The sequence below is a fragment of the Bradyrhizobium sp. USDA 3262 genome, assembly GCF_054060035.1.
The window spans coordinates 7,757,990-8,656,732 of record NZ_JBSSCT010000001.1 but is presented as its reverse complement, the minus strand read 5'-3'; the positions used below and the strand labels follow the sequence as shown (position 1 = coordinate 8,656,732).

Below are 898,743 nucleotides of genomic sequence, written 5' to 3'. Positions count from 1 at the left end.
ATCTGATGAAGGCCGATGTTCTCAAAAATCTCGACGACGGCAAGCTCACGATCGAGGCCGTAGCAAAGGCGAATGCGCTCAGCACCCGCCAGGCGCAACGCCTGTTCGCGTCCGCAGGGACGACATTCTCGGAGTTCGTCCTCGAGCAGCGTTTGCTGCTGGCGCGCCGGCTGCTGCTGCATGAAGAGGGCGCCGGCCGCAAGGTCAGCGACATCGCCTACACGGCCGGCTTCAACGACTTGTCTTATTTCCACCGCTCGTTTCGCAGGAAGTTCGGCGTAGCACCGGCGGAGATGCAGATGGAGCTGGGGCGCCGGCATTGAACGCCGCGTGTCGCTGACGTAGATCAGGAGACCGGCTTCATCGCAACGAGGGCGCTGCCAATGCCTCTGTGGACCTGCGAACAATGCGGCGCGCAATTTCCCGAGACCGCGGCGCCACCGCCGGCTTGCCCGATCTGCGAAGACGAGCGGCAATATGTGAACTGGAAGGGGCAGGCGTGGCTGACGCGCGATGAGCTCGCAGAGCAGCATAGGCTGGTCTGGCGCGACGATCTCGGCCTCGTTGGACTTGCGCTCGAACCGTCCTTTGCAATCGGGCAGCGCGCGCTGCTGGTGCCGGACCGCGGCGGCTGCGTGATGTGGGACTGCGTGCCGCTGGCGACGGCGGAGGCGATCGCGCATGTCAGATCGCTCGGCGGGCTGAAGGCGATCGCGATCTCGCATCCGCATTATTATGGCGCGGTCGCCGACTGGAGCGCGGCATTCGACAATGCTCCGGTCTATCTGCACGGTGACGACGCGCAATGGGTGACGCGGCCCTATCCGTCGATCGTGCCGTGGCAGGGCGACAGCCATCGCATCTCCGACGACATCCTGCTGGTGCGTGGCGGCGGGCATTTCGCCGGCGCCACCATGCTGCATTGGTGCAAGGGCGCCGACGGGCGCGGTGCGCTCCTGACCGGGGATATCGCGATGGTGGCGATGGACCGCCGTTCGGTCAGCTTCATGTATTCCTACCCGAACTATATCCCGCTCAATGCATCAGCGGTCCGCCGCGTCGCGCGGGCGGTCGAGCCGCTGGCCTTTGAGCGGATCTACGGCGCCTGGTGGGGCAAGAATATCGCTTCCGATGCCAAGGCGGCGTTCGACCGTTCGGTCGAGCGCTATATTGCGGCGATCTCGGACTGACGGTTCCCGCCGCTTGGCTTGCCACGCGGCGCAAGCGCGCTATATCAGGGCTTTCCCGCCCCTTACCGTTTGTCCGAGTTTCCGCATGACCACAATCACCGCTGCCGAATCCCAGCCGTTCCAGGCCGAGGTTGCCGAATTGCTGCACCTGATGGTGCATTCGGTCTATTCCGAGACCGATATCTTCCTGCGCGAGTTGATCTCGAACGCGTCGGACGCCTGCGACAAGCTGCGCTACGAGGCGATCGCCAATCCGTCCCTGATCACGGACGGCACGCCGCCGGAGATCAGGATCGTCCCGAACAAGGCGGCCAACACGCTTGCCGTGGTCGATACCGGCATCGGCATGGAGCGTCGGGAGCTGATCGACAATCTCGGCACCATCGCGCGCTCCGGTACCAGATCGTTCCTGTCGAAGCTCACCGAGGCCAAGGACGGCGCCAATCTGATCGGCCAGTTCGGCGTCGGCTTCTATGCCGCCTTCATGGTCGCCGAGAAGATCGTCGTTACGAGCCGCCGCGCCGGCAGCGACGAGGCGTGGGTGTGGTCGTCGGAAGGCGGCAGCGGCTTCGAGATCGCACCGGCAAGCGAAGAGGCCGCGAAGCGCGTCGCGCGCGGCACCGAGATCGTGCTGCATCTGAAGAAGGACGCCGCCAAATATCTCGAGGCCTACGAGATCGAGCGCATCGTCCGCGAATATTCCGACAACATCCAGTTTCCGATCCTCCTGGTGCCGGAAGAGGGCGAGCCGCGCCAGATCAACTCGGCGAGCGCGCTGTGGCAGCGCTCGAAATCCGAGCTCAAGCCGGAGGACTACGCCCAGGCCTACAAGCAGATCGCCGGTGCGTTCGACGAGCCGGCGATGACGCTGCATTACCGCGCCGAGGGCCGGCAGTCCTACGCCGTGCTGCTGTTCGCGCCGTCGCAAAAGCCGTTCGACCTGTTCCAGGTCGAGCGCAAGGGCAAGGTCAAGCTCTATGTCCGCCGCGTCTTCATCGCCGACGACGCCGAGCTGCTGCCGGCTTACTTGCGCTTCATCCGCGGCGTGATCGACAGCGAGGATCTGCCGCTCAACATCTCGCGCGAGATGCTGCAGAACAATCCGCAGCTCGCGCAGATCCGCAAGGCGGTCACCGGTCGCGTGATCGGCGAATTGGAGACGCTCGGCGAGAAGGAGCCGGAGACCTTTGCAAAGATCTGGGACGCGTTCGGTCCGGTGATCAAGGAAGGCCTGTGGGAGGATTTCGAGCGCCGCGACAAGCTGCTGGCGTTGGCGCGCTTCACCACGACGTCGGGCGAGAACCGCTCGCTGAAGCAGGTTGTCGACGACTTCAAGCCGAACCAGACCGAGATCTATTATCTGGTCGGCGACAGCGTCGAGCGGCTGAAGTCGAACCCGAAGCTGGAATCGGCGCGCGCCCGCGGCATCGAGGTGCTGCTCCTGACCGATCCGGTCGATGCGTTCTGGACCTCGGCGCCGCTCGATTTCGGCGGCAAGCCGCTGAAGTCGCTGAGCCAGGGCGATGTCGATTTCGGCCTGATCCCGCTTGCCGACGACAAGGACGACAACAAGGACGAACCCGCGGCCGACGCCGCGACCACGATCGCCGTGATCAAGGATGCGCTCGGCGAGCGCGTCTCCGACGTCCGCGCCTCGCGGCGGCTGACCGCGAGCGCGTCGTGCCTGGTCGCCGGCGGCGATGCGCGCGACCGCGCGCTGGAGCGGCTGCTCGCCCAGCAGAACCGCGGCGCGATCACCAAGCCGGTGCTCGAGATCAATTTGCGCCACCCGCTGGTCGCGGCGCTCGCGACCGATACCGCGCAGGCGAAGGACCTGTCGCTGCTGCTGTTCGAGCAGGCGCAGATCCTCGACGGCGAGATGCCCGACGATCCCGCCGCGTTCGCTGGCCGCATGAACCAGCTCGTGCTGCGCGGATTGGGGAAGTAGCAGCCAGATCGTAGCGAGCTCTCTGTTCCGTCATCCTGAGGAGCGCGGAGCGCATCTCGAAGGATGCACGGCCGAGAGCTGCTGCAGCGGGGCCGTGCATGCTTCGAGATGGCCGCTGCGCGGCCTCCTCAGCATGACGGGACGAAGAGCACTGGCAGTTGCCTACGGTGTCCCGGATTTCGCTGCGCTCCATCCGGGCTACGCATTTCTAAGAATGGCAAGCTGACTGTGCAGCATTCCGGCGCTTGACATGCCTCGGCCCATTGATGTTATGTTATAACATAACATCAAGCGAATGCCCCATGTCCCGCCGCCGCCCATCCCTCCAGCAACTGTTTGATCTCGATGCAAAAACTCCCCGTCACCATCTTGTCCGGCTTCCTCGGGGCTGGAAAGACCACTTTGCTGAACCACGTCCTGAACAACCGCCGCGACCTGAAGGTTGCGGTGATTGTGAACGACATGAGCGAGGTGAACATCGACGCCGACCTCGTGCGCGATGGCGGTGCGAACCTGTCGCGGACTGACGAGAAACTGGTCGAGATGAGCAATGGCTGCATCTGCTGCACCCTGCGCGACGATCTGCTGAAGGAGGTGCGCGCGCTCGCCGAGAGCGGCCGCTTCGACTATCTGCTGATCGAATCGTCCGGCATCTCCGAGCCGCTACCGGTCGCCGCGACCTTCGAGTTTCGCGATGAGGCTGGCCAAAGCCTCTCCGACGTCGCGCGGCTCGACACCATGGTCACGGTGGTCGACGCCGCCAATCTGTTGAAGGACTACGTCTCGACCGACTTCCTCAGCCAGCGCGGCGAAGCGCTCGACGGCGACAAGCGCACGCTGGTCGATCTCCTGGTCGAGCAGATCGAGTTCGCGGATGTCGTGGTGCTGAACAAGATCGATGCCGCGACGCAGGCAGAGCGCGAGGCCGCCCGCACCATCGTGCGCGCGCTCAATCCCGAGGCCGACATCGTCGAGGCGACTTTCGCCAAGGTCCCGTTCGACCGTGTGCTCGACACCGGCCGCTTCGCCTATGAGCGCGCGCAGCAGCATCCGCTCTGGCACAAGGAGTTCTACGGCTTCGCCGGGCACGTGCCGGAGACCGAGGAATACGGAATCACGAGCTTCGTCTACCGCGCGCGGCGTCCGTTCGATCCGCTGCGCTTCCACGCCTTCCTGCGCGAGAGCTGGCAAGGCGTGATCCGCGCCAAGGGCCATTTCTGGATCGCAACGCGTCCGGACTGGTGCGGTGAGTTGAGCCAGGCCGGCGCGATCGTGCGGACCGAAGGGCTCGGTTCGTGGTGGGCGGCGATCCCGCGCGAGCGCTGGCCGGATCATCCGGACTGGCGGCTGATGATGCAGCGGAGCTGGAACGATCTCTACGGCGATCGCCGGCAGGAGCTGGTCTTCATCGGCTCCGGCATGAACGAGGACGACATCCGCCGTCGGCTCGATGCCTGCCTCGTCACCGGCAGACCGGGCATGGACCCGCAGGCCTGGGCAGAGCTGCGCGATCCGTTTCCGCCGTGGAGCAGGGCAGGCGAGGCGGCGTGAAACAGTCACCGTAGCCCGGATGGAGCGGAGCGCAATCCGGGGTCTCTCGCCGCTTGAGAGGTCCCCGGATTGCGCTGCGCTCCATCCGGGCTACGCTTCTAAAACCGGTCCCAACCCGCGCCGTATCTGCTAGACAATCCCGCATCAGGGACGGAAACGGCGCGGCATTGCGATGGCTGGCGGCAGCGAGATCTTCTACGGCGGCATTCCGGTGTTTCGCGGCTTCGCGCGGCTGATGGACCCCGCGCTGTATGCGCGGTTGCCCGATGACTGGACGGTCGGCGTCGCCGACATCGTGGAATCGACCAAGGCGATCGCGGCGCAGCGCTACAAGGCGGTCAACATGGCCGGCGCCGCGGTGGTCGCCGCCGTCACCAATGCGCTGGAGGGCCGCGAATTCCCCTTCGTGTTCGGCGGCGACGGTGCGAGTTTTGCGGTCGCGCCGGCCGATCTCGACAGAGCGCGCGAGGCGCTGGCGGCGACCGCGCGTTGGGTGCGCGACGATCTCGATCTAATACTGCGGGTGGCGCTGGTGCCGATGGCTGCGATCCGCGCCGCGGGCGCCGATGTCCGCGTCGCGCGCTTCGGGCCGTCGGCCAATCTTTCCTATGCGATGTTCTCCGGCGGCGGTCTTGCTTACGCCGATGCCGCGATGAAGCGCGGCGCGTTCGCGGTCGATCCGGCGCCTCAGGGCACGCAGCCCGATTTGTCCGGCCTGTCCTGCCGCTTCGAGGTGATGCCGTCCGCGCGCGGCGTCATCCTGTCGGTGCTGGTGCTGCCGGCGAAGAACGCCGATCCCGCGTCCTTCCGCAACGTGATCGAGGATATCGTCGTCCGCATCGAGAAGAGTCCCGATGCCGGACGGCCGGTGCCGGCCGGCGGCCCGCCGCTGCACTGGCCGCCGCAGGGAATGGAGTACGAGGCGCGCGCTCGGCGCGGCGGCCCGCTCGCGCTGCGGCGCGCCGTGGTGCTCACATTCGCGCTGTGGGCCTATACGCTGATGCGGTTCAACATCCCGGTCGGCAAGTTCGCGCCGAAACGTTATCTGCAGCAGGTCGTCGAAAATTCAGACTTCCGCAAGTTCGACGACGGCCTGCGCATGATCCTGGATTGCACGCCGGAGCTCGCCGCCGACATCGAGCAGCGCCTTGCCGCCGCAGCCGCGCAGGGCATCGTGCGCTATGGCCTGCACGAGCAGGACGCCGCGATGATGACCTGCTTCACCCCCTCGGTGATGCGCGCCGACCACGTCCACTTCATCGACGGCGCCCGCGGCGGCTACGCCTCGGCGGCGACGGTGCTGAAGGCGCGCGCGGTGTAGCGCTGACCAAGCGGCAGGTTCGGTGCACCTCTCCCGCTTGCGGGGGAGGTCGGATCGCATCGAATGATGCGATCCGGGTGGGGGCTCTCTCCACAATGTGACTCGTGGAGAGAGCCCCCACCCCAGCCCTCGCCCGCAAGCGGGAGAGGGGGCGCGGTCCCGTCGCGGTTGCCGCTCGGCTAAGAACTACCGTCCCACGCGCGTCCAGGTCTCGCCGCCGCACAGCGCGCCGACGCAGCCTTCGACGCGCAGCGTGCTCTCGCCGGTCACCGAGATGCTGCTCGCATAGGTGCCGCCGTCGTCGGCGTTGTAGATCTGGCCCGACCATTTGCCCGCGGCAACCGGATGCATGCCGGAAAACAGCGGCAGCCCGATGATCGGCCGGCTGGACAGCGACGGATTCGGATTCTTGTTGTCGACTTGCGGCTTGCCGGTCATCGGGTCGATCGGGTCGCGCAGGCTCACCACCACGCCGCAGATGCCGCCGCCGCATTTGCTGATCTTGACGCGGGCATCGCCGGCCTGGGTCTGCCAGACGCCGACAGGCTCAGGCGCGCCTTGCGCGTGCGCGGCGGGCACGGCAAGCGCCGTCGCAATGATGGCGATCATGAATCCGAATCGGCAGGCCATGGCTTATTCCCCAAGAGCATGATCCGGACGGTACGGCCGCGTTAGCGCAAAGTGCGAAGCGGTTTTCCGAAAAGATCATGGTCAAACAAAGAACTAAAGCGCGATGACGATTCGACTCAATCTCATCGCGCTTTAGAAGTCGGCCTGCATAACAAGTCGAAGAATTTCTGCAATGTCATATTCGCGCGATCAGGTGAGCGCGCTCCCAAAAAATTTTGGTGCCTGTTTCCGGAGCAGTCATGCTCAGGCAACGCTCCGGTGCGGGGCGCTGCGTTGTATTTATCCCCAGCGGGTCAGCCGGATCGATATGATGGTGGCAAGGCCGAACGCCACCATCGCACCGCCGACCAGCGCAAACAGCGTCCATGCAGGGGCGCTCACGGTAGCGAGCCACCAGCCGCCGATGCCGACCAGCAGCAGGCGGATGGTGCCGGCCAGCACCGGCCCGCCGACCTTGGCGGCGCCTTGCGAGGAGAAATAAAGGCAGACGCCGACGCCGAAGAAGCCGAAGCCCGGGCCGGCCAGCGCGAAATAGGACGAAGCTGCGGCGGTCACGCCGGGATCGGTGGTGAACAGCGCAATCCACAGCGTCGGCTTCAATGCGACCACAAGTCCGACGAGGCCAACGACAAGACCGGCGACGGTACCGGCGGTCCACGCCACCTTGCGGGCGCGCGTCACGAGTCCCGCGCCGATCGCCATGCCGACCATCGGCACCGAGGCGACGCCAACCGCAAACGCGATCGGGATCAGCAAGAATTCCAGCCGCGAGCCCATGCCGTATCCGGCCAGCGTCTCGGTGCCGAAGCTGGCCAGGATCTTGGTGAAGATCAGGATGGTCAGCACGCTCTGCAGCGGCGACAGGCAGGAGATCGCGCCTACTTTCAGGATGTCGAGGAACATCGCGCGCTGGAAGCTGAAGGCGGCGAAGTCGAGCTTCAACCGGCTGCGGCCAGAGGCGAGATACCAGGCGAGGAAGATCGCACCACACGTGAAGGCCGTGAGCTGTCCGGCGGCGACGCCGCGCATGCCAAGACCGGGCATGCCGAACAACCCGAGACCCAACACGCCGCCGACCGCGATCTGGATCATCGAGACCGTGATCAGCGTCATCGAGGGAATCCGCATGTCACCGGTGCCGCGCACGACGGAGGCGAGCGTGTTGACCAGCCAGATCGAGATCGCGCCGGAAAACAGCACCTGCGAGTAATGCATCGACTGCTCGAGCACGCCGCCATGTCCGCCGAGCATCGCATAGAAACTGCGGCCGAAGCCCAGCATCATCACGGTGAAGAACAATCCGGCGCACCCGCCGATGATCGCCGCATGCAGCGCCAGGTCGGCGGCGCGGTCGCGGTCGCCGGCACCGAGCGCGCGGCTGATCGCCGACGAGACGCCGCCGCCCATCGCGCCGGCCGACATCATCTGTGTCAGCATCGCGAATGGAAACACCAGCGCAATGCCGGCCAGCGGTTCGGTGCCGAGCCGGCCGATGTAAGACGTCTCGGCCACCGCGACCAGCGTCGAGCCGAACATGGCGATGGTGTTCGGGATCGCAAGGCGAAGCAGCGTCGGCAGGATCGGCGCGGTCAAGAGGTTGTCGACCGGCACGGCGGGCGCAGCCGCGGCGGGGCCGGTGTCGTCGATCGAGGCTTCAATGGTCATGGGTCGGTTGCCCTTCACCTCTCCCGCTCGCGGGGTCGAGACGAGCAAAGCTCGCTCTTAGGTCGGATTGCATTGGAGATGCAATCCGGGTGGGGGCTCTCTCTGCCATGTGACTCGCGGTGAAACTTCCACCCCAGCCTCGAGAGCGAGCTTCGCTCGCCTCGGACCCCGCAAGCGGGAGAGGGGGCGCAGTTTGCTCGCAGCCGCGGTTCGAGGTCACTTTGTGAAAGCCTGTCGCCAATAAATGACCGACATGCTACGACGCGCAGGCCCCTCAGGCCACCGCCGCCGATGCAGGGGTCACCACGGCAGGCCGCATAGGTCGATCTTGCCCTGGCGTGGCGCGCGAACGATGTCGTTGACGAACGGCGCCATCGCCTCGAAGCGGATCTGCCCGGAAGGCTGTTCGCAATAAACTTCGCCGCTGAAGGGATGCCAGCCGCGCGCCTGGTAGAACGCGAAATTGTGCGGCTCGCAGAATAAGATTGCAAATTTCACCGCGTCGTTGGCACGAATCGTGTGCACGGCGGCGTCGAGCGCGAGTGACGCATACCCGCGCCGCCGGCAGTCCGCGCGGGTCGAGACTCCGCCGATGCCGCCGACATGCACCTTGTGGCCATTCCAGGTGATGGTCCGGAAATAGATACCGACATGGCAGGCGAGCCCGCTGTCGTCGGGCGCATCGAGCAGCACGCGCAAATCCGCGTGGGCCCATTTGATGTCCGCCCAGGCTGGTTTCTCGGCCGCATCCGGGCTCCAGACCGCCTGGAGCAGCGGCTCGGCGCGCTTCCACGATGCATCTCCGTTGAGAATGTCGATTTCGATGCTCATCGTCTGGGTCCTTGGTCTTGGTACGGGCTGCGCCGATCTGTCATGGGCGATCCGAAAATGCGGTGTTTCTCCGCCATGGAACCTTCTATAAGGGGGACCCGTTAAGTGTAGTCTCCCACCCTCTGTTGGACATTACCCCATGACCTTCACGCTACCCGATCTGCCCTACGCCCACGACGCCCTTGCGCCCTACATGTCCAAGGAAACGCTGGAGTTTCACCACGACAAGCATCACCAGGCCTACGTCACCAACGGCAACAACGCGATCAAGGGGACCGAATTCGAAGGCAAGTCCCTCGAGGAGATCGTGAAGGGTTCGTTCGGCAAGAACGCGGCCGTCTTCAACAATGCCGGCCAGCACTACAACCACATCCATTTCTGGAAGTGGATGAAGCCGAATGGCGGTGGCAGCAAGCTGCCCGGCCGGCTCGAGAAGAAGATCAACGAGGACCTCGGTGGCTTCGACAAGTTCAAGGCCGACTTCGCCGCCGCCGGCGCCGGTCAGTTCGGATCCGGCTGGGCCTGGCTGCAGGTCAAGGGCGGCAAGCTCGAGGTCGCCAAGACCCCGAACGGCGAGAACCCGCTGGTTCATGGCGCGGTGCCGATCCTCGGCGTAGACGTGTGGGAGCACTCCTACTACATCGACTACCGCAACCGCCGTCCGGACTATCTGAAGGCGTTCGTCGAAAACCTCGTCAACTGGGACTATGTCGACGAGCTGTTCGGCAAGGCCGGCTGAGCGCGGCTTTGACCGTCGCATATTTCTTCACCCTCCCCTGAAAGGGGAGGGTCGTTTCGCATGCAGCGAAGCGAAATGCGAAACGGGGAGGGGTCATCTCTCAACACGAGCAGTCTCTCAATGGAGAGACTGTGACTCCGCCCCGCCGCTCATTTCATTCGCGTCGACCCTCCCCTTTCAGGGGTGGGTGATTTGAGTGTGCGGCAAGATGCGCCCTCACTCGACACACACCAGCGGGGGCATTGGTGGGTAACGCGGCAAGCTATCTCCTCGTCTTCTTCGGCGGCGGTCTCGGCGCGACGCTGCGGCAATTGATCAACGTCACCTGCGCGCGCTGCATCGGCACCGGTTTTCCCTACGGCACCTTCATCATCAACATCACGGGTTCGACCGTGATGGGCCTGATCGCCGGCTATCTCGCCTTCAAGGGCGACGCCTCGCAGCCCTGGCGGCTATTTTTGATGACCGGCATCCTCGGCGGCTACACCACCTTCTCCGCCTTCTCGCTCGACACCGCGCTGCTCTATGAGCGCGGCGAGCTCGGCCTTGCGGTGCTGTATGTCGCGGGCTCGGTGGTGTTGTCGATCGCGGGCCTGTTTGCCGGGCTCGCGATCGTGCGGCATTTGACGTGAGATATGCTCGGCACCGCCGTCTCTGGAATACTGGATCACCCGCATGCGCATGCGTGGGTGATGACACCGTGTGGTGTGGCAACTTGAATCGAGAACCATCCTTCCCGTCGTCCCGGCGAAGGCCGGGACCCATTACCCCAAATCTCAATTGTTGCGCGCGCTGGGGCCACAATCCCGTTCATGATTGAGTGCGGTGGTTATGGGTCCCGGCCTTCGCCGGGACGACGTGGGGAGGGGGCTCGTCACCTTCCATCCCGCGGAAACTGTTCATCTGTGGAACCCGCCAACCTCCTTCACCGGCGGCATTTCCCGCCTCCAAATTTCCCTTTGGTAACCTCGCCTTAACCATGATTAGCGTTTGGTTAGGGTCGGAATGACGCGTGAAAAGCCCTCGTTTTGACATGTTGGCAGGGGAAGCAGGGCCCGGCTTTGGACGGGCCCCCCATGCGACAGATGTAAGAGGCTCTCGCGCAGTTTTGCCGCGCCGGGCGCGCGGCCGTGGAAGGGATGCCGATTGGCGGCCCGCCGAATTGGGACACTTGCGTTGAGAGGATATTGCCGATGAATCCCGCCGATGTGGCTCAGTCAACTCTGCCACTGGCATCGAGCGACGTGTCGCTGATCGCGCTGTTCTGGCAGGCCCATTGGGTCGTCAAATGCGTGATGTTGGGACTTCTGTCCTGCTCGGTGTGGGTCTGGGCGATCGCAATCGACAAGATCCTGCTCTACGCCCGCACCAAGCGGGCCATGGACAAGTTCGAGCAGGCCTTCTGGTCCGGCCAGTCGATCGAGGAACTCTACCGGGCGCTGTCGGCCAAGCCGACCCAGTCGATGGCGGCCTGTTTCGTCGCGGCGATGCGGGAGTGGAAGCGCTCCTTCGAGAGCCAGTCGCGGTCCTTTGCCGGTCTGCAGGCGCGGATCGAGAAGGTCATGAACGTCTCGATCGCCCGGGAGGTGGAGCGGCTGGAACGCCGGCTGCTGGTGCTCGCCACCGTGGGCTCGGCCGGCCCCTTTGTCGGCCTGTTCGGCACCGTCTGGGGCATCATGTCGAGCTTCCAGTCGATCGCGGCCTCCAAAAACACCTCCTTGGCGGTGGTGGCGCCCGGTATCGCGGAAGCGCTGTTTGCCACCGCAATCGGCCTGATTGCCGCAATTCCGGCGACTATTTTCTACAATAAGTTCACTTCGGAGGTGAACCGGCAGGCCGCGCGCCTGGAGGGCTTCGCCGACGAGTTCTCCGCCATCCTGTCCCGTCAGATCGACGAGCGGGGTTGAGTTAGATGATGGACACTGTTGCGAGCGCACAATCATGGCGATGAGCATGGCAGGGTCCGGCGGCGGTGGCAGACGCCGCCGCGGGCGCAAGCCTGTGATGGCCGAGATCAACGTCACGCCGATGGTCGACGTGATGCTGGTGCTGCTGATCATCTTCATGGTGGCGGCGCCGCTGATGACGTCGAACATCGACATCGACCTGCCGGTGGCGAGCGGCGGCAAGTCGATCTCGTCGAACCAGCCGCCGCTGACATTGTCGGTCAAGCGCACCGGCGGCGGCTGCAACTCGAATGTCGAGCTCTATTTGGGCGACGCGCCGGTCACGGCCGCCGATTTTCCGGCCAAGATCAAGGCGATCGGGGACGCCCGGTCGGATGCCGAAAAGGTGGTCTATCTGCGCGGCGACAAGGACGTCTGTTACACGGATATGATGAAACTGCTCGGGGAGGTCCGGGCCGCAGGATTCAAGGCGAATATCGTCATCATCCCGGAAGGTGGATAGTGCCAATGTACGGCAAGGCACGGGGAAGCCTGATTTGAAGGTCAAGGTCGACAAGACTCTGGCGGCATCGATTGTCCTGCACGTCCTCGTGATCGGGTGGGGCCTGATTTCGTTCTCGACCAAGGCGTATGTAATGCCGGAAGAGGAATCGGTCGCCGTCGACGTGATCTCGTCGGACCAGCTCTCGCACGTCATGGCCGGCCAGAAGGACGGCAAGAAGGAAAATCCCAAGCCGCTGGTCGAGAAGGTCGCCGAGGCCAAGCCAATGGATGATGCCGTCGGCAAGATCGACGACAAGAAGCCGCCGGTCGTGACCGATACGGCGCCAGCGCCGACGCCGAAGGTGGAGAAGCCGGGAAGACAAGAAGCCGGATCCGCCGAAGAAGGTCGAGAACAAGCCGAAGGAAGAGCCGAAGCCGGTCGAAAAGAAGCCCGATCCGGTGAAGCCCGACCCGATCGCCGAAGCGATCAAGAAGGAAGAGAAGAAGCCGCCGCCGAAGCCGGTGCAGCAGGCCGCGAAGCCGCCGCCGGAGCAGAAGCCGAAGGATCGCGTGTTCGACCAGAGCAAGATCGCGGCGCTGCTCGACAAGCGTGACCCGACGCGCGCATCGGCGACCGGCGACACGCTGAACGCCAACGCCGCGCTCGGCACGGCAAAGGGCAAGGCCGCCGACAACTCCGCGACCTGGGGCGCGATGTTCAAGCAGCAGGTCGAGCGCTGCTGGAAGAAGCCCTATGGCGGCATCGAGGCGCAGCAGACAGAGGCGGTGTTCTCGATCAAGCTGAAGCGTGACGGCTCGCTCGAGGGCATGCCGGTGCCGGAAGGGACGCCGGCGACGCCCTATCTGCGCGTCTATCAGGAGAGCGCGCTGCGGGCGATCATCGAATGCCAGCCGTACAATCTGCCGGCGGCCTTCTTCGACGAATGGAAGTATTTTGCGCCGGTGTTCACAGAGCGAAAGACCTGAGGGCGACGGCGTCGCTTGGCCAATAGCAAACAAAGTCTACGGACAATGACCGACCAGAATGATTTGCGTGCAATGACGTTTCGCCTCGACCGCCGACAGATGATCTCCGGAATGGCTGCCCTTGGCGTGCTGGCCGGAAGCCGCAGCGCCTTTGCACAGAAGCGCGTCGTCATTCCGGAAGGCGACTTCGCGCCGCTGCCGATCGCGATCCCGAACTTTGCCGCCGGCACGCCTGGGGACACCGAGGTCGGTGTCGGCATGACGCAGGTGATCACCAACAATCTGAAGCGCAGCGGCCTGTTTGCGCCGATCGATCAGGCGGCCTATCTCGAGAAGCAGATCAACATCGACGCGGCGCCGAACTTCAACAACTGGAAGAGCATCAACGCGCAGGCGTTGGTCACCGGCCGCATGACGCGGCAGGGCAACGGGCGCGTCAAGGCGGAGTTCCGGCTCTGGGACGTCAACACCGGCCAGCAGCTCGCCGGTCAGCAGTACGACACCTCGGCCGAATATTGGCGGCGCATCGCCCACATCATCTCCGACCAGATCTACGAGCGGCTGACCGGCGAGAAGGGCTATTTCGATACCCGCGTCGTGTTTGTCGACGAGAGCGGCTCGGCGGACCGCCGCGTCAAGCGCCTCGCGTTGATGGACCAGGACGGCGCCAATGTGCGCTACCTGACCCGCGGTTCGGACCTCGTGCTGACGCCGCGCTTCTCGCCGTCGACCCAGGAAATCACCTACATGGAATTCGGGCAGGGCGACCCGCGCGTCTATCTGCTCAACATCGAGACCGGCCAGCGCGAGATCGTCGGCAACTTCCCGGGCATGTCGTTCTCGCCGCGCTTCTCGCCCGACGGCCAGCGCGTCATCATGAGCCTGCAGCAGGGCGGCAACTCCAACCTGTTCGTGATGGATCTGCGCTCGAAGTCGATGACGCGGCTGACCGACACGCCGGCGATCGACACCTCGCCGTCCTATGCGCCCGACGGCACACGGCTCTGTTTCGAATCCGATCGCGGCGGCAAGCCGCAAATCTATGTGATGCCGGCAACCGGCGGCGGCGCACAGCGCATCTCGTTCGGCGACGGCACCTATTCGACGCCGGTGTGGTCGCCGCGCGGCGACTACATCGCCTTCACCAAGCAGGGCGGCGGGCAGTTCGCGATCGGCATCATGAAACCCGACGGCTCGGGCGAGCGCATCCTGACCTCGGGCTTCCATAACGAAGGCCCGACCTTTGCGCCGAACGGGCGCGTCGTGATGTTCTTCCGTGATCCCGGCGGCAACAGCGGCCCGTCGCTGTTCACCATCGACGTCTCCGGGCGCAACGAGCTGCGGGTGCCGACCCCGGGCTTTGCCTCCGACCCGGCCTGGTCGCCGCTGTTGTCGTGAGCTGGGCGCAGACTGCTCCTGGGAACCCTGGCGGCGATCTGCACTTCTCACCTAGCGCACTGAATTTTATGGTGAATTCCGGCCGTCGCCTAGGCGCGGCAAGGACTTGCTAACGATGTTCGCTCAGAAAGACTTCACCTGCGATCAGTAAGAGTGCGAGCTGAAAAGGACGCGCGCTCTCACAATGCAGTTTGCAAGTCAGACGGGTGAACCGGACCGGTCGATGTCGCCGACGATTTCGGCGGCGCTGGTCGATTCCCTGTTCATGAACCCCGCGCCCATGATCTTCGGCGCCTTCGGCCCCGCCATTGCGGGCGCCGTGATTGCGGCTGTCACGAGCAATCTCCTGTGCTGGCTGTGCGTGCCGCTGTTCATCGTGGTGGGGCTGGCGCGCGCGCTGCAGATGTACCGCTACCAGCAGCGCAATTCCCGGCTCACCGTCGAAGAGTCCGTGACCTGGGAGAAGCGCTACCGGATCGGCACCATCGCCTACGGCATTTCGCTCGGCATCTGGGGCGTCACCGTGCTGCTCACGACCAATGATGCCGCCGCGCACATGCTGTGCGTGACCACGGTGGTCGCCTACACCTCGGCGGGGGTAGGGCGGACCTTCGGCCGGCCGCAGATCTTCCACCTGCATCTGTTGATGTCGATCGGTCCCTTGATCCTGGCGCTGATGTATGTCGGCGGTCCCTATCACATCGCCCTTGCGCTGCTCAGCCTGGTGTTCTTCAGCGCCATCCGGCACCTGACCTCCAGCCTGCAGCGCATCTATGTCAACGCCTGGATCGCCAAGGAGCGCGAGGCCGCACTGGCGGGCCAGTTCGATACCGCGCTGAACAACATGCCGCACGGCCTGTGCATGTTCAGCGCCGACGGCCGCGTTGCCGTGATGAACCACCGCTTCATCGAGATGATGCAGCTGTCGGACGATTTCGTGCAGCGCGGCGCCAGCGCCACCGACATTTGCAACGCCTGCGTCCTGTCCGGCTCGATCTCGGCCGCGGCCGCGCAACAGATTCTCTACGAGATCGAGAGCTCGCAGCGCGGCGATATCGTCACCAGCGACCCCGATCCCACCAAGAACCGCTCGCTGGACTGGACTTTCCAGCCGATGGCCGGCGGCGGCACGGTGGTGCTGGTCGAGGACATCACCGAGCGCAAGGACGCCGAGGCCCGGATCAGCCATCTCGCGCGCTACGACGAGCTGACCGCGCTGCCCAACCGCGTCAATTTCCGCGACGAAATCGGCCGGCTGCTCGCCATGCAGCACGGCGATCATCGCTCCGCATTGCTGTTCGTCGACCTCGACCAGTTCAAGCAGGTCAACGATACGCTCGGTCATCCCTGCGGCGACCAGCTGCTCTGCGCGGTCGCCGAGCGGCTGCGCGAGATGCTGCGGCCGGAAGATTTCGTGGCGCGGTTCGGCGGCGACGAGTTCGTCGTGTTCCAGCAGAACATCCACTCGCACGAGGACGCCGCGGCGCTGGCGCGGCGCATCGTCGACCGCCTCAGCGAGCGCTACAAGATCGACAACCACCTGGTCGAGATCGGCGCCAGCGTCGGCATCGCGATGACCGCGCCCGGCGTCGGCGCCGACACATTGCTGAAGAACGCCGACATGGCGCTCTACCGAGCCAAGGCCGACGGCCGCGGCACCTTCTGCTTCTTCCGCGACGAGATGGCGCAAACCGTCGAGGCCCGCCGCATCCTCGAGCTCGACCTGCGCAAGGCGCTCGCCAACGAGGAATTCGAGCTGTTCTACCAGCCGCTGATCAACCTGAAGTCCGGCAAGGTGAGCACCTGCGAGGCTCTGCTGCGTTGGAACCATCCGGCGCGCGGCACGGTCTCTCCGGTCGACATCATTCCGGTCGCCGAGGACATGGGCCTGATCGTCGATCTCGGCCGCTGGATCCTGCGCAAGGCCTGCATGGAATGCATGAAGTGGCCCGAGGCGGTCAGCGTCGCGGTCAACTTCTCGCCGCAGCAGTTCCACCAGCGCGACGTGCTGAGCGAGGTTCGCTACGCGCTCGAGGTCTCCGGGCTGCCGGCGCACCGTCTCGAGATCGAGATCACCGAATCCTCGCTGCTGCACAACACCGAGCTGACCCACGACGTGCTCTCGCAACTGCGCTCGCTCGGCGTGCGGATCTCGCTGGACGATTTCGGCACCGGCTACTCGTCGCTCAGCTACCTGCACAATTTCCCGCTGCAGAAGGTCAAGATCGACCGCTCCTTCCTCGAAGGCATCGACAGCGACCGTCCGCTGACCTTGCTGCGCGGGGTGGCGCGACTGTCGGCGGATCTCGGCATGTCGGTCGTGGTCGAGGGCATCGAGACCAATGAACAGCTCGAACTGATCAGCGCCGATGGCGCGGTGACCGAAGCACAGGGATACCTGTTCAGCCGGCCGGTTCCCTCCGTCCGCATCCGCCAGCTGCTCAATGCCTCGCACGGCCGGCGGACCGACGAGCAACTGCACGTGGTTCCCTCGCGCTCGATTGCCTGACCCGGCGCAATACCCTCAATCGATAGTTGTGAGAGCCTTCGGCTGCACCATTCGTAGTGTACCCTTGCGGCCAGTGGTTAACTGTATTGCCTCGATTGTTTTGACGGAAATTAAGAAGCTGTTAATCTTTTGGCTCGCGCGTTGAAGTTGTTGAGTTGTTCAGGGAGTACCAAATGAGGTCCGCGGCCGAAGCCATCAAGCCCGCGACAGGAAGGCTTGCGGACCCTCTGGATCAAGTCGACTACCGCCTCGCTCAGACCCCGGAACAGAAAGACGAGATTTACCGGCTTCGCTATCGCGCCTATCTGCGCGAAGGCGCGATCCGGCCCTCGGCGGACGAGCGGGTTGTCGACCGGTTCGATGATGCGCCGAATGCCTGGGTCTTCGGTGTCTATCTGCAAGGCGAACTCTGCAGTTCGATCCGCATCACCGTGGTGACGCCGGAATGGCGTACCTCGCCGACGCTCGAGGTATTCGGCGACGTGCTGCTGCCGAAGCTTGATCAGGGTCTGGTGTTCATCGACTCGACGCGCTTTGTCGCGGATCCCGAAAAGGCCCGGAACAATCCGGAACTGCCTTATGTCACGGTGCGCCTCGGCTCGACCGCGGGCGTGCACTTCAATGCCGATTACGGCCTTGCACCGGTTCGGCCCGAGCACATGGCGTTCTACCGGCGCGTGTTCCTGCACGAGACCTGGTCGGAGCCGCGGCTCTATCCCGGACTGGTGAAGCCGGTCGGCTTGATGGCGTCGCATCTGCCGACGGTGCGGGAACGCGTGCTGGCCCGCTATCCGTTCCTGCGCTCGAGCGCCTTCGAGCGGCGAATGCTGTTCGACCGTGAAGGCCAGTTGCAGCCCGACGGCGTCGTGCAGCCGTTCGAGCGCGCGTCGATCGTGCCGAATCCCTGAGGGAGGCGGCATTCTCATCGATTCAGTGTCGATCGACTGTTGCGCGCAGGCCAAATTGTCCTGCAAAAGCGGCCGGTTCCCGCGAACCTTGCCTTCCCTTCACCATCGCGCCACATTTGCCACCCATTAACCATCGGGGGCGCTTTTCGCCATTGCCTGGCATTTGATGGGGTCCAGCAAGGTCTCGTCAAGGTTGACGGAACGTTCGCTTAACCATCGCCCTGTAGACCGATTGGGTAGTACGAAGAGCGCGAGCGTGGAGGCTCCGGGAATGAATTATCTCCAGGGTATGAAGCTGGTTGCGGTTCTGGCGGTGGCGCTGTCGATGGGTGCCTGCGCCAACAAGAACCCGTTGGACGCCAATGGCGCAATTGGGGGCGCCGCGACCCCGGGCAGCCAGCAGGATTTCGTGGTCAATGTCGGCGACCGCGTGTTCTTTGAGAGCGATCAGACCGATCTGAGCCCGCAGGCGACGGCGACCCTCGACAAGCAGGCGCAGTGGCTGCAGACCTATAACCGTTACTCCTTCACCATCGAAGGTCATGCCGACGAGCGCGGCACCCGCGAATACAACATCGCGCTCGGTGCCCGCCGTGCCCAGTCGGTCCGCGCCTATCTCGCCTCGCGCGGCATCGATCCGAGCCGCATGCGCACCATTTCCTACGGCAAGGAGCGTCCGGTCGCGGTCTGTAACGACATCTCCTGCTGGTCGCAGAATCGTCGCGCCGTCACTGTGCTGAACGCCAGCTCCTGACGCGATCCGAGATAACTGCTTTCAAGCCGGCGCCTTCGGGCGCCGGTTTTGTTTGTGTGCCGAGTATGAACGACAGCTTGGAGGTGGAAGTCCTCTACCCAGCCTGATGGCGGCGAAGGGTTAGCGAAGCGCAAGGGCATCATCGCGAGGTGGGGTCTGAAGAAAGCGTGGAGCAAAGCCGCGGCCCGATGGACAAGAACCGGATAACGAGGCCTACCCGGCCGGACGAGCGAGCAAACGGTCGCGAAGTCCAAGGTCATCAAGGGTCGGGGTGGTAAATCCGGCGGGCGTGCGGCGAAGGCGGTCGGTCTTACCTCGGGAGGTCTGCGCTGTGTCCCGGCAACGGGACTGAGGTCGTCGCAAGGCGGCCTGACCGCAGCGCAGAAGTCAGCCGAGGGCATAGTAGGCGGCAGCGCGCCGCCGAAGGCCCGAACGGTGGAAGTGGTTAGTAGAGCGGTCGATCTCGCGCGAGCCATGCGGCAGAAGAATCAGGTTGAGCTGAACTCGGACACCGGAGCGAAGGGTGAAGCCCAAAGCGCCGCCGTCCGAGAGACCGAAGCAAGCGCGGCGACGGCCAGTCTTGAACGCCCGGCGGTCGCAGGGCTGTCGATGGAAGCAGTGGTCGAGCGTGAGAATCTGAAGAAAGCGTTGGCGCAAGTGAAGCGCAACAAGGGCGCGGCAGGCGTCGATGGGATGACCGTCAACGAACTGCCGGCCCACCTGAAAGAGCACTGGCTCGCGATCCGAGCTCAACTGCTTGACGGCACCTACAAGCCGCAGCCGGTGCGGCGGGTCGAGATACCGAAGGCGTCGGGCGGCCTGCGGCCGCTCGGCATCCCGACGGTGCTCGACCGCGTCATCCAGCAGGCGGTGATGCAGGTGCTGCAGGCGGATTGGGATGGGACGTTCTCCGAGACGAGCTTCGGCTTCCGGCCGACCCGCTCGGCGCATCAGGCGGTGGAACGGGCGCAGGCGTATATCGCGTCCGGGCACGCCGTCGTCGTGGACATCGACTTGGAAAAGTTCTTCGACCGGGTCAACCACGACGTCCTGATGGGGCTGGTCGCCAAACGGGTGACTGACAAGCGCCTTCTGAAGCTCATCCGCGGATTCCTGAATGCGGGGGTGATGGAGGGAGGGGTGGTCAGCCCGACGGAAGAGGGCACGCCGCAAGGCGGTCCGCTCTCGCCGCTGTTGTCGAATCTGATGCTGGATGTGCTGGACAAGGAACTGGAGAAGCGCGGCCACCGCTTTGTGCGTTATGCCGATGACTGCAACATCTATGTGCGCAGTCAGCGAGCGGGCGAACGGGTGCTGGCCGGCATCGAGAAGTTCCTCGAAAAGCGCCTCAAGCTCAAGGTCAACAAGGCCAAGAGTGCGGTCGCCAAACCGAGCGTTCGCAAGTTCCTGGGCTTCAGCTTCACCGGCGGGACAGCACCGCGGCGGCGCATTGCGCCGCAGGCGCTCGCCCGCTTCAAGGCGAAAGTTCGGGAGCTGACACGGCGCACGCGCGGCCGAAGCCTTGCGCAGATTGTCAAGGAGTTGTCCGTCTATCTGATCGGATGGCGCGGCTACTTCGGCTTCTGCCAAACCCCGTCGATATTGCGCGACCTTGATCAATGGCTCAGGCGGCGGTTGCGCGCCATCGCCTGGAAGCAGTGGAAGCGCGGAATCACTCGTTTTGCCGAGCTGCGACGCCGCGGCGTCGGCCGGGATCGGGCGGCGCAAACCGCCGGAAGCCCACATGGCCCCTGGCGGCTCGCGAACAGTCCCGCACTCACCATCGCCATGCCAATCGCGTTCTTCAGTTCACTCGGCTTGGCTTCCGTCGCGGCGCTGCAGACCGCATAATCCACTGAACCGCCGGATACGGACCCGTATGTCCGGTGGTGTGGGAGGGGCGGAGCCGCGAGGCTCCCCCCTATCCCGATTGGCCACGTGAAAGCCCGGCCTGACGTCATCAAGATGAACGAAGCTGCGCGCAATTGGCCGCTTGCTTGTTCCAGCGTCCGTACTAAACCGGTATCCCGCGACGCTGACCCGGATTTGAAGTGCCAGTCACAATTCCGGCGTACTCCGTCTTTCAATGTCGCTCGCTTTTCACGTCGATCTCGTCGTCAGGGCAAAATGTCATCCAGGATTCATTTTCTTTCTTCCGCCGCGGCGATCGCGGCGCTGTTCGCCGTTTCCGCGCCAGTGTTTGCCCAATCCGACGATTCCGATGCCGAAATGCGGATCGAGCGGCTCGAAAACCAGCTGCGGCAGCTGACCGGCCAGAACGAGGAGCTGCAATACCGCAACCGTCAGCTCGAGGAGCGCTTGCGCCAGCTCGGCGGCCAGCCGCCCGGCCCTGGTGGACAGGCCGCAGCGGCGCAGCCCGGCGTCGCGGCGGTGCCGCCGGCGCAGCAACCGCAGGCCTACCCGCAAGCGCAGCCGGGCTACGCCCAGCCCCAGCAAGGCTACGGCCAGCCGCAGCAAGGATATGGCAGGCAGCCGCAGGGCGGCTATGACCAGCAGCAACAGATCGCGGCGCCCGCGCCGGTCGTGCAGGAGCCGGCGCCGGCGGCGGCTCCCGGCCGCCGCGGTCGCGGCGATGCCTTCGATCCGACCCAGAACCCGAACGCCCCTGGCGCCCCGCGCGTGCTCGGTGGCGGCGGCCAGATGCCGGTGCAGAGCAATGCGGCGGTCGGTGCCCCCGGCGGTCGCGGGGCGGGCGAGCCGCTCGATCTCGGCAACACGAGCCCGCAGCGTGCCCCCGGCGCGAGCGCGGCCCTGACCACATTGCCGCCGTCGGCCACGCCGAAGGACGAGTTCGACCTCGGCATCGGCTACATGCAGCGCAAGGACTATGCGCTCGCCGAAGAGACGATGAAGAACTTTGCGGTGAAATATCCGAGCGATCCCCTGGTGGCGGACTCGCAATACTGGCTCGGCGAAAGCTATTTCCAGCGCCAGCAATATCGCGACGCTGCGGAGACCTTCCTCGGCGTGACCACCAAGTTCGACAAATCCGCGAAGGCGCCCGACGCCCTGCTGCGGCTCGGCCAGTCGCTGGCGGCGCTGAAGGAAAAGGAAGCCGCCTGCGCCGCGTTCGGCGAGATCTCGCGGAAGTACCCGCGCGCGTCCGGCGGGGTGAAGGCTGCGGTTGACCGCGAGCAGAAGCGCGTGAAGTGCTAAACCAGGTGCGGGAAGGCCGTTTCCGGCCTCTCCGCCAGCAGCTGGTTTTGCGATGCCCGACGATCAATCCGCCATCCCGGCAAGGGACGCCAAGCGCCTGTTCGCGGGCCTCGCGGGGGCGCCGGCGATCCTGCTTGCGGTGTCCGGCGGTCCCGATTCAGTCGCGCTGATGTGGCTGGCCGCGCGCTGGCGCCGCGCGCTCGCGCAGGGCCCGCGGCTGGTGGCGGTCACCGTCGATCACGGCCTGCGTCCTGAAGCGGCTCGCGAGGCGCGCGACGTCAAGCGGCTGGCGCGAAGTCTCGAGCTGCCGCATCACACGTTGCGCTGGACCGGACCAAAGCCTGGAACCGGCGTGCCGGCGGCCGCGCGCGCGGCCCGCTATCGCCTGCTCGCGCAGGCCGCACGCAAGCATGGCGCCACGCATATTTTAACCGCGCACACCCGTGACGATCAGGCCGAGACGCTGTTGATGCGGATGCTGCGCGGCAGCGGCGTTGCGGGCCTCTCGGCTATGGCGCGCGAGACCGAGCGCGACGGCATCTTGCTGACACGGCCGCTGCTCGACATCTCCAAGGCGCAGCTGATCGCGACGCTGAAGAAGGCGCGCATCGGTTTTGCCGACGATCCGACCAACCGCGATCGATCCTACACGCGTCCACGGTTGCGCGCGCTGATGCCGATGCTCGCGGAGGAGGGTGGCGATGCGCGGAACCTGGCGCGGCTTGCCGCAAGGATCGCGCGCGCCAACGCCGCCCTGGAACTGCTGGTCGACGGCGCCGAGCACTATCTTGCGTTGAAAAGCGAGGATAATCCTCGTACCGGCTTCGACGCTGCGCTGTTCGCGGTGATGCCCGAGGAAATCCGCGTCCGTCTGCTCAAGCGCGCCATCGACCGCGTCGGACATGAGGGGCCGGCCGAGCTCGGCAAGGTCGAAACCCTGCTCGCCGCGATGGACGAGGCCTTGGATGGGCCTTTGGGACAACGCGAATCCAAGCTGAAACAGACCCTTGCCGGAGCGGTCATCAGCGTCGCCGCCGGCCGTATCAGGATCGGGCCGGCGCCACCCCGCCGGGCGCGCTCCCGCTGAGCCGGGTTCGATTGTTTCAATCGCTGTCATAATCCGGCAAGGAGGCTTAACCACCCCGGAAAAACACCGGATTCAACGCCATTTTTTGACCGGGAATCGCGCTAGGATGCGGTAAATAGTCGTGCGTGGTTCCCTTGGCATCGACCCCAGCGGCACCTAGATTGTAAGGCATCGACGGGATGGATTCCCTGGGGATTCCCACAGAGCCTGCCCAAGGATTAGAGAGAGGCCGCGATCCGCGCGACCACGAAGGAAGACCATGAACGCCAATCTGCGGAATTTCGCCCTCTGGGTCATCATTGTCCTGCTGTTGCTGGCGTTGTTCACGCTTTTCCAGAATCCTGGCCAGCGCTCGTCGTCCTCGGATATCTCGTTCTCGCAACTTCTGACTGAAGTCGATCAGGGCCATGTCCGCGACGTCGTGATCCAGGGGCCTGAGATTCACGGCACCTTCAACAACGGCACGAGCTTCCAGACCTACGCGCCGAGCGATCCGTCGCTGGTGAAGCGTCTCTACGACGCCAAGGTGCAGATCACCGCGAAGGCGCCCGGCGACAACGTGCCGTGGTTCGTTTCGCTGCTCGTCTCCTGGTTGCCGTTCATCGCGCTGATCGGCGTGTGGATCTTCCTGTCGCGGCAGATGCAGGGCGGCGCCGGCAAGGCGATGGGCTTTGGCAAGTCGCGCGCCAAGATGCTGACCGAGGCGCACGGCCGCGTCACCTTCGAGGACGTCGCGGGTGTCGACGAGGCCAAGCAGGATCTGCAGGAGATCGTCGAATTCCTCCGCGACCCCGGCAAATTCCAGCGGCTCGGCGGACGGATTCCGCGCGGCGTGCTGCTGGTCGGCCCTCCCGGCACCGGCAAGACGCTGATCGCGCGCGCGGTCGCGGGCGAAGCCAACGTGCCGTTCTTCACCATCTCCGGTTCTGACTTCGTCGAGATGTTCGTCGGCGTCGGCGCGAGCCGCGTCCGCGACATGTTCGAGCAGGCCAAGAAGAACGCGCCCTGCATCATCTTCATCGACGAAATCGACGCGGTCGGCCGTCATCGCGGCGCCGGCCTCGGCGGCGGCAACGACGAGCGCGAGCAGACGCTGAATCAGTTGCTGGTCGAGATGGACGGCTTCGAGGCCAATGAGGGCGTGATCCTGATCGCGGCGACCAACCGTCCCGACGTGCTCGATCCCGCGCTGCTGCGTCCCGGCCGCTTCGACCGCCAGGTCGTGGTGCCGAACCCGGACGTCGTCGGCCGCGAGCAGATCCTCAAGGTCCACGTCCGCAAGGTGCCGCTGGCGCCGGATATCAACCTCAAGACCATCGCGCGCGGCACACCGGGCTTCTCGGGCGCCGACCTGATGAACCTCGTCAACGAGGCTGCGCTGACCGCCGCCCGCCGCAACAAGCGGATGGTGACGCAGGCCGAGTTCGAAGAGGCCAAGGACAAGGTGATGATGGGCGCCGAGCGCAAGTCGCTCGTGATGACCGAGGAAGAGAAGTTGCTGACGGCCTATCACGAGGGTGGCCATGCCATCGTCGGCCTCAACGTCGTCGCGACCGATCCGATCCACAAGGCGACCATCATTCCGCGCGGCCGTGCGCTGGGCATGGTGATGCAGCTGCCCGAGCGCGACAAGCTGTCGATGTCGCTCGAGCAGATGACCTCGCGCCTTGCCATCATGATGGGTGGCCGCGTCGCCGAAGAGCTGATCTTCGGCCGCGAGAAGGTGACCTCGGGCGCGGCCTCCGACATCGAGCAGGCGACCCGCCTTGCCCGCATGATGGTGACCCGCTGGGGTCTCTCGGAAGAGCTCGGCACTGTCTCCTATGGCGAGAACCAGGACGAGGTGTTCCTCGGCATGTCGGTCTCGCGCACGCAGAACGCGTCCGAGGCGACCGTGCAGAAGATCGACTCCGAGATCAGGCGTCTGGTTGAGGAAGGCTACAACGAGGCGACCAAGATACTCACCGAGAAGCGCGAGGACCTCGAGGCGCTCGCCAAGGGCCTGCTCGAGTTCGAGACGCTGACCGGTGACGAGATCATCGACCTGTTGAAGGGCAAGAAGCCCAACCGCGAGTCGGTGCTGGAGCCGTCGACGCCGCGCGCATCCGCCGTGCCGCCGGCCGGCAAGCCGCGCCCGCGTCCCGATCCGGACACCGGCATGGAGCCGCAGCCGCAGGCGTAAGCCTCGCCCGCCATGGCCGGCACGTCCGGCAAACCAGTTGTGCAAAAGCTCGGCCTCAAGCCGGGCTTTTGTATTTTTGTCGACGGGTTGTCCGTTCCCTACGGCGACGTTGTCGGCGAACTGCCCGCCGATGTGCTGGTGGCGAAGACCGCACGGGCACCGCTCGATGCCGTGCACCTGTTCGCCGCCAAAGCCCAAGAGCTTGCGGCCAAGCTGCGGCGTTACCGTCAGGCGATCGCGCCCGACGGCATGATCTGGGTGTCGTGGCCGAAGACAAGTTCGGGCGTCGTGACCGACCTTACGGAGAGACAGGTCCGCGAAACCGGGCTCGCGAACGGCCTGGTCGACGTCAAGGTCTGTGCGGTCGATGACGTCTGGTCGGGACTGAAATTCGTGATCCCCGTCAAGGACCGCGGCAAGCGCTGAGATCGCGCCTTTCGAATATCCTTGGCCCCCGCTGCGGCGCCGTGGCATCCTTGTGCCAAGCCGTCAAACGGCACGGCCGCGTTGTCTGAGGCGCGGCAAGAAAAGGGGAGGGGAGGCCGATGCGCAAGGCATTCGGCGCGCTTGGCGCCATTTCGTTCCTGCTGCTGCCCACGTCTTCCATCGCCGCCGAGATGCGCGGCGTCACATCAACCGAAATCAGGATCGGCCAGACCATGCCCTATAGCGGGCCGGTGTCGGCGTTCGGCGCACTCGGCAAGGGCGAGGCCGGCTATTTCAGGATGCTGAACGAGCGCGGCGGCATCAATGGCCGCAAGATCAACTTCATCTCGCTGGACGATTCCTACGCGCCGCCAAAGACGGTGGAGCAGACGCGCCGCCTCGTCGAGAGCGACGAGGTCGCGCTGATCTTCTCCTCGATCGGCACCGCGCACAACACCGCGATCGCAAAGTACCTGCAGGGCAAGAACATCCCGCAGCTGTTTCTGGCTTCCGGCGCCTCGAAATTCGGCGACATCGCGCAATTCCCGCAGGCGACGATGGGCGTGCAGGCGCCGTTCCGCTACGAGGCACGGCTGTATGCGCGCTACGCGCTGGCAAAGAATCCAAATGCAAGGTTCGCCGTCATCTCGCAGAACGACGACTACGGCCGCGACTATCTCGCCGGCCTCAAGGACGTCCTCGGCGAGAAGTATGATGCGCTGGTCACCGTCGCGACCTATGAGATCACGGACCCGACGATCGACTCCCAGATCGTCAAGCTGAAGGCCACCAATGCCGACGTCTTCGTGATCGCGGCGACGCCGAAATTCGCGGCGCAGTCGATCCGGAAGGCCTTTGAGATCGGCTGGCGGCCGATGACCTTCCTGTCCAACACCGCGGTGTGGATCTCGACCGTGATGCAGCCGGCCGGCGTCGAGGCCGGCACCGGCATCATCTCCACGGCCTATGTGAAGGATCCGGACGATCCGGCCTGGAAGGACGATCCCGGCATGAAGGGCTGGCGCGACTTCATGACCAGATACGTGCCCGAAGGCGACCAGCACGACACCAACTACGTCAACGCCTACAACAGCGCGATGGCGCTGGAGGCGGTGCTGAAGGCCTGCGGCGACGATCTCTCGACCGAGAACATCCTGCGTCAGGCATTCGCGATCAAGGGCCTGCAATTGCCGATGCTGCTGCCGGGCATCAAGGTCAACACCTCGCCGGCCGACCACGTGCCGGTCGATCAGATGCAGCTGATGCGCTTCAACGGCAAGATCTGGGATCGCTTCGGCGAGCTCCAGACGGGGAATTGATTATCGCCATTCTAAGACCGTCATCCTGAGGAGCCGCGAAGCGGCGTCTCGAAGGATGAATCGGCCACAATGCGGCCGTGCATCCTTCGAGGCTCGCCCAGCGGCGCAATTGCGCCGCAAGGCTCGCACCTCAGGATGACGGGACAAGCAGCGCGCGACGCTTGAGGAAGCAATAGCGTACGCTACTTCGCCTCCTCGGCCGCCGCCGCCGCGCCGGCCTTGGTCTCGTCCGAGCGCACATGGATCACGGCGATGTCGTCCTTGTACAGCCGCTTCCAGCCCTTCAGATGATCCAGTGCGTTGCCGGCCGACGAGTCCGAGCTCAGCAGCGTGGCATCGATCCGGTATTTGTCGAGTAGATCCAGCAGCTGGCCGACGTCGCGGGCATCGAGCGCATCGTAATAGTCGAGCACGAATTGCTCGCCATAGAGCTCGGCGCGGCCGTCGATGAACACCTTCATGTCGCGGCTCACCATGTAGCCGCCGAACGGCGCGGTGCTGAACACGCGCTGCGCCTTGTGCTGCTGCAGCACATCGACCGCGGCAACGGGCGAGAACATCGGCAGGAACTTGAACTGATGCTGCGCGACAAACATCGCCGTCGTCACCCACGCGCCGATCACCATCGCGATCACGGCCAGGATCGTGACGAGCGGGAATGAGCGCGTTTCACCGAAGCGGGCGGCGGTGGCGCCTGCCGTTCCCCATTGCTCGGCGATCGGCTTGGCGAGGACCAGCGGAGCGATGAACGCGAACACCTCGATGTTGCGGACATGGCTCAGCGCCATCCAGATCAGTCCGAGCAGCAGCAGGATCCGCGGCACCGACAGCGTCAGCCTGCGATAGCAGATCAGGCCGATCAGGCCGAGCAGCGTGGCTTCGAAGAAGCTGGGCTTGCTGAAATCCGCCGGCTTCCATTCCCCGATCAGCGTCAGCAACTTGCCGAGGCTGAGGATCTTGGTCGCGCCCAGCAGGCTATTCCAGCCATAGGGCGTCACGCAGCTCGCGGCCAGCGCGGCGAGCCCGAACAGGCCCCATCGCACGACAAGCAGACGTCGGCGGCCGGGCTCCGCGTTCCACACGGCCTCCAGTCCGATCGGCCCGATCAGCGCCAGGCCGAGAACGAAGCCGCCATGCAGATTGGCCCACAGCGTCATCAGCGGCAGCAGCCACCATGATGGTGAGGTGCGGCGATCCGCGGCCACGAGCAGGCCGCCGATGAACGCCAGCAGCACCGGCAGCGCCAGCACATGCGGCCGCGCCAGAAAGTGGATCGTCGACAACAGCAGCGCCAGCGCCGCGATCAGGAGCGCGCGCGCCGGATCGAAATACGGGCTCAACAGATGCAGGAAGATCGCGACCGTCGCGCCGATCGCCATCGACGACAGGATCACCGGTCCGGCCCAATCGCCGCCGTAGACGAGCGCGTACGCCACCTGCGACAGCCACGAGCTCGAGATCCAGGGCTCGCCGAAACGGGTGAACGAGAACACGTCCGATGTCGGCATCGCGCCGTGTTCGAGGATCCACTGTCCGACCCTGATCTGCCACATCGTGTCGGAATCGCGCAGCAGGATTTCGCCGGCCGCGAGATAAAACAGATAGGCACCCACGGCGGCGCACAGCGGCACCAGTCCTCGTGCCGCGCTACGGCTGCTCACACTGCTGGTGATGGAGAGTGACATGCGCTTTCTTGCTTGTTTCGGCCGGGGGCATCCAGAGCCAACGCCACGCGTGACGCCAGCGCGCACTCGACCACGGCTTCCGATAAATTCGGGTAAATGCCGCAGCGATATCGCGCGCATGCGTAAGATCGGATGTCTCGATTTCGAGCGATCGCCTTAGCCGGCGATTTACCATCGTGGCCCTGATCCGGTTCGGGAGGGGCCGGAGCGCCGCCGGTTCAATCAGAGGTGGTACCAGAGGTTGCAAAAAATCCTTACAATTCCAGCTTGTCATTCAGTCTGAATAGTTGTTCACTTCTTCAGACGATTGCGGGATCAATCGTTCAAAACGTTGAAGACTCGTGTGTTCTGCCGGTGGGCGCCGGCCGGGGCGCACGGCGGGGGGACGGAATGCCATGGTTTACCGGCGAACTCATCAGGTCGTGAAACGGCTGGCCGCGCGGCGCAGCGCCATCCTGTCGGCTGCGCGGGACGCGGCGGCGGCGGGCGGCATGGCGGCGGTCCAGATCGCACCCGTCGCGGTGCGGGCCAATGTCGCGGCCGGAACGGTCTATCGCTATTTCCCGTCGAAGGCCGAGCTGATCTCGGAATTGATCACGGAAGTCTCGCGCGACGAGCTCACGGCGATCCGGCGCGCCGCCGATGCCGCGCCAGGGCCGTCATCGGCGCTCGCCGCCGCGGTGACGACGATCGCCGTCCACGTGCTGTCGCAACGCAAGCTTGCCTGGGGCATTTTGGCCGAGCCGGTCGACGTCGACGTCACCGCCTCGCGCCTCGCCAGCCGCCGCGATATTTCCGGCGAGCTTGCCATGCGCATCGATGCCGCGGTGCGCGCCGGCCACCTGCCGGCACAGGACACGGCGCTGGCCGCCACCGCCTTGCTTGGTGCGCTGCACGAAGCGCTGGTCGGCCCGCTGGCGCCGGCCAATCTCGACGATCCGATCAAGCTGCGTGACGCGGTGCAGACCGTGACGCTGCTTGCGCTGCGCGCGGTCGGCGTGATGGACGCACGCGCGCGTGGCCTCGTGGTGCAGGCGACGACCCCGGCGAAGGCGCTGGTCGGCGCCTGAGGCCAGGGTGAGGCCAAGGCGCGCGAAGAACACTTCTGTCGCAATGGCGTTGTAGTTTTGCGGGCTGGGTTCACCAACCTCACGGAGCAACGCATGACGACGACCCATGGCTCGGCCAAATGGCAGGGCGGCATCAAGGACGGCAAGGGCGCGATCTCGACCAAGAGCGGCGCGCTTTCGGATTACCCCTACGGCTTCGCCAGCCGCTTCGAGGGCAAACCGGGTTCGAACCCGGAGGAGCTGATCGGCGCGGCGCATGCCGCCTGCTTCACGATGGCGCTGTCGCTGATCCTGGGCGAAGCCAAACTTACGGCGGAGCATATGGAGACCAAGGCCGATGTGACCTTGGAGAAGGTCGCCGACGGCTTCGCCATCACCGCGGTGCACCTGACGCTGTCGGCGAAGATCCCGGGCGCCGACAACGCGACGTTCCAGGAACTGGCCGGCAAGGCGAAGGCCGGGTGTCCGGTGTCGAAGCTGCTCAACACCAAGATCACGCTCGACGCGTCCTTGCAGGGTTGATCGCCACGCGGCGGGTTAGCGCGTTTTCGAGCGAAGCGGGCACCGGTTCGCGTGAAGAAAACGCGTCAAACAAGAATCTAGAGCTGCGCGTCGCCCCTCGGGCCGACCGAGGCGATGCGCAGCATGTTGGTGGTGCCGGGCGCGCGCAGCGGAACGCCGGCGACGATGATGACGCGCTGGCCGGCCTTGGCAAAACCGTCGCGGAACGCAATCGAGCCGGCGCGGTCGACCATGTCGTCGAGATCGTGCGCGTCCTCGGCGACCACGCAATGCACCCCCCACACCACCGACAGCTTGCGGCCGGTGACGAGGTTCGGCGTGATCGCGACCACCGGCACCTTGGGCCGCTCGCGCGCCACCCGGATCGCGGTCGAGCCTGACGACGTCCAGCAGATGATCGCCGACAGGTCGAGCGTCTCGGCGATCTGCCGCGCGGCGTCGGCAATGGCGTCACCCACCGTCGCTTCGGGATCGACGCGCTGCGCGTTGATCACGTTGCGATAGGTCGGGTCGCGCTCCACTTCCTCGCCGATGCGGTTCATGGTCGAGACCGCCTCCACCGGGAATTTGCCGGCGGCGGATTCCGCCGACAGCATGATGGCGTCGGCGCCTTCGTAGACGGCGGTGGCGACATCGGAGACTTCGGCGCGCGTCGGCACCGGCGCCTGGATCATCGATTCCAGCATCTGGGTTGCGACCACCACCGGCCTGCCGGCGCGGCGCGCCATCCGGATCATCTGCTTCTGCAGGCTCGGCACCCGTTCCAGCGGCAGTTCGACGCCGAGATCGCCACGCGCCACCATCAGCGCGTCCGACGCTTCGATGATGTCGGCAAGGCGGTCGATCGCCTGCGGCTTCTCGATCTTGGCCATCACGGCGGCGCGGCCGCGGATCATCTTCTTGGCCTCGATCACGTCCTCGGCACGCTGCACGAAGGACAGCGCGACCCAGTCGATCCCCTCCGGCAGCGCGGCTTCCAGGTCGGCGCGGTCCTTTGCGGTCATCGCCGACACCGGCAGATCGGTATCGGGCAGGCTGACGCCCTTGCGGTCCGACATCTTGCCGCCGATCACGACGCGCGTGACCGCGCGCTCGGGCGAGGTTTCCTCGGCGATCAGCCGCACCTTGCCGTCGTCGAGCAACAGCGCATGGCCCGGGCGGAGCGCGGCAAGGATCTCCGGATGCGGAAGCTGGACGCGGCTGTTGTCGCCCGGCGTCTTGTCGGAATCCAGAATGAAGCTCTGGCCGTTCTTGAGCTGGGTCGAGCCTTCCGCGAACGAGCCGAGCCGCAGCTTCGGCCCTTGCAGGTCGACCAGGATGCCGATCGGCCGGCCGTAGCTCGATTCGACATTGCGGATGGTCTTGACCAGTTCCCGCATCTTGTCATGCGGGGTATGGCTCATGTTGATGCGGAAGACGTCGGCGCCCGCCTCGAACAGCTTGCGGATCATCGCGCTGTCTGAGGAGGCCGGGCCGAGCGTTGCGAGGATCTTGATTCGACGCAGTCGTCTCATTGTTTGTTTCCGGGTGGTGCGGCTGGCGGCAGACCAGACGCGCCCGGAGGCGCTGCGCCCGGCGGCGGGTTGGGCAGGCCCGGCATCGCCCCGGGACTTCCTGGACCCACGCCGCCCGGCATTCCCGGTACTTTCTGCGGCTGTTGTTCGTTGGCTTCGGTCAGCTGGACGGTCCATGCACGCTGCTCGCCGGTGTCGACCTCGAAGAAGCCGGTGCGGTCAAACCCGCGCGCCAGGCAATTTTCGGTGCCCTTGATGGTGAATTCCTTGTCGCGCGAGCACATGAAGGCCTGGCCGGACCATTCGCCGCCGCGATCATAGTCGAGAGCGTAGATGTAGTAGTAGCGCGCCACAAGGTTGCCGCGCAGCAAGGTCTCGCAGGTGCGCGACGACACGTTCCACCAGCCCTCGGTGGTCCAGCCCTCGGCGTCCTTGTAGCCGAGCGCGATGCCGACGCGGCTCGAGGTGTTGTTGCAGAGCCGGAAATCGGCGGCCGCCGGACTCGTCCACAGGCAGGCCGCGACAAGCGCCAGCACCGGCAGGAGGCCGACCAGGATCAGGCGGATATTGCGGGGAGCTGAGGCGAGGGAATCTGTTGGGCTCATGCAGCGAAGCTATATCAAATCATGGACGATTTCGCGTGCCCGGCTGGCACTGTCAACGGGCAGGCGCCCGTCTGCGACGCTGCCGGACCGTGGCCGGGGTGGCCGGACGGGTCCGTTCTGCGCGCCGATATGGCAAAATCTGTGACAATTCCCACCTGATATCAATATGGTGAGCGCGACACACGGGATCACGATCATGAGCATTGACGACAAAACCAGAACGGAACTCGAGGCCGCAGTCTTCCGGCGTCTCGTCAGTCACCTGCGCAACCGCACCGATGTGCAAAACATCGATCTGATGAACCTCGCCGGCTTCTGCCGCAACTGCCTGTCCAACTGGATGAAGGAAGAGGCCGACGCCAAGGGCCTTGCGGTGAGCAAGGACGAGAGCCGTGAGGCGGTCTACGGCATGCCGTATGAGGAATGGAAGGCGAAGCATCAGGGCAGCGCGACGCCGGAGCAGCTCGCGGCGATGAAGAAGGCCCAAAGCGGGCATTGAACCTCAGCCTCTGTGACGTCAGTTCCGCGGCCGTCCGCATCTCCTGTGGGCGCGCTGTGGATGAGCGCGATGTTTCCTTGACGGAACGCGCGCCAAAATCGAGGGTCGCCCGCAGCAAGCGGTGCGCAAGGCGCGTATTCGCGTAACATTTCAATACCTGTTCAGGAGTGCGCGATGGCCACCACGTCTGCCGCCGTCAAGGAAGAGCCCGCAACGCGATTTGCCAAGGACCAACTCAAGTCCATCATCGAGCGCATCGAGCGGCTGGAAGAAGAGAAAAAGACGATCTCGGACGACATTCGCGACGTCTATGCCGAAAGCAAGGGCAACGGCTACGACGTCAAGGCGCTGCGCGCCATTATCCGTCTGCGCAAGCAGGATCCGAACGAGCGCATGGAGCAGGAGACCATCCTGGAGACCTACATGCAGGCGCTCGGGATGCTGTGAGCCGGCCGGCGTTTCGGCCGGTAGGCGGCGCCAGGCGGCCTTTCGGGGCGCCTGTTCGGGACGTGCGTTCAAGGCTTGGGTGAAATCCAGGGATTTGCTACACTGCCGGCGAGGTAACCGGGCAGATCGTTCAGATGGACGTGCCAGGACCAGAGCGTCGGCTCGCTGCGGTCCTCGCCGCCGACATGGTCGGCTATAGCCGCCTGATGGAGGCTGACGAGACGGGCACCCTTGCGCGCCTCAAAACCCATCGCATCGAGCTGATCGATCCGGCCATCGCCAAGAATCGCGGCCGCATCATCAAGACCACCGGCGACGGCCTGCTGGTCGAATTCCACAGCGTCGTCGATGCGGTGCTGTGCGCGGCCGAGGTCCAGAACCGGATGGCGAAGCGCAACGCCGACGTCACGCCGGCGCGCTGGATGCAGTTTCGCATCGGCATCAATCTTGGCGATGTGATCGTTGACGGCGCCGATATCTTCGGCGACGGCGTCAACGTCGCGTCCCGCCTGGAGACGCTGGCCGAGCCCGGCGGCATCTGCATTTCCGGCGCGGTCCGCGATCAAGTCGGCGATCGCCTGGAAGATCTGAGCTTCGAGGATCTCGGCGACCAGACCGTCAAGAACATCGCGCGCCCGATCCGGGTTTTCCGCGTCCATCTCGAAGCCCGTGCCAGGCCCGTTCCGGAGCACCCGAGTGCGGTGGCAGCCCCTGTCGTCGCCAAGAAGCCCTCGATCGCCGTGCTGCCGCTCGTCAACATGAGCGGCGATCCCGAGCAGGAATTTTTCGCCGACGGGCTTACCGAGGACATCATCACCGAGCTGTCGCGCTTCCACGATCTGCTGGTGATCTCGCGCAACTCGACCTTCGTGTACAAGGGCAAGGCCGTGAAGGTGCAGGATGTCGGGAAGGAATTCGCCGTCGACTACGTGCTGGAAGGCAGCGTGCGGAAGGCGGGCGGCCGGATCCGCGTCACGGTGCAGCTGATCGACGCCGTGGCCGACCGGCACGTCTGGGCCGAACGCTACGACCGCGAGCTTGCCGACATCTTCGCCATCCAGGACGAGATGACGCGCGCGATCGTAGCGACCCTGCCTGGGCGCCTCGAGGCTGCCGCGCATGACCGCGTCAAGCGCAAGCCGACCGACAATATGGCGGCCTATGAGTGCGTGCTCGCCGCCAAGGTGCTGCATCATCGCTCGGCACGGGACGACAACGCGGAGGCGCAGCGCCTGCTCGAGCGGGCCATCGTGCTCGACCCGAACTATGCCCATGCCCACGCCTGGCGGGCCTGCGTGCTCGGCCAGACCTGGGTCTACAACTGGTGCACCGACCGCGACGCGACCATGGCGCAGGTCGCTGCCGAGCTCGAGATCGCGCTCAAGCTCGACGACAATGACAGCGACGTGCACCGGATCCTCGCCGCGCTGAACCTCAACCGCGACGACCACGACAAGGCGGCCTTCCACCAGGAGCGCGCGCTCGCGCTGAACCCGAATTACGACCTCGTCGTCGTGCAACAGGGCGAGCTCCTGACGTGGCTCGGGCGGCCCGAGGAAGGCATCGACTGGATCAAGCGGGCGATGCGCCTCAATCCGTTCCATCCGGAGCGCTTCTGGAGCCATCTCGGCCGGGCCTGCTATTGCGCCGAGAAATACGCTGACGCCGCCGAGGCGTTCTCGCGGATCACGCGCCCCGACCATACCCATCACGCCTTCCTCGCGGCGACCTTCGCGCAGATGGGCAACACGGTGGCGGCCTCCGCCCACGCCGCCGAGGTGCTGAAGCGCGAGCCGACCTTCTCGGTTGCCGCGCACCTGACAACCCAGCGCTACAAGTGCGAGCCCGATCGGGCGCGCTACGAGGCCGGCCTGCTCAAGGCAGGGCTGCCGGCCTGAACCGGCGCAAAGCTATCTTGTCGGTAGAAGCGCGGCTCAGCGCAGCGAGGCGGTGCGGAGCACGAAGGACTGGGTCGTCAGCAGGGCGGTCGCCGAGCCCGAGAAGCGGTCGCAGGTCATGCCCATCATCGGATCTTCCGAGAAGGTCATGACGACGGCGGCCTGCGGCTTCACGAAATGAGCCCGCATCATCGTCATGTCGGTGTCGCCAAGCACCGTGGTCAGCATGGCATTGCTGGCGCTCGGCGCCAGCATCACCACGCGCATCCAGATATCGTTACCCTTGGCAGCTGAGATCCGCGCGGAGGTCGTGATCACGCCCTGGCTCGGTGCGCCCTTGGCAACGACGGTGTTGATTTCGGTGCTAGGAGCCGCGGCATTGCGCGTCGGGCGTACGTTGCGCGGGATCGGCGCGGTCGCTGCGACGATGTTGGCGCGATCGACCGGTGACGCCGCCGCCGGCGCATAGGCCAGCGCCTTGTTGAAGTTTTCGGTTGTCGTGCTGGCAGTGGTCTGCGGATCGCTGCCGCCGACCGCCTCACGGGCCTTCAGCGCGGCAATCTGCGCCGCCGAGGCCTGCTTCGGCGCCTCACCCTCGTCACCCCAGAAGCCGCGGGCATTGATGATGTCGGCAGGCGATTGCGGCGCGGTGTTCTCGGCCACCTGCACCATTTGCACCGCGGGCTTCGCCTTCGGCATCGGAACGAGCTGGGCGTCGGCGGCAGCGAGCTGGATGGCGGCGGCGAACTGCGGCTTGGCGCGCGGCAGCGGAATCGGATCGGCGGATTTGGCGGGCGCGGCGGCGGCCACCACGGTGTTGGCGGCGGGCTTGTCGTTCACGCTGGCCGCGCCTTCGTCTTCATCGTCACTCGACTTGCCGCCACCGAACAGCTTCGCGAACAGGCTCGGCTTGCCGATGGTCGCGGCATCGTCACCATTGCCGCGGCGCTCGATATCGGCCTTGGCAAGCTCATAGCCCTTCAGCGGTGTGCCGTCGGTCGGGACATGGACGGTGCGGCCGTCGGGGAACACCCTGACCAGCTGCTCGCGGGTCATGCGCGGCCAGTGGCGGATGCTGCCGGTGTCGAGATGGACGAACGGCGAGCCCGAGGTCGGATAGAAACCGACGCCGCCGCGCTGCAGGCGGAGGCCCGCGTAGCGGATCTGCTCCAGCGGCACGCCCGGGATGAAGAAGTCCATCGCATGCCCCAGCATGTGCTGGCTGTGGCGCGCAACGCCCGAGGAGCGGCGGCGGAGCATGGCGTTGGTGGCAGGGGCGCGATAGGCGGAGATGATCTGGATCGGCTGCTTGCCGCCGACGTCGTTATAGACGTCCCACAGGATGTCGAAGAGGTGACGGTCCATCACCGTTTCATCCTGGGAGCGCCAGTCGCGCAGGAAGTGGTTGAGCTGCTTCAGCGCGCCTTCGTCGTAGCGGCCCTCGCGCTTGAAGGTGACGGTGAGGTCTTCGCCGGAATGGGTGTGGTGGAAGGAGAGGGTGCGGGTCTGGTTGAGCGCGGTGGCATCGTGCACCGATCCCGCGCCCGCCAACAGCAATAGCGCAGTCAGGCCGACTTGGTATCCGGCCTTAGGCAACGACAGCGGATTGCAGCGGCGTGCGAAGACAGCCAGCACTATGAGCCCACCCAGTCGACGAGCGTTCGGTCGGCATCTTTCGCAGACCCCCTGCGGAAGACGGTGAACGCTTTCTTAAAGCGGGAGGGTTAACCGAGGTTTACCGACCCGCCCCCAAGTTAGGCTTAACTAACTGGGCGACTGTGGCAAAAGATAGCCCTGCTCCCCGGCCGAGACCCGAAATGGTTAACATAAACGATCTCGCCTTTTGAGCGAGATCGTTGATTTTGCTTCAAAATTTATCCCAATCGGGCGGAAATGCAGATTAGCGGGTGATCACCCGGCGCTGCTGCTGGGCCTGCCCACGACGGATCGGCTGCGGCTCCGGCTGTCCGAATCCCCCGAACAAGCGCTCGAAGAAGTTTGGTCCGGAGGAGCCAAAGCCGTTGTCGCCGGCGACATTGACGCCGGCGGGCAGGCTGCTGCTCGGCGGACGCGAGTAGCTCGGCTGGGCGTGCGCCACCACCGTCTCGAGATCCTTGCCGCGGCTGTTCCTGAGCAGCGACAACATGCTGGCATCGCGGCCGTAAACGTCCCTGCGGAACTGCAGCTTGCCGGCATCGTCCACGAACGCGGTCTGGTAGGTGATGTTCACCGGGATCGGCGTCGGGAATTTCAGGTCGACCTCGCTCGAGCCGTACATGCTGCGGATCCGCTCCGGCGTGTAGTGCTGGTTCGGCTCGGTGATGTTGAGCAGGACGGCGGCGTACTGATCGGGATTCTGCACGCGCATGCAGCCGTGGCTGAAAGCACGCTCGTCCTTCGCGAACAGGTACTTGTCCGGCGTGTCGTGCTGATAGACCAGGAACTTGTTCGGGAAGTTGAAGCGGATGCGGCCGAGCGCGTTGGCTTCACCCGGGGGCTGCGAGATGTGAATCGAGCCGTCGCGGTTGCGCTCGAGCCTGAGGCCCATGCGCTGCAGCACCGTCGGATCCTGCTGCAGGGCCGGCAAATACTCGTTGTAGATGATCGACGGCGGCACGTTCCAGGTCGGATTGACTGTGATGTACTTCATCGTCTCGGTCAAAAGCGGCGTGGCATGCTGGCCGGGCTTGCCGGTGACGACTCGGGTGGTCCAGACCGGCGCGCCGTTCTGCATCACCCTCAGCGTGTAGTCCGGGATGTTGAGGATCACATAGGCATTGCCGACACTGGCGGCGCCGAGCTGGCGCGGCAGCCAGCGCCAGCGCTCCATGTTGACGATCACGGTGTCGATCTGCCGATCGCGCTTCGGATTGTTCAGCGCCTTGACCGTGCGCTCGTCGAGAACGCCCGTCGGCTTGAGGTCGACGCTGCTCTGGAATTTCTCCACCGCCCGCGCGACCGTCGCGTCATACTTGGTGCTGTCGGCATCCTCGGTGATGCCGAGCTTGTTGCGCAGGTCCGGCACGCGCGGATCGTCCATCTCGACCGCGGCCTGCTTCTTGCGCGCCGGCAAATATTTCAACGCCGGGCCGTCCGCGATCGTGATGACCGGACCGTCGCCCTGGCCACGCAGCTCGGCGAGCTTCTTCTTCAGCTCCTTGTAGAGCTTCTGCTGCGGGTTATAGCCGTCGAGCGCGGCGGAGGCGTCCTTGGCGGAGGTCACATTGGCGAACACTTCCGCCGGATCGATCGGGTGCTCCGGATAGAGAATGTCCCCCGACACCTGCGACCAGTGCATGCGGCCGCTCTGGGCCTGGCGGGCATAGTCCAGCATGCTGGCCGCGAGCTTCAGCTCGGCGTCGGCCAGCGCGTCCGGCGAGGTCGCCGCGGCGAAATCCGGCGCCGGATAGTCTGATGCATCGAGGCCGTCGGCGGCCGCGTCCTTCAGGCGTGCGATGACGCCCTTGCCGGCATCGGTCAGCTTGCCGGCCTTGGTGAAGACCGGTGCGTAGTCGCGCGCCGAGTAGAATTTCTCGGCGGCGGCGCGCTCGTTCTTGCGGTCGAAGGTGCGCAGCGACTTGCTGGCGAGCAGTTCGCGCAGCTTGTCGGCAACCGGCTGATCCTCGGCGGCAACGTTGCTCGCTGCCTTCGCCGGTTCGCTCGCTGGAGCTGCGGCGGTCGCGGGAGCAGGCGCTGTGGCCGGCGCCGCGGCCGTTGCAGGCGCGGGGCTTGCGGCAGGCGCGGTGGCAGTTGCAGGGGCGGGGGTGGCCGCCGCCGGCGCGACGGCGGTATCGGTCTTTGGTGCACCGGCGGGTTGCGTCGCCGGCGCGGTTACGACATCGGCAGGCTTCGGTTCGACGGCCTTTGCCGTGGTGCTCGGCTCTGCCGGCTTGGCATCGACCGGCTTGGTCTCAGCGGGCTTGGCCTCGGTGGCTTGCACATCGGCGGGCTTCGCGTCGGCCGGCTTGGCTGCATCGGGCAGCGCTGCGGTGGTGTCGGCCTTGAAATCGCTTGCGGTGGGGGGCGGCACGTTGGCCGGTTCGGGGCGCGGGATTGCCGCGTCGATCGCGAGTTCCGAAGCGCTGGAGTGAGGCGTGTCCTGCGCGAGGGCCGAGGTCGCGGACACCGTGAGGAAGGTTGCCGCGACGGCCATCAATACGCGGTCAAATCCTCGACGGTTGTTCGAACAGTCACGCATCGTCACACCCCCTGGGTGAAACTGCCCCTCATCAAACCGGAACAGTTCAATTCAGAATTTGGTTTCATAGCTTGCGCGAAGCGCCGGCCTCTCGATCGACTCGCACGCCTGCACACAACGAACGCAGACGATACATTTGCCCCTCTCATGCAGCCAGCGCCATGCGGGGCAACTCACGACAAACTGACCTCGAAGCGGCTGATTTCGCTCCAGGCCGTGCGTTTTTGCCACGCGGCACAGCCTTTGTCTGTCACCGCCACGACACGGTTCAAAAGGTTCCCTGGTGTGGCCCGGCCGGCTTTGAGGGCTAAGTGGCGTCGCTGGCGCGCGTGCCGGCCGCAGCTTCGTCGAGCTTGCGATAGAGCGTCGAGCGGCCGATCTTGAGGCGGCGCGCGACCTCCGACATCTGTCCGCGGTAATGCGAAATCGCGAAGCGGATGATCTCGTTCTCGAGATCTTCCAGGGGGCGCACCTCGCCCGCCGTATTGAGCATCGCGAGGCCGCCGGCGGTGGGCAGGGAGGCAGTAACCGGTATTTCATTACCGGAAATCATGGCCGGAGCCGTGGAGGGCGACACCACCAGCGGCTCGCCCTGCAGCGATTTGCCCTCCGGTACCGGATGCGCCGTTCCTTGCGGGAAATCGGCGAGGCCGAGCTGGTCGCCGTCGCTCATCACCACGGCGCGATACACCGTGTTCTCGAGCTGGCGGATGTTGCCCGGCCAGTCGAGCTGCGCGAGGTGCGCCATCGCCTCGCCGCTGATGCCGGTGATGTTGCGGTTTTCCTCGGCGCAGAACCGCGCCAGGAAATGCCGCAGCAGATGCGGGATGTCTTCGCGCCGCTGTCGCAGCGCCGGAATGGTCAGCGGCAGCACGTGCAGGCGATAGAACAGGTCCTCGCGGAACTGGCCGCCTTTCACGAGATCGAGCAGCTTGCGATTGGTGGCCGAGATGATGCGAACATCGACCTTGACCGGCTTGCGGCCGCCGACCGCCTCGACGGTGCCTTCCTGCAGCGCGCGCAGCAGTTTCACCTGCGTGGCCAGCGGCAATTCACCGACCTCGTCGAGGAACAGCGTGCCGCCATGCGCTTCGACGAACTTGCCCTGATGGCGCTCGGTTGCGCCGGTGAAGGCGCCCTTCTCGTGGCCGAACAGGATCGATTCGACGAGATTGTCCGGGATCGCGCCGCAATTCACCGCAACGAACGGCCTGGCCTTGCGCTCGCCGCTGCCGTGAATGGCGCGCGCGAACAGTTCCTTGCCGACGCCGGATTCGCCCTCGATCAGCACCGGGATCGTCGAGGACGCGGCCTTTTGCGCGGTGCGCAGCACCCCGGCCATCGCCTCGCTGCGGGTGATGATGTCGGAGAAGGTCAGCCGGCCCTCGCGGCTGTGGCGGATCCGCTGCAATTCGCCCTTCAGCGCCGAGGCGTTGAGGGCGTTGCGCAGGGAAACCTGCAGCCGCTCGAAGCCGACCGGCTTGACGACGAAATCCTGGGCACCGGCGCGCATCGCCGACACAACATTGTCGATGCCGCCATGCGCGGTCTGCACGATGACCGGGACGGTCAAACCAGCTTCACGAATTTTTGCGAGGACTCCGAGACCGTCGAGGCCCGGCATCACGAGGTCGAGCACGACGGCGTCAATCGCCTGCGTCTCGGATGCGGTCAGGGCCGCGATCGCCGCGTCGCCACTGTCCACGACGAGGGGCTCATAGCCGCACTTCTGCACCATGTTTTCAACCAAACGGCGCTGTACTGCGTCGTCATCGGCGATCAAAATGGTGGCAGCCATGGTTTTCCCCGCACGCTACGTTTATTTGTCTCGAATCGGGGCAATGTCGCCGATGCCGATTAACGCACTCTTAAATGTTGCAAACCCGCATTCATTCCGCCGCCGCCGACATCTTTCCGACTGAACTAAGGTTACGAACAAGATGACCTCGCGCTCCAAAACTGCATCCAACAAGTCTGCCCTCAGCAAGGCCGCTCTCCGCAAGGAAGCCGCGTTGCGCAAGACGGCCGCGCAACGCAAATCGTCCGCAGGCGGCCCGGCGGCGAAAAAGGCAGCCAGCAAGACCGGCAAGCTTCCGGAATGGAATCTGGCAGATCTCTACTCCGGTATCGATGCGCCTGAGGTCGCACGCGACTTGCAGAAAATGGACGCAGATTGCGTCGCGTTTGAGACCGACTACAAGGGCAAGCTTGCCGAAAATACCGCCAAAGAGGGCGGCGGAAAGTGGCTGGCCGAGGCGATCAGGCGCTATGAGGCGATCGACGATCTGGCTGGCCGTCTCGGCTCTTACGCCGGCCTCGTCCATGCCGGCGACAGCGTCGATCCCGCGATCTCGAAATTCTACGGCGACGTCTCCGAGCGGCTGACCGCCGCGTCGGTGCATCTGTTGTTCTTCTCGCTCGAGCTCAATCGCGTCGACGATGATGTGATCGAGCGCGCGATGGCCGAACCCGAACTCGGCCATTACCGGCCGTGGATCGAGGATCTGCGCAAGGACAAGCCGTACCAGCTCGAGGATCGCGTCGAGCAGCTGTTCCACGAAAAGGCGCAAAGCGGCTACGCGGCCTGGAACCGGCTGTTCGACCAGACCATCTCCGGTCTGCGTTTCAAGGTCGCCGGCAAGGATCTCGCGATCGAGCCGACGCTGAACCTGCTGCAGGACAAGGCGGGGGACAAGCGCAAGGCTGCCGCGCAGGCGCTCGCCAGGACCTTCAAGGACAATGAGCGCAGCTTTGCGCTGATCACCAACACGCTCGCCAAGGACAAGGAAATCTCCGACCGCTGGCGCGGCTTCCAGGATGTCGCGGACTCCCGCCATCTCAACAACCGCGTCGAGCGCGAGGTGGTCGATGCGCTGGTCGCCTCGGTGCGCGCGGCCTATCCGAAGCTGTCGCACCGCTATTACGCGCTGAAGGCCGGCTGGTTCAAAAAGAAGAAGCTGCCGCACTGGGACCGCAACGCCCCGCTGCCGTTCGCGGCGACCGGCACGATCGCCTGGCCCGAGGCGCGCAACATGGTGCTGTCGGCCTATAGCGGCTTCTCGCCCGAGATGGCCGCGATCGCGGAGCGATTCTTTGACGATCGCTGGATTGATGCGCCGGTCCGTCCCGGCAAGGCGCCCGGCGCGTTCTCGCATCCGACCACGCCGTCGGCGCATCCCTATGTGCTGATGAACTATCAGGGCAAGCCGCGCGACGTGATGACGCTGGCGCATGAGCTCGGTCATGGCGTCCATCAGGTGCTGGCGGCGAAGAACGGCGCGCTGATGGCGCCGACGCCGCTGACGCTGGCGGAAACCGCAAGCGTGTTCGGCGAGATGCTGACCTTCAAGCGGCTATTGTCCCAGACCAGGAACGCCAAGCAGCGCCAGGCGCTGCTCGCGGGCAAGGTCGAGGACATGATCAATACCGTGGTGCGGCAGATCGCGTTCTATTCATTCGAGCGCGCGGTTCATACCGAGCGCAAGAACGGCGAACTCACCGCCGAGCGGATCGGCCAGATCTGGCTCAGCGTGCAGGGCGAGAGCCTGGGGCCGGCGATCGAGATCAAGCCGGGCTACGAGACGTTCTGGATGTACATTCCGCACTTCATCCACTCGCCGTTCTACGTCTATGCCTATGCGTTCGGCGATTGCCTCGTGAACTCGCTCTATGCGGTCTACGAGCACGCGTCCGACGGGTTTGCCGAGCGCTATCTCGACATGCTCGCCGCCGGCGGCACCAAGCACTACTCCGAGCTGCTGCGGCCGTTCGGGCTCGACGCCAAGGACCCCAAATTCTGGGACGGCGGCCTGTCCGTCATCGCCGGCATGATCGACGAGCTGGAAACGATGGGCTGAGGCCCATCCGCCATGCTGTTCCCTGGGCTGAAGCCGGCGTTTTTGCGCCGGACGGCATGATCTTTCCTTGGCGTCCGCGCTGGGGAGATCAATCCGGCCCGGACGCGGCCGTTGCCGGGCCGCCCGGATCGGGGACGATTTGCGCTTCAAATCGCCCGATCGGGACCGCGCCGTTGCCCTGCCTACCCGTTTGCGGTAATGGCTCGCGGAGGAACGCGAATTTCTGACTGGGGACAGCGATGGCAGACCATAGCGAAGTGGCCTACACGACCGCCGACGGCAACGACTACGTGGCGCATGAGCAGACCTATGAAGGGTTTATCATGCTGGTCAAATGGGGCTCCATCAGCGTCGCCATTATTCTCGCCCTGATGGCCTATTTCCTGGTCTGATCCTTAGATCGGCTAGCGGCGCCGCCGTCCCGCGGCGGTGCCGGAATATCTGTCGAACCCGGATGTGTAAAAACCGGGTATCCAAATCTGGCGAAAATAACGCTAGTTTGAAGACGCGTGCGCCGCTCGCGCCGCCGGAGGGCCCATGAAGATTGCCGTTGCCAAGGAAATTGATCCGTCCGAGCCGCGGGTTGCGGCCTCGCCCGATACCGTGAAGAAGTTCAAGGCACTCGGCGCTGAGGTCGCGGTCGAGCCGGGCGCGGGCATCAAGTCGGGCCTTCCCGATTCGGAATTCACCGCCGTTGGCGCCACCGTCAGCGCGGACGCGCTCAAGGACGCCGACATCATCATCAAGGTGAAGCGGCCGGAAGCCTCCGAACTCTCCAAATACAAGCGCGGCGCGCTGGTCATCGCGATCATGGATCCCTATGGCAACGAGGCCGCGCTGAAGGTGATGGCCGATGCCGGCGTGTCCGCCTTCGCGATGGAATTGATGCCGCGCATCACCCGCGCGCAGGTGATGGACGTCTTGTCCTCGCAGGCCAATCTGGCCGGCTACCGCGCCGTGATCGAGGGCGCCGAGGCCTTCGGCCGCGCCTTCCCGATGATGATGACCGCCGCCGGCACCGTTCCGGCCGCGAAGGTGTTCGTGATGGGCGTCGGCGTCGCCGGCCTGCAGGCGATCGCGACCGCGCGGCGGCTCGGGGCCGTCGTCACCGCGACCGACGTGCGCCCGGCCACCAAGGAACAGGTCGAATCGCTCGGCGCGAAATTCCTCGCCGTCGAGGACGAGGAATTCAAGAACGCGCAGACCGCCGGCGGCTACGCCAAGGAAATGTCCAAGGAGTACCAGGCCAAGCAGGCCGCGCTGACTGCCGAGCACATCAAGAAGCAGGACATCGTGATCACGACCGCGCTGATCCCGGGCCGTCCGGCACCGAAGCTCGTCACCGGCGAGATGGTGAAATCGATGAAGCCCGGCTCGGTGCTGGTCGATCTCGCGGTCGAGCGCGGCGGCAATGTCGAGGGCGCCAGGCCCGGCGAGGTGGTCGAGACCGACGGCATCAAGATCGTCGGCTACACCAATGTCGCGGGCCGCGTCGCGGCGTCGGCCTCGGGACTCTACGCGCGCAATTTGTTCTCGTTCATCGAGACGATGGTCGACAAAGCCAACAAGGCGCTCGCGGTCAATTGGGACGACGAGCTGGTGAAGGCCACCGCGCTGACCAAGGACGGCGCCGTCATCCATCCCAACTTCCAGCCGAAGTAAGGAGAGAAGCCATGGAGCATCTCGCGCAGGCCGTCGATCCGTTCGTGTTCCGGCTGTCGATTTTCGTCCTCGCCGTGTTTGTCGGCTATTTCGTGGTGTGGTCTGTGACCCCGGCGCTGCATACGCCGCTGATGAGCGTGACCAACGCGATCTCCTCGGTGATCGTGGTCGGCGCGCTGCTCGCGGTCGGCGTCGGCATGGTCTCGAGCGGTTCGGGCTGGGCCCGCGGCTTCGGCTTCGTCGCGCTGATCTTCGCCTGCGTCAACATCTTCGGCGGCTTCCTGGTCACCCAGCGCATGCTCGCGATGTACAAGAAGAAAGCCAAGTGAGCGGCAATCACCTCGGGGTGATGAGGATTTTGGGGGACCTGAGATGAGCGCCAATCTCTCTGCACTGTTGTATCTCGTGGCGGGGGTGCTGTTCATCCTGTCGCTGCGCGGCCTGTCGAGCCCGGCGTCGTCGCGCCAGGGCAACATGTTCGGCATGATCGGCATGGCGATCGCCGTCGGCACCACGCTGGCGAGCCATCCGCCGGCCGACGGCGTGGCCTGGGTGCTGGTCATCCTCGCGGTCGCGATCGGCGGCGGCATCGGCGCCGTGATCGCGCGCCGGGTGCCGATGACCTCGATGCCCGAGCTCGTCGCCGCATTCCACTCGCTGGTCGGCATGGCCGCGGTGCTGGTCGCCGCCGGTGCGTTCTATGCGCCCGAGGCGTTCGACATCGGCACGCCCGGCAACATCCATCCGCAGAGCCTGGTCGAGATGTCGCTCGGCGTCGCGATCGGCGCGCTGACCTTCACCGGCTCGGTGATCGCGTTCCTGAAGCTGTCGGCCCGGATGAGCGGCGCGCCGATCATCCTGCCGTTCCGCCACGTCATCAACATCGTGCTGGCGCTGGCGCTGGTGTTCTTCATCGTCGGCCTCGTGATGAGCGGCAGCGCGCTCGACTTCTGGCTGATCACCATCATCGCGCTGGCGCTCGGCGTGCTGATGATCATCCCGATCGGCGGCGCCGACATGCCGGTCGTGATCTCGATGCTGAACTCCTACTCCGGCTGGGCCGCGGCCGGCATCGGCTTCACGCTCGGCAATTCGGCACTGATCATCACCGGCGCGCTGGTCGGCTCGTCGGGTGCGATCCTGTCCTACATCATGTGCCACGCGATGAACCGCTCGTTCATCTCGGTGATCCTCGGCGGCTTCGGCGGCGAGACCGCGGCGGCCGGCGGCGGCAGCGGCGAGCAGAAGCCCGCCAAGCTCGGCTCGGCGGATGACGCCGCCTTCATCATGAAGAACGCCTCCAAGGTCATCATCGTGCCCGGCTACGGCATGGCGGTGGCGCAGGCACAGCACGCGCTACGCGAGATGGCCGACATCCTGAAGAAGGAAGGCGTCGAGGTGAAATACGCCATTCACCCGGTCGCGGGCCGCATGCCCGGCCACATGAACGTGCTGCTCGCTGAAGCAAACGTGCCCTATGACGAGGTGTTCGAGCTCGAGGACATCAACTCGGAGTTCGCCCAGGCCGACATCGCCTTCGTGATCGGCGCCAACGACGTCACCAACCCGGCGGCGGAAGAGGACAAGACCTCGCCGATCTACGGCATGCCGGTGCTGCAGGTCTGGAAGGCGGGCACCGTGATGTTCATCAAGCGCTCGCTCGCCTCGGGCTATGCCGGTATCGACAACCCGCTGTTCTACCGCGACAACACCATGATGTTGCTCGGCGACGCCAAGAAGGTCACCGAGAACATCGTCAAGGCGATGTAAGGCGGTAGCGATGGCGCTGAACCGGGAGTGGCATCGAGCGCATCGCATGCCGCCCCGGGCGACGCGCGAGCAGCGTATCAAGTGGCACGTCGCGCATGCGGCGGCGTGCGCGTGCCGGCCGGTCCCCGACAGCATCAAGGCGGACGTCGAGAAGCTGCGCAAGCTCCGCGGCAAGACATAGCCGCGGCCACCGCTGATGGCACTGGCACTCGCAATCCTGAAATGGCTCCTGATCGCCGCGTTCGTCATCTATCTCGGCGGGCTCGTGGTGCTGTACGTCAAGCAGCGCGAACTGCTGTTTCCGATCCCGCCGGTCGGGCGAACCGCGCCGGCAGCCGCGGGGCTTCCCGAAGCGGAAGAGCATGTCCTGACCACTGACGACGGCGAGAAGGTCATCGTCTGGCACGTGCCGGCGAAGCCGGGCCGGCCCGTCGTGCTGTTCTTTCACGGCAATGGCGATTTCCTTGCCGGGCGCGTGGCGCGCTTCAAGGCCATCACGGCCGACGGCACCGGGCTGGTGGCGCTGTCCTTTCGGGGTTACGCAGGGTCGAGCGGGTCTCCGAGCGAGCAGGGACTGCTGCAGGACGCCGCGGCGGCTTACGCCTTCACCACCGCGCGCTACCGCGCCGAGCAGATCGTGGCCTGGGGATTCTCCCTCGGCACGGGCGTTGCGGTTGCGCTCGCTGCCGAACATCCGCTCGGCAAGCTGATCCTCGAGGCGCCGTATACGTCGACGGCCGACGTCGCCGGCGCGCATTTCTGGTATGTGCCGGTCAGCCTCTTGATGCGCGATCAATTCCACTCCGACCGGCTCATCGCGCAGGTCAAGGCGCCGCTGCTGATCATGCATGGCACCGGCGATCCGGTGATCCCGATTCGCTTCGGCGAGCGCCTGTTCGGCCTCGCCCATGAGCCCAAGCAATTCGTGCGACTGCCCGGTGGCGGGCACGATAATCTCGATGATTTCGGTGCGATGGCGACGGCGCGGCGGTTTATCGACGCCGCAAGAGGCTGACGGCGGCGATTGTCTGTCGCATAATCGCGCCACCGAAGTGAGGGGACCCCCACGATGAGCGCACACGGACCGATGCCGCGGTCGGCCTGGCTGTATCCCGTTCTGGCGGTGCTGTTGTTTGCCGCGGTCACGGCCACCGGCTACAGCTTCGCGCCATCGGCCGGGGGCTGGGTGTTTGCGGCGGTGCTGCTGGTCATTCTGTTCGGCACCGTGTTCGCGGCGGTCCACCATGCCGAGATGATCGCCGAGCGTATCGGCGAGCCGTTCGGCACATTGCTGCTGACGCTCGCGGTGACGATCATCGAGGTGGCGCTGATCTCGACCATCATGCTGGGCGAAACGCCGGCGCCGACCCTGGCCCGCGACACGGTGTTTGCGGTGGTGATGATCGTCTGCAACGGCCTGGTCGGGCTCTGCATCTTCATCGGCGGCTTGCGCTACAGGGAGCAGGATTTCCAGATCACCGGCGCCAACCTTTACCTCAGCGTGCTGTTCGTGCTCGCGACCATCACGCTCGATATGCCCAATTTCACGCTGGCCTCTCCGGGCCCGGTGTTTTCCACGGCCCAGCTCGCCGTGGTCAGCGTCGTGACCGTGCTGCTCTATGCGGTGTTCCTCTACACCCAGACCATCCGTCACCGCGATTATTTCGTCAGCGGCGCCAATGAGGCGGCGGCGCATGGCGAGGTGATGTCGGACCGCATGACCGCGATCAGCGTTGCGCTGCTGCTGATCTCGCTGCTGGCGGTGGTGCTGCTGGCGAAGAAATTCTCGCTGGTGGTCGATGTCGTCACCGTCAAGATCGGCGCGCCGCCGGCCTTTGCCGGCCTGGTGGTGGCGGCCCTGATCCTGTTGCCGGAGAGCGTTGCCGCAGTGTCGGCGGCGCGCAAGAACGATCTGCAGAAGAGCATCAACCTTGCGCTCGGCTCGTCGATCGCCACCATCGGGCTCACGGTTCCCGCGGTGGCCGTAGCCGCCTATGCGCTCGACAAGCAGCTGGTGCTCGGGCTCAGCAACCAGCATATGCTGATCCTGCTGCTCACCTTCATGGTCAGCATGCTCACCTTCGGAACCGGCCGCACCAACATCCTGTTCGGGCTCGTTCACATGGTGGTGTTCGCCGTGTTCGTGTTCATGGTTTTCGTGCCGTAGAGCATGATCCGCTCAAAAAAAATTGGAGAGAATGACGATGCTCAGCGCCAAATCGGATGTGCAGGTGGATACCGCGGAGGTCCGCGTGACCGAATGGCGCCTTGCGCCGGGCAGCGCCACCGGCCACCACACCCATGAAATGGACTATGTCATCGTTCCGATCACGGCGGGCGAGATGACGATCGTGGCGCCGAACGGCGAGCGCTCGAAGGCGCAGCTCGGAGCCGGCAAATCCTATTTCCGCAAGGCAGGGGTCCAGCACGACGTGCTCAACGAGACGGCCAGCGAGATCGTGTTCCTCGAGGTCGAACTCAAGCCCTGACGCGGCGCAAGAACCCTGCAAGCACCCTGCAAGGAACTCTGCACCCGCCGAATGGCAGGTCCGAGCCGGCGCGGCTGTGGAAATTCATAACCCGTTAACGGCTGCGCGATGATCTAGCAGGCGGATGCGGCCTGCGCAGGGGGCGCCTCCGGCTGAAACCAAAGCGACACCAAAGGTGACGTCGGAACGGGGGTTTGCCACCGATCCGACGCAGTTGATCCCTGAATGTGCCTCAAAGTTCCAGCATGTAATACCGGGGTGGGGAGTGGCAGGTCATGCTGAGTTACCTGAAGAAATTCGTGATGGACATCTTACCCTCGGTGGCAGCGACCATCATCGGGGCGTACATCGTTAATCACTACATCGTGGCCAAGCCGGAGGCGCCGGCAGCCGCAGCCGTGACCGCCGCAGTCGATCCCAAGGCCGATCCGAAAGCCGCCGCCAAGCCCGCCACCGTCGTCAGCAGCCTCCCCGAAGCCGGTGTGAAGGCCAAGGGCATGTCCGAGCGCACGCTGATCGAGCGGTCGGCGTCCGAGAAGGCCACCGTCACCGAGAAGCCCGCCGAGAAATCGGCCGACCCCAAATCTGCCGATGTGAAGCCTGACGCGCCGGCCGATACCGCCAGCATCCCCGCCGACACCCGCCATCACCCGGCAGCGCCGAAGGCCGTTGCGAAGGTCACGCCCGCCGCGCCGCAGCCGGCCGCGCCTGCGACATCAGCCGCGCCGGTCGAGACGGCTGTGACGCCTGAGGAAAGCCGCGACGCCAACGACCTCGCCCGCGCCGCCATCGAGCGGCTGCGCAAGGAGCGTCCGCAGGAGGCGGCGCGTTCCCAGGACGCCACGCGTTCCCAGGACGCTGCGCGCACCGATCTTGCCCGCCTGCCAGAGGCGCAGCGTGCGGCAGCCACCTCGGCGATCCGGCCGTTGCCGCCGCCGATCATGGTGTCGAGCCCGTCCACCGACAATGTCGATCAATCCTCGCAGCCGCGTCCGCCCTACGCCGGCGGCCAGGACTCCAACCGGCTGACGCCGCCGGCCGACATTCCGGTCCCGGTGGTGCAGGCCCCGCTCGACCTGCGCGCCGAGGCGATCATGCCGGCGCAGAAGAACGAGCGCACGTCGGTGACCGACGACATGTTCTCCGGCATGAAGTCGATGTTCCACGCCGTCCTGCCGAAGTAGCCACAGCGCCGCTCGATCGTTCCTGACGGGTTGTCTTCACGCCAAGCGCTAGCCGCCGGTGCGCGCCAGCCCGCTGCGCGCGTTGCCGTCGCTTGGCCGCAGCGCGAGCGCGCGATTGTAGGACGCCGCCGCCTTGGCCTTGTCGCCGAGCCGCTCATAGGCCTGGCCGCGCGTGCTCCACGCCGCAACATTGCTTGGATCGGCCTGCACGGCCTCGTCGAGATCGCTGGCGGCCTGCTTGGCCTTGTCGAGCGCGAGGTAGCTGGTCGCACGGCCGACCAGGGGCTCGGCCTTCTGCGGCGACAGCCCGCTGGCCGCGGTGAAATCGTCGATCGCCTGCTGATGCTGTCCGCGGCCCTGATAGATCAGGGCGCGGCCGTAGAGCGCCTGGATGTTGTAAGGGTCGGCCGCCAGTGCCTGTTCGAACTCCGCCATCGCCTCGTCGAGCTTGCCGGAGCGCGCCAGCACCTGAGCACGCGTGGTGTGATCCTTGGCGCTGTTGACGTCCTGCGGGGTGATGGTGTCGGCGGCGGGTTTGTCGGCGGTGGCAGCCGGCTTCGGCTTGTCGTCCGAGGAGCCCCATGAACCGAGGTCGAAGGAGCAGCCCCCGAGCGGCAGGCCGAGAACCACTGCAATGATGACGAGATGCGGCGCGCAACGGCGGTGCGCGGGTCCTGGAAAGGGCGGGCGGGCTACCGGATCAGCCGTCATGCAAAATGCTCTTGCCGATCGTTTTGCATGGGTACCCCGGAACGCGGCGCGCTTCAAAACGACAACGCGGGCCCGTGGCCCGCGCTGTTAGACTTCCATATCGGCAAAACGGTTCAGCGAGGGCCGCGACCAGCGCCTGCACCGCCCGGACGGCCGCCGCGGTCGCCACCGGGGCCAGCGCCGAACACCGGCTTCGGCTTCATCGGCAGCAGGCCTTCGCGCTGCAGCTTCTTGCGTGCCAGCTTGCGCGCGCGGCGCACGGCTTCGGCCTTTTCGCGGGCCTTCTTCTCGGAGGGCTTTTCGTAGTGACCGCGGAGCTTCATCTCGCGGAAAATGCCCTCGCGCTGCATCTTCTTCTTCAGCGCCTTCAGGGCTTGGTCGACATTGTTATCGCGGACGAGAACCTGCACGCGGCATCCTCTTTTGAATTGATCGGTTCGGAATTCTGGCGAGGTGAAGGGGCGGCAAAAGGCCTGCCTCTTAACCCTAGGCGCGCGCATGTATCAGACAAACGCGCAGATGTCCACCGGTCGAGTGACTTTCGGGCCTAGTAAAGCCACGAAATAGGGCGAAAATGCCATTGTGCGGCCCTGATTTGGGTGGTTTGGCGCCCAGATGAGGGCCGCTCCCGGCGTTTTCGATAACCCGGACATTGGAAATAGGGGAGATGCGAGATGGAGATGAAGAAATACGCTGCCGAGGCCATCGGTACGTTCTGGCTCACATTCGCTGGCTGCGGCAGCGCGGTGATCGCGGCCGGCTTTCCGCAGGTCGGGATCGGCCTGGTCGGCGTGTCACTGGCTTTCGGGCTGAGCGTGGTGACCATGGCCTATGCGATCGGCCATATCTCGGGTTGCCACCTCAACCCGGCGGTGACGGTCGGGCTCGCCGCGGGCGGGCGCTTCCCGGGCGGCCAGGTGCTGCCCTACATCATCGCGCAGGTCGTGGGCGCCATCATCGCGGCCTGGCTGCTCTATATGATCGCGAGCGGCGCGCCCGGCTTCGATGTCAGCAAGGGCTTTGCCTCCAACGGCTATGGCGCGCACTCGCCCGGCCAGTACAACATGGTGGTGTGCTTCATCACCGAGGTGGTGATGACCATGATGTTCCTGTTCATCATCATGGGATCGACCCATGGCAAGGCGCCTGCCGGCTTCGCGCCGCTCGCCATCGGCCTTGCGCTGGTGATGATCCATCTCGTCAGCATTCCCGTCACCAACACCTCGGTGAATCCGGCGCGCAGCACCGGGCCGGCGCTGTTCGTCGGCGGCTGGGCGTTGGGGCAGCTCTGGCTGTTCTGGGTCGCGCCTCTGATCGGCGGTGCGCTCGGCGGCGTGATCTATCGCTGGCTCAGCGACGAGCCGGCCGGCATCGTCGCAGGCGCGAAGACGGCGTGATCGGCGAGAGCGTTTTCGAGCGAACTGGACGCCGGTTCGCGTGAAGAAAACGCGTAAACAAAAATCCGGAGCATCGATCCTGATTGAATCAGAACCGATGCTCTAAAGGATCGTGGCTGCCACGATCCCATTTCCATCGATGTGTCGAAGGCGGCCGCGGCCGCCGGAGCATGATCCGGAAAAGTGGGAAGCGGTTTTCCGAAGAGATCATGCTCAAACGACGAGCTAAAGCGCGATGAATATCTCATCGCGCTTTAGTGGAATTAAGGCTTGCGGGCGGGCGTCACTTCGGTGACGTGCCCCATCTTGCGGCCGGGGCGCGGCGTGCCCTTGCCGTACAGATGCACCGTGGCGCCGGGAACGGTGAGCCACTGCTCGTAGCTCAGGATATCGTCGCCGATCAGATTGGTCATGACGACATCGCCGTGGCGCACCGGCTTGCCCAGCGGCCAGCCGGCGATCGCGCGGATGTGCTGCTCGAACTGTGAGATCGAGGCGCCGTCGAGCGTCCAGTGGCCGGAATTGTGCACACGCGGCGCGATCTCGTTGACCAGCACCGTCGCCTTGCTGCCGTTGCCGGGCACCGCAAACATCTCCACCGCGAGCACGCCGACATAGTCGAGCGCCGAGGCGATCTTTTCGGCAATCACACGCGCCTGCGCGGCAAGCTCATCGGGGATTGCGGCCGGCGCGCGGGAAATTTTCAGAATGTGGTCGCGGTGCTCGTTTTCGGTGACGTCGAAGCATTCGACTTCGCCGGACGCGGAGCGAGCCGCGATCACCGAGATCTCGCGCTCGAACGGCACGAAGGCTTCGAGGATGGCCGACTTGGTGCCGAGGTCCTGCCAGACCTGTTCGAGGTCGTCGCCGGCGCGGATGATGGCCTGGCCCTTGCCGTCATAGCCGAAGCGGCGGGTCTTGATCACCGCGGGCAGGCCGATGCGTTCGATCGCCGTGCGCAGCGTGCCGACCGAGGAGACGTCGGCGTAGTCGGCGGTGCCGATGCCGAGCTTGCTGACAAAATCCTTCTCGATCAGCCGGTCCTGCGTGGTCTCCAGGATCTTGTAGGCCGGCAGCACCGGGCGCCGCGCGGCGAGCACCATCGCGGTCGCGGCCGGGACATTCTCGAATTCATAGGTCACGACGTCGACGTCGTTGGCGAACAGTTCGAGCGCCTCGACGTCGGCATATTCCGCGCAGGTCGCGTTCTGCACCACGTCGAACGCCGGGGAGTCCGGATCCGGCGAAAACACCTGGCAGCGGAGCCCGAGGCGCGCCGCCGCCATCGCCAGCATCCGGCCCAATTGCCCGCCGCCGAGGATTCCAATGGTGTCGCCCGGCTTCAGCTTCACTCCGTTCGAAGCCGTCACGCCGCGTCCTCCGGATGCTCGTTGACCGCGTCGGTCTGCTGCTTGCGCCAGGCCGCAAGGCGGGCCGACAGAGCCGGATCGTTGAGCGCGAGCACGCTCGCCGCGAGCAACGCGGCATTGATCGCGCCGGCCTTGCCGATTGCCAGCGTCCCGACCGGGACGCCGGCCGGCATCTGCACGATCGAATAGAGCGAATCGACGCCCGACAGCGCCTTCGACTCGACGGGAACCCCGAACACCGGAAGCTCGGTCAGCGCGGCCGTCATGCCCGGTAGATGGGCGGCGCCGCCGGCGCCGGCAATGATCACCTTGTGGCCGGCCGCCTTGGCGCCCTTGGCAAAGGCGTAGAGCCGATCCGGGGTGCGGTGGGCCGAAACGATACGCGTTTCGCAGGCCACACCGAGCGCAGCCAGCGTCTCGGCGGCATGGCGCATGGTTTCCCAGTCGGACTGACTTCCCATGATGATGGCGATCGGAGCGGTCATCTCTTCAATTCTGTGCAGGAATCCAAAAGCATAGGCCGATTATAGGGGCGGCCCGGGCGTCATCCAAGGCGTGGCAAGGGAGTTAGAATGGACTATCCTGTCTTGGTGAATCCCGGCAAGCCTTCATAAGCAGGCCTCAACAAGGATGCGCATGAAGAAGAAGACGACGGCGGCCGCCTCCGGGGCCGCGAAACGACGCAAAGGCGCGCCCGCCGCGCGCAAATCCGGGCCGGGCAAGACTGGAGCCAAGCGGGCTGGAACCAAACGGGTTGGAACCGCAGCTTCCACGCGAGGCGCGGTCGCATCCGGCGACAAATCGACGATCCGCAGCTTGCGGGCGCAACTGGCGCGGGCGCAGGCCCGGATCGAGGAGCTGCAGGCCTCCGCCGAGACCGACTTCCTGCTCGACATCCTGAACCGGCGCGGATTCGAGCGCGAACTCGCCCGTTCGCTCTCCTTCATCAAGCGCTATCAGGCCTCCGGCGCGCTGATCGTGCTCGACGTCGATCGTCTCAAGCCGATCAACGATGCCTTCGGCCACGCGGCGGGCGACGAGGTGCTGAAGGCGATCGTTGCCGCGATATCGGATCAGGTGCGCGCTTCCGACGTGATCGGCCGTCTCGGCGGCGACGAGTTCGCCGTGCTGCTGTGGAATCTCAGCGAGATCGATGCCCGCGCCAAGGCGGCTGCGCTGGAAGAGGCGATCGATCGGTTGACCTTCATGTTCCGAGACAGCCAGGTCACCGCAGGTGCCTCCGCGGGCGTTGCGATCCTCACCGCGCATTCGGACATCGATCGCGTTCTCGATGAGGCCGACCGTGCGATGTATGTGCGCAAGGCGCAGCGGCGCCACGAATCCTAAGCATGATCCGGAAAAGTGCGAAGCGGTTTTCCGAAAAGATCATGCTCAAACGATGATGATTCGACCCGATCCCATCGCGCTTGAGAGATCAGAGCGCGCTCAGATCCTCCGGCACATTGCCGTAGGCCCGCAACAGCTTGGCATCGCCGAATTCGCCGATCGCGGGATCGCCGGTGCGGCTGAACGCGACGGCGCCGATGCTGCCGGGCATCCGCGACATGGTCTCCGCGCGGCGCAGCGCGACCGCCGAGCTCTGGCATTCCTCGGCATTGCCGGCGACCGGCGTGCCGTCATCATCCTGCATGAAGGGCAGTGCCACGTAATAGGTTACATCGGCCATCGCTGTGCTCCCTGAAGATCAGGCCAAGGATCAGGCCAAGGATCAGGCCAAGGATCAGGCCAAGGATCAGGCGGCATCGCTCGCCGCCCGGGTCTGCGCCGGCACGCAACCGGCGGTGATCGCGGCCTGCAATTCCTCAAGCTCGGCTTCCAGGTATTCGTTGGCCATGATCAGCGCCTTGATGGTGCTGCGCAGGTTGCCGTCGCACATCGCGATCGCCTGATCGCAGGCCTTCTCGTAGCGGCTGTTGTCGGGCAGGGAAGGCGGTGCGGACATGGCGAAACTCCCTCTGATGGCTGGCGGCTGGATCGATATGTTCTCTTTTTGTTCCGATAGAGTCAAGCGCCGGGAAACCGCCTTGCGTCCGTTGCCGCGAACGTGAAGCCGGTGCGGCGCTGTGGATGACGGGGAAAACCGCTGCCCGATCTGAACCGGAAGCGCCAACCTGCGAAGGCCCGCGCCGCGACGCGCATCAGGCGATGATGTCGGGCGTGATCTGGTCTTCGATGAAGGCGATGCGATCGCGCAGTTGCAGCTTCCGCTTCTTCAAGCGTTGCAGCATCAAGAGATCCGGCGCCGGCGACTGGTGCAGCGCGTCGATCGCGGCATCGAGGTCGCGGTGCTCTTGTTGCAGACGCGCGAGCTCGGCGATTAGTTCGCGCTCATCCTGATCGTTCATGGTTGTATATTAACTGATAAGCACGATGAGGTTGTTGCGGCGGAAGTCGCCGCTCGCCGGAATATCCTCCTTGCGCGCGCGCCGCGCAAGCCGGACCGGTTCCATAGTCACGATTGGTTACAGATAAACCGAAATGAGTGCGTGCGGCATTTCGCGTCCCCCATCGACAGCGCCGTCCACTCGTGTACACTCGGCGGTCCGGATCGAACCTGAGGTTTAACGCACCGAGGAGTGTTCGCAATGGCAATACAGGCCCATCTCATTGAGCTGGAGCGTAAACACAAAATACTCGAGAACGAACTGCACGAAGCGCTCGTTCACCCCTCCGTAGACGACCTGCATATTTGCGAGCTGAAGCGCCGCAAGTTGATGGTCAAGGATCAAATCGAGCGGTTGAGACTGTCCGCCGACGACACGGTCCACTAGACCGCCCCCCTGCAAATTAGCAAATAGCCTGGCCTTTCACCGAGGGATGAACGCACAAGTGCGCGCGCATCCCCCGGACGGCCATACTGTATTTGCTCAGAGTTCCGCCAACTCGCCGACATGGTCGGCGACCGCGAGCGACGACGTCAGTCCGGGCGATTCGATCCCGAACAGGTTGATCAGGCCGGCGACGCCGTGATCGGCCGGTCCCTGGATCAGGAAGTCCTGCGTCGCCACCGCCGGCGGCACAATCTTGGGGCGGATTCCCGAGTAGCTCGGCATCAGCGCGCCGTCCGGCAGGGCCGGCCAGTATTTCCGGATCGCCGGATAGAACCGCTCGGCCCGATCAGGGTCGACGGCGTAATCGATGTGGTCGATCCATTGGACGTCGGGCCCGAACCTCGCCTGTCCGGCTATGTCGAGCGTCAGGTGCACGCCGAGCCCGCCGGGTTCCGGCACCGGGTAGATCAGCCGCGAGAACGGCGCCCTGGCGCTGCAGCTGAAATAATTGCCCTTGGCCAAATAGGCCGTTGGAATCAATTCGATCGGCATGCCCTCGACGTTGCGTGCGACCGCCGTCGCGCCGAGTCCGGCGGCATTGACCAGGAGATCGCAGGCCAGCGTCATCGGCGCCGCGCCGCCGGCCTCGATCTCGAACCCGTCGGCGGTGGCCCTGGCGTGGAGCAGCGGCGTATGGAAGGCGAACGCCGCCCCGGCCGCCTCGGCGTCACCGCGCAGCGCCAGCATGTAGGCATGGCTGTCGATGATCCCGGTCGAGGGCGACAGCAGCGCTGCGTCGCAATTCAGCGCCGGCTCCAGGGCGCGCGCCGCCTCGCCGGACAACAGCTGCATGTCGTCGACGCCATTGGCCTTTGCATGCGCTCGGATCGACTGCAGCTTCTCGGTCTCGGCAGGCGTGGTAGCCACGATCAGCTTGCCGCAATTCTTGTGCGGGACGCCGTGCTCGGCGCAGTAGCGGTAGAGTGCCCGCTTGCCGCTGACGCACATCCGCGCCATCAGGCTGCCGGCGCGGTAGTAGATGCCGGCGTGGATCACCTCGCTGTTCCGCGACGAGGTCACCGTGCCGATCCCCTCGGCCTCCTCGATCACAATCACTTCGCGGCCGGCCTGTGCCAGCCGCCGCGCCACCGCGAGGCCGATCACCCCCGCACCGACGATCACGCAATCAACCCTGTCCATCTCGTCCTTCAGGTCCGAAAATTTCCGCCCGGCCGCGCCCTGGCCGCTGCCGCCAACATCGTTCAGCCGATCCGGTCGCTTTGGGCAAGTGCTTATTAGGCAAGTGTTTGGGCCATCTCAAATAGTTGGGAAGCCATGCCCTGTTAGTGGAGCATTAATCATGTCAGGGCAATTGTCATAAATTAAGTCAGCATTTTCCGGTTGCATCAGTACGCGTTTACCCGATCCAAACCGCCGGAGCCGGACACTCGCCCCGGAAATCCGCGGGTGATCGATGGCTGGCAGGAAGGTGCAGGCGGGCGGGAAGAATTGGATTCCGGCAAGGGCCGTGCTCTGCCTGATCGCCGCCGTCGCGCCGTGCGCTGCAGCTTGGGCCGGTGCCGGTGCGTTCGCGCCGTCGAGCTATCTGGGCAGCCTCGATCCCGGCGTGGTCTGGGAGCTCCTGATCGGCAGCGTGGTGGTTGCGTCCTTTTTCGGCGCGGTCGGGCTGTGGATTCTATCGGCGCTGCGCAAGGCCAAGCGCGCGCAATTGCGGCGCAACGCCTTCGTCTCGTCGGCACTCAACCATTTGAACCAGGGCGTGGTGATGACCGATGCGCAGGAGCGCATCGTGTTCTGCAACGACCGCTATCTCGACATCTACGGCCTGTCGCGCGCCGACATCCGGCGCAACATGACGGGCGTCGAGCTGCTGGAGCTGCGCCGCGACCGCGGCGTGCTCGACCTCAGCGCCGAGGATTTCTTCGCCAGGGCCGCGGCGCCCGATGGATTGGTTACCGAACTGCCCGGCGGCAGGTCGGTGCTGGTGAAGTATTTTCCGCTTCCGAACGGCGGCTCGGTCGCGACCCATCTCGATTGCACCGACCAACGCAAGCTGTCGCGCAAGCTCGCCTCGACCACGCAATTCCTGGAATCGGTGCTCGACAACGTTCCGGTCTGCGTTGCGGCCAAGAACATCGAGGACGGCCGCTACATCTTCGCCAACCGCGCCTTCGAGCGCTTCTCGCGCTTCTCGCGCGATCACATCGTGGGCAAGCGCGCCGACGAGATCTTCCGCCCCGAGACCGCCGCCAGCATCGACACCGCCGACCGCGCGGCGCTGAACGCGGCGGAAGGCTATCATCGCAGCGAATTCTTCGTCGAACGCGGTTCGGACAAGCGGATCCTCGCCTCCAACCGCGTGATCGCCCGCAACGAGGCCGGCGAGCCGGAATTCCTGATCGCGCTGTTCGAGGACGTGACCGACCGCCGCTCGCTGTCGCGCGAGCTCGAGAACAACAAGAAATTCCTCGAGCTCGTGGTCGACAACATCCCGGTCTCGCTGATCGTGCAGCGGGTCAGCGACGGCCGCTACCTCCTGGCCAACCGCAGCGCCGAGACGATCCTCAATCGCCGCCGCGAGGACGCCGCCGGCCTGACCGCGTCCGACATCTTCAATGCGCGTGAAGCCAAGCTGATCATCGCCCGCGACGAGGCCGCGATCAGGAAGCGCAGCATGATCGCCGAGGAGCATCCGATCTCGACCAAGGACGGCCTGCGGCTGTTCCTGACCCGCCGTATGACCGTGCTCGACGAGGTCGGCGAGCCGCAATATCTGATCAAGACCCATGAGGACGTCACCGATCGGCGCCAGACCGAGTCGCGCATGGCGCACATGGCCTATCATGACGGCCTGACCGATCTGCCGAACCGCGCCGCCTTCCTGCAGGCGCTGACCCAGATGATCGAGGCCTGCGACGGCACCGACGAGGAGTTCGCCGTGCTCTGCGTCGACCTCGACGGGCTGAAGGAGATCAACGACGTCTATGGCCATGCGATGGGCGACAAGGTGCTGATCGAGGTCGCGCAGCGCCTGCAGACCGTGGCGCGCGGCGGCGTGGTGGCGCGGCTGTCCGGCGACGAGTTCGGCCTCATCATCGACGGCAAGCAGCCGGTCGCCGGCATCGCACTGGCCGAGCAGGCCGCCGAGGCGCTCGGGCAGGATTTCCTGATCGACGGCAAGTCGGTGCGGACCGGCCTCACCACAGGGATCGCGGTGTTCCCGGACAACGGATCCGACGCGGCCTCGCTGCTGGCCAATTCCGGCGCGGCGCTGTTTCGCGCCAAGGCGAAGTCGCGCGGCACGATCTCGATCTTCGAACCGGAGATGGACCAGCAGATCCGCGATCGCCGCGTGCTGCACCAGGAGCTGTCGGTCGCGATCAAGAATGGCGAATTGTCGCTCTACTACCAGCCGCAGGCCGCCGCGGGCGGCAGCGTGGCGGCCAGCCAGATCATCGGCTTCGAGGCGCTGGCGCGCTGGCACCATCCGGTGCGCGGCTTCGTGCCGCCCGGCGACTTCATTCCGCTCGCGGAAGAAAGCGGCCTGATCGTCGAGATGGGCGAATGGATCCTGCGCGAAGCCTGCCGGGAGGCGGCCTCCTGGGCGATCCCGCTGCAGGTCGCGGTGAACCTGTCGCCGGCGCAATTCACCCATGGCGACCTCGTCGGCCTCGTGCATTCGATCCTGCTCGAAACCGGGCTCACGCCCGACCGGCTCGAGCTCGAAATCACTGAGGGCGTGCTGATCGAGGATTTCGACCGCGGCCTGTCGCTGCTGCGGCGGCTGAAGGCGCTCGGCGTCCGCATCTCGATGGACGATTTCGGCAGCGGCTATTCCTCGCTGAGCTACCTGCAGGCGTTTCCGTTCGACAAGATCAAGATCGACCGCGCCTTCGTCATCAATCTCGGCCGCAACCCGCAATCGGCCGCGATCGTGCGCGCGGTGATCGATCTCGGCCACGGCCTTGAAATGTCGATCGTCGCCGAAGGCGTCGAGACCGAGGCACAGCTCGGCTTCCTCGCCGAAGAGGGCTGCGACGCGGTGCAGGGCTATCTGATCGGCAGGCCGGCCCCGATCGGCCAATTTGCCGGGCTGGTCGGTGGCGACCAGCTTGCGGAGACCGTGCGCAGAGCCGGGTAATTTGGCCTGAATGGTCGCCGGCCCGGCCGGCTATGCTTGCCATCCGTTGCTCGCCCGGCTACATCTCGACCCACCACATCATTTCAGCCGAGAAAGGAGGGCCGCGTCGTGGCGAGATACACCGATCCCCACCTCAAGCGTGGCCCCGTCAACGCCCTGCAGATGCGTTTGCAGGGCTGACCGGAAACTCGCGCAACATCTCTTCCTGGTCTGCCCTTCGTGGCCGTGCGGCGTCGAACGTTTGAGCGTTCGTGCCTGCACATGAATCCCTCGCCGCGCTTCGACACGCACATCCGATGATGGCTGGACGCCTCGGGATGTCGCGATCGCCGGCAAGACCAGAGAATTGATCGTGACCCTCATCAATGTACGCAACCTCGGCGTGACGCTGAACGCGCCGCTGTTTTCCGAACTGAATTTTGTCGTCAATGCCGGCGACCGCATCGGGCTGGTGGCCGCCAACGGCCGCGGCAAGTCCACGCTGCTGCGCTGTATCGCAGATGCGATGGAGCCTAACGAAGGCGATATCACCCGTGCGCGCGGACTGACCGTCGGCCATGTCGAGCAGGATGCGCCGCCAAGACTGCTGGATACGCCGTTCCATGCCGCCGTGCTCGAGGCGCTTCCCGGCGAACAGCGCGCCAGCGAGGGCTGGCGGGTCGACGTCGCCCTGCAATCGCTCGAAGTTCCGGAGGAGCTGTGGACGAGACCACTGAAGCAGCTGAGCGGCGGCTGGCTGCGGCTTGCGGTGCTCGCCCGCGTGCTTGTGACCGAGCCCGATGTGCTGCTGCTCGACGAGCCGACCAACCATCTCGATCTCGCCAAGATCGGCCGGCTTGAGGCCTGGCTGAACGCGTTGCCGCGCGAGATGCCGGTGGTGATCGCAAGCCACGATCGCGCCTTTCTCGATGCAACGACCAACCGGACGCTGTTCCTGCGCCCGGAGCGGTCGCAGCTGTTCTCGCTGCCCTATACCGCGGCGCGCGCGGCGATCGACGAATTCGATGCCTCGGACGAGCGGCGCTATCAGCGCGACATGAAGGCCGTGCGGCAACTGCGGCAGCAGGCCGCGAAGCTCAACAACCTCGGCATCAATTCCGGCAGCGACCTTCTGCTGTCGAAGACCAGGCAATTGAAGCAGCGCGCCGAGAGACTGGAGGAGACGGCGAAGCCCGCGCATCTGGAACGCTCGGCCGGAACGATCCGGCTCGCCAACCGCGACACCCATGCCAAGGTTCTGATCAGGCTGAACAACGCCGGGATTGCCACGCCCGACGGCAGGCTGTTGTTCAGGACCGGGCAGCAGTTCATCTGCAAGGGCGACCGGATTGCGCTGCTCGGGCCGAATGGCGCCGGCAAGACGCGCTTCGTCGCGGCGCTGCGGCTGGCGATCGAGAATGCCGCAGCGGCACCGGCCGAGATCCGGGCCACCGAGTCATTGGTGCTTGGCTATTGCGACCAGGCACTGGCCGATCTTGCCGATAGCGACACGCCGATGCGCATGCTGACGCGGCGCTTCGAGGTCGGCGATCAGCGTGCGCGCGGCTTGCTCGCCGGCGCCGGGCTCTCGATCGAGATGCAGGGCCGTCCGATCGGGCGGCTGTCGGGCGGGCAGAAGGCCCGCCTCGGCATGCTGGTGCTGCGGCTCACCCAGCCGAACTTCTATCTGCTCGACGAGCCGACCAACCACCTCGACATCGAGGGGCAGGAGGCGCTGGAGGACGAATTGATGGAACAGCAGGCCAGCTGCCTTCTGGTGTCGCACGACCGCCAGTTTGTGCGGACCGTGGCCAACCGGTTCTGGGTGATCGAAGGCAGGAAGCTGATCGAGGTCGACGGGCCGGAACAGTTCTTTGCCGCGGCCGGTGCGGACTAGCGGGTGATGGAGTCAGATTGGATCGCCGTCGCGAAGACGGTGTGCCTCTCCCGCTTGCGGGGCCGTCGCAGGAGGAGCGCTGCCAAAATATCGAAAACAACCCCATGCAAAGTAGCCGGCGGCGGCCGGCATTCGAGCAGCTTGACACGTCGGGCAACTCAGGGGCATTATTCCAATATTCCGAAATCGTGCAAGCGTACGCTCGCCCCCGCAAGCGGGAGAGGTGAGTGCGCCGTGATTCACCCGGACATCATGTAGTTCAGCGCCGCGCCTTGACGCATTTTTCGTGCGAACCCGTCTTTTGTTCGCATGAAAATGCGATAGGCGTTGCCCATGGCGGACTATGACGTCGCGATCATCGGCGGTGGCCTGAACGGCACGAGCATTGCCCGTGATGCCGCCGGCCGCGGCCTGCGCGTGATCCTGCTGGAACAGGGCGATCTCGGTTCCGGCGCATCGCAGGCTTCGCCGCGGCTGGTCCATGGCGATCTGGCCGGGCTGGAACGGCGGGAGCTCTTCCGCGTCCGCAGGGCACTGAGGGAACGCGACGTGTTGCTGCGCATCGCGCCGCATCTGGTGCGGCCGGTACGCTTCGTGATCCCGTCGCATGCCGAGGAGCGGCCGCCGTGGCAGTTGCGGTCGTTGCTGCTGCTCTACGAACGGCTGACTTCGCGCAGCGGTCTGCCGCGCTCGGCGACGCTCGATGTCACCCACCATCCGGTCGGCAATGCGCTGAAGCGGCCGTTCGGAACCGCGTTCGAATATTCCGACTGCGTCGTCGACGATTCCCGGCTCGTCGTGCTCACCGCCGTCGATGCCGCAGCGCGCGGCGCCGATATCCGCACCGGCGCGCGCGTGACCCGGGCCGAGCGCGGCGAGACCTGGCAGCTGGTCGCGATCGACCGCGGCTACCGGCGGGCGATCACGGCGCGGGCGCTGGTCAACGCGACCGGCGCGTGGACCGCCTCGGTCGCCGACATCGTGCTGCGCGTGTCCACGCCGCAGCTTGCGACCGTGCAGATCAGCCAGATCGTGGTGCGCCGCCTGTTCGACTGCGACAACGTCTATGTGTTTCAGAACCCTGACGGCCGGTTGATCTTCGCCAGTCCCTACGAGCGCGACTTCACCCTGATCGGCAGCGTCAGTCATCCCTTCAAGGGTGATCCGGCGGTTGTCGCGATGGGCGTGCGCGAGGAGGCCTATCTCTGCGACGCCGCCAATCGCTACTTTCGCGAGCAGATCGCTCCAGTGGATGTGCTGCGGACCGTCTCCGGTGCCAATTCCGTGGTCGTGCCCGCGCGCCGGCACATGAGCGATGGCGCAGCGCTGCTCGATATCAGGCGCGGCAAGGCGCCGCTGCTCACGACCTTCGGCGGCGACGTCACCACCGCGCGGCGCCGCGCCGAGCGGGCAGTGTCGGAGTTTACGCGGTTTTATCCGATGACACCGCGCTGGACCGCAACGGCGCCGCTGCCGGGCGGCGAGTTCGCGTGGCAGCGCTTCGAGACCGAGGTCGACATCGCCCGCGACCGCTGGCGCTTCCTCGGCGAGGCGCAGGCGCGGCGGCTGGTGGCCGCCTATGGGTTGAACGTTGGGGATGTTCTGGGCGACGCCAGGAAGCAGGCTGATCTCGGCCCGGCCTTCGGTCCCGAACTGACCGGCGCCGAGGTGCGCTACCTCATGCGCAGGGAATGGGCGCGCTTTGCCGACGATATCCTGTGGCGCCGCTCCAAGCTCGGGCTGACCATGCCGCAAGCCGATCGCGACGCGCTTGCGACGTTCATGGCGAAGATGGATTGAGCTCGCTTCAAACCTCCCCTTGAAAAGGGGAGGTCGCTTTGCTCGCCAGAGCAAAGCGGGTGGGGATCTGCTCTCTCCGCGCGCACCGTCGTATGCGGCCGACCCCCATCCCGACCTTCCCCCTTTCAGGGGGAAGGAGAACAGGTTCAATAGCGGCTATTGCCGGGCCGCCTCCTGTGACCAGGCGAGGTCGCGCCGGGACGGACGGCGATGCAGCCGCTCCGAGATCAGGCTCGTTGCCTGCCGGCCCTGGCCGGCGCGCAGGCACGCGACGATGAAGGTATCCTCCCACAATTCGCGTTGCGCATGGCTGCCGCCGATCCGCACCAGTTCGGGCATCAGCGGCGCAAGGATGCGCACGGCGTCGTCGTGATCGCCGGCGGCGAAAGCCGCGATCCCGCGGCCGAGCCCGATCGCCGCAGGGCCCGGCGCCAGCCTGCCGTCGGCGTCGCGCGCCGCCATCTCGACCAGCCGCGCCTCGAGCGCGTCGTTGTTGGTCGTGGCTGCGACCAGCGCGTGGTGCACGTCGGCGAAATGCGCGCCGGCCTTCGGGAAGTAGCCGTCGCCATAGGCGGCGACATCCTTCCAGTGCTGCTGGAGGCCGGTCTTGCCGGCGACCGTCAGCCGCCACAGCAGCGAGGCCGTGTCGGTGAAGATATTGAGCGGCGGATAGGGGCGGCCCGCCGGCTTGATGTGCTGCTCGTAAATGTCGAGCGCGCTGTCGGCGTCGCCTTCCTCGATCGCGATCAAGGCGAGGTGCCAGGCGAGATGGCCTTGCAGGAAGCTGGTGCGATCATTCGCCGGCAGCCAGGCGGAGAGGAAGCTGCGGCCTTCCGCCGCGTCGCCCTGCTCGAACAACGCATGCGCGACGGCGTGCGCGGCACCGGCGTTCTCCGGCTTCAGCGCATAGCCGCGCTCGGTGATAGCGCGGCCGGACACGACATCGCCGGCCTCGGTCTTCGACCAGCCGAGATAGGTGAGGAACCACCAATCGTCGCCGTAGTCGCCGGCGTAACGCTCGCAGACGGCAAGCCGCGCGGCGTCATGGTCGGGCCGGCCGGAGAACGCATAGAGGCCGAAGGCGCCGAGCAACAGCGACAGCACCTGCGCATCGCGCGGATATTCGGTGAGATGCCGTTCGGCTTCTTTCACCGCCTTCTTTGGCTGGCTCTCGATCACGGACGCCATGATCTCGATGTGCTGGCGCTCGCGCGGGCTGGCGGCCGCGGCCAGCTGCCGTGCATCGGCCGCCTTGGCGCGGGCCTTGGCGCCTTCCATGTTGAGCTGGTGCACGCGGGCGCGGCCGATATGGGCCAACGCGAAATCGGGGTCCTCGGCGATCGCCGCCTCGAACGCCGCATCGGCGCCGTGCAGCGCCGCCAGCAAGCGATCGACGCCGTCGACATAATAGGCGGCGGCGCGGTCCGACGTCGTCGTCAGCGGCAGGCCGTAGCGGTCGTGAATCATCGGTTGCCCTCCCGAATTTGGCTGCGAAGTCTAGCAGAGGCGCGGACGCCGACAATATTGCGGGAGATGTCCGTGAGGCGGTTGAGCCGGTGGCGATCCACCGCTAGCTTGCCACCAGAATCGGACCTTACGGGGAATCGGGACTTGCGGACGTGACATCGGGCGAAGCGAGCGCGGAGGCGGCAAGGCCGTTGCCTGAACCGGCCGTCTCGGACATGCCGCTGCTGCGGATCGAGGGCGTCGCCAAGTCGTTCGGCAATTTTCGCGCGGTCGACAAGCTCTCGCTCGATATCCGCGCCGGCGAATTCTTCGCGCTGCTCGGCCCGAGCGGCTGCGGCAAGACCACGCTGCTGCGCATGCTCGCCGGCTTCGAGACGCCGGACGAGGGCCGCATCCTGCTTGGCGGCAGCGACATCGCGCAGGTGCTGCCGCATGAGCGGCCCGTCAACATGATGTTCCAGAACTACGCGCTGTTCCCGCATCTGTCGGTGCGCGACAATATCGCCTTCGGGCTCAAGCGTGCCGGCATGGCGCGCGGCGAAATCGCCGCGCGCGTCGCCGAGATGGTGGCGCTCGTCAAGCTTGAGGGAATGGAGAAGCGCAAGCCCGACCAGCTCTCCGGCGGACAGCGGCAGCGCGTCGCATTGGCGCGCTCGCTGGCGCGGCGCCCGCAGGTGCTGCTGCTCGACGAGCCGCTCGCCGCGCTCGACAAGAAGCTGCGCGAGAGCACGCAGGCCGAATTGATGGAGCTGCAGCGCCGGCTCGGCATGACCTTCATCATCGTCACCCACGATCAGGAGGAGGCGATGACGATGGCCGGCCGCATCGGGGTGATGGATGCCGGCCGTCTGGTTCAGGTCGCAACCCCGCGGAATCTCTACGAGGCGCCGGCCTCGCGCTGGATCGCCGAGTTCGTCGGCGACATCAATCTGTTCAACGGCGAGGTCACGTCCCGCGAGAATGGGCGCCTGACGGTCGCGACGGCTGATGCAGGCACGCTCGCGGTCAGCGAGCTGTGGCCGCCGGTGACCAAGCAGGTCGTTGCCGTCGCAATCCGCCCCGAGAAGGTGAAGCTGTCGCGCCGCGCGCCGGCAACGGATGGGGGCGCGTCGCAGGCGATCAACCGGCTTGAGGGCGTCGTCACCGACGTCAACTATCTCGGCGGCGTGACCAGCTATCGGGTGAAGCTCGAGACGGGCGCGGTGGTGCGCTCGTCGATGGCCAACACCGCGCGGCTCGATGTCGATGCCTATCTCGCCGGCCAGCGCGTGGTGGCATGGTTCACTGCCGACGATTGCCTGGTGCTCGAGCAATGAGCGCGCGCCGCATCTTCGCCCGGCCGGCGCGGCTCGCCGCGATCGCGCCCTATCTGTGGATGGTGCTGTTCTTCCTGGTGCCGTTCGGCTTCGTGCTGAAGATCAGCCTGTCGCAGACCGCGATCGCGCAGCCACCCTATACGCCGGTGTTCGATTTCACCGAGGGCCGCGCGGCGCTGGCCGCGGCGTTCGCGCAATTCTCGTTCGACAATTTCCGCCTGCTGATCTCAGACGATCTCTACATCCTGTCCTATCTGCGCAGCCTCGTCGTCGCGATGAGCTCGACGCTGATCCTGCTCCTGATCGGTTATCCCATTGCCTACGGCATGGCGCGGTTGCCGCAGCGCTGGCAGGGCGTGGCGATGATGCTGGTCATCGTGCCGTTCTGGACCTCGTTCCTGATCCGCATCTATGCCTGGATCAACATCCTGCAGCATGACGGCCTGCTCAACCAGGTGCTGCTGGCGCTGCATATTGTCTCGACGCCGGTGGTCTGGCTGTCGACCGACAGCGCGATGTATCTCGGCATCGTGTATTCCTATCTGCCGTTCATGATCCTGCCGCTCTATGCGACGCTCTCCAGGATGGACGCGTCGCTGCTGGAGGCCGCGGGCGATCTCGGCGCCTCGCCGTTGCAGGCGTTCTGGCTGGTGACGTTCCCGCTGTCGCTGCCCGGCGTCGGCGCCGGCGCGCTGCTCTGTTTCATCCCTGTTGTCGGCGAGTTCGTGATCCCCGACCTGCTCGCGGGTTCCAACTCGCTGATGATCGGACAGACGCTGTGGCTCGAGTTCTTCACCAACAAGGACTGGCCGGTCGCATCGGCCGCCGCGGTCGCCTTGTTGCTGCTGCTGGTGCCGCCGCTCGTGCTCTACGACCGCCTGCAGCGGCGTCAGCTGGAGGCGGGCCGCTGATGGCGCGCACCGTCACCAGGCTCACCCGCTTCAACATGACGTCGCTGGCGCTCGGGCTGGCGTTCCTCTATCTGCCGATCGTCATCCTCGTGATCTACTCGTTCAACGCCTCGCGGCTGGTGACGGTGTGGGGCGGCTGGTCGCTGCGCTGGTATCGCGAATTCTTCGGCGATCGCGCCATGCTGGAGGCGGCGTGGATGAGCCTGTCGGTCGCCGCGGTGTCGGCGACGCTGGCGACACTGCTGGGCACGCTGGCGGCGGTCGGGCTGGCGCGCGGCGAGCGGTTCCGGGGGCGGGCGCTGTTCTCCGGGATGCTGTACTCGCCGCTGGTGATGCCGGAGGTGATCTCCGGCCTGTCGCTGCTGTTGTTGTTCGTGGCGCTCAACGCCGAGCGCGGGTTCTGGACGGTGACGATCGCCCACACCACGCTGACGATGTGCTTCGTCACCGTCGTGGTGCAGTCGCGCCTCTCCACGCTCGACCGCAGTTTGGAGGAAGCCGCGATGGACCTCGGCTGCGATCCGGTGCGGGCGTTCCTCCTGGTGACGCTGCCGCTGATCGTGCCGGCTATCGTCGCCGGCTGGATGCTGGCCTTTACGCTGTCGCTCGACGACGTCGTGATCGCGAGCTTCACCACCGGCCCGGGCTCGGCGACGCTGCCGATCCGGATCTATTCCGAGGTCCGGCTCGGCGTAAAACCCGAGATCAACGCGATCTGCACGCTGGTGATTGCGCTGATCGCCGTGATCATCGTGGTCGCCTCGTTCGCCTCGAAACTGTCGAGCGCGCGCGGCGAGAGCGCCGCGCCGTTGTAGATTCTTGTTTTGACGCTTTTTCCTTGCGCGAAACATCTCCGTGCAAGGGAGCCACCGGCGGAAGGGCTCCCTCCCCCCTTGCGGGGGAGGGTTGGGGAGAGGGGTAGTGCACGGCGCACTCTCTCCGTTCAGCGCTTCAACGAAGCGCGATCGAGATTGCGAGACCGACGCCCGCGTCAATCATCTCACTCGGGGGCACCCCTCTCCCCACCCTCCCCCGCAAGGGGGGAGGGAGCCTGGGCAGCGTGCTCACCTCACGTCCGCTTCGCTCGAAAACGCTCTGGCTTCACGACTTGACGGCGCCTGCGGTCAATCCGCCAACCATGTAGCGCTTGAAGGCGTAATAGACCGCGGCCGGCGGCAGCGCGTAGATGAACCCCGTGGTCATCAACAACTCCCACGGCGAGTCGTCGGCGGCGAGGAAGTTGCCGAGCGCGACCGGCAGGGTGATGTCGGTGTCCTTCGACAGCAGCAGGAACGCGTAGAGATATTCGTTCCACGCGAGCAGGATCGCATAGGTGCCGACCGCGACCAGCGAGGGCATCATCAAGGGCACATAGACCAGGCGGAACAGCTGAAGCGTGGTGGCGCCGTCCATCGTCGCGGCCTCGTCGAGCTCGACGGGCAGCTTGTCGGAGGCCTGTTTCAGGACCCAAATCGCGTAGGGCGCGGCGATCGTCACCATCGCGAGGATCAGCGACCAGTGATTGTTGAGCAGGCCGTAATTGCCCATGGTGCGGTACATCGGCACGGCGAGGAACGCAGCCGGGATGAAATAGGTGAAGAGCGCCATGTTCATCACGGCGCGGCCGCCCGGTACGCGCAGCCGCGAGATCGAGAACGCGGCGGCGGTGGCGACGAACAGCGTCAGCGCGCCGACCGCGAGCGCGATTACGGTCGAATTCCAGAACTGGATCCAGAAGTCGCGCAGGAAGTAGTGCTGCTGGTTGAACACGATCTCGAAATTATGCAGCGTCGGATGCGTCGGCCACACCTTGCCGGAGAACGCGTCCTCCTTCGGCGAGATCGCGAACACGAACATGTGGTAGATCGGGATCATGGTCCAGATGAAGACCGGGATGCCGATCAGGAGCAGCTTGGCTTCGGTGCCGACTTCGCGGAGGGTGGGCAGCTTCATCGCGACAACCGTTTCATCATGTAATAGACCAGCGGCAGCACGAACGGCATCGCGCAGACGATCGAGGCCATCGCCAGCGAGAGCTGGTCGAGGCGCAGATAGCGGATGCCGAGGGTCGACAGCACGTGGGTGAGGTCGGCGGGGCCGCCGCCGGTGAGCAAATAGACGCTGTTGAAGTCGCCGAGCGTCCAGATCATCGAGAGCAGCGTGCAGGTGACATAGAGCGTCTGCATCGACGGCCAGGTGATGTAGCGGAATTTCTGCCACCAGTTGGCGCCGTCGACGTCGGAGGCTTCGTACAGATCGTGCGAGATGGCGAGCCGTCCGGTCAAAAGGATCAGCGTCCAGAACGGCAGCGACTTCCAGATGTGCACGCCGATCGCCATCGCCAGCGCGACCGAGGGATCGTTCAGCCAGTTCGGGCCGTCGTCGCCGGTGAACTTGAAGATCAGCTGGTTGACCACGCCCCACTCCGGATTGAGCATGAAGCGCACCGACAGGATGGTCGGGATCGAGGGTACCGCCCAGGGCAGGATGAAGATGACAGACAGCCACCTGATCCAGGGCCGCTGCTGGGCGAAGAAGCCGGACAGGAACAATGCGATCAGCATCTTGATGTTGATGCCGATGACCAGGAAGATCAGCGTATTGATCGCCGCGCGGGCGAAGATCGGGTCGTGATAGAGCGCGACATAGCTCGCCGGATGGCGCGCCAGCCACAGGCCGTAGCCGACCGGATAGACCACGAAGGCGAGGAAGACGAGCAGATAGGGCGCGAGCAGCACGATGCCCCAGACCTGCGGCGGCGACAGCCGCGCCGGCAACGGCGGCGAGGGGACATCGGATGCGGAGAGTGTGATCGCCATTCGGTTACTCTTTGAGCAAGCTACCGCTTGCGCCTACGCCTACCCTGTCGTCCCTGCGAAAGCAGGGACCCATAACCACCGGCTTTCGTTATTGCACGAAAGCCGGTGACCAGCATGTTTCAAATCACCGCCGCGGCGTATGGGTCCCTGCTTTCGCAGGGACGACCAGAGAAATGTGCCGCGGCAGCTGGTCTTGCAACGTCTACCCCGCGACCTGCTTGATGCGGGCGATCAGTTCGTCGACGGCCTTGTCCACCGGCACCTTTTCGCTGACGACGCGGTTCATGGCCTTGGCCCAGACGTTCTCGTTGTTCAGGATGGTGAACTTCCAGTTCTTGGTGAAGTCGAACGGCGCGGTGCCGCCGGTGAACTGATTGTAGACCGCCTTGCGATGCCGGTCAGCCTGCCAGAACGGGCTCGCCTGGCTTGCCTTGGTCACCGGGAACCAGCGGCCGAGCGCGCCCTCGACATAGGGCCGCAAATTGTCTTCCTGCATCAGGAAGGCAATGAACTGCTTGCCTTCCGCCTTGTTCTTGGCGTTGGCGAAGATCAGCCCGGTCTTGACGTCGGATCGGTAGCGGATCGTCGATCCGTCCGGCGCCTTCGGGAAGGACGCGGTGATGATGTCCTGCTCATAGGCCTGCTTGCCGGCGGCGCGCTGCGCGTCGGTCAGCGCCGGGTTGGTGGAATCCTCGAACCACTTCGCCGCGATCGAGATCGTGAAGTTGTGGGTCATCACGATCGTCTTGTTGTGGAACGCGACGTTGTTGTCCGGATCCTTCCAGGTCGTGGAGGAGGGCGGCGAGCAGCCCTTGATGTAGGTGTCGGTGTAGTCCTTCAGCGCATGAATCAACCCGTCGCGCACCTTGGGATCGTCGACCAAGAGCTTGCCGTCGTCGTCGACCAGCTTGACGTGATAGGCGTCCATGAAGGTGTAGAACGACTGGAACGAGTCGGTGGATTCCACGCCCATCGGCTGGCCGACGCCGTAGATGCGCTGGCCGGTCGCCTTGCGGATTGCCGGCTGCACCTTGTCGCACCAGAACGACCAGTAATCCTCCCACTTGGTTGGGATGTCGGCGGCCTTGAAGCCGGCCTTCTCGAGCATGTCGCCCCAGATCTGGACGTGCATGCTCTGCTGCTTCAGCGGGAAGCCGTAATAGGCCTTCTTCTTGGCGACGTCGTTGTAGAGCAGCGCCGTCTCCAGCGTGTTCGGCGCGAACGCATCCTTCATCGGCAGCAGGATGTCGGAGAGATCCTCGAGCTTGCCTTCATAGGCCCATTTGCCCTGCGCCTGCACGTCGTAGGAGTCGGAATAGGCGACGTCGGGCACGGTGCCGGAATCGAGCGCGGCGACCGTCTTCGGAATCATGTCCTGGATCGCGTATTGCGACAGTTCGACCTTGATGCCGGTCTTGGCTTCGAATTTCTTGATCGTCTCGAGCAGCGCGTCGTCTTCGGATTTGTAAAATCCCTTGCCCCACCAGACGGTGATCGTCTTGCCCTGGGCGAGAGCAGGTGCAGTTGCGGCAAACAGGCCGACCGCGGCGACCGCAATTGATAGCGCACCGATAACCTTGGATCTCACGTTGTTCTCCCTCATGAGGCCGGCTTTTTAACCGGTTGGAGAAAACACTAGCGCATGCCCGTGACCCGATAAAGATGTCGCGCCGCCGACTTGTGTAGGGGTTTGCGGCGAGCGCGTGGATCGGTCCCGGTGCATCGATGCGCAAAGTGAATGGATTCGATCAGTTCGACTTCGCATTCTCGGCCGACGCCGCCGGTGCGCCGCCGGGCGCGCCTGCCGCAGCATCGGGCGCCGCCGCGGGCCGTGCGGCGCCGCCGGTGAAGCGCTCGATCACCGAGCGCACCGCGTCGCGGGTCTTGCGATCCTTCACCGCATCGAGCAGCGGGGCGGAGGCCGGCGAGCGGCGGATCAGGCTTTCCGGATCGGGGAAGATCAGCGGATCGTCCCACGGCCCCTGGATCACGAAGGGCAGATCGAAACCGTTGCCGCCGGCCGATGCCGAGGTCAGGCTGGCGACACCCTTGAGATCGTACTCGCGCGACGGCACCGAGGCGGTGCCGGTCAGCGCGATCTTCGCCGTGGGGCTTTCAACATGGATGTCGTCAGCGGTCGCGACGCCGTCGGCGAATTTCACCGAGATGCTGAGATTGTCGTAGGGCGTCGAGCCGGAGCGGAAATTGCCGCCGCCGGACAGCGGCCGCTTCTCCAGCCGCTTCAAGAGCTGCTCGACATTGAAGCCCGCGATCGCGCCGTCATGCCCGTTCAGCGTCGCGGTGCCGTCGAGCGACGACGCGAGCCCGAACGGGCTCGAGCCCGAGGCCGTCAGCGAGACGTTGAGGTTGCCGCGGCCGGACAGCTTGTTGATGCCGAACAATTCGCTGGCGCAGGCCTGCAGATCGACATCGGTGAACTGGAATTGCGCCCTGACGTCGGCGACCGCATCCGAGCGCGCGATCGCGAACGAGCCCTTGGCGATGCCGCCATACATCTGCGCCTCGCCGACGCTGAGCGCCAGCGCGCCGCCGCGCAGATTGGCGCCGAACGCGGTGCGGCCGAGCTTGGACGGGCCGACTGTGACCTTGGCCGCCGACAGGCGCATGTCGAGATCGGTCGACGACAGCGAGGACAGGTCGAACAGCTGCCTGTTCCAGTCGCGCTGGCCGCTGGCCAGCAGGCGGAACGTCGAGATGTAAGGCGTGAAATCGAGATTTCCGGCGGCAAGCGTCGCCTGCAGCGTCTGCCGGCCGTTATTGGCGTAGGTCATCACGCCTTCGGCGACGTTGCCGTCGAGCTCGACATTGACGTTGGTGAGCGCGACCGAGCCGCCGACCACATTGGCACGGGCCTTCAGCGCGAAGCGGCCGAAGCCGCCACCGCCGCCGGGCGGGGCCTGTCCCATCCAGCGCAACGCGTTGCGCAGCGACGGGCTGTCCATGGTGGCGACGCCTTCCATCATCAGGCTGGTGCGGTTGGCGACGGTTCCGTCGAAAGCAACCTTCAGCGGCGCGCTGGCAAGCCGCGCCTTCAGACCGGAGCGGTCGCCCGACAGCAGCGCGACGAAGTCGCTGGCGCTGATCGAGCCGTCGACGCGCTCGCCGCGCCAGTCGAACTGGCCGGTTGCGGCAAAGGAACGCGAGATCGAGGGCCAGGCCAGCGACAGGTCGATATCGCCAAGCTGTTCGGAAATATTGTTGGTACCGTCCTGGTAGTTCAGCTCGCCGTCCTGGATCCGGATTTCGGAGAACGACACCTGATTCTCGGCGCCGGGCGTCATCGCCTTGGCGATGGTCTCGACGAACGGCGTCCAGTTGCTCTCGCCGGCGCCGTCGCGGACCACATGGATATGCGGACGGAGCATCATGACGTCGGCAATCTCGAACCGCCGCAGCAACAGCGGCAGCAGGCGCAGATTGGCGGTCAGCACGTCGACCTGTAGGGCGGGACCGATGGTATCGGCGCCCTTCAGCCCGACATTATGAAAGGAGACGTAGCTGCCCGGAAAAACCGAGACGTCGATCGGGCCGTTGACGACGAGCTCGAGCCCGGTCACGGCGCGGATCTGCGCTTCCACGGCCCGCTGCAGCGCGTCCCGGTTGAGGAACCACGACGTTCCGACCAGCCCGACCAGCGCCAGGCCGAAAAGCGCCGCGATCGGCATCCCCAGGCGCTTAATTCCTTGGGCCATCGTCAATGACATATCCGGGTCGGGTTGAGTTTTGTCGGGTCGTCGTCGAACACAGCGGGCTCTCGCCGGAGACCCCTGCCAACCCACGCAACTTGAAGGGTTTTCTTGTCGCTTTCAAGGCCATGTTGATTGCCGCAGGCCGCCGCCCGTCGCCGCACCCGGCCGTGATTGACGCACTGCGAAGATTTCGCCTAATAATCCGCTTTGCCACAGCCGTTCCGCGCCCTCCATCAGGTATTCGCTGCATGAACAAAGTTTATCCCGACGCCAAATCGGCACTCGATGGTCTCCTCAAGGACGGCATGATGATCATGTCGGGCGGCTTCGGCCTCTGCGGCATCGCCGAGACCCTGTCGGACGCAATCCGCGACTCCGGCGTAAAGGGCCTCACGGTCGTCTCCAACAATGCCGGCGTCGACGGCATCGGCCTCAGCCGGCTGCTGGAGACGCGCCAGATCAAGAAGATGATCTCGTCCTATGTCGGCGAGAACAAGCTGTTCGCCCAGCAGTATCTCGCCGGCGAGCTCGAGCTCGAGTTCAACCCGCAGGGCACGCTGGCCGAGCGCATCCGCGCCGGCGGCGCCGGAATCCCGGCCTTCTACACCAAGACCGGCGTCGGCACGCTGATCGCCGAGAGCAAGGAAGTGAAGGAATTCGACGGCGAGAAGTACATCATGGAGCGCGGCCTGTTCGCCGACGTCGCCATCGTCCATGCCTGGAAGGGCGACACCGCCGGCAACCTCGTCTACCGCAAGACCGCGCGCAACTTTAACCCGATGATGGCCACCGCGGCGAAGGTCACCGTCGCCGAGGTCGAGCACCTGGTGCCGGCCGGCGAGATCGATCCGGACCACATCCACACCCCCGGCATCTTCGTCAAACGCATCATCGAGGTCGGGACCGGCAAGAAGCGGATCGAGTTCCGCAACACCCGTCCGCGTCCCGCCGCCTAAAACATAATCCTTCAGGAGAGCCTCATGGCCTGGACCCGTGAACAGATGGCCGCCCGCGCCGCCAAGGAGTTGCGCGACGGCTATTACGTCAATCTCGGCATCGGCATTCCGACGCTGGTCTCGAACTACATTCCCGACGGCATCGACGTCAGCCTGCAGAGCGAGAACGGCATGCTCGGCATGGGCCCGTTCCCCTATGAGGACGAGGTGGACGCCGACCTCATCAACGCCGGCAAGCAGACGGTGAGCGAGCTGCCCTCGACCAGCTATTTCTCGTCGGCCGATTCCTTCGGCATGGTGCGCGGCGGCCATATCGATCTGTCGATCCTCGGCGCCATGCAGGTGGCGCAGAACGGCGACCTCGCCAACTGGATGATCCCCGGCAAGATGGTGAAGGGCATGGGCGGCGCCATGGACCTCGTCGCCGGCGTCAAGCGCGTCGTGGTCGTGATGGAGCATTCCGCCAAGGACGGCCCCAAGCTGCTCAAGCAGTGCAACCTGCCGCTGACCGGCGAGCGTGTGGTCGACATGGTCGTCACCGACCTTGCGGTGTTCACCATCGACAAGCACGGCAAGGACGGCATGGCGCTGATCGAGCTTGCCGACGGCGTCACGCTCGACGAGGTCAAGGCCAAGACCGAGGCCGAATTCCGCGTCGCACTGAAGAACACCTGAGATGATCGGCGCGGGACGATCCTTGATCCGTCCCGCACGATCCGACGATGCCGGCTTCATCGCCCGCATCGTGCTGGCCGCGCAGCGCGGCCCGTTGCCACGCGGCTGGTTCGACATCGCGCTCGACCGGGGCGAGGCGGAGTGCCTGGCGTTCATGACGCGGCTTGCCGTGGCGCGGGTGCGGTCATGGTATCACGTCGCCCATTTCCTGATCGCTGAAGTCGATGGCGCGCCGGCTGCCGCGCTGTGCGCGATGCCGGCATTCGGAACGGTCGTCGCGGCACGTGCGGCGATCGAGGAAGTCGCAGCAGAGACCGGCATGGATGCCGATGCCATCGTTGCGCGCGGCGGCTATGCCCGTAACTGCTGGGTGCAAGGCGGCGAGGGCGACTGGCTGATCGAGCATGTCGCCCGACAAGTGTCCCATCGCAGCGGCGGTCTGGTGCAGGACTTGATCCGCCGCGCACTCGCCGACGGCAAGGCGGCCGGTTACGCGCGGGCATCGATCTCGTTCCTGATCGGCAACGACGCGGCCGAACGCTGCTATGCCAAGGCCGGCTTCGCCTTCGCCGAAGAGAAGCGCGACGCCGCCTTCGAGGCGATGACCGGCGCGCCGGGCTTTCGGAGATTTGCGCGGGTGATGTGAACGGGGTGCACGGCGAACGGCCCGCATATACATCTGTCGTCCCGGCGAAGGCCGGGACCCATACGCCGCGGCGGATGTTGCAGGCGGGACGCGTCGTTGCAATCGCGCATAACAATTCCCGTCGGTGGTTATGGGTCCCGGCCCCCCGTGCGCAATAGCGCACTAGGCCGGGACGACAGTGAGTGTGCGGCACGGTTTGTGAGTCATACGCCCGCATTCTTGCGACATGGTTTGTCCGAGTTGACAGGTTTGTGCCGAGTTGCCCGTCCGGCAGTCACGCAGCGCGTCACATTCGGCGCGCCGACAGCGCCGGCTTGTCCGGTCGCCCATGCAATGGCAGAATTGCACCATATTGTGCAAGATCGGACACGCCATGCCACTCATCCGGATCTGGGTCTATGACGGCATCCTCGCTTCGGGTGTGGCGGGGATTGTCGACGTGTTCACCGCTGCCAATTCGGTGACGGCGCGGCGGCCGCGGCGTCACAACGGCAAGCCGTCCCAGCTGCGGTGGCGCGTCGAGTCCTTGAGTGGCCGGCCGGTCCAGACGGCGTCCGGCCAGGTCATCGGCGTCGATGGATCGATTGGCGCGCGGTCTTCGGCGGACGCGGTGGTGATCCCGGGACCGTTCGTCGGCGATATCGAGCGGTTCTTCGCGCGGCTCGATACCGTCGAGCCGCTGCTCGCGGCGCTGCGGTGGCAGCATGAGCGCGGCACTTTGCTCGCCTCCTATTGCACCGGCAGCTTCATCCTCGCCGAGGCCGGGCTGCTCGACGGCCGGGTTGCCACCACCCATTGGGCCAAGGGGCGGACATTCGCGATGCGCTATCCGGCGGTGGATCTGCGCGTCGCCGAGATCCTCACCGAGCAGAACCGCATTGTCTGCTCGGGCGCGGTGACCACCTCGCTCAATCTCGCGCTTCGGCTGGTCGAGAAATTCGCCGGTGCCGACGTGGCCGCCGAGACCGGCAAGCTGATGTTGATCGACAGCAATCGCGTCTCGCAGGCACCCTATGCCAGCCGCGCGCGTGACACGCAGCACTCCGACGCGCTGGTGGCGCGGGCGCAGAGCATGATGGAGAAGTCGCTGCAACAGGGCTTCAGTCTGGCCAGGTTGGCCCGCGACCTTTCGGTCAGCGAGCGCACCCTGAACCGCCGCTTCAAGCTGGCGGTCGGCGAGGCACCCCTGCAATATCTGCAAGCGTTGCGTGTCGATGTGGCCAAGCGCCTGATCGAAACCACGCGGCTGAAGCTCGACGCGGTCAGCGCGCGCGTCGGCTACGACGATCAGTCGACCTTCCGTCGTCTGTTCAAGCGCGAAACCGGGCTCTCGCCACGCGAATACCAGCGCCGGTTCGTGCGCAGGGCCGCCGCGAGCTGAGAGCGCCGTGTCCGAATTTGCCCTGAGAATGGCGATACTACCACTGCTGCCGGGAGCGCGCCGCGCATAGACCTCGTGCTGTCAACAACAGGAGGTCTCTCAAATGCCGATGATCGACGTGACAATTCCCGAAGGAGCCCTGAAGCCGGAAGCGGAAGCGCGGCTCATCAAGGAGCTCGGCGATATCCTGATCGGTCACGAAGGGTTCGATCCGGCGAACAAGGTTGCCCAAGGCGTCACCGTTGTCTTCCTGCATCGGCCGGCCGCCGTTTATGTGGCGGGCCAGCCGTCGCCCTCGCCGCGTTACCGGATTGTCCCGACCGTGCCGGAAGGCCAGTACACCGAAGCCTCGCGCGCGGCGTTGGTGAAGGACGTCACCGATGCAGTGGTACGCGCCGTCGGCGGTTCGTTCGAGGATGTGGCGCCGCAGGTCTGGGTGTTTCCGACCGAGATCCCCGACGGCCAGTGGGGCAGCCGTGGCGTCATTCGTCCGCTGCCGGACATCCAGGCCTTCATCGCCGGCGAGCACGAGCGCAGGGTCGGCGAGGCGCGTCTGGCGCGACGGCGGCGCGTCAAGGCGCTGGAGTTGCTTGCGGGCGCGCTCGACGCTGTCCGCAAGGGCGTCGATTGACGCGGGCACAGCCATGACATCTGACACGCATTTCAGGCTCGCGGCGGTCCAGGCCGCCGCGGTGCCATTCGATCGCGACGCCTCGGTGGAGAAGGCCTGCCGCCTGATCGGCGAGGCTGGCGCCATGGGAGCGACGATCGCTGCCTTCGGTGAGACCTGGCTGCCCGGCTATCCCTTCTTCTGTCACGCGCCGACCGGGCCGAGCACGTTTCGCGCGATGGCCGAATATCTCGACAACGCGGTCGAGATTCCCTCGCCCGCGACCGACCGGCTCTGCGCCGCCGCCGAGGCGGCGGGACTGGATGTCGTGATCGGCGTCGCCGAACGTGATGCCGTGACCAAGGGCACGGTCTACTGCACGCTGCTGTTCATCGGCCGCGAGGGACGGCTGCTCGGCCGCCATCGCAAGCTGAAGCCCACCTTCAACGAGCGCTCGGTGTGGGCCGACGGCGACGCGGCGGGGCTGCGCGTGCATGAGCGGCCCTATGGCCGGATCAGCGGCCTCAATTGCTGGGAACACAACACGATGCTGCCCGGCTATGCGCTGGCCGCGCAGGGAACGCAGATCCACGTCGCCGCGTGGCCGGGGCGGGAGCCTGCGGTGGCGCCACCGTCGCCGACGCCGCTCTGGCCGCGGCAGTTGTTGCTGTCGCGCGCGTTCGCCTCGCAAGCCGGCTGCTACGTCATCGCCGTCGGCGGCATGCGCTCGCACGAAGCGACACCGGAACGCTACCGCGAGCTCTCGACGATCGAGTACAGCGGTGACAGCGTCATCATCGATCCGCGCGGCGAGGTCATCGCAGGTCCGGCGCAGGGCGAGACCATCCTGATCGCGGACGGATCGCGGGAGGCCGTGCTCGCCGCCAAGGCGCTGTGCGATATCGGCGGTCATTATTCGCGCCCCGACCTGCTGCGGTTGATCGTCGATCGCAATCCACAGGAGCGGGTCATCGACTGCGGCTTCGCCGGGCGTGTCACGCCGGAGATGTGGGAGTGACGCGAACGGCGCGGGTATCCCGCGCCGTCAAAGCTGCTTGTAGCGAAGAAAGCTCGCTGCGTGTCACGAAGCTTCCTGCGGGATTGCGGATGGTGAGTCCTCGCCCTTGAGCTCCTCGAGGCTGCGGTGCCGCGGCTCGATACCGAGCGCCCATACGGTGATGATCTGCACGATGAGCAGTCCGATCATCAGGGCCATCACGCCGGCGACGCCGCGCGCTTCGAACAGCATCACGACCAGGAATGGTGTCACGATGGTGGCACCTCGACCGAGTGTGTTGACTATGCCGGATGCCCGCAACCGTACCTCGGTCGGGAACAGTTCGGGAATATAGATGCCGAACAACAGCGCGACCAGGACATAGATCGGCACGGTCAGTGCGAAGCCGACGGCCGGCAGCAGGAACGGATCCGAGATCATCGGATAGATGACGCCGAGGATGATCGAGATCAGCGACGCGCCGATGATCGTGGGCTTGCGGCCCCAGCGGTCGGCGGTCAGGGCGCCGATCGCCGAGCCGATCGGCGCGCCAAGCGCCATCAGCAGCGAGTAGCCGAACGAGGTCGCGACGGAGAGGCCCTGCTTGATGAAGAACACCGGCAGCCAGGTCACGAAGCCGTAGAGCAGCGTATTGATGGTAATCAGGCATACCGCGCCGACGATCATGCGGGACAGCAGCGGCGCAGTGAACAGCGTGGCGAGATCGGGCGAAACCGGTGCCGGCGTTGCAGCCGCGGGCGCCGGCAAGGGCTGCCCCTGGGAAGCTTCCTTCTCGATCGCCTGCATCAGCGCCTCGGCCTCGGCGGTGCGTCCCACCGCCTCCAGCCAGCGCGGCGACTCCGGCAGCGACTTGCGCAGGTACCAGACGATCAAGGCGCCGACGCCGCCCAGCACGAACATCGCGCGCCAGCCGAATTGCGGGACGACGACCGATGCGACCAGCAACGCGATGGGCAGGCCGGTCACGACGCAGACGGCGGTGAAGCCGAGCCACTTGCCGCGGCTCCGGGCCGGCACGAACTCGGTCATCGTGGAATAGCCGACAACATTTTCGGCGCCGAGACCGACGCCCATCACGAAACGGCAGGCAATCAGAAAGGCCATGTTTGGCGCAAACGCCGCCGCCAGGGACGCGATACCGAACAGCAGCAAATTGAACTGGTAGGTGAAACGTCGTCCATAACGGTCGCCGAGGAAGCCGGTGCCGAACGATCCGAGCATCATGCCGACGAAGGTTGCGGAGATGAACGCGGCGTTTTGGGCGAGCGTCGAGAACCCGGTTTTCAGCGTCACGCCGAGCACGGTGCCGGCGATATAGATGTCGAAACCGTCGAAGAACATTCCGATCCCGATCAGGATCATGATCCGGCGATGGAATGGTCCGATCGGGAGCCGATCGAGGCGGCTCCCGGCATTGACCGATGTCGACATATACGCTCTCCCCTTGACTGTTTCCTCGGTGATGCGGCCCGCCATCTGTGGGCGGTTTGCCGCTTTGCTCGACTGCGGCTAGTTCAAGCGGCGCTGGCTGGCCGTGTCGCGGTACCAATCGAACGGCTGTTCGTGGGTCGCGACCATCACGCTCTTGGTGTTGAAATGGTCGTCGAAGCTCTCGGTGCCGCATTCCCGGCCGATGCCGGAATCGTCAACGCCGCCCCAGGGCGAGGCCGGATCGAGCCGGTGGTGATCGTTGATCCAGACGATCCCCGCCTTGACCGCGGCGGCCACGCGATGCGCACGCGCGACGTCGCGGGTGCGAATGGCGGCGGCGAGGCCAAAGGGCGAATCGTTGGCGAGCCGGAGCGCGTCGGCCTCGTCCTTGAATGGGGTCACCGAGGTGAAGGGGCCGAACACCTCCTCCTGGAAGATCCGCATGTCGGATTTGACGTCGGCGAACACGGTCGGTTCGACGAAATAGCCGTTGTCGTGGCCCGCGACCTTTGCAGCCACGCCGCCGGTGAGCAGCCGCGCGCCGTCTTCATGACCGTAGCGCGCATAGCTGAGAACGCGGTCGCGCTGGCGCGCCGAGATCACCGGCCCAAGCTGTGTGTTCGGATCGAACGGATCGCCAATGCGGATGGTACGGGTCTTGGCCTGCAGCTTTTTGACGAACTCGTCGTAGATCGAGGCCTGCACGATATGGCGCGACGCGCAAACGCAGGTTTGGCCGGCGCCGATGAAGGCGCCGAACGCGGCATAGTTGACGGCGCGGTCGACGTCGAAATCGTCGAATATCATCACCGGCGTCTTGCCGCCGAGCTCCATGGTCTGGTGCGCGAACACCTTGGCCGCGGCGCTGCCCGCGATGCGGCCGGCTTCGGTCCCGCCGGTCAGCACAAGCTTGTTGATGTCGCCATGCTCGGCGAGCATTTTGCCGGCGCTCTGGCCGAGACCAAGCACGATGTTGAAGACGCCGGGAGGCAGTCCGGCCTCGCTGAAGATCTGGGCGAGTTTTAGTGTCGTCAGCGGCGTGTATTCCGATGGCTTGACCACGGTGACGCACCCGGTCGCCAGTACGACGGCAAGCGACTTGCACAAGATCATGAGCGGATGATTGAAGGGCGTGCAGTTGGCGACGATTCCGATCGGCGTGCGCAGGGTGTAGTTCAGATACGCGCCTTCGACCGGAATGACGGAATCACGGCGCGATAGCGCGAGTCCGGCGAAGTAGCGGAAGAAATCCGGCAGGCGCGACAGCTGCGCGCGGGTTTCGTTGACGGGACGGCCGTTGTTCAACGTCTCCAGCCGGTACAGCGTGTCGAGATTGGCCTCGAACGCGTCGGCGAGCCTGTTGACGAGCCGGGCGCGCGCCCTCGTGTCCATCCCGCCCCACGCCTTGCCTTCGAACGCGGCCCGAGCGCTCTTCATCGCACGGTCGATATCCGCGGCGGTCGAATTCGGAATCCGGGCGATGACGTCGCCGGTCGCGGGATTGCGGACGTCGAGCATCTCGCCGTCTCCGGCCTCGACCTCGCGTCCGTCGATGAAGTTGCCGTGGATCTCGACGTCGATCGTCGCGGGCTTCGACGGAATGTTCATGATGACCTCTCTTCGACGATGACGGCGTTGCGCTTGAGTGCCGGCAGCACGCGCTTTTCGGTTGCCGCGATGTGAGCCTTGATGATGCGGGCCGCCGTGCGCGCCTCGCGCTGCTGCATGGCGTCGATCAATGCGACATGCTCGGCGACGAGCTTCGCCGGGTCGTGGCCCTTGAGATTGGAGACGCTGACGCGCACCAGCCGATCGGCCTGGCCGATCAGGTCGCAGAGCGTGGTCGCCATGCGGCGGTTGCCCGATGCGTGCGCCAGCGCCGAGTGGAAGCCGCGATTGTAGGTGATGAAGTCCTCATGGCTGCCGGAGAAGCGGCGGAATTCGTCGAGTGATTTCAAGATGCTGTCGGGCGCGCTTTCGATTGCTTCGGCGACGCAGGCCGGCTCGAGCGCAAGGCGGAAGCGCAGCAGATCGCGGGCGTCGGACAGCGAGATCGGATTGACCCGGTAACCCTGGCGGGGCTGCACCGTCACGAGGTGCTCGCGCTCGAGCCGTAGCAGGGCGTCCCGGACCGGCTGGCGGCTGACGGCGTAACGCTGGGCCAGATCCTGCTCTCGTATTTCATCACCGGGAGCAAACTGACACGATAAAATATCAGACCGAAGGCTTTCGTAGATATTCTCGCGGAGAAGGGTCATTTCATTAGGTCTCCTGCCCATAAAATGCAGTTTGTGAAATATCACGTCAAGCTGAAATCCTTGAAATCCGGGTGATTTGATTTATCAATCGTCCGCAGAGGCGCTTCAGAGCCCAAATGCGCGAATTTCGGGCGCGATTTGAAAGAGAGCGACGATGGACAGGCTTTTGGCCAACCGCACAGTCAACGCAGCCCAGTCGGGCGAGGGGCCGCCGTTGGTCCTGTTTCACTCGCTGCTGTCGGATCGCGCGAGCTTCGATGCGATCGTGCCGGAGCTTGCCCGGTCGTTTCGGACCATCGTGCCGGAACTACCGGGATTCGGTCGGTCGAGCGCGGTTGAGGGTGGCCTTGCCGCGATTGCCGACCGGATGGCGGATGCGGTGCATGATGCGACTGATGGCACGCCGGCCATCGTGCTCGGCAATGGTTATGGCGGGTTCGTCGCGCTGCAGATGGCGATGCGTCACCCGGCGATCGCGAGCCGGCTGATCCTCGCCGACAGCGGTGCGGCGTTCTCCGAGCCGGGTCGCGAGGCGTTTCGCAACATGGCCAGGGTTTCACGCGAGAAAGGGCTCGCCGCGATCACCGACATTGCAATGCGCCGGCTGTTCGCACCGGATTTCCAGGCGCAGCATCCCGCGCTGATGCAGGATCGCCGCGATGCATTCCTGCGCACCGATCTCAACGTGTTCTGCGCGGCCTGCGATGCGCTGGCGAGCCTCGATCTTCGTGGCGAACTACGCAGCGTGACCATGCCGGCGCTCGTCGTGGTCGGCGAATATGACGAGGCGACGCCGCCGCCGATGTCATACGAATTGGCAGGCGGTTTGCCGAGAGCCAAGCTCAGGGTCATTCCGGGATGTGCGCATGTCCCGCAACTGCAATCGCCAAAACTGTTCCTCGATACGGTCGGCGATTTCCTGGCGGTCAAGCATAACGCGCCCGCCTGAGGCAGTGCATACGGCTGGATCGCGCCGCGGGTCATGCGGTGGCGTGCCGACAATTTGGGCAGAACGCCCAGCTAATGCCGTTTGACGCGACAGCATCTCTGCCTAGTCTGACCCGAGACGGAGATGAAACATGCGAGCGATCCTTGATCACTGTACCGGCGGTCGCAGGCGCAGCCTGCCGGCCGGCACGGATTTCATCGAGGAGGGCGGCAAGACCGGGCACCTGTTCGTGCTGCTCGAGGGCAAGGTGGAAGTCGTCAAGGGCGACAGCCTGGTGGCGGTCATCGACGAGCCCGGCGCGGTGTTCGGCGAGATGAGTGTGCTGCTCGACCGCGCGCACAGCGCCAAGGTGCGCACGGCGTCCGATTGCGTGCTGTACGAGTTCGACGATGCGGCGTCGTTCCTGCGCGAGCAGCCGGCGGTAGCGCTGCTGATCGCGCAGCTGCTGGCGCAACGGCTTCATGTCGCCACGACCTATCTTGCCGACCTGATGCACCAATATGCCGATCACGGCACCCATCTGGCGATGGTCGGCGAGGTGCTGCAGAGCATGATCAACCTGCCGCCGATGCAGGTTGCGCCAGGCTCGGATCGGCAATCCGATCCAAGGATATGAGCCAGTCCGGCGCATCGCGCACAGGCGCTGCCGGCCGCGACAGCGGCGCCTTGATGTCGATCATCTGCGCATCGCCGGCCGCGAGCCAGAACGCCTTGTCCTGCGCGAGATCGAGCACGATGTAGACCGGGGGACGGCCGGGCTGCAGGCCGGTGTTGAACACCCAGGTCGCTCCGATCCGGTCGAACCACGAGCCGCTCTGGATGAACGGCGATTGATGCACATGGCCCGAGATCACCAGCGCCGGATGGTGGCGCTCGATCCAGCCGAGCAGCTCGGCGTCGCCGAAGAAGCGCTTGCCGCCCCAACTGGTCGGCGAATCCGCCGGCGGGGCGTGATGAACCCAGACCCAGCGCTTGTGCGGCACCGCGGCTGCGGCGCGAAGCTGCTCGTCGATCCGCGCCTTGACCAGCGGGCCATCCCACCACGGGCACACCGTGAACAGCGTGTTGCCGATGGACAGATTGTCGCCGTCGCAGGCGACGCCGAACTCCCTGATGCCCGCGACCCAGCGCGCGATCTTCTCACCCTCCGGGTTGCGCTCGTCGAGGTCGTGATTGCCCGAGCAGAAGATCACCCGCGTAAGATCGGCGAGCCGTGACAGGTATTTCGTGACGACGACGATCTGGGCGCGGAAATCGACCGCCGAGCCGAGATTGAGCGCATCGCCGGCGAAGATCACGAGATCGAATTGCGGTGCCGCCGCCAGCAGCCAGTCGAACTGCGGCAACGAGTAATGCAGGTCGGCGACGACGAGACAGCGCATCGGTGAAATCCGAATGCCCGGAAAACGGGCGGGGCGGCACGGCAATGAATTCAAACAAGCCAAATCGCAGCAAGATCTATGCCGCGCCGCGCGGGTCCGACGCGACAGATGTTCGCAGTGCCCGGCGAGTAGTTGGTCCTGCTGGCGCGGCGGTGGAGCGCGAATTTCGAAGCGACTTGAATTCTGCGCGGTTGTGCGTCGCTCAGGCAAGTGAGATGAGCACGCCTGTCAGGCTCCCTCTCCCCTTGCGGGAGAGGGTGGGGAGAGGGGTGGCCCCGGGCGAGATTTTTGCGATGAGTGTCGGTCTCACAGTCTCGGCCGCGGCGTTCTGCAAATGGAGAGAGCGTGTCGTGTGGTACCCCTCTCCCCAACCCTCCCCCGCAAGGGGGGAGGGAGCCCTTCCGCCGGTGCGTCCCTTACGGGAGCGCGAGACAGCACACGCGCTGCATGCTCGCGCCGCCGCTCACACCCTTGCTGCGGCGTGGGCGAAGGTCACCTCGATCAGCGTGCCGGTGCGGCCGCCGGTCCTGATCTGGAATTTGGCGCGATTGGCTTCGACCAGCGCCTTGGTCAGCGACAGGCTGACGCCGCCGGAGCCGGCCTGATCTGATGGCGTCGGGGCGCGGAACGGCTCGAGCGCCGCGGCGACCTCGTTGTCGTTGAGGCTCTGCCCGGTGTCGCGCACGCGCAGCATCACCTCGCCGAAATCCGACAGCGCGGTCGAGACGATCACCTGGCCGCCGGCATTGGCGAGATGGATCGAGTTGCCGATCAGGTTCAGCGTGATCTGGCGCAACGCGCGAGCGTCGGCGACCACAGGCGGCAGCGTGTGGGCGAGCGATGTGCGTATGATGATGCGCTCGCGGTTGGCCTGCGGCTGCATCACAGCGACGCAGCTCTCCACCATCTCGTTGAGATTCTGGCTGGCGAAGGCGAGGTCGAGCTTGCCGGTCTCGATCCGCGAGAGGTCGAGCAAATCGTTGATGATCGCGATTACCCGCTCGCCGGAGGCGCGGATGTCCTTCATGTATTCGACATAGCGTTCGTTGCCGAGCGCACCGAAGCGCTCGCCGATCATCACCTCGGCAAAGCCGATGATGGCGTTGAGCGGCGTGCGCAGCTCGTGGCTGATCCGCGCCAGCATGTCGGACTTGGCGTTGGCGGCGCGTTCGGCGAGCCGCCGCGCCTCGCGCAATTCGCCTTCGCTCTTTTTCGTTTGCGAGAGATCACGGAACACCGCGAAGAAGTTCGGTCCATCGGCGCGGGTGCGGCCCATCGTCACCGACAGCGGGATGATGCCGCCCTGGCGGACGCGCCCGAGCGTCTCGCGGCCATGGTCGAGCAGGCTGGCGACGCCGGCGGATTTCAGGCTGGTGAGATAATCGAAGATGCCGTGCTGGCTTTCCGGAGCGAACAGGTCGGCGAGCTTGCGGGTGACGAACTCGTCGCCGTCATAGCCGAACAGCGCCTCGGCGCTGCGGTTGCAGGAATGGATGTTGCCCTTGGCATCGAACATGATGATGCCTTCGGCCGCGGTGTCGAGGATCGCGCCGAGCTCTTCGGCGTCGGCCTGGCCGGCCTGCGGCTCAGCCGGCGCAAGCAGCGGCTCCGCGGTAGCCGCAGGCTCCGGCTCCGGTTCGGAGAGCGTGGCGGCGATCGCGGCATCCTCGTCCAGCGTGCGCGAGAAGATCAGCGCCAGCGCGGAGTCGCCGTCCCAGGTGATGGTGTGCAGCCGCGCCTCCGCCGACACCGACTGCGCGCCGTGCTCGGTGCTCTGGTTCGCCGAGATCGTTACCGGCGTGCCGGTGCCCGACGTGCTGCTCGCCTGCGAGACGCCGGGCTCGACATAGAGCGCGTCGAGGCCGCCGGCGGCTTCCAGCGCGTGCAGGCTGTCATGGCCCATGCGTGTGAGGAAGGCGTGGTTGGCATAGAGCAGGCGGTCGAGCCGGTAGACCAGGACGCCGACCGGCAACAGATCTAGCAGCGCGCGGTCGCGCCGGGAGTCGGCGCGCGGCGCCGGCTCCGCCGCAGCGAGCCAACTGGCCTTTGGCGTTTCCGCCGGCGGCTCCAGCTGCGCGACCGTCTCCTGCGGCGCCGTCGCTGCTTCCTGCGTCGGTTCGCTTGCGGGCGGCGCTTCGGCGACCGGCTCGGCCGGCACGCTGTCGTCCGTCGTCGCGGCGAGGCCGGCCTCGTTCTCGAGCCGCGCCGACAACTGACGGGCGAGCTCGTTGAAGGCGTTGTTCTCGACCGGCGTCAGCGACGGCGGCCGGGTGTCGCCGGCGGGACGGAACGGCACCACATTCGGTGGCGGGTCGTGACGCACTTCGTGCGTTTCCTCGTGCGTTTCCACGGCGTGATCCGGATCGGCTCGGTGTGAAGTTTCTGCGGCTGTCGGCTCGGTCAATTCCTCGGGTGGTGCTGCTGCGGTCGTGTCGGGCGGCGGCTCCGCGTGCGGCGGAGGATTGTCCGGCGGCGCGGCGGGCCCGGGCGGCGCGGCAGTGCGCGGCGCCGGCGCGACATCGGCCGACAGCGATTGCGGCGCGACCGTGCCGCTGAAGAACTCATAGCGGCGCAATGCGGCGAGTCGCGCAAGCCCGTCGAGGTCGCGACACACACCAAAGCCGCGATAGCCGGCGAAATTCCTGGCACGATCGAACACCGGCAGCCCGGACAGTTCGACCGGCAGCCGGCCGCCACCGTCGACCGGCCAGTGCAGCGTGATGCCGCTCCAGGTGTCGTGGCTGGCGAACGCCTGCATGACGCGGCCCTCGGGATCGAGGCCAAAGCTCTCGGCGATGTCGCTCCAGAGCCGGCCGAAGCCCGCCGCGGTGTGCAGGCCGATCAGGCGGGTGAATTCGTCCGAGCCGAGCGAGAAGCGGGCCTCGTGGTCCATCTGCCACATGAAGCGCAGCGGATGCCGCCGCACCGGCGACGGCTCGTCGAGCCAGGATGGCGGTGGCACCGGCGCCAATGTCGCGGGCTCCGGCTCAGCAGCAGGCGGCGGCGCGGGCGCATCCGCGATCGCATAAGGCGAGGGGGCGGGATCGGCCGGCGGCGCCGATGTTTCCGGCGCGTTTGCGGTCGCTGCGAGATCAGGCGCGGGCTCCGGCACGGGCGCTTCGGCGTGCGTCTCCGTGGGCACTTCGATCAGCGCTTCCGACAGCGGCTCCTCGATGGCGGGAGTTTCGTCGGGCGTGGTGTCGAGAGGCGCGGTCTCGGCGGGCTCTGTTGCCGCGTTTGTCTGTTCTGCTGACGGGAGCGGCGAGGCAAGGTGCGAATGCTCTTCGACCAGCGCTCCAGCCGGCACTTCGATGAGCGCTTCCGACACCGGCTCCTCGACAGCAGGCGTTTCGTCGGGCGTGGTGTCGAAAATCGCGGTCTCGACGGGCGTTGAGTCTGCGGGTGTCTCTTGTCCCGCAGATGGAGCTGTGTCCGCGGGCTCGGATTCAGGCGCGCCGACGATCGGCGCGATCGCGACACGTTCTTCCAGCTGCGGATCGAGCGCATCGAACAGCGTGAAACTAGCTGGTGCTGCGCTGGCTGGCGCGGGCGCTTGGTCATGCGCAACAGCTTGCTCGACAGCGGCCGGTGCGGGTAGCGGCTCCGCTGCTGCGGCCTCTTGCGACGCTGCCGCCGGTGCCTGTGCTTCGGGCGCAGCCGTCTCCGGCGCGACCGGCGCAGGCACGATCGGTGCCGCCGGCTTTGCGGCGAGATGCGGCGCCGGCTTGATCAACGCGACCAGCGCGCGGTCGGCGCCGCGGCCGATCCGCTGCAGCACGACGCGGCCGATCGCAACGCTCGCCGCCGCGCGGCCCTGCGCCAGCGCCTCGTCGCGCGCGGCATCGAGACCGGCTTCGGTGAGGTCGTGCAGGCCGGGCAGCGCACGCGCCGCCTCATTGGTTGCAACCAAAAGTCCGTCGCTGGTGAAGGCGGCGGCCGGACGCGGCAAGCCCTGCAACAGCCGCTGCAGGCGTTCCGCGAGCGACATGCCGCGGCCGGTCGCGTTGAGCGCGGTCATCAGGATGCCGTGGCTGCCGTCCGGCAGGTCGATCCGGGTGCAGCCGCAGGTCGCGAGCATGCCGGGCGCCGCCCCGAAGCCGCGCAGCCGCTCCAGCCGGACCGCGCCATTGGCGTTCAGGCCGTGGCCGAGCCGCGCGACCTGGCGGCGGTGCGGATCGGCCGGGCCGAAGCCGCGCTTCGCCAGCTCGGCGCCGTTGGCGGCACCGAATACCTGCGCGCCGACCGGATTGGCCCAGAGAATCCGTGCGCCGTCGGCCGCCCACAGCCATGCCGGCAGGGCGCCCGTCGCATGATCCGCCAGCCTGACATCGCCGAGCGCCTGGATCTGGAATTCCGCGTCACTCATCACGCAAGATTTGACCGCATGGGTTTGGCTTTCTTCCTTAAGCTCAGCCGAAGGCCCGGCAGCCGCAGGACGACAGCCTTAACAGAAGGTTAGTATCGCAACTGGGGAGCGGCAGGTCCATGTCCGCAAGCGAAACTGCCCAGCCTTAAGCCGGGATAACGTTAACTCGGCTGAACGATCCACAGCCGTTCGGCGTTGTCGGGCTAAAGAGAGGTTGCTGCGAGCCGTGCGATGCGGAACCGGGCGGCGCTGCGTCACACCTGCGATTGCAGTGCCACGATATATTCTGCCGTCTATCTTGCCCTGGGCCCGCAGGGCCAAGCGGCGGGCCGATCAGCAGCGAGGGAGAGCGACCATGAGCGATAACGGGCGTGACCATTTCGAGATCCCCAAGTTCGAGATTCCCAAGGATATGCGGTCGATGGCGGAGGCGAGTTTTGAGCAGGCGCGCAAGGCGTTCGAGCAATTCGTGACCAACGCCAAGGACACCGCCGGCAAGATCGAGAAGCGCAACGCCACGATGCGCGCCGGCGCCAAGGATCTTTCGGCCCAGGCGCTGTCCTATGCCGAAAAGAACGTGCAGTCGTCGCTGGACTACGCCGAGGCGCTGCTCAAGACCAAGGACCTCAGCGAGGTGATGCGGCTGCACAGCGAATATGTGCAGGGCCAGATGCGCTCGCTCGCCGAGCAGGCCAGCGAGATGGGCCAGGCCGTCAGCCGCGCTGCGATGGACGCGGTCAAGCCGAAGAACTGACAAAGAGCGTGGGCCGCGGCCGACCCTGGCGCGTTCAGCCCCGGGCGGCCGCGGTAATCTTTTGTTCCGTCAGATAAAAAATGTGGCGTCGCACGCGATCTTACGTTGCGTTGCACAAAATTGACATGATATGGGTGTTTATTAGGCGCGCCCGACGAAGGGCACTCCCGTGAATCAAGGCAGCGTGATCCATTTCAGCGCTCCCGGCCTGATGGGCTCCGGGACGTCCGCAATGGTCACATCTACTCACCCGTTGCGAAGGATTACACGTATGACCAACCCGTCCGATCCGTTTTCCGCCTCGATCATCCCGTTTGAAGTTCCCGAGCAGATGCGCGCGTTCGCCGAGAAGGGCGTTCTGCAGGCCCGCGACAGCTACGCCAAGTTCAAGGATGCTGCCGAGACCCACAACTCGACGGTCGAGGCCGTGTTCACCTCGGTGAGCAAGGGCGCCAGCGAGTATTCGGCCAAGCTGATCGAGTTCTTCAAGGCCAACACCACCTCCTCGCTCGACTTCGCCCAGGAGCTGTTCAGCGTGAAGTCGCCGACCGAAGCGGTCGAGCTGTGGACGTCGCACGCCCGCAAGCAGTTCGAGACCTACACCGCGCAGGCCAAGGAACTGGCCGAGCTCGGCCAGAAGGTTGCCAGCGAGACCGCCGAGCCGCTCAAGGCCAGCGCCTCGAAGTTCTACAAGCCGGCCGCCTGATCGCTGCCCTTTGAGTAACCAGCGAAAGGCCCGGGCCGAAGCGGTCCGGGCCTTTCTGCTGGCCAAGGGCCCGTCGAGCGGCCCGACATAACAGCGGAAATCGGCGCGTTACGGCCTTGCCAAAGCGCGGCGTTGCACCTAGTTTCCGCCCGAAATCGCCGCCCCGCTCGAGCGGGCCGCGCGTCAGGATGCAGTTGTAGCTCAGTTGGTTAGAGCGCCTGTCTGTGGAACAGGAGGTCGGTGGTTCGAGCCCACCCAACTGTACCATCCGCAAGATCACTCAGCGCGACATCGCAAGATCAGACCATCGCAAGGTCGCTCGCCCTTGTCGCCCGGCGTGTCATCGCGTCCGCTTGCACTTCTCTGTCCCGTCACCCACACTCCCCGAAACGACGCCTTAACGACGCCTTGGTGACACCTTTGGGGGGATGCATGGGGACCGCCGGTTCAAGGAGTTTTTCGTTTGCGTTGATATCAGCCGCCGCTCTTGCGGCGCTGCTGGTGCCGGGCCGGAGTGAGGCCTACACGCCCGATCAGCAGCAGGCCTGTACGCCGGATGCGTTCCGGCTTTGCAGCCCCGAGATTCCCGACGTCGATCGCATCACGGCCTGCATGATCAGGAACAAGGCGCAGCTGTCGCCGGCCTGCCGCGTGTTCTTTCGCGCAGATCCGGAGCCGCGTAGGGCGAGCGAACGCGTCGAGCGGCGGCCGGTCGCTGCGAAGCGGAAGGTCTCCAAATCGCACAAGGCGAAGAAGTCGGCCCACTGAACAGGCTCCCATCGCGCGTGCGCCAGAGTCTCTGATCGGGCGCGTTATCGTCACGCGAACCGGTGTCCGCCTTCACCTCGCCCGGCCTGCGGGGAGAGGTGTAGGCCGCCCTTGGCGGCCGTTCTCAAGAACGCCGAAGCGGAGCTTCGGCTATGACGCATCGTGAGATGCGTTCCGGGTGAGGGGGAGTCTCCACAAACGGAGCTATCGCCGGATACGCGGAGGCAGCCCCTCACCCCAACCCTCTCCCCGTAAGAACGGGGAGAGGAAGCACAGCGCCGTCACGGTCAATCCAATCGCTTCGCGCGAAAATACGCGCTAGATCGCCAGGCCGCGATTTCAAGGCTGCGATGCGCGACAGACTGACGCCTTGTGACGCTGTCACGCAGCATCATCTGTGGGACTTGTGTGGTTTGCCAAATCTGTTCCGCTCGTGGAACGGACGGAGTGGGACGCGTGAGCGAATACTACAAGCAAGAGATCGATCGGCACTTCGCCTGGTTCGAAGCCAAGCTGCCGGAAAAGCCGGCGCGCTTCGTCGCGTGGCTGCGCAAGCCGTCGTCGCGCTATGTGCGGATTCCGCTCGCGATCCTCCTGATCATCGGCGGCATCTTCAGCTTTCTGCCGGTGCTCGGACTCTGGATGCTGCCGCTCGGACTCCTTTTGTTCGCGCAGGACGTCCCGTTCCTGCAGAAACCCACCGCGCAATTGCTCGGCTGGATCGAGCGCAAATGGATCGAGCGCGAGCGCGCGAAAGCTGCCGGAAAACGCTAGGCCCTGAGTCAAATCAAACGCTTAGCGCTTCCATTTGCGGTTGCGTCATAAATTCGGTGTGACTCAAAAAGCAAAACGCACCGGTAATCTTGGCCACTTTGCGGATTGCAAGAAATTTTTTCTTTCGCGAATCAGCGTGCTGATTCATTTTCGCCTCCTGGGGTCAATCTGGAGGCCAACGTATGAACGTGATTGTTTTCGCTTCGCGTAAGGGGGGCTCGGGAAAAAGTACCCTGGCTGCTCACCTCGCCGCGCAAGTGCACAAGGCAACGAAGCCCTGTCTGCTGATCGATGCCGATCCGCAGGGCTCGCTGACGCTCTGGCACAAGCTGCGCGGCACCAACGAGCCGGCGATCAAGACGGCGGTGAACTCGGTCAGCGGGATCATTGCCCAGGCCAAGCGTGACGGCATCGAGTGGGTGTTCATCGACACGCCGCCGAACCTGTCGGCCGTGGTCGACGACTCAATCAAGAACGCCACGATGGTGATCATTCCGGCGCGGCCCGGCGTGTTCGACGTCAACGCCGTGCAGGAAACCATCCAGACCTGCCGCTCGATGCGCAAGCCCTATGCCGTCGTGATCAACGGCGCGCCCGCGCAGCGTGACGGCGCCGAAAGCCGCATCGTCGCGATCGCGCGCGAGGCGCTGGCGAAATTCCGCGCGCCGGTGTGGAGCGGCCAGATCACCAACCGCGCCGATCTTCTGATGGCGCTCGGCCAAGGCGAAGGCGCCCGCGAATATTATGCGGAAGGCCGCGCCGCCGCCGAGATCAATCGGCTGTGGGCCGCGATCGAACGCTCGATCAAGGCGATCCGCGGTACGGCGTCGGCGTCCGGTACAATGCACAAGCAAGCGGCGTAACAACGCCGCTTACGTTCGAAATGGAAAGAACGCGCGGCACTCGCGCGTTTTTTGTGTGCTGAAGCGACCAGGCAATCGCAGATTGCCTGGCTGACACTTGCAATGACGTGATGGTTGGCCTCAAGCCACCATCAGCAGATAGAACACGATCACCGGCGCCAGGGTCAGGATCACCGACCAGATGCCGACAGCCCATAAAATATCCTCGGTCGTAAAGCCCGGCTCGGCACCCGGCCTCACGGCAACAAAGCCATTCCTCGAAATCACGACGCCCCCGCGCTGGTCTTGGCAATGCAGAGGCTGATACGCGAGCGGATTTAAGATCCCGGTCGGAATTTCGCGGGCATTTGCGCGCGGGTGCTACTTCGGATTAACCACGGCATGGGCGGCGGGCCGCGTTCGGCTGGGGGCCGTTCGCCTCAGTGCATTGCTCCGTCCCGGTCGCGGATCGCGCCGAGATGCTCGTTGATCCGGAATACGATCAGGATGAACTCGGCGGCGATGCGCGAGAACACGATGCCGACGAAGACGCTGGCGATCGAGGCCAGCAGCTGGATGAATCCGACGAACGGGCTGATCGCCATCGCGGTGAGGCTCCACAGGATGCCGGAGATCCCGAACAGCACGATGACCGCGATCACCAGCCAGTAGAACGTCTTGATGATCGTGGGCGTGATGAAGCGGTCCCACTGAAACAGATCCTGGAAATCGAACATCATGGTTCTCCCGGCCAGCCGAAATATGATTCGCGTCTCGTTCATCCTACTGCGTCACCGCCGGCGCGATCACTTCGTCGCGGAAGCCTGCGCCGCAGGCCTCCATCGGGACGAGGCTATTCGCCGGGCCAATGGTTTGGGACGACGCCAAAGCGCCTCCGCGACCAGAGGGATCGATACCGCAGAAGCCCAATCGGTCTCGCCAAAGGCGAGCCCCGGACCGGGCGCCGGCGATCCAGGGGCGAGCTATGCGAGTGGGCCGGTTGTGATTGCTGCAAATAACGGCCACAATCGGGCTTCCCTCCGGCATATCCTCACCCAATGACCACGCTGACCTTCGAAGACTTCAAGCCCGGCCGCTTCGGCACGTTCGGCCCGCGCCATGTTTCACGCGAGGAAATCCTCGCCTTTGCCGCCGAATTCGACCCGCAGCCGATGCATCTCGACGAGGAGGCGGCGAAGAAATCCATGCTCCGCGGCCTGTCGGGCTCGGGCTGGCATCTCGGCTCGCTGATGATGCGGATTCTGTTCGACGGCTTCATCGGCCGCACCGCCTCGCTCGGTGCGCCCGGGGTCAACGAGATGCGCTGGGTGGCGCCGCTGCGTCCGGGCGACGATTTGACGCTGGATGTCGATGTCGTCGAAGCGCGCGTCTCGAAGAGCCGTCCCGAGACCGGCATCGTCACCTTCAAGAGCACGATCCGCAACGCGCGCGGCGAGATGCTGTGCGAGATGGAGGCGCCGATCATGATCAGCCGCCGCGACGCTGAGAGCGCATAGGAGAGGTCATGCGCTTTTTTGAAGATATCGAGATCGGCGCACGGCGCGAGTTCGGCTCCTTCACCTTCACCGCCGAGGACATCAAGCGCTTTGCCGCCCAGTTCGATCCGCAGCGCTTCCATCTCGACGAGGAGGAGGGGCGCAAGTCGCTGTTCGGCGGGCTCGCCGCATCGGGCTGGCATGTCGCCAGCGTCTGCATGAAGCTGCTCGTCGCCGACGGCAAGCGGCTCGCCGCGGAAGCCGCCGCGCGCGGCGAGGAGGTCGCGGTCTGGGGGCCCTCGCCGGGCTTCCGCGAGCTGCGCTGGATCCGCCCGGTGCTGGCAGGCGATACCATCAGCTTCACCAACCAGGTCGAGACCAAGCGCACGTCCGAGAAGCGGCCCGAATGGGGCATCCTCCAGGCCCGCAACATCGGCATCAATCAGCGCAGTGAGGTGGTGTTCTCGTTCCTCGCCACCGCTTTCGTGCCGCGGCGGAATCCCGGTTCCTGATGTTGCCCGCACGCCTCTGATGTTGCCCGGCCGCCATGGTTAGCGGATGACTTCTGCCGCCGACGCAGTTGTGCGTTGCGTGGAACTCATTTTTTGCTAACGCATTCTGAACCTTTGTCCCTGCCTTATGGTTTGAGGGCACGGACATCTGGCAAGAACGACTGGGGATACCATGGCAGATCGCAGCGCGCTGAAACTCGTCGGCATTATCTTCGCGACGGTAACGGTTGTGGTGATGCTGGCCACCGGAATGGTCGTGAAGGGCTTTGCCGACGGCAATTATTCCTTCGAGACCACCGCGAGCATCGATCGCTGATTGACCGTCTGTAACTGCCGGCGCTCGAGGGAGCGCAGGTTGCGCGCAATTGCGCTTTTCAATGTGACCTGTCGGCAGGCTGCGTCACACTTCTCCTGATTAAGCTTCTGTTTAGGCATGATCTTATCGGAAAACCGCTTCACACTTTTCCGGATCATGCCTTAACGATTCCAGATCAGCACCATCACGACCGTCGCGGCTGCCAATATGCCGATGAAGCGGATCATGATTGTGCCGATGCCCTGCTGCGGCTGGCGCAGCGGAATCGGATCGGCGGCGTTATCCGGCCGGACGCTCTGCATGACTTCGTCTCCAAACGGATGCCCGGCAAGGCGCGGTCCGGACGCGAATTCCGGATTGGAGGCGGGCTCTGCATCCGAAGTTCAAATCGGCTTCTGCAAAAATTGACGTCGCGGAGTTTACACCGCGCTGAATAACGAATCGTTCTGCGCTGAATCGCGGCTGCAAAGCGAAGCCGCCGCCCCTGTCCAGGAGGCGGCGGCTGCCAATCCTAAAAGGCGGATCCGGATCAGCTGTTGCGCAGGCCGTCGGCAGCGCGCTTCCACTGCGAGACATTGTCGGCGATCATGCGCGTCGACTTCATCGCGGCCTGGCTGAGCTGGGCATAGCCGGAGATCTCGCGCTGGACGCGCTGGCCCTCGGCATGCAGCAGGTCACGCAGGCTCTCGAGCTCGCCGATCAGCTTCTCGATCTCGGCGAGCGAGGTGCCGGCGACGCGCTGGATCAGCGAGTTGACGTTGCTGACGGTGGCATCGGTGTTGGTGTCGGTCGGCGCGGTCTCCGGGCTCGCCACCGGCCGGCGCAGATAGGCGATATCGTTGCGCACGAAGTCGCGGATGCCGGCTTCGACTTCCGAGACCGCAGCGAGGTTGGTGTCGACCTCGGACGTCGTTTCGACTTCGGCTTCCTCGGTACGGTTGGTGGCGTTCATCGGCTTTCCCCTTATTCGCAATAGCGAAGCGCGGCTTGTCCCCCGCACGACGAATTGATGAAGTTACGGACCTATCAGTGCCGCCGAATTTGACCGCATCTGGGCCAAGTTGCGGCAATGCCTGATCATTTAGCGCGATAGAGCTAACAGACCGTTCACCATGAGCGCTTGTAGCCGGCGCTGATGCTCTTGTTGGTCGCGCCCTGGGAGGTCTCGCCGACCGAGCCGGAGACGGTGACCCCGTCGAACAGCTTCTGCTCGGCGCCGATCCGGCGCAGCCATCTGTCGTCGGAGGTCGACAGGGTCTGGCCTGCAGTAATGCTGGTGCCGGTGTCGTTAACGGACAGGCTCGCCGACTGATCGGTGTCGTAGCTGCGCGAGGGGTGGCTGATGATGCCGGGCACCGGGACCACGCCCTGCTGGATGAGGTTGTAGCCGTTCTGCAGCGTCAGCGAATATTGCTCCGACAGCGGCACCGACTTGCTCAGGGAGGTGCCGACCTTGCTCTGGTCGGCGGAGGGATCGACCCGCGCCTCGACCGAGGTCTTGTCCCAGATCGAGGCCACGCCGCCGGTCGAGATCGCGGCCCAGGCCGAGCCGCCGGACTGCGGCAGGCTGCCGCCATTGGCGAGCCGCTCCGACAATTGCTCCGATGTCGTCATCGTGCCTTGCCTCGCGACCGTCATGTCGGCGCCGATGCGGGTGTCGAGGAATGGCGAGATCGACTGCTTGACCGACACCGCCGACGAGCCGTTCGCGTTGTTGTTGGTTGACCAGGATGGATCGTTGCCGGCGACGCTGGCGGGCCTCGCCGCACGCTTCGGCGCCAGCGTCGGCAGGCTGGTGGAATCGGTGTCGAGCTGGCTCCAGTCGAGCTTGCTCTCGTCGATGTCCTTCAGGATGTCGGCGTCATTGGCATTGGCCGCCGGCAGCTCCTCGTCGGCTGCAGCCTCGGCGTTATCGGCTGCGGTATCCTGGGCGGCGGGAGCGATCTGCCATGGCGGGGTTTGCGCGGCGGCCGACAGCGCCATCGCCAGGCTGAAGCCGGCCGCCAGCACCGGCAGCCTTGCCCAGCCAAATCGTAATGTGAAGGTCATTCCCAGCCCGCAAATTCCAGAGCCGCAGCATGCGTTTGCCGTGGCGCAAAATTGTGGCATCGGCGCTCTGAAAGCAAGTGATCAACGCGTGATCGTCATGTCCGGGACAAACGCGTAGCGCGTTCGCGCGGCGCGTCCCGAGCGCGGCCGTTCGGGGCTGGCAAAATAGGCCGCCGCTGCCGGGGCAAGGGCCCCGGACATGACGAAGGCGTGAAACCGAAAAGCCGTCAGACCGCGATGCGCGGCAGATGGATCGGGTAGCCGACGGTCTGCTCGACCAGGTCGAAACTGTCGACCAGCACGCGGAAGCTCGTGAGCTTGCCGGCCCTGAACTGCGCGAAATGCGCGATCCGGAGCGAGATCGGTTTGTTGGAGTCGAGTGCCGTCAGCGAATAGCGCAGCATCGAAGCTGCGGAATCCACGCCGAGCATGATCTGTTCCCGGTCGAAGCGGTGAACCCTGAGGTTCTCGCCGATCTGCCTGATCACCTCGAGCACCGCCGCCTTGCCGCGGCGCGCGCCGAAAAAGGAAAACAGGTCGATCGGCCCGTAGATGGACCATTCGACCTCGTCGTCGAGCAGCGGCTCGATATCTGCAAGCTGGCGTTCGTTGATCGCGCGATGCAATGCGCGCGAAAAACGCCAGAGACTATGCTCTGTCATTTTGGCCTTGTCCTGAAACTGGATTTTCAAACGCAAGCGGATGGCAGGGGGTCAGCGCCGACGCCTTGCCAGGTTGCTGCACATCGCTATTGCGGCCTGAAATAGTGCGGAACGGCAAAAACGCAAATGACTTTTTTGCAATGCACAATTGCGCGGAATTTTACCGGAATATGACCGCCGCCCTCTGGAATCCCGTTCCGACAGGATCGGAATGGGGTCCAGATTCTGGTTCTGACGCGTTTTCTTGACGCGAACCGGCATCCGCTTCGCTCGAAAACGCTCCGGTGACCGCATTTCAGCGGTCGCGCCGCCGCACCGGCTGCCGCTCGATCACGATCTCGGCGTCGCGGATCGCCACCACCGCGAACAGCAGCGCGCCGCCGATGCCGCCGATCGCGGCGCCGAGCGGCATGAAGGTGAAAAACACCAGCGTTCCGCTATCGATACCCGAGGTTCTGGCCAATCCGATCCAGCTAAGCCCGGCTCCGATGCCGAAGGCGGCGCCGCCAAGGGCGCCCAGCGCCAAGCCAAGCACAGCGAGCAATGCGACTTTCATGGTGATTTCAGCCCCGACCGCAACAAGCCCAGTCATAGGTCAGCGCCGGGCCGTCGAGGTTCAACGCTGGCGTTGCGAATTTGCGGGCACGATGTGGTCATGACCGGTCAGCGCCGCCGCGACGTCGCGTTCCAGCACCTGCTGGACGAGGTCGAAGGTGTCGATGATCTCGCGGATCTCGGTGATCTTGCCGTCGCGCAGCGTATAGAACACCGCGACGTCGAACTGCACCACGCGGGCGTTGTTGCGCTTGCGCAAGAACACGCGCAGCTGCGCGGCGACGCGGTCGCCCTGGGTCACCACGATCGGCGCCTCGTAGCGCATGTCGGAATAGCGCTCGTGGATCGTGGTCCACATCTGACGCAGCGCCGCCTTGCCGCGGTGCTGGCCCATATGCGGAAGAATGTCGATCGGGGCGTTGGCGAGAAACGCAACGTCGTCGCTGCAGCGATCGAGCGCGCCCTCGATGCCGCCGGCATAGTAGACGTCGAGGAAGTTCAAGACGCGCTGCCGGTTCAAATCCTCGCCCATGATCGACTCCGCCGACTCGCTCTGGCCCGGCATTGTGAACCGGAGCATTCCACAATCAACAACATGTTTGACGCGCGAGACGCGATTAGGTTCGGCAACCAGTGCGTGCATTATGGCACAAAAATGCATGCGGCGCGCCGGTTCGCGCGTTGCGAGGACGGGCGGCCGTCGCGGTGCGGGCCGCGGTTTATTCCGCGCCCGCGCCACTTAAATCTTCGCACCCGCGGCCTTGCCGCGGCGCGGCCGGCCCGTATGCTTCGCGGCGGAAGGCGGCCGAACAGAGCCGCCCCGATGGGAGAGACCAATGAAGCGCATCACCCACTTTGCCGCGATCCTGTCGCTGCTGGCATGCCCTGCGATCCCGCCCGCCTTCGCACACACGCCGCAGCAGCCTGCTCACCAGCTCTACAATGAAGGCGACCTCAAGCTCGAGAGCGGCGAGGCGATCAAGGATTTCTCGATCTCCTACGTCACCCACGGCACGCTGAACGCGAAGAAGTCGAACGCCATCCTGATGGTGACGGCGATCTCGGGCAATCATCACCGGCTCGATTTCATGATCGGCCCCGGCAAGGCGCTCGACCCCGACAAATATTTCATCGTCTGCACCGATGCGATCGGCAACGGGCTGACCACGTCGCCGAGCAATTCGAAGGTGCAGCCGCGGATGCAGTTCCCGAAATTCGCGATCCGCGACATGGTGGAATCGCAGTACCGGCTGATGAAGGAGAAGCTCGGCATCGACCATGTCGTCGCCGTGGTCGGCCCCTCGATGGGCGGCATGCAGGCGCTGCAATGGGGCGTCAGCCATCCGGACTTCATGGACGCGCTGGTTGCGATGGTGCCGCTTGCTAAGACGCCGGCCTGGTCGGTCGCGGTGATGGAGGCCTCGCGCAAGGCGATCATGAACGATCCGGCGTGGAAGGACGGCAATTACGAGGCGCCGCCGGAGAAGGGCCTCAAGCTGTTCCGCGATATCGTTGCGCTGCTCGCGGCACGCACGCCCGACATGTATGCGGCGCAGTTCAAGTCCGGCCCCGACGTGCTGCCCTGGATGGCCGAGCAGGAGACCGCGCTGTGGAAACTGTTCGACGCCAACGACTGGATCTACCAGAGCTGGGCCTATGACCGGCACGATGTCGGCACCACGGCCGGGTTCGGCGGCGACACCGCGAAGGCGCTGGCTTCGATCAAGGCGAAGACGCTGATCCTCACCGGCACCAAGGACCTGCTGAATCCCGAATTCGAGCCGAACCAGATGGGCCAGAACATCGGAGGCGTGACCATCAAGACGATCAGCCCGGGCACCGTGACCGGCCACGCCTCGGCCGGCGGTTTCTTCCCTGCGGATGTCGAGTTTCTCAACCGCGAAACCGGCGTGTTCCTCGACGGCGTCACCGGCGGCGGCAAGACATTGAATTGATCGGCCGCACTGATCGCGTCCTGCGGACGTGAAGCGGGCGCGGCGGCGCCTGTCCGCGAGTTGGCGCCTGTCCGCGAGTTAATGAAACCTCCCGGCGCGCGCCCGGTTGGTTCGGCGTGGGCGACGCATCCGCGATCAGGAGTTCCTTATGAGAAACACCATGCCGCTTGCCGTCGCCGCCCTGGTTGTCTCCAAATAGATCATGCGAGCGCGCACCGCGCGACGGTGAGCCGGCGCCGACGCCGGCCATGAGGCCTTGAGCTCCTCCGGGGCCGGCCGGTGAGATCGCGCCGGCTCGCTGTCGCGGTGCGTTCAATAACAGCTAATCCGACGCGCCGCCTTGCCGGCGGGGAGGCCGATGGTGAACCGCTCTTCTTCCCGGAACCGGCGGTGCCGCTGCGCCGTTGATGCGGCAGCATTGCATTGGAGCCGCATCATGAAATCGATTGTTCTCGCGTCCGTCATTGCCGTCAGCGCGCTCGCCGCGGCGTCGCCTGCCGACGCCAAGGGTTGCATCAAGGGCGCGATCGTCGGCGGCGTCGCCGGTCACTATGCCGGCCATCACGGCATGCTCGGCGCCGCCGCCGGTTGCCTCTACGGCCGCCATCACGCCAAGGAGCAGGCACGGCAGCGCCAGCAGCAACAGGCGCAGCCGTCGCAGCAGGAGAAGCTGTAGGATCGGCTGTGAAGCCACATCTCCGGACATGTGAAGTCTCGCTCCGGGAACGCCGTCCGCACCGGCGGCGTTGTCTCCATGCGTAACGGAGACGATGATGACGAAACCAAAGACAAAGACCATCCAGCCCGTTCCGGACGACAACAAGAGCCACAAGGGCCCCGGCAGCACCCCCAGCGTTCCCATCGACACCACCAAGGGCCATCGCGACGACGAGAAGCACAACATCCGCGAGCAGGCCGCGCATGGCAATCTGACCCAGAACACCAGCAACAAGCGATCGGGTTAGGGTCGGGGCGAAGCGGAGCCACATCCCTTGACGTCGTCCTGGCGAAAGCCAGGACCCATTACCCCAAATGCGAATTGTTGCGCGACACTGGGGCCACGATCCTTCCGACAACCAAAGCCGGTGGTAATAGGTCCTGGCTTTCGCCAGGACGACGGTGAGGATGGTTCTCGATTCAAGATGTCAAACAGCGCCGAGTCATCACCCGCGCGTGCGCGCATGCGGGTGATCCAGTATTCCAGAGACGTCCGTGCATGAACCGAGAGGCCGCGGCGCCTTCCGGACGTTGTCCCTGCGAAAGCAGGGACCCATACCCCGCGGCGGATATCGTGAACGGGGCTCATCGCTCCACCGTCTTTCACGATGATCGTCTGTGGTTATGGGTCCCTGCTTTCGCAGGGACGACACCGAATATGTGGCACGGGCCCCGAGCACCCGCGCGGCGAAGCGCCGCCACTTGCGCATCCTCTTGGGTAGCCTTTATCTGCGGGCATGCAGATTAGGGACGAACGCCCCGAAGACGCCGCCGCGATCAGCCGCATCACAGCGGCCGCCTTCGCGACAGCGCCGCACAGCAGCGGCACCGAAGCCCGCATCGTCGAGGCGCTGCGCGCAGCCGGCGCGCTGACGCTCTCGCTGGTGGCTGTCTCCGAGGACGGCAGCATCGCCGGGCACGTCGCGTTCTCGCCGGTCCGGATCGATGGCGTAGCGGGACGCTGGCATGGCCTTGGCCCGGTCTCGGTCGCACCCGACCTGCAAGGGCGCGGAATCGGCAAAGCTCTGATATGCGAGGGGCTCATCCGGCTTGCGGAGCAAGGGGCCGATGGCTGCGTCGTGCTCGGCGATCCCGCGTACTACCACCGCTTCGGCTTCCTCGATGATCGCCGGCTGATCTATGGCGGCAAGCCGAGCCGATACTTTCAGCGGTTGGTGTTGAAGGGCAAGGCGCGCAAGGGGGATGTGAGCTACCATCCGGCGTTCGACGTGGCGTGATCGAGGCGAGGCTGATGAAGCTGTCTATGGCAGCGTCATTTCCTCAATCCGCGCCGGCACCGCGCCAAAATCGCTGAACCGCGCCCAGTTCGGCCGTATCCGCACATAGCCGATGTTCGGCCAGGTCTCGCGCTCCAGCCCGTCGGGCCACGCTGCGAAATACACCTGCTTGCAGGCGGTGAGCTCCGCGCCGCTCGGTAAGTCCGCGACTCCCTCGATCTGTGCGGTCTGCTCGGCGTCCCAACCGATCACCAGCGCCGCGCGCGGATCGCCGCGGAGGTTCTGGTATTTGCGCGAGGTGGTCAGCGTGTCGAAGATGATCTCGAGATTGTCGCCGACCGCGATCCCGACGACCGCCGCCTGGGGCGCGCCGTCGTGAACCGTGCTGACCACAGCGAGCCGATGCATCCGCAGGAAGGCGAGAAGCTCGGCGCGCGTCATGATCTACCTCTTCTTCCACCCGCCCCGTTTGCCCGGCGTGCCGCCGCTGCTCCTCGGCGACGGGCCGAATTCCGGCCCGGACTGCCGCGAGTCGGTCGGCTGGATGATGCGGCTCGTGGTGCCGAACGGTTTTGCCGGCAGCGCGCCGCTCGGGCGGAAGGGCAGTGATTCCGGGCCGTGCATCTCGTCGAGATCGGGCTTGTGGACGCGTGAGCCGGACTTGCCGCCGCGGCTTGCCTTGAGCGAGGTCTGCGCCGACTTGTTCTTCAGCGCGCTGACCGGCAGGTTGGCGGCATCGCCATATTTCCGGGTGCCGGCATAGGCGCCGGCCTGCTTCTGCACGTTGCGCTGCTTGGCGGTGGGGTCGTCGACCACAGCCATCTCGGTGGCGCGCAGCCGCTTGACCTCGTCGCGCAGGCGGGCGGCTTCCTCGAAGTTCAGGTCGGCCGCGGCCTCGCGCATCCGCGTTTCGAGGTCGCTCAGCACGGCCTCGAAATTATGCCCGATACTGATCACGTCATCGGCCATGCCGCCGTCGCCGATCTCGACCAGCACGTGGTCGCGCTCGTAGACGGAGTTGAGGATGTCGCCGATCGACTTCTTCACGCTCTCCGGCGTGATGTCGTTAGCCTCGTTGTACTCGACCTGCTTCTCGCGGCGCCGCGTGGTCTCGGCCATCGCGCGCTCCATCGAGCCGGTCATGCTGTCGGCATAGAGGATCACCTTGCCGTCGACGTTGCGCGCGGCGCGGCCGATGGTCTGGATCAGCGAAGTCTCGCTGCGCAGAAAGCCTTCCTTGTCGGCGTCCAGGATCGCGACCAGCGCGCATTCGGGAATGTCGAGGCCCTCGCGCAACAGGTTGATGCCGACCAGCGCGTCGAACGCGCCGAGGCGGAGATCCCGGATGATCTCGATGCGCTCGATCGTGTCGATATCCGAGTGCATGTAGCGGACGCGGATGCCCTGCTCGTGCAGATATTCGGTGAGGTCCTCCGCCATGCGCTTGGTGAGCACCGTGATCAGCGAGCGATAGCCGGCCGCCGCGGTGGCGCGCACCTCGCCGACGAGATCGTCGACCTGGGTGCGGGCAGGGCGGATGTCCACGGGCGGATCGATCAGCCCGGTCGGGCGGATCACCTGCTCGACGAACACGCCGCCGGATTCGTTGAGCTCCCAGCCGCTCGGCGTCGCCGACACCGCCACCGTCTGCGGCCGCATCATGTCCCATTCCTCGAAACGGAGCGGACGGTTGTCCATGCAGGAGGGCAGGCGGAAGCCGTATTCGGCGAGCGTCGCCTTGCGGCGGAAGTCGCCGCGGAACATGCCGCCGATCTGCGGCACGGTGACGTGGCTCTCGTCGGCGAACACCAGCGCGTTGTCGGGCACATATTCGAACAGCGTCGGCGGCGGCTCGCCGGGACGGCGCCCGGTGAGATAGCGCGAATAGTTCTCGATGCCGGCGCAGCTTCCGGTCGCCTCCATCATCTCGAGATCGAAGGTGGTGCGCTGCTCGAGCCGCTGCGCTTCCAGGAGGCGGCCCTGGTCGTTGAGCTGGTCGAGGCGCTGCTTCAGCTCCGATTTGATCGACTTGATCGCCTGCACCAGCGTCGGGCGCGGCGTCACATAGTGCGAATTGGCGTACATCTTGATGAATTCGAGCTCGTCCTGCTTGTGGCCGGTGAGCGGGTCGAACTCCTCGATAGTCTCGATGGTGTCGCCGAACAGGTTCACCCGCCAGGCGCGGTCCTCATAGTGCGCCGGGAAGATGTCGATGACGTCGCCGCGGACGCGGAAGGTGCCGCGGGTGAACTCGGCCTGGGTGCGCTTGTATTGCAGCGCGACGAGGTCGGCGATCAATTGCCGCTGGTCGATGCGCTCGCCCTTCTTCAGCGCGAAGGTCATCGCGGTGTAGGTCTCGACCGAGCCGATACCGTAGATGCAGGACACCGAAGCGACGATGATGACGTCGTCGCGCTCGAGCAGCGCGCGCGTCGCCGAATGGCGCATGCGGTCGATCTGCTCGTTGATCGAGGAATCCTTCTCGATATAGGTGTCGGTGCGCGGGACGTAGGCTTCCGGCTGGTAGTAGTCGTAATAGCTGACAAAGTACTCGACGGCGTTGTCGGGGAAAAAGCTCTTGAACTCGCCATAGAGCTGGGCGGCCAGCGTCTTGTTCGGCGCCAGGATCAGCGCCGGGCGCTGCGTGGCCTCGATCACCTTGGCCATGGTGTAGGTCTTGCCCGAGCCGGTGACGCCGAGCAGCACCTGGGTGCGGTCGTTGCGGTCGATGCCCTCGACCAGTTCGGCGATCGCGGTCGGCTGGTCGCCCCTTGGCTCGTAGGAGGACTTGAGCTCGAAGCGCACGCCGCCTTCGGATTTCTCCGGGCGCGGCGGGCGGTGCGGGGTCCACACCCGCATCGAGCCGTCGTCCTTGCGGAATTCCGGGCGGCCGTCGCGGATCAGGTTCTCCAGTGCGTCGGCGGTCGCCTTGACGCCGAGCGCCTCCATCTTGCTGCGCGGCGGCCGCGCCAAGGCCTCCTCGTCGTCCTCGGCGGTGGGCAGGCCGAGCTGCCGCGCCAGTTCCGGATCGAGTGTCGGGATGGTGGCCGAGGTGCCGTAATTGGCCTGCGGGGCCTCGCCGAGGCCCGTAGTATCGCGCTTCGCGACGCCCTCGCTGGTCTCGCGCGTCGACGCCCGCGCGCGATGCGCGGCGGCCTCGCCGCCGGCGCGGCGGTCCCAGGAATTGTCCGGCGGCGGCTGCAGGCCGGTGCCCGAACCCATGCCGGCATCGCCGCGGTTGATCGCCGGATTGAGCAGTTCGGCAAGCGCGGGCCCGATCGGGAGGACCTCGGGCCGGTGTGCTTTGGATTTGGGGGTTTTGCCGGGCTTTTTCGGAGTGTTCGGTGTCTTCGCCATGCCCCGAATATGGGACGAGTCCGGCAGCGAGAAAAGGGTAAACGACGGCCGGACTTGCGTCTCGGCAAGGCTGCTGACAGCAGGGTGTCAGCAGGCGGCGCGGTCGCGGAGTTCAGGCCCGCGGCAGGTCGACGATGTCGAGATGGATCCCGCCGCAGCCGTCGCAGCGCATGGTCCAGTATTCGGCGGCGCGGCCGGGGATCACGCGAAGCAGCGAGAGCGGGGCGGCGCATTCCGGGCAGCTGGTGCGGACCTGCGCCGGCCAGACCGGATCCGGCTCGCATTGCGGAACGGCGGCGACCACGACGTTGCCGGTCACGCCGATGCTTCGGCCGCCGGCATTGTCATGCCATAGCGTTGCGGGAACCGGTCGATAGCCCGCTTCGCGTCGGCGATCGCCGCATCCGGATCGGACCACGCAAAGCCGATGTCGAGCATCGGAAACAGCATGCCATCGATGACGACCGGCCTTTGATCGACCCGTTGAATCCTGGCGTGCCATTGCCCCTTCCCCACTTCGAACGACTTGATCTCAAAACCGCTGTAAATCATGTGCGACCTCGAAATGCCCTTCTCATAGGAAGCACGAGCGCGCGGTGCCCTATGTGAACCAGATCACAAGTCGCGCGGTTTATTTCCGAACGGCAAAGGAACCGGGAGAAAAAGTCGACTTTGCTTCGAGCAGCGAGCTCCGCTTCACCTCGCCCCGCGTGCGGGGAGAGGTCGGAACGCATCGCCAGATGCGTTCCGGGTGAGGGGGAGTCCCCGCGAGCCCAACTGCGACGGTCTGCGCGGAAGCAGCCCCTCACCCCAACCCTCTCCCCGTAAGAACGGGGCGAGGGAGCGCACCTCCGATGTCGTTGGATCTAACCGCGGCCGGCGATGTGGTCGGCGAGCACGGCGGCGTCGTCGCCGACGCCTGACAGGAACGAGGATTTCATCTTCGACAGCCATTGCAGGCCGAGGAAATAGAGGCCCGGCACTTCGGAGACGCCATGGCGGTGTCGCGGCGCGCCGTCGGCATCCAGCACCGGTATGTCGATCCAGTTCAGATCGAGGCCATAGCCGGTGGCCCAGATCACGCTCCTGATCCGCGCGGCGCGCAGGTCGATCGCATCGAGCGGTGCGGTGAGGCACGGCGGATCGGGCAAACGGAGGCGCGCCAAGGGATCTTCGGGATGATCGAGGCCGCGCGCCGCGACGAAGTCGTCAACGATCCCGAGGAAGGTCGCGTAATAGGCGTCGCCATTGGCGATGTTGGCGGCGAGATCGGGCGCGATCTCGAGCACGCTGTCGTGCGCCGCCGTCACGCGGCCGAGCAGGGTCACGCCGCCGGCGGCGAAGCGGCGGAAATCGACGGTGTGGCCGCCATGGGCGCCGGAGATCACCGGCAGCAGCCGCGACGGACCGCGCTGCTCGACCGGCGTCCGGTCGATGCCCATCTCGGCCAGCCACCAGATCAGGTCGCGGCCGCGATAGCGGCGCGGCAGGCGGTTGCGACGTCCGACCGAGAGGAAGACGTCGCGGCCGGCGCGCATCAGCTCTTCGGCGATCTGCGCCCCCGACGCGCCGGCACCGACCACCAGCACCGCACCGTCAGGCAATTGCGCGGGGTTCCTGTAGCCGGCGGCATCGACCTGAAACAGGCCGGGGTGATCGCGCAGCAGGTCGGGCCGCAGCGGCCGCTGATAGGGGCCGGTGGCGATGACGACGTTGCGGGCGGCGATGCTGCCGCCGGCAAATTCGGCGAGGAAGCCGCCGGCGTCGCGGCGCAGTTTGGTGACCGCGACGCCGCAGCGGATCGGCGGCGCGATGAACGCGGCGTAGTCCTCGATGAAGGCGATGATGGCGGCGGTGTCCGCGAAGCCGTCGGGATCGTTGTGCGGAAACGCGAAATCCGGTAGCCGCACCGACCAGTTCGGAAACTGGAACATCAATCCGTCCCAGCGTTCGCTGCGCCAGCGCTCGGCGATGCGACCTCGCTCCAGCACCAGATGAGCGATGCCGCGCTGCTTCAGCCGGTGGCTCATGGTGAGCCCGGCCTGGCCGCCGCCGATCACCAGCGTATCGATGGTCTCGTCAGGCACTGCGCGTTCCCTTGCGGCGGGCGGCGGGCTCCGCCGCGGCGCGGATGATCCAGCGCCGGAACGCGGCGAAATCGCGCTGCTCGGCGTGGAAGCCGCGATAGACCAGATACCAGCGCATGCCCTTGGGCACGCTGAGCGCAAACGGCGCCACCAGCCGGCCGGCGGCGAGATCGTCGTCGATATAGGGCCGGATGCCCATCGCGATGCCGAGCCCGTCGCTAGCTGCCTGCAGCGCCTGGCCGTAGAACTGGAATTCCGGCCCGCGCGCGGTCAGGCGCGGCACGCCCGCCGCCTTCAGCCAGGACGGCCAGTCGTCGGGCGAATGGGCGACGCGGATCAGGCTCGGGCCCTTGAGGTCGGCGGGGCGCTTCAAGGTATTGGCGAGCCGCGCCGTGCACACCGGCATCAGATCGGCGGCGAACAGCGGCTCGGCGACGAGGCCCGGCCACTGGCCGTCGCCGAGCTGGATGCCGCAGCTCCAGTCGTCGGCGAACGGCACCGCCATGCCGCCGGTCGTGATCCGCACCTCGATATCGGGCTCCGCTTTGCGGAACTCGGCAAGGTGCGGGATCATCCATTTCAGCGCAAAGGTCGGTCCGACGCCGACGGTCAGCACCCGCGCGCTCGCGGATGCCGTGACCTGCGCGGTAAGGCTCGCCAGCGCGTCGAAGATCGGCGTCAGCCCGCCTTGATAGGCGCGGCCCGCCGGCGTGGTGACGAGGCGGTTGGCCTTGCGCTCGAACAGCGCAACGCCGAGCCGCTCCTCGAGCAGATGGACCATCCGGCTGATCGCGGCGGCCGAGACGTTGAGCTCGCTGCCCGCCGCCGCGAAGCTGCCGGTCCGCGCCGCGGCTTCGAACGCCTTGATGCCGTTGAGAAAGAGCAGCCGCCGCATGAACCCTCAGGAAAACTGATGCATGGGCAAGATAACTCAGTTTGCCGGAAGAGGCCAAGCGGCGCAGAAATACCGGCGGAGACATTGCATGGGTCCCTCCCGATCGCAGCACCCGGTGCGATCGCGCAACGACGGGAGACGTTCAATGAGCGAGACCACCGATGCCCTGGTGCTCGATCTTGTCGAGTGGGTCGCGCGCGAGCCGCGGCCCTATGCCGAGGTGCTCGAGGTCTGGCGCAGCTCATGCCCGCGATTGACGATCTGGGAGGACGCCGTCGACCGCGGCTATGTCGCGCGCCGACCTTCGGTCGAGGGCATGCGGGTGACGGTGACGGAAAGCGGCGCGAGCTTTTTGCGCGCGCACGGGCGGATACAGTGAACCTGAGCGCGGTGATCATCGCACCTCTCCCACAAGGGGAGAGGTGGACCGATCGAGCGGCTAGAATTGCCAATCTCTACCGTCACTGTTCGAGTCTCGGCCGGATGATCTCGACCATCCGGTCGGCTGACGTCCCCGGCGGGAAGAAGCCGAGATAATTGCCGTCGCGGTCCATCAAATAGATGTAGGCGGTGTGATCGACGGTGTAGTCGGCGCCGTCCTTCAGCGGCACCCGCGCGAAATAGACCTTGTAGGCATCGGCGACCTTGCGGATCGCATCAGGGTTGCCGGTCAGTCCGATCAGGCGCGGGTGAAACATCGGCACATACTCTGCGAGATGGGCGGCGGTGTCGCGCGCGGGATCGATGGTGATGAAGATCGGCTGCACCTGATCGCCGTCGCGGCCGAGCTTGTCGAGCACAAGCCCGATCGCCTGCAGATCGGTTGGGCAGACGTCGGGGCAGGTGGTGAAGCCGAAATAGATCAGCATCAGCCTGCCGCGGAACTCCTTGTCGGTGCGTTCATGACCGGCCTGATCGGTCAGCGCGAACGGGCCGCCGACCGGCTCCCTGTTCCACATCAGGATGTCCATGATCTCGGCGGCCGAGCGCGCCGATTGCGGCGGCGCATCGCCCGCCAGCACCGGCGCCAGCGTCAACCAGAGGCCGGCGCCAACGAATGCAATGCCGCGCAGGATCGGCGCGATCATATGCCAAAGGAGAGGCGGCTGCCGGTGGTCGTGACCAGCACCTTGTCGCCCATCTGCGCGGTCGCCTCCTGCACGAAGTTGAGCCCGGAGCAATGCATCGGGATCAGCACGTCGGGGTCGAGCTTCTTGATCTCGGCGACGACCTCGGTGAGGTAGTCCTTCGGCGCGGGTCCGAGATGGAAGCCGCCGACGATCGCGTGCACCTTCTGGATGCCCGAGACCTCCTGCGCCTGCTTCACCGAATTGACGATGCCGACATGGCCGCAGGACGAGATCACGACGAGGCCGAAATCCTTCACGTTGAAGCAGGTGGCGTGCTCATGGATGTGCTCGTCGGGCACGATCTTGCCGTCCATCTCGGCCGGCAGATAGTGGCTGGCGTTGCAGCCGAGCCCGTCCTTGATGCCGAACTCGACCCAGGTCTGCGGCAGCACACGCTCGATGCTGCGGCGGGTGATCTTGCCGGTGGTGAAGGCATGGCCCGCGATCACGGTCGGGGTCTCGCACAGCACGGTGGTGACGCGCTGCGCCGCGAGCTGGCGGCGGTCGAGCGTGCCGAAATCGTTGAACTGGCCCTTGGTCGGCGTTGCGCTGACGCGGTGGCAGAAATTGTCCTCGCCGCCGGCATAGAGCTTCACGTCGGCCGGCAGCTTATCGCGGAATTTGTCGAGGAAGCCGTTGAGGCCGCCGAAATGATCGTAATGCCCGTGGCTCACGATCAGCGCGTCGAGCTTCGACGGATCGACGCCGACCAGCGCCATGTTGTTGAGCAGTACCTCCGGCGTGTAGCCGTAGTCGAGCATCAGCGTGCGCTGCGCGCCCTTGACCTCCGACTCCAGCCACAGCGACAGGCCCCATTCATTGTGCAGCGACTTCTGGTAGTCGGCGGAGCGCGGCGGCGACGCGATGGTGACGCCGCCGGCTTGCTTCGGCTTGAAGAACAAATCGAAGCTGGAATCGACCAGCACGCGGATCGAGAGCTTGTCGACGGTCGGCACCTCGATCGGCGCGGCGCTGGCGATCTCGACGCAGGAGAAGGCGCCCGCGGCTGCAGCGCCGGCGACCGCCGCCGAACCTTTCAGGAAATCACGTCGTGCCAAATCCCGTGTCATCACAATCCCCCGTGTTTTGAAAATTTTTCAATACCAAACACGGTGAGCCTAGGAGCAATCGGGACGCGGCTCAATCGGGCAGTTGCGCTGGCCGCAGATCACATTCGCGCGCGGTGCAATGCGCCCACCATTGACTTGGGTGCGGTTATGCGCCCAACTCCATGCATTCGCATCTTTCTCGCCGATGCACGACATCGGCAGTCCCTGGCAATGCAGGATCACGCCCATGATCGATCTCCACTACTGGTCCACGCCGAACGGTCACAAGATAACGATGTTCCTTGAGGAGACCGGATTGGAGTACAGGATTTTCCCGGTGAACATCGGCAAAGGCGATCAGTTCAAGCCGGACTTCTTGCAGATCGCGCCGAACAACCGCATCCCCGCAATTCTCGATCACGCGCCGAAGGGCGGCGGCAAGCCGCTGCAGCTGTTCGAGTCCGGCGCGATCCTGCTTTATCTCGCCGAGAAGACTGGACAATTCCTGCCGGCCGATATTCATGGCCGCTATGACGTGATCCAGTGGACGTTCTGGCAGATGGGCGGGCTTGGGCCGATGGCCGGGCAGAACCATCACTTCCGCAACTACGCCGTCGAGAAGCTGCCTTACGCGATCGACCGCTACGTCAACGAGACCAACCGGCTCTACGGCGTGCTCAACAAGCGGCTTGCCGACCGCGAATTCATCGCCGGCGACTATTCGATCGCCGACATGGCAAGCTATCCCTGGGTCGTGCCCTACAAGAACCAGGGCCAGGAGATCGACGATTTCCCGCATCTGAAGCGCTGGCTGGAGACGATCGGCAAGCGCCCCGCGACCGAGCGCGCCTATGCCAAGGCGAAGGAGGTCAATCCGAATTTCGGCCAGCCCGCGATCCGCACCGAGGAAGAGCGCAAGCTCTTGTTCGGGCAAACCGCGGCGGTGGTGCGGTAAGGCTATCCACCGTCATTGCGAGGAGCGAAGCGACGAAGCAATCCATCTTTCCGCGTATGCGGATCGATGGATTGCTTCGCTTCGCTCGCAATGACGGATGTCGCACTAGCGGGTTTTCAAGCCCCGACATACTTCGCCGGCCGCCGTTCCCTCCACGCCGCGAGCCCCTCGGCGAGATCGCGGCTCGGCACCAGCGCGGCGAACTGCTCGCTCTCGACCAAAAGGCCCTCGGCAATCGGCATGTTGAGCCCGCGCGTCACCGCGGTGATGGTGCCGGCGACGGCGCCGGGCGAATGCCTGGTGATGCGGCCGGCGAGCTCGCGCGCGGCCGTCAGCAATTGATCGTGCGGCACGATCTGATTGACCAGCCCGATCTCGCGCGCATGCTCGGGCGGGAACGGATCTCCCGCGAGGAGCAGCTCCAGGGCGCGCTTGCGTCCGGCCAGCCGCGGCAGCCGCTGCGTGCCGCCGAAGGTCGGGGGCATGCCGAGCTTGATCTCGGGTTTTGCGAATAGCGCGCGGTCGCTGGCGATCGCAAGATGTACTGCCTCGGTGATCTCGCAGCCGCCGCCGAAGGCGAGCCCGTTGACCGCGGCGATCACGGGCTTCTTGAATGCCTCGAGCCGCGCGGTCATGGCTTGTCCCCGTCGGACGAAGTCGCGCACCGCGATGGCTGCCCCCTGTTTGACGCTCTCGGAAAATTCCTTGATGTCGGCGCCGGCCGAGAAGGCGCGCTCGCCGGCGCCGGTCAGGATCACCGCGCGCACGTCAGCGTCGCCCTCGATGCGGTCGAGTGCCGCCATCAGCTGATCGATCAGCGCGTAGTTCAGCGCGTTGAGCTGCTCGGGACGGTTCAGCGTGATCAGGGCGATCCCGTCGGTGATCTCGAGCAGGATGGGTTCGGGCATGGTGCGCTCTCCGGCATGGCTGTTTCGTGTCAGCGCCGAATGTAGAGCTAGCCGGAATTTGTGTATATTCACTGGTTAGTATACATACGCGCCATGCCCAGACCCTCCGAGCCCACCCGCGAGCGCATCGTCCAGGCGGCGAGCGCGCTGTTCTACAATGAGGGCATCCGCCGCGTCAGCGTCGACGAGGTTGCGGCCAAGGCCGGCCTCACCAAGCGCACGCTGTATTATCACTTCAAGAGCAAGGACGACCTGGTCGCCGCCTATCTCGCCGCCCGCGACCAGCCCAATCTCGCGCTGTTCCGCAAATGGTTCGCGGAGGCCGAGGGCGGCCTGGCGGTGAAGGTCGAGGCGATCTTCAAGAACCTTGCGCGCTCGGCGCGGCATCCAAAGTGGAAAGGCTGCGGCTTCCTGCGCACCTCCGCCGAGCTCGCCAACATGCCCGGGCATCCCGCGATCCGGATCGGCGCCGCGCACAAGAAGAAGTTCGAGGACTGGCTCCGGGCGACCTTCGCGGAGCAGGGGATCGCCGATCCGCTCAAGCTGGCGCGGCAGATCCTGCTGCTGCTGGACGGATCATTCGCCGTGGTGCTGCTGCACCGTGACGCCAGTTACATGGAGACAGCCGGCGAGGCGGCGCGCACGCTGATCGAGACGGCGCTGGCGAAGCCAGCGCGCAAACGGGGTTAGAGCGGTGTACTCATGGAGGCCCGTCCGCTACGCTCTGAAAAGGCGACATAGATCCGGACTGAAGCACCCCTTGGGCCAGAAGGCGACGATCGGGCCCGTCCGCCATTGGCCCGCTCCACTCCCGGAAGCGGACTTCGGTGAACCGATCTGCAATATCGAAAGGCCGGAGGAGACGGCGTTGGGCGGCATGGACGCCGCCCAACACGATTATGAATCTCACTTTGCCATTGCCGTCCTGGCGGCCTCGATTTTCGCCTTCACGGAATCGAGGTTGAAGCTCGCGCCCTTCTGCATCGGCGGAAACTCGACCGCGGTCATGGCCAGCTTCTCGACCTCCTGCTGAACGAACACGAAGCGCCAGAACTCATATTTGAACCAGTCGAAGTATTGTTGCGCGCCGTATTTGGTCCCGCTATCAGGCCAGCCCGTTCGCTCGAACGGATCCAGGCGAAGGTTGGTCAGGTAGGGCACGTCAACCTTGCTTTTTTCGCCCAGCCAGCCCCCGGGCTGGTCGATGAAACGATACTTGTAGTCGTCGATGCGCACAGCCCCGAGCTCGCTCTCACCGAAGTACCAGATTTCGTGCCGGTTCGACGGCCCCTTGCCGGTAATCATGTCCATCTGATTATAACCGTCCAGATGGCACTTGTAGGTACGGTCCCCGATGTGCTTCCCCTTCTTCAGTTCCTCGACAATGTTCGGGTTGCCGGCAGCCGCCAGCAAGGTCGGGAACCAGTCCAGCCCGGAGATGATGCCGTTCTCGACCTTGCCGGCCGGCACCTTGCCCGGCCAGCGGATCATCGCCGGCGCGCGGAAGCCGCCTTCCATGACCGTACCTTTGCTTTGAGCGAAGGGGGTCTGACCGCCATCCGGCCAGGTGAAGACCTCGGTGCCGTTGTCAGTGGTGAAGATGACAATGGTGTTGTCATCCACGCCCATGTCCTTGAGTTTTTGCATGACGATGCCGACATCGTCGTCGAGCTGCGCCATACCGGCTTCATGAATCGACCAGCCGTTCTTGGAGTTGCGCATCGCCTGGTACTTCGGCGACAAATGCGTGACGATGTGCATGCGGGTCGGATTGAGCCACAAGAAGAACGGCTTGTTATCTGCTTTAGCCTTTTCAATGAAACTCAACGCAAAGTCTCGGATTTCATCGTCCACGGTTTCCATCCGCTTGGGATAGAGCGTTCCGGCGTCCTCAATTCTTTGCTTGCCGACCTTGCCCCAGCGGGGATCCACGGTGGTGTCGTCCACATTGGTCGCCCACGAATGGATCATGTTGCGCGGGCCGACTTTGTTCAACAGCTCCTGCGGATAAGCGGGGTGGGCCGGATCTTCCATCGCGTCGAGGTGATACAAATAGCCGAAGAACTCGTCGAAGCCGTGCACTGTCGGCAGAAACTCGTTCTTGTCGCCAAGGTGGTTCTTGCCGAATTGGCCGGTGGCATAGCCCATGCCTTTCAGCGCGGTGGCAACGGTCACGGCCTCCGCCGGCAAGCCTGTGGGAGCGCCGGCCTGACCGACCGTTGTCATGCCGGTGCGGATCGGTAGTTCGCCGGTGATGAAGTTGGCGCGGCCTGCGGTGCAGCTCGCCTCGGCATAATAATCGGTAAACAGCATGCCTTCTGCGGCGATCTTGTCGAGGTTCGGCGTCCGGCCGGCCATCATGCCACGATGGTAAGCACCGATATTCCAGATGCCGATATCGTCCCCCATGATGACGACGATATTGGGCCGCTGTCCGGCCGGCGCGGGCACCGGGGCCGGCGTTGGTTGCTGCGCTTGCGCGAAGCTTGTCGCACCGACGGCAGAGAGTGCTGAAGCGGCGACGAGCGAACTACCGCTCAACAAGAGATCGCGGCGTTTCAATCCTGCACTGATCGGCTCTGTACTCATCTCAGGCTTTTCTGGAATCGTGTCTTTACTCATGACGTGATCCTCTTCCTGGTGATGCACCTGAAGCCGACATGGCTTGCTGAGGTGTCGATCGGCTCGGCATGACGCGTGGCCGGACGATAGCGGCGGCAATGGCTAGGGGAGCAAAGATGCGAGCCGCCTTAAGCACCTTGCGCGGAATCCTGAGGTTCGGTTGACGAGAGTCGTAGCTCCCGATCTCGGACCGGCCGCGAGGATCTTGCGGGATGCAGCAGGCTTTCGGTGCGTCTGCGTCGTGCTTCTGGTGAATGCCAATCGCTCGTCCATTCCCAGACGCTGCCGATTCACGAGGGCCGTAGCCATTGACCGGGAATGCGGTGGCGCGCGAGGTGCGTTCGAAGCCATCAGCCGCCAGATTGGGTACGCCTGCCGCAACGCCAACCTCGTGCATGAGCTACTCGCAGTGAACGAGTTTCAAAGTTACGAGCGTCGCCGGAGCATGAACCTCGCGGCAGCTTTCCAGCTCGCCGGTTGCTTCGGGAGGATTTAACGCTTTGGTCAGTCAAAAGACGATCGAGTATCTGAAGTGCGAGACCGACGACGCAGCATCTGCGAACGAGACAAGATGCTTTCAACACCGCATCCTTCTTGTATTGATCTAGATCAATCGAGCCAGGTCGCCTCTTCCTTGTCGAGAGCCCCTAACGACTATGCAAAAAGTGCCAAGGCTGTGGCGTCATGAACACAGCCTTTCAATAAAGGATCGGCTGAACGCAAATATGCCGATTTCGCATGGACCAACGGCGGCGTCGGCTTATTCTTTCCGAGCTTCTACCCCGCCGGAGCGACGGTGGGATCGCGAGAGTCGGGGGATCGGCGATGGGGTACCTTGGACCGGGTTTGGGACGCAGATTTTTTTCGCAGTGGCATTTGAGTGTTGGAGCGCTTGCCGCACTGCTGGCGCTGTCCACCCAAGCGGCTCGCGCCGACGAAAACGGCATCAGCTTTTGGTTACCCGGATTTTTTGGCAGCCTCGCGGCTGTTCCTCAGCAGGCGCCGGGCTGGTCGGTGACCTCGGTTTATTATCACACCTCTGTTTCCGCCGGCGGCGACGTGGCGCGGTCGCGCGAAATCACGCTTGGTCGCTTTCCCGCGAATCTGACGGCCACCGTGAACGCGAACGTCAATGCGAATGTGAATCTTGGCCTTGTGGCCGGGACTTATACTTTTGCGACACCCGTGCTGGGCGGTCAGGCCTCTGCCAGCTTGCTGGCGACCTACGGCTCCAACTCCACGTCGCTGGCGGGATCGCTCGTTGGGACATTGACGGGACCGGGCGGCGCCACGTTCCCCTTCTCCCGGTTTGACAGCATCGACAGCTCGCTCATTGCATTCGGCGACCTGATCCCGCAGTTCGCGCTACGCTGGAATGCAGGTGTCAACAATTACATGACGTACGTTACCGCCGACCTCCCGGCCGGCGCCTACCAGTCGGGCCGCCTTGCGAATCTGGGGCTTGGGCACTGGGCAATCGATGCGGGCGGCGGCTACACCTATTTCGATCCAAAGACCGGGCATGAATTTTCGACGGTGCTGGGATTCACCTACAACTTCGTCAACCCCTCCACCCAATATCAAAGCGGCGTCGACATGCACCTCGACTGGGGCGCATCGCAATTCCTGACCAAGCAGTGGCAGGTCGGCCTCGTCGGTTACCTCTATCAGCAACTCGGTTGCGACAGCGGCTCCGGCGATCGTGTCGGCTGCTTCCGGTCGCGCGTGGCGGGCGTCGGCCCGCAGGTCGGCTACATTTTCCCGGTCGGAGACATGCAGGGATATCTGAACCTGAAGGGCTACGGCGAATTCGCCAATGAAAATCGGCCAGCAGGCTGGAACGTCTGGCTGACGTTCAATCTTCAGCCCGCGGCGCCAACGCCGCCGACATCCACAAGGCCCAGATTCACGAAATAGCAGCGCCGGTCACGCTGCCACCGGGGCCTTGCTGAAGGCTCAATCTGGCGCGGCGGTAGCAACTCAATCAGCCAATGGACACTCCGCGAGCGTGCGGACAACATGTCCGGGCATATGCGGGACGATGGATTGCGTCGCTGACGCTCGCAATGACGATCAGAGCGCGCCGCGCTCGCGCAACAACGCCAGCACCGCGTTGAGGTCCGGCAGTACGGCCGCGCATTTTGCACGGGTCTCATCGGTCGGCGGCGCCATGTCCGGCACCATCAGCGTGATCGCGCCGGCGGCGTGGGCGGCAGCGACGCCGTGATTGGAATCCTCCACGGCGATGCAGGACGCCGGCGTCACGCCGAGCCGCGCGGCTGCCCTGAGATAGAGCTCCGGATCCGGCTTGCCCTGCGCGACATCGTCAAGCGTCAGCAACGTGTCGAAGCGCGCGCGGATGCCGGCGAGGGTGAGGTTGCGTTCGGCCGAACGGCGCGACGACGAGGTGACGATCGCCATCGGGCGTTCCGCGGCGGCGATGGCGTCGAGCAGATCGAGCGTGCCTGATTTGAGCGGCAGGCCCGACCGCATCATCCGATCGCGATGGTCGAGGAAGGCGAGGTTGACTGCCTCCAGCGGAAACGCCGCGCCGTAGTGATCGCGCAGCATCGCTTCGCAGGCCGGGCCGGGAAGCCCGACCATGGAGTGGCACAGCGCAACGGCGTCGTCGGTGTAGCCGTATGCATTCAGCGCCGCGACCAGGCTGTCGAAATAGACCTTCTCGGTGTCGAGCAGCGTGCCGTCCATGTCGAGCAGGACGGCGTCGACGGTCCAGCGTGCGTTCACGTGGCGCTCACCGCTGCTTGCTGTTCCGCGAGCTTGCGCAAGCATGCGGGGCACAGGCAGTCGCCGCCGTCGCTCGGCATCGGCAGGCGAAAACGCTCATCGGAGCACCAGCATGCGCCCGTGAGCGAACAGGAAAATTCGCTGCCGCATGCCGTGCAGGCAAGCCGGCGCGGAGATCCTGGTTGGGAACGATCGTTTGACGAGAGGTCCATTCTAACCGCGATTTAATGCGCGAATTAATCTCGGGTTCATCCCGGACCGCGCTATGATGCCGTGCGACAGATATAGCCGGGATAGGCGGCCAAGGAAATCGTCAAGGAAATCGCCCGGGAATTCGTCGAGGAAATTTTGATGGCCCGTGATTCGCAAGCCGCGCTGGTTGCCCTCAACCGGTTTGGATTCGGCGCCCGCGGCGGGGCGGCCGGCGACTTCATCAACGCGGCCTCCGATCCTCGCGGTTTCGTGCTGGCGGAACTGGCGCGTCCGAACGGCGCGCTGCTCGAAGTGCCGGGCCTGCTCTCGACACCCGAACTCGGCAAGCAGGTGTTCGACTATCAGTTCGAGATCCAGCAGGCGCGCAACGCCGCGAAGGCCGCGCAGCAAGGCGCGAGCGAAACTCCGCCGCAAGGACCGGACGCCAAGCCACAGCCGCGGCGCAACCTGTCGTTGTCCTCCGCCGCGAAGGAGATCGCCGGGAAGGATTCGGCGATGCAGGCGCCTGACAACGCCAATGCGGCGATGACGCCGTCGGCTCCGATGCAGCCTCCGACGATGCAGCCGCAGGCCGGTCCCCCCAAGCCGCCGGCGCAACCGCTCAACATCATCCAGAAGACGTTCCGCGCCGAGGCGCTGGCGCGCCTGCAACGCGGCGTGGTCGCCGATTGCGGCTTTGTCGAGCGGCTCGTGGTGTTCTGGTCCAATCACTTCTGCATCTCCGCCAACAAGGGCGCGCTGGCGCGGATGTGGGCCGGCTCGTTCGAGCGCGAGGCGATCCGTCCTCATGTGCTCGGCCGCTTCGGCGACATGCTGAAGGCCGTCGAACAGCATCCGGCGATGCTGTTCTTTCTCGACAACCAGCAATCGCTCGGCCCGGAGTCGCGCGCCGGCATCAACCGCAATCGCGGCCTGAACGAGAACCTCGCGCGCGAGATCATGGAGCTGCATACGCTCGGCGTCGGCGGCGGCTACACCCAGGACGACGTCACGGCGCTGGCGCGCGTCATCACCGGCTGGACCTTTGCCGGCCGCCGTGGCCAACTCGGCACGCCCGGCAGCTTCGTGTTCAATGCCAATGCGCATCAGCCCGGACCGCAGCAGGTGCTCGGCAAGACCTACGCGCAGGCCGGCGTTGCGCAGGGCGAGGCGGTGCTGTCGGACATCGCGCGGCATCCCTCGACCGCAAAATTCATCGCCACCAAGTTCGCGCGCCACTTCGTCGCCGACGATCCGCCGCCGGCGCTGGTGGCGAGGCTGCAGGATACGTTCACGAAAACAGACGGCGATCTCAGGGCGCTGGCCACCGCGCTGGTTCAGTCCAGCGAGGCCTGGCAGCCGCCAATGACAAAGATGCGTTCGCCTTACGAATTCCTGGTCGCATCCGGCCGCCTGCTGGCGCGCAATCCCGAAGATCCGGGCCGCTATCTCAACGGCCTCAATGTGCTCGGCCAGCCCTTGTGGTCGCCGGCCGGGCCGAACGGATTTCCGGACACCGCCGCGGCCTGGGCGGCACCTGAAGGCGTCAAGCTCAGGCTCGACATTTCGGCGCAAGTCGCTTCCCAGCTCGCCGACCGGTTCGACCCGCGCGACCTGCTCGAGCTCATTGCCGCCGATGCAGCCTCGCCCGAGACACGGCGCACCATCGAGCGTGCGGAATCGCGGCAGCAGGCGTTGGCGCTGCTGTTGATGTCGCCCGAGTTCCAGAGGAGATGACGATGGAATGCTCCGAGAGCCTGATGCTGCAGGCGACGTCGCGGCGCGCGCTGCTGCTCGGCGGCGCCTCGCTTGCGGCCTGGGCGTATTTGCCGAAGTTCGCGCGCGCCGCCGATGGCCGCGATCCGCGCTTCGTCACCATCATCCTGCGCGGCGCGCTCGACGGCCTTGCCACGGTCGCCCCGGTTGGCGACCCTGATTTATGCCGGCCTGCATGGCGCGATCGCGCTGCGCCCCGATGGCCCGAACGCGGCGGTGATGCTCGATCCGTTCTTCGGCCTACATCCGGCGATGCCGGAATTTTCGCGGATGTATCGCGCCAAGCAGGCTGCGGTGGTTCATGCAGTGGCGACCTCCTATCGCGATCGGTCGCATTTCGACGGCCAGGATGTGCTGGAGAGCGGCTTCCCCGGTCCGGGCCGCGTGCAGTCCGGCTGGCTCAACCGCGCGCTGGAGGCGCTGCCGAAAGGCGAGCGGGTGACAAGCGCGCTCGCGGTCGGCCCGACCACGCCGCTGGTGCTGCGCGGCGCGGCGCCGACCGTCGGCTGGGCCCCGACCGCTCTGCCGCAAGCCGCTGACGACACCGCGATGCGGCTGCTCGATCTCTATCAGCACCGCGATCCGGCGCTGGCGAGTGCGCTGACGCAAGGCTTGCAGCTCGAGAAGCAGGCGCAGGGCGACGAAATGAAGCCGAAGCCCGGGGCGGGCGGCGTGGCGGCGATGCGCCTCGTGGCGCGCGGCGCCGCGAAATTGATGGCGGCCGATGACGGCCCGCGGATCGGCGCGCTCGCCTTCGACGGCTGGGATACCCATGCCAATGAAGGCGGGCCGGTCGGCCGCCTCGCGCAGCTGCTCGGCGGCCTCGACGGCGCGCTGGCGGAATTCCAGAGCGGCCTCGGCGCGCGCTGGCGCGACACCGTGATCGTGGTCGCGACCGAGTTCGGCCGCACCGCGCGCATCAACGGCACCGAGGGCACCGACCACGGCACCGGCACCATCGCACTGCTCGCCGGCGGCGCGGTGAATGGCGGCCGCATGATCACCGACTGGCCGGGCCTCAAGCCCGCCAATCTGTACCAGGCCCGCGACCTCGCCCCGACCACCGACCTGCGCGCCGTGATCAAGGGCGTGCTGCACGACCAGTTCGGCCTCGGCGAACGCGTGCTGGCTGATGCCGTGTTTCCGGACAGCGCCCCGGTAAAGCCGATGAAGGGGCTGGTGGTGTAAGCGCTAGCTCCAACCACAACGTCGTCCCGGCGAAGGCCGGGACCCGTTACCACCGAACTCGATTGCTGGAAAACGGTGGAGCCACAGCACGCCATAACCACGCGCATTAGTGGTTATGGGTCCCGGCCTGCGCCGGGACGACGCTGTGGTTACACGACCGCAGTGTCTACCCCTTCGTGATCCCATCGATCTCCGTCATCTCCTCCACGCTCAGCTTCCAGCTGATCGCCTTGACGTTCTGCTCGATCTGCTCGGGGCGGGTGGCGCCGGCGATGACGCTTGCGACTTGCGGGCGGGCGGCGAGCCAGGAGAAGGCGAGCTCGAGCAGGGTGTGGCCGCGCTGCCTGGCAAACGCCTCTAGCTTCTCGACGATGTTCTCGTTGCGCGGCGTGACGTAGCGATCCTTCAGGGCCGGCGCCTTGGCGAAGCGGGTATCGGCGGGTGCAGCGGCGCCGCGCTGGTACTTGCCGGTCAACAGGCCGCTGGCGAGCGGGAAGAACGGCAGCAGGCCGAGATTGTATTGCTGCGCCGCCGGCAGCAGGTCCTTTTCGATGTCGCGCACCAGGAGGCTGTATTCGTCCTGGCAGGACACGAAGCGGTTCACGTTCATCTGGCGCGCGACGTACTCGGCTTCGGCGATCCGCCAGGCCGGGAAGTTGGAGTTGCCGATGTAGCGCACCTTGCCCTGGCGCACGAGATCGTCGAGCGCGCGCAGCGTCTCGTCGATCGGGGTGAGCGGATCGTAGTCGTGCTGCTGGTAGAGATCGATGTAGTCGGTCTTTAGGCGGGTGAGGCTCGCTTCGACCGCCGACATGATGTAGCGCCGCGAGGCGCCCTGTTTGGTGCCGTCGGTCGCCATCGGCTTGGAGAATTTGGTGGCGAGCACGATGTCCTTACGGCGGTCGCCCAGCACGCTGCCGAGCACGGTCTCCGAGCCGCCCATGCCGGCATAGATGTCGGCGGTGTCGAAGAGCGTGATGCCGAGATCGATCGCCTTGTGGATCACCTTGCGCGAGGTTTCGAGGTCGGTGCGCTGGCCGAAATTGTTGCAGCCGAGGCCGACCGCGGACACGCGCAGCCCGGAGCCGCCGAGATTACGAATTTCCATGAGACAATCCTGTGGGATAGGCTAGGGGTGCTGCGCATTGTGACAAGCACGCCAGGGCCCGGCAAGGTGCCGTCCTACCGCCGATCGCGCATGGCAAAGTCGCAAAAATGGCGATGTCGCAAAATGAGATGTCGCAAAAAAAGCGGTCCCGGTCAGACGCGGCGACTGACGGGGACCGCTCGGCGAAGATCTGAGACGGGGGGCCTGATCTGCGCGAGCGGAAGCCTAGCCGGGCTTTGTAACGCGCCGGTGACACCTCTGTTCAATCCACAGGCGCGGATGCGGGCTCAGACAATCTTGCGATAGATGACGAAGCCGGGCTTGTCCGCGACCTTGTCATAAAGCTGCATCGCGGTGTGGTTGGTCTCATGCGTCTGCCAGTAGACGCGCGGCGAACCCACGAGCCTGGCCTGCGTGTAGACGCCGTTGATCAACGCGCGGCCAACGCCTTTGCCGCGCGCGGCTTCGCTGGTGAACAGATCCTGCAAATAGCAGGTCGGCGCGATCGCCGTGGTCGAGCGGTGAAACAGATAATGCGTCAGCCCGAGCAATCTGCCGCCGGCGTCGGCGACCAGCGCGTGCACCGGCTCATAGGCATCGAAGAAACGCTCCCACGTCATCGCGGTGATCTCGGGCGCGAGTGCGGTCGGCCCGGATCGCTCATAGAAGGCATTGTAGCCGTCCCACAGAGGAAGCCACTGGGCGTAGTCGTCGCGCGTGACGAAGCGGATGGTGACGTCGTCGGCCATGGAGATTCCTGGATGATCCTGCGGTTGCGGGCGATGCCTCCGCACCGCTCGCAAGATTCTACCGTCGCTGTTTCGCAGGATCAATTGCGGACGAGGTCGCGCCTCACTCGGCGGCGCGCAGCAGTCGCGCCAGATGGCGCTCGCGCCCGGCGCGCTGCGCCCGATACTCATCGGCCTTCGCGGGATCGTCGGTGTGCCGCACCAGGTCGGTGACCGGCGTGTAGCTCAGCATGCGGCCGCCGTCCGGCAGCGCGGTGCAGCTGAAGCGCAGCACCTGACCGTCGGCGAGGTTGAGATTGATCGGCGTGGAGTCGCCGGCGCGCATCATTGCGATGCGCTCGGCGATGAACGCGCTCAGCTCGTCTTCCGGCAGTTCATAGGCGCCGGTGTCGCGGCCGTGATACATCAGTGCGACGAAGGGCGGCTTGCTCTCGGCCTGCGCATCCGACAGCGCGAAATAGTCGCGGAAGGCGCGGTTGATGAACTCGGCGCGGGTGTCGGCGTCGAGCAGCACGATGCCGATGTCGACCTGATCGAGCGCAGCGGCGAGCCGCGCCGAGGTCGCGTGATGCTGCTGGTCGGCGGCAAAGGCGTCGATCCATTTCTGCCGCAGCATTCCGGTGATCACGGCGGTGCCGGCCGCGGTCGCCGCCAGCATCAGCATCCGCACGACGTCGGCTGTGTCGTAACCGGGCAGCGCGCGATGATCGAGGAAGAACAGCGCCGAGGCGGCCACCGCGATCGCGGCGGAGATCAGGCCGGAGGTGATGCCGCTGATCGAGCTCGCAAGCGCCACGATGCAGACGAACAGCGGCGCGGGATTGGGGACGGCGACAACGAGGCGATCGATCAGGAAGGCGGCGGATGCCGTGATCGCCGTCAGGGCCGGACCTGAAATGGCACGCCAGTCGAACCGCATGCGCGTTCTCGCTGTCTGTCAAACGAACGATAGAGCCGCAGTTTGACGACAGGGCCGCAACGGCGCCGGCATTTCCGTGACGACCGTTAAGCGGGCGTTGCGGGGGCCGAACCAGCTTTCGCTGCTTTCAAATCAAATGATATGCAGATCGGCGCGGAACCCGGTTCCGTGCCTGCGGGTTACCGCGTGCTTTGCTTGCAAGAGGACAATCGATGCCCGCCATTTCGCCTTCGCTTTTGCCGATCCTGATGCTGTTCGCCTCGAACGTCTTCATGACCTTCGCCTGGTACGGCCATCTCAAGTTCAAGGATCATTCGCTCCCCATCGTCATCCTGGTGAGCTGGGGCATCGCCTTCTTCGAATACTGGCTGGCGGTGCCGGCCAATCGCTGGGGCAGCGCGGTCTACTCGGCGGCGCAGCTCAAGACCATGCAGGAGGTGATCACGCTGGTCGTGTTCGCCGCCTTCTCGGTGTTGTACCTGAAGGAGCCGCTGGGCTGGAATCACGCGCTCGGATTTGCGTTCATCGCGGCCGGCGCGTTTCTCATCTTCCACAAATGGGGCTAGCGCATTTGCGTTCGAGAAGGCGCTAGTGGTGCGGGGCCGGCTTGGCGGCAGGCGTCGTGACATGCGCGGGGCGCGCGTGGTCTTCGCCTTGCGTGCCGGTCACGATCAGGAGCGATGCCGCCAGCAGGATCGCCGCCGACAGCGTCACGGTCACAAGTCCGACGGGGGTCTTCATCATGTCGCGCCGCTGTCTCTCCCGCGCCTTGCCGCGGATCAGGTGCCAACCGGAAATTGCTTGATTACGCCGGGATCGCCGTTGCCATGGTGATGTTGCTCGACAGCACGGTCACGGCAACGACCAGGCACAGCGTCAGCGCGCCAAGCGCGAGCGACGCTGCGATCGCGTTCGTCAGCCGGGATGATGCCACCGGGGCAGGGCGGCCATCGAAGCCTGCCGTGCCGGACCACCGTTTCATGGTCTAAATCCCTCAGGCCGCGAGCGAATCACTCGCGACATCCGCGCGAATCTGCCGGTTGTCACCGGCAACATTGCGGCGGCGGCGCCGTCCAAAAATGGCTAAAATGCGGCGGCGGCGCGGGTTTTGCCCGTTATTTGGGCGGTTTCCCCGTTATTCCCTGGATTCACACCCAGCCGTTCAGACGCCGGCCGCGAGGCGAGGCTCAGGCTCGGCCTCGGTACCGGGCTGCCAGTCCATCGAGACAAACCCGGGGGTCTGCTCGACCCGTTTCAGCCAGGCGCGGATCGACGGAAACGTCGCCAGGTCGAAGTCGCAGCGGTCGGCGACGTGGGTGTAGCCGTAGAGCGCGATGTCGGCGACGGTGAGCTGTCCGGCGGCGAAATAGGTGTGTTCCTTGAGGTGATTTTCCATCACCTGCAGCGCCGCATAGCCGCGCTCCATCCAGTCCTCCAGCGCGTGCGTCTGCAGGTCGCGTCCGCCCTTGACCAGCGACAGCCAGAAATAGGCGGCGCCGATGTTCGGCTCCAGCGCGTGCTGCTCGAAGAACATCCACTGCAGCGCCTCGGCGCGCTCGATCCGCGACTCCGGCGCCAGCGGTGTGCCGATCGCGACGTACCAGAGGATGGCATTGGACTCGGCGAGATGGCGGCCTTCGGCGACCTCGAGCAGCGGCACCTGGCCGCTCGGATTCTTGGCCAGGAATTCCGGGGTGCGGCTCTCGCCGCGCAGGATGTCGATCTCGATCGCCTCGTACGGCGTGTTCAGCACGGCAAGCGCCAGCCGGACCTTGTAGCTGTTGCCGGAGCGCTGCATCGAATAGAGCTTGTACATTGCGTCGGTGTTCACTCGGGTCAGGGAGACGGTACGCTCGAATTGCGCGGCCTGTCACACCGCAACGCCGCTAAACAATGATGCCGACGGGGGTGCGTCGCAAGCCCTGCAGTGTGGAAAAAGTCGAAACGTCTACCGCACTGCACGCGTGCAGAACGATTCCATCAACACGGCAGAACAACTCGGATCACGCCTGCGCGACGCTCTGCGCGGTGCCGGTCGATGGCAAGGTTGATACCAAGGTCGCGACCATGGCCGGCGCGCTGCAACCCACAAACCTTAACGCGGCATCCTTGGCGGCATGACGCGCCGGTCTGCGTTGACGGCCCGCCGTTAGCGCTGTCAGGCGGGTGCCGCGCGGCATTGTCCTCGGAGCAATCCGCGCTGGCGCATGCCGCCGAAGGCCCTGCCGGCAAGGCCGGAGCTATGGTCACCGGCCTTGCCGGATATGAGTCATCCGGCGCCGGAACTTGCGGAAAATTGCGCGCGCGGCGAGCCATGCGCGAAAGTTTTCGTGCTTTACCGCCAAGCTTCTTGCGGTGCAGCGGCGACAGGCCTAGGGTGCTGCGATCCCATTCAAATCAAGTCGTGGCCCAACGGCTCACGACGTTTGCCAGGAGATGATAATGGCCTTCCTGTCCGCTGCGCTCGACCGTGTGAAGCCGTCCGCGACGATCGCGGTCACGGACAAAGCACGCGCGCTGAAAGCCGCGGGCCGCAACGTCATCGGCCTCGGCGCCGGCGAGCCTGACTTCGATACGCCCGCCAACATCAAGCTGGCGGCGATCCACGCGATCGAGGCCGGCAAGACCAAGTACACCGATGTCGGCGGCATTCCGGAGCTCAAGGAAGCCATCATCAACAAGTTCGCGCGCGAGAACGGCCTGACCTACAAGCCGAACCAGGTCATCGTCGGCACCGGCGGCAAGCAGGTGCTCTACAACGCGCTGATGGCGACCATCAATCCGGGCGATGAGGTGATCATCCCGGCGCCGTACTGGGTCAGCTATCCCGAGATGGTGGCGCTCGCCGGCGGCGAGTCGGTGCCGGTGGTTTGCCCGGCCTCGACCGGCTTCAAGCTGCGTCCGGAAGATCTCGAGAAGGCGATCACGCCGAAGACCAAGTGGGTGATCCTGTGCTCGCCCTCGAACCCGACCGGCTCGGCCTATACGAAGAGCGAGCTCAAGGCGATCACCGACGTGCTGGTCAAGCATCCGCATGTCTGGGTGATGACCGACGACATGTACGAGCACCTCGTCTATGACGACTTCGTCTTCACCACGGCGGCGCAGGTCGAGCCGAGCCTGTATGATCGCACGCTGACCGTGAACGGCGTGTCGAAGGCCTACTGCATGACCGGCTGGCGCATCGGCTATGCCGGCGGCCCGGCGCAGCTGATCAAGGCGATGGCGACGATCCAGTCGCAGTCGACCTCGAACCCGTCGTCGATCGCGCAGTGGGCGTCGGTCGAGGCGCTCAACGGTCCGCAGGACTTCATCGCCGCGAACAACAAGGTGTTCAAGGAGCGTCGCGACCTCGTGGTGTCGATGCTCAACCAGGCGAGCGGCATCGAGTGCCCGCGGCCGGAAGGCGCGTTCTACGTCTATCCGTCCTGCGCCGGCACGATCGGCAAGAAGGCGCCGTCGGGCAAGCTGATCGACAACGACGAGGCATTCGTCACCGAATTGCTCGAGAGCGAAGGCGTCGCCGTGGTGCAGGGATCGGCATTCGGGCTCGGACCCGCGTTCCGCATCTCCTACGCCACCAAGACCTCCGATCTCGAGGATGCCTGCAAGCGCATCCAGCGCTTCTGCGGTAATCTGCGGTAGTTCGATCCGAACCTGAAAAACGCTCCCGCACCTGGTGCGGGAGCGTTTTTGTTTGTGCGCTGAAATCGCGCCGGTAGATTCGACGAGTCAAATCACATCCTGCTCACCTCACGCGCGTGTGTGCGAACATCGATGCCACACGCGGGAAGTTTTTACGGCGTCTTTGCGCACTGCCTTGTTTTGGACACGAGCCTTCCTTCCTGTCCGCCGCGCAAATTCAGTTCACCTTGCGGAGACAGTTCAATGCGACTTTCGACCCTCACCCTTGCAGCGCTTGCGTTGCTGGCGCCGTTCGCCACCGCCAACGCGGCGCCTCAGGTTCAAGCCGGGGTCCTGCAATGCCAGGGCGGCGAGAATGTCGGCTTCGTTGTCGGCTCTGTCGCGCGCCTCGAATGCGTGTTCCAGAGCGGCGGCCGTCGGCCCGAGCCCTATGTTGCGACCGTGAAGCGGATCGGCGTTGATCTCGGCGTCACCGCGACGACCCAGCTCGCCTGGGCCGTGAGCGCGCCGACCACGCAGCTCCCGCGCGGTGCGCTGGCCGGCAGCTACGGCGGCGTCGGCGTCAACGCCTCGGTCGGCCTCGGTGCCGGCGGTAACTTCCTGTTCGGCGGCCCGAACAACGCCTATGCGCTGCAGCCGGTCAGCGTGCAGGGCCAGACCGGCCTCAACGTTGCGGCCGGCATCGCCGGCATCGATCTCGAGCCGGTCCGCTACAACGGTCCGCGCCGGCATCACCGTCACCACCGTCATCATCACCACCACTAAGTTGTTGGTGTCTCATCAAGAGGCCCGCGAAAGCGGGCCTCTTTTTTGTTGTCTGTTGTTTGCTGTCCGTTGCTCGACCACATCGGCAGGCCGGGAGGAACATAGCAGCGTCGCAACATCTCCTGACAATCGGTGACCGGGCACCGCAAATTCTGGCTGGACATACGGTGTTGTGGCATAGGATGCGGACGGCGCCGCAGACACGGCGCCGTTCTGTTCTCTGCTCGCGTCATGCCTCTCAGCTGGAGACTCCGCCATGCGTCGCTTCACTCTCCTCGCCGGTGCTGCCATTGCCACGCTGACCGCAATCGTCGGCGCCAGCGCCCAACAGCCGATCCAGCGCGTGCAGGTCGGCGTCTTGGAATGCCGCGGTGGCGCGAGCGTCGGCTTCATCGTCGGTTCCGTGACCCATCTCGGTTGCGTGCTGCGCGCCAATGGTCTGCCTGAGGATCGCTACATCGCGACCATCCAGAAGGTCGGCATCGATCTCGGCATCACCCAGGAATCGGCGCTGGCCTGGGGCGTCTACGCACCGGTGGAGCGGCTCGGGCCGGGTGCGCTCTCCGGCAACTATGCCGGCGCGCAGGGCAGCGCGACGCTCGGTGTCGGCGTCGGCGGCAACGTGCTGGTCGGCGGCTCCGACAACACGATCGCCCTGCAGCCGCTCAGCGTGCAGGGCCAGGTCGGCATCAACATCGCCGCCGGCCTCGAGAGCCTGGAGCTGCGTCCGGGCCGCTAACGCGCGCCCTTGCGGTTGATCAGCTTGCCGAAGAAGCCGCTCGCTTCTTCGGCAACGATCGTGGGCGCCTCGGCGTGAACGTAATGCCCGGTCTCGACGAACCTGATCGAAGGTTCGCTCCAATAGTCTCCCAACCTGTCCGACCATTCGGGCGCGATCAACGGATCGCGACGGCCCCAGAGAAAGCGCGAGGGCACGTCGATGCGCGGCTGCGCCGGCAGCTTGCCTTCCAGCCAGCGCCGGCGATTGGGCGCGGACGAGAGATACCAGTCGAAGCCGCCCTGGATGTTGCCCGGCTTCATGAAGTTGTCGACATAGGCTTCCAGCAGCTCGCCGAACACGGCGGGATCGTCGCCCGACCAGTGGTCGAGGAAATGTCGGAAGTAGAGCCGGCATGACTCGCGCGAGCTTCCGACCAGTTGCGCGGCCCATGGCAGCTGCTGGAAGTATTGATACCAGACCTCGATCAGGTGGCCGGGCTGGCCGTAGCGGTGCCCGAGGCCCGGATAGGGCGTGCAGAGATAGAGCGTGCCGGTCAGCCGTTGCGGCTGTCGATGCGACATCGCCTGCATGACATAGGCGCCGAGATCGCCGCCGATTACGCCGAAGCGGTCATGGCCGAGCGCGTCCATGACGGCAAACATATCCAGCGCGTGGCGCTCCGCGGTTGCGGACGCATCGGGCCCCGGTGTCGGCTTGCCGGTGTCGCCGCAGCCGCGCAAGTCGGGCGCGATCAGTTCGAAGCTGTCGCCGAGGCGCAGCATCAGCGGGCGCCACACCAGCCAGAACTCCGGCCAGCCGTGAAGCAGGAGCAGCGGCGGCCCCTTGCCGAAGCGCGCGACGTTGACGCGCAGGCCGCCGATATCGATCTTCTGTTGTGTGATGCCTGCCGCGGCTGCATCCGCGAAGGCTTTTTCCAGCGCCGTCATGGAGACTCCCTGTGGTTTGCCGCAGGCTGTCCGCGTTCGCGCGTCCGGTCCAATACTCGTTCGATACGGTTGCAGAGCTATTGCGTATGACTGACGGCACCCGCCGCCGTGCTATACCGCCGGCATGGAATTGCGACACCTTAGATATTTCGTGGCGCTCGGCGAGGAATTGAACTTCACCCGCGCGGCCGAGCGACTGCACATCGCGCAACCGCCGCTGAGCCAGCAGATCCGTCAGCTCGAGGACGAGCTCGGCGTGACGTTGCTGCAGCGGAATAGCCGTCCTGTCAGGCTCCCCGAGGCGGGCGAGCTGTTGCTTGCGCGCGCCCGCGCGCTGCTCGCAAATTTCGAGACCGCGGTCGCGGACACGCGGCGCGTCGGGCGCGGCCAGGCCGGCAAGCTCGCGATCGGATTCGTCGGCTCCGCGATGTTCGCCGGTCTGCCCGATCTCATCGGCAGCTATCGCGACGCCTGTCCCGACGTCGAGCTCGTGCTCGACGAGATGCTGGCGGCCGAGATTGCCGAAGCGCTGCGACGACGCCGGATCGATGTCGGCTTCGCACGCCCGGCGCTATTGCCGGAGGCGGGACTTGCCCAGCGCCTGATCCTGGAGGAGCCCTATGTCGCGGCGTTGCCGCGCGCGCATCCGCTTGCCGAGAGGGACGACATTGCGCTTGCCGAATTGTCCGACGATGCCTTCGTGCTGTATCCGGCGCGACCGGAGCCGTCGGTCACCGGCCTGATCGTCGCCGCGTGCCAGGCCGCCGGCTTCACGCCGCGGCTCGCGCAGGAGGTGCTGCATCTGTCCCGATTGCGCTTGCCGAATTGTCCGACGATGCCTTCGTGCTGTATCCGGCGCGACCGGAGCCGTCGGTCACCGGCCTGATCGTCGCCGCGTGCCAGGCCGCCGGCTTCACGCCGCGGCTCGCGCAGGAGGTGCTGCATCTGCAAACCGCGATTGGCCTGATCGCCGCCGGCGTCGGTGTATCGCTCGTCCCGGAGGCCGCTGCAAGCGCGCAGACCGGTCGCGGCGTGGCGTATGTCCGCTTGGCCGCGCCGGCGGTGACGGCTCCGCTCACGATTGCGTGGCGCGATGAAGATGTCTCGCCCGCCGTGCAGCGTTTGCTCGACCTTGCGACGCGCTTGCGCGAGATTGCTCCGGGACTTGCGCGAAGGAACTGAGGCAGCGGCCGCAATTGTCCGGACGATGGCTCGGGATTGCAAACTTACGCGACGCCGCACCGCAGCGACGTTTTCCCGCTTGCCAAATGTCAAACGCAGGCAGAGCATAAACGGTCGCCGACCCAATCATGGGCCGAGCTCCAAAACGAGGAGGCGGCAATGGGACAAGACGTCAGAAGTCCCCGAGGTCCACGGTGCATCGCATTGGTGGGCCCTTTCCAAAGCGGTAAAACCACACTTCTGGAAGCGATCCTGGCGCGCACTGGCGCCATTAAGAATGCCGGCAGCGTCGATGCCGGAACCTCCGTCGGCGATGCCAGCCCCGAGGCGCGTCAGCACAAGATGGGCGTAGGCCTGACCGCCGCCACCACCACCTTTATGGGGGACAGCTACACCTTTATCGATTGTCCCGGCTCGGTCGAATTCGCGCACGACATGCGTGCAGCGTTGCCGGCGGTCGATGCCGCGGTCGTGGTCTGCGAAGCCGACGAGAAGAAACTGCCGCAGCTGCAGATCATCCTGCGCGAGCTCGAGGAGCTCGGAATTCCCCGTTTTCTATTCCTGAACAAGATCGACCGCGCCAACAAGCGCGTCCGCGAGACGCTTGCGACGCTGCAGCCAGCCTCGCGCGTGCCGCTGGTGCTGCGCCAGATCCCGATCTGGAACGGCGATCTGATCGAAGGCTTTGTCGATCTCGCGCTGGAGCGCGCGTTCGTCTATCGCGAGCACAAGCCGTCGGAGGTGATGGCGCTCGAGGGCGGCAATCTCGATCGCGAGAAGGAAGCGCGCTTCTCGATGCTTGAGAAGCTCGCCGATCATGACGACGCGCTGATGGAGCAATTGCTGGAGGATATCCAGCCGCCGCGCGATGCCGTGTTCGACGATCTCGCCCGCGAACTGCGCGAAGGCCTGATCTGTCCGGTGCTGCTCGGCGCTGCGAGCCGCGAGAACGGCGTGCTGCGCCTGATGAAAGCGCTGCGCCATGAGGCGCCCGGCGTTGCCGAGACCGCCAATCGGCTCGGCATCAAGGACCAAAAGGATGCGCTGGCCTACGTGTTCAAGACCGTGCACTTGCAGCACGGCGGCAAGCTGTCGCTGGCGCGCGTGCTTGCGGGCCGGCTCGACGACGGCATGACGCTGCAATCCTCAAGCGGCGAGAGCGGGCGCGTCTCCGGCATCCTCGCGGTCTCGGGCGCGCATGACAGCAAGCGGCCGCAGGCCGAGGCCGGCGACACTGTCGCGCTCGGCAAGCTCGATGCGATCAAGACCGGTGATACGGTCTCGAGCGGCAAGACGGCGCCGGCCTCGCTGGTCAAGGTCGAGCCGGCCGCGGCCGTGCTGTCGATCTCGATTGCCGCGACCGACCGCAAGGACGACGTCAAGCTCGGCCAGGCGCTGCTGCGGCTGAACGAGGAAGATCCCTCGCTGACGATGATCCAGAACCCGCGCACCCACGACACCGTGCTGTGGGGGCAGGGCGAGATGCATCTGCGCGTGGCGCAGGAACGGCTCAAGGACCGCTACGGCGTCAACGTCAAATCGCATCCGCCGGCGATCGGCTACCAGGAAACCATCCGCAAGGCCATTACCCAGCGCGGCCGGCACAAGAAGCAGTCCGGCGGCCACGGCCAGTTCGGCGACGTCGTGCTCGACATCAAGCCGAAGCCGCGTGGTTCCGGCTTCGAATTCCACGAGAAGGTGGTCGGCGGCGCGGTGCCGCGCAACTATATCGGCGCGGTGGAAGAGGGCGTCGTCGACGCGCTGGCGCGCGGCCCGCTCGGCTTTCCCGTGATCGACGTCGACGTCACGCTGACCGACGGCTCCTATCACAGCGTCGATTCCTCCGACCTTGCGTTCCGCACCGCGGCGCGGATCGGGGTCAGCGAGGGGTTGCCGCAGTGCCAGCCGGTGCTGCTGGAGCCGATCCATATGGTCGAGATCGTCTGTCCGAACGAAGCGACCGCCAAGATCAACGCGATCCTGTCGGCGCGCCGCGGCCAGATCCTCGGCTTCGACACCCGCGAGGGCTGGATCGGCTGGGATTGCGTCCGCGCCACGATGCCGGAATCCGAGATCGGCGACCTGATCGTCGAGCTGCGCTCCGCCACCGCCGGCGCCGGCACCTTCACCCGCCAGTTCGACCGCATGGCCGAAGTGACGGGCCGCGCCGCCGACCAGATCATCGCCGCGCATCGCGACGCGGCCTGATCCGATTGTCATTCCGGAGCGCTCGCGCCGGCGAGCGAATCCGGAATCTCGAGATTCCCCAATGCGCAATCGCGCATTGGGATTCGATGCTGTCGCATTGCCCCGTAATGACGGGGAGACTGCTTCGCTCCCTTCCTTCCCAAGCCGACTGCTTTCATGAACATTGTCGTTCTGAACACTTGGAGCGATTCCCACCGTCATGCTTGAATCCCGCCGTAACCTGGCGCTGGCCTGCGCACTCAGCGCGCTGGCCGGTTATGTCGACGGCATCGGCTATCTGCATCTCGGCGGGCTGTTCGTCTCCTTCATGAGCGGCAACTCGACGCGGCTCGGCGTGACGCTGGCCGAGGGGCATTGGCAGCACGCCCTGGAAGCGCTGGAGCTGATCGTGCTGTTCGTCGCCGGTGCCGCAGCCGGCAGCCTGATCGTGCTCAGCGCGCTGGCGCATCGCCAGCCCCTGCTCCTGCTCGTCGAGGCGTGGCTGTTGACGGCGGCGGCGGTGGCCTATGCCTATGGCCTGCCGAGCGCCGCGGTCGCCGCCATCGTGCTGGCGATGGGGCTCGAGAACGCCGTATTCCAGCTCGAAGGCGGCGCCGGGCTCGGCCTCACCTATGTCACCGGGGCGCTGGTGAAGGCCGGCCAGCTGATCGCCGCCGCGCTCACCGGCGGCGCGGGCTGGGCCTGGCTGCCGAACCTGCTGCTGTGGGCGGCGCTGGTCGCGGGCGCGCTCGCCGGGGCGCTGGCCTATGGCTGGATCAACCTCGCCGCGATCTGGTTCGCCGCAGCCGCCGCGTTCGCCCTCAGCGCGCTGGTTGCCGCATCCGCGAAGCGGATGGATTGACAGCGCGCCTGCCTTGGCCGATGTCACAATCATGACGTCCTCAAGCAAAACCCGCGCCGCGTGCCTGATCGGCTGGCCCGCCGCGCATTCCCGCTCGCCGCTGATCCATCATTACTGGCTGCGCACGCTCGGCATCGAGGGCGGCTATGTGATCGAGGCGGTGCCGCCGGAGGATTTCAAGGATTTCCTGTTCCGCCTGTCGCTGCGCGGCTTCGTCGGCGCCAATGTCACCATTCCGCACAAGGAGCGCGCGCTGGCGCTGTCGGCACCGGACGAGCGCGCCCGTGCCGTCGGCGCCGCCAACACCTTGTGGTTCGCCGATGGCGAGTTGCGCTCGACCAACACCGATGTCGAAGGCTTCATCAACAATCTCGACGCCTGCGCGCGGGGCTGGGACAAGACCGAAGACGCGCTGGTGCTCGGCGCCGGCGGCGCGGCGCGTGCGGTGGTGTTCGGCCTGATCGAGCGCGGCATCGCGCGCGTGCATCTCGTCAACCGCAGCATCGATCGAGCCCGCGCGCTGGCCGGGCAATTCGGCGCGCGGGTTCATCCCGCGACCTGGGACAAGGTTGATGGGCTGCTGCCGCGCGCCGGCCTGCTGGTGAATACCACCTCGCTCGGCATGCATGGTCAGCCCGCGCTCGAGGTCGATGTCGGTCTGCTGCCGCAGGGCGCGGTTGTCTCCGACCTCGTCTATGTACCGCTGGTGACGCCGCTGCTTGCGGCGGCAGAGGCACGTGGTCTGAAGACCGCTGATGGACTGGGCATGCTGCTGCATCAGGCGGTGCGCGGTTTCGAATTGTGGTTCGGGCGGCGTCCGCAGGTCACGCCGGAACTGCGTGCGCTTGTTGAGGCCGATCTCACAAAGACTTGAGGCCTGGAATAGCATCTCCGGAACGGGGTCTGGTGTTAGTCCCCCAGCGTTCCCTCCCGGAGATCAGTTATGCCTGCCAGCCGTTCCCATCTCATTCGGCCGTTCATTGCGCTCGCGATGGTGACGGTGTCCACACTCTACGCGCTCGCGCAGCAGCCGCCGACGCCGACGCGGGTGCGTGGAACCGTCGAGAGCGTCGACGGCGATACGCTCGCGGTGAAGTCGCGCAGCGGCGAGGACGTCAAGCTGCACATGGCAGGCAACATGGTGGTGCTCGGTCTCACCAAGGTCGCGCTGTCCGACATCAAGGTCGGTTCCTTCATCGGCACGACCACCGTGCCCGGCCCCGACGGCACGCCGAAGGCGGTCGAGGTGCATGTCTTCCCGGAGAACATGCGCGGCACCGGCGAAGGGTCGCGGCCCTACGATCTGAAGCCGAACAGCAGCATGACCAATGCGACCGTCGCGCAATCCGTCGTCGGCAATGACGGCCACACATTGCTGGTCAAATACAAGGACGGCGAGAAGAAGGTGGAGGTCGCACCCGATACACCGGTCGTGACCTATGTTCCCGGCGACAGGGCGGACCTGAAGGCCGGCGCCAAGGTCATCGCTTTCATGAAGAAACTGCCGGACGGCTCGATTGAGACCGATCGCGTCAGCGTCGGCCGCGACGGGCTTACGCCGCCGATGTGACGCACAATGTCATCCCGGGGCGATGCGAAGCGTCGAACCCCAATGCGCAATTGCGCATTGGGGATCTCGAGATTCCGAGTCTGGTCCTTCGGACCATCCCGGAATGACGATCTGAACGGGCTACATCAGAACACGCGAGCGCATCACCTGTCCGTTATCGCAGTAACGGCACCCTCGTCCGGTCCGTAATTGCCATGCGAGTCACCTCTCCCGCGAAGGAGATGTGGCCGCACGGAATACCTCCAATTCCCCGGTGTTCCTTAATCCGCCAGCCAACCCATGAGGGACACCATGCCGAAATCGCAGCTGTTCGCCGCATTGCTTCTCGTTGCCTTTGCCTCGGCTGCATCCGCGCAGCAGCCGCCGACGGTGCGCATTCGCGGCACCATCGAGGCCGTCGACGGCGCCATGCTGTCGATCAAATCGCGCGACGGCGCCGACATGAAGGTGCGGACCACCGACAACGTCGCGGTGTTCGGCGTCGCCAAGACCGATCTGTCGGAGATCAAGCCCGGTTCCTACATCGGCGTCACCGCGATGCCCGAGCCCGACGGAACGCAGAAGGCGATCGCGGTTCACATCTTCCCGGAGAACCAGCGCGGCGCCGCCGAAGGCTTCCGCCCCTGGGACCTGCGCGCCAACTCGACCATGACCAATGCCACCGTCGCCGAGACCGTGAAGGGCACCGATGGCCAGAACATCACGGTGAAGTACAAGGACGGCGAGAAGAAAGTCGTTGTGCCGCCGGGCACCCCGGTCGTCACCTTCGCCACCGGCGACAAGTCGGAGCTGAAGCCAGGCGCCAAGATCATCATCTTCGGCGCGGTGAAGAAGGACGACGGCACACTGGAAGCCAACCGCGTCAATGTCGGCCGCGACGGGATCGCACCGCCGATGTGAGGCGAAGCGCACCTCTCTCAACACGTCGTCCCGGCGAACGCCGGGACCCATAACCACCGATGGTGGTTTGTTGAGAGGGCTGGGGGCACAGCCGTGTTCTAGTCTCGTACGGCTGTGGGTATAGGTCCCGGCTTTCGCCGGGACGACGCTTGTGGACGGGATGGCGCCGGCGGCTAAACCGCCAGCACGTGATCGTCGATCTCGGCGATGGTGTTGACGCCGCACAGCCCCATCGTGGTGGTGAGCTCCTTGCCCAGGATATCGATCGCCTTGGCGACGCCTTCCTGGCCGCCGGCGCCGAGGCCATAGGCATAGGCGCGGCCGATCATGCAGGACTTCGCGCCGAGCGCGAGCGCCCGCATCACGTCCATGCCGGTGCGGATGCCGCCGTCGAACATGATCTCGAGCTTCGAGCCGACCTCGTCGACGATCTCCGGCAGCACCTCGATCGAAGACGGTGCGCCGTCGAGCTGGCGGCCGCCATGGTTGGAGACCACGATCGCCTGCGCGCCGGTCTTGGCGGCAAGCTCGGCGTCCTCGACATCGAGAATCCCTTTGAGGATCAGCTTGCCCGGCCAGATGCTGCGGATCCAGTCGATGTCCTTCCAGCTCAGCGAGGTGTCGAACTGCGAGGCGGTCCATTCCGACAGTTTCGTCAGATCCTCGGTGCCTTTGACGTGGCCGGCAATGTTGCCGAAGGTGCGGCGCTTGCCTTGCAGCACGCCTGACACCCAGGCGGGCTTGGTCGCGAAGTCGATCAGCTTCGACAGCGACCATTCCGGCGGCACCGTCATGCCGTTCTTGATGTCCTGGTGGCGCTGGCCGATCACCTGCAGGTCGACGGTCAACACCAGCGCCGAGCATTTCGCGGCGATCGCGCGCTCGATCAGTGACTTGATGAAGCCGCGGTCCTTCATGACGTAGAGCTGGAACCAGAACGGCTTGTCGACGGCGGCCGCGATGTCCTCGATCGAGCAGATCGACATCGTGCTCTGGGTGAAGGGAATGCCGGCCGCCTGCGCGGCGCGGCAGGCATAGATCTCGCCGTCGCCATGCTGCATGCCGAGCAGGCCGACCGGCGCCAGGATCAGCGGCATTGCGGCCGGCTCGCCGAGGATCGTGGTCGCCAGGGTGCGCTTGGACACATCGACCAGGATGCGCTGGCGGAACTTGATCTGCTGCAGATCTTCCGAATTCGCGCGCAGCGTGTCCTCGGTGTAGGAGCCGCGGTCCGCATAATCGAAAAACGCCTTCGGCACCCGGCGCTTGTGCAGCTGGCGCAGATCTTCGATGCAGGTAATGTGCTTCATGGACGGTCCCGGCCCTTCTTCTGTGTCGCAAGTTCGATGTCGCGAGCCTTGTTTTAAGCGGCAAGTCTTGCGGGTGTTCGATCTTGCCGTCATCTAGCATGGATGGGGGGCCTGCCAAATCGAAGACGGATGGGAGAGCGCGATGATCCAATCAGGCTCCAAGCCGAAAGCAGACGAGAACGCCGAGAAGCGCCGGCTCGACGAGGCCCTGGAGGAGGGGCTGGAGGAGACGTTTCCCGGTTCCGACCCCGTCAATGTCACCCAGCCGGCCCCCAGCAAGGGCGACCAGCACGTCAAGCGCAGCGGCAAAGGGTAGGGGACAGGGTTCGTTTCCCAGGTTGCTGAAAGAGCAATAATGTTATATCTTTCAGTGCGTTAATGTCGAAGCGCGGGGTTTGGCCCCGGTAATGATTCATCATATTTTTTGAAGTCATTTTAGTGCCTGGCAGTCTATAAGGCCGATGCACGCTAGACTGGTAGGCGTTCGGGACTCTCTCGCCGGGTGGTTCGAGAGGTCCGTGTTGGGGGTTACATGAGCCGCAAATATTTCGGGACCGATGGAATTCGGGGCCGCGCCAATGGACTGATCACGCCGGAGCTCGCGCTCAAGGTGGGGCAGGCCGCAGGGTTGGTGTTTCAGCGTGGCGACCATCGCCATCGCGTCGTGATCGGCAAGGACACGCGGCTGTCCGGCTACATGATCGAATACGCCATGGTCGCGGGTTTCACCTCGGTCGGTATGGACGTGCTGCTGGTCGGCCCGATGCCGACCCCTGCGATCGCGATGCTCACCAAGTCGATGCGCGCCGATCTCGGCGTCATGATCTCGGCGTCGCATAATCTGTTCGAGGACAACGGCATCAAGCTGTTCGGCCCGCAGGGCTTCAAGCTGTCCGACGATGTCGAGAAGCAGATCGAGCAGCTGCTCGACGAATCGCTCGACCGCCGCCTGGCGCAGAGCGCGAGCCTCGGCCGCGCCCGCCGCATCGACGGCGTCCATGACCGCTACATCGAATTCGCCAAGCGCACGCTGCCGCGCGATCTCTCGCTCGACGGCCTGCGCGTCGTGGTCGATTGCGCCAACGGCGCCGCCTACAAGGTGGTGCCGGAAGCGCTGTGGGAGCTCGGCGCCGACGTGGTGCCGATCGGGGTCGAACCCGACGGCTTCAACATCAACAAGGAATGCGGCTCCACCTCGCCGGAAGCGCTGTCGCGGAAGGTGCGCGAGATGCGCGCCGACATCGGCATTGCGCTCGACGGCGATGCCGATCGCGTCATCCTGGTCGACGAGCGCGGCCACATCGTCGACGGCGACCAGCTGCTCGCGGTGATCGCGCAGAGCTGGAAGGAAGAAGGGCGCCTCGCCAAGCCCGGCATCGTCACGACCGTGATGTCCAATCTCGGGCTGGAGCGCTTCCTGCAGGGTCTCGGGCTGCAGATGGTCCGCACGCCGGTCGGCGATCGCTATGTGCTCGAGCAGATGCTGAGCGGCGGCTACAATCTCGGCGGCGAGCCGTCGGGCCATATCATCATGTCGGACTATTCGACGACCGGCGACGGTTTCGTCGCGGCGCTGCAGGTGTTGGCCGTGGTGCAGAAGCTGCGCCGCCCGGTGTCGGAGATCTGCCGGCGTTTCGATCCATTGCCGCAAATCCTGAAGAACGTGCGCTATCGCAGCGGCAAGCCGCTCGATGACGCCGAGGTCAAATCCGCGATCACCGACGGCGAGAAGCGCCTCAACGGCCATGGCCGTCTCTTGATCCGTCCTTCCGGCACCGAGCCGGTGATCCGCGTGATGGGCGAGGGCGACGATCGCATCCTGGTGGAAGAGGTCGTCGACAACATCGTCAGCGCGCTCGGCCACGCCGCCGCGGCTTAAGCCTCGTCAGCTCGTGATCCGTCATCCTGAGGCGCGCACCTTTGCGCGCGTCTCGAAGGATGCACGGCCCGTTGTCGCAATGTGGCGAGCGCCGGGCCGTCGACCCTTCGAGACGCGCGGAGCCTGTCATCGGGCCGCGCTTTGCGCGGACCCGTTGGCGCTCCTCAGGGTGACGGGGATAGAGTTTGGCCGCGGGCTGGCCACACAGCGCATCGCTGCCATCGGCTAACGCAACTGGTTTGCCTCACCTCCGCGTCGTACGACACGGAGGTATTTTTGCGAATCTGTCCGGGAATGCTGCATTGAACAAACCCGTCGTGAGCAAACAGGCGCTGGGCGAGCCGGTGCCGGTGCCGGAGCTGACGGCCGCGAAGGTCGCCGCCGCTGCGGGGCCGGCCTATGTCGTGCTTGCCGGCATCAGCTTCTCGCACTTCCTCAACGACACGATGCAGTCGCTGATCGCTTCGGTCTATCCGATCCTGAAGGACAATTACGCGCTCGACTTCGCTCAGATCGGCATGATCACGCTGGCGTTCCAGTTCACGGCGTCGCTGCTGCAGCCGCTGGTCGGGCATTTCACCGACAAGAAGGCGCAGCCGTTCTCGCTTGCGATCGGCATGGGCTTCACCTTCTTCGGGCTGTTGCTGCTCAGCGTTGCGCACACCTATGGGGTGATCCTGATCGCGGCTTCGCTGGTCGGCCTCGGCTCCGCGGTGTTCCATCCGGAATCGTCGCGCATCGCGCGGCTGGCGTCAGGCGGACGTTACGGTTTCGCGCAATCGGTGTTCCAGCTCGGCGGCAGTTTCGGTACCTCGATGGGGCCGGTGCTCGCAGCACTGATCGTGGTGCCGTTCGGCCAGCCCTCGATCGCCTGGTTCTCCTCGATCGCGTTCCTTGCCATCGTGATCCTCTGGCGCATCGGCGTCTGGTACAAGCCGCAGATATCGGGCAAGAGGGCGGCCGCCGTCGCGCGGCATCCCGACCATCCGGATCAGCGACGCGTGAGGGTCGCGCTCATCGTGCTGGTCGCGCTGCTGTTCTCCAAGCAGCTCTATGTCTCGAGCCTGTCGAGCTATTACATCTTCTATCTGATCGATCGGTTCGGCGTCTCGACACAGGCGGCGCAACTCTATCTGTTCGTCTTCCTTGCCGCCAACGCCGCGGGCGCGTTCATCGGCGGTCCGCTCGGCGACCGCTTCGGCCGCAAATACGTGATCTGGTTCTCGATCCTCGGCGCGCTGCCGTTCACGCTGGCGCTGCCCTATGCCGGCCTGTTCGCGAGCGCCGTGCTGACGGTCGTGATCGGTTTGATCATCTCGTCGGCGACGTCGGCGATCATCGTGTTCGCGCAGGAATTGATGCCGCATCGCTTCGGCATGATCTCCGGCGTGTTCTTCGGCGTCGCGTTCGGGATCGGCGGTCTCGGCGCCGCCGTGCTCGGCAAGCTCGCCGACCACACCTCGATCGCCTTCGTCTATCAGCTGTGCGCCTTCCTGCCGGCGATCGGCCTGCTCGCGGTGTTCCTGCCGAAGATGCCGCAGGCTGTGCGCTGAACGCACGGCCGCGGACGCGACGCCCGCGTTAAGCATTCGCTAACACACGCGGCTTGCGCGCCCTGCGAACGGCGCGCATGCGTCAACGCTTCATTAGCACTTGTGGCGAGATCGCGATGTTTCGCTGTCTCCTGCGCCATTTTGATGGACCTATCAGCGATAGCCGCAGAAATAGGTGAGAGAAAATCAACCTTAAAAATTAGGGTTAAGTGCCGCTTAAACATTTCCTGCCATCGTCCGGCCGTGAGTTTCAGACGTGGGGCTTTCGTGTCGCCTCACTTGGCCCAAAAGGACGAAGCCAATGCGTAGCGTAAAGACCCTGATTGCCGCCGGCGCGGCATCTCTGTTGTCCACGGCGGCGTTCGCCGCCGACATGCCCATCATGCCGCCACCTCCGATGGCGTATGCTCCTCCGCCGGTCCAGGATTTCGGCGGCTGGTACCTGCGCGGCGACATCGGCATGACCAGCAGCAAAGGCAGGCTGCACGTCAACGCGTATGACACGCTGCCCGCCGGCGCGCTCACCCAGGTTGGCCATGGCTTCGACGGCGGCACGCTCTACGGCATCGGCGTCGGCTATCAGTTCAACAGCTGGTTCCGCGCGGACATCACCGGTGAGTACCGCTCGAAGGTGAGCTTCAACGGCACCGACTTCGTGACCTTTCCCACCAACTCGATCGCCGATGCCTATCATGGCGGTTTCCAGAGCTGGGTCGGCCTCGTGAACGTCTACGCCGATCTCGGCACCTGGTGGTGCTTGACGCCGTTCATCGGCGCCGGTGTCGGTGCCGCGACGATCAAGACCTCGGCCTTCTCCGACGTCACCACGTTCCCGGGAGCGTCCGGTTTCACCGGTTCCTTCGCCGCCGACGGCGCGACCAAGACCAACCTCGCCTGGGCAGTGCATGCCGGTGTCGCCTACAAGGTCACCAACAACTTCACGGTCGAACTGGCTTACCGCTATCTCGACATGGGCACCGCGGGGCAGGGCAACGGTCGCTCGTTCGACGGCAGCAATGCTGGTCCGTCGTCGTTCCAGTTCCGGGATATCACGTCGCAGGACGTCAAGCTCGGCGTGCGCTTCGCCCTGCCTTGCTGCGACGTGCCGCCTCCGCCGCCGCCGCCCCCGCTGATCCGCAAGGGTTAATTTCGAGCCTCCACGGTTAACGATTGCAACGGCGCGGGACCATCCCGCGCCGTTTTTCTTTGCCGCGTCATGTCGCCAACTTCTGCAACTTGCGTGCTCGAAAACCGGCGGCGACAACGATTGGTTAAGGTTAACAGGCGATGATCAACGCGAAATCGGTGCGGTGGATGGAGCGTTGCAATGCGTAGGTTCGTGCTGGCGGCGATGATGATGGGAGCGGTGACCGGCGCACAGGCGGCCGACATGCCCGATTTCCTTCGCGGCAGTCTGCCCGCTTCCAGCGCGCCGACCAGAAACTGGGACGGCTGGTATGTCGGCGGCCAGGTCGGCCAGACATGGATCAACACCGACTTCGGCGGGAGTGTCGCGTCCTTGACCAACTCCATCTTCCGCAACACCACGCTGCAGGCGCCGACGTCGCAATTCAACTTGCTTGGCCGGGTCAATGCGCAAAGCTCGGGCTTCGGAGCGTTTGTCGGGCGCAACTGGCAGTATGACGACGTCGTGGTGGGTGTCGAAGCAAACTATACCTATTGGTCTGGGCTTACGACCACGACCTTCGGAAGTCTGGGGCCGATTCAGGTCGCTCAGCCAACCCTGGTCCTGCCACCCGGCGCCACTGCGGCAGACAGCGTGTCGTTGAATGGAAGCGCTGCGCTGAAGCTCAAGGATGAGATGACGTTCCGCGGACGCGCGGGTTGGGCAACCGGTGACTTTCTGCCGTACATCTTCGGCGGTCTTGCCGTCGGCCGAATGGACGTTGCGCGCACTGTCACGAGCTCTGTGAACCGGACGATCAATTTCGCTGATGGAAGTTCGACCAGCTTTGCCCTACCGCAGTTTTCCCAGACCGTGACGGATGCGAAGACGAACAACTACGTTGCCGGCTGGACCGCTGGTCTCGGCTTGGAATACATGTTGTGGAACTGTGTTTTCGTGCGAGGCGAGTGGGAATACGTCAAGTTCACGCCGGTCAAGAACACGTCGGTCACGCAAAACAGCGTGCGTGCTGCAATCGGCTACAAGTTCTGACCCACGCCACTCGGCTTGACACCGCAATCTGCGGCTGATCGGATATCGCTCCGCAAGCGGAGCAATCTCACATGAAAATCTACGGCGACGCCAATTCAGGCAACTGCCTGAAGGTGAAATGGGTGTGCGACAGGCTGGCGCTGCCGTACACATGGGTCGAGATCGACACCATGAAGGGCGGCAGCCGGACCGCGGAATTCCTCAAGCGAAACGGCTGGGGCCAGGTGCCGACGGTGGAGCTGGACGACGGCCGCACGCTCGCGCAATCCAACGCCATCATCCGCTATCTCGCGCGCGGCAGCGACCTGATCCCGAGCGATCCCTATCGCGCGGCGCAGATGGATGCCTGGATGTTCTGGGAGCAGAACAGCCACGAGCCTTATGTGGCCGTCTGCCGCTTTCAGGCCGTGTATCTCGGCAAGGCCATCTCGGAGATCGATCCGAACCTCGTCAAGCGCGGCTATGTCGCGCTCGATCATCTGGAGCGGCATCTGGCGGGCACGCAATTTTTGGTCGGAGAAGCGTTCTCGCTCGCCGACGTCTCGCTGCTCGCCTATACCCGTGTCGCGGAGGATGGCGGCCTCGAGCTCGCGCGCTATCCCGTGATCCGTCGCTGGATCGCCGACGCCGAGCGCGTGCTCGCGCTGCCGCCGGTCCGCTGACCTCAGGTGAAGGCCGCCATGACTGAAGCTTCATCAATCACGATCCGCCGTGCTCGCCGCGAAGACGTCGCCGCCATCGTCGGCATGCTTGCGGACGATCCGCTCGGCAGTGCGCGCGAGCGGATCGCAGACCCGTTGCCGCAAAGCTATTACGAGGCCTTCGCGCGGGTCGAGCGCGATCCCAGTTTGCAACTCGTCGTCGCCGTCGACGGGGAGGGCGTCGTCGTCGGCTGTCTGCAGCTTGCGGTTCTGCCGGGCATCAGCTCGCAGGGTGGCTCGCGCGGCCTGCTCGAGGACGTTCGCGTTGCTAAACATTGCCGCAGCCGCGGCATCGGCGAGAAGCTGGTGCAATGGGCAGTCACCGAGGCGCGCGCGCGAGGCTGCATGCTCGTCGAATTGCTGACGCATCAGACGCGGGTCGATGCGCAGCGCTTCTATGAACGGCTTGGGTTCGCACGCAGCCATGTCGGGATGACGATTCGTTTTTGAAACGCGCGCAAGAAGTTGCGCCATCTACCGGGCAATACCTGCGGCAGCGGATAGTCTGCGATCCGGTTAATAGCCAATAAACTAAGCCGACCTCCGTGATTTTACGGGTCGGAACGAGTCCGGTATGTCGGACGTCTCCCACGGGGCGGCGGGCAACTGGGGATTGGAATGTCGGATTATTCGATCGTGCGGGTCGGCAACGAGTACATCGTGCAGGCCGGCGAGAAGAGCATTCTGAAAGTATCGAGCCGGCGCAGGGCGGTTAAGATCATGACTCTGGCGGCAGATTTGCTCGATCAGGAGACGATCCAGCAGGTCGAGGACGCCCCATCAATCAGCCGTGATGCCCGGATTGTTCCAGATGAGTCCGAACTTTCTTGACGTTTGGGTACCTTTCCACTATCCCCGACCGCGGGAAACCTCTCCCCACCGAGAGGCAGCTATCTGGAAGGGTAGATTATGACTGCAGCGAAGCCCGCTTCGCGGCCCGATGTGCCGCATTTTTCCTCCGGCCCCTGTGCCAAGCGCCCCGGCTGGAACCCCAACAATCTCAAGGACGCCGCCCTCGGCCGCTCGCATCGTGCGAAAGTCGGCAAGGCCAAGCTCAAGCTCGCGATCGAACTGACGCGCGAGGTGCTTGAGGTGCCTGGCGATTACAAGATCGGCATCGTGCCGGCGTCGGATACCGGCGCGGTCGAAATGGCGCTGTGGTCGCTGCTTGGCGCGCGGCCCGTCACCACGCTCGCCTGGGAATCCTTCGGCGAGGGCTGGGTCAGCGACATCGTCAAGGAATTGAAGCTGAAGGACGTCACCAAGCTCAACGCGGCTTATGGTGAAATCCCCGATCTCTCCAAGGTCGATCCGAAGTCGGATATCGTCTTCACCTGGAACGGCACCACCTCGGGTGTGCGCGTGCCGAACGCTGACTGGATCAGCGCGGATCGCGAAGGCCTGACGATTTGCGACGCGACCTCGGCCGCCTTCGCGCAGCCGCTCGATTTCGCCAAGCTCGATGTCGTCACCTTCTCCTGGCAGAAGGCGCTTGGCGGTGAAGCCGCGCACGGCATGCTGATCCTGTCGCCGCGCGCGGTGGAACGGCTCGAGACCTACAAGCCGGCCTGGCCGCTGCCGAAGATCTTCCGCCTCACCAAGGGCGGCAAGCTCAACCAGGGCATCTTCGAGGGCGAGACCATCAACACGCCGTCGATGCTCTGCGTCGAGGACTATCTCGATGCGTTGAACTGGGCGAAGTCGATCGGCGGCCTGAAGGCGCTGATCGCCCGCGCCGATGCCAACACCAAGGCGCTCGCCGACTGGAAGGCGAAGACGCCGTGGATCGACTTCCTGGCCAAGGATCCGGCGATCCGCTCCAACACCTCGGTGTGCCTGAAGTTCACCGATCCCGCGATCACCTCGCTTCCATCAGACGCACAGGCCGACTTCTGCAAGAAGCTGGTCGCGCTGGTGGAGAAGGAGAACGCCGGCTTCGACTTCGCGTATTACCGCGACGCGCCGGCGGGTTTGCGGATCTGGTGCGGCGCCACCGTCGAGGCCAGGGATGTCGAGCTGCTGACGCAGTGGATCGACTGGGCGTTTGCCGAGACCAAGGCAGCGTTGCCCAAGGCGGCTTAAGTTTTCTCTTGTCACCTCTCCCCGTTCTTACGGGGAGAGGTCGGATCGCGCAGCGATCCGGGTGAGGGGCCCTCTCGGCTTGTTCCTCGCCCGTGGCTGCCGCTCACCCCAACTCTCTCCCCGCAAGAGCGGGGAGAGGGAGAAGTGATCAGAGACTTCACCACATCGGTCCAGGAGACCCGCCCGCCGCAGGGCAAAGGAACAATCGAAATGACAAAACCCAAAGTTCTGATTTCCGACGCGCTGTCTCCCGCCGCTGTGCAGATCTTCAAGGATCGCGGCGTCGAGGTCGACTTCCAGCCCAACCTCGGTAAGGACAAGGAAAAACTCGCCGAGATCATCGGCAATTACGACGGCCTCGCGATCCGCTCGGCCACCAAGGCGACCGCCAAGCTCATCGAGAAGGCGACGAGGCTGAAGGTGATCGGCCGCGCCGGCATCGGCGTCGACAATGTCGAGATTCCGGCCGCGACCGCCAAGGGCATCATCGTGATGAACACGCCGTTCGGCAATTCGATCACGACCGCCGAGCATGCCATCACCCTGATGCTGGCGCTGGCGCGCGAGATCCCGCAGGCCGACGCCTCGACCCAGGCCGGCAAGTGGGAGAAGAACCGCTTCATGGGCGTCGAGATCACCGCCAAGACCCTTGGCGTGATTGGCTGCGGCAATATCGGCACGATCGTCGCCGACCGCGCGCTCGGCCTGCGCATGAAGGTGATCGCGTTCGATCCGTTCCTGTCGCCGGAGCGCGCCAAGGACATCGGCGTCGAGAAGGTCGAGCTCGACGATCTCTTGAAGCGCGCCGATTTCATCACGCTGCACACGCCGCTGACCGAGAAGACCCGCAACGTGATCGATGCGGCCGCGATCGCCAAGATGAAGAAGGGCGTGCGCATCATCAACTGCGCGCGCGGCGGCCTGGTCGACGAGCAGGCGCTGGTCGATGCGCTGAATTCCAAGCACGTCGCGGGCGCCGCCTTCGACGTGTTCGTCGAGGAGCCGGCGACCTCGAACGTGCTGTTCGGCCATCCCAACGTGATCTGCACCCCGCATCTCGGCGCCTCCACCACCGAAGCGCAGGAAAACGTCGCGCTGCAGGTCGCCGAGCAGATGTCGGACTATCTGTTGTCGGGCGCGATCTCCAATGCGGTCAACTTCCCCTCGATCACCGCGGAAGAGGCGCCGAAGCTGAAGCCGTTCATCGAGCTTGCCGAGAAGCTCGGCTCGTTCGCCGGCCAGCTCACCGAGAGCGGCATCCTCAAGACAGAGATCACCTATGAGGGCCACGTCGCCGAGATGAAGATCAAGGCGATCACCTCGGCGGTGCTGTCGGGCCTGCTGCGGCCGATGCTGGGCGAGGTCAACGTCGTCTCGGCGCCGGTCGTCGCCAAGGAGCGCGGCATGGTGGTGGACGAGGTCGTCCGCGCCGCGCAGAGCGACTATGAAAGCCTGATCACGGTCACCGTCACCACCGAGCGTCAGGAGCGTTCGGTGTCCGGCACCGTGTACGCCGACGGCAAGCCGCGTCTCGTCGACATCAAGGGCATCCGCGTCGACGCCGAGTTCGGCAAGTCGATGATCTACGTGACCAACGAGGACAAGCCGGGCTTCATCGGCGCGTTCGCGAGCCTCTTGGGTGATGCGAAAATCAATATCGCGACCTTCCATCTCGGCCGCGTCAAGCAAGGCGGCGACGCCATTGCGCTGGTCGAGGTCGACGGCGCGGTGCCGGCGGAGCTGCTAGCCAAGGTACAGACGCTGCCGCAGGTGAAGCAGGCCAAGGCACTGACGTTCTAGTTCGCGATCCGGCGGCTTGTCCGCACTCTCGATCTACCTCTCCCGCTTGCCGGGTCGAGACGAGCGAAGCTCGCTCTTAGGTCGGGTCGCATCGAAAGATGCGATCCGGGTGGGGGTTCTCTCCTCACAAGGATTCTCGACTGCGGAAATACCCAACCCTCCTCCGCAAGCGCAGGGTATCGCATTTCGTGGCGGTGCCCTCGTGGCCATCCTTCGAGACGCCCGCCTTCGGCGGGCTCCTCAGGATGAGGTCTTGTTTTTGCGGCACAATAGTAGACCCTCATGGTGAGGAGCGCCGCTTGCGGCGCGTCTCGAACCACGAGGCCAAGCATTTGCGCGGTCGCCAAGGGGCATATGCGATAGCCCTGCCCGCAAGCGGGAGAGGGGGCAAAGCGAGTTCGTGGTCACGACCTGATTTCGCTCAAGCAGTCCATATTCCGATCTGCGGAACATGACGCCGTCTCCGGCCCGGGAGGCGGCGTTTGTCGTTCCGGGACGTCTGGTATTCCTGTTGCAGCGCCCAAAATATGTGTACGAAGGCGTGAAGACGCGCCACTATCCGGCGATCTCAGAGGGAGAAAACAATGCGTGAAGCCGTAATCGTTTCCTACGCGCGCACCGGCCTGGCAAAGTCCGGCCGTGGCGGATTCAACATCACCCCGCCGATGTCGCTCGCCGCGCACGCCATCAAGCACGCGGTCGACCGCGCCGGCGTCGACAAGGAATATGTCGAGGATTGCTATCTCGGCAATTGCGCGCATGGCGCGCCGAACATCGGCCGCCAGGCGGCGCTGCTCGCCGGCCTGCCGAAATCGACCGCGGGCGTCTCCGTGAACCGCTTCTGCTCGTCGGGCCTGCAGACCATCGCGATGGCCGCCAACTCGATCCGTTCCGACGGCTCCGATTGCATCGTCGCCGGCGGTGTCGAGAGCATCTCGATTCCCGGCGGCGGTTCGCCGAAGGAATCGATCGATCCCGAGCTGCTCAAGACCGCGCCCGACATCTTCATGGCGATGATCGATACCGCCGACATCGTCGCCGAGCGCTACAAGCTCAGCCGCGAATACCAGGACGAGTATTCGCTGGAGTCGCAGCGCCGCATGGCGGCCGCGCAGCAGGCCAACAAGTTCAAGGACGAAATCGTCCCGATGAAGACCAAGATGAAGGTGGTCGACAAGGCGACCAAGGCCGAGTCGATCGTCGACTACGTGGTCGATCGCGACGAGTGCAACCGTCCGGAGACGACGCTGGAGGGGCTCGCCAAGCTCGAGCCGGTGAAGGGCCCGGGCAAGTTCGTCACCGCCGGCAATGCCAGCCAGCTCTCGGACGGCGCCGCCGCCGTGGTGCTGATGGAAGCCAAGGACGCCGAGAAGCGCGGCCTCAACCCGCTCGGCCGCTTCGTGGCCTGGGCCTCGGCCGGCTGCGAGCCTGACGAGATGGGCATCGGCCCGGTCTTCGCGGTGCCGAAGCTCCTGAAGCGCCACGGCCTGAAGATCGACGACATCGATCTCTGGGAGCTCAACGAGGCGTTCGCCAGCCAGTGCCTCTATTCGCGCGACCAGCTCGGCATCGATCCCGAGAAGTACAACGTCAATGGCGGCTCGATCGCGATCGGCCATCCCTTCGGCATGACCGGCGCCCGGCTCACCGGCCACCTGCTGCAGGAAGGCCGTCGCCGCAAGGCCAAGTGGGGCGTCGTGACCATGTGCATCGGCGGCGGCCAGGGCGGCGCCGGCCTGTTCGAGATCTACAGCTAAGCGCGATCGACACTGATCGTGTGCGAATGAGCGGCCTGGCGGCAACGCCGGGCCGCTTTTCTATTGGAGCCGGCTAGCTCGCCGGTGAGGTGAGCCCGCGCTCGTCAAACTTGAGCAAGGCAATCAGTTCGAGCGTCTGTCTGAGATCGGCGGCCTGCCTTGCGCCAAAGGCGGTCTCGAAACGTTCCTGCGCCTTGAGCCATGCGGCCTGCGACTCCTCGAGCCTGGCTTCGCCGCGCTTGGTGAGCCGCACCAGCCGGCTGCGCCGGTCGTTCTTGTCGACGGTGATGGTCAACAGACCGTCGCGCTCGAGCGGCTTGAGGTTGTGGTTGAGCGCGGTACGGTCGAGCACCAGGGCTGCGGCAAGCTCGCCCATCGTCGGCGCGCCCGACCGCCTGACATAGACCAGAATCGCCCGTTGCGTGCCGCGCAGGCCGGATGTCGCAAGGACCTGATCGTAGAGCTGCGACACCCGCCGCGTCGCCTTGCGCAACGCCGTGAGATTACACCGGCCGGGTTCCGTTTTCGTCATCGCTGCCTCCAATGGACTTGACAGATACATGCATATGCACCTAATGGCAATAGATGCATATGCACGTATTTGGGAGAGTGTGATGTCGGAGGTAGAGGCGGAGACCATCGATCTGGTCGTCGAACCTGATGCGCGGCCGCGGTCCCGCGTCGCAACCGCAACCCCGCGCCAGGTGCTGGCGATCGTGTCGGTCGGAATTTGCCTCGCCAATCTCGATTTGTTCATCGTCAATGTCGGGCTGCCGAACATCGCGCAGGAATTTCGCGGCGCCTCGCTTGAGGATCTGTCCTGGATCTTGAACGCCTATGCGATCGCCTATGCCGCGTTGCTGGTGTTCTTCGGCAGGCTCGCCGAACGCCACAGCCGCAACCTCAGCTTCCTGCTCGGCGTCGCGCTGTTCACGGCCGCGTCGGCGGCATGTGCTCTTTCGTCCAGTGTCGAGTTCCTGGTCGTCTCCCGCGTGGCGCAGGCGGCCGGTGCGGCATTGATGACGCCGACCTCGATCGGCCTGCTGCTGGCATCATTTCCGCCCGAGCAGCGCGCCGGGGCGGTGCGTACCTGGACGGCGATCGGCGGCCTTGCCGCCGCACTGGGTCCGCTCGCCGGAGGCGTCCTGGTCACCTTCGACTGGCGCTGGATCTTCATCGTCAATGTCCCGATCGGCGTCGTCGCACTGATCATCGGCTGGCTGAAATTGCCCGAAGTGCCCGGCCACGACGTGCCGCGTCCGAGTTCATGGGCGGCGCTGCTGGTGACCTCCGGTATTGGTGCCCTGACATTTGCGATCGTGAAGGCGAACGATTGGGGATGGAGTTCGCGCGGCGTCGTGCTCGGCCTTGCCGTCGCGACCGTCTCGCTCGCCGCCTTCGCGTGGCATTGCCTCAGATCGAGAAATCCCTTCGTCGATCCTGCACTGTTCGCGGTCAGGCCGTTCACCGGCGCGTCGCTGGTGATGGCGCCTTATTCGGCGGCCTTCGGCGCCATGCTGCTGTCCTGCGCCTTGTGGGAGCAGACGGTATGGGGCTGGTCGGCGTTGAAGACCGGCCTTGCGATCGCCCCCGGACCGCTGATGGTGCCGATCACCTCGCTGTTGTTTGCCGGCCGGCTGATTGCGCGGTTTGGCGCCGCAGCCGTCGTCTCCGCCGGAATCGTGCTGTTCGCGGCCGGCCTCGCGATCTGGGCGACGCTGCTCGGGGCCGAACCCAATGCGCCTGCCATCGTCGCGGGCGTGATGCTGATCGGTATCGGCGTCGGGCTGACCTTTCCGACCCTGATGGGCGTCGGCGCCGGCGCGCTGCCGCCGTCGTCGTTTGCCACCGGCTCCGGCGTCATCAACATGATCCGGCAGGCGGCACTGGCGATCGGCGTCGCGATCTTTGTCGCGATCCTTGCAACGCCGGTCTCGATGCCGGAGCGGATCGCGGCGTTTCAGCGCGGCTGGTGGATCATGATCGCGATCACCTTGGCCGGCTTCGTGCCCAATTATCTGTTCATCCGGCGCAAGGCGGATCGCTAAAGCCCGAAAGACATCGCCGCGCCATGCGGCAGCCGCGGCGGCGCCATCGTCGCGCCGCAGGGAAACCTCAATCGAACCAGTCCCTTCCTCGCTGCGTCTCACCACGAGAAACGGCGCGCAGTCGAGCCCGGCGCGCCGTTCGTCTCGCGCGCGATGCGGCGTTTTCCAGAGGGATGTCATGTGTAGGATTGCGAATTATCTTGTGACCACCAGCCTGGTGCTGGCGGGGGCGCTGGTTGCCGGGCCGCTGCATGCGGCCAATCTCGATGCAGCCTCGCAGATCGACGCCGTGACCGTCTATCCCGATGGCGCGAGCGTCACCCGCGTCATCACGCTGAACCTGCCTGCCGGCGACAACACGCTCATCGCCAGGGATTTTCCAATGGGGCTCGATCCGTCCTCGCTGCGGGTCGAGGGCGAGGGCGGAGCGAACCTCACGATCGGGGCGATCGATACAAAGCTGCCGCAGCCCTTGCTGCCGCCAAATCTTTCCGAGATCGACAGGCGCATCGAGGCGCTTAACGATCAGCGCGCCGATTTGCAGGGACTGATCAGCGCGGCCGAGGCGCGGCGCAAATTCGCCGAGCGCTTTGCCGAAACGTCGCCTGCGGGCCTCGGCGAGAAGGGCGAGGCGCGTCCGCTCAGCGAGTGGCGCGCGGCGTTCTCGGCGGTGGCCGACGAGGTCGCAACCGCCGACAGCGCGATCCGTGACGCCGAGCGCAAGATCCGCGTGATCGACCGCGATCTTGCGCAGCTCGCAGCCGATCGCTCGAGCAAGCCGCCGAGCAAGGTCGAGGTGCGGATCGACGTCGCCTCGCAGGCGGGGACCAAGGCGACCTTGCGGGTCACCTATGCGGTTCCCAACGCGCGCTGGACGCCGCTCTATGACGCCCGACTGGACACCGGTGCCAAGGACCGCAAGCCCGCGATCGAACTGGTGCGCCGCGCCGAGATCACCCAGTCGACCGGCGAGGACTGGTCGAACGTGGCGCTCGTCGTCTCCACCGTGCGCGTCGCGCGCGGCGGCAATGCGCCCGATCTCCGTTCGCTGATCGTGCAATATCCGCAGCCGCCGCGGCCGCTGGCGAAGCTCTCGGGAGAGGCCAGCATGCGGGCGCGCGAGGCCCTGGCACCCGCGCCGGCCGCCGACGCGGTTCAGCAATTCCGCTTTGGCGGCGGACGCGCGGACGAACTGGAAGCCACCGCCGAGGTCGGCGCCTTCCAGGCCACCTTCAGGATCCCCGGCCGCGTCAGCGTTGCCGCCAATGAGGGCGCCAAGAGCCTGCGCATCTCGACGGCGACGATCACGCCCGATCTCGTGGTTCGCGCCGTTCCGGTGATCGATCCGACCGCGTTCCTGGAAGCGAGCTTCGTGCAGGCCGACGATGCGCCGCTGCTGCCGGGGCAGGTCTCGATCTACCGCGACGGCATCTTTGTCGGCCGCAGCCGGATGGCCACCGCCGCCAAGGACGAGACCGTGCGGCTCGGTTTCGGCGCCGACGACAAGGTCAAGATCGAACGCACGGTGGTGAAGCGCAACGAGGGCTCCGCGGGCCTGATCGTGACCACGTCGAAGACCGACGAGCGCGCCTTCAAGACTGCGGTGCGCAACGGCCACGACTTCCCGATCAAGGTCGCGATCCAGGATCAGCTCCCGGTCAGCGAGAACGACGATATCGTGGTCGAGATGCTGCCGTCGTCGACGCCTGCGACGACCACCAATCTGCGCGACAAGCGCGGCGTGCTGGAATGGGCGTTCGAGGCCAAGGCCGGCGAAGTCCGTGACATCAATTTCGCCTGGCGGATGCGCTGGCCCAAGGACAAGGGCGTCGTGATGGTGCCGGCGGGCTAGAGCCCGTGCCGGGCTCTAGCGTTGTTGCTTGACGCGTTTTCTTCACGCGAGCCGGAACCCACTTCGCTTGAAAACGCTATGAGGACCTGCGTCATCTGCCGATGACATCTCTCCCGATCTCGGGCATCACTTTGCCAAAGGCAACAAGGCCTGAGATCGGGAGGATCCATGAGCTACCAGCACATCATCATCGATGATCCGCGTCCGCGCGTCCGCCGCATCACGCTGAACCGCCCCGAGAAGCGCAACGCGCTGAACAACCGCCTGCGCGGCGAGATCTTCGAGGTGCTGGAGCAGACCGACCGCGATCCCGGGATTTCGATCTCGATCCTGCGCGGCGCGGGCCCCTGTTTCTCGGCGGGCTACGATCTCTCCGCCGACAACCGCGTCGACCAGCCCTATCATTCGGCATCCGGCCCCGGCCAGTGGTCGCGCCATGTCGTCGAGGGCTGGTTCTCGATCTGGGACCTCGCAAAGCCTGTCATCGCGCAGGTGCACGGCTACTGCCTCGCCGGCGGCACCGAGCTCGCGACCGCCTGCGACGTGGTCTACGTCGCCGACGACGCCCAGATCGGTTATCCGCCGGTGCGGCTGATGAGCCCGCCCGACATGCAGTATCACCCTTGGCTGGTCGGCATGCGCCGCGCCATGGAATTGATGCTCACGGGCGACGCGATGTCCGGCCGCGAGGCCGCCGAATGGGGCTATGCGACCCGGTCGTTTCCGCTCGCCGAACTGGAGGCGAAGACGCTGGATTTCGCCGAGCGCGCGGCCAAGGTGCCGATCGAGCTGCAGCAGCTCAACAAGCGCAGCGTCCACCGCGCGATGGAAATCATGGGCGCCCGCGCCGCGATGCGCGCCGGCACCGAGATCCAGGCGCTGGCCTTCACCACCGAGGCCAGCAAGGCCTACATGGCGGGCTTCCGCCGCGACGGCGGCAGCGTGAAGGCCCAGCTCGACCAGCGCGACACGACGTTCGGGGATTACCGGACGAAGAAGGAGTGAGGATCACGCAAGCCGCGCGCGGAGCTGTATCACCGGCACCCTGAGGAGGCCGCAAAGCGGCCGTCTGGGATGAGCATCACGCTACCCGCATATTCGATGTCATGCCCCGCCTTGAGCGGGGCATCCAGTACGCCGCGGCTTGTCCGTTGAGCTCGGGCGCCTCTGCAATACTGGGTCGCCCGGTCGAGCCGGGCGACGACACTGTTGTGGGTGACGAGAGCAATCGTCTCACTTCGCCTTCAGGAAGTCGCCGACCTGCAGCAGCACGAACTCGTCGTCATCGGCCTTGTTCGGGTCGCGGCTCGAGGAGAACGGCAGGTTGTTGTCGTTGCCGACGATGATGTGGGTCTCGTCGACCCGGTCGACATTCTCGATCGTGAAGAACGGGAAAGTGTAGACGCCATCGTTGAGCGGCTTGCGCGCCTTTTTGTTGGGATCGCGGATCTTCATCAAGTCGATATAGGCGATCTTGCGCACCGGCTTGCCGACATTGGCATCGGACAACTCGATCTTGTAGACGCGCTTGAACTTGGCGAGATCAGGGAAACAGTTCTCGCCGCGCTGGCCTTGCGGGCAAGCCTTGTCGGCAGTGCCTTCGCCATTGTCGCGTTCGATCACGAGGCCCTGGGCCGGATCGATCATGTTGAAGTCGCCGATCGCATTGCCGTTCTGCTCGAACACATACTGCCAGTAGCGTCCGGTGAACTTCTCCGCCGCGACGTCGAATTCCAGGATGCGCGAGGCTTCCTTGCCGTCGACCTTCTCCCAATCCTTCTTGTCGGCATCCCACAGCGGGCCCTCGAGCAGGCCGTAGAGGAACTTGCCGTCCTTCGAGGAAGCAAAACCTTCATAGCCCTTGGAGCGGCGCAGGTTGACGTTGGTGTAGGAGGCGCCGGGCGCGCCGGGTGACTGCACCGCCCAGTGATCCGGCGAGCGCACCGGCTTGCCGTCCGCGACCGTCTCGAACACGGCGAGGATCTTGCCGGTCTTGTCGGCCTTGAGGACGTACGGCCCGAACTCGTCGCCGATCCAGAAAATGTCGTTGATGATCTGGAAGCCTTCGGTGTCGAAATCGGCACCGGTCAAATAGCGCTTGGCTGTGTCCTCATGCACGATGCGGAACGGCACCTTCCTGTCGGGATCGTGCAGGAACACGGTCTCCTGACGCTCGATCTTGCCGCTCGCCCAATCGATCTTGTGCCGGTTCAGGTACAGCATCGAGTCCGCCGAGTTGTAGCGCGAGCCCATGCCGTTGTCGGTGATCACCCAGAACGAGCCGTCGGGCATCACCTTGATGCCGGAATGGCCTTGCAGCGGCTGGCCCTTGAACGGCAGCGACACGCCGGTCGGCCGCTCGTAGGACTTGCCCATCACGGTGCCGATGGCGTCGACGCGCCTGCCGGTGGTGTACTTGCCCGAGGTCTTCAGATCATCAGGGGCGTCGGCGGGCGCGTCGATGAAGCTCTCCGCCGGCATCACGGCATGTCCTGCCAGCGTCGCCGGGAATTCGCCCTCACTCTGCGCGAACGCCGATGTGGCGAGCAGGATCGAGGCGACGGAGCAGAGCAGGGACAGGCGCATGGTTGATCTCCCAAAGGATAAACGATGCGGTGTTCTCCGAGCCGCCTGTTACAGCCGGCTGACAGTTTTGTGAACCGCGGATGTTGCGGCGGGATAAGGCTTGCGGCGTTACGTCGCCTCTCACTCGCAATCCTCATCCTGAGGAGGCCGCGCAGCGGCCGTCTCGAAGGATGCAAGCGACAGCCGGGCCTCGTGGTTCGAGACGCGCGTACCGCGCTCCTCACCACGAGGGTCTAAACGGGCCGCATGGTTTGCGGCAGCAGGAACGGCACGCCGTTTCCGGTGTAGGCGATCGCGGCGTCGATCTCGAAGATCTCGCGTAGCGTCTCGGTCTTCATCGCCGCCGTGCGGTCGCCGTCGACGGCAAGCCGGCCGCGGTGCAGCAGCAGGATGCGGTCGGCGAACCGCATCGCGAGGTTGAGGTCGTGCAGGATCGCGATCACGGCGGTGCCGCGCGCGGCGCGCCGCCGGGCCGTTTCGACCAGGTCGATCTGGTGCCGCAGATCGAGGCTCGAGGTCGGCTCGTCCAGCAGCAACAGTCCGGGTCCATGCAGCGCTTCGCCGCAGGCGAGCTGCACCAGCACGCGGGCGAAATGCGCCCGCTGCTGCTCGCCGCCCGACAGCGTCGGCAATTGCCTGAAACGGAAACGCGCGAGCCCGACCTCGTCGAGCGCCGCCTCGACCAGCGCCCGCGCCACGGCACGCGGGCTTTCGCCGGCGCCCATGCTGACGATTTCCTCGACGGTGAACGGGAAGCTGACGTTGACGTGCTGCGACAGCATCGCGCGGTGCTGCGCCAGCGCGCGTGGTCCGTAAGTTTGCAGGTCGCGCTGCCTGAGCCTGATCGCCCCGCGCGACGGACGCAGGTCGCCCGACAGCATCCGCAGCAGGGTCGATTTGCCGGCGCCGTTGGGACCGACGATCGCGACCATCTCGCCGGCACCGATCTGCAGCGACACCGCATCGACCAGCGTCGTGCCGCCGACCGTCATGGTTGCCGACTGCGCTTCGAGCAGGGCCGTCACAGCGACACCAGCCCGCGCTGCCGCAGCAGCATGGCGAGGAAGAACGGCGCGCCGATCGCCGCCGTCAGGATGCCGATCGGCATTTCCGCGGGCGCCACGATGGTGCGCGCCACCGTGTCGGCGCCGACCAGGAGGATGGCACCGAGCAGTGCGGACGCCGGCAGCAGCAGCCGATGCGCGGGGCCGATCACCAGCCGCAACACATGCGGCACCACGATGCCGACGAAACCGACCACGCCGCAGACCGAGACCGCGACCCCGGTCATCGCCGACACCAGCACGATCGAGATCCGCTTCAACCGTTCGACGTCGACGCCGCTGTGGAACGCCTCGGCCTCGCCGAGCACCAGCACGTCGAGCCCGCGCGCGATCGAGAGGCAGGCGACCAGCGCGACCGCCAGCACCGGCGCCAGCGCCGTGAGCTTGCTCCAGGTCGCGCCGCTGAGCGAGCCGAGCAGCCAGAAGGTGATGTCGCGCAGCTGGCGGTCGTCGGCGACGAACACCAGGAGCCCGATGCCGGCATTGGCGATCGCGGCGATCGCAAGCCCGGCCAGCAGGAAGATCGCAATCGATGTCCGGCCGCCGCGGCTGGCGATGCCGTAAAGCACGATGGTCGTGATCAGCGAGCCGGCAAAGGCCGCGATCGGCAGCAACTGGTGTTGCAGGAAGCGCAGGCTTTCGCCGAGATGGCTGTCGGTGAACACGATCGCGGCTGCCGCGGCAAACGCGCCGCCGGAGGAGACGCCGACCAGCGCGGGGTCGGCGAGGGGATTGCGGAACAGGCCCTGCATGATCGCGCCTGATACGGCAAGCAGTCCACCGACCATCGCCGCCGCTGCGATCCGCGGGATGCGGATCGACCACACCACGAGCTGGTCGCGTGCGAGCGGCGGGTTGGCGGCACTATCAGCCCATAGCCCAAGCGCTGCCGGAAGCCGCGCCATTGGAATGCCGGCGGCCCCGACCGTCAGGGCGACCAGCGCGGTCGCTGCGAGCGCCGCAAGCAGGCAGAGCAGGGTGAGTGTCGCGGCCGGCCGCAGCGACATGCCGGCGCGCCGTTGTTTCGCACGCCCGCGGCCTTCGGCCAGCACGCTCATTGCCGGCAATTCGCGGTCAGCGCTGCCGGCTTGAAGCTGCCGGCCTCCGGCGCCAGCGCCGGATAGAGCTTGACCGAGAGGTCGCGTGCCGCGGCCGCGGTGCGCGGTCCGAAGCCGAGCAGATATAGCCCTTCCATCGAGATGAAGGCCTTGTTGGTCGCGACCGGCGTCAGCGCGAAGGCGGGATGCGCGAACACGGCATCAGCGGTCAGCGAATCCTTGCCGCGATCGATCGACAGCACGACATCCGGTTTCGCCGCCACGATGGCCTCGTCATTGACCGGCTTGTAGCCGTCGTAACCGTCGATGGCGTTGAGGCCGCCGGCAAGCCGGATGATCTCGTCCCCGGCGGTCTTGTGGCCCGCCGCCATCGCCCGGCCATTCAAGAGCGACATCACGAACATCACGCGCACCGGCTTCGTCACTTTGGCGCGCAGCGCGCGCAGTTGCGCGAGATCGCTTTCGACCGCCGTGGCCAGGCAGGCAGCGCGCGGATCTGCGCCCATGGCGTGGCCCACCAACCTGATCTTCTCGACCAGCCCGGCCTCCGAGAACGTCTCCGGCACCAGCACCAGCGGCACCTTGGCCGCCTCGAGCACGTCCATGGTCTCCTTCGGCCCGGAGCCCTGCACTGCGAGCACCAGCGACGGGTGCAGGCCGAGCACGCCCTCCGGCGACAGCTGGCGCATGTAGCCGACGTCGGGCTTCTCGCGCAGCGCCGCCGGAGGGTAGAGGCTGGTCGCATCGACGCCGGCGATGCGGTCCTCGAAGCCGAGAGCATAGAGGATCTCGGTGATCGCGCCGCCGATCGAGACGATCCGCGACGGGTTATCGATCACGACGTCGCGGTCGCGTGCGTCATGCACGGTGATGCCCTCGGCCATCACGGCTTCGATCGGCAGCAGACAGAAGAAGGCGAGCAAAGCGAGCGTGCGACAAATTGTCATCGGGGCCGTCACTTGGTCAGGATCAGCTTGTTCTGCGAGGTCAGCCGCAACCGGTAATGTTCTTCGCCGTGCATGATGATGATCTCGCGCTCCGCCGCGAACAGGTCGCGACTGTCGAGACGATTTCCGCGCATGATCAGCGTTTTGGCCGCGCCGGATGCAGGCTCGGTCTGCTTTCCGGCTGCGCCGATATTGTCTCCGGAAGCTGCGGACATATTGTGGTGCTGCGCCTGCGAAAATTTTCAAATGGTGTTTGCTTGTATAAGCGGGCGAGAGCGCATTCCAACGGCCGCACTTTACAATCGATATAAACAGCGCCGCCGCATTCTTGACCGTTTTGTTGCCGGCTCGTAACCAATCCTCACGCGATGCAAGCGGTGGCTTGATCGCGATGTAGCCAGCAAGCCGCTCTCAGAGAGCGCAAGCCAGCCAAACCAGAAAAGCGATGATCAGGCTGGGGCTAGAATGGCTGACGGGGCTAGGGTTTCGCGCGCCCTGATTTTGGGCGCGTCGGTGTTTTCATTTGCTGCGGCACTGCCGGAGCGCGGGTTCGCGCAGACCGCCGATCCGTCGGCTGCGCGTCCTTCGACCGAGCGGCCGAAGCAGGCCAAGCGGAAGCCGAAGCCGGCGGCCGAAGCTCAGGCGGCGCCGGCGGCGATGAACGCGCGGGCGCAGATCGGCGCGGTGCCGGTGCAATCGCTCGACACCATCACGGCGGTGGCTTCCAAGACCGAGGAGCGCGCGATCGATGCGCTGGCGCCGGTCAGCTCCGTCACCCTGGAGAAGATCCAGGGCCTGCAGCCGAACCGGCTCTCGGACATATTCTACAACGTGCCCGGTGTCTCGGTTCAGGAGCGCGGCGACGATCCGGCGACCGTCATCAATATCCGCGGCTTGCAGGATTTCGGCCGTGTCGCTGTTGTCGTCGACGGCGCGCGGCAGAACTATCAGCGCACCGGTCACAACGCCAACGGCTCGTTCTTCCTCGATCCCGAATTGATCGGCGGTGTCGACGTGGTGCGCGGCCCGACCGCGAACATCTACGGCTCCGGCGCGATCGGCGGTGTGGTTTCGTTCCGCACCAAGGACATCGACGACGTGGTGCGTCCCGGCGAGCGCTGGGGTGTCGACATGTCGGGCTCCTATGGCACCAACACGGACCGCGGCATGGGCTCGGTGTTCGGCGGCGTGCGCGTCGATCCGAATGTCGATGTGTTCGGCGGCGCGGTCTATCGCACCCAGGGCAATTACAAGGACGGCGCGGGCACCGAGATCGGCAACACGGGCAACGATATCGCGGCCGGCCTGATGAAGGTGACGTTCCGCCCGGCCGAAGGCCACGAATTCAAGATCGGCGGCATCTTCCAGGACTACCAGTACAATATCGGTCAGCCGAACCGCGGCCCGACCACGACGGCGGCGCCGCTCGCCGCCATCGCGGGCTCCTCGGTCTACGCCTCCGACGCGAAGAACTACACGGGAACCTTGAGCTGGCGATATTCCAAGCCCGACGACATGCTGTTCGACTGGAACATCTCGGTCTACGGCAACCGTACCGACAACGACCAGGTCAAGACCTACAACAACCGCATCACCACCGGCGGCGGGGTCTGCACGCTAGCCAATCCCGGCAACAACATTTCCGGCTGCGTCGGCGACAAGCGCGGCTATTTGCTGGATACGGTTGGTGTCGACGTCAACAACACCTCGCGCTTCAATTTCGGCGACTGGCGCAACGCCGTGACCTACGGCTTCGACGCCTTCCGCGACGATGTCGAGACCTTCGATTCGCGCGGCAATTCCAACATCACGACGCCGGGCGGCCAGCGCACCGTGTCCGGCGGCTTCGTGCAGCTGAAGCAGAACTATTCGACCTGGCTCGAGCTGATCAGCGCTGTCCGCTACGACCATTACGAGCTCAATTCGATCAACACCACGACCAGCGGCGACCGGCTGTCGCCGAAGATCACGCTCGGCGTCACGCCGGTTGCCGGCTTCACGCCCTATGTCAGCTATGCCGAAGGCTATCGCGCGCCGTCGATCACCGAGACCCTGATCGCGGGCGGCCACGCCACCGGCGGCGGACCGGCGCTGTTCAACTGCCCCGACGGCACCAGCGGCCTGTTCTGCTTCCTGCCCAACGCGGCGCTGCGGCCGGAGATCGGCAAGAACAAGGAAGCCGGCATCAATCTGAAATATGACGGCATCTTTACCGCGAGCGACTCGTTCCGCGGCAAGATCAACGTGTTCCGCAACGACGTCGACGGCTATATCGATCTCGTCGCGTCGACGCCGACCCTGACGCCGTTCGGGCGGTTCAGCCAGTTCTACCAGTACCAGAACCTCGCCCACGCCCGCATCGAGGGCTTCGAGCTCGAAACGATGTACGATGCGGGCGACTGGTTCGTTGGCGTCGCCGGCCATCTGATGCGCGGCCGGAACACCCAGACCAATGTCGGCCTCGCCACCATCACGCCGCGCAAGGTGACGACGACGGGCGGCGTGCGCCTGCTCGACCGTTCGCTGATCATTGCCGCGCAATGGTCCTCGTTCGGCGCCAACAACGATTTGCCGGCGGGCTATCTGCCCTCGACCGGCTACGAGCTCGTCAACCTCTATCTGACCTGGAACGCCACCAAGGACATCACCTTCACGGCGTCGGTCGACAACCTCTTGAACCAGTACTACCGGCCTTATGCGATCCCGGGCTCCTCGACCGACGGCACGACGCAGAACGACGTGCTGTTCTCGAGCCCCGGTCCGGGCACCGTCTACAAGGCCGGACTCAGGATTCACCTAGGTGGAGCGTAACGCGAGACGCCGATCATTCCATCCAGGTTGCTCCGGCCGCGCTGGTGCCCCCAGCGCGGCTTTGGCGCGTTCATGTTATTAACGAGATCAACCGGCAGGATCCAGGCATCCGCCGTCAAACAGGAGAGAGTTTTCATGTTCATCGCAATGAACCGGTTCCAGGTGATCAAGGGCAAGGAGCAGGCGTTCGAGACGGTCTGGAAGACGCGCGAATCCTATCTCGGCGATCTGCCGGGCTTCATCGAGTTTCATCTGGTGAAGGGGCCCGAGGCCGAGGACCACACGCTCTATGCGACCCACACCGTCTGGGCCAGCAAGGCGGCGTTCGAGGACTGGACCAAATCCGATGCGTTCCGCCGCGCGCATTCGCGCGCCGGCAACGAGACCGGCGGCAGCCTCTATCTCGGCCATCCCAAATTCGAGGGCTTTGAGGTGCTGATCACCGAGCGCGCGAAGAGCCCGGCATGACGGAGGCGGCCGTGCAGAACGCGGAGCTAGCGGGATTGAAGGCCTATATGGCCGACAATCCCGGCGCGGTCATCGAGGATGTTGCGCGCGAGCGCAAGGTGACGCCGCGCGCGGTGCTCGAGGTGCTCCCCGAGGGCATGGTGCGGATCGGCCCCGGCGAATTTGCTGCCGCGATGCAGGACATCGCGGAGTGGGGCGAGGTGACGCTGATCGTGCACACCGATGATGCGATCTTCGAGTTCACCGGCGCCATTCCGAACGGCGAGGTCGGCCGCGGCTATTTCAACCTGATGCAGCCGAAGGGCCTGCACGGCCACCTCAGGCACGAGCGCTGCGCGACGATCGCCTTCGTCGAGCGGCCTTTCATGGGCAAGGTGTCGGCGTTCATCGCCTTCATCAATCGCGACGGCGGCATCATGTTCAAGGTGTTCGTCGGCCGCGACGAGACGCGCGCGCTGCGCGGTGATCAGCTGGTGCGCTTTCATGCGCTGGCGGACCGCCTCGCGCCGCAGGCGGGCTGACACCAACGAAGGACGGGAGGCGATCATGTCGCAGCGTTGGCTTGGGCAAAGCATCTGGATGGCGGCGTCGGCCGGGCTCGGCATGCTGCCGGGCGCGAGCCTTGCCGCCGCCGACGCCGCACTGCTGCCGCGCAACCTCTCGCCCTGGGGCATGTTCGAAAGCGCCGACATCGTCGTGAAGGCGGTGATGATCGGCCTCGCCTTCGCCTCGCTCGTCACCTGGACGGTCTGGCTCGCCAAGACCGTCGAGATCCGCCGCAAGACCGCGCTCGCCCGGCAGCGGATTGGCCTGCTCGAGCGTGACACCCAGCTCGCCGAGGTCGAGCAGGCGAGCCGCGACGGCGACGATGCGGTGGCGCAGATCGTGCAATCGGCCTCGCGCGAGGCTGCGCTGTCCGGCGGGATGTTCGACGACGGCTTCAAGGAGCGCATCGCGCTGCGGCTGGAGCGGGTCCAGGCGGCGACGTCGCGGCAGATCGCGCGCGGCACCGGTGTGCTGGCGACGATCGGCGCGACCGCGCCGTTCGTCGGCCTGTTCGGTACGGTGTGGGGCATCATGAATGCCTTCATCGGCATCTCCGAGGCCCACACCACCAATCTCGCGGTGGTTGCGCCCGGCATCGCCGAGGCGCTGCTCGCGACCGCGCTCGGCCTGGTCGCTGCGATTCCGGCGGTCGTGATCTACAATCACCTGACCCGTTCGATCGCGTCCTACCGCGCATTGCTCGGCGACGCCTCCGTCATGGTGATGCTGCTGGTCAGCCGCGAGGGCGATCGCAGCCTGTTCCGGCTGGCACGCGCTGCGGAGTAGCAGATGGGCGTCAAGCTCGGTTCTGGCGGCGCGTTCAGGCGTCGCGGCGATGACGATCTGGTCGAGGCGCACGAGATCAACGTCACGCCGTTCATCGACGTGATGCTGGTGCTGCTCATCATCTTCATGGTGGCGGCGCCGCTCGCGACCGTCGATCTCCGCGTCGATCTGCCGGCCTCGACCGCCGAGCCGCAGCCGCGGCCGGACAAGCCGGTGTTCGTCACCGTGAAGCCTGATCTCTCCGTCGCGGTCGGCGAGGACGTGATCGCGCGCGAGACGCTGACGTCGACGCTTGATAACGCCACGCAAGGCAGGAAGGACGAGCGCATCTTCCTGCGCGCCGACAAAGCGGTCAGCTATGGCGATCTGATGGAGGTGATGAACCTGCTGCGCAACGCCGGCTATCTCAAGATCGCGCTGGTCGGCCTCGACGGGCGTAGCTGATCCATGAATGCGTACGCGCTTCATGATGCGGGCGGCGAGATCTGGCTAAGACGCTGGGGCCTGTCGGCGGCAGCGATGCTGACTGCGCATGCGGCGCTGCTCGCGCTCGGGATGACGTGGGTCTCGGCACCGCCGCCGGGCGTCGCCGTGCCGGCGGTGCTGGTCGACCTGACGCCGATCACCTCGGCGCCGGAGATTTCGGAGACCGAGCTGCCGCCGGGCCCGGCGATGCAGGAAGCCGACGCGTCGCCACCGGAGCCTGCCGCCGCGCAGCCCGTGCAGCAGGAGATCGCGCCGACGCCGATGCAGGAGAAGCCCGACGTCGTCGCGCCGCCGGAACAGAAGCAGCAGATCACGCCGCCGACACCCGAGCCCGCGAAAGTCGTTCCGGAGAGGAAGCCCGAACCGGTCAAGCCGAAGGTGGTTCGTCGGGAAGCAAAGAGGCCGTCCGAGGCAACCCCGGCACCGCGCACCAGCGCGCCGAGCCGTGCCGAACGGCAGGCGCCGGCTGCGTCCGCGATCAGCGCCGGTGCAGCGGCGTCAGCGATCGCGGCCTATAACGCACGCGTCCGCGCGCATCTGTTGCGCTTCCATTCTTATCCCGCAGGCGGCAACGGCCAGCGCGGCGTGGTCCGCCTGGTGTTCACGCTCGGCCGCGGCGGACAGGTGCTGTCGAGCCATCTCGGCGGCTCGTCCGGCAATCCGACCTTCGACGCGCGGGCGCTGGCGATGGTGCGCCAGGCCCAGCCGTTTCCGGCGTTTCCGTCCGAGATCACGCGGGGCTCGATGGGTTTCTCCGTGCCGGTCGCGTTCGTGCCGCGGTAGGGCGCGACCTCATTGATGGAGGCCGCACATGCATTCCCGTCATCCTGAGGTGCGAGCGGAGCGAGCCTCGAAGGATGAATCGGCCACCGGCGGGGCCGTGCATCCTTCGAGGCTCGCCGAAGTGGCTCGCACCTCAGGATGACGGAGATAGAGCGAATTGTGCGTCCCTGTGCCCCCGCTACTCCTTCACCGCCCCCGTCAGCGACGACACGTAGTAGTCGACGAACAGCGAGTAGAACAGCGCGACCGGCAGTGAGCCGAGCAGCGAGCCTGCCATCAGCGCGCCCCACTGGTAGACGTCGCCGGTGACGAGCTCGGTCAGGATCGCGACCGGCACCGTCTTGTTGGCGCCGCTCTGGATGAAGGCGAGCGCGTAGATGAACTCGTTCCAGGACAGCGTGAAGGAGAAGATGCCGGCCGAGATCAGGCCGGGCACCGCGAGCGGCAGCGTGATCCGCCACAGGATCTGCAACCGCGTCGCGCCGTCGACCAGCGCGCATTCCTCGAGCTCGTAGGGGATCGACTTGAAATAGCCGATCAGGAGCCAGGTGCAGAACGGCACCAGGAAGGTCGGATAGACCAGGATCAGCGCCAGCGGCGAGTCGAACAGCCCGAACTGCACGATCACGGTGGCAAGCGGAATGAACAGGATCGACGGCGGCACCAGATAGGCGAGGTAGATGCCGAGGCCGACATAGGGACTGCCGCGGAAGCGCAGCCGCTCGATCGCGTAGGCGGCGAGCGTCGAGGCGAACAGCGACAGGAAGGTCGAGCCGATCGCGACCAGCATGGTGGTCTTCAGCCAGCGCGGATAGGCCGTGTCGAACAACAAATGCTTGATATGCGCGAGCGTCGGCGAGGTGATCCAGAACGGATTGTGCTCCTTGTAGTTCAGCAGCTCCGCGTTCGGTTTGAACGAGGTGACCGCCATCCAGTAGAACGGGAACAGCAGGATCAGGATGAAGCAGGCGAGCGGTAGATAGATCATCACCACGCGGCGGGCGCGGGAATCCCACGCCATCGTATCGGGCGTGGCGCTGGAGACGTTGGAGGATTGGGCTGCAACGTCAGTCATTGGCTTCTCCCTGCTGCCATTTGCGGCGCGCGAGGCCGAAGTAGCTGAACAATGTTGCGAACACCAGGAACGGGATCATCGAGACGGCGATCGCGGCACCCTCGCCGAGTTCGCCGCCGGCGATGCCGCGCTGGAACGCCAGTGTCGCGAGCAGATGGGTCGAGTTGACCGGGCCGCCGCGGGTGATGGCGTAGACCAGCTGGAAGTCGGTGAAGGTGAAGATGATCGAGAACGTCATCACGATCGCCAGGATCGGCATCATCATCGGGAAGGTGATGTAACGGAAGCGCTGCCAGGAGGTGGCGCCGTCGAGCATCGCCGCCTCATAGAGCGAGGGCGAGATGGTCTGCAGCCCCGCCAGCAGCGAGATCGCGACGAACGGGATGCCGCGCCAGATATTGGCGGCGATCAGCGAGAACCGCGCCGGCCAGGGCGAGCCGAGGAAGTCGACATTGCTGTCGCGCCAGTGCAGCACGTCGACCAGGAGGTAGGAGATGATCGAGAACTGCGGATCGTAGATCCACCAGAACGCCAGCGCGGAGAGCACCGTCGGCACGATCCACGGCAGCAGCACGATGGCGCGGATCAGGCTCTTGAACGGGAAATGGTTGTTGAGCAGCAGCGCCAGCCAGAAGCCGAGCGCGAACTTTCCGAAGGTTGCGATCGCGGTGTAGAAGATCGAATAGAACACCGCGTTCCACCACAAGGGATCCTTGAGCAGATACTGGAAGTTCTCAAGTCCGATGTAGATGCCGCGCTGGCCGATCGTGGTGTCGGTGAAAGCGAGCCAGATGCCGAGGCCCAGCGGATAGGTGAGGAACACCAGCAGCAGGCCGATCGCGGGCGCAAGGCACATCACGATCAGGAACGGCTTGTAGTCGAACAGGCGCGCGAGCCAGCCCGGCTGGTGCAGCGCCGCGCCGCGTGAGGGGAGGGTGGTGACAGACATCAGGTTCTTGTCTCGGTCCGACTTCCAGGGTCATTCCGGGATGGTGCGTTAGCACCAGACCCGGAATCTCGAGATTCCGGGTTCGATGCAACGCATCGCCCCGGAATGACAGCGGCTTGAGGTAGATCTTACCGGCCTTGCCGCCGGAAGTACCGCTTGGCGCGCTGTTCGGCTTCGGCGGCTGCGGCTTCGGGCGTTGCGGCGTCGGTCGCCACCGAGGCGCACATCTGCACCAGCACATAGTCGGCGTTGACGGCGCCGGTCGCGGTCGAGATCGGCCCCTTGTAGCCGTTGTAGTACGGGCTCCTCATCGTGTCCTTGAAGATCGCGACCTTGGGGTCGCTCGACCATACCGCGGCGTCGGCATAGGCCGCCAGCGGCTGTGACCAGTAGCCGGAGTTGGCGTTGAGCCACGGCTCGTACTGTTCGTGCTCGAGCATGAACTGCAGGAATGCCTTCGCCGCGTTGGGATACTTGCTGTGCTTGAACACCATTGCGTTCAAGGTCAGGCCGGACATCGGAGAGGTGGGGGCCAGCCCCTTGATCAGGAACTGATGGGCGGTGTCGTCGGCGATCGCCTTGGTCGCGGGATCGTTCTTCAGCGAGAAATACAGCGAGACGCCGTTTGCGGTCAGGCCGATCTCCTGCGACGAGTAGGCGCGGTTGTTGGAAACGTCGTTCCAGGACGGCGTGCCGGCAATGAAGGTCGGATAGAGCTCCTTCAGATATTTCAGCGCCGCGATCGTCTCCTTGCTGTTGATGATGATGTTGCCTTCCTCATCGAGCAGCGCGGCATTGTGCGACCACAACAGCCAGTTGGCGAAGCCGTTGCCGTCGCCGACCGCGTTGCCGAGTGCGAAGCCCGCGGGCTTGCCGGCCGCCTTCAGCTTCTTGCAGAGTTCGAGGAAGCCGGCGTGGTCCTCCGGCACCTTGTCGAAGCCGGCGGCGTTGACCAGCGACTTGCGGTAGACCAGCGGGCCGCCCGAGGCGCCGAACGGCAGGCCGACCCAGCTCTTCGACTTCGAGCGCATGCCGTATCGGCGCGCCAGCGTGAGCCATCCGCCATAGCGCTTGTCGAGATAGTCGGCGACATCGGTCAGCTCGATCAGCTTGTCGATATAGATGTGCGGCGCGTCGCCGAAGCCGATGATGATGTCGGGGCCGGCGCCGGAGTTCGAGGTCACGGCGGTCTGCTGGTTGATGTCCTCCCAGCCGACGAAGTCGACCTTGATGTCGACACCGGTCTTGTCGGTGAATTTCTTGGCATTGGCGCGGAACACGTCCTCGTCGGCCTGGACGAAGCGCACCGGCCGCAGCATGCGCAAGGTGGCGTCCTTTTCGATCGGCAGCGACGGCGCCGCCACGTCGGCAGCCTTCACCTTCGATGCCTCCTGCGCCGAAGCGCCGGTGACCGCCAGCGCCGCCGCGGAAGCCCCCAGCACCAGCGCGTCGCGACGCGTGATCTCGTACTTCATGTCGTTCGCACTCCCGTTCTTATTGTTTCGTTGTTGTTTTTCCTTCCCGGCGTTTGGCCGCCGGTGAAGGGTCTTGTGGTCTCGGCCCGCCCGCCGCGCAAAGGGCCCGCAAGAGGCGGGCCCCGCACGAAAAGCGCATTCCCGCCCTAGCTGTTCGGACCGCGATCCATGCTGACGGGCTGCCAGCGGCGCAACGCGGTGTTTTGCAGCACCGACGGGTTGACGCAGCTTACCGGCCACATGCCTTGCAGCACTAGTGACAATTCGTAGCCCACCCGGCGCTTGCGCGCCTCGTCAAAACGTGCCGACGCCGAGGCGACATGGGCGGTCAAGGTAACATTGTCCATCCCGAGCATCGGATTGTTGTGCGACGGGGGCTCCTTTTCCAGCACGTCGAGCGCGGCGTGGGCGATCCAGCCCTCCTGCAGCGCCTTGATCAGCGATTCCTCGTCGACCGTAGCGCCGCGGCCGGTGTTGATGAAGATCGCCGACTTTTTCATCTGACGAAAATGCTTCTCGGTCAGCATGTGGTGCACTTCGGGCCGCGCCGGGGCGTGCATCGAGACGAAATCCGACTGCGACAGCACCTCCGACAGCGTCGAGGGGATCACGCCGTGGTCGTACATCAGGGTTTCCTGGATGAAGGGATCGTAGGCCACCATCCTGAGGCCGAACGGCGCGGCGCGCTTGGCGACGGCGCGGGCGACCCGGCCGAATGAGATGAAGCCGAGCGTCTGGCCCATCAGCCGCGGAATCTTCAAGAGCGCCGGACGGCCCTCGGCCCAGCGCCCGGTGCGCACCATCTTGTCCTGCTCGATCAGGCGACGGAAGCCTGCGAGCAGCAGCATCATGGCGTGGTCGGCGACCTCCTCGATGAAGGTATCGGGGATGTTGGTGACGGGAATGCCGCGGGCGGTCGCGGCCTTGACGTCGACCGAGTCGACGCCGACGCTGCCGAGCGTGATCACCTTGCAGTTCTCGAGCGCGTCGATCACCGCCTTGGTGATCGGCATGCCCTTGGCGTAGATCGCGTCGGCGGTGCGTGCCGCCGCGATGAATTCGGCCTCATTGGCCGGCGCCTCGACGATCTCGGCGCCGATCGGATCGAGCGCCTCGCGCTCATAATCGTAGCCGCCGCCTGCGACCGTGAAGCTCGCGCCCTTCGGCGTGACCACCCTGAATTTCGACATTGTCTGCTCCCGATGTGAGTCTGCTGTTCTTGCTTCTTGCTGGTTTGCTTCTTGATCTTGATTCTTGATCTTCTTGCTTCTTGGGGCGCGGCTTGCATCACCGCCCTCCCATGCTTGTACGCGAGCCGCGCTGTTCTCTCCACAATTGCCGGTTGGTCCGCGGTCTGATTCTCCGGGCTTCTACGGGGAACCTCCGTAACCATCAGGTAAAGGGTCTCACATTACGGTGAGCCGAATCAATCCGCCAATCGCGTCGCGTTCCCCGCCTCTTCTGGAGACCCCCGTGAAGCTGTCAAATTTGAAGATCACCCCCAAGCTCGGCATTCTGGTGGGGGTGACCCTCCTTGGCCTGTGCACGGCCGGCATCCTCGCCGGTCACCTGATGCAGCGGGAGATGCTGAATGCGCGCATCGACCAGGCCAAGGCCATTGTCGAGATGGCGAAGAACATGGCGGCGGGCCTGAAGAAGGATGTCGATGCCGGCAAGCTGACCAGGGAAGCGGCACTGGCCGAGTTCGGCAAGCGTGCCAACACGCTGACCTATGACAATGGCGCCGGCTATCTGTTCGGCACCGACTACAACGGCATCACGGTGCTGGCGCCTGATCCGAAGCAGGTCGGAACCAATCGCATGGACGTCGTGACCAATGGTCGCAAGCTCTCGCAGGAACTGATGGACGGCGTGAAGGCCAAGGGCGAGATCCTGCTGTTCTATGATTATGTGAAGCCCGGCCAGGAGACGCCGATCCGCAAGCTCGGCTACGCCGTCGCGGTCCCCGGCTTCGACATGTATCTCGGCACCGGCGCCTATCTCGACGATATCGATGCCAAGATGCGGCCGATTGCCTGGCTGCTCGGCCTCGCGATCCTCGGCATCGGCATCGTTTCCGGCTCGGTCGCCTGGCTGATCGGCCGCAGCATCTCCCGTCCGCTCAACCTGCTCGGCGCCCGCATGCGCGACATCGCCGACGGCAAGCTCGACGGTGACATCCCCGGCGTCGGCCGCGGTGACGAGGTCGGCGGAATGGCGGCCACGGTTCAGGTCTTCAAGGACAACGCGGTTCGCATCCGCGGCCTGGAACAGGCCGAGGCCGAGACCAAGGCACGCGCCGAGGCCGAGCGCCGTGGTGCGATGGAGAATATCGCCAACGATTTCGAGCGCAGCGTGAACGGCATCGTCCGCACGGTGGCCTCCGCCGCTGCCGGCATGCAGACCACGGCGCAGTCGATGACCGCGACCGCCAGCGATGCCAGCGCGCGGGCCGCGACCGTCGGCGCGGCATCAGACAGCGCCTCCAACAATGTCGGCACCGTCGCCGCGGCGGCCGAGGAGCTCTCGAGCTCGGTTGCCGAGATCTCCCGCCAGGTGGCGCGCTCCAGCGAGGTCGCGAGCCAGGCGGTGGCCGATGCCGAGCGCACCAATGCGACCGTGCAGGCGCTCTCCACCGGCGCCGAGAAGATCGGCGAGGTGGTCAAGCTGATACACTCGATCGCGGCTCAAACCAACCTGCTCGCGCTCAATGCCACCATCGAGGCGGCGCGCGCCGGCGAATCCGGCCGCGGTTTCGCGGTGGTCGCGTCCGAAGTGAAGGCGCTGGCCAACCAGACCGCGAAGGCGACCGAGGAGATCTCGGCGCAGGTTGCGGCGATGCAGGCCTCCACCGGCGAGGCGGTGACCTCGATCGGCGGCATCACAGCGACCATCGCGCAGATGAGCGAGATTACCGCCTCGATCTCGACCGCGATCGACCAGCAGGGCGATGCGACGCGTGAGATCGCACGCAACATCCAGCAGGTCGCGGCCGGCTCGAGCGAGATTTCCGCCCATATCGGCGGCGTCACGTCGGCGGCCGCCGCCACCGGCACCGCGGCCGGCGACGTGCTGTCGAATGCCCGCGAGCTTGACACCCAGTCCGGCATGCTGCGCAATGCGGTCGACGAGTTCCTGCAGAAGGTGCGCGCGGCGTAAGCGAGCCGCGTAGGGTGGGTTAGCGACGCTACGCCACCCAACGATTCCGCATCCCCGTCATCCTGAGGAGCGCGCTTTTGCGCGCGTCTCGAAGGATGCACGGCCACCAGCCGGGCCGTCGATCCTTCGAGACGGCCGCGTTGCGGCCTCCTCAGGATGACGGAGTTGGCAGACTTCGTCGCTTCGCTTCGCTCGCAATAACGGGTGTCTCTACTGCTTCTCGATCCCGGCGTCGGAGATCAGCTTCTCCCACAGCACGAGCTGCTCCTTGAGGAATGCCTCGAACTCCTCGGGCGTGCCGGAGAATGCCTCCATGCCGCGCTCGGCGAGCTGGCTCTTGATGTCCGGCCGCTCGACGATCTTGCGGATCTCCGCATTCAGCCTGACCACGACGTCCTTCGGCATGTTGGCGGGGCCGAGATAGCCCTGCCAGGAGGTGATATCGAAGCCCTTCACGGTGTCGTCCATCGTGGGCAGGTCCGGCAGCAGCGCCGACTTGCGCTTGGTGGTGACGGCGAGCGGCTTCAGCACCTTGGCGTTGACGTGCGGCAGCCCGGTCGGCACGTCGATGAACATCATCGAGATGCGGCCGGCGATGACGTCGGTCAGTGCCGGCGGCGAGCTCTTGTAGGGCACATGCAGCAGGTCGATGCCGGCGAGGCGCGCGAAGGTCGCGCCGGAGACGCTCGCCGACGACGAGCCGCTGGCGTAGCTGTACTTGCCCGGCTCCTTCTTGGCGAGCGCGATCAGTTCGGCGACGGAGTTCGCCGGGATGTCCGGATGGATCACCAGCATGAAGGGCAGGTCGCCGGTGCGCGCGATCGGCGTGAAATCCTTGATCGGATCGTAGTTCATGGTCTTGAGCAGATACGGATTGGCCGAGTGCGTCGTGTTCGTGGTGACGAACAGCGTGTAGCCGTCTGGGGCGGAGCGGGCGACATAGTTCGCCGCGATCGAGCCGTTGGCGCCGGCCCGGTTGTCGATCACCATGCCGACGCCGAGCGCAACTCCGAGCTCCTTGGAGATCAGCCGCGTCGTGGTGTCGGTGCCGCTGCCGGCGGCAAACGGCAGCACCAGCGTGATGTTGCGGGTGGGATAGGTCTGGGCAAGTGCCGCCCCGGATGTCGCCGCAAGCGCGGCGGCGGCCGCAGCCGCCAGGCAGCAATATCGTCTCAATCCCATGATCATGCCGTCGTCCCCCCGCGCAGGCCCTGAACAGGCCCATTGCGGCCGAAGCTAGCCCGGCCGCCATGGCTGAGGAAGCCGTGCCGGGAGCAGCCTTTCGCCGCATGGCCACTCCCGGGCCGTCGCAGGGGCGCGCTGCCAAAATATCGAAAACAACCCCATGCAAAGGAGCCGGTGGCGGCCGCGCTCGACCAGGCAACTTGACACGTCGGGCAAATCAGTGTCAGTCTTCCGATATTCAGAAAACCGGTCGTGGGGACGCTACGATCCCGCCGGGAAGACCTGCGCGACGTGAAACGCCTTCGTGGTGATGAGCCACCTGCCGTCGATCCGATGAAACACCAGATGGTCGATGAAGCCGGTTTGGCCGGCCCTGACGCGCACCTTGGCGATGGCCAGATCGGACGCGGTCTGGTCGATGCTGATGATGGCCTCCTCGCGCGGCGATTTCATCGACGCCGGCGAGGGACGGCTGCGGATGAAGTCGCGGAATTCCGCGGCCGACCGCACCGTGTGCTTGCCATCCCGGATGCCGTGCACGATGCAGGCATCGCAGAAGACGTCGCGGAACCGGCTATCGTCGACGTCGTACATCAGGTTGAAATATCCATCGATCGCGGATGCGATGGCCTGGATGTCGCTCATTGCAAATCTCCTTGGCGGATGATGTGGCGGTGGCCTCACCGGATCGAACCGGTGACCTGCGCCGACAGTGGCCGATATGGTGGCGGAGTGCTACGACTGGGCGGTCATCTCTTGGATGACTGAGAGGCATCGGCATGGACGAAGTTGACGGTCGGCTGGTCGGCGGCCTGGTGGTCCTCGCGGCGCTGGCGGATGCGCGCAGTTTTGGCCGGGCCGCCGAACGGCTCGGCATGACGCAATCCGGGGTCAGCAAGGCGATCGCGAAGCTCGAGGCGCGCCTCGATGCCAGGCTGGTTCACCGCACGAGCCGCGCCGTCGAGCTCACCGAGGAAGGACGCGCGCTGGTCGAGCGGGTTGCCGCGCATCTGGCCGGGATCGGCGAGGCGGCGGCGGAGACCGCGAAATCGCGCGATGCGGTTCGCGGCAGGCTGCGGGTCAATGTCGACCCGCTGTTCTCCCGCATGGTGCTGTCGCCGAAGCTGAGCGAGTTCCTGCTGCAGAATCCGGGCATGGAGCTGCGTATCGAGACCCGCGACCGGATCGCGGATCTGGTCAGCGACGGTTTTGATCTGGCGGTGCGTTTCGGCGAGCCGACGCCGTCGGCGCTGATTGCGCGCCGCGTACTCGATACGCGCGTGCTCACCGTGGCCTCGCCGATCTATCTCGAACGACACGGCCGGCCGCTTGATCCGCGGGAGCTGGCAAGCCGCGACCATCAGTGCATCCAGGCAATCGACGCGGCGACCGGGCGTCCCTTCGATTGGGAATTTCGACGTGGCGGCGAGGTCGTGCCGGTCGCGGTCAACGGGCGGCTGACGGTGACCGATTCGGGAACCAAGCTCGGCGCTTGCCTGGCCGGCTTCGGCATCGCGCAGGTGATCGATCTCGGCCTCGACGATCACCTGAGGAGCGGCGCGCTGATCGAGCTGTTTCCAGACTGGCCCGACGAGCGTTTTCCGCTCTACGTCTATTACGCCTCGCGCAACCATGTGCCGGCCAAGGTGAGGCGGTTTATCGACTTCATCACGGAAACGCTGGCGGCAAAGTCACATTCGCCACGCAAATCCGCCGGCTTGCGCAAGGTAGGCTAGCGATCTCTCGGCGTCAGCCAGGCTTCGCGGAGCCTTTGGCGGAACCTTGCCGTGAGGCGATGATGACGCCGGCGAGCACCAGCGCGTAGCCGATCAAATGGAACGGCGCGAGCGTCTCGCCGAGCAGCACGATCGCCATCGCCGAGCCGAACACCGGCACCAGATGGAAGAACGGCGCGGCGCGGTTCGGGCCGATCAGCGCAACGCCGCGGTTGAAGAACAGATAGGCGAGCGTGGACGGGAAGATCAGCGTGTAGCCCAGCGTGGCAAAGGTCAGGAGGTCGAGCTTTAGCGTCACGCCGCTTAAGAATTCCCAGGCCGCCACCGGCAGCAGCATCAGCGCACCGCAGCAGGTGGTGAACGAGATCAGCGAGAGCTGATGGATTTTCGGCCGCCGCGGGATCAGCGCCGAATAGAGTCCGAACGACACCAGCGAGGCGCCGAACATGATGTCGCCCCGGTTGAAGCTGATGCCGGCGAGCGCGGAGAAGTCGCCGCGCAGGATGATGGTCAGCACACCGGCCAGCGAGATCGCGATGCCGGCCAGCTGCGCCGGCGTCAGCCGCACGCCGAACAGGATCAGCGACCACAGCGCCACGAACAGCGGCCCCGCCGACTGGATCAACAGCGCATTCAACGCCTCGGTGTACTGCATCGCCCAGTATGAGATCGCGTTGTTGAAGGCGAAGCCGACCGCGGACAACAGCAGCATCAGCGGCAGGGCGCTTCGCAGCTTCGGCCAGTCCTGTTTCAGGTGCGGCCAGGCGAACGGCAACAGGATCAGGAAGACGCCGAACCAGCGGATCGTGGTCAGCGTGACCGGCGGCACATGGCTGCCGACATGCCGCGCCAGCACGATGTTGGCGGCCCAGAACAGCGACGTCAGGCTGAGCAGCAGATAGGGCTGGTTATTGAGCCAGCTGAGCGGCGAGCGGCGTGGCGTTGTGGCAGGTGCGGGCAAGGCGGTCATTATTGGGCGGATGTTGTGCCCGAATCCGCTGCCGCGACAAGACGAAAGAGCGGATTGGAGCCATGCGTGCGAGGCTACAATCTGGCGAGGGAGCCACACCGCCGGAGACGTCATTGCCGTGGAATAGCAGAACCCGTCATCCTGAGAGACCGTGAATGTATGCCTGTCGATGACGCAACATACTCGATGTCGTCCCGGCGAAAGCCGGGACCCATAACCACCGAAGGTCATTGTTGCGCGACGCTGGGGCCACAGCCTTTCCAACAACTCGACTCTGTGGTTATGGGTCCCGGCTTTCGCCGGGACGACGAGGGGAGAGATTGCGCTGCATCCCGGCCTATTTCTGCGGCCCCGACAGCGAGATGTCGCGCTCGGCGCGAAACACGTTGCTGTAGAGATTGGCGATCCATTGCCGTCCGCTCGAGGTGATGTTGAGGTGGCGGATCGCCTTCTGCACGTGCGGTGCGACGCTGTCCCAGTAGAACCGCGGATAGAGGTCGACGAGATCGGCCGGCGAATTGTAGCCGAGCTGGCGGTTCAGTCCGGCCTCCTCGAATTCGAGGTACAGCGCGTTGGCCTTGCGGATGTAGTGGGGATCGCCGAGCTGCCCGATCAAATCGGCGGCCCGCAGCAAGGTGGCCTCCTCGCCAAAATCCTCATCGTCGTCAGGGGCGCTGAGCGGAAAGCGCGTGCCCTCGATGGCGCGCGCGATGCGCTCCTTGTCGAGCAGGGTGACGCCCTTGAGCCGCTCCATCACGAAGATCTTGGAGCGGTCGACGTGGTAGGACATCAGCGCGGCATCCGACGAGCCGCGCGGCAGGATGATCTTGCGGCCGTCGGCAGCGACCAGATAGCCGTCCTGGCCGTCGGCCTCGAACAGCCCGCGCACATAGCCGATGTCATGGGTGAGGCAGGCGATGATGACGTGGGCATAATCTTCGGCGCTCATGTGCGAGTGCAGCGCGCGGCCGCGCAGGATGTCGTGGCCGGCCAGCGTCACCAGCATGGTGTGCTCGACATTGTGATAGAGCGCGTCGCTGTTGCCGATGCATTCGAGCGCGATCCGGGCGATCGAGGGCACCATTTCGACCAGCTGGGTCTGCGAAGAGCCGAACCGGCGCTGCATGTACTCGCCGAGGAATTTGCCGAGCGCGTCGGCCGCTAGTTCTGGAAGGGTCATCACGGCCTTGACCTCCGAGAGCTGGCCTGAGCTTACGGCCCGGCGGTATTTCAGGCTAGTCCCGCGATGTGACATAATCGTTGCGGCCGGACCGATGTGCCGTGGGCGGGAGCGGGTGATGGGTGTCGATCTCTTGAACGTCAAAGGCCTGAACGAGCTGGACCGCGAGGCGCCGGTCGTCATGGTCAATCTGATGCGGTTTCGCGCGCGGTCGCTCGACGGCGACGGCTCGGGCTGGGATGCCTATTTGCGCTACAGCGCTCTCACCGTACCCATGATCAAGGCGCGCGGCGGCACGCTGCTGTGGACCGGCAGCGCCGAGACTGTCGCGCTGGGCGAGCCGGCCGGCCAGCGCTGGGATTATCTCGCGCTGGTCTACTACCCGAGCGTCGCCGCCTTCATCGACATGATGACCTCGGCCGACTACGAAGACCGCTGCGACCCGCACCGCCGCAACGGCTGCGAGGAGCACGTCATCATCGCGACGCGCGAGGCCTACAGCAAGTTCAAGGTGGGGTGAGGTACTTCTCTTCTCCCGTCACCCTGAGGAGCGCGAAGCGCGTCTCGAAGGGTCGACGGCCCGGCTGTGGCCGATTCATCCTTCGAGGCTCGCCCAGCGGCGCAATTGCGCCGCAAGGCTCGCGCCTCCTGCGACAAAGGCGAAGCCTTTGCGCGGGGATGACGGGGTGAGAATTGTAGCGAGCGGCCTCCCCCCGCTGTCGTCCTGGCGAAAGCCAGGACCCATAACCACCGAATTCGATTGAGAGTGCGATCGTGGCTCCAGCGTCGCACAACAACAAGCGGTTGGGGTAATGGGTCCTGGCTTTCGCCAGGACGACGCTGAATACATGCACATTCTCTCAGGATGACGGGTCTGAAAGCGGCGCGAGCGGCGCAAGCGCCGCGTGGCAGGCGCTCTGCACGACACGGCAGACCTCATCCCCCGACCGCCCCGCGCTCAGTGACGCGAAGGTCGGATAGCTCGTTAGCGCGAAGATCAGGTCGACCGCGTCCTTGCGCGCCTGCGGCGATGCATGCTTGCTCGCGATCCGGTCGATCAATGCGGTGACGCCGCGGCGGCGGCGCTCGTTGCGCTCGCGCACGGCCTCGGCGAATTCGGGATCGGTCGCCATCGCGTCGTGCAGCCGGCCGACCGCGGAATCCCGGCTCCAGAATCCGCAGAAGATCTCGACCATCCGGTCGAGCGCGGCGCGCGGATCGGCCATCGTCATGGCGTCGACGAGCTGATGCAGCCCGCCATGGCGCGCGATCTCGTCGAACACGGCCTCGAGCAGCCCGCGCCGCGAGCCGAACTGGTTGTAGACGGTCAGCCGGGTCACGCCGGCCGCCTTCGCCACCGTATCCAACGAGAAGCGCGCGATGCTGTCCTCGCGCAATGTGCGCGAGGCGGCCTCGATCACACGCTCGCGGGTCTCGGCGGCGGCGGCGCTGCGCGCCGGGCTCACATAGCTGCGCGGCGGCATCGGTTTGCCTTGCTTTCGTCAGATTGACTATACATTATGTATATCTAATTTCCAATGCCCGTTTGGAGCGACAACATGCAGACCGCCCTCATCATAGCGCTGTCCCTTCACGTCCTGTCATCGGTGTTTTGGGCCGGCTCGAGCTTCACCCTCGCGCGCACCGGCGGCCTCGGCGGCGAAAAGCTGCTGTTTCCGCAAATCGGCGCCGCGACGGTCGCGGTCGTGACCGGCGCCACGCTCTGGCGCCTGGTTCACGAAGGCTCGTTCGGGCTGTCGGAGCAGATTTTGGCCGGTGGCGCGATCGCAGCACTGGCCGCGATCGCCGTGCAGATCATCGTCGGCGGCGGCGCGGTCCGGCAGCTGCGCAATGATGTCGGCGATACGTCAGCCGCGCGCTCGCGGCTGGCGGTTGCCCACCGCATCGCCGCCGCCCTGCTCGCGGTCACCGCGCTGTGCATGGGCGCGGCGCGCTATGCGTGATGGTTTCCTACCTCTCCCGCTTGCGGGCAGGGCTATCGCATATGCCGCCTTCGGCGGCTGCGGAGGTAACTCGGCCTCGTGGTTCGAGACGCGCCGCAAGCGGCGCTCCTCACCATGAGGGTCTACTATTGTGCCGCAAAACAAGACCTCATCCTGAGGAGCCCGCCGAAGGCGGGCATCTCGAAGGATGGCCACGAGGGCACCGCCACGAAATGCGATAGCCCTGCCCGCTAGCGGGAGAGGGGACGTAGTCCCGTTGCGGATGCAATCGTCTCAGAACTTCCGCACCAGGTCCGGGGTGATCTCCTTCAGGCTGCGGATGCCGAGCAGCGCGAGATCGCGGTCGATCTCGGCATGCAGGAGCGAGATCGCGCGCGCCACACCGGCCTCGCCGGCGACCACGGCGGCATAGAGGAACGGCCGGCCGACCCAGACGAAATCAGCACCGAGCGCCAGCGCCTTGATCACGTCGGTGCCGCGGCGGATGCCGCCATCGACCATCACGGTCATGTTGCCCTTCTGCGCCGCGATCTCCGGCAGCGTGCGCAAGCCGGCGACGGTGTAGTCGAGCTGGCGGCCGCCATGGTTGGAGACCATCACGCCGTCGCAGCCATGCTCGCGCGCCAGCCTGGCGTCTTCCGGCGAGATCAGTCCCTTGACCACGAGCTTGCCGCGCCAGCGCTTGCGGATCAGCTCGACATGCTTCCAGGCCAGCTGGTCGCGGCTGCCAATGTTGCGCATCAGGTTCTTGGACAGCACCGGCGGGCCCTGCTTGGCGTCCATGTTCTCGAAATGCGGCATGCCGTGATTGAACACGGTGCGCGCCCAGGTGTTGAGCAGCCAGTCGGGATGGGTGATGGTGTCCCAGAACACCCGCGGCGTGATCTCGAGCGGCACCTGAAAGCCGTTGCGGATGTTGTTCTCGCGGTTGGGCGGCACCGGCACGTCGGCGGTGACAACGAAGGTGTCGTAGCCGGCGGCGGCGACGCGATCGACCAGCGGCTCGATCCGCTCGGGGAGGCCGGCGAGATAGGCCTGGTACCAGGCCGAAGGATTGGCGGCGCGAACGTCCTCCAGCGTGATCAGCGAGGAGGCCGAGAGGATCATCGGGATGTTGGCGGCAGCCGCGGCGCGCGTCAGCACGATATCGCCGCGATAGGCGCACAGCGCAGAGGAGCCCATCGGCGGAATGCCGAACGGCGAGGCGTAGCTCTTGCCGAACAGCGTCGTGGACTGGTCGCGGCCGGAGACGTCCTGCAGCACCCGCGGCACGAAGCCGTATTCCTCGAACGCCCGGCGATTGTCGGTGCGGGCCATATCGGTCTCGGCGCCGCCGGAGATGTAGCCGTAGAGGAATTTCGGCAGCAGCCTGCGTGCCTGCGGCTCGAAATCGTCGAGCGTGAGGTAGCGCCGCAGATGCCGCGGCACGGCAGGCGTGGCACGGTTCACGGTTGCGGGAGGCGGAGAGGGGGCTGCGGTCCGGTCGTGCACGTTGAGCGTTTCCGTTGTTCTTGGTTCTTGGTCGGAAGGCCAGACTAGCGCCTGCCGGCGGGCCCGACAAATTTCTCGTTGAACTTGTTGACGGACTGGTTGACGTCGCTGAGCGTCTTGCGGGTCTCGGCGATCATGGCGCCGGATTTCTTGTCGAAGCTCTGGATCAGCTCGCGCAGCGAGATCACGGTCGGCAGCAGCTCGCCGCCATATTTGTCGCTGCCGAAGCTCTTCAGGAACTTGTCGGCCGCGGTCATCTTGGCGTCGACCGCGCTGATCCCGTCGTCGGCGGCGTCGATGAAGCCGGCGATCAGCTCGCCATTGCCGGACAGCGAGTTGGTGAAGTTCTCGAGCCCGAGCAGCGAGTCCTTGATGTCAGCCTCGTTCTCGCTGATGACGCGGTCGACATTGCGCAGCGCGACCCGCAGCTTCTCCTGGATTCCCATCGTGCCTTCGGCGTCGGCCGTCAGCTCGGGAATGCCGTCGGCGCCGAGCGTCGGCGGCGGCGCATCGTCGGTGCCGCCGGTGAAGGAGATCGAGGCGATTCCGGTCAGGCCCTGGAATTCGAGGCCGGCCTGGGTGTCCTTCTTGATCGGGGCGTTGCCCTCGATCCGCGTCATCGCCACCACGCGGTGCCGGTCGAGCCTGATCGAGACCACCTCGCCGATCCGCACGCCGGCAAAGTTGACGCTGCCGCCGCGGCGCAGGCCGGAGGCCGAGCCCTCGAAGATGACGCGGAACGGCACCATCCGCTTGATGCCGGCATAGCGCTGATAGCCCAGCCAGCCGCCGAGCGAGCCGGCGATCAGGGCCAGCGTCAGGGTGCCGATCAAGAGATTGCTGGCGCGCGCCATGCGTAAAACCCGTCTGCGAAGCAGACTTCCACAGATAGCGGATTTGCCGCCGATAGTCACCGCACCTGACCCCACCTCTCCCTCTCCCCGTAAGAACGGGGAGAGGGAGAGGAGAATTACGCACTCTGCTTCCGCGACGCCGCGAAGACGCCGGCCAGCACCAGCGCGAAGCCGATGAAATGGAAGGCCTGCGGATGCTCGCCGATGAACACGATCGACATGATGGTGCCGAACACCGGAACCATGTGGAAGAACGGTGCGGCCCGGTTGGCACCGATCAGCTGCACACCGCGGTTGAAGCACAGATAGGCCAGTGTCGAGGGGAACACCGCGACATAGAACAGCGACAGCAGATTGTTGATCGTGAGCTGCATCATCGGACGCGCGCCGAGTTCCCAGATGTAGAGCGGGATCAGGACCAGCGCGCCGCAGCCGAAGGTGAAGGCGGCGACCGACAGGCCGTGGATTTTGGGCCGCTTCAGGGTCAGCACCGAATACAGCGCGAAGATCACCAACGCGACGATGAAGATCAGATCGCCCTTGTTGAATTCGATCTTCGACAGCGTCGTGAGATCGCCGTGCAGCAGGATCACCAGCACGCCGGCGAGCGACAGCAGCACGCCGAACAATTGCGCCAGCGTCAGCCGTGCGCCGAGCAGGATCAGCGACCACAGCGCGACCACCAGCGGTGCCGCGGATTGCAGCAGCAGCGTGTTGAGCGCCTGGGTGTGCTCCAGCGCCCAGTATTGCAGCGTGTTGAAGGCGCTGATGCCGGTGATCGACATCAGCACCATGATGCCGAGATTGTTGCGGATCACGGGCCAGTCGCGGACGAGGTGTTTCCAGGCAAACGGCAGGATGATCAGGAATGCCGCCGACCAGCGCAGGAACGACAGCGTCACCGGCGGAATGTGGCCGGCGGCGAGGCGGCCGACGATCGCATTGCCGGCCCAGCACGTCGCGGTGATGCAGAGCAGCAGATAGGGCTGGTTGGCGATCCAGGAGCCCGCCGCAGGCGTTGATGTGGTGGAATCGGAGGCAGACATAAAGAGGGCCCGGGTTCACGACGCCGCGGCCTGCCCGGCTGGCACCGCCGGGCCGGTATGGATCTCCCCGGCTCGGATCACAGACACGGATTCCGCCATTCCATCAATGGGGATAGACGCATCGCGACCATGCGCGAAGACCCCTTCACCAAGGCAGCATGACGGCGCTTTGCTCGGGCCGGCGTGCGCCTCTAAGGCCTGATGAGACAAGGTTGGCGGCATCGGAAGTTCACCTCTCCCTTGGGAGAGGTCGATTTGCGCAGCAAATCGGGTGAGGGGTTACGCTCTATGGAGAGAGCAAGAACCCTCACCCGGATTGCTTCGCAATCCGACCTCTCCCCAACGGGGAGAGGTGAACCGAGATCCCGCCAAGCCGATTCAACCAAGACTTATCCCGCCTTAGCCGGTCTCCGGCGGCGTGGTCTGGCGCTTGACGATCTGCTCGGCAAGCTCGATCAGGATCCGCTTGGTGTCGGGGTCCTGCACGTCGCGAAACACCCGCAGCATGCGCAGTTCGAGCAGGGACTGCAGCGATTCCGCCGTCTGCCCGGCTTGCGTCGGCGCTGCCGTCACCGGCCGGCGATTGAGGATGTCGGCGGCGATTCCGAGCATCTCGGCTACGGTCGCCAGGCGACCGGTGTCGATTTTCACCGTGCCGTCGACGCCGTTCTTTTGCAGGGAGGCGCCGGCGCACAGGATCGCGGCGAGATCCGCCTGCGACAGCCCGATTGCGCGCCAGCGCGCCTGCACCAATTGGTCGATCTGGTCGTCCTGTGATGTGCTCATGATGCGTTCAGACCATCTCCAGCTCGGTCCGTGGACAGCATTTCCGCTACGAAAGTTGGTAGCAAATGAACCAGCGGTTCGTCGCGATGGGACTTCTACGGATCATGCGGCTGGACAACGGGTCCTGCCGTACCGGGCAACGTGCAGGATGATCCGCGTCTCTACGCCAGCCGGGCAGTCGCGCCGGACGGGCACCGGAGTGCGCACCCTGGTCTGGGATGCGCGTGTCAGCGTCATCCGGCCCTGGCCTTATTATCAAGACCGTGCGCGAATGCAATCAGGGGGCGACCGGGAAGATGAACCCAACCCGTGTGTGACCGCGCCACAGATCGCGGTGTTTGGTCCTGGCAGGGCGATGCGGTCGGCATGGCGGCAGCTCCGCCATGGCTGCGCGGCGCCGCTCACAAATCGATGATCCCGAGCGCGATGCTCTTGGCCACCCCGTGGGTCTTGTTGGATGCCTCGAGCTTGCGCAGCGCCTGCTTGATGAAGCCTTCCACCGTCTCCGGCGAAATGCCGAGGATCTGCGCGGTGTCGGCCACGGTCTTGCCGCGCGCTGCCCAGGCGATCACTTCCTTTTCCCGCCCGGTGAGCTTGATGGTCTCGGCGGCGTCCGCGGGCTTGAGGATGGTCGGCGCGTTGCGCTGGTCGCGGTTGACGATATCCATCGCCCGCTGCACCCAGTAGATCATCAACAGATGCAGTTCATGGCGATGGCAGACGAACAGCTTGTCGAAGTCGCGCCGCTCGTCTTCCCAGAAGAACACCGTCGAGCTCGAATGCACGGCGCCGAGCCGGTCGCGATAGTGGAACGGCACGACGAAGCCGTCCTTGAATCCGAACTCCCGGGCGGCGTCCATCGTCTTGACCTCGGGCGGTCGCCTGCGTCCGCTTCGCTCAGGCAGCTTCAGGCTGCTCCAGCTGAACGGCGTGTTGGTGCGTCGTGACCGCGCCAGCGCCGGATCGGCATGAACGAACTCGTTCTGCACATAGGCCCGCTTCCAGGCGTCGGGAAATGTGCCGATATGATAGGGCAGGTCGAGGTCGGGCCGGCCGGCATCGACAAAGGCAAAGCCCGAGAAGCCGTAATTCTGGACAACGCGATGCAATGACGAGCTGAGCTCGTCGATGGTATCCGACGCCTCGATGGTCGAAATCGCGTCTACCAGGCCCATTACTAAAACCCCCGGTTTCCGGGGGTACCACAGTTAACCCCTTTCGTTCCAGATGTTCCGCATTTGGAGGAAGGGATAATGCCGCATTTATTGGACGGCTATCATGCACTCATCACCAGGGAAGAGCTTGATCCGGCGCATGTCGGTGCGATGTTGCGGCTGCGCAAACGCCTGTTCGTCGATCATTGCGGCTGGCTTCTGACCACGGTTGGGGATGCCGAACGCGATCAGTTCGACTGCTGGTATACCGAGCACTGCCTGTTGTTCTCCGGCGTCGAGCTCGTCGGCGGCTTCCGGGCGATCCGCACCGATTATCCCTACCTCACCGCGTCGGTCTTCCCGCAGCTTGCGGTGCGCCGCTTTCCGAGCCGTCGCGATGCCTGGGAGATCAGCCGCTTCGGCGTGTTGCCTGGTGTCGCGCGGTCGCAGACTGCGCGCGTGAACTACGCGCTGATGTTCCGCTTCGCGGAGCTGCGCGGAGCGAAGGCGCTGGTGGCGCTGGCCGACCTTTCCTATGAGCGTTTTCTCACCCGCATGGACATCCGCACCCGCCGCTACGGCCCGCCGCAGGTGATCGGCAATGATCGCATGGGCCGCCCGCTGACGGCGCTCGCCGGAGAAATCCCGCTCGGTCTCGCCGCCAATCCCGGCCTGACCAAATTCCTCGACCTTGGACGGCAATTGGAGATCCACGATGCCTCACATGTTCTCGGACGTTCGAGCATTCCAGCGTGATCCGCTGCGTCTGCTGTTGACGCGCGGCAACGAGTCCGCGCTGGGGCTGGTGCCGCTGCGGCTCGGTCCTGCGCCCGTCTTCCTGGTGAACGATCCGGATCTGCTGCGCCCGATCCTGAAGGCGCCGGAGACCGACATCGGAAAGGGCAAGCTGATCAAGAAGCTTTCGCCGGTGCTCGGCCGCAGCTCGCTGATGCTGAGCGGCGAGGAGCACAAGCGGCGGCGGGCGGTGCTGCAGAAGCACATGGCCAAGGGCAGCGTCGAGAAATTCCTGCCGCATATGTGCGCCGAGATCCGCGCGGTCGGCGCCAGCCTGGCGCGGCTCGGATCGTTCGATCCGCACCATGTCACCGCGATGCTGGCGCTGCGGACGATCTGCGTCGCGATCTTCGGCTCCCAGGTGATGTCGTCCGGCGACGAGGAAGCCCTGGTTCAGGCGGTGGGCGCGATCGAGGACGATCTGGCGGAAGAGATGTTCCGCGCGTTGCCGTTCGGTCCGGTGGCCTGGTATCGGCGGCACAAGAACCGGGTCTGTGCCAAGCTTGCGATGTCGACGGTGGTGCAGCGCCTGCGCCGCAAGGCGGGCTCGAGCAGCGCGCTGCGCGATCTCGAGGCGCTCGGCCTGACCGATCGCGACCTCGAGGACGAGATCCTGACATTGCTGCTGGCCGGCCATCACACCACAGGTTCGACTGCGGCGTGGATGTTCTACCAGATGGCTGCCGATCCCGCCCTGATGGACGAGATTGCCGACGAGGCGGCGGAGTGCCTCGGCGACGACGGCGAGCTGCGACTTGACGCGGTGAAGCGCGCCAACCTGAGCGCGACGCTGGTCAAGGAGGTCTGCCGGCTCTATCCCAGCGCCTGGTGGTTCTCGCGCGAGGTGATGCAGCCGGTGACGATCGGCGGGCGCGATCTCAAGGTCGGCACCTCGCTGTTGATCTGCCCCTGGCAGCTGCAGCGCGATCCCAGGCATTTCGAGGATCCGGACCGTTTCCTGATGACGCGGCGCTACAACACCGACGCCTACATCCCGTTCGGCGCCGGCCCGCGCGCCTGCGCCGGGATGGGGGTTGCGATGCTCGAGCTGCAACTGCTCGCGCTCGAGATCGCCGCGGCCTATCGCTTCACCGGCGTCAGCCCGAATCCGGCGCCGTGGCCGAAAGCCTCGGTGACGCTGATTCCCCCGCCGATGACCATCGACGTCGAAATCCGCGAGACGCGCTCGCGCATCCCGCATCTCGGCGACGAAGCCGAGCATCTGCCGTACATCCCATCCGTGGGTGCGGCGTCCATCAGCACACTACAATCGGTATCCCAATGACAACTCAGCTAACAACGGCCAGCGCCGGGCAAAGGGCCATGGATCAAGTGCAAGTGCGCAGTTTGCGCGACGTCATCGCTGTCCTGATCGAGCAGCGCAGCATCGTGAGGGCGGCCGGCGCAAGCTTCGCCGCGCACCTGCTCGACCTCGCGATCATGCAGCTGCGGCTCAACGTCAACGATATTACGGCGGAGGAATTATCCGGTCTGTCCGACTTCGTCGGCGCGGAGTTCATGAGGGACAAATCCTCGCACTGATCGCGGCGACCGGTCTTCGGATCAGTCTTGCATAGGATCAGTCTCGCGCAGGTTCAGTCTTGCGTAGGTTCAGTCCTGCGTCGCCACCAGCGGCTTCATCATGGCGCCGGCGGCAAGCGCGGCGTCGTTCGGATCGATCTCGATCTGCAGGCCGCGCTGGCCGCCATTGACGAAGACCGTGACGTGGGTGAGGGCGGTCTCGTCGATCGCGGTCGGGACCTTCTTCTTCTGGCCGAACGGGCTGATGCCGCCGACATGATAGCCGGTCAGCCGTTCGGCGTCGGCCGGGCGCATCATCTTGGCCGACTTGCCGCCGAGGGCGGCGGCAAGCTTCTTCATGCTGACCTCGCAGTCGGACGGCACCACGGCGCAGACCGGCTTGCCGTCGACCTCCGCCATCAGTGTCTTGAGCATGCGATTCGGGTCGACGCCGAGCGCCTCGGCCGCTTGCAGCCCGATGCTCTCGGCGCTGGAATCGTAGACATAGGTGTGAAGCTTGAAGGCAATGCCCAGCTTGCGCAGCGCCATCGTCGCTTGTGTCGAATTGGGCATGGACCCTGCCGGTTAATCTAGGTGAATGATCGCCGTAATAAGAGCTGCGATCAATCCGCAGCACGTCTGGCGTCACGTTGCCGTAACATTAAATTCCCGCCAGCCCGGCGCGGCCGGGCGCAGCATGGAATTTAATGGGGATATCAAAGGGTTGTAGGTCGTCTAAAAGGCGTAAACGGGCCCCTTCTTGCTTGCGCAGCCGATCCGCTTCCTTTATCCGGTAGGCGCCTTGCGTGCGCGCGGCCGGGCGCCGCGATTTAGGCTGGGCATATCAATGCAGGTCGCTGTGGGCGGACGCGTTTTCGCCGCGATCATGGTCTGAAAACACCTGAAGGGAACATCTTCGCAATGGCCAATGTTGTCGTCGTCGGCGCCCAATGGGGTGACGAAGGGAAGGGCAAGATCGTCGACTGGCTGTCGGAACAGGCCGACATCGTCGTGCGCTTCCAGGGCGGCCACAATGCCGGCCATACGCTCGTGATCAATGGCGAGACCTACAAGCTGGCGTTGCTGCCCTCCGGCGTGCTGCGCCCGAACAAGCTCGCGGTGATCGGCAATGGCGTGGTGTTCGATCCGCAGGCCTTCCTCGACGAAGTCGCCAAGCTGAAGGGGCAGGGCGTCGCGGTCGGACCGGACAATCTGCGGATCGCCGAGAACGTCACGCTGATCCTGCCGCTGCATCGCGAGCTCGACGCCTTGCGCGAATCCGGTAACGCCATCACCTCGATCGGCACCACCCGCCGCGGCATCGGCCCGGCCTATGAGGACAAGGTCGGCCGCCGCGCCATCCGCCTGATGGACCTCGCCGACCTCGACACCCTGCCGCACAAGATCGAACGCCTGCTGGCGCATCACAATGCGCTGCGCCGCGGCCTCAACCTCGCGGAGATCGACGGCAAGAGCATCCTGAGCGAGCTGTCGGCGATGGCGCCGAAGCTGTTGCCCTATGCCGAGACGGTGTGGCGGCTCCTGGACCTCAAGCGCCGCGAGGGCAAGCGCATCCTGTTCGAGGGCGCGCAGGGCGCGCTGCTCGACGTCGACCACGGCACCTATCCCTATGTGACGTCGTCCAACACTGTGGCGGCGCAGGCCGCGACCGGCACCGGCCTCGGCCCGGGCGCGGTCGGCTATGTGCTGGGCATCTGCAAGGCCTACACCACCCGGGTCGGCCAGGGGCCGTTCCCGACCGAGCTGAACGACGAGATCGGCGAGGAAATCGGCCGTCGCGGCAAGGAATTCGGCGTCAATACCGGGCGCAAGCGCCGGGTCGGCTGGTTCGATGCCATGCTGGTGCGACAGACTGTCCGTACCTGCGGAATTGCCGGGCTGGCGCTGACCAAGCTCGATATTCTCGACGGGTTCGACAGCATCAAGGTCTGCATCGGCTACAAGCTCGACGGCAAGGAAATCGACCATCTGCCGGCGGGCGAGGGCGCACAGGCCCGGGTCGAGCCGATCTATGAGATCATCGAGGGCTGGAAGCAGCCGACGGCCAATGCGCGGTCGTGGGCGGACCTGCCGGCCCAGGCCATCAAATACGTTCGCCGGGTCGAGGAACTGGTGGGGTGTCCGATCGCCCTGCTGTCCACCAGCCCGGAGCGTGAAGATACTATTCTGGTACAGAATCCGTTCGAGGCTTAACGGGATATTACCTATATCCCTCCAATTGTGTGGAAATGGCTGACTACTACCCGCTGATCGCCCGCGCCATCGCCGGATTGGACCCCAACGCCCCCGGCGAAGCCCGCCGTGCGCTGTATGCGCGGGCGCGAACGGCGTTGATCCAGCAGCTTCGCGGCGTGCAGCCGCCGCTCTCCGAATCCGAGATCACCCGCGAACGGCTGTCGCTGGAGGAGGCGGTTCGCAAGGTCGAGTCCGAAGCCGCGCAGCGCGCCCGCGAGGCCTCGCGTCCCGGTGGCGCGGCCGCTGCCCGCGGCAGCCGCGCCAATGCCCGGCCGCCCGAGCCCGGTCCCGCCGACACTGCCGCGCGCCCGCGGCCCCCGGCCGACCCCCGTCCGCCGCGCAGTTTGCGCCCCGACGCGCCGCCGCCGGCCCCGCCGCGGCCGCAGAACCCGCCCGGTCCCGAGACCCAGGCGCCGCCGGCCCGACCGGGCCCGCCCCGCCGCGGACCGGAAGGCGCGCCGCCGCCGGTGCCGCCGGCCGCGCCGGGCGTGCGCGGCTTCCGCGACATCACCGCCGACGCCGACGATCTCGGCCGTGCCGCGGCGCAAGCCAGCCGCAACGCGCGCAAGACCTACGCCAACGTGCCGTCGCCCTCTCCGGAATTCGACCGGCTCGAGCCGAGCCTGGAGAATCGCGGCGGCGATCCCGAGGCGCCGTATTCCTACGACGAGTCGATCGAGGAGGCCGAGCGCTACACCCCGCAGCCGCCGCAGGGGCCGCCGCCGCAGCGGTCGCGGGCCGGCAACGGCGAGCGCGAGCCGAAGAAGCCGCCGCGCGTCGGGTCGATGTTCCCGTTCAAGACCGCGATCGTGATCGGCATCCTGCTGATCCTGGTCGGCACCGGCATCCTGTTCCGGCAGCAGGCCATGACCCTTGTCAGCAGCCTGTTCAAATCCTCGGCCCCGGTCGAGGCGCCGAAGGATGCCGCGTCGACGCCTGCCAGCAAGAAGATCACCGACCGCGTCGGCCAGCCCTCGTCGTCGGGCGAGACGGTCGCCCCGGTGGCGCAGCGCGTGGTGCTGTATGACGAGGATCCGTCGGATCCGAAGGGCAAGCAGTATGTCGGTTCGGTGGTCTGGCGCACCGAGCAGGTCAAGGGATCGGGCAACCAGAAGCCCGACATCGCCGTGCGCGCCGACATCGACATCCCCGATCGCAAGTTCAAGATGACGATGTCGTTCCGCCGCAACACCGATTCATCGCTGCCGGCGAGCCATACCGCGGAATTGACCTTCATCCTGCCGCAGGATTTCGCCAATGGCGGCGTCGGCAACGTGCCGGGCATCCTGATGAAGTCGAACGAGCAGGCGCGCGGCACGCCGCTGGCCGGGCTCGCGGTCAAGGTCACCGACGGCTTCTTCTTGGTCGGCCTCTCCAATGTCGACGCCGACCGCTCGCGCAACCTGCAACTCTTGAAGGAGCGCTCGTGGTTCGACGTGCCGCTGGTCTACACCAACCAGCGCCGCGCCATCATCGCGATCGAAAAGGGCGCCCCCGGCGAGCGAGCGTTCAACGAGGCGTTCGCGGCGTGGGGTGAGTAGCGGCCTTAGCTCTCGCCTCGGTTGCCAGCAATGTCATCGCCCGGCTTCGTCCGGGCGATTCCGTATCGCAGCAAGATCTGCGGCTGTTGCAGCGCATTCGACGCGCAGCGCTCCGGAACACCGCCGCGGCTTTCGATTTTTCCCTAGAACCGTCGCGCGACCGCGTTACACTTGGCTGACGTCGGCAGGGGCACGCCATGAAACGCTATCTGATCTTCGCAGCCATCGGGCCGTTCATCGGCGGCTTCCTGCTGCTGCTCATGACCACCTATCAGTCCGGCTACTGGACCGAGACCAGTGGCGGCGAGGTGACCAAGCTGCTCGTCGTGTTCGTGAAGTCGCTGCAGTACAATTATCTGTTCGGCATCGTGCCGTCGCTGATGTTCGGTGCGATCGACGACATCCTGATGCATGTGAAGCGGATCGCGCCGGTGGTGCGGATGCTGCTCGTCGGCGCGGTGGCGTTCGTTGGCGCGGCGTTGACCTACGCCTCGCACGGCTCCGAGAGCGGCGCGGTGCAGTTCATCCTGTACGGAATGGTCGGCTTCATCCCGGGCGTGATCACGTCCTGGCTGGCGCACAAATATGCCGAAGAGCTGCACGCGCCGGCGCAGCCGGCTTCGCAGCACTAGGCGCCTACCCATTACCAAGGGAAAAGCAGAAATCGTGACCGGCGACGTCTGGCCCAACGGCGAATGATCGCATCGGGATCGGACAGGGCCGCGCTCAACGCACGGCGCGGAATAGATCACCCATTGCGGTAGTCTTGTCAGCGCACGAGACGGCCGGAGGGCCAGCGCGCTTCACATAACTGTCATATCATCGTCACGCAAACGTAGTCCCAATGTCATGCCCGCGTCGTCCTCGCGACCCGCGGCCGCCCGGGGTAGTGGCGATGCCGATCTCGGGCCTGCTCTATTCTGTGTTCGCGCATTTATTTCAGCCGTCGCTGCAGACGACCGGGACGTACGGGATCTGCGTCCGGATTCGGGGAAAGGAATTTCGAGTGGCAGATGCAAGCTTCAGCCTTCTGACGGGCAACAGTATCGAAACGCGCCTGGTCCGAGCCGGCGGCGTGATCTTTCGCGAGGGCGAGCAGGCCAACGAGCTCTTCGTGATCAAGAGCGGCTATGTGCGCATTCAGGTCGGCAACAAGACCATGGCGGACCTGGCGCCCGACACGATTTTTGGCGAGATGGCGTTGATCGACAACGAGCCGAGGAGCGCAACCGCCACGGCGCTCACGGATGTCGAGCTCGTCCCGGTCTCGGAAAAGCAGTTTCTCTTCCTCGTGAGCCAGACGCCGCATTTTGCCCTGAAGGTCATGCGGACGCTGGCGCAGCGCCTTAGAACCATGAACAAGGGCGTCTACTGAACGCGAGCACGGCAGAGCCTCGAGGTGACAGGCCTTGAAGGTGACATAGTGGTAATGTGACGCAACTTGAACCGCCTGCCTGCGTTACCATGTGATGGCCATGCCCGAGGACGACATCTTCACGCCCCACGCCGCGAGATCGCGGCCGCCTTTTGGCGGCGCGCAGGCGCGCAGCAAGGTCATCGACCAGGACGGGCGCGAGCTCGCCGACGGCCCGCTGCATCCGCAGTTCCAAGGTTTTCAGGGAGCCTTTCAGGAAGGCTTCCAGTTCGACTTCCGCAACTCCACCGCCAATCCGTTCGGCAATCTGACCCGCGAGGAGCGGCTACAGCGGCTGGAGATGATCGCAAAGCTGCTCGACGTCGCCTTCATCGTGCCGGGCACCAATGTGCGCTACGGCATCGACGGGCTGATCGGCCTGATCCCCGTGGTCGGCGATATCATCACCACCGCGATCTCGCTGTGGCTGGTGCGCGAGGCCCGGTTGCTGGGCGCGCCCTGGCACATCACCGCGCGGATGCTCGCCAACGTCGCCGTCGACGGCGTGATCGGCATGGTGCCGGTGGCGGGCGATGCCTTCGACGTCATGTTCCGCGCCAATATCCGCAATGTGCGGATGCTGCGGCGCTGGCTCGACAAGCAGCCGAGATTTTAACTCCCAAAACAAAAGCCCCCGGATCGATCCGAGGGCTTTTCGTTGAGCGAAGAGCAGAAAGCTTATGCGGCGTCAGCGTCGGTCTGGCTGGCGGCCGGGCGCGGACGACGCGGCAGCGGGAAGGCCTCGCTCTCATAGAGCGAGCGGATGCCGTTCTGGTCGAAACGGGCTTCCTCGACCTGGAGATAGGCGCCGTTCAGCGAGTCCGCCGGCAGCTGCTCCATCGCGAACTGCACGGCCTCGGCAGCGGTGCCGAAACGGCGGTAGGCGAAACCCGCCCGCTTCTTCTTGCGGATCGCGGCGGGGAACAGTTCGGCGGATGTGTTATAGTTGAACGGACGCAGGGGACGCATGGTCGACGACCTCTTGTGTTCTTTTCAGTTGGCGTTGCGAAAGGGATTTTGGGGGACGGCGGCCTATTATCGGCGGCGCGCCGTACATGTCATTTCGACCCCTAATATAGGCCTCTTTGACAAAAATGCGACCCCAGAAGAGCCCCTGACAGGGCACATGCTGAATCCGCGCATAGCACGGGCACCGGCCAGATAAGTCCTTTTGTTACAATTACTTATGGCTCTCAAATCTTGTCGAGCCAGGCCAGGATCGCGACCACGATCAAAATCACCCCGAAAAGGCCCATTCCGGAGTGGCCGAGGCCATAGCCATAGCCGCGGATTCGGCCGCTATAGCCGCCCAGCAGGATAATCAGCAGAAGGATGATGAGGATCAGTCCAAGCGACATGGCGCCCTCCTCAGAACAGGCGGCAGCCGCACGGCGAGACGCCTACGGCCCCGCGAACACCAAGCAAAGCACATTCCGGCCTGCGAGTCGTTAAGGCCGTCAGCCGATCACGAGGATGTTGCGGGGGGCCGGAGCCAAAACAAAGCCCCACGCGACCGGCCTGTTGGTCGCGTGGGGCGCGGCGCGGTGAGCGCCGTTACTTCTTCTCGTCGAGCTTCAGCGCCGCCGAGTTGATGCAGTAGCGCAGGCCGGTCGGGCCGGGGCCGTCGTTGAAGACGTGGCCGAGATGGCCGTCGCATTTCGAGCACAGCACCTCGGTGCGGATCATGCCGTGGCTCATGTCGCGCTCCTCGTCGACATGGCTCTCGGCGGAGGGCTTGGAGAAGCTCGGCCAGCCGCAGCCGGAATCGAACTTCTGGTCGGATTCGAACAGCGTCTGCCCGCAGCCGGCGCAGACATAGGTGCCCTTGCGGGGATCATGCTCGTATTCGCCGGTGAAGGGCCGCTCGGTCGCTTTCTCGCGCAGCACGGCGTACTGCATCGGCGTCAATTCCTTGCGCCACTCGGCCTCGCTCTTGCGGACCTTGCCGTCGGTCTTGGTATCGGACATTCAACCTCCTTTGCGAGATGCTCAGTTGGTGACCTTGGTGCTGCCCACCAGCGTCGGCTTCTCGATGTAGTTCTCCGCGAAGATCTTCTTCAGGTTCTCGACCTTCGGGATGTCGTTATAGGCAATATAGGGCTGGTTCGGGTGCAGCGTCAGATAGTCCTGGTGGTAGCCCTCCGCCGGATAGAACGCCTCCAGCGCGCCGACCTTGGTGACGATCGGCTTCTTGTAGACCTTGGCGGCGTTGAGCTGGGCGATATAGGCGTCCGCGACCTTCTTCTGCTCGTCGCTGGTGGTGAAGATCGCCGAGCGATATTGCGTGCCGGAATCTGGGCCCTGCCGATTCAGCTGGGTCGGGTCGTGCACGACGGAGAAGAAGATCTGCAGGATCTTGCCGTAGGAGATCTTCTGCGGGTCGTACTTGATCTCGACCGATTCCGCATGGCCGGTCGTACCGGTCGAGACCTTCTCGTAATCGGCGTTTGCCTTGCTGCCGCCGGAGTAGCCGGACACCGCGCTGACGATGCCGGCGGTGTGCTGGAACACGCCCTGCACACCCCAGAAGCAGCCGCCGGCCAGCACCGCGGTCTTGATGCCGGATTCCGGCGCGCTCGCGGCCGGCGACGGGATGATTACGGCGTCCTCGGCGGCAAGCGAGGGCGCAACGGCAAAAGCTGTGACGGCCAGCGCGCCGATCGCGGCGGCGCACAGCGAGAGGCGGCTGAGGGAGCTTTTGGGCATGGGTTCCTCGTGGGATCGCAAGCGGGGCCAGTCTAGAGCGGGAGCCGCCATTGGCCAATCAGGCCGGGCGGCTCCGACGCTTCAAAATACGGGCGAGGGGGCGTTTTGTTACGGCGCCGGCCACACGGTTTCGTGAGAAGGAGAACGTCATTCCGGGGCGATGCGAAAGCATCGAACCCTCAGGTGCGCAATTGCGCACCGAGAATCTCGAGATTCCGGGTCTGGTCCTTCGGACCATCCCGGAATGACAACCTCAAACGACGATACTCAATCTTTTCGCCGCCCGCGTGATCCCCGTGTAGAGCCACCGCGCGCGCGAGTCCTGGAACGCAAAACTCTCGTCGAACAGCACGACGTCGTCCCATTGCGAGCCCTGCGACTTGTGCACGGTCAGCACATAGCCGTAGTCGAACTCGTCATAGGGCTTGCGCTGCTCCCACGGCACGCCCTCGACGCCGCCGTCGAAGCATTCGCCGCGCACCGAGACCTTGGTGACCTTGTAGCCGAAATCCTCGTCCGGCATCACGCGCATGGTGATGATCTTGGATTTCGACTGCGCGCGCGCCTTGACCCGCCACAGCCCGCCGTTGAACAGGCCCTTCTTGCGGTTGTTGCGCAGACAGACCAGCTTGTCGCCGGCAACCGGCAGCGGATCCTCGATGTTCTGCCGCTGCCGCACCCGCATGTTGTAGGCGCGGCGGGTGTTGTTACGGCCGACCAGCACCTGGTCGGCGCTCATCACGCGGTCCGGATCGAGCTCCTTGCGCGAGACCACCTCGCTCTCGCCGTGGCGGCCGATCTCGAGCTCGCGGCCCTCGCGGATATCCATCGACATCCGCACGATCGGATCGTCCTGCGCCTGGCGATGCACCTCGGTCAGCATCGCGTCGGGCTCGGCATCGGTGAAGAAGCCGCCGCCCTGGATCGGCGGCAATTGCGCGGGATCGCCGAGCACCAGCAGCGGGCAGTCGAACGACATCAAATCGCGGCCGAGCTCGGCATCGACCATCGAGCACTCGTCGATCACGATCAGCTTCGCCTTTGATGCCGGCGCGTCGTCCCAGAGCTCGAAGCTCGGCTGCTCGACGCCGGACTCGCGGGCGCGGTAGATCAGGGAATGGATCGTGGAGGCGCTGTCGCAGCCCTTGTTGCGCATGACGAGCGCCGCCTTGCCGGTGAAGGCCGCGAACTTCACCTCGCCGTCGACGCCTTCGGCGATGTGCCGGGCGAGCGTGGTCTTGCCGGTTCCGGCATAGCCGAACAGGCGGAACACCGGCGGCGTGCCGTTCTGGCCGGGCTTGGCCTTCAGCCAGTCGGCGACGGCTTTCAGCGCAGTGTCCTGATGCGGCGTGAAGGTGGTCATGAGCTTTCGGAAGAGTGAGCGCGCGACCGATAGCGCCGCGACTCAGGCCAGCACAAGCTAAACATTCATGCGTTCCGATCAAGCCATCTCCCGCTGCGCGGAATTGGGGTTTCGCCCCCGAGGCTAGACTTGATCCGGGGCGCCACTAGACTGCCCCAAAACAACAAGCGGTCGGGACCACGACAAGTGGTCGAGCAAGCGACCTTGGGAGTGACTCCATGAAATTCGGCATCTTTTACGAGCTGCAATTGCCGCGCCCCTGGAACGACGGCGACGAGCTCAGGCTCTACCAGAACGCGCTGACGCAACTGGAAACCGCCGACCGGCTCGCCTACGACTATGCCTGGGTCGTGGAGCACCACTTCCTCGAGGAATATTCGCACTCGCCGGCGCCGGAATCCTTCCTTGCCGCCGCGAGCCAGCGCACCAAGAACATCCGGCTCGGCCACGGCATCTTCCAGCTCACCACCAATCATCCCGCCCGCGTCGCCGAGCGGGTCGCGGTGCTCGATCTCTTGAGCAACGGCCGCTGCGAGTTCGGCATGGGCGAGAGCGCCTCGATCACCGAGCTGACGCCGTTCGGCCGCGACATGGAGACCAAGCGCGAGGTGTTCGAGGAAGCCGTGCAAGCGATCTTCCCGATGTTCACCAAGGTCGGCACCGAGCATCACGGCAACTATTTCGATATACCCTTGCGCAATGTCGTGCCGAAGCCGGTGCAGAAGCCGCATCCGCCGCTCTGGATGGCGTGCTCGCAATTGCCGACCATCGAACGCGCCGGGCAGAACGGGTTTGGCGCGCTCGGCTTTCAGTTCGTCAGCGCCGAGGCGGCGCATGCCTGGGTGCACGCCTATTACAACGCGATCACCAAGCGGCTGAAGAAGCTCGCCGACTACGAGATCAATCCGAACATGGCGCTGGTCTCGTTCTTCATGTGCGCGAAGACCGACGAGGAAGCCCGCAGGCGCGCCGACGGCGCGACCTTCTTCCAGTTCGCGCTGCGCTATTACGGCCAGGCACAGAACCGGCAGCGGCCGGCGCCCGGCACCGTCAACATGTGGGACGAGTACAACAAGTGGAAGCGCGACAATCCGGAGGCGCAGGAGGCCGCGCTGCGCGGCGGCCTGATCGGCTCGCCCGAGACCTTGCGCAAAAAGCTGCGGCGCTTCCGTTCCTCGCATATCGATCAGGTGATCCTGCTCAACCAGGCCGGCAAGAACACGCATGAGCACATCTGCGAGTCGCTCGAGCTGTTCGCCAAGGAAGTGATGCCGGAGTTCCAGCACGATCCCGAGCACGATGCCTGGAAGAAGGGCGTGCTGGAAGGCTCGATCCAGCTCGAGGAGATCGACACCCAGGCGTTCACGGACCGCTATGGTAAACTAGCGGTCAATGTCGGCTCGAAGGCAGCAGCTGCGGGCTGATCGATTGCTGGAGCACCGGCTCTGATGATCAGAGCCGATGCTCCAGATTCTTGTTGGACGCGTTTTCTTCACGCGAACCGGTACCCACTTCGCTCGAAAACGCTTCTGTACAGCGACCTCGCGTTTCCGTGAGGAAAATAATTCGCTACATGCGATCCGTGCCTTAAAAGAAACGGCACGCGCGATGCCAGCACCGAAGTGCTGGCATCGCTATTTTTGTGCGGTGCTCGACAGCTTCATTCGCGCGCCCCATCATCCTGACATCGCATGATCGTGCAGCGCGATGGCGCGCTTGATCGTCAGGAGAGTCTTGGAATGAAGCGTCGTGAGTTCCTCCAGCTGTCGCTCGTCACAGCCGCCGCCGCTGCGCTGTCACGCGGTGCGCAGGCGCAGGCGGACGCGAAGGAAATTCGTATCGGCTATCAGAAGAACGGCGTGCTCGTTATCACGCGGCAGCGCGAGGCCTTGGAAAATCATTTCAAGCCGCAGGGCATCAGCGTGAAATGGGTCGAGTTCTCCTCGGGCCCGCCGATGATGGAAGCGATGAATGTCGGCAGCGTCGATTACGGCGCGGTCGGCGATTCCCCGCCGATCTTCGCGCAGGCCGCGGGCGCGGCCATCGTCTATGCCGCGGCCCAGCCCATCATCAACGGCTCCGGCATCCTGGTGCCGCAGAATTCGGCGATCACGTCAATCGCCGATCTCAAAGGCAAGCGCGTTGGCTTTACCAAGGGATCGAGCGCCCATAACGTCGTGATCCAGACGCTGGAGAAGGCCGGGCTCACCTATGACGACATCACGCCGGTTTATCTGACGCCGCCGGACGCCGGCCCCGCTTTCGCCAATGGCGGCATCGATGCCTGGGCGATCTGGGATCCGTATTTCGCGATCGCCGAGACCAAGCAGAACGGCCGCATTCTGGTCAAGACGCGCGACATCACCAAGACCAACTCGTTCTACATCGCCAACCGCGACTTCGCCCGCAATCGCGGCGCGATCCTGCAGCAGATCGTCGATGTCACGACGTCGAGCGCGGCATGGGCGCAGGCGCATCCCGATGAGGTCGCCAAATCGCTCGCCGCCGTCACCGGCGTGCCGCTCGATATCCAGACCATCGCTGCGAAGCGGGCGGGCTTCTCGGTCGGACCCGTGACCGACGACATCATCGCGACCCAGCAGGGCGTCGCCGACCGCTTCTTCAAGCTCGGCCTGATCCCGAAGCAGATCGCGATCCGCGACATCGTCTGGCGCAATCCCCAGACCTGATCGGCGCGCGTTTGGTCATTTCAATGCAGAGGATACTCCCATGACGCGTTTATTCCGACGCTGGATCGCCCGTGCGGTGCTGTCGCTCAGCATCGTCGCCGCAACCGTCGGCGCCTCCTACGGCCAGGAGAAGGTCGTCCGCATCGGTTACCAGAAATACGGCAAGCTGGTGCTGCTCAAGAGCAAGGGCTCGCTCGAGGAAAAGCTGAAGGCGGTCGGCACCAAGGTGGTCTGGACCGAGTTTTCGTCCGGGCCGCCGCTGCTCGAAGCGCTCAATGTTGGCGCGATCGATTTCGGCAACACCGGCGAGGCGCCGCCGATCTTCGCGCAGGCCGCCGGCGCGCCGATCCAATATGTCGCCTACGAGCCGCCGGCGCCGAAGGGCGAGGCGATCCTGGTGCCGAAGGACAGCGCCATCAAGTCGGTCGCTGACCTGAAGGGCAAGAAGGTCGCGCTGAACAAGGGCTCCAACGTCCACTATCTCCTGGTGAAGGCGCTGGAGAAGACCGGCGTCAAATATTCCGAGATCGAGCCGGTGTTCCTGGCGCCGGCCGATGCACGCGCGGCGTTCGAGCGCGGCGCGGTCGATGCCTGGGTGATCTGGGATCCGTTCCAGGCCGCGGCGGAGGCTGCGACCGGCGCCCGCACCGTCGCCGACGGCACCGGCATCGTCGCGAACTATCAGTTCTACTTCGCCTCGAAGAAATTCCTGCAGGCCGATCCGAAAATCGTCGAGCTCGTGCTGGCGCAGCTGAGCGAGGTCGACGACTGGGCCAAGGGCGATATCCATGCCGTTGCCGAGCAGCTGGCGCCGAGCATCGGCCTGTCGGTGCCGGTGGTCGAGGTCGCGCTGAAGCGGCAGGCCTACGGCATCAAGCCGGTCACCGATGCGGTGGTCGCGGATCAGCAGCAGGTCGCCGACACGTTCTTCGCGCTCGGCCTGATCCCGAAACAAATCAAGATTTCCGACGTCGCATGGAGGCCGGGCACGTGAGCACCCCAACCAACGCCAACATCCTCTGGTTCCTGCCGACCCACGGCGACAGCCGCTATCTCGGCACGTCGATCGGCGGCCGCGAGGTGAACTTCAACTATCTGCGCCAGATCGCGCAGGCCGCGGATCAGCTCGGCTATTACGGCGTGCTACTGCCGACCGGGCGGAGCTGCGAGGATTCCTGGGTGGTGGCCTCGGCCGTCGCGCCCTGGACCGAACGCCTGCGCTATCTCGTGGCGGTGAGGCCCGGCCTGCAGTCGCCGAGCGTCGCCGCACGCATGACCGCGACGCTGGACCGGCTGTCGAACGGCCGCCTGCTGATCAACGTCGTCACCGGCGGCGATCCGATCGAGAACAAGGGCGACGGCATCTTCCTCGATCACGACGAGCGCTACGCGGTGACCCGCGAGTTCCTCACCGTCTACAGCGATCTGCTGGCAGGCAAGACCGTCAATGTCGAAGGCAAGCACATCCGGATCGAGGATGGCCGCCTGCTGTTCAATCCGGTGCAGTCGCCGCGGCCGCCGCTGTATTTCGGCGGCTCCTCGGATGCCGGCATCGACGTCGCGGTCGACACCGTCGACAAATATCTGACCTGGGGCGAGCCGCCGGCGCAGGTCGCCGAGAAGATCGCCAAGGTGAAGGCGGTGGCGGCGCAGCGGGGGCGCAAGCTCTCGTTCGGCATCCGCCTGCATGTGATCGTGCGCGAGACCAATGCGGAAGCGTGGCGCGCCGCCGACGAGCTGATCCAGTACGTCACCGACGACACGGTGGCCGCCGCGCAAAAGATCTTTGCCCGGATGGATTCGGTCGGCCAGCAGCGTATGGCGCAACTGCATGGCGGCCGCCGCGACAAGCTCGAGATCAGCCCGAACCTGTGGGCCGGCGTCGGCCTGGTGCGCGGCGGGGCCGGCACCGCGCTGGTCGGCGATCCCGAGACCGTCGCCGCGCGGATCAAGGAGTATCAGGAGATCGGCGTCGATACCTTCATCATGTCGGGTTACCCGCACCTCGAGGAAGCCTATCGCTTCGCCGAATTGGTGTTCCCGCTGTTGTCGCTGGCGCAGGGCGGCAACGTGACGCCGATCCGCGTCAACACCGGGCCGTTCGGTGAGACCATCGGCAACGACTACCGTCCGCAGAAGCAGGCATCGCAATCATGAGCTTGATCGACAGTCTTCCGCGCCGCAAAGCGTTTTCGAGCGAAGTGGATACCGGTTCGCGTGAAGAAAACGCGTCAAAACAAAAATCTGGAGCTCCGTTCCGATCCCATCGGAACGGAAACAGCTCCAGTGCGCCCAAACTCCCCAAAGTCGACGGCCTGATTCCGTGGATCGTGCCGCTGGCGATCGTGCTGGTGTGGCAGCTTGCCTGCGTCACCGGCTACGTGCCCTCGCGGGTGTTGCCGGCGCCAACTGACGTCGCGGTGGCGGGATGGAAGCTGCTGCTGTCCGGCGAATTGGTCCGCAACATCTGGGTCAGCTTCTGGCGCGCCTCGATCGGCTTCTTGATCGGCGGCGGCATCGGCTTTGCGTTCGGCCTCGCCAACGGGTTGTCGCAGCTGTCGGCAAAGCTCACCGACACCACCTTGCAGATGGTGCGCAACATTCCACATCTGGCGCTGATCCCGCTCGTCATCCTGTGGTTCGGCATCGACGAGTCGGCCAAATTGTTCCTTGTCGCGCTCGGCGTGTTCTTCCCGATCTATCTCAACACGCTGCACGGCATCCGGACCGTCGATCCGCAGCTGATCGAGATGGGCCGCATCTATGGCATGACCGACGGCGAGCTGTTCCGTCGGGTGATCTTCCCCGGCGCGCTGCCCTCGATCTTCGTCGGCCTGCGCTTCGCGCTCGGCATCATGTGGCTGACCTTGATCGTCGCCGAGACCATCGCGGCCTCGTCGGGCCTCGGCTACATGGCGATGCAGGCGCGCGAGTTCATGCTGATCGACGTCGTCGTGCTCTCGATCGTGATCTACGCCCTGCTCGGCAAGCTCGCCGACAGCGCCTCGCGGGCGCTGGAGCGGCTGACCCTGTCGTGGCATCCCGCCTTCCAGAGGAAGTGAGAATGAGAATGCAAGAAGCGCTTCGTTTCGAGACCGCTGAAGCCGAGCCGGTCGACCGCACCGAGATCGTCGTGAAGGCGCGGCAGTTGCGGCGCGTGCCGGAAGGCGCGGCCCGCGGCCTGTCGCTGACCATCCGCGGCCTGCGCAAGGCGTTCGGCGACAATGAGGTGCTGCGCGGCATCGACCTGCACATACCGGCCGGCCAGTTCGTCGCGATCGTCGGCCGCAGCGGCTGCGGCAAGAGCACGCTGCTGCGCCTGATCGCCGGCCTCGACGCGCCGACGGCGGGAAGCATCGCGTTCGGCGAACAGCCCCGAGCGCAGGATGTCCGCGTCATGTTCCAGGAGCCGCGGCTGCTGCCCTGGGCGCGCGTGCTGTCCAATGTCGAGGTCGGGCTGGGGCGTGAGCGCTCGTCTGCTGATGCACAGGCGCGCGCCGAGCGCGCGCTGGTCGAGGTCGGCCTCGGCGACAAGCGCACCCAGTGGCCGTCGGTCCTCTCGGGCGGTCAGAAGCAGCGCGTGGCGCTGGCGCGGGCGCTGGTCAGCCAGCCGCGCGCGCTGGCGTTCGACGAACCGCTCGGCGCACTCGACGCGCTGACCCGGATATCGATGCAGCAATTGCTGGAGCGGGTCTGGCGCGACCAGGGCTTCACCGCGATCCTGGTGACGCATGACGTCGCCGAGGCGGTCGCGCTCGCCGACCGCGTGCTGGTCATCGAGGACGGCCGCATCGCCGAGGATGTCACGATCGACCTGCCGCGGCCGCGCCGGCGCGGGTCGGCCGAACTCGCCGCGCTGGAGGGCGAGATTCTGAAGCATCTGCTCGAGGGCAGCGAAGACAGTCTGTGAGGTCGCCATGAATTCCATCGTCCGCAATGTTTCGATCGAGCCCGCGGTTGCGGCCGCCGAATTCCGCGGCGCGATGCGTCACCTCACCGGCGGCGTCAGCGTGATCACGGCCGGTCGGGCTAAGGATATTTCGGGAATGACGGTGACCTCGGTGTCGTCGCTCTCGGTCGAGCCGCCGTCCCTGATCGTCAGCATCAACCGCGCGGCCTCGTCATGGCCGCTGATCGCGCGCCATGGCGTGTTCGGCGTCAACATCCTGGCCGCGGATCAGCGTGACATCGCCGAGCGCTTCACCGGCAAGGGCGGCCTGAAGGGCGCGGACCGCTTCACCGGGGCCGAGTGGACGACGCGCGCGTCAGGCGTCCCGCTGCTGGTCGGCGCGCTCGCCGCGGTTGATTGCGAGGTCGAGGAGACCATCGAACGGCATTCGCACGTGATCGTCATCGGCCGCGTGCTCGACGTGATCGCGTCGGAGCGTACCGCCGCGCTGGCGTATTGGCACGGCGAGTATGTCGCGATCGACCATGAGGAAGACGCCGCACGGCTGGCTGAGGTCAGCCTGCCGTCGCGTCATGTTCATGTGCGAGGGCCGCGCTAGCGCGCCGTGCTTATCCGGATCGGACTTTAGAAAACTGCGCTCAGCGATGCCGGGCTGTCGATGATCACATTGCTGCCGCGGACGCCAGCCCATACAGCCTGGACGGTTTGAGCTGCATTGGCCAGCGGAATGCCAACGACGAGCGTGGTCGGGATACGGCCAAAGCTCGACGGGGTCTCGTTATAGGTGAAGCTTGCGACGACCGGCGAGACCGTGCCGTTGACGGTGACGCCGAACACGCCGCCCGGAATATCGTTGCCCGTGGCGTAGGGATTCGGAACGTTAAGGGTGATGATCGCGGTGGTGCCGACGCCCTCCGGAATCGTCAGGCTGAGGCCTTGCATCGGCGTTAAAGTCGCGGAGGTCGTGGACAGGGTGCCGCTGGTCTGCGCATAAAGAGCCATATCACTCTCCAGTTGTCTAAAAATGAAAACGCAATAAGAGATTGAATAAGGCAACCTGCCGCAAGATTCAAGGGATGAACGGCGCCGAAGCCGGCGCGGCATGTTGGCCGTGGCGCTTTCCCAATCGGCGCATTAAATGGCGCGGATGTTTCGGAGAGGTGACCGTTCGATGAAGCGCGTGGGAACCTGGTTGTTCTATCTCGTCGGTGCGATCGCCGTCGCCTATCTCGCGCTCTATGCCTATGTGACGTTCACCGGTCGCGACGTCACGCCCGGCGATCCGATCCGGATCTTTCGCAAGCCCGACGCCCCAAGCTATTCGTGAGGCGCGGCAGGCCATGTACTCATAAATCGGTAGGGTAAGGGGACGACTGATGTCCGCTTGCCCGCCCATAGCAGCGGAATAGCGGACGTCGCCGGAGGTCGCAGACATGGCTCTAGCACATGGCCGGGCCAGATAACGGGCATCGCCTGAGACATTCGTCCAACTCAGACGGCAGCTCCTGCTAGCAAGAAAGCGCCGCCGAGCGCGACCATCACAAGTCCAGGCCAATTCGATTTGATGCCGAAACCGCTACCCGGTCTTTCAGGTTCCAGCGTGTCACGCCCCGAGCGAAGCCACCTTCCACCGCTGAATCGGCCTCGCCAGATTGGCTGATACGCCATCTGGAGCACGCCGCCGAAAACAAGGAGCACACCAAGCCATATGAGGGTCATGCTCTCCTCCTGCACCAGTGAACGCCAACAGGTTGCTCCGCCGGGAACCGCGGTCCGTTCAACGTCTGCCCGCTGCTCTCGGAATTAGAACGACCTTGAAAGCCGCCGGACGCGCCAGCGCGCTGCACGTAGGCTGGGGATCACGTTCTCCGAAGCTCAGGCTACGACAATCATAAGCATCCTGCTCAGTCTTCGTCCGGCTCGCGCACGACCGGCGGTTCGTCGGTTCGGTTCTCTTCGTCGTCTTGCTCTTCGCCCTCTTCGTCGTCATCAGGATCTCGGGGTGGCATCGTGTTGCCCATGATCGCGAAGACACGCCGGTCGAACCTGGTGGGAATTACCTCGGCGATTTGTAGGGTCATGTTGTTGCTCCTCGGATGTGACCCTGGGGCACTTTACCCCTTTTTCGGAGGGGCAGACACGGAATTGGCGGCCGGCGCGGTCGAGGTCCGGTTTATCCCTGTCAGACGACCCTGAGATAAGTCTTCGAGTTCGTCGGATTCGGGCCAAAACCGGACTAAGCCGTCCTCGACCGTCGACTATAGGCCGGCCTCACTTACCGCAGACCTTCGCAGTCCCCACAGCACCGTGACTGAAGCCAATACAATGGTCAGCCCGACAGAGATGAACCCAAGCGTCACAAGCGCTTCTCGCCATGGCCGACCGCTGTGACCGGCAGCGGTAATCGGCGAGAGCGCGGCCGTCCCAAAGATCGCCGCCAGGGTCGTGAAGGCCCGATTGCCATACGTGCCGTACAGCACTGTCCAATAAGTTATCGCTTTCTGGCGCGTCTGCAATTTCACTTCGGACCATATGGCGCCCAGCGCAATAACAAACGTGCCGTTCATGACACTTTCAAGATGTGCCGCAAGTCCCATGCGTTGGTTTTGAAAGCTCGCTTCAACGAAGCCGGTCAGCAAGCCAAGCAGAAAAAGGAACATCCCGCGCCAAAGCAGACGCCGCTTGCCATCTTCCATAAGGGGACCTCGCCGAAATTGAGAATACGCAGCAAAACTCGGTCAGCTGCGCAAGCACGGAGCATCGCGATCAAGAACGGAAGCTTCTAACTGTTTGCGGCGCCCTATTTGGATGGCTCCGCCTTGACGATGTCGGCGGTGACAAGGACGATGTCGTCCTTTCCATCATTCTTATGCCAATGCAACGTGGTCCCGGGCTCACCGGTCGTGTCCCCCGGGTGGAAGGTCTGCGAACTGCCATCATCGCGGGTAACTGTGTCCGCGCCCTGCAGGAAATAAACAACCGATGGTCGGTCCTTGTGGCTGTGCATGCCGATATGCCTGCCGGGCTCAATGGTGAGCACTCGCAGGCGCAATTGCCTTTAGTCGCGGCAGGAGCACCCTGCCGCTCGCGGTCCTCAGCCGGCGTTCGCCATGCGCTGATAGTCGGGCGCGCCATTGCCCGCCGGGGTGATCGGGATGCCGCCGTCGGCATATTCGTTCAGCTTGTTGCGCAGCGTGCGGATCGAGATGCCGAGGATGTTGGCGGCATGGGTGCGGTTGCCGAGGCAGTGCTTCAGCGTTTCCAGGATCAGGTCGCGCTCGACGTCGGCGACGGTGCGGCCGACCAGCGCGCGGGTGACCTGCTCGGCGGCAAGCGTCGCGTGCGCGACAGCGGGCGCGGTCTTGGCGAGGTCGAGCCGGTCGCCGTCGGGGGTCAGGATCGCCTCAGCGCCGATCTCGTCGCCCTGCGCCATCAGGACCGAGCGATGGATGGTGTTCTCGAGCTCGCGGACGTTGCCCTGCCAGCGGTTCGCGGTCAGGACGCGGCGGGCATCAGTCGAGATCGGACGCACCGGCATGCCGTTGGCCTCGGCATATTTCCTGGCGAAATGCTGCGCCAGCTCGAGGATGTCGGCCGGGCGGTCGCGCAGCGGCGGAATCTTCAGGTTGACGACGTTGAGGCGGAACAGCAGGTCCTCGCGGAAGGTGCCTTCGCGCACCGCCTCCGAGAGGTTGCGGTTCGAGGTCGCGATGATGCGGATGTCGACCGGGACCGGCCTGGTGCCGCCGACGCGATCGATCACGCGTTCCTGGATCGCGCGCAGCAGCTTGGACTGCAGCCGCACGTCCATCTCGGAGATTTCGTCGAGCAGCAGCGTGCCGCCGGTTGCTTCCTCGAACTTGCCGATGCGGCGCGCCACCGCGCCGGTGAAGGCGCCCTTCTCATGGCCGAACAGCTCGGATTCCAAGAGGTGCTCGGGGATCGCGGCGCAGTTGATCGAGATGAACGGCCGCTTGGCGCGGGCCGAGCGGGAATGGACGTAGCGCGCCAGCACTTCCTTGCCGGTGCCGGACTCGCCGGTGATCATGACGGAGGCGTCCGAGCCTGCGATCTGCTGCGCCAGCTTGATCACCCGGCCCATCGCCTCGTCGCGGTAGATCAAATCGCGCGCGTCGTTGGCGACCGCGGCCAGCACCGCTGCGATCAGCTCGGGATCCGGCGGCAGCGGGATGTATTCCTTGGCGCCGGCATGGATCGCGGCGACCGCGGCGCGGGCGTCGTTGGAGATGCCGCAGGCGACGATCGGCACGTGGATGTGCTCGGCGTCGAGCCGCATCACGAGGTCGCGGATGTCGAGACCGACGTCGACCAGCAGAAGGTCGGCGCCCTTGCCGCCGCGCAGCACGTTCATCGCCTGTTCGGCGGCCTCGGCGTGGGTCACGGAGGCGCCGTTGTCCATCGCGATCTTGGTCGCGGTCGTGAGCTGGCCCTTCAGGGTGCCAACGATGAGAAGCCGCATGATGATCTCCTGTTCGTCTGGTCGCGCAGGTCCCGCGCGCTACCGCCTGAGTTATTAAGAGCGTTCTGCCTTGATGATTTCGGTCATGGTCACGCCGAGCTTGTCTTCCACCAGCACCACTTCGCCACGCGCCACCAGGCGGTTGTTGACGTAGATGTCGATCGCCTCGCCGACGCGGCGGTCGAGTTCGAGCACGGTGCCCGGTCCGAGTTTCAGGAGGTCGCCGACGTCCATCTTGGAGCGGCCGAGCACCGCCGAGACCTGCACCGGCACGTCGAACACGGCCTCCAGATCGGCCGCGATGCGCGCGGCATGCTCATCCTCGTTGTAGCCGATGTCGTCGATCCCGGGCGCCTCGGCGGAGTTGAGATCGGGAAGCGGGACTTGGGTGTCGGTGTCGCTCATGGTTCAGCCCTCAATCGCCTTCAGCCGGCCTGGCCGCGGGACGCCAGATAGCGCCCGACGAGTTCGTTGATCTTGCCTTCGATCGCGGCGCGTTCCAGTACGACGCCGCCATCGGCCCATTCGATCCGGCAGTCGCCGGTCGCAATAGTCGGCTCGGCCAGGATCACCAGCCGGCCCTGAAAGCCGGAATGCGCCGCCATCCGCTCGATATTGTCGTGCGCCGCCTCGTAGAGCGCGTCATTGATGCGGACCACGAGATGCGGCGTCGCCACCAGATGCGAGAAGCAGTCGGAGACCAGCGCGGTGATCTCGCCGAGCGGCTCGCGCGCGATCAGCTCGGTGCAGAGCTTGCGGGCGACCGCCACCGCGACGTCCACGGCCTCGGTCTCCATCCGGGTCTCGATGCCGGCGAAGCGCGCCGCGATGCCCTTGATCGCGGTGCCGATCTCCTCCAGCGCCTGCGCGCCGCGGCGGTCGCTCTCGACCTTGGCCTCGCGCAGCGCGGCTTCATAGCCGGCGCGATAGGCCCGTGCCTCGGCGTCGGCGACCTTCTGTGCGACCTCGGCCGGCGTCGGCGCGCGTTCGCGCGCCCGGTCCGGCGCCGAGAAATCCGTGTCGAACAGGAATTTTGCGGGCGCGGCCATCAATACACCAGCTCGTCGTCGGCGCGGTTCTTGGTCAGCGTGATCTCGCCGCGGGCGGCGAGGTCCTTGGCGAGGTTGACCAGAAGCGCCTGTGCCTCGTCGACGTCGCGCAGCCGCACCGGGCCCATCGCGGCCATGTCGTCCATCAGCATCTTGCCGGCACGCGAGGACATGTTGCCGAGGAAGAAGCTTCGCACCTCCTCGTTGGCGCTCTTCAGCGCGACGCCGAGCTTGTCCTTGTCGATGTTGCGCATCAGCGTCTGGGCCGAGGCGGTATCGAGCTTGATCAAATCGTCGAAGGTGAACATCAGCGCCTTGATGCGCTCGGCGGATTCGCGGTTTTCCTCTTCCAGCGAGGTGATGAAGCGGGTCTCGGTCTGGCGGTCGAAATTGTTGAAGATCTCGGCCATCACCTCATGGGCGTCGCGGCGGCGGGTCTGCGACAGGTTCGACATGAATTCGGTGCGCAGTGTCTGCTCGACGCGCTCGATGACTTCCTTCTGCACCGCCTCCATCCGCAGCATGCGGCCGACCACGTCGAGCGCGATGTCCTCGGGCAGGATCGCGAGCACGCGCGCGGCGTGCTCCGGCTTCAGCTTCGACAGCACCACGGCGATGGTCTGCGGGTATTCGTTCTTGAGGTAGTTGGCGAGCACCTCTTCCTGCACGTTGGAGAGCTTCTCCCACATGTTGCGGCCGGCCGGGCCGCGGATCTCGTCCATGATGCCGGAGACGCGCTCGGCCGGCAGGTATTGCTGCAGCAGCCGCTCGGTGGCGTCGAAATTGCCCATCAGCGCGCCGGAGGCCGACATCCGCGAGACGAATTCCAGCATCAGGTCCTCGACCACGTCGGCCTCGACGGTACCGAGGGTCGACATGTGGACCGACAGCTCGCGGACTTCCTCGTCGTCGAGCATCGACCAGATCTTGCCGCCATACTGCTCGCCGAGCGCGAGCATCAGGATCGCCGCCCGCTTCGGGCCGGGCAGCGGCTTGCTCTTGGGCCGGGCGCTTTGCCGGTTCGCCAGCGTCGAGAGGACGGTGGCGATGTCGTTGGCGTTGGTGGTCTGGGGTACGGCGGCCATGTCAGTTCTCTACCGGCTCGCTCAGCCATTGACGGACGATGGAGACGGTTTCGTTCGGATTGCGTTCGGCGAGCTCGCCGACCCGGTGCACGGCCTGGGCATGGACCTGGCCCTGGATCTGGGCGACGTCGATCAATTGCGCCGCGCCGCTGCCGCTCGGGATCAGCGCCTGACCGGGCGTTGCGGCGCTCTCGGCATGGGCTTCCGCCAGCGCGGGCATGCCCGCGCCGGTCAGCGCCGGAATGACGTCGGCCGCGACGATGCGCTTGACCAGCGGACGGACCACCATGAACAGCACGACGAGGCCCAGCATCATCATGACGCCGAGCTCGATGACGTACATCACGTCATCCTTGGTGAATTGCAGCATGCCGAGCAGACCGGTCGGCTCGGCGATCGGCTGCGCGGCGGGCGGCTCGGCGAAGCGCAGGTTGACGACCTCGACCTGGTCGCCGCGCTTCTGGTCGAAGCCGATCGCGGAGCGGACCAAAGCGGCGATGCGGTCGAGCTGCTCCTTGGTGCGGTCCTGATAGACCAGCTCGCCCTTTTCGTTCTTGGAGTAGCTGCCGTCGACCAGCACTGCGACCGAGATGCGGTTGACGCGGCCGGCCTCGGTCACCTCGGTCTTGGTGGTGCGGGAAATCTCGTAATTGTTGGTTTCTTCGCTCTTCTTGCTCTGGTCGCGGGCGCGGGCGGCATTGTCCTGGTTCTGGCTGCCCGGCAGCTCGTTGGCGACGGTGACCTGGCCGGAATTGTCGGCGGTGAGGCTACTTTCCTCGCGGGTCTGGGTCGAGCGCAGCACGCGACCCTCGGGGTCGAACTTGTCCGAGGTCTGGGTGATCTTGTTGTAGTCGAAGTCGGCGGAGAGCTGGACGCGGGCGCGGCCGGCGCCGACCACCGAGGAGACGATGTCCTCGACCTGCTTGCGCATCCGCTTTTCGAAGGCGGCGCGGCGCTCGTCGCCAACCGCGGCGTCGGCATCGGACTGGGCGCCGTCGGCCAGCAGTTGGCCGGCTTCGTCGACGATCGAGACCCGCTGCGGCTTCAGCCCGTTGACCGCGGAGGCGACGACGTGGCGGATCGCCCGGATCTGCTGCGGCTCCAGCGCGCCGCGCACCCTGAGCACAATCGAGGCGGATGGTTCGGGCGTCTCGCGCGAGAACAGCGGCTTCTCCGGCAGCACGAGGTGGACGCGCGCGGCCTGGACGCGGTCGATGGCACGGATGGTGCGGGCGAGTTCGCCCTCCAGCGCCCGCAGATGATTGATGTTCTGGACGAAGCTCGTGGTGCCCAAGGCATCCGACTTGTCGAAGATCTCGTAGCCGACGCCGCCGCCCTTGGGCATGCCGCCCTCGGCGAGCTTCATCCTGAGCCGCGTCACCTTGTCCTTCGGCACCATGATCGCAGCGCCGTCATTGCGCAGCTCGAACGGGATCGCCTGGCGCTCCAGCTCCTTGATGATTCCAGAGGAATCCTCGGTCGACAGGTCGGTGAAGAGGGTGGTCATCTGTGGCGTCGTGACGCGCATGATGACGAAAGCGAAGAAGCCGATCAGGGCCGCGGTGACCGCAACCATGGCCGCGAGGCGGGCCGCACCAAGACCTCTCAGGAAAGCAACCAGACTTTGCACCAACGGCCCCCAGGGATTCGGCCCGCTCGGGTCCGACTGGGCAAATATTGCCTAGGGTATGGTTTCCATATGGTTAACGAAGGTTAAGGACCGCGGCAAAATCGCGGACATGAAAAAAACCGGCTTCGCAGGGCGAGGCCGGTTTTCGTCAAATGCCACAGGATCGGCGCCGAATTACTGCCGATATTGCTGGATGCGGGTGGTGCGCAGCCCGGCCAGACCGTGCTGGTCGATCGAGAACTGCCAGGAAAGGAATTCATCGACGGTCAATGTGTAGCGGCTGCAGGCCTCCTCGAGGGAGAGCAGGCCGCCGCGAACCGCAGCGACGACTTCGGCCTTGCGGCGGATGACCCACCGTTTGGTACCGGGGGCCGGCAAATCCGCAATCGTTAACGGGCTGCCGTCAGGCCCGATGACGTATTTCACCCTCGGGCGATGGGGTTCTGTCATGGCGTACTCACAAACTCTCAACCACTGAACTCGCAAGGGGTAAGCTACGCCTCCCGGTTTAAAATTTGCCTAAGCCCAAGCGTTCAATACGAATCTCGTTGGAACGGCCGGGAACAGGGGGGCTGCCCGCCGGCAGGCAGACCGGCGCGCGGCGCAGTTCGCGGTTCGGCGCGCTCAGATCGTGGGGCGCAGGGGACCGCGCGCCAGCGTCAGCAAGGCATCGGCGAGAGCTTCCGCGGCCTTGTCAGGCCGTCTTTTCTCGTAGATGGCGAATTCCAGATCGGGAAGCGGCGGCAGACCGTCGCCAATTCCGAGAATGCGCAGGCCGGTGGTGACCGCGCTGAGCGGCAGCGGGGTGACGGCAAGTCCCGCGACGGCGGCGGCGCGGACGCCGGTCAGGCTCGGGCTGGTATAGACGATCTCCCAGCCGAGCTCACCGTCGCGCAGCGCGGAGAGTGCGGCGTCGCGCGACACCGAGCGTTCGCGGTACAGCGCCAGCGGCAGCGGCGCGCCGGGAACGAGATCGAACGTTTCCGCCGCGGTCCACACCAGCGGCTCGCGCCACACCAGGCGGCCTTTCGACGTTCCGAGCGGCCGCTTGGCGAACACCAGATCGAGCCGGCCCGCATTGAGCTGCTCGATCAGTTCGGCGCTGACGCCGATCTGCACCTCGAGCTTGACCCCGCGATGCAGCGCGGCGAAGCGGCCCAGCGCCGACGGCAATGAGCCGCTGGCGACTTCCTCGACCACGCCGAGACGGACCGAGCCGGACAGCCGCGGCGCCACCAGCCGCTGCCGCGCCGCCTCCTCGAGCTGCAGCAAACGCCGCGCATCCCCGAGCAGCATCTCGCCTTCGTCGGTCAATGCGACACTGCGCGTCGTGCGCCGGAACAGCGGCCGCCGGGTCTCGAGCTCGAGCCGCTTGATCTGCTGGCTGATGGTCGACTGGGTCAGATGCAGTTGCTCGGCGGCGCGGTGGAAGCCGCCGCAATCGGCGACCGCGACGAAGGCCCGCAAGAGTTCGAGGTCGAGCATCGATTAATCCATGTTCGTAATCAATCATATTATAGAATATCGTTTCTGTTATCAATGCCGGCCGCCTACCCTCGCTTCAGTTGATCAAGCAAGGAGGCCATCATGTCGGAGACGACACAACGAACCGATCGCACGGCGCGCCTGGCGCGCGCGCGAGCTGTCTGCGGCACAAACGGAAAGATCTGTCCGCCCGACCGCGCGATCGAGCTGCTCGAGGCGGTCATCGCATCCGGCGACCGGGTGGCGCTCGAGGGCGACAACCAGAAGCAGGCGGATTTCCTCGCCGCGTGCCTCGCCGGGGTGGACCCGGCGCGGGTGCATGATCTGCACATGGTGCAGTCGGTGCTCGCGCTTTCCGATCATCTCGCGGTGTTCGAACGCGGCATCGCCAACCGCCTGGACTTCGCCTTTGCCGGCCCGCAGAGCCGCCGCCTCGCCGAGCTCGTCGCCGCCAAGGCGCTGCGGATCGGCGCGATCCATACCTATCTCGAGCTTTACGCGCGGATGCTGGTGGACCTGACGCCGCAGGTTGCGCTCATCGTTGCCGACAAGGCCGATCGCGACGGCAATCTGTACACCGGTCCGAACACCGAGGACACGCCGACCATCGCCGAGGCCGCGGCGTTCCGCGGTGGCGTCGTCGTGGCGCAGGTCAACGAAATCGTCGATCGCCTGCCGCGCGTCGACATCCCCGGCGACTGGGTCGATGTCGTGGTGCCCGGTCCGAAGCCGTATGCGATCGATCCGCTGTTCACGCGCGATCCCGCCAAGGTCAGGGACGAGAACGTCCTGATGGCGATGATGGCGATCTCGGCGGTGTACGAACCTTATCAGGTGACACGGCTCAATCACGGCATCGGCTATGCCACCGCGGCGATCGAGCTGATCCTGCCGACCTTTGCCGCCAAGCGCGGGCTGAAGGGCAAGGTCGCGCGGAATTTCGTACTCAACCCGCATCCGACGCTGATCCCCGCCATCGAAGCCGGCTTCGTCGACAACGTCTATTGCTTCGGCTCGGAGCTCGGCATGGAGCGCTATGTCGCCAGCCGTCCCGATGTGTTTCCGGTCGGCGCCGACGGCAATCTGCGCTCCAACCGCGCGCTGGCGCAGGTCGCCGGACAATATGCCTGCGATCTGTTCGTCGGTGGCACCTTGCAGATCGATCCGGAGGGCAACAGCTCGACCGCCACCAAGGGCCGCATCACCGGCTTCGGCGGTGCGCCGAACATGGGCGCCGATCCGCGCGGCCGGCGCCACGACAGCGTTGCCTGGCTGCGCGCCGGCGAGGAAGCAGGCGAGCGCCTGCGCGGCCGCAAGCTGGTGGTGCAGATGGTCCAGACCCGTCAACCGAACGGCGCGCCGAGCTTCGTCGAGCGCCTTGACGCGTTCGACCTCGCGGCCTCGGCCGGCTTCGCGCTGCCGCCCGTCATGATCCATGGCGACGACGTCACCCACGTGATCACCGAGCGCGGCGTCTGCAACCTGTTGCGTTGCCGCTCGCCGCAGGAGCGCGAGGCCGCCTTGCGCGCGGTCGCCGGCGACACCGAGTTCGGCCGGCGGCAGGACGCCGGGACGACCGACGGCCTGCGCCGCCGCGGCATCGTGATGCTGCCGTCCGATCTCGGCCTCGACGTCGCGACGGCGACGCGCGACTGGCTCGCCGCGAAATCGATCGACGACCTCGTCACCGCATCGGGCGGCCTCTACGCGCCGCCCGTCAAATTCCGCCGCTAGAAGGAGGCTTCCATGACCCACGCCGAGCACATCCCGAGCAGCCCACCGGCCTCGCTCGACCAAGCGAGGCAGCTCGCCGCGGCGCTGTTGTCCGAGCGCGGCGAAGCGTCGGGCGCCCTGATCGCGCGCCAATTGCAGCAGACCATGCGCGCGCTCGATGCCGACGGCCGGCACGGCTTTCAACGCTATCTGGCAAGCGCGTTTCAGCCCGACGCGGCGGCGCTGCAGGATGCGGCGAAGCGTTATCTTGCCGACGGCACCGCGGCGGCCGCAGCCGCTTTGGCCGACGCCGCCGATCCGCCGCGGCAGGAGGTGTTGCGGCGGATGAACATGGCGCCCGGCGGCACCGCGAGCCTGATTGCGATGCGCAGCGAGATCGCCAGCCGTCTTGGCTCCGAACCGGAGCTGAAGCTGCTCGATGCCGACCTCAAGCATCTGTTCGTCTCATGGTTCAACCGCGGCTTCCTCGAGCTTCGCCGCATCGACCGGCAGTCGCCGGCCGCCGTGCTCGAGAAGCTGATCGCCTATGAGGCGGTGCACGAGATCGAGGGCTGGGACGATCTGCGCCGCCGCCTTGCGCCCGACCGCCGCTGCTTTGCCTTCTTCCATCCCGCGCTGCCCGGCGAGCCGCTGATCTTCGTCGAGGTCGCGCTGGTGCAGGGATTGGCCACCGCCGTGCCGCCGCTGCTGGTGCAGGATGCGGATCAAGACAGCGCAGGCCTCAGGGCCGCGCATGCCGACACCGCGATCTTCTATTCGATCTCCAACTGTCAGGACGGGTTGCGCGGCGTGTCGTTCGGCAACTTCCTGATCAAGCAGGTGGTCGAGGAGCTGCAAACGGAATTCCCGCAGCTGAAGCGCTTCTCCACGCTGTCGCCGATACCGGGCTTCCGGCGCTGGCTCAGCCAGCAGCCGCAAGCCGGCGGCAATGAGGTCGCGATGCTGCGCGAGCTGGACCGCGAAGGCTGGTGGCACGACGTGGCGACCTGCGAGACCTGGCGTCCGGTCTTGATGCGGCTGTGCGCGCAATATCTCACGCGCTCGCCGGCGTCCGGGAATCGCATCGATCCGGTGGCGCGCTTCCATCTCGGCAACGGTGCCCGATTGGAGCGGATCAACTGGCTCGGCAACACGGCCGATCGTGCGATGGCGGAATCTTTCGGCATCATGGTCAACTATCTTTACGATCACGACAGCATCGAGCGTAACCACGAGGCCTTTGCGCGCGTAGGAGAGATTGTCCGTTCACCGCAGGTGGACGCGCTTCTCTGATTTTCAACTCACCATACAGACAACGGAGCAGTAACATGATGATGAACAGACGCGCCTTCTCGACCGCCTTGCTCGCTGGAGCCGCGGCTTCACTGGTGTCCACGCGCGGCATGGCCGCCACCACGCCGCCGGTCAAGGCGCGCAACGTCGTGCTGGTGCACGGCCTGTTCGCCGACGGCTCCTGCTGGTCCGAGGTCATTCCGCGCTTGCAGGCGGCCGGGCTCAACGTGACGTCGGTGCAAAATCCGCTGACCACGCTGTCCGAAGCGGTTGCCTCCGCGCAGCGGGTGCTCGATCGCCAGGATGGTCCGACCGTGCTGGTCGGCCATTCCTTCTCCGGCATGATCGTCACCGAGGCCGGCGTGCATCCGAATGTCTCGGCGCTGGTCTATGTCGCGGCGCGCGCACCCGATGCGGACGAGGATTACACCGCGCTGGCCAAGACCTATCCGACGCCGCCAGCGAGCGCCGGCATCGTGTTTGACGGCGATGAGGGCCGGCTGAGCGAACAAGCGTTCCTGCGCGATTTCGCCGGCGACCTGCCGGAGGCGAAGGCGAAGGTGCTCTATGCCGTGCAGCAGCCGTTCCACAAGCAGCTGCTGGCCGGCAAGACCAGCCATGCGGCCTGGCGCAGCAAGCCGAGCTACTACGCCGTCTCGACCGAGGACCGCACCATCAATCCGGATCTCGAGCGCTTCATGGCCAAGCGGATGGGTGCCACCACGATCGAGGTGAAGGCCAGCCATCTCGCGCTGATCTCGCAGCCGGACGCGATCGCGCGGCTGATCCTCGACGCCGCGCGGCAGTCGAGCTGAGTGTGGGCGTTGACCGTGCGTGGGAGAGCATCGGCTTTGTCCCGCACACGATGATGAACGGCCCGGGGGACCGTAATACGCTCCCGGGGCCGCTTGGCGCCAGGCCAGCCGACGCGGCCTAGAGGATATGCGCGCCACGACCGTCGAGAATGCCCCGATCGCCCACGCGCGGGATCAATTCCTGCATGACGGCATCGACGTTGGGCTGCCGCGCGCGCTTGGTGCTGAGCGTGTTCAGCAGCGTCGCGACCACGACCATCACAAGGACACCGGCAAGACTGAGTCCGATCTGCATCGAGAGCCGGTTCGAGATGTCGAACAGATCACATTGGCTGGCGAGCGCCAGCAGGACGCCGAGACAATAGATCGGCAGCGAGTTCTCGCCACAACGCCTCGCGCTGCGCAGCATCGGCGTCGACAGCCCTCGCCAGCCCGCGGGAACCAGCCATGACGCCAGGATTGCAAGCGCCAGAAAATGCAGCAGCCGCAACGGGCTCAAATTTGACTTGTCCATTGGAAACAGCAGATCGGTCAGAGCCTGCGGCAGCAGCGGCGGCTTGATGCCGTGGCCGAGCGCAACGACCAGGCCGAACACAAGATAGAGCGCGGACAGAACAAGCACGGGGCGCGACGTCACCCATCCCTGGATGGTCCTTCCCTCGATGACGTACCATGCGCCCAGCACGACCGGAAGCTGCCAGGCCAGCGGGTTGAAGAACCAGACGCCTTCGGGCCAGGCCGGAATGTTCCAGCCGAAGACGTGCACCAAAGCATAAAGCAATAGCGAAAGGCCAAGCGCCAGGTTGGGTGCTCGCAGCAGCAGCCACAGCAGCGGTGCGAACAACACGTGACAGATCACAAAGACCGGCAGGACGTCGGTATTGACGGGGTGGAATTGCAGGACTGCGGCGTGCGCAAGCGCTGCGCCCGGGCGTTCGAACAGGACCCGCGTATTGCTATCGTCGGCGAGACGATCGCTGCCCGCGAGGTAGACGAGGATCGCGCAGGCGAGCGTCAGCAACAGGAAGGCGGCATAGATATCCCATCCCCGCCGCAGCGAACGGCCGATCATGCCGCGCCAGCCGTCGCGCTGACGCGCCCTGCCGTAGGCCAGTGCGCAGGTGACGCCCGAGATGAACATGAATATTTCGGCGGCATCGCAGAAGCCGTAGTTGCGCAGGGTCAGCCAGCTTCCGACGTTGTCTGGAATGTGATCGAGAAAGATCCACCATAACGCGATCCCGCGACAGACATCGATGCGCGGGTCGCGGCCGGTCGATCTGAACTCCGGCGGAGTCTCGCCGAGCAATCGCTTCGAGCTGCGGGTTCGATCTAGCATCTGTCGATCTGTCCGGCGTGCCCGCGCGGCCCCATCGGACATAGGCCCGTGAGAGGCTCGGATGCTCCGAGGCGTGCGCGTGCCGGACTAGCCTCCGGCCAACCTGTATGATGGTGCGCTCCAGTTACCCGAGGGTTGGCGGCGCTTCCGCCGGCCAACCGCAATCACGGGGGCCGGGAGGATCGCTTTCCTCCGACGGAGCCTGCACGGTTTCGCCGATGGCCGGCAACAAATGCTGCTTTCGCATTTCGGCGAGGCGGGCACGACAGTACTCATGATAAAGCATGTCGAATATGGTGGACATGATCGAACGCCTTCTTGATCACTTAGGTTGACTTTCCCACGTGACAGATTTCGACCATTTCAACCGGCGGCGATAACCGACAGTGCCGCAGGCAGTCCGACGCAACCAAAATCGATGTCAGTCGTTCTACTGAATGGCCTGCGCGTGGCGTCTTAGCCAGGAAACCGCGTACAGGGGCATGACACTGATTTGCGCTTGCACGCTGCCCGGAATTTTTGAAATGAATCCGATGGCAGCAATTATAAATAGAGCAATCGCGACCGCGTCTTCTTAAAGGAGAAATTTCGCCGCGATTTTCATAAGCATTATACACGTAATATTCTGATCACCAAGTGAACCAGTTCACATCAGCATCAATCACAGGCGGATGACACTAGCAGACCGGTAACGTGGCTTCTTGGACTGATGCGCACCGGTCATACGAAGGCCGGTGCGTGAATCGCAAAATGCAGATACTGACTGTGGTGTGCCGCAGCATTTCATTCGGGTGTTTTGTGAAGGCTGGAGGTCCCCATGCCGACGGACGCAGCCAATTTCGCATCGTATCGATTTTCGACGCGCGACCTTCCGGAACGCATTCGTATCCCGGTATGGCGCGAGCACTTTGGCCGCTGCGTCGTGCACGCCGATATCGAGCCGCTATCGGACATTGCCTTCCAGGCCGATGCGTCGCTGCGGGCGGTCCAAGGTTTGCGCATGCTGGCGCTGAAAGGCACGTCGATGCGCTTCAAGCGCTTGCAAGCGAACCTTGCCGATGGCGATGACTCCATCGGCGTGATTTTCTGCTCTCCGGGCAAAAGTCAGCTATCGCAGCGTGGCCGGGAAGCCGACGTTCGCGCCGGCGATGCGATCGCAATTCTGCACTCCGAGCCCGTCAGCGTCACCTATATCGACGGGTCGCAATTCGGTCTGGCCGTGCCGCGCGAGGCGCTTGCGCAGCGCGTGACCGACGTCGAAGGCCTGGCCATGCGGCCGATTTCGCACCGGACAGAAGCATTCCGATTGTTCACCTCATATCTGAAATCGGTGCTTAGAACGCGAGCGCTGAGCGCACCGAAGCTTCGCGATACGGTCGTGACCCATATCCACGATCTCGTCGCGCTCGCAATCGGCGAGTGTCCTGCACTGGGCGAGAGCAGCGCGAGCGCCGTCGTCGCCGCGCGGCACAGTGCAGTGCTCGACTACATTGCCGCTCACTTTCAGGAGCCCGGGCTCAGCGTTCAGGCGGTTGCACGTCGCCAGGGCATCTCGTCGCGCTATCTGCAGCGCCTGATGGCGTCATCGGGACCATCATTCACCGAGCGCATGAATGAATTGCGGCTCCAGCGGGCGCTCAAATTGCTCACCGAGTCCGATGCCGGCCGTCGGCGAATTTCCGATATCGCGCTCGAGGTCGGCTTCTCGGATGTTTCGTATTTCAACCGTCTGTTCCGAACCCGTTTCGGCGATTCGCCACGCGGTGTCCGGCTCGCGCGAAAGGGCTCCCACTGAGCCACGCCGCCCTGATCGGCATGGGCGCGAGATGTTGCCTGGGGGGACCGCTCCGGAGCGGAGGGCAGGGTGGGTTGGCGCCGGCTGCAAGTCTGGTTAGGTCAGAACCCGACGGTGGGTCGAGACTCCAGCCTCGATCGCCTCTCGGGGCAATGCGCGCATTAGCTTATGTGAATCGAACCAACTTATGTGAATCGAAGCGCTACGGCGGCGGCTCTGCTCCCGGAGTGGCGAGCCATTCTTCGATCTGGACGGCGCGCTCGGCCTCGCGGGCCTTCTTGAGAAGTCGTTCCCGCTCGGTGCCGGGAGGCAGGTGCGAGGCCCTCATGCGGGCCGCCTCTTCCAGCTGAATGAGGCGGTATGCGAGCGTCGTGGTTTGCTTGAAGCGATTGCGGCGTTTCATTTGTGCAAATGGTGTTTTCAAACCCTGGTGCAGGTCCGAACCACGCTCGGCGGCGTTTGTTCCTATTGAACGGCGCGGCGTGTCTGTCCTGGCCGCGTCCTTGAGAGCGCCATGCGGCGGGCCGAGCTGAGAACGACCGTTCACCGTCAGACGTTCGTCGAAGCCAGGGGGATGCGGAAGAGTTCGCTGTCGCCCTCATCGCGAACCGAAATGAAGTTGCCGTCGCGAACCATCTCCGGCCTTTCAGTCCCGATCCGGTGCGCGATGAAGCTGCCGTGATCCCTGGCGTCCTTGTCGTCGGCACAGTCGTGACCGAGGACGTCATGTGCGGGGATGTCGCCCGCGAGATGGAAGAAGTATCTGGGCATCTAGGTCAGCTTGTCCAAATTGCCGAACGGCTTCGCCGGCGGCGCGTTCTCGGCCTTCTTGATCTGCTGCGCGCCTTCCTCGGCAAGCCTGCCATCGTTGATGATCTCGGCGATGAGCTGCTTGACCCGTCCGCCGATCCTGTCTGCAATGCTTGTCATGGCTCACCTTTGTTCATCTCTCACGACTGAAGTATCGCTCGCGAATAATGTTCCTCCGAGAGGTGACAGCCCACTCATCCGGGAAAGGAACAAACAACCCTCCGGAAGATTGGATCGCCAGCAACGGCCGAAGCTCGGGCCGAACGGCTGACGCGAGAAGTCCGGTGACGAAACGCCTGACCAGGAAAGAGCAGTTCGATCGATCGAAGATCAACGTGCACGATCTGCGTCAGGTGAGAGGCTGGACGCATGCCCTCGGCGTGTCGCGCGAACAGCTGCGTAAAGCCGTCGAGAAGGTCGGTGACTCCGCCGTGACGGTTCGCAAGGAGCTCGGGATACCCGAGGAATGACATGGCCGCCGAACAGCAAATCCGGGACTACGCGCGGCAGCTCTGGGAGAAGGCCGGAAAGCCCGACGGCAGGGACAAGGAATTCCGGCACGCGGCCGAGGTCGAACTGAATGCGGAGAGCGAAAGTCCGGACGCGCCAACACTGGACCAGCCGAACAAGACGACCATTCCCGGATGAACGCCTTGGCGCGAGGGGCGTGCCGGCGGCGCGATTGATCGGGCTCCTCCATTAGGAACATTGCCATTCTGTCGCGGTTCTCGAAACGCCGCATGGAGCGGTGAGGAGGACGTTATGAAAAAGCTGGTTCTGATTTCTGTTGCCGCCGTATTGGCGTCGACGGGCGCTTTCGCCCAGAGCACGATTGTCGGCACGACCGGTGCCGGACATGCCGCCACCGTGCAGATCGAGCCGCAGTACCGTACGCGAATCCACAGCTATGTGACCGAACACAAGATCCGTCCCGTCGAGACGCGGGAGAGGATCGTCGTCGGCTCGCCTGTGCCGCGCGAGGTCGAGCTTGAAGCGGTGCCTGCCGATTGGGGCCCGTCGCTCACCAGATATCGCTATGTCTATACCGGCCAGCGCGTGATGCTGGTCGATCCAGACACCCGTACGGTCGTGCAGGAAGTCGAGTGAGGCCGCTGTGACGGCGGGCCGCCGGGAACGGCGGCGGCCCGCGCTCAGCCGGGACGCCTGATCTAGAGGGCAAGCGCCGTTCGGTCAGCGGCCATCGACCGCGTCGGCCGCGATCAGAGACCGATGCTGGCCACAGCCGCTTGCGCGATCCCCTTCGCGTCGAGGGCGCCGGTCTTGCCGATCTCGATAACCTTGCGGGCCACGATCTCGCAAAGCGGATCGTTCCGATCAACCAGACCCATCGAATGCAGCGCCAGGCTGAACGCCCTGTTGAAGAGCTCGATTTGCTCCGGCGTGTATTCGCCCGTCTTCAGCAAGCGGTTGATCGGCATTGTCGAGCCCCACAGCAAGCAGCCAATTGACATGGCTATAGCATGGAACCGTCGCGATCGGCACCCGGCTTTCCCTGCGCCCTCTACAACAGAGAAGGCGGAACGAACAGCAAAGCTCGGGCAAATCATGTCGCGAGAATGCGGATGTTTGACTCACCGGCCGAACCACATATTCGGTGTCGTCCCTGCGAAAGCAGGGACCCATAACCACAAATGCTGATTGTTGAACGATGCTGGGACGACGAGTCCCCTTCTCAACACCCGCTGCGGCGTATGGGTCCCTGCTTTCGCAGGGACGACATTGGTGATTGTGGTGAGCGCGGTCGCCCGCTCAACGCGCAGCTACGGATCGTGGTAATGTGCTCAGCTCGAGCCAGTCGCCCCGCGCACCACGCGCTTGATCTTGTCGGTGGTGTAGGTCTGCCCGCCGATCGAGAGCAGCGGCGGGGAGGCGGTCAGGTCGACGGAATCGACGACGCCCTGCACCTCGGTCGAGATGGCGATCGGGTTGCCCTTGGAATCCTTGCCGGTGGCGGTCAGCGTGTAGGTGCCGGCCGGCCATTGCGTGCCGTCGTTGCCCTTGCCGTCCCAGACGAAGCTGGCGTTGCCCTGCTTCAGGCTGAAATTGCCGGAATAGGCGGTCTGGCCGGTCGAGCTCGTGATCGTGATGGTGGCGCTGGTGGCTTGCGGGGACACCAGATTCCAGGTCGCGGATTTGTCGAACTGCGTCTTGCTGCCGTCGACCGCGACCGTGTTGCCGACATAGACCAGCGCCTGGGTGGACTGCGCGCTCTTCTCGATCTCGATCAGCGACTTCAGCTGATCGTTGGATTTCAGCTGCTGCTCGACGCCGGCGAACTGCACCAGCTGCTGGGTGAACTGGTTGGTGTCGAGCGGGTCGAGTGGGTTCTGGTTCTGCAACTGCGTGGTCAGCAGCGTCAGGAAGGTCTGGAAATTGTCGGCGATGCCCTGCGAGGAGGTCGTCAGGCCGCTGCCGCTGCTGCTTCCAGAGTTCGTTCCGTTGCTGGTGCCCGGTGCAGAGACGACGGGCGTCGGCATGGTTGCATCGACTGCCATGGTGAACTCCTTACACTCTGATATCGACGCCGCCGAGGGCGCCGGTTGCACGGCCGTAGGAGCGGCCCGCCGCTGCGGCGGGAACGCTGTCCTCCTCAGTGACGATCAAACGATGGGCGTTCGGATTGGACTGGCCATTGTTGTTCTGGCCCGACTGCGACTGGTCGCGCAGGCTGAACTGCAATCCGCCATTGCCGGTCGAGAGGCCGGCATTGTCGAGCGCGCGCTGCAGCTGGTTGGCGTCCTGGCGCAGCATCGACAGCGTTTCCGGGCGTTCGACGGTGAGATGCGAGGTGACCTGGCCGTTGCGATCGACATCGATGCGGACGTCGATGCGGCCGAGCTCGGCGGGGTCGAGCCTGATCTCGAAGCGACTCTTGCCGCTCTTGGCGGAGGCGGCGATCTGCATCGCAAGCCCGCTGAGCGGCACGGCGGCGCTTTGCGCGGCGTTGGTCACGGTCAATTGCGCGGTCGCAGACGGTGTCGTCTGGGTAGTCGCCAATTGAGCCTGGAATGTATTGGCCGCCTGCGCGCTGGAATCGGGCGTCGCGAGCGCGGACTGCGCAGCCGCCTGGCCGCCGACTGTCGGCGCGGCGTTGCCGTCGCCCTTGGCATCCGACTTGATGGCATCGGCCGCGCCGTCCGCGGCGGCCTTCGCCTTGCCGGCGACGGCGGTCGGTTGCGCGACTGCGGGGACGATGTTGGTCGGCGCGCCCTGCGCGGTGCCCTGGGCTGCGCCGTCCTGATCGGCAGGGGCCGTCGCGGCCGCGTCCGTCGTGGCAACCTGCGCCTTGGCCTGCGTCGTCGTCTTCGTGGTGGGCGTTCCGGCGGCAACCGTGGCGGCGAGCGCCGCATCGCCGGTCGCCGTCGCGGCGCCCGGAACCGTCGTCGCATCGGTGGTGGTGATGATTTGCGCGTCGGTCTTGACGCCGGCCGCCTTGGCGACCTTGTCGGCGTTCGCCGTGGTGGCCGCCGCCGTTGCGGTGTCGGCGCCGGCTGGCGCACCGGTGCCGGCGGCGGCACCCGTGCCGGCGATGGCCGAGCTTGCCGCAATGGCCGCAGCCGCGATCGCGAGCGGTGCGGCCGGCTGGTCGGACGGCGCGGTGGCCGCCGGTGTCGGGGCAGTCGCCGGTGTCGCGGCAACGGGAGCAATCATGGCATTCACGGTTGCCGCGCCGGGATCCTGCTGCGCAGCGGCTTGCGTCGCGTCCGGCTTGTCGCTGGTCGATTTTGCATCGGAGCTCGATTTCGAGTCGTCCGATTTCGATTTCGATTTCGATTTCGACTTGGTCTTGGGCGGCGCGTCGCCATCGCTGTCGATCTTGTTGTCGTCCCGAGAACTGCCGGAATCCCGCGACGTCCGGTCGGGGCCCGGGCTGGTGTCGCGGGGGCGCGCGTCGGTCGTCGAGGGCGGATCGTCGGACCGCCGCGAGGGCGCCGGCTCGGAGTCGTAGCGGCTGTCGTTTGTGGACGCAGTGTTGCTGTCGACCAGCGCGGCAAAGCCGTCGTTCCCCGCCTGCGAAGCGGGATCGGGCCGCGACGACCGCTGCGTCGCGCCCTGAAAAGACCGGCCTGCCAATGCTTCCGACGTGACGCTGACCACTGCCAACCCTCGCAAATGAGACTTCCGGCGTTTTGTCAGCAAGGAGTGGGCCAACCAGGGCGGGTAATAAATAATGAGTTATTTCATAAGGTTACGGGCTTCCCCGATCGGCTGGAGCGGGTTCCCGGCGGGTCTCCTTTTTGCCCGGCGGCAAGATTTGCCGTCCACGCGCGGCACGGCACAGCTTCCGCCGGATTGCCTCACCGGAATACGGCCTATATTAAAGGTGGCCTCCAACGCGTCCGAACCGACCGAACCGGCTTGGACGTGTTCTAAGGCTCTCTGGACAAAAGGCTTTTTCCAATATTGTCGCGGAGTGCATAAGCTCGCCGCGACAGTGACCAATGACCGCTTAAAGATGCTCAACAGTCTGGATCTCGAAGGCCGCCCTGAAGACACACGGATCGTCGTTGCCATGTCCGGCGGCGTCGACTCGTCGGTGACGGCTGCGCTGTTGAAGTCGCAGGGCTATGACGTGGTCGGGATCACGCTGCAGCTCTACGACCACGGCGCCGCGACCCATCGCAAGGGCGCCTGCTGCGCCGGCCGTGACATCCACGATGCGCGCAATGTCGCCGAGCGGATCGGCATCCCGCATTACGTGCTCGACTACGAAAGCCGCTTCAAGCAATCGGTGATCGACAATTTCGCCGACAGCTACGCGCTCGGCGAGACGCCGGTGCCGTGCATCGAGTGCAACCGTTCGGTCAAGTTTCGCGATCTGCTCGCGACCGCGCGCGAGCTCGGGGCGCAGGCGCTCGCCACCGGCCACTATGTCGCCTCGCGGCGGCTTGCCGACGGATCGCGCTCGCTCACTTGCGCCGCGGATGCCGATCGCGACCAGAGCTATTTCCTGTTTGCGACCACGCGCGAGCAGCTCGACTTCCTGCGCTTCCCGCTCGGCGACATGACCAAGCCGCAGACCCGCGAGCTGGCACGGCGCTTCGATCTCGAGGTCGCCGACAAGCAGGACAGCCAGGACATCTGTTTCGTGCCGACCGGCCGCTACACCGACATCATCGGACGGTTGAAGCCGAACGCGATCGCGCCAGGCGACATCGTCGATCTCGACGGTCATGTGATCGGCCAGCACCAGGGCATCGTTCATTTCACCGTCGGCCAGCGCAAGGGGCTCGGCATTGCCTCCGGCAGCCCGCTCTATGTGGTCAAGCTCGATGCGGCGACGCGCCGTGTCGTGGTCGGGCCGCGCGAGGCGCTGCGGATGGATCGCATCGCGCTGCGCGACGTCAACTGGATCGGCGACGGCGCGCTGGATCGCGTGATCGGCGAGGGCATCGAGATCTATGTCCGCGTGCGCTCGACGCGCGCGCCGCAGCCGGCGTGGTTGCGCGCCGTCGATGGCGGCTATGAGGTCGAGCTCGTCGCCGGCGAGGAGGGCGTGTCGCCCGGCCAGGCCTGCGTGTTCTACGACGCAGCCTCCGGGCAGGCGCGTGTGCTCGGCGGCGGCTTCATCAGGAGTGCAAGCGCCAGCCGCGCAATACGAGCCGCGACGCAGGATGCGATGGCGCCGATTGCAGAAGCGGTTCGCGGATAGCGCATGATCCGGAAAAGTGGGGACCGGTTTTCCGCGACGATCATGCGCAAACAAGAGTAACTTCGGGGCAGGGGAATGGCTGGGGACATCGACCGCGAAGGGGTCGAAAAGGCGTATGGCCGCTGGGCGCCGATCTACGATCTGGTGTTCGGCAAGGTGTTCGATCAGGGCCGTCAGTCGACGATCGCGGAGGCCGACCGGATCGGCGGACGCGTGCTCGACGTCGGCGTCGGCACCGGGCTGTCGCTGTCGGAATACAAGCGCACCACGAAACTATGCGGCGTCGATATATCCGAGCCGATGCTGCGGCGGGCGCTCAAACGCGTGCGCACGCAGGGACTCAGCAATGTCGAGGCGCTGGCGGTGATGGACGCCAAGAATCTCGCGTTTCCGGATGCGTTCTTCGACGCGGTGGTCGCGCAATATGTCATCACCGCGGTGCCGGATCCCGAGGCGACGCTCGACGATTTCATCCGCGTGCTGAAGCCCGGCGGCGAACTGATCCTGGTCAACCACATCGGCGCCGAGAGCGGCCCGCGCCGCGTCTTCGAGCTCGCTTTCGCGCCGCTAGCGCGGCGGCTCGGCTGGCGTCCGGAATTTCCGTGGGAGCGGCTGACCAATTGGGCGGCGAAGCATGGCGGGGTCAGCCTTGCGGAGCGCCGGCCGATGCCGCCGATGGGGCATTTCTCGCTGATCCGCTTCCGCAAATCGTGAGATTGCGGCGATTTTGACGTGGAACATCGGGGCGGCGTCACGGTTTTCTCGTCATGATGATCAATCGAACACTCGCTTTATCCTGTGTGCTGATGATGGCACCCGCTGTGGCCGTGGCGCAGGCGCCGCCGACATCAGCCACACCGCCGGCCCAGACCGCGCCACCGGCGCCGTCGCGCACCGCCGTGAATTGCGCGCCGCAGCAGCCTTCGCATCCCGGTGCTGTGGTTCCGGAAGGAACCACCACCGGGCAGAGCAGCCAGCCGCTGGGCGACAAGCTCGCCAAATCCGACGGGGTGTTGTGCCCGCCGGCCGGGGTCGATCCCGAAATGCGTGCGCCGACCCCGCAAGGCGGCAACACGCCGGTGATTCCACCGCCCGGCAGCCCCGGCGGCGACCAATCGGTGAGGCCGAAATAGCCTCTGTCTGCAATAAGTTGCTGCCCCGTCCGCCTTTGCTTGACAGGCGCGCATGCCACTCTTTATATGCCGCGCGTTCGCACCCGCGGCTCACCAGCCGCCGATCGCGAGCCCATGGCGGGGTAGCTCAGCTGGTTAGAGCACGGGAATCATAATCCTGGGGTCGGGGGTTCGAGTCCCTCCCCCGCTACCAGATCCAGCATAACCCCTTGATTTCCCAGACTTGGCCGATGGAAGTTTCGACGCGAGGGAGTCTCATTGATACATCCGAAGCGGCCGCTGATCAAATTCCACGGCCCAACCCACCGCACGACATAACGCCGCTCAAGATCAACGTGCCGCCCTAGCGGCGGCGGCTTATCGCCGCCATCCGTCCTTTAGTCATTGCAGCAGCTGCAGGTAGCGACAGGCATGGGCACCGTTTTTCAGGCGGGCAAATCGACGGCGTTGATCGTGCTATCGTGGGAGCTCACTCTCTTCTCCTACATCGGTTAGATGGGCGGGGATCTGAGCTCGTGAAGTTGGCGGAGGGCGCACTTGCTCCAAGCGAAGCGCACTGCATGCCGTCTTATGCCCAGGTCATCGTGCAGGAAGGTAAGAGTCGGAATTTCGATTCCTACAAATCGAGGACGTGGCACGCTAACGTTCCCGGGTGATGGTTACCGTGGGCGCGGTCGCGACCGCATGCTCTCTCTATCCTTGGGCGGGAGGCATTAGTCACTAATGCTCCCTGTCACCTAAGACTGCTGCTGATCCCGAAGCCCGATTTGGCGGAAGCGTTGATCTGCGAGCGTCGGCGACCTAAGGCCAAATATCCATGTGAATTTCCCAAGGAGGACGTGGCGCCAGCGCGATGCGCTGCTATTGAAGATGCTACGAGGTCTCCCCTCGCATGCGCGCTGTCGTAACTGCGGCGTAAGAGCGAAAGTCTAATCAAGGATCGTGCGCGCCACGTTGCTCGCTGAATGCCTGGCGTGATTGGAAGGGAGACCTCGTGCCCAGCCTTGCATCGTTCTTCGGCGCTCCTATCCGGGTCACCGTTCCAAACGAGCTCACGTGCGAAGCCGAGCTGCTGAAGTTTCTTGCTCTGTCGACAGCCGAACTCAAGAAGATTTGGTGGTTTCGGGGCCGGATGTATCAGAAGTTCGAGATTTCGAAAGGCGGACAAAAGAAGCGCGTCATAAGCGCACCGGACCGCCGATTGAAGATGCTGCAGACAAAGATCGCGTCCTCGCTCGCGTCGATATACAGACCGCGGAATCCCGTTCATGGCTTTGTGGACGGCCGCTCGGTCAAAACGAACGCTACGGCTCATCTCCGGAGCAAGTTCGTGTTGAACTTGGACATCGAAGGCTTCTTTATGGCCATCACGGAAGGACGCGTGTCCGGCCTAATGGGTGCGCTCGGCGTCGACGGTCGAGTCGCTGAAATCCTGGCGCGGATCTGCTGCAACGAGGGTGTCCTGCCCCAAGGCGCGCCTAGCAGTCCAGTAATTTCCAACATGATCTGCTTCCGGATGGACAAGGAATTGCAGACAATCGCGAAGGAAAGCCGCTGCATCTACACCAGGTATGCCGACGATATCACTTTCTCCAGCTAACAGCCGCTGACCTTGCTATTCGAAGGACCCCCGCCGCCGGCCGGGAATTTCCCGCTCGATTTGCTCAAGGATCGGCTTCGCGGAGCTTTCCGATCCAACGGCTTCGCGATCAATCCGCAGAAGATCCACTACGCCGACAAGCATTCGCGCCGAACAGTGACCGGCCTCAAGATCAACGAGTTCGTCAACGTCGACCGAAAATACGTACGAAACACCCGCGCAGCCTTGTTCGTGACCGAAACACGAGGCGCTGCGGTCGCCCAGAAGATTCTCAAAGACAAGTATGGTCGCGAAGCGACGCTCGCGTCGCATCTTCGCGGACGGATATCCTGGGTGGGGCACATCAAGGGACCTTCGGACCCGATTTTCCGTGGTCTGGCCTCGCGCTACAACAAGCTCTTCCCTTCCGAGAAACTCGAAATTCTGCCAACGAATTTGGAGATCAGGGAGCGCGCGGTGTGGGTAGTCGAGCATTGGGCAGATGACGCAGCGGAAGGCAGCGCGCAGGGCACGGCTTTCTTCTTGAAGTCAGTGGGTCTCGTTACGGCCTGGCATTGCGTGGAGGGGGCGACAGAGATCGCGGTCTATCACCCCAGCAAGACTTCGAATAAATTCAAGGTGACGGTCGCCAAGAACGACGCGCATCGGGACTTGGCCGTGCTCGCACACGAAATACCCGTCACCGAGTACTACGAGTTCGACATCTCGAAACGCACATTCAAGGTCGGCGACAATACGACGGCGATTGGATTTCCGAGCTTCGGCCCAGGCGACAAGATCAACGTCCGATCCGGGTCGATAACCTCGTTGCCCACGAAGAGCGCCGTCCCGATGATCGAGGTGACGCAAAAGCTCTCGCAAGGCATGTCCGGCGGTCCGTTGCTCGATGATGACGGCGCGGTCGCCGGTGTCAATCATAAAGGCGGACCAGGAGAGGCCAGAGATTTCGCCGTGCACGTGAACGCGCTGACCGACTGGCTGAGCAAGTCGTAGAGATGTCCGGACCATGGCTTCAAGGCGCCCTTGGGCGGACTCAGGCGCCTGGCGATACCCACAACGACTTAGGCGATTTCGCTACATGAAGAAGCGAAACTGATACGGTGTCGAACCCAGGCCGTCCATGCGCTTGACGACGCGCGCGAGCACTTTCGCGTAAGCCATCGTCACCGGCAGCATGTCGTACAGCGCGTCGTTGTTCCAATCCATCTTCGCGAGAGCGAGAGCCGAACGCGCCGTGTCGTCCCAACTACCATGGCCCGCGTGGCGCACCAGACGGATCGGGCGCGGCGTGCTACGACCTCCTTGATAATATGAGCGTTCGGCAACGCCCTTCACGTCGCCGTGCATCCAAAGCAGGCACTCCCGATCCCCGAGCGGGATCAGCGTGCCGCGTTCAACTGGATAGCCGAAAGGCTTTCCTTTAGCGCCGCCTTGCCGGTCGCGTTCGATCCTGACGCCGCGCCAGCCCACGTCCTCAACGACCTGCACCAAGTCGACCGCCTCGCAGAGATGCAACGCCTCCATGCAGCCGTCGATCTCCTCCTTCTTGAACTCTGTAGTCTTGTGCACCGTGACCCTGCGAGGCGTGCGGCCCGAGTGCCTTCTGCGATAGAGGTCCAACGATCTGCTCATGACACGGAACATCTCGGTCCGGGACATGAAAGGGTTTTCTCGCTGAACTTCGATTTCGTGGGCGTCGTAGGCGACAAACTCGAGACCGGCACCTTCGGCGTCGAAGACCTGACTGCAGCATGTTACGAAGCGCGGCCGGTCCGATTCGGTCGGACGCACCGCGTAGGAGAGACCGATATAGGCGGCCTCAGGATCCGTGTCAGCGAGCTTCCAGGGGACGCCTCCCGCCTTCGCGTAAATCGCAAGTCCGATGCGCCACATGACGCTTGCGCGGTCCGGATAGGCGAGCGCGCGGTCTTCGCGTACCAATTGGATCGGAATGCGTCGCGCGGCGGTCGCCGCCTTGAGGTGGTCGTGGAGGTCGAAATCGTCGCCGGCGGACCCCACGAAGCCCGCGGCCCAGCTTTGCGGGATGTAGATGAAGACAATGTCGAACGCATCCCGACGCGCCTCGAGAGATTGGATGGCGCGAATCAGCCGATCCGCCAACACGACGTGGGGCCTAGCCGAGTCCTTCATCTCGAACTCCAGCCGATCGTCCAACTCGAAGTGGCAATCCTTAACGGCGCCTCGCATATCGAGATTGAACGCCTTGCGGAAGCCGGGCCAGGCCGGGAGGTAGTCCTTGCGTTCGGTCGCCTTGAACTCGGCCGCGAGTTCTTTCATGAAGCCGTAGAGTCGCGCCCCCTGCCGGGCCGGTGCGATCGTCGCGATCCGAATGGGGTTGGGGACTAGGCCTGACGAATAGGGACCAAACCGCAACAGCCCGCGCAGGGGGTGCAGGTCGACGTCGGATGTTCGCTCGGGATGGAATGCGAGCTCGGCTTCCGGGATGAAAAGGTGAGGCGATATCTCGCTCGTCATGGGCGGCCTCTTCCTGAGTAAGCTGTCGTATCGTCGAGCCTGAAGGCCGCATCCACGCCCGCGCTGATGCCGAGGGCCAGGATATCGCGCTCCGGGCACGCGAACAGCGTCGACCAGAACGAGAGAAGGGCATTGAGCGCCGGATTGTAGCGCCTCACTGTGCGCTCGCGGGCAAAATCGGTCGCCGCGGTTCTGTTCCCCTGCGTGATGCCTTCGAACACGGTGCGCGGCTCGAGCAGAAGCCAGAGCCGCTCGTCCGCCCAATCCAGCCGGATGCCCAGGCCCTCCCGCCAACTCAGTTCGGGATGCTTCGGTACCGTTCCACCGAGGCTGCCGGTCAGTTTCTTGAGCGGCCCCCACTTCGCGTCGTCGATCGAGGCCGGGGTCAAGAGATCGCTGCTTCGGCGACGATCTGCAGTCATCGCATGCGTTCGGGTCAGCGCGCGGGTCAACGCCTCACGGAGAAGCCCACGCTCTTGGCTTTCGTAGCGCAATCTGCCGCGCGGCAATCAGGGTGACAGTGGAGCGTCAATCAGGATGAGAGAGCTTCGCCGGGCTCGTGACGCAGGGAGGGCGTAGCCCGACCGGAGTTACGAGCCCGGCGTCGGCGCGATCCACAGGGGACCGCGCCGACTGGTGATCGCGGCCGGCTGGTTGTGCAAGTGGTTCTTCCGCCAAGAGGAATCACTCGCTTGCCAGGCCGACACGTTACCGATCACCAGATGAGGCTCTACATGAAGTACCGTCAGACCGATACCCCGCCAGTGGCCGCCGCCAAGGCGTCGTTCAGTACCTCGACCGCGTATCGCTTTGAGAAGGATCGAAGGCTCCCATTGCAGAAGAAGGGAGCCCGCGGCCGGCGCCGACCGGACCCGTTGGCCAGTGTTTTTGAGACCGAGGTCGTGCCGATGTTGAAGGCGGCCCCCGGCGTGCGGGCTGTCGCGATCTTCGAGGAGATGTTACGCCGCCACCCTGAGCTCGGGGCTGGAATCCGCCGCACGCTGGAGCGCCGGATCCGCGCCTGGCGGGCAATCCACGGCGAGGAGCAGGAAGTCATCTTCCGTCAGACCCACGAAGTGGGTCAGGTCGGCCTGTCCGACTTCACCGACATGGGCGAGCTCGGGGTCACCATCGCGGGCGTGCCGCTCGATCATCGCCTCTATCACTTCCGGCTGGCCTATTCCGGCTTTGAGCACGCCCATGTCGTGCTCGGTGGCGAGAGCTTCGTCGCCTTGGCGGAAGGACTGCAGAATGCTCTGTGGTCGCTCGGCGGCGCGCCGCGGGAGCATCGGACCGACAGTCTGTCGGCCGCCTTCTGCAATCTGGACCGGAATGCTCAGGACGATCTGACCCGGCGGTACGAGGACCTCTGCGCCCATTACGGCATGCGGCCTTCCCGCAACAATCGCGGCATCGCCCATGAGAATGGGGCGATCGAGAGCTCGCATGGCCATCTCAAGCGGACGATCGCCGATGCGCTGCTATTGCGCGGCACTGCCGACTTCGATGATCTCGCGGCCTATCGCGGCTTCATCGACGAGATCGTCAGCCGCCGCAATGCCCGCAACGCCAAGCGCATCGACCACGAGCGCGCCACCCTGCAGGCATTGCCAGATCGCCGCACCTCGGACTACGAGGAGGTGATTGTCCGCGTGACGTCAAGCGGCGGCTTCACCTTGCGCAAGGTGTTCTACACCGTGCCGTCACGCCTGATCGGCCACCAGCTGCGGGTGCGCCTTTACGATGATCGTCTCGACACGTTCGTCGGCGGCACCCATCTCGTCACCCTGCCGCGTGGGCGGCCGCATCCCAACGGCAAGCACGACCAGGTCGTCGATTATCGGCACGTGATCCATTCCTTGCGGCGCAAGCCAATGGCGCTGCTCAATCTCGTCTACCGTGATCGGCTGTTCCCGCGCGATGCCTATCGGAAGACCTTCGATCGTTTGCGCGAACGGCTGCCGGACAAGAAAGCCTGCCGGCTCATGGTCGATCTGCTTGCGCTGGCGCACGAGCGCGGCTGCGAGGCCGAACTCGCCGGTCAGCTCGCCGCCGACCTGGACGCCGGCCAACTGCCCGATCTCGGACAGCTGCGCACGCACTTCGCGCCCGATCCTGCCCGTGTGCCGCAGGTCGTGGTGCATCTCGCGCCACTGGCCGCCTATGAGTGCCTTATCGGCACCGCCGAGATCGGAGGTGCCGCATGAACACGGCCAACACCGTCGACACCGCGCGCCTCAATCTGTTGCTCAACGAGCTGCGGCTGCCCGCCATCAAGGTGCTGTGGCCGCAATTTGCTGAGCAGTCCGACAAGGAAGGCTGGCCGGCGGCCCGCTTCCTCGCCACCATTGCCGAGCACGAGATCGCCGAACGCGGCCGCCGTCGCATCGAGCGGCACCTCGTCGACGCACGGCTGCCAGCCGGAAAGACCTTCGACAACTTCGACTTCGAGGCCGTGCCGATGATCTCCAAGGCGCAGGTCACCGCGCTCGCCGCCGGCGACGGCTGGCTGGGCAAGGGCGCCAATTTGCTGCTGTTTGGCCCGCCCGGTGGCGGAAAGAGCCATCTCGCAAGTGCTCTCGGCCTCGCTCTGATCGAGAACGGATGGCGCGTTCTCTTCACCAGAACCACCGATCTCGTGCAAAAGCTCCAGGTGGCGCGGCGCGAGCTCAACCTCGAGGCCGCCATCAACCGCCTTGATCGCTTCGATCTCCTGATCCTCGATGACCTGGCCTACGTCACCAAGGACCAGGCCGAGACCAGCGTGCTGTTCGAACTCATCAGCGCACGCTACGAGCGACGCTCGATGCTGATCACAGCCAATCAGCCATTCGGCGAATGGAACAGGGTCTTCCCGGACCCCGCTATGACCCTCGCCGCCATCGATCGGCTTGTCCACCACGCTACCATCGTCGAGATGAACGTCGAAAGCTATCGCAGGCGGACCGCGCTCGAACGAAAACGCGGACCTGGACGCCCGCCGTCACACGCGACACCCAAAACCGTCTCTGATTGACGCTCCGCGACAATCAGAGTTCAAAAAACTCTTGCGCGCGACAATCAACGCGGCAATCATCACCTCGCCGCGACACCGACTCGCCATCCTGATTGTCGTGCGCTTCCCACCCAGATTGTCGCGCTATAGCAATCGGCGGACTTCGATCGCGTGCAGGTCGAAGCTTTCAATGTCGTAGGCCGAAAGCACGGCTCGCACGTTGGCGTCGGAGCCGAAAGCGAGTACTCCGGCTCGTGACCGGGTCGCGAGCACCGGCAGGGCTGCGGCTTCGATCGCCGACCTGACCTCCGCCACGCCGCCGATGCCGCATCCGACGCGGCGACAAACGGTCGGCGTTTCGATCAATTCGAGTGCATTGAGCCGGACCACTGGAAAACCGCGCTTGCCGGTTGGTCGCGGTGCGGGCGACCAGATTCGTCGCTCCGAAGCGAGTTCGTCCAAGGCCTTAGTGTCCAGATCCTCCGCCAGGCGAACGAGGTCGCGCAAGACCTCGTCGAAATTCTCGATCGGCACCAGCCCGCCGTCGACGCCTTTGCGGGCGGCGGCCGCCAAGAGCCGTTTGACGCGCGGCAACGGCGGGTCCTCGCCGCGATGGAGCCAGAAGATACCGGCAGGAAAAGGGGTGTCGCGCTCGAGAGCCGTTTCCAGGGTGTCCATGATGGAGTCGTCGCGGCCGCTGTAGCCAGCTACGATCAGGCCCCACCGGCCGCAACTGTCGATCAACAGCGACCTGAGTTTCGCATCCTGTTCGCGCAGTTCGTCTCCGGTGTTCTTCAGTCTGCGCGATCGAAAGTCGCCGTGCATTTTGACTTCGACGGGCCAACGCCCCTCGTCGATGACTTGGCGCCCAAGACTTCTGGTCTCGATCGCCACCGTCGTCAACTGACCAGTTCCGCCGTAGACCTTCGCGCAGCCGTCAGCGATCAACGGATCGAAGTTGGTCGTCCAGACGAGACGAGCACGTCCGGCCCGCATCATTGTCGCAAGAGCGACGTGTCCGTAAGACGGCTTGGCGCCGCTCACCTTCGACGCGATGTAGGTTCGACGGTCCGCCTCGCTCGGATAGACGGCTTCGAAGAGAGCCGCATACTCGTCGGGAGCGCCGGGCGGCGGCAAATTCCCGATGCCGTCGACGAATGACTGCAGTTCGCGCCGGACGGCTGGGTTGGCAAGGTCGGCGACCATTTTCGGGGAGACGCGCCGCTGACTTATGTAGAGCTGCTGCTTGAACTCCCAGATCATGTCCCACGCCGTCGGGATGCCGGCGGCCGCCGATCCACCGGCTCCGAGCAACCACATCAGATTTCCGCCCCGTTGCGAGAAGCGGCGCGCAAAATCATCCGCAGCGACGGCTGGATAGGTCGAATCGGCTGACATGCGAGTATTCTAGTTGTAGGACTTGCCTTGTACGGCTTAGGATTGGCCTTCTGTCATCCTGCCCACCGGAATCTTTTGGTCGCTCCCGTCACCTCGACTTCGCGCGACGTACGCCTTCGCCCGTCTTGTCACTCGCGAAGGTGAACTCGATATCGCATTCGACTTCGAGATATTGCCGCAGCGTCTGCAGCACGGCCTTGCGGCGCGGATCGGTTCGATCGGATGGCTTGGCCGTCTCGAACGTTGCGATGGCCTTCCGCGACACGCCAGCCTTCTGCCCAAGTTCGGTTTGACTCCATCCGAGCAGGGCGCGCGCTGCTCGAAGCAGGGAGGGGGTGAGCAGGTGGTCGTCCATCGGAATCTATCAGTTCTCCGGCCGGGCCTCCGAACGGGGCGAGCTACTAATCAATGGTTACATTTTTACCTTTCCTGTTAACCGACGGTTAAGGTTAACGAGAATTTCCGGGTTTTTGGGGACAATTTGTCCCCAAACCAGAAGAACTGTGCTACACCGCCCCTCAGGAAACTGACCGGGGACGATGACCGATGGTGGATTACGAGAAACATCTGCGTAGCGCCGCTTGGCGGCAGATTCGCCAGCGTGCGATCGCGGCCGCCGGCCATCGCTGCGTGCTCTGCGCGGCGACCGAGCAGCTCGAGGCGCACCATCGCACCTACGACAACCTCGGAGATGAGCGCGATGGCGACCTCACGGTGCTGTGCCACGAGTGCCACGAGGTGGTGACCAGCATGCTGCGCGCCCGTCGTTACGCGGCCAAGCCGGCCTCGTATGCCAACATCGTCCGCAGCATCGCCGAGACGGCACCGCTCTTCGATCCCACCGAGGGGGAGATCTGATCATGGCGGTGGAGATGATCACCCTCCGTCTGGTCGGCGTCGGCCCCATGCTGATGCACTCCAGCAGGCTCGCCGACCCGTTCGACCCCACCGCGAAGGCGCTCAAAAAGCTCACGGGGAAGCAGCACAAAACCGACGCTGACCATCACCGGATCGCGGAGCTCGAGTGGCACGGATCGCTGTGGCTTCACGAAGGCCGGCCGTGTCTGCCGCCGTCCGCGATCAAGGGTGCGCTCGTCAACGGCGCCAAGACGGTCCGCAAGGGCAAGGCGACCAAGGCGGCCTTCGTCGCCGAGGGTCCCGCGATGCTCGAGTACGATGGCCCGAAGACGGTCGAAGAGCTCTGGCAGGACCCGCGCTTCCGCCACCGCGAGATCGTGCGCGTCGACGACTCGCGGGTGGCGCGCACGCGTCCGTGCTTCGACGGCTGGAGCGCGACCGTACGCGGCTCGTTCATCACCACCATTATTAACCGGGAGGACGTCGTGAGCTACTTCCGCGTGGCGGGTCCCTTCGGCATCGGCGACCACCGTCCCGACTTCGGTCGCTTCCTGATCGAGGAGTCGCAGCTCGAATAGTCTTGGCATGGCTCGACACCGCGAGGCTAGGCGTGGTCCGGCACGGCGTGACGTGACGGGGCGTGTCCCGGCGAGGCAGGGCAGGGTCCGCCAAGGACCCTCCCTCGCCTAACCTTTTCAAATTCCGCATCTCAACATCACGCGCGGCCTGCCGCGCGAATGACGGAGCTTTGCCCGATGAAAGAAGGCGAATTCCCGGACGGCGAGGCGCTGCCTCCGGTGTTCTTCTACTGGCGCACAAAGACGGCTGAATCCTTCGACGAACGCGCTCGCTCCGAGGTCGCCAGCTTCGTCGCCGGCATCTCCGCCACGATGCCCGAGTGGCGTGCGGTGATCCGCGGCGACGCTGCCGCCGCCATCGGCATCGTCATCGGACGTCGAATCCCCGAGCGCATCGGCCTGCGCGTCGATCTCAGCATGACAGTGTTGCTGGCCTGCGCCTTGTTTGATCCCGCCGCGGCGATGGTGCTGTCGCACACGCTCGCCCGCATGCCGATCGAGACGCGCGAGCGCACGCGCCTCTCGGCATCCTGGTCGATGCACGAGATCTGGCTCGGCAGCCGCCGTGCCGGCGCCCGTGTTCCCAAGACGCCGCCCCGGCTGACGGGAGGTGGGTCGTGATGGTGCAGCCGACGAGCGACCTGCATGCCGATTTTTCCGCCTTGAACGCGTCCTTGATCGTCGTCGCCAGCGACAACGAGCAGGGCTTCGCCGCGGCGCTTGGCTACCCGAACGAGCGCCTCGGGTCCGATCCTCTCATCGAGATCTAGACATGAACGAGACCACGAGCATGTCGAGTGTCTTTGGGCCCCGTAACGGCGGTACGCACCGCCCGGTGTCCTTCGCCGGCACCGGCATTGGACCCATCGAGCGGCGGGCTTATGGGCAGGCTTGGCGCGATGCCTTGCGCTTCCGGTGGAACCTCGCCGTGGGCGACGATCGGCCGCCTATCGCCCGGTCGGGCGGCTTCGCCAGTCTGACGCGCTTGGCGGATGTCGATGACGACACTGGCTTCGAGGAGAATGCAAGCCGCGAGGGATGCCCCCCGAGCCCGGCGCGAATTGCCGCGGCTCTGCTGCTCGCCCGCGCTTTCGACGCCGCGCCGGACGCTGCGCGGGACTTGATCTGCGGCGGCGCTCCCGTTGTCGTCGACGTCGCCGACGGCGCGATGCTCGACGCGCTTAAAGGCGGGTGGCGCGGGATGTTTTTCGACGACGCGCTGCGTATGATCGACCTGGTCAAGACCGCTCCCGGCCGTCGCGACGGTCTCGACGGCGCCTATATCGTGCTGAGGGAGCCGCTCAAAGGCGCTGCCAAACAGCGGCTGGAGCGCGTCGCTGCCGACATGTGCGCCTACGCGCTGCCCTTCGTGGCGTTCTCGTCCAACGGCCGCGCCTGCCTTCCGAAAGTGCTGAACGAAGCGGCCCGGTACCGGATCGAGTTGCCCATGCTCGATCCCGCGACGGTGTCGCGCACCATCCGCGCCGTCACCGGCATCAGGACGGCGGTCGATGTGCCGGCGGAGACGATGCGCGATGTTGGTGTAGGTGACCTCGCAGCGGCGATTCGGTTCGACCGCACGCCGGAAGAATGCGTCGACGAGCTGCACCGTCTCGCCGCCTCGAAGAGGGCCGAACGGCCGTCGCGGGGGCTGGTGCTCTCCGAGATCCATGGCATGGCTGGTGCGCGCGCCTGGGCTGACGATGCGATCGCCGATCTCGCCGCCTGGCGACACGGCGAGATCCCCTGGGATGCGGTCTCGAGCGCCGTGATGCTCGCTGGGCCACCCGGCGTCGGCAAGACGCTGTTCGCAGAGGCGTTCGCGCGTAGCGCGTCAGGCGAGGATTCGAAATCAGGCATCCCGCTGATCGTCTGCTCGTATTATTCCTGGCAGGCAGAGGGGCACTTAGGCGATTTCCTGGCGGCGATGCGCCGAGACTTCGCCTCCGCCCGGGCTCAGGCGCCCTGCGTGATGCTGCTCGAGGAATGCGATAGTTTCGTCGACCGTCGCGCCGTCAAGCACTCGCACTCAGACTACGTCAGGAATTGCATCAACGCGCTGCTTGAGGAGGTTGATGGTGTGCGCCGGCGGGAGGGCGTCTTCCTGATCGGCTGCACCAACGAGGTCGAGGCTTGCGATCCCGCGCTGCTGCGGGCGGGCCGCTTCGAGAACGTGGTGCGCATCAGTCCGCCCGATCAGGACGAGCTCAAGAAGATCTTCCGGGTTCGGTTGAAGGGCGATCTGGTCGGCGTGGACATCTCCACCGTCGTGATGTCGGCAGCTGGCATGACCGGCGCCGACGCGGAGCGCGCGGTGAAGGACGCACGCCGTGTGGCGCGGCGGGAGAACCGCGAACTCAGGCTCGACGACCTCCGTCTTGCTCTCGTCGGCGACCACGACGTTTCCGGCAAGCTGCGCTGGAGGACGTCGATCCACGAAGCGGGCCACGCGGTGGTCGATGTGCTCCGCTTCGGCCCCGACGGCGTCGTCGCCAACACGACGCGCACGGACCGGCGGCTCGGGATGTCGATGCGTACCACCCGCCAGGTCTTCGAAGGCACGGCGAGCGATTATAGGTCACGTATCGAAGTCTTGCTCGCCGGCCGTGCCGCCGAGGAAGTCCTGCTTGGTGAGGCGTCCCACGGCGCCCAACAGGATCTGGCGGAGGCCACCAGGCTGAGCTGCGCGATGTTAGGCGGCCTGGGTTTGGCGGGACCGTCGCCCCTGACGCACCTCGGCGACCCGCGCCATGCGGAGGAATTTCTCCGCCACGTCGATATTCGCGCCGCGGTCGGCATCGAGCTTGCCGAGGCTGACCGTGCCTGCCATGACCTGCTCGAGGGCAACCGGACGGCGTTGATCGCGGTGGCGCGCCGGCTGTTCGAGCGGGGTAGCGTCGACGGCGCCGAAATCGCCGCGCTGCTCGAGGCCGAGCGCTCGGCGGCAGCAGACGCGGAGGGCGCCCGGGGAGAGGACGATGCTCCATTTTCGGGCGAGCAGGGCGGCACTGTGATCGCTTTTCCGGAACTCAGTCGCGATTGAGTTCGCGGTTGTTTGAGCCGGTCTGAAGCCCATCTTGGACTGACTGACGGCTGCCCTGCCTTGAGCGTCGTCGTTTATCGGCTGACCGCCGGGAACGCATGGACGCGACCATGACTTCCCAGCACGATCGCGTACGGTCATGCGTCCCGCCGCTGGGCGTGCGCTGGAGCTTAGCCATCGTCCTGATCAGCTCGGCATGCGTTCAGGACTTCGGCTTCGAAATACTTCCAAGAAGCAATCTTGCTGGCGCCATTGCCAACTCGTCGGGCAACCTTGATCAGGCAGGACTTCACCTCGCGCTCATCAAAGTGCATCAGCCACGTCGCGACAGGCGCCAAGTTGTTGATACCTGGGGCAGACCAGTCAATTGCGGGTCCTAGCTCCACCGCAATCCCTTCGATGGTTCGAACGGCGTAGATGATGGCGTCTACGTCGAGGCGCCCGGGCTCGGGAAACGGCTCGATGAAGCTGGGTAGGGGCTGGTTCTGTCTGGGTGTTTCATCATGGTAGATTACGCTGAAATTCGTTCCGGTAGGAACCTGAACGACGTTCTGGTTATCACCAGAAACAGCTTCATTCTTCAGTGTGGGGTGGGAAGGAGTATCCGCAGGAGGCGGGCCGACCGGCGGAGCTGCGGTCGGCGGCGGTTCGAGAGGACGGATCAGGAGAGTGATCCAGTCGGACGTACGCTTGCGATTGACGTTCCTCGATTTACGGTGGATGAGTTTAAGCGCTTCAAGTTTGGCCAATACGGTGCAGACCGTGCGCTCAGTGAGGCGGGTCCGATTTGCGATGGTTTTTTGTTTGGGCCAACACACATTGGCGTCGTTCGCGCGATCGCAGAGGTCGAGGAGAACGATTTTCTCTGTGGACGTGATGTTGAGCTGCTTCCATCCCCATATCGTCGCCTGAAGGCTCATTTGCCGTCCTCGGATTGGAAGGCTTCAAACGATTGGGATTCCAGGGTCGTGGCCGCAGCGTTGGTTTCGTCGATCCAGGCAAGAAATGCCTCGCGAGCGGGAACGGAGGCTTCATGCCAGGCTGCTTGCAGGGCGGCGAGTCCCCGGACGCCTTCATCGCACTTAACTGGTTGGTCGCCGGGCTGGGCCGAGATCAGACCGCCGCGCGACTGCCTATACGACATGGGACTGTCGCCTGATCCCCATTGGTCCACCGCCGAGACATCTTGACCGGCGGCCGCCTCCTTGATGAGGGCCTCGCGCGTGTCCAGCGGCAACATGGGCAGTGTGTCAAGTTCGTTGCCCCGGTCCAACGATGTGCCGACAACACGCTCGAGATCGTTGCGCCCGTTCCGAGAGGCACGCTGAACAATCCGCTGAACGGACCGCGCAGACTTGCCGATCCGCCTCGCGGTGGTCTCGACAAAGGAGGGCGACGCATCCGCCACACTGGCGGATGCGTGTGCCCGACCCATGGCACGATTGGCTGCGGCCGCTCCTCTGGCCTTCGGTTTGCCGTGCAACTGCTCGTGGAGCTCCCGACAGCGATCAATGGCAAGCGCTTCTTGCGCCGGCGTGAACGGGCTTCGAACGAGGTTTTCTTCGATTTCCCAAAGTTCTGCTTCCTCATCGGTGAGTCCGACGACGCGGCAACGAATCTGGTCCTCGCCACTGGTACGTGCGGCATTGAGCCTCTGTAGGCCAGCAACGAGCAGGAATTTGCCCGGGTTCATGGGATCCGGTCGGACAACCACCGGCTGGATGACGTCATTGGTGGACAGGGAGCCAACCATGACTGGGATGAATTCGTCGATGATGCCACGGAGCCGATGACCGACCGAGATGTCGACCAGACGCACGAGCCTAAGAGCATCCACTCGGACGTCGGCATTAGTCACGAGCGGATCATCGAAGGGATTGGGCAACGATGGGGTTTCCCTCAACGTCGCGTTCGGAGCTTCGATCGCGTGCAGTGATGTGCCAGCGTCGTTGGCATCTTGCGCGAGGTCCGAGGCGGGAGTGTCGGAATGGCCTTTCGGCGAATGCGAATCGTTGTTCGCGACTTTGAGGATGTGAGACCGCCTGAGTTTAGGAAAGGCGTAGGGCCGGCAGGGCGCCGCATTGTGCTGAGATGCCTCGACCGAGCGGGAATCCTCAGAGCTCTCCAAGAGTTCATCAATGCCGATTTTGGGCCGTTCCACTCTTCGCTCCTGTCTGCCCAGCTCGGATGCGCTGCGCAGTAGATTATGCCAGCTGCTTTGTTGCCTGCGCAAATTGCGTTGCGTGCGCAAAAGCTTGCAAAATTTGTGGACACTCTCTGAGAAGATCAGGCGAGAATCGGTGGCGACGAAAAAATTCCGTCCCAAATTATTTTTGTTGCTGCGTTGCCGGAGAGGCGAGGGCCGCCTTGTAAGCGGTACTTAGCACCTTGCGCCGCTTAATTGATTGTTGAACGCCGGACTAGTCTTCGGACTAGTCCTTGTGGCTGAGGTGGGAAAGCTCGCGACTTCCGCTCGAATGCTTTGGAAGCGGCAGCCTTCGCGAGGCGATGCTGTTCGCAGCGATGAGTGTCCCGTTCGGGGCTCTAGAGAGGCCGTGCCGACTCGGCGCGGAGAGCCCCGGCATTAACTCATCTTAACTATACTGCTCTCGAGAGTTTGGCGTGCTAGAGGGGCCGCCCTATATAACATGTGTCCACCGCTCCCGAGGGCGGTCGTGCGGGCCATGGAGAGGCTCGCCGGAAGTTTCCGATCCGGCGTCACTTAGTGACGGAAGGCGGTGAAGGCTTCTCCAGATATCAGGCCTTCATCCCGGCAAACGGCCTCGCGCACCCCTGAAAACATTGAAACGAGCCTCCGGCACGTCGCTCGACGCGCGGCATTCTGCGCGCGCGATGCGATTGGCGTTTCGCAGGCCAGGCATAGGGAGACTGGTCTCGGGACTAGTCGTGCAAATGACCACAAAGACCTGCGGTGAAAGGAGCTCTGGAAACTGCCATGAGACTCTCGAAGAAGGCTCGGGAGCAGACTTCTGCAACGAGTCTCAGTTTGACGAGAAGGTCGCGGAATTCGGCCTGGAACCGATAAAAGCATATGCCCGCGTCGCTCGCGTTAAGAAGAAGGTTTCAGAGGCGGCCGAAGCCAAGCGCAAGTACCGAGCGCAGCGAAAGGCGGAAGGATTTGGGCAGTATGTTGTCGAGGTGCCCGTGGACGAGGATGCCAAGCGTACCGTGTACGCCGTGGCACAGGCGATCGTCGACGACAAGACGAACAGCAGAAATATGCGCTCGATCATCCTCTCGGTTGTTTCGAGTCCGGCGCTGCTTAAGCTCCACGAGGTTCTTTCGACGTCGTCGGTAAATGTCTCGTCGATTGTCAAGCTGATTGAGCGGGGAGAATTGGACAAGATCGTCGAGATCTATGCGCTGCGTCCTGCGCTGCTCCCCGACTTGTTGCGCTTAGCGAAGTCCGACACCGACTTCCTGTCGGTGCTCGAGTGCCTCGTTCGTCATGAGAAGGGCATCTCGGAGGGGTCTGCCAAGGGTCTGCTGGAAGCGGCGGTTATCGCAAATGATTGTCCCGAGGTTCTCAGGTTCCTCGAAGTTCGCCAGCGGGGAGGTCTTCGTGGCCGACTGCTTGGTTGGGCGCTGGGAAACATCCAGTAGCTGCCGCGGGCGGAGGCTGGCCAGTATAGATTCGTATCGGGGACGAGAATCCCTCCCTCTCCGCCATAATTTCGAGAAAGCCCCGTAAAATCAGGCTTTTCTGCACACCGAGGACTGCCGGTGTAGCCCCAGGGTGTAGCCCCTAGGTAATCCCAACCTGACACGGGACGCAGAAAACTTCAATCGATCGCGGGTCGCCAGGTGAACGCCGACCCGCGTGTCGCCGCTAATCCTTGTGGTCGTTCTGCTCGGCTTCACGCTTGCGAGCTTCTGGGCCTTCATCACCTGCGTGTTCGGCATCGACGATCTGGAGCTGAACCTTGAGGGCGTGGCGAACGGCGAAATCGCGGAATGCACTGGGCCCCGCCGACGCTGCGCCCGTGTGACGGTTGAGGCGACGCTCATCCATTGTCGCCGGCGTCATCGACCGAAGTCAGCGCGGAACGCGCAGTTCCTAAGTCCGACGCCAGCAAGCTTCCGACGCCGCGGCTGTCGCGATGACGGCGTGAGCCCACTGAACGTTCCCGCTCCTCCGAACCGGCGACTACCGAGGGCAAGGACTCGAACGCCCGATCCCGCAAGTGTTTTGCTCGTCTATTCGTCGAGCTGACGTCCCGCGCAAATCGCGGTTGGCTTCGAGTCGGGAAGTGCGGGAATCCCCCTGTCATTCGGCGTGTTGTTTGACCCCCGATCGGCGCCGAAGGATGACCCCGGCCCACGTCGCCCAATTCCTTGAAACATCACCGGAATGGTCGTCACGCGTGGGGTCAACGTTGAAAGCCGATGGGGGTCAAAGTTTCGGCGCTTATTTACAGTCCGCGCACCCGAAATACTCGAAACCGCGCTGGCGCGTGGCTTTGGCCATGGTCTCCAGGGTCTCGGTCCCGCCCGAGGGGGCGCTGTGGCAGTGAAGGATCCGGCTCTCTCTGCTCGCTAGGTAGGCCGAGGATCGAAAGGTGCGTCCCCGGAACGCAGGCTGTCCTGATGTGGTTTGATCGGCAGGGCCCTATCTTCAAGCGCCGTCGAACTCGATGGGCCCGCTGGTTTCGCGAGGGGAGCGAAAAATGTGATCGATCTCAGGCGATCCCCGTCATGTCCCGCAGCGTCGCGATGAGTTCGGCCCCACGGTACGGTTTAGGCAGAAAAACGCTGCCCTTTGGTAAATCATCGCCCGCGGCCCGGACATGACCCGATGTCGCAACTATTTTGATCGGCGGCCAACGGTCCCGCACGAACTGGGCAAGCTTCAACCCGTCCATTGAACCGGGCATCTGGATATCGGTGAAGACAAGGTGGATATCGGCCCGGGTCGACAGGATTGCGATGGCTTCGTCGGCATTTGCAGCCGGGATGACGTCGAACCCCGCATCCTCCAAAATCTCGACGGAATCCATGCGCAGCAGGAACTCGTCTTCGACGATCAGGATGACCGGCTTCACCTTCGACATTTCAGCATGACCTTTGCATGCCAAGCAAAGCGGGGAGGATTGGTTCCGAAGGAAAGGGCGTCGGGAACGCGCGATCATTTGGCCCGATCGTTCCGGACGAGCGGCATCGAGAACACGAACTGGGATTCTTCCGGCGTCGAGGTCACGTCGATCCTTCCGTCGTGCGCTTGCGCAATCTGCGAAGCGATATGCAGTCCCAGACCGAGTCCGTTTCGGCTGTTGCGCACCTCTCCGCGGAAGAACGGCTCAAACAGTCTCTGCATGGCGGCTTCCTGGAATGGGTTCGCCGCAATTAGCCACCCAGAGCCTGAATGTCCCGCCCTCCGTTCTGGCCCCCATCCGCACCGGCTGGTCCGGCGCTCCATGAGTAAGGGCATTACCAATCAAATTGGAGGCCAACTGTCCGATACGCGCGCGATCGCAGTCGACGGGCTCGTTTATCTCGAAGTCGGTCTGGATCAGGCGTTGAGGAGACGCCGTTCGTAATTCGTCGACGACCTGCTCGAGCACAGGCTCGATCGGCTTGGCGTCTCGGTGCAAGGTGATGCCCCCTCCCAGTCGTCCGCGCGCGAAATCCAGAATGTCGTCAATCAGATCGGACATGCGGGTGACGGTCGAGTTGATCATGTCGAGAATACGAAGCTCTTTTGGTTCCTGCAGCTCGCCCGACCGCTGCAGGATCCGCGCGCCGGCGCTGATGGCCGCAAGCGGATTTCGAAGATCGTGGCCGAGGACGGCAATGAATTGTTCGCGCAGCTGTGCGGTTCCAGCTGAGTGGCCAGACCCTCCTGAAGCTTCGACTTCGACTCCACTAGTTCGCGTTCGTAGCGTCGAACCGAACCCGCACGGTATCGCGAGCCGCGACCGGACCACGTCCAGCACCCCGGATTTGAAAGAAGGGTCCGTTTCTGCCGACGAGAGCACCCGTCGTTTGAGACGCGCCCGGAACGACTGAGGAGGGCACAGGCGTCCAGAAAATGGTGCGTCAGGCTAGGCGGCTTCCTTCAGAGAACCGAGACGCCTGCGGAGAAATGCCAGCACCACGATCTCGTCGGAGGTAAGCTTGGCGTACTGGCGCTTGAACTTCTGCGCTATCTTGGCTTCAATCATCTTCACGAGGTTCCCGGACATGTAGGCGTTCAGGACTTCCGGGTGCACGTAGCACTTGCGGCAGATGGCCGGCGTGTTGCCGAGCCGCTTTGAGACGCTCTCGATCGCGGCGACGACGTTGCGCTTTGCGTCGGCCTGGCTGTCGTATTTCTTGAACTTGGCCAGCGCCAACGCCGCCAGAACCGTTCCGGCCCAGGCCTGCCTACCCCGGAGGATCTACCGAGGATAAAGGCCCCAGCTCTGGGGGCTAGGGGGTGTGAGCTGGGGGGGCAGTACGGGGTTCGCCCCTGGGCAGGGGCATTGGGAAAACTTAGCACTGACGCCTTCGTTCCTGCGCAGGAAAGTTTGATCTGCGCGCATCGCCCCTGCTGAATCGGTGAAAGCACGGCAGCCGGTAAGACAGCTAAGCTGAAGGCGTCCCCTTCGTCTGGCCGAGCTCCTCTACTATTCGAACTATCTCTTCCGGCCGAAAGGGTTTCTTAACAATGCGGCTGCCGGGGACGGGACGTGGCAGGACGGGTGAGAAGCCAGTCGCGTAGATGACCGGCAAATTGGGAGACTGCTTCCGATAGCGTTCCGCGATCTGCCATCCATCGACTTGCCCGGGCAACCTGACGTCAGTCACCAGGACATCCGCGACGCGGCGGTTGCACCATGCCAGCGCCTTGTCGCCGGTGCTCGCGTGGATCACGTGATAGCCCGCCTCGCGAAGCGCCTCGACGACGAACTCGCGGATCAGAGGGTCGTCCTCTACAAGGAGTATGCTCACTGCCGGTGACGAAACGTATGGGTCTCGCATCGAACGGCGCAGCGCTCGGTCGTTCCCCGCGTCAATGGCTCTTGCGGACGAGCACGGCCTTGTGGAATTGGATCCCGCCAGGAACAGCTGTCCGCGGCACGTAGTTTTCAATCCATGAACAGGCTCTCCCCGCTCGTACTCAAGCACCGGCTTCCGACTCCCGTCCGGTACGGCATCTCCGCGAGCATCATGCTGGGCTGCGCCATACTGCAGATGGCGCTGCAGATGCAGACCGGCTCGCCGGGGTACCTGCTGCTGCCGGGCGTGTTTCTCTCGGGCCTGATCTTCGACCGGAGGTCCGGAATATTCGCGGCGATCATCGCCGTCGCCGTCGGCGCCTATGTCAGCTATGCGGGCAGCCTGGGTATCGACTATTTCGCGACGAATGCGCTCTTTGCGATCACCGCCGCCGGGACGGCCGCCGTCGCCGAATTCCAGCGTGCCGAACTGCGCCGGGTCGTCATGGCAGACAAGACGAAGGCCTTGCTGCTGCAAGAGATGGCTCACCGGACCAAGAACAATCTGACGATCCTCGGCGGCATGATCAGGCTGGAGGCGCGGCCATGGAGGTCCGGAGGTCGCGGCTGCGCTCGAGGCTACCGCGCGCCGGCTGCAGGTGATGGCGGAGGTCTAGGACCATCTATCGCCGAAGCGGGACTAACATGCGCTATTTCCTGAACGACTTGGTCGAGAAGGTCTTTCAGTCCTTAGGCCCTTTCCGGACCGATCGCGTGTCAGGGGGTCTGCGAGGACATCGACCTCGCCAGCAACCATGCACTCGCAATCGGCATGATCACGAACGAACTGGTGACGAACTCGCTGAATACGCATTTCCTAGCGACAGGCCGGGCCACATCGCGGTCGCGTTTTCGAGCGCAAGCGGTATCGATCTCTCGGTGTCCGACAATGGCGTGGGTCTCAGTGAGGGGGCGGCGCCGGAGGGATTGGAGTCGCGGATAGTTCAGCTGCTGGCGCAAACAGCTCGAAGGCGAAACTTCCTACGAACGGCTGGAGCCTGGCCTCAGGGTCCGGGTGCGGGCGCACCCGCGATAGCTGCGGTTCGCCAGTTGGTCGTTCTTGACTGTCGGCGGTCCCTGATAAATTGCTTCAGCCAGCCGAGAAGATCGGCGGTGCGACGATGCTGGGCGTCGTAAAGGACTCGATCCAGATCCTGAAATTGGTTGGTTGGTGCTGCATTGCTCTCTCTCTCTCTCTCTCTCTCTCGTTCGGAGGGAAGCGTCCCAGGGATTCAGTACAAGACGACAGACGGGCTTTTTTGGATGGCCTTGGGGCGGTTGCCCCATGATGACCGAGATCGCGATGCCGATCGCCAAGGCCGACAACAGGGTCGACACGATCGGGTAGCTCCTCTCGTTGCTCATGCCTCAGTGCGAGGATTCGAGCTTCCGCATCTCTTGCAGGCGGGCAAAACAATAGTCGCGATAAAGGGTTTCGATGAATGTCCACATGACCATATCCCCATAGGTCTAATGACCGGAGCCTGATGCGTCGTTGGAGCTCCAATGCCAAGCACGCTGTTCAAAGATATGTCCTTGAATTCAAAGCTGCGCAGAAGCGAAAGAGGCTTTCTTGGCGATCGCGCGCCCAGGGGAGTCAAACGCGAGCTAATTCGAGCCCTGGCACCAGCCGCTGGCGGGCTTTTCACGGGCCACCGTGGCGCGCGCGAGCTAGTGCGCGTCATGGGTACGGAAAAGCAGAAGCGCGGGTCGCACAGAATGAGCGACTGCCAGCAGCTGGCTGCTCACGCGAAAGGCGAACCTGAACAGGAAGACCCGCTAACTGAATCAGCTTTATCTGGATCGTCCCGGCCTAGGCGCCGGGCGCTGGTTCGCTTTGGAGATTTTCGTTCGAGTCTCTTGTGCTTCCTTGGCCAATCTCAGTTCCTTGAGGCGCGCCATGTTTTCGCGAATATCAACGGCATTTTTTGCCTCTTCTTGCAAGACCACCTCGCGATGCGCGACCGCAAGGCGCTCTCGGTTCGCTTTGGCAGCGCGATGAAGTTCCCGATCGTCACTCATCTTATGGTCTCCGGCCTCGACATGCGGCTTGGAACGGTTAGCCGACCTCATTAGGCGCTCGGTTGAGGGCAGGAAGGCGCCCGCTTAGGGCTTTGAAACCTTCACGGGCGTATCTCAATGTCGCGCCCATCGCTGCCTCGGTCCCAGCAGCGTTCTTTAGCGCCACTGGCATCATCCGCCTTCTGTTCGGCGCGGTCGGCCTAATTCGCGGAAGGAAGGCTCCTCTTCCGGAGCCGTCGTCGGGTCGATCGTCTGGGCTGTGGTGGCGACCCTGCAACGATCAGCGCCAGGAACAATCTCTTCATCCCTGTTCATAACACGTGCCGGCTGAGAAGTCTGACTTTGTTTCGTCGCCGCTTCAGGGGAGTGAAGGATTCAATTCAACTCTGCGGGTGCGGCGGGGGCGACGACCGCCAACGGAGGCAGCCTCAATGCTGGGGGGTCCCCATTTCGACAGATCACGGAGGCGCAGAACAGTTGCTTGGTTGTGGAGCGAACCTAAATCGCCATTCGGGACGTTCGTGGAGGCTGCTCCGGACTTTGAATTCGAGCCAACGGCTCTCATCACTCGATGACCTCGTCGGTTTGTGCAAGAAGCATCGCCCGGCACTCCGAGGCGGAGAGCCCTGCAAATTCGATCTCGCTGCTGTTCCTCGACATTTTAGCGCTCGCTATTCCCAGGACGTAAGCGTAGAGTTGCTCATCACCGCCCATCCTGCGGCTTCCACCGGTGACTGAGGGTAACGAACGCTCCCGCCGAAAGAAAGGAAGAGGAGCGTGGATGTCTCGATCTCGTTTGGCAGCCGACTGGATCGTGTCGCCGGTGATCTTCCTACTGTTTCATGTGCTCCTGGTATTTGCAGCGGTTGTCCGGCGTGGATAGCGCAACACGAATGCAATACCTGGTTGGCGGCCACAATGGAGCCGGCCGCGTCAATCTGAGTCGCGACACGGCGGCTGCCGCCTTGAAGAAAGCGCGGGAGCTCTTGCAGGAAGACTATATGGACGTGCGGATCTGTACGCCGCGAGGCCAGATCTTGCTGCCTGACGAGTTCGATAAGCTCGAAGCCTGAGGGAACGGCTGTGCTGCCGCGCCAGAGCAAACGGCGGGCAGACGGTTTTCGCCTCGGCAGAAGAAAAAAGTACGAGATGATCGGCGTGAATGTTGCCCGAAAAGGCACCTGGATAAAGACGCTTCCTGTCGCATTTGCGCTCGGTACATTCGCCCAAGGCGCCGTCGCCGCGGAGCTGAACTGCCGCACGATCGAAAGCACGGGCGGACGCCTCGCTTGTTACGACGCTGCGTTTCCGCCGAAGGTGAAGAAGCCCGCGACGACCAGCGACGACGCATCGCGACCTGCATACAACGATCCGTTGATCGCGGAAGACACTCGAATCGCGGCCAAACTAAAGAATGTCTGTCGCGGCTGTTGAGCCCTGCGACCAAGTTTGCGCGGAACTGTGAGACGGCGACCTTAGTCGAAGAGCGCGCGCTGTCGACGCGTCGCTGCCGCTTTGCAACAGCAGCTCGGATTTTGCGGCAACGCCGCCGTGTCTGTTCTGGTCGACTATCGAGTTTGATCGTAATGGATGGCGGCGCCTAAGAAAGGCCGGACATGTTCAAGTCTAAACAATATCGTGCAGAAGCGGCCAAATACGGCGAACGGGTCAAGGGTTCGACCGATCTGGATGAAGGCCGCAAACTTCAGGAACTGCAGGACCGCCTCGTCTCGCTTGCTGATAACGAGCAGAGACTGGCGGACGACTACCACGACGCAGTTCATGTCATAAGCCCGGACCAACCTCGCGGCGCGGCCCTTGCAAGCGAAGAGGAGCGCGTTCTGCGGTGCCTTGGCGCGGCCGTCATCATGCAATGGAACGCGCTGCCGACGACGTTGCAGCGTGAGATCTTCGACACCGCTGGATCGGTCGGCAAGTTGCTGGAGACGGCGGAACTTCGTGGGCAGATCGCCCGATTTCTGCACAAGCACAAGAATGACGCGAACGGCAACGAACATTGATGAAGGCACGCCCGTCTTTATGAACGCGCAAAGGTTGTTATCGGATGCCGGAGTAGCCATCTGATGAAGGACACGATCGGATCGCTGTGACAGCGCCTGTCGCGAAGCGCGACGCTTTTTTTTAGCCACGCCAGATCTTACCGACCGCATCGACCAACAGCAGTCGCTTCGAGATGCGCGTCAAGGGTAAGGACAATCCATGACCATCGAACATGCCTCGGTGCAGGTTGCGCGCAGACCATGGGGGGTCGCAGACATCCGACCATGGAGCTGCATCGACGTTTCGGGCGACCCCGTCGGGGAATTGTGGTTTGATCGCATCGATAAAGATGCACCAGGCTCCGCCCTGCTGCTCAAGCTCCTGTTTACCAGCCAACCTCTGTCGATCCAGGTCCATCCCGACGATGAATTCGCGCACGCCATCGATTTGCCGAACGGGAAGACCGAGGCATGGTACATCCTGTCGGCAGCGCCGGGCGCGCGGGTAGCGCTGGGACTGACGCGGCGCCTCACGCCGCAGGCGTTGCGCGCAGCGATCAGGGACGGCTCGATCGCCGGTCTCGTGCAATGGCGCTCTGTTGCGAAGGGCGACTTCATCTTCGTCCCCGGCGGCACAATCCACGCCATCGGCGCCGGTATCGTGCTCGCCGAGATTCAGCAACGCAGCGATACGACATTCCGCCTGTTCGACTTTGGCAGGCACCGCGAACTGCACGAAGACGACGCGGTGGCTGCTTCCGACGCCGGGCCATCCCAGGCTCAATTCGCTCCGCGGCGTCTCACCGACGCACGAAGAGTTCTCGTCGCGCGCCCACAATTCGTGCTCGAGCGGGTCGACTTCCACGCCAATTCGCAGTGGGCGCTCGATGCCGACCGGGAAACCTGGATCCTCGTGATCGAGGGGAAGGGGCGCATCGGGCGAACGAATGCGACCGTCGGTGACGCGATCTTGATCGAGGCCGACAGCGCCGGCATCGAGGTTGGCCCGGACGGAATGACCGGCCTGCTCGCCTATCCGGGACCGGATCCCATGGTTTTGCTGCTGCAGGACTGCACCGGACGAGCGACCAAGTCTCCCGATGCTTCCACCGGCACGGGCTCCAGGAAATCGGGCAAGATCATCGAGGCACAGACATGACGTGGCTCCGCCGCATCGCCCTTATCGGCAACTCGCTGCCTCGCCGTTGCGGAATCGCAACCTTCACGATGGACCTGCAGAGAGCGATATCGGCGTCACGCCCTGATCTGGAAACCTGCATCGTGGCGATGACCGATCGCGGCCAGGCCTACGACTATCCGCCGGCGGTCGCTTTCCAGATCAAGGACGACAATGTCGAAGACTACCTGCATGCAGCGGATTTCCTGAATGCCGGCCGGTTCGATACCGTGTGCCTGCAGCACGAATTCGGCATTTTCGGCGGCGAAGCCGGCGCCCATATCCTCCCGCTGCTGGCGCGCCTGACCATGCCGGTCGTGACGACGCTTCATACCGTACTGGCCAACCCGTCAGCCAAGCAGCGCGCGGTCATGGAGCGCATCGTCGATGCGTCGTCGAAGGTGGTGGTGATGGCCAACAAGGCCCGCGAGCTACTGCGCAGCGTCTACCTCGTGCCGGACGACAAGATCGAGGTGATCGCCCACGGCATTCCCGATGTCGCCTTTGCCGGGCCCGATACGGCGAAGGCCAGGCTCGGATTTGACGGCAAGTCGGTCATTCTGACGTTCGGGCTGCTGTCCCCCAACAAGGGCATCGAAGTCATGATCGATGCAATGCCCTCGATTCTGAATCACTGCGCGAATGCGGTGTATGTCGTGCTCGGCGCAACGCACCCTAATCTGGTTCGAGATCAGGGCGAAGCCTATCGCGAAAGTCTGATGGCGCGGGTCCGCGAGCTGGGCGTCGAAGACCACGTGGTGTTCCTCGACCGGTTCGTGGATCAGGCCACGCTGCTCGATTTCATCTCGATGTGCGACGTCTATGTCACGCCCTATCTCAACGAGGCCCAGATGACCTCTGGAACCCTGGCTTACAGTTTTGGGCTCGGGAAGCCGGTCGTCTCGACGCCTTACTGGCACGCACGCGAGCTGCTTGCCGATGGATGCGGAGTTCTCGTGCCGTTCGGCGATGCGGCGGCGATCGGCGGTGAGATCGCCAAGCTGCTCACTGACGACGCGCGCCGGCAAGCGATGTGCCAACGCGCATACGCGATGAGCCGAATGATGACGTGGGAACGCACGGCCGAGCGCTACATGTCCGGCTTCGAGGCCGCGCGGCACAGTCATCGGCTCAAGGTCTTTGCGCGTCCCGATCCCGGCGCGCCGGAACCACGCGGCCCCGCGGCGCCCGACATGCAGATTGGCCATTTCATGACGATGTGCGACGACATCGGCTTGTTCCAGCACGCGGTTCAGTCGGTGCCGGATCGCTCGCACGGCTATTGCGTCGATGACAATGCCCGGGCGTTGCTCTTGGCCTGCGCCCTCAACAATCCCGGCGAACAGGCGTTGCCGGAAATCCTGACGACCCGCTTTGCGGCTTTCGTACAGCATGCGTGGAATCCCGACACCAGGCAATTTCGCAACTTCATGGGCTTCAACCGAACCTGGCTCGAGGACAGAGGCTCGGAAGACAGTCACGGGCGGACGCTATGGGCATTGGGCGAGGCGGCACGCAGAGACACGAGCCCGTCGCGGCGCAGGTGGGCCACCGATTTGTTCGCCCAGGCTTTGTCGGCGGCGGAGAGCTTCAGCTCGCCCCGCGCGTGGGCGTTCATGCTGCTAGGTCTGGACGCTTATTGCACTATTGCTCCGGATGATCTCCACGCGAGGGAAGTCCGGCATGCGCTTGCTGACAGGTTGATGTCCTGTCTGGCGTCGGTAGAGACGCCGGACTGGGTGTGGTTCGAGGAAGGGCTCGCTTACGACAACGCGCGATTGCCGCAAGCCTTGATGCTGACAGGGATGACGACTCAAACGCCGCAATACCGCGATGCCGGATTGCGCTCATTGCGCTGGCTGATGACGCAGCAGACGAGCGTGGCAGGTCATTTCCGGCCGGTGGGCACCGGCAGCTTCGGCGAACAGCGGCAACATCCCCGCGCCTTCGATCAGCAACCCGTGGAAGCCACGGCAACGATCGCTGCCTGCCTGACGGCGTGGCGTGCGGACGGCGATGCCGAGTGGAAAACCATGGCCATGCGCGCCTTCGGCTGGTTTCTGGGCAGCAATGATCTGTCCGTAGCACTGGTCGATCCGCACACCGGGAGCTGCCGCGATGGATTGCATCCCGATCGCGCCAACGAAAACCGTGGAGGCGAGTCGGTCGTCTGCTATTTGCTTGGACTTGCGGAGATTCGTCAGCTCGCGCGCGTCAACACCAGCCTGAACAAGCCCTCGGCCTTACGCGCCGTGGGCGCTTGAATTCCCTTTCATCCAGCGACCTGAGGATACCGTGTCACAAGCTACCTTCCTGAACCGGCAGGCGCTTCATCTGCGTCCCGATCCCGCGCGAGTTATCGTGCGGCCATTCAAGCCGGCGACTGAACCGCGCGATCTCAACCCCACCGACAAGATGCGCGCAAATCATATCGTCGAGCGAGTTCTCGCACTCGATCAGGAAGCCGTTGCCGCTCAGCTCGCGGACGTCCTGGACAATTTCAAGGGGCGACATCGCAACCTGTTGGAAAGATTCGAGGCCCGCGCGGACGAAATGGAGGACGCTTTCGCGACGCATGGCGTCTTCTCAATGAAGCAGCGCCAGCTGGTCGGCGCCTATTTCCTCAATGAGTATTCATTCGAAGCCTCTGCCTTGTTCAATCCGAGCATCGTGGCGCACCCCGATCAATCGGGAGCGCCGAAGGGCGGCGTGCGCTTCATCCTCAGTCTCCGTGCCATAGGCGAAGGGCATGTATCGTCACTGACGTTTCGAACCGGGACCATCGCGGCTGACGGCAGTCTGGCTGTTAATCCGACGGCTCGGCTCGCGTCGATTCCGAGGATTTGCCATCGCATATCGGGGCCGGACGGCGAGCGTGTCGAGCTGGTTTTCAAGCCCGAAGAAGACCTGACCGAGCGCGTCATCTTTCCCGTCACAGAATCCCAATCGAACGGCATAGAGGACGCGCGCTTTGTCGAATTCAGCGACGGCGATCGAAAGACGTATTACGCGACCTATACCGCTTACAGCGGTCGAGCCATCCGCTCCGAACTGATCGAAACCAGTGATTTCACGTCGTTTCGACTGGCGCCCCTGCGAGGGGCTGCGGCTCGGAACAAGGGCATGGCACTGTTCCCGCGCAAGATCGGCGGCCAGTATGCCATGATCGCGAGGCAGGACAATGAGAACCTGTATCTAATCTATTCAGACGACCTCCACACGTGGGATGGCGGTCAAGCCATTTTGAAACCGCAGTTTCCCTGGGAGTTCGTCCAGATCGGCAATTGCGGGTCGCCGATCGAACTCGATGAGGGTTGGCTGCTGCTGACGCACGGTGTCGGCCCGGTCCGCAAATACTCGATCGGTGCGGCGCTGCTCGACAAGCGCGACCCATCCAAGGTGCTGGCACGTTCGCGCGAGCCGCTATTGCGGCCTGAACCATCCGAGCGCGAAGGATACGTCCCTAACGTCGTTTATACGTGCGGCGGGATGCGGCACAATAACCAGATCATCCTGCCATATGCCGTGTCCGACACATTCTCGAATTTCGCAACGATCGAGATTTCCGAGCTCATGAACGCGATGAAATGCTAGGGCGCGGCCAGCTGATCTCAGGAGCATACATCCAGTTCAATAGCTGCTTTTGTTCCCGAGCTACTCCTGCGCCTTGACGCCAGGCCGCACGCTTATCCTTGCGAGCTCGCGACGCTCGTCCTCTGTCAGCTGCCAATCCTCGCACTGGCTGCAAAGCTGCGCGAAAACGTCGTGTAATTGGCTTCGGGCTACCCTGACGATCTCGGTATCGTCGAATTCGCAAGACTTCAGGAAAATTGGCAAGGTAAAACTGGTCTGACGGCTTTCGAACTGAAACGTCAGGCGAATGTCCTCGCCACGTTCATTCGGCAGAATCACCTCGATGCGTGCGATCGTAATCTCGAACATATTCATGCGCATCTCTTGCTTGGTCGACCTTGAATTGAGCTTTTCAGCGGGCGCGCGGATTCCGACGAGGTTGCTCGGATACACCGATATGAAGTCGCCCGTCCTTGAAGTTGTCAAAGGGAAGCGGCATGTCCGCAGCGTCACGGGCTCAGGCCTTTCGGGCATATTGCCGGGTTAGGCGCAGGCGCTGGCCGCAGACGTCGAGCCGATGGGCATTGTGCGAGGCCCCCTCATGCAGTCTCCCGGAAGGGCCGGCCACTCTGGAACGCGGACCTGATCTCCGTCTTCAAGGCTCCGCGTTGCGCCGGCCGCTACTATACGAAGATCTCAAGGTTCCTCACCTTGCCAGGCGATCTTTGCTCATGATCAGCGTCACGACCAGCCCCTCTTCCGACCAGTCGAATGCGATGGAGCCACCGAGTTGGGCCGCCATGCTCCGCTGCACCAATTTGCTTCCAAAGCCATCGAGCATTGCGGGAAACTTGAGAGGCGGGCCGCCCCGCTCGGTCCAGGTCACGACGACTTCGTCGCCATGGGCATTGCACGACACGTCCAAGGTGCCGCTTGCCAGCGATAGCGAACCGTATTTCGCCGAGTTCGTTGCCAGTTCGTGCAGCACAAGAGCGAGCGTTGTACTCGACATCTCGCCGACATTCATCTTCGGCACCGAAACGCGAATGCGGACGCTCGCCTCTCTTTCGTCGTAAGGCGCGAGCAAGATGGAGACGAGGTCACCAAGAAGCGCTCCTTCGCTCTTCCTTCCCGGTATGGGGCGAATGAGATCCTGTGCACGTCCCAAGGCCATCAGCCGATTTGTTAGCTCGTGGGCCATGTCTTCTTTGGTTGCGGCCGAACGCGATGTAAATTGAGTAAGCGCGGTCGCGATAGTCAGAAGGTTCTTCACGCGATGGCTCATCTCACCGGCCAGCAACTCGTTCGCTTCTTCGGCTTGCTTGCGTTGGGTAACATCGAGGAAGATGCCAAACATGGTTCGATCGGCGATGTCCGCATCGTCGCCTTGCCCGCGCGCGGAGATCCAACGGATGTCGCCGTCGAACAAGATGCGAAAGTCAATCTCGTAAGCGCCTACTATTGCGCGAGTAGCGGCAAACGCAGACCTGACCCGTTCCAGATCGGCAGGATGGATGTTCCTGGACAGGATCTCGAATGTGATGTGTTTTTCGCTCTTCGCAACGTCCCACAGGTCGTAGGCGCGTTCGTCCATCGTAATGGCGTCCGTATCCACGTTCCAGGCCCACAAGGCCACGCCGGCGGCGTCGGTCGCAGCACGCAAGTGCTTTTCATTCCAAACCGGCATCGATATCTTATCGGACGACATCCGCTTTGCTTCCATCTTGTACACCGATAACGGCTGAGGGGCGCGGTGGTGCCAGGCAGCGCATGTGAGCGGAAGAACGAGGCTTGGCGGAATCAATTTCCGTGATCGGCCCGCGCCGGCCGGCCTGCGCACTCCGACATACGCGCCGCGAGCGGATAGGAATGAGCCTTGCCTTAGTCGGCGTCCGTGATCCTGCCCTTGCCTTTGCATGACTGGCATTTCGCTGGGTAGATCTTTCGGCCCGGTTCCACCGGCTGCATCGTCGGAGCGAAGCCCGTTCCGCTGCATCCAGGGCAGGTATGCTCTTTGATCTTTAGCGTCATATCGACCTTTCAGGTTCCGCGGATCTGCGGCCACCAATTTCATTACAGATCGCGCGCTTCCATGATCGATCACGCTTCAGCGGTCCGTCCTGCTTCTCGCGCTCCTGCGCCAAGCCAAACAAGAGCGGCCCGAGTTCGGCACTGGTCGAGATCTCGGGCCGCCCGAACGGCGCGGGGGCGGCCCGCGACGCCCGGCGTCATCCGATCACATCCAGCTCGCGGTCGCTGTGCAATTTTGCTCACTCTTCGACGCGCCACTTGTTGGTCCCCACCTGCTCACGCGCCCTGATGCCGGGCACGCGAGGTAAGACCGGTCTGAGGTGCCTTCGAATTGAAACGTCGGCCGACCGTCCTCGCCGTGCTCGTTCGGCGGAATCGTCTCGATGCGTGATCTGTATGCTGAATGCATTCAGCGCATCACCTTGCTTGATCGACCTTGAAGCGACTTCCCTCGGCTTGATCTCGATCTCGATCGCGCTCGGCAGCGATGCTGCCGCGATCATACCAAATGACAACCATACTGGATCGCGATCAGCATCGCAGCGATCCAGCGAGAGGGCGAATGCTAAAGACCGGCGAGGGGGCCGACGTGCCCGACCTCCAAATGGCGATGCCACGCATCTGCAGTCGATCAATCGACCGGTCGCGCGCCGGTCAGTCCTTCCGGCCCAGCTCCGACTTCTCAATCAGAACGGCGTTCAGGAGCGAGCTATGGACCTCGATTTTTCCATTGTAGCTGATGAAGCCAAGCCTGCGGAATTTATTCATGAAGAAACTAACCCGCGATCGGGTCGCGCCGATCATTTCGGCAAGTGTTTCCTGACTGATCTTGACCCCAATAGGCTGCGGGCTGGTTTCCTTGCCGAAATTCGCGAGCAGAAGCAACAGCCGCGCCAGACGTTTTTCGCTGGAGTTGAATAGTTGGTCGATCAGATCTTCTTCGATTCGACTATTGCGCGTGAGCAGGTACGCCATGAACAATTGGGAGAACTTGGGCCTGCCTTCGAGCGCTGAAATCATTGCCAGTTTCGATATTCTAGTGATGGTGCTGTCTTCCATTGCCGTAGTCGTCGCGATACGCAATGGCTGGCCGTTGAGACAACCTTCACCAAAGAATTGTCCCGGCTCCAACATCCCGACGACGGCTTCCTTGCCCTGGTCGGAAACGACCGTGAGCTTGATCTTTCCTTTTTGAATGTAGAAAACCGCGTCCGCGACATCTCCCTGCACGAACACGTTCTGACCCTTGCCAAGCTTTGAGATCGATTTTCCTGCCCCAACCTTGGCGAGGAAGGTCTTGGGATCAAACTTGTCCTTCGCGGGCTTGGCCAAATGGACGCTCTCATTCCCTAGGTGTAATGCCCCGTGATATTAGCAGAATGTCCGCTTCGTGGAAGGCGCAGCGCGTGAGAGCGGGAACGGAAATCACATCAGGGAATTTCGGCCCGCAAGGGGGGGCCAGGTATGGACATCCCGAAATACTGCGCAGATTGCGCCCTGCGCAGGTTCGCCGGCTATCCGCGTTGCTCCACCGCTTTTTCGCGGCCGAGCGATTCGGCACAAGCCCGAGCAACGGCCGAGTTTGGCTCGGTGCTTCCCGGCATCGTGGCCCAACCTCCCTTTTCGACGAACTTGCCTTGTTCCGATACATAGGTCGCCTTCTTCATTTCGGTCAGGTTCGCCGAGGCATCAGCGGTCTGTCGAAACTTTTCAACGCAGATGGGTGTGAGAGCTGCGACGACGGCCGTCGCAGCGCGGCTTGCAGCGAGGGTCTCTGCGGACCCACCGGTCACCCAGCCGCCCCAGCTGAAGCCAACGATCGCCAGGGCCATCGCCCCAGCCACAGCACCCCACAGAACGGAGCGCGCGGTCGCCTTTGTCTCCCGGGAGATGTCCATGGTGTCGCCTTTAACTTGGAGGATCGAGATAGCCGAGGAAGTCAAGCATGTCGATCGATGGACGGCTGTACCAAATTGCTCACTCAGCCTGCGTGGAGACCATTCGGACAATTCGGATGGACACATTGCCGCATGACGTCACCTTGGGCGAAGACTTTCGCAAATCGGCTGGATCGGGTGCCCTGCGATGCTCAGACCTGTACGACCCTAGCTACATTCCTACGCAGTTGCGCGGCGAGTGCCAGCGGTCCGCGCATTCTGTTCCTTTTTGAACAGCCAGCGCTGTCCACGCGTGCTCTGTTCTTTGATTGCCTGACTTGGACTCATACTTCCGATCGGCCCGGCCCTCGTGGCCGGGCTTTTCGTTCCGGCTCCATGGATGTCTCTGTTAGCTTAGAACGGTCATCAGTCTGAGTCTGAGCAAAATCACAGCGGCCGTGCCCTTCACCGGCCGCCGCGAGAGAAAGCGAGCCGCCAATTGGCGGCCTCATCAACAAGTTCTAACCGCCGGGCTCTTCCTTGTGATCGTGCGGAGTCTTGTGATCATGCCGAGTGCCCCGATTTTCGTCAGTCTGCTCCGCATCCCCCGGCGTTTTCCCCGCCATATTTCCGGGATTGAAATGGTACTTGCCATCCGGATTCTCGCCGGGCTGCTTCTCGTTCGGGTTCTTTTTGTTAGTCATTGGACCTGTCACTCCTTGGGAAGAGCAACAATGTTGAACGGGACCGAGGTCTCTATGTTCCCATGGCTGCGATTGACCGCGTGGAACGAAAGCTCGCTCGTCGCCGTTGAGCATGACCTGCAACATTCTCATTGGCGTGAGGCGTCGTGCAGACCACTTGAGGTGTTGCACATGGCTTTTTCGCAAATACGTTCTTCGGCATTCCTGTCCGACTGTCTGGCCGCCTTCAGGCGATATCCCGCCATCGCCGCGTTTGCTGGGGCCGCTACCCTTGTGGCGGCGACGGCGATCGCGAACCGGCATTTTGCCGAGAAAGCGCAGCGTGATAACCCGCCACAGGGGCGGTTCCTCGACGTCGACGGGGTCCGTCTGCACTATGTGGAGCGCGGCAATGGCCGGCCGCTGGTTCTCTTCCACGGCAATGGCAGCATGATCCAGGATTTCGAGTCGAGCGGCCTGATCGATCTGGCAGCCGAGAATTACCGGGTCATCGTCTTCGACCGACCTGGATTCGGGCATAGCCTGCGGCCGCGAAACGTGGTTTGGACGCCGGAGGCACAGGCGGACCTGTTCAGGAAGGCATTTGATGGGCTGGGCGTTCAGCGAGCCATCGTACTCGGGCATTCGTGGGGGGCGTCGGTCGCGGTTGCGCTGGCGATAAGGCATCCTTCCTTCGTCGAAGCGCTGGTGCTGGCATCGGGATACTATTTTCCGACCGCGCGAGCCGACGCAGTGGCCTCATCTCTATCCGCTACACCCGCGCTTGGCGATATCATCAGCTACACTGTCTCACCGATCCTGGGTCGATTGATGTGGCCGGCAATGTTGCGCAAGGTGTTCGGCCCGCAACCAGTCCCCGGAAAATTCGCCGGCTTTCCGAAGGAAATGGCCGTCCGGCCATCACAGCTCCGCGCCGGTGCAGCGGAATCGACGTTGATGGTTCCCGCTGCATTTGCTTCTTCGAAGACCTACGGCGAACTCGACATGCCGACGATCATACTCGCGGGCGAGGATGATCGTTTGATCGATATCGATGAGCAATCGGCCAGGCTGCATGACGAGGTCAAGCAGAGCAAGCTGCACCGCATTGCCGGAGCCGGACATATGATCCAGCAATCTGCCACGCGAGATCTAATGGCGGCTATCGACGAAGCCGCTGCCGAGACCCTGCACTAGTCCGTCGGATGCGGCGATGCGCTGGCGCGTACCGCTCGCCATGACCGCGCAGGGATACCTGGCTACCGGCAGGACAGATTTGCGTGGAGGATGGAGGAGACCCCTTGGTTTCGCTTTCGATGTTGCCGCAGGAGCCCCCCTCGTCGCCAGGGCAGGACGCCGGCGCGTCGGAATCGGAGGCCTTGCCAACGCAGGCGGTCGACAATGTCGAGATGCCGCTGCCGTCCAGTCCGCAGACGTTCTTTCTCGGTAGCCTGTTGACACTGGCCGTCCTGGCGGCCGTGTACGTGGCAAGCTCGATCATATTGCCCGTGGTGCTCGCCTTCGTGTTGCAACTCATTCTGCAACCTGCCGTGGATCTTCTCGAGCGTATCGGCCTACCCCGTACCGTCGGCGCGCTCTTGGCGATCCTGCTGGTCGTGGGAGCGCTCGTCGGCTTTGTGGCAGCCTTGTCAGTACCCGCCGCGTCGTGGGCGGAGAAGTTGCCGGACGGCTTACCGCGCCTGGAAACTCATCTGGTCGTCCTGAAGCGCCCGATCGAAGCGCTGCAAAAGGTTGTCCAGCAGGCGGAGCACGTCGCGGACTCTCCCGGGAAAAAGGAGCCCACCGTTTCGGTTCGCCGCGATCTCGGTCTGACCGGCGTGCTCTTTGCCGGAACGCGCGCCGTGCTCGACGGCCTGTTCACGACGGTTCTGGTGCTCTATTTCCTTTTGGTCGCAGGCGACATTTTTCTGCGACGCATCGTCGAGGTGCTGCCGAATTTTGCCGACAAGAGGCAGGCCGTGGACATCTTCCAGCAGATCGAAGCGGACATATCCGCCTATCTGCTCACGATCACGGCCATGAATGCTGCGGTGGGAATAGCGACGGCGGCTGCGATGTACCTCTGCGGGCTTGGAGATCCCTTGTTGTGGGGAGCCGCTGCCTTCCTGCTCAACTACGTTCCAATTCTGGGGCCGTTGTTGGGAACCGTTATCTTCCTGCTGGCCGGAATGTTGAGTTTCGACAGCTTGTGGTGGGCCTTGCTGCCGGCGGTTCTTTACTTCTGCATCCACCTCGCCGAGGGCGAGACCCTGACTCCCATGCTGCTTGCGCGACGCTTCACCCTGAATCCCGTGCTGATCATCCTGTCGCTGGTGTTCTGGTTCTGGATGTGGGGGGTGCCCGGCGCGATCCTGGCCGTTCCAATGCTGGCCATCCTGAAGATCGTCAGCGATCGCGTCCGTCCGCTAAAGGCTTTGGGGCACGTCCTCGAAGGATAATCGCAGTATCGCGTCTCGGTGATGGATTGAGGACGTGCCGCCGGCGAGGCAAGGCCAGTGCTGGCAGGCTACGAAAGAGGCATAGAGAAGGTGAAGCGGGTCCCAGCGGAGTTCGATGCAACGGTCAAAGCGCCCCCATGGGCCTTTGCGATCTGAGAGGCGATGTAGAGCCCCAATCCAAGCCCCTGCTTGCTCGCACGAGCTTTGCCGCGGAAGAACGGTTCGAACAACTTCTCCATCACCGTTTCCGGAATCGCCTCACCCGCATTGGCGACCCAGAGTTCAAACGATCCCTTTCGCGTCTCGGCGTGAACGACGATGGGTTTGTCGGTTGCTCCGTGCGTCACCGCGTTGCCGAGAAGGTTGGAGAGGAGCTGGCCGATGCGGATGCGATCGCAGTTCACCGGCTCGTCGATGGCAAATTCGGTTTCGATGACCCGGCCGGGTGAGGCCAGTCTCAGTTCGTCGACCACCTGGGCAAGGGCAGGTTCGAGCGGCGCTCTTGCATCGCGTTCCAGGGTAATGCCGCCGCCCAGCCGACCGCGCGCGAAGTCGAGGACGTTGTCGATCATCGAGGCCATTCGCATGACCGTGGTCTGCATCATGGCGATGATCTGGTGTTCCTTTTCGCTATGGACGGTTCGGTCGAGAATTCTCGCGCCGGCGCTAATGGAGGCGAGAGGATTGCGAAGATCGTGACCGAGCACGGCGATGAACTGTTCGCGCAACTCGGAGGTTTCGTGCTCGAGCCGCAGCAGTTCTTGCGTCGCCTTCTCGGCGCCAATCGCCAATTCTCGGGCGGCCAGAAGCTCGTGCTCGTAGCGCCGCCGATCCGTCGCCTTGATCAGGGCTAGACGGATGAGCAGCAGCCTTCCTTCCGGATCGCGGCGCTCGTTCGCGTTGGCGATCATCTGCAGCGGCGTACCGGCGGCGGTCAACACGTCGATGGCGAATTCGTCGAAGGATCCCTGCATTCGGAGCAGCGGCGCGATATGGGTTTCGTAATAGATGCGGCCCGGCATGGTCAGAAAATCGCTGAAGCACTTCCCGATCATCTGTGGCGCCGTATGTCCGCTCCATTCCAGGAAGGTGAGGTTGACGTACTCGATCCGGCCGTTCGGCTGCAGGGTGACGTAACCGCAGGGCGCGTTGTCGATCATGTCCTTGAACTGGGGATCGGAGGCGCGCACTAGACAAAAGGTCGCATCGCCGCGATGACCTCTTCCGGCGCGCTCAGATTTGGGCAATGCCCGGTCGCGTCCAGGACGATCATCCGGCTGTTGGGAATATTGCGGGCGACAAACTCGCCGACCTCCGGCGGGGCGATAATATCCTCGCTGCACTGGAGAACGAGGGTCGGAAGGGAGACCTCCGCGAGGTCTTCGCGGTTGTCGGAGGTGAAGGTCACCCGGGCGAACGCTTTGGCGATTTCGGGATCCGTGCTGCAGAAGCTATTGGTTAGCTCCTGACCCAATTCCGGTCGGTCGGGATTGCCCATGATCATCGGCGCCATCTGCATCGACCAACCCATGTGGTTCGAGTCGAGAAACCTGAGCAATTCCTCGATCTGCTGAGCGCTGAACCCACCAACGTATCCATCGTCGTCGATGTAACGGGGTGACGGGCCGATGAGTACGAGCTTGCCGAACATCCCGGGGGCTTGTCGGGCGGCCAGCACGCCGATCATGCTGCTGACGGAATGTCCTACGAAGACGGAATCCTTCAATCCGAGCTCCGTGCCGATTTCGACCACGTCTTTGGCGTAGCCGGACAGGGTCGAATATTTGGCGCTGTCGTAGGCCGAGAGGTCGGAGCCGCCGGCGCCGACGTGGTCGAACACAACGGTCATGAAATCCTTTTCGAACGCGGGAGCCACAAAGCGCCACATGTTCTGGTCGCACCCGAAGCCGTGTGCGAAGATCATCGTCCGGTGGCCGGCGCCGCGAACGCGAACGTTATTTCGTTTGATTGTGCCTGCCATCAGGACTCCCTGAATCGCCCTTTATCGTGCAGTTCCTCTAACGTCGCCGGGCCGCGGTCCGGTTTGCGAGGCCTGAATGCAGTGGAGATGCCCGGTCCTGCGAGCCGATCCGGATCAGCCGGCGCGCTCGAGCATCTCGACTTTCGCTTGCTTGATTTCTTCATCCGACGCCTCCTCGATGCCCGCAATGCGGTTGCTTGCGGCCTTGGTCGCCAGGATCAATTCGTCGAGTTTCAACTGCAAGGCCAGCGTGTCGCGGTTCTGCGTTGACTGGATCAGAAAGACCATCAGGAACGTCACGATTGTCGTGCCCGTGTTGATGACGAGCTGCCAGGTATCGCTGAAGCCGAATAAGGGACCTGTGATCGCCCACACGAGTACGACGGCAACTGCCAGCAGAAAGGTCGTCGGTCGGCCGGAAATGCGCGAGGTCGCAACTGCCAGCCGGGCGAACCAATTGCCGCTTGGTTGAGCATTCGCGGACGTAGAGCCTATGGGCAGATTTGCGCGCATTGAATGATTTCCTTGGCGAAGCGGAAGCCACACCGCAGATGTCCGCAAGTCAGCTATTGGCGATCGACGGACCGCAAGGAGCGCCGTCAGCTGATGGAAGGAGGCCGTCTTTCTTTTCCCATTTGTCTGACCGCTTCGACGATGCGGTCGGGTTGGTAGGGCTTGTGCAAGGTGAGACTGCCAGGCACCGGACGGGCCTCGACGGGCGAGAAGCCGGTCGCGTAGATCACCTGCAGCTGGGGATCATGCTCCCGACAACGTTCGGCGATCTGCCACCCGTCAACTCCGCCGGGCAGCCTGATGTCGGTGACCAGAACGTCCGCGATCTGCCTCTTGCACAATGCCAGCGCTTGCTCACCATTGGAGGCGTGAAAGACCTCGTAGCCTTCCTCGCGCAGAGCGTCGACCACCAATTCGCGGACAAGTGGATCGTCCTCGACCATAAGTATTCGCACTGGTGGCTCCTCAATACTCTTGACAACCGTTGCGAGTCTGGAACGGCCCAGCCTTGATAGGGTTCCGCGGCGACGCTGCCAACGTCGCAGCATTCTCGGAGTTCTGAGACTCAGGCCATCCTGTGAAATGCCGGTGGCAACGTCTTTCGAACCAGTTCACTCAGATCCAGCGCCTCGCCGCTGTCCGCAATGTCGGAGAATAGAACCTCGACGAAGGGATGCTGTCGGTTGAATGCCGCGCCTCTCCGGTATTTCGCGCTCACGATCCGCTGAAGTGCGGGAAGGTTCAGTCTGCCAAGCGCATTGTATTGATCGCGAAACAGGCTTTGTCGCCCTCCACGATGCTCGATGGAGTCCGCCCAGACGTCCATCACCTTCCGCCCAATAAACGCTTCTACGCCATCATTTCCATCCTGAGCAAGAAGCCTTAGTCCATCCATGACGTGTGGTCCGTCATCGACCCGAAACTGTGTAAGCGACATGGGAGTCCTCCTGTTATCAGCGTCCATCTACATCGGCGGGCAGTCGTGGACTGCTCCTCCCTCGTTGTCCCATCGCGACAGCGCCAGGGCACTTGATCTTGCATCGGCAGGCGAGTCTTCTGTCACCGGTAATTTGCCACGACCGGCATCATCCTTGTGGTTGTGAAGAAACCGGGCGATTTGGCTGCGGAGCGCCGATGTCGCCAGTAACTTGCCGACCGACCCCGCAGTGTCGAAGATCTGCCGTTGCAGCGTCGTCGGCAGGGCGTTCCATCGTATGATGATGGCCGCGCCCAGACACCGCAAAACACGTTCTTCTTGGGCCGCAAGGGCTGCACCGTACGAACGGTTCTGATCCGGATCGGGCGGGTGCTTGGTCAGTTCGCCGTGCTTGGCTTCTCTCGCCCGAGATTGCTGAGATCTAAACATGCCGGGCCCCTTTCGTTGAAAGTCGCGGCCCCTTCCGAACAACCCCCGATGGGGTGATCAGACTCAAATAGATATGGGGATCAAGGGTCCGGACAACGAGCCCAAGGTCCAAATAAACTTGCACGATAGTTGGCATCGTTTGGCGTCCAGTTGTGTCGTGCAAAGAGCATTGCCGCGACAGCGGACTGCGGTGATCCCGTCAAACTCCTGGTCGTGAGCAATATTGACCAGCGGGCGGCGCTGCCGGGTCCATACTGCTGCGATCGCCGTGGACGCCGATCGGTGAGAGTTCGATAGTGCCGCTACCCTTATTCTGCAGGGGGCGAGCGTGCTCGGGTCACAAGCCAGGGCCCCCAACACTTCACGCGACGCGGCGACCGGTGCTGGCTTTCGAGCGCCACACTGAGGACGATGAAATGACAACGCTGCCGCGCAACGATCTGGATCGTCACGATTGGGCTACCCGGGCATCCGAGGCTCTGGCGCAAGCAAAGCAGTTGCCGGCCGGAGCGATGCGATTCGAAGCCATCAGAAAAGCCGAGCAACTTGGCCTTGCCGCTGAAATGAGGAAATGGCTGATACCGAAGAAGCCAACGGCGCCCCGAAAGTGACTGGCTGACGGCGATCTCGGTTTCGAAGCGGTGAAGTGCTGATTTGGGCGAGAAGCCCAGGCCCAGAGAGCAAGACCAGAAGGGCTCTCCTAAAGGAACGGCCCCAGGGCGTGGGGGCGCGCTGGGGCCGTCATTTCATCGGATGCGTGGGGGCACTTGCATCCGGTCGCCCGTTACCAAGCAACGCCGCCGACATTCGTTCCAGGAAAGCCGCAAGTCGCGTTGCTAGGAAGTGATCTCGTCGGTCCACACCTTAAAGCTCACCAGGGTGTTGGGCCCGAACGTCTGCGTAATCGGAACGTCAGCAGCGTCACGTCCCAGGGCAATCAGGATGCGTCCAATCCGTGGCACGTTGTTGCGCGGATCGAACGTGTACCAACGTCCGCCAATGTAGGCCTCGAACCATCCGGCGAAGTCTCCTGGGGCATAGGGGGGCGGCATGGCGATGTCGCCCAAATAGCCGGTGCAGTACCTTGCCGGAATGTTCATGCAGCGGCAGAACGTAATGGCCAGATGCGCAAAGTCGCGACAAACGCCCTTGCCCTCGTGGTACACTTCCCGGGAGGTCTTGGTGGCGCGCGCGTGCTCGTAGCCGAATTGAATGTGATTGTGGACGAAATCGCAGATCGCCTGAACGCGCGCCCATCCGGGCGGCTGCTTCTCGAAGAGCTTCCACGCGGTGTCGGATAGCTGGTCGGTTTCGCAATAGCGACTGCCGAGAAGATACACGATCGTCTCTGCCGGCAAGTCCTCGACCGCGTGTTGGGAAGCCGAGGGCACGGTGGCGTCCGGCAAGCCCGTGTCGCGAATGATGCCATCAGCCGCCAGCCGCAGTCGACCGGCTGGAGCAACGATACGGCTGCACCAGTTACCGAAGCCATCGCGGTATGGGTTGATCGCCACCGGAGGATCAGTGGTCAGATAGTCAGGCACGATAACGTCGGAAGCCCGGGTAAAATGAACGCCCAGGACCATGATCATGGGTGTGGGTTGCGGAAACTCGTAGACCATCTCATAGCCGACCCGGATCTTCACTCGGCGTCCTCCAAAGTCGAGAAGGCTGCTCGACTACTTCGATTTTGTGTGTGCTCACCCTACACTCGCGACACAGCGCGGCGCGAACCCCAACGCCCTGGTGGTACTTGTGTTCCAGCCACTTCATCACAGCAGCTACAATAGAGCCGACGCCGTTTTGACGTTGACCTCCACATTCATCCCAAGCTCGTCCTCGCGACTTCCCCAATAGGTGCCGAACAGGGGAATGGCCTGGCTCGGGATTCTGGCCACCGCGACGCGAATTAAGTCCCGGTTTCCGACGATGCCGTTGGTCGGATCGAACTCGACCCAGCCCGAACCGGGGACGTAAATCTGGCACCAGGCATGAGTGGCTCCCCCACCCAGCCAGGTAGGTCCATCGCGATCCGGTACGTAGATGTAGCCCGTGATAAAGCGCGCGGCGAAGCCCAGACTGCGTGCGGCTTCAATCATCAAAACGGCAAAGTCCCTGCAGGTGCCTTTCCTCAGTTCAAGTGTGGTGGAGGGAATTTGAGTTCCTGGCGCCGTGCGGCGGTCATATGCGAAGCCATCCGAGATTGCTTCATTGAGGGTCATCAGGAGCTGGCCCGTCGGACGTTTCGTCCCCCGCGTGAGAAAGGTGTCCAGCCACCGGCCAACATGATCTTCCGGGTCGGAGAACCATCTCTGAACATAAGGTGCCAGGTCAGGCGCCTCTTCGTCATGATACGTGAATGGATGGTCCTTCGCGTAATCCTCAATCCTGAAGTCCGGGGCGTTCTCCGGAGTGTGGTCAACCTTGATTTCACAGTCGAATCGCAAGTAATCGCTCGCGCGGTCAAATTCGATGTGCGCGACGCAATTCCCAAAGACATCATGAAGCCATCTCACCTCTGAGGGCTTCGGCGTCACATCGAGCGAGAAGTCAATCAGTCGTTGATCGAAGCTGTCCCGCGGACGTGCCATTAGCTGATGCCGGCCGAGCCTTACCTCGCGCTCGTACCGGTACGTTGTACTATGCCGGACGATGAAGATCGCCATGATGTCGCCGGTCGACGAGGGTTAAGGGCTCACGATTCGCTCGGTTGATGGCGACGATCGCATTCCGACGGGAAATGTATCTGAATTTGCCGACAACTGACGAGATCTTCGGAAGGGCGTGGCGCAAGTGATGCCAGGACAGGTTCGCATGTCTGGTTGACCCATACAACAAGGGCGGCTCTCGAGCCGCCCTCGTAACTGCCTGTCATACGCCTGGCGTGGTCGCCTAGCCTTCGATGATGTAGACGATCTCGTGGGTGCGCGGGCGAAGAACGATGTACCTTCCGTGCACGAGGATGAAATCGTATCCACGCCATTCCGGATAGATCTCGACGATACGTGCTGGCATCGGGTAATAACGGACGCCCGCCGGCACGGCCGTTCCGACCGAGAGGTTGAAGTTCACGTTTGCAACTTCCTCGACCTTCTCTTGCTTCATCGCCGAACTGATCTGGGTGCGCTTCTCGGCGGGAGGCGTCGCTGTCGCTGCGGTTGCGGCGTTGCCGGTCGTCTTGTTGTCCGAGGTCGAGGGCTTGGTCTCGGCAGTCGGAGTCTTCAAGTCCTTCGAGGTCGCGGCCGAATCAGACGATTTCGTCTTGCTTTCGGCTTTCATCTCGCTCGCCGCCTTGCCGCCCGAAGGCGACGTCGTTTCGGCGGCCGGATTCTTTAGGTCCTTCGTGGCGGCCGGCGTCGTCGACTCCGAGGCCTTCGACTTGCCATCGGCCTTCATGTCACCGGTCGTTTTCGCATCCGGCTTGCCCTGCGCATGTTGGGGCGCCATCTCCTTTGACCCAGCACCTGGGGTAGCCTTCTCGACTCCCTTTGCCGCCGGTGCATTCATCGGCGCCGCAGGATCACCTTTCGGCGAAGCGGCCGTCGGAGAGTCCTTCGCCGCTCCTTGGTTGGCGCCTTGAGCTGTCGCAAACCCGGTTGTGGCCAATAGGGCCGCAACGGCCGCAGAAACCATTAATGACTTTCTCATCTGATTTTCCAATTCAAATTCAATCTATGCCGACGGAGCCGGCCATAGGGTGCAACGGCTCCGACCTCCTAGAGTTCCGCTTTCTCCGATTGACCCATCACTCGAGCTGCGCAAGCCGTCATCGACGGCGGGCGATGGCAACTCCCAGCAGGAAGGCGACCAGCAGAGAGCCAAGAGGGGCTTCGCGCGCGATATTGCTCAGGATGCTCAGCGGCATTCCTGGCTTTCGTCCCGCTTCTATCGCACCCGCAACCCGATTGGCCGTTCCCTTCACGGCGTCGGAGACTTCCGCGATAGGAGATTTCGGCTCTGAAGCAGGATCCAGGCTTTCGTAGGGGAAGGGGGCGAGCGGGATGTCGTCACTCATGATTCAATCTCCAATCCAGCATTTGCTCGGCTGCACCCGTCCCAAACTCTATCGTGCGCGCCGCGTCGGGCGCGCCAGCCATTGCGCCAACACAAATCCGATCGCGCCGGCGATCAGCATCGAACCGAGCGGATTATCCTGCACTTTCCTCGCGATCGCTTGTGTGCCGTCGCGGAAGGTCTCGCCGCTGTTCTCATAGGCGTCCTTGGCGTAGTCGGCGGGGGCATCCGTAACGTCGCGCGCTGCGTCCTTGGCTTGGCCGTACAGGTTCTGCGCGGTGCCTTTCGCCTCGCGGAGGCGGCCCGCTGCCTGGCTCTTTGCATCTCCGGCGATATCGCCGACGGTGCCCTCGAGCTTACCGGCGAACTCCTTCGCCGAACCGGCAATGCGATCGTTCTCCATAGCAGATACTCCCTGGGGTGAAAGTCTCGGCGAGCTAACTGGCAGGACCCCGCGACGTTCCTGCGCGCACAGAGCGCGGCCTGCAAATGTGGTTGCGATCTGAGCTCCCAGCAGTCCACGCCTGCCGCTCGACCGCGCCGAAGAGGCGGATCAAGATCGCCAGGAAAGCAGCTTTCGCTTCTGCGCAGCCTTGAATTCCAGGGCATGTCGTTGAACAGCGCGCTTGGCATTGAAGCTCCAGCCGCGCACGAGTTGCCATGCCGGCAGGGAAGCGACCCAGTCCTGGCCTTGGCAAAACCTGTCGTGGCACCAGGCGAAAGCAGGAATTGACATCAGCTTGTCGCGGTTGACGCAGAAGAGCCACTCGATGAGCAGGAGTTTGAGAAGCTCGCCGACGATGAGGAGCGCAAACCCGCGACCGATGTGCCCGGTCGCCGTCAGGTAGGCCGCGAGAGGCTTGACCGGTTCAAGCAAGATGACCGGCACGAGGAACAGTGCCAGAGCCGGATACGGGCGAAGCGACTCGATCCACGCTCGTACGCGCTTGAAAACCCAGCAGTTCGCCAACCGGCGAAAGACAGGTTTGAAGAGAGTGAAAAAGACCGCGTCCACCAGGAAGTAGATGGCTGCGATAAGAAACACAAAGGGTTTGAACATGCGGCTCAAGCTGGTTCTCCAATGAACCAAGCGCGAACCCATCGTTAAGTTCACGAATTCAAGCGGCGAATTCCAGGACCCGCAACGGAACCATTGTTCTGCGTCCCCTTATGGCGCGCGACCAGACCTATTTCGGCGTCCCGGAACGAAATGAGCCGTCGCTCCTTCTCGTCCCACAAGGCCTTCGGCACACATCGCAAGCTCTGGACGAGGGTGATTCGGCCCACATTTGCGAGTTCCGGATGATCCCGGAGCACGTCCGGCAGCCGATAGCAGGGAATTCGACTGCATAGATGATGGACGTGGTGGACGCCGATGTTCGCGGTGAACCAGCGCAAGACCCATGGCAAGTGATAGTGCGAACTGCCATAGAGCGCAGCTTCGTGAAAGCTCCAGGCTTCATCGCGTGACCATGAGGTGTTCTCGAACTGGTGTTGAACATAGAACAGCCAGACGCCGATCGACGCAGCCAGAATCATGACCGGCAGATGCACCAGCAGGAATGGCCCAAGGCCTACCAGTCGGATCATGCCGGCGACCAGAACCGCGATGGCGACGTTCGTGCCCATTGTGCTCAGCCAGGGCTGCCAGCCGTTACGCATCATCCCAATCGGCAATCGATGCCGCAAGATGAACAGATATGTCGGGCCCACGCCAAACATGACGATCGGATGCCGGTACAGGCGATAGAGAATCTGGCGCCATCGAGACTGAGCGGCAAACTCGCTCACGGTCAATGTGTCGATGTCGCCCGAACCTCTATGATCGAGATTGCCAGAACTCGCGTGATGTCGCGCATGGTTGCGCCGCCAATAATCGTAGGGAGTTAAAGTGAAAATGCCGATGGCTCGGCCGATCCAATCGTTTGCAAGCCGGCTGCGAAAGAAAGACCCATGGCCGCAGTCATGCTGGATCATGAAGAGACGAACGAGCAGGCCTGCCGCGGGCACGGCCAGCAGCAGGCCAATCCCATGGCCGCGGACAACGCCGACGAGCATCAGAGCCCAGATGACAGAAAAGGGTACTGCCGTGATCACCAGCTCGAAAATGCCTCGCGCGTCATCGGGTTGGCGATACCGGGCGAGCGGCGCTGCCAGCGCGCGGGTTTCCGGTGGATGTTGAACCATCTCTAGCTGCTTTCGGAGTGGACCCGCCAAAGCCAAGGCCGCGACATTATCGACGACCGGAATGATCACGACGAGCCCGGGTTCGGCACGAGGTAACCAATGACACCGAGCACCGCGCCGATAAGCGACGCGGTGCTATCGCACGACATGCGATGATCAGATCCAATGCTAATCCGCATCCGGATGTCTTGCTGAGCAATATTGCTCAGTCAGAGCCAGCGCTTGAAAGCACGCGGGTTGAACGAGGCTGCACGGTCTACGAATGCCGCGAATGCGGGCCGGACCTCTTTACCGATCTTGCAATCACTTCTCGGAAAATGTGAGCAATATTGATCAGCGGCCGGTCAGGTGGTGCGCGATCTTGGTGCTTTGCCGTCCGATTCGCTTCACGACTACAGGTGACGACCCCGCAAAGGAGCATCACATGCCCGAAATCTTCGCACGCCCCGAGCCCTCGCTTATTCCGATCGCAAGACCGCGCTGTCCGAAGTGCCAAGGCCGCATGACGCTGACCCGGATCGAATCGGACCACGGCCATCCCGACCTGCGACCTTTCGAATGCTCCAATTGCGAACTCGTCTGCCGGCTGACGGCAGATGAACAAGTAAAATCGCTCAAGACCTAGGGGCCCGAAGCCCGAAAAGGGAGTCCACTCACGCGATACGTCGCGCACGAGCTATGTGGCCGGGGTGCTCAGTGCGGCTATCGGCGCTTCGAACGTGTACGAAAACCCCGTCGACGCATAGGTTAGTTGCACGTCACCCCGCAACTGCTTGCCCAGGGTTTCGATCAGCCGTGTTCCGAAGCTGCGCTTTGCGGGCGGCTGGACGATCGGGCCATTCTTTTCGGTCCAGGTGAGGTGCAAGCGTTGTGTCGCTTGGTCCACCGTCCAGATGATGTCGACGCGTCCCTCCGGGACCGACAGGGCGCCAAACTTGGTGGTATTCGTGCAAAGCTCGTTGAGCGTCATCGCGACGGCGATGACGGCACCGGACGCCATCCGGATATCGGGTCCCGTGATCGAGAATTTCGATTCGTCGGGATTGTCGAAGGCTTCGATGGCGCTGCGAACGACCGTGCCAAGATCGGCGCTGGACCATTTTGCCTGCAGAAGGAGATCGTGCGCCCGGCCGAGTGCCAAGAGCCGGCCCTCGATGGCGCGCTGCGCGTGCTCAACCCCCTGCAGGTTGCGCAGGCTCTGGGAGACGATTGCGGCGACGGTCGCGAGCGTGTTCTTGATGCGGTGGTGCAGCTCTTCGAGGATCAGCTTCTGCAGCTTGTCGGATCCCTCGCGCTCTTTGGCGTCGATGCCGGCCTTGGCAAGCAGACTCCTTGTATTGATCTCAGCTTGCGCCAGGAGTAGCCGCAGGCTGACATTCTCTGCCGCCAGGAAGTCCTGCCGGAATTCTGCGCCGCCCGGGCGCTTGTCTGTGCGGAGATCAACTTCGAGCATTTGCAACTGTATCACCCCGGGCTGGGTACCGCACTTGATTTCCGCCGAGCGTTCGCATTGAAGCGTCTGACGGCAGACAGCGCCAAAAACCACGAGATTCAAGCGTGGCCAATCATGCTGCGTAGCTCAGCTATGATTTGCCAGGCTTGGAGTGGTTTGCCAAAAAATCTGCTGCAGGGGGGAAGATCGATGCTCGATGGGTTCAAATGCCCCGACACCAGGATGATCTTGATCGCCGGCCAACGCTTGTGCACGGTACGCGCAAGACCCAGTCCGTCCATGCTGCCGGGCAGCTGGTCGGTGCACATGAGCGCGATGTCGGACCTGGATTCCAGGATTGCGACGGCTTCGTCGGTATCCAGAGCTTCAAGCGGCGTGTAACCGGCGTCTTCCACCATGTCGACCGCGCGCATGCGGAGCATCATCTCGTCCTCTACGACGAGAACGACGGCCGGACTGCGTGAAAGATCGGGCACCATCGGATGGGCATCCACGGAAAAACGGGTGTGACTGAAACAAGCGATTGATCTGAGACAAGCATCTCGGTGCCCCTACGATCCATGCCCAGGTGCTGTTTTCACTAATTATCCGAGATTGGGCCTGAACGGTGGAGCGCGGGAACCGTCATTTTGCTGGCACGCCGACCCTGCCGCTGAAATGCTCGAGCATTTCAGCGGCGTTCTCCAGGATCTTAGCCATTTTCATCGCATCCGCGCGCTCGTCTCCCGGCGGCATCTTGCGGGCTCTATCCAGGGCGTCTGCCGCCCGGATGTTCAGCTTGCAAGCTAACGACGATTGGACTCGCTTGACTGGCCGGAATGAGCGGTTGGCTTGAGCTGACGGCGCAGGCCCACCGAGGGAAACTACCACTGAATAAGCATCGCAGCAGCGATCAGCAGCACAAAAAAGACCGGCAGCAGTACCGGAGGCACCAGCCACTCGCGAACGCTGAATTTGGAGATATCTGACATAGTAACCGCCTCTAGGTCGCGGCGGGAGCACAATGCTCTCAGTCACCGATAACAGCCGAGGGGTGGGCGGTGATGTCTAGGATATAGTGCCGATCCGCAGAATAACGAGGCCAGGCGCAACTATTTGCTGTGACAGGATCGAGCGGGGTTGTAATCCGCTTCCAGCATAGCCATTTGGAGGCTGGCGCAACCGGATCGCTCCAAACTCCCTCCCTTCGCGCCAAGCTTTGGCTACAGCACATCTTGTCAGCGTATCGACCGGTTGCACGCGAGTGCGTCGGAGACAGGATCGGCTATCGCCATCGAATATGCCGCGACGCAAATCGCGTGCAGCCGGCACGGAGGTCTCGTGCTCCGACAACTGATCGGCCCCGGCAACATGATCGAGTTTCCGAACCATAGCCGGTCATATGACCGCACGCGGCGTGCCGTACGATTTTGGGGACACGACAGCGCTATTGAGGCATCGTTTTTCATCAACGAAAATGCGCTGAAGCGAATTCAACCGGATATCGGTTGCGATGAGCCGGGCTTCCTCCGCGCATTCGATTCCAACCGTGACTTGATCTGCGCCGCCGCTGCCAAGGTGTACGTCCGCGGCAGCAGAGGCTCTTACGACCTGGTCCCCGCAAATTTTTGAACCGATCGTGCTTCTGGACTTCGCCTGATCGGCGAAACTGCCGATGTGCTTCGACCTGGCCATCTGAATACTCTCGACTGGCCACGAGGGGTAGCGGCAAAGTTTAACCGAGACTGCGCGTCAGACGCCGAGTGAAGCGTTCGATCTATGCCATTTGAAGATGGCCTCAATGAAAATGGCCGCGGAGTACTCCGCGGCCATTCATAGATATCCCGTCGTCTCTCAGTAGCGGTCGGTCCCGATTCCGACGCTCACGCCGGGAGCGCGGAAGCCGACGCCGGCACGGTCGTCATAGCCGCGCCGCTCGATGTAACGCTCGCGAGGAGCATATCCGTAAGCATCGCGCCCGTCGCGGATGATAACATGGCGTTCGCGGCGTTCGCGCCAGCAGCGACCATCTTCATTGCAGACCATGCGAACGTTTTGAATGTTGCTCTCCGGTGCAATCGATACACTGGCGGAAAGTGGGGCGGCTGAAGCGGCGGTCACAATAAGCGTACTTGCGGCGGCTACCAGAGTGATTGCGAAGGTTTTCATAATAGCATTTCTCCAAAGGTGATTGTGTCAGTGAGCCAATGGGCTCGCGACAGGATGGTTCCAAGAACTCGAATGTGAATATTTTTAGCGCAGGTGCAGGCGAGGAGCAGGGACTCCAAGTTGAAGGCGGCTTGATACCCACATCCGTCGGCTTGCTAAGCAATTGATGCCAATGCCGCACGCCGCAGTTCGTTCTGATTGCGCTCACCGGTCGCAGCACGAGCGAGGATGTTCTGCGCAACCTGCAAACGGTTGGAGGTCGTGAGCACAGTGGGTGAGAATGACCCTATCGCATCCTCAAAAATTGCTTTGAAGCTGGCAAGCTCTTCTGGAGAATAGACTACACGTGATTCATCATCCTAATGACTTTCCCTATTTGCTACGTCTTGTCGGTGTGCCCTCTCACTGTCGCGCGCTAAAAAAATCGGCCAGCGGCGTCGGTCCAATTGCCATCGGAAGTTACTCCCTACCAGCTTCGGCCACGGAGTTGCGCGCGATGGTACCGGCAGCAATTTGAACTGAAGAACCGATTGCCCAACAGCCTGCGATCACAACGATCGAACCGTGAGACACGACCTGATCAACGACAATCATGCTGACAGATAGAAACGCTGCAATCGCGGCAATGAATGTGCCTGCTGCGCTGAAGATCTCAGCCGCATCGGTGTGGCTCCGCTCTTCCGGGAGCCCCTGAGCACGATGGCGAGGTAGGTCGATGCCGATATAGAAGCTAAAAGCTCCGTAGAGCATCAGCAGCAAGATGAACCAGACACTTCCAAACAGTTCGTGTTCGAGGCGCATCAACGTTGCGGCCACGTACATGCCGCACGTGCCTCCAATCGTGGCGAGTCCAATCCTTTCAAGGAAATGCGCCGATTTGATGAGGGGAGAAGGAGCGACCCATATGGTCGCCGCGCCATAAGTGTACTTTGCCGCAGACAGGGCACTGGGAACTACATTGCTCATTTTCATGTCGTTCTTCCTTCTGCGATTACCTGACGCGCGCGACGTGGTCGGCACTCCCGTGTTGTTTGGAACAGCAATTTTGGAAAGAGTTTGCCTACCGACGGCAATGCGCTGCCATTTAGATGGAGGCGAGGACTTCGGTGCGTCGCCGTTTTGGCAGCTGTCGGGCAAGCAATCCGCTTGACCGCTACAAAGACGCTACTCCGTTTCGGGTCCAACGCCTAATCAATAATGACTGGCAATGGAGGCGGTCTGAAAAATCTGCGGTGTTATGCCTCCGACGAAACTCTCTGAGTCGCCGCAATCCCACAAGGGATGGCATCGCAGCGCGAGGTCGTACGCGCTGCGCCCAGCGGCCGATGCGAAGTGGGCTCGCTGCATTCCCGCGATTAGTATTACCGCCTCTTGGCCTGCGGAATGGATTAAGGCAGCGCCACCTACCAATGAGGTGAGCTTTCAAATGCCAAGCAGATTGTGCCGTTGGCGAAGCGCGCAGGTGTCACCGCTTCCCGCAGCTTGTCACGAGGTCTGTCCGAGGTGCTACTGCACGGGCTCTCCTAGGTGACTGAGGGTGTTACGCTCCCGCCGTGATGGCTAAAACATACAGCCAGAACGACGCTGGCGCAGCCAGAGCACTGGATCTCGCATCGGCAGGCGTGCCTTCTGTCACAGGCAATTTGCCGCGACCGGAATCATCCTTGTGGTTGTGCAGAAATCAGGCAATCTGCCCGCGGAGCTCCGCTGTCTCCACCGACCTTCCAACCGCCCCGGCGGCGTCGAAGATCTCCCGTTGCAGCACCGTCGGCAAGGCGTTCCATTGCATGATGAGGGCCGCGCCAAGACAACGCAGAATGTACTCCTCGTCAGCCGCGAGGGCTGCGCCGCGGGGATGGTCCTGCTCCGGGATGAGAACGGAGCCGTTGCAAGCCTCCGCGAACCCTCGCTTGTCATCCGTCAAAAAGACGAAGCCGTCCCTTCAGGTCTTGAATTTACGCGTTTCCTAAGCTGAGAACCCTTGACGAGTTCGCCGCGCGCGGTTGCCCTTGGGCGATGCTGCTCGGATGTGAACATGCAGAGCCCTCTCGTTGGTTGACCAGGACAGATATGGATATGGGGATCGAAGGTTCGAATAACGAGCCCAGGCGCAAATAAGATTGCCCTCGGAGCGCGCGGATAGGCTTTGCTGTGCGTCCAACCGTCCCGCCTGGCAAAAAGAGCCGCTGCGGCGGACTGCAATTAGGAACAATTCACCACCATCTTCGACCGCATCGTAGTTGCGAGCGATGGCGTCCTTCATCGCGAACCTCTCTGACAGTTTGTCCGCCGATAACTTCGGTCGACATTCAGATCTGATCAGGTAGCCTGCTTAATTCGCCGAGCTGCGCTTTTCCGGTTTAGCTCACTCGACGGACTCTGCCAGACCGGCTCGACCGGTCCGGTTCGTGCCAAGGGCGACGCCGCAGGCTTGCCCTGAAAGAGGCCACCATCTGCGGCGGCCTGAAAGGTTCGACATGATCCGAAGATCAATGAGCATACCTGTCCGGGATGCAATGGAAGGGGCTTCGCTGCGGTGATGCTGCCAGTGCAACCGGGCCAAAAAATCTACCCCACGAAATGCAAGCCCCGCGAGGGCAAGGGCAAAATCACCGATGCCAACTGAGGCGGCCTTCGCCATTCGCGGGAAATTTATGTCGGAGCGCGCAGGCCGGGCGAAGTCAGCGTATCTTCGTTTATGAAAACGGTGCCTCAATAGCGCTGTCGTGTCCCCCAAATCGCACGGCAGGCCGCGTGAACGACTATGGTTCGGAAACTCAATCATGGTTGAGGCCGAATAGTTGTCAGTGCACGAGACTCCGGGCCTGCCTGCACGCGACTTGCATCGGGGCTTTGCCACAGTCTATCCCATGACGCACTCGCGCGCAGTCGGTCGATAAACTGACAAGAGGCGCGGCTGCACCTTATGGTCGTGTTGCCCGCTGTGCAGCGCGTTGAAGTCGCTGATGCCGTCCACCCCAAGGATCACGGCCTCGCCATCGATCACAAACCTCTTTTGGCGGTTCCTCAGCGCGGCCTCAGCAATCCAGGGATAACGCTTCGTCCAGTCGCTGCCGTTGCGGGAGAGCAGCCGGACGCGCTCGTTTTCCCGGATGACCAGCATCCGATGGCCGTCGTGCTTTACCTCATGGATCCAGTCCGGCCCTGGCGCGGTCCGCCGGGCTGAGATCGCGGCGGCGGTGCTGGCGCCGTCCTCACCGCCGTCGTTGTTGCGCCCTCTTGCCGAATACGAAGCCATGGTCGGAGGAAGCTTCTGATGGCGCGGCAAAGAAGATAATGGAAGCAACGACCGATCCGCTCGATGCCATGCTGGCGCGACTGCAGCTCTCCGGCATCTGCGATCAGCTCGACAGCCTGCTCGACGAGGCGGCGCGCGCGAACCTGTCGGCGCGTGAGACACTGATCCTGCTGTGCGAGCGCGAGATTGCGCGCAAGGATCATCGCCGTATCGAGATGGCACTAAAACTTGCACACTTCCCGGCCGTGAAGGAGCTTGCGGGCTTCGACTTCGAGGCGCAGCCGTCGATCGATCCGAAACAGATCCGCGACCTGCCCGCGTCACGTTGGATCGCCAACGGTGAGAACGTGCTGCTGCTCGGCCCACCGGGCGTCGGTAAGACGCACCTGTCGATCGCGCTCGGGCGAGAGGCGATCCTGGCCGGTTACACGGTGCAGTTCACAACCGCGACGACGCTGGTCGCGGGCCTTGCCAAGGCACATGGCGAACGGCGTCTGGACGAGAAACTGCTCGCGCTGTCGAAGCCAAAGCTGCTGATCGTCGACGAGCTCGGCTATCTGCCGCTGGAACCCGACGCGGCACATCTCTTCTTCCAACTGGTCAGCCGGCGCTATGAAACTGGCGCCATGCTGATCACCTCGAACCGCAGTGTTGCCGAATGGGGCACCGTGTTCGCCGGTCCCGTGGTCGCCACCGCGATCCTCGACCGGCTCTTGCATCACAGCCACGTGCTGACGATCCGCGGCGATAGTTACCGGCTCCGCGCCAAGCGAAAGAGCGGCCTCATCCAGCCGCCGCCCGCCGGTGACGGCCCTCCGGTCGGCTCCGCCTCCCTCCGGCCCGTCACCGGCGGAAACAACCTTCAACCGAGATCATAACCCAGATGGTGGGGGCAGTTCTTCATGACGCAAAGGGGGCAGTTCCGGATGGCGTTTGATACCTAGGACGCGCGGCGCGAGTAGGGGATAGCAACAAAGTATGGCTTTGGCTGTTCACATGCATGGAAGCGCATCTTCTGCAGGTCACTACTGACGATGGCGAGTGCCGGTTTTGGTTAGCAGCCGGTACGGAAGAAGAGGCCGTTCAGCTCGTCTTGGATGCCATCCCGGAGGGATGGACCGCCAAACTAATCGATCGCGGGGGCACCGCCCCGGAGCAAGCTGCAGCGCTCGGCCTGACTGTTGGACTCGCGCCAGGAGAAGCCCGCGAGGTAAGCAGAGGAGTCGGGCTTAGCTGATACGCAGGCGTTTCTCCGCCGCCTCGATCTGCGAGCGGGGAAACCGGCCAGATGAATTTTGAAGCTTTAGCCCACAAGGAGCGTCAGATGAACGAACGACGTGAGCTATATCGTAGTACCAACGGCGACGCTTGATTTCTGGGACGCGAGCCGGCCAATGGCCATGCTTTCATCATTCATCAGCCAAATGTATAGCGCGACAATCTGGGTGGGAAGCGCACGACAATCAGGATGGCGAGTCGGTGTCGCGGCGAGGTGATGATTGCCGCGTTGATTGTCGCGCGCAAGAGTTTTTTGAACTCTGATTGTCGCGGAGCGTCAATCAGAGACGGTTTTGGGTGTCGCGTGTGACGGCGGGCGTCCAGGTCCGCGTTTTCGTTCGAGCGCGGTCCGCCTGCGATAGCTTTCGACGTTCATCTCGACGATGGTAGCGTGGTGGACAAGCCGATCGATGGCGGCGAGGGTCATAGCGGGGTCCGGGAAGACCCTGTTCCATTCGCCGAATGGCTGATTGGCTGTGATCAGCATCGAGCGTCGCTCGTAGCGTGCGCTGATGAGTTCGAACAGCACGCTGGTCTCGGCCTGGTCCTTGGTGACGTAGGCCAGGTCATCGAGGATCAGGAGATCGAAGCGATCAAGGCGGTTGATGGCGGCCTCGAGGTTGAGCTCGCGCCGCGCCACCTGGAGCTTTTGCACGAGATCGGTGGTTCTGGTGAAGAGAACGCGCCATCCGTTCTCGATCAGAGCGAGGCCGAGAGCACTTGCGAGATGGCTCTTTCCGCCACCGGGCGGGCCAAACAGCAGCAAATTGGCGCCCTTGCCCAGCCAGCCGTCGCCGGCGGCGAGCGCGGTGACCTGCGCCTTGGAGATCATCGGCACGGCCTCGAAGTCGAAGTTGTCGAAGGTCTTTCCGGCTGGCAGCCGTGCGTCGACGAGGTGCCGCTCGATGCGACGGCGGCCGCGTTCGGCGATCTCGTGCTCGGCAATGGTGGCGAGGAAGCGGGCCGCCGGCCAGCCTTCCTTGTCGGACTGCTCAGCAAATTGCGGCCACAGCACCTTGATGGCGGGCAGCCGCAGCTCGTTGAGCAACAGATTGAGGCGCGCGGTGTCGACGGTGTTGGCCGTGTTCATGCGGCACCTCCGATCTCGGCGGTGCCGATAAGGCACTCATAGGCGGCCAGTGGCGCGAGATGCACCACGACCTGCGGCACACGGGCAGGATCGGGCGCGAAGTGCGTGCGCAGCTGTCCGAGATCGGGCAGTTGGCCGGCGTCCAGGTCGGCGGCGAGCTGACCGGCGAGTTCGGCCTCGCAGCCGCGCTCGTGCGCCAGCGCAAGCAGATCGACCATGAGCCGGCAGGCTTTCTTGTCCGGCAGCCGTTCGCGCAAACGATCGAAGGTCTTCCGATAGGCATCGCGCGGGAACAGCCGATCACGGTAGACGAGATTGAGCAGCGCCATTGGCTTGCGCCGCAAGGAATGGATCACGTGCCGATAATCGACGACCTGGTCGTGCTTGCCGTTGGGATGCGGCCGCCCACGCGGCAGGGTGACGAGATGGGTGCCGCCGACGAACGTGTCGAGACGATCATCGTAAAGGCGCACCCGCAGCTGGTGGCCGATCAGGCGTGACGGCACGGTGTAGAACACCTTGCGCAAGGTGAAGCCGCCGCTTGACGTCACGCGGACAATCACCTCCTCGTAGTCCGAGGTGCGGCGATCTGGCAATGCCTGCAGGGTGGCGCGCTCGTGGTCGATGCGCTTGGCGTTGCGGGCATTGCGGCGGCTGACGATCTCGTCGATGAAGCCGCGATAGGCCGCGAGATCATCGAAGTCGGCAGTGCCGCGCAATAGCAGCGCATCGGCGATCGTCCGCTTGAGATGGCCATGCGAGCTCTCGATCGCCCCATTCTCATGGGCGATGCCGCGATTGTTGCGGGAAGGCCGCATGCCGTAATGGGCGCAGAGGTCCTCGTACCGCCGGGTCAGATCGTCCTGAGCATTCCGGTCCAGATTGCAGAAGGCGGCCGACAGACTGTCGGTCCGATGCTCCCGCGGCGCGCCGCCGAGCGACCACAGAGCATTCTGCAGTCCTTCCGCCAAGGCGACGAAGCTCTCGCCACCGAGCACGACATGGGCGTGCTCAAAGCCGGAATAGGCCAGCCGGAAGTGATAGAGGCGATGATCGAGCGGCACGCCCGCGATGGTGACCCCGAGCTCGCCCATGTCGGTGAAGTCGGACAGGCCGACCTGACCCACTTCGTGGGTCTGACGGAAGATGACTTCCTGCTCCTCGCCGTGGATTGCCCGCCAGGCGCGGATCCGGCGCTCCAGCGTGCGGCGGATTCCAGCCCCGAGCTCAGGGTGGCGGCGTAACATCTCCTCGAAGATCGCGACAGCCCGCACGCCGGGGGCCGCCTTCAACATCGGCACGACCTCGGTCTCAAAAACACTGGCCAACGGGTCCGGTCGGCGCCGGCCGCGGGCTCCCTTCTTCTGCAATGGGAGCCTTCGATCCTTCTCAAAGCGATACGCGGTCGAGGTACTGAACGACGCCTTGGCGGCGGCCACTGGCGGGGTATCGGTCTGACGGTACTTCATGTAGAGCCTCATCTGGTGATCGGTAACGTGTCGGCCTGGCAAGCGAGTGATTCCTCTTGGCGGAAGAACCACTTGCACAACCAGCCGGCCGCGATCACCAGTCGGCGCGGTCCCCTGTGGATCGCGCCGACGCCGGGCTCGTAACTCCGGTCGGGCTACGCCCTCCCTGCGTCACGAGCCCGGCGAAGCTCTCTCATCCTGATTGACGCTCCACTGTCACCCTGATTGCCGCGCGGCACAAATGCGCCTTCTGGCGGCCGACTGACACACATTGAACTCGGCGATTTCTTGCGAAGGGAGCCGAAAGGACCCGAGCACCAGGCTCTTCTGCGCCTGATAGGTACGCTAGTGAACGTGCCACCGTACGCTTAGGGCGTACCAGCAGCGTTAGAGCGGCCTAGCGCTCATTCCGCATATACGGGCTGTTCTCCGAGACCATAAGCAGAGACGGATCGGATATCGGCACACCTTGCAGGTCAATCGAGGCGTTTGAAAGGATCTGCGTGCAGATACTCGCCATCAAAGCAATTGACGACCAAGCGCCGATCACCATCCAACGCTCTCTCCGCATACGAATCTTCCTGAGCAGAGCTCGTAGCGGCCAACGCAAGCATTGACTAGCTGTTCCTACAGGATGCAAACGCTCCCTCACGCTTGGTGGCTGATAACCTCAGTAAGGAAGAGCAGCGAACGGCCGGCGCACACGAAAATTGAGGTTCGGGGCGAGGACGGGCCTTTCCAAGCCTCGCGCCATTTCGGAATCAAAAGATCCAAGAAGCCGTCTCCCCACCAGAAAAGAGAGGGCCGCCCGGAGGCGGCTAGTTTTTGTCTTCTCTTCTGCTTATTTCTTGAGGGCGTCAGGGGCGTCCCGCGCTGCATCCTTCACATCTCCCGCCGCATTGTGGGCAGATCCCTTGGCCTTGTCGATCTTGCCTTCGGCTTCCATGTCCTTGTCGCCAGTGAGCTTACCGGCACCTTCTTTGATGGCGCCTTTTGCCTTGTCGGCAGCGCCCTTCACATGTTCGCGGTCCATGATCGTGTCCTTTGCTGTTGGGAGAGCACACAACGAAAGCGTTGCGCAGTGGTTCCTCCTGCGGAGGCCCGCTTAAGGCCGCCGGCGTCGGACGCCTCGGCATATTGAAGGCAAGCCACCACTAAATTCTCGTCGCCTGGCGGGCCGTTCTAACCGACTCGTACTCTTATGGGGCGCGCCGGCCGGTCGCCGAGTCCGCGCAAGCGGATGGTCAAAATTGCTCAGACCTGGTCTGCCACAAGTGTTAACAACACCCATCACCGTCCGGCGCATGGCTTCTATCGGTGCTGAGAACCCCAGTTGCGCTCCCGCCTAACCGAACAGGGAGCACCCATGTTCAAGCAATCATCGATATTTCAATACCGCTTAGAGGACGAGGCAATTGACTTGCGCAAGCAGGCTGAGGGTATGGCTCATGGCGGTCGACGCAACGAACTTTTACTGATCGCAAGCCGGATCGAGACCTCGGTTAAATGGCTGGATTCACCCGGTCTGCGCGCTCCGACATAGACTACTAGCGCAGAGAGGCGGCACCAGCCGGTAGCCTCTCGTTCACGCGCGTGGCCTTTGTTTCTCGTTTTCTGGAAGGTTCCTATGGGCCGGGCGGCTGGCCTATCTCCGTGGCCTAATTTGATTCTGGGAGTGGCCTGTTTTGAATTTGGCCAGATCTGAGGAACTGGAATGCAGTTGCCAAACCATTTGTGGTGCCTTGATCAATTTTGCTCAGTTTTGATCTGCCATGCCTGCAAGGATGCCATGGCCGGAACATAAATCCGAGGGCAATGATGATCAGCGTTGCACTGTGCCAGGAAGCTGCGGACCACTATTCTACACTGTCCCGTCAGGCTAGCCCTTCCGAGGATCGCGCCGCCGTCCTCAAGAACATCGCCCGAACTTTGCGGGGTTTAGCCGGTCAGCTCGATAGGCTGGCGTCTCTTGAGAGAACCTTGGGCAAGTAAGGCCGCCTCAGTTGAAAGGATTCCGTCGGCGAGAACCATCGCGCGCCTGATGACCATCGGCCGAGACTTGCTCACGAAAGCGGAGGCCGTCACGGTCTCGGCGATCGAAGCTGGTGTACCAACCCTGGTCGAGGCACGCGAGATCATCGCCGAATTCCACCTGATGATCCGACGCAAGACCGAGGCGGGCCTCATCCCATGGATCGAGCGCGCCCGCGCCAGCGCCAGTCTCGTCGCCTCGTTCTCCAGCGGCGTCGCGAAGGATGAGGCGGCGGTACGGGCGGCAATCACTTCACCATGGTCCAACGGCCAGACTGAAGGTCAGATCACGCGCCTCAAGCTCGTCCGACGTCAAAATGTACGGCCGCGGCAAAATCGATCTGCTTCAAGCCAGACTAATTCGTTCAGAATAGTCGGCGCTGCACCAAACTTGCGTCAGAGCCAATATTGCAGGCCGAATGACAAGCAGGAGGAGCCGGCGCGCGAGGCAGCCGATCGTGGATTCCAGGATCAGCTCATCACCCGTGTGGGCGAGATGACTGGTGTCGCGCTCCCCAAGGATTAGGGATCACGAGCTGGGCGTCACCTCCATCCAAACACAGTCCCCCGGATTCCTACGGAGCGATCGCCATCTATCGTTTACGCACTGCTGGTACGATATCTCCCGCATGGGCGGCGACATCGATCCTCAAAATCAGGCTGAGGCGGCGATGAAGGAGGCCGTCAACGCCGATGGTTTCCAACGGCAGCGTTGGATTCAGGTCGCGCAGGCCTGGCTCGAGCTCGCTCGGCCGGCAGAGGGTAGGTACCGTTATGGACGAGAGAAGGGCACGAACGTTTATAATGGCAGCGGCCTTGACCTTGCTCCCAAATCCCGTTTTGAGTTCACCGGCCAGATCGCCCGGTGCTTCGCGATGAAGACGAACTTCATGTCGCTTCCTTCGCGAAGAAAGCTGCGGCCTTCCTAAGAAACAGCCACCTCAGGGCCGCAGGGAACAGCTTGCAAAACGAAGCCCAGCGATTTGGCGCGCCGCTTCAGATTGGCGAGGACGCGGCTACGATATTGTTCCTCATAGTGGTCGGCACCCGGATCTTTGTAGGATATGCCGTGCCGGAGGGTGTTGTAGAACAGGACCGCAATTTTGCGGGCGGTCGCCGTCACGGCCTTCGCTTTACCCGCACGAGAGGACAACCGACGATAAAATGCGCCGAGCGCCGTATCGCTCCGTCCGATGGTGGTGGCCGCCAGCCGCAACAGCGCAGCTGCCCGACTGGATGATCTCCGAGTACGCGAAGAGAGCACCTTGCCGCCCGAGATTTTGTTGCCCGGTGCCAGGCACAGCCAGGAGGTGAAGTGCTTGGCGGTCGGCCAAGCCCTCAAATCGGTGCCGCACTCGCCAATGAGCTTCAATGCAAGTGATGGACCTAGCCCATGGATCTCGGTCAGATCGACGCCGAGGACGCCGTATAGAGCGGCCCTCACATCGAACGATGGCGTATTGACCTGCTTGGTCTTCACCCGCGGTCTGGGGAGCTTGCCGACTGGCTTGGCCCCTTTGTCCGTCAGCGCCGTTATCAAGGATTCCAGCTTGCGATCGCAGTCGAGCATCTTGGCCTGGTAGGTGTCATAGAGTTCCAGCGACTGGGTGAGCGCGAAGACGTGTTCATCCCGATCATTGCCCACCAGTGCGGCGCGGATCGTCTCAATTGAGGAATGGCAGCGTACATCACGGTAGGTCGCCAACACGTCGGGATTGCGTTCGCCCGCGACAATCGCTCGGATAATCCGCATCCCGGTCGCACCGGTGATGTCAGAGACAACGTGATGAAGTTGCAGATTCATCTCCATCAGGGCCTTTTGCATGTGCTGGATGTGAGCGGCTGCGTATTCCACTAGCCGCTCGCGCTGACGCAGATAAGCCCGCAGGGTTGCGATCTCGGCATCAGGGCGGAAGCTCCCGCGCAACAGACCATAGGAATGGAGCTGGCGCAGCCATGCGGCATCGCTGACGTCTGTCTTGCGCCCAGGCACGTTCTTGGCGTAACGCGCATTGACCAAAATGACCTCGAACCCGCGCTGCTCGAGAATCTCGTAGGCTGGGATCCAATAGACCCCGGTGGATTCCATCGCGACGCTAGTCACGCCGCAGGCTTTGAACCAGTCTGCCAAATCATGCAGGTCCTGCGTAAATGTGCCGAACGCACGTACCGGAGTGTCGGTGCAGATCGGGTCGACCGCTGCCATGTGTATTTTTGATCCAATGTCGATGGCGGCTGCGCCAACATTGACGGGATTCAATTCCGGGCGGTCACCGGTCGTCCTCTTGGGCATCGCAAATCCTCCATCCGATTGTGGGCAGGAGGGTCTGGGCTATGCCAATCGTCATCTTCCTAATCGGGATCGCCGCAGGAACGGCGTCACCACTCTCAAGTTCGCATGCACCCATGGACCACGTTTTTTAACGGGGACTAGTGCCTCCAATAAGCTGACGGCCGCTACCCTCCGAGATACGAGGATAGCACGGGCTGTTTCTACCGCGCGCAGGCGGGCAACGGCCCGTGACAGTTTTTTAGGATATCCCGCTCGGCCTTCAGCTTAGCGACCTCACGGCGCAACCGCTCGATCTCGTGCTGCTCGGGCTTCATCTGCCCATGACCGGGAAAGGCCTGTACCGGATCGGCGCCAAGCTCCTTCACCCACTTGCGCAGAACATTCTCATGAACATCCAGGTCCCGGCCGGCTTGCGCCACCGATACCCCGCGCTCCCGCACCAGCTTAACCGCCTCGACCTTGAACTCGCGACTGAACTTCCGTCTCTTCATCGCCCACCTCCGGCTTCATGAAACACCTGATCTCGGTGTCCATCAAACCGGCAGCAGCTCAAATCTCAGATTGGCGGTTTTGGCTCATCATGATGATGGGCGCTGCGTAAGCCGCCTGGAAGGAAAGAACCAAGTTCAGCAAAATGAAGGGAAAAGGGTCCCAATGTCTGATGAATGCTATCATGTTCAGCATGATCCAAATGCCAAGAAGGACGCTTTGGATGATGATGAAGCACCAAGAACCAACTGTTCAGCGACCCGGTCAGCAAGCATCGCGCCCGGCGTCAGTGCGAGCTTGGGTAAGTTGCGGGCTGGCTTTTGAGTCCGGAGTTCTCGCAGCCGCTCCTGGTCTTCTGGACTGAGGTGGACTTATGGGTTTGCTCATTGGTCATTTGTTGCATCCACAGTTGAGAAGGGTCTACGGGCCACGGGAGGAAGCTAGTACTACCATCGACGGCTGTTGCCTGATCTCTGTTGCCGAAAATCCGTGAATCTGAATCAGGCGGGCAGTAGCTACAAAGGCGACGAGGCGTCCTGCGCTGGCCGCGACGCCGGGTTCGCAAGGCCGCGTCGGCCAGCAGAGGAAGGAGTGATCCGGATGACTATACCAGCGAAAGCCGAGGCGCCGCCGCCGACCGTCTTCGTTTTGGAGATCGACGGTCAGCCCATTCTGGCGTTCAGAGCTGCGACGATTCGTCAGGCCAGAGAACTCGGCAAGGAGGACTGGCTGCAAGATGATTTGAAGCGAATGATGGTCGGACACAGGCCGCTTTGGAATGGGAAGTCGCCGATCAGGGTGCGTCGCGCCAAGCCAGAAGAAGAAGTGTACTACGTTGACGCGAAAACGGAGAATGCTGCAGGCGATTCGCCTTTGGTCTTTCTGGTTCGGCGGGACGATCAAGCGGATGCAGGTAGTCCCGTCACCCGTGGATCATTTCCGCCCCGGAGATGATTTCGAAGTAACACCTTATCGGCGGACTGGGCGGCCTCGTTGACGAACGAGATTATCGCGACCTGCTGCACCGATGCCACGTCCCGAACGACATCCACAGTTAGCTGCTGAGTGCCCCGAGGAAACTCTCGCGCCACGCCGCAATGCTATTGCGGCGTAGTACCACCATCATGGCCCGCCAACGATCGCATCGCTCCCCAAGTGGCATCCCCAGCGCTGTCTGCAATGCTTCGGCGACGGCGTCGGGGTCATACGGGTTGGCGATCACGGCAGTGTCGAGTTCGTAGGCCGCGCCGGCAAAAGGGCGAGAGAACGAGCACGCCAGGGTCATCGGGGTTCTGTGCAGCGACATACTCCTTGGCAACCAGGTTCATTCCGTCGCGCAACGGAGTGACAAGAGCGACGCGGCTGAGCCGAAAGAAGCCAGCGAGCGAACGCTGCGAGAAGCTCCTGTTCAAATACTGGATCGGCGCCCAATCGAGTTCCGCGTAGCGACCGGCCACGTCGCCCGCCAGCGCACCAAGCCTCTGTCGCAACGCACGGTATTCAGGAACGTCGCTGCGCGTTGCGGTGGCGATCTGCAGCAAGCGGACGTGGTTGCGGTATGCGGGATAGCCCTCGAGAAAGGCGGCGAACGCTTTGAACCGGTGCTCGAGACCCTTACTGTAATCCAGCCGGTCCACCCCAATGATGAGCTTGCGCCCCCGGAGACTCTCCTGCAGCCGGCGGGCCGTTCGGGATTTCACAGCGCGACTAGCCATTTCGGCGATCGCTTCAGTATCGATACCAATCGGGAAGGCGCCGGCGCGCAGAACCCGATCGAAAGCGTGAACGTGGCCATCGGACGAAATCGTGCCTCCTGCACGGCGAAGGATGGCGTCATGGAAGGCGGTCAAATCCTCCACCGTCTGGAAGCCGACGAGATCGTAAGCGCACAGTGATTTCAGCAGGTCGCCGTAGTGAGGAAGGGTCGCCAGCACCCCCAAAGACGGAAACGGCGTATGCAAGAAAAACCCGATCCGCTGTGTGGCGCGGGCGCGGCGAAGTTCCTCGGCCATCGGGATCAGATGGTAGTCATGCACCCAGACGAGGTCACTCGGGCTGAGCAGGGGCGCGAGGGCGTCGGCGAGCACGGCGTTCACCCGTCGATAGGCGGCCAAGTCCCGGCGGGTAAAGTTCATGAGGTCAAGGCGATAGTGGAATAAGGGCCACAGTGCCGCGTTGGAGAAGCCGCTGTAGTAGCCGTCATGGTCCGCGCGGGTAAGATCGACGGTAGCGTACGTCACTCCCTCGGTCTCAAAAACGTTCGGCTCTTTTGTTGTTTCTCCAAGCTTGCCACTCCACCCGAACCATAAGCCTCCAGCCTGATGCAGAGCGTCGACGAGGCCGGTCACGAGCCCGCCGCTGCGCTGCGCAGCTTCTGCCGGCAAGGCGACACGGTTGGAGACGATGACCAAGCGGCTCAAGCGGGTTCCCTCCGCACTGTCAGGGTTGCGTCGAGCCGAGCCGCCAAAAGATCTCGGCGAACACGGCAACGCAATGATCGGCGGTGACATCCGCCGGAGCCCACATTCGCTCGGTCCTCGCGCGAAAATCCACAATTCCTTCTACCGGAACTGACGGTCCCGTCATCAGGCAATCTGGGCGGGCGTTACCTGTAAAACATATAGATCTTCCCGCAGTAAATATAGGATACTCTGCCGACGATCTGGATTGTTGGGCGCTGTCTAAAGCTGATCTTCGCCAGGATTTCGACGGCAGACGCCCCGGGTGTGCCTCTCGATCTCAGCCAGTGCGGCGTCGAGCGAGGCGTGCGGCCCTTGCTGTATGCCGGCCATAGTTTCCGATGCGTGGCCCTCCGGATGGATCATGAACTGACGTGGAGCGCTTGCCGTGATGCGCCCCATCGAGCGGCCGAGCAGGTCCGTCAGCTGCCAAACCGTGCCTCCCTCTGCCGGTGTAACGATCACATCCATGGTGAGCCTTGAGTCTGTACGCCGCGCGAACAAACCGCTGCAATAACCGATGGGCGAACTACCGAGTTCCGCGGCCGCGGCATTCTCGGTACTGGAAGGATTGGCGCTTCGGATCGCCCCGCGATCGAGCGAATGGCGCTTAATGCCGATATATGCGACTATATAGAATGGTCAAAAAGAAAGGTCGAAGGCCAAGGTCGGGAGAAGAAATGGCAACCGCTCTCGACCGTTGGGACGAGGAAGGCGGAGCGCAGGAGTTGGCGTGGCCTTTACCCTATGAAGCCAGCGATTTGCGCGATGTGGAGCGCAGAGTCCTGGAATGTCTGGGTGCCGCCCTTGTCAGCGAATGGAATGATCTGCCTACTGACGTCCAGCGCAGGCTCTTCGAGCACGCGGCCTCGGGCAAATCGCACGACGCCACCGTGTTGAAGACGCGGATCGCCCGTTTCCTGCATGATCATAAAGGTGCTTCGGGTGGGCGTTAACACGACTTTGGCAGATTTGTTCACGCCTTGCTCTTCGCTGACCTGTGTTCTGCAGTACCCGTATCGCGGATCTGATGGCTGAAGAATGAGAGCGACGATGGCGGGACGCGCGGCTGGCAGGTTGGGCTGAGGTGGTGGCCGTCGTTTCATTTTTGCGCCCCGTCTTGGCAATGCGGAAGTGCTGCAAGAAGGCGTAAGCAACCATCGTCATAAGAGCGTGACGATGAAGACCGTGCCAGAACCGTCCCATCGCGCCATGACGGTTGTAGCCGACCGCTGCAAGTCTATCTCGGCTGGTAGATTTGCGAGATAGCATTTCTTCTCTCCGAGTCGCGATGCTTGCCGATCGCCAACTCGCATTTTTTCACTTGGCATCAGCAAGCATTTCGTCCGCCGGCATCTATAACAAATCCGCGATGTGTATTGCCTTGTGTTTGGTGACTTCGCAGCCATCTCATGATAAAGAGTTAGCTAATCTCGGCACAAAGAGCACTGTAAACGGATTGCTTCACTATCGCGCCGATGCAAAGCCGTTTCTGAAGGATAGCCGATCATGACCATGCGCTCCCGACGCGAAACGGTCACCTTCAAGCATCCCTTCCGGATCAAGGGCGTCGACCGCCTCTTGCCTCCGGGTGCCTACGAGGTCATCACCGATGAGGAGATGATCGAAGGATTGTCGTTCGAGGCGTTTCGCCGGGTTGCCACTATGATCACGGTGCCGGCGGCGCCGCCGCGCACTTCAACGGTGGAGAGGATTTCCATCGACCCGGTCGATTTGGCTGACGCTCAGCGCATTGATGCCGACGCGCCTCGTGAGTGACGCACCACTCGATCTCGACAAGCACCGCTGAATGGCTGCACAAGAAGCGACCGACGTCCGGCGCATTCTGGCGCACGTCGAGAACAACGCAATGCCCCTGCGCGATGGGAAGCTTTCTTAAATCTGATGATGCGGCGTCCAACGACTTTCGCACCACACAGCTGGCCTTCACCGGATCCTTAGCCGCCGCGGTCTTGGCAGCTATTTCGTGTTGCTCTGAGCAGAATATCGTTTCGGGACGGTCTTGTACGTCCCCTTGCGGCGGCTTATGTGCTGATTAGCACTCGCTGGCCACGACTGCCATTTCGTCCAAAGCAACAACAACAAGAAAACAGGAGGACAGCATGAAATTCCGTCCGCTTCACGACCGCGTTGTGGTCAAGCGCATTGAGGCCGAAGACAAAACCGCTGGTGGCATCATCATTCCGGACACTGCCAAGGAAAAACCTTCGCAGGGCGAGATCACGGCGGTTGGCCCAGGCGGCCGAGATGAATCCGGCAAACTGATTCCCATCGATCTCAAGGTTGGCGACCGCGTCCTGTTCGGCAAGTGGTCAGGCACCGAGGTCAAGCTCGATGGTCAGGAACTACTGATCATGAAGGAAAGCGACATTATGGGCGTTCTCACTGAGCTGCCCGCCGCCAAGAAGAAGGTCGCATAGACGCCAGCCAATTTTCCTTATCCTGAGCCGTCCCTGCAGCCCGCGTCTCGAAGGACGAGGCCTGCAAATTCAAGTCCCGCCACTTAAGGGCTCGTCCAGTCGCACGGTCCTTGGATCTGACCAGTTGAAAACGGAGATCATTATGTCGGCCAAAGAAGTTAAGTTCGGCGTCGACGCCCGCGACAGGATGTTGCGCGGTGTTGAAATTCTCAACAATGCGGTTAAGGTCACGCTGGGGCCCAAGGGCCGGAACGTCGTGCTCGACAAGTCGTTCGGCGCTCCCCGCATCACCAAGGACGGCGTCACCGTCGCCAAGGAGATCGAGCTTGAGGACAAGTTCGAGAACATGGGCGCGCAGATGGTGCGAGAAGTTGCCTCCAAATCGGCAGATGCAGCTGGCGATGGCACCACCACCGCGACCGTGCTCGCGGCTGCGATCGTCCGTGAAGGCGCGAAGGCGGTTGCCGCCGGTATGAACCCGATGGACCTGAAGCGCGGTATCGACCTCGCGGTGGAAGCCGTGGTCGCCGATCTCGTGAAGAACTCCAAGAAGGTCACCTCGAACGAGGAGATCGCCCAGGTCGGCACCATCTCGGCCAACGGCGACGCGGAGATCGGCAAGTTCCTCTCCGACGCCATGAAGAAGGTCGGCAACGAGGGCGTCATCACGGTTGAAGAAGCCAAGTCGCTCGAGACCGAACTCGAGGTCGTCGAAGGGATGCAATTCGACCGCGGCTACATCTCGCCGTACTTCGTCACCAACGCCGACAAAATGCGCGCCGAAATGGAAGACGCCTACGTCCTCATCCACGAAAAGAAGCTATCTCAGTTGAATGAACTGCTTCCGCTGCTGGAAGCCGTCGTCCAGAGTGGCAAGCCGCTTGTGATTATCGCGGAAGACGTCGAGGGCGAAGCGCTCGCGACCCTGGTCGTGAACCGCCTCCGCGGCGGTCTGAAGGTCGCGGCCGTGAAGGCTCCGGGCTTCGGCGATCGCCGCAAGGCCATGCTGCAGGACATCGCGATCCTGACCGGCGGCCAGGCGATCTCGGAAGATCTGGGCATCAAGCTCGAGAACGTCACGCTCAACATGCTCGGTCGCGCCAAGAAGGTGATGATCGACAAGGAGAACACCACCATCGTCAGCGGCGCCGGTAAGAAGGCCGACATAGAGGCGCGGGTGGCGCAGATCAAGGCGCAGATCGAGGAGACCTCCTCGGACTATGACCGTGAAAAGCTGCAGGAGCGTCTTGCCAAACTCGCGGGCGGCGTCGCGGTGATCCGCGTCGGCGGCGCGACCGAGGTCGAGGTGAAGGAGCGCAAGGATCGCGTTGATGACGCGATGCATGCGACCCGCGCGGCCGTCGAGGAAGGCATCCTGCCGGGCGGCGGCGTCGCCCTGCTGCGTGCTTCCGAGCATCTCAAGGGGCTGCGCACCAAGAACGATGACCAGAAGACCGGCGTCGAGATCGTGCGCAAGGCGCTGTCTGCGCCGGCCCGCCAGATCGCGATCAACGCTGGCGAGGACGGCTCCGTTATCGTCGGCAAGATCCTGGAGAAGGATCAGTATGGCTACGGCTTTGACTCCCAGTCCGGCGAGTACGGCAACCTGGTCACCAAGGGCATCATCGACCCGACCAAGGTCGTTCGTGTGGCGATTCAGAATGCGGCTTCTGTTGCGGCGCTCCTGATCACTACCGAAGCCATGGTGGCCGAATTGCCAAAGAAGAACGCCGGCGGTGGCGGCATGCCTCAAGGTGGCGGCATGGGTGGTATGGATTTTTAAGTCCTACTCGTTCAGAGCTCAACAATAACGAAGGCCCGGCAGAGATGCTTGGGCCTTTTTTGCAGGAATCAGTAAAAAGCGGCCGCCGAGAAGCGTGATGAATTCTCGCCGTTTCACGGATTTCCGTGAGGACGCCTTGTGCAATATCTCAAAATCAGCACTTTGCATTGCAGCCGGGTGGCGGGTGAGAATTGTTACCAAACCAGTCAGGACTCACCCCACCGTTACTGGATTTTGGGAAGTGCATAGCTCCGCCCTGGTTGGTCGCCCCCGTGATTAGACCGAAGACCGCGATCATCTGGGACGCGGGGATCATGAGTAGCAGGCCGGCTACGATCGAGACATCCGGTGCAATAGCGACCACAGCGAGCAGCGGCATAATAGGGCCGAAGGAGCGCTTGTGTAGGCGACCCATCAGCCAGCCCAGGGTAAAGCGATCTTGCCGGTGCCTCGTCGTGCAGCCGCTGCAGCAGGACCGAGGCAGGCACAAACACCCCTTCATCGGCGGGCATTGTCGGCTTCAGCTGGTCGAGCTCGTTGGGACCCGGTACGCGGGGAAAGGATATTTTGGGAGGCGCCCGGTCGACACAGCCGACCCTGCGAGGGTCAGAGCCGACCCAGAAGTAGCAATACGACGAGGATGACCAGGATGGTACCGATGACCCCCATCCCACCGTGGCCATAGCCGTAGCCGTAGCCGCCGAAGCGGCCGCTGAAGCCACCAAGCAGGAAGATGATGAGGAGGATGATGAGGATAAGTCCGATCGACATTGTCCGACTCCTTTGGTGGGACCTTGTGGATATTGGGTCTCAAGTTTTGTCTGTCTTGCGAGTCGTCGACCTCCTGCAAGAGTCCGCAGGCGACCCCGGATAGGAGGGGCCGATGCAGTTGACCGGATCACAAGGGCGCAGCCGCGCCATCGCGATCCAGTGCGCGCTCGAGCGCGTGTTGAGTGGGAATGGTCTGTGACAGAGGTTGCCACGCCCAAACAGCGTCGCTCGTGCCCTCAATACGGGGCGTAGTATTGGCGGCGATAGGGATACGGGCCGCCGTAGTAATCTGGCGCATAGTAGCCCGGCGCGTAGCCTGGCCCGTAGGCTCCGTAGGCCCCGTAGGCGGCGGCTCCAGCCGCGGCACCCAGGATGCCAAGACCAATTGCGGCCCCCGGAGCGCCGTAGTAGCCGCGACCGCGGTAGTGGCGTCGGTAGTAGACTTCTGTCACTGCGGACGACGAAGCCGCTTCTGTCGGAAGAGTCGTGCTCGGCGAGATCGGAGCTGCCCCCGAAGGCAGCACCGAGGCGAGCGTCGCCGCACCGAAGAGTGCGACCGCAATCGCGTATTTCATTGTCTGCTGGTTCATGGTCGTATCCTCTCGAATTTGGAGCATCTCTAGCGGCAAGTCGATTGCGTGCCGCTGGCCGATAAAGAACCTCGACCCAGGGCGCTCGAGGCGCTGGTGGGGGCGGATCCGAGGATTCGTGGTTCTAGCGAACTCGCAGAGCCGCCTTTGTACTCGCGCCGCGACTTAACCGATTACTTGGCGCAAGTTTTGTCCGCCTTCAAAGCCGCTTCTGCCGAGGCCTTTGTCGTGTGAGCGGCGCCGACAACCTTCATGCTGCCGCCGGCAGCAGGCTGGCTCTCGACGATCTGACACTTCATGGTCGCAGTATCCTGAGCCAGGTAGAACGAGGAGGGCGATTGGCCAACGGTTTTGCCAGTCTCCGCCGCGAACGACGGAGAAGCGAATGCGAGAACAGAGACTGTCGCTAATAGAATTCTTTTCATAGTATCCACCAATTCTTATGCGTCCGGAATCGGACAAAGAATGAACAGGGCAAAGCCGACAAGAGTTCCAGCTATCGCCGATTTGTTTGTTTCGTGTGGATTGACGTGGGTCAGCGACAGCCCTGAAAGTCTGTCGACAGGTTATGCCAATCGCCCAATTCCATTCTGCCTAGCGGCGATCCTTCAGCGGGTGTTGCCGTTAGCGGGAATCATTTGGCTATAGCTGCGCTCCTCGCAAACATTCTCTCAATCATCGATGGATGCCGAGAGCAGGGCGGTGAGAAGTATTGTGCCGCAACGCGGCGCGAGCTCATGGTCAAAATTGCTCATTCAAGAAAATTTAACGAAAGGGAATTTGCCATCAGATTAGGACGGCATCACTGATCGCAATGTCACTCTTTGGCCCAAGCCCCACTGACGAGTAGGCGCAACAGGCGATGCCCATCATGAGCGGGCGCCTGAAGTCCCTTCTAGAAAACGTGAGGGCCTTGAAGCTGAACGACTGATCAGAAAGGTTGCCGAAGGTCCAATGCGTCGATCTATGATGTGACAAGAACTTCTACGGACATCCCGGCGAAGGCGCCGATGCTGCCGACGAAGCTGCCGGACACTGGAATCGTCTGCCGGATGTCGCGCGCGACCGCGACTGGGATCAGATTGAGGCCGCCGAGGCTGCGATTCGTCGGGTCGAAAGTGATCCAGCCGGCGCCCGGTACGAAGACCTCGGCCCACGCATGGGTTGATCCCGCATTGCTCGATCCGACGCTCTGTTGCTCTGGATTGTAAAGATAGCCGGAGACGATCCTGGCTCCGAACCCGAGCATGCGTGCTGCTTCGGTAAACAGCATCGCGAAATCCCGGCATGACCCCCAGCCACGATTTAACGTTTCTACCGGCGTTTGGGTACCCTCATCCTCACGGCTCTGGTACCGGACAGCTTCCGAAACGCCGACGCTCAGGTCCTTTAGCAGCGACAGCGTATCAGTCCGACTTCCTCGAACGAACATTTGTGCCCAACTTCGTAGGACCCCCGCCGTGTCCGAGAACTGGGGGAGAGCCAGGGCGCCGAGATCGGTCCAATCGTCATCAGAATAGCGGAATGGGTAAGACATGGCCGAGACAGCGATATCGAACACCGGCCATGCAACCGCGTCGAGCTGAAGCTCCGCGACGCTGGCGATCACCAGGTTGGAGGCTGTCATCTGAAACGTGGCCGTCGCGATTGCATTGCCAAACACATCGTGCGCCCAGGTCAAGGCCGCATGCGGCGTCACCGTGACGTTGCTCGAAATCAAACGAAGCTCGCGGCTTTCGCGCGGACGAAGCATCAAGCGGTGCGGCAACAGGTGCACGTGTTCGTTGAATCGATAGGTCGTCGTGTGAAGAACCTTCAGCGTAATCAACGCAAGCTCCAATCCGCGGCAGCGTCTGACAGGCCCTTATCCGGTGGTCCCCTCGGGAAGTATGGCCAAGTTGAACGTGCCCATGCAAATGTCAATCCAGACGACCGAAACCCGGGCGGATTTGCGGACGAGGCACCGAGCAAGAACGCTGCGATTCATTCATACGGTCATGTTGACGGGTGTCGAAGTGCAAGCACAACATCAGTTTCGCGGTGCGACAGGATCCGACAAGTGTGACGTGACCGCTGGTCGGAGGGCCGCAAATGATGGACAGCGTCGTGTCGGCATGACAACCCTGGATAGTGAGGCGACTAGGAGGGATCGAACCATGAAGAACCGGCCACCGCTTCCGCAACATTTGAGTCGCCATAGGTATCACGCGCTGCTGGTCCGGCTGCAAATCGAGCTCGTCAAGCTGCAGCGCAGCGTGATTGAGCGCGGCCAGCGAATCCTTGGCATCGTCGAAGGTCGCGACGCCGCCGGCAAGGATGGCACGATCAAGTCGATTGTCGAACATCTAAGCCCGCGTGATACCCGCATCGTAGCGCTGGGGCCGCCGAGCAATCGGGAGCGGTGTTCATGGTACTTCCAGCGTCACGTTTCGCACTTGCCCGCGGCAGGAGAGATCGTGCTGTTCAATCGCAGTTGGTACAACCGTGCTGGAGTTGAGCGTGTCCGTGGTCCGGGCCGGCGACAAGGAACATGCGCGACTTAATATCATTCGCGATGTTCTGTGGCGGCTGCACTATCCCGGAAAGCACCGTCGTCTCCACAGGCCCGATCCGGCGGTCGTTTTTCCTTACTATAAAGCCTGCTATGAGCGCGGCCTGATCGAGGCTTAGGTGGCTTACCTTGATGCCTCAGTTTGCATCGAGCGAAATTCTGTAGCCTGCACTTTCGAGAGCGGCGAGGACGGCTGTTGCGATAGTCTTGCATTCGTTGGGCTCTTTGTAAGTTTTCGGCCACACCGTCCCGTTTCCCGCGTCTGGAAAATCAACGAAAGCTGATTGAATAGCGCGTTCGATGATCCGTTGGAGCTTCTCATCCCGTATCATTGCCTTGTCTCCCGCTCTCGACGATCGTCAATATCGCCAGTTTACCTAGAGCCGTTGCGGCGCGCCACCAATGCGCTCGAGCGCAAAAAACCTGTTTGAAGGAGCAAAACGTATTCTCGTTCCTCCGATCATCAGCGCAGGCGAGCGTAGCTCTCAGCGATTTGCGACGCTCAGGCCAGGCCTCTTTGCGGCTGGCGACGTGGGGGGCGGCGTCTATCGGCAGGCTGTCACGCCGGTCTCGGCTGCATGACGGCACTTGAGGCCACTCGCTTTCTCTTGGCCCAATGTCCTTCCAGCCGGCGCGCTTGTCCTATTGAAGATAGGCTCAACCCTTAAGCAATGTATGGCTGAATTACACAGTAATTTCAATTACATACGAGTTCGCAGTTTTGTTCTGAGTGGCGCGCCATTCAGAACAGTCCAACGAACTCTGACTCAGTACGTCTTCAGCATTGTGAGCTCGCCGGCATCGGCTCGGTTTTTGGCGGCGAGCAAGATCTCCCTCATCTGCTTGATCACCTGCGGTTCTAGGGCTTCGATCTTCGCCGCGATCTGCGGATCAAGAATGCCTTTGCGGCCATACCGCCCTCGAACGTCGCTGGCATGTCCGAGAATGCGGTCGCGCGTGCGTTGTGCGATCGCATCATTGTCGAGCCAATCGGCCATGAGGTGCCGCGTCGAATAGAGGGTAAGGTCCGCGCGATTGAGTTTCAGTTTCGTCTTCACGTACTGCCATGCCTTGCTCAGCGGCTGCGACCAGCGGATCGTACCGTCTTTGCGAGTATAGGCGTCCCATTCCGGGAAGAGCCGTTCCTCTTGCTTGTCCATCAGATCCTGCATTCGATCCAGCAGCCCCAACTCGATGAGAAGCGGATGGATCGGAATGACCCGCCCGGCAGCGTTCGTCTTCAGATTGCGCAGATCCTTCACCGCGACGCGGCCATGGCGAGCATCGAACGGGCGCAAGTCGAAATAGTAGAACTCGCCATCGGTTCGGATATCGGCGCATTTGAGCTGGCCGACCTCGCCGGGCCTCATGCCGGTGAGGATGCAGATCAAGAAACCCCAGTAGATGTGCGATTGCACGAAGTACCGGCCGGGCTGCCAGACGTGCACGCGATTCTTGCAGCCGGTGAAGAGCGGCAGGCGCAACAGCGTCAGCAGCTCGTCATCGTCGAAGGCATCGCGCGGCAGCGGCGCCAAATTTTCGGGATCGATGCACACGAACTTGGGACGCGGTCCGCAGTAATGCTTTTCCGCGATGGCGAAGTCGACGAACTTATAGAGCCCGGCCCAGTACCGGCTCTTGATGGTGGTGGTCGTCACGCGCTCGAGCTGCGACCACTTCGTCTCTTCCGCATATTTGTAGCGCTGGAAAAGCGTCTTCGCGAACCGGCGTGGAATGTTATCGCGATTGGGGATATCCGGCAGCGCCTCGTCGAGTTGCTTCCATTTGGCATCGGTCAGTTCATCCATCCGCGGGTTGTCCAGGAAATCGATGGCGAACTGGATGACGGGTTCAGCTTCTCCGCGGCCCTTCGCGGTGTGTTTCCGCTTGCGGTCCAGCGGTTTGAGAAATTCCGCGAGCACGTCGGACATCCGGCAGGAATTGTCTTCGGCGGCCTCCCCGGTGGGGGCACATACCGCGGGCTCGGAGACCGGCGAGATCGAGCCCACCTTCTGCGCCGGAAGCAACGGAAGCCTTTGGGCGACTGCGTCCTGCACGAGGCGATCGATCATCGCGATGGGATCGAACGGTTGTGCGACCGCCGGGGCGGCGGGCGCCGTCCAGCCTTCCTTGACCGCCTCGGCCGCGTCATGCCGGCCGTTTTCATAGGCACGCCGAACGTTTAGGCGGGCGATCTCGCTTTCGGCCGCCTTGTTCTGGTTGACGAAGTCGACCCAGGTGCTCGGCATCCGAGGGAAACGCTGCGGGTAGGCATAGCCGCGGTCCTGCGCCCGGCCGAGATAGCGCCTGACCTCATGTTCGAACGCGCAGCGCTCGGCCAGCAGCCGCTCGTTCGCCGGCACGCCATGCTCGACATAGGCGTGCAGCCGCGCATCGAGGATGGTCCCCAACGCCTCCAGGTCGGGAGCCGCGATCAGCTCCTGCGCCCATCCGAGATTGTCCATCAGCCGCCGCCTAGCCTCATCAAAATTCCCGGTCCTGAGGCTGACACGAAGGAGGGGGAGCCCAAAGAGCTGAGCGGCCTGTTTCCCCAGCCGAATCTGCAGGAAATAGCGTCCATCGCCGCGCCGGGCGAGGTAGGAAGGACGAGCCACGCGTAGGCCTTTCCGGGGGGCGGGCCGGGTGAGACATTCCCGTGGGATGTAACACCATCAAATCCGCTACCACATTCCGGACAACGTGCTGGAAAAGCTCAGGATTTCGCTTCGGTTTTGGACCTGGCAGCGCGTCCCTCCCCCGCTACCATGCGTACGATTTTCTGCGCCAAACTACGATCTTCTGCGATGCGCTACGCCTGACGGCACGGCTTCGGACGCCGTGATCGCGAAAACTGTATCGTCAGTGGACGAGATACCTCAGTAAGAACCGAACATGCGCGCGCTATCGTCGCATTGACGGCACCCTCTGTTGAACAGCCGGATTGCCGCAGTCTCGCAGCGCCGCAGGCATTCGCCGCTACCGAATAGCGGCTGCGGCATGGCCTGTGTCCTGATCCCGTGCCTGACGAGCCGACCGCTCGCTGTGGCGAGCACGCCGGTCGCGTCGTTCGCAGGGACTGCCAAGTCAACTTCACCCCTCTCGTCGCCTCCAGCCCGCAGTCGCCGCTGCCGCCTCCAAGCAGCTAGCCTTTTGTCACTCGCAAATCTGCCGCGCGATCGCGGGCATTTTTTTGCCCGAAGGCGCTTGCAAACAAACGTGCATTGAAATAATTGTAATACACCACTAAGATATCACAGGGAGAGCACAATTGGACGCCCGTGGGTCTAACCGTGTCGATAGCGATGTGCTCGTCGTCGGAGGGGGAGCCGCAGGAGTTGCGGCCGCTGTAACCGCCGCTCGAAGGGGTCTGAAAGTCACGCTCGTGGAGCGGTATGGCTTTTGCGGCGGCGGCGCTGTGGCCGGGCTGTCGGGCACGGTGTGCGGTCTGTACGAGGCGACCGAAGCGATCAACGCCAAGCCGAAGCAGGTTGTTTTTGGTTTTGCCGACGAATTTTGCCGCCGATTGGAAGCCAAAGGCGGGCTTGGCGATCCGCTGCTCTACGGAAAGACTTGGGCGCGGGTCCACGACCCCTTGGTTTGGCGCGAGGAAGCAGACGCGATGCTGCGGGAAGCCGGAGTACGCGTCGTGTTCCATGCTGTCGCTAGCGACGTGAGCATGGAGGGCGACAGGATCGGGGGGGTGGTCATCTGGACGAAACAAGGACCCCTCGATGCGCGCGCCAAAGTTGTCGTCGATGCGAGCGGAGATGCTGATGTCGTCGCAATGGCCGGCTTGCCCAGCTTCATTGGCGACAACGGCAGGGTTCAGAACCCGACGATGATCTTTCGAATGATGGGTGTCGATGTCGATCGTTTCGTCACAGAATACGGTGCAGACACCATCATGCCGGAAAAGATATCCGACATGATCCGCGCAAAGCACAATGCGGGTGAATACCGGCTGCCGCGCGCCAAAATCTGGCTATTCCCCACCACCCGACCCAACGAGTTGCTGTGTAATTGCACGCGTGTGATCGGGCCGGACGGGCGTGAGCTCAACACGCTTTTCCATCAGGATTTTACCGACGCCGAAATCGAGGGAAGGCTTCAGGCGCGAGAATACGCTCGTTTCTTTCGCGACAATCTCGTGGGATGCGAAGCCGCCTTTCTGAACGATACGGGCGTCCAGGTCGGCGTGCGCCAGACCCGTCAGGTCTCTGGTGTAAAGAGGCTTTCAAACGAAGATGTCGTCAAAGGCGCCAAGTCATCGGACGGCATTGCGGTCTCGCCTTGGCCGATCGAGCTGCACGCGGGCGTCAAGCCTCGCGTCGAGTGGCTGCTGAACGACTACTACGAGGTGCCGTATGGATGCTTCGTGCCGGAGCGCGGGGAGGGGCTGCTGGTTGCCGGCCGCTGCCTCTCGGCCGAGCACGAAGCAGTCGCTTCAGCACGCGTCACGGCTCAGTGCTTCTCCTACGGTCATGCGATCGGTCATGCAGCGGTGATTGCGGTGCGCGACGGAATCGCGCCGAGGCACATTGACGGGCAGCAAGTGAGGGCAGCGGTGAACGCCGACGGCGCGCGCCTCGATTAACAGGATCGTGAACAGATGATCAAGCTGGACAATCAAGGTCCGATCGCCATCGTTACCATCAATCGCGCGGAGCGCCGCAATGCGTTGGGTTCGCAGCTCATGCGGGATCTGAACGCTGCCCTGGCCGATTCAGAGCGCAATGACGCGATCAGCGCAGTTGTGCTGACGGGCGCTCCGCCCGCATTCTGCGCCGGCAGCGACCTCAAGGAGCTGGCAGGCCTCTCTATCGCGGATATGTGCAAGCACGAGGCCGAAACCGCAACGTTCGCGCGCGCGATCGGCTACCGCGCCAAGCCGGTCATCGCGGCCGTCGAAGGATACGCTCTGGGAGGCGGAATGATCCTTGCGGCATCGTGCGACATCGTGGTCGCTGCGTCGAACGCACGATGGCATCTGCCGGAAGCCCCGAACGGCTGGCTGCCGCCGTGGGGGCTTACGGCACTCCTGACTCGGGTCGGCCCGGGTGCGGGCGCGCCGTCTCACGTGGGGCGCGGCATCGATCGACACGATCGAGGCGGCGAGGATCGGCTTGGTCGATGACGTCGCCGAGCCGGGCGCCGCGCTTTCTCTGGCAACGGAGATTGCCATCGGTCTTTCCAAAGTGCCGCCCGAAGCCGTCGCGTCGACGAAGCGCTTCTTCGACCGCTTCATCATGGCGGACGCCGAGCGCCTGGACGAAGTCTCGTCCCGGGAGTTCGCGTCGAACTGCGAAACGCCAAGTTCCCAAAAAACCTTTGAACGCTTTACGGTGAAGTTGTGAATAAAATCGTTGATGCCGCGACGGCAGTTGCATCCATTCAGGACGGATCCTCGGTAGGTTGCGTGGGTGTGATCGGTTGGGTAACGCCCGATACTCTTTTGAAGGCCCTTGGCGACAAATTCCGCAATACAGGCAGCCCGAAAAACTTGACCTTCTACTTCCCGGTCGGGACTGGCGACGCTCAGGGCATCAAGGGCATGGACCACGTAGCGCAGGAAGGATTGATGAAGCGCATGGTGAGCGGTTCATACATCAATCCTGTCGACCCCAAGACGGGAAAGCGACCCGAACTCATGCGTCTCATCCGTGAGAACAGGATCGAAGCCTACTCCTGGCCGATCGGAGCGACGATGCATTGGCTCCGCGAGATAGCTCGTCGCAGCCCAGGTTACATGACCGAAATCGGGATCGGCACCTACATCGATCCCGACAATGGCGGCGGCCGGTTCACGGAAAGAGCACATGACGATCTCGTGAGAAAAATCGAATTCGACGGAAAGCCGTATCTATTTTATCCGGCATGGAAGTTGGACACCGTATTCATCTACGCATCGACCTCAGACGAGTTCGGAAATCTATCTTTCGAGAATGAGGCGCTTGTGTCTTCGAATATAGCGCTGGTGCTGGCAGCCAAGGCCCATGGCGGCCGCGTTGTGGCGCAAGTGCGGCGAGCCGTGCCTCACGGCCAGAGAGCCGCATCCGAGGTCCGGATTCCAGGCATGTTTGTCGATGCAGTCGTCGTCGACCCCAAGATGATGATGACGACCGACGTCGAGTTCGACCCGGCCTACTTCGGCGGTGAGCGCAGGGCGCTGTCTCAACTCCCTCCGATCCCGTCGTCCGCCGACAAGGTCGTCGCATCGCGGGCAGCGAAGGAAGTGCGGAAACGCGAACTTTCCATTTTTGGCTTCGGAGCGGCGGCCGATGTGCCGCTCGTCATGGCGGAGCAGGGGCTGCTTCACGGCGACGAGCTCAAGGACTATTGGTTTACCACCGAGCACGGATCCTACGGCGGGATTGTCATGTCTGGATGGCAGTTTTCCGCGAATCTGAATCCCGATGCTATCCTCGACGGCGTCTATCAGTTCGACGCCATTGATGGAGGGTTGTGCAACTTTGCGGCACTCGCCTTCGCTCAGTTCGACCAGCGCGGCCGAGTCAACGTATCGAAGTTCGGCGCCGCCAATCCGGGCGCGGGCGGCTTTATCGACATCGCGCAAAGCGCCAAGCGTCTGGTCTTTACCGGAACCTTCACCACTGGTGGGCTCGATGTCGGTTTCGACGGCGGGAAACTCAGCATCGTCAAGGAAGGTAAGGTTCGCAAGTTCGCGAAGCAGGTGGAGCACATCACTTACGCGGTTACCGACGGCGTCAAGCGCGGCCAAACCGCCCTGGTGATCACCGAGCGAGCGGTATTCGAAGTTGCTCCGGAGGGACTGGTGCTGACGGAAGTGGCGCCAGGTATCGACGTTCGGCGCGATGTGCTCGAGCAGATGGAGTTCGCCCCCTGGCAAGTCGCAGACGAACTGAAGCTGATGGATGCAAGCTTCTTCGTCGATCCCGGTCAGACAAGCGCGGTTCGGGGACAAGCCGGTTAAGAAGTTCCCCGGTCTCGACGAGACCGGGAATTCCGATCATCTGCCCGACCCGACGCTGATCTCGAATATCTGTCGTGTGTAATTTTCGATCTGCTCCATCAGAGCGGTAACGGCAACGAGTGCACCTTGCTCGTCATGCCGCGAAACCGCGCGTGCTCGCGCCGCATGAAGGACGCCCATTGCGCCGAGGTTCTGCAGGTCGCTTTCGTACCTGTAGTAGAATCTCCGCGACATCGCGTGAAGCGGCGAGATTGAGCGGGTTGCGAATGGGTTGCCGGCAGCCGCCGCGATAAGACCGTTCGCCTTAAAGACCTCACGCAAGTATTTTTCGAGGTTGCCGTGCTTGCCCGCGCCTTCGATTTCGTCGGCAGCAGCGAGAAGGCGCTCTCGGTCGCTTGCAAGGATGCGGCGAGCCGCCCTTATCGAAATGAAAATCTCGAGTTCGCGCCGCAGCTCGATCGCCAACAACTGCTCATGAACATTTATCTCGGTGATCATCAAGCCGTGCCGGGGCAAAATGGTCACGAGACGGTCCGCCTGAAGGCGCTTCACCGCTTCGCGCACCGGTGTGCGGCCGATGCCGATCTCCTCTGCCAATCCCTCCTCAGACCAGTGACTGCCGGGCGGCAGCTGCAGTGTCACGATCATCTCCTCGAGCCGTCGGTGAGCCGTGTCGGCCTGAGACTCGGGAGGGGAAAGTACTCCGACCTTTTTCGCCATTGGACGCCAAGCTCTTAGCGCGCGCAAGGCGCGATGTGGGTGTCTCTTACGAATATCCTCGCTGCGACGTTCGGGACAAGCGCAGCACGAGCGCATCTCACACAATGCGCACACCTAAATCGACCCCTCCCGGGGCTGAGCGGCCATCATCCGGGAAAACGCAATGATGTGTTGACGAAACTTTTGTAAGATATTACTAGTACAACACAAGCGCAACGACGCCGAGGGAGGATATTCATGTCTTGCTGGAAAGGGGCCCTGATTGCCGGGGGCATCGCTTCCGGACTGCTTTTCGGACCGGCGGCCAAGGCCGAAGATGTCGTCAAGATCGGGCAGATCGAGGCCCTGACCGGCGCAACCGCTACCTACGGCTGGATGTCGGCGCAGGGTACCAAGGTTGCGGTCGAGGAAATCAACGCGAAGGGCGGCTTCAAGGTCGGCGACAGGACTTACAAGCTCGAACTGCAGCAGGTCGATACGCGCGGCGAGCCCCGCGAGGCGACCGTACAGTTCCGCAAGATGATGGAAGAAAAAGTCCACTTCGTCTTCGGGCCGTTTCTGACCAATGTCTTCAACGCCATCGAGCCGATAGCCAATCAGAACAACGGCAAGTTCCTGCTGTTCGCCGGCGCGACGTCGGCACACGCAGCGCTTGGCAAGCCCGATCATGACTATCTGCTGCGAACCTGGAACTGGGACGCGGGGTCAGCGGGTTTCGGCAAGCTGATGGTGGACTATTTGAAGAAGCTCAATACCAGGAAGGTGGCGATGCTTTTCCAGAACGACGCCTTCGGCAAGACCGCCGTCGATATCTATAGCGCGCTGTTCAAGGATGCCGGAATTGAACTGCAGGTCGAATTGTTCGAGCCCGGCACGAAGGACTTCAGCGCGGTGCTCGCGAAGCTCGCGGCCGGCAAGCCGGACATTCTCTTCCCGGGTTATTCGGATGCCGTCCTCTACGATATCGTGAGGCAGTCGACCGAATCCGGTTTCGGCAATCGCTTCTTTCTCGTTCGTGGCTCCATCGGGCCGGCGCTGAAGAACAAGGACGCGATCGAAGACTATATCGCATACGTTCCGAAGTACTTCGAGGGTGCCGAGAAGACCGAGCCGAAGGTCCGTGCCTTTATCGAAAGCTATCAGAAGCTGTTCAAGCGCGAATTTCCCTACGATCAAGCACCGCTCTGCTCCTCATCTTGTTACGACCATGTCTACATGCTCGTGGAGGCCATGCAGAAGGCAGGCACCGTCGACGACGTGGCAAAGATCCGTGCTGCCCTGATGAGCATGACCCACGAGGGCATGTGGAGAATCAAATACGACAAGACCGGAGAGGCCGTGTTCGGGTTCGATGTCGTCCACGTGCGCAAGGGTGGTGCCATCGAGAGAGTGCCTTACGACCCGACCAAAGAGTAAGGCTCGTTCGTCGCGCTCCGGCGGAGCCGGAGCGCTCTCTCTCCACTCGGGAAGGCGTCACGAAATGCGCTTCCCGCGGACCTTCGATCAATGACGCAGCTAGTCATCGGACAATTGCTGAATGGCGTAATCGTGGGTACGCTCTACGGCATCATAGCGCTGGGCGTAACGCTCACATTCGGCCTGACCGGCGTGGTGAATTTCGCGCTCGGCGCGTTCATGATGCTTGGCGCCTACGCGACCTGGTATCTCTACGACGTCGTGGGTTTCCCGTACCCCGTGGCCGTCATTGGTGCCGTCGCGGTCGTGAGCATCTTCGGCTACGTTTCGGATCTTGCCCTGTTTCGTTTCACTCGCGGCAACCTGGTCAACGGTCTGCTGGTGTCGATCGGCATGATTTCGGTCTTCGAGGCCTTGGTCCTTGCGGCCTTCACGACCACGCCCAAAGATCTGACTTACGTGCTTCCTGGCGCCCTCAAGGTAGCCGGCATCGTTCTGCCGAAGATCAAGGTCGCGGTCGCCGCGGTATTCCTGGCTGTGATCCTCGGCACATATCTCGCCTTGACGCGGACGTGGTTGGGGCGCGCGGCATTCGCCTACGCACAGAATCCCGAAGCCGCAGCTCTTATGGGCATCCGCACGGGAAGGCTCCAGACGATCGTCGTGGTCTATTCGACGGCGCTGGCGGGTCTCGGTGGAGGTCTGTACGCGAGCATGTATTCGATCGAGCCAACGATCGGATCGGCTTACGTTCTCAAGGCGGTCGAGGCCGCCATTCTCGCCGGCGTCGGCAGCGTGCTCGGCGCATTGGGCGGCGGTATCATTCTCGGCATCAGCGAGAACATCGGATCGGTGTTTTTTTCGTCGGCTTTCAGGGACGCTTACGGTCTCGTATTCCTCATCTTGATCCTTCTCGTCCGTCCGGGCGGCCTGTTTGGAGATCGGTCGTGAAGTACGCAATTTCAGTCGGGCTGCTGCTCGCTCTTGCCGTTCCGGCCTTCGTTCACAGCGACTCGGTGCTCGCCATTGCGATCTACGGCTTCATGGCGGCGTCGCTGGCGGTCAGTTTCAATTTGATCTTCGGATTCACCGGCCAGCTCTCCATGTTTCACGCCGCGTCCTTCGGCGTTTCCGCCTACGTGGTCACCATCCTGGTGACTACGTTCGGCTGGAACTTCTGGCTGGCGATCGCCCCCGCACTGGCCATTGTCGTGATCCTGTCTCTTATCGTCGGAACGATCTGCTTCCGCTTCAAGCTCAAAGAGTTCTATTTCGCCGTCGTCACCCTGGCATTTTCCGAAGTGCTGCGTTTGATCACATTGAACTGGAACAGCGTCACGAACGGCTCACTCGGCATTACGATCGTCGATACGCCGAAGATCTGGACGCCATCTGGCACGTTTGCGATTGCGGGCGGGGTTGCTTGGTACTACCTGACGCTGGCTCTGCTGGTGGTCGTATACGGTGTGTGCAGCCGTGTCCTGAAGTCCTGGATCGGACGTTGTCTTGCCGCCATCCGACTGAACGACCAGTTGGGCGAAACGCTGGGCATCGACGTCTTCAAGTACAAGTTGCTCGGCTTCGCAATCGGCAGTGGCCTTGCCGGGCTGGTTGGCGCTTTCTACGGCTTCTACGCAGGGTTCGTCGAGCCGCATTTCCTCTCGATCTCGCTCGGACTCGACATCATCGCGATGGTCCTGCTGGGAGGCGTCAATTCCCTGATCGGCCCCGTTGTCGGCGCCCTCGTGCTTACGGCCTTGCCGCACGTGATCGAGCTCAGCGCCGAGCTTCGCATCGCTCTGTACGGCTCCATCCTCATCTTCGTGATCCTGGCGATGCCGAAGGGTATCGTCGGCCTACTTACGAGCAGAAAACATGCTGCTTGACGTAAAAAGCCTCACCAAGCGCTTCGGCGGCCTCACCGCCGTGTCCAACGTAGCGTTCGGCATCGAGCGTGGGGAAATCATCGGGATATTTGGACCCAACGGCTCCGGAAAGACCACGACTCTGAGTCTGATCGCCGGGATCCTGAAGCCAACCAGCGGCGTGATTCTCTGGAAAGGGAACGATATCAGCACCCTGTCGCCGTTCGAGGTCGCTCAGCAAGGGTTGGTCAAGACCTTTCAGAATCCGCAGCTCTTTCCAGAGCTGACGGTCGTCGAACACATGCGCATCGCATGTCACCTGCACGTCAAGCGCGAGCTGGGAATCGGTCGCTTGCGGACGCTGATCGGAGGCATGCCCGTCGGTTTGGATCGTCTGCTGGAGCAGAAGATCGACCAAGTCCTCGCGCTTTGCCGGCTCTCCAGCCAGAGGAACGAACAAGCCGCTGCGCTGTCCTATGGTGGCGAGAAGATGCTCGGCGTTGCAATGGGTATGCTTTGCGAGCCAGAGCTTCTGCTCCTTGATGAACCGGCCTCCGGCCTAGGTCATGAGGAGATCGCGAATCTCGACGCGGTTCTCAGGGACCTCAAATCCCACGGCGTCACGCTGTGCATTATCGACCACAAGGTCGGCTTTCTGGGCCGGCTTGCGGACCGTTCGATCGCGCTCCACCACGGCGCGGTCATTGCCTCCGGAAAGACCTCCGACGTTCTCGCCGACGAATCCGTTGTCGCGGCCTACCTGGGCAAAAAGCATGCTTGATGTATCGAACCTCAGCGTCAGTTACGGCAAGCAGAAGGTTATCAGGGAGGTATCCTTCAAGCTGGAGAAGGGCGAAGTGGTCACTTTGATCGGTCCTAATGCCGCCGGCAAATCGACGACGCTGCGAACACTAGCGGGGTTGAAGACGTCCGATCGCGGCACGATCCATCTCGCTGGAAAAGACATCACGGAATCCTCCACCGTAGACCGTGTGAGGGCCGGCCTCGTTCTCGTGCCGGAGGGACGCCAGATATTCACCAAGCTCTCGGTCCAGGAAAACCTGATCATCGGCGCCTATCACCGAGCCGATCGCGATCACGCAGGCGCCGACCTGGAGCGAATATTCTCGATGTTTCCGCGTCTCCGCGAGCGACGGGATCAGAAAGCGGGCTCGATGTCGGGCGGAGAGCAGCAGATGCTTGCGATCGGACGAGGGCTGATGTCTCGACCCACGCTGATGCTGCTGGATGAGCCGACCCTCGGTCTTGCACCGATCATTATCGAGGAACTGGGGCGGATCGTGCGAAATCTCGCGCACGAAGGACTGACGATCCTCCTCGCCGAGCAAAACGCCATGATGGCCCTGGGCTGTGCTGACCGCGCCTACGTGCTGCAATCCGGTCGGATCGTGACCTCGGGAAATGCGAAGGAATTGTCCGAAACGACGGAAGTCAAGCAGATGTATCTGAGCGCATAACCCAATGCAGTGCCAGGTGGAGCCGAATGAGTAACGAAGAGACGACGGTAAGCGTCGAGAAACGTAACGGCGTCGCGATCATCACGTTACAGCGGTCGGCCCGGCGGAATTCAATGGACCGATCTCTTGTCGACGGAGTTAAAGCCGCTTTGTTGGAGCTCGATCGCAACGACGACGTGGGCGCCATCGTTCTAGCGGGTACCGCTCCGGGGTTTTGCGCCGGAAGCGATTTGAAGTTCATCAGCCGACTCGAGCTCGAAGCAATGGGACGGTTCGAGCAAGAGTGCGGCGATCTTGGCCGTTTGCTGGGATATTTGGCAAAGCCCGTCGTCGCGGCTGTCGAGAAGTTCGCAATTGGAGGAGGACTGACGCTGGCGACCTCTTGCGATGTGGTCGTAGCGGGGCGTTCGTCGCTCTTTAGTCTTCCGGAGGTGCCCCACGGTTGGCTGACCCCATGGGGAATCAGGTCCTTGGTCGCCCGTGTCGGGCTCGTCAAGGCGCGCCTTCTCTGCTTTTGTCTCGAAGCGCTCAACTCCGAGGATGCGCGCGCCATCGGCATCGTCGACTACTGCTGCGATGACGGCGAAGCGCTGACGAGAGCGATTGCGATTGCGGAAAAGCTCGCGCAACTACCACGTCCCGCTGTTCGCGCGACGAAGCGCTTCTTCTCGAACTACCTCATGGAAGACGCTGAAACGATGGATTTCGAAGCAAATCGTCTATTTCTCGAGAACTGCCGGGAGACGTCCGCTCAAGCGACGCTCGAGAAATTCAGACATCGCTAAACTACATCCGGCTCACCGACAAGAGGAGCGGTCCAATGCTCTTGGATCTCAATGAAGACGAAGCTTTGGTAAAAGGCAGTCTCGAGCAATTTACCGCAGGCGCACTGCGACCCAGGATCAAGCCCTTCGCCGACAGGCATGAGTTTCCAACCGAACTCGTGAAGGAATTTCTTGCGCTTGGCTTCATGGGCACGGCGTATGACCCGGCTTTTGGCGGTGGAGGGCTCGGTACACGCGGAGCCGCCATTGTGGCCGAGACGCTCGCTCGCGCAGAGCCCGGCTTTGCCGCCATCTTCCTGTGCAATAGCGCTCCCATGACGGTTATCGCTCGCTATGGATCGGATGACTTAAAGAGCAAATGGCTTGAGCCGCTGTGTCGCGGTGACTTTATCGCGTCATTCGGTGTCACGGAGCCGAGTGGTGGGTCGGACGTCGCGAGCGTAAAAATGCGTGCCGTGGAGGACGGTGATTCTTTCGTCTTGAGTGGCTCCAAGGTGTTTTCCACCAATGCTGGCACTCCGCTCCACGGCATTACGACGTTCGTGGCCGTTACGGACCCTGAATTGGGAGCGAAGGGATTGTCCACATTCGTGGTGCCGGTCGGCACACCTGGCTTCCGGGTCGGAAAAGCGAGCCGCAAAATTGGCTGGCGTGTCGCTGACTCCGTAGAACTCTTTCTCGACGACTGTCGAGTTCCCAAAGCGAATATGGTCGGAAATCGCGGCGACGGCTTGAGGCAAATCCTGACGACGCTGAGTATCGGACGGATCCTCGTCGCGGCAACGGGTCTTGGACTGGCGCGCAAGGCGATCGATCTTGCGAAGGTGTACGGCTCCGGTCGTCAGGTTGGGGGCACGCCGATCTTCCAGCACCAAGGGCTGACCTTTCCGCTCGCGGACGCACTGACGAAGATCCACGCAGCCGAGCTGATGATCCGGAACGCTGCGTGTCTGGCTGACGCCGATCGGCCATTTCGGTTGGAAACGTCGATGGCCAAGCTCTTCGCAACGGAAATGGCGGGCGAAGTTGCAGATATCGCTCTGCAGGTGCACGGTGGATACGGCGCATTCGAGGAATTCGACGTGTCGAGCCTCCCAGGCGAGGCCAGGGTGCTGCGTATCCTCGAGGGTACCAGCGAGATCCAGCGGCTGGTCATTGCGCGTGAGCTCACCGCATAGCGGATATCTTTCTCAGTGCTTCCATCCGGAGCGGCAGGGCACCGTTGCCACAACGGAGTCTGGCGCAGGTCAAAATGCAGGTCTCAAGCATCCGCGCGCTGATGCACGTTTTGGGCGTCAGCTGGGCCAGGAGTGCCGACAGCTCCTCATAGGGCAGGGACGGATGTGGCCTGCGCACCTTGCCTTTTCTTTTCGTCTTCGGGAGGAGGTGTTCAAGGCGACGCTGCCAGAGCGCCCGGTTCTCTCCGTTGCAGTGTCCGGCCGCCGTGGCGGCCGAGAACTCCTTCGCCATTGTTTTGACGGACAGGCGTGTGACGAAATGCCAAAGGGAGTAGCGGTGCGCTGGTCGGCAATCCCGCTATGCGTCAAGGTGAGCAATGAGTTCATTCGAGGCTTTCCCGGCAGCTCTGCACGACCGCTATTTGAGGGGGGAGGTGTCGTGTGAGATGTCTGCCCACAGCGCCAGGCGGGGAGATCCAATCTCGCAGCGCAAGTGGACGTCGATTCGACCGGTCTGGTCATGCATCTTGGCGCTGGCGGTGCTCGCGTTCGGCTGCGGCGCCCTTCACGCCCAAGCCGCCGCGCCGCCTGACAAGGAATTGGTCGTGGCGACCAAGGAGGCCCCACCATTTGCGATCAAGCAGCCGGATGGGAGCTGGAGCGGTATCAGCATCGCGCTCTGGAAAAGGATCGCCGATCAGGCACACCTGCGTTTTCGCCTGGTCGAAACCCAGAGCGTGCCGGATTTGCTGGACGGCGTCGCAAACGGCAGATTCGATGTTGGCGTCGCGGCGGTTACAGTGACCGCCGAGCGTGCGCGCAAGGTCGATTTTACACAGCCGTTTTACAACACCGGGCTCGGCGTTGCTGTACCGGTCAACGAAAACCCCTGGGTCGCGATCGGACGGGCGCTTCTCTCTTTCGGATTCTTCCAGGCCGTCGCGGTGCTGCTTGGTTTCGCAATGGCGGTCGGATTCCTGATCTGGATGCTGGAACGGCGAAAAACGGAGCACTTCGGTGGCGGCGCCAAGGGACTCGGCTCGAGCTTCTGGTGGTCGACCATCGCCATGACGCAAGCCGGGGCCGCTCAGAATGCTCCGACAACGCTCCCCGGAAGGATCGTCGCAATGGGATGGATGATCGCTTCCGTGATCGCGATTGCGGTGTTCACCGCCGGTATCACCTCCACCCTGACGCGCAGAGGGCTCGAGGGCGCCGTTCACGGCTTCAACGACCTGCGCTCCGTGCGCGTCGGCGCGGTCGCGAACTCCGCGACGACCGACTACCTCGCTCGTCAGCGGCTTTCGTTTCGAACGTTTCCGGACATCCAAGGCGGCCTCTCCGCGCTGGGGCGTGGGACAATCGATGCCTTTGTTCATGACAAGCCGTTGCTGACCTGGATGGTTCGAAGCGACTTCTCGGCCTCGGCTCGCGTCGTCGATACCAGCTTCAGCAGCGAGAGCTATGCGATCGTACTGCCCAAAGACAGCGCCTTGCGGCCGATGCTAGATCTCGCCGTACTTGATCAAATCGAAGGTGATTGGTGGCAGCAGACGGTGTTCGAGACCCTTGGTAACGCTCAATCTCGCTGACGATACCGTGCGAGGAGCCCAGTCCGTTCAAGGCTGTCAGAGCCTCATCGGCGGGAATGGAACCGACAAAGTTCCGCACATAGGCCTCGCGAGCGATGCAAACCGTCAATAGCCCTGTGCGCATGCGCGAGTTGCTGTTCCACCAAATCAGCTTCAAGCTTCATTCATCCTCGGCGTGGCGGCTTGGCGCATTTTCTAACATGGCCCCCAAACCACGTGCGTGAGTTGCCGTTGCCGAGGAACTGCTCCAGCGCACCTTGTCCGTCCGTAGGCCAGGTTCGATCCATCGGCCAACTACGCGGCCAATCCTTCCCATCTGAGCGGCCTTACTATTGGCGCGGTCTCAACCTGTTGTCGGCAACTATGCCGTCGCGAGTGCATTCCATGCTTCTGCGAAATGTTCTCCGGTGCTGCGCTGGCGCCACCGGGCACGCAACGTGAGCGTGATTTCCCAACTGCCACGTCCGTGCCTGACCTGCATTGTCGACTATCGAGGCCGGTTGCCCGCACGCTTTCATTCGTGCAGCATTGGAGTTGATTCTTTTCTCTGCCAGAGCAACTGGCATTTTCGACATCATCCTGACCGCACATCAAGCCGCCCCAACAGGCGATGGTCTCGAAAAGGAGGCCGCGTTACACGCGCGTGCACATCAGTGCTCAGCGCAGTTCCACGAGGCGAGGTTGAAAAAAGCGCAACGGGTTTGTGCGCCGGTCAATCTCTGCAATAAGGCATCAAGCACTTGAACGCAGCAGCCGTCGAGTGGCTTGTAAGTTGAAATAGGAGACCGGGTTGCAAACACATTTTTCGCGCATCAATCAGTCCAAGGCCGTCTTCGATGATATTTATGCCCTGGATGATCCCAGGGCATATTTCTCTGTCCTCGGAGATTTGGATTACATGATCCCGGACGTGGCTGAGCCGGTTGTGCGCCAAATTCTGGCAGCGAAGGTTTCGGAAACCGGCGTCAAGCCGACCGTGCTTGATGTTGGCTGTTCATACGGAATCAACGCAGCGGTGCATCGGTTTCCACTGACTTTCGGGGGCTTGCGCCATCGCTACGCTCGACGCGAGATGAGGGCGATCGGTTCTGAGACATTGGTGCGTCTCGATCGCAATTTTTATGCGGCTTGGCCGGATGTCGGCCTCGCGCGATTTATCGGTCTCGATGTATCGGCGCCGGCGATAAGGTATGCAACGGGTGTCGGTCTGCTTGAGCAGGGCATCGTCGCTGATCTTGAAACGGAGGCGCTCTCGGCGGACAGCGCGGATCTTATCCGATCCGCGGATGTCATCATGTCGACGGGGTGCATCGGCTACGTCACCGAGAAGACGTTCAGCAAGATTCTCGATGCGACAGAGAAGCGTCCATGGATCATTTCGTTCGTGCTGCGGATGTTCCCGTTCGATTCGCTAGCCGCGACGTTCGAGAAGCGTGGCCTCGTGACAGAACGTCTTACCGGCGCGACTTTCATCCAGCGTCGTTTTCGCGATGCCGAAGAGTTTGAAAGTTGCTTGGCCAGCCTGGCGGCTCTTGGCGTCGATGCTACCGGTCTTGAGTCGGAAGGGCTGTTTCACGCCGATCTGATGTTGTCACGCCCTGAGGCGGATGCGCGCGCCGCTCCCCTGAAAGACATTGTCACTGTTGCCAGCGGCAGGGGGCGTCCGATCGGACCCCGTTACGTTCATATTGACGGCGACGACGGCTTGCAGGTCGCGTTGGAGCCGTGACGGGCTCGCTTTCCCAAGATGGGCGTGGGTGTGACCCAGGGACCTGTGCACCCAAGTGGATCATGCGCCGACTCCTGCATGGTTACTTTCCGCCAGTTCAGCAGTCTACAGGGAGGCCTTGCTCATGACAGCTTCGCCGATTTCGAATCCGTCTGCTTCCGTGCCGTATATCAAGATCGATGCTGTATCAAAATCCTACGATGGAGGGCGGAATGTTGCTGTTTCCAACGTATCGCTCGACGTGCAGCAGGGTTCACTGGTTGCGCTCGTGGGCGGCTCGGGATCCGGCAAGACCACGCTGCTGAAGACCATCAATCGACTGGTCGATCCTGACGTTGGAGAAGTCAGGATCGACGGAGTGCCTGTAAGCGAAGCCGAGCCGCCGATGCTGCGGCGGAGCATCGGCTATGTCTTTCAGGGTATCGGTTTGTTTCCGCATATGCGCGTTGCCGACAACATTGCCGTAACACTCAGGTTGCGTGGTTGGCAGGCGAAGGCGATCGAAGCGCGGGTGGCCGAGATGCTGGATATGGTGGACTTGCCGCAGGATTACGCCAGCCGCTTTCCGCACATGCTGTCCGGAGGTCAGCGCCAACGGATTGGAGTCGCGCGTGCAATCGCCGCCCGACCGCGCATTGTTCTGATGGACGAGCCGTTGGGCGCGCTCGATCCTGTCACCCGCGACAGCCTGGGTTCTTCCTACCGCGAGCTGCACGACCGGTTCGGCATGACGACGCTGATGGTTACCCATGACATCCAGGAGGCCGCGCTGATGGCTGATCGAATCGTCGTCATGAAGAATGGCCGCATACTCGCCGACGATACGCCGCACGCCTTGATGATAGGCTCCGGGTCTGACGATCCGGACGTTACCGCCTTAATGGAAGTGCCGCGACGTCAAGCGGAACGTATCGCCGCACTTGCGACCAGGAACGGACCTGTCCGTGCCTGATGCCGGCGCAGAGCTGCTTTCCAGTGCCCGATTGGACGCTTTGTTCGACGCCTGGCGCCTGCTTCCCACCTATCTCACGCCACATATTGTACTTTGCGCCACGGCGCTGGCGCTTGGACTGCTCGTCAGCCTGCCGCTGGCTGCCCTCGCAGCGGATCGACCATGGCTACGCAGGCTGGTGCTTGCCATCGCGAGCTTGATCCAGACCATACCGGGACTTGCGTTGCTCGCACTGTTCTATCCGTTGCTCCTTGCGCTCTCGACATTGACGGCACGGCTGTTCGGCTTTGGCATCCCCGCGCTAGGATTCTTGCCGACGCTGATTGCATTGACGCTCTATGCCATGCTTCCGATCTTGCGCAACAGTGTGGTTGGCTTGAATGGCATCAACCCTGCTGTCGTCGAAGCGGCAGAGGGCGTCGGTATGACGCCTCAGCAGATTCTGACACGCGTCAAGGCGCCGCTCGCCACGCCGGTCATCATGGCTGGAGTGCGGACTGCAGCTGTATGGACGATTGGGGCAGCCACGCTTTCCACGCCCGTCGGCCAAACCAGCCTTGGCAATTACATTTTTACGGGATTGCAAACGGAGAACTGGATTTCCGTGCTGTTCGGCTGCATCGCCGCCGCCGGGCTTGCTCTGATCACCGACTTCTGTCTCGGTCTTGTCGAGACAGGAGCGTCCGAACGCAGCAGGAAGCGTGTGGCGCTCGGTATCGCCGGGCTTGCTCTCGGCACGCTCGCCGGTCTCGCGCCGCTGCTCTCGAACGAAGCAGCAACCTATGTCATCGGCGCGAAGAGCTTCTCCGAACAGTTCATTCTGGCGGACCTGATGGGTGACCGCCTGAAGGCCGAGGGAGTCGGCGTTACGCGTAAGGATGGGCTCGGCTCGGCTATCGCCTTTCGCGCGCTGGCTCACAACGACATTGATGCTTACGTCGATTACTCCGGCACGCTCTGGCGCAACGTCATCGGCCGCACCGACACGCCACCGCGCGAGGAGATGCAGGCGGAGATCGTCCGCTGGATGAAAGCAGAGCAGGGCGTCACGGTACTTGGCGCGCTTGGTTTCGAAAATGCCTACGTGCTCGCGATGAAACGAGAAAGAGCGCATGCACTAAACGTCACGTCGCTTGCCGATCTTGCTCGTGTTGCACCTCAACTCACCATCGGCGATGACCTTGAGTTCCTGGGACGACCGGAATGGCGCTCGCTTAAGGATGCCTATGGTCTGTCGTTCGGAACGCGACGCTCGTTCAATCCAACGATGATGTATCATGCTCTCGAATCCGGCGAGGCCGATGTCATCTCCGCGTTCTCCAGCGACGGGCGTATCGCGGCGCTTGATCTTCTCGTGCTGGCTGACCCGAAGCATGCGATCCCTTCCTATGATGCGCTGATTCTCGTTGCGCCAAAGCGCGCAGCCGATGCGCGGCTGAAGCGGGCACTCGTTCCGCTTGTCGGCTCGGTTCCCGTTGAGGCGATGCGCGCCGCTAACCTCATGGTCGACGGCGATACCGACAAGGCTTCTCCGGCAGAGGCGGCGCGAGCCTTGGCAAAGGCCGTGCATTTGCAGTCGCGATAAACGGATAAACATACGAACACGATCAAGGACGTCTGCGTTCGAGGTTCGACCTTCGCAGATGAGTCGTGCTCAAGGACCCGAACGAAACTGCACGTCTTGCAATGAACGAACGGTCGAACTCCGTCGGCACCGTTTTGGCGGTGACGCGAAGCCATTCGGATTCATAATGGCGCCACGAATCGTTGTCACGAACGTACAACCGTATTTGGGGATGACAATGCGGGCAAAAAGGGTGGAGAGAGCGGTCGGTTCCAACCAATCGCTACTGGAGCTGCTCCAGGCAGAACTTGCAGCCCTCAATTCGCAAATCGAAGCGATAGAAAAGACACGGGCAGAAACGCAATCGATCGATGAGTTGAGAGAGTGTGCGATCCGCGCTTGTCGACGGATTGACGAGATTCGTTCCGTCGTCGCCGCGGAACAGTCGAACGACGCGGCCGAAAGCGCAACTCCTGAATCTCCGTCTACGGTTGCTCGTTGAAGCATGTTCGAGACGCTGTAGGTTCGCCGACCGCGTGGTCGCTCCTGGAATGGCGCTGCGGTGACTGCGTCTAAACAGCCGCGCGAGTCGCAATCAGCCAACTTCCGGGTGTAGCGCGATCAGCAAGATTGCCACCGCGACCACTGCGAGCCTGCATTCAGCGGCGATGATGGCCCATTCGGTGCCAGTTCGATTTTTCATTGGCGCCACCATTTTTCGACAGCTCCGACGTGAGTCTGAGGGGTTCGACGTCGGAGCCGTCTTCGCCAGTGTTTCGGACTATCCGAGTTTGATGCGCTGTGGGGCTCGGCTGATCCGAGCGGTGATCAGACCACACTCGGCTCAAGACGGAAATGCACTTTGTGCCAACACAACCAGTGCCGTTGCCATGGTTGCATCACAATTCGCGAACAACGCACGCCGCGCCTATCGTGCGGCACCCAACTGTGTTGCCGCGAGCGCATTCCAAGCCAAGCCGAAGCTCAATCCGATGGACGACATTTGATCCGCGTTAAGCGCAAGCCTGATTTCCCATCCGCGTCCATGCTGGCGTGAAATCAAAACCTCGGACGACCCAAATCCGCGCACGTCGCGTTTCCACTCGCGCAGCATTAGAATCAATTCCTTCTCTTCCGCGCTCACTTCTATTCTCGACATCGCCATCACCGCGCATCAAGCCACCCCAACCGGCAAAGCTATTGAGCACCGCAACGCCGCGTCAACACGCGCGCGTGCATATCCGACAATGACACTTCATGGCTGTCGTCCATCTCGCAAGCTCCGTTGACACAAGCGACGACCCCGACGTGCTGTCTGAGGGCCGCGCCGGAGTCGCCTTTGCCAGTATTTCGGATTGGCCGAGCCGATGCGCGTGCTTGGTCGATCCGATGCACGTATGAGATCACAATCGCCTCGTGATGGGATGTGCAGTCCGTGCCAACAGCACCGGTTCCATCGTCACGATTGCATCATAATCAATCAACAACCAAAACACTCACGCGTGTTGCTGTTCCATCGAATGCGTCTCACTTTGCATTCTCCTCGGCGGTGGTGGGCGACTCATGATCCAGCACTGGACTCGCAAAGTGTGTCGGCTAGCACTCGCCGGGGAACGGAGGCCATGATGAACCGCTGCGACCGCAAGCGCTCCGACATGACGCCGTGCGTGATTACCGACGGCGCGGATGCCTATAGCTTCGAGAGCGATCACGACACCCACCCGATCTGCGTTGGCTGCGGTCGCAGCCCGCAAGTGACCGGCGTGGCCCCACCCGCCGATTGGGCTGAGCAGGTTGCCGACTATCTGAAGGCTGTACAGATGAGGCATCGGCGCTGAAGCCCCGCAGCGGGCCTGCTGTTCGCGCTCCATCAACCGATCAGCGTTAGCTGCCATCGTCCCTTGGAGGGCAGTTCCATCACGCATTGATCGTCGTGCGTCATACCGTCACAGATCAGTCTATCGCGCCGCAATCTCCACATTGGTCCTCACGGCGTCGCGTCAGCCAATGCACCGCGCAGGAGGTTTCCAATCCCGGAGGAACCACCGCTCCAACGAAAAAGCTCCGGGCCTATGTTTGGCCCGGAGCTTTCATGTCGCTTGGAGTCAAGCGAGCGATCAGTACCTGGCGACGGCCGGTCCGCCCAGGTTGAACCTGTAGTTCAGGCCCGCCTTGATGGTGTGCTGGTCGTTGCGGAAGCTGCCGATAACGCCGACATTATCGTGCACGTTGATGGTGCCGAAGTCATAGTACTGGTATTCGAGCTTGCCCGACCAGTTCTGGGTAAACATGTATTCGAGACCGGCACCGACGGTGTAGCCGTCACTGCCGCCGTCGCCGCCGAAGCCGTTTGAGAAGCGCGTGTCAGCCCAGGCATAGCCGCCCTTGACGTAAAGCAGCGCCGGACCCCAGGTGTAGCCGAGGCGGCCGGTTACCGAACCAAGGCCGCGATTGGCGAAGCTCGAACTTGTGTCCAGAAAACTATAGTTGGCTTCAAGACCCATCACCCAGCTCGGCGCGAACTGGTAATCATAGCCAGCCTGAACGCCGCCCATGAACACACCGTCATTGCCACCGCCGAAGCCGGGGGCGAGGACGTTGTCGTTGCCACCGAACGCACCACCGACGTGACCACCGATATAGAATCCGGTCCAGTTGTAGATCGGAGTCGGAGCAACATAGGGCGGAGCCTTGGTGTAGGGCTGAGGCGCGAGATCAGCCGCGGAAGCGGGCGCGACCGCGCCGAGCGCGATCATGCTGGCGGTGACGAGCAGAATTTTCTTCATGTTTTGCATTCCAACTTTCTTGTACTGGCCCTGCCCCAAGTTCATCGCCTATCAGACACGTGCGGAATTGCTGTAACTTGGCTGCAACAGGCGGTGCCAAACGCGGGCCGCTAACGGCGGGTGCGAGGACGATTGGCGTTGGGCGAGTTTGGAACTTTCGTAACGCAGGTGATGCGTTACCGATCACATCCCGGCGCAGCGCGAGGGTGGATAGATCGTTGTCTTCGCATGGAACTCGGGCGAGCCCTCTAGAACGACTGAGAACCAAGCGCGGGCCTGCAGTGCCTGTCGAGCCAAAAGGGAGAGTCACGACTGCCGCAGACGCACGACGAGAGGTCTGCCGTCAATATCTCTGACGGTTTGATCCAGCAGTAATGCAGGGCAGCATCCCGATGATGAGAGTCCTGAACCAGCCTGTGTCAATGACCGGAGAGGATGTAGCGGCAGACTCGACCGATGAGCCACGAGATGAGGCCGAGGGCGGCGATGACGCCTCCAACAATTGGGGCAAACGCCACGTCAAAAACACCACCTGAATTGTGCATTTCGATCACCGTGATGGCGCCGGTGGCGACGCAAATGGCCGCAACAAAGCACCCGATCAGATAAAGGGCATTCCCGAGTCTCACTGTCTTCGCGGGCCGTTGTTCCAACTGCTTCGCCTTTGCCTTCAATCCGGTTTCGACAGGCGGCGGATTGCTCCTTGGCGGGTATGCAGATCGTCCGGTCTGGTAGTCCAGGAAAAGCCGGCCGGCGATCCCGCCACGGGCCGATCGAACTTACTTCTTCGCTTTCAGCCGGATCCCGACGAGCGGCGGATTCATTTCGTGGATGGTCCGGGTTTTTACGGACTGAGCGTTAACGCTACCGCGCGAGCACAAAGGCGGGGGTCTTGTCAGGAAGCGATTTGGCCAGTTTATTCGAGAGATTGCAGTACGTTATTTTTATTGTAGAGCGCATTTCCGATGAAAGCCATCGAGCAGATCGTTGCCGGCTACATTGCGTTGAAGGATCGCCAAGCCCTGGAAAAGCTGAGGCACCATCGTCAGCAATTGCTGGATGATGTTCAGATGCACAGCATACCAGGGTTCAAGCCGTCGATCGTGAGCGATATCCTCCGCGAGGAGATCGAGGTCATCGAAGGCGCGCTGGCGCGCGTAGATGAGGATCGACCATCGTCATGAGCAAAAATTTCGACGAGATCGAGACACTGAAACCAATGGCCTGCGGTGCCATCACCGATCCCAGTCTGAGGATGATATATGAAGCTATCCGCGGCGCGCTAAAGGCCGACGATGAATTCGAGGCAAGCGGCAAAGATCCAAAATTCCGCGTCCGGTCGACGGCCGAATGGAAGCGGCATGCCAGCGATCTTGAGGCGGAGATGCTGAAGCGAGGGCTCGAGTTCGACGTTATCGATTGGACGAATGGTCAGAGTGAGCGGCGAGCAAGCCGGTGAGGGCACTCGCTATTCATGCGTAAACGCCGTTGCGATGGCACCAACGGACAAACGCATAGATGGACCAGACCCGCGACCAGTACATGCCCGGCGCTCCGTCGAGAAAGGCTCGCCAAAGTCGCTCGACCGCGGTGGGATCCAGGCCCGTTGGTGCGATCGCCTGCGGATCGCGCATGGTCCGATCCATGGCGTCCTTCAATCCGCGGCGAATCCACCGGTCAAAGGGCATGACGAAGCCGGTCTTTGGGCGCTCGAAGAGCGCAGGATCGAGCCCGCGCAATCCGATCCGTCGAAGCATATCTTTGCGGCCTAACGGTTGATATCGCGCCTGGTCCGGCAGGGCGTCGACGCTTTCAAACAATACGTGGTCGACCAGCGGAACGCGCTGCTCGAGCGAACTGGCCATGCTTGCTGCATCATTGTCGCGCAGGAGGCGTTCACCCAAAAAGAGACGTTGTTCCATCACGCTAATGGCGGAAACAGCGGTACGGCCTGCCGTTTCGGCCATCAGCCGCCGGCGCATCGCGTCGGGAAGGCCGTCCACAATCGCGCCCGCGAAATCCGGTGCAAGCAATTCATCCTGAAATCCAGGCAGGAAGAGCGCGTAGGCCATCTGGTATAACGCCAGCAAATCCTCGCTACGATCGACCATATCCGGAAGCTTCGCCCAGCGCGTTTGAGGCGGCACGGGATGCGAGGATCGTCGCAGGGGCCATGTCAACAAAGATGCAGCCGTGGCCTGCCATTTTCTGGGAAATGCGCGGCCCCGATGACACCACTGCTGCAAGATCGGAAGATCGCGATACGTCGGATACCCGCCGAACAGCTCGTCGCCCCCCGTTCCCGACAGCGCGACGGTAAAGCCTGCTTCGCGAATAGCCCGGGAGATGAAATAGGCGTTCAGTCCATCGAACGTTGGCTGGTCGAGACTATCGAGGGCGTCGTCCAGGCTGTCGACGAACCGCTGCTCGGACAACATCACTTCATGATGCTGAGTGCCGATTGCCGCAGCGGTCTGCCTCGCGAACGGCGCTTCGTTGAACTGCTGGTCCTCGAACGCGAGCGTGAAAGTATGAACAGGGGCGTCAGCGGTCCGTTGTGCGAGATTCGCCATCGCGGAGGAATCGATGCCGCCCGACAGGAAAACCGCGAGCGGCACATCACTGGCGAGGTGAAGCTTCATCCCTTCTTCGAGGATCGAGGCAAGCGTCGCTTCGTCCATTGTCGGTTCTGGCGACCCTCCGGGGATGCGCCAGAAATCGTGCTCGCTTACTTTACGGCCTGTCCCGTCAAACTCGGCGTAGTGACCCGGCGCAAGAAGTTCAACGCCCTGAACGGCGGTGCAAGGGCCGACAACAAAGCCGTTCCATACGCCACTCGCAACCGCTTGCGGATCAAGACGCGGCGTTCCGAGCAAGCCTGAGGCCAGCAATGCACGCAGTTCGGATGCAAATATCAGCGACCAGGTCGTGTTCGGATTGCTGGACTGTGCGATATAGAGCGGCTTGATGCCGAGCTGGTCGCGCGCAAGCAGAAGTCGTCGCTGTTGCGGATCCCAGCTTGCAAATGCGAACATGCCGCGCAGCCATCCGACTGCCTCCAGGCCATGCAGGCCGAGTGCCCGCAACATGACGGCGGTGTCGCCGCTAGACCGAAAAGATTGCCCTTCGCTCTCGAGGCGTTTGCGCAGGGCGACATAGTTGTAGATTTCGCCGTTGAACGAAATCACGTGCCCGGTTGTATCGTCCACCATCGGTTGGGCGCCGGCGGACGACAGATCGAGGATCGAGAGGCGGCGGTGATCAAGCATGACACCCCAGCCGCGGGCATCCGGCGTTGAAGTCCACGAGCCGTGGCCGTCCGGCCCGCGATGGATCATGGCCTTGCTCATCCGAGCGAGCGCGGCCCGGTTGTTTTCGTCAAGCCGGCCGATGATACCCGAGATACCGCACATTCAATCGTCGCCTTTGCGGCTTGAGCTTGAGCTGGCCCGCACGAGGTAACGTTGCGGAGAACCTACCAAGGCTGCTTCGGCAATGCTTCTACGTCGAAAATCCAAGCGGATAAATGGATACGCCGCCTTTCTATCATTGTTTCGTTAAGAGGAACGAGGCAACTATTAACGCAAGGCTCAAGCTTAAGCATTGAGTAAGCCGAGCTGTGTGAATGTGGGCCCCAGCGAGCATCTCAGCACCTGTCGATGTCGGCAGGCAGGTTTGGATCGATGCACTCAGACCGCCTAAATATTCTCTTTGTGTCACAGATGCCTGCGAGCCCGCCGCGCATCGGCGCGCAGGCGCGCATGCACGGTTTGATGACGGAATTAGCTCGGCGCCATGACCTGACGGCGGTCATGCTCGTGGATGACGAGCACGACATCGAGGAATGCCGAACTGCCATGCAGGCCTACTGCCGTAAGGTGGTGCTCGCGCGTAACCCGTTTGGTCGCGATGGGATGCCGAAGCGCCTGCTTCAACTGCGCTCCCTGGTATCGCCTCTCAGCTTCGAGCGTTTGCGAATCACGGCAAACGTAGTGCGGCAGACGCTGGACGACTTGCTTGGGTCGACGCGCTTCGACGTGGTTAATCTCGAGTTCACGTTCCTTGGTCACTACGCGCTGCGCAAGGCGCCGGCAGGAGAGAAGCTTCCGGTATTGGTCGTGGATTCTCACAACATCGACTACGACCTTGCCCGTCAGTACGCCCAAAGCGGCGACAGCCTGTTTCGTCGCCTCTATTCCGAAGTCAACTGGCGCAAGCTTCGGAGGGAGGAGCTCGGGACCTATCGTGACGCAGATGGCGTCTATCTGTGCAGCGCTGCCGACGAACGACGGCTGCTTGAAGAAGTGCCGGAAGCCAGGACCGCCGTCATCCCCAATGCCGCGGATATCGAGTTCTATCGCCCGCGTGCCGACGATCCGAAGCCCGACGGACGCACCGTCGTATTCTTTGGCCTCTTGTCGTATGCACCGAATGTCGACGGTGTCATCCACTTCGTCAACGATATATGGCCGCGGATCGCGGCCAGCCATCCGGATGCGCGTTGCAAGATCATTGGTGGTTCGCCGCCAGCTGCCCTGTTGGCGCTGGCAAGTCCCCAAATCGAGTTCACCGGCTTCGTACCGGATTTGAGACCGCATCTTGCCGAGGCGGCGGTCGTCGTCGTCCCTCTGCGATTGGGAGGCGGGACACGGCTCAAGATTGTCGAGGCTATGGCGATGGGTAAGGCAATCGTCTCGACAACCCTGGGCGCCGAGGGGATCGAGGCCGTGCCGGACCACGACATCATGATCGCGGACGATGTCGAGAGCTTTGCCGCCCGCGTCAGCGGCTTGCTGGGTGATGCCGATCGCGCTGCGGATCTCGGACGTTCAGCAAGGCATTTGGCCGAAAGCAAGTATGCCTGGAGTTCAGCAGCTCGCGCTCTCGAGAGCTTCTACCGTACGAGGCTCGCCGTCAGTTGCGGTACGGATGGGAAGGCGCCAGCGCGTCGCCAGCAGCAACGGGGCGTCGAGCGTTGAAGAAGCGCTTCAGTTCCAGGAAACGCTTTTCGACGAATTCATAGCTCAGATAAGCGATTAGCAGCGAGACGAGCGCGCCCGCTGTCGCCTGTATTGCCACGGCTGCGCTGTGAGAGCCAAGCCATTCGCCGAGTGCCAGCTCGGTTCGATGAGTCACGAGATAGTACGATATGAAGTGATGGTAGACGTACAGGCCGTAGCTATAGGTCCCGAGAAACATCAGTGGTCGGCTGCAGAAAAGGCGCGATACCAAGGAATGCTTTGGGACAACAAGCACCCAGATGAGGAGACAAGCCAACAGCACGGTGATGATGGAAGACCGAACCGGAAGGACAAAAGCGTTACCTTGGTCGGTCACCAGGCGCGTCCAGATGAAAGTCAGGGAAAGCAAGGCAAATGCAGTGGTCGCAACGTATGGAAGGGCACCCACCAGTCGCCGAAGTCCGCCCGGTTGTCGGACGACCACGGCGAGAAAGGCGCCGAGGGCCAGACCGTCCAGGCGAAACGGTGTCAACACATAGGTTGTCCACCAGCTAAGTCCCGCCAAGGAGCCGCCCAGGCGGGCGAGCATCGCAGCGACCGATAGGCCAAGGCTGACCGCAATCAACTTTCTCGGTTGCTTTGCGACCAGATATACGACGAGCGGCCAGAAGAAATAGAAATGCTCCTCGATGCAAAGCGACCAGAGGTGCTCCAGATACGAGAATGACCAGTCACCGTTCCATGCGATGTAGACGTTGACTCCGTACAGCCAGGCCCAGGTCTGACGATCTACCAGATAGTCGAGGGTCGGACCACGCAGCGGGCTCAAAAGCGGAGCGACGAAGAAGACAAGCGCGAGCACGCCATAGTAGAGCGGAAAAATGCGCAGCACGCGCCGTATGTAGAAATTGCGAAAGAAGCTGGGATCCTCTCGTGAATCATAGAGGATTCCAGTGATGAGAAAGCCGGACAGGACGAAGAACAACTCGACGCCGTAGGAGCCGTAGTTGGTGATTCCGACGACGATCTTCTCGACAGCGTTGGTCGGCAACGTATTGCCGACGAAGTGCAGTAGCATCACCATCACGATGGCAAGTCCCCGCACGCCGTCGAGCGCAGGAATGTGTCCCTGAAGGCGAGGCCACCGATCGCGGGCAGTTACGTCGGCGGATTCGGTTGCCGGCAGCATACTTGCCGCGGGAGCCGATTCCGCCAGGCCAATTGTTGTCATCGGGACGACGTAACGATGGTTGTCGCGCCGGAGATGCTGCCGTTGGCGAGTCCCTTCAGCGTGTAGGCATCGATCCCGGCGACGATTGGATCGCTCACGGTGCCGATGATCAACCGAAGGTAAGTCATGAACTTTGTCGCTTCGACAGAATTTGCATTGGACGCGAAGATGACATCTTTATTCCGCATCTCGAATTCTGTCGCGATGAAGTAGCCGCCGGGATCTCTCAAATCGAGAATATAGATAACGGGGACAAGGGGCCCACTATAGCGAGTGCAGTCGACGCCGAGCTGCTTGGCAACTTCGCGTGGTTCTCCTCGGTAGATAAACACGGACCCAGGGTCGGCGTGATCATCCTTAAGGCCGCCCGCCTTCGCCATGGCCTCGGCGAGTGTCAGGCGCCAGGCCCCAAACGAGAACTGCCCCTGTTGCCCGGAAGCGCCCATCGCAAGGAAGGTTTGCGGCTGCGTGAATACGTACACCGTATCTTGGGGGCGAACGAAGATGTTGTTTGCCGGTTGGCTGAGCAGCGATCCGAACGGTGCGGTACCCTGCCGTCCGTCGCGTTCGAGAGTCACCCAGGTATCGAAGCCGGGATTCTTGGGGCCGCCCGCGCGCGTGATGATGTCGAGTAGCCGCTCGCCGCTGGCGCTTGCAGGCAAGCGTGCAGGCGTTCCGACCTCGCCCAATACGCTGATCGAGGTTGCCTTCTGATCCACCAGCGCAACCACTGCCTGTGGTTCGATCGCACGGTCCTGCAGGGACTTCACGATCGCATTCTGGACTTCCTCCGGCGTCCGGCCCGCAGCGCGGATCGAGCCCCCATACGGAACCGTGATGTTGCCTTTGTAATTCACGGCCTGATTGGGCAACGTGACATAATTGCCCTGACGCGTGCCGGCTTCGGTTGGAGTAAACAGGCCACCGGCCATCGATTCAAACAGCGTCACGCTGACCGTGTCGCCGATGCCAAAGCGAATCTCGGGCGGGCCGCGGCGATCCGTGAAAACGCGGTCGATCCGCCTCGAGTTGCGCACCAGGACCCTCTCGGTGTCAGCTGTCAGGCGCACCAAGGCATAGTGCACGCTTTCAGGGTCGGTCTGCCCCGCGCGGACATAGGAGCTTGCCGGTCCCGAGGTCGGCATGGTCGAGCAGCCAGCAAGCGCGATTGTCGCTGTGATGACCAGAGCGCCCAACAGGCGGCCACTGAGACGCGAGGATTTGCCAGGCGAATGCGCCGGCGCCACTTCACGAGTGGTCAGGCACGGCGTTCGTTGACTACTCTTGCCTGCACTTCTCGGCACGACATTGGACCCTGGTTAACGAAGATTAACGAACGCAGTCTTGGTAAACGCCGGTCTCGTCTTCGCGCTTGCTTGCACGCCCCTTGCGGTCGTCGCCGTTCGGCATCGACCGCCGTATTGCCGGACACAGGCTCGGAAGAAATTTGCGCGAGTAAACATGTACTTACGCGGCATTCACAATTTCCCGGAATATTAAGCGACTAAGCGAAACAGCCCGCCCTGAGCGCCACGCTAGGGGACAAGCGTTAACGAAGCGTTCACTATAAAAATTCAGGAAAGATTGACTTATCGTTGGTGTTCGGAGTCGTGTCTGAGTACGTGTTGGCGCGAGTGCCATTGAGAAGCTGATCGTATCGCTGCGCGGCCCCGCGATCGGGCAAGGCAGGCGATTAACGATGAGCGTGCTGCTTTGGCGACTGGAGTTGACGGGCCCGAGCATGCACGAAGCCGTATTGCGTTCTCAGCGACCAGGCTTGGCGGCTCCGTCCGGCCGGGTAATCGACAGATACGCGATCATCCCGCTGCTGGCCTGCGTCTACGCCACGATTGCCTTTCCCCTGATCCTCGTGACCTGTAGTCCGACGGACTCGGCTTGTCTTTTGGAAGCTCGACCAGAGAGCAAAATCTTTTGGCCGATCCTGTCCGCTGTCGCGCTCGTCGTTGCGCTGCGCAATCGGTCGCGACTTCGCTTTCCGCCGATCCTGATCATACTGTTCGCCTATCTTGCGCTGGCGGGGGCGAGCGTTGCCTGGGCATTCAAGCCGGAGACTTCGCTGATCAGATTTATGCAGCAGGCCATGATCATTGCCTCGATCGCGCTCCCGGCGATCGTTGCAACTCGATCGACCGACCTGCTGCGCGGCTTGTTCTGGTGTTTCTTTATCGCTGCCGTGCTGAACATGCTGTTCGTCATGGGCCGGCCGCCGATCGATGTGAAGTTCGCCACATGGGGCTACCCGGGCTATTTCTCGGGCAAGAACTATCTAGGTGAATGCGCCGCCGTTGCATTCCTGCTTGCGCTCCATGAACTGCTTCATTCCGGACGACGACGGATTCTCGGCATCGTTACCGCGCTGATGTCTGTTGCGCTGCTGCTGCTGAGCAATTCAAAGACGGCGCTTGCTCTTGCGGTGCTTGTCCCGGTGTTTGCCTGGACCTTGCTCAAGCTTTCCAGGGCTACCCGTGTTCCGGTGTGGGTGATTGTCGTATCGATACCGATTTGCTGGATGGTTTTTTCGTTCGTCACCGGATTCAGCATGAATCGCGTGTCGTACATGCTGTACGGCGATTCGACTTTCACGGGCCGTACCATCATTTGGGATTTTGCAAATATGCAAATCGCAAAGAAGCCGTTGCTGGGCTGGGGTTATCAGTCGTTCTGGCTGGTTGGGCCCGACGCGCCGAGCATCGTGGAAGCGCCGGGCTGGGTCAAGGAGATGCCCAACGCCCACAATGGGTATGAAGACACATTGCTTGAACTAGGTTATGTGGGATTTTTCCTGCTTGTCGCGTTCATCCTTGCGACGATACACGGCATTGGTCGCCTGGCGCGGTTTGATCTTTCGCGGGCATGGATCCTGCTGTCGATCGTTCTCTACGTTGCCATCACGAACGGTCTCGAGAGCACGTGGATGCGCGGCTTCGAAATGCTGTGGGTCGTGTTCGTTATAGCCGCGGTTGAAGCTGCCAGATATTGGAGGCAGGCGCGTCCCGCGGCCAACTCGGCAATAGCCAGGCGTCCAGCAATGCGGCGCATCCACGGACCGCGGTTCAGGCCGCCGTCCACTCCCGTCAACGTCGTGAGGTCACGCTAGCAGGCGCGAAGCCAGTCGGTTCGGCGCTGCAAGTCAGAGGATGCATGTTCAACCGGAAGGTCATCGCGACGCGGCGCAACCCTGGTCACCAGACACTGCGAACGGCCCTGCGACGGCCTTGGCGGTGCTTGGCTGCAACGATGATCTTCGTTGCATGCTCAAGCCATTCGTCTGCTTTTGCTCTCGACTCGATGGAAATACTGCCCTCAGATCGCGCGACGACCTGGCAACCCGGCCTGATGGCCGAGGGTGGGATACCCATCCGAAAAACCATCTGCGCGACGCTGTCGCCTCGTGGCGGCACACTCGATGACGCTGCGGCAATCCAGGGCGCAATCAACGCATGTCCGGTAGGGCAGGTCGTGCAACTGGCGGCGGGACGGTTTCTGATAAATGGCGGCAATTTCCTGCTGCTCAACAAGGCAATTACCCTGCGCGGCTCCGGTCCGGGCCGGACGATGCTCGAAAAGCAAGATGGCGCGAAACCTTTCAATGACGCAGTCGGTGCCAAGCCGTCTCCGCTGGTCGTGGTGGGCCCGTCGCTTTTTTCCAGTACGAGCGATACGGTCAATGCCGTGCGATCGGTGAACCTTCGGAATGACGCCACCAAGGGCGAAAAAACGATCGAGGTCGACGACGCTGCGGGCTTTGTGCCTGGACAGATCGTGCTGCTCGACGAGGCGTCGGCCGCTGATTGGCGTGTCGACCCGCAGGGGCGAGGGGAGATCTGGGCGTCGGAAGATTTCAGGGTTGTCTGGCAAAAGCACAAGCCTGCAATTCAGTATGTCGATGACTTTGCACCCGATGCGTTTCCGTCGACGCCGCAAAGCGCTGGATCGTGGTTCGGGAGACCTGATCGGCCTGTTGCCGAGGTCAAGGAGATCAGCACGGTCTCCGGTTCCAGCATCACCTTCACGACTCCAATTCACATCAGCTATCGGAAAGCAAACGCAGCTCAACTGTCACGGTTCGCGCAGCCGCATGTGAAGCACGCGGGCGTTGAAGATCTGGCGCTCAAGGGGGGCGACGCGGGCAATCTTCGCTTCAATTGGGCTGCTTCTTCGTGGGCGAAGAACGTCGACAATTCGGTTTGGCACGGCGAAGGCTTTGCCATCCACAGCTCCTTCCGCGTCGAACTGCGCGAGTTCTACGTGCACGACGCGGCCTGGGCCCAACCCGGCGGAGGCGGATATGCCATTAGCCTTTCCGCCGGATCGTCGGAAGTTCTGATCGAGAATGGAATTGCCGTGAGGGCCAACAAGCTGGTGGTGGCGCGTTCCGCCGGGGCCGGCTCGGTGGTCGGCTACAACTACATGGACATGGGCTACATCAATACGAATGGAGCCTGGATCGAAACCGGGCTCAACGCCAGCCACATGGTGGGCGCCCATCACGTTCTGTTCGAGGGCAACTACGCCCAGAACGCCGACAGCGACGACACTCACGGCAACAGCATCTATCACACGTTTTTCCGCAACTATCTGCGCGGCGTCCGGGCAGCGTTCGACAATCAGGCGGGCGGGACGATCGATGATCTGTCGCAGCCTCGCAATGGGCCGCGGCGCGCCGCCGGCCTGATGGCGTATTCCTACTGGATGTCTTTCATAGGAAATGTGCTCGGGATTCCCGGTCAGATGAGCGGCTGGTCGTACGAAACCCGCTTTACCGACGCAAAGCCCGGCGTCTGGATGCTCGGCTGGGACGCTGTGAAGCCATATCCGACGGACGCAAAGGTTGCGATGTCCACGATTCGATATGGCAATTTTGATTACCTCACCAACAAAACGCACTGGGATTCCGGAAGCGAGGATCGCGCCTTGCCTGCTTCCATGTACCTCGCAGGCCGTCCCGCGTTCTTCGACGCCGGGCGCGGATACGATTGGCCTTGGGTGGACCCGGTCGGAGAGACGAAGCTTCATGTGCTTCCGGCCAAAGCGCGCTATGACGCCGGCACGCCGTTCGTGCAGCCGAATTTGGATGGATCGGCACGCAAAAGTCCGCAGTGAACGCATATCGCGTGACAATGATTAAACATGTTTCGAACGGGCGCAGCATTGCGTCAATGCGTCACCTGACCGGCGACGAGCTCAGAGGCTAACTAGGCCAGCGCCCCGATTCAAATGCTGCAGACGTCGTTAACTACAATAGAAGCTAAGGCCTTCTGATCCGCGCGGACGTTGGGCATTTCTGCACGTTTTGGTTTAATCAGATTGCCGTTTCGCTATCCGGTTAGTCTCCGGAAGAGGAATTTGATGCGCAAATCGGTCTTTCACGAGGATTGGTGGCTGGATGCGCTGGCTCCCGGTAGCTGGCGCGAAGTCACTTGTTCGCGTGGCGGGCGCGTCGTGGGTTCTCTCCGGTTCGTCACGCGAACTGAAGGCGGGATGAGCATCTGCGAGATGCCTCAAATCACGCGCTTTCTCGGACCGACAGTCACGCTGCAGTCTGGCAAGACGGAAGCGCGCATGCGGTTGGCGCATGCGGTCATCACTGATCTGCTCAAGCAGGTCGCGGATTTCGATCACGTCGAGATGACGCTCGATACCGGGTTCAGCGATGTCGCCGCGTTCCTCGCGTGCGGCTACGAGGTGCGGGCGCATCCGACCTTCATGCTGAAATGCACGAGCCCCCGAGACGAGCTCTGGTCGGGATTGCGCGACAAGACGAAGAACGTGATACGACGTGCGCGGGAACGGCTCGTCATTCGCGAAGTCACTTCCGCAAAATACTTCGTGAAGTATTACCAAGCCAACCTGGAGGGCGCGAAGTCGTATTTCGACCTCTCGCGATTGGAAGCTGTCTATGCCGCCGCGAGCGAGCGACAGCAATGCAAGATCCTGGCGGCGGTGGACTCGAACAACAACGTTCACGCCCAGGTCTTCTTCGTCTGGGACCACAAATTCGTGCACTATTTCCTGTCGTCGCGGGACAGGAGCATTGCGCATCCAGGCGCAGTAAGTCTGCTCCTCTGGAGTGGCATCGAGCTGGCGCACGAGCGGGGCCTTCATTTCGATTTCGATGGCGGAATTGAAAACGAGGCGCGATACAAGTTCGTTGTGGCGTTCGGCGGAGAACTGGCCAATCGCTTCGACGTCAGCCGTTCCACCATTCGTTACCGGCTTCACCGGCAACTACGCAGAGTTCCCCAAGCGCTACTGCGGCGTCTCTCGGCTGGCGCCGCCGCCAGCGACGTCAACGATCATGGCGTACGGCTCAACCATTTCCCGTCGTCTTGAGCGGATCGCTCCCGCAATTTCAATGCGCGCCATTAACTAAGGTTTTACAAACACGTGCATCAGCGACCGATTTTGAAATAAGCAGGGGGGATAGAAGCAGAATTAATTTGGAGGCGTTAAGATGCGCGTTCTCGTGAGCGGACATCTCGGCTACATCGGAACAGTGCTCACCCCGATGCTACGGCGTGCCGGGCACGAAGTCGTGGGCCTCGACAGCGATCTGTACTCTCGCTGCACATTTGCAGAGGGCGGGTCGATCGTGGATGTGCCGGCCATCCGCAAGGACACGCGAGACGTCGAACTTGCCGATCTGAAGGCTTTCGACGCGGTCCTGCATCTTGCCGCGCTGTCGAACGATCCGCTCGGCAATCTGAGACCCGGCCTTACCGACCAGATCAATCATGTAGCCAGCGTGCGCCTCGCGCAACTGGCCAAGCAAGCCGGCGTGCGACGGTTCGTGTTCGCGTCCTCCTGCAGCAACTACGGCAAGGCGGGCGACGGGATGATCGACGAAACCGGAGCGCTCAACCCGGTGACTGCCTATGGCGAATCCAAGGTGCAGTCGGAGCGCGATATCGCCGGCCTCGCCGGTGACGGATTTTGCCCGGTCTACCTGCGACCCGCAACGGCTTACGGCGTATCTCCCCGGCTCCGATTCGATGTCGTGCTGAACAATCTCGTTGCCTGGGCGGTGACAACGCGAAAGATCTTCTTGAAATCGGACGGCACGCCCTGGCGGCCCATCGTTCACATCGAGGACATCTCCCGCGCCTTCATCGCGGCGATGGAAGCTCCCGAGGCGGCGGTGTTCAATGAGGCTTTCAACGTCGGCCAGACGGCGCACAACTACCAGATTCGCGATCTCGCGAAGATTGTCGCTGATGTTGTCCCTGGCTGTCAGATCGAATTTGCCGATGGCGCCGGTCCCGACACGCGGTCCTATCGCGTGAGCTTCGAAAAGATCCGAACCCGGTTGCCGGAGTTCAAGCCGCAATGGGATGCGAAGATGGGCGCGGAACAGCTCTATAAGGCTTACCGGGCCTCGGGCATCACGCTCGAAGAGTTCGAAGGTCCCCGGTATCAGCGTATCAGCCACGTCAACAAGTTGCTGGCGGACGGTGTGCTCGATGCGGATCTCCGCCATGTAAAGTCGAGGCAGGGTGCCGGGCAATCGGCTCTCGCCGCGAACTAAAGCACGTGCCGATCGATTTGACACACCAGGAGGACGGCGTGTCGGCGGCAGACGATGTCACAAGTTCAGGCGCAAAGATCTTTGCGCTTGCCCAAAGGATCTACCCGATCTGCCGCAGCATCACCGGTAATGGTGTGCGGCAGACCCTTCGGGAGATCGGCGCGCATATCTCGCTTGATGTCCACGAGGTGCCGACCGGTACACCCGTTCTCGACTGGGTCGTGCCGCGTGAGTGGAACATCCGGGACGCATACATCAAGGACCCGCGGGGCCGGAAGGTCATCGATTTCAACGAATCGAACCTGCATGTGATGAGCTACAGCGTGCCGGTGTGCCGCACCATGTCGCTGGACGAGCTTAAGCCTCACATCTTCACATTGCCCGATCAGCCGGACCTTGTCCCGTACCGAACGTCCTACTACCAGGAGAACTGGGCTTTCTGCATGACCCACCGACAGTTGGAGCAACTGCGGGACGATAGCTACGAGGTCGTGATCGACTCGACCCTCGCCGACGGGCATTTGACCTATGGTGAGTATTTTCACCGGGGAGAGTCAGACGACGAGGTGCTTCTGTCGGCGCATGTTTGCCATCCCTCGCTCGCCAATGACAACTGTTCCGGCCTGGCCCTGCTAGCGGAGCTCGCGAGCCGCATCTCCCAGATGCGAACGCGATACAGCTATCGGTTTCTCTTTGCGCCAGGAACGATTGGCGCGATCACCTGGCTTGCCCGCAACGAGCATCGTGTGTCTCGCATCAAGCATGGCCTCGTGGTGTCAATGGTCGGCGACGGCGCCGGCCCGACATACAAGAAGAGCAGGCAGGGCGATGCTGAAATCGACCTTGCGATGATGCACACGCTGCGGCATTGCAAGCTGACGCCGACGATACTGGAGTTTTCGCCCTACGGCTATGATGAGCGGCAATACTGTTCGCCCGGGTTCAACCTGCCGGTGGGATTGTTCCAGCGCAGCCGCTTCGGTGCTATCCCCCAGTATCACACCTCGGCCGACGACCTGAGCTTCATTCGGCCGGAGCACCTCGGGGAATCCTTCCGCATCATTTCCGAAGTCATCGACCTGCTCGAAGGCAACCGCAGCTACTATAACACGTCGCCGAAGGGCGAACCGCAGCTGGGTAGACGCGGACTCTATGGTGCGATCGGCGGCGACAAGGACGCCGCCGCAGCCAACATGGCGATGCTGTGGATTTTAAACCTGTCCGATGGACACTATTCACTGCTTGATATCGCCAGGCGTGCCGACCTGCCGTTCCCGGTCATTCTGAAGACGGCAAAGGTGCTCGAGCGTCACGGGCTCCTCGCGCCTGTGCGATAAGTGCTCACGCACCCTGAAGCGGCCAGTTCAGGTCTTTATCGGAGATCGTGCTGACGGCCAGAGGCCAGCTGACGCCGAACATCGGATCGTCGTATCGGACGCCATTAGCAGCCGAAGGCTCGTAGAATTCCGAAATCAGGTAATTGACCTGAACGTTGTCGCTCAAGGTTTGAAAGCCGTGTGCGAACCCCTTGGGGATGTAGAGCTGCGAACCGTTCTCCGCTGAAAGCTCGAAGCCGCGCCATTGACGAAAGGTCGGCGAGTTCGCACGCAGATCGACGATGACGTCCCAAATCGATCCGTTCAAGCAGCGCACGAGTTTAACCTCACCGTGCGGCTCATTCTGGAAGTGCATTCCGCGCAATGTCGCCTTGCGCGAGGAACTCGAGATGCTGTGCTGGGGAAATCTGGTCACGAGCCCGTGTGCGCGAAACTCGTCTTCGCAGAACGTGCGCGCGAAAAAGCCGCGCTCATCGTGTGCAGCCTCGAGTTTGACGAGCCACGCTCCGTCAAGTCCTGTTGCTTCAAAGCGCATGGGACGTATCCACTCCCGGCCGAGCGGCCAATTGTCGACGACCAGTTCTATACAATTTTACTAAAATTTTCAGCATCTGCGTGGTTTACCTTGTTGTTCGATATCGCTTCATATTGTTCGCTTTCATACGATAAAATTCAATCTAACGAGCCCGATTTAAGCGCCGGCAATCTTATATTCGGCAATCCTATATTCATGGTACGGCCCAATGAACGCTCACTCGAGATTCGAATCGATTCGATCGAAATCCTCTCACGGTAACTGCCGTCTGTGCGGCGCGACGTTGAAATCGACGTTTGTCGATCTGGGAATGTCGCCTCTGTGTGAAAGTTTTCTCACAGCCGACCAGACCGACGCCATGGAGCCGTACTATCCGCTGCACACCGTGGTTTGTGGATCCTGCTTCCTGGTGCAACTCCAGGAATACGTCAAACCGGAGCATATCTTCACCGAGTATGCCTACTTCTCGTCCTACTCGACGTCGTGGGTGGAACATGCGCGGCGCTACTGTGAGATGATCAAGGCCAGGCTGAACCTTGGTGCCGACAGCCGCGTCTACGAGATCGCGAGCAACGATGGCTACCTGTTGCAGCACTTCCTGCCGCTCGGGGTGCCGGTCACGGGAATCGAGCCGGCGGCCAACGTGGCCGAAGTTGCGAGGCAGAAGAACGTCCCGACAATGGTCGAGTTCTTCGGCCTGGAGCTCGCGCAGAAGCTGGTCTCGGATGGCAAACGGGCCGATCTGATTATCGGCAACAACGTGCTGGCCCAGGTTCCGGATCTAAACGATTTCACCGCCGGAATGGCGTGCCTGCTCGGGCCGCAAGGCGTGATTACGCTCGAGTTTCCGCATCTTGAGCGGCTCATCGACGAAAATCAGTTCGATACCATTTATCACGAGCATTTCTCCTATTTCTCGTTGGTGACGATCGATCGTCTGGCGCGGCGGCACGATCTGAAGGTTTTCGACGTCGAGCAGATCCCAACGCATGGCGGCTCGCTTCGCGTCTATCTCTGCCGTGCCGACGCGCCTCACGCCGTCTCCACCGCGGTGACCGCACTGCTGGCCCATGAGCGTCGGATCGGCCTGGAAGACATAGGTCAGTACGAGCAGTTTACATCGCGGGTTCATCGCACCAAGCGCGAATTGCTGTCGTTCTTGATCGCGAGCAAGAACAAGGGCGCGCGGATCTGCGGCTACGGCGCTCCCGGCAAGGGCAACACGCTGCTGAACTACTGCGGCATCGGTACCGACTTCCTCGACTTCACCGTGGACCGCAACCCCTACAAGCACGGCCGCTATACGCCGGGAATGCACATTCCGATCCTCCCGGTCGAAGCCATCGACGAGGCTCGCCCCGACTACCTGTTCATCCTGCCCTGGAATTTGAAGAGGGAGATCGTCGTGCAAATGCGGCATGTCGCGGACTGGGGCTGCAAGTTCATCGTTCCGATTCCTAACGTCGAAATCATCGATCCGCGTGAGGTTGCGCCATGAAGGTTGTCCTTTTTTGCGGCGGTCTCGGTACGCGGATCCGCGAGTATTCGGAGAGCATACCGAAGCCGATGGTACCGATCGGCCATCAGCCGATCCTCTGGCATGTGATGCAGTACTACAGCCAATACAATCACAATGATTTCATATTGTGCCTTGGCTACAAGGCGAACGTGATCAAGGATTACTTCCTCGATTATCGCGCGACTGCGAACAGCGACTGCGTGATTTCGGAGTACGGCAAGAAGGTCGAGTTGATCGGCGAACATCAGCCGGACTGGCGAGTTTCGCTGGTGGATACGGGGACATGGCGCAACATCGGGCAGCGCTTGCTGGCCGTCCGCCATCTCGTCAAGGACGAGGAGATGTTCCTTGCGAACTACAGCGACGGGCTGACCGACGCGCCGCTGCCTGACGTGATCCAGAAGTTCAAGGAAAGCGGAAAGATCGGTTGCTTCGTGGCAATCCATCCACCGATCAGCTTCCACCTTGCCGAGTTCGATGCCGAGGGGTCGGTGCAGCGGATTCGCTCCAGCCAGGAGTCCGAGATCTGGATCAACGGCGGCTACTTCATCTTCCGCAACGAAATCTTCGACTACATCAAGGAGGGAGAAGAGCTCGTCCAGGAACCGTTCAACCGTTTGATCGAGGGCGGTCACCTCATGGCCTATCGCTATGAGGGCTTTTGGCGCGCCATGGATACCTTGCGCGACAGACAAGTGTTGGAGGACATGGTGGAGCGCGGCGACACGCCGTGGCGACTGAATCACTCGTCGGTAGCCAGCGCGGCGTAACCGGAATGAGAGCATTGCAGCTTGCCAGGCCCGGAGACCGTCTGTCGATCCTGTGCCTTGGCGCCCATTCGGATGATATCGAAATCGGCGCGGGAGCGACGCTGCTCGGGCTGATCGAGCGCGGCATCAAGCTGGACGTGCATTGGTGCGTTCTAAGCGGTGGCGCCATACGGGAGGCTGAGGCCAGAGCGTCGGCGGCCGACTTCTTGCGCGAGGCTGCATCCACGAATGTCGAGGTGCTGTCGTTTCCCGATGGATTCTTCCCGGAAAGGGGAGAGGCCATCAAGGAATGGTTTGAATCGCTGAAGCGGCGGGTCGAGCCCGACGTCATTCTGACGCATCGCAGGGATGATGCTCATCAGGACCATCGTCAGGTCTGCCGCCTGACCTGGAACACGTTTCGTGATCATCAGATTCTGGAATACGAGATCCCGAAGTGGGATGGCGACTTCGGTCAACCCAACGTTTACATGCCGGTATCGGCGGCGGCGCTCGATCGTAAGATTGAACTCCTGCTCAAGCATTTCGGGACGCAGCGATCCAAGCAGTGGTTCGATGCAGACACCTTTCGCGGTCTCGCACGGATTCGGGGCATGGAGTGCAGGGCTACGGAACGCTTCGCCGAGGCATTTTTCGGGCGAAAGTTGACACTGATCTGACGATGGTTGCGCGGACATTACGCAGCCGGTGAAGTTTTGATTGCAGGGTGTATCTCAAGGCGCACGATATGAGCACGCTATTTTCAAGCATCTTTCGCGCTGGTGACCTGGTGGAGGTCAGAAGCAAGGAGGAGATCCTCGCGACGCTGGATGCCAACGGCCGCCTGGAGGAAATGCCCTTCATGCCCGAGATGCTGAAGCATTGCGGCAAGACGCTTCGCGTCGGCAAGCGAGCTCACAAGACCTGCGATCCCGCGCTCGGTATCGGCGGGCGCAAGATGCTGAACACGGTTCATCTCGAGAACATCCGCTGCAACGGCGCGGCTCATGACGGCTGCGAGGCGGCCTGCCTGATATTCTGGAAGGACGCCTGGTTGAAGCCGGCGGGCGAGAAAACGCTGTCGCCAGATGGCGCTGGCAAGCCGTTCAGGTCTGGCGGCTGCAGCGAGGAAACGCTGTGGAGCACGATCAAGCATCCGCCGAAGGTCGGCGAAACCGAGCCGACCTACGTTTGCCAGAACACACAGGTCAAATTCGCCACGCAACCCCTGAAGTGGTGGGATCCGCGTCAGTATGTCGAGGACTACACTTCGCGTAACGTTCGATTGCAGGACCTCGTTGCCGGATTGACTTTCTCGGTCTGGCGCACGGTGACCGAAGCGGGGCTGGGCATTGGCACCGCGATGCGCTGGATCTACGACACATTCCAGCGCATGAGAGGTGGCGTGCCTTATCCGATCAGGCCCTTCGGTGTGCCGGAGGGTAGCAAGGTCCCGCAGTCCCGGCTTGATCTGCAGGTGGGCGACGTCGTGCGCGTCAAGCCGTACAAGGACATCCTCGAGACACTGGACTGCAATTACCGCAATCGCGGCCTGTATTTCGATCCGGAGATGGTGCCGTTCACGGAACGCGAGTACGAGGTCGAGAGGCGTCAAAAGCAGATCATCGACGAAGGTTCGTGCAAGATGGTCCGTTTCAAGACGGACGCGATCATCCTGAAGGATGTCGTGTGTGAGGCGCGCTATGCGATCTGCCGCCGCTTCTGCCCGCGCGCCATCTATCCCTATTGGCGGGAAATCTGGCTTGAGCGGGTACCTCAAAGCCAGAATCCAGCGAATTGAGCGGGAACGACGCGTGCATCGGAACGAACGCACCGATCAGTATTTTGCGGACAACAAGCCATACTCCGGCCTTGGCCGCAGGTCGTTGCACAGCGGCGTGGCGTTCATTGCTGCGCGCGGACTGAATATCTTCGTTCAGTTGGCCTCCACGATCGTACTGGCGCGACTGCTCGGACCGCATGATTTCGGGTTGGTGGCCATGATGCTGGCCCTGATCGGCTTTGCTCCCCTTTTCGTCGATCTCGGGATGAGCGAGGCCTCCGCCCAGCGGAGCAGCATCTCGCGCGCCGAGGTCAGCACGTTGTTCTGGCTGAATGTTCTGATCGGCGTCGTGCTGGCTGTCGTGCTGGCTGCGTCCGGTCGGTGGATAGCGCGTGCCTTCGGCGAGCCATCGCTCGCGGGCATGGCGTTGGCATTATCGGTGACCTTCCTGATGATGGCCTTGTCGACGCAACACTATGCGCTGATGCGTCGGGCAATGCAGTTTCGCCGCATCGCGATGATCGACATATCGGCGAACATCGTCGGAAGCGCTGCAAGCGTTGGACTGGCGCTTTCGGGCTGGGGCTACTGGGCGCTGATCGCCAAGCCGATCATAACGTCGGCCTTGACCGTCGTGGGAGCCTGGACCGCCTGTCGATGGATACCGGGCAGGCCGAGGCTTACGCCAATGGTCAAGGAACTGCTGCGGTTCGGGCTGGGAGTCACCGGCTTCACCATGACGGATTACTTCGCCCGTTCGGCGGACAGAATCGCGATGGGGTATTTCCTCGGTGCAGGGCCGCTTGGCTATTTTCAGAACGCCTTCACGATCTACAACAACCTGCTGTCGATTCTCAGTGAGCCGCTGCATAACATCGCGGTTTCGGGGCTGAGTAAGCTCCAGCACAATGCAGCCGAACTGAAGCGCTCCTGGGAAGGCGCGCTGTCATTGCTTTGCTACTTTTCGGGGCCTGCCTTCGCGGCCCTGGCCGTGAGCGCTCATGACATCGTGATCGTACTTCTCGGAGAGAAATGGTCTCCCGCGGGCCCCTTGCTCTGCATCCTCGCCATTCGTGGCATTGCCGACTGCATCGAGCGAACTCTCGGCTGGGTGCATGTCGCGGTTGGGCGTCCCGATCGGTGGATGCGATGGGGCATCTTCAGTGCGATCTGCCAATTGGTTGCGCTTGCAGCCGGACTGCCGTTCGGCGTGGTCGGAGTGACGATCGCCTACACGGTCACCATGTTTGTGCTGTTCGTTCCTGCGCTCGTCTATGCCGGCAGGCCTGTCGGGATCACAATCGGGGATGTCCTGCGCGCGACGGCGCCGCAGACCATCGCTGCGCTGGTCGCCGTCGCGGTCGCTTTCTCGATACAAGAGGCATTCCTGCAGGAATTGCCGCGGTTGCTGCGAATCCCCGTCGCGAGCGCGATCTGTGTGACGGCCTACCTGGCCGTCGTGGTCGGGGTCTTCAGGATCACGCGGCCACTGCAACTCGCGTGGTCCTTGGTACGCGATTTCGGCATTGTACGACTGCAAGTCAACTCCTGATCCTGGATTACGTCCATGACCTCCTTTGAGCGCTTCCTGATTAACTTGGACACGTGGCCCGCCGGGGCATTCCTGAGGATCGGCCTCGGCCTTTGCATTCTGCCGGTGTTCCGACTGCTGTCAGCCGGCGACGATCGTATCGTGGTCGCGTTGCCGATGTTTCTTGCCCTGCTGCTCGCGCTTCGCCTTGTGCCGGCCGTGTGCCGGCGTGTTCTTCCGTTTTCGCGCGAAGCGAAAGACCTGTGGTTCAAGCGTCGCAATCTTGGCAAGAGGTACGACTCCTACCAGTGGCAAAAGCTCTTCTGGATGGGGCTGGGCATGCTGCCCTACGCGCTGATCTCTGGAGGATTGGGGCGCGGGGAAATTGTGCTGCTTGCGATCTGTACGATCGGCGGCGGAGCAGGGCTGCTGCTTTGGCGTAGGACCGGCCAGCTCAGCGTCGGTGCCGCCGCTGCGAAAGCAACCAAGTTGCCGCCGGCCGCGGTCGCGTCGACGCCGCCCTAGGACCGGGCCGCCCTACATTACGGGAGCTTGCGGCACTCGGTGAACCTGTCGCCGTCCGGCGTTTCCGCCCTCTCGAGGCAATGTGCCTTATCGGTAACCTTGCCGGCTACGACAAAGTCGTAGGCCTGGCTTTTGAAGACCAGCACGTAACGGCCGGGTGAGAGGACGAGATCGGGGTTCACTGGCTGCAGCTCGACCATCTCGCGGTTTTCAGGGACCGGCGCTACGGTCAGGTCGACGGAAACGGACCGGATCGCCCAGGCATCGTTGGCCATAGCGACTGCCGGTGACGACGGTGTTCGTGCGACCTGGGCGAGAATGCGCAATTGTGCGTTGTCGGGCGCGCTTGTCATAAGCTCGCGCTGATACGCGACAAACGAAAGCGGGCCGTGCGGCACCACAACGGTGCCCGGCTTCGTGGTCAATACCGACACGGCGATCCGGCTGTCGGGAAGGCGGATGTTCATCGGCTCGAGCCGGATCATCCGCCCGTTGCTTGACGCAAAAATCCCATATGTCGTCGGCAGTGAACGTGCGGGTGGTGCGGGCGCGGCTGCTTCGATCGGAGCACGATGTACGAAAGTAGCAATTGCCGGCTTCAGCTTGCGTCTGCTTTGCGGTGGCGGCTGAACGGGCGTCGCGTTCGAATGGCTGACAACCTGGGGTGCTGTGCTGAACAGGGATGCAACATTGCCCCGCATGAGCATTCCGGTCCCAATCGCCAGCAGAACCGTTGTTGGAGCGAGGAACCATACAAAGTTGCGCACTTTCCATTCGCTGGTGACCGAACGTCGGTCCCGCGGCGAGCTCTGAAGTTCTTCGGCGATCAGCTTCTCGATTAGTATCGTCTGCTGTTCCTGCACCGCGACGCTCGCCTCGGCGGTGCTGATGTGCACGGGCGGTTGCACTGCTAGACGGATTGACGCCGGTGGCACCGAGTTCGGACCTGGGTCCGCGGCCGGACTGAATCCCTCTCCTTCATCTGCCTCAGTCGCGTACAAGGCTACGGCTGAGCCGGCATGCGAGTCCGGTGGTGCTGGCTGCAGGCGGTTGTCGGATTCCTCCGCTGAAACATCGTTTGGATCGGCTGCAGGGGAGACGGACCGGTCGTCTGATCCGGCATCAGGCCGAGTCACGTTCGTCCGGCGTCCGATGTTCTCCGCGGCCTCATTCAGGCGCCGACTGACCTCATCCTGCGGGAGCACAATCGGCTGCAGGGGTTGCTCCAGGTCAAGGAGCGGATGAGCTTCATCCGTCGGTCCACCCTTCGGCGAGCTCGGATCCTCGCCAAGGACCGTCGGATGCTCGTCGGTCGGACTGTCTGGCGGTCCGGCGGGATCGCGCTCCGGATTTGCGGGCTCGCGCAGGCGGGCTTCGACGAATTGCGTCCAGGCGCCACGCCGTCGCAGAGGTGCAGCAAGCCTGTCTGCCTGACGTGGCAAAGGCGGCGCATTCAGGATGGCCGCCTGAGCCGAGGGAAGCTGACTGGAGCGTTTCATGCCTGGATACGCAGCTTGACGTTTGTCCACCGTTGCGGACGTTCGCGACACCCTGGCGATCATATGATCGAGATCGCCTACCTGCTGGGATGTAGCAGCCGCCGCTTAACAGGGCGTTAACCATAAACCGGCGGAAATGCCGCATGGCTCCGTATCGCTCGAGGTGACGATTTCAGGCGGCTGCTGGCAGCTCGAAGGATCCGGCGATCTGGCGCAGACGGTTGGCTCGTGCGCTCATCTGGTCTGTGTGAGCAATACCGAGGATGTCGAATACCGTCTGTATGCGGTAGAGCCAATCGTGCCGCAGCGCGGCTTCCCGGACGTTTGCGTTCTGAGCCGCTCGCAGTCGCACCGGGTCTGCGTCCAGCGCTTCGAGGATCTGGCAAATGTCCGGCGAATCGAAGGGCACATGAATGACGGCGTCGAGCCAGTCGAACTGCCGCGCAAACTCTTCGGTGCGCGGCGCTTCTCCGACCATCACTGCCCCGGCTGCAGCACCTTCATAATAGCGAGCGGAAATCTCGTCTCGGCCGGCCGTGAACTCCGGGTTGTTGACGTGGCTGCGATTGGCAATGAAATAGCGGCTGCGCTGGAGGATATTCGCAATCATGATGCGGTGTTCTTCCGGATTGTCGACCCGGAACGTCCTTTCCTTCCGGTTCGAACCGCTCGCCGCCACAGTGTCGTAGTAGTAGAAGAAGCGCTCTCTCTCGGCGCCGGCCAGCAACGCGGCGTGGGTCGTCGCCGAACGACGTCCGATGTTGCACACGGCGATCGATCGCTGCTGCTCGGGCTTCGGCGCGAACCGCTCCACGTCGACAGCCAGCGGCAGATAGCTGCACGGTCGACCCGCTATGCGCGCGATCTGCGGTGCGCAGTGATGCAGGCCGACGAATATATGATCAAATCCGGACAGGAGCTCGATCAGATACTCCGGGATGTCGTCTGCCCAGACTTCAGTGATGAAGCATGCGGCCTTGCGACACCGTTTGCGCCAGTCGGGAATCGCGGCGAGCGCGTGGAGTTGATACGCATTGCTGAAGATCGGAAAGAACAGTTCGTAATCGCGTTGCAGCCGCAGTTGCGGCGGGGAGGGTGCCAGCACACCTGCCAGTTTGGTCGATCCTGATGCAAGGCGCGTCCACTTGTAGACGCGCCGCGAGAATTCCAGTGCAGCGCGATCTTGAACATCGAACCGATCGGCGCGCGTCATCGCCGCCAAATTGTCCTCGAACTCATAGCTGAGGCAAAATGCGACAAGATCGGAAATCCGACGCTGCGAGAGGAGTAAAACCTTGCCTTCCACGAGGCGCTGCCTCCGACCTATCATGCCGGAAAGTGCCGGCCACACCACTTCCGGAATCCCCCGACCAGCAGCGGGTTGCGCGGTGATCGTCGTCACGAACGGTGCCAATCAACGCAAGTCCACATACGCTATTTAATCTTGTTTTGTCCAAGTTTTCCCGAAATTGGATAATGCGAGCCTGTCATTGGAGTTCATTGCACGCGCATGGGCATTCTCGCCGAGCCGTTGCGAATGCAAGCCCGAGGATGCATCGACGACGATTGCGAACGGTACAGCGAATGCGCGTTAACCTGGAGAAGTTAAATCTGGAACTCGCCGGCAGTAGCGAAGAACGTCAGCGGACAATCACTGGATGCGCGTTAACCCGAAAAAGTTAAATCTGGAACCGCCTGACAACAGCCGGCTTCGATGATGCGCAACGCGCTCCACGGCAAACCCCGAGAATTAGCTATAAATTTCATTTAACATGTGCCGAGCCCACGTAGGCGATGAACGCGTCGGGAAAATCCGGTAGCGTGCCGCATCATTTCGACACGGCAAGAATATTCAACACAGCAAAATTTTTGAACACAGGCGGCGTCGGGCTTCATGCGTATTCTTAGCGTATTTGGTACTCGTCCAGAGGCGATCAAAATGGCACCGCTTGTGCTGGCGCTGGGCGAAGCAGAAGGAATTGTAACGCGCGTCTGCGTGACGGGCCAGCATCGTCAGATGCTCGACGATGTGATGTCGGCGTTCTCGTTGAAGGCTGACTACGACTTGAACATCATGCGACCCAACCAGTCGTTGAGCGAAGTGTTCAGCGCGGTCATGACCGGAATCGATCCGATCATCGCCGACTACAAGCCGGACTACGTTCTTGTACAGGGCGACACCGCAACCAGTACGGCGGCCGCACTTGCCGCGTTCTTCCGGTCGGTCAGTGTCGGGCATGTCGAGGCGGGATTGCGAACCGGCAATCTCATGAGTCCATGGCCGGAGGAGGCCAATCGGCGGGTCACTGCGGTCGTTACGACGAGGCATTATGCACCGACGTCGCGTGCGCGTTCTGCCCTGCTGAAGGAAGGCTATCCGCCGGACGCCGTCATTGTCACCGGCAATACCGTGATCGACGGGCTGCTTCGTATGGCCGCAAATATCGCTCAACCGGGCGAGCGTCGCCGGTCGCTCGAGGTGAAATACTCATGGCTCGATACGTCGAAGCGACTTGTTCTCGTGACCGGACACCGGCGCGAGAGCTTTGGATCCGGGTTCCGGCAAATTTGCGAGGCATTGAAGACGATTAGTCGGCGGGACGACATTCAGATCGTGTATCCCGTTCATCTGAATCCGAACGTGCGCGGGCCGGTATTTGATCATCTGCGCGATGCGTCGAATATCTTCCTGATCGAACCCTTGAACTATCCCGAGTTCGTCTACCTCATGACGCGCTCATATCTCATCCTCACCGATTCCGGTGGAATTCAGGAGGAGGCACCGGCGCTTCGCAAGCCCGTGCTCGTCATGCGAGATACCAGCGAGCGCATGGAGGCCGTTGACGCCGGCGTAGCTCGCCTGGTCACCACCGACCCGGCTCGCATTGTTGCGGGCGTCGAGCGCCTGCTCGATGTGCCAGCGGAGCACGAAGCCATGTCTCTCGGTGCCAATCCGTTCGGTGACGGGCGCGCCAGCAAACTGATCGTGCATGATCTTCTGAATGTCCGTCGGCCGAAACATCCAACTGATGGCATCGCGAGCGTCAATCTTTCGAATACCGAGATGCATACGAGACCGGCGCCGCCACCGATTCCCCAACCGGCCCACTGATCAGACGAAGCCATGGACACCAGAACCAATCAATTGGTCATTCAGGAATACGGCCAGCCGCTTGCGGAAGACTACGGTCCGCCAGCGGTGGCCCGGCCGACTTTCGGCTTGTGGGACGTCGTTGACGTTCTGCGCCGCGAATGGCGGTTGCCCGTTATCGGACTGTTGATTGGGCTGGCGGTCGCCGCGGCTTCCGTTGTTGTCATGAAGGCGCCCTACAAGAGCAGTGCGCGCATCCTCATCGATCGAAGTCTCAATCGTTATCTGCAGACCAACAAGATCGTGGATCAACCGACGATGGACGAAGTGGAGGTCGGCAGTCAGCTTTACGTACTTTCATCCGACAGGGTCCTGCTTCCGGTTATTCGCACGCTGGGTCTGGCCAGTGATAGCGAGTTTGCCGGGCGATCTGCGCTTGGCAGCGCCACAGACGGGAACTCCAGCACGGCGGAAGCCACTGCGGCCGCTGAACGAGCTGCTCTCGAATCTCTGTTGAAGCGCGTGACAGTTGCGCGAGAGGATGTCGCCAACGTTATCAATGTGACGGTCGAGTCGCAGAGTGCGGAGAAGGCCGCGAAGATCGCCAACGGCATCGTGGATAGCTATCTCGCGTCCCTGCAGGACGCAAAATTGAAGTCGACGCAGAAGGTGAGCGGATGGCTGCAGGAGCGGCTCATCGAGCTGAAGAAGCAGGTAGCCGACGCGGACAAGGCGCTGCAGGACTTCAAGACGGCTAACAATCTCAGCAGCACTGGTGCGCAGGATACCGAGCTCCTGGCAAGTCTGAATACCCAACTGATGAATGCCAAGTTCGCGGCAGTCGAGGCAAAGGAGCGCCTCGACCGTATCAAGCGGACAGAGGCAAACGGGATTCCGTCAGCCGTGTCGACGGATGCGCTATTCAACGACAGGCGGGCGGCAGTCATCAACTTCGCGCTCAACAACAGCGAACTTGCACGTCTCCGCACGCAAAAGCGCGACCTTGCGTCTCGCCTTGCGGAAATGGAAGCTCGCGTCGGTCGCAAGCACGCGGCTGTCGTCAAGCTTCGTGCGCAACTGAACAGCGTTGACGCTGCCATTCGGTCCGACGAGGGGCGCATTACCGATTCCTACGCCAGCGAATACGAAGTCGCCAAGGCACGACAGACCGAACTCGAAGACACGGCCGCAAAGCTTTCCGCGGAGACCGGAAGCCGGCTGCGCGAACTCGAGAGCGCCGCCGAGGCGCTGCGCAATCTTTATAGTGGCTTCCTGCAAAAGCATAAGGAGATCGAGGCGGCGCAGGCTGAGACGCTTCCGGCCCAGAGTGCGCAGATCATCGCAAGAGCAGTTCCGCCGCTGACAAAGAGTTCCAAGAAGACCCTCATCGTGGCGGCAGGCAGCATTTTTCTTGGCCTGTTTCTCGGCATAGGCTCTGCCTTCGGACGTGAATGGATGGCGGACGTATTCCGTACGCCCAGGGCCGTCGAACAGGTGACCGAAACACGGTGCATCGGACTGCCCTTCGTCTACGCTGGTCAATTGCCAATCGAGGAGCATGTCCTTGCTGCTCCCTTCTCGCGCTTCGCGGAAGGTCTTCGCAATGTGAAGGCGATGCTCGACCGTTCGTCCGCCTCGACCGGGGGCAAGATCATCGGCGTCGTGTCGGCGGTTTCGAAAGAGGGAAAGACAGTCGTTGCCGCCAATCTTGCCGCGCTCATATTGTCGTCCTCTGGGTCGCGCACGCTGTTGATCGATGCCGACCTTCATCTCCGGAATCTCACGACTGCACTTTCCCCGGATGCGAAGGTCGGGCTTTTCGAAGCGCTGGAAGATCCCTCTCGTCTTGACGAGTTTGTTTGCAAGCGGCCGCATTCGGGGCTGGATGTCCTGCCGAATGCGTGCACGGTCAGGATTCCAAACGCCGCGGAGCTCCTGGGCTCGCAGGAAATGGAGAACCTACTCGCCGTTGCACGGAAATCCTATGACTACATCGTGGTGGAGGTAGCGCCGATCATGTCGGTGGTCGACGCAAGGCTGATCGAGCGCTTCATCGACGAGTTCGTCTTCGTTGTGGAATGCGGTCAGACCAAGCGTACGAGCGTGCTCGAAGCCTTGTCGGTAACGCAGCTCATCCGTGAGCGCGTGTCGACAATCGTGCTCAACCAGATTGACCCTCTTGAGCTCAGAACCATCGAGGCAAGAAACGGGGTCAGGTCCGAAGGATATTACCGGGAGTAGGGCTGTGGACGAGCTTGACAGTGCTTCAGGGTCTCCGCGCGACGCGGCGTCGCGCAGGTATGTGCTGATTTCGCCCTGCCGCGATGAGGGACCCTATCTGCGCCGCACGCTGGACAGCGTGGCCGCACAGTCGGTGCCGCCAGCGCTGTGGATCGTCGTTGACGACGGATCTACCGACGAGACGCCGCAGATTCTCAAAGAGTATGCGGCGCGGTTGCCTTATCTGCGTGTCGTGCGCCGCCAGGATCGAGGCCACCGGCGAGTGGGGCCCGGCGTGATTGAGGCGTTTTATGATGGTCTCGATCAAGTGCCGCTCGGCGACTTCGGCTATTTGTGCAAGCTTGATATGGATCTCGACCTGCCGCCTCGCTACTTCGAAGAGCTGATGCAGCGAATGGAGGGCAATCCACGTATCGGAACGACCTCCGGCAAACCCTGGTTCGTTCATCCCCAAACCGGCGAGCTCGTGCCCGAGGTCTGCGGCGACGAGATGTCGGTTGGAATGACGAAATTCTATCGCGTTGCGTGCTTCCAGCAGATCGGGGGGTTCGTGCGACAGGTCATGTGGGATGGCATCGATTGCCACCGCGCCAGAATGCTGGGCTGGATCGCCGAGAGCGTCGATTCAGAACAAATCCGGTTCGTCCACCTTCGTCCGCAAGGGGCCAGCCAGAACAGCATCTGGGCGGGCAGAATTCGTGCTGGCTTCGGTCAGTATTTCATGGGCACCTCGCCGTTTTACTATCTGGCGGTGGCGGCTTCCCGTCTTCGTGCGCACCCAATGTTCATCGGAAGCGTCGCGATGCTTTGGGGTTACTTCAGCAGCTGGGCAAAAGGGTTGCCGCGCTATAATGACCCCGAGTTCAGACGTTTTCTTCGTACCTATCAGCACGCGTGCCTGAGACTGGGTAAACGAGCTGCCACAGCTCGCCTGGACGCCGAGCAAGTGGCTCGGTGGCAAGCCAGCCGGCAATCGCCGCAGGGAAGTTGAGCAGATGAAGCAACACGTAAGCCTATTGGGCGTCGAATTTGATGCGGTTACGCTCGATCAGGCGGCGCAGCGCTGTGTCGATATCTGTCGCCGCTCGAACAATTCCCACATCGTCATGACGATCAATGCGTCGCATCTCTGCATGATGCGGCGAGACGTGGAGTTGGCGCACGCATGTTCCGCGGCCGATATGACGGTCGCAGACGGTATGCCAGTGGTCTGGGCAATACGGGCGTCAGGTCAACACATGCCGGAACGCGTGGCCGGCATCGACCTGATGGAAGGACTTTTAAGGGCTGCCGCGTCCAACGGACTTTGTGTCTATTTTCTAGGGGCGCATCAGGAAGTCGTCGAAAAGCTCGTGCGTGTCTGCGAGGCGCGCTTTCCGCAACTGAAGATCGCTGGTTTCCGGAACGGCTACTTCGGTCCGGATGAGCACAAAACTATCGTGGATGAGATACGAGCGAGCGGTGCCCACATTCTCTTTATCGGCTTGCCGTCTCCGTTCAAGGAGGTGTGGAGCGAACGCTATCGGGATCGGCTGCAAGTTCCCGTCATCCTGGGGGTGGGTGGCAGCTTCGACGTTTTGGCCGGCTTTATCAGGCGCGCTCCTCGGCTATTCCAATCGTTCGGTCTCGAGTGGTTCTGGCGGCTGATGATGGAGCCGCGCAAATTATGGCGGCGATATCTTTCCACCAACAGCGAGTTCATCTGGCTGGCGCTCCGCGAAGTGGTGGCGCGCAGGGCTTACGCCGCCCGTCCGGAGAGAGCGATCGCCGGATCGGCAAGCGTAGTGCGGAGAGACGCCCGAAAAGCGGGTACGGAACGCAGGGTGGCTGATCGGAGAATTCTGGTCAGGCGAAGGAGCAGCGTGCGGGATCCGCAGGTTCCGATACCCGATCGCCGGCGCGGCGTAGAGCGACGTATCTCAGAGCGTCGGGCACGGACGGCTAATGCTCCCCGGGGTATCGAGGTGAGTGCCTGACGTATCGACTGACCAACCAGGATCACTGATCCCAAGCAGGCAGCTAAGCGATTCGCTTCATGGCGCAAGCGCGGGAAGCATCAAAGTGATTAAGCCGCCAAGCAGCACCGATTCCTTCGGGTACGATAACGCAGACCAACCTATCGTCGTTAAGTTGAAGCCTGATGTGTACGTATTTGGGTACGAGTTTTGCCACGTTCTGCAAACGCGGCGAAAGATTGCAGAAGATGCCGTGGTTCTCTGGGTGTGGGGAAAGGCGGTAGCGCTCCCCCGCTACCACGGGCCTCGAATTGCCCCACGCCATATTCCGATCGGCTCAGCCCGATAGGCCGGCCTTGCGCAAGCCGTCGAGGAAGTGCTCGCGATCGACCGAATTTCTGTACCTTTCGGCCCGCGCTCGAACGAGATCGAGGGTGTTCGCCGGCGGCGTTGCGCCGTTCGCGCTCATTTCACGACAACGTTCCGTGACGAACGCTTCGGCTTCGGATCGCGCTTCGCTGTACTGACCCATCTGCGCATAACAGGCGGCAAGCAGACTGTGCGACCAGCGGTCGGGGGATCGCGCCTCCATCAGCGTCTTGACTGCTTCATCGTACCGGCGCCCCGAATAGAGCGCGAGCGCGTGGTACCAGTGGTACAGATTGGGCGGGAAGGGATGCAGTCGTTTGGCCGCACCGATCCATGTGAGTGCCTCTCGCCACCGTCCCCAGTAGACCAAAATGTTCGCGAGGACGGCGGCGACATCGGCGTCGTTTGGATTGAGCGCCAGAGCTCGGCTGAAATGGATTTCAGCCTTGGCATCCTCGCGACGCAGGAACAGCAATTGCGCGAAGACGCCATGGGCCCAGGCGTCGCCGCCGTCGATGTCGAGCGCGGTCTCGATCTCGCTCAGTGCGTCGTCGAGCTTCGCCGTGCCGGGCGATTCGAGAAACACGTCGCAGACGATCGTCCAGGCAATGTTGACGTGAGCGCGGGCATATTGCGGATCGAGCGCGACTGCGTCCCGGAAAAACTGCCTGGCTTCCGCCATGCCCTTCACGGTCAATTGACGCCATCGCTCGTTGCCCAGCAGAACCAGGTCATACGCGGTAATGTTCGGGGTCGGCTTGCGTCTGGCGATCTCGCGGCCGGCGTCCTCGAGCCGGCCCGGAAGGGCTGCGACGATTGCGCGGACGATCTCGTCCTGCAGGGCGAAGACGTCTTCGAGTTCGCGGTCGTATCGTTCGGTCCAGAGATTGTAACCGCTCGCGCCATCGAGAAGCTGGACGGTCACCCGCATCCGGCTGCCGATCTTGCGCACGCTTCCTTCGGCCACGTACCTGACGCCGAGTTCGCGGCCGACCTGCTTGATTTCGGGCGTCTTGCCCTTGTAGGCGAAGCTGGAGTGGCGGGCGACAACGAACAGCGAGCGGAAGCGCGACAGTTCGGCGATGATGTCTCCCGTGATTCCGTCGGAAAAATATTCCTGCGCGGGATCGCCGCTGAGATTCGAGAACGGCAGCACTGCAAGCGACGGCCCATCGGGCACCGTTATTGCCGGCGAGGTGGGCAGGCCGGCGCCGGATTCGGCGGCGACCAGTGGCCCGACGTAACGGTAGCCGCGGCGCGGCAGGGTCTCGATCCAGGTCGCACCGCCCTCGACGTCGGCAAATACCCGCCGCAGAGCGGCGATCTGCACCGTCAGGTTGCTCTCCTCGATCGCAAGCCCCGGCCACGCCGCCTGCATCAATGCGTCCTTGGAAACCGGCGTTCCGGCCTGCTCGACGAGCAGCCGAAGCAGCGTCACCGCGCGCCGCCCGAGCGCGACCGGTTCGGACTCTCGAAACAACATCACGGCTTCCGCGTCGAGGCGGTAGGGGCCGAATTCGTGGATCGTCGCCATGGTTCGGGAGACTACATTTTTTGCATCTCTTTCGGAACAGATTCAGGACCTCCGGGAATCCGGCGACCCGCCCGCTGCCGCTGACACGCAGCTTTGCGCGGCCGATTTCCGCTTTCGCCTCGATCCACCTCGCGCGGCACCCCGCCAGCAGAGCGTTCGCGCCGCCGCAGCCAGGCGACGGCCGCTTGACAATGTAAGTAAGAATATTATTACAAACTGCAGTTTTCGGAGAACGCGTTCATGCTGCAGACCAAGCGAAGCTATAGCGGAATGGTGACCGCGCCGCATCACCTTGCGGCGCAGGCCGGGCTCGCCGTCCTTTCCGAGGGAGGCAATGCGGTCGAGGCGATGATTGCGTCCGCCGCCACGATCGCGGTGGTCTATCCGCATATGAACGGCCTTGGTGGCGACAGCTTCTGGCTGGTCGGCCGGGCGGGCTCTTCGCCCGTCGGAATCCAGGCGTGCGGACGGTCGGCGAAGGCCGCCAGCCGCGCCTGGTATCGCGAGCATGGCTGCAGCACCATCCCAAGCCGCGGACCGCTCGCGGCACTCACCGCTGCCGGGACCGTCGATGGCTGGCAGAAGGCCCATGAGCTCAGCCGCGATCGCCATGGGGGGCGCATGCCGTTGTCGCGGCTGCTCGAACCTGCGATCGGCTATGCCGCCGATGGCGTCGCCGTGACCCAGACCTTGCACGACAACACCACGAAGAAGCGCGCTGAACTGCAGGATGTGCCTGGCTTTGCCGAAGTCTATCTGCCGCAGGGCGCTCCGCTTGCGGTCGGCACGCGGTTGCGGCAGCCGCGCGTGGCAGACACGTTGCGGCAGCTGGCGCAAGCCGGCCTTTCCGATTTCTATCGCGGCGACCTGGCGCGGTCGATGGCGGCTGATCTCGAACGGCTCGGCAGCCCGCTCCGCCTATCCGATCTGGAGCAGCATCAAGCATCACTGGTGACGCCGCTGTCGGTCGATGTGGCGGGGCACAAGGTGTTCAACATGCCGCCGCCGACGCAGGGCCTGGCCTCGCTGTTGATTCTCGCGCTCTATGCCCGGCGCATGGCGAGGGACGCGGACGGGGTCGATCATCTGCACCGGCTGGTCGAGAGCACGAAGGCGTCGTTCCGCATCCGCAATCGCTACGTGACCGATCCCGACTACATGGCGCGGTCGGCTGCTGGGTTTCTCACCGACGAGTCCATTGCGGCGCTCGAAAAGACCGTCGCCGTCGATCATGCAGCGCGCTGGCCTGACCCGCCGGCCCAGGGCGATACGGTCTGGCTCGCTGCGACCGACCGGAACGGTCTTAGCGTCAGCTTCATTCAGAGCATCTATTGGGAGTTTGGCTCGGGCGTCATCCTGCCCCAAAGCGGGGTCACCTGGCAGAACCGTGGGACGAGCTTCGGTCTCGCCGAGACCGACATCAACTGCCTGGAACCTGGGCGGCTGCCGTTCCACACCATTCAGCCCGCAATGGCTGAACTCAGCGATGGCCGGCTGTTGTCCTACGGCACGATGGGCGGCGAAGGGCAGCCGCAAACCCAGGCGGCGATCTTCACACGCTACGCGTTGCACGGTCAGGACCTTCAGTCGACAGTGACCGCGCCGCGCTGGCTGCTCGGTCGCACATGGGGCGAGGAGAACAACAATCTCAAGATCGAATCGCGTTTCGATCCTGCCGTCGTCGACGCGCTGCGGGCGCTCGGCCACGACATCCAGGTGGTCGGGGCGTTCGAGGAATTCATGGGCCACGCCGGCGCAATCGTCTGGCACCCGGATGGACTGCTCGAGGGCGCCAGCGATCCCCGCAGCGACGGCGTCGTCGCTGCCCGGTGACGCGAGCACCCTTAGCGCCCACCCGGAGGCTGTTCGGAATTTGCCGCGCGCGAGTTAGCGTGCGGCGCCGGCCGGTGTTCTGGTTGCGGGCGGTTTCCGTTTTCCCTCGCTTGCGGCCGCCGTCGCCGTCAACCAGGTCATGATCACGTCCAGCGCGTGGTGGCGACGCTTCTCCAGCCAGTCCGGCTCTCCCAGATCCTTGTCGAACATCGCCGACAGCGTGTAGCGGTTGGAGACATGAAAATAGCTCATGGCCGTGATCGTGACGTAGAGCTGAACCGGATCGACGTCGCTGCGGAACAGCCCGACCGCTAGGCCCCGGCGAAGGATGTTTTCGATGCTCGCGACCAAGGGCAGCGTGAGGTCGGCGATCTTGCGCGATTTGCGCAGGTTGCGCCCGCGCTGCAGGTTCTCATTGTTGATCAGGGCAATATAGTTCTGGTGCGCCCCGAAAAAGCTGAACGTGAAGTTGATCAGCTCGCGCATGGCCGCGACCGGATCGAGGTCGTCGAGCTTGAGTTGCTGTTCGGCCGCGCGGATCTCTGTGTAGACGTGTTCGAGCACGGCGAGATAAAGGCCGTTCTTGTCGCCGAAATAGGCGTACAGCAACCGCATGTTGGCTTTGGCGCGCTTCGCGATGGCTTCAACCCGAGCCCCGCCAATGCCGTTGCGGCAGAACTCGAACGTCGCGGCGTGCAGGATCGCTTCCTTCGTCAACGCTGAATCGCGTGCCCGTCTGCCGCGCGTGGCGCTGCGGGCCGGATTGGTCGATGCTGTCGTTTCAGTCACGGGACAAGCTTTTCTCAGGTTGTACGAGCCCAGCGCGGACAATATGTCCCCGCCCATCATGTTCAACGGGATGCGGGGCCCTGCCGCGCAGGCTCGCGGGATTGAGATCGCTATTGCGGTGGCTCGTCAAGGGGTAACCTTCCCGATGTTCCGGTCTCCACATCCACATCAGCACGCCGCCGTCACGATCGTGCCGCCATGCGCGACAAGGCGGCCATTCTTGTAGACGTCGCGCGGCCTGGGCCGGGCCACCACGGCCTCTTGCACGTGCTGGGCGTCGAGCACGACGAAGTCCGCCGCCGCACCCTTGGCCACCCCATAGTCCGGGAGGCCGAGGGCCCGCGCGGCGTTGGTGGTTACCATGTTGAAGGCGGCAGCCAGGTCGGCATCCGTGTTGAAGCCGGAGCGGTAGCCGACGATCATGGCGCGCTCCAGGAGGTCGCCGTCGCCATAGGGCCACCAGGAATCGCGGATGTTGTCATTGCCGGCGAACACATTGACGCCGGCATCGCGCAGCAGCAGCACCGGCGGAAACGCATGCGCTCCGGGCGCGTTGGTCAAAATCGCGACCCCGGCCTCGGCGAGCAGCTGCGCGGTGCGCTGAACGACGTCACGCGGCACCTCGCCGAGCGCATAGGCATGGCTGATCGTGACCTTGCCGCCGAGCCCGAGGGCCTTCGTCCGGCGTGCAATGTTCTCGATCTCGAAGATACCGAGCAAGCCGCCGTCATGCAGGTGAATGTCGATGCCGACCCCGCGCCGGTCGGCAATGCCGAAGATGACGTCGAGATGCCCGTCGATGTCGGCATCGTAACCCGCCGGATCGAGGCCGCCGACCAGGTCCGCGCCGGCGCGAACCGCCTCGTCGAGCAGTCCGGCCACGCCCGGCGACGTCACGATGCCGCTTTGCGGAAAGGCGACGATCTGGACCGACACCTTGTCGCGGTGCGCGTCGCGCGCCGCCATGACCTGTTCGAGATTGCGCAACCCGACCTGAAGGTCGATATCGACGTGGCTGCGCATCTGGGTCGTGCCGTGCGTGACGCAGAGGTCGATCAGCGCCGCCGCCCGCACCGCAATCGGCCTGGCGCCGGCAAGCGCCTCCTTTTCGAACTTGACGCGCTCGCGCACGCTGAAACCGGCGGTGCAGGGGCGGTGGGACTTCCAATCGTCGCCGACGAAGCCCTTGTCGAGATGGATATGACCATCGACCAGCCCCGGCAACACCAGGCGTCCGGCCAGATCAAGGGTTTCGCCGGCCGCGACCGGCGATTGCGACACGATCGAGGTGATGCGGCCATCGCGCACGGCGATATCGACGGTGCGCCCATCGACCAGTCGGGCGTTTCGAAACAGCGTGTCGGCAGTGCTCACTGGTCGTCTCCGGTTCGTTGCAACGGCGAGGCGATCGGGTCCCGATTTGTCATGTTGGGACGATGCCGTCGGGTAGCGCGCGCGAGAACGCGGCTATTCCTCCGGCAGTAGTGATCCAGATATCGTCACGCCGCGCCAGGATTGTCTGCAGGGCGCGGCGCAGCGGACGCAGGCGGTGCGGCTGGCCGACCAGATAGGGGTGCAGCGCAATTCCCATGACGAGCGACTGCCTTTTCGATTGTGCCAGCATCTCCTCGAACGTGTCGGTGATCATGGTGGCGAACTGCTCACCGGAGTCCTTGCGACCGACGATCGAGGGGATATCGTTCAACTCCTGCGGATAGGGCACTGAAAGGATGCGGCCGCCGTTCCGCGTCGAGAACCACACCGGCTGATCGTCCATGCACCAGTCGAGCAGGTACTCGTAGCCTGCTTCGGCCAGCAGATCGGGTGTGACCTGTGATTGCGAAATCCAGGGCCCTAGCCAGCCGCGCGGCGGCCGCCCTTCGGCACGCGCGATGACATCGGTCGCTTCCGCGATCAATTGACGCTCCTGGTCGGGCGCGAGCACACCCTGGCGCTCGGAATTGGTGTGGCCGTGACCGACAATTTCGTCGCCGCGGGCGCGAAATGCCTCCATGACTTCAGGGCAGTAGTGATAGATGCTGCTGTTTGCGAGCACCGACAGCGGCAGCTCCAGCTCGTCGAACAGCTCGATCAGGCGCCACACGCCGACACGATTGCCATAGTCGCGCCAGGCGTAGTTGAGGACGTCCGGATGCGGACCGCCGGGGCAGAGCTCGGCACCGAGCCCGTCGCCGAATGCGAAATGCTCGAGGTTGAGACCGACATAGACGGCAAGCCGCCGCCCTTGCGGCCAATTGAAATCAGGGCGTTGCCCGATCGCGCTGTAGCGATAGCGTCCGTGAGCGGCGAGGGCCGGTCTGACAGAATCCGAGCGCAGTACCGCTTCCCCGCGCGACAGGCGGTCGCCATCTTCCGCGATCGAGATCAACACGTCGCGGGCCTCGACATTCCTTGGGTCCATCGGAATTTTCTCCGCGCGGCTGATCGCTCGCTTGACATCGGAATATTTTTGAAGAAAGTTTTTACTTCCGTCAAGTCCGCGCATAAGCGGCAGCGGAGGAACTGGCGGCTTCGATGCCGAGGCCGCCATCAGCGGAGGAACACCGAAGATGAACTTCAGGAGCATAGTTTCGTCCGGACCTGCGCGTCGTTGGCCGGTTTGGCACGCCGCAGCGACGATCCTGCTGGCCGCGTTGCCGTTCACGTCTGGCGCGCGCGCGGCCGAACCGATCAAGATCGGCCTGGTGACCGCCCTGTCGGGGCAGTCGGCGCGCGCCGGCGAGGCGCTGACCCGCGGAGCGACGATCGCCATCGAGGAAATCAATGCGAAGGGCGGCGTGCTTGGACGTCCGCTCGAGCTCGTCCGCCGCGACGACGAGAGCAATCCGGCGAAAGGGCTGATCGCCGCGCGCGAGCTGATTCAGCGCGAGAAGGTCGCGGTCCTGGTCGGCGGCCTCGACACGCCGGTCGAGCTTGCCATCGTGCCGTTCGTCAACAACGTCAAGGTGCCGTTCGTCGTGCCGTGGGCCGCCGGGACCAACATCACGCGGAACGGCGCGCCGTCCAACTACGTGTTCCGCGTCTCGGCCATGGACGATGAGGTCGACAAGGCGATCGTCCAGTTCTCGCGCAAGACCTACAATGCGAAAAAGCCCGGGCTCATCTTGGTCAACAATCCCTGGGGCGAGTCGAACGAGCATGGCCTGAAGGCGGCATTGAAGGCCGCAGGAATTGAGCCTGCCGGCGTCGAGAAGTTCGAAGGCAACGACGTCGATGTCGTTTCCCAGCTGTCGCGGCTGAAGCAGGCGGGCGCCGATACGCTCTACCTGGTCGGCAATGTCGGACCGTCCTCCCAGGTGGTGAAATCGCTCGACCGCATGGGCTGGGCGCCACCGATCGTTTCGCATTGGGGGCCGGCCGGCGGCCGCTTCACCGAGCTCGCCGGGCCGAGCGCGGAGCACGTGATTTTCGTCCAGACCTACAGCTTCTTCGGGAACCTGTCGCCGGTCGGCAAGCGGGTGATGTCGGCCTTGCAGGCGAAGTATTCGGACATCAAGGGTCCCGCGGACGTGACGCCGGCGGTTGGCGTCGCCAACGCCTACGATTCCATCCTGGTCATTGCGCGAGCAATCGAAAAGGCCGGTGGCACCGAACCGACCGCCGTCCGTGACGGTTTCTACGCCATCGACCGCGTGGACGGCTTGATCAAGACCTATGAGAAGCCGTTCGCGCAGGACAAGCACGATGCGCTGACGGCGGGGGACTACATCTGGGCGCGGTTCGAGGACAACCACATCATGCCGTTCGCGCGGAACTGACCGCGCGAGATCGTCCGACAAACAAGCAGGGTAGTCATCGATGTCATTTCTTCCCGCGGTGATAACAGGACTGGCGCTCGGGAGCATGTACGGGCTGCTTGCGCTTGGCTTCCACGTCACCTACGCCGTCTCCGGCACGGTCAATTTCTCCCAGGGCAGCTCGATGACCCTGGGAGCCGTTGCCGGATACTTCTTCCTCGTGCTGTGGGGATGGCCGGCCGCGGCCGGCATTCCCGCCGTTCTGCTCGTCTGCGCGCTCTATGGCCTGCTGATTGAGCGCTTTGCCGTCCGGCCGTTCGTGCAGCGCGGCTCCGACAACTGGCTGATGGCGACCGTTGCGGTCGGCATCATCGTCGACAACGTGATGATGTTCGTCTTCGGCAAGGAGCCGCGCAGCTTTCCGTCCGTCCTGGCGGCCAAGCCGATCCAGATCGTCGAGGGCGCGGGGGTCTATCCGTTGCAGCTCCTGATTCCCGTGGTCGGATTGCTGCTGGCGCTGGCACTTCATCTGCTCAGTCGCCGAACGCGCCACGGCGTCGCCATGCTCGCGGTGGTCCAGAACCCGAACGCCGCCCGGCTGATGGGCATCAACGTCAGCGGCGCCATCGCGGCAAGCTACGCGGTCTCGGCGATGCTGGCCGGGGTTGCGGCGCTGCTGATCGCGCCCCTGTTCAACGTGTCCTCCGAAATGGGCACGCTGTTCGGCATCAAGGCCTTCGCGGCGGCGATCATCGGCGGCCTCGGCAGCGCCTGGGGCGTGATGCTGGCCGGGCTCTGTCTCGGCCTGATCGAGGTGTTCGCGACCAATTACCTGGGATCGGTCTACACCCAGATCATCACATTCGCCTCGGTGATCGCGATCCTTGTCGTCCTCCCCCACGGGCTGCTCGGCCGAGCCGGAGTGAAAAAGGTATGACCTCTCGCGTCTCTATTCTCGTCGCCGTCGCGGCACTCGCGGCCGCTATCCTCTATGCCGCCGTTGCCGACAGCTACGGCGTGTTCTTGGTCGCGACCATCTCGCTGACGGCGATCGCCTGTATCGGCCTCAACGTGCTGCTCGGTCTGGCGGGGCAGATCTCGCTCGGCCACATCGGCTTCATGGCGATCGGGGCCTACACGACCGTACTCCTGATGGAGAAGGCGGGGTGGCCCTATCTTGCGGCGACGGCTGCCGCGATTGCCCTTGTCAGCGTCGTCGGTGGTCTGCTCGTCATGCCGGCCTTGCGCGTGCGAGGTCCATATCTCGCGATGGTGACGATCGCCTTCGGCTTCATCGTCGAACACGGCACGATCGAGTGGCGCGACCTCACGGGCGGCGGCAACGGCCTGATCCTGACCGCGCCGCCGGAAGTGTTCGGCTTTCCGCTGTCGGAGCGGCATTTGGCGATCGCCGGCATCGTGCTGGTGTTCGCCGGCCTCATCCTGTTCGAGCGCTTGAAGCGGAGCGGCTGGGGCTACGCCATGCGTGCCGCCCGCGACACCGAGGTTGCGACGCGCTCGATCGGCATTGATCTCGTGCGGGTCCGCACCGTGGCGTTCATCATCTCGGCCGCAGCGATGGCGTTGGCGGGAGCGCTGTTTGCGCCCCTCCAGGGCTATATCAGTCCGAGTTCGTTCCCCTTTCTGCAATCGATCCTGCTGCTGTTCGGCGTCATGGTCGGCGGCGCCGGCTCGGCGCTGGGGCCGGTGATCGGGGCGGCGCTCGTCGTGCTGCTGCCGGAAATGCTGTCCGAACTCGCGGAGTATCGTCTGCTTGCCTTCGGCGTGCTGCTTTTCGCCGTGCTGCGGCTCGCGCCCTCTGGCATCATGGGGCTGATCGAGCAATTTGCGGCAAGGTTCCTGCCGACGGGATCGAAGGCCGATACGGGCGCAATGGGCGTCCAGCCGGTCGCCGACCTCGGCATCGGGACCAGCAGCGCGTCGCGTCTTGACGTCACAAATCTCTCGATCTCGTTCGGCGGTGTCCGCGCCGTGCAGGACGTCTCGTTTACCGCCGAACCCGGCACGGTGACCAGCGTCATCGGCCCCAATGGTGCGGGGAAGACCAGCGCGCTGAATCTGCTTTGCGGCTTCTACCGTCCGAAATCCGGCACCGTGAAGCTTGGCGACCGCGACGTCACCGGTTTGCCGTCGCACCGGCTTGCGCGTGTCGGAGTGGCGCGAACGTTCCAGACGACGCAGCTATTCGGCTCGCTCTCGATCATCGAGAACGTCCTGCTGGCGGCGACGGCGGGCAAGCTCGGCAACATCGTGTCGGCGCTGCACAATGACGCGCAGGAGCGCCTTGCGCGGTCGCTGTTGCGCTTTGCCGGTGTCGACGGCGATTTGAGCAGACGCGCGGACTCGCTGCCCCATGGCGAGAAGCGACTGGTCGAGATCGCGAGGGCGCTCGCTTTACGCCCGAAGATCCTGCTGCTCGACGAGCCGGCCGCGGGTCTTTCGAAGGGCGACAAGCAGCGGCTGACGGTTCTGCTCCGTCGCATCGCGGAGACCGGGATCGCGGTCATCATCGTCGAGCACGACATGCCGATGATCATGTCGCTGAGCGACCTCATCGTCGTTCTCGATGGCGGCAAGCGCATCGCGATCGGCGATGCGGCGGCGATCCGCAACGATCCGCTGGTCCGCAAGGCCTATCTCGGCGACGCGCCGTCGGGTGAGCGGCGCCGCGCGCCGCGCCCGGCGAAACAAGGCACGGCGCTCGAAGTCCGCACGCTCGATGCCTTCTATGGCCTGTCGCGGGCGCTCGGTGGGGTCGACCTTGCCGTCGCCCCCGGCGAGGCCATCGCCGTACTCGGTGCCAACGGAGCAGGGAAAACCACCCTGATGCGCTCGATTGCCGGCCTCGAACCACCGCGGTCGGTCGGAGCGATTCGGCTGTCCGGCGCCCGCGTCGACAAGATGCCGGCGCATATCCGCGCCAGGGCAGGCATCGTGCTGGTGCCCGAAGGACGGCAGGTGTTTCCCGAGCTGACGGTGCGGCAGAACTTGCAGCTCGGCGCTTTCGCACGCAAGGGCCTCGATCTCGACGCGGAGATCGACGCGATGTTTGCCCGCTTTCCGCGCCTGAAGGAACGCATCCATCATCGCGCGGGCCTTTTGTCGGGCGGCGAGCAGCAGATGCTCGCGGTCGCGCGTGGGCTCCTGACCGCGCCCAAGGTCTTCATGCTTGACGAGCCGTCGCTTGGACTGGCGCCCCTTGTCGTCGACGAGCTGTTTGCGTCGTTCGAGCAGCTTCGCGTCGAGGGGATGACCTTGATCGTGGTCGACCAGATGGCCGGGCAAGCCCTTGCGCTTGCCGACAGGGCCTATCTGCTCGAGACCGGCGCCATCTTGAAGAGCGGCGCGGCCGAAATCATCGCGGAGGATCCCTCGCTTGAAGCCGCCTATCTCGGCGGAGAGGCTCACGGGAGTAGCGTGCCGCGAACCGCAGTGCTCGCGTCCTGACGCCATGGTTGCGCAGCGGGAGATCGGTGTGATGCGGCCAGGCAATACGGTTCGCGACCTGCCCGGCGCGCCCGTGTCTGAACGATACGACGGCGGTGCCGTGATCGAGGTCGGCGTGCTGGCGCGCCGCGCGCTCCGCAGCGGACGGCGCGGCCGCATTGCGGCGGTGTTCGAGCGCAGCCTTTATGCGGTGCTCGACGATCGCTGGATCTGCATCGGTGTCACGGACCTCGGCTCCGGCCCGCTGCATCTTCTGTGCACCGGGATCGAACCGCGGCTGCTCGTTCCCGGACAAGAGGTTGCGATCGTCGACAGGATGCTGCTCGTCGACGGTATGCGGTTTGCCGGTTTCGAGACGGCTTCCGTATGGGCGCCGCCGCCGTCGCCGGATTGGACGCTCGACAGTTTGCGGGCAGGGCTTGCGATGGTCGATCAGGAATGGCGTCGCTTGCCGGTCGAGCAGGGGCTCGCCGCGTCGGGTGGCGTGCAACCGCCCGCAAGGCCGTCTCGCGTGCTCGTTGCCGCGGCGCCGGGGCTCGCCGCGCTTAGGCGATTGATCGAGGCCGGGCTTCGCGGAGAGCGATGTGTACCGCGTGACTACTCGGAGATCGTCGAATTGATCGGCCTTGGTCCCGGGCTCACGCCATCCGGCGACGATTTGATCGGCGGCGCGCTGGTCGCGCTCGCCGGCCTCGGCCGTCTCGCGACGCGCGATGCGCTGTGGAAGACCTGTCGCGCGCATCTCGGTCGGACCAATGAGATCAGTGCTGCCCACCTGCACAGTGCCGTGCTCGGCTTCGCGGCGGCGGCGCTGCATGAAGCCATCGACGCGACGATTGGCGGACGAGTGGATCGTATCAAGTCCGCGGTCGCGGCGCTGTCGCGGATCGGGCAAAGCTCTGGACTGGATGCGTTTGCAGGTGCGCTGATGGTGTTGCGCGCCATCGAGTGCCGGCTGCTCAACGACAGCGCGCTGCATCATGCCGGCCTCGCCGGCAACGGCCCGCCGACGCGATCAATCGCACGGGCCTAAACGATCATGCGACGCAACGGGAATTCGGACGAAAGGTTGCGCGTGTTTGACAAAGTAAAAACTTTCTTACTAAGATCGATGCATCGGATCTCGGGAGGCCGCGAGTGGTGACCAAGCAGGAAGATACGCCGAGCGGGCGTCTGTTGATGAGCAAGCCGAGCGTGGTGAACGTCGGGCTGGCAGGCTTTGTGAAGGACCTGCGGGATTGCGACATCGAGGTCGTGCAGGTCGACTGGACGCCGCCTGCCGACGGCGATCCCGAAATGGCGGCACTGCTCGCCAAGCTCGGTACGTGAGAGAACGGCCATGAAGCTGATCGAAGACGCCAACAAGCAGGCGCTGGCACGCATCCTCGAGGGTGAGCCCAGGCTGGTCGATATCGTTCCGGCGCGCGACGTGCTGGAGGGGTTGAAGGAACGAATGATCCTTCATGCCGGGCCGCCGATCACGTGGGACCGAATGTGCGGTCCGATGCGTGGCGCGGTGGCAGGCGCCATCGTGTTCGAAGGCTGGGCTCCGGATCTTGGAGCCGCCTTCGAACTCGCGGCGGGCGGCGCCGTCGCCTTCCACCCCAACCATCATTTCGGCGCGGTCGGTCCGATGACCGGCATGACCACGGTCTCCATGCCGGTGTTCGTTGTCGAAAACGCCAAATACGGCAACCGCGCCTACTGCGCCATCAACGAGGGCCTCGGCAAGGTCATGCGCTTCGGCGGCAATGACGATAGCGTGCTGGCCCGCCTCGCCTGGCTGCGTGACGTATTCGGGCCGGTGCTCGCCAGGGCGATCCGCGCGCATGGCGGGATCGACCTGAAGGCGATCATCGCGCGCGGACTCTCGATGGGCGACGAAATGCACCAGCGCAACCTGGCCTGCTCCAGCGTGTTCCTGCGCGAGATCGGGTCGGCGCTGGCGCGCACCTCGAACGACAACGAGGTTCTCGCAAGCTGCATAGGCTTCATCGCGCAGAACGATCAGTTCTTTCTCAACATCGCGATGGCGATGGGCAAGGCGCTGACCGATCCCGCCAACGGCATTCGCGGTTCGACGGTGGTGACCGCGATGTGCCGCAATGGAACCGATTTCGGGGTCCGCGTCAGCGGATTGGGCGATCGCTGGTTCACGGCGCCGGTGGAGATGCCGGAAGGGCTCTATTTCCCGGGCTATTCGCGCAAGGATGCCAATCCCGACATGGGCGACTCCGCGATCGTCGAGACAGTCGGGCTTGGTGGCTTCGCGATGGCGGCAGCTCCGGCAGTTGCCGGTTTCATCGGCGCCGGGGCGCCGTCGTCGGCGGGCAATTTCACGCGGGCAATGAGCGAAATCACTGTCGGGCAGAATCCGGAATGGACGATCCCCGCGCTCGACTTTGCCGGCGTGCCGACCGGCATCGACGTTCGCCTGGTGGTGGAGACCGGCCTTGCACCGGTCATCAACACCGGCATCGCGCATCGCGAGCCCGGCATCGGCCAGGTCGGCGCCGGCGTGGTGCGGGCGCCGATGGCCTGCTTCCGGCAGGCGGTCCTCGCCATTGCGGAAGATCTGGGGGTGTCATGAGCGCGTATGTCCTGAACGAAATTCGCAAGGGCTTCTATCTCGACTCGGTGGCGTTGATGCGGTTGTCGCGCGAGGTCGCGTCGGCGGCGGGCGTCGTCGAAGCCGCGCTGATGATGGGCACGCCGTCCAACCAGGCGATCTTGCGCAACGCCGGATTGCTCGATGGCGAAGTGATCGCGCAGGGCAATGATCTGATCCTCGCGATCAAGGCCGAGAGCGAAGCGGCGGCGCGCGCCGCGCTTGCCGAAGCGCGAAAGGCGCTTGACCGCCCCAAGACGAGTAGCAGCGGCGAAGCGGCGTGGCGGCCGCGCAGCATTGCCGCGGCCGTCAAGGCCGCACCCGCCGCCAACCTCGCCCTGATCTCCGTTCCCGGCGAGTTCGCCGCGGCGGAGGCGCGCAAGGCGTTGAACCGCGGACTTCATGTCCTGATGTTCAGCGACAATGTCTCGATCGCGGATGAATTGTCGCTGAAGCAGCAGGCGCGCGAAGCTGGCCTCTTGATGATGGGACCGGACTGCGGCACGGCGGTCATCGGCGGCGCGCCGCTCGCCTTCGCCAACCGGCTGAAGCGCGGGAGGATCGGGATCATCGGGGCATCCGGGACCGGGACGCAGGAGGTGTCGTGCCTGCTGTCCGAGGCGGGCGAAGGCATTTCCCACGCCATCGGCGTCGGCGGACGGGATTTGAAGAAGGAGATCGGCGGCATCACGACATTGATGGCTATCGACGCCCTTGATGCCGATCCCGAGACCGATCGCGTCGTGCTCATCTCCAAGCCGCCGCACCCGGACGTCGCCCGGGCTGTGCTCGGCCGGATCGGAAACAGCTCGAAGCCCTACACGGTGTGCTTCATCGGCGCGGCCTCGGCGGATCTGCCGTCAAATGCACGCTTTGCCGGTACGTTGAGGGAGGCGGCCGAGAAAGCCCTCGGCAACGGCCGGAGCATTGGCGGCAAGTTCGACGCTTCCGCCGTGGCTGCGCGTTTGCCGCAGCGACGCAAAGCGGCGCAGCGCATCGAGGGGCTGTTCGCCGGCGGCACCCTCTGTGCCGAGGCGCAGGTGATCCTTGCCGCGGGCGGCCGCAAGGTGGCATCGAATGCCGCCATTCCCGGCGTCCCGCATTTCGGCGACCCGGAGGCGCAGGGGAGGGACCGCATCGTCGACCTCGGGGCCGACGAATACACCCAGGGCCGGCCGCATCCGATGATCGATCCCTCGGTGCGCGACGATGCGTTGCGGGCGGCGCTGGTCGATCCCGCGGTTGCCGTCATCCTGCTCGATCTCGTGATCGGATACGGCGCACACGACAATCCGGCAGCGCATCTTGCGGCCGTCGTGGCGGGCCGCGCGGATGACGCGCCGGTCCTGGTTGCGTCGGTGACGGGGACCGAGCTCGACCGCCAGGTGCGTTCGGCTCAGATCAGGTTGCTCGAGGACGCCGGCATCGTGGTGGCGCCGTCGAATGCCCAGGCCTGTGATCTCGCTCTCGCTCTTTCCGTCAACGACGTCAGGATGCCGCGCTATGCGAACACTCAATGAGGTCCCGCGCCGTCTCGTGATCGCGATCGGCGGCAATGCCGTCCACCCCGAAGACATCAGCGGCACCTCGGACGAGCAGAAGGCCGTCGCCCAGCAAACGGCCGAGGCGCTGCTGCCGCTGGCCGAGCTCGACAACGAGCTGGTGATCACCCACGGCAACGGACCGGTGGTGGGCAAGATCATGATGCGCCAGATGCTGACGATGAGCCGGATTCCGCCGATGTCGATGGACATCTGCGTCGCGCACAGCCAGGGCGGCATCGGCTATCTTCTGATGCAGGCGATCGAGAACGTCTTGCGCGCGCATGGCAACGGCCGGCACGTCGCCAGCCTGCTGACCCAGGTCGAGGTCGACGCCAACGATCCCGCCTTCGCCAATCCGACCAAGTTCGTCGGACCGTTTTTCACCGAGCAGGAAGCCCAGCGCATCAGCGCCGAGTTGAACTGGAAAATGCGCGAGGACTCCGGACGTGGCTGGCGCCATGTCGTGCCGTCTCCGAAACCGAAACATGTCTGCGACATTTCTCTGGTCGACGCATTGGTCAAACGCGGCACCATCGTCATCGCAGGCGGCGGCGGCGGTATGCCCGTGATCCGCGACGAACGGGGCGTGCGCACCGGCGTGCCGGCAGTGATCGACAAGGACCTGACCTCGGCCCATATCGCCAACGTGCTTGGCATCGAGGAACTGCTGATCCTGACCGCGGTGCCCCGCGTCGCGATCAATTTCGGCAAGCCCGACAAGAGGGAGCTGGATCAGGTCAGCCTGGCGCAGATCAAGGCCTATCATCGCGAGGGCCATTTTCCGCCGGGAAGCATGGGGCCCAAGGTCGATGCCGCCATCCGCTTTCTCGAGGGTGGTGGAAAGCGCGCGATCATCAGCCATCTCAATTGCGCAATGGCCGCGCTGACCGGCGAGACCGGGACGCACATTGTTCCCTAGCGCTCGTCAAATGCGATGGCGGCGCCATTGAAGATGGCCGCCGAGATCCGCTCGGCAGGATAATCGATGTCGGTCGGCCGCGAGCACAGGTCCGGATCCATGCCGTTCCGCTCGGGCTGCCTGCGCGTCTAGTTCAGCATTGCCGCGACGTTGTCCTTCGTCACAACGTCGAGACCGGGCATCGATCGGACGGGCGAAATGAACCGCTTTGCCGTCAAAGCGGATCTCGCCGTGACTTGGCGGAAAGTCGCCGGCAATGATCTTGACGAGAGCCGACTTGCCGGCGCCGTTGTCGCCCATCAGGCCGTCCACCTCGCCGGGCGACACGCGGAGGTCGACGCCATGCAACGCGCGAATGGCGCCGAACTCCTTGCCGATGCCCTTCAACTCCAGGACTGCTAGCCCGGCGTCGTGAGGGGTTATCATGGCTGGCTTCGCTCAGGCATGCTGGCCACCTCCGCTCAGAAGTGCACCAGCGTGCGCAGACCGAGAATCCAGGCGTTGTCGGTCTTCACGCCGGCGGCATTGTACCCGCGCCCGCCAGGATGCATCACATACTGGGCGTCGAACTTCAGGTTCATCCAGCCCGTCGCCTGCCACCCGTACCAGGCTTCGATCGGAACCTCGTTTCCTCCGGCGTTGGGCGTGAGCGCAGCCGTATTGACATGGGTCGTGCCGACCGCAAAGCCGACTTCGTCCTCGGGGCGCGAGGCGAACGTTCCGGTGTGTCTGAAGCCGAAGGCGATCTGATAATCCTGATACGACGTGCGGTGGTCGGCGACGGTCGTATTGAGGAAGGTGTACCAGCCCTGCGCCTTGGGACCTTCAACCGTCAGCCGCTGCAGGATCGATTCATAGACGCCATAACGGCCGCGCGAATCTCCGAGATTCTGGTCCGAGACACCGCCGGTGCCCGGCGAGATTGCAATGATCCCCGGCAGGCCGCCATCAATTGTCGATGCGCTGTCATACCAGCCGCCAAATCTCCAGGTACCGTTCAACGGACCGCTCGGCGCCCAGACGATCTCGACCGGCACCAGCACGCCTGAGGCCGGGCTCGAGCCAGGGACACCGGGCAAGAAGTAAGTCGCGGAGTCCGACGTTGTCAGGTAGTTCGGATTGGCGTCGTAGACGCCGACCGAGAGCTGCCATTCCTTGGCGAAGTTGTAGTGCACCACACCGGCCCATTGGCTCACCGGCCAGTTATAGATGTAGCCGCCCTGGATGTTGCCGGGCTGGCCGCCGCAAAAGGTCAGGTTGATGAACTCGCAGAGACCAAAGAAGAAGTCGGAGCCGACGGGAAGACGGCCGCCCTTGAGTTCAAGGCGATCATCGAACAGCTTCTGCGAATAATAGAGTTCTGTCAGGCGGAGAATACTGCCGCGGCCGAACACTTCGTTGGTCAGTTGCAGAGCCGGAATTCCCGCCTCGTCATTCAGGTTGCGGCCGAAGCGGTCGACCAGCGTGAGGCCGACCGTGCCGCCCTGGATGCCGGCAAGCTTCGCCATATCGAACTTGGCTTGAAAGAACAGCTGTCCGGCTTGGGTCGCGGTGTTCCTGTTGCCGCCCGACAAGTTGCCGACGGCTTCGTCGCCCAGCGTCAGGGCCAGCGAGATACCTCGCTCCTTTAGCTGCGTCCTGCCGAGATCGCCGAACAGATATGGCCTTGTCCAGAAATCATCGGTCTCCGCGTAAGGCACCGGCGGCGCCTTCGTCATGAGATCGGCCGCATGCGCGCCGCCGCTGAACAGAGATAACAACGCGATCCCCACGCCGCACGCCCGCGCGGTGTTTACAGACCTAAGTGACATTTTCTGCACTCCCAGCGTCCCCGGCTTTGTCTATTTTTGTGCCACGTTCCCGCCCAAAGCCCTTCAGCGTGGAACGTGGTTGTTGCAAAACATTGAGACGTCAACCAAAGATAGAATCCGCGCGCACGCCAAAGCTCTTCAAGACGGCGGCGAGGGTCTGCCTGCGGCTCAGCTGGGCCAGCCCACGCCAGTTTGGATACGAGCGCCGCGAGCTTGATCGATCTTGCGCATCGAACTCCTCCCCTCGTTCCTCTACTCAAGTCGCCGCGACCATATTCCCGGTCCGGGTGCTTCCTTTTCGAGTTGTCATGCCTGATCGCCCGTCGTCGTCGGCAACGCAGCCGCGCCATGCGGAGCTGCGCCTTGCAGAATTGTGCCTTCCTTCGATCTTGGCGCCGTGCGGGCGAGGCCAGCCAGCGCAGCCTTGCGCCGTCGACGGGCCTGCAATTGCTGATCCGCCAGCACGCCGATCAGGATCACGGTTCCCATCACCGCGAAGTTCAGCGAATTGGGAATGCCCAGGATGTTCACGAGGTTCTGCAGCACCTGCAGCAACGCGGTCCCCAGCACGATTCCGAGAATGGAGCCCTCGCCGCCGCGCAGGCTGCAGCCGCCGAGGACGGCCGCCGCAATCGCATAGAGTTCGTAGAAGTTGCCGAACGAGCTCGGAGAGACCGAGTTGGTATAGAACACGAACATCACGGTCGAGACGCCGGCGAGCCCGCCGCTGATGACATAGGCGGTGGCGATCACGAGGTTGGTGTTGATGCCGGAGAAGCGCGCCGCTTCCTCGTTCTTGCCCACGGCATAAAGCCAGCGCCCGTAGACCGAGCGGTGCAGCAGCACGCCGAGGATCAGCGCGAGGATGATCAGGAAGATGAAGGTGTTCGGGATGCCCGCAATATTGCCGGAGGCGATGCCGCTCAGCGTGCTCGCCTCGTCACCGTAGCCGAAGCCGCGCGTCGAATCGCTGGTGTAGTAGCGCGCGGCGCCGCGATAGATCAGCAACCCGCAGAGCGTCACGATGAAGGGCTGCATTTTCAGACGCGTGATCAGGAAGCCCTGGATGCCGCCCAGCGCAAGCCCGCCCATCAGGACCAGCAGCAGCGCCAAAGGCCAGGGCACCTGATACGTCGTCAGCAGGTCGATGAAGATGACGCCGAGCAGCGCGAACATCGAGCCGAGCGAAAGATCGATTCCTCCGGTGATGATGACGAGGCCTTCACCCAGCGCGAACACACCGAACAGTCCGATCAGATTGGCCATGTTCAGCAGATTCACGAACGACAGGAAGGCCGGATTGATCGCGCCCGTGATGGCGGAGATCACCGCCAGCAGCAAGAACAGGCCGAGTTCCTTCTTCATCATGGCGCAGCGGTCTCCATGGTTTCGAGCGCTTGGCCGACCGCCAGCCTCAACACGTTGTATTCGCTGAACTGGTCGCGCTCGAGCACGCCGCTGACACTGCCTTCATGCATCACCGCCACCCGGTCGGAGACGCCGATCACTTCCTCCATGTCCGAGGAGATCATCACGATCGCGACGCCCTGGTCGGCGAGGCTGCGCATCAGCGCGTAGATCTCGCTCTTGGCGCCGACATCGATGCCGCGGGTCGGCTCGTCGAAGAACATCACGCGCGGCTGCATGGAGAGCCATTTGCCCAGCACCACCTTTTGCTGGTTGCCGCCGGACAGCGTCACGGCCTCGATGTCGATGCTCGGCGCCTTGATGGACAGCCGCCTGGCCTGGTCTTTGGCGATTCTGCGCTCGGCCGCGCCGTTGACCAGCCACATCCGCGCATGATCCAGCAGGCTCGCGAGCGTCACGTTCTCCCTGATCGGCAGTTCCAGCACCAGGCCGGATTTCTTGCGATCCTCCGGCACCAGGTAGATTCCTTGCCTGATCGCATCACGCGGCGAGGCGACGCCGACCGGGGCGTTGTCGATCCTGATCTCGCCACCGAGCAGCGGATCAACGCCGAACACCGCACGAGCAAGGGAGGTGCGGCCGGCGCCGACGAGCCCGGCGAGGCCGAGGATCTCGCCGCGCCGCACCGACAGATCGATCTGCCGGTCGGGAAAGGCCGTGGTCACGACGCCGGCGATATCGCAGCCGCCGGGCTGTGGCGCGCATGCCGGCGGCGTATACAGCGCCTTCAGGTCGCGGCCGATCATCAGCCGGATCATGGCGGCGTGGCTGAGCTCGTCGCGCGCCAATTCCCCCACGGTGCGTCCGTCGCGCAAGACCACGACGCGATCGGCGCAGCTCATGATCTCGCCCAGCCGGTGAGAGATGTAGATCACCGAGATGCCGTGCGCCTTCAGGTCGGCGATCACCTCGAGCAGCCGCTCGGTCTCCGAAATCGTCAGGCTGGAGGTCGGCTCATCCATGATGATGACGCGGGCGTCGATCGAGAGCGCCTTGGCGATCTCCACCATCTGCCGCTCCGCGATCGACAAATTCTCGACCAGCGTGCCCGGCGTGAAATCGGCGCCCAGTCGTTCCAGCAGCGGCATCACGCGGGCATGCATCTGCGCATTGTCAACCAGCTTCAGCGGGCCGCCGGCCAGCTTCTCGCGCCCGATGAAGACGTTGGCGGCGACATCGAGGTTCTCGAACAGGTTCAGCTCCTGGTGCACGAAGGCGATGCCGCATCGCGTCGCCTCGGTCACCGTCATCCGGGGGTGCTCGGTGCTGCCGATGCGGATCACGCCGGCGCTCGGGGCGATCACGCCGGCGAGCACGCGCATCAGCGTCGATTTGCCGGCGCCGTTCTCGCCGATCAGGCCCAGCACCTCGCCGCGATTGACGCGCAAATTGACGTCGTCGAGCGCCCTGACGCCGGGATAGGTCTTGCTGATTCCGCTGAGCTCCAGCAGCGTTTCCGCCATTCGGCATGTCCTCCTGCACAACGCCCGGCGGCCTGTGGCGGCCGGGCGTTGAAGCCGACTGAAGTTACTTCTTGAGCAGTTCCTTCAGATGTGCGGCGAACTCCGCGACGTTGGTCTTGCTGATCACCTTGGTCGGCACGATCAACTTGCTGTCCTTCGGAATCCAGGACTTGTCGCCGTTCAGCGTCTTGATGATGTTGGTGGCGGAGAGATAGCCGAACTCGTAGGGCTGCTGCACGACCGTGGATTCGATCGTGCCGTCGGAAATGCCGCGCAGCGTCCGCTGATCCTCGTCGAAGCCGACGATCTTCACCTTACCGGCCTTGCCTGCGGCCTTCACCGCGTCATAGATCAGCGGCGTCTCGTAGCTCCACAGGCCGGACAGCAGCGCGATGTCGGGATATTTGACGAGCACGTTCTCCATGTTCGCCTTGGCCTTGGCGAAGTCCACCTGGTCGGTGAACACGTCGACCAGCTCGACCTTGGTGCCGGCGATCGCTTCCTTGATGCCCTGCACCCGCTCGCGGGCGTTGTCGGCGTCCATCGTTCCGACGAACAGCGCGATCTTGCCGCCGTTCGGCAGCGCCTTCTTGATCTCCTCGCCGGCCTGCCGCCCTGCCGCGACGTTGTCGGTGCCGATATAGGCGAGGCGATTGCTCTGCGGCGCGTCGCTGTCCGTGGTGATCAGTACGGTCTTGGCCGCAACCTTGTTGAGCTCTTCGGTTGCATGCGGTGCATCGTCGACCGAGATCGAGATACCAGCGACGCCGCGCACCAGCAGATCGTCCAGTTCGCGCCGCTGGCCGGCCGCCGTCCCTTCATTGGTGACGATCAATTCGATATTGTAGTCCGGGTGCTCCTTCTGTGCCTTCTCAAGCCCACGGCCCGCGATGGTCCAGAAGTCGGCCGCGACATTGGTCACCAGCGCGATGGTCTTTTTCTGCTGTGCCTGTGCTACCCCCGTCGCCATCGCGAGCGCGGCAGCGCCCGCCAAGAGCGGCACGATCAATTCTCTCGTTGAGACCTTCATATGCACCTCCCTGTCGACACCCCCGGTGAGGGGATTTCACGCCCGGCGCTTTTCACGCCTTATTTTATTCACGTAACTAATAAATTAGCGCGACAAAATGTCCAGTCAAGGATGTTCATGCCGGCGTCTTCAAGCATTTATAGTATGATGGTGATGCATTTCAGCCTCTGTCCGCGCTTTTCGGCCCATATCTGAGTAGCCCGCGTTGAATAATTTCATCAAGAGAATTAAAAAAGCCAATATGAACGAGCAGTCCGAGCCGTTGAGACGTGCTTCGAGCCTGGCCCGCGGATCGAACCCCGGCCGTCTCGTCGAGGTCTTGCGACGCCAGGGGCCGTTGCCGCGGGTCGAGCTTGCACGCAGCACGGGCCTGAGCTTCCCGGCCATTTCGGCGATCACGTCGAAGCTGATGGCGGAAGACCTGCTGTGCGAAGCCGAGACAGATGCGGCGACGCTGTGGCCCGACGATGCCGACGAAGAGGATGCGGATAGCGGCCGTCGCCGCGGCCGGCCGGCCGTCCTGTTGACCCTGAATCCCGAGTTTGGCCGCATCATCGCCGTCTCGCTGCGCATGAATCTGGTCGAGACACTGATCGCCGATTTCAGCGGCTCCGCCCTGGCGCAATCGCGACTTGAACTCGCGACGCGCGCGCTCGATGCAGGCGCATTATGCGAGCTCGTGATCGCACAGATCGACGCCATGCTTGAGGCGACCGCCACGCCGCGACATCGGTTGCTCGGAATCGGGATAGCGCTGCAGGGCATCGTCGACGGCGACACCGGCCGGCATCTGTGGAGCCCGGCGTTGTCGATCACCGACGTCGATCTCGCCAAGCCGATCCGTCAGGCGTTCGGTGTCGAGGTCGTGATGGCGAACGACGCGGTCGCGGTCGCGCTGTCCCTCGCAGCCGCCGAACCGGCACTGGCGCAGGGCCTCACGGCCACGATCATGGTGGGCCACGGCGTCGGCATGGGCATTATTGTCGACGGTGAAGCGCGCTGGGGTGCCGGCGCGGGCAGCGAGATCGGTCATGTCAAGTTGGCGCTGAACGGCCCGCAATGCCGCTGCGGTCAGCGCGGCTGCATCGAGGCCCATCTTGCCGACTATGCGCTTTACCGCGATGCCCGCACCTTTCTCGACCTGCCGCCGGCGGCGTCGCAGCAACCGTCCGAGGCGCAGATGGCTCTGCTGCGCGATCGGGCACGGAGCGGCGATTCCCGCCTCGAGCACTTGTTCCAGCAGGCGGGCCACGCGCTTGCCGAGGCGGTCGCCACGACGATATCGGTGCTGCGCCCGCATCATGTCATCCTCGCAGGTCCCGGCCTGCAGGCATTCGACATGATGCACAGTGCTTATGAAGAGCGGCTCGACCAGGCGGTGCTGCCGTGGCTGCTCAAGTCCACGGCGATATATGTGCGTCCAAGCGAGTCGGCGACCATCGTCGACGGCATGGTGCGGCGGACGCTGCGGGTCGTCGACCGCAGCCTCATGGAGACAGCAGAGTGAACCTCGGGATTCGTGGCCCTTTTGCTTGAGCCGCGGCAACGCAACCGACGCCCTTCAGGCGCCAAAATCGAGAGGATGCCAATGCAGGGCGCCATCTATCCAAGTCTCAAGGACCGGACCGTGTTGGTCACCGGCGGCGGTTCCGGCATTGGCGAGGCGATCGTCCGTCAGTTCATCGGCCAGGGCGCGCGGGTCGGCTTCATCGACATCAACCTGACGGCCTCGGAGCAGCTGCTGTCCGATCTCGGGGCACAAGCCCGCGTGCACTTCGAACATGCCGATCTGCGCGACATCGGCGCGCTGCGGCGCGCAGTCGCCGGCATCCGCGAGGCGCTCGGGCCGGTCACCATCCTGGTCAACAATGCGGCCCGCGACGACCGTCACGCGATCGAGGACGTCACACCGGAATTCTGGGACGAGCGGATCGCCGTCAATCTGAAGCACCAGTTCTTCAGCGCCCAGGCGGTCGCGCCGGACATGAAGCAGGCAGGGGGCGGTTCGATCGTCAACATCGGCTCGGTGAGCTGGGTGATCGGCCAGGGCAACATGCCCTGCTACACAACGGCCAAATCAGCCGTTCAGGGCCTCACCCGGGCGCTGGCCCGCGATCTCGGGCCGCACAACATACGGGTCAATTCCATCCTGCCCGGATGGATCATGACCCAGCGGCAGCAGGATCTGTGGTTGACGCCTGAAGGCGTCGCCGAGTTGATGCAGCGCCAATGCCTCAAGCGCAAACTCGTGCCTGATGACATCGCCCGCGTCGTGCTGTTCTTCGCCGCCGATGACAGCGGCGCCTGCACCAACCAGAGCCATATCGTTGATGGTGGTTGGGTCTAGCGCTTCAGGTAATCCGGCAGGGTAAACCCGTCATAGAACCGGTCCGACAGGATCGCGGTCTTGAACGTCTGTGATTTGTAGCCGGCGACGATGTCCTGCGCCCACGGTGAGCCTGCATTGGCCTGCTTCACCGCGACCACATTGATATAAGGCGTCGTCATCTTCTCCAGAGCGAATGCATTGGTCAGCTTCAAGCCGCTGTAGATTGCGAAGTTGCCCTGGATGGCGGCGAAATCAACGTCGTCGAGCGCGCGCGGCGCCTGTGCCGCTTCCAGCGGCACAATCTTGATGCCGCCGGGGTTCTTGATCACGTCGAGTTCGCTGACATCGACCGGCTTGGAGTCGCGAATCTCGACGAGACCGAGATCGCGCAGGATCCAGAGCGCGCGCTGCAGATTGACGGGATCGTTGGGCACGGCCACGGTCGAGCCGGGCTTGATCGGGGAGCCGACCGGGTGCTTCTTCGAGTAGAGCCCCATCGGGGGCGTCGGGACGTGGACGATGCCGACGAGGTCGGTCTGCTGCCGCTCGTTGTACGAGTTCAGGAAGATCGTGTGCTGCATGACATTGGCGTCGATCTCGCCCTTGAACACCGCGTTGTTGGCTTCCAGCCCGGTCGAGAACTCGACATAGCGGATACGGTAGCCCTTCTTCTCCAGCTCCGGCGCGACGCCAACCTTGAATTCGTCGATATAGGGGCCCGGCACGAAGCCGACTTTCAGATCGGATTTGGCTGATGTCTCCGCATGCAGGGCGGCGCCGGTAAGAGCACCGAGAATGAGCAGGGTCGAAAGCAACAGGACGCGCGCAGTGGTCATTGAATTCTCAAATCCTTGGACTGTGGGCAAACAGCGATTCGGCCGACGCGAGGTCGGCGGTTTCGAGCACGTCAGGCGATCAGGCGATCGCCTTGATCGATCCGGAAAACAGGCTTTGCGGCCGGCTCAGTCCGTAATGGTCGCGCAGCGTCGTGCCGCCGTACTCATCGCGGAACAGGCCGCGCTTGCGTAGGATCGGCACGACCTGCTCGGCGAAGATATCGAACCCGCCGGGTAACCAGGGCGGCATCACGTTGAAGCCGTCGGCCGCGCCGTTCTCGAACCAGGTCTGGATGCTGTCGGCGATTTTTTCCGGCGGGCCCGCGATCACCCAGTGGCCGCGCGCCCCGGCGAGACGCTGCACGAGCTGGCGGATGGTCGGCTGCTCGCGATCGACGATGTCGACCACGAGCTTGAAACGGCTGGCGACCCCGCGGGCGCTACCGGTGTCGATCAGGTGGCGCGGGAAGGGACCGTCGAGGTCGAAGCCGGAGAGGTCGAGCCCGATCATCTGGCGAAGCTGGGTCAAGGAGTATTCCGGCTGGATCAACTCGTTGAACTCGTCCTGCAACCGGTCGGCTTCGGCCTGTGTGCTGGCGATGAACGGGCTGATGCCCGGCAGGATCTTGACCTGATCGGGGCTGCGATCGAAGGCGCGTGCCTGCCGCTTGATGCCCGCATAAAACTCCTGGGCGCTCGCCAGCGTCTGATGCGCGGTGAAGATCGCTTCGGCAAAGCGCGCGGCAAAGGCGCGTCCGTCATCGGACGAGCCCGCCTGGACATAGACCGGCCGTCCCTGCGGCGTCCGCGAGATGTTGAGCGGACCGCGCACTCGGAAATGCTTTCCGACGTGATCGACCGGATGGATCTTTCCCGTATCGGCGAAAATGCCGGATGCGGGATCGTTCACCACCGCGTCGTCTTCCCAGCTGTCCCACAGCCGCGTGATGACATCGAGATATTCCCGCGCCCGCTCGTAGCGTTCGTGGTGCGGCGGATGCTCGGGCAAGCCAAAGTTCTGCGCCGCCTGCGCCGTGCTGGTCGTGACGATGTTCCAACCGGCCCGGCCGCCGCTGAGGTGATCGAGCGACGCGAACAGGCGGGCCAGGTTGTAAGGCTCGGTGTAGGTCGTCGACGCGGTCGCGATCAGGCCGATCCGTTTCGTGGCGACGGCGATTGCGGCCAGCCAGGTGATCGGCTCGAACCGGAATCGTTGTGCGTAGCGAACATTGTCGGCCAGCGCGGGGCCGTCGGCGAAGAAGATCGCGTCGAATTTCTGGGCCTCGGCGCGCTGCGCCAGCTCCTGATAGTAGGTAACGTCAAGGATGCGATCCGCCGCAGAGCCCTTGTAGCGCCATGCCGCCTCGTGATGGCCGCCGGGATAGATAAAGAGGTTGAGGGAAAGCTGTCGTTTGCTCATCTCGGATCTCGTAAGTTCTGCCGATCGTTATTGGTGGGACGGCGCCTTGTGCGCAAACGCGAAGCGCAGGTAGCGCTCCAGCTTCAAACCTTCGGGCGTGCGTTTTTCTTCGACAAGGCGCGCGAAGGTGCGTCGCACCAGGTCGCGCTCGTGAGGGGTGAACGCTTCGAGGAAATTGCCGAATGCGCTCGCTTCCGACCACTGCAGCAGCGATGCGGCATCGTCGTGGATATCGATCAGCGCGCGCAATTCGCTACGGTAGCCGGCGAAGCCGTGTGCCGCGAACAGCGATTTGAGCTCCTCGTCGGTCGATCCGAGCACCGGGTTGGAGTCCTGGCGATCGCCGGCAAGACCCGCCTCGACGATGGCGCGACGAAGCAGAAGGCGCGACTGGTGCGGCCTGGACGGATCCTGCACATTCAATCCGAGGCGGCCGCCGGGCTTGAGCACGCGCCGGATCTCCCGCAGCGCGCGATCCTTGTCGGAGATCCAATGGAAGACGCTGTTGAGATAGACTGCGTCGAACTGCGCGTCGTCGAAGCCCGACAGATCTTCGGCGCGCCCGGTGGCGAACTGGAGGTTATCCCCCTGCCGAAGGCGCGCAATTTCGATGCGGCCGGCAAGTGGGTCGATACCGATCACGTGGCCGTCCGGGCCGACCAGTCCGGCCACGAATTCTGCAAGCCGGCCGGTTCCCGTCCCGATGTCGAGCACGTGCTCGCCGGACTTGATGGCGAGCGGCCCGATCAGGAACTTGCCGTGGCGAAATTGAACGAGTCCCGCTTCATCATAGGCGCGGGCGAGCTCCGGAGTATCGTGTTCAAGGCTGATGTCGCCAACAGTTTGCGGCATTTCGAGACCCATCGTTGCTCGCCGCGCGTCGACGTCAGGCGCGTGCGTTGCGGCAGACTCTATGTCGACGGTGATGAAATGAATTTGCATTGTTGCGCGGCAAGCGAGCATGAACGTGACGAGTTCGTCGTTCACCGGAGATGAGTGCGATCGCGCCGATCCGGGCGGTGCATGATTTGGGAGGTTTTCCCGATCGATCGCGCCGATCCCGCACGTCGCAATGCACATGAGACGATCGGTCAGGCGGCGATCGTCGCAAATATTTCAATGCCCGCGTTGTCCACGACGCGAACATTGCCTGCTATCGAAAACAAAGCTGGTTTCGTTTCATTGACTGAATGTCGATCGCTTTTACGATTTGCAACGTCAAAGCGAGGTGGTCATTCATGCCGCAATCCGATCCTGACAGCGTCGCCCGCGAGGCCCTCCGGCTGATCGGGGCCGACCCGCAGAACTGGGTGCCTGATCGCGACGGGATCGATCACAACGTCGTCGTGGTTGGCGGTGGCCAGTCCGGTGCGGCCTTCGCGTTTGCGTTTCGGCGCGCCGGGATCGGCAGGGTTTCGGTGATCGATGCCGCCGCCGACGCCAGCAAGGCCGGCGTGTGGTTGACGAGCGCGCGAATGCACAAGCTCCGTACCCCGAAGACGCTTCCAGGTCCGGAGCTCGGTCTGCCCGGTCTTGGTTTCCAGGCATGGTATGAAGCACGCCATGGCGCGGCGGCCTTCGACGCGCTCGATCGGATTCCGCGGCTCGATTGGGCGGCCTATCTCGACTGGTATCGCCGCGTGACCGGCGCCGGCATTCGTTACGGTACGCGGCTGCTCCGCATCGAGCCCGCAGCCGATCATCTGCGGTTACATCTGGAGCGGAGCGGGGTCACGTCCATCGAGACCACGCGCAAGCTGGTGCTCGCAACCGGTTTTGCGGGTAGCGGGGGCGCTTATGTCCCTGACGCGCTGCGGGCCCTACCGAAGCGATTCCACGCGCATACTTCGGAGAAGATCGATTTCAGGCCGCTGCGTGGTCTCTCCGTTGCGGTGGTCGGGAGTGCTGCGTCGGCCTTCGATGCGGCGGCCGCGGCCCTTGAGGCCGGAGCGCGTGACGTTCATCTGTTTGCGCGCCGGGAGACCTTGGCCGCGTTGCCGGTCATTCGGATCCGCGGCTACCCGGGAGCCTATGACAATTATGGCAGCTTGCCTGATGCGGTGCGCTGGCATCAGGCGATTCGGTTCAGGCAGGCTGGGTCGACCCCGCCGCCGGATGCGATCTCGCGCGCGGTCGCCTTTCCCAATTTTCATCTGCATCTGGGCGCGCCGTGGACCTCGGCGCAATTGAAGGGGGTACGGCCGGTCGCCATCACTCCGCAGGGCGAGTTCGCGTTCGATTTCGCGATTGCCGGGACCGGCTATTCCGTCGATCTTGGCGCGCAGTCCGAGCTCGGCGATTTCGCCGACGAAATCCTGCTGTGGCGAGATCGCTTCGTGCCGCCTGACGGCGAAAAGGACGATAGCTTGGCGGCCTATCCTTATCTCGGGTCCGGGCACGAGTATCTGGAGAAAGTTCCGGGCCGCGCGCCGTATCTGAAGGACATTCACGTCTTCAACCCGGCGGCATTTGTCAGCTTCGGCCTGCCGATCGGCGACGTTCCAAGCTTCAAGCGCGACATTCCGGGGATCACGGCCAGGATCAGCCGCGATCTGTTCCTGGCCGACCTCGCATCTCACGAAGCGCGCATCAACGGAGAGATCGCGGAGGATTTCACCACCGAGCTCTATGCGCCGGCTGTCTGGCGGCCGCCGCAGCCCGTTGCGGCGGAATAGCGAGGATCACGACCACATCATTCATCTCCGCCGTCGTTTCCGCGACCGGCGCATGGCGGAGCCTTGTCCAGGGGATCGCGGCGACGAGACCAGCATCATGAGCAACACGACCAGCATCGACAACGTCATTCCGCGCGCCGACATCGTCAAGCGTGCTGCGCGGCTTGGTGCCGAGATCAAGAATGTGAAGCTGTCGGGTGACCTTCCCGACGCGGTCATCCGTGCCATCAACCAGGTGCTGCTCGAGCACAAGGTGATCTTCTTTCGCGACCAGGGGCACCTCGACGACGCCGAGCAGGAGCGCTTCGCGATCAGGCTCGGCAAACTGGTGCCGCATCCGACCATCGGCCCGAGCAAGGGAACGTCGTCGATCCTCGAGCTGGATTCGGGGCGTGGTGGCGGCCGCGCGGACCAATGGCATACCGACGTCACGTTCGTCGATGCCTATCCGAAGATCTCGGTGCTGCGCGGCGTGGTGATCCCGCCCTATGGCGGTGACACCGTCTGGTCGAACACGGCGGCGGCCTATCTCGATCTGCCGGCACCGTTGCGCAAGCTCGCCGACGAGCTCTGGGCGGTTCACAGCAATGCCTATGATTACGCGGTGAAGTCTCGCGCCACCGACGCCGACAGAAAGCATTTCGACGAGGTATTCACCGGGACGATCTATGAGACCGAGCATCCGGTCGTGCGCGTCCATCCCGAAACGGGCGAGCACACCCTGGTGCTTGGCAATTTCGTCCAGCGCTTTGTCGGCCTGCCGAAATATGACGGCCAGAAGCTGTTCGATCTGTTCCAGTCTCACATCACGGCTCCCGAGAACACCGTGCGCTGGAGCTGGCGGGCAGGAGACGTCGCGATCTGGGACAATCGCGCGACCCAGCATTACGCAGTCAATGACTACGGCGAGCAGCATCGCGTGGTGCGCCGCGCCACCATCGATGGCGAGGTTCCGGTCAGCGTCGACGGCCGCCACAGCGTGACGCGGATCAAATCGCCGAAGCCGCAGGCGGCGAAGGCCGCCTGAGCATGTCGCCTATTGGAGCAACACGATGAATGCCATCATTCGAATGCTGCGCGCGCGCCGAGCCGCTGCGCGCCGGGCGGCGCGATTGCTGCTGGCCAGCGCCTTTGCTGCGGGCCTGATCGCTCCGGCCTTCGCCGAGCCACCGCTCGAGAAGACCGAGATCCGCTATCAGGGCTGGGCCGGGCAGGTGACGTTCACCGAGCTCGCCGAGGACCTCGGCTACCTCGCGCCCCTCAAGCTCAAATGGGTCGGCAACACCATCAGCGGACCGCAGGACATCCAGACCGTCGTCACCGGCGACATCGACGTCGGCGGCGCTTTCTATGGCGCGATTATCAAGCTGATCGCGGCCAAGGCGCCGATCAAGGCGGTGGTCGGCTACTACGGTTCCGACGCGAACACCTATTACGGCTACTATGTGAAGGACGACAGTCCGATCAAGACGGCCCGCGACCTGATCGGCAAGAAGGTCGCGGTCAATACGCTTGGCGCCCATCTGGAGTTCGTGCTGCGTGAGTATCTGGCGCGGAACGGCATTAGCGCCGGCGAGGCCAAGCAGGTGACGTTGGTGGCGGTCCCACCCGTCACCGGCGAGCAGGCGCTGCGGCAAGGGCAGGTCGAGGTGAGCGCGCTCAGCGGCGTGTTGCGCGACAAGGCGCTGGAGCGTGGTGGAATCCGTTCGCTCTTCAACGATACCGATCTGTTCGGACAATTCACCGGCGGTGCCTATGTGCTGCGGGAGAAGTTCATCAAGGACAATCCGAACACCGCCCGCAAGCTGGTTGAGGGGATATCGCGCGCCATCCAGTGGGCGAAGACGACGCCGCCCGATGAAGTGCGGGCCCGCTTCGACCGGATCATCGCGGAGCGCAAGCGCAACGAGGATGCCTCCTCGATCAAGTACTGGAAGAGCACCGGCGTCGCGTCCAAGGGCGGCGTGATCTCGGATCCCGAGCTGCAGGTCTGGATCGACTGGCTGGTCAAGGACGGCCTGCTCAAGCCGGACCAGATCAAGGCTTCGGACACCTACACCAACGAGTTCAACTATTTCCGTCCCGGAAGGACGGCGGAGGCGCGATGACGTCGGTCAAGATCAGCTTTGACAAGGTCCGTAAGGAGTTCGTCACCCGAGGTGAGGGAGGCCGGCCGGCGGGCCGTTTCACCGCGCTCGAGGACATCACGTTCGACGTCCGCGCCGGCGAATTCCTGGCCCTGGTCGGTCCAAGCGGTTGCGGCAAGTCGACATTGCTCGATCTGCTCGGCGGGCTTGCGACGCCGACCAGCGGCCGCATCCTGCTCGATGGCCGCTCGATCGTTGGGCCAGGGCGTGACCGCGGCGTCGTCTTCCAGCAGTATGCGCTGTTTCCATGGCGTACCGCCGCGCAGAACGTCGAGTTCGGGCTCGACATTGCCGGCCTCAAGCCGAAGCAGCGCGGGGAGATCGCGCGGCACTTTCTCGACCTGGTCGGGCTGTCCGGTTTTGCCGACCGTTATCCGCACGAGCTTTCCGGCGGCATGAAGCAGCGTGTCGCGATCGCGCGGAGCCTGGCCTACGATCCGGAAGTGCTGCTGATGGACGAGCCGTTCGCCGCGCTCGATGCCCAGACGCGCGAAACGCTGCAAGGCGAGCTGCTGCGGATCTGGCGTGCCACCGGCAAGACCATCATCTTCATCACCCATGGCATCGACGAGGCCGTCGTGCTCGGCCAGCGCGTGGCGGTCATGACGTCGCGTCCGGGCCGGATCAAGGAGATTGTCGACATCCCCGCGGCCTTGCGCAGCGAAACCGAGGATGTGCGCTCGCTGCCGGAATTCGGCCGCGTGCGCCATGAGATCTGGAGCCTGCTCCGCGAGGAAGTGCAGAAGGTGCAGCTGGGGCAATCGGCGGGCAGGGTCAGCGCAGGCCGTGTCGACCGTGAAGTAAAGGAAGTCGCTCATGTCTAGCCTGGAGATGCTGACATTGCTGGAGCTCGCGCATGGGCGGCGAGACGAGCACGCGCCGGCAGCGCGGTCACCGCTGGTGAGCGCGGCCCGCGCCGCGACCCGCGGTCTGGCAGCTTTCGGGCGCCGTTCCCTGCTGCTGATCGCCCTTCTGGCGATCTGGGAGGCCGCGCCCAGGCTCGGCTTGATCGACGCGGTGTTTCTGCCGCCCTTCTCTGACGTCATCGCCGCAGGCTGGCAGCTCGCGCAAACTGGCGAGCTCTATGACGACGCCTCCGCGAGCCTGCTCCGCGCCCTGAGCGGGTTTCTGGTTTCGGTCGTGCTGTTCGTCCCGCTCGGGCTGGCCGTCGGCTGGTACACAAGGCTCGGCGATCTCCTGAACCAGTTCATCGAAATTTGCCGCAATACCGCGCCGCTCGCGCTGTTGCCGGTGTTCATCCTGCTGCTCGGCATCGGCGAGCTCTCGAAGATCACGATGGTGGTCTATAGCTGTGCCTGGCCGCTCCTGCTCAACACCATTGCCGCGGTGAAGCAAGTCGATCCGCTCTTGATCAAGTCGGCGCGGACCATGGGCGCGACCCCGCAGCAGCTGTTCCGCAAGGTGATCCTTCCGGCGGCGCTTCCGACGATCTTTGTCGGCATTCGCCTCGCCAGTGCGTCAGCCATGCTGGTGCTGGTCGCATCCGAGATGGTCGGCGCCAAGGCCGGCCTCGGCTATCTCATCATCAACAGCCAGTACAGCTTCCTGATCCCGCAGATGTATTTCGGCATAATCGGGATCACCGTCATCGGGCTGGCATTCAATGCCGTCCTGGAGGCGTTGGAACGGCGCTTGATGCGATGGAAGGCACAGGTTGCGGCGTGAGGCCGTGGTTCAGGCGCCGCTCGGACTGTTTCGTGCGGTGGCCTGCGTCACAATGCTGTTCGGCGGCACGTCCTTGGTCAGCCAGACGTTGCCGCCGATGGTCGACCCGCGGCCGATCGTGATTCGGCCGAGTATGGTTGCGCCGGCGTAGATCACGACGTCATCCTCGACGATCGGATGGCGGGCGTCGCCCTTGATCACATGGCCCTCGTCGTCGGTCGGGAAATGCCGCGCGCCGAGCGTGACGGCCTGATAGACCCGGACGTTGTTGCCGATGATGGCGGTTTCGCCGATCACGACGCCGGTTCCGTGATCGATGAAGAATCCGGAGCCGATCCGGGCGCCGGGATGGATATCGATGCCGGTCCTTGTGTGGGCGATCTCCGACATCAGGCGCGCCACCAGCCGCGCACCGATCTGGTAAAGCAGATGGGCAAGGCGATGGTGGATGATGGCGGTCATCCCGGGATAGCCGATCAGGATCTCGGGAAAATTCCGCGCCGCCGGGTCTCCAACGAATGCAGCGCGCAGATCGTTGATCAGCAGTCCGCGGACCGACGGCAGTTGGGTGGCGAATGCGCGTGTCAGCTCGATCGCCTCCTCATGCACAAAGCCGGGCTCCAGCTCGTCGCCAACGAACAGCGCGCCGCGATGGATCTGCGCGCCGAGCGAATCCAATGCCGTGCTCAGCGTATTGCCGACGAAATAGTCGATGTTCTCGCCGTCGAGGTCCGATTGGCCGTAGTGGCGCGGAAACAGCGCCTCGGTGAGGCCGTCGAGGATCGCCTCCAGCGCGTCGCGCGAGGGCGCACGGCGTGCTTCGCCGTCTTGCCGGATGCTGTGGGTCTCCTCCCGCGACGTGCGCAACTCGGCGACGATCCGGTCGAGCTGCCAGCGGCCTGGTGGTCTGCTGACCGCACCGGCCGTTGACGGAGGCGATGCTGGCGGCAATTCGCGTTTCATGCTGCACCCTTTCTCTGTTCTAACGGACATGCGCCAGAGGAATGCTGACTTCGGCCAATAGGTCGAGATCGGCTTCGTGATCGATCTGGACATACTGTCCATTCCAGTAGGTGAGGCCGGACAGCCGATGCGACAATTCCATGCTGGCGAGGCGGCCCACGATGATGCCATGGGAATGCCGCTCGATGATCTCCTCGACCTGGCATTCGATCATCGCAAGCGACCGCTGCAGCAACGGCACGCCCGAGGCTCCATGGGTCCAGTCGGTGCCCTCGAAGCGTTCCCTGCCTTTCAGCCGGCTATTGCTGAAGCGCTCGGCCAGGGCCTGCTGGTCGGAGCCGAGGATGTTGACACCGAATAGCCGATGGCGGGCGATCGGTGCGAAGGACGACGCCTGCCGGTTGATGCTGACCAGCAACCGGGGTGGGCTGGCGCTGAGCGACGTCAGCGAGGTCACCGTCATGCCGGTGATGTCCTCACCCTGTCCTGCGGTGATGATGCAAACGCCGCCCGGGAGGCGGCGCATCACAAGGCGAAATTGACGCTCGACCTCGTGGTCAGCGTCCACAAGATGAATATCCGGCCTGCTCATCGGGATTCTCCCTTGCATTGCCTCGCCGGATTGGACCTCGCCAGAGCGTTTTCGAGCGAAGTAGATACCGGTTCGCGTGAAGAAAACGCATCAAAACAACAAGCCAGAGTTCCGTTCCGATTCCATCGGAGCGGGGCTCTAGAAGAAGCCCTTGGCGGGGAGCGGCGTGCCGCTGATCTCGTATTGTCCGATCGAGCGCGCCTTGAAGGTATTTGGATTGTGCGACGCCAGCGTGCGCGCGTTGCGCCAGTGGCGGTCGAAATTGGCGGCCTTCTTGGTGGCCGATGCGCCGCCGACGTCGAACAGCAGGCTGCCGCTCCGGATCGCAAACTCGTCCGCAACGATCTTGGCCTTGGCCGACAGCAGCGCGGCCCTGTGCGCGGCATCGACGGCGTTTTCGTCGCCTGCATCGAAAGCGTCGGTGGCGGCATCGAGCGCCTCCGCGGCCGCAAGCACCACGGTCTCGGCGGCGAACGCGCCGCTGGCGATCTGGCCGACGGTCTGTTGCAGCAGCGGGTCGTCCGCCGGAACCTCGCTCGGCGCGTAATAGAACGTCCGCTTGCGGGTCCGCACCAGGGCGCTGGCGTCGCGCAGCACGGCGCGCGCGATGCCCGCATTGATAGCGGTCAGGAACAGCTGGGCAAATGTGTTGGAGTAGGGAATGCCATAGCCGGTATCCGGTGCATCGAACACGACCTCCTGGCGCTTGACGCGCACGTTGCGGAAATGCGTGGTGCCGGTCGCGGTCAGCCGCTGCCCGAGGCCGTCCCAGTCGTCGATCAGCTCGATGCCGTCGCGGTTGACCGGAATCAGCACGGCGGCATTGGTGGCGGATGCGTCAGCGGTGCGAACGAGGACGTAGTCCGAATACAGCGTGCCGGTGCTGTAGTATTTCGTGCCGTTGAGAAGGTAGTCGTCGCCGTCGGAAGTGAGTGTCGTGTTCGGCGTGACGTTGCCGACCTTGGGCGTGTCGAGCTCGGTTGCCGCAAGCCCGATGATCGCGCCGTCGGCGACTGCCTTCTGCCACTGCCTGTGCTGATCGTCCTTCGGCCGGCGCACCAGGCGTTCGACGACGCTGAAATGGTTGCGCAGGATATGCGCGACATTCGCGTCGGCCTCGCCGAGACCGATGACGATCTCGAACAATGCGCGAATCGACAGACCGGCGCCGCCGGATTCGGTCGGAAGCCGCAACGCGCCGAGGCGGGCCTTGCGAATGAGATCGACTTGCGCGAACGGCAGGACGCGCTCGCGTTCGCGGTCGGCGGCGCCTTCCGCGATGCGGCCAAGCAGCGCGTCGATATCGGGCGCGTGGCTGCGGAGGCGGTCGGAAGGCTCCAGCGAGGTAGCGGATAAAGGCTTGTTCATTGGTGTCACTCGAAGCGCGTTGATTAGTCGGACGGTTGTTGATCAGACCTGGGCCAAATGGTCGGTGACCTTGATCGGCTCCGGAAGCACCTTGCGCGCGACCAGCCAGTCGGCGGCCCGTTGCAGCTCGGCGAGGAAGTTTTCGTCGTTGGCGGCGAAGTAGCGATACTGCCGGTTCAACGCGATGAACTGGTCGCGGACCTGGTCGCTGTATTTGCCGGCCTTTTGCGCGATGTATTCGGCATCCTTGCTGTTCGCGGAAATCCACTTGCCCTCGGCGCGGAAGGCATCGTTGACGGCCCGGACCAGCGCAGGATTGTCGGTCGCGAATTTTCGGGTGGTCAGGTAGGACGTGTAGTCGATCTGGAACTCGAGATCGCGACCTTCCAGGAAGATGTCGTGCGCCTTGTATTCGAGCCGCGCGATGTCGACGCCCGGGCTCCACATCGACCAGGCGTCGACCTTCCCGGAGGCCAGCGCCGGCGCTGCGTCCGGTGGGTTGAGATAGACGAACGTCACCTTGGAGCGGTCGACCTTGTGCTTCTCGAGCGCCGCAACCAGCAGGAATTCGCCGAGACCCGAACGGTTCACCGCCACCGACTTGCCGACGAGATCCTCGACCTTGTTTATGCCGGAGTCATCCCGCGCAATGATCGCAGTGGTGCGCGGCTCGTAGACCACGAATTGCGTGAACACCAGCGGCGAGCCGGCGATGATCGCGGCGAGTGCCGGCGTCGTGCTGCCGCCGAAGCTGAAATCGGCGCTGCCGCCGGTCACAGCCTGCAGCGTCGGTGCATGATTGGGGAACGGCCCGAGCCACTCGACCTTGATGCCGTCCCTGGCCAGCAGCTTCTCGAACTCGCCGCGCTCCTTGGCGATCAGATTGAGGCCGCTCAAACCCCAGGTCAGACGTACAGTGTCGGTGACGCGGCCGGTCGCCGCATGCGCCGGCTCGGACAGGTCAAAACCGGCAAGCGCGCCGATGCCGAAGGCGGCGCCGCCAAGGAAGCTGCGACGGGTGGGGTTGGTGAACCGTAGGATAGACATCGAGTGGTCCTCAGGCAGGAATGGAGTGAGAGGTGCCGACGCCGAGCTCCGCCAGCAAGTCGGCGCGGGCGATCGGCGCTGCGCCGTTACGTTTCATGCGATGCTCGAACGCGATCCGGCCCTCGCGCATCACCAGGATGCGGTTGGCGAGCGCGATCGCCTCGTCGACGTCGTGGGTGACCAGGAGAACGCCGGGCCGATGGACGGCGACCAGCTCGCGCACCAGATCGTGCATGCGAATGCGGGTCAGCGCGTCGAGCGCGGCAAAGGGCTCATCGAGCAAGAGCAGCTCGGGCTCCTGCACCAGCGCGCGCGCCAGCGCCACGCGCTGCGCCTGTCCGCCCGAGAGGTTGCGCGGCCAGTCATCGAGACGGCCGCCGAGTCCGACCTCGGTGAGCGCGGTGGCGGCGCGCTGACGGGCGTCGCTCGCATTGAGGCCGAGCGAGACGTTGCGCCACAGACTGTCCCACGGCAGCAGCCGGTGCTCCTGGAAAACGACGGCCGGCCGCCGTGGTGCCGTGATGCGCCCGCCGTCGATCGCATCGAGGCCGGCCAGCGCCCGCAGCAGCGTGGTCTTGCCGCACCCGCTTTCGCCGAGCAGGGCGACGAACTCGCCGCGCTCGATGCGCAGGTTGAGGTTCTCGATCACCACGCGGCTGCCATAGGCGCGATGCAGTCCCGTCACCACGACGGCCGGCGCAATCGCGGCCGGTGAGGGCACGGCGTGCAACGTCATCGTGCGCCTCCATAGTTCGGATGCCAGGCCAATAGCCGTCGCTCCAGGGCGCGCGCGATGCCGTCGGCGGCGACACCGATCAGCGCATAGATCACGATCGTCAGCACGATCACGTCGGTGCGCAGGAACTCGCGTGCATCCATGGCGAGAAAGCCGATGCCGGACTGGGCGCCGATGGTCTCTGCGACCACCAGTGCCAGCCACGCGGTCGCCAGCGCATAGCGCACACCGGTCAGGATCGAGGGCAGGGCGCCGGGCAGGATGACGCGCCGGATCAGCTCGAGCGTTCCGAGGCCCTGGACGCGGCCGAGCTCGAGCAGCTTCGGGTCGACCTGCCGGATACCCAGCGTGGTGCTGATGTAGATCGGGAAGGCGACGCCGAGCGCGACCAGGAAGACCTTCTGGGCTTCGCCGACGCCGAGCCAGACGATCACCAGCGGCAGCGCGGCGAGAAACGGGATCGCGCGGATCATCTGAATGCTGCGGTCGATCGCGGCCTCCGCGATCCGCGAGAAGCCCACGAGGATGCCGAGCGCGAATCCGACGCTGCCGCCGATCGCAAAACCGGCCGTTGCGCGCAGCAGGCTGACGCCGAGATCGTTCAGCAGGCTTCCGGACGTTGCCAGCTTGAATGCCGTCCGGACGACCTTGCTCGGTGCCGGCAGCACCTGCGGCGAGAGCCAGCCGGCCTGCGCCAACAATTCCCAGATGATCAGAAGCACGACCGGGGCGAGCCACGACAGCAGCAGCATGCCGCGCCGGCCGATCTCTACTCGTGGCTTCCGGGACGGCGATGCGGTTTGATCGCTGCGCGGCGTTGAATCAAACGCGATTGATGGCGCAGCCTGTTCGAGGTTGCTCAAGTCTGTTCGGTCCTCATCCAACACGGCGCGCGGACGTCATTGATCGCGCGCGGCATGGTCTGCCGTTCTCTCGATTGACGGTTCGTCGTCGTTCGAAAGGGCGCGCGGCTCATGCGACGCAAACTGTCCCACGAATTTTCTCGAACAGAAATAGAGCCGTATTCCAATTGTCGCTGCGTCCGGAGTTTTCTGGTTCATCGGCGCTCGCCGCGCGGCAAGGATAATCTTTTGATGCGCCGCTGCTTGATCTGCCGCCGTGCTTCTTTGAAAACACGCCGACGCAACGTCAGGGAAATCGGAGAGACGGAATGTCGACACGACCGCTTCGCTTTGGCATCTGGGCGCTGGTCCATGGTTCGCGCGCGGCCTATCAGGATCCGGAGGAGCCGTATGACGCATCGTGGGAGCGCAATCGCGACCTCGTGCTTGCCGCCGAAGCGCTGGGCTACGATTCCACGCTGATCGCGCAGCACACCATCAATCCGCATCAGGAGGATTTCGATCAGCTCGAGGCCTGGAGCGCGGCGGCGGCCGTTGCGGCATTGACCAGCCGGATCGAGATCATCGCGGCCATCAAGCCCTATCTCTATCACCCGGTGGTTCTGGCCAAACTTGCGCTCGGGATCGAGAACATCAGCCGCGGACGCTTCGCGATCAACCTGGTCAATGCCTGGAACCGGCCCGAGCTCGACAAGGCCGGTATCGGCTTTGCCGAGCACGATGCCCGTTACGCCTATGGCCGCGAGTGGATCACGATCGTCTCGCGCCTGATGCAGGGTGAGCGGTTGACCTACAAGGGCGAGCATTTCGACGTCCGCGATTATCTGTTGCGGCCGACGAGCCTCTACCGACCGCGACCATTGATCTATGTCGGCGGCGAGTCCGAGCCGGCGCGCGCTTTGGTCGCCGACCACGGCGACGTCTGGTTCATCAACGGTCAGCCGCTCGAGGATGTCGCGGGCCTCATTGCCGACGTGGCGGCGCGGCCACGGACCTCGGCGCCGCTTCGCTTCGGGCTGTCCGCCTTCGTCATCGCGCGCCAGACGCAGGCCGAGGCCCAGGCCGCCTATGAGCGGCTGCTGGAGCTGTCGCGGCAGGACGCCTCGATGAAGGCGATCCAGCGGCAGAACACCGATCCGAAGGTCGTGATGATGCAGACCATGCAGAAGTCGGAGCGGGTCGGCAGCAACGGCGGCACCGCTGCCGGGCTGGTTGGGAGCTATGATGACGTGGCCGCCCGGATCGGGGCGTTCCATGCCGCGGGCATCGAGTTGTTCATGCTGCAGTTCCAGCCTTTCGAGGCCGAGATGGAGCGCTTTGCGAAGGAGATCATCCCGCGCGTCCGCGCAGCGTCATCTGTTGCAAATGATACGCGAGCACTGCTGGCGGGTTCGCGGTAGCTGCGTCACGCGGTTGCGGCGGCTTCCGTCTGACGCGCAAAGCGGCTGATCGGCCGAGGCAAGCCAAAATGCTCACGCAAGGTGGTGCCGGCGTAATTGGTTCGGAACAGACCGCGGCGCTGCAGGATCGGCACCACGCTGTCGACGAAGATTTCGAGCCCCGTCGGCAACACGTCGGGCATCAGATTGAATCCGTCGGCCGCGCCAGCCCTGAACCAGGCCTCGATGTCGTTGGCGATCTGCTCGGGCGTGCCGACGATGATCCGGTGTCCGACCCCACCGCCGAGTGCCCGCAACAATTGCCGGACGGTGAGGTTGCCGCGGCGCGCAAGGTTCACCGTGCCCTGGACATGGTGTGGTTGGCGTTGGCCGGCAGTGGGAGTGGATCGGGTAGCGGCTTGTCGAGCTCTAGGATCGCAGAATCGACCTGCAACGTGCCGGCGAGACGCGCGAGGCTGTACTCGATCGGAACCAGCTCCCACAGCTCATCCTGCCGCCGTTTCGCCTCGGCTTCAGTGCTGCCGATCACGGTGGCAAGGCCCGGCAGGATGACGATGGTGTCACCGGCGCGACCGTAGGCCGCGGCGCGGGCGCGCAGGTCGCGCGCATAGGCGACGCCTTCCTCGATCGTCTGGGCCAGCGTGAACACGGCTTCGGCCTGCGCGGCAGCGAGATCACGGCCGTCGCTCGAGCCGCCGGCCTGCACGGTCACCGGGCGGCCCTGCGGCGAACGCGGCACGTTGAGCGGACCGGCCACGGAGTAATGGGCGCCGCGATGCGCGATCGGATGAACCTTCGACGTATCGACAAATCGCGCCGAGGACTTGTCGCCGACGAAGGCGTCGTCCTCCCAACTGTCCCACAGTGCATGGACGACCTCGGCGAACTCCTTGGCGCGCTCGTAGCGGGCCTTGTGCTCCAGCACGTTGCTGAGGCCGAAATTTCGGCTGGCCGACGCGTCGGCCGTGGTTACCGCATTCCAGCCGGCGCGGCCGCCGCTCGCCAGGTCCAGGGTCGCGAAGCGGCGTGCGATGTTGTAGGGCTCGTTGTAGGTGGTCGAGGCGGTCGCGATCAGCCCGATATGGCTGGTCGCCGCGGCCACCGACGCCAGCACGATCGTCGGTTCCATCGACATGAAGGAGCGGTAGTCGATGCGGTCGGTGATGGCCGGCGTGTCGGCAAGGAAGATCGCATCGAGCTGGCCGCGCTCGGCGATCTCAGCCACGCGCACATAATGGCCGACGTCGAAGCAGGCGCGAGGATCGCTTTCGGGCATCCGCCACGCCGACGCGTATACGCCGGAGTGCAGCAGGTTGACATTGAGGTGAAGCTGACGATCGGACATGGCTGCCACGCAATGGGGTGAGACGATTCACGAAGTATCGCCTGTCTGGCCGCATGAAAACGAACGGCCGGCGTGTCCATGCAAAAAGAAATATCCGTCCCCGCTGCGCGATCTGCGGACAAATCCGGTGTCGATCTTCTGCGATGAACGGAACGTCCCGCCCGTCGCCGCATGAATATTCTTTGGCGCGCAGCGGCAGGGGAAGCTTCGTCCAAGTCTGTGCAAATATCTGAAATTGCCAGCGAAGCCTACTCGCGTAACGATGCTGTTGCGGCGCATTGCAAGCAATCGGTGCCGCTCGGAGAATTGAGCGATGACAGTCCACGAGCGACGCGCCGAACAGCGAACTGTGCCAGGCGGCTCGGTCGAATTCGACGCTGACGTGCTGGTGATCGGCGGCGGGCCGGCGGGGACGTGGGCTGCGGTGAGCGCCGCCGAGCGCGGCGCACGCGTCGTGCTCGCCGACAAGGGATTTTGCGGCACGTCGGGTGCCACCGCGGCTGCCGGCACCGGCGTCTGGTATGTCGATCCCAATCCGGCAATGCGCGAGGCCGCGATGGCCAATCGCGAAAAGATGGGCGGGTACTTGCAGGATCGCCGCTGGATGGCGCGCGTGCTCGACCAGACCTACGAGGACAGCGATCGTCTGGCTGCCTGGGGTTACCCTTACCCGGTCGACGACGGTGGCAAGTCGCAGCGCAATTCGCTGCAAGGGCCGGAATACATGCGCCTGATGCGCAAGCGCACCAAGCAGGCCGGCGTCACCATTCTCGATCACAGTCCGGCGCTTGAGCTGCTGGTGGATGACGACGGCTCGGTTGCGGGAGCCGGCGGCGTGCGCCGCCAGAAGCACGATCGCTGGATAGTGCGCGCCAAGGCTGTCGTCATCGCGACCGGCGGCTGCGCGTTCCTGAGCAAGACGCTGGGATCGAATGTGCTGACCGGGGACGGCTATCTGATGGCCGCGGAGGTCGGGGCCGAGTTCAGCAGCATGGAATTCTCCAACCCTTATGCGATCTCGCCGGCGTTCGGCTCCGTGACCAAGACGCTGTTCTACGGCTGGGCGACCTTCAGCTATGAGGACGGCAGCGTCGTTCCCGGTGCGGCATCCAAGGGCGGGCGATCGGCGATTGCGCGCGCGCTGCTTCAGGGACCGGTCTATGCCCGCCTCGACAAGGCCGACGACGACGTGCAGCGGCACATGCGCGCGTCGCAGCCGAATTTCTTCCTGCCGTTCGATCGCACCGGCATCGATCCCTTCAGGGAGCGTTTCCCCGTCACCTTGCGGCTCGAAGGCACCGTGCGCGGCACCGGAGGCCTTCGCATTGTCGACGACAGCTGCGCCACCAGCGTGCCGGGACTCTACGCCGCCGGTGATGCAGCGACGCGCGAATTGATCTGCGGCGGCTTCACCGGCGGTGGTAGCCACAACGCCGCCTGGGCGATGTCATCGGGGACCTGGGCTGGATGGGGCGCTGCCGGCTATGCAAGGCAGTTGGGCCCGGCACGTCAGCGACGGCTGGCGTCCGCCGGAACCGTTGCGTTTCGAAGCAGAGCGGGTCGCGCGTTTGAGCCGGCCGCGCTGGCAAAGGCGGTCCAGGACGAGGTCTATCCGTATGAGCTGAACTATTTCCGGCACGCCTCGCGTCTCGAAGGCGCGCTGGCGCGGCTCGAAGCGGAATGGTCCGACGCCTCGGCGGCCGATGCGGCGAGCAAGGACGATCTGCTGCGTGCCCGCGAGAGCGCGGCCATGCTGGCGACGTCGCGCTGGATGTACCGCAGCGCGCTGGCGCGTCACGAAAGCCGCGGCATGCATCGCCGCGACGACTATCCCGATCAGGACGACCGCCAACGCCATTACGTGACGAGCGGCGGCCTCGACGAGGTCTGGACCACGGTGCGGCCGCATGCCGAGGCCAGCTATGCAGAGGCCGCGGAATGATCGAGGTGATCGACGCCGAGCGCTGCACGTCCTGCGACATCTGCGTGAATGTCTGCCCCACCAACGTCTTCGACAAGACGGAGGGGATTCCGGTGATCGCCCGTCAGGGCGATTGCCAGACCTGTTTCCTCTGCGAACTGTATTGTCCCGAGGACGCGCTTTACGTGTCGCCTTATGCGGAGGAGCCTCGCCCGACCGACGTGGTCGCGCTGCGGCAGACTGCCGCGTTGGGCAGTTACCGCCGCGCGGTCGGCTGGACCGACGAGACGCGCGATCTCCGCGGCATCGACCGCAGCTATCTGCTCTTTGGTCATTGAGCCCGGGCTGCGCCCGGCGACCGAAGCCATTTCCCAATTGGACCGACCGAATGAATGTACATCAATCCCTGACGACGGCGCAGCATGTTGCGCCGCTGCCGTCCATTCCGCTCGCTCCGAACGCGAGCGAAGCCATGATCCGCTTCGAGGCGGTCTCGAAGGTCTATCCGGCCTATCGCGACAAGCCGAGCGTGCACGCCTTGCAGGCGATCAACTTCGCGATCCCGCGCGGCTCGATCACCGGCGTGATCGGCCGCTCCGGCGCCGGCAAATCGAGCCTCGTCCGCCTCATCAACGGGCTTGAGAAGCCGTCGAGCGGCCGCGTCGTCGTCGATAACAGCGAGATCTCGGCGCTTGCCGGCCGCGAGCTCCGCCTGGCGCAACGCTCGATCGGCATGATCTTCCAGCACTTCAACCTGTTGTCGTCGCGGACGGCGGCGGACAATATCGCGTTGCCGCTCGAGATCTTCGGCTGGTCCAAGGCTGACATCGCCGTCCGTGTGGCCGAGCTGCTCGAGCTCGTCGGCATTGCCGACAAGTACGATCGCTATCCGTCCGAATTGTCCGGCGGCCAGAAACAGCGCATCGGCATCGCCCGCGCGCTGGCGACACGGCCGAATGTGCTGCTGTCCGACGAGGCGACGTCGGCGCTCGATCCGCAGACCACGCGTGCGATTCTGGATCTGCTGGCCAACATCAATCGCGAGCTCGGGGTCACGATCGTGCTGATCACCCACGAGATGTCGGTTGTCCGCCAGCTCGCCAAAGAGGTTGCGGTGATCGACGGCGGCCATGTCGTCGAGCGAGGTCATGTGGCGGAAATCTTCACGCATCCCCGGCATCCGGTCACGCAGGCGTTCCTTTCCGAGGTGATCGGGGACAGTGTTCCGGTTTCGCTGGCGAGCCGCCTTTCGCCGCAACCGGTTGCAGGCGGGCAGGCGGTCCTTCGCGTGCAGGTGCGCGGCACCGAAGCCGGCGACACCGTGGTGGCGCGGCTTTCGCGCGAACTGTCCCATGACGTGGCGCTGCTATCGGCCCGCATCGACGAGATCGGCGGCCAGCACGTGGGTTCGCTGATCCTCGGCATTCCCGGCGGTGAAGCCAGGCAGGCCCTGGCCTATCTTTCTCAGCATGACATTCTGGTGGAGCGTCTCGGCTATGTCGCGTGAACTCATCAACCTGATCGTTCAGGCCACGGGCGAGAGCCTTTTCATGGTCTCGGTGGCCGCGCTGGTTGCGACCGCGCTAGGCCTTCCGCTTGGCGTCTTCCTGGCGACCAGCCGGAAAGGGGAGCTGTTCGCCGCGCCGTCAGCCAATGGCGTGCTCGGCGTGATCGTCAATGCGGCCCGCTCGACGCCGTTCATCATCCTGGTGGTTGCGATCATTCCTTTCACGCGGCTGATTGCCGGCACTTCGATCGGATCGGGCGCGGCAATTGTGCCGCTCACCATCGCGGCAACGCCGTTCATCGCCCGTCTGGTCGAGGCCGCGATCCGCGAGGTCGATGCCGGTCTGATCGAGACGGCGTCCTCGTTCGGTGCAAGCCCGTTGCAGATCGTGTTCAAGGTCCTGATCCCGGAGGCTTTGCCGGGCCTGGTGCTGGCCCTGACGCTCGCGGTGGTCAGCCTGCTTGGCTACTCTGCAATGGTCGGGGCCGTCGGCGGCGGCGGCCTCGGCGATCTCGGCATTCGCTACGGCTATCAGCGCTTCATGCCCGAAATGATGCTTGCGGTCGTCGTCGTTTTGATCGCACTGGTTCAGACCGTACAGACCGCCGGCGACTACCTGGCACGCCGCGTCAACCGTCGCCTGCGCCACCGCTAAAGACGCAGCGCCGTCACGATCCCTTCGGCGCCCAGATCTTGACGTCGCCGGTATCGACCTTGCGTGGCAGCAGACCTTCGGCCGTGAAAGTATCGGCGATCCGCTGCTGCTCGGAAAGGCCGGCCGGGGTGACCACGCCGACCTTGTAGGAGCGATGGCTGTTGGCCTCCTCCACCGTGGTGGCGTCGATGCCCCACAGGCCGGCGAGCAGCGCCGCGGCGTCTTTGGGATTGGCTTTGACCCAGGTGCCGGTTTCGACCAGCCTGGCAAAGATGACATTCAGTGCATCGGCCCGCTTTTCGGCGAACGCGGCCGACGCGAGATAGTAGCGCTTGTAGCTTGCGAGCCCGCCGCTGCCGTCGGTCAGGATGCGCGCGCCGGACTGGCGTTGCGCGCTGCTGAGGAACGGATCCCAGGCGACCCAGGCATCGACATTGCCGCTGACGAACGCCGCGCGGCCATCCGCCGGCGTCAGATAGGCCGGCGTGATGTCCTTGAAGGACAGTCCGGCCTTGGCAAGTACCGCCAGCAGCAGGAAGTGGCTGCCTGCGCCCTTGGTGACCGCGACCTTCTTGCCCTTGAGATCGGCCGGCGACTTGATCGCGGATTCCTTCGGCACCAGGATCGCCTGCGCCGATGGAGAGGCGGCCTCTTCCGCGACGTAAGCGAGCTTGGCGCCGGCGGCCTGGGCGAAGATCGGCACAGTGTCGGCGACGTCGGCCCCGAAATCGATGCTGCCGACATTGATGGCTTCGAGCAGCGGCAGGCCACTGGTGAACTCGTGCCATGACACGGTGATGCCGAGCGGCGCCAACGCCTTCTCCAGTGCGCCGTTGGTCTTCAGGATCGCGGTCAGCGTCGACGATTTCTGGTAGCCGATCCGGATTTCCTCGGCCGCCGCAGGCCGAACCAGCGAGGTCATCGCAAGCAGCCCGACGGCGGCGACAGCAAGACGGCGCGACATCGCAGCCGCCGATGATGCGGCCTGCGCTGGCGGGATGGGGCGGGCAAAGATGGGCATGGTGAGACGTCCTAAACCGGTTCGATCTGTTGTCATTTGTGTGCAATCGGAGCGCCGGAGGCAATCGCGGAGAAATCGCCCGAACGAGTGCAATTTTCTCTGCAAGCGAAGTCAGCGAGAAAAGTATTTTTGGCGCGCGCGTTGCGGCCGGGATCAGCAGATAGGTCGCTCGCTGCGCCAAAATGCCCGGCCGCCTCCATTCTCTTTTCCTCGCGGCCGCAGCAGTGGCAACTCGTCATGCGAGAAAATTTGGATTCTCATTTCATTGATTTCGTCCCCGGAGCGGGCGATGAGCTTGATGACGATTTCAGTTCCATGGAGACCAGGATGTTGCTTCGATCCATTTTCGCACTTGCAGGCGTTGTTGCGATCTGGTCGACCGCCGCCGCGGCAGAAACGATCAAGATTGGTGTGACGCCCGGGCCGCATGCACAAATCCTCGAGGCCGTGAAACCGATCGCGGCGAAGAGCGGGCTCGAGCTTCAGCTCATCGAGTTCTCCGACTATGTCGTTCCGAACGCCGCGCTCGATGCCGGCGACATCCAGGCCAACTCGTTTCAGAACCAGCCCTACCTGGACAACCAGAAAGCCGATCGCGGCTACAAGATCGAGCAGGTGGGATTGACGGTCAATTTTCCGATCGGTGTCTATTCGCGCAAGCACAAGAGCTGGGCCGACGTTCCTGACGGAGCCAAGGTCTCAATTCCCAATGATCCGACCAATGGCGGCCGGGCGCTGCTTCTGCTGCGCGACAAGGGCGCGATCAAGCTGAAGAGCGATGTCGGCTTCAAGCCGACTGTTATCGACATCACCGACAATCCCAGGAAGCTGAAATTCGTCGAGGTCGACGCAGCCCAGGCGCCCCGGGCGCTCGACGATGTCGATGCGGCGGTCATCAACACCAACTATGCGACGCAGGCTGGTCTCAATCCGGTCAAGGATCCGATCCTGCGCGAGGATCCGAAAGGGCCATACGTCAATCTGATTGCGGTTCGCTCCGCCGACAAGGACAAGCCGTGGGTCAAGATCCTGGTCGATAGCTACCACACGCCCGAGATCAAGGAATTCGTCCAGACCAAGTTCAAGGGCGCGGTGCTGCCCGGCTGGTAGTCGACGATCCAATCGCTGAGGGAAGATGATGCGTATTCTGATGACGGCGGTTGCCGCGGTAACGCTCCTGGTCGGCACCGCGAGGGCCGAGACGGTCCGGGTCGGCGTCACGGCCGGACCACACGCCGAGATCCTCGAAGTCGTCAAGAAGGTGGCTGCGGGCCATGGGTTCGACATCAAGGTGGTCGAATTCACCGACTACGTGATCCCGAACCAGGCGCTCGCGCTCGGGGATCTCGAGGCCAATTCGTTCCAGCACGAGCCTTATTTGAAGAACCAGATATCGAAGACCGGCTGGAAGATCGTCAAGGTCGCCAACACGATTGCGTCGCCGCAAGGTGTCTACTCGTTGAAATACAAGAAGCTGGCCGATCTTCCGGATGGCGGGCGGGTGGCGATCGCCAACGATCCTTCCAACGGCGCGCGCGGCCTGATGATCCTCGCGCTGCACGGCGTGATCAAGCTCAAGGATCCCAACAACGTCGCATCGACCATTGCAGACATCACTGACAATCCGAAGCATCTGCGCTTCGTCGAGCTTGATGCCGCGCAGTTGCCGCGTTCCCTGCAAGATGTCGATCTGGTCTCGATCAACAACAATTATGCGGTTCAGGCCGGGCTCAATCCCGCCACCGATGCAATTGCCCGCGAGGCGGCCGATGGCCCGTGGGTCAACATCATTGCCGTGCGCGAGGCGGACAGGGACAAGCCCTGGGTCAAGCAGCTGATCGATGCCTACCATTCCGAAGAGGTCAAGGCATTCCTCGAGAAGCGCTTCAAGGGCACCTACATCGCAACCTGGTGACGGGCGTTGATCGCCCATCGGCGGGAGGTTTCCAGGCTGATCTATTCGGCGGCCTCGGTGCGCGCTGCCGTCGAGGCGCGGCAGAAGCCGGCGCCGGGATGCGTAGCGTCAAGATAGGGACCGCGTCCGGGGAACAGCTTCTCGCGGAGCGTGCCTTCGCGATAGGCTGTCTTGTAGACTCCGCGTGACTGCAGTTCCGGCACGACGAGGTCGACGAATGACGTCAGCGATTCCGGCGCGACGAGGCGGAACAGGTTGAAGCCGTCGACGTCGGTTTCGTCGGCCCAGGCGATCAGCTCGTCCGCCACGTCCTGGGGTGAACCGACCACGAATGGCGAGCGTGCGCCGACCCGGCTCAGCGTCGCGAGATCACCGACCTTGACCGGCCGGTCGCTCCGCAACGTGAAATTCTCGACCATCGACTGGATCGCGTTGCTCTCGACATATTCTACCGCCTGATCGGGACGATAGTTCGAGAAATCGATGCCGGTCCAGCCCGAGAGCAGGGCCAGCTGGCCGGCTTGATCGACATACCCTGCGTACTCCTCGAGCAGATCGTTGGCCTCCGCGCGCGTCGGGGCAACGATCACGGTCGCGCCGGCGAACAGGCGGATATCATAGGGATCGCGTCCGAACGCCTTGGCCGCCTCCCTGATCTCGCGTACGGCGCGGGCCAGAATGGGCCTGGTCTGGCCGTTGAGGAAGATCGCCTCCGCGTGCCTCGCCGCGAAGGCGCGGCCGCGCTTCGAGGTTCCCGCCTGATACAGCAACGGTGTGCGCTGTGGCGAGGGTTCGGCGAGGTGGATGCCGTCGACCGTGTAGTGCCGCCCCTGGTGTCGTACCGGATGGATCTTTGCGGGATCGGTGAAGGTGCGCGCTGTCCGGTCACGGCGAACCGCGCCGTCCTCCCAGCTGCCTTCCCATAGCTTATAGCTCGCGGTCAGAAACTCCTCGGCCGCCTCGTAGCGTTCATCATGCGCGCGGTTGGCCTCAAGACCCATTCCGCGGGCGCCGCTATCGAGATAGCCGGTGACGATGTTCCAGCCGATCCGTCCGCGAGTGAGATGATCGAGCGTCGAGAAGCGGCGGGCGAACTGGTAGGGATGTTCGTAGGTGAGGTTGGACGTGATGCCGAAGCCAAGATGCTTCGTTGCGTAAGCCATGGCGGAGACGAGCAGGGTCGGCTCGGCGTTCGGCAACTGAACGGCGTGACGCAGCGCGGTCTCAGGACTGCCGCCGTAGACGTCATAGATGCCGAAGACGTCGGCCAGGAAGACGCCGTCGAGCAGGCCGCGTTCGGCCGTTCTGGCATAGTCCACCCAATAGTCGAGCGAGTTGTAGTTAAGTGAAGTGTCGCGCGGATGCGACCAGAGGCCGGCCCAGTTGTGGCTCGGCGCCATCATGTTGAACGCGTTGAAGCGAAGCTCCTTCGGTCTGGTCATCGCGTGATTCCGCCAATTGAGGACTGAGAGGTGATTTATCACGTCAGCTGCGCGGCTTTATTTTCTATTCGGAGAGACAGGATCAAAATCGTGCTCCGTCGCCGATCCGGCGCAGCAGAGATTCGTTTGTTCGACTTCGTCGTGCTGTTCGAAATGACGGCATGCGCGACATTGCGTACCGATTTGCAGGCGCGATCAGCAGATGGCCCATCAGCTCCGCTGAGCCGTTCAAACCGGCGGCGCAGTGAAACAAATGTTACGCGATCGGCGCAGCGGCTGAAAAATTAGCGACGCCATCAGACGTGGCGCCAGCACGCTCATCGCTATTTTCTCCGATGTCTCGACAGTCGCGGACGCTGCTGCGCATCATTCTTTGCCTTTTGATGCTGGGTCCACGGATTTCAGGAGATTTTCGAGATGCCGATCGAAACCAAGAATGTCGAGACGCTCGCCTTGCATGGCGGATCGTACCGGTCCGACCCGGCAACCGGCGCCGTCGCCGTTCCGATCTACCAAACGACGTCCTTTCAATTCGAGAATACCGATCACGCATCGCGGCTGTTCGCCCTGGAGGCGATCGGACAGATCTACACCAGGATCAAGAACCCGACGGTTGACGCGTTCGAGGAGCGCCTGGCCGCGCTGGAAGGCGGCGTTGGCGCGCTGGCCGTGGCGTCAGGCCAGTCGGCGACGGCCTACGCGATCTTCAACATCGCGCAAGCCGGCGACAATATCGTCTCATCGACCGATCTGTATGGCGGCACCTGGACGCTGCTGTCGCAGACGCTGAAGCAGTTCGGCATCGAGGTTCGCTTCGTCGATCCGGCCGATCCGGAAAACTTCCGCCGGGCGACCGATGCGAAGACCCGGGCCTACTTCGCCGAGACGCTGCCGAACCCGAAGCTCAACGTCTTCCCCATCAGGGAAGTCGCGGATATCGGCCATTCGCTCGGCGTGCCGCTCGTTCTCGACAACACCGCCGTCCCGCTCATTGCGCGCCCGTTCGAGCACGGCGCGGCGATTGTCGTCTATTCCGCGACAAAGTATATCGGCGGCCACGGCACGTCGATTGGCGGAGCGATCATCGATGGCGGCAATTTCGACTGGGCGGCGCACGCCGAGCGCTTCCCGCTGCTGACGCAGCCGGACGATGCCTATCACGGCGCGATCTGGACCGAGGCAGCCAAGCCGCTCGGTCCGATCGCCTACATCCTGCGCGCACGCGTGAAGCTGCTGCGCGATCTCGGCGCCGCGGTCGCTCCCCAGAACGCATTTCAGTTCATCCAGGGACTGGAGACCTTGCCGCTGCGGTTGCGTCAGCACAACGAGAACGCGATCAAGGTGGCGAACTTCCTGGCACGGCATCCCGCCGTTTCGCATGTGATCTTTCCCGGACTGCAGAGCGGCGAGGACCGGCGCCGCGCCGATCTCTATCTGAAGGGCGGCTATGGCGGGCTGGTCGGCTTCGAGCTGAAAGGGGGCGTCGAGGCTGGCCGTCGTTTCATCGATGCGCTGAAACTGTTCTATCACGTCGCCAACATCGGCGATGCGCGCTCGCTGGCGATCCACCCGGCGTCGACCACCCATCAGCAGCTGAGCGCCGCGGAGCAGCTCGCGGCAGGCGTGACGCCCGGCTACATCAGGCTTTCGGTCGGCATCGAACATCCCGACGACATCCTCGCCGATCTCACCCAGGCATTGGCCGAGGCCGAAGCGGGAAGCAGCGGCCGCAAGGCGGCCTGATCGATCCCTGAAGACGGAGTTGAAACCGAGACCATGAAGACATTGTTGCGCCTGGCGCAGGCAGCTGGCGTGCTGCTTGCCATGACTGCGGCCGCCGTTGCGGACGAACCTCTCAAGATCGCGACCAGCGCCGGCCCGGTCGGTCAGCTGGCTGCCTTTGCCGCCAAGCTCGCCAAGGACAAGGGGCAGGACGTCAAGATCGTTGAGCTGTCGGACTGGGTCGCGCTGAACGAGGTGGTGAACAGCGGCGACGTCGACGCCAATCTGTTCCAGCACGCCACCTATCTCGCGATCCAGAACAAGCAGCGCGGCTTCAACCTGATCCAGGTCGACAAGGTCGGCGTGATCGCGCCCGTCGGGCTGTTCTCGAAGAAGATCAAGTCGCTCGACGAGATCAAGTCCGGCGACAGCGTTGCGATCCCGAACGAGCCGCTCAACGGCGCGCGTGGCTTGATCCTGCTCGAACGCGCCGGACTGATCAAGCTGGCGCCGGGCAAGGGTTTTTCGGTGAGCCGGTTTGATATCATCGAAAATCCCAAGAACCTGAAGATCGTCGAGCTCGATCCGGCGCAGACCTACCGGTCGCTCGACGACGTCACGCTTGCGCTCGTCAATATCACCTATCTGATACCGGCCGGCGGTGATCCGAAATCGGCGTTGGTGATCGACCGCACGGTCGATGACGGTCTCGTGCTGCGCTTTACCGCGCGGCCGGACAAGAAGGATGATCCGCGCCTGAAGGCCTTCATCCAGGTCTTCAACTCGCCGGAGGTCAAGCACTTCATCGAGGAGAAGCTGCCGGCGTTCATTCCGGCCGGTTTCGGCAGCTAGAGCGTTGTCGAGCGAAGTGGACACCGGTTCGCGTGAAGAGAGCGCGTCAGAACAAAAGGCTGGAGTTTCGGTCTGATTCAATCAGAGCCGAAGCCCTAGACGCGCGCGGGGGGATGCAAGTCGCCGCTCCTCGTCGGCGCGAACCAGCAGAGCGGCAAGCTCGGCGCATTGGTTGCGGATGTCGGGAATTGCGCTGATTTCCCAGAACGCGGCGCGCGTGAGCGGACCGACGGCATACAGACGGCGTGACGGGACGCCGTCGTGACCGATGATTGCGCAATTGCGATCGGTTTCTATGCCGATGCGGAGCGGATCGACGCGTGCGAGGCCAAGCTCGAGCAGGCTGCGCACCGCGGGGTTGGCGGTTGCGCGCGGATCCTGGACGATGCCGGTGCAGTCGACGATGGCGCCGACATGCATGCGATGGAGCCTGGTCTCGCCGCGTCGCCGGTAACTCACGGTCGCACCTGTCCGGTCGGGCTCGGCCGAGATCAGCTTCGCGGCCATCGGGGTGAGCCGGCCTCCATAGATCGCTTCGGTGATCCGGACCTCCACTTCCGGCGCCATCCGATGCCGATGCACGTCCCACCAGGCGCGTGCGTGTTCGAGGAACCGGCGCTTGGACGAAAGCGGGAGTTCACGCCACAGCCGCTGGGTGTGGGGACGAAGCCCGTCGATGACGCTGCGCCAGTCGCCGCCCGCTGCGGTGTGCCGGTCGATGCGACCGCGAAGCCAGCGAAGCAGGCTGCCGATTCCGGAGCCGAAGGGGACCTCCGCCTCTTCGATGCGCATGGCGTCGACCCGGCGGTGCGGTTTGGCGAGAAGGCCCCGGCGCGACATCGCAACGATCGGCCCGCGATGTCCGTCGCGCAGCAACGACAGCACGTAATCGACCATCGTCAAGCCCGTGCCGAGGATCAGGACGGTCGCGTCGTCGGCGATCGCAGCGGCAGACGGTGCCGCCCAGGGATCGGCATGTCCCGGACTGTTCGCGCGTGGATCGTGCCCGGTTGCGAGAACGACGGTGTCGCCGATCAGCTGCCGGCCGTCGTCGAGGCTGGCGGTGACGTCGCCTCGCCGTTCGGGGATGGCGATGCACCTGCCGTGCACGATCGACAGGCGTTGGATGTCGGCCTGATCGGACGCCTGTTGCTCGAGCAGACTGGCAATGTAGTCGCCAAAGATGCGCCGCGGCACGAAGCAATAGGGATCAGGGCAGAGCGGCGCGTCCGCCCCGCGCGAGATCAGCCAGTGCCAGAAATGATCCGGCTGGTCGGGCAGCGCGCTCATATTCGCGACCCGTACATTGAGCAGATGATCCGGATTGCCGGTATGATAGGCGATGCCGCGCCCGATGTCGGGACGCTGCTCGATCAGGCTGACGCGGACACCGTCCGTCGGTTGACGCAGTAGCTGGTGCGCCAGCAGGACGCCGCTCGCGCCCCCGCCGACGATGATGACGTGACGCGCTCGAGGAGCTGTCATGCTATCGCTCTGTGCGTGATCCGGCCGCACGACATGCGCGGCGTGGGCAGACTGACGTCAGCGTGGCGATGGATCACATCTGCCGCGGTCTCGATTGGGCATGCGTCGAGGGCAACCAGCAATCAGCCGTGAGGACCAAACAGAAAGAGTTCGTGCATGTCCTTGCCGTCGGGGTTGGCGGCGCGCGCCAACCGCCGCTGCCATCTCTTCAGCCGGCGGGCCGCGCGACGAAGGACGTGGAGCCAAGAGGATGTCCGCACCCAGAGCCTCCTTCGCATTCCGAGCCGTTCCACGAACGATAACACGCCCCTGTTCGGGACGCGCGCGAAACTCGGCGGCGCCACGAAGTTTGCAATCAGACGCGCATGGCGAGGCGTTTTGCAGCAGAGAGATACTCTCGCGGCGCGGCGCCAGGAAAATTCATTCCGGGCAATGTTGCCCGATCGCCGGGCTTATGGAATTGTCCGACCGGATGGTCAATAAATAGCGGTTCGGAGGCGGGGCTGCGGTCCCGGAACCTTGCGACTATTGGCTGACATCCCTGGACGATGGCCGAACGGCCACCTGGTGGAACGGACAAGACATGGCCCGATCGCGCGCCAAGGACTATGACGACAAGCGCCTCTCGATGCTGCATCGCTCGGCCGAGCTGTTTGCCGCATCGGGATATGTCGGCACGTCGATGAACACCATCGCCGACGCCTGCGGTGTCTCGAAGGCACTGCTCTATCACTATTATCCCGACAAGGAAGCGATCCTGTTCGATATCCTGTCGTCGCATCTCGCGAAGCTGGTGGCGGCGGTCCGCAAGGCGAGCGCACAGGCCGGTGATCCGGTCGCACGCTTCAGGACGATCGTTGCGACCCTGCTCGAGCTCTACCGGCATGCCGACGCCGAGCATCAGGTCCAGATCTCAAGCCTCAAGCTGTTGCCGAAGGACAAGCAGCAGCCGCTGCTCGCAAGCGAGCGGATCCTGGTCGGGATCATGTCGGATGCACTCGCCGCCGCAGTACCGGCGGCGAAGCAGAAGCGCGCACTCAAGCCGCTGACGATGAGCGTCTTCGGCATGCTGAACTGGCATTACATGTGGTTCCGCGAGGGCGGGCCGATGACCCGCGCCGAATATGCCGGTTTCGTCGCGCAGCTCGTGCTGGCCGGCGCCGACGATGCCGCGGCCACCGTCACTCGGCCGCGCGGCAGGGCCAAATCGGCCGGCCGCAGCCGGCAGGCCGAGTTGCTCTGACGCGGGCCGTTAAGCCCGCATCGCATTCATCGTCAGTAGCTCATAGGTCGCCGCGGTTTCGCCGGTGCTGGTCGTGATCTCGACGTCCCAGCGTACCTCGCCATATTGCTTGTTGCGCGGCATCTTCTCCTTCGCGGTCAGCCGCACCTGGATCTGTTCGCCGGGCTGGACGGGTTTGACGAAGCGCAGCGAGTCGAGGCCGTAGTTCGCCAGCACCGGCCCGTAGTCGGGATCGACGAACAGGCCGGCGGCAAACGACAGCAGCAGGTAGCCATGCGCGACGCGGCCCGGGAAGAACGGATGCCCCTTGGTCGCTTCCTCGTCCATATGGGCGTAGAAGGTGTCGCCCGTGAAATGCGCGAAGTGCTCGATGTCGTCGAGCGTGATCTGCCGCGACTTCGAGACCAGCGTGCGGCCGATCTCGAGATCGTCATAGTGATAGCGGAACGGGTGGAGGTCGCCTTCGAGCATCGGGCTGCCCTTGAACCAGCGGCCGGTGACGCCGCTCAGCATCGCCGGCGAGCCCTGCAACGCGGTACGTTGCATGTAGTGCTGGAGGCTGCGGACGCCGCCCAGTTCCTCGCCGCCGCCGGCCCGGCCGGGGCCGCCGTGAACCATCTGCGGCATCGGCGAACCGTGTCCGGTGTGCTCGCTCGCGCAGTCGCGATCGATGATCGCGACGCGGCCGTGAAAACTGCCGATGCCGAAGGCAAGCTCGGTCGTAGCCGGGATGTCGTGCGTGTAGATGGATGCGACGAGGCTGCCGCCGCCGCGATTGGTCAGCGCGATGGCCTGATCCAGATCGTCGTATCCCATCACGGTGCTGACAGGGCCGAACGCCTCGATCTCGTGGACTGCGGTTGCGGCGAGCGGCTTCGCACAATGCAGCAGCAGCGGCGGAACGAAGGCGCCGCGCTTCGCGTCGGCATCGAGCAGCGGGAAGTTGCCGGGATCGCCGGCCACCAGTTCGGCTTCGGCGCGAAGCTTCGCGACATGGGCAAACACATCGCTACGCTGGCCGAGCCCGACCAGCGGCCCCATCCTGACCTTGTCGTTTTCGGGATTGCCGATCGTGACCTTGGCCAGACGGTCGCGCAGCGCCGTGATCACGGCGTCGAGCTGCGCTGACGGCACCAGCGCGCGGCGGATCGCGGTGCATTTCTGCCCCGCCTTGACCGTCATCTCCTTGGCCACTTCCTTGACGAAGAGGTCGAACTCCGGGCTGCCCGGTACGGCGTCTGGAGCTAGGATTGCGGCGTTCAGCGAATCCCGTTCGGCGATGAACCTGACCGCCTCGCGCGCGATGACCGGATGCCGCTGTAGTTTTTGCGACGTGTCGGCCGAGCCTGTGAAGGACACCACGTCCTGGCAGGTCAGATGGTCGAACAGGTCGCCGGTCGATCCGACGATGAATTGCAGAGCGCCTTCGGGCAGCACGCCGGATTCGGTGATGATCCGGACCAGCTCGTAAGCGACATAGGAGGTGACCGTCGCGGGCTTGGTCACGACGGGCACGCCGGCCAGCAGCGCGGGCGCCAGCTTCTCCAGCATGCCCCAGCACGGGAAGTTGAACGCGTTGATGTGCACGGCGACGCCGTGCAGCGGCGTCACGATATGCTGACCGGCGAATGCGCCACCCTTGGAGAGCCCTTCGACATTGCCGTCGAGCAGGAATTTGCTGTTCGGAAGCTCGCGGCGTCCCTTGCCGGCATAGGCGAACAACGTGCCGATGCCGCCGTCGACGTCGATGACAGCATCGGTGCGGGTTGCGCCCGCATGGAACGACAGCTTGTAGAGCCGGTCCTTGTGCTGGGTCAGATAGTCGGCGAGCGCCTTCAGCAAGCCTGCGCGCTGGTGGAACGTCAGTTTTCCAAGATGCTTGCGGCCGACCGCGCGGCCATAGGCGAGGATCTCCCGCATGTCGAGATCGCTTCCGGTCGTGACGGCCACCACGGCGCCGGTGACGGCGCTCTGAATCTCGGCTGCCGGTTCGCCCGGGCCGGACCATTTTCCGCGCACGAAACTGTCGAGCTTCATGACGTTGTCCGCCGTCCGTGCACCGCTGGATTGAGGCTGTGTCATCGCAATTGGACCTTCTGACTTGGGATCAATGATGCGTCTCGCCTTGGCGGCGGAATGTTCAATCGGAAACGTTCAATCCTTGGCCCGTCCGACAAAGCGTGGGGCGCGCTTTTCGAGAAAGGCGGTGACGCCTTCGGCATAGTCCGCCGACCGGCCGGCACGGCCCTGCAGCTCGCGCTCGAGATCGAGCTGCGCGTCGAGCGTGTTGGTCTCGGAGGCATCGAGCGCCTGCTTGATCAGCGCAAGACCATCGGTCGGCTGTGTCGCGAGCGAGGCGGCGAGGGCGTGGGCCTCGGCCATCAGGTCGGAATCCTCGACCACCTTCCAGATCATGCCCCATGTCTCCGCCCGCTCGGCGGAGATCGGCTCGGCGAGCATGGCCAATGCGCGCGCTCGCGCGCCGCCGACGAGCCGCGGCAGCAACCAGGTGCCGCCGGTGTCAGGGACGAGGCCAAGCTTGGCGAAGGCCTGGATGAACTTGGCCGACCGCGCGGCGATCACGATGTCGCAAGCAAGGGCCAGGTTCGCGCCGGCGCCCGCGGCGACCCCGTTGACGGCGCACACGACCGGCATCGGAATGCCGCGCAGCTTGCGCACCAGTGGATTGTAGAATTTTTCGATCGGTGCGGAGAGGTCCGGCGTTTCGCCCGGCGTGAACACGCCATCCGAAAGATCCTGCCCGGCGCAGAATCCGCGTCCGGCTCCGGTCAGGATCAGCGCGCGGCAGGACTTGTCCTGTTCCGCCGCGATCAGTGCGGCCATCAGTGCGGCGTGCAGATCGGCGCTGAAGGAATTCAGGCGATCGGGCCTGTTGAGCGTCAGGACGCGATATCCGGCGCGGATATCGGTCAACACCAAATCGCTGACCATGATGACCTCCCGTTGCGGCTTCTGGCGGCCGAAGGTTGCGTGATGTGGGCTTGGATTACTATTGACCGTCCGGTCAGTCAATCATAATCCGCGTAACGGCACGGGATGACGACGCCGGGCAACATCGAGCGAGCGCGATTTCGGTCTCGGTCGCGAATTCAGGCCCGGCAAGAACATCAGAATGATCCGGCGCGCATCGCCTGTCTGCAACAAAAGTGCCGACGCGTAAGCACGGTCCCGTGCACTGGAGCGGTGTCATGCTGCCACAAATCGGCCGCATATCGGCGGCGACCTCCCACCGCCACGAGGATCAGCCGATGACGATGCGGTCGCCGGATATCACCGGGTTTCGGTTCTCGACCGCGGATTTCGGCGAGCGCGACCGCTTGCCGATCTTTCGCGAGCAGATCGGGCGGATGATCGTGAAGCTCGATCCGGAGCCGCTGAGCGCCGGCGCGTTCCATGCCGAAGCCAACGTGCGCGAGCTGCCTGGGCTCGGCATCGGATCCTGGGCGTGCAGCAACCTCACCTGCTGGCGCTCTACATCAGGGAGCTTGACGACAGCTACCTGCTCGCGACGCCCGAGCTGTGCGGCGCCGTCGTCCGGCATCTGGTCGATCTCGGGGCGTTGATCATCGGCGCGAACCGCGATGCTGCGGCTGCCGCGGAAGACGGCGGGCTGGCGGCCCCGCGGCTCGCCGCGGTCAAGGCCGACATCAACGATAATCTCAGCTATGGCGATCTCACCTTGCCTGCGGTGGCCGCCCGGCTGAGGCTTACGCCGCGCCATATCCAGCGGCTGTTCGAAAGCGTCGGTTCGACGTTCTCGGAATTCGTGCTCGGCCAGCGCCTGGCGCGCGCGCATCATTTGCTGACCGATCCGCGCCACAGCGGCAGCACCATCGGTACGATCGCATTCGAAGTCGGTTTCGGCGATCTGTCCTACTTCAACCGCACCTTCCGCCGGCATTACGGCGTGACGCCGTCGGATATCCGCGCGGTGCCGCGGCGCTCCTGACCGAATATCGCAATCTCCCTGAGAGGGCGTCGGGTCGTTGCCTGCGGTTCGCTGCAACCCGGCACATCACCCGCCGGCGACGCGTCGCAAGCAGCGCTCTGCGCCAGCCTGTGTGCTGTCGCGCACACAAGATCGCCGCCAATCACGTCCGCTGCGGGCGATTTCAGACGACAATGCACGACAACGTGTTTCACATTGTTGTCCGATGTCGCATATGTCCAATCCCCCGTCGCCCCAGTCCGAGCCTGCCAATCGTCTCGCGCTTAAAAGGCAGCCCCCCGGTGATCGTTGCAATCGGCGGATTCGTTGACTGCGATGCATTGAGGCGACTTGAGACCATCGAGGAGAATGTGATGAAGTTTGCACTTCGAGGATATTTTCTTGCGCTCGGCGCGAGCCTGGCCTTGTCCGGCGCCGCCATGGCACAGGATATCAGTGTTGCCGTGGTCGGGCCGATGACCGGCTCCGAGGCGAGCTTCGGCCAGCAGTTCAAGAATGGTGCTGATCTCGCGATCGCCGACATCAATGCGGCGGGTGGCGTGCTTGGCAAGAAGCTGAAGCTGGAGGTCGGCGACGATGCCTGCGATCCGAAGCAGGCGGTGTCGGTTGCCGAGAAGATGGCAGGCGCGAGGATTCCGTTCGTCGTTGGGCATTTCTGCTCATCGACCTCGATCCCTGCGTCGGACGCCTATGCCGAGGGCAATGTGCTGCAGATCACGCCGGGCTCGACCAATCCGCAATTCACCGAGCGCGGGTTGTGGAACACGTTCCGTGTCTGCGGCCGGGATGACCAGCAGGGCACGGTTGCGGCCGCCTACATTATCAAGAACTACAAGACCAGGAACGTCGCGATCATCCACGACAAGACGACCTACGGCAAAGGTCTTGCCGACGAAACGAAGAACGCCATCAACGCCGCGGGCGTGAAGGAAAAGCTCTATGAGGCCTATACCAAGGGCGACAAGGATTTTGCTGCCCTGGTATCCCGCTTCAAGAAGGAGTCGATCGATTTCGTCTATGTCGGCGGCTATTATGCCGAGGCAGCGTTGATCCTGCGCCAAATGCGCGAGCAGGGCGTCAATGCGGTGCTGATGGGCGGCGACGCCCTGGTCGACAAGCAGTTCGCCGCGATCGCAGGTCCGCTTGCCGAAGGCTCGCTGTTCACCTTCTCGCCCGACCCGCGCAAGAAGGTGACCGCGGCCGCGACCTTGAAGAAGTTCAAGGACAAGGGCATCGATCCCGACGGCTACACGCTCTACAGCTACGCCGCGTTCCAGATCTGGAGCCAGGCCGCAGCCCGTGCCCAGACCACGGACGCCAAGAAGGTCGCGGCGGCCATCAAGGCCGGAAGCTGGGATACCGTGCTCGGCAAGATCAGCTACACGCCGAAGGGTGACATCACCCTGATCGACTACGTCGTGTACCGCCGCGACAAGGACGGCAACTACGCCGAACTGCCGGCCGGTCAATGATCACCAGAGCGTTCTCGCGCGAACCGGGTACCGGTTCGCGCGAAGAAAACGCGTCAAAAGCAAAATCGAGAGCCTCCGTTCCGATGCAATCGGAACGGAGGCAACCCTGGCCGGGCTGAATCGTTTCCCGCCGCGCCCGTGACCGGCGTATCCGGTCACACGTTCCGGGCAAAGCGCGCAGCGCCGGGGATCGGCGTGAGCCATTCGACGGCGCGATCGGTATAGATCTCGGCTTGCGGCTGCAATCCCTCCATGCTGTCGAGCGTGCCGGCTTTCACCACGACCTTGCCGGGCATCAATGCGGTCTTCGCAAGCAGAGGGGACCCGCAGCGCCCGCAGAAATGACGATGGACCGGATGGCCGCTGTCGCCCTTGTCGACGAACACCACCGTCTCGCCCGACTGCTGGTAGTCGGCTTCGCGGATCACGAGGTTGAACGAAAACAGGCTGCCGCTTTGCCGCTGGCAATGTGTGCAGTGACATATCGCGATGCTCCGCGGTTCGCTCTTGAGCGTGTAACGTACCGCGCCGCACAGGCAGCCGCCGTTCCGTTCCTGCATGCTGGTCTCTCCCTTACGATGGCGCCGTCGCCGGGACAGGGACGCCGCCTCAGGCGTCGCCAATCACGGCATCGATGAATGTGGTGGCGGATTCCCTCAACTGCTTGCGGCTGTATCCGGCGCGCTCCATCACGGCGAGCCCGCGCGTGAACGTCACGATGACGCGCGCCAGCCGATTTGCATCGGCCGTGCTGCGCCTGTTCGGCGCCGCGCTGATGGCCTTGCCGACCAGTTGCTCGAGCCGGGTGAGTACGTCCTGCACGCGCTGACGCACATCCGCGCTCGAAATGGCTGCGTCGAGCGCGGTGCGCGTCGTCAGGCAGCCCCGCTGCGGCGTGCCGTCCGTCATGTTGACGATGATCATGTCAAAGAAGCCCCTCAGCCTCGCCGAGGTATCGCCCTGCGCCAGCGCGCTGCCAGCCGCGTCCAGGAATTGCGCGGCATACTGATCGAAGGCGCGCAGGAAGATCGCTTCCTTGTCGCCATAGGCGTTGTAGAGGCTGCCGCGCTGGACGCCGGTCGCGGCCGCGAGGTCCTGCATGGTCGCATCGTGCAGGCCCTTGCGCCAGAACACGTCGAGCGCGGTTGCGATCATCTCGTCCTCGTCGAACTGACGCACGCCCACCATTCGATCTACTCCATCGGGTCATTCTTGACATAATCGTCAATATTGACAATGATGTCAAGAATGAACCCGAGGAGGTCCGGATGATTACCGCTGTCACGACGTTCAGGCTGCCGAAGCCGATCACGCGCGAGGAAGCCCGCAGTATCTTCCTGAGCACCGCGCCGATCTATGGCGGCATTCAGGGGCTGTTTCGAAAGACCTATGTGCTGTCCGAGGACGGGCTGACGGCCGGCGGCATCTATTTCTGGAACTCGAGGGTGGAGGCGGAAGCACTGTACACCGACGCGTGGCGCGCCCGCGCCCGGGAGAAATACGGCGCCGATCCGATCGTGACCTATTTCGAGAGTCCTGTGGTGGTCGACAACCTTGCCCAGCAGATTGTCGCCGACGATTAACAACGATGCAGCGGTAGCGAAAGCGCATCACAGCGGCCGCCCAAGGTCTCTTCACGATCCCGGTCAACGACGCTAGTCTGATGAAGGGCTAACAAGAAACGTAGGCGGGAGGCGATAATGACCCAACAACAACCCTCCGATCGAGGTTCCCCGGCACTGCCACGCCGCAGGCTCGGCCGCACCGGGCTCGATGTCTCCATTCTCGGCTTCGGCACGGCGCCGCTCGGCGACCTGTTCGCACGGCTCGACGACACTGCCGCGATCGCAGCAGTGGAGCGGGCGTTTGCGCTGGGCATCAACCTGCTGGATTCCTCGCCGCTCTACGGCCATGGCCTCGCCGAACACCGCAGCGGCACCGCGCTGCGCCGCGTGGCGCGCGACGACGTCGTCGTCTGTACCAAGGTCGGGCGCTGGATGGACCCGTTCCACGGCCGTGGCGACGGCTCCAATTTCGCCGGCGGCGCGCCGCATCGCGCGGTGTTCGACTATTCCTATGACGGCACCATGCGCTCGGTGGAGCAGTCGCTGCTGCGGCTCGGCGCCGATCGCATCGACCTGCTTTTGATCCACGACGTGGACGTCTGGACCCACGGAGCTGACGCGATCGAGGCGCGGTTTCGCGAGGCGATGGAGGGCGCCTATGTCGCGCTCGACAAGTTGCGTTCCGAACGCGTGGTCAGGGGTATCGGGATCGGCGTCAACGAGGCCGAGATGTGCGTGCGCTTCGCCAAGGCCGGAACGTTCGACACCATGCTGCTTGCCGGCCGCTACTCGCTGCTCGAGCAACCCGCGCTCGCCGAATTCCTGCCTCTGGCGCAAGCCCAGGGCATCGGCATGATGCTCGGTGGCGTCTTCAACTCCGGCATCCTGGCGACCGGCGCGGTTGCCGGCGCCAAGTACAATTACAAGGACGCGCCGCCGGACGTGATGCAGAAGGTGGCGGCGATCGATCGCGTCTGCCGCGCCCACGATGTGGCGCTGCCGACCGCCGCGCTGCATTTCGCGCTCGGCCATCCGGCGGTGGCAAGCCTCGTGCTCGGCGCGCAGACGCCGCAGGAGGTCGAGCGCAACGTCGCCGCGTTGTCGTCGCCCGTGCCTGCCGCGCTGTGGCGCGACCTGAAGAATGAGGGGCTGCTCGACCAGCATGCGCCGGTGCCGGCATGATGCGGATCGACGCCCATCACCATGTCTGGACCCTGGCGCGCGCCGATTACGGCTGGCTGACGCCCGAACGCGGGCCGATCTACCGCGACTTCAGCCTGGCCGATCTGGCGCCGCATCTCGCCGCGGCCGGGATCGGAGGCACCATCCTGGTGCAGGCCGCACCGACCGAAGCGGAGACCGCATTCCTGCTCGATATCGCCAAAGGGGCCGAGCAGGTGCGCGGCGTGGTCGGCTGGATCGACTTCGACGCCGCCGACGCCGCAGCGCGGATCGATGCGATTGCCGGGCGCGAGCTCCTGGTCGGCCTGCGGCCGATGGTGCAGGACATCGCCGATGAGGACTGGCTGCTGCGCCCCGAACTGGCAGCGCCGCTCGAGGCCATGGCGCGGCATGACCTCGTCTTCGACGCGCTGGTGCTGCCGCGCCATCTGCCGCGGCTCATCCAGGTGGTCGATCGCCATCCGGACCTGCAATTCGTGCTCGACCATTTCGGCAAGCCGCACCTTGCGACCGGCGACATCGCGGCCTGGAAGGACGACATCGCAAGCCTCGCCACACGATCCAACGTCGTCTGCAAACTCTCGGGCCTAGCGACCGAGGCGGCGCCGAACTGGCAGGTTGCCGATCTCAGCGAGGCCGTGGATCATGCACTGGCATGTTTCGGGCCGCAGCGGATGCTGTGGGGCAGCGACTGGCCCGTCGTCAACCTCGCCGGCGGCTATGCGCACTGGTTGGCAGCCGCGGAGTGCCTGCTTGCTGATTTGTCAAGTGAAGCAAGAGCTGCGATTTTCGGCGGCAATGCGGCGCGGGCTTATTTGTCAAGCCGCGGACGGTCAACATCCCGGAAATAGATTGCGGCGTGCGCCCAATTTGATCCACAGCGCGCCTTGATGAATCATTCCGGGATGGTCCATAAGCGGCGTCCGCGCCGTCGGTGATCCCTGGCGCAACGGACTTTTAGAGAGATGAGCGTGGCAAAGATTCATCATCAGATTGCGCAGGAGCTTGGGGTTCGCGACGAACAGGTCGAGGCGGCGGTGACGCTGCTCGACGGCGGCGCCACGGTGCCGTTCATCGCGCGATACCGCAAGGAGCTCACCGGCGCGCTTGATGACGCCCAGCTGCGCACGCTGGAAGAACGGCTGACGTATTTGCGTGAACTTGAGGAGCGCCGCATCGCGGTGCTCAATTCGATCCGCGAGCAGGGCAAGCTCGACGCCGCGCTCGAGGCCCAGATCATGGCCGCCGACAGCAAGGGCCGGCTCGAGGACATCTATCTGCCGTACAAGCCGAAGCGTCGCACCAAGGCCGAGATCGCCAAGGAAGCCGGCCTCGAGCCGCTCGCCGATCAGCTTCTCACACAGCCCGAGAGCGATCCGAACGAGGCCGCGACGCCCTTCGTCAATGCCGAGAAGCAGGTCGCCGACGTCGCCGCGGCGCTCGACGGCGCGCGCGCGATCCTGGTCGAGCGCTTCGCCGAGGATGCCGACCTGATCGGCGCGCTGCGCGAGGAGATGTGGTCGAACGGCATCATGGCCTCGACCGTCCGCACCGGCAAGAAGACCGAAGGCGAGAAGTTCAAGGACTATTTCGATTTCTCCGAGCCGCTGCCGAAGCTGCCGTCGCACCGCATCCTGGCGCTGTTCCGCGGCGAGAAGGAAGAGATCCTCGACCTCGCCATCAAGCCGGAGGCGCAGGAGCCGGTCGTAGGCCAGCCCGGCCTCTACGAGCTCAAGATCATGAACCGATTTGCGATCTCCAACCAGGGCCGCAAGGGCGACAAGTGGCTGACGGAGACGGTGCGCTGGGCCTGGCGCACCAAGATCCAGATCCATCTCAATATCGATTTGCGACTGCGGCTGTGGACCGCGGCGGAGACCGAGGCGGTGCGCGTGTTCGCCTCGAATTTGCGCGACCTCTTGCTCGCGGCGCCGGCCGGCGCACGCGCCACCATGGGGCTCGATCCCGGCTATCGCACCGGCGTCAAGGTCGCGGTGATCGATGCGACCGGCAAGGTGGTGGCGCACACGGCGATCTTCCCGCACGAGCCGCAGCGGCGGTGGGATGAGGCGCTCGCCATTCTCGGCAAGCTCGCGATCGAGCATGGCGTCGAGCTGATCGCGATCGGCAACGGCACCGCCTCGCGCGAGACCGACAAGCTCGCCGCCGAGCTCGTGAAGCGGTTGCCCGAGCGCAAGATGACCAAGATCGTGGTCTCCGAAGCCGGCGCATCGGTCTACTCGGCCTCGGCCTTCGCCTCGAACGAACTGCCCGACCTCGACGTCACCATTCGCGGCGCGGTTTCGATCGCCCGGCGCCTGCAGGATCCCTTGGCTGAGTTGGTCAAGATCGATCCGAAGGCGATCGGCGTCGGCCAGTACCAGCACGATCTCGGCGAGTCCAAGCTCGCCCGCTCGCTCGATGCCGTGGTGGAAGACTGCGTGAACGCGGTCGGCGTCGATGCCAATACCGCCTCGGTGCCGCTGCTCGCGCGAGTGTCGGGCATCGGCCAGGGACTGGCGCAGAGCATCGTGCAGCACCGCGACGCCAACGGCCCGTTCAAGTCGCGCAAGGCGCTGAAGGAGGTGCCGCGGCTCGGGCCGAAGGCGTTCGAGCAGTGCGCCGGCTTCCTGCGCATCAGCAATGGCGAGGACCCGCTCGATTCATCCGGCGTGCATCCGGAAGCCTATCCGGTGGTACGCCGTATCCTCGAAGCGACCAAGAGCGACATCAAGGCGCTGATCGGCAATGCCGACGTGGTGCGGGGTCTCAAGCCGCAGTCCTTCGTCGACGATACGTTCGGATTACCGACCGTCACCGACATTCTACGCGAGCTGGAAAAGCCCGGCCGCGACCCGCGTCCGGCGTTCAAGGCGGCGGTGTTCAAGGAAGGCGTCGAGGAGGTCAAGGACCTCAAGAAGGGCATGATCCTCGAGGGCACCGTGACCAACGTCGCCGCCTTCGGTGCCTTTGTCGATATCGGCGTGCATCAGGATGGGCTGGTGCACATCTCGGCAATGTCGCGGAATTTCATCAAGGACCCGCGCGAGGTGGTGAAGCCGGGCGATATCGTCAAGGTCAAGGTGCTGGACGTCGAGGTCGCGCGCAAGCGCATCGCGCTGACGCTGCGGCTTGACGACGAGATCGGGCCGAAGAAGGACAATGCGGCGCCGTCGCGCGATTTCTCGCGCGGCAAGATGACCTCGTCGGCTCCGCGCCGTCCGCAGGAGCAGTCCGGCGGCAGCGCGCTCGCCGACGCACTGCGCCGCGCGGCCGAGAAGAGCGGACGCGGCAAGCCGACCTGAGCCGCGGAGGAGGACGGCAAGCCGAGTTCGCCGCCTTGTTCGAAATCGGCCACCTGACGCTTCTGGCTGAGTTGCCTAAGCTGTCCCCGTCATCCTGAGGTGCGCGCTCTTGCGAGCCTCGAAGGATGCACGGCCCCATCTCTGGCCGATTCATCCTTCGAGGCCCGCTCCGCGGGCACCTCAGGATGACGGGGCCGAAGGGAGCCGTCCTGGCTACAGCATTCCGGCGGCGAACCTCGCCAGCGCATCCGCGACGCCCTTGCCGTAGGCCGGGTCGGCCTTGCTGCAATTCGCGACGTGCCGTTCCTGGATGTGCTTCGACGCATTGCCGACCTGGCGGGCGGTGTTGTCGAACAGGGCCTGCCTTTGCGTGGCATTCATCTTGCGGAACAGGTCGCCCGGCTGCTGCCAGTGGTCGTCGTCCAGGCGATGATCCCAATGCGCGGCCGCGCCTGACAATTCGAGCGGCGGCTCGTTCAGCTGCGGCTGGTCGGTCCACTCGCCATGGCTGTTCGGCCAGTATGTCAGCGTGGCGCCCAGATTGCCGTCGGTACGCATCGCGCCGTCGCGATGATAGCTGTGGAACGGGCATTTCGGCGCGTTGACCGGAATCTGGTGGTGGTTGACGCCGAGCCGGTAGCGCTGGGCGTCGCCATAGGAGAACAGGCGGGCTTGCAGCATCTTGTCCGGCGAATAGCCGATGCCGGGCACGACATTCGCCGGCGTGAACGCCGCCTGCTCGACCTCGGCGAAGAAGTTCTCCGGATTGCGATTCAGCTCGAAATACCCGACCTCGATCAGCGGATAATCCGCCTTCGGCCACACCTTGGTCAAATCGAACGGATTGAACGGGAATGCCTTGGCCTGTGCATCTGTCATCACCTGGATGAACAGCGTCCAGCGCGGGAAGTCGCCGCGCTCGATGCTCTGGAACAGGTCGCGCTGGTGGCTCTCGCGGTCCTTGCCGACCAGCGTCTCGGCCTCGGCATCGGTCAGGTTCTGGACGCCCTGCCGGGTGCGGAAATGGAATTTCACCCAGACGCGCTCATTGTCGGCATTGATCATGCTGTAGGTGTGGCTGCCGAAGCCGTGCTGGTGCCGGAAGCTTTTCGGGATGCCGCGCTCGCTCATGACGATGGTGACCTGGTGCAGCGCTTCCGGCAGCAGCGTCCAGAAATCCCAGTTCATGTCGGGGTCGCGCACCCCCGTGCGCGGATGCCGCTTGATGGCGTGGTTGAGGTCGATGAAGCGCAAGGGGTCGCGGAAGAAGAACACCGGGGTGTTGTTGCCGACCACGTCCCAATTGCCTCCATCGGTATAGAATTTCAGCGCGAAGCCGCGGATGTCGCGCTCGGCGTCCGCCGCGCCGCGCTCGCCGGCGACCGTCGAGAACCGCGCGAACATCGGCGTCTGCTTGCCGATCTCAGAGAAGATGCTGGCCTTGGTGTAGCGCGTGATGTCGTGGGTCACGGTGAAGGTGCCGTGCGCGCCGGCGCCCTTGGCGTGCATCCGCCGCTCCGGGATCACTTCGCGGTGAAAATGCGCCAGCTTCTCGATCAGCCAGACGTCCTGCAGCAGCGCGGGTCCGCGCGGCCCCGCCGTCAGGATGTTCACATTGTCGGCAACGGGGGCGCCGGAGGCGTGGGTCAGAAAAGGTCTTTTGGTCTCGTCGCTCATCGAAAGCTCCTTGCTGAAGGTCGGCACTTCGCCGTCCCGACGCCCGCGGGGGAGGCCAGGTGAAAGGCGATTGCGTCGCGGATTGGATGACGGCCGGCGAGGAGGGGAGAGCCCGGTGATCGACAAATTGTGAAGCGGGTCTGCGATCCCTCGACGCCGTCGTTGTTCTCCGATAGCTGCAGGATTAAGAACCGCGGCCGATCGATTCAACGAGCGCTATCCGCCGATTCCAGCCAAATGTCCGTCGATCCCGGCCAACGCAATCGTGGCCGCCGGTCCAGGCAACTGCCGCTCGGCATGCCGGCACGCGAATTCTAAATCCGGTGTCAGAATCTGGCGCATTTGTCAGTTGAAGTCGGGCATCGGCTTGCGTCTTCTGATCATGCTCGCGTGCGGCGATACGAGTTCGCCGCGGTCCCAATCAGGGAGGGTTTCATGAAGAATAGGCTTCTCACGTGTCTCACGGCAGCGACGCTCGCTGTCAGCGTTGCCCTTGCACCCGCTGCCCTCGCCAGAGGCGGCGGTGGTGGTGGCGGACATGGCGGCGGTGGCTTCGGTGGCGGCCACGGTGGTGCCATGGGTGCCATGGGTGGCGGCATGCATGGTGGCGGCTTTGGCGGCGGCATGCATGGCGGTGGTTTCGGCGGTGGGATGCGTGGTGGCGGCGCGGCGTTCGCCGCCATGGGCGGCGGCGGCCATTTCGCTGGCGGGCGCTTTGGTGGTCCACGCTTCGTCGGTGCACCGGCAATCGGCCCGCGGTTTGCCGGCGCCGGATTCCGCGGTTCGCGCTTCTTCCATCATGGCGGCTTCTTCCGCCACCACCGCTTCCATCGCTTCGCGTTCATCGGCGCGCCCTATCTCTATGCCGGCTATGACTACGGCTGCTACCGCAGGGTATGGACGGCTTACGGTCTGCAATGGGTCAATGTGTGCGGGGACTATTGGTGATCGCCCAACCAACCGCACCGTTGTCGCGGTCGTCGCCAGACGTTCCATCCTGCCCCGGAATGGGATAGTCTGGCGGCGATCGTCGCGGGGCGGCCGCTCGGAGAGTTTGCGAACTCGGAGAGTTCAACACAGCTCGGAGAGTTCAGGAATATGACCGGTGCTCACCGCCGCATTCTCGTCGTCGAGGACGATCCCGAAACCGCGGATCAGCTCGTCGAGGAGCTCACCACCAGCGGTTATGATGTGGATCTGGCGGCGAACGGCCGCGAGGCGCTGAGCCAGGGTGCGGCGCGCGACTATGCCGTGATCACCATCGATCGCATGCTGCCCGACATCGACGGCATCACGGTGATGCGTCAGATGCGCGACGGCGGCATTGCGGTGCCGTTCCTGATCATCAGTGCGCTCGGCGAAATCGACGACCGGGTGCGGGGCTTGCGCGCCGGCGGCGACGACTATCTGGTCAAGCCGTTCTCCTTTGTCGAACTGCTGGCGCGGCTGGAGGCGCTCGGCCGCCGCAGCGAGACCGTTGCCAAGGAGACCATCCTGCGGGTCGGCGATCTCGCGATCGATCTGATTTCGCGTACGGCGAGCCGCCGCGGTCGCAAGATTCCGCTGCTGCCGAAGGAATTCCAGCTGCTCGAATACCTCGCGCGCAACGAAGGCCGCGTGGTGTCGCGCGCCATGCTGCTGCGGCATGTGTGGGACCTGCACTTCGATCCCTCGACCAACATCATCGACGTCTATGTCGGGCGTTTGCGCCGCAAGGTCGACGACCAGCAAGCCTATCCCCTGATCCACACGATCCGCGGCATCGGATACTGCCTCCGTGCTCCTGGCTAAGACCTTCAAGTCGTCGACGTTCCGCCTGGCGTTGATCGCCATCGGTGCCTTCGGCCTGATCGTTTCCGCGATCTTCGCCTATGTTTACTGGTCGACATTGTCCTATGTGCGCGACAGGTCCGACCGCGCGATCATGACCGAGCAGGCGAGCCTGGATGACGCCTATGCGCGGTCCGGGCGTGATGGCCTGACCGCGTTGATCGCGCAACGCGTCGCGGACAAGGGCTTCGCCGATCATGTGTATTTGTTGGTCGGTCCCGGATCGACGGTGCTGGCGGGAAATCTCAGGCAGTGGCCGGCGGGCGCCGCCGAGAAGGGATGGGCTGAATTTCGTGCCTCCCTGCCACAGCTCTCCCCGGGAACCTCCCTGCTGCGAGGTGTGACGGAAACCCTGTCAAACGGCGATCGGCTGCTGGTCGGCCACGACATCAGCGATCTCGACGGCTTCATGGCCCAGATCAGGGCCGCCGGCATTGCCGTCGTCGTGCTGATCATCGGGCTTGCGGCTGCTGCCAGCATCGGCGTCACGCGGCGAACGGTCGGCCGGATCGAGTCGATCAACGCGACCAGTCGCGCTATCATGCTCTCCGGCCTCGACCAGCGCATCCCGCTCCGCGGCAGCCATGACGAATGGGATCGCGTCGCCGAGAATCTCAATCTGATGCTGGACCGGATCCAGACCCTGATGGGGGACGTCAAGCAGGTCAGCGAAAATATCGCCCACGATCTGCGCACGCCGCTGACCCGGATGCGCGGCCGGCTCGAGAAAGCCTACCACGCCCCGCGGAGCGGGGAGGGCGATGCCGCGCTGATCGGCGACACCATCGCCGATCTCGACGCGGTGCTCGGGATGTTCGCGTCGATCACGCGGATTTCGGAGATCGAGACGCGAGCCCGCAAGGGTGCGTTCCGCACCGTCAATCTCGTCGAGATCGCCGGCGAGGTGGTCGAACTCTACGACGCCGCCGCCGAACAGGTGACCACGCGCCTCGATCTTGCCGGCGATCAGGCGGTGCTGGTCACCGGCGACCGGGACCTGCTGTTCGACGCCATCGCCAATCTCGTCGACAACGCCATCAAGCATGGCCGCCCGGGTGGACGGGTGACGGTGACCTGCGACAACGACGAGACCGGTGCGGTGATTTCGATCGCCGATGACGGCCCCGGCATTCCCGCCGACCAGCACGACCGCGTCTTCAAGCGCTTCTACCGGCTCGAGCAGAGCCGCTACACGCCCGGCAATGGCCTCGGCCTCAGCCTGGTCGCGGCGGTCGCGAGCCTGCACGGCGCGCGGATCGAGTTGCACGACAATGCGCCGGGGTTGTTGTGCCGGCTGGTCTTTCCCGCGGCGGAAACGTAGGGTGGGTTGGCGCCGTCGCGAGAATGCGGATGTATGTCCGCCGGCCGGGCAACAAACTTGGTGTCGTCCCGGGCAAGCGAAGCGCGACCCGGGACCCATAACCACCAATGCGAATTGCCTTGCGGCGCTGGGGCCACAGCTCACTCCTACAATACAGCCCTGTGGTTATGGGTCCCTGCCTTCGCAGGGACGACGACGGAAAAGCGAATGCGTCAAAACCTCGCTGCCATCTCGGCAAGCCGGCGGTGCGCCGCCTCGCGGGCGGCGCGGATCGGCTCGGTGGGCCCGGTGGTCGGTCCGATCGGCACGAAGCGCACGTCGCTGATGCCGATGAAGCGCAGCGCCTCGCGCAGATAGGGCGTTGCCATGTCGATGCGGCCGCGGTTCATGCCCGTGACGAAGTCGCTGCCGCTTGCGAGGATCACGATTGTCGGGCGGTCCTTGAGCAGCGGCAGATAGCCCTGCGCCGGATCGAAGCGGAAGGCGAGCCCGGGCTGGATGATGACGTCGAGCCACTGCTTGAGCTTGTAGGGAATGCCGAAATTCCACATCGGCGTCGAGATCAACACGCGATCGGCCAGCGACAGCCGCAGCGCGAGGCGCTCGGCGATTGCGAAGGCGTCGTGCTGCGAATCGGTGAAGCTCTGGCCGCCGATGCGGGCGTATTTGGCCTCGAGCAGGTAACCCTCGAATTCCGGCAGCGGCTCGCGCCAGAGGTTCATCGCGTCGATCTCCCAGCCCGGCCGCGCCTGATGGAAGCGATCGAGAAAGGCGCGCGCGCCGGCCGCCGATTCCGAATCGGGGCGCGGTGAGCAGTTAAGATGCAGCAGCTTCGGCACCGCGCCTCCCTAGCCGAGCGCCTCGATCACGGTGTCGGCGTTGGTCACGACGGAGACGTTCTGGAGCGCGAAGTTGATCGCGGCGTTGTGCCAGTCGGCGTTCATGGTCGAGCAGCAATCCTCCGGCACGATCATGAAATAGCCCTTGTCGGCGCCGGTGCGCGCGGTGTGCTCGACCGACATGTTGGTCCAGGCCCCGGTGTTGATGATCATGTCGCGGCCGGTCGCCTTCAGGATGGTCTCGAGCCGCGTGCCTTCCCAGGCGCTCATCCGCATCTTCTCGACCACGAAGTCGCCCGCGCGCGGCTCGAGTCCCGAGACCGGTGCCGCGCCCCAGCTGCCGCGCACCATCGCCTTGCTGTCGACCAGCCCCTCGAACAGCGGCGCGTTCAAGCTGACGCCGGGCGCGCCCGGCTCGACGACAAACCAGACATGGATGATGGCGACGCCGCGCGCTCGCGCAGCCTCCGCCACGCGGCGGACATTCTCGACGACATGCTGCTGGCGGGCGTGCGCGGGCGCGCCGGACTCGGCGAACGCGCCGCCGTCCATGATGACGTCGTTCTGCATGTCCTGAATGATCATCGCGCAGCGTTGCGGATCGAGCTGCATCTCGCCGGCGGTCAGGTTCGGCGCAGGCGTGGACGATGTGGCACCCGCGCCGCCGCGCTTGCCGCTCATATAGGGCTCGTGGCGTGGGCCGACCTTGGTCTGGATCGCATAGACCGAATGGGTCGCGGTCAGATAGAGCGTGCGTAAGTCGGCGCCGCCCCAGGCGAGGTTGGCGACGAGCTCCGGCAGGCGCACCTTGCCGAGCAGGTCGCCGCCGGGCGAATAGACCCAAACGCCGCCGGGCGCGGTGACCCAGACATTGCCGCGCTGGTCGCACTTCATGCCGTCGGGCAGGCCGGGCTCGAGCTCGGAGCGGATGCCGGAGGCGAACACGCGCGGATTGGTAAGCGCGCCGTCGGCGTTGACGTCGAAGGCGCGGATCAGCGCCTGCACGGTGTCGTTGACATAGAGGATGCGCTCGTCGGGCGAGAAGCACAGCCCGTTCGGTTGCTCGAACAAATAGCGGTCGACCAGCAGTTTCGGCGCGCCGCTGCCGGGCGGCACGCGATAGACGCCCTGGAAGCCGAGCTGGCGTGGCCGTTCGACGCCATAGACCGGCATCCGGCCGTACCAGGGATCGGAGAAATAGATCGCGCCCGACGAGTGCACGCAGACGTCGTTCGGACTGTTGAGCTCCTGGTTCTCGTAATGCGAGGCCAGCACCTCGCGCCGCCCGTCGGGCCGCTCGCGAATCAGTGAGGAGGTTGCGTGCTCGCAGACGATCAGATTGAGGTCCGCGTCATAGGTCATGCCGTTGCATTTGTTCGACGGCCGCTTGACCTCGACGACGCCGCGCCGCGCGTCCCAGCGCCTTCGCACATCGCCCGGCATGTCGGAGAACAGCAGGAAGTGATCGAGCGGATGCCAGATCGGTCCCTCCGTGAAATCGAAGCCGGTCCCGACCTGGCCGACCGGCGCGTAGGGATCGATCAGGCCTTCGAACTCGCTGCGCAGCGTGACATGCGTCATCGCCTCGATCCTCTACGCCGGGAACCAGTTGCGCTGCGGCAGGCTCTGCACGACAGGCCCGGGTACCTGGTCATGCAGGCGGCCGACCACCATGCCGCCTTCGATCTTGGCCGGGCGATCATGCACAGGAAGCAGATAGCGTGAGCTCGAGAGCAGCTTCTTGATCGCGGCCTTCTCGGCGCGTTTGCTGGTGCCGTGATTGCCGGTGGTGCGCGGCTCGGCGTCGTGGACTTCATTGAAGGGATTCACGATCTGGTCGTTGAAATCATAGATCACGTCGCCGCAGATCGTGGCGATGCCGTCGGCGGTGTGAACGTGGATGTTCATCGAGCCTTCGGTGTGGGCGTTGGCGGCATCGCAATAGACGCCCGGCATCAGCTCGACCGGGCCGGTGATTTCGAGGTCGAGAAAGCGCAGCGCGCTCTTGGTGTGCAGGCGGTCGATCAGATGCTTGATGTCCGGCGCCGGATACTGCGGGTGCATCAGGCCGGAGACGGAGTATTCCAGCTCCTTGCGGTTCAGCACGACGGTGGTGTTCATCGGGAACAGATCGTCCTTGCCGGCATGGTCGATGTGCAGATGGGTGTGGCAGACGAAGCGGACGTCGCCCATCCGCACGCCGTGGCGGGCGAGCTGGTTCTCGATCATGTTCTCGTGGAACTGGAGCCCGCGCATGCCGAGCGTCTCCATGATCTGGTTGGAGCGATAGCCGGTGTCGACCAGCACGGGGTAGGGGCCGCCGAGGATCAGGAAGCCGAGCGTCAGCACGCGGCGGGTGCGGCCGCAATTGTGCCCGAGCACGAGGAAGCTCGATTCCAGCTCGATATCGCCGTAGTCCAGAATCTTGATCTCCAACGGCATCTGTCTCCCTCCCAATTCGTGTTCGTTGTTATGTTCGTGCCCGCGCTGCGGCTACGGCCCCAGCCGATAGACCCGCGCCGCCGTCGTGCTGAAGACCGCATCGCGCTGTGCGGGGCTGAGCCGTTCGGCTGCCGTCTTGAAAGCGGCGACGAGATCGCGATAGCTGGTCCACAGCTTCTCGATCGGAAAGTTCGAGCCGAACAGGCAGCGCTCCGCGCCGAAGATCGCGACGGTGTCGGTCATCACGCCGGCGATATGCGCGGCATCGTTGCGGTGGATGAAGGTGCCGAGCCCGGACAGCTTCGACACCACGTTCGGGCATCGCGCGAGCCGCGTCATCCCGGTGCGCCAGGCGGCGCGACCCTGCGGCGACAGATCCTCCAGCATGCCGGCATGCTGGAGGATGAACGTCACGTCAGGGCAGGCCTCCGCAAGGCCGGCCGCATCGGCCATCTGCGGCGCGAACACCTGCAGGTCAAAACTCCAGCCATAGTCGGCGAGGTGGCCGACATTGCGCAGGATCACGGGATCGGTGCAGAGATCGGCACGGGCGGCGAAGCGATAGAGCGGATTTTCGTGCCAGTGCAGCTGCATCCGCACGCCGCGCACCAGCGGGTAGCGCTTCAACCGATCGAGCTGCGGCCGGACGTCGGCGACGGAAAAATCGGCATAGGCGACGAGGGCGTGCGGCCAGCCGTGCCGGTCCGCGGTCTGCTGCACCCAGGCCGCCTCGTCCTCGAACTGGCCGCTCGGCCAGTTGGTCTGGACATAGACCGAGCGGGTGACGCCGCTGCCCTTGAGGTCGTCGAGATATTCCTCGATCGGATAGTCGCGGCGGATCGGCTCGTAGGGGCCGAAGATGCGCGGCTGCATCGGGCCGGACAGCCAGGCGAGATCGGCCTGCCGCCAGATGTGATGATGTCCGTCGACAATGCCAGTCACGCGGCTCTCCTTGTTCCAAGCGACAGCAGATGCGCGACAACAGCCGCGCTGGATCCGCCGTCCACGAGATCGTCGACAAAGCGCTGGATCGCGATCAGCGCCTCGGTTTGCGGCGTGAAGCCGGGCGAGGTTGCGAGCGGCGTCAGCCAGCTGACGCGCCAGGCCCGCCGCGACAGTTTTGCCACGGCATCGCGCAGCGCAGCCGGATCGCCGCGTTCCAGGCCGTCGGAGACGATCACGACCGCGGCGCCGCGGGCATATCCGCCGAACCGGGGCACGGCGAGGAAGGCCTGCAGCGCATCGCCGATCCTTGTGCCGCCGTCCCAGTCGCTGACCAGGAAGGAGGCCTCGTTCAGCGCCTGCTCGCGCCGCTTCAGCCGCAGCGCCGGCGTAACGCGGGTCAGTCTTGTGCCGAAGGTGAAGACCTCGACATTGCCGGCCGCCTGCACCAGCACATGCGCGAGCTTCATGTTCTCCTCGGTGCGCGCCTTCATTGAGCCGGAGACGTCGATCAGGAACAGGATCTTGCGTGGGCGCTGACGGCGACGCATCCGCCCGAGCCGCAGCACCTCGCCGTCATTGCGCACGCTGTCGCGCAGCGTGCGGCGCAGATCGGCGAACGGGCCGCTCCGTGCGCGACGGCGCCGGTGGCCGCGCCTTCGCGGCAGCCGCTTTGCCGCCTCACGCGACAGTTTTCGCAGCGGATCGCTGGTCGCGGCCTGTGCAAAGCGGCGCTCGACCAATGCCTCGGCGCGCGCTGCGGCGAGGCCGGACTTATTGGCCTCGTCGGCGAGCGGCGGCTCGTCCTCGCCGCGGCCGTCCTCCTGCAGGCGGACGGTCTCCTCGTCCTCGCCCTCGGCCTGCTCGATCGCCTCGGCGCCGCGGAAGTGGATGTCGAACAGCCGGTCATACGTCGCGCGGCGCTGCGGCGGCGGCGCCAGTGTCGCGAGCCCCGCCTGGCGGATGTGCTCCAGGCTGCGCGGCCCGAGCAGCTCGATTGCCGCGAGGAAGCTCGTCGTCTGCTCCGGCGCGACCGCGAAGCCGTTGGCGCGCAGCAGTGCCACAAAGGACACGAACGTCTGTGCCGCGCGCGGCAGCTTGAGGTCATCGCTCACGCGGCCGCCTCCGCAATGATCGCATCGAGCCGCGGTGAGATGAAATGCAGATCCTCCTCGTCCTTCAGCGCGACGCCGATCGAACGCTTGAACGCATCTGGCCAGCGCGCGCCGCCCTTGTTGAGCAAGGTCGCGGCCTCCGCCCAGTCGACCGCCTCGGCGATCCCCGGGGCCTTGCTCAGCGGCTCGCGGCGCAACCGGCCGACGGCGGCGACCACCGCGCGGGCGGTGGCCTCGGCCACGCTGGACGCCCGCATCATCACGATGCGCGCCTCGCGCTCGGCATTCGGATAATCGATCCAGTGATAGACGCAGCGCCGCCGCAGCGCCTCGTGCAGATCGCGCGTCCGGTTCGAGGTCAGCACCACGACGGGATGTTCGGCAGCGCGCACCGTGCCGCGCTCGGGGATCGAGATCTGGAAGTCGGAGAGGAATTCGAGCAGGAAGGCCTCGAACTCCTGATCGGCGCGGTCGATTTCGTCGATCAGCAGCACCGTCGCATCAGGCGCGCGCAGCGCGGCCAGCATCGGTCGTTCGATCAGGAACGCGTCGCCATAGATGTCGATGCTCTCCTCGCCGGCCTGCCGGATCGCCAGCATCTGGCGCGGATAGTTCCATTCGTAGAGGGCAGCGGCGGCGTCGATGCCCTCATAGCATTGCAGGCGGATCAGCCTGCGGCCGAGCACGGCGGCGATCGCTTTCGCGGCCTCGGTCTTGCCGACACCCGGCGCGCCCTCGAGCAGCAGCGGCTTGCCGAGCGCCAGCGAGAGATAGGAGGCCGTCGCGATGCCGTCGTCGGCGAGGTAGTAGGCCGCGCGCAGTGCCTTCTCCAGCGCCTCGGGGCTGTCGATGCCGACGATGTTGCTGCGGACCGGCATGGCGAGACCTCAGCGCCGCGGCTGCGGCCGCGCGCCGCCCTGCGCCTTGATCGCGCGCAGCACCTTCTCCGGCGTGATCGGCAGATCGTCGATCCGCACCCCGACCGCGTTGAAGATCGCGTTGGCGACCGCAGGCAGCACGGGATTGGCGCACATCTCGCCCGGTCCCTTGGCGCCGAACGGGCCGTCGGGCGCCGGGCGCTCCAGCACTGCGATGTCGTGCGGGCAGATGTCGCCCGGACCCGGCATCAGATATTCGACGAAGTCGCGCGGACCGTGCACTGGCTCCGGATAATAGGGCTCCGGCGTCTCGTAGAGCGCGTGGCTGACGCCCATCCAGGCGCCGCCGACCAGCTGCTGCTCGACCAGCCGCGGATTGAGCGCGCGGCCGAGCTCATAGGCGGAGTCCATCCGGACCATGTCGACCTCGCCGGTCTCATCGTCGACCTCGACCTCGGCGACGAGGCAGGCATGCGCGTAGCATGTCGCCGGCGACATCTCGCCGGTCTCGGGATCGACGTCCGACAGCGGCACCAGGAAGATGCCGCGGCCGGAGATCGTCTTGCCCTGCTTGAACTGCGCGGCAATCGCGACGTCCTTGGTGGAGATCGAGCGATGCGGCGCGCCCTTGACATGGATATTGCCGCGGCCGTCGGTCTCGAGATCGGCGGCATTCACCTCGAGCTCTTCGGCCGCCGCCTCCATCATCACACCGCGCGCCTCGCGTGCCGCCGCCATCACGGCGTTGCCGACTCGATGGGTGCCGCGCGAGGCGAACGAGCCCATGCAGTGCGGGCCGGTGTCGGAGTCGGCAGTATCGACATAGACGTCCTCGACCGGCACGCCGAGCGTCTCGGCGCAGATCTGGCGCGTCACCGACTTCATGCCCTGGCCGAGATCGATCGACGACAGCGCCACGGTGAACTTGCCGCTGGGGTTGGAATGCACCAGCGCCTGGCTCGGATCGCCGCCGAGATTCATGCCGATGGGATAATTGACCGACGCGATGCCGCGTCCACGGTGCCGGGTCATGGTCAGCGCCTCCTGGTGCCGAAGACGGAGGAGAAGCGGGTGGCGCCATGCGACGGCGCGGCCGGCCGTGGCGGCGGAGACGACGGCGGCGGCGACGAGGGCGGCGGTGGCGGCGGCGGCTCGCGGGTCGCGGCCGGGGGGCGGTCATACGTCGTGCGTTGCTGGGACGGTGCGGCCGGCGGCGTATGCGTCTCGCGCGGGGTTGGCGTCACCGCGGCGCGCGCGCCGCCGCCATCCTTGCGCGACGACATCCGCTTGAAGTCCTCGCGGAGCGGCCATTTGGCTTTCTCCGCGGCGACCTGCACGCATTCGATCAGCGCGGTGTTCTTGGCTTCGCGGCGGTGCGCCTTCATGTCGCCGTCGCGATACGCATTGAGGATCCGGAACTCCATCGGGTCCATGCCGACCAGATGGGCGAGCTTGTCCATCTGGCATTCGATCGCGAAATCCATCGCGGTGACGCCGAAGCCGCGCATCGCGGTCGCGGGCGTCCGGTTGGTGAAGACGCAATAGACGTCGCCATGAACGTTCGGGATCGTGTAGGGGCCGGGCAGATGGGCGGCGCATTTCACCGCCGCATAGCTCGACAGCCGCGTATAGGCGCCGCTGTCGAAATAGGCGCGCACCTTGCGGGCGACGATGCGGCCGTCGCGCATCACGCCGTCCTTGATGTAGATGCGCTCGGCGCCGCGCGGCGGGCCGTACTGCATCTCCTCCTCGCGCCCGAACAGATAGCGCACCGGGCGACCGGTCAGCATCGCGCCGAGGATGCAGAGCGGCTCGGTCAGGGTATCGACCTTGCCGCCGAAGCCGCCGCCGACCGTGCCGCCGATGAAGTGGAAGGTGTTCGAGGGCACGTCGAGGATCTTCGCGCAGGTATCGACCGAGAAGAACAGCGCCTGCGTCGAAGTGTAGACGATGTAGCGGCCGTTGGTGTCGGGCGCCGCGATCGAGCCGTTGGTCTCGGTCGGCGCGTGCTCGATAGGCGACATCTGGTAGCGTTGCTCCAGCACATGATCAGCCGTCGCCAGCGCGCGGTCGGCGTCGCCGAAGCGCAGCTGCTGGTGGTCATAGGTCTCGTGATAGGTGAAGGCGTTCTTGGGATAGACCTCGTTGACCACGGGCGCACCGGGCTTCAGCGCGTCCTCGACATCGAACACCGCCGGCAGCGGTTCATAATCGATCTTCACCTTGGCGATGGCTTCATAGGCCTCGCGCGGGCTGTCGGCGACGATCGCAACGATCGGCTCGCCCTTGTACCGCACCTTGTCGACCGCGAGCGACGGCTCGTCGTCCTTGCCGAAATTGATCAGGCTGAGCAGCGTGTTCAGATTGCGCGGCACATCGGAGGCGCGGATCACGCGCCGGACCCCCTGCGACCGTTCAGCCTCGGACGTGTCGATGCGGCGCAGCCGGGCATGCGGATGGGCGCTGCGGACCACCTTCAAATGCAGCATGCCCTGCAGCTTGTGATCGTCGAAATAGGGCGAGGTGCCGGTGACATGGCCGAGCATGTCCTGGCGTTGCGTGCCTTTGCCGATCTCCTTCAGATTGTCGTCGCGCTCGTCGGCGAAGATGTCCTTGCGCAGTTCCAGCATGGCACAGTTCCCTTACGCGCGGGCCCGGCCGCCGGATGCGGCAGCCAGCACGGCGTTGACGATCGGCTCATAGCCGGTGCAGCGGCAGATATTGCCCGAGATCGCCTCGACGACCTCGGCGCGGCTCGGCTGCGGATTGCGGTCGAGCAGTGCTTTCGCGGCCATCAGCATACCCGGCGTGCAGTAACCGCACTGCGCGGCGAAATTGTCGGCAAAGGCGCGCTGAAGCGGGTGCAGATTGGGGCCGTCCTTGATGCCGTCGAGCGTCTCGACCGAGCGGCCGGCGACCGTTTCGGCGAGCGTCAGGCAGGAGAGGTGCAATTCGCCGTCGATCAACACGCTGCAGGTGCCGCAGCCGCCCTGGCCGCAGCCGAACTTCGGCGTCATGTCGCCGATCAGCTCGCGCAGCGCGACCAGAAGGTTGGTGCCGCCGTCGACGAAGATCGCGACGTCACGGCCGTTATGCTGGAATTGAAGGGCAGTCTTGGCCATGATGATTATTCCTGACCGGACAACAGGCGGCGGAGATGCACGCCGACGATCTCGCGGCGATACCAGGCGCTGGCGAGCGCATTGTCGCCGGGCGACGTTCCCTCGACCGCTGCCGCGGCGGCCGCGCTGACGGTGGAGGCGTCGAGCGCGCGGCCTTCCAGCGCGCGTTCGGCGGCGCGGGCGCGGATCGGCGTCGGCGCCATCGAGCCCAGCGCGACGCGCGCGCCGACGATACGGCTGCCGTTGACCGGCAGGTGCGCCGCGAGCGTGACGACCGCGCCGCCCTTGGGCTTGATCCGTGCGATCTTGCGGTAGCGGAAGGCCTCAGTGCTGCCAGGCCTGGCAAAGGAGATCGCCAGCACCAGCGATCCGGCCTGCCGGTCGCGCGATTGCAGGAACTCTTCGATCGGGATATCGCGCCCGCCGAGGCCGCCCTGGACGGACACTGTGGCATCAAGCGCGAGCATCGCGACCGTGAAGTCGCCATATGGCACCGGCGCGAACAGATTGCCGCCGACGGTGCCCATGTTGCGCACCGCCGGTCCGCCGATCGACCGCGCCGGGGCGTGCAGGAAGCCGAGGTCGCGTTCGGCCAGGATGCGCGCGAAGGTGACGCCGGCACCCAGCGTGATGCGCGATCCCGCGGCATCGATCCGTGTCATCGCATGGTCGCTGGCGCGCACGATGGTCGAGATCGAGACGTCGCCCTCGTTCAGCGCCCGCATCACCAGCGTGCCGCCGCCGAGATAGCGGGCGCTGCGATCCGAGGACAGCGCCGCCGCGGCGTCGTGGGTGCTGGTGAAGGTCTTCACCGTAATGGGCATGATGTCCCTCCGCTTACGCGGCCTCCTTCAGATGCCGACGGATGGCGTCGAAGCCGGCCTGGTAGATGTCTTCCGAAACCATCTGCGTGATGCGCTCGCTGTCTTCGGTCCGCGTCGTGAAGCGCGACTCCCAGTGCCAGAAGGTGCGGTCGCCGTCGGTGACCGGTAGCAGGCGGACATGCGCCACGTAGTTGAACATCGGGATCGGCGTATCGAGCAGGCAGTAGCTGAACGATTGCTCAAGATCCGACAGCGCCAGCAATTGCTCGCGCAACTCGGCGCCGTCCTTGAGCTTGAAGCGCCTGACGCAGCCGATCTTGTCGGACGGCTGCGCGCGCTCGATGCCGCTGGTTGCGACCGCAGGATGCCATCGGTCATGACCGTTGAAATCGCGCAGCACGGCCCACACTGCATCGGTCGGTGCATCCAGGATCGTGCTCTTGACGATATGCGGCACAGTCAAAATCCAATATCCGCGGTTTTGATGTCTCGAGCCGCGTGCCTCACCTCTCCCCGGCGGGGAGAGGTCGGCGCGTAGCGCCGGGTGAGGGGGCGCAGGTCCCACGAGGGTCCGCGACCCCTCACCCGGATCGCATCTTGCGATGCGATCCGACCTCTCCCGCAAGGGGAGAGGTGGACCGTCTGCTCGGAGATATCTGATCTATGCATTCGCTATCCCCCGAACGCCCGCTTCAGCGCGTCGAAGCCACCCTGGAACACGCCGCCGCCGATATTGTTGACGAGCTCCGCCTCGCGTTCCGGCGCGCAGTCGAATTCGGCGGTCCATTCCAGAAAGGTCTGGTCGCCGTCGGTGACCGGCGTGAGCCGCAGCGTCGCGACGTAGTTCTCGACGCCCATCGGCGATTCCAGGATCGAATAGGTGCAGAACATGTCGTAATCGGACAGCCCGAGCAGCTTCTCGCGGATGCGATCGCCGTTGCGCAGCCGGAAATCCCTGACGCAGCCGATCTTGTCGGAGGGCTCGCCGCCCTCGATCCGGCTTTCCGCGATCGCGGGATGCCAGTTCGGCAGCCCGTTGAAATCGCGGACGCGGGCCCAGACCCGGTCGTTGCGGGCGTTGACGACGGTGGAGACGTAAACCCGTGCCATGGCTTCAGCTCAGTCCTTCTTGCGCGGCGTGCGCTCGGGGCGCGCCGGCTCGCCGCCGCCCTCGGGCGCTGCCGGCTTGGCATCGCCACCGCTCTTGCGCGCGGAGTCCTTGATGCCTTGCATGTCTCGAGCTTCGCGGATCAGGCCGGGCATCTTGGCGAGGCTGCCGCCCTCGACGCCGATATCCGACAGGATCGAGTCGATCAGCGGCGCCTGCACGCGGTAGCGCAGCGCCGAGTCGATCACCTCGTCGGTGGCGCTGCGGCCGGTGCCGTTGCCATGGCCATTGCCGTTGAGGCCGTCGACCTGGAGGATGCGGATGCCTTCGATCTTCTCCATCGGCTTGACGCTCTCGCGCACGATGCCCTCGATGCGGTCGAGCAGCTTGCGGCGGAACAGCGAGTAGCGCGCCTGGTCGGTGAGCACGTTCTCGGCCTCGTTGAGCAGACGCTGGGCCTCGGCCTCGACCGCGGCGCGGACGCGTTCGGCTTCCGCGGCGATCCGTGTCTCCTCGGCTTGCTTCTCGGCGAGCAGCACCTCGACCGTCTTGCGCCGCTTCGCGATCTCGCTTTCGCGCGCGGTGACGACGCGCTCGGCGGCTTCGGTCGCGCGGACCCGCGCGTCCTCGGCGGCGGCGCGCGCCGCGGATTCTTCCAGCGATTTCTGATGCAGTGCGATGGCCTTTTCCATCAGCGCGGTCTCGACGTCCTTCTCGCGGTTGACCTCGAGCTTGCGCAGCTCTCGCTCGCGGCCGATGCGAGCCTCGTCGAGGCCACGGTCCGACGCAATCCGTGCGCGCTCGACCTCCTCGCGGGCGACAATCTCGGCCTCCTGCAGCGACTGGTTGCGGGCGACCTCGAGCTGCTCGATCGCACGGCGCCGCTCGATCCGGGCCGCCTCCAGCGCCTGCTCGCGCGAGACGTCGGTGGTGTCGATGTCCTTGCGCGCCACAATCTCCGCCTGCCGGACCTGCCGGTCGGCATCGATCCGCTCGGAGCGCTTGGCGGCGAGCGCGATCACGCGCTCCTCGTCGGCGAGCTCGATCGCCTTCTTCTGGTCGATGTTGAGCACCTCGCGGGTTCTGGAGGAGGCGATCCGCTCGCTCTCCAGCGTCAGCTCGACATCGATGCGCTGCCGCTCGACCGCGTCGCGGCGCTTCAGCTCGGCGGCCTCGATCGCCCCGGTGCGCTCGATCTCAAGCGCGCGGGTCTCGCGCTCGGCGCGGATGCGCTGCGCGGCGACCGACTTCTCCTGCGAGATGCGCGCCGCCTCGATCGCCTCGCGGGAGGCGATATCGGCTTCCTCGATCGCACGGGTGCGCGCGATCTCAAGTGCCCGGACGTGCTCTTCCTGGGCGATCCGCGACGCCTCGGTGGCTTCACGCGCGCTGATTCCGGCGATCTCGACCGCCTGGTTGCGCTCGATCTCGAGCTTACGCGTGGTGTTGTCGGCGGCGATACGTTCGGCGGCCAGCGTCTTCTCGCGCGCGATGCGGGCGGCCTCGACCGCCTTCTGCGCCTCGATCTCGGCCTCCTGGATGGTGCGGACCTGGTGGATTTCCAGCGCCCGGGTGCGCTCGTCGGACGAGATGCGCTCGACATTAACAGTCATGGTCTGGGCGATGCGCGCCTTCTCGGTGGCCTCGCGGGCCGCGATCTCGGCTTCCTCGACGGCACGGGTGCGCTCGATTTCGCGCCGGCGGGTCTCCTCCTCGTTGGCGATGCGGGCGTCGGTGACGACGCGGTCCTGCTGGATGCGGGCCTTTTCGATCGACTCGCGCGCCGCGATTTCGGCTTCCTCCACGGTGCGCATCCGCTCGATCTCACGCTGGCGCACCTCGCGCTCGGAGGCGATGCGGGTGGTGTCGACCGAACGCTGGTTGGCGATCCGGACCTTCTCGATCTCCTCGCGGGCCAGCAGTTCCTTCTCCTCGACCGCGCGGGTCCGCTCGATCTCCTTGTGGCGGGTCTCGCGTTCCGAGGCGATCCGGGCTTCGGTGATCGCCTGCTCGTTGGCGATCCGCGCTTTCTCGATGGCTTCGCGCGCCGCAATCTGGGCCTGCTCCGACTCGGTCTCGCGCAAGGCGCGCTCACGGGCGACCTCGGTGCGCTGCAGGGCGCGGCGCATCTCGATGTCGCGTTCCTGCTCGAGACGGGCGGTCTCGCTCTCGCGCTCGATCTCCAGCGCCTGCCGCTCGGCCTCGAGATTGCGGGAGCGGATCCTGATCATCGAGTCCTGCTCGATGTCGTTGCGCAGCTTGCGCTTGGCCTCGATGTCCTCCATCAGCCGGGTCAAACCTTCGGCGTCGAAGCGGTTCGACGGATTGAAATATTCGAGGTCGGTTTGGTCGAGATCGGTGATCGCGACCGACTCCAGCTCGAGGCCGTTCTGCGCCAGCGCCTCGGCGGCATTGGCCTTGACGCGCGCGACATAGTCGCCGCGCTGCTCGTGCATCTGCTCCATCGTCATCTCGGAGGCGACCGAGCGGATCGCGGAGATGAACTTGCCGGAGAGCAGGGTGTGCAGCTGCTGCGGCTCCATGGTGCGGCGGCCGAGCGTGGCGGCGGCGATCGAGACCGCCTCGCGGGTCGGCTGAACCCGGACGTAGAAATCCGCCTCGATGTCGACGCGCATCCGGTCGCGGGTGATCACCGCGTCCTGCCTGGAGCGCACGATCCCCATCGGCAGCACGTTCATGTTCACCGGCGTGTAGTCGTGGATGAACGGCAGCACGAACGCGCCGCCATTGATCACCACCCGTTCGCCGAGGAAGCCGGTGCGGACGAAGGAGACCTCCTTCGACGAACGGTGATACAGCCAGTTCACGACATAGACGATGATGACGATCGCGACGATAGCGACGATGAGCCAGAGGATCAATTCACCGACCAGCATCCCTGACATCTCTACCTCCCTTGGTCACGGCGCGTTAGCGGGCGCCGATCGCCTTGAATTTGCGAACCTGATCCGTCAGCGCCCGCTCGACCGGCAGGCGTTCCATCGAGGAGGCGCCGTAGAAGCCGTGGCAGTTGCGGGTCTGCTTCATGATGAAATCGGCATCGGCGGGGTCCGCGATCGGACCGCCATGCGCGAGCACGACGATGTTCGAATTGACGCTGAGCGCGGCCTCGGCCCAGGCTTCGATGCGGGCAGGGCAGTCGGCGAGCTTTGGCGCGGTCTGCGCGCCGATCGTGCCGCCGGTGGTCAGGCCCATATGGCAGACGATGATGTCGGCGCCGGCGATCGCCATCGCGGCGGCCTCCTGCTCGCTGAACACATAGGGCGTCGTCAGCATGTTCTTCTCATGCGCCTTCGCGATCATGTCGATCTCGAGCGCATAGGACATTCCGGTCTCTTCGAGATTGGCGCGGAAGGTGCCGTCGATCAGGCCGACGGTCGGAAAGTTCTGCACGCCGGCAAAGCCGAGCGCCTTGAGCTGGTCGAGGAACACATCCATGTCGCGGAACGGATCGGTGCCGTTGACGCCGGCGAGCACCGGCGTCTTGGTCACGACCGGCAGCACCTCGCCGGCCATCTCGACGACGATCGCATTGGCGTCGCCATAGGGCATCAGGCCGGCGAGCGAGCCGCGGCCGGCCATGCGGTAGCGGCCGGAATTGTAGATCACGATCAGGTCGACGCCGCCGGCCTCCTCGCATTTTGCCGACAGTCCCGTGCCGGCGCCGCCGCCGACGATCGGCTCGCCGCGTGCGATCATGGCGTGAAACTTCTTCAACAGCGCCGTGCGTTCAAACCTGGCCATGGGTCACCTCGCCACTCTCCGCCGGCCACCGGCGCGTCCGAGCAACGGGCGGAACGCGTTGACGATGGCGGCGGTGAACTCGGGATCGTTGATGTTGCGCTTGATGCGGATGATCTGCCGGTTGCCGGTCTGGCGCACGGTGCGCTCCAGCGCGCGGAACAACGCCGCATCGGCCTCCGGGTCCCAGAACGGCTGGCCGGGTGCATCGAGCGCGGAGACGCCGCCTTCGGCCAGGAAGAAGCGCACCGGCCCGTCCATCTGGTTGAGCCGTTCGCCAATCCAGCGGCCCATGCGCTCGTTCTCTTCCGGCGTGGTCCGCATCAAGGTGACCTGCGGATTGTGGATGTGGAATTTGCGCTGCCGATAGCGCTCCGGGATCGTGTCGGGTGCGCCGAAGTTCACCATGTCGAGCGCGCCGACCGAGCCGACATAGGGCACGCGGGTGCGGATGATGGCGCCGAAGCGATCCTCGGTCGCCGGGAACACGCCGCCCATCAGGAGGTCGCAGACCTCGGTCGTGGTGAGGTCGATCACGCCGGCGAGTTGGCCGGACTCGACGAGCTTCTCCATCGAGCGGCCGCCGACGCCGGTGGCGTGGAAGACGAGGCACTCGAAATCCTCGCGCAGGTCGGCTGCGATCTTCTGCACGGCCGGCGTGGTGACGCCGAACATGGTGATGCCGATCGCCGGAAGGCTCGCGCTAGCATCGCGCTGCTTGCCGGCCTGCTCATCGAGCCGCGCCTTGACCATGCCGACCAGGGCATGGGCGCCGTTACCGAGCACCGTGCGCGAAATCGAGTTGAGGCCCTGCACGTCGGTCACCGAATACATCACGGTGATGTCGGCGGGACCGACATAGGGACCGACGTCGCCGGACGCGACCGAGGAGATGATCAGCTTCGGCACGCCGACCGGCAGCGCGCGCATGCCCGGCGCAACCAGCGACGCGCCGCCGGAGCCCCCCGCGGAGATGATCCCGGCGATACTGCCCTGGCGGCGCAGCCATCGCTCGAAGGCGTCCGCCATCGCCGTCACCGAGGCGCCGCGATCGGCGCCGAACACGCCGGAGCCGCCGCGGCCGTGGTTGAGTGCGATCTCCTGCGCAGTGACATCGCAGCTCGCCGCCTTGCCGCTGGTCGAGACGTCGACCAGTCGGGTGCGCAGGCCGCTGCCGGCGATGATATCGCGGATGAAGCGCAGCTCGGCACCCTTGGTGTCGAGCGTGCCGACGATGAGGACGACCGGTGGCCCGGATGTTCGGGAGGTCGCCAGTTCGCGCCGCTGGCGCGTTGCCTCCTCGAGCCGCGTGACTCCGGCGGATTGCGTCCGCGCGGCGGCCTCGATGCGCGCAATCGGCACCGGCTGCGACCAGCGCGTCGGCAGCACGGGATTGGAGACGTAGATGCGGGTCGGGCCCTTGCGTGCCGGCTGCAGCGTACCGGCGATTTCGGCCTTCGCCGGCGCGACCTCGACGTCGGTCTCGTCAGCGCCATGGGTGCCGACACCCAGCAACCGCTGCTGCAGCTCGCGGTCGGTTGCAAGGCGCGCGGAATCGATGATGCGGTTGATGCGGCCATTGACCATGATGGCGACGTTGCGCGACACCGCCGTCGCGACGCCGATGTTCTGCTCGATGACCAGGACGGAGATATCGCCCTCGTCGCCGAGGCGCAGCAGCATGTCCTCGACCTGGGCGACGATCACGGGCGCGAGGCCTTCGGTCGGCTCGTCCATGATCAAGAGATGCGGATTGGTCAGCAGCGCGCGCGCGATCGCGAGCATCTGCTGCTCGCCGCCGGACAGCTGGTTGCCGCCATTGTTCTTGCGCTCGGCGAGGCGCGGGAAGGTGTCGTAGATTCGCTCGATGGTCCAGGCGCCGCGCCGCAGGCCGCCGGCAAGCGCCAGGTGCTCGTCGACGGTCAGCGATCGCCACAGGCGGCGGCCCTGCGGAACATAGCCGACGCCGAGCCGGGCGATCCGCGCCGGATTGAGCCGCGTGACCTCCTCGCCGCGGATCCGGATCGAGCCGCCGCTGGCGCGCACCAGGCCCATGATCGCCTTGCACAGCGTGGTCTTGCCCATGCCGTTGCGGCCGACCACCGAGAACACGCCGGACTCGAGCGTGAGATCGACGCCCTGCAGCGCATGCGAATGGCCATAATAGACGTCGAGGCCCTTCACCTCGAGTGCGGGCACAGCGCGGCGGTCATTCATGGCCGCCTCCAAGATAGAGCTCCTGCACCTCGGGATCGGATTCGATCTCGCGCGGCAGGCCTTCCTTGAAGATGCGGCCGTTGTGCATCATCGTCACGCTCTCGACGACGCGCAGCGCGACGTCCATGTCGTGCTCGATGATGATGTAGCCGATATGCGCCGGCAGCGAGGTCAGGATCTCGATCAGCTCGCGCCGCTCGGTCGGCGACAGCCCCGCTGCCGGCTCGTCGAACAGGATGAAGCGCGGCGCGCCGGCGAGCGCCAGCGCGATCTCGAGCTGCCGCTGCTGGCCATGCGCGAGTTCGGCGACGCGCTGGTCCTTCACGTTCGCGAGGTGCACGGCCTGGACCAGCGTTTCGGTCGCGTGCATCAGCGCATCGTTCTGCCCCGGGCGCAGGAACGAGAACCGGCTGCGCGAGACGCCGCGGCAGGCGAGGTAGACGTTGTCTTGCACCGTCAGGCCGGGGAACAGTGCCGAGATCTGGTAGGTACGGCGTAAGCCCCGGCGGATCCGCTCATAGGGCGGGAATTGGGTGATGTCCTCGCCGAAGAAGCGGATCGTGCCGGAGGAGGGCGGAAAGTCGCCGGTGATGCAGTTGAACAGCGTCGTCTTGCCGGCGCCGTTCGAGCCGAGCACCGCGCGGCGTTCGCCGGGCCGCACCGTGATGGTGACGTCGGTCAGCGCCGCCAGCGCGCCGAACAGCCTTGTCACGCCGCGCAGCTCCAGCGCCGCGCCGGCGCCGACCACGGACAGCCGCTGCGCGACGCTATCCATGGCGTCCTCCGCCTGAACGTTGCGTCGAGGATGTGTTGCGCCGCCGCCAGCGTTCCCAGAGGCCGATCACGCCGTCGGACGACCAGAACACGATGGCGAGGAAGCCGAGCCCGATCAGCAGCCGGAAGCGGTTGCCGTCGAGGCCGAACTTGATCAGCACGTCGAGCGCGAAGGTCCGCAGCAGCACGAAGATCAGCGCGCCGATGAAGGGTCCGATCGGCCGCGTGATGCCGCCGACCACGGCGATGATCAGCACGTCGATGCAGGCGCCGACGCTGACCGAGCCGGGCGAGATCTGCCGGTAGTTCCAGACCTGCAGCACGCCGCCGAGCGCGGCGATGAAGGCGGCGAAGGCGTAAGCCGCGATGCGGTGCGCATTGGGGTTGAAGCCGAGCGCCGCCATGCGGCGGGAATTATCGCGGACGCCCTGCAGCGCGAGGCCGAACGGCGCGCGCGAGACATACTGCACGGCGAAGTAGCAGATCGCGGCGACGCCGAGCGTGACATAATAGAAGGCGGTATCGGCGCGCCAGTCGACGCCCCAAAAATGCGGCGTCGCGACGGTGTTGATGCCGGTGTGGCCGTTGAAGATCGCCCAATTCTGGTTGGTGAAGTAGTAGAACGCGGCGCCGATCGCGAGCGTGATCATGATGGTGTAGATGCCCTCGGTGCGCACCGCGAGCGCGCCGCCGAGCGTGCCGAACAGCGTCGCCAGCGCCAACGCCATCGGGGTTGCCAGCCACCACGGCCAGCCGAGGCTGATATTGGCGTTGCCGCTCATGCCGAACACCGCGACCATGTAGCCGGCGAAGCCCGCGATGGTGAGCTGCATCAGGCTGACCATGCCGCCATAGCCGGCGAGGAACATCAGGCTGAGCGCGATGATGCCGAGGATCAGCGTGGTGGCGAAGATCTCGATCAGGAAGAAGCCGTTGGCGATCAGCGGCATGATCACGAGGATCAGCGCGACCAGCCAGGCCGCAGGATTCTGGAATTCCGGCCAGGCACGGACCAACGCGCGGCGGGTCGCGTTGGCGGATGGATCGGGGCGGAACTGGGTGCTCTGGAGCAGCGACATCGGTCATCGCCTCGCGAGCAGGCCCTGCGGCCGCAGCGCCAGCACCAGCACCATGATCAGGAAGGTGACGACGATGGCGTAGGTCGGGATGTAGACCGAGCCGAGCTGCTCGGCGAGGCCGATGATAACGGCGCCGAGCGCCGCTCCCGGGATCGAGCCCATGCCGCCGACGATCACGACGACGAGCGAGGCGAGCAGGAACCGCGTATCCTCGCCCGGCGACAGCGACTGGAAAGTGCCGCCGACCACGCCGGCAATGCCGGCAAGGCCCGCGCCGAGCGCGAACACCAGCACGAACACCAGCTGGATCCGCACCCCGGTCGCGGCCAGAATGTCGCGGTCGTCGACGCCGGCGCGCACGATCATGCCGATCCGCGTGCGGTTGAGCGCCAGCCACATCGCGATCCCGATCACGACGGAGGCCGCGAAGATCACCAGCCGCACCAGCGGGTATTGCAGATAGACCGGCTCGCCCGATGATTTGATCGCGGTCAGCAGCGGCAGTTGGATCGGGCCGATCAGCCAGCTCGGGGTCTGGACCTGGTAGAAGTCGCCGCCGAACACCCAGAGCATCAGATCGGCGAACACGATCGAGAGCCCGATCGTTACCATGGTCTGCCTGAGGTCCTGCCCCTCCATGCGTCGGAACACCACGAGTTGCAGGATCACGCCGACCAGTGCCACCGCGATGAAGGCGATGATGAAACTGAGGAGCCACGACCCGGTCCAGCTGCTGATCGCGTAGCCGACATAGCCGCCGAACAGATAGAGCGAGCCGTGCGCGAGGTTGACGTTGCGCATCAGGCCGAAGATCAGCGTGAAGCCGCTCGCCACCAGGAAATACAGCCCGCCGAGCGTGATGCCGTTCAGCACCGCGTTGAGGAACACGCGCTTGCGGCCGATCGCGGCCTCCAGCCCCGGCGGCCAGATCGCGAACACCAGCCACGCGAGCACCGCGACCGCGATGATCACGATCAGCGCCCAGGCCGGATGGCGTTCGATGAACCTGGCCATCTCCGTCGCGTTCCCTCAGTGGTCGCGACCGTCTGCCGGGCCGCGTGTCCAATATCCTACCGAGGGCGAGAGCGTCGGATTTGATCGACAGTATCTTTTATCGTGTGCTCCGGAACTCCTTCACGGCCGCAACACCTTGGCGGCGCGGCGATAGTCGGTCGGCGCCATGCCGACATTGGCGGCGAAGAAGCGGGTGAAGCCGCTCTGCGAGGAGAAGCCGAGGTCGAAGCCGATATCGGCGATCGGCGTCTCGGTCGCCACCAGCGCATCCAGCGCCTGCTCCATGATCAGCGTGTTCATGTAGAGGTGAGGGGTGACGCCGGTCTGGGTGCGGAACAGCCGGTAGAAATGCGGCCGCGACAGCCCGGCCTCACGCGCGATCGCATCGAGCTCGATCTCGGCGCCGGGGCTTTCCGACATCAGCTTGATCGATTTGCGGACCCGAAAATCGGTCACCGCGGCCGCCGCGCGCGCGTCCTGCGCCGCCTGCCAGCTCTCCTCGTAGCAGGAGTCGATCAGCTGCCGGAGTTCGCAATCGAGGCTGCGCAGCGACGGCGCGCCGCATACCAGTGCTGCGGTGCGGCGGATCAGCCGGTCGAGCGCTTCGGTGCGCGGAAAGAAGGTGCGGCCGAACCGCAGGCCCTGTGCCGTCGCGGGCTGTGGCGCGAACCATTCGGCGTTGACATAGAGCACGAAGAAGATCGCGCCGTGGTCCATGTCGGTCGGCAGAAAATTGTGCGGTTCCCACGGGTTGACCGCGACCACGGTATCGTCCTTGAGCAACAGCCGTTGCTCCGAGACGTCGATCTGCGCCGGCGTTCCGCCGACATGAAAGATCAGATGCCCTTCGCGGTGCGCATGCACGTTGAAGGGACGGTTCAACTGATAGACCGTCGCGCGACCGAACCGGCCGTGGAAGACGGCAAGCGCCCTGCTCATGCCTCCCCTCCCGCGGGATGTTCTTGTCTTTTCGACAAGCGTTCAACATCCGCCCGCGGAAAGCAAGGGCGAGCAGGGCACATCATGCAACCGCACGCCTCGTCACGGCCGCCGTGCCTGCACTGCAGCAAATACGTCAGTACTTCTTGCACTCCGGGACTGTGCGGCTCGGCAGGCCGATCTTGGCGAACACCGCCGGATCGTAGCCCAGCGTCTGGTTGACGTTCGGGATCACCTTGACGACCTTGCTGAACAGCGCACCCTTGCCATCATCGACCACCTCGGTGACGAAATTGGTGCCGATTGCCTGGCGGTTGGAATCGAGCTTGATCTTGCCGTTCGGCGCGTCGATCTCGATCTTCGCCAGCGCGTCCTTGAGCTTGGCCTGGTTGTTGGAGAGATCGCCATTGACCTGGCGCAGCGCCAGAATCAGCGCCATGGTCGAGCCGTAATAGTTGGTCGCGAGCAGCGACGGGCTCGGGAAGCGTTTGGCCGGCGGGAAGGCATCCTGATAGGCCTTCACGAATTTCTGCCAGCCCGGATCCTCCCAGGTATCGGCCTGACCGCTCGCGGCGATGGTGCCGATCAACGCGTTCTTGGCGTTACCCTTCGACGACAGGATGGTCTGGTCGATCATGATCGAGCCGCCCATCAGATGCGCCTTGCCGCCGGCCTGCTGATACTGGTTGAGGAAGTTGACGGCATCGGCGCCTCCGAGGCCGAGATAGATCGCGTCGACATCGTCAGGCAGCGCGGCGATCACCGAGGCAAAGTCCTTGGTGCCGAGCGGCACCCATTGCCGGTTGGTGACCTGGCCGCCGGCGCCGCAGAACTCGAGCACCAGGCCAAACACCTGGGTGTAGATGAAGGAGTAGTCCTCGCCGACGGTCGCGATCTTGCGATAGCCCTTGGTCTCGTAGGCGTATTTGCCGAGGCCGACCTGCCACTGCGCGCCGTCCATGTTGTAGCGGAAGAAGTTCGGCGCCGGATCGACATAGGTCGTCTCCTGCGCGCCGGAGGCGGCGTTGACGAAGGTCAGCTCCGGATGGGTCTTGGCGAAGTTCTTGACCGCGATGCCTTCGTCGCCGGACAGCGGCGACAGCAGGATCTGCACCTTGTCCTGCTCGATCAGCTTGCGCACCGCGCGCACCGCGGAGTCGGGCGTCGCGTCGGTCGAGGCGACGACGAATTCGAGCTCCTTGTCGCCGATCTTCTTGCCGAGCACGTTGAGCGCCGTCTGGTGACCGCGCATGCCGTCCTCGCCGAGCACCGTGTAGGTGCCCTCGAGCGTCGCGGTGACGCCGACCTTGATCTTCTCCTGAGCGAACGCCGTGCCCGAAAGCAACAGGCTGCTCAACGCAATCAGTCCCAAACTGCCTTTCAACATCGCGCTCCTCCCTCTGTGTTGTCGCCGGCGTCCACTTGGCGTGCGAAGGCTGATGGGCGTCCGGTTGTTGCCGGCAAAGCTAGCCGAAGGCGGGCGCGGCGCGGATGTCGTCAGCGCGGGGTGGCTTAACGGGCAGTCTCATTTTGATTGTTGCGCCGCAGCGCGGCTCGCGGCGCAATGCCGCGGAGCTGCAACCGGGGAAGAGAGTGAGGCGATTGATAAGTTGATGTCGTCCCTGCCTAGTGCGCGATTGCGCACGGGAGCAGGGATGATGTGATTTGTTCTCGTTCAGTACGCGCCGCCCTTGGCACTGTCATCCCGAGGCTCGCTCCGCTCGCACCTCAGGATCACGGTGATGGAGTTGGTCCGCGCGTCCCCTCCACCCGTCGTCCCTGCGAAAGCAGGGACCCATAACCACAGGGTTGTGTTGTTGAAGGGTGCTGCGGCCCCAGCGTCGCGCAACTGCTGTCATTTGTGGTTATGGGTCCCGGGTCAAAGCCCGGGACGACACTGAATGTGTGGCTCGATTTGCGGGTCATACATCCGCTGGGTCATACCTTCGCATTCTCGCGACATGAATGTTCGCAAGATGTGGTTGCCGGAACCGATGGTGGCGCGCATCGGAGATTGGATAACTGCGACGAACATCGAGGTTCCCTTGCCTTTGCCAAACATTGTCCATCATGAGTCTATCAACTTCGCGTGTGGTGCCTGTTGAATGCGGAGACAGGGGATCGCCGGAACCCGAGGTGCACGGACTCGGGTCGTGTCAACAGGCAGGCGGAGCGGAACAATCAAGCAAATCGTGGTGCGACGATGCCTGCCGTCCTTGCCGGGGCGGGCAAGGCGAAGGTATTTCATCGCTGCAGCGCGACGCGTTCTGCGTTCGGCGTGCGTCGCTGTCGTCGGTTGCTCGCTGTGCGAGCAGGCTCACGCGCTCGATTTCTTTGGTCTGTTCGGTTCCGATGATCCGCTGCCCGTCAGCGCCACGACGCTGTCGTATCGGTTTGAGATCGAAGCCAAGACGCCGGAGGGCAAGAACGATAGCGATGCCGAACAGGCATTGCGCGATGCCGCCGGCACCTATCGCCTTCGACAGGAACCGCCGCCGGACGGGGAAGGTCTCGCGCGCCGGCTGCAGGCGGATATCAATCCGCTGCTCGATGCCCTTTGGGGGCTTGGCCGCTACAACGCCCAGATCGATGTGACGATAGATGGAGTTCCAATCTCCCTCGACGAGACTGGGCTTGCCGCGGCGGCGCGTCGGGCCGACAGCTTTCGCAATCGGACCGTTGTGCCCGTCAAGGTGATCGCGCGACTTGGTCCGTTGTTCAAGCTGCGCGCCGTTGATGTAGACTATCCGCGCGACCAAGCGCCGCAGGGATTGCCGCGCCGCGCGTTTGCACTGAAGTCCGGCGATCCCGCGATCTCTGCCGACCTGCGCGCCGCGCAGGTGAAACTCGTCGACTGGTTCCGCAGCAACGGACATCCGCTCGCGAAGGTCGCCGACGTCAAGGCCACCGTCGATCATGCCGCCGCCGCGATGGACTTTCGGTTGCGGATCGAAGCGGGCCCCAAGGCCGGCATCGGCGCCGTGACGATCTCGGGCGGAGATGTCGATCCGCGAGTGGTGGCCACGCACGTCTACCTGAGGGAAGGCGAGCCGTACTCGCCAGAGCGGCTTGCCTTGGCGAAAACCTCGATCGCAAAGATCCCGGCCATCGGGGGTATTCGCGTCCGCGAAGCCGACAAGCTCGATGCCAATGGCAACCTGCCGGTCTTCATCGATTTGACGGAAAGGCCCAGGCACGCGGTGGGCCTCTCGGCAAAATATTCCACCGTCGATGGTCCCGGCATTGCTGGCTACTACGAGGATCGGAACATATTCGGCGGCGGCGAGCGCCTGAGGCTCGAAGCGTCCGCCTCGCTCCTGCAACGGATCGACGGCACGTCCTTCACCGGCTTCAATAATCTGAGCGGCTCGGATTTCGGCGCACGGTTTACCGGCACCTTCATCAAGCCAGGCTTGTTCGGTACGGCCAACGATCTTCTGATCGAGGCCACTGCGTTCCGCGAGCGTGTCGGCAACAACGACCTTGGCGGTTACACTGACGACACGGTGCGCGGCACGTTCGGCGTGATCCATCGCTTTTCGGAGGCGGCTTCGCTGCAGGCCGGTCTCCAGGTCGAGCAATCGAAATCGCAGGACGTGCTGGGGCGGGTCGATGCGACATTGATCGGCTTCACGGCGACCGGCCGCTACGACACGACAGACAATCCGCTCGACCCCACGCGCGGTGTGCGCCTCTCGGCGACCGTCAATGCCTATCCGAAGCTGATGGGCTCCACGATCGATCTGTTCGAAGCGCGGGTTGCGGGCTCGGCCTATTATGCGCTCGACGAGCAGGCCGACTACGTTCTGGCGGGTCGGTTGGCCGCAGGCTCGCTCGCGGGCGCGCCGCTCGACCAGATTCCGGATGCACATCGATTCTTCGCCGGCGGCGGCGGATCCGTGCGCGGTTACGGCTTCAACACCATTTCGCCGATGATGTTCGGTCAAATCACCGGTGGTCGCGGCCTGATCGAGGGCTCCGCCGAGGTGCGGGTCAGGATCACCCCCACCATCGGTCTCGTGCCATTCTTCGACTTTGGCACCGCCTCCCGATCATCCCTGCCGGGCTTCGACGACTATGTGGGCTACGGCGCGGGACTCGGCTTGCGTTATCTCACGCCAGTCGGCCCGATCCGCCTTGACGTTGCGACACCGCTGAATCCTCGCCCCGGCGACAGCCGTTACGCGATCTATGTCAGCATTGGGCAGGCCTTCTGATGCGCATCCGACGGCTGTTCATAATCGGTTCCGCCGTCGCGGCCATGAGCCTCATCGCTGCCGCGGTGCTCGGTGTCGTTCTCTACGGAGTGGCGGGCGGGAGCGGCGAGAACCAGCAGGATGTGCTGGCCAGTCTTGTCTCGCGGACACTCTCGACGCCGGCGACCCAGGTCCATGTCGGCGCCGTCGATGGTGTGCTGTCCTCGGATGCCACGGTCCGCGACGTTAGCATCACCGACAAGGACGGCGTCTGGCTGACGCTCGACAAGGCGCGCCTCGTCTGGCGACGCAGCGCACTGTTGCTGGGGCGACTGGAAATCGACCGCCTCGAGATCGGCACGCTTGAGATCAAGCGAAAACCGCTTCCGTCCGACCAGCCTGCCGCCGATTCCGATCAGCCGGTCCTGCCCGACCTTCCGGTGAAGGTGCAGGTGAAGGCTTTCGATCTGCGGGCCTTGACGCTGGGACAGTCGATTCTGGGTGAAGCCTTGAGTGTCGCGGCGACCGGCAATACCGAGCTCGGCTCGCCCTCGGAAGGGCTCGTCTTCAACCTTGATGCCACCCGCAAGGATTTCCCGGGCCACTTCAAGGCTGCTCTCGCCTACGTTCCGCAGGGAAATGCGCTTACCCTCGACGTCACGCTCGACGAGCCGGCCCACGGACTTATGTCGAAGCTCGGCCATCTGCCGGGCGAGCCGCCCGTCACATTCGCATTGGGCGGCAAGGGCACGCTCGACAGCTTTCGTGGTGCCCTGAAGTTGCAGGCCGGCCCCACGATCGATGCGACCGGCTCGATTACGCTTGACCGAAACGGGGCGGGCCGAGTGCTCGCAACGCGCCTTGCCAGCCATCTCGAACCGTTGTTGCCGGCGATCGCCGCGCCGGTCTTCGCCGGTGAAACCAATCTCGACAGCACGACGCATTTTGGTGACGACGGCAGCGTCGCCCTGGACGGGCTGACGCTTACGAGCCGTCTCGCGCTGCTCGATGCGAAAGGTCTGCTCGGAGCCGACAAGGTCGTGGATTTCGCGGCTTCCATCCGCGCCTTGCCAAGCAACGGCGACGTGACCGAGACTGACCAAGGCTCGATCCGCAGCCTCGTCTTCGACAGCCGCGTCAACGGCCCAATCAAGGCTCCCACAGCATCGGTCAAGCTCGCGCTGTCCGGTGCTCATCTGCCGGACGGAGACGTCGAGACGCTTGATGCTTCGATCACGGCCGTTCCTCGTGCCGAGGCCGGCGATCCCGCAACGCGCATCATCCTTGACGCGAACCTGCGCGCTTCCGGCATCGCGCCGCGCGACACGAGTTTGGCGGCCGCGATCGGCAACACCGCGTCGCTCGTGCTCCACGGCGATACGGACCTCGGCGGCCGCGCCAGGATCGAGCGTCTCGAGATCGGCACATCAACGGTTCAGGCAACTTATACAGGTGATGTCAGCGCCGGTCACCTGAATGGCCGGGCAACCGGAACGGTGCCCGACCTCGGCGCCTTTGCCGACCTTGCCGGGCTGAAGCTTGCGGGTTCGGTGGCGTTCGGCCTCGACCTCGACACGGATTTCCAGCGTGGCAGCTTTGATATCAGGATGTCAGGTGCCGGCGAGAAGCTTGCGACGGGACTTGCGGCGCTCGACGGGCTCGCGGGGGCGCGGCTCGCACTCGCAGCCGACATCTCTGGCGATGGCCGCGACACTTACACGGTCCGCGGCGCGTCGATCGATGGTGCCCATGTTGCGATTCGCGCCAAAGGAACAGTGACGCGCGACTCGAGCGACCTGTCGGCGCGTGTGGACCTGCCGGATCTCTCGGCGGCCGATGCGCGCCTCACCGGTGCGGGAGCTCTCGACGTCGGCCTGACCGGCGGGCTCACGCATCCCGGCGTTTCGTTCGCGGCCTCGGTGGATCGCGCCACCGCCATGCGGCGCCCGATTCCGCATCTGGCGCTCGCCGCGACGGTCAACGACATCAATGGAGTCTGTGCTGTCGAGGCCAGGCTCGACGGCTCCGTCGACGGCAAGCCGGCGCGCGGGATTGTTCAGGTGAGCCGTCGATCGTCGGGGCCCGACGATCGCGCAGCTCCCGCCGTTGCCGGATGGCACGCCAAGACCATCGACATCGCGATCGGGTCGGTATCCCTGAAGGGGGCAGCAACGATCGACGCGCAGAGATTCGCCAGCGGGCAGATTCGCTTCGCAGCCGGGGCGCTCGCCGATCTCTCGCCGCTTGCCCTCACAGAGCTCGCCGGTTCGGCCTCACTCGACCTTGCCGCTTCGGCCGATGGCGGCCAGCAGTCGGTCCGGCTTGCCGGCAAGGGTGCCGGAATCCGTGCCGCGGGTGCGGCCGTCCGCAGTTTCGATCTGCGCGCCGATGGCGCCGATCTCTACAGCCATCCGGTGCTCAATGCTGATGCGCAGGTCAACGGTGTCGAGTTCGGCGGTCAGACGGTCTCCAACGTCACGCTAGCGGCCACGGGCAATGCCGAGGCGAGCACGATCGGTCTGTCCGCCAAGGCTGCCGGCTTCGATCTCGATGCCGCGGGTGCACTGACCACCAGGGAGCGGGTGCGGTTCGATCTCAACCGCTTCACCGCGCGGCGTGGCGCCAAAGCGATTGCGCTGCAGGGCCCCGCGGGCTTCACGCTCGACGATGGCACGGTGCTGATCGAGCATCTGGCGCTCGCGATTGGACGTGGCCGCTTCACGGTGGACGGCAAAGCCGGCCAAGTGCTCGACCTCAAGGCCGTGGCAAACGCGATCCCGCTCGGCGAAGCCGATGTCGCGATACCCGGTTTGGGCCTGAGCGGGACCCTCGACGCGTCAGCCGCGATTGCGGGCTCCATGAGCGCGCCGATCGGCCAGTACAAGGTCGCGGTCAGGCAGCTCACCGCGCCGCAGACCAGAAGCGCCGGCCTGCCGCCGGTCGACGTTGCCGCGGACGGACGGCTCGATGGCAGCCGCGCGAGCCTGAACACCACAATTGCCGCGGGAAGAGCCGGCGCGATCACGGCGTCGGGCACGGTGCCGCTCGACGCCACGGGTCCGATCGCGCTGACCGCGAAGGGCCGCCTCGATGCCGCCATTGCCAATGCCGCGCTTTCCGCCTCCGGCCGGACCGTATCCGGCAGCGTCGCGCTCGATGCCCGTGTCGGCGGCACGCGCACCAGGCCTCAGATCGGCGGTGTCGCGACCATCAGCGGGGGTACCTTCCGCGACAGCATGCTCGGCACGCGCCTCGATGCGGTCGAGGCGAAAATCACCGCCGAAGGAGAGCGCATCGTGGTGGAGCGCCTGGCCGCGGTGACGCCCAACGGCGGCACGTTGTCCGGCTCCGGTCAGGTACGGGTCGCCCCGGATGCAGGCTTTCCAGGCACGGTCTCGATTCGCGGTCAGCAGGCGACGCTTGCCTCCAGCGCGCTGGCGACCGCGCAGGCCAATCTCGCCATTGACGTCACAGGCGCCCTGGCACGCGATCCGCGGATCGTCGGTCGCGTCGACCTGACCCGCGTCAACGTCGATATTCCGGATCGCCTGCCGTCGACGCTGAAGCCGATCGAGGGCATCAACCATGTGAACGCCTCGGGACAGGCCGCTGCGCGGCTCGCAGCTGCGCGCAAGGCCGAGACGCCGAAAGGCAACAAGAAGCGCACGGCGCTCTTCAACGCCGCGCTCGACGTGACAGTTTCGGCGCCGAACCACGTCTTCATCCATGGCCGCGGGGTAACCGCGGAACTCGGCGGCTCCGTTCATGTCGGCGGTACGAGCAACGCGCCGGTTCCGAAGGGAGCCTTCTCGCTCTATCAGGGCAAGCTGGTGGTGCTCGGAAAGACGCTGACCTTCACCAAAGGCAATCTCTCCTTCAATGGCGATCTCGCGCCCGAGCTCGATTTCGCGGCAGAGATACAGGCCTCCGACATCACCGCGCAGGTTGGAATCTCGGGCCCGGCGGCCGCGCCTGTCTTCGCCTTCCATTCGCAGCCCGAGTTGCCGCAGGACGAGATCCTGTCGCGCATTCTCTTTCAGAAAGCTTCGGGCAGCCTGACGACTTCGCAGGCCGTGCAACTCGCAGGGGCCGCAGCTCAGTTCGCCAGCGGTGGCGAGGGAACGGTGGACCGCATGCGCCGCTCGCTCGGGGTCGACAATCTGGACGTCGGCGCCGGGGCGGGCGGTCCGATGGTCGGCGCCTCGCGCGCGATCGGCGACAGGCTGAGCGTAGGCGTGCGGACGGGCGCCAGCGCCAGCCAGTCAGGAGTGTCGGCCAATGTCGACGTGACGCGCCATATCCGCGTCGAGTCGGATGTCGATGCGAAGGGCTCGACATCCGTCGGAGTCGGCACGCGATTCGAATGGTAAGGGCGACCGAGATCGCGCCTCACTTCGTTGTGTAGCCGCCGTTGACCAGGATGGTCTGGCCGGTCATCCACCAGCCGTCCGACACCAGCAGGCGGATCCACGGCACGATGTCCTTGATGTCGGTGAGCCCGGTCCTGGAGAAGCCCGACAGCGCCGCCGCCGATTTGTGGTAGGCGACCGCGTCCGCGCCTTCGGCCGGATAGAAGAACGGCGTGTCCATCGGACCCGGGCCGATCGCGGTGACCGAGATGCCGCGCGCGCCGAACTCCTTCGATGCCGCACGGGTGAAGTGCTCGACCGGCGCCTTGGTGCCGGCATAGGCCGCATAGAACGGCGTGTAGGCGCCGAGCAGTGAGGTCACCAGCGTGCAGATCTTGCCGTTGTCGTTGACGCGGCGGCCGGCCTCCTTGAGGAAGAAGAACGCGGACTTGGCGTTGACCGCGCTCATCGCGTCATATTCGGCCTCCGAGATCTCGACCATCGGCTTCTTCAATACCTTCCCGACGGTGCTGATCGCGATGTCGGGACGGCCGATCGCGGCGACCGCGTCGGTGAACAGCTTTTCCATCGCGCCTGATGTCGTGAGGTTGGCCTGGAAGGCGACCTACGACGTGAAGCGGCATATCGTCGAGCTGATGCCGCGGCACCGCGCCGCGCCGATGCCGATGACCTTGCTCTATCCACACCGTCAGCACCTGTCGCGGCGGCTGCAGGTGTTTGCCGACTGGCTGACGGATTTGCTGAAGCTGAAGCTGCTCGCGGCGGATTAGGGGCGCAGGCTGGCGTTCCCGGTCGGTGGGACGTATAATCCCGGCGCTCGTGACGGTAACCTGATGACCACTTTGGTAAGTAAACTCGGCCTCGCAATCGCAGGGTTGGCGCTGTGCCTGAGCGGCCAGCAGGCCAGTGCCCAGGCCGGCCCGGTGCGCTACTGGACGCCGGGCTCGCTGTTCGGCTTCGGCGGCAGTCTTGCCGACGGCCAGAAGGCGGATACCTACGGAAACTTTCCGAGCTTTGACGCCGCCGGCGCGCAAGGCGGCGACTTCTCATACCTGAACGGCCGGCCCGACGGCTGGTTCGCCGGCAGCGAAGGCGGCCGCGTCGGCTGGAACGCGCTCGGCCAATCGGCGGCGTTCGGCTCGCTGGAATATCAGGGCGCGCAGTTCGGCTACAATTTCAGGGGCGTCGGCAATACGCCCGTGACCTTCTTCGCCGGCTTCGACACGCTGAAATACAATCCGCCCGGGGCCGGCGGACCGCTGGCGCCGTTCAGCGGCAATCCCGGCGTCAACGCCGGCTATTCGGCGCGCGCGGGCCTCGAGTTCCGGCCGACTTCGAATCTCAGCCTGTCATTCGGCGCGAGCTTTACCCAGCAGGGGGCGGAGCGCATGGACAGCGACATCCATTCGCAGCTACTGCCCGGCCAGTCTCCGGTCCTGTTCGGCGGCCGGTAAAGCGCGATGAGAATCGTCATCGCACTTTAGCTCTTCGTTTGAGCATGATCTCCGCGCAAACGCGTCCCGCGTTTGTCGCGAGGGAAAACCGCTTCGCACTTTTCCGGATCATGCTTTAGCGCGTCAGCGCAAGACGGCAGCGCTGCGGTCCTGATTCAACCAAAACTTCAGAACCCAAGAAGGCTCGAGCTCACGGGCACAGTCAGGATCGAAACATGGATATGCAGGGCAAGATCGCACTCGTCACCGCCGCGGCATCGGGCGCCGGCCGCGCCGGGGCACGCATCCTCGCGCGCGAGGGCGCGGCGGTCGCGGTGGTCGACCAGAACGAGGCCGGCGCGAAGGCGGTGGTCGACGAGATCAAAAAGGGCGGCGGGCGCGCGCTGGCGCTGACCGGCGATCTGCGCGACGACGGCTTTGCGCGCGATATCGTCACTGCGACGGTGAAGGAATTCGGCGCGCTCGACTGCGTGTGGAATCATCTCGGCATTCCCGGTCCGTCCGTGATCGACGATCTGGAAGGCTGGGATCTCAGCGTCGATCTCAATCTGCGCTCGCAGCTGATCACCACCAACGCCGCGCTCGGCCAGATGACCGCGCGGCGCCAGGGCAGCATCCTGTTCACCGCATCGACCTCGGGCCTGGTCGGCTCGCCGTGGAGCCCGACCTATTCCGCGGCCAAGGCCGGCGTGATCGGTCTTGCGCGCGCGCTCGCCAAGCGCCACGCCAAGGACGGCGTCCGCGTCAACGCGATCTGCCCCGGTGCGATCGACACGCCGATGCTGCGGGTGTTCGTCAACCGGCCGGACCAGGCGGGCCACAACGAGGCCGATGCGGAGGAGCTGATCAAGGCCGCGGTCACCCGCAATCCGATGGGCCGCGCGGCGCGCCCCGAGGAGATCGCGGAGGTCGCGGTGTTCCTGCTGTCGGACAAGGCGTCGTTCGTCACCGGCATCGCGATGCCGGTCGACGGCGGGACGGTGGCGTAAGGCGCTGATGAACTGAGGCCTAGCCGGATGCGATAGCCTGCCATCGCAGGGGCGCACTGCCAAAATATCGAAAACAACCCCATGCAAAGGAGCCGACGGCCGCCGGCGGACACGGCAACTTGACTCGTCGGGCAAATCAGTGGCATTCTTCCATTATTCAGAAATCGTGCAGACGCCCCTCGCCACGGGGCTATCGCCCTCCGCTTGCGGGGGGAGGTCTCATCACAACGGGGAAACCCTGGCGCGTTACTTCCCTGTGGCCATCCTTCGAGACGCCCGCCGTTGGCGGGCTCCTCAGGATGACGTCTTGTTTCGCGGCTAAACTGTAAACCCTCATGGTGAGGAGCGCCGCTTGCGGCGCGTCTCGAACCACGAGGCCAAGCCGCTGCGCGGCCAGCGAAGACGCACATGCGTTTGCTCTACCCGCAAGCGGGAGGATGCAGCCCGTTCGCGTCGCGGGGCCGCTTCAACCTGACTTCTTCGCAGTTCAGAACTTCGCTCTGATGCCGGCATAGGCGGCGAGCGGCATGCCGGGGACGAAGGTGCGCGGATCGGTCAGCTGCGCCATCAGGTTGGGCGCAGCTCCGGCGCTGGCAAAGCCGCCGGTCTCGTAGAACGCGCCGCCGAGATAATAATGCTGGTTGAAGACGTTGTTGATCAGGCCGAACACCTCGATATTCGGCGTGATCTTGTAGGAGGTGTGCAGGTTCACGACCGCGTAGGCCGGGACCTTCTGGCTCTGATTGGTGTCGTCGCCGATCAGCCATTGACTGCCGACCACGTTGACGTCGGCGCCGATCTTCCATGCGTCGGTGGCGAGGTACTCGACACCTGCCTTGAAGCGGTGCGCGGGAATGCCCGGGATATGGTCGCCCGGCTTGACGTTGATGAACCGGACGTCATCGTTGTTCGGGTCGGTCAGGGCGTTCGGGTTGTCGGGAGCCGGCAACGTATTTGCGCTTCGATAGGTCGCGTCGATGAAGGTGTAGTTGGCATAGGCGTTCCAGCGATTGACGCGGTAATCGAGCTTGGCTTCGATGCCCTGCCGCAGGGTCTGCCCCGCATTCTGGAAATAGCCGAAATTGCCTGTGCCGATCGGGCTCTGCACCCGGATGATGTCGTCGTCGGACAGAGTGTGGAACGCGCCGAGGCCCCAGCTCAGCATGCCGGTCCTGGTGTCGTTGCCCCAAGTGCCGCGGAAGCCGGCCTCGATGGTGTGCGACACCACCTGCTTGAGCGGCGGATCGGACACCAGGAAGGAATCGATGACACAGGGGCGGGCCGGATCGGAGCAGCCGAGCTCGAGCGGCGTCGGCGCGCGGTTGGCCTCTGAATAGCCGGCATAAAAGGTGAGGTTCGGCGTGATCTTGTAGGTGCCGCCGATCACCGGGTTGAGGCGCTGGAATCGGTTGCTGCTGTTGAGCTGATCATTTGTCCCGGTCTGGTCCCGCAGATCGATCTGGGCATAGTTGAATCGTCCACCAGCAGTGACCGAGAACCTGTTCGTCACGTCGAAGGTATCGGTGAGATAGACGCCGGTGTAGGTGTTGGTGGCGCGCAGGTCGACCGGGGCGAGACCGGCATCGGGCTGGTTGATGAAGATGCCGGTGCCGGTCACGAACAGGTTGTTCGGATCGATGGTTCCGAGCTCGCTGGTCGCCGTGAATTTCGTGTTGCCGTGGTCGACGCTGACGCCCATCACGACGTGGTTGTCGTGCCCGAACAGCTTGTCCGAGTTGGTCAGCTGGGCCGTGCCGCCGAAGCTGTTGGTCGCGGCCCGGTTGCGGTCGACTTCGCCAAGGAAGGCGTTGCCAAGCGTGTTCGGAACCGAGGGACCTCCCGCCGGACCGAAAATCGGCAGGTCGTCCCCGATGCACAAACTGTCTCCCCCGTCGCAGGCATGCACGTCGGTGCCGTTGCCGTCGACGTGGGTCTGCCGGAAGCCGCGGAAGTAGGCATTGCCCTGGAACGACCAGGTGTCGGAGAAATTGTGGTTCAGCGTGGCGTTGACGAAGGCGAGCTGAAGCAGCGTCGTCTGCGGCCAGGTGTAGACGCTCGACCAGCGCTGATTGAGCATCTGCACCGGCGTTGCCGCGACATTGCCGAGCAGGTTGCTGGCGCCGGTGAAATTGACGTGAAATTCGGTGTCGTCGTTGCGTGCGCCAACGTCCACATACATGCGGTTGATGTGCGACGAATTGGCGTAGTCGCGCCAGCCGCGATCATACGCGGATTCGAACGCAGCGTAGGCGGAGATGTTGTCCCTGTGGCCGCCGGCCTGCACGCTGCCCTGCACGCGCCCGTAAGAGCCGCCGAACAGCTCAGCCTCGGAGCCCTGATAGGTGAAGCCGTTCTTCATCTGGATGCTCAGCGCGCCGCCGATCGCGTTGAGGCCGAACACCGGATTGTTCGGAAACAATGCGACGCTGTCGATGGCCTTTTCCGGGATGAAATCCCAGTTGACCACGTCGCCCCAGGATTCGTTGATGCGCACGCCGTTCTGATAGACCGCGATGCCCTGCGGCGTGCCCTGGACCGGCGAGGCGGTGAAGCCGCGGTAGTCGAGATTGCGCTGGAACGGATTGCCGGTCTGGTCGCCGAGCGTGACGCCGGGCAGCTTGCGGTTCACAGCATCGAGGAAGTTGGTCGAGTAGTTGTGGCTGAAATCCTGCGTCGTCATCACCGCGGTGTTGGACGGGACCTTGTCGCGATCAATCAGGGTGGAGTCGCGGTCGGAGGGGCCGGGTGCAGCGGTGCCGACATCGGGTCCCGCTGCCGGAGCAACAGGTCCGGTTCGGGTTCGCGCGGTTCGCGTGGTCCGAACCACCGGCCGTGCCGCCGGCCTTGCGCTGCGGGTGCCGGCCAGAGGTGTGGGCGCAATCACGTTGACGGGCGGCAGTTCAGTGGGGGCCGGATCGGCCGTCTGAGCATGCAGGACAGTCGATGGCAGTGCAGAGCCAATAACAGCCAGCACGGCCGCAGCGCCGTGCGTATAGACCGAAGAAGACAAAGACCGTGTTGCCGTACGCAACAACGCACCAGCCATGACGCCCACCCCTAAGCCGCGGTTCGGCTTTTATCCCCGACGAACCCTGGCTCGGAGACTGCGGGAGCGGCGTGGCTTTGGCAAACAACATCAATCCCGGGGGACCGGGATTCTTTTCCAACGGTAATCGGGAAAAATTCCCGATTCCATCCCTCGCGGGACCAACCGGCTGCCTACCGGCCGGTTTCGGTCGGCGTGCTACTTCTGTTCACGCGGCGTCGGGATCAGAACAGATTGTAGCCGGGGGTCAGCAGATTGGTCGGATCGTAACGCCGCTTGGCGTCGCGCAGCTTCGGCCAGGCCGCGCCGAAGTGACGTTCCCAATCCTCCGGCGCCATGGGAAGCGCGCTGACGGGATATTGGACGCCGCCCGCGCCGCGGATCTGCTCGTAAAACAGGCGGTTTTTCGACAGCGTCTGACCAACCCCTGTCGCATCTGCCGGCGCCGGCATGTGAACGATGTTGAAGCAGAAGGCGATGTTGCCATCGGGCCACCGAACCAGCGGCGTGCCCGACGCGTGCGTGTTCAGGGGATAAAAGGTCACTCGCCCGAGCGGCCCGATCTCCTCAACCGAGAGGCGGCCGATCATCCCGTCGGCCTGATGCTCGGCGTTGCCGTCGGGCAGAAACGTGAACAACCAGGGGTGCGGGCTCGACCACAACCCCTTCGACCTGAGCAGAGCTTCCAATTTCGCGAAGGCAAGCGCGTCGTCGTGATAGGCCAGATCGGTGATCACCGCCGTATTGCGGTCGTCGGCCAGCGATCCAAGCACGGCGCCGTCGTTTGGCGGCGAACCCTTGTCGTAGAACACGGCGCCTTCGAGCTGGTAGCGCCAGCGGCCGGGGCCGGCCGGGAGAATGGCGCCCTGCAATTGATCGAAGCGATCGTCATGAAGCGCGCGGCGCTGATCTGCAGCCAGCGAGGCAAGGTCCCGGTAGAAAAGCTGGTATCGGCGGACGCGCTCGGGCGCGCGCACCAGCTTCAGGGTTGCCCGTGTGATCAGACCGCACTGTGCAAGCCCGGCCCGGGCGGCATCGAACAGATCGGCGTGCGACTGCGGCGAACAGGTCAATTGCTCGCCGGTTCCCGTAACCATGTCCAGCGCGAGAACATGGTCTGTCTGCATGCCATGGCGCGACGAGCTGCCGCCGATTCCGCCGACGGAGATCGTGCCGCCGACGGAAAGGCCGAGATAGTTGGTGAGCACCGGGGGCGTGAGGCCTTGCGCCAGCGTCGCTTCGAGGACGCGTTCCCACGTCGTGCCCGCATCGACGACGATACGATCGGCCGCAATGTGATGGATCGCGTTGAGCGAGGTCATCTCGATGACGATGCCACCTTCGGTCAGCGCGCGGCCACAGGTCGAATGGCCCTGCCCGCGTGCCGCTATCTTGTGCCCTGACTTGCCGGCCCAACGAACCAGCCGGGCGACATCGGCGGCGGAACCGGGCTTCAGCACCGCACGAGGTTGGCCTTGAACGATGTTGCCGAAATCGCGGGAAACGGCGGCGCGGTCGTTGTTGTCGTCGCTGAGCGCAACAGCCGCCGGGAGCAGGTCGCCCGCGTCTTGGCTGAGCTCGCCGTCGGCCGCGGACCCGTCGCAGCCCTGGGCCTGCACGAGCGCCGTCGCGTGGGTGGCGCGAGACGACAACGCTGCGGCCGCGCAAAGTCCTGCGCCGAGCAGGGTACGCCTGTTCGTCATGGGGCCTCCTCAACTGCATGATGCGGCAAGCCTCGTTGCCGCTCACCCGCACAATGGGTTCGGCTCGCTTGCCGGACAATCAGCGCCTGGCGGGAAGCACCTTCCCGTTTGCCGAGAGAATGGCGATGGCGCGCGCCAGTGTCTAAAGCTGCTCGTGCTTCAGTCGATCGACCAGGATATCGGCGAACAGGCGCGTCTTTGCCGCCGGCATGCCGCTTGGCGGGAACACCGCATGGATCGGCATTCGCGGTGTTTCGAACTCCTCAAGAACAATTTCGATCGCGCCATCGTTGACGAGATCACGGACCTGCCAGAACGGTCCGTATCCGAGGCCGAGGCCGTCACGTGCCGCTGCGCAGAGCGCCGCGGTGTTGTCGGTCTCGAAGCAGCCATTCACCCGAACCGTCCTGATGTCGCCATCGATCTGAAACCGCCACATCGCGGGCTCGCCCTCGCTGGTGGTGCGCACGACGCATTGATGCCGGTCGAGATCGTCGGGATGAGCCGGGCGTCCGTAACGGGCGAAGTAGCGCGGCGCGCCGTAGACGACGGTACGAATCTCACCAAGCCGTCGGGCCTTGAGCGACGAATCCGGCAGCTCCCTGATCCGGATGGCGATGTCGAAGCCATCGCCGACAACATCGATGGCACGATCCGAGGCCTTGAGTTCAGCCTTGATCAGGGGGTAGCGGGCAATGAAGTCCGCGATGACTGGGACGACAAACGCGGAGGCGAACTGGACTGGCGCGGCGATGCGAAGCAGGCCCGACGGCTCGGCGCGCTGGCTTGCCGCTTCGAGACGTGCCTCGCTGATCTCCGCAACGGCAGGCTTGACGCGCCGATAGAACGCCAATCCCGCTTCGGTCGGGAACGACTGCCGGGTTGTACGTCGCACCAGCTCGACGCCGACGCTGCGTTCGAGCGTCATCAGCGATCGATTGACCGATTGCAATGAGCGGCCCAGCCGACGTGCGGCCGCCGTCTGGCTGCCGGCCTCGATGACCGCGAGAAAGGCTTCGATATCTTCCATCGAGCCACCTCATTCTCCCGCAAACCGGAAGGATATTACGGTGTGAGGGGATTGTCAGGAGAGGCTGGCCGTTCGCCGGGAACCGATCCGGCAGGGAACCGGCATGGCACGATGCGCGATCTCGACTGCGCTTGTCGCAGTCGGCGAGGCCGGATTGCGGGACGCCGGGCAGCGTCCCGCATCAGCATCCATCTCAGTCCTTGAACTCGCAGCCGAGGCGCTGCAGGGCCTCGTCGACCCAGCGGCGATCGCTGGTGCCGGCGAGGATTTGCTGGATGGCCTTTTCCTCAGTGGCCTTCTTGGCTTCGGTCAGCTTGCAGATCGCCTCGGCGTCGTCATAGGGCACGCACAGCACGCCGTCGTCGTCGGCCACGATGAGATCGCCGGGCTCGACGATCATGCCGTCGATCGAGATGGCGCTATTGATCTCGCCCGGGCCGTCCTTGTAGGGGCCGCGATGGGCGACGCCGGCGGCGAACACCGGGAACGATCCGGCGCGGATCGCGCCGGCATCGCGGATCGAGCCGTCGATCACGAAGCCCGCGACGCCCCTCTTCTCGGCCAGCGTCGACATGATCTCGCCGATGATGGCGTTGACGAGGACGCCGCCGGCATCGACCACGATGACGTCACCCGGCTGCGCCAGGTCGATCGCCTTGTGCACCATCAGATTGTCGCCGGGACGGGTCTTGACCGTCAGCGCCGGGCCGCCGAGCCAGCCGCCCGCATGCATCGGCCGCAGCCGGTTGGTGCCCGCGATCCGCGACATCGAATCGCTGATATTGGCAACCGGAAGGGCGCGGTAGCGCGCGACGAGGTCGGGCGACACTTTCCGCTTCGCCTTGTGAATAGCAAATCCTATGGCCATCGGTTTTCTCCGAGATTGATTGGTTGAAGTCGATTGTCGGTCTTGCTGCTTGGTTGGACCCTCATGGTGAGGAGCGCGGAACGCGCGTCTCGAACCATGTGGCCCGGTTGGGCCTGCATCCTTCGAGACGCCCGCTTCGCGGGCTCCTCAGGATGAGGAGTTGGAGTGGTTGTCTCGGCAACGTTCAATGCGCGCGGCGGTCGAGATGGGCGTTGAGGCGAGGATAGACGCGGCGGGCATTGCCTTCAAAGATCTTGCCCTTGTCCGCCGCGCTCAGCGGCAGCGCGTCGATATAGCGGCGGGTGTCGTCGAAGTGATACCCGGTCTCCGGGTCGATGCCGCGCACCGCGCCGACCATTTCAGACGCAAACAGGATGTTCTCGACCGGGATCACCCTGGTCAACAGCTCGATGCCGGGCAGGTGATACACGCAGGTGTCGAAGAACACGTTCCTCAAGAGATGCTCCGACAGCGGCGGCAGCTTCATGTCCTGCGCCAGGCCGCGGTAGCGGCCCCAGTGATAGGGCACCGCGCCGCCGCCATGCGGGATGATGAACCGCAGGGTTGGGAAGCGCTTGAACAGGTCCGAGGTCAGGAACTGCATGAAGGCGGTGGTGTCGCCGTTGAGGTAATGCGCGCCGGTGCCGTGGAAGCAGGGATTGCACGACGAGGAGACATGGACCATCGCGGGCACGTCGAGCTCGACCATCTTCTCATACAGCGGATACCACCATTCGTCGGTCAGCGGCGGATCGCACCAGTAGCCGCCGGCGGGATCGGGGTTGAGGTTGCAGCCGACGAAGCCGAGCTGCGTCACGCATCGCTCCAGCTCCTCGATGCAGTTCGCGGGCTTGACGCCCGGGCTCTGCGGCAGCTGGCAGACGGGGACGAAGTTCTGCGGGAACAGCGTGCAGACCCGGTGCACGAGGTCGTTGCAGATCGTGGTCCATTCGCGGCTGGTCGCTTCCTTGCCGACGTGATGCGCCATGCCGGCGGCGCGCGGCGAGAAGATGGTGACGTCGGTGCCGCGCTCCCTTTGCAGGCGAAGCTGCGCGCCCTCGACGCTGGAGCGGATCTCGTCATCGGTGATGCCGAGATTGGTGGTGAGCGGCCGGCGCGACTTGTCGGCGAGGCCGGCGAGCTGCTTGTCGCGAAAGATCTGCAGCTTGGCCGGCTCGGTGGTGTAGTGGCCGTGACAATCGATGATCATGGTTGCTTCCTTGGTAGGGGTGTCAGTGTGCGACGGATGACGGGATCGCGCCCGTCAATTCCGTCTCGCGCGGCTTGACGCGCATGGTGGCGGCGATGGCGGAGGCGACGAGCAGGAAGCCGGCGATCCCGACCAATGCCCAGGAGAAGCTTCCGGTGGAGTCCTTGATCAGGCCGATGCACCACGGCCCGATCAGGCCGCCGAACTGCGCCAGCGTGTTGACCAGCGCGATCGAGGCGGCGCCGGCCGCACCGGTCAGCGGCGAGGCGTTGATGCTCCAGAACAGCGGATTGCCGGCATTGAGGCTGAAGCCGACGATGCAGAGGAACACGAAGGCCAGCACCGGGCTCGCGACATAGGCGCTGCCGAGCATCGCAACGGCGGCCAGCAGATAGACCGCCGCGAGATGAAACTTGCGATCGCCGGTCTTGTCCGAGCTGCGGCTGACCACGATGGTGCCGATGACGCCGAGCAGCGGCGGGATCGCCGAGAGGAAGCCGACCTGGATGTTGCTGAGATTGCCCATGCCCTTGATGATCTGCGGCAGCCACAGCAAGAGGCCGTAGATCCCGACCAATGCGCAGCCGAACAGCGCCGCCAGCAGCCAGACCCGGATATCGAGCACGCATTCGATCAACCTGTGCTGCCCCTGTTGTTCGATCTCGGCCCGCTCGGCGGCGAGTTCGCCTTCCAGCCAGGCCGCCTGTTCTTTGCTGAGCCAGCTCGCCTTGGCCGGGCGGTCGGTGAGATAATAGAGCGTGAACAGGCCGAGCAGAATGGTCGGCACGCCCTCGGCGAGGAACATCCATTGCCAGCCGTGGAGACCGGCAGCGCCATCGAACCAGGTCATGATGCTGGTCGAGATCGGCCCGCCCAAAACCGCCGAGAACGAGCCGGCGATGATGTATCCCGCCACCGCGCGGGCGCGATAGCGCGCCGGGAACCAGTAGGTGAGGTAAAGCACCACGCCAGGCATGAAGCCGGCTTCCGCGACGCCGAGGCCGAACCGCATGACGTAGAGGCTGAGCGGATTCCAGACAAAGGCTGTCAGGGCGGCGACGAGACCCCAGGTGATCAGGATCCGTGCCAGCCAGATCCGGGCGCCGAGCAGGTGCAGCATCAGGTTGCTCGGCACCTCGAGCACCATGTAGCCGAGGAAGAAGATGCTGGCGGCGAAGCCGAAGATCGCGGGGCTGAGGCCGAGGTCCTTGTTCATCGTCAGCCCGGCATAGCCGAGATTGATGCGGTCGAGATAGTTGAAGAACATCATCACGAACAGGATCGGGATCAGCCGCCAATAGACGCTGCGGATGGTCTGCTGTTCGAGCTCAGTGACGGACGCTCCGGCCATTGGATTCCTCCCTTGCTTCTTGTTGTCGCGCCTGTGATCCGAACCGGGCGGAGCGCCTGTTATTCGCGGCGATTTCGCATGGCTGACCAGCTGCGCGTGTTGCCCCTTGGAGCATCCGCGTTTTGGCGCCAAGATCGAGAAACGGTCCTGGGAGGTCAAATACCGCTTTGACCCGTCACTTATAGGGAAACGGAATAAGCGATGGATTACAGGCAGCTTCGCTACTTCATCGCGGTGGCCGAGGAGCTCAGCTTCAGCCGCGCCGCCAAGCGGCTGCATGTCAGCCAGCCGCCGCTGAGCACGCAGATCAAGGCGATGGAGGAGGAGCTCGGCACGAAGCTGCTGTCGCGGACACGGCGTGCGGTCGAACTCACCCAGGCCGGCCAGTTGCTGCTGGAACACGCACGGCGTGCCGTCAGCGAGCTCGACCTTGCGTCGGAAACGGTGCGCCGCGCCGCGCGCGGTGAAGCCGGCGCGGTCCGTGTCGGCTTCACCGACTCGGTTCCGATGCTCGACATGTTCGCCGAACTGTTCCGCAGTTTCCGCGGCAGCTATCCGCGGGTGAAGATCGAGCTCAGGCACATGTCGACGGCAAAGCAGTTGCAGGCGCTGGCTGACGCCGAGCTCGACGTCGCGATCATGCGGCCGCCGCTGGATTTCCGGCCCGCGGCGGACTTGCAGGTTCATGTCGTCTGGCGCGACCGCTTGATGGTGTTCCTGCCGATCGATCATCCGCTCGCCGCTCCGGACAAGCTCAGCGTCGCCGACCTTGCCGAGCACGAATTCGTCGGCATGGCGGAGAGCGGCTGCGGCGTCGGCGACCAGGCCGCAATGCTGTGCCGGCGCGCCGGCTTTGCGCCGCGGATCGCGCAGGAGGCGCATGAACTGCGCACCGTGCTCAGCCTGGTCGCGGCCGGGATCGGCCTTTCGATCCTTCCGTCCTGCTACCAGCAGGCCGGTGTCATGAACGTCGTCGCGAAGGCGCTCGACACGCCGGATGCGGAGAGCCGCATGCTGGTGGCGATGCGCTCCAACGCCTCGCTGCTGCCGCGCCGGTTCGTCGAATGCGCGCTGCAGGCGGCGTCGCGCAGCGCACCGCCGCTCTTCCCCGACGTCGCAGCAGTGAGTCGTTGATCGTGCTGCACGCCCTATACTTTCGTTGACAGTAGTCTTCCGGCATCCCGTCTGGCCTTGCTCTTGCATCGTTCAGCGTCAGGTGCTGGGGCGCGGTTGTGCCGTGTTCTCGCCCGCGACGGTCATGTCGCGGGCGAACAATGCGTGACGCGCGCCCGCAGCTGGATCAAAATCTGCGGAGACGAGACGACATGCACGTCATCACACGTGCGGCACTGCTGCTTGGGACGATTTGCCTCGCATCACCGGCCTTGGCGCGCGACGACGGCCGCTACGCCAATTCACCGCTAAAACCCTGGTTCGAAAGCCTGCGCAGCGGCTACGGGCAATGCTGCTCGGATGCCGACGGCTATGTGGTCGCCGATCCCGACTGGGAGTCGGATCACGGCCACTATCGCGTGCTCATCGACAATGAATGGGTTGTCGTGCCGAACGAGGCCGTGATCACCGAGCCGAACAAGGTCGGGCGCACCATGGTGTGGAAGCACTATATCGACGGCCACCCGCGCGTGCGCTGCTTTATGCCGGGCAGCATGACCTGAGGCACATCGTCCGGGCTGCAACTCAGGCCGGCGGAACGAAGACCCGGTTCGGGAATGCCTGCTCGACGACGTCGAGAAACGCGCGAACCTTTGCGCCGACCAGCCGTCGCGAGCTCTGTAGCGCCCAGATCGCGACCGGAGGTCGGGTATCCGTTCCCCAGTAGGCAAGCCGGCCCGCGGCAATGTCGTCATCGACCAGCAGCTTGGGCAGAAGGGCCGCGCCGGCGCCTGCGAGCACCGCATCGCGCATCATCAGCATCGATGAGAGACGCAGCATTGGCCGCGGCCTGAGCGTGATCTCTTCGCGTTCATGTCGGATGCGCCAGACCGTGTCCGGTGGCGTCGGCGACATCACAACGGCATCGACGGAGACGCCATCCGGATCGCGCGCGGAGGTCGCCGGTCGTTGCTGGTCGGGATGCGCCACGACCAGCAGCTCGTCATGCAGGAAGCGGCGGCCGACGAGACGTTCATCCGGTGACGGGTTGATGCGGATGACAAGGTCATAGCCGTCTTCCACCGGATCGACCAGGCGATCCTCGGCGACGATCTCGAGCTGGACGTCGGGATAGGCGTGCGCAAAGCGTGCACCGATCCGGCCGAACGCGACATGGGCGAGCAAGACCGGCGCACTGACCCGCAAGCGGCCGCGCGGCGTCGACGCGCCGAGCACCACGGCTTCGCCGGCCTCCGCGATGTCGGACAATGGACCGCTGGTGCGCTCGTGCAGCGCGCGGCCCTCATCGGTCAATCGCAGACTCTGCGAGCCGCGCTCGATCAAGCGGACGCCGAGACTCTGTTCGAGTTCGGCGACACGGCGGGACAGCGTCGCCTTGGCTCGTCCGGAAGCGCGGCTGGCGCGCCCGAACCCGCCATGCGCGGCCACCAGGTTGAAATCAGTGAGCGCCTGAAGGTCCATCGGTTCTGTTCCATATTCGAGACGATCTGTCCAAATAGTGGCATCTTCAAAGGAAAATTGGAACGGATAGCTTCTCGCCCAACGGCAGGCGGTCTGCCGAAGAGAAGGAGTATTCGACATGGCTATTCTGGTGACAGGCAGCACAGGCACCATCGGGACCCAGGTTCTGAACCATCTCGCCGGTCACGGCGTCGAGGTTCGCGCCCTGACGCGCTCGCCCGGCAAGGCGCAATTTCCGCAGCACGTGACGGCCGTTCGCGGCGATCTTGCTGACGTGGATTCGGCCCGTGCGGCGCTCATTGGCGTCAGCACGCTGTTCCTGCTGGTGCCGAACGCCGCCGACGAACTGACCCAGGCGATGCTGACGCTGACCGCCGCACGCGAGGCCGGCGTCAAGGGCATCGTCTATCTCTCGGTGTTCAAGGGCGAGGCCTATGCCGACGTGCCGCATTTCGCCGGCAAGCACACGGTCGAGCGGATGATCGAGGCGCTCGATCTTCCCGCGACCATCCTGCGCCCGGCCTATTTCATCCAGAACGATCTTCGGCTGAAGGAGCCGCTGCAGAACTTCGGCGCCTACGGCATGCCGATCGGCGCCAAGGGCATCTCGATGGTCGACATCCGCGACATCGGCGAGGCGGCCGCGATCGAGCTGCTGCGCCGCGAGCGCGCGTCCGCCCCACTTGGCCGCGAGACTTACGCCCTGGTCGGCCCCGACGTCGTGACCGGTGCGGGCGCGGCTGCGATCTGGCGCGATGAGCTCGGTCGCGCGGTCAGCTACGCCGGCGACGATCTCGCGGCGATGGAGCAGCGTTTCAAGGCGGCGATGCCGGCATGGCTCGCGCTCGACATGCGCCTCATGTTTGGCCGGTACCAGAGCGACGGCGCGGTCGCGACGGCCGACGAGCTGGCACGCCTGACGAAGCTGCTCGGCCGCGCGCCGCGCGCCTATCGCGATTTCGCCCGCGACGCCGCCGCGCAGTGGCGCAAGGGCTAGCTGCGCCCGTGCGTGAGGAAGCGCGTGACCACGCCGCCAAGCGTGGCGTGGTCGAGCGGCTCTGCCAGCGAGGTCTTGGCGGTCTCGACCACGCTATCGGGCGCGAGGCCGCGGCGCAGGTCGCACAGCGCGCCGGCATAGTCGGCGGTGAATTCCGGATGCGGCTGCACCGACAGCGTCGTGCCGTTGGCATAGAGCAGGCCGGCATGCGGCGTGAACCCGGACGACAGGATGGTGCGCGCGGAGGCGGGCGGGGTGATCACCTGGTCCTGATGCGAGCAGGCGACGGCGATCGTCTCGCCGTCGATCAGCCCGTTGTCCGGCGCGATCCGATAGACATGGCGTCCGATGCCCCAGCCTTTCTCGGATTTGCGCACCGTGCCGCCGAGCGCCTGCGCGATCAGCTGATGGCCGAAGCAGACGCCGACGGTTGGAATGCGCTTGTCATGGGCCGCGCGCACGAAGGCTTCGAGCGGCGCGATCCATGCGACGTCGTCGTAGACGCCGGCGGCCGATCCCGTGATCAGGATCGCATCCAATGCGACCGGATCCGGCAGCGTCTCGCCATTGGCGAGGCTGACGACGTCGCAGGTAACAGAGGAATCGGCGGTGGCTACCATTCGCTGAAACATCTGCGGATAGCTGCCGTGGCGCTCGCGGAATTGCGGACTGACGAGCCCGGTTTCGATGATGGTGATGCGGGGCATGGAACGCGCTGACAGATGAGCGGGGATGCCTCAGCCTTTACTCCGAAAGCACCGGCGGCGACAAGCCGCGCGCGGCGGTCGCCGATCAATTCCGCGACGGCGCCGCCGCGTCGATCGTGGCGGTGTGCTGTGCTGTCGGCGCCGTGCTCTCGCTCGCCGGTGTCGCCGTCACGATCGCAGGCTCGGTGCGGTAGCGCGGCAGCTGATCCTCGAGCGAATAGCCGACGCAGAGCGCGAGGCTCGACCAGACCGCCATGCTGAAATACAGCGACATCCAGGCGATCTCCTCGCGCCATTCCGCGATGTCATGGGTCACGACCCAGCGCCGGCTGACGTCGCGCAGGCCTTCCAGCGGATGCAGCAGCGTGCCGCCGGCGGCGAGGTTGGCGCGCCAGCGGTTCAGATACATCGGGACGTCGACGGTCATCAGGAAGGCAAGGAAGGCGGCGATGCCGAGGATCGCGACGATGAAGGCCCAGCGCACCGGGCCATGAAACTCCGGCAGCAGCCGGCACAGCGCAATCCCGACCAGGAAGAACACCACCGCCCAGATCGAGTTCTCGATCGCGTTGCAGAGATAATGGGTGGTCAGCACCGCATACCAGGAGAAGCATTCCGCGATCACGATCAGCGGCACGATGATCCAGGCGATGGTCACGGTGGTCTCGGCGCCGGTCATGGTGCCGAGCTGATGCAGGATGATCGCCCATTGCGCGGCGAAGCAGACCTCGGCGACGGTGGCAACCGTGCGGCCGACCACGACGCTCGACAGCCAGGTGTCGAACAGGCAGATGCGCTGCACGTCGGCGCGCGGCAGGACCGAGCGGAAGGCGCAGCCGAACACATAGGCCGCGCACAGCAGCATCATCAGGCCGATGCCCGAGGTGTTGCTGAAGCTGCCATTGGCCTGTTCATTGAACTGGCGGTAGAGCGCGAACCAGACCGCGATGTTGGCGGCGCTGACGAGGCTCAGGAAGCCCCACCACCGGACCACTGGATTTGACCAAGCCAGCGAAACCGGCCGCGCCCGCCACTCCATGCTCATTCACCGCTCCGCGTGTAACCGAATTGATATTGAACTGTAGCAATTCTGTCATAGAAGGCAGCGAATCACGAACTAAAAAATTGCGTGTGGGAGCGAGCCGGGCAGATCCGATTGTGACAGTGCCGATTATGACAGTGCCCGATTGTGACAGTGCGCGATTGTGACGGTGCGCGGTGGTGCGTGACCGTCAGCCGCGCAGCGCAGTCTCGGGAATGGTGCGGCGAACCACCTCGCGCATCGCGAAGCTGGAATGGATGCGGGCGACGCCCGGCATCCGCGACAGATGCTGTTTGTGGATGCGCTCGAAGTCGGCGATGTCGCGGGCGATCACCTGCAGATGATAATCGTCGCTGCCCGACATCAGATGGCAGGACACGACGTCGGGGCAACGCGCGATCGCGGCCTCGAAGGCTGCGAGATAATCCTCGCTCTGCTTCTCCAGCGTGATGGTGACGACGACGGTCGTCACGAGGCCAAGCGCTGATGGTTCGAGGTCGACACGGTAGCCGCGGATCACGCCGATCTCCTCGAGATGGCGAATGCGCCGCGCGCAGGCGGTCGGCGACAACCCGACCTTCTCGGCAAGCTCGATCTGGCTGGCGCGGGCGTCGGCGACCAGCTCGGCGAGGATTCTGAGGTCGATACGATCGAGACCGTCCACGCAGATTTCCTTCAAGAGCTGAGCTGAAAGCGAAGGATATGAGCGTATTTGGCTGTGAGCAAGCCGGAAATCGCTGAGAAACGCCATGTGACGGGGAATAGCCTCGATACTGGCGGAAACGAATCCAGCAAGGAGCGGACCATGCGCATCGGCGTGCCCAAGGAAATCAAGGTCGAGGAATATCGGGTCGGGCTGACGCCCGCCTCGGTGCGGGAATATGCGGCGCACGGCCACGAGGTCGTGGTCCAGCGCGGCGCCGGTGACGGCATCGGCGCGGGCGACGACGTCTACACCCAGGCCGGCGCGCGGATCGCCGACACCGCCGAAGAGGTGTTTTCCGTCGCCGAGATGATCGTGAAGGTGAAGGAGCCGCAGCCGTCCGAATGGATCAGGCTGCGCGAGGGACAGATCCTGTTCACCTATCTGCATCTCGCGCCCGATGTGCCGCAGACCGCGGGGCTGATCGCTTCCGGCTGCACGGCGGTGGCCTATGAGACCGTCACGGATGCGCATGGCGGGCTGCCGCTGCTCGCGCCGATGAGCGAAGTCGCCGGCCGGCTCGCGATCGAGGCCGCGGGCGCCGCGCTGCGCAAATCCGCCGACGGCATGGGCAAGCTGCTCGGTGGCGTGCCCGGCGTTCCGCCGGCGCGGGTTGCGATCATCGGCGGCGGCGTGGTCGGCACCCATGCGGCGCGGATGGCGGCAGGCCTTGGCAGCGATGTCACCATTCTCGACCGCTCATTGCCGCGCCTGCGCGCGCTCGACGACCTCTTCCTCGGCCGCGTCCGCACCCGTTACGCCACGCTGGAAGCGATCGAGCAGGAGGTTTTCGCGGCTGATGTTGTGATCGGCGCGGTGCTGGTGCCGGGCGCCAGTGCGCCAAAGCTGGTGTCGCGCGCGCAGCTTGCAGGCATGAAACGCCGCGCGGTGCTGGTCGACGTCGCGATCGACCAGGGCGGCTGCTTCGAGACCTCGAAGCCGACCACGCATCAGGCGCCGACTTACCTCGTTGATGACATCGTGCATTATTGCGTCGCCAATATGCCGGGCGCGGTGCCGGTCACCTCGAGCCACGCGCTCAACCACGCCACGCTGCCGTTCGGCCTGGCGCTGGCAGCGAAGGGACTGCGCGCGCTGGTCGAGGATCCGCATCTGCGCGCCGGCCTCAACGTGCATCGCGGCCGCATCACCAACCGCGCCGTCGCCGAGAGCCAGCATCTGTCGTCCGTGATGCCGGAGGAAGCGCTGGCGTCGTGAGGCGAAATCCGAAAGATCTAATTGCAGCGGGTCCAACCTCCCCTTGAAAAGGGGAGGTCGCTTTGCTCGCCAGAGCAAAGCGGGTGGGGATCTGCTCTCTCCACATAGAGCGCCGCCTGTGGCGGACCCCCATCCCGACCTTCCCCCTTCCAGGGGGAAGGAGAAGACAGACATTCAGTATCCGTAGCCCGGATGGAGCCAACGGGTCGCGCGAACGCGCGCCCGATGACAGGCTCCGCGCAATCCGGGGCCGATCTCTCCGCGGAGGGACCGCCCGGATTTCGCTTCGCTTCATCCGGGCTACGGCGCTGCATCTGTCAGTTCCTTCAGCCGGCTCTGCATCACTTCAATGATGTGCGCGCGCTTTGCCGCGATTCGTTCGATCGGGCCGCCGATGCCGATCGCGAGCGGAGCGCGTCGCTTCGGCAGGGGAACAAGCATGCCTATTGTGTTTGCGCCCGGCGTCGTGCGGCCACATGTCTCGGAAAAGCCGCGGCGGCGAATGCGCTCGACCTCCTCGAGAAAGGCGGATTCGCGAACGCGCGCCGACTGACTCGGCTCCTCGGCATTGTTGCGCCGGATAATGCCGCGAATTTTGGTGTTCGGCATTTGGCTCAGCAGCACATGGCCGAGCGCGGTCCGCACCATCGGTCGTATTTGACCGGCTTGTGCCGTGTACTGAAGCTGAGAGCCGCCGGGGACAACGTGCAGATATTGCATCCCGGCGGCGCCGGCCTGTTGTCCGAGCATGACGGTTTCGCCGCCCGTCGCGGTCCAGAGTTCCTCCATCAGATCGGTGAGCTTGGTATCACGGAACGGGGAACGACGGATCCAGTCACCCAGTAGATTGACCCGGTAGCTCGGGATGAAAAGCCGGGTCTTTCGCTCGTATTCGAGGTAGTTCAATTCGACGAGACATCGAAGCAACACTGACGTGCTCGATTGGGGCATCTCCAACGCGGACGATATTTCAGTCACGGAAGCAGCCCGCTTTGTTTTCCGGAAGAACTCCAGAACTGCAAACGTCCGCATGGCCGATTTGACGATGGCCGTCTTATTCGGATTCGGCATGGCTGGCTCCTCGGCGGGTCAAGTACCGCACCTCCATCACATATGTGATGTTAGGGCAAAACCGCTTCACTTGACGGCAACTTTGGCCCAGATTGGCGTCAATAAGATCAAGTCGCATGGAAACGCACAGAGCAGGGGAAGGCGGATGCCCGGCCGAAGTTTGCTCGAGAAGATCTGGGACCAGCATGTCATTGCTCGCCTCAGCGAAGACACAGACCTCCTTCATATCGACCGCCATCTGCTGCACGACCTCGGCGGTTCGCGCGGCCTGCTCGATCTCAAGAGCCGGGGCCTCAAGGTCCACAATCCCGAACTGACCTTTGCGACGCCGGATCACGCGCTGTCCACGGCGCCCGGCCGCGCCGGAACCAGCAAGATCGGAATGGAATTACTGGCTGCGCTGCGGGTCGAGACGGCGGCGAGCGGCATCACGCTGTTCGATGTCGATCAGCCCGGCCAGGGTATCGTCCACGTCATCGGTCCCGAACTCGGCTTGAGCCTGCCGGGTGCAACGATCGTTTGCGGCGACAGCCACACCTGCACCCATGGTGGTTTAGGGGCGCTCGCCTTCGGCATCGGATCGAGCGAGCTCACCCATGTGCTGGCGACGCAGGCGCTGATCCAGCGCCGTCCGAAGACGCTGCGCGCGCGCTTCGAGGGCAAGATGCCGCTCGGCGTCACCGCCAAGGACATGATCCTGGCGCTGATCGGCCATATCGGCGCGGCCGGCGGCACCGGCTATGCGGTCGAATATGCCGGCAGTGCGATCCGCGCGCTGCCGATCGAGGGAAGGCTCACGATCTGCAACCTCTCGATCGAGCTCGGTGCCAAGATGGGCATGGTGGCACCGGACGAGAAGACGTTCGAATACCTGCGCGGCCGTCCCTATGCGCCGCAAGGCGAGATGTGGGATCTCGCGGTGAAAGCGTGGCGCGAACTGCCGAGCGATCCCGACGCAGTGTTCGACCGCGAGGTCGTGATCGATGTCGAGAAGATCATCCCGCAGGTGACCTGGGGCATCAGCCCCGAGCACGTCGTCGGCGTCGATGGCGTGATTCCCGATCCGAAGGCGGTCGACGATCCCTTGCGGCGCGCCGCGATCGAGACCGCGCTGGAGTATATGGGCCTGCAGGGTGGGGCGCCGATCGCGGGCACGCCGGTCGATTGGGTGTTCATCGGCTCCTGCACCAACAGCCGGCTCAGCGATTTGCGCGCCGCGGCCGAGGTCGCCCGCGGCCGCAAGGTCGCGGCCGGGGTCCGCGCCTGGGTGGTGCCCGGCTCGGAGAACGTCAAGCGCGAGGCGGTCGCCGAAGGGCTCGACAAGATCTTCATCGACGCCGGCTTCGAATGGCGCGAGCCGGGCTGCTCGATGTGCCTTGCCGCCAATGGCGAGGTGGTGGCGCCCGGGCAGCGCTCGGTCTCGACCTCGAACCGCAATTTCGTCGGCCGGCAAGGGCCACGTGCGCGGACGCATCTGGCGAGCCCCGCGAGCGCCGCAGCATCCGCGATTGCCGGCGCGATCGCCGATGTCAGGATGATGGGACGCTAGAGCATGCCAAAACCGTTCGACAAGCTCACCGCAACCGCCGCGCCGATCATGCGCGGCAATATCGATACCGACGTCATCATCCGCATCGAGCGGCTGGTGGGCAATTCGATCCGCGGCACGCTCGGTAAATGGGCGTTCGGCTCGCTGCGCTATCTGCCCGACGGCTCGGAGAATCCGGAGTTCATCCTGAACCGCGAGCCGTACCGGGAGGCGGAGATATTGGTGACCGGGCCGAATTTCGGCTGCGGCTCGTCGCGTGAGGGCGCGGTGTGGTCGCTGCAGGAGCGCGGCATCCGCGCCATTATCGGCTCCGGCTTCGGCGACATCTTCTTCGCCAACTGCTTCCAGAACGGAATCCTGCCCATCATCGTCGACAAGGCGGTGGTCGATCAGCTCGCCGCCGACATCGAGGCGACGCAGGGCGCGGGCAAGGTCTCGATCGACCTCGAGGCCCAGACCATCGTCTCGCCGTCGGGCGCGCGGCATTCCTTCGAGATCGATCCGCGGCGGCGCGAGGGGCTGCTGAAGGGCCTCGACGAGGTGGCGCTGACGCTGCGGCGCGACGACGAGATCCTCGCCTTCCAGGCTTCCGACCGCGCGGCGCGGCCATGGATTCATTCGACAACGACACCCGTTTCAAGGACACCGGCATGAGCACGCAATCCAACATGGTCAAGGTCGCCGTCGTCGGCGGAGAGGGCATCGGCCCCGAGGTCACCGCGCAGTCGCGCCGCGTGCTCGACTGGTTCGCGGCGAAACGTAACGTGCCGATGACCCTGCGCGAGGCGCAATACGGCCTGATCCCGTATCTGGCGACCGGCAAGGTGCTGCCCGAGGACACCGCGGAGGCGATGGACGAGGCTGACGCCATCCTATGGGGCGCGACCGGCGGGCCGGAGACCACCGAAGTGCCGGCCGCAGCGCGCAAGGCCGGCAGTCTGCTGGGCCTGCGCAGCAAATACGATCTCTATGCCAATTTGCGGCCGATCGTGGCGAGCCCGGCACTGTCGGCGTCCGCGCCGCTCAAGCCCGAGGTGCTCGACGGCGTCGACTTCGTCATCATCCGCGAACTGACCAGCGGCATCTATTTCGGCGAGCCGCGTGGCATCGAGACGCTGCCCGACGGCCAGCGCCGCGGCTTCAACACCGAGCAATACACCACGAACCAGATCCGTCGCGTCGCGCGCTCGGCCTTCGAGCTGGCGCGGACCCGGCGCAACAAGGTCTGCTCGGTCGACAAGGCCAATGTGCTGGAGACCAGCGTGGTGTGGCGCGAAGAGATGATCAAGCTGCACAAGGAGGAGTTCTCCGATGTCGAGCTGACCCATCTCTATGTCGACAACGCCGCGATGCAGATCGTGCGCGAGCCGCGGCAGTTCGACGTGATGGTGACCGGCAATATCTTCGGCGACATCCTGTCCGACTGCGCGGCGATGGCTTCGGGCTCGCTCGGCATGCTGCCGTCAGCCTCGCTCGGCCCGGTCGATCGCTTCGGCCGGCGCAAGGCGCTGTACGAGCCGGTGCATGGCAGCGCGCCCGACATCGCGGGCAAGGGCATCGCCAATCCGCTCGGTTCGATCCTCAGCGTCGCGATGCTGCTGCGACTGACGCTGAACCGGCCTGAGGACGCCGACCTGCTCGAGAAGGCGGTGCAGACCGCGCTCGCCTCCGGCGCGCGCACGGCCGATATCGCCGAGGCCGGGGCGAAAAAGCTGTCGACCGTGCAGATGGGCGATGCGGTGCTCGGCGCGCTCGACAAGATCTCGGCGAAGGAGCACGCGTGATGGCGCGCCTCGCCATGCCCCACATTTCGAGGCGATCGGCGCTGACGGTCATCGCCGCCGGCGGCGCGGCGCTGGCGGGTGGCCGTGCATGGGCGCAGGCGGCCGCGGGCCGCGCGATCTATCCGGTCGCGGTGCCGGTCTATCAGACGCAGTTCGTCGCCGACCGCATCGGCTACTTCAAGGAGGCCGGGCTCGACTGCAAGCTGGTGCAGGGCGGCAGCGGCGTGAAGACCCGCGAGATCATCGCTTCCTCGCAGGGCGATATCGGCATCGGCGACGTCACCCATCCGATGCAGCTGACCAATCACGGCCGCGCCGCGCGTGTGCTGTTGCCGGTCGATACGCGATCGAACTCGGTGATGTTCATCCTGCGCAAGGATCTGAAGGACCAGGGCATCAACTCGCTGGAGGCCTTCACGCAATGGAAGCGGCCCGACGGCCGCAAGCCGATCGTCTCGGTTTCCTCGCTCGGCGGCACCAACCATGTCTGGTCGTCCTACTACATGGAAACCATGGGGCTCGACGACAAGGTGACCTGGATCGGCACCGGCAATGTCGACACCATGCTGGGTTCGCTGAAGTCGAAGCAGGTCGACATCCTCGTCAGCTCGCTGTCGCTGTTGAACGAGGCGCAGCAGCAGGGCTGGGGAGAGTTGCTGTTCGACGGTACCGATGAGGCGATCTGGAACAAGCATATCGGCGGCAAGGTGCCGGTGACCGCGCATTTCACACTGCAAGCCACCATCGACAAGGACCCGGCCAAGATGCAGGCCTACGTCACCGCGCTGTGGCGGGCGTCGCAATGGATCAAGACCCACAAGCCGACGGAGGTCTACGACGCCATCGAGCCCTATGTCGGCAGCACCTCGCGCGAGGCCAATCTGCTGGAGATCACGTCGATCCAGAAGGTCGCGGATTATGAGGGCTCGATCGACGCCGCGAGCTTCGCGCGCGGCGAGAAGGTCTGGTTCCGCGAGATGACCGGCATCAAGCCGCTCAAGATCGCCGACGTGGTCAATTCCAACCTGATCGAAGCGGCGCGAAAGGCCTATCCGGGTTGAGCGCGCTCGAGACAAGCGCAACCGTATCGCCGCGCGCCCCGGCCGATCGCCGCGTCGAGGTCAAGGGTTTGAGCAAGTCGTTCCAGCTTGCCAGGACCACGATCGAGGCGGTCCGCGACGTGACCTTCGACGTCCGCCGCGGCGAGTTCGTCGCGCTGCTCGGGCCGTCGGGCTCCGGCAAGAGCACGGTGCTCAACATGATCGCCTCGCTGATCCGCCCGACCGGCGGCGAGATCCTGATCGACGGCAAGCGCGTGGTCTCCGGCAAGGCGACGCCCAATGTCGGCTATGTCTTCCAGCGCGACACGCTGTTTCCATGGCGGACCGTCGGCGACAATATCGGCTACGGGCTGGAGCTGTCAGGCGTGCCGGCTCAGGAACGGACGGAGCGCATCGCGGAATGCGTCGCGCAAGCGGGCCTGAAGGGATTCGAGAACGCCTATCCGTCGGCGCTGTCGGGTGGTATGCGGCAGCGCGCGGCGTTGATGCGGACCCTGATCGTCGAGCCGCAGATTCTCCTGATGGACGAGCCGTTCGGCGCGCTCGACACCCACACCAAGATCGACATGCACGAGGTGCTGCTTCGGATCTGGGAACGCGAGCAGCAGACCGTGCTGTTTGTGACTCACGACCTCGGCGAGGCGTTGACATTGGCCGACCGCATCATCCTGTTCTCGGCGCGGCCGGGTCGCATCAAGGACATGTTCGAGGTCGACTTCGCGCGCCCGCGCGATGCGGTGAAGGTGCGCGAGACCCCGCATTATGCCGAGTTGTTTCAGCACATCTGGCATTCGCTCGGCGAGGAATTCGTCAAGGGCCGCAGCGCATGAAGAGGTACGGCACGCTCGGCACGGTCGGCTGGCAGGTCCTGATCTGCGCCGTCGTGCTGTCGGTCTGGCAATGGGGCTACGACCTCCGCACCAGACTGCCTTGGCTGGTGCCCGACCTGCTCGATCCCTACTTCATCTCGAAGCCGTCGATGATCTTCGACAACTTCCTGATCCAGAGCTGCCTGACCTCGAAGCTCGGCGCCTTCAACAGCTGGTTCAACGGCGACTTCGGAAAGTGCCTGGCGCGCAACGAGAACAATCTCTGGGCCGCGACCGCCATCACCCTGAAGAATACCTTCTTCGGCTTCGTCACCGGCGTGGTCAGCGGCTTCGTCGCGGGGCTGATCCTGGGACGATCCGACCGGCTGAGCGCGATCTTTCAGCCCTTCATCACCGCTGTCAATTCGATCCCGCGGATCGCGCTGGCGCCGATCATCGTGCTGGCATTCGGGATCGGCGACATGTCGAAGATCGTGACGTCCTGGATCGTCGTCGTGTTCCTGGTGTTCTTCAACACCTTCGAGGGCGCGCGCTCGATCGACGAGGGCTTCACCAATGCCGCGCGGCTGCTCGGCGCCAGCGAATGGCAGATCACCCGGACGGTGGTAATCCCCTCGACGATGGCCTGGGTGTTCGCCTCGCTGACGCCTGCGATCTCCTTCGCACTGATCGGCGTGATCGTCGGCGAGTTCATCGGCGCCGAGCGCGGCATCGGCCGCCTCATCATCGAATCGGAGGCGCGCGGCGAGGCCTCGGGCATGATGGTTGCTGTCGTGGTGCTGATGCTGGTCGGTGTGGTGCTGTCGGCGATCATCTGGCGGCTGCAGGCCTATCTGTTGCGCTGGCAGCGGCAGCGCAGCGCCGAGTAGGCCGCGGGCCGTGGCGACGTCGCATTTGTCGCCACGGCCGGGCTGGATCTAGGCTGCATTTTCCGCTGGCGAAGTCTCGCCGTCGAGCCAATCCTGTTCCTTTGCCAGCGCGCGCCAGGCCGCTTCCATTCGCTTGAAGCGCTTGTGGGTCGGCTCGTCGTCGGCACGCTCGGCAAGCTGCGCGCAGTTCTCCGCATTGTCGAGGAAGTGCTGTGACTGTTTCATGGAACGTCCTCCTGTTGGTTAAGGACGTGGGACATCAATTCAGGCTATTCAACGCGTGGAACACGGGTATTTCGCCACACAGATGAATGCCTGTTCAGCGAGTTCCCCGCGCGATGTTTCGCAACTGTGCGTGAGCAATTGCAGCACAGTCGATACAGGAACGGTGTGTCGCACTCGACGTTCCTCCTTCGTCGCAAATGGAGGAGGAGAGACGGCATGAGGACGTATCTGCTAGCCGCGGCCATGGTGACCGCGATCGCATCGCCTGTGTTCGCCGATGATATCGGTGTCCGCGCAGGTCCCGTCGGCGCGGGTGTAACGGTTGGCCGGGCGCCCGAGTATCGCGACCGCGATCGTGATCGCACCACCGTGATCAGGGAGCGTGAGCCGCGCCGTGACCGGACCACGGTCATCAAGAAGCGGGACGAATTCGGCAATCGCAGCAAGACCGTCATCCACAACGACGACGATTGACGCCAACTTCAGGCGATCTTGTGTGAGCATGAACGTCCGTCGCTGACCTCGTCACGGCGGACGTTTGCTTGGTGCCGCAGGCCACGGAGCGACGATGGCGGCCGAGACGGAGCTCAAATTCCGCGTTCCTGCGCGCAAGCTCAAGGGACTGAAGAAACCGCGGATCGCCGGCAGCAAAAGCGGCGCACCATCCGAGAGCGATCTCGTCTCGACCTATTTCGACACCGCGAAGCACAAGCTCAGGCAGCACGGACTGACATTGCGCGTGCGGCGGGATGGCGCCAGCTATGTTCAGACGATCAAGTCCGGGGCGGGTCCACAGTTTGAACGGGGCGAATGGGAGACCGACCTTGCGGATGGACACCTCGACCTCGACAAGGCCGAAGGTACACCGCTCGAAAAGCTCGCGTCCGACAGGCTGCGTCACAAGCTGAAGCCGATGTTCGCGACGTCGGTCCGGCGTATCACCGTGCCGCTGCGGACGAAACGCAGCGAGATCGAGCTCGCGATCGATCGCGGCTACACCACGGCCGGGCATCGTTCGCGCCGAATCGACGAGGTCGAACTCGAACTCAAGAGCGGCCGCCCGCTCGACCTGTTCCGGGTCGCCAGGGCGCTGGAGCGGAAGGCGGCGGCGGAGCTCGATCTGCGCTCGAAAGCCGAACATGGCTATGAACTTGCCGATGGCGAGGAGCATGTCGTCGTCTCCGCCGGGGCCATCGTGCTCGACGCCGGGCTTACCGCCGGCGCGGCGTTTCGGGTGATCGCGCGCGCCGCGCTTCGTCACTTCTCGTCGAATGCCGACGCCGTCCGCGAGGGCGAGGCGGAAGGCATTCACCAGATGCGGGTCGGGTTGCGGCGGCTGCGCGCCGCGATCTCGCTGTTCTCGAAGATCCTCCTCGTAGCCCCGACGGAAGACATCAAGACGCAGCTGAAGTGGCTCACCAACGCGCTCGCACCGGCGCGCGAGCTTGATGTATTCGTCAAGGAAGATATCGAGCCTGCATCGCATGACGCGCTGCTGCGGCGAGGCGGCAAAGCGATCCGGCAGGATTTCTCCGACCGCCGCGACCGCGCATTTGCCGGCGCTCGGCAGGCGGTCAATTCGCGGCGCTATCGGTCCATGCTGATCGACACGTTGCAATGGATCGAGGCAAAGAGGACCATATCCGCGGAGGACGAGGGCGGTCCGATCGAGAAATTCGCCGCCGCGCTGCTGCATCGCCGCGTCAGGAAGCTGCGCAAGGATGGCCGGCGTCTCGACGAGCTGTCGGCCCAGGAGCGGCACAAGGTGCGCATCAAGGCCAAGACGCTCAGATACGCGATCGATTTCTTCGAAAGCCTGTTTTCGCGCAAGGGTGAGCACAGGCAACTCGCGCGGCTCTCCAGGCACCTGAAGCGGGTCCAGGATGCGCTCGGCTCGCTCAACGATTTTGTCGCGCACCGCAAGCTGGCGATCGATGCGGCGCTGAAGGCCCCGCATCGGAAGGAGCGCGCCAGCGCTTTCGCTTCGGGGGTTGTGCTTGGCCGCGAGGAACAGGCGGTCAAGCCGCTGATCAAGGTCGCCGCCAGGGAAGTGCGAGGACTCGAGAAATTTTGACAAGCGTGTGGCGGCGAACCCCCGGACATCTATGCCGCTGGTGATGCCCCCGATTGCCTCTCCCGCTCGGCGGCTGCGATCTGGCTGCGACATTCCTCCGCGTAGGCACGCAGGCGCTCGGCCGTCAACGAGTCCATGCCGGTGCGTGCCAGCCGCTCGGCGCGGTCTGCCTGATCTCTGAGATCATTGATGGTCCGGGTCATGTGTGCCTCCATGCCCAGACAATTTGAATCGAATTGCGACGTTCCCCGGCCGATCAGGACGTGGCTAACGGGCGGTTAAGGAGCCGCGATGCTCAGGTCACCGGCGCCGGGTTGAACAGCGTCAGATCGTTGTGGATGCCCCAGCGGTCCGACCACGGCTTGGTGCGCCCGCTCGCGACGTCAAGGATCAGGCGGAATAGGTCCCAGCCGGTTTCCTCGATTGTCTTCTCGCCGGTGGCGATGCAGCCGGCGTCGAAATCGATCAGGTCCTTCCAGCGTCGTGCCAGCTCGCTGCGGGTCGCGACCTTGATGACGGGCGCGGCGGCCAGGCCATACGGCGTGCCGCGGCCGGTGGTGAACACCTGCAAAGTCATGCCGGAGGCGAGCTGCAGCGTGCCGCAGATGAAGTCGCTGGCGGGAGTCGCGGCAAACAGCATGCCCTTCTGCCGCGCCTTCTCGCCCGGCGACAGCACGCCCGCGATCGGGCCGGAGCCGGACTTGACGATCGAGCCGAGCGACTTCTCGACGATGTTGGCGAGACCGCCCTTCTTGTTGCCGGGCGTCGTGTTGGCGCTGCGGTCGGCGCCGCCGCGGGCAAGATAAGCGTCATACCAGGCCATCTCGCGGATCAGCGCGCGACCGACATCTTCGTTGACGGCGCGGCGGGTCAGCAGCTGGATCGCGTCGCGTACCTCGGTCACTTCCGAGAACATCACGGTCGCGCCTGATCGAACCAGCAGGTCGGCGGCAAAGCCCACCGCGGGGTTCGCGGTCACGCCGGAGAACGCGTCGCTGCCGCCGCATTGCAGGCCGATCACAAGGTCAGCGGCCGGGCAGGTCTCGCGCTTGCGGGTGTTGAGCACCTTCAGCCGGGCCTCGGCCTGGGTCATGATGGCGTCGACGATGGCGCCGAAGCCGTCAAAGGCCTCGTCCTGCATCCGCACGATGGCATCGCTGACGCCTTGCGGCACCAGTCGTTCCGGCGCGAGTTTCTCGCAACCGAGGCCGACGACGAGGATCTCGCCGCCGAAATTCGGATTGAGCGCGAGATTTTGCAGGGTGCGGATCGGCACCACGGCGTCGGGCGCCGTGATCGCGACGCCGCAGCCATAGGCATGCGTCAGCGGCACGACGTCGTCGACGTTCGGATATTTCGGCAAGAGCTCGGCGCGGATGCGCTTGACCGCGTATTCCATCGTGCCCTTGACGCATTGCACGGAGGAGGAGATGCCGAGGATATTCTTGGTGCCGACCGAGCCGTCGGGATTGCGGTAGCCCTCGAAAGTGAAACCCTCGAGCGGCGGGAGCGCCGGCGGCACCGCGGTCGCGATATCGAGCTGATCGAGCGGCGGGGCCTCAGGCATGCGGATGCGTGCCTCGTCGACCCATTCGCCGGCCAGGATCGGCAACAGCGCCGTGCCGATCACCTCGCCATAGCGGACAATGGGGGCACCCTCGGCGATGTCTTCCAGCGCGGTCTTGTGGCCCTGCGGCACGAAGGCGCGCAAGGTCAGGCCGCAGGCGAAGCGGGAGCCGGCGGGCAGCCCGAAATCATTCACGACGATCGCGACATTGTCGCGCTCGTTGAGCTTGATGTAGCGGGGCTGCTCCTGCGCGCCGATCGACTGGTCCATCGTGGACTCCTCCTGACGTTGCTTCACCTCTCCCGCTTGCGGGGGAGGTCGGATCGCATCGAATAATGCGATCCGGGTGGGGGCTCTCTCCACAGTATGACTCGTGGAGAGAGCTCCCACCCCGACCCTCCCCGCAAGCGGGAGAGGGGGCGCAGCGACGGTGCCGCGCGATCTCATCTCACGAGGTCAACCCGGGAACGTGTAAGCCGTCTTCACCGTGGTGTAGAACTCGCGGGCATAGGCGCCTTGTTCGCGTGCGCCGTAGCTCGAGCCTTTGCGGCCGCCGAACGGGACATGGTAGTCGACGCCGGCGGTCGGCAGGTTGACCATCACCATGCCGGCCTCGCTGTTGCGCTTGTAGTGTGAGGCGTATTTCAGGCTTGACGTGCAGATGCCCGAGGCGAGGCCGAACTCGGTGTCGTTCGAGATCGCCAGCGCCTCTTCATAATCCTTGGCGCGGATCACGCAGGCGACGGGGCCAAAGATCTCCTCGCGCGCGATGCGCATCTGGTTGGTCGTTTCGGTGAACAGCGCGGGCTGCAGGTAGAAGCCGGGCGTCTCGCGGTTCAACAGCTCGCCGCCCCAGTGCAGGCGGGCGCCTTCATCCTGGCCGATCTTGATGTAGCGGAGGTCCTGGTCGAGCTGGCTCTGGTCGACGACCGGGCCGACATGCACGCCGCTCTTCAGCGCGTCATCCACGGAGAGCCCCTTCATGCGCTCTGTCATCGCGGCGACGAAGCGATCGTGAATCCCTGAGGTGACGATCAGGCGCGAGGACGCCGTGCAGCGCTGGCCGGTCGAGAAATAGGCGCCGTTGACCGCGACCTCGACCGCGACCTTGACGTCGGCGTCGTCGAGCACGACCAGCGGGTTCTTGCCGCCCATCTCGAGCTGGAACTTCTTCATCGGATTGGAGAGCACGCAGGCCTGCGCGATCTTGCGGCCGGTCTGCACCGAGCCGGTGAAGGAGATCGCGGCGACATCGGGATGATCGAGCAGGGTCTGGCCGACCACCGAGCCCGAGCCGACCACGAGGTTGAAGACACCGGCCGGAATGCCGGAACGCGCGATGATCTCGGACAGCGCATGGGCGGAGCCCGGCACCAACTCGGCCGGCTTGAACACCACTGAATTGCCGTAGCAGAGCGCCGGCGCGATCTTCCACGCCGGGATCGCGATCGGGAAATTCCACGGCGTGATCATGCCGACGACGCCGACCGGCTCGCGGGTGATCTCGACGTCGAGGCCGGGGCGCACCGATGCGCCCTTCTCGCCCATCAGCCGCAGCGCTTCGCCGGCAAAGAACGCAAAGATCTGGCTGGCGCGCGCCACCTCGCCGATGCCTTCCGGCAGCGTCTTGCCCTCCTCGCGCGCGAGCAGGCGGCCGAGCTCTTCCTTGCGGGCGAGGATTTCGACCGAGATCTTGGTCAGTGCGTCGAAGCGCTCCTGCGGCGTCGAGCGCGCCCAGGCCGGGAATGCGGCCTTCGCGGCGGCGATCGCCTTTTCGGTCTGCGCCTTGTCGGCCTTGGCGTATTCGCCGACGACATCGCCGGTGTTGGAGGGGTTGATGTCCCGCGTGATGCCTGTTCCGTCGACCCATTCGCCGGCGATGAAGTTCTTCTGGTGAGCGGTCATGTTTCCAACCTTTCTTGTTTAGCGCACGAGGCAGGGACGCTTGTCGTCGAAGGTCCACCCCTGGATCAGGAACTGCATGGCCAGTGCGTCGTCGCGGGCGCCGAGACCATGCTGCTTGTATAGCGCGTTCGCGGCCTCGATGGCACCGCGATCGAGCTCGATGCCGAGGCCCGGCCGATCCGGGATCGCGATTTTGCCACCCTTGATCTGCAGCGGCTGGCGCGTCAACGCCTGGCCGTCCTGCCAGATCCAGTGGGTGTCGATCGCGGTCACCTTGCCGGGCGCGGCGGCGCCGACATGGGTGAACATTGCCAGCGAAATATCGAAATGGTTGTTGGAGTGCGAGCCCCAGGTCAGGCCGTTGTCGCGGCAGGTCTGCGCCACCCGCACCGAGCCCTGCATGGTCCAGAAATGCGGATCGGCCAGCGGAATGTCGACCGCGCCAAGCCGCAATGCGTGCGAGAGCTGGCGCCAGTCGGTCGCGATCATGTTGGTCGCGGTCGGCAGCCCGGTGGCGCGGCGGAACTCGGCCATGATCTCGCGGCCGGAGAAGCCGGCCTCCGCGCCGCAAGGGTCCTCGGCATAGGCGAGCACGCCATGCATGTTGCTGCACAGCCGGATCGCCTCGTCGAGCGACCATGCGCCGTTCGGGTCGAGCGTGACGCGCGCCTTCGGAAAGCGTTTTGCAATTGCGGTGACGGCCTCGATCTCCGCTTCGCCCGCGAGCACGCCGCCCTTGAGCTTGAAATCGGCAAAGCCGTAATGCGCTTGCGTCGCTTCGGCGAGGCGTACGATCGCCTCCGGCGTCATTGCCGCCTGATGGCGCAGATCGAACCAGTCGGGCTTGCCGGTCTCGCCCTCGACATAGGGAAGGCTGGTCTTCTTGCGATCGCCGACAAAGAAGAGATAGCCGAGCGTCTCGACGCTGGCGCGCTGCTGGCCTTCGCCGAGCAGCGCTGCGACCGGGAGATTGAGATGCTGGCCGAGCAGATCGAGCAGCGCGGATTCCACCGCGGTGACCGCGTGGATGGTGACGCGGAGGTCGAAGGTCTGCTTGCCGCGGCCGCCGGCGTCGCGGTCGGCGAAGGCCTGGCGCATCGAGGCCAGGATGTTGTTGCATGCGCCGATGGTCTGGCCGACGACGAGGTCGCGGGCGTCCTCGAGCGTTTTGCGGATCTTCTCGCCGCCGGGCACCTCGCCGACGCCGGTGTGGCCGGAGTTGTCGGTGAGGATAACGAGGTTGCGGGTGAAGAACGGCGCATGCGCGCCGCTCAGATTGAGGAGCATGCCGTCGCGGCCGGCGACCGGGATCACCTCCATCGCCGTGACAACAGGTGCGCCGGCAAAGCCGGTGCGGATCGTGTCCTGGATCATCTGCTCCTCCCTTCGTTGTTGGCCGTTCGGCTTATTCTGCCGCCTGCTGCGCGGCGGCCTGCGGCAGCTTGGCCACCAGTGCGGCGAGCTCGGCGGTCTCCTGCGCGGTGAGATCGGTGAGCGGCGGCCGCACCGGGCCGGAATCGCGGCCGATTACCTTCATGCCGGCCTTGATGATCGACACCGCATAACCCTTCTTGCGGTTGCGTATCGCGATCAGCGGCAGGATGAAATCCTTCAACCCTGCATGGATGGTCTGATGATCGCGCCGGCGCACCGCGGCGTAGAATTTGGTGGCGAATTCCGGCACGAAGTTGAACACCGCCGACGAATAGGTGGTCACGCCCATGTCGAGATAGGGCAGGGCAAAGGTCTCTGCGGTCGGCAGGCCGCCGATATAGGTCAGGCGATCGCCGAGCCGGGTGTAGACCCGGGTCATCAGCTCGATGTCGCCGATGCCGTCCTTGTAGCCGACGAGGTTCGGGCAGCGCTCGCAGAGGCGCGCCAGCGTATCGGGCTGCAGGATCGCATTGTCGCGGTTGTAGACGATGACGCCGATCTTGACCGACGCGCACACCGCCTCGACATGCGCGGCGAGGCCGTCCTGCTCGGCATGCGTGAGATAGGGCGGCAGCAGCAGCAGACCGTCGGCGCCGGCTTTATCGGCGCCGACAGCGATCTCGCGCGCGATCGCGGTGCCGTAGCCGGTGCCGGCCAGCACGGGAACGCGGCCCTTGGTCTCGTCGACCGCGATCTTCACGACGTGCGGAACTTCACTCGGCGTCAGCGAGAAGAACTCGCCGGTGCCGCCGGCGGCGAACAGGCCGGCAACGTCATAGCCGCATAGCCAGTCCATGTTGGCGCGATAGGTCGCCTCGTCGAACGAATAATCCGCGTTGAACGGGGTCACGGGGAAGGACAGGAGGCCGCCACCGATTCTAGCGGCCATCTCCTGAGGGGTCATCTTGCTCATGGCGCCACTCCTTGAATGTTTCTGGGGAACGGGATGCGCGAGCAGCGCGCGTCCATGGCGGAATTTCTAGGGAATGCTTCGATGCGCGTCCAAGCCAAACGCGGTATCGAGCGATGCTAACTCTGCATCAATCGCCACGCAGATGCGGCGCGGCGATTTCAGTTGCGATCTCGATCAGTGACGGCAGCAACTGGTTCTCGTGATCGCGCCGCCACACCATGAACAGCTCGACCGGCACGGGTGACCGCAGCTTCAGCGGCTTCAACTTGACCTCCGCGATCTTCAGGCTCGCGGCCGCTTCCGGCACGATCGCAACGCCGAGCCCGGCGCGCACCATGGCGAGGATCGAATGGATCTGGCTGAGATGCTGGACATAGCGCGGCAGCACGTCGGCGCGCGTGAACATCGACACCAAGAGATCGTGGAAGTAGCGCGCCTCATAGGGCGAATACATCACGAAGGGCTGGTCGTCGAAATCCTTGATGCTGACCGTCTCGGCCGCGGCCAGCGGATGCTTCTTCGGGATCGCGGCGAGCAACGGCTCGGCCACGACGCGCCGGCTGGCGAATTCCGGCCGCGCGATCGGCGGGCGCAGCAGGCCGGCATCGATCTGCCCGGTGGTGAGCGCCTCGAACTGATCGCCGGAGACCATCTCCTTCAGCGAAAAATCGACCTCGGGCAGGCGCGAGCGACAGGCCGCGATCAGGTCGGGCAGGAAGCCGTAGGCGGCCGCGGCGGTGAAACCGATCTTGAGCGAGCCGGTCTTGCCGAGCGCGATGCGGCGGGCAACCTGCGAGGCGGATTCCGCGAGCTTGAGGATGCGCCGCGCCTCGGGCAGGAAACTGCGTCCGGCCGGCGTCAGCCGCACCGAGCGGCTGGTGCGTTCCAGCAGCGGCGCGTCGATGATGTGCTCGAGCACCTGGATCTGCCGGCTCAGCGGCGGCTGGGTCATGTTGAGCCGCGCCGCGGCGCGGCCGAAGTGCAATTCCTCGGCCACCGTGACAAAGCAGCGGAGCTGGCTCAGGTCGAACATCGATGCTAACCCGGAATGGATCGAACGGGGATTTGTGCGTTCTAGCATCGATGCCTCCCGCTGGCCAAGAACACAAAAAGCAGACAAACAAGCAGACAAGGACGGCGGCCGAAGCCGCCGTTTCAGTTTCGAAAATCTCAGACCCTCATGGTGAGGAGCGCGGAACGCGCGTCTCGAACCATGAAGGCCCGGTCTGTGGCCTACATCCTTCGAGACGCCGGCTGCGCGGGCTCCTCCAGCGACAAAGGCGAAGCCTTTGCGCGGGGATGAGGTGATATGACGGAGCAAAGCGCATCGCCTTCAGGCCGCCTTCAGCTGCACCCGCTTGATCTCGCCGACGATGAACAGATAGGCGATCGCCGCGACCAGCGCGTTGGCGCCGACGAACACCAGCGCGCCGTTGAACGAGCCGGTGGCGGCGAGGATGTAGCCGATGATGATCGGCGTCGTGATCGAGGACAAATTGCCGAAGGTGTTGAACAATCCGCCGGAAACGCCGCCGGCTTCCTTCGGCGAGGTGTCCGAGACGACCGCCCAGCCGAGCGCGCCGATACCCTTGCCGAAGAAGGCGAGCGCCATGAAGCCGACCACCAGCGCCTGGCCGTCGACATAGTTGCAGGCGATAATCGACATCGACAGCAGCATGCCGCCGACGATCGGGATCTTGCGCGCCATGGTCAGCGAGCCGGTGCGGCGCAGGATGTAGTCCGAGATCACGCCGCCGAGCACGCCGCCGATAAAGCCGCACAGCGCCGGCAAGGTCGCGACAAAGCCGGCCTGCAGGATCGACAGCCCGCGCTCCTTCACCAGATAGACCGGGAACCAGGTCAGGAAGAAGTAGGTCAGGGTGTTGATGCAGTATTGGCCGATATAGACACCGAGCATCATCCGGTTGCCGAGCAGCTGGCGGATGTGGTCCCAGCTGGGGCCGTTGTCCTGCGTCTTGCCAGCCTTCGCCGCGTCCATGTCGACCAGCGCGCCGCCCTGCTTGATGTAGTCGAACTCGGCCTCGTTGATCGCGGGGTGCTCCTTGGGCTCGTAGATGGTCTTGATCCAGGCAATGCCCATGACGATGCCGAGCGCACCCATCACGTAGAACACATGGCGCCAGCCATACTCATGGGCGATCCAGCCCATCAGCGGCGCGAAGATCACGGTGGCGAAATACTGCCCCGAATTGAAGAAGGCCGAGGCGGTGCCGCGTTCATTGCCGGGGAACCAGGAGGCGACGATGCGGGCGTTGGCCGGGAATGACGGCGCCTCGGCGATGCCGACCAGAAAGCGCAGGGCGAACAGCAGGAGCACGGCCGTGCCCGCGGACAGGAACCCGACCAGGCCCTGCATTGCCGTGAAGATCGACCAGACGATGATGCTGATCGCATAGACCCATTTGGAGCCGAAGCGGTCGAGCAGCCAGCCGCACGGCACCTGGGCGACCACATAGGACCAGCCGAACGCCGAGAACACGTAGCCCATCGCGACGGGATCGAGATGCAGTTCCTTGGAAAGGGCGGGGCCGGCGATCGAGAGCGTGGCGCGATCGGCATAGTTCACTGTGGTGACGAGAAACAGCATCGTCACGATCAAGAGCCGGACGCGGGATCGCCGCGTGTCTGCGGCGGACACAATTGCGCTCATTAGCGCCTCCTCGAAAATTTCCTCGGGGTCTGTCCTAGAGAGATGACGACAATGGGTCCAAGCCGAAACGGGTATTGATCCATACCGATTTTGAATGGATCGGCCCGGTGCGATGCCACCGTTGCGCGCGGCATGACGGAGACAATGCGCACCGCTCCATCCACGTCATTGCGAGCGAAGCGAAGCAATCCAGCCTGCCGCAAGCGGAGATATGGATTGCTTCGTCGCTATCGCTCCTCGCAATGACGACAATGCAAGTGCGTCACATCCTCGCACGATGACGCCTTGCCACGATCGACAAATTAATGTACGTTTAGTACAGTTATTAAGGGCGCAGCGTTGCGCCCGGCTGCTCGAGGTCGAATGCTGATGACCACGCCGCGCGACTATGAGGTGTTCGAGGCAGGTGATGTGACGCTGCAGGGCGGTGCCGTGTTTCCGCAACTGAGGCTCGCCTACAAGACCTATGGCACGCCGAACGCGGCGCGGGACAACGTCATCCTCTATCCGACGTCGTTTGCCGCACAGCACGCCGACATCGAATGGCTGGTGCAGCCGGGCGGCGCGCTCGATCCCGGGCGCTACTTCATCGTCATCGCGAATCTGTTCGGCAATGGCCTGTCGTCCTCGCCGTCGAATTCGGCCGAGGTGCTCGGCGGCGCGCCGTTTCCTGCCTTCACTTATCATGACGCGGTCGCGATCCAGCGGCGGCTGCTGGTCGAGCGGTTCGGCGTGACCAGGCTCGCGCTGGTCTATGGCTGGTCGATGGGCGGCATGCAGGCCTATCACTGGGCCGCGCGGTATCCCGACATGGTCGAGCGCGCAGCCGTGGTTTGCGGCAGCGCGCGGTGCTCGCCGTATAATCATGTGTTCCTCGAAGGTGTGAAGGCCGCGCTGACCGCCGACCCGGCCTACCGGGACGGCCGCTTCGTCACTAAGCCGACGATGGGCCTGCGCGCGATGGGGCGCGTCTATGCCGGCTGGGCGATGTCGCATGAGTTCTATCGCGAGGAAGTCTGGCGCGAGGCCGGCTTCAACTCGTTGGAAGACTATCTCGCGGGATCCTGGGACGGTGCCTTCGCGCGGCGCGATGCGAATGATCTGCTGGCGCAGATCGCGATCTGGCAGGCCGGCGATATCAGCCGTTGCGATCAATTCGGCGGCGACTTCGACCGGGCGCTGGCCGCGATCAAGGCGCATATCCTGCTGATGCCGGGTCGTACCGATCGCTATTTCGACCCGCGCGACAACGAGGATGAACTCGGCCGCCTGGTCAACGCGCGCTCGGCCGCGCTGCACGCAATTCCGTCGATCCATGGGCACCGGGCCGGCAATCCCGCCAACAACGCCGAAGACCGCGCCTTCATCAACGCCGAAATCTCGGCGCTGCTGCAACGCTGACAGGTGAGACGACCATGAGCACCGCCGAGACCAGTGACGCCGGACCTCGCCTGAAGCCGCTCAGCCCGCTGACCTTGCGCGATTTGTCGACCAAGTCGAACCTTGCCGGCGCGGTCCGCGCGGCAAGCCATTACGGGATGATCGTCAGCGTCGGTGCGCTGATCTTCCTGGTCTCGTCGCGCCATGGCCTGCCATGGGCGCTGCCGCTGATTGCCGTGCAAGGCTACTTCGTCGCGTTCCTGTTCATGGTGGTACATGAGACCGCGCACAAGACGGCGTTCCGCAGTCCAGCGCTCAATCTTGTCGTCGGCAATCTGTCCGCCTTCATGATCGGACTGCCTTACCAGTATTACTGCCTGTTTCACTGGGACCATCACCGCTACACGCAGGATCCGGAGAAAGACCCGGAGCTGATCGTCGGCCCCAAGCCTGCGTCGGACACCCAGCTCGCGATCGCCTATTCGGGACTGCTGCAGGTGTTGGTTCGCATCCGCCTGATGTTTTGGCATGCACTCACCGGAAAGGTGGTTGTGCCGTGGATTCCGGCGCACAAGCGCGCCTCGATCGTCCTGGAGGCGAGGCTCTATCTCGCGGGCTATCTGCTGTTGCTCGCGGCGTCGTTCGCGCTGCACAGTGCGATCCTGCTCTGGGTGTGGATCGTGCCGCTCCTGGCCGGTCAGCTCATCTTGCGCCCCTATCTCTATGCCGAGCACACCGGTTGCGAGCGGACGCGGAGCGCGTTCGAGAACACGCGCACGACGATGACCGGCAGGATCATGAAATGGTTCGCCTGGAACATGCCTTACCATGTCGAGCACCACGCCTATCCCACGGTGCCGTTCCATGCGCTGCCGAAGCTGAACGCCATCGTCGATGGCCACATCGTGTATCGCGGCAGCAACTACAGGGCCGTCACGCGCGAGACCTGGGCCTGGTTCCGCCGTCAGCGCCAGCGCTCTGCTTGATAGTCAAGCGTCCGCGCGGGGCCGCAGCACCAGATTGACGAGATTGCGGGCGTAGGCCGGCGTCAGCGGCCTGATGCCGAAGACGTAGCGGTAGAACAGGCTGCCATAGATCGCGTCATAGATATCGCCGGGGACGCCCGGCGCGCCGATGCTGCCGTCCTTCTGGCCGGCGGCGATGATCTCCAGCATCCTGCTGCGGCGCAGGCCGAGGTAACGCTCGTAGAACAGTTCCGCCGTGCCGGTCTTCGAGATGCATTCCGAGATCACGGCGAGCTGCACCCGACCGAACTCGCCCTGCAACGCCTCGACATAGGTCGCAACGTGGCGGCGGATGCGGGCCACCGGATTGCCGGCCTCAGGCAGCGGCACGGCCCGCGAGGCCTGGTCGAGGAAGGCATCGATCAGCAAGGCCTCGCGCGACGGCCACCATTTGTAGATCGTCATCTTCGAGACGTTGGAATGTCTGGCAATCGCGTCGATGGTGGTCGCGGCGAGGCCGGTCGTCGCCATCAGCTGATAGGCGCCTTCCAGGATCGCGGCCGTGGTCGCGGCGGAGCGCGGCCGCCCGCGCCGCCCCGTTGCCGCTTCCTCCGTCTCCGTCTTGCCGCTGGCCATGGCCGGACTTCGCGTCCTGCGTCTTTCAATCATTGCGCTGCATGCGGGCATAGCATGAAATCGCGCTCGGTTTCAGATCGTTGCCGTCGCTGATAGTGTACAACGCGCAAGCCAAAGCTTGCGTGCGGCACATTGCCCTCGCTCTGTCCAGCTCAGCCGCCGATCAACAGGAGTGTCCCCGTGAAGGCCGTCTACAGTGATCTGCACCGCAGCCATGATCCGCAATTCTTCCTGGTCCGCGGTGTGGTCCAGCGTACCACCGAACAGCCCGAACGCGCCGACCGCCTGCTGGCGGGCCTGAAGGCCGGCAAGCACACGCTGATCGAGCCGACCAGGTTCGGGCAGGGGCCGCGGGCGCGCGTGCACAGTCCGGAATATCTGAGCTTTCTCGCGGACGCGTGGGACGAATGGTCGGCGCTCGGCAATGCCGGACCGGAGATGATCGCGAACATCCACCCGGTGCGCAATGCCGGCACGTACCCCGCTCATATCGTCGGCAAGCTCGGCTGGCACACGATGGACACCGCGGCCCCGATCGGTCCCGGCACCTGGGCCGGCGCCTGCGCCTCGAGCGACGTCGCGGTCACCGCCGCGCAGATGGTGCTCGACGGCGAGGATGCCGTCTACGCGCTGTGCCGCCCGCCCGGCCATCACGCCTATCGCGACCTCGCCGGCGGCTTCTGCTTCCTCAACAACAGCGCGATTGCGGCCGAGCATCTGCGCCAGAAGCATGAGCGCGTCGCGATCCTCGACGTCGACGTGCATCACGGCAACGGCACGCAGGGCATCTTCTATGAGCGGCCGGATGTCTTCACCGTCTCGATCCACGCCGATCCGTCGTTCTTCTATCCCTTCGTCTGGGGCTATGCGCATGAGCGCGGCGCCGGAGGCGGCCTCGGCACCAATCTCAACATTCCCCTCGCCAAGGGCACCGGTGACGACGACTACATGAAGGCGCTTGCAGCGGCGGAGAAGGCGATCCGCTCCTTCGCCCCGACCGCGCTCGTGGTCGCGCTCGGTCTCGACGCCTCCGAGAAGGACCCGCTTGCCGGCCTCGCCGTCACCACCGACGGCTTCCGCCGCATCGGCGAGGGGCTGGCCCGATTCGGGTTGCCGACGGTGCTGGTGCAGGAGGGCGGCTATCTCTCCGACATCCTCGGCGCCAATCTGACGGCGGTGCTCGGCGGGTTTGAGGCCGCACGGTAGCGCAATTTCGGGCGAGGCGGTGACCGGTCCGCGCGAACAAAGCCCGTCAAAACAGGAATCTGGAGCATCGGCCTTGATTGATCAAAGCCGATGCCTCGGCCGCGAGGCGCGCAACAGAGCGTCGTGGACTTGCGTGTCCGCAACCAAAATCACATCATGCCGTTGGTATTCTGCGCTGGCTTATGATTCTGCCTGGCGGCGTCAGCCGGCCAGGTGGACAGCAACGCGAGGACGGCCATGAGTGACCTGCTTCGCATCGCCATCGTCGGCTTTGGCGAGATCGCGTGCCGGCAGCACGTGCCTGCGATCGCGAAGACGTCAGGCGTGGCTCTCGTTGCGGTGGCCGATCCCGTCAAGACCCCGCCCGGCCTGCCGCATTTCCGCGATTTGCAGGAGTTGTTGCGCGACGGGCCGGAGATCGACGCGGTCGCGCTGTGTACGCCACCGCAGCTGCGCCATGCGCAGGCCGCCGCCGCGCTCGCGTCGGGCAAGCATGTGCTGCTGGAGAAGCCGCCGGGCGCGACGTTGAGCGAACTCACGCCGCTGATCGCGGCCGCGCAGGAGGCGGGCCGGACATTGTTTGCCGCATGGCATTCACGCTATGCGGCCGCGGTCGGTCCTGCGCGGCAATTGCTCGCGAGACGCACCATCAACAAGGTGACCATCATCTGGAAGGAAGACGTGCGCGTCTGGCACCCGGGCCAGGCCTGGATCTTCGAGGCGGGTGGCTTCGGCGTGTTCGATCCCGGCATCAACGCGCTGTCGATCCTGACCGAGATCCTGCCGGGTGCGGTCTTTGTCAGGAGCGCGACGTTGGACTTTCCCTCCAATCGGGAGGCGCCGATTGCGGCAGAGATCGAACTCTCCGACGCGAACGGCTTGCCAATCCACGCCGAATTCGATTTCCGCCAGACCGGATCGCCGAGCTGGGACATCCTGTGCGAGACCGAGGCCGGGCCTGTGACGCTGTCGAAAGGTGGAAGGCAGCTGCGCGATGGCAGCAGGCTGGTGGTCGATGCGCCAGATGAGGAATATCCCGCGCTGTACCGCCGTTTCGTCGCGCTGACCTCGGACGGAAAATCCGATGTCGACCTCGCGCCCTTGCGGCTTGTCGCCGATAGCTTCATGCTCGGGCGACGGCGCCTCGTCGAGGCGTTCGAGGACTGACAATGACATCAGCCAGCATTGGTCGCGCCCCCTTCGGCAAATTGCACGACGGCACCGTGGTCGAGCGCGTGACGCTGCGCGGCGAACACGGCTTTGAGGCCGCCATCCTTCCGTTCGGTGCCACGCTGCAGGCGCTGCTCGCGCCGGATCGTGACGGGCATTGCGACGACATCGTGCTTGGCCACGACGAGCTCGACGGCTATCTCGCACAGCGCAAATTCTTCGGTGCGACGGTCGGCCGTTACGCCAACCGGATCGCCGGCGCGCGCTTCGTGCTCGATGGCGAGACCGTGCAGCTCGACGCCAACAACGGTCCCAACGCGCTGCATGGCGGAGTGCATGGCTTTGATCGCAAGCTGTGGCGGATCGTCGAACTATCGGATGATCCGGGACAGACGCTGGTGCTGGAGCGCGAGAGCCCGCATGGTGAGGAGGGCTATCCGGGCAATCTCGCGGCGCGCGTGACCTGGCGCGTGCGCAGTCCGATGGAGCTCTCGGTCACCTACGAGGCGACGACCGACCGGCCGACCTGCCTCAACCTCACCAATCACAGCTTCTTCAATCTCGAGGGCGCGCGCTCGGGCATGCAGATCCTCGATCATCGCCTGACGATCGCCTCCGATCACTTCCTCGCGGTGGATGCCACCGCGATCCCGCTCCACGAGCCGCCGCGGCCGGTCGACGGCACGCCGTTCGACTTCCGCAAGCCCACAGCCATCGGCGCGCGGATCAGGATGCATGACGAGCAGCTGCGGCTCGGGCGGGGCTATGACCACAATTTCTGCTTGGCCAAGGGGACGGACCTTCGTCTGGCCGCGCGCCTCGAGGCGCCGCACAGCGGCCGCGTGATGGAGCTCTTCACCGATCAGCCGGGACTGCAGTTCTATTCCGGCAATTTCCTCGACGGCTCGACCGCCGGCAAGGGCGGTCGTTTGTACCGGCAATCCGATGCGCTCTGTCTCGAGCCGCATGCCTGGCCTGATACGCCGAACCGGCCCGACTTCCCGTCGGCGCGGCTCGATCCGGGGCAGCTCTATCGGCGCAGCATCGTCTACCGCTTCTCAACCGTGTGAGTGACGCCATGACCGACCGTGCCGCCGAGCCGCCGATGGAAGAGGTGCCGACATCCGTGCTGTCGGCGGAGCGTTGCCATCTCGGCGAAGGCCCGACCTATGATGCGGCGACCGACACCGCCTGGTGGTTCGATATCCGCGAGCGCCGGCTGTTCGAGCATCGATTTGCAGGTGGCCGCACCGTCATTCACGAACTGCCGAAAATGGCGAGTGCAATGGCGCGGATCGACGGCGAGCGGCAGCTGATCCTGACCGAAGATGGACTTTATGTACGGCACGTTGCCGACGGCCGCCTGCAGCGTTTCGCCGCGCTGGAGGCCGACAATCCGCTGACGCGCTCCAACGATGCGCGTGTGCATCCGTCGGGCACGTTCTGGCTCGGCACCATGGGGCGCCATGCCGAGCAGCGTGCCGGCGCGATCTATGCGCTGCACCGGGGCCGCATCGTGCGGCTGTATCCCGGGATCACGATCCCGAATGCGATCTGCTTTTCGCCCGCGGGCGACATCGGCTATTTCGCCGATACCGCGACCAACGTGCTGCATCGCGTGCCGCTCGATCCATCAACAGGACTGCCGGTCGGCGAGGCCACCGAATTGATCAGGCATCGAGGCAGCGGCGGGCTCGACGGCGCGATCGTCGATGCCGACGGGATGATCTGGAACGCGCGCTGGGGCGGCGGATGCGTCGACGTTTACGATCCGACCGGCCGGCATCTGCGTTCGCTGCGCGTACCGGCGAGGCAATCGAGCTGCCCGGCATTCGTCGGCCGCGACTTCTCGCGCGTGCTGGTCACCTCGGCCTGGCAGGACATGGATGAGGCGCAGCGTGCGGCCGATCCCGAGCATGGCAGGACGTTCCTGCTCGAGGCCGCCGCGCGCGGTCGTGCCGAGCCTGACGTCAAACTATCCTGACGGATACGTGCAGCGCGGCGTTGTTGACGCGACCGGATTGTTTGGACGATAGTACAAATATGGTCCGCAAACCCGCCAGGTCCGACGTGAAGGCCGCCGCCGGCGCCCGCAAGCCGAACATGCGCGAGGCGATCCTCGCCGCGGCGGAGGAATTGTTCTCGACCTACGGCTTCAACGCCGTCTCGGTGCGCGACATCGCGCAGGCCGCCGGCGCCAATCCGGGCAGTGTGACCTATCATTTCAGGACCAAGGACGGCCTGCTGCTGGAAATCTATCGGCGCCATTGCGGCCCGATGAACCGCCGGCGCTCCGAGCTCTTGGCGGCGGCGCGGCGGGTGCGCGATCTGCAGGACCGGCTGGAGGCGATCGTGCGCGCCTATGTGTTGCCGGCGTTTACGTCCGGCAGTGATCTTGCCGGCGGCGGAACGCGGTTCACGCGATTGCGTGCGATCATGTCGGCCGAGGGCAATGAGGTCGTGCGCAAGATCATCGCGCAGACCTTCGACGACACCAGTCATGCTTTCATCGACGCGATTCATGAAAGCCTGCCGCATATTCCGCGTACCGATCTGGTCTGGCGCAGCCACTTCCTGCTCGGCGCGCTCTACTACACGCTGGTGACGCCGGAGCGCGTCTCGCGCCTGTCACGCGGCAGCGCCGACGGCACCGATGCCGGCCACGCCATCGAGCAACTGGTGCGCGCCACCGTCGCCGCGTTGCAGGCCGCGCCGCTCGACGGAGGGGCGCCCGCGCCGCGCATGGCTCCGGGCACAAATCCGGGCCGAGTGGTGACCTGAACGCCGGAGCTTGTCGCGATGGAGAAACTTCGGCTGCGCGCCGTGCTCGGCAATCATCCGCACATCCGGGCGGTGAAGAACGGTGAGCTTCGCTCCGACCTGTTCGATTTCGACTTCAAAGAATTCACGCCGACCAACGCCGCGTTCAAGCCGATGGTGCGCGAGCAGGCGTTCGACGTCTGCGAGATGGCGATCGTGACCTATCTGATGGCAAGGGCGCACGGCAAGCCGCTGGTGCTGCTGCCGGCGGCGATGGTCGGCCGCTTCCAGCACGGCCACGCGCTCTATCGCGCCGACCGCGGCACGCTCGTGCCCGCCGATCTCGAAGGCAAGCGGGTCGGCATCCGCTCGTTCACGACCACGACCGGAGCATGGATGCGCGGCATCCTTGCCAATGACCATGGCGTGAATCTCGACAGGATCAACTGGGTCACGTTCGAAGAGCCGCATGTCGCGGAATATGTCGACAGCACCCTGCGTGCGCCGAAGGGCAGCACCATCATTCAGATGCTGAGGGACGGAAAGCTCGATGCTGTGCTCGGCGAGACCTCCAGCGATCCGGCATTCAAGCCATTGTTCGCCGATCCAGCCCGAGAGGCGGCCCGGTGGTACCAGCGGCACGGCGTGGTGCCGGTCAATCATCTGGTGGTAGTGACGAAGCAGCTTGCGACGTCGCGGCCGGACGTGGTGCGGAGCCTGTACGATCTCTTCAAGCGCGGCAAGGCAGAGGCCGGCCCGCCCGGCATGCCGGACCTGCTGCCGTTCGGCGTTGCGGCGAACCGTAAGCCGCTCGAACTGATGATCGACTATTGCGTGCAGCAGGCGTTGATCCCCCGGCGCGTCACGGTCGATGAGCTGTTCGACGACACAACACGGGACCCGAACTGATGACAATCTCCGGCGATCCGCGGCAATGGCAGGTCGGCATGCTCGGCTATGGCGAGGTCGGTCGCATCCTTGCCGAGGATCTGCGCCAGCAGGGCGTGAGGGTTTCGGCCTACGATATCAAGCTTGACCGCGAGCAGGGCGTGCCACTGCGCGCGCACGCAGCGGAAATAGGCGTCGAGCTCGCGCAATCCCATGCCGATCTCGCGGCGCGGGCCGATTTCATCATTTCGGCGGTGACGGCGAGCCAGGCGGTCCCGGTGGCCGCGGCCTGCGCACCCGCAATCCGGAACGGCGCCTGGTTTCTGGATTTCAACTCGGCCTCGCCCGGCGCCAAGCGTCGCGCGGCGGCGCACATCGACGGCGCCGGTGGCCGCTATGTCGAGGGCGCGGTGATGACCTCGCTGCCGCCTTACCGGATCAGGGTGCCGCTGCTGCTCGGCGGCCAAGGCGCGCGGCAGCTCGCGCCGCAGCTGGTCGCGCTCGGTTTCGCGGCGAAGGTCGCAAGCGACGAGCTCGGCGTCTCCTCGGCAGTCAAGATGTGCCGCAGCATCATGATCAAGGGGCTGGAGGCCATGGTGATCGAGAGCTTCACCACCGCACGGGCCTATGGCGTCGAGGATGCGGTGCTCGCCTCGCTCAAGGAGACCTTCCCGAGCATCGATTGGGAGAAGCAGGGCGCCTATTTCTTTCAGCGGGTGATCGAGCACGGCCGGCGCCGTGCCGAGGAGGTGCGCGAGGTGGCGGAGACCGTGCGCGAGGCCGGGCTCGCACCATGGTCCGCCTCCGGCACCGCCGAGCGGCAGGGCTGGATCGCCGATCTTGCCGATGAGGGCGTGTTCGGCCCCAGGGGAACGCCGGATTTCGCCCGCAGCGCCGACTGGCGTACCGAGGCCGACCGGATTCTCGCGCGCATCAAGTCCTGAGGTCTCGCCCGGAGAATCCGCCGCGTTCCCTGCCGACGCGCAATGCGCTATTGCTCCATGAACAGTTTGTTCTGGAGGCACTCCCATGAAGAATTCCGGCAAGGTCGTCGCCATCACCGGAGCGGCACGCGGCATCGGCAAGGCCTGCGCGGCGCGCTTCCTGTCCGACGGCGCCAGGGTCGTCATCTCGGATGTCGACGCTGCAGGGCTTGTCCACACCGCCCAGGAACTCGGACATATCGATCAGCTGCGGGCGGTCGAGGCCGACGTCAGCAAGCGCGCCGATGTCGACCGCATCGTCGCGACCGCGGTGAAGGAGTTCGGCCGGCTCGACGTCATGGTCAACAATGCCGGCGTCGCGCGCAACCGCGACTTCCTCGACATCAGCGAGGCCGAATTCGACGACGTCATGGGGATCAACCTCAAGGGCGCGTTCTTCGGGGTTCAGGCTGCGGCGCGCCAGATGATCGCGCAGGGCGGTGGCGGCGTCGTCGTCAACATGTCCTCGGTCAACGCGCTGCTCGCGATCCCCTCGCTCGCGACCTACGCGATGTCGAAGGGCGCGATGAAGCAGCTCACGTCGGTCGCCGCCGTGGCGCTGGCGCCGCACGGCATTCGCGTCGTGGCGGTCGGACCCGGCACGATCCTGACCGAGATGGTGGCGACGGCGATCTTCTCGTCCGAGGATGCGCGGCGCAGCGTGCTGTCGCGCACGCCGGCCGGCCGTTGCGGCGAGCCGAGCGAGATCGCCGCCGTCGTGGCATTCCTGGCCAGCGACGATGCCTCCTATATCACCGGCCAGACCATCTATCCCGACGGCGGTCGGTTGATCCTGAACTACACGGTGCCGGTCAGCGACAAGAAGTAGGGGGCAGGTTCAATCGCGGGCACATTGCCAAAATATCGAAAACAACCCCATGCAAAGTAGCCGGCGGCGGCCGGCGTTCGACCGGGCACCTTGACAGGTCGGGCAAATCGACGATATTATTCGATTATACAGAAATCTGGCAATAGCCACCCGGTGTCGTCACCCGCGCATGCCGGTGATCCAGTATCTCAGAGGCGGTTGTGCTTGAGCCGATGAGCCGTGGTACTGGTTCGCCCGGTTGAACCGGGCTATGCCAGGTGCGGATGAGGACGCCGCTACCGGCCCTTGAACTGCGGCTTACGCTTCTCCATGAAGGCGCTGCGGCCTTCGCGGAAGTCCGCGCTGTCCATGCATTCGATGCCGATCTGCTTGATCGCGGCCATGTCGCGATCGGCGGGATCCTTCAGCACCTGCGCAATGGTGATCTTGGCGGCCTTGATCGCCAGCGGCGCGTTGCCCGAAATGGTGCGCGCGATCTCCATGGTCGCGTCCCAGAGCTCGGCGTCCGGCAGCACGCGATCGACGAGGCCGATCCGCAGCGCCTCGGTGGAGTCGATCCGCATGCCCGTATACATGATCAGCCGCGCCCAGGACGGGCCGACCAGCGACACCAGGTGGCGCAGCCCGTCATAACCATAGGCGATGCCGAGCTTGGCGGCGGGAATGCCGAACTGGCCGCTGGCGCCGGAGATGCGGATATCGGTCAGCATCGCGACCTGCATGCCGCCGCCGAGGCAGAAGCCGCGGATGCAGGCGATGGTCGGCTTCGGATAGTCGGCGAGCAGGGCGCGCTGGGCGGCGCTGCGCCGTGAATATTCCTCGGAGGCCTCGGCGTTGTGCCTGGTCTTCTCGAACTGGCTGATATCGGCGCCCGATACGAAGGCCTTGTCGCCGGCGCCGACCAGGATCACGACGCGGACGGCCGGATCGTCGCGCAACGCCGTCAGCGCCTCGCCGAGCCCCTCCCACATCTCCAGCGACATCGCATTGCGCTTGTCGGGATTGTTGAAGGTGATGACGCCGACGCCGTCGACGACGTCTTGCAGAATCTTGCCGTCGGCAAGCGATTTGTTCGACATGTTTGGCATATGAGGGGTCCGGTCTGATTTCGACGAAGGCTAGCACCCGGCCGGCAGCCGAGGCAGGCGGTTTGGAGCACGGCGCGATTGCATTGCCGGGCGACAACTCTCCCGGTAGTTGTACGGCTCGCAAAATAAACCGCCGCGAAACGGTTGCGCCATAGAGTGCGCCGCCCGCGCTCCGTCCCGGTTTAACTTTTTCCTAGTTTTTCGACGGTATGGCTGTACGCACCTGCGCGCCAGGACCAATCCGCCACGCGCTGGGATACGTGCCGCAGCTCCCCGCTGCCACCGCGTCGGTAGCGAACGTCCCCACCACCAGACCGGCAGTGAAGCCAGTCAATCCAGCCCTCCGTGCACTCACATCGCCTCGGGCGAGGTTCAGTCGTGTCCGTCGAAAAGTTTCTCAAGCAACGCGCGGTCAAGATCATCGTCAACGGCAGCTACACGTTGCCGAACTGGTACGATGCGCAGGGCAAATTGCGCACCTTCGCTTGCCGCACCACGCGCGTCTCGCCGTTCCGGATGATCGTGGACGTGCCCGTCGTCGGCAAGGTCGGCGACCGGTTGACTTCGTATTTCGAGGAGTTCGGCAAGTTCGACGGCTGCATCACCGAAACCATGAGCGGCAGCTTCCTGCTCGAGCTCGAGATGACGCATGCCATGCGTGAGAAGTTCGCCGACAAGCTGACCTGGATCGAGAAGAAGCAAAAGGATCCGAGCATTCGCGAGGCGCGCAACAACCCGCGTTTCGTTCCGGTCGCGCCGCATGCCATGTTGACGCTGGCGGACGGCACCATGCAGAGCTGCTTCATCATCGACATGTCGCTGTCCGGCGCGGCGGTCTCCTCCGAGGCGCAGCCGCCGGTCGGCATGCCGCTTGCGATCGGCGCCTGCGTCGGGCGGGTGGTCCGGCATCTGCCGAACGGCTTCGCCGTCAAGTTCGTCGAGAGCTACAAGCAGGGCGATCTCGGCCGCCTCATCGCGCGCAAATCCAAGGAGCTACAGCTGCTGTCTGCCGACGCGAACTCCGTTGCCCAGGGCGAGTACTCACAAATCTGGTGATCGCCACCTAGCATATGGCGATTCAACTTGACGGCATTGCCCTCCAGTTCAGCGATTCCTTACCGCAACCCCGCCTCGGTCGATATTTTTCTCCGATCACGCGAAAAATTGCGATGCCGGCTCAGCGAACGCCGGCAACGATCACGCGCGCTCCTGCATCGGCGAGACGCTTGCACTGCTCCTCAGATGCGCCGACATCAGTCACCAGAGTCCAGCGCGGCGGCAGCGGCGCCCAGGCCATCTGTTCGGCGCGGCCGAGCTTGCTGGCGTCGGCGAGAACGATGACTTCCTTCGACTGCTGCATCATCAGCGACTTCAGTGCGACCTGTTCGAGATCCGCTTCGCACAGGCCACGGCCATTCACCACGCCGTCGGCGCTCATGACGGCGCGGTCCGCGGTCATGCGCCGCAGCGCCTCATTGGCGAGCGGCCCCATGGTGCTCATGCTGGTGGTGCGCAGCGCGCCGCCCAGCACCACAAGCTCTATGCTCGGAGCCTTGGCGAAGAAGGGCAGCAGCGCAAGATTGTTGGTGATGATGCGCAGCCGCCGATGCTGCAGCAGTCGGCCGAAGGCTGCGACCGTCGAGCCGGCATCGAGAATCAGCGTGTCGCTGTCCTCGATCAGATCGATCGCCGCGCGCGCGATCGCCTGCTTCTGTTTGCCCTGAACCGCGAGGCGCTGCTCGAGCGTCGTCTCGTTCGCGTGGGCGGTGAGAATGGCGCCGCCATAGGTGCGGCGCACGGCATTGTTCTTGGAAAGATGCTGCAAGTCGCGCCGCACGGTGGAAGCGGAGACGTCGAAGCGCCGCGCGAGATCGTCGACATCGATCTCTCCCGCGTTCAGTGCTTCCAACAGACGAGCGTGACGCTCCTTGCTGCGCATCGACATCGAACCTCAGCCCCCGGATCCATTGCCGTCAGCCGACCGTATCGGCTTCGCGGCACGGCCGATGGATACCACGATGCATCGGCCGCGCAATGTCAGCGCTTAACGCGCATCTCGCTCCTCATCCTGAGAAGCCCGCGCAGCCCCCTCAAGCAGCCTTCTTCGGCGCGAGATCGACCGCCTGCCGCAGCGCCTCGATCAGGCTGCGCTCGTCGGCGATGCCCTTGCCCGCGATGTCGAAGGCGGTCCCGTGATCGACCGAGGTGCGGATCACCGGCAGACCAACAGTGATGTTCACACCGGCTTCCAGCCCCAGCACCTTGATGGGTCCATGGCCCTGATCGTGATACATCGCGACCACCATGTCGTAGTCGCCGCGGCCGGCCAGGAAGAACAGCGTGTCGGCAGGCAAGGGGCCGTGCACGTCCCAGCCCTTGCGCTGACAGGCTTCCACAGCCGGCGCGATCTTCGCGGCTTCCTCGCCGCGACCGAACAACCCGTTCTCGCCGGCATGCGGATTGATGGCGCAGACGCCGATCTTCGGATTGGCGACGCCGGCGCGCACCAGCACGTCATGTCCGCGTGCGATGACACGCTCGACGAGGCCGGGCTCGATCTTCTCGATCGCATCGAGCAGGCCGATATGCGTGGTCACGTGAATGACGCGGAGTTTCGGCGACACCAGCATCATCGATACTTCCGGCGTGCCGGTCAGATGCGCCAGGAGCTCGGTATGGCCGGGATATTTGTGGCCGGCCGCATGCAGCGCTTCCTTGGAAAGCGGCGCGGTGCAGATGCCTTGCGCGAGGCCTGCCTGCACCACCTGCACGGCTTTCTCGATATAGCGATATGCCGCCTCACCTGCCGTCGCCGACACCTTGCCGAACGGCAGATCGTCCGGCACCAGCTTCAGGTCAACGCACTGCACGGCCTTCGACGCAAAATTCGCTTGCTTCGCGTCGCTCAACGCATCGACCTCAAGCGGCACGCCGACGATCTGACCGGCCTTGCGCAGACGGTTGGAGTCGCCGATCACCAGCGCATTGCAGATCGCCCGCACCTGAGGCTGCGCCAGCGCCTTCATGATCACCTCGGGCCCGATACCGGCCGGATCTCCCATGGTGATCGCAATGATCGGACGAGTCATATGAAACTTCCTCTGGTTCGGACGGCGCGAAGCCGCTCGCTGATGCGGATGAGGCTGTTCTCGTCACCGAACGCGCCCGCTTTGGTGGCGATCGGAACAGACAATCGGCCAAGAGTAAGGCCGAGCGACACGCCCGGCTCGATTTCGTCGGCAAGACGGATGCCGTTGACGCCGAAGCGCGACAGCATCGCCGCGGCGGTTTCGCCGCCGGTCGCAGCGAAGGCGCCGATCGCGGGTGCGACGGCCTCAAGAGCGTCGGCGAGCCCCTTGGCGAGCTGCGGGCCGAGCGACATGTCGGGGTGATCATCCATCATGATCTCAACCAGTGTATCGCCGCCGCCGGCAAGTCGTTTCATCACGTCCGCGGCGAGCGCCGCCCGGCCGGCACCATCGTTGAGCAGCGTCTCCGGCGCGACCGGGAAATGCGCCACGGTGCCGGTCGCCTCCAGCTCGCGCGCGGCGGCGCGAGATGCGCCGGCGAGCGAGCCCACCACGATCAGGGTGCCGGATGCGCTCGTCGGAATGCGCAGCGGCTCGACGGCATGGCTGACTTCGAGGCCGGCCAGCGCGTGCGCGAGGCCGGCGCTGCCGATGAAGAAGGTTGCGGGCGATGCATGCAGGCTCGCCTCCGCGATCAAACGCAGATCGTGTTCAGTCTCGGCGTCGCAGGCCGCGACCACGTCGCCCTCCCGGGCGAGCCTCGCGAACATGGCTTTGAGATCGCCACCACGCACGGCAGCGAGTTTGACCTTCTCACCGCGAACGCCCGCGGTCGCGAGAACGTCGACAAGATCGGCATTCGGGTAGGTGTGGTCGCGGTGCCAGACCTCGGCCTCCTCGAGGGGGCGGCCTTCGACCAGGATACGCCCGTCGATGGTGGTGCGGCCGGTGGCCGGAAAGGCCGGCGCGAATACGCCAAAGGCCGGACCCGACCGTGACTTGAGATGCGCAAGCGCGGCGGCAGTCTCCGCTGCAGGTTGCCCCCGCAGCGTCGAGTCAATCTTCTTGAAAAGAATACGTCCGCCTTCGCAAAGGCGCGCCAGCACATCGGCATGGCGGGCTGCAGCGGCCCCGGCCGAAAGGCCTCGACTCGCGGCATCGTAGGCCAGGACGGGCAGCTGGTAGCCCGACGCGTCGGTCACCTCACCCCACGTCACCGCAGCCGCACGCCCCCTTCTGCCGAAGGCGATCGCACAGTCCGCGGCACCGGTGAGATCGTCAGCGACGATCAGCCAGCTTTGGCTTGACGCGTTTTCTTGACGCGAACCAGTATCCATTTCGCTCGAAAACGCTTTAGGGGCCATCTTCAGCGACCTGCTTCAGTGACTTTGCCTCAGTGACTTGCCTCAGTGACAACCGAGCGCGCCGCGGGGGTCACCTTGCCGGCAGAAGCCACGTTGTTCTCTTCTGCAGGCTCCTCGACGTCGCGACCAACAACGCGGGCTGTCCAGGCGGTGACGATCGGCACGAGGATTGCGGTAACCACGACGCAGGCCGCGACGAGGATAGTCGCAGGCCGCGCCGCGTCCGCATAGGCTGGATTCGCCGCGGCGACAATCGCCGGGACGGCCGCCGCATTACCGGCCGTCGAGGCCGCCGCAACACCCGCGACACCATTCCCGCCAGTGATGCGATCGGCGACGAACAGCGGGATGCCGGTCACAACCACCACGGCCACTCCCATGCCGAGGCCGAGCAGGCCGGCCTGCCAAACCTTCGACAGATCGAGGCCGGCGCCGAGCGCGAAGGCGAAGAACGGGATCATCACAGGCACCGCGCGGCTCAGGAAGTCGCGCATCTCTCTGTCGAGATTGCCGATGATCATACCCACCACCAGAGGCAGGATAGCGCCCACGAGGGTCTGCCATGGAAATGCCGAGAGGCCGGCGACGCCCAAAGTGATCATGGTGAGGAAAGGACCGCTCTCCAGCGACATGACGGTATAGGCGCCGACGTCACGCGGACGTCCATATTGGCCCATCAACGCCATATAGAGACCGCCATTGGTGTCGTTCATGGCGGCGACGATCGCGAGCGTCGAGACACCCGCGAACATGCCAGCTGCGACCGGCGTCTCTCCCAAAATACGGCCGAAGATCAGGCCGAGGACAACGGCCACGCCAACCTTCACGATCAGCAGGGTGCCGCCCTTCTTCACAATGTAGGGGGTCGCGCGGAAGTCGATGCTCGCGCCCATGCAAACGTAGAACACGGCGAGAATTGTCAGCGCGCCAGAGAACAGTGCGCCGGTGAAGGAGCCAAAAAACTTCGGGGTATCGGGAAAGAAGGTGGCAATAAGCGCCCCGACCAACAGAGGGACCACCATCATCCCGCCCGGCACGCTCTCGATCGCCCGCTTAATTGGAACCTGCATTTCTGTTGTCCTCCCGCACACCACGCACTTCCGATCATTTTGCGCGTTTTGCTATAAAAACGAGCAAACGTCAGGCGCGTATATGCTCATATCGCGCAGTATTCAAGACATATTGCGCATTTTGCGCAAAACTGATCATTCGCTCCGTCAGATGCGATTGATTTTGCTCGCGGGAGAAAGCCAGGGAATTGGGTCATGAGAGGTTGGACATGGTGCTCATCGCGCAGATGCTCGAAACGCTTACTTGGGCAACACCCACCGAAGCCCCGACTGTCGCATGCTTCAGCCGCAAGGGTGCCCGGCCGGGCCCTCGCCTGCAGGCGGGACACCGCCTCGGCCAGCGGAACGTCGGCCTGTAAGTCGTCGCGCTCGCGCAGGCTTACCCGGACGTCCCTCATCTCACACCCGCCGACGATGGCCATCACCGGCACCGCCATTTCACGCGCCACCGCGACGCGCCGCGAAAGGGCCGGCGCTGTCATAGGCAACGGCTCGGATCCCGGCATTCTCGAACGCCGCCAGCACCTGTGCGCTATCCGGCCTGGTCTTTCGAGATCGGCGCAACCGCAACCTGGTCCGGCGACAGCCAGAACGGAAGCACGCCGCCATGTTGCTCGAACAGGATCGCAATCATGCGGCCGACCGATCCGAAGATGGCGTGATGGATCATCAGCGGCCTGGCCCGGCTGCCGTCGGGGGCGACGTAGGACGCCTCGAGCCGCTGCGGCAGCACGCAGTCGAACTGCACCGTGCCGCACTGCCAGGATCGTCCCAGCCGGTCGCGCAGCGCGAATTCCAGCTTCGGTCCGTAGAACGCGCCTTCGCCGGGATTGATTGAGACACGAGGCCGCATTGCCGCGCGGCATCGCCGAGCTTCGCCTCTGACCAATCCCAGGTCGCGTCGTCGCCGGCGCGCGCCGCCGGCCGCGTGGCCAGCGCCACCTCGTAGTTGGGGAAAACCGAGGTCTCGGTAGACCTCGCCCAGCAAGGCGATGAAGCAAGCGACATCGTTCTCCACGTCCGGCTCGCGGCAGAACACATGGGCGTCGTCTTGCTCGAAGGCGCGCGTCCGCATGCTGCCGTGGACCGAACCGTGGCGAATGTCGCAGTTGGGTTAAAAGGGCCGCGAGTCCGCTTTAAGTCTCGAACGCGGACAGGATTTATGAGCACGCACCCTAGTCTGCGGCCGCGCGTCAGATTCGCGCATTACGTCAGCTGCTCCGGATCATCGGCCGCGCGCATGCGCGCGATACTGTCTTCCGTCGCCGCGCTACCGGCCGCCGCGATCGCGATCTCGCGCGCCAAATTGGTGCATTCGGCCCACATCAGGAAGAACACCAGCGGTGGCCGTTCGCGCGCTTCCAGCAGTTGCCGGCAGCGCTCGGCCGCGCCGTCGATCGCCCACCACTGTTGGGCGACCACCATGACCCTGCGGAAGCTCCGCAACGTGCCGGAAAACTTTTGCGGATCGGCACCCACTTGGGCGCCGCAATGGTTCAGCCAGTTCAGGCCGGCGTAGATCGCGATCCCGTAGTCTTCGATCGCGGTGCCGGTGAAATCGACGACGGTCTTGTCGTGTGCGCGCTGGCGCAGGAAAGCATCGATCATCTCCGCCTGGCGGGCCGGATCGACCAGCAGCGAGATGTCCTGCCGCGGCACCATCGGGACATAGCGCATCGCTTCAAGCCGCGTGTGCTCCCAGATCGCACCGATGTCGCCGAGCAGATCGCCGGACTTGCGTTTGCAGGCCGGATAGACCAGCACGCCATTGTCGGCGAGATCGAGATAGCGCGGGACCACCTTGTCGAGCGCGGCGAGGAACGCCAATGGATCGGTAAGGCCGCGCAAATCGCTGGCGGCGTCCTCCGCTTGTGCAGGCTTGTTGCCGCGTGTCCAGCCGAAATTGGCCATCCCCGGACGCCCTGATCTCAACCCGGCCATCAGGTTAGTTGGAAAATGCGGCGAAGCAAATGCGGCATTTGCTGCTGCGCCGCCGTGCGTGCCCGCCGCTGCCGGTTGACGCGAGAGATCGCCGCGCCTAGCTGATGGTTAATGGCGCGCAACGCAGGTTGTTGCCGCTTTCGGGACCTATCGCCATGACCGCTTCTGATCGCCAATCGCATTGGCAGGCCGTCTATCTGACCAAGGGCGAGCAGCAGGTGAGCTGGTCGCAGGCCGATCCGCAGCCATCGCTGCACCTGATCGAATCGGTTGCGTCCGGCCGCGACGCCTCGATCGTCGACGTCGGCAGCGGTGCTTCGCGACTTGTCGATGCGCTGCTGGCGAGCGGCTTTCATGATGTGACCCTGCTCGATCTCTCCGAAGCGGCGCTGGCGAGCGCGCGGGAGCGGATCGGCGCAGCAGGTGACGCGGTGCACTGGATCGTAGGTGACGCGACGGTCTGGCAGCCGCAGCAGGCCTTCGACATCTGGCACGATCGCGCGGCGTTTCACTTCCTGGTCGAGGAACCAGACCGCGCGGCCTATCTCGACCGGCTGCATCGCGGCGTGAAAGCAGGCGGTCACGCCGTGATCGGCACCTTCGCGCTGGACGGCCCGGAGAAGTGCAGCGGCCTGCCGGTGCAGCGCTATGATCCCGCAACGCTCAGCAGGACCATCGGTCCGGCATTCGAGTTGATCGCGCATGAGGCGCACCGGCACGTCACGCCCTGGGGCGCGACGCAGTCGTTCCAGTTCAGTGTGCTGCGGCGCGAGTGACCGGCCGCGGAGGGAGAGGTGAAATGACGGACGCGCCACGCACGATCGGCGAGATCGCGAGCTACCACGCCCATGTCTATTACGACCCCGCGACCGGCCGGGGCGAGGCGGAACGGCTGCGCGACTGGATCGGCGAGCGCTTCCTGGTCACGCTCGGACGCTGGCACGACGTCAAGGTCGGCCCGCACGATCAGGCGATGTATCAGGTGGCGTTTGCGGCCGAGCTGTTTCCGACCCTGGTGCCGTGGCTGATGCTGAACCACGGCAGTCTGAGCATCCTGGTCCATCCCAACACCACCAATCCGCGCCGCGACCACCACGACGATCCGCTCTGGATCGGCACGCCGCTCGCCGTCCATGCCGACAAGCTGCCCGAAGAGGCCGAGATGGAGCAGGCGCCGGTGCCGAACACGTCGCCGACACTGCGTCCCTGAGCGCCTCCGGGTTGTCCGTAGGGCAATCGCATATGACCCTTCCGCGGCTGCGGAGGTAACTCGGCCTCGTGGTTCGAGACGCGCCGCAAGCGGCGCTCCTCACCATGAGGGTCTACTATAGTGCCGCAAAACAAGACCTCATCCTGAGGAGCCCGCCGAAGGCGGGCGTCTCGAAGGATGGCCGCGAGGACGCTGCCCGACAGATTTCTTTCCATATGCGATTGCCCTGGGGTTGTCCGCGATGGGTAAAGTTTGACGCAATTGTGCTCCAGCCAGGTCGTTTCAAACTCATCGCGTTTTGCAACGTGAGGTTAAGTCACGGTTCCTACGCTTACCCGATAAATTTGAGGGTCGGGCGCATTCGGCATGTTCTTTTCGTTTCGAAGCTGGGCACTGTGGCGGGTGGTGGGACCTCTGCTGGCCATCGTGTTGCTGCTGGGCGGCCTGTCTGCCGGCAGCCTGCAGGTGATGTCTGCCGTCAGGGCCTATGTGGCCGGCGAAAGCATGTGGTCGAAGGGTCAGAAGGATGCCATTCACTACCTGCAGACCTATGTCAGCACCGGTGCGCCGCTCTATCTGCAGAAGTTCGATGCCGCGATCGCGGTGCCGCTGGCCGATCGTACGGCGCGGCTCGCCCTGGAATCGCCTGGCAACAATGACGCCGTGGCGAGGGTCGGCTTCGCCAGGGCAGGCAATCATGATGACGACATCGGCGGCCTGATCTGGCTGTTCAAATATTTCCGCAAGATGCACCACGTGGCCGGCGCGGTGACGGCATGGCGTAATTCGGATGCGCTGCTCGATCAGCTGATTGAAATCCGGAACGAGGCCGCGAACGACGTCGCGCTGCACGATCCGTCGGCTGCGACCATCAGGCACTGGGCCGAGCGGATCGGTACGGTCGATGCCGCGCTGAGCACGCTCGCCGTCGATTTCTCCGATCATCTGGGCAAGGCGTCGCGCCAGGTCTCCGCGCTGCTGCTGCTGGTCAACCTCGTGATCGCGGCTTGCCTTGCCGGCATCGTGCTGGTCCACACGAGGCGGATGCTGTGGCGGCGCTGGCTCGCCGAGACCGCGCTCGCGGTCGAGAAGGAGCGCGCCCAGCTTACGCTGGCATCGATCGGCGATGCCGTCATCGTGACGACGCAGGACGATCGGGTCGACTACATGAACGCCGCCGCGCAGCGGCTCATCGCGGCAGGGCAGGAGGTGACGGGACGGCCGCTGGCGTCGCTGTTCAACATTGCCGAGCAGCCGGTGCGCGGATCGTTCGACGCCGACGACGACAGCCGGCCGCAGCTCCTGGTGCGGCCGGACCATTCCAGCGTGCCGGTCTCGGTGGTCGAGACCCCGATCGTGCATGCCGGAGAACCGGCGGGCCGTGTCATGATCATTCACGACATGACCGCCGAGCGGCGGCTGGTCGAGGAATTGGCGTGGGCTGCCTCGCATGACGCGCTCACCGGCCTTGCCAACCGGCGGCAGTTCGAGTTCGAACTGCACAAGGCAATGTCGGGCTCTCCGGCCATGGACGCGGACCTGATGCTGATCGATCTCGATCAGTTCAAGATCGTCAACGATACCTGCGGCCACATGGCGGGCGACCGGTTGCTGAAGCAGGTGGCGAGGCTGCTCGCGGCCGAAGTCGGCAGCAGCGGCCTTGTCGCGCGTCTTGGCGGCGACGAGTTCGGCATCCTGCTGCGTGACGACGGTTCCGCGACGCACGACGTCGCTACCGACGTTGCGGAGCGGATCAGGGCGGTGATCGAGCAGTCGAACTTCGTCTATGAGGGGTCGAGCTTCCGGATCAGCACGAGCATCGGCCTGGTCGGGCTGGCCGACAGCGCCGGCGTGCAGGACGCGTTGCGGCTTGCCGACGTCGCCTGTTTCCTTGCCAAGGACAAGGGACGCAACCGCGTCCAGGAGCACCGTCCGTCCGACACCGGCATGGCCGTGCGCGTTGCCGAGATGAGCTGGGTCAATCGCATTCGCAAGGGATTGGACGAGGAGCGCTTCTGCCTCTACGAGCAGGAGATCCGCCCGGTGAACGGCGCGCTGAAAGGCAGCGACCGGCGCGAGCTCTTGCTGCGCTTGCGTGACGAGAGCGGCGCGTTGGTGCCGCCCGGCAGCTTCCTGCCCGCCGCCGAACGCTACGGACTGATGCCGCTGATCGACCGCTGGGTGGTTCGCCGCGCCTTCGAGATCATCGCCGAGCGCAAGCATCAGCCGCGCAAGATTGCCAGCTACGCCATCAACCTGTCCGGCGCCACCATCGGCGACAGCGACTTCGTCGACTTCGTCGCCGGGCTGTTCGCACAGCTTGACGTTTCGCCGGCATCGGTGTGTTTCGAGATCACCGAGACCAGCGCAATCTCGAACCTCGACGAGGCGCAGAAGTTCATCGCGCGGCTGCGCGAGATCGGCTGCAGCTTCTCGCTCGACGATTTCGGCACCGGCATGTCCTCGATCGCCTATCTGAAGCACCTGCCGGTCGACATCATCAAGATCGACGGTTCGTTCGTGAAGGAGATCCTGAACAGCAAGGTCGATCGGGCGATGGTCGAGATGATCACCAAGACCGCGAAGATCATGCAGAAGCAGGTGGTCGCGGAATTCGTCGAGAACCTCGCGATCCTGGACGAGCTGCGCCAGATCGGGGTCGACTACGCCCAGGGTTACGCCATCGGGAAGCCGGTCCCGGTGCTCACCCTCTGGGAAGAAAAGATCGCCTGAACCGCCAAAATCGTCCCGAATCGGGACCTTTTCGGTCAATTCAGCCCGCCCAAGACTGATTCTCTGGCACTTTCAATCCGAAAAACGTTTAAAAAACCTCTCGTTGTCCGTTTTGTCTCGATTATGCCTTACTCTAATTCCCTGATATGATGAGTGATCGGTGAATCCCGGTGGGCCGGGTAACAGGCCCCAGAGCACCGAACTTGGGGATTGATGGGTCAACGAACGACGAAACCTGCCCGGCGTAAGTCGAGCCGCGGCATGTCGCTGGTGGGCAGCACGGCGTTTGCCGTGAGCGCGCTTGCCCTGTCGTCTGGCCTTGCCGCCTGGATGGTCGGCATCGACCCCACCGCATGGCTTCACGGTCCGGCGCTCGCCAACACCACCGCCTCGCTGAACTTCGACGATCGCTTCGGCTCTCGCTCCACGATCAATTCGGCCTCACTCTATTATCCACTGCGCCGCGGGTTCCGTTCGAGCCGCGGCGATTTCAATTCCGAGTTCGGCCAGATCGAGGACGCGCTGGCCGGCCAGCTGCGCGACACGCAGACCGAACTGCCGACCAGCCAGTCGGCGACGGCGTCCGTCGCTGCCACGACCACGGCGACGACGTCCACCGTGCCGATGCCGCGGTCGCGGCCGGCCGAGGCCAATCTGCTTGCACGTAACGATCAGCCGCCACCGCCACAGGCGCCGGTGCAGCAGGGCGACAACCGGACATTCCTGCAGAAAATTGCCGACATGATGCCGGGCAAGATGCAGCTGGCCTCGCTCGATCCGAATGACGGATTGTTGTCCGGTCCGAGCCCCGATCTCGGCAAGCTCGGTTATGACAACACCACGGCCGTCTACGACATCACCGGCCGCATCGTGTACATGCCCGACGGTACCAAGTTCGAGGCGCATTCAGGCCTCGGCAATCTGCTCGACGATCCCGCGCATGTGACTGCCCGCAACGCCGGTGCGACGCCGCCCGGCATCTATGAGATGAAGCCGCGCGAGAAGCTGTTCCACGGCGTGCCCGCGCTGCGCATGACCCCGGTCGACGGCAGCGACACCTTCGGGCGCGTCGGCCTGCTGGTCCACAGCTACATGCTCGGGCCGAACGGCGACTCCAACGGCTGCATCTCGGTCAAGCACTACGACAAGTTCCTGCAGGCCTACCGCAGCGGCACGGTCAAGCGCATTGCCGTCGTCATCAACATCAAGGATGTCCAGTCGGCCTCGACCCGCGCGGCGTCGAACTCGTAAGCCGACCGCCGGCGCCTTCAGTCCGTCAAGCTTCAATGCGTCTCCTCGCCTCCGACGCGAAACGCGCCGGGCGCTGCGCCATAGGCGCGGCGGAACGCGCGGGCAAAACTCTCGTGGCTCTTGAATCCCACGCGCAGCGCGATCTCGCCGATCGGAAGATCGGTCAATCGGGGGTCGCGAAGCTGGCTGAGGCTGTGGCGGAGCCGCGCATCGCGGACATGCGCCGCGAGGGTCGTTCCGGCATCGGCGAGCACGGCAAACAAATGGCTGCGCGAAATGTTCAGGTGCCGGCAGATGTATTTCGCGGACAGTTGCGGATTGTGCAGTTCGTCCAGGATGAAGGTCTGGATTTGCCGCAGCATCGCCTCGCGCGGTGACGACGATCCGATCGTCGGCACGCCGATGGTGGTCGCCCGCACCAGCAGGCCCTCGAGCTGGCTTGCGGCGAGGTCGTCGACCAGCGCGAAATCGTCGGGGATATCGCGCAGCGCGCCGAGATAGGCGGAGGCGAGCCGGCCCGCGCCGCGTCCGGCGATGACGTTCGGCGGCCGGCCAGACATTTGCTGCAGATGCCGCCGCAGCCGCGCGCCGGGAATCGTGGCGCAGACCAGGTCGCAGCCCTGCTCGAACCGCATCGCGAAGGGCTCGTTGGTGTCGAGCAGCACGATGTCGCCGGGCCGCGCCAGCGTCTTTTGCCCATGCTGCTCGACCACGGCGTCGCCCGTGATCTGCAGATTGGCGAAGAACGATCCGTCCTGGAAGCTGCCGATTCCCTTCCGCGTACGGTGGATGGCGTTGGGCACGGACTGCACCCGCGACAACGGCAGCGCGGGGCTGCCGATGCTGGTGATCGCGCCGTCGAAATCGCCGGGCGAGATCTTCTCCGGCTCGAGCGGCAGATAGGTCTGCAGCACCGCTTCGCGCCAATAGGCGAAGCGGTCTGCCGGTGCGACATCGTGCATATTCCAGGAAGCGCCCATGTTCGCGTGTCGAAGTTTGCCTGCCAAGACGGAAGCCGGCGACGAGCTTACAATCAATTGCCGTGCCAGTCAGGCGGACATTTTGCCAAACCGGCGTGGACGGGGCGTCAATGACTTCGGCGGCCCGGCGCCTCACCTTCGGACATTCGACCCGCTGGAGGAGAGACGACCATGCCGATCGATTTCACCCTGACAGCAGACCAACGCGAGCTGCAGATGTCCGCCCGGAGCTTCGCGCGGACCGCGCTTTCGGGCGTCGCCGACGCAACCCGCCACCTCGCCACGCCCGCGGAGCGCTTTGCCGCGACCAGGCCGTTCTACGAACAGGTGGTCAAGGCCGGCTTCCTGCGCCGGATGATCCCTGCGCCGCTCGGCGGCGAGGGCACGGGTGTGTTCGACATGGCCGTCGTCGCCGAGGAGTTTCAGGCCGTCGATGTCAACGTCTCGCTGACGCTGTTCGGCTCGCTGCTCGGTCTGATGCCGGTGATGCTGGCGGGCTCGCCGGCGCAGCAGAAGACCTTCATCGCACCGTTCCTCGAACGTGCCGGCACGCCGCTTGCCGCCTTCGCCTTCAGCGAGCCGGGCGGCAGCGCGAACTTTGCCTCGCCGGTGCCGGGAACCGGCTTGCAAACAGCAGCGCGCCTCGACGGGGAGGAATGGGTCATCACCGGCGCCAAGCAATGGGTGTCGAGCGCGACCGGCTGGGACGGCAACGGCGCCGACCTGATCTGCGTGGTCTGTCGCACCGATCCAACGGCTGCGCCCGACGGCGCGATCTCCGTGATTGCGGTGCCGCGGTCTGCCGGCGGCATCAAGGGCATCGTGCTCGAACGCGCCGCCGACCTGATGGGCCATCGCGCCCATCTGACGCCGCGCTTTCGGCTAGAGCAGGTGCGGACGGCCAGGGACAATGTCCTTGGCCGCACCGGCGGCGGGCTCGAACTGGTGGAGATGAGTTTTGCGGGCACCGCCGCGCTGGTCGGCGTGTTCGGCGTCGCGCTGATGCGCGCCGCCTTCGACTATGCGCTGAACTTCGCCCGGACCGAGCATCGCGGCGGCGCCGCACCGATCATCGAGCACCAGGCGGTCGGCTACGCGCTGGCCGATGCCAAGATGGCGATCGAGGCGGCGCGCTATTTGAGCTGGAAGGCCTGTCACGCCATGGACAGCAATGCGCCCGGTGCCTTCGAGCTCGCACTGCACGCCAAGGTGTTCGGATCGGAGACCGCGGTGAAAGTGATCACCGATCTGATGCGTGTGGTGGGCATCGAGAGCTACGATCACCAATGTCCGCTCGCCGGCCTGCTCCAGGACGCGATGGCCTATCCCCTGTTCGACGGCGGCAACATGGGTGTGCGCCGCCGCCAGCTTCATGCGCTCCTGAAGAGCCCGGGTTACGACCCGCTGACCGCGTCGGGTGCGGCCTAGAGCTTTTCCCGTTCCGATGGAATCGGAACGGGGCTCTAGATTCTTGTTTTGACGCGTTTTCTTCACGCGAACCGGTATCCACTTCGCTCGAAAACGCTCTAGCCGATCTCTTTCCTGACCGTCGCGGCGGCGTCGCACATCGCCTTCAGTTTTCCGAACGCAACGTGCCGCGGCATGTATTTCATGCCGCAGTCCGGCGCGACGACCAGCCGTTCCGCCGGCACATGCTTCAGGCCATTGCGAATGCGATCGGCGACGACGGCGGCAGGTTCGATCTCCGGATTGCCGAGGTCGAGCACGCCGAGCATGATTTTTTTCGAGGAGAGATCCTTGAGCACGCCGAGATCGAGCTTCGGCTGTGCCGCCTCGATCGAAATCTGGTCGGCGATGGTGTCGTCGAGCTCGGCAAGGAACGAGTAGCCGGCCGGCTTGGTCGAGCCCGGCACCACCGCCGCATAGCCGAAGCAGAGATGCACCACGGTCGGGATGCTGATGCCTTGCAGCGCGCGATTGATCGCCTTCACCGCATAGCGCTTGGCAAGATCCGGATTGTTGCGCACCCAGGGTTCGTCGAGCTGGATGACGTCGGCGCCGGCCTTCTCGAGGTCGCGAGCCTCGGCATTGACGGCCTCGGCGAAGGCCATCGCGAGCTCCTCGTCGTCCTTGTAGAACTCGTTCCTGGCCTGCTGGCTCATCGTGAACGGGCCGGGCAGGGTGATCTTGGCGGCGCGGTCGGTGTTCCTGCGCAGGAACTGCATGTCGTGCAGCTCGACCGGTCCCTTGCGCTTCACCGGACCGACCACGCGCGGCACCGGCGTCTGCGTGTTGCCGGTGCGCGCCGTGATCATCGCGGGATTGTCGGCATCGACGCCTTCGAGGGCGGTGGCGAACCGGTTCGAGTAGCTCTCGCGGCGGATTTCGCCATCGGTCACGATGTCGATGCCGGCGCGCTCCATATCCCGGATCGCCACGATGGTCGCGTCGTCCTGCGCTTCCTCGAGATGCTCGGCCGGCAGCCGCCACATCGCGTGCATGCGGGTGCGCGGCACCGACTTCGACAGCATGGCGCGATCGACCAGCCATTCCGGCTGCGGATAGCTGCCGACGACGGTGGTCGGCAGCAGATGCTTGGGCAGGTTCATGATGTCCTCCTTCTTGTCGTTGTGCGGCCGGATCAAGCCGCGCGCGTTGCGCTTGCCGCGGTTTCGTCTTTCACGGGATTGCGCAGCACGCCGATGCCGGTAACCTCGACCTCGACGACGTCGCCATCCTTCATCCACAGCGGCGGCGTGCGGTAGGCGCCGACCCCGCCGGTGGTGCCGGTGACGATGACGTCGCCCGGCACCAGCTCGGTGAAGGTCGAGCAATAGGCGATCAGGGTCGCGACGTCGAACACGAGGTCCGAGATCGGCGCGGTCTGCACCTCGACGCCATTGAGGCGGGTTGCGATGTGCTGCTCGCTGATGTCGGGGAGCTCGTCGGTCGTCACCATCCACGGGCCAAAGCCGCCGGTGCCGACGAAATTCTTGCCGGGCGCAAATTGCGAGGTGTGACGCTGCCAATCGCGGATGCTGCCGTCATTGTAGCAGGCATAGCCCGCGACATGGCTGAGCGCGGCCTCGCGCGCGATGCGGCGACCGCCCTTGCCGATGATGACGGCCATTTCGCCTTCATAGTCGAAGCGCTCCGACTCCAGCGGCCGGATCATCGGCTGGCCGGCGCCGACCTGGCTGTTGGCGAAGCGGGTGAAGATCATCGGGTGCGGCGGCGTCGGATGGCCGCTCTCGGCGAGATGCGTCGCATAGTTGACGCCGATGCAGAAGATCTTGTCGGGATCGGGCACGGTCGGCAGCAACTCGACATCCCTGAGCGCGTGATCGGCGCGCTCGCCCTGCAGCTTCTTCAGTTCATCCAGCGAACCCGTCGTCAGCAGCGCCTTCAGCGTCGGGTACGCCTTCAGCCGCTTGCCGGCGTCGATCACGCCCGCATCGGTCACGATGCCATAGCTCGCGGTACCCGCCGCCTTGAAACTTGCGATCTTCATGGTCTCTCACTCTCTTCGATGGAGGAAACATAGGCCTGGATGGGAAGCGCGATCGCGCCGTTGCGGATCGGCACGCATGGCGGCGGAAAGTCCTGACGGAAGCGGGCGCCGATCGCCGCGGCGCGATCGAGGAACCGATCGAGATGCCTCATCGCGCCGGTCGGCAGGTCATGCAGCACCAACAGCGTCCATGGCTGTGCGCGGCATTGCTCGAGCGCGCGCTCCGTCCAGCCGTCGGGATCGTCCCAGTCGTGCGGGATCGCGTTCCAGAGCACGCAGCTGTGCTTGTTGTGCACGAGATAATCAACCACCGATGGCTTCAGCAGCCGACCGTCGAGATTGCCGCCGCCGCCGAACGGCCGGAACCAGCGGTCGGGATGGGCGAGCTCGCCGATCGCGGCCTCGGTCCGGCCGATCTCGCGTTGTGCCGTGTCCGCGTCGGGCTGCTCGCCGAGCGGCGTGCTGTGCGTATAGGTGTGATTGCCGATCCAGTGGCCTTCGTCGCGCGCGCGGGCAGCGAGGCGGCGGCGCGCGGGGTCGGCGAGCTTCTCGCCGATCACGAAGAACGTGGTCTTGATGTCGCGCTCGCCGAGGATGTCGAGCACAAGCGGGGTGACATCGGGCTCCGGTCCATTGTCGAACGTCAAGGTGAGGTCGAACACGTCGCGATCCCCTTACGTCGCCGGCTGCATCGCGCCGGAGCCGACCTCGTCGGCGGCGCTCTGGCCGGCGCGCGTCCCGGTCTGCCAGATCGCGGCCTTGCGCTCGACCCAGCGGATCGCGGTGTTGAAGGCAATCGCCATGAACAACACCAGCAGCACGCCGGCGAACACGTGCGGGCTGTCGAGAATGGTGCGGTAGCGCGAGATCAGATAGCCGATCCCGGCCGAGGAGATCAGCATCTCCGAGACCACCACGCCGACGATGACGAGCGCGCCGCCAACCCGCAGGCCCGACAGCACGGTCGGGATCGCGGCAGGGATGATGACGCGGACCAGCCGCTGGCTCAGTGTCGCGCCCATGCTGCGGGCGGCGAGCAAGAGTTGCGGGTCGATGGTCTGGATCCCGGCGGCCGTCGCCAGCATGGTCGGCAGGAAGCCGTAGATCGAAGCGAAGGCGATCTTGGATTCCGAGCCGATGCCGAGCCACACCGTGAACACCGGATAGAGGATCACGAGCGGGACCGCATAGAGGCTCGAGACCATCGGCATGATCAGAAGACGCGGGCGCGGCAGGCTGCCGACGATGGCGCCGAGCAGAATGCCGCCGCCGCAGGCGAACGCCATCGAGACCGCGACCTCGTAGAGCGTCACCGCAAGCGCATGGCCGTATTCGGCGGCCTCGTTCCAGCCCGCGAGCAGGGTGGACGACAACGACGGCAGGAACAGTTCGGGGATCAGCCCGGTGCGCGGCAACAGCTCCCACAGCACGAGCAGGCCGACGATAATCAGATGGCGAAGTGCTTTCGCGCTCATCACACTCTCACGCCGATTTGCGGATGTGCCGCCAGATGCGGTCGCGCAGCGCGCCGAAGGCGTCGCCGCTCAACATCTCGTAGGTCCGCGGCCGCGGCAAGTTGACCTGCAGCTGGTCGACGATGCGGCCGGGGCGCGGCGACATCACGATCACCTCGTCGGCGAGGTAGACCGCCTCGGTCAGGCTGTGGGTGACGAACACGACCGTCTTGCCGGTGGCGGCCCAGATCCGCAATAGCTCGTCGCCCATGGTCATCCGGGTCTGCTCGTCGAGCGCGGCGAACGGCTCGTCCATCAACAGCACGGGCGGATCCTGCACCAGGCCGCGCGCGATCGAGACGCGCTGCTTCATGCCGCCCGACAGTTCGTGCGGGTGGCGTTTGCCGAAGCCTTCGAGGCCGACCAGCTTGAGCGCGTCCTGCGCCTTGGCCCGGCGCTCCGCCTTGGCGACGCCGCGCAGCGCCAGCGGAAACTCGACATTGTCTTCGGCGGTCAGCCACGGAAACAGGCTCGCTTCCTGGAACACGACGCCGACGCGGTTCGGGTCGGGCTGCGGGATCGGCGCGCCGTTGATGGTGATGGTGCCCGAGGTCTGCGCGCGCAGCCCGGCCATCATCATCAGCAGCGTGGACTTGCCGCATCCGCTCGGGCCGACCAGCACGACGAAGCGCCCCGGCTTGATGTCGAGCGAGACGTCTTCCAGCGCGACGACGTCCTGGGTCTTGGTCCGGAACACCTGGCCGACATTCCTGACCTCGATCGCGCCGGCGCGCGAGGCGGGCTTCAATGGTGTCACGTTCGCCAATGGCTGCATCGTGTTTCCACCCATCTGATCAGTTCATTGAAGGTCATGGCGATCGCGGCGACCATCACGACGCCGGCGAGCAGCTGCTTCATCTGGAAATTCTCGCCCCAGGTCGCGATCTGGTGGCCGATGCCGTCGCGCGAGGCGTACATCTCGGCGAGGATGACGCCGGTGAGGTTGAAGATCATCGAGATCCGCAGCGCTTCCAGCAGCACCGGCAGCATGCTCGGCAGATAGACGCGGAACGCGGTCTGCGTGCGCGTGGCGCCGTAGGAGCGGGCTACCGTCAGGTGTTCGACCTTGACCGATTCCACCGCCGTCGTGGTCGACATGATCACGATGAAGATGGTCGAGAAGAAGCCGAAGCCGACCTTCTGGGCGAAACCGACGCCGAACACCAGGATGAACATCGGCAGGAAGATCGATTTCGGGATGCTGAATGCGAAGAACAGCAGCGGCTTTGCGACATCGGCAAAATAGCGGTTTTCCGCGATCAGGAACCCGATCAGTGCCCCCATCGGCACCGCGAGCGCGAAGGCGGTCAGCACCTCGGTCGCGGTCACCAGAAGGTCGGTCCGGACGCTCGATCGTTGCAGGAGGTCGCCGAGCGTCACGAGCGTGTCCGATGCCGACGGCAACAGGCGCGGATTGGCGAGCCCGGTCCGCGACAGGATCTCCCACAGCGCGAAGATCGCGACCACGATCGCGACCCGCGCGAGCTTGATGGTCAGGGTGGCCTGCATGTTACGGCTTGGTCGGAACCGGCTTGAACCTGGTCGAGATCACGTCCTCGACCGGAACGATGTCCTTCAATCCGCCGAGCTTGGCGAGATCGAGCGACAGCTGCACCGCTGCCGGCACATTGGCCGCGCCCATGTTGCCGTCGGTCTCCAGCTTCATGATGGTGTTGTCATATTCCATCGCGGCGATCTCGGCCGGCATCTCATAGAGGTCGGCGATCAGCTTCACGGTGACGTCGCGGTTGGCGCGCATGAACTGCAGCGCGCCATAGAGCGCATTGACGGCCTTCTGGACCACCTCCGGCTTGGCTTCGGCGAACTTGTCGAGCACGATCCAGCCTGCGGTGAGGTTCGGCGGTGCCGCGGTCGCATAGTCGAGGATGGTCTTCGCCTCGCCCGACTTGGCGACCTGGAAGCTGAGCGGCGAATAGACCACGGCGGCGTCGACATTGCCGGCGAGCAGGTTCGGCACCAGGCCGCCGCCGCCGACCGGCACGCGGGTGAAGTCGATCTTCCTGTCTTGAATGGTCCACAGCGCGAGCAGGTCCGAGCCGGATCCTGCTGCCGTGATCCCGACCTTCTTGCCGTTGAGATCCTTGACCTCGAGCGTCGATTTGACCGGCACCATCAACTGCCAGCCGAAATTGCCCATCGCGGCATTGGCGACGATGCGCGACATCACGCCCTTCTTGCGGCCGGCGGACACCAGCGACGGCGGATCGAGGATGATGTCGGCTGCTCCCGCGGCCATGCCCTCGAAGGTCTCGGCGCCGCTGCGATAGATCGTCAGCTCGGCCTTGATGCCTTCCTTCTCGAACAGCCTCTGCCGCACGGCGGTCTCGGCGATCGTCGTCGGCCAATAGGTCTTGGTGGGCAGGCCGACGCGGATCGTGTCTGCCGCGAAGGCCGGGCCGGCCAGCACGGTGGTGGCGATCAGGGTTGCCAGCGCACAGCGGCGCGTGATGTTCATGCTTCTGTTTCTCCCGGATATCGATTGTTGTTGTTTTTCGGCGCGTCTCGTGACCGCAGAATCAGGTGGTGGCGTTGACCTCCGCTATGCGCGGAGCGGCGAGCTCGACGAATTCCATGGTGGTGCTGAAATGCACCGACAAAGCGCGAACCGCCGCATCGGCATCGCGCGCGAATACGGCGTCCACGATCGCGGCATGCTCGGCTTCGACATCGCGCGGCCGGCCGACCTCGCGTCGGATCGAAAGTCGACGGTAGCGCTCGCTCTGCTCGTGCAGCACGTCGCGGAAGCCGAGCAGCCATTGCGAACCGCAGGCATTGACCAGCGCGCGATGGAAGATGCGGTGGCGGACCACCCATTCCTCGTAATGCACGGTGGGATCGTCGGGAAACCGATAGGGCACGGCCTTCAGCGCTTCCCAGGCCGCCGCGACCGAGGACAGCCAGGCCTCGTCGCCACGCTCGATCGAGCGCCGCAGCGCAAGTCCCTCGATGTCGATCCGTGTCTGCGTGACATCGGCAAGGTCGGCGAGCGAGACCGGACAGACGCGGAAGCCGCGCTGATCCGAGGCTTGTACCAATCCATCCGCCACCAACCGCGACAGCGCCTCGCGCACGGCGGCAAGGCTGACCGAGAATTGCTTGGCGAGGCCGGCGATGTGCAGCTTCTGGCCGGGAAGCAGCCGCGTCGACAGGATGTCGGCCCGCAGCCGTTCCTGGACCGCCGATGTCAGGCTTCGCGGCCCGTCGCCGGCCAAGCCCTCGCGAAAACTCAACCCGATGTTCATGGCCGCAGACTGGCCGACGGTCTAGTGGCCGTCAATCGAAAATCGATTTTTTTAGATACTCTCGATTTTTATATGAATGTATACTGAATGACGTCAGTTTTGGCCTTTATCGCCGGATATTGCCTCGTTCAAGCATACTCTGTATACAGATAGGATGCATTAGGGAGGATCCAGTGCCAAAACCCTTTCCGATGAACGCGTGGTACGCGGCCGGCTGGGATGCCGAGATCAAGCACGCGCTGTTGCCTCGGACGATCTGCGGCAAGCATGTCGTGATGTACCGGACGGGCGACGGCGAGGTGGTGGCGCTGGAGGATGCCTGCTGGCATCGCCTCGTGCCGCTCTCCAAGGGCCGGCTCGATGGCGATGCCGTGGTCTGCGGCTATCATGGCCTGAAATACAATGCGCAGGGCCGCTGCACCTTCATGCCCTCGCAGGAGACGATCAATCCGTCGGCCTGCGTCCGCGCCTATCCCGTCGTCGAGCGCCACCGCTTCATCTGGCTCTGGATGGGGGATCCCGCGCTCGCCGATCCCGCGCTGGTGCCCGACATGCACTGGAACCACGATCCGGCCTGGGCCGGCGACGGCAAGACCATTCACGTCAAATGCGACTACCGCCTCGTCGTCGACAATCTGATGGACCTGACGCACGAGACCTTCGTGCACGGCTCGAGCATCGGCAATGATGCGGTCGCCGAGGCGCCGTTCGACGTCACCCATGGCGAGAAGACGGTCACCGTGACGCGCTGGATGAAGGGCATCGAGGCCCCGCCGTTCTGGGCCAGGCAGCTGCAGAAGCCGGGCCCGGTCGATCGCTGGCAGATTATCCGCTTCGAGGCGCCGTGCACCGTTAACATCGACGTCGGCGTCGCGCCGGCCGGTTCGGGCGCGCCGGAGGGCGATCGCTCGCAGGGCGTCAACGGCTATGTGCTGAACACGATCACGCCCGAGACCGAGAAGACCTGCCATTATTTCTGGGCCTTCGTCCGCAATCACCGCATCACCGAGCAGCGGCTGACCTCGGAAATCCGCGACGGCGTCGCCGGCATCTTCCATGAGGACGAGATCATCCTGGAAGCGCAGCAGCGCGCGATGGACGAGAATCCGGACCGGGTGTTCTACAATCTCAACATCGACGCCGGCGCAATGTGGGCGCGGCGCGTCATTGACCGCATGGTGGCGAAGGAAAATCCGCCGCCACAGCTGCAGGCTGCCGAGTAGGCGAGGGGCGGGCCATGGCGGAACGCGAAACCGATCGTTCAGTGTCGCAGACCGTGCGGGCGCAGCTTGCGCTGCGCGACCTCGTTCTCTCCGGCGGCCTGCGGCCCGGCGAGCGCATCTCGGAGCTGCAGGCGGTCGAGTTCACCGGGGTATCGCGCACGCCGGTGCGGATGGCGCTGGTCCGGCTGGAAGAGGAAGGCCTGCTGGAGGCGATCCCTTCCGGCGGCTTCATGGCCAAGGCATTTTCCGAGCGCGACATTCTCGATTCGATCGAGCTGCGCGGCACGCTGGAGGGCCTGGCCGCGCGCTTCGCCGCCGAGCGCGGCGTCTCGTCGCGCGATCTCGAGCCGCTGAAGGAATGCCTCAACGAGATCGACGGCCTGGTGCGGCAGGATCCGATTTCGGTCGAAGCCTTTTCGTCCTATGTCGCGCTCAACGCGCGCTTCCACGCGTTGCTCACCGAGCTGTCGCGCAGCCCGCCGCTGATCCGGCAGATCGACCGCGCCTCGGCGCTGCCATTCGCCTCGCCGAGCGGCTTCGTGATGGCGCAATCGGCCTTGCCCGAGGCGCGCCAGATCCTGCTGATCGCGCAGGATCACCATCGCATTGTGGTCGACGCCATCGAGAACCGCGAGGGCGCGCGCGCCGAGGCGATCATGCGCGAGCATGCAAGGCTTGCGGCACGCAATCTGCGGCTGGCGCTGCGCAACCGCGGCCATCTCGATCTGCTGCCGGCGCTGGCGCTGATCAATTCGGCAGCCGGCTGAGCGGAGAACGCCATGCGATTCATCGAGACCTGGACATCCGCCACGCTGCTCGCTGTGCGCGACCTCACGCCCGGCATCCGTGAATTCCTGCTGCGGCCGGATAACTTTGCGGGTGTGCCCTATCCCGTCGGCAGCCATATCGATGTCGGCGTCACCATCGAAGGCCAGCCGCAGACCCGCTCCTATTCGCTGGTCGGCGAAGCCGATCCGCAGGGCTACCGGATCGCAGTTCGGCACGCAGCGGATTCCCGCGGCGGCTCGCGCTACATGTGCTCGCTCGCGCCGGGGGCGCGGCTCAACATCACGCTGCCGACCTCGCTGGTGCAGCTCGACTGGACGCGGCGGCAGTATTGCCTGATCGCGGGCGGCATTGGCATCACGCCGATCGTCGGTGCGGCACAGGCGCTCGCCCGCCGCGACGCCGGCGTGACGCTGCACTATGCCGTGCGCACGCGCGGCGATGCGGTCTATCTCGAACCGCTTGAGCGAGCGCTCGGCGACCGCCTCACCGTCCATGCCGGCGACGAAGGCAGGCGGCTCGACCTCGACGGCGTCTTTGCGGCGTTGCCGCAGGACACGATGACGCTGTTCTGCGGCCCGATCCGGATGCTGGACGCGGCGCGGCGCGCCTGGGAGGCGTCCGGCCGCCCGCTCTCCGATTTGCGCTACGAGACCTTTGGATCGAGCGGGCTGTTGCCGACCGAGGCGTTCCGCGTGCGGCTCAGTGGTGAAGGGACCGAGTTCGTCATCCCGCGCGACCGGTCGATGCTGGACGTGCTCAACGAAGCCGGTCATGAGGTGATGAGCGACTGCCGGCGCGGTGAATGCGGGGTCTGCGCGGTCGACGTGGTCGATGTCGACGGCGAGATCGACCATCGCGACGTCTTCTTCAGTGACCATCAGAAGCGGGAGAGCCGCAAGATCTGCGCGTGCGTCTCGCGTGCCCGCGGCACCATCACGGTCGACACCCTGCATCGGTCGGACGCGCTCTAACCTTACTGCGGCGCGAGTCTTTCTCCGCTGTCATTGCGAGGAGCGATAGCGACGAAGCAATCCATCAAGCCGCGTTTGCGGACAGATGGATTGCTTCGCTTCGCTCGCAATGACGGCGGAATTTGCTCGCAGCCTCCCGGGATCAGCAGAAAAAGCGACACAGTCCGACCGACGCGCTCATTCGGCGCGCGCCCTCGATGGCGCTACGCCGCGTGCACCGAGTGCTGCGGATTGTGATCGAGCAGTGCGGAAATCTCGCTGCCTGACATCGGCCGCCCGATCAGATAGCCCTGGACCTCGTCGCAGCTGGTCTGGCGCAGATATTCGAGTTGATCTGCGGTCTCGACGCCTTCGGCCACGACGCCGATCTGCAGCTCCTGCGCGAGGCCGATCACCGATTTGACGATCGCGGCGCAGTCCGGCTGGGTCAGCATGTCCCGGATGAAGGATTGATCGATCTTGATGCGGCTGAACGGCAGCTTGCGCAGATAGGTCAGCGACGAGAAGCCGGTGCCGAAATCGTCGAGCGCGACCGTCAGGCCGAGCTCGAGCAGCGCATGCAGGATCGCGGGCGCCGATCCATATTTCGAGATCAGCATCGACTCGGTGATCTCGATCTCGAGACGGTTCGGCGCGACATTCGCCTCGGCCAGCGCGTCGACGATCGTCTGCAGGATGCCGACGTTCTGGAACTGGACCGCGGAGAAATTGACCGCGATGCGGATGTCGTCCGGCCAGCGCGACAGCATCGCGCAGGCACGGCGGATCACCCACTCGCCGAGTTGGTGGATCAGTCCGCTTTCCTCGGCGATCGGGATGAAGACGGTCGGCGGGATCAAGCCGCGCGTCGGATGCTGCCAGCGCAGCAGTGCCTCGAAGCCGGTGATGCGGCCTTTGCGGATGTCGAGGAACGGCTGGTAGACCAGAAACAGCTCGTCCGCCTCGATGGCATGCTCGAGATCCCGCTGCAGGGCGCGGCGGTCGCGCGCCGACTGGTCGTCGCTGGCCTCGAAGAAGCAGATGGTGCCGGGCGCGGATTTCTTCGCCCGGTAAAGCGCGATGTCGACGTGCTTGAGCAGGTCGTGGGACGTGCTGCCGTCTCGCGGCGCCAGCACGATGCCGATGCTGATCGTCCGGTTGACCTCCAGCCCATCGATCGGGAACGGCTCGGCAAAGGCCGCGACGAACCGTTCGGCGATTGCCAACGCGTCCTCGGGCCGCGTCAGATTCGACATGATCAGGGCGAACTCGTCGCCGCCGATCCGTGCGACATGTTCGGCCGCGCGCGTGCAGCGCTGCAACCGGGCCGCCACCTGCACCAGGAACTCGTCGCCCGCCGGATGGCCGAACCTGTCGTTGACCTCCTTGAAGCGATCGAGATCGAGCAGCAGCACCGCGAATTCCTCGCCCGACCGCGCCAGCCGGTTCAGTGCGCCGTTGAGCGCCTCATTGAAGGCGACGCGGTTCGGCAGATGCGTCAGCGGATCCTGCCTCACCGTCCGTTCGGCCTCGTGCTGGGCGATGATCCGCCGCCTGAACTCGAACGCGTTGAGGAAGACGCCGCGCAGCAGCACCGAGCCGTAGACCAGGACCAGCACGGCCACCAGGAGGTAGACGAAATCCCCGTCCCGGCCGAGGCAGATCGCGGTGCCGACGAAGATCGGTGCGGTGAAAGCAATCGCGGCGATCGGGATGGTGGAGAACGCGAAGGCGCCGCCGGCCAGCATTCCGGCGCACAGGCAGGTGATGACGAGCTGGGCGCCGCTCGATGCGTTGGCGAAGAAGGCCACGGGGACGACGCCCCAAGCCGTCCCGAGCGCCAGCGCATTGCGCACCAGCCGGTACATGGTTCGGCGCGACACGAATTGCGGCTTGGCGATGCGGCGCGCTGCCCGCGCCTGCAAGCCGAAGAACAGCGCCGCGCTGCCGACCGCGGCCGCCCACACCAGCGCAAAGGCCCAGTCCGGCGATTGCCACAGCGCAATCGCCAGCACCAGCGCGTTGCAGGCGTTGGCCAGCATGATGCCGAAGGAATAGCCGAGCACGAGCGAGACCTGTTCGGCGCGGATGTGGCCGGCAAGCGCTTCATCCGCCGGTGGTGCACCGAAGGCCGCGAGGTCGCCCGCGAACAGGGCCGCGAAATATGATCTCAGATGGGTACGCATCACTACGTTGCCTGCCCGGTTTGGCCATGGCGCAGTGGCGAAGAATTCTCTGCAAACCTTTGACAAACTATGAACTATTGGAACGGACCGTGCCACGGCGGGCCCCTCCTTCGGTTCCACCGGCGGGCATTGCTAACAAATCGATACAAATGCGTGACGCGAGGTCACGAAGCGGCAAAGCTTGCTCGACGCTGCGCTGCTTGATCCCCCGCGGGTTTTTCGCAATGAGTCGGGTTCCCGCGAACGGCAAAAACCAGAAGGTGCGCATGAGCCTCCCGATCACGAACCACGATCCCGGGTTCCGGATCACGCGGGCCAGCCATGTCGTCCTGACCGTGCGTGACCTCGCGGCGAGCCGGCAGTTCTACGAAAAGGTGGTCGGGCTGATCCTGACCGCGGAGGAGGGCGGCGCACTCTATTTTCGCGGCGTCGAGGAGGCCTGTCATCACAGCCTTGTGTTGCGCAGGAGCGAGGGCGCCGCCTGTGCGCGGCTCGGCCTGCGGGTGTTTCAGGACGATGACCTCGACCGGCTCAAGGCCTTCTTCGAAGCGCAGGGATGCCGGGCCGTCTGGGTCGAGGTGCCGCATCAGGGCCGCACCCTGCATGCGACCGATCCGGCCGGCACGCCGCTGGAGTTCTGCGCGACCATGCCGGTGCTGCCGCGGATGATCACCAAATTCACCCGCCATGCCGGCGGCTCGGCGTTGCGGCTCGATCACTACCAGGTCCTGACGCCCGAAGTGCGCAAGGCGTGCGAGTTCTACACCGCGGCAGGCTTTCGGCTCAGCGAGTATATCGCGCCGGCTGATACATTCGATCTGCGCGGCGTCTTCCTGCAGCGCAAGGGCAATCCGCACGACATCGTGTTCTTCAACGGCGCCGGACCGCGGCTGCATCATTTCGCGTTTCTCGCGCCAGAGGTTCATCATCTGCTCAACGCCTGCGATATTGCCGGCGAGCTCGGCTATGGCGCGGCCGTTGAACGCGGCCCCGGGCGCCATGGGCCGGGACACGCGATGTATGTCTACATGCGCGATCCCGATGGGCATCGCGTCGAGCTGTTCAACACGCACTACCAGATCATGGACATCGAGAACGAGCCGGTCGGCTGGGATCCGTCCGACCATACGATCTCGTTCCCGTGGGGGTTGCCGGCGCGGCAGGCCTGGTTCGAGGAGGCGACGCCGTTCGAAGGTGTCGCGATCAGCGAGCCGCAAGTGAAGCCGAAGCCGCTGACGCTCGAGAGCTACCTCGCGACGTAGCATGTCGATGCCAGCCGATAATCCCATCCATGACGTGGCCATCGTCGGCCTCGGTCCGGTCGGTGCCATCTTCGCCAATCTGCTCGCGAAATCCGGCTTGAGGGTCGCAGTCGTCGAGCGCGTTGCCGGCATCTACGACAAGCCGCGCGCGATCACGCTCGACCACGAGGCGCTGCGCGTGCTGCAGGCAATCGGGCTCGGCGATTTCATGGAGCAGGCGATCGCCCCACATAACGGCTCGCACTATCTCGGCGTCGACGGCGAGATCATCAAGATCTTCGACCCGATGCCGCCGCCGTTTCCGCTCGGCTGGATTCCGAATGTGACCTTCGTGCAGCCGGACGTCGAGCAGGCGCTGCGCGACAGGCTCGCCGACTATCCGCATGCCGACGTCTTCCTTGCGGCCACAGGAGTGGCGCTGGAGCAGGATGACGGCGCGGTGACGCTGACCGCGCGCCGCGAGTCCGGCGAGGAGGTCTTGATCCGCGCGCGCTATCTGGTCGGCTGCGACGGCGCCAACAGCTTCGTCCGCAAGCAGCTCGGCATCGGCCTCGACGACCTCGCCTTCGATGAATGGTGGATGGTGGTCGACACGCTGACCAGCGATCCCGCCAGGCGGCCGGCCAGGAGCTTTCAGTATTGCCGGCCGTCGCGTCCCGGCACCTTCGTGCCGGGTCCGCGCAATTTGCGGCGCTGGGAGATCAAGTTGCTGCCCGGCGAGGACCCCGAGGCGGCCGGCGCGCCTGACAACGTCGTGAAGCTGCTCGAGGGTTTCACCGATATCTCGGATCTCACGATCTGGCGCTCGGCGGTCTATCGCTTTCACGCGCTGCTCGGCCAGCGCTGGCGCGACCGCCGCGTGCTGCTGATGGGCGATGCCGTGCACCAGACGCCGCCATTCCTCGGGCAGGGGCTGTGCGCCGGTATCCGCGATGCGGTGAACCTGGCCTGGAAGCTCCGCCTTGTGCTGCGTGGCGACGCGGGCGATGCGCTGCTCGACAGTTACGAGATCGAGCGCAAGCCGCATGTCCGCGCCGTGGTCTCCAGCGCTAAGGAGTTCGGTAAGATCATCGGCGAGCTCGATCCGGTGGCCGCCGCCGAACGCGACCTGCGGCTGCGCGCCGACCTGAAGGCCGGCAAGGCCGAAACCATCAGGCAGAAATTCATCCCCGATCTCGTCTCCGGCCTGATCGCGCGCGATGCTGCGCTTGCCGGGCGGCTGTTCGTGCAGCCGCATGTGCGTGCGCCGGATGGGCGGACATACCGGCTCGACGATCTCCTGAAACCGGAATTCGCGATCGTGACGTCGGCGGCGGAGCCGATGGCGTGGCTGTCGGACGCGTCCTCGAGCGCCTGGCAGCGTCTGTCAGGCGAGCGCGTCGTCATCACTGCGTCAGGCGAAAGTAGCGATACCGACGGTCTGCTGACCGTGATCGAACGCGACGGTTTGTTCGCGGACTGGATGCGGCAGCATGACTCCGCGGCGGTCATCGTGCGGCCGGACCGCTACGTCTTCGGCGCCGCGCGCAATGCCGGCGAGCTCAATATGCTTGTCGAGCAACTGCTCCAGAACCTCAGCGCATGGCACTAGAGCGTTTTCGAGCGAAGTGGATACCGGTTCGCGTGAAGAAAACGCGTCAAGACAAGAATCCAGGGCTCCGTGCCGATGCAATCGGAACGGGGCACCAGTCTTTTCAAGCCGGCGCTTTGTCTGTACCACCGGAAGAAAGAAATTCCGGGGGAAACCAGTGAACAATAATCATGATGCGGCGGAGTATGATTACGTCATCGTCGGCGCCGGCTCGGCCGGCTGCGTGCTCGCCAACCGCCTGAGCGCTGACGGCAAGCACTCGGTGCTGCTGCTCGAGGCCGGACCGAAGGACAGCAACATCTGGATCCATGTCCCGCTCGGCTACGGCAAGCTGTTCAAGGAAAAATCCGTCAACTGGATGTACCAGACCGAGCCGGAGCCCGGCCTCAACGGCCGGCAGGTGTTCCAGCCGCGCGGCAAGGTGCTCGGCGGCTCCAGTTCGATCAACGGCCTGCTCTATGTGCGCGGCCAGCACGAGGACTATGACCGCTGGCGACAGCGCGGCAATGCCGGCTGGGGCTATGACGACGTCTTGCCCTATTTCCGGAAGGCGGAAGACCAGCAGCGCGGCTCCAACACATATCACGGCGCCGGCGGTCCGCTGCCGGTGTCGGATTGGCGGCATCACGATCTGCTGTCGGAGGCCTTCGTGCATGCCGCAGCCGAGGTCGGTATTCCCACCAATCCGGATTTCAACGGCGCGGCCCAGGAGGGCGCGGGTTTCTTCCAGACCACGACGCGGCGCGGCCGGCGCGCCTCGACGGCGCGGTCCTATCTGCGGCCGGCGTTGACGCGCGGCAATCTCCATGTCGAGACCTCGGCGCTGGCGCAGCGCATCATGTTCGACGGCAAGCGCGCGAGCGGTGTCGCCTACAAGCAGGACGGGCAATTGCGCAAGGCCAGGGCGCGCAAGGAGGTGCTGGTATCGAGCGGTGCGTACAACTCGCCGCAATTGTTGCAGCTCTCCGGCGTCGGCCCCGCCGATCTGTTGAAGCAGCACGGCATCGAGGTCGTGCTCGATGCGCCCGGCGTCGGCAACGATCTGCAGGATCACATGCAGGTCCGCATCGTCACGCGCTGCGCGCAGACCGTCACGCTGAACGACGTCATCAATCATCCCGTGCGCCGCGTCATGGCGGGCCTCCGCTACGCCGCGCTGCGCAAGGGGCCGCTGACGATCGCCGCCGGCACCTCCGGCGCGTTCTTCAAGACCAGCCCGCGGCTGGCGTCGCCCGACATCCAGATCCACTTCCTGCCGTTCTCGACCGACAAGATGGGCGAGAAGCTGCATCCGTTCTCGGGCTTCACGGCCTCGGTCTGCCAGCTGCGTCCGGAGAGCCGCGGTTCGCTGAAGATCAGGAGCGCGGATCCGGGCGTGCCGCCGGAAATCCGCATCAACTATCTGGCGACCGAGACCGATCGCCGCGCCTTCATCGATGGCATCCGCATCCTGCGCAAGATCCTGGCCGCACCGGCGCTGAAATCCTACTCAGTGGGCGAGGTCGATCCCGGCGCCAAGGTGGTCAGCGACGACGATCTGCTCGATTTCTGCCGGCGCACCGGCAGCACGGTCTATCATCCGACCTCGACCTGCCGGATGGGCAACGATCCGCTCGCGGTGGTCGACCAGCGGCTCAAGGTGCGCGGCATCGAAGGTCTGCGCGTGGTCGATGCGTCCGTCATGCCGGACCTGATGTCGGGCAATACCAATGCGCCGACGATCATGATCGCGGAAAAGGCGTCCGATATGATTTTGGAGGATGCCAGGTAGCCCGCCGTTGTTCAGTCCGTCACCCTGAGGAGCGCGTAGCGCGTCTCGAAGGGTCGACGGCCCCGATGTTTCGGCGCGCGGCCCTTTTCGCTCGTGGCGAGACCCGGGCCGTCGACCCTTCGAGACGACCGCTGCGCGGTCTCCTCAGGATGACGGTGATAGGTCCGTAACTCGGGCTACCTCAGCCCTTATACGCGCGCACCCGCGCGACCATCTGCTCGACATGGGCGATCGGCGTCTCGGGCAGGATGCCGTGGCCGAGATTGAAGATCAGCCGCCCCTTGCCAAAATTCTCCAGCACATCGTCCACCGCGCGGTCGAGCGCGGCGCCGCCGGCAATCAGGGCTAGCGGATCGAGATTGCCCTGCACCGCGACGCGGTTCTGCACGCGCTCGCGGATCATCGACGGCTCGGTGGCCCAATCGATCGAGACCGCATCGACGCCGGTTTGCTCGATATAGGTCGGCAGCAGGCCTGCCGCGCCGCGCGGGAAGCCGATGATCCTGGCACCGGGGACCTGCTTGCGCACCCCGGCCACGATGCGCCTGGTCGGCTCGATCGACCAGCGGGCGAATTCGCGCGGCGGCAGCACGCCGGCCCAGGTGTCGAAGATCTGCAGGCAGTCGGCGCCGGCCTTCAACTGGCCGACCAGATAGTGGATCGAGTTCTCGACCAGCACGTCGATGATCTTGGCGAACGCGTCCGGATGGCGGTAGGCAAGCATCCGCGCGGGTGCCTGGTCCGGCGTGCCCTGTCCGGCCACCATGTAGGTCGCGACCGTCCACGGCGCGCCGCAGAAGCCGATCAGCGCGATCTCGGGGGCGAGTTCGCGACGGACGCGACGCAACGCTTCAAAAACCGGCTCGAGCTGGTCGAAGTTGGCATGGGTCGCCAACGTTGCGATCTCGCCGGGCGTTGCCAGCGGATCGAGCCGGGGTCCTTCGCCGGCCTCGAAGCGCACCGAGCGGCCGAGCGCGTAGGGGATTACCAGGATGTCGGAGAAGATGATCGCGGCGTCGAAGTTGAACCGGCGGATCGGCTGCAGCGTGACCTCGGCGGCGAATTCGGGCGTGAAGCAGAGATCGAGGAAGCCGCCGGCCTTGGCGCGCAGCTCGCGATATTCCGGCAGATAGCGGCCGGCCTGGCGCATCATCCAGAGCGGCGGCGCGGCCTGCCGGTGGCCCGACAGCACGTCGATGAGCGGCTTCTTGGTGGGATCCTGGGGCACGCGGATGGTTCCTGATCACGGTCAAAATTTGCGCCCCTGATACACGCTGCAGCGCAATGGGCCAAGGCGGTTCTGGAACCCCTCTTTGCGTGGCCGCGTTGTCCCCGCGAATGGAGGGACGACATGGCCGACAAATTCGATCCTGCCCCGCACGACAAGCATGCCGAGAAGCCGCACGAGGCGCAGGCTGCCGACCGCAAGGCTCGCGCCCGGCTGAAGGAGGGGCTCGAGGATACCTTCCCGGCCTCCGATCCGGTCAGCGCCACGCAGCCCGCGCCCTCGAAGCACGACGGCAATCGGGACAATTAGCTGGTATATCCCAGCGGCTGCTAACCACGATGCCAAGTGAGTTCAACTTGCGGCGACCTGCTCGCCGCGGAGCGACCGAGCCATCCGTGTACCCTGATTGCCGGGATAAACTAGACGGGGCCGCTTGCGGGGCGCTGTATCCGGTCAGATTCGAAGGTCACGCCGAGCCGCCGCTCCAGGCGCCAGGCCACAATGCAGTGCCGCCGGATCGGTTCGCTCTCGATCTCGAGCTCGAACGCGAGCGGGATTGCGACGTCGCTTTCCACGGCGAGCCCCGCGCCGCCGGTCGAGAGGTTGAGCACGAGACATCCGACACTGGTGTTGCGGAAGAAGATCGTCCCGCGCTTCAGCAGGATCGTTCGTTGGCTGTCGGTCTTGTATCTTATCGTGGTGCTCACGGCAGTCTCCTACCCCCCATGTGATGCCCGTCGCGACCGGTCCCCTCAAGCGCGATGGTCGCGCTTTCTCTTCTTGTTTGAGCATGATCTCTGCGCAAACGCTTTGCGTTTGTCGCGAGGGAAAACCGCTTCGCACTTTTCCGGATCATGCTCTAGTTCACCAGCACGGCGCCGTCGCAGCGGATGCCCAGCACCCAAACGTCGACCTGGCCGAGCCCGATGCCGAGCGTCGCGAGCAGCGACGCCAGCACCTGATCGACTGAACTCGTCACGCCATTCAGGATGCTCATGACGAGCGCCCCCAATCCCGGGATTGGCAGCCCGAGCGGGCCGAGATTGATGGTCAGCGAGAGGTCGCCGAGCAGGCTTCCTGTCAGCGATGAAAGGAAGTTGGTCGTCGTCACCGTCTTCTTGGTGCCCGACTGGATGTCGCTGTAACTGAAATTGACATTGGTCGGCGTGGTGTTGCCCATGCCGGCATGGGCACGGCCGGTGACGGTGGCGAGACCAAGGTTGACCAGGGTCGCCGGCGGCGGATTGGGCTTGGTCGTGAAGTTGGTCATGTCGGCGACCGTGACGTTGCCGATCCATGCATCCACGATCCCCGGCGTCACGCCGATCGTGACCTGCGAGGTGCTGATGTTCGGGTGGCCGCAGGACACCGCGCTGAGTGTCGCAGTACCCGAGGCGACCTCGACATAGACCGGGAGATTGATCGCGGACACGGTGCCGGAGCCGAGAACATTGATCGTCGCCAGGATCCTGGTCTGCGCGGTATGGACACTCACACCCTGGGTGCCGATCGCGATCCAGCTCGATCCGACCGGGCGCTCGCCGATCGTTGCGATCACGGAGACATTGGCGATGCCCGGCAGGCCGAGATTGATCGAGGTTGCGATCTGATGGTTGCCGTTGGCGATCTGCGCCACCGTGGAAATCAGGTCGAACACCGAAACACTGGCGCCGACCTTGGGTTTCTGCCCCACAGTAAGATTGGCAAATGGACCGAGGTCGACCAGCGTGCCCGGCGAAATCTTGGTGGTGGAGCCGGTGACGGCCTGGGAGATCGTCGACAGCGCGGTCGTCGCCGCGTTGGCGCCGTTGGTGATCTGCTGCGTGGTCAGCGCGGACGCGACGATGTCGCCGACCTTGATGTTGCTGCTCAGCAGGTCGCTATAGGTGACGCCGGTCAGGTTGACCCGGGTCGCCAGTGCCGACAGGAAGTCCAGTGCGTCGATCTTCGCGCTGATCAGCGCATTGTAGTCCATCACCGAGAGCGACAGCGTGGTGCCGAGCATCGAGCCGAGCAGCGCATTGAGCGCGCCGCCGTTGACCGAGAGCAGCCTCGAGCCGATCGCGAACGAGGCCATTTCGGTCGATGTCGCGGTGGCGGTCGTCTTGATGGTGAAGCTGCTCGCGCCGGTCAGGTAGCGCGCGAAGTAGAGCGGGGTCTGGGTGTTCAGCGTGACCCGCGCGGCGTTGGGAGTGCCAACCGCCGGGGTCACGAAACGGGCCTGCGGCGCGATGGCGCTGTTTGCGGTGTAGGTCCCTGTCTCGACCTTGACCAGCGCGCTGGCCGGGTACTTGTTCTGCGTCACGGTCGCGGTGGCGGCGTTGACCGGATTGTTCAGGTTGGCGGCGGCGACGATCGCGGCGAGATCGGCGGTGCTCTGCGTCTTGCGCCGGTCGGCGAAGATCGTGCCGAGATCGATTGCGAGCCCGGCGCATCCGATCAGGAGCGTCATCAGGCCGGCGCTGATCATCGCGAAGTTTCCTCGTTCGTCGGCGCCGAAGCGCCGCATCAGCATGAGGACGCCTCTCATCCTAGAATCCTCCGTACTGAATCGCCGCGGAGCGGACGATGGTGCTCGCCGGGGCGGGGACGAAGGGCAGCTTGTAGATGAAGTTGCCGGCCGCGTTGTAGTTGACCGTCACGACGTAGACGTTGGCATTCGATGGAGACGGCGCGGCATTGACCGTGAGATTGCCGGGAACGAGCAACGGATAGGTCGACGCGTTGGCGGTGACGTAGTTCGTCGCGAGGCTGTTGCGTTCGGTGTCGGTCATTCCCGCGATGGATGACCGCGCCGCTTCGGCGGCGAGTTGCTGAACGCCATGCACCATGGCGAGATACGAGCCGAAGACGATGATGCCGAAAATGAAGGCAAGAAACAGCGGCAGCATCAGCGCGAATTCGACGGCAGACGCACCGCTTCGGCAGCGAAAAAACCTGGTCATTGCAACACACCTCGAAACGCCGACTACGACGTCACGTTGCGAGGCTTTGATTAAGGAAAACTATGAAAACGCTTTCGCGAATCAGCGGCGCCAATCCAGACTTATCGGGTCAGTGAAACGTTATGGGGCGATCAGAATCTCTGATGCGATATCCGCAAAAACCCGGGGCGTGGTGCGGTTGACGTGCTGCGGCGTGTGCAGATGTAGTTGTCGGATACCGTGATATGCGGAGCAATGCACGTAACAATACATATGGCCTGTAATATCAGTGCCTTGGCGGTAATTGTACCTAAACGAAAGTGCAACCAAATGTTAGTATAGCCTGATCACATACTGTGGAGATTGGAATTGCGTCCCCGCTGAGATTGGAGGGCTCGCGATGCATAGACCGCGTCAGCATTTGAATATTCCTACTGAAATCGTTCGCACCGTCGTTGCGATCGCCGAGACGGGCAGCCTGTCGAAGGCCGGGGAGCGTCTCGGCCTCAGCCAGCCGGCGATCAGTTCGCAGGTCAAGCGACTGCAAAGCCTGATTGGTGGCGCGCTCTTCGTCAGAACCGCGAACGGCACCACGACCACCGAGCTCGGCAAGGTCGCCGTGCAGCAGGCGAGGCGCATCCTCGAAGCCAACGATCAACTGCTTCGGCTCGGCGGCAATCATGAAGGACCCCAGCCGTTGCGGCTGGGAATCAGCACGATGCTCGCCGAGGAATTCCTGAAGCTGCATCCATCCGATGCACTCGCCGACGTTCTGCTTCACGCCGACATGTCACCGGCCGTGATCAGGGGATTGATCGACGGCTACATCGACATCGCGTTCGTCTACAGCAACCCTTCGCTGGAGAACGAGGACGAGGTGACGATCGCCGCCGAAGCCGACGAGCGGTCGGTGTGGGTGCGATCGCGCGATTTTGTGCTGCGGCCGGGCGCCCCGATCCCGATCCTGGCCTGGCCGGGTGACGACTGGATGATCCGGACGCTCACCAAGCACAACATCTCGTACAAGATCGTGTTCAGGAGCCCGAACCACCAGCTGCGTCTGGAAGCCGCACGGGCCGGATACGGCCTGACAGCGTGCCCGGAGCGGATGATCCCGTCCTCGCTGATTTCGGCGAAGGACTATTATCTTCCGGAGCTTCCGGTGCAGAAGCGCCTGCTGTGCGTTCGCCCTGGTCTCGAAGGCAGCCGCGCCACGGCGATGGTGCAGCGGTTGTCCAGCCTGTTCTTCAGCGGCGCGAAGCCGATGCGTCAGGTGAGCAACATGTAGCTGGTGCTGCCGCGGTCCGGCGGCACCGGTCAATAGTGCGGTGGGCGCTCGTTGGCGGGGCCGGGCGCATGGCGTTCGGCCTCCTGAAGCCGGTCGCGCAACTCGGCGATCTGGCGCGTCAGCGCGTCGATCTGCTTCCATTGTGCCGTGATGGTCTGGTTCAGCGTCTCGATGGTTTCGTCCTGATAGGTCAGGCGGACCTCCAGCGCCTCGATCCGCTCGCCCAGCTTTGCCGTGTCATTCATGGACGGCAGCCTCGCAGGGGGCACCCGCGCGCTCCACGTCGCTCGCAAGCGCTTCCGCACGCTCGCGCAGGCCGTGGCCGAGCGCGACACGCTCGTCGAACACAAAACAGTCGCCGCGCCAGCGGCTGTCCCGCTGCGTTGTTTCCTCGAGATATTTCAGGATGCCGCCCTTGAGGTGATAGACCTCGGCAAAACCCTGCGCGAGCAGATAGGCGCTGGCCTTCTCGCAGCGGATGCCGCCGGTGCAGAACATCGCAATCCTGCGGTGCTTCGCCGGATCGAGGTTTCGCGCCGCAAATTCCTTGAATTGTCCAAAGCTCGCGATCCTGGGATCCACCGCGCCTTCGAATGTGCCCATCGCGACCTCGAACGCGTTGCGGGTGTCGAGCACCATGACGTCAGGCGCGGCGATCAGCTCGTTCCAGTCGGCGGCATCGACATAGGTGCCGACCTGCCGCGTCGGATCGACCGTGGTGTCGCCGAGCGTGACGATCTCCTTCTTCAGCCGCACCTTGAGCCGCTGGAATGGCATTTGCGCGGCTTCGGAGAACTTCAGCTCAAGATTGGCGAGGCGACCGCCGAACAGCGGTCCGCGCCTGAGCTCCGCAACGAAGTCGTCGATGCCCTGGTCGGTGCCGGCAATCGTGCCGTTGATGCCCTCATGGGCGAGCAGCACGCTGCCCTTGAGATCGAGCCCGGCGCAGAACGCGCGCAACGGCTCGCGCAGCGCACGGAAGTCGGGCAGCGCGGCGAACTGGTAGAAGGCGGCGACCTTGAAGGGCATCGCCGGGGTTTATCAGGCCGGCCAGGCCGGCGAAACCCGCAAAGCCATGCATTGTCGGGATAATTCCCCTGGCATGCCAGGCATTGCTCAGCCGGGGATGAGTGTGCCATGTACGTGGCATCATCCGCCGCAGCCGCATCAGACCATCACGATCAAGCGAGCACTCCGTCATGAGGAATTTCCATTTCGCCGGCCGTTCCACGGTCCACGCCCAGAACGCGATGGTGGCGACGTCGCATCCAGAGGCGGCGCTCGCGGCCATCGAGGTGATGCGCGAGGGCGGCACGGCGGCCGACGCGGCGGTTGCAGCCTGCGCGCTGCTCGGCGTCATCGAGCCGCAATCGACCGGCATCGGCGGCGACTGCTTCGCGCTGATCCAGCCGCGGGGAGAAGGCAAGATCACCGCCTATAACGGCAGCGGCCGGGCGCCGATGGCGGCGACCGTCGACTGGTATCTCGAGCGCAAGATCCGTTCGGTGCCGCTGACCTCGGCCCATGCGGTCAGCATTCCCGGCGCGGTCGATGCCTGGGACGTGATCCTGAAGGACCACGGCAAGTTCGGCTTTGACCGGCTGCTGCAGCCCGCGATCAAGGCCGCCGAAGAGGGCTACGTGGTCGCTCCGCGTATCGCCTTCGACTGGAAGAACGGCTTCGAGAAGCTGAAGAACGGCACCAACACCGAGCGCTATCTGTTGCCGCACGGCAAGCCCGCGGTTGCCGGCGACGTGATCCGCCAGCCCGAGCTCGGCAAGACGCTGCGCGCGATCGCGCAAAAGGGCCGCGACGCCTTCTATAGCGGCGAAATCGCCGCCGACATGGTCGACACGCTGCGCGGCATCGGCGGCCTGCACACGCTCGAGGACTTCGCTGCGCACTCGACCGAGGCGACCTCGCCGATCGGCACGATGTACAAGGGCTACGACGTCTGGCAGTGCCCGCCGAACGGCCCCGGCATCACCATGCTGGTCATGCTCAACATCCTGTCGCGCTTCGACCTGACCAAGTTCAAGCCGCTCAGCATCGAGCGCTTCCATCTCGAGGCCGAGGCGGCACGCATCGCCTACATGATGCGCGAGCAGCATATCGGCGATCCCCAGCACGTGCATGTCGACGTCGCCGGCATCCTCGCCAGGGAATTCGCCGAAGAGCACATCAAGAACATCCGGATGGACCGGCTGCTCGAACTGCCGAACGTTGCGCCGCCGATGAATCCGTCGACGGTCTACATCACGGTGGTCGACAAGGATCGCAACGTCTGCTCGTTCATCAATTCGATCGCGCATTCGTTCGGCTCGGCGATCGTCTCCAACAAGACCGGCGTCCTGCTGCAGAACCGCGCCGGCGGCTTCCGCATCCAGCCCGGACATCCGAATTGCATCGCACCGGGCAAGCGTCCGCTGCACACCATCATCCCGGCGCTGGCCACCAGGAACGGCCGTGCGGTGATGCCGTACGGCGTGATGGGCGGGCAGTACCAGCCGGTCGGCCAGACCCGTGTGCTGACCAACATGCTCGACTATGGCTGCGACATCCAGGAAGCCATCGATATGCCGCGTGGCCTGCACTACGAAGGCGTCTACCAGCTCGAGGACAGCGTGCCGGCGGAGATCGTCGAAGGCCTGAAGAAGATCGGTCACAAGACCACCAGCGTGGTCGCGCCGCTCGGCGGTGGGCAGGGCATCTGGATCGATTGGGACAAGGGGACGCTGACCGGCGGCTCCGATCCGCGCAAGGACGGCTGCGCGCTCGGCTATTGATTGTCGCGGCCGGCAGGCTCGACGGACGGAACAAGAATTTGTCGCGAGGGTTGGTGCTGAAAGCCCATCCCCGCGAGGTCCGCCATCCGCACCCTCGATTCAGACGAGACCGAACAAGCCGATCTGCGTGGCGGCTCTCCACCCTGGCGTGCGGCGTCGAGGCGTCCGCCGCCGCTCGCTGAAAATCTCTCCTGCGATGCGCTGATCGTCGGCGCCGGCATCACCGGTGCGCTGGTCGCCGAGCGGCTGACGCGTCAGGGGCTCGATGTCGTCATCGTCGATCGCGAGCATCCAGGCCACGGCAGCACCGCGGCGAGCACCTCGATGCTGCTCTGGGAGATCGATCGTCCGCTGGTCGAGCTGGCCGCGATCTACGGCTTCGAACGCGCCGTCCGCGCCTACCGCGCGAGCCTGGCGGCGGTAACCGGCCTGCTGTCGCTGGTCCGCAGCACCAACGTTTCGAGCGAGATCAGGACCAAACGCTCGCTCTATCTGGCGACCGGAAGCTCCGCAGCCGAATTGCGCGACGAACACCGGCTGCGCAGCCGCGCCGGCCTGCCCGGCGACTTCCTCGACCACGGCCAGCTGCTCGAGATATTTGGCATGGCGCGCGCCGCCGCGATCGTGTCATCCGGCGCGGCGGATGCCGATCCGCTGCAGCTTGCCCACAGTCTGCTCAGGCTCGCGGTCGCGCGCGGTGCGCGGTCGTTCGATGCCGAGGCCATAGCCTTCGACCCGGCAGGCGCGGCGGTCACGGTCGGGTTCGACAATGACCGCGAAATCGCCGCGAGAGCCGTGGTGCTGGCGACCGGCTATGCGATGCCGGACATCGTTCATTCCAGGGTCCAGGCGGTGTCCTCGAGCTGGGCGATCGCAACCGCGCCGCAGCCGCAGAACATCTGGAAGGACGGCGTGCTGATCTGGGAGTGCGCGAAGGACTATCTCTACGCGCGCACGACGCCGGAAGGCCGCATCATCGTCGGCGGCGAGGACAGCGACGAGATCATCGAGCCCGACGCACGCGACCGCCTGATCCCGCAGAAATCGCGCGCGCTGGCGAAGCGCCTTGCCGCGCTATGGCCGTTTGCCGAAACCGAGATCGATTATCGCTGGGCGGGAACGTTCGATACCACGCGCGACGGCCTGCCGCTGATCGGCCCGGTGTCCGGTGCGAAGGGCGTCTATGCCGCGTATGGTTATGGCGGCAACGGCATCACCTTCTCCTATCTGGCGGCGCAATTGATCGGCGATCTGATCGCAGGCGCGTCGTCGCCATTGCTTGACGATTTTGCGCTGGACCGCGACGGCGGCATGGCCGGTCACTGAAAAATGGCTAGGGATTTGGCCCGCGCTGGGCTAGAGACGGCCGTCCTTCACGAGAGGTGCAAGATGCGATCTTCCCGACGCACGATCATCAAGACTGCATTCGCCGGCCTTGCGGCGGCAGTCTCCACGTCCGTTGTCAGCGGGACGGCAACGGCCCAAACTGCAGGAAAGCCCATGACCACAGCTTCAGGCCTCCAGATCATCGACAGCCAGGTCGGCACCGGCGCCTCGCCGAAGACCGGCCAGACCTGCGTCATGCACTACACCGGCTGGCTCTACGAGAACGGCCAGAAGGGCAAGAAATTCGACTCCTCCGTCGATCGCAACGAGCCGTTCGAGTTTCCGATCGGCCAGGGCCACGTGATCAAGGGCTGGGACGAGGGCGTCGCCACCATGAAGGTCGGCGGCAAGCGCACCCTGATCATCCCGCCGAACCTCGGCTACGGCGCGCGTGGCGCCGGCGGCGTGATCCCGCCGAACGCCACGCTGATGTTCGACGTCGAACTGCTTGGCGTGAAATAGGCTGATGCGCGTCAAGTAACCGGCCCGCAACAACAGGGGCGCAGCGATGAAGATTTCGATCCTCGACGATTATTTCGACACGCTGCGTACCCTCGATTGCTACCGCAAGCTCGACGGGTATGACGTCAAAATCTGGAACGATCATGTCCAGGACGTCGATGCACTCGCCGAACGGCTGCGCGATACCGACGCGCTGGTCCTGATCCGCGAGCGTACCCAGATCCGCACCCCGCTGCTCGAACGTCTGCCGAAGCTGAAGCTGATCAGCCAGCGCAGCGTCTATCCGCATATCGACATCGACACCTGCACGCGGCTCGGCATCATCGTGTCGTCGAGCCAGCATGCCGATACGCCGTCCTATGCCACCGCAGAGTTCACCTGGGGCATGATCCTCGCGGCGATGCGCGCGATTCCGCAACAGATGGCGGCGCTGAAGGCGGGCAAGTGGCAGATCGGCGTCGGTCATACGCTCCGCGGCAAGACGCTCGGCATTTATGGCTATGGTCGCATCGGCGCGGTGGTCGCGGGTTACGGCAAGGCGTTCGGCATGAACGTGCTGGTCTGGGCGCGCGAGCCGGCGATGGCGAAGGCGCGCGCCGACGGTTATGAGACCGCGGCCAGCAAAGCGGATTTCTTTGCCCGCTGCGACGTGCTGTCGCTGCATATGCGGTTGGTGGACGCGACGCGCGGCATCGTCAAGGCGGAAGACCTCGCACGGATGAAGCAGACCGCGCTGATCGTCAACACGAGCCGCGCGCCGCTGATCGAGCCCGGCGCGCTGGTCGATGCGCTGCGTGCCGGCCGGCCGGGCATGGCCGCGATCGACGTCTACGAGAAGGAGCCGCTGCGCGACACGGCGGACCCGCTGCTCAACATGGACAATGTGGTCTGCACGCCGCATCTCGGCTACGTTTCGCGCGACGAGTACGAAATCCAGTTCACCGACATCTTCGATCAGATATTGGCTTACGCGGCCAGTACGCCGACCAACGTCGTCAATCCGGATGTGCTGGCACATCCCCACCCGCGCGGCTGATCACCGTCGCCAATGCTCGAACGGCCGGCTCGATGGGGCGGCCGTGTCATCTCTCGTTCAGCGAGGCCAGTGAGCCGCGGCGGTCACCCTGCCGACGATCCTCTTGATGCCGCCGAGTGCCTTCTGTCCCTTGCCCTTGGCTTCCAGGATCGCGCCTCTGCCCTGCATCGCGGGAGAGCCGGTGACCTTGCCAAGACGCCGCTTGAACCTGCCGATCGCCTCGTTGGTCGTGCCCTTGATCCTATCGGTCGTGCTACCCATGAAATTACTCCTTCGGAATACGCTGAGACAACGCGCCGACACATGGCGATGTTCCGATTTGGCAACGTTCCGATTTTCCGCTCGCCTGCGCGCCTGCTTTTCGCTAGCGTTCCACGCACGAAATGAGACCAACGAAAGCAAGAACGATGAGCGGTTCCCACGATCACACCCATTCCCACGACCATCACCATCACGACGATGAGCGCTGGAAGCACGACGGCGTCCGCGTCATTCCGGGCAACCAGCTCGATCCGAATGTGCCGTCGACCGCCGGCATGGACCGCAAGGCCGCGATCAATTTTGCCCGGGTCGGCGCGCAGAAATTGTGGGCAGGCACCGTCAGCATCAAGCCGGACGCCAAGACCGGCGCGCATCATCACGGCCATCTCGAAAGCATCATCTATGTCGTGAAGGGCAAGGCGCGGATGCGCTGGGGCGAGAAGCTGCAGTTCACCGCCGAGGCCGGCCCCGGCGATTTCATCTTCGTGCCGCCCTACGTGCCGCATCAGGAGATCAATGCCAGCCGCGACGAGGTGCTGGAATGCGTGCTGGTGCGCTCCGACGGCGAAGCGGTCGCGATCAATCTCGACATCGAGCCGATCGAGAAGCCGGAGACCGTGCTGTGGGTCGACCCGGTGCACCGCCATCCCGACGAGAAGAAGTGACGTTGCGGCTGAGCTGCAACGTCATTCCGGGGCGATGCGCAGCATCGAACCCGGAATCTCGCGCCACAATCTCGAGATTCCGGGTTCACGCTTCGCGTGCCCCGGAATGACAGTCTAGGGTAGGAGGCCAGCATGACGCTCGTGCGTTACGAGAGCGCCGACCACGTCGCGACCATCACGATGGATCGCGTCGCGTCGCACAACGCGCTCAACAACGCGCTGTGCGACGAGTTGCAGCAAGCCTGGCGGCGCTTTCGCGACAGCGACGACCGCGTCGCGGTGCTGGCCTCGGCCGAGGAGAAGTACTTCTGTGTCGGTGCCGACGTCCGGGATTTCCCCGCCAATATGTGGCAGGCGGTGCCCGGGCTCGGCGTCGAGCTCGACAAGCCGGTGATCGCGGCGACGTCGGGCTGGGTGGTGGGCGGCGGCTTCGTTCTGGTGCAGATGGCCGACATCTGCGTCGCCTCGGAGACGACGCGGTTCGTCTATCCGGAAGCCAAGATCGGCACCACCGGTGGCGGCGTCTCCTCGGTGCTGGCGCGCATGCCGCACAAGATCGCGATGGAGTTCCTGCTTGTCGGCGAGGAGCTGTCGGCCGAGCGGGCCTACCAGATCGGCTTCGTCAACCGGATCACGCCGCCGGGCCAGCACCTTGCGGCGGCGCAGGAGCTGGCGGCCAAGATCGCCGGCAACGCGCCGCTGGTGGTGCAGGCGCTGAAGAAGCTCGCGCGCGACGCGATGCCGAAGGGGCCGCTGGAGACGGTCGCGGAGGTGCGCCGGCAGCTCGACGCCATCAAGGACAGCGAGGACCTCAAGGAAGGCGCCAAGGCGTTCGGCGAGAAGCGCAAGCCGAGGTTTACGGGGCGATGACCTTTTCCGTCATTGCGAGAACTCGCGACAAAATTGCAAGCAATTTTGCGCTGAAGCGACGAAGCAATCCATCTGTCTCTGCGCGGAGATATGGATTGCTTCGCTGCGCTCGCAATGACGGGGCCTAACCCCTACACAAACACCCGGTGATCGATCACACCGTTCGGCACGACATAGCCGTAACGTGTGTTCGACGGTTCGGGGCCGGCCTTCTCATACTGCGCCTTCATCATCGCAAAGCGATCGCCCTTGAGGTCGAGCATCGCGCGCTTTGGCTGGATGTTGTAGAGCCGGGCGTTGTTGTCGCCGAAGATCGCCGTCTTCACCGGCCCGTCGGCGGGACCGAGCGGTGCATAGCCGAACTTCTTCTGCATCATCTCGGGGATCTCCAGCCGCCGCAGGCCCTCGATCTGCCATTGCGGCGCGCCGGTCCACAGCGCATCGGTGCCCCAGCAGACGTGGTCGACGCCGAGCCCCTTGATCAATGTGCCCATCAGCGCAGCGCAGACATTGGGCTCGGCGACCAGCGTGGTCGCGAACAATTGCCCGACGTCGCCATAGACATTGTTGACGCCATACTGCGCCGGGATGTCGGCGAGATCCGAGGTCCAGGCGATGCGGCCGGTGCGCTCGAACTCGGCGAGCGCGACCTTCGGATCGCCGCCGACATGGCGATAGGCCGAGTGGTAGATGATGAAGTTGAGCTGCGGCCAGTCCTTGGCCGCCTGGCCGACATCGGCAACGTCGGCGAAGCCGCGCAGATTCGGATACTGCTTCTCGATCCCGGGCGGAAACAGTCCCTTGTGGACGCAGACATTCTTGATGCCCGCCTTCACCATCTTCTCATAACCCTTGTAGGCGACCTTCTCGTCGTCCAGCCGCCAGGGGTAGCGGCTGATCTCCTTGTGGGTGTTGTCGCCGATCGTGTAGCCCTTGCAGGATTCCGGCTTCAGCGCCAATGCGGCGTCGAGCTTGTCGAGCCAGCCGGGCTGCCCGGGCGTGAAGATGGCGTGGCAGAACACGCGTCGCGAGCCGGCCTCGTCGTTCATTTTCTTGCGCGCGTCGGCCATCTGCTCGTTGGTCAGGAACCAGTCCTGCTCGATATCGGAAGGCGCCGAGGAGATCAGCGCGATCTTGGTGTCGGAATCGAGAAACATCTCCTTCTTGTAGTTGTTGAACTTGAGATCCTCGATGGTCTGCTCGTGATCGTTGAGCTCCTTGTTCCAGCCGGCCTTGCCGACCGCCTTGCGCATTTCCACAAAACCCATGATGCGGGTGTCGTCGCGCAGGAAATGCGTGTGCATGTCCATGATGAACTGGTCTTTCAGCGAGTTGGCGCGCTCCTGCGCCATCGCGGGTGTCGCGGCCTCCGCCGGCGTCACAGCGAACAGCTCCCCGTAGACCTGGTTCATCGCGACGAAGGAGGCGGCCATGCCGGCCGCGGTCTGGAAGAATCTGCGGCGATCGAGGCCCTGCCTGCCGCCGAGATCGTCGGCCATCGCAAGCAGCCGCGCCTCGACCTCGCGCTGCCGTTCGTTCTGCGGGTCGGGATAGAATTCGTCGCTGGAGACGATCTGGGTCGGGATCGGCGTCTGGTGCCGGCACAGTTCGGAGGGCATCAAGGCGGCAAGTTCTTCGTCGGTGAGATTGCTGCTCATTCTTCGCTCCCGCTTCTCGCCGGATTTTTCCGGTCGGATCGCCGCGGAGACTAGGACCAAGTCCGTTCGTCGTCCGCGCCGTTGGCCGGAAACCGCGTTCACAAAATCGTGCATCGGATTGGCGGACGCGAGATGCCCCCGTCGCGCAACCGGACAAGCGCGCTGCTATGCTCGATCGCACCGGATCGGACGAAGAAATCCGGAAGGGAGACGAACCATGATGCCGTCAGGTCATTCGCGGCGCAGCATTATCAAAGGCATTGGCGTTACGACGGCAGCAGGCATGCTCGGCGAAGCGCGGGCGCAGGCCGCGAGCGCGGTTCCTGTCGAGGGAGAAATATGGAGCAACGAATATTGGGCGAAGAAGGGCGACGTTCCGCTGTGGATGTTCCGCAAGCGGATCGGCGCGCCGAAGCCGGGCGAGCCGGCGCGGCCCGTGGTGTTTTTCGTGCACGGCTCGTCGGTGACATCAAGGGTGTTCGACCTCACCGTGCCCGGCAAGGGCGAGTATTCGCTGCTGAACACGTTTGCCCGCTACGGCTTCGATTGCTGGACCATGGACCACGAGAATTACGGCAAGTCCGGCCGCACGTCGGGCAATGCGGATATCGCGAGCGGCGTCGAGGATCTGAAGGCCGCGGTCGAGGTGATCGCGCGGGAGACCGGGCAGAGCCGATATCACTTCGTCGGCGAATCCTCGGGCGCGTTGCGGGCCGGCGCTTTCGCGATGGCCGCGCCCGAGCGTATCGACCGGCTGGTGTTCGCGGCCTTCACCTACAAGGGCGAGGGCTCGCCGACGCTGGCAAAGCGCGCCGAGCAACTCGCCTATTACCGCAGCCACAACATGCGCAAGCGCGACCGCGACATGATCCGTTCGATCGCAACCCGCGACAGGCCCGGCACGTCGGATCCTGCCGTGGTCGAGGTGCTGGCCGATGCCGAGATGCAGTTCGGCGACCAGATCCCGACCGGCACCTATCTGGACATGACCGCCAATCTGCCGGTGGTGCATCCTGAGAAGGTGCTGGCGCCGGTGCTGCTGGTCCGCGGTGAATATGACGGGATCGCGGCGGTCCCCGATCTCGAGGAGTTCTTCAACAAGCTGCCGAATGGCGACCGGCAGTTCATCATCCTGCCCGGCACCGCCCACTCGGTGGCGCTTGCCACCAATCGGGAGCTGTTCTGGCACGTGACGCGGGCATTCCTGACCATGCCGGCGCCGATTGTGACCTGACGTCACCCTGCGGCAGGACGCCGCAATAAAAATCTGCACGGCGATGTCGGGATCCGGCTATGCGGTTCGTCCTCGGGGCACAACCCCGCCAACAGGAGTTCTTCGCGTGGCCAATCCCAAAATGATCTTCGTCAACCTGCCGGTCAGCAATCTCGCCCATGCCACTGCGTTCTACGAGGCGATCGGCGCGACCAAGAACGCGCAATTTTCCGACCACACCGCCTCCTGCATGGTGATCTCCGACACGATTCACGTCATGCTGCTGACGCACGACAAGTTCCGCGAGTTCACCCCGAAGAAAATTGCCGACACCAAGACCACGAGCGAAGTGCTGATCTGCCTGTCCGCAGATAGCCGCGACGCCGTCGACGGCTATGTCACCAAGGCAACGGGCGCCGGCGGCAACGCCGATCCGTCGCCGCAGCAGGATTACGGCTTCATGTACGGCCGCAGCTTCGAGGATCCCGATGGTCACATCTGGGAAGTGATGTGGATGGACGTCGAGGCGGCGATGAAGGCGCAGTCCGCCGCGGCGACCGCCTGATCGCATCCTGCCATCACGAGGAGCTCAGCATGTCCAAGGTATCTCCCTGCCTGTGGTTCAACGGCGAGGCCGAGGAGGCCGCGAACCTCTACGTCTCGCTGCTGCCCAATTCGCGGATCGAGACCGTCCAGAAGAACGTCATCGACAGCCCCGGCGGAAAGGCCGGCACGGTGCTGCTGGTCGAATTCACGCTCGCCGGTCAGCGCTTCATGGCGCTGAACGGCGGGATGAGGATGGAGCACACCCACGCGGTCTCGTTCGCGATCGACTGTGTCGACCAGGCCGAGGTCGATCGCCTGTGGGACGCGTTGCTTGCGGCCGGCGGCACGGCCGAGCAGTGTGGCTGGCTCCGCGATCGCTACGGCGTCGCTTGGCAGATCGTGCCGGCGGCGGTCCGCCAATATCTCGGCGGGTCCGACGCCGCCGGCGCCGCGCGCGTGATGCAGGCCGTGCTCGGGATGATCAAGCTCGATATCGAAGGCCTGCGCCGGGCCTATGAGGGCGAGGCGGCGGCGTGAGGTAGGGCTTCGCTGTCATCGCCCGGCTCCGACCGGGCGATCCAGTATTCCAGAGATTTCGGTGCTCGGCCGATAGGCCGCTGCGTATTGGATGCCCCGCATGAAGCGGGGCATGACAGTATGGGCACGATGGTTCCGTCACATGACCGTGGCGACGGATCGCGGATGCAGCCGATATCGTATAACTATCGCAAGCTGCGTTCCCCTCGCACCGTGCTTGCCCTTTGAACATCGTATCCAAATCTCCTTCTGTTCCGCGAAGTCCCGCCGCGCGCACGGCGGTCGTCGCGGCAATCGTCTTCATCGTCGCCCATGTCGTGCTGCTGCTCGGGATCACCGCGCCGGGCAAGCTCTATTTCGACGAGGTGCATTACGTGCCGGCGGCGCGGCAGATGCTGCTGCCGGTGCGCGAGGGCCCGATCCTCAACCCGATGCATCCGCCGCTCGGCAAGGAGATCATCGCCGTCTCGATCAAGGCGTTCGGCGACGTGCCGCTCGGATGGCGCTATCCCGCGGCGCTGTTCGGTGCGCTGGCGCTGGTCGGCGTCTATCTCGGTGGGCTTGCGCTGTTCGCATCGCAGCAACGCGCGGTCGCTGCCGTGCTGCTCGCCTTCTTCAACCAGATGCTGTTCGTGCAGTCGCGGATCGCGATGCTGGATATTTTCGCGCTCGCCTTCGGCTTGTTCGCGATCGCGGCGTTCGTTCACGGCTTCAGGCAACCAAGACCGCATTGCGCCTTTGCGCTGGCGGGACTCTTCGCAGGGCTCGCCACTGCCTGCAAATGGAGCGGGCTGTTCGTGCTCGCGACCTGCATCGCGATCATCGTGGTGATCCGCCTGATGCAGGGCTGGCGCACGCACTTTGCCGACGCCAATGCGGAGGATTGGTACCGGCCGGAGCTGTGGCCGGACTTTCGTCTTCCACACTTCATCGTCTGCTTCGTGCTGATCCCGGCGGCCGTCTATCTCGCGACCTTCGTGCCGCTCTACGGCCTTTCTTTCACGGATATCATCGAGGCGCAGCGCCGCATCTTTGCCGACAACACCACGACTGCCATCGCGGGCCACACCTATATGAGCTCGTGGCCGTCCTGGCCGTTCCTGGTGCGCCCGGTCTGGTACCTGTTCGAGAAGGTCGGCGACGACAGGTTCGCCGCGATCGTGTTCCTCGGCAACCCGCTGGTGCTGTGGCCGGCATTGATCGCGCTGATCATTGCGCTGCGCGACTGGATCGTCGGGCGCGGCCGTGATGCGTTTCTCGTGCTGGCGTTCTACCTCGGCCCGTATCTGGCCTGGGCGCTGCTGCCGCGCACGCTCGGTTTCATCTATTACTATCTGCCGGCGGCGACCACCGCGAGTTTCGTGCTGGTCTACGCCTTGACGCGCAAGGGTGCGCCGCGCTGGCTGCTGTGGGCGTTCGTTGCGGTTGGATGCGCAGGGTTTGTTGCGATGCTGCCGGTCGCGGCCGCTGTCATCGAGACGTCGATGGCGACGTTCAACCGGCTGATGCTGTTTCAGGGCTGGATATGATTGATCCGCCTGCCGCACCGGCAGGCGGATCGAGAATGCAAAGAGATTACTGCGACGCGGTCTTGGTATCCATGTTGACGACCTGCACGCGGCGATTGGTCGGGTCCATCGGCGCACTCGGGTCCTTCGGCCGGGTCTTGCCGTAGCCGACCGTCACGAGATCCGAGCCGTTCAAGCCGTAATGCTCGACCAGATATTTCTTGATGGTGTCGGCGCGGCGCTCCGACAGGTCCTGGTTATAGGCTTCGCCGCCGATCGCGTCGGTGTGGCCGGCGACGACGAAGGTCGAGCCCTTCATGCTGGCATCCGACAGCGCCTTGCCGAGCTCCTGCACGGCCTGGGTCGAGCCCTTGCTGATGTCGGCGGAGTTGTAGTCGAAGTGGATCTCCAGATCGATCTTCGGCTTGTTCGCCGCGATGTCGGCGATCTCCTGGCGTTCAACGCGCGACAACGAACGGGTCTGCCGGTTGCGGACGGTGTTGAGGAAGTTTGCCTCCTTGGCGGAAGCCGCGAGGTCGACCTGCGTGCCGGCGGAAAGGCCGCGGGTGGCCGACTTCGGCTTCAGCGCATTGAGAATCTGGGCGGCCGGAACGGCCTCGCTGCCGGCCAGTGCGACGCCCGCCGTCATCGACAGCGCGGCGCCGATTGTCAGAAGAGACAAGGAAAAAGAGCGGGTCATGGTTTTCGTCCTCAAATGTCGGGCTAGCCAATCCGGCTTGCTGTCGTTTTGATGCTGGGAGAATAGGACCGGTTCAAAGCCCGGAATGTGATCTGGGTCACGGTTCGGTGCGCCGTCCCGCCTTGCGCCAGGCAGGCAGACGGGGGAGCGAGGACATCATGGCCCACGTCAATCGCGTCCTCCGCTCGATCAATGACGAAGACGCCTCGCGCTGCGTCGATATCTTCCTGCGCCCGGACGGCAGCATCGGCTTCGAAGAATATCGGCGGGACGTCGAAGATGGCCGCGGCTGGTTTCCGGTTGGCGGTCATTCGTCCCGCATCTTCCATGAGGAAAGCGCGGCCCTGGCCGCGGCGATCGGGGACGTTCCGTGGTTGCGGCGGGTCATCGGATCGACGTAGCCGCATCCGAATGATGCGGAGCTGGATTTCCGCGGTGTGGCTCTCCACAGCGGCGCGAATCTCACTACATTGCTGGGGCAATGCCCCGCGCCGCCGAACCCCTTTCGTTGAGCAATGCTAGCGCCCGCCACATCTGGCTGCGCGCGCAGCGGCTCGATACAAAGGCGCCGTTCGGGGAGGGGGCGTCAGCGGTGGCGGCCGCCGTCGATCATCTCGGCTATGTGCAGATCGACACCATCAACGTGATCGAGCGCTGCCATCACCACATCCTGTTCACCCGCATTCCGGACTACCGCCGCGCCGACCTCAAGCAGGCGCAGAGCCGGGACAAGAGCGTGTTCGAATACTGGACGCACGCGCTGTCCTACATTCCGTCCAAGGACATCGGCATCTTCCTGCCGGCGATGAAGGCGCATAAGCGCGAGGGCCATAAATGGTTCTCGTCGGTGACCCCTGCGGATACGCGCAAGGTGCTGCGGCTGCTCCGTGCCGGTCCGCTGACCATCCGCGACATCGACGACGACGTGCTGACCGAGAAAGAGCATCTCTGGCAGAGCCGGAAGCCCTCCAAGCGCGCGCTGCAGCTCGCCTTCTATGGCGGCGTGGTCACGATCAGCGAGCGTGCCGGCATGCTGAAGACCTACGAACTGATGACCCGGCACTTCGGCTGGGACAAGCCGCCGAAGCCGGCCCCGGCCTCGGCAAGGATCGCCTATCTGCTCGACCGCGCGCTGCGCTCGCAGGGCACCGTCAGCCTGGATTCGATCTGCCACCTCGACGCGCCGAGCAAGAAGGCGGTGCGCAGCCTGATCGAGGCGCGCCTGCGCCGCAAGGAACTGGTCCAGGTCGCGCTGGAAGGCGCCGGCAAGCAGGAACATTGGGCGCGGCCCGAGGTGCTGGAAGCGACCGGCGAGGGTGATCCAACCCTGGTTCACATCCTCTCGCCGTTCGATCCGCTGATCATCCAGCGCAAGCGCACGGAGCTGTTCTTCGGCTATGGCCACCGTTTCGAGGCCTATGTGCCGAAGGAGAAGCGCCTGTTCGGCTATTTCGCGCTGCCGGTGCTGGTCGGTGACGACATCGTCGCCGCCCTCGACCTCAAGACCGACCGGCAGAACAAGAAGCTCCTGATGCAGAAATGGAGCTGGGTCGGCAACGGCAAGAAGCAGGCGGCACGCAAGGAGCTGAAGCGCCGCATCGAGGAAGAGCTCGACCGCTTCGAGCGCTTCCAGCTGGCTGAATAGGGTTGGCTCTCCGTCATTGCGAGCCACCGGGTCGCGCGAACGCGCGCCCGATGACAGGCTCCGCGAAGCAATCCATCGCGCCACAAGCGGATAAGTGGATTGCTTCGCTTCGCTCGCAATGACGCCGTGCACAAAACGCACAGGGTTCCCGTTTGTGTTGTGAGCTATGAGTTTTTGCCATTGCTCAAAGCGGAGCCAGCCAATAATCCTCACGGCAAGCAACACCCGGGGGAAGCTTATGAGCCAGACAGCAACCATCGCGCCTGATCGCGGCGCCCGCAGCGAGATCGAGACGTCGACGATCCGCGCGATCTCGTGGCGGCTGATCCCGTTCCTGATCCTGGCGTACTTCTTCTCCTATCTCGACCGCGTCAATCTCGGTTTCGCCGCGCTCACCATGAACAGCGAGCTGAAGTTCTCGCCGGTTGTGTTCTCGTTCGGCGCCGGTATCTTCTTCATCGGCTATTTCATCTTCGAGGTGCCGAGCAACCTGGCGCTGGAGCGGTTCGGCGCCAGCAGGTGGATCGCCCGCATCATGGTGAGCTGGGGCATCCTCTCGGCGTTGATGGCGGCGGTCTATGACGAGCACAGCTTCTACGCGCTGCGCTTCTTCCTCGGCGTGGCCGAGGCCGGCTTCTTCCCCGGCATCATCCTCTATCTGACCTACTGGTACCCGGCCGAGTATCGTGCGCGCTTCCTCGCCGCCTTCGCGCTCGCGGTGCCGATCTCGACCGTGATCGGCGCGCCGATCTCCGGCCTGTTGCTCGGCCTCGACGGCGTGATGGGCTTGAAGGGCTGGCAGTGGCTGTTCGTCATCGAGGGCATTCCCTCGGTGCTGCTCGGCATCGTCACCTGGTTCTATCTGACCGACCGGCCGGAGAAGGCCGATTGGCTCTCGGCCGAGCAGAAGGCGTGGCTCAAGGCGAAGCTCGACGCCGAGGTCGCGGCCAAGCAGGCGGCGAAGCATTTCACGCTGGGCGAGGCGCTGTCGTCGCCGAAGGTGCTGGCGCTCAGCGCGATCTATTTCGGCTTCGTCGCCTCGCTCTACGGCATGCAGTTCTGGCTGCCGCAGATCGTCAAGGCGTTCGGGCTGACCAATGCGCAGACCGGCTTCGTCACCGCGATTCCGTACGCATTCGGCACCGTCGCGATGATCCTGTGGGCGCGCCGTTCCGACGCCACGCGCGAGCGCGTGTTCCATGTCGGCGCGCCGCTGCTGTTGACCGCGCTGGCGCTCGCCGTCTCCAGCTACATCACCGATCCGGTCATGACGATGGTGGTGCTGACGGTCGCCGCGATCGGTGTGTTCTGCACCTTCGCGGTGTTCTGGACGCTGCCGACCGCCTGGCTCTCCGGCACCGCCGCCGCCGGCGCGATCGCGCTGATCAACTCGATCGGCAACCTCGCCGGTTTCGGCGGGCCCTATCTGATCGGCTGGGTCAAGGAAGCCACCGGAAGCACGTCGACCGGTCTGCTGGTGCTCTCGCTGTTGCCGCTTGCTGCGGGCCTGCTGGTTTTCCTCGGCAGCCACGAGACCAAGACCGAGTTCGCGGGGGCGAAGTAGGGTAACGCGAGCGCTGAGACGGCTGCGTAGGATGGGTAGAGCGAAGCGAAACCCATCCTCTCGCAGCGCGAAGTCGATGGGTTTCGCTTCGCTCTACCCATCCTACATTTCTTGGCTGCTAGACCGGATAGCGCCACTTCAGCGCACGGCGCACGAGGAAGATCGCAATGAGCGTGACGCCGAGCGCTGCAAGCCACGTCCACATCAGGATGCCGCCCTGCGCCAGGGCGTAGCGCTCGGAGAGCGTGAGCGCGACCAGAACGCCGATGAGCCCTGCACCGGACCAATAGAGCGGCGAATGCAGCATTCCCGTCGCGGCGTGCTCAGCCGCGCGTTCGCGCGCTCGTCCGACAGACCAGATCAGGAAGCCGGCGTAGCCAAGGGCCAAGATCCACGACATGACCACAACCTCCCATGCCGGTGCTTCCGCGACCGTAAAAGGCGGAGGCCAAAGTCGAGGTATCGGGACGAAAGGAGCCGATTCCGACTCGTCCTCACGAATTGGTTATCACTGACGAATATTGACATTCATCAGTGATAAATCGATACTCTTCATCAGTCGTCAGCCCGATGGAGATTTCAGATGTTCGTTCGTTCCGTTTTCTCGAGCTATTACAGGCTCTTGACGGGGGCATCGTTGGCTTTTGCGGTGTTCGCGCTGACCGGCTGCAATGAAAAGGCGGCCGAAAACGCCGATCCGGGACGCCCCGTTCTGGTGGCGACCGTCCATTACGAAGCGGAAACCCCTGAGCGCAGCTTTGTCGGCACCATCAAGCCCCGTATCGAAGCCGATATGGGCTTTCGGGTTGCCGGCAAGGTGGCCAAGCGGCTGGTCGAGGTCGGACAGACAGTCGACGTCGACCAGCCCTTGGCCACCCTCGACGAGGTCGACCTGAAGCTGCAGGCCGAGCAGGCGGAGGCGGAGTTCCGCGCCGCCACCGGCGTGCTGGCGCAGGCCGCGGCCGCCGAGCAGCGCGCCAAGGATCTGAAGGCCAAGGGCTGGACCACCGATGCGGCGCTCGACTCCGCCAAGGCCGCCGGCGACGAGGCCCGCGCCCGACTGAACCGCGCCGAGCGTTCGGTCGAGCTGACCAAGAATTCCCTCTCTTACGCAACGCTGGTGGCCGACACCCGGGGTGTCGTCACAGCGACCATGATCGAGCCCGGCCAGGTGGTTGCCGCGGGCCAGGCTTCGATCCGTGTCGCCCGACTTGGCGAGAAGGAAGCTGTCGTCGCGATCCCCGAGACGCTTCTCGCTCGTGCCAGGTCGGGCGTAGCCACGGTGACGCTGTGGTCGGACGCCAAGAAGAGCTATGCCGCCAGGCTGCGCGAGGTCGCGCCGCAGGCCGATCCCGCTACCCGTACCTATCTCGCAAAATTCTCGCTGCCGGACGCCGACGAGGCGGTTTCGCTCGGCATGACCGCGACGCTGACCTTGGCCGACAAGGCGAGCGAGCGCGTCGCCAAGTTGCCGCTGTCGGCGCTGTACAGCCAGGGCGGCGATCCCTCGCTCTACATCGTCGACGACAAGGGCGACATCGCGCTGAAGCCGGTCAAGGTGAAGGCCTACGAGAGCAACAACGTCGTCATCTCGGGCGGCGTCGACGATGGCGCCAAGGTGGTCGCCCTCGGTGTGCAGAAACTCGATCCGAGCCAGAAGGTGCGGGTCGTGTCATCGCTGTCGTTCTAACCCTCGCAATCGCAGCGGAAACGGTTCTGGGACTGGTCTAGAACTTGGAGAGTTCGATGAAGCGCTTCAACCTTTCGGCCTGGGCGGTCAGCCATCCGACGCTGGTCCTGTTCCTGATGATCATTCTCGGCGCCGCCGGCTTCTTCTCCTATGAGAAGCTCGGCCGCGCCGAGGATCCGTTCTTCACCGTCAAGGTGGTGAACGTCTCGGTGATGTGGCCGGGCGCGACCTCGCAGGAAATGCAGATGCAGGTCGCCGATCCGATCGAGAAGAAACTGCAGGAGCTGCCGTTCTTCGACAAAGTGCAGACCTATTCCAAGCCGGGCTTCACGGCGATGCAGGTCTCCTTCAAGGATTCGACCTCGCCGAAGGACGTGCCCTACCTCTTCTATCTGTTGCGCAAGAAGCTGGTCGACGTGCAGGGCGAGCTGCCCTCCGGCATCCTCGGTCCCGTGGTCAACGACGAATTCTCCGACGTCGATTCGATCCTCTATATGATGACCGGCGACGGCGCCAATTATGCGCAGCTCAAGAAGGTCGCGGAGGGTTTTCGCCAGCGCCTGCTGAAGGTGCCCGGCGTGACCAAGATCGATCTCTACGGCACCCAGGACGAGCGTATTTTCGTCGAGTTCTCGCATGCCAAGCTGGCGACGCTCGGCATCACGCCGCAAGCGCTGTTCGACTCGCTCGCCAAGCAGAATAACGTCACCCCGGCCGGCACCGTCGAGAGCTCATCGCAGCGCGTGCCGCTGCGCGTCACCGGCGCGCTTGATGGCGTCAAGGCGGTTGCCGAGACGCCGGTCGAGAGCAACGGCCGCGTGTTCCGGCTCGGCGATATCGCGACCGTCAGCCACGGCTATGTCGATCCGCCGAGCTTTGTGGTGCGTCAGGAAGGCAAGCCGGCGCTCGGCATCGGCGTCGTCACCGCCAAGGGCGCCAACATCCTCGAGCTCGGCAAGGAGGTCCAGAAGGCGACCGCCGAGTTCCTGAAGGCGGTGCCGCAGGGCGTCGATATCCAGCAGATCGCCGACCAGCCCAAGGTGGTCGAGCACGCCGTCGGCGAGTTCGTGCACTCCTTCGTCGAGGCGCTCGCGATCGTGCTGTTCGTCTCCTTTGTCGCGCTCGGCTGGCGCACCGGCATCGTGGTCGCGCTGTCGGTGCCGCTGGTGCTCGGTATCGTCTTCATCGTGATGAACGCGATGTCGCTCGACCTGCACCGCATCACGCTCGGCGCGCTGATCATTGCGCTCGGCCTTCTGGTCGACGACGCCATCATCGCGGTCGAGATGATGGTGGTGAAGATGGAACAGGGCTGGGACCGCATGAAGGCGGCGTCCTTTGCCTGGGAATCTACTGCGTTTCCGATGCTCACGGGGACGCTGGTCACAGCCGCTGGCTTCCTCCCCATCGGCTTTGCCAATTCGGCGGTCGGCGAATATGCCGGCGGCATCTTCTGGATCGTGGCGATCGCGCTGGTCGCCTCCTGGTTCGTCGCGGTGATCTTCACGCCCTATATCGGCGTCAAGCTGCTGCCGAACATCAAGGTGCACCAGAATCACGATCCGCACGCGATCTACGAGACGCGGATGTATCGCGGCCTGCGCAGCGTCGTGCAGTGGTGCGTCGATCACCGCATCAAGGTGGTGGCGGCGACCGTCGGCGTCTTCGTTGCCTCCATCGTTGCGTTCGGGCACGTCCAGCAGCAGTTCTTCCCGCTGTCGGAGCGGCCCGAGTTGTTCCTGCAGCTGCGGCTGCCCGAGGGCACCGCCTTCAACGTCACCGAGAAGACGGTGAAGAAGGCCGAAGGGCTGCTGAAGGGCGATGACGACATCCAGACCTACACCGCCTATGTCGGCCAGGGCTCGCCGCGCTTCTGGCTCGGCCTCAACCCGCAGCTGCCGAACGAGGCCTTTGCCGAGATCGTGATCCTCGCCAAGAACGTCGAGGCGCGCGAGCGCGTCAAGGCCAAGATCGAGCAGGCCGCCGCTGATGGCGCGCTGAACGAGGCGCGGGTCCGGGTCGACCGCTTCAATTTCGGTCCGCCGGTCGGCTTCCCGGTCCAGTTCCGCGTGATCGGCCCCGATGCCAACAAGGTGCGCGACATCGCCTACCAGGTGCGCGACGTCATGCGCCAGAACAAGAACGTCAAGGACGTCCAGCTCGACTGGAACGAGCAGTCGCCCTACCTGAAGCTCGCCGTCGACCAGGATCGGGCGCGCGCGCTCGGCCTGACCCCGCAGGACGTCTCGCAGGCGCTGGCGATGCTGATCTCGGGTGCGCCGGTCACCACGATCCGCGACGGCATCGAGAAGGTCGGCGTGGTCGCCCGCGCGGTGCCGTCCGAGCGGCTCGATCTCGGCCGCGTCGGCGATCTCACCATCACCACGCGCAACGGCGTAGCCGTCCCGCTGCAGCAGATTGCCAAGATCGAATATGCGCATGAGGAGCCGATCCTGTGGCGCCGCAACCGCGACATGGCAATCACCGTGCGGTCGGATGTCGTCGACGGCGTGCAGGCGCCCGACGTCACCAACCAGATCTCGCCGAAGCTGAAGGACATCCAGGCCCATCTCGAGCCGGCCTACCGGATCGAGCCGGGCGGGGCGTTCGAGGAATCCGCCAAGGGCAATGCGTCGATCTTCATCCTCTTCCCCGTGATGGTGATGGTGATGCTGACGCTGCTGATGATCCAGCTGCAGAGCTTCTCGCGCCTGTTCCTGGTGTTCCTGACCGCGCCGCTCGGCATCGTCGGCGCCTCGCTGGGGCTGAACGTCGCCAACCAGCCGTTCGGCTTCGTGGCGCTGCTCGGCCTGATCGCGCTCGCCGGCATGATCATGCGCAACGCCGTGATCCTGGTCGATCAGATCGAGAGCGACGTGGCGTCCGGCCTGACCCGGCGCGAGGCGATCGTCGAAGCCACCGTCCGGCGCGCCCGGCCGGTGGTGCTGACGGCCCTGGCCGCCATCCTCGCCATGATCCCGCTGTCGCGCTCGGCGTTCTGGGGCCCGATGGCGATCACCATCATGGGCGGTTTGTTTGTTGCGACTTTCCTGACCTTGCTGTATCTGCCGGGCCTTTACGCCCTCTGGTTCCGCAAGACCCTCGAGGAGAGCGGCTCCGAGCAAACCGATACTGCGCCGCAGCATGCCGGCGATGCGCAACGCGCATTTCCGCTTGCTGAGGCGGCCGAATAATTGAAGATTGAGTAGGCCAACATGACACTGATCTCGGAACATAGCGAAACCGACACCCGCGAACGGATTCTCGTGGTGGCGGAGCGCTTGTTCCGGCAGATCGGGTACCAGAAGACGACGGTCGCCGACATCGCCAAAGAGCTGCGGATGAGCCCCGCCAACGTGTACCGCTTCTTCGATTCGAAGAAGTCGATCCACGAAAGCGTGGCCCGCGGCCTGATGGGCGAGGTCGAGATCGAGGCCCAGCGCATCGCGCGCTCGGAGGGGCCGGCGGCGCCGCGCCTGCGCCAGCTGATGACGACCATCAATCGCATGAACACCGAACGCTATGTCGGTGACTCCAAGCTGCACGAGATGGTCGAGATCGCGATGCAGGAGGACTGGGACGTCTGCGTCGCCCATATGGAGTGCATCGCCTCCATTATCGGCGAGGTGATCGCGCAAGGAGCCGCGTCGGGGGAGTTCGAGATCACGGACCTGCAACTCGCCTCGCTGTGTGCCTGCACGGCGATGATGCGGTTCTTCCACCCGCAGATGATCGCCCAATGTGCCACCAAGCCGGGCCCGACCATCGACCAGATGATCGATTTCGTGATCGCCGGCCTGTCGCCGCGCAGCCGCGCCAATTGAGCGCCAGGGCTGACATTTTCGTCAGTTGACTTCCTTGTCATTCCGGGGCGATGCGTAAGCATCGAACCCGGAATCTCGAGATTCCGGGTCTGTTCCTTACGGACCATCCCGGAATGACGAGGACGCAATCGTGACTGCCAAAGACCTGCATTTCTACGAGCCGAAGAACGGCCACGGCCTGAAGCACGATCCGTTCAACGCCATCGTGGCGCCGCGGCCGATCGGCTGGATCTCCTCGCGCGACAAGGGCGGCAACGTCAATCTCGCGCCCTACAGCTTCTTCAACGCGTTCTGCTACGTGCCGCCGATCATCGGCTTCTCCTCCACCAACTGGAAGGACAGCGTCGCCAACATCCAGGACACCGGCGAGTTCGTCTGGAATCTGGCGACGATGGATCTCGCCAAGCACATGAACGCGACGGCGGTGCATGTCGCGCGCGATGTCGACGAGTTCAAGCTCGCGGGGCTCACGCCGGTCGCCGGCAAGCTCGTCAACGTGCCGCGGGTCGCCGAAAGCCCGGTGTCGTTCGAATGCAAGGTGAGCCAGATCGTCCAGCTCCAGGGCGCCGACGGCAAGAAGGCCGAGGCTTGGCTGACGCTTGGCGAGGTCGTCGCCGTCCACATCGACAAGGCCTTCATCAAGGACGGCGTCTACCAGACCGGTCTCGCGCACCCGATCGTCCGCGCCGGCCGCCGCGGCGACTACTTCGAGATCAAGCCGGAAAACATGTTCGAGATGATCCGGCCGGATTAGCTCTTCCTTCTCCCTCGCCCGCTTGCGGGGTCGAGACGAGCGAAGCTCGCTCTTAGAGGGTAGGGTGAGGGGCTGCTTCCACCAGTTATGATCGTCGTGAGACCTGTACCCCTCACCCGGATTGCATCTTGCGAAGCAATCCGACCTCTCCCCGCAAGCGGGGCGAGGTAAGAGACGTCGCGCCGCAACGACAGCCCGCACCACAACAATGTGAAATTTCCGCGCGCGGGGATGAAAAACCGTCACTCGCAACCTCTCCGGGAGCAGTCTAACCTCCACCCGCCAGGCCGGATCAACGGCCGGCCAACAGAGTGGGAGGATGCGATGACACGCCAACCGCGGCGCGATCCGAACGAAGAACAACGCGATCCGAACGTTTCACGACGCACGCTGGTTCAGGGGCTGGCGGCTTCCGCCGCCGCCGTCGCGGGCATCGGCAGCGCGCTGGCTCAGAATGCGCCCGCGCCGGTCGGGCCGCCGACGACGATCACCAGCCCGCCGCGCGACTTCAGTCCGCGCGGTGCGCCGACCACCTATTTCTGGGACCCCGACATCATCGCGGTCGATCCGTCCTTCAACGACCTTGCCCAGCCCAACACCTCGATCAAGCGCCTCCACACCGGCCTGTTGTGGGCGGAAGGCCCGGCCTGGAGTTCGCAGGGCCGTTATCTGTTGTGGAGCGACATTCCCAACAACCGGCAGATGCGCTGGTCGGAGGACGACGGCCATGTCAGCGTCTTCCGCATGCCGTCGAACTGCTCGAACGGCAATTCGTTCGACTTCCAGGGCCGCCAGCTGTCCTGCGAGCATCTCACCCGCCGCGTGACGCGCTACGAGAATGACGGCACCGCGACCGTGCTTGCCGATAACTATCAAGGCAAGCGGCTGAACTCGCCGAACGACATCGTCGCGCATCCCGACGGCAGCTACTGGTTCACCGATCCGCCCTATGGCGGGCAGCTCTATGAGGGCGAGCCCGACGCCGCGGGCGGCCCGGGCAATCCGGCCGGCTCCCCGGATCGGCCAGCCGGCGGGCTTCGTGCCGGCCAAGCGCGAGCTGCCGACCAATTGCTATCGCATCGATCCCTCCGGCCGTGTCGATCTCGTGGTCAGCGAGGACCAGGTGCCGGACCCGAACGGCCTCTGCTTCTCGCCGGACTACAAGAAGCTCTACGTGGTCTCGACCGGCAAGGGACCGGGCGATAGCGGCCCCGGCGGCAAGGGTGACGTCTTCGTGTTCGATGTCGGCGCCGACAACAAGCTCTCCAACGGCAAGCGGTTCAGCGATTTCACGATCGACGGCGTGAAGTGCGGACCGGACGGCATCCGCTGCGACGTCAACGGCAATGTCTGGTGCTCGAGCAATGCCGGCCGCGCGGTCGGTTACAGCGGCGTGACGGTGTGGTCGCCGGAGGGCAAGCTGCTCGGCCGCATCCGGCTGCCCGAGGTCTGCGGCAACATCACCTTCGGCGGCCCCAAGCGCAATCGCCTGTTCATGGCCGCAAGCCAGTCGCTCTACGCGGTCTATACAGCAACCCAGGGAGCGGGGCCGGCCTGATCTCGGTTTTCACTTCACCTCTCCCCAGCGGGGAGAGGTCGATTTGCGCAGCAAATCGGGTGAGGGGGAGCCGCTCCAACGAGAGACCGCAACCCCTCACCCGGCGCTGCGCGCCGACCTCTCCCAAGGGAGAGGTGGCCGCCAGAGCGGCCTCCTTGGCCGTCCCGCGCGATTCGCTATCGCCCCGCTACCTGATTGTCGCACCTCAGCTTTCGGAACTGAACGCGTGGCCTGCCGTTAACAGAATGGCGCCTGGGCCGCGTCAATTTCGCTTTATTTGAACAGCGAAGTGTTCACCGGTGAACGGCACTTTCCGATAAGATCACCCATCCGCGCCGCCGTTTCATGAGGATCCGCCATGAGCTTCCGCCGCGACTATATGACAAAACCGATCTTCTCCTGGGCGCGTGGCGTGCTGCCGACGATGTCGGACACCGAGCGCGAGGCCCTGGAAGCCGGCGACGTCTGGTGGGACGCCGATCTGTTCACCGGCAATCCCGACTGGTCGAAATTGCTGGCGTTCGCGCCGGCCAGATTGACCGACGAAGAGCAAGCCTTCCTGCACGGTCCGGTCGACGAGCTCTGCAGGATGCTCGACGAGTGGAAGATCAACTGGGAATGGCGCGATCTGCCGCCCGAGGTCTGGGCCTTCATCAAGGCCAAGAAATTCTTCGGCATGATCATCCCCAGGGAATTCGGCGGCCTCGGCTTCTCGCCCTATGCGCATTCCGAAGTGGTGCGCAAGATCTCGTCGCGTTCGCTGACCGCGGCCGTCACCGTGATGGTGCCGAACTCGCTCGGGCCGGGTGAACTCCTGATGCGCTTCGGCACCAAGGAGCAGCAGGACAAATGGCTGCCGCGCCTCGCCTCGGGCCAGGACATTCCATGCTTCGGTCTGACCAGCCCGGAGGCAGGGTCCGATGCCGCCTCGATGATCGACACCGGCATCATCTGCAAGGGCAATTTCGAAGGCCGCGAGGTGCTGGGCTTGAGGCTCAACTGGCACAAGCGCTACATCACGCTCGGCCCGGTCGCGACGCTGCTTGGGCTAGCGTTCAAGGCCTATGATCCCGATCACCTCGTCGGCAGCGAGGAAGAGCTCGGCATCACCGTCGCGCTGATCCCGACCCATCTGCCCGGCGTCTCGATCGGCCACCGCCACCTGCCGGCGATGCAGGTGTTCCAGAACGGCCCGAACTGGGGCCGCGACGTCTTCATTCCGCTCGACTACATCATCGGTGGCCAGGAGCGGCTCGGCCAGGGCTGGAAGATGCTGATGACGGCGCTCGCCGCCGGCCGCGGCATCTCGCTGCCGTCGCTGTCGGCGGCCGGCGCTGCCTATGCCGCGCGCACCACCGGCGCCTATGCCCGCATCCGCGAGCAGTTCGGCATCTCGATCTCGAAATTCGAGGGCATCGAGGAGCCGCTCGCGCGTATCGCCGGCACGGCCTATCTGCTCGACGCCGCGCGGCGGCTGACCTGTGCGGCACTGAACGAGGGGCATCATCCCGCCGTCATCTCCGGGATCATGAAGCTGCACGCCACCGAGCGGATGCGGATCGCGATCGACGACGCCATGGACATCCATGGCGGCAAGGCCGTGATCGACGGGCCGCAGAATTATCTCGGCGGGCTCTACCGTTCGGTGCCGGTCGGCATCACGGTCGAGGGCGCCAACATCCTGACCCGCAATCTGATCGTGTTCGGGCAGGGCGCGATCCGTGCGCATCCCTATCTGTTGCAGGAGATGAACGCGCTCGGCGAGACCGACCGCGACAAGGGCCTCACCGCGTTCGACACCGCGTTCTGGAAGCATGTCGGCCACAGCTTCGCGACCATGTTCCGCGCCTGGGGCCGCAGCTGGAGCTTCGGCCTGTTCGCGCCGGCGCCGGATGCCGGTGACGCCACCGAGTTCTATCGCCAGCTGTCTCGCTATTCCTCGGCATTCGCGCTGTGCGCCGACATGGCGCTGCTCACCCTCGGCGGCGCGCTGAAGCGCAAGGGGATGCTCTCCGCGCGCTTCGGCGACATCCTCTCCGAGCTCTATTTGCTCTCCGCGGCGCTGAAGCGCTGGCAGGATGAGGGCCGGCAGAAGGAGGATGTTCCTGCGCTCCAATGGTGCATGGCATCCGGCTTCAAGACCATCGAGAACCGCTTTGCGGAAATCTTCGCCAACATGCCGAACCGCCCGGTGGCGTGGCTGCTGAAATTCCTGATCCAGCCGTTCGGCGCCCGCGTCACCGGCCCGTCCGATCGCGTCGTGCAGCAATGCGCGCAGCTCGTGCTGTCGCCGTCGGCTGCGCGCGATCGGCTGACGCCGGACCTCGCCTTTGTCGAAGATGACGGCGGCATCGCGCGGCTGGAGAAGGCCTTCCGCCTCGTCACCGAGACCGAGGACGCCGCCAAGCAGCTGCGCGCGGCGCGGCTGCACGACTGGAAGGATGCGGTCAAGAAGGGCGTCATCACCGAGGCCGACGGCGAGAAGCTCGCCGCCGCCCATGAGGCCGTCGCCAAAGTTATCGAGGTTGATGATTTTGCGCCGGAGGCGCTGTCCCCGATTTACAAGAAATCCGCCGACGTGCATCAGTTCTTCCAGGAGCTTGGTGAGCAGAGGGCGGCGAGCTGATGGCGCGACCAGTCTTTATTGTCGACGGCAGCCGGACGCCGTTCCTGAAGGCGCGCTCCGGTCCCGGCCCGTTCACCCCGGTCGATCTTGCCGTGCAATGCGGCCGGCCGCTGCTGGCCCGGCAGCCGTTCGCGCCCACCGCCTTCGATCAAGTGATCCTCGGCTGCGTCAACGTGATCGCCGATGAGATGAACCCGGCGCGCGTCGCGGCGCTCAGGCTCGGCATGGGCGAAGAGATGGTCGCCTTCACGGTGCAGATCAATTGCGGCTCCGGCATGCAGTCGATCGACACCGGCTACCGTTACATCCGCGAGGGGACCTCCGACCTGATCCTCGCCGGCGGTGCCGAGGCGCTGAGCCACGCGCCGCTGGTCTGGCCCAATTCCGGCGTGCGCTGGTTTGCAGGCTTCGCCGGCGCCAAGGGGCTAGGTGCCAAGATCGCCGCGGCGCTGAAGGTGAAGCCGAGCTACTTCAAGCCGATCATCGGCCTCGAGCGCGGGCTGACCGATCCGATCACCGAGCTCAACATGGGGCAGACTGCCGAGAAGGTCGGCCATCTCTTCGGCATTACCCGCGCACAGTCCGATGCATATGCTGCCGAGAGCCATCAGCGGCTGGCCAACGCGCAGAAGCAAGGCTTTCTCAAGGGCGAGGTCGAGACCGCGTTCTCCCGCGACGGCAAGTTCTACGACCATGACGACGGCGTCCGCCCGGACTCGACGCCCGAGACCCTGGCGAAGCTGAAGCCGGTGTTCGGGCGTCCGTGGGGCCAGGTCACCGCCGGCAATTCCTCGCAGATCACCGACGGCGCTTCCTGGGTGATCCTGGCGTCGGAGACGGCGGTGGCCAAGCACGGGCTGACGCCGAAGGCCGTCATCCTCGACAGCCAATGGTCGGCGCTCGATCCCTCGATCATGGGCCTCGGCCCGGTGCTGTCGGCGAGCGCGATGCTCAAGCGCAACGCCATGACCTTGCAGGACGTCGAGACCTGGGAGCTCAACGAGGCCTTCGCCACCCAGGTGCTGGGCTGCCTCGCGGCGTGGAACGACGAGACATTCTGCCGCGAGATTCTCGGGCTCGATGGCGCGGCCGGCGAGATCGACCGCGCCAAGCTCAACGTCGACGGCGGCGCGATCAGCCTCGGTCATCCCGTCGGCACCAGCGGCAACCGCATCGTGCTGCATCTGGTCAATGCGATGAAGCGGCTCGGCACCAGGCGCGGCGTCGCCACCGAATGCATCGGTGGCGGGCAGGGCGGCGCGATGTTGATAGAGACGGTGTGATCATGGATTCACGGATCATGGACGTTCTCGCCGATCGCGTGCTCGAACTTGGGCCGAAGCCTGCCGCGGACAGCCCCTACAGGAATTTCAAGCTGACGCGCGATGAGGACGGCATCGCCTGGCTGCTGTTCGACCGCGCCGGCGCCAGCGCCAACACGCTGTCCGCCGATCTGCTCGAGGAGCTCGATGCCATCGTCGCGGCGCTGGAGAACCAGCGGCCGACCGGCCTCGTGGTGCGCTCGGCCAAGCCAAGCGGCTTCATCGCCGGCGCCGACGTCAATGAGTTTCGCGGCGCCAGCGATTCCGGCGCGGTCGAGACCGCGATCGGCCGCGCCCATGCGGTGATCGACCGGCTCGAGGCGTTGCGCGTGCCGTCGGTCGCCGTGATCCACGGCTTCTGCCTCGGCGGCGGCCTCGAGGTCGCGCTGGCATGCCAGATGCGGATCGCGATTGACGATGCCAGGTTCGGTTTCCCAGAGGTGATGCTCGGCCTGCATCCCGGTCTCGGCGGCACGGTGCGCTTCACCGAGCTGGTCAACCCGATGCAGGCGATGACCTTGATGCTGACCGGCAAGACCATCGACGCGCGCCGCGCCAAGGCGCTCGGCCTGGTCGACGCCGTCACCCAGGAGCGCCATGTCCGCAACGCGGTGAAGGATGCGGTGTTCGGACGGCTGAAGCGCGCCAGGCCGGGCGCGCTCAACTCGCTCCTCAATCTTGGTCCGGTCAGGGGCTTCCTCGCCTCGCGGATGCGCAGCGAGGCCGAGAAGGCGGCACCACGCAAGCATTACCCGGCGCCCTATGCGCTGATCGATCTGTGGGAGAAGCACGCCGGCAACCGCACGGCGATGCTGAATGCGGAGAAGGCCTCGTTCGCCAATCTGATGGTGACGCCGACCGCGCAGAATCTGATCCGCGTGTTCTTCCTGCGCGAGCAGATGAAGAAGCTCGCCGGCGGCGGCAACAAGGTTGCGCACGTCCATGTCATCGGCGCCGGCGCGATGGGCGGCGATATCGCGGCCTGGTGCGCCAACCAGGACATGCGCGTGACCTTGGCCGACATGAAGGCCGAGCCGATCGCGGGCGCCATGAAGCGGGCCGCCGAGTTGTTCGGCAAGATCATGCGCAAGCGGATCGACCAGCGCGACGCGCTCGACCGGCTGATTCCCGACATGGACGGCGAGGGCGTCCGCAATGCCGATCTGATCATCGAGGCAGTGCCGGAAAAGCTCGAGCTGAAGCAGAAGGTCTATGCCTCTCTCGAGCCGAAGCTGAAGCCGGGCGCGATCCTCGCCACCAACACGTCGAGCATCCCGCTGCAGGATCTGCGCACCACGCTGGCACGGCCGGAGCGGCTGCTCGGCCTGCACTTCTTCAACCCGGTGTCGCGGCTGCAACTCGTCGAGGTCGTCAGCCATGACGGCACCGATACCGGCATGCTCAAGGAGGCGCTGGCTTTCGTCGGCGCCATCGACCGCCTGCCGCTGCCGGTGAAGAGCTCGCCGGGCTTCCTCGTCAACCGCGCGCTGACGCCCTACATGCTGGAAGCGATGATGATGCTGGACGAGAAGATCGACCCGCGCCTGATCGACGCGGCCGCGGTCGAGTTCGGCATGCCGATGGGGCCGATCGAACTTGCCGACCAGGTCGGCCTCGATATCTGTCTCGATGTCGGCGACATGCTGCGCTCGAAGTTCGGCGATACGCTGCCGCCGACGCCTGCATGGTTGCGCGAAAAAGTCGTCAGGGGCGAGCTCGGCCGCAAGACCGGCAAGGGCTTCTACACCTGGAAGGACGGCAAGGCGGAAAAGGCGCCGCTGCCCGAGACCGGTCCCCGGGTGAGCGATGAGATGATCGACCGCCTGGTGCTGCCGATCTCGAATGTCTGCGTCGCCGCCCTGCGCGAGGGCATCGTCGACAATCCCGACATGGTCGACGGCGCGATGATCTTCGGCACCGGCTATGCCCCGTTCCGCGGCGGCCCGCTCAACTATGCGCGCAGCCGCGGCGTCGACAATGTGGTGTCTGCCATGCAGGCCTTGATGCGCAAGTTCGGCGGCCGATTTGCGCCGGATACCGGCTGGGAGTCCTTCAAGTGACTGATTCGCAAGTGACCGATTCGCAGGTGACCGCCTCGCAAGTGACCGACACCCATGTTCACGCGCCGCTGAGCAACGATGCCGAGCCGAAGGGCGATCTCTGCATCCGCACGCTGGCGATGCCGGCCGACACCAATGCCAATGGCGACATCTTCGGCGGCTGGCTGCTCAGCCAGATGGATCTCGGCGGCGGTGTGTTCGCCTCCAAGGTGGCGAAGTCGCGCACCGTGACGGTCGCGATCGACGCGATGAACTTCCGCAAGGCGGTCAATGTCGGCGATCTCGTCTCCGTCTATGCCAATCTCGTGCGCATCGGCCGCACCTCGATCACGGTGCATCTCGAGGCCTGGGTGCTGCGCCGTCGCGAGCAGCAGTCGATCCTCGTGACGGACGGCAATTTCACCTATGTCTCGATCGACGAGCAGGGCCATCCGCAACCGATCCAGCGCGACGGCGCCACGATCGCGACCTGACATTCGTCGCGCCAGTGCCGCTGATTCGGCGCGGGAGCAAACGCGTCGAAACTGAGTCCGGAGCGTGGTTTGATTGCAAAAAGCGTCGGATTCCAACGCTTCGCCGCGCAAAATAACTGAGGAACAAACAGCCAGCGATTCCGTTGTCGGGCCGGAGTCAAACCGAGGCTGACAATGTCCGACAGTTACGTGATCGAAGTGAGTTCGCAGACGGCGGGTATCGTGGTGCGCGATACGCGTGGTTATCAGTTCTTTGCTGCATCGCACCTTTTCGACCGCCTTGAAGGCCAGATCTTCCGCAATGCCCGCGAGGCCGAGCGCGCGGCGCGCCGGCTGCTTACCGGTCAATCCATGCAGGTGGCGTCGTAGAACACCTTTGCGCGATAGCGCGTGGCCCTGGCGAAGCGTCCACCTTCGCCCGGCCGTCCCTGACACGGTACTGCACGTTGACCTCCGTGCCGAACGGTCGCACCATGGGCGACTCGCCGTTTCAAGGGGGCCGCCGTGGCCGGACTCTCCCATCGCCAGACTGAAATCCTCAACATCGCGCGCGCGTTCGGCCGGGTCATGGTCGAAGACCTCGCCAAGCGATTCGAGGTGTCGGCGCAGACCATCCGCAAGGACCTTAACGATCTCTGCGACCAGCGCTCGCTGACCCGCATCCATGGCGGCGCGATCATCGCCTCGGGCGTCGAGAACCTCGCCTACGAGGCGCGTCGCTTCGTCGCCGCCGAGGAGAAGAAGGCGATCGGCGCTGCCGCGGCGGCACGGATTCCGAACGGCTGCTCGCTGTTCATCAATATCGGCACCACCACGGAAGAGGTCGCGAGCGCGCTGACCTCGCATGAGGATCTGCTCGTCATCACCAACAACCTCAACGTCGCGATGCTGCTGTATCGTCATCCGCGCATCGAGGTGGTGGTGGCCGGCGGCACGGTGCGCCGCGCCGACGGCGCGGTGGTCGGCTCCACCGCGACGCAGCTGATCGGCCAGTTCAAGGTCGACTACGCCATCATCGGCGCATCGGCGATCGACGAGGAGGGCGCGCTGCTCGACTTCGACTATCGCGAGGTGCAGGTCGCGCAGGCGATCATCGCCAACGCACGCAACGTCATGCTGGTCTCGGACTCGACCAAGCTCCGCCGCAGCGCGCCGGTGCGGATCGCCCATATGAGCCAGATCCAGACCTTCGTCACCGATTCACCGCTTCCTGCGGGCCTCGCCAATATCTGCCACAGCCGCGGCATCGAGGTGGTCGTCGCGATGGACAAGCCGCAAGTCGATCTCGACGACAACGGCGCCGACGCGGCACCCGCGACGCTGCGCAGCGCGCAAGGCGCTTGATCGCTCAAGTTTTAGCGAACCTGTTTCGGATGCCTTTCGGCCGCTGCTGTAGCCTGCCTGAGGTGGAGCGGTTCGTTGGTCAGCACGCAATTCAAGATCGTCACGGCATTGGGCATGGCGGCGATGTTCGGCATCGTCTCGTTTGTCCTTGGCTTTAGCGTCGCATCCGCGTGCGCAACGGCGCTGGCCGGCGGTGTTTCTGCGCTTGTGGTCATGCGTGCGTTCGATGGTGAGACCCAGCCGCCATCGAAGAGTGTCCGTGCCGACATCTTTCGCTTCGGCAGCGGGAGCCGCCCGGCCTGGCCGTCGGAACTGGAACAGCAGAACGGCCGTGGCAGGAAACTGCTTTACGGACTGTCGCGGATCTTCTTTTCGGGATCGCTGTGTCAGCGCACCGCGAGCGGGGCCTTCCTCGCGCAGTCGGTAATCGGCCTGGTGGCGATCGTCCTGTTCCGGCTTGGCCAGGCGATGGGCTTTGACATGCGGCTGTCCGCAATCCCGCCGTTCGGGGGCCTGTTTGCGGACGGCATCCCGATGTCGGCTGGAGCAGCCGCGCAAATGAGGTTCGAGCACCTCTTCCTGCCGCTGGTCTCGCTCTACGCCGTCACGTTTTCCCTGTTCCTGATCGCATTGCTTGGCGATCTCGCGACCATCCTGCGCGACTGGCGAAAGCAGTGGAAGTATCTCACGATGCCGCTGTTCTGCTTTGCATTCTGGGCACTCCTGGCGCACCGAAAATCATCGGGATATAGCGCCCTGCAAGTCGCGCTCGGCGGCGGACACCTCTGGGCCTATGTCGCGGTCTTCGTGTTCTTTCCGCTCTTCTTTCTCGTGCTGTCGGCGTCGCTGCCAGGCAATCGGGCGATCCGATGAACAGGGATCGCTCGATCGGGCGAATCTATCTCCGCTTCGCGCTCAAATGGTATGCGATCCTTTTCGTCGCATCGTTGGTCTTCTACGTCCTGTTCGCCAGCGGTCACACATTCGTCGCGTCGACCGGTGTGCTCTTGCTCGCCGCCTACTTTGTGCGCGACAGCCGAGCTTGCGCCAAGCGGGCAGGCGGTGAAGTTCGCCGTACCTACGATCCCGAAAAGGCTCTGCCGGAATTGCGCGTCGGACGATCGCCACAGCGTCCCTGACCGTCCGCCACCGCTTAGCCTGGCGTCACCCCAAGCGTCGCCCGTCCGTCCACCCCAAAAGCCCTGACCGCGAGCACTCCGCCCAAAGAATCCCCAGCGAAAGTTCCCCGTTTTCACTTTGCTTTCGTTTTTGGTTGTGATTTACTCCAATCCGAAAGTAAAACCGTCAAAGCGAAGGCGGTTGCCGGGGGAAGCGTTCTTTGGATCAGATTTACGACCTCGCCATCATTGGAGGCGGCGTTAATGGCTGCGGCATCGCGCGCGATGCAGCGGGCCGGGGTAACTCTGTTTTCCTCTGTGAAATGAATGACTTGGCCAGCGGGACGTCGTCCTGGTCGACCAAGCTCGTGCATGGTGGTCTGCGCTATCTCGAATATTACGAGTTTCGTCTGGTGCGCGAGGCGCTGATCGAGCGCGAAATCCTCTGGCAGATCGCGCCCCACATCATTCGGCCGCTGCGTTTCGTTTTGCCGCACCACGCCGGCCTGCGCCCGGCCTGGCTGCTGCGGCTCGGCCTCTTCCTCTACGACCATATCGGCGGCCGGCATTTGCTGCCGGCGACGCGCTCGGTCGATCTGACCCGCGACGTGGTCGGCAAGCCGCTGATTCCGGGCCGCTACACCAAGGGCTTCGAATATTCCGACTGCTTCGTCGACGACGCCCGGCTGGTTGCGCTGACTGCGCGCGATGCCGCCGATCGCGGCGCCGAGATCCGCACCCGCACCCGCGCGGTCGAGATCAGGCAGGTCGACGGCGTCTGGCACGTTACGGTCGAAGACAGCGTCACGGGTGCCCGCGACACGATCCAGTCACGCGTGCTGGTCAATGCCGGCGGTCCCTGGGTCGAACAGGTCCTGGCGTCAGGCGCCGGCGTCAACGCGCGCGCCAAGGTGCGCCTGGTGCAGGGCTCGCACATCGTGGTGCCGAAGCTCTACGACCACGACCGTGCCTACATCTTCCAGAATGCCGACGGCCGCATCATCTTCGTCATTCCCTATCGGGACGACTTCTCGCTGATCGGTACCACCGATCGCGACTATGACGGCGATCCGGCCAAGGTGAAGGCGACGCAGGAGGAGATCGAATATCTCTGCGCGTCCGCCAGCGCCTATCTCGCCAAGCCGGTGAAGCCCGAGGACGTGGTCTGGAATTACTCCGGCGTGCGTCCGCTCTATGACGACGGCGCGAGCGAAGCCAAGGCCGCGACCCGCGACTATGTGTTCGAGCTCGATACGCCCGGTGGTGCGCCGCTACTGTCGATCTATGGCGGCAAGATCACGACCTATCGCCGCCTCTCCGAAGAGGCGCTGGAGCGGCTGTCGCCTTATCTCCGCGGCACAAAGGCGCAGGAGGGCTGGACCGGCAAGGCGCCGCTGCCCGGCGGCGACATGGATGTATCAGCGGTCGCGGCGCTGAGCGCCGAATTGATCCGCAACTATCCGTTTCTCGCGCAATCGCACGCCAATCGTCTCGCCCATGCCTATGGCACGCGCGCCAGCAAAATCTTGGGCAACGCAACATCGACGGCCGATCTCGGCCGCTCCTTCGGCGCCACCTTGACGGAAAGCGAAGTCAGGTACCTGATGGCGAACGAATGGGCTCGGACTGCGGACGATGTCGTCTGGCGACGATCCAAGCTGGGCTTGCGGATGACGGCGGGTGAAATCGCCGCGCTCGACGAGTGGATGCTCGCCAACCGCGGGTCCGGTGAACGTCCCCTCCGCGAAGCGGGAGGACGGGCATGAGCGTCACACTGCAGAATGTCACGCGAACCGTGGATGGCATTCCGACCATCCGCGATGTGTCGCTGACGCTGGAGCGTGGCACGCTCAGCGTGCTGCTCGGGCCGACGCTGTCGGGCAAGACCTCGATCATGCGGCTGCTCGCCGGCCTCGACAAGCCGACCAACGGCCGCGTGCTGGTCGATGGCAAGGACGTCACCGGCGCCGACGTGCGGCAGCGTTCGGTCGCGATGGTCTATCAGCAGTTCATCAACTATCCCTCGCTGACGGTCTATGAGAACATCGCCTCGCCGCTGCGCGTGCAGGGCAAGCCGCGCGTCGAGATCGAGCGGCGGGTGGCGGAAGCGGCCAGCCTGTTGCGGCTCGAGCCGTTCCTGAAGCGCACGCCGCTGCAACTCTCCGGCGGCCAGCAGCAGCGCACCGCGATCGCGCGGGCGCTGGTCAAGGGCGCCGACCTTGTGCTGCTCGACGAGCCGCTCGCCAATCTCGACTACAAGCTGCGCGAGGAGCTGCGCGCAGAGCTGCCGCGCATCTTCGAGGCCTCCGGCGCGATCTTCGTCTATGCCACCACGGAACCGTCGGAAGCGCTGCTGCTCGGCGGCGACACTGTGTGCATGTGGCAGGGCCAGGCGCTGCAAACCGGTGCGACGCCCAAGGTCTACCGCCATCCCGACACGCTGCGCGTTGCGCAGGTGTTTTCCGATCCGCCGCTCAACATCATCGGCATCGAGAAGAAGGGCGCGCAAGTGATCTATGCCGGCGGCGAGCAGGCGCCCGCGGCCGGCCTCTATGCCAACCTGCCCGATGGCCGCTACCGGACCGGCTTCCGTGCGCACCAGCTCGAGGTCGGGAATGTCGCGGCCGGCCGCCACAAATTCTCCGCCGCGGTGACGGTGACCGAGATCACCGGGTCGGAGAGCTTTGTGCACGTCCATGTCCACGGCTCGAACTGGGTCGCGGTGCTGCACGGCGTGCACGAATATGAACCCGGGCAGGTGCTCGATGCCGCGCTCGATCCCGACAACATCTTCGTGTTCGACGCGGCCGACCGCCTCGTCGCGTCGCCCGCGACCGCGTTTTCGGGCAACGTGTATCGCAGTGCGCGTGCTGCAAACGCGTCAGCCGGCAACGGCAAGTGAGGGAGATGCTCCATGGCCCGCATTGACCTCGTCGATCTCGCGCACTCCTACGGCGGCAACGACGCGCCGCAGGAATCCTTTGCACTGAAGCCGGTCACCATGACCTGGCGGCAGGGCGGCGCCTATGCGCTGCTCGGGCCGTCCGGTTGCGGCAAGACCACGCTGCTCAACCTGATCTCCGGCATCGTGACGCCGTCGCGGGGAAAGATTCTGTTCGACGGCCGCGACATCACGCCGCTGTCGACGCAGAAGCGCAACATCGCGCAGGTGTTCCAGTTCCCGGTGATCTACGACACCATGACGGTCGGCCAGAACCTGGCCTTCCCGCTGAAGAATCGCGGCGTCGCGAAGGCCGAGGTCGACGCACGGGTCAGGCAGATCGCCGATCTGCTCGACCTCAAGCCCTATCTCAAACGCAAGGCGACACGGCTCACCGCCGACGCCAAGCAGAAGATCTCGCTCGGCCGCGGCCTGGTGCGCTCCGACGTCGCGGCCGTCCTGTTCGACGAACCGCTGACGGTGATCGATCCCGAGCTGAAGTGGCAGCTGCGCTCCAAGCTGAAGGCGCTGCACCGCGAGCTCGACCTCACGATGATCTACGTCACCCACGACCAGACCGAGGCGCTGACCTTCGCCGACACCGTCGTCGTGATGCATGACGGCCGCGTGGTGCAGAGCGGCACGCCGGCCGAATTGTTCGACAAGCCGGCGCACACCTTCGTCGGCTATTTCATCGGTTCGCCCGGCATGAACATCGTGCCCGCCGAGGTCAGTGGTCACGAGGCGCGGATCGACGGCCATGTCATCGGCCTGCATCGAAACTATGGTGTGCTGCCTGCGGGCAAGAAGATCGAGATCGGCGTGCGGCCGGAGTTCGTCGATGTCGCGGCGCCGGCGTCAGGGCTGCTGTCGGCCACCATCGAGCGGATCGACGACCTCGGCCGCATCCAGTTCGCCCGCGTGCGGGTCGGCGATACCAAATTCGCCGCGCGCGTGCCGCCGGGCTTCTCGGTCTCCGGCAACACCGCCGGGCTGATCTTCAATCCCGCGCATGTCCACGTCTATGCCGACAGCCATTTGGTAGAGGGGGTCGCCTGATGGACAAGACGATCAACCAAAAAGCCTGGTTCCTGGTGTTGCCGGTGTTCCTGGTGGTCGCGTTCTCGGCGGTGCTGCCGCTGATGACCGTCGTGAACTATTCGATGCAGGACACCTTCGGCAACAACCAGTTCTTCTGGAACGGCGTCGGCTGGTTCAAGGAGCTGCTCGATCCATCGACCGATCTCGGCGGCCGCTTCCTGGCCTCGCTCGGCCGCAACCTGTTCTTCTCTGCCGTGATCCTCGCGATCGAGGTGCCGCTCGGCATCATCGTCGCGCTGTCGATGCCGCGCGAGGGCTGGGGCGTCGCGGCCTGCCTCGTCATCCTCGCCTTGCCGCTGCTGATTCCGTGGAACGTGGTCGGCACCATCTGGCAGATCTTCGGCCGGCCCGATATCGGCCTGCTCGGCTATGTGCTGAACCACCTCGGCCTCAACTACAATTACGTGTCCAATGAGGTCGACGCCTGGGTCACGGTCATCGTGATGGACGTCTGGCACTGGACCAGCCTCGTCGCGCTGCTCTGCTACGCCGGCCTGAAGTCGATCCCCGACGCCTATTACCAGGCGGCGCAGATCGACGGCGCCTCGCGTTGGGCGGTGTTCAAGGCGATCCAGCTGCCGAAGATGAACCGCGTGCTGCTGATCGCGGTGCTGCTGCGCTTCATGGACAGCTTCATGATCTACACCGAGCCGTTCGTGGTCACCGGCGGCGGCCCCGGCAATTCGACGACCTTCGTCTCGATCGAGCTCGTCAAGATCGCGCTCGGCCAGTTCGACCTCGGCAAGGCCGCGGCGCTATCGCTGGTCTACAATTTGATCATCCTGATCGTGTGCTGGGTGTTCTACACCGTGATGGTCAATGCCGGCTCCGAGCGTCCGGCCAAGGAAGGAGCGGCGTGATGCATTCGATCCCCGGCCGCCGCCTGATCATGGCGCTGTTCCTGATCTTCCTGCTGTTGCCGATCTACTGGCTCGTCAACATGAGCTTCAAGACCAACGCCGAGATCGTCTCGACGATGACGCTGTGGCCGCACACGCCGACGCTGCAGCACTACAAGCGTATCTTCACCGACGAGAGCTGGTATTCGGGCTACATCAATTCGCTCGAATACGTCGTGCTCAACACCATCATCTCGATCGCGGTGGCGTTGCCGGCGGCCTATGCGTTCTCGCGCTATCGCTTCCTTGGCGACAAGCATCTGTTCTTCTGGCTGCTGTCGAACCGCATGGCACCGGCGGCGGTCTACGCGCTGCCGTTCTTCAACCTGTATTCAGCGATCGGCCTGTTCGATACGCCGTGGGCGGTCGCGCTCGCGCACTGCATCTTCAACGTGCCGCTGGCGGTGTGGATCCTCGAAGGCTTCGTCTCGGGCGTGCCGCGCGAGATCGACGAGACCGCTTTCCTCGACGGCTATTCGTTCCCGCGCTTTTTCATCAAGATCCTGGTGCCGCTGATCGCGAGCGGCATCGGCGTCGCCGCCTTCTTCTGCTTCATGTTCTCCTGGGTCGAGCTGCTGCTGGCGCGCACGCTGACCTCGGTGCAGGCCAAGCCGATCGCGGCGATCATGACGCGCACGGTCTCGGCGGCCGGCATGGACTGGGGCTTGCTTGCCGCCGCCGGCGTGCTCACCATCATTCCGGGCGCGCTGGTGATCTGGTTCGTCCGCAACTACATCGCGCGCGGCTTCGCGCTCGGCCGGGTCTAGCGTCATGATGAAGCAACCAAGCACCATCTCGACGCCGCGCTTCACCTCTCCCGAGGGGAGAGGTCGGATTTGGCGCGAAGCGGCAAATCCGGGTGAGGGGTTTGGTTCGATCGATGGACCGTACCCCCTCACCCCAACCCTCTCCCCATGGGAGAGGGAGCGCACCGCATCGTGTGGAGGGATTTGAGTCATGGAATCCATCGCATGGATGGCCTGGACGCTGCCGACCGCGATCTTCTTCGTGCTGCTGGCCTCGACGCTCGGCGTGATGACCTTGCTCGCGGCGGTCTATCCCGAGGCCGAGCGGGTCGGCGTGCTGCGCATCCCGACCACGCGCGGCGATCGTTTGTTCATTTCGCTGGTGCTGGCGGCGGTGATCCACCTGGTGTGGATCGGCCTCGTCGGCACCGATCCGATCCTCACCCTGCCGATCGGCGAGGGCGTGGAAATTTCGAGCCTGTGGCTCGCAACGCTGATTTCGCTTCTTTCAGCCGTGGCGATCTTTCGCACCGTCTGACGAAAGCGAAGAAGAGCAGATCCGGGGTCAACCCGGGCCTGGGGTTTTGTTTGTCGCTGCAACCGGAGGAATCATAATGCGACATTTGAGAACGACAAAGGATAGTCTTTTGACTATGACCAGCGCCGCCGCGCTGATCGCAGCCTCGCTCGCGGTCGCCACGCCGGCCCGCGCCGCCGACGATGCCGTGATCCAGAAGTGGATCGCGGAATTCCAGCCCTCGACGCTGTCGAAGGAAGACCAGAAGAAGGAGCTCGAGTGGTTCGCCAAGGCCGCCGAACCCTTCAAGGGCATGGAGATCAACGTCGTCTCGGAAACGATCACGACGCACGAATATGAATCGCAGACGCTGGCCAAGGCGTTCTCCGAACTGACCGGCATCAAGCTCAAGCACGACATCATCCAGGAAGGTGACGTCGTCGAGAAGCTGCAGACCCAGATGCAGTCGGGCAAGAACGTCTATGACGGCTGGATCAACGACTCCGACCTGATCGGCACCCACTTCCGCTACGGTCAGACCATCATCCTGTCGGACTACATGAAGGGTGAGGGCAAGGAGGTCACCGACCCGATGCTCGACGTCGATGACTTCATCGGCAAGTCGTTCACCACGGCGCCGGACGGCAAGCTCTACCAGCTGCCCGACCAGCAGTTCGCGAACCTCTATTGGTTCCGCTACGACTGGTTCACCAACCCCGAGTACAAGGCCAAGTTCAAGGCCAAGTATGGCTATGAGCTCGGCGTGCCCGTGAACTGGTCGGCCTATGAAGACATCGCCGAGTTCTTCACCAACGACATCAAGGAGATCAACGGCGTCAAGATCTACGGCCATATGGACTACGGCAAGAAGGATCCCTCGCTCGGCTGGCGGTTCACCGACGCCTGGCTGTCGATGGCCGGCAACGGCGACAAGGGTATCCCGAACGGCCTGCCGGTCGACGAGTGGGGCATCCGCATGGAAGGCTGCCGGCCGGTCGGCTCCTCGGTCGAGCGTGGTGGCGACACCAACGGCCCGGCCGCGGTTTACTCGATCACCAAATATCTCGACTGGCTGAAGAAGTATGCCCCGCCGCAGGCCCAGGGCATGACCTTCTCGGAAGCAGGGCCGGTCCCGGCGCAGGGCAACATCGCCCAGCAGATGTTCTGGTACACCGCCTTCACCGCCGACATGGTGAAGCCGGGCATCGCCGTGATGAACGCGGACGGTACGCCGAAGTGGCGTATGGCTCCGTCGCCGCACGGCTCTTACTGGAAGGAAGGCATGAAGCTCGGCTATCAGGACGCCGGCTCCGTGACGCTGTTGAAGTCGACCCCGCCGGATCGCCGCAAGGCTGCCTGGCTCTATCTGCAGTTCATCATCTCCAAGTCGGTGTCGCTGAAGAAGAGCCATGTCGGTCTCACCTTCATCCGTGAGTCCGATATCTGGGACAAGTCGTTCACCGAGCGTGCGCCGAAGCTCGGCGGCCTGATCGAGTTCTACCGTTCGCCCGCGCGCGTGCAGTGGACCCCGACCGGCAACAACGTGCCGGACTACCCGAAGCTCGCGCAGCTGTGGTGGCAGAACATCGGCGATGCGTCGTCCGGTACCAAGACGCCGCAGCAGGCGATGGACGCGCTGGCCGCGGCCCAGGATTCGGTGATGGAGCGTCTTGAGAAGTCCGGTGTGCAGGGCGCCTGCGGACCGAAGCTGAACAAGAAGGAATCCGCCGAGTTCTGGTACAAGAAGGCCGAGAAGGACGGCACCATCGCTCCGCAGCGCAAGCTCGCGAACGAGAAGCCGAAGGGCGAGACGATCGATTACGACACGCTGATCAAGTCGTGGCCGGCCAACCCGCCGAAGCGCGCCGAAGCGAAGTAAGGCGTACCAGCCCACGCCATCCGAAGACGACGAAAGGCCGGGAGCGATCCCGGCCTTTATGTTTAGTCACCTCGCCCCGCTTGCGGGGAGAGGTCGGATTGCGAAGCAATCCGGGTGAGGGGGCTCTCCGCATATCCGTCTCTCGAATTTGTGGAGAGAGCCCCTCACCCCGACCCTCTCCCCGTAAGGACGGGGAGAGGGAGCACACCATCTTACTCCGCCGCCTCGGTCGCCTTCAGCGTCGGATAATCGGTGTAGCCCTTGGCGCCGCCGCCGTAGAAGGTCGCCTTGTCCCACTCGTTGAGCGTCGCGCCGGTCTTGAGCCGCTCGACCAGATCGGGGTTGGAGATGAACGGCTTGCCGAACGCGATCAGGTCGGCCGCGCCGGCCTCCAGCACTTTCTCCGCCAGCGCGAAATCGTAGCCGTTGTTGGCGACATAGGCCTGCTTGAAGCGCTTGCGCAACGAGGCGTAGTCGAACGGCGCGATATCGCGCGGGCCGCCGGTCGCGCCCTCGACGACGTGGAGATAGGTCAGCTTCAGCGCACTGAGCTGGTCGACGATGTAGTCGAACAGCGCTTGCGGATTGGAGTCGGTGATGTCGTTGGCCGGCGTCACCGGCGAGATCCTGATGCCGGTGCGATCGGCGCCGGCCTCGATGGCGACCGCCTTGGACACGTCCAGCATCAGCTTGGCGCGGTTCTCGATTCCGCCGCCATAAGTGTCGGTGCGCTTGTTGGTGCCGTCGCGGGCGAACTGGTCGAGCAAATAGCCGTTGGCGCCGTGGATCTCGACGCCGTCGAAGCCGGCGGCCAGCGCATTCGCCGTGCCGCGCTTGAAGTCCTCGATGATCCCCGGAATCTCCGACAATTCGAGCGCGCGTGGCTCGGACACGTCGGCAAACGTGCCGTTCACGAAGGTCTTGGTCTTGGCTTTGATCGCGCTCGGCGCCACCGGTGGGCCGCCGTTCGGCTGCAGTGCGACATGCGAGATGCGGCCGACATGCCAGAGTTGGATGAAGATGCGGCCGCCGCGCTCATGCACCCGATCGGTGACCTTGCGCCAGCCCTCGACTTGTTCCTTCGAATAGATGCCGGGCGTGTCCTGATAGCCCTGGCCCTGCTGCGAGACCTGGCTCGCTTCGGTGATCAGAAGGCCGGCGGAAGCGCGCTGGCCGTAATAGTCCACCGCGAGCGGGCTCGGCACCATGCCGGGCGGCACCGCGCGGTTGCGCGTCAGTGGCGCCATCACCAGGCGGTTCGGCAGCGTCAGCGGGCCGAGCTTGTGGGGCTCGAGAAGTTTGGTCGATTGGCTCATGTAAATGTTCCAGAGAATGACTGATGAAGGAGAATTGTGCATTGCCGCGACGAGCGCAATGCCCGAGGCATTCGCGCTCCGCAGGCTAGCTGCGCACAATTCCGCCCATGTGGCCGGCATCGAGGAACAGGGTGTGCGCGTTCACGTAGGACGATTCATTCGAAATCAGGAACAGCGCAGTATAGGCGACCTCCCAGCCGGTGCCCTGGCGGCCGAAAGGCACTGTCACGGCGCGGTCCGATCGCCTGCGGCTGGCGTCACGGCCCATCGGCGTGTCCATGAAGCCGGGCGCGATCACATTGCAGCGAATGCCCTTGTCCTCGCCGGCCCGCGCGATCGCCCGGCCCAGCGCGATCTGCGCCGCCTTGGAGGATTCATAGGCCGGGTTGCGGCCGCCGGCGCGCTGGCTCGCCATCGACGAGATCAGGATGATCGCGCCGCCCGGCGCCATCACCTCCAGCGCCTTCTGCGCGAACAGCATGTGGCTGCGCACATTGACGGCGTAGTCGCGGTCCCAGGCTTCGGCCGTCATCTTGGGCAGCGACAAGCCGGAGGAAATTCCGACGTTGAGCGCCAGCCCGTCGAGCCCGCCGAGCCTTTGTGCGCAGCGTTCGACCGCGGGCGCGATCGCCGCGACGTCGGAGACATCGACCACATCGGTGAAGGCCTTGCCGCCTTCGCCGGTGATCTGCGCGACGGTGTCGTCGGCCGCGTCCTTGTTGACGTCGAGGCAGGCGACCGCAGCGCCCTCGCGCGCGAACAGCACGCTCATGGCGCGGCCGTTGCCGATCGGCGGCGCTTCATCCACCGTGGTGCGCTGTCCCGCGCCGACCACGATAATGCGCCGCCCGGCGAGGCGGCCGTGGTTTTTCGCCAGTCCCAGCGCTTCGGCATGCAGCGAGGCGGACGGATCGATGGCTTTCGGTGCGTGGGTTGTGGTCGACATGGCGTGCTCCCTGACGTCTTGTTGTTGTCAGGGAGCAGTAGCACGGCCGCGGATGCGAGGCGACGTGTCGCGCCGCAGCCTAGGCGAAGGCGGAAAATCCCGCGCCGGGGAATATCGATCACCCCGGCCCTTGTAGGTCCTCATCCTGAGCAGCCGCGAAGCGGCGTCTCGAAGGATGTGGCCCGAGTGGGGCCTCATGGTTCGAGACGCGCGACGACGTGCTCCTCACCATGAGGGAACGAAGCACGTCAGCTCACGCCGAGGAAATCGCGCTTGCCGATCTCGACGCCGTTGTGGCGCAGGATGTCGTGCGCGGTCACGGCATGGAAGTAGAAGTTCGGGAACGAGAACGCGCTGAGGAATTGCTGACCCTTCAGGGTCATGGTGCGATCGGGACCGATCGGGAAGGTGACGTCCCGGGCGTCGGCGCCGTCGAACTGCGCCGGCATGAACGACTTCACATAGTCGATGGTCTTGGCGAGCCGCTGCTTCAGTTCACTGATGCTCTTCTCGGTGTCGGGCGTCGACGGCACCTCGCTATGGGTCAGCCGCGCGCAGCCCCGTGCGGCGTGATCGCAGACCAGCTGCACCTGCTTGGTCAGCGGCAGCATGTCGGGATAGAGCCGCGATCCCAGCAGCACCTCGGGCGCGATCTTCTTGGCCTCGCAATGCGCCTCGGCCTTGGTCAGCTCGCCGGTGAGGCTGTTGAGGATCTGCAGGTAGGCGGGGACGACGGCGTCATGAAAGGACATGTGATGCTCCCTGTTCTGATGAAATCCGGATGTTACCGAACGGCGATGCTGCAAGTGGGGCGGCAAGGGGAAGAATACAACTGCGGGGAGCTGTAACACTTGGTCAAATATTTCCCGGCCGCGCCCCGTCTTGGACCCGTCATCCTGAGGTGCGATCGCAGCGAGCCTCGAAGGAAGTACGGCCGGGCTGGTGGCCGTCGACCCTTCGAGGCTCGCTCCGCTCGCACCTCAGGGTGACGGATCGTACGAGGTCGCGTAGCCCGGATGGAGCGCAGCGCAATCCGGGAAGGCGCATCGGGGCTTGTCCCGGATTTCGCTGCGCTGCATCGGGGCTACGGAAAATGGGCGTTTGCTCTACCGCATCCCCGGTGCCGCAGCATCGGCGGCCGGCTGGGTGCGCGGCCCGCCGCGCATCCGCGCCAGGAGCTCCGCGGTCGGCCAGGAATCCGCCGGCAGGCCGTATTTCAACTGCATCGCCTTCACCGCGCTGCGGCTTGCCTGTCCGAGCACGCCGTCGATCTTGCCGACGTCGTAGCCGGCGCGCGCGAGCAGTCCCTGCAGCTCCTTGATCTCGCCGAACGGCAGTTGCGCGACCGGCGCGTGCGGCCGCTGCATCGGCGGTGCGCCCGCGATGCGGCCGGCGAGATAGCCGGCGGTGGTGGAATAGATCAGCGAGTTGTTCCACTCGGTGTAGGCGGCGAAATTCGCATAGGCCAGGAACGCCGGACCCATCCGGCCCATCGGCAGCAGTAGCGAGGCCGGCATCTCGTCATTCGGCAATGACTTGCCGTCGGTCAAGCTGACGCCAAGCGACGCCCATTTCGAGCGCGGCAGCTTGATGGTGAGATCAGCCTGGTCCCACGGGAAATTGGCCGCCTGCGGCACGCGCACCTCCTGCAGCCACGGCTCGCCGCGCCGCCACTTCAATCCGGTGGCGATGTAGTTCGCGGTCGAGCCGATCACGTCGGGGCCGCTTTGCAGGAGATTGCGGTGGCCGTCGCCGTCATAGTCGACCGCGTAGTTGAAATAGTGCGTCGGCAAGAATTGCGTCTGGCCGAGCTCGCCGGCCCACGAGCCGATCATCTCGTCGGGCGTCAGGTCGCCGCGCTCGATGATCTTCAGCGCGGCGATGGTCTCGCCCTGGAACATCTCCGAGCGGCGGCAATCATAGGCCAGCGACACCAGCGATTTCAGCGTCGGAAGATTGCCCATCTGGACGCCGAAATCGCTCTCCAGTCCCCAGAACGCGGCGATCACCGCCGGCGGCACGCCATACTCCTTCTCGGCGCGAGCGAACGCGGCCGCATAGGTCCGGATGTATTGCTGGCCCTGCTGCATGCGATAGTTCGCGGCCATGCGGCCCGCGAACTGGGTGAAGATCTGCCCGAACACGCGCTGGCCTCGGTCGCGGTTGACGATGCCCTGATCGTAGATCAGGTAGGGCGCGGCCTCCGCGATCGTGCGCTGCGAGACGCCGGCGGCGATCGCCTTCTGCTTCAGCTCGGCGAGGAAGCGATCGAAGTTTTGCCCGTTGTGGCAGGACGCAGCCCTCGGCGTGGCGACGGCGGCAGGGCGCGGCCTGACTGGCGCGGGATTCAAGGGGCTGGGCAGCGGCTGCTGAGCCGAGGCGAGGGTGGAGAGCGCCAGCGCCCCCGCGATCGCTGCGATCATGATCGGGGCACGGAGGGGAGAGGCTGGCATCGATGTCACCGGCTGGAAAAAGGGGAATTGAAGCCCAATCTGCATACACCAGGGCGACACCGGGCAACAACGGGGGTGCCGCTCTTAGACCAATTGAGCTGAGGTAGGTTCAGCCGCCGCCGCTATGATCGGCCGGTGATTCGCGGGCAGGGGTGTCGGCGGATCGATCACGCCCGGAGGGACCCATGTGGAGTTTTCTCGAGCGTCTCTTGGATTCGTCGACGTTTTCGCCGCACGGCATCTGCCTGTTGTGGGAACCGGAGCTGATCTGGCTCCACGTGATTTCAGACGCGATCATTGCCGCTTCGTATTTTTCGATCCCGTTTGCGCTGGCGATCCTCGTCTCCAAGCGGCGCGATTTCCAGTTCGGCTGGATGGCCTGGCCGTTCGCCGCGTTCATCCTCGCCTGCGGCCTCACCCATGTGTTCTCGATCTACACGCTGTGGGTGCCGATCTACGGTATCGAGGGCCTGCTCAAGGCGCTCACCGCTGTCGCCTCGATCTTCACCGCCGTGCTGCTCTGGCCGCTGATCCCGCGGATCCTCGCGATCCCGACCGAAGAGCAGTTGCGCGAGGCGCATGTCGCGCTCGCCGAGGAGGGACGGCAGCGCCAGCGCTCGGAATTCCTGCTCGAGCGTTTCCGCGAGGCCGAGGCCAATGAGAACAAGACCCGCCAGGCGCAGAAGATGGAAGCGGTCGGCCAGCTCACCGGTGGCATCGCGCACGACTTCAACAACATCCTCACCGTCATCACCGGCACCATCGACATCCTGGCCGAGGCAGTCACCCACAACCGTCAGCTCACCGAGATCACCTCGCTGATCCGCGACGCCGCCGAGCGCGGCGCATCGCTGACGCGGCATCTGCTCGCCTTCGCGCGCAAGCAGCCGCTGCAGCCGAGCGACGTCGACGTCAACGCGTTGATGGTCGACACCATCGAGCTGCTGCGGCCCACGATCGGCGACCATGTCGACATCGATTTTCGCTCCGCACCCGATCTGCCGCGCGCACTGGTCGATGGCAACCAGCTCGTCACCGCGATCATCAACCTTGCGCTCAACGCGCGCGACGCGATGCCGAAGGGCGGCCGGCTGACGATCGAGACCCGCACCGCCGAGCTCAAGCCATCGGACGTGAACGGCCATGACGGGCTTGCCGCCGGCGATTATGTCGCGATCGCGCTGACCGACAACGGCCGGGGCATTGCGGAAGCCGACCTGGCCAAGGTGTTCGAGCCGTTCTTCACCACCAAGGACGTCGGCAAGGGCACCGGGCTCGGGCTGAGCATGGTCTACGGCTTCGTCAGGCAATCCAACGGCCACGTCGTGCTCGACAGCGAGGTCGGCCGCGGCACCAGGGTGATGCTCTATCTGCCGCGCGCGGCGGTGGTCTCGCCGGCAGCAGTGCCCGAGCGGCGGCAGCCGGACGCGCGCGGCGCGCGGGAAATCGTGCTCGTCGTCGAGGACGACAAGCTGGTGCGCTCTTATGTGCTGACCCAGATCGAGAGCCTCGGCTACACCACGCTGTCGGCCAATAATGGCCGCGAAGCCCTTGCCGTGCTCGACAGCGGCGCGCCGATCGATCTCTTGTTCACCGACGTCATCATGCCGGGCGCGATGAACGGGCGCGACCTTGCCACCGAGGCGCGGAAGCGCCGCCCGGGTCTCCGCGTACTGTTCACGTCGGGCTATACCGATGACGCCATCGACCAGGACGGCAAGCTCGAACAGGGCATCCTGTTCCTGGCAAAACCCTACAGCCGCGCCGAGCTCGCCCGCATGTTGCGCATCGCACTGCGCGAGGACGAAGCGGTGATCGCGCAGGAGCCGGCGGCGTAGCGTGCTTCCGAACCGGCGGCGGAGGCACGATCTCGTAGCCCGGATGAGCGAAGCGATATCCGGGGCGGTGCCCCCCGCATGTCGCTTCGCTCATGCGGGCTACGAACTGCGGGTGACTGCTTGCAGGTGACCGATTGTTAACCCGCGCCGCGTCGCTGCGACGCACTGGTTCCCCTTGCGGCTTCAGCGTCAAAATCCCTACCTGAGCGGCGTCAGTTGTGGCAGCATTCCGTCTGCCGTCAGGGAACCACGATGAACTATTTCCGCACCGCGCTCCTGCTTGCCGGCCTCACCGCCCTGTTCATGGGGGTCGGCTATCTGATCGGCGGCGGCACCGGCGCCGTGATCGCGCTGATGGTCGCGGCTGCGACAAATCTGTTCGCCTACTGGAATTCCGATCGCATGGTGCTGTCGATGTACGGCGCCCATCAGGTCGATGCGGGCTCGGCGCCCGAACTCTACAATCTCGTCGCCGAGCTGGCGCAGCGCGCCGCGCTCCCGATGCCGCGCGTGTTCGTGATGGACGAGGCGCAGCCGAATGCGTTCGCGACCGGCCGCAATCCGGAGAACGCGGCGGTCGCCGTCACCACAGGCCTGATGCAGCAGCTCAGCCGCGAGGAGCTTGCCGGCGTGATCGCGCATGAGCTTGCGCATATCAAGCACCACGACACGCTGACCATGACGATCACGGCGACGATCGCCGGTGCGATCTCGATGCTGGCACAGTTCGGCATGTTCTTCGGCGGCAACCGCAATAACAACGGCCCCGGCATCGTCGGCTCGATCGCGATGATGATCCTGGCGCCGCTCGGCGCCATGCTGGTGCAGATGGCGATCAGCCGCACCCGCGAATACGCCGCCGACAATTACGGCGCGCGCATCGTCGGCCAGCCGATGTGGCTTGCCTCGGCGCTCGCGAAAATCGAGAACGCCGCTCACCAGGTGCCGAACATGGAAGCCGAGCGCAATCCGGCCACCGCGCATATGTTCATCATCAACCCGCTGTCGGGCCACGGCGTCGACAACCTGTTCGCGACCCACCCCTCGACCGCGAACCGCATCGCCGCGCTGCAGCAGCTCGCCGCCGAGCTCGGCACCCAAACCGCGCCGCGCCCGGCCGGTGGAAGCTATCCGCCGCGCAGCCCGTGGGGCGGATCGTCGAGCCAGCGCGGCCCGTGGGGATAGGCGAGGTGAGGCGGGATTGAACGGCAGCCGCGAAGGCGGTGTGCTCCCTCGCCTCGTTCTTACGGGGAGAGGGTTGGGGTGAGGGGCTGTCTCCGCAGATCCGGCGATAGCTGCATTCGCGGAGGCTCACCCTCACCCGGAACGCATCTAGCGATGCGTTCCGACCTCTCCCCGCACGCGGGGCGAGGTGAAGTGGAGCCGCGCTACGCGCTCGCGGCGTCCAGCCGTTCGACCTGGTCCTTGCTCAACTCAAGTTTGGTCGCCGCGACCAGCGTTGCGACCTGCTCGGGCCTGGTGGCGCTGGCAATCGGCGCGGTGACCGAGGGTTTTGCCATCAGCCAGGCGAGCGCGACCGCGGCCGGCTCGGCGCGGGTTTCCGCGGCGACCTCGTCGAGACCGGCCAGGATGCGCATGCCGCGCGGGTTCATGTATTTCGGAATGCTGCGTGCACCGCGCGGGCTCTTGGCGAAGTCGCTCTCCGAGCGATATTTGCCGGTCAAAAATCCTGCGGCGAGCGAGAAGAACGTGATCACGCCGACGTCGTTCGCCTCGCAGACACGTTGCAGCGCGCCTTCGTAGCTCGAGCGCTCCGCCAGGCTGTATTCGGGCTGCATGCTCTCGTAGCGCGGCAACCCGTTCGCCTTGGCAATGTCGAGCGCACTTTGGAGCCGCTCCGCCGAGAAGTTCGAGGCGCCGATCGCCCTGACCTTGCCGGCCTTGATCAGTCTGTCGTAGGCCGCGAGCGTCTCTTCCTGCGGTGTCGTCTCATCGTCCTTGTGGGACTGGTAGAGATCGATGAAATCGGTCTGCAGCCGCCGCAGCGAATCCTCGACGGCGCGCGCGATGTAGTCCGGCTTCAGCCCGACATTGCCGTCTCCCATGTCCATGCCGACCTTGGTGGCGAGGATGACGCGGTTGCGGTTGCCGCGCGCCTTCATCCATTTGCCGATGATGGTCTCGGATTCGCCGCCGCTGTGGCCCGGCACCCAGCGTGAATAGACATCCGCCGTATCCAGGAAGGTCAGCCCCTGATCGAGCACGGTGTCGAGCAGGCGAAACGACGACGTCTCGTCCACGGTCCAGCCGAATACATTGCAGCCGAAGCACAGGGGAGGAACAGTGAGGCCGGAGCGGCCGAGCGCGCGATGCTTCATGAGTTTTCTTTCGCTTGTTCTTGGTGGCGGGCGCCGGACACTGAGGCAGATCGCCCTTGTTTGCAAGGCGTTGTGCCTGTCGCATGATGTGAGGCAAAGGGTGCGGGTGAGGTCGGGGTTGGTCGTGGACACACCATGCTCGCTCGTGTGTCAGGCAGGCTGCCCTACAGGCGGTCTCGATAGAGCGCGATTTCATTTGCCGGCTATTTGATGTAGATTGCGCAGTGAGCTGCCACCGGTTGCGCCGAAATCCGGAGAATGAGCGGCAGCGCGACTGGCCATCGGCAGGCCATTTCTTCCCATTTTTCAGTACGAAATGCTCTGCCCGGGCCGCGTGCCTGGGTGAATGTTTTTTTCATTCCAACCAAACGGAGCGATTGCCATGCATTTCTGCTTCTCTGGTGAATACACCCCGCGTTCCCTGAACAACATCATGGAAAACCCGACGACCAATCGATACGAGGCCGCGAAGAAGTTGATCGAGGCCGCCGGCGGGAAACTGATTTCGATGTACAGCACGGCGACCGATGGCCCCGGCGTGATGGTGATCTTCGACGTGCCGGATCCGAGCTTCGCGCCTGCGGTCAGCGGCGTGGTCGTCGCGGCCGGCGCCATGCAGAATGTGCGGCTGATCCGGCTCTTTACCCAGGACGAGATCAAGGTGGTGCGTCAGCACGCGACCAAGCTCAAGGCCGCCTACACGCCGCCCGGCGGTTAGCAGGCCGAGCGATCCAAAACGGCGCAGATTGATCTGACGCTGTCGTCTCTCTCGCGCGGCTGCGCTTTCCGGCGCGCCGCGCGAAGGCGAGGGCCGTTGCGCGCCACAGATCCGGGGCGCGGTCGACGGATGGGCAGTCGCTCAGGCGGATGTCCTGCGCGCATGCCGGCTCGCAAGCCCCGGCTGGTTGTGCCGTCGCATGACGTCCGCCGCCTCGCTCGGCCTCCGCTTGGGCAAGTCGAGCGCGGTACGCGCTAAGGCGCGATGAGATCAGGGCGTGTACTCATGAATTCTTCGCGTCCGCTTTGATCTCGGAAGCTGAGGTTGAGGCCGACATCGCCGCATGTCGGCCTTGGGCCAATAAGCAACATCCAAAGAAGTTCAGTTGACTATGTGCGGGCCTCAAAGTTCATGTTGAACGGCGTCTCGGTCGCGCGACCGAACTACTTAGAGCCCGCCCCTATAACGCATGCCCGCATGTACAGCCCTTCTTAGCGGACGACTAGCAAATGCGACAGGGGATGCGAAGTATCGCCTTGGCCGACCAGCGCCGCTTGGGGATGGAAAAATCACACCCCCCGCTTCTTCAGACCGAGCCCCTCGAACTGCGTCTTCTGCTCGTCACTCAGGTTCCAACGGAAATCGTCGACCGCGTCGTTCACGCTGATGATCGCCTCTCTCATCGCTTCCAACCGCGCCTTTGCGGCCTTAAGGCGGGCCGGCGGGGTGAGCGCGTCCTTTGGCGGGCATGGGTTTAAGGCTTCCATGGTGCCCATCGTGGTATCCTGCACCACTTCGAGCGCGGCCCGTTGCGTATCGTTCAGTTTCAGGCTGGCGACGATGTCGTCGAGGGGCCATTGCTGGGCGACGAGCTGGCGGTATTGCTTTTCGGCCTGTTGCTCGTCTTGCGGTTCACGGCTCGCCTGGCAGGCGGCGTCCTGCATCTCCTTCAGCTTCGCGGCCGCAGCGTTAGCGCGGCGGTCGCGTTCGGGCGTGTTGAGCTGGGCCTTCTGTTCATCGCTTAGGAGATCGTAGAATTTTTGAAATGGCGGCATAACGGTCGCAACTGCGCTCAGCATCGCGTTGACGCGGCTCTGCATGGCCGCGAGTCGCTCCAGCGCGGTGGTTGCGGTCTGTGCTGGACAGGAAGCGCGGATGGTGTTGCCGGCGGAAATCCAGGCGCTCGCGAGCTCGTCGAAGGCTGCGCGCTGCGCCTCGTTCGCCGCGACCGCCAGGCCGATCCGCTCGAGGGGAAGGCCGGTCGTCTCGGCGGTGTCGCCGCTACAGAATTCCTGCACCGAGGGCGCTTTGCGATGCCGCCTCCCGGCGGGGCGCTCGGCCGCAAACGCTGAGAGATCGCTCGCAGCGTAAGGCGAGAAGATCGCGGCGTAGAGATCGCCGTAGCCATAGGCCCAGAAGCCGCTGCCATCATTGAGAAGCACGTAGTCATAGAGATCGCTATAGGCAAACGGCCAGAAGAGCGGACCGACCCAGCCGTATGAACCGTCGGAGTGCTGCCACCAGCCTTGCGCAGCTCGGCCGCCCTGCCAGCCGGCCAGCGCGGCGACGGCAGTGAGCTGCGCGCGCTCACTCGGGCCGATCGACTCGGCGGCGGGGCGAAGATCTTGCGGTCTTAGAGCAGCCATGCGGACGCGGCTGTGGCGCGCCGCCATGCGTGCGTGGCGGAGACCTGCGACCGACAGCACGCCGGCCATCGCGAAGCGCGCGACACTCACGGGGCCGCCAACGCGCAGGCGGAAACCCGCGTCGGCCGCGCTCGGCAGCGCTCCCAGAACGCCAATTGCAACGCCGGCCGCAGCCATTCCAAGGCGGGACTTTGACATGATCTCTCCCTCGGTCTCTCCCTTGGCGGCCCAGGCCACATCGCGTCACAAATATGACTCGCAGCGGAACCGAAAGTTCCTCCCGCCGTTTTCATTGGGTGAACCTACGGTCAGGTCACGACGTCAACGGATTAGTCGCGTCGAGTACACGCGCTGGGTCGAATCGTCATCGCGCTTTAGTTTGGTGTGTGATTCGCGCAAACGCGTTGTCGCGAGGGAAAGCCGCTTCGCACTTTTCCGGATCCTGCTTTAGCGCACGTCGTCCTCGGTCGAATCCTCCTCCGTTTTCGGCGGCCAGGCGCCGCGCCGGACCAGCGCCTCGTGCAGGCGATGTGCACGCTGTTCGTCGCGCCCGATGGCTGCAAAGGTGGTCGAGGGCGCGATCAGCAAGGACGGCTGGTGCAGGGCCTTTGCCGCGATGGATTGAGCCTTGGCTCACAACTCCCGCGCATTCGAGAACGCGAACGAAGACACCCGCCGCGTCGTCTCGTCCAGGATCAGGGTGCGCGTGATCGGCGGCTCGGCGCGCTGGCTGCAATTCTCGCGCTCGCAAAGCCGGCAGTTGACGCCGATCGGGGTGCCCTCGACCTTTTCCAGATCCATGCCGGTGGCATAGACGAGTTTTGCCGCATGACGGATTTCGCAGCCGAGCCCGATCGCAAAGCGCGGCTGCGGCTGCGGGTAGGGCGCCACCGGCCGGCGCACCATCTGCGCGATCGAGAAGTAGCGCGTGCCATCCGGCAATTCGATCACCTGGCTGAGCAGGCGATCCGGCATGTCGAAGGTCGAGTGCACGTTCCAGAGCGGGCAGGTGCCGCCGAACTTGGAGAACGGGAAGGTGCCCGAGGAAAACCGCTTCGACACGTTGCCGGCATTGTCGACGCGGAGCAGGAAGAACGGCACGCCGCGCGCGTTCGGCCGTTGCAGCGTGGTGAGGCGGTGGCAGACCTGCTCGAAGCCGGCGTTGAAGCGCTGCGCCAGCACATGGACGTCGTAGCTCAAGGCTTCAGCTGCGGAATGAAACGCCTGATAGGGCATCATCGCGGCGGCTGCGAAGTAATTGGCGAGCGTGATGCGGTAGAGCCGGCGCGCGGTGTCGTCGAGCGGGCCGGCGCGGCTGACGATGGCGTCGATCGCGGCGCCGCACTCGACAAAGCCGATCTGCAGCGCAAGCTGGAAGCTGCGGCCGGAGCTGTCGACCAGTTCGGAGATCAAGAGCTGCCGGCGGTGCCGATCGAAGCGGCGCAGCGTCTCGCGCATCACGTCGACCGGCATCACGCGGGTCAGGATCGAATGTCTTTCGCGCAAGCGCGTAGTCAGCGCCGTGAACAGGCCTTCGGTCGGCACGTTGAGTTCGTCGCGCAAACTCTCCGCGGCGGTCTCGAGCTCCGGAAAATAGTTGCGGTTGGCCTCGATCAGGTCGCGCACCCGCTCGATCGGATTGGCGTCGAATTGCGAGCCTTCGCGGTCGGCCATCTGCGCCGCCACCAGCGTCTCGCCGCGGCGCGCCTCGGTGTAGGCGGCATAGAGCCGCTGCAGCGCATGCGTCACGCCGGGGCAGAGCTCGGCGAGGTCGCGCAGCTCCTGCTTCGGCAGGTCGATCTGGCGGAACAGGGGATCGGAGAAGATCTCGTTGAGTTCCGCGAAGAAGCGGTCCTCGTCGGCGGTGGCGAGGTCGCGCAAGTCGAGGTCGTAGGTCTCGGCCAGCCGCAGCAGGATCTGCGCCGTTACCGGGCGCTGGTTGCGCTCGATCAGGTTGATGTAGGAGGGCGAGATGCCGAGCCCCTCGGCGATCTGGGTCTGCGACAGCCCCAATTGCTGGCGGATCCGCCGGAAGCGCGGACCGACGAACAGCTTCTTTCCGGACTCACCGGGCATGGCAGGCTTCCTGACCTATTTTGTGACAAAATTCACAAATCGACATTTATTACAAGTTCAGATGTTACATGACATCACCAATAAAAAACAAGGCATCTGTACGAACTTCGCGTTTTCGCGTTTATCTCCTGACACGCAGTTCGCAATGCCATGTCAAGAATGTCGATGCGAACAGGTTGCGGGGATCAGGTGCAGGCGGCTGGGCAAAGGCAGCCCGATTTTTTGAAGGAGACTGACGATGAGCAAGGGCAGCAATTTCTGGGTGATCGGCGGCGAGTTCGGGTCGATGAATTTCCACAAGCTGGTCGAAGGCTCAGCCCAGGTCCGGGGTCCGTTCAAGACCCGCAAGGAAGCCGAAGAGTGCTGGAAGGAAGTCTCGGAAGAGAGCCGCCACAAGGCTGGTGTGCGCTTCTCCATCGTCGAGGAGCCGTCGCGGGTTTCGGCCTGAACGAGCATGATCGGGAAAAGTGGGAACCGGTTTTCCCTCGCGACTAACGCAAGCGTTTGCGCGGAGATCATGCTCAAACAAGAGATGACGTCGCGATACGCAATCGCATCCTAACGCAGCTGAAAAACGTCCAAGGACGGCGGCCCCATCCGGTTTCATCCGGGTGGGGTCGACCGCTTTTGGGACAGCGTCAGGTCTTTGATCTGGGGATAAGTGGCGGTCTAAGTGCTTGGGAACCAACGCCCTTTGCGGACATCTTGGTTGCTGATAGGTTAATGCGCAGGAAACCCGTCACCACGAGACCGCAAGGCATGTCCGATCCGCAGAACACCGGCAGCGAGGCGCGCGAGATGCGGCCGACGTTGCGAGAGGCGCTGCGGCGGGCGCGGATCGAGGCGGCCGATCGCACCGGTGTCGTCGTCGAGTTGCGCGACGCCGAGGTGGCGCGGCTCGAGATCCTCAACGATGCGCTCGATCCGTTGTTCGCGCAGGTGCCGGACAAGGTCGATCTGTTCGACCGCGGCATCAGCCAGGGCGAGACGCCGCGGCTGTGGATCGACGTCGTCGCGCATGTGCTGATGGGGCGCGACAAGCGGATCTACCGCTTCGTGCAGGACACGAGGTTCGGCCGCATCGTGCTCGCCGAATCGCATGACGTCGCCGCGATCGTCGATGCCGTCACCGATTATGTCGCGCGCCGCCTGATCGAGCGCGAGCATGCGATGGTGGCAACGCCGCTTCCGGTCGCCGAGCCGACGGCGCCGCCGCCCGTCCCGGTGGTGGCGCCGAAGCGCCGCGGCGGGGTCGGCATGTTCGTGTTCGGCTTCGTCATGGGCGCGCTCGCGCTGTTCGGCCTCGCGCTGTTTGCGAGCTTGCAAAACTTCTAGCCGCTCGAGGGGCGGGGGCATCGTGGTCATAACACCCGCCTCGGCATTTTTCGGCGTCCTGGCGGCCGCCGCGGTGGTCGGCAGCGCCGTGCTGTTCGGCAAGTGGCAGACATTGCGGCGCGCCGAATACATCCGCACCTTTCACTGGCCCGCGGGCCTGTTGGCGCGGCTCGAGAAGCGTCACCCCGGCTTCACCCGCAAGGACAGCGCGCTGGTCTCGCGCGGCCTGCGGCAGTTCTTGCTCGCCTATCTGATGAGCGGCAAGCGTTACGTCTCGATGCCCTCGCAAGCGGCCGACGACCTCTGGCACGAATTCATTCTCTACACCCGCGAGTATGATGCGTTCTGCCGCCGCGCCTTCGGCAGCTTCCTGCATCACACCCCCGCGGTCGTTCTGGTGAAGGAGCGGCGCAGGAGCAATGAGGGGCTGCGGCGGGTTTGGTGGTATTGCTGCAAATACGAGAACATCGATCCGGTCAGGCCGACCCGGCTGCCGCTGCTGTTTGCGCTCGACGCCAAGCTGAACATCGCGAACGGCTTCATCTATCACACCGACTGCGAGGCGCTGCGCCGCAGCGGCATCGGCGGTAGCAGTCCCTATTGCGGCGGCGATTTCTCCGACGCGTCGATCGACGGATCGTCAGCGGGTTTCGGCGATGCCGGCAGCGACGGGAGTGGTGGCAGCGATGGCGGTGACGGCGGCGGCGATGGTGGCGGCGGTGACAGCGGAGGCGGCTGCGGCGGTGGGTGTGGCGGCGGCGGGGGCGGCGATTAGGACAGTCGTACTTGCTTCAATTCGCGAATGCCGTCGTGATCGCCGAGGCCGCGCACGGTCTGCTCGCAGCGCCAGGCATTGCCGTCACGCTCGATCAAGAACAAATTGTAGGCCGCCGCCGGATAGTGCTTGCGCGCAAGCGCCGATGCCGACGGCACGCCGATCGCCGGGATCTTCCGCTCCGGGCCGTCGAACCACATCGTCGAATGGATGTGGTCGTGGCCATGCAGCACCAGCTCGACGCCGTGGCGCCTGAGCAGCGCGAGCAGCTGATGCGAATCGGTCAGGCGCTTGGCGCGGCCGTCGGAGTGCAGCGGGTGATGCACCAGGAGGACGCGGAAGGCGTCCTCCCGCGACAGCTGCGCGAGGATCGCATCAAGCGCATCGAGCTGGGGATGGCCGAGCCAGCCAGTCGCCATCAGCGGTGGCGTCGGCACCGCCGAGGAGACGCCGATCAGCGCCAGCGGCCCGCGACGGCGCACGAACGGAAAATGCGTTGCCGCGCCATCGGCGTCGCCGCGCAGATAGTCGCCGAAGTGACTGACGAAGCGATGCCGGGTCGCGCGCACATAGGCGTCGTGGTTGCCGGGGATCACGGTGACGTCGGCAGGCGAACCCACGCCCTCCAGCCATTGCCGGGCCGGATTGAACTCGGCATCCAGCGCCAGATTGACGAGGTCGCCGGTCACGGCGATATGGTCCGGCTGCTGCGCCTGCATGTCCGACACCAGCGCGTCGAGCACGTCGCGGCGGTGATATTTGTGACGGTTGCGCGTCCAGTTCAGGTAGCCGAAGGCGCGCTTGCCGGCCAGATCGCGCAGCCGAGCCGCCGGCAGCGGCGGCAAATGCGGGTCCGACAGATGCGCGAGGCGGAACGCCGCCATCATGCGATTCCCTTCGGATTGTCCGCGAAAAGTGGCCGGCAGCCGGTCATGTCGTGCTATCCCGAACGTCCTGCCCTGTATTGGCAAGAGCTGCGCAGGCGCGCAAGGATCAAAGCACGGATCAAACACGATGATGTCGAGGGTTCAGTGACGGTCCTGCTCGATTTACGCAAGCGCTACGAGCCGCAGATCAGGTGGGTGTTTCATTTCTACTGGCGGCTGGTCCGCAGCATGACGCTCGGGGTCCGCGCCGTCGTGCTCGATGCCGACAACAGGGTGTTCCTGGTCAAGCATAGCTACGTCCATGGCTGGTATCTGCCCGGCGGCGGGGTCGAGGTCGGCGAAAGCTTTATCGAGTCGCTGCGGCGCGAATTGGAGGAGGAGGGGCGGATCGAGCTCAAGGGCGAGCCGGTGCTGCACGGCATCTTCCACAACAGCCACGTTTCGCCGCGCGATCATGTCGCGGTCTACGTCGTCAGGAACTACCGGCAGGACCGCCTGCCGGAGCCGAATCGCGAGATCGTGGCCTGCGGCTTCTTCGATCCGGCTGATCTGCCTGACGAGACCACCCCCGGCACGCGGCTGCGGATCGCGGAGGTGCTCGAAGGCAGGCCGCCGACGGCGACATGGCGGTGATGGACCGCGCCCGCGCCAGATGCTATCCCGCGCCCCACAATGACCGAATTGTCCCTGACCATCTTGCCCGAGACCCCGAAAGACGCCCAGGCGATCGAGCGCCTGCACGAGCGCACCTTCGGGCCCGGCCGCTTCGTGCTCAGCGCCTACCGGCTGCGTGAGCATGTCGATCATCTGCTCGATGTCTCCTTCACGGCGCGGATCGCCACGCTGCTGGTCGGCTCGGTGCGCCAGCTGCCGATCACGATCGGCGATACGCCGGCGCTGATGCTTGGGCCGCTAACGGTCGAGCCGCCGTTTCGCAGCCGCGGCGTCGGCCGTGCGCTGCTCGAGCGTGCGATCAACGACGCCCGCGCCGAGGGCCACCGGCTGATCGTGCTGGTCGGCGACGAGCCATACTACGCGCGGGTCGGCTTCAAGCCGGTTCCGAAGGGGCAAATGACCATGCCCGGTCCGGTCGATTACAGTCGCCTGCTTGTCATGGAACTGGTCGACGGCGCGGCCGAGGGCGTGTCCGGACCGATCCAGCCTGACTGGAGCAAGGCGATCTGACGTTCTCGCGAGCGTCGCCGGAACTGTTGCGCGCTATCGGAAACTAAAGCACAGTTGAGGCAAGCGCCGGGACAAGACCGGCGCATGTCATATCAACAGGGAGAGTGCGCGTCATGATCAAGGTCAGTGTGATGTATCCGAACAATCCAGGCGCACGCTTTGATCACGACTATTATCGCGACAAGCACATGCCGCTGGTGAAGGCGCGCCTCGGCGACGCATGCAAATACTACACCGTCGACAAGGGGCTCGCCGGCGGCGCCCCAGGGCAACCCGCAACCTATGTCGGAATGTGCCACATCTTCTGCGACTCGGTTGAGGCCTTCGCGGCCGGCATGGGCAAGCACGCCCAGGAGATCATGGGCGACATCCCGAACTACACCGATCAGCAACCGGTGATCCAGATCAGCGAAGTCGTCGTCGGCCACTGATCGTCGACGCGGGCGGCAAGGCTCACACGCTCGTCCATCGGACATGTTCGTAGCCCGGATGAAGCGAAGCGAAATCCGGGATCGGCAACCGCGGACACAGTGTTCCCGGATTGCGCTGTTCCCGGATTGCGCTGCGCTCCATCCGGGCTACGCGATAAATCCCTCTGCCGCGAACGGCAGAGGGACCCGCTTGGCTCAGAACTTCAGGTTGGCGAACGCTCGCACGCCGAGGCCCGGCATCAGCACCTCGTCCTTGGTGTAGGAGACGGAGTTGCGGATGTTCTGGTTGAGCAGATTGTTGCCGACCAGACCAAGCGTCATCTCGCGCGCGCCGATCCATGACGAATTCAGCTTGGTGTTGTAGGTGATCTCCGCGTTGAGGAGATTGTAGCCCGCGGTCGGAGTCTCTCCGATGACAGCGATGTCGTTCTGCGCGAAGGCGTGCACCAGATTGATGCGGGTCAGCCAGTTGCTGTCGCGCCAATAGAAACCGCCGCCGAGCCGCACCGGTGGAATCCGCGGCACGTTGCTGCCGTCGGTGAAGGTGGCGCGCACCACGTCGAACTGGTTCTCGATGCCCCAGATGCCGCCGTTGAGCGGGCCGATGTCGAACTGGCTCTGGAATTCGGCGCCGCGGAAGATCGCGTCACGCTGCGAATAAACCGCCTGCCGCGCCTCGTTGTTGGGATCGCCATTGCCGCAGGAGTCGAAATCGTCGCCGCACATCACCCCGGTCAGGCGGCGATAGATGAAGTTGCTGAAGCGGGTGTAGTAGGCGGTGGCCTCGAAGCGGAACGGTCCGGTCGCCTTGCGCAGGCCGATCTCGACCGATTTCGCGGTCTCGATGGTCAGGTTCGGATTGCCGATGTCGAAAGTCGCGGTCGCATCATGCGCGCCGCGCGAGAACAACTCCGCAGGCTTCGGCGCGCGTTCGACATATTGCGCCGTGATGCTGCCGACGAGATCGCCGGGCAGGTTCTGCAGCAGCCCGATGCTGCCGCTGACCGGCGTGTAGGATGGATTGCGCGCGATCGAGCTCTGCGGTGCGCCGTCGGGGAGATAGTCCGCCGGGAAGTTCGGCATCGATCCGTGCAGGTCGACATGCTCGATGCGGCCGGCGATCTGCGCCTTGGTCGAATCCGTGAATTTGAACTCGTTGAACACGTAACCGGCGACCCGGTTGTTGTTGTTCGGACTCCACAGGCCGTTGAACAGCGAGGTCGGATCGTCCGGGCTCGGCGCGGTCAGTTCCTGATGCCCGGCCTGCACGCCGAACGCGGTCGTCACCGTGGCGAAGCGCGCGTTGAACGGCATCATCTGCACCTCGACGCGGGCTTCCTGCTCCTTGTTGGTGAAGGTCTGCCGCACGCCGTCGCTGAACAGGTCGGTCGGATCGGCAAGGCCGAGCTCGTTGTGGTGATAGTCGGTCGCGCCGACCCAGAACCGCACGGCGTCGATCGCTGCAGCGTCGGGCCGGTACTCGCCCTTGACGGCGATCTTGGTCTGGTGCGCGTCGATCCGGGTCTGATGATCGGCGCCGTCGATGCCGGGGATATGGTAGAGCGAGTCGTTCTGGGTGATCGCCGCGCCGATATAGCCGCCCTGGAAGAAATAGGAGGCGCCGACCGACGCGCCGTCCGACTGCGTCGCGGAGTTCGGCTGACGGCCGTTGAATGGCTGGCCGGGCACAAATAAATAAGGATAGCTGGGGATGCTGTAGTCGCTGGTGGTGCGGCCATAGACATCGGCATGCACGGCGACATTGTTGCCACCGGCGTCCAGCAGCATGCCGCCCTCGACGCCGCGATTGACCGAGCTGACCGAGGTGCGGGTCTCGACATTGAGGCAACCCGGCGCGCCGGCGTCGGCCAGCGGAGCCTTCACCGGCAATCCGTAGGACTGAAACGGCGTCGCCGCGCAGGTCGGCATCGCATCGGGAATCCGGTTGTTGGTGGCGCTGACGACGCCGCCGATCGAGGTCGAGCCGTAGCGCAGCGCGGCCGGGCCGCGCACCACTTCGATCTGGTTGGTCGAGAGCGGATCGATCGGGACGAAATGATCCTCGCCGAGATCCGACACGCCGCCGCCGCCAAGACCGTTTTCGACGATGCCGACGCGGTTGACGTCGAGGCCGCGGATGATCGGCCGGCTCGACGCGCCGGGCGCGAAGCTCGAACCGGTGATGCCGGGCTTGGAGAACAGGAGATCGCCGAGCGTGGCGGCGCCGGATCGCCGCAGTTCCTCGTTGGGTATCACGGTGACGGTGGCGAACTGATCGGTAACCACAGGCAGCACGCCCTGCTGCGGTGCCGGCGCGGGTGCCGCAGGCGCCGGTTGCACGGCCGCGGCGCGTTCGCGGTTGCGGCTCGGCGCGGCCCGGACAACATGGCTCGGCGTGCGCGTTGGCGCGGTCCGGTGCCGTTGGATCGGGCTCGGTGCCGTCACGGTGATGTCAGGGAGTTGCGTCGGCGTGTCGTCGGCCAGCGCATTGTGGCTCATCGCGCCCAGCAATAGCCAGCTCACGCTCCCGATGTGGAGTGCTCGTTTCTTCTGAAGTGTCATTGTCCCGATCCAGGCCCGTCGAAATAACGGATCGATTCCGATTTGCCCCGCTGGCGCAGGCCGCAAATGTGACGCGGCCGTCCGCTCAGGGCGTGCAGCAATCAGTCGATGTCAGGACAGGGGAGGTGCGCGGGAGTGGAAGGCCGCCGGCGCCGATTTCAGATGGGCGAATTCGGCATTGGTGGTGCGGAACAGAAGCTCGATCGCTTCCGGCAGCAACAGCACCGGCGGCGCCGTGAACAGCATGCTGCTCGCAAGCGAGATGACGGCGCAGATCGCGCAATTGTCGGCCGGATGCCGGTCGTTGTCGTGATTGGCGGGCTGTGGCGTCCCGGTCACCTGGACCGCGAGGTCCGGCGTCGCCGAGGTCCCGATATAGGCGAGATCGACCAGCGACAGCCCGGTCTGGACCGCGGGCGCCGCTTGCGCGGCCGCGATCGGATGGAAATGCCCGAACGACAGCATGAACTGGACGGCGAGCGCGAACAGCGCCAGCCGCGAGCCAGTCTTGATGTGTCGCCGGAACCACTGCATGCCGATAACGCCCACCCAATCGGGAGCGCATCAACACCCCAGCGCCCCGATGTTACATTATAACATCGGATGGCGTGCGCGATGTCAACCAGCGTTCAGACAAACCGTGTCGATGCGTTGCCTGTGTGTGCTTGATGCAACGCAGACGTGAGCCCGGCCGGGCTCAGCGTCCCTCGCGCAGCCATGTTGCCGCGAATGCGCCGAGCAACAGTAGCAGGCCGACCAGTCCGGCGAACATCGGCAGCACGCCGACACCCTTGACGACGCTGGCGTCGCGCATCTTGACGCCGAGCCAGCCGTCGCCGCGGAAGATCGAGGAGGAGCGCACCGGCACGACGCGCGGCATGTCGAGGCTCGAACCGTCGACGATGCGCCGTGCATCGCCGCCGGTCGTCTGCGCCAGCGGCTTCAGCATCTCGGTGGTCGAGGTGACCTCCGAGAATTCCTTCGGGTTGGTCGGGCCGACATTGATCAGCGCCTTCAGCGTGCCGTCGGTGGCCTGCCACAGGCCGAGCTCGTTTGCGGGCAGCGTCGCGCGCCACTCGCCGGTATCGCCGGCGGTGAGCGTCAGTTCGCGCGTGGTGCCGCTCGGCGAGGTCACGGTGACCGGCGAGACGGTGTCGGCCATGGTCTGGCGCACCACCATGAGATCCTTGCCCTGCACCTGCATGCGCAGCGCCTCTTCATCGAGGTCGGGCTGCTTCATCAGCCAGTGCGACACCCGCCGCAACAAATCGAGATGCGGGCCGCCGCCCTCGTAGCCGCGCGCCCACAGCCAGATGTGGTCGGAGAGCAGCAGCGCGACGCGGCCTTCGCCGAAGCGCGACAGCAGCAGCAGCGGCTTGCCGTCGGCGCCGGTCATGACCGGCGGATTGATCGCGTTGCGGGTATCGACGGTGCGGAAGAACCGGCTCCAATGCGGCGGCTCGGCATTCGAGCCTTCCAGCCCGCGCGTCACCGGATGGCGCTTACCGGCATCGCTCAGATGCGCGTAGAACGGCTTCTCGGTCACGCCGACCGGTTCGGCCGGCAGCACCGAGTCCAGCGGCGTGCGCCAGATGCTGGTGGTCGAGGCGTAGTCGGGGCCGGCGGACACCAGCACCGCGCCGCCGGCGCGGACGTAGCGCGCGATGTTGTCGAAATAGGCGATCGGCAGCACGCCCTGGCGGGCGTAGCGGTCGAAGATGATCAGCTGGAATTCGTTGATCTTCTGCTGGAACAGCTCGCGGGTCGGAAATGCGATCAGCGACAGCTCGTTGATCGGCGTGCCGTCCTGCTTCTCCGGCGGACGCAGAATGGTGAAGTGCACGAGATCGACGCTGGGGTCGGACTTCAAGAGGTTGCGCCAGGTGCGCTCGCCGGAATGCGGCTCGCCGGAAACCAGCAGCACGCGCAGCTTGTCGCGGACGCCGTCGATCGCGACCACGGCGCGGTTGTTGACCGGCGTCAGCTCGTTCTCGAGCGGCGAGGCCTCGATCTCGACGATGTTGGGTCCGGCGTGCTTGATGTCGATGTCGACGCTCGAGGTCTGGCCGCTGGTCAGCGTGCGCTCGTTGATCACTTCGCCGTCGCGGCGGACCGTGACCTTGGCGCGCTCGCCGGTGACGCCCTGGTCGTCGAGCCGGAAGGTGATGGTCTGGGTCTGGCCGACGATGCCGAAGCGGGGCGCGGCAGTGATCGCGATGCGGCGGTCGCGCTCGTCCTTGCGGCCAGTGATCAGTGCGTGGACCGGCGCCTGGAAGCCGAGCGCCTGGGCGTTGGCCGGAATATCGTGCACGCGGCCATCGGTGATCATGAAGGCGCCGGCGACGCGCTCGACCGGAACATCCGACAGCGCCGACGTCAGCGCGCCGAACAGTTTTGTGCCGTCGGTCTCGCCATCGGCCTGACCGGCCTCGACGACGCGGACCTCGAGGCCCTTGATCTGCTTCAGGCTGTTGACCAGCGCCTGCCGCGCCTTGTCGGTCTCCTGGTTGCGCGTGCCGAAATTCTGGCTCGGGCTCTTGTCGACCACGACGGCCGCGACCGAGGACAGCGGCTCGCGGTCCTCGCGGGTGAAGGAGGGATTGGCCAGTGCCAGCAGGATCAGCGCCAGCGCCGCGACCCGCACCGCGGCGCCCCGTGCGCGCGACACCAGGAGCAGCACGGCGATGACGACGATCGCGCCGAGCGCGAGCCACAGCACGAGCGAGGGAACCAGCGGTGTGAACGCGATGCCGTAGTTCATATCATTGTCCCAGCCGCTCGATCAAAGCAGGCGCGTGCACCTGATCGGCCTTGTAATTGCCGGTCAGCGTGTACATCACGATGTTGACGCCGGCGCGGAAGGCGAATTCGCGCTGGCGCGGCTCGCCCGGCGTCAGCGGCAGCATCGGCTGACCGTCGGGGCGGATCGCCCAGGCACCGGCGAGGTCATTCGACGTGATGATGATCGGCGAGACGCCGTCGCCGCCGCGTGCCGGGCGCTGTGCAGCCTCGTCGTCGTCCTCGCGCGGCAATGCCTCGACCCAGGTCTGGCCGGAGTTGAAGCGGCCGGGGAAGTCGCGCAGCAAATAGAACGTCTTGGTCAGCACGTGCTCGCGCGGCACCGGCTCGAGCTCGGGCACGTCGAGGGTCGACAGCAATTCGCGCAGCGTCTGCATGCCGGGCGTTTGCGATGAGCCGCTGTCACCCGGCGGCGCTTCGACGGCGTCACGGGTATCGAAGATGACGGTGCCGCCCTGCTTCATGTAGGCGTCGATCTTGTTGATGGCGTCCTGCGGCGGCTTCGGCGCGCCCGGCACGATCGGCCAGTAGATCAAGGGGAAGAACGCCAGCTCGTCGCGCGCGGGATCGATGCCGACCGGATCGCCGGCCTCCAGCGCGGTGCGCTGTCCGAGGAACAGCGTCAGTCCGGACATCCCCGCCTTGACGATGGAATCGACGTCGGCATTGCCGGTGACGACATAGGCCAGCCGCGTTTGCGACACCGCCTTGATGGCGAAATCGTCGCTGCTCTCCGCCCGTGTCGACGACGGTGCGAACGTCACGAGTATCAAGGCGAAGGCGAGCACGGCCGGTGCCGCGCGCCGCCGGATCAGCGCGGCGAGGCCGCCGCCGAGCATGGCGACCACGATCGCATCGAGCAGGAACAGCGCCAGCGCCGTCGACAGCATGATGCCGCGCAGGTCGCGCGGCTCGGCGTTGGTGTAGCTCGCACGCGTCGCGCGCAGGGCCGAGGTGTCGAGCGGCGCAATACGATCGGCGGAGGCGAGCGTGTTGACCGCGATCGGGCTCTCGGCCGTGCCGTAGAAGCCGGGCGGATGGTCGGCGGTGCCGCGATCGCGATAGTCTGCCGACATCGGCTTGGCGCTCGAGGGCGGCGGGCCGAAGACGCCGAAGCCGTCGAGCGTGCGCAGCGGCGCAACCGTCTCGGCGTTGGGATCGCTGGCGACGCCGGGGCCGGGCTTCGAGGTATAGCCGGACATGTCGATCAGCCGGCGCAGCATCTCAACGAAGGTGCCGGACATCGGCAGATCCGACCAGCGCATGTCGGCGCCGACATGGAACAGGCTGACCACGCCCTTGCCGCGACGCTCGCCGGTGACCAGCGGCGTGCCGTCCTCCAGCGAGGCCCAGCTCTTGGTCGCGAGCACGGCGTCGGGCTCGGCCAGCACCTGGCGGTTGACGGTGATGTCCTTCGGCACGGTGAGGCCGGCGAACGGGCCGTCGGCGGCGAACGAGGCCATGTGCTGCGGCTTCTCCCAGGTCAGGCTGCCGCCGAGCGTGCGTCCGCCGCGGCGCAGCTTGACGGGAACGAGGTCGTCATCGGCCTGGGCGAGGCGGGGACCTGCGAAGCGCAACAGCACGCCGCCTTGCTCGATCCAGGCATTGAGCCGGTCGCGGATCTCCGGCGAGAGCGTGCCGACGTCGGCCATCACGATCATCGGCAGCCGCTGGTCGAGGAATTGCCCGATCACCTGCTGCGGCGCGCCGCGATCGCCGAGCCTGACGTCGGCGAATGGCGACAGCGCGCGGGAGAGATAGAAGGTTGACGCCAAGAGCGGCTGCGCGGTGTCGTTGCTCGCACCCGAGACCACGCCGATGGCGCGGCGGCGCCAGCGCCGGTCGAGCAGCTGCACGGCGCCGGCCGAATGCTCGCCAGAGATTTCGAGTCGTGCGATGTCATTGCGCAACTCGACCGGAAGATCGAAGGCGGCGTCGGTCTCGCGATCCTGCGGTCCGAATGTGTAGCGGGCCTCGCCGATCGGCGAGCCCTTGGCGTCGACCGCGCGCACCGTTCCCGCCGCGATGCCGCTCTCGGTGCGCAGCACCTTCACCGTCATCTTGGCGGCGGCGTTCTCGGCCGCGACCAGCGCCTGCGCCGACTGCGCTCCGCCCGCATAGATCGTCAGATTGCGGCTCTCGATCACCTTGCCGAGCCCCTCGGTGAATTCGCTGCCGCGGCCGGTGTCGACGCCGTCGGACAGCCAGGCGATGTCGCAATCGCCGGTCGATTTGAGGAAACGTTCCAGCGCGCTGAGGGTTTCAACCCGATCGACCGAGTAGGGCTTTGGCGCGAGCTGGCGCAGCGCGACGCGCGCGGCGCCGGCCGGCATCAGCGTGATGTCGCGCGCGGGCTCGGACAGCGGCACCAGCGCGACACCGCGACGGTCGCTGTCGGCGTTGGCGACCAGTTCGTCCGCGGCCCTGATCCGCGCATCCCAGCTCGAGGCCGCGCTCCAGCCGTCGTCGAGCAGGATCACCAGCGGCAATTTGCCGGCGGCGACGCCGGTCTGCGGATTCCAGATCGGGCCGGCGGCGGCGAAGATGACGAGCGCGGCGGCGGCGAGCCGCAGCAGCGTCAGCCACCACGGCGTGCGCGACGGCGTCTCCTCCTTGGGCGCGATGTCGAACAATAGCCGCGTCGGCGGGAATTCGATCCGGCGCGGCCGCGGCGGCATCACGCGCAAGAGCCACCACAGCACCGGCAGGCTGACCAGCCCCAGCAGCAGCAGCGGTTCGGCAAAGGAGAGGGGGAGGCCTGCGATCATGCGCTGCGTCCCGCCTTGACTGTTGAGCGGCCGCCGCCGCCCTTGCTCACCATCATGCCGGCATGCAGGAACAACAGCAGCTCGGCCGCGGAGCGGCTGGTGGTGTGGGTCGAGAACAGCCAGTCGAGCCGGTTGGTCTCATTGCGGATCTGGTCGCGATGCAGCGCGACGCGCGCGACATAGTCGCTCGCCCAGCTCTCGGCGCGGCCCGCGGTGATGACACTGCCGGCTTCCGGCTCGACGAATTCGACACGGCCGGAATAAGGGAAGGTCTCTTCGGCCGGATCGACGACCTGGATCATGGCGCCGTGCGCGCCGGAGGAGGAAAGCCCGGCCAGCATCGCCGTGATTTCTGCTATCGGCGACCAGAAATCCGACAACACGACGACTTCGGCCAGCGACGACGGCACGAAGGACGGCGGCAGGCTCGCGCGCGTCTTCTCGTCGTGCAACATCGCTTCCGCCATCTTGTCGATCACGTTGAGGCTTGCGGTCGGGTTCATCAGGCCGGGAATGCCGACGCGTTCTCCGCCCGCAACGAGCAACTCGGCGAGCGCGAAGGCTACGATCAGTCCGCGCTCCAGTTTGCTGTCGCGCGCCTCGCGCGAGGCAAAGGCCATTGAGGGCGAGCGGTCGGGCCAGATCCACACCGTGTGCGCGGCTTCCCACTCCTGCTCGCGGACATAGAGATGGTCGTCGCGTGCCGAGCGGCGCCAGTCGACGCGCTGCGACGGCTCGCCGGAGACGAAGCGGCGGTATTGCCAAAAATTTTCGCCCGAGCCGGCGCGGCGGCGGCCGTGCAGGCCATGGATGACGTTGGCGGCGACACGGCGGGCCTCAAGCACCAGACGCGGCAGCGACGCGGCGAGCGTTCGGCTTTCGCCATCGGCACGTCGAACCGCAAGGATCTCCTCGTTCTGGTGCTTGTTGTCTGCGGCCATCAACCGATCCGGGTCTTCAGTTGCTTGATCACGTCGGGAATGGTGCGGCCCTCGGCGCGTGCCGAGAAGGTCAGCGCCATGCGGTGCTTGAGCACGGGCTCGGCGAGATCGAGCACATCGTCGATCGACGGCGCGAGTCTTCCATCGAGCAATGCACGGGCACGCACCGCGAGCATCAAGGCCTGGCTGGCGCGGGGACCCGGTCCCCATGCGATCAGCTTGCCGGCCTCGCCGCCCTCGGTGCCGGGACGCGCGGCGCGGACCAGCGTCAGGATCGCCTCGACCACGGAATCGCCGACCGGCAGGCGCCGCACCAGGCGTTGCGCGGTGAGCAGCGTCTCGGCGTCCATCGACGGCGTGGCACGCGCTTCTTCGGCGCCGGTGGTTTCGAACAGGATGCGCCGCTCGGCGTCGCGATCGGGATAGTCGACGTCGATTTCCATCAGGAAGCGGTCGAGCTGCGCTTCGGGCAGCGGGTAGGTGCCTTCCTGCTCGAGTGGGTTTTGGGTCGCGAGCACGTGGAACGGCTTTGGCAAATCATGCCGCGCGCCGGCAATGGTGATGTGCTGCTCCTGCATGGCTTGCAGCAGCGCCGACTGGGTGCGCGGGCTGGCGCGGTTGATCTCGTCGGCCATCAGCAGCTGCGCGAACACCGGACCTGCGATGAAGCGAAACGAACGCTTGCCGGCCGAGCTCTCGTCGAGCACTTCGGCGCCGAGAATATCCGACGGCATCAGGTCCGGCGTGAACTGAATTCGCTTGGCATCGAGGCCGAGCGTGACGCCGAGCGTTTCGACCAGCTTGGTCTTGGCGAGGCCGGGCACGCCGATCAACAGCGCGTGGCCGCCGGACAGGATCGTCACCAGGGTGTTTTCGATCACCTGCTCCTGGCCGAAGATGACGGTGGAGACCGCTTCCTTGGCGGCCTTGATCTGCCCCGCGACCTGCTCGGCCGAACGGACGATCACATCCTCCAGTTTCTCGACGCTGTCTGCACCAGCCATTCGATCCGCTCCTTCTTGACGATGCGCGCACATTGGCGCGCCGTCATCTGTCGTCATCACCTGTCGTCATCTTGGCCCTCATGCTAAACCTGAGCGAAGGCCATGTATTCGTTGAATTAAACTATCCCCACCTTATCGGTGTTTCAGGGTATGAACGGCATCACGATGTGGCGAGAATGACATCCCGACCACATCTCAGGATATGTGCACCAAACGTGCCAGATTGAAGGTAGGAAACCTTAAGGCAAACAATGGCGAAGCAAGGGCAGAGCGATTCCGGCAGGGAAACTACGGGCCTCGGGAGCAAGGGTCTCGAAGGGCTCACCACGGCCGCCAATCAAGCTGCAACATCCGGTCCGGCCGGACGCAAGGGCCTGCCGCCGGTTCACCTGTGGAATCCGCCATTCTGCGGCGATCTCGACATGCGAATCGCGCCTGACGGCACCTGGTTCTACATGGGAACGCCGATCGGCCGCCCCGCGCTGGTGCGGCTGTTCTCCACGATCCTGAAGCGCGAGGACGGCAAGCACTTTCTCGTGACTCCGGTGGAGAAGGTCGGCATCCGCGTCGACGACGCGCCGTTCCTTGCCGTGGAAATGCAGACCGGGGAAGACGCGCGCGGCCGCCTGCTCAGGTTCCGCACCAATGTCGACGATTGGGTCGATTGCGAGAAAGGCCACGGCCTGAGATTCGAGGCGGCCGAGGACGGCGGATTGACGCCCTATCTGCATGTCCGCGCCGATTTGTGGGCCAAGGTCACCCGCGCGCTCTATTACGATCTGGTTGACATGGGCGAGCAGCGGATGGTCGATGGTCAAGAGATGTTCGGTATCGAGTCCGGCGGCGAGTTCTTCGCGATGGCCGATGCCAGTCAGGTGAGGGACGCACTTTGAACGAGCCGTTGCTGAAGGTGGAGCCGGCGACGATCAGCTCGACGGAATTCTTCGCGCGGGCCCGCACGCGGCTCACTTTCGATGTGCCGCCGGGCCTGGTCGATCCGCATATCATTCCGCGCACCGGAGACTCCGGCAACGACCGCATGCTCGAGATCGTGGCGCAGGAGCAGCCGGTGCGGCCGGCCGCGGTGCTGATCCCGGTGGTCGATCACCCCGAGCCGACCGTGCTGTTGACGCAGCGCTCGCCCAATCTGTCGAGCCATGCCGGCCAGATCTCGTTTCCCGGCGGCAAGATCGACGCCACCGACGCCTCGCCGCTCGATGCCGCGCTGCGCGAGGCCTGCGAGGAAGTCGGGCTGAAGCGGGAATTCATCGACCCGGTCGGCTATCTCGACCTTTATGGTACCGCGTTCGGCTTCCGCATCCTGCCGACGGTCGCCAAGGTGAAGCCGGGATTCACGCTTGCGATCAACGAGGCGGAGGTGGTCGATGCGTTCGAGGTGCCGCTCGCCTTCCTGATGAATCCCGAGAATCATCAGATCCACACCAAGGAATTCCGCGGCATGGACCGGTCCTATTACGCGATGCCGTTCGCCGAGCGCTACATCTGGGGCGCGACCGCGGGCATCCTGCGGGTGTTGTATGAGCGGATCTATCTGTCATGATCCGCACGGTATTGACCGAGATCGGAATCTTTCTGGTCCCGTTCGCGGTCTATGCCATCTTCCTCATCGCGACGCGGTCCGGCGTGACGCTGCCGGCGTCATGGCCGCTCGACATGCTGGCGAAGCTGACGCTGGTGGCGCTGGTCATGGTGATCGTGAGCTTCGTGCTGCTGGCCGAATTGACCGGCGCGCCGCCGAACTCGACCTACGTTCCCGCCCATATCGAGAACGGCAAGTTGGTGCCGGGAGTTGAGAAATGAGCGAGGTGCGCCTGTTGTCCGACGCGCCATGGCTCGCTTCCGGGCCCGCGGCGCACGTGCTCGGCCTGCTCAATGCCGATGGCGAGGAAGCGCGGGTGATCGGCGGGGCCGTGCGCAACGCCTTGATGCAGATTCCGCTCGCCGATATCGACATCGCCACCACGGCGCTGCCGGAGGAGGTGATCCGCCGCGCCAAGCGGGCGGGCATCAAGAGCGTGCCGACCGGCATCGAGCACGGCACGGTGACCCTGGTCGTCGACAGCCAGCCCTTCGAGGTGACGACGCTGCGCGAGGATACCGAGACCTATGGCCGCAAGGCCAGGGTGGCGTTCGGGCGCGACTGGGTGCGCGACGCCGAGCGGCGCGACTTCACCATCAACGGCCTGTCGGTCGACGCCTCGGGCGTCGTGCACGATCACGTCGGCGGCCTCGCCGACATCGAAGCGAGGCGCGTGCGCTTCATCGGCGATCCCGCGCAGCGGATTGCCGAGGACTATCTGCGCATCCTGCGCTTCTTCCGTTTCCATGCCGCCTATGGCGCGGGCGAGGTCGATCGCGCCGGTTATCTCGCCTGCGTCAGCGGGCGCGCCGGATTGGCCGGCCTCTCGGCCGAGCGGATTCGCATGGAGATGCTCAAGCTCGTGGTCGCGAACGGCGCCGCGAGTGCAGTGGTCGCGATGAGTGACGGCGGCTTGCTGCAGCCGCTGTTCGGCGGCGTCGCCTATACCGGCCCGTTCGCGGCGATGATCGAGATCGAGCAACTGATGAAGCTCGCGCCGAGCGCGATGCGAAGGCTGGCCGCGCTGACGGTCGCCGTGACCGAGGACGCGCGGCGCATCGCCAGCCGGCTGCGGCTCTCCAACGCCGAGGCCAAGGCGCTCGATTCGATGGGGCATCGCTGGTGGCGCCTGCCCGGCATGGACGAGGCGCACGCCAAGCGCAGGCTCTACCGGCTCGACGAGGGGCCGTATCGCGACCGGTTGCTGCTCGCTTGGGCGCGCACCGGCGCGGGCCAGGATGTCGATCAATGGCGCGCGCTCGCCACGCTGCCAGAGCGCTGGCGCGCGCCTCACTTTCCCTTGAGGGCGTCGGATTTCGTCGCGCGCGGCATTGCCGAGGGACCGGCACTGGGGCATGTACTGACCTTGGCCGAGGATGCTTGGCTAGCCGCGGATTTCCCGCTGGATCCGCAGGTGTTGTCTGGCATCGCCGACCAGACCGTTTCCCGTTTCACCCGCGATCATCGGCTTTGAATTTCCTTTCCGGCTTCGCAGATATCTCGCTCCTTCAAATTCTGCTTGTCGCAGCCGTTGCGCTGTTTGCTTCCGTGATCGGTGGTCTTGCCGGCTATGGCACCGGCGCCTTGATGCCGCTGGTGCTGGTGCCGATGGTCGGCGCAGAGCCGGTCGTGCCGATCATCGCGATCTCGTCGATCTTCACCAATTCGAGCCGCTTCGTCGCCTTTGTCAGGTTTGCCGACCGCCGCAAGGCAATCATCGTGATCGCGGCGGCGCTATGCTCCACGGCGCTCGGCGCCTACGGCTATACAAGGCTGACCAGCGCCGGCGCCTCGCTCGTGATCGGGAGCATGCTGATCCTGAGCGTGCCGCTCAGGCGGCTGTTGCGCAAGCACAGCGTCAGGATCGGTGAGCGGGGCCTTGCGGCCGGTGCCATCGGTTATGGCGTCGTGGTCGGCGGCACCGCGGGCTCGGGCGTCATCCTGCTGTCGCTGCTGATGGCGGCCGGGCTCGAGGGCGCCGCCGTGGTCGCGACCGATGCGGTGATTTCGCTGACAAGTGCCGCGGTCAAGATTTCGGTGTTCGGCTTGACCGGCGTCATCACCGCGCAGGTGCTGGCGCTTGCGCTGCTGATCGGCCTGGTCGCCATACCCGGCGCGTTCCTGGCCAAGGCCTTTGTCGAGCGGATGCCGGTGCATATCCACACCGCGATCCTCGATGCCGCCGTGGTCACCGGCGGCGTGGTGATGATTGCAAGCGCGCTGCGCGCGCTCTGACGGGAGGCGGAGGCGATGCTGCCGGCGCCTGCCAGTCAGCATCGCGCCAACGGATCTCACGCCGCCTTGCGCTTCTTCTTGCGGTCGCCGTCGTCGTCTTCGTCCTCGTCGTCTTCTTCCTCGTCGTCCTCGTCTTCGTCGTCTTCCTCTTCATCGTCCTCCGGATCGAGCTCGGTCGATTCGAGTGCGACGAGCGGCAAGGTTTCGCGAAACAGGTCGCCGTCCGTGCCCATCCACAGACACGCGACCTTGTCCTCGTCGATTTCGACGACCGTGATCGGATGGCCGCCGGACTTCAGCATGACGACATCGCCTGGTTTCAGTTCCATGATTTTCCCTCCGCGCTGGATGACGCGGACGGCAGGCTAGCGACCGGTGATGACAGTCAAATCACGGCCGGCGGCAGCTTGAATGGAATTGACGTGGAAAACGGCCGCGATGCGCTATTTGCGCGCGGCAGGAACCAGTTCGCTCAGCGAGCGGATGATGCGGTCGGGCTTGATGGTCGATCCCGGCGGCAGCCCGACACCGTGCACGTCCATCCAGATCGCATAGATGCCAAGCCGCTGCGGCGCCACGACTTCCCACTCGAGATTGTCGCCGATCATCCAGGTGTCGGATGCGGTGACGCCGAGTGCTTCCATCGCGTGCAGGTAGGCGCGCTCCTCCGGCTTGCCGAAGCCGTGCTCGCCCTCGATCTGGATGTGATCGAAGCGATGGCCGAGCGCGAAGCGCTCGACCTTGGCGCGCTGCATGTCGGCGGCGCCGTTGGTGACCAGCGCGAGCTTGATGCCGAGCGCCTTCAAGGCATCGATCGCTTCATGCGCGCCGGGGAAGACGAACATCTCCTCCTCGCGATAGGCGGTGAAGCGATCGGCGATGCGGTCCGCGAGATCGTCCGGCAGCGCGCGGTGACCGGCCGCCGCAAGCGCCGCGAAGCCGCCCTTCACGGTGAGCCGTCGCGCCTCGCCGAGCTTGATCCGCCAGATCGGCTCGGCGGTTGACCAGAATTGCCGCGCATAGGCCAACAGCGCCGTCGCGACCTGATCCGGGGGCAGGGGAGCCAGCTCCGCGGCGAACTCCGTGGTGATCGTGTTCCAGGCGATCTCGGGGCGTCCATAGGCCGACAGGATGGTGTCGTCCATGTCGATCAGCATCGCGCGCGGCAGGTTCATCACGGCCATTTCACCTCCGGCGGCAGCGACGACAGGATCGAATCCACATTGCCGCCGGTCTTCAGGCCGAAGATGGTGCCGCGATCATAGAGCAGGTTGAACTCGACATAGCGACCGCGGCGGACCAGCTGCTCGTCGCGATCCTCCGCGCTCCAGGCGGCCTCGAAATTGCGCCGCACCAGGTCGGGATAGATTTTCAGGAAGCTGCGCCCGACGTCCTGGGTGAAGGCGAGATCGGCCTCCCAGTCGCCGCTGTCGTGCCAGTCATAGAAGATGCCGCCGATGCCGCGCGCTTCCTTGCGGTGCGGCAGGTAGAAATAGTCATCGCACCATTTCTTGTACTTGTCGTAGTCGGCGACGCCGTTCGGCCCGTTGCACGCCTCCTTCATCGCGGCGTGGAAGGCGACCGTGTCGGGATCCTCCTGGGTGCGCCTGCGGTTCAGCACCGGCGTCAGGTCGGCGCCGCCGCCGAACCAGGCCTTGGTGGTGACGACGAAGCGGGTGTTCATGTGCACGGCAGGCACGTTCGGATTGCGCAAATGCGCGATCAGCGAAATGCCCGACGCCCAAAATCGTGGATCGTCGGCGGCACCTGGAATCTGCGCGCGGAATTCGGGGGCGAACTCGCCGTGCACGGTCGAGCAGTGCACGCCGACCTTTTCGAACAGCCGGCCCTTCATGATCGACATCACGCCGCCGCCGCCCGGCTTGCCGGTGTGGTCGGTGCGGTCCCAGGGGGTCCGCGCGAACCGGCCGGCGGCGCCGGGATAAAGCCTGGATGGGGCGTCGTCCTCGAGCTTCTCGAAGGCCGCGCAGATGTCGTTGCGCAGCGCCTCGAACCAGCCGCGCGCACGCGCCTTGCGGTCCTCGATGATGGCGGGGTCTGTTGGCAGCATGACTAACCTTGCGGGCCGAAGTATGTGCAGCTCTCGTTGCAGCTGTCGCGATGGACGCTGACGCGGCTCAGCTTGCCTGCGTGTTGCAGCCGCTCCCAGATGAAGCGCGACAGATTCTCCAGCGTCGGCACGCCGATCGCCTCGATCTTGTTCAGGAACTTATGGTCGAGCGTCTTCTGCACCTCGGCCATCGCGCGTTCGAGCAGGCCGAGATCGATCACCATGCCGGTTTTCGGGTCGGGCGTGCCGCGCACCGTGACTTCGGCGCGGAAGGAGTGGCCGTGAATCTCCTCGCTGGCGGTGCCAAATGTCGTTCCGGACAGCGCATGCGCAGCCTCGAACCGAAACGCTTTCGTCAATTCCCACATCTCGTTCAACAATCCGATTCTGTTAGTTCATCTAATCCCGAGCGTCTTGTGCGTCTGCACGCTAAGGCGCCATTGCGGGTGCTTCAGGCAATAGGCGATCGCCCGCTCGGTATTCTCGATCACGTCGGGGCCGTCCATCGGCTGCAGCGAGAAGCGCTCGAAGGCGAGGCCCGCGAAATCCTCCGGAGTGTTCTCCATTTGCGGATAGACCAGTTTGAGCTCGTGCCCCTTGCGCACCACGAGCTCGGATGCAGCCTTGGGACTGACGCAGATCCAGTCGAGCCCGTCGGGCGGGGCGATGGTGCCGTTGGTCTCGATCGCGATCGCAAAGCCGTGGTCGTGCAGGGCCTCGATCAGGGCCGCGTCGACCTGCAGCAGCGGCTCGCCGCCGGTCAGGACGACGTAGCGGTCGGCCTCGCCTCCGGTCCATTGCGCGGCAATGGTGCCGGCAAGCTCTTCCGCGGTCGCATAACGGCCGCCGAGCGTGCCGTCGGTGCCGACGAAATCGGTGTCGCAGAATTTGCAGACGGCGCCGGCGCGGTCCTGCTCGCGGCCGCTCCAGAGGTTGCAGCCGGCGAAGCGGCAGAACACGGAGGCCCGGCCCGCATGGGCGCCTTCGCCCTGCAGGGTGAGAAATATCTCCTTGACCGCGTAGCTCACCAAAAATCCCTTAAGTTGCCGAACCGGCAATTCCTGAACCGGTCTGCCGCAGCGCCTCGCCGACGGCCATGGCCGCCGTGACGGCCACATTGAGCGAACGCATGGTCGGCCGGATCGGAATTACCAGCCGCGCATCCGCTGCGGCCACCACCGCGTCGGTCACCCCTGCCGTCTCGCGCCCGAACAGCAGGACATCGGAGGCCGTATACGCGAAATCAAGGTAGGATTTCGCCGCTCTGGTCGTGAACAGCACCAGCCGGCATCCGGCCTCGGCCCGCCATTCCTCGAATTTCGACCATGAGTCGTGACGCTTCAACCGCACATGGTCGAGATAGTCCATACCCGCCCGGCGGAAATTCCGATCCGAGGTGTCGAATCCCGCCGGTTCGATGATATGGGCCGCCACGTCTAGGCAGGCGCAGAGGCGCAGAATCGTCCCTGCATTCTGGGGGATGTCGGGCTGGAACAGCGCGATCTGCATGGTGCGGGCGGCCTGTGAAATCCGGATGAAATTGTCTCAATAAAACATCGCTCGGCGCGGATTTCGTGCATTGCACGTGTGCGAGCCGATAGCGGGCTTGCGCTCGTCCGGCAAGGGTGCCAATAGAACGATTCTGGACTGCTGTTCCGCCATTTGGGGTGGGGAATAGCGGTTTTCTGCCGCCGCGGGGGCCGCGGGCGCCGGCAGCCTTTCTTGGGGCGCGTCCTGCGTCTCCAGGGCGGTTCCACCGGCTGCAGAAAAGAAAGGGCTAGGAATCGTGACGACAGCGTCTTCGGCGGACCATCCGACACGCCGTGATTTTCTCTTTGTTGCAACCGGAGCTGCCGCCGCGGTCGGCGCAGCCGCCACCGTCTGGCCGCTGGTTGCCCAGATGAACCCGGATGCCGCGACGATCGCGGCCGGCGCGCCGATCGAGGTCGATCTGACGCCGATCGCCGAGGGCCAGGACATCAAGGTCTTCTGGCGCGGCAAGCCGATCTACATCAGCCATCGCACCAAGAAGCAGATCCAGGAGGCCCAGAGCGTGGCGCTCTCGAGCCTGCCCGATCCGCAGCCCGACTCGGCCCGCGTCAAGGCCGGCCACGACCAGTGGCTGGTTGTGATTGGCATCTGCACCCATCTCGGCTGCATCCCGATCGCCCATGAAGGCAATTACGACGGCTTCTTCTGCCCCTGCCACGGCTCGCAGTACGACTCCTCCGGTCGTATCCGCCAGGGGCCGGCGCCCGCCAACCTGGCGGTGCCGCCCTACGCCTTCCTTTCCGACACCAAAATCCAGATCGGCTAAGTCCCGGCCCCTCCGGGATTTCGGCTTCCACTTGGACCCATCGCGTCGTTTTTCTTCTTCAGGATCGCATCAATGAGCGGACCATCTGATTTCCAACCGAGCAACCCCGCCTTGAAGTGGATCGAACGGCGCCTTCCGATCTTCGGCCTGATCCACTCCTCGTTCGTGGCCTATCCGACGCCGCGCAACCTGAATTACTGGTGGACCTTCGGCGCCATCCTTTCGATGATGCTGGCGCTGCAGATCCTGACCGGCGTGATCCTGGCGATGCACTACACGCCGCACGCCGACCTCGCCTTCAAGTCGGTCGAGCTGATCGTCCGCGACGTCAATTACGGCTGGCTGCTGCGCAACATGCATGCGTGCGGCGCGTCGATGTTCTTCTTCGCCGTCTACATCCATATGTTCCGCGGCCTCTATTACGGGTCGTACAAGGAGCCGCGTGAGGTGCTGTGGATCCTCGGCGTCATCATCTACCTCCTGATGATGGCGACGGGCTTCATGGGCTACGTGCTGCCGTGGGGCCAGATGAGCTTCTGGGGCGCCACCGTCATCACCAATCTGTTCTCGGCCGTGCCCTATTTCGGCGAGAGCATCGTGACCCTGCTGTGGGGCGGCTATTCGGTCGGCAACCCGACGCTGAACCGCTTCTTCTCGCTGCACTATCTGCTGCCGTTCGTGATCGCCGGCGTGGTCGTGCTGCACGTCTGGGCGCTGCACGTCGCGGGTCAGAACAACCCGGCCGGCGTCGAGGCCAAGACCGAGAAGGACACCGTTGCGTTCACGCCGTATGCGACGATCAAGGACATGTTCGGCGTGTCCTGCTTCCTGATCTTCTTCGCCTGGTTCATCTTCTACATGCCGAACTATCTCGGCGACGCCGACAACTACATCCCGGCGAACCCGGGCGTGACGCCGGCGCACATCGTGCCTGAATGGTACTACCTGCCGTTCTACGCGATCCTGCGTTCGATCCCGAACAAGCTCGCCGGCGTCGTGGCGATGTTCTCGGCGATCATCATCCTGTGCTTCCTGCCCTGGCTCGACAGCGCACGGACCCGTTCGTCGAAGTATCGCCCGCTGGCCAAGCAGTTCTTCTGGATCTTCGTGGTGGTCTGCATCCTGCTCGGCTATCTCGGCTCGCAGCCGCCGGAAGGCATCTATGTGATCGCCGGCCGCATCCTGACGGTCTGCTACTTCGCCTACTTCCTGATCGTGCTGCCGCTGCTCGCCCGCATCGAGACCCCGCGCCCGGTGCCGAACTCGATCGCCGACGACGTGCTCGCGAAGAGCAAGGGCAGGGCCGCGACCGCGGCCTCTGTGATGCTCGCGATGGTGGTGGCCGGCAGCCTGCTCGTCGGCGGCACCCAGAACGCCAAGGCCGAGGAGGGTGGCAACGCGCCGCCGGCCCAGAAGTGGTCGTTCTCCGGTCCTTTCGGCACTTATGACCGTGGCTCGCTGCAGCGCGGCTTGAAGGTCTACAAGGAAGTCTGTGCCGCCTGTCACGGCCTGTCCTATGTCGCGTTCCGCAACCTCGCCGATCCCGGCGGCCCCGGCTATTCGCCGGCGCAGGCGGCGGCGTTCGCGTCCGAGTACAAGATCAAGGACGGCCCGAACGACCAGGGCGAGATGTTCGAGCGTCCGGGCCGCCCGGCGGATTACTTCCCGTCGCCGTTCCCGAACGAGCAGGCCGCGCGCGCGGCCAATGGCGGCGCGGCGCCGCCCGACCTCTCGCTGATCACCAAGGCGCGGTCCTACAAGCGCGGCTTCCCGCAGTTCGCGATCGACTTCTTCACCCAGTACCAGGAGCAGGGACCCGACTACGTCGACGCCATCCTGCAGGGCTTCGAGGACAAGGCTCCGGCGGGCGTCACGATCCCGGAGGGCTCGTACTACAACAAGTACTTCCCCGGCCACGCCATCAAGATGCCGAAGCCGCTGTCCGATGGTCAGGTGACCTTCGACGACGGTTCGCCGGCGACGGTCAAGCAGTACGCGCATGACGTCACCACGTTCCTGATGTGGGCCGCCGAGCCGCATATGGAGGAGCGCAAGCGGATCGGCATGCAGGTGTTCTTCTTCCTGGTCGTCTTCGCCTTCCTGATGTACTTCACCAAGCGCAAGGTCTGGGCCAACGCCCACTGATCTCGGGTACGGCATAGCGAGTTTGAAAAAGCCCCTTCGGGGGCTTTTTTGTTTGCAATCTCTCCGTCATTCCGGGGTGACGCGGTAGCATCGAACCCGGAATGACAGTGTCGTCAATTGCGTCGGCCGCCGAGTGCGGACAAGATGCCGGCCAATCAGCCGGCAAACATTGCGGAGGAACTCATGGGTACCAGCATCAGCTTCAAGCGTCCGGACGGCAAGGAAGCGTCGGGCTATCTCGCCAATGCGGCGCGCGGCAACGCACCCGGCGTCGTCGTGATCCAGGAATGGTGGGGCCTGTCGGACCAGATCAAGGGCCTGTGCGACCGCTTCGCGGTGGCCGGCTTCGATGCGCTGGCGCCCGATCTCTACAAGGGCAAGGTGGTGCCGTATCACGACACCGATGCCGCGGGCAAAGAGATGAACTCGCTCGACTTCATGGACGCCACCACGCAGACGGTGCGCGGCGCCGCGCAATATCTCGCCAAGAACGGCGCCAAGGTCGGCCTGACCGGCTTCTGCCTCGGCGGCGCGGTGACCATCATCGGTTCGGTGCATGTGCCGGAATTGACCGCGGGCGTCGTGTTCTACGGCATCCCGCCGGAGCAGGCCGCCAAGCCCGCCGACGTCAGGATTCCGCTGCAGGCGCACTTCGCCAACAAGGACGATTGGTGCACGCCCGAGCTCGTCAGCAATTTCGAGAAGGCGATGAAGGCTGCCGGCAAGTCGCTCGAGCTGTTCCGCTATGACGCCGAGCACGCCTTCGTCAACGAGCAGCGCCAGTCGGTGCACGACCGCGAGGCCGCCGAACTCGCCTGGGGCCGCGCCACGGACTTCTTCAAGAAGCATCTGGGGTAGAGGTACGATGCGCACACGTTGTGTCGTCCCTGCGAAAGCAGGGACCCATACGCCGCGGCCGTTGTAATAGGCACTCGGGCAGTCATCTCGCCAAAATAACTACGCCCTGTGGTTATGGGTCCCTGCTCCCGTGCGCAATTGCGCACTAGGCAGGGATGACGGCGAGATCTAACTCTCCGCCTTCACCCCGTCCCACCACGGGCAGGTCCCCGACATCAGCCTGAAATTGCCTTCCATCACCTGCACCGGTGCGCGCTTGCCCTCGGCGGCGGCGCGCATCCGCATTTCGCGCGCGACGGCGCGGTCCTCCGGCGACAGCCAGACCCGCTCGTGGCCCCACAGGCTCGGGCCGTCATGCATCTCGAACGGTGTCCAGTTCACCGGATCGATCTCGCGGCCGCCCCAGCCGCACTCGACCATGAAGGCGGACGGCGACCTGGCGTAGAACGACGTCATCAGGTCGTTGGTGTGACGGCCGAGCGTGACGTTGACGCGGTCTTCTTGCTGGGCGACGTCATAGGCTTGGCCGACATCGTCGAGCGAGAACAGCTCGACCATCAGATGATGCATGCCGTTCGTGCCGGTCTCGATCAGCGCCAGGGAGTGATGGCGGGCATTGACGTGGAAGAAATAGGCGCGGAACGGTTTTTCGATGTAGTCGCTTAAGCCGAAGCCGAGCACGTCGACATAGAAGCTCATCACCGGGGCGATGTGCTCGACGGTCAGCACCGCGTGGCCGAGGCCGAGCGGCCCGGTGCGGAAACCGGAGATCGAGCGCCCCGGCCTGAACGGCGTGTCGTCGATCTCGGCTCCGTGAAACGCCTCGAGACGATTACCGGCGGGATCCCGAAACGAGATCAGGCCGCGCACCCGCCTCGCATCCGCGAGCGTCTGCGGCTCCGCGGTCACGACGACGCCGGCACGTTCCAGCCGTGCCGCCAGCGCGTCGAGGGCCGCACGGTCAGCCACCTCCCAGCCGAAGAACCGGGTGCCCTCGCCTTGGGCGCGGTCGATCACGATGCGCTGCTTGCGGTCGTCCATCCGGAACGCGAGCAACGAGTTGCCGCGCTCGACCGCCTGCAGCCCGACGAGGCCAGTGCCGAACTGCCGCCAGTCGTCGAGCGCGTCGGAGCCGAAGCCGGCATATCCGAGACCCAAAATCGTCATCTGCGCCTCCGCCATCTGTCTGTTTTTTGGGCGGCCGGCCGGCCGCCATTTCGGCAAATGCTACGCGGTTTCTTGCCCCTTCAAACCCCGAAAATGCCGCCCAGAGGGGCGTCCCGCCTTGGGGCAGGGGTGCCGGGCCATCTCTTGACACGGCCCGCGCCGGGTGGTGAGTAACGGGCATGAGCACCGTTGCCAGCCCATCCCGTCGTTGGTGGCCCACCTTCTCATAGGTGGCCGGTGCGTTTTCTTTTTTCACAAACGTCGAAGGTCGCCATCGCAGTGCGACCGATGGTTAGTTTATTTGCCCTTCGTTTGTCCTGTGTGGCGCTCTCTCGGCAAGTCTCGTAAGAGGATCACATGAACAGGACAGTCTTCTCCCTGCCGGCCAAGAGCGAATATCTGACCAATGGCGGCCTTGCGGTCGCGCGCGTGGTCGAGCAGTTCACCGGCGGCGCCAACCGCCTCGACGATTTGATCGCGCTGCTGGACCGCCGCCGCGGCGTGGTGCTGTCCTCGGGCACGACGGTGCCGGGCCGCTACGAGAGCTTTGACCTCGGCTTTGCCGATCCGCCGCTGGTGCTGGAGACGTCAGGCACCAACTTCTCGTTGCAGGCGCTGAACCCGCGCGGCGAGGTCCTGATCGCTTTCCTCGGCGACGTGCTGCGCGAGCCCTGCGTCGTGATATCGGAGCGGACCCCAACACGGCTCGCCGGCCATATCATCTGCGGCGCCGCGCCGGTCGAAGAAGACCAGCGTACCCGCCGCGCCAGCGTGATGTCGCTGGTGCGCGACATGGTGGCGGCGTTTACCTCCAATGCCGATCCGCTGCTCGGCCTGTTCGGCGCCTTCGCCTACGACCTCGTGTTCCAGATCGAGGACCTCGTGCAGAAGCGCGCCCGCGAGGCCGACCAGCGCGACATCGTGCTCTACGTGCCGGACCGTCTGCTGGCCTACGACCGCGCCACCGGCCGCGGCGTGGCGCTCACTTACGAGTTCGCGTGGAAGGGCAAATCCACCGCCGGCCAGTCGCAGGAGACCGCGCCGAGCCTCTACGCTAAGGCGGGGCGGCAGGGCTTTGCCGATCACGCGCCCGGCGAATATCAGGCGACCGTCGAGGTCGCGCGCGCGGCGTTTGCCCGCGGCGACCTGTTCGAGGCGGTGCCCGGGCAGCTGTTCGCCGAGCCCTGCGAGCGCTCGCCGGCGGAAGTGTTCCAGCGGCTCTGCCGCATCAATCCGTCGCCCTATGGCGCGCTGATGAATCTCGGCGACGGCGAGTTCCTGGTCTCCGCGTCGCCGGAGATGTTCGTGCGCTCCGACGGCCGCCGGGTCGAGACCTGCCCGATCTCGGGCACCATCGCGCGCGGCTCGGACTCGATCGGCGATGCCGAGCAGATCCGCAAGCTCCTGAACTCGGAGAAGGACGAGTTCGAGCTCAACATGTGCACCGACGTCGACCGCAACGACAAGGCGCGCGTCTGCGTGCCCGGCACCATCAAGGTGCTGGCGCGGCGTCAGATCGAGACCTACTCAAAGCTGTTCCACACCGTCGATCACGTCGAGGGCATGCTGCGGCCGGGCTTCGATTCGCTCGACGCCTTCCTGACCCATGCCTGGGCGGTCACCGTGACCGGCGCGCCGAAACTGTGGGCGATGCAGTTCGTCGAGGACCATGAGCGGTCGCCGCGGCGCTGGTATGCCGGCGCGATCGGCTGCGTCAATTTCGACGGCAGCATCAACACCGGGCTCACCATCCGCACCATCCGCATGAAGGACGGTCTCGCCGAGGTGCGCGTCGGCGCGACCTGCCTGTTTGACTCCGATCCCGCCGCCGAGGACCGCGAGTGCCAGGTCAAGGCCGCGGCGCTGTTCCAGGCGCTGCGCGGCGATCCGCCGAAGCCGCTGTCGGATTTCGCGCCCGATGCCACCGGCTCCGGCAAGAACGTGCTCTTGATCGATCACGACGACAGCTTCGTGCACATGCTGGCCGATTACTTCCGCCAGGTCGGCGCCAACGTCACCGTGGTCAGGCACGTCCATGCCCAGGACATGCTCAAGAAGAAGGGCTGGGACCTCCTGGTGCTGTCGCCCGGGCCGGGTCGCCCTGAGGATTTCGGCATCGCGAAAACCATCGATACCGCGCTCCAGAAGCAGCTGCCGATCTTCGGCGTCTGCCTCGGCGTGCAGGCGATCGGCGAGTATTTCGGCGGCCAGCTCGGCCAGCTCGGTCAGCCCGCGCATGGCCGTCCGTCGCGCGTCCAGGTGCGTGGCGGCCGGCTGATGCGGAACCTGCCCAATGAGATCGTGATCGGCCGCTACCACTCGCTGTTTGTCGAGCGCGACAGCGTGCCCGAGGTGCTGGCGGTGACCGCGACCACCGAAGACGGCGTCGCGATGGTGATCGAGCACAAGACCCTGCCGGTCGGCGGCGTGCAATTCCATCCGGAATCGCTGATGTCGCTCGGCAACGAGGTCGGCCTGCGCATTGTCGAGAATGCATTCCGGCTTAATCCGCCGGCCAATTGAGGATTGCGAGACCAATGACCTTCGACCACGACATCAAGGCGACCGTTCGTACCATCCCGGACTACCCGAAGAAGGGCATCCTGTTTCGCGACATCACGACGCTGCTCGCGGATGCCAGGGCCTTCCGCCGGGCCGTCGACGAGCTGGTGCATCCCTGGGCGGGGGCGAAGGTGGACAAGGTCGCGGGCATCGAGGCCCGCGGCTTCATCCTCGGCGGCGCGGTGGCGCATCAACTCTCCGCCGGCTTCGTGCCGATCCGCAAGAAGGGCAAGCTTCCGCACACCACGGTGCGGATCGCCTACTCGCTGGAATACGGCATCGACGAGATGGAGATGCATGCCGACGCCGTGCAGCCGGGCGAGCGCGTGATCCTGGTCGACGATCTGATCGCGACCGGCGGCACTGCGGAGGGCGCGGTGAAGCTGCTGCGCCAGATCGGCGCCAATGTGGTCGCGGCCTGCTTCATCGTCGACCTCCCCGATCTCGGCGGCGCCGCCAAGCTGCGCGCGATGGACGTTCCGGTGCGCACGCTGATGGCGTTCGAGGGGCATTAGCGCCACTCTCTCCACATAGTCGTCCCGGCGAAGGCCGGGACCCATAACCACCAATAGTGGTTATGAAGACCGCTGCAGCCCCAGCCTTCACCAAACGCACTGCGGTGGTTATGGGTCCCGCCTCGCGCTTCGCTTGGCCGGGACGACAGTTACGACCTCTGCAACAGCACGCTCAATTCAAGATCGCGGAACGTGGTGTAATTCCGCCGGATCCATTGATGCAGCTCGGTCGATGAATCCTTTTCCTGGCGCAGATAGCCGGTGAAGGAGAAGTTCAACCGGTCGATATAGGTCTTCAGGAACACCGGCAGCGCGCGGAAGCGCAGCACCCGGCTGGCGGTCATGGCAGGCGGCAACTCGCCGCGCACCACGAACTCGTTGTCGATGACGATCAGCGCATTCGGCGGGATCATGCCGTGCAGCGTCTGGTAGGCGCGCACCGAGGCGCGGTCGGTATCGGCGACGTACAGGATGATCGGCGCGACGCGGCGACGCAGCGCCTCCTTCATCAGCCCGATCTCGTCGCACATTCTGAAGAATTCGTCGAAGGCGTGGTAGCCGAGGTCGATCACCTTGCCGATGCCGTCATTGGCGATGACGCGGTCCATCAGCTGCATCTTGCCGTAGGTGTCGATCACGTCAGCGGTTTCGGTGATCCGCGGCAGGTAGTCGAGCAGCGACGGCTCCTTCAGATTGATGTCGTAGCAGACCACGTCGCCGTTCTTGAGCAACAGGAATTCGCCGAGCAGCCGCGCAATCAGCGTCTTGCCGACCTGCGGGCGGGGCGAGCAGATGATGTAAACAGGCGTGGACGACATCGCCCGCTATATCAGGCCAAATTTTCGCCTAATCCAGCCCCCTCAAGGTCGAAGGTCCGACTATTTTTCGCCTTTGGCCGACTTGGCGCCGACCAAGTCGGTCAGCTTGATCCGGTCGAACTCGCTCCAGACATTGGCGAGCCAGTGCCGGACATAGCCGCGCAGCACGAAGGAGTAGTTCGCGGCCTCGTCTTCCTTGCCCTTGTTGGCGACAAATTTCAGGAACGGAACCGAGGAGACCTCGACCTGCTCATAGGCCATTTCGTTGAGCTTGGGGATCGTGAGGTCGGTCGCGTCCTTGATGCGATGGAAGTAGGAATTGTAGGTCGCCTGGTCCCACTGGAAGAACTGGGTGTCGTTGATGAAGTTCTTCACCAGGAAATACTTCGCGCCGCTCATGAAGTTGGCGGTTTCGGCGATCTCGTCCAGCGAGGCGATCGACGGGCCGAGGATATGGAACACGGCGAAGGTGATCTGGCCGGAGCGCGCCGCGTCGAGGAAGCCGATATCGCGCAGCGAGGCCAGCGCGGGCGACAACAGGCCGGCGCGGACGTCGATCACGGTGACCGAGGGCCCCGAGTTCAGCGTATCGAAGATCTTCATCTGGTCCGCGGTCGTCGTCATGTCGACGATCTCGGTGATGTCAGGATGGAAGCGCTTCAGCGTGCCGCGCGGCGATTCGGTGTCGAACGCCCGGGTCTGCACGTTGTTGGCACTGAAATAGTCCAGGAGCGTCCGCGAAACGGTGGTCTTGCCGACCCCGCCCTTGTCGGCGCCCACCACGATCACAACCGGCTTTGCCATGGAAGTCCCTTAAAGCGCGCTCCCGACCGCGATGGCGATCGGCAAGTCCCCACACTGCTTTGGGCGCGAACATGGCAGAAACGAGGGAGAATTCAATTCCTTAAGGCGCCCACGATCGGTTTGGTGGGAATTTCCTTAATGGACTGAGTAGGCTAGGGCGCGATTAGCGGTGTCGTCCCCAAGGGCCCTGGAGAGGACCCAATGGTCCCTGCGTGGGGTTGTTGCCCGGCAGCGCTGGCGGATTGTTCGCCGGTGCACGCGGCTTGTCGCCCCACGGGCCATGGGTCGCTGGCGGAGGCCGGTCGCCCGCCGCGGACGGCTCATCCTGCGGCTCCGTCTCGTCCGGCAGCGCCAGCGGTCCGGGATCGTGGCCGCCGGCGTATTTCACCAGGGCATCGACCCGGGACTTCACCGAGGGATGGGTGGCGAACAGGTCGGCAAACCCCTCGCGCGGGTTGTCGACGCAGAGTTCCATCACGGCCGAGGTGGCGTCCGGCAGCTCCCCGCGGTTCTCGATCTTGCGCAGCGCCGAGATCATCGCATCGGGGTTCTTGGTCAGCTCGACCGATCCGGCATCGGCGAGGAATTCGCGCGAGCGCGACAGTGCGAGCTTGACCACCTGCGACAGCAGCCAGGCCAGCACGATCAACGCGACCGCGATGATGATCACGATGATCGCGCCGCCACCCGAGCCCTTGCTGTCGCGGTCCGACGAGGATGACGACGATCGTGAGGATGACGACCAGCCGCCACCGCCGCCGCTCGAATTCCACGACAGGTTTGTGAACAGGCGGAAGAACAGCTCGCCGAAGAAGCCGACCACGCCGGCGATGATCACGGCGATCACCATCAGCTGTACGTCGCCGTTCTTGATATGGGTGAGCTCGTGGCCGAGCACGGCCTCGATCTCCTTATCGTTCAGCGCGTTCAACAGGCCGGTGGTGACCGTGATGGCGTATTGGCTCCGGTTCAATCCGGTCGCGAACGCATTCAGCGCCGGGCTGTCCATCACCTTCAGCTTCGGCATCGGGATGCCGCGCGAGATGCAGAGATTTTCCAGCAGGTTGTAGAGCCGCGGCTCTTGCTGCCGCGTCACGCTCTCGCCGCCGGTGACGGCGTCGATCATCTTCTGGTGGAAGAAATAGGCGATCGCGATCCAGGCCACCGCCGCGATCGTCGCCCACGGCAAGGCCGAGACCAGGTCGCGCAAGGCCCGCGTCAGGTAATAGTCGACGGTGCGGCCGCTATCGATCATCACCTCCGCGACCAGTGCGCCGGCATAGACCAGCACGTAGATCAGCAGGAACAGGCCGGCAAGCAGCAGCATCGAACGAAACTTGTTCGATGCGATATGCGTGTAGAGACCATAGGCGGCCATGACGGAGCAGCCTCTCGCCGGCGCGCGTTGCGCCTCAGAACTTCACGCTGGGCGCCGCCTCGACCTCCGTGCGGCTAGTGCCGAGGTCGAAGAAATCCTTGCGGGTGAAGCCGAACATGCCGGCGAACAGCGCGGCCGGCATCTGCTGGATGCCGGTGTTGTATTCCTGGACCGCGTTGTTGAAGAAGCGGCGGCTGGCGGCGATCTTGTTCTCGAGATCGGAAAGCTCGGAGGCAAGCTGCTGGAAATTGGCGTTGGCCTTGAGGTCCGGATAGGCCTCCGACAGCGCGATCAGCCGGCCGAGCGCGCCGGAGAGCTGGTTCTCCGCCGCCGAGACCTGGGCTGGGCCCTGCGCCGACATTGCCGAATTGCGCGCCTTGATGACGTCGTCGAGCGTGCCGCGCTCATGCGCCGCGTAGCCCTTCACGGTCTCGACCAGATTCGGGATTAGGTCGTGGCGCTGCTTGAGTTGCACGTCGATGTCGGCAAAGGCCTGTCCGACCCGCTGGCTGAGCGCCACGAGGCGGTTGTAGGCGCCGAACGCAAACAGCACGAGAAGCACGATGACGCCGATAACGATCCAGCTGGTCGACATGACGGGGCAGCTCCTGATGGACGAGACGGCGGCACCGTAGCCCAAGATCGGGGCGCAGGGCAGCCCGCCGCGGAAAGGTGGGCAAGCGTTAGTCGAAGGTTGGCCGACATCGGTTCAATATATTCCGTCGTCCCGGCGAAAGCCGGGACCCATACGCCGCGGCCCGCGGAAGGGGCACAAGCGGCGACGGCTTCACTCACAACAAACCTCGGTGGTTATAGGTCCCGGCTTTCGCCGGGACGACGAGATACCGCATCGCCCCAGCGCCAGCGCCGGGCGCTTGCGTATTCGGCCCTGGAGCGACGCGGGATCCTCGCAACCGATACGCCCTCGGGCGTGCACAGCTTGGCCGCAACCTCGACCTTGCCGACGTCCGGCTGCGCCAGCACGCGCGATGGCCTGTTCTCAACGCGCGCGCGGCTCAGCGCGACATAGGCGAAGCGCTCGTCCTCGAAGGGTAGCTCGGCGCCCTTGACCTGCTTGTGCGCGCGGGAGCGCTGCAGGCGCTGCGAGAAGTGGCACCAGTCCGGCGCGACCAGCGGACAGCCGCCGTCATGCGGGCAGGGTGCCACGACATGCGCCCCGGCGGCGATCAGGCGTGCGCGCAATGCGATGATCCGCGCATAGCCGGCGGGCGTGCCGGGCTCGACGACCAGCAGCGTGTCGCCGGTCTTCGCCCACAGCGCATCGGCCAGTGCCGCGCGCTCGGCTTCGCTCAATTCGCCGATCATGTAGCTGGCGACGACGAGGTCGGCAGCTTCGGCCTTGTCGAGCAGCGCACGCGCCTGGCCGAGTTCGTAGCTGGTGTCGTGCAGGCGAATGCTGCCGTGAAACAGCTCCTCGGCCAATGACCGCAGCGCGCTGTTGGCGTCGAGCAGGCTGAATTCCCGCAGCGACGTGAACGCCTCCGCAGCGGCCCAGGTCGCGGTGCCCGGACCGGCACCGACATCGAGCAGGCGTGCCGGCGCGAAGTCCGGCCTGATCTCCGTCAGCGCATTGAGGCTCGCCACCACGGCGGCATAGGTCGCCGGCATCCGCGCCAACGCATAGGCCAGCGCATCGGTCGCGGTCCTGATCGTCGAGGAGCCGCCGCCTTCGCGATAGGTCTGCGAGATCACCGCCGCGCGGCCGGCGGCGTCGCTGCGCGACAGGCCTTCGAGGCGGGCGTTGAGGGCTGCTCTGAGTTCGGCGGGGAGATCGGGCGAAGTCATGTGACGGACTATCCCACGTCATTGCGAGCGGAGCGAAGCAATCCATAGCGCCGCGTGCTGAGGTATGGATTGCTTCGTCGCTATCGCTCCTCGCAATGACGATGCGTAGGCGCAGGTATCACGAAATGACGTCGACGCGCAGGTGCTACGCCTACGCCACGTTCTGGTCGAGGATGTCCACCGCGCCCTGCAGGTCGACCGACACCAGCTGCGACACGCCGCGCTCGGCCATGGTGACGCCGAACAGCCGGTTCATCCGCGCCATCGTGATCGGATTGTGCGTGATGATGATGAAGCGTGTCTCGGTCGAGCCGGTCATCTCGTTCAGCAGGGTGCAGAACCGTTCGACGTTGTGGTCGTCGAGCGGCGCGTCGACCTCGTCCAGCACGCAGATCGGCGACGGGTTGGTCAGGAACACCGCGAAGATCAGCGCGAGCGCCGTCAGCGCCTGCTCACCGCCCGAGAGCAGCGAGAGCGTCTGCGGCTTCTTGCCGGGCGGCTTGGCGATGATCTCGAGGCCGGCCTCGAGCGGATCGTCGCTCTCGATCAGATGCAGTGCGGCCTCGCCGCCGCCGAACAGCTCGGTGAACAGCCGCTTGAAGTGGTTGTTGACGGTCTCGAACGAGGTCAGCAGGCGCTCGCGTGCTTCGCGGTTGAGGCTCTGGATGCCCTGCCGCAGCCGCTTGATCGCTTCGACGAGATCGTCGCGTTCGGTTGTCAGCGCGGTGTGCTGGGTCTCGACTTCCTTGAGCTCTTCCTCGGCGCGCAAATTGACGGCGCCAAGCCGCTCGCGGTCGCGGCGCAGTTTTTCGAGCTCTTCCTCGACCTGCGCGACCGGCGGCAGCTCCTGCCCGGGCTCGATCTCGGCCATGCCGACGACCGCGCTGGGCTCGACCTCGAGCATGTCGTGGATCTCGCGCTCGATGTCGGAGAGGCGGCGGCGGGTGCCTTCCATGCGCTCCTCGGCGCGCGCGGTGGCTTCGCGGGACGAGGAGAGCGCTTCGAGCGAGGCCTTGGCGAGGCGATCGGTTTCCGCCATCGCGGCTTCCGCGGTCGCCAGCGCGTCGGCGGCGATGCGGCGATCGTCCTCGGCGTGCTCGATCTCCGTGATCAGCGCGCTGCGCTTCTCGGCGAACACTTCCGGCGCATTGGCGAGTTCCTCGCGCTCGGCCGACACTTCGGCGATGCGCGCCTCGACGGTCTCGACCTGCGAAGCGGCGCTGGTCTTGCGGTTCTGCCACTCATTGCGCTCGGCAACGATCGCCTGCACGCGGCGGTCGGCGAGCTCGGCCTCGCGGGCGAGCGCCTGCGCCTCGGCGCGGACTTGCGCCGCGGCACGGCGCTGATTGTCGATCTCGGCGCGAACCGCCGCGAGCTGGGCCTCGGTCTCGACGCCCGGCGGCAGTTCGGCGAGCGCGGCAGCCGCGCTCTCATGCGCGGCTTCGGCCTCGGCGCGGTCGGCGGCGACGCGGCTGTGCGCCTCGGTCAGCGCCGATTTGCGCGCCGCGTGGCGGTTGATCTCGCGCTCGGTGGCGGCATGGCGTTCGCGCGCGGCGTCGGCCTCGCGGCGGGTGGCGCGCACGGCTTCGCGCGAGGCGCCCTCGGCGGCGGACGCCGAGCGCAATTCTTCTTCGGCCGTCTCCAGCGCCTGGCGCTTGGCGGCGGCGTCGATGCGGGCCTGTTCCAGCTCGTGCTCGATGTCGACCAGGCGGGCGCGCTCGGCGAGGCGGCGGGCGGCGCCGGTCGGCGCATGCGCGTCGGCGACAAAGCCGTCCCAGCGCCAGACGTCGCCTTCGAGCGACACCAGCCGCTGGCCGGTCTTCAGCTGCGACACCAGCGCGGCGCCGCGTTCCTTGGCGATGACGCCGATCTGGGCCAGGCGGCGTGCCAGTTCCGGCGGCGCCTGGACATGGTCGGCCAGCCGCTCGACGCCATCGGGTAGCGCCGGATCTTCGCCGGCCACGCCGATATTGGTCCAGCGCATCGGCGCGGAGGAATCCACCGGCGCATCGAGGTCGTCGCCGAGCACCGCGCCGATCGCCTTCTCATAGCCCTTGGCGACGGTGATGCCGTCGATGATCGGCGGCCACAGGTTCTTGGTCTCGCTGGTGACGAGCTTGGAGATGGTGCGGGCTTCGGTCTCCAGCCGCTGCACGCGCTTCTCGGCTTCGGTGAGCGGATTGCGCGAGGCTTCCAGCGTCTGCCGCGCGGCGGCGTGATGCGCCTCGCTGGTCTGCACGGCGGCCTCGGACTCGGCAAGCGTCTGCTGCGCCATCTCCATGGCGGCGGCGAGCGCGTCGATGTCGCCGAGATTGCCGGTCTCCTGCGCGAGCTTGGTTTCCTCGGCCTGGACGTTGGCGATCTCCTGATCGAGCCGGGCCAGCCGCTCGCGATGCGTACGCACGCCGGCTTCGAGCTGGTTGCGCTTGGCGGTGAGATCGGCGAGCTGCGTGGTCAGCTCGGAGAACTGACGCTCGGTCGCGGCCAGAATCTCCTCGGCCTCGGCGACGCGCTCGTCGACGCCGGAGCGCTTCTCGACGCGCGACTTGATCTCTTCCTTGAGCTCGGCGTCTTCGGTGTCGAGCCGCCGCAGCGCGATGTCGGCATCGGAGGTCTGCTGCTGCTCGCGCGCGATGTCCTGGGCGAACTGGGTGAGGCGGCGATCGAGCTCGCCGACGCGCTCCTTGGCGCGCTGCTCCTCGCGGTCGAGCATCTCGCGCGTGTTGGTCAGTCGCTGCAGGCCGGCGGCGGCGCGCGCCTCGGCATCGCGCAGCGCCGGCAATTCGGCGGCGCGGATCGCCTGGATGCGGGCGGATTCGGCCTGCTCGCGGGTGCGCTCGGCCATCTCGCGCACGGAGATATCATGGGTCTGCGCGGCGTCGTTGACGTCGGCGTTGGCCTCGATCCAGCGCAGATGGAACAGCATGGCTTCGGACTTGCGCACCTTGGCCGCGACCTCGCGGTAGCGGATCGCCTGGCGCGCCTGCTTCTTCAGGCCTTCCATCTGGCCGGTGAGCTGGCCGATCACGTCCTCGACACGGGTGAGGTTGGTTTCGGCCGCCTTCAGCCGCAGTTCCGCTTCGTGACGGCGGGCATGCAGGCCGGCCACGCCGGCGGCGTCTTCCAGCACGCGGCGGCGTTGCTCGGGCTTGGCCTGGATGATCTCGCCGATCTTGCCCTGGTGGACCAGCGCCGGCGAACGCGCGCCGGTGGCGGCGTCGGCGAACAGGATCTGCACGTCGCGGGCGCGGACGTCGCGGCCGTTGATGCGGTAGACCGAGCCGGCCTCGCGCTCGATGCGGCGAGAGATTTCCAAGTGCTGGCTGTCGTTCACCGCGGCCGGCGCCGAGCGATCGGAATTGTCGATCGTCATCACGACTTCGGCGTGGTTGCGCGCCGGACGGTTGCCCGAACCGGCGAAGATCACCGCATCCATGTCGGCGGCACGCAGCGACTTGTGCGAGGTCTCACCCATCGCCCAGCGCAGCGCTTCGACGAGATTGGATTTGCCGCAGCCGTTCGGTCCGACGACGCCGGTCAGGCCCGGCTCGATCATGAAATCGGTGGGTTCAACGAACGACTTGAAACCGTGCAGGCGGAGGCGCGTGAGCTTCATGTACACAAATCTCGTTTGGCCGGGCGCGAATCTCCCTGCCGTGACAATACCATGGAAGGCAATGTCGGTGTGTGGGTGAGTTGCTGCGTGCAGCTCTCATGAGCGGCGACAATGGCGATGCCCGTGCGTCAGGGCAACCGCTTGACCAAGCTTTTCCCAAGGGATTTGCAGGGGTTTTGTGGCCTCTGCATGTCCTTGGAGATTCGCATCACGCGAATCAGGTTTTCAACAACGAAATAATGCGACGGCCGCATGCCGTGATCGCAAATCATCCACAATTATCGTGCCCCGACTCAAAAGCGGGGCACGACGACGTCAGGCTCAACGACGCGCAATCAGCTCTTCAGCAGCGGATCGATGTGCTTGCTGAACTCCTCGAACGAGGTCTCGCCCTTCAGCATTTCGCCGTTGACGAAGAAGGTCGGCGTCGAGTTCACCTTCAGCACCTCGTTGGCGTATTTCTGGTCGGCCGCGATCTTGTCGAGCAGCTTCTGATCCTTCAGGCAGTCCTCGACCTGCTGCTGGGTGAGGCCGGCCTGCTTGCCGATCCGCGTCAGTGTCTCGGTGGTGTTCTTCACCACCCAGTCGTTCTGCTGGCGGAACAACAGGTCGATCACGGCAAAATACTTCGGCGCGTCGTCCTTGGCGATACAGCGCGCCAGCATCGAGCCGGCGGCGGCCTTGATGTCGAGCGGGAATTCGCGGAACACGTAGCGGACCTTGCCGGGGTCGATGTAGGTCGACTTGATCTTCGGGAACACGGTCTCGTTGAAATTGGCGCAGTGCGGGCAGGTCATCGAGGCGTATTCGACGATCGTCACCTTGGCGTCCTGCGGGCCGAGCCCCATGTCCGGCAGCGACTGAGGCTTGGCGACCTCGGCGGCGGTCTGCGCGAACGCGTCGGTGATCAGGCGCAGCGGCGACAGGCCGGCGAGGGCGGCAAGCCCGGTCAGCGAGAGAGCGGTGGTGAAAGCGCGGCGCGTGATGATCAAGGTCAGCTCCCGGATTGGCGCATTCACGCCACAATGAAGGGGTCCCGAAAAGGAAGCCTTCGCTAGCTTGAAACGGCCATTGTGGCAATGCCGCGGTCTCGCGGCCGGCCTGCCGAAAAGCGTCAATTTCGCTTGATCAAGGCACCCAAACGGGCCAGCGCCGCGCGCAGATCGTCGTCCTCGACGGCCGCAAGGTTGGCCGCCTCCCGGGCCACGGTTTTGGCGTCCGGCGGGCGCGGCCGGACCGGCCGGCTGCGGCGCGAGAGTGGCGCCTGCCGGATGGTCAGGCGGCCGACCGCGTGCCAGCCGAAGAAGCGGTTCACCCGTTCCAGGATGACGTCGGAGGAGTGCTGAATCTCCAGCGCCATCGGGCCTTCGACCCGCAGCACCAGTGTCGCCGGCTCCTGCGGCTGCCCCTCCACCGGTCGCGGCCACTGCATCTTCAGCGGCTCGCAATAGGCAGCAATCCGCTCGCCCGCGATCTCGGTCCAGCGCGTCACCAGTTCGCGCGCGGCAAAGCCCTGCTTGGCGTAGGCGTCGGTGAAGACGTCGCTGAGCAGGATCGACAGGGGCTTTGCGCTGATCGGACCGGGTTTGGACATCAGGGGGTTATAGGACAGGCGTCGGTCCTGGACAAAGAAAGACGTGGATGCCCGGGTCAAGCCCGGGCGTGACGCAGCGGGATTTGCCTTAAGATACGTCCATGAGTTCTCGTGCAGCCGCCAAAGCCAAACCGACCGAAGACGCCGCCGACCGCCCGGCGCGGCTGCTCGCCTGGTATGACCGGCATCGCCGGACGCTGCCGTGGCGCGCGGCCGCGGGGGAGCGGGCCGATCCGTACCGTGTGTGGTTGTCGGAGATCATGCTGCAGCAGACCACGGTGCGGGCGGTCGGGCCTTATTTCGAGAAATTCGTGTCACGCTGGCCCGACGTGACGGCGCTCGGCCGTGCCTCGCTCGACGACGTCTTAAGGATGTGGGCCGGGCTCGGCTATTATTCGCGGGCGCGCAATTTGCACGCCTGCGCGGTTGCGGTGATGGGCGACCACAGCGGGGTGTTTCCGGACACCGAGGACGGCCTGCGCGCGCTGCCCGGCATCGGGCCCTACACCGCGGCCGCGATCGCCGCCATCGCCTTCGACCGCCGCACCATGCCGGTCGACGGTAACATCGAGCGCGTGGTCAGCCGGCTCTACGCCATCGAGGAGGCGCTGCCGCAGGCCAAGCCGCTGATCAAGGAGGTGGCGGCGACATTGCTCGGCCCGTCCCGCGCCGGCGACAGTGCTCAGGCGCTGATGGATTTGGGCGCGACGATCTGCACGCCGAAGAGGCCGGCCTGCGCATTGTGTCCGCTGAACGACGACTGCGCGGCGCGCACGCGCGGCGACCAGGAAACGTTCCCGCGCAAGGCACCGAAGAAGAGCGGCATCTTGCGCCGTGGCGCGGCCTTCGTGGTGACGCGGGGCGGCGAGCTCCTGGTGCGCTCGCGCGCGGAAAAAGGCCTGCTCGGCGGCATGACCGAGGTGCCGGGATCGCAATGGCTTGCCGGGCAGGACGACGCGGCGGCACTGGCCCAGGCGCCGGAACTGATGGGCGTCACGCGCTGGCACCGCAAGGCGGGTGTCGTCAGCCACGTGTTCACGCATTTTCCGCTTGAGCTCGTCGTCTACACCGCCAGCGTTCCGCCGCGGAGCCGCGCGCCGGAGGGCATGCGCTGGGTGCCGGTGGCGACGCTGGACGGCGAGGCGTTTCCGAACGTGATGCGCAAGGTCATCGCGCATGGGCTCGATCTCTGACGATGCGATGAATCACATCGTCGGCTCATTTTTTTGAGCACGATCTTTTCGGAAAACCGGTTCCCACTTTTCCGGATCATGCTCTGACCTGCTGACACCATGCTGGCAGCAGCGCTCGGCTATCACCTCCGGAAACCGGAGGCCGCCATGATCGCAACCGCGCTCGACCACATCCCGATGCCATCAGTCGCCAAATTGCTCGGCTGGCGTCTCGTTGACGCACGTCCGCGGGAGGGCTGGATCAAAATGGCCTTCGACGGCAAGCAGGAGTTTTGCAATCCGGCCGGCTTCATCCAGGGCGGCATGCTCTCGGCAATGCTCGACGACACGATGGGGCCGGCGGTGTTCGTGATGACCGAGGGCCGGCTCTTCACCACGACCATCACGATGACCGTGAATTTCCTGGCGCCGGCAAAACCCGGGCCGATCACCGGCGAGGCCACGGTGACCCAGCTCGGCAAGACCATCGCCTTTGTCGAGGGGAGGCTGACCGCCGCCGACGGCACGCTGCTCGCGACCGCGAGCAGCAGCATCCGCCTGGTGGAAGCTGCGCGGGCGTTACGGTAATGCCGCGCGAAACTTAGATCCGTCACCCTGAGGTACGAGCGGAGCGAGCCTCGAAGGGGCGACGGCCACCATCCAGGCCGTCCATGCTTCGAGACGCGCGTTCCGCGCTCCTCAGCATGACGGAATAGATCCTCGCTTAGTCCATGCCGCGCTCGCTTTGGCAAATCCGTCATGCTGAGGTGCTCGCGTAGCGAGCCTCGAAGCATGCACGGCCACCGGCCGGGCCGTGCACCCTTCGAGACGCCGCTTCGCGGCTCCTCAGGGTGACGGTGATAGATCGTGCGCCGCGCTACAACTCAGCCCGCCCGCTGCACGATCGGCGGCTTGGCGTTCAGTCCCTCGACCTGGAAACCGGCGACGCGCTTGTAGTTGGCGGCGATGTCTTCCAGCTCCTGCTGCGACAGCACGTCGGTGACGACCTTGAAGCCGTCAGGCGCGCGCTCCTCGACCAGCTGCATCACCTGCTCCGGGCCGTTGCGGCGGTTCAGCATCACGAGGTCCGTGGTCGCGGGCCGCCGTTCCGCCTCATAGGCCGCGAGCGCCGCCTGCGTCGGGCCATGCGCCAGAATCTCGCGCGTCAGCACGCGCGCATCCAAGATCGCCTGCGAGGCGCCGTTGGAGCCGATCGGATACATCGGATGCGCGGCGTCGCCCATCAGCGTGACGCGGCCGAACGTCCATTGCGGGATCGGATCGCGATCGACCAGCGGATATTCGTAGGCATGCGGGCAGTTCCGGATCAGGCCGGGTACATCGAGCCAGTCGAAATTCCAGCTCTCGAACCACGGCAGGAACTCGTCGAGTTTTGCGGTCCGGTTGTAGTCCTCGCGGCGCCATTGATAGGTCGGCGGCATGTGCCGCTCGGCGACCCAGTTGATGTCGAACTTGCCGTCGGGGCCTGCCTCCTTCGAGATCGGGTAGCAGACGAATTTCAGGATCTCGTGGCCGGCCATGATCATGGTGCGGCCGGTCAGGAAGGCATCGCCGCGGGTGATGCCGCGCCATAGGATGCGGCCGTTCCAGATTGGCGGCCCCTCCTGCGGATAGAGCTTCTCGCGCACCGCCGAATGGATGCCGTCGGCGGCGATCAGCACCGCGCCGTCATAGCTGCCGGCGGGCTTGCCGGTGGCGCGGTCGATGAAATCGGCGCGGACGCCGTCGGCGGTCTCGGTCCAGCCGGTGAGGTGATGGCTGGTGAGGATGTTCTGAGCTCCCAGCCGTTCGGTTGCAGCGTCGAGCAGCAGCTGTTGCAGCCGGCCGCGATGGATCGAGAACTGCGGCCATTTGTAGCCGGCCTCGAGCCCGCGCGGCTCGCTCCAGATCGGCTTGCCGTGTTTGGAGAAATAAGCGAGCTCGCGCGTGCGCACCGCAGAAGCGTCGAGCACATCGTGCAGGCCGAGTTCGATCAGTTCGCGCACCGCATGCGGCAGCACGTTGATGCCGACGCCGAGCGGCCTCAACTCGGGCACGCTCTCGAAGATGCGGGCCCGCACGCCGATCTGGTGCAGGCTGAGCGCCAGCGTCAGCCCGCCAATTCCGCCACCTGCAATGAGCACAGTCATGAAAAATCCCTCAATTGGCATGGTCATCGCACGACGGCACCGCCGTGGGCAAGGTCCGCGGCGCGCGCGGGGTGGACGGCCGATGGCGCTGCCGTTAACCTCCGCGCCGTCAAAACAAGAACCAGAGCCGGGTTCGCAACGAACCGACAACGCTCGGAGAGGACTGCAACATGCTCAAGCTCTATTTTGCTCCCGGCACCTGCGCGCTGGCGTCCCACATCGCGCTGGCCGAGGCCGGCGCGCCCTACACGACCGAGAAGATCGACTTCAAGACCAACCAGCAGAACAGCCCGGAATACCTGAAGATCAATCCGAAGGGCCGCGTGCCGACGCTGGTGACCGATCGCGGCGTGCTGACCGAGACGCCGGCGATGCTGGCCTACATCGCGCAGAGCTTTCCGCAGGCGAAGCTCGCGCCCGACGACGCCTTCGAATTCGCCACGCTGCAGGCCTTCAACTCCTATCTGTGCTCGACGGTGCATATCTGCCACGCCCACAAGATGCGCGGTGCGCGCTGGGCGACGCAGGAGACGTCGTTCGCCGACATGAAGGCGATGGTCCCGAAGACCATGGGCGCCTGCTTCAACCTGATCGAGCGCGACATGCTGAAGGGCCCGTGGGTGATGGGCGAGACCTACACCGTCGGCGATGCCTATCTCTACACGCTGACCCTGTGGCTCGACGGCGATGGGGTCGACATCACAACGCTGCCCAAGGTGAAGGCGCATCGCGCGGCGATGGAGAGCCGCCCGGCGGTGCAGAAGGTGCTGGCCGAGCAGAAGACGTAAGGCCCAAAAATTCGGTGTCGTCTCGGGCAAGCGCAGCGCGACCCGGGACCCATAACCACCAACGATCGTTGTTACGCGACGTTGGGGCCGCAGCTCACTCTCACAACGCAACCCTGTGGTTATGGGTCCCGGCTTTCGCCGGGACGACGGGGGATAGAGCGCGCCGCTATGCCTTCCTTCCCTCCAGCTCGCGTCCCGTCTCCAGCATCAGCTTGCGCAGCCAGATCGAGCCCGGATCCATCTGCGCCCGTGTCGGATAGAACATGTGCTGCTCGTCGATCCCTGGATCGAGCGGCGGCGTCACCGTCATCAGCGACAATTGCTTCGACAGCGCCGAGATCAGCCGGCGCGGCACGAAGGCGACGAGGTCGGTGCGTGCGGTGACGTGCAGCGCCTCGATATAGCCCGGCACCACCAGCGCGATCCGCCGCTCGATGCCCTTGGCGCGCAGCCAGGTGTCGATCAGGTCCTCGTTCTGGCCGCGGATGATCACGGCGACATGGCGCGCGGCGAGGAACGCTTCGCGCTTCTTCAGCTTCGTGCCGGCGGGGTGGCCGCGCCGCACCGCGAGCGCATCGCGGTCGGTGTAGAGCCGCTGCCGGTGAAAGCCCTTGAAGGAGTCGCCGATCGAGATCACGAGATCGATGGTGCGGGCGAATTCGGGCGTGAAGATCGCAGGTCCCCGCCACGGCACCACGTCGATGGTGACGTTCGGCGCGATCAGCGTCACCTTCTCCATCAGCGGCGGCATCAGGAGCTCGACCGCAAGGTCGGGCATCATCAGGCGAAAGTGCCGCTCGCTGCGCGCGGCGTCGAAATCGTCGGAGACGAACAGCGCGCGCACCTGGTCGAGCGCATGGGCCAGCGGCGAGCGCAGCGCCTGCGCCCGCGGCGTCAGCTCCATCCGCGCGCCGTTGCGCACCAAAAGCGGATCGCCGATCAGGTCGCGCAGCCGCTGCAGCGCGTGGCTGGTCGCCGGCTGCGACAAATTGAGCCGCATCGCGGCGCGGCTGACATTGGCTTCGCGCAGCAGGGCGTCGAGCGCGACCAGCAGATTGAGGTCAAGCGAATTCAAATTCATTGGGTGAATATATATCATACGACCTATCGATTGGAAGAATGCGAAGCCAGGCCGCAGGATTGGGGCAAGGCGTTATCACGCGAGCCCAAGACCGCATCGCGCGAGGAGACGCCTGAAATCAGGCTCTATCAATCGCAAGGAGACGCGCCATGAGCGCAGCCGACAACAAGAAACTGGTGCAGGAGATGTTCGTGATCGCGGGCAGTCCCGATCCTGCGGTGCGCGAGAACTCGCTGTTCATGGCAACGCTTGCCGACGACGCGATCTGGACCGTGACCGGGCAATATTCCTGGTCGCGCACCTTCACCGGCAAGCAATCGATCATCAACGATCTGCACGGCCATGTCCGCTCGAAGCTGGCCGAGCGCGGCCGCACCGTCGCCCATCGCATCCTCGCCGACGGCGACATCGTCGTGGTCGAGGCCAAGGGCGACAACCTCACCAAGCAAGGCCAGCGCTACGACAACGACTATTGCCTGGTGTTCCGCTTCGACGGCGGCCGGATCAAGGAGGTGCGGGAATATTGCGACTCGGTTCTGACCGAGAAGGCGCTCGGCGCGTTTCCCGCGTAGCGGTGCCCCGCTAACGGGCGGCACAAACGAAGACGGCGCCCGTCCGGGCGCCGTCGTCTTGCCGTCGTGTGGATCGGCTTACGCCACCTTGGACTTGAGGTGGCCGAACATGATGTCGCGGGCCGCGTCGTCCATCTCGGCCTTGAAGGTGTGCTTGTCCTTCAGCGCGATCGCGCGTGCCGCCGCCGGCCGCGCCGAGATCTCGTCGAGCAGCCGCTTGACGTTCGGATATTTGGCGTAGCCTTCCTCGCCGAGGACGAACGGCGCCATCCGCGCCCAGCCCCAGAACGCCATGTCGACGATCGTGTAGCTGTCGCCGACCATATAGCGCTGTTTCGCCAGGTGATCGTCGAGGATCTTGTAATGGCGGTGCGCCTCGTACTGGTAGCGGTTGTTGGCGTAGTCGAGATCCTTCGGCGCGAAGTGCTTGAAGTGCACGGCCTGGCCGGAATAGGGGCCGAGGCCGGTCGCGATGAACATCAGCCAGGACAGCGTCGCGGCGCGGTTGGCCGGCGTATTGGCGGGCAGGAACTTGCCGTGCTCCTCGGCGAGGTAGAGCAGGATCGCGTTCGAATCGAACACCAGCACGCCGTCATCGTCGATCGCCGGCACCTTGCCGTTCGGGTTGACCTTCAGGAATTCCGGCGCGAACTGCTCGCCCTTGCGGGTGTCGACCGGGATCGCCTCGAACGGCAGGCCGGACTCTTCCAGGAACAGCGCGACCTTGTTCGGGTTCGGCGCACCGTTGAAATAGAATTTGATCATGAAGGGACTCCCTTGGTTCTTGTAACCGGCGAGATCGGGACGCGGCGGGGAAGGCCGCAGACGATCCCCTCATGCGCAAATTTCGCTGCGCTGCGCAAGCGACGAGTTTGTGAATCAGGGTCGCGTGGCGCGCTGGTCAGCCTGCCCAGAAGAAGCCCAGGATACCCGCGACGACCAGCGCGATGCCCGCGACGTCCAGCGCGGCGGCCGAGCGGGTCGCAGCACGCAAATGGGAGACCTGCGTCGCGCGTTCTGATCCCCGCGCGTAGCCATGGACGATGATCTCTTCATTGAACTCGCCATGCGCCTCGAGCGCGAGCGTCAGCCCGACGCAGACGAGCAGGATGCCGAAGATGATCAGGCCGAAGAACCCCAGCAGGCCGATCAGCAGCATCGGAAACATGCCGAGCAGGAAAATCGGCAGCAGCGGCACCAGCAGCAAGGTCTCGGATTGTCTTCGCATCGGGCGACCAATCGAAACGGGCAAGTGACGGGGCCGAGTCTAGTCCCGCCGTCGCGGCGCAACAAGGCGGCCCGCATTCAAGACGGCGTCATCTTTCCCGACGTGTCATTTCCCGATGCGCAATTGCGCATCTGAGGGCGCCGCGAGGCGGCGAGCCCGGAATGACGAGGAAGACTAGTCGGCTTGCCTCAGCCCGCCGCCATCTCGGAGCGGATCTCGGCGCGCAGTTCGTCGATCAGCCGCAGGCCGGTCTTGGTCTCGACGTGCCAGAAGGTCCAGCCGTTGCAGGCGCCCGAGCCCTGCGCGACCGCGCCGATGCGGTGGATCGAGCCGACCTTGTCGCCGAGCATGATGGCGCCGTCGGCGCGCACCAGGGCGCCGTGGCGCTTCTTGGCGTCGACCAGCCTTGCGCCCGGCACGATCATGCCGCGCTCGATCAGTTCGGAGAACGCCACCCGCGGCGCCTCGCGCGCGGTCATGAATGGCGCCAGCGTTGCGTCCGGCAGCGGCTCGATCGCGGCGATGCGCGCCTCGGCGGCAGCCGCATAGGTCCTGTCGCGCTCGAAGCCGATATAGCTGCGGCCGAGGCGCTTGGCGACGGCGCCGGTGGTACCGGTGCCGTTGAACGGATCGATCACGAGATCGCCGGGCTTCGAGGACGACAGCAGCACGCGGGCGAGCAGCTGCTCGGGCTTCTGCGTCGGATGCACCTTCTTGCCGTCGCCGTCCTTGAGGCGCTCCTCGCCGGTGCACAGCGGGATCAGCCAGTCGGAGCGAGCCTGCACGTCCTCATTGGACGCCTTCAGCGCTTCATAGTTGAAGGTGTAGCCCTTGGCCTTCTCGTCGCGCGCGGCCCAGATCATGGTCTCGTGCGCGTTGGTGAAGCGGCGGCCGCGGAAGTTCGGCATCGGATTGGACTTGCGCCACACGATGTCGTTCAGGAGCCAGAAGCCGAGGTCCTGCATGATCGCGCCGACGCGGAAGATATTGTGATAGGAGCCGATCACCCACAGCGTTGCCGACGGCTTCATCACGCGGCGGCAGGCCAGCAGCCAGGCGCGGGTGAAATCGTCATAGGCAGCGAACGACGAGAACTTGTCCCAGTCGTCGTTGACGGCATCGACATGCGACTCATCGGGGCGCTTGAGGTCGCCCTTGAGCTGCAGATTGTAGGGAGGATCCGCGAAGACCAGGTCGACCGAGCCGGCCTGAAGCTTCGACAATTCGGCCACGCAATCGCCAATGACGATGTGGCTCGATGGGGCACTCTCAAATTTAGTGCGGGGCGCCCTTGCAGACGCCCCGCGACGCGACACTACCATGACTCAAGAACTCTGACTCAGGCGACGCTGTCGGCGACGCGGGACTAAACAACCGACTGGCGCCACATTGACCCGGCAAAGTAAAAATCGACTTAATTGGAAATCTTCATGCTAAAGATTGCAGCATCTTTTGCGCGGCATGGCGCGGTGCTGTCGGCGTTGTGCTGCAACATCCGCGCGTTCGGCGAAAAAATTTGCGGATCATCAAACCGGCACGATTCGCGCGGTAGATTCGCCCTCATTCGCAGCCGTTTGCACCGCAAGGATGCGCGCCTTCCGGACTAGGCAATTATTGCCGGGCAGGATATTGATTAACAGAATGGAAATTTTAAGTTGGAGTGTCCCGCGTTGGGGCGCCGACTGGAATGAAGGGAAACCGCCATGCGCTATGATGATTTCCGCCGCAGCGACGACATCGAAGACCGTCGCGATGAAGGCGGGATGGGCGGAGGTGGCGGTGGCGGCTTCGGCATTCCGATGGGTGGTGGCGGGCTCGGCATCGGCACCATCATCGTGCTCGGCCTGCTCGGCTATGCCTTCGGCATCGACCCGCGCATCCTGATCGGCGGCGCCGAGATTCTCACCGGCGGCGGCCAGGCGCCGACCTACCAGACCGATCGGCAGTCGTCGGGCGGGCAGGCCAAGCGCGGCGCGCCGACCGACGAGATGGGCAGCATGATCGCCGGCATCCTGGGCGAGATCGACGATCGCTGGAGCGAGATCTTCAAGGCCGGCGGCCAGACCTACACCGGTCCGAAGATCGTGCTGTTCCGCAATGCCACCAATGGCGGCCGCTGCGGCATGGCGCAGTCGGCGATGGGACCGTTCTACTGCCCGCCGGACAAGACCATCTTCCTCGACACCGGCTTCTTCCGCGAGGTCGAGACGCGCTTCCGCGGCTGCTCGGGCAACGCCTGCAAGTTCACCGCGGCCTATATCATCGCACATGAAGCCGGCCATCACATCCAGAACCTGCTCGGCATCATTCCGCGCGTGAACCGGCTGCAGCAGCAGGCCGGCAGCAAGGCCGAGGCCAACGCGCTGCAGGTCAAGGTCGAGCTGCAGGCCGATTGCCTCTCCGGCGTCTGGGTCAATCGCGAGGAGAAGAAGCGGCCGGGCTTCCTCGAGGCTGGCGATATCGACGCCGCGCTGACCACCGCGAACGCGATCGGCGACGACACGCTGCAGCGGCAGGCGACGGGCAGGGTGGTGCCTGATTCCTTCACCCACGGCTCCGCCGCGCAGCGCAAGGAGTGGTTCATGAGGGGCTACCAGCAGGGCACAGTGCAGGCCTGCAACACGTTCGGCGGTAGCTTGTAGCTCTAGACCGCGTCATCCCCGGATGAGCGCATTCGCGCTCACTCGGGAGGTGCTCGCCTCTTCGGCGAGCCTCGAAGGATGAAGCGCCCGTGGCCCATCCTTCGAGGCTCGCCCAGCGGTGCAAGTCCACCGCAAGGCGGGCACCTCAGGATGACGTCAGCGGGATGGGAAAGAGGTGTAGATGTCCTCACTCGACGAATCCAAATCATTCATCCCGCTCAACATCGCGGTGCTGACGATTTCCGACACCCGCTCGCTGGCGGATGACAAGTCGGGCACCACGCTGGCCGAGCGTCTCACCGCGGCCGGCCACAAGCTCGCGGCGCGCGAGATCGTCACCGACGATGTCGAGGCGATCAGGGCCGTGATCCGGCGCTGGATCGCCGATCCCGCCGTCGATGCCGTCATCACCACCGGCGGCACCGGCTTCACCGGCCGCGACGTGACGCCGGAGGCGGTCGAGCCGTTGTTCGAGAAGCGGATGGACGGCTTTTCGATCGCCTTCCACATGCTGAGCCACGCCAAGATCGGCGCGTCGACGATCCAGAGCCGCGCCACCGCCGGCGTTGCGGGCGCGACCTTCATCTTCTGCCTGCCCGGCTCGCCCGGCGCCTGCCGCGACGGCTGGGACGGCATTTTGGCCGCGCAGCTCGACTACCGCACGCGCCCCTGCAATTTCGTCGAGATCATGCCGCGGCTGGATGAACATCTGCGCCGCCCGAAGGCGAAGGGCGCGAGCGCGTAGCAGCCGTCATTCCCCGATGCGCAATTGCGCATCTGAGGGCATCGCGCAGTGATGAGCTCGGAATCTCAAGGGTGAGCTGCCGTAGCCCGGATGGAGCGGAGCGAAATCCGGGGCAGTCTCTTCCGCGGCCGCATCGTTCCCGGATTGCGCTGCGCTCCATCCGGGCTACGCAGTCCAGACTTCTCGGCGCTGCGGCTTTACAACTCCAGCTCCCAGGTCTCGCCGACCAGGTCGACCCCAAAGCTGTGATGCTTCTCTTCTTTCACCCGCTGAAAACCGGCGCGGGCGTAGATGCCGCGCGCGGCGACCAGGATGCTCTGGGTCCACAGCGTCATCTTTTTGTAGCCCTTCTCGCGCGCGGCGCGGATGCATTGCTCGACCAGGGCGCGGCCGACGCCGAGCCCGCGCGCCTTCTCCTCCACCAGCAGCAGGCGCAGCTTGGCGACCCCGTCGCCGCCGTCGACCAGGAAGATCGAGCCGACCGGCTCGCCGTCGACCTCCGCGATCCAGCAATGCTCGCGGGCGGGATCGAACGATCGCAGAAACTGCGCGCAGATCTCGGCCACCAACGCCTCGTAGCTGATGTCCCAGCCATATTCCTCCGCGTAGGCTTGTCCCTGCCGCGAGACGACCCAGCCCATGTCGCCGACGCGATGGCTGCGCAGCAGGAAGCCGACCGGTTTCCCGGCGGGCGGCTCCAGCGATAGCTCGATCGTGCTCATGGCGCGCACCACCGCGGCGCGACGGTCGCTGTCCATCTGCTTCAATAGCGCCCCGACCTCGCTGCGCGAGCGGCGGTCGAGATCGGCGGCAGCAGTGCGGCCCTTGGCGGTGAGGGCCACCTCGTTGACGCGCTTGTCGGCCTTCGAGGGCTTGCGTGTCACGATCTGGCGCTTTTGCAGCGCCGCCAGCGTGCGGCTGACGAAGCCGGCATCTAGGTCGAGATCGCGCACCAGATCGGTCGCGGTGCAATTTTCGCGTTGCGCGAGCTCGTAGATGATCCGCGCTTCCTGCAACGTGAATGGCGAGTGCAGCAGCTTCGGCTCGATGATGCCGAGCTTGCGGGTATAGAACCGGCTGAAGCCGCGGATCGCGGCGACTTGGCTCTCGAGGGCGGTGTCATGGGAATTTGATTTCATCAAGTATATTATTTGACGGAATCAAATAATTCGCAAGCGCTTTATTCAAGCTTCGGTTCTGAAGACAGAACCTAAGCTTCAGGCTTGTTTTGACGCGTTTTCTTTACGCGAACCGGTGCCCACTTCGCTTGAAAACGCTTCAAGCCACCATGATCCGGCTGCGCAGCATGGTGCGGGAGGAGCGGCCAAGCCGGCGCAGCAGGCGCGCCTCGGAGCGGCGGGCATCGGGCCGGTAGCCGCCGATCCGCTCGTAATGTTCGCGCGCGATCAAGAGGCCCTGTTCGGCCGAAGGCCCGGTGATCATCCGGGCGACGAATTTGAGGCCGTCGCGCAGGCCGGGGTCGGTGTAGGGCGCGCGGGCGTAGCGGAAGATGCCGGCGCGGTCCTTGCCGCTGGCCGCCACCATCTGGATGAACTGGGTGGATTCCTCGATCCAGCCGGCATCGAGCACCGCGCCCGGATGCAGGAACATCAGCCAGGGCGACCGCGCCTGCCGCGCGCCTGCCGCAAGCGCCGCAGCGCGCGTGCCCTCGAAGCGCAGGAAGCGGCAGCCGGCGACGTCGGCGACGCGCTCCATCACATCGCTGTTGCTGCGGTCGACCAGTAGCACTTCGCGGATGACGCCCGCGGCCGCGCCCGGCACCAGCGCCGCCAGGGTAGCGACCGCGGTGCGCTCGACGCCGTCGGTTGGAATGATCACGCTCAGCATGATTTTGAGGCTTCGATGGCTCAAACGATGGAGAAACTCCGGCCGTGTTATCACCTTGTCATATTCAAAGCAGCCTGTTCGCCTGCAGAATTTTGTAGCAAGGTTCTGTGGAATTTCTCCGTTCATGTTCTTGATTTGTTCTCGCGCTGTGTTAGCTTCAGAACATGAGCCGAGCATCCTCTCATGCCCTCAAGCACCCGCCGGTAACGGCGCCCTCCGATAACCCGGCGGGTGCACCCACCCCTTTTCCCGAGCTTGCGGTCGCGATCGAGCGCGAGCGGCGGCGCGGCCGCGGCGCGCAGTCCAACGCCAGCGGCCGCTACGAGGCCGAGGCTCGCGTCGCCTTCGACGATGGCTGGCAGAGCCTCGAAGATTTGCCGCCGTTTACGACCAGCGTGGCGCTCGACACCTCACGCAAGGTGATCACCCGCAACGACTCGCCCGACATCGGCTTCGACCGTTCGATCAATCCCTATCGTGGCTGCGAGCATGGCTGCGTCTATTGCTTCGCGCGGCCGACCCACGCCTATCTCGGCCTGTCGCCGGGGCTGGACTTCGAATCGAAGCTGTTCGCCAAGCCGGATGCACCCGCGCTGCTCGAGAAGGAACTGGCGGCGCCGGACTACGAGGCGCGGATGATCGCGATCGGCACCAACACCGATCCCTATCAGCCGATCGAACGCGACCGGAAGATCATGCGCAGCATCCTCGAGGTGCTCGAGCGCGCCGGCCATCCCGTCGGCATCGTCACCAAGTCGGCGCTGGTGACCCGCGACATCGACATCCTGGCGCGGATGGCCAAGCGCAATCTCGCCAAGGTCGCGCTCTCGGTGACGACGCTCGACCCGAAGCTCGCCCGCACCATGGAGCCGCGGGCGTCGACCCCGCCGAAGCGGCTCGAGGCGATCAAGCGGCTCGCCGACGCCGGCATCCCGACCACGGTGATGGTCGCCCCCGTGATCCCGGCGCTGAACGACTCCGAGATCGAGCGCATCCTCGATGCCGCCGCGCATGCCGGCGCCAGGGAGGCGAGCTACGTGCTGCTGCGCCTGCCGCTCGAGGTGCGCGATCTGTTCCGCGAATGGCTGATGGCGAATTATCCCGACCGCTACCGTCACGTCTTCACGCTGATCCGCGACATGCGCGGCGGCCGCGACTACGACTCGCAATGGGGCACCAGGATGAAGGGCACCGGCCCGATGGCCTGGATGATCGGCCGCCGCTTCGAGATCGCCTGCGAAAAGCTCGGCCTCAACAAGCGGCGGACCAAGCTGACCACCGATCACTTCGCCAAGCCGAAGCGCAGCGGACAGCAACTCAGTCTATTCTAGGTGAGGGTGTAGCCCGGATGGAGGGCAGCGAAATCCGGGGCTCGTCGACCCCTGGCCAAAGATTTCCCGGATTTCGCTTCGCTCCATCCGAGCTACGAACATAACAATGAGTGAGTGCAAGAATGAGTAACACCCCGACCGCACGCTTAACCGTCCTCACGCTCGGCGTCAGCGACATGCGCGCCAGCATCGCCTTTTATGAATCGCTCGGCTTCACCAGGAAGATGCGCGTGACCGGCGAGGAGGTCGCCTTCTTCGAGACCGGCGGCACCGTGCTCGGCCTGTTCCCGTGGCATTTGCTCGCCGCCGATGCCGGGCTGCCGGATCAGCCGCGGCCGTCAGCGTTCCGCGGCGTCGCGATCGCCTGGAACTGCAACGACGACGCCGAGGTCGATCGCGTGATGGCGTTCGCGCTGTCGAAAGGCGCCAGGCTGCTGAAGCCCGCGCAGCCCACCAGCTATGGCGGCTATTGCGGCTATTTCGGCGATCCCGACGGCCACGCCTGGGAAGTGGTGCGCGCGCCGGGCTTTGAGGTTCGCGACGACCGCCGGGTGTCAATTCCCGATTAAAGCGGCGAATTGAATAGCGGGGAAGGGCGCCAGGTTCCCGGTTGCGCCGCGGGCCGGGCTTGATCACGATCCCCCGCATGATTCGGGACAAGTCCAACAGCACGGTTAAGATCGCGTCGAAGAAGAAACCGGCCGAGCCGGCCAGGCCGGACAAGCGCGTCATCGTGGTGACGCGGCCGAGCTTTCGGCGCGAGCGCGCGCTGATCAAGCGCGGCGTCTGGCCGGTCGCCGGCTGCGACGAGGCCGGGCGCGGGCCGCTGGCGGGTCCGGTGGTCGCCGCCGCCGTGGTGCTGGACCCAAATCGGATTCCCAAGGGCCTCGATGATTCGAAGCGGCTGACCGTCGAGCGCCGCGAGGAACTGTTCGAGGAGATCTGCGCCACATCGGCGTTCTCGGTCGCGGTGGCGTCGCGGGCGCGGATCGACCGCGACAACATCCTGCGCGCCTCGCTGTGGGCGCTCGCGCGCGCCGTGCATGCGCTGCCGGAAATGCCGAAGCACGTCTTCGTCGACGGCCGCGACAAGCTCGCCACGCCCTGCGACTGCGACGCCGTGATCGGCGGCGACGGCATCGTGGCCTCGATCGCGGCGGCCTCGATCATCGCCAAGGTGACGCGCGATCGCCTGATGTGCGCGCTGGCGCTGGATTGTCCCGGCTACGGCTTCGAGCAGCACAAGGGCTATGCGGTCCCCGAGCACCTCGAGGCGCTCGACCGGCTGGGCCCCAGCAGCCATCACCGTACCTTCTTCGCGCCCGTCGTCGCCGCGCGGCTGAAGCATTTCCCCGTCCCGGCGGAGCCGGATCTGTTCACGATCGACGCGGAAAGCGAAGCGGCGGCCTCCGAAGCGGCGTAGGCGCACCGTCTCCAACCACGCGACGCTGTCATCGCCCGCGAAAGCGGGCGATCCAGTATTCCAGAGGCAGTCGTTTTTGATCGAGAGGCCGCGGCGTACTGGATCACCCGCTTTCGCGGGTGATGACAGCGGAAGCGGGGGATGACAGCGGAGACTGAGACTTTACAGTGCAGTCTGGCGCGACACCGTTGCCTCCACCGCCGCCGCCGTTTATCAAAAACCCTCGGGATCAGATGGCGCCGCTTGATGGGGGTGGCTGGGGCATTTCAGGCGTTTCATGCGGTTTACCTCCCTGGTTGTCGAACTGATCCGCGCCCGGCCGCGCCTCGTGGTCTGGATCGTGGTGCTGGCGCAGGCCGCGATCTGGCTGTTCCTGCCGGCCATCTTCTACGGCAGCCCGCCCGGCAACCTCGCCGCCATCCTCGCCTTCGGCCGCGAATACCAGGTCGGCACCGACATGGGACCGCCGCTCGCGTTCTGGCTCGCCGACATCGCCTTCCGCGCCGTCGGCAATCACGTGTTCGGCGTCTATCTCCTGGCGCAGGTCTGCGAAATCGTCACCTTCATCGCCTTCTACGCCCTCGCGCGCGCCATCGTCGGCGGCCCGCAGGGCGTGCTGGCGGTGCTGCTGTCGATGACGGTGGTGGTATTCTCCTCGCCGAGCGTCGAGTTCGGCCCGCTGATCCTGGCGCGCCCGCTCTGGGCGCTGCTGCTGCTGCATTCCTGGCAACTGATCGGGCAGAACCGGCGCAGCGCCTGGTTCGCCTGGTCGATCGATTGCGGCCTCCTGTTGCTGACGACGCCGGCGGCGATCGGCATGATCCTGCTCGTGACGGGCTTTGCGCTCGCAACCGAGCGCGGCCGACGCATGCTCAAATCGGTCGATCCGATCTACGCGCTGCTGGTCATCATCGTGCTGGCGCTGCCCTACCTGATCTGGCTGCTCCGCGCCGACGTGCTGGCGCTGCCGGCCTTGCCTGCGCTCGCCGATCTCAAGGCGCGCGGGCTGCGCTGGGGCGTGGTGCTCGGCGGGCTGATCGTGGCGACCGCCGCGATCGCGCTGCTGGCGATCCTCAATTCGCGCTGGTTCGCCGGCAAGACCGAGGATGCCCCGATCATCTACCGTCCGCCGGTCAGTCCGCTGGCGCGGCAATTCGTGTATTTCTTCGCGTTCGCGCCGGCGATCGCGAGCAGCTTCGTCTCCGGGCTGTTCAATCTCGATCGCGCGTTCGGCGGCGCCGGTGTGGCGCTGTTGATGTCCGGGCTCGCCGTCGTTGTCGCGACCGGCGACCTGATCCCGCTCAGGCGGCAGCGGCTGCTGCGTTCGGTCTGGGCCCTGGCGGTCGCGGCGCCCGCCGCGCTGGCGCTGGCGGCGGCGCTGTTCCTGCCCTGGACCAGCACCACGGAAGCGTCCACCTCGCTGCCGGCAGCCGCGATGGGCCGCTTCTTCGATGACAGCTATGAGCGCCGCACCAACCAGCGCCTGCGTGCGGTGGCCGGCGATCCCGAACTTGCCAGCCTGATTGCGATGAACCGCCGCCGCCCGCATCTCCTGCTCGACGCCACGCCGCAGCGGACGCCGTGGCTGTCGGTCGCAAAATTCAACGAGACCGGCGGCGTCGTGGTGTGGCGCGCACAGGACACCGCCGGTACGCCGCCGCCCGACATCGCGCAGCGCTTCCCCGGCCTCGTGCCGGAAGTGCCGCGTTCGTTCGACCGGCTGGTCAACGGACGGCAGCCGGTGCTGCGGATCGGCTGGGCGATCGTGCGGCCGAAGGGGTCGTAGACGTCAAATTCGTAGGGTGGGTAGAGCGAAGCGAAACCCACCATTCTCTCCGCGGCTGGAGCGGCGATGGGTTTCGCTGCGCTCTACCCATCCTACGAAGCAAGCACCTTTGCGATCGCGCGCAGATCCTGCCACGACAGCCGCTTGTACGACGGCGAGCGCAGCAGATAGGCCGGATGGAAGGTGGCGACGGCGCGGATCGTGCGGGTGCCGGTGTCGTAGTCGATCCATTTGCCGCGCGTGCGCATGATGCCCTCGCGCGTGCCGAGCAGCGCCTGCGTCGAGGGATTGCCGAGCGTCACCAGCACGTCGGGATTCACGAGTTCGATATGGCGCTGGATGAAGGGCAGGCACACTTGCGTCTCCTGCGGCGTCGGCGTGCGGTTGCCGGGCGGCCGCCACGGGATCACGTTGGCGATATAGGTCTTGCTGCGGTCGAGCCCGATCGCGGCGATCATGCGGTCGAGCAGCTTGCCGGAGCGGCCGACGAACGGCAGGCCCTCGATGTCCTCGTCGCGGCCGGGCGCCTCGCCGACGAACATCACGCGCGCCTGCGGGTTGCCGTCGGCGAACACCAGCCTGGTCGCGGTGTGCTTGAGCGCGCAGCCGTCGAAATTCTCCATCAGCGTGCGCAGGGCTTCAAGCGTCGGCGCGGTCCGCGCCGCCTCGCGCGCGGAGGCGATCGCGGCATCCGGCGCCACGGTGATTTCGCTGCGCGGAACTGACGGCATCGGCGGCGGACGCAGCGGATTGAGCGCAACTGATGGACGCGGCGCGGCAGGGGCGGGAACTGGCTCGGGCTCCTCGAGCCGGTTGATCGGCGCATCGCCAAGCGCGCAATCGACCCCGGCCTCGAGGTAAAAGGCAAGCAATTGCTGCAGTGTAGGGGTGGGCTCGGGCGGCAGGGCCATCATGGGTGTAATTTTAGCATGAACGGGAAAAGTGCAGGCTGGTTTTTGGAAAAGATTATGCTCCTGTGGCGTCGCGGCCGCGCGAAACCTCGCCAAGCGCAATTCCATGGTTGTCCTTCCGCTAAAAATCGGAAACAACGACCCCTGAAAAGCTTAGAAGCGTTCTCAATGGGCTGAGATCAAAGATCATGAGTGCTGAAGACCTTCCTCCGCGCGAGTCTATGGAATTCGACGTCGTCATCGTCGGCGCCGGCCCGTCGGGCCTGTCGGCCGCGATCCGGCTGAAGCAGCTCAATCCGGAGCTCTCGATCGTCGTGGTGGAGAAGGGCTCCGAGGTCGGCGCGCACATCCTGTCGGGTGCGGTGATCGATCCGGCCGGCCTCGACAAGCTCGTGCCCGATTGGCGCGGCGAGGCCGATTGTCCGCTGAAGACACAGGTCAAGGACGATCGCTTCTACTGGACGACGTCGCAAGGCTGGTTCCGCCTGCCGAACTTCATCATGCCGCCGCTGATGCACAATCATCACAACTACATCGGCTCGCTCGGCAATGTCTGCCGCTGGCTGGCGCCGAAGGCGGAAGCGCTCGGCGTCGAGATCTATCCGGGCTTCGCCGCCACTGAGGTGCTCTATGACGACAAGGGCGCGGTGCGCGGCATCGCCACCGGCGACATGGGCATCGCCAGGGATGGCAGCCACAAGGATTCCTACACCCGCGGCATGGAGCTGCTCGGCAAGTATACGCTGTTCGCCGAAGGCGCACGCGGCTCGCTGTCCAAGCAGCTGATCGCGAAGTTCAATCTCGATGCCAACTCCGAGCCGCCGAAGTTCGGCATCGGCCTCAAGGAGGTCTGGCAGATCGACCCGGCGAAGCACAAGAAGGGTCGGGTTCAGCACACGCTCGGATGGCCGCTGAACGACAAGACCGGCGGCGGCTCGTTCCTCTATCACTACGACGACAACCGCGTCGCGGTCGGCTTCGTCGTGCATCTGAACTACAACGATCCGTATCTGTCGCCGTTCGACGAATTCCAGCGCTTCAAGACCCATCCCGATGTCCGCGAGCTGTTCGAGGGCGGCAAGCGGCTCGCCTATGGCGCCCGCGCCATCACCGAGGGCGGCTACCAATCGGTGCCGCGGCTCTCGTTCCCGGGCGGCGCGCTGATCGGCTGCGCGGCGGGCTTCGTCAACGTGCCGCGCATCAAGGGCGTCCACAATGCGATGGGCTCCGGCATGCTCGCCGCCGAGCATGTCGCGGCCGCGCTCAGCGCCGGCCGCGCCAATGACGAGCTCGTCGAGTACGAGAACGCCTGGCGCTCGTCGGCGATCGGCAAGGACCTGTTCAAGGTCCGTAATGCCAAGCCGTTGCTGTCGAAGTTCGGCAACCTGCTCGGAATGGCGCTCTCCGGCTTCGACATGTGGTGCAACACGCTCGGCTTCTCGCTGTTCGGCACCCAGTCGCACGCCAAGCCGGACCGCAAGACGCTCGATCCGTCCAAGCAGCACCAGCCGATTGCCTATCCGAAGCCGGACGGCAAGATCTCGTTCGACAAGCTGTCGTCGGTGTTCCTGTCCAACACCAACCATGAGGAGGACCAGCCGGTCCATCTCAAGGTCGCCGACCTCAATCTGCAGAAGACCTCGGAGCACGACGTGTTCGCCGGTCCCTCCAACCGCTATTGCCCGGCCGGCGTTTATGAATGGGTCGAGGAATCGACGGGTCCGCGCTTCCAGATCAACGCCCAGAACTGCGTCCACTGCAAAACCTGCGACGTGAAGGACCCCAACGGCAACATCACCTGGGTTCCGCCGGAGGGCGGCGGCGGTCCGAACTACGAGGCGATGTAAGGTGAGGGGTGGGCTCGAAGCGGCCGACCACATTTGCGTGAGGCGGCCGCGCGAGTTGCCGCAACCTGCGCTGCGCCTCTCGTGTTGTGGGAGAGGCCGGATTGCATCGACAGATGCAATCCGGGTGGGGACCGGTCCATCGAGGGACTTCGATCGACGGATGAATCTTGAATCCCTCACCCGGAATTCAAGCTTTCGCTTGAATTCCGACCTCTTCCACAAGGTGAGAGGTGGAACTGGCTGCGTGGCGAGCCTCCCGGGGCGCTTTTTGCGTTCGCGCGCGAATATGCCCGGCCCGGTCACGATACCGCCATAGTGGAAGCGTCTTGCGGGGGCTGGCTGGATCGGCGGGCCTAAAGGCCTAATCTGCCAATTGATTCGTCATGGATTGCCTTTGGGCGATCCTTGCGGATAAGCGCCAAAAGCGGCATTGTCCCCCGCCGTGATGCCGCCGCTTGGGTTCGCATTTTGAGACTGATCGCAAGATCTTGGCCATAAAATCCATCTTGGCGTAAATCCCTGGAGCAAGGCGACCGTGATGCTGTCCACCCGATTCCACCGCCTGACGATTGCCGTTCTCGCTGCCGCGGCGCTTGCCGTGCCTGCGCAGCTTGCAGCGCAAACGCCGGACCATCCGACCGACAATACCGCGCAATTCCCGTCCAAGAACGACCTGAAATCGCTGACCACCGCCGGCAGCTATCTCGCCGCTCGCCACGCCAGCGTCGAGCGCGATGCGACCTCGGCCGCGGCGTTCTACCGCTCGGCGCTGCGCACCGACCCGAAGAATTCCGAGCTGCTCGACCGCGCCTTCATCTCCTCGCTCGCCGACGGCGACATCGAGGAGGCGGTCAAGCTTGCCGACCGCATCCTGACCCAGGACAAGGCCAACCGCGTCGCGCGCCTGGTCGTCGGCGTGCGCGATCTCAAGCTGAAGAAATATGCCGCCGCGCAGTCCAACATCAACCAGTCGGTGCGCGGCCCGATCACCGATCTCGTCGCGACGCTGCTGTCGGCCTGGGCCGCCTATGGCGCCGGCGACAGCAAGGCCGCGGTCGCCTCGATCGACAAGCTGACCGGCCCGGAATGGTACCCGATCTTCAAGGACCTGCATGCCGGCATGATCTACGAGCTGTCCGGCAAGGAGAAGGATGCCGGCGCCCGCTTCGAGCGCGTCTACAAGCTCGACGATTCGATGCTGCGCACGGTCGACGAATATGCGCGCTGGACCTCGCGCAACAAGGACGCGGCCGCCGCGACCGCGATGTACGAGGCTTTCGACAAGAAGCTGCCGCGTCACCCGCTGGTGCTGGAAGGCATCAAGGAGACCAAGGCCGGCAAGAAGCTGCCGCCGCTGGTCGAGTCACCGCAGGCCGGCGCGGCCGAGGCGCTGTACGGCATCGGCGCGACGCTGACCCGCCGCGGCGGCGAGGACCTCGCGCTGGTCTATCTGCAGCTCGCGCTCTATCTGCAGCCGAACCATCCGCTGGCGCTGCTCTCGCTCGCCGATCTCTATGAATCGGTGAAGAAGCCGCAGATGGCGATCAAGGTCTACGAGCGGATGCCGGCGTCCTCGCCGCTGAAGCGCAACGCGCAGATCCAGCTCGCGACCAATCTCGATGCCGCCGACCGCAGCGACGAGGCGATCAAGATCCTCAAGGAAGTCACCTCGGATCAGCCGAAGGACATCGAGGCGATCCTGGCGCTCGGCAATATCGAGCGCGGCCGCAAGAAGTTCGCCGACTGCGCCACCACCTATTCGCAGGCGATCGACGCGCTGCCGGCCGGCGGCGACAAGAACGCCTGGGTCACCTATTACTATCGGGGCATCTGCGAGGAGCGCTCCAAGCAGTGGAACAAGGCAGAGGCCGACATGCGCAAGGCGCTCGAGCTGCAGCCCGAACAGCCGCATGTGCTGAACTATCTCGGCTATTCCTGGATCGACCAGGGCATCAACCTCGACGAAGGCATGAAGATGATCAAGCGTGCCGTCGATCAGCGTCCTGACGACGGCTACATCGTGGACTCGCTTGGCTGGGCCTATTATCGGATCGGCAATTACGAGGAGGCGGTGAAGAACCTCGAGCGCGCGATCGATCTGAAGCCGGAAGATCCGACCATCAACGACCATCTCGGCGACGCCTACTGGCGCGTCGGCCGCACCCTGGAAGCCAAGTTCCAGTGGGCGCATGCCCGCGACCTCAAGCCCGAGCCGGAAGAGCTGCCGAAGATCCAGGCCAAGATCGACAATGGCCTGCCGGACGATACCTCCAACGCCGCCGCTGCCGAGAAGAAGAAGGACGACGACGGCAAGGGCGGCTAGGGCTTGCTGGTGCGACAAATTCGGCGTCGTCCCTGCAAAAGCAGGGACCCATAACCACCGATAATCATTGTCGCAGACTGCCCGAACGACGAATCCCGCTCACAAAATCCGCCGCGGAGCATGCGTCCCTGCTCACGTGCGCTATTGCGCACCAGGCAGGGACGACGGCGGTGGATGCGGGCCGGGATACCCTTGGAATTTCCATCCAAACAAAGGGATAGGATCGTGCGGCGATTTACGCTAATCGCATCATGATGTTTGTTTTTTAGGGGTTTATCGCCGTGCCGGCGTTGATTGAAGAAGGGCGTGCCAAGGTCAACCTGACGCTGAAGGTTGTCGGGCGGCGCGTCGACGGGTTTCACGACTTGGAGAGCGTCGTCGCGTTTGCCGATTGCGCCGATCGTCTCACGCTCGAGCCGGGACCCGAGTTGTCTTTGACGATGGCGGGGCCGCTGGCCGATGCCTGCGGCAACACCTCTGACAATCTGGTGCTCAAGGCCGCCCGGCTGCTCGGCGAGCGCGTCGCGGATCTCGAGATCGGCCACTTCACGCTGGAGAAGGTGCTGCCGGTTGCGGCCGGCATCGGCGGCGGCTCGGCGGACGCCGCGGCGGCGCTGCGGCTGTTGGCGCGGCTCAACGAGCTTTCGCTCGACGATCGCAGGATCATGGAGGTCGCGCTGCAGACCGGCGCCGACGTGCCGGTGTGCGTCGCCTCGCGCGCCTGCGACATGACCGGCGTCGGCGAAGGCCTGCTGCCGCTCGACCTGCCGAAAATGCCGTGCGTGCTGGTCAATCCGCGCGTGCCGGTTGCGACGAGGGACGTCTTCAATGCGCTCGGCCTGCGCAATGGCGAGCTCCTGATCGGCGCCACCGATGTCGTGATGCAGGCGCCGTCATGGCCGGAAGCCGGCCGCGCGATCGACGATTGGATCGCGGCGCTGGAGCGCGGCACCAACGATCTCGAAGGCCCCGCGGCGCGCATCGAGCCCGTCATCAGTGATGTGTTATTCGCGCTGCGTGAGACCAGGGACGTTCGTCTGGTGCGTATGTCGGGCTCCGGCGCGACCTGCTTTGCCGTGTTCGGAACCGACGCCGACGCCAAGGCTGCCGGCGAACAGCTCCGCGCCGGGCATCCCACCTGGTGGGTGCACGCGGGCACGCTGAGCTGAGTTCGCGCCTCTCCCTTTGATTCCTCGGTACGCAATCGCGCACCGGGGTATGACGTGGTGCGACAAACTGCCCCGACGGGCAACTCAGCAAAAACCTGTCAATCCTCGCTCGCGAAAATATTTCGCTTTATCCGAAGCGCCACTCAGTATATGGTTCGTCCGTCTCACCCGATCGAGGGGCGCTTCGCGGTCGTCACGAACGTGGGTCGAGATGCGGTGGACGCCGATTGCGCAACTGACGAGTGCGCGTGAAGCGGACGGCGAAGTCGTGCAGGCCTGACGCCCTAGCGGCAGGTGTCTTTTCGCAAAGCGCAAACGCGTTTTGTGAAGACGGTGACAAAAAAGCCCAGTCTCACCGGGGAGAGCACGTATAAGCCGTAGCCCATCGCGCAGGGAAAGCCGGAGTGTTTCCGGTTACACCTGTGGTCCTACCCCCGTGCTTTCTACCTTTTGCACGGGGCCCATGGGTGCGATCGGCACCCGGCTTTCCCTGCGCCCTCTGATCAAGAGGGCGGAACGAAGCGCAAAGCTCGGGCAAAACATGTCGCGAGAATGCGGATGTTTGACTCACAAGAGACGCCAAACACTCGGTGTCGTCCCTGCGAAAGCAGGGACCCATAACCACCGACGCTGATTGTTACGCGACGTTGGAACGACGAGTCCCGTTCACAACACGGGCCGCGGAGTATGGGTCCCTGCTTTCGCAGGGACGACAGGGGCATTTGCGGCGCGCCCATCCCACCTCAACGCCGGGCAGCCTTGCGGGGCCATTGCTTGGCAAGCCAAACCCCGTTTGCCATAACAGGATGAAACAACAACGTTGCGCGTGCGGGGCCGTTCGGAGTCCGCCTGCAGCCAAAGAGCCGGGAGGATGCCATGGCCAATATCCGAGTTCTCGCCACCGATCTGGAGTTTCCCGAAGGTCCGGTCGTCATGCCCGACGGTTCGGTCGTGCTGGTCGAAATCCGCGGCCAGCGGCTGACGCGGGTTTATCCCGACGGGCGCAAGGAGATCGTCGCCAAGGTGCCGGGCGGCCCGAACGGCGCGGCGCTCGGTCCCGACGGCAAGATGTACATCTGCAACAATGGCGGCTTCTCCTGGATTCCGACCCGCAACATGATCATGCCGGGGCCGCAGCCCGAGGATTATCTCGGCGGCTCGATCCAGCGCGTCGATCTGCAATCCGGCAAGGTCGAGACCGTCGTCACGAAATGCGGCGAGCATGAGCTGCGCGGGCCGAATGATCTGGTGTTCGACAGGCAGGGCGGCCTGTGGTTCTCCGATCTCGGCAAGCGCCGCGCCCGCGACATGGATGTCGGCGCGTTCTATTATCTGAAGCCCGGCATGAACGAGATCGTCGAGGCCGTGCACGGCATCCTGCCAGCCAATGGCATCGGCCTGTCGCCGGATGAGAAGACCGTCTACATCGCGGAGACGCCGACCGCGCGGCTGTGGGCGTATGAAGTTTCAGAGCCCGGCACCGTCAAGCCGCGCGACGTGATCTATCGCGGCGAGCGCGGCAAGCCGATCGCCGGCCTCGGCGGCTACCAGATGTTCGACTCGCTCGCCGTGGAAGCGAACGGCAATGTCTGCGTCGCGACGCTGGTCTCGGGCTGCATCTCGGTGATCGCGCCCGACGGCACCGTGGTCGAGCAGGTGCCGACCGGCGACCGCGTCACCACCAACATCGCCTTCGGCGGCCCCGAGTTGAAGACCGCCTACATCACGCTGTCGGGCAAGGGCGAGCTGATCGCGATGGACTGGCCGCGGCCGGGATTGCCGCTGAATTTTCTGAACAAGTGACGATTGCGCAGAAGCGCAATCGTCATCCCGGGGCATCGCGAAGCGATGAACCCGGGATCTCGAGATTCCGGGTCTGGTGCTGATGCACCATCTCGGAATGACAAAGATGGAGAGATCTCGAATGCCCTGGCTTGAACCGGTCACCCTTCGCGGCGCGCATGCGCGGCTGGAGCCGTTGTCGCACGATCATCGCGACGGGCTGGTCGATGCGGTGAAGGACGGCGAGCTGTCAAAGCTCTGGTACACCGCGATCCCGCAGCCGGAGAACATGGCCAAGGAGATCGACCGCCGGCTCGGCCTGCAAAAGGCCGGATCGATGCTGCCGTTCACGGTGTTCGACGCCGAGGGGCGGATCTCGGGCATGACGACCTACATGAACGTCGACACGCCGAACCGTCGCGTCGAGATCGGCTCGACCTGGTACGCCAAGCGAGTGCAGCGCAGCGCGGTCAACACGCAGTGCAAATTGCTGCTGCTCACCCATGCCTTCGAGAAGCTCGATTGCATCGCGGTCGAGTTCCGCACGCATTTCTTCAATCACCAGAGCCGGCGCGGCATCGAGCGTCTGGGTGCGAAGCAGGACGGCATCCTGCGCAGCCATCAGATCGCGCCCAACGGCACGTTGCGCGACACCGTGGTTTACAGCATCATCGCCAGCGAATGGCCGACGGTGAAGGCGCATCTGACCTATCAACTCAACGAAAAGCCGCGCTGACACTTTGGTCGGCGCCAGAAGCGAGACGATGGAAACGTTCGATTATGTGATCATCGGCGCAGGCTCCGCCGGGAGCGTGCTGACCAACCGGTTGAGTGAAGACGCGGGCACCAGCGTGTGCGTGCTGGAGGCGGGGCCGAGCGACTGGCATCCCTACATCCATCTGCCGGCCGGCTTCATCAAGACCTTCCACATGAAGAGCGTGAACTGGGCCTACCAGCAGGAGGTGGGTCCCTACACCGGCGGGCGCAGCATCTATGCACCGCGCGGCAAGACGCTCGGCGGCTCGTCCTCGATCAACGGCCACATCTATAATCGCGGCCAGCGCCAGGATTTCGACACCTGGGCGCAGCTCGGCAATCGCGGCTGGGGCTATCCCGACGTGCTGCCCTATTTCCGGCGCATGGAGAGAAGGATCGGCGAGGGCGACGATACCTATCGCGGCCGCGACGGCAACCTCACCGTCACCACCATGGACTGGCAGGACCCACTCTGCGAGGCCTTCATGGCGGGCGCGGTCAGCCTCGGCATTCCGCGCAATCCTGATTACAACGGCCAGATCCAGGAGGGCGTGTCGTACTGCCAGCGCACCATCCTGAACGGCCGCCGGGTCAGCGCCGCGACCGCGTTCCTGCATCCGGCGCGGCGGCGGCCGAATGTCGACGTGCGTACGCATGCCCACGTCACGGGGATCATCTTCGAGGGCAAGCGCGCGGTCGGCGTGCGCTATAACCGCGGCGGCAAGCACGGCGATCCCCTGGAGATCCGCGCCACCAAGGAAGTCATCCTCTCCGGCGGCGCCTACAACTCGCCGCAGCTGTTGCAGCTCTCCGGCGTCGGCGCGCCCGAGCTGTTGCAGGCGCACGGCATCCAGGTGCGACATGCGCTGCCGGGTGTCGGCGAAGGCCTGCAGGATCACTACGCGCCGCGCTCGGTGGCGCGGGTCAAGAATATCAGGACCATCAACGAGCTTCGCCGCGGCTTCAGCCTGTGGGGCGAGGCGATCAAATGGGCGACGACGCGGCGCGGCTTGCTGTCGCTGTCGCCGACCATGGTCTATTGCTTCTGGCATTCCGGCGAGACCACCGAGAGCTCAGACCTGCAGCTCACCTTCACGCCGGCAAGCTACAAGGAAGGCGTGCAGGGCCAGCTCGAGGACGAACCCGGCATGACGGTGGCCTCATGGCAGCAACGGCCGGAGAGCCGCGGCTATGTCCGCATCCGCTCCGCCGATCCGTTCGCGCCGCCGATCATCCAGACCAACTATCTTGCCGAGGAGATCGACCGCCGCGTCGTCGTCGCCGGCATGAAGCTGGCGCGCCGGCTGCTCGCCTCCGAGCCGCTCAGTCCGTATTTCGCCTATGAGGACTTTCCGGGCCCGAAGGTCACGAGCGACGACGAGCTGCTCGCGGCCGCGACCCAGCGCGGCACCACGACCTTCCATCCCGGCTGCACCTGCCGGATGGGACCGGCGGACGCGCCGTGGGCGGTGGTCGACGACCAGCTTCGGGTCCATGGCATGGAGGGCCTGCGCGTGATCGACGCCTCGATCATGCCGCGGATGATCTCCGCCAATCTCAACGCCTCGACCTTGATGATCGCCGATAAGGCCTCCGACATGATCCGCGGCAAGGCGCCGGAGGCCGCCGCGAAGCTGCCGGAATATGCGTGAGGGGATAGAGGCGTACGACGATAATCGTTCAGCGTCGTCCCGGCGAAGGCCGGGACCCATAACCACCGATGGTCATTGTTGCGTGCTGGCGGAATGACGAGTCCCGTCCACAACATCCGCCACGGAGTATGGGTCCCGGCTTTCGCCGGGACGACAGCAGAGTGTGTGGCCGTTAGCGCCTCAGGGTGACGGAATAAAAAAGGAGCTCAGCCGTAGACGAACGCCTTGTCCTCGAGGTCGATCGCCGGGAATTCGTCCTTCTCGGCCCAGTAGTCCTGGTTGTGCTGCCACTCAGGCTTGTCGCCGCGCTTCGGCAAGAGGTGCATGCCGCGCATCATGTAGCCGGGGTTGAAGTTCTCCGGATCGATCCACGGCAGCAGCGGCATGTTGTGGTCTTCGGGGCGCAGCTCCGGCGTCACCTTGTTCGCGCCGGTCGCCTTCATGTGCTGCAGCAGGCGGCAGACGAAGTCGCCGACCAGATCGACGCGCAAGGTCCAGCTGGCGCGGAAATAGCCGAACACCCAGACGAGGTTCGGCACGCCGGTGAACATCATGCCGCGATAGGTCACGGTATCGGCGAAGTCGAGCGGCTTGCCGTCGATCTCGAAGTCGATGCCGCCATTGGCGGAGAGGTGGAAGCCGGTCGCGGTGATGATGATGTCGGCCTCGAGCTCTTTGCCGGACTTGAGCAGGATGCCCGTCTCGGTGAAGCGGTCGATCTCGTCGGTGACGACCGACGCCTTGCCGCCCTTGATCGCGTGGAACAGGTCGGCATCCGGCACGAAGGCGATGCGCTGCCGCCACGGCCGGTAGCTCGGCGTGAAATGGGTGGCGATGTCGTAGTCCTTGCCGAGGACGGCTTCGACCGCTGCCAGCAGGTCCTTCTTGGCGCCCTCGGGCTCGGCGAAGGTCCGCCTGGTGAAGGCGTCCTGCTCGAACAGGATCTTGCGGCGGGTGATCTCGTGGATCCAGTGCTCGTCGACCTGCAGCCTGCGCAGCTCCTCGGCGATCTCGATCGCGTTGCGGCCGGTGCGGAAATAGGTCGGCGAGCGCTGCAGCATGGTGACATGGCTGGCGTCCTTGGCCATCGCCGGGATCAGCGTCGCCGCGGTGGCGCCGGAGCCGATTACGACCACGCGCTTGCCCTTGTAGTCGAGGTCGTCGGGCCAGGTCTGCGGATGCACGACCGTACCCTTGAACTTCGCCATGTCGGTCCATTCGGGCGTATAGCCCGCGTCGTGGCGATAATAGCCCTGGCACATCCAGAAGAAGTTGGTTGTGAAGCGCAGCCGCTCGCCGGTGTCGATGCGGACAGCATCGATGGTCCAGAGATTGGTCTCGTTCGACCACTTCGCCGCGGTGATGGTGTGGCGATAGCGGATGTGACGGGCGAGGTCGTTCTCCTCGATCACCTCGCCCATGTACTTCAGGATCTCGGCCGCGGTCGCGATCGGCGCGCTGGTCCACGGCTTGAAGCGATAGCCGAAGGTGTGCAGGTCGCTGTCGGAGCGGATACCGGGATAGCGGTGGGTGGACCAGGTGCCGCCAAAAGTCTTCTGCGTCTCCAGCACCACGAAGCTGGTGCCGGGGCATTGCGTGGCGAGGTGGTAGGCGGCGCCGACGCCGGAGATGCCGGCGCCTGCGATCAGGACGTCGAAATGCTCTGTGGTGACGGGCTCGGCGGCGCGGATCTGGGTCTGGACGTTCATCTTCCCTGGTCTTCTTGCTTGTTGGCTTGTTTGTTGAGCTGCAGAAGCAAAACGCCGGAGCCATCGCCCCGGCGTTTGCCGATATCGGAACTAGACTTCGCGGCGGCTGAGGAAAGCCAGCCGCTCGAACAGATGCACGTCCTGCTCGTTCTTGAGCAGCGCGCCATGCAGCGGCGGGATCAGCTTGCGCGGATCGCGCTCCCTGAGCATCTCCGGCGTGATGTCCTCGTTGAGCAGCAGCTTGAGCCAGTCGAGCAGCTCCGAGGTCGAGGGCTTCTTCTTCAGGCCCGGCACCTCACGGACCTCGAAGAAGATCCGCAGCGCCTCTTCCACCAGGCGCTTCTTGATGCCGGGGAAGTGCACGTCGACGATCTTGCCCATCGTCTCGCTGTCGGGGAACTTGATGTAGTGGAAGAAGCAGCGGCGCAGGAAGGCGTCCGGCAGTTCCTTCTCGTTGTTCGACGTGATCATCACGATCGGGCGCAGCTTCGCCTTGATGGTCTCGCCGGTCTCGTAGACGTGGAATTCCATGCGGTCGAGTTCGAGCAGCAGATCGTTGGGGAATTCGATGTCAGCCTTGTCGATCTCGTCGATCAGCAGCACCGGGCGCTTCTCGTTGGTGAAGGCCTCCCACAGCTTGCCGCGCTTGATGTAGTTCTTGATGTCGGACACGCGGGCGTCGCCGAGCTGGCTGTCGCGCAGCCGGGACACCGCATCGTATTCGTAGAGGCCCTGCTGCGCCTTGGTGGTCGACTTGATGTGCCAGGTCAAAAGCGGCGCGTCGATCGCCTTGGCGACTTCCTCGGCCAGCACGGTCTTGCCGGTGCCGGGCTCGCCCTTCACCAGCAGCGGGCGCTCGAGCACGATGGCGGCATTGACGGCGACCTTGAGGTCATCGGTGGCGACGTAGTCCTTGGTACCCGTGAATTTCATCTATCTGTTTGCCTTGCTTCGTTCGTCGGCGGCCCGGGCCCCCACACGAAACGACCGCTCTCGCAGCGGTCGCATGTCCTCTCCGATATCTTGTCCGGTACAATTCTAATTGAAAAAGCCGGGCGGTCTAGCGCGGATTCCGCAGCGCAGCGGTACCGATGTGGGCTTCCGCCATGGAATGTCATGCATCATCTTTCCGTTCTGCGGAATGATCACCGGCATGGCGCGACCTTGCCGCGATGGCGCGGGCGCCGCCACGGATCGACGGCGGCGGAGGTAACCCGGTGAAAGTGGATGGCTGATCTCGGGATGAAGCACGGCCGGGGGCCCTTGACGCCACCGGCCCAGCGGGCGATCTAGGTGGGTATGTTCCTGCAGTTTTTCACATCGCTGCGCGACGCCCAGGTCCCCGTGACGCTACGGGAATATCTGACCTTGATGGAAGCGCTTGACGCCGATCTCGCCGAGCAGACGGTCGAGAACTTCTACTATCTGTCGCGCGCCGCGCTGGTGAAGGACGAGCGCAATCTCGACAAGTTCGACCGCGTGTTCGGCACCGTGTTCAAGGGGCTCGAGAGCCTGCTCGACGCCATGGGCAAGGCCGAGATCCCCGAGGAGTGGCTGAAGAAGCTCGCCGAGAAATATCTCACCGAGGAAGAGAAGAAGCAGATCGAGGCCATGGGCTGGGACAAGCTCATGGAGACGTTGAAGAAGCGGCTCGAGGAACAGAAGGGCCGCCACCAGGGCGGCAGCAAGTGGATCGGCACCGCCGGCACCTCGCCGTTCGGCGCCCATGGCTATAATCCCGAGGGTGTGCGGATCGGGCAGGAGAAGAACCGCAACAACCGCGCCGTGAAGGTGTGGGACAAGCGCGAGTTCAAGGATCTCGACGGCAATGTCGAGCTCGGCATCCGCAACATCAAGGTCGCGCTGCGGCGGCTGCGCAAGTTCGCGCGCACCGGCGCGCCGGATGAGCTCGACCTCGACACCACGATCAAGGAGACCGCCAACCACGGCTATCTCGACGTGCACATGCGTCCCGAGCGGCGCAACGCGGTCAAGGTGCTGGTGTTCTTCGATATCGGCGGCTCGATGGATTCGCATATCGAGCAGGTCGAGGAACTGTTCTCGGCCGCCAAGAGCGAATTCAAGCACATGGAATATTTCTACTTCCACAACTGCCTTTATGAAGGCGTCTGGAAGCAGAACAAGCGGCGCTTTACCGATCGCACGCCGACCTGGGACGTGCTGCACAAGTACCCGCACGACTACAAGGTGGTGTTCGTGGGCGACGCCTCGATGTCGCCTTACGAGATCATGGTTCCCGGCGGCTCGGTCGAGCATGTCAACGAAGAGGCCGGCTCGGTCTGGCTCGACCGCATCATCCGCACCTATCCGCACGCGGTGTGGCTCAATCCGGTGGCGCAGAAGCACTGGGACTATTCGGAATCGACCACCATCATCCGCCGCCTGTTCTCAGAGCGCATGTATCCGATCACGATCGAAGGTCTGGAGAACGCGATGCGGGAGCTGGTGCGGTAGCCGATCCCGTCATTCCGGACGGTCCGCAGGACCGATCCGGAATCTCGAGCTGATGAAATTCGATCGAGGTTCCGGGTTCGATGCTGCCGCATCGCCCCGGAATGACGATCAAGAAAAGCCAGGGAGGAGCCCCATGCCCCAGAACATCCACCGCGGCATCAAGGTGATGATCGACGAGGCCAATGCCGAGATCGAGACCATCAGCGCGGCCGATGCGATCACGCTGATCGGCAAGAACGACGTCGTCATCGTCGACATCCGCGATCCCCGCGAGATTGAGCGCGACGGCAAGATCCCGGGCGCGTTCTCCTGCACCCGCGGCATGCTCGAGTTCTGGATCGATCCGAACAGCCCCTATGCCAAGCCGATCTTCCAGGAAGACAAGAAGTTCATCTTCCACTGCGCCGGCGGCCTACGCTCGGCACTCGCCGCCAAGACCGCGAAGGACATGGGCCTGAAGCCGGTCGCGCATATGGGCGGCGGCTTTGCCGCCTGGCGCGAGGCCGGCGGGCCGATCGAGGCGTGGGAGCCGAAGAAGAAGGGCTGAAGGTTCTCCGTCATTCCGGGGCGCGCGTAGCGCGAACCCGGAATCTCGCGCGACAACCTCTGGATTCCGGGTTCACGCTTCGCGTGCCCTCAGGTGCGCAATTGCGCACTGGGGAATGACAAGAAGGAATGATCATGACCGCCACCGACGATCCGCTCGTTTCGACCGAATGGCTGGCTGCGCATCTCGGCGATGCCAACGTCAAGGTGCTCGACGCGACCTTCAAGCTGCCCGGCGTGCTGCCGCTGCCGAAGGACGATTATCTCGCCGCGCATCTGCCGGGCGCTGTGTTCTTCGACGTCGATGCGGTGTCCGACCATTCCAATCCGCTGCCGCACATGTTTCCGAGCGCCGAGCAGTTCGGCCGCGACGTCGGCGGGCTCGGCATCAGCAGTGCCGACACCGTCGTGATCTACGATTCCGGCGGCTGGGTTGCGGCGCCGCGCGCCTGGTGGATGTTCCTGTCCTATGGCCATCGCAACGTGCGCATCCTCAACGGCGGCCTGAAGAAGTGGCGCGCCGAGGGCAGGGCGGTCGAGAGCGGCGAGGTGAAGCCGAAGCCTGCGACCTTCAAGGCGAGCTACGATCCGCAGCGCGTGCGCAGCATCGAGCAGATGATCGCCAATGTCGAAAGCCGTGCCGAGCAGGTGATCGATGCGCGCGCCGCCGATCGCTTCGAGGGCCGCGCCCCGGAGCCGCGGCCGGGCATCCGCGCCGGCCACATCCCAGGCGCCCGCAACGTGCCCTACAACCAGCTGTTCGATGCGGCGACCGGCGAGATGAAGCCGCTCGATGACCTGCGCAAGTCGTTCACGGGCGCCGGCGTGAAGCTCGATGCGCCGATCGTGACGAGCTGCGGCTCGGGCGTCTCGGCCGGCGTGCTGACGCTTGCGCTCTACCGGCTCGGCGTCACCGAGACCGCGCTCTATGACGGCTCGTGGTCGGAATGGGGGCAGGCGAGCGGCCCGCCGATCGCGACGGGGCCGGCCTGACAGAGTAATCCTTGCTTGCTAGCGTCGGGTGAGCGGCACCAGGGTCGGCTGGCCGAACGGATCGAGCTGCTGCTGAACGACCTGCCGAACCGGTTGCGCGCGGACAATCCGCCGCCGCTCCTTGCGATGTGCCGGCTTGCTGACCGCGTTGCGCTCCGGCTTCTTCGCCTCGATGGCCTTCGGCGCCACCGGCGCTTCGACAACAACTTCAGGTCCGCCCAGCGTCGCGATCTTGGTCGCGGCCGCGATCGCCTCGGGTGACGGAAGCGGTGCCGGCTCGGGCGCTGCCATCGCCGGTGCCGGCGGAGGAGGCGCGGGCTCGCTGGGGGCGGGCGGATCGGCGATGGCGGCGACCTTGGCCTCGGTGGCTGCCGGTGCAGCTTCGGCGGCAGCGGGCGTGGGCTCCGATGCCGGCGAGGGAGCTGCGGTCGGAGCCGCAGTGTCGGCGGATTGGGCCGGCGCCGGGGTCGTCGCGGCCTGGGCTTCCGGCTTCGGCGGAGCGGGCGGGACCGGATCATCCGCCGTCACGGCGGCGACCTTCTCCGGCTCGGCTGCGGGGGTGATCTCAGCGGGAGCAGCCGGTTCGGACGCGGCCGGCTCGGGCGGGGCTGCCAGAGTATCGGTCGTCACCTTGTCGGCGGCGGGCGGGTCGACCCGCACCATGGCAAGCACCGGCGGGGTCTCGGGCTGCTGCGCGAATTGCGGCTCGAGCGGCGCCCGGCGGGCCGGAATGCTGGCGAACTCTTCATGCGCCGCGCGAAACAGCGCGGCGGCCCCTAACCCGAACACCAGAAGCGAGGTCGCCAGCACGATCGCGGCGAACAGAAAACGAAGGCCGGGGAGCATGGGCGCGGGTTCCCCCTTCTGCGGGAGGGTCTTCGATGTCGAGGGAACGCGGTGACCACACAAGAAAGCCGGCGTCGCGAGCGCGAATCAAGCCGATTCGAAGATATCGCAACGTCCCGGGACTGTTTGTTACAAAATGCAGGTGATTGATGACTTTGGCCACGTGGACAAACATTCCGGGCCCGTGAGACATCTTTGTCGCAGCGTTGACGCGAAATCACAAAAGGCCCGGAATAGCCCGGGTTTCGCGGATTTGTCTTGAATGCGCCGCTATCTTCCTGCATTGGGCCGTTAACAGTCCGGTGTGGCTTGGGGACTATAACAGAGCAATGATGATCAACCGCATTCTGACGATTTGCGCTGCCGCGGCTCTCGGCGTGGCAGGAACCTCGCTTGCGCATGCGCAGCAGGGTTATCCGGCGCCCCAGGGCACCGCCTATTCGACGGCGCCCCAGCCCTACCCCCAGGGCAGCATGCCGGATTTCGACGCTCTCAATGACGATGACGGGCAGGATTCGGCTGCGCTGCCGCCGCCCGGCCCGGTGCTGTCGCCGAACGACCCGCGCTATGGCCGTCCGGCGAATGCGCCCACCTATTCCGATCGCGGTGTGCCGCCCGGTCCGGTGATGTCGCCGGACGATCCGCGCTATGGCCGCCCGATGAATGCTCCTCCGGTCTATTCCGACCGTGGCGCGCCGACTGGGCCGGTAATGTCGCCCGATGATCCCCGCTATGGCCGTCCGATGGGGCCGCCGCCGGTGATCTACGGCGATCGTCCGGGTGCGCAACAAGCCAATCGCGACAATGGCGTTCCGGCCGCCGGCGTTTCCTATGGCGACGACCGCGGCGGCATGCGTCCGCCCGAGGGCGTTACCGGAGCCGTGCCGCAGCAGCAGGCGCCGGTCGATGCCAATGGCAAGCCGGTACAGATCGCGGCGCTGCCGCCGGACGAGCAGCCCGAAGACGCCCCGGCGCAACTGCCGCCGAATCTGCGTCGCCAGGAAGTGTCGTTCGCGACCAAGGAGCCGGCAGGCACGATCGTTGTCGATACGTCGAACACCTACCTCTATTACATCCTGGGCAATGGCCGGGCGGTCCGTTACGGCGTCCGTGTCGGCCGCGACGGCTTCACCTGGACCGGCGTGCAGAAGATCACCCGCAAGGCAGAGTGGCCGGATTGGCATCCGCCGACCGAGATGATCGAGCGTCAGCCCTATCTGCCGCGCTTCATGGCCGGCGGACCCGGCAACCCGCTCGGCGCCCGCGCGATGTATCTCGGCTCGACCGTGTACCGTATTCACGGCACCAACCAGCCGTCGACCATCGGCAAGTTCGTCTCGTCGGGCTGCATCGGCATGCTCAACGAAGACGTCTCCGACTTGTTCGAACGCGCCAAGGTCGGCACCCGCGTGGTTGTGCTGCCCGGTGGTCCGCCGCCGGGAACGGCGACGGCTTCTGCCGCGCCCGCGAACCCGATGGCTCCCTCTGCGGCCCAGGCTCAGGCGGCCGCGCCGCTGCCCGGCACGCAGCCGACCACGGTGCAGCCGCTGCCCGCACCGGTGACGGTGCGCTAGGCCAACCGGCAAGTTCATCATTGAAAAAGGCGCGCGAACAGCGCGCCTTTTTTGTTGCAACAAGCCGCGCATCTCGACGTTGCCGCCCGGGAGGCAATGCGATGAAGGACGTCTGCGAAACCTATCCGCCGCTGAATAAGCTGAAGCCTGTCGCCGATGACGTATGGATGATCGATGGTCCGATCATCCGGTTCGGCCCGCGCTGGTTCAAGATGCCGTTTCCAACGCGCGCGACGATCGTTCGTCTGCCGGGTGGGCGGCTGTTCATTCACTCGCCGACACCATTGCTGGCCGAACTCGAGGCCGCAATCGTTGAGCTGGGCGTACCGCGCTGGATCATCGGTCCGAATCGTCTGCATTACTGGTGGATTCCGGAATGGCATGCTGCCTATCCGGATGCGCGCATCTTCCTTGCGCCCGGGATCAAGCAACAGGCGGACAATCGGCTGACCTTCGAAGGCGAGCCACTGGAACGATCATCCGGCTATCCCTGGGATGAGTGGATCGCGACGCTGCCGGTGGCAGGCAGCTACATGACGGAGGTCGTGTTCTTCCATCTGCCGTCGCGGACATTGCTGCTGACCGACCTGATCGAGAATTTTGAGGCCACGCGAGTCCGCTCGCCGTTGATGCGGTTCCTGACCTGGCTCGGCGGCGTGCGCGATCCCGACGGCAGCACGCCGCGCGACATGCGATTGACCTTCTCGCGGGACCGCGCGGCGCTGAAGGCCATCGTCGCCCGCATGATCGAATGGAATCCGGAGCGGATCATTCTCGCCCACGGGCGCTGGTACGACCGGAACGGCCGCGCCGAGCTCGAACGCGCGTTCCGCTGGCTCGGCTAGCCGCAGTGAATGCTTTTCAGGCCAGGCGCCGCGGCGGCTCGTTGCCCTGGGTGAAGGCGTCGATGCATTCGACCATCTGCTGATAGTGCGCCTGCAGGCTCTCGCGCGTGGCATAGCCGAGATGCGGCGTGATCACGACGTTGTCGAGCTTGCGCAGCGGGTGATCCGACGGCAGCGGCTCGACCGAGAACACGTCGATGCCGGCGCCGGCGATCGTCTTGTCGCGCAGCGCCGCGAACAGGGCGTCCTCATCGACGATCGGCCCGCGTGCGGTGTTGACGAGATAGGCCGACGGCTTCATGCGGGCGAGATCGGCGGCGCCGACCAGTCCGCGCGAGCGCGGGCTCAGCACGACATGGATGGTGATGATGTCTGATGTCGCGAACAGCTCGTCCTTGCTGGCATAGCCGACGCCGGCCTCATTGCACTTTTCCGGCGTCAGATTAGGGCTCCAGGCGATGACGTTCATGCCGAACACCTTGGCCATGCCGGCGACCTTGTTGCCGAGCTTGCCGAGACCGATGATGCCGAGCGTCTTGCCCTCGATCTCGGTACCGGCAAAGGTCTGCCACGCCTCGCCGGCGTGCATGCGCGCGTTCTCGCGGCCGATGCCGCGGGTCAGTTCCAGGATCAGGCCCATGGTCAGGGGCGCGGTGGGATCGCGGCTATATTGGGTGCCGCACAACACCACCTTGCGGTCCTTGGCGGCCTCCATGTCGATCGCCGCGTTGCGCATGCCTGACGTGATCAGGAGCTGCAGCCTGGGCAGCGCGTCGAGCAGGCTCTTCGGGAACGGGGTGCGCTCGCGCATCGCGCAGATGATCTCGAAATCCTTCAGCTTCGTCGCCGCTTCCGCCTCGCTCGCGAACGGCTTGTCGAACACGGTGACGTCGACCCGGTCCTTGACCTTTGGCCAGTCGGCCACCGAAAGCGCGATGTCAAAATAGTCGTCGAGGATTGCACAGCGGAGCCGCGTCATCGGGGAAGGTCCATTCAGGGTGAGGGCGACGGCGGGAGATCAACCGTCGGGATACCCGTTATGGTCGCGCGCAATCGGCAGGCGCGCAAGCGGCCGCGGTTTCAAAAAGCGGCGATTGTCACACGCGCGGAGACGGCTTCTGCGTCTTCGTGGAGCGAATATCGGCGAGCATCGCGCGGACCGCCGGCGACAGCGCCATCTGCTTGGCGCGGCAAGCCGGACCCGGGCCGCGCATATAGTGCAGTTCCGGTCGGTAGGGATTGAAAGCCTTGGCGACGAAGGCGCGCCAAAAGGCGCGGAATTCGGCGAACAGCGTCGCCTCGCCTTTGGTCGTCGGGCGCGGAAGGGGTGCTGAAATGATGGTAGCCATGACGTGGCCTCAACTGTTTTGGCCGCGGTTCTGCCGCGAAAATCGCCGTTTTTCGACGTTGAGAACGAGTTTTGGCCTGATTTATTAAAAGATGGTTTCAATTGTCGTGATTCGGCGCACACATGGCGTCGACCCCGTAATCATCCGTGGTGAAGCCGCGAAACGTGGTGAACGGACGGAAAACAGAGGCCCCGCGGTTGCGCTTTCGGGGGCCGGCCGTTACATCGGCGGCAGCAAGATTTCCACAAATCGGATCAATTCCAGGGACAGCGGATGGCTCGCCAGTTCATCTATTTCATGCAGGGTCTGACCAAGGCGTACCCGACCCGCAAGGTGCTCGATAACATCCATCTGAGCTTCTACCCGGACGCCAAGATCGGCGTGCTCGGCGTCAACGGCTCGGGCAAGTCGACCCTGCTCAAGATCATGGCCGGCCTCGACAAGGAGTATAACGGCGAGGCCTGGGTCGCCGAGGGCGCCCGCGTCGGCTATCTCGAGCAGGAGCCGCACCTCGATCCGGCACTTAACGTTCGTGAGAACGTCATGCTCGGCGTCGCCAAGCAGAAGGCGATCCTCGACCGCTACAACGAGCTTGCGGTCAACTATTCGGACGAGACCGCCGACGAGATGACCAAGCTGCAGGACGAGATCGAGGCCCAGGGCCTGTGGGATCTCGACAGCAAGGTCGACCAGGCGATGGACGCGCTGCGCTGCCCGCCCGACGATGCCGATGTCACCAAGCTGTCCGGCGGTGAACGCCGCCGCGTCGCGCTGTGCCGCCTGCTGCTCGACCAGCCGGAATTGCTGCTGCTGGACGAGCCGACCAACCATCTCGACGCCGAGTCGGTGTCGTGGCTGGAAGGCCATCTGCGCAACTATCCCGGCGCGATCCTGATCGTCACCCACGACCGCTACTTCCTCGACAACGTCACGGGCTGGATCCTCGAGCTCGACCGCGGTCGCGGCATCCCCTACGAGGGCAATTACTCGTCCTGGCTGGTGCAGAAGCAGAAGCGGCTCGAGCAGGAAGGCCGCGAGGACGCCGCGCATCAGAAGACGCTGGCCCGCGAGCAGGAATGGGTGGCGTCCTCGCCGAAGGCGCGCCAGGCCAAGTCGAAGGCCCGCTACCAGCGCTATGAGGAGCTGCTCAAGAAGGCGAGCGAGAAGCAGACCCAGACCGCGCAGATCATCATTCCGGTCGCCGAGCGGCTCGGCGCCAACGTCGTCGACTTCGAAGGCCTCAGCAAGGGGTTTGGCGATCGCCTGCTGATCGACGATCTCACCTTCAAGCTGCCGCCCGGCGGCATCGTCGGCGTGATCGGTGCCAACGGCGCCGGCAAGACCACGCTGTTCAAGATGATCACCGAGCAGGAGACGCCGGACAAGGGCACCATCACGGTCGGCGAGACCGTGCATCTCGGCTATGTCGACCAGTCGCGCGACGCGCTTGAGGGCAACAAGACCGTGTGGGAGGAGATCTCCGGCGGCAACGAGCTGATCCTGCTCGGCAAGAAGGAAGTCAATTCGCGCGGCTACTGCTCGGCGTTCAACTTCAAGGGCGCCGACCAGCAGAAGAAGGTCGGCGCGCTGTCGGGCGGTGAGCGCAACCGCGTGCATCTCGCCAAGATGCTGAAGTCGGGCGCCAACGTGCTGCTGCTCGACGAACCGACCAACGACCTCGACGTCGACACGCTGCGCGCGCTGGAAGAGGCGTTGGAGGACTTCGCCGGTTGCGCCGTCATCATCAGCCATGACCGCTGGTTCCTCGACCGCATCGCGACCCACATCCTGGCCTTCGAGGGCGACAGCCATGTCGAATGGTTCGAGGGCAACTTCCAGGATTACGAAAAGGACAAGATGCGCCGGCTCGGCCAGGACAGCATCATTCCGCATCGCGTGAAGTACAAGAAGCTGACGCGCTGATCGATTTGACGATCGAACGCGGCCATCGCGCTGCGTTCGATCGTTGCTCGTTGGCAGGATCGTGACGGCATCGCGGCGCAATCTGCGGCCAGTTGTCGCTTTTCAAGCGCGCGGGATTGCGTAGATAGAGCGCTCCCGCAAATCAAATTCTGCGAGCACTCCACCATGTCCGCACTTTCCGAGGCGCGCGCCCCCGCAAAGGGCCGGTCGCTGCGTCCCGTCCCCATGCTGATCTTTGGATCGCGCTGGCTGCAATTGCCGCTCTATGTCGGCCTGATCATCGCCCAGGGCGTCTATGTCGTGCTGTTCCTCAAGGAACTATGGCACCTGTTCGCCCATGCCTTCGATTTCAGCGAGCAGCAGATCATGCTGGCCGTCCTCGGTCTGATCGACGTCGTCATGATCTCGAACCTGCTCGTAATGGTGATCGTCGGCGGCTACGAGACCTTCGTCTCGCGCCTCAATCTGAAGGGCCACCCGGACGAGCCGGAATGGCTCAGCCACGTCAATGCCAGCGTGCTGAAGATCAAGCTGGCGATGGCAATCATCGGCATTTCCTCGATCCATTTGCTGCGCACCTTCATCGAGGCCGGCGCGCTGTCGTCAGGCAAGGGCAATTACACCGAGACCGGCGTGATGTGGCAGACCATCATCCACTGCGTCTTCATCCTGTCGGCGATCGGCATCGCGATCGTCGACAAGCTGTCGAACGACTCGATCGAAGGCGCCAAGCAGCAGGTTGGGCATTAGGGATGAACGGCGGCGCGGCGTCACCGCGCCGCGCGTGAGCCGAACAGTGCCGGCGCGGATCTGCCGAGCCATTCGGGGATCTGCGCCGCGCCGCGCGGAAATCCGCGGGCCATCGCGAGGATGAACGCGGTCTGCCAGACACCGAACAGCACCAGCCAGCCCAGCAAGGTCGGCAGCCTGACGATCGCGCCGTAAACCGTTCCGGCTGCGATGGCCGCGATCCAGGTCACGACGACGCTGTCGATCCGCCTGTACGCGGGGTTGGTCAGGAGCACGCCGAGAATGGTGATGGCTCCGCCGACAGCGCCGCCGATGCCGCCGATCAAAAATCCCATGTAGGGATTGTTGCCGAGCGTCTCGGTGATCTGGGCCGGGTTCGCGGCATTGCCCTCGATCGGCACGGTTCTCGCATACTGGCCGAGCGCCTGAAGCGTCACGGCGCTGGCATCGTAGGCCGCGATCCACGCTGCCGTCGTGATCGCAACCACCAGCGCCAGCTGAAACCGGTCCCTGGCGCCAAACATGACGTTGCAGGTCGCGATCGCCGCGCCGAATATCACGCCGGGCAGGATCGTGATCCCGCCGGCGTCGGAGACGACGAAAGAATATTGCAGGACGTTGAGCGCATAAGTGGTGGCCAGGGTACACACGACGGCCGACGCAAGCGACAGCACGGCGAAGGGCAAAATCGATCGGTCGCGCGACTGCTCGCTTTTGGCTTCCAGCATGCGATCGACGGCGGCCCGTGTCTCGGCGGCCGCGCTGCCCTGAGGTTCGAGGATCGTGACCGCCTTGAGATAGGTCGGAACCTGGTCGAGCGGGGTCGGCGCCATCATCACCGGCAGCACGCGATTGCTGGGGTTCGGCCATTTGTTCCGGGCAAAGGCGAGTTCGCTCAGCGTGTAGCGTCCCCTGGTCACCGATTCCGGACTGATCAGGAACACCATAAAATCGCTGCTTTCGATGGCTTTTTCGACGCGCGCATCGAAGCTGTCGCCCGGCGGAAGATCGTCGTGCGAAAAGAAAACGTCATGGTCGCAATTGCGCAGGGACTGGGCGATGCTGTCAGCCTGCGATTCCAGTTCGGAGGGAAATGACAGAAATATGCGCATGGCAAAACTTACCACCCAGAATTGAATTCTGACAATTGCCGAATCCGCGTCGCAATGACCGTTTCCGCAGGGTGAGATCGATCATGAAATGGCGAGCCACCATTGTCGCATTCGCGCTGCTGCTTTGTGCGCCGCTGCAGCGGCCGGCATTCGCCGCCGATGCTGCGTTCACCCAGTTCATCGCCTCGCTGTGGCCGGAGGCCAAGGCCGCCGGCGTGTCGCGCGAGACCTTCGATCGCGAGACGCGCTCGCTCGAGCCCGACTACAAGCTGCCCGACCTGATACTGCCCGGACGTCCCAAGACCGGCGCGCCGGCGCAGGCCGAGTTCGTGCAGGTGCCGGCCGATTACATCAAGGAAGCCTCGATCGCGCGGCTCGCCGCGGAGGGGCAGCGGCTGATGCAGAAGTATCGGCCGTCGCTCGATGCGATCGAGAAGCGGTTCGGCGTCCCGGCCACCGTCGTGCTGGCTATCTGGGGCCGCGAGACCGATTACGGGCGCTATTCGCTGCCCTACGACACACTGCGCGTGGTGGCGACGCAGGCTTATGTCGGCCGCCGCAAGGATCAGTACCGCACCGAGTTCATCCTCGCGCTGAAGATCCTCGGCGAGGGCGCGGTGACGCGCAAGGAGATGCGCTCCTCCTGGGCCGGTGCGACCGGCTACACCCAGTTCCTGCCGTCTGAATATTACAAGCACGGCGTCGATCTCGACGGCGACGGCCGCGTCGATATCTGGCATTCGGTGCCGGACGCGCTCGCCTCCGCCGCGCAGCAGCTGGTCAACAAGGGCTGGCAGCCCGGCGTGCGCTGGGCCTATGAGGTGCAGGCGCCGGCCAATGCCGACTGCACGATGGGCGTGCCTGAAGTGACGAAGCCGATCAGCCAGTGGCTGCGCGCAGGCTTCGTGCCGGTGCGCGGGCAGAAGCTCAGCGCGGCCGAGCAGGCGCAATCGGCCTCGCTGCTGCAGCCGGAAGGCAGCTACGGTCCCGCCTTCCTGACCACGCCGAACTACTTCGTGATCAAGGAATACAATTTCTCCGATCTCTACGTGCTGTTCGTCGGCCATCTCGCCGACCGCATGACGAGCCCGCAGCCTTTCGCGACGCCATGGTCGGCATCGAAGCAGCTGCGCTCCGCCGATGTCGAGGCGATGCAGCAGCAGCTGACGAAGATCGGTCTCTACAAGGACAAGCTCGATGGCAAGGCCGGGATGCAGACCCGCGCGGCGCTCGGCGCCTATCAGAAGCAGGCCGGGCTGAAGGTCGATTGCTGGCCGAGCGAGGCGGTGCTGCGCGCGATGAACGGGCAGCGCTGACCGGGCTGGCTCGCAAGACCGCCTGGTGGCGCAAAGCAAAAACCCGGCCGCGAGGCCGGGTTTTCGAGTGTGATGCTGAAAACGTGTCGGTCGATCAGTCGCAAACCTGGATGCGACGGAAGCGCCAGCCGTAGCCGTCCCAGAAGCGCTCGCGAACCATGCGGCACGGGGCCTCTTCGACGTAAACCGGCGCCGGTGCGACATAGACCGGGGCGGGGCGAGCGCCTGCGATCGCGCCGCCCAGCAGGGCGCCGCCGATCAGGCCGCCGGCAACGCCGGCCGCGACGGCGCCGCCGTCACCAGCCTTGGCAGCCGGAGCAACGGCCAGCGAACCGGCAATCGTGGTAACGGCGACAAGGGCAGCTAAAGTCTTCTTCATGTCTTTGGCTCTCCTGGAAGGTGGTGGCGTCGTGGTCCGGCGCCGGGTTGAGGTGACTCGCACGCTGATCTCGAACTGCTGTCTTGCTAAACAGCGCAGAACAGTCAACCGAAAGTAAACGTCCGCAGGCTGATCGCGCAGAAAAGCGGTTTTTTCTGGCCATCTACAGCAGTTGTCCCGGAGAAACAGTCGGTTTTCCGGGACATCTGGTTCGATTTAATCGAGATGAACGGCGATCAATCGCAAACGCGGACGCTGCGAACGCGCCAGGTGTAGCCGTCCCAGAACCGCTGGCGCTGCCAGAAGCAATCGGGGCCGTAGCCGGGTTCGGCGACATAGGCCGGGCCGGGCGCATAGTAGCCGTATCCCGGACCGTAATAGCGGTTCTGCGATGCGATCGCGCCACCGACGATGGCGCCACCGATCAATCCCGCAGCGACGCCGGCGGCGACACCGCGTTGTGCCTGGGCGGGGGCGGGCACCGCCACAGTCGAAGCCGCCACAGCGGCAACGGCGCAAAGCGCCAGCAATGTCTTCTTCATGGCCTGACCTTTCTCACGGCAGCAGGGACAGCGTGCATTGGCGATCCGTCTCGCCGGAGGGTTCCATACTCAGCTTGAATGTTCAATGAACGACGCTGCCGTATTCGCGACCAAATGCTTGCAGCTTTTGGAATATCTTGCAACGCACAAGCCCGATAGCGCCCAGCGAGGCGCGTGCTCATGGCGGTCGGCGGCGAAGGAATCGCTTATTGGCCCGTAGCCACCCCGCGGGTTCGAACTCCGACCGATTTAGACTCATTCCAATATGAATCCCGCATCAGTTTGGAATTGCTACAAAAACCGCTTTTTCCTTTTGCATCGCGCAGGAGCCGACAATATCCATACTGGGAAGCATCACCGTTGGACCCCGCCTTGCTCCGATGATTGTCTGTTCCTGTAACGTCCTCAGCGACCACGATGTCCGCAATGCCGTCAATGGCGGTGGGTCCGTGACACGAAACGCCAAGCAGGTGTACGGCTGCCTCGGCTGCAGTGCCGAATGCGGCCGCTGCGCGCGCACCATCAAGGCGATCATCGACGAGGCGCTCGGTCCCTGCGCCAAGGCCTGCTGCTCCGGTTGCCCCCACAGCGGCCATCCGCACGCCGCCAACGAGGACGCCGAGCCGGCCGAATTCGCGCTCGCGGCCTGCTGATTTCACCAAATCCCTCCGAATCCGGTTATCCAGGCGCCGCTTCTACGAAGGGTTGCTCTTGCCGGTAATCTGATTTAGAAACATTCTAAATTCAGCGTCGGCCAAGGTTGGCCGCGACAGGTGGAGTGGATCATGCAAGGCGACCCGAAGGTCATCGATTATCTGAATAAGGGGCTGCGCAGCGAACTGACCGCCATCAATCAGTACTGGCTGCACTACCGGATGCTCAACAATTGGGGCCTCCTGGAGATGGCCAAGGTCTGGCGCAAGGAGTCCATCGAGGAGATGGAGCACGCCGACAAGTTCGTCGATCGCATCCTCTTTCTCGACGGCTTCCCGAACCTGCAGGTGCTCGATCCCCTGAAGATCGGCCAGGACGTCAAGGAGATCATCGAGTGTGACCTCGCCGCCGAGATCGGCGCCCGCACGCTCTACCAGGAGGCGGCGACCTACTGCCATGGCGTCAAGGACTATGTCAGCCGTGACCTGTTCGAGCAGCTGATGAAGGATGAGGAAGACCACATCGACTTCCTCGAGACCCAGCTCGACCTGATCAAGCGCATCGGCCTTGAGCTCTACACCCAGAAGCACGTCGGTCATCTGAAGGGCGAGGATTCCTGACCGGCTGTCTGCCGGCGCGCCGAGCGTCTGCCAAAATACGAGAGGCCGTCCTTGCGGGCGGCCTCTTTTGTTTTTGCGAACGGGACAGAGCTATTCGTCAGTAGCACCGCGTGATGTTGACGGTGCGGTCGCCGCCGCGTCCGGGCACTGTGACGCTCTCGGTGGGACAGCTCGACACATAGGGACGGTCCGACGGCACCACGGCCGGCGGATAGCGATGCGCCCAATCCCACGGCACGTCCTGGGTGTAGGTGTAGCGGACGTCGTTGGAGACCGGCGCCGGGACCTCGGCAGCGAAGGGTGTGCTCGCCGCACCGTCATAATATCCGCCCGCGTCCGGCAACACGATGCCGGGCACCCGCACATGATGGCGGAAGGCTGGATGATGCGAGGAGAACGTGCCGCGCGCCGCGGATCCGGATCTCGCATAGGTTTCGGTCGGAGAAGCAAGCAGCAGCGCTGCAACGCCAAGGGAAGCCATCAGGGACGCCATCAGCGCCCCATATGTTCGATACGCCATTCTTCGAAGAGCCATGGCACGCACCAACTCGCGGTTACGGAGCATTTCTGCAGACGCTAGGCCGCGCCTCATGGCGCCCGCAAACTCATCCTTAATTATTGGTTAAAAAGTAAGGTTAACAGAGAGTAACTGTTTCAAATTGACGCGATCTCGCGCGCGGAGCTTCCGCGAAGACGGCGGGCGCCGTTCAGACAGCATCCGCCGGAACGAAGCAGCTGATGATGATGCTGCCGCGGTGGTGCACGTACCACACCACGGCCTCGCCGACCGGGTTGCCGCGATCGCGGATCACGGCGCGCTCCGGCACCATCATCCACTCGCCCTCGATCGGCACCCAATAGGCGCCGCCACGAACGTCGTAGCTGGTGCGATGGCCGTCGGAGATGTCGCAGCACGGCACGCCATTCGGCGCGATCACGCTCTTGAACCAGGCGCGGATATCGGGTGGCACGTTGTCGTATTGGCCGTTGTCGAACGCCAGTGCAGCGCCCGCCATCAGGACGAGCCACGCAAGCACCGCAACATGCGCGAGCCTTCGCATTGCCTTCCTCCGGCGAAAACTTCTACGTGACCCGCGCGTAGCGCCGCGCGAATCCGGTGTTTGCGCGATTAGGCACGAACCGCGCGCGGGATGCATGCTCAAAGAATCAGCGAAACCGCGCAGTCAGGCGTGGTGCAGTGCGGGATCGATGCGCTCAGGATGGTTGCTTCGCGCGCGCCTTCTTCGCCGGTTTCACCGCGATATTGTCCCGTGCCATTTTCAGCGCGCTGCGCAGCGTGACCTGATCGACCTTCGCGAGGCGGACATTGGTGCTGCCGCTCTTGCCCCAGCCGCCCGGCACCGGCCGGAAAATCTCCGGCTCGGCCTCGACCACCATGGCCTGCTGCTCGGGTGTCAGCTTCACCATGCCCCAATCCTGGTCGGGATAGCCGAGTGTCGCGAAGATGCGCTTGCCGACGCGGAAATCGGTTGTGCCGTGATGCGCGCCTTCAACGACCTCGGGCAGGCTGAGCGCAATGCGGCGGAAGCGATCAGCGGACATCGCCCTGACCTCGATGGCTACATCGTCGGCGCCGTCTGCAACACTTCCTGCAATTGCCTGGCATAGAACTTCGCATCGCCGGTGGTGAGATGGCCGCGTGTCTCGCTGCTTGCCGGGATCAGATCAATCTTGCCGTTCTTGATCCGCTTCACGGCAGCTTCGGTGACGCCGGTCTCCGGCGGATTGCGTTCGTCGTCGGCGGCATTGATGGCAAGCAGGGTTGCCTCGATCTTCTCCAGTCCGGCGGAGGGATCGTAGTCGTGCGAGGCCTCCCATTGATAGATGTAGTCATTGGCATCCGCGGTGACCGGCAACGCCAGCTGGTCGTCGACCATCTTGTCGGCCTGCGCTGCGGTCGGCGCCAGCGCCTGGTAATTGAGCGTGCCACCGGCGCTGGCGAAGCGATAGGCGGCGATGGCGTATTTCATCATCCGCGGCTGGCTGGTGTAGTTGCCGCCGTTGTAGTCGGGATCGTTGCGGATCGTTTCCAGCATCGTCCGCCGCAGCATCCAGTTGCGTGCCGCCATCGCGGTCGGCTGCGAGGCCATCGGCACCAGCACGTCCATCATCCGCGGATAGCGCACGCCCCAGATCCAGGTGTGCATGCCGCCCATCGAGTTGCCGATCACGAGCCGCAGATGCTTGATGCCGAGCCCCTCGGTGACGAGCCTATACTGCGCGTCGACCATGTCGTTGTAGTCGTATTTCGGAAAGCTCGTCCGCATCGCGTCCGACGGCTTCGACGATTTGCCGTGCCCGATGCCGTCGGGGATGATGATGTAGTATTTCGCCGCGTCGAGCGGCTGCCCGGGGCCGAACAACTGGCCGGCAAAGCTCGGCGTCAGCATGCTGGCGGCCGAGCCGCCGGAGCCGTGCAGCACCAGCACCGGCTGTCCGGTCGGCGCGCCGACCGTGGTGTAGTGCAGCCGCAGTTCCGGCATCACCTCGCCGCTGTGAAACTTGAAGTCCTTCGCGGTCCACTCGCCATCCTGCGGTGTGGGGTAATCTGCAGCCATGGCCGGTACCGACATCGAGACGAGAGCGGCCGCAAGCGCCGCGCATAAACGGATCATGGTGCTTCTCCCCACGCACGGCGCATTTGTCCAGCTGCGTCGGTGCAAGCCTAGCATGACGGAAAGCGTCGTCCACGCGCCTGACGCAGAAGTGTCCGGTTAACTCGCCTTCAGCACGTTGAGTGCGTACCAGCCCCAATAGACGCGGTGACGCTGGATCAGGCCGTGCTCGATCTCCATGACCTCGACGAGATCCATCTGGTCGCCGTCCGGAGACTGCCGCGGATATTCCCAGGTAAGGACGCGGTTGTCGCTGAAGAAGCCCTGCCTGAAGCGCCGCCGTTGCGGCGGGTTGGTGCGGAACACGCGCGTGATGAACTCGCGTAGCGCGTCGCGGCCGCGGACGAACCCGTCTTTGGTCTGCATCAAATGCTGCACCAATGGGCTCTCGATCGAGGCGTCGGCTGCGTAGAGCGCGAGCGCCGCCTCGAGGTCCTTGTTGCCGAGCGCTTCATCCCAGAGCCTGTAGATGCGTTCCGCGTCGTTGCTGCCAGCTGTCATGATTGTTCCCTTGTGTTTGGTCGACTGCTGCCCATTTGAGCGGAAGAGGCCGCCGCGACGTTTCAGGAAAATCTGAAATGAGCTGCGCGGCACGGCGAATGCGGGTAGGACGTTTCGGCGCGATCCGGAGGACGATGCGGTGGGATCATCCCAAGCCCTGCAGACAGGATTTTCGCGGATCGCCGAGGCCTTGGGCGATCCGGTCCGCGAGGCGATGGTCAGTGCGCTGGCCGACGGCAAGGCGTTGCCGGCGGGCGAGCTTGCTGCGGTCGCCGGCATTTCGCCGCAAGGCGCCAGCGCGCATTTGCAGAAGCTCGTCGACGCCCGCGTGCTGTCGGTATGGGCACAGGGCAGGTTCAGATATTACCGGATCAGGGACGACGATGTCGCGGCGCTGATCGAGAACCTCGTTGATCTTGCGGCCAAGGCCACCGTGGGGCGGCGGCGTGCGATGCCGGCCGAGCAGCTCAGGCAATCGCGCACCTGCTACCACCACCTTGCGGGTCAGCTCGGCGTGCTGTTGTCGAACGCGCTGATCCGCCGCCGCCTCGTCGTGATCGACGGCCGCGATGGTCGCGTGACCGAGCAGGGGTTGGCATGGTGCCGGGCCGAGGCGATCGATTTCGATCCGGCGCGGCAGCCGCATCTGCGGCTCTGCAATGACTGGACCGAGCGCGTGCCGCATCTCGCCGGTCCGTTTGCCAATGCCGTGCTGGCACGGCTGGTCGAGATGCGCGGCGTTGCGCCGCATCGGATTCCGCGCGCATTGCGGATCACCGATCGGGGGCGGGCGTTCTTCGACCGGCTTGGCGTCCAGGTTCCGTTCTGAAGGCGACGAGGTGGACTAGCGGCCGTCCTCGACTTCGGTCTCCGGGCGGTCGTTACCGGAGGCGGTTTCGGTCAGCCATTTGCCGTCCGACGTCTCGTACTGGATCGCCTCGGTGCGGCCGGGGACGCGCTGCTCGTTGGCGGCGCGTCGGGCAGCGGCGAGTGCCGCGGCGCGGGTAGGAAATGGTTCCGAGAACACCCCGTTGACGGTATAGGCCCAGCCGCCGTCGTGCTGGACGACCTTGTAGATCACGTGGCTCATCCGGAACCTCGCTCCACCGTGGACGATGAGACTGCCAGAATAGACCACGATGTCGTATTTTGCAGCAGCCGATCGTCTTTGAGAGAGCCGCCCCGTTGCCGCGGGTGAGGGAGACCGACATGTGCCGCAATATCAAGACGCTGTTCAACTTCGAGCCGCCCGCCACCGAAGACGAGATTCACGCCTCGGCGCTGCAGTTCGTGCGCAAACTGTCCGGCTTCAACAAGCCGTCGCACTCCAATGAGGCCGCCTTCAACCTGGCCGTGGCCGAGGTCTCGACCGCCGCGCGCAAGCTCCTGATCTCGTTGCAGACCACGGCACCGGCGCGCGATCGCGAGGTGGAGGCGGAGAAGGCGAGGGAGCGTTCGCGCCTGCGGTTTGGCTGAGGACGGGGCGTACCGTGATGCAGATCACGGTACCGCGCCACGCGTCCGGGCATCGTTGCCGTTCACCCGATCCCGGAGCAACGCCATGAAGCCTGCCGCCCTGCTCACGTTCTGTTCGATTGCGTTCGCCGTGCTCTGGACCTGCGGCATGCTGTGGTCGAGCGGGACAATCGACCTAGCCAACGTCATCATCCTGTCGGCCTGCGGGGCGTTCGCGGGCGTTGCCTGGTACTACGCCATGCGCTGGGTCTTCCAGCTCATGCACCTCGCTCGGCCCTCCGATCCTCCGGCCAATCCGGGCGCGGAGCGGTAGGCGTCGGGTGCGACACGGACAGAGCTGGCCGTGTCGTCGCGAGGACAAGAAGGATTACTTCTTGTCCTTCTTGCGGTACTTCTTCTTTTTCTTGTGATCGTCGTCCTCGTCGTCATCTTCCGCGAAGTCGATGGCGTCGACGTCAAGCGCGATCGCTTCCGCTGCCGCGCGCTCGGCGGCATCGCGCTCGGCGAACTCGGCGGCTTCACGCTCCTTGGTGCGCTTGTAGTCTTCCCAGGCGTCGAAGATCATGTGCAGCCACGGCATCACCTGCTCGATCGACGGCAATTGTCCGGGCGGGCCGGCTTCACCGCGCGGGCCGGCCGGTCCCTGCGGTCCCTGTGGACCAGCTTCGCCGCGCGGACCCTGTACGCCTGTCTTGCCTTGCGCTCCCGGCTTGCCCTGAGGGCCTGCCTTTCCAACCAGTCCGGGCTTGCCCTGTGGACCCGGCTTGCCGCGCGCACCTTCCGGCCCCGGCCGCCCCGGATGTCCTTGCGGACCGGGCCGACCCGGCTCGCCCTGACGGCCCTGCGGCCCCTGCGCCCCTCGTGACCCCTGGCGGGAGATTGTCTCGTCAGCCACTGATATGCTCCGTCGCGATTTCAAGCCGCTTGTAACAGAGGTTGGATGACGGCTTCAATTCTGCCCGACGCCGCTGATGCAAGCGATCAACAGTCATAATTCGATGCGAAGATTGTGACGGGAGGACGCGTTGCGGATTTTGAACGACAGGCGCGGGGCAGTTGCAGGTGACGCAACAGGGCCGCTGACGTTCGACATCGTGGTGACGCGGCACGATCTGCGCGATGAAGCGGCGTTTCGCAACACCGGCGTCCTCGATCTGTATGCCTTGCTGTTTCCTCCGAACGAGCGCGACGCCCCCGACGACATTGTGCGCTGGGTGCTGTCAGATGATGTCGGCGAGCGACGAGAGTTCAGCGTCGGTGATCAGCAGCTGTCATATTGCCTCGACTCGCGCTGCTTTATCCTGCGCGCGGAAGGGCGCGCGATCGGCCTCGGCTTCTTCACCTACGATCACGCAAGCGAGCTGATCTACTGCAACTATGTCGGCGTCGCGAAGGCGTGGCGCGGCGGCGGCCTGGCGGGCCGGTTCTATCGCGAGATGATCGAGATGCTCGACGGGCTGTTTCCGCGCAATATCGGCGTGGTGCTCGAGGTCGAGCCGTATGATCGCGATCGCCTGGTGGCGATCATCGGCGATCTCGAACGGACCGGCGTGAGGCAGCTCGCAGCGGATCAACAGACCGAGATTCGCAGATTGCTGCGCGTCAACTGGTACGACAAGCTCGGCTATTGCTTCTTCTGCGACGCGCGCGGCATGCAGCCGCTTGAGTGTCGCTCGCCATGCCTCGATCCATCGCTATTGCCATCCGCTTGGGGCGGCGCGGAGGAAAATTATTGGTTGGCCTGGCAGTCGCGGACCGGCGCGCCCTCGGCGGAGGGCGCGCGCGCGGGTGAGCTCTGGCAAAGGGCCGTCGCTGCGATCTATGTCGAGATCCTCGCAAAATCCCTGGTCGACGACGATCCGAAGGGGCGGCGCGACTATTGGGACTATGCGACGGCGCTGGTCGCGCAGACGCTGCAACGGGCGGCGACGACCGAGGTGCGTCTCGCTCGCTGCCTCGATGCCGACGGCAGCGAGCTATTATCGCGCTGGCGGCGGCTTGCGATCGACCTGCCGATCTAGCGTCGACGTGCCGCTAAAGCGTGATGAGATCCGGTTGAATCGTCATCACGCTTAGCTCGTTGTCCAAGCATGATCTTCCCGGAAAGCCGCTTCGCACGGTTCCGGATCTTGCTCTAGGCTGCGGCGTGCTCGCTCATCGGCACGTCGATGCCGTCGGCCGAATATTCGCGAATCTTGTTCCGCAAGGTCCGAACCGACAGCCCGAGCACGCGCGCGGCGCGGGTGCGATTGCCGTCGCAGCGCGCAAGCGTTTGCAGCACGAGCTCGCGCTCGACTTCATCGACGGTCGCGCCGATCAGCAGTGGGACGATTTCATTTGGAGCCAGCGACGGCAGCAGCGCTTCCGGCGACGGTACGGTGGACGCGTAAGACATGAACTCCTCCCGATCAACGCCCGCTTCGTCGGTGAAGCGAAGACATCGAGAACCAACTACCCCGTAGATCCACGGTGTGCCGGTTTGGTTAACAAGTCCTTAACGTGGCCCTAACTCCCTGCTCTGTAAGCAAAATACCCAGAAATCGCCACGATTGCGGTTCCATCCGTCACAATGTGCGGTACCCGCCATCGACCATCACGATCGATCCCGAGACATAGGCCGACAGGTCCGAGGCGAGGAAGATGGCGGGGCCGACGATGTCCTCCGGCTTGCCGGCGCGGCCGAGCGGGGTGTGGTCCATGAAGACCTTGACGAGGTCGGGATTGGTGGCGCGCACCTTCTCGTTCAATGGCGTCTCGATGAAGCCCGGCCCGATCGCATTGACGCGCACACCATCCTTGCCGAGCTCGGCGGCCAACGCCTTGGTGAAGCCGAGCACGCCGTGCTTGGAGGCGGTATAGGCCGGCGAACTCGGCGTGCGCAGATGCACGAAGGACTGGATCGAGCCGATGTTGACGATGCGTCCCTTGTTCTTGCGCAATGGCGCGAGGAACGAATGCGTCACGTTGAAAACGCCGGTGAGATTGATCGAGATGATGTCTTCCCAATCCTTGATCACGGCCTCGTCGGTGCCGAGCATGCCGTTGCGGCGCGCGATGCCGGCATTGTTGACCAGGATCGAGACCGGCCCGACCTTGTCGGCCACTTGCTTTGCCATCGCGACGCAGGCGTCGCGATTGGTCACGTCGAGCGCAAAGCTCTCCGCCTTGCCGCCGGCGCTCTGGATCTCCCTGGCCGCTTCCGCCGCCGCATCGCCGTTCATGTCGAGCAGCACCACGCGCGCGCCCTCGCGGCCGTAGCCCAATGCGATGGCGCGCCCGATGCCCGAGCCTGCCCCGGTAATGACGGCGATGTGATTGTCGAGAAGGGCCATGGCGTTTCCTTGTTCTGATTTGTGAGCGTTGTCGACAACACTATTCAAAACTGCGCCAACCGAAACGCCAAGCCGCGTTTGCGCGTTGCTGTTATCCGGATTCGGATGACAGTTACGGACCGCGGACATGGACCCGAATATCAGACACTGGAAAGTTGCGATCGAGCGCTTTTGCGCGGCGCCGGATCCCGACTACCGCGAGATGGCCAAAATGGTCGCGGAGATCGCCGCGACCGACATCGACGAGACGCTGCGGCATGCGGCCGCACAGGTGCTGCCGATCTTGCGTCAGGCGGCGCTGAAATCGGCTGACCGCCGCACCAAATCGATGGCACTGCGCCGTCTAGACATCATCGGCGATGCACTGCACATGCTGTCGGCACCGCGGTTTGGCCAGCGCGGCCTGGCGCCGAAGGCGCTGACGCAGGAGGAGCAGTATCGGCAATTGCTCGGCCTGCCGTTGGGCCGCCGCCTCGCTGCGACCGAAGTCCAGCAGGCTTTCAAGCGCGCCGCCAAGACGGTGCATCCCGACGGCGGCGGCAACGGCGCGGCGTTCCTCGAACTCGCCGCCGCGCGCGACGCCCTGATCAAGCATCACTGACGCTGGATCGCGTCACTACCTGACAGCACAAGGGCGGACGCCGCGCTGTTGCCGGGTGTCCGCCCTGTGCGTGATCGAATGGCGTTCGCTCAGAACGAGCAGGTGCCGTTGTTCAGGAGGCCGGTCTTGTAGCTGAACGCGGCGTCGAAGGTCGGCAGCTCCTCGCTGACGATGGAGAAGTTCGCCGGCCACGGCGTGGTCGGGATGCTCTGGTCCCAGATCTGGCAGAAGCCGGTGTCCTGCCAGCGGATCAGGTGATAGGGCGTGGCGCTGGCCGGGCTTGCCGCGGCGAGCACGGACACGGTGGCGGCAATGGCGGCACAGGTAATCGCAAGACGACGCATGGGAAATCTCCGGTTTGAAAAATGAATGCTCCACGGGGCAATCCTGGAGCTCAGGGGCCGATCGCCCCGGACATGCAGTGAGTGTTGCAACCCCGGGAACAGGTTCAACACCGGTTGGCGAAAGCGCCCGTCAGCAAATCGGCCATCGCTGTGCCAAATTGCGCCTGTTTACGCGCTTGTTACAGTCGGAGCATCGCGATTCGCAGCCGTGTCGCGACGCGCGCAAATCGACGCAAGCAAATCGACGAGAGCAGATCCTGGGGAGACCGCACATGAAAGTTTCATTCACCCTTCGCGCCGCGCTGGTGGCGCTGCTGGCGTTCACCGGCCTTGCGTTCTCTTCCGCCGCCCGTGCCGACAGCGGCTTCGTGACGCTCACGATCTACAAGGCCGGATGGATCATCGGCGGCTCCGGCGGCAGCGGCGTCTTGACCTTCCGCGGCCGCTCCTACCGGCTCTCCACCGGCGGCCTCGACTACGGCCTGGTGTTCGGCGGCTCCAAGACAGTGCTGCGCGGCCGCGTCAGCAACATCAACCGTCCGTCCGACGTTGCCGGCGTCTACGGTGCGGCCGGCGCGGGGCTTGCCGTCGGACGCGGCGCGCGCGCGATCGTGCTGACCAATCAGAAGGGCGCGGTGTTGGAATTGACCGGACACCAGGTCGGTCTGATGGCCAACGCCGATCTGAGCGGCCTTGCGATCACGATGCGGTAGAGCATTTCGTTCAGTTTATCCCCTCATCCTGAGGAGCGCGTCTTCGCGCGTCTCGAAGGATGCATGGCCCGGCTGGTGGCCGATTCATCCTCGAGGTTCGCCGAAGAGGCTCGCACCTCCAGCGACAATGACATAGCCATTGCGCAGGGATGACGGGGATAGCTAGTCTAAAGCGTTGAGTGCGCGAGGCCGCAAGGCCCCGGCAAGCCTCGGGGCGAGGCGGCGTTCACCTGAACAGATGCAGCGCGGCGTGTTGCAGTAGCATGATGGTCTTGGCGTCGACGATGCGCCCGTCGCTGATCATGGCGAGCGCGTCGTCGATCGGGAGCTCGAGCACCTCGATGTCCTCGCCCTCGTCGGCGAGCCCGCCGCCGTCACCGATGCGCATCGCGGCGTCGTATTCGGCGACGAAACAATGCAGCTTCTCGGTCACCGCGCCCGGAGACGTGAAAGCCTCGAACACCTTGCGCACATGCGCGAGCCGGTAGCCGATCTCTTCCTCCGCTTCGGCGCGGATGCGTACTTCCGGCTCGGCATCGTCGAGCATGCCGGCGGCAGCCTCGATCAGGAGATCGTCATAGCCGTTGGCGAAGGCGGGGTAGCGGAACTGGCGCACCAGCACGACGCTGCGGGTCGTCAGATTGTAGGGCAACAGCGCCGCGCCGTTGCCGCGGTCGTAGACCTCGCGCACCTGGGTCTGCCATTCGCCGTTGGCGCGCCTGTAGTCGAACGTCGCGCTCTTCAGCTCGTAGCGGCGCTTCGAAAGCAGCTCGACGTCCTTGACGCGGACGCGGTCGGCGATGCTCATGCGTTGATCCTCAACCCTCTCACGGCGTCGCTTCGCGACCGTCGAGCCATTTGGCCAGCATCACCGAGGTCGATTCGTCATAGCCGAGCGATTGGTAGAACGCGCCGGCCTTGGCATTCTCCCGCCGCACCAGCAGTTGCAGCTTCGGCACGCCGGCGGCGCGCAGCCAGTCCTCGGCCGCCGCCATGATGGTGCGGCCAAGTCCCTTGCCCTGGCGGTTGGGATCGACCGCGACGTAATAGACCCAGCCGCGATGGCCGTCGTGGCCGACCATCGCGGTCGCGACGATCGCATTGGCGTCGCGGCCGACCAGCACGGCCGAGTTCGGTCCGCGCCGCGCCAGCGCGATGTCGGCGGCAGGATCGTTCCACGGCCGCGTCAGGCCGCAGGCCTGCCACAGCGCGACGACATCGGCGATGTCGTTATCGGTGATCGGTGCAATGGCGAGGGAGGCAGAGGGGGAGGGCATCGTCGCCTGCGCGGTCACAGCACCTTGCCCGGGTTCATGATGCCGAGCGGATCGAGCATCGCCTTGACCTGTCGCATCAGCTCGATCGCGACCTTGTCCTTGACGTCAGGCAGTTCGTCGCGCTTGAGAACGCCGATGCCGTGCTCGGCCGAAATCGAGCCGCCCATCCGCAGCACGATCTCGAACACGACGGCATTCACGTCGTGCCAGCGCGCCAGGAAGTCGGCCGCATTGGCGCCGACCGGCTGACTGACATTGTAGTGGATGTTGCCGTCGCCGAGATGGCCGAACGGCACCGGCCGTGAACCCGGGATCAGCTTCACCACCGCCGCATTGGCCTCTTCGATGAAGGCGGGCACGGCGGCGACGGGCACCGAGATATCGTGCTTAATCGAGCCGCCTTCCGGCTTCTGCGCCGCCGACATCTCGTCGCGCAGCTTCCAGAACGCCTGGCGCTGGCTCAGATTGGCGGCGATCACGGCGTCGTCGACGATGCCGTCCTCCATGCCCTGAGCCAGGATCGCCTCGAGCGTGTCGCGTGCATCGTCGCGCGACGACGACAATTCCATCAACACGTACCAGCGATGCTTGCTGGTCAGGGGATCGCGGATATCGATGCCGTGGCGGATCGAGAAGTCGACCGCGACGTCGGCGAGCAACTCGAAGCTCGTCAACGCACCGGCCGCTTGATCACGCGAGATCGACAGCAGCTTGAGTGCAGCCGCGGGCGACTTCAGACCGACATAGGCGGTCTCAACCGCGCGCGGCCGCGGAAACAGCTTTAGCGTCGCCGCGGTGATGATGCCGAGCGTGCCTTCTGCGCCAATGAAGAGGTTGCGCAAATCGTAGCCGGTGTTGTCCTTCTTCAGCTTCGACAGCGCATTCAGCACGCGGCCGTCAGCCAGCACGACCTCGAGCCCGAGTGCCATTTCGCGCGCCACGCCGTAGGCGAGCGCTCCGGTGCCGCCGGCATTGGTCGAGAGGTTGCCGCCGATGGTGCAGCTGCCTTCTGCGCCGAGCGAGAGCGGAAACAGCCGGTCGACCTCGGCCGCCTTCTGCTGCGCGATCTGGAGCACCACGCCGGCCTCGCAGGTCATGGTGTTGGATTCGACGTCGATGTCGCGAATCTTGTCCAGCCGCCGCAGCGAGACCACGACCTCGCCATTGTGCGGCGTCTGGCCGCCGACCAGGCCGGTGTTGCCGCCCTGCGGCACCAGCGCGATCCTGTGCTCGGTCGCAAGCTTGCAGATCGCGGCGACCTCGGCGGTCGAACCGGGGCGCAGCACCAGCGGCGAGCGGCCGTGGAACAGGTCGCGCTCCTCGGTGACGTAAGGCTTGATGTCGGCTGCGTCGGTCACCGCATATTTCGCGCCGACGATGGCGCGGAATTTTTCAAGCAATTCGGGCGGAAGCGGCGGCACCGCTGATTGGACGATGTTCATTTTTTCTTGGTCTTTCACTCAGTCGGGGATCTTTGCCTAAGCATGCCGTTCGGGCAAACGCTTCGCGTTTGTCGCGAGGGAAAACCGGTTCCCATTTGGCGCTAACGCGGCCGTTCCGGTCCGGGTCATGCTTGTTACCGCCCAACGGCTGCGCGGCGCAGCCGGTCATTGATGGCTTCGCCCAACCCGTCCTCGGGAATGGGCGTCACCGCGATCGCATCCGCGTTTCTCTTGTCGAGGGTGCGAAGGTACCCGAACAGATTGGCGGCGGCCTCGGCCAGGTCGCCGCGCTCGGACAGGTTCATCTCCACCGAGGCGCATTCGCGCCGCGCGACCTTGGCTGGCCCGAACGACAGCAAGGCTTCGCCGACATGGACGTCGCCGGCGTTGAGCCGGACCGGTGTCCGTGGCGCGTAGTGCGAGGCGAGCATGCCGGGGGCAACCGGCTGGGCGTCGCTTTCCGCGTCTTGCGGCGGCGACTGCAAGGGGTGGCCGAGCACGCGCTCGATCTCGGCGCGCGTCAGCCCGCCCGGCCGCAGCAGCACCGGATCGGAGAAGCAGCCGACGATGGTGGATTCGACGCCGACCTCGACCGGCCCGCCGTCGACGATCAGGTCGATGCGACCGGCGAGATCGCCGTTCACATGCTCGGCAGTGGTCGGCGAGACATGGCCGGAGAGATTGGCCGACGGCGCTACCACGGCACCGCCGAAAGCCTTGATGATGTCGCGCGCCACTTTGTGGGCCGGGATGCGGATGGCGACCGTATCGAGCCCGGCGGTCGCGAGTTCCGCAACCGGGCAGGAGAGCGCCTTCGGCAGCACCAGGGTCAGGGGACCGGGCCAGAACGCGTCCGCCAATCGCAGGGCCTGCCCGTTGAACAGGGCAATCCGGCGGGCGGCGCCGAGATCGGCGACATGGGCAATCAGGGGATTGAAGGCCGGCCGGCCCTTGGCCTCGTAAAGCCGGGCGATCGCGGCGGCGTTCCCGGCATCGGCGCCGAGGCCGTAAACCGTCTCGGTCGGAAACGCCACCAGGCCGCCCTCGGCCAGGACCCCGGCGGCGGTTGCCGTGGCGGCGGCGCCGGCGGACAAAACGTGCGTTTTCAGACCTGTATCCACTGTGACTAGATTCCTCAATTGGGTGCCCTGTGGTCCCTTGCGGTCCCCGAAACCCGACGCTATAAGCCCGGCTCTCAGTCGGAGTGTGGCTCAGCCCGGTAGAGCACTGCGTTCGGGACGCAGGGGTCGCAGGTTCGAATCCTGCCACTCCGACCATTCTTTCAAGCACTTATAGGTTCTGTGTTTTTTGTGCGCAACGAAATGCGCAACGATTTGAAGCTCGGCAGCCATGTCTGTCGCCCTCGAAGCACCCGTCAAGGACGTCGAACAGCGGTCCGCGGCGGGCTTGTACTGTTCTAAATCGGAAAAAAGACGATCGGGAAGTGCGAGGGAACTAGCCCCTGTCGGGATGTTACATCGAACACCATCGAGCACCACAAGTCCTCCCTTCGGACCTACGAGCTGATTTGGCGGATATCAAAGCACGAATAGCTCGCGCAGAGTAGTGGTCAGCTCAGCGCCTTGCCCCAAAAGCTTCCGCCGCCTCTTCCTGAAAGTCCGGGTGGTGATGGCCATAGTTGGCCTCTAATTGCTCAACGGTCATGCCGAGCCAGCCAGCGGCTTCCCACATGTCGACGCCCGCCTGCATCAACCATGTCGCCGCTGTATGGCGCAGTGAATGCCGGACGACGTCGTCGCCCAGCCCGGCGTCCTCCAGAATACCATTCCAGGCTGACCTGATCTTGCCGGCAAGCGGCTGGCCGTCGTGCAGGCGGTTCACGACGAACCGGATTTGTTCACCGTCTCTCATAACCCCTGAGGCGCGGAGTTCTGCAGATCGAGCTTGGTCGATCCTGCGCCATCGAATCAGATGCGGACGCAGGCGGCTAGCGATCTTTGCCGGCGGCCGCCGTTTCTTGGTCGACTGCTCCAGCGTCCCTTTGCCCTGGTAGACCATCGCGTCAAGGTTCATCCATGGATGGGTCGTTGTTGGCAGCCACTGGGTGCGCCGGATGGTCTCTTCGCGACGAGCACTGTAGATACCGATCAGGCAGAAGCGCGCCGCGGGATAGCGACGACGAATGATCCACCGCTCCCGGCGCGCGAGCTCGCCATCCTCGCTGCGCTTCCACGTTTCCTGCTCCGTGTCCCACACGTAGCCGATTGTTGCTCCGAGTAGGCGCGCTGCCTCGTTGCGCGTTAGCCATCGGTGTCGTCCTTCGGCTTTAGGAGGAAGAGTGACCTTTGGAACGACGGTGAGCGTATGCTCGGCGTGGTAGGCGTTCACGGCAGCGCGTAGATCTTCGAGTCGGCGTCGTGCGGTTTGATCAGAGACTGTCCCGTTGCGTGGCTTGATGCCGGCTTTCCTATGATTGTCGTTCGCAGTACCGGTGGACCAATCGACAAAGTCGCGACAAAGCTGAGCTTTGAGCTGACTGACGGTTTTATCGCCAAAAAAGTTGTTAAGATCGAGCAAGCGAATGAGCAGCAGGTCATGTTGTGCCCACGCGCGTTCATCGCTCGTGTCCTTGGGCCGCTTTGAAATTTCGTAGGCTGTGAGGACGTCGGCTATCGCGAGGACGTTCGGGTCAGTTGCCCCGATGGTGCTGGTATGTCGCTCGCCGATATAGGTCTCGAGCGCCTTCGCAGCTCCGTCAATGTCGTCGCGGCTGCAGCCTGTGCGGATTTGCCGGCCACGATCGAGGATGATCCAGGTTTCATCGTCCTCTCTAAACCAGAGTCGTGGCGGCTTGGCTCTGCGGCCCGGCATGACGGCTTGACCAATTTGCAGATCGCTCGAGGGGTTGTCAGATCCTTGCCCGCAACTTTGGCGATTTCAAGAGTCCCGGTGGCCGCGGCTCTGCGCAACGATGATATTGTCAACGGACCGAGTGGGAAGAACACTGCCGCGGCCTCGACAAGGGTCATTACTTCATCCTCACCCCATTGGGCAGGATCGGGCCGCGCTTTTGCGCGAGCGAGCTTGTCGATCTTGCGCTTCGGCATTCCTTGAACGCGTTGCTCGTGGGGGGGCGCTGCCTTTGGATCAGAGCGTTAGGTCCTAAGTGTAGACGAAAACCACTCGTCGAGCAGTCCTACCGGCGCGTGGATGGGGTAATCGGCGGCTTACGACTGCGAATCGGACAATTTTGCTTGCAGCCCTGAAGCGCAGTGGAGTGGCGGCGGCCCTTTGCTCCGGGGACAGTGGGGAGCAGCTCAATAGGCGGGAGGATCTTATTCGAGCTTGAGGTGGCGCCGCCTTATCGCAGGTTCTGCAATCTCAACAACCTGTGACAGCCGAAGCTTTCCTCTCGGCTGTCTGACATCACACTCGACTGGATGGTGGAATTCAACACCGAACCGCATTCCGTTGGTCGAAAGTGATCCGCGACGTGCTAGAAAACGCGCTACTTCACGAGACGGCCTATCAAAGGCTTGCGATGAGCTCGGTCCGCAACTTTACGAGCTTTGGCCCGTACAGGCCAGTCGCTCTGCGAAATCATCTAAAGGCAAAGGCGTTCTTCGAACCAGCCTCGACGGAGAAGGATCTCACCGCGAGATAGCATACCAAATGAAAAACAAACGTGCCTCGCTTTATGAGGGAGACTCAGCGGCGAAGTAGACCCTCGCTGCCCGACGGCGCCGATCATTTCGTTTCTGAATAGAGGGGGGCAACGTAATCTGTCCAATCCAACCTATCGATCGACGGCGGCCGCAACCTCCTATTGGATAAACTATGCCAGCGACACCGCATCGCAAGGAACTGCTTGGATTTGGCAAATGGATAACCACAGTCTTCGCGCTTGTGTTATTCCGACGGCAGGAAATTCAACTGCTGATGCAATGGAGGTCCAGCGATACACTTGTTGGACGGCTCTCGATTTTGCTATCAAAACCGCTTGCCATTAACTTCAGCAGGTGAGTATTCGCAGCCGAGTTTTCGCCCGCATGGCAACAATCGTCGCGTTTCGCGTCAACAAAAGAATACCGCTTTCCCGGACGCGCTGAAAAAGAGTTTGGCTTGGACTCGCTGGTCCCAACTTTCTCTGACAGTATTGGTTGCTCGCCGATGATGCTTGCGAGGGGAACGCGGATGACTTTCAGGGGCCTCTTTGACCGATCTCGAACCTGCGTTGCGCAGCTGATGTCGTATCGCGCACCGTGTTGTTGACGCACCGATTGCGCGCCGGCGCGGATCAGGGCTGATCGCGCAAAGTTTCCCATCATCCCGATCTCAGTGACGGCTTGAACGAGCTGTGTCGTAACCCGCTGACCAGCCGCAGCGTGAATGCATCGTGCTGCTTGCGTCACACTGCAAATCCAAACTTCAGAAGGACATTCCTATGACCGCGAACCATGATCAGATCAAATTCGCCTATTGGGTGCCGAACGTTTCCGGCGGCCTCGTGATCAGCAAGCTCGAGCAGCGAACCGGCTGGGATATCGATTACAATCGCCGACTGGCGCAGATCGCGGAACAGGCGGGGTTCGACTATGCCCTGAGCCAGATCCGCTTCACGGCCGGCTATGGCGCCGAGTTCCAGCACGAGCCGGTCGCCTTCAGCCACGCGCTGCTCGCGGCGACCACGAAGCTGAAGGTGATCGCGGCGCTGCTGCCCGGGCCTTGGAATCCGGCGGTTGCCGCCAAGCAGATTGCCACCATCAGCCAGCTCACCGAGGGCCGCGTTGCGGTTAATATCGTCTCTGGATGGTTCCGTGGCGAGTTCACCGCGATCGGCGAACCTTGGCTCGATCACGACGAACGCTACCGGCGCTCGGAAGAGTTCATCCGGTCGCTGCGCGGGATCTGGACCCAGGACAGCTTCACCTTCCGCGGCGATTTCTATCGCTTCAGCGACTACACGCTGAAGCCGAAGCCGGCCCAGCCGCTGCCCGAGATCTTCCAGGGCGGCAGCTCACGCGCGGCGCGCGACATGGCCGCGCGGGTGTCGGACTGGTACTTCACTAACGGCAATTCGGTCGATGAGATCAAGAAGCAGGTCGATGACATCAGGGCCAAGGCAAGGGCCAACAACCATTCGGTCAGGATCGGCGTCAATGCGTTCGCGATCGCGCGCGACAGCGAGGTTGAGGCGCGCAGCGTCCTCAACGAGATCATCGCCAAGGCCGATCCGGAGGCCGTCAACGCCTTCGGTCACGAGGTTAAGAACGCCGGCAAAGCCTCACCGGAAGGTCAGGGCAATTGGGCCAAATCGAGCTTCGAGGATCTCGTCCAGTATAATGACGGCTTCAAGACCAACCTGATAGGCACGCCCGAGCAGATCGCCGAGCGCATCATCGCGCTCAAGAAGATCGGGGTCGACCTGGTGCTGCTCGGCTTCCTCCATTTCCAGGAAGAGGTCGAGTATTTCGGCCGCCGCGTCATTCCGCTGGTGCGTGCACTGGAAGCGGACGCGGCGCGGCACGTCCAGGCCGCCGAGTGATTCGGGAAACATTGGCGTGACCATGATCGCAGCAAGCGCGGGTGTGCTTCCATTGGATGGCGCCCTTGTCGAGCCGGCTCTCTCTGCGCCCTTGTCCGCGCGCGCGGACGTCGCGGACCGTGCGCTCGTGAAACGAGGCAGTGGCGAGATCCAGCCGGTGCTCGCGCTTGCTGACATCTCGCTCTCGTTCGGCGGCGTCGCCGCACTGCGCGACATCGATCTCGAGGTCGCACAAGGCGAGATCCGCGCGGTGATCGGCCCCAACGGTGCCGGCAAGAGCTCGCTGCTCAATGTCATCAGCGGGCTCTACCGGCCGGACCGGGGCCGGGTCTGGCTCGGCGAGCATTCCTTCGGCCATGTACCTACGGCGCGGCTGGCGCAGCATGGTGTGGCGCGGACGTTCCAGAATCTCGCTGTGTTCAAGGGCCTCTCGGTGCGCGACAACGTCCTGATGGGAGTGGCGCACCGGGTCCGCGCCGGCTTTCTGCGCCAGATCGCCGGCTCGCCTCTGGCACGGCGGATCGAAGCGGAGAACCGCGCCGCCGCAGAAGACGTCATCGGCTTCCTGCACCTTCGCGAGGTGTGCGACCGCGCCGCCGGAACCTTGCCCTATGGTTTGCAGAAGTGCGTCGAGTTGGCGCGTGCGCCGGTGGCGCGGCCGTCGCTTTTGCTGCTCGACGAGCCCTTTGCGGGCGTCACGCTCGGCGAGAAGCACGAATTGGCCGCGCATGTCCGCAACGCCCGCGACAGCTATGGCGCCACCATCGTCCTAATCGAGCATGACATCGGTGTGGTGATGGGGCTGTCCGATCGCGTCGCGGTGCTCGACTATGGCCGCAAAATCGCCGACGGCACGCCGGACCAGGTGCGGTCCGACCAGGCGGTGGTCGATGCCTATCTCGGCGTCGCGCATGCGGACGAAACGGAGCTCGCACTTTGATGTTTGACTATCAATTCCTCATCGAAGTGCTGGTGGGCGGCCTGCTGTCGGGCGTGATGTATTCGCTGGTCGCGATCGGCTTCGTGGTGATTTACAAGACTTCGGGGGTGCTCAACTTCGCGCAGGGCGCGATGCTGCTGTTCGCGGCGCTGACCTTCGTCAGTCTGGTCGAGCGCGGCGTCGCGCTTCCGCTTGCGCTGCTGGCGACACTCGCGATCATGGTCGCGCTCGGTGTCGCGGTCGAGCGCACGGTGTTGCGGCCGCTGGTCAACCAGCCGCCGATCACCTTGTTCATGGCGACGCTGGGGCTGTCCTATGTGATCGAAGGCGCGGCGCAGCTGTTGTGGGGCACCCAAGTCCACGGCCTCGACATCGGCATCAGCGACGTGCCGCTCGATATCGTCGGCGTCTTCATCAGCCGGTTCGATCTGTTCGCGGCGGCGGTGGCGGGCAGCCTGGTTGCGCTGTTCGCGCTGTTCTTCCGCACCACGCGGACAGGGCTGTCGTTCCGCGCCGTCGCCGACGATCCGTTTGCAGCACTTGCGGTCGGCCTTCGCCTGCCGCGGGTGTGGGCCATCGTGTGGACGGTCGCCGGCATCGTTGCGCTGGTCGCCGGATTGCTGTGGGGCGCGCGGCTCGGCGTGCAGTTCTCGCTGTCGCTGGTGGTGCTCAAGGCGCTGCCGGTGCTCGTGCTCGGCGGCTTCGATTCGATCGCCGGCGCCATCGTCGGGGGCCTCCTAATCGGCGCGATCGAGAAGCTCGCCGAGGTCTATGTCGGCCCGTTGGTCGGCGGCGGCATCGAGGCTTGGGCGGGCTATGTCGTCGCGCTGGTATTCCTATTGGTGCGGCCCTCGGGACTGTTCGGGCAGAAGCTGGTCGAGAGGGTCTAGCACATGGACGCAACCTCGAACCCGCGCCAGACCCTCCCCGTCATCGACCGCATCCTGATCGGCATCGGCGCAGTGATTACGTTCGGCGTGATCCCGCTCGCCGGTTCGGATTATTTGATGGACGCGGTTCTGACGCCGTTCCTCGCGCTGGCGCTCGCCGCGGTCGGGCTCAACGTCCTCACCGGCTATGCCGGGCAGGTGTCGCTCGGCTCGGCCGCGTTCCTCGCGGTCGGCGCCTATGCCGCCTACAATCTGCATCTCCGTTTGCCCGAGTTGCCGCTGCTGCTCGACCTGGTGCTGGCCGGCCTCGTCGCGGCCGCGATCGGCATCGTGTTCGGGCTGCCGAGCCTGCGGCTGCGCGGGTTCTATCTCGCGGTCTCGACGCTCGCGGCGCAGTTCTTCGTACAATGGGCGCTGACCAAGTTCGGCTGGTTCTCCAACGACAATCCGTCCGGCGTGATCGATGCGCCAGCGCTGACCATCGCCGGCTATTCCTTCACCAGCGCGGCGGGCCGCTACCTGTTCTCGCTGGCCGTCGTGACGGTGGCGACGATCCTGACCTTGCTGCTGCTGCAATCGCAGACCGGCCGCAACTTCATCGCGGTCCGCGATCACGAGATCGCGGCAAAGGTGATCGGTGTGCCGCTGCTACGGACCAAGCTGCTGGCGTTCGGCGTATCCTCGTTCCTGATCGGGGTCGCTGGGGTGCTGTGGGCCTTTGCCTACCTGCGCACAGTCGAGCCGGCCGGCTTCAATCTCGATCGCTCGTTCCAGATCCTCTTCATCATCATCATCGGTGGATTGGCATCGCTGCGCGGCGCGTTCCTCGGCGCGGCCTTCATCGTGGTGTTTCCGCTGATCCTGTCGCGGCTCGGCGCGGCTCTGCTCGGTGGCGTGTTCGACTCCGGCGTGCTGGAGATGAGCCAGCGCATCGTGATCGGTGCGCTGATCATCGCCTTTTTGATCGCGGAGCCGCGCGGATTGATCGCGCTGTGGGACCGGTTTCGCGCGGCGTCGGCCGCGTGGACCGGCCTCCGCAAGACGTTTCCTGCAACTGACACATCAAGGAGCTGACGATGAGGTTTCGACACTTGAAATTCGCGCTGGGGGTAGTGGGCGTCCTTGCATTTGCTGGAGCACCGGCGGTCCACGCCGACGAGCAGTTCTTTCCGCTGCAAAGCTATCGGGTTGGCCCCTATGCCGCCGGCGGCACCGGCTTCTTCGGCGGCTTCATCGACTATCTGAACCTAATCAATATCCGCGACGGCGGCGTCAACGGCGTAAAACTGACCTGGGACGAGGGCGAGACCCAGTACGAGGTCGAGCGCGGCGTCGAAGTCTATGAGCGGTTGAAGAACCGGCTCGGCGTCGCTGCCTGGAATCCGCTGTCGGTCGGCATCGCCTACGCCATGATCGACCGCATCACCAAGGACAAGGTGCCGCTGATCACCGTCAACCATGGCCGGACCGATTCGACCGACGGTCGCGTCTTTCCCTACGTCTTCCCGCTGCTGCTCAATCCTTACAGCGAGACCTCGGGTATCGTGAACTACATCGCGAGCCGCGAAGGCGGCGTCGACAGGCTCAAGGACAAGAAAATCGTCGTGCTCTATCACGGCTCGCCCTACGGCAAGGAGACGATCCCGATCTACAAGCTCCTCGCGGACAAGTATCATTTCAGCGTCGAGCAGATCGAGGTGCCGCATCCCGGCAACGAGCAGCAGTCGCAGTGGCTCTCGATCCGGCGCGCCAAGCCCGACTATGTGGTGCTGCGCGGCTGGGGCGTGATGAATCCGGTGGCGCTGAAGACCGCGCAGAAGGTCGGCTTCCCGGCCGACCACATCATCGGTAATGTCTGGTCCAATTCCGAGGAAGACGTGATCCCAGCGGGCGACGCAGCCAAAGGCTATATCGCGATCACCACGCAAGCCTCCGGTGCCGAATATCCGGTGCTGCAAGAGGTGATCAAGACCGTCTATGGCGCAGGGAAGGGCAATCTCGACGACAAGAAGCGGATCGGCAGCGTCTACCACAACCTCGGCATCGTGAACGGCATCCTCAACGTCGAGGCGATCAGGATCGCGCAGGCCAAGTTCGGCGAGCGCACGCTGACCGGCGACGAGGTGCGCTGGGGCTTTGAGCATCTGCAACTGAATCCGGCGCGGGTCGAGGCGCTCGGCGCCAAGGGGCTGTTCCATTCGATCAACGTCACTTGGGACAATCACGAGGGCGACGGCCGCGTCACCTTCCAGCAGTGGGATGGCGCGAAGTGGAAGGTGGTGTCGGACTGGATCGCGCCGGACTGGGCGTCCCTGCGGCCGATCATCGAGAAGTCCGCGGCCGCCTATGCCCAGGAGCATGGCATCACGCCCCGCACCTCCGGCGACGATCCGGTCAGCCAGTAATCGATCGCGCCGCTGCGGGAGCCTTGTGCCTCCCGCAGCCGGTAACTCGACGGATCGAACCATGAGTGAAGTCCTGCTCTCAGTCGACGGCCTGGCCGCGACCTACAATCACGCCATCGGCGCCGTCAGCGACGTGTCGCTCGTGGTGCGGCCGGGCGAAATTGTCGCCGTGCTCGGCGCCAACGGCGCCGGCAAATCGACCACCTTGCAGGCAGTGTCGGCGCTGCTGCCCGCCCGTCGCGGCCAGATCACTGCGGGCTGCATCCTGTTCGAGGGCCACGATCTTGCCGGCATATCGGCCGCCGCGCTAGTGCGGGCCGGCATCGTGCCGGTGCTCGAAGGGCGGCACTGTTTTGCGTCGCTGACGGTCGAGGAGAACCTCTTCACCGGCGCGATCGGGCGCGATGCGACCCGCGCCGAGACCGCAGATGATCTCGACCGCGTCTACACGCTGTTTCCGCGGCTGAAGGAGCGGCGCCGTTCGCTGGCCGGGCTGACCTCCGGCGGCGAGCAGCAGATGACAGCGATCGGCCGCGCCCTGATGTCGCGGCCGCGGCTGCTGGTGCTCGATGAGCCGTCGATGGGGCTGGCGCCGCTCGTCGTGGAGGGGATTCTTCGCGCGCTCAAACAGCTCAATGCCGAGCAGGGTCTGTCGATCCTGGTCGCGGAGCAGAACTCGACGGTGGCGCTACGCTTCGCCGACCACGCTGTCGTGCTCGAGAACGGCCGCAGCGTGCTCGCGGGTGCCGCCGCCGAGCTGCGGCGGCGCGGCGACATCAAGACGCTCTATCTCGGCGGATCGTCACAAGTCGATCCGAGCCGGCAGCCGACCCAGGCTGTCGCTTGACATCAACCCGGACAGGAGAACGACCATGGCCCAAGAAAATCTCGCCCGAAAGATCGACGACGACGTCTATGCAAGACTCGACGCCGCGATCGACGCCACCGTGAAGGTGAACGCCGATCGCAACGACAAGGAGAGCCGGTTTCCGCGCGAGAATCTGCGCGCGCTGTCGGAGGCCGGATGGACCGGCGTGCTGAACGAGGTGCAGCATGGCGGGCTCGGTCTCGCTCACGTCGACTTCGCCGAAGCCGCGTATCGCATCGGGCAAGCCGATGCCTCGACCGGCCTCGTCTATGTGATGCATGTCGGCGCGGCCCAAACTATCAATCTGTTCGGCAGCGCCGACCAGAAGGAGCGCTGGCTCAAATCCAACAATGGTGGTCTGCTCGGCACCTATTCGACCAGCGAGCGCGCCACCGGCGGGCACTGGTGGTACAATCTCTCGGAAGCCTCGCGCGACGGCGAGGATTATCTCGTCAATGCCGAGAAGTCGTTCACGACCAGCTCGGGTCAGGCCGACTACTATGTGGTACAGACGCGCACGCCCGGCGCAAAGGACCAGGCCGATATCGTGTTCTTCATCGTCGACGGCAAGGCCCAAGGGATCGAATCACGGCCTTGGGATGCGCTCGGCGTGCGGGCCAATCATTCAGGTCCGATCCGCTACAGCAATGTGCGGGTGCCACAGCGCGACCGGCTCGGCACCGAGGGGCAGGGCAAGGAGATCATCTATGACGGCGTGTCGCCGGTTTATCTGATCGGGCTCGGCGCGGTCTGGGAAGGCGTGGCGCGCGGAGCGCTGAACGCGGCGGTGGCGCACACCACGAGCTTCGTGCACAAGGATCGGAATAAGAGCCTATCGGATTACCAGGCGATCCGGCAGGAGCTCGGCGCCGCCAAGGTGCTGGTCGAGACCTTGCGGCCGTGGCGCAACGAGCTCGCAGCGCGACTCGACGTGCTGTGGCGCGCCGGCAGGCCGCAGAGCGAGATCCTGATTCCGCTGACCGAATTCAAGGTGCACGCCGCCGAGGTCGCCAACAAGGTCGCGGCCACCGCGCTGACCGTGACCGGGGGCTATGGCTACCATCGCGGTCCGATCGAGCGCTCCTATCGAGACGCGCGCGCCGCGATCGCGATGGGCCCATCCAATGTGATCGCACGCGACTGGATCGGCAAGGCGCTGGTCGGCTTGCCGTTGGAACTGTTCTACGAGGGCGGAGAGTAAAGCCTCGCGGCCTGCACTCCACAGGCTCGGAAATACCGTTCCCTACCGTCGCTAGTCGACCGCGAACCGTGAGTTGTGCAAGCTTAGAGGCCTTTCAGAAGGCGTTGGCAGTCTTTGGTTCGCTCGATCAGCTTTGCGGCAAGGCGCTGGATAACGGCGTTATCTAGCCCTTCCGCTTGCGCGGTAGCGCACACGCCGCTTACGCTGTCCGGAAGCAGATCGGCCAAGGAGTTCAGTCCCGCAATGACTTTTTCCGCATCGAAACGGATTTCGCGGGCGAATTTCCGCCATTCACGCGCACCTATTTGACCAAGCTTGTATTCCCCACCAATCTTCATCGCGAGCTTCATCTTTTGCAGATCAACATCGTCGTAGGGAAGGATGCTGGCGATATCGTAGAGTGGCGCAAGCCGCACCGTTGGGCCGTTGGCTAGCAGTAATGAGTAGTTCTTGGCGTGCGCATCGGTCCCCCCGATGAGCCAATTGAAGCCGAGAGCATCGATGAACGTATCGATATCATCAACGCTCTCGGTGGAATGGGTACGTAAGAGTTCGATAATATCCGTGGCGGACGGGCCGCCTTCGCTTTGATATTTCCTGGTTGGCATGATGCCGCGTGCCTGGCACACGTCCTCTTGATGGACGCGAATGACGTGATTGCCACTGAACTGCCGATCGTAGCGTTCGACGACAATGGCGACCTCATTCTCAAACCGCATGACCTTTGTTTCGGCGACAGGCAAGCCGAGATTACGCGCGAGATTGAGGCAGATATGTTCGTTCTCGGCATGGCCGTCGAAATAGCCGGTCGGCGGCTTCAGGATATGCGTTGTCGGAATGCGTCCGGACGGTATACCCCATTGTCCTCTTTGCAGAAGCAGTGCGGTTTTCGGCTGTGCACCGGCGAGGCTGAATTGCCCCGTATCACGCGGCAGCCGCCACGCGGCATGATCTTCTCTCAATGCTTGCAGACGTTTTGCGACGGCTGCTTCGTCAAGCCACTCAACCTTGTCGTCCGTACCGCTTTGCAATTTCTCCAAACGATCGGGCGTGACGAATTGAATGGCGCCGGCGCAGTCTTCGCCGACATGAGAAATCAGGGCAAACACATTGCGGGCCGAGACCTGAAACTTCTTCGCCCAACGATCGAGAACGCGCTCATTGTCCGGGAGCAGTCCCCATAGAAAGGCCTGAACAGCGGCGGGGCCGTGTTCCTCGGCCGCGAGTGGCATGGAGAGCGAAATGGGGTATGCGTCCCTCGTTTGCCGCCAATCGCTGTCATAGACAAAGGTGAGACGGCCACGAGCGTCGTTGTGCACGCGGCCGACTTCCCTGCCGTCCAGAAGCGCGATGAGTTCGTTGGTCATGGCCTGCTCTTTTTGGCTTTTGACACGATTGCGTTGATATCAACGACTGGCTTTTCTAAACCGCGGCCATGGGGTTGTTCGCTGCCTGCGTCTAGACGGATGCCGAGTGCGTCAAGAGCGCGGAGCACTAGGCCGAGTTCAGCGCGCGCGTGGCCGCGCTCAACCTCAATAACCCACTGACGGCTGACGCCAATGCGCTTGGCGAGGCTCGACTGGTCGAGCTTGAGGCGTTTGCGTGTGCCTCGAATGATGGCCCCGAGATCGGCCGACGTGCGTATGAGCATGGCAATTCAGAATGTTGACGTTCGCTTACATTACCATATGTCACCGTTCGGCGACAACTGAAAATGTCAGCGAACGTCGACTTTTGAAAATGTCATCGTTCGGTAACACGCGCAGGTTTGTGCCTAGACTAGAAAAATATAATCAGATCAATTAATTATCCTTATGAATCGAGCTCCGGAAAAATCTTTTTAACGGCTCCTTGATAGCCTGGGACGAGCGAGAATTGGCCTGTCGAGGAGATAGCGATGCCTGTCGCCATATATGAAAGATCTGGGTCCGAAAGGATTTTCGGCCGAAGGTTAGAGGTCCCGAGGGCGCAGCCGATGGCTACGAAAAAGTCTCACGCCAAAGCAGGCAAGTTAAACCGTTCCGACCTCGTCGAAGATGCCAGATATCCATATTTGGTGGGGCACGACAAAGATGCACCGCAAGTACATCGGTATGTAATCAAAGCCTCGTAGGAGCTCTACGCCGTCCTCCAAAGCGCACCGGACGATCAGACGGCGACATTCCGTTCGCTCATTGGCGCGCGCCTACTCCGACTACAGCAACGTGCTCGATCGCCGCAGCGTCTCCTACAGAACCAACGTCAGCAGCCGCTGTGGTCGGGATCGATCCCGAGTGATTGAAAGACTCCCGACTAAAGGCTGTCGAGACCAGAGCCGACGAATTCTGCTGCTACCAGGAAATCGCCATTGGCCCAAGCTGCCAATTGAGTATGCGCCGCGCAATAGAAGGCGCGCGACGTGATCTTAAAAAATCGGCATTGGGGCGATTCTCTAGGCGAAGGCCTCGTGCAGGAAGAGCGTATCTCTTCCGCTCCGTGTCCGGGAGCACCACGATCATGTTGTCTGGCAGTCCCAAGGCGGTGGCCTGCCGATACGTCTAACGTGCAGTGGTGTCGTTCTCGAATACGGCTACGAGGCCAACGGTGCCCGCGCTGCCGCAAATGCCTTTAGGAATTTCACAAGATAGGCAGCGCCGCCATCCACGCTCAGTTTGGCATGGATAAAGAACGAGAAGTAATCTTTTCGCTTGGAAATAGCGCCGTGAGCGAGCGTTGTAATATCCGAATGTCCGTGCTGCCCTCGGCAAGAATGACCGTTGTTGCCAGCCGACGGGGATCAAGGGGAGCGGAAGCTCTCTTGTCAGCGCAAATGCTGGCGCCCGACTAGATCCAACCGCCGCCGATCAGCGCCGTGATGACGTGCCGCACGTCAGCGCAGGCATCCAACAAAGCCCGAAGGCTCATCAAGGATCCATAGCCGTCGAACCAAAGCCGGCCTTCGCCGTCGCGATCACGCATCCGGCGATCGATCTCGTCCGTCGCCTCCTCGCGCGTGTAGAGGGTCGCCAGCACTTCGGGTGCCCGCGCCGATACCAATCCTCGACAAAGAATGAGCGCAGTGCCGCGGCCGTCTCCTCTGCCCAATCGCCATCGGCGCAGTATTCGTCCCAGTCTCGCGCGTCGCTGCGAGCTAAGCCTCCAGCCGTTCACGCGCCGTACTGGCCGTGGCAGCCCAAGAGATCCAAACGCGACAAGACCGCTCTGGGCGCCTTGTAGACGACGTTGGAACTTTCCGCCTCTTCATCGACCGACGGCCTGATGGCTCGGTCGCTTTCCTAGAAGAGCGCAGAAATGATCGGGAACGACGGACTTTGCGCCATAGACCTCGGTCCGATCGAAATAGATTTTGCAGTAACTTCCTATCCACCGCTCCTACAGGCCAATGTCCAGCATGGTGGTGCGATCGGTGAACGGTCGGCGGCCCTTTGAACTCCGCCGTGTCGACCTCCCAACCGCACATCGACTTACAATCCATTCTAGCCGATCAGCCACCGCACTGTGACGGCAACGACGTTCCAGCCGAGAGCCATGCAGCCCTGACAACCACGCGACTGGTGCCTGTCGGGCGGGGATGGTCCCCGCCTAAGAACAGGAGCCGGATAGATGTCTCAAAGCCTTGCCTTCGCCAATGCATAGAACCTCGCCCACCCTCATGGTCTGCGTCGTTATCTTCCGCACCGGCAGGGGCGGATACGGCGTCATGCCGGCCACCGAATACGACGGCAGGCGTCAGTGGCAGCCGTACGGGGAGGCCATTGCCATCTACAAGCGCACGAATCTTGCTGGTCTGCCGTAACCGTCCTATCGATTGCCTCTGGTTCTTGGCGATGCACGCTCCGTGCTGATGAACGGGGACAATAGAAGTGTCGATCATCTGGACCGCCGCATCGTGAGCAGCGGCGAGTGTATCTATGATTCGGCTCCAGAGACCGGCCCACGCCAGCGAACAAAGCGGTTATAGCAGGTAGTGTAAGGACCAAAATGATCCGGCAAATCGCGCCAAGGTGCCCCAGATCGCACGACGCAGAAGATGAGGACGCGTCAGTCGTTTACCCGAGGAACTCCACGCGTCTTGTTTGGTAGCATAGACTTGATAAGTGCCCATTCGTAGTCCCTTAGGTCATGGCGCAATGATTCGAAGCCCCAGTTTGGGAAGTTGAATCACGGGCGCCGGGCCGAGCACAATGCTTTTGCCATGTCAGGCCAACTTGTCCTCACGGCCGCCCTCAAGCTTATCTCGCAAGGCCGTGATCACGCGATGGACAATCCTTATATCCTTGACCGACAGCCCTTCTGAAAGATCGTTGATCCAGGGAGCCTGCAATTCCATTGCGGCTTCGAAGGCGCGCTGTCCATTCGCAGTGAGCACGACGAGCTGCGCCCGTCGGTGATGCGGGTTGACCTCAAAAGATACGAGGCCCTCCCTGTGTAGATCATTGATAATCCGCTGCACGTTTTGACGATTGCCGCCGAGGTCGCGTGCGAGCCAAGCGACCGGTTGGGGACGTTCGGCGGACACAATGGCGCCAAGCACCTGCCAGCGTGCGCTTGTTAGGCCAAGCGGCGCGACCAGACGGTCGCCGGCCGTCAGAAGTAGGCTGTCGAGCCTGAAGAGATCGAGAACAAGGTCGGTCAGGGCGTCACCCTCGGGGGTTCGCTTGGCTCTTTTCATTTGTCACCATTGTTTTATATTGACATTATAATGTCAATCTGTCATGTAGGCATAATACCAATTAGGTATCGCATGCTAAATAGCAATGGAGCCACTCATGTCGCTGCTACGCGCACTCGACCCTTCCTTCCCGATCGACCGCCAGATCGCTATTGAGGCAAATTCGGTCGTCCTGGTGAACCCATTCACTCTCGACAAAGCCGATGAGGCGGCTTTTCTCAAAACCTGGCAGGACGACGCAGCGTTCATGAAGCGACAGCCGGGCTTCATTTCCACTCAGCTGCACAGAGCTCTCGGCGACAGCTCGACCTATCTGAACTACGCCGTCTGGGAATCCACCGCACACTTCCGCGCGGCCTTCACCCATCCTGACTTTCTAGCAAAAATAGCCAGCTATCCGGCCTCCGCGATAGCTTCCCCTCATCTGTTCCAGAAAGTTGCCGTGCGCGGCATCTGCGTTGCCTAGCCCTGCTGTTTTTAGGAAGGGAAGATACTCATGATCAAGTTGATCCATCCTATCGCTGGTGCCTTGGCTATCGCAACGATCGGCACATTTTGGCTATCGACGGTACTCAGCGAGCTGTTCGCGTCCCATGCCACAGTTGCCGCGGTTAAGAGCACCATACCGTGGGGCTTCTTGTTGCTGATTCCGGCGCTCGCTGCCACCGGCGGTACAGGTGTCATCTTGGCAATGGGGCGCCGGGCCGGACCGATCGGGGCCAAATTCAAGCGCATGCCATTCATTGCAGGAAACGGCATCCTGATTCTTATTCCGTCTGCGCTCTTCCTTGCGTCGAAGGCTCAGGCGGCAGAATTCGATGCCATGTTCTATGCTGTGCAGGCGATCGAGCTCATCGCGGGCGCAACAAACATTACACTTCTTGCTCTCAACGGGCGGGACGGTCTCAAAATGAAGGGATGGTTGCGCCGCAAACCCGCTTAATCACCTGAACCGGAACTGCGCGGACAACCGACCTGACGCCCGGTATTGTCCCGGCTTTATGAGTACGCGCCCTAAAATCTTATAGCTCTCCCGCCGGAGAATAGGCCGGACGTATCACAATGCGTAGCCAAATCAGCAGTTTAGAACGTTCAGCCCTTCAGTTTACCTCCGGCAGCATAACGCTCGCCGTGGTAACACTAGCCTGCTTGTACCTTCAGGCGCATTTCGCCGCGACGGCGTTCGCCTATTTGTTAGTGGTCTTGCTGTTTTCGCTGATGGGCAGCTTCGTCGCGTCGTCCGCGCTTTGCATCGTAGCCATTGCTGCTCTCGCTTATTACTTTGCGCCGCCGGCGTTCAGCCTGCGAATCGATGCCCCCCGAGATCTGCCCGTGGTTGTTGCATTCTTTATTGCCTCGATTGTGGGAGCGCACTTGATCGGTACGCTCCGTCAGGAAAGAGAGGCTGCGCGTGTGATTGCGGCCAAGCTTCAGCGGAGTGCGGCCGATTTGGAGGATCGCGAAAAGCGGTGGCGCGCCATCTTCGAGCACAATCCAGCCATGTACTTCATGGTCGATGAAGCCGGCACTGTCCTCGACGTCAATACATTCGGCGCGACACAACTCGGCTATGCTCGTGCTGAACTGATCGGTCAGTCCGTGCTGGAGGTATTTCTCGAGGAGGATCGCGCGTGCGTTCGGACGTGCCTGAAGGACGTCGGACAAACGCGCACTTGGGACGTCCAGAAGGTCAGGAAGGACGGCTCGGTCTTGTGGGTACGTGAAAGCGCCAAAGCTATGCTCTGGGCGGATAAGCAGCCCATTGTCCTTATCGCCTGCGAAGATATCACGGAGCGAAGGCGGACCGAACTTGCCCTGCAGCGGAGCGAAGCACATTTGGCCCAGGCGCAGGAGTTGAGTCACACAGGCAGCTTCAGCTGGAACCCCACTACGGGCGAAGCCTTCTGGTCACAGGAGACATTTCGGATTTTCCAATTAGATCGCCAGACAGTGCCGCTGGGGCCGCAGCTCGTCGTTGAGCGCACTCATCCAGATGATAGGGCTTCGGTTCAAGAAATTATTGATCGCGCGATGCGAGACCCGAGCGATTTCGAGCACGAATACCGGCTTCTGCTACCGGACGGCTCGGTAAAGCACATCCATGCGCAGGCGCGAGCGACGAGAACAGCCTCTGGTGAGATCGAGTTTGTTGGGGCAGCTACGGATATTACGGCGGCTAGGCGAGCAGAACAACAGCTGCGCCGCAACGAGGCTTATCTAGCCGAAGCTCAGCATCTCAGTCACACGGGCAGCTGGTCCTGGGACGTCTACGGTCTAGATTTCGTGTATCGCTCCGCCGAGGTCGATCGTCTGTTTGGCTTTCGCCCACAAGAGCCGGTATCGATCGAGACCATCCGATCGCGCATCCATCCGGACGACTTGCCACGGCTGGAGGAGGTGCAGCGCCAGGCGATTGAGCACAAGGAGGGGCGGTTCGAATATGATTTTCGTATCCTTCTACCAGATGGCGGGATACGACGCATACACTCCGTTGCGCACGTGGTGGTCGGCAGCGATGGTAAAGTCAGCGAGCTGATCGGAACACATATGGATGTCACCGGGCAACACGCAGCTAGGGAACGCCTGGAAAACACACTTGCCGCGCTGCGCGAAAGCGAACAGCGCTTTCGCGACTACGCCGAAACAGCTTCCGATTGGCTCTGGGAAACTGGGCCGGATCTTCAGGTCACTCGCTTATCCGAGCACACCAGCGCTGCGGGACTTTTGGCGACAGGATTGATCGGCCTGCTTCGCTGTGACCTTGCGTGCGACGTCGAAGAGGAGCCCGAGAAGCGGCGGCAGCATCGGGCGACATTGGAGGCCCATCTTCCGTTTCGGGATCTCGTCTACCGCACCGTGAATCGGACAGGTTCTCCGATCTACGTCCGCACGAGTGGCAAGCCTTTTTTCGATGGAAAGGGGAACTTTCTCGGCTATCGGGGCGTCAGCACTGACATCACCGCGACCATTCGCGCCGATCAAGCCGAACAAGAACTACGAAAGGCACAAGCGGAGCTTGCGCATGTAACGCGTGTAACGACCTTAGGAGAGCTAACAACTTCCATCGCCCATGAAGTAAACCAGCCACTCGCCGCTATTATCAGCAACGCCGATGCGTGCCTCGGTTGGATGGGGCGGGAAGCTCCTAATCTTTCCGCTGCGCGCTCTTCGGTGGAATGGATCATCGAAGACGCAATCCGGGCAAGCGAGGTGATCCGTCGTATTCGCGCGCTCGCGAAGAAAGGCGACATTGAGATGGTGCCGCTCAACATCAATGAGCTCGTTAAGGAGGTCATTGCGCTGGTAACACGAGAGCTGGTGAGCCACCGAGTGACGTTACGCACCGAGTTGACGGCAGGGTTGCCTACGATCCTCGGCGACCGGATTCAGCTACAACAGGTGATCATCAACCTAGTGATGAACGGAATCGAAGCCATGGACGCAGTTACCGACCGGACGCGCGAACTGCTGATTCAATCATCAAAGGACGATCTGGGGCACATCCAGCTTGCAGTGACCGATTGCGGCGTCGGCATCGCCGAGATCGACGCGGACCGCGTCTTGGATCCTTTCTTCACCACTAAATCGAGTGGCCTTGGAATGGGTCTTTCGATCTGCCGGTCGATCGTGGAAGCTCATGGCGGACGGCTGTCAATGGTCCACAAAAATGGACCGGGCGCGACCTTCCAGTTTGCCCTACCGCTGCATAAGGAGGCCGTCTCGTGACAGGACGATTTGACTCGCCGGGTGAAGTCAGCAATGCCGAGTCCTCGACAAAGGCGGTTGTCTTCATCATCGAGGATGACATCTCCATGCGTCGCTCGCTTACGAACCTTTTTCAATCGGTAGGGTTAGGCGTCTTGCATTCGGATCGGTGCGCGAAATGCTGCAGAGCACAATTCCGGACGTTATTAGCTGTCTAGTTCTCGATGTCCGGCTTCCGAGCTTGAGCGGCCTTGACTACCAGACCGAGCTAGCGAGGTTGAACATACATATTACGATCATTTCATTACCGGCCATGGCGACATTCCCATGACCGTCAGGGCCATGAAGGAAGGAGCGGTCGATTTTCTCAGCAAACCGTTTCGCGATCAGGAACTGCTTGATGCCGTGGTTGCAGCGACCGAACGCGATCGCAAAAGACGAGAGGCTCAGCAGATCGTCGCGAACCTCCAGTCTCGATTTGAGAGCTCAAGCCCCGCGCGAGCAGGGGGTGATGAAACTGGTCGCTACCGGCATGATGAACAAGGCAGCCGCCGAGCTTGGGCTCGCCGAGATTACGGTCAAGATCTACCGGGGACACGTAATGAGGAAGATGCGTGCACGGTCGCTGGCCGACTTGATCAGAATGACTGGGACGTTGGGAATTCGCGCCAATCGTCCTGAACAAACCGAAGTATGATTTTACAATTTCATCAGTCGAGCCCATTTTCGCCGAAGGCGGCTAATGCTTGCAGCCGCTATTCCTCCTTCAGGAGGCTCGTCTTACCCATGCCTGTGATTTCCGTTGTTGACAACCACGCCCCAGTCCGTGCGGCGGCAGAGAATCTTTTGAAATCGCGTGGCTACATCGCCGCGACATCTCCCTCCCTCTCTCCCGACCGACCCTGAGGAAGCGCTCGCCGGTGTCGTAGCTTTGCGCCGACTGGCGGACAGGATCGAACGCCAAGCCGTCCGCTCGGCCCTACGCCAAGGTTTGTCGTGGTCGACGATCGCCCAAGCTTTAGGGATCACCAAACAGGCCGCCGACAAACGACTTTCAGACGTGGCGACACGCAACAGCTCTATGTAAGAGGATTGTCATGTTCAAAGGCATCGGATCGAAGCTCAACGACATGGGCACCATTAAGTTTCTTTGCGAGAGGGCGGAAACTTACGCCTTGCAGGATCAGCAGCGGGAGCCTGGGGCCGAACACTTCTTGCTGGCCTCACTCGATCTTCCGGACGGCACCTGGGCGGGGGGAGCCCGATGCCCTGAAGGGCGCGATCGAACGGCAGTACGGCGAAGCCCTTCGTTCAATCGGTCTGAAAGCGGATGCCCCGCGCGATATGCCGATGCCGGCAAGTCCCGGTATCTATGATGCCGCCCCCTCTGGTCGGGAGATCATGCAAGAGCTGGCCGCAATCCGGAAAAACCATGGTCCGTTGCTGGTGCTCATGTCGCCGGAATCGTCGCTGGAATGTCGCATGGCGTGGCCGCGCGAGCACTTCGCGCCCTCGGCGTTGATTCCTCGCTCCTGAAATCGACCGCCGATCCGATATCGGCGGTCGGACACGTTCACCGAGACGAGGCCTAGGGGCCGCCAGCTATCGGGAAAGTAGGTTTGAGCGGCTCCGTCAGCACGTCGCTGAAATGGAGCGGCGGGCGACCGAGGCCGAAGCGAAGTTGAAGCGCCTCTATGACGGGATCGAGAATGGCGTGAGTGATCTGTCGCTCAAGGATTGAATCGCCGAGCTAAAGGCGGTACGGGATAGGGCGAGCGGCGACGCCGGTCGCGCTCTCGCGCATATCGAGCGTATCGGCCCCGCGATCACGCCAAAAAGTCTGCGCACGTTCGCCGATGCGGCCCTACGCAAGCCGCGGAGTGACGATGGTACCTTTGCCCGCGCTCACCTGCGCGCCGTCGCGCAAAAGGACGCCGTGTCGAGCAAGCAAGAACTGGGCGATGCGACCCGTCGCCGCCACTGATTCCTGCAATGTTAGTTACGAAAAAAGTCTACGTTGCCTTTCGTAGCCGAGTCTTTTCTGACACTTCCTGACGTTCGCTAATGCCCTCCCTTCTGCTCCTTTGCTTCCGTTGACGTGGAATGCGGCGCGCCTCAGGTTAGCTCGTTCTATTATGGAGGAGACGTAATCTTGATACGGCGTGGTCAGGACTTCGAAAGCAGTGTCCAAGTTGAACGTAGTGCGGTCGCAGATATGCCGGCGCCTAGCCATCTGCGTCGCCTCCCGTTTGCGCAGCGGTTGACCTGCACCGTCGCGGAGGCCTGTGAAGCGACAGGTCTTGGGCGGACCAAGATCTATGAACTAATCGGGGATGGTCGAGTTACCACGACGACGGTCGGTCGCCGTCGTCTGGTCATTGTGCAATCTCTGTTGGCTCTGGTGGGTGTCGATACGATACCAGCCGACACTGGACAGGTTCGCAGCTCCTCATGACGGCCACGCGAGCAGGTGCGGAAGCTGATACTATGGCACGGCTACCGTATCGATCGCGAATTGGCTCCTACACTGTCGTCCGTTAAGAAGCCGATTGCAGCGGTGAACGGTCGCTGATGGCTGCGATGAGGGTGGCCAGGAAGAGGCGCCAAAGACCCCTCAGCCAGGCGAGGATGCGGCGGAAGTTGTGGCCGACGGCTGAGAGGATGACGTTGGCGGCGTCTCCGGCGCGGCCTTTGAGGTAGCAGCGGCCGAGGTGACCATCGGTCTTCAGGTGTCCGATGATGGGTTCGATGGCGGAGCGGCGGCGCAGCTCGCGCCTGATGATACCGAAGACCCCGCGCTTCTGGCCGGAGATGAAGACACGGCGCGGGTTCTGTGCGTCGTGGCCGCGATATCCCTTGTCGGCATAGGCCCGCTCGATCGCGCAGCCGGTGAGTGTCTCGGTGCGGTCGATGACGTCGCGCAAGGTATGACCGTCGTAGGGGTTATCGGGCAGCGCCCTGGCGTGCAGCACGAACAGGCCACCGGGAGCACGGCGGTTGTTGGTGACGATGGAGGCTTTGACACCGAACTCGTAAGGCGCGGCTGCTTTGCCCTTGCCGATGCACTCCACCTCCGGGGCGTGGAAGGAATAGAGCTTCCAGCCGCGCTGGCGCTGCTGCTGCGAGCGGATCTGCGAGGCCCGGCCGAGCGGGAGGGCGAACGCGTTCTCGAGCACGGCCTGACCTTCGATCTTGCGGCGGATATCGCGGATGATCCGGCCCAGCCGGCTGCGCAGGATACGCAACTGCCGCTGATGCCGCTTGAATTGCTTGGCATGGGCGTAGCGTCCCGCCATCATGGCCGCGGTCTTGGCAATGCGAAGATAGGACTGCCGCAGCCTGACCCCGTGCTTCCTCGCCAGGCGGTTGAGCCCCCTGATCGCCGCGTGCAGCAGCTTGGCATCGGTCGGGAAGGCGATGGCCTTCGGCTGCACGGTGGTATCGACCGTGACCCGCTTGAGGTCCTGGCTGCGTAACGCGCCGGCCTCGTGCGCCACCCGCAGGCTCTCGGCCAGCAACAGCTCCAGCTTGTCGCCGAGCCGCTTGCGCCAGTGGCTCAGGTCCGAGCGCTCGTGCGGAAACGCGTGCTGAAAGAACTCTTCGCCGGTGAAGTACTGGAAATACGGGTCGTGGACCCAGCGCTCGCACACCCCCTCATCGGACAGGCCGTAAATCTGCTTGAGCAGCAGCAGCCCGATCACGAAGCGGGTCGCGATCCCCGGCCGACCGTTCTCGCTGTAGAGCGGCGCGATCTCGCCGTCGATCCAGTCCCAATCGACCTTGCCGGCGAGCTGAACCAGCTCGTGCTTCATGTTGATGATCTGGTCCAGCCTGGCCCGGAACAGATCGCCAGATCCCGTCGTCCTTTGCTTCTTCGGTCGCATCGTCACCTCCGACGCGACCACGGAATCATGACTGGCGATTCGACTGAATCCTGAAAATGAAATTGCAAGGTTCCGAGGCTCGAAACATCAAAACCTTGCAATCCAAAAACAGTCCACACCAGCAAATGCGATTCTGCCTCAATCGCTTAGCCGATCTTCACGGACGACTACACTGGCTCAGTCCGAAAAGCCGCGAGTCTTGAAGCCTGATACTATCAGGCGTGTGGTGGAAGCCACTAAGAGTGAGCGTTCGCCGGCGAGCGCGTCTCATTGATCATCCACGCCCAACCGAATTTTCGGCGTGCCGCGGTACTAGGGGGACAACTGCCGCCCGCGCGAGATCTTCCAACGCCGTTGAGATATATTTCGCGTAATGTCGCTCGATCATTTTCACGGAAGTGTTGTGCAGCTTAGCAACGTGTTGAATAGGGAGCCGGTTTCGTAAGCCGCGAACGATGCTGGAATGTCGCAACGCATAGGGAATGGCCCCTGGTAGCGCTGCGCGATCGCGGATGGCGTGCCACGGACGAGTAAGTTCTGCCGTCTTCCAAGGACCGCGTTCTGACTTTCTCCAAACGATGCTGCCGGCCTCCTGCTCGTAGCTCCATCGCTCGAACAACGGCGCCTCTTTTGGGCGATCTAAAATGACTGGCGACAGGAGTTCGATGACATCTTCGCCCACCGGAACTGGAACGGAGCCACCGTTGCCACCACGTCCCTTGTAGGAACCTGGTACCATCAAGCGCTGCTCTTCCCGTTGTGCATCACTGACGCGCATCCGCCTCGCCTGCGCAAATCGCGCACCCGTGGCTGCAAGGCACACGACAATGCGATGTAGGTCGCCTTCAAATCCCTGCTCATCGTCGATCTCGCGCGCGGCTCGAAGTAGGGTGCCGATTTGCGCATCCGTAAGGACCTGGTTATCTCGGGCGACTGATGCCTCATCATCATCATCGATGCGCTCAGCTTTAAACCCGTCTTTCACAATCGAAGGGAATGTCGGGTTCAGCTTCTTTTGTTCCGCCGACAGGCGAGGCCATGCTGCATTCAGCCCGGCCTTCAGGTCGTTTATGAGCCGCTGTTTTGTCGTCGCCTTTAATTCTACAGGAAGGCCCTCGCGCCACGTCAAAAGATCATCTTCCTGTAGCGCGTGTAGATGGACTGCGGCGAGAGAGGCGGCCTCAACGGCTTCCTGGCTACCACGCTGCTCTTGACCAAGAACGTAACGCCGTAAGCGGTGACCAGCATCGGATCGAACCTCGCGACCGGCCCGTCGGCTATCACGGGCATTACGTTCCCTGATGTATGTCTCTACAGCCGTCCGCACGGTGGGTGCCGGTCCGGCGGCTTGGGCCGCCGCTTCTGTTCTGGACCGGGTGACGTGTTCCCGCGCTTGTGTCACCGCCTGCTCGAAAGTCAGCGTGCCTTCGGCAAGTTTGTCGTTGACGTCGTTGGCGATGCCGACCGGCGCCTGCTTGTAGTTGGCTCCTTCATGGTGATTGCGCCAGCGCACGAACCAAACGCCGCTCCGCTTGCCCTTGCGATAGCCAAGATGCGCCCCGGCATCGAGGCGGCGCCAATGTACGCCAAGTTCCAGTTTCGAGCGCGCCTTGGCAGTCGTGATCTGAGCCTCAGTGAGCGTCTTTGTCATGGCATACGAACCCGGAGTCGTCGAATATCCGTCGAATAAGCATCGGCGTACAAAGCCGAACAACGAAGAACGATGTCTATCTAAACTATTGAAAAGGCTATATTATGACGAACGACTGCGAACTCCGGCGGAAACTGTTTCCAGCCCTCTCAAGGCTGAAACAGGGGTTCGATTCCCCTAGGGAGCGCCAAATACGCGATATTCCACGACATTTTGCGATGTGAGTCCCGATCGGGAGTGTCAACCCGTCGATCGACTGATCTTGCAAGCGGTGGTGGGCAGCAGTCTTACTCCGGCTCGGTGACTGTTTGCCAGTTCTTCGGGGTTTCTTAGACGCCTGTCGACTGCAACGCGACTTGTCCATCTACCGGCGTCCATTCGTCGCCACACACGATTTGCTCATTCCCGCTCCATCATGTCGGCGATCGCCTTGATGCGGCTTCTGGCGTATTTCGGCAGGCCGGCGCTGAGCGAATCGCCGCTGTTGAAGGAGCTCTTGCCCATCAGCAGTTGCGCGGGCACGAGGTTCCGCAGAATGGGTGTATTGCTGTATTCCCTTTGCTTGTTCAGCACGTCGTTCCTGACCGCAATCAGGATATAGACCGTTGCGATGGCGGCTTCCCGCTCGGTCGGATGCTGTTGCAGAACCGCGAGCAGCTTGCCGAACTGGATGACCTGGTTGACCCAAAAGATGTTCTGCTCGAGCGCACTGGTGACTGTGGAATCGAGCCCTGTCAGGCTCGGCAGCTCGGCAAGGAGCGGCTGCGTGACCAACATGATCTCACTCTGGAACTCGATGAAATCCGGAATGGGCTTTTTGCTCTCCTCGCGCAGCTTGTTGGCGAGCTGAATGCCCGACGGAATTTTCCCTTCGAACATGTAGCGGGACTGCACGCAGATCGCCTTCGCGTCCTCGCACCAGCGGCGATTCGGCGGACGGTTGTGCGCGGCGCCCGCGTCCTTGTTGGGAACAGCATCGCCCGCCGTGATCGGCCGGTGCTTGACTGCCGGATCGATCTGCTCGAGGAACGCGACACTCGCATACCGCGACAGATCCATTGCCGCTGCCGATCTTGGAAGTCGAAACCGCGCCTCCGCCTGGTAGACCGAGAGCTTTAGCTTCGCTTGTTGGTTGAGCGTGGGCTCAACGAAGGTCGGGAAGAGCGAGAGGAAGCGCCGCTGAACCGGACGTGAGCGGGCCCAATCGTCGAAAGGAATGAGCCCGGTCGAGGAATCGGCGAGCTTGTCGTTGCGTTGGTCGGCGAAGATGACCGTGAGCGGTTTGATCTGCGTGATCGGAACGCTGGCGGCTCCGGGCACGTCCTCCAACTGGAATTCCTGCGCTTCCGCGCCCGTGCAGGCGGCCACGCAGGCGGCGATGAGGGCAGCGGCACGGTAGAGTCTCATGGCGTCAATGCTCAATTCAGCCGCCGCCAGAAATAATCGGGATCGACTCGAAGCGGCGGTCGCGGGAGGCGGTCCTCGTCATCGGGATATCCGCGCGAGGAGGGATATTCGCGCGGACCAAGACGCCAGGTCGGGAATGGAAATGGCGGCCGGTTATCGCCGTAAAGGCGGTTATCGTGGGACCACTGCTGGAATGGCCCGTCGTTTTCGTCCTGACCGCCACGATAGGCGTAGCGTTCTGCACGCGAGACAATCCGAAATCGCGAATCATTGATTCTGCCCGATGGATCCCTCTTCAAGTACTCGGTGAAAGCGCGCCCGGAGCCGGCCGATGCCGGATCGCCCGTATAAGGATCGATCGACAGAGCAACGAGCTGATGCATGGCTTCGCGCGAAGGGCCGTTCAACACCGTCCTCGGAGCGTGCAGCTCCCAGGCTGCCTGCACGATCGGCTCGAACATCGGCAGCGCTACTTTCGCTCCGGTCTGGCCGGGCCCAAGCGTGCGGCGCCCGCCGTCGCCGTTGTCGTAGCCGACCCAGATGGCGATGGTGACGTCATTTGTGAAACCGACGAACCAGGCATCTGCCGAATTATCAGTGGTACCAGTCTTGCCGCCGACATAGGGCGAGAGATGTTTTACCACGCGCGCGGTTCCGCGCGCGAGCACGCCCTGCAGCATTGACTTCAGCTGGTAAAACGATGCGCGGTCGGCGGGGCCGATCCAGGAGACCGCATGCGGATCGTGCTGGTAGACTGGGCGACCGTCCTGTTCGATCGTTTCGATCGCATGGGGCTGGGGTCGTGCGCCTTCGTTGGCGATCGCTGCATAGAACGCCGCAAGATCGATGAGCCGCACTGCTTGGGCACCGAGCACGAACGGATAGTGGCGCGTGCATTCTTTGTAGAGTTGCGCTTCCATCGCGACATCACAGACCCGGTCGAGGCCTCGCTCGGCGCTGTCGTCGAGACCGGTCGCGAGCAGTTGCACGGTGGCAAGATTCCGAGAGTTTTCCAGCGCATGCCGCAGTGTAATGGGGCCCATAGCGCCGCCGTCGTAGTTCTTCGGCGACCAGAAATCGCGCTGGCGCGCGTGAACCGTCGCCCCGATCGGCGCCAGCGTAATGGGTTCGTCCATCACCAGCGTGTTGGGCTGCAATCCCTTGCGAAGGGCGGCGAGGTAGGTCAGCGGCTTCAAGGTGGAGCCGGGCTGCCGCAGGCTCTGGACGACGCGGTTGAGCTGGCTTGCCGGATACGAAAAGCCGCCCGCCATCGCGAGAATGCGGCCGCTTTCGTTCCCGAGTACGAGCGCCGCTCCCTGCACGGTCGGTCGAATGCGCAGATCGGCAAGCGCCGCTTGCTTACCCTTGGCTTCGCGCACCTGTACGTAGACCACGTCGTACGGCTTGAGACCGCGCCGGATCGCGTTGCTCCAGGTGTTCAGCGGCAGGATGCTTCCGTCAGTCAGACCGACGTTGATCGCATGGCCGCGCTTGCCACGCGTATTCTCCAGGATGACCGCCGCTTCCCAGTGAACGTCATAGAGAGGTAGCCGCGTCGTCTTCAACGCCACGCGCCAAGCCGGTTCGGTGGCCCTCGGGTCTGCCGCAATCAGACGGACAGCATCGGAAATATTCGCTTCGGGTCCCTCAAATTTGTAACGACCGGTGTTCAGCTCGTACCGCGCGAGGCCCTCCTGCAATGTCGCTTCGACTACGCGCTGCAAGGCCGAGTTGACGGTCGAGCGCACCGTGTAGGAGGAATTGGTGAGAGTATCGAGGCCCGCGACCATCTTTGCCTCGCGGCCGATGTGATCGACGAAGTGAAAGCCGAAGTCCCGTCGCGTCGGCCGGTACTCCACGAACTGCGGCAATACTACTTGCGCCGCGGCGGCGTCGATCATGGCGTCGTCCTGCATGCGGCTCAGCACATAGGCAAGGCGCTCGCGCGCGCGCTCAGGGTGGTGGTCGGGATTGAAGTAATTCGGTCCCTTGGCGAGCCCGGCGAGCAGGGCGCCCTCGACTGCGGAGAGCGCCTTGGCTGGTTTGCCGAAATAGCTGCGCGCCGCCATCTCGATGCCCCAGGCTCCGCGACCGAGATAAATCGAGTTGAGATAGAGCTCGAGGATCTCTGCCTTGGTCAGGGCGCGCTCGATGCGCGAAGCAACGATCATTTCGCGCAGTTTTCTTTCGTAGGTGATGTCGTTGCCCACCAGCAGGTTCTTCGCGACCTGCTGCGTAATGGTCGAGCCGCCCTGCGGCCGGCCCGGCTGCGTGAAGTTGCCGATGAAGGCGCGGACCAGTCCGCGCTCGTCAATGCCGGTGTGTTGGAAGAAGCGCTTGTCCTCGGCGGCGATGAAAGCGTTGCGCACCGCTTCTGGGATATCCGCAAGCTTGACCCAGATGCGGCGATTGTTCGGCGCGTAAATCTCGGCAAGGGGCTGGCTCTTGTTGTCGAGGATGACGCTGGTGACAGGAAGCCTGAGGTCTTTAAGCTGCACGGCGTCGGGCAGATCCTTGACCGCGCTGTTGTAGAAAGCGATGACCTGACCGAGATCGACCGGAGAGCCTTCAACTTTTTCGACCTTGCAGAACTGCCTGTAGGCTACGTGGAGGTCGGCCAGATTCAGTCCTTTGAGTGCCCTGATCTCGCTGCTCAACGCTTCCTTGTCATCCATGGCAGTGGCAATCAGATCGTCCAGGTTGATGTCCTCGATGTCGAAAGCCTTTCGCATGTGGACGCAGCCGGCACTCAAAAGCTGCGCCACCTCGACGCGGTCGCGCACCGCATCGAACTCCGTCTTGACCCCATCCGGCCGGGTAGTGACCTGGCTGAAGGCAAGCGCCGTGGCGAAGATCTTGATGAGAATCGAGTCCATGACCTGCCGACGGTCGAAAAGCCGCCCCCGTAAGGTCCCGAACAATATTGAATAAGCCTGTATTGAGGAAAAAGTTCCCGAGGCGCCGCCGCCCGCTTCTCCGGGCCCTCAGCACTGCTCCGACCGGCCGCGCCGCGGAACCAACGCTGCGGCCAGCGCGTTTTAAAAAGTCCGTATTGGCAGCGCACCCATGAATGCCCCTCTTCCAGTCGTGCTTGCCGTGGCGCTCATCAGCGCCGCCATCGCCGCGATGCCTGCGGATGCTGCTTCTAGAAAAAGGAGCACCCGGGCTCTTGCCGCGGTCTCCCCTGCTGCCAGCGCCGCTCCCACGGACAGATTTTTTGCCTGCGACGTCCGGGTGCGAGACTATCTTCGCGAAGGCGGAGCGGTGGCACGGGTGACCAAGATCGAAGTGGACGATGCCCGACTGCAGTTGAACATTCATCATGAGTACGGGGAGGCGGGAAAGTCAGCTCGAAAATACCTCCGCGGTGACACTGAAGAAGAAATGCGCAAAAATCTGCGTGGAATATTAGATGAGTTCGCTGCGGCTGCGAAGGCGGCAACGGCTGGTCGCGCTTGGTATGTGATCGCTGCTCGCAAGGTCATGCCGGACACCCGCGACGGTTCGGGCGAGACCACGAGTCCGTGGACAGCCGTCGTCCTCGCGGATTTCGAAGGAAAATGCAGACCCATCACGTTCTTTCAGTCTGTCGACCGGAACAAGCTCGATGCTGAACTGAGCAAGAAATTGGATGAGTGAAGTTTTCCGCTTGAAGTGATTTGCAGTCGTAACGACGGGGCCTGGACGCCATGAGGCGCGGCGAGGTGCTCAACTGCCGTCGCCGTTGAGTTTGCGGCATTGGCGGCGAGGCGCGGCTTTCATCGCCTATAGGGTACGTTTGGGCAGCCGTTCTGAAGCGCTTTGAAAAGCAATAAGGCAGTTGCTGCCCAAACTTTTCTTTAACCCACTGAAATCACTCATTTCTGCCCCATCCCTAGGGAGCGCCATTTGAGCCCTCGTCTGCAAACCCGGAACTGACCCGCTTCGGCACGCAAAAGCGGCCATTGCGAGCGCATGCCTGCGGCTCCCGCTTCGGATTGCGGGGCGTTGGCCGCGATCGAACTCATCAGCGATTGCGCAAGTCTTTCGGAAGCAGGACTTTCGGAACGGGATCGCGCGAGTACCGCCCGGTCGATCCGGATCGGGCCCGATGCGTGAAAGCTGGCACGCGCGAGAGCGTGCCTTGGTCGTTCGCCCCTCGCGAATTGAGCGGCGCAGCATCAGACGCGATACCTAGACTCCGCTGCAAATCCGCTGCTATACTTTCAGTTGCTCGACCGGCGTAAGGCACGCGCCGACATTTCGTTCGATTGTGATATCGCGAAAAGGAGCTCGACGATGGCGATTACGCTGACGGTCTTGGCGAGCCTGCTGCAACTGCACGGGCCGGGTGCGACAATCGAAAGCGATCATCAGGGTATCGACGCATTGCTGAGTGGTGTGCGCGAGCAGAGCCTTCAGGAACAGAGCGCTCAGGAACAGAGCCCGCAAGAACAGAGCCCTCAGGACGTATTGCAGCTGGGGGTGGTTTCCGAACAGCCCCAGGCAACTCAGGTCTATTTCAGGCGCGGGGCCTTTGCCAGGGGGCCCTATGCGGGCGGCTTTCGTAGGGGTGGTGGATACTATCCGGGCGCCGGCGCATTTCGCAGGGCCGGCGGATATTATCCCGGAGCAGGCGCGTTCCGACGAGGTGGCTTCGTCAGGGGCTACTAGAGCATGATCCGGAAAAGTGGAAACCGGTTTTCCGAAAAGATCATGCTCAACAAACAGATGAGATCATGATGCGATTCCGTGGAAACGCATCATGATCTAGCCCGATCGCAGCTTGCTGGTATCCGCATGTCGGTTGACGCTTCAAATTCCGTCGCGTTCCAGGAGCAGCCGATCACGCAGTTGCTGGTCAAGGTAGCGGCGAGGTGCAACATCGATTGCTCCTATTGCTACTGGTTTCGCGATGCGGCCGTCTATGACAAGCCCAAGCTGATGAGTGCGGAGGTGCTGCAGCAGCTGTTGCTGCGCCTCGAGCAGCACGTCGCCAGATACTCCCTCGTCGACTTTCCCGTGATCCTGCACGGCGGTGAGCCGTTGCTTTGGGGCGTCGATAATTTTCACCGTTTTGCCGAGGCCTGCCAGGGCGTTTCATCCCGGACCGGCTGTGAGATCCCCATCGCGGTGACCACCAATGGCGTCCTGATCGATGATGAATGGCTCGACTGCTTCGAGGCCCGCAATATTTCGGTGGCGATCAGCATCGATGGGCCGGCACATATTCACGACGCTCATCGCAAGACGTTTCAAGGTACCGGCACCCATGCCGCGGTGGAACGTGCCGCCCGCATGCTGGTCTCGCGCGACATCGGCGTGATCGCCCTCGCGGTTTGCAACCCGGCCTACGCGCCGCAGGAGTATGCGGATTTTTTCGCCGCGTGTGGCATCTCCAACTACGACATCATGATTCCTGACGCGACGGTGGACGAGAAGCCGTCGTCTATTGCCCCGTTCTATAACGGTCTTTTCGACCTGTGGCTGGAAGCCAATCGCACGACGCCGACATCGAATGTTCGCATCATTTCCGACATGGTCGCTGCCCTGATCGGCAACAACGCGCCGACTGAAGGTGTGGGCCACAAGCCGGTCGAGCTTTGCACGGTCATGACTGACGGCACGGTGGAGGCCCACGACGTGTTGCGAATTGCGGGTGACGGCTTCACCAACACGAGGTTCAACATCTTCGATCACGCGATCGACGACGTCAGGACCGAGCCGCGCTGGAAAGCCGCACGCGATGCGTCAGTCAATCTTTGCGAGAAATGTCGGCAGTGCAAGTTCATGAACGCCTGCGGCGGAGGCTATCTTCCGCACCGCTTCTCCAGGAAGAACGGTTTCGACAATCCGTCGGTTTATTGCGACGATCTCTATTCGATGTTCGAGAATATGCAATCCGTGCTGGAACGTCATCTCTACGTCCGCAAGCAGGACGGGGAACGAATTGGCGTGCGCAACGCAGCGGCGGGCGGTTAGGCAATTTGAATCGATCGGTAGCTCCGCTTTTCATCTGATGACCCGACACGCCGGGCATCTTTCCATTGCGAGCAAGGCCCGACCGCCTCAAGACCACCGTCGAAACACCAGGCTGGCGTTGACGCCGCCAAATCCGAAGCCGTTCGAGATCGCGTGTTCGATGGCCATCCGCCGCGCGACGTTCGCGAGGAGGTCAATGCCCTGTGCTGCGGAATCGGCGTTGTCCAGATTGAGCGTCGGCGGCGCGACCTGGTCGCGCAGCGCCAGGATGGTGAAGATCGCCTCAATGCCGCCGGCGGCGCCGAGCAGATGTCCTGTCGCCGACTTGGTCGCGCTGACGGCAACTTTTCCCTCGCGCCCGAACACGCGCTTGATGGCCTCGAGCTCGGAGAGATCGCCGACCGGGGTCGATGTCGAATGCGCGTTGAGATGCTGGACCTCGTCGGGCCGCAAGCCGGCCTGCCGGAGCGCCGCCTCCATCGCGCGCCGGGCGCCGTCGCCATCCTCGGGGCCCGCGGTGATGTGATAGGCGTCGGCCGTCGTGCCGTAGCCGATGAGCTCGGCGATCGGCTTCGCGCCGCGCCGAAGCGCGTGTTCGAGTTCCTCGATGACGAGGACGCCCGCGCCTTCGCCCATGACGAAGCCGTCCCGGTCGCGGTCGAACGGCCGCGACGCGCGCGCCGGCGTGTCGTTGAAGGACGTCGAAAGCGCCCGCGCGGCCGCAAAGCCGCCAATGCTCACGGGATCGATGCAGGCCTCCGCGCCGCCGCAGATCGCAATGTCGGCTTCGCCGGACCTGATCAGGCGCGCGCCATCGCCGATCGCTTGCACGCTCGCGGCGCAGGCGGTCACCGGCGCGCCGATCGGACCCTTGTAGCCGTATCGAATCGTGATGTGCCCGGCGGCGAGATTTGCCAGGAAGGAGGGAATGGTGAACGGCGACAGCCGGCGCAGGCCGCTCTTTTCCGCCGTGCGCACGGCGTCTGCGATCGCCGGAAATCCGCCGATCCCGGATGCGATCACGGTGGCGGTTCGCTCCTGCGCGAGTGCCTCGGTCGGCATCCAGCCGGCCTGCGCCACGGCCTCAGTCGCTGCGAGCAGCGCGAACAGGATGAACCGATCCATCTTCTTCTGGTCCTTGCGCGGGGCTGCGGAATCGGGATCGAAGCCGCCCTCGGCATCGTCGCTCTTGTCAGGAACCTGTCCTGCGACGCGCGCCGGTAGCGCGGCCGCCCACTCCGGCAATGCCGTGAGCCCGGAATGCCCCGCAAGCAGCCTCGACCACACCAGTTCGGTGCCACAGCCCAGCGGGGACACTGTCCCGAGGCCCGTCACAACAATTCGACGCATGGTTCTCCTGTCGCTCTTGCCGACATGGCCGGTCCTCCTTCTATATATGATGATCGTAATTTATTGGCAATTGGGCACAAAAATAAGCGATTTCATGGTTTTATATCATGCTGACAAAATCTGTCAGTGGTACGCGTTAGCTTCAGTCCATCACCTCAGGGAAAGGAATACGTGATGACTGAACGTAACGGCAAGGCGCTGGCTGTAGCCCACACCTACTTCGATGCAATGGCCAGCAGGGATGCGGACAAGATCGTCTCCATCTCCGCCGACGACATCGTTTGCAACTCGCCGCGCGGAGAACTCAACGGGAGCGCGGCGTTTCGCGGCTTTCATGAAGGGTTTTCGCGAATGATCAAGAAGCTGACGCTTCTCGCCGCTTTCGGCGACGATGCGGAGGCTGTGATCGTTTATGACGCGGATACGCATCCCGTGGCGAATGCCATCGTGGCCGAGCACCTCACGGTCGAGAACGGCAAGATCGCTTCCACGCGCGTGATTTATGATGCGACACCGTTCGCTGCTTACGCGGCGACGGTCCAGCCCCACTGACCTTGTCGACGGAGCGTATCGTGAGGCGCATTCAATACTACGCATATGGCGGCCCCGAGACCATGAAGCTCGAGGATGTCGCGCCCCAGTCCCCGGGTAGGGGCGAGGTCGCGGTGAAGGTCAACTTCGCCGCAATCAATCCCATCGATTGGAAGGTACGCAACGGCTATCTGAAGATGATAACGGGCAAGGTCTTTCCACGCGCCATGGGCAGTGACTTCTCCGGGATCGTGGTTTCGGTTGGTAGCGGGGTGACCCGCTTCAAACCGGGTGATGCCGTTTTTGGTCTCGCGCGGCTCAAGGAGAGTGGCGCGCTTGGCGAAGGGGTCGTCACCAGCGAGAGCTTTCTCGCGAAGAAGCCCGAATCCGTGTCCTTCGCGGACGCGGCTTGCCTCGGGACGCCGGGCGTCACGGCCTGGAATGGTCTGGTAGACAAGGCGGGCCTCAAGCGCGGCCAGTCGGTGTTCATCAATGGCTGTACCGGCGCGGTTGGCGAGGCCGCGGTGCAGATTGCAAGGATGCTTGGCGCTACTGTTGCAGGCAGTTGCAGCGCGGGAGCCATGCAAAGGGCTCGTGATCTCGGCCTCCAGAAGGTGTTTGATTATCGCAAGACTGAACTGTCGACGCTCCGTGATCGGTTCGACGTCGTCTATGACACCGCGGCCATCATGCCGACCGCGGTCGGTCTGCGCCTCGCGGGCAGGAACGGCGTCTTCGCGGACATCGACCCGACCCCGATGAAGTTTCTCCGATCGGCCTTTAACCGGCGACTGAAGCCTATCGTGTGTACGCCACGCGCGGACATTCTCGATGGGATTGCCGATGCAGCCGGAGAAGGGAAGTTAAGGCTGCCGATTGCCGAGACCGTGCCGCTCGGCGGTGCGATCACGCTGATTACGACCCTCGAAAAAGGCCGGAAGATTGGCGGGAAAGGGCTCGTCGCAGTCGGCTGACAGGCTACTGCCAATTCCTGGCATGAGCGTGCTAGACTGCTTCCATGTCCAAAAGTGAACGGCTCTTCGATCTCATGCAGGTGCTCCGGCGTCATTCGCGTCCGGTATCGGGTATGGACCTTGCGCACGAGGCCGGTGTTTCGTTGCGGACGATCTATCGCGACATTGCCGCCTTGCAGGCGCTGGGGGCGGAGATCGAAGGAGAGCCGGGCGTCGGATACGTCTTGCGTCCCGGCTTTCTCCTGCCTCCGCTGATGTTCTCCGAAGAAGAGATTCAGGCGGTTGCACTGGGCGTACAATGGGTGCAACGGCAAACGGACGAGGGGTTGGCATTCGCAGCACACAATGCGCTTTCCAAGATCGGCGCGGTACTTCCTGCCGAACTGCGCGACAGGGTGGACGACAGGAGCTTTCACGTCAGCCGCAGGGCGCCCGGGACTGCGTCCGTGGATCTTCAGATGCTCCGCCAGGCGATGCGCGAGCAGCATAAGCTCCGCATCGTCTATCGCGACCCGAAGGGAGCGGAGACTGCGCGCGTCATCTGGCCAATTATGCTCGGCTTTTTCGAGGCCCGGCGGATCATCGCGGGCTGGTGTGAGCTGCGAAAGGATTTCCGCACCTTCCGCGCAGACCGGATCGCGCGCATCAAGCCGTTGAAGGAGCGCTATCCCGGTCGCAGACGCGATCTCGTCAAGCAATGGCGGGCGCAAGCTGACGAGCAGAATGCGTCGGGCAATCGATCATAGGGGCGCCTTCAGGGACAATTGCAGCGGCCGTGTACTTAACCTCGTTGGCGATTTAGAGCGTTTTCGAGCGAAGTGGACACCGGTTCGCGTGAAGAAAACGCGTCAAAACAAGAATCTAGAGCTTCGGTTCTGATTCAATCAGAACCGAAAATGCTCTAGCGCACTGTCACCGTAAACGCTCCCTTCGTCGCGCGATCGAGTAACGCGGGAAAGAAGCTCGTCACGGCATTCGACCAGGGCCGCCTCGACGGTTGGACGAACAATCTCAAACCGGCTGGCTGGAATGGCGACCGAGAATGCCAAGAGCGCTGTGCTTCTTGCATTGGCCGCGAACGCGAACGGCCCTTTCGCGTCGCCAATACCGGCTTTTCGAGCCCATTCCTGCTCCCCTTGATCCGGATCGCGGTGTCTTCGACCTCGACTACGCGGATGAGCGACTGCAGATAGGCAGCAACGATCACGCCGGGACGACGATATGGTCCGGCGCAATGCCCGCCTGGTGACGCTCATACATCGCGGTGTAGGCGGCCTCGATATGTCGGGTGAAACGTTTGGTGTCGAACAGCGGTGCCGTTAGCCGATTGGCCGCCAGCCTGGCTTTGAGCGCCGCGAGCTTCTCGGGATGGGTCGCCAGATCGACCGCCATGCGCTCATAAGCGTCCGGCGATTCCGCAATGAGCTCGGGCAGGCCGATCGCATGGAGCAAGCTCGCCGCGACCCGACTGGCAAACGTGTCGCCGAGAATGGTCAGCACCGGCAGGCCGGCCCATAGCGCATCGCTGGCGGTCGTGTGGGCGTTGTAGGGAGTGCTGTCGAGGAACAGGCCGGCGAGGCGATGACGTGCGAGATGGTCAGGTAACGACATACGCGGCGCGAACACAAGGCGCTCCGCAGCCACGCCACGCGCGACCGCCTCGTTTCGCAAATTTGCGGCAGAGTCGGCGTTGGCTTCGAGGAGCCACAACATGCTGTCCTCGACACGGCCGAGAATCCGCGTCCACCGATCGAACATGTCAGGCGTGATCTTGTAGTTGTTGTTGAAGCAGCAGAACACGAAGCCCGTCGGTGCCAGCCCGACGTCGCCGCGCGCAAACACGCGATCGGCAATGACGCGTTTGTCGTCGTTGGCCTGATAGCTGTTGGGCAGGGCGACCACCTTTTCGCTGTAGAATTCGCGATGGTGATCCGGGATCACGGTACGATCGGCGATGATGTAGTCGATGAACGGGGCACCGAGTGTTCCCGGATAGCCCAGATAATTGACCTGGATGGGTGCAGGCCGGCGGCCAAGGACTCTGGTGCGGGATCCCGCGGTAAAGCCTTTCAAATCAACCAGGATGTCGATTTCCAATTGTCTGATCAGGTCGGCGACCGCATCGTCGTTGATGTCCCGGACCTCGACAAATCGATAGAACGACGCCTCCAGCCGTCGACGCATCTCCGAGGGGTCGTTGGGCGACCATGAGATTGCCACCGTCTCGAATTTCGACCGGTCGTGGCACTCGAACATCCCTGCCATCAAGAGCGATGTCGCGTGGTTGCAAAAATCCGACGAGAAATAGCCGATGCGAATTCGATCGTGATCGTAGCGCTCGCCCCGCCAGCGCTGGCTTGCAGATGGCGGATGATTCTTCGCGGTCCATCGCGTGGCGCATAGCAGTTGGTCGGCGGTCGATGAGGGAACGCTACAAAACAGAAATGGCGGCGTCGTCGCGTTCCGGGTCCTGATCAACTCGATAAGTCGGTCGCACCCGGCGTCAAAGCCGGCCCAGTCGCAAATGTGGGATTTGGCGTGCAGACGATAGCCTTCGATATCGGCCTGGCCCGGTTTGAGCGCGACGGCCTTGTCATAGGCGGCGAGTGCCTCGGGGTAGCGCGCCAGAATGGATAGAACCTTGCCGCGGTTGGCGTGGGCAGCCGCATCGTCGCCCTTGTGCTGGATCGCCTTGTCGATGCTGGCGAGCGCCGCGTCATGATGCCTGAGCCTGAACAGCGCCGAGCCGCGGTTGTTGTAGGCCTCGGCATAGTCGGGCTGGAGCGCGATCGCCTTGTCGTAACTTGCAACTGCCTCTTCGAGACGATCCAGTTCGATCAGCACGTTGCCCCGGTTGTAGCACGCGCCGGCGATACCCGGGGCCCGGTCGTAGCTCGCGAGCGCATCATCGAACCTCTTGAGGTCGTTGAGCACGTTGCCGCGATCGTTGTGTGCACCGGCATCGTTGGGCTTGAGCGCTATCGCCTTGTCCAGGCTCGCCAGGGCCTCTTCGGGCCGCTCCAGCTTTCTCAGCGCAGCGCCCCTGTTTCGATGGGCATCTGCATGGTTGGGCGCCAGCGCGATCACGCGATCGTAGCTTGCGAGCGCCTCCTCGTGGCGCCCCAGGTCCGCGAGCGTAAGTCCGCGATTGTAGAGCGCCGGCGCAAGGTCTTGCCTGAGCGCGATCGCCCTGTCGAAGCTCGCGAGCGCTTCGTCGAAGCGACGCAACGCGCGCAGCGTGTTGCCCAGGTTGCTGTGCGCGTCCGCGACGTTGCCGTTGAGCCTGATCGCTCGCCGGATCAGGTCGACGCCGCGCTCGCTACGGCCGGTCTGCGCGGAAATCAGGCCCAACAGATGCAGCGCATCGAAGTTGTTTGGCTGCTGTCGGAGCATGTCTTCATAGATCTTCTCTGCTGCCGCCAACTGACCCCGCTGATGCAGCACGACAGCCTGCGCGAAGGCGCGCTGCAAGTCGGTCGAACTGGATTTTTGAAATTCACCTGTTTCGGGCATCAGACGTCTTCACGCGCTCCGTGTCCGGGTCTTGGCCTCACGCCGGCAGACATGTCGCATCCTGTGCCCGCAATATGGATCGCCCGTCTATTAAAGGTTGAAATTGGCAGATCGCCCTCGATTGCGCAACGGCCTCCAGGAACAGCTCCGCGAATGGTCGAGCTGAAGCGGATGGTCCTCGGTCAGCCCTGCGGCTGCCTCGTCAGCCGCTGCCGAATCGTGGACGGTCACGCCGGAAGCGGGGGCGTCGTCTGGAGCACTAAAGCCGGCGTTCAAGAGACGCCCGCCATTCTAGCTTGAACACGCGTCGTTGCTGAGAAGCGGCGTCGGGTTCTCCGTCGAATTTTCTCCGCCGCGATACCATGGCTTGAAACGAAACCCGGTCCTCGCATACGACCATGGCGCGGTCAGGGATCGGGCGCTGCCCTCCGTCGTATATTCTGAAGCGACGTCAGGGTCTGGATTGTAGAGCGAGAAGATTCCGCGCCAGCTGCCGTCCGGCTGCTCCTGGGCGTAGGACAGCTCCACCTTGTTTCGCGAGACCGAAACCAGGCGATCCGAAACGTGATCGAACACGAATGGCCGCTCGAACCAGATCGTCGTCTCGTCCTGCTTGATTGCGACGTTTGCCTCCTGTCTTGCCGTGCCGCCGCCGACCAGCAGGGGAATCCCCAGCGGCACCGCGACATCAGCGGTGGCGGTTGCATTGAGACGGTGGGCGGAAAGCGTCGATGCAAAACCATCGGGCCGCGCGATGATGGTCTTCTTCGTGAACGGGCCGTGCGGGCTATCTGCCGTGGCAACCAGCGCAACGGCATTCTGCGTGTTGTTGTAGTAGCCGTGATAGAAGATGACATATTCGCCGTTCGCGCGCCGGCAGGCGTAGCTGATCGACAGCCCGGACGCCTCCTCCGGCAGTGAGGGGGTGATCACGGCGCCATGGCGCGTGAACGTCATGCCGTCGACGCTGGTGGCCAGCTTGATCTGCTTCGACGCGCGGTCGAGGTAATAGATCATGTATGGTTCGGATGCTCCGGGCTCATACACCACCTGCGCGGGGCCGATCCCGCCAGGCTCGGACGCGCCAGCCTGGAAGGCGATTCCTTGCGGAATCCAGGCGCCGCCATTCGTTGATGTCCAGAGCCGCACCTGAAACCAGCCCGTCGTATACGCCGACGCATAAAGACGCCGCGTATGTGCATCCGGCGCGATCGCGGATGGCCACGCCAAATGAAGAACGCCATCAGGCGGCGACAGCGCCGGCGTCAGGCTCGACACCAGGCCGTCGTCGCCGAACTCCCAGATGTGATAAATGCCGCTGCTCCCGAGGCCATTGAGAAACCAGCTTCTGGCAATTGCGCCGTCCGGAAAAATGCTGAGGATGACAAAAAGAAGTCCCCGCACAATCATGAAATTTATCCTGGGTCGTGCCGTCTATCGAGCAAACAATTCCGCTGTGATGACACACTCGGGCGGCCATTTCCGCCGGAAATTTGTTTCTGAAAATAGCGCGGGCCTCGGATTGAAATCCGCATACACATATGAGGGATGTCTCACTTGATCGCGCCGCAAGCTGCACAAAGCCGGGCGGGTAAGCAGCATCACTTCATTCGATCCAGCAGCTTTCGTGCGTCACGCAGCAACGCCCGAATCTGCCGTCGCTCGGCGATCGCTTCCCTCGTGAACAGGCCGTGCTTGCGCGCGTTCCGGTTTGCCTTTGGCGCGCCGGATTCCCTTGCGCCGCCGTGCATGCGGCAGCGCGTCTTGCCGCGCACCGCCGGCGCGCGGCATGAACCGCCGCAGCGGGTCTTGGCGCCGCAACGTGGAATCCCCAGCATCGGGCCGGTATTCTTGACGTGATCGCTCATGCCTGTGCGTCCCGCCTGGCATCGGCGGAATTCCGCCGTCGCGGCGCGCCCGCGGCCTTCGGTGCCCGCGCCGCGGATACCAGCTCTTGGTCCGAGACGTTCACGCTCGCTTGCTGCGTGACGTGTGCCGACGATGGCGTTGCCGCCGCCCTCCACCTTCACATTCTGCGCGGTGACAAGCCGAACAGGCCGGCAATTGGCAAGAGAGGGGTACTTCCTCAGTCGGATGCAAAGAGCCCACAGGATCGGCGCCGGCAGCTTACAGGGGCTAGCCCGGATGGACGGTCCCGTAGATTTACCATGACCCGGAATTCCAGCTGCCCGGCGCCGGAGCGGGCGCTAGGTTGATAGCGCGGGGGCGGCGCCTTGAGGTCAGGAGGCCGCAATGGAGCGTCTGTACTTGGGCATCACCGTCACCAGCACTTACGCGCTGGTCACCTTTGCGCTGATGCTGGCTTTCGTGCACTGACCCCCCGAATCCGGATCCTTGCCCGCGGGGCCGCGACGGGGTGGTTGTCGTCTTCGCGGAACGCGGCAATGTCGGCAACCAGCAACCTTTTACTGCGTCAGCGGGTTAATATTCATGCCCAGGCCTGTAGCGATAACCCTGATGAGTTTGGCCGTTGCAACGCTCACGGCGTTCGGCATCGCCGCAGCCCTCATGATCCATTAGCGGGAATGAGCCGCCGGGATTTCACGCCCGGCGGCCCATTGGTCGTTGAGGAGCGCGGGCGAACGACGATCAGTTCCGCTGCGGTCTATTTCTTCATGTGGTCCTTCGGCATCGTCTCATGCTTCATGGCGCTGCCGCTACCACTGCCTTCCTTCGACTTCGGATCGTTCATCGTCGCGCCCGGGTTTGCTGCACCGGGGCTGCTGGATGCACCTTGACCACCGGTCGCAGCGGGAGAGTTACCACCGCCGCCACCGGCACCACCGCCTCCACCCCCACCACCGCCTTGAGCGCTCGCTGCTGCGATTGACCCGAATATGAGAGCCGTTGCCAGTGCGATCTTCGCAATTTTCATTTGAACGTTTCCATTGCTGTCGAGCTGGTGCAACACGCCTCGAAGATCGACATTCCTAAATGCCGTTTTTGCGCGCGGCCATTTGCGAAACGCAATCACTTCATCCCCTCCAGCATCCTCCGCACGTCCCTCAACAACGTCCGTATCTGCCGGCGCTCGGCGATCGCAGCCCTGGTGAACCGGCCGTGCTTGCGCGCATTCCGGTTCGTCCGTGGCGCGCCGGATCCCTTGGCGCCGCCGTGCATGCGGCAGCGCGTCTTGCCGTGCACCGCCGGCGCGCGGCACGAGCTGCCGGCGCGGGTCCTAGCCCCACAACGCGGGCTGGCCAGCATCGGGCCGGGCGTTCTGATGTGGCCGCTCATGCCTGAGCGTTCTGGCTGGCATCGGCGGAATCGCGCCGTCGCCTGGTGCCCGCGGACCTCGGTGCCCGCGCGGCGGATGCCGGGCTGTTGTCGGACACGATCACGCTCGCGTGCTGCGTGACGTTGCCGACGATGGCGTTGCCGCCGTCCTCGACCTTCACGTTCTGCACGGTGATGGCGGGCTCGCCATGGCTGCGGTGGCGGTTCAGCGCCTCGATCTGGGCGGGAAAGGTGCGGGCGAGCCGGCCCAATGCGCGCGCGGCGCTGTCGTGCTGGGCGAGGTCCTTCGCATGCGCGAGGTGATGGGCGCATCGCATCGCCATCACATGAACCGACACCATTTGCGCCACCAGCATGGCCTCGACGGAATCCCGCGGACCGATGCTTCTCACCATCGAGATCATGAAGGCGAGGTTGACCTCGCAGGGTTTGCCGCCGCTCACGCTGGCCTTGACCAATTGCCGCAGGATGCCATCCATCGCGTCGCGATCGGCGACGCCCAGTGCGTTCGCCATCAGCTGTGCGCCGAGCTCGGGATCCGGATGGTCGATGCGGAAGCCGTGCGACGAGAATTTGATTCGCGGGGCTGCGGCAGCCTGGGTCGAGCCGGTTGCGGCGGCCATCGTCGGCACGGTGATTTCAGGTGCAGGTGTCATGTCGATAGTCCCTGGAACGCGCGCGGCAAGCGCAGGCGATCGCTCGCTGCGGGAGCCGGTGCGATGTCGATTGTTGGGAGGGGGGTTTCGGTCGCACGTGCAGCCGTCGCGCCCGCTGTTGCGGGCGAGGGGATGCTTGCACGATTTCGGAATATTGGAAATGTATCCCTGATTTGCCCGACGCGTCAAGTGGCCTCGTCGGGCGCCGCCAGCCCCGGGCTCCTTTGCATGGGGTTGTTTTCGATATTTTGGCGGCGTGGGCCTGCGGCGAGTAGGGCGATCGCATATGGCAGGGCAAAGCTTGGCGCTGCTATTTCCACATCGTCATGGCCGGGCTCGTCCCGGCCATCCACGTCTTTTCCACGCGGAAACCAAGACGTGGATGCCCGGCACAAGGCCGGGCATGACGAGTTTGTGGAGGGATCGAGCGCATATGCGACAGCCCTGCCTGCGGTGGCGAGTTCCGCCGCCGTCAGGCGCAGTCATGCCGGCAAGGCACGGTGCGATCCGTGTTAGCGGGTACCGTGCGCCGATTGGATCATTATACTGGCCGGAACGTTGCGACAGGCGCGGCGCCGGCCTGGGATGAACCGGCCTGCGGATGAAGGAGCATCGATGAGCGAGACCATTGGCCACCCCGATCCCGGCCTCGATCTGTCCGACGGATTCAAGCCGCACACCTCGCATTGGGGCGTGTTCTCGGCGCGGCTCGGCAAGGCGGGTCTCGAAGTCAGGCCCTATGCCGGCGATCCCGATCCGAACGGCATCATCAACAATTTCCCCGGCGCGCTGCGCCACCAGGCGCGCATCGCGCAGCCCGCGATCCGCCGCGGCTGGCTCGAGCGCGGGCCCGGCCCGGACGATCGCCGCGGCCGCGACGAGTTCGTCTCGGTCAGCTGGGAGCAGGCGCTCGATCTGCTCGGCGGCGAGCTGACGCGGATCCGCGACACGATCGGCCCCGGCGCGGTGTTCGGCGGCTCCTACGGCTGGTCGAGCGCGGGCCGCTTCCACCACGCGCAGAGCCAGGTGCATCGCTTCCTCAACATCGCCATGGGTGGCTATGTCCGTTCGGTGAACACCTATTCCTCGGGCGCGTCCTCGGTGCTGCTGCCGCAGATCCTGACCGGCTACGAGGACATCACCAAGCGCAACGTCACCTGGGAGCAGATCGCAGCCGAGACCGACATCGTGCTGGCGTTCGGCGGCATGGCGCTGAAGAACTCGATGGTGGCCGGCGGCTCGATCAGCAAGCATGTCGAGCGCGGCGCGATGGAAGCCGCGCAGCGGCGCGGCTGCCAATTCATCCTGGTCAGTCCGCTGCGCGACGATCTCCCGGTCGAGGCCGGCGCCGAATGGCTGACGGCCACACCCGGCACCGACACCGCGCTGATGCTCGGCATCGTCCACACTTTGGTCAACGAGGGCTTGCACGATCAGGCCTTCCTCGATCGCTACACCGAGGGCTGGCCGGTGTTCCTGCGCTATCTGACCGGCGAGACCGACGGTGTGCCCAAGAGCGCCGAATGGGCCGCGGCGATCTGCGGCATCGATGCCGGCACCATCAAGACGCTCGCCCGCCGGCTCGCCGGGCGGCGCGCGCTGATCACCGTGTCGCATTCGCTGCAGCGCGCCGAGCATGGCGAGCAGCCGGTGTGGATGGGCATGGTGCTGGCGGCGGCGCTCGGCCAGATCGGCCTGCCCGGCGGCGGCTACGCCTATTCGCTCGGCGCGATCGGCTATTACGGTCGCCGCGTCAACGCGGTGCCCGGGCCGACGCTCGGGCAGGGCCGCAACGGCGTCGCCGACTTCATTCCGGTCGCGCGCATCGCCGACATGCTGCTCAATCCCGGCACCAGCTATCGCTACAATGGCGAGACGCGCACCTATCCGGACATCCGCCTCGTCTACTGGGCCGGCGGCAATCCGTTCCACCATCACCAGGACCTCAACCGCCTGCGCAAGGCGTTTGCGCGGCTCGACACGCTTGTCGTGCACGAGCTCGCCTGGACCGCCACGGCGCGTCACGCCGACATCGTGCTGCCCTCGACCATGACGCTGGAGCGCGAGGACATCGGCTATTCCAGCAACGATCCCTTGATGGTCGCGATGCACCGGATCGCCGAACCGTTCGGCCTTGCGCGCGACGACTACGAGATCTTCGCCGATCTCGCCGAGCGGTTAGGGGCCCGCGAGCCCTTCACCGAGGGGCGCACGTCGCGACAATGGCTGGAACATCTCTACGAGCCGACCCGCAAGGCGCTCGCCGCGCGCGGGCTCGAAGCCCCGAGCTTCGAGGAGTTTTGGCAACGCGGGAGCCTGGTGGTGCCGCAGCATCTCGACGACGGCGGCTCGCTGCGCCGTTTTCGAGAGGACCCGGTCGCGCGGCCGCTGCCGACGCCGAGCGGCGGCATCGAGATCTTCTCGCGGAAGATCGCAGGTCATGGCGATGCGGATTGCCCGGGCCATCCGGTCTGGCTCGAGAAGACCGACACGCCGACATCAGGCGCGCCGTGCTTCCTGGTCGCCAACCAGCCGGTGACGCGTTTGCACAGCCAGCTCGACTTCGGTGGTCACTCGCTTGACGCCAAGCATCGCGGCCGCGAGGTCGCGCGCATGAATCCGCGCGACGCAACCGCGCGCGGCATCGCCGACGGCGACATCATCCGCATCTTCAACGCGCGCGGCGCCTGCCTTGCCGCGGTGCATGTCACCGACGGGATCGCGCCCGGCGTGGTTCAGCTGCCGACCGGCGCCTGGTACGACCCGATGGACCCCGAGGAGGATGCGCCGCTCTGCGTGCACGGCAATCCGAACGTGCTGACGCGCGACATCGGCACGTCATCCTTCGCGCAGGGCTGCACCGGCCAGCTGACGAGCGTCGAGGTCGAGCGTTTCAACGGCAATCTGCCGCCGATCCGGGCGTTCGATCCGGCGTAGAGGGGGACCGCAGCCGATCACGAACAAATCATCAGTGGGTGCTGGATGGCGTTCAGCCGTTCGGCTACGGCATCACGAGATCGACCCTGATTTTCGGACCTGTCCAGATGCACCTGAAAACCCTGTTTCACCTTGCCGTCGCTGCGACCGTCGCGCTCGGTTCGTCCAACGCATTGGCGCAATCGGCCGCCGAGCCGGCCTATGGACCGGAGCTGCAGGGTTTCGACTATCCCTATCCGGTGGAGCATTATCGCTTCAGCTCGCAGGGGCAGGAGCTCGACATGGCCTATCTCGACGTCAAGCCGGCGACGCCGAACGGCCAGACCGCGGTGCTGCTGCACGGCAAGAATTTCTGTGCTGCGACCTGGGACGGCACCATCAAGGCGCTCAGCGGCGCCGGCTACCGCGTGATCGCGATGGACCAGATCGGCTTCTGCAAGTCCAGCAAGCCGGAGCGCTATCAGTTCACCTTCCAGCAGCTCGCCGGCAACAGCCGCGCGCTGCTCGCCTCGCTCGGCATCGCGCATTCGATCATGGTCGGCCACTCGACCGGCGGCATGCTCGCGATGCGCTATGCCCTGATGTATCCGGAGGCCACCGACCAGCTGGTGCTGGTCGATCCGATCGGCCTGGAGGACTGGAAAGCCAAGGGCGTGCCGTGGCTCAGCCTCGACGGCTGGATGCAGCGCGAGACGCGCGTCACCGCGGACAGCATCCGCGCCTATGAGCGCGCCACCTATTACGCCGACACCTGGGATGCGTCCTACGAGACGTGGGTGCAGATGCTGGCCGGCATGTATCGCGGTCCGGGCCGCGCTGCCGTGGCGTCGAGCTCGGCGCGGCTCTACGACATGATCGCGACCCAGCCGGTGTTCTACGAATTCGAGCAGATCAAGCCGCCGACGCTGCTGTTCGTCGGCGACAAGGACACCACCGCGATCGGCAAGGACACCGCACCGCCGGAGATTCGCAAGACGCTCGGTAATTATCCGGTACTGGGCAAGGAGGCCGCGAAGCGGATTCCGCATGCGCAGCTGATCGAATTCCCTGACCTCGGCCATTCGCCGCAGATCCAGGCGCCGGCGCGCTTCCACGAGGCGCTGCTCGGCTGGCTGCAGCATCCGGAGACCGGCGCGACGCTGGTCAAGTAGGAGGCGGCGACACAAGCGAGCGACATCATGACGACAGCGGAACTGGTCAGTGTGTTCACGGTCGATGGGCAGGGCGGCAATCCCTGTCCGATCGTGGTGGATGCAAGCGGCATGAGCGCCGCCGAGATGCAGGACGTCGCCCGCCGCCACGGTCACGAGTCCGGCTTCGTGTTGCCGGCGCAGAGCGACGACTTCGACGCCACGTTCCGTTTCTTCGTTCCGAATCACGAAATGGAAATGTGCGGCCACGCGACCATCGGTGCGCTCTGGCTGCTTGCGCGCCAGGGCAAGCTGCCCGGCGACACCATGCGGATCTCGACGCGCAGCGGTCCGGTCACCGGCTTCATCAGCCGTGATCGTCACGGCGAGCCCAGTGTCGAGATCACCCAGCCGGCCGGGAAGACCGTTCCGCTCACCACGGGGCAACGCGATGACGTGCTGCGGGCGCTCGCGGTCGGGCCGCAAGCGATCGATGCGACAACACCGTGCAATGCCGTCACATCGCGGATCAAGACCCTGATCCCGATGCGCTCCCCCGAAGCGCTGAATGCGCTCGATCCCGCGACAGGGGACGTCGAGGCGGTCTGCGGCCGGATCGGATCGACCGGGCTCTATCCATTCGCCGTGATCGACCGAAAGGCTCGCCTGTTCGAGGCGCGGCAATTCCCGCGCTCCTCCGGCTATCGGGAGGATGCCGCAACCGGCATTGCGGCCGCGGCGCTGGCGTTCGGCCTGCTCGATTATGGCTTGGTCGCTCCTGATGACGACGAGATCCGGATCCTGCAGGGCAGGGCGATGGGGCGGCTGTCTGAGATTCGCGTCCGTATCGGCTTCGCCGGCGGCCGTCCTGTCGGCTGCCTGCTTGGCGGCAATGTCGCGCTGATGGCTGCGCCGTCACACTGAGCAGCCGCCAGCGCAAGGCGAGCCGGCTTCGTAAACAGTATCCAGGTCTAATCAGCGGCGCGCCTGGCCCGCTCCTGCGCCTTGGCGTGCACCGGTGATGATTTCCGCGCACCGGGGCCCGGATGCACGTGGACCGCCTTCGCGCTCAGCGGCTCGCCGCATTCCGAACAGACCATGACGGGATCGAACATCTTCTTGCAGGTCTTGTGTTCGTGCAGCATCGGCCGGCCGCGCGAATCGACCATGTGGACGTTGCCCCAGTGCACGATCGACATGATGATCGGATAGAGGTCGAGCCCCTTCTGCGTCAGGATGTATTCGTAACGCTTCGGCGCCTCCTGATACGGAATCTTGCGCAGCACGCCGAAGCGCACCAGCTTTTTCAGTCGGTCGGCAAGCAGATGCCGGGTGATCCCGAGCGACGCCTGGAAGTCATCGAACCTGCGGATGCGCAGGAAACATTCGCGCAGGACCAACAGGCTCCAGCGGTCGCCGATGACAGCCACCGTGCGGGCCACCGAGCACGGCTCCTCCTCGAGGGCATCCCATTTCATCAGCATCTCCTGCGGCCGGCGACGATATCGCTTAGTAAAATTCTAAAACAGAACTAACGTCATTTCAATAGGATGCCTCGTTTGAAGCCACACTTTGGCGATTGGATGACAAATATCATATTGACAGTTCTAAAATAGAACTTAAGGTCCCGGCTCGATCAACGCGGCGGCTGACGGCCGCTGGCAATCGAAGGGAAGGGCGTTCCATGGCTGCTCCACTCAAGGTCGAATTCCATTTCGATTTTGGAAGTCCGAACGCCTATCTGGCGGAACTGGCGCTGCCCGACATCGAGAAGCGCACCGGCGTGAAATTCGACTACATCCCGGTGCTGCTCGGCGGCGTCTACAAGGCGACCGGCAACATGTCGCCCGGCGAGTCGCTGCGCGGCATCAAGAACAAGCCGGAATATAACGCGCTCGAGACCGAGCGCTTCCTGCGCCGGCACAACATCACGACGTTCAAGACGAACCCGTTCTTCCCGGTCAACACGCTGATGCTGATGCGCGGCGTCGTCGCTGCCGATTTCGAAGGGCTGTTCGAGCCGTACTTTCGCGCCGCCTATCACCACATGTGGTCCGAGCCCAAGAAGATGGACGATCCGCAGGTGTTCCGCGAAGCGTTCCTGTCCTCCGGCCTCGATATCGACCGCATCATCGCCCGCGCCCAGCAGGACGAGGTGAAGAAGAAGCTGATCGACAACACCAGCAACGCGGTGGCGCGCGGCTCGTTCGGCTCGCCGACCTTCTTTGTCGGCGACGAGATCTTCTTCGGCAAGGACAAGCTGCGCGAGGTCGAGGACGAGATCGTCGCGCAGCTGGCCGCGGGGCGGCGCAAGACCGCCTGAGCGGGAAAATTCCTCAAGGCAACAAATCAGGCCCAAAGGGCTGTCACAGGGAGGTTTCAGTGCAGGCGTCGACCCAGTTTGAAGGAAGTGTGGAAGGCTTGCCGAACCGCATCCACGAGGTGATCGATCACCACGCCGGGGCGACGCCCGATCATCCGGCGCTGATCGACGACAAGATGCGGCTGACCTATCGCGAGCTCGACCGAACGGTCGGTCGCGTCGCCGAGGCGCTGCGGGCACTCGGCATCCGCGCCGGCGACCGCATGATGATCGTGAGCGAGAATTCGATCCCGCTCGCCTGCCTGCTGCTGGCGGCGAGCCGGCTCGATGTCTGGTCCATCGTGGTCAATCCGCGGCTGTCGCCGCGTGAGCTCGACCAGATCAGGGATCACAGCGGCGCCCGCCGCGTGTTGCTGACCGCCGACGTCTCGCAGGAAGCGGCGACGCATGCCGCACGTTACGAGGCCGCCGTGCAGGATGTCGGGCCGCTCCGCGGCGTCGCCGTCACCGGCCTGAACCTGGCAACGGTGGCGGAGCCGGTCGAGGCCGACGGCGCAAACCAGGTCGCGGTTCTCATCTACACCTCCGGCACCACGGGCACGCCGAAGGGCGTGATGCTGACCCATCGCAATCTGTTGTTCAGCGCCCGGGCGACGGCAAGCTTCCGAAAGATGGCGGCCGATGACGTGCAATATTGCGTGCTGCCGATCTCGCATATCGTCGGCATCTCGTTGCTGACCATGACCTTGATGATCGGCGCCACCGTGCGTCTGGTGGCGAAATACGATCCGGCCGCGCTGGTCAAGGCGATGACTGAAGAGGGCATCACGATCCTGAACGGCGTGCCCGCGACCTATCAGCGTCTGCTCGAATATCGGCGCAATGCCGGCCTGCCGAAGCTCGATCGCGGCCGGTTGCGCGTGATCTCGGTGGCCGGCGCGCCGCTTGACCTCGATCTCAAGTCACGGGTCGAGCAGGAGCTCGGGCTGCCGCTGCTCAACGGCTATGGCATCACCGAATGCTCGCCGGGTATCTCCGGCGTCCGGCCCGACAACCCGCGGGCCGACCATGCGGTCGGCACCGTTATGCCCGGCCTCGAGGCCAAGTTGGTCGGCCGCGACCTCAAGCCGGTTGCGGCAGGCGAAGTTGGCGAGCTGCATGTTCGCGGCCCCAACGTGATGCGCGGCTATTACCGCGCGCCCGACCTGACGGCGAAGGCGATCGATCCCGACGGCTGGTTCAACACCGGGGATCTGGCCCGCTTCGAGAATGATGCGCTCTACATCGTCGGGCGAACCAAGGAGATGATCATCCGCTCCGGGTTCAACGTCTATCCGGCCGAGATCGAGGCGGTGCTGAGCACGCACGACGCAGTGGTGCAGTGCGCCGTGGTCGGCCGGCCGGTCGAGGGCAATGAAGAGGTGGTCGCCTTTGTGCAGCTGATCAAGGGCTCGACCGCCACCGTACAGGACCTGATGGCGCATATTGCCCCGCAACTCACCTCGTACAAGCGGCCGTCGGAGATTATCCTGATGGACGCGCTGCCCGCGACATCGACGGGCAAGCTGCTGAAGCACAAGCTGGCGGAGTCGCTGCGCGGCTGAGGCTGAGCCGCCGCCGCGAGCCAGTTCACTCAAACAAGACCGGAGTACACCATGCAGAAGCGAAACAGGACAGTGGCCGTCATTGGTGCCGGTGATTTCATCGGCGGCGAGATCGCCAAGAAGTTCGCCTCGGAAGGCTTTACGATCTTCGCCGGCCGCCGCAACGGCGACAAGCTGGCGCCGCTGGTCAAGGAGATCGAGGCCGCCGGCGGCGAGATCCACGCGCGCTCGCTCGATGCGCGCAAGGAGGAGGAGATCACGGCCTTCCTCAATGACGCCGACAAGCATGCGCCGCTGGAGGTCTGCATCTTCAACATCGGCGCCAATGTCAATTTCCCGATCCTCGAGACCACCGAGCGGGTGTTCCGCAAGGTCTGGGAGATGGCCTGCTATTCCGGCTTCCTCGCCGGACGCGAGGCGGCGCGGCTGATGACGGCGCGCGGCGAGGGCAACATCTTCTTCACCGGCGCCACCGCCTCGCTGCGCGGCGGCAGCGGCTATGCCGCCTTTGCCAGCGCCAAGTTCGGTTTGCGCGCCGTGGCGCAGGCGATGGCCCGCGAGCTGGGGCCGAAGAACATCCATGTCGCGCATCTGATCATCGATTCCGGCGTCGACACCGAATGGGTCCGGCAGCGCCGTATCGAGGCGCTCGGCCCGAACGCGCTCGACAATCCCGATCTCTTGATGCCGCCGGCGTCGGTCGCGGGCGCCTATTGGCAGCTCTATCAGCAGCCCAAGAGCGCCTGGACCTTTGAACTGGAAATCCGGCCCTTCGGCGAGAAGTGGTAGGGAGCCCTGCAGATGGAGCTCGCGCTATCCCCTGAAGATGCGGCGTTCCGAGACGAGGTTCGCGCCTTCATCAAGGACAATTATCCGGCGGAGATGCGCGTCGCCAATCCGGAGACCGATCTCTCCAAGGAGCAGATGCTGCTGTGGCATCGCATCCTGCACAAGAAGGGCTGGATCGCGCCGCTCTGGCCCAGGGAATATGGCGGGCCCGGCTGGTCGATCACCCGCCGCTTCATCTTCGAGCAGGAGACGACGCGTGCCGGCACCATGCCGCCGCTGGCATTCAGCGTCACCATGGTCGGCCCGGTCATCTACACCTTCGGCAACGATGCGCAGAAAAGGAAATTCCTGCCGCGTATCCTGTCCGGCGAGGACTGGTGGTGCCAGGGCTATTCGGAGCCGGGGTCCGGCTCCGACCTCGCCACCGTGCGCACCAAAGCGGTGCGCGACGGTGACCATTACATCGTCAACGGCCACAAGACCTGGACCACACTGGCGCAGCATGCCGACTGGATCTTCTGCCTGGTTCGTACCGATCCCACGGCCAAGCCGCAGTCCGGCATCTCGTTCCTCTTGATCGACATGAAGTCGCCCGGCGTCACGGTGCGCCCGATCATCACGATCGACGGCTCGCACGAGGTCAATGACGTCTTCCTGGAGAACGTCCGCGTTCCCGCCGAGAACCTGATCGGCGAGGAGAACAAGGGCTGGACCTACGCCAAATTCCTGCTCGGCAATGAGCGCACCAGCATGGCCGGCATCGGCCGTTCGACGCGCTATATCGAGCGGCTGAAGAAGATCGTCAAAGCGGAGATCCCGGAAGACGATCCGGCGCATCTGGAGTTCATCAGGGATATCGCCCGCGTCGAGCTCGACGTGCTGGCGCTGGAGGCGACCGAGCTTCGCGTCGTCGCCCAGATGGCGCGCGGCATCGATCCGGGACCGGCGGCCTCGCTGTTCAAGATCCGCGGCACCGAAATCTTCCAGGACATCACCGAGCTGACGCATCGGGCGATCGGCAATTACGGGCTTGCGATCCGCGAGCATCCGGTCAGCGCCAACCACTTCATGCCGGGCCCCGACTACGGCCACACCGCGTCTGAGAAATATCTGAACTCGCGCAAGCTCTCGATCTACGGCGGGTCGAACGAGATCCAGCGCAACATCATCGCCAAGGCGGTGCTTGGACTCTAGAGCATGATCCGGAAAAGTGTGAAGCGGTTTTCCGAGGAGATCATGCTCAAACAAGGAGCTAAGGCGCATCTCATCGCGCTTTAGCGGCAACGAGGATGGGATGGATATCCAGTTCACGGAAGAGCAGGAATTGTTGCGGTCCAGCGTTCAGCGGCTGCTGCGCGATCAGTATGATTTCGATGCCCGGCGCAAGATCGTCGCGAGCGAGGAGGGTTTTGGCCGCAAGCAATGGGCTGAATTCGCCGAGCTCGGTCTGCTCGCCGCACCGTTCTCCGAAGCGGTCGGAGGGCTCGGCGGCGGGCCGCTGTCGACCATGATCATCATGCAGGAGTTCGGCCGGCATCTTGTCGTGGAGCCCTTCGTCGAGACGGTCGTCGTGGCGGGTGGCTTGATCGAGCAGGCGGGTTCCGACGCGCAGCAGCAAGCGTTCATCGCCGACATCATCGCAGGTACGAAGCTTTGGGCGCTGGCCTGGACCGAGAAGGGCTCGCGGTTCGATCTCGCCACCGTCACCACCACGGCGCGCCGCGACGGCAACGATTATGTGCTCACCGGCGAGAAGACGGCGGTGCTCGCCGCGCCGTGGGCGGATTATCTGATCGTCTCCGCGCGCACCTCGGGCCATCGCCATGATCGTGGCGGCGTCAGCCTGTTTGTGGTCGATCGCCGGGCGGCCAATCTCGACCTGCAAAGCTTCAAGACGATCGATGGCCGCAGGGCGGCCGAGGTCAGCCTGCGCGGCGTGCGCGCGGAATTGCTCGGTAACGAGGGCGAGGGCGTCGCCGCGCTGGAAGCCTGCCGCAACCGCGCCATCGGCGCGCTCTGCGCCGAGGCGGTCGGCGCGATCGGCGAACTGAACGCTGCGACCCTGGACTATTCCAAGACGCGAAAGCAGTTCGGCGTCACGATCGGCAGCTTCCAGGTGCTGCAGCACCGGATGGTCGACATGTTCATCGCGCATCAGGAGGCGCTGTCGCTGATGCAGCATCTCAGCCTCAGTCTCAGCGACGATGAGGCCGGCGTCTCCCGGCTGGCCTCGGGTGCCAAGTCGAAGATCGGCTATGCCGGCAAGTTCGTCGCCGACCAGGCGGTGCAGCTGCATGGCGGCATGGGCATGACCGACGAGCTCAATGTCGGCCACTACTTCAAGCGGATTTCCTCCATCAACATCCAGTTCGGCGATCCCGCCTATCACGTGCTGCGCTATGCGCAGCTCGACGCGGCCGCCTGATTCAGAGAGGCAAGCATGTCACAGGATGCAGTCATCGTTTCCACCGCGCGCACCGGCGTCGGCAAGGCCTATCGCGGCGCGCTGAACAACACCGACGGCCCGACCCTCGCCGGTCATGTGATGGCCGAAGCCGTGAAGCGCGCCGGCATCGCGCCGGGCGAGGTCGAGGACGTGGTGATGGGCTGCGCCATGCAGCAGGGCACCATGGTGATGAACGTCGCGCGCAAGGGCGCCATCCGCGCCGGGCTGCCGGTGACGGTCGCCGGCACCACCATCGACCGGCAATGCGCCTCCGGCCTGCAGGCGATCGCGGTCGCCGCCCGCTCTGTCATGCTCGACGGAGTCGAGATCGCGATCGGCGGCGGCATCGAGTCGATCAGCCTGGTGCAGAACGAGCACATGAACAGGTTCCATGCCGTCGACGACGAGCTGATGGCAATGAAGCCCGAGATGTACATGTCGATGCTGGAGACCGCCGAGGTCGTCGCCGAGCGTTACGGGATCGGGCGCGACAAGCAGGACGAATACAGCCTCGAATGCCAGCGCCGCGTCGGCGCCGCGCTGCAGGGCGGCCGCTTCAACGACGAGATCGTGCCGATCACGACCATAATGGCCGTGGTCAACAAGGATACCAAGGAAGTCAGCTATCAAGAGATGACGCTGGCGAAGGATGAGGGCCCGCGGCCGGATACCACGGCGGATGGGCTCGCCAAGATCAAGCCGGTGTTCGAGGGCAAGACCATCAGTGCCGGCAACGCCAGCCAGCTCTCGGACGGCGCCTCGGCTTGCGTGATCATGAGCGACAAGGTTGCCGCGCAGAAGGGCCTGAAGCCGCTCGGCATCTTCCGCGGCTTCGTCGCCGCCGGCGTCGAGCCGGACGAGATGGGCGTCGGCCCGGTTGCCGCGATCCCGCGGCTGTTGAAACGGCATAGCCTCAAGATCGACGACATCGATCTCTGGGAGCTCAACGAGGCCTATGCGGTGCAGGTGATCTATTGCCGTGACAAACTCGGCATCGATCCGGACAAGCTGAACGTCAACGGCGGCTCGATCGCGATCGGCCATCCCTATGGCATGACCGGCGCGCGGCTCACCGGCCACCTCCTGATCGAGGGCCGGCGGCGCAAGGCGAAATACGGCGTGGTGACCATGTGCATCGGTGGCGGCATGGGCGCGGCGGGCCTATTTGAAATCGTCCACTGAGCGGCAACGCGGGAGAGACTTGTGAAGACAGCAATCACTGAACTGTTCGGTATCCAGCATCCGATCATCCAGGGCGGCATGCACTATGTCGGCTTCGCCGAGATGGCGGCGGCGGTGTCCAACGCCGGGGGCCTCGGGATCATCACCGGCCTGACCCAGAGGACGCCGGAGCTGCTGGCCAAGGAGATCGCGCGCTGCCGCGACATGACCGACAAGCCGATCGGCGTGAACCTGACCTTCCTGCCGAGTTTCACCGCGCCGCCCTATCCGGAATATATCGCTGTTATCCGCGAGGCCGGCGTCAAGGCGGTGGAGACCGCCGGCCGCAGCCCGGAGCAGTACATGCCGGCGCTGAAGGCGGCCGGCATCAAGGTGATCCACAAATGCACCTCGGTGCGGCATTCGCTGAAGGCCGAGAAGATCGGCTGCGACGCCGTCAGCGTCGACGGTTTCGAGTGCGGCGGCCATCCCGGCGAGGACGACATCCCGAACATGATCCTGCTGCCGCGTGCGGCGGACGAACTGAAGATCCCGTTCGTCGCCTCGGGCGGCATGGCCGATGCGCGCAGCCTTGTCGCCGCGCTGTCGATGGGCGCGGCCGGCATGAACATGGGCACGCGCTTCATCGCGACCAAGGAAGCGCCGGTTCATCCCAACGTGAAGCAGGCGCTGCTCGACGCCGACGAGCTCGACACCCGTCTCGTGATGCGCGCGCTGCGCAACACCGAGCGGGTGCTGAAGAACAAGGGCGTCGATGAGCTGCTCGAGATCGAGCGCGAGAGGGGCGCCAGGCTGAAGATCGAGGATATCCACGAGCAGGTCGCCGGCGTCTATCCGAAGGTGATGATCGACGGCGAGATGGATGCCGGCGCCTGGAGCTGCGGCATGGTGGTCGGCCTGATCAATGACATCCCGACCGTCAAGGAGCTGATCGACCGCATCATGGCTGAAGCCGAAGCGATCATCCGGCAGCGGTTGACCGGCTTCCTCGACGGCAAATTCGAAACCACGCCGGCCCGCGCGGTCGCCTGACGGGAGAGTGCCATGACCGAGCATGTCAAGGTTGAGATCGCCGCCGGCGTCATGACGCTGACCTTGCAGCGGCCCGAGAAGAAGAACGCGCTGACCGGCGCCATGTACAATGTCATGTCCGCGGCGCTCAAGCAGGTGGAGGCGGATGCCTCCGTCCGGGTGATCCTGTTCCAGGGCGACGGCGACAGCTTCACCGCGGGCAATGATCTGGCTGACTTCGCAAGCCAGGCGCGCGGTGAAAGCGCTGTCGACAGTCCGGCCCACACTTTCATCGAAACCATCAGCAAGGTCGGCAAGCCGCTGGTCGCGGCCGTGCAGGGCAATGCGGTCGGCGTCGGCACCACCATGCTGCTGCACTGCGACCTGGTCTATCTCGCCGAGAACGCGCGGCTGATCACGCCCTTCGTCAACCTCGCGCTGGTTCCGGAAGCGGCGTCGAGCTGGCTGCTTCCCTTAAGGATCGGGCATGCGCGCGCCTATGCGATGTTCGCGCTCGGCGAACCGATGGACGCGCAGGGCGCGCTGGCATCTGGTCTCGCCAACGCCGTGGTGCCGCAGGCCGATCTGCGCAAGAGAGCGCATGACGCGGCGGTCGCGCTGACCAGGCGGCCGGCGGGGTCGCTCAGCATGACCAAGAAGCTGATGCGCGAGCAGCAGAAGATCGCGGCGCAGATCGCCGAGGAAGGCGTGTTGTTCAAGGAGCGGCTGACGACGCCCGAGGCGCGCGAGGCCTTTACCGCCTTCGCCGAACGGCGGCAGCCTGATTTCACCAAGCTGTCGGCCTGACCGACAGCGGAACTCACGGACACATCGAGGGAGTGAAAGCATGCGCGTCACCGGCAGCCATCAATACCCGACCATGGAATCCGTGATCTACGGCAGGCCGGCAGCCGAAGCGCTGCGCGAGGAGGCCGAGCGGCTGGGCGCGAGGCGCGTCTACCTGATCGCCAGCCGGACGTTGAACACCACGACCGACGAGATCGAGAAAATCCGTCAAGCCCTCGGCGACCGCCATGCCGCGACCTTCGACGGCGTGCCGCAGCACACGACGAGGGATGTCGTGACGCAGATCGCGCGGCAGGCCAGCGAGGCCAAGGCGGACCTCGTGGTCGCGATCGGCGGCGGCTCGGTGGTCGATGCGGCGAAGATCGTGCTGATGTGCATCGAGCACGCGATCTTCAAGCCGGATGGCCTCGACGGCTTCGAGACCACGCCGGACCGCCGCTTCGGGCCATTCCGGTCGCCGAAGGTCCGGATGATCGCGATCCCCAGCACGCTGTCCGGCGGCGAATACAATTCCGGCGCGCTGGTCACCGATACCGGCCGCAAGCTGAAGCAGATCTTCAACCATCCGATGATGATGCCGCGCAGCATCATCCTCGATCCCGCGATCACGAAATATACGCCCGAGAAGCTCTGGCTCGGTTCCGGGACGCGGGCGATGGATCACGGCATCGAGGCGATCTGCTCCAGCCGCCCCAACGTACTGGTCGACGCCGTGTGCCAGCAGGGGCTGCGCTATCTGCATGACGGCCTGCTGCGCACCAAAGCTAAACCCGACGACGAGGCGGCGCGGCTGAGCTGCCAGCTGGGCTCCTGGCTGTCGGCGTTCGGATTGCAGTCGCGGGTACCGATGGGCGCCAGTCACGCCATCGGTCATGTGCTCGGCGGCACCTGCGATGTGCCGCATTATTTCTGCACGGCGGTGATGATGCCGAGCGTGCTCCGCTACAACCGCCCGGCGACGGAAGCCGCCCAGCAATCGATCGCCGCCGCGCTCGGCGCGCCGGGGCGTGACGCCGGCGAAGCCTTCGCGGCGTTCATCGCGGAACTCGGCCTGCCGCGCCGGCTTGCCGATGTCGGCGTCGGCGAAGATCGGTTTGAGCTGATCGGCCGGAACGCCATGCTGTCGATCTTCACCCGGGCCAACCCGCAGCCGATCCGCGAACCCGCCGACGTCGTCAAGATCCTGAAGCTCGCCGCCTGAGGCATTAGCACCGGAGCAATCCACCATGGCCGCCTTGCGCATCTTCTCCTATTTGCCGAACCCGCGCGTCTGGAAGGCGACCATCGCGGCGCGGTTCTGCGGTGTCGATGTCGAGGTCAGGGGTGCCTCCGGCAAGGAGTTGCGCGACTGGTTGTGGGACTATGATGCCCGTCCGCTGGCGGAGCATGAGCGCGCCTCGCTGTCGTCGCTGGCGCGGACCGGGCGGGTCGGACTGACCGGCGCGCAGCTCTTCAAGACCGATGCGTTCATGGCGGCGCAGCCGTTCGGCAATGTGCCGGCGGCATTCGGCGCCGACGGCAAGGTCGGGATCTTCGAATCGAACAGCATCATGCGCGCGGTGGCGCGGCTCGGCGAGGCAGCGTTCCCGCTCTATGGACGCGACGCCTATGAGGCGTCCAGGATCGACAGCTTTCTCGACGTCAGCCTGGTGTTTGCGCGGGACTCGCAAATCTATCTGCTGGCGCTGTCGGGCGGCACCGTCGATGCGGCCATTCATGCGCGGGCCAAGGATGCGTTCGCGATCTTTGCGTCCGGGATCGAGCAGGCGCTGTTGCCACGGCGGGAGGTGCTGGTCGGGAGCGGCATCTCGATTGCCGACATCTGCTTTGCCGCCGAACTCGCATTGTTCATGAACGAACACGCGCGGGCCGAGCAGCTGCGCAAGCAGGGGTTGGCGAAAATCCTGCACCCGGGCGTGCAGGATGAGTATCCGCTGATGTTTGCCCACTTTGATCGCCTGATCGCGCACGCGCATATCGGGCCGGACCTCAAGCCTTACGTCGAGAAGCTGCTGTCGAAGGCCGCCGCCTGACCATGAAGGCGATAGGCCGCAACGCGGAGGGTTGATCGCATGACCGCACCTGTCTGTCTGATATCCGGCGTTGGGCCGGGCACCGGTTCGGCGCTCGCCCGGAGATTCGCTGAGGGCGGATATCGCGTCGCGCTGCTCGCCAGGAACGAGGCGCGTCTTGCCGCGCTTGAGCAACAGCTGCCGGGGGCTAAAGCCTATCGGTGCGATGTGTCCGATCCCGCGCAGGTCGAGGCGGTGGCCTCGGCGGTGGAGCACGATCTCGGCAATCCCGCCGTGGTCATTCACAACGCCGTCGGCGGGGCGTTCGGCACCTTCCGCGAGATCGATCCGGAGATTCTCAATCGCAACTTCCAGGTCAACACGATGGGACTGCTTTACCTGGCAAGGCGGTTCGCGCCGGCGATGATCGGTGCGGGCAAGGGCGCCATCGTCGCGACCGGCAACACCTCGGCGTTGCGCGGCAAGGCCGGCTTCGCGGGGTTCGCGCCGACCAAGGCAGCGCAGCGGATTCTCGCCGAGGCGATGGCCCGCGATCTCGGGCCGCAAGGTGTTCACGTCGCCTATCTCGTGATCGATGCCGTGATCGATCTGGAGTGGACGCGGAAGCGCTGGCCGGATCGGCCGGACGACTTCTTCATCAAGCCGAAAGCGATCGCGGACGAGGTCTGGCACGTCGCCCATCAGGATCGCAGCGCGTGGTCGTTCAATGTCGAGATCAGGCCGTTCGGCGAAGCCTGGTAGCGCTGCGCGGCGGTTGCAGGAATTGGTCAATTCATAAAAGCTCAGGAGGAATTTCATGGTGTTGAAGACGTTTGCCGTGTCCGTTGCGATGCTCGCGGCGCTTGCCGCAGCTCCAGTCCGCGCCGAAACGCCAGGGGTCTCGGAGTCGGAAATCAAGGTCGGAGCGACGTTTCCGTTCAGCGGCCCGGCGTCGCCGCTCAGCAACACCGGCAAGGGCCTCATCGCCTACGTGCATTCCGTCAACGACCGCGGCGGCGTCAACGGCCGCAAGATCAACCTCATCACCTATGACGATGCCTACACGCCGCCCAAGGCCGTGGAGCAGACCCGCAAGCTGATCGAGAGCGACGAGGTGGCGTTCCTGTTCAGCCCGCTCGGCACGCCCGGCATCGGCGCGACCATCAAATACGTCACCGCGAAGAAGGTGCCGCATCTGTTCGTCGTCAGTGGCGCGACCAAGTTTGCGAACTTCACCGAGTTTCCGCTGACCACCACGGGGCTGCCGAGCTACAACACCGAAGGTAAGATCTACGCAAAATACATCACGCAGACGGCCCCCGATGCGAAGATCGCGATCCTCTACCAGAACGACGATCTCGGCCGCGATTTCGTGACCGCGTTCAAGGAGGTGCTGAAGGCCGATTTCGACAGGAAGGTGGTGACGTCTCCCTATGAGGTCACCGAGCCGACGATCGAATCCCGCGTGGTGACGCTGAAGGCGTCGGGTGCGCAGGCGTTCCTGATCGCCGGCACGCCGAAATTCGCGGCCAGGCGATCAAGAAGGCGAACGAGATCGGCTGGTCGCCGCTGACCATCGTCAACTACGTGTCGAGCTCGGTCTCCGCGACCATCGTGCCGGCGGGGGCGGACAAGGCGGTGGGCGTTGTCGTGGCGACCGTCACCAAGGATCCGAACGACAAGAAGTGGGCCGACGATCCCGGCATGAAATGGTATCGCGCCCATTTCGAGAAATATCTTCCCGGCGCCGACATCGGCGACAACAATTATCTGTTCGGCACCCAGCAGGGCCAGATCCTGGAGCAGGTGCTGAAGCAGTGCGGCGACGACCTGTCGCGCGAGAACATCGTCAAGCAGGCGCGCAACATCAGGGGGCTCGTGCTGCCGACCCTGATGCCGGGCATCACCATCAACACAGGTTCGGACAACAGCATGGCCTATACGCAGCTTCAGCTGCAACGCTGGACCGGAAGCTCATGGGAGCAGTTCGGCGGCGTGCTGAGTGCCGACCCGAACTGAGCCGGGCCAACCGAGGTGCTAGTGGAGCCGACGTGCGATCGGCTTCGCCAGCGTGTTTTGCCACTCCCGCTGCGCCGGCCGGTCGCTTGACCGCAGGCTGTTCAGCAAGGCGGTGGTCTTCGGCTGGACCCGCGAGCCGTCGATCACCTCGAGCTGGCCGCAGCGGTTGAGCGTGTGCAGCTTGCGTCCGGTCCACAGCGGCCCGGGCTTGAGCAGATGGCGCACGGCCTGCCGGTAGGTCGTCGGCGACAGTTCGAGCACTTCCGCAAGTCCGAGCCCCGCGCCGTATCCGTTGCTGCAGTCCTGCACCGGCCGCCACAGCTTGCCGTTGACGGTCACGAAATTGCCGGCGGGTCGCGTCGTCGCGCGATCCATCAGGATCGGATTGCTTGCATGCGGCCGCCAGGGGCCGAACAACTGCTCGGCGTAATAGATCGCCAGCGTGTCGGAGTATCCGCCGGTGCCGTCGCGCCAGGCTCCGAACATGTAGTAGAGGCCGTCATGCTGCGTGATGGTCGCGTCGGCGAGTTCGAGCCCGGACAGCAGCGCGCCTTGCCGTTCCCACTTGTCGGGAAAGCGCACGCATTTGTAGATCGGGACACCCCGATGCGCGGTGCTTTCCGGGATCATCCACAGTTCGCCGTTGTTCTCGATCAGGAACGGGTAGGACAGGTGCCACGGCTCTTCGAGGACCGGCAGCACCGTGCCGACCGGACCGCTGCCGTCGAATTCGATCGCGGAGATGATGCCCTTGCCGGTCCGGTGGTCGAGGTCTTCGAAGAACACGAAGGTCCTGCCCTGCCATTTCACCGGGACCGGATCGGCATAGAAGTGATTGCCGGGATCGCCGAGCACGTTCCAGGCAGGTCCCGACAGGTCACCGGTCCGCCAGACGTCCGCGCTCTCGGCGTAGCGCCAGCCGACATGCCAATGCGGCGCGTAGCAGCAGAGACGATAGATTTCCTTCGCGATCGAGGTCGCGACGCCGCGCACGACAAAGGGCGCGGGGTTTCGCGGCGCGCTGCCGGCCGCCGGCGCAGCCAGTTGCGGGACCAGCCGCGGAGCCCCCGACAGGATCGGCGGCAGCATGGACAAGGTGCGCGCCATGACTGTTTCGAGCCCGCCGCTCAGGCCGGCGGCGATTTCCGCTGAGGGATGGCCGCGGTCCATCACCGTGCCGTCGAGCTCGTTGACGATTTCAATCACCGGCAGGTCGCCGGCGAGAATGGCGGCCAGCGCGGCGGCTTCGCCCGCCTGTCCGTTGAAGCGTGGCCGGAGATAGAGCCTGGCGGAGCAGTTCGGGTCCCGCGCGGCCGTGGTGAAGTCGACCACCACATCGGGGTTGCCCTTGCGCGGTCGTTCCGCAATCGTCTTCAGCCTGTCGGCATCGCCGGCCTTGCCCTTGCGCAGCACGATGCGTTCGAGTTCGAACAGCATGTCGAGGCCGGCGGGCCTCGGCCCCGGTGTCGCAGTCCAGGCGATTTGAACGGGAATATCTTGATCGCTGACGCGCAGCGTCTCGCGACGCATCCAGAGTCGCGCCTGCGCGCGATCGCAGCGAAACTCGATAATCATGTCCAGTCCAATTTCCTAGTGCGCGTCCACTCCCACGGCATTGCCGAGAATGCGGACGTATTCCTCTATCATGGCATCCAACGAATAACGCGACTTCAGGCCCACGGCACTTTGCCGCAGCTGGTCGCTCAACAAACGATCGGTCAGGACTTTCGCAACGGCGGCCGAAAACTCGGCCTCGTTCGCAGCGTCAACGAACACCGCGGCAGGCTGTCCCTGGTAGGACAGCACCTCGCGCAGCACGGGCAGATCGTTGACGACGCAGGGAATGCCGGCGCTCGCGGCTTCCACCGCGGCGAGGCCGAAGGTTTCGGCCTGCGTCGGAAATACGAAGACGTCGAGGCACGCCAGGAAATCGGCCATCTGGCGCGGTGGAATCTCGCCGATGAAGTGCAGCCGGTCCGAGACTTTCAACTCGCTCGCCAGGGCTCGCAGCCGTTCCTCATCCGCGCCTTGTCCGGCGAGGGCAAGATGCCAGGACTGGTCGGAGGCCAGCAGGCGAATTGCCGCATCGAGCCGCTTGTGTGGATGCAGCCTTGCCGCGCAGCCGAGCAGCGTGCGATCCGGCGGCAGCTTGAACCGCTGCCGCGCGACGTCCTTCGGCAGGCTGCGCGACTTGTCGTCGAAGCCATGCGGGACGTGCGTCATGCGCGAGCGATAGGGCGCAGGATAGCGGGCGTATTCACGTTCCATGTCGCGCGAATTCAGCGTGATGCACTGGAAGAAGCCGGTCGAGCCCATGATGATGTCGGCGGCGCGCACCGGCATGCTCATCGACATCGCCGAGGACACCTGGTTGGCGATGACAGGAGCGCGGCTGACGAGGCGTGACACGCCTCCGCCGATCACATTGCCGAAGTGCTGGAAGGTCAGCACGACATCGGGCCTGAGGGTCCTGAGATGACCGGCGAGCGTCCACAGCATCCGCAGCAGCGCCAGCGGATTTCCCGGGCGGCTCGGCGCGCAATAGAATGTATTGGGCGGCTCGTCGAACGAATCCGATTTGCGGAAGAAGAACAGGTTGGCGACGTCATAGCCGCGCGCGGTGAGGCCCGCGCCGACCAGCCGCGATATCTCCTGCGCGCCGGCGTTCTCGGCCTGGGTCTGTACCAGGACGACACGCAGCTTTGGCTTGCTCTCGTTCGATTGATTGCGTGATGCGGTCGATGCCTCGCGCAATTCTGTGCTTGGCCTGTAATGGAGCACGGCTTCCTCACCCGTCGAAGGAGTGGAGACGGCTCCCTCGCTCTTGCGCGCGTGCTTATCACGCGAAGCGCGCTCGTACACCGAGTAGCGCGTGTTGAGGTTACTGCTCATTTAGTGCGGTCAGACATCGCCAGCAATCGAGAGCCATTGTCTCACACAAAGGGTACAGCCGGCTCGTTAACTAATTGGTTACGGCCGCATGAAGAGGGGGTAACCGCGGATTAACCATAGATATTTACGTTGGGGCAGTACTGTCAGTTGAATTCGAGTCACAGCCTCATGAAGTTCGGTAACCGCGTAGGCTCGAGCCGTTCCGAAGCCACGGAACCCGCCGCGTCGTGGGAAACTGCCGGCGTGCCGGCCAGCCAATCCTCTGCGGAAACCACCAAGGGCGTGCTGAGCATTCCCGGCGGGGTGGCATTTTTCCGCGAGAACGGTCAGCGCATTCTGATGCTCGCCGCGGTGATCTTCGCGGTCGGCGTCATTCTGCTGATGTTGATTCCGGCGCGCTATGCCGCGACCGCGCTCGTCGTGGTCGACCCGCGTGAGCAGCGCGTGACCACCGACCAGGACGTCCTGCCGGGGATCGGTCAGGATGCGGCAGCACTGCAGAGCTATGTCGAGATCGCCAAATCCGACGGATTTCTCGGGCCGCTGATCGAGCAACTCAAGGTCGCCGAGGACAGCGACATCTCCGGCGGCAGGACCGACCCCACGCGCCTGCTCGACCGGTTTCGCAACCGGCTCGACATCTCCCGGCGCGGATTGACCTATGTCATCGCCATCAAGTTCACGTCCAACGACCCGCAGCGCGCGGCGTATTACGCCAATGCGGTGGCTGAGGCGTTCGTCGCCAGCCAGCGTGGCACGCGCAGCGTGGCGACCGACGAGGCCGCCGACTGGCTGAAGAGCCGGCTCAAGACATTGGACGACCGCTTGCGGTCTTCGGAAGATGCCGTTGCGAAGTTCAAGCTCGAGCACCGGATCGTCAACGCCGGCAAGGAATCGACGACGCAGCAATTGCGCGTCACCGATCTGACCCAGCAGGTCGCCGCCGCGCGCGCCCGTACCGAGGAGGCCAAGGTCCGCTATGAGCAAATGCAGCGCGACCTGAAGGCCAATGTCGACGGCCCCGTCAAGCAGGACCTGCTGAGTGCGCTGCGCGCCCAGCGCTCCGCGCTCAACGACCAGATCGCACAGAAGCGCGGGGTGCTGGGCGACCGTCATCCAGACCTCGTGATGGCTCTCAGCCAGCTCAGCGATCTCAACCGACAGATCGAGATCGAGCGGAAGAAGAACATCGACACCGCGAAGTCGGAATATGAAGCGCAGCGCGATCAGCAGAAAGCGCTCGAGGATCAGCAGAAGGCGGTCGAACAGCAAATCCTGGTCGACGGTCAGGCGCTCGTCAAGCTGCAGGGATTGCAGCGCGACGCCGATGCCAACAAGAATATCTACGAGCAATTCCTCTCGCGCTACAAGACCACCGACGAGCAGCGGCTGCTGCAGAGCTCGCAGACCAAGGTCGCATCGCCCGCGACGCCGCCGGTGCGCTCGACGCTGCCGCCGCTTCCGCTGTTGCTGGTCGCGCTCGCGATCGTCTCGCTGCTGACGTCGACGGCGATCGTCGCCGTTCCCGGTCTGAATCTGAAGCAGCTCCCGATCAAGGCCATTCCGCCGCTTCGTCGGGCCGAGGCGCCTGCACCGCCGGCGCCCGCCGCGCCGCAACCCGCGCTGCCGCCGGGATTGCCGGTGCTGGCCCGCATTCCCAACATACCGTCGCCGGACGCCGTCAGGAGCGTCTGGCAGACCCCGATCGCGACGACGGCCGAGCCTGAACTCACTCCGCATCTTCAGCTGCTGATCGAGAACATCGAGCAGCTGCCGGGAGACCACGGCAAGGTGGCGCTCCTGCTGTCGGTTGAGGGCGGCGCCGGCGGCAGCACCGTCGCACGGTCGCTGAACCGATCCGCCGTCAAGAACGGCACGCTCAGCGTCCTGATCGAGATGGAATCCAGGCGCGCCGAGGCCGCGCCGCCGCAAGGATCGGGGATCATCAAGGCCGATCTGCCGTCCGTCGTCGAACTGCTGGGCGCCAGCAGCAAGACGCCACCCTATCCGCCGGACGATATTCGCGCCGATTTCGGCCTGATCATCGTCGACGCATCGTCGCTTGCCCTGCAGCCGGCCGCGGTGGCGCTGGCTGCCCATGCCGACCTCGTGATCCTCGTGGTTCGCGAAGGGGCTGCCAACTCGGCTGCGATCGGCAAGGCGCGGGCCGATCTATCCGGGTATGGTTCGGTCCCGACCGCGCTGGTCGTCAATCGCGTGGCGGTCAATGCCGCCGTTCGCGGTCCCCAGGACGAAGCGCTGGGCCTGGCGAGCTGAAGGCGGTACGGCTGGAGCTAGAGCCTTTTCCGTTCCGATAGTATCGGAACGCGGTTCTGGATCCTTGTTTTGACGCGTTTTCTTCACGCGAGCCGGTATCCACTCCGCTCGAAAAACGCTTCTAGTCGTTGCTGTCCGCAACGCGGACCGCGTAGGCGTCACCTTTCGACGGCCACAGATGCGACAGCACCAGAATGGATGGGTCGACGCCGGTCCGCCGCCGGCACAGCACGTTGAGCGCGATGGTGGCGACGACCAGCGAAACCGTCGCCGAGATCGCGGCGCCGAGCACGCCGAGCCAGGGAATCAGCACGACAAATCCCAGCAGCCGCAACGCCACATTGGCTGCGACAACGGGAACGTAATCGCGCTCATGGCCTGTCAGCTGCAGAACAGCAGCAGAGGGCCCGCCCGCCGCCTGGAAGGCCGTTCCGATCGCGAGCACGATCAACACCCACTGCTGCGCCGCAAAGTGCGGTCCGAACAGGCCGAGCAGATGGGGGGCGCCCACCCAGACAATGACGAGGCCGCTGAGCACGCAGAGCGCGGTCACCTCGGCCATCAGCTTCAGCGTATGTTCGAGCTCGTCGTGATTCTTGCTGAAGTACAGCGAGGGGAGCCGGCGCGCGCCGAACGTGTACAGCGCAGCCGACAGCATGGCGAAGATGTTGGCCAGCCGCGAGGCGGCGAAATAGACGCCGGCGGTGGCCGGATCCAGCATCCAGTAGACCAGGATGACGTCGAAATACTGGTTTGCCGCTTCGAGAATGGACGCGAGCCAGAACCGGAAAGCGCTCTTGTTCCAGCGCGAGGTCTCGAAGCGCGCCGTGACCGACCGCAGGTTCGGCAGCACCCGCACGATCGATACGATCTGCACGACGAGCCCGAGGGCCATGGCGGCCGACATCGCGCTGAACAGCTCGGCGGGGGTGAGCTGCCGGTGGCCGAACAGCACTGCGATCAGGAACAGGACGACGGCGACGCGCCAGAAGAACTCCCGATTGCCTTCGCCCATAAGGATGCTGACCAGGGATCGCGCGATCTGGCTGCCGAGCATGAGCCCTGCATTGACCGCGGTGAACGCCGAGACCGACAAGATCAACAGCCACCACTCGCCGCGAATGCCTGCCACCGCGGCGATCGCGGCGATCGAAATCAGCATCCCGATCGCTGAGTTCCTCAGGCTCGTCAGCAGCACACCCTTGGTGAAGGCGGTTTGGCCGCGCACCTCATACTCATTGAGAAACCGAACCAGGAGCAGCTCCTGGCCGACCAGGCCCACGACCGAGGCGATCTGGGCGACAGAGAGCAGGGTTGCGAAGTCTCCAAACGCGTCGGGCGTCATCGCCCGCGCGGCGAGCGAGAACAACGCGAATGCGAGCCCGCCACTACCAACCTTGAGCAGGATGGTCCCGGCAACGCCGCGCGTGACGTCGCGCCGTAACAATTGGAACACGGAGGCAATCACCAGAGATGTCTCAATATCCAGTCGGGGCTGTTGACCGTAGCAATCGGTGAAGCCTGGAGTGTTAATGTTCTCTTGCTAAGATTCCGTTCCTTTCGAATGGCTTCCGGGCCCAACGCAGTTGTGAACGGGGCCAGGTCGCGTTGCTCCATTCTGGAACGGCGCCGTGTGCCCTGTCTCCAAACGGCGCAGGTCGGATTTGCCTCCGGCGCCCGGTCCAGTGGCGCGGACCTTGCCGGATGGGACTGCGCTTGCGCGTCAACGCCATTTGTCGCTGCTCCATGGCCTGGCAATCGCCTCGCCATCCCGCTGCGGATCCTGCAAAGGTTCAGTTTCATGGCCGACCGTCGTGCAAGCCATGTGCCGAGAGACCGCTGATCGTGGTCCGGACGTTTTCATTAACCTCGATTCTGGAACTCGCCGTGCTCGATCGGCAAGGCGGCAGCGCAGGCAAGGAAATTGCAGTTCTGCGGCCAACCAGAGCTTTTCCCGTTCCGATGGAATCGGAACGGGGCTCTAGATTCTTGTTTTGACGCGTTTTCTTCACGCGAACCGGTATCCACTTCGCTCGAAAACGCTCTAGCCGTCGGAGCGGACAAACATGATTGCCGAGAAAAGTGCGACCAAGCCGATCGTGGCCTGCGAGGCCGAGGTCATCGAAGCGGACGTCGCAATTGTCGGAGCCGGTTTGGCAGGCTCGCTTGCAAGGGCTGTGCTCGCCCGGGCCGGGTACCGGGTCATCCTGATCGACAAGCGTTCGATCCCGCCGGATGAATTCCGCGTCGAGAAGATCGCCGGACGGCAGATCGATATCCTGCGCCGCCTCGGCTTCATCGACGACGTCGAGGCCATTGCCGCGCCTTATGACCGGGTGCTCAACATCAGGAGCGGCAAGCTGGTCGATATCGGCGTCGGCCGGTCCTACGGGATTTCCTATGCCAACCTCGTCAACATGGCACGCGGCCTGACGCCCGATGCGTCGAGCTTCCTGCTCGACCAGGTGACCAATGTCAGCTGCAGCGAGCAACGTCAGCAGTTGACGCTGGCCTCGGGAAAACGCGTCGTCTCGCGCCTGGTCGTTCTGGCGACCGGCATGGCGACCGTGCTCGGCCACAGTCTCGGAATGCGCCGGCAGATGCTTGCCGCGCGCCACTCGGTCTCGTTCGGCTTCACGATCGCACGGCCGGACAACGCGCCGTTCGATTTCGATGCGCTGACCTGCTATGGCGAGGAGGCGGCTGACGGTGTCGACTATCTCAGCCTGTTTCCGATGTCGGGCGGCATGCGGGCGAACCTGTTCATGTTCCGCGATCCGACCGATCCGATCATGCGCGAGCTGCGCCGCGACACCAGACGGACACTGCTTCGCCTGATGCCGGGATTGCAGCCCTATCTCGGCGATTTCGAGGTGGTCGGCCAGGTGCAGAACTGGGTCATGGATCTGACTGTGACCGAGGGCCACCTGCAGCCGGGCGTCGTGTTGATCGGCGATGCGTTTCAGACCAATTGTCCCGCAGCCGGAACCGGCGTTGGCCGACTGCTGGTGGACGTCGAACGTCTTTGCATGGACTATGTGCCGCGCTGGCTGGAGACCGCCGGCATGGGCGTGGACAAGATTGCGCAGTTCTATTCCGATCGGGACAAGCTCGCCGCCGATCAGCACTCGCTGCAATTGGCGAACTTCCGCCAGGCCTTGACGTTGAACACCGGTGTGCGCTGGAACTTGCGGCGGAAGCTGCACTTCCTGCGCCGCATGATCACCCACCGGGTGGACCGGATTCATCCGGGATGGGTGATGCGCGTCCGCAGCGCGCTCCGCTAGGCGAGTCGTCGCGCCGAGATCATGTTCACAATGTGCTGCAGCGCGATGATGATCCGAGCCGATCTCATCGCGCTTTAGCGCGTGCCGGTCGAGGTGCGGACCGGCCTGAGGTCGGTCATACGCTTGGCGGCCAGCTTGATCCAGGGCGCCTGCTTCAAGGCAAACAGCGCGAGCGAGCCGGCCGCACTGCCGGCCTGCGTCACGGCAGACATCGGCGTCGGCTGACCGCCGAACTGCATCTTGTAGGGTTCGTCACCGATGGTGAAATCGAGCACGCGGTCGCCGCGCTCGACGCAATCCCTGGCGACGCTCTCGAATGTCAGCGCGCCGATCGATTGGCTCTTGTATCCCTCGATGTCGAACGCCGTCATGACGACGAGGACGCTGCCGCGGTGGACCAGCCCAAGCGCGGTGGCGATGACGCTGCCGTCCATCTTCATGGCGTAGAGCCGGGCAAAGGAGCCCATGCCGCGAAGCGCCACGCTCGAGTAGAAATCGAAATACTCCGGTCGCTGCAACAGGTCGCCATCACCCTGTTCGTGAAACCGCGGTCCGCGAAACTTTCTCATCGTCTCCATGGCTTCGCCGATGGAAGCGCTGTCGTCGCAGCATGAGAAGGTGAGTGTGCCCTTCTTGTGGATCTGGCGCCGTTTCTTTGCCAACTCCTTCTGATACGACTTTCCCAATGCATTGATCTGCCATTGCTCGAACGGCGCGACCAGGACCGTCGCGTAAGCATTGGTATCCATCAGGCTGCGATGGGGCGCGCCGAGCAGATTCTCGATCGGCATCCTCGCATCGAGCAGCTTGGGTATGCGCAGCAGGTCGAACGGCCGCAGCAGCTGTCGAAGCCTTTCGCAGGCATGCTGGTCTCGCAGCAGGTCGGTGAAGGTCGCGATGCTGCAGACCGGCGACAAATAGTCGGACACGCGGAGATCGGCGAATTCGATGGTGCGCATCGGGCCGCGCCGCACGCGCAGCATCGGCAGCACGGCCGCAAGCGACATGTTCGCACGATGGCGGACGACGACGACCAGCGGTCTGGCCGACGCGGCGGGAGCGAGCTTGCGGTAAAGGCTGTCCAGCCATAGCGGATGTTGGAAGGCGGTCGCGTCCGAGCCTTCAAATAGCTTTACGTACTCTTCAGACAGGAAGTCGAATGCGTCGTCGATGCTGACATCGAACGCGTCATCATTCTTGTTCATGTGAGACCAAACAAAACGACAGTTTCAAAGCGCCGATTGAATCCGGCACGCCGCCCTTATAGCAAAGGTCGATCGGCTCGGGCAGCGGCAGAATACGATTTGTATTAACGCAATGCGTCGACCCTTGCACATTGTTGCTGGGTCGAGCCGTTGCCGTCATCGTATCGACTGCGATCGGCCGTCAACTCAACGTGGCCGCGTCCCAGGGATCAGCATCGTTAACAATCCTTTAAGGATCAGCTCAATCGGGCCGTGGTGAGATAATCGCACACGGTCTGGACCGGATATTGCAGTTAAGGGCTCGCAAGTCCTGGAGTCCCGCCGAAATGCTGAGTCACAGCCAAAAAACCCGCGCTTCCTACGCAATTTCGTTCCCGCAGGCCGACCGCAAGCCGCCTCGGCGTCTCAATTCGGACATGGCTGCGCCACCTGTCCGGATTTGCGACATACCGCGGGCCGAGCAGATGTCCTCGGCGCCGGCGCAGATCGGATCATTGCCACACGGTGCGCGGGAGCGGCGTATCAATCCTGTCGGCAGGGCTGCGACTGCCGGTGTTCCCCGGGCCACCATCGGTGGGCTGCGGCTCGCCGTGCTCGATCGCGAGCAGACCGCCGAGTTCATGGTCGAGGCGGTGTATCCGAGCCGGCGTGCCAATCGTCCGCTGTATCTGACCTCCGCCAACGGCGAGGTGCTGTCGCGCTGCTCGACCGAGCCGATGACGGACCGGCTGTTCCGTACCGCCGACCTGGTCAATGCCGACGGCCAACCGCTGGTCATGGTGTCCAAGCTCCGGTCGCCGAATCCGCTTCCCGAGCGCGTCGCGACCACGGATCTGTTTCACGACGTCGCACGCAAGGCGGAAGAGCTCGGGCTGACCTTCTATCTGTTCGGCGCCAACGAAGCCGAGAACAAGGCTGCCATTGCCAATGTCCGCCGGGCCTATCCGGCACTCAAGATCGTCGGCCATTCGCACGGCTATCTGCGCGGCGACGCACTGCGGGCCAAGGTCGACGAGATCAATGCCCTTGCGCCTGATTTCCTCTGGGTCGCGCTCGGCGTGCCCTATGAGCAGGCTTTCGTCGACGAATTCATGCCTCGGCTCGGCAATGTCGGCGTCATCAAGACCTCGGGCGGGCTGTTCAACTTCCTGTCCGGCTCGCGGCCGCGTGCGCCGAGATGGATGCAGATCGTAGGTCTCGAATGGGCCTGGCGCCTGTGGCTCGAGCCGCGGCGGCTGTTCTGGCGCTACCTGACGACCAATCCGCACGCGCTCTATCTGCTGTTCAACCGCACTCGATCCTCGTCAGCGAAGGACTGACGCCTCTAACGAGTGCAATGTGCCGCTCCGATCCACCGGAGCAGCAGGCTCATTCCATGAGCGGAGTACAACCGAATGGACGGACGTGCGATCGACGGATCGATCTGGCAGGCACCCGGTGTCGGGGCGGAAAATTTCGCCAGGACCGTCGTCGGTTGGTCGATCACCATCAATGTGATCATGTCGATGGGGACCTTCCACGCCGCGTTGCTTCCGACCGAATTGACCCTTGTGCAGCAGGCCGTCGCCCTGCTGATGTGGGGCGTCCTGATCTACGCAAGCCTGTTCATCCGTCCGTGCCTGCGGCTGGCCCTCAATCTCGACACGCTCGTGATCGTCGCGTTCTATGCGTTCGCCACTATCTCCGTGTTGTGGACCAACCTCGGCGTGGCGGCCCTGATGAAGGCCGCAGCGCTCGCGATCACGACGCTTGGCGCGTTCTGCATGATCACCCGCGTCGATATCGACGACATCGTGACATCGGCCACCCGCGGCCTGTTCGTGCTGATCGCGGCCTCTGTGCTTTGTGCGGTGGTCCTCCCGGACATCGGGATCGATCAGACCTGGATGCACAACGGGCAGTGGCAGGGTGTCTTCGAGTCGAAGCAAACCCTCGGCTTCGCCGGCGCCTATCTCATGTTCTTCGCCTGTTATCGAAAGATAACGGGACAAGGATGGCTGCCGTTCCTCGTGACGTTCGTGCTGGCCTCCACCTGCGTCATGCTCTCGGAGTCGCGCGGCGCCGGCGCCCTGTCGCTGGTTGCCTGCGCGCTGCTGATCACCTCCCTGTGGTCGGTCCGGTGCATGCAGGTCTACGCGATCCTGCCATGTGTCATGTGCGTCGCGGCAGCGCTATTGATCCTGTATTTCTACACGACCGGCTACGACTCGATCCATGTCTTCGACACGACGATCGACTTCACCGAGCGAACCTTCATCTGGCAGTACGCCATCAGCCATTTCGATGACGCGCCGCTGTTCGGATTCGGCATCAACGGATTCTGGACCAATCCGGCGATCTACGACTATTTCAACCAGAACCACGGCTGGGTCCTCGACAATTATCACAACGGCTATATCGCCATTCTCGTCGAGACCGGATTCTTCGGCTATTTCCTGTTCACGGCGAGCGTCTTCCTGTTTTCCTACAAGGTGCTCTGCCTGATCGCAGGGCGGGCGATCGACCGTCTGCACTGCGCGTTGATCATCGGGTTCGTCTTCCTCAACTGCCAGACCAATTTCACCGAGACGGTCTTCCTTCGCTCGACGATGTTCACGTCGGTGCTGCTGATCGCCTTCTTCCTCGCCATTTGCCGGCCGGTGCCGTCGTCGCGCGTAGAGCCGCGCGAGTTGGAGCAGCCATGACCGCGTTCCGATTGCTTCTGCAAGGAGCCTTCGTCATGCTGGTGGCGGCGGCACTTGCTGTCTCGCTGATCGCACCGGCGAAGGCCGCGGGGCAGGGGGCATCGCCGGACGCCGCGGTGTTGGGGCGCGGCATCAATATTCTCGGCTATGACGGCATCTGGGAAGGCTACCAGAACGCGCCGTTCCGACTGGAAAACTTCGCCGCGATTCGCAGGGCCGGCTTTTCCCATGTCCGGATCAATTTCTTCGGCTTCAGGCATATGGATTCCGGCAACATCCTCGATGATGCCGTCCTGCGGCGCCTCGATGCCGTGATCGAGCAGGTGCTGGCGAATAGGCTCGTTCCGATCCTCGATGAGCACGACACCGATCTCTGCCAACGCGACGTGGCCGAATGCGGCGTGAAGCTCAGGGCATTCTGGCGGCAGATCGCATCGCGCTATGCGGGGAAATACCCGGCGCTGGTGTTCGAGATCCTGAACGAGCCCGGCGGCAACATGACCTCGGCCGAATGGAATGCGCTGCTCCACGATTGTCTTGCCATCATCCGGGATACCAACCCGAAGCGCAATGTCGTGGTCGCGATCCTGAACACCGAGGAGCTGCCGATCGATCAGCTGGTGCTACCGGCCGGCGACCGAAACCTGATCGTCACTTTCCACTATTACCTGCCGCTGCAATTCACCCATCAGGGCGCGCCGTGGTCGCCGACCTTCTCGAAGATCGGTCCGTTGCGCTGGGGCTCTGCGGAAGACGAAGCCAGGGCCTCGGCCGATTTCGACAAGATCCGGTCCTGGTCCGAGAAGGAGAAACGCCCGATCTATCTGGGCGAGTTCGGTGTCTATGAACGCGCGCCCGCGGAGAGCCGCGCGACGTATCTGTCGTTCATGGCGAGAAGCGCGGAACGCAATGGCTGGGCGTGGGCTTACTGGCAGTTCGACCACGATTTTGCGGCATTCGACGGCGCCCGGCAACGCTGGAAGGCGGACATCCTCCGCGCGATCATCCCTCCGGTCCGCTAAGCCGTTCGATTGGACGCAGCGTCCGATTCAGGATCGGCCGGCGGCCTTGACGACGCGATTGTCCCGCGCGGTGAGCACGCCACCCTTGTAGACGGAACGCCCGGACGGCCGCGCGACCACGGCCTCCTGGATATGCACGGCGTTCAGGGTCACGAAATCGGCCTTGGCCCCCGCATGCAGGCCGTAGTCCTCGAGCCTGAGCGCCTTGGCGCCGGCCGTAGTGATCATGTCGAACGCGATCGCGAGCTCCTCATCGGTGTAGAAACCCGAGCGGTATCCGATCATCATGGCACGGCCCAGCATGTCGCCGTCGCCAAAGGGCCACCAGGAGTCGCGGATGTTGTCGTTGCCGCTGAACACGGTGACGCCGGCTTTCCGCAACGGCGCGACGGGCGGGAACGGCCGGCTGCCCGGCGCATTCGTCATGATCGCCACGCCCGAGCGCGCCAGACTGTCGGCGGTCTTCTTCAGCGCATCGGCGGGAATGTCGCCGAGCCCGTAAGCGTGGCTGACGGTGACGCGGCCCTCCATGCCGAGCGCACGCGTGCGCGCCGCGATCTGCTCGACCTCGAAGGCGCCAAGCATGCCGCCGTCATGAAGATGGATATCGACATCGACGCCGTGCTTTTGCGCTACGCCGAACACGACGTCGAGATGGCCCTCGACATCCCGGTCGAAGCTTGCCGGATCCAGCCCGCCGACGGCATTGGCGCCGAGCTTGATGGCCTCGTCGAGCAGTTGCGGCGTGCCGGGGCTGGTGAGGATGCCGTTCTGGGGAAACGCCACGAGCTGGATATCGATCAAATCCCTGTATTCCTCGCGAACCCCGAGGATGGTCTCCAGCGACTTCAGCCCCACCGAACCGTCGACCATGACGTGACTGCGCATCTGCGTCGTGCCGTGCCCGATGCAGAGGTCGAGCTGGTTCCGTGCGCGCACGTCCATCGGCGCGGCCGCGGCAAGGTTCTCGGCCTGAAACGCCACCCGCTCATGGACGTCGAATCCGTCGGTGCAGGGACGGTGCGGCCGCCAGGTATCGCCGTAAAAACTGGTGTCGAGATGGATGTGGCCTTCGACGAAGCCGGGCACGACCAGCGCATTGCCGAGATCGACGATCTCGATTCCGTTCGGCCGTTCGCCTTTCGCCTCAATCGCAACGATGCGGCCGCCACGGACCAGCAGATCGCGGCTGGTGCCGTCACCGAGCCTGGCATTGATGAAGAGTTTGTCGGCTGGCATCGGATCTGTTCCTCTTGTCGCTTGTGTCACATGCAGATCGCGCGGTTCTCCATGCCTTGCCTAACATGGTCGGAGGAATAATACTCCGCTCGCACAAGCAGACAAGGAACCTAGAGCGTTGCCGGAGATTGCGAGCAGGGAACAGTTCGATGTCAAGCGCGCAGCCTTTGCCGCGACCATCGGCAACATGCTGGAGTTCTACGACTTCATCACCTACAGCTTCTTTGCGACCGAGATCGGGCGCACCTTCTTCCCCGCGCACAGCGAATACGGCAGCCTCATGCTGTCGCTTGCGACCTTCGGCGCCGGTTTCCTGACGCGGCCGATCGGCGGCGTCGTGCTCGGCATCTTCTCCGACCGGGTCGGCCGGCGGCCGGCGATGCTGCTGAGTTTCGCGCTGATGGGCGGCGCGATCCTGACCATTGCGCTGACGCCATCCTATGCCGCCATCGGCATTGTGGCGCCGATCATCGTGATCCTGGCGCGGATGGTGCAAGGATTTGCGCTCGGCGGCGAGGTCGGGCCGACCACGGCCTATCTGATCGAGATCGCTGCACCGAGGAACCGCGGCCTCGTGGTCGCCTGGCAGCCTGCCAGCCAGGAGATCGCGGCGACGGTGGGCGCGCTTGTCGGTGTCATCCTGAGCAGCGCGATGGCGCCCGATATGCTGCAGGCCCATGGATGGCGCATCGCGTTCCTGCTCGGGGCCGTTTGTCTGCCGTTCGGCATCTGGATGCGCCGCACGCTGCCGGAAACGGTCTCGCATGGGGAGCACGTCGCCGGGCAGGTCGAACGCGCGAGCCATGTGGCGCTGGCGCGCCGGCATCTTCGCGTCATCGTGCTGGCGGTGATGATCCTGGCCAGCGGCACGATCTCGACCTATGTGACGCAATACATGACGACCTACGCCAAGAACACGCTGCATGTGTCGCCGTCGCTGGCGTTCACGGTCTCGCTGGTCAGCAACGGACTGCAGATCATCGGCGCGGTGCTGGGCGGCTGGCTTGCCGACCGGCTCGGACGCAAGCCGATCATGATCTGGCCGCAGCTGGTCGTGCTGGTGCTGACCTATCCGGCCTTCCTGTGGATCGTCCAGGACCCCGGTGCGTGGTCGCTTCTGTTCGGCTTCGGTATCCTGTCGTTCATTGGATCGCTGCCGTTCACGGCGTTCTATGCCGCCTTCACCGAAGCGCTGCCGCAGAACATTCGCGGCGGCGTGTTCGCCACGATCTACGCGGTCGCCATCGCGACGTTCGGCGGCACCGCGCAACTTGTGGTCACGTGGCTGCTGCACGTGTCAGGGGATCCGCTGGCGCCGTCCTGGTACCTCTTGCTCGCGGCGGCGGTCGGCATTGTGGCGATGAGCCTGATGCCCGAGACCGCCCCGGTGAAGACTGGCGAGAAGTAGCGCCCGCGCTCAATCCATGTCGCGAAAGGCGTGGCCGTTGGCCTCGATTTCCTTCACGAGCTGCGGCGGCAGATTGGCCTGCGCCGAGGTGCCGTCGAACACCCAGTCTTTGGCATCGGCAAGATCGGGAAGACCCGCGCCCTTGCGGACATAAAGACCGACCGATGTCTTCTTCGGGTTGATGTAGAGATCGTAGTCCATTGCGCGCCTCCTCTCCGTTGCAGTTCGACGGAAGCTCCGGCCACGGCCGGAGACTTCCCGGATGAGTCAACGCCGGTAAGACTAGGCGGGTTTCTTCGCCTCCGGCGCAAGCACCACTGACGCCTCGCTCGTCAGCATCAGGAAGGTGATGGTCTCCTGGAAATACAGCTGAACCGATTTCGCCGAGTGGCTGAGATAGCCGATCGAAAGGTCCTGGCCGATCGAGAGCTGGAAATCGCCGCCGCGGGTGGTCAGCAGCACGCCGCCCTCGATCGCCGGCGCCCAGATGATCTTGCCGTCGATCAGGCGCTGGATGTGCTGCAGCACCGGATAGCCGTCGTCGGTCGCGCCGCCGATCGCGGTATAGGGCTCGGTGCCGAGCAGCAGCGTATAGGGACCGTTGACGCCGGCAAGCCGCAGCTGGCTGACCGCCTGCGCGACCACGGCAGGATAGTTCTTGACGCTCGACGGCAGCGTCAGCACCGGGTTGCTGGTGCCCTGACGGATGCCCCGAATGCCGGCGGCCGCGTAGCCGTCGAACACCGCGCGATCCTCGGCGAAGGCAATCTTGCGCGCGGCATCCTTGAGCGGACCCCAGTCGGAATCATTGGCGCCGCGCTCGACATCGTCGATCGCCTGGCGCGAGAGCTCGAACGGCACGCGCAGCTCGACCAGCGCCTGGACGTCGCGTTGCGTCGCCTCGACCCCGTCGCCCGGCGCCGCAATCTTCTTGAGATGACCGGTGCCGACCGCGGAGTAATCCGTTCCCTTCGGACCGTCGACGTCGACGACACGGCGCGCCGCCAGATGGCGCTTCAACGTGCGCGAGGCCTCCTCTTCGATCTGGGCCCATGCCGCGTCCGAGATAGGGGCGAGTCCCCGATGAAGATTATTCATGTCCAGCCTCTCCTTTCAGCGAGCCGATCCCGAGCGAGCCGTCGGACGGCGGTATTCCTGGTGCAGGTGTGTCGTCGGCCCCGGCGTCATCCAGAGACGGCTCGGCGGGCGAAGGTGCCGGCGCCTCGCTCGCGACGTCCTCCAGGAAGGTCGCCGACGGGACGAAGAACAGCATGCCGGTCACGGCGCGGCTGAAGTCGAGCAAACGGTCGTAATTGCCCGGCGGCTTGCCGACGAACATGTTCTCAAGCATCTGCTCGATCCGGCGCGGGGACTTGGCATAGCCGATGAAATAAGTCCCGAACTCGCCCTTGCTGATATTGCCGAACGGCATGTTGTCGCGGACGATATCGAGCTCCTCGCCGTTCTCGACGATCGTGGTCAGCGCGTTGTGCGCGTAGCTCGGCTTCACCGCATCGTCGAGCTCGATGTCGGACAGTTTGGTTCGGCCGATGATCTTTTCCTGCATCTCGACCGGCAGCTCGTTCCACTTCTTCAGGTCGTGCAGGTATTTTTGCACGATCACATAGCTGCCGCCGGCAAACGCCGCGTCCTCGTCGCCGATGATGGTGGCGTCGGTGGCCGCCTGGTCCTCCGGATTCTCCGTGCCGTCGACGAAGCCGAGCAGGTCGCGCTCGTCGAAATATTTGAAGCCGTGCACCTCGTCGGAGGTCGCAACCGCATCGCCGAGCCGCGTCATGATCTGGGTCGCGAGCTCGAAGCACAGGTCCATCGGCACGGCGCGGATGTGAAACAGCAGGTCGCCCGGCGTTGCGACGGCGTGGTGGACGCCATTGATCTCGCGGAACGGATGCAGACCTTTCGGCTTCGGCGCACCGAACAGCCGGTCCCATGCGTCGGAGCCGATGCCCATGACGCATGACAGCCGGCCCTCGAGATCGCGGAAGCCCACCGCGCGCAGCAGCGCGCCGAGGTCGGCGCACAGCGACCGCACCACCGCATCATACTCCGGATTGGGCTTGAGCGTGACCGCAAGGAAGATGGCCGCGCGCGTCAGCTTCGCAGCGACCGGTTGCGGAACGGCTGATGGCACGCATGTCTCCTTGACTAAAACGGCACTTCCACGAGGACAAAAGGCAGGCGCTGGACGCCGGATCGGCGTCCAGACAGGGGCAGAGGAGCATGCCGGTGGAGCCTTTACAAGGGCTCGAATGGCTCACGTGCTTGCAGAGGTGCCTGCCTCAATCGACGGGCTTGCCGGACTTCTCTTCCTCGAGCGTCACCGCAATCGCGGCGTTGGCCGAGAGCCGAACCTTGGAGCCTTCGACACCCGCCACGAAGCCGAGCTCGATGAAGTGGTGATGGCCCTTGTGGAAGCCGTCGCTGTCGCTTTTCTTCAGCTTGATGCGGTTGCCCTCGACGTGATCGACGGTGCCGACATGGACGCCATCGGCGCCGATGACCTCCATGTTGTCCTTGATCTTGTGCTGCGTCATGGCGCTCTCCCTGGTTGCAGGTCAGCTTGTATAGTCGGCTTGCATATGATGCCGGCAGACGACGCGGCGATGACAGCGCGCGTCGTGGGCAATCCGGTGTGTCTTACACCGGTTCGAATTCGTCCGCGGCCGCATTCTCCGGCTTCTTGCCGTTGAAGGTGAGGCCGGCCTTGGTGGCCGAGAGTTTGACCTGCGAGCCGTCGCGCACGTCGCCGGAAAGGATCATCTCCGCCAGCGGATCCTGCACGCTGCGCTGGATCACCCGCTTCAGCGGGCGGGCGCCGTAAGCCGGGTCCCAGCCTTTCTCGGCCAGCCAGTCGCGCGCCTTCGGATCGAGCTCCAGCTCGATCTTGCGATCCTCCAGCAGCCGGCGCAGCCGCGAGAACTGGATCTCGACGATGCGGCCCATGTCGCTCTTCTGCAGCCGGTGGAATAGAATGATCTCGTCGATCCGGTTGAGGAATTCCGGGCGGAAGTGCGCCCGTACCATGTTCATCACCTGCTCGCGCACCGCGCTCGTGCTCTGGCCTTCCGGCTGGTTGACCAGGTATTCGGCGCCGATGTTCGAGGTCATGATGATCAGCGTGTTGCGGAAATCGACGGTGCGGCCCTGGCCGTCGGTCAGGCGGCCGTCGTCGAGCACCTGCAGCAGCACGTTGAAGACGTCGGGATGCGCCTTCTCGATCTCGTCGAACAGCACCACCTGATAAGGCCGCCGCCGCACCGCTTCGGTCAGGGCGCCGCCCTCGTCATAGCCGACATAGCCGGGCGGGGCGCCGATCAGCCGCGAGACCGAGTGCTTCTCCATGTATTCGGACATGTCGAGGCGGATCATCGCCGTCTCGTCATCGAACAGATATTCGGCAAGCGCTTTCGCTAGCTCGGTCTTGCCGACGCCGGTTGGACCCAAGAACATGAACGAGCCGATCGGCCGGTTCGGGTCCTGCAGGCCGGCGCGGGCGCGACGGACCGCGGTCGACACCGCGCGGACCGCCTCGGCCTGGCCGACGACGCGCTTGCCCAGCATCTCCTCCATGCGCAGCAGCTTGTCCTTCTCGCCCTCCAGCATCTTGTCGACCGGCACGCCGGTCCAGCGCGAGACCACCTGCGCGATATTGTCGGCGGTCACGGTTTCGCTGGCGGACGACGTCTCGCTGGCCTCGACCGCCGCAAGCTTCTTCTCGAGCTCGGGAATGCGGCCATAGGCCAGCTCACCCGCCTTCTGGAATTCACCCTTGCGCTGCGCATTGGCGAGCTCGGTACGCAACTGCTCGAGCTCGCCCTTCATCTTCTGCGCATCGGAGAGCTTGCTCTTTTCCGACCGCCATTTCGATGTCATGTCCGCCGACTTCTTTTCCAGGTCGACAAGATCCTTCTCGAGCGTCTGCAGGCGGCTCTTGGAGCCGAGATCGGTCTCCTTCTTCAGCGCTTCCTGCTCGATCTTGAGCCGGATGATCTCGCGGTCGAGCGAATCGAGTTCTTCCGGCTTGGAATCGACCTGCATCTTCAGCCGCGCCGCCGCCTCGTCCATCAGGTCGATCGCCTTGTCGGGGAGGAAGCGGTCGGTGATGTAGCGGTTCGACAGCGTGGCGGCGGCGACCAGCGCCGAATCCGCGATGCGCACGCCGTGATGCTGCTCGTATTTGTCCTTGAGGCCGCGCAGGATCGAGATGGTGTCCTCGACCGTCGGCTCGGAGACGAACACCGGCTGGAAACGCCGCGCCAGCGCCGCGTCCTTCTCGACATGCTTGCGGTATTCGTCGAGCGTGGTGGCGCCGATGCAGTGCAGCTCGCCGCGGGCGAGCGCGGGCTTCAACAGGTTGGATGCGTCCATCGCGCCGTCGCCCTTGCCGGCGCCGATCAGCGTGTGCATCTCGTCGATGAACAGGATGATGCCGCCCTCGGCTGAGGTCACTTCCTGCAGCACCGCCTTGAGCCGCTCCTCGAACTCGCCGCGATATTTTGCGCCGGCGATCAGCGCGCCGAGATCGAGCGCGAGCAGCGCCTTGTCCTGCAGGCTTTCCGGCACGTCGCCATTGACGATGCGCAGCGCGAGGCCCTCGACGATCGCGGTCTTGCCGACGCCAGGCTCGCCGATCAGCACGGGATTGTTCTTGGTCCGCCGCGACAGCACCTGGATGGTGCGGCGGATCTCCTCGTCGCGGCCGATCACCGGATCGAGCTTGCCGTCGCGCGCGGCCTGGGTGAGGTCGCGGGCGTATTTCTTCAGTGCGTCATAGGCGTTCTCGGCCGACGCGCTGTCGGCGGTGCGGCCCTTGCGCAGCGCGTTGATGGCCGCATTCAGGTTCTGCGGATTGACGCCGCCCTTGGCGAGCAGCTTGCCGGCCTCGCTGTCCTTGTCGGCTGCGAGCGCCTGCAGCAGGCGTTCGACCGAGACAAAGCTGTCGCCGGCCTTGTCGGCGGCCTGTTCGGCCGCCGCGAAGGCGCGCGCGGTCTCCGGCGCCAGGTAAATCTGTCCCGAGCCGGCGCCGCTCACCTTCGGTACCTTCGCCAGCGCGTCTTCGGTCGCCTTGAGGATCGCGCGCGAGTTGCCGCCGGCGCGGTCGATCAGGCCGGCCGCGAGGCCCTCATTGTCGTCGAGCAGCACCTTCAGGATGTGAAGCGTCGAGAATTGCTGATGCCCCTCGCGCATCGCGAGCGATTGCGCCGACTGAATGAAGCCGCGAACGCGATCAGTATATTTCTCTATGTTCATCGTGGCACCTCAAGGCAACGCAGGCTCGTCGAGATCAAGTCAGCCACGCAGTCCCGCCGGCGACAGATGGCGGAACGATGACATCCATCATGCAACAGCCCCGTGCGATTGCGCCGGCGGAAAAACCGCGGGCCGAAGGCCGCCGCATCTCGCATCGTGTGGTCCTTTCAGGGGAGTGTCAATCGCGGAGCGCACTCGCCGGACGCTGCAGTTAAGCCGTTGCGAGGGCTGATGTTCGTCTTTGGCACTCATCCGGCGGCACTGCTACGGCCGTGCCAGCAAGCCGGGTGTACGCATCGCGCTGATTGCGGTTCGATGGTTCGCTGTGCTCGCGATGCGAGCGCTGGATGAGCATGGATCGCTGTGATCGCACAAAGGCCCAAGTCAAGTTCGGGACACGCTGTCGGAATCGATCACGTCGTGTTTCGCGTAGCGCGCTCGATGATGCAGAGAAGCAGCGCGCGATGTTCCATTGAATCGCGCAACGTTGCATCACGGCGCACTCTGAACCGACCATGAATAGCCGCGTGAGCGCGTTTCCGTTTGCGTCGATGCGTTTCAGGCTGGTGTAAGGTCAAGGCGCTAGCGATGAAGTGTGTCGGTGCATTGCCGATGCACGGAACTTTTGTTCCGTCTCACGTCGAACGTGCTCATCGAAGAGGCTCCCAATGACAACTCGTCTCCTTTCGACCGTGTCGTGTGCAGCGCTTGCCACGGCGCTGTTCTATGCGACGGCGGTGCCCGCAATCGCGCAGGATGCGGCATGCGCGCCGGTCTCTGCCGTCGAGACCGCGCCGCCGCCGTTGCCGACCTACGATCAGCCGCCGGTGCCTGGTCCCGGCTACATGTGGTCGCCGGGCAATTGGTCGTGGGACGAGGATCGCGGCGATTACTACTGGGTGCCCGGCACCTGGGTGCAGCCGCCGCGGGTCGGACTGCTGTGGACGCCCGGCTACTGGGGCGCGTTCGGCGGCGGCTTCATTTTCCATCAGGGCTATTGGGGTGATCGCGTCGGCTTCTACGGCGGCGTCAATTACGGCTTCGGCTACGGCGGTTCAGGGTATGAAGGCGGCCGCTGGGATCACGGCAACTTCTTTTACAATCGCACCGTGAACAATCTGCAGGGCGCGCGGATCACCAACGTCTACGAGAAGAACGTCACGATCAATCAGACCACCGTCAACAACGTCAGCTACAATGGCGGCCGCGGCGGCATCGAGGTGCGGCCGACGCCGGCCGATCGCGCGATCGCCAAGGAGCAGCACTTCGCGGCAACGCCGTTGCAACGCAAGCAGGTCGAGACCGCAAGCCAGGATCCGAGCATGTTCAAGCGGACCAACAATGGCGTGCCCGCCGTCGCCGCAACGGCGCGTCCCGGCGAATTGAAGGGACCGGGCGTGGTTCGCGCGCGCGCGGCCGGCGAGGCGGTGCCTGCCAACGCCGCGCGGCCGGCGGCGGGGGAGCCGGGGCATCCGGGAGCTGCAGCCGCGCCCGCAACAGCACCGACTGCTTCCCACGCGCTCCCGGTCCCGGGGAAGGAGCTTCCGGCGGCGCATCCGGCCGAGGCGAACAAGCCCGCGGCCGAGGAGAAGCGCGCGGCAACTGCTCCCGAGACGAAGGCTGAGCCGCATCCTGCTGCACCGGCGCCTGCCGGATCCCACGCGCTTCCGGTTCCCGAGAAGGGCGTTGCGGCGCATCCGCCCGCCGAAGTGAATAGGCCTGCGGTCGAAGAGAAGCGCGCAGCGCCTGCCGCCGAGCCGAAGCTTGAGCCGCATCCTGCGGAAGCGGCGCGGCCTGCCGTGCAGGAGAAGCGGCCCGAAGAGGTGCGCAAGGAAGAGCCGCGTCCCGAGCCTGCCGCGAAGCCCGTCGCGCGGCCTGAACCAGCGAAGCCCGAAGCACGACCGGAGCCTGCGGCAAGGCCGGAAGCGCGCCCGGAGACGATGGCGCGCCCCGAGCCGCATCCGCAGGCAGCCCATCCTCAGCCGGCCGCACGGCCGGAGCCGCACGCCGCTCCGCATGCTGCGCCCGCGGCAGGTCATCCCGCGGAGGAGAAGCGGCAGGAGCAACACTAAGGCACGTCCGCGCTCCGCTGGCTCGTTCCGGCGGAGCGCGGTATTGTCCCGCCTGTGCGCAAGCGATCATCACTGGAGGTTGGTCATGGCACAGAGTCACGGTGGCGATGGACAGCTCGACGATGGCAAGCCGCGTTTGAGCGAGGACGATATGCAGCGCGCCCTGCTCGGTCCGCGGGGCGTGCCGGGCAAGGCGGATACCGCCAAGATGACGCCGCAGCAGCAAAAGAACATGCCGAACTATCTGGACCCCGGACATACATCCTAGGTCGTCACGTGACGTGAGCGCATGTTGCGTCGGCCGCTTCCGGGCGGCGCGCCTGCGCACTTGCAAATCGCCTGCTTTTGCGCCCTCATGATTGCAGGTGCACTCACGGTGTTGCGGAGCAGGTTGTGAGAAATCCGTACGAGATTCTTGGCGTTGCCCCGACGGCGTCTGCGGCCGATGTCCAGAAGGCCTATCGAAAGCTGGCGAAGAAGCTGCACCCGGATCTCAATCCGGGTGACAAGGCGGCCGAAGACAAATTCAAGGAAGTCGCTGCTGCGAACGATCTGCTCTCGGATGCCGAGAAGCGCAAGCGCTTCGACGCCGGCGAGATCGATGCTGATGGCGCCGAGCGGCCGCAGCATCGCTACTACCGGGATTTCGCCACCGCCGATGCGGGGCATCCCTATGCCGACAGTTCCGGCTATGCCGATTACATGGACCAGGACGATGCATTCGCCGAGCTGCTCCGGCGCAGCGAGCAGGCGCGCGCCAACCGGCGCGGCCGTGATTTGCATTACGCTCTCGCGATCGACTTCGCGGAATCGATCACCGGCGCGAGCAAGCGGCTGACGCTTCCCGACGGCGGTACGCTCGACGTGACGATTCCGCCAGGGCTCGTCGATGGCCAGATCATTCGTCTGCGCGGCAAGGGCATGCCCGGCAGCGGCAAGGGCGGTCCCGGCGATGCGCTGATCGAGGTGGAGGTTCGCCCCGACCCGCGCTTCACCCGCGAGGGTGACGACATTACGCTGGAACTGCCGATCTCGCTGTCCGAGGCGGTGCTCGGCGGAAAAGTCCGCGTTCCGACGCCGACCGGCGCCGTGACCATGACGGTTCCGAAGGGATCGAACACCGGCACGACCATGCGGTTGCGCGGCAAGGGCGCGCCCCGCGTTGGCGGCGGTCATGGCGATGAGCTCGTCAAGCTCAAGGTGGTCCTGCCCAAGGGACCCGATCCCGAGCTCGAGGCGTTTGTGTCGAACTGGGATCGAAAGGCATTCGATCCGCGCGAGGATGGTGCATCATGAACAAGCAGCAATTCCTCATCGATGCGGGTCTGGAGGTGCAGACCCTGGAGTTCTGGATCGAGCAGCAATGGCTCGTGCCGGACGAGACCGCCAGCGAGGTCAGCTTCTCCGACACCGACGTGGCGCGAGCGCATCTGATCCAGGACCTGAAGGGCGACTTCGGCGTCAACGACGAGGGCATCGACGTCATCCTCCATCTGGTCGATCAGCTGCACGGCCTGCGCCGCGCGTTCGAGCAATTGCACAAGGATATGGCGTCACCACCGCGCTAGGCGCCTCACTTACGACGAACCTCAGCCTTGAGATCAGCCTGGGAGACGATCATGACGGACAAGCCGACGACGCTGGCGCATGGCGAGATCGACGTTCTTATCCTGCAGGCGCTGGTGCGCAAGCTGATCGCGAAGGGCGTGCTGACGCCGGACGACGTCCGCTCGATGTTGTTCAAGGCCGCCAAGAATCTTGACCTGGTCGGCAGCGAACTGACGACGGAAGCCGCCAACATCATCGTGCAGGAGGATCTGGCGCCCGCATTCCTTGGCGGCTAGAGCGTGATCCGGAAAAGTGGAGGCCGGTTTTCTCTCGCGACAAACGCGAAGCGTGTGCGCGGAGATCATGCTCGAATAAAAAGAGCCATCAGGTCTGGCCGCTGCGGGTGGAGACCAGCCGGATCCGGGTGACCTGACCGGCATTGCCGGCGAGATAGGCTTGCGCGTCACGCACCAGCCGCTCCACGGCGTCCACGTCATAGCTCGGATGACGGGTGTTCAGATGCAGGTCGGTCTCGACCTGCATGACGTTTGTCGTGTCCGCGGCGCCGATCTCGACCGAGAACGACACCAGCGAAACGTGCGGGCTCTTGAAGGCCATGTTTTGATCTCCCTCATCGCGTGACGCGCGGCGTGCATCGGTGCGGCGGGCGTAATCTATCTCAAGCAGCCGAATCCTGCTCGGCGGTTCGCATAGCAGCCGGACGTGCCCTGTCGAGCTCCTCGATCATGCCGCGGGCGATCTCGCGCTCGCCCATGATCACGATGTCGGCGCCAAGTCCTTTCAGATGATCTACCTCGGCGTCGGAATGCGCACGGGCGATGATCTGGATACCGGCATTCGCGGCGCGCGCCTGCTCGACGATCTGGCCGGCCTCGAAGGCTTCGGGAATCGCGATGACCAGCGATCGCGCGGCGGCCGGATTGGTCGCGCGCAGCACGCTGGCACGCGCGGCGTTGCCCATCAGGGCTTCGATGCCCCGCTCCTTGAGCTTGGCGACCATGTCGTCGGACGCCTCGACCGCGAGGAACGGCGCGCTGCGTTGATGCAGCGCATCGCCGACGATGCTGCCGACCCGACCGTAGCCGACCAGGATGGTGTGATCCTGCAATTCGGTGACCGGGATTGGTTCAGAAGCTGCGGCGGTTGGCGAGGAAGCCTGCGGCTTCTCGAGCCGCGACGTCAGCCAGTCGACCACCGCGAACACCAGCGGGTTGAGCATGATCGAGACGATCGCGCCCGCCAGGATCAGGTCGCGGCCGGCCTTCGGCAGCAGATTGAGCGCAACGCCGAGCTCGGCCAGGATGAAGGAGAATTCGCCGATCTGCGCGAGGCTCGCCGAGATCATCAGGGCGGTTGCCATCGGACGACGGAACAGGACGACGATCAGAAGGGCTGCGAGCGACTTACCGACCACGATAACGAACAGCGTCGCTGCGAACGGCCAGGGCTCGCGCACCAAGCTGAATGGATCGAACAGCATGCCGACGGAGACGAAAAACAGCACCGCGAACGCATCGCGCAGCGGCAGTGTTTCCTGGGCCGCGCGCTGGCTGAGCGGCGATTCCCGAAGCATCATTCCGGCGAAGAAAGCGCCGAGCGCCAGCGAGACACCGAACAGCTTGGTCGCGCCGAACGCGATGCAGAGCGCGATCGCGAGCACGGTCAGCCGGAACAGCTCGCGCGAGCCGGTATGCGCGATGTAGTGCAGGACCCACGGGATCAGCCGGCGTCCGACCACCAGCATCAGCGCGATGAACACGGCGATCTTGATCAGCGTCAGCACCAGCACGCCGGTCAGCCCGAGACCGAAACGGGCGGCGAGCGGGTCGGAGGTGAGCGCCGCGCCATCGCCGCCCTGCAAGCTGGCCACCGCCGGGAACAGCACCAGCGCCAGCACCATGGCGAGGTCTTCGACGATCAGCCAGCCGACCGCGATCTTGCCGCGTTCGGTGTCCATCAGGCGGCGCTCTTGCAGCGCGCGCAACAGCACGACGGTACTTGCGACCGACAGCGCGAGGCCGAACACCAGGCCTGCGCCGACGGTCCAGCCCATCAACAGCGCGAGGCCAAGGCCCATCAATGTGGCGACCGCAATCTGCGCAATCGCGCCGGGCACCGCGATCGCGCGCACCGACAACAGATCGTTCAGCGAGAAATGCAGGCCGACGCCGAACATCAGGAGAATGATACCGAGCTCGGCGAGCTCGGTCGCCAGCGCCTGATCGGCGACGAAGCCGGGCGTGAAGGGGCCGACGGCCACGCCCGCGAGCAGATAACCGACCAGTGGCGGAACCCGAAAGCGCTGGGCGATGGTTCCGAAGACGAAAGCTAATCCGAGACCCGCGACGACGGTCGCGATCAGAGGTGTGTCATGCGGCATTTCGCCTTGTCGCACAGCATCCCTGGCGGTGCACCGCGACCATTTGAGGCGCGGCATTCCGCGCGAATCTGTGATCTATTGCTCATAGCCTGAGCATATGATCTCATGTCGGGATGGATCCGCGGCTTCCCGAGACCGATCTCGTCATCTTCGACTGCGACGGCGTGCTGGTCGACAGCGAGGAATTGAGCTGCCGCTGCCTCGCCGAGGCAATGGTCCAGGCCGGCATCGGGATGACCACCGAACGGGCGCTCGAACTCTTCCTAGGACGCAGCACCGCGGCCCTGGTCGACTACTGCCGGGGCGTCGGAAAGCCGTTGTCCGCGACGTTTCTGCCTGACCTGGCGCTGCAGGTACGTGAGACCTTCCGCTCCCGGCTGAAGCCTATCGCCGGCATTGCGGCGGTGCTCGCGGAATTGCGGCTGCCATATTGCGTCGCCTCGTCGAGCGATCTCGAGCGGGTGAAGTTTTCGCTGGAGCTGACCGGCCTCGCCGCCAGCTTCGGACCGCTGCTTTACACCGCGCAGATGGTCAAGCACGGCAAGCCGGCCCCGGATCTGTTCTTGCATGCGGCAAGCGCGATGGGCGCCGCGCCGCGCCGCACGCTCGTGATCGAAGACAGCGTCAGCGGGGTGACCGCGGCGAAGGCGGCGGGCATGAAAGTGTGGGGATTTGTCGGCGGCGCCCACTATCGGTTGGCGGATGGCAGTGCTCTGCTGCGGCAGGCCGGGGCGGATCGAATCTTCGCCGCGATGACCGATTTCTGGATGGAAGGCTGACGCAAGACGATGGCTGCGCCCGACAACGAAAAGTCTCGCCTCGACGATGCGGCGCGCGCCGGCTGGCTGTATTTCATCGCGGGCCATACCCAGGATGAGATTGCGAAAATGCTGCAGGTGTCGCGCGCCTCGGCGCAGCGCCTGGTGTCGCTGTGCCTCGCGGAGCGGCTAATCACGTTTCGCCTCGAACACCCCATCGCGGCCTGCATGGAGCTGGCGTCGCGACTGAAAGAGCGGTTCGATCTGGTCCATTGCGACGTCGTGCCGACCGATCCGGCGGCGCCGCTGTCGAATGCAGGGATCGCCGAGCGCAGCGCCAATCTGCTGGAGACGACGCTGCGCTCGGAGACGCCTGTCATCGTCGCGCTCGGCACCGGCCGCGCGGTGCGCGCCGCGGTCGAGCGGGTCTCGCCGATCGAGCGGCCCGATCATCAGATCGTCTCGCTGGTCGGCAACATCTCCGCCGACGGCTCGGCGAGCTTCTACGACACGGTGGGGCGGCTCGCCGACCGCACCGGTGCGCGCCATTACCCGATGCCGCTGCCGTTCCTGATGTCGAGCGAGGACGAGCGCAACCGCATGGTGCGCATCGATCCGATCGCGCGGGTGAGGGCGGTCGCCGCCAAGGCCGATCTGCGGCTGATCGGCATCGGCCAGATGGACCAGAAGGCCCAGGTCCATGTCGACGGCTTCGTCACCCGCGAGGAACTGCTCGAGATGATGCGGCTCGGCGCGATCGGCGAGGTGACGGGCTGGGCCTATGACGCCAGGGGCCGCCTGATCAAGGGCGGCACCAACAAGCGGCTGACGAGCATCCCGCCGCAGATCCCCGCGGAAGCGACCACGATCGCCGCGGCCGTCGGCGCCGCCAAGGTGCCGTCGATCAAGGCCGCATTGGCGGGCCGGGTGATCAACGGCCTCATCACGGATGAGGCTACCGCGCGCGCGGTGCTGGATCGGTAGGCGTCGCGAGTCGTACTTCACCTCGCCCCGCTTGCGGGGAGAGGTCGGATCTCATCGGAGATGCGATCCGGGTGAGGGGGAGTCTCCGCGCATTCGTCCGCTTCGTATGCGCGGAAAGAGCCCCTCACCCCAACCCTCTCCCCGTAAGAACGGGGCGAGGGAGCGCAGTCCCGCTGTGGCCGCAAATCAAGTTGCCTTCTGGGGCTCAGCGCCCTTCTTCACCTCCGCAAAAACCTCCATTCCAGGCTGTGGTGGAACCCGCAAACGCGCGGAACGGGCGTCCCCCGCGCGCTTGACAAAATTTGGCAATAGGATGAACATACGCTCAACACGTGGGCATATGCTCAACGTGACATAAGGGAGGTCACCTTGAAAAACGTCCTTTGCGCCGTTGCGGGCGCGGCTGCTGTTTTGATCTCTGCCCCCTCGATCGCCCAGACCACGCTGACGGTGGCGACCGTCAACAATGGCGACATGATCCGCATGCAGGGGCTCACCAGCGAATTCACCGCGAAGAATCCCGATATCACTGTCAAATGGGTGACGCTCGAGGAGAACGTGCTGCGCCAGCGCGTGACCACCGACATCGCCACCAAGGGCGGCCAGTTCGACGTGCTCACCATCGGCACCTATGAGGTGCCGATCTGGGCCAAGAAGAACTGGCTGGTGCCGCTCGACAAGCTCGGCGCCGATTACGACGTCGGCGACCTCTTGCCCAAGATCAAGGATGCGGTCTCGGTCGACGGCAAGCTCTATGCCGCGCCGTTCTACGGCGAAAGCTCGATGGTGATGTATCGCACCGATCTGTTCGACAAGGCCGGCCTGAAGATGCCGGAGAGCCCGACCTGGGACTTCGTGGTCGACGCCGCCAAGAAGCTGACCGACAAGGCCGCCGGCGTCTATGGCATCTGCCTGCGCGGCAAGGCCGGCTGGGGCGAGAACATGGCGTTCCTGACCGCGATGGCCAATTCCTACGGCGCGCGCTGGTTCGACGAGAAGTGGGAGCCGCAGTTCACCTCGCCGGAATGGAAGAAGACGCTGACAACCTATGTCGACCTGATGAAGCAGGCCGGCCCTCCCGGCGCCAGCTCCAACGGCTTCAACGAGAACCTCGCGCTGTTCAACGCCGGCAAATGCGCGATGTGGATCGACGCCACGGTGGCGGCGTCGTTCGTGACCAATCCGAAGGAATCCACGGTCGCCGACAAGGTCGGCTTCGCGCTGGCGCCGAACACCGGGCTCGGCAAGAACGCCAACTGGCTGTGGGCGTGGAGTCTCGCGGTTCCTGCCGGTTCGAAGAAGGTCGAGGCGGCCGAGAAGTTCATCGCCTGGGCGACCGGCAAGGACTACACCAAGCTCGTCGCGTCGAAGGAAGGCTGGGCCAACGTGCCGCCGGGCACGCGCTCCTCGCTGTACAAGAACCCCGACTATCTGAAGGTCGCCCCCTTCGCCAAGCTGACGCTGGCCTCGATCGATGCCGCCGATCCGAACAAGCCGACGGTGAAGCCGGTGCCTTATGTCGGCGTGCAGTACGCGGCGATCCCTGAATTCCAGGGCATCGGAACCCAGGTGGGCCAGCAGTTCTCGGCCGCGCTCTCAGGTTCGACCACCGTCGATGCGGCGCTCTCGGCTGCGCAGTCCGCGACCGAGCGCGAAATGAAGCGCGCGGGCTACATCAAGTAAACCTGCCTGCGACTCGATAGCCAAGGCGCGTCAAACGCCTTGGCCGCCTGACCAGCTTAGACCTCCCGAGCTGGGTACTTGCGACCATCCTGTCCCGCAGCGGGATGGTCGCTCCTTTCCTTAAGTAAGGAGGCGGGGATGGCGACCCAGCAGACCCAACTGCTTGCACGCACGCTGCTCACGCCCGCGGTGGCGTTGCTGTTCATCTGGATGATCGTGCCGCTGGCGCTCACGATCTATTTCGCGACCCTGCACTACAATCTGCTCGATCCCGGGTCCGAATCGTTCGTTGGCCTGGAGAATTTCCGCTACTTCCTGACCGATCCGGCCTTCCTCGCCTCGCTGCAGAACACCCTGGTGCTGGTCGGCTCGGTGCTCGCGATCACGATCATCCTCGGCGTGCCGCTGGCGGTGCTGCTCGACCAGCAGGTGGTCGGGCTCTCGATCGTCCGGCTAATGGTGATCGCGCCGTTCTTCGTGATGCCGACGGTGAGCGCGCTGGTCTGGAAGAACCTGTTGATGCATCCGGTGTCGGGCCTGTTCGCCTGGATCGCGCACCTGTTCGGGCTGCCGGCGATCGACTGGTTCAACGACGCGCCGCTGTTCTCGGTGATCCTGATCATCTCCTGGCAATGGCTGCCATTCGCGACCCTGATCCTGCTCACCGCGCTGCAATCGCTCGACGAGGAGCAGAAGGAGGCCGCCGAGATGGACGGCGCGAGCGCGATCTCGACCTTCATCTACATCACGCTGCCGCACCTCGCGCGCCCGATCACCGTGGTGATCCTGATCGAGACCATCTTCCTGCTCACGGTGTTCGCGGAGATCTTCGTCACCACCGGCGGCGGCCCCGGCCTGCAGACCACCAACATCGCCTTCCTGATCTATTCGCAGGCGCTGATCCAGTACGACGTGGGGAGCGCCTCGGCGGGCGGCCTGGTTGCGGTGGTGCTCGCCAACATCGTCGCCTTCTTCCTCGTTCGTATCGTCGGCCGGAATCTGGAGGCGTAACGTCATGGCGCGGATGGTCACGACACGGCGCAGGGTGGTCTCGACGGTGGCGGCCTGGCTGGTCGGCTTCCTGATCTTCTTCCCGATCCTCTGGATGGTGCTGGCGAGCTTCAAGACCGAGCTCGAGGCGTTCGCGATCCCGCCCTCGTTCCTGTTCTTCCACTGGACCACCGAGAACTACGCAACGGTGCAGGAGCGGAGCGACTATTTCCACCATGCGCTCAACTCGATCATTATCGCCGGCGGCTCGACGCTGATCGCGATGCTGATCGCGATTCCGGCGGCGTGGTCGATGGCGTTCTCGCCGACCAAGCGGACCAAGGACGTGCTGCTCTGGATGCTGTCCACCAAGATGATGCCGCCGGTCGGCGTGCTGGTGCCGATCTACCTGATCTACCGGACCTTCGGCCTGCTCGATACCAGAAGTGGCCTGATCTTCATCCTGTGCCTCGGCAATCTGCCGATCGTGATCTGGATGCTGTTCACCTATTTCAAGGAGATCCCGAAGGACATCCTCGAGGCGGCGCGGATGGATGGCGCCACGATCGGGCGCGAGCTGATCTATGTGCTGACGCCGATGGCGGTGCCGGGCCTCGCCTCCACCCTGCTGCTCAACCTGATCCTGGCGTGGAACGAGGCGTTCTGGACCCTCAATCTGTCGACGCTCGAGGCCGCGCCGCTCACCGTCTTCATCGCGTCCTATTCCAGCCCGGAAGGATTGTTCTGGGCGAAATTGTCGGCGGCGTCGACGCTCGCGATCGCGCCCATTCTCGTGCTCGGCTGGTTCAGTCAGCGGCAGCTCGTCCGCGGCCTGACCTTCGGCGCGGTCAAGTAGCAGAAAGGCTTTCGCCATGGGTCAGATTACGCTGCAGGGTGTGCAAAAATCGTTCGGGCCGGTCCACATCATCAAGGGCGCCGATCTCGACATCGCCGACGGCTCCTTCGTCGTCTTCGTCGGCCCGTCCGGCTGCGGCAAGACCACGCTGTTGCGGCTGATTGCGGGGCTGGAGGATGTCACCGGCGGCGCGATCCTGATCGACGGGCGCAACGTAGTCGATGTGCCGCCGGCCAAGCGCGGGCTGTCGATGGTGTTCCAGTCCTATGCGCTCTATCCGCATATGAGCGTGCGCGGCAACATCGCGTTCGGCCTGAAGATGGCCGGCATCGCCAAGGACGAGATCAACCGCAAGGTCGAGGCGGCCGCGGCAACGCTCAATCTGACGCCCTATCTCGACCGCAAGCCGCGCGAGCTCTCCGGCGGCCAGCGCCAGCGCGTCGCGATCGGGCGCGCCATCGTGCGCGAGCCGAAGGCGTTCCTGTTCGACGAGCCGCTGTCGAACCTCGACGCCGCGCTGCGGGTGCAGATGCGGCTCGATGTGACGCGGTTGCAGAAGCAGCTCGGCACCACGGCGATCTACGTCACCCACGACCAGGTCGAGGCCATGACCATGGCCGACAAGATCGTGGTGCTGAACGGCGGCAAGATCGAGCAATACGGTTCGCCGCTCGAGCTCTACGAGAAGCCGGCCAATCTGTTCGTCGCCGGCTTCATCGGCTCGCCGAAGATGAATTTCGTCACCGATGAGATCGCGAAGCAGCAGGGCGCCGCGACCATCGGGGTGCGGCCCGAGCATTTGAGGGTCGAGCGCGACGGGCAGGGCGGTTGGCACGGCACCGTCTCGGTCGCCGAGCATCTCGGCAGTGACACCTTCCTCTATGTCGACGCCGGACCGCTGGGAATGCTGACCGCGCGCTATATCGGCGAGCTTGATCTGCATCCCGGCGACCGGGTGTCGCTGATCCCGGATCCGGCGCGCATCCAACCGTTTCGACGACAGCGGAAAATCGATTCACGCGTAGAGCATGATCCGGACCCGGAGGGCCGCGTTAGCGCAAAGTGTGAAGCGGTTTTCCGAACAGATCATGCTCAAAAAGAAGCTAAGGAAGAAGAAAATGTATCTCGAAAAATTCAGGCTCGGCGGCAAGACCGCTATCATCACAGGCGCGGGTCAGGGCATCGGGCTCGCCTGCGCCGAGGCGCTCGCCGAAGCCGGCGCCAAGGTCATCATCGGCGACCGCGACGCCAAGGTCGCAAATGATGCGCAGGCGGCGCTGAAGGCCAAGGGCTTCGACGCCGACATCGCGCTGATGGACGTCACGGATTCCGGCCGCGTCTCTGCGGTCGCCGACGAGCTGGTGCGCAAATACGGCAAGGTCGACATCCTGGTCAACAATGCCGGCATCGCCCGCAGCGAGACGCCGGCGGAAACCGTGACCGACGAGCACTGGCTCAACGTCATCGACGTCAACCTGAACGGCACCTTCTGGTGCTGCCGCGCCTTCGGCAATCACATGCTGAAGGCGAAGTCCGGAACCATCGTCAATGTCGGCTCGATGTCCGGCTTCATCGTCAACAAGCCGCAGGAACAGTGCTTCTACAACGCCTCCAAGGCAGCGGTGCATCACCTGACGAAATCGCTCGCGGCCGAATGGGGCGCGCGCGGGGTTCGCGTCAACGCCGTGGCGCCGACCTATATCGAGACGCCGCTGAACGCGTTCGTGAAGAACAGCCCCAGAATGTACGACGCCTGGATCGGCGGAACCCCGATGGCGCGGATGGGGCAGGTCGACGAGATCGCCTCCGTCGTCTTGTTCCTGGCCTCCGATGCCGCGAGCCTGATGACCGGAAGCATCGTTCTGGTCGATGGCGGCTACACTTGCTGGTAGGGTTGCCCGGGGAGATCGTGCTCAAGCAAAGATAGAGCGGCTATGCGGCAAGCCTATATCGGGGTGGACGTCGGAAGCACCAGCGCCCGGGCGGGCGTGTTCGACGAGTCGGGGAAGCTGTTGGGTTCGGCGCGGCACCCGATCCGGGTCTGGCACGAGCCCGGCGATATCGTCGAGCAATCGTCCGACGACATCTGGGCGGCCTGCGTCGCCTCGGTGCGCAATGCGATGCAGGAGGCTACGGTTGGGGCCCAGCGCGTCAAAGGCATCGGCTTCGACGCGACCTGTTCGCTGGTCGTGCTCGACAGGGCAGGCCGGCCGCTCACCGTCAGCCCGTCCGGCGATCCCGCGCGCAATGTCGTGGTCTGGATGGATCACCGCGCGATGGACGAAACCGAATTCGTCAACGCGACCGGCGACAAGGTGCTGCGCTATGTCGGTGGCGCCATCTCGCCTGAGATGGAGATCCCGAAAATCCTCTGGCTGAAACGGCATCTGCCCGCGACCTTCGAGGCTGCCGGGCACTTCTTCGATCTTGCCGACTATCTGTCGTTCCGCGCGTCCGGCTCGCTGGCGCGCTCGACCTGCACCGTCACCTGCAAATGGACCTATGTCGCCGGCGAGGGCGGCTGGAGTGAAGCCTTTTTCAAGCGGGTCGGGCTCGAGGCGCTCGCGGCCGATCGCTTTGGGCGGATCGGTAGCGAGATCGTGCCGCCCGGCTCGCCGCTCGGCCGCGGCCTGTCCGAGGATGCCGCGCGCGATCTCGGCCTGCTGCCGGGAACCGCGGTCGGTGCATCCCTGATCGATGCCCATGCCGGCGGCGTCGGCGCGATCGGCGGCCGCGATGGCTCCGGCGCCGAGGTCGATGTCTGCCAACGGCTCGCCTACATCATGGGAACGTCGGCCTGCATCATGGCGACGACCGTCGATCCCTGCTTCGTGCCCGGTGTCTGGGGGCCGTATTTCGAAGGCATGGTGCCGGGCTTCTGGCTGAACGAGGGCGGCCAATCCGCGGCGGGCGCTGCGATCGATCACCTGCTCAAGTCGCATCCGGCGCATGCCGAGGTTGTGCTCGCGGCGAAGCGCGACGGCGTCGGACGTCATCGAGTATCTCGAGAAGCGCATCCTGGCGCGCAGCGGCAATGCCGGTGCCGCGGCGTTGCTCGCGCACAACGTTCACGTCCTGCCGGAATTTCTCGGCAACCGTTCGCCCTATGCCGATCCCGGCTCGCGTGCCGTGATCGCGGGGCTCGATCTCGACACCGACGTGTCGGCGCTGGAGCGGCTGTTCATTGCGGGCCTGTGCGGGCTTGCCTATGGCCTTGCCGACGTCATCGACGCCTTGCAGGCGCATGGCGTCAATGGCAAGACCATCGTGATCGGCGGTGGCGCGAGCCGCAGCCCCCTGGTGCGCCAGATCATGGCCGACACGACAGGTTATACGGTGGCGCTGCCGCAGACCCAGGAGCCGGTGCTGCTGGGTGCCGCGATGCTGGGCGCGGTCGCCAGCGGCGCGCACAATTCGATCAACGCCGCGATGGCCGGCATGTCGGCGCTTGGGCGGTTGAGCGAGCCGACCAGGCCGGAGCTTGCCGATTTCCACCGCAAGAAGCGCGGCGTGCACAAGATGCTGCGAGAGCTTGACCGCGACAGCCGCGAGGCGATGAGGCGGGCGCCCGGCGAAGCGCCGACGTAAGGTTTATCCCATGCTGCTGAGTTGCGGAGATGCGCTGATCGATTTCCTGCCGTCGAAGACGACGGATGGACGCGAGGCCTTGACGCCCGCGGTCGGCGGCTCCTGCCTCAACATCGCGATCGGCAGCGCGCGGCTCGACGTTCCGACCGGCTTTGTCGGCGGCATCTCGACCGACACCTTCGGCAAGATGATCGCCGATCATGCCGCGGCGTCCGGCGTCGACCTTCGTCGCGCCACGCGCAGCAATCGTCAGGCCACGCTGGCCTTTGCGCGCGTCACCGGCACCGAGACGCAATACGCCTTCTACGACGCCGACACCGCATCGCGGAACTGGACCTATCGGCGCGATGCGGTCGCGCTTGACGGCGTCACCTGCCTCCACACCGGCTCGACCACGCTGGTCCATGACAAGGGCGCGGCGGAGACGCTGGCCTTGATCGAGGATGCGCGGCCGAACGTGACGATCGCGCTCGATCCGAACTGCCGGCCGAACCTCGTCACGGACAAGGACGCCTACCGTGCGCGCATGCTGACGTTCTGCGGCAAGGCCGACATCGTGAAAATGTCCGACGTCGACTTCGCCTATCTGTTCGGCGACGAGGCCTATGCTCCGAGGGCCGAGGAGCTGCTCTCGGGCGGCGCATCGCTTGTCGTCATTACGCGCGGCCATGATGGCGCCTGCGCCTGGCATCGCAAGGCCGGACCGGTCGCGGCCGAAGCACTGGTGGTGAACGTCGTCGATACGATCGGCGCCGGCGACAGTTTTCAGGCGGCGCTGCTCGCCGCGTTGCATCGGCTGGACCGGATCGCGCGACAGCGGCTGCGCGACATCTCCGCGGCCGAGCTGACACGTGCGCTGTCCTTTGCTTGCAAATGCGCCGCCTTCACCTGCACGCGGCCCGGCGCCGATCCACCGCGGAGCCGGGAATTGCCGGCCGACTATTGGTAGGCCGCGCACGACCTCAGCCGGCGCGGCGTCTCGCGCGATGCCGTCGCTTGACGCTTAGTCTCATTTTGCGTGCTGCGCCTGCGAAGGCAAATCTGCCCGGCGATGCGTGAAGGTGTCCGAAGCACCCGATATCGTTCGGATTTGATGCCGACCCGCGATCGCTGCATTTCGAGCGTGCGAAGTCATGCTGCTTCGGCTTCGCATTGAGCGCATCGGTTGTCTTTGTGAAAGACCCCGCTAACATGGAACCCATCCATCGATACCTGTCGTCGTCCTTTTTTGATCGTCTATTGCAGCGCAACCAAGCCACGCAACGGGTTGCGCGCTCGCCAGGGCGGCCGGGCCTCGAAGGGAAGTAGCAGACACGCATCCCTAATATTGCAACCAAGAAATAACGGGGGAAGATATGTACGTGAAAGGGATTGCGGCATTCGCCGCCGCGCTCGGCGTTGGCCTGTTGTCGGGCGCCGCCATCGCACAGGAAGTCAAGCAGGAGAAGCAGTCGGTCCTCGGCAACGCCAATGTTTCTCCTGTGACCCAGGAGCAACTCAACGCCGCCGACAAGAACACCAGGGATTTCCTGCTTACCAACGGCAACTACGCCCAGACGCGATTCTATCCGGGCAAGCAGATCAGCCGGGACAATGTGAAGAACCTGCACGTCGCATGGATCTTCCAGACCGACGTCAAGGAATCGCTTGAGACATCTCCGATCGTCGTCGATGGCGTGATGTTCGTCACGACGTCGTTCAGCCATGTCTATGCACTCGACGCCAAGACCGGTCAGCAGCTCTGGCACTATGCCCACAAGATGGGCCCGATCACGGTTTATTGCTGCGGTCCCAACAATCGCGGCGTCCAGGTGCTCGGCGACCGGGTCTATCTGGCGACGCTCGATTCCAAGCTGATGGCGCTGAATGCCAAGACCGGCGAGGTGATCTGGACCACCAACATCGCCGATCCCGAGCTCGGCTACAGCGAGACGATGGCGCCGACCGTGGTCAAGGACAAGGTCCTGATCGGAACCAATGGCGGCGAATACGGCATCCGCGGTTTCGTGCGCGCCTATGACGCCAAGACCGGCAAGCAGCTCTGGAATTTCCATACCATTCCGGAGAACTCCGTCGGTGTCTGGGCGACCAAGGATGCCACCGGCCGCGACATGCATCGCAACATCCAGGCCGAGAAGGACATGCTCGCCAAGATCGGCGATCCCTATGCCAAGCTCGGTGGCGGCGTGTGGCAGAACCCGTCGGTCGATCTCGCGACCAACCGGATCTACTTCGTCGTCGGCAACCCGTCGCCCGACCTCGACGGCTCGAACAGGCCCGGCGACAACCTCTATACCAACTCGCTGGTCTCGCTCGATCTCGACACCGGCAAGTATGTCTGCCACTTCCAGTACATCGCCCACGACGTCTGGGATCTCGACGCGGTCAGCCCGACGGTGCTGGTCAACGTCAAGGACAAGAGCGGAAAGACGATTCCCGGCGTCATTCATGCCGGCAAGACCGGGCACATCTATGTGCACGATCGCAAGGACTGCAGCCTGATCCGCTTCTCCGAGGCGATGGTACCGCAGGAGAACATGTGGGTGCTGCCGACCAAGGAAGGTGCGCGCATGCTGCCCGGCGCCAATGGCGGCGTCGAATGGTCGCCGATCGCGACCGATCCGGGGCAGGAGCTGGCCTACGCCATCAACCTGCACCAGCCGATGACCTACCACGTCGAGAGCTCGGCCTATCCGAACGGCAAGCTGTGGCTGGGCGGTGCCTTCAAGGTGATCCCGGGCGAGAAGCAGGCGGGCAACATCACCGCGGTGAACTACAACAACGGCAAGATCAAATGGCAGGTCAACACGCCCGAGCCGATGATCGGCGGCATCCTCGCCACCGCCGGCGGCCTGGTCTTCACCGGCGAAGGCAACGGCAAGTTCGCGGCCTATAATTCGTCGAACGGCAAGGAGCTGTGGAGCTTCCGGGCCGGCGCCGGCGTCAACGCGCCGCCGTCGAGCTACATGGTCGGCGGCAAGCAATATATCGTGGTCGGCGCGGGCGGTAACACCCAGCTCGACTACAAGCGTGGCAACAACATCATCGCCTTCACGCTCGACTGAGCCCGGGCCTGATGCATCATCACGCGTGCGAACATTGACGGCGAGGCGGGACCGGTTCGGTCCCGCTTCTGTTTTCTACGGATGGGCAGATGTTCAGTAGATTGATGATTGGCGGCGTCGCGCTGCTGCTGATGGCGATACAGGCATGCGCTGAGAAGATTGAAGACAAGGTGCAGGTCTGCGCCGGCTGCCACGGCGAGAACGGCAAGCCGGTCGACAAGACCATTCCGACGATCTGGGGCCAGCAGGCCGGCTATCTCTACATCCAGCTGCGCGATTTCAAGCGCGGCGATCGCAAGAGCGAGATCATGCAGCCGATCGCGGCGCAGTTCGAGCGCGACGACATGCTGGCGATCGCGCAATATTTTTCGCAGAAGCCGTGGCCTGACCTGGGCCAGCCGCGCGCCCCCAAGGACGTGGCGGAGAAGGCGGTCAGCGCCAGCCGCTCGGTCGGTTGTCCGGCCTGCCATCTCGATCGCTTCCAGGGCGATGGCACGGTGCCGCGGCTGGCCGGAATGGGACGGGATTATCTCGCCAAGACCATCGCCGATTTCCGCACCCGTGCGCGCGGCAACAATCCTGGCATGTCCGACCTGATGCTGGCAACGTCGCCCGACGACCTTGCCGCGCTGGTGGATTATCTGGCGGGGCTGTGAGCGGCGCTGAAGTTCACCCCTCGTTGCGGCTGATCTCCCTCTCCCCGTCCTTACGGGGAGAGGGTTGGGGTGAGGGGCTCTCTCCGCGAACACGGTGATAAACGTGCTCGTGGAAGCTCCCCCTCACCCGGAACGCATCTAACGATGCGTTCCGACCTCTCCCCGCAAGCGGGGCGAGGTGATGCGGAACCTGTTGCTCGATTCAACTCATCATGCCTCAGCGGGGCGTCAGCTCCTCGCGCAGCGCCGACAGGATGGTGAGATCGGCGGCATGCTTGCCGGCCTTGTCGGCCAGCGCAGGGTCGGCGCCATGCGCGAGCAGTGTCCTGGCAATCGCCGGATGATTGCCTTCGGCGGCGATCATCAGCGCCGTGCGGCCGCGCGCATCGCGATCGTCGACCTTGGCGCCGCCTTCCAGCAGGTACGAGACAACCTCGAGCGCCTGCGCCTCCGGCACGGTCTCATCCGGCCCGGCCGCCCACATCAGGAGCGTCAGATTGTTGGCGTAGCGCGCATTGATGTCGATGTCGCGCGCGAGCAGCTGCTTGACGATGCCGAGCTGGCCGCCGGCCGCGGCATAGACGACCGGCGGCTTGCCGGTGTCGTCGGCCTTGCGGCCGTCGGCGCCGTGCGCCAGCAGCATGCGCACCACCATGTCCCTGCCGGCATAGGCGGCGGCCGCGACCGGGGAGGCGCCGCTGCGTCCGGTGAGATTGACGTCGGCGCCGCGGTCGATCAGCCGCTGCACGATCGCGACATGGCCGCGCTCGGCGGCAAAATACAGCGCGGTCGATCCCGCGAGGTTGCGCGCGTCGACCGGCGCGCCGCGTGCCAGCAGCAGGTCGACCATGGCAAGATGGCCGGAGCGGGCGGCGTGGCTCAGCGGCCTTGCGCCCAGCCGGTCCCGCGCGTCGACGGAGGCGCCGTGATCGAGCAGCTCGGTGGCAAGGTTGATGCAATCGGCATTGGCGGCCGCAAACAGCGACAGCGAGATCTCGACCGCGCTGAGCTGGGCCTTGTCGGTTTCGTATTTGCGGATCAGCTCGCGGCACCGTGCCGGATCGGCCGCCGCGAGGCTGCCGTGCACGCTGCCGGCAACGATCAGCGCGGCGAGGGCGAGGCGGCGATACAAGACGTGTTCCTCCGTATGGCGGATCGAGCGTCGCATGATCCTCCGTCGCTGCCAAGCCGCGCGGCCGGGAAGGGCCCGCCGGCACCCGGCAGGCCATGCGATGTCGCGGCGCCGCGGCGTTGCGCCATGCGTCCGAGCCGATGGACTTGCCGCATGCCGCGCGCCACGATGCGGGCGTCGACCATGCCTGCGCGAGCTCTTGCCCAATGAGCGACGATCTCTGTCTGCTGTCTGCCGTTGAGCTTCGTGGGCGCATCGCCCGCAAGGAGGTTTCGCCCGTCGAGGTTACGCGCGCGGTGCTCGCCCGTGCCGAGCGGCTGCAACCCGAATTGAACTGCTTCATCACGCTGTGCGGCGATGCGGCGATGGCGCAGGCGAAAGCCGCCGAGCGGCAAATCACGGCCGGCGAGCCGCTAGGTCTGCTCCACGGCATCCCCTTCACCGTGAAGGACATCGTCAACACCAAAGACGTCCGGACGACCTTCGGCGCGGTGCCGTACCGGGACAACGTGCCCGATAATGACGCCGTCGCGGTGGCCCGCCTCCGTGCCCAGGGCGGCATATTGATCGGCAAGACCACGACGCCGGAGTTCGGCAGCAAGTGCCTGACCGACTCGCCGCTGTTCGGGCGGACGCGCAATGCATGGAGTGCCGAGCGGTCCAGTGGCGGCTCCAGCGGCGGCGCGGCGGCGGCCGTCGCGAGCGGCATCGCACCGCTGGCGGTTGCGACCGATGGTGGCGGCTCCACCCGGATTCCCGCCGCCTGCAACGGCGTGGTCGGAATCAAGCAGAGCAACGGGGTGATCCCGCATAGCCAGGTGCAGGATGCTTTCGGCAACCAGACCTATGTCACACCGACCACGCGCACCGTTGCCGATACGGCGCTGATGATGCAGGCGATGGCGGGAGAGGACCCGTCGGACCCCTGGTCGATCGGGGTGCCGGTCCCCGACTATCTCGGCCTTGCCGCGCCGCGCGGCGACCTCAAAGGCCGGCGGGTGCTGTTCTGCGTGTCGCCGCCGGGGCGTCCGGTCACATCAGATGTGGCTGCTGCGTTCAAGGCAAGCCTCGACCGGCTGGCGGGCCTCGGCGCTGAGCTCGAAGAGTTTTCCGGTGACGGCTTTGACATCGAGCCGATCTGGCGTGCGATCAATCACACCGTCTGGCGCACCCGCTTCGAGAAGCTCGCGGCCGATCATCCGAATGATCTCAGCACAACCTTCCTGAAGCAGCTCGCGCTGGCGGCGCAGGTCAGCGGGGTCGACTACCAGCGGGCGATGTTCGACCGCACCGCGCTATTCCGCCGGGTGCAGTCGCTGTTCGCGCGCGGCGATCTCCTGGCGATGCCGACCTTGACCCGGTCGGCGTTACCGATCGACCAGGACCTGTTCGGCACGATCGAGATCGACGGCCGAAGTTTCGACAGCGTGCGGCCGCACTGGTTTCCCTGGACCATGCTGTTCAACATGACCGGGCATCCCGCCGTCAGCATCCCCGCAGGTTTCGGCCGCGACGGCCTGCCAATCGGACTGCATCTGGTCGGCCACTTCCGGGCCGATGCCGAACTGTTGCGCGTTGCAGCGTTGTTCGAGGCGGCCAGCGACTTGCTTGGTCGCTGGCCGACCTGACGTTGTCGGAGACGCTGATCGCGGCGTCGCCGGTTCAGCCGCTCTGTCCGGTGCTCGCATTGGCGACGGCGCGGGCGACACCGGCGATCGCCTCGTTGCACTTCTCCATGGGAGCGCTTGCGCCGGTCAGATAGACGGTGACGACGATTGGCTTGCGGCCGGGCGGCCAGAACACGCCGATGTCGTTGTAGGTGCCGCGCTCGCCGGTGCCGGTCTTGTCGCCAACCCGCCAGTCGCGGGGCACGCCGGCACGCAGCCGGGCGTCGCCGGTCTTGTTGGCGACCATCCAGTCGATCAGTTTCTGGCGCGAGGCCGCGGACAGGACATCGCCGAGCAGCACGCGCTGCAAATCCTTCAGCATCGCGACAGAGCTTGTGGTGTCGCGCGGGTCGCCGGGCACGGCTTCGTTGAGCTCCACCTCCCAGCGGTCGAGCCGGCTGACATTGTCGCCGATGGTGCGGAAGAAGCTGGTGAAGCCGGCGGGCCCGCCGATCTCGCGCAGCAGCAGGTTGGCGGCGGTGTTGTCGCTGAGCGTGATCGCAGCCGCGCAGAGTTCGGACAGCGTCATGGCCGATCCGACGCGTTCCTTGGTGACGGGCGCGTAGGCCAAGATATCCTTGGCCTCGATCTGCACGCGCTGATCGAGGCTGGATTCGCCGCGATCGACCCGGTGCAGCACCGCGGCCGATGCCATCGCCTTGAAGGTGCTGCACATCGGGAACCGCTCGTCGCCGCGCCGGCTCGCGCGCAATCCTGTCTCCATGTCGAGCGCGGCGACGCCGAGCCGGCCGGTGGTCGCCAGCTCGATGCGTGCAAACTCCTGCTGCAGCCGCTGCGCCGGCTCGCTTGGTCCCGCCGCCGCACCTTGCCTCGGCAAGGTGCAGGACACCGCAAGGCCCAGCGCGCGCAATCCAAATGTCCGTCTCGTCAGCATGTCGAATCTCCCGTTGGCGGCGCGAACCTGCCGGGCGGCGTGACGGCGCACAAACAATCATTTATACAGCGAGACATGAGGAAAACTTGGTCATGACGCCGTGCGCCGGCATCTCCCGCTGAACGCGCTGCGCGCCTTCGAGGCCTCCGCGCGGCTGCTCAGCTTCACCCGCGCCGGGATGGAGCTGCGCGTGACGCAGACCGCGATCAGCCACCAGGTCAAGCAACTCGAAGACCTCCTGGGCACGAGCCTGTTCCGCCGGCTGCCGCGCGGGCTGGTGCTCACCGACGAGGGGCTGGCGCTGCTGCCGGTGCTGTCGGACGCGCTCGACCGGATCGGCGCCGCGATCGACCGCATCGAGGCCAAGGGCACGCGCGAGGTCGTCACCGTCGGCTGCGTCACGACGTTCGCGACCGGATGGCTGCTGCAGCGCATCGACCGCTTCAAGCGCGCGCATCCCTATATCGATCTGCGCCTGCTCACCAACAACAACCGCGTCGACATCGCGGGCGACGGGCTCGATCTCGCGCTGCGCTTCGGCGACGGTTCGTGGCACGGCACCGAGGCGATCCATCTGTTGTCCGCACCGCTGTCGCCGGTGTGCTGCCCCGATGCCGCGGGCCGGCTGCGCAAGCCATCCGATCTCGCACAGGAATTCCTGCTGCGCTCCTACCGCGCCGAGGAATGGCCGCTGTGGTTTGCGGTCGCCGGCGCGCCGTGTCCGAAAATCCAGGGGCCGATCTTCGACAGTTCGGTCGCGATGGCCGAGGCCGCCGCGCGCGGCGTCGGCGTCGGGCTGGTGCCGATCGCGATGTTCGAAAATGAGCTGGCGTCCGGCCGGCTGCTGCGGCCGTTCGCGGCCGAGGTCCCGGCGGGATCCTATTGGTTGACCTGGCTGAAGTCGCGCGACGTGACGCCGGGCATGCGCGCATTTCGTGACTGGCTGCTCGAGACGCTGCGGACGGAGGCGAGCGAGAGCGAGGAAGCGCAGGTGAAGGCGCCGGCCGCGTGGCCCAAGACGAAAGCCAAAGCGAAGGCCAAGACAAAGACTGCGAAGCGGCGGCGGCGGGCGAAGCTTTTTGCCCCGTCATCCTGAGGCGCGAGCGGAGCGAGCCTCGAAGGATGCACGGCCACCAGCGGGGCCGTCGACCCTTCGAGGGCCGCTGAAGAAGCGGCCACCTCAGGGTGACGGTGAAAGAATGGTCGCGCCGACAGCTCGATCGTCGCAGGCGATCCGCGCTACGCCAGATGGCACGCCACGGAATGCCCGTTCCTGCCTTCCAGCAGTTCCGGTGCGGTCTGCCGGCAGCGCTCTTCGGCGATCGGGCAGCGGGTGTGGAAGTGGCAGCCTCTGGGCGGATTCATCGGGCTCGGCACGTCGCCCTTCAGGCGGATGCGGTCGCGCTTCGCCTTGGGATCCGGCACCGGCACCGCCGAGAGCAGCGCCTTCGTGTAGGGGTGCTGCGGATTGCGGTAGAGATCGCTGGCCTTGGCGAGCTCGACGATGCGGCCGAGATACATCACCGCGACGCGGTCGGAGATGTGCTCCACGACAGAGAGATCGTGGGCGACGAACAGATAGGTGAGGTTCAGCTCGGCCTGCAGATCCTCGAGCAGGTTGATGACCTGGGCCTGGATCGAGACGTCGAGCGCGGAGACCGGCTCGTCGCACACGATCAGCTTCGGCTCTAAGGTGAGCGCGCGGGCGATCGCGATGCGCTGGCGCTGGCCGCCGGAGAATTCGTGCGGGTAGCGGCGCATGTGCTCGGCCTTCAGCCCGACCTTGACCAGGAGGCTCGCGACGCGGTCCTCGCGCTCGCTGGCCGAGGTCACGAGGTTGTGGATGATGAAGGGCTCGCCGAGGATGGCGCCGACGGTCATGCGCGGGTTGAGCGAGGCGAACGGATCCTGGAACACGAGCTGCATGTTGCGCCGCATGGCACGCAGATCGCCGCCGCCGAGGCCGGTGACGCTCCGGCCGTCGAACACGACCTCGCCCGAGGTCGGCTCGATCAGGCGCAGCACGCAGCGGCCGGTGGTCGACTTGCCGCAGCCGGATTCGCCGACGAGGCCGAGCGTCTCGCCGCGATTGACCGAGAACGACACGCCGTCGACCGCATAGACTTGGCCGACCTCGCGCGACAACAGGCCGCCCAGCACCGGAAAGTGCTTCTTCAGATTGGAAACGCGCAGCAGGGGCTCGCTCATGACGCGTCTCCGAGGTGGCAGGCCATGCGATGGCCGGGTGCGATCTCGCGCAGCCGCGGCTCCTTTTCGGTGCAGATGCTCATGGCGTATTTGCAGCGGGCAGCAAAACGGCAGCCGGGCGGCGGGTTGATCAGGATCGGCACCGAGCCGCGGATCGCCTCCAGCCGGGTCTTGTGCTCGGCGTCGAGATCGATGCGCGGGATCGAGCGGATCAGGCCCTGGGTGTAGGGGTGGCCGGGATTGCCGAACAGTTCGTCGACCGGCGCCTCTTCCACCACCTTGCCGGCGTACATCACGACGACGCGCTGCGCGGTCTCGGCGACCACGCCCATCGCGTGCGTGATCAGCATCACCGCCATGCCGAAGCGTTCCTTCATGTCCTGCAACAGGTCGAGGATTTGCGCCTGGATGGTGACGTCGAGCGCGGTGGTCGGCTCGTCGGCGATGACGAGCTTGGGGCGGCAGGCCAGCGCCATCGCGATCATCACGCGCTGGCGCATGCCGCCGGAGAACTGGTGCGGATAATGATGCACGCGGCCCGCGGCGTTGGGGATCTGCACCAGCTTCAGCATCTCGATGGTGCGCTCCAGCGCCTGCTTCTTGGTTACCGCCTCGTGGCGGCGCAGGCTCTCGGCGATCTGCTCGCCGATGGTCAGCACTGGATTGAGCGAGGTCATCGGCTCCTGGAAGATGAAGCCGATCTCCTTGGCCCTGATGTCGTCGAGCTCATGGCTGGTCAATGGCACCAGGTCGCGGCCCTCGAAGATGATCTCGCCTTGGACGATCTTGCCCGGCGGCATCGCGATCAGCTTCAGGATCGACATCGCGGTGACGGTCTTGCCGCAGCCGGATTCGCCGACCACGCACAGCGTCTCGCCGCGGTTGATGCTGATGTCGACGCCGTCGACCGCCTGGAGGATGCCGTCGTCGGTGGCGAAATGGGTTTTCAGGCCCTTGATGTCGAGCAGCGCCATCAGATCACCTTGCGCGCGTCGAGCGCGTCGCGCAGCCCGTCGCCGATGAAGTTGATGGCGACGACCGCGATGAAGATCGCGCCGCCCGGAAACAGCGCCCAATGCGGGCCGATGTCGAGGAAGTCCTTGGCGTCATAGAGGATGCGGCCCCAGGTCGGCGTATCCGGCGGAAAGCCGAGGCCGAGAAACGACAGCGTCGATTCCGCGATGATGGCGGCGGCGACGTCGATCGTGCCGGCGATGATCACGGGTCCCAGCGCATTGGGCAGGATGTGGCGCACCACCTGCCGCACCGGGCTTGCGCCGAGCGCGCGCGCCGCCTCGACGAATTCCTTCTCGCGCAGCGACAGGAACTGGGCCCGCACCAGGCGCGCGACCGGCATCCAGCGCAAGCCGCCGATCACCAGCACGATCAGGATGAAGATGCCGCCCTCGGGGCCGAACATCGCCTTCAGCCCGTCGCGGAACAGATAGATCAGCATCAACAGCAGCGGCAGCTGCGGCAGCGACAGGAACAGATCGGTCAGCCACATCAGCGCGTAGCCGAGCGCGCCGCGCGACATGCCGGCGAGCGCGCCGATCAGCGTGCCGACGAACACCGAGACCAGCATCGCGGCGAGGCCGACCGCGAGCGAGATGCGCCCGCCATAGATCATCCGCGCGAGCAGGTCCTGGCCGAGATCGTCGGTGCCGAACGGGTGCGCCAGCGACGGCCCCTGCAGGCCGGCCACGACGTCCATGTCGCTGATCGAGACGCGCCAGACGAACGGGCCGATCACGACGGCCGCGATCAGCAGCAGCAGCAGCACGGCGCTGACCACGGCCGGCCGGTGCCGGCGGTAGCGCCGCCAGGTTTCGCGCCAGGGCGAATAGCCGCGCCGCTCAGCGGAAGGAGATGCGAGGGTCAAGCCAGCCATAGAGGACATCTGCGATCAGGTTGAACAGCACCACGAGACACGCGAAGACGAAGGTCACGGCCATCACGACCGGCGTGTCATTGGCGAGGATGGAGGAAATCAGGAGCGAGCCGATGCCGGGAATCCGGAAGATCTGCTCGGTGACGATGGCGCCGCCGAACACGGCGGGCATTTGCAGCGCAATCAGCGTGACGACCGGGATCATCGCGTTGCGCATCACATGCTTGACGATCACCTTGGCCTGTCCGAGCCCCTTGGCGCGGGCGGTGGTGACGTAGTCGAGCCGGATCACGTCGAGCATTGCCGAGCGCACGAAGCGGGTCATCGACGCCGCCTGGAACAGGCCGAGCACCATCACCGGCATGATCGCCTGCCGGATCATCTCCAGCAGCCAGCGAATGCCGCTGCCCGGCACGTCGGTGTAGACGAAGGGCAGCCAGTCCAGCTTCACCGAGAACACCAGGATGAACAGGATGCCGGTAAAGAAGGTCGGCAGCGAGAAGCCGATGAAGGCGAAGGTGTTGGCGAGCTGGTCGAAGATCGAATAGGGCCGGGTGGCGGCATAGACGCCGACCGGGATCGCGATGAGCAGCGCCAGCAGCTGGGCCGAGCCGATCACGTAGAGCGTGGTCGGCAGCCGCTGCAGGATCAGCGTGTCGACATTGATCCGGCTGACAAAGGAGAAGCCCCAGTCGCCCTGCGCCATCGCCGCGAGCCAGTGCAGGTAGCGAAGATAGATCGGGTCGTCGAGGCCGAACTTGGCGCGCAGCGCGGCCTGCACCTCGGGAGGCACGTTCGGATTGGTCGCGAGCTCGCTGAACGGATCGCCCGGCGCGAGCGCCAGCACGACGAACAGCACGAGCGAGATCCCGAGCAGGCTCGGGATCGCGATCATCAGGCGACGCAGGACATATTGACTCATCGAGAGATCATCTAACTAACGCTCGCACCTTGAGCACGTTGATCTTGCTTCCAGTCGAAAGGCGAGCTTCACCTCGCCCCGCGTGCGGGAGAGGTCGGAATTCAAGCGCAGCTTGAATTCCGGGTGAGGGGGACTCTCCACGAGCTCATCTTCCAACGCATTTGCGGATAGAGCCTCACCCCGACCCTCCAAGAACGAGCTCCGCTCGTCTCGACCCCGTAAGAACGACGAGAGGGAGAAGAGTGCCCGTTCGATTCCGAGCACGTCACGTCTCAGGTTTCACGATACCAGTCTTGCAGATTGTCGGTCTGGTTGGCCCAGCCGGAGAGTGCGGGCCGCACCGTGTTGGAGCAGGCTTCCACTGCGAGGCGGTGCATCACCGGGATCACCACCGTGTCCTGCCACATCAGGTCGTTGCACTTGATGTAGAGCTCGGCCCGCTTGATCGGATCGGTCTCGGTATCGGCCGCCTCGATCGCGGCGTCGAAATCCTTGTTGACCCAGCGCGGGAAGTTCTGCCCTTGCCACTTGTTCTCCTTGGTCGCGACATTGCGCGACAGATAGCGGCGCATGTGCAGGCCCGGGTCGGGTTGCGTCATCGGGATCTGGAACATCTCGATGTCGGCGTAGAACTTGGAATAGGTGTCGGGATTGGCGACGTCGGAGGAGAAGAACACCGAGGCCACCACCGACTTCAGCTCGACGTCGATGCCGGCCTTCTGGCAGGCCTGCTTGACGATCGCCTGGGTCTTCTGCCGCGGGCCGTTGATCGATGTCTGGTACAGGAGCTTCAGCTTCTTGCCGTCCTTCTCGCGGATGCCGTCGGAGCCGACCTTCCAGCCGGCCTGCTCGAGCAGCGCGCTCGCCTTCTCGACCGAGAATTCCCACTTGGTGTTCTTGGAAACGAACTCTTCGGGGCCGTTGAGATAATTGGCGGTGGCGCGGCCGGCGCGGCCGTAGATCACCTTCTTGACGGAGTCGCGGTCGACCAGCAGCGCCAGCGCCTTGCGCACCGCGGGATCCGACAGGATCGGATGCTTGGTCTTGATCGACGAGCGTTCGCCGTCGACCTCGGTGTTCGGGTCGGTGAAGTTGATGGCGATGAATTCGATGTCGCCGCCGATGGCATAGAGCGTCTTGCCCTTGCCGCCCTTTTCCAGCCGCAGCAGCACCTCGTCCTCGACCTGGATGTTCCAGGCGAAATCATATTCGCCGGTCTGGATCACCGCGCGCGCCGCCGACACCGCATCGCCGCCGCCCTTCATCTCGATCGTGTCGAAATAGGGCCGGTTCGGCATGTGGTAATCGGGATTGATCTCGCCGCGCACCAGATCGCCCGGCTTGAACTCGACGAATTTGTAGGGGCTGGTGCCGACCGGCTTCAGATTGTTCGGCGCCTCGCGCGACTTGCTGCCCTTGTATTCGGCGAACAAATGCTTCGGGATGATGCAGCCATAGGCGCCGACGAACGCGTTGGCCCAGAACGGCGTCGGATCCTTGAACTTGATGCGGACCGTGAGGTCGTCGACCTTCTCCACGGTCATGCCGGAATAGGTGCCGCTCGAGACCGCCGCGGTCGCAGGGTCGGTGGCATATTCCCAGTTGAACACGACGTCGTCGGCGGTGAAGGGTTTGCCGTCATGCCATTTGACGCCGGGCTTGAGTTTCCAGACCACCGTCTTGGCATCTTTGGAAAGTCCGCCGTTCTGGATCGAGGGGATTTCGGCGGCGAGGATCGGGTTGAGATGGCCGTCGACGTCCCAGCTTGCCAGCGGTTCGTAGAACAGCCGCGAGCCGTCCTGGTCCTTGGTGCCGGTGGCGAAGTGGGGATTGAGCAGGGTGGGGCCCTGCCACCACAACAGCTTCAGCGGACCGCCGCCGCCGCGCTTGGTCGGCTTGTAGGGATTGGGGCTCTGCGCCATCGCGACGCCGCCGATCGCAAGGATCTGGTTGGCCATCGGTGCGGTGAGGCCGACGGCAATCATTCGCTTGACGAAGGCGCGGCGATCCATCCGCCCGTCCTTCACGTCGTCGATCATGCCACGCAGATTCTTGTCGAACATTGTCCCCTCGGTCCGGCTCAATTGGTTATTGCGGCGGGCCGTGGAACCGGCCGCCGTGTTGGCGGCAGGATGGCACACCGAATGACCGCGAAGGTCAACGCCTCCCGCTCTTCAGCGCCTAGGTCTTTTGGCTATCGCTTGTGCAGAACCTCCGCTCGCCGCACATGGGTTCAGCAGATCGGCGCCAAAAGCGCGCTCTTGCGTGCCTCGCAGTGCGGAAAATTTGTTCGTTATCCTTTGTTCCGAGATGCTTTTTTGCCACGCAGGCCGGAGTTCGCGTCTGAAGCCCGAGCTATCGCATATGCGCTCGATCCCTCCACAAACTCGTCATGCCCGGCCTTGTGCCGGGCATCACGTCTCCGTTTCCGCGTGAGAAAAGACGTGGATGGCCGGGACAAGCCCGGCCATGACGATGTGGATATGCGGTTGCTTGATCCCGGAGAGCAGGTCCGGCCCACTCTCAATGCGGCTCTTAGGCGATCGACATGTCCAACGGCGGTGCAACATTCGTCGGCAGCGGACTGACATAGGGCGTTCTTGTGGTCCGCTTCTTGAGGTCGGCCTTGGCGGCCGCGATCAGCTCCGGCTCCATCAGCGCCTTGACGCCGAGGCCGGCCATCGCCTTGGCGGCCTGCACCATCGCCTTGTGGGCGGCCGGCGTCTTGCCCTGTGCCACAACCTGCCAGGTGTGGAACGGCGTGCCGATTGCAACCGTCGGTGCATGGACCTGCACGGTCGGCACCACCCAGCTGACGTCGCCGACGTCGGTCGAGCCGATCAGCGGATTGCGCTTGGCGTCGATCGGCACCAGGAAATCGGCGAGCGGCCGGTCGGTCGGCTCCATGCCGATCGCGTAATAGACCGAGGCGATGTCCTTGTCGGTCAGGGTCGCGCGGATCTTGCCGGCGAAATCCTTATCGGCATCGTCGAAATGCGGCGGGCCGAGCTCTTCCATGATCCGGTGCAGCGTCTGTTCCAGCGGCGTGTTGGGCAGGATGTTCGAGACGGCGGAGATGATCTTCATCTCCACCTTGGTCTCGGTCATCAGCGCCGCGCCCTGCGCGATCTTGTGCACGCGCTCGACCAGCTCGTTCATGCCGGGCAGGTCGCGGGCGCGGATCGAATAGCGCACGCGGGCATGGGCCTGCACCACGTTGGGCGCGATGCCGCCGGCGTCGAGCAGCGCGTAATGCACGCGGGCGTCGCTCGGCATGTGCTCGCGCATGTAGTTGACGCCGACATTCATCAATTCCACCGCATCAAGCGCGCTGCGGCCGAGATGCGGCGAGGCCGCCGCATGCGAGGTGCGCCCGGTGAAGATGAAGTCGGCGCGGGTATTGGCGAGCGACGGTGTCACCGCCACCTCCCAGAAACTGTGCGGATGCCAGGTGATGGCGATGTCGGCGTCCTCGAACGCGCCACAGCGCACCATGAAGGCCTTTGCCGCGCCGCCTTCCTCGGCGGGACAGCCGTAATAGCGCACGCGGCCCGGCACCTTGTTGGCCGCAAGCCAGTCCTTCACGGCGGTCGCGGCGAGCAGCGCGGAGGAGCCGAGCAGATTGTGGCCGCAGCCATGGCCGTGGCCGCCGCTCTCGACCGGGCGATGCTCGGCGATTCCGGCCTCCTGGCTGAGACCGGGCAGGGCGTCATATTCGCCGAGGAAGGCAATCACCGGGCCGCCTTCGCCCCATTCGCCTATCACCGCAGTCGGGATGTCGGCGACGTTCTCGGTGATACGGAAGCCTTGATGGCGCAGCTCGGCCAGATGTTCGGCGGACGAGCGCGCCTCGGTGTAGCAGACCTCGGGCATCGCCCAGACCCGGTCGCTCAATTCGATGAAACGCGGCTTGATCGCGTCGACGCCGCGCCAAACATCACTACGGTTGTCCATTTGCTCCGATCCCTTAACTCGCTAGAGCATGATCCGGAAAAATGTGAAGCGGTTTTCCGAAAGGAACATGCTCAGACAATGAGCCAAAGCGCGATGATCTCATCGCGCTTTGGGCAATCCGAAGCGCAAAAGGCTAGCAGCTTGGCGTGAGCGCGACTAGGGCACATGCTCGCAGACCCGATCCGCGACTTGAGGCTATGTCTTCCGGCTTGGTTTCAACAGCGGATGTCGCCAACATGTCCAATTGTGTCTGCCCAAGGGTCCAACAGCGGAAGTTGCGAAACTGACCCACGCATAGTACTCATGTCGCAATGCCCGTTGAAGTAGAGAGGCCCGCAAGAGGGGAAGTGATATGCATCGGATACTCGCCGTGGTCAGTATCGCGATCTTCACCTTGGTAATGACGGGTTTCGCACGCGCAGAGAAGATCTACTATCTTCACGACCCTGGCGGCAACACCGCCGCGCACATCTACAAGTACCGGCAAGTCAATGCGGAGTATGATCGCGTGGTGATCGACGGTCGCTGCAAGTCTTCTTGCACGACGGTCCTGGGGACCGTTCCCCTCAACAAGATCTGCATTACCCCGAGCGGCTACTTCATGTTTCACGCTGCACATCACGGCGACCGCAGCATGAACCCCGGCGAGACCCAGTTGATGATGTCGGCCTATGCGCCCGAGGTTCGCGACTGGGTGATGCGGCACCACGCGCTCGAACAGGTGGACCCTTACACGTACCTGTACGCCAGGGATGTAAGGTTCATCCGCCATTGTAGCCGATAGCCCGAGCCAGCCGTCCCTCATCCCGCGCTGAGCCGCTCCAGGCCTTTCCAGTCGAAGGTGATGCCGTGCCCCGGGCGATCCGGCGCGATCGCCATGCCTTGCTCCAGAACCAGCGGATGCTCGATATAGCGATCGAGACCGAAGCCATGCGCCTCGAGATACGACCGGTTCGGGCACGCCGCCAGCAGGTGCACGATGATGTCATGCGCGCCATGACTGGTGACCGGAATATTGAAGGCCTCGGCGAGGCGGGCGATCTTCATGAAGCTGGTCACGCCGCCGCAATTGGTGACGTCGGGCTCGGCATAGGACAGCGCGCCGCCGGCGATATAGGGCTTGAACTCCCACAGGCTGCGCAGGTTCTCGCCGGCTGCGATCGGCACGCCGCCGGCTTGCAGGATGCGCGCGTGTCCCGCGACGTCGTCCGGAATGGTCGGCTCCTCGAGCCAGGTCAGGTCGAACGGTTGCAGGGCGCGCGCGGCGCGGATCGCTTCCTCGACGGTCCATTTCATGTTGGCGTCGGCCATCAGCGGAAACTCGTCGCCGAGATGGCCGCGCATCGCCTTCACGCGCGCCACGTCGGACGCAAGGCTCGGCCGGCCGACCTTCATCTTGATGGCGCGAAAGCCCTTGGCCAGATTGTCGTCGGTCTGCTTCAGCAAACCATCCAGCGGCAGATCAAGATCGATGCCGCCGGCATAGCAGGGCACGCGGCGGTCGAAGCCGCCGAGCAGCCGCCACAGCGGCAGCGATGCCCGCCGCGCCTTGAGGTCCCACAACGCGATGTCGAGCGCGGACAGCGCCAGCACCGCCGGCCCGCCGCGGCCGCCATAATGCAGCGCCCACCACACCTTGTGCCAAAGCTGCTCGGTGTCGTCGGCCTCCATCCCGCGCGCGATCTCGCCGATTTCGCGGCCCAGGATATCGGCGACGGCGCCGCCATTGCGGCCGACCGTGTAGGTGTAGCCGGTGCCTTCCGCGCCGTCGGCATCGCGGGCGCGGATCGTGACGAGCTCGAACGCCTTGATCTCGCCATGCGTGCTGTCGCTCAGCACCACCGGGAGCGGGATCTTGTAGAATCCGATGCTGAAGTCCTTGAGGATGGCCACGCCGGAACTCCTTGTCATGGACGTATGCAATGCGCGGCGCACGATCCCAGAAGCGCCTGTCGGCCGCAACCTTGCGCCAGCGAATGTCTGCCTTGAGCGATCAGTCTGCCTTCCTCTATGATGTGGCTCGCGAGGACGTGGTTCGACCATGGATGATGCAATTCCGTCTCTGTTGCCGAGAAATTCGGGCCACCAGTTCGTGATCTATGCCGATGCCTGCTCGGGCGTTCCGGGCGCGCTGCATGAGCGCACCTTCGCATCGGTGAACGACGTGGTGCGCCGGCTGCATCCTGCGCCCGAATTCATTCTGTTCCCCGGCGACGAGATCATCGGCCTCACCATCGATGCCGACGCGCTGCGCGCGCAATGGCGGCATTGGTTCGAGGTCGAGATGTCCTGGCTCGACCGGCGCGTGGTGCCGCTGTGGCACACGACCGGCAACCACACCACCTATGACGAGATGAGCGAGGCGGTGTTCCGCGAGGTGCTGCAGCTGCCGAGCAACGGCCCGCCCGGTCAGGATGGGCTGTCCTACTGGGTTCGCCGCGACGATCTCCTGATGGTGTTCGTGCACACGCTCTGGAGCGGCCTCGGCGGCGAGGGGCATGTCGAGACCGACTGGCTGCAAGCGGTCCTCGCACAGCACGAGGACGCCAGGCACAAGCTGGTGCTGGGCCATCATCCCGTGTACGCCATCAACGGCTACAGCGGCAGCTATCAGCGCGAGATCGGCCACGAATATCGCGAGCGGTTCTGGGATATCCTCGTCCGCGCCGATGTCACCGCCTATCTGTGCAGCCACATTCTCGCCTTCGACGTCCAGGTTCATCGCAGTGTGCTGCAGGTCTGCACGGCGGGTGCGGGCACCGCGCACCGGATGCCCGAAGGCGTCGAGTATCTGCATTGCGTGCAAGCCGCGCTCGATCAGGATGGGTTCCGCTATCAGGTGCTCGATACCGAAGGTGTGGTGCGCGAGCAGCTCACATGGCCGCTACCATCGCTGGACCAGGCCGTGGTCGCCGCTGCCGCGCGGGACCAGCCCTGCACCGCTGTCGGGGACATTGGCGCCTGCGACGGTCATCGCGTTGAAACTGTCGGGCCGCACCGCCGCGGCAACTGCCGCGCCACAAACGCTGCTCTGCACGCCCGCGCCCGGCGTGATCGCACCGCTCTGGCTGGGCTTGCGCGGACCGAACCAGACGCTCACCTTGATCCTTGGACGTGAGCGTGGACGCAGTCCCTATTACTGGATCGGTCCCGATCTCGGCGCCAACAGCGATTTCGACCTCGACATCGCCTTCTACCCGGACATGGGACCGGGCGGCGTGCTGTGGCGACGCAGCGGTGACACGCGCTGGACATCGTGGGCGGCGATATCGGCAACGGGGCTTGAGCGGTTCACATGGCCGGCGGTCTGGAACGTCGGGTGCGGCGAGGGTGGGCCGGATGACAAGCGCTATGCCGGACCACGGCTCGGGATCGCTATTTCCGTCATCGCATTGTAGTCAGTCGCGCCCGGATCGACGCGCTGGACGCCGCGGTTGAGCGGGCTTCGACGCCCGCATTGCGGTCGCATTGGCTCCAATGAATGGCCACGGAAAAATCAGACGCCGGCCAAACTTCGCGCGTAGGTTTTATCGCTTGCTGACTCGGATAAGGACTCGGAAAGGAATCGATCATGCGCAATCTCACTGCATTCGTCACTGTTGCCGCGCTCGCCCTCGGAACGCCCGCCTTGGTGCAAGCGCAAGGCGCACAACCCAAGGCGCCGCCGCAGGCATCTGATCAGTCCACTGTCATCCGGAGCATAGAGGTCGTGGACATCAAGGACCTCAAGCCCGAGATGCGATCGAAGGTCGAGGATGCCATCGCAAAGACAAAGGAGGACGACATCCAGTCGCTTCGGAAGTCGATTGACGCGACGCCGCAGGCGGTCTCCGCGCTCAAGGCCAAGGGCCTGACTTCGTCGCAGGTCGTCGCTATCAACATCGCCGATGGCGTCCTGACGATGTTCGCCAAAACAGCCTGACAGGGTTCGAATGTCGGCTTCGGTGGTTGGACCTCCCCGCGACCATCGATGCCAACACCTCCCGCAGCCGGTGCTGCGGGAGTTTTCATTTCTCATAGGCGTGGCACGTCCAATGGACTTTCATCGGGGAGAGTGATCAGTCAGGCTCGTTGGGCCTGGTACGTTCCGCGCGTTTCAATTCGCGATCGATCAGCGTGCAGACGCGCCGCCGCGCCAGCAGGTCGAGCCGCGCGCGCGTGGTGCCTTGCTTGGTCTTGCCGTTGATGTCGAACGACCAACCCCAGAGGTCGGGTTCGATGTTGGTGAGTGTGTATTGAATGTCCCGATGACGACCGATCAGCTTCTTCATGCCGTTTCTTCTTGTTGGCTGAAGATTGCATAGCCAGATCGTGAAGGCGTCTGTATCCGGTCGAATACTGAGCCGGGTGCCCGCAGGGCGGAATTTTCCAAATCACTGATTTAGGGTCGCTGTGCAGTGGCTGCGTGCAACTGACGAGTGCGCATGAAGATTCGCCGTCGTCCTGGCGAAGGCCAGGACCCATTACCCCAAGTGCGCATTGTTGCGCGACGCTGGGGCCACGATCTCGTTCACGATCAAAATGCGGTGGTTATGGGTCCTGGCGCCAGGACGACAATGATGAGTCCCGACTGCAATATCTGCCGCGGCGTATGGGTCCCTGCTTTCGCAGGGACGACGGGTGGAGAGATCTCAGCTCAGCGTCACTACAACAGCAATCCCACCCCTCACAAATTTATCACCCCGCGCCGCGCGGCATGGGCGACGGCGTCGGTGCGGCCGGTGGCGTCGAGCTTGTCGAGCAGGGAGCCGACATGAAACTTGGCGGTGTGGACGGAAATTCCGAGCCGCTGTGCGATCATCTTGTTGGATGCGCCTTCGGCCAGCAGCGCCAGCACGTCGAGCTCGCGCGGCGTCAGCTCGAAGTCGCCGGCGCCCGCGGCCTCGCGGTTGCGTGCGACGACCGCCGCCGTGGCCTGTTCGCCCGGCGCAGCGAGCCGCAGGCCGGCGACGCTGCCGAGCAGGGTCGCCAGCCGATCGGCGAGGACGGCGTCGTCGACCTCGAGCGCGATGACGATGTCGTTGGCCGGCTCACCGCTCACGTCTCGGGCCTCTCGCCGACCGTCACCTTGAAGTTCAGCGGCTCGCCGCCGCGATGCACGGTGAGCTCGACCTCCGTGCCGACGCTCTGCGGTCCGAGGCCGCGCGACAGCGCCCGCACGCCGGACAGCTTCTCGCCATTCACGGCAATGATCACGTCGCCCTGCCGGACGCCGGCCGCGGCCGAGGGGCCGGCCTTGTCGACGTTCATCACCATCGCGCCGAGGCCGTCGTCGAGCCGGACCGGCTGCAATCCGACGCCAAGATATCCGCGCGCGATGCGGCCGCTCTTCTCGAGCTGTGTTGCGACCCGCTCGATGGTCGTAGCCGGGATCGTCAGCACGCGGCGCGGGCCGAGCACGGCCATGCCGAACGGCTCGCCCGCGGCGTTCAGCGCGAGGCCACCCTGCTGGCTGTGCCGCAGCCGGACGTCGAGCTCGATCCGTGCATCGATTTCGCCGCCGCGCAGGCTGCGCCAGGCCGGACCCGACAGCGCGACCATGCCGAGCCGCGCGGTCGGCGCGCCGCGGTCGGCGGCGACGATCACCGCGAGCGATCCCAGCGCGGGGCTCCCGGTCGAGAGCTTGACGGGGGCGGCGTCGCCATCGACGCGCAGCAGCGCGATGTCGGTGGTGTGGTCGCGTCCGACGACGGTCGCGGGCCCGCGGCTGCCGTCGGCGAACTGGATCTCGATCTCGCCCTCGTCGGCCAGCGCTTCGTCGGCAGTGACGACGAGGCCCGCCTTCCAGACAAAGCCGGAGGCGCGTGCGCGATGCGAATGCACGGAGACGATTGCGGGCGCAGCGCGCGCAATGGTCTCCGCAAGGGCTGACGACAGCGAGGACAGGATATTCGGTTCGGTCATGGGAAACTCCGTTGGCTTCCCTCAATCTGGGATGTCGCGGCTGACGGCGATACTGGCCGGATGGGCAGGGCGTGGCCGGGCCGCCCGGAACTGCCGCTCAGCTCAGCCGCTGCAGGGTCGCCTTCGGGCTCTCGCCGAACTTGGCGCGGTAGGCGCTCGCCATCCGGCTCAGATGGGTAAAGCCGAGGTCGAATGCAATATCGACGATGCGTTCGCCCGGCCGCGCCGTCTTGAGGCGGGCGTTCAGATGGGCGAGGCGGATGTCGAGCAACATCTCGGACACGGTGGTGCCGAAGTGACGGCGGAAGCCGAGTTGCAGCGCGCGGATGCCGGTGCCCGCGATCTCCGCAAGCTCGGCGAGGTCCAGCGGCTCGGTCGCCCGGCTCTCCAGATAGGCGCGCACGCGCTTCAAGGCGGCCGGCTGGGCCTCATTGCGGCCGTTGAAAACATCGATCGCCGAACTCAGGCTGTGCCGTTGCTCGTTGAGCAGGACATTGAGAAACGACTCGCGCCAATCGGCCGCCGCGACCGCCGACAAGGTTTTGCGCGACCCGTGCCGCTCGGCGGCCGCGACAAGATGCTCGATCCTGGCCGAGAGCGTCTGCCCGAGCGGCCCGCTCAGCGCGACGGCCGGATCGAACTCGACCGGCCTCACCGGCACGCCGCCAAGCGCCGCGGCGCGATGCTCGACCAGCCTGCGGTCGAGCAGCAAGATCAGCTGGGCGCAGTCGCCGCGCCAGGTCATTTCGGTCGGAATGGTCGGCGACAGCAGCGAGGCGGTGTGTCGTGGTCCGGTGGTGAGCTCGCGCGCGGCGGTCCGCACCGAGGCCGAGCCGGACAGCGGCATCTGCAACAGGAAGAAGCGGTCGAGGCAGCCGGGATTGATCGCGACCGATCCGCCATAGGCGACATAGTTGACGGAGAAGCCGTCGAAGTCGGCGCAATTGTGATGCGCGGAGAAATTGCTCGCGGAATGATCGACCGGCGTCAGATCGTGCGGGCAGAAGATGCGGCCGATCGCTTCCGCCGCGTCATCGACGCGATCAGTCGCGACCCGTGCGAACTCCGTCAGCCTTGCGCTTGGAGAATTTGCGCTTGCCGAAACCTCGTTGCCAACAGCAGTCACGCCGGCCGTCCGGAGTTGTTTGAGGCCTAAAACATCATGCAGCCTAGAGCATCCCGCGGCAAAGGGGAACGCCGTTTCGTCGCGCAAACTGCCCGATCTGAGCGCAGGCGAATGCGGCGGCATTGGGCAGCAGCCGGCCGGCGCCGCGCTCCCGCATTGCAGCATGAGGTGCCGGGTGCGGATTCGTTTATCGGCTAGACAGCATCAGCGGCCGGCGACAGGCTCCGTGCCGGCAATGCGCATCAAAACTGGAGAGGCTGACATGGGCACGCTCGAAAAAGGCATTACCCGAACCGGCACCGGCTACGGCGGCAAGACCTGGAATATCCTGGGCCAGGTCTACTATCCGAAGGCGATCACCGACTCGACCTTCGCGTTCGAAACCAACAGCGACCCCGGCCAGTTCGTGCCGGCGCACATCCACCCGACCCAGGACGAGTTCATCCTGGTGCAGGAGGGCGTGCTCGACCTCAAGCTCGACGGCGTCTGGGTGCAGGCCAAGGCCGGCGACCTCGTGCGCATGCCGCGCGGCATCCCGCACGGCTATTTCAACAAGTCGGACAAGCCGGCGCGGGCGCTGTTCTGGGTGTCGCCGATGCAGAAGCTCGAGGCGCTGTTCGAGAAGCTGCACAATCTGCAGGACCCCGCCGAGGTGGTGCGTATCTCCGCCGAGCACGAGGTGGATTTTCTGCCGCCGGAAGCCAACGACTAGCCGGCGGCCAAACAGACAATACGCACGCGAGGTAGCAATCGCCGGAGCTGGACTCCGGCGATGACGGGCACGCGTGCGCTTAACGAAATTGGACCTGTTCATTCAATTCGGAGCGGTTTCATGGTCAAGCAGAAGCATGTGTGCGTCATCGGCGCCGGCATTTCCGGGCTCGCCGCCGGCAAGGCCTTTGCCGGTCGCGGCCACAAGGTGACCATCATCGAGCGCAGCGGCGATCTCGGCGGGGTTTGGGAGCCGGCACGCTCCTATCCCGACGTGCAGACCCAGAGCCCGAAGGAGCTCTATCGCTACACCGACAAGGCGATGCCGGAGTCCTATCCGGAATGGCCGAAGGGTCCGCAGGTCCATGCCTATTTGCGCGACTACGCCAGCAGCCATGGGCTCGACGGCGCGATGCGGTTCGACACCAAGGTCGAAGGCATGAAGCGCCGTGCCGACGGCAGGCCGGGCTGGACGCTGGCGCTGCGCTCGACCGACGGCGCCACCGGTCACGAGGATTTCGATTTCGTCGCGGTCTGCACCGGGCAGTTCAACGAGCCGCAGACCTTGCCGCTGGCCGGCGAGGACGGCTTCAAGGCGCAGGGCGGGCAGATCCTGCATTCGTCGCAATACAGCGATCCAGCGCTTGCCAAGGGCCGCAAGGTGGTGGTGCTCGGCGGCTCCAAATCGGCGACCGACATCGCGGTGAATGCGGTCAATTCCGGCGCCAGCGAAGTCACCATCGTGTTTCGCGAGCCGGTCTGGCGGATTCCCTATTTCGTCGGCGGCCTCGTCAACTTCAAGCGCATCCTCTACATCCGCGCGCAGGAGCAGATGTTTGCCAGCTGGGGCATCGGCCGGATGGCGCGCCTCGCGCATGTCGTCGCCAAGCCGTTCGTCTGGGCGAACTGGCGCGGGCTCGAAAGCATGCTGAAGATGCAGCTCAAGCTGAAGCAATGCGGCATGGTGCCGAAGGAGCGGATCGAGGACGGCGTCAATTGCTCGGTGCCGATCGCAACCCCCGGCTTCTATCCGATGGTCGCCGACGGCCGGATCAAGGCGGTGCGCGGCACCTTCGACCATTACGACGGCAAGACCATCGTGATGAGCGGCGGCCAGCGCGTCGCGGCCGATGTCGCGGTGCTCGCGATCGGTTACAAGCTCGGCGTGCCGTTCCTGCCCGAGGAGTATCAGAACAAGCTGGTCGAGCCCGACGGGCAGTACCGGCTGTACCGGCTGATCGCCAATCCCGATCTGCCCGACATGGGCTTTGTCGGTTTCAATTCGAGCTTCTGCACCGTGCTGTGCGCCGATCTCGCCGCGAACTGGCTGGTGCGCTACGCCGACGGCCAGCTGGCGCGGCAGCCGAGCGCGGCCGAGATGAATAGCAACATCGCGATGATGCTGAACTTCAAGCGCGTCGAGCGTCCGGCAGCGGGTGTCTATGGCGGGCTGTGCGTCGCGCCCTATCACTTCAAGCATTTCGACGAGCTGCTGGCCGACATCGGCACCAAGGCGTCGCGCCGCAACCCGCTCGTCGAAAAGTTCACGCCGCCGGACGCGGACGCCTATGCCCGCTTCCTCGCGACTGCGCCGGCATACAGGGCGGTGGCCTAATCGCGGCCGGCGTCGAGGAAGGCCTGTGCCAGCCGCCCGGGGTTGGAGAAGCACAGCTCGTGGCTGCCCGGCACCTGGACCAGGCGGAACAGCCCGAGCTTCTCCGACAACCGTGGATGCCAGGGCAGGCTGTGCGGCATCGCGGTGTCCTCGATGCAGTTCACGTAGGATTTCGCGATGGGCATCTCGGCGGGATTGGTGCGCAGCGCGATCTTGTCCTGGAAGGTCTTCAACGGGTGCGGATTGAGCTTGTCATAGGCCCGCTGCGCCGTCTCGAGGTCGGCGTCGTTGATGAAGGCCTCGCGCCAGATCGGGAACGGCAGCACCACCGAGCCGTCGCCGCGCTCGGCGTGGATCGCATCGAACAGGCCGACATAGTGCGGCGGCACCATGTCGTTGAGGCACTCGCCATTGTTGGGCACGAACGCGTTCCAGTAGACCAGCCGGCGGATGCGGTTCGCGGCGGCGTCGGCAACGCCGGTGATGACCATGCCGCCATAGCTGTGGCCGACCAGCACGATGTCATTCAGATTGTGCTCGGCGAGGTAATCCACGATCGACTGGATCGCCTCGGCAAGGCCGGAGTCCTTCCGATCGCCGGGCCGGTTGCCTTTGATGGTCGGGGTGTGGACGACATGGCCGGCCTTGCGGATAACGGCCGCAACCGGTTCAAACTCGGCGCCGGTATGCCAGGCGCCATGGACGAGAACATAGGTCGACATGTTGTACCTCCCTGTCTGGTTTGGTTAGATCGATTGCCGCGTCCGGACGGACCGGGATACGCGCAAGTTTCATCCGCTTCCTGATGGATACTGACCTGGATATTGACCTGGACCCGCGGAACGCGCTTGGCTGTGAGCGAACCGGACTGGGCTCGGAGTGAACTGATGCAGCAAATCGCCGCCGCGGATCGCTCGCGCAAACTGAGCTGGAATACCGCGGACACCAGGCCGGGCGAGCAGTTTGCCTATTATCGCGAGGCGATCTGCCAGGCCTTCATGAACCTGACGCCGGAGCCGCCGGCGACGCCAGGCTTCCTCGCCCGGGTCGAGACCGTTGGACTCGGCGACGGCGCGGTCAACCGGGTCAGCTTCCCGGAGCATATCGTGCGACGCTCCGCTGCCGACATCGCCGCGTCAAGCCGGCGCTGCTACTACCTCAATCTGAAGCTCGCCGGCCGCTGCCGGATCCAGCAGGCGGGACGCGAGATCAGCCTGTCGCCGGGACAGGTCGGAATCTTCGACAGCGGCCAGCGCTTTGCGCTGCTGCACGACCGCGGCCCGGCGCTGCAGGTCGCCTCGTTCTGGGTGCCGGCCGAGGCGCTGGATGAACGGCTGCCGTCGGCGCCCGAGGCCGCGCCGGCGCGGGTCTCCGATGATCCCTTCGTCGGCCATCTCATCACAGAAACGGCGCAGGTCCTGAACACATCGGCGCTCCGTGCTTCGGATGCGGACAACGCGCGGCTGTTCGGCGTGCTGCTCGATCTGGTCGCGCTTAGCCTGTCGCGCAGCGGCCGCGCAGGCGCCGCCGAGAGCGCCGGCCTTGCCGATGCGACGTGGCTTGCGCTGCGCCGCGCCGTGGACCGCAGGCTGCGCGAGCCCGGGCTCGGCGTTGCCGCCATTGCGGCTGCGATCGGCATCAGCGAGCGCTACGTCCACAAGCTGTTCGAGCGCGCCGGCACGACATTCGCCAGCCATGTGATGGACCGCCGCCTCGACGGCACGGCGCGCGATCTGAGGGACCCCGCGATCGCCGGGCGCACGATCGGCGACATCGCGTTCGACTGGGGCTTCTCCGACCTGTCGCATTTCACGCGGCGCTTCAGGCACCGCTTCGGCTGCACGCCGCGCGACTGGCGCCGCGGCTGACCAACGCTTCGGAAATCGCCATGGCGCAGCCGTTCACCTACCAGGTCAGCCCGATGCGGGTCGTGTTCGGGGTCGGCACGGTCGCGCAGTTGGCGGGCGAGCTCGACCGGCTCGGCATCAGCCGCGCGCTGGTGCTGGCGAGCCGGCGGCAGCAGGCCGAGCTCGGCGATCTCGCTGAGCTGACCGGCGGCCGTATGGCCGGATTGTTAGACGGTGCGGTGGTGCACACGCCGGTCGCGGTGACCGAACGTGCGATGCAGATCGTCCGCGAGCTCAAGCCCGACGGCGTGGTCGCGATCGGCGCCGGCGCCGCGACCGGCCTCAGCAAGGCGATTGCGCTGCGCACCGACCTGCCGCAACTGATCGTGCCGACCAGCTATGCCGGCTCCGAGATGACGCCGGTGCTCGGCGAAACCGTCGACGGCGTCAAGACCACGCAATCCTCGCCGAAGATCCTGCCCGAGGCCGTGATCTACGACGTCAACCTGACCGTCTCGATGCCGGCGAAATTCTCCGCGATCTCCGGCCTCAACGCCATCGCACACGCGGCCGAGGCGCTGTATGCGCGGGACGGCAACCCGATCACCTCGCTGATGGCGGAAGAGGCGATTGCGAAGCTTGCCTCGTCGCTGCCCGACGTGATCGCGCGGCCGCGCGATCTCGAGGCGCGCTCCGACGCACTGTACGGCGCGTGGCTGTGCGCGGTCTGCCTCGGCACCGTCGGCATGGCGCTGCATCACAAGCTCTGCCACACCGTCGGCGCGCTGTTCGACCTGCCGCATGCCGAGACCCATGCGGTGCTGCTGCCGCATACCATCGCCTACAACACACCGGCCGCCCGCGATGCAGTCAGCCGCGCGGCGAGGGCGCTCGGAGCGGCTGACGCCGCCGACGGCCTGTTCGATCTGTCGGCAAGGCTCGGCGCGCCGCGTTCGCTCGCCGAGATCGGCATGCCCGAAGACGGCATCGCAAAGGCCGCCGCGCTCGCCATCAAAAATCCCTACTGGAATCCGCGGCCGATCGAGGAGAGCGGCATCCGCGACCTGCTGAAGCGCGCCTGGTCCGGCGCGCGCCCGCAGGCCGGATAGATCAAACCCCGATCGCGTTGCGCGCGATCACGTCGCGGTAGAATGCCGCGCTCAATTTCGGCACCCGGGCCTGGGTCTCGAAATCCACCCGGTAGAGGCCGAAGCGCTTCTCGTAGCCGAAGATCCATTCGAAATTATCCATCAGGCTCCACAGGAAATAGCCGTGGACCGGGACGCCGTCGGCGGTCGCGCGCTGCAACTGCGCAAGGTAGTTGCGCAGGAACATGATGCGGTCGAGGTCGTAGATCTGCCCGTCCGGATGCACCCTGTCCTCGCCGGACGTGCCGTTCTCGCTGATATAGATGCTCTTGATGTTCCATAGCTTGGCGGCGATCCGCGGCGCCCAATAGATCGTCTCTGGCGCGATCCGCAGCCATTCCGAGCTCATATGCGGGAAGGAAGCCGGCATCGGCAGCGGCTTCCAGCCGGGCGCATTATCGGTCGCGAGGATGTAGCATTGCGGCGCGTAGATGTTCAGCCCGACGAAATCATTGGGCTGTGCGATGATCTTCAGCTCGTCCGCGGTGAATTTGGGCGCATCCGCGCCGGCATATTGCAGGAAGCCTTCGGTGTATTTGCCTTCGAGGACGACACCGAGAAAACCCGCATTGAGCTCGCGGGTCGCGATCTCGGTGGCGCGGATGTTCTCCGGCGTGTTGAAGGCTGGGACACAGGCGGTGATGTTTTCGGCCGGCCCCACCCGCGTGCCGGCACGGCCTTTGGCGCGGATCGCCTGCACCGCAAGGCCATGCGCCAGCGCGACGTGGTGGCGCGCCTGGTTCACCTCGCCCGCCGGCAGCTTCAGCCCGGGGGCGTCGACGCCGAGCGCATAGCCGAAGGGGAGGAAACGCCCCACCTCGTTGAGGGTGAAGACGTTCTTCACGCGGTCGGTCAGTCGCTGCGCCACGTAGCCGGCATAGTCGCCGAATGCCTTCGAGGTGTCGCGCGAGCGCCAGCCGCCGACACGGTCCTGCAACGCCTGCGGCAGGTCCCAGTGATAGAGCGTGGCGTAGGGCTCGATGCCGTTCGCCAGCAACTCGTCGACGAGGCGGTTGTAGAAGTCGAGGCCCTTCGGGTTCGGCGCCCCGGCGCCGTCGGGAAACACCCGCGGCCAGGCAATCGAGAAGCGATAGGCCCTGGCGCCGAGCTCCTTGATGAGGCGGACGTCCTCCTTGTAGCGGTGATAGTGGTCGTTGGCGCGATCGCCGGTCGAGCCGTCCTCGATCTTGCCCGATGTATGGGTGAATGTGTCCCAGATCGATGGGCCGCGGCCGTCCTCATTGACCGCGCCCTCGACCTGGTAGGACGAGGTCGCGGTGCCCCAGACGAAGCCCGTGGGAAAGTTCGTGCCGTCCGGCCGCGACGCACGGTTTGCAGCCTCGGCGGGGCCGGTCAAACCGAGCGCCGAGAGGCCTGCGAGGCCCGCAAACTGCCGGCGCGAGAACTTTCCGAACATTGTTGTCTCCCGTCGCGGACGTTGCCGCTGGAATGCGAGCCGTAGGTTAACCTTCCATCCCGCCGTTGAGCAACAAGGGTCAGCAGGCCAAAGCGCCGTGCCGAGCGGGCACCAATCAATGCAAAGCATTGTGATGTCAATGTCGCGGAGTTGGCAGTTTTGTGGCGACATTTTCTCTACTAGATTGCCTGCTACGTCCCTCCGCAATGACATCCGAATATCCCCGAGACCCCCGTGAGCTGCGCGCGATGAACAAGCCTGCAACCCATGTCCGAAGGGCGCTGCTGCGTCGTCTTGCCACTGCGATCGGCTTGCTGCTGACAATGGCCGCGGGCGCACGGGCCGAGCAGACATTCTCGTTCGACCGCACGCCCGGAAAGCTGCCGAAGACGGTCGTCCCGCTGCATTACGCGATCGAGCTGACGCCTGACATCGCCAGCCTCGCTCTGCCCGGCGTCGAGACCGTCGACATCGAGGTGCGCGAGGCGACCGCGCAGCTGACGCTGAACGCGGTCAACACGACATTCGCAGAGGTTACAAGCGATGACGGCGCGCAGCGCGCGGAGGTCGCGACCGACGCCACCGCGCAGACCGCAACGTTGACCTTCGCCAAGCCGCTTGCGGCCGGCCGCCACAAGCTGCGCATCGCCTTCACGGCGCAGATCAATAAATTCGGCGCCGGCCTGTTCTCGGTCGACTACCCGACCAGGACCGGGATCAAGCGGATGATCTCCAGCAAGCTGGAGCCGGCCGATGCTAGGCGGATCTTCCCGTGCTGGGACGAGCCGTCGTTCAAGGCGAGCTTCGCGCTGACCGTCGTCATTCCACGCAATCTGCTCGCGGTCGGCAACATGCCCGTGACCAGCGAAGAGCCGGTCGCCGGCGATCTCAAGAAGGTTGCGTTCGCGCCGACGCCGAAGATGTCGAGCTATCTGTTCGTGCTCACGGTCGGCGAACTCGAGCGCGTCACGGCGGATGCCGGCGGCGTCAAGGTCGGCGTGGTGACGACGGAGGGCAAGGGCGGGCAGGGCCGGTTCGCGCTCGACAGCGCGGTGAAGCTGCTCGCCTATTACAACGACTATTTCGGCGTGAAATATCCGCTGCCGAAGCTCGACCTGATCGCCGTTCCCGGCGGGTTCGGCGGCGCGATGGAGAACTGGGGTGGCATCACCTTCTTCGAGAGCCGGCTGCTGTTCGACCCTGCGACCTCTGCGGAGACCGTGCGGCGGGGCATCTTCGCGATCATCGCGCACGAGATGGCGCATATGTGGTTCGGCGATCTCGTCACCATGGCGTGGTGGGACAATCTCTGGCTCAACGAGGGCTTTGCCAGCTGGATGGCAACCAAGGCCTCGGAGCAGTTCTATCCGCAATGGCAGGGCTGGCTGAACGGCTACGGCGCGAAGCAGTTTGCCATGGCGCTCGATGCGCGGCGCACCTCGCATCCGGTGCAGCAGCCGATTGCCGATCATAGTGAAGCGGTCACGGCATTCGACGCCATTACCTACAACAAGGGGCAGGCGCTGATCCGCATGCTCGAGAACTATCTCGGCGAACAGGCGTTCCGCGAAGGCATACGCAAATATATGGCCGCGCATGCCTACAGCAACGCGACGACCGCTGATCTCTGGCAGGCGCTCGAGAGTACCGGCGGCAAGACCATCACCGGCATCGCCGCCTCCTTCACCGAGCAGGACGGCGTGCCGCTGGTCGTGGCCGAGGCGACTTGCGATGGCGTGGCGCAACGCCTGACCTTGCGGCAGGATCGCTTCGTGATCGCGCCGGCCAACAATCCGCCGCTGCCGGCCCGCAACTGGCAGATCCCGGTCGCGGTCGGACCGGCGCATGGCAGGCCGTTTGACGAGATATTGCTGAAGGGGAGCACCAATATCCCGGCCGGCGCCTGCGGCGATGCGATCAAGGTCAACCTCGGCGACGTCGGATACTACAGGGTCGAGTACGGCCCGAAGAACCGTGCGGCGTTGCTGAATGCCTTCCCGCAAATGCAGGTCACGGACCGTCTCAATGTCGTCACCGACAGCTGGGCGCTGGTGCAGGCGGGCCGCGCGGAGGCGCCGTCCTATCTCGCGCTGCTCGATGCGCTCGATGCCGGTGACCATCGCGCGGTGTGGGACCAGGTGATCTCGACATTCGCTTCACTGAACCGCCTGTCGCGCGGCCGCACCGAGCGGCCGGTGATCCAGGCTTATGCCCGCGCCAAGCTGCGCCCGGTGTTCGATCGGATCGGATGGGACGGCGCCGGTTCAGGCGGCGATGACACTGCGTTGTTGCGTGCAAGCCTGATCTCGACGCTTGGCGACCTCGGGGATGCGGCTATTGTGGCGGAAGCGAAGCGGCGCTTTGCGGCATTCGTCGATGATCCCAATTCGCTTCCGACCGCATTGCGCGATGCCGTCACGCATGTTGTCGGTGTGACCGCCGATCGGGCAACCTATGACAAATTGCTCGCGCTGGCGCGCAACAGCACGGCGACCAATGAACGGCTGCGTTATTATCTCGCGGCGGCAAGCGCCCGCGATGCCGAATTGGCGCGGGCGACGCTGGCGTTGACGCTGACCAACGAATTGCCCGATACGATCGTGACGGGGATGATCAACGCGGTTGCGTCCGCAGGCGAGCAGCCGCAGCTCGCCTGGGACTTCGTCCAGACCAATTTCGATATCTTGCTGGCAAGGCAGGGGCCGAACTTCCGCGACCAGTTCGTGCCGAACTTCATGACCAATTTTACCGATGAGGGCCACGCGGCGGAACTCGCCGCGTTTGCTCCGTCGCAATCAACCACCGGCGGACGGGTGATGGTGGCGCGATCCGTGCAGGCGATCGTAATCTCGGCCGATCTTGCCGCGCGCGTGTTACCCGCCGCCGACTCCTGGATCAGGGCGCACAAGCCGTGAGCTCGCGAGGGAGTTTCCGGCGGCGCGCGATGCCGCTATGCTCTGTGCGCGGCATGCAATCAACGATGCGAGGCTGAGATGGTCAAAGGTTCCGATTTGCTGGTCGCGGCCCTCGAGAATGAGGGCGTGGAGCGGGTGTTCGGCGTCCCCGGCGAGGAGAATCTCGACGTCGTCGAGAGCCTGCGCAAATCCTCGATCAAACTGATCGTCACGCGCCACGAGCAGGCCGCGGCGTTCATGGCGGCGACCTATGGCCGGCTGACCGGAAAGCCCGGCGTCTGCATGACGACGCTCGGCCCCGGCGCGCTCAACCTGACCACTGGCGCTGCCTACGCGCTGCTCGGCGCGATGCCGATGGTGATGCTGACCGGCCAGAAGGGCATCTTGAGCAGCCGGCAGGCCAAGTTCCAGATCGTCGACATCGTCAACACGTTCCGTCCGTTGACCAAATTATCGCTGCAGATCGTCAGCGGCGCGACCATTCCGACCCTGGTCCGTGACGCCTTCCGCATTGCGACGCAGGAACGGCCGGGGCCGGTGCTGCTCGAGCTGCCGGAAGACATCGCAGGCGAGGAAACGACCCCGGTCGAAATGATACCGCCGCATCCGATCGAGATTCCGATCGCGCACGCCGCCGCGCTCGACCGCGCCGCCGACATGATCCTGAAGGCGCAGCGCCCGCTGATCATGCTTGGTGCGGCGGCATCGCGTCCGCGTTCGACCGCCGGGATCGGCGACTTCGTGCGGCGCACGAAAATCCCGTTCTTCACCACGCAGATGGGCAAGGGCACGGTATCCGGCGGCACCAATCAATATATGGGAACCGCCGCGCTGAGCGAGCGCGACTATGTGCACGAGGCGATCGACCGCGCCGACCTCATCATCGCGATCGGTCACGACACGGTCGAGAAGCCGCCTTTCATCATGGGCCCGAAGGGCCCGCAGGTGATCCATGTCAGCTACATGCCGGCAACGGTCGAGCAGGTCTATTTCCCGCAATGCGAGGTGATCGGCGACGTCGGTCCGAGCCTTGAATTGCTGGCCGATCGGGTCGAGGGAAAGCTGCCGCATGCCAGCGCGCTGCTCAGCCTGCGCCGGAGCATTCTGGCGAAGATCACCGATCGCGCCACCGAGGGCCGCTGGCCGCCGACGCCGCAGCGCATCGTGCATGATGTGCGGCAGGTGATTCCGGAGGACGGCATCGTCGCGCTCGACAACGGCATGTACAAGATCTGGTTTGCGCGCAACTACCGCACGCTGCTCGCGAACTCGCTGCTGCTCGACAACGCGCTCGCGACCATGGGCGCCGGCCTGCCGTCGGCGATGATGGCGGCGATGCTGTATCCGAACAACCGCGTGCTCGCGGTCTGCGGCGACGGCGGCTTCATGATGAACTCGCAGGAGCTCGAGACCGCGGTCCGCCTCAAGCTCAATCTTGTGATCCTGATCCTGGAGGATTCCGCCTACGGCATGATCCGCTGGAAGCAGGCGGTCGATCATTTCCCGGATTTCGGCCTGACCTTCGGCAATCCGGATTTCGTCAAATACGCCGAAAGCTACGGCGCCAAGGGTTCGCGGATCGCGAGCACGGATGCGATCGTCCCGACCCTGGAACGGGCGTTTTCCGGCGGCGGCGTGCACCTCGTCGTGGTGCCGATCGACTATACCGAGAACAAGCGGGTGCTGGTCGACGAATTGCGCGAGAAGGTGCAGCAGATCGATGTGTCGTAGAGCATGATCCGGACCCGAAGTGCCGCGTTAGCGCAAAGTGCGAAGCGGTTTTCCCTTGCGACCAACGCAAAGCGTTTGCGCGGAGATCATGCTCAAACAAGAAGCTGAAGCATTGCTGCGGTGGGCAAGGAACGAAAAGCCCGCGGCTTGATTGAACGTAAGCCGCCATGGTAGCACGCCAAGATGTCACGCCAAGATGTCACGCAATGGCATCACCATTGCGCAGATTGTCGGCGATACCAGATCTGAGAGGTCACGTGACTGCACCAAATCCTGCCGCCGGAAAACCCATCGATCCCGCCTCGCTCGCCAATGTGCCGCGGCTGGTCACGGCCTATTTTGCCGGCAAGCCCGATGCCACCGATCCCACCCAGCGGGTTGCGTTCGGCACCTCGGGCCATCGCGGCTCGTCGCTGAAGAATTCCTTCAACGAGGACCATATCCTCGCCACCACGCAGGCGATCTGCGATTACCGGCGCGAGAAGGGCCTCACCGGACCGCTGTTCATCGGCATCGACACCCATGCGCTGGCCGAGCCGGCGCTGGCCAGCGCGGTCGAGGTGTTCGCGGCGAACGGCGTCGAGATCATGATCGATGCGCAGGGCGGCTACACTCCGACGCCCGTGATCTCGCACGCGATCCTGAGCTACAACAAGGGACGCAGCACGGGCCTTGCCGACGGCGTCGTCATCACGCCGTCACACAACCCACCGGAGGATGGCGGCTACAAATACAATCCGCCGCATGGCGGTCCGGCCGACACCGACGTTACCGCGGTGGTCGAGAAGAACGCCAACCGCTATATCGAGGCCGGTCTCAAGGGCGTGGCGCGGCTGCCCTATGATCGCGCGCGCAAGGCAGCGACCACGCATCTGCACGACTACATCACGCCCTATGTCGCCGATCTCGGCAACACCGTCGACCTCGCGCTGATCAAGTCCGCCGGCGTCAAGATTGGCATCGACCCGCTCGGCGGCGCGGCGGTGCACTACTGGCAGCCGATCATCGCGCGCTACGGCATCAACGCCAGCGTCGTCAATGAGGCCGTCGATCCGACCTTCCGCTTCATGACCGCGGACTGGGACGGCAAGGTCCGGATGGACTGCTCGTCGCCTTATGCGATGGCGAGCCTGATCGGGATGCGCGACCGGTTCGACGTCGCCTTTGCCAACGACACCGACGCCGACCGCCACGGCATCGTGACCCGCTCGAACGGGCTGATGAACCCGAACCACTTCCTCGCCACCGCGATCGCCTATCTGTTCGCGCACCGGCCGCAATGGAGCAAGGACGCCGCGATCGGCAAGACGATTGTGTCGAGCTCGATCATCGATCGCGTGGCGAAGAAGCTGAACCGCAAGTTGGTCGAGACGCCGGTCGGCTTCAAATGGTTCGTCGACGGGCTCGGCAGCGGCGGCTTCGGCTTTGCCGGCGAGGAGAGCGCGGGCGCTTCGTTCCTGAAGCGCGACGGCTCGGTGTGGACCACCGACAAGGACGGCATCATCCTCGGCCTCTTGGCAGCCGAGATCATCGCCAGGACCGGCCGCGATCCGAGCGAATTGTTCGGCGAGCTGACCGCCGAACTCGGCGTTCCCTATTACGAGCGCATCGATGTGGCGGCGACGCCGAAGCAGAAGAACGCGCTGAAGGCGCTCGGGCCCGAGCAGCTCAACATGACGCAGCTCGCCGGCGATGCCGTGCGCGCGGTCAGGACCAAGGCGCCGGGCAACGACCAGCCGTTCGGCGGCATCAAGGTCGAGAGCGAGGCGGGCTGGTTCGCCGCGCGTCCCTCCGGCACCGAGGATGTCTACAAGATCTACGCCGAAAGCTTCCGCGGGCCGGATCATCTGAAGCAGATCCAGGGCGATGCGCAGGCCGCGATCGCCAAGGTGTTCTGAAAGGCGCGGGCCGGGCGGAATTCATGCGAATATTGTTGACGGGCTCCTCCGGCTGGCTCGGCCGTTTCCTCGCGCCGCGGCTTCGACAGGCCGGCCATGACGTGGTCGGCCTCGACGTCGTCCCGGGCGAGGCGACCGATGTCACAGGCTCGGTAGCCGAACGATCGGTGGTCGAGCGTGTGTTCGCCGATCACGGCATCGAGGCCGTGATCCATGGCGGGGCGCTGCACAAGCCCGATATCGCGCGGTTCGCGCCGCAGGCCTTTGTCGACGTCAACGTCACAGGCACGCTCAATTTGCTGCAGGCAGCAGTGGCTGCCGGCCACGACCGTTTCGTCTTCACCTCGACGACCTCGCTGATGATCTCGCAGGCGATCCGCGACGAGGAAGGCCATGCTGCGGTGTGGCTCGACGAGACGACAGGACCGCTCGAGCCGCGCAACATTTACGGAGTGACAAAACTCGCCGCTGAAGGGCTGTGCCGCCTGTATAGTCGCGAGCACGGGCTGAACTGCGCGGTGTTGCGCACCAGCCGCTTCTTCCCCGAGGATGACGACACTATCCGTGACATCCATGGCGAGAACCTGAAGGCGACCGAGCTGCTGTACCGCCGCCTCACGGTCGAGGACGCCGCCGATGCCCATGTCGTGGCGCTGGACAAGATCCGCGGCTTCGAGGTCTTTGTGATCAGCGCGCCGACGCCGTTTGCGCGCGGCGACGTCGCCGACCTGAAGACGGACGCGGCTGGCGTGATCGCGCGCCATTTCCCCGATGCGCCGGCGCTGTTCGCGCGGCGCGGCTGGCGTCTGCCGAAATCGATCGGCCGGATCTACGACGCCGGCAAGGCCGAACGGCTGCTCGGCTTCCGCGCTGGGACGGATTTCGCAGCGGTGCTCGGCGCCTTGCGCAGCGGCGCGCCGCTTCCCTTTGCGCACGATCCCGATTATGTCTCGCCGTCAACGAGGCTCGCAAATGGCTGATTTCCACGGCGTCTTTCCGTACCTGGTGTCCCCGGTCGACCCCGCCGGCCATGTCCGCACCGAGGTGCTGGGCCGGCTCTGCGACGATCTGGTCAAGGCCGGCGTCCACGGCTTGACGCCGCTCGGTTCGACCGGCGAGTTCGCCTATCTCAACAATGCGCAGCGCATGCAGGTGGTGCAGACCACGATCGAGGCCGCGCAGGGCCGCGTGCCCGTGGTCGCCGGCGTCGCCTCGACTTCGACGGCGGATGCGGTGGCGCAGGCCAAGGCCTACCAGAAGCGCGGCGCGAGCGGCATCCTCGCGATCCTGGAGGCCTATTTCCCAGTCGCCGATGCGCAGGTCGAATCCTATTTCCGCGCCATCGCCGATGCCGTCGACATTCCGGTCGTGATCTACACCAATCCGAATTTCCAGCGCTCCGACCTCACGCTCGACGTCATCGCGCGGCTCGCCGAGCATCCGCGCATCGGCTACATCAAGGACGCCTCGACCAACACCGGCCGGCTGCTGTCGATCATGAACCGCTGTGGCGACAGCCTGAAAGTGTTCTCGGCCTCCGCCCATATTCCGGCCGCGGTGATGCTGATCGGCGGCCATGGCTGGATGGCGGGCCCGGCCTGCATCATCCCGCGGCAGAGCGTCGAGCTCTACAATCTGTGCCGCCGCACCCGCTGGGACGAGGCGATGGCCCTGCAGCGCAAGTTGTGGCGCATCAACGAGGCGTTCGCCCGCTTCAACCTCGCCGCCTGCATCAAGGCCGGGCTCGCGAGCCAGGGCTACGACGTCGGCGATCCCGTGCCGCCGCAGGCGCCGCTCACGGCCGAGCAGCGCAAGGTGGTCGAGGCGGCGTTGCGCGATCTGGCCTGAAGCCGTCGGGGGCTGCGCGGCAAAATGCCGGGCAATCCGCCTTGGCTATGCCGGAAACCTCCGCTTGGTCAGCGCGTTTGTTGCGTGGAGCACACCAATGAATCGGCGTACCGTCCTTGTCCTGGCCGTGATCGCGGCCATTCTGCTGATATTCGCGGCCGGCAGCATCCGTCAGGCGCCGTGGAGCGGCCCGGCTGCCCGCGCCGTCGCCGAGCGCGGCGCGCTGTCGGATGCCGAAAAGGCCAATGTCGAGATCTTCGAGAAGGTCTCGCCGTCGGTCGTGCAGGTGGTGACGCAAACCGCCGCCAATCCGCTGAGCGAGGAGCAGGAGGGCGGCGGCGCGGCGTCAGGCACCGGCATTGTCTGGGACAATGACGGCCACGTCGTCACCAACAACCATGTGGTGCAGAACGCAAGCCAGGTCGCGATCCGCTTTGCCTCCGGCGAGGCGGTACGCGCCGAGATCGTCGGCACGGCGCCGAACTACGATCTGGCCGTGCTGCGCATCCGCAGCGCGCGCAAGCTGCCGCCGTCATTGGCGCTCGGCAGCTCGTCCGATCTCAAGGTCGGCCAGTTTGCCTATGCGATCGGCAACCCGTTCGGGCTCGATCAATCGATGTCCAGCGGCATTATCAGCGCGCTCAAGCGCCGGCTGCCGACCTCGAGCGGCCGCGAGATCTCCAACGTGATCCAGACCGACACCGCGATCAATCCGGGCAATTCGGGCGGCCCGTTGCTCGATTCCGCCGGCCGGCTAATCGGCGTGACCACGGCGATCCTGTCGCCGTCGGGCTCCAATGCCGGCATCGGCTTTGCGATCCCGGTCGATATCGTCAATCGCGTGGTGCCTGAGCTGATCCGCAACGGCCGCGTGCCGACGCCGGGGATCGGCATCGTCACGGCGAATGAGGCGGTCGCCACCCGTATCGGTGCCGAAGGATTGATCGTGGTGCGCACGACACCGGGGTCGCCGGCCGAGCGCGCCGGGATACGCGGGGTCGACATGTCGACCGGTGAGCTCGGCGACGTGATCACCGCGGTCGACGGCAAGCCGGTCCACCGGCTCTCCGATCTGGCCGACCAGCTCGAGCAGATCGGGGTCGGCAAGAAAGTGCGGCTCAGCGTGAACCGCGACGGCTCGGCGCGCGATGTCGAGGTCGCCATCGTCGATATCGGCCGGGCGCAATAATGTCGTCACTGGCCTGACGCGTGCCACCGAATTGTGCTTCCGCGCGCCGCGCGACGACACGCCTGTCCTCCGGCCGGCGCGTGGTTGTCAGGCCGCCAAAATCCGCTAAAACCCCCGCCAAATTCTCTGGAAATTCTTGGAAGCTCGAAGGACCCTCTGATGAACATTCTTCCCGGTAATATGCGTTTTGGTGCGGGCCAGCCAGTCAAGCGTCTGGAGGACCAGCGGCTGGTCACCGGGAAGGGGCATTTCATCGACGACAAGCCGCAGGACGGCGCGCTCTGGCTGCACGTGCTGCGCTCGCCGCACGCACACGCCTACATCAAGTCGATCGACGCCAAGGCGGCGCTGGAGATGCCCGGCGTCAAGGCCGTTTATACCGGCGCCGACCTCGTCAAGGACGATATCGGCACGCTGCCGACGCTTGCGATCTTCAAGCGGCCCGACGGCTCGCCGATGACCGTGCCGCCGCGGCGCCTGCTGGCGCATGAGGTGGTGCGTTACGCGGGCGAGGGCGTCGCGGCCGTGGTCGCGACCTCGCGGGTGCTGGCGCAGACCGCGACTGAGGCGATCGAGATCGATTACGAGGTGCTGCCCTCGGTGGTCGATCCGGTCGAGGCGATCAAGCCGGGCGCGCCGGCGGTCTGGCCGGAGGCGCCCGACAACATCGTGGCCGCGATGAGCTATGGCGATGCCGCCAAGGTTGAGGAAGCCTTCGCCAACGCCGCGCACACGGTGTCGCTCGACCTGGTCAGCCAGCGCCTGGTGCCGTCGGCGATGGAGCCGCGCTCGACCATTGCCGAGATCGAGAAGAAGACCGGCCGGCTGATTCTCCACGTGCAGTCGCAGACCCCGGGCTCGACCCGCGACCTGTTGGCGGAATCGATCCTGAAGCGGCCGAAGGACAGCGTGCGCGTGCTGGTCGGCGACATCGGCGGCGGCTTCGGCCAGAAGACCAGCCTGTATCCGGAAGACGGCATCGTCGCCTATGCCGCGACCAAGCTGAACGAGAAGATCCGCTGGCGCGGCGACCGCACCGACGAGTTCGTCGGCGGCACCCATGGCCGCGATCTGACCTCGACCGGCGAGTTCGCACTCGACGCCAAGGGCCGCGTGCTGGCCTATCGGGTGCGCTCGATCGGCGGCACCGGCGCCTATTCGTCGGGCACCGCCAACATCATTCCGCTGGTGCTCGGCCCGTTCGTGCAGACCGGCGTCTACGATTTGCCGCTGGTGCATTTCGAGGTGAAGTCGGTGATGACCCACACCGCGCCGGTCGGCGCCTATCGCGGCGCCGGCAGGCCCGAGGCGGTGTTCATCGTCGAGCGGCTGTTCGACGCCGCTGCGCGCCAGATCGGAATGGACCCGCGCGCCATCCGCAAGGTCAACTACATCAAGCCGGCGCAGCTGCCCTACACCAATGCGGTCGGGCAGGTGTACGATTCCGGAGCCTTCGCGCACATGCTGGAGCGCGCGTCTGATTTGGCCGACTGGAACGGCTTTGCCGCGCGCAAGAAGGCGGCGAAGAAGAAGGGCCTGCTCTATGGCCGCGGCCTGACCAGCTACATCGAATGGACCGGCGGCCGCGCCCACACCGAGAACGTCTCGCTGCATGCGACCGCCGAAGGCCGCGTCATCCTGCATTCCGGCACGATGGCGATGGGGCAGGGCCTCGCCACCACCTACACCCAGATGATCGCCGATACGCTCGGCATCGCGATGGACAAGATCGACGTCATCCAGGGCGACACGGACCTCGCCACCGGCTTCGGCAGTGTCGGCTCGCGCTCGCTGTTCGTCGGCGGCACCGCGGTTGCGGTCTCCAGCAACGACATGATCAACAAGGCGCGCGACAAGGCCTCCAATTTGCTGGAAGCCTCCGTCGAGGACATCGAGTATCGCGACGGCTTCCTCACCGTGGTCGGCACCGACAGGCGCATCAGCCTGTTCGAGATCGCGGCGAAGGAAAACGGCGCAAAGCTCTCGGTCGAGAGCGAGGGCAATGTCGACGGGCCGAGCTGGCCGAACGGCACCCATATCTGCGAGGTCGAGATCGATCCCGAGACCGGCGTCACGCGGGTGGTGCGCTACACCACGGTCGACGACGTCGGCGTCGCGGTCAATCCGATGCTGGTGACGGGGCAGGTGCATGGCGGTGTTGTCCAGGGCATCGGCCAGGCGTTGTACGAAGGAGTGGCCTACAACGAAGAAGGCCAGCTGCTGACCGCGAGCTATCAGGACTATTGCATCCCGCGCGCGGACGACATTCCGCCGATCACGGTGACGCTCGATGGCTCCGCGCCGTGCAAGACCAATCCGCTGGGCGCCAAGGGCTGCGGCGAGTCCGGTGCGATCGGCGGGCCGCCCTGCATCACCAACGGCGTGATGGATGCGCTGAGCGAAGTCGGGATCATCCAGCTGAACACGCCGCTGACGCCGTCGAAGATCTGGCAGGCGATCCGCGACGCCAAGGTGGGGGCGGCGTAGTGTCATTCCGGGGCGCGCCAGCGCGAACCCGAAATCTCGCGCCATAACATCGAGGTTCCGGGTTCATCGCTTTGCGATGCCCCGGAACGACGGTGCCCTACAGCCCCAACACCATCTTCGCGATGATGTCGCGCTGGATCTCGGACGATCCGCCGAAGATCGTATAGGCGCGGCCGTTGAGATATTCCGGCACCACCGGCAGCAGTTCTTCGGGGATCGCCGGCTCGTGGTTGAGCCGGTAGAACGGCCGCGCCGGCTCGACGGCGAGCCCGTCCTGGCCGATCACGTCGACGCCGAGCCGCGTCACCGCCTGGCGGATCTCGCTGACGCGGAGCTTGATCAGCGACGACACCGCGCCGGGATTCTGCCCGGTCTGCAGCGCCGACAGCACCCTGAGCTCGGTCATCTCGAGCGCATCGATATCGACCTCGACCTCCGACATCCGGATCGCGATGTCGGGATCCTCGATGGCGCGGCCGGTGATCTCGGAGACTGCGAGATCGGAGATCGTCTTCAGCGCCTCGCGCAGCTTGGCCGACGCGATGCCGGAGCCGCGCTCGAATTCGAGCAGGTACTTGCCGTAGGTCCAGCCCTTGCCTTCCTCGCCGACGCGGTTGGCGACGGGTACCCGGACGTCGTCGAAGAACACCTGGTTGACCTCGTGGTCGCCGCCGATGGTCAGGATCGGGCGCGTGGTGATGCCCGGCGTCTTCATGTCGATCAGGATGAAGCTGATGCCGTCCTGCTGCCGTTCGCCGTCATTGGTACGCACCAGCGCGAACATGCGGTTGGCGTGGTGCGCATGCGTGGTCCAGATCTTGGTGCCGTTGATGACGTAGTCGTCGCCGTCACGCACCGCGCGGGTTTTCAGTGAGGCGAGGTCGGAGCCCGAGCCCGGCTCGGAATAGCCCTGGCACCAGTAATCCTCGCCGGAGAGAATCCGCGGCAGGTAGAAGTTCTGCTGCTCGGGCGAGCCGAACCCGATGATGACGGGGCCGACCATCTTCACCCCCATCACGTTGACATTCGGCACGCCGGCGCGGGCGCATTCGGCCTCGAAGATCCAGCGCTGTGCCGGCGTCCAGTCCGGTCCGCCATGTTCCACCGGCCAGCCCGGCGCGCCCCAGCCCTTCTTGTGCAGCGCGCGCTGCCAGGCCATGCCGATATCGGGGTCGGAGAACACCGACGGCGTCAGCGCGGTGGCGCGCTTCATCTCCGGCGTGAGGCTCCCGGCAATGAAATCGCGGACTTCCTGCTCGAAGGCGCGTTCCTCGGCGCTGAAGGTGAGATCCATGGTGCGCTCTCCGTTAGGCGTGGGCGCGGCCGCTGAGCGCGGCGTGGCGGCGGTAATGATGGGCGCTGTTGCCGAACAGCGTATCGAAGGCGAGCAGCCGCTTGAAATAGGCGCCGATGTCGAGCTCCTCGGTGACGCCCATCGCGCCGTGCAGCTGCACCGCCTGCTCGGCGACGAAGCGCGCGCATTTGCCGATCTTCGCCTTGGCGCCGGACGCCGCACGGCTGCGGGCCACGGGCTCGGCATTGGCCATCAGCGCGGCGCGCAGGGCCATCGAGCGCGCCTCGTCGACCTGCATCGCGACGTCGGCGAGGCGGTGACGGATCACTTGGTTGGCCGACAGCGGCCGGCCGAACTGTTTTCGAATCTTGGTGTATTCGAGCGTGGTGTCGAGCAGCGTTTGCATGATGCCGACCGCTTCCGCACCGAGCGCGGCCATCGCGCGGTCGACCACGGTTTCGATCGCAGACAGCGCATCCTGGCCGTCGCCGAGCAGCGCATCGGCGGGCAATTGCACATCCCTGAGATCGAGATTGCAGCCGCGGCCGCCACCGAGCCGCGCGTAATCGCGCAGCGCGAGACCCGCCGTTCCCGCCGGCATCAGGAACAGTCCGAGCTTGCCCGTCGCGCCGTTGGCGCTGGCAGCGCGGGCGGAGACGATGATCTGGTTGGCGGCGGCGCCGTCGAGCACCGCGATCTTGCTGCCGTTCAGCTTCCAGCCGTCGGCAGTCTTGGTCGCCGTCGTGTCGACATGGCCGAGGTCGAAGCGCGCGGCGCGCTCGGAATGCGCGAAGGCGAGCGTGAGCGCGCCCTCGGCAACTTTGGGCAGGATCGCCTGCTGCTGCGCCTCGGTGCCGCATTCGGCGACCAGTGCGGCGCCGATCACGACGGTGGAAAGGAACGGCTCGGACACCAGGCCACGACCGAACGCCTCCATCAGCAGCCCGATCTCGATCGCGCCGCCGCCGAGCCCGCCATGGGCTTCGGCGATCGGCAGCGCAAGCCAGCCAAGCTCGGCGAACTGCTTCCAGATCGCAGGCGAATAGCCCAACGGGTCGTTCGCCGCCTTCTTGCGATGATCTGACGTGAAGGTCTCCGCCACGAAGCGGTCGGCACTTTCGCGCAGCAGGCGCTGCTCGTCGCTGAGGGTGAGGTCCATCTGGCTTTCTACACGTTGGCGGTTTTCTTGACGGAGGGATGCAGACCCGCGGGGTCCACCACCATTCCGAATTCCTGGAGATTATGGGCGTGGCAGAGCTGATGCAGCGCAAACGCCTGATCGATCGCGGCTGGCTGCCCCATGATGTCGATCGAGCGGTTCACCGCTTCCTTGGAGAGCTTCAGCGCAAAGGCGGGCTTGGCGGCAATGCGCCGTGCCAGCGCCAGCGTGAACGACGTGAGATCGCCGCGCGGCACCACATGATTGACCATGCCGAGGCGATGCGCCTCGTCGGCGCTCCAGATGTCGGCGGTGAACAACATCTCCTTGGCCTTGCGCGCGCCGAGCTCCCAGGGATGCACGAACCACTCGACGCCGCAGACGCCCATCGTCACCACGGGATCGCAGAATTCGGCATCGCTGCTCGCGACGATCAGGTCGCAGGCCCAGGCCAGCATCAGCCCGCCGGCGATGCACTTGCCGTGCACCTCCGCGATCGTGGGCTTTGCCAGATTGCGCCAGCGCCGTGTGATCTGCAGATAGATCTCCTGCTCGCGCGCGAAGCGGCCGTGGGCGTTGGGCTCGGCGAAGCCGCCCCAATTTCCGACTGGCGGGAAATCGACGCCGGCCTGGTTCTTGGCGCCGGGCCGCAGATCGTGGCCGGCCGAGAAATGTGGACCGTTGCCGGCGAGGATGATGACCTTGATCGCGTCGTCCTGCACCGCCTGGTCGAAGGCGGCGTTGAGGTCGTAGGTCATCTGCAGGTTCTGGGCGTTGCGCGCCTCGGGGCGGTTCATCACGATCCGCGCAATCGCGGGCTCGGGCCGTTCGACAACAATCGTCTCGAATTGTTCAGACGCCAATGGATCCTCCCGCGATCGATTTTTTTGCCATGATGAACGGCGCGGGCAGGGATAGGCAAGCGTCATCATCCGCAAAAGAAGCCGCGAAATCCGCCGCACGGGATTATCCGGCGAAAATCTGTTAAGCTGACGCGGAATCCACCGGGGAGGACCATCTTCATGCGCAAGCTTTGGACCGTGCTCGCAGCGCTGGCGACATTGAGCCTGACCAACTGCGGCTACAACGCGATCCAGACCAATGACGAGCAGGTCAAGTCGGGCTGGTCGGAGGTGGTGAACCAGTACCAGCGGCGCGCCGATCTCGTGCCCAACCTGGTCAACTCGGTGAAGGGCTTTGCGCAGCAGGAGAAGGACGTGCTGCTCGGCGTCACCAACGCGCGCGCCAAGGTCGGCAGCATCCAGGCAACGCCCGAGGTGCTCAACGATCCGGCTGCGTTCCAGAAGTTCACGCAGGCGCAAGGCGAATTGACCAGCGCGCTGTCGCGGCTCTTGGTCGTCACTGAAAATTATCCGCAGCTGAAATCGGATGCGCTGTTCCGCGACCTGATGGCGCAGCTCGAGGGCACCGAGAACCGCATCACGGTGGCGCGCAATCGCTACATCAAGGCGGTGCAGGACTACAATGTCGGCATCCGCACCTTCCCGAACAACCTGACCGCGATGGCGTTCGGCTACAAGGAGAAGCCCAACTTCACGGTCGACAATGAAAAGGAAATATCGACCGCGCCGAAGGTCGATTTCAATAATCCGTCGCCGGCCCCGGCGCCGTCGAAATAACGCCGGCGTGCGCGCATCGCGATGACCGCCGCACGCGTTATCCTGCTCGCCTTCCTGCTGGGCTTGGTCTGCCCGGCATGGGCCGAGGTCGCGGTGCCTCCGCTCACCGGCCGCGTCGTCGACCAGACCGGGACGCTGTCCGCCGGCGATATCGCATCGCTGACCGACCGGCTGAAGGATCTGGAGACCCGCAAGGGCAGCCAGATCGCGGTCCTGATCGTGCCGACCACCGGCGAAGAAACCATCGAGCAGTTCTCGATCCGCGTGGCCGAGGCCTGGAAGATCGGGCGCAAGAAGATCGACGATGGTGCGCTCCTTGTCGTCGCCAAGAACGACCGGCATTTGCGCATCGAGGTCGGCTACGGCCTCGAAGGCGTGCTGAGCGATGCCGTCACCCACCGCATCATCGACGAAGACATCACGCCGAAATTCAAGGCCGGCGATTTCGCCGGCGGCATCTCGGCCGGCGTCGACCGGATGATCCGCCTGATCAATGGCGAGCAATTGCCGGCGCCGGAGCCCGAGCATTGGCAACGGCCGAACCTGGTCGACTTCGCCAATCCGGTGACAATCTTTATCGTCATCATCGTGGCCGGCGTGTTGCGTGGGATACTGGGACGGTTGTTGGGCTCGGTTGCGACCGGCGGTGTTGTCGGCGTCTTCACCTGGATGGTGGCCGGCTCGCTCGCCACGGCGCTGGTGGTCGGCCTGTTCGCCGCCGTCGCGGCGCTGATCTTCGGCGGATTGAACTTCGGCGGTCCGGCGGCCGGCTCGGGACCGTACCGGCGCGGCGGCGGTTATTCCGGCGGCTGGTCCGGCGGCGGGGGCTGGAGCAGCGGCTCGAGCTCGAGCGATAGCGGCGGCTTCAGCGGCGGAGGCGGCAGCTTCGGCGGCGGCGGCGCCTCGGGGAGCTGGTAGGCATGGGCATCAAGCGCATCGGCAAGCATCTGATCGAACACCGCTGGCGCGTGCGGCGCGATTTTCCGCCGCGCGTGCTCGACGCCATCGAGCGGGCGATCAAGGCCGGCGAGGCCACTCATTCCGGCCAGATCCGTTTCGTCGTCGAGGGCGCGCTCGACGGCGTGCCGCTGTTCCGCAATCAGCCTGCGCGGGAGCGCGCGCTCGACGTGTTCTCGCACTTGCGGATCTGGGACACCGATCACAACAATGGCGTCCTGATCTATCTGTTGCTCGCCGACCGCGACGTCGAGATCGTCGCCGACCGCGGCATCGACGCGAAGGTCGGCCATGCCGGCTGGGAGGCGATCTGCCGCACGATGGAAACGGATTTTCGGGCCGGCCGCTTCGAGCAGGGCGTGATCAAGGGCATCGCGGCAGTGTCGCGCGAGCTGGCAAGGTATTTCCCGCCTCCGGCCGGCCCGAACGAGCTGCCGGACAAGCCGGTGGTGATTTGAGCCCGTCATTCCGGGGCGATGCGAACGCATCGAACCCGGAATCTCGTTCCACGACCTCTGGATTCCGGGTTCGCGCTACGCGCGCCCCGGAATGACGGTAGAGAGAGGGTCTACGCCTTCACCGATGGCCGCGCGCCGACGCGGTTGAACCAGGCGACGATGTTGGCGTTCGACTGGTCCAGCGGCTGGCCGACCTGGTTGCCGAAATCGAGCCAGCAATAGAGCAGCATGTCGGCGAGCGTGAAGCGCTTGCCGCAGATATAGTCGCGGCCGTCGGCCATCTGGTCATTCAGCCATTTGATGCGGTTGGCGGCGATCATCTTCAGGCCGGGCGAGGCTTCGGGCGCAACGGGAATGCGCTTCTCGAAGAATTTCAGCGCTTCGCCGAAGCGGTAGCCGTTGGCGAGTGGCTCGGCGATGTTGAGATCGACGCGACGCGTCCACATCCGGCATTCCGCCCGCTCTTCCGGCGTGGTGCCGATCATCGCGGGCGAGGGGTGCTTCTCCTCGAGATATTCGCAGATCGCCGTGATCTCGGAGAGGTAGTTGCCGCAATCCAGCTCGAGCGCCGGCATCTGGCCGTGCGGATTACGCTTCAGGTGTTCCGTCTCGCGGTTCTCGCCCTTGCGCAGGTCGACGGTCTGCTTGGGTATCTCGATGCCCTTCTCCGCCATGAACATGCGCACGATGCGCGGATTGGGTCCGATCGAGTCGTAAAGCTTCATGGTCCTCGCTCCCTGTTTTCTTCAGCGTTGTTGTTGCCGCTGTTGAACAGGCCGGGCGCGGATTTGTCAAATGCGGCGTCATTGCGAGGAGCTCGCGACAAAATTGCAGAGCAATTTTGCGCTGGAGCGACGAAGCAATCCATCGCTCCGCACGTGCTGAAGCATGGATTGCTTCGCGGAGCCTGTCATCGGGCGCGCGTTCGCGCGACCCGTTGGCTCGCAATGACGGAGAGACCAGGCGTCAATCGTCGAGCTTGTTGAGGTCGCGCACCGACTGCATGATCGGCTCGAAATTCGAGCGCGCATCGAGCGCGTCGAACAGTTGCGCGGTGTCCTCGAGCAGGCCGTGCGAGCGCTGCAGCGCGATCCGGACATCGTCCTGCGGCGTATCGGACAGCCGGCCATGACCCGACAGCAGGATCTTCGAGTTGAGGCCCTTCAGCCGCTCCAGCGACTGGATGTAGTCGGCGATCGAGCCGGAGCCGAACACGCCGCCCATCACGCCGCCGGGCATCAGCGTGTCGGCGGCGAACAGCAGGCCCTTGTCCTGGTCGAACAGCGTGATGCAGGCCGAGGTGTGGCCGGGCGTGTACATCACGTTGAGGCGGAAATTGCCGAGGTCGATCAGGTTGCCTTCCTCGAGCCAGATGTCGATATCGATCGGCACGTTCGGCTCGTTGAACATCTTGCGCAGCATCGAGAAATCGTCGCGCAGCATGATCTTGTTGGCGGCGAGCCGGTGCGCGGCGATATAGGCGCTGCCGTGGAAATGGTACGCCGCGCCGATGTGGTCGAGATGCTCATGGCTCAGCACCACCATGTCGATCATCTCGGGCGTCACCCCGAGATGATTGAGGCAGGCAATGAGCGACGGATAATTGCTCGACAGTCCGACATCGATCATGATGGTCCGCCTGCTGCCGCGCACCAGATAGGCGTTCGCCGCACGGTTCTTGAAGCGGATCTGATAGACGTCGTCTGCGGCCTGGATCAGCGTTGCGACCTCGGCGTCGAACAGCGTCTTGAACGGGCTTGGCTTGCGGTCGCTCATGGGGTTGCCGCCGTCCGGTAAGTGACCGCGTTGGATGCGCGCAGGCGCTTCGAGAGCGCATCCATCACCATCAGCGCAAACGCCGGTTGCTGGCTGACCAGATAGACGAAGCGGGCGTGGTTGATCCGCATCACCCGCGTCGCGGGCGCTGAGGCGATCGCGGTCGCCGAGCGCGCCGAGCCGTCGATCACGGCCATCTCGCCGAAGAACTCGCCCTTGCCGAGGCTGACGATAACAGTCTTGTTTCCGCGATCGATCTTGGCGATGTCGACCTTGCCGTCGAGCACGACAAACAGCTCGCGGCCGGTCGAGCCTTCCTCAAAGATGACGTCATCGACACCAAATTCCTTGATGCATTTCTCGATCGTCATGGCGCTCTCCTGCCTTCTGGCTGGAAGATGGCGGTATGTTAATCGGGAAAGCGCCGCGCGCAAACGGAAGCGGCGCAGATTGCCGCAGGGCAGCATCGCCCAAATCCGGCCCGGAAAACTCCCTAAAATTTAGGTAATGGCGGAGCGGGGTAACCATTTCGCAAGCAATAAAAGTTACCGAATTGTCAACCTAGTCTGGAGACTTTGAACGTGAGTGAGCAGCAGAGCGAGCCGGTCAGCGGTCAAACCGGCGCCGAAATGGCGGCGAAAAGCGAGCCCGTGATGGCCGCGACCGGTGTCGAAGCTCCCCGGCTTGCGCCCGAGCAGGAAGAGACGTCACCAAAGGCGGACGCGTCCCGGATGGACGCGCCCAAGATTGAACCCTCGAAGCTTGAACCGCCCAAGATCGAGTCCATGATCGAGCCGAAGGTCGAGGCCAAGGTCGAGCCGACCAATATGGACGTGCCCAAGGTCGAGACCGGCAAGCGGGAAGAGCCGCATTTTCCGGGCAAGCTGATGATCATGGCGCCGGGTGACCGCACCTGGGACCATGAGGCGACCGCATCCAGGCCGGGCGCCGAACAGGCGGCCAAGGCGGCAGGCAAGCCGGCCGGCGCGCGCCGGATCGGGGCGATGGCGGCGGTGATCGCGCTGGCGACCGTGGCCGGCGCCATTGGCGGTGCGCTCGCGACCGCGGGGCTCGGCCATCTTGCCACCCCCGCCGTCGCCTCCGCGACGGATGCGGCTGCCAGGGACGTGGCGGCGAAGGAAGCGGCCGATGCCGCGCTCGCCCGGATCGAGTCCGAAATCGCCGCGCTGAAGGCCAGCGTCGAGCAGACCGCCAAGGCCGGCCAGGCCCAGTTCAGCAAGGCCAGCGACCGGATCGAGAAGGTCGAGAAGGCCCAGGCCGAGCCGATGGCCAAGCTTAACAAGCTCAGCGAGGCGGTCGACAAGCTCCGCGCCACGCCGCAAACGACCGTCGCCGCGGCGACGCCCGCCCGCGAAGTCACGGGCTCGGTCACCCCGGCGACTGCCGCGGCGGCGGCGGCCGCGCCCAGGCCCGAGGTCGGCCGCCTGCCGGTGGTCGACGGCTGGTCGCTGCGCGACGTCGGCAATGGCGGCGCGTTGATCGAGGGCCGCGGCGGCATCTACGAGGTTTACGCCGGCGACCCTGTCCCGGGCCTTGGCCGTGTCGACGCCATCCGCAAGCAGGATGGCCGCTGGGTGGTCGTCACCAGCAAGGGCCTGATCGTTTCGCGCTGATCGCCGAAACGCGACAACACCAAGGCGCTTCACCACGATGTGAAGCGCCTTTTTTCTTGAATAGGGTTTGCCGCGCGGTGTTAGTGGGGCATGAGCCGTGCGCTGAAATGCCTCCTGCTGATGTCCGTCCTGCTCTGCGGCGTTGCGCCCGTACAGGCCGCCGAGGATCGCGTGCTCGAGCGCGGCGCGGCGGTCATCGATCCCGCCATCCTGCGCGAGCTCGATCATGGCCGCTTCAACCTCGGCCGGATGCTCGCGCCGGAGCGTTCCGCCGACACGCCGCTGTCCAACCGCGATCTGTTCGGGCTCGCTGCAATGGTGCCGGTGCGCGAGGCGCTGGATCGCGAATTCGATCGCTATGTCGCAAAGCATAAGGCAAGCCTGCCGAATGAGAGCATCGGTGTCGGCGACGGCTTCGCGTTTCAGCTGTTCGATCGCGCGCTGCTTGAGTCGCCCGACGTCCGCTTCGTGCTGTCAGGCATCGTCAATCGCATGGACCGCGCCTATGTGGCGCCGGAAGATTGCGGTGAAATCCGGTTGATCTACCGGCTGACCCGTACCGATGTGCCGCCGATCGGCGAGAACGCAGTGTCGCAGCGGCTGCCGATGACGCTGAACCTCGTGCTGAGGGCGAAGGGTGACGGCAACGACGCATCGCTCGGCTGCCGCGAAATCGCGCGGCGCTGGCTCGCGATCGGCAGCGCGCCGCCGGCGATGGAGAAACTGTTCGGCAAGGATGGTCCGCTCGACCTGATCGACGCGCGCAATATCGATCGCATCGAGACCAATCTGCAGATCGCGCACGCGCCGAAATCCGCGGTGCGCGATTTCCGCACCGACTATCTGCTCAAAGTGTTCGATTATGACGGCGCGGCAAAGCGCTTTGCCGAGGCGCCGCTGGAGAACCAGATCGATCGCGACCGCATTCTGGCGGACGAGGCACTGAGGCGCGACTTCAAGGCGTGGCTGCTCGATCCCAAACATTTTGCCGAGCTCGATCGCGGCACCTTGCTGATCCCCGATCGCTTCCTCGCGACCTCAGCGGTCGCGCCGACGCCAACCGGTTTCGATGTCAGCGAACTGGAGCCCGAGTTCGGCATGGTGCAGGGTGAGGGCACGGCCGGCAATGCGGTGTTCTCGGATGGTGACGTCGTCAGCGCCCTGCATAAGGCTGCGGCCGACGGAACGAAGCTGCAAAACATCCAGTCGCTGGCCGGCTTCGAACGGCGCCTCAACGATGTCACCTGTGCCGGCTGCCACCAGACCCGCGGCATCGGCGGCTTCCATTTCCCCGGCGTCGACTGGATGGCGGCAAAGCCGTCGAACTCCACCGTGGTGCCGGCCTCGCCGCATTTCTTCGGCGACCAGCCCCGCCGCCGCGATATCCTCGCAAGTCTCCGCGACGGCAAGGCGCCGGACTTTTCGCGCGGCTTCTCCAACCGGCCGCAGCTGCGCGGCAGCACCGAGCTTGCCGGCACCGAATACAGCGACGGCTGGGGCGCGCACTGCTACCTGCCGGGCGCGAGGCCCGCCGAAAGCGACCGCAGCTTCCGCGGCTGGACCTGCGCCGAGGGCCTTGCCTGCCAGGTGGCCGGGAAGGCTTCGCGCATCGGGATGTGCTTCGTGAAGGGCCGGTGATTTCGGCCGGAACCGAAGCGGCTGCGCGTCATTATTCGATGCTACATTCCGCGTCGCGATCACGCCCCGAACAGCCCAGCCTTGAGCGGAGACCAGCCGATGAGTGCTCCCGAGGACGACAAGCAGCGCGACCGCGAGATCGCGGCCAACGAGGCCGAGCGTCAGGCGGTCAGCGCCGTCCGTGTCAGCAGCTGGGCGATCGGGCTCGCGGTCATCATCGGCATCATCGCGGTGGCCCTGGTCTGGGCCTGGATGAAGCGCTGAAGCGACGCTCGACGGAGATCGATCCGCTACGCCACTGCGCCCGACGCGCGCAGCTTCTGGATCGTGGCTTCGTCGTAACCGGCCTGGCGCAGGATCTCGTCGGAATGCTCGCCGACCTCGGGCGGCTTGCGCGGCTGCACTTTTCTCGCGCCGTCGATGAAGATCGGGCTGTTGACGGTCAGCATGGTGTCGTTCTCGAAGCGCACCAGCACCTCGTTCTCGATCATCTGCTTGTCGTTCGGGATGTCGTCGAGGATGCCGACGACGCCGAACACGAGACCATTGCCGTCGAGGATCTTGCGCCATTCGGCGAGGTCCTTGCCGGCGAACACCTCGTCGAAGATCTTGATCAGCTCGACCGAGCGCGCGTGGCGGTCCGCCTTGGTGGCGAAGCGCGGATCGGCAACGAGATCCTCGCGGCCCATGCAGCGCGCCAGCGTCGGCCATTGCCGGTCTTCATTGAGCAGCGACAGGATCAGCCAGCGGCCGTCCTTGCACTTGTAGTGGTTGGTGACCGCGTTCAGCGCCTCTTCGCGCGGCTTGCGCTTCTTGAACTTGGCGCCGGCGAGCTTGGCCTGCGCCAGCACGCCATTGGCCCAGACGCCGTTGGCCATCAGATTGGTCGAGACGTGCGAGCCCTTGCCGGTCTTCTCGCGCTGGAACAGCGCGGTGACGATCGCGCCGTAGAACGCCATCGCGCAGGGGTGATCGCCCATGCCGGCGACGGAACGGGCCGGCGTGGTGTCCTCGTCGGCGCGCACCAGATCCATCAGGCCGGAGCGGGCCCAATAGGCGTTGGAGTCGAAGCCGGGCTTGTTGGCCTCTTCGCCCTTCTCGCCATAGCCGGTGAAGGAGGCGTAGATCAGCCGGTCGTTGAGATGGGCAAGATGGTCGTAGGTGATGCCGAGCTTCTGGCGTACCTGCGGCGGCATGTTGGTGATGAACACGTCGGCCTCGGCGACGAGCTTGTACAGCACCTGCTGCGCGTCAGGCTTGGTGAGGTCGAGCGCGAGGCTCTTCTTGTTGCGGGCCTCCAGCATCCACGCGAAATTGTGCTCGCTCGATGGATAGCCGGGCAGGTTGGGCAGATTGCGATAGGGATCGCCGGCGCCCGGCGGCTCGATCTTGATGACGTCGGCGCCGAAGTCGGACAGCACGGTGGCGGCCGCGGGCGCGGCGATGAAGCTCGCGCAGTCCAGGACCTTGAGCCCGTCAAAAATGCCTTTTTCCATCGTGCCGTCGCTCCCGTGGCGCTTGTTGGTGTTTTTCCGGTAGCTGGAATTATCGCAAGCAATGATCCCGATCAGACCGCCATTTGACCCATCTGGGGGCCACGATGCAACGGGTTGTTGGCCGTCATTGCGAGGAGCGGCGCGACGAAGCAATCCATGTTTCGGCTTGCGGAGGTATGGATTGCTTCGCGGAGCCTGTCATCGGGCGCGCGTTCGCGCGACCCGTTGGCTCGCAATGACGGTGTCTACTACTCCACCCCCGCCATCAGCGCCGCATTGCCGCCTGCGGCGGCGGTGTTGATCGTGATCGTCTGCTCGGTGGCGAAGCGCGCGAGGTAATGCGGGCCGCCGGCCTTGGGGCCGGTGCCGGAGAGGCCGCTGCCGCCGAACGGCTGCACGCCGACCACCGCGCCGATCATGTTGCGGTTGACATAGATGTTGCCGACCTGGAGGCGGTCGATCACGTGCTCGATCGTGTCGTCGATGCGGGAATGAATGCCGAGCGTCAGCCCGAACCCGGTCGCCTCGATCGCGCTCAGCACCTCGCCGAGCTTGTCGGCGCGGTAGCGCACCACGTGCAGGATCGGACCGAACACCTCTTCTTTCAGTTGCCCAGCCGCCGACAGCTCGAAGATGTGCGGCGCGACGAAATTGCCTGATGGCGCCTCGCCGGCGAGATGCACCCGCGCCTCCTGCTTCATCCGCGCGATATGCGCATCGAGCCGCTGCTTGGCCTCGGCATCGATCACCGGTCCGATATGCGTCGACGGTTCCGAGGGATCGCCGATCCTTAATTCGCGCGCGGCGCCCGCGATCATCTCGATCATGCGGTCGGCGACGTCGTCCTGCACGAACAACAGCCGCAGCGCCGAGCAGCGCTGACCGGCGGAGCGGAACGCCGAGGTCACGACGTCGTCGGCGACCTGCTCGGGCAGCGCGGTGGCGTCGACGATCATGGCATTGATGCCGCCGGTTTCCGCGATCAGCGGCACGATCGGGCCGTCCTTGGCCGCGAGCGTGCGGTTGATCGACCGCGCGACGTCGGTCGAGCCGGTGAAGACGACCCCAGCGATGGCGGGATGCGCCACCAGCGCGGCGCCGACCGCGCCGTCGCCCTGGACCAGATGCAGGGCCGATGGCGGCACCCCGGCCTGATGCAGCAGCGCGACCGCTTCGGCTGCGATGCGCGGCGTCTGCTCGGCCGGCTTTGCGATCACCGCATTGCCCGCCATCAATGCCGCCGTCACCTGGCCGAGGAAAATCGCGAGCGGGAAATTCCACGGCGAGATCGCAACGAACGCACCGCGGCCGTGCAGCTCCAGCACATTGCTTTCGCCGGTCGGGCCCGGCATCGTCTCGCCTGCGCCGAACAGCTTTTGCCCCAGCGCGGCATAGTAGCGGCAGAAGTCGATCGCCTCGCGCACTTCCGATAGCGCATCATCGAGGGTCTTGCCGCCCTCGCTTTGCAGCAAAGCGAGGAAGTGGGCGCGGCGCTGCTCGAGCAGGTCCGCGGCCTTGTCCAGGATCGCTGCGCGTTTTGTGGCCGGCGTGGCATTCCAGGCCCTAAAGCCCCGGCGCGCCGCGACAACGGCGGCATTCGCCTGCTCGGTGGTTGATGGGGTGATGGAAGGCGAAGCCTTGCGCTCGGCCGCGATCGCCGACGTCAGCGCGCCAAGCGCCTTGCGCTCGCCGAATTCGATGCCGTGCGAGTTCTGGCGCTGCGGCCGATAAAGCTCGGCCGGCAACGGAATCGCGGAGTGCGACGCCTTGTCGTCGGCGCCGATGATCTCGGCCGGGCGGCGCAGCAGGTCCACGATCGACACGCGATTGTCGGCGGCCAGCGCCACGAAGGACGAGTTGGCGCCGTTCTCGAGCAGCCGCCGCACCAGATAGGCGAGCAGGTCGCGGTGGCTGCCGACCGGCGCATAGGTCCGGTGGGCGATGTCGGGCCTGTCCTCGCCGAGCTGGGCGTAGAGCGCTTCGCCCATGCCGTGCAGCCGCTGGAATTCGAAGCTTGAGGGATCGTCGGCGAGTTCGAGGATGGTCGCGACCGTCAGCGCGTTGTGGGTGGCGAATTGCGGAAACAGCCGCGGCCGCAGCGCCAAGAGCTTGCGCGCGCAGGCGACGTAGTTCAGGTCGGTCATCGCCTTGCGGGTGAACACCGGATAGCCGTCGAGCCCGCGCTCCTGCGCGCGCTTGATCTCGGTGTCCCAATAGGCGCCCTTGACCAGGCGCACCATCATCCTGCGGTCCAGCGCACGCGTCAGCGCATCGACATAGTCAATGACGTCGGCGGCGCGCTTCTGATAGGCCTGGATTGCGAGGCCAAAGCCGCTCCAGCCGGCGAGCGAGGGGTCGGCGAACGCGGTGGCGATGACGTCGAGCGACAGCTCCAGCCGGTCTGCCTCCTCGGCATCGACGGTGAAGTTGAGGTCGAATGCCTTGGCCCGGCGCGCGAGATCGACCAGCTGCGGCACCAGCTCGGTCATCACCCGGGCGTGGCTCACCGCCTCGAAGCGCGGATGCAGCGCGGAGAGTTTCACCGAGATGCCGGGCCGGTCGGGCAGGGGCTGATCGCCGGCCGCCTTGCCGATCGCATCGATGGCGCGGGCGTAGGATTCGAAATAGCGATGGGCATCGTCGGCGGTGCGCGCACCCTCGCCGAGCATGTCGAACGAATAGCACGAGCCGCGCGCCGTGTGCGATTGCGCGCGCGACAGCGCCGCCTCGATGGTCTCGCCGAGCACGAAATGGCTGCCCATCAGCCGCATCGCCTGCCGCGTCGCGGCGCGCACCGCCGGCGCACCGAGCCGCTTGGTCAGCCGCCCGATCGTGCCCTGCGGCGTCTCGCCGGGCTGGATCACCCGCGCCGACATGCCGAGCGCCCAGGCCGAGGCGTTGACCAGGAACGCGCTCGATCTGGTCTCGTGGTTGACGAAGTCGCCCTGGCCGAGCTTGTCTTCGATGAACTGGTCGGCGGTGCGCGCGTCGGGTACCCGCAGCAGCGCCTCCGCCAGCACCATCAGCGCCAGCCCTTCCTTGGTCGACAGCGCGAACTCCCGCAGCATGTCCTCGACCCCGCCGAGCGGATCGTCGTTGGCCCGGATCGCCTCGATCAGGCGGGTTGCCGTGCGGTCGATCCATGCCTCCGCCTCCGCGCCGAGCCTCGCGTCCTGGCGCAGGCGGGCGGCGATGGCGGCGTCGTCGGGCGCGTAGGGTGCGCTGAACGGGGGCGGGAGCGGCGACGGGTCTGGCATGGCGGTTCCTTGAGATTGTGTGGGAACACCTACGCGCTAGCGAACCGTAGTTCGATAGACAAATTAGCAGATTTGCCTTAGAAAATCAGGATCAATTCGAGAGTTACCGTAGATATGACAGAGATTGACAAGACTGACCGCAAAATCCTCTCGATCCTGCAAGGGGATGGCCGAATTGCCAATGTGGAACTGGCGGAAAGGATCGGCTTGTCGCCGACTTCGGTCGGCGAACGGCTGAAGCGGCTGCAGCGCGACGGCTTCGTCGAGGGCTATGGCGCGCGGCTCAATCCGCACCGGCTCGGGCTTGGCCTTCTGGTGTTTGTCGAGGTGCTGCTCGACAAGACCACGCCCGACGTATTCGAGAAGTTCGCCAGGGCGGTCCAGACCGCGCCGGAAGTGCTCGAGTGTCACATGGTGGCCGGCGGCTTCGACTATCTGGTCAAGGCGCGGGTCGCCAACATGACCGCCTATCGCCGTTTCCTCGGCGAAACCCTGCTGGCGCTGCCGGGCGTACGGGAGACGCGAACCTACGCGGTGATGGAGGAAGTCAAGCGCGACGCGCCGCTGCCGGTCGGTTGACATGCGCCCGGTCCGATCCACAGCCATGCGCCGGATGTCTTGGCATCGCGACGCGCCCGCGATAATCCTTTGGTTGAGTTGGGGCAGTGGATCATGAAAGACGCCGATCAGCCGATACGAGCGATGCGGGCCGGATTTGCCGGCGCGCTTTCTTTGCTCATGCTCTCGCTGCCCGCGGCCGCTCCGACCCGCGCGGCCGAACTCAGCTCCGGCGTCATGCAGCTCTATTCCTCGGTCTCGATCTATCCGCCGTCGGCGACGGGGATGACGGTCTGTTACGGCTTCGTCTGCCGGCGTCGCGAGATGCTCGACTTCAGCGCAGCCGACCGGGCGGCCCTGACCAAGATCATGGCCACGGGCCGCGCCAATGCCGCCGCCGAACGCGCGGCCGTGCAAAAGGCCGTGATCTGGTTCGACCGCCGCATGGGGCCGATCCTCGGCACCGACAAGCGCGTGGCGAAAGCGGACTTCCGCGCCAACGACGACAAACACAATTATGATTGCTGGGACACGACGCGGAACACGACCAGCCTGATGCTGGTGATGCAGGCGTGGAACCTGTTCAGGTTTCATGACGTCGGGGATCCCCACTACCGCGGATTTTCGTTGGCGCAAACGCCGCACAACACCGCCGTTCTCGTCGAGCGCGCGACCAAGGTGGAATGGGCCGTCGATCTCTGGCCCCGCGGCTATCTGCAACCGCCTGACGTCATGACCGTCGCCAAATGGGTGACGGAAGATTGAACGGCTGAGCGTCGCGGCTGCGCGTTCCGCGCTGTTCCATCCTCGTTGATCGCAGGGATGGCGTTCCGCGTGACGCTGGGAACCGAATGCCAAGATTCGAACACTAAGCTTCGAACAGTAAGCTTCGAACGAGATGGTTCCAAAAAATACGTTCAGCGCCGATCACCATAAGAACCAAGTGACGCGTTAACACCGGCAGCATTCGGTCAACCCGAGGCTACCACATGCGTTCACGCTCGATCTGCATTGATGCCGCCACCGGCGGCGTTCGTTTCCCGCAGCTGCTGGCGCTTGCGTTGCTGCTTGGGCCTTTGTTCGCCGGCCCGGCGCGCGCGGGTGATGTCGAGGATTGCGGCGGGCCGCCGACGGACAAGGCCGAGGCGGCGTGCTCGGGCATCATCAACGATACCGCACGCTCCACCGAGGATCGCACCAAGGCCTTCACCGGCCGCTCGCGATTTAACATCGCGCGCGGCAAGATCGATCAGGCGCTCAGCGATGCCGATGCGGCGGTGCAGCTGAATGGACAATTCGTGCCGGCGCTGATCGCGCGCGGCTATGTCCAGCAACGCAAGGGCAGCCCTGATCAGGCCCGCGCCGATTTCGATCGCGCGATCGAGCTCGAGCCGAAGAACCCGTTCGGCTTCCTGGCGCGCGGCAATCTGCGCGCCGACCAGCACGCCTGGAGCGATGCGATCTCGGATTACGGCCGGGCGATCACGTTGCGGCAGGATCTCCCCGCCGCCCATGTCGGGCGCGCGCGGGCCTATGTCGAATCCGGACAGCCCGATGCGGCGCTGGCCGACGCCAACACCGCGATTGCCGTCAACGCCAGCACGCCGAATGCGTTCTACTGGCGCGGTCAGGCCTATCGCCGCAAGGGCGACATGGATCGCGCGATCGAGGATTTCTCGCGCGCGATCGCGCAGGCGCCGCAGGCCGAGCGCAGCGCCTATTTCGCCCGCGCCCAGCTCTACAGCGCCAAGGGCGACTATGCCCGCGCGATTGCCGACTTCGACCGGCTGTTGACGGTTCTTCCCGACAACAAGGAGATCCAGCAGCAGCGCCAGCAGGCGGTCGCGATGCAGGCCGAACTCGCCAAGGCAGCAGGCGGCGCGGCGCCGCCGCAGGCCGCACCGCCGCCAGGTGCAACGGCAGCGCGGCCAGCCGCGCCGGCGGCGGGTAACCAGCAGGTCGAGCAGGCCAAGCAGTTCGTCGCTCAGGGCAACAATGCGGGCGCCGTTGCCAATCTCACACAGGTGCTGGGCGGCGATCCCCGCAACGAAGCTGCGCTGCGCCTGCGTGCATTGGCCTATTCACGGCTCGGCCGGTTGGCGGACGCGCGCAGCGATCTCAATGCCCTGCTCAAGCTCAAGCCGGACGATCCGCAGCTGCTGGCCGCTCGCGCGCTCAATGCCGCCGGCATGCGGCAGTTCGATGAGGCCAAGGCTGATGCCGGCCGCGCCATCACGCTCGATCAGAACAATTCGTTGGCCTATCTGGCACGCGGTCTCGTCAAGGCCGGCACCGGCAAGGTGCAGGACGCGCTCGCCGACTACGATCATTCGATCTCGCTCAATCCCAAGGAGACGCTCGCCTTCACCGAGCGCGGGCTCGCTCATATCGGCCTCAACCAGCTCGACAAGGCGCTGTTGGATTTCGATCAGGCCCTGGCGCTGGTGCCGACCAATCTGGTCGCCAAATCGTGGCGCGGCCTCGCGCTGATGCTCAAGGGCCGCGCCGATGAGGGACTGGTCGATATCGACGGCGTGCTGGAGCGAAGCCCGAACAATCCGACGGCCCAGCTCGGCCGCGGGCTCGCCATGCTGACCTCGTCCCAGTACGACCGTGCCATCGCCGCCTTCGACCAGATCATCACGCGGGCGCCCAACGATGCCTTCCCGCATGTGCTGCGCGCCCGGGCCTATCTCGGGCTGAAGAAGCCGGATAACGCGATGAAGGATCTCAACTTCATCCTCTCTGCGCGGCCCGATTATCAGCCGGCGCTGACATTACGCGGCATCACCTGGTCGGCGCTGCGCAACTACGACAAGGCGGTCGAGGATCTCGACCGGGCGATTGCGCAGAAGGAGACCGTCGAGGGCCTGTTCGCCCGCGCCAAGGCGTATGAGGCGCTCAACCATGCCGACAAGGCGACCGAGGACTTCCGCAAGGCAACGCAGCTCACGCCGTCAAGCGTGTTCGACGTGCTGGCGCAGGCCGAGTCGAAGCGCAAGGTTCAGGAGCTGTCGAAGCGGGTGCCGTGCGGCAACGGTCAGAGCGGCACCTGCCTGTGACGCGGCAACTCGGCGGCGGCGCGCTTTGCTGGAGCAAAGGATGAACGTCGGCGCGCGCTGGCGATGGCGGCCGAAAAAAAGCTCAACGCCGTGGCGCGCGGGCATCGTGCCCGCCCCGCCGAACGTCACGTTGTCTGATGTTGGGTCGGCCCCCACTCCCGGACGGTATCCGAGAGTGCGCCGCCGGATCTGGCGCTAATACGCTAGACCTTGAGATTCTCGGCTGACGTCTTGCCGCGATTTGCGATCTCTTCGTACTCGACGGATTGGCCTTCGTTCAGGGTCTGAAGGCCAGCCTTCTGAACTGCTGAAATATGCACGAAAATGTCCTTGCCGCCCGTTGCGGGCTGGATGAATCCATAGCCCTTCGTCGGGTTGAACCACTTCACTGTACCTTTGGGCATTCCAGTCGTCTCCGCGGAATCAATCGAAAACAGACCAGCCGGCCCCCGCACAAACCGGCTTGTCCGCAACGACAGGATAGCAGTTTGAAAAAAGCTGGGTAGATCAAACGACGGTGTGTTTTTGACCGGAAACAACCCGCTTTGCGGGGGGGTGACGCCAGATTGCCCGTTTCGTGGTCAATTGATGCGCTGCAAAAACGGATCGGTTCCAGTGTACCGAATTGGATCGATGGTCCCGCGCGCTGCCTTTTCGGCCGGCGCGCGGGGATCAACCGGCCGTCTCTCAATAGGTCGCGGAGAGGTATTCGACGATCTTGCCGACGTCGGCTTCGTCGATCGGCGCACCGTAGACCTTGATCATCTTGGTCACCTCGGCCTGCCAAAAGTCCTTCTTGAACTTCTCGCCCTGCGGCTGGGTCTTGACGTAGTCGGCCGAGTGGCAGGCGGTGCAGTTGTTTTGCACCACATCGAGGTTGGGGCCCGGCTTGAAGGCCGCGGTCTCCTCGGGGACCGTGTAGTTCACGGGCGCGGCGACGGCGGCGCCGATCGACAACATGGCGATCGCGGCGAGGGATGGAAGCAGCTTGCTGATCATGATGCTTCTCCTCACGCCGCGGTGACGCGCACGGTTTCGACGACGTTGCGCAGATAGCCGGCCGGATTCCACAACGGATCCATCGGCTGGGTGTCGCCGGCATTGTTGGTGGCGCGCACCTTCAGCTCTGCGGGACCGGCCGCGAGCTTCACCGGCAGCTTCCATTCGCGGAAGGCGTATTTGCCGAGGTCCTTGCCGAGCTTGGCCGGCGTCCAGCTCTTGCCGCCGTCGGCCGAGACCATCACCTCCTTGATGCCTTTGCCGCCGTCGAAGGCAATGCCGCGCAGCATGGTGCGGCCGGCCTTCAGCTTGGCGCCGTCGGCAACGCTGGTGATGAACGAGCGCACCGTGAAGCGATTGATCGGGATCGTCGCCTTCGGTGCGGTACCGGGCTCGACCGCATTGTTCGGCGTATCCGGTATCCGGTAGGCGGACTTCATCCAGAAGCCCTCGAACACGTTGTCGATCACGGTGATCTCGTTGAGGTGCTTCACCCAATAGGTGCCGTAATAGCCGGGCACCACGAGGCGGAGCGGGAAGCCGTTGAGGAAAGGCAGATCCTCGCCGTTCATGCCCCAGGCCAGCATCACCTCGCCGTCGCGCGCGTGGTCGATGTCGAGCGCCTTGACGAAATCCGGCGTCTTGTCGCTGACCGGACCGTCCATGCCGTTGAAGGTGACCTGCTTGGCTCCGGCCTGCACGCCGGCCATGTCGAGCACGGTCTTCAGCGGCACGCCGTGCCAGCGCGCGCAACCCATCGCGCCGTTGCCGAGCTGGCCGCCGGCGACGCGCGGACTGAAGAAGCCGCGGCTGTTGCCGGAGCACTGGTTGACTGCAACGATCTCGGTCGCCCTCAGCTTCCTGATGTCCTTCAGCGACAGCTTCAGCGGCTTGTCGACCTTGCCCTTGATCTCCAGCGTGAACTTGTCCGGATCGAGATTGTAGGGGAGGTCGGCGAGGTGGTAGCGCACGAAGAACGCATTGTTCGGCGTGAGCGGACCGTCGTTGAAGACCGCAAACGGCGTTTCCAGCTGCGGCGGGCGGGCGGTCAGGCCGATCATCGTGCGCTTCTGCGGATAGCGCACCAGCGGCCGCTCGCCATTGCCAAAGGGCAGCGTCACGGTGTCGAGGGCGAATGCACCCCTTGATCCCAGCCCCGTCACCAAAGCGGCCAATCCGGCGCGCTTCATCAAGTCTCGTCGATCGAGCATCCCGCTTCCTCCGAAGCTGTTCTGTCGTGAGCCGGTCATCACCAGGCCCACCCTGCCTTGCGCGCCTTCGCATCGCGGAATGCGCGCGATCCAAATGTCGCACCTGGCAACCGCGAGTCAATTGAGCTTTCGCAGCGTTGCGTCGCAACAACGAAAAGCCCCGGTCGCGTGGACGACCGGGGCGTTTCCATCCAGGTAGAAGGTTCGATCAGTAGCAGACGTTCACGGTGCGATAGCGATAGCCGTAGGGCGTCAGCACCAGGCGGGTGGCGTAGCAGCCGGAGTCGACGAAGCCGACGGCAATGCCCGGGCCACCCCAGAAGTGATGGTGATGCGGATGCCAGAAGAACGGCTTGGCGGAAGCTGCGGTCGGCGCCAGCGCGGCGGCACCGAGGGTTGCGGCAGTGGCGAGAGCGAGTGTGACTTTGCGAAACACGGTCTTCTCCTTCAGATGCGCGTTGAGCTCTGTCGCGGCGCGGTTGCAGTGTTACCCATCGCCAGTCAGTCGCATCCGGCACCGGGCACGTTCGAGCATCTCTGCTGAACGCACCGTCGGATGTGCGTCAGGTCACATTGGGCTGGAGCGGAGATGAACCGGTCAGGCCGCGACGGCACGCCGGTCGTCGACCAGCGTCGACAGGAGCTGCGTCTTTTCGACCGTGCGCACGGTCATCGGCTCGTTGCGGCCGCGGATCGCGACCTCCTGCGCCGGCAGGGCATCGTCGGCCAGCCCGGCGGTGACGCGCACCTCGTCCGAGATGATCGCCTCGCAGGCCAGCGCCTTGGTCATGTCCTGCAGCCGTGCCGCGACGTTGACGGCATCGCCGAGCGCGGTGAACACCATGTGGTCGCGATAGCCGATATCGCCGACGATCACCTCGCCGCCATGGATGCCGATGCCGAAGCGGATCGGCTCGCGCAGATCGTGGCTCAGGAACTGGTTCAGCTCGTCGATATGGGTTGCGATCAGCGCCGCCGCGCGCAACGCCTGGCGGCAGGCCACCTGCCGGTCGGTGGCAAGCCCGAACAGCGCCAGCATGCCGTCGCCGATGAACTGGTTGGGCCGTCCGCCGGCTTCCAGCACCGCCTGCGACACCGCGCCGAGGAAGCGGTTGACGATGAACACGGTGTCGAACGGCAACCGCTTCTCGGCAAGCTGCGTCGAGCCGCGCATGTCGACAAACATGCTGACCAGATAGCGCTCCTGGCCGACCCGTGCCGGATTGGTGGCGTGCGCGTTGGCCGACGTCGTGCTCGGCAGGAACAGCTGGAAGAAATTCAAGTCAGCGGTGGGCCGCAACTGGCAGGCCAGCCGGATCGACGGATCGTCATTGCCGACCCGGTGCAGCACGAAGGCCTCACGCGGCGAGGGCTCGGGCAATCCGTTGTGGTCGCCGATGATGCGGATGCGGCAGGTCGAGCAGCGCGCGCGGCCGCCGCAGACGCTCGCATGGGGTACGTTGTAGCGCAGGCTTGCTTCCAGCACGCTCAATCCCTTCGGTACCCGCAGCGTGCGGCCGTTGCCGTAGGACAGCGCGATCATGCCGCCGCGGCGTTCCAGCAGGGCCCGCGCGCCGCGCGCCAGCAGCACGAGGCCGAGCAGGCCGAGATAGCCGACGGTCAGGCCGTCGGTGATCTTCTCGAGCGTGGTCCCCTGCGCCGCGGTGCCGAGCTTCTGCACCGACAGCTCCTCGCGCCGCCAGTCGGGGTCCTGATAGTCGATGATCGTGGCGCGGCCACCCTGGTAGATGCCGAGCATCGCCAGGGTCGGGATCAGCACCGCTCCGGCGAGCAGGAACGGCGCGGCGCGCTTGAAGAACGGACGCAGCCGGAGCCAGAAATACAGGCCGATGCAGCCATGCACCCAGGCGATCACCAGCACCGCCAGCATCTGCCACAGCCGGTTCGGCGAGGCGATGAAGAAGGTGTACAGCTCCTGGGGGTAGAGCTTCTCTTGCCCGTACAGGGTCTGGCCGAGCCGTACGCCGACGACGTGGGCGACGATCAGCATCGGGATGCTGAGGCCGAGCGTCAGCTGCAGCGGCTCGATCGCCTTCCAGTGGAACTCGCGGCGCTGATAGAGCGCCCAGATGCCGAGCCCGGTATGCACCAGGCAGGCGCTGTAGAACACGATCGCGACCGGCAGGAACTGCCAGAATTCGGTGTGGTAGTAGACCCCGATCGCCAGCGCCTGCGTCGAGATATTGCCGAGCGCGTGGTTGAGGAAATGGCTGATCAGGTAGGCGAACATGATCGCCCCCGTGACGATGCGGACCTGCCGCAGGCCGATACCGCGGGCCATGTCCTGCAAATGCTCGCGCGAGGGGGAGGCCATGTGATTCATGATCGGCAAGTCTAGTGGTTAATTCCCGCGCTGAACACCGTCGCGGGTCCGAACCAGCCGCGAGAGCGGGCCGTTCGGCACGTTGACACTCCGTTAAGAGTCGAACAAAAAGCGCGCCGTGACGATAGCCCAAGCCGAACCTGGAGCCGATAACAACAGCGTTAAGCCGGCCCGTTCGCGCGCGCCGGACTGGCGGGGCGTCATCGCCGTGATCGTTGCGATGACCGCAATGCGGCTGGTCTACGCCCATGCGCTCGATCTGCGCACCGACGAGGCCTATTACTGGACCTGGTCGAAGGAAAACGTGCTGTCGTTCCTCGACCATCCGCCGATGGTTGCCTGGTTCATCCGCTTCGGCACCGCGATCCTCGGCGACACCAATCTCGGCGTCCGCCTCGGCGGCATCGTGGCGATGCTGGCCACCCAGCTCCTGCTCGCCGACATCGTCCGCCGCGTGACGGCCAACAACGTCCGCGCCGTGATGCTGGCGCTACTGTTGCCGGAGGCGGCGCTGTATTACGGCCTCTTGATGGCCAAGGTCGCGCCCGATACGGCGCTGATCCCGTTTTCGGTCGCGATGCTGTGGTCGCTGGTCCGGCTTGCGCAAAGTGGTGACGGACGCTGGTGGCTCGCCGCGGGGCTGTTTGCCGGGCTGGCGCTGCTGTCCAAATTCACCGCGATCATGTTCGCGCCGGCGGTGCTCGCCTTTGCGCTGGTGCCGGACTGGCGCTGGCGCTGGTTGCGCAGCCCGTATCCGTATCTCGCCGCGCTGATCGCGATCGTCGTGTTCGCGCCGGTGCTGATCTGGAATGCCGGGCACGACTGGGCCTCGTTCCGCTTCCAGGCGGTGCGCGCCACCGCCGAGCGCGCCTTCACGCTGCGCACCGTCGGCGAATTCGTCGGCATGCAGTTCGGCCTGGTCGGCTTCGTGCTGCTGCCGGTGACGCTGTTCGGCACCGCGCTGACGGCATGGCGCGGCTACACCAGGCGCGAGCCGGTTGCGATCCTGCTGGCGACCGCGGTGCTGGTGCCGTTCATCTACTTCCTCTGGAAGTCCCTGACGCTGCGGGTCGGCGACACCTGGCCGATGTTCCTGTGGCCGGCCGGCCTCGCGGCGGTTGCCATCAACGTCACGCGGATGCCGTTCGAGGGCTGGTCGGTCGGGCTCGTCAAATCGACGGTCTATTGGGCGCGGACCGCGATCACATCAGGCATCGTGTTCGTGGTCTGCGTCTTCCTCTACTACATGTTCGCGCCGTGGAATCTGATCGGCCACACCGATCCGATCGGCACCGAGGCGGGCTACGATGTGGTGGCCGCGCGCACCCTGGCGCAGGTAGAGGCGACCGGCGCGACCTGGGTCGCGACCACGGATTACCGCACCTATGCGATGCTGCGCTGGTTGCTGCGCGGGAAGGTGACGGTCATCGAAATCAACGAGCGCGGCCGCTTCCAGGGCTTTGCCGATCCCGGCATGAGCAAGATCAGGGACCACGCCGGCATTTATGTCGGGCGCGAGCCCGAGAACAATCTGCCGCTGTGGAGCGAGACGACGGCGGTGCGCCAGCCGCTGGAGCGCGTGACGCGGAGCTGGCGCGGCATGGTGATGGACACCTATTCGCTGGAGAAGATCAGCGGCTGGACGCCCGATCTGTCGCCGCCGCCGGACACGACGTTTTTCCGCTGGCGGGTGCTGGCGATGCTGGCGGAGCGTTGCGAGATCACCTTCTCCCCTTGTGGGAGAAGGTGGCAGCCGAAGGCTGCCGGATGAGGGGTCTCTCTCCGCGGGCGAGGTGCGTATGGATGGAGACCCCTCACCCAAGCGCGGGCGTGGTGAACAACTGAGTTGCCCTCTCCCACAAGGGGAGAGGGCGCAGCAACGAGCACTGCTCGCTCAGGAGAAGCGCTATTCCTCTTCCTCGCGCTTGCGGATCAGGTCCTTCGCGAGATCCGTTAGCGCCGGGCGCGGCAGGGCGTTGAAGGGAAGCGGGCGGGTGACGTCGATCGCGGCGAGGCCGAGCCGGGCGGTCAACAGGCCGTTGAGCATGCCTTCGCCGAGGCGTTGTGACAGTTTTGCCGCGATGCCGTGACCGAGCATCTGCTGGATCAGGCTGTCGCTGGCGGCCATGCCGCCGGTGATGGCGAGATGCGCGATGACGTGGCGCAGCAGGCGGATCATGCCGAGCGCGCCGGGCCGGCCGCCATAGAGCCGCGCCAGTTGGCGGATCATCCGCAAGCTCGCCACGAACACGAACAGCACGTCGAACAGCGCGCGCGGGCTGACCGCGGTCACGACCGAGACGCGTTGCGCGGCGGTCGAGACCAAGCGTCGCGCCTCCTCGTCGAGCGGCGTCATCAACTGGCGCTCGGCGAGGCGGATCATGTCGGCGCCGTCGATGATGTCGTCGGTGTGGCTCTGTAGCGTGCTGCGGGCGCGGGCGAGCTGCGGGGTCTGGTGCGCGAGCTTGAGCAAATCGGCGACGATCACCCGGCTCGCGGCGCGGTCGTCGCTGATCAGCGCCTCGGCGGCGCGCAGATGCAGCTTCTCGATGGTCGCAAGCCGCGCCAGACCGACCAGCTCGCGCGTCGTGACGACCGCGAGCGCCACCGCGGCGATGACGGCCAGTCCCAGCCCGAGGACGCCGAGGCCTTCATTGCGTGCGAACAGATCCTCAACCAGATTGATGACGCCAAGCCCGGTGCCGAGCACCACGAGGCCCGCGACCGCGCTCCAGAACAGCGTGCCCCAGCGGAAGCCGCGGCGCGCCGGCACCAGCGGCGTATCAACCGGGACCGGGAGCTGCGCGGGCTCGGCCTCGGGCACGATCTGGATCGTGCCGCGGGTGAGGCGGCCGCCGTCGTCCGGATCCATCACGACCACGCCGGGATCGTCGAGCTTGAACGTCGCCGGCCGCCGCGGGGGCGTCTTCTCGTTCATTGCAGTTTGTCTCCGATCAGGAACTGGAGGGCGCGGTCAAGGCGGATGTGAGGCAGCGCCGGCTCCGCATCGCCGTTTCGTTCCAGCTTTGGCGGACGGAAGCGCAGGAAGCGGTAGTCTGCGGCCTCTGTGTCTGAGTTTGAGAGACCGCGGAAACCGCCGTTGAACAGCTCCTCCGGATTGTCGGGCAGGTCGCCCGGAAAGGTCGCAACCTCCGTCTCGCCGTCAAGCCGCTCGCCATTGGCGACCTCGCCCGGCGCCGGCGTGCCGAGGATCGACGGCAGCCGGTCGCGCCCGCGCTGGACCTGCGCCTCGCGCGTGGCGCGCACCGCGGCGAGCGCGACGACGTCGATGTCGGCGCCGGCATATTCCGCGCGCTCGGCGGCCTTGGCCACGATCCGCCGCAGCACGGCCTCCAGCCGGTCGTGGCTCTGATGGTGCAGATGGTCGGCCTTGGTTGCCGCGAACAGGATGCGGTCGATGCGCGGCCGGAACAGCGCGCTCAGGATCGTGCTGCGGCCGATCCGGAAGCAGTCGAGAATGCCGGCGAGCGCGGCTTCGAGATCGTGCAGCGCCTCAGGGCCGGCGTTGAATGCGGCGAGCGCATCGGCCAGCACGATCTGGCGGTCGAGCCGCGCGAAATGGTCGCGGAAGAACGGCCGCACCACGACGTCCTTGTAGGCTTCAAAGCGCCGCCGTATCATCGCCCATAGCGAGCCGTCACTCGCGCTGCCGCCTGCGGGCACGTCGAGTGGCGCAAAGGTGAGTGCCGGCGTGTCGGCGAGATTGCCGGGCATCAGGAAGCGGCCGGGCGGCAACAGGCTCATCGCGAAGCGCTCGTCGCGGCAGGCGCGCAGATAGTCGGTGAACAGGCGTGCTTCGGTGAGCGCGGCCTGCTCGTCCTCTCTGGCCTCGGGCTTCAGCGTCGCGAGATGGGCGTGCCAGGGCGCCGCGAGTTTGGCGCGCAGCGGCTCGCGCGACAGCGCAAGGCTTTCCGCCGACCATTGCTCGTAGCTCTTGTTGAGCAGCGGCAAGTCGAGCAGCCACTCGCCGGGATAGTCGACGATATCGAGGGTCAGCGTGCGGTCCGCGCCATTTTGCCGCTGATACTCGATCACGAGACGGAGCTCGGAGATGTCGGAGGTCGAGCTCGGCCAGCTCCGCTCCTCGACCAATGTCCGGACATGGTTCTCATAGGCGAAGCGCGGCACCGCATCGTCGGGTTGCGGGGCGAGATTGGCGCGCGCGATCCGCCCCGAGGCATAGGCCTCGAACACCGGGAAGCGGCCGCCGCGGGTCAGGCCGTGCACCAGCGCGGTGATGAACACGGTCTTGCCGGCGCGCGACAGGCCGGTGACGCCGAGCCGCACCGTCGGGTTGAAGAATCCCTCGCCATAGTCGAGCAGCGCCCGCGCCGAGAGACGGGCTTCCTCGACGATATCAGTGAAGCTGGGGGGCATGGAGGGTTAACGAAAAACCCGGCAGGAGGGACCAAAAGGGGCGGGCGATCACCCGCAAAGTGGCGATTATCGGGCCAAAATCAAGCTTCACATTTCCGGCGCCTTTACAGGCGAGGGGATTGTCAGGGGGCAAGGGAATTGAACGCGTCACCATGCCCGCGCTACCCATCGTCTATCGGCCCACGGGAAAGCCTGCATGACGGTCTTCCGCCTGAAGCAACTTGCCTCGACCTCGATCCACGCGGCCGGCGCCGCGCTGTGGAACTACGACCGTGCCGAGCTGATCGCCGACGGCGTCATTCATCTCGTCGGCGTCGCGTTCGGGCTGGTCGCCGCCACCGCACTGATCGTGCTGACCGCGGTCTATGCCGGCCCGTTCGACATCGCCGTGGTCTCGGTCTATGTCGCCGGCCTGCTCGCGATGTTGGTGCTGTCGGCGACCTATAATCTCTGGCCGGTGTCGCGCGCCAAATGGGTGCTGCGGCGTTTCGATCATTCCGCGATCTATCTGCTGATCGCCGCGACCTATACGCCGTTCATCGTGGAACTGAAGGACAGCACTTTCGCGATCGCGTTGCTGGCCGGGGTCTGGTGCGTGGCGATCGTCGGGATCTGGCTGAAGCTGCGCTATCCCGGCCGCTTCGACCGGCTCTCGGTCGGGCTTTATCTCGCGATGGGCTGGAGCGGCATCATGCTCTACGACGCCGTCGTCAGGGTGCTGCCGGCGATGGCGCTCGGCTTCGTGCTGGCGGGCGGTATTCTCTATAGCCTGGGGGTGATCTTCCACTCCTGGCGCCGGCTGCGCTTCCAGAACGCGATCTGGCACTGCTTCGTGCTGCTCGGGGCCGCCTGCCACTACACGGCGGTGTTCGACGTCGTGCTGGCCAGCTGAAGCTCTCGCCATCTGCGGCGAATGGGCTATCATGCTTCGTGATACGCCCGTTGCGCTTTGTCCCGTCATCCTGAGGAGCGCGGAGCGCGTCTCGAAGGATGCACGGCCCGGCTGGTGGCCGTCGACCCTTCGAGACGCGCGTGCCGCGCTCCTCCAGCGACAACGGCTTCGCCGTTGCGCGGGGGTGACGGGTCACGCAGGAGCGAGTGGGTAAAGCGACAGTGTGCAAGCAAAGATATCGGGAGGATGGCCATGCAGGTGGCAGGTAAGGTTGTGGTGGTCACCGGCGGTGGCAATGGCATCGGCAAGGCGCTGTGCGAGGCATTCCACGCCGCGGGCGCATCGAAGGTCGTGGTCGTCGACCTCGATCATGGCGCGGCCGAGAAGGTCGCGGCCACGGTCGGCGGTGCCGCCTTCAAATGCGACGTCGGGCAGGAGAAGAACATCCTGCACGTGATCGACGAGACCGAGCGCATGTTCGGCCCGATCGCGCTGTTCTGCTCCAATGCCGGCATCGGCGGCGGCTTCGATCCGCTGTCGGTGAACGCCGGCGGCACCTCGGACGAGCCGTGGTCGCGGAGCTGGGCGATCCATGTGATGGCGCATGTCTATGCCGCGCGGCATCTGGTGCCGCGCATGAAGGCGCGCGGCGGCGGCTATTTCCTCAACACCATCTCGGCCGCGGGCCTCTTGTCGCAGGTCGGCAGCCCGGCCTATTCGACCACCAAGCACGCCGCGGTCGGCTTTGCGGAAAACCTCGCGATCTCGCACCGCGCCGACAACATCAAGGTCTCGATCCTCTGCCCGCAGGGCGTCGACACCAACATGCTGCGCTCGATCCCGAAGGGCCCGCAATCCGGTGACGGCGATCTTTCCGCCGAGCAGGTCGCGCAGGATGCGCTGAGGGGTATCGAGCAGGAGACCTTCCTGATCCTGCCGCACCCGCAGGTGCTCGGCTACATGCGCAAGAAGACCGAGAATTACGACCGCTGGATCGGCGGCATGGCCAAGATCCAGGCCAAGATGCGGGAAGCGCACGGGAAGTGAGACCGGTAGCCCGGATGGAGCGAAGCGTAATCCGGGTCACTCCCTGGCGAGTTGCGCGATCCTGTCGCGCAGATAGGCGTCCATCAGGTCGGGCGCCGAGGCGCCGAACATCCTGATGCGGCCGGTGTGCAATAGCAGCAGAAGGCCGGTCGCATGCGCGAAGCAGTCGACCATCACGGTGTTCGCCTTCTGCCTGGACGCGCCGAGCGCCTCTGCGGCCTCCGCGATCGGATGCAGCGCCGCCTCCAGCGCGGCGTTCAGCGCGTGGTCGCGGTCATGGCCAAGCCCGGCCGGCTTCATGCCGCCGCGGAACAGGTAGAAGCCGAGATCGAGGTCGCGCGGGTGCTCCGCATAATAGCGGAAGAAGCCCATGCCTGCGGCGTGCAGCTTCTGCTTGGCGCCGCGCGTCGTCGCGACCGCCGCGCTGACGGCTTCGCCGAGCGATGCCAGCGATTGCCGCAGCACCTCGGCATAGATCGCCTCCTTGGAATCGAAATGGAAATACAGCGCCGCCGCGGTGTAGCCGGCCCGCGTCGCGATCGCCCGCAGGCTCGCGCCCTCGAGGCCTTCCTCCGCGAACACGCTGCGCGCCGCGTCGAGGATCAGCTCCCGCTTGTGGCGGCTGACCGCTTCCTTCCTGCTCTCGCGCATCTGCATGGCCCGGCGAATCCGTTCTTGACTCAATTCTAACAGCGTTAGATAATTTAACAATGTTAGAATAAATGAGCAAGGGAGAAGCGCCATGCTGATGACGGCTGCGGACTACCGGGAATCCCTGCGCCGCTACAAGCCGCGTGTGTTCGTCAACGGCGCGGCCGTTGCGAGCGTCGCGGACGAGCCGTTGCTGGCGCCCGGCGTGGCGGGCGTCGGCGTGACCTATGATTTCGCGCTACAGCCCGAGCACGTGCCGATCATGACGGCGCGGCAGGGTACCTCGGGCAAGACCGTCAACCGCATGCTCCACATCAATCAGAGCTCGCAGGACCTGCTCGACAAGCTCGAGGCGGTGCGGCTGGTGTGCAGGACGTCGGGCTGCGCGCAGCGCTACCTGACCCATGATGCGCTGAACGGTCTCTATCAAGCGACCAGGCTGACCGACGATCGCCACGGCACCGATTACAGCCAGCGCTTCCTCAATTATCTGCACGAGGTGCAGGACCAGGATCTGACGCTCGGCATCGCCATGACCGATGCCAAGGGCGACCGCTCGAAGCGTCCTGGCCTGCAGGCCAATGCGGACGTCTACGTCCATATCAAGGAGTGCCGCCCCGACGGCATCGTGATCCGCGGCACCAAGGCGATTGTGACCGGCGCGCCCTACATGCACGAATTCCTTGTCATGCCGTGCCGCACCCATGTGCCCGCCGACAAGGATTTTGCGGTCTGTTGCGCCGTGCCGGTTGATGCGCCCGGCGTCACCATCGTCGCGCGGCCGGCCGGCCGGCCTGGCGATGCCGCGGCGAAATTCTCGGCGAAATACGGCCAGTCGGTCGGCGTCGTGATGTTCGACGACGTGTTCGTGCCGCACGATCGCGTGTTCCTCGCCGGCGAGACCGAGGAGGGCGGCTTCCTCACGACGTCCTACGCCACGCACCACCGCCATTCCTGCATCGGCGCCCGTGCCGGCTTCGGCGATCTCTTGATCGGCGCCGGCGCGCTGATGATCGAGGCGAACGGACTCGATGCCGAGAAGCACGCGCATATCCGCGAGGCGATGGTCGAGCTGATCACCATCACCGAAAGCTTTTACGCCTGCGGCGTCGCCTCCTCGGTCTACTGCACGAAGGATCCGGCGGGCTCGGTGATGCCGGATGCGGTGTTCTCCAACATCGGCAAGCTGCTGCTGGCGACCAAGATCTACGACATGCACCGCGTCGCGCACTACGTCTCCGGCGGGCTGATCGTCGCGCTGCCGGGTCCCGACGAGGATCACAATCCGGAAACGCGCGCCTCGCTTGCCGCTGTCATGGGCGGACGTCCCGATATCCCGGCCGATCAGCGCGCCGAGGTGGCGCGGCTGATCGAGGACCTCACCGTCTCGCACGAAGCCGGCTGGTATTCGGTGATCTCGTTGCACGGCGGCGGCTCACCGGAGGCGATGAAGCGCGAGATCTGGCGCAACTATCCGGTGATGGAGAAGGCCGAGCTGGTCGAGAATTTGCTCGGCCGCGGCCTTGTCGACCGGGGACAGCGGGTGTCGAAGCAGCCCGGACGCTGCTGCGCAACCGGCTGCGAGGTGCCGACGCCGTCGGCGGCGCTGGAGCAGGAGTCCGATCTCGTCAGGTGAGCACGTCCGCCAGGCTCCCTCTCCCGCTTGCGGGGGAGGGCTGGGGTGGGGGTTCTCTCCGCGAGTCACATCGTGGAAAGATCCCCCACCCGCATCGCATCTTCAATGCGATGCGACCTCCCCCGCAAGCGGGAGAGGTGCAGGCAGGTCTGCCGCAAGATCAGCTAACATAGCTCCACGATGCCCTGCTGAGGGCCATCGCCGCTGCGCTCACGCCTTCTGCGTGTAAAGCAGCGGCACCGCGGAATCCACCATCACCTCGATCAGGCTGGTGCCTTGGTGCGACAGCGCGCGCTGGTAGGCGCCCGGAAGCTCGGCTGATTTCGTCACCCGCACGGCGTCGCAGCCCATGCCTTCGGCGAGCTTGACGAAATCGATGCCGGGCAAATCGAGGCCCGGCACGTTGCGCACTTGCATCACCTGGCTGAACGAGCGCATCGCGCCATAGCCGGAATTGTTGAGCACGACGACGGTCAGCGGCAGCTTGCGCTGCGCTGATGTCCACAGCGCCTGGATCGAGTACATCGCCGAGCCGTCGCCGATCAGGCAAACCGTGCGTCCCTGACGTCGACCGAGCGCCATGCCGACCGCGGCCGGCAGGCTGTAGCCGAGGCCGCCGCTCGCCATGGTGTAAAAGCTGTCCTGGCCGTGCATCGGCATCGCCTTCTGCATCAGCGGACGGTGCGACGGTATTTCCTCGACCAGCGCATCGTGGGGGCCCATCGCTGCCGAGAGCGCGTGCAGCGCATATTCGGCGGGGATCGGGTCGCCGGCGGCCGGCGACGGCGGCAGGACACGGCCGGCCGGCGCGGTGCGCCTGGTCTCGGGCAGCATCTCGAGCAGCGCCGTCAGCGCGGGCTTCATGGTCGCGACGATGCTGTGGCCGGTCGGCGTCATCGCGGCGGCATCCGGATCGTCGGTGATCTGGAAGATCGTGGTCGAGCCGTCGAAGATCGCGGCATGGCCTTCGACATGGAAGGTGAAGACCGGTGCGCCGACCACGACGACAAGATCATGCTCGCGCAGTGCGTCGGAGAGCTGGCCCGGCGCGGCATGCAGGAAGCCGGCGAACTGCGGATGCCGCTCGGGGAACGAGCAGCGCGCCGAGAACGGGCTGGCCCAGACCGCGGCCTTCGACTTCTCGGCGACGTCAACCATGACATCGACAGCCTCGGCACGATCGACGGCTGGGCCGACGACGAGGGCAGGGCGCTTGGCCTCGCCGAGCGCGGCCACCAGCGCCTGCATCGCGGACAGATCGGGGCCGATCTCGCGGCTGACCTGGCGCGCGTCGAGCGGCTGCGTCGGGTGCGCCCAGTCGTCGATCGGCACCGAGACGAAGGTCGGCCCGCAAGGCGGCTGCATCGCGACATAATAGGCGCGCGCGATCGCGGCGGGCACGTCTTCGGCGCGCGCCGGCTCGACCGCGAATTTCACGTAAGGCCTCGGGAATTCGGAGGCCCGCTCGGCATAGAGGAAGGCCTGCAGCGGCATGATCGAGCGCGCCTGCTGGCCCGCGGTGATCACCAGCGGGGTCTGGTTGCGATAGGCGTTGTAGATGTTGCCGAGCGCGTTGCCGACGCCGGCCGCCGAATGCAGATTGACGAACCCGGCATTGCGCGTCGCCAGCGCATAGCCGTCGGCCATGCCGACGACGGAAGCCTCCTGCAGGCCGAGCACGTAGTCGATGTCGTCGGGCCAGTCGCTCAGGAACGGCAGCTCGGTCGAGCCGGGATTGCCGAACACCTTCTTGATGCCCCACGCCCGCAGCAGGCCGAAGGTGGCGTCCTTGACGGTGACGGTCTTGCCTTTGCTGGCGGCGGGTTTGCGCGACGACATCATTGAACCCCGGGAGTTGGTGACACGTTCGTTACGGGCAACGGAGATCGGCCCTGACGTCCAACGAGCGCGTCTTGGATCGTCTGATCGTTCTAGGATACGGTTCGGACGCTGTCCAATCGAGCACCAGCCGACGTCATGCTCCAAGGTGAGGCGTGCCGAGCGTCTTGAGCCTGCGCCGGAATATTCCGCTTTTGACCTGTGCCCTGCAACCCCACCAGCCGGTCGGCGTTGAGGTGTGGCACGAGTTCCGGCCGCGGATAACCGATGGTCAAGCGAAGGAGGCACCGATGAAGACGATACTCGTTTTGTTCCTTGCTGCTCTGTCCACTTCGGCGCTCGCTGACGTTCCGGGCGCGGACTGGCTCACCAAGCAACAGATCGTCGATCGGCTCCATAGTCTGGGCTACACGAACATCAGGGATCTGGAGGCTGACGACGGCCATTGGGAAGGCGATGCAGTGAAGGATGGGAAGACGTACGAGTTGCACATCGACCCGCACACCGGCCAGTTGACCAAGAACGAGCCAAAGGATTGATATCCGCCGCCTTCGCGCCTGCTCGTGGCCGCGCTGCGCGGTGAGATGGCTGCATGCGATCCGCCGGCTGCACCGGAAGCGGAGATGAAGGCTGCGCCTGTTGAAACGTTCCGCTCGCTCAGACTAGCGCCAAAGGCCCAGCGACGCCCATTTCGACGTCGGAATCGCCTCACCGACTTTGTATTGCAGGCTGGTCACATGCAGGTGGTCGGGAGTGCCCTTGCAGGTATAGCTCAACGAGAACCACTGGCCTTTGCTCCGGAACGCGCCGCCTTTTGCGATCACCGTATCGCCATGGTGCGACGGGCTGGAGGTGACGTCGGACTTTGCCCTGTCGGCCTGTCGCCCGGTATCGCGGTTGATGTCGGACATGACGGCATAGTCGCAGACTTGCTCAAGCCTTGTTGCCGGCTCGACGTGACGCAGGCTGTCGAGAAAGCGCTGGTCCTGTGCGCAGGCGGGAACGGAGAGCACGAGCAGCGACACCAGAAGTAGCAGTCTCAACAGGCGCCTCATCGAGAAGGTGGGTGAGCAGGACCCTGCGATATACAGAAGCGGCGCAGTCTTCAATCCACGAATTCGTGCTCCAGGCCACATTGGAAAAGCAATCCACCTGTCGGTGGATTGCCTGACGATGTCAAGCCGCGGTCTGGATGCGCTCCAGCGTGGAAGAAGCTCCGCCGGCTATTCCACGTCATCCTGAGGTGCGAGCGGAGCGAGCCTCGAAGGATGCGTTGCCCGAGTTGGGCCGTCAATCCTTCGAGACGCGCGCTGATGCGCGCTCCTCCAGCGACAAAGGCGCAGCCTTTGCGCGGGGATGACGGGATGACATTCCGTTGCGCTAGTTAATTGGATTTCTGCAGCGCCGCGGTCTGCTTGGCGAGCTGCTTGTCGAAATCCTGCTCCAGCCCCGCCACATAGGTGGCATTCTCGCCGGGCTTGACGAACGGGTTCGGCGCGCCGTCCTTCATCTGCGCCCGCTTGGCCTGCATGTCGTAGACCTCCGGATGCGGCCCGAGCAGCACGTCGACCTTCATCGCCTTGACCTTGGTGAAGGTCGAGCGGTAGTCGTCGACGATGCCGGGATAGGTCGGTCGGCCGACCAGCCGGTTCAGCGCCACCGTTCCGCTGCAGAAGAACAGCACGTTGCGCGTTTGGCTACCGTCCTTGACCGTCATCTCCCAGCTGGTGCAGCCGGGCGAATGGCCGGGGGTGGTGTGCGCCGTGAGCGTGACGTCGCCGAGCGTCACCTTGTCGCCTTCCTTGACGGTGCGATCGACTTTCACCGGCGTAAAGGCGAGATCGGCGTTGCTCTCGTCGCCCGGATAGTAGCCGCCCTCGAGCAGCGGCTTATCGCGCTCGCCGGCGATCAGTTGTGCGCCGGTCTCCTTCTTGATCTCGGCAAAGCCGCCGGTGTGGTCGAGATGGGCGTGGGTGTTGAGGATGATCTTGATGTCGCCCTCCTTGAAGCCGAGCTTGGCGATGTTGTCCTTGATCATGCCGGTCGACTGCTGCATCGCCGTGTCCATCAGGATCAACCCCTGCGACGTCTTGATGACGTAGACCGCGATCCCGTCGGTGCCCACATAGTAGATATTGTCGATGAGCTGGAACGGTTCGAACGGCGCGGTCCATTTCTTCATGACAACAGCCATGAAGTCCTTGAGCGTCTGTGCCTGCGCACCGGTTGCGATCAGCGTGAGCGCGCACAGCGCGGCTGCGATCGTCCTCATGGTTGCCTCCCTGCTTGTTGTTCGTGCACGGGCGGCACTATGCGTGCTGGCAACGCCGACCGCAAGCTGCGGACGGCGAGCCGCCGGGCAGGCGGCCGTCCGTCCGGCGCATTCCTGTTCTGCGTTCAGCTCGCGTATTGCGCGATGCCGTGGCCGAACGACCAGTTCTCCTTGGCGACCTCGACGAGGTTGATGACGACATCGTCCGGCCGGCCCTGCAGCTGGCTCTGATAGTCGTCCACGATCCGCTTGTAGAACGCCTTCTTCATCTCGATGGTACGCCCGGCATTCATGGTGATCTGGATGAAGACGAGATCGTCGCTGTAGGTATTGCCGAGATAGTCGTCGGCGTAGTTCAGATCGCCACGGTCGTGCTCGGTGATGACCTGAAACTTGTCGTTCTCCGGCACGTTGATCACCTCGCGCATCGCCTTGTAGACGATCTCGCCCAGCGTCTTGCGATATTCGGCGGACTTGCCGCGCTTCAGGTCGATGCGAACGAATGGCATGGTGGTCTCCTGTGTTGCGCGAGGCTCGGCCCCGCGTTGATCGGGATGTGCGACGGTGCGAACGGGCGTTGTCCGCTTGCGCCGGCGGGGTCGTTGCGTTCAGCGGGCCGCCTTGAAGGCCTCCCAGCGCGCATCGCGCTCTCTCTGATATTTGGGCGTTCGCTCCGCAACCATGTCCGCCCAATGCAGCGGCTTGCCGCAGGACTGGCAGACCGGACCGAGCCCCGCCGGCTTGCCGCAGCTGAGGTGCGTATAGTTCATGGAAAGACCGTCCCTGGGTGATTTGCACCAGGTCTCGCCCCAGGCGCGCAGCGCGAACATGACGGGGAAGAACGCCGCGCCCTTCTCGGTCAGATGATATTCGTGGCGCAACGGACGCTTGTTGTAGACGCGCCGCGTCACCAGTCCGTCCGCCTCCAGCTTCTTCAGCCGCGCGGTGAGCATCTGCGGGGTCGCGCCCGTATAGGCCTGAATCTCTTCGAAGCGATGGTTGCGCGCGAACAGCTCGCGCAGCACCAGCACGGTCCAGCGATCGCCCACCGCGGTCTCAGCGCGCGCCACCGGACACAGCGTTTGGTCAGCAGGATTGCCCTTTGGCCTTGCCATCACGTTTTCTTCATCCGGCATTGTTACTATGATTTTCATAGCAATATGCGCTATCGTCAGCGTGGGTGCAACGGGCGTTTCCGGCCCGGTCCCTCACATTTCAAGGAGCGCGCCATGAGTACCGAAAGCAGGAAACCGAGTATCGACATGAAGCTCGAGGTCGTGGTGATTCCCGTGTCCGATGTCGACCGGGCCAAGCGCTTCTATGAAAATCTCGGCTGGCGGCTCGACGCCGATTTCGTCAGGGCGGACGGGTCCCGGGCGCTGCAGCTGACGCCGCCGGGCTCGCCGACCTCGATCCATCTCGACAAGGGATCCGCGCTGCCGCGCTTCCTGATCGTGAACGACATCGAGGCTGCGCGTGCCGACTTGATCGCGCGTGGCGTCGATGTCAGCGAGGTGTTTCATCGCGGGGCGGCGGGCCGCATCAAGGGACCCGATCCGGAGCGGCCGAGCTACGGTTCGCTCGCCACCTTCAACGATCCCGACGACAATGTCTGGCTGCTGCAGCAGGTGACACAGCGTCTGCCCGGTCGCGTCGACGGAAACAGCACGACTTTCGCTTCATCCGCTGATCTTGCCGCGGCGCTCCGGCGCGCGGCAGCCGCGCATGGCGAGCACGAGAAGCGAACCGGCGGCCACGATGCGAACTGGCCGGACTGGTACGCCGACTACATCGTGCGCGAGCAGGCCGGCAAATCGCTGCCGGAGTGAGCGATCAAACAGAAGTGTCCGTCATGGCAGCGCGATCGATCGCGCAGTTTCGCGAACAGACGGCCGCGCTGGGCGTCAAGATTGCCGGGGACGGGTGGACGCCGGCCGAATAGGCGGCGTCACGCCTTGAGGCAGGCGCCGCGCTCGGACAAAACCTTCTCGGCCTTCGGCGTCAGCTCGTAGAGGTCGCCGTCCTTGGCGACGTATCCCTCCCTGATGAGCCGGTCGACTTCGCCTTGCACGTCGTCGGCGAAGGCAATGGATTGCGCGATGTCGCAGAGAACCGCGACCTGTTCGTCTCTAAGCATGGCGTCCTCCGTCAGGGCGGGGAACGCGCAAGCCGGGTTTCGGTTCCAATGGACTGGATGATACGCCCGGCCTTCAGCTGGTGAGCCGCGGCGCCGGGTGTTGCTGCTCACCGATGCCGGGTGTCGAACACCGGCGCGTAGCCACCGCCGTCTCGACGAATATGGGCACAGCGCGGGCCGCGGAAGTGGGCCGGTATGACGAGACGGCCGCTGTCCGCCGCCTCTGCCAGGATATTCGCGCGCGTCTCGCCGGCGAGCTGTGGGTCGGCACAGGATGATGTCGACAGATTGGGCTGGAAGATCTGCACCGGGTTGTGCACGGCATCGCCGCAAAAGATCGCGCGATGTTGTGCGTAGTCTACCATCAGCCCCATCTGGCCGCTGGTGTGGCCCGGCAGCGGGACCAGCCGCAGGCCCGGTCCCAACTGATGGCCGTCGTCGACCAGATCGACACAGCCCGCCTCGACGATCGGTATGACGCTCTGCTCCAGGGCGCGGGCGTGGATCGGCGGAGCACGCCCGGCATCATGCTGCGTCATCCAGTCGGCCAACTCGCGGCGGCCGAACAGATACCGCGCGTTGGGAAAGGTCGGCTGCCAGCGGCCGCTGTCCTGACGCGTATTCCAGCCGACGTGATCGACATGCAGATGGGTGCAGAGTACGACGTCGATGCCGGCCGGGTCGACGCCGCACGCGCGCAACCGATCGAGGAAGCCGCTGCCGCGGCGCCGATGCCAGGCCGGGATCTCGGGGATGTCCTTGTGCTCGCCGATGCAGGCGTCGATCAGCAGCGTTCGGCCGCCGGTTCGCACCACAAAGCTCTGGATCGCGTGTTTCGCGAGGCCTCGGGCGAGGTCGATGAACACCGGCTCCAGCGTGGTGCGATGCGCTTCGATCAGGCCGCGATCGTAGCCGGGCAGGAATTCGGCGAGCGGAAGGCCGAAATCGTCGTCGTCGACGATGACGTCGACGGTCGCGTCGCCGACCGCAAATCGCATGACCGCTCCTTCCCGGAGAACCGTGCCATCCTGTCGCGCGGTCACTATGCAGGCTGGCGCCGTCGATCGCAAGTTGCGTCGTCGGTGAACGGCTATCAGACCATGCTGCGCAGCAGGCCGATCAGGCGGCCGCACTCATCGTCGGTGCCGACCGTGATGCGCAAAAAGTCTTCGATCCGCGGCTTCTGGAAATGCCGCACCAGAACGCCGCGTGCGCGCAGGCTCGCGGCGAGATCGGCGCCGCGATGGCTGGGATGGCGGGCGAACACGAAATTCGCCTGCGACGGCAGCACCTCGAAGCCCAGCTCAATGAGGCTGCGGACCAGCGCCTCTCTGCTCCGGATGATCCGTTGCCGCGTCTCCTCGAACCACGCCTCGTCCTCGATGGAGGCGACCGCGCCCGCGATCGCGAAGCAGTCCAGCGGATAGGAGTTGAAGCTGTCCTTCACCCGCTCCAGCGCCTCGATCAGCGGGCGCTGGCCGATCGCGAAGCCGACCCGCAAGCCGGCCAGCGCGCGCGATTTGGAGAGCGTCTGGATGACGAGCAGATTGTCGTGGCGCGCGACCAGCGGCACGGCGCTCTCGGCGCCGAAGTCGACATAGGCCTCGTCGACCACCACCAGCCGGTCGGGATTCTCGGCGAGCAGCGCCTCGATCGCGGAGCGCGGCAACGAGGTGCCGGTCGGTGCGTTGGGGTTGCACAGCAGGATGGCGCTGCCGGGCCGCCGGTAGTCGGCAAGCTGCACGCGCATCGCGGCGTCGAGCGGTACGGTCTCGTAGCTCACGCCATAGAGGCGGCAGTAGACCGGGTAGAAGCTGTAGGTGATGTCGGGAAACAGCAGCGGCGCATCGTGCTTGAGCAGCGCCGGGAAAGCGTGGGCCAGCACCTCGTCCGAGCCATTGCCGACGAACACCTCGTCCGCCGTGACGCCGTAGCGCCTCGCGATCGCCTCGCGCAGGGCGGTTGCACGGGGATCAGGGTAGAGCCGCAGGCGATCCGTCGTCGCTGTGATCGCCGCCACCGCGCGTGGCGACGGCGGGTAGGGATTTTCGTTGGTATTGAGCTTGATGAGGCCGTCGATCTTCGGCTGCTCGCCGGGCACGTAGGGCGACAGGTTATGGACGACCGAACTCCAGAAGCGACTCATGATCTGCGATCCAGGGATGAACGCGATCACAATAAGGAATACGAGGCGCTGATGAAAGCGCCTCGTTATTCCCTCGCATCATGACACGCGTCGCGCTCGTGCGTTACCAGGTCGCCGTACCCTTCATGGTCGGCTGGCCCTCGGCATTCGCGGTCCACAGCTCCATGCCGCCATCCTTGTCGCTGGCATTGATCGAGAACTCGCTGCCCTCGAACAGCGGCTGCACGCCGCGATAGGCGAGCTTCTTCGGCGGCTTGCCGCCGCGCAGCTTGGCGGCGAACTCGACGATGAAGGAAGCCTGCAGCGGGCCGTGGAAGATCAGGCCCGGATAGCCCTCGACCTTGGTGACATAGTCGCGGTCGTAATGGATGCGATGGCCATTGAAGGTCAGCGCCGAGTACCGAAACAGCAGCACCGGGTCGGAGACGTGGCTCTCGCGATGCTGCGCGACCGGCGGAGGCGGCGGCGCCTTGGCCGGTGCTGCGCCTTGCGTGCTCGTCATCTCGCGATAGACGATGTCCTGCCGCTCGCGCACCGCAAGTCCGCGCGACGTCGTCACCTCGTGATTGACCGAGACGAAGCACAGCGTGCCGGTCGAGCCCGATTTGACCGTGACGTCGGCGATCTTCGAGGTGCGTTTGGCCTCATCGCCGATGCGCAAGCTGTCGAAGAATTCGAGCTCGCCGCCGGCCCACATCCGGCGAGGCAGCGGCACCGGCGGCAGGAAGCCGCCGCGCGTCGGGTGGCCGTCGGGGCCAAGCTGCGACATCGGAAACACCGGCTGCGCCAGGCACCAATGCGTGGTCCACGGCGCGGCGTCACCGGCCTTCGGCTCGCCGATCTCCTGGAACAGCGTCGCGCGCAGTCCCATCACGAGATATTTGGTGACGACGTCGGAGGCCTCCGTGCTGCGGCCGATCCACTGGCGGAGATGATCGAGGTCGAGTTTGTCGGTCATGAGGTTGTCTCCGGGAGTATGCGAGTGCGATGATGCAAGTTCAAATTGCTCGCGCGGCATGCGAGGTCCACCTCTCCCGCTTGCGGGGGAGGTCGGATTGCATCGAAGATGCAATCCGGGTGGGGGCTTTCTCCACTTGAAGAGTCCCTGTGAGGTGACACCCCCACCCCAACCCTCCCCCGCAAGCGGGAGAGGGGGCGCAGCTCGTTCTTGATTGCGATCGCGCCTGATCTCATTGCATCCTAACGTTTAATGCGCTCGCCGATCGCGGGCACCTTGCCGTAGTGCCTGTCCTCGCCGACCACGATCGCGGCCGGCGCCGGATAGCTGACCTTGCCGTTCGGCGTGTCGACCTCGACGCGGCGCAGATGCGGATGTTTCGCGAGGTCGTCCATGCTGTTGACCTCGGCAAAGGCAATGTCGGCCTCGGCAAGTTTTGCCAGCAATTCCTCGCGCGTGAGCTTGCCGAAACTGTCGCTGACGATCTGGTCGGTGACGGCGCGGTTGCGCACGCGCTCGACCATGTTGGCAAAGCGCGGATCGTCGGGCAGGCCGGGCTGGCCCAGCACCTTGGCGCAGAGTGTCTTCCACTCGCGCTCGCTCTGAATCGAGATCAGGATCTCCTTGCCGTCCTTCGAGCGGAACACGCCATAGGGCGCGATCGAGGGATGGGCGAGGCCGATCCGCTTCGGCGACTTGCCGTCCTCGGCATTGAGCAGCGGGACGGTGAGCCAGTCAGCCATCACGTCGAACATCGAGATCCGGATGTCGGCACCGTCTCCGGTGCGACCGCGGCCGATCAGCGCCTCGAGGATCGCGGCATGCGCGGTGGCGCCGGTTGCGACGTCGACGATCGACATGCCGACGCGCGAGGCGCCTTCAGGACCGCCGGTGATCGAGGCGAGGCCGCTCTCGGCCTGGATCAGGAGGTCATAGGCCTTGCGGTCGGCGTACGGCCCGGTGTCGCCATAGCCGGTGATCGTGCACATGATCAGCTTGGGATAGGCCTTGCGCAGTCGCTCGCGCGAGAAGCCGAGCTTGTCCATCGAGCCGGGCTTGAGGTTCTGCAGCAGCACGTCGGCGCCGGCGATCAACTCTTCCAGCTGCGCGCGGCCTTCCTTGGTGGCGAGGTCGACCACGGCAGAATCCTTGCCGCGGTTGAGCCAGACGAAGTAGCTGCTCTGGCCTTTCGCCGCGGCATCGTAGCCGCGTGCGAAATCGCCCTCGGGCCGCTCGATCTTGATGACATGGGCGCCGGCGTCGGCGAGGCGTGACGAGCAGAACGGCGCGGCAACCGCCTGTTCGACGGCGATGACGGTCAATCCCTCAAGCGGCAGCATGTTCTGACAACTCAGTAGGAGCGGGGCATGCCGAGCACGTGCTCGGCTACGTAGGACAGGATCAGATTGGTCGAGATCGGCGCCACCTGGTACAGCCGGGTCTCGCGGAACTTGCGCTCGACATCGTATTCCTCAGCGAAGCCGAAGCCGCCATGGGTCTGCACGCAGGCATTGGCGGCTTCCCAGGAGGCATCCGCCGCCAGCATCTTGGCCATGTTGGCCTCGGCGCCGCAGTCGAGACCGGCCTCATATTTGCGGGTGGCTTCCTTCACCATCAATTCCGCCGCGCGCATCGAGGCGTAGGCCTTTGCGATCGGGAACTGGATGCCCTGGTTCTGGCCGATCGGCCGGCCGAACACGCTGCGCTCCTTGGCGTAGTTGGTCGCCTTGGCGATGAACCACTTGGCATCGCCGACGCACTCGGCCGCGATCAGGATGCGCTCGGCATTCATGCCGGAGAGGATGTAGCGAAAGCCCTTGCCTTCATCGCCGATCAGATTCTCCGCCGGCACCTTCATGTCGGTGAAGAACACTTCGGTGGTGGCGTGGTTCATCATGGTGCGGATCGGGCGGATCTCCAGCCCCTTGCCCTTCACCTCGCGCATGTCGACGATGAACACCGAGAGACCGTCGGTGCGCTTCTTCGACTGCTCCTTCGGCGTGGTGCGCGCCAGCAGGATCATCAGGTCGGAATATTCGGCGCGGCTGGTCCAGATCTTCTGGCCGTTGACGACGTAATGGTCGCCCTCGCGGCGCGCGAAGGTCTTCAGCGAGGACGTATCGGTGCCGCTGCTCGGCTCGGTGACGCCGAACGCCTGCAACCGCAATTCGCCGGTCGCGACCTTCGGCAGATACCTGGCCTTCTGCGCGTCGTTGCCGTGCCGCAGCACGGTGCCCATCGTGTACATCTGGGCGTGGCAACCGCCGCCATTGCAGCCGGCGCGCTGGATCTCTTCCAGGATCGCCGCGGCCGCCGACAGCTTCAGGCCGGCGCCGCCATATTCCTCGGGGATCAGCACCGAGAGATAGCCGGCCTCCGTCAGCGCATCGACGAACTCCTTCGGATAGGCCATCTGGCGATCGAGCTTGCGCCAGTATTCGCCGGGAAACTGCGCGCAGAGCTTTGCCACCGCGTCGCGGATGTCGGAATGGTCGTCGATGTTCTGATCGTGTGCGGTCATTGCTCTGTCTTGCCGAGAGGTTGCGCCAAAAGCGCGATGCGCTTTAGCTCGTTGTCTGAGCATGATCTCTTTCGGAAAACCGCTTCGCACTTTTCCGGATCATGCTCGTACGGACGAAACGCCCGCTGTTGTGGGGCCCCGGTAAACTCCCTATGCTGTTTTGTTATAGCGTATGAACCTGCCTTCCAGGATTGGCAAGTATGGATTTCCGCCAGCTTAGGACCTTTGCGTGCGTCGCGGAACTCGGGAGTCTGAGCAAGGCATCCGATACCTTGCGGGTCGCGCAGCCGGCGCTGAGCCGGCAGATCAAGCTGCTGGAACACGAGCTGCGCACCGAATTGTTCACGCGCAACGGCCGCGGCATGGTGCTGACCGACGCCGGCCGGCTGCTGCTGGCGCGCACCAGCGGTATCGTGCGGCAGATCGACCAGATCCGCGACGACATCCAGTCCGCCGGCGGCGCGCCGTCCGGGCGCGTCGTGCTCGGGCTGGTGCCGACGGTGAGCTGCGTGCTGTCGGCGCGGCTGGCGCGGCGCACGGTGGAGCGCTATCCCGGCATCTCGCTCTGCATCGTCGAGAGCTACAGCGGCCATCTGATCGAGTGGCTGCATCGCGGCGAGATGGACCTTGCCGTGATCTACGGCCCGTCGGTCGATCTGCATCTGGCAGTGCAGAGCCTCGGCCGCGACAGTATCGTCGCGGTCGGCCCGCGCGGCAGCGGGCTGAAGCCGAAGAAGCAGGTCGACTTCGGCTGGCTGATGCGCCAGCGCCTGGTGCTGCCAAGTCATTCGCACGGTCTCCGTGCGCTGCTCGAACATGCCGCGGCCAAGAAGAAGATCGATCTCGACGTCAAGCTCGAGGCGGATTCGTTTCGCGTGCTGACCAGCCTGGTCGAGGAGGGGCTCGGATATACATTGCTGCCGCCGTCCTCGGTGCGCGCCGAGGTGGCGGAGGGCCGGCTGGAGACCGCCGCCATCGCGCGGCCGGCGCCGCGGCGCGAGCTGACGCTCGCCTCGCCGGTCGAGCATCCCGGCTCCAACGCGATGACGCTGATCGCGAAGCTGTTGCGCGACGAGGTCGCCGCGCTGCGCGCCGAGGGGCTCTGGGATATCCAGCTCGCCTGAGCGCGGCTTCGCATCAGCTCACCTTGAAGCCGAGATGGCCGCGGAAGCGGTTCTTCAAATAGGTGCCGTCGCGCGGCGGCAGCGCGCGCTCGACCTCGCCGGCGGCGATGCGAATGCGCGCCAGCCGCGGGCCGCCGCCGAGATCGCGCAGGCTGTTGCGGAAGCTCTCGATGCCGGCGATGTCGGCGATCTCGGAGACATTGCCGATGCCCGCGCCATCAGCGATCACTTCGAGCCTGGCGCCGAGGCCGGAGTGACTCGGCTGCATGCCGGTCTCGCCGAAATGGCCGTTGTCGAGCACCGCGATCGAGAGATTGCCGGGCTGCTTGGTCGCGATCGTCAGCAGGCTGCCGATCCCCATCAGCTGCTCGCCGTCGCCGGTGATCACGAGCACCGGGCGTTTCGGCTGCGCCAGCGCGAGGCCGAGCCCGACCATCGCCGCGCCGCCCATCGCGCCCCACAGATAGAAATTGCCGGGATGCTCGCCGGCGTCGAACAAATCGTAGGAGGAGGAGCCGAGCCCGGAGATCACGAGCAGCTCGCCGCGGTCGGCAAGCAGCGCCTTCACGGCGGCGCGGCGGTCGAGAGTGCTTGTTGATGCCGACATCAGTGCGTCTCCTTGGTCCACTTCTTGCGGCCGATCATGCGCTGCGAGATCAGCACCGCGACCTGCTGGTCGCCGTCATAGGCGAGCGAGGCGGCCGCCGAGATCACCTCCTCGGCATCATCAGGGTTCTCCAGCCGCAGCACGGTGGTGCCCATGATCTCGAACGCCTGCGGCGTCGCCCGGCCCATCGGGATCTGCCAGGGATTGAACTCGGCCCATTCGCCGCGCATGGTCACCAGCGTCAGCAGCGGGAAGCGGCAGCTCGCCATCAGCGACAGCATGTTGACGCAATTACCGACGCCGCTCGATTGCATCAACAGCACCGCGCGATCGCCGCCGAGCCAGGCGCCGGCCGCCATCGCCACGCCTTCTTCCTCGGTCGTCAGAACCGTGGTCTTGATGTCGGCATCCGCGTGCGACAGCTTGATCAGCTTGGAATGTCCCGCATCGGGAACGTAGGACACCTGCGCCACGCCGAAGCTCTTCAGCGTGCGGTAGATCGCAACCGGCCAGTCCCGGCTGGTCGCGCTGTCCTGGTGAACGGCAATCTGGTCCATCATGGCCTCGGCGGTAGCATTTTCGAACGAACCGGGTACCGGTTCGCGAAGAAAAACGCGTCGATACAAGGGACGCGCATTGGCGCGTCCTCACACCGATAGGCTTAGGGCAGGCGGGGACTTAATTCTCTTCGCATCTGGCTCGCCCAGCTATGCCGGAATTTTATAGGGCCAAGGTTTTGCAGGGCCGACGCAAGCGAACTGGCGGCCGGAGCCGACTGCGTCCTTTGGCCGGGTCGAACAACAGCCCCATTACGGCCTAAAACGACGCTCTATGCTAGAAGATGCCGGTTGGCGGCAGCGCCGGGGCTTCATTTTCAAGGCTTCATTTCGCATATCGATATATCCGTCGCATTTTCAGGGATCAGGGCATGATTGTCCGAGATCGGTTTCGCGGCCTCTTCCCAAAGTATTTTCTCGGACTGTTCCTGGCCGTCGCGCTTCCGCTCGTGATCAACGGGTCGATCGAAGCCTGGTTCGGTTACCGCGATCAACGTGCAAGGCTGGACCAGTTGCTTGGTGTTCAGGCGACGTCCGCGGCCGCTGAAATTCATAGCTTCATCTCCGACATCGCAAGCCAGCTTGGCTGGCTGGTCCAGCTTCCCTGGACCGACGAGGCCGATGAGGGGCGCCGAACCGATGCGTTGCGTCTGTTTCGTCAAGCGCCAGCCGTGGTCAGCCTGACACTCATCGACAACAATGGGCTGGAGCGTCTCTACGTCTCGCGGGTCGGCCTCAATCGAATCGAAAGTCGTACCGACCGATCGGCTGAACCTGCGCTGGTCGGCGCCCACGCGCGTCAGGTTTGGTTCAGCGATGTCAGCTACAACAGAGGCTCGGAACCGTATTTGACCATTGCGCTCGTGGGTAACCGATCCGCGGTCGGCGCAGTCATCGCCGAAGTCAATCTCAAGCTGATCTGGGATGTCGTATCGGCGATCAAGGTGGGAGAGACCGGCCTCGCCTTCGTGCTGGACCGGCCGGGCCGTCTCATTGCCCATCCCGACATCAGCCTCGTCCTCCGCGGGCTGGAAGAAACAACGTCTCAGCCGTTTCGCGCCATACGCGACGCGATCGGCCCGGGAGCGGGCTTTGCAACGGGCCGCGACGGACAGGGACGTCCGGTTGCCGCCCGCGCGGCTCCTGTGGCGGGTCCCGATTGGACCGTCGTGGTGGCGCAGCCGCTCTCCGAGGCTTACGCCCCGATCTATGCCGCGTTGCGACGGACGACAGTGCTTCTCGCAGGCAGCACCGTTTTTGCAGGGTTGCTCGCCTATGCATTCGCGCACCGGATGACCGAGCCGATCAGGCTGCTGGAGGAGGGGACCGAGCGGATCGGCGCCGGATCGTTCGAGCACCGCATTGCGATCCAGACCGGTGACGAATTTCAGCGTCTGGCAAACAGCTTCAACAGGATGGCCGGTGAGCTCGCGCTGGCGCAGCAGCACCAGGAGCGGATCGCGAAGCTCAAGCGGTTTCTCGCGCCTCAGGTCGCCGATCTCGTCGATCGTGCCGGCGATGACAGCGTGCTGGATGGCCGCCGCACCGACGTCGTCGTCGTGTTCTGTGACTTGCGCGGGTTCACTGCGTTTTCCGCAGGCGTCGCTCCCGAGGAAGTCATGAGCGTGCTGTCCGAATATTATGAGGTTCTGGGCAGGGTCATTGCGCGGTTCGAAGCAACGCTCATCAGCTTCTCGGGAGACGGGCTGATGGTGCTGGTGAACGCACCCGTGCCGGTCGAGGAGCCGGCGCTGAGAGCCGTCGACCTTGCGACCGAAATGCAGAAGTGCGTGCAGGGCTTGATCGGCGGCTGGCGATCACGGGGCTATCAGGTTGGCTTTGGAATAGGGCTTGCCAGCGGATCGGCGACGGTTGGGCGGATCGGCTACGATGACCGGCTCGATTACACGGCCATCGGCAGTGTCGTGAATCTCGCCGCCCGCCTGTGCGCATCTGCCGCAGATCGGGAAATCCTGATGGACGCAGGGACCGCCGCAAGCGTCAGAGGCAAGCGCTCGCTGGAGGATATCGGGAGTCGACAAATCAAGGGCTTCGATGACGCCATTCCGGTGTTTGGAATATCGTTTTGATGTGCGTTGGCCGATGCCGCGAGGCGCGGTTCGGTGCAGTCCATTGGCGACTGGTTTCGGATCGTGGGATATACTTCCGCTGGCGGCGAACGCCAGCGGGTCGATAGAGCATGAGTTGCGTTCACTCTCGTGCAGCAACATCGCACGGACGCGCCAGCCGGCGTGAGGTCCTGTTGTTGATGGCCGCCGCCGCGGCTTGGACCACATCTTCGCACGCGCAGAAGCCGTCGATGCCTGTGATCGGCTATCTTTGTCCGGAATCGCCGGAGTTGTTTGGCAGCCGGCTGAAGGCTTTCCACCAGGGACTTCATGAAGCCGGCTTTGTCGAGGGCCGCGATGTCGCGATCGAATATCGCTGGGCCAATGGGCAATATGCCCAGTTACCCGCGCTGGCCGGCGAATTGATCGCGCGCAACGTCGATGTGGTGGTTGCGCCCGGCGGCGCGCCCGTCGCGCTTGCCGCCAAGGCTGCCGGCGTCACCAAGACAATCGTCTTCGAGATGGGCGGCGACCCCGTTCAGCTGGGTGTGGTGGACAGCCTGTCGCGGCCGGGAGGCAACATCACGGGAGTCTCGAGCCTGAGCGTCGACGTGTCGCCGAAGCGGCTCGAGTTGATGCACGAACTCCTGCCGGCGGCGACAACATTGGGAGTCGTGACCAACCCGACAAGTCCAACCGCCGGCTCGCAACTGCAGAGGCTTCAGGCCGCCGCCGAAACCTTGCGGGTCCATCTGCAGATATTGCGGGCAAGCAAGGAAGAGGAGTTCGAATCCGTATTCTCTTCGGTCGCGAGAGAGTCGGCAAACGCGCTTGTTTTCACCTCCGATCCCTATTTTGCATTTCGCAGCCGGCGATTGGCCGATCTCGCACTGAAGTATCGTGTGCCCGCAATCACGCAGACCCGGGATTTCCCGACGGCCGGCGGCTTGATGAGCTACGGCGGAGATTTCGTGCAGTCGCATCGACGCGCGGGCGTCTACGCCGGCCGGGTTCTGAAGGGTGAGAAGCCCGCCGATCTTCCGGTCCAGCTGGTCACCAAGGTCGAGTTCGTCATCAACCTGAAGACCGCCAAACTGCTCGGCCACGAGTTCTCTGCTTCAGTCGTCAGCGGCGCAGACGAAGTGATCGAGTGACTAATTCGTTCATGAACCTGGTCGTCCGGCCGGCACGGACTGAATGGTCCGGCCGGACCGTGGCATCGCCTGCGCTCACGGGCTCAACCGTTGGGCTGTAGAAACGCGCCGTATTGCTTGCTCGTGGCGACCGCGGCTGCCGCCTGTCCGATGACACGCATTGCCGCCATCATCGGCCACGGCCCGAGGCTCACCCTGCGAGCACCGGCACGGGCGAGTTCCGGGATTTCGGGCACGCCTTGCGTCACCATGATGTTGACGGGCAGCGGCGTGAGCTGAACGAACCTCTCGATCAGCGAAAGGTCGGTGAGCCCCGGCACAAAAATTCCGTCAGCGCCGGCATCGGCATAGGCTTTTGCACGCCTCGCCGCCTCATTCAGGCATTGCTCGGGCGAGCCGAACTTCAGCAGAAACGGATCGGTTCGCGCATTGATGAAGAGGTGAACGCCGAGTTGTTGCGCGGCGTCCCGCACCGCCCTGATCTTCGCGGCATGCTGCTCCGGAGTGACGAGCTGCCGTTTTCCGCCAACAAGCCCGTCCTCGATATTGATGCCGATCGCGCCGGCCTTCAGGATCCTCGCCGCCGAATGCGCGGCGGCATCCGGAGTGTCGCCATATCCCGCCTCAAGATCGATCGACACCGGAACCGCGACCGACGCGGTCATCCGCGAGACCAGGCCTTCGACCATGTCGAGCGGGGCATTTTCGCCGTCGGCGTAGCCGAGTGCGGCCGCGACCGCGCCGCTGCTGGTCGCCACCGCCGGTGAGGCCTTCGCGATTGCCTTGGCGGTGGCGACGTCCCAGGCGTTGAACAGGACGAGCGGATCGCCCTGCTTGTGAAGTCGGTGAAATGCTTCGGCGTATTGCTGCTGTGTCGTGGCGTCCATTGCGCGCACTCCTTCTCGGAAAAATTTGAAAGATATTGACTGACGCGGCCGCTGCTTGCGGCACGCCCGTTCAGTCGGTGGCGTGCGTTGTGAACCAGTTCATGATCAGATCTGTGACCTCGGCCTCGCGCTCGAGGTGCGGGAAATGGCCGACATCGGGCAGGACAATGCGCTGATGTGGCCCCTTGAAGAGCGGCTCTTCCTTGATCGAATACCGCGCTGTCGGATCGTTGCCGCCATAGATCGTCAGCGTCGGCGTATGCATGTCGTTGATTGGCAACCGGCCCGCAACACCCGCATCGACCAGGCCGTTGTAGTATTTCAGCGCCGCCTTCATGGTGCCGGGAGAGCTGAGCGTCTTCTTGACCGAGCGGAGATGCTCGTCGTTCTGCAGGGTCGGCGACCACAACTTCCAAAGGTAGTCGACGAAGGGAAGTCCCTCGATGTTGACCGCCGAGTGAGCGCCAGGCACCGTGAAGAAATAGACATGGAAGACCGATCGAACGGCATCGGGATCGCTCCTGAGGCTTGGAATTGTGATCGGGTGCGCGGTGTTCATGACCACGGCGGCCTTGATCGCCGATGGCGCCGTGGCCAGCGCCTGGAAGGTTGACGTACCGCCCCAATCCATGCCGACGACGTAGGCTCGTCCGTCGTCGCTCAGCGCCGCGATCAATGCTTCGAGATCCTGGCCCAGCGCGATCGGATCGAAAATGCCGTCGGCCGGAATCTCGGTCGGCGCATAGCCGCGCAGGAACGGTGCGACCGCGCGATATCCGGCATCCGCGAACACCTGCAGCTGCTTTCGGTACGACCAGGCGTTGTCGGGAAAGCCGTGCATGAACAGGACAAGCGGCCCGCTGCCCTGTTCGAGATAGGCAAACCGCACGCCGTTGGCCTGCACGTATTTCAGGGCGGGTTCGCTGCCGGATGCGTCAGGCGTTGCCAGTGCGGTGCTTCGGGTCGTCATCGCTGCTCTCCATTCTTGCCGTCGTTGCTGTCCCGGCTCAATATGTGCGTAGCGCACATATCTGGTCAAGTTGTTTTTTGTGCGCAGCGCACATATTATTCTCCGCATGGAAAACGGAATCGCCAATCTGCTGGGCGCGCTGTCGCTCGCCGTCATGGATCGGATCGAGCAAGGCGCGCGCGAGGTCGTCGGCCGCGGCGGCGAAACGCCCGCGGCACTCATCGTCATCGGCTATGGCCAAGGCATGACCAACGACAAGCTGAGGCGGATCCTCGGCCTGTCGCACTCCGGAACGGTCCGCCTGGTGGATCGGCTGGTTTCGGATCGGCTGGTCGAACGCCGGGCGGGCAAGGACGGCCGCGAGGTCGCCTTGCACCTGACGGCGTCAGGCGCCGCGTCGCGGAACGAATTGTTGGCGTCGCGGATTTCGGCCGTGACGTCGCTGCTGGATGTGCTGTCGTCGACGGAGAGGAAGCAGCTTGCAACGCTGATCCGCGAGCTGCTGGCAAGGCAGGACACCTCCGAGATGGATCGCTTCACGATCTGCCGGATGTGCGACGACAGGGTCTGCACCAACTGCCCGTTGCCGACCAGCAAGGGCCAGCACGCGCGCTAGCGCGCGAAAATCTTGGTTGAATCGGCCGAACCGCAGACTCGCTTGGCCTCTCCCGCTTGCGGGCAGGGCTATCGCAGATGCCCCTTGGCGACCGCGCAAGTGCTTGGCCTCGTGGTTCGAGACGCGCCGCAAGCGGCGCTCCTCACCATGAGGGTCTACTATTGTGCCGCAAAACAAGACCTCATCCTGAGGAGCCCGTCGAAGGCGGGCGTCTCGAAGGATGGCCACGAGGGCACCGCCACGAAATGCGATAGCCCTGCGCTTGCGGGGGAGGCCGACGCGCGCCGACGCGCGCCGAGCGACGCGGAGCGTCGTCCGGAGCGCGGCGGGTGGGGGCTCTCTCCACGGTGGGATTCGCGGCGATACCCCCACCCCAGCCTTCCCCCGCAAGCGGGAGAGGGAGCGCAGTTCATGCGCGGTCGCCAGTTCGGCCCAACGTTATCATGCGCTAGCAGCTTGCCGTCAGCGCGCGCTCTTGCCCGCCATGAAAACGTACATGTCCCAGAACGTCTCGGGGTGATCGACCTCGAAGCGGTGCCACTGATCGAGATTGGTCTCGTCGGCCGTGCCCTGAAACTTCTTGCGGAATTGTTCGAGCACCGCCGGATCGTCAAACGGCTCGAATCCCTCGAACGTCAGGCCGTGTTCGCTGAGGAATGTCGCGATCTCGGGAATCGTGAGCCGATGTTCCATGACGTTGAACAGCAGATCGCGGCAGCCGCTCATGCTGTAGAAATCCTTGGCGCCGATCAGCGGTTTCCATTTGTCGGCTTCGCGGAAGATGTCCTGCCGGCAGCGTTTGATGTCGTAGGCGGTGGCGCGATAATTGCGCGCCGCGATGCGATCGCGGGCCTCGACGATGACGCGGCGCGCCAGACTGCTGTAGAGCCCGATGCGCATCGTGCCGCCCGGCCGCAGCAGCGAAACCAGCACGCGCCAGCCGGCCAAGGGTTCGGCAAGATGATGCAGCACGCCGACCGACTCGATGCTGTCGAAGCTGCGGCCGATCGAGCCCAATTCCAGGATGTCCGCCTGCGCATAGTCGATGTTGCGCAAGCCGAGCTCCCGCGTCTTGCGGCGCGCATAGGCGAGGCTGGTCATGCTGATGTCGACGGCGAGCAAGCGGGCATTGGGATAGACCTGCGCGATCTGGATCGCGTGCGAGCCGGTGCCGCAACCGGCGATCAGGATATCCCGTTCAGCTTGTTGCTCCGTGCTCGCGACGGTTCGTCCCCGCGCCCGATCGGCGGCGAATGCCGTCAGCGGGTTGACGGTCCAGCGCGGATAGGGATTTTCCTCGTATTGGCGCATCACGTCGACCGACACGCTGTTCTTGATCGGTGTGAGCGTTGGAATGGTGCTGCGCTCTTCCATCTCCTCGCGGGGTTCGCGAAGCTGCACCCGCAACAGGCCGGCGACAGTCGCGTGCCAATCCCGGCGCAGCAACGCGTCCGCCGCGGGCAGGGTATGAAGCGGAAAATAGGCCGCCACCACGGTTAGCGTGAGCGGCGAGATCGCAGAGCCTGATGCCAGGTCCTGCAGCAATCGATCGCGCAGCGCGCCGGCACCTTCGCTTTCCGCCTCGGTCTGCGCATAGACATATTCGTTGATGAAGCATTGCCGGGCGAGCGCGCAGGCAAAGGCCACGATATCGTCGTCGACTTCATCCTGATCCGGCTTGCTCGCGAGCCGCAGCAGCTCGGCCCGCGCATATCCGAGCAGCACCTCGAGCTGCATGCTTGCCAGCGTCGTCGCTTCCATCGCCGAGCGCAGGAACAGGTCGCGCGCAAGCGGTGCGATGCCCTCGCTGCCGAACAATTCGGAGCTTGCCACCGGCAGCGGCCACTTGCTTGCAATCCGCCCGACATAGCTGGTGACGACAGGACTTTGCAGGATGAAGCCGACGGCCTTCGCATCCATGCCGAGCGCCAGCGCCTTGCTGAAATGCGCGGCCGCCTTGCTGCGATTGCCCAGCGCCTGGTACGAATTGCCGGCGTTGTAATGGCAGGCGGCGTTCACCTCGTCCGCAGCAATCGCTTTCGCGAACGCCTTCGCGGCAGCCCGGTGATCGCCGGCAGCCTGCGCCATCAGGCCGAGAAGATTGAGGCTCTGCACATGGCCAGGCTCGCGCGCGAGAATCTGCCGGCAGATCTCCTGCGCTTCGTTGAAGCGGCGCATCCCGTAGAAGCGGCTGGCCTCGGCGGCGAGATCGGCAATGCTGACGCCTGCAGAGGCGAAGGCTGGTGCGTTCTTGGCGGACTCATCCCGTCGCTTACCAGCCGCACGCCGTTCTTTTCGGTTCATGTTCCGTCAACTGGCCCAAACTGCAAGACGCCGCCGCACAGCACACCGAAAAGGCGACGGCTTGGGGCGGCGGGTCAACCACATCAGGCAGACATAGGGCCGATCGCAGGTGCAGCCAAGGACAATCTAGGCTTCAGCCCGGGATCCGCACCGGCAGGTTCTCGATGCCGCGGACGAAGCTGGAATAGACCCGCTTCGGCTCTCCGACCACCTCGATGCGGTCGAAGCGCTTCAGCATCTCTTCCCAGACAATCCGAAGCTGCAACTCGGCGAGCCGCATGCCGACGCAACGGTGGATGCCGAAGCCGAACGACAGGTGGATGCGCGGCCGCGGGCGGTCGATGATGAACTCGTTCGGACGGTCGATCACCTCGTCGTCGCGGTTGCCGGAGACGTACCACATCACGACACGGTCGCCCTTCCTGATCGTCTTGCCGCCGATCTCGGTGTCCTGAAGGGCGGTGCGCCGCATATGCGCCAGCGGCGTCTGCCAGCGGATCACCTCCGGCACCATGGTGTCGATCAGCGCCGGATTGTCCTTCAGCTTCCTGAACTGGTCGGGGTGCTCGTGCAGCGCCAGCACCGAGCCGCTCATGGTGTTGCGCGTGGTGTCGTTGCCGCCGACGATGAGCAGGATGATGTTGCCCATCAGATTGTCGGGGTCCATGTGCCGCGTGGCGTCGCTGTGCGCCATCATCGACAGCAAGTCGTTGCGCGGCGCCGAGTTGACGCGCTCGTTCCAGAGCTTCGAGAAATAGGCGTAGCACTCGTCCATCTCCTGCCGCCGCTGCTCCGGCGAGTCGACGATGCCGCTCTTCGGCAGCGCGGTGGAGACGTCGGACCAGCGCGTCAGCTTGCGCCGCTCCTCCCAGGGGAAGTCGAACAGCGTCGCCAGCATCTGGGTGGTCAATTCGATCGAAACGCGCTCGACGAAATTGAAGGTCTCGTTGCGCGGCAGATTGTCGAGCACGCTGGCCGAACGCTGCCGGATCAGCTTTGCCAGCTCGTCGAGATGCGTGGGGGTGAACATCGGCGACACGGTCTTGCGCTGATGGGCGTGCCTCGGCTGGTCCATTGCGATGAAGCTCGGATAGTCGTAGCCGGGCGGCACGTCTCGGATCGAGATGCCGCCGAGCGTGGAGTCCGAGGAGAAGATGCCGTGGCTGGTGTCGACATGCATGATGTCGTTATACTTCACGACAGACCAATAGGGTTCGATCGGCGCATTGGTGCAGTAGTGCACCGGCTCTTCCTTGCGCAGCCGCTCGAACCACGGCCACAGCGTGTCGTTCTGGAACAGCTTTGGCGCGCCGGGATGAAAATCCCTAAGCGGTGTCGAATAGGCTTCCTCGCGGGCCTGGCGCAGCAGCTCGGCCCGGTCGGCACGGATGGCGGTCTGGACGTTCATCTCAATCAGCTCCGGCGGCAGTTCCTACCTCTCCCGCTTGCGGGGGAGGTCGGATCGCATCGCGAGATGCGATCCGGGTGGGGGCTTTCTCCACGGGAAGACTACCTCTGCGGTGGCACCCCCACCCCAGCCCTCCCCCGCAAGCGGGAGAGGGGGCGCATCTCCTTCGTGGTCGCAGTTAAGAGTCACCTCGTTGCTATCGTCATGCGTCAGGCGGCGATGCGCACTGGCAGCGTCTCGTAGCCTTTGATGAAGCTGGAATACACCCGCTGCGGCTCGTCCACCACCTCGATGGTGTCGAAGCGCTTAAGGATTTCCTCCCAGATGATCTTGAGCTGCAGCTCGGCGAGCCGCAGACCGACGCAGCGGTGGATGCCGAAGCCGAACGAGATGTGGGTGCGCGGCCGGGCGCGGTCGATCAGGAACTCGTAGGGCTTCTCGATCGCTTCCTCGTCGCGGTTGCCCGAGACGTACCACATCACCACCTTGTCGCCCTTCTTGATCTGGCGGCCGCGGAACTCGTAGTCGGCGAGCGCGGTGCGCCGCATATGGGCGAGCGGCGTCTGCCAGCGGATCACCTCGGGCACGAAGCTGTCGATCAGCGCCGGGTTCTCCTTGAGCTTGCGGTACTGCTCCGGATGCTTGCTCAGCGCATAGATGCTGCCGGACAGCGTGTTGCGCGTGGTGTCGTTGCCGCCGACGATCAGCAGGATCAGGTTGCCGAGGAAGTTCTTCGGGTCCATGTTCCGCGTGGCGTCGCTGTGCGCCATCATCGAGAGCAGATCGCTCTTCGGCGGCTGGCCCGCGCGCTCCTTCCACAGCCGTGCGAAATAGCTCGCGCATTCCATCAGTTCGGCTTGACGCTCGTCCTCGGTGGCGACGAGGCCGCCGGCGCCGGGCAGGGTGGTCGCGACGTCGGACCAGCGCGTCAGCTTGCGGCGGTCCTCCCAGGGGAAGTCGAACAGCACCGCGAGCATCTGGGTCGTCAGCTCGATCGAGACCTTGTCGACCCAGTCGAACACCTCGCCGCGCGGCAGATTGTCGAGGCACTCGGTCGAGCGCTTGCGGATGTTGGTGGCGAGCTCGTCGAGGTGCGTCGGCGTGAACATCGGCGCCACGGTCTTGCGCTGCGCGGAATGGCGCGGCTGGTCCATCGCGATGAAGCTTTCGCGGCGCAGATCCGGCGGCACGTCGCGGATGGTGATGCCGCCGAGCGAGGCGGCCGAGGAGAACACCGAGTGGTTGGTCTCGATGTCCATGATGTCGTTGTAGCGGGTGATCGACCAGTACGGACCGAACATCGAGTCCTTGCAGTAGTGCACCGGATCCTCGCGGCGCAGCCGGTCGAAATACGGCCAGAAGGTATCGGTCTTGAACAGCTCGGGATTGCCGGGATCGTAGTCCGAAAGCGCAAGCGAATTGGCGCGTTCGCGTGCGGCGTCCAGATTCGTGTTGTCGACGAGATCGATGGTCCCGTGCATGAGCGGCTCCTCAACCGTTTGAGCTGCCGGGGCATGGCCGGCGCGGCATGTTTTACCGAATTACATTCCCATTCGGCGGTTTGCGCAAGGGCTCTCGACGCGTATTTGGCCGCATTGATGTCAGGCCAAAGCGGCCGAATCCGGGCCTTTCCGGTGGCGAAGGGGCCGCGGCGGCGACCACGCCCCGTTTGAAACGGCGTTTGATTTGGTCGGGCGGCGGCGTGCGAACGGCGCGGGCGCGGTTTATTGACTGCCGGTTTTCTCGCCGGCGGGTTTTTCGCAGGGGTAGGTGTCCTGCATCCCCCACAGCAGCAGGAGAGCGATCACCATCTCGCCTTTCGCCGACCGCTTGTCGGCGGACTTCAGCATGATCTCTTCGGTCTGCTCCCTGCTCAGTGCAAGGTCGTCGGGCATGCAGAACAACAATTGGCCGCCATGCCGTTTCAGCCAGGCATTGGAAGCCATCAGGCCGCCCCTGACGCCGTCCAGGTACATATGATTGAAGATGCGAAAGTTCTCATTTTTCGGATTGCGATAGGAATCCAGCCGCACGTCGACGGCAGCAGCCGGAGCTGCCGTGAGCGCCAGAAGGCATGCCGACAAGATCCATCTGTTCATCGCACCTGTCCTCGCTTGCGGCGGCGTCCTTGCTGGTCGTTCCATCACCTGATCGGTAAGTATGTATTTCCCTCGTTAGGGTTCGAAGCTCGTTCTCGCCGGCCGGGGGTATCGGGACCACGAAAGAACGACCCGGCTGGCGTCCCGTGTTGGCCAGCAGGCGGTTGATCGACAGCTTCAGGAAGTGGAAAGCCAGGGCAGGATCCGCATGGCACACCTGGGCGAGCTCGCGCTCGGTGAGCCAGAGCAGCTCGACATCGGAAATTGCCTGAGCCGTCTGGGTACGCTGATGTGCCGTCGAGAAAACGCCAATTTCCCCGAACAGCTCTCCCGCCCCCAGAACGAGATCGATTTCACTCAGGCGTACGCTTCCCTTTGCAAGCAGATAGATGCGATCGGCGTAATCGCCTTGCCTGAAAATGATCTCCCCGGCCTTCCACGTCGCGGATTTCATGAACGGACATAGCGGTTCGGTTGTGAATTCGCCCCTGGATGCCTGCTCCACAATTCGCCTGAGGCGGAGCATTTGGACTGTTCGGATGACGTTAAGAGGCAGCAGAACCGAGTGAAGGATGAGGATTGGATACAAGCCGTCGAAGAACGCGTATGCGATGAACGCGACATTGCTCAAGATGGCCGCGATCCTGAGCGGGAGCATCGTCTTCATGCAAAACGTGGCGAGGACGAGAAGCGATGCGAGATAGCCGGCAGCTTCAACCCAGGACTTCGAGCCGCAGAGCAAAACGTCTGAGCAGAGCATTTCCGCGTCCTTCTATGAACTTGCCCCTGAAGAGCGCGACGACCCCTGCACATGTGGCTCAAGGGGGCTGGATACCGAAGCAAACGCAAAAATCAGATGCTGATCGGCTAGAAGAATCCGGCACTGAGATCCAGCCCATAAGCCACCGACAGCAGCCACACCAAGAGGACCGCTCCACCGAACATCGCGGTCTGCTTGAGGACGTTTGCTTGCAATGACGATGCGGGGAATACCCGGACAAATGCGTTTGCAATCGCAGCAATTGCAACGGCGCGCATGATGATCTCCAGGAGTTGGCTAATGACTGGGCGTTGGCGAGCGTCATGCTTCCAATGCAAATGAAATCTCGGCTCCAGGCAAATGGTGCGCCAACAGCGCCTCGATCAGGGAATGTTGATCGCCGGCAGCGGGCCAGTGGGTCGGATCAACGCTTCAGCAGTTTGCTCCTGCGCGAAGACCGCGAGTGCAATCAAAACGGCGCATGATAGGGCGATGAAAAAGCCGAGACGCCACCGCCGCTCCGTCCGGTCGTCGTCGGGCGTGTCAAGCCGGCGCGCGCCCGTTGCTGTGCGCATCGTTAATCTCCGAATATCGTGACGGTGAGAAGGCCAGTCTTCCCAACACCCGCACTGAATATCGCGCCACGTGATGCGCCTGGGAACTACCTAGAAAGGTGGTCCGGTGTCTCCTATGCTTGCTCGAAGGTCGGTGACCTGCGCACTTGTTTCGGGGGGGACATGTATCTATCCACGGATTCCACCAATCCGCAGAATCAAGATGTCTATGCACTCTGGGATCGGCTGGCCGAGTTCTCCGTCGGCGACGGCGACGCCGCACTGACACATCTGCTAGCCGCACTGCGTACCATGTTGTCGGCACGCAATGTGCTGTGGGGTGTTGTCGTGCGATTGCCTTCGCCGAAGCGGGCCGATCCCTTGCTCGGTTGGCGTCCGCGCCTCGTCCGGGTGCTGGACCCGATACCGGCAGTGGCTGCATCCGTGCAGAAGCAGTTCGATACGCTCTGGTCCCGCGACGTCGACCTGTCTCAGATCCTTTCCATGTCGGGAGATGAGCCGTTCCGCGTCCGCCTGTTGTTCGAAGCGCTGCCGCCGGAATGGTTCGAGGGCGAGCACTATCGGCGGCACTATTTGGACGTCGGCTTCGCCGACAGCATTTCCGTGCGCATTGCGCTCAATGACGACGTGAGGATTCGCCTGTTCGTGTTTCGCGATGCGGAGGCCCCTCGCTTCTCGGCGCAGGACGGCCAGCGTCTGGGCTTCGTGATGCGCGGGTTGAGATGGTTTCACCGTCAGCAACTGCTCAGCCACGGCCTGCTGATCGCCAATGCAGCCCTGACACCTGCTGAACGCAGGGTGTTGCTCGCACTGCTCGACGGGCACACGGAAAAGCAGATCGCGCAGAGGCTCGACCAAAGTCCGAACACCACGCATTTCCACGTCAAGTCGATCTACGCCAAGTTCGGCGTGCGCAATCGCTCGGCGCTCACCGCGCTGTGGCTCGGCAAGCTGCGATAGCGAGCTGCGGTCGCGGTCTCATGCGGCAAGATGCGGCGCGTTTCGGCGAGAAGAGCAATCCTGGCCGTCCCGGAGGACCATCTCGTAAAGTGAACCGCGGCGGGTTTGCCGGAGTGCGGACACGGTTTCCGGCAATCTCGTTAAGGCAAAGCCAACTGCACCGCGCCAAAAAACTGCTTCGGCTCTCGACCTTGTGTGAAACCTGGATCACACTCGCGACGACAAATCTGTGCTTTTGATACCCAGAGATTGTCCCGTCCAGGAGCCATCCCGTGAACGACATGAGCTGGACCCCGCTGGGGCCGCCGCAGCCGCCGCCGCAACCGGCCCCGCCGCCGATGCCAGTGGCGTTCTCAGGGAACCGGAAGGAGTTTTTTCGCCTGGTCGCGCGCGGCGCCGGGCTCGAACTGGTCACGGTCGGCTTCTACCGGTTCTGGCTCACCACCGACATCCGCCGTCACCTGTGGTCGAACAGCCAGATCGACGGCGACGCGCCGGAATATACCGGCCGCGGCAAGGAGCTCCTGATCGGCTTCCTGGTCGCGCTCGCGATCCTGGTGCCGATCTATCTCGGCTATTTCCTGATCGGCATCGAGGCGGAGCATCTCAAGGCGTTCGCCTCGCTGCCGCTGGTCGCCTTCTTCTATTTGTTCGGTCAGTTCGCGATCTATCGCGCGCGGCGTTACCGGCTGACCCGCACGGTGTGGCGCGGCGTCCGCTTCTGGATGAGCGGCTCGGGCTGGGTCTATGCGCTCAAGGCCTCGCTCTGGGGCGTGCTGGTCGTGATCACGCTCGGCCTCGCGCTGCCCTGGCGCGAGGCGGCGCTCGAACGCTACAAGATGCGGCATTCCTATTACGGCGATCTTCAAGGCTCGTTCGAGGGCCGCGGCTGGGAGTTCTTCGCGCGGGGCTGGTGGCTCTGGGTCCTGATGCCGTTCGCGCTCTACAGCACGATCTTCGCCCCGTTCGCCTATGCCGCGTTCAAGGCGGTCGAGTGGCGCTGGTGGCTGTCGGGCATCCGCTTCGGCGAAGTGAGGCTGGAATCCACCCTCCGCCGTGGCGCGCTGATCGGCCTGTACTGGAAGGTGATCGGCTGGGTCGTGCTGCTCGGTCTGCTGTTCGCGGCCTATCTCGCGCTCTGCACCCTGCTGGTCGCCAGCATGGACGGCTCCTCGATTGCGGATTTCTTCAGGACCGAGGCGTTCGCCAAGAGCATTCCGCTGATCGTGCTGCTCGGCATCGGCTATCTCGCCTTTGCGCTGGCGCTGAACGTGGTGTTGCGGGTCTATCTGATGCGCGATCTCTGGGTTCGGGTGCTGTCGTCGACCATCGTGCACAATATCGGGGCGGCCGCCAACGTCACCGCGCGCGGCGAGCTGGCCAATGCGCTTGGCGAAGGCTTTGCCGACGGCCTCGACGTCGGGGGCTTCTAGCTACATGGAATCCGATTCCGGCCAGACCAATTCCGCGGCGCTGCCTAATCCCGGCGGCGTCTTCTTCGACGGCCTGACAAACCGGCGGCGCATCGTCGCGCTCAGACTGTCCGATGCGCTGGAGATCAGGGAAGACGGCGAGCTGCTGGCGCGCTGGACGTTTCACGACATCCGCCGCGCCGACAGCCCGTCCGGCCTGTTGCGGCTGAGCTGCCTCACCGCACCGCCTCTGGCGCGGCTCGACATCCGCGATGCCGGGCTGACCGCCGCGCTCGTCGCGCGCTGCGACGCGCTCGAGGAAGGGCTGCCGAACCGCAGGGGCGTCGCCGCGATCGTCGGCTGGTCGCTCGCGGCCGCGGTGTCGATCGTGCTGGTGGTGCTGTTCGGCGTGCCGCTGGCCGCCGAGCGGCTGACGCCGCTGGTGCCCGACTCGTTCGAGCGTCGCATCGGCGATGTCGCGGAGGCGCAGGTCAAGGTGCTGTTCGACGGCAAGCCCTGCAGCAATCCGGCCGGCCAGGCGGCCTTCGCGAAGCTGGTCGGCAAGTTGCGGCAGTCCGCGGGCTTCGACACATCGGTGCAGTCGGGCGTGCTGGCGACGTCTGTGCCGAACGCCTTCGCGCTGCCCGGCGGCAAGGTCTATCTGTTCGACGGGCTGCTGGAGAAAGCCGAGAACCCCGACGAGATCGCCGGCGTCCTGGCGCATGAGCTCGGCCATCTCCGCCACCGCGACAGCATGCGCGAACTGATCCACAATGGCGGCACCTCGTTCCTGATCGGGCTGTTGTTCGGCGATGTCACCGGCTCGGGGGCGCTGATCTTCGCCTCGCGCTCGCTGGTGACGTCGTCCTATTCGCGCGACGCCGAGACCAATGCCGACAGCTTCGCGATCGAGACCATGCACAAGCTCGGCCGTCCGGCCAAGCCGATGGGCGAACTGATGTTCCGTGTCACCGGCAAGGAGGGCGGCAAAGGGCTCTCGCTGGTCTCCAGCCATCCCTTGACCGAGGACCGCCTCGCCCGCATGGACAAGGCCGACGCCGCCGGCCGGCCCAACGGTCCGCCGCTGCTGTCGGCGGCCGAATGGCAGGCGCTGAAGGGTATCTGCGCGGCGGGCAAGGGCAAGGTGTGACGCAGGGGGATTTCGAGATTGGAGCAGGCTAGCGCGACATTTTGACGGAATTGACCTGGGTGGGTGCAGACTGCTCATGGTCTTTGAGCCCGCACGCGCCCGGAGGATTTGCCCGTCTTGACCATCGAAAGCGACGCCCGCTTCTGGGACCGGGCTGCACGCAAATATGCCGCGCGGCCGGTCGCAGCGCCGGCCGAATATGAGCGCACGCTGGACCGGACCCGCGCACTGTTGAAATCCAGCGATCGTGTGCTGGAGCTCGGTTGCGGGACCGGCACCACGGCGCTCCGGCTCGCCGGCGGCGTCGAGAGTTATCTCGCCACCGACATTTCGGCGGAGATGATTGCGATCGCCAATGAGAAGCACGCGACGACGCCTATCCGGGGTCTGACGTTCCGGGTCGCGACTGCCGATACCACTGCGGTCGACGCTGGACCGTTCGACGCCATCCTGGGGTTCAACTACCTCCATCTGATTCGGGACCTGCATGGCACTCTCTGCCGGATTCACGCGCTGCTGGTGGCAGATGGCGTTTTCATTTCCAAGACGCCCTGTGTTGGCGAGATGAACCCGCTGGTCCGGCTTGTGCTGCCGGCGATGCGCGCGATCGGAATGGCGCCCCATGCCGGCGTGTTCACGTCCGAGAGACTGCGCGAGTTCTTGGGTGCCGGCGGGTTCGAGATTGTTGCCGCAGAGAACCATGCGACGAGGGGCGACGATCACCGCCCCTACATCGTGGCGCGCAAGAAGTGACGCTCTACCTCACCAGCCGGAACTTGCCGCCCTCGACCTTGATCAGGAACGCCGACCGCTCGTCGTAGCCGTTGTGGTCGGTCGGGCTCATCGTCGAGAGGCCGTTGTTCAGGTAGACGTCCTTGCCGCGCTCGAGCTCGTCGCGCAGCGCGGCGCGGAATTCCGGCGTGCCGGGCTTCGCGGTCTTCAGCGCATTCGCCGCCGCCCGCTTGAACAGCGTGACGGCGTCCCACAGATGCGCGCCGAAAATGTTCGGCCTCGAGCCGTTGGCCTTCTCGTAGGACGACACGAACTCGTCGCGCACCTGGCGGAACGGATCGTTCGCCGGCAGATCGTCGGCGATGGTGAAGGCTTCGCCGGTGAAGATCGCGCCCTCGACATTGGCGCCGCCGAGCTTGATGAACTCCTCCGAGGCCACGCCGTGGGTCTGGAAGATCTTGCCGGCATAGCCGCGGCTGCGCAGCGCCTCCTGCGGCAGCACCGCCGGCGTGCCGGCGGAGGCGATGAACACCGCTTCCGGATTGGTCGCGATCACCTTCAGCGCTTGGCCCATCGCGCTGGTGTCGGCGCGCGCATAGACCTCATGCGTCGTCACGGTGAGGCCGAGCTGAGGGGCGAGCCGCGATACCTCCTTGTAATAGCCTTCGCCATAGCCGTCGGAGACGCCGATATAGCCGAGCGTCTTGATGCCGGACTTGGCGATGTATTTCAGGATCGCCGCCGCCATCAGGTCGTCATTGGGCACCACCTTGAACGCCCAGCGGCGGCGGTCGTCCATCGGCTGCACGATCGCGGTCGCCGCCGCGAGCGAGATGATCGGCGTCTTGCTCTCCACGGCGACGTCGAGCATCGGCATGGTCACCGGGGTGAGCGAGGAGCCGATCAGGATATCGACGCCGTCCTGGATCACGAGGCGCCGCGCGTTCTGCGTGCCCTTGGTCGGGTCGGACTCGTCGTCGAGCGCGATATAGGTGACCTTCTCGCCGCCGATCTCCTTCGGCAGCGCGGCGATGGTGCGCATCTGCGGCTGGCCGAGCGCCGAGCCCGGTCCGGATCCGGACACCACGACGCCGACCTTGATGTCGGCACGCGCGCCCGGCGCAATCAGGATCGCGCTCGCAAATGTCAACAGTCCGGCCATGGCCAGCTTCATTGCAAATCCTCCCAGCAGGTTCTTTTTATCTGCGGCCGATGATAGCCGACCGCCGTCGGCTCGCGCATCATATTGATTCCGCCGGATTCGTCTGTCCCCCTGATTGGGGACATAGAGGTGCCGGAGCGACGAACGGGAATGGCGAGGCCGACGCCGTCCGGAGCACCTGATCGGGCTCCGCCGGTCGTGAACCTCGCGTTTACCAATCCCTTAAAGGCCGTGAGAACCAGTTTCCCTAATCGGGCGGCAACGACCTGCTGTTATTGAAGAACCGGAAAAGGGAGTACGAACCATGTTCAGCATTGTTCGGATCCTCGTCTTGATCGCATGCGCACATGCGGGATCCGTGGTTGCGGAAGTGCAGTTGGACGGCGCGCGGCCATCGCCAGCGGTCCACGTCCATGACTAAGCATCATCCGATTGCGTCCGAGCACGCGC

General features: G+C 64.4%; 848 protein-coding genes, 4 tRNA genes and 18 pseudogenes (2 of these 870 only partly in view). 464 read left to right on the top strand and 406 right to left on the bottom strand.

Annotated elements, in window-relative coordinates; translation table 11 throughout:
- The 5 genes from ACVWYP_RS41010 to ACVWYP_RS40990 all read left to right on the top strand — a co-directional run.
- A protein-coding gene (locus ACVWYP_RS41010; protein ID WP_304497234.1) for an AraC family transcriptional regulator crosses the window boundary here: on the top strand, positions 1-323 show its final stretch. Its footprint begins 658 nt before the window's first position; the window shows 323 of its 981 coding nt (coding positions 659-981); its start codon lies off the left edge, out of view; its stop codon occupies positions 321-323.
- Positions 324-383: 60 nt separating this feature from the next.
- Complete coding sequence (locus ACVWYP_RS41005; protein WP_304497233.1) at positions 384-1,190, top strand: MBL fold metallo-hydrolase; 807 nt, start codon at positions 384-386, stop codon at positions 1,188-1,190.
- Positions 1,191-1,275: 85 nt separating this feature from the next.
- On the top strand, positions 1,276-3,138 hold the full coding sequence (gene htpG, locus ACVWYP_RS41000; RefSeq protein WP_304497232.1) for a molecular chaperone HtpG: 1,863 nt from the start codon (positions 1,276-1,278) through the stop codon (positions 3,136-3,138).
- Positions 3,139-3,483: 345 nt separating this feature from the next.
- Positions 3,484-4,689, top strand: coding sequence for a zinc metallochaperone GTPase ZigA (gene zigA / locus ACVWYP_RS40995; protein ID WP_304497231.1), 1,206 nt, complete (start codon positions 3,484-3,486; stop codon positions 4,687-4,689).
- Between the two features lie 172 nt (positions 4,690-4,861).
- On the top strand, positions 4,862-6,010 hold the full coding sequence (locus tag ACVWYP_RS40990; protein WP_028345413.1) for a DUF3095 domain-containing protein: 1,149 nt from the start codon (positions 4,862-4,864) through the stop codon (positions 6,008-6,010).
- A gap of 186 nt (positions 6,011-6,196) precedes the next feature.
- Here ACVWYP_RS40990 and ACVWYP_RS40985 read toward each other — a convergent pair whose 3' ends face one another.
- From ACVWYP_RS40985 to ACVWYP_RS40975, 3 genes are all read right to left on the bottom strand, one after another.
- Positions 6,197-6,640 carry a DUF2147 domain-containing protein gene (locus ACVWYP_RS40985; protein ID WP_304497230.1) on the bottom strand — a complete coding sequence of 148 codons (444 nt, stop codon included), beginning with the start codon at positions 6,638-6,640 and terminating at the stop codon, positions 6,197-6,199.
- A gap of 279 nt (positions 6,641-6,919) precedes the next feature.
- A complete protein-coding gene (locus ACVWYP_RS40980) occupies positions 6,920-8,305 on the bottom strand; it encodes an MATE family efflux transporter (protein WP_028345411.1) in 1,386 nt (461 codons plus the stop codon).
- 300 nt (positions 8,306-8,605) lie between these two features.
- On the bottom strand, positions 8,606-9,136 hold the full coding sequence (locus ACVWYP_RS40975) for a GNAT family N-acetyltransferase (RefSeq protein WP_016846957.1): 531 nt from the start codon (positions 9,134-9,136) through the stop codon (positions 8,606-8,608).
- A 139-nt stretch (positions 9,137-9,275) separates the two neighbouring features.
- On the opposite strand from ACVWYP_RS40975, the gene ACVWYP_RS40970 reads away from it, so the two are divergent.
- From ACVWYP_RS40970 to ACVWYP_RS40900, 15 genes and pseudogenes are all read left to right on the top strand, one after another.
- The gene (locus ACVWYP_RS40970) at positions 9,276-9,875 is read left to right on the top strand and encodes a superoxide dismutase (RefSeq protein WP_016846956.1); all 600 of its coding nucleotides are present in this window, start codon (positions 9,276-9,278) and stop codon (positions 9,873-9,875) included.
- Positions 9,876-10,120: 245 nt separating this feature from the next.
- A complete protein-coding gene (gene crcB, locus ACVWYP_RS40965) occupies positions 10,121-10,507 on the top strand; it encodes a fluoride efflux transporter CrcB (protein ID WP_304497229.1) in 387 nt (128 codons plus the stop codon).
- A 561-nt stretch (positions 10,508-11,068) separates the two neighbouring features.
- Positions 11,069-11,782: a protein TolQ gene (gene tolQ / locus ACVWYP_RS40960; protein ID WP_016846954.1), complete on the top strand. Its 714-nt coding sequence runs from the start codon at positions 11,069-11,071 to the stop codon at positions 11,780-11,782.
- 34 nt (positions 11,783-11,816) lie between these two features.
- Positions 11,817-12,284, top strand: coding sequence for a biopolymer transporter ExbD (locus tag ACVWYP_RS40955; protein ID WP_028340645.1), 468 nt, complete (start codon positions 11,817-11,819; stop codon positions 12,282-12,284).
- Positions 12,285-12,318: 34 nt separating this feature from the next.
- Positions 12,319-13,252: pseudogene (locus ACVWYP_RS40950) on the top strand (cell envelope integrity protein TolA).
- A gap of 72 nt (positions 13,253-13,324) precedes the next feature.
- Positions 13,325-14,650 (top strand): Tol-Pal system beta propeller repeat protein TolB, encoded by a 1,326-nt coding sequence (tolB, locus tag ACVWYP_RS40945; RefSeq protein ID WP_304497228.1) that lies wholly within the window; start codon positions 13,325-13,327, stop codon positions 14,648-14,650.
- A gap of 184 nt (positions 14,651-14,834) precedes the next feature.
- Entirely contained in the window at positions 14,835-17,159 is a 2,325-nt protein-coding gene (locus ACVWYP_RS40940; protein WP_304497227.1) for a putative bifunctional diguanylate cyclase/phosphodiesterase, read from the top strand.
- Positions 17,160-17,332: 173 nt separating this feature from the next.
- Positions 17,333-18,067 (top strand): N-acyl amino acid synthase FeeM domain-containing protein, encoded by a 735-nt coding sequence (locus tag ACVWYP_RS40935; protein ID WP_038385214.1) that lies wholly within the window; start codon positions 17,333-17,335, stop codon positions 18,065-18,067.
- Positions 18,068-18,338: 271 nt separating this feature from the next.
- Positions 18,339-18,821, top strand: coding sequence for a peptidoglycan-associated lipoprotein Pal (gene pal / locus ACVWYP_RS40930; protein WP_016846948.1), 483 nt, complete (start codon positions 18,339-18,341; stop codon positions 18,819-18,821).
- Positions 18,822-19,295: 474 nt separating this feature from the next.
- Positions 19,296-20,672, top strand: coding sequence for a group II intron reverse transcriptase/maturase (gene ltrA, locus ACVWYP_RS40925; protein ID WP_225164672.1), 1,377 nt, complete (start codon positions 19,296-19,298; stop codon positions 20,670-20,672).
- A gap of 276 nt (positions 20,673-20,948) precedes the next feature.
- Positions 20,949-21,998: a tol-pal system protein YbgF gene (gene ybgF, locus ACVWYP_RS40920; protein ID WP_304497226.1), complete on the top strand. Its 1,050-nt coding sequence runs from the start codon at positions 20,949-20,951 to the stop codon at positions 21,996-21,998.
- Positions 21,999-22,050: 52 nt separating this feature from the next.
- Positions 22,051-23,085: a tRNA lysidine(34) synthetase TilS gene (tilS, locus tag ACVWYP_RS40915; protein WP_304497225.1), complete on the top strand. Its 1,035-nt coding sequence runs from the start codon at positions 22,051-22,053 to the stop codon at positions 23,083-23,085.
- Positions 23,086-23,344: 259 nt separating this feature from the next.
- Positions 23,345-25,267, top strand: coding sequence for an ATP-dependent zinc metalloprotease FtsH (gene ftsH, locus ACVWYP_RS40910; RefSeq protein ID WP_018268750.1), 1,923 nt, complete (start codon positions 23,345-23,347; stop codon positions 25,265-25,267).
- A 12-nt stretch (positions 25,268-25,279) separates the two neighbouring features.
- Complete coding sequence (locus tag ACVWYP_RS40905) at positions 25,280-25,693, top strand: DUF3052 domain-containing protein (RefSeq protein WP_304497224.1); 414 nt, start codon at positions 25,280-25,282, stop codon at positions 25,691-25,693.
- A gap of 119 nt (positions 25,694-25,812) precedes the next feature.
- A complete protein-coding gene (locus tag ACVWYP_RS40900; RefSeq protein ID WP_304497223.1) occupies positions 25,813-27,012 on the top strand; it encodes an ABC transporter substrate-binding protein in 1,200 nt (399 codons plus the stop codon).
- Positions 27,013-27,194: 182 nt separating this feature from the next.
- Here the strand turns inward: ACVWYP_RS40900 and ACVWYP_RS40895 are convergent, their stop codons facing one another.
- A complete protein-coding gene (locus ACVWYP_RS40895; protein ID WP_304497222.1) occupies positions 27,195-28,697 on the bottom strand; it encodes a hypothetical protein in 1,503 nt (500 codons plus the stop codon).
- A 395-nt stretch (positions 28,698-29,092) separates the two neighbouring features.
- Here ACVWYP_RS40895 and ACVWYP_RS40890 point away from each other — a divergent pair, with 395 nt between their 5' ends.
- Together ACVWYP_RS40890 and ACVWYP_RS40885 are read left to right on the top strand one after the other, a co-directional pair.
- Complete coding sequence (locus tag ACVWYP_RS40890) at positions 29,093-29,767, top strand: TetR/AcrR family transcriptional regulator (RefSeq protein WP_026191806.1); 675 nt, start codon at positions 29,093-29,095, stop codon at positions 29,765-29,767.
- A gap of 93 nt (positions 29,768-29,860) precedes the next feature.
- Entirely contained in the window at positions 29,861-30,289 is a 429-nt protein-coding gene (locus ACVWYP_RS40885) for an OsmC family protein (RefSeq protein WP_016841620.1), read from the top strand.
- Between the two features lie 77 nt (positions 30,290-30,366).
- Here ACVWYP_RS40885 and pyk read toward each other — a convergent pair whose 3' ends face one another.
- Both pyk and ACVWYP_RS40875 read right to left on the bottom strand, forming a co-directional pair.
- The gene (gene pyk, locus ACVWYP_RS40880; RefSeq protein ID WP_028340635.1) at positions 30,367-31,803 is read right to left on the bottom strand and encodes a pyruvate kinase; all 1,437 of its coding nucleotides are present in this window, start codon (positions 31,801-31,803) and stop codon (positions 30,367-30,369) included.
- On the bottom strand, positions 31,800-32,408 hold the full coding sequence (locus ACVWYP_RS40875; protein ID WP_035631531.1) for a DUF1036 domain-containing protein: 609 nt from the start codon (positions 32,406-32,408) through the stop codon (positions 31,800-31,802). Before ACVWYP_RS40875 ends, pyk begins: the two co-directional genes overlap by 4 nt.
- Positions 32,409-32,604: 196 nt before the next feature.
- Between ACVWYP_RS40875 and ACVWYP_RS40870 the strand changes: the two genes are divergently transcribed.
- The 3 genes from ACVWYP_RS40870 (at position 32,605) to ACVWYP_RS40860 (ending at position 35,252) form a co-directional block, all read left to right on the top strand.
- On the top strand, positions 32,605-32,907 hold the full coding sequence (locus ACVWYP_RS40870; protein ID WP_026191804.1) for a DUF1244 domain-containing protein: 303 nt from the start codon (positions 32,605-32,607) through the stop codon (positions 32,905-32,907).
- Positions 32,908-33,081: 174 nt separating this feature from the next.
- Entirely contained in the window at positions 33,082-33,354 is a 273-nt protein-coding gene (locus ACVWYP_RS40865) for a DUF2312 domain-containing protein (RefSeq protein WP_024584938.1), read from the top strand.
- 134 nt (positions 33,355-33,488) lie between these two features.
- Positions 33,489-35,252: an adenylate/guanylate cyclase domain-containing protein gene (locus tag ACVWYP_RS40860; protein WP_304497221.1), complete on the top strand. Its 1,764-nt coding sequence runs from the start codon at positions 33,489-33,491 to the stop codon at positions 35,250-35,252.
- Positions 35,253-35,288: 36 nt separating this feature from the next.
- Here ACVWYP_RS40860 and ACVWYP_RS40855 read toward each other — a convergent pair whose 3' ends face one another.
- The 3 genes from ACVWYP_RS40855 to ACVWYP_RS40845 all read right to left on the bottom strand — a co-directional run bounded on the left by ACVWYP_RS40855 (position 35,289) and on the right by ACVWYP_RS40845 (position 41,248).
- Positions 35,289-36,887, bottom strand: coding sequence for a DUF882 domain-containing protein (locus ACVWYP_RS40855; protein WP_304497220.1), 1,599 nt, complete (start codon positions 36,885-36,887; stop codon positions 35,289-35,291).
- Positions 36,888-37,152: 265 nt separating this feature from the next.
- Positions 37,153-39,450 carry a L,D-transpeptidase family protein gene (locus tag ACVWYP_RS40850; protein WP_453945830.1) on the bottom strand — a complete coding sequence of 766 codons (2,298 nt, stop codon included), beginning with the start codon at positions 39,448-39,450 and terminating at the stop codon, positions 37,153-37,155.
- A 307-nt stretch (positions 39,451-39,757) separates the two neighbouring features.
- The gene (locus ACVWYP_RS40845) at positions 39,758-41,248 is read right to left on the bottom strand and encodes a sigma-54-dependent transcriptional regulator (RefSeq protein ID WP_304497219.1); all 1,491 of its coding nucleotides are present in this window, start codon (positions 41,246-41,248) and stop codon (positions 39,758-39,760) included.
- 142 nt (positions 41,249-41,390) lie between these two features.
- On the opposite strand from ACVWYP_RS40845, the gene ACVWYP_RS40840 reads away from it, so the two are divergent.
- From ACVWYP_RS40840 to ACVWYP_RS40795, 10 genes are all read left to right on the top strand, one after another.
- Positions 41,391-43,307 (top strand): M3 family oligoendopeptidase, encoded by a 1,917-nt coding sequence (locus ACVWYP_RS40840; protein ID WP_304497218.1) that lies wholly within the window; start codon positions 41,391-41,393, stop codon positions 43,305-43,307.
- 239 nt (positions 43,308-43,546) lie between these two features.
- Positions 43,547-43,699 (top strand): aa3-type cytochrome c oxidase subunit IV, encoded by a 153-nt coding sequence (locus tag ACVWYP_RS40835; RefSeq protein WP_304497217.1) that lies wholly within the window; start codon positions 43,547-43,549, stop codon positions 43,697-43,699.
- 145 nt (positions 43,700-43,844) lie between these two features.
- Positions 43,845-44,969, top strand: coding sequence for a Re/Si-specific NAD(P)(+) transhydrogenase subunit alpha (locus ACVWYP_RS40830; RefSeq protein ID WP_304497216.1), 1,125 nt, complete (start codon positions 43,845-43,847; stop codon positions 44,967-44,969).
- 11 nt (positions 44,970-44,980) lie between these two features.
- Complete coding sequence (locus tag ACVWYP_RS40825; RefSeq protein WP_016841609.1) at positions 44,981-45,298, top strand: proton-translocating transhydrogenase family protein; 318 nt, start codon at positions 44,981-44,983, stop codon at positions 45,296-45,298.
- A gap of 43 nt (positions 45,299-45,341) precedes the next feature.
- The gene (locus ACVWYP_RS40820) at positions 45,342-46,739 is read left to right on the top strand and encodes an NAD(P)(+) transhydrogenase (Re/Si-specific) subunit beta (protein WP_018268744.1); all 1,398 of its coding nucleotides are present in this window, start codon (positions 45,342-45,344) and stop codon (positions 46,737-46,739) included.
- 10 nt (positions 46,740-46,749) lie between these two features.
- Positions 46,750-46,920 carry a hypothetical protein gene (locus ACVWYP_RS40815; RefSeq protein WP_304497215.1) on the top strand — a complete coding sequence of 57 codons (171 nt, stop codon included), beginning with the start codon at positions 46,750-46,752 and terminating at the stop codon, positions 46,918-46,920.
- A 15-nt stretch (positions 46,921-46,935) separates the two neighbouring features.
- A complete protein-coding gene (locus ACVWYP_RS40810; RefSeq protein WP_304497214.1) occupies positions 46,936-47,754 on the top strand; it encodes an alpha/beta hydrolase in 819 nt (272 codons plus the stop codon).
- A gap of 54 nt (positions 47,755-47,808) precedes the next feature.
- Positions 47,809-48,906, top strand: a complete 1,098-nt coding sequence (locus tag ACVWYP_RS40805) for a calcium:proton antiporter (protein ID WP_304497213.1) — start codon at positions 47,809-47,811, stop codon at positions 48,904-48,906.
- A gap of 37 nt (positions 48,907-48,943) precedes the next feature.
- Entirely contained in the window at positions 48,944-49,228 is a 285-nt protein-coding gene (locus tag ACVWYP_RS40800; protein ID WP_028340624.1) for a cupin domain-containing protein, read from the top strand.
- A 275-nt stretch (positions 49,229-49,503) separates the two neighbouring features.
- Entirely contained in the window at positions 49,504-50,412 is a 909-nt protein-coding gene (locus ACVWYP_RS40795; protein WP_304497212.1) for a hypothetical protein, read from the top strand.
- 48 nt (positions 50,413-50,460) lie between these two features.
- Here the strand turns inward: ACVWYP_RS40795 and ACVWYP_RS40790 are convergent, their stop codons facing one another.
- Positions 50,461-51,123 (bottom strand): tetratricopeptide repeat protein, encoded by a 663-nt coding sequence (locus ACVWYP_RS40790; RefSeq protein ID WP_304497211.1) that lies wholly within the window; start codon positions 51,121-51,123, stop codon positions 50,461-50,463.
- 113 nt (positions 51,124-51,236) lie between these two features.
- Entirely contained in the window at positions 51,237-51,533 is a 297-nt protein-coding gene (gene rpsU, locus ACVWYP_RS40785; protein WP_021078544.1) for a 30S ribosomal protein S21, read from the bottom strand.
- Between the two features lie 264 nt (positions 51,534-51,797).
- Here rpsU and aqpZ point away from each other — a divergent pair, with 264 nt between their 5' ends.
- A complete protein-coding gene (gene aqpZ, locus ACVWYP_RS40780) occupies positions 51,798-52,520 on the top strand; it encodes an aquaporin Z (protein WP_304497210.1) in 723 nt (240 codons plus the stop codon).
- Between the two features lie 263 nt (positions 52,521-52,783).
- Here aqpZ and ACVWYP_RS40775 read toward each other — a convergent pair whose 3' ends face one another.
- Together ACVWYP_RS40775 and purE are read right to left on the bottom strand one after the other, a co-directional pair.
- Positions 52,784-53,890 (bottom strand): 5-(carboxyamino)imidazole ribonucleotide synthase, encoded by a 1,107-nt coding sequence (locus tag ACVWYP_RS40775; RefSeq protein ID WP_304497209.1) that lies wholly within the window; start codon positions 53,888-53,890, stop codon positions 52,784-52,786.
- Positions 53,887-54,375: a 5-(carboxyamino)imidazole ribonucleotide mutase gene (purE, locus tag ACVWYP_RS40770; RefSeq protein WP_304497208.1), complete on the bottom strand. Its 489-nt coding sequence runs from the start codon at positions 54,373-54,375 to the stop codon at positions 53,887-53,889. The genes ACVWYP_RS40775 and purE overlap by 4 nt, the downstream gene beginning before the upstream one ends.
- Before the next feature lie 145 nt (positions 54,376-54,520).
- On the opposite strand from purE, the gene ACVWYP_RS40765 reads away from it, so the two are divergent.
- Entirely contained in the window at positions 54,521-55,237 is a 717-nt protein-coding gene (locus tag ACVWYP_RS40765; RefSeq protein ID WP_304497207.1) for a GGDEF domain-containing protein, read from the top strand.
- 88 nt (positions 55,238-55,325) lie between these two features.
- Here ACVWYP_RS40765 and ACVWYP_RS40760 read toward each other — a convergent pair whose 3' ends face one another.
- From ACVWYP_RS40760 to ACVWYP_RS40750, 3 genes are all read right to left on the bottom strand, one after another.
- On the bottom strand, positions 55,326-55,577 hold the full coding sequence (locus tag ACVWYP_RS40760; protein ID WP_018268738.1) for a hypothetical protein: 252 nt from the start codon (positions 55,575-55,577) through the stop codon (positions 55,326-55,328).
- A 66-nt stretch (positions 55,578-55,643) separates the two neighbouring features.
- On the bottom strand, positions 55,644-55,853 hold the full coding sequence (locus ACVWYP_RS40755) for a hypothetical protein (protein ID WP_028336001.1): 210 nt from the start codon (positions 55,851-55,853) through the stop codon (positions 55,644-55,646).
- A 196-nt stretch (positions 55,854-56,049) separates the two neighbouring features.
- Complete coding sequence (locus ACVWYP_RS40750; protein ID WP_016847372.1) at positions 56,050-56,256, bottom strand: YdcH family protein; 207 nt, start codon at positions 56,254-56,256, stop codon at positions 56,050-56,052.
- A 240-nt stretch (positions 56,257-56,496) separates the two neighbouring features.
- On the opposite strand from ACVWYP_RS40750, the gene ACVWYP_RS40745 reads away from it, so the two are divergent.
- Positions 56,497-56,682, top strand: a complete 186-nt coding sequence (locus ACVWYP_RS40745) for a YdcH family protein (protein ID WP_016847370.1) — start codon at positions 56,497-56,499, stop codon at positions 56,680-56,682.
- Positions 56,683-56,778: 96 nt separating this feature from the next.
- Here ACVWYP_RS40745 and ACVWYP_RS40740 read toward each other — a convergent pair whose 3' ends face one another.
- On the bottom strand, positions 56,779-57,894 hold the full coding sequence (locus ACVWYP_RS40740; protein WP_453946200.1) for an NAD(P)/FAD-dependent oxidoreductase: 1,116 nt from the start codon (positions 57,892-57,894) through the stop codon (positions 56,779-56,781).
- Positions 57,895-58,156: 262 nt separating this feature from the next.
- Here ACVWYP_RS40740 and ACVWYP_RS40735 point away from each other — a divergent pair, with 262 nt between their 5' ends.
- From ACVWYP_RS40735 to ACVWYP_RS40725, 3 genes are all read left to right on the top strand, one after another.
- The gene (locus ACVWYP_RS40735; RefSeq protein WP_304497205.1) at positions 58,157-60,844 is read left to right on the top strand and encodes a sensor domain-containing protein; all 2,688 of its coding nucleotides are present in this window, start codon (positions 58,157-58,159) and stop codon (positions 60,842-60,844) included.
- A gap of 352 nt (positions 60,845-61,196) precedes the next feature.
- On the top strand, positions 61,197-62,720 hold the full coding sequence (locus tag ACVWYP_RS40730; RefSeq protein ID WP_304497204.1) for an ABC-F family ATP-binding cassette domain-containing protein: 1,524 nt from the start codon (positions 61,197-61,199) through the stop codon (positions 62,718-62,720).
- Positions 62,721-63,053: 333 nt separating this feature from the next.
- A complete protein-coding gene (locus ACVWYP_RS40725; RefSeq protein WP_304497203.1) occupies positions 63,054-64,520 on the top strand; it encodes a glycerol-3-phosphate dehydrogenase in 1,467 nt (488 codons plus the stop codon).
- 156 nt (positions 64,521-64,676) lie between these two features.
- Here the strand turns inward: ACVWYP_RS40725 and ACVWYP_RS40720 are convergent, their stop codons facing one another.
- Positions 64,677-65,906 carry a tetratricopeptide repeat protein gene (locus tag ACVWYP_RS40720; protein ID WP_304500404.1) on the bottom strand — a complete coding sequence of 410 codons (1,230 nt, stop codon included), beginning with the start codon at positions 65,904-65,906 and terminating at the stop codon, positions 64,677-64,679.
- A 296-nt stretch (positions 65,907-66,202) separates the two neighbouring features.
- On the opposite strand from ACVWYP_RS40720, the gene ACVWYP_RS40715 reads away from it, so the two are divergent.
- The 3 genes from ACVWYP_RS40715 to ACVWYP_RS40705 are packed head-to-tail and all read left to right on the top strand — an operon-like array spanning position 66,203 to position 69,029.
- On the top strand, positions 66,203-67,303 hold the full coding sequence (locus ACVWYP_RS40715; protein ID WP_304500403.1) for an ABC transporter ATP-binding protein: 1,101 nt from the start codon (positions 66,203-66,205) through the stop codon (positions 67,301-67,303).
- Positions 67,300-68,214, top strand: a complete 915-nt coding sequence (locus tag ACVWYP_RS40710; protein WP_304497202.1) for an ABC transporter permease — start codon at positions 67,300-67,302, stop codon at positions 68,212-68,214. The genes ACVWYP_RS40715 and ACVWYP_RS40710 overlap by 4 nt, the downstream gene beginning before the upstream one ends.
- Positions 68,214-69,029 carry an ABC transporter permease gene (locus tag ACVWYP_RS40705; RefSeq protein WP_212055751.1) on the top strand — a complete coding sequence of 272 codons (816 nt, stop codon included), beginning with the start codon at positions 68,214-68,216 and terminating at the stop codon, positions 69,027-69,029. The genes ACVWYP_RS40710 and ACVWYP_RS40705 overlap by 1 nt, the downstream gene beginning before the upstream one ends.
- Positions 69,030-69,315: 286 nt before the next feature.
- Here ACVWYP_RS40705 and ACVWYP_RS40700 read toward each other — a convergent pair whose 3' ends face one another.
- The 4 genes from ACVWYP_RS40700 to ACVWYP_RS40685 form a co-directional block, all read right to left on the bottom strand.
- The gene (locus ACVWYP_RS40700) at positions 69,316-70,167 is read right to left on the bottom strand and encodes a carbohydrate ABC transporter permease (protein WP_304497201.1); all 852 of its coding nucleotides are present in this window, start codon (positions 70,165-70,167) and stop codon (positions 69,316-69,318) included.
- Entirely contained in the window at positions 70,164-71,033 is an 870-nt protein-coding gene (locus ACVWYP_RS40695; RefSeq protein ID WP_453945832.1) for a carbohydrate ABC transporter permease, read from the bottom strand. The genes ACVWYP_RS40700 and ACVWYP_RS40695 overlap by 4 nt, the downstream gene beginning before the upstream one ends.
- 202 nt (positions 71,034-71,235) lie before the next feature.
- On the bottom strand, positions 71,236-72,621 hold the full coding sequence (locus tag ACVWYP_RS40690; protein ID WP_028340607.1) for an ABC transporter substrate-binding protein: 1,386 nt from the start codon (positions 72,619-72,621) through the stop codon (positions 71,236-71,238).
- Positions 72,622-72,781: 160 nt separating this feature from the next.
- A complete protein-coding gene (locus ACVWYP_RS40685; protein WP_304497200.1) occupies positions 72,782-74,746 on the bottom strand; it encodes an AsmA family protein in 1,965 nt (654 codons plus the stop codon).
- 245 nt (positions 74,747-74,991) lie between these two features.
- On the opposite strand from ACVWYP_RS40685, the gene ACVWYP_RS40680 reads away from it, so the two are divergent.
- The 6 genes from ACVWYP_RS40680 (at position 74,992) to ACVWYP_RS40655 (ending at position 80,029) form a co-directional block, all read left to right on the top strand.
- On the top strand, positions 74,992-75,699 hold the full coding sequence (locus ACVWYP_RS40680) for a CoA transferase subunit A (RefSeq protein WP_304497199.1): 708 nt from the start codon (positions 74,992-74,994) through the stop codon (positions 75,697-75,699).
- 24 nt (positions 75,700-75,723) lie between these two features.
- Positions 75,724-76,374: a 3-oxoacid CoA-transferase subunit B gene (locus ACVWYP_RS40675; RefSeq protein WP_018268725.1), complete on the top strand. Its 651-nt coding sequence runs from the start codon at positions 75,724-75,726 to the stop codon at positions 76,372-76,374.
- A gap of 1 nt (position 76,375) precedes the next feature.
- Positions 76,376-77,020 (top strand): N-acetyltransferase, encoded by a 645-nt coding sequence (locus ACVWYP_RS40670; protein ID WP_304497198.1) that lies wholly within the window; start codon positions 76,376-76,378, stop codon positions 77,018-77,020.
- 373 nt (positions 77,021-77,393) lie between these two features.
- The gene (locus tag ACVWYP_RS40665) at positions 77,394-78,401 is read left to right on the top strand and encodes a GlxA family transcriptional regulator (RefSeq protein WP_304497197.1); all 1,008 of its coding nucleotides are present in this window, start codon (positions 77,394-77,396) and stop codon (positions 78,399-78,401) included.
- A gap of 103 nt (positions 78,402-78,504) precedes the next feature.
- Positions 78,505-79,032 (top strand): tautomerase family protein, encoded by a 528-nt coding sequence (locus ACVWYP_RS40660; protein ID WP_304497196.1) that lies wholly within the window; start codon positions 78,505-78,507, stop codon positions 79,030-79,032.
- 13 nt (positions 79,033-79,045) lie between these two features.
- Positions 79,046-80,029, top strand: coding sequence for a carbon-nitrogen hydrolase family protein (locus tag ACVWYP_RS40655; protein WP_304497195.1), 984 nt, complete (start codon positions 79,046-79,048; stop codon positions 80,027-80,029).
- 63 nt (positions 80,030-80,092) lie between these two features.
- On the opposite strand, the gene ACVWYP_RS40650 is transcribed toward ACVWYP_RS40655, so the two are convergent.
- The 3 genes from ACVWYP_RS40650 to ACVWYP_RS40640 all read right to left on the bottom strand — a co-directional run bounded on the left by ACVWYP_RS40650 (position 80,093) and on the right by ACVWYP_RS40640 (position 83,718).
- The gene (locus tag ACVWYP_RS40650) at positions 80,093-81,460 is read right to left on the bottom strand and encodes an MFS transporter (RefSeq protein ID WP_304497194.1); all 1,368 of its coding nucleotides are present in this window, start codon (positions 81,458-81,460) and stop codon (positions 80,093-80,095) included.
- A 78-nt stretch (positions 81,461-81,538) separates the two neighbouring features.
- The gene (locus ACVWYP_RS40645; RefSeq protein ID WP_304497193.1) at positions 81,539-83,068 is read right to left on the bottom strand and encodes an aldehyde dehydrogenase; all 1,530 of its coding nucleotides are present in this window, start codon (positions 83,066-83,068) and stop codon (positions 81,539-81,541) included.
- Positions 83,065-83,718 (bottom strand): GntR family transcriptional regulator, encoded by a 654-nt coding sequence (locus ACVWYP_RS40640; RefSeq protein ID WP_304497192.1) that lies wholly within the window; start codon positions 83,716-83,718, stop codon positions 83,065-83,067. Before ACVWYP_RS40640 ends, ACVWYP_RS40645 begins: the two co-directional genes overlap by 4 nt.
- Before the next feature lie 154 nt (positions 83,719-83,872).
- On the opposite strand from ACVWYP_RS40640, the gene ACVWYP_RS40635 reads away from it, so the two are divergent.
- Both ACVWYP_RS40635 and ACVWYP_RS40630 read left to right on the top strand, forming a co-directional pair.
- Positions 83,873-84,667, top strand: coding sequence for an alpha/beta fold hydrolase (locus tag ACVWYP_RS40635; RefSeq protein WP_304497191.1), 795 nt, complete (start codon positions 83,873-83,875; stop codon positions 84,665-84,667).
- A 130-nt stretch (positions 84,668-84,797) separates the two neighbouring features.
- On the top strand, positions 84,798-85,283 hold the full coding sequence (locus ACVWYP_RS40630; protein WP_304497190.1) for a Crp/Fnr family transcriptional regulator: 486 nt from the start codon (positions 84,798-84,800) through the stop codon (positions 85,281-85,283).
- Here ACVWYP_RS40630 and ACVWYP_RS40625 read toward each other — a convergent pair.
- Complete coding sequence (locus ACVWYP_RS40625; RefSeq protein ID WP_304497189.1) at positions 85,222-86,049, bottom strand: metallophosphoesterase family protein; 828 nt, start codon at positions 86,047-86,049, stop codon at positions 85,222-85,224. The genes ACVWYP_RS40630 and ACVWYP_RS40625 overlap by 62 nt on opposite strands.
- Before the next feature lie 463 nt (positions 86,050-86,512).
- Positions 86,513-90,415 (bottom strand): histidine kinase dimerization/phospho-acceptor domain-containing protein, encoded by a 3,903-nt coding sequence (locus ACVWYP_RS40620; protein WP_304497188.1) that lies wholly within the window; start codon positions 90,413-90,415, stop codon positions 86,513-86,515.
- A gap of 355 nt (positions 90,416-90,770) precedes the next feature.
- Between ACVWYP_RS40620 and ACVWYP_RS40615 the strand changes: the two genes are divergently transcribed.
- From ACVWYP_RS40615 to ACVWYP_RS40595, 5 genes are all read left to right on the top strand, one after another.
- On the top strand, positions 90,771-91,169 hold the full coding sequence (locus ACVWYP_RS40615) for a phasin family protein (RefSeq protein ID WP_456684291.1): 399 nt from the start codon (positions 90,771-90,773) through the stop codon (positions 91,167-91,169).
- A 271-nt stretch (positions 91,170-91,440) separates the two neighbouring features.
- Complete coding sequence (locus ACVWYP_RS40610; RefSeq protein WP_304497186.1) at positions 91,441-91,875, top strand: phasin; 435 nt, start codon at positions 91,441-91,443, stop codon at positions 91,873-91,875.
- A 190-nt stretch (positions 91,876-92,065) separates the two neighbouring features.
- Positions 92,066-92,142, top strand: a tRNA-His gene (locus tag ACVWYP_RS40605).
- Between the two features lie 165 nt (positions 92,143-92,307).
- Positions 92,308-92,643 carry a hypothetical protein gene (locus ACVWYP_RS40600; protein ID WP_245288709.1) on the top strand — a complete coding sequence of 112 codons (336 nt, stop codon included), beginning with the start codon at positions 92,308-92,310 and terminating at the stop codon, positions 92,641-92,643.
- A gap of 447 nt (positions 92,644-93,090) precedes the next feature.
- Positions 93,091-93,417: a hypothetical protein gene (locus ACVWYP_RS40595; protein ID WP_018273595.1), complete on the top strand. Its 327-nt coding sequence runs from the start codon at positions 93,091-93,093 to the stop codon at positions 93,415-93,417.
- A gap of 13 nt (positions 93,418-93,430) precedes the next feature.
- Here the strand turns inward: ACVWYP_RS40595 and ACVWYP_RS40590 are convergent, their stop codons facing one another.
- Positions 93,431-93,565 carry a hypothetical protein gene (locus ACVWYP_RS40590; RefSeq protein ID WP_276573515.1) on the bottom strand — a complete coding sequence of 45 codons (135 nt, stop codon included), beginning with the start codon at positions 93,563-93,565 and terminating at the stop codon, positions 93,431-93,433.
- A gap of 34 nt (positions 93,566-93,599) precedes the next feature.
- Here ACVWYP_RS40590 and ACVWYP_RS40585 point away from each other — a divergent pair, with 34 nt between their 5' ends.
- Complete coding sequence (locus tag ACVWYP_RS40585; protein WP_028336032.1) at positions 93,600-94,280, top strand: ParA family protein; 681 nt, start codon at positions 93,600-93,602, stop codon at positions 94,278-94,280.
- 120 nt (positions 94,281-94,400) lie between these two features.
- Here ACVWYP_RS40585 and ACVWYP_RS40580 read toward each other — a convergent pair whose 3' ends face one another.
- On the bottom strand, positions 94,401-94,547 hold the full coding sequence (locus tag ACVWYP_RS40580; RefSeq protein ID WP_304497185.1) for a hypothetical protein: 147 nt from the start codon (positions 94,545-94,547) through the stop codon (positions 94,401-94,403).
- A 152-nt stretch (positions 94,548-94,699) separates the two neighbouring features.
- Positions 94,700-94,996, bottom strand: coding sequence for a DUF4282 domain-containing protein (locus ACVWYP_RS40575; protein ID WP_028340592.1), 297 nt, complete (start codon positions 94,994-94,996; stop codon positions 94,700-94,702).
- Positions 94,997-95,317: 321 nt separating this feature from the next.
- On the opposite strand from ACVWYP_RS40575, the gene ACVWYP_RS40570 reads away from it, so the two are divergent.
- The 3 genes from ACVWYP_RS40570 (at position 95,318) to ACVWYP_RS40560 (ending at position 96,583) form a co-directional block, all read left to right on the top strand.
- On the top strand, positions 95,318-95,776 hold the full coding sequence (locus ACVWYP_RS40570) for a MaoC family dehydratase (RefSeq protein WP_304497184.1): 459 nt from the start codon (positions 95,318-95,320) through the stop codon (positions 95,774-95,776).
- Positions 95,777-95,784: 8 nt separating this feature from the next.
- On the top strand, positions 95,785-96,267 hold the full coding sequence (locus ACVWYP_RS40565; protein ID WP_304497183.1) for a MaoC family dehydratase: 483 nt from the start codon (positions 95,785-95,787) through the stop codon (positions 96,265-96,267).
- A 172-nt stretch (positions 96,268-96,439) separates the two neighbouring features.
- Positions 96,440-96,583 carry a hypothetical protein gene (locus tag ACVWYP_RS40560; protein ID WP_016841369.1) on the top strand — a complete coding sequence of 48 codons (144 nt, stop codon included), beginning with the start codon at positions 96,440-96,442 and terminating at the stop codon, positions 96,581-96,583.
- Between the two features lie 161 nt (positions 96,584-96,744).
- Here ACVWYP_RS40560 and ACVWYP_RS40555 read toward each other — a convergent pair whose 3' ends face one another.
- From ACVWYP_RS40555 to ACVWYP_RS40530, 6 genes are all read right to left on the bottom strand, one after another.
- Positions 96,745-96,885 (bottom strand): hypothetical protein, encoded by a 141-nt coding sequence (locus tag ACVWYP_RS40555; protein ID WP_167350365.1) that lies wholly within the window; start codon positions 96,883-96,885, stop codon positions 96,745-96,747.
- A gap of 227 nt (positions 96,886-97,112) precedes the next feature.
- Entirely contained in the window at positions 97,113-97,535 is a 423-nt protein-coding gene (locus ACVWYP_RS40550) for a hypothetical protein (protein ID WP_016841371.1), read from the bottom strand.
- A gap of 155 nt (positions 97,536-97,690) precedes the next feature.
- The gene (locus ACVWYP_RS40545) at positions 97,691-98,632 is read right to left on the bottom strand and encodes a hypothetical protein (protein ID WP_304497182.1); all 942 of its coding nucleotides are present in this window, start codon (positions 98,630-98,632) and stop codon (positions 97,691-97,693) included.
- A 227-nt stretch (positions 98,633-98,859) separates the two neighbouring features.
- On the bottom strand, positions 98,860-99,294 hold the full coding sequence (locus tag ACVWYP_RS40540) for a nuclear transport factor 2 family protein (protein ID WP_026193357.1): 435 nt from the start codon (positions 99,292-99,294) through the stop codon (positions 98,860-98,862).
- Between the two features lie 295 nt (positions 99,295-99,589).
- Positions 99,590-99,850 carry a hypothetical protein gene (locus ACVWYP_RS40535; RefSeq protein ID WP_016841374.1) on the bottom strand — a complete coding sequence of 87 codons (261 nt, stop codon included), beginning with the start codon at positions 99,848-99,850 and terminating at the stop codon, positions 99,590-99,592.
- 60 nt (positions 99,851-99,910) lie between these two features.
- Positions 99,911-100,381, bottom strand: a complete 471-nt coding sequence (locus ACVWYP_RS40530; protein ID WP_304500402.1) for a nuclear transport factor 2 family protein — start codon at positions 100,379-100,381, stop codon at positions 99,911-99,913.
- A gap of 304 nt (positions 100,382-100,685) precedes the next feature.
- On the opposite strand from ACVWYP_RS40530, the gene ACVWYP_RS40525 reads away from it, so the two are divergent.
- The 4 genes from ACVWYP_RS40525 (at position 100,686) to ACVWYP_RS40510 (ending at position 103,759) form a co-directional block, all read left to right on the top strand.
- A complete protein-coding gene (locus ACVWYP_RS40525; RefSeq protein WP_304497181.1) occupies positions 100,686-101,804 on the top strand; it encodes an alpha/beta fold hydrolase in 1,119 nt (372 codons plus the stop codon).
- 436 nt (positions 101,805-102,240) lie between these two features.
- Positions 102,241-102,480: a hypothetical protein gene (locus tag ACVWYP_RS40520; protein WP_028340585.1), complete on the top strand. Its 240-nt coding sequence runs from the start codon at positions 102,241-102,243 to the stop codon at positions 102,478-102,480.
- Between the two features lie 94 nt (positions 102,481-102,574).
- A complete protein-coding gene (locus ACVWYP_RS40515; protein ID WP_016841379.1) occupies positions 102,575-102,769 on the top strand; it encodes a hypothetical protein in 195 nt (64 codons plus the stop codon).
- A gap of 489 nt (positions 102,770-103,258) precedes the next feature.
- Complete coding sequence (locus ACVWYP_RS40510; RefSeq protein WP_028340584.1) at positions 103,259-103,759, top strand: GNAT family N-acetyltransferase; 501 nt, start codon at positions 103,259-103,261, stop codon at positions 103,757-103,759.
- Positions 103,760-103,783: 24 nt separating this feature from the next.
- On the opposite strand, the gene ACVWYP_RS40505 is transcribed toward ACVWYP_RS40510, so the two are convergent.
- The 6 genes from ACVWYP_RS40505 to ACVWYP_RS40480 all read right to left on the bottom strand — a co-directional run bounded on the left by ACVWYP_RS40505 (position 103,784) and on the right by ACVWYP_RS40480 (position 110,098).
- The gene (locus tag ACVWYP_RS40505; RefSeq protein ID WP_028340583.1) at positions 103,784-104,200 is read right to left on the bottom strand and encodes a pyridoxamine 5'-phosphate oxidase family protein; all 417 of its coding nucleotides are present in this window, start codon (positions 104,198-104,200) and stop codon (positions 103,784-103,786) included.
- A 3-nt stretch (positions 104,201-104,203) separates the two neighbouring features.
- Positions 104,204-107,116: an excinuclease ABC subunit UvrB gene (gene uvrB / locus ACVWYP_RS40500; RefSeq protein ID WP_453945834.1), complete on the bottom strand. Its 2,913-nt coding sequence runs from the start codon at positions 107,114-107,116 to the stop codon at positions 104,204-104,206.
- 112 nt (positions 107,117-107,228) lie between these two features.
- A complete protein-coding gene (locus ACVWYP_RS40495) occupies positions 107,229-107,435 on the bottom strand; it encodes a zf-TFIIB domain-containing protein (protein WP_370142560.1) in 207 nt (68 codons plus the stop codon).
- Entirely contained in the window at positions 107,432-107,668 is a 237-nt protein-coding gene (locus tag ACVWYP_RS40490) for a hypothetical protein (protein ID WP_304497180.1), read from the bottom strand. The genes ACVWYP_RS40495 and ACVWYP_RS40490 overlap by 4 nt, the downstream gene beginning before the upstream one ends.
- Before the next feature lie 314 nt (positions 107,669-107,982).
- A complete protein-coding gene (locus ACVWYP_RS40485; RefSeq protein WP_304497179.1) occupies positions 107,983-109,203 on the bottom strand; it encodes an NAD(P)-binding domain-containing protein in 1,221 nt (406 codons plus the stop codon).
- Positions 109,196-110,098: a LysR substrate-binding domain-containing protein gene (locus ACVWYP_RS40480; protein WP_018273588.1), complete on the bottom strand. Its 903-nt coding sequence runs from the start codon at positions 110,096-110,098 to the stop codon at positions 109,196-109,198. Before ACVWYP_RS40480 ends, ACVWYP_RS40485 begins: the two co-directional genes overlap by 8 nt.
- A 145-nt stretch (positions 110,099-110,243) precedes the next feature.
- On the opposite strand from ACVWYP_RS40480, the gene ACVWYP_RS40475 reads away from it, so the two are divergent.
- Positions 110,244-110,477 (top strand): hypothetical protein, encoded by a 234-nt coding sequence (locus tag ACVWYP_RS40475; RefSeq protein WP_304497178.1) that lies wholly within the window; start codon positions 110,244-110,246, stop codon positions 110,475-110,477.
- Between the two features lie 82 nt (positions 110,478-110,559).
- Here ACVWYP_RS40475 and ACVWYP_RS40470 read toward each other — a convergent pair whose 3' ends face one another.
- The 3 genes from ACVWYP_RS40470 to ACVWYP_RS40460 are packed head-to-tail and all read right to left on the bottom strand — an operon-like array spanning position 110,560 to position 112,526.
- Positions 110,560-111,186: an SCO family protein gene (locus ACVWYP_RS40470; RefSeq protein WP_304497177.1), complete on the bottom strand. Its 627-nt coding sequence runs from the start codon at positions 111,184-111,186 to the stop codon at positions 110,560-110,562.
- Entirely contained in the window at positions 111,183-112,298 is a 1,116-nt protein-coding gene (locus tag ACVWYP_RS40465) for an MBL fold metallo-hydrolase (protein ID WP_304497176.1), read from the bottom strand. The genes ACVWYP_RS40470 and ACVWYP_RS40465 overlap by 4 nt, the downstream gene beginning before the upstream one ends.
- 48 nt (positions 112,299-112,346) lie before the next feature.
- Positions 112,347-112,526, bottom strand: a complete 180-nt coding sequence (locus tag ACVWYP_RS40460; RefSeq protein WP_304497175.1) for a hypothetical protein — start codon at positions 112,524-112,526, stop codon at positions 112,347-112,349.
- Between ACVWYP_RS40460 and ACVWYP_RS40455 the strand changes: the two genes are divergently transcribed.
- On the top strand, positions 112,525-113,232 hold the full coding sequence (locus ACVWYP_RS40455) for a glutathione binding-like protein (protein ID WP_304497174.1): 708 nt from the start codon (positions 112,525-112,527) through the stop codon (positions 113,230-113,232). The genes ACVWYP_RS40460 and ACVWYP_RS40455 overlap by 2 nt on opposite strands.
- 116 nt (positions 113,233-113,348) lie before the next feature.
- On the opposite strand, the gene ACVWYP_RS40450 is transcribed toward ACVWYP_RS40455, so the two are convergent.
- On the bottom strand, positions 113,349-114,140 hold the full coding sequence (locus ACVWYP_RS40450; RefSeq protein WP_304497173.1) for a crotonase/enoyl-CoA hydratase family protein: 792 nt from the start codon (positions 114,138-114,140) through the stop codon (positions 113,349-113,351).
- A 93-nt stretch (positions 114,141-114,233) separates the two neighbouring features.
- On the opposite strand from ACVWYP_RS40450, the gene ACVWYP_RS40445 reads away from it, so the two are divergent.
- A complete protein-coding gene (locus ACVWYP_RS40445; RefSeq protein WP_304497172.1) occupies positions 114,234-114,830 on the top strand; it encodes a TetR/AcrR family transcriptional regulator in 597 nt (198 codons plus the stop codon).
- 216 nt (positions 114,831-115,046) lie between these two features.
- Here the strand turns inward: ACVWYP_RS40445 and ACVWYP_RS40440 are convergent, their stop codons facing one another.
- Both ACVWYP_RS40440 and ACVWYP_RS40435 read right to left on the bottom strand, forming a co-directional pair.
- Positions 115,047-116,762 carry a sulfatase-like hydrolase/transferase gene (locus tag ACVWYP_RS40440; protein WP_439711120.1) on the bottom strand — a complete coding sequence of 572 codons (1,716 nt, stop codon included), beginning with the start codon at positions 116,760-116,762 and terminating at the stop codon, positions 115,047-115,049.
- A pseudogene (locus tag ACVWYP_RS40435) lies at positions 116,759-117,126 on the bottom strand (formylglycine-generating enzyme family protein); the annotation flags it as partial. The gene ACVWYP_RS40440 and the pseudogene ACVWYP_RS40435, both read right to left, overlap by 4 nt.
- A gap of 461 nt (positions 117,127-117,587) precedes the next feature.
- Between ACVWYP_RS40435 and ACVWYP_RS40430 the strand changes: the two are divergent.
- Positions 117,588-118,679 carry a SphA family protein gene (locus ACVWYP_RS40430; protein ID WP_304497171.1) on the top strand — a complete coding sequence of 364 codons (1,092 nt, stop codon included), beginning with the start codon at positions 117,588-117,590 and terminating at the stop codon, positions 118,677-118,679.
- Between the two features lie 156 nt (positions 118,680-118,835).
- Here the strand turns inward: ACVWYP_RS40430 and ACVWYP_RS40425 are convergent, their stop codons facing one another.
- On the bottom strand, positions 118,836-119,510 hold the full coding sequence (locus ACVWYP_RS40425; RefSeq protein WP_304497170.1) for an HAD family hydrolase: 675 nt from the start codon (positions 119,508-119,510) through the stop codon (positions 118,836-118,838).
- A gap of 351 nt (positions 119,511-119,861) precedes the next feature.
- Between ACVWYP_RS40425 and ACVWYP_RS40420 the strand changes: the two genes are divergently transcribed.
- Together ACVWYP_RS40420 and ACVWYP_RS40415 are read left to right on the top strand one after the other, a co-directional pair.
- Positions 119,862-121,439, top strand: a complete 1,578-nt coding sequence (locus ACVWYP_RS40420) for a DUF1800 family protein (RefSeq protein ID WP_456684290.1) — start codon at positions 119,862-119,864, stop codon at positions 121,437-121,439.
- Positions 121,436-122,666: pseudogene (locus tag ACVWYP_RS40415) on the top strand (DUF1501 domain-containing protein). Before ACVWYP_RS40420 ends, ACVWYP_RS40415 begins: the two are co-directional and overlap by 4 nt.
- Positions 122,667-122,832: 166 nt before the next feature.
- Here the strand turns inward: ACVWYP_RS40415 and ACVWYP_RS40410 are convergent.
- From ACVWYP_RS40410 to ACVWYP_RS40400, 3 genes are all read right to left on the bottom strand, one after another.
- Entirely contained in the window at positions 122,833-123,774 is a 942-nt protein-coding gene (locus tag ACVWYP_RS40410; protein WP_304497167.1) for an aldo/keto reductase, read from the bottom strand.
- Positions 123,775-124,061: 287 nt separating this feature from the next.
- Positions 124,062-124,523 (bottom strand): GNAT family N-acetyltransferase, encoded by a 462-nt coding sequence (locus ACVWYP_RS40405; RefSeq protein WP_026193354.1) that lies wholly within the window; start codon positions 124,521-124,523, stop codon positions 124,062-124,064.
- Positions 124,524-124,626: 103 nt separating this feature from the next.
- A complete protein-coding gene (locus tag ACVWYP_RS40400) occupies positions 124,627-125,442 on the bottom strand; it encodes a PAS domain-containing protein (RefSeq protein WP_304497166.1) in 816 nt (271 codons plus the stop codon).
- A gap of 212 nt (positions 125,443-125,654) precedes the next feature.
- On the opposite strand from ACVWYP_RS40400, the gene ACVWYP_RS40395 reads away from it, so the two are divergent.
- The gene (locus tag ACVWYP_RS40395; protein WP_028336063.1) at positions 125,655-126,008 is read left to right on the top strand and encodes a DMT family protein; all 354 of its coding nucleotides are present in this window, start codon (positions 125,655-125,657) and stop codon (positions 126,006-126,008) included.
- A gap of 22 nt (positions 126,009-126,030) precedes the next feature.
- Here ACVWYP_RS40395 and ACVWYP_RS40390 read toward each other — a convergent pair whose 3' ends face one another.
- The 3 genes from ACVWYP_RS40390 to ACVWYP_RS40380 form a co-directional block, all read right to left on the bottom strand.
- Positions 126,031-126,186: a hypothetical protein gene (locus ACVWYP_RS40390; RefSeq protein ID WP_162832398.1), complete on the bottom strand. Its 156-nt coding sequence runs from the start codon at positions 126,184-126,186 to the stop codon at positions 126,031-126,033.
- Positions 126,187-126,247: 61 nt separating this feature from the next.
- On the bottom strand, positions 126,248-126,424 hold the full coding sequence (locus ACVWYP_RS40385) for a hypothetical protein (protein ID WP_168859259.1): 177 nt from the start codon (positions 126,422-126,424) through the stop codon (positions 126,248-126,250).
- 180 nt (positions 126,425-126,604) lie between these two features.
- Positions 126,605-127,258 carry a glutathione S-transferase family protein gene (locus ACVWYP_RS40380; RefSeq protein ID WP_028336064.1) on the bottom strand — a complete coding sequence of 218 codons (654 nt, stop codon included), beginning with the start codon at positions 127,256-127,258 and terminating at the stop codon, positions 126,605-126,607.
- Between the two features lie 626 nt (positions 127,259-127,884).
- Here ACVWYP_RS40380 and ACVWYP_RS40375 point away from each other — a divergent pair.
- From ACVWYP_RS40375 to ACVWYP_RS40365, 3 genes are all read left to right on the top strand, one after another.
- Positions 127,885-129,087, top strand: coding sequence for a pyridoxal phosphate-dependent aminotransferase (locus ACVWYP_RS40375; RefSeq protein ID WP_028340563.1), 1,203 nt, complete (start codon positions 127,885-127,887; stop codon positions 129,085-129,087).
- A gap of 243 nt (positions 129,088-129,330) precedes the next feature.
- Positions 129,331-129,852, top strand: coding sequence for a DUF992 domain-containing protein (locus tag ACVWYP_RS40370; RefSeq protein WP_028340562.1), 522 nt, complete (start codon positions 129,331-129,333; stop codon positions 129,850-129,852).
- Between the two features lie 256 nt (positions 129,853-130,108).
- Positions 130,109-130,591, top strand: a complete 483-nt coding sequence (locus ACVWYP_RS40365) for a DUF992 domain-containing protein (protein WP_028336066.1) — start codon at positions 130,109-130,111, stop codon at positions 130,589-130,591.
- Here the strand turns inward: ACVWYP_RS40365 and ACVWYP_RS40360 are convergent.
- Complete coding sequence (locus ACVWYP_RS40360; protein ID WP_304497165.1) at positions 130,588-131,520, bottom strand: alpha/beta fold hydrolase; 933 nt, start codon at positions 131,518-131,520, stop codon at positions 130,588-130,590. The two genes, ACVWYP_RS40365 and ACVWYP_RS40360, sit on opposite strands and share 4 nt — an antisense overlap.
- Before the next feature lie 124 nt (positions 131,521-131,644).
- Here ACVWYP_RS40360 and ACVWYP_RS40355 point away from each other — a divergent pair, with 124 nt between their 5' ends.
- From ACVWYP_RS40355 to ACVWYP_RS40325, 7 genes are all read left to right on the top strand, one after another.
- Positions 131,645-132,406 (top strand): LysR substrate-binding domain-containing protein, encoded by a 762-nt coding sequence (locus ACVWYP_RS40355; protein ID WP_456684289.1) that lies wholly within the window; start codon positions 131,645-131,647, stop codon positions 132,404-132,406.
- Positions 132,364-132,702, top strand: coding sequence for a LysR family substrate-binding domain-containing protein (locus tag ACVWYP_RS40350; RefSeq protein WP_456684288.1), 339 nt, complete (start codon positions 132,364-132,366; stop codon positions 132,700-132,702). Before ACVWYP_RS40355 ends, ACVWYP_RS40350 begins: the two co-directional genes overlap by 43 nt.
- 159 nt (positions 132,703-132,861) lie before the next feature.
- A complete protein-coding gene (locus ACVWYP_RS40345; protein ID WP_304497163.1) occupies positions 132,862-134,910 on the top strand; it encodes an elongation factor G in 2,049 nt (682 codons plus the stop codon).
- A 199-nt stretch (positions 134,911-135,109) separates the two neighbouring features.
- On the top strand, positions 135,110-135,751 hold the full coding sequence (locus ACVWYP_RS40340; protein WP_304497162.1) for a YoaK family protein: 642 nt from the start codon (positions 135,110-135,112) through the stop codon (positions 135,749-135,751).
- Positions 135,752-135,782: 31 nt separating this feature from the next.
- On the top strand, positions 135,783-136,625 hold the full coding sequence (locus ACVWYP_RS40335) for a shikimate dehydrogenase (RefSeq protein ID WP_304497161.1): 843 nt from the start codon (positions 135,783-135,785) through the stop codon (positions 136,623-136,625).
- A gap of 117 nt (positions 136,626-136,742) precedes the next feature.
- Complete coding sequence (locus ACVWYP_RS40330; protein WP_304500400.1) at positions 136,743-137,321, top strand: hypothetical protein; 579 nt, start codon at positions 136,743-136,745, stop codon at positions 137,319-137,321.
- Between the two features lie 291 nt (positions 137,322-137,612).
- The gene (locus ACVWYP_RS40325) at positions 137,613-138,221 is read left to right on the top strand and encodes a single stranded DNA-binding domain-containing protein (protein WP_304497160.1); all 609 of its coding nucleotides are present in this window, start codon (positions 137,613-137,615) and stop codon (positions 138,219-138,221) included.
- A 173-nt stretch (positions 138,222-138,394) separates the two neighbouring features.
- Here the strand turns inward: ACVWYP_RS40325 and ACVWYP_RS40320 are convergent, their stop codons facing one another.
- A complete protein-coding gene (locus ACVWYP_RS40320) occupies positions 138,395-139,531 on the bottom strand; it encodes an alpha-hydroxy acid oxidase (RefSeq protein ID WP_028340554.1) in 1,137 nt (378 codons plus the stop codon).
- Between the two features lie 142 nt (positions 139,532-139,673).
- On the opposite strand from ACVWYP_RS40320, the gene ACVWYP_RS40315 reads away from it, so the two are divergent.
- From ACVWYP_RS40315 to ACVWYP_RS40265, 11 genes are all read left to right on the top strand, one after another.
- Positions 139,674-139,847, top strand: a complete 174-nt coding sequence (locus tag ACVWYP_RS40315; protein WP_304497159.1) for a hypothetical protein — start codon at positions 139,674-139,676, stop codon at positions 139,845-139,847.
- A 216-nt stretch (positions 139,848-140,063) separates the two neighbouring features.
- The gene (gene glmM, locus ACVWYP_RS40310; RefSeq protein WP_016846677.1) at positions 140,064-141,410 is read left to right on the top strand and encodes a phosphoglucosamine mutase; all 1,347 of its coding nucleotides are present in this window, start codon (positions 140,064-140,066) and stop codon (positions 141,408-141,410) included.
- A gap of 302 nt (positions 141,411-141,712) precedes the next feature.
- Entirely contained in the window at positions 141,713-142,963 is a 1,251-nt protein-coding gene (locus ACVWYP_RS40305; RefSeq protein WP_304497158.1) for an MFS transporter, read from the top strand.
- 301 nt (positions 142,964-143,264) lie between these two features.
- Positions 143,265-144,110, top strand: a complete 846-nt coding sequence (locus ACVWYP_RS40300; protein WP_304497157.1) for an outer membrane protein — start codon at positions 143,265-143,267, stop codon at positions 144,108-144,110.
- A gap of 180 nt (positions 144,111-144,290) precedes the next feature.
- Positions 144,291-145,142: an outer membrane protein gene (locus ACVWYP_RS40295; RefSeq protein WP_304497156.1), complete on the top strand. Its 852-nt coding sequence runs from the start codon at positions 144,291-144,293 to the stop codon at positions 145,140-145,142.
- Between the two features lie 71 nt (positions 145,143-145,213).
- Complete coding sequence (locus ACVWYP_RS40290; protein WP_050382781.1) at positions 145,214-145,804, top strand: glutathione S-transferase family protein; 591 nt, start codon at positions 145,214-145,216, stop codon at positions 145,802-145,804.
- An 18-nt stretch (positions 145,805-145,822) separates the two neighbouring features.
- Complete coding sequence (locus tag ACVWYP_RS40285; protein ID WP_304500399.1) at positions 145,823-146,293, top strand: GNAT family N-acetyltransferase; 471 nt, start codon at positions 145,823-145,825, stop codon at positions 146,291-146,293.
- A gap of 168 nt (positions 146,294-146,461) precedes the next feature.
- Positions 146,462-146,674 carry a hypothetical protein gene (locus ACVWYP_RS40280; RefSeq protein WP_028340548.1) on the top strand — a complete coding sequence of 71 codons (213 nt, stop codon included), beginning with the start codon at positions 146,462-146,464 and terminating at the stop codon, positions 146,672-146,674.
- A gap of 78 nt (positions 146,675-146,752) precedes the next feature.
- Positions 146,753-147,925 (top strand): phosphoserine transaminase, encoded by a 1,173-nt coding sequence (locus ACVWYP_RS40275; protein WP_304497155.1) that lies wholly within the window; start codon positions 146,753-146,755, stop codon positions 147,923-147,925.
- Between the two features lie 210 nt (positions 147,926-148,135).
- On the top strand, positions 148,136-149,725 hold the full coding sequence (gene serA, locus ACVWYP_RS40270) for a phosphoglycerate dehydrogenase (protein WP_028333510.1): 1,590 nt from the start codon (positions 148,136-148,138) through the stop codon (positions 149,723-149,725).
- Positions 149,726-150,309: 584 nt separating this feature from the next.
- On the top strand, positions 150,310-151,482 hold the full coding sequence (locus ACVWYP_RS40265; protein WP_016846668.1) for a thiolase family protein: 1,173 nt from the start codon (positions 150,310-150,312) through the stop codon (positions 151,480-151,482).
- 73 nt (positions 151,483-151,555) lie between these two features.
- On the opposite strand, the gene ACVWYP_RS40260 is transcribed toward ACVWYP_RS40265, so the two are convergent.
- Complete coding sequence (locus ACVWYP_RS40260) at positions 151,556-152,014, bottom strand: MarR family winged helix-turn-helix transcriptional regulator (protein WP_304497154.1); 459 nt, start codon at positions 152,012-152,014, stop codon at positions 151,556-151,558.
- A gap of 82 nt (positions 152,015-152,096) precedes the next feature.
- Here ACVWYP_RS40260 and ACVWYP_RS40255 point away from each other — a divergent pair, with 82 nt between their 5' ends.
- The 3 genes from ACVWYP_RS40255 (at position 152,097) to ACVWYP_RS40245 (ending at position 156,387) form a co-directional block, all read left to right on the top strand.
- Positions 152,097-153,530, top strand: a complete 1,434-nt coding sequence (locus tag ACVWYP_RS40255) for an MFS transporter (RefSeq protein ID WP_453945867.1) — start codon at positions 152,097-152,099, stop codon at positions 153,528-153,530.
- Positions 153,531-153,708: 178 nt separating this feature from the next.
- Positions 153,709-155,382 (top strand): mucoidy inhibitor MuiA family protein, encoded by a 1,674-nt coding sequence (locus tag ACVWYP_RS40250; protein WP_304497151.1) that lies wholly within the window; start codon positions 153,709-153,711, stop codon positions 155,380-155,382.
- Between the two features lie 168 nt (positions 155,383-155,550).
- Positions 155,551-156,387 carry an enoyl-CoA hydratase-related protein gene (locus ACVWYP_RS40245; RefSeq protein WP_304497150.1) on the top strand — a complete coding sequence of 279 codons (837 nt, stop codon included), beginning with the start codon at positions 155,551-155,553 and terminating at the stop codon, positions 156,385-156,387.
- A 228-nt stretch (positions 156,388-156,615) separates the two neighbouring features.
- On the opposite strand, the gene ACVWYP_RS40240 is transcribed toward ACVWYP_RS40245, so the two are convergent.
- From ACVWYP_RS40240 to hemP, 5 genes are all read right to left on the bottom strand, one after another.
- Positions 156,616-157,968 carry an esterase-like activity of phytase family protein gene (locus ACVWYP_RS40240; RefSeq protein ID WP_304497149.1) on the bottom strand — a complete coding sequence of 451 codons (1,353 nt, stop codon included), beginning with the start codon at positions 157,966-157,968 and terminating at the stop codon, positions 156,616-156,618.
- Positions 157,969-158,201: 233 nt separating this feature from the next.
- Entirely contained in the window at positions 158,202-158,993 is a 792-nt protein-coding gene (locus ACVWYP_RS40235; protein WP_304497148.1) for a heme ABC transporter ATP-binding protein, read from the bottom strand.
- Positions 158,990-160,090 carry a FecCD family ABC transporter permease gene (locus tag ACVWYP_RS40230; RefSeq protein ID WP_304497147.1) on the bottom strand — a complete coding sequence of 367 codons (1,101 nt, stop codon included), beginning with the start codon at positions 160,088-160,090 and terminating at the stop codon, positions 158,990-158,992. Before ACVWYP_RS40230 ends, ACVWYP_RS40235 begins: the two co-directional genes overlap by 4 nt.
- Positions 160,087-161,037 (bottom strand): heme/hemin ABC transporter substrate-binding protein, encoded by a 951-nt coding sequence (locus ACVWYP_RS40225; RefSeq protein WP_304497146.1) that lies wholly within the window; start codon positions 161,035-161,037, stop codon positions 160,087-160,089. The genes ACVWYP_RS40230 and ACVWYP_RS40225 overlap by 4 nt, the downstream gene beginning before the upstream one ends.
- An 8-nt stretch (positions 161,038-161,045) precedes the next feature.
- Positions 161,046-161,252 (bottom strand): hemin uptake protein HemP, encoded by a 207-nt coding sequence (gene hemP / locus ACVWYP_RS40220; protein ID WP_016840569.1) that lies wholly within the window; start codon positions 161,250-161,252, stop codon positions 161,046-161,048.
- Between the two features lie 250 nt (positions 161,253-161,502).
- Between hemP and ACVWYP_RS40215 the strand changes: the two genes are divergently transcribed.
- From ACVWYP_RS40215 to ACVWYP_RS40190, 6 genes are all read left to right on the top strand, one after another.
- A complete protein-coding gene (locus ACVWYP_RS40215) occupies positions 161,503-163,848 on the top strand; it encodes a TonB-dependent hemoglobin/transferrin/lactoferrin family receptor (protein WP_304497145.1) in 2,346 nt (781 codons plus the stop codon).
- Between the two features lie 135 nt (positions 163,849-163,983).
- Positions 163,984-164,316, top strand: coding sequence for an antibiotic biosynthesis monooxygenase family protein (locus tag ACVWYP_RS40210; protein ID WP_021080657.1), 333 nt, complete (start codon positions 163,984-163,986; stop codon positions 164,314-164,316).
- The gene (hutX, locus tag ACVWYP_RS40205) at positions 164,313-164,837 is read left to right on the top strand and encodes a heme utilization cystosolic carrier protein HutX (protein ID WP_304497144.1); all 525 of its coding nucleotides are present in this window, start codon (positions 164,313-164,315) and stop codon (positions 164,835-164,837) included. Before ACVWYP_RS40210 ends, hutX begins: the two co-directional genes overlap by 4 nt.
- 58 nt (positions 164,838-164,895) lie before the next feature.
- On the top strand, positions 164,896-165,648 hold the full coding sequence (gene exbB, locus ACVWYP_RS40200; RefSeq protein WP_304500398.1) for a tonB-system energizer ExbB: 753 nt from the start codon (positions 164,896-164,898) through the stop codon (positions 165,646-165,648).
- A 3-nt stretch (positions 165,649-165,651) separates the two neighbouring features.
- Positions 165,652-166,092, top strand: coding sequence for a TonB system transport protein ExbD (gene exbD, locus ACVWYP_RS40195; RefSeq protein ID WP_304497143.1), 441 nt, complete (start codon positions 165,652-165,654; stop codon positions 166,090-166,092).
- Between the two features lie 3 nt (positions 166,093-166,095).
- Entirely contained in the window at positions 166,096-166,917 is an 822-nt protein-coding gene (locus ACVWYP_RS40190) for an energy transducer TonB family protein (protein WP_304497142.1), read from the top strand.
- A 178-nt stretch (positions 166,918-167,095) separates the two neighbouring features.
- On the opposite strand, the gene ACVWYP_RS40185 is transcribed toward ACVWYP_RS40190, so the two are convergent.
- From ACVWYP_RS40185 to ACVWYP_RS40170, 4 genes are all read right to left on the bottom strand, one after another.
- The gene (locus tag ACVWYP_RS40185) at positions 167,096-167,938 is read right to left on the bottom strand and encodes a carbohydrate ABC transporter permease (protein ID WP_016840579.1); all 843 of its coding nucleotides are present in this window, start codon (positions 167,936-167,938) and stop codon (positions 167,096-167,098) included.
- A 46-nt stretch (positions 167,939-167,984) separates the two neighbouring features.
- The gene (locus ACVWYP_RS40180; protein WP_026193343.1) at positions 167,985-168,941 is read right to left on the bottom strand and encodes a carbohydrate ABC transporter permease; all 957 of its coding nucleotides are present in this window, start codon (positions 168,939-168,941) and stop codon (positions 167,985-167,987) included.
- A 128-nt stretch (positions 168,942-169,069) separates the two neighbouring features.
- Positions 169,070-170,416, bottom strand: coding sequence for an ABC transporter substrate-binding protein (locus ACVWYP_RS40175; protein WP_016840581.1), 1,347 nt, complete (start codon positions 170,414-170,416; stop codon positions 169,070-169,072).
- Between the two features lie 146 nt (positions 170,417-170,562).
- Positions 170,563-171,606 (bottom strand): C-terminal binding protein, encoded by a 1,044-nt coding sequence (locus tag ACVWYP_RS40170; RefSeq protein WP_028340530.1) that lies wholly within the window; start codon positions 171,604-171,606, stop codon positions 170,563-170,565.
- Between the two features lie 283 nt (positions 171,607-171,889).
- On the opposite strand from ACVWYP_RS40170, the gene ACVWYP_RS40165 reads away from it, so the two are divergent.
- Entirely contained in the window at positions 171,890-173,575 is a 1,686-nt protein-coding gene (locus ACVWYP_RS40165) for a methyl-accepting chemotaxis protein (protein WP_304497140.1), read from the top strand.
- Positions 173,576-173,785: 210 nt separating this feature from the next.
- Here ACVWYP_RS40165 and ACVWYP_RS40160 read toward each other — a convergent pair whose 3' ends face one another.
- Both ACVWYP_RS40160 and ACVWYP_RS40155 read right to left on the bottom strand, forming a co-directional pair.
- Positions 173,786-174,763 carry a Bug family tripartite tricarboxylate transporter substrate binding protein gene (locus ACVWYP_RS40160; RefSeq protein ID WP_304497139.1) on the bottom strand — a complete coding sequence of 326 codons (978 nt, stop codon included), beginning with the start codon at positions 174,761-174,763 and terminating at the stop codon, positions 173,786-173,788.
- Positions 174,764-175,021: 258 nt separating this feature from the next.
- Positions 175,022-175,405 carry a nuclear transport factor 2 family protein gene (locus ACVWYP_RS40155; RefSeq protein ID WP_069276551.1) on the bottom strand — a complete coding sequence of 128 codons (384 nt, stop codon included), beginning with the start codon at positions 175,403-175,405 and terminating at the stop codon, positions 175,022-175,024.
- A 134-nt stretch (positions 175,406-175,539) separates the two neighbouring features.
- Between ACVWYP_RS40155 and ACVWYP_RS40150 the strand changes: the two genes are divergently transcribed.
- On the top strand, positions 175,540-176,496 hold the full coding sequence (locus ACVWYP_RS40150) for a LysR family transcriptional regulator (RefSeq protein ID WP_304497138.1): 957 nt from the start codon (positions 175,540-175,542) through the stop codon (positions 176,494-176,496).
- Positions 176,497-176,509: 13 nt separating this feature from the next.
- Here the strand turns inward: ACVWYP_RS40150 and ACVWYP_RS40145 are convergent, their stop codons facing one another.
- On the bottom strand, positions 176,510-177,466 hold the full coding sequence (locus ACVWYP_RS40145) for a DMT family transporter (RefSeq protein ID WP_304497137.1): 957 nt from the start codon (positions 177,464-177,466) through the stop codon (positions 176,510-176,512).
- A gap of 337 nt (positions 177,467-177,803) precedes the next feature.
- On the bottom strand, positions 177,804-178,649 hold the full coding sequence (locus ACVWYP_RS40140; protein ID WP_304497136.1) for a metal-dependent phosphohydrolase: 846 nt from the start codon (positions 178,647-178,649) through the stop codon (positions 177,804-177,806).
- A gap of 115 nt (positions 178,650-178,764) precedes the next feature.
- Between ACVWYP_RS40140 and ACVWYP_RS40135 the strand changes: the two genes are divergently transcribed.
- Positions 178,765-179,166 (top strand): DUF1330 domain-containing protein, encoded by a 402-nt coding sequence (locus ACVWYP_RS40135; RefSeq protein ID WP_028333485.1) that lies wholly within the window; start codon positions 178,765-178,767, stop codon positions 179,164-179,166.
- Positions 179,167-179,506: 340 nt separating this feature from the next.
- Here the strand turns inward: ACVWYP_RS40135 and ACVWYP_RS40130 are convergent, their stop codons facing one another.
- Complete coding sequence (locus ACVWYP_RS40130; protein ID WP_304497135.1) at positions 179,507-180,130, bottom strand: TetR/AcrR family transcriptional regulator; 624 nt, start codon at positions 180,128-180,130, stop codon at positions 179,507-179,509.
- A 75-nt stretch (positions 180,131-180,205) separates the two neighbouring features.
- On the opposite strand from ACVWYP_RS40130, the gene ACVWYP_RS40125 reads away from it, so the two are divergent.
- Complete coding sequence (locus tag ACVWYP_RS40125) at positions 180,206-180,610, top strand: hypothetical protein (RefSeq protein WP_304497134.1); 405 nt, start codon at positions 180,206-180,208, stop codon at positions 180,608-180,610.
- A gap of 273 nt (positions 180,611-180,883) precedes the next feature.
- Here ACVWYP_RS40125 and ACVWYP_RS40120 read toward each other — a convergent pair whose 3' ends face one another.
- From ACVWYP_RS40120 to ACVWYP_RS40100, 5 genes are all read right to left on the bottom strand, one after another.
- The gene (locus tag ACVWYP_RS40120) at positions 180,884-182,038 is read right to left on the bottom strand and encodes an alpha-hydroxy acid oxidase (RefSeq protein WP_304500397.1); all 1,155 of its coding nucleotides are present in this window, start codon (positions 182,036-182,038) and stop codon (positions 180,884-180,886) included.
- Between the two features lie 107 nt (positions 182,039-182,145).
- A complete protein-coding gene (locus tag ACVWYP_RS40115) occupies positions 182,146-182,955 on the bottom strand; it encodes an MlaD family protein (protein ID WP_028343501.1) in 810 nt (269 codons plus the stop codon).
- Positions 182,956-183,071: 116 nt separating this feature from the next.
- A complete protein-coding gene (locus ACVWYP_RS40110; protein WP_304497133.1) occupies positions 183,072-184,001 on the bottom strand; it encodes a DMT family transporter in 930 nt (309 codons plus the stop codon).
- Between the two features lie 399 nt (positions 184,002-184,400).
- On the bottom strand, positions 184,401-184,787 hold the full coding sequence (locus tag ACVWYP_RS40105; protein WP_283068129.1) for a hypothetical protein: 387 nt from the start codon (positions 184,785-184,787) through the stop codon (positions 184,401-184,403).
- A 401-nt stretch (positions 184,788-185,188) separates the two neighbouring features.
- Positions 185,189-185,962, bottom strand: coding sequence for a helix-turn-helix transcriptional regulator (locus tag ACVWYP_RS40100; RefSeq protein WP_304497132.1), 774 nt, complete (start codon positions 185,960-185,962; stop codon positions 185,189-185,191).
- Positions 185,963-186,040: 78 nt separating this feature from the next.
- Here ACVWYP_RS40100 and ACVWYP_RS40095 point away from each other — a divergent pair, with 78 nt between their 5' ends.
- From ACVWYP_RS40095 to ACVWYP_RS40085, 3 genes are read left to right on the top strand one after another with little or no spacing between them, the layout of a single operon-like run.
- Positions 186,041-186,697 (top strand): acyl-homoserine-lactone synthase, encoded by a 657-nt coding sequence (locus ACVWYP_RS40095; protein WP_051448079.1) that lies wholly within the window; start codon positions 186,041-186,043, stop codon positions 186,695-186,697.
- Positions 186,657-188,021, top strand: a complete 1,365-nt coding sequence (locus tag ACVWYP_RS40090; RefSeq protein ID WP_304497131.1) for a cytochrome P450 — start codon at positions 186,657-186,659, stop codon at positions 188,019-188,021. The genes ACVWYP_RS40095 and ACVWYP_RS40090 overlap by 41 nt, the downstream gene beginning before the upstream one ends.
- 38 nt (positions 188,022-188,059) lie before the next feature.
- A complete protein-coding gene (locus ACVWYP_RS40085) occupies positions 188,060-188,278 on the top strand; it encodes a hypothetical protein (protein ID WP_016842680.1) in 219 nt (72 codons plus the stop codon).
- Between the two features lie 69 nt (positions 188,279-188,347).
- Here ACVWYP_RS40085 and ybaK read toward each other — a convergent pair whose 3' ends face one another.
- Complete coding sequence (gene ybaK / locus ACVWYP_RS40080) at positions 188,348-188,830, bottom strand: Cys-tRNA(Pro) deacylase (RefSeq protein WP_304497130.1); 483 nt, start codon at positions 188,828-188,830, stop codon at positions 188,348-188,350.
- 348 nt (positions 188,831-189,178) lie between these two features.
- Here ybaK and ACVWYP_RS40075 point away from each other — a divergent pair, with 348 nt between their 5' ends.
- The 5 genes from ACVWYP_RS40075 to ACVWYP_RS40055 all read left to right on the top strand — a co-directional run bounded on the left by ACVWYP_RS40075 (position 189,179) and on the right by ACVWYP_RS40055 (position 194,084).
- Positions 189,179-190,471, top strand: coding sequence for an adenylosuccinate synthase (locus tag ACVWYP_RS40075; RefSeq protein ID WP_253590922.1), 1,293 nt, complete (start codon positions 189,179-189,181; stop codon positions 190,469-190,471).
- A gap of 35 nt (positions 190,472-190,506) precedes the next feature.
- Positions 190,507-192,054 (top strand): hypothetical protein, encoded by a 1,548-nt coding sequence (locus ACVWYP_RS40070; protein ID WP_304497129.1) that lies wholly within the window; start codon positions 190,507-190,509, stop codon positions 192,052-192,054.
- Between the two features lie 197 nt (positions 192,055-192,251).
- Complete coding sequence (locus ACVWYP_RS40065) at positions 192,252-192,686, top strand: DUF5413 family protein (protein ID WP_038382276.1); 435 nt, start codon at positions 192,252-192,254, stop codon at positions 192,684-192,686.
- A 263-nt stretch (positions 192,687-192,949) separates the two neighbouring features.
- Entirely contained in the window at positions 192,950-193,429 is a 480-nt protein-coding gene (locus ACVWYP_RS40060; protein WP_016844320.1) for a Crp/Fnr family transcriptional regulator, read from the top strand.
- A gap of 94 nt (positions 193,430-193,523) precedes the next feature.
- Positions 193,524-194,084, top strand: a complete 561-nt coding sequence (locus ACVWYP_RS40055; RefSeq protein ID WP_304497128.1) for a DUF4112 domain-containing protein — start codon at positions 193,524-193,526, stop codon at positions 194,082-194,084.
- A gap of 62 nt (positions 194,085-194,146) precedes the next feature.
- Here the strand turns inward: ACVWYP_RS40055 and ACVWYP_RS40050 are convergent, their stop codons facing one another.
- The 5 genes from ACVWYP_RS40050 to ACVWYP_RS40030 form a co-directional block, all read right to left on the bottom strand.
- On the bottom strand, positions 194,147-194,437 hold the full coding sequence (locus ACVWYP_RS40050) for a hypothetical protein (protein WP_016844322.1): 291 nt from the start codon (positions 194,435-194,437) through the stop codon (positions 194,147-194,149).
- Positions 194,438-194,661: 224 nt separating this feature from the next.
- Positions 194,662-194,826, bottom strand: coding sequence for a DUF3309 family protein (locus ACVWYP_RS40045; protein ID WP_016844323.1), 165 nt, complete (start codon positions 194,824-194,826; stop codon positions 194,662-194,664).
- A gap of 196 nt (positions 194,827-195,022) precedes the next feature.
- Positions 195,023-195,436, bottom strand: coding sequence for a peptide-methionine (R)-S-oxide reductase MsrB (gene msrB / locus ACVWYP_RS40040; protein WP_304497127.1), 414 nt, complete (start codon positions 195,434-195,436; stop codon positions 195,023-195,025).
- 21 nt (positions 195,437-195,457) lie between these two features.
- On the bottom strand, positions 195,458-196,174 hold the full coding sequence (gene msrA, locus ACVWYP_RS40035) for a peptide-methionine (S)-S-oxide reductase MsrA (RefSeq protein WP_304497126.1): 717 nt from the start codon (positions 196,172-196,174) through the stop codon (positions 195,458-195,460).
- Between the two features lie 253 nt (positions 196,175-196,427).
- The gene (locus ACVWYP_RS40030; protein WP_038382266.1) at positions 196,428-197,537 is read right to left on the bottom strand and encodes an ATP-dependent DNA helicase; all 1,110 of its coding nucleotides are present in this window, start codon (positions 197,535-197,537) and stop codon (positions 196,428-196,430) included.
- A 218-nt stretch (positions 197,538-197,755) separates the two neighbouring features.
- Between ACVWYP_RS40030 and ACVWYP_RS40025 the strand changes: the two genes are divergently transcribed.
- From ACVWYP_RS40025 to ACVWYP_RS39990, 8 genes are all read left to right on the top strand, one after another.
- Positions 197,756-198,961 carry an LLM class flavin-dependent oxidoreductase gene (locus ACVWYP_RS40025; RefSeq protein ID WP_304497125.1) on the top strand — a complete coding sequence of 402 codons (1,206 nt, stop codon included), beginning with the start codon at positions 197,756-197,758 and terminating at the stop codon, positions 198,959-198,961.
- A 37-nt stretch (positions 198,962-198,998) separates the two neighbouring features.
- Positions 198,999-199,232, top strand: coding sequence for a hypothetical protein (locus ACVWYP_RS40020; protein ID WP_304497124.1), 234 nt, complete (start codon positions 198,999-199,001; stop codon positions 199,230-199,232).
- 44 nt (positions 199,233-199,276) lie between these two features.
- Positions 199,277-200,227, top strand: coding sequence for a sulfonate ABC transporter substrate-binding protein (locus ACVWYP_RS40015; RefSeq protein WP_038382278.1), 951 nt, complete (start codon positions 199,277-199,279; stop codon positions 200,225-200,227).
- 40 nt (positions 200,228-200,267) lie between these two features.
- A complete protein-coding gene (locus tag ACVWYP_RS40010; RefSeq protein WP_304497123.1) occupies positions 200,268-201,221 on the top strand; it encodes a sulfonate ABC transporter substrate-binding protein in 954 nt (317 codons plus the stop codon).
- Positions 201,203-202,384 carry an FMNH2-dependent alkanesulfonate monooxygenase gene (gene ssuD, locus ACVWYP_RS40005; RefSeq protein WP_304497122.1) on the top strand — a complete coding sequence of 394 codons (1,182 nt, stop codon included), beginning with the start codon at positions 201,203-201,205 and terminating at the stop codon, positions 202,382-202,384. Before ACVWYP_RS40010 ends, ssuD begins: the two co-directional genes overlap by 19 nt.
- Before the next feature lie 158 nt (positions 202,385-202,542).
- Complete coding sequence (locus ACVWYP_RS40000; protein ID WP_304500396.1) at positions 202,543-203,289, top strand: ABC transporter permease subunit; 747 nt, start codon at positions 202,543-202,545, stop codon at positions 203,287-203,289.
- An 8-nt stretch (positions 203,290-203,297) separates the two neighbouring features.
- Entirely contained in the window at positions 203,298-204,137 is an 840-nt protein-coding gene (locus tag ACVWYP_RS39995; protein WP_028343481.1) for an ATP-binding cassette domain-containing protein, read from the top strand.
- A gap of 7 nt (positions 204,138-204,144) precedes the next feature.
- On the top strand, positions 204,145-204,735 hold the full coding sequence (locus ACVWYP_RS39990) for a flavin reductase family protein (RefSeq protein ID WP_028343480.1): 591 nt from the start codon (positions 204,145-204,147) through the stop codon (positions 204,733-204,735).
- A gap of 26 nt (positions 204,736-204,761) precedes the next feature.
- Here ACVWYP_RS39990 and ACVWYP_RS39985 read toward each other — a convergent pair whose 3' ends face one another.
- Positions 204,762-205,058, bottom strand: a complete 297-nt coding sequence (locus ACVWYP_RS39985; RefSeq protein WP_420915549.1) for a hypothetical protein — start codon at positions 205,056-205,058, stop codon at positions 204,762-204,764.
- 250 nt (positions 205,059-205,308) lie between these two features.
- Here ACVWYP_RS39985 and ACVWYP_RS39980 point away from each other — a divergent pair, with 250 nt between their 5' ends.
- Entirely contained in the window at positions 205,309-205,464 is a 156-nt protein-coding gene (locus tag ACVWYP_RS39980) for a hypothetical protein (RefSeq protein ID WP_304497121.1), read from the top strand.
- 577 nt (positions 205,465-206,041) lie between these two features.
- Here the strand turns inward: ACVWYP_RS39980 and ACVWYP_RS39975 are convergent.
- The 10 genes from ACVWYP_RS39975 to ACVWYP_RS39930 all read right to left on the bottom strand — a co-directional run bounded on the left by ACVWYP_RS39975 (position 206,042) and on the right by ACVWYP_RS39930 (position 213,866).
- Positions 206,042-206,218: a hypothetical protein gene (locus tag ACVWYP_RS39975; RefSeq protein WP_304497120.1), complete on the bottom strand. Its 177-nt coding sequence runs from the start codon at positions 206,216-206,218 to the stop codon at positions 206,042-206,044.
- A gap of 177 nt (positions 206,219-206,395) precedes the next feature.
- On the bottom strand, positions 206,396-206,833 hold the full coding sequence (locus ACVWYP_RS39970) for a hypothetical protein (RefSeq protein ID WP_028343479.1): 438 nt from the start codon (positions 206,831-206,833) through the stop codon (positions 206,396-206,398).
- Between the two features lie 104 nt (positions 206,834-206,937).
- On the bottom strand, positions 206,938-207,177 hold the full coding sequence (locus ACVWYP_RS39965; protein WP_304497119.1) for a cupin domain-containing protein: 240 nt from the start codon (positions 207,175-207,177) through the stop codon (positions 206,938-206,940).
- Between the two features lie 54 nt (positions 207,178-207,231).
- Positions 207,232-208,617, bottom strand: coding sequence for a sigma-54-dependent transcriptional regulator FlbD (gene flbD / locus ACVWYP_RS39960; protein WP_304497118.1), 1,386 nt, complete (start codon positions 208,615-208,617; stop codon positions 207,232-207,234).
- Between the two features lie 54 nt (positions 208,618-208,671).
- A complete protein-coding gene (gene fliN / locus ACVWYP_RS39955; protein ID WP_016844340.1) occupies positions 208,672-209,022 on the bottom strand; it encodes a flagellar motor switch protein FliN in 351 nt (116 codons plus the stop codon).
- A 20-nt stretch (positions 209,023-209,042) separates the two neighbouring features.
- Positions 209,043-209,666: a FliH/SctL family protein gene (locus ACVWYP_RS39950; protein WP_304497117.1), complete on the bottom strand. Its 624-nt coding sequence runs from the start codon at positions 209,664-209,666 to the stop codon at positions 209,043-209,045.
- Entirely contained in the window at positions 209,666-210,751 is a 1,086-nt protein-coding gene (gene fliG / locus ACVWYP_RS39945) for a flagellar motor switch protein FliG (protein ID WP_304497116.1), read from the bottom strand. Before fliG ends, ACVWYP_RS39950 begins: the two co-directional genes overlap by 1 nt.
- Position 210,752: 1 nt before the next feature.
- The gene (gene fliF, locus ACVWYP_RS39940) at positions 210,753-212,381 is read right to left on the bottom strand and encodes a flagellar basal-body MS-ring/collar protein FliF (protein WP_168857544.1); all 1,629 of its coding nucleotides are present in this window, start codon (positions 212,379-212,381) and stop codon (positions 210,753-210,755) included.
- 174 nt (positions 212,382-212,555) lie between these two features.
- Positions 212,556-212,831 (bottom strand): CtrA inhibitor SciP, encoded by a 276-nt coding sequence (sciP, locus tag ACVWYP_RS39935; RefSeq protein ID WP_002714638.1) that lies wholly within the window; start codon positions 212,829-212,831, stop codon positions 212,556-212,558.
- Positions 212,832-213,005: 174 nt separating this feature from the next.
- Positions 213,006-213,866, bottom strand: a complete 861-nt coding sequence (locus ACVWYP_RS39930; protein ID WP_304497115.1) for a LysR substrate-binding domain-containing protein — start codon at positions 213,864-213,866, stop codon at positions 213,006-213,008.
- A 102-nt stretch (positions 213,867-213,968) separates the two neighbouring features.
- On the opposite strand from ACVWYP_RS39930, the gene mdcA reads away from it, so the two are divergent.
- Genes mdcA through ACVWYP_RS39915 form a run of 3 tightly spaced genes read left to right on the top strand, consistent with a single transcriptional unit; the run spans position 213,969 to position 217,687 of the window.
- On the top strand, positions 213,969-215,600 hold the full coding sequence (mdcA, locus tag ACVWYP_RS39925; protein ID WP_304497114.1) for a malonate decarboxylase subunit alpha: 1,632 nt from the start codon (positions 213,969-213,971) through the stop codon (positions 215,598-215,600).
- A 12-nt stretch (positions 215,601-215,612) separates the two neighbouring features.
- Positions 215,613-216,872, top strand: coding sequence for a malonyl-CoA decarboxylase (locus tag ACVWYP_RS39920; RefSeq protein WP_304497113.1), 1,260 nt, complete (start codon positions 215,613-215,615; stop codon positions 216,870-216,872).
- Between the two features lie 35 nt (positions 216,873-216,907).
- Positions 216,908-217,687 (top strand): alpha/beta fold hydrolase, encoded by a 780-nt coding sequence (locus tag ACVWYP_RS39915; RefSeq protein ID WP_028343473.1) that lies wholly within the window; start codon positions 216,908-216,910, stop codon positions 217,685-217,687.
- Positions 217,688-217,805: 118 nt separating this feature from the next.
- Here the strand turns inward: ACVWYP_RS39915 and ACVWYP_RS39910 are convergent, their stop codons facing one another.
- Complete coding sequence (locus tag ACVWYP_RS39910; RefSeq protein WP_304497112.1) at positions 217,806-219,026, bottom strand: OpgC domain-containing protein; 1,221 nt, start codon at positions 219,024-219,026, stop codon at positions 217,806-217,808.
- Between the two features lie 124 nt (positions 219,027-219,150).
- On the bottom strand, positions 219,151-219,330 hold the full coding sequence (locus tag ACVWYP_RS39905) for a hypothetical protein (protein WP_304497111.1): 180 nt from the start codon (positions 219,328-219,330) through the stop codon (positions 219,151-219,153).
- Between the two features lie 513 nt (positions 219,331-219,843).
- Here ACVWYP_RS39905 and ACVWYP_RS39900 point away from each other — a divergent pair.
- Entirely contained in the window at positions 219,844-220,821 is a 978-nt protein-coding gene (locus tag ACVWYP_RS39900) for a helix-turn-helix domain-containing protein (RefSeq protein WP_453945869.1), read from the top strand.
- A gap of 202 nt (positions 220,822-221,023) precedes the next feature.
- Here the strand turns inward: ACVWYP_RS39900 and ACVWYP_RS39895 are convergent, their stop codons facing one another.
- Genes ACVWYP_RS39895 through ACVWYP_RS39885 form a run of 3 tightly spaced genes read right to left on the bottom strand, consistent with a single transcriptional unit; the run spans position 221,024 to position 221,751 of the window.
- Positions 221,024-221,368, bottom strand: coding sequence for a hypothetical protein (locus ACVWYP_RS39895; protein WP_369525541.1), 345 nt, complete (start codon positions 221,366-221,368; stop codon positions 221,024-221,026).
- 2 nt (positions 221,369-221,370) lie between these two features.
- Entirely contained in the window at positions 221,371-221,592 is a 222-nt protein-coding gene (locus ACVWYP_RS39890; protein ID WP_304497109.1) for a DUF6894 family protein, read from the bottom strand.
- The gene (locus ACVWYP_RS39885) at positions 221,593-221,751 is read right to left on the bottom strand and encodes a hypothetical protein (protein ID WP_196238219.1); all 159 of its coding nucleotides are present in this window, start codon (positions 221,749-221,751) and stop codon (positions 221,593-221,595) included. It lies immediately after the preceding gene.
- 164 nt (positions 221,752-221,915) lie between these two features.
- On the opposite strand from ACVWYP_RS39885, the gene ACVWYP_RS39880 reads away from it, so the two are divergent.
- The 4 genes from ACVWYP_RS39880 (at position 221,916) to ACVWYP_RS39865 (ending at position 222,738) form a co-directional block, all read left to right on the top strand.
- The gene (locus ACVWYP_RS39880) at positions 221,916-222,101 is read left to right on the top strand and encodes a DUF3606 domain-containing protein (RefSeq protein ID WP_304497108.1); all 186 of its coding nucleotides are present in this window, start codon (positions 221,916-221,918) and stop codon (positions 222,099-222,101) included.
- Between the two features lies 1 nt (position 222,102).
- Positions 222,103-222,279, top strand: coding sequence for a DUF2934 domain-containing protein (locus ACVWYP_RS39875; protein ID WP_304497107.1), 177 nt, complete (start codon positions 222,103-222,105; stop codon positions 222,277-222,279).
- A gap of 149 nt (positions 222,280-222,428) precedes the next feature.
- Positions 222,429-222,623: a 2Fe-2S iron-sulfur cluster-binding protein gene (locus ACVWYP_RS39870; RefSeq protein ID WP_369525400.1), complete on the top strand. Its 195-nt coding sequence runs from the start codon at positions 222,429-222,431 to the stop codon at positions 222,621-222,623.
- The gene (locus ACVWYP_RS39865; protein ID WP_369525399.1) at positions 222,541-222,738 is read left to right on the top strand and encodes a DUF1236 domain-containing protein; all 198 of its coding nucleotides are present in this window, start codon (positions 222,541-222,543) and stop codon (positions 222,736-222,738) included. The genes ACVWYP_RS39870 and ACVWYP_RS39865 overlap by 83 nt, the downstream gene beginning before the upstream one ends.
- Positions 222,739-222,851: 113 nt before the next feature.
- Here the strand turns inward: ACVWYP_RS39865 and ACVWYP_RS39860 are convergent, their stop codons facing one another.
- The 3 genes from ACVWYP_RS39860 to ACVWYP_RS39850 form a co-directional block, all read right to left on the bottom strand.
- Positions 222,852-223,070, bottom strand: a complete 219-nt coding sequence (locus ACVWYP_RS39860; protein ID WP_051448078.1) for a hypothetical protein — start codon at positions 223,068-223,070, stop codon at positions 222,852-222,854.
- Positions 223,071-223,433: 363 nt separating this feature from the next.
- Positions 223,434-224,147 (bottom strand): flagellar hook assembly protein FlgD, encoded by a 714-nt coding sequence (locus ACVWYP_RS39855; protein ID WP_069276532.1) that lies wholly within the window; start codon positions 224,145-224,147, stop codon positions 223,434-223,436.
- Between the two features lie 10 nt (positions 224,148-224,157).
- The gene (locus ACVWYP_RS39850) at positions 224,158-225,750 is read right to left on the bottom strand and encodes a flagellar hook-length control protein FliK (RefSeq protein ID WP_304497106.1); all 1,593 of its coding nucleotides are present in this window, start codon (positions 225,748-225,750) and stop codon (positions 224,158-224,160) included.
- Positions 225,751-226,108: 358 nt separating this feature from the next.
- Here ACVWYP_RS39850 and mnmA point away from each other — a divergent pair, with 358 nt between their 5' ends.
- The 6 genes from mnmA to ACVWYP_RS39820 all read left to right on the top strand — a co-directional run bounded on the left by mnmA (position 226,109) and on the right by ACVWYP_RS39820 (position 231,031).
- Positions 226,109-227,305: a tRNA 2-thiouridine(34) synthase MnmA gene (gene mnmA, locus ACVWYP_RS39845; RefSeq protein ID WP_304497105.1), complete on the top strand. Its 1,197-nt coding sequence runs from the start codon at positions 226,109-226,111 to the stop codon at positions 227,303-227,305.
- A 75-nt stretch (positions 227,306-227,380) separates the two neighbouring features.
- Complete coding sequence (locus ACVWYP_RS39840; protein WP_028333443.1) at positions 227,381-228,019, top strand: class I SAM-dependent methyltransferase; 639 nt, start codon at positions 227,381-227,383, stop codon at positions 228,017-228,019.
- A gap of 53 nt (positions 228,020-228,072) precedes the next feature.
- Positions 228,073-228,438, top strand: coding sequence for a hypothetical protein (locus ACVWYP_RS39835; protein ID WP_439711119.1), 366 nt, complete (start codon positions 228,073-228,075; stop codon positions 228,436-228,438).
- A gap of 116 nt (positions 228,439-228,554) precedes the next feature.
- Positions 228,555-228,631: transfer RNA gene (locus ACVWYP_RS39830), tRNA-Met, on the top strand.
- 801 nt (positions 228,632-229,432) lie between these two features.
- A complete protein-coding gene (locus tag ACVWYP_RS39825) occupies positions 229,433-230,038 on the top strand; it encodes a reverse transcriptase family protein (RefSeq protein ID WP_259244847.1) in 606 nt (201 codons plus the stop codon).
- A 60-nt stretch (positions 230,039-230,098) separates the two neighbouring features.
- The gene (locus ACVWYP_RS39820; RefSeq protein WP_245288854.1) at positions 230,099-231,031 is read left to right on the top strand and encodes a trypsin-like peptidase domain-containing protein; all 933 of its coding nucleotides are present in this window, start codon (positions 230,099-230,101) and stop codon (positions 231,029-231,031) included.
- Positions 231,032-231,112: 81 nt separating this feature from the next.
- Here the strand turns inward: ACVWYP_RS39820 and ACVWYP_RS39815 are convergent, their stop codons facing one another.
- Together ACVWYP_RS39815 and ACVWYP_RS39810 are read right to left on the bottom strand one after the other, a co-directional pair.
- A complete protein-coding gene (locus ACVWYP_RS39815; protein WP_028343463.1) occupies positions 231,113-232,534 on the bottom strand; it encodes an argonaute/piwi family protein in 1,422 nt (473 codons plus the stop codon).
- On the bottom strand, positions 232,531-232,956 hold the full coding sequence (locus ACVWYP_RS39810; protein ID WP_304497104.1) for a hypothetical protein: 426 nt from the start codon (positions 232,954-232,956) through the stop codon (positions 232,531-232,533). Before ACVWYP_RS39810 ends, ACVWYP_RS39815 begins: the two co-directional genes overlap by 4 nt.
- A gap of 270 nt (positions 232,957-233,226) precedes the next feature.
- On the opposite strand from ACVWYP_RS39810, the gene istA (ACVWYP_RS39805) reads away from it, so the two are divergent.
- Both istA (ACVWYP_RS39805) and istB (ACVWYP_RS39800) read left to right on the top strand, forming a co-directional pair.
- Complete coding sequence (gene istA / locus ACVWYP_RS39805; RefSeq protein WP_026192312.1) at positions 233,227-234,741, top strand: IS21 family transposase; 1,515 nt, start codon at positions 233,227-233,229, stop codon at positions 234,739-234,741.
- Positions 234,738-235,550: an IS21-like element helper ATPase IstB gene (gene istB, locus ACVWYP_RS39800; protein WP_018269937.1), complete on the top strand. Its 813-nt coding sequence runs from the start codon at positions 234,738-234,740 to the stop codon at positions 235,548-235,550. The genes istA (ACVWYP_RS39805) and istB (ACVWYP_RS39800) overlap by 4 nt, the downstream gene beginning before the upstream one ends.
- A 123-nt stretch (positions 235,551-235,673) precedes the next feature.
- On the opposite strand, the gene ACVWYP_RS39795 is transcribed toward istB (ACVWYP_RS39800), so the two are convergent.
- Both ACVWYP_RS39795 and ACVWYP_RS39790 read right to left on the bottom strand, forming a co-directional pair.
- A complete protein-coding gene (locus ACVWYP_RS39795; protein ID WP_245288860.1) occupies positions 235,674-236,927 on the bottom strand; it encodes an SIR2 family protein in 1,254 nt (417 codons plus the stop codon).
- 88 nt (positions 236,928-237,015) lie between these two features.
- Positions 237,016-237,282 (bottom strand): helix-turn-helix transcriptional regulator, encoded by a 267-nt coding sequence (locus tag ACVWYP_RS39790; RefSeq protein ID WP_016845109.1) that lies wholly within the window; start codon positions 237,280-237,282, stop codon positions 237,016-237,018.
- Positions 237,283-237,473: 191 nt separating this feature from the next.
- Here ACVWYP_RS39790 and ACVWYP_RS39785 point away from each other — a divergent pair, with 191 nt between their 5' ends.
- The 5 genes from ACVWYP_RS39785 to ACVWYP_RS39765 all read left to right on the top strand — a co-directional run bounded on the left by ACVWYP_RS39785 (position 237,474) and on the right by ACVWYP_RS39765 (position 241,406).
- Positions 237,474-237,785, top strand: coding sequence for a hypothetical protein (locus tag ACVWYP_RS39785; RefSeq protein ID WP_016845110.1), 312 nt, complete (start codon positions 237,474-237,476; stop codon positions 237,783-237,785).
- Between the two features lie 2 nt (positions 237,786-237,787).
- Positions 237,788-238,363, top strand: a complete 576-nt coding sequence (locus ACVWYP_RS39780; protein ID WP_304497103.1) for a hypothetical protein — start codon at positions 237,788-237,790, stop codon at positions 238,361-238,363.
- A 177-nt stretch (positions 238,364-238,540) separates the two neighbouring features.
- Positions 238,541-238,984, top strand: coding sequence for a hypothetical protein (locus ACVWYP_RS39775; protein ID WP_051448084.1), 444 nt, complete (start codon positions 238,541-238,543; stop codon positions 238,982-238,984).
- On the top strand, positions 238,981-239,133 hold the full coding sequence (locus ACVWYP_RS39770) for a hypothetical protein (RefSeq protein ID WP_155258715.1): 153 nt from the start codon (positions 238,981-238,983) through the stop codon (positions 239,131-239,133). Before ACVWYP_RS39775 ends, ACVWYP_RS39770 begins: the two co-directional genes overlap by 4 nt.
- Positions 239,134-239,135: 2 nt before the next feature.
- On the top strand, positions 239,136-241,406 hold the full coding sequence (locus tag ACVWYP_RS39765) for an AAA family ATPase (RefSeq protein WP_028343594.1): 2,271 nt from the start codon (positions 239,136-239,138) through the stop codon (positions 241,404-241,406).
- A 170-nt stretch (positions 241,407-241,576) separates the two neighbouring features.
- Here the strand turns inward: ACVWYP_RS39765 and ACVWYP_RS39760 are convergent, their stop codons facing one another.
- Together ACVWYP_RS39760 and ACVWYP_RS39755 are read right to left on the bottom strand one after the other, a co-directional pair.
- Complete coding sequence (locus ACVWYP_RS39760; protein ID WP_016845114.1) at positions 241,577-242,326, bottom strand: helix-turn-helix domain-containing protein; 750 nt, start codon at positions 242,324-242,326, stop codon at positions 241,577-241,579.
- A complete protein-coding gene (locus ACVWYP_RS39755) occupies positions 242,323-243,567 on the bottom strand; it encodes a ParB/RepB/Spo0J family partition protein (RefSeq protein WP_155258716.1) in 1,245 nt (414 codons plus the stop codon). Before ACVWYP_RS39755 ends, ACVWYP_RS39760 begins: the two co-directional genes overlap by 4 nt.
- A 752-nt stretch (positions 243,568-244,319) precedes the next feature.
- Here ACVWYP_RS39755 and ACVWYP_RS39750 point away from each other — a divergent pair.
- Positions 244,320-245,030 (top strand): hypothetical protein, encoded by a 711-nt coding sequence (locus ACVWYP_RS39750; protein WP_245288861.1) that lies wholly within the window; start codon positions 244,320-244,322, stop codon positions 245,028-245,030.
- 226 nt (positions 245,031-245,256) lie between these two features.
- On the opposite strand, the gene ACVWYP_RS39745 is transcribed toward ACVWYP_RS39750, so the two are convergent.
- The 6 genes from ACVWYP_RS39745 to ACVWYP_RS39720 form a co-directional block, all read right to left on the bottom strand.
- Positions 245,257-245,454 (bottom strand): hypothetical protein, encoded by a 198-nt coding sequence (locus ACVWYP_RS39745; RefSeq protein WP_016845116.1) that lies wholly within the window; start codon positions 245,452-245,454, stop codon positions 245,257-245,259.
- 652 nt (positions 245,455-246,106) lie between these two features.
- Positions 246,107-246,478 carry a response regulator gene (locus ACVWYP_RS39740; protein ID WP_016845117.1) on the bottom strand — a complete coding sequence of 124 codons (372 nt, stop codon included), beginning with the start codon at positions 246,476-246,478 and terminating at the stop codon, positions 246,107-246,109.
- Positions 246,479-246,552: 74 nt separating this feature from the next.
- Positions 246,553-246,741 (bottom strand): ATP-binding protein, encoded by a 189-nt coding sequence (locus tag ACVWYP_RS39735; protein WP_028343597.1) that lies wholly within the window; start codon positions 246,739-246,741, stop codon positions 246,553-246,555.
- Positions 246,725-247,360, bottom strand: coding sequence for a sensor histidine kinase (locus tag ACVWYP_RS39730; protein WP_245288862.1), 636 nt, complete (start codon positions 247,358-247,360; stop codon positions 246,725-246,727). The genes ACVWYP_RS39735 and ACVWYP_RS39730 overlap by 17 nt, the downstream gene beginning before the upstream one ends.
- Before the next feature lie 108 nt (positions 247,361-247,468).
- Positions 247,469-247,759 (bottom strand): hypothetical protein, encoded by a 291-nt coding sequence (locus ACVWYP_RS39725; RefSeq protein WP_016845119.1) that lies wholly within the window; start codon positions 247,757-247,759, stop codon positions 247,469-247,471.
- A gap of 232 nt (positions 247,760-247,991) precedes the next feature.
- Positions 247,992-248,357, bottom strand: a complete 366-nt coding sequence (locus tag ACVWYP_RS39720; protein WP_028343600.1) for a response regulator — start codon at positions 248,355-248,357, stop codon at positions 247,992-247,994.
- 144 nt (positions 248,358-248,501) lie between these two features.
- On the opposite strand from ACVWYP_RS39720, the gene ACVWYP_RS39715 reads away from it, so the two are divergent.
- The 8 genes from ACVWYP_RS39715 to ACVWYP_RS39680 all read left to right on the top strand — a co-directional run bounded on the left by ACVWYP_RS39715 (position 248,502) and on the right by ACVWYP_RS39680 (position 257,197).
- Positions 248,502-249,065, top strand: a complete 564-nt coding sequence (locus ACVWYP_RS39715; RefSeq protein WP_456684287.1) for a histidine kinase dimerization/phosphoacceptor domain -containing protein — start codon at positions 248,502-248,504, stop codon at positions 249,063-249,065.
- Between the two features lie 845 nt (positions 249,066-249,910).
- Positions 249,911-250,480, top strand: a complete 570-nt coding sequence (locus ACVWYP_RS39710; protein WP_304497102.1) for a hypothetical protein — start codon at positions 249,911-249,913, stop codon at positions 250,478-250,480.
- Between the two features lie 839 nt (positions 250,481-251,319).
- The gene (locus tag ACVWYP_RS39705) at positions 251,320-251,499 is read left to right on the top strand and encodes a hypothetical protein (protein ID WP_028343602.1); all 180 of its coding nucleotides are present in this window, start codon (positions 251,320-251,322) and stop codon (positions 251,497-251,499) included.
- 10 nt (positions 251,500-251,509) lie between these two features.
- Positions 251,510-251,860 carry a type VI secretion protein gene (locus ACVWYP_RS39700; protein ID WP_245288865.1) on the top strand — a complete coding sequence of 117 codons (351 nt, stop codon included), beginning with the start codon at positions 251,510-251,512 and terminating at the stop codon, positions 251,858-251,860.
- Positions 251,861-252,042: 182 nt separating this feature from the next.
- Complete coding sequence (locus tag ACVWYP_RS39695; RefSeq protein ID WP_035632824.1) at positions 252,043-252,447, top strand: hypothetical protein; 405 nt, start codon at positions 252,043-252,045, stop codon at positions 252,445-252,447.
- A 199-nt stretch (positions 252,448-252,646) separates the two neighbouring features.
- Positions 252,647-253,585, top strand: coding sequence for a class I mannose-6-phosphate isomerase (locus ACVWYP_RS39690; protein ID WP_028343605.1), 939 nt, complete (start codon positions 252,647-252,649; stop codon positions 253,583-253,585).
- The gene (locus tag ACVWYP_RS39685; RefSeq protein WP_028343606.1) at positions 253,582-255,867 is read left to right on the top strand and encodes a glycosyltransferase family 4 protein; all 2,286 of its coding nucleotides are present in this window, start codon (positions 253,582-253,584) and stop codon (positions 255,865-255,867) included. Before ACVWYP_RS39690 ends, ACVWYP_RS39685 begins: the two co-directional genes overlap by 4 nt.
- Positions 255,868-255,898: 31 nt before the next feature.
- Positions 255,899-257,197: a glycoside hydrolase family 130 protein gene (locus ACVWYP_RS39680; protein ID WP_028343607.1), complete on the top strand. Its 1,299-nt coding sequence runs from the start codon at positions 255,899-255,901 to the stop codon at positions 257,195-257,197.
- Between the two features lie 60 nt (positions 257,198-257,257).
- Here ACVWYP_RS39680 and ACVWYP_RS39675 read toward each other — a convergent pair whose 3' ends face one another.
- From ACVWYP_RS39675 to ACVWYP_RS39655, 5 genes are all read right to left on the bottom strand, one after another.
- Positions 257,258-257,551, bottom strand: coding sequence for a hypothetical protein (locus tag ACVWYP_RS39675; protein ID WP_225895068.1), 294 nt, complete (start codon positions 257,549-257,551; stop codon positions 257,258-257,260).
- Positions 257,552-257,882: 331 nt separating this feature from the next.
- Positions 257,883-258,863 (bottom strand): sensor histidine kinase, encoded by a 981-nt coding sequence (locus tag ACVWYP_RS39670; RefSeq protein ID WP_080686917.1) that lies wholly within the window; start codon positions 258,861-258,863, stop codon positions 257,883-257,885.
- Positions 258,864-259,861: 998 nt separating this feature from the next.
- Positions 259,862-260,539: a Crp/Fnr family transcriptional regulator gene (locus ACVWYP_RS39665; protein ID WP_028343610.1), complete on the bottom strand. Its 678-nt coding sequence runs from the start codon at positions 260,537-260,539 to the stop codon at positions 259,862-259,864.
- A 182-nt stretch (positions 260,540-260,721) separates the two neighbouring features.
- Complete coding sequence (locus ACVWYP_RS39660; protein ID WP_014493209.1) at positions 260,722-261,105, bottom strand: hypothetical protein; 384 nt, start codon at positions 261,103-261,105, stop codon at positions 260,722-260,724.
- A gap of 500 nt (positions 261,106-261,605) precedes the next feature.
- A complete protein-coding gene (locus ACVWYP_RS39655; RefSeq protein WP_080686916.1) occupies positions 261,606-261,788 on the bottom strand; it encodes a hypothetical protein in 183 nt (60 codons plus the stop codon).
- Positions 261,789-261,959: 171 nt separating this feature from the next.
- On the opposite strand from ACVWYP_RS39655, the gene ACVWYP_RS39650 reads away from it, so the two are divergent.
- The gene (locus ACVWYP_RS39650) at positions 261,960-262,964 is read left to right on the top strand and encodes an alpha/beta fold hydrolase (protein ID WP_028343612.1); all 1,005 of its coding nucleotides are present in this window, start codon (positions 261,960-261,962) and stop codon (positions 262,962-262,964) included.
- 83 nt (positions 262,965-263,047) lie between these two features.
- Complete coding sequence (locus ACVWYP_RS39645) at positions 263,048-264,226, top strand: AI-2E family transporter (protein WP_028343613.1); 1,179 nt, start codon at positions 263,048-263,050, stop codon at positions 264,224-264,226.
- A gap of 68 nt (positions 264,227-264,294) precedes the next feature.
- On the opposite strand, the gene ACVWYP_RS39640 is transcribed toward ACVWYP_RS39645, so the two are convergent.
- The 6 genes from ACVWYP_RS39640 to ACVWYP_RS39615 form a co-directional block, all read right to left on the bottom strand.
- Positions 264,295-265,386, bottom strand: coding sequence for a sensor histidine kinase (locus tag ACVWYP_RS39640; protein WP_051448087.1), 1,092 nt, complete (start codon positions 265,384-265,386; stop codon positions 264,295-264,297).
- Between the two features lie 29 nt (positions 265,387-265,415).
- Positions 265,416-266,207, bottom strand: a complete 792-nt coding sequence (locus ACVWYP_RS39635; RefSeq protein WP_028343615.1) for an alpha/beta fold hydrolase — start codon at positions 266,205-266,207, stop codon at positions 265,416-265,418.
- Positions 266,208-266,321: 114 nt separating this feature from the next.
- Positions 266,322-266,720, bottom strand: coding sequence for a low affinity iron permease family protein (locus ACVWYP_RS39630; RefSeq protein ID WP_016845142.1), 399 nt, complete (start codon positions 266,718-266,720; stop codon positions 266,322-266,324).
- Between the two features lie 86 nt (positions 266,721-266,806).
- Entirely contained in the window at positions 266,807-267,163 is a 357-nt protein-coding gene (locus tag ACVWYP_RS39625) for a response regulator (protein WP_035632832.1), read from the bottom strand.
- A gap of 122 nt (positions 267,164-267,285) precedes the next feature.
- Positions 267,286-267,657, bottom strand: coding sequence for a hypothetical protein (locus tag ACVWYP_RS39620; protein ID WP_026193324.1), 372 nt, complete (start codon positions 267,655-267,657; stop codon positions 267,286-267,288).
- Positions 267,658-267,684: 27 nt separating this feature from the next.
- Positions 267,685-268,086 carry a hypothetical protein gene (locus ACVWYP_RS39615; protein ID WP_196238221.1) on the bottom strand — a complete coding sequence of 134 codons (402 nt, stop codon included), beginning with the start codon at positions 268,084-268,086 and terminating at the stop codon, positions 267,685-267,687.
- 416 nt (positions 268,087-268,502) lie between these two features.
- Here ACVWYP_RS39615 and ACVWYP_RS39610 point away from each other — a divergent pair, with 416 nt between their 5' ends.
- Positions 268,503-268,697 (top strand): hypothetical protein, encoded by a 195-nt coding sequence (locus ACVWYP_RS39610; RefSeq protein ID WP_245288866.1) that lies wholly within the window; start codon positions 268,503-268,505, stop codon positions 268,695-268,697.
- Positions 268,698-268,922: 225 nt separating this feature from the next.
- Here ACVWYP_RS39610 and ACVWYP_RS39605 read toward each other — a convergent pair whose 3' ends face one another.
- The 7 genes from ACVWYP_RS39605 to ACVWYP_RS39575 form a co-directional block, all read right to left on the bottom strand.
- Positions 268,923-269,732, bottom strand: a complete 810-nt coding sequence (locus ACVWYP_RS39605; RefSeq protein ID WP_028343616.1) for a transglutaminase-like domain-containing protein — start codon at positions 269,730-269,732, stop codon at positions 268,923-268,925.
- A 135-nt stretch (positions 269,733-269,867) separates the two neighbouring features.
- Positions 269,868-270,752 (bottom strand): transglutaminase family protein, encoded by an 885-nt coding sequence (locus tag ACVWYP_RS39600; RefSeq protein WP_028343617.1) that lies wholly within the window; start codon positions 270,750-270,752, stop codon positions 269,868-269,870.
- A gap of 226 nt (positions 270,753-270,978) precedes the next feature.
- Positions 270,979-271,719: a DUF1236 domain-containing protein gene (locus ACVWYP_RS39595; protein WP_245288867.1), complete on the bottom strand. Its 741-nt coding sequence runs from the start codon at positions 271,717-271,719 to the stop codon at positions 270,979-270,981.
- A 133-nt stretch (positions 271,720-271,852) separates the two neighbouring features.
- Positions 271,853-272,101 (bottom strand): hypothetical protein, encoded by a 249-nt coding sequence (locus ACVWYP_RS39590; RefSeq protein WP_028343619.1) that lies wholly within the window; start codon positions 272,099-272,101, stop codon positions 271,853-271,855.
- Between the two features lie 48 nt (positions 272,102-272,149).
- Complete coding sequence (locus ACVWYP_RS39585) at positions 272,150-272,503, bottom strand: CsbD family protein (RefSeq protein WP_028343620.1); 354 nt, start codon at positions 272,501-272,503, stop codon at positions 272,150-272,152.
- 150 nt (positions 272,504-272,653) lie between these two features.
- Positions 272,654-273,160 (bottom strand): hypothetical protein, encoded by a 507-nt coding sequence (locus tag ACVWYP_RS39580; protein ID WP_051448086.1) that lies wholly within the window; start codon positions 273,158-273,160, stop codon positions 272,654-272,656.
- Between the two features lie 50 nt (positions 273,161-273,210).
- Positions 273,211-274,287, bottom strand: coding sequence for a fatty acid desaturase (locus ACVWYP_RS39575; RefSeq protein WP_028343622.1), 1,077 nt, complete (start codon positions 274,285-274,287; stop codon positions 273,211-273,213).
- Between the two features lie 424 nt (positions 274,288-274,711).
- Between ACVWYP_RS39575 and ACVWYP_RS39570 the strand changes: the two genes are divergently transcribed.
- A complete protein-coding gene (locus ACVWYP_RS39570; RefSeq protein ID WP_028343623.1) occupies positions 274,712-274,912 on the top strand; it encodes a hypothetical protein in 201 nt (66 codons plus the stop codon).
- A 51-nt stretch (positions 274,913-274,963) separates the two neighbouring features.
- Here ACVWYP_RS39570 and ACVWYP_RS39565 read toward each other — a convergent pair whose 3' ends face one another.
- Positions 274,964-275,740: a sensor histidine kinase gene (locus tag ACVWYP_RS39565; protein ID WP_028343624.1), complete on the bottom strand. Its 777-nt coding sequence runs from the start codon at positions 275,738-275,740 to the stop codon at positions 274,964-274,966.
- Positions 275,741-275,838: 98 nt separating this feature from the next.
- On the bottom strand, positions 275,839-276,219 hold the full coding sequence (locus ACVWYP_RS39560; protein ID WP_028343625.1) for a response regulator: 381 nt from the start codon (positions 276,217-276,219) through the stop codon (positions 275,839-275,841).
- 841 nt (positions 276,220-277,060) lie between these two features.
- Here ACVWYP_RS39560 and ACVWYP_RS39555 point away from each other — a divergent pair.
- The gene (locus ACVWYP_RS39555; protein WP_240536844.1) at positions 277,061-277,351 is read left to right on the top strand and encodes a DUF1488 family protein; all 291 of its coding nucleotides are present in this window, start codon (positions 277,061-277,063) and stop codon (positions 277,349-277,351) included.
- A 222-nt stretch (positions 277,352-277,573) separates the two neighbouring features.
- On the opposite strand, the gene ACVWYP_RS39550 is transcribed toward ACVWYP_RS39555, so the two are convergent.
- The 4 genes from ACVWYP_RS39550 to ACVWYP_RS39535 all read right to left on the bottom strand — a co-directional run bounded on the left by ACVWYP_RS39550 (position 277,574) and on the right by ACVWYP_RS39535 (position 281,147).
- The gene (locus ACVWYP_RS39550; RefSeq protein WP_456684286.1) at positions 277,574-277,888 is read right to left on the bottom strand and encodes a hypothetical protein; all 315 of its coding nucleotides are present in this window, start codon (positions 277,886-277,888) and stop codon (positions 277,574-277,576) included.
- A 459-nt stretch (positions 277,889-278,347) separates the two neighbouring features.
- Positions 278,348-278,860, bottom strand: coding sequence for a hypothetical protein (locus tag ACVWYP_RS39545; RefSeq protein ID WP_028343628.1), 513 nt, complete (start codon positions 278,858-278,860; stop codon positions 278,348-278,350).
- A gap of 709 nt (positions 278,861-279,569) precedes the next feature.
- Positions 279,570-279,812: a hypothetical protein gene (locus tag ACVWYP_RS39540; protein ID WP_035632845.1), complete on the bottom strand. Its 243-nt coding sequence runs from the start codon at positions 279,810-279,812 to the stop codon at positions 279,570-279,572.
- Between the two features lie 939 nt (positions 279,813-280,751).
- The gene (locus ACVWYP_RS39535; protein ID WP_240536845.1) at positions 280,752-281,147 is read right to left on the bottom strand and encodes an ATP-dependent DNA ligase; all 396 of its coding nucleotides are present in this window, start codon (positions 281,145-281,147) and stop codon (positions 280,752-280,754) included.
- Positions 281,148-281,185: 38 nt separating this feature from the next.
- On the opposite strand from ACVWYP_RS39535, the gene istB (ACVWYP_RS39530) reads away from it, so the two are divergent.
- A complete protein-coding gene (gene istB, locus ACVWYP_RS39530; protein WP_304497099.1) occupies positions 281,186-282,025 on the top strand; it encodes an IS21-like element helper ATPase IstB in 840 nt (279 codons plus the stop codon).
- Positions 282,026-282,702: 677 nt separating this feature from the next.
- Here istB (ACVWYP_RS39530) and istB (ACVWYP_RS39525) read toward each other — a convergent pair.
- From istB (ACVWYP_RS39525) to ACVWYP_RS39515, 3 genes are all read right to left on the bottom strand, one after another.
- On the bottom strand, positions 282,703-283,515 hold the full coding sequence (istB, locus tag ACVWYP_RS39525) for an IS21-like element helper ATPase IstB (protein ID WP_018269937.1): 813 nt from the start codon (positions 283,513-283,515) through the stop codon (positions 282,703-282,705).
- Positions 283,512-285,026: an IS21 family transposase gene (istA, locus tag ACVWYP_RS39520; RefSeq protein WP_026192312.1), complete on the bottom strand. Its 1,515-nt coding sequence runs from the start codon at positions 285,024-285,026 to the stop codon at positions 283,512-283,514. The genes istB (ACVWYP_RS39525) and istA (ACVWYP_RS39520) overlap by 4 nt, the downstream gene beginning before the upstream one ends.
- Positions 285,027-285,825: 799 nt before the next feature.
- Positions 285,826-286,017 (bottom strand): CsbD family protein, encoded by a 192-nt coding sequence (locus ACVWYP_RS39515; protein WP_016844172.1) that lies wholly within the window; start codon positions 286,015-286,017, stop codon positions 285,826-285,828.
- A 333-nt stretch (positions 286,018-286,350) separates the two neighbouring features.
- Between ACVWYP_RS39515 and ACVWYP_RS39510 the strand changes: the two genes are divergently transcribed.
- The 3 genes and pseudogenes from ACVWYP_RS39510 to ACVWYP_RS39500 all read left to right on the top strand — a co-directional run bounded on the left by ACVWYP_RS39510 (position 286,351) and on the right by ACVWYP_RS39500 (position 287,944).
- On the top strand, positions 286,351-286,527 hold the full coding sequence (locus ACVWYP_RS39510) for a hypothetical protein (protein ID WP_168388417.1): 177 nt from the start codon (positions 286,351-286,353) through the stop codon (positions 286,525-286,527).
- A 459-nt stretch (positions 286,528-286,986) separates the two neighbouring features.
- A pseudogene (locus ACVWYP_RS39505) lies at positions 286,987-287,389 on the top strand (transposase); the annotation flags it as partial.
- A gap of 255 nt (positions 287,390-287,644) precedes the next feature.
- Positions 287,645-287,944 (top strand): hypothetical protein, encoded by a 300-nt coding sequence (locus tag ACVWYP_RS39500; RefSeq protein WP_016844170.1) that lies wholly within the window; start codon positions 287,645-287,647, stop codon positions 287,942-287,944.
- On the opposite strand, the gene ACVWYP_RS39495 is transcribed toward ACVWYP_RS39500, so the two are convergent.
- The 3 genes and pseudogenes from ACVWYP_RS39495 to ACVWYP_RS39485 all read right to left on the bottom strand — a co-directional run bounded on the left by ACVWYP_RS39495 (position 287,941) and on the right by ACVWYP_RS39485 (position 289,992).
- Positions 287,941-289,308, bottom strand: a complete 1,368-nt coding sequence (locus ACVWYP_RS39495) for an IS110 family RNA-guided transposase (protein WP_018273530.1) — start codon at positions 289,306-289,308, stop codon at positions 287,941-287,943. The genes ACVWYP_RS39500 and ACVWYP_RS39495 overlap by 4 nt on opposite strands.
- 236 nt (positions 289,309-289,544) lie before the next feature.
- A pseudogene (locus tag ACVWYP_RS39490) lies at positions 289,545-289,799 on the bottom strand (transposase); the annotation flags it as partial.
- Between the two features lie 58 nt (positions 289,800-289,857).
- Positions 289,858-289,992, bottom strand: a complete 135-nt coding sequence (locus ACVWYP_RS39485) for a DUF1003 domain-containing protein (protein WP_245288601.1) — start codon at positions 289,990-289,992, stop codon at positions 289,858-289,860.
- 405 nt (positions 289,993-290,397) lie between these two features.
- Between ACVWYP_RS39485 and ACVWYP_RS39480 the strand changes: the two genes are divergently transcribed.
- Entirely contained in the window at positions 290,398-290,751 is a 354-nt protein-coding gene (locus ACVWYP_RS39480) for a hypothetical protein (protein ID WP_232208625.1), read from the top strand.
- A 100-nt stretch (positions 290,752-290,851) separates the two neighbouring features.
- Here ACVWYP_RS39480 and ACVWYP_RS39475 read toward each other — a convergent pair whose 3' ends face one another.
- The 3 genes from ACVWYP_RS39475 to ACVWYP_RS39465 form a co-directional block, all read right to left on the bottom strand.
- Complete coding sequence (locus ACVWYP_RS39475) at positions 290,852-291,082, bottom strand: trehalose-6-phosphate synthase (RefSeq protein WP_338139886.1); 231 nt, start codon at positions 291,080-291,082, stop codon at positions 290,852-290,854.
- Positions 291,000-292,217, bottom strand: coding sequence for an alpha,alpha-trehalose-phosphate synthase (UDP-forming) (locus ACVWYP_RS39470; protein ID WP_338132164.1), 1,218 nt, complete (start codon positions 292,215-292,217; stop codon positions 291,000-291,002). The genes ACVWYP_RS39475 and ACVWYP_RS39470 overlap by 83 nt, the downstream gene beginning before the upstream one ends.
- 261 nt (positions 292,218-292,478) lie before the next feature.
- Entirely contained in the window at positions 292,479-292,727 is a 249-nt protein-coding gene (locus tag ACVWYP_RS39465) for a hypothetical protein (protein WP_018273528.1), read from the bottom strand.
- A 209-nt stretch (positions 292,728-292,936) separates the two neighbouring features.
- On the opposite strand from ACVWYP_RS39465, the gene ACVWYP_RS39460 reads away from it, so the two are divergent.
- Positions 292,937-293,212: a hypothetical protein gene (locus ACVWYP_RS39460; protein ID WP_018648614.1), complete on the top strand. Its 276-nt coding sequence runs from the start codon at positions 292,937-292,939 to the stop codon at positions 293,210-293,212.
- 28 nt (positions 293,213-293,240) lie between these two features.
- Here ACVWYP_RS39460 and ACVWYP_RS39455 read toward each other — a convergent pair.
- A pseudogene (locus tag ACVWYP_RS39455) lies at positions 293,241-293,578 on the bottom strand (IS701 family transposase); the annotation flags it as partial.
- Positions 293,579-293,765: 187 nt separating this feature from the next.
- Here ACVWYP_RS39455 and ACVWYP_RS39450 point away from each other — a divergent pair.
- From ACVWYP_RS39450 to groL, 3 genes are all read left to right on the top strand, one after another.
- Positions 293,766-294,035: a hypothetical protein gene (locus ACVWYP_RS39450; protein ID WP_028338371.1), complete on the top strand. Its 270-nt coding sequence runs from the start codon at positions 293,766-293,768 to the stop codon at positions 294,033-294,035.
- 344 nt (positions 294,036-294,379) lie between these two features.
- The gene (locus tag ACVWYP_RS39445) at positions 294,380-294,697 is read left to right on the top strand and encodes a co-chaperone GroES (protein WP_018648612.1); all 318 of its coding nucleotides are present in this window, start codon (positions 294,380-294,382) and stop codon (positions 294,695-294,697) included.
- Positions 294,698-294,839: 142 nt separating this feature from the next.
- On the top strand, positions 294,840-296,480 hold the full coding sequence (gene groL / locus ACVWYP_RS39440) for a chaperonin GroEL (RefSeq protein WP_028338372.1): 1,641 nt from the start codon (positions 294,840-294,842) through the stop codon (positions 296,478-296,480).
- A gap of 154 nt (positions 296,481-296,634) precedes the next feature.
- On the opposite strand, the gene ACVWYP_RS39435 is transcribed toward groL, so the two are convergent.
- The 4 genes from ACVWYP_RS39435 to ACVWYP_RS39420 all read right to left on the bottom strand — a co-directional run bounded on the left by ACVWYP_RS39435 (position 296,635) and on the right by ACVWYP_RS39420 (position 299,669).
- The gene (locus ACVWYP_RS39435; RefSeq protein ID WP_155258320.1) at positions 296,635-296,982 is read right to left on the bottom strand and encodes an exopolysaccharide biosynthesis protein; all 348 of its coding nucleotides are present in this window, start codon (positions 296,980-296,982) and stop codon (positions 296,635-296,637) included.
- Between the two features lie 104 nt (positions 296,983-297,086).
- The gene (locus ACVWYP_RS39430) at positions 297,087-297,251 is read right to left on the bottom strand and encodes a DUF3309 family protein (RefSeq protein WP_018646276.1); all 165 of its coding nucleotides are present in this window, start codon (positions 297,249-297,251) and stop codon (positions 297,087-297,089) included.
- A 236-nt stretch (positions 297,252-297,487) separates the two neighbouring features.
- The gene (locus ACVWYP_RS39425) at positions 297,488-297,841 is read right to left on the bottom strand and encodes a hypothetical protein (protein ID WP_245288602.1); all 354 of its coding nucleotides are present in this window, start codon (positions 297,839-297,841) and stop codon (positions 297,488-297,490) included.
- A gap of 964 nt (positions 297,842-298,805) precedes the next feature.
- Complete coding sequence (locus tag ACVWYP_RS39420; RefSeq protein WP_018646273.1) at positions 298,806-299,669, bottom strand: transglutaminase family protein; 864 nt, start codon at positions 299,667-299,669, stop codon at positions 298,806-298,808.
- Positions 299,670-299,997: 328 nt separating this feature from the next.
- Between ACVWYP_RS39420 and ACVWYP_RS39415 the strand changes: the two are divergent.
- Positions 299,998-300,351, top strand: a pseudogene (locus ACVWYP_RS39415) (polyphosphate kinase 2); the annotation flags it as partial.
- Positions 300,352-301,159: 808 nt separating this feature from the next.
- Here the strand turns inward: ACVWYP_RS39415 and ACVWYP_RS39410 are convergent.
- Complete coding sequence (locus tag ACVWYP_RS39410; RefSeq protein ID WP_304497098.1) at positions 301,160-302,857, bottom strand: site-specific integrase; 1,698 nt, start codon at positions 302,855-302,857, stop codon at positions 301,160-301,162.
- An 839-nt stretch (positions 302,858-303,696) separates the two neighbouring features.
- Between ACVWYP_RS39410 and ACVWYP_RS39405 the strand changes: the two genes are divergently transcribed.
- Genes ACVWYP_RS39405 through ACVWYP_RS39390 form a run of 4 tightly spaced genes read left to right on the top strand, consistent with a single transcriptional unit; the run spans position 303,697 to position 307,344 of the window.
- Positions 303,697-304,986, top strand: coding sequence for an FAD-dependent oxidoreductase (locus ACVWYP_RS39405; protein ID WP_304500393.1), 1,290 nt, complete (start codon positions 303,697-303,699; stop codon positions 304,984-304,986).
- Positions 304,987-305,001: 15 nt separating this feature from the next.
- Positions 305,002-305,526: an enoyl-CoA hydratase/isomerase family protein gene (locus ACVWYP_RS39400; protein WP_456684285.1), complete on the top strand. Its 525-nt coding sequence runs from the start codon at positions 305,002-305,004 to the stop codon at positions 305,524-305,526.
- Positions 305,516-305,746, top strand: coding sequence for a hypothetical protein (locus ACVWYP_RS39395; RefSeq protein ID WP_456684284.1), 231 nt, complete (start codon positions 305,516-305,518; stop codon positions 305,744-305,746). The genes ACVWYP_RS39400 and ACVWYP_RS39395 overlap by 11 nt, the downstream gene beginning before the upstream one ends.
- A complete protein-coding gene (locus tag ACVWYP_RS39390) occupies positions 305,743-307,344 on the top strand; it encodes an acyl CoA:acetate/3-ketoacid CoA transferase (RefSeq protein ID WP_304497096.1) in 1,602 nt (533 codons plus the stop codon). Before ACVWYP_RS39395 ends, ACVWYP_RS39390 begins: the two co-directional genes overlap by 4 nt.
- Before the next feature lie 36 nt (positions 307,345-307,380).
- On the opposite strand, the gene ACVWYP_RS39385 is transcribed toward ACVWYP_RS39390, so the two are convergent.
- Positions 307,381-308,064 carry a GntR family transcriptional regulator gene (locus ACVWYP_RS39385; protein ID WP_453945872.1) on the bottom strand — a complete coding sequence of 228 codons (684 nt, stop codon included), beginning with the start codon at positions 308,062-308,064 and terminating at the stop codon, positions 307,381-307,383.
- Between the two features lie 237 nt (positions 308,065-308,301).
- Here ACVWYP_RS39385 and ACVWYP_RS39380 point away from each other — a divergent pair, with 237 nt between their 5' ends.
- The 11 genes from ACVWYP_RS39380 to ACVWYP_RS39330 all read left to right on the top strand — a co-directional run bounded on the left by ACVWYP_RS39380 (position 308,302) and on the right by ACVWYP_RS39330 (position 320,644).
- Entirely contained in the window at positions 308,302-309,480 is a 1,179-nt protein-coding gene (locus ACVWYP_RS39380) for an ABC transporter substrate-binding protein (protein WP_304497095.1), read from the top strand.
- Between the two features lie 90 nt (positions 309,481-309,570).
- Positions 309,571-310,431 carry a branched-chain amino acid ABC transporter permease gene (locus ACVWYP_RS39375; protein ID WP_304497094.1) on the top strand — a complete coding sequence of 287 codons (861 nt, stop codon included), beginning with the start codon at positions 309,571-309,573 and terminating at the stop codon, positions 310,429-310,431.
- The gene (locus ACVWYP_RS39370; RefSeq protein WP_304497093.1) at positions 310,428-311,366 is read left to right on the top strand and encodes a branched-chain amino acid ABC transporter permease; all 939 of its coding nucleotides are present in this window, start codon (positions 310,428-310,430) and stop codon (positions 311,364-311,366) included. Before ACVWYP_RS39375 ends, ACVWYP_RS39370 begins: the two co-directional genes overlap by 4 nt.
- Positions 311,356-312,126, top strand: coding sequence for an ABC transporter ATP-binding protein (locus tag ACVWYP_RS39365; protein ID WP_304497092.1), 771 nt, complete (start codon positions 311,356-311,358; stop codon positions 312,124-312,126). The genes ACVWYP_RS39370 and ACVWYP_RS39365 overlap by 11 nt, the downstream gene beginning before the upstream one ends.
- The gene (locus ACVWYP_RS39360; protein ID WP_304497091.1) at positions 312,119-312,823 is read left to right on the top strand and encodes an ABC transporter ATP-binding protein; all 705 of its coding nucleotides are present in this window, start codon (positions 312,119-312,121) and stop codon (positions 312,821-312,823) included. Before ACVWYP_RS39365 ends, ACVWYP_RS39360 begins: the two co-directional genes overlap by 8 nt.
- Positions 312,824-312,849: 26 nt before the next feature.
- Positions 312,850-313,608, top strand: a complete 759-nt coding sequence (locus tag ACVWYP_RS39355; RefSeq protein WP_304497090.1) for an enoyl-CoA hydratase/isomerase family protein — start codon at positions 312,850-312,852, stop codon at positions 313,606-313,608.
- A gap of 35 nt (positions 313,609-313,643) precedes the next feature.
- A complete protein-coding gene (locus tag ACVWYP_RS39350) occupies positions 313,644-314,786 on the top strand; it encodes an acyl-CoA dehydrogenase family protein (RefSeq protein WP_304497089.1) in 1,143 nt (380 codons plus the stop codon).
- A gap of 527 nt (positions 314,787-315,313) precedes the next feature.
- The gene (locus tag ACVWYP_RS39345; protein WP_304497088.1) at positions 315,314-316,378 is read left to right on the top strand and encodes a transporter substrate-binding domain-containing protein; all 1,065 of its coding nucleotides are present in this window, start codon (positions 315,314-315,316) and stop codon (positions 316,376-316,378) included.
- Between the two features lie 790 nt (positions 316,379-317,168).
- A complete protein-coding gene (locus ACVWYP_RS39340) occupies positions 317,169-318,107 on the top strand; it encodes a class I SAM-dependent methyltransferase (RefSeq protein ID WP_304497087.1) in 939 nt (312 codons plus the stop codon).
- Between the two features lie 124 nt (positions 318,108-318,231).
- Positions 318,232-319,059 carry an ATP-binding cassette domain-containing protein gene (locus ACVWYP_RS39335; RefSeq protein ID WP_304497086.1) on the top strand — a complete coding sequence of 276 codons (828 nt, stop codon included), beginning with the start codon at positions 318,232-318,234 and terminating at the stop codon, positions 319,057-319,059.
- A gap of 40 nt (positions 319,060-319,099) precedes the next feature.
- Entirely contained in the window at positions 319,100-320,644 is a 1,545-nt protein-coding gene (locus tag ACVWYP_RS39330) for a glycine betaine ABC transporter substrate-binding protein (RefSeq protein ID WP_439711222.1), read from the top strand.
- A 907-nt stretch (positions 320,645-321,551) separates the two neighbouring features.
- Here the strand turns inward: ACVWYP_RS39330 and ACVWYP_RS39325 are convergent.
- Complete coding sequence (locus ACVWYP_RS39325; protein WP_304497084.1) at positions 321,552-321,788, bottom strand: hypothetical protein; 237 nt, start codon at positions 321,786-321,788, stop codon at positions 321,552-321,554.
- Positions 321,789-322,245: 457 nt separating this feature from the next.
- On the opposite strand from ACVWYP_RS39325, the gene ACVWYP_RS39320 reads away from it, so the two are divergent.
- On the top strand, positions 322,246-322,461 hold the full coding sequence (locus ACVWYP_RS39320; protein WP_016844227.1) for a hypothetical protein: 216 nt from the start codon (positions 322,246-322,248) through the stop codon (positions 322,459-322,461).
- Positions 322,462-322,740: 279 nt separating this feature from the next.
- On the opposite strand, the gene ACVWYP_RS39315 is transcribed toward ACVWYP_RS39320, so the two are convergent.
- A complete protein-coding gene (locus tag ACVWYP_RS39315) occupies positions 322,741-323,409 on the bottom strand; it encodes an outer membrane protein (protein ID WP_028338394.1) in 669 nt (222 codons plus the stop codon).
- A gap of 419 nt (positions 323,410-323,828) precedes the next feature.
- Positions 323,829-324,083 (bottom strand): hypothetical protein, encoded by a 255-nt coding sequence (locus ACVWYP_RS39310; protein WP_304497083.1) that lies wholly within the window; start codon positions 324,081-324,083, stop codon positions 323,829-323,831.
- Positions 324,084-324,374: 291 nt separating this feature from the next.
- Here ACVWYP_RS39310 and ACVWYP_RS39305 point away from each other — a divergent pair, with 291 nt between their 5' ends.
- A complete protein-coding gene (locus ACVWYP_RS39305) occupies positions 324,375-324,593 on the top strand; it encodes a hypothetical protein (RefSeq protein WP_304497082.1) in 219 nt (72 codons plus the stop codon).
- Positions 324,590-324,868, top strand: coding sequence for a hypothetical protein (locus tag ACVWYP_RS39300; protein ID WP_035630805.1), 279 nt, complete (start codon positions 324,590-324,592; stop codon positions 324,866-324,868). Before ACVWYP_RS39305 ends, ACVWYP_RS39300 begins: the two co-directional genes overlap by 4 nt.
- Before the next feature lie 13 nt (positions 324,869-324,881).
- On the opposite strand, the gene asnB is transcribed toward ACVWYP_RS39300, so the two are convergent.
- Positions 324,882-326,822 carry an asparagine synthase (glutamine-hydrolyzing) gene (gene asnB, locus ACVWYP_RS39295; protein WP_304497081.1) on the bottom strand — a complete coding sequence of 647 codons (1,941 nt, stop codon included), beginning with the start codon at positions 326,820-326,822 and terminating at the stop codon, positions 324,882-324,884.
- A 309-nt stretch (positions 326,823-327,131) separates the two neighbouring features.
- On the opposite strand from asnB, the gene ACVWYP_RS39290 reads away from it, so the two are divergent.
- The gene (locus ACVWYP_RS39290; protein ID WP_304497080.1) at positions 327,132-328,388 is read left to right on the top strand and encodes a glycosyltransferase family 4 protein; all 1,257 of its coding nucleotides are present in this window, start codon (positions 327,132-327,134) and stop codon (positions 328,386-328,388) included.
- On the opposite strand, the gene ACVWYP_RS39285 is transcribed toward ACVWYP_RS39290, so the two are convergent.
- On the bottom strand, positions 328,324-329,601 hold the full coding sequence (locus tag ACVWYP_RS39285) for an acyltransferase family protein (RefSeq protein WP_304497079.1): 1,278 nt from the start codon (positions 329,599-329,601) through the stop codon (positions 328,324-328,326). The two genes, ACVWYP_RS39290 and ACVWYP_RS39285, sit on opposite strands and share 65 nt — an antisense overlap.
- Positions 329,598-330,797 (bottom strand): polysaccharide biosynthesis/export family protein, encoded by a 1,200-nt coding sequence (locus ACVWYP_RS39280; RefSeq protein WP_028338401.1) that lies wholly within the window; start codon positions 330,795-330,797, stop codon positions 329,598-329,600. The genes ACVWYP_RS39285 and ACVWYP_RS39280 overlap by 4 nt, the downstream gene beginning before the upstream one ends.
- Positions 330,798-331,300: 503 nt before the next feature.
- On the opposite strand from ACVWYP_RS39280, the gene ACVWYP_RS39275 reads away from it, so the two are divergent.
- From ACVWYP_RS39275 to ACVWYP_RS39255, 5 genes are all read left to right on the top strand, one after another.
- Positions 331,301-332,719, top strand: coding sequence for an O-antigen ligase family protein (locus ACVWYP_RS39275; protein ID WP_304497078.1), 1,419 nt, complete (start codon positions 331,301-331,303; stop codon positions 332,717-332,719).
- A gap of 140 nt (positions 332,720-332,859) precedes the next feature.
- Positions 332,860-334,725, top strand: coding sequence for a pectate lyase family protein (locus tag ACVWYP_RS39270; protein ID WP_304497077.1), 1,866 nt, complete (start codon positions 332,860-332,862; stop codon positions 334,723-334,725).
- Positions 334,726-334,971: 246 nt separating this feature from the next.
- Complete coding sequence (locus ACVWYP_RS39265; protein ID WP_304497076.1) at positions 334,972-335,955, top strand: GNAT family N-acetyltransferase; 984 nt, start codon at positions 334,972-334,974, stop codon at positions 335,953-335,955.
- A 121-nt stretch (positions 335,956-336,076) separates the two neighbouring features.
- On the top strand, positions 336,077-337,147 hold the full coding sequence (locus ACVWYP_RS39260) for an NAD-dependent epimerase/dehydratase family protein (protein ID WP_304497075.1): 1,071 nt from the start codon (positions 336,077-336,079) through the stop codon (positions 337,145-337,147).
- Positions 337,148-337,164: 17 nt separating this feature from the next.
- The gene (locus ACVWYP_RS39255) at positions 337,165-338,484 is read left to right on the top strand and encodes a DUF4910 domain-containing protein (RefSeq protein WP_304500391.1); all 1,320 of its coding nucleotides are present in this window, start codon (positions 337,165-337,167) and stop codon (positions 338,482-338,484) included.
- Positions 338,485-338,488: 4 nt separating this feature from the next.
- On the opposite strand, the gene rfbC is transcribed toward ACVWYP_RS39255, so the two are convergent.
- Complete coding sequence (gene rfbC / locus ACVWYP_RS39250) at positions 338,489-339,019, bottom strand: dTDP-4-dehydrorhamnose 3,5-epimerase (RefSeq protein WP_304497074.1); 531 nt, start codon at positions 339,017-339,019, stop codon at positions 338,489-338,491.
- A gap of 208 nt (positions 339,020-339,227) precedes the next feature.
- Here rfbC and ACVWYP_RS39245 point away from each other — a divergent pair, with 208 nt between their 5' ends.
- The 6 genes from ACVWYP_RS39245 to ACVWYP_RS39220 all read left to right on the top strand — a co-directional run bounded on the left by ACVWYP_RS39245 (position 339,228) and on the right by ACVWYP_RS39220 (position 345,126).
- A complete protein-coding gene (locus tag ACVWYP_RS39245) occupies positions 339,228-340,517 on the top strand; it encodes a class I SAM-dependent methyltransferase (protein WP_304497073.1) in 1,290 nt (429 codons plus the stop codon).
- Positions 340,514-341,308, top strand: a complete 795-nt coding sequence (locus ACVWYP_RS39240) for a glucose-1-phosphate cytidylyltransferase (RefSeq protein ID WP_304497072.1) — start codon at positions 340,514-340,516, stop codon at positions 341,306-341,308. Before ACVWYP_RS39245 ends, ACVWYP_RS39240 begins: the two co-directional genes overlap by 4 nt.
- Positions 341,309-341,313: 5 nt before the next feature.
- On the top strand, positions 341,314-341,967 hold the full coding sequence (locus ACVWYP_RS39235; protein ID WP_304497071.1) for a PIG-L deacetylase family protein: 654 nt from the start codon (positions 341,314-341,316) through the stop codon (positions 341,965-341,967).
- Between the two features lie 68 nt (positions 341,968-342,035).
- Positions 342,036-343,088 carry a hypothetical protein gene (locus tag ACVWYP_RS39230; RefSeq protein WP_304497070.1) on the top strand — a complete coding sequence of 351 codons (1,053 nt, stop codon included), beginning with the start codon at positions 342,036-342,038 and terminating at the stop codon, positions 343,086-343,088.
- Positions 343,051-344,622, top strand: a complete 1,572-nt coding sequence (locus tag ACVWYP_RS39225; protein WP_304497069.1) for a lipopolysaccharide biosynthesis protein — start codon at positions 343,051-343,053, stop codon at positions 344,620-344,622. Before ACVWYP_RS39230 ends, ACVWYP_RS39225 begins: the two co-directional genes overlap by 38 nt.
- Positions 344,623-344,637: 15 nt before the next feature.
- Positions 344,638-345,126, top strand: a complete 489-nt coding sequence (locus ACVWYP_RS39220; RefSeq protein WP_028338412.1) for a hypothetical protein — start codon at positions 344,638-344,640, stop codon at positions 345,124-345,126.
- Positions 345,127-345,143: 17 nt separating this feature from the next.
- Here ACVWYP_RS39220 and ACVWYP_RS39215 read toward each other — a convergent pair whose 3' ends face one another.
- A complete protein-coding gene (locus ACVWYP_RS39215; RefSeq protein WP_304497068.1) occupies positions 345,144-346,625 on the bottom strand; it encodes a hypothetical protein in 1,482 nt (493 codons plus the stop codon).
- 172 nt (positions 346,626-346,797) lie between these two features.
- Positions 346,798-348,027: a glycosyltransferase family protein gene (locus tag ACVWYP_RS39210; RefSeq protein ID WP_304497067.1), complete on the bottom strand. Its 1,230-nt coding sequence runs from the start codon at positions 348,025-348,027 to the stop codon at positions 346,798-346,800.
- Between the two features lie 492 nt (positions 348,028-348,519).
- Between ACVWYP_RS39210 and wecB the strand changes: the two genes are divergently transcribed.
- The 4 genes from wecB to ACVWYP_RS39190 are packed head-to-tail and all read left to right on the top strand — an operon-like array spanning position 348,520 to position 353,933.
- Positions 348,520-349,737, top strand: coding sequence for a non-hydrolyzing UDP-N-acetylglucosamine 2-epimerase (wecB, locus tag ACVWYP_RS39205; RefSeq protein ID WP_456684283.1), 1,218 nt, complete (start codon positions 348,520-348,522; stop codon positions 349,735-349,737).
- 12 nt (positions 349,738-349,749) lie between these two features.
- A complete protein-coding gene (locus tag ACVWYP_RS39200; RefSeq protein WP_304497065.1) occupies positions 349,750-351,957 on the top strand; it encodes a GumC family protein in 2,208 nt (735 codons plus the stop codon).
- Positions 351,958-351,961: 4 nt separating this feature from the next.
- Positions 351,962-352,948: a glycosyltransferase gene (locus tag ACVWYP_RS39195; RefSeq protein WP_304497064.1), complete on the top strand. Its 987-nt coding sequence runs from the start codon at positions 351,962-351,964 to the stop codon at positions 352,946-352,948.
- A 4-nt stretch (positions 352,949-352,952) separates the two neighbouring features.
- Entirely contained in the window at positions 352,953-353,933 is a 981-nt protein-coding gene (locus ACVWYP_RS39190) for a WecB/TagA/CpsF family glycosyltransferase (RefSeq protein WP_304497063.1), read from the top strand.
- A gap of 316 nt (positions 353,934-354,249) precedes the next feature.
- Here the strand turns inward: ACVWYP_RS39190 and ACVWYP_RS39185 are convergent, their stop codons facing one another.
- Positions 354,250-355,815 carry a winged helix-turn-helix domain-containing tetratricopeptide repeat protein gene (locus ACVWYP_RS39185; protein ID WP_304497062.1) on the bottom strand — a complete coding sequence of 522 codons (1,566 nt, stop codon included), beginning with the start codon at positions 355,813-355,815 and terminating at the stop codon, positions 354,250-354,252.
- Between the two features lie 240 nt (positions 355,816-356,055).
- On the opposite strand from ACVWYP_RS39185, the gene ACVWYP_RS39180 reads away from it, so the two are divergent.
- Entirely contained in the window at positions 356,056-357,648 is a 1,593-nt protein-coding gene (locus ACVWYP_RS39180; RefSeq protein WP_304497061.1) for a gamma-glutamyltransferase family protein, read from the top strand.
- 54 nt (positions 357,649-357,702) lie between these two features.
- On the opposite strand, the gene ACVWYP_RS39175 is transcribed toward ACVWYP_RS39180, so the two are convergent.
- The 3 genes from ACVWYP_RS39175 to ACVWYP_RS39165 form a co-directional block, all read right to left on the bottom strand.
- Positions 357,703-358,479 carry a TetR family transcriptional regulator gene (locus ACVWYP_RS39175; RefSeq protein WP_304497060.1) on the bottom strand — a complete coding sequence of 259 codons (777 nt, stop codon included), beginning with the start codon at positions 358,477-358,479 and terminating at the stop codon, positions 357,703-357,705.
- A gap of 126 nt (positions 358,480-358,605) precedes the next feature.
- The gene (locus ACVWYP_RS39170) at positions 358,606-359,811 is read right to left on the bottom strand and encodes an amidohydrolase family protein (RefSeq protein ID WP_304497059.1); all 1,206 of its coding nucleotides are present in this window, start codon (positions 359,809-359,811) and stop codon (positions 358,606-358,608) included.
- Between the two features lie 49 nt (positions 359,812-359,860).
- Positions 359,861-360,796: a polysaccharide deacetylase family protein gene (locus tag ACVWYP_RS39165; protein WP_456684316.1), complete on the bottom strand. Its 936-nt coding sequence runs from the start codon at positions 360,794-360,796 to the stop codon at positions 359,861-359,863.
- Between the two features lie 295 nt (positions 360,797-361,091).
- On the opposite strand from ACVWYP_RS39165, the gene ACVWYP_RS39160 reads away from it, so the two are divergent.
- From ACVWYP_RS39160 to arcC, 8 genes are all read left to right on the top strand, one after another.
- Positions 361,092-362,216 (top strand): ABC transporter substrate-binding protein, encoded by a 1,125-nt coding sequence (locus ACVWYP_RS39160; RefSeq protein ID WP_304500389.1) that lies wholly within the window; start codon positions 361,092-361,094, stop codon positions 362,214-362,216.
- 40 nt (positions 362,217-362,256) lie between these two features.
- Complete coding sequence (locus ACVWYP_RS39155; protein ID WP_026193301.1) at positions 362,257-363,132, top strand: branched-chain amino acid ABC transporter permease; 876 nt, start codon at positions 362,257-362,259, stop codon at positions 363,130-363,132.
- Positions 363,129-365,663 carry a branched-chain amino acid ABC transporter ATP-binding protein/permease gene (locus ACVWYP_RS39150; protein ID WP_304497058.1) on the top strand — a complete coding sequence of 845 codons (2,535 nt, stop codon included), beginning with the start codon at positions 363,129-363,131 and terminating at the stop codon, positions 365,661-365,663. Before ACVWYP_RS39155 ends, ACVWYP_RS39150 begins: the two co-directional genes overlap by 4 nt.
- Before the next feature lie 31 nt (positions 365,664-365,694).
- Positions 365,695-366,696: a DUF2877 domain-containing protein gene (locus tag ACVWYP_RS39145; RefSeq protein ID WP_304497057.1), complete on the top strand. Its 1,002-nt coding sequence runs from the start codon at positions 365,695-365,697 to the stop codon at positions 366,694-366,696.
- A 107-nt stretch (positions 366,697-366,803) separates the two neighbouring features.
- On the top strand, positions 366,804-366,992 hold the full coding sequence (locus ACVWYP_RS39140) for a hypothetical protein (RefSeq protein WP_125459098.1): 189 nt from the start codon (positions 366,804-366,806) through the stop codon (positions 366,990-366,992).
- A 10-nt stretch (positions 366,993-367,002) separates the two neighbouring features.
- On the top strand, positions 367,003-368,253 hold the full coding sequence (locus tag ACVWYP_RS39135; protein WP_304497056.1) for a YlbE family protein: 1,251 nt from the start codon (positions 367,003-367,005) through the stop codon (positions 368,251-368,253).
- Positions 368,250-369,791 carry an acyl-CoA synthetase FdrA gene (gene fdrA / locus ACVWYP_RS39130; protein ID WP_304497055.1) on the top strand — a complete coding sequence of 514 codons (1,542 nt, stop codon included), beginning with the start codon at positions 368,250-368,252 and terminating at the stop codon, positions 369,789-369,791. The genes ACVWYP_RS39135 and fdrA overlap by 4 nt, the downstream gene beginning before the upstream one ends.
- Positions 369,775-370,734, top strand: a complete 960-nt coding sequence (arcC, locus tag ACVWYP_RS39125) for a carbamate kinase (RefSeq protein ID WP_016840183.1) — start codon at positions 369,775-369,777, stop codon at positions 370,732-370,734. The genes fdrA and arcC overlap by 17 nt, the downstream gene beginning before the upstream one ends.
- A 171-nt stretch (positions 370,735-370,905) precedes the next feature.
- On the opposite strand, the pseudogene ACVWYP_RS39120 reads toward arcC, so the two are convergent.
- The 5 genes and pseudogenes from ACVWYP_RS39120 to ACVWYP_RS39100 form a co-directional block, all read right to left on the bottom strand.
- Positions 370,906-371,160, bottom strand: a pseudogene (locus tag ACVWYP_RS39120) (ATP-binding cassette domain-containing protein); the annotation flags it as partial.
- Positions 371,161-371,195: 35 nt separating this feature from the next.
- A complete protein-coding gene (locus tag ACVWYP_RS39115) occupies positions 371,196-372,545 on the bottom strand; it encodes a carbohydrate porin (RefSeq protein WP_304497054.1) in 1,350 nt (449 codons plus the stop codon).
- Between the two features lie 306 nt (positions 372,546-372,851).
- A complete protein-coding gene (locus tag ACVWYP_RS39110) occupies positions 372,852-373,913 on the bottom strand; it encodes an ABC transporter permease (RefSeq protein WP_304497053.1) in 1,062 nt (353 codons plus the stop codon).
- Positions 373,910-375,436 carry a sugar ABC transporter ATP-binding protein gene (locus ACVWYP_RS39105; protein WP_304497052.1) on the bottom strand — a complete coding sequence of 509 codons (1,527 nt, stop codon included), beginning with the start codon at positions 375,434-375,436 and terminating at the stop codon, positions 373,910-373,912. The genes ACVWYP_RS39110 and ACVWYP_RS39105 overlap by 4 nt, the downstream gene beginning before the upstream one ends.
- Before the next feature lie 64 nt (positions 375,437-375,500).
- A complete protein-coding gene (locus ACVWYP_RS39100) occupies positions 375,501-376,466 on the bottom strand; it encodes a sugar-binding protein (RefSeq protein WP_212055523.1) in 966 nt (321 codons plus the stop codon).
- Positions 376,467-376,707: 241 nt separating this feature from the next.
- Between ACVWYP_RS39100 and ACVWYP_RS39095 the strand changes: the two genes are divergently transcribed.
- The gene (locus tag ACVWYP_RS39095; RefSeq protein WP_304497051.1) at positions 376,708-377,973 is read left to right on the top strand and encodes an ROK family protein; all 1,266 of its coding nucleotides are present in this window, start codon (positions 376,708-376,710) and stop codon (positions 377,971-377,973) included.
- An 81-nt stretch (positions 377,974-378,054) separates the two neighbouring features.
- Positions 378,055-378,813, top strand: a complete 759-nt coding sequence (locus ACVWYP_RS39090; protein WP_304497050.1) for an SDR family NAD(P)-dependent oxidoreductase — start codon at positions 378,055-378,057, stop codon at positions 378,811-378,813.
- Here ACVWYP_RS39090 and ACVWYP_RS39085 read toward each other — a convergent pair.
- From ACVWYP_RS39085 to ACVWYP_RS39075, 3 genes are all read right to left on the bottom strand, one after another.
- A complete protein-coding gene (locus tag ACVWYP_RS39085) occupies positions 378,810-379,631 on the bottom strand; it encodes a MetQ/NlpA family ABC transporter substrate-binding protein (RefSeq protein WP_253606991.1) in 822 nt (273 codons plus the stop codon). The genes ACVWYP_RS39090 and ACVWYP_RS39085 overlap by 4 nt on opposite strands.
- A 79-nt stretch (positions 379,632-379,710) precedes the next feature.
- Complete coding sequence (locus ACVWYP_RS39080) at positions 379,711-381,051, bottom strand: LLM class flavin-dependent oxidoreductase (protein WP_304497049.1); 1,341 nt, start codon at positions 381,049-381,051, stop codon at positions 379,711-379,713.
- Between the two features lie 27 nt (positions 381,052-381,078).
- Positions 381,079-382,038, bottom strand: coding sequence for a class I SAM-dependent methyltransferase (locus ACVWYP_RS39075; protein ID WP_304497048.1), 960 nt, complete (start codon positions 382,036-382,038; stop codon positions 381,079-381,081).
- Between the two features lie 251 nt (positions 382,039-382,289).
- Here ACVWYP_RS39075 and ACVWYP_RS39070 point away from each other — a divergent pair, with 251 nt between their 5' ends.
- The 5 genes from ACVWYP_RS39070 (at position 382,290) to ACVWYP_RS39050 (ending at position 387,559) form a co-directional block, all read left to right on the top strand.
- Positions 382,290-383,726, top strand: a complete 1,437-nt coding sequence (locus ACVWYP_RS39070; protein WP_304497047.1) for an FAD-dependent oxidoreductase — start codon at positions 382,290-382,292, stop codon at positions 383,724-383,726.
- 97 nt (positions 383,727-383,823) lie between these two features.
- Positions 383,824-384,753 carry a TauD/TfdA dioxygenase family protein gene (locus tag ACVWYP_RS39065; protein ID WP_304497046.1) on the top strand — a complete coding sequence of 310 codons (930 nt, stop codon included), beginning with the start codon at positions 383,824-383,826 and terminating at the stop codon, positions 384,751-384,753.
- A gap of 25 nt (positions 384,754-384,778) precedes the next feature.
- Positions 384,779-385,834: an ABC transporter substrate-binding protein gene (locus ACVWYP_RS39060; protein ID WP_304497045.1), complete on the top strand. Its 1,056-nt coding sequence runs from the start codon at positions 384,779-384,781 to the stop codon at positions 385,832-385,834.
- Positions 385,831-386,697, top strand: coding sequence for an ABC transporter ATP-binding protein (locus tag ACVWYP_RS39055; protein WP_304497044.1), 867 nt, complete (start codon positions 385,831-385,833; stop codon positions 386,695-386,697). Before ACVWYP_RS39060 ends, ACVWYP_RS39055 begins: the two co-directional genes overlap by 4 nt.
- Entirely contained in the window at positions 386,690-387,559 is an 870-nt protein-coding gene (locus ACVWYP_RS39050; RefSeq protein ID WP_304497043.1) for an ABC transporter permease, read from the top strand. The genes ACVWYP_RS39055 and ACVWYP_RS39050 overlap by 8 nt, the downstream gene beginning before the upstream one ends.
- A 9-nt stretch (positions 387,560-387,568) precedes the next feature.
- Here ACVWYP_RS39050 and epsC read toward each other — a convergent pair whose 3' ends face one another.
- From epsC to ACVWYP_RS39020, 6 genes are all read right to left on the bottom strand, one after another.
- Entirely contained in the window at positions 387,569-388,522 is a 954-nt protein-coding gene (epsC, locus tag ACVWYP_RS39045; protein WP_304497042.1) for a serine O-acetyltransferase EpsC, read from the bottom strand.
- Between the two features lie 19 nt (positions 388,523-388,541).
- Entirely contained in the window at positions 388,542-389,114 is a 573-nt protein-coding gene (locus ACVWYP_RS39040) for a flavin reductase family protein (protein ID WP_304497041.1), read from the bottom strand.
- A 138-nt stretch (positions 389,115-389,252) separates the two neighbouring features.
- Entirely contained in the window at positions 389,253-390,482 is a 1,230-nt protein-coding gene (locus tag ACVWYP_RS39035) for an acyl-CoA dehydrogenase family protein (RefSeq protein WP_304497040.1), read from the bottom strand.
- A gap of 42 nt (positions 390,483-390,524) precedes the next feature.
- A complete protein-coding gene (locus tag ACVWYP_RS39030) occupies positions 390,525-391,529 on the bottom strand; it encodes an NrtA/SsuA/CpmA family ABC transporter substrate-binding protein (protein ID WP_304497039.1) in 1,005 nt (334 codons plus the stop codon).
- A 10-nt stretch (positions 391,530-391,539) separates the two neighbouring features.
- Complete coding sequence (locus tag ACVWYP_RS39025) at positions 391,540-392,265, bottom strand: ABC transporter ATP-binding protein (protein WP_304497038.1); 726 nt, start codon at positions 392,263-392,265, stop codon at positions 391,540-391,542.
- A complete protein-coding gene (locus tag ACVWYP_RS39020; protein ID WP_304497037.1) occupies positions 392,262-393,017 on the bottom strand; it encodes an ABC transporter permease subunit in 756 nt (251 codons plus the stop codon). Before ACVWYP_RS39020 ends, ACVWYP_RS39025 begins: the two co-directional genes overlap by 4 nt.
- Before the next feature lie 419 nt (positions 393,018-393,436).
- On the opposite strand from ACVWYP_RS39020, the gene ACVWYP_RS39015 reads away from it, so the two are divergent.
- The gene (locus ACVWYP_RS39015; protein ID WP_304497036.1) at positions 393,437-394,528 is read left to right on the top strand and encodes an LLM class flavin-dependent oxidoreductase; all 1,092 of its coding nucleotides are present in this window, start codon (positions 393,437-393,439) and stop codon (positions 394,526-394,528) included.
- A 5-nt stretch (positions 394,529-394,533) separates the two neighbouring features.
- On the opposite strand, the pseudogene ACVWYP_RS39010 reads toward ACVWYP_RS39015, so the two are convergent.
- Positions 394,534-395,873 (bottom strand): annotated as a pseudogene (locus ACVWYP_RS39010) (LLM class flavin-dependent oxidoreductase).
- A 313-nt stretch (positions 395,874-396,186) separates the two neighbouring features.
- Here ACVWYP_RS39010 and ACVWYP_RS39005 point away from each other — a divergent pair.
- Genes ACVWYP_RS39005 through ACVWYP_RS38990 form a run of 4 tightly spaced genes read left to right on the top strand, consistent with a single transcriptional unit; the run spans position 396,187 to position 399,956 of the window.
- Positions 396,187-397,815: an FAD-dependent oxidoreductase gene (locus ACVWYP_RS39005; protein ID WP_304497034.1), complete on the top strand. Its 1,629-nt coding sequence runs from the start codon at positions 396,187-396,189 to the stop codon at positions 397,813-397,815.
- Entirely contained in the window at positions 397,812-398,132 is a 321-nt protein-coding gene (locus ACVWYP_RS39000; RefSeq protein WP_016840109.1) for a 4Fe-4S dicluster domain-containing protein, read from the top strand. The genes ACVWYP_RS39005 and ACVWYP_RS39000 overlap by 4 nt, the downstream gene beginning before the upstream one ends.
- A gap of 50 nt (positions 398,133-398,182) precedes the next feature.
- On the top strand, positions 398,183-399,301 hold the full coding sequence (locus ACVWYP_RS38995; protein WP_456684282.1) for a methionine ABC transporter ATP-binding protein: 1,119 nt from the start codon (positions 398,183-398,185) through the stop codon (positions 399,299-399,301).
- On the top strand, positions 399,291-399,956 hold the full coding sequence (locus ACVWYP_RS38990; RefSeq protein WP_038382360.1) for a methionine ABC transporter permease: 666 nt from the start codon (positions 399,291-399,293) through the stop codon (positions 399,954-399,956). The genes ACVWYP_RS38995 and ACVWYP_RS38990 overlap by 11 nt, the downstream gene beginning before the upstream one ends.
- 13 nt (positions 399,957-399,969) lie before the next feature.
- Here ACVWYP_RS38990 and ACVWYP_RS38985 read toward each other — a convergent pair whose 3' ends face one another.
- Positions 399,970-400,977, bottom strand: a complete 1,008-nt coding sequence (locus tag ACVWYP_RS38985; protein ID WP_028338457.1) for an aliphatic sulfonate ABC transporter substrate-binding protein — start codon at positions 400,975-400,977, stop codon at positions 399,970-399,972.
- 327 nt (positions 400,978-401,304) lie between these two features.
- Between ACVWYP_RS38985 and ACVWYP_RS38980 the strand changes: the two genes are divergently transcribed.
- Both ACVWYP_RS38980 and ACVWYP_RS38975 read left to right on the top strand, forming a co-directional pair.
- Entirely contained in the window at positions 401,305-402,087 is a 783-nt protein-coding gene (locus tag ACVWYP_RS38980; RefSeq protein WP_420888129.1) for a MetQ/NlpA family ABC transporter substrate-binding protein, read from the top strand.
- A gap of 28 nt (positions 402,088-402,115) precedes the next feature.
- The gene (locus ACVWYP_RS38975; RefSeq protein ID WP_304500388.1) at positions 402,116-402,892 is read left to right on the top strand and encodes a MetQ/NlpA family ABC transporter substrate-binding protein; all 777 of its coding nucleotides are present in this window, start codon (positions 402,116-402,118) and stop codon (positions 402,890-402,892) included.
- Positions 402,893-402,933: 41 nt separating this feature from the next.
- Here the strand turns inward: ACVWYP_RS38975 and ACVWYP_RS38970 are convergent, their stop codons facing one another.
- Entirely contained in the window at positions 402,934-404,334 is a 1,401-nt protein-coding gene (locus ACVWYP_RS38970) for an LLM class flavin-dependent oxidoreductase (RefSeq protein ID WP_304497032.1), read from the bottom strand.
- A 30-nt stretch (positions 404,335-404,364) separates the two neighbouring features.
- On the opposite strand from ACVWYP_RS38970, the gene ACVWYP_RS38965 reads away from it, so the two are divergent.
- The 3 genes from ACVWYP_RS38965 to ACVWYP_RS38955 all read left to right on the top strand — a co-directional run bounded on the left by ACVWYP_RS38965 (position 404,365) and on the right by ACVWYP_RS38955 (position 406,908).
- On the top strand, positions 404,365-404,622 hold the full coding sequence (locus tag ACVWYP_RS38965) for a hypothetical protein (RefSeq protein ID WP_304497031.1): 258 nt from the start codon (positions 404,365-404,367) through the stop codon (positions 404,620-404,622).
- A 129-nt stretch (positions 404,623-404,751) separates the two neighbouring features.
- Positions 404,752-406,077, top strand: a complete 1,326-nt coding sequence (locus tag ACVWYP_RS38960; protein WP_304497030.1) for an O-acetylhomoserine aminocarboxypropyltransferase/cysteine synthase family protein — start codon at positions 404,752-404,754, stop codon at positions 406,075-406,077.
- Positions 406,078-406,110: 33 nt separating this feature from the next.
- On the top strand, positions 406,111-406,908 hold the full coding sequence (locus tag ACVWYP_RS38955) for a MetQ/NlpA family ABC transporter substrate-binding protein (protein ID WP_304497029.1): 798 nt from the start codon (positions 406,111-406,113) through the stop codon (positions 406,906-406,908).
- An 81-nt stretch (positions 406,909-406,989) separates the two neighbouring features.
- Here ACVWYP_RS38955 and ACVWYP_RS38950 read toward each other — a convergent pair whose 3' ends face one another.
- Positions 406,990-408,393, bottom strand: coding sequence for an FAD/NAD(P)-binding protein (locus ACVWYP_RS38950; RefSeq protein ID WP_304497028.1), 1,404 nt, complete (start codon positions 408,391-408,393; stop codon positions 406,990-406,992).
- 583 nt (positions 408,394-408,976) lie between these two features.
- Here ACVWYP_RS38950 and ACVWYP_RS38945 point away from each other — a divergent pair.
- Positions 408,977-409,636 carry a TetR/AcrR family transcriptional regulator gene (locus ACVWYP_RS38945; RefSeq protein WP_304497027.1) on the top strand — a complete coding sequence of 220 codons (660 nt, stop codon included), beginning with the start codon at positions 408,977-408,979 and terminating at the stop codon, positions 409,634-409,636.
- A 9-nt stretch (positions 409,637-409,645) separates the two neighbouring features.
- On the opposite strand, the gene paaZ is transcribed toward ACVWYP_RS38945, so the two are convergent.
- From paaZ to ACVWYP_RS38930, 3 genes are all read right to left on the bottom strand, one after another.
- Positions 409,646-411,673, bottom strand: a complete 2,028-nt coding sequence (paaZ, locus tag ACVWYP_RS38940; RefSeq protein WP_304497026.1) for a phenylacetic acid degradation bifunctional protein PaaZ — start codon at positions 411,671-411,673, stop codon at positions 409,646-409,648.
- Positions 411,674-411,790: 117 nt separating this feature from the next.
- On the bottom strand, positions 411,791-412,588 hold the full coding sequence (gene paaG / locus ACVWYP_RS38935; protein WP_304497025.1) for a 2-(1,2-epoxy-1,2-dihydrophenyl)acetyl-CoA isomerase PaaG: 798 nt from the start codon (positions 412,586-412,588) through the stop codon (positions 411,791-411,793).
- A gap of 310 nt (positions 412,589-412,898) precedes the next feature.
- The gene (locus ACVWYP_RS38930; protein ID WP_304497024.1) at positions 412,899-413,090 is read right to left on the bottom strand and encodes a hypothetical protein; all 192 of its coding nucleotides are present in this window, start codon (positions 413,088-413,090) and stop codon (positions 412,899-412,901) included.
- Positions 413,091-413,102: 12 nt separating this feature from the next.
- Here ACVWYP_RS38930 and ACVWYP_RS38925 point away from each other — a divergent pair, with 12 nt between their 5' ends.
- Both ACVWYP_RS38925 and ACVWYP_RS38920 read left to right on the top strand, forming a co-directional pair.
- Complete coding sequence (locus tag ACVWYP_RS38925; RefSeq protein ID WP_304497023.1) at positions 413,103-413,606, top strand: helix-turn-helix transcriptional regulator; 504 nt, start codon at positions 413,103-413,105, stop codon at positions 413,604-413,606.
- A gap of 353 nt (positions 413,607-413,959) precedes the next feature.
- Positions 413,960-415,078: a branched-chain amino acid ABC transporter substrate-binding protein gene (locus ACVWYP_RS38920; protein WP_304497022.1), complete on the top strand. Its 1,119-nt coding sequence runs from the start codon at positions 413,960-413,962 to the stop codon at positions 415,076-415,078.
- Between the two features lie 155 nt (positions 415,079-415,233).
- On the opposite strand, the gene ACVWYP_RS38915 is transcribed toward ACVWYP_RS38920, so the two are convergent.
- Both ACVWYP_RS38915 and ACVWYP_RS38910 read right to left on the bottom strand, forming a co-directional pair.
- Positions 415,234-415,638, bottom strand: a complete 405-nt coding sequence (locus ACVWYP_RS38915; protein ID WP_304497021.1) for a GFA family protein — start codon at positions 415,636-415,638, stop codon at positions 415,234-415,236.
- Positions 415,639-415,687: 49 nt separating this feature from the next.
- Entirely contained in the window at positions 415,688-416,266 is a 579-nt protein-coding gene (locus ACVWYP_RS38910; RefSeq protein WP_304497020.1) for a TetR/AcrR family transcriptional regulator, read from the bottom strand.
- An 80-nt stretch (positions 416,267-416,346) separates the two neighbouring features.
- Here ACVWYP_RS38910 and ACVWYP_RS38905 point away from each other — a divergent pair, with 80 nt between their 5' ends.
- From ACVWYP_RS38905 to ACVWYP_RS38890, 4 genes are all read left to right on the top strand, one after another.
- Positions 416,347-416,661 carry a monooxygenase gene (locus ACVWYP_RS38905; RefSeq protein ID WP_304497019.1) on the top strand — a complete coding sequence of 105 codons (315 nt, stop codon included), beginning with the start codon at positions 416,347-416,349 and terminating at the stop codon, positions 416,659-416,661.
- A gap of 117 nt (positions 416,662-416,778) precedes the next feature.
- On the top strand, positions 416,779-417,825 hold the full coding sequence (locus tag ACVWYP_RS38900; protein WP_304497018.1) for an aldo/keto reductase: 1,047 nt from the start codon (positions 416,779-416,781) through the stop codon (positions 417,823-417,825).
- The gene (locus ACVWYP_RS38895; protein WP_304497017.1) at positions 417,822-418,676 is read left to right on the top strand and encodes an amidohydrolase family protein; all 855 of its coding nucleotides are present in this window, start codon (positions 417,822-417,824) and stop codon (positions 418,674-418,676) included. The genes ACVWYP_RS38900 and ACVWYP_RS38895 overlap by 4 nt, the downstream gene beginning before the upstream one ends.
- Positions 418,677-418,790: 114 nt before the next feature.
- Positions 418,791-421,130 carry a Tex family protein gene (locus tag ACVWYP_RS38890; RefSeq protein WP_155258327.1) on the top strand — a complete coding sequence of 780 codons (2,340 nt, stop codon included), beginning with the start codon at positions 418,791-418,793 and terminating at the stop codon, positions 421,128-421,130.
- Between the two features lie 213 nt (positions 421,131-421,343).
- Here ACVWYP_RS38890 and ACVWYP_RS38885 read toward each other — a convergent pair whose 3' ends face one another.
- Positions 421,344-422,807 (bottom strand): catalase, encoded by a 1,464-nt coding sequence (locus tag ACVWYP_RS38885; protein ID WP_028338475.1) that lies wholly within the window; start codon positions 422,805-422,807, stop codon positions 421,344-421,346.
- Between the two features lie 435 nt (positions 422,808-423,242).
- Here ACVWYP_RS38885 and ACVWYP_RS38880 point away from each other — a divergent pair, with 435 nt between their 5' ends.
- From ACVWYP_RS38880 to ACVWYP_RS38870, 3 genes and pseudogenes are all read left to right on the top strand, one after another.
- Positions 423,243-423,755 (top strand): hypothetical protein, encoded by a 513-nt coding sequence (locus tag ACVWYP_RS38880; protein ID WP_196238113.1) that lies wholly within the window; start codon positions 423,243-423,245, stop codon positions 423,753-423,755.
- A gap of 150 nt (positions 423,756-423,905) precedes the next feature.
- Complete coding sequence (locus ACVWYP_RS38875; protein WP_028338477.1) at positions 423,906-424,598, top strand: response regulator transcription factor; 693 nt, start codon at positions 423,906-423,908, stop codon at positions 424,596-424,598.
- Between the two features lie 424 nt (positions 424,599-425,022).
- Positions 425,023-425,958 (top strand): annotated as a pseudogene (locus tag ACVWYP_RS38870) (sensor histidine kinase); the annotation flags it as partial.
- A gap of 212 nt (positions 425,959-426,170) precedes the next feature.
- Here ACVWYP_RS38870 and ACVWYP_RS38865 read toward each other — a convergent pair.
- From ACVWYP_RS38865 to ACVWYP_RS38765, 21 genes are all read right to left on the bottom strand, one after another.
- Positions 426,171-426,797, bottom strand: a complete 627-nt coding sequence (locus ACVWYP_RS38865; protein WP_028338479.1) for an FMN-dependent NADH-azoreductase — start codon at positions 426,795-426,797, stop codon at positions 426,171-426,173.
- Positions 426,798-426,806: 9 nt separating this feature from the next.
- On the bottom strand, positions 426,807-428,378 hold the full coding sequence (locus tag ACVWYP_RS38860) for an isochorismatase family protein (RefSeq protein ID WP_028338480.1): 1,572 nt from the start codon (positions 428,376-428,378) through the stop codon (positions 426,807-426,809).
- Between the two features lie 12 nt (positions 428,379-428,390).
- Positions 428,391-429,239, bottom strand: coding sequence for an MBL fold metallo-hydrolase (locus ACVWYP_RS38855; protein ID WP_304497015.1), 849 nt, complete (start codon positions 429,237-429,239; stop codon positions 428,391-428,393).
- A gap of 51 nt (positions 429,240-429,290) precedes the next feature.
- The gene (locus tag ACVWYP_RS38850; RefSeq protein ID WP_028338481.1) at positions 429,291-430,181 is read right to left on the bottom strand and encodes an amidohydrolase family protein; all 891 of its coding nucleotides are present in this window, start codon (positions 430,179-430,181) and stop codon (positions 429,291-429,293) included.
- Positions 430,178-431,296, bottom strand: a complete 1,119-nt coding sequence (locus ACVWYP_RS38845) for a vWA domain-containing protein (protein ID WP_304497014.1) — start codon at positions 431,294-431,296, stop codon at positions 430,178-430,180. Before ACVWYP_RS38845 ends, ACVWYP_RS38850 begins: the two co-directional genes overlap by 4 nt.
- Positions 431,293-432,174, bottom strand: coding sequence for an AAA family ATPase (locus ACVWYP_RS38840; RefSeq protein WP_028338483.1), 882 nt, complete (start codon positions 432,172-432,174; stop codon positions 431,293-431,295). The genes ACVWYP_RS38845 and ACVWYP_RS38840 overlap by 4 nt, the downstream gene beginning before the upstream one ends.
- A 9-nt stretch (positions 432,175-432,183) precedes the next feature.
- Positions 432,184-433,206, bottom strand: a complete 1,023-nt coding sequence (locus ACVWYP_RS38835; protein WP_028333322.1) for a xanthine dehydrogenase family protein molybdopterin-binding subunit — start codon at positions 433,204-433,206, stop codon at positions 432,184-432,186.
- A gap of 2 nt (positions 433,207-433,208) precedes the next feature.
- Positions 433,209-434,804: a xanthine dehydrogenase family protein molybdopterin-binding subunit gene (locus ACVWYP_RS38830; protein WP_304497013.1), complete on the bottom strand. Its 1,596-nt coding sequence runs from the start codon at positions 434,802-434,804 to the stop codon at positions 433,209-433,211.
- Positions 434,805-434,816: 12 nt separating this feature from the next.
- Positions 434,817-435,296 (bottom strand): (2Fe-2S)-binding protein, encoded by a 480-nt coding sequence (locus tag ACVWYP_RS38825; RefSeq protein ID WP_028338485.1) that lies wholly within the window; start codon positions 435,294-435,296, stop codon positions 434,817-434,819.
- A 5-nt stretch (positions 435,297-435,301) separates the two neighbouring features.
- The gene (locus ACVWYP_RS38820; RefSeq protein WP_304497012.1) at positions 435,302-436,120 is read right to left on the bottom strand and encodes an FAD binding domain-containing protein; all 819 of its coding nucleotides are present in this window, start codon (positions 436,118-436,120) and stop codon (positions 435,302-435,304) included.
- 13 nt (positions 436,121-436,133) lie between these two features.
- Complete coding sequence (locus ACVWYP_RS38815; protein ID WP_050387585.1) at positions 436,134-436,577, bottom strand: SRPBCC family protein; 444 nt, start codon at positions 436,575-436,577, stop codon at positions 436,134-436,136.
- Between the two features lie 215 nt (positions 436,578-436,792).
- A complete protein-coding gene (locus ACVWYP_RS38810; RefSeq protein WP_016847814.1) occupies positions 436,793-437,230 on the bottom strand; it encodes an SRPBCC family protein in 438 nt (145 codons plus the stop codon).
- Between the two features lie 9 nt (positions 437,231-437,239).
- Positions 437,240-440,134 (bottom strand): flotillin family protein, encoded by a 2,895-nt coding sequence (locus ACVWYP_RS38805; RefSeq protein WP_304497011.1) that lies wholly within the window; start codon positions 440,132-440,134, stop codon positions 437,240-437,242.
- A 25-nt stretch (positions 440,135-440,159) separates the two neighbouring features.
- Positions 440,160-440,993, bottom strand: coding sequence for a phosphoenolpyruvate hydrolase family protein (locus tag ACVWYP_RS38800; protein ID WP_304497010.1), 834 nt, complete (start codon positions 440,991-440,993; stop codon positions 440,160-440,162).
- A 3-nt stretch (positions 440,994-440,996) separates the two neighbouring features.
- Complete coding sequence (locus ACVWYP_RS38795) at positions 440,997-443,207, bottom strand: ABC transporter permease (RefSeq protein WP_304497009.1); 2,211 nt, start codon at positions 443,205-443,207, stop codon at positions 440,997-440,999.
- Entirely contained in the window at positions 443,200-443,982 is a 783-nt protein-coding gene (locus tag ACVWYP_RS38790; RefSeq protein ID WP_304497008.1) for an ABC transporter ATP-binding protein, read from the bottom strand. Before ACVWYP_RS38790 ends, ACVWYP_RS38795 begins: the two co-directional genes overlap by 8 nt.
- Positions 443,975-445,060, bottom strand: a complete 1,086-nt coding sequence (locus ACVWYP_RS38785) for a branched-chain amino acid ABC transporter permease (RefSeq protein WP_304497007.1) — start codon at positions 445,058-445,060, stop codon at positions 443,975-443,977. The genes ACVWYP_RS38790 and ACVWYP_RS38785 overlap by 8 nt, the downstream gene beginning before the upstream one ends.
- Before the next feature lie 3 nt (positions 445,061-445,063).
- Positions 445,064-446,074: a branched-chain amino acid ABC transporter permease gene (locus ACVWYP_RS38780; protein WP_304497006.1), complete on the bottom strand. Its 1,011-nt coding sequence runs from the start codon at positions 446,072-446,074 to the stop codon at positions 445,064-445,066.
- A gap of 120 nt (positions 446,075-446,194) precedes the next feature.
- Positions 446,195-447,013 carry a helix-turn-helix transcriptional regulator gene (locus ACVWYP_RS38775; RefSeq protein WP_016847806.1) on the bottom strand — a complete coding sequence of 273 codons (819 nt, stop codon included), beginning with the start codon at positions 447,011-447,013 and terminating at the stop codon, positions 446,195-446,197.
- 136 nt (positions 447,014-447,149) lie between these two features.
- The gene (locus ACVWYP_RS38770; RefSeq protein WP_028338495.1) at positions 447,150-448,400 is read right to left on the bottom strand and encodes an ABC transporter substrate-binding protein; all 1,251 of its coding nucleotides are present in this window, start codon (positions 448,398-448,400) and stop codon (positions 447,150-447,152) included.
- 769 nt (positions 448,401-449,169) lie between these two features.
- Positions 449,170-449,931: a hypothetical protein gene (locus tag ACVWYP_RS38765; protein ID WP_456684281.1), complete on the bottom strand. Its 762-nt coding sequence runs from the start codon at positions 449,929-449,931 to the stop codon at positions 449,170-449,172.
- 63 nt (positions 449,932-449,994) lie between these two features.
- Here ACVWYP_RS38765 and ACVWYP_RS38760 point away from each other — a divergent pair, with 63 nt between their 5' ends.
- Together ACVWYP_RS38760 and ACVWYP_RS38755 are read left to right on the top strand one after the other, a co-directional pair.
- Entirely contained in the window at positions 449,995-451,230 is a 1,236-nt protein-coding gene (locus ACVWYP_RS38760; protein WP_456684280.1) for an autotransporter assembly complex protein TamA, read from the top strand.
- Between the two features lie 44 nt (positions 451,231-451,274).
- On the top strand, positions 451,275-455,579 hold the full coding sequence (locus ACVWYP_RS38755; protein WP_304497003.1) for a translocation/assembly module TamB domain-containing protein: 4,305 nt from the start codon (positions 451,275-451,277) through the stop codon (positions 455,577-455,579).
- Positions 455,580-455,598: 19 nt separating this feature from the next.
- On the opposite strand, the pseudogene ACVWYP_RS38750 reads toward ACVWYP_RS38755, so the two are convergent.
- Positions 455,599-456,183: pseudogene (locus ACVWYP_RS38750) on the bottom strand (SDR family oxidoreductase); the annotation flags it as partial.
- Position 456,184: 1 nt separating this feature from the next.
- On the opposite strand from ACVWYP_RS38750, the pseudogene ACVWYP_RS38745 reads away from it, so the two are divergent.
- The 3 genes and pseudogenes from ACVWYP_RS38745 to ACVWYP_RS38735 all read left to right on the top strand — a co-directional run.
- Positions 456,185-456,349: pseudogene (locus tag ACVWYP_RS38745) on the top strand (LysR family transcriptional regulator); the annotation flags it as partial.
- Positions 456,350-456,412: 63 nt separating this feature from the next.
- Complete coding sequence (locus ACVWYP_RS38740) at positions 456,413-457,033, top strand: hypothetical protein (protein WP_304497002.1); 621 nt, start codon at positions 456,413-456,415, stop codon at positions 457,031-457,033.
- Between the two features lie 215 nt (positions 457,034-457,248).
- Entirely contained in the window at positions 457,249-458,022 is a 774-nt protein-coding gene (locus ACVWYP_RS38735) for an SDR family NAD(P)-dependent oxidoreductase (protein ID WP_304497001.1), read from the top strand.
- 487 nt (positions 458,023-458,509) lie between these two features.
- Here the strand turns inward: ACVWYP_RS38735 and ACVWYP_RS38730 are convergent, their stop codons facing one another.
- The 6 genes from ACVWYP_RS38730 to ACVWYP_RS38705 form a co-directional block, all read right to left on the bottom strand.
- On the bottom strand, positions 458,510-460,996 hold the full coding sequence (locus ACVWYP_RS38730; protein ID WP_453945876.1) for a TonB-dependent receptor: 2,487 nt from the start codon (positions 460,994-460,996) through the stop codon (positions 458,510-458,512).
- A 296-nt stretch (positions 460,997-461,292) separates the two neighbouring features.
- On the bottom strand, positions 461,293-462,771 hold the full coding sequence (locus tag ACVWYP_RS38725) for an FAD-binding protein (protein WP_304497000.1): 1,479 nt from the start codon (positions 462,769-462,771) through the stop codon (positions 461,293-461,295).
- A gap of 142 nt (positions 462,772-462,913) precedes the next feature.
- Positions 462,914-463,801 carry a LysR family transcriptional regulator gene (locus ACVWYP_RS38720; protein ID WP_304496999.1) on the bottom strand — a complete coding sequence of 296 codons (888 nt, stop codon included), beginning with the start codon at positions 463,799-463,801 and terminating at the stop codon, positions 462,914-462,916.
- 193 nt (positions 463,802-463,994) lie between these two features.
- Positions 463,995-464,669, bottom strand: a complete 675-nt coding sequence (locus tag ACVWYP_RS38715; protein ID WP_304496998.1) for an RraA family protein — start codon at positions 464,667-464,669, stop codon at positions 463,995-463,997.
- Between the two features lie 184 nt (positions 464,670-464,853).
- Entirely contained in the window at positions 464,854-465,879 is a 1,026-nt protein-coding gene (locus ACVWYP_RS38710) for an amidohydrolase family protein (RefSeq protein ID WP_304496997.1), read from the bottom strand.
- Positions 465,880-465,901: 22 nt separating this feature from the next.
- On the bottom strand, positions 465,902-467,230 hold the full coding sequence (locus tag ACVWYP_RS38705; RefSeq protein WP_304496996.1) for an MFS transporter: 1,329 nt from the start codon (positions 467,228-467,230) through the stop codon (positions 465,902-465,904).
- Positions 467,231-467,431: 201 nt separating this feature from the next.
- On the opposite strand from ACVWYP_RS38705, the gene ACVWYP_RS38700 reads away from it, so the two are divergent.
- Both ACVWYP_RS38700 and ACVWYP_RS38695 read left to right on the top strand, forming a co-directional pair.
- Entirely contained in the window at positions 467,432-468,364 is a 933-nt protein-coding gene (locus ACVWYP_RS38700; RefSeq protein ID WP_304496995.1) for a LysR substrate-binding domain-containing protein, read from the top strand.
- 191 nt (positions 468,365-468,555) lie between these two features.
- On the top strand, positions 468,556-468,906 hold the full coding sequence (locus ACVWYP_RS38695) for a hypothetical protein (protein WP_026193281.1): 351 nt from the start codon (positions 468,556-468,558) through the stop codon (positions 468,904-468,906).
- 22 nt (positions 468,907-468,928) lie between these two features.
- On the opposite strand, the gene ACVWYP_RS38690 is transcribed toward ACVWYP_RS38695, so the two are convergent.
- Positions 468,929-469,825: a LysR family transcriptional regulator gene (locus tag ACVWYP_RS38690; protein ID WP_304496994.1), complete on the bottom strand. Its 897-nt coding sequence runs from the start codon at positions 469,823-469,825 to the stop codon at positions 468,929-468,931.
- A gap of 118 nt (positions 469,826-469,943) precedes the next feature.
- Here ACVWYP_RS38690 and ACVWYP_RS38685 point away from each other — a divergent pair, with 118 nt between their 5' ends.
- Entirely contained in the window at positions 469,944-470,822 is an 879-nt protein-coding gene (locus tag ACVWYP_RS38685) for an NmrA/HSCARG family protein (protein ID WP_304496993.1), read from the top strand.
- Here ACVWYP_RS38685 and ACVWYP_RS38680 read toward each other — a convergent pair.
- The 3 genes from ACVWYP_RS38680 to ACVWYP_RS38670 form a co-directional block, all read right to left on the bottom strand.
- Entirely contained in the window at positions 470,819-471,529 is a 711-nt protein-coding gene (locus tag ACVWYP_RS38680; protein WP_028338510.1) for a type 1 glutamine amidotransferase, read from the bottom strand. The genes ACVWYP_RS38685 and ACVWYP_RS38680 overlap by 4 nt on opposite strands.
- Before the next feature lie 85 nt (positions 471,530-471,614).
- Positions 471,615-472,568 carry a hypothetical protein gene (locus ACVWYP_RS38675; RefSeq protein WP_304500386.1) on the bottom strand — a complete coding sequence of 318 codons (954 nt, stop codon included), beginning with the start codon at positions 472,566-472,568 and terminating at the stop codon, positions 471,615-471,617.
- Positions 472,569-472,761: 193 nt separating this feature from the next.
- Positions 472,762-473,250, bottom strand: coding sequence for an Lrp/AsnC family transcriptional regulator (locus ACVWYP_RS38670; RefSeq protein ID WP_016847653.1), 489 nt, complete (start codon positions 473,248-473,250; stop codon positions 472,762-472,764).
- 126 nt (positions 473,251-473,376) lie between these two features.
- Between ACVWYP_RS38670 and ald the strand changes: the two genes are divergently transcribed.
- Entirely contained in the window at positions 473,377-474,492 is a 1,116-nt protein-coding gene (gene ald / locus ACVWYP_RS38665) for an alanine dehydrogenase (RefSeq protein ID WP_028338512.1), read from the top strand.
- Between the two features lie 300 nt (positions 474,493-474,792).
- Here the strand turns inward: ald and ACVWYP_RS38660 are convergent, their stop codons facing one another.
- Positions 474,793-475,563, bottom strand: coding sequence for an IclR family transcriptional regulator (locus ACVWYP_RS38660; RefSeq protein WP_304496992.1), 771 nt, complete (start codon positions 475,561-475,563; stop codon positions 474,793-474,795).
- A gap of 145 nt (positions 475,564-475,708) precedes the next feature.
- Here ACVWYP_RS38660 and leuC point away from each other — a divergent pair, with 145 nt between their 5' ends.
- From leuC to ACVWYP_RS38630, 6 genes are read left to right on the top strand one after another with little or no spacing between them, the layout of a single operon-like run.
- Positions 475,709-477,112 (top strand): 3-isopropylmalate dehydratase large subunit, encoded by a 1,404-nt coding sequence (gene leuC / locus ACVWYP_RS38655; protein WP_304496991.1) that lies wholly within the window; start codon positions 475,709-475,711, stop codon positions 477,110-477,112.
- 3 nt (positions 477,113-477,115) lie between these two features.
- Complete coding sequence (leuD, locus tag ACVWYP_RS38650) at positions 477,116-477,766, top strand: 3-isopropylmalate dehydratase small subunit (RefSeq protein ID WP_304496990.1); 651 nt, start codon at positions 477,116-477,118, stop codon at positions 477,764-477,766.
- Positions 477,763-478,896: a 3-isopropylmalate dehydrogenase gene (gene leuB, locus ACVWYP_RS38645; protein WP_304500385.1), complete on the top strand. Its 1,134-nt coding sequence runs from the start codon at positions 477,763-477,765 to the stop codon at positions 478,894-478,896. Before leuD ends, leuB begins: the two co-directional genes overlap by 4 nt.
- Positions 478,896-479,957 (top strand): ABC transporter substrate-binding protein, encoded by a 1,062-nt coding sequence (locus ACVWYP_RS38640; RefSeq protein ID WP_304496989.1) that lies wholly within the window; start codon positions 478,896-478,898, stop codon positions 479,955-479,957. The genes leuB and ACVWYP_RS38640 overlap by 1 nt, the downstream gene beginning before the upstream one ends.
- Complete coding sequence (locus tag ACVWYP_RS38635) at positions 479,954-480,787, top strand: ABC transporter ATP-binding protein (protein WP_304496988.1); 834 nt, start codon at positions 479,954-479,956, stop codon at positions 480,785-480,787. Before ACVWYP_RS38640 ends, ACVWYP_RS38635 begins: the two co-directional genes overlap by 4 nt.
- On the top strand, positions 480,784-481,656 hold the full coding sequence (locus ACVWYP_RS38630; RefSeq protein WP_016843480.1) for an ABC transporter permease: 873 nt from the start codon (positions 480,784-480,786) through the stop codon (positions 481,654-481,656). The genes ACVWYP_RS38635 and ACVWYP_RS38630 overlap by 4 nt, the downstream gene beginning before the upstream one ends.
- A 48-nt stretch (positions 481,657-481,704) precedes the next feature.
- Here ACVWYP_RS38630 and ACVWYP_RS38625 read toward each other — a convergent pair whose 3' ends face one another.
- Positions 481,705-481,881, bottom strand: coding sequence for a hypothetical protein (locus tag ACVWYP_RS38625; RefSeq protein WP_162832403.1), 177 nt, complete (start codon positions 481,879-481,881; stop codon positions 481,705-481,707).
- Between the two features lie 216 nt (positions 481,882-482,097).
- Here ACVWYP_RS38625 and ACVWYP_RS38620 point away from each other — a divergent pair, with 216 nt between their 5' ends.
- Entirely contained in the window at positions 482,098-482,355 is a 258-nt protein-coding gene (locus tag ACVWYP_RS38620; protein WP_304496987.1) for a hypothetical protein, read from the top strand.
- 94 nt (positions 482,356-482,449) lie between these two features.
- A complete protein-coding gene (locus ACVWYP_RS38615; RefSeq protein ID WP_304496986.1) occupies positions 482,450-483,955 on the top strand; it encodes a CYTH and CHAD domain-containing protein in 1,506 nt (501 codons plus the stop codon).
- Between the two features lie 29 nt (positions 483,956-483,984).
- Here ACVWYP_RS38615 and ACVWYP_RS38610 read toward each other — a convergent pair whose 3' ends face one another.
- From ACVWYP_RS38610 to ACVWYP_RS38580, 7 genes are all read right to left on the bottom strand, one after another.
- A complete protein-coding gene (locus tag ACVWYP_RS38610) occupies positions 483,985-484,158 on the bottom strand; it encodes a hypothetical protein (RefSeq protein ID WP_225158646.1) in 174 nt (57 codons plus the stop codon).
- Between the two features lie 92 nt (positions 484,159-484,250).
- Positions 484,251-485,792 (bottom strand): galactarate dehydratase, encoded by a 1,542-nt coding sequence (garD, locus tag ACVWYP_RS38605; protein WP_304496985.1) that lies wholly within the window; start codon positions 485,790-485,792, stop codon positions 484,251-484,253.
- 186 nt (positions 485,793-485,978) lie between these two features.
- Positions 485,979-487,427 (bottom strand): aldehyde dehydrogenase family protein, encoded by a 1,449-nt coding sequence (locus ACVWYP_RS38600; protein WP_304496984.1) that lies wholly within the window; start codon positions 487,425-487,427, stop codon positions 485,979-485,981.
- A gap of 18 nt (positions 487,428-487,445) precedes the next feature.
- Positions 487,446-488,801, bottom strand: a complete 1,356-nt coding sequence (gene gudD / locus ACVWYP_RS38595; RefSeq protein ID WP_304496983.1) for a glucarate dehydratase — start codon at positions 488,799-488,801, stop codon at positions 487,446-487,448.
- A gap of 31 nt (positions 488,802-488,832) precedes the next feature.
- Positions 488,833-489,774: a 5-dehydro-4-deoxyglucarate dehydratase gene (kdgD, locus tag ACVWYP_RS38590; RefSeq protein ID WP_304496982.1), complete on the bottom strand. Its 942-nt coding sequence runs from the start codon at positions 489,772-489,774 to the stop codon at positions 488,833-488,835.
- Positions 489,775-489,901: 127 nt separating this feature from the next.
- Entirely contained in the window at positions 489,902-490,807 is a 906-nt protein-coding gene (locus ACVWYP_RS38585; RefSeq protein WP_028333278.1) for a LysR substrate-binding domain-containing protein, read from the bottom strand.
- A 300-nt stretch (positions 490,808-491,107) separates the two neighbouring features.
- On the bottom strand, positions 491,108-492,445 hold the full coding sequence (locus tag ACVWYP_RS38580; protein WP_304496981.1) for an MFS transporter: 1,338 nt from the start codon (positions 492,443-492,445) through the stop codon (positions 491,108-491,110).
- 369 nt (positions 492,446-492,814) lie between these two features.
- On the opposite strand from ACVWYP_RS38580, the gene ACVWYP_RS38575 reads away from it, so the two are divergent.
- Positions 492,815-493,846: an alpha/beta fold hydrolase gene (locus ACVWYP_RS38575; protein WP_304500384.1), complete on the top strand. Its 1,032-nt coding sequence runs from the start codon at positions 492,815-492,817 to the stop codon at positions 493,844-493,846.
- 14 nt (positions 493,847-493,860) lie between these two features.
- Positions 493,861-494,811 (top strand): fatty acid desaturase, encoded by a 951-nt coding sequence (locus ACVWYP_RS38570; RefSeq protein WP_304496980.1) that lies wholly within the window; start codon positions 493,861-493,863, stop codon positions 494,809-494,811.
- 3 nt (positions 494,812-494,814) lie between these two features.
- Here the strand turns inward: ACVWYP_RS38570 and ACVWYP_RS38565 are convergent, their stop codons facing one another.
- Complete coding sequence (locus ACVWYP_RS38565; protein ID WP_304496979.1) at positions 494,815-495,426, bottom strand: TetR/AcrR family transcriptional regulator; 612 nt, start codon at positions 495,424-495,426, stop codon at positions 494,815-494,817.
- 180 nt (positions 495,427-495,606) lie between these two features.
- Between ACVWYP_RS38565 and ACVWYP_RS38560 the strand changes: the two genes are divergently transcribed.
- The 8 genes from ACVWYP_RS38560 to ACVWYP_RS38525 all read left to right on the top strand — a co-directional run bounded on the left by ACVWYP_RS38560 (position 495,607) and on the right by ACVWYP_RS38525 (position 503,262).
- A complete protein-coding gene (locus tag ACVWYP_RS38560) occupies positions 495,607-496,632 on the top strand; it encodes a histone deacetylase family protein (protein WP_092089641.1) in 1,026 nt (341 codons plus the stop codon).
- 237 nt (positions 496,633-496,869) lie between these two features.
- A complete protein-coding gene (locus ACVWYP_RS38555) occupies positions 496,870-497,799 on the top strand; it encodes a Gfo/Idh/MocA family protein (RefSeq protein ID WP_304496978.1) in 930 nt (309 codons plus the stop codon).
- 2 nt (positions 497,800-497,801) lie between these two features.
- Positions 497,802-498,872, top strand: coding sequence for an aldose epimerase family protein (locus tag ACVWYP_RS38550; protein ID WP_304496977.1), 1,071 nt, complete (start codon positions 497,802-497,804; stop codon positions 498,870-498,872).
- Positions 498,873-498,907: 35 nt separating this feature from the next.
- Complete coding sequence (locus ACVWYP_RS38545; protein WP_304500383.1) at positions 498,908-499,786, top strand: SMP-30/gluconolactonase/LRE family protein; 879 nt, start codon at positions 498,908-498,910, stop codon at positions 499,784-499,786.
- 59 nt (positions 499,787-499,845) lie between these two features.
- The gene (locus ACVWYP_RS38540) at positions 499,846-500,583 is read left to right on the top strand and encodes a TetR/AcrR family transcriptional regulator (RefSeq protein ID WP_304496976.1); all 738 of its coding nucleotides are present in this window, start codon (positions 499,846-499,848) and stop codon (positions 500,581-500,583) included.
- An 18-nt stretch (positions 500,584-500,601) separates the two neighbouring features.
- Complete coding sequence (locus tag ACVWYP_RS38535; RefSeq protein WP_304496975.1) at positions 500,602-501,471, top strand: ABC transporter substrate-binding protein; 870 nt, start codon at positions 500,602-500,604, stop codon at positions 501,469-501,471.
- A 5-nt stretch (positions 501,472-501,476) separates the two neighbouring features.
- Complete coding sequence (locus ACVWYP_RS38530; RefSeq protein WP_304500382.1) at positions 501,477-502,394, top strand: DUF1932 domain-containing protein; 918 nt, start codon at positions 501,477-501,479, stop codon at positions 502,392-502,394.
- Between the two features lie 85 nt (positions 502,395-502,479).
- A complete protein-coding gene (locus ACVWYP_RS38525; RefSeq protein ID WP_304496974.1) occupies positions 502,480-503,262 on the top strand; it encodes an SDR family NAD(P)-dependent oxidoreductase in 783 nt (260 codons plus the stop codon).
- Between the two features lie 275 nt (positions 503,263-503,537).
- On the opposite strand, the gene ACVWYP_RS38520 is transcribed toward ACVWYP_RS38525, so the two are convergent.
- Positions 503,538-504,350, bottom strand: coding sequence for an enoyl-CoA hydratase (locus tag ACVWYP_RS38520; RefSeq protein ID WP_028338539.1), 813 nt, complete (start codon positions 504,348-504,350; stop codon positions 503,538-503,540).
- A gap of 378 nt (positions 504,351-504,728) precedes the next feature.
- Between ACVWYP_RS38520 and ACVWYP_RS38515 the strand changes: the two genes are divergently transcribed.
- Entirely contained in the window at positions 504,729-505,406 is a 678-nt protein-coding gene (locus ACVWYP_RS38515; RefSeq protein ID WP_304496973.1) for a PilZ domain-containing protein, read from the top strand.
- 121 nt (positions 505,407-505,527) lie between these two features.
- Here the strand turns inward: ACVWYP_RS38515 and ACVWYP_RS38510 are convergent, their stop codons facing one another.
- The 7 genes from ACVWYP_RS38510 to ACVWYP_RS38480 all read right to left on the bottom strand — a co-directional run bounded on the left by ACVWYP_RS38510 (position 505,528) and on the right by ACVWYP_RS38480 (position 511,724).
- Complete coding sequence (locus tag ACVWYP_RS38510; protein WP_304496972.1) at positions 505,528-506,295, bottom strand: DeoR/GlpR family DNA-binding transcription regulator; 768 nt, start codon at positions 506,293-506,295, stop codon at positions 505,528-505,530.
- A gap of 145 nt (positions 506,296-506,440) precedes the next feature.
- Positions 506,441-507,439, bottom strand: a complete 999-nt coding sequence (gene pdxA, locus ACVWYP_RS38505; RefSeq protein WP_304496971.1) for a 4-hydroxythreonine-4-phosphate dehydrogenase PdxA — start codon at positions 507,437-507,439, stop codon at positions 506,441-506,443.
- The gene (locus ACVWYP_RS38500) at positions 507,436-508,743 is read right to left on the bottom strand and encodes a four-carbon acid sugar kinase family protein (RefSeq protein WP_304496970.1); all 1,308 of its coding nucleotides are present in this window, start codon (positions 508,741-508,743) and stop codon (positions 507,436-507,438) included. Before ACVWYP_RS38500 ends, pdxA begins: the two co-directional genes overlap by 4 nt.
- A gap of 29 nt (positions 508,744-508,772) precedes the next feature.
- Entirely contained in the window at positions 508,773-509,813 is a 1,041-nt protein-coding gene (locus ACVWYP_RS38495; protein WP_304496969.1) for a 2-keto-3-deoxygluconate permease, read from the bottom strand.
- A gap of 86 nt (positions 509,814-509,899) precedes the next feature.
- Positions 509,900-510,235, bottom strand: a complete 336-nt coding sequence (locus ACVWYP_RS38490) for a hypothetical protein (protein ID WP_369525589.1) — start codon at positions 510,233-510,235, stop codon at positions 509,900-509,902.
- Positions 510,236-510,345: 110 nt separating this feature from the next.
- On the bottom strand, positions 510,346-510,888 hold the full coding sequence (locus tag ACVWYP_RS38485; protein WP_304496968.1) for an aminoacyl--tRNA ligase-related protein: 543 nt from the start codon (positions 510,886-510,888) through the stop codon (positions 510,346-510,348).
- Positions 510,889-511,019: 131 nt separating this feature from the next.
- The gene (locus tag ACVWYP_RS38480; RefSeq protein ID WP_304496967.1) at positions 511,020-511,724 is read right to left on the bottom strand and encodes a hypothetical protein; all 705 of its coding nucleotides are present in this window, start codon (positions 511,722-511,724) and stop codon (positions 511,020-511,022) included.
- Between the two features lie 185 nt (positions 511,725-511,909).
- Here ACVWYP_RS38480 and ACVWYP_RS38475 point away from each other — a divergent pair, with 185 nt between their 5' ends.
- The 4 genes from ACVWYP_RS38475 to ACVWYP_RS38460 all read left to right on the top strand — a co-directional run bounded on the left by ACVWYP_RS38475 (position 511,910) and on the right by ACVWYP_RS38460 (position 516,948).
- The gene (locus tag ACVWYP_RS38475; protein ID WP_304496966.1) at positions 511,910-512,530 is read left to right on the top strand and encodes a class I SAM-dependent methyltransferase; all 621 of its coding nucleotides are present in this window, start codon (positions 511,910-511,912) and stop codon (positions 512,528-512,530) included.
- A gap of 23 nt (positions 512,531-512,553) precedes the next feature.
- The gene (locus tag ACVWYP_RS38470) at positions 512,554-512,964 is read left to right on the top strand and encodes a DOPA 4,5-dioxygenase family protein (protein ID WP_304496965.1); all 411 of its coding nucleotides are present in this window, start codon (positions 512,554-512,556) and stop codon (positions 512,962-512,964) included.
- Between the two features lie 366 nt (positions 512,965-513,330).
- Positions 513,331-515,697, top strand: a complete 2,367-nt coding sequence (locus ACVWYP_RS38465) for a putative bifunctional diguanylate cyclase/phosphodiesterase (RefSeq protein ID WP_304496964.1) — start codon at positions 513,331-513,333, stop codon at positions 515,695-515,697.
- Positions 515,698-515,958: 261 nt separating this feature from the next.
- Positions 515,959-516,948, top strand: coding sequence for a DUF2778 domain-containing protein (locus ACVWYP_RS38460; RefSeq protein WP_028338550.1), 990 nt, complete (start codon positions 515,959-515,961; stop codon positions 516,946-516,948).
- Between the two features lie 32 nt (positions 516,949-516,980).
- Here ACVWYP_RS38460 and ACVWYP_RS38455 read toward each other — a convergent pair whose 3' ends face one another.
- A complete protein-coding gene (locus ACVWYP_RS38455) occupies positions 516,981-517,910 on the bottom strand; it encodes an AraC-like ligand-binding domain-containing protein (RefSeq protein ID WP_453945880.1) in 930 nt (309 codons plus the stop codon).
- Positions 517,911-518,099: 189 nt separating this feature from the next.
- Between ACVWYP_RS38455 and ACVWYP_RS38450 the strand changes: the two genes are divergently transcribed.
- Positions 518,100-519,356 (top strand): acyl-CoA dehydrogenase family protein, encoded by a 1,257-nt coding sequence (locus ACVWYP_RS38450; protein WP_304496962.1) that lies wholly within the window; start codon positions 518,100-518,102, stop codon positions 519,354-519,356.
- Between the two features lie 98 nt (positions 519,357-519,454).
- Here the strand turns inward: ACVWYP_RS38450 and ACVWYP_RS38445 are convergent, their stop codons facing one another.
- The 8 genes from ACVWYP_RS38445 to ACVWYP_RS38410 all read right to left on the bottom strand — a co-directional run bounded on the left by ACVWYP_RS38445 (position 519,455) and on the right by ACVWYP_RS38410 (position 526,177).
- Positions 519,455-520,498 (bottom strand): cobalamin-independent methionine synthase II family protein, encoded by a 1,044-nt coding sequence (locus ACVWYP_RS38445; protein WP_304496961.1) that lies wholly within the window; start codon positions 520,496-520,498, stop codon positions 519,455-519,457.
- Positions 520,499-520,530: 32 nt separating this feature from the next.
- A complete protein-coding gene (locus ACVWYP_RS38440) occupies positions 520,531-521,400 on the bottom strand; it encodes a fumarylacetoacetate hydrolase family protein (RefSeq protein WP_304496960.1) in 870 nt (289 codons plus the stop codon).
- On the bottom strand, positions 521,397-522,062 hold the full coding sequence (locus tag ACVWYP_RS38435; protein WP_304496959.1) for a polysaccharide deacetylase family protein: 666 nt from the start codon (positions 522,060-522,062) through the stop codon (positions 521,397-521,399). The genes ACVWYP_RS38440 and ACVWYP_RS38435 overlap by 4 nt, the downstream gene beginning before the upstream one ends.
- Before the next feature lie 12 nt (positions 522,063-522,074).
- Positions 522,075-522,875, bottom strand: coding sequence for an ABC transporter permease (locus ACVWYP_RS38430; RefSeq protein WP_304496958.1), 801 nt, complete (start codon positions 522,873-522,875; stop codon positions 522,075-522,077).
- Positions 522,876-522,882: 7 nt separating this feature from the next.
- A complete protein-coding gene (locus ACVWYP_RS38425; RefSeq protein ID WP_304496957.1) occupies positions 522,883-523,689 on the bottom strand; it encodes an ABC transporter ATP-binding protein in 807 nt (268 codons plus the stop codon).
- Positions 523,668-524,423: an ABC transporter permease gene (locus ACVWYP_RS38420; protein WP_304496956.1), complete on the bottom strand. Its 756-nt coding sequence runs from the start codon at positions 524,421-524,423 to the stop codon at positions 523,668-523,670. The genes ACVWYP_RS38425 and ACVWYP_RS38420 overlap by 22 nt, the downstream gene beginning before the upstream one ends.
- Before the next feature lies 1 nt (position 524,424).
- Positions 524,425-525,390, bottom strand: coding sequence for an ABC transporter substrate-binding protein (locus ACVWYP_RS38415; protein ID WP_304496955.1), 966 nt, complete (start codon positions 525,388-525,390; stop codon positions 524,425-524,427).
- A gap of 61 nt (positions 525,391-525,451) precedes the next feature.
- Complete coding sequence (locus tag ACVWYP_RS38410; protein ID WP_212057561.1) at positions 525,452-526,177, bottom strand: GntR family transcriptional regulator; 726 nt, start codon at positions 526,175-526,177, stop codon at positions 525,452-525,454.
- A gap of 191 nt (positions 526,178-526,368) precedes the next feature.
- On the opposite strand from ACVWYP_RS38410, the gene ACVWYP_RS38405 reads away from it, so the two are divergent.
- Genes ACVWYP_RS38405 through ACVWYP_RS38395 form a run of 3 tightly spaced genes read left to right on the top strand, consistent with a single transcriptional unit; the run spans position 526,369 to position 529,160 of the window.
- A complete protein-coding gene (locus ACVWYP_RS38405; protein ID WP_439711221.1) occupies positions 526,369-527,400 on the top strand; it encodes a Rieske 2Fe-2S domain-containing protein in 1,032 nt (343 codons plus the stop codon).
- Positions 527,401-527,414: 14 nt separating this feature from the next.
- The gene (locus ACVWYP_RS38400) at positions 527,415-528,167 is read left to right on the top strand and encodes a GntR family transcriptional regulator (protein ID WP_304496953.1); all 753 of its coding nucleotides are present in this window, start codon (positions 527,415-527,417) and stop codon (positions 528,165-528,167) included.
- A gap of 12 nt (positions 528,168-528,179) precedes the next feature.
- Positions 528,180-529,160 carry a PDR/VanB family oxidoreductase gene (locus ACVWYP_RS38395; protein WP_304496952.1) on the top strand — a complete coding sequence of 327 codons (981 nt, stop codon included), beginning with the start codon at positions 528,180-528,182 and terminating at the stop codon, positions 529,158-529,160.
- Between the two features lie 203 nt (positions 529,161-529,363).
- Here the strand turns inward: ACVWYP_RS38395 and ACVWYP_RS38390 are convergent, their stop codons facing one another.
- Positions 529,364-531,325 (bottom strand): putative bifunctional diguanylate cyclase/phosphodiesterase, encoded by a 1,962-nt coding sequence (locus ACVWYP_RS38390; RefSeq protein WP_304496951.1) that lies wholly within the window; start codon positions 531,323-531,325, stop codon positions 529,364-529,366.
- 266 nt (positions 531,326-531,591) lie between these two features.
- On the opposite strand from ACVWYP_RS38390, the gene ACVWYP_RS38385 reads away from it, so the two are divergent.
- The 3 genes from ACVWYP_RS38385 (at position 531,592) to ACVWYP_RS38375 (ending at position 535,949) form a co-directional block, all read left to right on the top strand.
- Positions 531,592-532,587, top strand: a complete 996-nt coding sequence (locus tag ACVWYP_RS38385) for a VOC family protein (protein WP_304496950.1) — start codon at positions 531,592-531,594, stop codon at positions 532,585-532,587.
- A 1-nt stretch (position 532,588) separates the two neighbouring features.
- Positions 532,589-534,178 carry a bifunctional 3-(3-hydroxy-phenyl)propionate/3-hydroxycinnamic acid hydroxylase MhpA gene (mhpA, locus tag ACVWYP_RS38380; RefSeq protein WP_304496949.1) on the top strand — a complete coding sequence of 530 codons (1,590 nt, stop codon included), beginning with the start codon at positions 532,589-532,591 and terminating at the stop codon, positions 534,176-534,178.
- Positions 534,179-534,335: 157 nt separating this feature from the next.
- On the top strand, positions 534,336-535,949 hold the full coding sequence (locus ACVWYP_RS38375; RefSeq protein ID WP_304496948.1) for a GMC family oxidoreductase: 1,614 nt from the start codon (positions 534,336-534,338) through the stop codon (positions 535,947-535,949).
- 181 nt (positions 535,950-536,130) lie between these two features.
- Here ACVWYP_RS38375 and hemE read toward each other — a convergent pair whose 3' ends face one another.
- Complete coding sequence (hemE, locus tag ACVWYP_RS38370; RefSeq protein ID WP_304496947.1) at positions 536,131-537,177, bottom strand: uroporphyrinogen decarboxylase; 1,047 nt, start codon at positions 537,175-537,177, stop codon at positions 536,131-536,133.
- Positions 537,178-537,300: 123 nt separating this feature from the next.
- On the opposite strand from hemE, the gene ACVWYP_RS38365 reads away from it, so the two are divergent.
- Positions 537,301-537,486 (top strand): hypothetical protein, encoded by a 186-nt coding sequence (locus tag ACVWYP_RS38365; protein ID WP_028338569.1) that lies wholly within the window; start codon positions 537,301-537,303, stop codon positions 537,484-537,486.
- Positions 537,487-537,596: 110 nt separating this feature from the next.
- On the opposite strand, the gene ACVWYP_RS38360 is transcribed toward ACVWYP_RS38365, so the two are convergent.
- The 3 genes from ACVWYP_RS38360 to ACVWYP_RS38350 form a co-directional block, all read right to left on the bottom strand.
- On the bottom strand, positions 537,597-537,884 hold the full coding sequence (locus ACVWYP_RS38360; RefSeq protein ID WP_304496946.1) for a PilZ domain-containing protein: 288 nt from the start codon (positions 537,882-537,884) through the stop codon (positions 537,597-537,599).
- 152 nt (positions 537,885-538,036) lie between these two features.
- Positions 538,037-539,707, bottom strand: coding sequence for a pilus assembly protein TadG-related protein (locus ACVWYP_RS38355; protein ID WP_304496945.1), 1,671 nt, complete (start codon positions 539,705-539,707; stop codon positions 538,037-538,039).
- Position 539,708: 1 nt separating this feature from the next.
- Complete coding sequence (locus ACVWYP_RS38350) at positions 539,709-540,122, bottom strand: TadE/TadG family type IV pilus assembly protein (protein ID WP_028338572.1); 414 nt, start codon at positions 540,120-540,122, stop codon at positions 539,709-539,711.
- Between the two features lie 379 nt (positions 540,123-540,501).
- On the opposite strand from ACVWYP_RS38350, the gene ACVWYP_RS38345 reads away from it, so the two are divergent.
- Positions 540,502-541,389, top strand: a complete 888-nt coding sequence (locus ACVWYP_RS38345; protein WP_304496944.1) for a LysR family transcriptional regulator — start codon at positions 540,502-540,504, stop codon at positions 541,387-541,389.
- A gap of 29 nt (positions 541,390-541,418) precedes the next feature.
- On the opposite strand, the gene ACVWYP_RS38340 is transcribed toward ACVWYP_RS38345, so the two are convergent.
- Complete coding sequence (locus ACVWYP_RS38340; protein WP_038382484.1) at positions 541,419-541,634, bottom strand: SlyX family protein; 216 nt, start codon at positions 541,632-541,634, stop codon at positions 541,419-541,421.
- Positions 541,627-542,418: an oxygen-dependent tRNA uridine(34) hydroxylase TrhO gene (gene trhO, locus ACVWYP_RS38335; RefSeq protein ID WP_304496943.1), complete on the bottom strand. Its 792-nt coding sequence runs from the start codon at positions 542,416-542,418 to the stop codon at positions 541,627-541,629. Before trhO ends, ACVWYP_RS38340 begins: the two co-directional genes overlap by 8 nt.
- A gap of 170 nt (positions 542,419-542,588) precedes the next feature.
- Here trhO and ggt point away from each other — a divergent pair, with 170 nt between their 5' ends.
- Positions 542,589-544,175 carry a gamma-glutamyltransferase gene (ggt, locus tag ACVWYP_RS38330; protein ID WP_304496942.1) on the top strand — a complete coding sequence of 529 codons (1,587 nt, stop codon included), beginning with the start codon at positions 542,589-542,591 and terminating at the stop codon, positions 544,173-544,175.
- A 99-nt stretch (positions 544,176-544,274) separates the two neighbouring features.
- Here the strand turns inward: ggt and ACVWYP_RS38325 are convergent, their stop codons facing one another.
- Positions 544,275-544,475, bottom strand: a complete 201-nt coding sequence (locus tag ACVWYP_RS38325; RefSeq protein ID WP_456684279.1) for a hypothetical protein — start codon at positions 544,473-544,475, stop codon at positions 544,275-544,277.
- On the opposite strand from ACVWYP_RS38325, the gene ACVWYP_RS38320 reads away from it, so the two are divergent.
- The 3 genes from ACVWYP_RS38320 (at position 544,407) to ACVWYP_RS38310 (ending at position 547,059) form a co-directional block, all read left to right on the top strand.
- Entirely contained in the window at positions 544,407-545,501 is a 1,095-nt protein-coding gene (locus ACVWYP_RS38320; protein WP_304500381.1) for an NAD(P)/FAD-dependent oxidoreductase, read from the top strand. The genes ACVWYP_RS38325 and ACVWYP_RS38320 overlap by 69 nt on opposite strands.
- Positions 545,502-545,564: 63 nt before the next feature.
- Positions 545,565-546,023 (top strand): FKBP-type peptidyl-prolyl cis-trans isomerase, encoded by a 459-nt coding sequence (locus ACVWYP_RS38315; protein ID WP_304496940.1) that lies wholly within the window; start codon positions 545,565-545,567, stop codon positions 546,021-546,023.
- Positions 546,024-546,069: 46 nt separating this feature from the next.
- Entirely contained in the window at positions 546,070-547,059 is a 990-nt protein-coding gene (locus ACVWYP_RS38310; protein WP_304496939.1) for a D-2-hydroxyacid dehydrogenase family protein, read from the top strand.
- Between the two features lie 57 nt (positions 547,060-547,116).
- Here ACVWYP_RS38310 and ACVWYP_RS38305 read toward each other — a convergent pair whose 3' ends face one another.
- Positions 547,117-547,320, bottom strand: coding sequence for a CsbD family protein (locus tag ACVWYP_RS38305; RefSeq protein ID WP_028338581.1), 204 nt, complete (start codon positions 547,318-547,320; stop codon positions 547,117-547,119).
- A gap of 146 nt (positions 547,321-547,466) precedes the next feature.
- On the opposite strand from ACVWYP_RS38305, the gene ACVWYP_RS38300 reads away from it, so the two are divergent.
- Together ACVWYP_RS38300 and ACVWYP_RS38295 are read left to right on the top strand one after the other, a co-directional pair.
- Positions 547,467-547,985: a cupin domain-containing protein gene (locus tag ACVWYP_RS38300; RefSeq protein ID WP_028338582.1), complete on the top strand. Its 519-nt coding sequence runs from the start codon at positions 547,467-547,469 to the stop codon at positions 547,983-547,985.
- A 132-nt stretch (positions 547,986-548,117) separates the two neighbouring features.
- Complete coding sequence (locus tag ACVWYP_RS38295; RefSeq protein ID WP_304496938.1) at positions 548,118-548,855, top strand: enoyl-CoA hydratase/isomerase family protein; 738 nt, start codon at positions 548,118-548,120, stop codon at positions 548,853-548,855.
- Positions 548,856-548,986: 131 nt separating this feature from the next.
- On the opposite strand, the gene ACVWYP_RS38290 is transcribed toward ACVWYP_RS38295, so the two are convergent.
- Positions 548,987-550,513, bottom strand: a complete 1,527-nt coding sequence (locus ACVWYP_RS38290) for an amidohydrolase family protein (protein ID WP_304496937.1) — start codon at positions 550,511-550,513, stop codon at positions 548,987-548,989.
- A 217-nt stretch (positions 550,514-550,730) separates the two neighbouring features.
- Here ACVWYP_RS38290 and ACVWYP_RS38285 point away from each other — a divergent pair, with 217 nt between their 5' ends.
- The 4 genes from ACVWYP_RS38285 (at position 550,731) to ACVWYP_RS38270 (ending at position 554,338) form a co-directional block, all read left to right on the top strand.
- A complete protein-coding gene (locus ACVWYP_RS38285) occupies positions 550,731-551,747 on the top strand; it encodes an alpha/beta hydrolase (protein ID WP_304496936.1) in 1,017 nt (338 codons plus the stop codon).
- Positions 551,748-551,868: 121 nt separating this feature from the next.
- Complete coding sequence (locus tag ACVWYP_RS38280; RefSeq protein ID WP_035630843.1) at positions 551,869-552,291, top strand: VOC family protein; 423 nt, start codon at positions 551,869-551,871, stop codon at positions 552,289-552,291.
- A 29-nt stretch (positions 552,292-552,320) separates the two neighbouring features.
- Positions 552,321-552,809 (top strand): VOC family protein, encoded by a 489-nt coding sequence (locus ACVWYP_RS38275; RefSeq protein WP_028338587.1) that lies wholly within the window; start codon positions 552,321-552,323, stop codon positions 552,807-552,809.
- A gap of 224 nt (positions 552,810-553,033) precedes the next feature.
- Positions 553,034-554,338, top strand: coding sequence for a phospholipid carrier-dependent glycosyltransferase (locus ACVWYP_RS38270; protein ID WP_304496935.1), 1,305 nt, complete (start codon positions 553,034-553,036; stop codon positions 554,336-554,338).
- 46 nt (positions 554,339-554,384) lie between these two features.
- Here the strand turns inward: ACVWYP_RS38270 and ACVWYP_RS38265 are convergent, their stop codons facing one another.
- The gene (locus ACVWYP_RS38265; RefSeq protein ID WP_304496934.1) at positions 554,385-555,017 is read right to left on the bottom strand and encodes an OmpA family protein; all 633 of its coding nucleotides are present in this window, start codon (positions 555,015-555,017) and stop codon (positions 554,385-554,387) included.
- 158 nt (positions 555,018-555,175) lie between these two features.
- Here ACVWYP_RS38265 and ACVWYP_RS38260 point away from each other — a divergent pair, with 158 nt between their 5' ends.
- From ACVWYP_RS38260 to ACVWYP_RS38250, 3 genes are all read left to right on the top strand, one after another.
- Entirely contained in the window at positions 555,176-555,418 is a 243-nt protein-coding gene (locus tag ACVWYP_RS38260; protein WP_304496933.1) for a hypothetical protein, read from the top strand.
- Positions 555,419-555,498: 80 nt separating this feature from the next.
- Complete coding sequence (locus ACVWYP_RS38255; RefSeq protein ID WP_304496932.1) at positions 555,499-556,662, top strand: winged helix-turn-helix domain-containing protein; 1,164 nt, start codon at positions 555,499-555,501, stop codon at positions 556,660-556,662.
- 238 nt (positions 556,663-556,900) lie between these two features.
- A complete protein-coding gene (locus ACVWYP_RS38250) occupies positions 556,901-558,226 on the top strand; it encodes an MFS transporter (RefSeq protein ID WP_304496931.1) in 1,326 nt (441 codons plus the stop codon).
- Positions 558,227-558,344: 118 nt separating this feature from the next.
- Here ACVWYP_RS38250 and ACVWYP_RS38245 read toward each other — a convergent pair whose 3' ends face one another.
- Complete coding sequence (locus ACVWYP_RS38245; RefSeq protein ID WP_304496930.1) at positions 558,345-558,626, bottom strand: hypothetical protein; 282 nt, start codon at positions 558,624-558,626, stop codon at positions 558,345-558,347.
- A gap of 183 nt (positions 558,627-558,809) precedes the next feature.
- Between ACVWYP_RS38245 and ACVWYP_RS38240 the strand changes: the two genes are divergently transcribed.
- The 20 genes and pseudogenes from ACVWYP_RS38240 (at position 558,810) to ACVWYP_RS38145 (ending at position 583,078) form a co-directional block, all read left to right on the top strand.
- Positions 558,810-559,916, top strand: coding sequence for an efflux RND transporter periplasmic adaptor subunit (locus ACVWYP_RS38240; protein ID WP_050387400.1), 1,107 nt, complete (start codon positions 558,810-558,812; stop codon positions 559,914-559,916).
- A 56-nt stretch (positions 559,917-559,972) separates the two neighbouring features.
- The gene (locus tag ACVWYP_RS38235) at positions 559,973-563,110 is read left to right on the top strand and encodes an efflux RND transporter permease subunit (protein ID WP_304496929.1); all 3,138 of its coding nucleotides are present in this window, start codon (positions 559,973-559,975) and stop codon (positions 563,108-563,110) included.
- Positions 563,111-563,131: 21 nt separating this feature from the next.
- Positions 563,132-563,740, top strand: a complete 609-nt coding sequence (locus ACVWYP_RS38230; protein ID WP_028338595.1) for a TetR/AcrR family transcriptional regulator — start codon at positions 563,132-563,134, stop codon at positions 563,738-563,740.
- 130 nt (positions 563,741-563,870) lie between these two features.
- Positions 563,871-564,494: a flavin reductase family protein gene (locus tag ACVWYP_RS38225; protein WP_304496928.1), complete on the top strand. Its 624-nt coding sequence runs from the start codon at positions 563,871-563,873 to the stop codon at positions 564,492-564,494.
- Positions 564,495-564,818: 324 nt separating this feature from the next.
- A pseudogene (locus tag ACVWYP_RS38220) lies at positions 564,819-566,052 on the top strand (SMP-30/gluconolactonase/LRE family protein).
- Positions 566,053-566,410: 358 nt separating this feature from the next.
- On the top strand, positions 566,411-568,678 hold the full coding sequence (locus ACVWYP_RS38215) for an acyl-CoA dehydrogenase (RefSeq protein WP_304496927.1): 2,268 nt from the start codon (positions 566,411-566,413) through the stop codon (positions 568,676-568,678).
- A complete protein-coding gene (locus tag ACVWYP_RS38210; RefSeq protein ID WP_304496926.1) occupies positions 568,678-569,961 on the top strand; it encodes an acetyl-CoA C-acetyltransferase in 1,284 nt (427 codons plus the stop codon). Before ACVWYP_RS38215 ends, ACVWYP_RS38210 begins: the two co-directional genes overlap by 1 nt.
- Before the next feature lie 2 nt (positions 569,962-569,963).
- Positions 569,964-572,060, top strand: a complete 2,097-nt coding sequence (locus ACVWYP_RS38205) for a 3-hydroxyacyl-CoA dehydrogenase NAD-binding domain-containing protein (protein WP_304496925.1) — start codon at positions 569,964-569,966, stop codon at positions 572,058-572,060.
- A gap of 41 nt (positions 572,061-572,101) precedes the next feature.
- Positions 572,102-572,533 carry a hotdog domain-containing protein gene (locus ACVWYP_RS38200; RefSeq protein ID WP_439711220.1) on the top strand — a complete coding sequence of 144 codons (432 nt, stop codon included), beginning with the start codon at positions 572,102-572,104 and terminating at the stop codon, positions 572,531-572,533.
- Between the two features lie 174 nt (positions 572,534-572,707).
- Positions 572,708-572,902 (top strand): hypothetical protein, encoded by a 195-nt coding sequence (locus tag ACVWYP_RS38195; protein WP_028338602.1) that lies wholly within the window; start codon positions 572,708-572,710, stop codon positions 572,900-572,902.
- Positions 572,903-573,037: 135 nt separating this feature from the next.
- Positions 573,038-573,877, top strand: coding sequence for a DeoR/GlpR family DNA-binding transcription regulator (locus ACVWYP_RS38190; RefSeq protein ID WP_028338603.1), 840 nt, complete (start codon positions 573,038-573,040; stop codon positions 573,875-573,877).
- Between the two features lie 75 nt (positions 573,878-573,952).
- Positions 573,953-574,750, top strand: a complete 798-nt coding sequence (locus ACVWYP_RS38185; protein ID WP_304496924.1) for a hypothetical protein — start codon at positions 573,953-573,955, stop codon at positions 574,748-574,750.
- Positions 574,747-575,016 (top strand): hypothetical protein, encoded by a 270-nt coding sequence (locus ACVWYP_RS38180; protein ID WP_304496923.1) that lies wholly within the window; start codon positions 574,747-574,749, stop codon positions 575,014-575,016. The genes ACVWYP_RS38185 and ACVWYP_RS38180 overlap by 4 nt, the downstream gene beginning before the upstream one ends.
- A gap of 200 nt (positions 575,017-575,216) precedes the next feature.
- Positions 575,217-576,761, top strand: a complete 1,545-nt coding sequence (gene glpD / locus ACVWYP_RS38175; RefSeq protein ID WP_304496922.1) for a glycerol-3-phosphate dehydrogenase — start codon at positions 575,217-575,219, stop codon at positions 576,759-576,761.
- Positions 576,758-577,897 carry an ABC transporter ATP-binding protein gene (locus ACVWYP_RS38170; RefSeq protein WP_304496921.1) on the top strand — a complete coding sequence of 380 codons (1,140 nt, stop codon included), beginning with the start codon at positions 576,758-576,760 and terminating at the stop codon, positions 577,895-577,897. Before glpD ends, ACVWYP_RS38170 begins: the two co-directional genes overlap by 4 nt.
- A 12-nt stretch (positions 577,898-577,909) precedes the next feature.
- A complete protein-coding gene (locus ACVWYP_RS38165; protein ID WP_304496920.1) occupies positions 577,910-578,995 on the top strand; it encodes an ABC transporter ATP-binding protein in 1,086 nt (361 codons plus the stop codon).
- Positions 578,995-579,897 carry a carbohydrate ABC transporter permease gene (locus tag ACVWYP_RS38160; RefSeq protein WP_304496919.1) on the top strand — a complete coding sequence of 301 codons (903 nt, stop codon included), beginning with the start codon at positions 578,995-578,997 and terminating at the stop codon, positions 579,895-579,897. Before ACVWYP_RS38165 ends, ACVWYP_RS38160 begins: the two co-directional genes overlap by 1 nt.
- Positions 579,897-580,703 (top strand): carbohydrate ABC transporter permease, encoded by an 807-nt coding sequence (locus tag ACVWYP_RS38155; protein ID WP_028333212.1) that lies wholly within the window; start codon positions 579,897-579,899, stop codon positions 580,701-580,703. The genes ACVWYP_RS38160 and ACVWYP_RS38155 overlap by 1 nt, the downstream gene beginning before the upstream one ends.
- Positions 580,704-580,893: 190 nt before the next feature.
- Positions 580,894-581,220, top strand: coding sequence for a DUF2160 domain-containing protein (locus ACVWYP_RS38150; RefSeq protein WP_304496918.1), 327 nt, complete (start codon positions 580,894-580,896; stop codon positions 581,218-581,220).
- A gap of 115 nt (positions 581,221-581,335) precedes the next feature.
- Positions 581,336-583,078, top strand: coding sequence for an ABC transporter substrate-binding protein (locus ACVWYP_RS38145; RefSeq protein ID WP_028338610.1), 1,743 nt, complete (start codon positions 581,336-581,338; stop codon positions 583,076-583,078).
- A 212-nt stretch (positions 583,079-583,290) separates the two neighbouring features.
- Here the strand turns inward: ACVWYP_RS38145 and ACVWYP_RS38140 are convergent, their stop codons facing one another.
- From ACVWYP_RS38140 to ACVWYP_RS38125, 4 genes are all read right to left on the bottom strand, one after another.
- On the bottom strand, positions 583,291-584,394 hold the full coding sequence (locus ACVWYP_RS38140) for an alkene reductase (protein ID WP_304496917.1): 1,104 nt from the start codon (positions 584,392-584,394) through the stop codon (positions 583,291-583,293).
- 85 nt (positions 584,395-584,479) lie between these two features.
- Positions 584,480-585,340 carry an SDR family NAD(P)-dependent oxidoreductase gene (locus ACVWYP_RS38135; protein ID WP_304496916.1) on the bottom strand — a complete coding sequence of 287 codons (861 nt, stop codon included), beginning with the start codon at positions 585,338-585,340 and terminating at the stop codon, positions 584,480-584,482.
- A 248-nt stretch (positions 585,341-585,588) separates the two neighbouring features.
- Positions 585,589-586,092, bottom strand: coding sequence for a DUF1993 domain-containing protein (locus ACVWYP_RS38130; RefSeq protein ID WP_304496915.1), 504 nt, complete (start codon positions 586,090-586,092; stop codon positions 585,589-585,591).
- A 354-nt stretch (positions 586,093-586,446) separates the two neighbouring features.
- Entirely contained in the window at positions 586,447-587,793 is a 1,347-nt protein-coding gene (locus ACVWYP_RS38125) for a lytic murein transglycosylase (RefSeq protein ID WP_304496914.1), read from the bottom strand.
- Positions 587,794-587,978: 185 nt separating this feature from the next.
- Between ACVWYP_RS38125 and ACVWYP_RS38120 the strand changes: the two genes are divergently transcribed.
- Positions 587,979-589,631 carry an ATP-binding protein gene (locus ACVWYP_RS38120; RefSeq protein ID WP_304496913.1) on the top strand — a complete coding sequence of 551 codons (1,653 nt, stop codon included), beginning with the start codon at positions 587,979-587,981 and terminating at the stop codon, positions 589,629-589,631.
- Between the two features lie 252 nt (positions 589,632-589,883).
- Positions 589,884-590,816, top strand: coding sequence for a zinc metalloprotease HtpX (gene htpX / locus ACVWYP_RS38115; RefSeq protein WP_304496912.1), 933 nt, complete (start codon positions 589,884-589,886; stop codon positions 590,814-590,816).
- A gap of 203 nt (positions 590,817-591,019) precedes the next feature.
- Here the strand turns inward: htpX and ACVWYP_RS38110 are convergent, their stop codons facing one another.
- Positions 591,020-591,970, bottom strand: a complete 951-nt coding sequence (locus ACVWYP_RS38110; protein ID WP_304496911.1) for an aldo/keto reductase — start codon at positions 591,968-591,970, stop codon at positions 591,020-591,022.
- A 382-nt stretch (positions 591,971-592,352) separates the two neighbouring features.
- Between ACVWYP_RS38110 and ACVWYP_RS38105 the strand changes: the two genes are divergently transcribed.
- Positions 592,353-592,688 (top strand): GYD domain-containing protein, encoded by a 336-nt coding sequence (locus ACVWYP_RS38105; protein ID WP_028338617.1) that lies wholly within the window; start codon positions 592,353-592,355, stop codon positions 592,686-592,688.
- A gap of 569 nt (positions 592,689-593,257) precedes the next feature.
- Here the strand turns inward: ACVWYP_RS38105 and ACVWYP_RS38100 are convergent.
- The 3 genes from ACVWYP_RS38100 to ACVWYP_RS38090 form a co-directional block, all read right to left on the bottom strand.
- Complete coding sequence (locus ACVWYP_RS38100) at positions 593,258-594,511, bottom strand: Spy/CpxP family protein refolding chaperone (protein WP_304500379.1); 1,254 nt, start codon at positions 594,509-594,511, stop codon at positions 593,258-593,260.
- Between the two features lie 270 nt (positions 594,512-594,781).
- Positions 594,782-594,922: a hypothetical protein gene (locus tag ACVWYP_RS38095; protein WP_304496910.1), complete on the bottom strand. Its 141-nt coding sequence runs from the start codon at positions 594,920-594,922 to the stop codon at positions 594,782-594,784.
- A 45-nt stretch (positions 594,923-594,967) separates the two neighbouring features.
- The gene (locus ACVWYP_RS38090; RefSeq protein WP_028338619.1) at positions 594,968-596,410 is read right to left on the bottom strand and encodes a helix-turn-helix domain-containing protein; all 1,443 of its coding nucleotides are present in this window, start codon (positions 596,408-596,410) and stop codon (positions 594,968-594,970) included.
- A 238-nt stretch (positions 596,411-596,648) separates the two neighbouring features.
- On the opposite strand from ACVWYP_RS38090, the gene ACVWYP_RS38085 reads away from it, so the two are divergent.
- The 3 genes from ACVWYP_RS38085 to ACVWYP_RS38075 all read left to right on the top strand — a co-directional run bounded on the left by ACVWYP_RS38085 (position 596,649) and on the right by ACVWYP_RS38075 (position 598,520).
- Positions 596,649-596,858, top strand: coding sequence for a DUF4170 domain-containing protein (locus ACVWYP_RS38085; protein ID WP_016839740.1), 210 nt, complete (start codon positions 596,649-596,651; stop codon positions 596,856-596,858).
- A gap of 311 nt (positions 596,859-597,169) precedes the next feature.
- Complete coding sequence (locus ACVWYP_RS38080; protein ID WP_304500378.1) at positions 597,170-597,745, top strand: hypothetical protein; 576 nt, start codon at positions 597,170-597,172, stop codon at positions 597,743-597,745.
- Between the two features lie 22 nt (positions 597,746-597,767).
- Entirely contained in the window at positions 597,768-598,520 is a 753-nt protein-coding gene (locus tag ACVWYP_RS38075) for a glycine-rich domain-containing protein (protein WP_304496909.1), read from the top strand.
- On the opposite strand, the gene ACVWYP_RS38070 is transcribed toward ACVWYP_RS38075, so the two are convergent.
- Positions 598,517-599,404, bottom strand: coding sequence for a metallophosphoesterase family protein (locus tag ACVWYP_RS38070; RefSeq protein ID WP_304500377.1), 888 nt, complete (start codon positions 599,402-599,404; stop codon positions 598,517-598,519). The two genes, ACVWYP_RS38075 and ACVWYP_RS38070, sit on opposite strands and share 4 nt — an antisense overlap.
- A 147-nt stretch (positions 599,405-599,551) precedes the next feature.
- On the opposite strand from ACVWYP_RS38070, the gene ACVWYP_RS38065 reads away from it, so the two are divergent.
- From ACVWYP_RS38065 to ACVWYP_RS38055, 3 genes are all read left to right on the top strand, one after another.
- Positions 599,552-600,040: an NUDIX domain-containing protein gene (locus ACVWYP_RS38065; protein ID WP_212057488.1), complete on the top strand. Its 489-nt coding sequence runs from the start codon at positions 599,552-599,554 to the stop codon at positions 600,038-600,040.
- A gap of 39 nt (positions 600,041-600,079) precedes the next feature.
- Positions 600,080-600,592 carry a GNAT family N-acetyltransferase gene (locus ACVWYP_RS38060; RefSeq protein ID WP_304496908.1) on the top strand — a complete coding sequence of 171 codons (513 nt, stop codon included), beginning with the start codon at positions 600,080-600,082 and terminating at the stop codon, positions 600,590-600,592.
- A 113-nt stretch (positions 600,593-600,705) separates the two neighbouring features.
- Positions 600,706-601,023: an EthD family reductase gene (locus ACVWYP_RS38055; protein WP_225158578.1), complete on the top strand. Its 318-nt coding sequence runs from the start codon at positions 600,706-600,708 to the stop codon at positions 601,021-601,023.
- A 195-nt stretch (positions 601,024-601,218) separates the two neighbouring features.
- Here the strand turns inward: ACVWYP_RS38055 and ACVWYP_RS38050 are convergent, their stop codons facing one another.
- The 6 genes from ACVWYP_RS38050 to ACVWYP_RS38025 form a co-directional block, all read right to left on the bottom strand.
- Positions 601,219-603,585: a TonB-dependent receptor gene (locus tag ACVWYP_RS38050; RefSeq protein WP_304496907.1), complete on the bottom strand. Its 2,367-nt coding sequence runs from the start codon at positions 603,583-603,585 to the stop codon at positions 601,219-601,221.
- Positions 603,586-603,696: 111 nt separating this feature from the next.
- Positions 603,697-604,119 (bottom strand): DUF2946 family protein, encoded by a 423-nt coding sequence (locus tag ACVWYP_RS38045; RefSeq protein ID WP_028338626.1) that lies wholly within the window; start codon positions 604,117-604,119, stop codon positions 603,697-603,699.
- A 163-nt stretch (positions 604,120-604,282) separates the two neighbouring features.
- On the bottom strand, positions 604,283-606,346 hold the full coding sequence (locus tag ACVWYP_RS38040) for a hypothetical protein (RefSeq protein WP_304496906.1): 2,064 nt from the start codon (positions 606,344-606,346) through the stop codon (positions 604,283-604,285).
- Position 606,347: 1 nt separating this feature from the next.
- The gene (locus tag ACVWYP_RS38035; RefSeq protein ID WP_453946202.1) at positions 606,348-609,149 is read right to left on the bottom strand and encodes a DUF4159 domain-containing protein; all 2,802 of its coding nucleotides are present in this window, start codon (positions 609,147-609,149) and stop codon (positions 606,348-606,350) included.
- Positions 609,149-610,093: a DUF58 domain-containing protein gene (locus ACVWYP_RS38030; RefSeq protein WP_304496905.1), complete on the bottom strand. Its 945-nt coding sequence runs from the start codon at positions 610,091-610,093 to the stop codon at positions 609,149-609,151. The genes ACVWYP_RS38035 and ACVWYP_RS38030 overlap by 1 nt, the downstream gene beginning before the upstream one ends.
- Complete coding sequence (locus ACVWYP_RS38025) at positions 610,093-611,097, bottom strand: AAA family ATPase (RefSeq protein ID WP_028338630.1); 1,005 nt, start codon at positions 611,095-611,097, stop codon at positions 610,093-610,095. The genes ACVWYP_RS38030 and ACVWYP_RS38025 overlap by 1 nt, the downstream gene beginning before the upstream one ends.
- A 251-nt stretch (positions 611,098-611,348) precedes the next feature.
- On the opposite strand from ACVWYP_RS38025, the gene ACVWYP_RS38020 reads away from it, so the two are divergent.
- From ACVWYP_RS38020 to ACVWYP_RS38000, 5 genes are read left to right on the top strand one after another with little or no spacing between them, the layout of a single operon-like run.
- Positions 611,349-611,990: a DUF1285 domain-containing protein gene (locus ACVWYP_RS38020; protein WP_016839726.1), complete on the top strand. Its 642-nt coding sequence runs from the start codon at positions 611,349-611,351 to the stop codon at positions 611,988-611,990.
- A gap of 32 nt (positions 611,991-612,022) precedes the next feature.
- On the top strand, positions 612,023-612,658 hold the full coding sequence (locus tag ACVWYP_RS38015) for a CoA pyrophosphatase (RefSeq protein WP_371852161.1): 636 nt from the start codon (positions 612,023-612,025) through the stop codon (positions 612,656-612,658).
- Positions 612,655-612,918 (top strand): DUF6111 family protein, encoded by a 264-nt coding sequence (locus ACVWYP_RS38010; RefSeq protein WP_028338631.1) that lies wholly within the window; start codon positions 612,655-612,657, stop codon positions 612,916-612,918. The genes ACVWYP_RS38015 and ACVWYP_RS38010 overlap by 4 nt, the downstream gene beginning before the upstream one ends.
- Positions 612,915-614,171: a CCA tRNA nucleotidyltransferase gene (locus tag ACVWYP_RS38005; protein WP_028338632.1), complete on the top strand. Its 1,257-nt coding sequence runs from the start codon at positions 612,915-612,917 to the stop codon at positions 614,169-614,171. The genes ACVWYP_RS38010 and ACVWYP_RS38005 overlap by 4 nt, the downstream gene beginning before the upstream one ends.
- Positions 614,168-614,932: a sulfite exporter TauE/SafE family protein gene (locus ACVWYP_RS38000; RefSeq protein WP_304496904.1), complete on the top strand. Its 765-nt coding sequence runs from the start codon at positions 614,168-614,170 to the stop codon at positions 614,930-614,932. The genes ACVWYP_RS38005 and ACVWYP_RS38000 overlap by 4 nt, the downstream gene beginning before the upstream one ends.
- Positions 614,933-614,988: 56 nt before the next feature.
- Here the strand turns inward: ACVWYP_RS38000 and ACVWYP_RS37995 are convergent, their stop codons facing one another.
- The 6 genes from ACVWYP_RS37995 to ACVWYP_RS37970 all read right to left on the bottom strand — a co-directional run bounded on the left by ACVWYP_RS37995 (position 614,989) and on the right by ACVWYP_RS37970 (position 618,512).
- On the bottom strand, positions 614,989-615,261 hold the full coding sequence (locus tag ACVWYP_RS37995; protein WP_304496903.1) for a DUF2158 domain-containing protein: 273 nt from the start codon (positions 615,259-615,261) through the stop codon (positions 614,989-614,991).
- A gap of 114 nt (positions 615,262-615,375) precedes the next feature.
- Positions 615,376-616,116 carry an HAD family hydrolase gene (locus ACVWYP_RS37990; RefSeq protein WP_028338635.1) on the bottom strand — a complete coding sequence of 247 codons (741 nt, stop codon included), beginning with the start codon at positions 616,114-616,116 and terminating at the stop codon, positions 615,376-615,378.
- Complete coding sequence (gene hemF / locus ACVWYP_RS37985) at positions 616,107-617,003, bottom strand: oxygen-dependent coproporphyrinogen oxidase (RefSeq protein WP_028338636.1); 897 nt, start codon at positions 617,001-617,003, stop codon at positions 616,107-616,109. Before hemF ends, ACVWYP_RS37990 begins: the two co-directional genes overlap by 10 nt.
- Before the next feature lie 2 nt (positions 617,004-617,005).
- Positions 617,006-617,371 carry a 6-pyruvoyl trahydropterin synthase family protein gene (locus ACVWYP_RS37980; RefSeq protein ID WP_028338637.1) on the bottom strand — a complete coding sequence of 122 codons (366 nt, stop codon included), beginning with the start codon at positions 617,369-617,371 and terminating at the stop codon, positions 617,006-617,008.
- A 27-nt stretch (positions 617,372-617,398) separates the two neighbouring features.
- Positions 617,399-618,031, bottom strand: a complete 633-nt coding sequence (gene queE / locus ACVWYP_RS37975) for a 7-carboxy-7-deazaguanine synthase (protein ID WP_304496902.1) — start codon at positions 618,029-618,031, stop codon at positions 617,399-617,401.
- Positions 618,032-618,041: 10 nt separating this feature from the next.
- Entirely contained in the window at positions 618,042-618,512 is a 471-nt protein-coding gene (locus ACVWYP_RS37970; RefSeq protein WP_304496901.1) for a tRNA (cytidine(34)-2'-O)-methyltransferase, read from the bottom strand.
- Between the two features lie 277 nt (positions 618,513-618,789).
- On the opposite strand from ACVWYP_RS37970, the gene petA reads away from it, so the two are divergent.
- The 3 genes from petA to ACVWYP_RS37955 all read left to right on the top strand — a co-directional run bounded on the left by petA (position 618,790) and on the right by ACVWYP_RS37955 (position 622,323).
- Positions 618,790-619,320 carry a ubiquinol-cytochrome c reductase iron-sulfur subunit gene (gene petA, locus ACVWYP_RS37965; RefSeq protein WP_016839713.1) on the top strand — a complete coding sequence of 177 codons (531 nt, stop codon included), beginning with the start codon at positions 618,790-618,792 and terminating at the stop codon, positions 619,318-619,320.
- 72 nt (positions 619,321-619,392) lie between these two features.
- A complete protein-coding gene (locus tag ACVWYP_RS37960; RefSeq protein WP_026193258.1) occupies positions 619,393-621,465 on the top strand; it encodes a cytochrome c1 in 2,073 nt (690 codons plus the stop codon).
- 183 nt (positions 621,466-621,648) lie between these two features.
- Entirely contained in the window at positions 621,649-622,323 is a 675-nt protein-coding gene (locus tag ACVWYP_RS37955; protein WP_026193257.1) for a dienelactone hydrolase family protein, read from the top strand.
- Positions 622,324-622,491: 168 nt separating this feature from the next.
- Here the strand turns inward: ACVWYP_RS37955 and ACVWYP_RS37950 are convergent, their stop codons facing one another.
- Entirely contained in the window at positions 622,492-623,490 is a 999-nt protein-coding gene (locus tag ACVWYP_RS37950) for a VOC family protein (RefSeq protein WP_304496900.1), read from the bottom strand.
- Positions 623,491-623,847: 357 nt separating this feature from the next.
- On the opposite strand from ACVWYP_RS37950, the gene ACVWYP_RS37945 reads away from it, so the two are divergent.
- Both ACVWYP_RS37945 and ACVWYP_RS37940 read left to right on the top strand, forming a co-directional pair.
- Entirely contained in the window at positions 623,848-626,013 is a 2,166-nt protein-coding gene (locus tag ACVWYP_RS37945) for an anthranilate synthase component I (protein WP_304496899.1), read from the top strand.
- Between the two features lie 14 nt (positions 626,014-626,027).
- Positions 626,028-626,567, top strand: coding sequence for an adenine phosphoribosyltransferase (locus tag ACVWYP_RS37940; protein ID WP_018273383.1), 540 nt, complete (start codon positions 626,028-626,030; stop codon positions 626,565-626,567).
- Positions 626,568-626,716: 149 nt separating this feature from the next.
- Here ACVWYP_RS37940 and ACVWYP_RS37935 read toward each other — a convergent pair whose 3' ends face one another.
- The 8 genes from ACVWYP_RS37935 to ACVWYP_RS37900 all read right to left on the bottom strand — a co-directional run bounded on the left by ACVWYP_RS37935 (position 626,717) and on the right by ACVWYP_RS37900 (position 636,583).
- Complete coding sequence (locus ACVWYP_RS37935) at positions 626,717-627,385, bottom strand: P-loop NTPase family protein (protein WP_028338645.1); 669 nt, start codon at positions 627,383-627,385, stop codon at positions 626,717-626,719.
- Between the two features lie 60 nt (positions 627,386-627,445).
- Positions 627,446-628,189 (bottom strand): P-loop NTPase family protein, encoded by a 744-nt coding sequence (locus tag ACVWYP_RS37930; RefSeq protein WP_028338646.1) that lies wholly within the window; start codon positions 628,187-628,189, stop codon positions 627,446-627,448.
- Positions 628,190-628,352: 163 nt separating this feature from the next.
- Positions 628,353-629,567, bottom strand: a complete 1,215-nt coding sequence (locus tag ACVWYP_RS37925; RefSeq protein WP_028338647.1) for a M48 family metallopeptidase — start codon at positions 629,565-629,567, stop codon at positions 628,353-628,355.
- A 34-nt stretch (positions 629,568-629,601) separates the two neighbouring features.
- Entirely contained in the window at positions 629,602-630,162 is a 561-nt protein-coding gene (locus ACVWYP_RS37920) for a LemA family protein (protein WP_028338648.1), read from the bottom strand.
- 215 nt (positions 630,163-630,377) lie between these two features.
- On the bottom strand, positions 630,378-631,373 hold the full coding sequence (locus ACVWYP_RS37915; RefSeq protein WP_028338649.1) for a small ribosomal subunit Rsm22 family protein: 996 nt from the start codon (positions 631,371-631,373) through the stop codon (positions 630,378-630,380).
- A 151-nt stretch (positions 631,374-631,524) separates the two neighbouring features.
- Positions 631,525-634,989: a chromosome segregation protein SMC gene (gene smc, locus ACVWYP_RS37910; protein WP_304496898.1), complete on the bottom strand. Its 3,465-nt coding sequence runs from the start codon at positions 634,987-634,989 to the stop codon at positions 631,525-631,527.
- A 335-nt stretch (positions 634,990-635,324) separates the two neighbouring features.
- Positions 635,325-635,981, bottom strand: coding sequence for a DsbA family protein (locus tag ACVWYP_RS37905; RefSeq protein ID WP_028338651.1), 657 nt, complete (start codon positions 635,979-635,981; stop codon positions 635,325-635,327).
- Between the two features lie 122 nt (positions 635,982-636,103).
- Positions 636,104-636,583, bottom strand: a complete 480-nt coding sequence (locus tag ACVWYP_RS37900; RefSeq protein ID WP_304496897.1) for a DUF721 domain-containing protein — start codon at positions 636,581-636,583, stop codon at positions 636,104-636,106.
- A 101-nt stretch (positions 636,584-636,684) separates the two neighbouring features.
- On the opposite strand from ACVWYP_RS37900, the gene mutY reads away from it, so the two are divergent.
- Both mutY and ACVWYP_RS37890 read left to right on the top strand, forming a co-directional pair.
- Complete coding sequence (mutY, locus tag ACVWYP_RS37895; RefSeq protein WP_304496896.1) at positions 636,685-637,776, top strand: A/G-specific adenine glycosylase; 1,092 nt, start codon at positions 636,685-636,687, stop codon at positions 637,774-637,776.
- Between the two features lie 147 nt (positions 637,777-637,923).
- Positions 637,924-638,343: a PaaI family thioesterase gene (locus ACVWYP_RS37890; protein WP_028338654.1), complete on the top strand. Its 420-nt coding sequence runs from the start codon at positions 637,924-637,926 to the stop codon at positions 638,341-638,343.
- Between the two features lie 296 nt (positions 638,344-638,639).
- Here ACVWYP_RS37890 and ACVWYP_RS37885 read toward each other — a convergent pair whose 3' ends face one another.
- Positions 638,640-639,905 (bottom strand): flavin-dependent oxidoreductase, encoded by a 1,266-nt coding sequence (locus tag ACVWYP_RS37885; protein WP_304496895.1) that lies wholly within the window; start codon positions 639,903-639,905, stop codon positions 638,640-638,642.
- Between the two features lie 170 nt (positions 639,906-640,075).
- Between ACVWYP_RS37885 and ACVWYP_RS37880 the strand changes: the two genes are divergently transcribed.
- Positions 640,076-640,693 carry a glutathione S-transferase family protein gene (locus tag ACVWYP_RS37880; RefSeq protein WP_304496894.1) on the top strand — a complete coding sequence of 206 codons (618 nt, stop codon included), beginning with the start codon at positions 640,076-640,078 and terminating at the stop codon, positions 640,691-640,693.
- A gap of 166 nt (positions 640,694-640,859) precedes the next feature.
- Here ACVWYP_RS37880 and ACVWYP_RS37875 read toward each other — a convergent pair whose 3' ends face one another.
- Positions 640,860-641,774, bottom strand: coding sequence for a LysR family transcriptional regulator (locus ACVWYP_RS37875; RefSeq protein WP_304496893.1), 915 nt, complete (start codon positions 641,772-641,774; stop codon positions 640,860-640,862).
- A gap of 149 nt (positions 641,775-641,923) precedes the next feature.
- Here ACVWYP_RS37875 and ACVWYP_RS37870 point away from each other — a divergent pair, with 149 nt between their 5' ends.
- On the top strand, positions 641,924-642,346 hold the full coding sequence (locus ACVWYP_RS37870) for a nuclear transport factor 2 family protein (protein ID WP_038386050.1): 423 nt from the start codon (positions 641,924-641,926) through the stop codon (positions 642,344-642,346).
- 78 nt (positions 642,347-642,424) lie between these two features.
- Here ACVWYP_RS37870 and ACVWYP_RS37865 read toward each other — a convergent pair whose 3' ends face one another.
- The 3 genes from ACVWYP_RS37865 to ACVWYP_RS37855 all read right to left on the bottom strand — a co-directional run bounded on the left by ACVWYP_RS37865 (position 642,425) and on the right by ACVWYP_RS37855 (position 644,896).
- Positions 642,425-643,111 carry a glutathione S-transferase family protein gene (locus tag ACVWYP_RS37865; RefSeq protein ID WP_304496892.1) on the bottom strand — a complete coding sequence of 229 codons (687 nt, stop codon included), beginning with the start codon at positions 643,109-643,111 and terminating at the stop codon, positions 642,425-642,427.
- 136 nt (positions 643,112-643,247) lie between these two features.
- On the bottom strand, positions 643,248-643,544 hold the full coding sequence (locus tag ACVWYP_RS37860) for a hypothetical protein (RefSeq protein ID WP_304500376.1): 297 nt from the start codon (positions 643,542-643,544) through the stop codon (positions 643,248-643,250).
- 218 nt (positions 643,545-643,762) lie between these two features.
- The gene (locus ACVWYP_RS37855; RefSeq protein ID WP_028342966.1) at positions 643,763-644,896 is read right to left on the bottom strand and encodes a site-specific DNA-methyltransferase; all 1,134 of its coding nucleotides are present in this window, start codon (positions 644,894-644,896) and stop codon (positions 643,763-643,765) included.
- A gap of 108 nt (positions 644,897-645,004) precedes the next feature.
- Between ACVWYP_RS37855 and ACVWYP_RS37850 the strand changes: the two genes are divergently transcribed.
- From ACVWYP_RS37850 to moaB, 3 genes are all read left to right on the top strand, one after another.
- On the top strand, positions 645,005-645,181 hold the full coding sequence (locus ACVWYP_RS37850; RefSeq protein WP_304496891.1) for a hypothetical protein: 177 nt from the start codon (positions 645,005-645,007) through the stop codon (positions 645,179-645,181).
- 96 nt (positions 645,182-645,277) lie between these two features.
- Positions 645,278-646,216 (top strand): KPN_02809 family neutral zinc metallopeptidase, encoded by a 939-nt coding sequence (gene ypfJ, locus ACVWYP_RS37845; RefSeq protein ID WP_092087363.1) that lies wholly within the window; start codon positions 645,278-645,280, stop codon positions 646,214-646,216.
- Between the two features lie 181 nt (positions 646,217-646,397).
- Positions 646,398-646,961, top strand: coding sequence for a molybdenum cofactor biosynthesis protein B (moaB, locus tag ACVWYP_RS37840; RefSeq protein WP_304496890.1), 564 nt, complete (start codon positions 646,398-646,400; stop codon positions 646,959-646,961).
- 197 nt (positions 646,962-647,158) lie between these two features.
- On the opposite strand, the gene ACVWYP_RS37835 is transcribed toward moaB, so the two are convergent.
- Both ACVWYP_RS37835 and ACVWYP_RS37830 read right to left on the bottom strand, forming a co-directional pair.
- Positions 647,159-648,100, bottom strand: a complete 942-nt coding sequence (locus tag ACVWYP_RS37835) for a bifunctional helix-turn-helix transcriptional regulator/GNAT family N-acetyltransferase (RefSeq protein ID WP_028342968.1) — start codon at positions 648,098-648,100, stop codon at positions 647,159-647,161.
- A 139-nt stretch (positions 648,101-648,239) separates the two neighbouring features.
- A complete protein-coding gene (locus ACVWYP_RS37830; protein ID WP_028342969.1) occupies positions 648,240-648,809 on the bottom strand; it encodes a glycosyltransferase family protein in 570 nt (189 codons plus the stop codon).
- A 164-nt stretch (positions 648,810-648,973) separates the two neighbouring features.
- Here ACVWYP_RS37830 and ACVWYP_RS37825 point away from each other — a divergent pair, with 164 nt between their 5' ends.
- The 4 genes from ACVWYP_RS37825 (at position 648,974) to ACVWYP_RS37810 (ending at position 653,349) form a co-directional block, all read left to right on the top strand.
- On the top strand, positions 648,974-650,140 hold the full coding sequence (locus ACVWYP_RS37825; protein WP_304496889.1) for a PA0069 family radical SAM protein: 1,167 nt from the start codon (positions 648,974-648,976) through the stop codon (positions 650,138-650,140).
- 122 nt (positions 650,141-650,262) lie between these two features.
- Positions 650,263-650,709 (top strand): VOC family protein, encoded by a 447-nt coding sequence (locus tag ACVWYP_RS37820; RefSeq protein WP_304496888.1) that lies wholly within the window; start codon positions 650,263-650,265, stop codon positions 650,707-650,709.
- Between the two features lie 77 nt (positions 650,710-650,786).
- A complete protein-coding gene (locus ACVWYP_RS37815) occupies positions 650,787-651,563 on the top strand; it encodes a ribonuclease HII (RefSeq protein ID WP_304496887.1) in 777 nt (258 codons plus the stop codon).
- A gap of 277 nt (positions 651,564-651,840) precedes the next feature.
- Positions 651,841-653,349: a glycosyltransferase family 39 protein gene (locus ACVWYP_RS37810; RefSeq protein WP_304496886.1), complete on the top strand. Its 1,509-nt coding sequence runs from the start codon at positions 651,841-651,843 to the stop codon at positions 653,347-653,349.
- Between the two features lie 92 nt (positions 653,350-653,441).
- On the opposite strand, the gene ACVWYP_RS37805 is transcribed toward ACVWYP_RS37810, so the two are convergent.
- The gene (locus tag ACVWYP_RS37805) at positions 653,442-654,254 is read right to left on the bottom strand and encodes a uracil-DNA glycosylase (RefSeq protein ID WP_304500375.1); all 813 of its coding nucleotides are present in this window, start codon (positions 654,252-654,254) and stop codon (positions 653,442-653,444) included.
- 194 nt (positions 654,255-654,448) lie between these two features.
- On the opposite strand from ACVWYP_RS37805, the gene ACVWYP_RS37800 reads away from it, so the two are divergent.
- From ACVWYP_RS37800 to ACVWYP_RS37775, 6 genes are all read left to right on the top strand, one after another.
- Positions 654,449-656,107: an electron transfer flavoprotein-ubiquinone oxidoreductase gene (locus tag ACVWYP_RS37800; RefSeq protein ID WP_304496885.1), complete on the top strand. Its 1,659-nt coding sequence runs from the start codon at positions 654,449-654,451 to the stop codon at positions 656,105-656,107.
- Between the two features lie 538 nt (positions 656,108-656,645).
- Positions 656,646-658,430 carry a tetratricopeptide repeat protein gene (locus ACVWYP_RS37795; RefSeq protein ID WP_212056442.1) on the top strand — a complete coding sequence of 595 codons (1,785 nt, stop codon included), beginning with the start codon at positions 656,646-656,648 and terminating at the stop codon, positions 658,428-658,430.
- A gap of 281 nt (positions 658,431-658,711) precedes the next feature.
- Positions 658,712-659,599, top strand: coding sequence for a 4-(cytidine 5'-diphospho)-2-C-methyl-D-erythritol kinase (locus tag ACVWYP_RS37790; RefSeq protein WP_304496884.1), 888 nt, complete (start codon positions 658,712-658,714; stop codon positions 659,597-659,599).
- A gap of 876 nt (positions 659,600-660,475) precedes the next feature.
- Complete coding sequence (locus ACVWYP_RS37785; protein ID WP_028342978.1) at positions 660,476-661,402, top strand: SMP-30/gluconolactonase/LRE family protein; 927 nt, start codon at positions 660,476-660,478, stop codon at positions 661,400-661,402.
- A gap of 121 nt (positions 661,403-661,523) precedes the next feature.
- Positions 661,524-662,117 carry a GNAT family N-acetyltransferase gene (locus ACVWYP_RS37780; protein WP_304496883.1) on the top strand — a complete coding sequence of 198 codons (594 nt, stop codon included), beginning with the start codon at positions 661,524-661,526 and terminating at the stop codon, positions 662,115-662,117.
- A 28-nt stretch (positions 662,118-662,145) separates the two neighbouring features.
- Entirely contained in the window at positions 662,146-663,789 is a 1,644-nt protein-coding gene (locus ACVWYP_RS37775) for a GMC family oxidoreductase (protein WP_304496882.1), read from the top strand.
- Between the two features lie 206 nt (positions 663,790-663,995).
- On the opposite strand, the gene ACVWYP_RS37770 is transcribed toward ACVWYP_RS37775, so the two are convergent.
- Entirely contained in the window at positions 663,996-665,498 is a 1,503-nt protein-coding gene (locus ACVWYP_RS37770) for a flavin-containing monooxygenase (RefSeq protein ID WP_304496881.1), read from the bottom strand.
- 90 nt (positions 665,499-665,588) lie between these two features.
- Complete coding sequence (locus ACVWYP_RS37765; RefSeq protein WP_028342982.1) at positions 665,589-666,431, bottom strand: AAA family ATPase; 843 nt, start codon at positions 666,429-666,431, stop codon at positions 665,589-665,591.
- 366 nt (positions 666,432-666,797) lie between these two features.
- Between ACVWYP_RS37765 and ACVWYP_RS37760 the strand changes: the two genes are divergently transcribed.
- The 3 genes from ACVWYP_RS37760 to sseA all read left to right on the top strand — a co-directional run bounded on the left by ACVWYP_RS37760 (position 666,798) and on the right by sseA (position 669,512).
- Positions 666,798-667,973, top strand: a complete 1,176-nt coding sequence (locus ACVWYP_RS37760) for a vWA domain-containing protein (protein ID WP_016847779.1) — start codon at positions 666,798-666,800, stop codon at positions 667,971-667,973.
- A gap of 133 nt (positions 667,974-668,106) precedes the next feature.
- Complete coding sequence (locus ACVWYP_RS37755; protein WP_016847778.1) at positions 668,107-668,520, top strand: rhodanese-like domain-containing protein; 414 nt, start codon at positions 668,107-668,109, stop codon at positions 668,518-668,520.
- Positions 668,521-668,654: 134 nt separating this feature from the next.
- Positions 668,655-669,512, top strand: a complete 858-nt coding sequence (gene sseA, locus ACVWYP_RS37750; protein ID WP_304496880.1) for a 3-mercaptopyruvate sulfurtransferase — start codon at positions 668,655-668,657, stop codon at positions 669,510-669,512.
- An 18-nt stretch (positions 669,513-669,530) separates the two neighbouring features.
- On the opposite strand, the gene ACVWYP_RS37745 is transcribed toward sseA, so the two are convergent.
- On the bottom strand, positions 669,531-670,358 hold the full coding sequence (locus ACVWYP_RS37745; RefSeq protein WP_304496879.1) for a hypothetical protein: 828 nt from the start codon (positions 670,356-670,358) through the stop codon (positions 669,531-669,533).
- Between the two features lie 329 nt (positions 670,359-670,687).
- Here ACVWYP_RS37745 and ACVWYP_RS37740 point away from each other — a divergent pair, with 329 nt between their 5' ends.
- Complete coding sequence (locus ACVWYP_RS37740) at positions 670,688-671,932, top strand: L,D-transpeptidase (RefSeq protein ID WP_304496878.1); 1,245 nt, start codon at positions 670,688-670,690, stop codon at positions 671,930-671,932.
- Positions 671,933-672,033: 101 nt separating this feature from the next.
- Positions 672,034-672,777, top strand: coding sequence for a DUF4336 domain-containing protein (locus ACVWYP_RS37735; RefSeq protein ID WP_304496877.1), 744 nt, complete (start codon positions 672,034-672,036; stop codon positions 672,775-672,777).
- A gap of 16 nt (positions 672,778-672,793) precedes the next feature.
- Here ACVWYP_RS37735 and ACVWYP_RS37730 read toward each other — a convergent pair whose 3' ends face one another.
- A complete protein-coding gene (locus tag ACVWYP_RS37730; RefSeq protein ID WP_304496876.1) occupies positions 672,794-673,756 on the bottom strand; it encodes a D-2-hydroxyacid dehydrogenase family protein in 963 nt (320 codons plus the stop codon).
- A gap of 118 nt (positions 673,757-673,874) precedes the next feature.
- Complete coding sequence (locus ACVWYP_RS37725) at positions 673,875-674,126, bottom strand: hypothetical protein (protein ID WP_028342986.1); 252 nt, start codon at positions 674,124-674,126, stop codon at positions 673,875-673,877.
- Positions 674,127-674,399: 273 nt separating this feature from the next.
- Between ACVWYP_RS37725 and ettA the strand changes: the two genes are divergently transcribed.
- Both ettA and ACVWYP_RS37715 read left to right on the top strand, forming a co-directional pair.
- Positions 674,400-676,049 carry an energy-dependent translational throttle protein EttA gene (gene ettA, locus ACVWYP_RS37720; protein WP_194459149.1) on the top strand — a complete coding sequence of 550 codons (1,650 nt, stop codon included), beginning with the start codon at positions 674,400-674,402 and terminating at the stop codon, positions 676,047-676,049.
- A gap of 165 nt (positions 676,050-676,214) precedes the next feature.
- Positions 676,215-676,799: a TIGR00645 family protein gene (locus ACVWYP_RS37715; protein ID WP_028342988.1), complete on the top strand. Its 585-nt coding sequence runs from the start codon at positions 676,215-676,217 to the stop codon at positions 676,797-676,799.
- Positions 676,800-676,819: 20 nt separating this feature from the next.
- On the opposite strand, the gene ACVWYP_RS37710 is transcribed toward ACVWYP_RS37715, so the two are convergent.
- Positions 676,820-677,911, bottom strand: coding sequence for a toll/interleukin-1 receptor domain-containing protein (locus ACVWYP_RS37710; protein WP_304496875.1), 1,092 nt, complete (start codon positions 677,909-677,911; stop codon positions 676,820-676,822).
- A gap of 83 nt (positions 677,912-677,994) precedes the next feature.
- On the opposite strand from ACVWYP_RS37710, the gene ACVWYP_RS37705 reads away from it, so the two are divergent.
- On the top strand, positions 677,995-679,227 hold the full coding sequence (locus ACVWYP_RS37705; RefSeq protein WP_304496874.1) for a lytic murein transglycosylase: 1,233 nt from the start codon (positions 677,995-677,997) through the stop codon (positions 679,225-679,227).
- 94 nt (positions 679,228-679,321) lie between these two features.
- Here the strand turns inward: ACVWYP_RS37705 and ACVWYP_RS37700 are convergent, their stop codons facing one another.
- Entirely contained in the window at positions 679,322-679,606 is a 285-nt protein-coding gene (locus ACVWYP_RS37700; RefSeq protein ID WP_016843728.1) for a hypothetical protein, read from the bottom strand.
- Between the two features lie 236 nt (positions 679,607-679,842).
- Positions 679,843-680,148 (bottom strand): hypothetical protein, encoded by a 306-nt coding sequence (locus ACVWYP_RS37695; RefSeq protein WP_016843729.1) that lies wholly within the window; start codon positions 680,146-680,148, stop codon positions 679,843-679,845.
- Between the two features lie 380 nt (positions 680,149-680,528).
- Here ACVWYP_RS37695 and ACVWYP_RS37690 point away from each other — a divergent pair, with 380 nt between their 5' ends.
- Complete coding sequence (locus tag ACVWYP_RS37690; protein WP_016843730.1) at positions 680,529-680,801, top strand: (2Fe-2S)-binding protein; 273 nt, start codon at positions 680,529-680,531, stop codon at positions 680,799-680,801.
- 132 nt (positions 680,802-680,933) lie between these two features.
- Positions 680,934-681,422: a bacterioferritin gene (gene bfr / locus ACVWYP_RS37685; RefSeq protein WP_026193251.1), complete on the top strand. Its 489-nt coding sequence runs from the start codon at positions 680,934-680,936 to the stop codon at positions 681,420-681,422.
- A 97-nt stretch (positions 681,423-681,519) separates the two neighbouring features.
- Here bfr and ACVWYP_RS37680 read toward each other — a convergent pair whose 3' ends face one another.
- From ACVWYP_RS37680 to ACVWYP_RS37660, 5 genes are all read right to left on the bottom strand, one after another.
- A complete protein-coding gene (locus tag ACVWYP_RS37680; RefSeq protein WP_304496873.1) occupies positions 681,520-681,942 on the bottom strand; it encodes a hypothetical protein in 423 nt (140 codons plus the stop codon).
- A 187-nt stretch (positions 681,943-682,129) separates the two neighbouring features.
- Positions 682,130-682,483 carry a hypothetical protein gene (locus ACVWYP_RS37675; RefSeq protein ID WP_304496872.1) on the bottom strand — a complete coding sequence of 118 codons (354 nt, stop codon included), beginning with the start codon at positions 682,481-682,483 and terminating at the stop codon, positions 682,130-682,132.
- 154 nt (positions 682,484-682,637) lie between these two features.
- Positions 682,638-682,985 (bottom strand): MmcQ/YjbR family DNA-binding protein, encoded by a 348-nt coding sequence (locus ACVWYP_RS37670; protein ID WP_304496871.1) that lies wholly within the window; start codon positions 682,983-682,985, stop codon positions 682,638-682,640.
- A 17-nt stretch (positions 682,986-683,002) separates the two neighbouring features.
- Positions 683,003-684,058, bottom strand: coding sequence for an alpha/beta fold hydrolase (locus ACVWYP_RS37665; RefSeq protein WP_304496870.1), 1,056 nt, complete (start codon positions 684,056-684,058; stop codon positions 683,003-683,005).
- A 99-nt stretch (positions 684,059-684,157) separates the two neighbouring features.
- A complete protein-coding gene (locus tag ACVWYP_RS37660) occupies positions 684,158-684,559 on the bottom strand; it encodes a nuclear transport factor 2 family protein (protein WP_304496869.1) in 402 nt (133 codons plus the stop codon).
- A gap of 139 nt (positions 684,560-684,698) precedes the next feature.
- Here ACVWYP_RS37660 and ACVWYP_RS37655 point away from each other — a divergent pair, with 139 nt between their 5' ends.
- Positions 684,699-685,388, top strand: coding sequence for an ArsR/SmtB family transcription factor (locus tag ACVWYP_RS37655; RefSeq protein WP_304496868.1), 690 nt, complete (start codon positions 684,699-684,701; stop codon positions 685,386-685,388).
- A gap of 15 nt (positions 685,389-685,403) precedes the next feature.
- On the opposite strand, the gene ACVWYP_RS37650 is transcribed toward ACVWYP_RS37655, so the two are convergent.
- A complete protein-coding gene (locus ACVWYP_RS37650) occupies positions 685,404-685,649 on the bottom strand; it encodes a DUF2188 domain-containing protein (RefSeq protein ID WP_304496867.1) in 246 nt (81 codons plus the stop codon).
- A 119-nt stretch (positions 685,650-685,768) separates the two neighbouring features.
- Between ACVWYP_RS37650 and ACVWYP_RS37645 the strand changes: the two genes are divergently transcribed.
- Both ACVWYP_RS37645 and ACVWYP_RS37640 read left to right on the top strand, forming a co-directional pair.
- Positions 685,769-686,035 (top strand): DUF2277 domain-containing protein, encoded by a 267-nt coding sequence (locus ACVWYP_RS37645; RefSeq protein WP_026193246.1) that lies wholly within the window; start codon positions 685,769-685,771, stop codon positions 686,033-686,035.
- An 85-nt stretch (positions 686,036-686,120) separates the two neighbouring features.
- Positions 686,121-686,348 carry a hypothetical protein gene (locus ACVWYP_RS37640; RefSeq protein WP_038386087.1) on the top strand — a complete coding sequence of 76 codons (228 nt, stop codon included), beginning with the start codon at positions 686,121-686,123 and terminating at the stop codon, positions 686,346-686,348.
- A 54-nt stretch (positions 686,349-686,402) separates the two neighbouring features.
- Here ACVWYP_RS37640 and ACVWYP_RS37635 read toward each other — a convergent pair whose 3' ends face one another.
- Complete coding sequence (locus ACVWYP_RS37635) at positions 686,403-686,930, bottom strand: collagen-like domain-containing protein (RefSeq protein WP_304496866.1); 528 nt, start codon at positions 686,928-686,930, stop codon at positions 686,403-686,405.
- A 130-nt stretch (positions 686,931-687,060) separates the two neighbouring features.
- Between ACVWYP_RS37635 and ACVWYP_RS37630 the strand changes: the two genes are divergently transcribed.
- Positions 687,061-688,056, top strand: coding sequence for a hypothetical protein (locus tag ACVWYP_RS37630; RefSeq protein ID WP_304496865.1), 996 nt, complete (start codon positions 687,061-687,063; stop codon positions 688,054-688,056).
- 113 nt (positions 688,057-688,169) lie between these two features.
- Here ACVWYP_RS37630 and ACVWYP_RS37625 read toward each other — a convergent pair whose 3' ends face one another.
- Both ACVWYP_RS37625 and ACVWYP_RS37620 read right to left on the bottom strand, forming a co-directional pair.
- On the bottom strand, positions 688,170-688,430 hold the full coding sequence (locus ACVWYP_RS37625; protein ID WP_304496864.1) for a helix-turn-helix domain-containing protein: 261 nt from the start codon (positions 688,428-688,430) through the stop codon (positions 688,170-688,172).
- Positions 688,431-688,599: 169 nt separating this feature from the next.
- The gene (locus tag ACVWYP_RS37620; protein WP_304496863.1) at positions 688,600-689,367 is read right to left on the bottom strand and encodes an SDR family NAD(P)-dependent oxidoreductase; all 768 of its coding nucleotides are present in this window, start codon (positions 689,365-689,367) and stop codon (positions 688,600-688,602) included.
- Positions 689,368-689,494: 127 nt separating this feature from the next.
- Between ACVWYP_RS37620 and ACVWYP_RS37615 the strand changes: the two genes are divergently transcribed.
- Complete coding sequence (locus ACVWYP_RS37615; protein WP_304496862.1) at positions 689,495-689,968, top strand: hypothetical protein; 474 nt, start codon at positions 689,495-689,497, stop codon at positions 689,966-689,968.
- 89 nt (positions 689,969-690,057) lie between these two features.
- Here ACVWYP_RS37615 and ACVWYP_RS37610 read toward each other — a convergent pair whose 3' ends face one another.
- On the bottom strand, positions 690,058-690,312 hold the full coding sequence (locus tag ACVWYP_RS37610) for a hypothetical protein (RefSeq protein WP_304496861.1): 255 nt from the start codon (positions 690,310-690,312) through the stop codon (positions 690,058-690,060).
- Between the two features lie 272 nt (positions 690,313-690,584).
- On the opposite strand from ACVWYP_RS37610, the gene ACVWYP_RS37605 reads away from it, so the two are divergent.
- Positions 690,585-691,025: a hypothetical protein gene (locus tag ACVWYP_RS37605; protein WP_304496860.1), complete on the top strand. Its 441-nt coding sequence runs from the start codon at positions 690,585-690,587 to the stop codon at positions 691,023-691,025.
- Between the two features lie 226 nt (positions 691,026-691,251).
- On the opposite strand, the gene ACVWYP_RS37600 is transcribed toward ACVWYP_RS37605, so the two are convergent.
- The 4 genes from ACVWYP_RS37600 to ACVWYP_RS37585 all read right to left on the bottom strand — a co-directional run bounded on the left by ACVWYP_RS37600 (position 691,252) and on the right by ACVWYP_RS37585 (position 694,865).
- Positions 691,252-691,833 carry an NUDIX hydrolase gene (locus tag ACVWYP_RS37600; RefSeq protein ID WP_304496859.1) on the bottom strand — a complete coding sequence of 194 codons (582 nt, stop codon included), beginning with the start codon at positions 691,831-691,833 and terminating at the stop codon, positions 691,252-691,254.
- A 19-nt stretch (positions 691,834-691,852) separates the two neighbouring features.
- Complete coding sequence (locus ACVWYP_RS37595) at positions 691,853-692,302, bottom strand: GNAT family acetyltransferase (RefSeq protein ID WP_304496858.1); 450 nt, start codon at positions 692,300-692,302, stop codon at positions 691,853-691,855.
- 14 nt (positions 692,303-692,316) lie between these two features.
- Entirely contained in the window at positions 692,317-693,744 is a 1,428-nt protein-coding gene (locus tag ACVWYP_RS37590) for an FAD-binding oxidoreductase (RefSeq protein ID WP_304496857.1), read from the bottom strand.
- Between the two features lie 134 nt (positions 693,745-693,878).
- Complete coding sequence (locus tag ACVWYP_RS37585) at positions 693,879-694,865, bottom strand: L-threonylcarbamoyladenylate synthase (protein ID WP_304496856.1); 987 nt, start codon at positions 694,863-694,865, stop codon at positions 693,879-693,881.
- A 79-nt stretch (positions 694,866-694,944) separates the two neighbouring features.
- On the opposite strand from ACVWYP_RS37585, the gene ACVWYP_RS37580 reads away from it, so the two are divergent.
- Positions 694,945-695,021: transfer RNA gene (locus ACVWYP_RS37580), tRNA-Pro, on the top strand.
- Positions 695,022-695,319: 298 nt separating this feature from the next.
- On the opposite strand, the gene ACVWYP_RS37575 is transcribed toward ACVWYP_RS37580, so the two are convergent.
- Both ACVWYP_RS37575 and ACVWYP_RS37570 read right to left on the bottom strand, forming a co-directional pair.
- On the bottom strand, positions 695,320-696,576 hold the full coding sequence (locus ACVWYP_RS37575) for a site-specific integrase (protein ID WP_018273353.1): 1,257 nt from the start codon (positions 696,574-696,576) through the stop codon (positions 695,320-695,322).
- A gap of 1,058 nt (positions 696,577-697,634) precedes the next feature.
- Positions 697,635-698,033 (bottom strand): hypothetical protein, encoded by a 399-nt coding sequence (locus tag ACVWYP_RS37570; protein WP_143279022.1) that lies wholly within the window; start codon positions 698,031-698,033, stop codon positions 697,635-697,637.
- A gap of 116 nt (positions 698,034-698,149) precedes the next feature.
- Here ACVWYP_RS37570 and sfnG point away from each other — a divergent pair, with 116 nt between their 5' ends.
- The 7 genes from sfnG to ACVWYP_RS37535 all read left to right on the top strand — a co-directional run bounded on the left by sfnG (position 698,150) and on the right by ACVWYP_RS37535 (position 705,554).
- Positions 698,150-699,250 carry a dimethylsulfone monooxygenase SfnG gene (gene sfnG / locus ACVWYP_RS37565; RefSeq protein ID WP_016840953.1) on the top strand — a complete coding sequence of 367 codons (1,101 nt, stop codon included), beginning with the start codon at positions 698,150-698,152 and terminating at the stop codon, positions 699,248-699,250.
- A 22-nt stretch (positions 699,251-699,272) separates the two neighbouring features.
- Complete coding sequence (locus tag ACVWYP_RS37560; RefSeq protein WP_018273352.1) at positions 699,273-700,190, top strand: ABC transporter ATP-binding protein; 918 nt, start codon at positions 699,273-699,275, stop codon at positions 700,188-700,190.
- Positions 700,190-701,080 carry a branched-chain amino acid ABC transporter permease gene (locus ACVWYP_RS37555; protein ID WP_018273351.1) on the top strand — a complete coding sequence of 297 codons (891 nt, stop codon included), beginning with the start codon at positions 700,190-700,192 and terminating at the stop codon, positions 701,078-701,080. Before ACVWYP_RS37560 ends, ACVWYP_RS37555 begins: the two co-directional genes overlap by 1 nt.
- 3 nt (positions 701,081-701,083) lie before the next feature.
- Positions 701,084-702,154 carry a branched-chain amino acid ABC transporter permease gene (locus tag ACVWYP_RS37550; protein WP_016848255.1) on the top strand — a complete coding sequence of 357 codons (1,071 nt, stop codon included), beginning with the start codon at positions 701,084-701,086 and terminating at the stop codon, positions 702,152-702,154.
- 2 nt (positions 702,155-702,156) lie between these two features.
- Positions 702,157-703,485, top strand: coding sequence for an ABC transporter substrate-binding protein (locus tag ACVWYP_RS37545; protein ID WP_035632474.1), 1,329 nt, complete (start codon positions 702,157-702,159; stop codon positions 703,483-703,485).
- A 61-nt stretch (positions 703,486-703,546) separates the two neighbouring features.
- Positions 703,547-704,332 carry an ABC transporter ATP-binding protein gene (locus tag ACVWYP_RS37540; RefSeq protein ID WP_016848253.1) on the top strand — a complete coding sequence of 262 codons (786 nt, stop codon included), beginning with the start codon at positions 703,547-703,549 and terminating at the stop codon, positions 704,330-704,332.
- 25 nt (positions 704,333-704,357) lie between these two features.
- Positions 704,358-705,554, top strand: coding sequence for an acyl-CoA dehydrogenase family protein (locus ACVWYP_RS37535; RefSeq protein ID WP_016848252.1), 1,197 nt, complete (start codon positions 704,358-704,360; stop codon positions 705,552-705,554).
- Between the two features lie 83 nt (positions 705,555-705,637).
- Here ACVWYP_RS37535 and ACVWYP_RS37530 read toward each other — a convergent pair whose 3' ends face one another.
- The 5 genes and pseudogenes from ACVWYP_RS37530 to ACVWYP_RS37510 form a co-directional block, all read right to left on the bottom strand.
- A complete protein-coding gene (locus ACVWYP_RS37530) occupies positions 705,638-706,921 on the bottom strand; it encodes a type II toxin-antitoxin system HipA family toxin (RefSeq protein WP_016848251.1) in 1,284 nt (427 codons plus the stop codon).
- Positions 706,918-707,205, bottom strand: a complete 288-nt coding sequence (locus tag ACVWYP_RS37525) for a helix-turn-helix domain-containing protein (RefSeq protein ID WP_016848250.1) — start codon at positions 707,203-707,205, stop codon at positions 706,918-706,920. The genes ACVWYP_RS37530 and ACVWYP_RS37525 overlap by 4 nt, the downstream gene beginning before the upstream one ends.
- A 1,172-nt stretch (positions 707,206-708,377) precedes the next feature.
- Positions 708,378-708,566, bottom strand: coding sequence for a hypothetical protein (locus ACVWYP_RS37520; protein ID WP_016848248.1), 189 nt, complete (start codon positions 708,564-708,566; stop codon positions 708,378-708,380).
- A 703-nt stretch (positions 708,567-709,269) separates the two neighbouring features.
- Positions 709,270-709,685: pseudogene (locus tag ACVWYP_RS37515) on the bottom strand (IS5 family transposase); the annotation flags it as partial.
- A 67-nt stretch (positions 709,686-709,752) separates the two neighbouring features.
- Entirely contained in the window at positions 709,753-710,226 is a 474-nt protein-coding gene (locus tag ACVWYP_RS37510; RefSeq protein WP_016848245.1) for a MarR family winged helix-turn-helix transcriptional regulator, read from the bottom strand.
- Between the two features lie 85 nt (positions 710,227-710,311).
- Here ACVWYP_RS37510 and ACVWYP_RS37505 point away from each other — a divergent pair, with 85 nt between their 5' ends.
- From ACVWYP_RS37505 to ACVWYP_RS37480, 6 genes and pseudogenes are all read left to right on the top strand, one after another.
- Positions 710,312-710,692, top strand: coding sequence for an antibiotic biosynthesis monooxygenase family protein (locus ACVWYP_RS37505; protein WP_016848244.1), 381 nt, complete (start codon positions 710,312-710,314; stop codon positions 710,690-710,692).
- Between the two features lie 30 nt (positions 710,693-710,722).
- Positions 710,723-711,169 carry a hypothetical protein gene (locus ACVWYP_RS37500; RefSeq protein ID WP_016848243.1) on the top strand — a complete coding sequence of 149 codons (447 nt, stop codon included), beginning with the start codon at positions 710,723-710,725 and terminating at the stop codon, positions 711,167-711,169.
- Between the two features lie 119 nt (positions 711,170-711,288).
- Positions 711,289-713,952 (top strand): PAS domain S-box protein, encoded by a 2,664-nt coding sequence (locus ACVWYP_RS37495; protein ID WP_018273349.1) that lies wholly within the window; start codon positions 711,289-711,291, stop codon positions 713,950-713,952.
- A pseudogene (locus tag ACVWYP_RS37490) lies at positions 713,949-714,628 on the top strand (response regulator transcription factor). Before ACVWYP_RS37495 ends, ACVWYP_RS37490 begins: the two are co-directional and overlap by 4 nt.
- A gap of 704 nt (positions 714,629-715,332) precedes the next feature.
- Positions 715,333-715,467, top strand: coding sequence for a hypothetical protein (locus ACVWYP_RS37485; protein WP_256438780.1), 135 nt, complete (start codon positions 715,333-715,335; stop codon positions 715,465-715,467).
- Between the two features lie 679 nt (positions 715,468-716,146).
- A complete protein-coding gene (locus tag ACVWYP_RS37480) occupies positions 716,147-716,386 on the top strand; it encodes an excisionase family DNA-binding protein (protein WP_035632478.1) in 240 nt (79 codons plus the stop codon).
- An 82-nt stretch (positions 716,387-716,468) separates the two neighbouring features.
- Here the strand turns inward: ACVWYP_RS37480 and ACVWYP_RS37475 are convergent, their stop codons facing one another.
- Both ACVWYP_RS37475 and ACVWYP_RS37470 read right to left on the bottom strand, forming a co-directional pair.
- Positions 716,469-717,815 carry an IS5 family transposase gene (locus ACVWYP_RS37475; RefSeq protein WP_026191834.1) on the bottom strand — a complete coding sequence of 449 codons (1,347 nt, stop codon included), beginning with the start codon at positions 717,813-717,815 and terminating at the stop codon, positions 716,469-716,471.
- A gap of 274 nt (positions 717,816-718,089) precedes the next feature.
- A complete protein-coding gene (locus ACVWYP_RS37470) occupies positions 718,090-719,466 on the bottom strand; it encodes a site-specific integrase (RefSeq protein ID WP_018273347.1) in 1,377 nt (458 codons plus the stop codon).
- A gap of 118 nt (positions 719,467-719,584) precedes the next feature.
- Between ACVWYP_RS37470 and ACVWYP_RS37465 the strand changes: the two genes are divergently transcribed.
- A tRNA-Glu gene (locus ACVWYP_RS37465) sits at positions 719,585-719,656 on the top strand.
- 209 nt (positions 719,657-719,865) lie between these two features.
- Here ACVWYP_RS37465 and ACVWYP_RS37460 read toward each other — a convergent pair.
- Together ACVWYP_RS37460 and ACVWYP_RS37455 are read right to left on the bottom strand one after the other, a co-directional pair.
- The gene (locus tag ACVWYP_RS37460) at positions 719,866-720,888 is read right to left on the bottom strand and encodes a hypothetical protein (RefSeq protein WP_245288845.1); all 1,023 of its coding nucleotides are present in this window, start codon (positions 720,886-720,888) and stop codon (positions 719,866-719,868) included.
- Positions 720,885-723,749 (bottom strand): penicillin-binding protein 1A, encoded by a 2,865-nt coding sequence (locus ACVWYP_RS37455; RefSeq protein WP_304496855.1) that lies wholly within the window; start codon positions 723,747-723,749, stop codon positions 720,885-720,887. The genes ACVWYP_RS37460 and ACVWYP_RS37455 overlap by 4 nt, the downstream gene beginning before the upstream one ends.
- 190 nt (positions 723,750-723,939) lie before the next feature.
- Between ACVWYP_RS37455 and ACVWYP_RS37450 the strand changes: the two genes are divergently transcribed.
- The 3 genes from ACVWYP_RS37450 to ACVWYP_RS37440 all read left to right on the top strand — a co-directional run bounded on the left by ACVWYP_RS37450 (position 723,940) and on the right by ACVWYP_RS37440 (position 726,834).
- Positions 723,940-724,512, top strand: coding sequence for a hypothetical protein (locus ACVWYP_RS37450; RefSeq protein WP_028343337.1), 573 nt, complete (start codon positions 723,940-723,942; stop codon positions 724,510-724,512).
- A 639-nt stretch (positions 724,513-725,151) separates the two neighbouring features.
- Entirely contained in the window at positions 725,152-725,526 is a 375-nt protein-coding gene (locus ACVWYP_RS37445) for a hypothetical protein (protein WP_304496854.1), read from the top strand.
- 78 nt (positions 725,527-725,604) lie between these two features.
- The gene (locus tag ACVWYP_RS37440) at positions 725,605-726,834 is read left to right on the top strand and encodes a radical SAM protein (RefSeq protein WP_453945886.1); all 1,230 of its coding nucleotides are present in this window, start codon (positions 725,605-725,607) and stop codon (positions 726,832-726,834) included.
- Positions 726,835-726,921: 87 nt separating this feature from the next.
- Here the strand turns inward: ACVWYP_RS37440 and fabF are convergent, their stop codons facing one another.
- Positions 726,922-728,184, bottom strand: coding sequence for a beta-ketoacyl-ACP synthase II (gene fabF / locus ACVWYP_RS37435; protein ID WP_304496852.1), 1,263 nt, complete (start codon positions 728,182-728,184; stop codon positions 726,922-726,924).
- Positions 728,185-728,358: 174 nt separating this feature from the next.
- Here fabF and ACVWYP_RS37430 point away from each other — a divergent pair, with 174 nt between their 5' ends.
- From ACVWYP_RS37430 to ACVWYP_RS37420, 3 genes are read left to right on the top strand one after another with little or no spacing between them, the layout of a single operon-like run.
- Entirely contained in the window at positions 728,359-728,736 is a 378-nt protein-coding gene (locus ACVWYP_RS37430) for a nuclear transport factor 2 family protein (protein ID WP_304496851.1), read from the top strand.
- A gap of 20 nt (positions 728,737-728,756) precedes the next feature.
- On the top strand, positions 728,757-729,689 hold the full coding sequence (locus ACVWYP_RS37425; protein ID WP_304496850.1) for an NAD(P)-dependent alcohol dehydrogenase: 933 nt from the start codon (positions 728,757-728,759) through the stop codon (positions 729,687-729,689).
- Positions 729,690-729,733: 44 nt separating this feature from the next.
- Entirely contained in the window at positions 729,734-730,435 is a 702-nt protein-coding gene (locus tag ACVWYP_RS37420) for a helix-turn-helix transcriptional regulator (protein WP_304496849.1), read from the top strand.
- 457 nt (positions 730,436-730,892) lie between these two features.
- Here ACVWYP_RS37420 and ACVWYP_RS37415 read toward each other — a convergent pair whose 3' ends face one another.
- The 3 genes from ACVWYP_RS37415 to ACVWYP_RS37405 form a co-directional block, all read right to left on the bottom strand.
- Positions 730,893-733,202, bottom strand: a complete 2,310-nt coding sequence (locus ACVWYP_RS37415) for a tetratricopeptide repeat protein (protein WP_304496848.1) — start codon at positions 733,200-733,202, stop codon at positions 730,893-730,895.
- Positions 733,203-733,493: 291 nt separating this feature from the next.
- On the bottom strand, positions 733,494-734,612 hold the full coding sequence (locus tag ACVWYP_RS37410; protein WP_304496847.1) for a glycoside hydrolase family protein: 1,119 nt from the start codon (positions 734,610-734,612) through the stop codon (positions 733,494-733,496).
- A 191-nt stretch (positions 734,613-734,803) separates the two neighbouring features.
- Complete coding sequence (locus ACVWYP_RS37405) at positions 734,804-735,070, bottom strand: HGGxSTG domain-containing protein (RefSeq protein ID WP_028343328.1); 267 nt, start codon at positions 735,068-735,070, stop codon at positions 734,804-734,806.
- 537 nt (positions 735,071-735,607) lie between these two features.
- Here ACVWYP_RS37405 and ACVWYP_RS37400 point away from each other — a divergent pair.
- A complete protein-coding gene (locus tag ACVWYP_RS37400) occupies positions 735,608-735,961 on the top strand; it encodes a hypothetical protein (protein WP_304496846.1) in 354 nt (117 codons plus the stop codon).
- Between the two features lie 232 nt (positions 735,962-736,193).
- On the opposite strand, the gene ACVWYP_RS37395 is transcribed toward ACVWYP_RS37400, so the two are convergent.
- Both ACVWYP_RS37395 and ACVWYP_RS37390 read right to left on the bottom strand, forming a co-directional pair.
- Positions 736,194-736,430 (bottom strand): HGGxSTG domain-containing protein, encoded by a 237-nt coding sequence (locus ACVWYP_RS37395; RefSeq protein WP_304500374.1) that lies wholly within the window; start codon positions 736,428-736,430, stop codon positions 736,194-736,196.
- A gap of 26 nt (positions 736,431-736,456) precedes the next feature.
- Positions 736,457-737,116: a hypothetical protein gene (locus tag ACVWYP_RS37390; protein ID WP_304496845.1), complete on the bottom strand. Its 660-nt coding sequence runs from the start codon at positions 737,114-737,116 to the stop codon at positions 736,457-736,459.
- Between the two features lie 615 nt (positions 737,117-737,731).
- Between ACVWYP_RS37390 and ACVWYP_RS37385 the strand changes: the two genes are divergently transcribed.
- From ACVWYP_RS37385 to ACVWYP_RS37375, 3 genes are all read left to right on the top strand, one after another.
- On the top strand, positions 737,732-740,053 hold the full coding sequence (locus ACVWYP_RS37385; RefSeq protein ID WP_304496844.1) for a molybdopterin guanine dinucleotide-containing S/N-oxide reductase: 2,322 nt from the start codon (positions 737,732-737,734) through the stop codon (positions 740,051-740,053).
- Positions 740,054-740,160: 107 nt separating this feature from the next.
- Positions 740,161-741,204 carry an alpha/beta fold hydrolase gene (locus ACVWYP_RS37380; RefSeq protein WP_304496843.1) on the top strand — a complete coding sequence of 348 codons (1,044 nt, stop codon included), beginning with the start codon at positions 740,161-740,163 and terminating at the stop codon, positions 741,202-741,204.
- 27 nt (positions 741,205-741,231) lie between these two features.
- Positions 741,232-742,107, top strand: coding sequence for a PhzF family phenazine biosynthesis protein (locus tag ACVWYP_RS37375; RefSeq protein ID WP_304496842.1), 876 nt, complete (start codon positions 741,232-741,234; stop codon positions 742,105-742,107).
- 47 nt (positions 742,108-742,154) lie between these two features.
- Here ACVWYP_RS37375 and ACVWYP_RS37370 read toward each other — a convergent pair whose 3' ends face one another.
- Positions 742,155-742,661: a winged helix-turn-helix transcriptional regulator gene (locus ACVWYP_RS37370; RefSeq protein WP_026193238.1), complete on the bottom strand. Its 507-nt coding sequence runs from the start codon at positions 742,659-742,661 to the stop codon at positions 742,155-742,157.
- 206 nt (positions 742,662-742,867) lie between these two features.
- Between ACVWYP_RS37370 and ACVWYP_RS37365 the strand changes: the two genes are divergently transcribed.
- The 12 genes and pseudogenes from ACVWYP_RS37365 (at position 742,868) to ACVWYP_RS37310 (ending at position 755,376) form a co-directional block, all read left to right on the top strand.
- Positions 742,868-743,506: a 2-hydroxychromene-2-carboxylate isomerase gene (locus ACVWYP_RS37365; protein ID WP_038387724.1), complete on the top strand. Its 639-nt coding sequence runs from the start codon at positions 742,868-742,870 to the stop codon at positions 743,504-743,506.
- Between the two features lie 59 nt (positions 743,507-743,565).
- Positions 743,566-745,110: a class I adenylate-forming enzyme family protein gene (locus ACVWYP_RS37360; RefSeq protein ID WP_304496841.1), complete on the top strand. Its 1,545-nt coding sequence runs from the start codon at positions 743,566-743,568 to the stop codon at positions 745,108-745,110.
- Positions 745,111-745,161: 51 nt separating this feature from the next.
- Positions 745,162-745,899: an SDR family oxidoreductase gene (locus ACVWYP_RS37355; RefSeq protein ID WP_253591184.1), complete on the top strand. Its 738-nt coding sequence runs from the start codon at positions 745,162-745,164 to the stop codon at positions 745,897-745,899.
- A gap of 12 nt (positions 745,900-745,911) precedes the next feature.
- Positions 745,912-747,093 (top strand): acyl-CoA dehydrogenase family protein, encoded by a 1,182-nt coding sequence (locus ACVWYP_RS37350; protein ID WP_028343319.1) that lies wholly within the window; start codon positions 745,912-745,914, stop codon positions 747,091-747,093.
- Between the two features lie 100 nt (positions 747,094-747,193).
- On the top strand, positions 747,194-748,324 hold the full coding sequence (locus tag ACVWYP_RS37345; RefSeq protein WP_304496840.1) for an acyl-CoA dehydrogenase family protein: 1,131 nt from the start codon (positions 747,194-747,196) through the stop codon (positions 748,322-748,324).
- Positions 748,325-748,339: 15 nt separating this feature from the next.
- Positions 748,340-749,527, top strand: a complete 1,188-nt coding sequence (locus ACVWYP_RS37340) for an acetyl-CoA C-acyltransferase (protein ID WP_304496839.1) — start codon at positions 748,340-748,342, stop codon at positions 749,525-749,527.
- Between the two features lie 21 nt (positions 749,528-749,548).
- A complete protein-coding gene (locus ACVWYP_RS37335; RefSeq protein ID WP_304496838.1) occupies positions 749,549-750,559 on the top strand; it encodes an NAD(P)H-dependent flavin oxidoreductase in 1,011 nt (336 codons plus the stop codon).
- A gap of 12 nt (positions 750,560-750,571) precedes the next feature.
- Positions 750,572-751,345, top strand: coding sequence for an enoyl-CoA hydratase (locus ACVWYP_RS37330; RefSeq protein ID WP_304496837.1), 774 nt, complete (start codon positions 750,572-750,574; stop codon positions 751,343-751,345).
- 40 nt (positions 751,346-751,385) lie between these two features.
- The gene (locus ACVWYP_RS37325; protein ID WP_304496836.1) at positions 751,386-752,546 is read left to right on the top strand and encodes an iron-containing alcohol dehydrogenase; all 1,161 of its coding nucleotides are present in this window, start codon (positions 751,386-751,388) and stop codon (positions 752,544-752,546) included.
- A 25-nt stretch (positions 752,547-752,571) separates the two neighbouring features.
- Complete coding sequence (locus tag ACVWYP_RS37320; protein ID WP_304496835.1) at positions 752,572-753,378, top strand: glutathione S-transferase family protein; 807 nt, start codon at positions 752,572-752,574, stop codon at positions 753,376-753,378.
- Positions 753,379-753,417: 39 nt separating this feature from the next.
- Positions 753,418-754,119, top strand: coding sequence for an SDR family NAD(P)-dependent oxidoreductase (locus ACVWYP_RS37315; RefSeq protein ID WP_304496834.1), 702 nt, complete (start codon positions 753,418-753,420; stop codon positions 754,117-754,119).
- 55 nt (positions 754,120-754,174) lie between these two features.
- Positions 754,175-755,376: pseudogene (locus tag ACVWYP_RS37310) on the top strand (ABC transporter substrate-binding protein).
- Between the two features lie 18 nt (positions 755,377-755,394).
- Here the strand turns inward: ACVWYP_RS37310 and ACVWYP_RS37305 are convergent.
- A complete protein-coding gene (locus ACVWYP_RS37305; RefSeq protein ID WP_304496833.1) occupies positions 755,395-756,951 on the bottom strand; it encodes a glucosamine inositolphosphorylceramide transferase family protein in 1,557 nt (518 codons plus the stop codon).
- A gap of 15 nt (positions 756,952-756,966) precedes the next feature.
- Entirely contained in the window at positions 756,967-758,157 is a 1,191-nt protein-coding gene (locus tag ACVWYP_RS37300) for a glycosyltransferase family 4 protein (protein ID WP_304500373.1), read from the bottom strand.
- 279 nt (positions 758,158-758,436) lie between these two features.
- Here ACVWYP_RS37300 and ACVWYP_RS37295 point away from each other — a divergent pair, with 279 nt between their 5' ends.
- Positions 758,437-760,545 carry a GumC family protein gene (locus ACVWYP_RS37295; protein ID WP_304496832.1) on the top strand — a complete coding sequence of 703 codons (2,109 nt, stop codon included), beginning with the start codon at positions 758,437-758,439 and terminating at the stop codon, positions 760,543-760,545.
- Between the two features lie 121 nt (positions 760,546-760,666).
- On the opposite strand, the gene ACVWYP_RS37290 is transcribed toward ACVWYP_RS37295, so the two are convergent.
- On the bottom strand, positions 760,667-761,992 hold the full coding sequence (locus ACVWYP_RS37290; protein WP_439711219.1) for an oligosaccharide flippase family protein: 1,326 nt from the start codon (positions 761,990-761,992) through the stop codon (positions 760,667-760,669).
- Positions 761,993-762,611: 619 nt separating this feature from the next.
- Between ACVWYP_RS37290 and ACVWYP_RS37285 the strand changes: the two genes are divergently transcribed.
- Positions 762,612-763,832 carry an FAD-dependent oxidoreductase gene (locus ACVWYP_RS37285; protein WP_304496830.1) on the top strand — a complete coding sequence of 407 codons (1,221 nt, stop codon included), beginning with the start codon at positions 762,612-762,614 and terminating at the stop codon, positions 763,830-763,832.
- Positions 763,833-763,906: 74 nt separating this feature from the next.
- On the opposite strand, the gene ACVWYP_RS37280 is transcribed toward ACVWYP_RS37285, so the two are convergent.
- Entirely contained in the window at positions 763,907-765,037 is a 1,131-nt protein-coding gene (locus ACVWYP_RS37280; protein ID WP_304496829.1) for a GNAT family N-acetyltransferase, read from the bottom strand.
- A 464-nt stretch (positions 765,038-765,501) separates the two neighbouring features.
- Between ACVWYP_RS37280 and ACVWYP_RS37275 the strand changes: the two genes are divergently transcribed.
- The 3 genes from ACVWYP_RS37275 to ACVWYP_RS37265 all read left to right on the top strand — a co-directional run bounded on the left by ACVWYP_RS37275 (position 765,502) and on the right by ACVWYP_RS37265 (position 768,743).
- Positions 765,502-766,356: a WecB/TagA/CpsF family glycosyltransferase gene (locus tag ACVWYP_RS37275; RefSeq protein WP_051448067.1), complete on the top strand. Its 855-nt coding sequence runs from the start codon at positions 765,502-765,504 to the stop codon at positions 766,354-766,356.
- Positions 766,357-766,431: 75 nt separating this feature from the next.
- A complete protein-coding gene (locus ACVWYP_RS37270) occupies positions 766,432-767,721 on the top strand; it encodes an O-antigen ligase family protein (RefSeq protein ID WP_304496828.1) in 1,290 nt (429 codons plus the stop codon).
- Complete coding sequence (locus tag ACVWYP_RS37265) at positions 767,718-768,743, top strand: cellulase family glycosylhydrolase (protein ID WP_439711117.1); 1,026 nt, start codon at positions 767,718-767,720, stop codon at positions 768,741-768,743. The genes ACVWYP_RS37270 and ACVWYP_RS37265 overlap by 4 nt, the downstream gene beginning before the upstream one ends.
- A 27-nt stretch (positions 768,744-768,770) precedes the next feature.
- Here ACVWYP_RS37265 and ACVWYP_RS37260 read toward each other — a convergent pair whose 3' ends face one another.
- Positions 768,771-769,982, bottom strand: a complete 1,212-nt coding sequence (locus tag ACVWYP_RS37260) for an amidohydrolase family protein (protein ID WP_304496826.1) — start codon at positions 769,980-769,982, stop codon at positions 768,771-768,773.
- 118 nt (positions 769,983-770,100) lie between these two features.
- Between ACVWYP_RS37260 and ACVWYP_RS37255 the strand changes: the two genes are divergently transcribed.
- Entirely contained in the window at positions 770,101-771,390 is a 1,290-nt protein-coding gene (locus ACVWYP_RS37255) for an MFS transporter (protein WP_453945888.1), read from the top strand.
- Positions 771,391-771,399: 9 nt separating this feature from the next.
- Here the strand turns inward: ACVWYP_RS37255 and ACVWYP_RS37250 are convergent, their stop codons facing one another.
- The 5 genes from ACVWYP_RS37250 to clpB form a co-directional block, all read right to left on the bottom strand.
- The gene (locus ACVWYP_RS37250; RefSeq protein ID WP_028334885.1) at positions 771,400-771,591 is read right to left on the bottom strand and encodes a hypothetical protein; all 192 of its coding nucleotides are present in this window, start codon (positions 771,589-771,591) and stop codon (positions 771,400-771,402) included.
- Between the two features lie 81 nt (positions 771,592-771,672).
- The gene (locus ACVWYP_RS37245) at positions 771,673-772,488 is read right to left on the bottom strand and encodes a family 1 encapsulin nanocompartment shell protein (RefSeq protein WP_304496825.1); all 816 of its coding nucleotides are present in this window, start codon (positions 772,486-772,488) and stop codon (positions 771,673-771,675) included.
- Positions 772,481-773,542 (bottom strand): Dyp-type peroxidase, encoded by a 1,062-nt coding sequence (locus ACVWYP_RS37240; protein ID WP_456684278.1) that lies wholly within the window; start codon positions 773,540-773,542, stop codon positions 772,481-772,483. Before ACVWYP_RS37240 ends, ACVWYP_RS37245 begins: the two co-directional genes overlap by 8 nt.
- 148 nt (positions 773,543-773,690) lie before the next feature.
- Positions 773,691-773,945 carry a DUF2171 domain-containing protein gene (locus ACVWYP_RS37235; protein WP_028334888.1) on the bottom strand — a complete coding sequence of 85 codons (255 nt, stop codon included), beginning with the start codon at positions 773,943-773,945 and terminating at the stop codon, positions 773,691-773,693.
- Between the two features lie 103 nt (positions 773,946-774,048).
- Positions 774,049-776,661 (bottom strand): ATP-dependent chaperone ClpB, encoded by a 2,613-nt coding sequence (gene clpB, locus ACVWYP_RS37230; protein WP_304496823.1) that lies wholly within the window; start codon positions 776,659-776,661, stop codon positions 774,049-774,051.
- Between the two features lie 668 nt (positions 776,662-777,329).
- On the opposite strand from clpB, the gene ACVWYP_RS37225 reads away from it, so the two are divergent.
- The 5 genes from ACVWYP_RS37225 (at position 777,330) to ACVWYP_RS37205 (ending at position 780,577) form a co-directional block, all read left to right on the top strand.
- Positions 777,330-778,733 (top strand): hypothetical protein, encoded by a 1,404-nt coding sequence (locus ACVWYP_RS37225; protein WP_304496822.1) that lies wholly within the window; start codon positions 777,330-777,332, stop codon positions 778,731-778,733.
- 85 nt (positions 778,734-778,818) lie between these two features.
- A complete protein-coding gene (locus ACVWYP_RS37220; protein ID WP_028343296.1) occupies positions 778,819-779,001 on the top strand; it encodes a hypothetical protein in 183 nt (60 codons plus the stop codon).
- A gap of 125 nt (positions 779,002-779,126) precedes the next feature.
- A complete protein-coding gene (locus tag ACVWYP_RS37215) occupies positions 779,127-780,029 on the top strand; it encodes a J domain-containing protein (protein ID WP_304496821.1) in 903 nt (300 codons plus the stop codon).
- Positions 780,026-780,301 carry a chaperone modulator CbpM gene (locus ACVWYP_RS37210; protein ID WP_304496820.1) on the top strand — a complete coding sequence of 92 codons (276 nt, stop codon included), beginning with the start codon at positions 780,026-780,028 and terminating at the stop codon, positions 780,299-780,301. The genes ACVWYP_RS37215 and ACVWYP_RS37210 overlap by 4 nt, the downstream gene beginning before the upstream one ends.
- A gap of 51 nt (positions 780,302-780,352) precedes the next feature.
- The gene (locus ACVWYP_RS37205) at positions 780,353-780,577 is read left to right on the top strand and encodes a hypothetical protein (RefSeq protein ID WP_304496819.1); all 225 of its coding nucleotides are present in this window, start codon (positions 780,353-780,355) and stop codon (positions 780,575-780,577) included.
- Between the two features lie 88 nt (positions 780,578-780,665).
- Here the strand turns inward: ACVWYP_RS37205 and ACVWYP_RS37200 are convergent, their stop codons facing one another.
- Both ACVWYP_RS37200 and ybaL read right to left on the bottom strand, forming a co-directional pair.
- The gene (locus tag ACVWYP_RS37200; protein ID WP_304496818.1) at positions 780,666-780,899 is read right to left on the bottom strand and encodes a hypothetical protein; all 234 of its coding nucleotides are present in this window, start codon (positions 780,897-780,899) and stop codon (positions 780,666-780,668) included.
- 61 nt (positions 780,900-780,960) lie between these two features.
- On the bottom strand, positions 780,961-782,682 hold the full coding sequence (gene ybaL / locus ACVWYP_RS37195; RefSeq protein WP_304496817.1) for a YbaL family putative K(+) efflux transporter: 1,722 nt from the start codon (positions 782,680-782,682) through the stop codon (positions 780,961-780,963).
- Positions 782,683-782,795: 113 nt separating this feature from the next.
- On the opposite strand from ybaL, the gene ACVWYP_RS37190 reads away from it, so the two are divergent.
- From ACVWYP_RS37190 to ACVWYP_RS37140, 11 genes and pseudogenes are all read left to right on the top strand, one after another.
- Positions 782,796-783,461, top strand: a complete 666-nt coding sequence (locus ACVWYP_RS37190; protein ID WP_304496816.1) for an HAD family hydrolase — start codon at positions 782,796-782,798, stop codon at positions 783,459-783,461.
- 9 nt (positions 783,462-783,470) lie between these two features.
- Positions 783,471-784,424 (top strand): sugar-binding transcriptional regulator, encoded by a 954-nt coding sequence (locus ACVWYP_RS37185; protein WP_304496815.1) that lies wholly within the window; start codon positions 783,471-783,473, stop codon positions 784,422-784,424.
- A gap of 369 nt (positions 784,425-784,793) precedes the next feature.
- Positions 784,794-786,107, top strand: coding sequence for an ABC transporter substrate-binding protein (locus ACVWYP_RS37180; RefSeq protein ID WP_304496814.1), 1,314 nt, complete (start codon positions 784,794-784,796; stop codon positions 786,105-786,107).
- Between the two features lie 138 nt (positions 786,108-786,245).
- On the top strand, positions 786,246-787,118 hold the full coding sequence (locus tag ACVWYP_RS37175) for a carbohydrate ABC transporter permease (RefSeq protein WP_028344353.1): 873 nt from the start codon (positions 786,246-786,248) through the stop codon (positions 787,116-787,118).
- Between the two features lie 4 nt (positions 787,119-787,122).
- Positions 787,123-787,953, top strand: coding sequence for a carbohydrate ABC transporter permease (locus tag ACVWYP_RS37170; RefSeq protein WP_304496813.1), 831 nt, complete (start codon positions 787,123-787,125; stop codon positions 787,951-787,953).
- 16 nt (positions 787,954-787,969) lie between these two features.
- Positions 787,970-788,978 (top strand): annotated as a pseudogene (locus tag ACVWYP_RS37165) (ABC transporter ATP-binding protein).
- A 93-nt stretch (positions 788,979-789,071) separates the two neighbouring features.
- Positions 789,072-789,845 (top strand): SDR family NAD(P)-dependent oxidoreductase, encoded by a 774-nt coding sequence (locus tag ACVWYP_RS37160; protein ID WP_304496811.1) that lies wholly within the window; start codon positions 789,072-789,074, stop codon positions 789,843-789,845.
- Between the two features lie 42 nt (positions 789,846-789,887).
- Positions 789,888-791,541 (top strand): annotated as a pseudogene (locus tag ACVWYP_RS37155) (FGGY-family carbohydrate kinase).
- Positions 791,542-791,551: 10 nt separating this feature from the next.
- The gene (locus ACVWYP_RS37150) at positions 791,552-792,490 is read left to right on the top strand and encodes a carbohydrate kinase family protein (protein ID WP_028344348.1); all 939 of its coding nucleotides are present in this window, start codon (positions 791,552-791,554) and stop codon (positions 792,488-792,490) included.
- Between the two features lie 406 nt (positions 792,491-792,896).
- Positions 792,897-794,606 carry a pyrroloquinoline quinone-dependent dehydrogenase gene (locus ACVWYP_RS37145; RefSeq protein ID WP_304496809.1) on the top strand — a complete coding sequence of 570 codons (1,710 nt, stop codon included), beginning with the start codon at positions 792,897-792,899 and terminating at the stop codon, positions 794,604-794,606.
- Positions 794,607-794,695: 89 nt separating this feature from the next.
- Entirely contained in the window at positions 794,696-795,262 is a 567-nt protein-coding gene (locus tag ACVWYP_RS37140; RefSeq protein ID WP_304496808.1) for a c-type cytochrome, read from the top strand.
- Positions 795,263-795,479: 217 nt separating this feature from the next.
- On the opposite strand, the gene ACVWYP_RS37135 is transcribed toward ACVWYP_RS37140, so the two are convergent.
- Positions 795,480-796,430: an ankyrin repeat domain-containing protein gene (locus ACVWYP_RS37135; RefSeq protein WP_304496807.1), complete on the bottom strand. Its 951-nt coding sequence runs from the start codon at positions 796,428-796,430 to the stop codon at positions 795,480-795,482.
- A gap of 170 nt (positions 796,431-796,600) precedes the next feature.
- On the opposite strand from ACVWYP_RS37135, the gene ACVWYP_RS37130 reads away from it, so the two are divergent.
- Positions 796,601-798,022 (top strand): amidase, encoded by a 1,422-nt coding sequence (locus tag ACVWYP_RS37130; protein WP_304496806.1) that lies wholly within the window; start codon positions 796,601-796,603, stop codon positions 798,020-798,022.
- A gap of 34 nt (positions 798,023-798,056) precedes the next feature.
- On the opposite strand, the gene bla is transcribed toward ACVWYP_RS37130, so the two are convergent.
- Positions 798,057-798,956: a class A beta-lactamase gene (bla, locus tag ACVWYP_RS37125; protein WP_304496805.1), complete on the bottom strand. Its 900-nt coding sequence runs from the start codon at positions 798,954-798,956 to the stop codon at positions 798,057-798,059.
- A gap of 100 nt (positions 798,957-799,056) precedes the next feature.
- On the opposite strand from bla, the gene ACVWYP_RS37120 reads away from it, so the two are divergent.
- The gene (locus ACVWYP_RS37120; RefSeq protein WP_304496804.1) at positions 799,057-800,052 is read left to right on the top strand and encodes a LysR family transcriptional regulator; all 996 of its coding nucleotides are present in this window, start codon (positions 799,057-799,059) and stop codon (positions 800,050-800,052) included.
- Between the two features lie 143 nt (positions 800,053-800,195).
- Here the strand turns inward: ACVWYP_RS37120 and ACVWYP_RS37115 are convergent, their stop codons facing one another.
- The 6 genes from ACVWYP_RS37115 to ACVWYP_RS37090 form a co-directional block, all read right to left on the bottom strand.
- Positions 800,196-801,164, bottom strand: coding sequence for an ABC transporter ATP-binding protein (locus tag ACVWYP_RS37115; RefSeq protein WP_304496803.1), 969 nt, complete (start codon positions 801,162-801,164; stop codon positions 800,196-800,198).
- Complete coding sequence (locus ACVWYP_RS37110; protein WP_304500371.1) at positions 801,161-802,141, bottom strand: ABC transporter ATP-binding protein; 981 nt, start codon at positions 802,139-802,141, stop codon at positions 801,161-801,163. Before ACVWYP_RS37110 ends, ACVWYP_RS37115 begins: the two co-directional genes overlap by 4 nt.
- On the bottom strand, positions 802,138-803,055 hold the full coding sequence (locus ACVWYP_RS37105) for an ABC transporter permease (protein ID WP_028334911.1): 918 nt from the start codon (positions 803,053-803,055) through the stop codon (positions 802,138-802,140). The genes ACVWYP_RS37110 and ACVWYP_RS37105 overlap by 4 nt, the downstream gene beginning before the upstream one ends.
- Positions 803,021-803,977 (bottom strand): ABC transporter permease, encoded by a 957-nt coding sequence (locus ACVWYP_RS37100; protein WP_304496802.1) that lies wholly within the window; start codon positions 803,975-803,977, stop codon positions 803,021-803,023. The genes ACVWYP_RS37105 and ACVWYP_RS37100 overlap by 35 nt, the downstream gene beginning before the upstream one ends.
- 272 nt (positions 803,978-804,249) lie before the next feature.
- Complete coding sequence (locus ACVWYP_RS37095; protein ID WP_304496801.1) at positions 804,250-806,040, bottom strand: peptide ABC transporter substrate-binding protein; 1,791 nt, start codon at positions 806,038-806,040, stop codon at positions 804,250-804,252.
- A 472-nt stretch (positions 806,041-806,512) separates the two neighbouring features.
- Positions 806,513-807,931, bottom strand: coding sequence for a M20 family metallopeptidase (locus ACVWYP_RS37090; protein WP_304496800.1), 1,419 nt, complete (start codon positions 807,929-807,931; stop codon positions 806,513-806,515).
- A 352-nt stretch (positions 807,932-808,283) separates the two neighbouring features.
- Here ACVWYP_RS37090 and ACVWYP_RS37085 point away from each other — a divergent pair, with 352 nt between their 5' ends.
- Complete coding sequence (locus tag ACVWYP_RS37085; protein ID WP_028342541.1) at positions 808,284-808,715, top strand: hypothetical protein; 432 nt, start codon at positions 808,284-808,286, stop codon at positions 808,713-808,715.
- A gap of 17 nt (positions 808,716-808,732) precedes the next feature.
- Here ACVWYP_RS37085 and ACVWYP_RS37080 read toward each other — a convergent pair whose 3' ends face one another.
- On the bottom strand, positions 808,733-809,824 hold the full coding sequence (locus tag ACVWYP_RS37080; protein WP_304496799.1) for a mandelate racemase/muconate lactonizing enzyme family protein: 1,092 nt from the start codon (positions 809,822-809,824) through the stop codon (positions 808,733-808,735).
- 148 nt (positions 809,825-809,972) lie between these two features.
- Here ACVWYP_RS37080 and ACVWYP_RS37075 point away from each other — a divergent pair, with 148 nt between their 5' ends.
- From ACVWYP_RS37075 to ACVWYP_RS37065, 3 genes are all read left to right on the top strand, one after another.
- Entirely contained in the window at positions 809,973-811,049 is a 1,077-nt protein-coding gene (locus ACVWYP_RS37075) for a metallophosphoesterase family protein (RefSeq protein WP_304496798.1), read from the top strand.
- Positions 811,033-811,329, top strand: a complete 297-nt coding sequence (locus ACVWYP_RS37070) for a hypothetical protein (protein ID WP_304496797.1) — start codon at positions 811,033-811,035, stop codon at positions 811,327-811,329. The genes ACVWYP_RS37075 and ACVWYP_RS37070 overlap by 17 nt, the downstream gene beginning before the upstream one ends.
- 173 nt (positions 811,330-811,502) lie before the next feature.
- Positions 811,503-811,853, top strand: a complete 351-nt coding sequence (locus tag ACVWYP_RS37065; protein WP_028342538.1) for a hypothetical protein — start codon at positions 811,503-811,505, stop codon at positions 811,851-811,853.
- A 136-nt stretch (positions 811,854-811,989) separates the two neighbouring features.
- Here ACVWYP_RS37065 and ACVWYP_RS37060 read toward each other — a convergent pair whose 3' ends face one another.
- The 4 genes from ACVWYP_RS37060 to ACVWYP_RS37045 all read right to left on the bottom strand — a co-directional run bounded on the left by ACVWYP_RS37060 (position 811,990) and on the right by ACVWYP_RS37045 (position 814,961).
- On the bottom strand, positions 811,990-812,202 hold the full coding sequence (locus ACVWYP_RS37060) for a hypothetical protein (protein ID WP_028342537.1): 213 nt from the start codon (positions 812,200-812,202) through the stop codon (positions 811,990-811,992).
- A gap of 395 nt (positions 812,203-812,597) precedes the next feature.
- Positions 812,598-812,972 carry a response regulator transcription factor gene (locus ACVWYP_RS37055; protein WP_028342536.1) on the bottom strand — a complete coding sequence of 125 codons (375 nt, stop codon included), beginning with the start codon at positions 812,970-812,972 and terminating at the stop codon, positions 812,598-812,600.
- Positions 812,969-813,835 (bottom strand): S1C family serine protease, encoded by an 867-nt coding sequence (locus tag ACVWYP_RS37050; protein WP_028342535.1) that lies wholly within the window; start codon positions 813,833-813,835, stop codon positions 812,969-812,971. Before ACVWYP_RS37050 ends, ACVWYP_RS37055 begins: the two co-directional genes overlap by 4 nt.
- Positions 813,836-813,932: 97 nt before the next feature.
- Positions 813,933-814,961 carry an AraC family transcriptional regulator gene (locus tag ACVWYP_RS37045; RefSeq protein WP_304496796.1) on the bottom strand — a complete coding sequence of 343 codons (1,029 nt, stop codon included), beginning with the start codon at positions 814,959-814,961 and terminating at the stop codon, positions 813,933-813,935.
- A 262-nt stretch (positions 814,962-815,223) separates the two neighbouring features.
- On the opposite strand from ACVWYP_RS37045, the gene ACVWYP_RS37040 reads away from it, so the two are divergent.
- Positions 815,224-815,673: a cupin domain-containing protein gene (locus ACVWYP_RS37040; RefSeq protein ID WP_304496795.1), complete on the top strand. Its 450-nt coding sequence runs from the start codon at positions 815,224-815,226 to the stop codon at positions 815,671-815,673.
- A 120-nt stretch (positions 815,674-815,793) separates the two neighbouring features.
- Positions 815,794-817,287 (top strand): flavin-containing monooxygenase, encoded by a 1,494-nt coding sequence (locus ACVWYP_RS37035; RefSeq protein WP_304496794.1) that lies wholly within the window; start codon positions 815,794-815,796, stop codon positions 817,285-817,287.
- Here ACVWYP_RS37035 and ACVWYP_RS37030 read toward each other — a convergent pair.
- A complete protein-coding gene (locus ACVWYP_RS37030) occupies positions 817,284-818,009 on the bottom strand; it encodes an alpha/beta hydrolase (protein WP_304496793.1) in 726 nt (241 codons plus the stop codon). The two genes, ACVWYP_RS37035 and ACVWYP_RS37030, sit on opposite strands and share 4 nt — an antisense overlap.
- Before the next feature lie 165 nt (positions 818,010-818,174).
- Between ACVWYP_RS37030 and ACVWYP_RS37025 the strand changes: the two genes are divergently transcribed.
- The gene (locus tag ACVWYP_RS37025; RefSeq protein WP_028342531.1) at positions 818,175-819,155 is read left to right on the top strand and encodes a helix-turn-helix domain-containing protein; all 981 of its coding nucleotides are present in this window, start codon (positions 818,175-818,177) and stop codon (positions 819,153-819,155) included.
- A 20-nt stretch (positions 819,156-819,175) separates the two neighbouring features.
- Positions 819,176-820,243, top strand: a complete 1,068-nt coding sequence (locus ACVWYP_RS37020) for a maleylacetate reductase (RefSeq protein ID WP_304496792.1) — start codon at positions 819,176-819,178, stop codon at positions 820,241-820,243.
- Between the two features lies 1 nt (position 820,244).
- Here the strand turns inward: ACVWYP_RS37020 and ACVWYP_RS37015 are convergent, their stop codons facing one another.
- Positions 820,245-821,699, bottom strand: coding sequence for a GH1 family beta-glucosidase (locus ACVWYP_RS37015; RefSeq protein ID WP_304496791.1), 1,455 nt, complete (start codon positions 821,697-821,699; stop codon positions 820,245-820,247).
- 248 nt (positions 821,700-821,947) lie between these two features.
- On the opposite strand from ACVWYP_RS37015, the gene ACVWYP_RS37010 reads away from it, so the two are divergent.
- The 7 genes from ACVWYP_RS37010 (at position 821,948) to ACVWYP_RS36980 (ending at position 833,767) form a co-directional block, all read left to right on the top strand.
- Complete coding sequence (locus ACVWYP_RS37010) at positions 821,948-824,614, top strand: M1 family metallopeptidase (protein ID WP_453945891.1); 2,667 nt, start codon at positions 821,948-821,950, stop codon at positions 824,612-824,614.
- 78 nt (positions 824,615-824,692) lie between these two features.
- On the top strand, positions 824,693-826,345 hold the full coding sequence (locus ACVWYP_RS37005) for an acetolactate synthase large subunit (RefSeq protein ID WP_304496789.1): 1,653 nt from the start codon (positions 824,693-824,695) through the stop codon (positions 826,343-826,345).
- 257 nt (positions 826,346-826,602) lie between these two features.
- On the top strand, positions 826,603-828,243 hold the full coding sequence (pgm, locus tag ACVWYP_RS37000; RefSeq protein WP_304496788.1) for a phosphoglucomutase (alpha-D-glucose-1,6-bisphosphate-dependent): 1,641 nt from the start codon (positions 826,603-826,605) through the stop codon (positions 828,241-828,243).
- Between the two features lie 23 nt (positions 828,244-828,266).
- The gene (locus ACVWYP_RS36995; RefSeq protein WP_304496787.1) at positions 828,267-829,223 is read left to right on the top strand and encodes an NAD-dependent epimerase/dehydratase family protein; all 957 of its coding nucleotides are present in this window, start codon (positions 828,267-828,269) and stop codon (positions 829,221-829,223) included.
- Positions 829,216-830,091, top strand: coding sequence for a dihydrodipicolinate synthase family protein (locus ACVWYP_RS36990; protein WP_038386222.1), 876 nt, complete (start codon positions 829,216-829,218; stop codon positions 830,089-830,091). Before ACVWYP_RS36995 ends, ACVWYP_RS36990 begins: the two co-directional genes overlap by 8 nt.
- A gap of 97 nt (positions 830,092-830,188) precedes the next feature.
- Positions 830,189-831,280: a S1C family serine protease gene (locus ACVWYP_RS36985; RefSeq protein ID WP_304496786.1), complete on the top strand. Its 1,092-nt coding sequence runs from the start codon at positions 830,189-830,191 to the stop codon at positions 831,278-831,280.
- Between the two features lie 159 nt (positions 831,281-831,439).
- On the top strand, positions 831,440-833,767 hold the full coding sequence (locus ACVWYP_RS36980) for a xanthine dehydrogenase family protein molybdopterin-binding subunit (RefSeq protein WP_304496785.1): 2,328 nt from the start codon (positions 831,440-831,442) through the stop codon (positions 833,765-833,767).
- A gap of 97 nt (positions 833,768-833,864) precedes the next feature.
- Here ACVWYP_RS36980 and ACVWYP_RS36975 read toward each other — a convergent pair whose 3' ends face one another.
- Genes ACVWYP_RS36975 through ACVWYP_RS36965 form a run of 3 tightly spaced genes read right to left on the bottom strand, consistent with a single transcriptional unit; the run spans position 833,865 to position 837,083 of the window.
- Positions 833,865-835,061, bottom strand: a complete 1,197-nt coding sequence (locus tag ACVWYP_RS36975) for an acyl-CoA dehydrogenase family protein (protein WP_304496784.1) — start codon at positions 835,059-835,061, stop codon at positions 833,865-833,867.
- A 13-nt stretch (positions 835,062-835,074) separates the two neighbouring features.
- Positions 835,075-836,220, bottom strand: coding sequence for an acyl-CoA dehydrogenase family protein (locus ACVWYP_RS36970; protein WP_028342520.1), 1,146 nt, complete (start codon positions 836,218-836,220; stop codon positions 835,075-835,077).
- A gap of 8 nt (positions 836,221-836,228) precedes the next feature.
- A complete protein-coding gene (locus tag ACVWYP_RS36965; protein ID WP_453945892.1) occupies positions 836,229-837,083 on the bottom strand; it encodes an enoyl-CoA hydratase in 855 nt (284 codons plus the stop codon).
- Between the two features lie 159 nt (positions 837,084-837,242).
- Between ACVWYP_RS36965 and ACVWYP_RS36960 the strand changes: the two genes are divergently transcribed.
- The 3 genes from ACVWYP_RS36960 to ACVWYP_RS36950 are packed head-to-tail and all read left to right on the top strand — an operon-like array spanning position 837,243 to position 839,275.
- Positions 837,243-837,860, top strand: a complete 618-nt coding sequence (locus ACVWYP_RS36960; protein ID WP_028342518.1) for a LemA family protein — start codon at positions 837,243-837,245, stop codon at positions 837,858-837,860.
- Positions 837,861-837,881: 21 nt separating this feature from the next.
- The gene (locus ACVWYP_RS36955) at positions 837,882-838,778 is read left to right on the top strand and encodes a TPM domain-containing protein (RefSeq protein ID WP_456684277.1); all 897 of its coding nucleotides are present in this window, start codon (positions 837,882-837,884) and stop codon (positions 838,776-838,778) included.
- A gap of 2 nt (positions 838,779-838,780) precedes the next feature.
- Positions 838,781-839,275, top strand: a complete 495-nt coding sequence (locus ACVWYP_RS36950) for a TPM domain-containing protein (RefSeq protein WP_304496783.1) — start codon at positions 838,781-838,783, stop codon at positions 839,273-839,275.
- A gap of 110 nt (positions 839,276-839,385) precedes the next feature.
- Here ACVWYP_RS36950 and ACVWYP_RS36945 read toward each other — a convergent pair whose 3' ends face one another.
- From ACVWYP_RS36945 to ACVWYP_RS36935, 3 genes are all read right to left on the bottom strand, one after another.
- Entirely contained in the window at positions 839,386-840,000 is a 615-nt protein-coding gene (locus ACVWYP_RS36945) for a glutathione S-transferase family protein (RefSeq protein WP_092081716.1), read from the bottom strand.
- Between the two features lie 241 nt (positions 840,001-840,241).
- Positions 840,242-841,051: an MBL fold metallo-hydrolase gene (locus tag ACVWYP_RS36940; RefSeq protein ID WP_304496782.1), complete on the bottom strand. Its 810-nt coding sequence runs from the start codon at positions 841,049-841,051 to the stop codon at positions 840,242-840,244.
- Complete coding sequence (locus tag ACVWYP_RS36935) at positions 841,048-841,422, bottom strand: Crp/Fnr family transcriptional regulator (protein WP_018273297.1); 375 nt, start codon at positions 841,420-841,422, stop codon at positions 841,048-841,050. The genes ACVWYP_RS36940 and ACVWYP_RS36935 overlap by 4 nt, the downstream gene beginning before the upstream one ends.
- Positions 841,423-841,626: 204 nt before the next feature.
- On the opposite strand from ACVWYP_RS36935, the gene ACVWYP_RS36930 reads away from it, so the two are divergent.
- The 3 genes from ACVWYP_RS36930 to ACVWYP_RS36920 all read left to right on the top strand — a co-directional run bounded on the left by ACVWYP_RS36930 (position 841,627) and on the right by ACVWYP_RS36920 (position 844,587).
- Positions 841,627-842,685, top strand: a complete 1,059-nt coding sequence (locus ACVWYP_RS36930) for a hypothetical protein (protein WP_304496781.1) — start codon at positions 841,627-841,629, stop codon at positions 842,683-842,685.
- A 90-nt stretch (positions 842,686-842,775) separates the two neighbouring features.
- A complete protein-coding gene (locus ACVWYP_RS36925; protein WP_304496780.1) occupies positions 842,776-844,323 on the top strand; it encodes a hypothetical protein in 1,548 nt (515 codons plus the stop codon).
- 99 nt (positions 844,324-844,422) lie between these two features.
- On the top strand, positions 844,423-844,587 hold the full coding sequence (locus ACVWYP_RS36920) for a hypothetical protein (RefSeq protein WP_304496779.1): 165 nt from the start codon (positions 844,423-844,425) through the stop codon (positions 844,585-844,587).
- Between the two features lie 26 nt (positions 844,588-844,613).
- Here the strand turns inward: ACVWYP_RS36920 and ACVWYP_RS36915 are convergent, their stop codons facing one another.
- The gene (locus ACVWYP_RS36915; RefSeq protein WP_304496778.1) at positions 844,614-845,819 is read right to left on the bottom strand and encodes a CaiB/BaiF CoA transferase family protein; all 1,206 of its coding nucleotides are present in this window, start codon (positions 845,817-845,819) and stop codon (positions 844,614-844,616) included.
- Positions 845,820-846,067: 248 nt separating this feature from the next.
- Positions 846,068-849,076, bottom strand: a complete 3,009-nt coding sequence (putA, locus tag ACVWYP_RS36910; protein ID WP_304496777.1) for a bifunctional proline dehydrogenase/L-glutamate gamma-semialdehyde dehydrogenase PutA — start codon at positions 849,074-849,076, stop codon at positions 846,068-846,070.
- A gap of 114 nt (positions 849,077-849,190) precedes the next feature.
- Between putA and ACVWYP_RS36905 the strand changes: the two genes are divergently transcribed.
- The 3 genes from ACVWYP_RS36905 to ACVWYP_RS36895 all read left to right on the top strand — a co-directional run bounded on the left by ACVWYP_RS36905 (position 849,191) and on the right by ACVWYP_RS36895 (position 852,696).
- Positions 849,191-849,655: an Lrp/AsnC ligand binding domain-containing protein gene (locus tag ACVWYP_RS36905; protein WP_018273295.1), complete on the top strand. Its 465-nt coding sequence runs from the start codon at positions 849,191-849,193 to the stop codon at positions 849,653-849,655.
- A gap of 123 nt (positions 849,656-849,778) precedes the next feature.
- A complete protein-coding gene (locus tag ACVWYP_RS36900; RefSeq protein WP_304500369.1) occupies positions 849,779-850,399 on the top strand; it encodes a hypothetical protein in 621 nt (206 codons plus the stop codon).
- A 224-nt stretch (positions 850,400-850,623) separates the two neighbouring features.
- The gene (locus tag ACVWYP_RS36895) at positions 850,624-852,696 is read left to right on the top strand and encodes a tetratricopeptide repeat protein (protein WP_304496776.1); all 2,073 of its coding nucleotides are present in this window, start codon (positions 850,624-850,626) and stop codon (positions 852,694-852,696) included.
- Between the two features lie 203 nt (positions 852,697-852,899).
- On the opposite strand, the gene ACVWYP_RS36890 is transcribed toward ACVWYP_RS36895, so the two are convergent.
- From ACVWYP_RS36890 to ACVWYP_RS36870, 5 genes are all read right to left on the bottom strand, one after another.
- Entirely contained in the window at positions 852,900-853,100 is a 201-nt protein-coding gene (locus ACVWYP_RS36890; RefSeq protein WP_016842427.1) for a cold-shock protein, read from the bottom strand.
- A 283-nt stretch (positions 853,101-853,383) separates the two neighbouring features.
- The gene (gene sorB, locus ACVWYP_RS36885) at positions 853,384-853,695 is read right to left on the bottom strand and encodes a SorB family sulfite dehydrogenase c-type cytochrome subunit (RefSeq protein WP_304496775.1); all 312 of its coding nucleotides are present in this window, start codon (positions 853,693-853,695) and stop codon (positions 853,384-853,386) included.
- Between the two features lie 11 nt (positions 853,696-853,706).
- Positions 853,707-854,906, bottom strand: coding sequence for a SorA family sulfite dehydrogenase catalytic subunit (sorA, locus tag ACVWYP_RS36880; RefSeq protein WP_304496774.1), 1,200 nt, complete (start codon positions 854,904-854,906; stop codon positions 853,707-853,709).
- Positions 854,907-855,114: 208 nt separating this feature from the next.
- Positions 855,115-855,342 (bottom strand): hypothetical protein, encoded by a 228-nt coding sequence (locus ACVWYP_RS36875; RefSeq protein WP_028342505.1) that lies wholly within the window; start codon positions 855,340-855,342, stop codon positions 855,115-855,117.
- Positions 855,343-855,504: 162 nt separating this feature from the next.
- Positions 855,505-857,241 carry an adenylate/guanylate cyclase domain-containing protein gene (locus tag ACVWYP_RS36870; RefSeq protein WP_304500368.1) on the bottom strand — a complete coding sequence of 579 codons (1,737 nt, stop codon included), beginning with the start codon at positions 857,239-857,241 and terminating at the stop codon, positions 855,505-855,507.
- A 229-nt stretch (positions 857,242-857,470) separates the two neighbouring features.
- Here ACVWYP_RS36870 and ACVWYP_RS36865 point away from each other — a divergent pair, with 229 nt between their 5' ends.
- Positions 857,471-859,021 (top strand): glycosyltransferase family 39 protein, encoded by a 1,551-nt coding sequence (locus tag ACVWYP_RS36865; protein WP_304500367.1) that lies wholly within the window; start codon positions 857,471-857,473, stop codon positions 859,019-859,021.
- Positions 859,022-859,156: 135 nt separating this feature from the next.
- Here ACVWYP_RS36865 and ACVWYP_RS36860 read toward each other — a convergent pair whose 3' ends face one another.
- Positions 859,157-860,188, bottom strand: a complete 1,032-nt coding sequence (locus ACVWYP_RS36860; protein ID WP_304496773.1) for a YcjF family protein — start codon at positions 860,186-860,188, stop codon at positions 859,157-859,159.
- Positions 860,185-861,648 (bottom strand): YcjX family GTP-binding protein, encoded by a 1,464-nt coding sequence (locus tag ACVWYP_RS36855; RefSeq protein ID WP_304496772.1) that lies wholly within the window; start codon positions 861,646-861,648, stop codon positions 860,185-860,187. The genes ACVWYP_RS36860 and ACVWYP_RS36855 overlap by 4 nt, the downstream gene beginning before the upstream one ends.
- Before the next feature lie 196 nt (positions 861,649-861,844).
- On the opposite strand from ACVWYP_RS36855, the gene trhA reads away from it, so the two are divergent.
- Both trhA and ACVWYP_RS36845 read left to right on the top strand, forming a co-directional pair.
- Positions 861,845-862,540 (top strand): PAQR family membrane homeostasis protein TrhA, encoded by a 696-nt coding sequence (gene trhA, locus ACVWYP_RS36850; protein WP_304496771.1) that lies wholly within the window; start codon positions 861,845-861,847, stop codon positions 862,538-862,540.
- Between the two features lie 252 nt (positions 862,541-862,792).
- The gene (locus ACVWYP_RS36845; RefSeq protein WP_304496770.1) at positions 862,793-863,587 is read left to right on the top strand and encodes an SDR family oxidoreductase; all 795 of its coding nucleotides are present in this window, start codon (positions 862,793-862,795) and stop codon (positions 863,585-863,587) included.
- A gap of 36 nt (positions 863,588-863,623) precedes the next feature.
- Here ACVWYP_RS36845 and ACVWYP_RS36840 read toward each other — a convergent pair whose 3' ends face one another.
- Positions 863,624-864,238: a TetR/AcrR family transcriptional regulator gene (locus ACVWYP_RS36840; protein WP_304496769.1), complete on the bottom strand. Its 615-nt coding sequence runs from the start codon at positions 864,236-864,238 to the stop codon at positions 863,624-863,626.
- A gap of 91 nt (positions 864,239-864,329) precedes the next feature.
- Between ACVWYP_RS36840 and ACVWYP_RS36835 the strand changes: the two genes are divergently transcribed.
- Entirely contained in the window at positions 864,330-865,874 is a 1,545-nt protein-coding gene (locus tag ACVWYP_RS36835) for a 4-hydroxyphenylacetate 3-hydroxylase family protein (protein WP_304496768.1), read from the top strand.
- 210 nt (positions 865,875-866,084) lie between these two features.
- Here ACVWYP_RS36835 and mdlC read toward each other — a convergent pair whose 3' ends face one another.
- A complete protein-coding gene (mdlC, locus tag ACVWYP_RS36830; protein ID WP_304500366.1) occupies positions 866,085-867,713 on the bottom strand; it encodes a benzoylformate decarboxylase in 1,629 nt (542 codons plus the stop codon).
- Between the two features lie 290 nt (positions 867,714-868,003).
- On the opposite strand from mdlC, the gene ACVWYP_RS36825 reads away from it, so the two are divergent.
- Positions 868,004-868,252, top strand: coding sequence for a PepSY domain-containing protein (locus ACVWYP_RS36825; RefSeq protein WP_304496767.1), 249 nt, complete (start codon positions 868,004-868,006; stop codon positions 868,250-868,252).
- Between the two features lie 123 nt (positions 868,253-868,375).
- Here ACVWYP_RS36825 and ACVWYP_RS36820 read toward each other — a convergent pair whose 3' ends face one another.
- From ACVWYP_RS36820 to ACVWYP_RS36805, 4 genes are all read right to left on the bottom strand, one after another.
- On the bottom strand, positions 868,376-868,756 hold the full coding sequence (locus ACVWYP_RS36820) for a DUF930 domain-containing protein (RefSeq protein ID WP_369525539.1): 381 nt from the start codon (positions 868,754-868,756) through the stop codon (positions 868,376-868,378).
- Between the two features lie 341 nt (positions 868,757-869,097).
- Entirely contained in the window at positions 869,098-869,985 is an 888-nt protein-coding gene (gene blaBJP, locus ACVWYP_RS36815; RefSeq protein WP_304496766.1) for a BJP family subclass B3 metallo-beta-lactamase, read from the bottom strand.
- A 125-nt stretch (positions 869,986-870,110) separates the two neighbouring features.
- Entirely contained in the window at positions 870,111-870,494 is a 384-nt protein-coding gene (locus ACVWYP_RS36810; RefSeq protein ID WP_304496765.1) for a tautomerase family protein, read from the bottom strand.
- Positions 870,495-870,593: 99 nt separating this feature from the next.
- Positions 870,594-871,100 (bottom strand): winged helix-turn-helix transcriptional regulator, encoded by a 507-nt coding sequence (locus ACVWYP_RS36805; RefSeq protein ID WP_304496764.1) that lies wholly within the window; start codon positions 871,098-871,100, stop codon positions 870,594-870,596.
- A gap of 114 nt (positions 871,101-871,214) precedes the next feature.
- Between ACVWYP_RS36805 and ACVWYP_RS36800 the strand changes: the two genes are divergently transcribed.
- Positions 871,215-871,814 (top strand): VOC family protein, encoded by a 600-nt coding sequence (locus tag ACVWYP_RS36800; protein WP_304496763.1) that lies wholly within the window; start codon positions 871,215-871,217, stop codon positions 871,812-871,814.
- A 119-nt stretch (positions 871,815-871,933) separates the two neighbouring features.
- On the opposite strand, the gene ACVWYP_RS36795 is transcribed toward ACVWYP_RS36800, so the two are convergent.
- The 6 genes from ACVWYP_RS36795 to ACVWYP_RS36770 all read right to left on the bottom strand — a co-directional run bounded on the left by ACVWYP_RS36795 (position 871,934) and on the right by ACVWYP_RS36770 (position 877,747).
- Positions 871,934-872,122: a Rossmann-fold NAD(P)-binding domain-containing protein gene (locus tag ACVWYP_RS36795; RefSeq protein ID WP_038386258.1), complete on the bottom strand. Its 189-nt coding sequence runs from the start codon at positions 872,120-872,122 to the stop codon at positions 871,934-871,936.
- 107 nt (positions 872,123-872,229) lie between these two features.
- Positions 872,230-873,120: an MBL fold metallo-hydrolase gene (locus tag ACVWYP_RS36790; protein WP_304496762.1), complete on the bottom strand. Its 891-nt coding sequence runs from the start codon at positions 873,118-873,120 to the stop codon at positions 872,230-872,232.
- Positions 873,121-873,215: 95 nt separating this feature from the next.
- Complete coding sequence (gene hisC, locus ACVWYP_RS36785) at positions 873,216-874,268, bottom strand: histidinol-phosphate transaminase (RefSeq protein WP_304496761.1); 1,053 nt, start codon at positions 874,266-874,268, stop codon at positions 873,216-873,218.
- A gap of 103 nt (positions 874,269-874,371) precedes the next feature.
- Positions 874,372-875,226 carry an FAS1-like dehydratase domain-containing protein gene (locus ACVWYP_RS36780; RefSeq protein ID WP_304496760.1) on the bottom strand — a complete coding sequence of 285 codons (855 nt, stop codon included), beginning with the start codon at positions 875,224-875,226 and terminating at the stop codon, positions 874,372-874,374.
- Positions 875,227-875,468: 242 nt separating this feature from the next.
- Complete coding sequence (locus ACVWYP_RS36775; RefSeq protein WP_304496759.1) at positions 875,469-876,566, bottom strand: CaiB/BaiF CoA transferase family protein; 1,098 nt, start codon at positions 876,564-876,566, stop codon at positions 875,469-875,471.
- 11 nt (positions 876,567-876,577) lie between these two features.
- Positions 876,578-877,747 (bottom strand): acyl-CoA dehydrogenase family protein, encoded by a 1,170-nt coding sequence (locus ACVWYP_RS36770; protein WP_304496758.1) that lies wholly within the window; start codon positions 877,745-877,747, stop codon positions 876,578-876,580.
- A gap of 200 nt (positions 877,748-877,947) precedes the next feature.
- On the opposite strand from ACVWYP_RS36770, the gene ACVWYP_RS36765 reads away from it, so the two are divergent.
- Positions 877,948-878,871: a LysR substrate-binding domain-containing protein gene (locus tag ACVWYP_RS36765; protein ID WP_028334965.1), complete on the top strand. Its 924-nt coding sequence runs from the start codon at positions 877,948-877,950 to the stop codon at positions 878,869-878,871.
- A gap of 13 nt (positions 878,872-878,884) precedes the next feature.
- Here ACVWYP_RS36765 and ACVWYP_RS36760 read toward each other — a convergent pair whose 3' ends face one another.
- Together ACVWYP_RS36760 and ACVWYP_RS36755 are read right to left on the bottom strand one after the other, a co-directional pair.
- On the bottom strand, positions 878,885-879,478 hold the full coding sequence (locus ACVWYP_RS36760) for a thiamine pyrophosphate-dependent enzyme (RefSeq protein WP_304496757.1): 594 nt from the start codon (positions 879,476-879,478) through the stop codon (positions 878,885-878,887).
- Positions 879,478-880,038 (bottom strand): thiamine pyrophosphate-binding protein, encoded by a 561-nt coding sequence (locus ACVWYP_RS36755; RefSeq protein WP_085970709.1) that lies wholly within the window; start codon positions 880,036-880,038, stop codon positions 879,478-879,480. Before ACVWYP_RS36755 ends, ACVWYP_RS36760 begins: the two co-directional genes overlap by 1 nt.
- 368 nt (positions 880,039-880,406) lie before the next feature.
- Here ACVWYP_RS36755 and ACVWYP_RS36750 point away from each other — a divergent pair, with 368 nt between their 5' ends.
- Positions 880,407-882,125, top strand: a complete 1,719-nt coding sequence (locus ACVWYP_RS36750; protein ID WP_456684276.1) for an adenylate/guanylate cyclase domain-containing protein — start codon at positions 880,407-880,409, stop codon at positions 882,123-882,125.
- Positions 882,126-882,304: 179 nt separating this feature from the next.
- Complete coding sequence (locus tag ACVWYP_RS36745; RefSeq protein ID WP_439711218.1) at positions 882,305-883,258, top strand: ABC transporter substrate binding protein; 954 nt, start codon at positions 882,305-882,307, stop codon at positions 883,256-883,258.
- An 83-nt stretch (positions 883,259-883,341) separates the two neighbouring features.
- Here the strand turns inward: ACVWYP_RS36745 and ACVWYP_RS36740 are convergent, their stop codons facing one another.
- On the bottom strand, positions 883,342-884,145 hold the full coding sequence (locus ACVWYP_RS36740) for an isocitrate lyase/PEP mutase family protein (protein ID WP_304496754.1): 804 nt from the start codon (positions 884,143-884,145) through the stop codon (positions 883,342-883,344).
- 70 nt (positions 884,146-884,215) lie between these two features.
- Positions 884,216-885,115: an alpha/beta fold hydrolase gene (locus ACVWYP_RS36735; RefSeq protein ID WP_028342478.1), complete on the bottom strand. Its 900-nt coding sequence runs from the start codon at positions 885,113-885,115 to the stop codon at positions 884,216-884,218.
- 106 nt (positions 885,116-885,221) lie between these two features.
- Here ACVWYP_RS36735 and ACVWYP_RS36730 point away from each other — a divergent pair, with 106 nt between their 5' ends.
- The gene (locus tag ACVWYP_RS36730; protein ID WP_028342477.1) at positions 885,222-885,731 is read left to right on the top strand and encodes a MarR family winged helix-turn-helix transcriptional regulator; all 510 of its coding nucleotides are present in this window, start codon (positions 885,222-885,224) and stop codon (positions 885,729-885,731) included.
- Positions 885,732-886,193: 462 nt separating this feature from the next.
- Here the strand turns inward: ACVWYP_RS36730 and ACVWYP_RS36725 are convergent, their stop codons facing one another.
- The 7 genes from ACVWYP_RS36725 to ACVWYP_RS36695 all read right to left on the bottom strand — a co-directional run bounded on the left by ACVWYP_RS36725 (position 886,194) and on the right by ACVWYP_RS36695 (position 892,877).
- Complete coding sequence (locus ACVWYP_RS36725) at positions 886,194-888,035, bottom strand: class I SAM-dependent methyltransferase (RefSeq protein WP_304496753.1); 1,842 nt, start codon at positions 888,033-888,035, stop codon at positions 886,194-886,196.
- Between the two features lie 133 nt (positions 888,036-888,168).
- A complete protein-coding gene (locus tag ACVWYP_RS36720) occupies positions 888,169-889,443 on the bottom strand; it encodes a cytochrome P450 (RefSeq protein WP_304496752.1) in 1,275 nt (424 codons plus the stop codon).
- Between the two features lie 209 nt (positions 889,444-889,652).
- On the bottom strand, positions 889,653-890,924 hold the full coding sequence (locus ACVWYP_RS36715; protein WP_304496751.1) for a cytochrome P450: 1,272 nt from the start codon (positions 890,922-890,924) through the stop codon (positions 889,653-889,655).
- A gap of 243 nt (positions 890,925-891,167) precedes the next feature.
- Positions 891,168-891,389, bottom strand: coding sequence for a hypothetical protein (locus ACVWYP_RS36710; RefSeq protein WP_304496750.1), 222 nt, complete (start codon positions 891,387-891,389; stop codon positions 891,168-891,170).
- A 52-nt stretch (positions 891,390-891,441) separates the two neighbouring features.
- Positions 891,442-892,302, bottom strand: a complete 861-nt coding sequence (locus tag ACVWYP_RS36705) for a cyclic nucleotide-binding domain-containing protein (protein ID WP_304496749.1) — start codon at positions 892,300-892,302, stop codon at positions 891,442-891,444.
- A 107-nt stretch (positions 892,303-892,409) separates the two neighbouring features.
- On the bottom strand, positions 892,410-892,580 hold the full coding sequence (locus tag ACVWYP_RS36700) for a response regulator (protein ID WP_304496748.1): 171 nt from the start codon (positions 892,578-892,580) through the stop codon (positions 892,410-892,412).
- Between the two features lie 105 nt (positions 892,581-892,685).
- Positions 892,686-892,877 (bottom strand): hypothetical protein, encoded by a 192-nt coding sequence (locus ACVWYP_RS36695; RefSeq protein ID WP_304496747.1) that lies wholly within the window; start codon positions 892,875-892,877, stop codon positions 892,686-892,688.
- Between the two features lie 18 nt (positions 892,878-892,895).
- Between ACVWYP_RS36695 and ACVWYP_RS36690 the strand changes: the two genes are divergently transcribed.
- The 4 genes from ACVWYP_RS36690 (at position 892,896) to ACVWYP_RS36675 (ending at position 897,152) form a co-directional block, all read left to right on the top strand.
- Complete coding sequence (locus ACVWYP_RS36690; protein WP_456684275.1) at positions 892,896-893,837, top strand: helix-turn-helix transcriptional regulator; 942 nt, start codon at positions 892,896-892,898, stop codon at positions 893,835-893,837.
- Positions 893,838-894,118: 281 nt separating this feature from the next.
- A complete protein-coding gene (locus tag ACVWYP_RS36685; RefSeq protein WP_304500364.1) occupies positions 894,119-895,270 on the top strand; it encodes a DUF898 family protein in 1,152 nt (383 codons plus the stop codon).
- A 4-nt stretch (positions 895,271-895,274) separates the two neighbouring features.
- Entirely contained in the window at positions 895,275-896,399 is a 1,125-nt protein-coding gene (locus ACVWYP_RS36680) for a M48 family metallopeptidase (protein ID WP_304496745.1), read from the top strand.
- Positions 896,400-896,516: 117 nt separating this feature from the next.
- Positions 896,517-897,152: a class I SAM-dependent methyltransferase gene (locus tag ACVWYP_RS36675; protein ID WP_304496744.1), complete on the top strand. Its 636-nt coding sequence runs from the start codon at positions 896,517-896,519 to the stop codon at positions 897,150-897,152.
- Between the two features lie 4 nt (positions 897,153-897,156).
- Here ACVWYP_RS36675 and ACVWYP_RS36670 read toward each other — a convergent pair whose 3' ends face one another.
- Complete coding sequence (locus ACVWYP_RS36670) at positions 897,157-898,305, bottom strand: ABC transporter substrate-binding protein (protein WP_304496743.1); 1,149 nt, start codon at positions 898,303-898,305, stop codon at positions 897,157-897,159.
- 401 nt (positions 898,306-898,706) lie between these two features.
- Here ACVWYP_RS36670 and ACVWYP_RS36665 point away from each other — a divergent pair, with 401 nt between their 5' ends.
- Positions 898,707-898,743, top strand: partial view of a hypothetical protein gene (locus ACVWYP_RS36665; protein ID WP_304496742.1) — the start only. It continues 176 nt past the right edge of the window; 37 of the gene's 213 nt are visible here — the first part of the coding sequence; it begins with the start codon at positions 898,707-898,709; its stop codon lies off the right edge, out of view.

Bases quoted from the DNA above. Each gene is read 5' to 3' on its own strand.
- ACVWYP_RS41005 (WP_304497233.1), top strand. From the start codon at position 384: ATGCCTCTGTGGACCTGCGAACAATGCGGCGCGCAATTTCCCGAGACC.
- htpG (WP_304497232.1), top strand. From the start codon at position 1,276: ATGACCACAATCACCGCTGCCGAATCCCAGCCGTTCCAGGCCGAGGTT.
- zigA (WP_304497231.1), top strand. From the start codon at position 3,484: ATGCAAAAACTCCCCGTCACCATCTTGTCCGGCTTCCTCGGGGCTGGA.
- ACVWYP_RS40990 (WP_028345413.1), top strand. From the start codon at position 4,862: ATGGCTGGCGGCAGCGAGATCTTCTACGGCGGCATTCCGGTGTTTCGC.
- ACVWYP_RS40985 (WP_304497230.1), bottom strand. From the start codon at position 6,640: ATGGCCTGCCGATTCGGATTCATGATCGCCATCATTGCGACGGCGCTT.
- ACVWYP_RS40980 (WP_028345411.1), bottom strand. From the start codon at position 8,305: ATGACCATTGAAGCCTCGATCGACGACACCGGCCCCGCCGCGGCTGCG.
- ACVWYP_RS40975 (WP_016846957.1), bottom strand. From the start codon at position 9,136: ATGAGCATCGAAATCGACATTCTCAACGGAGATGCATCGTGGAAGCGC.
- ACVWYP_RS40970 (WP_016846956.1), top strand. From the start codon at position 9,276: ATGACCTTCACGCTACCCGATCTGCCCTACGCCCACGACGCCCTTGCG.
- tolQ (WP_016846954.1), top strand. From the start codon at position 11,069: ATGAATCCCGCCGATGTGGCTCAGTCAACTCTGCCACTGGCATCGAGC.
- ACVWYP_RS40955 (WP_028340645.1), top strand. From the start codon at position 11,817: ATGGCGATGAGCATGGCAGGGTCCGGCGGCGGTGGCAGACGCCGCCGC.
- tolB (WP_304497228.1), top strand. From the start codon at position 13,325: ATGACGTTTCGCCTCGACCGCCGACAGATGATCTCCGGAATGGCTGCC.
- ACVWYP_RS40940 (WP_304497227.1), top strand. From the start codon at position 14,835: ATGCAGTTTGCAAGTCAGACGGGTGAACCGGACCGGTCGATGTCGCCG.
- ACVWYP_RS40935 (WP_038385214.1), top strand. From the start codon at position 17,333: ATGAGGTCCGCGGCCGAAGCCATCAAGCCCGCGACAGGAAGGCTTGCG.
- pal (WP_016846948.1), top strand. From the start codon at position 18,339: ATGAATTATCTCCAGGGTATGAAGCTGGTTGCGGTTCTGGCGGTGGCG.
- ltrA (WP_225164672.1), top strand. From the start codon at position 19,296: ATGCGGCAGAAGAATCAGGTTGAGCTGAACTCGGACACCGGAGCGAAG.
- ybgF (WP_304497226.1), top strand. From the start codon at position 20,949: ATGTCATCCAGGATTCATTTTCTTTCTTCCGCCGCGGCGATCGCGGCG.
- tilS (WP_304497225.1), top strand. From the start codon at position 22,051: ATGCCCGACGATCAATCCGCCATCCCGGCAAGGGACGCCAAGCGCCTG.
- ftsH (WP_018268750.1), top strand. From the start codon at position 23,345: ATGAACGCCAATCTGCGGAATTTCGCCCTCTGGGTCATCATTGTCCTG.
- ACVWYP_RS40905 (WP_304497224.1), top strand. From the start codon at position 25,280: ATGGCCGGCACGTCCGGCAAACCAGTTGTGCAAAAGCTCGGCCTCAAG.
- ACVWYP_RS40900 (WP_304497223.1), top strand. From the start codon at position 25,813: ATGCGCAAGGCATTCGGCGCGCTTGGCGCCATTTCGTTCCTGCTGCTG.
- ACVWYP_RS40895 (WP_304497222.1), bottom strand. From the start codon at position 28,697: ATGTCACTCTCCATCACCAGCAGTGTGAGCAGCCGTAGCGCGGCACGA.
- ACVWYP_RS40890 (WP_026191806.1), top strand. From the start codon at position 29,093: ATGGTTTACCGGCGAACTCATCAGGTCGTGAAACGGCTGGCCGCGCGG.
- ACVWYP_RS40885 (WP_016841620.1), top strand. From the start codon at position 29,861: ATGACGACGACCCATGGCTCGGCCAAATGGCAGGGCGGCATCAAGGAC.
- pyk (WP_028340635.1), bottom strand. From the start codon at position 31,803: ATGAGACGACTGCGTCGAATCAAGATCCTCGCAACGCTCGGCCCGGCC.
- ACVWYP_RS40875 (WP_035631531.1), bottom strand. From the start codon at position 32,408: ATGAGCCCAACAGATTCCCTCGCCTCAGCTCCCCGCAATATCCGCCTG.
- ACVWYP_RS40870 (WP_026191804.1), top strand. From the start codon at position 32,605: ATGAGCATTGACGACAAAACCAGAACGGAACTCGAGGCCGCAGTCTTC.
- ACVWYP_RS40865 (WP_024584938.1), top strand. From the start codon at position 33,082: ATGGCCACCACGTCTGCCGCCGTCAAGGAAGAGCCCGCAACGCGATTT.
- ACVWYP_RS40860 (WP_304497221.1), top strand. From the start codon at position 33,489: ATGGACGTGCCAGGACCAGAGCGTCGGCTCGCTGCGGTCCTCGCCGCC.
- ACVWYP_RS40850 (WP_453945830.1), bottom strand. From the start codon at position 39,450: ATGCGTGACTGTTCGAACAACCGTCGAGGATTTGACCGCGTATTGATG.
- ACVWYP_RS40845 (WP_304497219.1), bottom strand. From the start codon at position 41,248: ATGGCTGCCACCATTTTGATCGCCGATGACGACGCAGTACAGCGCCGT.
- ACVWYP_RS40840 (WP_304497218.1), top strand. From the start codon at position 41,391: ATGACCTCGCGCTCCAAAACTGCATCCAACAAGTCTGCCCTCAGCAAG.
- ACVWYP_RS40835 (WP_304497217.1), top strand. From the start codon at position 43,547: ATGGCAGACCATAGCGAAGTGGCCTACACGACCGCCGACGGCAACGAC.
- ACVWYP_RS40830 (WP_304497216.1), top strand. From the start codon at position 43,845: ATGAAGATTGCCGTTGCCAAGGAAATTGATCCGTCCGAGCCGCGGGTT.
- ACVWYP_RS40825 (WP_016841609.1), top strand. From the start codon at position 44,981: ATGGAGCATCTCGCGCAGGCCGTCGATCCGTTCGTGTTCCGGCTGTCG.
- ACVWYP_RS40820 (WP_018268744.1), top strand. From the start codon at position 45,342: ATGAGCGCCAATCTCTCTGCACTGTTGTATCTCGTGGCGGGGGTGCTG.
- ACVWYP_RS40815 (WP_304497215.1), top strand. From the start codon at position 46,750: ATGGCGCTGAACCGGGAGTGGCATCGAGCGCATCGCATGCCGCCCCGG.
- ACVWYP_RS40810 (WP_304497214.1), top strand. From the start codon at position 46,936: ATGGCACTGGCACTCGCAATCCTGAAATGGCTCCTGATCGCCGCGTTC.
- ACVWYP_RS40805 (WP_304497213.1), top strand. From the start codon at position 47,809: ATGAGCGCACACGGACCGATGCCGCGGTCGGCCTGGCTGTATCCCGTT.
- ACVWYP_RS40800 (WP_028340624.1), top strand. From the start codon at position 48,944: ATGCTCAGCGCCAAATCGGATGTGCAGGTGGATACCGCGGAGGTCCGC.
- ACVWYP_RS40795 (WP_304497212.1), top strand. From the start codon at position 49,504: ATGCTGAGTTACCTGAAGAAATTCGTGATGGACATCTTACCCTCGGTG.
- ACVWYP_RS40790 (WP_304497211.1), bottom strand. From the start codon at position 51,123: ATGACGGCTGATCCGGTAGCCCGCCCGCCCTTTCCAGGACCCGCGCAC.
- aqpZ (WP_304497210.1), top strand. From the start codon at position 51,798: ATGGAGATGAAGAAATACGCTGCCGAGGCCATCGGTACGTTCTGGCTC.
- purE (WP_304497208.1), bottom strand. From the start codon at position 54,375: ATGACCGCTCCGATCGCCATCATCATGGGAAGTCAGTCCGACTGGGAA.
- ACVWYP_RS40765 (WP_304497207.1), top strand. From the start codon at position 54,521: ATGCGCATGAAGAAGAAGACGACGGCGGCCGCCTCCGGGGCCGCGAAA.
- ACVWYP_RS40760 (WP_018268738.1), bottom strand. From the start codon at position 55,577: ATGGCCGATGTAACCTATTACGTGGCACTGCCCTTCATGCAGGATGAT.
- ACVWYP_RS40755 (WP_028336001.1), bottom strand. From the start codon at position 55,853: ATGTCCGCACCGCCTTCCCTGCCCGACAACAGCCGCTACGAGAAGGCC.
- ACVWYP_RS40750 (WP_016847372.1), bottom strand. From the start codon at position 56,256: ATGAACGATCAGGATGAGCGCGAACTAATCGCCGAGCTCGCGCGTCTG.
- ACVWYP_RS40745 (WP_016847370.1), top strand. From the start codon at position 56,497: ATGGCAATACAGGCCCATCTCATTGAGCTGGAGCGTAAACACAAAATA.
- ACVWYP_RS40735 (WP_304497205.1), top strand. From the start codon at position 58,157: ATGGCTGGCAGGAAGGTGCAGGCGGGCGGGAAGAATTGGATTCCGGCA.
- ACVWYP_RS40725 (WP_304497203.1), top strand. From the start codon at position 63,054: ATGGCGGACTATGACGTCGCGATCATCGGCGGTGGCCTGAACGGCACG.
- ACVWYP_RS40715 (WP_304500403.1), top strand. From the start codon at position 66,203: ATGCCGCTGCTGCGGATCGAGGGCGTCGCCAAGTCGTTCGGCAATTTT.
- ACVWYP_RS40710 (WP_304497202.1), top strand. From the start codon at position 67,300: ATGAGCGCGCGCCGCATCTTCGCCCGGCCGGCGCGGCTCGCCGCGATC.
- ACVWYP_RS40705 (WP_212055751.1), top strand. From the start codon at position 68,214: ATGGCGCGCACCGTCACCAGGCTCACCCGCTTCAACATGACGTCGCTG.
- ACVWYP_RS40700 (WP_304497201.1), bottom strand. From the start codon at position 70,167: ATGAAGCTGCCCACCCTCCGCGAAGTCGGCACCGAAGCCAAGCTGCTC.
- ACVWYP_RS40695 (WP_453945832.1), bottom strand. From the start codon at position 71,033: ATGGCGATCACACTCTCCGCATCCGATGTCCCCTCGCCGCCGTTGCCG.
- ACVWYP_RS40685 (WP_304497200.1), bottom strand. From the start codon at position 74,746: ATGGCCCAAGGAATTAAGCGCCTGGGGATGCCGATCGCGGCGCTTTTC.
- ACVWYP_RS40680 (WP_304497199.1), top strand. From the start codon at position 74,992: ATGAACAAAGTTTATCCCGACGCCAAATCGGCACTCGATGGTCTCCTC.
- ACVWYP_RS40675 (WP_018268725.1), top strand. From the start codon at position 75,724: ATGGCCTGGACCCGTGAACAGATGGCCGCCCGCGCCGCCAAGGAGTTG.
- ACVWYP_RS40670 (WP_304497198.1), top strand. From the start codon at position 76,376: ATGATCGGCGCGGGACGATCCTTGATCCGTCCCGCACGATCCGACGAT.
- ACVWYP_RS40665 (WP_304497197.1), top strand. From the start codon at position 77,394: ATGCCACTCATCCGGATCTGGGTCTATGACGGCATCCTCGCTTCGGGT.
- ACVWYP_RS40660 (WP_304497196.1), top strand. From the start codon at position 78,505: ATGCCGATGATCGACGTGACAATTCCCGAAGGAGCCCTGAAGCCGGAA.
- ACVWYP_RS40655 (WP_304497195.1), top strand. From the start codon at position 79,046: ATGACATCTGACACGCATTTCAGGCTCGCGGCGGTCCAGGCCGCCGCG.
- ACVWYP_RS40650 (WP_304497194.1), bottom strand. From the start codon at position 81,460: ATGTCGACATCGGTCAATGCCGGGAGCCGCCTCGATCGGCTCCCGATC.
- ACVWYP_RS40645 (WP_304497193.1), bottom strand. From the start codon at position 83,068: ATGAACATTCCGTCGAAGCCCGCGACGATCGACGTCGAGATCCACGGC.
- ACVWYP_RS40640 (WP_304497192.1), bottom strand. From the start codon at position 83,718: ATGACCCTTCTCCGCGAGAATATCTACGAAAGCCTTCGGTCTGATATT.
- ACVWYP_RS40635 (WP_304497191.1), top strand. From the start codon at position 83,873: ATGGACAGGCTTTTGGCCAACCGCACAGTCAACGCAGCCCAGTCGGGC.
- ACVWYP_RS40630 (WP_304497190.1), top strand. From the start codon at position 84,798: ATGCGAGCGATCCTTGATCACTGTACCGGCGGTCGCAGGCGCAGCCTG.
- ACVWYP_RS40625 (WP_304497189.1), bottom strand. From the start codon at position 86,049: ATGCGCTGTCTCGTCGTCGCCGACCTGCATTACTCGTTGCCGCAGTTC.
- ACVWYP_RS40620 (WP_304497188.1), bottom strand. From the start codon at position 90,415: ATGAGTGACGCGGAATTCCAGATCCAGGCGCTCGGCGATGTCAGGCTG.
- ACVWYP_RS40615 (WP_456684291.1), top strand. From the start codon at position 90,771: ATGAGCGATAACGGGCGTGACCATTTCGAGATCCCCAAGTTCGAGATT.
- ACVWYP_RS40610 (WP_304497186.1), top strand. From the start codon at position 91,441: ATGACCAACCCGTCCGATCCGTTTTCCGCCTCGATCATCCCGTTTGAA.
- ACVWYP_RS40600 (WP_245288709.1), top strand. From the start codon at position 92,308: ATGGGGACCGCCGGTTCAAGGAGTTTTTCGTTTGCGTTGATATCAGCC.
- ACVWYP_RS40590 (WP_276573515.1), bottom strand. From the start codon at position 93,565: ATGAATCAGCACGCTGATTCGCGAAAGAAAAAATTTCTTGCAATCCGC.
- ACVWYP_RS40585 (WP_028336032.1), top strand. From the start codon at position 93,600: ATGAACGTGATTGTTTTCGCTTCGCGTAAGGGGGGCTCGGGAAAAAGT.
- ACVWYP_RS40575 (WP_028340592.1), bottom strand. From the start codon at position 94,996: ATGTTCGATTTCCAGGATCTGTTTCAGTGGGACCGCTTCATCACGCCC.
- ACVWYP_RS40570 (WP_304497184.1), top strand. From the start codon at position 95,318: ATGACCACGCTGACCTTCGAAGACTTCAAGCCCGGCCGCTTCGGCACG.
- ACVWYP_RS40565 (WP_304497183.1), top strand. From the start codon at position 95,785: ATGCGCTTTTTTGAAGATATCGAGATCGGCGCACGGCGCGAGTTCGGC.
- ACVWYP_RS40560 (WP_016841369.1), top strand. From the start codon at position 96,440: ATGGCAGATCGCAGCGCGCTGAAACTCGTCGGCATTATCTTCGCGACG.
- ACVWYP_RS40555 (WP_167350365.1), bottom strand. From the start codon at position 96,885: ATGCAGAGCGTCCGGCCGGATAACGCCGCCGATCCGATTCCGCTGCGC.
- ACVWYP_RS40550 (WP_016841371.1), bottom strand. From the start codon at position 97,535: ATGAACGCCACCAACCGTACCGAGGAAGCCGAAGTCGAAACGACGTCC.
- ACVWYP_RS40545 (WP_304497182.1), bottom strand. From the start codon at position 98,632: ATGACCTTCACATTACGATTTGGCTGGGCAAGGCTGCCGGTGCTGGCG.
- ACVWYP_RS40540 (WP_026193357.1), bottom strand. From the start codon at position 99,294: ATGACAGAGCATAGTCTCTGGCGTTTTTCGCGCGCATTGCATCGCGCG.
- ACVWYP_RS40535 (WP_016841374.1), bottom strand. From the start codon at position 99,850: ATGAAAGTCGCATTGCTCGCTGTGCTTGGCTTGGCGCTGGGCGCCCTT.
- ACVWYP_RS40530 (WP_304500402.1), bottom strand. From the start codon at position 100,381: ATGGGCGAGGATTTGAACCGGCAGCGCGTCTTGAACTTCCTCGACGTC.
- ACVWYP_RS40525 (WP_304497181.1), top strand. From the start codon at position 100,686: ATGAAGCGCATCACCCACTTTGCCGCGATCCTGTCGCTGCTGGCATGC.
- ACVWYP_RS40520 (WP_028340585.1), top strand. From the start codon at position 102,241: ATGAAATCGATTGTTCTCGCGTCCGTCATTGCCGTCAGCGCGCTCGCC.
- ACVWYP_RS40515 (WP_016841379.1), top strand. From the start codon at position 102,575: ATGATGACGAAACCAAAGACAAAGACCATCCAGCCCGTTCCGGACGAC.
- ACVWYP_RS40510 (WP_028340584.1), top strand. From the start codon at position 103,259: ATGCAGATTAGGGACGAACGCCCCGAAGACGCCGCCGCGATCAGCCGC.
- ACVWYP_RS40505 (WP_028340583.1), bottom strand. From the start codon at position 104,200: ATGACGCGCGCCGAGCTTCTCGCCTTCCTGCGGATGCATCGGCTCGCT.
- uvrB (WP_453945834.1), bottom strand. From the start codon at position 107,116: ATGGCGAAGACACCGAACACTCCGAAAAAGCCCGGCAAAACCCCCAAA.
- ACVWYP_RS40490 (WP_304497180.1), bottom strand. From the start codon at position 107,668: ATGATTTACAGCGGTTTTGAGATCAAGTCGTTCGAAGTGGGGAAGGGG.
- ACVWYP_RS40480 (WP_018273588.1), bottom strand. From the start codon at position 110,098: ATGCGGCGGCTGCTCTTTCTCAACGGCATCAAGGCGTTCGAAGCCGCG.
- ACVWYP_RS40475 (WP_304497178.1), top strand. From the start codon at position 110,244: ATGAGCGAGACCACCGATGCCCTGGTGCTCGATCTTGTCGAGTGGGTC.
- ACVWYP_RS40470 (WP_304497177.1), bottom strand. From the start codon at position 111,186: ATGATCGCGCCGATCCTGCGCGGCATTGCATTCGTTGGCGCCGGCCTC.
- ACVWYP_RS40465 (WP_304497176.1), bottom strand. From the start codon at position 112,298: ATGACACGGGATTTGGCACGACGTGATTTCCTGAAAGGTTCGGCGGCG.
- ACVWYP_RS40455 (WP_304497174.1), top strand. From the start codon at position 112,525: ATGATCGATCTCCACTACTGGTCCACGCCGAACGGTCACAAGATAACG.
- ACVWYP_RS40460 (WP_304497175.1), bottom strand. From the start codon at position 112,526: ATGGGCGTGATCCTGCATTGCCAGGGACTGCCGATGTCGTGCATCGGC.
- ACVWYP_RS40450 (WP_304497173.1), bottom strand. From the start codon at position 114,140: ATGCCCGAACCCATCCTGCTCGAGATCACCGACGGGATCGCCCTGATC.
- ACVWYP_RS40445 (WP_304497172.1), top strand. From the start codon at position 114,234: ATGCCCAGACCCTCCGAGCCCACCCGCGAGCGCATCGTCCAGGCGGCG.
- ACVWYP_RS40440 (WP_439711120.1), bottom strand. From the start codon at position 116,762: ATGAGTAAAGACACGATTCCAGAAAAGCCTGAGATGAGTACAGAGCCG.
- ACVWYP_RS40430 (WP_304497171.1), top strand. From the start codon at position 117,588: ATGGGGTACCTTGGACCGGGTTTGGGACGCAGATTTTTTTCGCAGTGG.
- ACVWYP_RS40420 (WP_456684290.1), top strand. From the start codon at position 119,862: ATGGCCCGTGATTCGCAAGCCGCGCTGGTTGCCCTCAACCGGTTTGGA.
- ACVWYP_RS40410 (WP_304497167.1), bottom strand. From the start codon at position 123,774: ATGGAAATTCGTAATCTCGGCGGCTCCGGGCTGCGCGTGTCCGCGGTC.
- ACVWYP_RS40405 (WP_026193354.1), bottom strand. From the start codon at position 124,523: ATGGCCGACGACGTCACCATCCGCTTCGTCACGCGCGACGACTACGCC.
- ACVWYP_RS40400 (WP_304497166.1), bottom strand. From the start codon at position 125,442: ATGCGGTTCGACTGGCGTGCCATTTCAGGTCCGGCCCTGACGGCGATC.
- ACVWYP_RS40395 (WP_028336063.1), top strand. From the start codon at position 125,655: ATGCCCGCCATTTCGCCTTCGCTTTTGCCGATCCTGATGCTGTTCGCC.
- ACVWYP_RS40390 (WP_162832398.1), bottom strand. From the start codon at position 126,186: ATGATGAAGACCCCCGTCGGACTTGTGACCGTGACGCTGTCGGCGGCG.
- ACVWYP_RS40385 (WP_168859259.1), bottom strand. From the start codon at position 126,424: ATGAAACGGTGGTCCGGCACGGCAGGCTTCGATGGCCGCCCTGCCCCG.
- ACVWYP_RS40380 (WP_028336064.1), bottom strand. From the start codon at position 127,258: ATGTACAAGCTCTATTCGATGCAGCGCTCCGGCAACAGCTACAAGGTC.
- ACVWYP_RS40375 (WP_028340563.1), top strand. From the start codon at position 127,885: ATGGCCTTCCTGTCCGCTGCGCTCGACCGTGTGAAGCCGTCCGCGACG.
- ACVWYP_RS40370 (WP_028340562.1), top strand. From the start codon at position 129,331: ATGCGACTTTCGACCCTCACCCTTGCAGCGCTTGCGTTGCTGGCGCCG.
- ACVWYP_RS40365 (WP_028336066.1), top strand. From the start codon at position 130,109: ATGCGTCGCTTCACTCTCCTCGCCGGTGCTGCCATTGCCACGCTGACC.
- ACVWYP_RS40360 (WP_304497165.1), bottom strand. From the start codon at position 131,520: ATGACGGCGCTGGAAAAAGCCTTCGCGGATGCAGCCGCGGCAGGCATC.
- ACVWYP_RS40355 (WP_456684289.1), top strand. From the start codon at position 131,645: ATGGAATTGCGACACCTTAGATATTTCGTGGCGCTCGGCGAGGAATTG.
- ACVWYP_RS40345 (WP_304497163.1), top strand. From the start codon at position 132,862: ATGGGACAAGACGTCAGAAGTCCCCGAGGTCCACGGTGCATCGCATTG.
- ACVWYP_RS40340 (WP_304497162.1), top strand. From the start codon at position 135,110: ATGCTTGAATCCCGCCGTAACCTGGCGCTGGCCTGCGCACTCAGCGCG.
- ACVWYP_RS40335 (WP_304497161.1), top strand. From the start codon at position 135,783: ATGACGTCCTCAAGCAAAACCCGCGCCGCGTGCCTGATCGGCTGGCCC.
- ACVWYP_RS40330 (WP_304500400.1), top strand. From the start codon at position 136,743: ATGGTGACGGTGTCCACACTCTACGCGCTCGCGCAGCAGCCGCCGACG.
- ACVWYP_RS40325 (WP_304497160.1), top strand. From the start codon at position 137,613: ATGCCGAAATCGCAGCTGTTCGCCGCATTGCTTCTCGTTGCCTTTGCC.
- ACVWYP_RS40320 (WP_028340554.1), bottom strand. From the start codon at position 139,531: ATGAAGCACATTACCTGCATCGAAGATCTGCGCCAGCTGCACAAGCGC.
- ACVWYP_RS40315 (WP_304497159.1), top strand. From the start codon at position 139,674: ATGATCCAATCAGGCTCCAAGCCGAAAGCAGACGAGAACGCCGAGAAG.
- glmM (WP_016846677.1), top strand. From the start codon at position 140,064: ATGAGCCGCAAATATTTCGGGACCGATGGAATTCGGGGCCGCGCCAAT.
- ACVWYP_RS40300 (WP_304497157.1), top strand. From the start codon at position 143,265: ATGCGTAGCGTAAAGACCCTGATTGCCGCCGGCGCGGCATCTCTGTTG.
- ACVWYP_RS40295 (WP_304497156.1), top strand. From the start codon at position 144,291: ATGCGTAGGTTCGTGCTGGCGGCGATGATGATGGGAGCGGTGACCGGC.
- ACVWYP_RS40290 (WP_050382781.1), top strand. From the start codon at position 145,214: ATGAAAATCTACGGCGACGCCAATTCAGGCAACTGCCTGAAGGTGAAA.
- ACVWYP_RS40285 (WP_304500399.1), top strand. From the start codon at position 145,823: ATGACTGAAGCTTCATCAATCACGATCCGCCGTGCTCGCCGCGAAGAC.
- ACVWYP_RS40280 (WP_028340548.1), top strand. From the start codon at position 146,462: ATGTCGGATTATTCGATCGTGCGGGTCGGCAACGAGTACATCGTGCAG.
- ACVWYP_RS40275 (WP_304497155.1), top strand. From the start codon at position 146,753: ATGACTGCAGCGAAGCCCGCTTCGCGGCCCGATGTGCCGCATTTTTCC.
- serA (WP_028333510.1), top strand. From the start codon at position 148,136: ATGACAAAACCCAAAGTTCTGATTTCCGACGCGCTGTCTCCCGCCGCT.
- ACVWYP_RS40265 (WP_016846668.1), top strand. From the start codon at position 150,310: ATGCGTGAAGCCGTAATCGTTTCCTACGCGCGCACCGGCCTGGCAAAG.
- ACVWYP_RS40260 (WP_304497154.1), bottom strand. From the start codon at position 152,014: ATGACGAAAACGGAACCCGGCCGGTGTAATCTCACGGCGTTGCGCAAG.
- ACVWYP_RS40255 (WP_453945867.1), top strand. From the start codon at position 152,097: ATGTCGGAGGTAGAGGCGGAGACCATCGATCTGGTCGTCGAACCTGAT.
- ACVWYP_RS40250 (WP_304497151.1), top strand. From the start codon at position 153,709: ATGTGTAGGATTGCGAATTATCTTGTGACCACCAGCCTGGTGCTGGCG.
- ACVWYP_RS40245 (WP_304497150.1), top strand. From the start codon at position 155,551: ATGAGCTACCAGCACATCATCATCGATGATCCGCGTCCGCGCGTCCGC.
- ACVWYP_RS40240 (WP_304497149.1), bottom strand. From the start codon at position 157,968: ATGCGCCTGTCCCTGCTCTGCTCCGTCGCCTCGATCCTGCTCGCCACA.
- ACVWYP_RS40230 (WP_304497147.1), bottom strand. From the start codon at position 160,090: ATGAGCGTGCTGGCCGAAGGCCGCGGGCGTGCGAAACAACGGCGCGCC.
- ACVWYP_RS40225 (WP_304497146.1), bottom strand. From the start codon at position 161,037: ATGACAATTTGTCGCACGCTCGCTTTGCTCGCCTTCTTCTGTCTGCTG.
- hemP (WP_016840569.1), bottom strand. From the start codon at position 161,252: ATGTCCGCAGCTTCCGGAGACAATATCGGCGCAGCCGGAAAGCAGACC.
- ACVWYP_RS40215 (WP_304497145.1), top strand. From the start codon at position 161,503: ATGGCTGACGGGGCTAGGGTTTCGCGCGCCCTGATTTTGGGCGCGTCG.
- ACVWYP_RS40210 (WP_021080657.1), top strand. From the start codon at position 163,984: ATGTTCATCGCAATGAACCGGTTCCAGGTGATCAAGGGCAAGGAGCAG.
- hutX (WP_304497144.1), top strand. From the start codon at position 164,313: ATGACGGAGGCGGCCGTGCAGAACGCGGAGCTAGCGGGATTGAAGGCC.
- exbB (WP_304500398.1), top strand. From the start codon at position 164,896: ATGGCGGCGTCGGCCGGGCTCGGCATGCTGCCGGGCGCGAGCCTTGCC.
- exbD (WP_304497143.1), top strand. From the start codon at position 165,652: ATGGGCGTCAAGCTCGGTTCTGGCGGCGCGTTCAGGCGTCGCGGCGAT.
- ACVWYP_RS40190 (WP_304497142.1), top strand. From the start codon at position 166,096: ATGAATGCGTACGCGCTTCATGATGCGGGCGGCGAGATCTGGCTAAGA.
- ACVWYP_RS40185 (WP_016840579.1), bottom strand. From the start codon at position 167,938: ATGGCGTGGGATTCCCGCGCCCGCCGCGTGGTGATGATCTATCTACCG.
- ACVWYP_RS40180 (WP_026193343.1), bottom strand. From the start codon at position 168,941: ATGTCTGTCACCACCCTCCCCTCACGCGGCGCGGCGCTGCACCAGCCG.
- ACVWYP_RS40175 (WP_016840581.1), bottom strand. From the start codon at position 170,416: ATGAAGTACGAGATCACGCGTCGCGACGCGCTGGTGCTGGGGGCTTCC.
- ACVWYP_RS40170 (WP_028340530.1), bottom strand. From the start codon at position 171,606: ATGTCGAAATTCAGGGTGGTCACGCCGAAGGGCGCGAGCTTCACGGTC.
- ACVWYP_RS40160 (WP_304497139.1), bottom strand. From the start codon at position 174,763: ATGATCATGGGATTGAGACGATATTGCTGCCTGGCGGCTGCGGCCGCC.
- ACVWYP_RS40155 (WP_069276551.1), bottom strand. From the start codon at position 175,405: ATGAGCGACATCCAGGCCATCGCATCCGCGATCGATGGATATTTCAAC.
- ACVWYP_RS40150 (WP_304497138.1), top strand. From the start codon at position 175,540: ATGGACGAAGTTGACGGTCGGCTGGTCGGCGGCCTGGTGGTCCTCGCG.
- ACVWYP_RS40145 (WP_304497137.1), bottom strand. From the start codon at position 177,466: ATGACCGCCTTGCCCGCACCTGCCACAACGCCACGCCGCTCGCCGCTC.
- ACVWYP_RS40135 (WP_028333485.1), top strand. From the start codon at position 178,765: ATGGGTGTCGATCTCTTGAACGTCAAAGGCCTGAACGAGCTGGACCGC.
- ACVWYP_RS40130 (WP_304497135.1), bottom strand. From the start codon at position 180,130: ATGCCGCCGCGCAGCTATGTGAGCCCGGCGCGCAGCGCCGCCGCCGCC.
- ACVWYP_RS40125 (WP_304497134.1), top strand. From the start codon at position 180,206: ATGCAGACCGCCCTCATCATAGCGCTGTCCCTTCACGTCCTGTCATCG.
- ACVWYP_RS40115 (WP_028343501.1), bottom strand. From the start codon at position 182,955: ATGGCGCGCGCCAGCAATCTCTTGATCGGCACCCTGACGCTGGCCCTG.
- ACVWYP_RS40110 (WP_304497133.1), bottom strand. From the start codon at position 184,001: ATGTCTGCCTCCGATTCCACCACATCAACGCCTGCGGCGGGCTCCTGG.
- ACVWYP_RS40105 (WP_283068129.1), bottom strand. From the start codon at position 184,787: ATGAGCACATCACAGGACGACCAGATCGACCAATTGGTGCAGGCGCGC.
- ACVWYP_RS40100 (WP_304497132.1), bottom strand. From the start codon at position 185,962: ATGGGCCTGGTAGACGCGATTTCGACCATCGAGGCGTCGGATACCATC.
- ACVWYP_RS40095 (WP_051448079.1), top strand. From the start codon at position 186,041: ATGCCGCATTTATTGGACGGCTATCATGCACTCATCACCAGGGAAGAG.
- ACVWYP_RS40090 (WP_304497131.1), top strand. From the start codon at position 186,657: ATGCCTCACATGTTCTCGGACGTTCGAGCATTCCAGCGTGATCCGCTG.
- ACVWYP_RS40085 (WP_016842680.1), top strand. From the start codon at position 188,060: ATGGATCAAGTGCAAGTGCGCAGTTTGCGCGACGTCATCGCTGTCCTG.
- ybaK (WP_304497130.1), bottom strand. From the start codon at position 188,830: ATGCCCAATTCGACACAAGCGACGATGGCGCTGCGCAAGCTGGGCATT.
- ACVWYP_RS40075 (WP_253590922.1), top strand. From the start codon at position 189,179: ATGGCCAATGTTGTCGTCGTCGGCGCCCAATGGGGTGACGAAGGGAAG.
- ACVWYP_RS40070 (WP_304497129.1), top strand. From the start codon at position 190,507: ATGGCTGACTACTACCCGCTGATCGCCCGCGCCATCGCCGGATTGGAC.
- ACVWYP_RS40065 (WP_038382276.1), top strand. From the start codon at position 192,252: ATGAAACGCTATCTGATCTTCGCAGCCATCGGGCCGTTCATCGGCGGC.
- ACVWYP_RS40060 (WP_016844320.1), top strand. From the start codon at position 192,950: ATGCCGATCTCGGGCCTGCTCTATTCTGTGTTCGCGCATTTATTTCAG.
- ACVWYP_RS40055 (WP_304497128.1), top strand. From the start codon at position 193,524: ATGGCCATGCCCGAGGACGACATCTTCACGCCCCACGCCGCGAGATCG.
- ACVWYP_RS40050 (WP_016844322.1), bottom strand. From the start codon at position 194,437: ATGCGTCCCCTGCGTCCGTTCAACTATAACACATCCGCCGAACTGTTC.
- ACVWYP_RS40045 (WP_016844323.1), bottom strand. From the start codon at position 194,826: ATGTCGCTTGGACTGATCCTCATCATCCTTCTGCTGATTATCCTGCTG.
- msrB (WP_304497127.1), bottom strand. From the start codon at position 195,436: ATGTCCGATACCAAGACCGACGGCAAGGTCCGCAAGAGCGAGGCCGAG.
- msrA (WP_304497126.1), bottom strand. From the start codon at position 196,174: ATGCCCAAAAGCTCCCTCAGCCGCCTCTCGCTGTGCGCCGCCGCGATC.
- ACVWYP_RS40030 (WP_038382266.1), bottom strand. From the start codon at position 197,537: ATGACCACCTTCACGCCGCATCAGGACACTGCGCTGAAAGCCGTCGCC.
- ACVWYP_RS40025 (WP_304497125.1), top strand. From the start codon at position 197,756: ATGAAATTCGGCATCTTTTACGAGCTGCAATTGCCGCGCCCCTGGAAC.
- ACVWYP_RS40020 (WP_304497124.1), top strand. From the start codon at position 198,999: ATGCTCCAGATTCTTGTTGGACGCGTTTTCTTCACGCGAACCGGTACC.
- ACVWYP_RS40015 (WP_038382278.1), top strand. From the start codon at position 199,277: ATGAAGCGTCGTGAGTTCCTCCAGCTGTCGCTCGTCACAGCCGCCGCC.
- ACVWYP_RS40010 (WP_304497123.1), top strand. From the start codon at position 200,268: ATGACGCGTTTATTCCGACGCTGGATCGCCCGTGCGGTGCTGTCGCTC.
- ssuD (WP_304497122.1), top strand. From the start codon at position 201,203: ATGGAGGCCGGGCACGTGAGCACCCCAACCAACGCCAACATCCTCTGG.
- ACVWYP_RS39995 (WP_028343481.1), top strand. From the start codon at position 203,298: ATGCAAGAAGCGCTTCGTTTCGAGACCGCTGAAGCCGAGCCGGTCGAC.
- ACVWYP_RS39990 (WP_028343480.1), top strand. From the start codon at position 204,145: ATGAATTCCATCGTCCGCAATGTTTCGATCGAGCCCGCGGTTGCGGCC.
- ACVWYP_RS39980 (WP_304497121.1), top strand. From the start codon at position 205,309: ATGAAGCGCGTGGGAACCTGGTTGTTCTATCTCGTCGGTGCGATCGCC.
- ACVWYP_RS39975 (WP_304497120.1), bottom strand. From the start codon at position 206,218: ATGACCCTACAAATCGCCGAGGTAATTCCCACCAGGTTCGACCGGCGT.
- ACVWYP_RS39970 (WP_028343479.1), bottom strand. From the start codon at position 206,833: ATGGAAGATGGCAAGCGGCGTCTGCTTTGGCGCGGGATGTTCCTTTTT.
- flbD (WP_304497118.1), bottom strand. From the start codon at position 208,617: ATGCGGCTTCTCATCGTTGGCACCCTGAAGGGCCAGCTCACGACCGCG.
- fliN (WP_016844340.1), bottom strand. From the start codon at position 209,022: ATGAGCGACACCGACACCCAAGTCCCGCTTCCCGATCTCAACTCCGCC.
- ACVWYP_RS39950 (WP_304497117.1), bottom strand. From the start codon at position 209,666: ATGGCCGCGCCCGCAAAATTCCTGTTCGACACGGATTTCTCGGCGCCG.
- fliG (WP_304497116.1), bottom strand. From the start codon at position 210,751: ATGGCCGCCGTACCCCAGACCACCAACGCCAACGACATCGCCACCGTC.
- sciP (WP_002714638.1), bottom strand. From the start codon at position 212,831: ATGACAGAACCCCATCGCCCGAGGGTGAAATACGTCATCGGGCCTGAC.
- ACVWYP_RS39930 (WP_304497115.1), bottom strand. From the start codon at position 213,866: ATGCTCGACCTCGAACTCTTGCGGGCCTTCGTCGCGGTCGCCGATTGC.
- mdcA (WP_304497114.1), top strand. From the start codon at position 213,969: ATGTCGGAGACGACACAACGAACCGATCGCACGGCGCGCCTGGCGCGC.
- ACVWYP_RS39920 (WP_304497113.1), top strand. From the start codon at position 215,613: ATGACCCACGCCGAGCACATCCCGAGCAGCCCACCGGCCTCGCTCGAC.
- ACVWYP_RS39915 (WP_028343473.1), top strand. From the start codon at position 216,908: ATGATGATGAACAGACGCGCCTTCTCGACCGCCTTGCTCGCTGGAGCC.
- ACVWYP_RS39910 (WP_304497112.1), bottom strand. From the start codon at position 219,026: ATGCTAGATCGAACCCGCAGCTCGAAGCGATTGCTCGGCGAGACTCCG.
- ACVWYP_RS39905 (WP_304497111.1), bottom strand. From the start codon at position 219,330: ATGTCCACCATATTCGACATGCTTTATCATGAGTACTGTCGTGCCCGC.
- ACVWYP_RS39900 (WP_453945869.1), top strand. From the start codon at position 219,844: ATGCCGACGGACGCAGCCAATTTCGCATCGTATCGATTTTCGACGCGC.
- ACVWYP_RS39890 (WP_304497109.1), bottom strand. From the start codon at position 221,592: ATGCCCAGATACTTCTTCCATCTCGCGGGCGACATCCCCGCACATGAC.
- ACVWYP_RS39885 (WP_196238219.1), bottom strand. From the start codon at position 221,751: ATGACAAGCATTGCAGACAGGATCGGCGGACGGGTCAAGCAGCTCATC.
- ACVWYP_RS39875 (WP_304497107.1), top strand. From the start codon at position 222,103: ATGGCCGCCGAACAGCAAATCCGGGACTACGCGCGGCAGCTCTGGGAG.
- ACVWYP_RS39860 (WP_051448078.1), bottom strand. From the start codon at position 223,070: ATGCCGATCAACCGCTTGCTGAAGACGGGCGAATACACGCCGGAGCAA.
- ACVWYP_RS39855 (WP_069276532.1), bottom strand. From the start codon at position 224,147: ATGGCAGTCGATGCAACCATGCCGACGCCCGTCGTCTCTGCACCGGGC.
- mnmA (WP_304497105.1), top strand. From the start codon at position 226,109: ATGCTCAACAGTCTGGATCTCGAAGGCCGCCCTGAAGACACACGGATC.
- ACVWYP_RS39840 (WP_028333443.1), top strand. From the start codon at position 227,381: ATGGCTGGGGACATCGACCGCGAAGGGGTCGAAAAGGCGTATGGCCGC.
- ACVWYP_RS39835 (WP_439711119.1), top strand. From the start codon at position 228,073: ATGATGATCAATCGAACACTCGCTTTATCCTGTGTGCTGATGATGGCA.
- ACVWYP_RS39815 (WP_028343463.1), bottom strand. From the start codon at position 232,534: ATGACGAGCGAGATATCGCCTCACCTTTTCATCCCGGAAGCCGAGCTC.
- ACVWYP_RS39810 (WP_304497104.1), bottom strand. From the start codon at position 232,956: ATGACTGCAGATCGTCGCCGAAGCAGCGATCTCTTGACCCCGGCCTCG.
- istB (WP_018269937.1), top strand. From the start codon at position 234,738: ATGAACACGGCCAACACCGTCGACACCGCGCGCCTCAATCTGTTGCTC.
- ACVWYP_RS39795 (WP_245288860.1), bottom strand. From the start codon at position 236,927: ATGTCAGCCGATTCGACCTATCCAGCCGTCGCTGCGGATGATTTTGCG.
- ACVWYP_RS39790 (WP_016845109.1), bottom strand. From the start codon at position 237,282: ATGGACGACCACCTGCTCACCCCCTCCCTGCTTCGAGCAGCGCGCGCC.
- ACVWYP_RS39785 (WP_016845110.1), top strand. From the start codon at position 237,474: ATGGTGGATTACGAGAAACATCTGCGTAGCGCCGCTTGGCGGCAGATT.
- ACVWYP_RS39780 (WP_304497103.1), top strand. From the start codon at position 237,788: ATGGCGGTGGAGATGATCACCCTCCGTCTGGTCGGCGTCGGCCCCATG.
- ACVWYP_RS39775 (WP_051448084.1), top strand. From the start codon at position 238,541: ATGAAAGAAGGCGAATTCCCGGACGGCGAGGCGCTGCCTCCGGTGTTC.
- ACVWYP_RS39765 (WP_028343594.1), top strand. From the start codon at position 239,136: ATGAACGAGACCACGAGCATGTCGAGTGTCTTTGGGCCCCGTAACGGC.
- ACVWYP_RS39760 (WP_016845114.1), bottom strand. From the start codon at position 242,326: ATGAGCCTTCAGGCGACGATATGGGGATGGAAGCAGCTCAACATCACG.
- ACVWYP_RS39750 (WP_245288861.1), top strand. From the start codon at position 244,320: ATGACCACAAAGACCTGCGGTGAAAGGAGCTCTGGAAACTGCCATGAG.
- ACVWYP_RS39745 (WP_016845116.1), bottom strand. From the start codon at position 245,454: ATGACGCCGGCGACAATGGATGAGCGTCGCCTCAACCGTCACACGGGC.
- ACVWYP_RS39740 (WP_016845117.1), bottom strand. From the start codon at position 246,478: ATGTCGAAGGTGAAGCCGGTCATCCTGATCGTCGAAGACGAGTTCCTG.
- ACVWYP_RS39735 (WP_028343597.1), bottom strand. From the start codon at position 246,741: ATGCAGAGACTGTTTGAGCCGTTCTTCCGCGGAGAGGTGCGCAACAGC.
- ACVWYP_RS39715 (WP_456684287.1), top strand. From the start codon at position 248,502: ATGAACAGGCTCTCCCCGCTCGTACTCAAGCACCGGCTTCCGACTCCC.
- ACVWYP_RS39710 (WP_304497102.1), top strand. From the start codon at position 249,911: ATGCCAAGCACGCTGTTCAAAGATATGTCCTTGAATTCAAAGCTGCGC.
- ACVWYP_RS39705 (WP_028343602.1), top strand. From the start codon at position 251,320: ATGCAATACCTGGTTGGCGGCCACAATGGAGCCGGCCGCGTCAATCTG.
- ACVWYP_RS39695 (WP_035632824.1), top strand. From the start codon at position 252,043: ATGTTCAAGTCTAAACAATATCGTGCAGAAGCGGCCAAATACGGCGAA.
- ACVWYP_RS39690 (WP_028343605.1), top strand. From the start codon at position 252,647: ATGACCATCGAACATGCCTCGGTGCAGGTTGCGCGCAGACCATGGGGG.
- ACVWYP_RS39685 (WP_028343606.1), top strand. From the start codon at position 253,582: ATGACGTGGCTCCGCCGCATCGCCCTTATCGGCAACTCGCTGCCTCGC.
- ACVWYP_RS39675 (WP_225895068.1), bottom strand. From the start codon at position 257,551: ATGAATATGTTCGAGATTACGATCGCACGCATCGAGGTGATTCTGCCG.
- ACVWYP_RS39670 (WP_080686917.1), bottom strand. From the start codon at position 258,863: ATGCCGGTTTGGAATGAAAAGCACTTGCGTGCTGCGACCGACGCCGCC.
- ACVWYP_RS39660 (WP_014493209.1), bottom strand. From the start codon at position 261,105: ATGGACATCTCCCGGGAGACAAAGGCGACCGCGCGCTCCGTTCTGTGG.
- ACVWYP_RS39655 (WP_080686916.1), bottom strand. From the start codon at position 261,788: ATGACTAACAAAAAGAACCCGAACGAGAAGCAGCCCGGCGAGAATCCG.
- ACVWYP_RS39650 (WP_028343612.1), top strand. From the start codon at position 261,960: ATGGCTTTTTCGCAAATACGTTCTTCGGCATTCCTGTCCGACTGTCTG.
- ACVWYP_RS39640 (WP_051448087.1), bottom strand. From the start codon at position 265,386: ATGATCGACAACGCGCCCTGCGGTTACGTCACCCTGCAGCCGAACGGC.
- ACVWYP_RS39635 (WP_028343615.1), bottom strand. From the start codon at position 266,207: ATGGCAGGCACAATCAAACGAAATAACGTTCGCGTTCGCGGCGCCGGC.
- ACVWYP_RS39630 (WP_016845142.1), bottom strand. From the start codon at position 266,720: ATGCGCGCAAATCTGCCCATAGGCTCTACGTCCGCGAATGCTCAACCA.
- ACVWYP_RS39625 (WP_035632832.1), bottom strand. From the start codon at position 267,163: ATGGTCGAGGACGATCCACTTGTCCGCGAATTGGTGGTCGACGCTCTG.
- ACVWYP_RS39620 (WP_026193324.1), bottom strand. From the start codon at position 267,657: ATGTCGCTTACACAGTTTCGGGTCGATGACGGACCACACGTCATGGAT.
- ACVWYP_RS39615 (WP_196238221.1), bottom strand. From the start codon at position 268,086: ATGTTTAGATCTCAGCAATCTCGGGCGAGAGAAGCCAAGCACGGCGAA.
- ACVWYP_RS39610 (WP_245288866.1), top strand. From the start codon at position 268,503: ATGACAACGCTGCCGCGCAACGATCTGGATCGTCACGATTGGGCTACC.
- ACVWYP_RS39600 (WP_028343617.1), bottom strand. From the start codon at position 270,752: ATGGCGATCTTCATCGTCCGGCATAGTACAACGTACCGGTACGAGCGC.
- ACVWYP_RS39595 (WP_245288867.1), bottom strand. From the start codon at position 271,719: ATGGTTTCTGCGGCCGTTGCGGCCCTATTGGCCACAACCGGGTTTGCG.
- ACVWYP_RS39590 (WP_028343619.1), bottom strand. From the start codon at position 272,101: ATGAGTGACGACATCCCGCTCGCCCCCTTCCCCTACGAAAGCCTGGAT.
- ACVWYP_RS39585 (WP_028343620.1), bottom strand. From the start codon at position 272,503: ATGGAGAACGATCGCATTGCCGGTTCGGCGAAGGAGTTCGCCGGTAAG.
- ACVWYP_RS39580 (WP_051448086.1), bottom strand. From the start codon at position 273,160: ATGTTCAAACCCTTTGTGTTTCTTATCGCAGCCATCTACTTCCTGGTG.
- ACVWYP_RS39575 (WP_028343622.1), bottom strand. From the start codon at position 274,287: ATGGTTCAACATCCACCGGAAACCCGCGCGCTGGCAGCGCCGCTCGCC.
- ACVWYP_RS39570 (WP_028343623.1), top strand. From the start codon at position 274,712: ATGCCCGAAATCTTCGCACGCCCCGAGCCCTCGCTTATTCCGATCGCA.
- ACVWYP_RS39565 (WP_028343624.1), bottom strand. From the start codon at position 275,740: ATGCTCGAAGTTGATCTCCGCACAGACAAGCGCCCGGGCGGCGCAGAA.
- ACVWYP_RS39560 (WP_028343625.1), bottom strand. From the start codon at position 276,219: ATGGTGCCCGATCTTTCACGCAGTCCGGCCGTCGTTCTCGTCGTAGAG.
- ACVWYP_RS39550 (WP_456684286.1), bottom strand. From the start codon at position 277,888: ATGAAAACCTTCGCAATCACTCTGGTAGCCGCCGCAAGTACGCTTATT.
- ACVWYP_RS39545 (WP_028343628.1), bottom strand. From the start codon at position 278,860: ATGAAAATGAGCAATGTAGTTCCCAGTGCCCTGTCTGCGGCAAAGTAC.
- ACVWYP_RS39535 (WP_240536845.1), bottom strand. From the start codon at position 281,147: ATGGCTTCGTATTCGGCAAGAGGGCGCAACAACGACGGCGGTGAGGAC.
- istB (WP_304497099.1), top strand. From the start codon at position 281,186: ATGGAAGCAACGACCGATCCGCTCGATGCCATGCTGGCGCGACTGCAG.
- istB (WP_018269937.1), bottom strand. From the start codon at position 283,515: ATGAACACGGCCAACACCGTCGACACCGCGCGCCTCAATCTGTTGCTC.
- ACVWYP_RS39515 (WP_016844172.1), bottom strand. From the start codon at position 286,017: ATGGACCGCGAACATGTGAAGGGCGCTGCCGACAAGGCAAAAGGCGCC.
- ACVWYP_RS39510 (WP_168388417.1), top strand. From the start codon at position 286,351: ATGTTCAAGCAATCATCGATATTTCAATACCGCTTAGAGGACGAGGCA.
- ACVWYP_RS39500 (WP_016844170.1), top strand. From the start codon at position 287,645: ATGGGCGGCGACATCGATCCTCAAAATCAGGCTGAGGCGGCGATGAAG.
- ACVWYP_RS39495 (WP_018273530.1), bottom strand. From the start codon at position 289,308: ATGCCCAAGAGGACGACCGGTGACCGCCCGGAATTGAATCCCGTCAAT.
- ACVWYP_RS39485 (WP_245288601.1), bottom strand. From the start codon at position 289,992: ATGCTGAACATGATAGCATTCATCAGACATTGGGACCCTTTTCCCTTC.
- ACVWYP_RS39480 (WP_232208625.1), top strand. From the start codon at position 290,398: ATGACTATACCAGCGAAAGCCGAGGCGCCGCCGCCGACCGTCTTCGTT.
- ACVWYP_RS39475 (WP_338139886.1), bottom strand. From the start codon at position 291,082: ATGACCCTGGCGTGCTCGTTCTCTCGCCCTTTTGCCGGCGCGGCCTAC.
- ACVWYP_RS39465 (WP_018273528.1), bottom strand. From the start codon at position 292,727: ATGGATGTGATCGTTACACCGGCAGAGGGAGGCACGGTTTGGCAGCTG.
- ACVWYP_RS39460 (WP_018648614.1), top strand. From the start codon at position 292,937: ATGGCAACCGCTCTCGACCGTTGGGACGAGGAAGGCGGAGCGCAGGAG.
- ACVWYP_RS39450 (WP_028338371.1), top strand. From the start codon at position 293,766: ATGACCATGCGCTCCCGACGCGAAACGGTCACCTTCAAGCATCCCTTC.
- ACVWYP_RS39445 (WP_018648612.1), top strand. From the start codon at position 294,380: ATGAAATTCCGTCCGCTTCACGACCGCGTTGTGGTCAAGCGCATTGAG.
- groL (WP_028338372.1), top strand. From the start codon at position 294,840: ATGTCGGCCAAAGAAGTTAAGTTCGGCGTCGACGCCCGCGACAGGATG.
- ACVWYP_RS39435 (WP_155258320.1), bottom strand. From the start codon at position 296,982: ATGAAGGGGTGTTTGTGCCTGCCTCGGTCCTGCTGCAGCGGCTGCACG.
- ACVWYP_RS39430 (WP_018646276.1), bottom strand. From the start codon at position 297,251: ATGTCGATCGGACTTATCCTCATCATCCTCCTCATCATCTTCCTGCTT.
- ACVWYP_RS39425 (WP_245288602.1), bottom strand. From the start codon at position 297,841: ATGAACCAGCAGACAATGAAATACGCGATTGCGGTCGCACTCTTCGGT.
- ACVWYP_RS39410 (WP_304497098.1), bottom strand. From the start codon at position 302,857: ATGGACAATCTCGGATGGGCGCAGGAGCTGATCGCGGCTCCCGACCTG.
- ACVWYP_RS39400 (WP_456684285.1), top strand. From the start codon at position 305,002: ATGATCAAGCTGGACAATCAAGGTCCGATCGCCATCGTTACCATCAAT.
- ACVWYP_RS39385 (WP_453945872.1), bottom strand. From the start codon at position 308,064: ATGGCGAAAAAGGTCGGAGTACTTTCCCCTCCCGAGTCTCAGGCCGAC.
- ACVWYP_RS39380 (WP_304497095.1), top strand. From the start codon at position 308,302: ATGTCTTGCTGGAAAGGGGCCCTGATTGCCGGGGGCATCGCTTCCGGA.
- ACVWYP_RS39375 (WP_304497094.1), top strand. From the start codon at position 309,571: ATGACGCAGCTAGTCATCGGACAATTGCTGAATGGCGTAATCGTGGGT.
- ACVWYP_RS39365 (WP_304497092.1), top strand. From the start codon at position 311,356: ATGCTGCTTGACGTAAAAAGCCTCACCAAGCGCTTCGGCGGCCTCACC.
- ACVWYP_RS39360 (WP_304497091.1), top strand. From the start codon at position 312,119: ATGCTTGATGTATCGAACCTCAGCGTCAGTTACGGCAAGCAGAAGGTT.
- ACVWYP_RS39355 (WP_304497090.1), top strand. From the start codon at position 312,850: ATGAGTAACGAAGAGACGACGGTAAGCGTCGAGAAACGTAACGGCGTC.
- ACVWYP_RS39350 (WP_304497089.1), top strand. From the start codon at position 313,644: ATGCTCTTGGATCTCAATGAAGACGAAGCTTTGGTAAAAGGCAGTCTC.
- ACVWYP_RS39335 (WP_304497086.1), top strand. From the start codon at position 318,232: ATGACAGCTTCGCCGATTTCGAATCCGTCTGCTTCCGTGCCGTATATC.
- ACVWYP_RS39325 (WP_304497084.1), bottom strand. From the start codon at position 321,788: ATGGCGATGTCGAGAATAGAAGTGAGCGCGGAAGAGAAGGAATTGATT.
- ACVWYP_RS39320 (WP_016844227.1), top strand. From the start codon at position 322,246: ATGATGAACCGCTGCGACCGCAAGCGCTCCGACATGACGCCGTGCGTG.
- ACVWYP_RS39315 (WP_028338394.1), bottom strand. From the start codon at position 323,409: ATGAAGAAAATTCTGCTCGTCACCGCCAGCATGATCGCGCTCGGCGCG.
- ACVWYP_RS39305 (WP_304497082.1), top strand. From the start codon at position 324,375: ATGAAAGCCATCGAGCAGATCGTTGCCGGCTACATTGCGTTGAAGGAT.
- ACVWYP_RS39300 (WP_035630805.1), top strand. From the start codon at position 324,590: ATGAGCAAAAATTTCGACGAGATCGAGACACTGAAACCAATGGCCTGC.
- asnB (WP_304497081.1), bottom strand. From the start codon at position 326,822: ATGTGCGGTATCTCGGGTATCATCGGCCGGCTTGACGAAAACAACCGG.
- ACVWYP_RS39290 (WP_304497080.1), top strand. From the start codon at position 327,132: ATGCCTGCGAGCCCGCCGCGCATCGGCGCGCAGGCGCGCATGCACGGT.
- ACVWYP_RS39285 (WP_304497079.1), bottom strand. From the start codon at position 329,601: ATGACAACAATTGGCCTGGCGGAATCGGCTCCCGCGGCAAGTATGCTG.
- ACVWYP_RS39275 (WP_304497078.1), top strand. From the start codon at position 331,301: ATGAGCGTGCTGCTTTGGCGACTGGAGTTGACGGGCCCGAGCATGCAC.
- ACVWYP_RS39270 (WP_304497077.1), top strand. From the start codon at position 332,860: ATGATCTTCGTTGCATGCTCAAGCCATTCGTCTGCTTTTGCTCTCGAC.
- ACVWYP_RS39265 (WP_304497076.1), top strand. From the start codon at position 334,972: ATGCGCAAATCGGTCTTTCACGAGGATTGGTGGCTGGATGCGCTGGCT.
- ACVWYP_RS39260 (WP_304497075.1), top strand. From the start codon at position 336,077: ATGCGCGTTCTCGTGAGCGGACATCTCGGCTACATCGGAACAGTGCTC.
- rfbC (WP_304497074.1), bottom strand. From the start codon at position 339,019: ATGCGCTTTGAAGCAACAGGACTTGACGGAGCGTGGCTCGTCAAACTC.
- ACVWYP_RS39245 (WP_304497073.1), top strand. From the start codon at position 339,228: ATGAACGCTCACTCGAGATTCGAATCGATTCGATCGAAATCCTCTCAC.
- ACVWYP_RS39240 (WP_304497072.1), top strand. From the start codon at position 340,514: ATGAAGGTTGTCCTTTTTTGCGGCGGTCTCGGTACGCGGATCCGCGAG.
- ACVWYP_RS39235 (WP_304497071.1), top strand. From the start codon at position 341,314: ATGAGAGCATTGCAGCTTGCCAGGCCCGGAGACCGTCTGTCGATCCTG.
- ACVWYP_RS39230 (WP_304497070.1), top strand. From the start codon at position 342,036: ATGAGCACGCTATTTTCAAGCATCTTTCGCGCTGGTGACCTGGTGGAG.
- ACVWYP_RS39220 (WP_028338412.1), top strand. From the start codon at position 344,638: ATGACCTCCTTTGAGCGCTTCCTGATTAACTTGGACACGTGGCCCGCC.
- ACVWYP_RS39215 (WP_304497068.1), bottom strand. From the start codon at position 346,625: ATGAAACGCTCCAGTCAGCTTCCCTCGGCTCAGGCGGCCATCCTGAAT.
- wecB (WP_456684283.1), top strand. From the start codon at position 348,520: ATGCGTATTCTTAGCGTATTTGGTACTCGTCCAGAGGCGATCAAAATG.
- ACVWYP_RS39200 (WP_304497065.1), top strand. From the start codon at position 349,750: ATGGACACCAGAACCAATCAATTGGTCATTCAGGAATACGGCCAGCCG.
- ACVWYP_RS39190 (WP_304497063.1), top strand. From the start codon at position 352,953: ATGAAGCAACACGTAAGCCTATTGGGCGTCGAATTTGATGCGGTTACG.
- ACVWYP_RS39185 (WP_304497062.1), bottom strand. From the start codon at position 355,815: ATGGCGACGATCCACGAATTCGGCCCCTACCGCCTCGACGCGGAAGCC.
- ACVWYP_RS39180 (WP_304497061.1), top strand. From the start codon at position 356,056: ATGCTGCAGACCAAGCGAAGCTATAGCGGAATGGTGACCGCGCCGCAT.
- ACVWYP_RS39155 (WP_026193301.1), top strand. From the start codon at position 362,257: ATGTCATTTCTTCCCGCGGTGATAACAGGACTGGCGCTCGGGAGCATG.
- ACVWYP_RS39150 (WP_304497058.1), top strand. From the start codon at position 363,129: ATGACCTCTCGCGTCTCTATTCTCGTCGCCGTCGCGGCACTCGCGGCC.
- ACVWYP_RS39145 (WP_304497057.1), top strand. From the start codon at position 365,695: ATGCGGCCAGGCAATACGGTTCGCGACCTGCCCGGCGCGCCCGTGTCT.
- ACVWYP_RS39135 (WP_304497056.1), top strand. From the start codon at position 367,003: ATGAAGCTGATCGAAGACGCCAACAAGCAGGCGCTGGCACGCATCCTC.
- fdrA (WP_304497055.1), top strand. From the start codon at position 368,250: ATGAGCGCGTATGTCCTGAACGAAATTCGCAAGGGCTTCTATCTCGAC.
- arcC (WP_016840183.1), top strand. From the start codon at position 369,775: ATGCGAACACTCAATGAGGTCCCGCGCCGTCTCGTGATCGCGATCGGC.
- ACVWYP_RS39115 (WP_304497054.1), bottom strand. From the start codon at position 372,545: ATGTCACTTAGGTCTGTAAACACCGCGCGGGCGTGCGGCGTGGGGATC.
- ACVWYP_RS39110 (WP_304497053.1), bottom strand. From the start codon at position 373,913: ATGATGAAGAAGGAACTCGGCCTGTTCTTGCTGCTGGCGGTGATCTCC.
- ACVWYP_RS39105 (WP_304497052.1), bottom strand. From the start codon at position 375,436: ATGGCGGAAACGCTGCTGGAGCTCAGCGGAATCAGCAAGACCTATCCC.
- ACVWYP_RS39100 (WP_212055523.1), bottom strand. From the start codon at position 376,466: ATGAAGGTCTCAACGAGAGAATTGATCGTGCCGCTCTTGGCGGGCGCT.
- ACVWYP_RS39095 (WP_304497051.1), top strand. From the start codon at position 376,708: ATGAACGAGCAGTCCGAGCCGTTGAGACGTGCTTCGAGCCTGGCCCGC.
- ACVWYP_RS39090 (WP_304497050.1), top strand. From the start codon at position 378,055: ATGCAGGGCGCCATCTATCCAAGTCTCAAGGACCGGACCGTGTTGGTC.
- ACVWYP_RS39085 (WP_253606991.1), bottom strand. From the start codon at position 379,631: ATGACCACTGCGCGCGTCCTGTTGCTTTCGACCCTGCTCATTCTCGGT.
- ACVWYP_RS39080 (WP_304497049.1), bottom strand. From the start codon at position 381,051: ATGAGCAAACGACAGCTTTCCCTCAACCTCTTTATCTATCCCGGCGGC.
- ACVWYP_RS39070 (WP_304497047.1), top strand. From the start codon at position 382,290: ATGCCGCAATCCGATCCTGACAGCGTCGCCCGCGAGGCCCTCCGGCTG.
- ACVWYP_RS39065 (WP_304497046.1), top strand. From the start codon at position 383,824: ATGAGCAACACGACCAGCATCGACAACGTCATTCCGCGCGCCGACATC.
- ACVWYP_RS39060 (WP_304497045.1), top strand. From the start codon at position 384,779: ATGAATGCCATCATTCGAATGCTGCGCGCGCGCCGAGCCGCTGCGCGC.
- ACVWYP_RS39055 (WP_304497044.1), top strand. From the start codon at position 385,831: ATGACGTCGGTCAAGATCAGCTTTGACAAGGTCCGTAAGGAGTTCGTC.
- ACVWYP_RS39050 (WP_304497043.1), top strand. From the start codon at position 386,690: ATGTCTAGCCTGGAGATGCTGACATTGCTGGAGCTCGCGCATGGGCGG.
- epsC (WP_304497042.1), bottom strand. From the start codon at position 388,522: ATGAAACGCGAATTGCCGCCAGCATCGCCTCCGTCAACGGCCGGTGCG.
- ACVWYP_RS39040 (WP_304497041.1), bottom strand. From the start codon at position 389,114: ATGAGCAGGCCGGATATTCATCTTGTGGACGCTGACCACGAGGTCGAG.
- ACVWYP_RS39035 (WP_304497040.1), bottom strand. From the start codon at position 390,482: ATGAACAAGCCTTTATCCGCTACCTCGCTGGAGCCTTCCGACCGCCTC.
- ACVWYP_RS39030 (WP_304497039.1), bottom strand. From the start codon at position 391,529: ATGTCTATCCTACGGTTCACCAACCCCACCCGTCGCAGCTTCCTTGGC.
- ACVWYP_RS39025 (WP_304497038.1), bottom strand. From the start codon at position 392,265: ATGACGTTGCACGCCGTGCCCTCACCGGCCGCGATTGCGCCGGCCGTC.
- ACVWYP_RS39020 (WP_304497037.1), bottom strand. From the start codon at position 393,017: ATGCTGCTGCTGTCGTGGCTCGCCCCGGTCGTGCTTCTGATCATCTGG.
- ACVWYP_RS39015 (WP_304497036.1), top strand. From the start codon at position 393,437: ATGTCGACACGACCGCTTCGCTTTGGCATCTGGGCGCTGGTCCATGGT.
- ACVWYP_RS39005 (WP_304497034.1), top strand. From the start codon at position 396,187: ATGACAGTCCACGAGCGACGCGCCGAACAGCGAACTGTGCCAGGCGGC.
- ACVWYP_RS39000 (WP_016840109.1), top strand. From the start codon at position 397,812: ATGATCGAGGTGATCGACGCCGAGCGCTGCACGTCCTGCGACATCTGC.
- ACVWYP_RS38995 (WP_456684282.1), top strand. From the start codon at position 398,183: ATGAATGTACATCAATCCCTGACGACGGCGCAGCATGTTGCGCCGCTG.
- ACVWYP_RS38990 (WP_038382360.1), top strand. From the start codon at position 399,291: ATGTCGCGTGAACTCATCAACCTGATCGTTCAGGCCACGGGCGAGAGC.
- ACVWYP_RS38985 (WP_028338457.1), bottom strand. From the start codon at position 400,977: ATGCCCATCTTTGCCCGCCCCATCCCGCCAGCGCAGGCCGCATCATCG.
- ACVWYP_RS38980 (WP_420888129.1), top strand. From the start codon at position 401,305: ATGTTGCTTCGATCCATTTTCGCACTTGCAGGCGTTGTTGCGATCTGG.
- ACVWYP_RS38975 (WP_304500388.1), top strand. From the start codon at position 402,116: ATGCGTATTCTGATGACGGCGGTTGCCGCGGTAACGCTCCTGGTCGGC.
- ACVWYP_RS38970 (WP_304497032.1), bottom strand. From the start codon at position 404,334: ATGACCAGACCGAAGGAGCTTCGCTTCAACGCGTTCAACATGATGGCG.
- ACVWYP_RS38960 (WP_304497030.1), top strand. From the start codon at position 404,752: ATGCCGATCGAAACCAAGAATGTCGAGACGCTCGCCTTGCATGGCGGA.
- ACVWYP_RS38955 (WP_304497029.1), top strand. From the start codon at position 406,111: ATGAAGACATTGTTGCGCCTGGCGCAGGCAGCTGGCGTGCTGCTTGCC.
- ACVWYP_RS38950 (WP_304497028.1), bottom strand. From the start codon at position 408,393: ATGACAGCTCCTCGAGCGCGTCACGTCATCATCGTCGGCGGGGGCGCG.
- ACVWYP_RS38945 (WP_304497027.1), top strand. From the start codon at position 408,977: ATGGCCCGATCGCGCGCCAAGGACTATGACGACAAGCGCCTCTCGATG.
- paaZ (WP_304497026.1), bottom strand. From the start codon at position 411,673: ATGAAGCTCGACAGTTTCGTGCGCGGAAAATGGTCCGGCCCGGGCGAA.
- paaG (WP_304497025.1), bottom strand. From the start codon at position 412,588: ATGGTCAGCGATTTGGTGTTGACCGATATCCGCGCCGGATATCGCGTC.
- ACVWYP_RS38930 (WP_304497024.1), bottom strand. From the start codon at position 413,090: ATGCCGAGCCCAGGCAGCTCGCGCACGTTGGCTTCGGCATGGAACGCG.
- ACVWYP_RS38920 (WP_304497022.1), top strand. From the start codon at position 413,960: ATGAAGTTTGCACTTCGAGGATATTTTCTTGCGCTCGGCGCGAGCCTG.
- ACVWYP_RS38915 (WP_304497021.1), bottom strand. From the start codon at position 415,638: ATGCAGGAACGGAACGGCGGCTGCCTGTGCGGCGCGGTACGTTACACG.
- ACVWYP_RS38910 (WP_304497020.1), bottom strand. From the start codon at position 416,266: ATGGTGGGCGTGCGTCAGTTCGACGAGGACGAGATGATCGCAACCGCG.
- ACVWYP_RS38905 (WP_304497019.1), top strand. From the start codon at position 416,347: ATGATTACCGCTGTCACGACGTTCAGGCTGCCGAAGCCGATCACGCGC.
- ACVWYP_RS38900 (WP_304497018.1), top strand. From the start codon at position 416,779: ATGACCCAACAACAACCCTCCGATCGAGGTTCCCCGGCACTGCCACGC.
- ACVWYP_RS38895 (WP_304497017.1), top strand. From the start codon at position 417,822: ATGATGCGGATCGACGCCCATCACCATGTCTGGACCCTGGCGCGCGCC.
- ACVWYP_RS38890 (WP_155258327.1), top strand. From the start codon at position 418,791: ATGAGCGTGGCAAAGATTCATCATCAGATTGCGCAGGAGCTTGGGGTT.
- ACVWYP_RS38885 (WP_028338475.1), bottom strand. From the start codon at position 422,807: ATGAGCGACGAGACCAAAAGACCTTTTCTGACCCACGCCTCCGGCGCC.
- ACVWYP_RS38880 (WP_196238113.1), top strand. From the start codon at position 423,243: ATGAAGAATAGGCTTCTCACGTGTCTCACGGCAGCGACGCTCGCTGTC.
- ACVWYP_RS38875 (WP_028338477.1), top strand. From the start codon at position 423,906: ATGACCGGTGCTCACCGCCGCATTCTCGTCGTCGAGGACGATCCCGAA.
- ACVWYP_RS38860 (WP_028338480.1), bottom strand. From the start codon at position 428,378: ATGACGCATGTCACGCTGCGCAGCGAGTTCGAAGGCCTGATCGATCCC.
- ACVWYP_RS38855 (WP_304497015.1), bottom strand. From the start codon at position 429,239: ATGCCGTTGGAGATCAAGATTCTGGACTACGGCGATATCGAGCTGGAA.
- ACVWYP_RS38840 (WP_028338483.1), bottom strand. From the start codon at position 432,174: ATGCCGGTCCGCAGCAACATCGTCGGCATCGACAGCCCCGAGGCGCTG.
- ACVWYP_RS38835 (WP_028333322.1), bottom strand. From the start codon at position 433,206: ATGACCCGGCACCGTGGACGCGGCATCGCGTCGGTCAATTATCCCATC.
- ACVWYP_RS38830 (WP_304497013.1), bottom strand. From the start codon at position 434,804: ATGCTGGAACTGCGCAAGGACATCTTCGCCGACGAGCGCGACGACAAT.
- ACVWYP_RS38825 (WP_028338485.1), bottom strand. From the start codon at position 435,296: ATGGCCAAGACTGCCCTTCAATTCCAGCATAACGGCCGTGACGTCGCG.
- ACVWYP_RS38820 (WP_304497012.1), bottom strand. From the start codon at position 436,120: ATGCCCATTACGGTGAAGACCTTCACCAGCACCCACGACGCCGCGGCG.
- ACVWYP_RS38810 (WP_016847814.1), bottom strand. From the start codon at position 437,230: ATGGCACGGGTTTACGTCTCCACCGTCGTCAACGCCCGCAACGACCGG.
- ACVWYP_RS38805 (WP_304497011.1), bottom strand. From the start codon at position 440,134: ATGTCAGGGATGCTGGTCGGTGAATTGATCCTCTGGCTCATCGTCGCT.
- ACVWYP_RS38800 (WP_304497010.1), bottom strand. From the start codon at position 440,993: ATGGCCAGGTTTGAACGCACGGCGCTGTTGAAGAAGTTTCACGCCATG.
- ACVWYP_RS38795 (WP_304497009.1), bottom strand. From the start codon at position 443,207: ATGAATGACCGCCGCGCTGTGCCCGCACTCGAGGTGAAGGGCCTCGAC.
- ACVWYP_RS38790 (WP_304497008.1), bottom strand. From the start codon at position 443,982: ATGGATAGCGTCGCGCAGCGGCTGTCCGTGGTCGGCGCCGGCGCGGCG.
- ACVWYP_RS38785 (WP_304497007.1), bottom strand. From the start codon at position 445,060: ATGTCGCTGCTCCAGAGCACCCAGTTCCGCCCCGATCCATCCGCCAAC.
- ACVWYP_RS38780 (WP_304497006.1), bottom strand. From the start codon at position 446,074: ATGGCCAGGTTCATCGAACGCCATCCGGCCTGGGCGCTGATCGTGATC.
- ACVWYP_RS38775 (WP_016847806.1), bottom strand. From the start codon at position 447,013: ATGAGCAGGGCGCTTGCCGTCTTCCACGGCCGGTTCGGTCGCGCGACG.
- ACVWYP_RS38770 (WP_028338495.1), bottom strand. From the start codon at position 448,400: ATGTTGAAAGGCAGTTTGGGACTGATTGCGTTGAGCAGCCTGTTGCTT.
- ACVWYP_RS38765 (WP_456684281.1), bottom strand. From the start codon at position 449,931: ATGATCGACGGTGGCCTTGACGTCGGCGACCTTCGCGAGCGGATGTCC.
- ACVWYP_RS38755 (WP_304497003.1), top strand. From the start codon at position 451,275: ATGAGCCTCATCGCTGCCGCGGTGCTCGGTGTCGTTCTCTACGGAGTG.
- ACVWYP_RS38740 (WP_304497002.1), top strand. From the start codon at position 456,413: ATGACCACTTTGGTAAGTAAACTCGGCCTCGCAATCGCAGGGTTGGCG.
- ACVWYP_RS38735 (WP_304497001.1), top strand. From the start codon at position 457,249: ATGGATATGCAGGGCAAGATCGCACTCGTCACCGCCGCGGCATCGGGC.
- ACVWYP_RS38725 (WP_304497000.1), bottom strand. From the start codon at position 462,771: ATGACGAACAGGCGTACCCTGCTCGGCGCAGGACTTTGCGCGGCCGCA.
- ACVWYP_RS38720 (WP_304496999.1), bottom strand. From the start codon at position 463,801: ATGGAAGATATCGAAGCCTTTCTCGCGGTCATCGAGGCCGGCAGCCAG.
- ACVWYP_RS38715 (WP_304496998.1), bottom strand. From the start codon at position 464,669: ATGGCCATAGGATTTGCTATTCACAAGGCGAAGCGGAAAGTGTCGCCC.
- ACVWYP_RS38710 (WP_304496997.1), bottom strand. From the start codon at position 465,879: ATGATCATCGATTGTCACGGCCACTACACCACCGAGCCGGCCAAGCTG.
- ACVWYP_RS38705 (WP_304496996.1), bottom strand. From the start codon at position 467,230: ATGGCCGGAGCGTCCGTCACTGAGCTCGAACAGCAGACCATCCGCAGC.
- ACVWYP_RS38700 (WP_304496995.1), top strand. From the start codon at position 467,432: ATGGATTACAGGCAGCTTCGCTACTTCATCGCGGTGGCCGAGGAGCTC.
- ACVWYP_RS38695 (WP_026193281.1), top strand. From the start codon at position 468,556: ATGCACGTCATCACACGTGCGGCACTGCTGCTTGGGACGATTTGCCTC.
- ACVWYP_RS38690 (WP_304496994.1), bottom strand. From the start codon at position 469,825: ATGGACCTTCAGGCGCTCACTGATTTCAACCTGGTGGCCGCGCATGGC.
- ACVWYP_RS38685 (WP_304496993.1), top strand. From the start codon at position 469,944: ATGGCTATTCTGGTGACAGGCAGCACAGGCACCATCGGGACCCAGGTT.
- ACVWYP_RS38680 (WP_028338510.1), bottom strand. From the start codon at position 471,529: ATGCCCCGCATCACCATCATCGAAACCGGGCTCGTCAGTCCGCAATTC.
- ACVWYP_RS38675 (WP_304500386.1), bottom strand. From the start codon at position 472,568: ATGGAGTGGCGGGCGCGGCCGGTTTCGCTGGCTTGGTCAAATCCAGTG.
- ald (WP_028338512.1), top strand. From the start codon at position 473,377: ATGCGCATCGGCGTGCCCAAGGAAATCAAGGTCGAGGAATATCGGGTC.
- ACVWYP_RS38660 (WP_304496992.1), bottom strand. From the start codon at position 475,563: ATGCCGAATCCGAATAAGACGGCCATCGTCAAATCGGCCATGCGGACG.
- leuC (WP_304496991.1), top strand. From the start codon at position 475,709: ATGCCCGGCCGAAGTTTGCTCGAGAAGATCTGGGACCAGCATGTCATT.
- leuD (WP_304496990.1), top strand. From the start codon at position 477,116: ATGCCAAAACCGTTCGACAAGCTCACCGCAACCGCCGCGCCGATCATG.
- leuB (WP_304500385.1), top strand. From the start codon at position 477,763: ATGAGCACGCAATCCAACATGGTCAAGGTCGCCGTCGTCGGCGGAGAG.
- ACVWYP_RS38640 (WP_304496989.1), top strand. From the start codon at position 478,896: ATGGCGCGCCTCGCCATGCCCCACATTTCGAGGCGATCGGCGCTGACG.
- ACVWYP_RS38630 (WP_016843480.1), top strand. From the start codon at position 480,784: ATGAAGAGGTACGGCACGCTCGGCACGGTCGGCTGGCAGGTCCTGATC.
- ACVWYP_RS38625 (WP_162832403.1), bottom strand. From the start codon at position 481,881: ATGAAACAGTCACAGCACTTCCTCGACAATGCGGAGAACTGCGCGCAG.
- ACVWYP_RS38620 (WP_304496987.1), top strand. From the start codon at position 482,098: ATGAGGACGTATCTGCTAGCCGCGGCCATGGTGACCGCGATCGCATCG.
- ACVWYP_RS38615 (WP_304496986.1), top strand. From the start codon at position 482,450: ATGGCGGCCGAGACGGAGCTCAAATTCCGCGTTCCTGCGCGCAAGCTC.
- ACVWYP_RS38610 (WP_225158646.1), bottom strand. From the start codon at position 484,158: ATGACCCGGACCATCAATGATCTCAGAGATCAGGCAGACCGCGCCGAG.
- garD (WP_304496985.1), bottom strand. From the start codon at position 485,792: ATGGACCAGTCGATCGGCGCGCAGGAGCAGCCCCGCTACATCAAGCTC.
- ACVWYP_RS38600 (WP_304496984.1), bottom strand. From the start codon at position 487,427: ATGACCGCTCACCAGAAGAACTTCATCGCCGGCGAATGGGTCGACGGA.
- gudD (WP_304496983.1), bottom strand. From the start codon at position 488,801: ATGATCCAGGACACGATCCGCACCGGCTTTGCCGGCGCACCTGTTGTC.
- kdgD (WP_304496982.1), bottom strand. From the start codon at position 489,774: ATGAGCAAGATGACCCCTCAGGAGATGGCCGCTAGAATCGGTGGCGGC.
- ACVWYP_RS38585 (WP_028333278.1), bottom strand. From the start codon at position 490,807: ATGTTCGACCTGAGCCAGCTCCGCTGCTTTGTCACGGTGGCCGAGGAA.
- ACVWYP_RS38580 (WP_304496981.1), bottom strand. From the start codon at position 492,445: ATGAGCGCAATTGTGTCCGCCGCAGACACGCGGCGATCCCGCGTCCGG.
- ACVWYP_RS38575 (WP_304500384.1), top strand. From the start codon at position 492,815: ATGACCACGCCGCGCGACTATGAGGTGTTCGAGGCAGGTGATGTGACG.
- ACVWYP_RS38570 (WP_304496980.1), top strand. From the start codon at position 493,861: ATGAGCACCGCCGAGACCAGTGACGCCGGACCTCGCCTGAAGCCGCTC.
- ACVWYP_RS38565 (WP_304496979.1), bottom strand. From the start codon at position 495,426: ATGGCCAGCGGCAAGACGGAGACGGAGGAAGCGGCAACGGGGCGGCGC.
- ACVWYP_RS38555 (WP_304496978.1), top strand. From the start codon at position 496,870: ATGAGTGACCTGCTTCGCATCGCCATCGTCGGCTTTGGCGAGATCGCG.
- ACVWYP_RS38550 (WP_304496977.1), top strand. From the start codon at position 497,802: ATGACATCAGCCAGCATTGGTCGCGCCCCCTTCGGCAAATTGCACGAC.
- ACVWYP_RS38545 (WP_304500383.1), top strand. From the start codon at position 498,908: ATGGAAGAGGTGCCGACATCCGTGCTGTCGGCGGAGCGTTGCCATCTC.
- ACVWYP_RS38540 (WP_304496976.1), top strand. From the start codon at position 499,846: ATGGTCCGCAAACCCGCCAGGTCCGACGTGAAGGCCGCCGCCGGCGCC.
- ACVWYP_RS38535 (WP_304496975.1), top strand. From the start codon at position 500,602: ATGGAGAAACTTCGGCTGCGCGCCGTGCTCGGCAATCATCCGCACATC.
- ACVWYP_RS38525 (WP_304496974.1), top strand. From the start codon at position 502,480: ATGAAGAATTCCGGCAAGGTCGTCGCCATCACCGGAGCGGCACGCGGC.
- ACVWYP_RS38520 (WP_028338539.1), bottom strand. From the start codon at position 504,350: ATGCCAAACATGTCGAACAAATCGCTTGCCGACGGCAAGATTCTGCAA.
- ACVWYP_RS38510 (WP_304496972.1), bottom strand. From the start codon at position 506,295: ATGTCGATGCGCAGCAAGGAGCGTCACGCTCGTCTGTTGGAAGCACTG.
- pdxA (WP_304496971.1), bottom strand. From the start codon at position 507,439: ATGACTCGTCCGATCATTGCGATCACCATGGGAGATCCGGCCGGTATC.
- ACVWYP_RS38500 (WP_304496970.1), bottom strand. From the start codon at position 508,743: ATGGCCCCTAAAGCGTTTTCGAGCGAAATGGATACTGGTTCGCGTCAA.
- ACVWYP_RS38495 (WP_304496969.1), bottom strand. From the start codon at position 509,813: ATGCAGGTTCCAATTAAGCGGGCGATCGAGAGCGTGCCGGGCGGGATG.
- ACVWYP_RS38490 (WP_369525589.1), bottom strand. From the start codon at position 510,235: ATGGCCATCGTCGGCGGGTGTGAGATGAGGGACGTCCGGGTAAGCCTG.
- ACVWYP_RS38485 (WP_304496968.1), bottom strand. From the start codon at position 510,888: ATGCGGACGCGCGCCTTCGAGCAAGACGACGCCCATGTGTTCTGCCGC.
- ACVWYP_RS38480 (WP_304496967.1), bottom strand. From the start codon at position 511,724: ATGGCCAATTTCGGCTGGACACGCGGCAACAAGCCTGCACAAGCGGAG.
- ACVWYP_RS38475 (WP_304496966.1), top strand. From the start codon at position 511,910: ATGACCGCTTCTGATCGCCAATCGCATTGGCAGGCCGTCTATCTGACC.
- ACVWYP_RS38470 (WP_304496965.1), top strand. From the start codon at position 512,554: ATGACGGACGCGCCACGCACGATCGGCGAGATCGCGAGCTACCACGCC.
- ACVWYP_RS38465 (WP_304496964.1), top strand. From the start codon at position 513,331: ATGTTCTTTTCGTTTCGAAGCTGGGCACTGTGGCGGGTGGTGGGACCT.
- ACVWYP_RS38460 (WP_028338550.1), top strand. From the start codon at position 515,959: ATGTCGCTGGTGGGCAGCACGGCGTTTGCCGTGAGCGCGCTTGCCCTG.
- ACVWYP_RS38455 (WP_453945880.1), bottom strand. From the start codon at position 517,910: ATGCACGATGTCGCACCGGCAGACCGCTTCGCCTATTGGCGCGAAGCG.
- ACVWYP_RS38450 (WP_304496962.1), top strand. From the start codon at position 518,100: ATGCCGATCGATTTCACCCTGACAGCAGACCAACGCGAGCTGCAGATG.
- ACVWYP_RS38445 (WP_304496961.1), bottom strand. From the start codon at position 520,498: ATGAACCTGCCCAAGCATCTGCTGCCGACCACCGTCGTCGGCAGCTAT.
- ACVWYP_RS38440 (WP_304496960.1), bottom strand. From the start codon at position 521,400: ATGAAGATCGCAAGTTTCAAGGCGGCGGGTACCGCGAGCTATGGCATC.
- ACVWYP_RS38430 (WP_304496958.1), bottom strand. From the start codon at position 522,875: ATGAGCGCGAAAGCACTTCGCCATCTGATTATCGTCGGCCTGCTCGTG.
- ACVWYP_RS38425 (WP_304496957.1), bottom strand. From the start codon at position 523,689: ATGCAGCCATTGGCGAACGTGACACCATTGAAGCCCGCCTCGCGCGCC.
- ACVWYP_RS38420 (WP_304496956.1), bottom strand. From the start codon at position 524,423: ATGCAGGCCACCCTGACCATCAAGCTCGCGCGGGTCGCGATCGTGGTC.
- ACVWYP_RS38415 (WP_304496955.1), bottom strand. From the start codon at position 525,390: ATGAACATCACGCGCCGCTGTGCGCTGGCAACCCTGATCGCCACCACC.
- ACVWYP_RS38410 (WP_212057561.1), bottom strand. From the start codon at position 526,177: ATGAACATCGGGTTGAGTTTTCGCGAGGGCTTGGCCGGCGACGGGCCG.
- ACVWYP_RS38405 (WP_439711221.1), top strand. From the start codon at position 526,369: ATGAACGCGTGGTACGCGGCCGGCTGGGATGCCGAGATCAAGCACGCG.
- ACVWYP_RS38400 (WP_304496953.1), top strand. From the start codon at position 527,415: ATGGCGGAACGCGAAACCGATCGTTCAGTGTCGCAGACCGTGCGGGCG.
- ACVWYP_RS38395 (WP_304496952.1), top strand. From the start codon at position 528,180: ATGCGATTCATCGAGACCTGGACATCCGCCACGCTGCTCGCTGTGCGC.
- ACVWYP_RS38390 (WP_304496951.1), bottom strand. From the start codon at position 531,325: ATGCGTACCCATCTGAGATCATATTTCGCGGCCCTGTTCGCGGGCGAC.
- ACVWYP_RS38385 (WP_304496950.1), top strand. From the start codon at position 531,592: ATGAGCCTCCCGATCACGAACCACGATCCCGGGTTCCGGATCACGCGG.
- mhpA (WP_304496949.1), top strand. From the start codon at position 532,589: ATGTCGATGCCAGCCGATAATCCCATCCATGACGTGGCCATCGTCGGC.
- ACVWYP_RS38365 (WP_028338569.1), top strand. From the start codon at position 537,301: ATGGCCGACAAATTCGATCCTGCCCCGCACGACAAGCATGCCGAGAAG.
- ACVWYP_RS38355 (WP_304496945.1), bottom strand. From the start codon at position 539,707: ATGAGAGGCGTCCTCATGCTGATGCGGCGCTTCGGCGCCGACGAACGA.
- ACVWYP_RS38350 (WP_028338572.1), bottom strand. From the start codon at position 540,122: ATGACCAGGTTTTTTCGCTGCCGAAGCGGTGCGTCTGCCGTCGAATTC.
- ACVWYP_RS38345 (WP_304496944.1), top strand. From the start codon at position 540,502: ATGCATAGACCGCGTCAGCATTTGAATATTCCTACTGAAATCGTTCGC.
- ACVWYP_RS38340 (WP_038382484.1), bottom strand. From the start codon at position 541,634: ATGAATGACACGGCAAAGCTGGGCGAGCGGATCGAGGCGCTGGAGGTC.
- trhO (WP_304496943.1), bottom strand. From the start codon at position 542,418: ATGCCCTTCAAGGTCGCCGCCTTCTACCAGTTCGCCGCGCTGCCCGAC.
- ggt (WP_304496942.1), top strand. From the start codon at position 542,589: ATGAGGAATTTCCATTTCGCCGGCCGTTCCACGGTCCACGCCCAGAAC.
- ACVWYP_RS38315 (WP_304496940.1), top strand. From the start codon at position 545,565: ATGCGATCTTCCCGACGCACGATCATCAAGACTGCATTCGCCGGCCTT.
- ACVWYP_RS38310 (WP_304496939.1), top strand. From the start codon at position 546,070: ATGAAGATTTCGATCCTCGACGATTATTTCGACACGCTGCGTACCCTC.
- ACVWYP_RS38305 (WP_028338581.1), bottom strand. From the start codon at position 547,320: ATGGGTAGCACGACCGATAGGATCAAGGGCACGACCAACGAGGCGATC.
- ACVWYP_RS38300 (WP_028338582.1), top strand. From the start codon at position 547,467: ATGAGCGGTTCCCACGATCACACCCATTCCCACGACCATCACCATCAC.
- ACVWYP_RS38295 (WP_304496938.1), top strand. From the start codon at position 548,118: ATGACGCTCGTGCGTTACGAGAGCGCCGACCACGTCGCGACCATCACG.
- ACVWYP_RS38290 (WP_304496937.1), bottom strand. From the start codon at position 550,513: ATGAGCAGCAATCTCACCGACGAAGAACTTGCCGCCTTGATGCCCTCC.
- ACVWYP_RS38285 (WP_304496936.1), top strand. From the start codon at position 550,731: ATGATGCCGTCAGGTCATTCGCGGCGCAGCATTATCAAAGGCATTGGC.
- ACVWYP_RS38280 (WP_035630843.1), top strand. From the start codon at position 551,869: ATGATCTTCGTCAACCTGCCGGTCAGCAATCTCGCCCATGCCACTGCG.
- ACVWYP_RS38275 (WP_028338587.1), top strand. From the start codon at position 552,321: ATGTCCAAGGTATCTCCCTGCCTGTGGTTCAACGGCGAGGCCGAGGAG.
- ACVWYP_RS38265 (WP_304496934.1), bottom strand. From the start codon at position 555,017: ATGACCCGCTCTTTTTCCTTGTCTCTTCTGACAATCGGCGCCGCGCTG.
- ACVWYP_RS38260 (WP_304496933.1), top strand. From the start codon at position 555,176: ATGGCCCACGTCAATCGCGTCCTCCGCTCGATCAATGACGAAGACGCC.
- ACVWYP_RS38255 (WP_304496932.1), top strand. From the start codon at position 555,499: ATGCCCCGCGCCGCCGAACCCCTTTCGTTGAGCAATGCTAGCGCCCGC.
- ACVWYP_RS38250 (WP_304496931.1), top strand. From the start codon at position 556,901: ATGAGCCAGACAGCAACCATCGCGCCTGATCGCGGCGCCCGCAGCGAG.
- ACVWYP_RS38245 (WP_304496930.1), bottom strand. From the start codon at position 558,626: ATGTCGTGGATCTTGGCCCTTGGCTACGCCGGCTTCCTGATCTGGTCT.
- ACVWYP_RS38240 (WP_050387400.1), top strand. From the start codon at position 558,810: ATGTTCGTTCGTTCCGTTTTCTCGAGCTATTACAGGCTCTTGACGGGG.
- ACVWYP_RS38235 (WP_304496929.1), top strand. From the start codon at position 559,973: ATGAAGCGCTTCAACCTTTCGGCCTGGGCGGTCAGCCATCCGACGCTG.
- ACVWYP_RS38230 (WP_028338595.1), top strand. From the start codon at position 563,132: ATGACACTGATCTCGGAACATAGCGAAACCGACACCCGCGAACGGATT.
- ACVWYP_RS38215 (WP_304496927.1), top strand. From the start codon at position 566,411: ATGAGCTTCCGCCGCGACTATATGACAAAACCGATCTTCTCCTGGGCG.
- ACVWYP_RS38210 (WP_304496926.1), top strand. From the start codon at position 568,678: ATGGCGCGACCAGTCTTTATTGTCGACGGCAGCCGGACGCCGTTCCTG.
- ACVWYP_RS38205 (WP_304496925.1), top strand. From the start codon at position 569,964: ATGGATTCACGGATCATGGACGTTCTCGCCGATCGCGTGCTCGAACTT.
- ACVWYP_RS38195 (WP_028338602.1), top strand. From the start codon at position 572,708: ATGTCCGACAGTTACGTGATCGAAGTGAGTTCGCAGACGGCGGGTATC.
- ACVWYP_RS38180 (WP_304496923.1), top strand. From the start codon at position 574,747: ATGAACAGGGATCGCTCGATCGGGCGAATCTATCTCCGCTTCGCGCTC.
- ACVWYP_RS38170 (WP_304496921.1), top strand. From the start codon at position 576,758: ATGAGCGTCACACTGCAGAATGTCACGCGAACCGTGGATGGCATTCCG.
- ACVWYP_RS38165 (WP_304496920.1), top strand. From the start codon at position 577,910: ATGGCCCGCATTGACCTCGTCGATCTCGCGCACTCCTACGGCGGCAAC.
- ACVWYP_RS38160 (WP_304496919.1), top strand. From the start codon at position 578,995: ATGGACAAGACGATCAACCAAAAAGCCTGGTTCCTGGTGTTGCCGGTG.
- ACVWYP_RS38155 (WP_028333212.1), top strand. From the start codon at position 579,897: ATGCATTCGATCCCCGGCCGCCGCCTGATCATGGCGCTGTTCCTGATC.
- ACVWYP_RS38150 (WP_304496918.1), top strand. From the start codon at position 580,894: ATGGAATCCATCGCATGGATGGCCTGGACGCTGCCGACCGCGATCTTC.
- ACVWYP_RS38145 (WP_028338610.1), top strand. From the start codon at position 581,336: ATGACCAGCGCCGCCGCGCTGATCGCAGCCTCGCTCGCGGTCGCCACG.
- ACVWYP_RS38140 (WP_304496917.1), bottom strand. From the start codon at position 584,394: ATGAGCCAATCGACCAAACTTCTCGAGCCCCACAAGCTCGGCCCGCTG.
- ACVWYP_RS38135 (WP_304496916.1), bottom strand. From the start codon at position 585,340: ATGTCGACCACAACCCACGCACCGAAAGCCATCGATCCGTCCGCCTCG.
- ACVWYP_RS38130 (WP_304496915.1), bottom strand. From the start codon at position 586,092: ATGTCCTTTCATGACGCCGTCGTCCCCGCCTACCTGCAGATCCTCAAC.
- ACVWYP_RS38125 (WP_304496914.1), bottom strand. From the start codon at position 587,793: ATGCCAGCCTCTCCCCTCCGTGCCCCGATCATGATCGCAGCGATCGCG.
- ACVWYP_RS38120 (WP_304496913.1), top strand. From the start codon at position 587,979: ATGTGGAGTTTTCTCGAGCGTCTCTTGGATTCGTCGACGTTTTCGCCG.
- htpX (WP_304496912.1), top strand. From the start codon at position 589,884: ATGAACTATTTCCGCACCGCGCTCCTGCTTGCCGGCCTCACCGCCCTG.
- ACVWYP_RS38110 (WP_304496911.1), bottom strand. From the start codon at position 591,970: ATGAAGCATCGCGCGCTCGGCCGCTCCGGCCTCACTGTTCCTCCCCTG.
- ACVWYP_RS38105 (WP_028338617.1), top strand. From the start codon at position 592,353: ATGCATTTCTGCTTCTCTGGTGAATACACCCCGCGTTCCCTGAACAAC.
- ACVWYP_RS38100 (WP_304500379.1), bottom strand. From the start codon at position 594,511: ATGGCTGCGGCCGGCGTTGCAATTGGCGTTCTGGGAGCGCTGCCGAGC.
- ACVWYP_RS38090 (WP_028338619.1), bottom strand. From the start codon at position 596,410: ATGCCCGGTGAGTCCGGAAAGAAGCTGTTCGTCGGTCCGCGCTTCCGG.
- ACVWYP_RS38085 (WP_016839740.1), top strand. From the start codon at position 596,649: ATGAGCAAGGGCAGCAATTTCTGGGTGATCGGCGGCGAGTTCGGGTCG.
- ACVWYP_RS38080 (WP_304500378.1), top strand. From the start codon at position 597,170: ATGTCCGATCCGCAGAACACCGGCAGCGAGGCGCGCGAGATGCGGCCG.
- ACVWYP_RS38070 (WP_304500377.1), bottom strand. From the start codon at position 599,404: ATGGCGGCGTTCCGCCTCGCGCATCTGTCGGACCCGCATTTGCCGCCG.
- ACVWYP_RS38060 (WP_304496908.1), top strand. From the start codon at position 600,080: ATGACCGAATTGTCCCTGACCATCTTGCCCGAGACCCCGAAAGACGCC.
- ACVWYP_RS38055 (WP_225158578.1), top strand. From the start codon at position 600,706: ATGATCAAGGTCAGTGTGATGTATCCGAACAATCCAGGCGCACGCTTT.
- ACVWYP_RS38050 (WP_304496907.1), bottom strand. From the start codon at position 603,585: ATGACACTTCAGAAGAAACGAGCACTCCACATCGGGAGCGTGAGCTGG.
- ACVWYP_RS38045 (WP_028338626.1), bottom strand. From the start codon at position 604,119: ATGCAGTGGTTCCGGCGACACATCAAGACTGGCTCGCGGCTGGCGCTG.
- ACVWYP_RS38040 (WP_304496906.1), bottom strand. From the start codon at position 606,346: ATGAACTACGGCATCGCGTTCACACCGCTGGTTCCCTCGCTCGTGCTG.
- ACVWYP_RS38030 (WP_304496905.1), bottom strand. From the start codon at position 610,093: ATGGCCGCAGACAACAAGCACCAGAACGAGGAGATCCTTGCGGTTCGA.
- ACVWYP_RS38025 (WP_028338630.1), bottom strand. From the start codon at position 611,097: ATGGCTGGTGCAGACAGCGTCGAGAAACTGGAGGATGTGATCGTCCGT.
- ACVWYP_RS38020 (WP_016839726.1), top strand. From the start codon at position 611,349: ATGGCGAAGCAAGGGCAGAGCGATTCCGGCAGGGAAACTACGGGCCTC.
- ACVWYP_RS38010 (WP_028338631.1), top strand. From the start codon at position 612,655: ATGATCCGCACGGTATTGACCGAGATCGGAATCTTTCTGGTCCCGTTC.
- ACVWYP_RS38005 (WP_028338632.1), top strand. From the start codon at position 612,915: ATGAGCGAGGTGCGCCTGTTGTCCGACGCGCCATGGCTCGCTTCCGGG.
- ACVWYP_RS37995 (WP_304496903.1), bottom strand. From the start codon at position 615,261: ATGGAACTGAAACCAGGCGATGTCGTCATGCTGAAGTCCGGCGGCCAT.
- ACVWYP_RS37990 (WP_028338635.1), bottom strand. From the start codon at position 616,116: ATGGCCGTGATGAACCTGCCGCGCGCGATGCTGATCGACATGGACGAC.
- hemF (WP_028338636.1), bottom strand. From the start codon at position 617,003: ATGCTGCCAACAGACCCCGCCATCATCGAGGACCGCAAGGCGCGTGCG.
- ACVWYP_RS37980 (WP_028338637.1), bottom strand. From the start codon at position 617,371: ATGTGGGAATTGACGAAAGCGTTTCGGTTCGAGGCTGCGCATGCGCTG.
- ACVWYP_RS37970 (WP_304496901.1), bottom strand. From the start codon at position 618,512: ATGCAGATCGCGCTGTTCCAGCCCGACATCCCCCAGAATGCAGGGACG.
- ACVWYP_RS37960 (WP_026193258.1), top strand. From the start codon at position 619,393: ATGAGCGGACCATCTGATTTCCAACCGAGCAACCCCGCCTTGAAGTGG.
- ACVWYP_RS37955 (WP_026193257.1), top strand. From the start codon at position 621,649: ATGGGTACCAGCATCAGCTTCAAGCGTCCGGACGGCAAGGAAGCGTCG.
- ACVWYP_RS37950 (WP_304496900.1), bottom strand. From the start codon at position 623,490: ATGACGATTTTGGGTCTCGGATATGCCGGCTTCGGCTCCGACGCGCTC.
- ACVWYP_RS37945 (WP_304496899.1), top strand. From the start codon at position 623,848: ATGAACAGGACAGTCTTCTCCCTGCCGGCCAAGAGCGAATATCTGACC.
- ACVWYP_RS37940 (WP_018273383.1), top strand. From the start codon at position 626,028: ATGACCTTCGACCACGACATCAAGGCGACCGTTCGTACCATCCCGGAC.
- ACVWYP_RS37935 (WP_028338645.1), bottom strand. From the start codon at position 627,385: ATGTCGTCCACGCCTGTTTACATCATCTGCTCGCCCCGCCCGCAGGTC.
- ACVWYP_RS37930 (WP_028338646.1), bottom strand. From the start codon at position 628,189: ATGGCAAAGCCGGTTGTGATCGTGGTGGGCGCCGACAAGGGCGGGGTC.
- ACVWYP_RS37925 (WP_028338647.1), bottom strand. From the start codon at position 629,567: ATGGCCGCCTATGGTCTCTACACGCATATCGCATCGAACAAGTTTCGT.
- ACVWYP_RS37920 (WP_028338648.1), bottom strand. From the start codon at position 630,162: ATGTCGACCAGCTGGATCGTTATCGGCGTCATCGTGCTTCTCGTGCTG.
- ACVWYP_RS37915 (WP_028338649.1), bottom strand. From the start codon at position 631,373: ATGACTTCGCCCGATCTCCCCGCCGAACTCAGAGCAGCCCTCAACGCC.
- smc (WP_304496898.1), bottom strand. From the start codon at position 634,989: ATGAAGCTCACGCGCCTCCGCCTGCACGGTTTCAAGTCGTTCGTTGAA.
- ACVWYP_RS37900 (WP_304496897.1), bottom strand. From the start codon at position 636,583: ATGTCCAAACCCGGTCCGATCAGCGCAAAGCCCCTGTCGATCCTGCTC.
- mutY (WP_304496896.1), top strand. From the start codon at position 636,685: ATGAGTTCTCGTGCAGCCGCCAAAGCCAAACCGACCGAAGACGCCGCC.
- ACVWYP_RS37890 (WP_028338654.1), top strand. From the start codon at position 637,924: ATGATCGCAACCGCGCTCGACCACATCCCGATGCCATCAGTCGCCAAA.
- ACVWYP_RS37885 (WP_304496895.1), bottom strand. From the start codon at position 639,905: ATGACTGTGCTCATTGCAGGTGGCGGAATTGGCGGGCTGACGCTGGCG.
- ACVWYP_RS37880 (WP_304496894.1), top strand. From the start codon at position 640,076: ATGCTCAAGCTCTATTTTGCTCCCGGCACCTGCGCGCTGGCGTCCCAC.
- ACVWYP_RS37875 (WP_304496893.1), bottom strand. From the start codon at position 641,774: ATGAATTTGAATTCGCTTGACCTCAATCTGCTGGTCGCGCTCGACGCC.
- ACVWYP_RS37870 (WP_038386050.1), top strand. From the start codon at position 641,924: ATGAGCGCAGCCGACAACAAGAAACTGGTGCAGGAGATGTTCGTGATC.
- ACVWYP_RS37865 (WP_304496892.1), bottom strand. From the start codon at position 643,111: ATGATCAAATTCTATTTCAACGGTGCGCCGAACCCGAACAAGGTCGCG.
- ACVWYP_RS37855 (WP_028342966.1), bottom strand. From the start codon at position 644,896: ATGGTAGTGTCGCGTCGCGGGGCGTCTGCAAGGGCGCCCCGCACTAAA.
- ACVWYP_RS37850 (WP_304496891.1), top strand. From the start codon at position 645,005: ATGCTAAAGATTGCAGCATCTTTTGCGCGGCATGGCGCGGTGCTGTCG.
- ypfJ (WP_092087363.1), top strand. From the start codon at position 645,278: ATGCGCTATGATGATTTCCGCCGCAGCGACGACATCGAAGACCGTCGC.
- moaB (WP_304496890.1), top strand. From the start codon at position 646,398: ATGTCCTCACTCGACGAATCCAAATCATTCATCCCGCTCAACATCGCG.
- ACVWYP_RS37835 (WP_028342968.1), bottom strand. From the start codon at position 648,100: ATGAAATCAAATTCCCATGACACCGCCCTCGAGAGCCAAGTCGCCGCG.
- ACVWYP_RS37830 (WP_028342969.1), bottom strand. From the start codon at position 648,809: ATGCTGAGCGTGATCATTCCAACCGACGGCGTCGAGCGCACCGCGGTC.
- ACVWYP_RS37825 (WP_304496889.1), top strand. From the start codon at position 648,974: ATGAGCCGAGCATCCTCTCATGCCCTCAAGCACCCGCCGGTAACGGCG.
- ACVWYP_RS37820 (WP_304496888.1), top strand. From the start codon at position 650,263: ATGAGTAACACCCCGACCGCACGCTTAACCGTCCTCACGCTCGGCGTC.
- ACVWYP_RS37815 (WP_304496887.1), top strand. From the start codon at position 650,787: ATGATTCGGGACAAGTCCAACAGCACGGTTAAGATCGCGTCGAAGAAG.
- ACVWYP_RS37810 (WP_304496886.1), top strand. From the start codon at position 651,841: ATGCGGTTTACCTCCCTGGTTGTCGAACTGATCCGCGCCCGGCCGCGC.
- ACVWYP_RS37800 (WP_304496885.1), top strand. From the start codon at position 654,449: ATGAGTGCTGAAGACCTTCCTCCGCGCGAGTCTATGGAATTCGACGTC.
- ACVWYP_RS37795 (WP_212056442.1), top strand. From the start codon at position 656,646: ATGCTGTCCACCCGATTCCACCGCCTGACGATTGCCGTTCTCGCTGCC.
- ACVWYP_RS37785 (WP_028342978.1), top strand. From the start codon at position 660,476: ATGGCCAATATCCGAGTTCTCGCCACCGATCTGGAGTTTCCCGAAGGT.
- ACVWYP_RS37780 (WP_304496883.1), top strand. From the start codon at position 661,524: ATGCCCTGGCTTGAACCGGTCACCCTTCGCGGCGCGCATGCGCGGCTG.
- ACVWYP_RS37775 (WP_304496882.1), top strand. From the start codon at position 662,146: ATGGAAACGTTCGATTATGTGATCATCGGCGCAGGCTCCGCCGGGAGC.
- ACVWYP_RS37770 (WP_304496881.1), bottom strand. From the start codon at position 665,498: ATGAACGTCCAGACCCAGATCCGCGCCGCCGAGCCCGTCACCACAGAG.
- ACVWYP_RS37765 (WP_028342982.1), bottom strand. From the start codon at position 666,431: ATGAAATTCACGGGTACCAAGGACTACGTCGCCACCGATGACCTCAAG.
- ACVWYP_RS37760 (WP_016847779.1), top strand. From the start codon at position 666,798: ATGTTCCTGCAGTTTTTCACATCGCTGCGCGACGCCCAGGTCCCCGTG.
- ACVWYP_RS37755 (WP_016847778.1), top strand. From the start codon at position 668,107: ATGCCCCAGAACATCCACCGCGGCATCAAGGTGATGATCGACGAGGCC.
- sseA (WP_304496880.1), top strand. From the start codon at position 668,655: ATGACCGCCACCGACGATCCGCTCGTTTCGACCGAATGGCTGGCTGCG.
- ACVWYP_RS37745 (WP_304496879.1), bottom strand. From the start codon at position 670,358: ATGCTCCCCGGCCTTCGTTTTCTGTTCGCCGCGATCGTGCTGGCGACC.
- ACVWYP_RS37740 (WP_304496878.1), top strand. From the start codon at position 670,688: ATGATGATCAACCGCATTCTGACGATTTGCGCTGCCGCGGCTCTCGGC.
- ACVWYP_RS37735 (WP_304496877.1), top strand. From the start codon at position 672,034: ATGAAGGACGTCTGCGAAACCTATCCGCCGCTGAATAAGCTGAAGCCT.
- ACVWYP_RS37730 (WP_304496876.1), bottom strand. From the start codon at position 673,756: ATGACGCGGCTCCGCTGTGCAATCCTCGACGACTATTTTGACATCGCG.
- ACVWYP_RS37725 (WP_028342986.1), bottom strand. From the start codon at position 674,126: ATGGCTACCATCATTTCAGCACCCCTTCCGCGCCCGACGACCAAAGGC.
- ettA (WP_194459149.1), top strand. From the start codon at position 674,400: ATGGCTCGCCAGTTCATCTATTTCATGCAGGGTCTGACCAAGGCGTAC.
- ACVWYP_RS37715 (WP_028342988.1), top strand. From the start codon at position 676,215: ATGTCCGCACTTTCCGAGGCGCGCGCCCCCGCAAAGGGCCGGTCGCTG.
- ACVWYP_RS37710 (WP_304496875.1), bottom strand. From the start codon at position 677,911: ATGCGCATATTTCTGTCATTTCCCTCCGAACTGGAATCGCAGGCTGAC.
- ACVWYP_RS37705 (WP_304496874.1), top strand. From the start codon at position 677,995: ATGAAATGGCGAGCCACCATTGTCGCATTCGCGCTGCTGCTTTGTGCG.
- ACVWYP_RS37700 (WP_016843728.1), bottom strand. From the start codon at position 679,606: ATGAAGAAGACTTTAGCTGCCCTTGTCGCCGTTACCACGATTGCCGGT.
- ACVWYP_RS37695 (WP_016843729.1), bottom strand. From the start codon at position 680,148: ATGAAGAAGACATTGCTGGCGCTTTGCGCCGTTGCCGCTGTGGCGGCT.
- ACVWYP_RS37690 (WP_016843730.1), top strand. From the start codon at position 680,529: ATGATTGTCTGTTCCTGTAACGTCCTCAGCGACCACGATGTCCGCAAT.
- bfr (WP_026193251.1), top strand. From the start codon at position 680,934: ATGCAAGGCGACCCGAAGGTCATCGATTATCTGAATAAGGGGCTGCGC.
- ACVWYP_RS37680 (WP_304496873.1), bottom strand. From the start codon at position 681,942: ATGGCGTATCGAACATATGGGGCGCTGATGGCGTCCCTGATGGCTTCC.
- ACVWYP_RS37675 (WP_304496872.1), bottom strand. From the start codon at position 682,483: ATGCGAAGGCTCGCGCATGTTGCGGTGCTTGCGTGGCTCGTCCTGATG.
- ACVWYP_RS37670 (WP_304496871.1), bottom strand. From the start codon at position 682,985: ATGTCCGCTGATCGCTTCCGCCGCATTGCGCTCAGCCTGCCCGAGGTC.
- ACVWYP_RS37665 (WP_304496870.1), bottom strand. From the start codon at position 684,058: ATGATCCGTTTATGCGCGGCGCTTGCGGCCGCTCTCGTCTCGATGTCG.
- ACVWYP_RS37660 (WP_304496869.1), bottom strand. From the start codon at position 684,559: ATGACAGCTGGCAGCAACGACGCGGAACGCATCTACAGGCTCTGGGAT.
- ACVWYP_RS37650 (WP_304496867.1), bottom strand. From the start codon at position 685,649: ATGAGCCACGTGATCTACAAGGTCGTCCAGCACGACGGCGGCTGGGCC.
- ACVWYP_RS37645 (WP_026193246.1), top strand. From the start codon at position 685,769: ATGTGCCGCAATATCAAGACGCTGTTCAACTTCGAGCCGCCCGCCACC.
- ACVWYP_RS37640 (WP_038386087.1), top strand. From the start codon at position 686,121: ATGAAGCCTGCCGCCCTGCTCACGTTCTGTTCGATTGCGTTCGCCGTG.
- ACVWYP_RS37625 (WP_304496864.1), bottom strand. From the start codon at position 688,430: ATGTCTTACGCGTCCACCGTACCGTCGCCGGAAGCGCTGCTGCCGTCG.
- ACVWYP_RS37620 (WP_304496863.1), bottom strand. From the start codon at position 689,367: ATGGCCCTTCTCGACAATCACATCGCCGTCATTACCGGGGCAGGCTCG.
- ACVWYP_RS37615 (WP_304496862.1), top strand. From the start codon at position 689,495: ATGGACCCGAATATCAGACACTGGAAAGTTGCGATCGAGCGCTTTTGC.
- ACVWYP_RS37610 (WP_304496861.1), bottom strand. From the start codon at position 690,312: ATGCGTCGTCTTGCGATTACCTGTGCCGCCATTGCCGCCACCGTGTCC.
- ACVWYP_RS37605 (WP_304496860.1), top strand. From the start codon at position 690,585: ATGAAAGTTTCATTCACCCTTCGCGCCGCGCTGGTGGCGCTGCTGGCG.
- ACVWYP_RS37600 (WP_304496859.1), bottom strand. From the start codon at position 691,833: ATGAGCATCGCCGACCGCGTCCGCGTCAAGGACGTCGAGCTGCTTTCG.
- ACVWYP_RS37595 (WP_304496858.1), bottom strand. From the start codon at position 692,302: ATGCCCTCCCCCTCTGCCTCCCTCGCCATTGCACCGATCACCGATAAC.
- ACVWYP_RS37590 (WP_304496857.1), bottom strand. From the start codon at position 693,744: ATGAACATCGTCCAATCAGCGGTGCCGCCGCTTCCGCCCGAATTGCTT.
- ACVWYP_RS37575 (WP_018273353.1), bottom strand. From the start codon at position 696,576: ATGCCGGGCCGCAGAGCCAAGCCGCCACGACTCTGGTTTAGAGAGGAC.
- ACVWYP_RS37570 (WP_143279022.1), bottom strand. From the start codon at position 698,033: ATGATGGGAAACTTTGCGCGATCAGCCCTGATCCGCGCCGGCGCGCAA.
- sfnG (WP_016840953.1), top strand. From the start codon at position 698,150: ATGACCGCGAACCATGATCAGATCAAATTCGCCTATTGGGTGCCGAAC.
- ACVWYP_RS37560 (WP_018273352.1), top strand. From the start codon at position 699,273: ATGATCGCAGCAAGCGCGGGTGTGCTTCCATTGGATGGCGCCCTTGTC.
- ACVWYP_RS37555 (WP_018273351.1), top strand. From the start codon at position 700,190: ATGTTTGACTATCAATTCCTCATCGAAGTGCTGGTGGGCGGCCTGCTG.
- ACVWYP_RS37550 (WP_016848255.1), top strand. From the start codon at position 701,084: ATGGACGCAACCTCGAACCCGCGCCAGACCCTCCCCGTCATCGACCGC.
- ACVWYP_RS37545 (WP_035632474.1), top strand. From the start codon at position 702,157: ATGAGGTTTCGACACTTGAAATTCGCGCTGGGGGTAGTGGGCGTCCTT.
- ACVWYP_RS37540 (WP_016848253.1), top strand. From the start codon at position 703,547: ATGAGTGAAGTCCTGCTCTCAGTCGACGGCCTGGCCGCGACCTACAAT.
- ACVWYP_RS37535 (WP_016848252.1), top strand. From the start codon at position 704,358: ATGGCCCAAGAAAATCTCGCCCGAAAGATCGACGACGACGTCTATGCA.
- ACVWYP_RS37530 (WP_016848251.1), bottom strand. From the start codon at position 706,921: ATGACCAACGAACTCATCGCGCTTCTGGACGGCAGGGAAGTCGGCCGC.
- ACVWYP_RS37525 (WP_016848250.1), bottom strand. From the start codon at position 707,205: ATGCTCATACGCACGTCGGCCGATCTCGGGGCCATCATTCGAGGCACA.
- ACVWYP_RS37510 (WP_016848245.1), bottom strand. From the start codon at position 710,226: ATGAAAAGAGCCAAGCGAACCCCCGAGGGTGACGCCCTGACCGACCTT.
- ACVWYP_RS37505 (WP_016848244.1), top strand. From the start codon at position 710,312: ATGGAGCCACTCATGTCGCTGCTACGCGCACTCGACCCTTCCTTCCCG.
- ACVWYP_RS37500 (WP_016848243.1), top strand. From the start codon at position 710,723: ATGATCAAGTTGATCCATCCTATCGCTGGTGCCTTGGCTATCGCAACG.
- ACVWYP_RS37495 (WP_018273349.1), top strand. From the start codon at position 711,289: ATGCGTAGCCAAATCAGCAGTTTAGAACGTTCAGCCCTTCAGTTTACC.
- ACVWYP_RS37485 (WP_256438780.1), top strand. From the start codon at position 715,333: ATGCAAGAGCTGGCCGCAATCCGGAAAAACCATGGTCCGTTGCTGGTG.
- ACVWYP_RS37480 (WP_035632478.1), top strand. From the start codon at position 716,147: ATGCCGGCGCCTAGCCATCTGCGTCGCCTCCCGTTTGCGCAGCGGTTG.
- ACVWYP_RS37475 (WP_026191834.1), bottom strand. From the start codon at position 717,815: ATGCGACCGAAGAAGCAAAGGACGACGGGATCTGGCGATCTGTTCCGG.
- ACVWYP_RS37470 (WP_018273347.1), bottom strand. From the start codon at position 719,466: ATGACAAAGACGCTCACTGAGGCTCAGATCACGACTGCCAAGGCGCGC.
- ACVWYP_RS37455 (WP_304496855.1), bottom strand. From the start codon at position 723,749: ATGGACTCGATTCTCATCAAGATCTTCGCCACGGCGCTTGCCTTCAGC.
- ACVWYP_RS37450 (WP_028343337.1), top strand. From the start codon at position 723,940: ATGAATGCCCCTCTTCCAGTCGTGCTTGCCGTGGCGCTCATCAGCGCC.
- ACVWYP_RS37445 (WP_304496854.1), top strand. From the start codon at position 725,152: ATGGCGATTACGCTGACGGTCTTGGCGAGCCTGCTGCAACTGCACGGG.
- fabF (WP_304496852.1), bottom strand. From the start codon at position 728,184: ATGCGTCGAATTGTTGTGACGGGCCTCGGGACAGTGTCCCCGCTGGGC.
- ACVWYP_RS37430 (WP_304496851.1), top strand. From the start codon at position 728,359: ATGACTGAACGTAACGGCAAGGCGCTGGCTGTAGCCCACACCTACTTC.
- ACVWYP_RS37420 (WP_304496849.1), top strand. From the start codon at position 729,734: ATGTCCAAAAGTGAACGGCTCTTCGATCTCATGCAGGTGCTCCGGCGT.
- ACVWYP_RS37415 (WP_304496848.1), bottom strand. From the start codon at position 733,202: ATGCCCGAAACAGGTGAATTTCAAAAATCCAGTTCGACCGACTTGCAG.
- ACVWYP_RS37410 (WP_304496847.1), bottom strand. From the start codon at position 734,612: ATGATTGTGCGGGGACTTCTTTTTGTCATCCTCAGCATTTTTCCGGAC.
- ACVWYP_RS37405 (WP_028343328.1), bottom strand. From the start codon at position 735,070: ATGAGCGATCACGTCAAGAATACCGGCCCGATGCTGGGGATTCCACGT.
- ACVWYP_RS37400 (WP_304496846.1), top strand. From the start codon at position 735,608: ATGTCGGCAACCAGCAACCTTTTACTGCGTCAGCGGGTTAATATTCAT.
- ACVWYP_RS37395 (WP_304500374.1), bottom strand. From the start codon at position 736,430: ATGCTGGCCAGCCCGCGTTGTGGGGCTAGGACCCGCGCCGGCAGCTCG.
- ACVWYP_RS37390 (WP_304496845.1), bottom strand. From the start codon at position 737,116: ATGACACCTGCACCTGAAATCACCGTGCCGACGATGGCCGCCGCAACC.
- ACVWYP_RS37385 (WP_304496844.1), top strand. From the start codon at position 737,732: ATGAGCGAGACCATTGGCCACCCCGATCCCGGCCTCGATCTGTCCGAC.
- ACVWYP_RS37380 (WP_304496843.1), top strand. From the start codon at position 740,161: ATGCACCTGAAAACCCTGTTTCACCTTGCCGTCGCTGCGACCGTCGCG.
- ACVWYP_RS37375 (WP_304496842.1), top strand. From the start codon at position 741,232: ATGACGACAGCGGAACTGGTCAGTGTGTTCACGGTCGATGGGCAGGGC.
- ACVWYP_RS37370 (WP_026193238.1), bottom strand. From the start codon at position 742,661: ATGAAATGGGATGCCCTCGAGGAGGAGCCGTGCTCGGTGGCCCGCACG.
- ACVWYP_RS37365 (WP_038387724.1), top strand. From the start codon at position 742,868: ATGGCTGCTCCACTCAAGGTCGAATTCCATTTCGATTTTGGAAGTCCG.
- ACVWYP_RS37355 (WP_253591184.1), top strand. From the start codon at position 745,162: ATGCAGAAGCGAAACAGGACAGTGGCCGTCATTGGTGCCGGTGATTTC.
- ACVWYP_RS37350 (WP_028343319.1), top strand. From the start codon at position 745,912: ATGGAGCTCGCGCTATCCCCTGAAGATGCGGCGTTCCGAGACGAGGTT.
- ACVWYP_RS37345 (WP_304496840.1), top strand. From the start codon at position 747,194: ATGGATATCCAGTTCACGGAAGAGCAGGAATTGTTGCGGTCCAGCGTT.
- ACVWYP_RS37340 (WP_304496839.1), top strand. From the start codon at position 748,340: ATGTCACAGGATGCAGTCATCGTTTCCACCGCGCGCACCGGCGTCGGC.
- ACVWYP_RS37330 (WP_304496837.1), top strand. From the start codon at position 750,572: ATGACCGAGCATGTCAAGGTTGAGATCGCCGCCGGCGTCATGACGCTG.
- ACVWYP_RS37325 (WP_304496836.1), top strand. From the start codon at position 751,386: ATGCGCGTCACCGGCAGCCATCAATACCCGACCATGGAATCCGTGATC.
- ACVWYP_RS37320 (WP_304496835.1), top strand. From the start codon at position 752,572: ATGGCCGCCTTGCGCATCTTCTCCTATTTGCCGAACCCGCGCGTCTGG.
- ACVWYP_RS37315 (WP_304496834.1), top strand. From the start codon at position 753,418: ATGACCGCACCTGTCTGTCTGATATCCGGCGTTGGGCCGGGCACCGGT.
- ACVWYP_RS37305 (WP_304496833.1), bottom strand. From the start codon at position 756,951: ATGATTATCGAGTTTCGCTGCGATCGCGCGCAGGCGCGACTCTGGATG.
- ACVWYP_RS37295 (WP_304496832.1), top strand. From the start codon at position 758,437: ATGAAGTTCGGTAACCGCGTAGGCTCGAGCCGTTCCGAAGCCACGGAA.
- ACVWYP_RS37285 (WP_304496830.1), top strand. From the start codon at position 762,612: ATGATTGCCGAGAAAAGTGCGACCAAGCCGATCGTGGCCTGCGAGGCC.
- ACVWYP_RS37280 (WP_304496829.1), bottom strand. From the start codon at position 765,037: ATGAACAAGAATGATGACGCGTTCGATGTCAGCATCGACGACGCATTC.
- ACVWYP_RS37275 (WP_051448067.1), top strand. From the start codon at position 765,502: ATGTCCTCGGCGCCGGCGCAGATCGGATCATTGCCACACGGTGCGCGG.
- ACVWYP_RS37270 (WP_304496828.1), top strand. From the start codon at position 766,432: ATGGACGGACGTGCGATCGACGGATCGATCTGGCAGGCACCCGGTGTC.
- ACVWYP_RS37265 (WP_439711117.1), top strand. From the start codon at position 767,718: ATGACCGCGTTCCGATTGCTTCTGCAAGGAGCCTTCGTCATGCTGGTG.
- ACVWYP_RS37260 (WP_304496826.1), bottom strand. From the start codon at position 769,982: ATGCCAGCCGACAAACTCTTCATCAATGCCAGGCTCGGTGACGGCACC.
- ACVWYP_RS37250 (WP_028334885.1), bottom strand. From the start codon at position 771,591: ATGGACTACGATCTCTACATCAACCCGAAGAAGACATCGGTCGGTCTT.
- ACVWYP_RS37245 (WP_304496825.1), bottom strand. From the start codon at position 772,488: ATGAATAATCTTCATCGGGGACTCGCCCCTATCTCGGACGCGGCATGG.
- ACVWYP_RS37235 (WP_028334888.1), bottom strand. From the start codon at position 773,945: ATGACGCAGCACAAGATCAAGGACAACATGGAGGTCATCGGCGCCGAT.
- clpB (WP_304496823.1), bottom strand. From the start codon at position 776,661: ATGAACATAGAGAAATATACTGATCGCGTTCGCGGCTTCATTCAGTCG.
- ACVWYP_RS37225 (WP_304496822.1), top strand. From the start codon at position 777,330: ATGACAACTCGTCTCCTTTCGACCGTGTCGTGTGCAGCGCTTGCCACG.
- ACVWYP_RS37220 (WP_028343296.1), top strand. From the start codon at position 778,819: ATGGCACAGAGTCACGGTGGCGATGGACAGCTCGACGATGGCAAGCCG.
- ACVWYP_RS37210 (WP_304496820.1), top strand. From the start codon at position 780,026: ATGAACAAGCAGCAATTCCTCATCGATGCGGGTCTGGAGGTGCAGACC.
- ACVWYP_RS37205 (WP_304496819.1), top strand. From the start codon at position 780,353: ATGACGGACAAGCCGACGACGCTGGCGCATGGCGAGATCGACGTTCTT.
- ACVWYP_RS37200 (WP_304496818.1), bottom strand. From the start codon at position 780,899: ATGGCCTTCAAGAGCCCGCACGTTTCGCTGGTGTCGTTCTCGGTCGAG.
- ybaL (WP_304496817.1), bottom strand. From the start codon at position 782,682: ATGCCGCATGACACACCTCTGATCGCGACCGTCGTCGCGGGTCTCGGA.
- ACVWYP_RS37190 (WP_304496816.1), top strand. From the start codon at position 782,796: ATGGATCCGCGGCTTCCCGAGACCGATCTCGTCATCTTCGACTGCGAC.
- ACVWYP_RS37185 (WP_304496815.1), top strand. From the start codon at position 783,471: ATGGCTGCGCCCGACAACGAAAAGTCTCGCCTCGACGATGCGGCGCGC.
- ACVWYP_RS37175 (WP_028344353.1), top strand. From the start codon at position 786,246: ATGGCGACCCAGCAGACCCAACTGCTTGCACGCACGCTGCTCACGCCC.
- ACVWYP_RS37170 (WP_304496813.1), top strand. From the start codon at position 787,123: ATGGCGCGGATGGTCACGACACGGCGCAGGGTGGTCTCGACGGTGGCG.
- ACVWYP_RS37160 (WP_304496811.1), top strand. From the start codon at position 789,072: ATGTATCTCGAAAAATTCAGGCTCGGCGGCAAGACCGCTATCATCACA.
- ACVWYP_RS37150 (WP_028344348.1), top strand. From the start codon at position 791,552: ATGCTGCTGAGTTGCGGAGATGCGCTGATCGATTTCCTGCCGTCGAAG.
- ACVWYP_RS37145 (WP_304496809.1), top strand. From the start codon at position 792,897: ATGTACGTGAAAGGGATTGCGGCATTCGCCGCCGCGCTCGGCGTTGGC.
- ACVWYP_RS37140 (WP_304496808.1), top strand. From the start codon at position 794,696: ATGTTCAGTAGATTGATGATTGGCGGCGTCGCGCTGCTGCTGATGGCG.
- ACVWYP_RS37135 (WP_304496807.1), bottom strand. From the start codon at position 796,430: ATGCGACGCTCGATCCGCCATACGGAGGAACACGTCTTGTATCGCCGC.
- ACVWYP_RS37130 (WP_304496806.1), top strand. From the start codon at position 796,601: ATGAGCGACGATCTCTGTCTGCTGTCTGCCGTTGAGCTTCGTGGGCGC.
- bla (WP_304496805.1), bottom strand. From the start codon at position 798,956: ATGCTGACGAGACGGACATTTGGATTGCGCGCGCTGGGCCTTGCGGTG.
- ACVWYP_RS37115 (WP_304496803.1), bottom strand. From the start codon at position 801,164: ATGAGCGAGCCCCTGCTGCGCGTTTCCAATCTGAAGAAGCACTTTCCG.
- ACVWYP_RS37105 (WP_028334911.1), bottom strand. From the start codon at position 803,055: ATGGCTGGCTTGACCCTCGCATCTCCTTCCGCTGAGCGGCGCGGCTAT.
- ACVWYP_RS37100 (WP_304496802.1), bottom strand. From the start codon at position 803,977: ATGAGTCAATATGTCCTGCGTCGCCTGATGATCGCGATCCCGAGCCTG.
- ACVWYP_RS37095 (WP_304496801.1), bottom strand. From the start codon at position 806,040: ATGTTCGACAAGAATCTGCGTGGCATGATCGACGACGTGAAGGACGGG.
- ACVWYP_RS37090 (WP_304496800.1), bottom strand. From the start codon at position 807,931: ATGGACAACCGTAGTGATGTTTGGCGCGGCGTCGACGCGATCAAGCCG.
- ACVWYP_RS37085 (WP_028342541.1), top strand. From the start codon at position 808,284: ATGCATCGGATACTCGCCGTGGTCAGTATCGCGATCTTCACCTTGGTA.
- ACVWYP_RS37075 (WP_304496798.1), top strand. From the start codon at position 809,973: ATGGATGATGCAATTCCGTCTCTGTTGCCGAGAAATTCGGGCCACCAG.
- ACVWYP_RS37065 (WP_028342538.1), top strand. From the start codon at position 811,503: ATGCGCAATCTCACTGCATTCGTCACTGTTGCCGCGCTCGCCCTCGGA.
- ACVWYP_RS37060 (WP_028342537.1), bottom strand. From the start codon at position 812,202: ATGAAGAAGCTGATCGGTCGTCATCGGGACATTCAATACACACTCACC.
- ACVWYP_RS37050 (WP_028342535.1), bottom strand. From the start codon at position 813,835: ATGACCGAACCGAATATCCTGTCCTCGCTGTCGTCAGCCCTTGCGGAG.
- ACVWYP_RS37040 (WP_304496795.1), top strand. From the start codon at position 815,224: ATGGGCACGCTCGAAAAAGGCATTACCCGAACCGGCACCGGCTACGGC.
- ACVWYP_RS37035 (WP_304496794.1), top strand. From the start codon at position 815,794: ATGGTCAAGCAGAAGCATGTGTGCGTCATCGGCGCCGGCATTTCCGGG.
- ACVWYP_RS37030 (WP_304496793.1), bottom strand. From the start codon at position 818,009: ATGTCGACCTATGTTCTCGTCCATGGCGCCTGGCATACCGGCGCCGAG.
- ACVWYP_RS37025 (WP_028342531.1), top strand. From the start codon at position 818,175: ATGCAGCAAATCGCCGCCGCGGATCGCTCGCGCAAACTGAGCTGGAAT.
- ACVWYP_RS37020 (WP_304496792.1), top strand. From the start codon at position 819,176: ATGGCGCAGCCGTTCACCTACCAGGTCAGCCCGATGCGGGTCGTGTTC.
- ACVWYP_RS37015 (WP_304496791.1), bottom strand. From the start codon at position 821,699: ATGTTCGGAAAGTTCTCGCGCCGGCAGTTTGCGGGCCTCGCAGGCCTC.
- ACVWYP_RS37010 (WP_453945891.1), top strand. From the start codon at position 821,948: ATGAACAAGCCTGCAACCCATGTCCGAAGGGCGCTGCTGCGTCGTCTT.
- ACVWYP_RS37005 (WP_304496789.1), top strand. From the start codon at position 824,693: ATGGTCAAAGGTTCCGATTTGCTGGTCGCGGCCCTCGAGAATGAGGGC.
- ACVWYP_RS36995 (WP_304496787.1), top strand. From the start codon at position 828,267: ATGCGAATATTGTTGACGGGCTCCTCCGGCTGGCTCGGCCGTTTCCTC.
- ACVWYP_RS36990 (WP_038386222.1), top strand. From the start codon at position 829,216: ATGGCTGATTTCCACGGCGTCTTTCCGTACCTGGTGTCCCCGGTCGAC.
- ACVWYP_RS36985 (WP_304496786.1), top strand. From the start codon at position 830,189: ATGAATCGGCGTACCGTCCTTGTCCTGGCCGTGATCGCGGCCATTCTG.
- ACVWYP_RS36980 (WP_304496785.1), top strand. From the start codon at position 831,440: ATGAACATTCTTCCCGGTAATATGCGTTTTGGTGCGGGCCAGCCAGTC.
- ACVWYP_RS36975 (WP_304496784.1), bottom strand. From the start codon at position 835,061: ATGGATCTCACCTTCAGCGCCGAGGAACGCGCCTTCGAGCAGGAAGTC.
- ACVWYP_RS36970 (WP_028342520.1), bottom strand. From the start codon at position 836,220: ATGGACCTCACCCTCAGCGACGAGCAGCGCCTGCTGCGCGAAAGTGCC.
- ACVWYP_RS36960 (WP_028342518.1), top strand. From the start codon at position 837,243: ATGCGCAAGCTTTGGACCGTGCTCGCAGCGCTGGCGACATTGAGCCTG.
- ACVWYP_RS36955 (WP_456684277.1), top strand. From the start codon at position 837,882: ATGACCGCCGCACGCGTTATCCTGCTCGCCTTCCTGCTGGGCTTGGTC.
- ACVWYP_RS36950 (WP_304496783.1), top strand. From the start codon at position 838,781: ATGGGCATCAAGCGCATCGGCAAGCATCTGATCGAACACCGCTGGCGC.
- ACVWYP_RS36945 (WP_092081716.1), bottom strand. From the start codon at position 840,000: ATGAAGCTTTACGACTCGATCGGACCCAATCCGCGCATCGTGCGCATG.
- ACVWYP_RS36940 (WP_304496782.1), bottom strand. From the start codon at position 841,051: ATGAGCGACCGCAAGCCAAGCCCGTTCAAGACGCTGTTCGACGCCGAG.
- ACVWYP_RS36935 (WP_018273297.1), bottom strand. From the start codon at position 841,422: ATGACGATCGAGAAATGCATCAAGGAATTTGGTGTCGATGACGTCATC.
- ACVWYP_RS36925 (WP_304496780.1), top strand. From the start codon at position 842,776: ATGAGCCGTGCGCTGAAATGCCTCCTGCTGATGTCCGTCCTGCTCTGC.
- ACVWYP_RS36920 (WP_304496779.1), top strand. From the start codon at position 844,423: ATGAGTGCTCCCGAGGACGACAAGCAGCGCGACCGCGAGATCGCGGCC.
- ACVWYP_RS36915 (WP_304496778.1), bottom strand. From the start codon at position 845,819: ATGGAAAAAGGCATTTTTGACGGGCTCAAGGTCCTGGACTGCGCGAGC.
- putA (WP_304496777.1), bottom strand. From the start codon at position 849,076: ATGCCAGACCCGTCGCCGCTCCCGCCCCCGTTCAGCGCACCCTACGCG.
- ACVWYP_RS36905 (WP_018273295.1), top strand. From the start codon at position 849,191: ATGACAGAGATTGACAAGACTGACCGCAAAATCCTCTCGATCCTGCAA.
- ACVWYP_RS36900 (WP_304500369.1), top strand. From the start codon at position 849,779: ATGCGGGCCGGATTTGCCGGCGCGCTTTCTTTGCTCATGCTCTCGCTG.
- ACVWYP_RS36895 (WP_304496776.1), top strand. From the start codon at position 850,624: ATGCGTTCACGCTCGATCTGCATTGATGCCGCCACCGGCGGCGTTCGT.
- ACVWYP_RS36890 (WP_016842427.1), bottom strand. From the start codon at position 853,100: ATGCCCAAAGGTACAGTGAAGTGGTTCAACCCGACGAAGGGCTATGGA.
- sorB (WP_304496775.1), bottom strand. From the start codon at position 853,695: ATGATCAGCAAGCTGCTTCCATCCCTCGCCGCGATCGCCATGTTGTCG.
- sorA (WP_304496774.1), bottom strand. From the start codon at position 854,906: ATGCTCGATCGACGAGACTTGATGAAGCGCGCCGGATTGGCCGCTTTG.
- ACVWYP_RS36870 (WP_304500368.1), bottom strand. From the start codon at position 857,241: ATGGCCTCCCCCTCGCGCGAGCATTTGCAGGACATGGCCCGCGGTATC.
- ACVWYP_RS36865 (WP_304500367.1), top strand. From the start codon at position 857,471: ATGACCGCAATGCGGCTGGTCTACGCCCATGCGCTCGATCTGCGCACC.
- ACVWYP_RS36860 (WP_304496773.1), bottom strand. From the start codon at position 860,188: ATGAACGAGAAGACGCCCCCGCGGCGGCCGGCGACGTTCAAGCTCGAC.
- ACVWYP_RS36855 (WP_304496772.1), bottom strand. From the start codon at position 861,648: ATGCCCCCCAGCTTCACTGATATCGTCGAGGAAGCCCGTCTCTCGGCG.
- trhA (WP_304496771.1), top strand. From the start codon at position 861,845: ATGACGGTCTTCCGCCTGAAGCAACTTGCCTCGACCTCGATCCACGCG.
- ACVWYP_RS36845 (WP_304496770.1), top strand. From the start codon at position 862,793: ATGCAGGTGGCAGGTAAGGTTGTGGTGGTCACCGGCGGTGGCAATGGC.
- ACVWYP_RS36840 (WP_304496769.1), bottom strand. From the start codon at position 864,238: ATGCGCGAGAGCAGGAAGGAAGCGGTCAGCCGCCACAAGCGGGAGCTG.
- ACVWYP_RS36835 (WP_304496768.1), top strand. From the start codon at position 864,330: ATGCTGATGACGGCTGCGGACTACCGGGAATCCCTGCGCCGCTACAAG.
- mdlC (WP_304500366.1), bottom strand. From the start codon at position 867,713: ATGTCGTCGCGCAAACCCGCCGCCAGCAAAGGCAAGACCGTCACCGTC.
- ACVWYP_RS36825 (WP_304496767.1), top strand. From the start codon at position 868,004: ATGAAGACGATACTCGTTTTGTTCCTTGCTGCTCTGTCCACTTCGGCG.
- blaBJP (WP_304496766.1), bottom strand. From the start codon at position 869,985: ATGAGGACGATCGCAGCCGCGCTGTGCGCGCTCACGCTGATCGCAACC.
- ACVWYP_RS36810 (WP_304496765.1), bottom strand. From the start codon at position 870,494: ATGCCATTCGTTCGCATCGACCTGAAGCGCGGCAAGTCCGCCGAATAT.
- ACVWYP_RS36805 (WP_304496764.1), bottom strand. From the start codon at position 871,100: ATGGCAAGGCCAAAGGGCAATCCTGCTGACCAAACGCTGTGTCCGGTG.
- ACVWYP_RS36800 (WP_304496763.1), top strand. From the start codon at position 871,215: ATGAGTACCGAAAGCAGGAAACCGAGTATCGACATGAAGCTCGAGGTC.
- ACVWYP_RS36795 (WP_038386258.1), bottom strand. From the start codon at position 872,122: ATGCTTAGAGACGAACAGGTCGCGGTTCTCTGCGACATCGCGCAATCC.
- ACVWYP_RS36790 (WP_304496762.1), bottom strand. From the start codon at position 873,120: ATGCGATTTGCGGTCGGCGACGCGACCGTCGACGTCATCGTCGACGAC.
- hisC (WP_304496761.1), bottom strand. From the start codon at position 874,268: ATGAGTCGCTTCTGGAGTTCGGTCGTCCATAACCTGTCGCCCTACGTG.
- ACVWYP_RS36780 (WP_304496760.1), bottom strand. From the start codon at position 875,226: ATGACCGACAAACTCGACCTCGATCATCTCCGCCAGTGGATCGGCCGC.
- ACVWYP_RS36775 (WP_304496759.1), bottom strand. From the start codon at position 876,566: ATGCTGCCGCTTGAGGGATTGACCGTCATCGCCGTCGAACAGGCGGTT.
- ACVWYP_RS36770 (WP_304496758.1), bottom strand. From the start codon at position 877,747: ATGACCGCACACGATCAGAACATCGACGACCATTCCGACATCCGCGAC.
- ACVWYP_RS36765 (WP_028334965.1), top strand. From the start codon at position 877,948: ATGGATTTCCGCCAGCTTAGGACCTTTGCGTGCGTCGCGGAACTCGGG.
- ACVWYP_RS36760 (WP_304496757.1), bottom strand. From the start codon at position 879,478: ATGTCGGCATCAACAAGCACTCTCGACCGCCGCGCCGCCGTGAAGGCG.
- ACVWYP_RS36755 (WP_085970709.1), bottom strand. From the start codon at position 880,038: ATGATGGACCAGATTGCCGTTCACCAGGACAGCGCGACCAGCCGGGAC.
- ACVWYP_RS36750 (WP_456684276.1), top strand. From the start codon at position 880,407: ATGATTGTCCGAGATCGGTTTCGCGGCCTCTTCCCAAAGTATTTTCTC.
- ACVWYP_RS36745 (WP_439711218.1), top strand. From the start codon at position 882,305: ATGGCCGCCGCCGCGGCTTGGACCACATCTTCGCACGCGCAGAAGCCG.
- ACVWYP_RS36740 (WP_304496754.1), bottom strand. From the start codon at position 884,145: ATGGACGCCACGACACAGCAGCAATACGCCGAAGCATTTCACCGACTT.
- ACVWYP_RS36735 (WP_028342478.1), bottom strand. From the start codon at position 885,115: ATGACGACCCGAAGCACCGCACTGGCAACGCCTGACGCATCCGGCAGC.
- ACVWYP_RS36730 (WP_028342477.1), top strand. From the start codon at position 885,222: ATGGAAAACGGAATCGCCAATCTGCTGGGCGCGCTGTCGCTCGCCGTC.
- ACVWYP_RS36725 (WP_304496753.1), bottom strand. From the start codon at position 888,035: ATGAACCGAAAAGAACGGCGTGCGGCTGGTAAGCGACGGGATGAGTCC.
- ACVWYP_RS36720 (WP_304496752.1), bottom strand. From the start codon at position 889,443: ATGAACGTCCAGACCGCCATCCGTGCCGACCGGGCCGAGCTGCTGCGC.
- ACVWYP_RS36715 (WP_304496751.1), bottom strand. From the start codon at position 890,924: ATGCACGGGACCATCGATCTCGTCGACAACACGAATCTGGACGCCGCA.
- ACVWYP_RS36710 (WP_304496750.1), bottom strand. From the start codon at position 891,389: ATGGCTTCCAATGCCTGGCTGAAACGGCATGGCGGCCAATTGTTGTTC.
- ACVWYP_RS36705 (WP_304496749.1), bottom strand. From the start codon at position 892,302: ATGCTCTGCTCAGACGTTTTGCTCTGCGGCTCGAAGTCCTGGGTTGAA.
- ACVWYP_RS36700 (WP_304496748.1), bottom strand. From the start codon at position 892,580: ATGCGCGCCGTTGCAATTGCTGCGATTGCAAACGCATTTGTCCGGGTA.
- ACVWYP_RS36695 (WP_304496747.1), bottom strand. From the start codon at position 892,877: ATGCGCACAGCAACGGGCGCGCGCCGGCTTGACACGCCCGACGACGAC.
- ACVWYP_RS36685 (WP_304500364.1), top strand. From the start codon at position 894,119: ATGAGCTGGACCCCGCTGGGGCCGCCGCAGCCGCCGCCGCAACCGGCC.
- ACVWYP_RS36680 (WP_304496745.1), top strand. From the start codon at position 895,275: ATGGAATCCGATTCCGGCCAGACCAATTCCGCGGCGCTGCCTAATCCC.
- ACVWYP_RS36670 (WP_304496743.1), bottom strand. From the start codon at position 898,305: ATGAAGCTGGCCATGGCCGGACTGTTGACATTTGCGAGCGCGATCCTG.